At 66.8% G+C, this 694436-nt stretch carries 672 protein-coding genes, 3 tRNA genes, 2 rRNA genes, 19 pseudogenes and 2 riboswitches (2 of these 698 cut by a window edge); of the genes and pseudogenes, 329 read left to right on the plus strand and 367 right to left on the minus strand.

What is annotated here, in order from left to right; all coding sequences use genetic code 11:
• From F9288_RS00615 to F9288_RS00645, 7 genes and pseudogenes are all read right to left on the minus strand, one after another.
• Nucleotides 1-329: pseudogene (locus F9288_RS00615) on the minus strand (acetyl-CoA C-acyltransferase); it reaches 830 nt to the left of the window's first position.
• Between the two features lie 9 nt (nt 330-338).
• Nucleotides 339-848, minus strand: coding sequence for a flavin reductase family protein (locus tag F9288_RS00620; protein WP_254621009.1), 510 nt, complete (start codon nt 846-848; stop codon nt 339-341).
• Nucleotides 845-1615 carry an enoyl-CoA hydratase-related protein gene (locus F9288_RS00625; protein ID WP_174834844.1) on the minus strand — a complete coding sequence of 257 codons (771 nt, stop codon included), beginning with the start codon at nt 1613-1615 and terminating at the stop codon, nt 845-847. Before F9288_RS00625 ends, F9288_RS00620 begins: the two co-directional genes overlap by 4 nt.
• Before the next feature lie 2 nt (nt 1616-1617).
• Nucleotides 1618-2454 carry an enoyl-CoA hydratase/isomerase family protein gene (locus tag F9288_RS00630; RefSeq protein WP_174834845.1) on the minus strand — a complete coding sequence of 279 codons (837 nt, stop codon included), beginning with the start codon at nt 2452-2454 and terminating at the stop codon, nt 1618-1620.
• Between the two features lie 4 nt (nt 2455-2458).
• Nucleotides 2459-2917, minus strand: a complete 459-nt coding sequence (locus F9288_RS00635) for a nuclear transport factor 2 family protein (protein ID WP_174834846.1) — start codon at nt 2915-2917, stop codon at nt 2459-2461.
• A 47-nt stretch (nt 2918-2964) separates the two neighbouring features.
• A complete protein-coding gene (locus F9288_RS00640; RefSeq protein WP_174834847.1) occupies nt 2965-3711 on the minus strand; it encodes an SDR family NAD(P)-dependent oxidoreductase in 747 nt (248 codons plus the stop codon).
• Nucleotides 3712-3754: 43 nt separating this feature from the next.
• Complete coding sequence (locus F9288_RS00645) at nt 3755-6286, minus strand: TonB-dependent receptor (protein ID WP_254621010.1); 2532 nt, start codon at nt 6284-6286, stop codon at nt 3755-3757.
• Here F9288_RS00645 and F9288_RS00650 point away from each other — a divergent pair.
• Nucleotides 6273-7124 carry a carboxymuconolactone decarboxylase family protein gene (locus F9288_RS00650; RefSeq protein ID WP_254621011.1) on the plus strand — a complete coding sequence of 284 codons (852 nt, stop codon included), beginning with the start codon at nt 6273-6275 and terminating at the stop codon, nt 7122-7124. The two genes, F9288_RS00645 and F9288_RS00650, sit on opposite strands and share 14 nt — an antisense overlap.
• Here F9288_RS00650 and F9288_RS00655 read toward each other — a convergent pair.
• From F9288_RS00655 to F9288_RS00680, 6 genes are all read right to left on the minus strand, one after another.
• Entirely contained in the window at nt 7121-7417 is a 297-nt protein-coding gene (locus F9288_RS00655) for an SDR family oxidoreductase (protein WP_302675311.1), read from the minus strand. The genes F9288_RS00650 and F9288_RS00655 overlap by 4 nt on opposite strands.
• A gap of 27 nt (nt 7418-7444) precedes the next feature.
• Nucleotides 7445-8202 (minus strand): IS5 family transposase gene (locus F9288_RS00660; protein ID WP_174834848.1). Its coding sequence is split into 2 segments (ribosomal slippage): nt 7445-7869 and nt 7869-8202, totalling 759 coding nucleotides; the frame shifts between segments, so codons are not numbered across the junction.
• Nucleotides 8203-8246: 44 nt separating this feature from the next.
• Complete coding sequence (locus F9288_RS00665) at nt 8247-8759, minus strand: SDR family NAD(P)-dependent oxidoreductase (RefSeq protein ID WP_254621013.1); 513 nt, start codon at nt 8757-8759, stop codon at nt 8247-8249.
• A 39-nt stretch (nt 8760-8798) separates the two neighbouring features.
• Nucleotides 8799-9890: a zinc-binding dehydrogenase gene (locus F9288_RS00670; RefSeq protein WP_174834849.1), complete on the minus strand. Its 1092-nt coding sequence runs from the start codon at nt 9888-9890 to the stop codon at nt 8799-8801.
• 59 nt (nt 9891-9949) lie between these two features.
• Nucleotides 9950-11062 carry an LLM class flavin-dependent oxidoreductase gene (locus tag F9288_RS00675; protein WP_254621014.1) on the minus strand — a complete coding sequence of 371 codons (1113 nt, stop codon included), beginning with the start codon at nt 11060-11062 and terminating at the stop codon, nt 9950-9952.
• Between the two features lie 53 nt (nt 11063-11115).
• Complete coding sequence (locus F9288_RS00680) at nt 11116-12270, minus strand: LLM class flavin-dependent oxidoreductase (protein WP_174834850.1); 1155 nt, start codon at nt 12268-12270, stop codon at nt 11116-11118.
• 185 nt (nt 12271-12455) lie between these two features.
• Here F9288_RS00680 and F9288_RS00685 point away from each other — a divergent pair, with 185 nt between their 5' ends.
• Together F9288_RS00685 and F9288_RS00690 are read left to right on the plus strand one after the other, a co-directional pair.
• The gene (locus tag F9288_RS00685) at nt 12456-14060 is read left to right on the plus strand and encodes a class I adenylate-forming enzyme family protein (RefSeq protein ID WP_174834851.1); all 1605 of its coding nucleotides are present in this window, start codon (nt 12456-12458) and stop codon (nt 14058-14060) included.
• On the plus strand, nt 14057-14461 hold the full coding sequence (locus F9288_RS00690) for a nuclear transport factor 2 family protein (RefSeq protein WP_174834852.1): 405 nt from the start codon (nt 14057-14059) through the stop codon (nt 14459-14461). Before F9288_RS00685 ends, F9288_RS00690 begins: the two co-directional genes overlap by 4 nt.
• Here F9288_RS00690 and F9288_RS00695 read toward each other — a convergent pair.
• Nucleotides 14451-15095 carry a TetR/AcrR family transcriptional regulator gene (locus F9288_RS00695; protein WP_254621015.1) on the minus strand — a complete coding sequence of 215 codons (645 nt, stop codon included), beginning with the start codon at nt 15093-15095 and terminating at the stop codon, nt 14451-14453. The two genes, F9288_RS00690 and F9288_RS00695, sit on opposite strands and share 11 nt — an antisense overlap.
• 108 nt (nt 15096-15203) lie before the next feature.
• Here F9288_RS00695 and F9288_RS00700 point away from each other — a divergent pair, with 108 nt between their 5' ends.
• Nucleotides 15204-16355: an LLM class flavin-dependent oxidoreductase gene (locus F9288_RS00700; protein ID WP_174834854.1), complete on the plus strand. Its 1152-nt coding sequence runs from the start codon at nt 15204-15206 to the stop codon at nt 16353-16355.
• A 95-nt stretch (nt 16356-16450) separates the two neighbouring features.
• Here the strand turns inward: F9288_RS00700 and F9288_RS00705 are convergent, their stop codons facing one another.
• A complete protein-coding gene (locus F9288_RS00705; protein WP_174834855.1) occupies nt 16451-17158 on the minus strand; it encodes a TetR/AcrR family transcriptional regulator in 708 nt (235 codons plus the stop codon).
• A gap of 205 nt (nt 17159-17363) precedes the next feature.
• Here F9288_RS00705 and F9288_RS00710 point away from each other — a divergent pair, with 205 nt between their 5' ends.
• Together F9288_RS00710 and ribB are read left to right on the plus strand one after the other, a co-directional pair.
• Nucleotides 17364-18065, plus strand: a complete 702-nt coding sequence (locus F9288_RS00710; RefSeq protein WP_254621169.1) for a DUF2889 domain-containing protein — start codon at nt 17364-17366, stop codon at nt 18063-18065.
• Complete coding sequence (gene ribB, locus F9288_RS00715; protein ID WP_174834857.1) at nt 18062-19183, plus strand: 3,4-dihydroxy-2-butanone-4-phosphate synthase; 1122 nt, start codon at nt 18062-18064, stop codon at nt 19181-19183. The genes F9288_RS00710 and ribB overlap by 4 nt, the downstream gene beginning before the upstream one ends.
• 75 nt (nt 19184-19258) lie before the next feature.
• On the opposite strand, the gene F9288_RS00720 is transcribed toward ribB, so the two are convergent.
• Both F9288_RS00720 and F9288_RS00725 read right to left on the minus strand, forming a co-directional pair.
• Nucleotides 19259-19576 (minus strand): 2Fe-2S iron-sulfur cluster-binding protein, encoded by a 318-nt coding sequence (locus F9288_RS00720; protein WP_174834858.1) that lies wholly within the window; start codon nt 19574-19576, stop codon nt 19259-19261.
• A 9-nt stretch (nt 19577-19585) separates the two neighbouring features.
• On the minus strand, nt 19586-20851 hold the full coding sequence (locus F9288_RS00725; RefSeq protein ID WP_174834859.1) for a cytochrome P450: 1266 nt from the start codon (nt 20849-20851) through the stop codon (nt 19586-19588).
• A 139-nt stretch (nt 20852-20990) separates the two neighbouring features.
• On the opposite strand from F9288_RS00725, the gene F9288_RS00730 reads away from it, so the two are divergent.
• Entirely contained in the window at nt 20991-21680 is a 690-nt protein-coding gene (locus F9288_RS00730) for a MerR family transcriptional regulator (protein WP_174834860.1), read from the plus strand.
• A 157-nt stretch (nt 21681-21837) separates the two neighbouring features.
• A pseudogene (locus F9288_RS00735) lies at nt 21838-21963 on the plus strand (IS3 family transposase); the annotation flags it as partial.
• Nucleotides 21964-21983: 20 nt separating this feature from the next.
• On the opposite strand, the gene F9288_RS00740 reads toward F9288_RS00735, so the two are convergent.
• Entirely contained in the window at nt 21984-23204 is a 1221-nt protein-coding gene (locus F9288_RS00740) for an IS110 family transposase (protein WP_217482562.1), read from the minus strand.
• Between the two features lie 241 nt (nt 23205-23445).
• On the opposite strand from F9288_RS00740, the pseudogene F9288_RS21975 reads away from it, so the two are divergent.
• Nucleotides 23446-23559: pseudogene (locus F9288_RS21975) on the plus strand (integrase core domain-containing protein); the annotation flags it as partial.
• Between the two features lie 164 nt (nt 23560-23723).
• Here the strand turns inward: F9288_RS21975 and F9288_RS00750 are convergent.
• Complete coding sequence (locus F9288_RS00750) at nt 23724-23864, minus strand: ATP-binding protein (protein ID WP_302675327.1); 141 nt, start codon at nt 23862-23864, stop codon at nt 23724-23726.
• Between the two features lie 337 nt (nt 23865-24201).
• Nucleotides 24202-24708, minus strand: a pseudogene (locus tag F9288_RS00755) (IS21 family transposase); the annotation flags it as partial.
• Between the two features lie 198 nt (nt 24709-24906).
• On the opposite strand from F9288_RS00755, the gene F9288_RS00760 reads away from it, so the two are divergent.
• A complete protein-coding gene (locus tag F9288_RS00760) occupies nt 24907-25998 on the plus strand; it encodes a LacI family DNA-binding transcriptional regulator (protein ID WP_174834862.1) in 1092 nt (363 codons plus the stop codon).
• On the opposite strand, the gene F9288_RS00765 is transcribed toward F9288_RS00760, so the two are convergent.
• Complete coding sequence (locus F9288_RS00765; protein WP_254621016.1) at nt 25976-27409, minus strand: mannitol dehydrogenase family protein; 1434 nt, start codon at nt 27407-27409, stop codon at nt 25976-25978. The genes F9288_RS00760 and F9288_RS00765 overlap by 23 nt on opposite strands.
• Nucleotides 27406-28848: a glucuronate isomerase gene (uxaC, locus tag F9288_RS00770; RefSeq protein WP_174834863.1), complete on the minus strand. Its 1443-nt coding sequence runs from the start codon at nt 28846-28848 to the stop codon at nt 27406-27408. The genes F9288_RS00765 and uxaC overlap by 4 nt, the downstream gene beginning before the upstream one ends.
• 86 nt (nt 28849-28934) lie before the next feature.
• Here uxaC and F9288_RS00775 point away from each other — a divergent pair, with 86 nt between their 5' ends.
• The 10 genes and pseudogenes from F9288_RS00775 to F9288_RS00815 all read left to right on the plus strand — a co-directional run bounded on the left by F9288_RS00775 (nt 28935) and on the right by F9288_RS00815 (nt 43069).
• A complete protein-coding gene (locus F9288_RS00775; protein WP_174834864.1) occupies nt 28935-30449 on the plus strand; it encodes a UxaA family hydrolase in 1515 nt (504 codons plus the stop codon).
• Between the two features lie 60 nt (nt 30450-30509).
• On the plus strand, nt 30510-31772 hold the full coding sequence (locus F9288_RS00780; protein WP_254621017.1) for an MFS transporter: 1263 nt from the start codon (nt 30510-30512) through the stop codon (nt 31770-31772).
• Between the two features lie 91 nt (nt 31773-31863).
• Nucleotides 31864-33915 carry a S9 family peptidase gene (locus F9288_RS00785; protein WP_174834865.1) on the plus strand — a complete coding sequence of 684 codons (2052 nt, stop codon included), beginning with the start codon at nt 31864-31866 and terminating at the stop codon, nt 33913-33915.
• A 49-nt stretch (nt 33916-33964) separates the two neighbouring features.
• On the plus strand, nt 33965-35431 hold the full coding sequence (locus tag F9288_RS00790; RefSeq protein ID WP_174834866.1) for a Gfo/Idh/MocA family protein: 1467 nt from the start codon (nt 33965-33967) through the stop codon (nt 35429-35431).
• 171 nt (nt 35432-35602) lie between these two features.
• Nucleotides 35603-36046: pseudogene (locus tag F9288_RS21980) on the plus strand (TonB-dependent receptor plug domain-containing protein); the annotation flags it as partial.
• Nucleotides 36047-36080: 34 nt separating this feature from the next.
• Entirely contained in the window at nt 36081-38417 is a 2337-nt protein-coding gene (locus F9288_RS00795) for a TonB-dependent receptor (protein ID WP_254621018.1), read from the plus strand.
• A gap of 244 nt (nt 38418-38661) precedes the next feature.
• Complete coding sequence (locus F9288_RS00800; RefSeq protein ID WP_217482564.1) at nt 38662-40224, plus strand: glycoside hydrolase family 28 protein; 1563 nt, start codon at nt 38662-38664, stop codon at nt 40222-40224.
• Between the two features lie 194 nt (nt 40225-40418).
• Entirely contained in the window at nt 40419-41885 is a 1467-nt protein-coding gene (locus F9288_RS00805; protein WP_174834867.1) for a pectinesterase family protein, read from the plus strand.
• Complete coding sequence (locus F9288_RS00810) at nt 41882-42049, plus strand: hypothetical protein (RefSeq protein WP_174834868.1); 168 nt, start codon at nt 41882-41884, stop codon at nt 42047-42049. Before F9288_RS00805 ends, F9288_RS00810 begins: the two co-directional genes overlap by 4 nt.
• A 9-nt stretch (nt 42050-42058) precedes the next feature.
• A complete protein-coding gene (locus F9288_RS00815; RefSeq protein ID WP_174834869.1) occupies nt 42059-43069 on the plus strand; it encodes a sugar kinase in 1011 nt (336 codons plus the stop codon).
• 271 nt (nt 43070-43340) lie between these two features.
• Here the strand turns inward: F9288_RS00815 and F9288_RS00820 are convergent.
• Nucleotides 43341-43517 (minus strand): annotated as a pseudogene (locus F9288_RS00820) (IS3 family transposase); the annotation flags it as partial.
• 184 nt (nt 43518-43701) lie between these two features.
• Here F9288_RS00820 and F9288_RS00825 point away from each other — a divergent pair.
• Nucleotides 43702-44229: pseudogene (locus F9288_RS00825) on the plus strand (transposase); the annotation flags it as partial.
• On the opposite strand, the pseudogene istA reads toward F9288_RS00825, so the two are convergent.
• Nucleotides 44226-45658, minus strand: a pseudogene (gene istA / locus F9288_RS00830) (IS21 family transposase); the annotation flags it as partial. The pseudogenes F9288_RS00825 and istA overlap by 4 nt on opposite strands.
• Nucleotides 45659-45791: 133 nt before the next feature.
• Here istA and F9288_RS00835 point away from each other — a divergent pair.
• Entirely contained in the window at nt 45792-47348 is a 1557-nt protein-coding gene (locus F9288_RS00835) for an ISL3 family transposase (RefSeq protein WP_174834870.1), read from the plus strand.
• Between the two features lie 45 nt (nt 47349-47393).
• On the opposite strand, the pseudogene F9288_RS21885 reads toward F9288_RS00835, so the two are convergent.
• The 6 genes and pseudogenes from F9288_RS21885 to F9288_RS00860 form a co-directional block, all read right to left on the minus strand.
• Nucleotides 47394-47621, minus strand: a pseudogene (locus F9288_RS21885) (acetyl-CoA C-acyltransferase); the annotation flags it as partial.
• 12 nt (nt 47622-47633) lie between these two features.
• The gene (locus F9288_RS21890) at nt 47634-47858 is read right to left on the minus strand and encodes a hypothetical protein (RefSeq protein WP_217482566.1); all 225 of its coding nucleotides are present in this window, start codon (nt 47856-47858) and stop codon (nt 47634-47636) included.
• Nucleotides 47859-47944: 86 nt separating this feature from the next.
• Entirely contained in the window at nt 47945-48682 is a 738-nt protein-coding gene (locus tag F9288_RS00845) for an SDR family NAD(P)-dependent oxidoreductase (protein ID WP_174834871.1), read from the minus strand.
• A 49-nt stretch (nt 48683-48731) separates the two neighbouring features.
• On the minus strand, nt 48732-49928 hold the full coding sequence (locus F9288_RS00850; RefSeq protein WP_217482567.1) for a hypothetical protein: 1197 nt from the start codon (nt 49926-49928) through the stop codon (nt 48732-48734).
• Nucleotides 49868-51097 carry a cytochrome P450 gene (locus tag F9288_RS00855; protein WP_174834872.1) on the minus strand — a complete coding sequence of 410 codons (1230 nt, stop codon included), beginning with the start codon at nt 51095-51097 and terminating at the stop codon, nt 49868-49870. The genes F9288_RS00850 and F9288_RS00855 overlap by 61 nt, the downstream gene beginning before the upstream one ends.
• Nucleotides 51098-51107: 10 nt before the next feature.
• Nucleotides 51108-51755 (minus strand): TetR/AcrR family transcriptional regulator, encoded by a 648-nt coding sequence (locus F9288_RS00860; protein ID WP_217482568.1) that lies wholly within the window; start codon nt 51753-51755, stop codon nt 51108-51110.
• A 235-nt stretch (nt 51756-51990) separates the two neighbouring features.
• Here F9288_RS00860 and F9288_RS00865 point away from each other — a divergent pair, with 235 nt between their 5' ends.
• Nucleotides 51991-53583 carry a class I adenylate-forming enzyme family protein gene (locus F9288_RS00865; RefSeq protein ID WP_217482569.1) on the plus strand — a complete coding sequence of 531 codons (1593 nt, stop codon included), beginning with the start codon at nt 51991-51993 and terminating at the stop codon, nt 53581-53583.
• 160 nt (nt 53584-53743) lie between these two features.
• Here the strand turns inward: F9288_RS00865 and F9288_RS00870 are convergent.
• From F9288_RS00870 to F9288_RS00880, 3 genes are all read right to left on the minus strand, one after another.
• Nucleotides 53744-54915 (minus strand): IS3 family transposase gene (locus F9288_RS00870; protein ID WP_174834841.1). Its coding sequence is split into 2 segments (ribosomal slippage): nt 53744-54648 and nt 54648-54915, totalling 1173 coding nucleotides; the frame shifts between segments, so codons are not numbered across the junction.
• 430 nt (nt 54916-55345) lie between these two features.
• Nucleotides 55346-57832, minus strand: coding sequence for a TonB-dependent receptor (locus tag F9288_RS00875; protein WP_174834875.1), 2487 nt, complete (start codon nt 57830-57832; stop codon nt 55346-55348).
• 59 nt (nt 57833-57891) lie between these two features.
• Entirely contained in the window at nt 57892-59523 is a 1632-nt protein-coding gene (locus F9288_RS00880; RefSeq protein WP_174838754.1) for an NAD(P)/FAD-dependent oxidoreductase, read from the minus strand.
• 366 nt (nt 59524-59889) lie between these two features.
• Between F9288_RS00880 and F9288_RS00885 the strand changes: the two genes are divergently transcribed.
• From F9288_RS00885 to F9288_RS00915, 7 genes are all read left to right on the plus strand, one after another.
• Nucleotides 59890-60690, plus strand: a complete 801-nt coding sequence (locus tag F9288_RS00885) for an enoyl-CoA hydratase/isomerase family protein (protein ID WP_174834876.1) — start codon at nt 59890-59892, stop codon at nt 60688-60690.
• Nucleotides 60691-60698: 8 nt separating this feature from the next.
• Complete coding sequence (locus F9288_RS00890) at nt 60699-61463, plus strand: SDR family NAD(P)-dependent oxidoreductase (protein ID WP_217482571.1); 765 nt, start codon at nt 60699-60701, stop codon at nt 61461-61463.
• A complete protein-coding gene (locus tag F9288_RS00895; protein ID WP_174834878.1) occupies nt 61460-62467 on the plus strand; it encodes a phosphotransferase family protein in 1008 nt (335 codons plus the stop codon). Before F9288_RS00890 ends, F9288_RS00895 begins: the two co-directional genes overlap by 4 nt.
• Complete coding sequence (locus F9288_RS00900) at nt 62454-62894, plus strand: hypothetical protein (RefSeq protein ID WP_174834879.1); 441 nt, start codon at nt 62454-62456, stop codon at nt 62892-62894. Before F9288_RS00895 ends, F9288_RS00900 begins: the two co-directional genes overlap by 14 nt.
• Entirely contained in the window at nt 62891-63841 is a 951-nt protein-coding gene (locus F9288_RS00905; protein ID WP_174834880.1) for a PDR/VanB family oxidoreductase, read from the plus strand. The genes F9288_RS00900 and F9288_RS00905 overlap by 4 nt, the downstream gene beginning before the upstream one ends.
• A gap of 8 nt (nt 63842-63849) precedes the next feature.
• Entirely contained in the window at nt 63850-65463 is a 1614-nt protein-coding gene (locus F9288_RS00910; protein WP_174834881.1) for a gluconolaconase, read from the plus strand.
• 117 nt (nt 65464-65580) lie between these two features.
• Nucleotides 65581-66338, plus strand: a protein-coding gene (locus F9288_RS00915; protein WP_174834848.1) for an IS5 family transposase whose coding sequence is annotated in 2 segments (ribosomal slippage) — nt 65581-65914 and nt 65914-66338 — 759 coding nt in all. Because the reading frame shifts where the segments join, the coding sequence is not laid out codon by codon here.
• On the opposite strand, the gene F9288_RS00920 is transcribed toward F9288_RS00915, so the two are convergent.
• Nucleotides 66339-67451, minus strand: a complete 1113-nt coding sequence (locus tag F9288_RS00920) for an IS30 family transposase (protein ID WP_174834882.1) — start codon at nt 67449-67451, stop codon at nt 66339-66341. It abuts the gene before it with no gap.
• Between the two features lie 327 nt (nt 67452-67778).
• On the minus strand, nt 67779-69119 hold the full coding sequence (locus tag F9288_RS00925; protein ID WP_174834883.1) for a site-specific integrase: 1341 nt from the start codon (nt 69117-69119) through the stop codon (nt 67779-67781).
• A 490-nt stretch (nt 69120-69609) separates the two neighbouring features.
• Between F9288_RS00925 and F9288_RS00930 the strand changes: the two genes are divergently transcribed.
• A complete protein-coding gene (locus tag F9288_RS00930; RefSeq protein WP_174834884.1) occupies nt 69610-70041 on the plus strand; it encodes a hypothetical protein in 432 nt (143 codons plus the stop codon).
• A 16-nt stretch (nt 70042-70057) separates the two neighbouring features.
• On the opposite strand, the gene F9288_RS00935 is transcribed toward F9288_RS00930, so the two are convergent.
• Both F9288_RS00935 and F9288_RS21985 read right to left on the minus strand, forming a co-directional pair.
• Entirely contained in the window at nt 70058-70918 is an 861-nt protein-coding gene (locus F9288_RS00935; protein WP_254621019.1) for an NAD(P)/FAD-dependent oxidoreductase, read from the minus strand.
• On the minus strand, nt 70891-71301 hold the full coding sequence (locus tag F9288_RS21985; RefSeq protein ID WP_254621020.1) for an NAD(P)/FAD-dependent oxidoreductase: 411 nt from the start codon (nt 71299-71301) through the stop codon (nt 70891-70893). Before F9288_RS21985 ends, F9288_RS00935 begins: the two co-directional genes overlap by 28 nt.
• Before the next feature lie 379 nt (nt 71302-71680).
• Here F9288_RS21985 and F9288_RS00940 point away from each other — a divergent pair, with 379 nt between their 5' ends.
• The 4 genes from F9288_RS00940 to F9288_RS00955 all read left to right on the plus strand — a co-directional run bounded on the left by F9288_RS00940 (nt 71681) and on the right by F9288_RS00955 (nt 74998).
• Entirely contained in the window at nt 71681-72268 is a 588-nt protein-coding gene (locus tag F9288_RS00940; RefSeq protein WP_174834885.1) for a hypothetical protein, read from the plus strand.
• Nucleotides 72225-73451, plus strand: a complete 1227-nt coding sequence (locus F9288_RS00945; protein WP_174834886.1) for a hypothetical protein — start codon at nt 72225-72227, stop codon at nt 73449-73451. Before F9288_RS00940 ends, F9288_RS00945 begins: the two co-directional genes overlap by 44 nt.
• Nucleotides 73452-73491: 40 nt before the next feature.
• Nucleotides 73492-73845 carry a hypothetical protein gene (locus tag F9288_RS00950; RefSeq protein WP_174834887.1) on the plus strand — a complete coding sequence of 118 codons (354 nt, stop codon included), beginning with the start codon at nt 73492-73494 and terminating at the stop codon, nt 73843-73845.
• A gap of 589 nt (nt 73846-74434) precedes the next feature.
• Nucleotides 74435-74998: a DUF1993 family protein gene (locus F9288_RS00955; RefSeq protein WP_174834888.1), complete on the plus strand. Its 564-nt coding sequence runs from the start codon at nt 74435-74437 to the stop codon at nt 74996-74998.
• Between the two features lie 562 nt (nt 74999-75560).
• On the opposite strand, the gene ggt is transcribed toward F9288_RS00955, so the two are convergent.
• Complete coding sequence (gene ggt, locus F9288_RS00960; RefSeq protein WP_174834889.1) at nt 75561-77237, minus strand: gamma-glutamyltransferase; 1677 nt, start codon at nt 77235-77237, stop codon at nt 75561-75563.
• A 62-nt stretch (nt 77238-77299) separates the two neighbouring features.
• Nucleotides 77300-80416: a TonB-dependent receptor gene (locus F9288_RS00965; protein ID WP_174834890.1), complete on the minus strand. Its 3117-nt coding sequence runs from the start codon at nt 80414-80416 to the stop codon at nt 77300-77302.
• Nucleotides 80417-80643: 227 nt separating this feature from the next.
• Here F9288_RS00965 and F9288_RS00970 point away from each other — a divergent pair, with 227 nt between their 5' ends.
• The 5 genes and pseudogenes from F9288_RS00970 (at nt 80644) to F9288_RS00985 (ending at nt 85039) form a co-directional block, all read left to right on the plus strand.
• Nucleotides 80644-81189 (plus strand): RNA polymerase sigma factor, encoded by a 546-nt coding sequence (locus F9288_RS00970; protein WP_174834891.1) that lies wholly within the window; start codon nt 80644-80646, stop codon nt 81187-81189.
• Complete coding sequence (locus tag F9288_RS00975) at nt 81186-82121, plus strand: FecR family protein (RefSeq protein ID WP_174834892.1); 936 nt, start codon at nt 81186-81188, stop codon at nt 82119-82121. The genes F9288_RS00970 and F9288_RS00975 overlap by 4 nt, the downstream gene beginning before the upstream one ends.
• Nucleotides 82122-82385: 264 nt before the next feature.
• Nucleotides 82386-82556: pseudogene (locus F9288_RS21990) on the plus strand (IS5/IS1182 family transposase); the annotation flags it as partial.
• Nucleotides 82557-82579: 23 nt separating this feature from the next.
• Nucleotides 82580-82999: a CHRD domain-containing protein gene (locus F9288_RS00980; protein ID WP_174834893.1), complete on the plus strand. Its 420-nt coding sequence runs from the start codon at nt 82580-82582 to the stop codon at nt 82997-82999.
• Nucleotides 83000-83401: 402 nt separating this feature from the next.
• On the plus strand, nt 83402-85039 hold the full coding sequence (locus tag F9288_RS00985) for a Na/Pi cotransporter family protein (protein ID WP_302675328.1): 1638 nt from the start codon (nt 83402-83404) through the stop codon (nt 85037-85039).
• A 90-nt stretch (nt 85040-85129) separates the two neighbouring features.
• On the opposite strand, the gene F9288_RS00990 is transcribed toward F9288_RS00985, so the two are convergent.
• Nucleotides 85130-86104: a phosphatase PAP2 family protein gene (locus F9288_RS00990; RefSeq protein WP_174834894.1), complete on the minus strand. Its 975-nt coding sequence runs from the start codon at nt 86102-86104 to the stop codon at nt 85130-85132.
• 90 nt (nt 86105-86194) lie between these two features.
• Here F9288_RS00990 and F9288_RS00995 point away from each other — a divergent pair, with 90 nt between their 5' ends.
• Nucleotides 86195-86803, plus strand: a complete 609-nt coding sequence (locus F9288_RS00995) for a TetR family transcriptional regulator (protein ID WP_217482573.1) — start codon at nt 86195-86197, stop codon at nt 86801-86803.
• A gap of 68 nt (nt 86804-86871) precedes the next feature.
• Here the strand turns inward: F9288_RS00995 and F9288_RS01000 are convergent, their stop codons facing one another.
• The 8 genes from F9288_RS01000 to F9288_RS01035 all read right to left on the minus strand — a co-directional run bounded on the left by F9288_RS01000 (nt 86872) and on the right by F9288_RS01035 (nt 96369).
• The gene (locus F9288_RS01000) at nt 86872-87150 is read right to left on the minus strand and encodes a DUF3325 family protein (protein WP_174834896.1); all 279 of its coding nucleotides are present in this window, start codon (nt 87148-87150) and stop codon (nt 86872-86874) included.
• On the minus strand, nt 87147-88676 hold the full coding sequence (locus F9288_RS01005; RefSeq protein ID WP_174834897.1) for a PepSY domain-containing protein: 1530 nt from the start codon (nt 88674-88676) through the stop codon (nt 87147-87149). The genes F9288_RS01000 and F9288_RS01005 overlap by 4 nt, the downstream gene beginning before the upstream one ends.
• The gene (locus F9288_RS01010) at nt 88673-88945 is read right to left on the minus strand and encodes an iron transporter (protein ID WP_174834898.1); all 273 of its coding nucleotides are present in this window, start codon (nt 88943-88945) and stop codon (nt 88673-88675) included. Before F9288_RS01010 ends, F9288_RS01005 begins: the two co-directional genes overlap by 4 nt.
• 29 nt (nt 88946-88974) lie before the next feature.
• A complete protein-coding gene (locus tag F9288_RS01015) occupies nt 88975-91128 on the minus strand; it encodes a TonB-dependent siderophore receptor (RefSeq protein ID WP_174834899.1) in 2154 nt (717 codons plus the stop codon).
• 156 nt (nt 91129-91284) lie between these two features.
• Entirely contained in the window at nt 91285-92478 is a 1194-nt protein-coding gene (locus F9288_RS01020; protein WP_174834900.1) for a CaiB/BaiF CoA-transferase family protein, read from the minus strand.
• Between the two features lie 3 nt (nt 92479-92481).
• Entirely contained in the window at nt 92482-94635 is a 2154-nt protein-coding gene (locus F9288_RS01025) for a molybdopterin-dependent oxidoreductase (RefSeq protein ID WP_174834901.1), read from the minus strand.
• The gene (locus tag F9288_RS01030; protein WP_174834902.1) at nt 94632-95630 is read right to left on the minus strand and encodes an NADPH:quinone oxidoreductase family protein; all 999 of its coding nucleotides are present in this window, start codon (nt 95628-95630) and stop codon (nt 94632-94634) included. The genes F9288_RS01025 and F9288_RS01030 overlap by 4 nt, the downstream gene beginning before the upstream one ends.
• Before the next feature lie 127 nt (nt 95631-95757).
• Nucleotides 95758-96369 (minus strand): TetR/AcrR family transcriptional regulator, encoded by a 612-nt coding sequence (locus F9288_RS01035; RefSeq protein ID WP_174834903.1) that lies wholly within the window; start codon nt 96367-96369, stop codon nt 95758-95760.
• Nucleotides 96370-96535: 166 nt separating this feature from the next.
• Between F9288_RS01035 and F9288_RS01040 the strand changes: the two genes are divergently transcribed.
• The 5 genes from F9288_RS01040 (at nt 96536) to F9288_RS01060 (ending at nt 103327) form a co-directional block, all read left to right on the plus strand.
• Nucleotides 96536-98074 (plus strand): class I adenylate-forming enzyme family protein, encoded by a 1539-nt coding sequence (locus F9288_RS01040; RefSeq protein ID WP_174834904.1) that lies wholly within the window; start codon nt 96536-96538, stop codon nt 98072-98074.
• Between the two features lie 84 nt (nt 98075-98158).
• On the plus strand, nt 98159-100519 hold the full coding sequence (locus F9288_RS01045) for a TonB-dependent receptor (RefSeq protein ID WP_174834905.1): 2361 nt from the start codon (nt 98159-98161) through the stop codon (nt 100517-100519).
• Between the two features lie 113 nt (nt 100520-100632).
• Nucleotides 100633-101778 (plus strand): aromatic ring-hydroxylating dioxygenase subunit alpha, encoded by a 1146-nt coding sequence (locus F9288_RS01050; RefSeq protein WP_174834906.1) that lies wholly within the window; start codon nt 100633-100635, stop codon nt 101776-101778.
• Nucleotides 101779-101842: 64 nt separating this feature from the next.
• Nucleotides 101843-102457 carry a TetR/AcrR family transcriptional regulator gene (locus F9288_RS01055; RefSeq protein WP_174834907.1) on the plus strand — a complete coding sequence of 205 codons (615 nt, stop codon included), beginning with the start codon at nt 101843-101845 and terminating at the stop codon, nt 102455-102457.
• Between the two features lie 60 nt (nt 102458-102517).
• A complete protein-coding gene (locus F9288_RS01060) occupies nt 102518-103327 on the plus strand; it encodes a TauD/TfdA family dioxygenase (protein ID WP_174834908.1) in 810 nt (269 codons plus the stop codon).
• Between the two features lie 36 nt (nt 103328-103363).
• Here F9288_RS01060 and F9288_RS01065 read toward each other — a convergent pair whose 3' ends face one another.
• Nucleotides 103364-104905: a class I adenylate-forming enzyme family protein gene (locus tag F9288_RS01065; RefSeq protein WP_174834909.1), complete on the minus strand. Its 1542-nt coding sequence runs from the start codon at nt 104903-104905 to the stop codon at nt 103364-103366.
• 134 nt (nt 104906-105039) lie between these two features.
• Here F9288_RS01065 and F9288_RS01070 point away from each other — a divergent pair, with 134 nt between their 5' ends.
• From F9288_RS01070 to F9288_RS01100, 7 genes are all read left to right on the plus strand, one after another.
• On the plus strand, nt 105040-106266 hold the full coding sequence (locus F9288_RS01070) for an aromatic ring-hydroxylating dioxygenase subunit alpha (protein WP_174834910.1): 1227 nt from the start codon (nt 105040-105042) through the stop codon (nt 106264-106266).
• Nucleotides 106267-106295: 29 nt separating this feature from the next.
• Nucleotides 106296-106721: a GFA family protein gene (locus tag F9288_RS01075; protein ID WP_174834911.1), complete on the plus strand. Its 426-nt coding sequence runs from the start codon at nt 106296-106298 to the stop codon at nt 106719-106721.
• 47 nt (nt 106722-106768) lie between these two features.
• Nucleotides 106769-109018, plus strand: coding sequence for a CoA transferase (locus tag F9288_RS01080; protein WP_217482574.1), 2250 nt, complete (start codon nt 106769-106771; stop codon nt 109016-109018).
• 91 nt (nt 109019-109109) lie between these two features.
• Entirely contained in the window at nt 109110-110306 is a 1197-nt protein-coding gene (locus tag F9288_RS01085) for an acyl-CoA dehydrogenase family protein (RefSeq protein WP_174834913.1), read from the plus strand.
• A 1-nt stretch (nt 110307) separates the two neighbouring features.
• Nucleotides 110308-112488, plus strand: coding sequence for a molybdopterin-dependent oxidoreductase (locus F9288_RS01090; protein ID WP_174834914.1), 2181 nt, complete (start codon nt 110308-110310; stop codon nt 112486-112488).
• Nucleotides 112485-113240 carry an SDR family NAD(P)-dependent oxidoreductase gene (locus F9288_RS01095; RefSeq protein ID WP_174834915.1) on the plus strand — a complete coding sequence of 252 codons (756 nt, stop codon included), beginning with the start codon at nt 112485-112487 and terminating at the stop codon, nt 113238-113240. Before F9288_RS01090 ends, F9288_RS01095 begins: the two co-directional genes overlap by 4 nt.
• Before the next feature lie 25 nt (nt 113241-113265).
• Nucleotides 113266-113625, plus strand: a complete 360-nt coding sequence (locus F9288_RS01100; RefSeq protein WP_254621170.1) for an EthD domain-containing protein — start codon at nt 113266-113268, stop codon at nt 113623-113625.
• An 8-nt stretch (nt 113626-113633) separates the two neighbouring features.
• Here the strand turns inward: F9288_RS01100 and F9288_RS01105 are convergent, their stop codons facing one another.
• Nucleotides 113634-114491: an alpha/beta fold hydrolase gene (locus F9288_RS01105; protein ID WP_254621021.1), complete on the minus strand. Its 858-nt coding sequence runs from the start codon at nt 114489-114491 to the stop codon at nt 113634-113636.
• A 160-nt stretch (nt 114492-114651) separates the two neighbouring features.
• On the opposite strand from F9288_RS01105, the gene F9288_RS01110 reads away from it, so the two are divergent.
• Genes F9288_RS01110 through F9288_RS01120 form a run of 3 tightly spaced genes read left to right on the plus strand, consistent with a single transcriptional unit; the run spans nt 114652 to nt 117326 of the window.
• A complete protein-coding gene (locus tag F9288_RS01110) occupies nt 114652-115320 on the plus strand; it encodes a TetR family transcriptional regulator (RefSeq protein WP_174834917.1) in 669 nt (222 codons plus the stop codon).
• Nucleotides 115321-115335: 15 nt separating this feature from the next.
• On the plus strand, nt 115336-116769 hold the full coding sequence (locus tag F9288_RS01115) for an aldehyde dehydrogenase family protein (protein ID WP_174834918.1): 1434 nt from the start codon (nt 115336-115338) through the stop codon (nt 116767-116769).
• A 2-nt stretch (nt 116770-116771) separates the two neighbouring features.
• On the plus strand, nt 116772-117326 hold the full coding sequence (locus F9288_RS01120; RefSeq protein ID WP_174834919.1) for a carboxymuconolactone decarboxylase family protein: 555 nt from the start codon (nt 116772-116774) through the stop codon (nt 117324-117326).
• A gap of 6 nt (nt 117327-117332) precedes the next feature.
• Here the strand turns inward: F9288_RS01120 and F9288_RS01125 are convergent, their stop codons facing one another.
• Entirely contained in the window at nt 117333-118517 is a 1185-nt protein-coding gene (locus F9288_RS01125) for an aromatic ring-hydroxylating dioxygenase subunit alpha (protein ID WP_174834920.1), read from the minus strand.
• A gap of 204 nt (nt 118518-118721) precedes the next feature.
• On the opposite strand from F9288_RS01125, the gene F9288_RS01130 reads away from it, so the two are divergent.
• Genes F9288_RS01130 through F9288_RS01140 form a run of 3 tightly spaced genes read left to right on the plus strand, consistent with a single transcriptional unit; the run spans nt 118722 to nt 122744 of the window.
• Nucleotides 118722-119912 carry an aromatic ring-hydroxylating dioxygenase subunit alpha gene (locus F9288_RS01130; RefSeq protein ID WP_174834921.1) on the plus strand — a complete coding sequence of 397 codons (1191 nt, stop codon included), beginning with the start codon at nt 118722-118724 and terminating at the stop codon, nt 119910-119912.
• Nucleotides 119913-119928: 16 nt separating this feature from the next.
• Nucleotides 119929-121440 (plus strand): class I adenylate-forming enzyme family protein, encoded by a 1512-nt coding sequence (locus tag F9288_RS01135; RefSeq protein WP_174834922.1) that lies wholly within the window; start codon nt 119929-119931, stop codon nt 121438-121440.
• A 2-nt stretch (nt 121441-121442) separates the two neighbouring features.
• Complete coding sequence (locus tag F9288_RS01140) at nt 121443-122744, plus strand: MFS transporter (protein WP_174834923.1); 1302 nt, start codon at nt 121443-121445, stop codon at nt 122742-122744.
• Nucleotides 122745-122878: 134 nt separating this feature from the next.
• On the opposite strand, the gene F9288_RS01145 is transcribed toward F9288_RS01140, so the two are convergent.
• Nucleotides 122879-125326, minus strand: a complete 2448-nt coding sequence (locus F9288_RS01145) for a TonB-dependent receptor (RefSeq protein WP_174834924.1) — start codon at nt 125324-125326, stop codon at nt 122879-122881.
• Between the two features lie 77 nt (nt 125327-125403).
• Nucleotides 125404-127581, minus strand: coding sequence for a molybdopterin-dependent oxidoreductase (locus tag F9288_RS01150; RefSeq protein ID WP_174834925.1), 2178 nt, complete (start codon nt 127579-127581; stop codon nt 125404-125406).
• Nucleotides 127582-127694: 113 nt separating this feature from the next.
• On the opposite strand from F9288_RS01150, the gene F9288_RS01155 reads away from it, so the two are divergent.
• Both F9288_RS01155 and F9288_RS01160 read left to right on the plus strand, forming a co-directional pair.
• Nucleotides 127695-129227: a class I adenylate-forming enzyme family protein gene (locus F9288_RS01155; protein WP_174834926.1), complete on the plus strand. Its 1533-nt coding sequence runs from the start codon at nt 127695-127697 to the stop codon at nt 129225-129227.
• Nucleotides 129228-129241: 14 nt separating this feature from the next.
• Nucleotides 129242-130018: an SDR family NAD(P)-dependent oxidoreductase gene (locus tag F9288_RS01160; RefSeq protein WP_174834927.1), complete on the plus strand. Its 777-nt coding sequence runs from the start codon at nt 129242-129244 to the stop codon at nt 130016-130018.
• 24 nt (nt 130019-130042) lie between these two features.
• On the opposite strand, the gene F9288_RS01165 is transcribed toward F9288_RS01160, so the two are convergent.
• A complete protein-coding gene (locus tag F9288_RS01165; RefSeq protein ID WP_174834928.1) occupies nt 130043-131212 on the minus strand; it encodes a transporter in 1170 nt (389 codons plus the stop codon).
• 16 nt (nt 131213-131228) lie between these two features.
• Nucleotides 131229-131633: a Zn-ribbon domain-containing OB-fold protein gene (locus F9288_RS01170; protein WP_174834929.1), complete on the minus strand. Its 405-nt coding sequence runs from the start codon at nt 131631-131633 to the stop codon at nt 131229-131231.
• Nucleotides 131634-131764: 131 nt separating this feature from the next.
• Here F9288_RS01170 and F9288_RS01175 point away from each other — a divergent pair, with 131 nt between their 5' ends.
• Both F9288_RS01175 and F9288_RS01180 read left to right on the plus strand, forming a co-directional pair.
• Nucleotides 131765-133186 carry an aldehyde dehydrogenase family protein gene (locus F9288_RS01175; protein WP_174834930.1) on the plus strand — a complete coding sequence of 474 codons (1422 nt, stop codon included), beginning with the start codon at nt 131765-131767 and terminating at the stop codon, nt 133184-133186.
• Between the two features lie 9 nt (nt 133187-133195).
• Nucleotides 133196-134326, plus strand: a complete 1131-nt coding sequence (locus F9288_RS01180) for an acyl-CoA dehydrogenase family protein (protein WP_174834931.1) — start codon at nt 133196-133198, stop codon at nt 134324-134326.
• A gap of 113 nt (nt 134327-134439) precedes the next feature.
• Here the strand turns inward: F9288_RS01180 and F9288_RS01185 are convergent, their stop codons facing one another.
• The 5 genes from F9288_RS01185 to F9288_RS01205 all read right to left on the minus strand — a co-directional run bounded on the left by F9288_RS01185 (nt 134440) and on the right by F9288_RS01205 (nt 144536).
• Entirely contained in the window at nt 134440-135093 is a 654-nt protein-coding gene (locus tag F9288_RS01185; protein WP_174834932.1) for a hypothetical protein, read from the minus strand.
• 67 nt (nt 135094-135160) lie between these two features.
• Nucleotides 135161-136768: a cisplatin damage response ATP-dependent DNA ligase gene (locus tag F9288_RS01190; RefSeq protein WP_174834933.1), complete on the minus strand. Its 1608-nt coding sequence runs from the start codon at nt 136766-136768 to the stop codon at nt 135161-135163.
• 1 nt (nt 136769) lies between these two features.
• Nucleotides 136770-137771 carry a ligase-associated DNA damage response exonuclease gene (locus F9288_RS01195; protein WP_254621022.1) on the minus strand — a complete coding sequence of 334 codons (1002 nt, stop codon included), beginning with the start codon at nt 137769-137771 and terminating at the stop codon, nt 136770-136772.
• 1248 nt (nt 137772-139019) lie between these two features.
• Complete coding sequence (locus F9288_RS01200) at nt 139020-142100, minus strand: amidohydrolase family protein (RefSeq protein WP_174834935.1); 3081 nt, start codon at nt 142098-142100, stop codon at nt 139020-139022.
• A 66-nt stretch (nt 142101-142166) separates the two neighbouring features.
• The gene (locus F9288_RS01205; protein WP_174834936.1) at nt 142167-144536 is read right to left on the minus strand and encodes a TonB-dependent receptor; all 2370 of its coding nucleotides are present in this window, start codon (nt 144534-144536) and stop codon (nt 142167-142169) included.
• 327 nt (nt 144537-144863) lie between these two features.
• Between F9288_RS01205 and F9288_RS01210 the strand changes: the two genes are divergently transcribed.
• Entirely contained in the window at nt 144864-147854 is a 2991-nt protein-coding gene (locus F9288_RS01210; RefSeq protein WP_174834937.1) for an amidohydrolase family protein, read from the plus strand.
• Between the two features lie 21 nt (nt 147855-147875).
• Here F9288_RS01210 and F9288_RS01215 read toward each other — a convergent pair whose 3' ends face one another.
• Complete coding sequence (locus F9288_RS01215) at nt 147876-149858, minus strand: primary-amine oxidase (RefSeq protein WP_217482575.1); 1983 nt, start codon at nt 149856-149858, stop codon at nt 147876-147878.
• A 167-nt stretch (nt 149859-150025) separates the two neighbouring features.
• Here F9288_RS01215 and F9288_RS01220 point away from each other — a divergent pair, with 167 nt between their 5' ends.
• The 6 genes from F9288_RS01220 (at nt 150026) to F9288_RS01245 (ending at nt 157238) form a co-directional block, all read left to right on the plus strand.
• Nucleotides 150026-150607: a cupin domain-containing protein gene (locus F9288_RS01220; protein WP_174834938.1), complete on the plus strand. Its 582-nt coding sequence runs from the start codon at nt 150026-150028 to the stop codon at nt 150605-150607.
• Between the two features lie 7 nt (nt 150608-150614).
• Nucleotides 150615-151733, plus strand: a complete 1119-nt coding sequence (locus F9288_RS01225) for a class II histone deacetylase (RefSeq protein ID WP_174834939.1) — start codon at nt 150615-150617, stop codon at nt 151731-151733.
• 15 nt (nt 151734-151748) lie between these two features.
• A complete protein-coding gene (locus tag F9288_RS01230; protein ID WP_174834940.1) occupies nt 151749-152939 on the plus strand; it encodes an MFS transporter in 1191 nt (396 codons plus the stop codon).
• Nucleotides 152936-153298 carry a nuclear transport factor 2 family protein gene (locus tag F9288_RS01235; protein ID WP_174834941.1) on the plus strand — a complete coding sequence of 121 codons (363 nt, stop codon included), beginning with the start codon at nt 152936-152938 and terminating at the stop codon, nt 153296-153298. Before F9288_RS01230 ends, F9288_RS01235 begins: the two co-directional genes overlap by 4 nt.
• Before the next feature lie 86 nt (nt 153299-153384).
• Nucleotides 153385-156171 (plus strand): M14 metallopeptidase family protein, encoded by a 2787-nt coding sequence (locus F9288_RS01240; RefSeq protein WP_174834942.1) that lies wholly within the window; start codon nt 153385-153387, stop codon nt 156169-156171.
• A 71-nt stretch (nt 156172-156242) separates the two neighbouring features.
• Nucleotides 156243-157238 (plus strand): low specificity L-threonine aldolase, encoded by a 996-nt coding sequence (locus F9288_RS01245; protein WP_174834943.1) that lies wholly within the window; start codon nt 156243-156245, stop codon nt 157236-157238.
• Here the strand turns inward: F9288_RS01245 and F9288_RS01250 are convergent, their stop codons facing one another.
• Nucleotides 157239-157655 (minus strand): secondary thiamine-phosphate synthase enzyme YjbQ, encoded by a 417-nt coding sequence (locus F9288_RS01250; RefSeq protein WP_174834944.1) that lies wholly within the window; start codon nt 157653-157655, stop codon nt 157239-157241.
• A 46-nt stretch (nt 157656-157701) separates the two neighbouring features.
• On the opposite strand from F9288_RS01250, the gene F9288_RS01255 reads away from it, so the two are divergent.
• The 9 genes from F9288_RS01255 (at nt 157702) to F9288_RS01295 (ending at nt 165077) form a co-directional block, all read left to right on the plus strand.
• Entirely contained in the window at nt 157702-158730 is a 1029-nt protein-coding gene (locus tag F9288_RS01255) for a nitronate monooxygenase family protein (RefSeq protein ID WP_174834945.1), read from the plus strand.
• 90 nt (nt 158731-158820) lie between these two features.
• Complete coding sequence (locus F9288_RS01260) at nt 158821-159564, plus strand: hypothetical protein (RefSeq protein WP_174834946.1); 744 nt, start codon at nt 158821-158823, stop codon at nt 159562-159564.
• Between the two features lie 54 nt (nt 159565-159618).
• On the plus strand, nt 159619-160083 hold the full coding sequence (gene ybgC, locus F9288_RS01265; RefSeq protein WP_174834947.1) for a tol-pal system-associated acyl-CoA thioesterase: 465 nt from the start codon (nt 159619-159621) through the stop codon (nt 160081-160083).
• Nucleotides 160080-160772 carry a protein TolQ gene (gene tolQ, locus F9288_RS01270; protein WP_174834948.1) on the plus strand — a complete coding sequence of 231 codons (693 nt, stop codon included), beginning with the start codon at nt 160080-160082 and terminating at the stop codon, nt 160770-160772. Before ybgC ends, tolQ begins: the two co-directional genes overlap by 4 nt.
• A gap of 4 nt (nt 160773-160776) precedes the next feature.
• Nucleotides 160777-161211, plus strand: a complete 435-nt coding sequence (gene tolR / locus F9288_RS01275) for a protein TolR (protein ID WP_174834949.1) — start codon at nt 160777-160779, stop codon at nt 161209-161211.
• A gap of 4 nt (nt 161212-161215) precedes the next feature.
• Nucleotides 161216-162160, plus strand: coding sequence for a cell envelope integrity protein TolA (locus F9288_RS01280; RefSeq protein WP_174834950.1), 945 nt, complete (start codon nt 161216-161218; stop codon nt 162158-162160).
• Between the two features lie 72 nt (nt 162161-162232).
• On the plus strand, nt 162233-163621 hold the full coding sequence (gene tolB / locus F9288_RS01285) for a Tol-Pal system beta propeller repeat protein TolB (RefSeq protein WP_174834951.1): 1389 nt from the start codon (nt 162233-162235) through the stop codon (nt 163619-163621).
• A 46-nt stretch (nt 163622-163667) separates the two neighbouring features.
• Nucleotides 163668-164192: a peptidoglycan-associated lipoprotein Pal gene (gene pal / locus F9288_RS01290; RefSeq protein ID WP_174834952.1), complete on the plus strand. Its 525-nt coding sequence runs from the start codon at nt 163668-163670 to the stop codon at nt 164190-164192.
• 96 nt (nt 164193-164288) lie between these two features.
• Nucleotides 164289-165077: an SDR family oxidoreductase gene (locus tag F9288_RS01295; protein ID WP_174834953.1), complete on the plus strand. Its 789-nt coding sequence runs from the start codon at nt 164289-164291 to the stop codon at nt 165075-165077.
• A gap of 3 nt (nt 165078-165080) precedes the next feature.
• Here the strand turns inward: F9288_RS01295 and F9288_RS01300 are convergent, their stop codons facing one another.
• Nucleotides 165081-165377: a 4a-hydroxytetrahydrobiopterin dehydratase gene (locus F9288_RS01300; RefSeq protein ID WP_174834954.1), complete on the minus strand. Its 297-nt coding sequence runs from the start codon at nt 165375-165377 to the stop codon at nt 165081-165083.
• 32 nt (nt 165378-165409) lie between these two features.
• On the opposite strand from F9288_RS01300, the gene F9288_RS01305 reads away from it, so the two are divergent.
• The 8 genes from F9288_RS01305 to F9288_RS01340 all read left to right on the plus strand — a co-directional run bounded on the left by F9288_RS01305 (nt 165410) and on the right by F9288_RS01340 (nt 174652).
• A complete protein-coding gene (locus F9288_RS01305; protein ID WP_254621023.1) occupies nt 165410-165832 on the plus strand; it encodes a metallopeptidase family protein in 423 nt (140 codons plus the stop codon).
• On the plus strand, nt 165829-166407 hold the full coding sequence (gene ccmA / locus F9288_RS01310) for a heme ABC exporter ATP-binding protein CcmA (RefSeq protein ID WP_254621024.1): 579 nt from the start codon (nt 165829-165831) through the stop codon (nt 166405-166407). Before F9288_RS01305 ends, ccmA begins: the two co-directional genes overlap by 4 nt.
• Nucleotides 166404-167039 carry a heme exporter protein CcmB gene (locus tag F9288_RS01315; protein ID WP_174834956.1) on the plus strand — a complete coding sequence of 212 codons (636 nt, stop codon included), beginning with the start codon at nt 166404-166406 and terminating at the stop codon, nt 167037-167039. The genes ccmA and F9288_RS01315 overlap by 4 nt, the downstream gene beginning before the upstream one ends.
• A gap of 59 nt (nt 167040-167098) precedes the next feature.
• Complete coding sequence (locus tag F9288_RS01320; protein ID WP_174834957.1) at nt 167099-168340, plus strand: cyclopropane-fatty-acyl-phospholipid synthase family protein; 1242 nt, start codon at nt 167099-167101, stop codon at nt 168338-168340.
• Between the two features lie 9 nt (nt 168341-168349).
• Nucleotides 168350-169573, plus strand: coding sequence for an argininosuccinate synthase (locus F9288_RS01325; protein WP_174834958.1), 1224 nt, complete (start codon nt 168350-168352; stop codon nt 169571-169573).
• Nucleotides 169574-169655: 82 nt separating this feature from the next.
• Nucleotides 169656-171170: an NAD(P)/FAD-dependent oxidoreductase gene (locus F9288_RS01330; protein WP_174834959.1), complete on the plus strand. Its 1515-nt coding sequence runs from the start codon at nt 169656-169658 to the stop codon at nt 171168-171170.
• Nucleotides 171171-171175: 5 nt separating this feature from the next.
• Nucleotides 171176-172960: a hypothetical protein gene (locus F9288_RS01335; protein WP_174834960.1), complete on the plus strand. Its 1785-nt coding sequence runs from the start codon at nt 171176-171178 to the stop codon at nt 172958-172960.
• A gap of 9 nt (nt 172961-172969) precedes the next feature.
• Entirely contained in the window at nt 172970-174652 is a 1683-nt protein-coding gene (locus F9288_RS01340; protein ID WP_254621025.1) for a hypothetical protein, read from the plus strand.
• Here F9288_RS01340 and F9288_RS01345 read toward each other — a convergent pair.
• From F9288_RS01345 to F9288_RS01355, 3 genes and pseudogenes are all read right to left on the minus strand, one after another.
• A complete protein-coding gene (locus F9288_RS01345) occupies nt 174639-175748 on the minus strand; it encodes a GNAT family N-acetyltransferase (protein ID WP_174838759.1) in 1110 nt (369 codons plus the stop codon). The two genes, F9288_RS01340 and F9288_RS01345, sit on opposite strands and share 14 nt — an antisense overlap.
• Nucleotides 175749-175861: 113 nt before the next feature.
• Nucleotides 175862-176332, minus strand: a complete 471-nt coding sequence (locus F9288_RS01350) for a RidA family protein (protein WP_174834961.1) — start codon at nt 176330-176332, stop codon at nt 175862-175864.
• Nucleotides 176333-176365: 33 nt separating this feature from the next.
• A pseudogene (locus F9288_RS01355) lies at nt 176366-176545 on the minus strand (HAD family hydrolase); the annotation flags it as partial.
• Between the two features lie 345 nt (nt 176546-176890).
• Between F9288_RS01355 and F9288_RS01360 the strand changes: the two are divergent.
• Together F9288_RS01360 and F9288_RS01365 are read left to right on the plus strand one after the other, a co-directional pair.
• Nucleotides 176891-177094, plus strand: coding sequence for a MerR family transcriptional regulator (locus F9288_RS01360; protein ID WP_155178486.1), 204 nt, complete (start codon nt 176891-176893; stop codon nt 177092-177094).
• Nucleotides 177091-178326: a DNA cytosine methyltransferase gene (locus tag F9288_RS01365; RefSeq protein WP_155178483.1), complete on the plus strand. Its 1236-nt coding sequence runs from the start codon at nt 177091-177093 to the stop codon at nt 178324-178326. Before F9288_RS01360 ends, F9288_RS01365 begins: the two co-directional genes overlap by 4 nt.
• Here the strand turns inward: F9288_RS01365 and F9288_RS01370 are convergent.
• Nucleotides 178290-178751: a very short patch repair endonuclease gene (locus tag F9288_RS01370; protein WP_309243179.1), complete on the minus strand. Its 462-nt coding sequence runs from the start codon at nt 178749-178751 to the stop codon at nt 178290-178292. The genes F9288_RS01365 and F9288_RS01370 overlap by 37 nt on opposite strands.
• Here F9288_RS01370 and F9288_RS01375 point away from each other — a divergent pair.
• Both F9288_RS01375 and F9288_RS01380 read left to right on the plus strand, forming a co-directional pair.
• Nucleotides 178750-181704, plus strand: coding sequence for an ATP-binding protein (locus tag F9288_RS01375; protein ID WP_174834962.1), 2955 nt, complete (start codon nt 178750-178752; stop codon nt 181702-181704). The two genes, F9288_RS01370 and F9288_RS01375, sit on opposite strands and share 2 nt — an antisense overlap.
• The gene (locus tag F9288_RS01380; RefSeq protein WP_155178477.1) at nt 181694-183571 is read left to right on the plus strand and encodes a response regulator receiver domain; all 1878 of its coding nucleotides are present in this window, start codon (nt 181694-181696) and stop codon (nt 183569-183571) included. The genes F9288_RS01375 and F9288_RS01380 overlap by 11 nt, the downstream gene beginning before the upstream one ends.
• A gap of 423 nt (nt 183572-183994) precedes the next feature.
• Here F9288_RS01380 and F9288_RS01385 read toward each other — a convergent pair whose 3' ends face one another.
• Nucleotides 183995-186112 carry a malate synthase G gene (locus tag F9288_RS01385; protein ID WP_155184420.1) on the minus strand — a complete coding sequence of 706 codons (2118 nt, stop codon included), beginning with the start codon at nt 186110-186112 and terminating at the stop codon, nt 183995-183997.
• Nucleotides 186113-186453: 341 nt separating this feature from the next.
• Between F9288_RS01385 and F9288_RS01390 the strand changes: the two genes are divergently transcribed.
• A complete protein-coding gene (locus F9288_RS01390; RefSeq protein ID WP_217482576.1) occupies nt 186454-187152 on the plus strand; it encodes a haloacid dehalogenase type II in 699 nt (232 codons plus the stop codon).
• Between the two features lie 184 nt (nt 187153-187336).
• Here the strand turns inward: F9288_RS01390 and F9288_RS01395 are convergent, their stop codons facing one another.
• The 7 genes from F9288_RS01395 to F9288_RS01425 form a co-directional block, all read right to left on the minus strand.
• Nucleotides 187337-188506 (minus strand): MFS transporter, encoded by a 1170-nt coding sequence (locus F9288_RS01395; RefSeq protein ID WP_155178475.1) that lies wholly within the window; start codon nt 188504-188506, stop codon nt 187337-187339.
• A 126-nt stretch (nt 188507-188632) separates the two neighbouring features.
• Complete coding sequence (pcaD, locus tag F9288_RS01400; protein WP_155178473.1) at nt 188633-189805, minus strand: 3-oxoadipate enol-lactonase; 1173 nt, start codon at nt 189803-189805, stop codon at nt 188633-188635.
• Between the two features lie 12 nt (nt 189806-189817).
• Nucleotides 189818-190951 carry a lyase family protein gene (locus tag F9288_RS01405; protein WP_155178471.1) on the minus strand — a complete coding sequence of 378 codons (1134 nt, stop codon included), beginning with the start codon at nt 190949-190951 and terminating at the stop codon, nt 189818-189820.
• The gene (pcaG, locus tag F9288_RS01410) at nt 190948-191643 is read right to left on the minus strand and encodes a protocatechuate 3,4-dioxygenase subunit alpha (RefSeq protein ID WP_155178469.1); all 696 of its coding nucleotides are present in this window, start codon (nt 191641-191643) and stop codon (nt 190948-190950) included. The genes F9288_RS01405 and pcaG overlap by 4 nt, the downstream gene beginning before the upstream one ends.
• Nucleotides 191636-192349 (minus strand): protocatechuate 3,4-dioxygenase subunit beta, encoded by a 714-nt coding sequence (gene pcaH, locus F9288_RS01415; protein ID WP_155178467.1) that lies wholly within the window; start codon nt 192347-192349, stop codon nt 191636-191638. Before pcaH ends, pcaG begins: the two co-directional genes overlap by 8 nt.
• Complete coding sequence (locus F9288_RS01420) at nt 192346-193005, minus strand: 3-oxoacid CoA-transferase subunit B (RefSeq protein ID WP_155184414.1); 660 nt, start codon at nt 193003-193005, stop codon at nt 192346-192348. The genes pcaH and F9288_RS01420 overlap by 4 nt, the downstream gene beginning before the upstream one ends.
• A complete protein-coding gene (locus tag F9288_RS01425) occupies nt 193005-193715 on the minus strand; it encodes a CoA transferase subunit A (RefSeq protein ID WP_155178465.1) in 711 nt (236 codons plus the stop codon). Before F9288_RS01425 ends, F9288_RS01420 begins: the two co-directional genes overlap by 1 nt.
• Nucleotides 193716-193869: 154 nt before the next feature.
• Nucleotides 193870-193954, plus strand: a riboswitch (glycine riboswitch).
• A 107-nt stretch (nt 193955-194061) separates the two neighbouring features.
• Here F9288_RS01425 and F9288_RS01430 point away from each other — a divergent pair.
• The 8 genes from F9288_RS01430 to F9288_RS01465 all read left to right on the plus strand — a co-directional run bounded on the left by F9288_RS01430 (nt 194062) and on the right by F9288_RS01465 (nt 204664).
• Nucleotides 194062-195294, plus strand: coding sequence for a D-amino acid dehydrogenase (locus F9288_RS01430; protein WP_155178463.1), 1233 nt, complete (start codon nt 194062-194064; stop codon nt 195292-195294).
• A gap of 36 nt (nt 195295-195330) precedes the next feature.
• Nucleotides 195331-195756, plus strand: a complete 426-nt coding sequence (locus F9288_RS01435) for a heme-binding protein (protein WP_155178461.1) — start codon at nt 195331-195333, stop codon at nt 195754-195756.
• Between the two features lie 157 nt (nt 195757-195913).
• Nucleotides 195914-198103: a TonB-dependent receptor gene (locus F9288_RS01440; RefSeq protein ID WP_174834963.1), complete on the plus strand. Its 2190-nt coding sequence runs from the start codon at nt 195914-195916 to the stop codon at nt 198101-198103.
• Nucleotides 198104-198214: 111 nt separating this feature from the next.
• The gene (locus F9288_RS01445) at nt 198215-199681 is read left to right on the plus strand and encodes an aldehyde dehydrogenase (protein ID WP_174834964.1); all 1467 of its coding nucleotides are present in this window, start codon (nt 198215-198217) and stop codon (nt 199679-199681) included.
• 94 nt (nt 199682-199775) lie between these two features.
• Entirely contained in the window at nt 199776-201392 is a 1617-nt protein-coding gene (locus F9288_RS01450) for a GMC family oxidoreductase (RefSeq protein ID WP_174834965.1), read from the plus strand.
• A gap of 72 nt (nt 201393-201464) precedes the next feature.
• The gene (locus F9288_RS01455; RefSeq protein ID WP_155178453.1) at nt 201465-202511 is read left to right on the plus strand and encodes a low specificity L-threonine aldolase; all 1047 of its coding nucleotides are present in this window, start codon (nt 201465-201467) and stop codon (nt 202509-202511) included.
• A gap of 13 nt (nt 202512-202524) precedes the next feature.
• A complete protein-coding gene (locus F9288_RS01460; protein WP_155178451.1) occupies nt 202525-203535 on the plus strand; it encodes a DMT family transporter in 1011 nt (336 codons plus the stop codon).
• Nucleotides 203536-203557: 22 nt separating this feature from the next.
• Nucleotides 203558-204664 (plus strand): DUF2817 domain-containing protein, encoded by a 1107-nt coding sequence (locus tag F9288_RS01465; RefSeq protein WP_174834967.1) that lies wholly within the window; start codon nt 203558-203560, stop codon nt 204662-204664.
• A gap of 34 nt (nt 204665-204698) precedes the next feature.
• On the opposite strand, the gene F9288_RS01470 is transcribed toward F9288_RS01465, so the two are convergent.
• Together F9288_RS01470 and F9288_RS01475 are read right to left on the minus strand one after the other, a co-directional pair.
• A complete protein-coding gene (locus F9288_RS01470; protein WP_174834968.1) occupies nt 204699-205682 on the minus strand; it encodes a helix-turn-helix transcriptional regulator in 984 nt (327 codons plus the stop codon).
• Nucleotides 205683-206063: 381 nt separating this feature from the next.
• Nucleotides 206064-207419 (minus strand): aldehyde dehydrogenase family protein, encoded by a 1356-nt coding sequence (locus tag F9288_RS01475; RefSeq protein WP_233387976.1) that lies wholly within the window; start codon nt 207417-207419, stop codon nt 206064-206066.
• A 276-nt stretch (nt 207420-207695) separates the two neighbouring features.
• Here F9288_RS01475 and F9288_RS01480 point away from each other — a divergent pair, with 276 nt between their 5' ends.
• Complete coding sequence (locus F9288_RS01480; RefSeq protein ID WP_174834970.1) at nt 207696-208694, plus strand: LysR family transcriptional regulator; 999 nt, start codon at nt 207696-207698, stop codon at nt 208692-208694.
• On the opposite strand, the gene F9288_RS01485 is transcribed toward F9288_RS01480, so the two are convergent.
• Together F9288_RS01485 and F9288_RS01490 are read right to left on the minus strand one after the other, a co-directional pair.
• On the minus strand, nt 208670-209209 hold the full coding sequence (locus tag F9288_RS01485) for a DUF4863 family protein (protein ID WP_155178442.1): 540 nt from the start codon (nt 209207-209209) through the stop codon (nt 208670-208672). The genes F9288_RS01480 and F9288_RS01485 overlap by 25 nt on opposite strands.
• A 15-nt stretch (nt 209210-209224) precedes the next feature.
• Complete coding sequence (locus F9288_RS01490; protein WP_217482577.1) at nt 209225-209980, minus strand: nitroreductase; 756 nt, start codon at nt 209978-209980, stop codon at nt 209225-209227.
• Between the two features lie 238 nt (nt 209981-210218).
• Here F9288_RS01490 and F9288_RS01495 point away from each other — a divergent pair, with 238 nt between their 5' ends.
• From F9288_RS01495 to F9288_RS01510, 5 genes and pseudogenes are all read left to right on the plus strand, one after another.
• Entirely contained in the window at nt 210219-210794 is a 576-nt protein-coding gene (locus F9288_RS01495; RefSeq protein ID WP_230461330.1) for an NADPH-dependent FMN reductase, read from the plus strand.
• Nucleotides 210795-210840: 46 nt separating this feature from the next.
• Nucleotides 210841-212040, plus strand: a complete 1200-nt coding sequence (gene pcaF / locus F9288_RS01500; protein WP_155178438.1) for a 3-oxoadipyl-CoA thiolase — start codon at nt 210841-210843, stop codon at nt 212038-212040.
• A 219-nt stretch (nt 212041-212259) separates the two neighbouring features.
• Nucleotides 212260-212493: pseudogene (locus tag F9288_RS22000) on the plus strand (DUF2334 domain-containing protein); the annotation flags it as partial.
• A gap of 17 nt (nt 212494-212510) precedes the next feature.
• On the plus strand, nt 212511-213422 hold the full coding sequence (locus tag F9288_RS01505) for a LysR family transcriptional regulator (RefSeq protein WP_174834971.1): 912 nt from the start codon (nt 212511-212513) through the stop codon (nt 213420-213422).
• A gap of 86 nt (nt 213423-213508) precedes the next feature.
• On the plus strand, nt 213509-213814 hold the full coding sequence (locus F9288_RS01510; RefSeq protein ID WP_155178434.1) for a hypothetical protein: 306 nt from the start codon (nt 213509-213511) through the stop codon (nt 213812-213814).
• A gap of 19 nt (nt 213815-213833) precedes the next feature.
• On the opposite strand, the gene F9288_RS01515 is transcribed toward F9288_RS01510, so the two are convergent.
• The 31 genes from F9288_RS01515 to F9288_RS01660 all read right to left on the minus strand — a co-directional run bounded on the left by F9288_RS01515 (nt 213834) and on the right by F9288_RS01660 (nt 239864).
• Nucleotides 213834-214055 carry a DUF2274 domain-containing protein gene (locus F9288_RS01515; RefSeq protein ID WP_155178432.1) on the minus strand — a complete coding sequence of 74 codons (222 nt, stop codon included), beginning with the start codon at nt 214053-214055 and terminating at the stop codon, nt 213834-213836.
• Complete coding sequence (locus F9288_RS01520; RefSeq protein WP_155178430.1) at nt 214052-215314, minus strand: TrbI/VirB10 family protein; 1263 nt, start codon at nt 215312-215314, stop codon at nt 214052-214054. The genes F9288_RS01515 and F9288_RS01520 overlap by 4 nt, the downstream gene beginning before the upstream one ends.
• A complete protein-coding gene (gene trbG / locus F9288_RS01525; RefSeq protein WP_155178428.1) occupies nt 215314-216336 on the minus strand; it encodes a P-type conjugative transfer protein TrbG in 1023 nt (340 codons plus the stop codon). Before trbG (F9288_RS01525) ends, F9288_RS01520 begins: the two co-directional genes overlap by 1 nt.
• Complete coding sequence (gene trbF / locus F9288_RS01530; protein ID WP_155178426.1) at nt 216333-217016, minus strand: conjugal transfer protein TrbF; 684 nt, start codon at nt 217014-217016, stop codon at nt 216333-216335. Before trbF (F9288_RS01530) ends, trbG (F9288_RS01525) begins: the two co-directional genes overlap by 4 nt.
• 6 nt (nt 217017-217022) lie before the next feature.
• A complete protein-coding gene (gene trbL / locus F9288_RS01535) occupies nt 217023-218363 on the minus strand; it encodes a P-type conjugative transfer protein TrbL (RefSeq protein WP_155178424.1) in 1341 nt (446 codons plus the stop codon).
• The gene (gene trbK-alt / locus F9288_RS01540) at nt 218360-218749 is read right to left on the minus strand and encodes a putative entry exclusion protein TrbK-alt (RefSeq protein WP_155178422.1); all 390 of its coding nucleotides are present in this window, start codon (nt 218747-218749) and stop codon (nt 218360-218362) included. The genes trbL (F9288_RS01535) and trbK-alt (F9288_RS01540) overlap by 4 nt, the downstream gene beginning before the upstream one ends.
• Nucleotides 218750-218764: 15 nt before the next feature.
• Nucleotides 218765-219484, minus strand: a complete 720-nt coding sequence (gene trbJ / locus F9288_RS01545; protein WP_155178420.1) for a P-type conjugative transfer protein TrbJ — start codon at nt 219482-219484, stop codon at nt 218765-218767.
• Entirely contained in the window at nt 219481-221928 is a 2448-nt protein-coding gene (gene trbE / locus F9288_RS01550) for a conjugal transfer protein TrbE (RefSeq protein ID WP_155178418.1), read from the minus strand. Before trbE (F9288_RS01550) ends, trbJ (F9288_RS01545) begins: the two co-directional genes overlap by 4 nt.
• The gene (locus F9288_RS01555) at nt 221925-222206 is read right to left on the minus strand and encodes a VirB3 family type IV secretion system protein (RefSeq protein ID WP_155178416.1); all 282 of its coding nucleotides are present in this window, start codon (nt 222204-222206) and stop codon (nt 221925-221927) included. The genes trbE (F9288_RS01550) and F9288_RS01555 overlap by 4 nt, the downstream gene beginning before the upstream one ends.
• Complete coding sequence (locus F9288_RS01560) at nt 222203-222514, minus strand: TrbC/VirB2 family protein (RefSeq protein WP_031290822.1); 312 nt, start codon at nt 222512-222514, stop codon at nt 222203-222205. Before F9288_RS01560 ends, F9288_RS01555 begins: the two co-directional genes overlap by 4 nt.
• Before the next feature lie 53 nt (nt 222515-222567).
• Nucleotides 222568-223554, minus strand: coding sequence for a P-type conjugative transfer ATPase TrbB (gene trbB / locus F9288_RS01565; protein WP_155178412.1), 987 nt, complete (start codon nt 223552-223554; stop codon nt 222568-222570).
• 228 nt (nt 223555-223782) lie between these two features.
• Nucleotides 223783-224211 carry a CopG family transcriptional regulator gene (locus F9288_RS01570; RefSeq protein ID WP_155178410.1) on the minus strand — a complete coding sequence of 143 codons (429 nt, stop codon included), beginning with the start codon at nt 224209-224211 and terminating at the stop codon, nt 223783-223785.
• A 9-nt stretch (nt 224212-224220) separates the two neighbouring features.
• Nucleotides 224221-226203, minus strand: a complete 1983-nt coding sequence (locus F9288_RS01575) for a conjugal transfer protein TraG (RefSeq protein ID WP_155178407.1) — start codon at nt 226201-226203, stop codon at nt 224221-224223.
• Nucleotides 226204-226218: 15 nt separating this feature from the next.
• Nucleotides 226219-227985, minus strand: a complete 1767-nt coding sequence (locus F9288_RS01580) for a DUF3363 domain-containing protein (protein WP_155178405.1) — start codon at nt 227983-227985, stop codon at nt 226219-226221.
• Between the two features lie 238 nt (nt 227986-228223).
• Nucleotides 228224-228805, minus strand: a complete 582-nt coding sequence (locus F9288_RS01585) for a hypothetical protein (protein ID WP_155178403.1) — start codon at nt 228803-228805, stop codon at nt 228224-228226.
• A complete protein-coding gene (locus tag F9288_RS01590) occupies nt 228802-229665 on the minus strand; it encodes a lytic transglycosylase domain-containing protein (RefSeq protein ID WP_174834972.1) in 864 nt (287 codons plus the stop codon). Before F9288_RS01590 ends, F9288_RS01585 begins: the two co-directional genes overlap by 4 nt.
• A gap of 3 nt (nt 229666-229668) precedes the next feature.
• Entirely contained in the window at nt 229669-230001 is a 333-nt protein-coding gene (locus tag F9288_RS01595; protein WP_155178399.1) for a DUF736 domain-containing protein, read from the minus strand.
• Complete coding sequence (locus tag F9288_RS01600; RefSeq protein WP_155178397.1) at nt 229982-230560, minus strand: S26 family signal peptidase; 579 nt, start codon at nt 230558-230560, stop codon at nt 229982-229984. Before F9288_RS01600 ends, F9288_RS01595 begins: the two co-directional genes overlap by 20 nt.
• Entirely contained in the window at nt 230557-231144 is a 588-nt protein-coding gene (locus tag F9288_RS01605) for a DUF2840 domain-containing protein (protein ID WP_155178395.1), read from the minus strand. Before F9288_RS01605 ends, F9288_RS01600 begins: the two co-directional genes overlap by 4 nt.
• Nucleotides 231141-232487 (minus strand): DNA cytosine methyltransferase, encoded by a 1347-nt coding sequence (locus tag F9288_RS01610; protein ID WP_155178393.1) that lies wholly within the window; start codon nt 232485-232487, stop codon nt 231141-231143. The genes F9288_RS01605 and F9288_RS01610 overlap by 4 nt, the downstream gene beginning before the upstream one ends.
• Entirely contained in the window at nt 232484-233632 is a 1149-nt protein-coding gene (locus F9288_RS01615) for a phosphoadenosine phosphosulfate reductase family protein (RefSeq protein WP_155178390.1), read from the minus strand. Before F9288_RS01615 ends, F9288_RS01610 begins: the two co-directional genes overlap by 4 nt.
• Complete coding sequence (locus tag F9288_RS01620) at nt 233629-234270, minus strand: hypothetical protein (protein ID WP_155178388.1); 642 nt, start codon at nt 234268-234270, stop codon at nt 233629-233631. Before F9288_RS01620 ends, F9288_RS01615 begins: the two co-directional genes overlap by 4 nt.
• 325 nt (nt 234271-234595) lie before the next feature.
• Complete coding sequence (locus tag F9288_RS01625) at nt 234596-235477, minus strand: replication initiator protein A (protein ID WP_155178386.1); 882 nt, start codon at nt 235475-235477, stop codon at nt 234596-234598.
• Complete coding sequence (locus F9288_RS01630) at nt 235474-235740, minus strand: AlpA family transcriptional regulator (RefSeq protein WP_060977333.1); 267 nt, start codon at nt 235738-235740, stop codon at nt 235474-235476. The genes F9288_RS01625 and F9288_RS01630 overlap by 4 nt, the downstream gene beginning before the upstream one ends.
• Nucleotides 235741-235869: 129 nt before the next feature.
• Nucleotides 235870-236418 (minus strand): DUF2285 domain-containing protein, encoded by a 549-nt coding sequence (locus tag F9288_RS01635; RefSeq protein ID WP_230461243.1) that lies wholly within the window; start codon nt 236416-236418, stop codon nt 235870-235872.
• A 16-nt stretch (nt 236419-236434) separates the two neighbouring features.
• Nucleotides 236435-236770 carry a DUF6499 domain-containing protein gene (locus F9288_RS22340; protein WP_368076192.1) on the minus strand — a complete coding sequence of 112 codons (336 nt, stop codon included), beginning with the start codon at nt 236768-236770 and terminating at the stop codon, nt 236435-236437.
• A gap of 18 nt (nt 236771-236788) precedes the next feature.
• A complete protein-coding gene (locus F9288_RS01640; protein WP_155178384.1) occupies nt 236789-237055 on the minus strand; it encodes a DUF2285 domain-containing protein in 267 nt (88 codons plus the stop codon).
• 476 nt (nt 237056-237531) lie between these two features.
• A complete protein-coding gene (locus F9288_RS01645; protein WP_155178382.1) occupies nt 237532-237771 on the minus strand; it encodes a hypothetical protein in 240 nt (79 codons plus the stop codon).
• A 42-nt stretch (nt 237772-237813) separates the two neighbouring features.
• Nucleotides 237814-238482: a DNA methyltransferase gene (locus tag F9288_RS01650; protein ID WP_155178380.1), complete on the minus strand. Its 669-nt coding sequence runs from the start codon at nt 238480-238482 to the stop codon at nt 237814-237816.
• 481 nt (nt 238483-238963) lie between these two features.
• On the minus strand, nt 238964-239491 hold the full coding sequence (locus F9288_RS22005) for a DUF736 domain-containing protein (RefSeq protein WP_230461242.1): 528 nt from the start codon (nt 239489-239491) through the stop codon (nt 238964-238966).
• 133 nt (nt 239492-239624) lie between these two features.
• Nucleotides 239625-239864 (minus strand): DUF6429 family protein, encoded by a 240-nt coding sequence (locus F9288_RS01660; protein ID WP_155178378.1) that lies wholly within the window; start codon nt 239862-239864, stop codon nt 239625-239627.
• A 49-nt stretch (nt 239865-239913) separates the two neighbouring features.
• Between F9288_RS01660 and F9288_RS01665 the strand changes: the two genes are divergently transcribed.
• The 5 genes and pseudogenes from F9288_RS01665 to F9288_RS01685 all read left to right on the plus strand — a co-directional run.
• Nucleotides 239914-240306: a hypothetical protein gene (locus F9288_RS01665; protein ID WP_155178376.1), complete on the plus strand. Its 393-nt coding sequence runs from the start codon at nt 239914-239916 to the stop codon at nt 240304-240306.
• Nucleotides 240303-240713, plus strand: a complete 411-nt coding sequence (locus F9288_RS01670; protein WP_217482578.1) for a DUF1778 domain-containing protein — start codon at nt 240303-240305, stop codon at nt 240711-240713. Before F9288_RS01665 ends, F9288_RS01670 begins: the two co-directional genes overlap by 4 nt.
• 3 nt (nt 240714-240716) lie before the next feature.
• Nucleotides 240717-241226, plus strand: a complete 510-nt coding sequence (locus F9288_RS01675; protein ID WP_155178374.1) for an N-acetyltransferase — start codon at nt 240717-240719, stop codon at nt 241224-241226.
• A 45-nt stretch (nt 241227-241271) separates the two neighbouring features.
• Nucleotides 241272-242951 (plus strand): recombinase family protein, encoded by a 1680-nt coding sequence (locus F9288_RS01680; protein WP_174834973.1) that lies wholly within the window; start codon nt 241272-241274, stop codon nt 242949-242951.
• Nucleotides 242930-243121, plus strand: a pseudogene (locus tag F9288_RS01685) (two-component system response regulator); the annotation flags it as partial. The gene F9288_RS01680 and the pseudogene F9288_RS01685, both read left to right, overlap by 22 nt.
• Before the next feature lie 87 nt (nt 243122-243208).
• Here F9288_RS01685 and rpmG read toward each other — a convergent pair.
• Nucleotides 243209-243376: a 50S ribosomal protein L33 gene (gene rpmG / locus F9288_RS01690; RefSeq protein WP_007407030.1), complete on the minus strand. Its 168-nt coding sequence runs from the start codon at nt 243374-243376 to the stop codon at nt 243209-243211.
• A gap of 165 nt (nt 243377-243541) precedes the next feature.
• On the opposite strand from rpmG, the gene F9288_RS01695 reads away from it, so the two are divergent.
• The 3 genes from F9288_RS01695 (at nt 243542) to F9288_RS01705 (ending at nt 244985) form a co-directional block, all read left to right on the plus strand.
• A complete protein-coding gene (locus tag F9288_RS01695) occupies nt 243542-243847 on the plus strand; it encodes a hypothetical protein (RefSeq protein ID WP_174834975.1) in 306 nt (101 codons plus the stop codon).
• Between the two features lie 6 nt (nt 243848-243853).
• Nucleotides 243854-244420: a TMEM165/GDT1 family protein gene (locus F9288_RS01700; RefSeq protein WP_174834976.1), complete on the plus strand. Its 567-nt coding sequence runs from the start codon at nt 243854-243856 to the stop codon at nt 244418-244420.
• A gap of 67 nt (nt 244421-244487) precedes the next feature.
• On the plus strand, nt 244488-244985 hold the full coding sequence (locus tag F9288_RS01705; protein ID WP_254621026.1) for a Dps family protein: 498 nt from the start codon (nt 244488-244490) through the stop codon (nt 244983-244985).
• A 52-nt stretch (nt 244986-245037) separates the two neighbouring features.
• Here F9288_RS01705 and F9288_RS01710 read toward each other — a convergent pair whose 3' ends face one another.
• The 5 genes from F9288_RS01710 to F9288_RS01730 all read right to left on the minus strand — a co-directional run bounded on the left by F9288_RS01710 (nt 245038) and on the right by F9288_RS01730 (nt 254412).
• Nucleotides 245038-245550, minus strand: coding sequence for a YcnI family protein (locus F9288_RS01710; RefSeq protein WP_174834978.1), 513 nt, complete (start codon nt 245548-245550; stop codon nt 245038-245040).
• Nucleotides 245551-245567: 17 nt separating this feature from the next.
• On the minus strand, nt 245568-247598 hold the full coding sequence (locus tag F9288_RS01715) for a TonB-dependent receptor (protein WP_174834979.1): 2031 nt from the start codon (nt 247596-247598) through the stop codon (nt 245568-245570).
• Between the two features lie 78 nt (nt 247599-247676).
• The gene (locus F9288_RS01720; protein ID WP_254621027.1) at nt 247677-248075 is read right to left on the minus strand and encodes a hypothetical protein; all 399 of its coding nucleotides are present in this window, start codon (nt 248073-248075) and stop codon (nt 247677-247679) included.
• A 163-nt stretch (nt 248076-248238) separates the two neighbouring features.
• A complete protein-coding gene (locus tag F9288_RS01725; protein ID WP_174834980.1) occupies nt 248239-252864 on the minus strand; it encodes an NAD-glutamate dehydrogenase domain-containing protein in 4626 nt (1541 codons plus the stop codon).
• A 294-nt stretch (nt 252865-253158) separates the two neighbouring features.
• Nucleotides 253159-254412: a hypothetical protein gene (locus F9288_RS01730; RefSeq protein WP_174834981.1), complete on the minus strand. Its 1254-nt coding sequence runs from the start codon at nt 254410-254412 to the stop codon at nt 253159-253161.
• A gap of 141 nt (nt 254413-254553) precedes the next feature.
• Here F9288_RS01730 and F9288_RS01735 point away from each other — a divergent pair.
• Nucleotides 254554-254629 (plus strand) — tRNA-Thr (locus F9288_RS01735).
• Nucleotides 254630-254669: 40 nt separating this feature from the next.
• Here the strand turns inward: F9288_RS01735 and F9288_RS01740 are convergent.
• From F9288_RS01740 to F9288_RS01750, 3 genes are all read right to left on the minus strand, one after another.
• Nucleotides 254670-257705, minus strand: coding sequence for a TonB-dependent receptor (locus F9288_RS01740; RefSeq protein WP_254621028.1), 3036 nt, complete (start codon nt 257703-257705; stop codon nt 254670-254672).
• Nucleotides 257706-257905: 200 nt separating this feature from the next.
• Nucleotides 257906-259255: an amidohydrolase family protein gene (locus tag F9288_RS01745; protein ID WP_174834982.1), complete on the minus strand. Its 1350-nt coding sequence runs from the start codon at nt 259253-259255 to the stop codon at nt 257906-257908.
• 19 nt (nt 259256-259274) lie between these two features.
• The gene (locus F9288_RS01750) at nt 259275-262118 is read right to left on the minus strand and encodes a M14 family zinc carboxypeptidase (RefSeq protein ID WP_174834983.1); all 2844 of its coding nucleotides are present in this window, start codon (nt 262116-262118) and stop codon (nt 259275-259277) included.
• Between the two features lie 384 nt (nt 262119-262502).
• Between F9288_RS01750 and F9288_RS01755 the strand changes: the two genes are divergently transcribed.
• On the plus strand, nt 262503-264806 hold the full coding sequence (locus tag F9288_RS01755) for a TonB-dependent receptor (RefSeq protein WP_174834984.1): 2304 nt from the start codon (nt 262503-262505) through the stop codon (nt 264804-264806).
• Between the two features lie 60 nt (nt 264807-264866).
• Here the strand turns inward: F9288_RS01755 and F9288_RS01760 are convergent, their stop codons facing one another.
• Both F9288_RS01760 and F9288_RS01765 read right to left on the minus strand, forming a co-directional pair.
• Complete coding sequence (locus F9288_RS01760; RefSeq protein WP_254621029.1) at nt 264867-265478, minus strand: DUF1971 domain-containing protein; 612 nt, start codon at nt 265476-265478, stop codon at nt 264867-264869.
• Nucleotides 265479-265494: 16 nt separating this feature from the next.
• Nucleotides 265495-265899: a group III truncated hemoglobin gene (locus F9288_RS01765; protein WP_174834985.1), complete on the minus strand. Its 405-nt coding sequence runs from the start codon at nt 265897-265899 to the stop codon at nt 265495-265497.
• Nucleotides 265900-266002: 103 nt separating this feature from the next.
• Here F9288_RS01765 and F9288_RS01770 point away from each other — a divergent pair, with 103 nt between their 5' ends.
• Nucleotides 266003-266449: an Rrf2 family transcriptional regulator gene (locus tag F9288_RS01770; RefSeq protein ID WP_174834986.1), complete on the plus strand. Its 447-nt coding sequence runs from the start codon at nt 266003-266005 to the stop codon at nt 266447-266449.
• A gap of 8 nt (nt 266450-266457) precedes the next feature.
• Here F9288_RS01770 and F9288_RS01775 read toward each other — a convergent pair whose 3' ends face one another.
• The gene (locus F9288_RS01775; RefSeq protein ID WP_174834987.1) at nt 266458-267306 is read right to left on the minus strand and encodes a LysR family transcriptional regulator; all 849 of its coding nucleotides are present in this window, start codon (nt 267304-267306) and stop codon (nt 266458-266460) included.
• Between the two features lie 136 nt (nt 267307-267442).
• Here F9288_RS01775 and F9288_RS01780 point away from each other — a divergent pair, with 136 nt between their 5' ends.
• Nucleotides 267443-267985, plus strand: coding sequence for a hypothetical protein (locus F9288_RS01780; protein ID WP_174834988.1), 543 nt, complete (start codon nt 267443-267445; stop codon nt 267983-267985).
• 28 nt (nt 267986-268013) lie between these two features.
• Nucleotides 268014-268643 (plus strand): peroxiredoxin, encoded by a 630-nt coding sequence (locus F9288_RS01785; RefSeq protein WP_174834989.1) that lies wholly within the window; start codon nt 268014-268016, stop codon nt 268641-268643.
• Nucleotides 268644-268659: 16 nt separating this feature from the next.
• On the opposite strand, the gene F9288_RS01790 is transcribed toward F9288_RS01785, so the two are convergent.
• The 5 genes from F9288_RS01790 to F9288_RS01810 form a co-directional block, all read right to left on the minus strand.
• The gene (locus F9288_RS01790; protein WP_174834990.1) at nt 268660-270906 is read right to left on the minus strand and encodes a transferrin receptor-like dimerization domain-containing protein; all 2247 of its coding nucleotides are present in this window, start codon (nt 270904-270906) and stop codon (nt 268660-268662) included.
• A 70-nt stretch (nt 270907-270976) separates the two neighbouring features.
• Nucleotides 270977-271633 carry a 2-hydroxychromene-2-carboxylate isomerase gene (locus F9288_RS01795; protein WP_174834991.1) on the minus strand — a complete coding sequence of 219 codons (657 nt, stop codon included), beginning with the start codon at nt 271631-271633 and terminating at the stop codon, nt 270977-270979.
• Nucleotides 271630-272172, minus strand: coding sequence for a TetR/AcrR family transcriptional regulator (locus tag F9288_RS01800; protein ID WP_174834992.1), 543 nt, complete (start codon nt 272170-272172; stop codon nt 271630-271632). Before F9288_RS01800 ends, F9288_RS01795 begins: the two co-directional genes overlap by 4 nt.
• Nucleotides 272173-272207: 35 nt before the next feature.
• Nucleotides 272208-273857 (minus strand): sulfatase-like hydrolase/transferase, encoded by a 1650-nt coding sequence (locus F9288_RS01805; protein WP_174834993.1) that lies wholly within the window; start codon nt 273855-273857, stop codon nt 272208-272210.
• The gene (locus F9288_RS01810) at nt 273854-274237 is read right to left on the minus strand and encodes a hypothetical protein (protein WP_174834994.1); all 384 of its coding nucleotides are present in this window, start codon (nt 274235-274237) and stop codon (nt 273854-273856) included. The genes F9288_RS01805 and F9288_RS01810 overlap by 4 nt, the downstream gene beginning before the upstream one ends.
• Nucleotides 274238-274360: 123 nt before the next feature.
• Here F9288_RS01810 and F9288_RS01815 point away from each other — a divergent pair, with 123 nt between their 5' ends.
• The gene (locus F9288_RS01815; RefSeq protein WP_174834995.1) at nt 274361-275449 is read left to right on the plus strand and encodes an MBL fold metallo-hydrolase; all 1089 of its coding nucleotides are present in this window, start codon (nt 274361-274363) and stop codon (nt 275447-275449) included.
• Between the two features lie 19 nt (nt 275450-275468).
• Here the strand turns inward: F9288_RS01815 and F9288_RS01820 are convergent, their stop codons facing one another.
• The gene (locus F9288_RS01820; protein WP_174834996.1) at nt 275469-275879 is read right to left on the minus strand and encodes a MarR family winged helix-turn-helix transcriptional regulator; all 411 of its coding nucleotides are present in this window, start codon (nt 275877-275879) and stop codon (nt 275469-275471) included.
• Nucleotides 275880-275959: 80 nt separating this feature from the next.
• Here F9288_RS01820 and F9288_RS01825 point away from each other — a divergent pair, with 80 nt between their 5' ends.
• Entirely contained in the window at nt 275960-277738 is a 1779-nt protein-coding gene (locus F9288_RS01825; RefSeq protein WP_174834997.1) for a chloride channel protein, read from the plus strand.
• A complete protein-coding gene (locus F9288_RS01830) occupies nt 277735-278094 on the plus strand; it encodes a hypothetical protein (RefSeq protein ID WP_174834998.1) in 360 nt (119 codons plus the stop codon). Before F9288_RS01825 ends, F9288_RS01830 begins: the two co-directional genes overlap by 4 nt.
• A gap of 58 nt (nt 278095-278152) precedes the next feature.
• On the opposite strand, the gene F9288_RS01835 is transcribed toward F9288_RS01830, so the two are convergent.
• The 5 genes from F9288_RS01835 to F9288_RS01855 all read right to left on the minus strand — a co-directional run bounded on the left by F9288_RS01835 (nt 278153) and on the right by F9288_RS01855 (nt 288436).
• Nucleotides 278153-281083 carry a M14 family zinc carboxypeptidase gene (locus tag F9288_RS01835; protein WP_174834999.1) on the minus strand — a complete coding sequence of 977 codons (2931 nt, stop codon included), beginning with the start codon at nt 281081-281083 and terminating at the stop codon, nt 278153-278155.
• Nucleotides 281084-281484: 401 nt separating this feature from the next.
• Entirely contained in the window at nt 281485-283233 is a 1749-nt protein-coding gene (locus F9288_RS01840) for a GGDEF domain-containing protein (RefSeq protein ID WP_254621030.1), read from the minus strand.
• Nucleotides 283234-283422: 189 nt separating this feature from the next.
• Nucleotides 283423-285522: a prolyl oligopeptidase family serine peptidase gene (locus F9288_RS01845; protein ID WP_174835000.1), complete on the minus strand. Its 2100-nt coding sequence runs from the start codon at nt 285520-285522 to the stop codon at nt 283423-283425.
• A gap of 59 nt (nt 285523-285581) precedes the next feature.
• Nucleotides 285582-286970 carry an MFS transporter gene (locus F9288_RS01850; protein WP_174835001.1) on the minus strand — a complete coding sequence of 463 codons (1389 nt, stop codon included), beginning with the start codon at nt 286968-286970 and terminating at the stop codon, nt 285582-285584.
• Nucleotides 286971-287140: 170 nt separating this feature from the next.
• Entirely contained in the window at nt 287141-288436 is a 1296-nt protein-coding gene (locus tag F9288_RS01855; RefSeq protein WP_174835002.1) for a Rieske 2Fe-2S domain-containing protein, read from the minus strand.
• Nucleotides 288437-288540: 104 nt separating this feature from the next.
• Between F9288_RS01855 and F9288_RS01860 the strand changes: the two genes are divergently transcribed.
• The 4 genes from F9288_RS01860 (at nt 288541) to F9288_RS01875 (ending at nt 292414) form a co-directional block, all read left to right on the plus strand.
• Nucleotides 288541-289710 (plus strand): Gfo/Idh/MocA family protein, encoded by a 1170-nt coding sequence (locus tag F9288_RS01860; protein WP_174835003.1) that lies wholly within the window; start codon nt 288541-288543, stop codon nt 289708-289710.
• The gene (locus F9288_RS01865; RefSeq protein WP_174835004.1) at nt 289707-290699 is read left to right on the plus strand and encodes an ABC transporter substrate-binding protein; all 993 of its coding nucleotides are present in this window, start codon (nt 289707-289709) and stop codon (nt 290697-290699) included. The genes F9288_RS01860 and F9288_RS01865 overlap by 4 nt, the downstream gene beginning before the upstream one ends.
• Nucleotides 290700-290739: 40 nt before the next feature.
• The gene (locus F9288_RS01870) at nt 290740-291033 is read left to right on the plus strand and encodes a putative quinol monooxygenase (protein ID WP_174835005.1); all 294 of its coding nucleotides are present in this window, start codon (nt 290740-290742) and stop codon (nt 291031-291033) included.
• An 88-nt stretch (nt 291034-291121) separates the two neighbouring features.
• Nucleotides 291122-292414: a glycoside hydrolase family 1 protein gene (locus F9288_RS01875; protein WP_174835006.1), complete on the plus strand. Its 1293-nt coding sequence runs from the start codon at nt 291122-291124 to the stop codon at nt 292412-292414.
• 4 nt (nt 292415-292418) lie between these two features.
• Here F9288_RS01875 and F9288_RS01880 read toward each other — a convergent pair whose 3' ends face one another.
• From F9288_RS01880 to F9288_RS01895, 4 genes are read right to left on the minus strand one after another with little or no spacing between them, the layout of a single operon-like run.
• Nucleotides 292419-294545 carry a beta-N-acetylhexosaminidase gene (locus F9288_RS01880; RefSeq protein ID WP_174835007.1) on the minus strand — a complete coding sequence of 709 codons (2127 nt, stop codon included), beginning with the start codon at nt 294543-294545 and terminating at the stop codon, nt 292419-292421.
• The gene (locus F9288_RS01885; RefSeq protein WP_174835008.1) at nt 294542-296089 is read right to left on the minus strand and encodes a carboxylesterase/lipase family protein; all 1548 of its coding nucleotides are present in this window, start codon (nt 296087-296089) and stop codon (nt 294542-294544) included. Before F9288_RS01885 ends, F9288_RS01880 begins: the two co-directional genes overlap by 4 nt.
• Nucleotides 296086-298359 (minus strand): glycoside hydrolase family 3 protein, encoded by a 2274-nt coding sequence (locus F9288_RS01890; protein WP_174835009.1) that lies wholly within the window; start codon nt 298357-298359, stop codon nt 296086-296088. The genes F9288_RS01885 and F9288_RS01890 overlap by 4 nt, the downstream gene beginning before the upstream one ends.
• A complete protein-coding gene (locus F9288_RS01895) occupies nt 298356-299018 on the minus strand; it encodes a TetR/AcrR family transcriptional regulator (RefSeq protein ID WP_174835010.1) in 663 nt (220 codons plus the stop codon). The genes F9288_RS01890 and F9288_RS01895 overlap by 4 nt, the downstream gene beginning before the upstream one ends.
• A gap of 197 nt (nt 299019-299215) precedes the next feature.
• Between F9288_RS01895 and F9288_RS01900 the strand changes: the two genes are divergently transcribed.
• From F9288_RS01900 to F9288_RS01910, 3 genes are all read left to right on the plus strand, one after another.
• Nucleotides 299216-301507 carry a TonB-dependent receptor gene (locus F9288_RS01900; protein ID WP_174835011.1) on the plus strand — a complete coding sequence of 764 codons (2292 nt, stop codon included), beginning with the start codon at nt 299216-299218 and terminating at the stop codon, nt 301505-301507.
• 71 nt (nt 301508-301578) lie between these two features.
• The gene (locus F9288_RS01905) at nt 301579-302490 is read left to right on the plus strand and encodes a sugar phosphate isomerase/epimerase (RefSeq protein WP_174835012.1); all 912 of its coding nucleotides are present in this window, start codon (nt 301579-301581) and stop codon (nt 302488-302490) included.
• The gene (locus F9288_RS01910; protein ID WP_174835013.1) at nt 302487-303332 is read left to right on the plus strand and encodes an SGNH/GDSL hydrolase family protein; all 846 of its coding nucleotides are present in this window, start codon (nt 302487-302489) and stop codon (nt 303330-303332) included. Before F9288_RS01905 ends, F9288_RS01910 begins: the two co-directional genes overlap by 4 nt.
• A gap of 4 nt (nt 303333-303336) precedes the next feature.
• On the opposite strand, the gene F9288_RS01915 is transcribed toward F9288_RS01910, so the two are convergent.
• The 6 genes from F9288_RS01915 to thiS all read right to left on the minus strand — a co-directional run bounded on the left by F9288_RS01915 (nt 303337) and on the right by thiS (nt 307612).
• Nucleotides 303337-303762 (minus strand): PaaI family thioesterase, encoded by a 426-nt coding sequence (locus F9288_RS01915; RefSeq protein ID WP_174835014.1) that lies wholly within the window; start codon nt 303760-303762, stop codon nt 303337-303339.
• A complete protein-coding gene (locus tag F9288_RS01920; protein ID WP_174835015.1) occupies nt 303762-304742 on the minus strand; it encodes a phosphoribosylaminoimidazolesuccinocarboxamide synthase in 981 nt (326 codons plus the stop codon). The genes F9288_RS01915 and F9288_RS01920 overlap by 1 nt, the downstream gene beginning before the upstream one ends.
• A gap of 33 nt (nt 304743-304775) precedes the next feature.
• Complete coding sequence (locus F9288_RS01925; protein ID WP_174835016.1) at nt 304776-305339, minus strand: prolyl-tRNA synthetase associated domain-containing protein; 564 nt, start codon at nt 305337-305339, stop codon at nt 304776-304778.
• The gene (purU, locus tag F9288_RS01930; RefSeq protein WP_174835017.1) at nt 305336-306190 is read right to left on the minus strand and encodes a formyltetrahydrofolate deformylase; all 855 of its coding nucleotides are present in this window, start codon (nt 306188-306190) and stop codon (nt 305336-305338) included. Before purU ends, F9288_RS01925 begins: the two co-directional genes overlap by 4 nt.
• A gap of 179 nt (nt 306191-306369) precedes the next feature.
• Nucleotides 306370-306570 carry a CsbD family protein gene (locus tag F9288_RS01935; RefSeq protein WP_174835018.1) on the minus strand — a complete coding sequence of 67 codons (201 nt, stop codon included), beginning with the start codon at nt 306568-306570 and terminating at the stop codon, nt 306370-306372.
• Between the two features lie 49 nt (nt 306571-306619).
• A complete protein-coding gene (thiS, locus tag F9288_RS01940) occupies nt 306620-307612 on the minus strand; it encodes a sulfur carrier protein ThiS (protein WP_174835019.1) in 993 nt (330 codons plus the stop codon).
• Nucleotides 307613-307700: 88 nt separating this feature from the next.
• Here thiS and aroQ point away from each other — a divergent pair, with 88 nt between their 5' ends.
• The 9 genes from aroQ to F9288_RS01985 all read left to right on the plus strand — a co-directional run bounded on the left by aroQ (nt 307701) and on the right by F9288_RS01985 (nt 316124).
• Nucleotides 307701-308135: a type II 3-dehydroquinate dehydratase gene (gene aroQ, locus F9288_RS01945; RefSeq protein WP_174835020.1), complete on the plus strand. Its 435-nt coding sequence runs from the start codon at nt 307701-307703 to the stop codon at nt 308133-308135.
• A 42-nt stretch (nt 308136-308177) separates the two neighbouring features.
• Nucleotides 308178-308663 (plus strand): acetyl-CoA carboxylase biotin carboxyl carrier protein, encoded by a 486-nt coding sequence (accB, locus tag F9288_RS01950; RefSeq protein WP_174835021.1) that lies wholly within the window; start codon nt 308178-308180, stop codon nt 308661-308663.
• 7 nt (nt 308664-308670) lie between these two features.
• Nucleotides 308671-310023 carry an acetyl-CoA carboxylase biotin carboxylase subunit gene (gene accC / locus F9288_RS01955; protein WP_174835022.1) on the plus strand — a complete coding sequence of 451 codons (1353 nt, stop codon included), beginning with the start codon at nt 308671-308673 and terminating at the stop codon, nt 310021-310023.
• A 169-nt stretch (nt 310024-310192) separates the two neighbouring features.
• Entirely contained in the window at nt 310193-310816 is a 624-nt protein-coding gene (locus F9288_RS01960) for a PEPxxWA-CTERM sorting domain-containing protein (protein WP_174835023.1), read from the plus strand.
• A gap of 120 nt (nt 310817-310936) precedes the next feature.
• Nucleotides 310937-311626: a hypothetical protein gene (locus F9288_RS01965; RefSeq protein ID WP_174835024.1), complete on the plus strand. Its 690-nt coding sequence runs from the start codon at nt 310937-310939 to the stop codon at nt 311624-311626.
• A gap of 9 nt (nt 311627-311635) precedes the next feature.
• On the plus strand, nt 311636-311956 hold the full coding sequence (locus F9288_RS01970) for an arsenate reductase family protein (protein ID WP_174835025.1): 321 nt from the start codon (nt 311636-311638) through the stop codon (nt 311954-311956).
• Complete coding sequence (locus tag F9288_RS01975; protein ID WP_254621031.1) at nt 311953-313380, plus strand: phospholipase D-like domain-containing protein; 1428 nt, start codon at nt 311953-311955, stop codon at nt 313378-313380. Before F9288_RS01970 ends, F9288_RS01975 begins: the two co-directional genes overlap by 4 nt.
• A gap of 62 nt (nt 313381-313442) precedes the next feature.
• The gene (gene purL / locus F9288_RS01980; protein WP_174835026.1) at nt 313443-315647 is read left to right on the plus strand and encodes a phosphoribosylformylglycinamidine synthase subunit PurL; all 2205 of its coding nucleotides are present in this window, start codon (nt 313443-313445) and stop codon (nt 315645-315647) included.
• 180 nt (nt 315648-315827) lie between these two features.
• Nucleotides 315828-316124 (plus strand): hypothetical protein, encoded by a 297-nt coding sequence (locus F9288_RS01985; protein ID WP_174835027.1) that lies wholly within the window; start codon nt 315828-315830, stop codon nt 316122-316124.
• A 123-nt stretch (nt 316125-316247) separates the two neighbouring features.
• Here F9288_RS01985 and F9288_RS01990 read toward each other — a convergent pair whose 3' ends face one another.
• Both F9288_RS01990 and F9288_RS01995 read right to left on the minus strand, forming a co-directional pair.
• Nucleotides 316248-316814: a PEPxxWA-CTERM sorting domain-containing protein gene (locus F9288_RS01990; RefSeq protein WP_254621032.1), complete on the minus strand. Its 567-nt coding sequence runs from the start codon at nt 316812-316814 to the stop codon at nt 316248-316250.
• Between the two features lie 216 nt (nt 316815-317030).
• Nucleotides 317031-317855 (minus strand): class I mannose-6-phosphate isomerase, encoded by an 825-nt coding sequence (locus F9288_RS01995; RefSeq protein ID WP_174835029.1) that lies wholly within the window; start codon nt 317853-317855, stop codon nt 317031-317033.
• Nucleotides 317856-317956: 101 nt separating this feature from the next.
• Between F9288_RS01995 and F9288_RS02000 the strand changes: the two genes are divergently transcribed.
• From F9288_RS02000 to bfr, 7 genes are all read left to right on the plus strand, one after another.
• Complete coding sequence (locus F9288_RS02000; protein WP_174835030.1) at nt 317957-318886, plus strand: outer membrane protein assembly factor BamD; 930 nt, start codon at nt 317957-317959, stop codon at nt 318884-318886.
• 69 nt (nt 318887-318955) lie between these two features.
• Nucleotides 318956-320611, plus strand: a complete 1656-nt coding sequence (recN, locus tag F9288_RS02005; RefSeq protein WP_174835031.1) for a DNA repair protein RecN — start codon at nt 318956-318958, stop codon at nt 320609-320611.
• On the plus strand, nt 320611-321597 hold the full coding sequence (locus F9288_RS02010) for a cation diffusion facilitator family transporter (RefSeq protein WP_174835032.1): 987 nt from the start codon (nt 320611-320613) through the stop codon (nt 321595-321597). The genes recN and F9288_RS02010 overlap by 1 nt, the downstream gene beginning before the upstream one ends.
• A 58-nt stretch (nt 321598-321655) precedes the next feature.
• Nucleotides 321656-322111, plus strand: coding sequence for a hypothetical protein (locus F9288_RS02015; protein ID WP_174835033.1), 456 nt, complete (start codon nt 321656-321658; stop codon nt 322109-322111).
• A complete protein-coding gene (locus tag F9288_RS02020; RefSeq protein WP_174835034.1) occupies nt 322108-323409 on the plus strand; it encodes a DUF418 domain-containing protein in 1302 nt (433 codons plus the stop codon). Before F9288_RS02015 ends, F9288_RS02020 begins: the two co-directional genes overlap by 4 nt.
• Before the next feature lie 33 nt (nt 323410-323442).
• The gene (locus tag F9288_RS02025; protein WP_174838769.1) at nt 323443-323613 is read left to right on the plus strand and encodes a bacterioferritin-associated ferredoxin; all 171 of its coding nucleotides are present in this window, start codon (nt 323443-323445) and stop codon (nt 323611-323613) included.
• A 100-nt stretch (nt 323614-323713) separates the two neighbouring features.
• On the plus strand, nt 323714-324193 hold the full coding sequence (gene bfr / locus F9288_RS02030; protein ID WP_174835035.1) for a bacterioferritin: 480 nt from the start codon (nt 323714-323716) through the stop codon (nt 324191-324193).
• A gap of 40 nt (nt 324194-324233) precedes the next feature.
• Here bfr and F9288_RS02035 read toward each other — a convergent pair whose 3' ends face one another.
• From F9288_RS02035 to F9288_RS02090, 13 genes are all read right to left on the minus strand, one after another.
• The gene (locus F9288_RS02035) at nt 324234-324665 is read right to left on the minus strand and encodes an Hpt domain-containing protein (RefSeq protein WP_174835036.1); all 432 of its coding nucleotides are present in this window, start codon (nt 324663-324665) and stop codon (nt 324234-324236) included.
• Nucleotides 324666-324780: 115 nt separating this feature from the next.
• Nucleotides 324781-326151, minus strand: a complete 1371-nt coding sequence (gene der / locus F9288_RS02040; RefSeq protein WP_174835037.1) for a ribosome biogenesis GTPase Der — start codon at nt 326149-326151, stop codon at nt 324781-324783.
• Nucleotides 326152-326199: 48 nt separating this feature from the next.
• Nucleotides 326200-327525 (minus strand): PQQ-like beta-propeller repeat protein, encoded by a 1326-nt coding sequence (locus tag F9288_RS02045; RefSeq protein ID WP_174835038.1) that lies wholly within the window; start codon nt 327523-327525, stop codon nt 326200-326202.
• Complete coding sequence (locus F9288_RS02050; RefSeq protein WP_174835039.1) at nt 327525-328244, minus strand: tetratricopeptide repeat protein; 720 nt, start codon at nt 328242-328244, stop codon at nt 327525-327527. Before F9288_RS02050 ends, F9288_RS02045 begins: the two co-directional genes overlap by 1 nt.
• Nucleotides 328245-328311: 67 nt before the next feature.
• Nucleotides 328312-329169, minus strand: coding sequence for a 3-methyl-2-oxobutanoate hydroxymethyltransferase (panB, locus tag F9288_RS02055; protein ID WP_174835040.1), 858 nt, complete (start codon nt 329167-329169; stop codon nt 328312-328314).
• Between the two features lie 46 nt (nt 329170-329215).
• Nucleotides 329216-329668 (minus strand): hypothetical protein, encoded by a 453-nt coding sequence (locus tag F9288_RS02060; RefSeq protein WP_254621033.1) that lies wholly within the window; start codon nt 329666-329668, stop codon nt 329216-329218.
• A gap of 47 nt (nt 329669-329715) precedes the next feature.
• Nucleotides 329716-330057, minus strand: coding sequence for an ArsC family reductase (locus tag F9288_RS02065; protein WP_174835041.1), 342 nt, complete (start codon nt 330055-330057; stop codon nt 329716-329718).
• 6 nt (nt 330058-330063) lie between these two features.
• Nucleotides 330064-330471, minus strand: a complete 408-nt coding sequence (locus F9288_RS02070; RefSeq protein WP_174835042.1) for a GNAT family acetyltransferase — start codon at nt 330469-330471, stop codon at nt 330064-330066.
• 13 nt (nt 330472-330484) lie between these two features.
• Nucleotides 330485-331294 (minus strand): phosphatase PAP2 family protein, encoded by an 810-nt coding sequence (locus F9288_RS02075; RefSeq protein ID WP_174835043.1) that lies wholly within the window; start codon nt 331292-331294, stop codon nt 330485-330487.
• Nucleotides 331295-331503: 209 nt separating this feature from the next.
• Entirely contained in the window at nt 331504-331938 is a 435-nt protein-coding gene (locus tag F9288_RS22015; RefSeq protein WP_254621034.1) for a hypothetical protein, read from the minus strand.
• The gene (locus F9288_RS22020; protein WP_254621035.1) at nt 331935-332336 is read right to left on the minus strand and encodes an MBL fold metallo-hydrolase; all 402 of its coding nucleotides are present in this window, start codon (nt 332334-332336) and stop codon (nt 331935-331937) included. Before F9288_RS22020 ends, F9288_RS22015 begins: the two co-directional genes overlap by 4 nt.
• Before the next feature lie 271 nt (nt 332337-332607).
• Entirely contained in the window at nt 332608-333138 is a 531-nt protein-coding gene (locus tag F9288_RS02085) for a GNAT family N-acetyltransferase (protein ID WP_174835044.1), read from the minus strand.
• On the minus strand, nt 333126-333569 hold the full coding sequence (locus F9288_RS02090) for a DUF1778 domain-containing protein (RefSeq protein WP_254621036.1): 444 nt from the start codon (nt 333567-333569) through the stop codon (nt 333126-333128). Before F9288_RS02090 ends, F9288_RS02085 begins: the two co-directional genes overlap by 13 nt.
• A gap of 349 nt (nt 333570-333918) precedes the next feature.
• On the opposite strand from F9288_RS02090, the gene F9288_RS02095 reads away from it, so the two are divergent.
• Together F9288_RS02095 and F9288_RS02100 are read left to right on the plus strand one after the other, a co-directional pair.
• Nucleotides 333919-336213 (plus strand): AAA family ATPase, encoded by a 2295-nt coding sequence (locus tag F9288_RS02095; protein WP_174835045.1) that lies wholly within the window; start codon nt 333919-333921, stop codon nt 336211-336213.
• Nucleotides 336214-336331: 118 nt separating this feature from the next.
• Nucleotides 336332-337594, plus strand: a complete 1263-nt coding sequence (locus tag F9288_RS02100; protein ID WP_174835046.1) for a site-specific DNA-methyltransferase — start codon at nt 336332-336334, stop codon at nt 337592-337594.
• Here the strand turns inward: F9288_RS02100 and F9288_RS02105 are convergent.
• On the minus strand, nt 337539-338771 hold the full coding sequence (locus F9288_RS02105) for a hypothetical protein (protein WP_174835047.1): 1233 nt from the start codon (nt 338769-338771) through the stop codon (nt 337539-337541). The genes F9288_RS02100 and F9288_RS02105 overlap by 56 nt on opposite strands.
• Nucleotides 338771-340570 carry an AAA family ATPase gene (locus F9288_RS02110; protein WP_174835048.1) on the minus strand — a complete coding sequence of 600 codons (1800 nt, stop codon included), beginning with the start codon at nt 340568-340570 and terminating at the stop codon, nt 338771-338773. The genes F9288_RS02105 and F9288_RS02110 overlap by 1 nt, the downstream gene beginning before the upstream one ends.
• A 416-nt stretch (nt 340571-340986) precedes the next feature.
• Between F9288_RS02110 and F9288_RS02115 the strand changes: the two genes are divergently transcribed.
• The 4 genes from F9288_RS02115 (at nt 340987) to F9288_RS02125 (ending at nt 343302) form a co-directional block, all read left to right on the plus strand.
• Nucleotides 340987-341517 (plus strand): antirestriction protein ArdA, encoded by a 531-nt coding sequence (locus F9288_RS02115; RefSeq protein ID WP_174835049.1) that lies wholly within the window; start codon nt 340987-340989, stop codon nt 341515-341517.
• 200 nt (nt 341518-341717) lie between these two features.
• Nucleotides 341718-341933, plus strand: a complete 216-nt coding sequence (locus F9288_RS22345; RefSeq protein ID WP_368076196.1) for a DUF6499 domain-containing protein — start codon at nt 341718-341720, stop codon at nt 341931-341933.
• Nucleotides 341866-342501 (plus strand): DUF2285 domain-containing protein, encoded by a 636-nt coding sequence (locus F9288_RS02120; RefSeq protein ID WP_254621037.1) that lies wholly within the window; start codon nt 341866-341868, stop codon nt 342499-342501. Before F9288_RS22345 ends, F9288_RS02120 begins: the two co-directional genes overlap by 68 nt.
• A 267-nt stretch (nt 342502-342768) precedes the next feature.
• A complete protein-coding gene (locus F9288_RS02125) occupies nt 342769-343302 on the plus strand; it encodes a GNAT family N-acetyltransferase (protein ID WP_171379746.1) in 534 nt (177 codons plus the stop codon).
• A 127-nt stretch (nt 343303-343429) separates the two neighbouring features.
• Here the strand turns inward: F9288_RS02125 and F9288_RS02130 are convergent, their stop codons facing one another.
• Nucleotides 343430-343717, minus strand: a complete 288-nt coding sequence (locus tag F9288_RS02130) for a DUF2285 domain-containing protein (protein ID WP_100650301.1) — start codon at nt 343715-343717, stop codon at nt 343430-343432.
• A gap of 459 nt (nt 343718-344176) precedes the next feature.
• Between F9288_RS02130 and F9288_RS02135 the strand changes: the two genes are divergently transcribed.
• From F9288_RS02135 to F9288_RS21895, 8 genes are all read left to right on the plus strand, one after another.
• Nucleotides 344177-344446, plus strand: coding sequence for an AlpA family transcriptional regulator (locus F9288_RS02135; RefSeq protein WP_023516906.1), 270 nt, complete (start codon nt 344177-344179; stop codon nt 344444-344446).
• Nucleotides 344447-345523 (plus strand): replication initiator protein A, encoded by a 1077-nt coding sequence (locus F9288_RS02140; RefSeq protein WP_174835050.1) that lies wholly within the window; start codon nt 344447-344449, stop codon nt 345521-345523.
• Between the two features lie 61 nt (nt 345524-345584).
• The gene (locus F9288_RS02145; protein WP_174835051.1) at nt 345585-346103 is read left to right on the plus strand and encodes a DUF2840 domain-containing protein; all 519 of its coding nucleotides are present in this window, start codon (nt 345585-345587) and stop codon (nt 346101-346103) included.
• Entirely contained in the window at nt 346100-346645 is a 546-nt protein-coding gene (locus F9288_RS02150) for a S26 family signal peptidase (RefSeq protein ID WP_174835052.1), read from the plus strand. The genes F9288_RS02145 and F9288_RS02150 overlap by 4 nt, the downstream gene beginning before the upstream one ends.
• Before the next feature lie 35 nt (nt 346646-346680).
• A complete protein-coding gene (locus tag F9288_RS02155; RefSeq protein ID WP_174835053.1) occupies nt 346681-347016 on the plus strand; it encodes a DUF736 domain-containing protein in 336 nt (111 codons plus the stop codon).
• On the plus strand, nt 347013-347942 hold the full coding sequence (locus F9288_RS02160) for a lytic transglycosylase domain-containing protein (protein WP_174835054.1): 930 nt from the start codon (nt 347013-347015) through the stop codon (nt 347940-347942). Before F9288_RS02155 ends, F9288_RS02160 begins: the two co-directional genes overlap by 4 nt.
• Nucleotides 347939-348259 carry a hypothetical protein gene (locus tag F9288_RS02165; RefSeq protein ID WP_174835055.1) on the plus strand — a complete coding sequence of 107 codons (321 nt, stop codon included), beginning with the start codon at nt 347939-347941 and terminating at the stop codon, nt 348257-348259. Before F9288_RS02160 ends, F9288_RS02165 begins: the two co-directional genes overlap by 4 nt.
• Nucleotides 348260-349077: 818 nt before the next feature.
• Nucleotides 349078-350310, plus strand: coding sequence for a DUF3363 domain-containing protein (locus F9288_RS21895; RefSeq protein ID WP_217482625.1), 1233 nt, complete (start codon nt 349078-349080; stop codon nt 350308-350310).
• 16 nt (nt 350311-350326) lie between these two features.
• On the opposite strand, the gene F9288_RS02175 is transcribed toward F9288_RS21895, so the two are convergent.
• Nucleotides 350327-350899 (minus strand): GNAT family N-acetyltransferase, encoded by a 573-nt coding sequence (locus F9288_RS02175; protein WP_217482579.1) that lies wholly within the window; start codon nt 350897-350899, stop codon nt 350327-350329.
• A gap of 186 nt (nt 350900-351085) precedes the next feature.
• Here F9288_RS02175 and F9288_RS02180 point away from each other — a divergent pair, with 186 nt between their 5' ends.
• The 7 genes and pseudogenes from F9288_RS02180 to F9288_RS02205 form a co-directional block, all read left to right on the plus strand.
• Nucleotides 351086-351778, plus strand: coding sequence for a TetR/AcrR family transcriptional regulator (locus F9288_RS02180; protein ID WP_174835058.1), 693 nt, complete (start codon nt 351086-351088; stop codon nt 351776-351778).
• A 58-nt stretch (nt 351779-351836) separates the two neighbouring features.
• Nucleotides 351837-352481: pseudogene (locus F9288_RS02185) on the plus strand (LysR family transcriptional regulator); the annotation flags it as partial.
• Nucleotides 352482-352528: 47 nt separating this feature from the next.
• A complete protein-coding gene (locus tag F9288_RS22025) occupies nt 352529-352756 on the plus strand; it encodes a hypothetical protein (RefSeq protein ID WP_254621231.1) in 228 nt (75 codons plus the stop codon).
• Between the two features lie 10 nt (nt 352757-352766).
• A pseudogene (locus F9288_RS02190) lies at nt 352767-352871 on the plus strand (DUF3363 domain-containing protein); the annotation flags it as partial.
• 218 nt (nt 352872-353089) lie between these two features.
• Nucleotides 353090-354304: a chloramphenicol/florfenicol efflux MFS transporter FloR gene (gene floR / locus F9288_RS02195; protein WP_174835059.1), complete on the plus strand. Its 1215-nt coding sequence runs from the start codon at nt 353090-353092 to the stop codon at nt 354302-354304.
• Between the two features lie 28 nt (nt 354305-354332).
• Nucleotides 354333-354631, plus strand: a pseudogene (locus tag F9288_RS02200) (LysR family transcriptional regulator); the annotation flags it as partial.
• A 139-nt stretch (nt 354632-354770) separates the two neighbouring features.
• A pseudogene (locus F9288_RS02205) lies at nt 354771-354875 on the plus strand (DUF3363 domain-containing protein); the annotation flags it as partial.
• On the opposite strand, the gene tetR reads toward F9288_RS02205, so the two are convergent.
• Entirely contained in the window at nt 354872-355498 is a 627-nt protein-coding gene (tetR, locus tag F9288_RS02210) for a tetracycline resistance transcriptional repressor TetR (RefSeq protein WP_174835060.1), read from the minus strand. The pseudogene F9288_RS02205 and the gene tetR overlap by 4 nt on opposite strands.
• A 104-nt stretch (nt 355499-355602) precedes the next feature.
• On the opposite strand from tetR, the gene tet(G) reads away from it, so the two are divergent.
• From tet(G) to F9288_RS02225, 3 genes and pseudogenes are all read left to right on the plus strand, one after another.
• Nucleotides 355603-356778 (plus strand): tetracycline efflux MFS transporter Tet(G), encoded by a 1176-nt coding sequence (gene tet(G) / locus F9288_RS02215; RefSeq protein ID WP_174835061.1) that lies wholly within the window; start codon nt 355603-355605, stop codon nt 356776-356778.
• An 89-nt stretch (nt 356779-356867) separates the two neighbouring features.
• Nucleotides 356868-357785 (plus strand): LysR family transcriptional regulator, encoded by a 918-nt coding sequence (locus tag F9288_RS02220; protein WP_254621038.1) that lies wholly within the window; start codon nt 356868-356870, stop codon nt 357783-357785.
• A pseudogene (locus F9288_RS02225) lies at nt 357764-357971 on the plus strand (DUF3363 domain-containing protein); the annotation flags it as partial. The gene F9288_RS02220 and the pseudogene F9288_RS02225, both read left to right, overlap by 22 nt.
• Before the next feature lie 78 nt (nt 357972-358049).
• On the opposite strand, the gene fabF reads toward F9288_RS02225, so the two are convergent.
• Nucleotides 358050-359312, minus strand: a complete 1263-nt coding sequence (gene fabF, locus F9288_RS02230; protein ID WP_174835063.1) for a beta-ketoacyl-ACP synthase II — start codon at nt 359310-359312, stop codon at nt 358050-358052.
• A gap of 4 nt (nt 359313-359316) precedes the next feature.
• The gene (locus F9288_RS02235; protein ID WP_174835064.1) at nt 359317-359826 is read right to left on the minus strand and encodes a helix-turn-helix domain-containing protein; all 510 of its coding nucleotides are present in this window, start codon (nt 359824-359826) and stop codon (nt 359317-359319) included.
• 266 nt (nt 359827-360092) lie between these two features.
• Here F9288_RS02235 and F9288_RS02240 point away from each other — a divergent pair, with 266 nt between their 5' ends.
• The 10 genes from F9288_RS02240 (at nt 360093) to trbF (F9288_RS02285) (ending at nt 369935) form a co-directional block, all read left to right on the plus strand.
• Nucleotides 360093-362081 carry a conjugal transfer protein TraG gene (locus tag F9288_RS02240; RefSeq protein WP_174835065.1) on the plus strand — a complete coding sequence of 663 codons (1989 nt, stop codon included), beginning with the start codon at nt 360093-360095 and terminating at the stop codon, nt 362079-362081.
• 10 nt (nt 362082-362091) lie between these two features.
• Complete coding sequence (locus F9288_RS02245) at nt 362092-362571, plus strand: CopG family transcriptional regulator (protein ID WP_174835066.1); 480 nt, start codon at nt 362092-362094, stop codon at nt 362569-362571.
• Between the two features lie 145 nt (nt 362572-362716).
• Nucleotides 362717-363700 (plus strand): P-type conjugative transfer ATPase TrbB, encoded by a 984-nt coding sequence (gene trbB / locus F9288_RS02250; protein ID WP_174835067.1) that lies wholly within the window; start codon nt 362717-362719, stop codon nt 363698-363700.
• The gene (locus F9288_RS02255) at nt 363697-364029 is read left to right on the plus strand and encodes a TrbC/VirB2 family protein (protein ID WP_021696279.1); all 333 of its coding nucleotides are present in this window, start codon (nt 363697-363699) and stop codon (nt 364027-364029) included. Before trbB (F9288_RS02250) ends, F9288_RS02255 begins: the two co-directional genes overlap by 4 nt.
• Nucleotides 364029-364310 carry a VirB3 family type IV secretion system protein gene (locus F9288_RS02260; RefSeq protein WP_174835068.1) on the plus strand — a complete coding sequence of 94 codons (282 nt, stop codon included), beginning with the start codon at nt 364029-364031 and terminating at the stop codon, nt 364308-364310. The genes F9288_RS02255 and F9288_RS02260 overlap by 1 nt, the downstream gene beginning before the upstream one ends.
• A 10-nt stretch (nt 364311-364320) precedes the next feature.
• Nucleotides 364321-366813, plus strand: a complete 2493-nt coding sequence (trbE, locus tag F9288_RS02265) for a conjugal transfer protein TrbE (protein WP_174835069.1) — start codon at nt 364321-364323, stop codon at nt 366811-366813.
• A complete protein-coding gene (gene trbJ / locus F9288_RS02270) occupies nt 366810-367583 on the plus strand; it encodes a P-type conjugative transfer protein TrbJ (protein ID WP_174835070.1) in 774 nt (257 codons plus the stop codon). Before trbE (F9288_RS02265) ends, trbJ (F9288_RS02270) begins: the two co-directional genes overlap by 4 nt.
• Before the next feature lie 14 nt (nt 367584-367597).
• Nucleotides 367598-367885, plus strand: coding sequence for a putative entry exclusion protein TrbK-alt (gene trbK-alt / locus F9288_RS02275; protein WP_174835071.1), 288 nt, complete (start codon nt 367598-367600; stop codon nt 367883-367885).
• Between the two features lie 2 nt (nt 367886-367887).
• Complete coding sequence (trbL, locus tag F9288_RS02280; RefSeq protein WP_174835072.1) at nt 367888-369249, plus strand: P-type conjugative transfer protein TrbL; 1362 nt, start codon at nt 367888-367890, stop codon at nt 369247-369249.
• Nucleotides 369246-369935: a conjugal transfer protein TrbF gene (trbF, locus tag F9288_RS02285; RefSeq protein ID WP_174835073.1), complete on the plus strand. Its 690-nt coding sequence runs from the start codon at nt 369246-369248 to the stop codon at nt 369933-369935. The genes trbL (F9288_RS02280) and trbF (F9288_RS02285) overlap by 4 nt, the downstream gene beginning before the upstream one ends.
• Before the next feature lie 5 nt (nt 369936-369940).
• Here trbF (F9288_RS02285) and F9288_RS02290 read toward each other — a convergent pair whose 3' ends face one another.
• Nucleotides 369941-370318: a nuclear transport factor 2 family protein gene (locus tag F9288_RS02290; protein ID WP_174835074.1), complete on the minus strand. Its 378-nt coding sequence runs from the start codon at nt 370316-370318 to the stop codon at nt 369941-369943.
• Between the two features lie 72 nt (nt 370319-370390).
• Here F9288_RS02290 and trbG (F9288_RS02295) point away from each other — a divergent pair, with 72 nt between their 5' ends.
• From trbG (F9288_RS02295) to F9288_RS02310, 4 genes are all read left to right on the plus strand, one after another.
• Nucleotides 370391-371335, plus strand: coding sequence for a P-type conjugative transfer protein TrbG (gene trbG, locus F9288_RS02295; protein ID WP_254621039.1), 945 nt, complete (start codon nt 370391-370393; stop codon nt 371333-371335).
• Nucleotides 371332-372468, plus strand: coding sequence for a TrbI/VirB10 family protein (locus F9288_RS02300; RefSeq protein WP_174835075.1), 1137 nt, complete (start codon nt 371332-371334; stop codon nt 372466-372468). Before trbG (F9288_RS02295) ends, F9288_RS02300 begins: the two co-directional genes overlap by 4 nt.
• 2 nt (nt 372469-372470) lie before the next feature.
• Nucleotides 372471-372692: a DUF2274 domain-containing protein gene (locus F9288_RS02305; protein WP_174835076.1), complete on the plus strand. Its 222-nt coding sequence runs from the start codon at nt 372471-372473 to the stop codon at nt 372690-372692.
• Nucleotides 372693-372838: 146 nt separating this feature from the next.
• The gene (locus F9288_RS02310) at nt 372839-373111 is read left to right on the plus strand and encodes an AlpA family transcriptional regulator (RefSeq protein WP_174838777.1); all 273 of its coding nucleotides are present in this window, start codon (nt 372839-372841) and stop codon (nt 373109-373111) included.
• Here F9288_RS02310 and F9288_RS02315 read toward each other — a convergent pair.
• The 35 genes from F9288_RS02315 to F9288_RS02485 form a co-directional block, all read right to left on the minus strand.
• A complete protein-coding gene (locus tag F9288_RS02315) occupies nt 373101-374357 on the minus strand; it encodes a tyrosine-type recombinase/integrase (protein ID WP_174835077.1) in 1257 nt (418 codons plus the stop codon). The genes F9288_RS02310 and F9288_RS02315 overlap by 11 nt on opposite strands.
• Nucleotides 374358-374676: 319 nt before the next feature.
• Nucleotides 374677-376230: a glutamine-hydrolyzing GMP synthase gene (gene guaA, locus F9288_RS02320; protein WP_174835078.1), complete on the minus strand. Its 1554-nt coding sequence runs from the start codon at nt 376228-376230 to the stop codon at nt 374677-374679.
• A 162-nt stretch (nt 376231-376392) separates the two neighbouring features.
• On the minus strand, nt 376393-376815 hold the full coding sequence (gene rplQ, locus F9288_RS02325; RefSeq protein WP_174835079.1) for a 50S ribosomal protein L17: 423 nt from the start codon (nt 376813-376815) through the stop codon (nt 376393-376395).
• 224 nt (nt 376816-377039) lie between these two features.
• The gene (locus F9288_RS02330; RefSeq protein WP_174835080.1) at nt 377040-378101 is read right to left on the minus strand and encodes a DNA-directed RNA polymerase subunit alpha; all 1062 of its coding nucleotides are present in this window, start codon (nt 378099-378101) and stop codon (nt 377040-377042) included.
• Between the two features lie 91 nt (nt 378102-378192).
• The gene (gene rpsK, locus F9288_RS02335; protein WP_066486290.1) at nt 378193-378582 is read right to left on the minus strand and encodes a 30S ribosomal protein S11; all 390 of its coding nucleotides are present in this window, start codon (nt 378580-378582) and stop codon (nt 378193-378195) included.
• Nucleotides 378583-378687: 105 nt separating this feature from the next.
• Nucleotides 378688-379056 (minus strand): 30S ribosomal protein S13, encoded by a 369-nt coding sequence (gene rpsM, locus F9288_RS02340; RefSeq protein WP_174835081.1) that lies wholly within the window; start codon nt 379054-379056, stop codon nt 378688-378690.
• 677 nt (nt 379057-379733) lie between these two features.
• Nucleotides 379734-379874, minus strand: coding sequence for a hypothetical protein (locus F9288_RS02345; protein ID WP_174835082.1), 141 nt, complete (start codon nt 379872-379874; stop codon nt 379734-379736).
• Between the two features lie 115 nt (nt 379875-379989).
• Nucleotides 379990-380637, minus strand: coding sequence for an adenylate kinase (locus tag F9288_RS02350; protein WP_174835083.1), 648 nt, complete (start codon nt 380635-380637; stop codon nt 379990-379992).
• 31 nt (nt 380638-380668) lie between these two features.
• Nucleotides 380669-382033 carry a preprotein translocase subunit SecY gene (gene secY, locus F9288_RS02355; protein ID WP_174835084.1) on the minus strand — a complete coding sequence of 455 codons (1365 nt, stop codon included), beginning with the start codon at nt 382031-382033 and terminating at the stop codon, nt 380669-380671.
• A 144-nt stretch (nt 382034-382177) separates the two neighbouring features.
• Entirely contained in the window at nt 382178-382708 is a 531-nt protein-coding gene (gene rplO, locus F9288_RS02360) for a 50S ribosomal protein L15 (RefSeq protein ID WP_174835085.1), read from the minus strand.
• Nucleotides 382709-382806: 98 nt separating this feature from the next.
• Nucleotides 382807-382983, minus strand: a complete 177-nt coding sequence (rpmD, locus tag F9288_RS02365) for a 50S ribosomal protein L30 (RefSeq protein WP_174835086.1) — start codon at nt 382981-382983, stop codon at nt 382807-382809.
• 5 nt (nt 382984-382988) lie between these two features.
• Entirely contained in the window at nt 382989-383708 is a 720-nt protein-coding gene (gene rpsE, locus F9288_RS02370; protein ID WP_254621040.1) for a 30S ribosomal protein S5, read from the minus strand.
• 3 nt (nt 383709-383711) lie between these two features.
• Nucleotides 383712-384062: a 50S ribosomal protein L18 gene (rplR, locus tag F9288_RS02375; RefSeq protein WP_174835087.1), complete on the minus strand. Its 351-nt coding sequence runs from the start codon at nt 384060-384062 to the stop codon at nt 383712-383714.
• Complete coding sequence (rplF, locus tag F9288_RS02380) at nt 384059-384592, minus strand: 50S ribosomal protein L6 (RefSeq protein WP_174835088.1); 534 nt, start codon at nt 384590-384592, stop codon at nt 384059-384061. The genes rplR and rplF overlap by 4 nt, the downstream gene beginning before the upstream one ends.
• Complete coding sequence (gene rpsH / locus F9288_RS02385) at nt 384592-384987, minus strand: 30S ribosomal protein S8 (protein ID WP_174835089.1); 396 nt, start codon at nt 384985-384987, stop codon at nt 384592-384594. Before rpsH ends, rplF begins: the two co-directional genes overlap by 1 nt.
• A gap of 12 nt (nt 384988-384999) precedes the next feature.
• Entirely contained in the window at nt 385000-385305 is a 306-nt protein-coding gene (gene rpsN, locus F9288_RS02390; RefSeq protein ID WP_174835090.1) for a 30S ribosomal protein S14, read from the minus strand.
• A 40-nt stretch (nt 385306-385345) separates the two neighbouring features.
• Nucleotides 385346-385930 (minus strand): 50S ribosomal protein L5, encoded by a 585-nt coding sequence (gene rplE / locus F9288_RS02395; RefSeq protein WP_174835091.1) that lies wholly within the window; start codon nt 385928-385930, stop codon nt 385346-385348.
• Entirely contained in the window at nt 385923-386240 is a 318-nt protein-coding gene (gene rplX / locus F9288_RS02400) for a 50S ribosomal protein L24 (RefSeq protein WP_174835092.1), read from the minus strand. The genes rplE and rplX overlap by 8 nt, the downstream gene beginning before the upstream one ends.
• Nucleotides 386240-386608, minus strand: coding sequence for a 50S ribosomal protein L14 (gene rplN, locus F9288_RS02405; RefSeq protein ID WP_174835093.1), 369 nt, complete (start codon nt 386606-386608; stop codon nt 386240-386242). Before rplN ends, rplX begins: the two co-directional genes overlap by 1 nt.
• A gap of 86 nt (nt 386609-386694) precedes the next feature.
• Nucleotides 386695-386976 (minus strand): 30S ribosomal protein S17, encoded by a 282-nt coding sequence (gene rpsQ, locus F9288_RS02410; RefSeq protein ID WP_174835094.1) that lies wholly within the window; start codon nt 386974-386976, stop codon nt 386695-386697.
• Nucleotides 386977-386991: 15 nt separating this feature from the next.
• On the minus strand, nt 386992-387192 hold the full coding sequence (gene rpmC, locus F9288_RS02415; protein ID WP_174835095.1) for a 50S ribosomal protein L29: 201 nt from the start codon (nt 387190-387192) through the stop codon (nt 386992-386994).
• Nucleotide 387193: 1 nt separating this feature from the next.
• Nucleotides 387194-387628: a 50S ribosomal protein L16 gene (gene rplP, locus F9288_RS02420; protein WP_174835096.1), complete on the minus strand. Its 435-nt coding sequence runs from the start codon at nt 387626-387628 to the stop codon at nt 387194-387196.
• 12 nt (nt 387629-387640) lie between these two features.
• Complete coding sequence (rpsC, locus tag F9288_RS02425) at nt 387641-388348, minus strand: 30S ribosomal protein S3 (RefSeq protein ID WP_174835097.1); 708 nt, start codon at nt 388346-388348, stop codon at nt 387641-387643.
• Nucleotides 388348-388725, minus strand: a complete 378-nt coding sequence (rplV, locus tag F9288_RS02430) for a 50S ribosomal protein L22 (protein WP_174835098.1) — start codon at nt 388723-388725, stop codon at nt 388348-388350. Before rplV ends, rpsC begins: the two co-directional genes overlap by 1 nt.
• The gene (gene rpsS / locus F9288_RS02435; protein ID WP_174835099.1) at nt 388725-389003 is read right to left on the minus strand and encodes a 30S ribosomal protein S19; all 279 of its coding nucleotides are present in this window, start codon (nt 389001-389003) and stop codon (nt 388725-388727) included. The genes rplV and rpsS overlap by 1 nt, the downstream gene beginning before the upstream one ends.
• The gene (rplB, locus tag F9288_RS02440) at nt 389003-389836 is read right to left on the minus strand and encodes a 50S ribosomal protein L2 (RefSeq protein ID WP_174835100.1); all 834 of its coding nucleotides are present in this window, start codon (nt 389834-389836) and stop codon (nt 389003-389005) included. Before rplB ends, rpsS begins: the two co-directional genes overlap by 1 nt.
• Nucleotides 389836-390156 carry a 50S ribosomal protein L23 gene (locus F9288_RS02445; protein WP_174835101.1) on the minus strand — a complete coding sequence of 107 codons (321 nt, stop codon included), beginning with the start codon at nt 390154-390156 and terminating at the stop codon, nt 389836-389838. The genes rplB and F9288_RS02445 overlap by 1 nt, the downstream gene beginning before the upstream one ends.
• Nucleotides 390149-390766, minus strand: a complete 618-nt coding sequence (rplD, locus tag F9288_RS02450; protein WP_174835102.1) for a 50S ribosomal protein L4 — start codon at nt 390764-390766, stop codon at nt 390149-390151. The genes F9288_RS02445 and rplD overlap by 8 nt, the downstream gene beginning before the upstream one ends.
• Before the next feature lie 3 nt (nt 390767-390769).
• Nucleotides 390770-391519 (minus strand): 50S ribosomal protein L3, encoded by a 750-nt coding sequence (rplC, locus tag F9288_RS02455; RefSeq protein ID WP_174835103.1) that lies wholly within the window; start codon nt 391517-391519, stop codon nt 390770-390772.
• A gap of 291 nt (nt 391520-391810) precedes the next feature.
• The gene (rpsJ, locus tag F9288_RS02460; RefSeq protein ID WP_007406109.1) at nt 391811-392119 is read right to left on the minus strand and encodes a 30S ribosomal protein S10; all 309 of its coding nucleotides are present in this window, start codon (nt 392117-392119) and stop codon (nt 391811-391813) included.
• Nucleotides 392120-392309: 190 nt separating this feature from the next.
• Nucleotides 392310-393506 (minus strand): elongation factor Tu, encoded by a 1197-nt coding sequence (gene tuf, locus F9288_RS02465; RefSeq protein ID WP_174835104.1) that lies wholly within the window; start codon nt 393504-393506, stop codon nt 392310-392312.
• 145 nt (nt 393507-393651) lie between these two features.
• Entirely contained in the window at nt 393652-395745 is a 2094-nt protein-coding gene (fusA, locus tag F9288_RS02470) for an elongation factor G (protein ID WP_174835105.1), read from the minus strand.
• 66 nt (nt 395746-395811) lie between these two features.
• A complete protein-coding gene (rpsG, locus tag F9288_RS02475; RefSeq protein ID WP_174835106.1) occupies nt 395812-396282 on the minus strand; it encodes a 30S ribosomal protein S7 in 471 nt (156 codons plus the stop codon).
• A gap of 59 nt (nt 396283-396341) precedes the next feature.
• Entirely contained in the window at nt 396342-396713 is a 372-nt protein-coding gene (gene rpsL / locus F9288_RS02480; RefSeq protein WP_029936467.1) for a 30S ribosomal protein S12, read from the minus strand.
• A 225-nt stretch (nt 396714-396938) separates the two neighbouring features.
• Complete coding sequence (locus F9288_RS02485) at nt 396939-398228, minus strand: amidohydrolase family protein (RefSeq protein ID WP_174835107.1); 1290 nt, start codon at nt 398226-398228, stop codon at nt 396939-396941.
• Between the two features lie 57 nt (nt 398229-398285).
• Between F9288_RS02485 and F9288_RS02490 the strand changes: the two genes are divergently transcribed.
• Nucleotides 398286-398753, plus strand: coding sequence for a GFA family protein (locus F9288_RS02490; protein WP_174835108.1), 468 nt, complete (start codon nt 398286-398288; stop codon nt 398751-398753).
• Here F9288_RS02490 and F9288_RS02495 read toward each other — a convergent pair.
• From F9288_RS02495 to F9288_RS02510, 4 genes are read right to left on the minus strand one after another with little or no spacing between them, the layout of a single operon-like run.
• Nucleotides 398723-400129, minus strand: a complete 1407-nt coding sequence (locus tag F9288_RS02495; protein ID WP_174835109.1) for a hypothetical protein — start codon at nt 400127-400129, stop codon at nt 398723-398725. The genes F9288_RS02490 and F9288_RS02495 overlap by 31 nt on opposite strands.
• 7 nt (nt 400130-400136) lie before the next feature.
• Nucleotides 400137-401537 (minus strand): dihydrolipoyl dehydrogenase, encoded by a 1401-nt coding sequence (lpdA, locus tag F9288_RS02500; protein WP_174835110.1) that lies wholly within the window; start codon nt 401535-401537, stop codon nt 400137-400139.
• Nucleotides 401537-401746: a hypothetical protein gene (locus F9288_RS02505; protein WP_174835111.1), complete on the minus strand. Its 210-nt coding sequence runs from the start codon at nt 401744-401746 to the stop codon at nt 401537-401539. Before F9288_RS02505 ends, lpdA begins: the two co-directional genes overlap by 1 nt.
• A gap of 1 nt (nt 401747) precedes the next feature.
• Entirely contained in the window at nt 401748-403010 is a 1263-nt protein-coding gene (locus F9288_RS02510) for a pyruvate dehydrogenase complex dihydrolipoamide acetyltransferase (RefSeq protein ID WP_174835112.1), read from the minus strand.
• Between the two features lie 106 nt (nt 403011-403116).
• Here F9288_RS02510 and F9288_RS02515 point away from each other — a divergent pair, with 106 nt between their 5' ends.
• Nucleotides 403117-403569, plus strand: a complete 453-nt coding sequence (locus F9288_RS02515) for a universal stress protein (protein WP_174835113.1) — start codon at nt 403117-403119, stop codon at nt 403567-403569.
• A 32-nt stretch (nt 403570-403601) separates the two neighbouring features.
• On the plus strand, nt 403602-404900 hold the full coding sequence (locus F9288_RS02520) for a M20/M25/M40 family metallo-hydrolase (protein WP_174835114.1): 1299 nt from the start codon (nt 403602-403604) through the stop codon (nt 404898-404900).
• A 230-nt stretch (nt 404901-405130) separates the two neighbouring features.
• Here the strand turns inward: F9288_RS02520 and F9288_RS02525 are convergent, their stop codons facing one another.
• The 4 genes from F9288_RS02525 to F9288_RS02540 form a co-directional block, all read right to left on the minus strand.
• A complete protein-coding gene (locus tag F9288_RS02525; RefSeq protein ID WP_174835115.1) occupies nt 405131-405799 on the minus strand; it encodes an RcnB family protein in 669 nt (222 codons plus the stop codon).
• Nucleotides 405800-405880: 81 nt separating this feature from the next.
• Nucleotides 405881-406363, minus strand: coding sequence for a GAF domain-containing protein (locus F9288_RS02530; protein ID WP_174835116.1), 483 nt, complete (start codon nt 406361-406363; stop codon nt 405881-405883).
• A gap of 26 nt (nt 406364-406389) precedes the next feature.
• Entirely contained in the window at nt 406390-406788 is a 399-nt protein-coding gene (arfB, locus tag F9288_RS02535) for an alternative ribosome rescue aminoacyl-tRNA hydrolase ArfB (RefSeq protein ID WP_174835117.1), read from the minus strand.
• Nucleotides 406772-407431 (minus strand): RluA family pseudouridine synthase, encoded by a 660-nt coding sequence (locus F9288_RS02540; protein WP_174835118.1) that lies wholly within the window; start codon nt 407429-407431, stop codon nt 406772-406774. Before F9288_RS02540 ends, arfB begins: the two co-directional genes overlap by 17 nt.
• A 45-nt stretch (nt 407432-407476) precedes the next feature.
• Here F9288_RS02540 and F9288_RS02545 point away from each other — a divergent pair, with 45 nt between their 5' ends.
• Nucleotides 407477-408145, plus strand: coding sequence for a M15 family metallopeptidase (locus F9288_RS02545; protein WP_174835119.1), 669 nt, complete (start codon nt 407477-407479; stop codon nt 408143-408145).
• Nucleotides 408146-408178: 33 nt separating this feature from the next.
• Here the strand turns inward: F9288_RS02545 and wrbA are convergent, their stop codons facing one another.
• Nucleotides 408179-408781, minus strand: a complete 603-nt coding sequence (gene wrbA, locus F9288_RS02550) for an NAD(P)H:quinone oxidoreductase (protein ID WP_174835120.1) — start codon at nt 408779-408781, stop codon at nt 408179-408181.
• 64 nt (nt 408782-408845) lie between these two features.
• On the minus strand, nt 408846-409583 hold the full coding sequence (locus F9288_RS02555; RefSeq protein WP_174835121.1) for a pirin family protein: 738 nt from the start codon (nt 409581-409583) through the stop codon (nt 408846-408848).
• A gap of 96 nt (nt 409584-409679) precedes the next feature.
• Between F9288_RS02555 and F9288_RS02560 the strand changes: the two genes are divergently transcribed.
• Together F9288_RS02560 and F9288_RS02565 are read left to right on the plus strand one after the other, a co-directional pair.
• Entirely contained in the window at nt 409680-410567 is an 888-nt protein-coding gene (locus F9288_RS02560; RefSeq protein ID WP_174835122.1) for a LysR family transcriptional regulator, read from the plus strand.
• 8 nt (nt 410568-410575) lie between these two features.
• Entirely contained in the window at nt 410576-411268 is a 693-nt protein-coding gene (locus F9288_RS02565) for a phosphatase PAP2 family protein (RefSeq protein ID WP_254621041.1), read from the plus strand.
• On the opposite strand, the gene F9288_RS02570 is transcribed toward F9288_RS02565, so the two are convergent.
• A complete protein-coding gene (locus F9288_RS02570) occupies nt 411248-412075 on the minus strand; it encodes a CoA ester lyase (protein ID WP_174835123.1) in 828 nt (275 codons plus the stop codon). The two genes, F9288_RS02565 and F9288_RS02570, sit on opposite strands and share 21 nt — an antisense overlap.
• A complete protein-coding gene (gene galE / locus F9288_RS02575; protein WP_174835124.1) occupies nt 412072-413070 on the minus strand; it encodes a UDP-glucose 4-epimerase GalE in 999 nt (332 codons plus the stop codon). The genes F9288_RS02570 and galE overlap by 4 nt, the downstream gene beginning before the upstream one ends.
• Nucleotides 413071-413133: 63 nt before the next feature.
• Here galE and msrA point away from each other — a divergent pair, with 63 nt between their 5' ends.
• Nucleotides 413134-413670, plus strand: coding sequence for a peptide-methionine (S)-S-oxide reductase MsrA (msrA, locus tag F9288_RS02580; protein ID WP_174835125.1), 537 nt, complete (start codon nt 413134-413136; stop codon nt 413668-413670).
• Between the two features lie 22 nt (nt 413671-413692).
• On the opposite strand, the gene F9288_RS02585 is transcribed toward msrA, so the two are convergent.
• Together F9288_RS02585 and F9288_RS02590 are read right to left on the minus strand one after the other, a co-directional pair.
• On the minus strand, nt 413693-414232 hold the full coding sequence (locus F9288_RS02585; protein ID WP_174835126.1) for a GNAT family N-acetyltransferase: 540 nt from the start codon (nt 414230-414232) through the stop codon (nt 413693-413695).
• Between the two features lie 9 nt (nt 414233-414241).
• The gene (locus tag F9288_RS02590) at nt 414242-415159 is read right to left on the minus strand and encodes an L-threonylcarbamoyladenylate synthase (protein ID WP_174835127.1); all 918 of its coding nucleotides are present in this window, start codon (nt 415157-415159) and stop codon (nt 414242-414244) included.
• Nucleotides 415160-415196: 37 nt separating this feature from the next.
• Between F9288_RS02590 and F9288_RS02595 the strand changes: the two genes are divergently transcribed.
• On the plus strand, nt 415197-416891 hold the full coding sequence (locus F9288_RS02595) for an acyl-CoA dehydrogenase (protein WP_174835128.1): 1695 nt from the start codon (nt 415197-415199) through the stop codon (nt 416889-416891).
• A gap of 38 nt (nt 416892-416929) precedes the next feature.
• Complete coding sequence (locus F9288_RS02600; RefSeq protein WP_254621042.1) at nt 416930-417700, plus strand: energy transducer TonB; 771 nt, start codon at nt 416930-416932, stop codon at nt 417698-417700.
• Between the two features lie 311 nt (nt 417701-418011).
• On the opposite strand, the gene F9288_RS02605 is transcribed toward F9288_RS02600, so the two are convergent.
• Both F9288_RS02605 and F9288_RS02610 read right to left on the minus strand, forming a co-directional pair.
• On the minus strand, nt 418012-418368 hold the full coding sequence (locus F9288_RS02605; RefSeq protein WP_174835129.1) for a GntR family transcriptional regulator: 357 nt from the start codon (nt 418366-418368) through the stop codon (nt 418012-418014).
• Between the two features lie 198 nt (nt 418369-418566).
• On the minus strand, nt 418567-419145 hold the full coding sequence (locus F9288_RS02610; protein WP_174835130.1) for a nitroreductase: 579 nt from the start codon (nt 419143-419145) through the stop codon (nt 418567-418569).
• Nucleotides 419146-419238: 93 nt separating this feature from the next.
• Here F9288_RS02610 and F9288_RS02615 point away from each other — a divergent pair, with 93 nt between their 5' ends.
• The 4 genes from F9288_RS02615 to F9288_RS02630 all read left to right on the plus strand — a co-directional run bounded on the left by F9288_RS02615 (nt 419239) and on the right by F9288_RS02630 (nt 424720).
• Entirely contained in the window at nt 419239-421050 is a 1812-nt protein-coding gene (locus tag F9288_RS02615; protein WP_174835131.1) for a peptide MFS transporter, read from the plus strand.
• 24 nt (nt 421051-421074) lie between these two features.
• Nucleotides 421075-421755 (plus strand): NnrU family protein, encoded by a 681-nt coding sequence (locus tag F9288_RS02620; protein ID WP_174835132.1) that lies wholly within the window; start codon nt 421075-421077, stop codon nt 421753-421755.
• A gap of 79 nt (nt 421756-421834) precedes the next feature.
• Entirely contained in the window at nt 421835-423469 is a 1635-nt protein-coding gene (locus F9288_RS02625) for a long-chain-fatty-acid--CoA ligase (protein ID WP_174835133.1), read from the plus strand.
• A 15-nt stretch (nt 423470-423484) separates the two neighbouring features.
• Nucleotides 423485-424720 (plus strand): dipeptidase, encoded by a 1236-nt coding sequence (locus F9288_RS02630; protein WP_254621043.1) that lies wholly within the window; start codon nt 423485-423487, stop codon nt 424718-424720.
• 138 nt (nt 424721-424858) lie between these two features.
• On the opposite strand, the gene F9288_RS02635 is transcribed toward F9288_RS02630, so the two are convergent.
• Nucleotides 424859-425410: a DNA-3-methyladenine glycosylase I gene (locus tag F9288_RS02635; RefSeq protein ID WP_174835134.1), complete on the minus strand. Its 552-nt coding sequence runs from the start codon at nt 425408-425410 to the stop codon at nt 424859-424861.
• A 74-nt stretch (nt 425411-425484) separates the two neighbouring features.
• Here F9288_RS02635 and mutS point away from each other — a divergent pair, with 74 nt between their 5' ends.
• A complete protein-coding gene (gene mutS, locus F9288_RS02640) occupies nt 425485-428058 on the plus strand; it encodes a DNA mismatch repair protein MutS (RefSeq protein ID WP_174838786.1) in 2574 nt (857 codons plus the stop codon).
• A 15-nt stretch (nt 428059-428073) separates the two neighbouring features.
• On the opposite strand, the gene F9288_RS02645 is transcribed toward mutS, so the two are convergent.
• On the minus strand, nt 428074-428484 hold the full coding sequence (locus tag F9288_RS02645; protein WP_254621044.1) for a hypothetical protein: 411 nt from the start codon (nt 428482-428484) through the stop codon (nt 428074-428076).
• A 126-nt stretch (nt 428485-428610) separates the two neighbouring features.
• Complete coding sequence (locus tag F9288_RS02650; RefSeq protein ID WP_174835136.1) at nt 428611-429426, minus strand: LD-carboxypeptidase; 816 nt, start codon at nt 429424-429426, stop codon at nt 428611-428613.
• A gap of 56 nt (nt 429427-429482) precedes the next feature.
• On the opposite strand from F9288_RS02650, the gene F9288_RS02655 reads away from it, so the two are divergent.
• The 10 genes from F9288_RS02655 to F9288_RS02700 all read left to right on the plus strand — a co-directional run bounded on the left by F9288_RS02655 (nt 429483) and on the right by F9288_RS02700 (nt 438651).
• The gene (locus F9288_RS02655; protein WP_174835137.1) at nt 429483-430886 is read left to right on the plus strand and encodes a Mur ligase family protein; all 1404 of its coding nucleotides are present in this window, start codon (nt 429483-429485) and stop codon (nt 430884-430886) included.
• Nucleotides 430887-430938: 52 nt separating this feature from the next.
• Nucleotides 430939-432042, plus strand: coding sequence for a YjgN family protein (locus F9288_RS02660; RefSeq protein WP_174835138.1), 1104 nt, complete (start codon nt 430939-430941; stop codon nt 432040-432042).
• A 1-nt stretch (nt 432043) separates the two neighbouring features.
• Nucleotides 432044-433096, plus strand: a complete 1053-nt coding sequence (locus tag F9288_RS02665; protein ID WP_174835139.1) for a M48 family metallopeptidase — start codon at nt 432044-432046, stop codon at nt 433094-433096.
• A 24-nt stretch (nt 433097-433120) separates the two neighbouring features.
• Nucleotides 433121-433825, plus strand: coding sequence for an alpha/beta hydrolase (locus F9288_RS02670; protein ID WP_174835140.1), 705 nt, complete (start codon nt 433121-433123; stop codon nt 433823-433825).
• Nucleotides 433822-434553 carry a tetratricopeptide repeat protein gene (locus tag F9288_RS02675; RefSeq protein ID WP_174835141.1) on the plus strand — a complete coding sequence of 244 codons (732 nt, stop codon included), beginning with the start codon at nt 433822-433824 and terminating at the stop codon, nt 434551-434553. The genes F9288_RS02670 and F9288_RS02675 overlap by 4 nt, the downstream gene beginning before the upstream one ends.
• Nucleotides 434550-434999 carry a VOC family protein gene (locus F9288_RS02680; protein WP_174835142.1) on the plus strand — a complete coding sequence of 150 codons (450 nt, stop codon included), beginning with the start codon at nt 434550-434552 and terminating at the stop codon, nt 434997-434999. The genes F9288_RS02675 and F9288_RS02680 overlap by 4 nt, the downstream gene beginning before the upstream one ends.
• Nucleotides 434966-436066 (plus strand): nitronate monooxygenase family protein, encoded by a 1101-nt coding sequence (locus F9288_RS02685; protein WP_254621045.1) that lies wholly within the window; start codon nt 434966-434968, stop codon nt 436064-436066. The genes F9288_RS02680 and F9288_RS02685 overlap by 34 nt, the downstream gene beginning before the upstream one ends.
• Nucleotides 436063-436800 carry a hydroxyacylglutathione hydrolase gene (gene gloB, locus F9288_RS02690; RefSeq protein WP_174835143.1) on the plus strand — a complete coding sequence of 246 codons (738 nt, stop codon included), beginning with the start codon at nt 436063-436065 and terminating at the stop codon, nt 436798-436800. The genes F9288_RS02685 and gloB overlap by 4 nt, the downstream gene beginning before the upstream one ends.
• A 40-nt stretch (nt 436801-436840) precedes the next feature.
• Nucleotides 436841-437251, plus strand: coding sequence for a hypothetical protein (locus F9288_RS02695; protein ID WP_174835144.1), 411 nt, complete (start codon nt 436841-436843; stop codon nt 437249-437251).
• An 80-nt stretch (nt 437252-437331) separates the two neighbouring features.
• Complete coding sequence (locus tag F9288_RS02700; protein WP_174835145.1) at nt 437332-438651, plus strand: cystathionine gamma-synthase family protein; 1320 nt, start codon at nt 437332-437334, stop codon at nt 438649-438651.
• A 31-nt stretch (nt 438652-438682) separates the two neighbouring features.
• On the opposite strand, the gene F9288_RS02705 is transcribed toward F9288_RS02700, so the two are convergent.
• On the minus strand, nt 438683-439411 hold the full coding sequence (locus F9288_RS02705; protein WP_174835146.1) for a bifunctional 2-polyprenyl-6-hydroxyphenol methylase/3-demethylubiquinol 3-O-methyltransferase UbiG: 729 nt from the start codon (nt 439409-439411) through the stop codon (nt 438683-438685).
• A complete protein-coding gene (locus tag F9288_RS02710) occupies nt 439411-439824 on the minus strand; it encodes a GtrA family protein (RefSeq protein ID WP_174835147.1) in 414 nt (137 codons plus the stop codon). Before F9288_RS02710 ends, F9288_RS02705 begins: the two co-directional genes overlap by 1 nt.
• A 128-nt stretch (nt 439825-439952) precedes the next feature.
• On the opposite strand from F9288_RS02710, the gene F9288_RS02715 reads away from it, so the two are divergent.
• Nucleotides 439953-441737: an AcrB/AcrD/AcrF family protein gene (locus F9288_RS02715; RefSeq protein WP_254621046.1), complete on the plus strand. Its 1785-nt coding sequence runs from the start codon at nt 439953-439955 to the stop codon at nt 441735-441737.
• 5 nt (nt 441738-441742) lie between these two features.
• Here F9288_RS02715 and F9288_RS02720 read toward each other — a convergent pair whose 3' ends face one another.
• From F9288_RS02720 to F9288_RS02755, 8 genes are all read right to left on the minus strand, one after another.
• On the minus strand, nt 441743-442360 hold the full coding sequence (locus F9288_RS02720; protein WP_174835148.1) for a MarC family protein: 618 nt from the start codon (nt 442358-442360) through the stop codon (nt 441743-441745).
• Nucleotides 442357-442965 (minus strand): hypothetical protein, encoded by a 609-nt coding sequence (locus tag F9288_RS02725; protein WP_174835149.1) that lies wholly within the window; start codon nt 442963-442965, stop codon nt 442357-442359. The genes F9288_RS02720 and F9288_RS02725 overlap by 4 nt, the downstream gene beginning before the upstream one ends.
• Nucleotides 442965-443834, minus strand: coding sequence for a bifunctional methylenetetrahydrofolate dehydrogenase/methenyltetrahydrofolate cyclohydrolase FolD (gene folD, locus F9288_RS02730; RefSeq protein ID WP_174835150.1), 870 nt, complete (start codon nt 443832-443834; stop codon nt 442965-442967). The genes F9288_RS02725 and folD overlap by 1 nt, the downstream gene beginning before the upstream one ends.
• Nucleotides 443831-444133 (minus strand): DUF167 family protein, encoded by a 303-nt coding sequence (locus tag F9288_RS02735; protein WP_302675329.1) that lies wholly within the window; start codon nt 444131-444133, stop codon nt 443831-443833. The genes folD and F9288_RS02735 overlap by 4 nt, the downstream gene beginning before the upstream one ends.
• On the minus strand, nt 444130-444432 hold the full coding sequence (locus F9288_RS02740) for a YggT family protein (protein WP_174838791.1): 303 nt from the start codon (nt 444430-444432) through the stop codon (nt 444130-444132). The genes F9288_RS02735 and F9288_RS02740 overlap by 4 nt, the downstream gene beginning before the upstream one ends.
• A gap of 161 nt (nt 444433-444593) precedes the next feature.
• Nucleotides 444594-445112, minus strand: a complete 519-nt coding sequence (locus F9288_RS22030; protein WP_174835152.1) for a PEPxxWA-CTERM sorting domain-containing protein — start codon at nt 445110-445112, stop codon at nt 444594-444596.
• 259 nt (nt 445113-445371) lie between these two features.
• Nucleotides 445372-446271 carry an acetylglutamate kinase gene (gene argB / locus F9288_RS02750; protein WP_174835153.1) on the minus strand — a complete coding sequence of 300 codons (900 nt, stop codon included), beginning with the start codon at nt 446269-446271 and terminating at the stop codon, nt 445372-445374.
• A gap of 19 nt (nt 446272-446290) precedes the next feature.
• Nucleotides 446291-446929, minus strand: coding sequence for a queuosine precursor transporter (locus tag F9288_RS02755; RefSeq protein ID WP_174835154.1), 639 nt, complete (start codon nt 446927-446929; stop codon nt 446291-446293).
• A 127-nt stretch (nt 446930-447056) separates the two neighbouring features.
• On the opposite strand from F9288_RS02755, the gene F9288_RS22035 reads away from it, so the two are divergent.
• Both F9288_RS22035 and F9288_RS02765 read left to right on the plus strand, forming a co-directional pair.
• On the plus strand, nt 447057-447917 hold the full coding sequence (locus tag F9288_RS22035) for a DNA/RNA non-specific endonuclease (RefSeq protein ID WP_254621047.1): 861 nt from the start codon (nt 447057-447059) through the stop codon (nt 447915-447917).
• Nucleotides 447907-448335 (plus strand): hypothetical protein, encoded by a 429-nt coding sequence (locus F9288_RS02765; RefSeq protein WP_174835155.1) that lies wholly within the window; start codon nt 447907-447909, stop codon nt 448333-448335. Before F9288_RS22035 ends, F9288_RS02765 begins: the two co-directional genes overlap by 11 nt.
• Here the strand turns inward: F9288_RS02765 and F9288_RS02770 are convergent.
• The 3 genes from F9288_RS02770 to F9288_RS02780 are packed head-to-tail and all read right to left on the minus strand — an operon-like array spanning nt 448330 to nt 450516.
• The gene (locus tag F9288_RS02770; protein ID WP_174835156.1) at nt 448330-448785 is read right to left on the minus strand and encodes a GNAT family N-acetyltransferase; all 456 of its coding nucleotides are present in this window, start codon (nt 448783-448785) and stop codon (nt 448330-448332) included. The two genes, F9288_RS02765 and F9288_RS02770, sit on opposite strands and share 6 nt — an antisense overlap.
• Before the next feature lie 4 nt (nt 448786-448789).
• A complete protein-coding gene (locus tag F9288_RS02775; RefSeq protein WP_174835157.1) occupies nt 448790-449911 on the minus strand; it encodes a carboxypeptidase family protein in 1122 nt (373 codons plus the stop codon).
• Nucleotides 449908-450516 (minus strand): hypothetical protein, encoded by a 609-nt coding sequence (locus F9288_RS02780; RefSeq protein ID WP_174835158.1) that lies wholly within the window; start codon nt 450514-450516, stop codon nt 449908-449910. Before F9288_RS02780 ends, F9288_RS02775 begins: the two co-directional genes overlap by 4 nt.
• Nucleotides 450517-450647: 131 nt before the next feature.
• Here F9288_RS02780 and ykgO point away from each other — a divergent pair, with 131 nt between their 5' ends.
• The 3 genes from ykgO (at nt 450648) to F9288_RS02795 (ending at nt 453660) form a co-directional block, all read left to right on the plus strand.
• Nucleotides 450648-450773 (plus strand): type B 50S ribosomal protein L36, encoded by a 126-nt coding sequence (gene ykgO, locus F9288_RS02785; RefSeq protein WP_003046794.1) that lies wholly within the window; start codon nt 450648-450650, stop codon nt 450771-450773.
• Between the two features lie 25 nt (nt 450774-450798).
• Entirely contained in the window at nt 450799-451413 is a 615-nt protein-coding gene (locus tag F9288_RS02790) for an HAD family phosphatase (RefSeq protein WP_174835159.1), read from the plus strand.
• A 99-nt stretch (nt 451414-451512) separates the two neighbouring features.
• Nucleotides 451513-453660 carry a TonB-dependent receptor gene (locus F9288_RS02795; protein ID WP_174835160.1) on the plus strand — a complete coding sequence of 716 codons (2148 nt, stop codon included), beginning with the start codon at nt 451513-451515 and terminating at the stop codon, nt 453658-453660.
• Between the two features lie 9 nt (nt 453661-453669).
• On the opposite strand, the gene pyk is transcribed toward F9288_RS02795, so the two are convergent.
• Nucleotides 453670-455124 carry a pyruvate kinase gene (pyk, locus tag F9288_RS02800; RefSeq protein ID WP_174835161.1) on the minus strand — a complete coding sequence of 485 codons (1455 nt, stop codon included), beginning with the start codon at nt 455122-455124 and terminating at the stop codon, nt 453670-453672.
• A 70-nt stretch (nt 455125-455194) separates the two neighbouring features.
• Here pyk and F9288_RS02805 point away from each other — a divergent pair, with 70 nt between their 5' ends.
• The 3 genes from F9288_RS02805 (at nt 455195) to F9288_RS02815 (ending at nt 457264) form a co-directional block, all read left to right on the plus strand.
• Nucleotides 455195-455491, plus strand: a complete 297-nt coding sequence (locus F9288_RS02805) for a DUF1244 domain-containing protein (RefSeq protein WP_174835162.1) — start codon at nt 455195-455197, stop codon at nt 455489-455491.
• Nucleotides 455492-455617: 126 nt separating this feature from the next.
• Complete coding sequence (locus tag F9288_RS02810; protein WP_254621048.1) at nt 455618-456913, plus strand: amidohydrolase family protein; 1296 nt, start codon at nt 455618-455620, stop codon at nt 456911-456913.
• A gap of 111 nt (nt 456914-457024) precedes the next feature.
• Entirely contained in the window at nt 457025-457264 is a 240-nt protein-coding gene (locus tag F9288_RS02815) for a DUF2312 domain-containing protein (protein WP_174835164.1), read from the plus strand.
• 96 nt (nt 457265-457360) lie between these two features.
• On the opposite strand, the gene F9288_RS02820 is transcribed toward F9288_RS02815, so the two are convergent.
• The gene (locus F9288_RS02820; RefSeq protein ID WP_174835165.1) at nt 457361-457621 is read right to left on the minus strand and encodes a helix-turn-helix domain-containing protein; all 261 of its coding nucleotides are present in this window, start codon (nt 457619-457621) and stop codon (nt 457361-457363) included.
• Nucleotides 457622-457846: 225 nt separating this feature from the next.
• Here F9288_RS02820 and F9288_RS02825 point away from each other — a divergent pair, with 225 nt between their 5' ends.
• Entirely contained in the window at nt 457847-458662 is an 816-nt protein-coding gene (locus F9288_RS02825; RefSeq protein ID WP_174835166.1) for a GIY-YIG nuclease family protein, read from the plus strand.
• A 40-nt stretch (nt 458663-458702) separates the two neighbouring features.
• Here F9288_RS02825 and cas1 read toward each other — a convergent pair whose 3' ends face one another.
• Complete coding sequence (cas1, locus tag F9288_RS02830; RefSeq protein WP_174835167.1) at nt 458703-459809, minus strand: CRISPR-associated endonuclease Cas1; 1107 nt, start codon at nt 459807-459809, stop codon at nt 458703-458705.
• Between the two features lie 72 nt (nt 459810-459881).
• Nucleotides 459882-460841: a hypothetical protein gene (locus F9288_RS02835; RefSeq protein WP_174835168.1), complete on the minus strand. Its 960-nt coding sequence runs from the start codon at nt 460839-460841 to the stop codon at nt 459882-459884.
• A gap of 97 nt (nt 460842-460938) precedes the next feature.
• Between F9288_RS02835 and F9288_RS21905 the strand changes: the two genes are divergently transcribed.
• From F9288_RS21905 to F9288_RS02855, 4 genes are all read left to right on the plus strand, one after another.
• Nucleotides 460939-461508, plus strand: coding sequence for a hypothetical protein (locus F9288_RS21905; RefSeq protein ID WP_217482580.1), 570 nt, complete (start codon nt 460939-460941; stop codon nt 461506-461508).
• An 11-nt stretch (nt 461509-461519) separates the two neighbouring features.
• Nucleotides 461520-461882: a hypothetical protein gene (locus F9288_RS02845; protein ID WP_174835170.1), complete on the plus strand. Its 363-nt coding sequence runs from the start codon at nt 461520-461522 to the stop codon at nt 461880-461882.
• On the plus strand, nt 461879-464671 hold the full coding sequence (locus F9288_RS02850) for a hypothetical protein (protein WP_174835171.1): 2793 nt from the start codon (nt 461879-461881) through the stop codon (nt 464669-464671). The genes F9288_RS02845 and F9288_RS02850 overlap by 4 nt, the downstream gene beginning before the upstream one ends.
• 192 nt (nt 464672-464863) lie before the next feature.
• The gene (locus F9288_RS02855; protein WP_174835172.1) at nt 464864-465814 is read left to right on the plus strand and encodes a hypothetical protein; all 951 of its coding nucleotides are present in this window, start codon (nt 464864-464866) and stop codon (nt 465812-465814) included.
• 716 nt (nt 465815-466530) lie between these two features.
• On the opposite strand, the gene F9288_RS02860 is transcribed toward F9288_RS02855, so the two are convergent.
• The gene (locus F9288_RS02860) at nt 466531-467826 is read right to left on the minus strand and encodes a hemolysin family protein (RefSeq protein WP_174835173.1); all 1296 of its coding nucleotides are present in this window, start codon (nt 467824-467826) and stop codon (nt 466531-466533) included.
• A gap of 129 nt (nt 467827-467955) precedes the next feature.
• Here F9288_RS02860 and F9288_RS02865 point away from each other — a divergent pair, with 129 nt between their 5' ends.
• Nucleotides 467956-468642, plus strand: coding sequence for an OmpA family protein (locus F9288_RS02865; protein WP_174835174.1), 687 nt, complete (start codon nt 467956-467958; stop codon nt 468640-468642).
• Nucleotides 468643-468669: 27 nt separating this feature from the next.
• On the opposite strand, the gene F9288_RS02870 is transcribed toward F9288_RS02865, so the two are convergent.
• A complete protein-coding gene (locus tag F9288_RS02870) occupies nt 468670-469512 on the minus strand; it encodes a LysR family transcriptional regulator (protein WP_174835175.1) in 843 nt (280 codons plus the stop codon).
• Between the two features lie 131 nt (nt 469513-469643).
• Between F9288_RS02870 and F9288_RS02875 the strand changes: the two genes are divergently transcribed.
• From F9288_RS02875 to F9288_RS02900, 6 genes are read left to right on the plus strand one after another with little or no spacing between them, the layout of a single operon-like run.
• Nucleotides 469644-470759 carry an isovaleryl-CoA dehydrogenase gene (locus tag F9288_RS02875; RefSeq protein WP_254621174.1) on the plus strand — a complete coding sequence of 372 codons (1116 nt, stop codon included), beginning with the start codon at nt 469644-469646 and terminating at the stop codon, nt 470757-470759.
• Complete coding sequence (locus F9288_RS02880; RefSeq protein WP_174835177.1) at nt 470756-472357, plus strand: carboxyl transferase domain-containing protein; 1602 nt, start codon at nt 470756-470758, stop codon at nt 472355-472357. Before F9288_RS02875 ends, F9288_RS02880 begins: the two co-directional genes overlap by 4 nt.
• Before the next feature lie 11 nt (nt 472358-472368).
• Nucleotides 472369-472845, plus strand: coding sequence for a nuclear transport factor 2 family protein (locus tag F9288_RS02885; RefSeq protein WP_254621049.1), 477 nt, complete (start codon nt 472369-472371; stop codon nt 472843-472845).
• A complete protein-coding gene (locus F9288_RS02890; protein WP_174835179.1) occupies nt 472842-474773 on the plus strand; it encodes an acetyl/propionyl/methylcrotonyl-CoA carboxylase subunit alpha in 1932 nt (643 codons plus the stop codon). The genes F9288_RS02885 and F9288_RS02890 overlap by 4 nt, the downstream gene beginning before the upstream one ends.
• The gene (locus tag F9288_RS02895; RefSeq protein ID WP_254621050.1) at nt 474770-475240 is read left to right on the plus strand and encodes a GNAT family N-acetyltransferase; all 471 of its coding nucleotides are present in this window, start codon (nt 474770-474772) and stop codon (nt 475238-475240) included. Before F9288_RS02890 ends, F9288_RS02895 begins: the two co-directional genes overlap by 4 nt.
• Nucleotides 475240-475692, plus strand: a complete 453-nt coding sequence (locus F9288_RS02900) for a MaoC family dehydratase (protein WP_174838797.1) — start codon at nt 475240-475242, stop codon at nt 475690-475692. The genes F9288_RS02895 and F9288_RS02900 overlap by 1 nt, the downstream gene beginning before the upstream one ends.
• Here the strand turns inward: F9288_RS02900 and F9288_RS02905 are convergent.
• A complete protein-coding gene (locus tag F9288_RS02905; RefSeq protein ID WP_174838799.1) occupies nt 475689-476117 on the minus strand; it encodes a nucleoside deaminase in 429 nt (142 codons plus the stop codon). The genes F9288_RS02900 and F9288_RS02905 overlap by 4 nt on opposite strands.
• 59 nt (nt 476118-476176) lie before the next feature.
• The gene (locus tag F9288_RS02910; protein WP_174835180.1) at nt 476177-476416 is read right to left on the minus strand and encodes a hypothetical protein; all 240 of its coding nucleotides are present in this window, start codon (nt 476414-476416) and stop codon (nt 476177-476179) included.
• A gap of 139 nt (nt 476417-476555) precedes the next feature.
• Between F9288_RS02910 and rpmB the strand changes: the two genes are divergently transcribed.
• Nucleotides 476556-476849: a 50S ribosomal protein L28 gene (rpmB, locus tag F9288_RS02915; protein WP_174835181.1), complete on the plus strand. Its 294-nt coding sequence runs from the start codon at nt 476556-476558 to the stop codon at nt 476847-476849.
• Nucleotides 476850-476926: 77 nt separating this feature from the next.
• On the opposite strand, the gene F9288_RS02920 is transcribed toward rpmB, so the two are convergent.
• Entirely contained in the window at nt 476927-477892 is a 966-nt protein-coding gene (locus F9288_RS02920; RefSeq protein WP_174835182.1) for an esterase-like activity of phytase family protein, read from the minus strand.
• 134 nt (nt 477893-478026) lie between these two features.
• Between F9288_RS02920 and F9288_RS02925 the strand changes: the two genes are divergently transcribed.
• From F9288_RS02925 to infC, 3 genes are all read left to right on the plus strand, one after another.
• Nucleotides 478027-478407, plus strand: a complete 381-nt coding sequence (locus F9288_RS02925) for a glycine zipper 2TM domain-containing protein (RefSeq protein ID WP_174835183.1) — start codon at nt 478027-478029, stop codon at nt 478405-478407.
• Nucleotides 478408-478733: 326 nt separating this feature from the next.
• Nucleotides 478734-480728, plus strand: coding sequence for a threonine--tRNA ligase (gene thrS, locus F9288_RS02930; protein WP_174835184.1), 1995 nt, complete (start codon nt 478734-478736; stop codon nt 480726-480728).
• Between the two features lie 130 nt (nt 480729-480858).
• Entirely contained in the window at nt 480859-481392 is a 534-nt protein-coding gene (gene infC / locus F9288_RS02935) for a translation initiation factor IF-3 (protein WP_174835185.1), read from the plus strand.
• A gap of 36 nt (nt 481393-481428) precedes the next feature.
• On the opposite strand, the gene pgeF is transcribed toward infC, so the two are convergent.
• The 4 genes from pgeF to lgt all read right to left on the minus strand — a co-directional run bounded on the left by pgeF (nt 481429) and on the right by lgt (nt 484626).
• Nucleotides 481429-482193 carry a peptidoglycan editing factor PgeF gene (gene pgeF / locus F9288_RS02940; protein WP_174835186.1) on the minus strand — a complete coding sequence of 255 codons (765 nt, stop codon included), beginning with the start codon at nt 482191-482193 and terminating at the stop codon, nt 481429-481431.
• Nucleotides 482190-482705 (minus strand): GNAT family N-acetyltransferase, encoded by a 516-nt coding sequence (locus F9288_RS02945; protein WP_174835187.1) that lies wholly within the window; start codon nt 482703-482705, stop codon nt 482190-482192. The genes pgeF and F9288_RS02945 overlap by 4 nt, the downstream gene beginning before the upstream one ends.
• Nucleotides 482702-483655: a class I SAM-dependent methyltransferase gene (locus F9288_RS02950; protein WP_174838800.1), complete on the minus strand. Its 954-nt coding sequence runs from the start codon at nt 483653-483655 to the stop codon at nt 482702-482704. Before F9288_RS02950 ends, F9288_RS02945 begins: the two co-directional genes overlap by 4 nt.
• An 89-nt stretch (nt 483656-483744) precedes the next feature.
• Nucleotides 483745-484626, minus strand: coding sequence for a prolipoprotein diacylglyceryl transferase (lgt, locus tag F9288_RS02955; protein ID WP_174835188.1), 882 nt, complete (start codon nt 484624-484626; stop codon nt 483745-483747).
• Nucleotides 484627-484691: 65 nt separating this feature from the next.
• Between lgt and F9288_RS02960 the strand changes: the two genes are divergently transcribed.
• The 5 genes from F9288_RS02960 to F9288_RS02980 all read left to right on the plus strand — a co-directional run bounded on the left by F9288_RS02960 (nt 484692) and on the right by F9288_RS02980 (nt 493361).
• Nucleotides 484692-486395 carry a class I adenylate-forming enzyme family protein gene (locus F9288_RS02960; protein ID WP_174835189.1) on the plus strand — a complete coding sequence of 568 codons (1704 nt, stop codon included), beginning with the start codon at nt 484692-484694 and terminating at the stop codon, nt 486393-486395.
• A 55-nt stretch (nt 486396-486450) separates the two neighbouring features.
• Entirely contained in the window at nt 486451-488664 is a 2214-nt protein-coding gene (locus F9288_RS02965) for a xanthine dehydrogenase family protein molybdopterin-binding subunit (protein WP_174835190.1), read from the plus strand.
• Nucleotides 488661-489665 (plus strand): ferrochelatase, encoded by a 1005-nt coding sequence (gene hemH, locus F9288_RS02970; protein ID WP_174835191.1) that lies wholly within the window; start codon nt 488661-488663, stop codon nt 489663-489665. The genes F9288_RS02965 and hemH overlap by 4 nt, the downstream gene beginning before the upstream one ends.
• 34 nt (nt 489666-489699) lie before the next feature.
• The gene (gene phbB, locus F9288_RS02975) at nt 489700-490422 is read left to right on the plus strand and encodes an acetoacetyl-CoA reductase (protein WP_174835192.1); all 723 of its coding nucleotides are present in this window, start codon (nt 489700-489702) and stop codon (nt 490420-490422) included.
• 191 nt (nt 490423-490613) lie between these two features.
• Nucleotides 490614-493361 (plus strand): [protein-PII] uridylyltransferase, encoded by a 2748-nt coding sequence (locus tag F9288_RS02980; protein WP_174835193.1) that lies wholly within the window; start codon nt 490614-490616, stop codon nt 493359-493361.
• A gap of 6 nt (nt 493362-493367) precedes the next feature.
• Here F9288_RS02980 and hslU read toward each other — a convergent pair whose 3' ends face one another.
• Together hslU and hslV are read right to left on the minus strand one after the other, a co-directional pair.
• On the minus strand, nt 493368-494666 hold the full coding sequence (hslU, locus tag F9288_RS02985) for an ATP-dependent protease ATPase subunit HslU (RefSeq protein ID WP_174835194.1): 1299 nt from the start codon (nt 494664-494666) through the stop codon (nt 493368-493370).
• An 18-nt stretch (nt 494667-494684) separates the two neighbouring features.
• Nucleotides 494685-495248: an ATP-dependent protease subunit HslV gene (gene hslV, locus F9288_RS02990; RefSeq protein WP_302675313.1), complete on the minus strand. Its 564-nt coding sequence runs from the start codon at nt 495246-495248 to the stop codon at nt 494685-494687.
• Nucleotides 495249-495368: 120 nt separating this feature from the next.
• Between hslV and F9288_RS02995 the strand changes: the two genes are divergently transcribed.
• Nucleotides 495369-496559 carry a Yip1 family protein gene (locus F9288_RS02995; protein WP_174835195.1) on the plus strand — a complete coding sequence of 397 codons (1191 nt, stop codon included), beginning with the start codon at nt 495369-495371 and terminating at the stop codon, nt 496557-496559.
• Between the two features lie 20 nt (nt 496560-496579).
• Here the strand turns inward: F9288_RS02995 and F9288_RS03000 are convergent, their stop codons facing one another.
• The 3 genes from F9288_RS03000 to F9288_RS03010 form a co-directional block, all read right to left on the minus strand.
• The gene (locus F9288_RS03000) at nt 496580-496987 is read right to left on the minus strand and encodes a holin family protein (protein WP_174835196.1); all 408 of its coding nucleotides are present in this window, start codon (nt 496985-496987) and stop codon (nt 496580-496582) included.
• 17 nt (nt 496988-497004) lie between these two features.
• Nucleotides 497005-497544 carry a glycoside hydrolase family 108 protein gene (locus F9288_RS03005; protein ID WP_174835197.1) on the minus strand — a complete coding sequence of 180 codons (540 nt, stop codon included), beginning with the start codon at nt 497542-497544 and terminating at the stop codon, nt 497005-497007.
• 63 nt (nt 497545-497607) lie between these two features.
• Nucleotides 497608-498933 (minus strand): dihydroorotase, encoded by a 1326-nt coding sequence (locus tag F9288_RS03010; protein WP_174835198.1) that lies wholly within the window; start codon nt 498931-498933, stop codon nt 497608-497610.
• 46 nt (nt 498934-498979) lie between these two features.
• Here F9288_RS03010 and F9288_RS03015 point away from each other — a divergent pair, with 46 nt between their 5' ends.
• Nucleotides 498980-499693, plus strand: a complete 714-nt coding sequence (locus tag F9288_RS03015; protein ID WP_174835199.1) for a folate-binding protein YgfZ — start codon at nt 498980-498982, stop codon at nt 499691-499693.
• On the opposite strand, the gene F9288_RS03020 is transcribed toward F9288_RS03015, so the two are convergent.
• The 5 genes from F9288_RS03020 to F9288_RS03040 form a co-directional block, all read right to left on the minus strand.
• Complete coding sequence (locus tag F9288_RS03020) at nt 499676-500125, minus strand: VOC family protein (RefSeq protein WP_217482581.1); 450 nt, start codon at nt 500123-500125, stop codon at nt 499676-499678. The two genes, F9288_RS03015 and F9288_RS03020, sit on opposite strands and share 18 nt — an antisense overlap.
• The gene (locus tag F9288_RS03025; protein WP_174835200.1) at nt 500122-501423 is read right to left on the minus strand and encodes a UDP-glucose/GDP-mannose dehydrogenase family protein; all 1302 of its coding nucleotides are present in this window, start codon (nt 501421-501423) and stop codon (nt 500122-500124) included. Before F9288_RS03025 ends, F9288_RS03020 begins: the two co-directional genes overlap by 4 nt.
• Nucleotides 501424-501655: 232 nt before the next feature.
• A complete protein-coding gene (locus tag F9288_RS03030; protein WP_174838805.1) occupies nt 501656-502777 on the minus strand; it encodes an OmpA family protein in 1122 nt (373 codons plus the stop codon).
• Between the two features lie 112 nt (nt 502778-502889).
• Nucleotides 502890-503390 (minus strand): DUF2793 domain-containing protein, encoded by a 501-nt coding sequence (locus tag F9288_RS03035; RefSeq protein ID WP_174835201.1) that lies wholly within the window; start codon nt 503388-503390, stop codon nt 502890-502892.
• 32 nt (nt 503391-503422) lie between these two features.
• On the minus strand, nt 503423-505552 hold the full coding sequence (locus F9288_RS03040) for a phage tail protein (protein ID WP_254621051.1): 2130 nt from the start codon (nt 505550-505552) through the stop codon (nt 503423-503425).
• Here F9288_RS03040 and F9288_RS22350 point away from each other — a divergent pair.
• Entirely contained in the window at nt 505518-505955 is a 438-nt protein-coding gene (locus F9288_RS22350; protein WP_174835202.1) for a hypothetical protein, read from the plus strand. The two genes, F9288_RS03040 and F9288_RS22350, sit on opposite strands and share 35 nt — an antisense overlap.
• On the opposite strand, the gene F9288_RS03050 is transcribed toward F9288_RS22350, so the two are convergent.
• The 15 genes from F9288_RS03050 to F9288_RS03120 form a co-directional block, all read right to left on the minus strand.
• Nucleotides 505940-506737 carry a DUF2163 domain-containing protein gene (locus F9288_RS03050; RefSeq protein WP_174835203.1) on the minus strand — a complete coding sequence of 266 codons (798 nt, stop codon included), beginning with the start codon at nt 506735-506737 and terminating at the stop codon, nt 505940-505942. The genes F9288_RS22350 and F9288_RS03050 overlap by 16 nt on opposite strands.
• A 1-nt stretch (nt 506738) precedes the next feature.
• Nucleotides 506739-508994, minus strand: a complete 2256-nt coding sequence (locus F9288_RS03055; protein ID WP_174835204.1) for a DUF2460 domain-containing protein — start codon at nt 508992-508994, stop codon at nt 506739-506741.
• Nucleotides 508994-509548, minus strand: a complete 555-nt coding sequence (locus F9288_RS03060) for a tail tape measure protein (RefSeq protein WP_174835206.1) — start codon at nt 509546-509548, stop codon at nt 508994-508996. The genes F9288_RS03055 and F9288_RS03060 overlap by 1 nt, the downstream gene beginning before the upstream one ends.
• The gene (locus F9288_RS03065) at nt 509541-509738 is read right to left on the minus strand and encodes a phage tail assembly chaperone (protein ID WP_174835207.1); all 198 of its coding nucleotides are present in this window, start codon (nt 509736-509738) and stop codon (nt 509541-509543) included. The genes F9288_RS03060 and F9288_RS03065 overlap by 8 nt, the downstream gene beginning before the upstream one ends.
• Nucleotides 509735-510046: a gene transfer agent family protein gene (locus F9288_RS03070; RefSeq protein ID WP_174835208.1), complete on the minus strand. Its 312-nt coding sequence runs from the start codon at nt 510044-510046 to the stop codon at nt 509735-509737. The genes F9288_RS03065 and F9288_RS03070 overlap by 4 nt, the downstream gene beginning before the upstream one ends.
• Entirely contained in the window at nt 510043-510450 is a 408-nt protein-coding gene (locus F9288_RS03075; RefSeq protein WP_174835209.1) for a phage major tail protein, TP901-1 family, read from the minus strand. The genes F9288_RS03070 and F9288_RS03075 overlap by 4 nt, the downstream gene beginning before the upstream one ends.
• A gap of 2 nt (nt 510451-510452) precedes the next feature.
• A complete protein-coding gene (locus F9288_RS03080; protein ID WP_174835210.1) occupies nt 510453-510842 on the minus strand; it encodes a DUF3168 domain-containing protein in 390 nt (129 codons plus the stop codon).
• On the minus strand, nt 510839-511027 hold the full coding sequence (locus F9288_RS03085) for a hypothetical protein (protein WP_174835211.1): 189 nt from the start codon (nt 511025-511027) through the stop codon (nt 510839-510841). Before F9288_RS03085 ends, F9288_RS03080 begins: the two co-directional genes overlap by 4 nt.
• Nucleotides 511024-511575, minus strand: a complete 552-nt coding sequence (locus F9288_RS03090) for a hypothetical protein (RefSeq protein ID WP_174835212.1) — start codon at nt 511573-511575, stop codon at nt 511024-511026. The genes F9288_RS03085 and F9288_RS03090 overlap by 4 nt, the downstream gene beginning before the upstream one ends.
• A 188-nt stretch (nt 511576-511763) precedes the next feature.
• Nucleotides 511764-512756, minus strand: coding sequence for a phage major capsid protein (locus F9288_RS03095; protein WP_254621175.1), 993 nt, complete (start codon nt 512754-512756; stop codon nt 511764-511766).
• Nucleotides 512757-512835: 79 nt separating this feature from the next.
• Nucleotides 512836-513207 (minus strand): HK97 family phage prohead protease, encoded by a 372-nt coding sequence (locus F9288_RS03100; RefSeq protein ID WP_174835215.1) that lies wholly within the window; start codon nt 513205-513207, stop codon nt 512836-512838.
• The gene (locus F9288_RS03105) at nt 513204-513497 is read right to left on the minus strand and encodes a DUF6127 family protein (RefSeq protein WP_174835216.1); all 294 of its coding nucleotides are present in this window, start codon (nt 513495-513497) and stop codon (nt 513204-513206) included. Before F9288_RS03105 ends, F9288_RS03100 begins: the two co-directional genes overlap by 4 nt.
• Nucleotides 513494-514585 (minus strand): phage portal protein, encoded by a 1092-nt coding sequence (locus tag F9288_RS03110; RefSeq protein ID WP_174835217.1) that lies wholly within the window; start codon nt 514583-514585, stop codon nt 513494-513496. Before F9288_RS03110 ends, F9288_RS03105 begins: the two co-directional genes overlap by 4 nt.
• Nucleotides 514586-514707: 122 nt before the next feature.
• Complete coding sequence (locus F9288_RS03115; RefSeq protein WP_174838808.1) at nt 514708-515943, minus strand: DNA-packaging protein; 1236 nt, start codon at nt 515941-515943, stop codon at nt 514708-514710.
• Nucleotides 515944-516032: 89 nt separating this feature from the next.
• Entirely contained in the window at nt 516033-516524 is a 492-nt protein-coding gene (locus tag F9288_RS03120) for a hypothetical protein (protein WP_174835218.1), read from the minus strand.
• Nucleotides 516525-516814: 290 nt separating this feature from the next.
• Between F9288_RS03120 and F9288_RS03125 the strand changes: the two genes are divergently transcribed.
• Complete coding sequence (locus F9288_RS03125; RefSeq protein WP_174835219.1) at nt 516815-517099, plus strand: GIY-YIG nuclease family protein; 285 nt, start codon at nt 516815-516817, stop codon at nt 517097-517099.
• Between the two features lie 258 nt (nt 517100-517357).
• Here F9288_RS03125 and F9288_RS03130 read toward each other — a convergent pair whose 3' ends face one another.
• On the minus strand, nt 517358-517996 hold the full coding sequence (locus tag F9288_RS03130; RefSeq protein WP_174835220.1) for a hypothetical protein: 639 nt from the start codon (nt 517994-517996) through the stop codon (nt 517358-517360).
• Here F9288_RS03130 and F9288_RS03135 point away from each other — a divergent pair.
• On the plus strand, nt 517973-519757 hold the full coding sequence (locus F9288_RS03135; protein WP_174835221.1) for a chloride channel protein: 1785 nt from the start codon (nt 517973-517975) through the stop codon (nt 519755-519757). The genes F9288_RS03130 and F9288_RS03135 overlap by 24 nt on opposite strands.
• A 10-nt stretch (nt 519758-519767) precedes the next feature.
• On the opposite strand, the gene dapF is transcribed toward F9288_RS03135, so the two are convergent.
• Together dapF and F9288_RS03145 are read right to left on the minus strand one after the other, a co-directional pair.
• Nucleotides 519768-520712 (minus strand): diaminopimelate epimerase, encoded by a 945-nt coding sequence (gene dapF / locus F9288_RS03140; RefSeq protein WP_174835222.1) that lies wholly within the window; start codon nt 520710-520712, stop codon nt 519768-519770.
• Nucleotides 520713-520721: 9 nt separating this feature from the next.
• Nucleotides 520722-521189, minus strand: a complete 468-nt coding sequence (locus tag F9288_RS03145; protein WP_174835223.1) for a DUF6456 domain-containing protein — start codon at nt 521187-521189, stop codon at nt 520722-520724.
• A gap of 89 nt (nt 521190-521278) precedes the next feature.
• Between F9288_RS03145 and F9288_RS03150 the strand changes: the two genes are divergently transcribed.
• The gene (locus F9288_RS03150) at nt 521279-521842 is read left to right on the plus strand and encodes a helix-turn-helix domain-containing protein (protein WP_174835224.1); all 564 of its coding nucleotides are present in this window, start codon (nt 521279-521281) and stop codon (nt 521840-521842) included.
• Nucleotides 521843-521980: 138 nt separating this feature from the next.
• Here the strand turns inward: F9288_RS03150 and F9288_RS03155 are convergent, their stop codons facing one another.
• Nucleotides 521981-522679 (minus strand): UTRA domain-containing protein, encoded by a 699-nt coding sequence (locus tag F9288_RS03155; RefSeq protein ID WP_174835225.1) that lies wholly within the window; start codon nt 522677-522679, stop codon nt 521981-521983.
• Nucleotides 522676-524019, minus strand: a complete 1344-nt coding sequence (locus tag F9288_RS03160) for a formimidoylglutamate deiminase (protein WP_302675314.1) — start codon at nt 524017-524019, stop codon at nt 522676-522678. The genes F9288_RS03155 and F9288_RS03160 overlap by 4 nt, the downstream gene beginning before the upstream one ends.
• 66 nt (nt 524020-524085) lie before the next feature.
• Here F9288_RS03160 and hutI point away from each other — a divergent pair, with 66 nt between their 5' ends.
• From hutI to hutU, 4 genes are read left to right on the plus strand one after another with little or no spacing between them, the layout of a single operon-like run.
• On the plus strand, nt 524086-525276 hold the full coding sequence (gene hutI / locus F9288_RS03165) for an imidazolonepropionase (RefSeq protein ID WP_174835226.1): 1191 nt from the start codon (nt 524086-524088) through the stop codon (nt 525274-525276).
• Entirely contained in the window at nt 525273-526799 is a 1527-nt protein-coding gene (hutH, locus tag F9288_RS03170) for a histidine ammonia-lyase (RefSeq protein WP_217482582.1), read from the plus strand. The genes hutI and hutH overlap by 4 nt, the downstream gene beginning before the upstream one ends.
• Nucleotides 526796-527590 (plus strand): N-formylglutamate deformylase, encoded by a 795-nt coding sequence (hutG, locus tag F9288_RS03175; RefSeq protein WP_174835227.1) that lies wholly within the window; start codon nt 526796-526798, stop codon nt 527588-527590. The genes hutH and hutG overlap by 4 nt, the downstream gene beginning before the upstream one ends.
• A complete protein-coding gene (hutU, locus tag F9288_RS03180; protein ID WP_174835228.1) occupies nt 527587-529245 on the plus strand; it encodes a urocanate hydratase in 1659 nt (552 codons plus the stop codon). The genes hutG and hutU overlap by 4 nt, the downstream gene beginning before the upstream one ends.
• 25 nt (nt 529246-529270) lie before the next feature.
• On the opposite strand, the gene F9288_RS03185 is transcribed toward hutU, so the two are convergent.
• Nucleotides 529271-529624 carry a hypothetical protein gene (locus tag F9288_RS03185; protein WP_174835229.1) on the minus strand — a complete coding sequence of 118 codons (354 nt, stop codon included), beginning with the start codon at nt 529622-529624 and terminating at the stop codon, nt 529271-529273.
• A gap of 41 nt (nt 529625-529665) precedes the next feature.
• Between F9288_RS03185 and F9288_RS03190 the strand changes: the two genes are divergently transcribed.
• Entirely contained in the window at nt 529666-530169 is a 504-nt protein-coding gene (locus tag F9288_RS03190; RefSeq protein ID WP_174835230.1) for a MucR family transcriptional regulator, read from the plus strand.
• A 220-nt stretch (nt 530170-530389) separates the two neighbouring features.
• On the opposite strand, the gene F9288_RS03195 is transcribed toward F9288_RS03190, so the two are convergent.
• The 3 genes from F9288_RS03195 to coxB all read right to left on the minus strand — a co-directional run bounded on the left by F9288_RS03195 (nt 530390) and on the right by coxB (nt 534350).
• Nucleotides 530390-531388: an alpha/beta fold hydrolase gene (locus F9288_RS03195; protein ID WP_254621052.1), complete on the minus strand. Its 999-nt coding sequence runs from the start codon at nt 531386-531388 to the stop codon at nt 530390-530392.
• Between the two features lie 166 nt (nt 531389-531554).
• The gene (gene ctaD, locus F9288_RS03200; RefSeq protein WP_174835231.1) at nt 531555-533234 is read right to left on the minus strand and encodes a cytochrome c oxidase subunit I; all 1680 of its coding nucleotides are present in this window, start codon (nt 533232-533234) and stop codon (nt 531555-531557) included.
• A gap of 3 nt (nt 533235-533237) precedes the next feature.
• Entirely contained in the window at nt 533238-534350 is a 1113-nt protein-coding gene (gene coxB, locus F9288_RS03205; RefSeq protein WP_174835232.1) for a cytochrome c oxidase subunit II, read from the minus strand.
• A 188-nt stretch (nt 534351-534538) separates the two neighbouring features.
• Here coxB and pyrE point away from each other — a divergent pair, with 188 nt between their 5' ends.
• Genes pyrE through maiA form a run of 6 tightly spaced genes read left to right on the plus strand, consistent with a single transcriptional unit; the run spans nt 534539 to nt 538944 of the window.
• A complete protein-coding gene (gene pyrE / locus F9288_RS03210) occupies nt 534539-535123 on the plus strand; it encodes an orotate phosphoribosyltransferase (protein ID WP_174835233.1) in 585 nt (194 codons plus the stop codon).
• Complete coding sequence (locus F9288_RS03215; protein WP_174835234.1) at nt 535120-535848, plus strand: pyridoxine 5'-phosphate synthase; 729 nt, start codon at nt 535120-535122, stop codon at nt 535846-535848. The genes pyrE and F9288_RS03215 overlap by 4 nt, the downstream gene beginning before the upstream one ends.
• A 43-nt stretch (nt 535849-535891) precedes the next feature.
• Nucleotides 535892-536296 carry a holo-ACP synthase gene (gene acpS, locus F9288_RS03220; protein WP_174835235.1) on the plus strand — a complete coding sequence of 135 codons (405 nt, stop codon included), beginning with the start codon at nt 535892-535894 and terminating at the stop codon, nt 536294-536296.
• 4 nt (nt 536297-536300) lie between these two features.
• Nucleotides 536301-537245: a signal peptidase I gene (lepB, locus tag F9288_RS03225; RefSeq protein ID WP_174835236.1), complete on the plus strand. Its 945-nt coding sequence runs from the start codon at nt 536301-536303 to the stop codon at nt 537243-537245.
• A complete protein-coding gene (locus F9288_RS03230) occupies nt 537242-538318 on the plus strand; it encodes an AI-2E family transporter (protein WP_254621053.1) in 1077 nt (358 codons plus the stop codon). The genes lepB and F9288_RS03230 overlap by 4 nt, the downstream gene beginning before the upstream one ends.
• Nucleotides 538315-538944: a maleylacetoacetate isomerase gene (gene maiA, locus F9288_RS03235; RefSeq protein ID WP_174835237.1), complete on the plus strand. Its 630-nt coding sequence runs from the start codon at nt 538315-538317 to the stop codon at nt 538942-538944. Before F9288_RS03230 ends, maiA begins: the two co-directional genes overlap by 4 nt.
• Here maiA and F9288_RS03240 read toward each other — a convergent pair.
• Nucleotides 538838-539989: a glycosyltransferase gene (locus tag F9288_RS03240; protein WP_174835238.1), complete on the minus strand. Its 1152-nt coding sequence runs from the start codon at nt 539987-539989 to the stop codon at nt 538838-538840. The two genes, maiA and F9288_RS03240, sit on opposite strands and share 107 nt — an antisense overlap.
• A gap of 391 nt (nt 539990-540380) precedes the next feature.
• Here F9288_RS03240 and F9288_RS03245 point away from each other — a divergent pair, with 391 nt between their 5' ends.
• From F9288_RS03245 to F9288_RS03255, 3 genes are read left to right on the plus strand one after another with little or no spacing between them, the layout of a single operon-like run.
• Complete coding sequence (locus F9288_RS03245) at nt 540381-541319, plus strand: hypothetical protein (protein ID WP_174835239.1); 939 nt, start codon at nt 540381-540383, stop codon at nt 541317-541319.
• Nucleotides 541301-541822: a DUF2141 domain-containing protein gene (locus tag F9288_RS03250; protein WP_174835240.1), complete on the plus strand. Its 522-nt coding sequence runs from the start codon at nt 541301-541303 to the stop codon at nt 541820-541822. Before F9288_RS03245 ends, F9288_RS03250 begins: the two co-directional genes overlap by 19 nt.
• A 1-nt stretch (nt 541823) precedes the next feature.
• The gene (locus F9288_RS03255) at nt 541824-543011 is read left to right on the plus strand and encodes a glycosyltransferase (RefSeq protein WP_174835241.1); all 1188 of its coding nucleotides are present in this window, start codon (nt 541824-541826) and stop codon (nt 543009-543011) included.
• On the opposite strand, the gene F9288_RS03260 is transcribed toward F9288_RS03255, so the two are convergent.
• From F9288_RS03260 to crtY, 7 genes are all read right to left on the minus strand, one after another.
• Complete coding sequence (locus F9288_RS03260) at nt 542993-543727, minus strand: DUF2334 domain-containing protein (protein WP_174835242.1); 735 nt, start codon at nt 543725-543727, stop codon at nt 542993-542995. The genes F9288_RS03255 and F9288_RS03260 overlap by 19 nt on opposite strands.
• A complete protein-coding gene (locus F9288_RS03265; protein WP_174835243.1) occupies nt 543724-545148 on the minus strand; it encodes a glycosyltransferase family 39 protein in 1425 nt (474 codons plus the stop codon). The genes F9288_RS03260 and F9288_RS03265 overlap by 4 nt, the downstream gene beginning before the upstream one ends.
• A 338-nt stretch (nt 545149-545486) precedes the next feature.
• Nucleotides 545487-546500, minus strand: a complete 1014-nt coding sequence (locus tag F9288_RS03270; protein ID WP_174835244.1) for a hypothetical protein — start codon at nt 546498-546500, stop codon at nt 545487-545489.
• Nucleotides 546497-547891, minus strand: a complete 1395-nt coding sequence (locus tag F9288_RS03275; protein ID WP_254621054.1) for a hypothetical protein — start codon at nt 547889-547891, stop codon at nt 546497-546499. Before F9288_RS03275 ends, F9288_RS03270 begins: the two co-directional genes overlap by 4 nt.
• A gap of 8 nt (nt 547892-547899) precedes the next feature.
• Nucleotides 547900-548481, minus strand: coding sequence for a TIGR00730 family Rossman fold protein (locus F9288_RS03280; RefSeq protein WP_174835245.1), 582 nt, complete (start codon nt 548479-548481; stop codon nt 547900-547902).
• 62 nt (nt 548482-548543) lie between these two features.
• On the minus strand, nt 548544-549995 hold the full coding sequence (gene crtI, locus F9288_RS03285; protein ID WP_174835246.1) for a phytoene desaturase family protein: 1452 nt from the start codon (nt 549993-549995) through the stop codon (nt 548544-548546).
• A complete protein-coding gene (gene crtY / locus F9288_RS03290; RefSeq protein WP_254621055.1) occupies nt 549992-551179 on the minus strand; it encodes a lycopene beta-cyclase CrtY in 1188 nt (395 codons plus the stop codon). Before crtY ends, crtI begins: the two co-directional genes overlap by 4 nt.
• A 217-nt stretch (nt 551180-551396) precedes the next feature.
• On the opposite strand from crtY, the gene F9288_RS03295 reads away from it, so the two are divergent.
• The 4 genes from F9288_RS03295 to thiC all read left to right on the plus strand — a co-directional run bounded on the left by F9288_RS03295 (nt 551397) and on the right by thiC (nt 556435).
• Complete coding sequence (locus tag F9288_RS03295) at nt 551397-552245, plus strand: MipA/OmpV family protein (RefSeq protein WP_368076200.1); 849 nt, start codon at nt 551397-551399, stop codon at nt 552243-552245.
• A gap of 152 nt (nt 552246-552397) precedes the next feature.
• Nucleotides 552398-553363 carry a ferritin-like domain-containing protein gene (locus F9288_RS03300; RefSeq protein ID WP_174835247.1) on the plus strand — a complete coding sequence of 322 codons (966 nt, stop codon included), beginning with the start codon at nt 552398-552400 and terminating at the stop codon, nt 553361-553363.
• A 55-nt stretch (nt 553364-553418) separates the two neighbouring features.
• A complete protein-coding gene (locus F9288_RS03305; RefSeq protein WP_174835248.1) occupies nt 553419-554381 on the plus strand; it encodes a ferritin-like domain-containing protein in 963 nt (320 codons plus the stop codon).
• A 44-nt stretch (nt 554382-554425) separates the two neighbouring features.
• Nucleotides 554426-554536: riboswitch (TPP riboswitch) on the plus strand.
• Between the two features lie 42 nt (nt 554537-554578).
• Nucleotides 554579-556435, plus strand: coding sequence for a phosphomethylpyrimidine synthase ThiC (gene thiC, locus F9288_RS03310; protein WP_174835249.1), 1857 nt, complete (start codon nt 554579-554581; stop codon nt 556433-556435).
• A 50-nt stretch (nt 556436-556485) separates the two neighbouring features.
• On the opposite strand, the gene nth is transcribed toward thiC, so the two are convergent.
• The 5 genes from nth to F9288_RS03335 all read right to left on the minus strand — a co-directional run bounded on the left by nth (nt 556486) and on the right by F9288_RS03335 (nt 559981).
• Nucleotides 556486-557169: an endonuclease III gene (gene nth, locus F9288_RS03315; RefSeq protein WP_174835250.1), complete on the minus strand. Its 684-nt coding sequence runs from the start codon at nt 557167-557169 to the stop codon at nt 556486-556488.
• Between the two features lie 49 nt (nt 557170-557218).
• Complete coding sequence (gene ung / locus F9288_RS03320) at nt 557219-557917, minus strand: uracil-DNA glycosylase (protein WP_174835251.1); 699 nt, start codon at nt 557915-557917, stop codon at nt 557219-557221.
• A 12-nt stretch (nt 557918-557929) separates the two neighbouring features.
• Nucleotides 557930-558235 (minus strand): alkylphosphonate utilization protein, encoded by a 306-nt coding sequence (locus F9288_RS03325; protein WP_174835252.1) that lies wholly within the window; start codon nt 558233-558235, stop codon nt 557930-557932.
• A complete protein-coding gene (locus tag F9288_RS03330; protein ID WP_174835253.1) occupies nt 558228-559364 on the minus strand; it encodes an acyltransferase family protein in 1137 nt (378 codons plus the stop codon). Before F9288_RS03330 ends, F9288_RS03325 begins: the two co-directional genes overlap by 8 nt.
• Before the next feature lie 95 nt (nt 559365-559459).
• Nucleotides 559460-559981 (minus strand): DUF1993 family protein, encoded by a 522-nt coding sequence (locus tag F9288_RS03335; protein ID WP_174835254.1) that lies wholly within the window; start codon nt 559979-559981, stop codon nt 559460-559462.
• Nucleotides 559982-560066: 85 nt separating this feature from the next.
• Here F9288_RS03335 and ispG point away from each other — a divergent pair, with 85 nt between their 5' ends.
• The 5 genes from ispG to F9288_RS03360 are packed head-to-tail and all read left to right on the plus strand — an operon-like array spanning nt 560067 to nt 563366.
• Nucleotides 560067-561188 carry a flavodoxin-dependent (E)-4-hydroxy-3-methylbut-2-enyl-diphosphate synthase gene (gene ispG / locus F9288_RS03340; protein ID WP_174835255.1) on the plus strand — a complete coding sequence of 374 codons (1122 nt, stop codon included), beginning with the start codon at nt 560067-560069 and terminating at the stop codon, nt 561186-561188.
• 23 nt (nt 561189-561211) lie between these two features.
• Nucleotides 561212-562144, plus strand: coding sequence for a DMT family transporter (locus tag F9288_RS03345; protein WP_174835256.1), 933 nt, complete (start codon nt 561212-561214; stop codon nt 562142-562144).
• Between the two features lie 54 nt (nt 562145-562198).
• A complete protein-coding gene (locus tag F9288_RS03350) occupies nt 562199-562681 on the plus strand; it encodes a GNAT family N-acetyltransferase (protein WP_174835257.1) in 483 nt (160 codons plus the stop codon).
• The gene (locus F9288_RS03355; RefSeq protein WP_174835258.1) at nt 562681-562995 is read left to right on the plus strand and encodes a multidrug efflux SMR transporter; all 315 of its coding nucleotides are present in this window, start codon (nt 562681-562683) and stop codon (nt 562993-562995) included. The genes F9288_RS03350 and F9288_RS03355 overlap by 1 nt, the downstream gene beginning before the upstream one ends.
• Nucleotides 562992-563366: a TfoX/Sxy family protein gene (locus tag F9288_RS03360; RefSeq protein ID WP_174835259.1), complete on the plus strand. Its 375-nt coding sequence runs from the start codon at nt 562992-562994 to the stop codon at nt 563364-563366. Before F9288_RS03355 ends, F9288_RS03360 begins: the two co-directional genes overlap by 4 nt.
• A 23-nt stretch (nt 563367-563389) precedes the next feature.
• On the opposite strand, the gene ppa is transcribed toward F9288_RS03360, so the two are convergent.
• The 3 genes from ppa to F9288_RS03375 are packed head-to-tail and all read right to left on the minus strand — an operon-like array spanning nt 563390 to nt 566621.
• A complete protein-coding gene (gene ppa, locus F9288_RS03365) occupies nt 563390-563929 on the minus strand; it encodes an inorganic diphosphatase (RefSeq protein ID WP_174835260.1) in 540 nt (179 codons plus the stop codon).
• 44 nt (nt 563930-563973) lie between these two features.
• Nucleotides 563974-565902: a M61 family metallopeptidase gene (locus F9288_RS03370; protein WP_174835261.1), complete on the minus strand. Its 1929-nt coding sequence runs from the start codon at nt 565900-565902 to the stop codon at nt 563974-563976.
• Nucleotides 565903-565961: 59 nt separating this feature from the next.
• The gene (locus tag F9288_RS03375; protein ID WP_174835262.1) at nt 565962-566621 is read right to left on the minus strand and encodes a DUF1345 domain-containing protein; all 660 of its coding nucleotides are present in this window, start codon (nt 566619-566621) and stop codon (nt 565962-565964) included.
• Between the two features lie 52 nt (nt 566622-566673).
• On the opposite strand from F9288_RS03375, the gene hisS reads away from it, so the two are divergent.
• From hisS to F9288_RS03395, 4 genes are all read left to right on the plus strand, one after another.
• Nucleotides 566674-567975, plus strand: a complete 1302-nt coding sequence (hisS, locus tag F9288_RS03380) for a histidine--tRNA ligase (protein ID WP_174835263.1) — start codon at nt 566674-566676, stop codon at nt 567973-567975.
• Complete coding sequence (gene prfA / locus F9288_RS03385) at nt 567972-569048, plus strand: peptide chain release factor 1 (protein ID WP_174835264.1); 1077 nt, start codon at nt 567972-567974, stop codon at nt 569046-569048. Before hisS ends, prfA begins: the two co-directional genes overlap by 4 nt.
• A 4-nt stretch (nt 569049-569052) precedes the next feature.
• Nucleotides 569053-569883 (plus strand): peptide chain release factor N(5)-glutamine methyltransferase, encoded by an 831-nt coding sequence (gene prmC, locus F9288_RS03390; protein ID WP_254621056.1) that lies wholly within the window; start codon nt 569053-569055, stop codon nt 569881-569883.
• A gap of 265 nt (nt 569884-570148) precedes the next feature.
• Nucleotides 570149-570937, plus strand: coding sequence for a DUF4167 domain-containing protein (locus F9288_RS03395; RefSeq protein WP_174835266.1), 789 nt, complete (start codon nt 570149-570151; stop codon nt 570935-570937).
• Between the two features lie 76 nt (nt 570938-571013).
• On the opposite strand, the gene F9288_RS03400 is transcribed toward F9288_RS03395, so the two are convergent.
• A complete protein-coding gene (locus F9288_RS03400; protein WP_174835267.1) occupies nt 571014-571298 on the minus strand; it encodes a hypothetical protein in 285 nt (94 codons plus the stop codon).
• 60 nt (nt 571299-571358) lie between these two features.
• Between F9288_RS03400 and F9288_RS03405 the strand changes: the two genes are divergently transcribed.
• On the plus strand, nt 571359-571787 hold the full coding sequence (locus tag F9288_RS03405; protein WP_174835268.1) for a CBS domain-containing protein: 429 nt from the start codon (nt 571359-571361) through the stop codon (nt 571785-571787).
• Nucleotides 571788-571804: 17 nt separating this feature from the next.
• On the opposite strand, the gene F9288_RS03410 is transcribed toward F9288_RS03405, so the two are convergent.
• Genes F9288_RS03410 through F9288_RS03440 form a run of 7 tightly spaced genes read right to left on the minus strand, consistent with a single transcriptional unit; the run spans nt 571805 to nt 579571 of the window.
• Nucleotides 571805-572488 (minus strand): Fe2+-dependent dioxygenase, encoded by a 684-nt coding sequence (locus tag F9288_RS03410; protein WP_174835269.1) that lies wholly within the window; start codon nt 572486-572488, stop codon nt 571805-571807.
• On the minus strand, nt 572482-573216 hold the full coding sequence (locus F9288_RS03415) for a tetratricopeptide repeat protein (protein ID WP_174835270.1): 735 nt from the start codon (nt 573214-573216) through the stop codon (nt 572482-572484). The genes F9288_RS03410 and F9288_RS03415 overlap by 7 nt, the downstream gene beginning before the upstream one ends.
• Before the next feature lie 5 nt (nt 573217-573221).
• The gene (locus F9288_RS03420) at nt 573222-575687 is read right to left on the minus strand and encodes a TonB-dependent siderophore receptor (protein WP_174835271.1); all 2466 of its coding nucleotides are present in this window, start codon (nt 575685-575687) and stop codon (nt 573222-573224) included.
• Nucleotides 575688-575739: 52 nt separating this feature from the next.
• Entirely contained in the window at nt 575740-576006 is a 267-nt protein-coding gene (locus F9288_RS03425) for a ribbon-helix-helix domain-containing protein (RefSeq protein ID WP_174835272.1), read from the minus strand.
• Nucleotides 576003-577823, minus strand: coding sequence for a cobaltochelatase subunit CobT (gene cobT / locus F9288_RS03430; protein ID WP_174835273.1), 1821 nt, complete (start codon nt 577821-577823; stop codon nt 576003-576005). The genes F9288_RS03425 and cobT overlap by 4 nt, the downstream gene beginning before the upstream one ends.
• Nucleotides 577824-577835: 12 nt before the next feature.
• Nucleotides 577836-578840 (minus strand): cobaltochelatase subunit CobS, encoded by a 1005-nt coding sequence (gene cobS / locus F9288_RS03435; RefSeq protein WP_174835274.1) that lies wholly within the window; start codon nt 578838-578840, stop codon nt 577836-577838.
• Between the two features lie 47 nt (nt 578841-578887).
• On the minus strand, nt 578888-579571 hold the full coding sequence (locus tag F9288_RS03440) for a helix-turn-helix domain-containing protein (protein ID WP_254621057.1): 684 nt from the start codon (nt 579569-579571) through the stop codon (nt 578888-578890).
• A gap of 82 nt (nt 579572-579653) precedes the next feature.
• On the opposite strand from F9288_RS03440, the gene F9288_RS03445 reads away from it, so the two are divergent.
• The 8 genes and pseudogenes from F9288_RS03445 (at nt 579654) to F9288_RS03475 (ending at nt 583922) form a co-directional block, all read left to right on the plus strand.
• Complete coding sequence (locus tag F9288_RS03445) at nt 579654-580079, plus strand: VOC family protein (protein WP_174835276.1); 426 nt, start codon at nt 579654-579656, stop codon at nt 580077-580079.
• Between the two features lie 30 nt (nt 580080-580109).
• Nucleotides 580110-580763, plus strand: coding sequence for a glutathione S-transferase family protein (locus F9288_RS03450; protein ID WP_174835277.1), 654 nt, complete (start codon nt 580110-580112; stop codon nt 580761-580763).
• 11 nt (nt 580764-580774) lie between these two features.
• Nucleotides 580775-581104: pseudogene (locus F9288_RS22045) on the plus strand (DUF1428 domain-containing protein); the annotation flags it as partial.
• Nucleotides 581087-581494 (plus strand): DUF1428 domain-containing protein, encoded by a 408-nt coding sequence (locus tag F9288_RS22050; RefSeq protein ID WP_254621176.1) that lies wholly within the window; start codon nt 581087-581089, stop codon nt 581492-581494. The pseudogene F9288_RS22045 and the gene F9288_RS22050, both read left to right, overlap by 18 nt.
• Before the next feature lie 10 nt (nt 581495-581504).
• Complete coding sequence (locus F9288_RS03460; protein WP_174835279.1) at nt 581505-582284, plus strand: VOC family protein; 780 nt, start codon at nt 581505-581507, stop codon at nt 582282-582284.
• Nucleotides 582285-582296: 12 nt separating this feature from the next.
• Nucleotides 582297-582791 (plus strand): VOC family protein, encoded by a 495-nt coding sequence (locus F9288_RS03465; RefSeq protein ID WP_174835280.1) that lies wholly within the window; start codon nt 582297-582299, stop codon nt 582789-582791.
• The gene (locus F9288_RS03470) at nt 582788-583270 is read left to right on the plus strand and encodes an SRPBCC domain-containing protein (RefSeq protein WP_254621058.1); all 483 of its coding nucleotides are present in this window, start codon (nt 582788-582790) and stop codon (nt 583268-583270) included. Before F9288_RS03465 ends, F9288_RS03470 begins: the two co-directional genes overlap by 4 nt.
• Complete coding sequence (locus tag F9288_RS03475) at nt 583263-583922, plus strand: dihydrofolate reductase family protein (RefSeq protein WP_174835281.1); 660 nt, start codon at nt 583263-583265, stop codon at nt 583920-583922. The genes F9288_RS03470 and F9288_RS03475 overlap by 8 nt, the downstream gene beginning before the upstream one ends.
• 3 nt (nt 583923-583925) lie before the next feature.
• Here F9288_RS03475 and F9288_RS03480 read toward each other — a convergent pair whose 3' ends face one another.
• Nucleotides 583926-584522 (minus strand): J domain-containing protein, encoded by a 597-nt coding sequence (locus tag F9288_RS03480; protein WP_174835282.1) that lies wholly within the window; start codon nt 584520-584522, stop codon nt 583926-583928.
• A 42-nt stretch (nt 584523-584564) separates the two neighbouring features.
• Here F9288_RS03480 and F9288_RS03485 point away from each other — a divergent pair, with 42 nt between their 5' ends.
• The 3 genes from F9288_RS03485 to F9288_RS03495 are packed head-to-tail and all read left to right on the plus strand — an operon-like array spanning nt 584565 to nt 585735.
• The gene (locus tag F9288_RS03485; RefSeq protein WP_174835283.1) at nt 584565-584855 is read left to right on the plus strand and encodes a BolA family transcriptional regulator; all 291 of its coding nucleotides are present in this window, start codon (nt 584565-584567) and stop codon (nt 584853-584855) included.
• Nucleotides 584852-585298 (plus strand): NUDIX hydrolase, encoded by a 447-nt coding sequence (locus F9288_RS03490; protein ID WP_174835284.1) that lies wholly within the window; start codon nt 584852-584854, stop codon nt 585296-585298. Before F9288_RS03485 ends, F9288_RS03490 begins: the two co-directional genes overlap by 4 nt.
• Nucleotides 585295-585735 carry an ester cyclase gene (locus F9288_RS03495; protein ID WP_254621059.1) on the plus strand — a complete coding sequence of 147 codons (441 nt, stop codon included), beginning with the start codon at nt 585295-585297 and terminating at the stop codon, nt 585733-585735. Before F9288_RS03490 ends, F9288_RS03495 begins: the two co-directional genes overlap by 4 nt.
• Nucleotides 585736-585750: 15 nt before the next feature.
• Here F9288_RS03495 and F9288_RS03500 read toward each other — a convergent pair whose 3' ends face one another.
• Nucleotides 585751-586572 (minus strand): inositol monophosphatase family protein, encoded by an 822-nt coding sequence (locus F9288_RS03500; protein WP_174835286.1) that lies wholly within the window; start codon nt 586570-586572, stop codon nt 585751-585753.
• Between the two features lie 66 nt (nt 586573-586638).
• Here F9288_RS03500 and F9288_RS03505 point away from each other — a divergent pair, with 66 nt between their 5' ends.
• Nucleotides 586639-587178 carry a peroxiredoxin gene (locus F9288_RS03505; protein ID WP_174835287.1) on the plus strand — a complete coding sequence of 180 codons (540 nt, stop codon included), beginning with the start codon at nt 586639-586641 and terminating at the stop codon, nt 587176-587178.
• Nucleotides 587179-587281: 103 nt separating this feature from the next.
• Entirely contained in the window at nt 587282-588346 is a 1065-nt protein-coding gene (locus F9288_RS03510) for a GGDEF domain-containing protein (RefSeq protein ID WP_254621060.1), read from the plus strand.
• Nucleotides 588347-588747: 401 nt separating this feature from the next.
• On the opposite strand, the gene F9288_RS03515 is transcribed toward F9288_RS03510, so the two are convergent.
• Genes F9288_RS03515 through F9288_RS03525 form a run of 3 tightly spaced genes read right to left on the minus strand, consistent with a single transcriptional unit; the run spans nt 588748 to nt 591862 of the window.
• Nucleotides 588748-589953, minus strand: coding sequence for an acyl-CoA dehydrogenase family protein (locus F9288_RS03515; RefSeq protein ID WP_174835289.1), 1206 nt, complete (start codon nt 589951-589953; stop codon nt 588748-588750).
• Between the two features lie 15 nt (nt 589954-589968).
• On the minus strand, nt 589969-591066 hold the full coding sequence (locus F9288_RS03520; protein ID WP_174835290.1) for an acyl-CoA dehydrogenase family protein: 1098 nt from the start codon (nt 591064-591066) through the stop codon (nt 589969-589971).
• Nucleotides 591067-591076: 10 nt separating this feature from the next.
• Nucleotides 591077-591862, minus strand: coding sequence for an SDR family NAD(P)-dependent oxidoreductase (locus F9288_RS03525; RefSeq protein WP_174835291.1), 786 nt, complete (start codon nt 591860-591862; stop codon nt 591077-591079).
• 79 nt (nt 591863-591941) lie between these two features.
• Between F9288_RS03525 and F9288_RS03530 the strand changes: the two genes are divergently transcribed.
• Nucleotides 591942-592736, plus strand: coding sequence for an enoyl-CoA hydratase/isomerase family protein (locus F9288_RS03530; protein ID WP_254621061.1), 795 nt, complete (start codon nt 591942-591944; stop codon nt 592734-592736).
• A gap of 3 nt (nt 592737-592739) precedes the next feature.
• Here F9288_RS03530 and dnaN read toward each other — a convergent pair whose 3' ends face one another.
• Nucleotides 592740-593855 (minus strand): DNA polymerase III subunit beta, encoded by a 1116-nt coding sequence (gene dnaN / locus F9288_RS03535; RefSeq protein WP_174835293.1) that lies wholly within the window; start codon nt 593853-593855, stop codon nt 592740-592742.
• Between the two features lie 120 nt (nt 593856-593975).
• Nucleotides 593976-594596, minus strand: a complete 621-nt coding sequence (locus F9288_RS03540; protein ID WP_174835294.1) for an outer membrane protein — start codon at nt 594594-594596, stop codon at nt 593976-593978.
• Between the two features lie 225 nt (nt 594597-594821).
• Here F9288_RS03540 and F9288_RS03545 point away from each other — a divergent pair, with 225 nt between their 5' ends.
• From F9288_RS03545 to rlmN, 3 genes are all read left to right on the plus strand, one after another.
• Nucleotides 594822-595463 carry a histidine phosphatase family protein gene (locus F9288_RS03545; RefSeq protein WP_174835295.1) on the plus strand — a complete coding sequence of 214 codons (642 nt, stop codon included), beginning with the start codon at nt 594822-594824 and terminating at the stop codon, nt 595461-595463.
• Nucleotides 595460-595933, plus strand: coding sequence for a hypothetical protein (locus F9288_RS03550; RefSeq protein ID WP_174835296.1), 474 nt, complete (start codon nt 595460-595462; stop codon nt 595931-595933). The genes F9288_RS03545 and F9288_RS03550 overlap by 4 nt, the downstream gene beginning before the upstream one ends.
• Nucleotides 595934-596004: 71 nt before the next feature.
• On the plus strand, nt 596005-597189 hold the full coding sequence (gene rlmN, locus F9288_RS03555) for a 23S rRNA (adenine(2503)-C(2))-methyltransferase RlmN (protein WP_174838826.1): 1185 nt from the start codon (nt 596005-596007) through the stop codon (nt 597187-597189).
• A gap of 9 nt (nt 597190-597198) precedes the next feature.
• On the opposite strand, the gene F9288_RS03560 is transcribed toward rlmN, so the two are convergent.
• From F9288_RS03560 to F9288_RS03575, 4 genes are read right to left on the minus strand one after another with little or no spacing between them, the layout of a single operon-like run.
• Complete coding sequence (locus F9288_RS03560) at nt 597199-597954, minus strand: SDR family oxidoreductase (RefSeq protein ID WP_174835297.1); 756 nt, start codon at nt 597952-597954, stop codon at nt 597199-597201.
• Nucleotides 597951-598502, minus strand: a complete 552-nt coding sequence (locus tag F9288_RS03565) for a nuclear transport factor 2 family protein (RefSeq protein WP_174835298.1) — start codon at nt 598500-598502, stop codon at nt 597951-597953. Before F9288_RS03565 ends, F9288_RS03560 begins: the two co-directional genes overlap by 4 nt.
• A gap of 3 nt (nt 598503-598505) precedes the next feature.
• Nucleotides 598506-599699, minus strand: coding sequence for a hypothetical protein (locus F9288_RS03570; RefSeq protein WP_174835299.1), 1194 nt, complete (start codon nt 599697-599699; stop codon nt 598506-598508).
• Nucleotides 599699-600136 (minus strand): Zn-ribbon domain-containing OB-fold protein, encoded by a 438-nt coding sequence (locus F9288_RS03575; protein WP_217482583.1) that lies wholly within the window; start codon nt 600134-600136, stop codon nt 599699-599701. The genes F9288_RS03570 and F9288_RS03575 overlap by 1 nt, the downstream gene beginning before the upstream one ends.
• A 178-nt stretch (nt 600137-600314) precedes the next feature.
• On the opposite strand from F9288_RS03575, the gene F9288_RS03580 reads away from it, so the two are divergent.
• The gene (locus tag F9288_RS03580) at nt 600315-601538 is read left to right on the plus strand and encodes a cytochrome P450 (protein WP_174835300.1); all 1224 of its coding nucleotides are present in this window, start codon (nt 600315-600317) and stop codon (nt 601536-601538) included.
• 25 nt (nt 601539-601563) lie between these two features.
• On the plus strand, nt 601564-601761 hold the full coding sequence (locus F9288_RS03585; protein ID WP_174835301.1) for a ferredoxin: 198 nt from the start codon (nt 601564-601566) through the stop codon (nt 601759-601761).
• Nucleotides 601762-601925: 164 nt separating this feature from the next.
• On the opposite strand, the gene F9288_RS03590 is transcribed toward F9288_RS03585, so the two are convergent.
• The 4 genes from F9288_RS03590 to F9288_RS03605 all read right to left on the minus strand — a co-directional run bounded on the left by F9288_RS03590 (nt 601926) and on the right by F9288_RS03605 (nt 609927).
• Nucleotides 601926-604895, minus strand: coding sequence for a TonB-dependent receptor (locus F9288_RS03590; RefSeq protein ID WP_174835302.1), 2970 nt, complete (start codon nt 604893-604895; stop codon nt 601926-601928).
• A 106-nt stretch (nt 604896-605001) separates the two neighbouring features.
• Nucleotides 605002-606513 carry a carboxylesterase/lipase family protein gene (locus F9288_RS03595; protein WP_174835303.1) on the minus strand — a complete coding sequence of 504 codons (1512 nt, stop codon included), beginning with the start codon at nt 606511-606513 and terminating at the stop codon, nt 605002-605004.
• Complete coding sequence (locus F9288_RS03600) at nt 606510-607511, minus strand: LLM class flavin-dependent oxidoreductase (RefSeq protein WP_174835304.1); 1002 nt, start codon at nt 607509-607511, stop codon at nt 606510-606512. Before F9288_RS03600 ends, F9288_RS03595 begins: the two co-directional genes overlap by 4 nt.
• Before the next feature lie 37 nt (nt 607512-607548).
• A complete protein-coding gene (locus F9288_RS03605) occupies nt 607549-609927 on the minus strand; it encodes a CoA transferase (protein ID WP_174835305.1) in 2379 nt (792 codons plus the stop codon).
• 156 nt (nt 609928-610083) lie between these two features.
• On the opposite strand from F9288_RS03605, the gene F9288_RS03610 reads away from it, so the two are divergent.
• On the plus strand, nt 610084-610764 hold the full coding sequence (locus tag F9288_RS03610) for a TetR/AcrR family transcriptional regulator (RefSeq protein ID WP_174835306.1): 681 nt from the start codon (nt 610084-610086) through the stop codon (nt 610762-610764).
• Here the strand turns inward: F9288_RS03610 and F9288_RS03615 are convergent.
• Entirely contained in the window at nt 610746-612110 is a 1365-nt protein-coding gene (locus F9288_RS03615) for an MFS transporter (protein ID WP_254621062.1), read from the minus strand. The two genes, F9288_RS03610 and F9288_RS03615, sit on opposite strands and share 19 nt — an antisense overlap.
• Nucleotides 612111-612159: 49 nt before the next feature.
• On the opposite strand from F9288_RS03615, the gene F9288_RS03620 reads away from it, so the two are divergent.
• Entirely contained in the window at nt 612160-612819 is a 660-nt protein-coding gene (locus F9288_RS03620) for a TetR/AcrR family transcriptional regulator (RefSeq protein WP_174835307.1), read from the plus strand.
• A gap of 10 nt (nt 612820-612829) precedes the next feature.
• Here F9288_RS03620 and F9288_RS03625 read toward each other — a convergent pair whose 3' ends face one another.
• Nucleotides 612830-613720 carry an enoyl-CoA hydratase gene (locus F9288_RS03625; protein WP_254621063.1) on the minus strand — a complete coding sequence of 297 codons (891 nt, stop codon included), beginning with the start codon at nt 613718-613720 and terminating at the stop codon, nt 612830-612832.
• Nucleotides 613721-613907: 187 nt separating this feature from the next.
• Between F9288_RS03625 and F9288_RS03630 the strand changes: the two genes are divergently transcribed.
• The 3 genes from F9288_RS03630 to F9288_RS03640 are packed head-to-tail and all read left to right on the plus strand — an operon-like array spanning nt 613908 to nt 617063.
• Nucleotides 613908-615110: an acyl-CoA dehydrogenase family protein gene (locus tag F9288_RS03630; protein ID WP_254621064.1), complete on the plus strand. Its 1203-nt coding sequence runs from the start codon at nt 613908-613910 to the stop codon at nt 615108-615110.
• Nucleotides 615111-615122: 12 nt separating this feature from the next.
• Nucleotides 615123-616247, plus strand: coding sequence for an acyl-CoA dehydrogenase family protein (locus F9288_RS03635; RefSeq protein WP_174835310.1), 1125 nt, complete (start codon nt 615123-615125; stop codon nt 616245-616247).
• 60 nt (nt 616248-616307) lie between these two features.
• On the plus strand, nt 616308-617063 hold the full coding sequence (locus tag F9288_RS03640; RefSeq protein WP_174835311.1) for a TetR/AcrR family transcriptional regulator: 756 nt from the start codon (nt 616308-616310) through the stop codon (nt 617061-617063).
• A 15-nt stretch (nt 617064-617078) separates the two neighbouring features.
• On the opposite strand, the gene F9288_RS03645 is transcribed toward F9288_RS03640, so the two are convergent.
• Genes F9288_RS03645 through F9288_RS03665 form a run of 5 tightly spaced genes read right to left on the minus strand, consistent with a single transcriptional unit; the run spans nt 617079 to nt 623365 of the window.
• The gene (locus tag F9288_RS03645; RefSeq protein ID WP_174835312.1) at nt 617079-618566 is read right to left on the minus strand and encodes an aldehyde dehydrogenase; all 1488 of its coding nucleotides are present in this window, start codon (nt 618564-618566) and stop codon (nt 617079-617081) included.
• A gap of 4 nt (nt 618567-618570) precedes the next feature.
• Nucleotides 618571-619875: an MFS transporter gene (locus F9288_RS03650; RefSeq protein ID WP_254621065.1), complete on the minus strand. Its 1305-nt coding sequence runs from the start codon at nt 619873-619875 to the stop codon at nt 618571-618573.
• On the minus strand, nt 619872-620519 hold the full coding sequence (locus F9288_RS03655; RefSeq protein WP_174835313.1) for a flavin reductase family protein: 648 nt from the start codon (nt 620517-620519) through the stop codon (nt 619872-619874). Before F9288_RS03655 ends, F9288_RS03650 begins: the two co-directional genes overlap by 4 nt.
• A 4-nt stretch (nt 620520-620523) precedes the next feature.
• The gene (locus F9288_RS03660) at nt 620524-621315 is read right to left on the minus strand and encodes an enoyl-CoA hydratase/isomerase family protein (protein WP_174835314.1); all 792 of its coding nucleotides are present in this window, start codon (nt 621313-621315) and stop codon (nt 620524-620526) included.
• A gap of 1 nt (nt 621316) precedes the next feature.
• Nucleotides 621317-623365: a PQQ-dependent dehydrogenase, methanol/ethanol family gene (locus F9288_RS03665; RefSeq protein WP_174835315.1), complete on the minus strand. Its 2049-nt coding sequence runs from the start codon at nt 623363-623365 to the stop codon at nt 621317-621319.
• 162 nt (nt 623366-623527) lie between these two features.
• On the opposite strand from F9288_RS03665, the gene F9288_RS03670 reads away from it, so the two are divergent.
• The gene (locus F9288_RS03670; RefSeq protein WP_174835316.1) at nt 623528-624160 is read left to right on the plus strand and encodes a nuclear transport factor 2 family protein; all 633 of its coding nucleotides are present in this window, start codon (nt 623528-623530) and stop codon (nt 624158-624160) included.
• Nucleotides 624161-624172: 12 nt separating this feature from the next.
• On the opposite strand, the gene F9288_RS03675 is transcribed toward F9288_RS03670, so the two are convergent.
• From F9288_RS03675 to F9288_RS03695, 5 genes are read right to left on the minus strand one after another with little or no spacing between them, the layout of a single operon-like run.
• On the minus strand, nt 624173-626239 hold the full coding sequence (locus tag F9288_RS03675; protein WP_174835317.1) for a PQQ-dependent dehydrogenase, methanol/ethanol family: 2067 nt from the start codon (nt 626237-626239) through the stop codon (nt 624173-624175).
• Between the two features lie 11 nt (nt 626240-626250).
• Nucleotides 626251-627786 carry an AMP-binding protein gene (locus tag F9288_RS03680; protein WP_174835318.1) on the minus strand — a complete coding sequence of 512 codons (1536 nt, stop codon included), beginning with the start codon at nt 627784-627786 and terminating at the stop codon, nt 626251-626253.
• Nucleotides 627786-629009, minus strand: coding sequence for an acyl-CoA dehydrogenase family protein (locus F9288_RS03685; protein WP_174835319.1), 1224 nt, complete (start codon nt 629007-629009; stop codon nt 627786-627788). Before F9288_RS03685 ends, F9288_RS03680 begins: the two co-directional genes overlap by 1 nt.
• Before the next feature lie 19 nt (nt 629010-629028).
• Complete coding sequence (locus F9288_RS03690; RefSeq protein ID WP_174835320.1) at nt 629029-629769, minus strand: SDR family NAD(P)-dependent oxidoreductase; 741 nt, start codon at nt 629767-629769, stop codon at nt 629029-629031.
• A complete protein-coding gene (locus tag F9288_RS03695) occupies nt 629766-630833 on the minus strand; it encodes a phosphotransferase family protein (RefSeq protein ID WP_174835321.1) in 1068 nt (355 codons plus the stop codon). The genes F9288_RS03690 and F9288_RS03695 overlap by 4 nt, the downstream gene beginning before the upstream one ends.
• A 159-nt stretch (nt 630834-630992) precedes the next feature.
• Between F9288_RS03695 and cofH the strand changes: the two genes are divergently transcribed.
• The 5 genes from cofH to cofC are packed head-to-tail and all read left to right on the plus strand — an operon-like array spanning nt 630993 to nt 636315.
• Entirely contained in the window at nt 630993-633350 is a 2358-nt protein-coding gene (cofH, locus tag F9288_RS03700; protein WP_254621066.1) for a 5-amino-6-(D-ribitylamino)uracil--L-tyrosine 4-hydroxyphenyl transferase CofH, read from the plus strand.
• On the plus strand, nt 633343-634020 hold the full coding sequence (gene npdG / locus F9288_RS03705) for an NADPH-dependent F420 reductase (protein ID WP_174835323.1): 678 nt from the start codon (nt 633343-633345) through the stop codon (nt 634018-634020). The genes cofH and npdG overlap by 8 nt, the downstream gene beginning before the upstream one ends.
• A complete protein-coding gene (gene cofE, locus F9288_RS03710; RefSeq protein WP_174835324.1) occupies nt 634017-634784 on the plus strand; it encodes a coenzyme F420-0:L-glutamate ligase in 768 nt (255 codons plus the stop codon). Before npdG ends, cofE begins: the two co-directional genes overlap by 4 nt.
• Nucleotides 634781-635722: a 2-phospho-L-lactate transferase gene (gene cofD, locus F9288_RS03715; RefSeq protein WP_174835325.1), complete on the plus strand. Its 942-nt coding sequence runs from the start codon at nt 634781-634783 to the stop codon at nt 635720-635722. Before cofE ends, cofD begins: the two co-directional genes overlap by 4 nt.
• On the plus strand, nt 635719-636315 hold the full coding sequence (gene cofC / locus F9288_RS03720; protein WP_174835326.1) for a 2-phospho-L-lactate guanylyltransferase: 597 nt from the start codon (nt 635719-635721) through the stop codon (nt 636313-636315). Before cofD ends, cofC begins: the two co-directional genes overlap by 4 nt.
• On the opposite strand, the gene F9288_RS03725 is transcribed toward cofC, so the two are convergent.
• From F9288_RS03725 to F9288_RS03735, 3 genes are all read right to left on the minus strand, one after another.
• Nucleotides 636302-637540: a CaiB/BaiF CoA-transferase family protein gene (locus tag F9288_RS03725; protein WP_174835327.1), complete on the minus strand. Its 1239-nt coding sequence runs from the start codon at nt 637538-637540 to the stop codon at nt 636302-636304. The two genes, cofC and F9288_RS03725, sit on opposite strands and share 14 nt — an antisense overlap.
• An 89-nt stretch (nt 637541-637629) precedes the next feature.
• Nucleotides 637630-638007, minus strand: a complete 378-nt coding sequence (locus F9288_RS03730) for a cytochrome c family protein (RefSeq protein WP_174835328.1) — start codon at nt 638005-638007, stop codon at nt 637630-637632.
• 60 nt (nt 638008-638067) lie between these two features.
• Nucleotides 638068-639081: an NADP-dependent oxidoreductase gene (locus F9288_RS03735; RefSeq protein WP_174835329.1), complete on the minus strand. Its 1014-nt coding sequence runs from the start codon at nt 639079-639081 to the stop codon at nt 638068-638070.
• A 178-nt stretch (nt 639082-639259) separates the two neighbouring features.
• Here F9288_RS03735 and F9288_RS03740 point away from each other — a divergent pair, with 178 nt between their 5' ends.
• The gene (locus F9288_RS03740) at nt 639260-639607 is read left to right on the plus strand and encodes a hypothetical protein (RefSeq protein ID WP_174835330.1); all 348 of its coding nucleotides are present in this window, start codon (nt 639260-639262) and stop codon (nt 639605-639607) included.
• Here the strand turns inward: F9288_RS03740 and F9288_RS03745 are convergent.
• The 12 genes from F9288_RS03745 to gluQRS all read right to left on the minus strand — a co-directional run bounded on the left by F9288_RS03745 (nt 639601) and on the right by gluQRS (nt 647683).
• On the minus strand, nt 639601-640062 hold the full coding sequence (locus F9288_RS03745; protein ID WP_174835332.1) for an RES family NAD+ phosphorylase: 462 nt from the start codon (nt 640060-640062) through the stop codon (nt 639601-639603). The genes F9288_RS03740 and F9288_RS03745 overlap by 7 nt on opposite strands.
• Nucleotides 640062-640931 carry a class I SAM-dependent methyltransferase gene (locus F9288_RS03750; RefSeq protein ID WP_174835334.1) on the minus strand — a complete coding sequence of 290 codons (870 nt, stop codon included), beginning with the start codon at nt 640929-640931 and terminating at the stop codon, nt 640062-640064. Before F9288_RS03750 ends, F9288_RS03745 begins: the two co-directional genes overlap by 1 nt.
• Before the next feature lie 4 nt (nt 640932-640935).
• On the minus strand, nt 640936-642330 hold the full coding sequence (thrC, locus tag F9288_RS03755) for a threonine synthase (protein WP_174835335.1): 1395 nt from the start codon (nt 642328-642330) through the stop codon (nt 640936-640938).
• A gap of 11 nt (nt 642331-642341) precedes the next feature.
• Nucleotides 642342-642959, minus strand: coding sequence for an SURF1 family cytochrome oxidase biogenesis protein (locus F9288_RS03760; protein WP_174835337.1), 618 nt, complete (start codon nt 642957-642959; stop codon nt 642342-642344).
• Nucleotides 642956-643321: a DUF983 domain-containing protein gene (locus F9288_RS03765; RefSeq protein ID WP_174838834.1), complete on the minus strand. Its 366-nt coding sequence runs from the start codon at nt 643319-643321 to the stop codon at nt 642956-642958. Before F9288_RS03765 ends, F9288_RS03760 begins: the two co-directional genes overlap by 4 nt.
• Nucleotides 643322-643394: 73 nt before the next feature.
• Nucleotides 643395-644321 carry a cytochrome c oxidase subunit 3 gene (locus tag F9288_RS03770; protein WP_174835338.1) on the minus strand — a complete coding sequence of 309 codons (927 nt, stop codon included), beginning with the start codon at nt 644319-644321 and terminating at the stop codon, nt 643395-643397.
• Nucleotides 644322-644355: 34 nt separating this feature from the next.
• Entirely contained in the window at nt 644356-644895 is a 540-nt protein-coding gene (locus F9288_RS03775; RefSeq protein WP_174835340.1) for a cytochrome c oxidase assembly protein, read from the minus strand.
• Nucleotides 644892-645032, minus strand: coding sequence for a hypothetical protein (locus F9288_RS03780; protein ID WP_174835341.1), 141 nt, complete (start codon nt 645030-645032; stop codon nt 644892-644894). Before F9288_RS03780 ends, F9288_RS03775 begins: the two co-directional genes overlap by 4 nt.
• On the minus strand, nt 645029-645940 hold the full coding sequence (locus tag F9288_RS03785) for a heme o synthase (protein ID WP_174835343.1): 912 nt from the start codon (nt 645938-645940) through the stop codon (nt 645029-645031). The genes F9288_RS03780 and F9288_RS03785 overlap by 4 nt, the downstream gene beginning before the upstream one ends.
• 65 nt (nt 645941-646005) lie before the next feature.
• Entirely contained in the window at nt 646006-646563 is a 558-nt protein-coding gene (locus tag F9288_RS03790) for a cob(I)yrinic acid a,c-diamide adenosyltransferase (RefSeq protein WP_174835344.1), read from the minus strand.
• A 30-nt stretch (nt 646564-646593) separates the two neighbouring features.
• On the minus strand, nt 646594-646830 hold the full coding sequence (locus F9288_RS03795; RefSeq protein WP_174835358.1) for a twin transmembrane helix small protein: 237 nt from the start codon (nt 646828-646830) through the stop codon (nt 646594-646596).
• A gap of 10 nt (nt 646831-646840) precedes the next feature.
• Nucleotides 646841-647683: a tRNA glutamyl-Q(34) synthetase GluQRS gene (gene gluQRS / locus F9288_RS03800; RefSeq protein WP_174835360.1), complete on the minus strand. Its 843-nt coding sequence runs from the start codon at nt 647681-647683 to the stop codon at nt 646841-646843.
• Between the two features lie 115 nt (nt 647684-647798).
• Between gluQRS and F9288_RS03805 the strand changes: the two genes are divergently transcribed.
• From F9288_RS03805 to F9288_RS03825, 5 genes are all read left to right on the plus strand, one after another.
• A complete protein-coding gene (locus tag F9288_RS03805; RefSeq protein ID WP_174835362.1) occupies nt 647799-649166 on the plus strand; it encodes a glycosyl transferase family protein in 1368 nt (455 codons plus the stop codon).
• Nucleotides 649163-650170 (plus strand): hypothetical protein, encoded by a 1008-nt coding sequence (locus F9288_RS03810; RefSeq protein ID WP_254621067.1) that lies wholly within the window; start codon nt 649163-649165, stop codon nt 650168-650170. The genes F9288_RS03805 and F9288_RS03810 overlap by 4 nt, the downstream gene beginning before the upstream one ends.
• A 46-nt stretch (nt 650171-650216) precedes the next feature.
• A complete protein-coding gene (locus F9288_RS03815; protein WP_174835363.1) occupies nt 650217-651131 on the plus strand; it encodes a sulfite exporter TauE/SafE family protein in 915 nt (304 codons plus the stop codon).
• On the plus strand, nt 651128-651895 hold the full coding sequence (locus tag F9288_RS03820) for a TIGR02186 family protein (protein ID WP_174835365.1): 768 nt from the start codon (nt 651128-651130) through the stop codon (nt 651893-651895). The genes F9288_RS03815 and F9288_RS03820 overlap by 4 nt, the downstream gene beginning before the upstream one ends.
• An 80-nt stretch (nt 651896-651975) precedes the next feature.
• Nucleotides 651976-653640 carry an ATP-binding protein gene (locus F9288_RS03825; protein ID WP_174835372.1) on the plus strand — a complete coding sequence of 555 codons (1665 nt, stop codon included), beginning with the start codon at nt 651976-651978 and terminating at the stop codon, nt 653638-653640.
• Between the two features lie 42 nt (nt 653641-653682).
• Here the strand turns inward: F9288_RS03825 and F9288_RS03830 are convergent, their stop codons facing one another.
• Entirely contained in the window at nt 653683-655149 is a 1467-nt protein-coding gene (locus tag F9288_RS03830) for a M23 family metallopeptidase (protein WP_174835374.1), read from the minus strand.
• Nucleotides 655150-655344: 195 nt separating this feature from the next.
• Between F9288_RS03830 and F9288_RS03835 the strand changes: the two genes are divergently transcribed.
• From F9288_RS03835 to F9288_RS03865, 7 genes are all read left to right on the plus strand, one after another.
• A complete protein-coding gene (locus F9288_RS03835; protein ID WP_174835376.1) occupies nt 655345-657843 on the plus strand; it encodes a helicase-related protein in 2499 nt (832 codons plus the stop codon).
• On the plus strand, nt 657836-658138 hold the full coding sequence (locus F9288_RS03840) for an RNA-binding S4 domain-containing protein (protein ID WP_174835377.1): 303 nt from the start codon (nt 657836-657838) through the stop codon (nt 658136-658138). The genes F9288_RS03835 and F9288_RS03840 overlap by 8 nt, the downstream gene beginning before the upstream one ends.
• Before the next feature lie 58 nt (nt 658139-658196).
• Nucleotides 658197-658538, plus strand: a complete 342-nt coding sequence (gene fdxA, locus F9288_RS03845) for a ferredoxin FdxA (RefSeq protein WP_174835379.1) — start codon at nt 658197-658199, stop codon at nt 658536-658538.
• A gap of 232 nt (nt 658539-658770) precedes the next feature.
• Complete coding sequence (locus tag F9288_RS03850; protein ID WP_174835380.1) at nt 658771-659304, plus strand: CarD family transcriptional regulator; 534 nt, start codon at nt 658771-658773, stop codon at nt 659302-659304.
• A 150-nt stretch (nt 659305-659454) separates the two neighbouring features.
• Nucleotides 659455-660198 carry a DUF2807 domain-containing protein gene (locus F9288_RS03855; RefSeq protein WP_174835382.1) on the plus strand — a complete coding sequence of 248 codons (744 nt, stop codon included), beginning with the start codon at nt 659455-659457 and terminating at the stop codon, nt 660196-660198.
• A 63-nt stretch (nt 660199-660261) separates the two neighbouring features.
• Entirely contained in the window at nt 660262-660984 is a 723-nt protein-coding gene (locus tag F9288_RS03860; RefSeq protein WP_174835383.1) for a head GIN domain-containing protein, read from the plus strand.
• A 39-nt stretch (nt 660985-661023) separates the two neighbouring features.
• Nucleotides 661024-661734, plus strand: a complete 711-nt coding sequence (locus F9288_RS03865; protein WP_174835385.1) for a DUF2807 domain-containing protein — start codon at nt 661024-661026, stop codon at nt 661732-661734.
• Between the two features lie 15 nt (nt 661735-661749).
• Here F9288_RS03865 and F9288_RS03870 read toward each other — a convergent pair whose 3' ends face one another.
• A complete protein-coding gene (locus F9288_RS03870; protein WP_174835386.1) occupies nt 661750-663006 on the minus strand; it encodes an aspartate kinase in 1257 nt (418 codons plus the stop codon).
• A 59-nt stretch (nt 663007-663065) separates the two neighbouring features.
• Between F9288_RS03870 and ubiG the strand changes: the two genes are divergently transcribed.
• Both ubiG and F9288_RS03880 read left to right on the plus strand, forming a co-directional pair.
• Nucleotides 663066-663821, plus strand: coding sequence for a bifunctional 2-polyprenyl-6-hydroxyphenol methylase/3-demethylubiquinol 3-O-methyltransferase UbiG (ubiG, locus tag F9288_RS03875; protein ID WP_174835387.1), 756 nt, complete (start codon nt 663066-663068; stop codon nt 663819-663821).
• 112 nt (nt 663822-663933) lie between these two features.
• On the plus strand, nt 663934-665754 hold the full coding sequence (locus tag F9288_RS03880) for an ABC transporter ATP-binding protein/permease (RefSeq protein WP_174838838.1): 1821 nt from the start codon (nt 663934-663936) through the stop codon (nt 665752-665754).
• Nucleotides 665755-665761: 7 nt separating this feature from the next.
• Here F9288_RS03880 and F9288_RS03885 read toward each other — a convergent pair whose 3' ends face one another.
• Nucleotides 665762-666034: a GNAT family N-acetyltransferase gene (locus F9288_RS03885; protein WP_174835389.1), complete on the minus strand. Its 273-nt coding sequence runs from the start codon at nt 666032-666034 to the stop codon at nt 665762-665764.
• 136 nt (nt 666035-666170) lie between these two features.
• Here F9288_RS03885 and recQ point away from each other — a divergent pair, with 136 nt between their 5' ends.
• From recQ to F9288_RS03905, 4 genes are all read left to right on the plus strand, one after another.
• Entirely contained in the window at nt 666171-667931 is a 1761-nt protein-coding gene (gene recQ, locus F9288_RS03890) for a DNA helicase RecQ (protein WP_174835390.1), read from the plus strand.
• Nucleotides 667932-667980: 49 nt separating this feature from the next.
• Complete coding sequence (locus F9288_RS03895) at nt 667981-668415, plus strand: TIGR01244 family sulfur transferase (protein ID WP_174835392.1); 435 nt, start codon at nt 667981-667983, stop codon at nt 668413-668415.
• A gap of 14 nt (nt 668416-668429) precedes the next feature.
• The gene (locus tag F9288_RS03900) at nt 668430-668825 is read left to right on the plus strand and encodes a hypothetical protein (RefSeq protein WP_174835394.1); all 396 of its coding nucleotides are present in this window, start codon (nt 668430-668432) and stop codon (nt 668823-668825) included.
• A gap of 82 nt (nt 668826-668907) precedes the next feature.
• A complete protein-coding gene (locus tag F9288_RS03905; RefSeq protein WP_174838839.1) occupies nt 668908-669825 on the plus strand; it encodes a sterol desaturase family protein in 918 nt (305 codons plus the stop codon).
• Here the strand turns inward: F9288_RS03905 and F9288_RS03910 are convergent.
• Nucleotides 669717-670118, minus strand: coding sequence for a DUF1489 family protein (locus F9288_RS03910; protein WP_174835395.1), 402 nt, complete (start codon nt 670116-670118; stop codon nt 669717-669719). The two genes, F9288_RS03905 and F9288_RS03910, sit on opposite strands and share 109 nt — an antisense overlap.
• A gap of 14 nt (nt 670119-670132) precedes the next feature.
• A complete protein-coding gene (gene mgtE, locus F9288_RS03915; protein WP_174835397.1) occupies nt 670133-671530 on the minus strand; it encodes a magnesium transporter in 1398 nt (465 codons plus the stop codon).
• 135 nt (nt 671531-671665) lie between these two features.
• Between mgtE and F9288_RS03920 the strand changes: the two genes are divergently transcribed.
• Nucleotides 671666-672121, plus strand: a complete 456-nt coding sequence (locus F9288_RS03920; RefSeq protein WP_174835399.1) for a peptidylprolyl isomerase — start codon at nt 671666-671668, stop codon at nt 672119-672121.
• A gap of 48 nt (nt 672122-672169) precedes the next feature.
• Here the strand turns inward: F9288_RS03920 and F9288_RS03925 are convergent, their stop codons facing one another.
• Nucleotides 672170-673063: a LysR substrate-binding domain-containing protein gene (locus F9288_RS03925; RefSeq protein WP_174835401.1), complete on the minus strand. Its 894-nt coding sequence runs from the start codon at nt 673061-673063 to the stop codon at nt 672170-672172.
• Between the two features lie 293 nt (nt 673064-673356).
• Here F9288_RS03925 and F9288_RS03930 point away from each other — a divergent pair, with 293 nt between their 5' ends.
• Entirely contained in the window at nt 673357-675636 is a 2280-nt protein-coding gene (locus F9288_RS03930) for a CDC48 family AAA ATPase (RefSeq protein WP_254621068.1), read from the plus strand.
• Between the two features lie 7 nt (nt 675637-675643).
• Here the strand turns inward: F9288_RS03930 and F9288_RS03935 are convergent, their stop codons facing one another.
• Nucleotides 675644-676912 carry an MFS transporter gene (locus F9288_RS03935; protein ID WP_174838840.1) on the minus strand — a complete coding sequence of 423 codons (1269 nt, stop codon included), beginning with the start codon at nt 676910-676912 and terminating at the stop codon, nt 675644-675646.
• A gap of 41 nt (nt 676913-676953) precedes the next feature.
• Nucleotides 676954-677289 (minus strand): antibiotic biosynthesis monooxygenase, encoded by a 336-nt coding sequence (locus tag F9288_RS03940; protein WP_174835404.1) that lies wholly within the window; start codon nt 677287-677289, stop codon nt 676954-676956.
• A gap of 137 nt (nt 677290-677426) precedes the next feature.
• On the opposite strand from F9288_RS03940, the gene F9288_RS03945 reads away from it, so the two are divergent.
• Nucleotides 677427-678047, plus strand: a complete 621-nt coding sequence (locus F9288_RS03945; protein ID WP_174835406.1) for a class I SAM-dependent methyltransferase — start codon at nt 677427-677429, stop codon at nt 678045-678047.
• Between the two features lie 63 nt (nt 678048-678110).
• Here F9288_RS03945 and F9288_RS03950 read toward each other — a convergent pair whose 3' ends face one another.
• On the minus strand, nt 678111-679265 hold the full coding sequence (locus F9288_RS03950) for a phosphatidylserine/phosphatidylglycerophosphate/cardiolipin synthase family protein (protein ID WP_174838842.1): 1155 nt from the start codon (nt 679263-679265) through the stop codon (nt 678111-678113).
• A gap of 107 nt (nt 679266-679372) precedes the next feature.
• Between F9288_RS03950 and rpoZ the strand changes: the two genes are divergently transcribed.
• On the plus strand, nt 679373-679717 hold the full coding sequence (rpoZ, locus tag F9288_RS03955) for a DNA-directed RNA polymerase subunit omega (RefSeq protein ID WP_174835408.1): 345 nt from the start codon (nt 679373-679375) through the stop codon (nt 679715-679717).
• A gap of 69 nt (nt 679718-679786) precedes the next feature.
• Here the strand turns inward: rpoZ and F9288_RS03960 are convergent, their stop codons facing one another.
• Entirely contained in the window at nt 679787-680449 is a 663-nt protein-coding gene (locus tag F9288_RS03960) for an MBL fold metallo-hydrolase (protein ID WP_302675316.1), read from the minus strand.
• Between the two features lie 90 nt (nt 680450-680539).
• Between F9288_RS03960 and pabB the strand changes: the two genes are divergently transcribed.
• The 3 genes from pabB (at nt 680540) to F9288_RS03975 (ending at nt 683914) form a co-directional block, all read left to right on the plus strand.
• Nucleotides 680540-682309 (plus strand): aminodeoxychorismate synthase component I, encoded by a 1770-nt coding sequence (gene pabB, locus F9288_RS03965; RefSeq protein WP_254621069.1) that lies wholly within the window; start codon nt 680540-680542, stop codon nt 682307-682309.
• 61 nt (nt 682310-682370) lie between these two features.
• Nucleotides 682371-683570 carry a pyridoxal phosphate-dependent aminotransferase gene (locus tag F9288_RS03970; protein ID WP_174835411.1) on the plus strand — a complete coding sequence of 400 codons (1200 nt, stop codon included), beginning with the start codon at nt 682371-682373 and terminating at the stop codon, nt 683568-683570.
• A gap of 200 nt (nt 683571-683770) precedes the next feature.
• On the plus strand, nt 683771-683914 hold the full coding sequence (locus F9288_RS03975) for a hypothetical protein (protein ID WP_174835413.1): 144 nt from the start codon (nt 683771-683773) through the stop codon (nt 683912-683914).
• Here the strand turns inward: F9288_RS03975 and F9288_RS03980 are convergent.
• From F9288_RS03980 to F9288_RS04015, 8 genes are all read right to left on the minus strand, one after another.
• A complete protein-coding gene (locus tag F9288_RS03980; protein ID WP_174835415.1) occupies nt 683901-684074 on the minus strand; it encodes a Trm112 family protein in 174 nt (57 codons plus the stop codon). The genes F9288_RS03975 and F9288_RS03980 overlap by 14 nt on opposite strands.
• Nucleotides 684071-684676, minus strand: coding sequence for an LON peptidase substrate-binding domain-containing protein (locus F9288_RS03985; protein WP_174835416.1), 606 nt, complete (start codon nt 684674-684676; stop codon nt 684071-684073). The genes F9288_RS03980 and F9288_RS03985 overlap by 4 nt, the downstream gene beginning before the upstream one ends.
• A 1-nt stretch (nt 684677) precedes the next feature.
• Nucleotides 684678-685574, minus strand: coding sequence for a tetratricopeptide repeat protein (locus F9288_RS03990; protein WP_174838846.1), 897 nt, complete (start codon nt 685572-685574; stop codon nt 684678-684680).
• Nucleotides 685575-685678: 104 nt separating this feature from the next.
• On the minus strand, nt 685679-686527 hold the full coding sequence (locus tag F9288_RS03995) for a TorF family putative porin (protein ID WP_174835418.1): 849 nt from the start codon (nt 686525-686527) through the stop codon (nt 685679-685681).
• A 158-nt stretch (nt 686528-686685) separates the two neighbouring features.
• Nucleotides 686686-688185 (minus strand): SulP family inorganic anion transporter, encoded by a 1500-nt coding sequence (locus F9288_RS04000; RefSeq protein ID WP_174838848.1) that lies wholly within the window; start codon nt 688183-688185, stop codon nt 686686-686688.
• Between the two features lie 32 nt (nt 688186-688217).
• A complete protein-coding gene (locus F9288_RS04005) occupies nt 688218-688913 on the minus strand; it encodes a carbonic anhydrase (RefSeq protein WP_174835420.1) in 696 nt (231 codons plus the stop codon).
• Between the two features lie 69 nt (nt 688914-688982).
• Nucleotides 688983-690299: an ATP-binding protein gene (locus F9288_RS04010; RefSeq protein WP_254621070.1), complete on the minus strand. Its 1317-nt coding sequence runs from the start codon at nt 690297-690299 to the stop codon at nt 688983-688985.
• A complete protein-coding gene (locus F9288_RS04015) occupies nt 690296-691006 on the minus strand; it encodes a response regulator transcription factor (protein ID WP_174835421.1) in 711 nt (236 codons plus the stop codon). Before F9288_RS04015 ends, F9288_RS04010 begins: the two co-directional genes overlap by 4 nt.
• 123 nt (nt 691007-691129) lie before the next feature.
• Here F9288_RS04015 and F9288_RS04020 point away from each other — a divergent pair.
• A tRNA-Gly gene (locus F9288_RS04020) sits at nt 691130-691204 on the plus strand.
• A 442-nt stretch (nt 691205-691646) separates the two neighbouring features.
• Nucleotides 691647-692261: a septal ring lytic transglycosylase RlpA family protein gene (locus F9288_RS04025; RefSeq protein ID WP_174835423.1), complete on the plus strand. Its 615-nt coding sequence runs from the start codon at nt 691647-691649 to the stop codon at nt 692259-692261.
• A 114-nt stretch (nt 692262-692375) separates the two neighbouring features.
• Here the strand turns inward: F9288_RS04025 and F9288_RS04030 are convergent.
• The 3 genes from F9288_RS04030 to F9288_RS04040 all read right to left on the minus strand — a co-directional run.
• Nucleotides 692376-692452: transfer RNA gene (locus F9288_RS04030), tRNA-Met, on the minus strand.
• Nucleotides 692453-692591: 139 nt separating this feature from the next.
• Nucleotides 692592-692706: ribosomal RNA gene (gene rrf, locus F9288_RS04035) — 5S ribosomal RNA — on the minus strand.
• Nucleotides 692707-692822: 116 nt separating this feature from the next.
• Nucleotides 692823-694436 (minus strand): 23S ribosomal RNA (locus F9288_RS04040); it runs 1206 nt beyond the window's last position.

Genomic DNA, 694436 nt, shown 5'->3' on the forward strand with positions numbered 1-694436 from the left:
ACCATATCCTGCGTGCCGGACATGACTGCCTGCGCGGCGAAATGAAGCGCCTGTTGCGACGATCCGCACTGACGGTCGATCGTGACGGCGGGCACCGATTGCGGGAGCATGGAGGCAAGCACCACCGACCGCGCGACATGATTGGATTGTTCGCCGATTTGGCTCACACAGCCGAAGATCAGGTCATCCACTGCCGCCGGATCGATCCCGGTGCGACGCACCAGCGCGTCTACCGCGACAGCCCCGAGATCGGCTGGATGGATATCCGCCAGCCGCCCTTTGCGACGGCCGCCCGGTGTGCGCAGGACATCGACGATGAAGGCTTCCATCGCGCGCGCTCAGTTCGCGTCGAGCGGCATGAAATTGCCGTATTTGCCGCGAAAGAACAGCAGCGGCTGGTCCGCACGCTCGATGTCGAGTTCCCGGACGCGCCCGAGCACGATGAAATGATCGCCCGCGTGGTGAACCGCGTCGAGCGTGCAGTCGACCCACGCGACGACATCGTCGAGCACCGGCGAGCCGTTCCGCGAAACCCGGTGCGCCAGCCCGGCGAACTTGTCCTCGCTCTTCGATGCGAAGCGCCGGCAAAGCTCGCCCTGGTCGCTGGCGAGCACGTTGACGCAGAACTTGCCGGCGCGCTCGATGCGCGGCCAACTGGTCGAGGACTTGTCGGGGAAGAAGGCCACCAGCGGGGGATCGAGGCTCACCGAGGTGAACGACCCCACGACCATGCCCGTCGGCGCGCCACCCGGCTCAATCGCGGTGACGACGCAGACGCCGGTCGGATAATGACCGAGCACGCGCCGAAAGGTCGCGCCGTCAACGTCCGGAGCAAGCGTTGTCGTCACCGGCCGGTCCATACCGGCTTGCGCCGTGCCGCGCCCGCCGCCTCGCCTTCCTGCTTGTCCGCACTCTCGGCATATTGCTCGATCGGCTCGAAACGGGTCATCAAGGCTACCTCCAGCGGATGGCCGAGCCGGCCGAGCGCCGCCGCCTTGGCCGCCTGATTGGCAAGCGGCGATGCGGCGTTGATCTTGTCTGTCCATTTCTGCGTCGCCGCAGCCAGTTCGGCGAACGGCACCACCTCGTTGACGAGACCAAAACGCTCGGCGGCATCCGCCTTGATCCGCTCGCCGGTCAGGATCATCGCCATTGCGATGTGATAGGGCAATTGCCGCATCGCGCGATGAACCACACCGCATTCGCCGATAATGCCGACCTTGGTCTCGGGAAGGCCGAATTGCGCTGTATCCGCCGCGACGATGATGTCGGCGCACATCGCCAGCTCAAATCCGCCACCCACGCAGAAGCCCTGTACGGCTGCGATCAGCGGCTTCTTCAACGTGACGAGCGGTCCGCCAATGCCGGTCAGCCCGCCGCCCAGCGCCATGCGCGTCTTGCGCTCGGCCCCCCCCGACACATCCGCCCCGATGCAGAACCCCTTTTCACCCTCGGCCGACAGCACCGCGCACCAGATATCGGCATCGTCGTTGATCATCGTCCACGCCTCGAACAGCAGATCGTCCATCTCCTGCGTGATCGCGTTGAGGCCCTGCGGCCGGTTGAGTCGGATGTGCGCAACGTGGCCGTCACGCGTGAATTCAACATCTGCCATGGTTACTCCTTCGGCGCGACGAGCGGCGTCGTCGGCGGGACTTTGAATTCCTGGATCACGGCCTTGAGGCCCTTCTCCTTCATGCGCGCGCGCACTTCCAAGACCGCCGGCGCGAGATGGAGGAGCGCGTCGATCTCGGCGATCCCGGACAGCGCCTGGCGGAAGCCGCCGGCCTCCGCCGCGCGATTGATCGACAGCTTCTTCAGCCGCAGCACCGCCGACGGGGTCAACGCGATACGCACGGCCAACCCCCGGACGGCACCGATGAGATCGGCCGCCGGGACGCAATGGTTTGCCCAGCCCCATGTGACCGCCGTCGGGCCGTCGATCGAGTTGCCTGGCACGAACGCGAATTCCTTGGCGCGCTTGTGCCCAACGAGGCTCACCCAGGCCGGCGCGATGAACCCGCCACCGATCGGAATGGTCGGCTCGCCGATGCGGACATCGTCGGCAACAACCGTGATATCCGCAAAAACGCACATCTGCGCCGCCGCCGCCATGCAATAACCGTGTACGGCGGTGATGATCGGCTTGGGATGATCCCACATCTTCAGCCAGCGCTGAACATTGTCATGAAGGCGGTTCCGGTCCGCCATCGGGTCGGCCGGCCCGGTATCGCTCGCGCCATAGCTGCCCAGATCCATCCCCGAACAAAAACCGCGTCCCTCACCACGGATCGCGATCACCGGGCCGCCTTCAGATTGCAGACGATCTAGCGCGTCGCTGAACTCGTCGAGCAGTTGCGGCGAAAGCGCGTTCGCGGCTTCCGGCCGGTCGAGCACGATCCAGCTCAGCGCAGGCTCGTGGTCGACCCGGATCGTCTGATAGGGGCCTGCCACCCGATCAGTCCGCCCGACCGATCGCGTTGGCCGCCCGGACGTGGTAATCGGTGGTCATCGTCGTGCGCAGTTCGCGGCGCTTGAACTTCCAGGCGCCGTCGACCTTCACGACGGTGTCAAAATACTGGCCATAGAGAATGCCGTCGGGGCGTTCCTTGGTGTAGCGGTGAACGGCCAGCACGATCGAGCGCACGTTCGCCTCAGCGGCACTGACGAAGTCGACGCAGATGTTCGAATTATGGTGGCTGGTGCCGCGAAAGAACGTACCGATGCCCTCGAGCGTCTTCTTATAGGCCTCCATCCCGGTCGCGCCGAAATTGGGCGCATAGCTGACCTCGCAATCCTCGACGAACAACGCCGCGAGTGTATCCGGCTGGTTCATGTCGAGCGCATAGCTATAATCGAACATCATGCGTTCGATTGCCTGCTGCTCGACGAGTTTCTCTATTTCCGTCATGTTCATAATGATATTCTTCTCCGGGAAGTGGCGCGTTCACCGCGTCTGATATTTCACTGTGCAAGCATTCCGGCGTCGATGAGATGTTCCGCACCAGTGATGTACGAAGACTCGTCGGAGGCGAGGAACAGCACGAGTTGCGACACCTCGTCGGGATCGGCGATCCGCCCGAGCGGGATCAGCGCCAGCGCATCGCCCCCTTCCTCGTTGGTCGCCTCGACCATCATCGGCGTCTGGATGAAGCCCGGATGGACCGAGTTCACTCGGATGTTATGCCGGCCGTATTCGATCGCCGTCGCCTTGGTCATGCCACGGACGGCGAACTTGCTCGCGACATAGGCGAGGCTGGGAAAGCCGTAATTGGCGGCCATGCCGGCGATCGACGAGATGTTGACGATCGACCCACCCCCGGCACGAAGCATCGACGGCAACACCGCGCGCATGCCGAGAAAGACCGAATGCTGGTTGATCGCACAGACGCGAAGATAGTCCGCCTCGCTCAAGTCCTGCGTACGGGCGATCGGGCCGAGGATGCCGGCGTTGTTGATCAGAACGTTGATCGGCCCGAACACTTCCTCCGCCCGTTTGACCACCGCGTCCCATTGATCCGCGTCGGTCACGTCATGCGGCAGGAAGAGCACGTTCCCGCCCAATTCCTCCGCAAGCGCCTGCCCCTGCGCGACCGACCGGTCCGTCAGGATGACCCTGGCGCCCTCCCCGGCGAAGCGGCGGGCATGCGATTCACCCATGCCGCGCGCGGCGCCGGTGATCAGGGCGATCTTTCCCTCCAGCCGGCTCATTGTGCCGCCCCCTCGGGCGCGCGCGAGATCACGCCGGCCATGATCAAAACTTCACCGAGATTTCGGCCGCGACGGTGCGTGGCTCGCCCGGATAAGCGGTGTTGTAACCGCCCGCCGCACCCATGGCATAACCAGACACGTAATAGAGCTTGTTGAACACGTTCTTGACGTAGACGCCCGCCGAGAACTTGCTCTGCATAATCTCGTTCCAGCTCAGGCGCAGATTCGCCGTGGTATAGCCGTCGAGGCGCGTACCCGGCGTGACCGAACCTTCATTGCTCGAGAAGAAGGTGTGGGTCTGCGCGTAAACATCGCCGTGGAGGATGAACTTGCCCACGCTCTCGGGCGCCGGCAGCGTGATGTCCGCACCAATCGAGCCCGAGAATTTTGGCGTGTCGGGATAGGAGTCGAACAGGATGGTCGATCCCGGCGTGCCGGTGAGGTTCGACACATCGACCACGCCCTTGGTATATTTCGCGTCGGTATAGGCGCCGGTCGCGTTGATATTAAGCCATGGCGCGAGGCTGATCGAGGTATCCACCTCCACGCCTCTCGTCCTGGATTCTGGAACATTGAGCGTGAAGCCGGCGGGGTTGCCATCGACGACGGCATAGACCGCATGCTGGGCGTGTTTGACGGTTTCGTTATAGAGCGCGAGGTTGAACCGGAAGGGCACCGTCCCGACGCGTCCGTTATATTTGTACCCCAGCTCGAAATCATGCGCATATTCGCTGCCGAACGAATTGTCGTTGTTCAGCGGATTGACCGTTCCATTGAAATTGCCGGAGCGGAAGCTGCCGCGCTGCGAGAAATAGAACATATTGTCGGAATTGAGCTGATACTGAAGATTGAACGTCCAGGATGGCGCCGACAAATTCTTGTGCTGCGGCACGCCGACCGACGTAACGCCCGAGATCACGAAGATGCTGCCAGTCGCCTGAGACAGCGTGAGGCTCTCCCAGGTATAACGGCCACCAAACGTCGCAGTCAGCTTGTCGGTAAACTTGTAATCGACCTGGGCATAGATCGCCTTGGACGTATCCTTCGCATTATAGGTATAGTCGATATCGGCGGGAAGGCCGAACGCGGGGGCGGCGCCCGCGCTGCCGTCAATATCGGCGCCGACGTTGACCGGGATGATATCGAAATGCTTGAGCGACGAATAGAATGCGCCGACCGTATAGTTCAATTTGTCATCGAAAAGCTTGCCCTGCGCCTGCAGTTCTTCCGAGTATTGCGTCGCTTTGAATATCTGGCCGCCGGGACCGCCCTGTCCCGACAAGCCAGTCGCGTTGTTCGGATCGTTATATAGCCAAAGCCCCGCGAACGGCGCGCCGGCAAGATTGCCGCTCAGGCGCGTATAACTGTTCATATAGCTGAAGATATTCTTGATCCGGAGCGAATCCGACGCATCGACCTCGGTCGTGTTCGAGACGAAGGTGTTGTGCGCGCGGTGCGGAAGATCGAATTGCAGATAGATGTCATAGGGATTGGCGCGCGAGAAGGCGGCATATCCCGCAACACCGCCTGGGAAACGCCCCGGGGCGTAGGCAGGTCCGGGGGTCAGATTGCTGTCGCCGATATTGTTGCCGGCCTTGTTGAACAGCACCCCGGAATACACATTATATACCGTGTCGAGCGTCGACGTCAGCGGCGTGCCGTTGGTGTTTTTCACCGACGTAATACCGTTGTTAATGAATTGCTCGCCAGCCGCGTTCGGCGTCGTATAATAATTATAGAGATTACCCTGGCCTTCCGTACCACGGAAATTGCTATATTGGACCAAAGTCGTATTCTTGATATTGCTGGTTGGGGTAAATACGATCGTCGCACGACCGGATTTGCTATCCTTGTCGCCCAGCGTGTTGCCGGTATAAAGATTGCGGATATACCCGTCCGCCCGGGTGAAATCACCGGCAAGGCGGATCGCCAGCACGTCCTTGACGATCGGAAGGTCGATTGCCCCCTGAATCTGCACTGAGTTCCGCTCGCCGGCACGCACGATCAGGTTACCCCCGATCTCGTTGCCGGGCATGGGCGTGGTGTAAAGCACCGCGCCGCCCGTTGCGTTGCGGCCGAACAGCGTGCCCTGCGGCCCCTTCACGACCTGGATCGACCCGAGATCGAAGAAGCTGGTCGACGTATTATATGGCGTATAGGGAGCCTCATTCAGATAGGTCAGCACCGCCGGGCTCGTTCCGGAGAACGGATCGAGCGTCTGTCCACGCATGCTGAAGCTGAGCTGATTGGAGGTCTGCCCGTTCTTGACGATCAGACCGGGAACCAGCGTGCCGACGTCCTGCTCGCTGACGACCACCCTGTTCTGGAGCGTCTGAGCGGTGAATGCCACCACCGAGACGGGAACGCGGGAAAGCCTTTCCTCGCGCCGCTGCGCGGTCACCACGATATCGTCGGCAAGAGATACGGTGTCCGTGGCGCGCGTAACCGCTGCGTCCTGATCGGGAGCGGTTGGGCTGGTCTGGGCCAATGCCGGCGCGGCAAACATTGCGATCATCGCGGCACCCCCAAGGAGCGCACCCCTTTTCGAATCGATGTGAGTCTTGATCACGAGCATTCCTTTCCTGCAGCCCCGTTCGGGCCTGTTGCCCGGCCTTGTGGCGACCGGTTCAAAGGCGTCGCGTTCAGCACCGCGACGACCTATCAACACTGTAGTTGACGAACATTCGCGGTACGTCAACACTAAAGTTGATTTACGCAAATCGAGAATGGATAACGGCGTTCGCGGCGCCAGGGAGAAGGAAACAGGGATGGCTCACATCGAATTGGAAGAGCTGCACTCGCTGGCCGAACAGGCGCTCATCGGGGTTGATGCGGGGCCGTCGCTGGAGGTCCGCGATGCCGCGCTGATCTGGTTCGGGTTGACGAGCAGCGTGACCGCCCTTGCCCCGGACGCAATCGATGAAGCGCTCGCCGCCGCGCTACGCCACGGTGCGTCGCCCGCACAATTGCAGGAGGTAGTTTCGCTCGTCTCGGGCCTTGGCGTGCATTCGCTCATGACGACCGCCGTGCGGCTTGCGCGTGCGGCCGGGATCGCCACGCGCGCCTTGAGTCCGGAAGAACAGGCATTGTGGGATCGCCATGTCGGCGACGACCCGTTCTGGGCCGGGTTCGAGCGTGAACTGCCCGGCTTCCTCGGCGCGATGCTGCGGTTATCCTCCGACCAGTTCGTCGCCTTCTTCGATTATTGCGCGGTGCCGTGGAAGAGCGGCACGGTGCGCGGACGATTGAAGGAGTTGATCGCGATGGCATGCGATGCGACGCCGGGTCACCGCTTCCTGCCGGGGTTTCGGCTTCATCTCGCCAATGCCGTGGCGCTTGGTGTCGGCAGGACGCAGATCATGGAGACCATCGCCCTCGCCGCGCGCGTACCGTTGCACGAAGGGACGCGTTAAGCGTTGACACCGCGCCAGGCGAGCGTGCCGCCGTCGATGACATAGGCCGCGCCGGTAATGAAACTGGAATCGTCCGACGCGAGAAAGCAGGCGAGCTTGGCGATTTCCTCGGGCCGTCCAAGGCGCGGGATCAGGTGCGCGCCGGTGAGCACCGACATGATCTTTTCCTTGTCCGGCGCCGCCTCGTAATATTTCTGCATCATCGGTGTATCGATCGCGCCGGGGCAATAACAATTGCAGCGGATGCCATATTTGGCGAGATCGACGGCGGCCGCCTTGGTCAGCATCAGCACCCCACCCTTAGGGTCAGGACTCGTTGATCAGAGCCAGAAGATGACGGTGGCTGCGAGTGCGATGGCAGAGAAGAACACCCGCGGGCACCGGTCGTAGCGTGTGGCGACGCGCCGCCAGTCCTTGAGGCGGCCGAACATGATCTCGATGCGGTTACGGCGTCTGTACCGGCGCTTGTCGTATTTGACGGGCTGCAGCCGAGATTTGCGGCCCGGAATGCAGGGCTTGATGCCCTTCGCCTGCAAAGCCTCTCTGAACCAGTCGGCGTCATAGCCGCGGTCACCCAGCAGCCATTTCGCTTTGGGCAGGTCGTCCAACAGAGCCGTAGCTCCGGTGTAGTCGCTGATCTGCCCGGCGGTCATGAAGAAGCTGAGCGGGCGGCCGTTGGCGTCGGTGACGGCGTGAAGCTTGGTGTTCATGCCGCCCTTGGTGCGGCCGATCAGGCGCCCGAGATCCCCTTTTTAACCCGCAGGCTCGAAGCTGTGCGGTGCGCCTTCAAATAGGTCGCATCAATCATGATCGTCGCTGGTTCGGCGCCTTCAGCAGCCAGCCCTTCCATCATGCGAAGGAACACGCCCATATCGCCCCATCGCTTCCACCGGTTGTACAGCGTCTTGTGGGGGCCATACTCCTTGGGCGCATCGCGCCAGCGTAGCCCGTTGCGGTTCACGAATACGATGCCGCTCAACACCCGCCGATCGTCAACACGCGGCTTGCCGTGGCTCTTGGGAAAATAGGGGCGCAGACGATCCATCTGCTCGTCAGTCAGCCAGTACAAGTCGCTCATTCTCAGTCTCCTCACGGAGCCTGAATCAGATCGCGCTTCTCATATCAATGGGTCCTGACCCTAGTCGCGCAATAGGCGCCGGCCTGCGGGTAGGATACGAACGAGCCGGTCGATGCGACATTGACGATCGCGGGCCCGCGCTGCGACAGTTTGAGATGCGGGACAGCATATTTGATCGCCAGCCAGATCGCTTTCAGGTTGATCTCATAGACGATGTCCCAGATCTCGTCGGGCAGGTCCTCGATCGACGTCTGCGTGGTGAGATCGGTCTCGTGGATCGCGGCATTATTGTGCAGCACGTCGATGCCGCCGAACCGGTCGACGGCAAAGTCGATCAATCCTCTGATGTCGTCCGGGCGGCGCAGGTTGCAGACGAACGCGGCAGCCTCATGGCCTGCGTTCGTGATCGCGGCGAAAGTCTCTTGAACGGATGCGTCATTGACATCGGTGACGACCACGCGACCGCCCTGCGCGGCCATTTCGATCGCGCAGGCCCTGCCCATGCCGCTGCCCGCGCCGGTGACGATGCAGACCTTGCCGTCGAGTCTATTGCCCATCTCTCACCCCTTGGCGCGTTGCGCGAATCGCACGGAAAGTCAGATCGCGCGGGCGCATTCGGGGTCGATGACCGCCTTGATCACCTCCCCCCTGTGCACCGCATCGAGCGCCTGCTGGGCGTCTTCGATCGCGAAACGGTGCGTGACGAGGCTCGCGAGCGGCACCTTGTCCTGCAATCGCGCGGCCATATGCATCGCCTCATAATAATGCTTGGGCTTGGGGAAGCTCGCGCCCGCGACGGTGATGTTCTTCGTCGTCATGTCGCGCGGCGAGATCGGCTGGGTTCCGATCGCGCCCCACAGACCCAGGATCACATAGCGGCCGTGCGGCCCCGTCAGATCAACCCCCTCGGGGAACGCGGGCAGGACACCGGCCGCCTCGACCACCAGCGACGGTCCGCCGGCGCCGGTCAATTCGTACACTTTGCGCCGCCGCTCTTCGGGGGTGTCGCGCAGCGAGATGGTGGCGGTCGCGCCAAGCGATCGGGCGACTTCCAGCCGTTTGTCGACACCATCGATCACGATGACATCACGCGCGCCCGCTTGCGCGGCGACCATGACGGCGGATAGGCCGACCGGCCCCGCCCCCTGCACGACCACCGCTTCACCCACCCGCACGGGGCCGCAGCGATCGAATCCGCGCAATACCGTCGGCAGCGCGCAGCCCAACGCGGCAACCGCCAGCGGGTCGGCGTCGTCGGGCAGTTTGAAGAACGCCAACCCGTTCGGCAGCCACGCATAATCGGCGTAGCTGCCCCAGTTAGGCTTCTCGGCATGTTCGAAGAACCGCGAATTGTCGCACGGCGATTCAGCCACCACGTTGCACGAATAGCACCGATGGCATGCTGCGATCGGCGACCAATAGACCAGATCGCCCGGCTTGACCGGGACGCCGGCATAGTCCGTCTCGATGCCGCCCAGTTTCTCGACTCGACCGATGCCCTCATGGCCGAGAATGATCGGGAACGGCATGATCCCCGCCTCACCCGTGGTGATGTGCACGTCGCTGCCGCACACACCGCCGACAACGATCCTCACCAGTGCGCCGCCGGGTTCGGGATCGACGACCGGCACGTCCCACGTCTCAAGCTTGTTCGGTTCGACGAGCACCGTCGCACGGCCGATCGACATGTTTCACTCTCCCAGGATGCGCCACCAACTCATGGTCCGGCCTGACGCAATAGTTTGGTTCAGGCGGTTTCGAGATTGGGCATCCGCACCTTCGGGCAGACCTCGGTGGCGAAACGCCGCAACGATTCCTCCCACGGTTTCGGATCATCGAGGCTGTCGTGCTGGTTGGCGACGATCTGCCCCCAGCCGCCGACCTGATCGGCGAGCTTTTCGAGCTTTTCGATCACGGTCTCGGGCGATCCGCACAGCACGACATGCTCGGCCAGGAAATCCGCGTCGACCTGCGCCGGCGTGATGTCCATCCCGGAATCGTGGATGATGCCGTCGAACAGACCGAACTTGACGTAGATTTCCTTCAGATACTTGGCCCAGGTCTGCGCCATGCCGCTCTTGAGGAACAACCGCTTGGCCTCCGCGTCGGTATCCGCGATGAACACGTCGCGGCACACGCGGTAGCGGCTGCGCTCCGCGACCCGTCCCATCGACGCCATCGCATCGGCCCATGTATTCCAGTGCGCCTTCATCTGCGGCGTACCGCCGAAGAAGGAAATCGGGCTGTAGTCGCGCTCGCCGGCGAACTTCATCGACGACGAACTCATCGACAGACCGGTGACCGCGATTTCCAGCTTGTCGCGGCCGCCATATGGTCCATTATCGGCGACGATCACGTCATATTCCGGCATGGTGTCGGGGCCGGGGAAGCCCGCCTGGAAATATTTTCCCTTTTCGAGGAACGGCTTGCCCTCCCACACCCGCTCCATGAGGTGCAGCGCCTCAAGCTGGCGCGGCGGCAGTTCGAAGATATTGTCGAAGCCATGCAGGATGGCGTCGGTGTGGTGGCCGCCGGGCGCAACGCCGAGGAAATAGCGCCCCTCCATCACCTGGCTCAGCCAACCGATGCGGATCGCGAGCGTCGCCGGATCATGATAGGGCAGCAGATGCGCCATCGGCGCGAAACGGATCGACTTCGTAGTCTGCGCGCAGGCCGCGATGATCGCCTCGGGCATCGGGATATTTTCCCAGCCCAGCGTATAATGCTCGCCGATCATGAAATCGACATAGCCCGCCTCGTCACAGATCCGTGCGATGTCCAGCGCCCAGTCGAACACCTGCCGTGGCGTCCGGCTCGGGGGGTTGTAAGGGGTCATGAACACCCCGCACTGCATGGCCATTCCTACTCTCCTAAAAACCTGTTCGTTATGCCGCGTGATCGAGGCGCCCGGGGTCAGACGAACGTGCCGGCCGCATCCTTTGTGGAGAAGCGCGGCGCCACCTTGCTGATGAATGCCTCCAGCTCGGCCTGATTTTCCTCGGGCTCGAGATGGCCCTGGCCGAACATCAGGAACAATTCGTCGAAGCCCAGCCGGTCGTGCGCCCGCCCGATCTGGTCGGCGATCTCGTCGGCGGAGCCGATCAGCACATTTGGCGGGCGCTGGCCCATCGGGATGAACCATTCATCCCAGAACCACATATGCTCTTCCATCAGCTGCCGCGCCCGATCCTTGTCATCGGTGAGCATGAGGAAGCCACCCCAGGCGGAGGCCTGCGCGTTGGTGACCTGGCGATCGTTCTTCGCCGCCGTGGCGATGTAGCGCTCGTTGAGCTTTTCGCAGAAATCGAGATTGTCGGACAGGACGATCAGCTTGCCGCCCTCCTCCGCCCAGAAATCGATCGTCCGGCCCGACGCGGCGAACCCGCCATAGATCGGCGGATGCGGGCGCTGATAGGGCAGCGGCGCGATCCCGATCTGCCGGACCCGGCCGTTCTCGTCCTGACCCTTGCCGTATTTGGCATAGGCCGGATGACCGCCAGAACCGCCTTCCGGCGGGAATTGCCAGTTATTGCCCTTGTGGCTGAAGACGTCGTTGGTCCACGCCTTCTTGATGACGCGCACACCTTCCTCGAACAGCGAGCGGTTCTTCGCGTCCTGCTCGTCGCGCGCCTTCACATTGTCGGGCGTGGTCGCGCCGACGCCCTCCTTGATGCCATAAGCATCGACCCAACGCGCGTGATATCCGCGCGTAAAGCCGCAATAAAGCCGACCTTGCAGCATATGATCGAGCGTGGCGATCTCTTCCGCGACGCGCACCGGATTATGCGTGGTCATGGTGTAGCCCATGATGCCGGCATGCATCCGCTTGCAGTGCTGGCCGACGAACAGGCTGAACATGCCCGGATGGTTGTTCGCCTCAAAACCCTCGATCTGAAGGTGATGCTCAGGCTGGCAATAGCCGTAGAAACCGAGATCGTCGGCAAGCCGCACGTAATCGCGAACTTCCTCGAGAAAGCGCTGGTACAGCTCGGGACGCTGCCCCGCCATGCCTTGCTCGATCTCCTTGCGACGACCGACCACGCCGGTCTGCATCAGGTGAAATTTCATGCCCTCTCCGCTCATTTTTGGCTCGGCGGCCAGTGCCCTCAAACGGGCGCCGACTTGATCGACCCCTGTTAAACACTCGATTCGGACGCGGTTGTCAACTCATGCGTTGACTGGCTCGCGGTTATTTTCAACAATGCGCTAAAGACGAAGCGACGCCGATCACGGCGCGGTGACTGGAGAGTGGAATGACGGGTGTGGTGACGACCGAAGTATCAACCTTGGGGGATCTGCTGATAAGCTCAGCCGCTCGCCACCCCGATCGACCCGCCCTTGTTCTGCCCGGAAAGGAAAGCTCCTATCAGAGCCTGCGTGATGGGGCGTTGCGTGTCGCGCGGTCGCTTCACGCCAGCGGCGTGCGCCCCGGTGAACATGTCGGGATCCTCATTCCAAACTGTATCGAATATGCCGAATGCCTTTTCGGCATCGCCTTGCTGGGCTGCGTCGCGGTACCGCTCAACGCACGCCACAAGGCGAGCGAACTTGGCTATATCGTGCGCGACGCCGCGATCGTCGCGCTGCTCACCAGCAACCATCCCGATGACCCCGTGCGCTTTTCGGATATCGTCGCGGATATTCTCGTCGAAGGGCCGCAGCCAGCGCTGCGCTTCGTGGCGTTCGCGCGCGGTGAGGCGGTCGCGACAATTGTCGGCGCCGAAGAATTCGCGTCGTCTGCTGCCGCCGTTGCCGATTCGGCGATCGAAGCCATCCGACGCGGCGTGCGGGTGCGGGAACCGGCGCTGATCATCTATACCTCCGGCACGACCGCGAACCCGAAGGGATGCGTGCTCAGCCATGAGGCGGTGACGCGAGGCCCGGTCGAACGCGCCCGCTACCGCCTGAGCGCGGGTGAGCATGACGTTACATGGGCCGCCGGGCCGCTCTTTCATATCGGATCGCTTGCCCCCTTCGTCGGGTCGGTGGGTGTCGCGGGTACGTTCCTCAGCGACACCTATTTCGAGCCGGGCAGAGCGCTCGCGCTGATGTACCAATATGGCGTCACCCTGGCCTGGCCATGGTTTTCCGCGATCGCGCAAGGGCTGATCGGCCATCCAGATTTCGACGCGGCGCGCCTCGCGACGCTCAAATATCTGTTCATCATCGCACCACCGACGCTCGTCGCCGAGGTGCAGGATCTCCTTGCCCGTACCGAGATCATCCAGGCGTGCGGGATGACCGAGACCGCCGGCATTTTCGCATTGTGCGATGCGGACGAAACCGCGCTCAACCGGACACTCAAGCATGGGCGCCCCTCTCCCGGCGTGGCGGTGCGCATCGTCGATCCGGAGACCGAGGCCGATCTGCCCGACGGGACGATGGGGGAGATTTGGGTCCGCGGCTATAATGTCATGGAATGCTATTGGAACGCCCCGGCGAAAACGGCGGAGGCGCTGACGCCGGACGGCTGGCTCAAGACCGGCGATCTCTACACGCGGGATCCAGACGGCAATCTCATCTTCGGCGGCCGCTTCAAGGATATGCTCAAGGTCGGCGGCGAGAATGTCGCCGCCATCGAGGTCGAAGCATTCCTGTGTACCCATCCCGCGGTTAAAACCGCCGAAGTGGTCGGCCGGCCCGATGATCGCCTCGACGAGGTGCCCGTCGCCTTCATCGAACTGCACGATGGTCAATCCGCCAGCGCGGACGCGCTCATCGCCCACTGCAAGGGCCGGATCGCGAGCTACAAGGTGCCGCGCGCGATCCATTTCATGGCGGCGGCGGACTGGCCGATGTCGGCCACCAAGATCGACAAACGCGCGCTGCGCGACCGGCTGAAGGAGCTCTCGCTATGAACGACCGAATCGACCCGAAGGCCGTCGTCGCGGATTTTCTGGCCACCTTCTCGCGCGGCGATGTCGATGGCGTGCTCGCGACCATGGCCGATGGCGCGACCTGGTGGGTGTCAGGCGGACTCGATGGGATGGCCGGCACGTATGAAAAGGCGACCTTCGGCGATCTGCTGCGCGGTGCGACCGCGCTTTATCTCGAGGGAGCTTTGCGGATCACGCCGACGAGCATGATCGCGGAAGGAAACCGCGTCGCGGTCGAGGCCAAGGGGCTGGCGACGATGACGAACGGGCGGGTTTACGCGCCATCCTATCATTTCCTGTTCGAACTCGCCGGCGACAAGATACTTCGCGTTCGCGAATATATGGACACGATGCACGCCTGGGAGACGTTCTTCAAACCCTAGCCGAGCCAAGCGGCATACAGGTCGCCAGCACGATCTGGCCGAGTGTGTCGTCCACCGCGTCCTCGAAGCTCTCGTCGTCGGACGACCGGACACGGTCGTCGGCATAAGCGGTCAGCATGTTGAGGAACATGAAACAGGCCGTCACCAGCCGGCGCTGCGCAATGTGCTCGGGCAGGAAATCGAGCCGCTGCCGCAGTAACTGCAACGCGCGCGCGATGTTCGGTGGCAATTCCGCGCCGAAGTCGCCGAAGTCCCGTCCATCGTTGCGCAGCAGATAGAGCAGCAGGAAATAGGCATAACTGTGATTATCTCGCTGTCCGGGCAACTCGAGCTGCGGCAGGAAGATAATCTCGACGATCGCCCGCGCGTCGGAGAGCCTGCCGGCCGCTTCCGCCGCCGCCAGCATCTCGCCGCGCCGCGCCTCCATCTGCTGCATGCGATGGACGAAAATCGCATGGACCAGGCCCTCGCGCGAACCAAAATGATATTGAACCGCATGGTGATTACCCTGCCCGGCCGCGGCGGCAATCTCGCGTAGCGACACGCCGTCGATCCCGCCCTTCGCGAACAATTGCTCGGCAGCGAGGATCAGCCTGGTCTTGCCGTCCGACCTTGCCGCTCGCGCCGTCGCCACTCCTGCTCTCCCATTCATCCGCGCGATCCCGCTTGACCGCTCCGATCGCCCATGTCAATTAAGCCACATGGCGTAAATTAGATCACGAAAATCACGAGGAGAGATGAAATGGCGATGCAGACCGGATTGATCTTCCACCCGTACATGCGGCCTGACCGCACCGCGCGACAGACATTCGAATGGGGCGTGCAAAGCTCGATCGCGGGCGACAAGGCCGGGTTCGACTCGATGATGATCTCCGAACATGCCTCGCAGATCTGGGAAAATATCCCCGCCCCCGAACTGATCATCGCGGCCTCCGCACTGCATACCAAGACGATCAAGTTCGCGCCGATGGCGCACATCCTGCCGCACCATAACCCGACCAAGCTGGCGATGACGGTCGGCTGGCTCTCCCAGATTCTGGAAGGGCGATATTTCATGGGGATCGGCGCCGGTGCCTACCCGCTGGCGTCTTACATGCACGGCATCCGCGGCGACGACCAGAAGACCGAGCACCTGAACGAAATGGTGCGTGAATCGCTCGACATCATGGAGCGCATCTGGAAGCGCGAACCCTTCTTCTTCGAAGGCAAATATTGGGACGCGGGATTCCCCGAGGAAGAAATCGCCGTGACCGAGGAAGATGAGCAGCACAAGCTCGCCAATTATTCACCCTGGGGCGGATCCTTCCCCGAATTCGCGGTCACCGGATTCAGCGCCAATTCGCCGTCGATGAAGCTGGCGGGCGAGCGCAATTTCAAACCGGTCTCGATCTATTCGGGGCTGGACGCGCTGAAGCGCCATTGGGAAATCTACGCCGAAGCCAATATCAAGGCCGGCTTTACCCCCGATCGCCAGCGCCACGCGGTATCCCAGACGGTATTCGTCGGCGATACCGATGCTGCGGCGAAGAAGGAAGTGATGGAAGGCCCGATCGGCTATTGCTTCAACCGCTATCTGATCCCGATCTGGCGGCGCTTCGGCATGATGGATGGTTTCGCCAAGGATGCCGGCATCGATCCGCTCAAGGCCGACCTCGAATTCCTCGTCGACAAGGTCTTCGTGGTGGGATCGCCCGACACCGTCGTCGAGAAGATCAGCACGCTGTTCGAAAAGTGCGGCGGCTGGGGCACGCTCCAGATCGAGAGCCATGATTATTACGACGATCCGTCACCTTGGTTCCATTCACTCGAACTGGCGGCGAAGGAGGTCGCACCCCGGATCAAGCTCCCCGGCGCAGTTGAGCGCGCGTCAGGTACCGCGAAGGTCGCCGCCTGATAATAACTGAACTGAATGCCCCGGCGGATCGGCGTCGGGGCACCAGATCGAAATTGCCCGCCAAGCTTGCGCTTCCAGTCGTGCTCAAACGCGGTTCAGGTCGACGGCGCTTCCGCAATGCGCTCGCTGCCCGGCAGCGCCGACCCACTGGCGGCCTCCGGTTTCATGCCGCCGATGAAGATCGACCAGAAAGCTTCGGCTACCTGCTGGCCCGACATGCCGCCACCGGGGACGAACCAGCGATGGGTCCAGTTGAGCATCCCGAAAAGGGCGTTTTCAACGATGCGCACGGGTATGTCGCCGCGCAGATCCTGCTCTTCGATCGCGCCACGGATGAACCCAAGCAGCATCTGATCGAACTTCCGCGTCTTCGCGATCATCTCCTGCGCCCAGGCCGTCTCCTCGGCCCCGATCTGGTGCATCTGTTCCTGAATATACACGAAGGTCGCCGGATAATTCTCCTCGTAGCTCACCATGAGTTGCACGAAGATGGCGCGAAGCCGCTCCAGCGACGTCAGGCTGTGGTCGGCCGACAGGTCGCCAGCCATTTGCATGTTGGCATCGAAGGCGCCCTCGACGGTTTCGTGAAACAGTTCCTCCTTGCTGCCGACATAATAATAGACCGTTGCCCGGTCCAATCCCGCCTCACGGCCGATGTCGGCAAGCTTGGTCGACTGGAAACCCTGTTCCTTGAACAAGCGGGCCGCGATGCGCAGCAGTTCGGAACGTTTGGCGGCATAGTCGGCGCTCCCGTCGGCCTGAGCCGAACGCCGACGTTTCGATATGTTGCTCACCTTGGTCATGCGAGCGAGTTTGTGACCAAACCCATCGAGCCGCAACCCCAATTGCGTCAACAAAGATGTTGATAGTTTCCTCCGGGGCCATATGATGGCTCCAACGAGAGGATAAACATTGGCACTGCACCACCTGCAGCCCAACCCGGCATATGGTACCGGCCGATATCGGCGGCGGATCGAATTTGTCGCCAGGCCGTCGCGCGTGCTCGCGATGCTCGACGATACGCATCACGCGATGTGGCTGGTGCTCGAACATGACGGCCACATGGTTACCGGCGTGAGCGGCGCCTTCACACGTCAGCCGGCGACGCCATGCGGTGGCGCGGTCGACGGGCTCCGGGCGCTTGTCGGCATGCCACTTGATGCGGCTGTGAATGATCTGCGCCGGCATCTGCCGTTCGCCGAAAACTGTACCCATCTGGCCGACCTGTCGGTCTCGGCGATGCGCCCCGTGCATCGACGTACCGGATCGACGTGCTACGACATCGTCATACCGGACGCCGGTAATACCCCCAGATGGATCGAGATCGCCCGCAACGCGCGGCCAGTCCATCGCTGGGCTGTCAGCGGCACGACGATCGTCGCCCCCGAACCGCTCGCCGGACGACCGCTGCTGGGCAAATTCACGCGCTGGGCGCGGGAGACATTCTCCGGCGACGATCTCGACGCCGCGATGATGCTCCAGCGCGGTGTCTTCGTGGCCCGCGCGCTGCCTTATCATGTGGATCCCTCGCCGCCGATCCCGCTGCGGGACTATGGCGGGATCGAGGGCGCGTGCTTCAGCTATTCGGGGGCCAATTGGCGCACCGCGACCGGCGCGCAGGATTTCGTCCGCGATTTCACCAACGGTGTCACACCCCAAAAACTTCCCGCGCATGTCGCGGATGCCTTTGAACTGGAACCCAAGATATGACTGATCCGGACATCGCTTCGATCGAAACCATCATCGAGGATGCCCGCAACGGCCGCCCCTATATCCTGGTGGATGCGCCAGATCGCGAGAATGAAGGCGACGTGATCATTCCCGCGCAGTTTGCAACGCCCAGCGCGATCAATTTCATGGCGATGCACGCACGCGGCCTGATCTGTCTGGCACTGTCGTCCGAGCGCGCCCGGCAGCTTGATCTGGCGCCGATGGCACCGCGCAACGAAAGCGGACACGGCACCGCATTCACCGTGTCGATCGAGGCACGGCAAGGCGTCACAACGGGCATCTCCGCACACGATCGTGCGCACAGCGTCGCAGTGGCGATCGATCCGACGAAAGACCACCGCGATATCGTCTCGCCCGGCCACGTCTTCCCGCTCGTAGCGCGCGACGGCGGCGTCCTGGTCCGCGCCGGCCATACCGAGGCGTCGGTGGATATCTCGCGCCTCGCCGGCATGACGCCGGCCGGCGTCATCTGCGAGATCATGAATGACGACGGCACGATGAGCCGGCTGCCCGAACTGATCTCGTTCGCCCGCCGACACGGCCTCAACATCGGGACGATCGCCGATCTGATCGCGTATCGCCGCCGCACGGAATCGCTGGTCGAGCGCGTCGCGGAGGCACCGTTCGACAGCTGGCACGGCAATTTCCGGATCGTTGTCTATCGCAACCGGATCGATGGCGGCGAGCATGTCGCGCTGGTCCGTGGCACGCCCAAGAAAGACGCACCGACGCTTGTGCGCGTTCACCAACTCGATCTCACCGCCGATATTCTCGGCTGGCGCGCGGCGCATCGCGACTATGTGCCGGCCGCGCTCCGCGCCCTTGCCGCCCATGATGGCCCGGCGGTGGCCGTATTCGTGACTGATCCGAACCCGTCGTCGATTTCGGAACGGGTGAAGGGCAACCGCAAGGCGTATTCGGACACGCACGGGTATCGCGATTATGGCATCGGTGCGCAGATCCTGCGGGACCTCGGCGTTGGGGAGATGATCCTTCTGACCTCCAGCTCGCAGAAACTCGCCGCACTGCAAGGGTTCGGCCTCACCGTCGTCAATCGTCAAGCGCTGGTCGAACCCGGGATGAAACTCGTCGGTTAGAGAACCGGCAAACGCTCGGCCGGCCACGCCTTGAGTGACGTGGTCGACCGAGCGAGCCATTCTTCAACGCCGCGCTCAATCTTCGGGCGCGATCGTTACCTCTAGCCCGTCGAGCGCCTCGTCGATCATGATCTGACACGAGAGCCGCGACCGGGCCGTGCGGTGCGAGGATGCGTCCAGCAGATCGTCCTCGTCGGCGCTCATCACGGGAAGGCGGTCGACGAACTCCTGGGCGACATGGACATGGCAGGTCGCGCAGGAGATACAGCCGCCGCACAATGCGAGCAGTTCGTCCACGCCTGCGTCTCGAATGGCTTCCATGACGCTCAGACCGGCGTCGGGGCGAATGGTCAAGCGCGCGCCCTCGCGCGTCGTCACGATAATCTCTGGCATGCGTGGCGCTCAGTTCTTTGACGACCAGACGAGCGGGACGTCATCGACTGCCGCCACGATCCCCGAGTGGTAAACCGGCGTCGCACCGTCCGCGAGACGGAATTCGGGAATGCGCTTGAACCATTCCTCAAGCGTGACGATGACCTCCATCCGTGCCAGATGCATGCCGGCGCAGCGATGCGGCCCCCAACCGAAGGTAGTGTGAGAGATTCCGCGCCGCTCCAGATTCACCTGCCATGGATCGGGATTCTGCGTTTCGTCGAGGCCGTGAAGCACGGTCGGCAACAGGATCATATCGCCGCGCTTCAATTGCAGGCCGCGATATTCCTGATCCTTCGCCACCATCCGCGCTTCTGAGACGACCGGAAAACGCCGGAACATCTCTTCCGCGCTGCGCATCAGCTTGACATTATCCTCGCGCAGTTCGGCGACAAGCGCCGGATTGCGCGCAAGATAGATCATCATGAAGCTGAGGAAGTTCACCACCGTATCGAGCCCGGCGAGAAGCAGGAGCGCGATCAGACCGAGCGCCTTTTCATGCGTGATCTGCTCACCGTTGATCTCGGCGTTGATCATGACGCTGATAAGATCGTCGCCATCGCCGCCACGGCGTGCATGAATGATCGGATCGACATAGTCGAACAAACCGCGATTGCCCGCCTCGAGCATCGCCGCCATCTCCTCTGGCGTGTTGCCTTCGGGGCGCGTCATCATCTTGGCGAGGCGGCCGAGCATGGCGGCGTCTTCCATCGGCAGATCGGCCAGCGCCATGAACACGCGGACCGGGAAGACATTCGCATAATCGCTGGAGAAATCGCATCTCCCGGCGTCGGCGAACCCCTCGATCAGATCGATCGCGACCTCGCGCACCTTGGTCTCGACCGTGCGCATGCGCCCCAGATTGAGGCCCTTGTCGAGCGTCTTGCGATACGGCGTGTGCTCCGGTGGATCCATCCGGGTCGGCACCATGTCATATTTCTCGCCCGCCTCCTTGGGCAGGAAGATCACCTCGCTCGAAAAACGGCTCGGATCGCTGTAGATTTCGCGAACCGTGTCGCCGTTGGTCGCGATCCAGTGCCCGCCGGTGAAGGGCGTCCAAACAAGATCAGGAATGTCGTCTGTCTGAATACGCTTCCACGCCTCGTGATATCCCTCCTCGATCCCGTCGAGCGCATACATGTCGATTTCGCGGACGCGATCTTGCGGCACATGATCGGGACGCGGCGCGCGGCTGCGTTCGATGGGTGCTCGGACTTCCTCAGGCGTGGTCGCCATGACATCTCTCCTGCAAGCGCGGCCTCGTGTCCGCTCATTATGCGTGGACGCTACACGCACAAAATGGCGGCGGCAATCAAAATCAACACTTTCGTTGACGAAACGTTGCTCCCGGCGCCGGACAAGCTATGACGCTGTCATGAAGATGCGCGAACTCGAGCAACGCACCGGCGTGAACAGGGAGGTGATCCGGATCCTGTTCCGCAAGGGCCTGTTGCCCGATCCTTCCAGAAGCGCGCGCAACGCTTCCGATTATGACGAGAATCATGTCCGGGCCATCGCGGCGGTGCGCAGGCTGCAGCAACAAGACAGGCTCACGCTGGACGAAATCAAACAGGCGATGGCCGGCGAGCAACTGCACGGCCGAAACGAAGCCTCTGTCTATCACCGACTGGACGAACTCCTCGCGATACGGATGGGGATCGAACAGTCGCCGGTCGTTTCGCTTGCCAACCTGCAGAAGCACACGCCCGCGGCCGAGCGCGACGCCCGGGCCTTCGAGGCGATGGGGATGCTGGAAATCGTCGAGACCGCTGATGGGCCGTCGCTCAGCCTGGGCGATGCCCGCCTCGTGGAAATTTGGGGCCGAATTCGCGAAGCCGGATTTGTCGAGGAAACCGGCTTCCCACCGGAGAACATCGCTTTCTATCGCGAGGCAGCGGAACTCGTCGCCCGCCATGAGGCGTCAGTCTTTCTTTCCGGAAGCGCGGGTCAGATCAGCGATGAACAGGGCGCAGCGATGCTGCACGTCGCCCTGCCGTTGATGCTCGATTTCTTCGGCCTCCTTCGCATCAAGGCTTTCATGCGCAACATTCACGTTCAGGATTAGCCTCTCTGCGCTTGGTCGCCATTTTGGACTCTCGATCTCAATTGTAGGCCGCACCGACTTCTTTTTCTTGGCGGCGGCGTGTTGGCACGCGTCGATCATATCGCGACTTACACGCCGCATCTCCACACAGAGATCGCCCGCGCGCAGCAGGCGTGACGAGCGTCGGGCGCCGAAATACCTGTTTGCTGACAACGGCAGCGCATTTACCGGTCATCTGGTCGATCTGTGGGCCTATCACCATGGTGTCCGCATCGACTTCTCGCGACCGGGAAAGCCGACCGACACGGATGTTGTAGACAAGCCCTATGTTGGTTGGAGCGGAGCTTTTTTGGCTCGAGGCTTCGCTCTCCATCGTGATGCGAAGTAAGTATATTCCTGTTCGGCGGCCTCAACCCGACCTCGTTCTTCCGCTCGTTTCTCGGGTATGTTGTAGTCGTAGGCCGATCCGCGCTTGGTATGGCTGGTGGGTAGCCCTGCGCGCAGTTCAATGCTCCGGAATTTGCGCGCGAGGAGTGCTGGTCGCATCCAGATGTAGTCGGTGCCCTTGGTCAGCATGTGCCAGATTATCATTGCGAGCTTCCGGGCGGTTGCCACTGCCGCGATATGCTTACCGCGACGCGAAGCGATGCGCTGGAAGAATGCGCCCAGCGGCCCCGGTGAACGGGCAACCGCCCAGGCTGCTTCGACGAGCATCCCGCGGGCCTGACCGCGACCCTGCTTTGTGATCCTGCCGTGGTATGCTGGTCCTTCGCCGGATTGATGGACGCTCGGGTTGAGTCCGAGATAGCTCGCCAGCTTCGTCGGATCCGCGAACCGCCGGATGTCGCCAATGGCAGCTGCTACGCCGGAAGCCACGACCATATCCACGCCTGGCAATGTCATCAGGCGCCGGATGATTGGATCGGCCATGGCTTCGTGCGCGATCTCTCCCTCTATCACCTTGAGCGAGCTTTCGATCAAATCGATCTGCGCCAGGTGGCGTTCGATAGCAGCCCGTTCATCGGCCGGCACAATCTGGGCAGCGATCCATTTTCGCCCACTGATGCCGACCAGATTACCGTGCGGGCAAGGTGGAATGAGGTGGCTGTGAAGAATCGACTGGATCAGGTTCTTCAGCCGAACCCTTTGTCGCACGAGCTGCGTGCGACGCGCCACCTGTCGGCGCAAAGCAAGGGTGCGTTCGTCCGGCACCCAGACTTCCGGAAGAAATCCGGTGGAATAGAGCTTCGCCAATACGGCGGCATCGATCGCATCTGTCTTGATCTTGGCGTGGGCGATCATCCGTACCTGCTTGGGGTTGGCGATCACAACACGATCGACATGTGACGCCAGAACCTCAGCAACCGCCGCGGCGTTGCCCGTGGCCTCGACGATCACGTGGTCATCGTGCGTCAGTTCTTTCCGGGCAAATGCTTCCAGGCTGTCCCGGGCCATGGGGATGCGCCCCATGCGGTGGAGCTGCCCGTCCAGCAGCGATACGACTTCAGCAGCCACTCGGTGAATATCCATGCCAATGATGCGCATGTCTCCCTCCTTGGTCAGTGCGAAAGGGAGCGGCGGGCAACACGACAATTACGGATCCGCGCTCGCAGCGCATCCGGGCTAGTCGCAGGGGCGGCCAGATAACGACCTCGAACTCGCGGTTCATGTCAGTGCGACGGCCTGCCCGCACTTGCGTGCTCCGGTGCCCCGAGGCCCGGATCGCGTGAACCTACACGGTCCACTTGAGTCGGGGAACCGGGACACCGGCTACATCATGCCGGATAATGCCTATATCGAGACGTTTTACGGGTCGCTGCGCGACGAGTGTTTGAATGTGCATTGGTTCGAGACCATCGCCCAGGCCCGGCAGCTGATCGAGGCCTGGAGAGGCGAATATGTAAATAGGCGTCGAACCGGGACCCCCGATCTGCGTCCAAAAGGGCCCCCCTTATGGTGCTGGCGAACGATGATGCGGAGCGCACCGTTCGCGCTGCTTGCGGCGTAGGGAGGGCGTAGCCCGACCGGAGGCGCAAGCAGCGCGAACCGATCTTCACTCCGGCGTCAGCTGCGGTTCTTGAAGCGCCAGCTGTCGTTGCCGGTCTCGACGATGTCGCAGTGGTGGGTGATGCGATCGAGCAGTGCGGTCGTCATCTTGGGATCAGCGATGCGTCGCTGGTATCTGCTGTGCATCCGTGACGACACGCGCCGGCAGCTTGGACAGCGGGGCGCCGACAACCGCGATCGACAATTGATGACAATGCGCTCGGTCTCGAAAATGACCTCCTCGACGATCAGCTGGCGTGGAATGAGTGGCAGGATACGCTCGGCCAAGGTTCGACAGGCTCCTTCTACGGAGCTTTTATGAATCAACCAGATTCATGATTCGTTCCCGACGCTTGCACCGAAATTGCGGGAGAACCCATATTCGCGGAGAATTACTCGCCCGCTGACAGATAATGCCAGAGGTCGTAGATCGTCCGGTCGCGACCGAAGAACCGGGGGTGATCGGCGATCACTTCGTCGCCCATCCGCACGACTACGCCCGAACATAGACCGCCCGCGACGCACACAGCCGCACATGAGCGACCTTCACGCGCATCGGCTTGCCTGCGATCTCCACGTCTTCGTGGCTCCAGTCGAACTGGTACGCCTCGCCCTGCCTGAACAGCAGCGGGATGAACGCCGCCACGCCGTCGCCGGGGTCCTTGCGCCGCGCCTCGACCCACCGCGCGGCGTAGCGCCGGACCGCATCGTACGATCCCTCGAAGCCCTCGCGCAGCAGCAGATCATGGATACGCGTCATCCGCAGCCGATCGCGACGCGGGCGCGCCTCGTTCTCGGCCAGCAGCGTATCGAGCCGCTCCTGAAACGGCCCGATCCGCGGCAGCGGCTGCACCGAACGATGGTAATCGAACGCGCCTTCCGGCGACCGGATCGCCTTGCGGATCACCTTGCGCGACAACCGCAGGTCCCGCGCGATCTCCTTGATCGGCTTGCCACCGGCGTACTCACGCCGAATCCGTACCACCGTCTCCACCACCAACATCCCGATCTCGCCGCCTGAGAATACCCGGGCCGCCGTCTAAACCATCGAAATGAGGGGTCCCTTTTGGACGCCGATCACCCGGCCAAGGGGACCCTTTTTGCACGCCGATCCACACGCTGAAGATGGACTATCAAAGCCAAGCGCTTCAAGGCAACAATGCACTAACAATCAACACGGACCACTCAGTGGGAGCCGATCATGATCAAAGAGGAAGATAATAGCAGTCTCATACGCGACATTGGCAAAGGCGGCGTGACGATCAATGACGTGGCCGCTGCGGCGAACGTTTCGATCCGGACCGTCTCGCGGGTTCTCAATCGCTCACCGAAGGTCAATGCGGAAACAAGACGCCAAATCGAGGAGGTGATTGAACGGCTTGGTTTTAGCCCCAGCCAGCGTGCGCGGGCACTGGCTGTCGGCCGGTCATCGTTGATCGGTATGGTGCACGATGATCCCAATGCGCTGGTCCTGGATGCCGTCCAGCGCGGCGTGGTCGCCGAATGCGTTCGGCGTGGATACGAACTCGTGGTCCATCCTGCGGGCCTTGTCAGCGACGACGTCGTCGCCGACATCGTTACGTTCGTGAACCGCTCACGCGTCGATGGCCTGATAGTCCTGTCACCCGTTTCAGAACTGCCGGCGATCCCCAAAGCGCTGTCGACGATGAAGGTCCCGGTCGTCGGTCTCGCGTCGGTGCGCATCCCTTCCTATCCCGCCATGCTCGTGTCCGACGAGCGTCGAGGCGCGGAAGCCATCGGAAACCATCTGATAGAACTTGGGCACCGCCGGATAGCCATTATCACCGGACCGCGCACGTTTCATTCGGCCACCGAGCGCGAACAGGGTTTTCGCAGCGCGCTTCATACGGCAAGGATCAAGCTCGCGGCTGAACATGTCGTGGAGGGCGACTACGGCTTCGATTCCGGAACTAGCGCGGCCCATCACCTGCTGACGCACGACAATCGGCCCACGGCGATCTTCGCCAGTAACGATGTCATGGCAGCGGCCGTGCTCAAGGTGGCGACCCAACTCGGCCTGTCGGTGCCGCAGGATCTGTCGGTTGCAGGTTTTGACGGCAGCGTTATTGCCAAGATGGTTACGCCTGCCTTGACGACAGTTCATCGCCCTTTGCTGAACATGGCGAGCAATGCGACAGCCCTGCTGATTGACATGATCGAAGATCAATCCTTGGTCTGGACGACAGATATTTCTGTTGATCTGAAAATTGAAATTCGCGAGTCTACCGGCCCGGTTCCTTCCACCCCGCCTAGACCAGGGCGCGGGCGATAGCGCGCGGATCGGCCATCGCGGAATGGGCAGCGATGACTTCGCGACGGAACACGGCGTCTTGTGCGAGTGCGCCGAAAACATCGCGAAGGTCGAGCAAAGCCGCCGGGTCGTCGGCTCGCTCCAGCAAACGCGCGGCCAACGGATCGACGAGATCCTCGATATGCGTCCTCATGGAGGCGAGAAACCTGAACCAGGCGGCAATCGGCACGGCCAATCGATTGATCGGACGGCCTTCCTGTCGGGCGTCCCGGACGGTGTCGAGCAATCGATAGGGCAGCTTTTGCGATCCGTCCCAGGCGATCTGGGACAACTTATGTTCGATCGCGGAATTGGCAAACCGGGCGAGGATGGCATCGATATAGGCCGGCAGCGAAAGGCTCGAGGGGACGCGCAACGAAGGGGTTATGTCGCGACGCATCAATTCCTCGACAAATCGCGCGAGCTGCGGATCCGCCATGGCCTGCACCACAGTGGAATACCGCAGAAGCAGGCCGATATAGGCGAGAGTCGAGTGCGCGCCGTTCAGCAGCCTCAGCTTGGCCGTTTCGAATGCACGCACATCGCCGGCAAAGGTTGCGCCGGCGAGGTCGAGAGGCGGGCGGCCCGAGCCAAAGGAGTCCTCGATGACCCATTGCGAAAATCGTTCGCGCTGAATGGGCCAGGCGTCGGCAAGCCCCGTCGCCTCGACAACGCGTCTACGCAAAAGGTCATCGGTCGCGGGGGTGATCGAATCCACCATGGTCGAAGGAAATCGAACCTCGTCCTCGATCCACCGCGCAAGATCCGGGTCGGAGCGCTCCGCAAAACTTCGCACCGCGCCAGCAAGCTTGCGCCCATTTTCGGAAAGATTGTCACACGACATGATCGCTATGGGCCCGCTGCCCGCCGCGCGCCGCGCGGCCAAGCCGGTAACAATCCAGGCTATTACAGAACTCGGGGGACTATTGCTCGCCAAGTCGCGGCGGATCGCCGGATTGGTCCAGTCGAGTTGCCCGGTTTCGTCCAGGCAATAGCCTTTCTCGGTGACCGTGCAGGTTATGAGCCTTGTCTCGGGTGAGGCCATGTAGCCAACGATCGCCGCTTGGTCGTTCGTGGTAAGGATCTGCTTGATCGAACCGATCACGCGCACATCCGGCGTCTGATCGAGCTGCGTCAGAGTATAGAGGCCGTCTTGCGGCCGGAGGGCCTCGGCCACGCGCGCCGAATTGATGCCAACGGCCGCGATGCCCCAGGCCGGGTCATGATGCAGCACGGTATCGAACGCCGCCGCCTGATGGGCACGGTGGAACGCTCCCGGGCCGAAATGCAGCACTCCGGCCGTCACCTGGGCGCGGTCATAGCGTGGGCGGAATACGGCGCTGGGCAACAGCCTCATCGTCGTGTTCGATAGACGCGGATGTTCGGCCATCATGCCACCCCTAGGGCTGCGTATTCATCCGCATCGATCCGATAGGTGCGGCGTACCAGACGATAGGCAAGGTCGTGGGCGAGTTCGAGAGCGCAATCTTCGCCAAGACGATGTTCGGCGACGAGGTGGGCGAGGAAGCCGCAATCCACCCGCCGCGCGACATCGTGGCGTGCCGGGATCGAGAGGAATGCGCGCGTATCGTCATTGAAGCCGACGGTGTTATGGAAGCCCGCCGTTTCGGTCGTCATTTCGCGAAAACGGCGCATGCCTTCCGGGCTGTCGTGAAACCACCATGCCGGACCGAGCTTGAGACAGGGATAATGCCCCGCAAGGGGTGCCAACTCACGCGCATAGGTGGACTCATCCAAGGTAAAGAGAACGATCGTCAGGTCCCGCTCATTGCCGACCACGTCCAGCATCGGTTTCAACGCATGCACATAATCGGTGCGCGTCGGGATATCGGCACCCTTGTCTCGACCGTGGCTGGCAAACAGCGTCGCATTGTGGTTGCGGCGCGATCCGGGATGGATTTGCATAACCATCCCGTCCTCGATCGACATCTTGGCCATCTCGGTCAGCATCTGAGCACGGAACATTTCGGCGTCGGCCGAATCCCAGGTGCCCTGGACGATTCGACCGAAAAGCGCCTCGGATTCGCGAGAAGATAGGTTGGCAGTCTGCGCCGTGGCGAAGCCGTGATCGGTGGCAGTCGCACCCGCGGCGCGAAAATCGGCGCGGCGCTTGCGGTGCGCGGCAAGATAGCCAGCCCAGGAATAGATATCCTCGCCGGTCAGTTCGCCCAGTCGCTTAAGCGCTTCTTCGAAGGACTCATGCTCGGGATCGATCACTGAGTCGGGGCGGTATGTGGTGACCACGCGACCTTGCCAGCCCGATCGGCGGATGGCGGCATGATGGGCAAGGTCGTCGTCCGCACCTTCGGTCGTCGCCAGCAATTCTATACCGAACCGCTCGAACAATGCGCGAGGACGAAATGCCGGCGTCGCCAGCGCCTCGCCAATCGTGTCGTAATACCGGTCCGCGGTCGCCGCCTCGAGTGCGACATCCATGCCGAACACTTCGGAAAACACATGGTCGAGCCACAATCGCGAGGGTGTCCCATGAAATAGATGCTGATGCTGAGCGAAGATGCGCCAAGCGTCCCGAGGGTCGGTGGCGGGAACCCCGTCCCGTGTCGGAACGCAAAGCGAATCGAGGCGAATGCCATGACTGTAAAGCATGCGATAGAGATAATGATCTGGCGCCAGAAGCAGATCGGTCGCGTTATTCCATGCTTGGTCGCTGGCAAACCAGGCCGGATCGGTGTGGCCGTGGGGACTGATGATTGGCAAGCACCCGACCTCCGCATAAAGGCGCTTCGCGATTGATCGGGTGCTGTTGTCGGCGGGAAACAGTCGGTCGGGATGAACCATCAAAGATGCCATTTTTTCCTCTGTACTTGTTCCAGATTTCCCGGTCGTGCGGACTAAGCATATTGTGCCAGCGCTGGCAATCTGATATCCGAATCATCATGGGCGAGATCGAAACCGCTGAACATGAAATTCCTGCTTTCCTCCGTATTGCCGCGGAGGACGACGTCGCTGTCGCCCTGCGCGATCTGGAGCAGGGGTATGTGGTTAGGGTTGGAGACGGGGGAGTGACCCTGCGCCAGCCAATTCCTTCGGGTCACAAGTTTGCATTGAAAGCTATCGCGCCCGGGGACCGAGTGCATCGCTATCGGGAGTCGATCGGCCTTGCGACGCGTGCGATCGCGCCGGGCGAGCATGTCCATTCTCATAATCTGCGAACCGCGCTTTCGGGGGAGCTGGACTATGCCTATCGGCCGCGCACGCGCGCACCACAGACCGTCATTCATAATCGCCTGAATTTCATGGGTTTTAGACGGCGTGACGGAACGGTCGGTACGCGGAATGAAATCTGGATCATCCCGACGGTCGGTTGTGTCGGCCGCTTGGCCGAGCGGCTCGCCGCGGCGGCGTCGGCGACGGCAGCGGAGGGGACGGATGGCATATATGCGTTCAATCACCCCTATGGCTGTTCGCAGCTCGGGGCCGACCTCGAGGCAACGTCGGCATTGCTGGCGGCGCTCGCGCAGAACCCGAATGCGGCCGGCGTGCTGGTGATCGGACTGGGTTGCGAGTCCAACCGGCTCGATGCATTGCTGGCGCGAATTCCGCTCCCTCGACGCGATCGGGTAAGGGCGCTGCTTGCGCAGGATGCGGAAGATGAGTTCGCCGCCGGCATGGCTGAGCTCGGCAAATTGCTTGCGCTGGCAAAGAACGACAAGCGGGAAAAATTCCCTCTTTCGACGTTGCGCATCGGGGTGAAATGCGGCGGCTCGGACGGCATGAGCGGATTGACCGCCAACCCCGTGATCGGCCGTGTGGTCGATGCCGTTACGGCGGCGGGTGGGTCCGCCCTTCTCACCGAGATTCCGGAAACATTCGGGGCGGAGCAACTGTTGATGGCGCGGGCCGACGGCCGCGCGACCTTCGACCGGCTCGTTGAAGTGGTCAATCGGTTCAAGCGGTATTTCGTCGAGCATGGCGAGCCTGTCTCAGAGAACCCAAGTCCCGGCAATATCGCGGGCGGCATCACAACTCTTGAGGAAAAATCGCTCGGCGCGATACAAAAGGGCGGCGTCGCGACGTTGACGGACGTCATCGACTATGGCGGCCAGCTTCGGCGACCGGGCCTGACCCTGCTCGAGGCTCCGGGCAATGATGCGGTATCGACGACGGCGCTCGCAGCAGCGGGCGCGACGCTGATTCTTTTTTCGACGGGCCGCGGTACGCCGGCGGGCAGTCCAGTGCCGACGCTGAAGATCGCCTCGAACAACGCATTGGCGACCCGAAAGCCTGGGTGGATCGATTTCGATGCAAGTCAATCGTTCGAGATCGGCATTGCTGCTGCCGCCGAGAATTTGCTCGATCTCGTCCTGAGAACCGCGAGCGGCGAAGGCGCTCGGAATGAAGTCAATGAGGAAAGATCGATAGGCATCTGGAAAAGAGGCGTGACCCTATAGAAAACGTGTGTTGCCGGGCGGCGGAAAAATTCGCGCCTTTGCCAGGAGAGGAAACATGGTGTGGCAAATAATGTTCCAAAATTCGGCGAAATATACGGCAGAGGGAAATACCGTTGGGTGATTTGTTTGTTGCTGTTCCTCGCGACAGCTATCAATTATATTGATAGGCAAATGATCGGTATTCTAAAGCCGACATTGCAAACGGAATTATCCTGGAATGATAAAGATTTCGCGGGAATTATCTTCTGGTTCCAAGCGGCCTATACCGTGGGTTATATCGGCTTCGGAAGACTGGTGGATCGCATCGGCGCCAAGGTCGGGTACGCCGCCGCTTTCGTAATCTGGACGCTGGCGCACATCCTCCACGGCGCCGCGGGTTCGGTGGCCGGCTTCAGTGCTGCGCGCGTCTTGCTGGGGCTTGGAGAATCGGGCAATTTTCCAGCCGGCCTAAAGGCGATCGCAGATTGGTTTCCTCCGCGCGAGCGCGCCCTCGCGACTGGCATCTTCAATGCCGGCGCCAATGTAGGCGCTATCGTGACACCGTTTCTTGTGCCGATACTCGTCGTCACCTACGGCTGGAGGGCGGCATTCGTCATAACGGGAATTGCCAGCTTGGCCTGGCTCGTGGCGTGGTTCGTGATGTATCGGCTTCCACCCGATGCGGCCGCGCGCGCAGCAATCACCGCGCAACAGCCTTCGCCGCGCTATGCCACTTTACTGAGGCAGCGTGAGACCTGGGCCTTCGCTATCGCCAAGCTGCTGACCGACCCGATCTGGTGGCTTTTTCTGTTCTGGCTGCCGGATTTCCTGTCACGCCGTCACGGCCTGGACTTGCTGAGCTTCGGCCCTCCGCTGCTCGTTATTTACCTGATGTCGGACCTGGGCAGCGTCGCAGGCGGCTGGGTCTCGTCGACGCTCATGCGTAGAGGAGCACCGGTCAATCGTGCGCGCAAGATCGCAATGCTGATCTGCGCGCTCGCGATCACGCCGATCTTCTTCGCGCAATATATCGACAGTCTTTGGGGTGCCGTCGCCATCATCAGCGTCGCGGCCGCCGGCCACCAAGCCTGGTCGGCCAATCTGTTCACCCTGCCCTCGGACATGTTCCCGCGGGGCGCGATCGGCACGGTCATCGGTCTGGGCGGTGCCGCAGGCGGCATCGGCGGAATGATGATCGCAACCTATACGGGTTTCGTCCTGAGTACTTTCGGGAACTACGGACCGATCTTTGTCGTCGCCGGGAGCGTCTATCTCATCGCCCTGCTGATCATTCACCTGCTCGTGCCGACGATCAGCGCCAACAGGTCCCTGGCAGGTGAATAAGACGCCTCAAATTGCGCGGCCGGAGGCCCGCTGTCCGCGACGACGCCGCATGTGTCGTAGCGAGAACGCCCGTTCGCCAGGGAGGAAAGGGATGAATGGAAAATTCGGGCTCCTGGCGGCCGTTCTGCCTTTCCTGCTGGCCGTGCCGGCCGAAAGCACGACTGCGTCCGCTCCTTCGGAATCACAAGCGGACTACAAGGCGTTTATAACCGCACTGGACAGCATTGCTCGCCAATCGCTGAACGCGCGCGCCGAAACCGTAAAGGCGATCGACAGCGCCGAGAAGGCACGTGCCCGACAAGAAGCGGTCCGCATGCGGCTTCTGGCGCTGATGGGTGGGCTGCCGGACCGAAAGGCACCGCTCAATGCGATCGTGACCGGTCGCTTCGAGGGCCCGGGGCTTCGCGGCGAGAATATCGTCTTCGAAAGCCTGCCCGGACTGAAAGTTGCTGCCAATTTCTACCGGCCTGCCGACAATCGGAGGGTTCCGGTCGTCCTGGCTCTCCCCGGGCATAGCGAAAACGGGAAGGAATGGCTGGCGCCCTTCGCCGTCGAAATGGTCGGCCGTGGCTTTGCGGTTTTGGCGATCGACTTTGTCGGCGAAGGCGAGCGGCTGCAGTATCCCGATGGAAAAGGCGGGTCGGTCGTCGGCAAGCCCACGCTCGAACACAGCATGGACGCTTTTCCGGTCATGCTGCTCGGGGACAACCTAGCCCGCTATTTCATCAACGACGCGATGCGGGCTCTCGATTATCTGGGCACGCGCGACGACATCGATCCGGAACGGATGGCGACCTACGGATGCTCGGGCGGCGGAACGATCGCAGGCTATCTCGCCGCCCTCGACAGCCGGGTCAAGGCGGCCGCGGTGGCCTGCTGGGTAACCGACTACGAAAGTTCGATTCCGCTCATCGGACCCCAGGAAGCCGAGCAGAGCATCCAGCGCTTCGTCGTCGAAGGGTTCGATCTTCCCGACTGGGTGGAGCTCGCAGCGCCCAAGCCCTATGCGATCGTGTCCACAACGGAGGACTTCTTTCCGATCCAGGGAGCCGCCGCGGCCTATGTCGAGGCGCGGCAATTCTGGTCGCTGCTGGGCAAACCGGATTCCTTGCAATGGATCGTAGGGCCGGGACCCCATGGCAATGTGATCCCCTTGCATGACGAAATCGGGGAGTTCTTCGCCGGCGCTTTCAATGTGCCGCCAAAGGCGGGAGGCGCTTCCGCTGATCCCGTCGGCCCCGCCGCCCCTCGTCAGGTCACCCCGACCGGGCAAGTCACGGGAAAGATCGGCGACGTCACGATTCAGTCGATCAATCGCGAGAGGCTGCGCGCCGTCGGTTTCGATCCCCGGGTTTTCGACGACGGCAAGAACGTCGCCAGGCTCAGGGACCGGATCCGAAACTTGGCGGGAATCGAGGTTCGCGACCGGAGCGCGACCGTGCCCAAGGTCCAACTCGCGGATCCGTCGGCGAGCTACGGCGTGGAGCGCATCCGTTTCGCGTCGCGTCTCGGCGAATTTCCGGCCTTGAAGGCAGCACCGGCATCCGGACCGGGACCGGGATCGAGAGCGGTGATCCTCATCGGCGATGCAAAGGTCGAGGAACAGATGCCGCGGGTCAAGGAGCTGGCCCAGGCCGGCTGGACGGTTCTCGCGCTGCAGGCCCGCGGCGCCGACAATCCAGAGGCGAACAGATCCGGCCTGGCCGGCGGGAAGAACATACTCGCCTTGCGCGCAATCCTCGTCGGCAAGACGCTGCCCGGAATCACGGCGGAAGACATCCTGCAGACGGTCGATTGGCTGGCCAGCCAGGGTCACCGCGAAGTGCGGATCATGGCAAGCGGCGCCGCCACCGTCGCCGCTCTGCACGCCGCCGTTTTGGACGACCGAGTCAGCGCCTTATCTCTAGAAAACGGATTGGTTTCCTGGCGCGCCGCGGTGACTGCGCCAATCCAGAAGAACTTGGCAGAAGTGACCGTTCCCGGAGCGCTCCGCTTCTACGATATTCCTGTGTTGGTGAAGGCCGTTTTTCCAAGATCTGTAGAAATAAAAAATCCTACAGATGCCGGCGGAAATCCCATTTCTATCAATGAATTTCGGAAATTCGTGGGAAAGATTCCGAATAACATCAAGATAATGCCATGAATATGGATGGTGTTTTATAGAACAAGATGAATGTTGAAATATAAGTAAAATGGAGGGGGTTTTGGAAGATCGTCAACTGGAACTGAACCGCAGGGGCGCCCTGAAAGGCATTGCGGCGGGGACCGCGACCCTCGTGGCTCCGACGGCATATGCTCGGATAGCCAAACCGAAACGGTACGCGATCGTGGGTGCCGGTCACCGCTCCCGCATGTATCAGGATGCGATCTGGGGTGCGCACAAGGCGACCAGTCACTTGGTGGCCGTGTGCGACAAGAATCCGGGCCGCGCTGCATATGTCCAGCGTCGTGCCGCAGACGCCGGCGCCGCTCCTCCGCGCACATTCCTGCATACCGACTTCGACAAGATGCTGGCCGAAACCAGCCCCGATGTCGTGATCGTCACTACGCCCTGCGCGCATCATTCCGAATATATCGTGCGCGCGCTCGATGCGGGCCGTGACGTGGTCACCGAAAAGGCGATGACGACGACGGCCGAGGAAACCCAGCAGGTCCTCGACGCGGCAAGGCGCAACAACCGCCACGTCCGGGTTACCTTCAATTACCGTTATGGCCCCATACGCACCCAGATAAAGGAACTGCTGATGTCTGGGGCGATCGGCGACGTCCTGTCGGTCGATTTCCACTGGCTGCTCGATACCGTGCATGGCGCGGATTATTTCCGCCGCTGGCACAGTCGCAAGGAAATTTCGGGCGGCTTGATGGTGCATAAGGCGACGCATCACTTCGATTTGGTAAACTGGTGGCTTTCGGCGATGCCGGTGCGCGTCGACGCGACCGGAAAGCGCGAATTCTACACGCCAGGAATGGCCCGCAGGCTGGGCCTTTCGGGGTATCACGAACGCTGCCGCACATGCACCGAAAAGGCGGCGTGCAGTTTCTACCTCGATCTGGCGGCCAACCCGTCGCTCAAGGCGCTCTATCTTGAGAACGAGCATTATGACGGCTATTTTCGGGACCAGTGCGTCTGGCGGCCCGAAATCGACATCGAAGACACGATGAATGTGATCGTCGGGTATGACAGCGGCGCGACGCTGTCCTATTCGCTCAACGCCTGCAATGCCTGGGAAGGCTATAGCGTCGCCTTCAACGGCACCCGCGGCAGGCTGGAGCACAGCCTGATCGAGCGTAGTTTCGTGACCGGCACTGCGCCGCCGCCGGACGATGTCAAAAATGCCAGCATACGCCTATACTCGCTTCGCGAGGGCTCGCGCGAAATCGAGCCGCGCTTGGGCGACGGCAGCGGTCATGCCGGGGGAGATTCCGTCATGCTTGCCGATCTCTTCGGCGAGCATCAGCTCGATCCCACTTTGCGAGCGGCGGACGAGCGAGCCGGTGCGGCATCATGCCTGATCGGCATCGCCGCCAACCGCTGCTTCACAACCGGCAAGCCGGTCTTGATCGATGAGCTGGTCACTGGCCTCCGCCGGCCCGACCTGGCGCCGATGCCCACCCGCGCAGATCGCGTGCCGATGCCGCCGCGACCAACCGCAAGCTGAAGGAATTGCGGGACGATCACGCCGGCTTTGTCCGTTCCCGTTCCGCCTGACGACACATTCACAACAACAAATGCGCCGCGGGACGCCCGCCGCAAGGAGGAGGAAAAAATGATTAACTCAAAAGCAGCGAGAAACAGGAACAGGGGTGCAGGGGTCTCCTCACTGGCCTGCATGTTTGCACTGCTGTTCCCGGCAGGGGGCGCATATGCGCAAGACACTGCGTCCAGCGCGTCTAAAGAAGGCGTCGGTCAATCGGTGAATGACCAACCACAGAACGGTGACATCGTCGTTACGGGCTTTCGTAGCAGTATCACTGCCGCGCTTGACGAAAAGCGCGACGCCGCCGGCATAGTCGATGTCATCAAAGCTGAAGACATCGCCGATTTTCCCGACACCAACTTGGCGGAATCCATTCAGCGCATTCCCGGTGTTGCCATGTCGCGCGGCGACGGAGGCGAGGGGCGAAGTCTCACGGTACGTGGTCTAGGACCTGGTTTTACGCGCGTGCGCATCAACGGCATGGAAGCCATTGCGACCACGGGCGGGTCTGATTCCAGTGGTGGCGTCAATCGCAGCCGTGGCTTCGATTTCAATATGTTTGCCTCCGAACTTTTCAACTCCATCACGGTCCGCAAGACAATATCGGCCGATGTTGAAGAAGGTTCGTTGGGCGCGACGATCGACCTGCAGGACCGCCCGTCCTTTCGATTATTCGGATCACCTTGTATTGGCCGGTTCGGCCCAAGCCGGATACAACGATCTTGCCGAAAAAGTGGACCCGCGCCTGGCAGGTCTCGTGAGTTGGAAGAATGCCGACGAAACCTTTGGCGTTCTAGTGTCGGCAGCTTACTCGCAGCGTCGCGTGGTAGAACAAGGCCACGCTACCGTGGGGTGGGCCCCGACCGGTACGAGTGGCGGCTTCAATCCGGCATCCACGCTTCCCGGCTACACGATCGGCCAGATCAATCTTCTTCCGGTGAGCAATGGCAGCAATTGGGACAGCCTTATCTATCAGCCACGAATTCCCCGATTTACCAATTGGCAGTATGATATGAAGCGCCTCGGGCTTACTGGATCGGCTCAATGGCGCCCGAGCGACACGACGTTGCTCACCGTCGATGGGCTCTATTCGCAATCGAAGACACAGCGAAACGAAGATTACCTGGAAGCGGTGTTCATCCTTCCCACGGCAACCGGCAAGCCCGAAACCATCATCCGGGACGGCATGGTGAATGAAAAAAACAGCCTAGTATATGGCGTGTTCGACAACGTTGATCTGTTCGTAGAATCACGCCGCGATCGCTACCAGACCAAGTTCCAGCAGTACAATGCCACTCTCGAGCAGGAATTTTCTGACCGGTTTCACGCCACCCTCTTTGGTGGCTATGCGAAATCGGTGTTCGAGGTGCCGGTTCAGACAACGATTACACTCAATACCGACAACGTCGATGGATATTCCTGGGATTATCGCGATAACGACCGTAGCCCGGCCATCAACTTGGGCTTCGATCCTTCCAATCCGGCCAACTGGAAGGTCGTCAATGGTCAATCGGCCATCACCATAGCGCGGCAGGATGTCTCCAACAGCTATCGCACGCTAAAACTGAACGGCCAATGGGAAGTGGCCGATGGACTCAAGTTCAGTTTCGGAGGGGAATATCGTCGATTCAAATATAGCTCGCAGAGTTTCGGGCGTCGGGTATCTGATCAGCAATCGATAACACTTACGCCGGATCAGATTGCAGCGAACACGACGATCAGAAATGGACTGACTGGCGATCCAAAGTATGGTAGTTTCGTGATCCCCGATTTTGATAAATTTGCCGAGACGTTCAACATATATTGCAATTGTGTCCAGACGATAAATGGCCAGAACGTTGATCTTCGGATCGGGGGATTGGAGAATCCGAATACGCGTAGCGCTTGGGTGGACGTGACCGAGACCGAAAAGGCCGCCTTTTTCCAAGCGCAATTCAATGTGCCTTTGGGCGATATGACGCTTCGCGGCGACGCGGGCATCCGCTACGTCGCTACGAACCAGGTGACGGTCGGCTATACGGCGTCCAACGCTTCGATCGAGCGGCTCGTAGTTGATCGCGATTACGATCATTGGTTGCCGTCGCTCAATCTAGCGCTCGACGTCACTCCGAAGTTGATCTTCCGCTTCTCCACGGCCAAGGCGATCAGCAGGCCGGGCCTTGGCGCTCTGTCTCCAGGCGGCGCTTTCATGGCACGGGTGCAGGGCCGTAGTTTCTCGACCGGAAACCCTTTCCTCGATCCCACTGCGGCCACGAACATCGATCTGTCCGCTGAATTGTACTTCGCGCGCGGATCGTTGCTCTCGATAGGACTGTTTCAGAAGAAGATCAGCACGCTTTCCGGCACGGCGGTTACAGACGAGGTGCCGTTTACGGCATTGGGGCTGCCGCTCAGCTTGCTCGACGGCACCGGCGTGCTGCCGACCGATCTCTTTGTCTACAGCCGCACCGTGAACGGAGAGGGAGGTACGCTGAAGGGTCTGGAAATAAACTATCAACACCAGCTAAGATTTCTGCCCAGCTTCCTGAGCAATTTGGGCGTCCTGGCGAATTACACCTACGTCAAAGCCAATATCACCTATCCAGGCCCGGGTGGCAGTGCGCCGCTGGTGGGACCCCTCACGAACCTCTCGAAAGAATCTGCGAACGCTACGCTCTTTTATGAGGACAAAAGCCTCAGCATTCGTGGGTCGGTGGCATATCGGTCGGGTTACATTACGGCATTCGGCGGCGGTGTCAGCGACAGCGCCACCGAACGCGGCGTGAACTCCACGCTCAATTTCGATGCGTCGGCTTCTTACAAAATCACGGACAATATCACCCTGACGCTCGAAGCGCTCAACCTCACCAACGAACCGCAGGATCAGTATGTCGATGAGGATAACCGGGTTCTGACCCATCACCAAACTGGCCGTCAGGTCTATGCGGGAGTGAGAGTGCGGTTCTGATTGAAGACGAAGTTCGTCGCGGGTGAAACCAGGCGGAATAATTCCGCCTGGTGAGCCTCCACCGCCCTGGTCTGGCTGCGTGAGAAAGTCGAACCAGGGCGATGGGAGGGTCTCGGCCGTTGCGGTGGGCTCGAAGCACCTTAAACACTTCGCTGAAAGAAGAGAGAAAGATGACCCATAAAGCGCTCTACATTACGCGTTCCGACATTGTGGAGTGCGTGTTCCGCGAAAAGGAGCAGGCAGGTTGAGCCGCGGCATGTCCGGCGACCATCGTTCCGCACCGGGGGATGGTTTCTCCGCCACAAGGCGCGATCTTCTCCGCTTGGGAACCTTCGCTGCCGCCGCGGTGGCGGGTCGTCTGATATCTCCGGGACAGGCCGTTGCCGCGCGCCCGGTCCGAGGGCAAGGCGGCTTTGCGCCACCGCCGGGCGGCGGTGGCTTCTCCGCTCGCGGCTGGGAGGATTGCCCGTCGATCCTAGCCCGGATCCAGGTGCCGATCTTCCCGACGAGGGATTTTCCCATCACGCGCTTTGGCGCTCGCGGAAACGGCCGGAGCGATGCCACGTCTGCAATCGCCGCCGCGATCGATGCATGCAGCCACGCCGGCGGCGGACGCGTGGTGGTTCCCGCCGGCGACTTTCTCACTGCCGCGATCCATCTCAAGAGCAACGTCAATCTGCACCTCGCCGACGGCGCCACGTTGAAATTCGTCACCGATCCCGGCCGCTACCCGCTCGTCCTCACGCGCTGGGAGGGGGTGGAGTGCATGAACTATTCGCCGTTCATCTATGCTTTCGAGCAGCAGAATGTCGCCGTGACCGGCAGGGGCACGCTCGACGGGCAGGCGTCGCTTCAAAACTGGTGGGCCTGGAAGAGCGCTGCCGAGGCCGCGGCCGCCGACAACGGAAATCGGGCCGGTTCCCAGGGAGGTCGGCAAGGACCAGATCAGAAGGCGCTCGATGCGATGGGCGAAACGGGCGTGCCGGTCGAGCGCAGGGTGTTCGGCCCCGGCCACTTTCTCCGCCCTAACTTCATCCAGACCTACCGCTGCCGCAACGTCTTGATCGAAGGTGTGCGCATCATCAATTCCCCGATGTGGGAAATCCATCCCGTGCTCAGCACCAACGTCACCGTCCGCGGCGTCAGTATCGTCTCTCACGGGCCGAACAACGACGGTTGCGATCCGGAGAGCTGTTCCGACGTCCTGATCGAGGACTGTTCATTCGACACCGGCGACGACTGCATCGCAATCAAGTCGGGCAAGAACAACGACGGCCGTCGCGTAAACGTGCCTTGCGAGAACATAGTCGTGCGAAATTGCCGCATGAAGGACGGCCATGGCGGCGTGGTTCTCGGCAGTGAATGTTCGGGCGACATCCGCAACGTCTTCGTTGAAAATTGCGACATGGACAGCCCGAATCTCGAACGCATGCTGCGCTTCAAGAACAATGCGGTGCGAGGAGGAGTTCTCGAAAACGTCTTTGCTCGCAGCATCAAGGTCGGGCGTGTCGCCGAGGCGATATTGACGATCGATTTCCTTTACGACGAAGGGACGGCTGGTTCGCACACGCCCGTCGTTCGCAATGTACAGATGGACGGCATCACCAGCACGTCCAGTCCGCGCGTCATGTACGTCGTTTCTTTTCCCGGTGCGGTCATCGATGCAATTAGCTTTGCTAACTGTTTATTTTCAGGCGTGGATGCAACGGAAGTTCTGAACACGTCCGGCAGGGTATCCTTTCGAAACGTGAAGATAGAACCCAAAGAAAAGCCGTACAGTCTAAGTACACGGAAGAATCCATCCTAGACTTTATTTTTTCTAGACGTATTATACCTTTTAGAAAAATAGCTCTGCGCGATGTGGTTTTTCTCAAAAATCAAAGGCTCATTTCCGGTTATGATTGGGGAAACGAGAGCGCTGTGGATGTCCGGACAAACCAATACGCGATTGGAATGCGATCATTCGGATATGTTCCAGCTGATGTTCGACAGAGGATGCATGTGACGGGATTTACGATAGGAATTAGAAAATCGATTTGGTCACTTCTCCTGATTTTTGCGCTATCGAGTTTTGTGACTGCAAAGTCTCAAGCCACGGAGGTCAGCCTCTTTCCGGCGAACGGAGCAACCGGCGTAAATCCAGATACGCATCTTGTCTTGACCTTCTCCGTGCCGCCCACATTGGGAAAGTCCGGGCAGATCAGGATCTATGATGCCGCGGACAATCGGTTGGTGGACAGCCTGGACATCAGTATCCCAGCCGGTCTGGACGCTACCTGGCAAGGGCAGACTCGTCCCTCAGTTGCGCCGCAGGGGCCCTATCAGACGACCACGATCGGCGGAATGGCCGGCCTTCACTTCCATCCGGTGATTATTCATGGAAACATTGCCACGATCTATCCGCACAATAATCGGCTGCGGTATAATCGCACGTATATCGTTCAAATCGATCAGGGCGTGCTTGTCGCCGGAAACGCTCGGTTTGCCGGCATTCAAGGCAACAATAACTGGACCTTCAAAGTCAAGCAGGCACCGCCTTCCGACAATGCGACCCGGATCGTGGTGGCTGCCGACGGCTCCGGCGATTTCAATACAGTGCAAGGAGCCTTGGATTTTGTTCCCGACAATCCCCCGAGCCGTGTGACCATATTTATCAAGAATGGGGATTATGAGGAGATAGTGTACTTCCGCAACAAATCCAAACTCACCATCCGAGGTCAGGACCGGGAGAAGGTGCGGGTGGGGTATGGAAATAGCAGCCTGTTCAATCCGCCATCGAATCCGCCTGTGGCGCGGGATGCCTTCACCGTCGCCGCATCGACGGAGATACATCTAACCAATTTTACGATCAGTAACTATCTTAGCGGACAGGCCGGCGCATTGTACATCTCCGGCGATAAAAACATTCTTAGCCGCATGAACATAATTCGTTCCGGAGACACTCTGCAGGTGCAAGGGCGTCTCTATGTCGTGGATTCGAAGATTGTCGGGGAGGGGGATTCTATCATCGGAAAAGGGCCCTTATTTTGCAACAAATGTGAAATATCTTCCTGGGGTTCCTATGCTTGGCCTCGCAACCCTCAAGAAAATCATGGCTTCGTCTTCCTGGATTCCCTATTCGAAACTCCCGATGGTCCGAGCCCGCTTGGCCCCTTGGCTGGGCCGCCCCTGCTGGCGCGTTCCCCCAACAATCATGGTATCGATTATCTCTACGCCGAGATGGTGTTGATCAATTCCCGCCTCAAGGGAATACTCCCCGTGGGCTGGGGTGAGATGGCCAGCGACACGAAAAACGTGCACCTCTGGGAATACAATAGCAGGAGCCTTGTCGATGCTAAGCCCATCGACGGTAACATGCGACATCCCGCGTCGAAGCAGCTGACAATGGAACGGGACGCCTTGACCATCGCAAACTACAGCAACCCGACCTATGTGCTGGGCGGATGGACGCCAGAGTTGGATCAATGAACCTGATTTTGTCGATCTTGGAAACATATCGATTGCTTATGGCGGTAGCGCCCGGTCACTCCTTCAAATTGCCTGAGGATGCAGTCCTGTTCGCCGAAACCGGGCACGCCCCGCACGCCGCGCCCTCTATCCCCGCCGTCGACGGCGGCTGGCGCGCGCGCTAGGCTCCCACCATGTCCGGACGCCTCGTCTTTTTCGGCGAATTGCTCATCCGCCTGACCGCGCCGGGCAACGAACTGCTGATGCAGTCGCCGTCCTTCTCGCTGAACGTCGGCGGCGCCGAGGCCAATGTTGCGATCGGGCTCGCTCATCTCGGCCATGACTGCGCGATGGTCAGCAGGATTCCGCCCAATGCGCTCGGTCGCGGCGCGGTGGCGGCGGTGCGCGGCGCGGGCATCGATTGCGGCGCTGTCACGCCTTCTCCGGGCCGCATGGGTCTTTATTTCCTCAGTGTTGGGGCGGGGTTGCGGTCGTCCGAGATCGTCTATGACCGCGCCGGGTCGAGCTTCGCGGCAAGCGGCGCGGACGATTATGATTGGGATACCTTGCTCGGCAGCGCAGGCTTGCTCCACCTGTCGGGCATCACCCCCGCGCTGGGGCCCCGTTCGGCCGAGGCCGCGCTCGGTGCGGCCCGCGCGGCCAAGCGGCTCGGCGTGCCGATCAGCTTTGACGGAAATTACCGCGCGATGCTATGGGAGGCATGGGACAGCAATCCACGGGCGATCCTCTCCGAACTGATCGGTCTGGCCGACATCTTGTTCGGCAACCATCGCGACCTGTCGCTCGTGCTTCACCGCGATTTTTCGGGTGAGAGCGAGGACCGGCGGCGCGAAGCCGCGGATGCGGGCTTTTCTGTCTTCCCCAATCTCAAGCTGATTGCCTCGACGGCGCGGCATATCGTGTCCGCCGACCATCACCGCATCGCCGCGCGCGTCGATCTGCGTGCCAGCGCCTATCAGACGCCCGAGATCGACGTCACCGGGATCGTTGACCGCATCGGAGCGGGCGATGCCTTTGCCGCCGGCGTGCTTCACGCGCATCTCGCCGGCGGCAATGCGCAAGCGATGGCTGAAAGCGGTCTCGCGCTGACGTGCCTCAAGCATTCGCTGCCGGGCGACGCGAGCGGCTTCCGCCAGGTCGATATCGATGTCTTTCATGGCGGCGGGCTCGACGTCCGGCGCTGAAGGCCGGATCGCGCATCAAAGGCTCGGGAAGCGTCCAATGGGCCTCCTGCCGTCGCGAGTTGCATGGAACACGACGCGGATCGGAAACTACGGCTCATCCCCGTTCAGCGTAACCGAACGGGTGAGGCCGCCTGCCGTGCGGAGGGTTGAGCGGTTAAGAGACGTCCATAAGGACGTCGATATGGACGTCCTGAGCGAGAGCGAGGGACGGCGGTGGTGGACTTGTAACGGTTTTGTGCCGGTCACCTATCTCATGCTTCGAACGCGAGTCTCATGCTTCGAACGCGAGCGGGCTGATGCCGCCCAGATATGAATGTCGTCGGCGGGTGTTGTAGAACCCGTTGATGTACTGAAAGATGGCGGCTTCTGCCTGACGCCGTGTCGGCCAGCTCTGCCGCCAGATGAGTTCCGCCTTCAGAGATTTGAAAAACGTCTCGACGGAGGCATTGAGGCTCCTATTTTTGTCAAGCGGTGAGTGGTGCGTTTTGACGCTGGCAAAGGTGGGCGAAGATTTCACGCACGATGTAGGTAAGACCGTATGTCCGCTGAGCGACTGAGGGCAATCCTACGCTTACTCTGTGGTGGCGAGGGCGGCGCGAGTGCCGAGCCTTCGCTATCGCGGAGGGCATATTATGGCTGAGCTTGGAGAAGCGTTTGTCGGCATCGACGTGGCGAAATTGCGGAACGCGGTCGCGATCGCCGAAGATGGGCGCACCGGCGAGGTGAGGTATCTGGGCGAATTCGATGCTGACGAGGCGAGCATGCGCCGCCTGGTGAAGCGGCTCGCAACGAAGCACGGGAAAGTCACTTTTTGCTATGAAGCTGGACCGACGGGATATGGACTTCATCGCTTGATCCGGTCGATGGGGTTCGATTGCACCGTTGTCGCTCCCTCGCTCATCCCACGGCGGCCGGGTGATCAGGTGAAGACCAACCGTCGCGACGCGATCGGACTGGCCCGACTGCTGCGTGCAGACGAACTCACCGCGGTGTGGGTGCCTGACGAGGGCCACGAGGCAATGCGCGACCTGGTCCGCGCCCGCGGGTCCGCCGTAGAAACTCAGCGCGTCCATCGCCAGCACATCACATCGTTCATGCTCAAGCACGGTCGGATCTTCCCGCGGAAGCGAGCTTGGTCGATGCGCTACCTTCGGTGGTTGAGCAGAACGTCGCGGCTGACGGTGCCGCCGGCCAGCGCTTCGGCGCAGGCCGCTTCGACCGCATCCAGCCCATCGCTGGTGACCGTAGCCAGGATGCCGACCACCTGGCGATCACCGTCGACATAACCCCCAAGACGGCGACGCACCCGCTCGATCGCGGGCGGCAGTGGCCAGTCCTTGAACGGCGCGCCGTTGCGCAGCGCACCGGGCGGAGCAGCCCAAGGTTCCGGCGATGCGCAGCATCGTTGGAATGGCTGCGGAGGGTTCTTCGCCAGCACCGGCACGTAATGCCAGGGATCATAGATGATCTGCTCGCGACCGAACCGGCGGACATGCTCGCCAACGATCTCGCCGTCCTGGCGGATGACGATCCGGTCGGCATAGGCATGGATATCGACCGGCCGGCCGGCTGCCGCGGCATGGACCGAGTATTTGTTGTAATCGAACCGCACCAGCAGCGTCTTCGATACCGCCGCCGGCATTGCATGAAAGCCGTCGAACGGCCCGCGATAGGCGATCAGCGCCGGCCGATCGGCGGTCTCGAACACCTCCCAGACGGTGTGATCCTTGAGCTCAGGATGCGCCGCCTGCTTCGACCGCGCGACGCAACGATCCTCCAGCCACGCATTCATCTCGGCGTAGCTCTTGAACCGCAATCGCGGGGTAAAGAAGCGCTCGCGCACCAGGCCCGCCTGGTTCTCGACCTGCCCTTTCTCCCAACCGCTCGCCGGCGTGCACGCCACCGGCTCGACCAGATAATGCCCGCACATCTGCTGGAAGCGGCGGTTGTAGCGTCGTTCGCGGCCGACGAAGATCGCATCGACCGCGGTCTTCATGTTGTCGTAAATGCCGCGCTGGAGGCGCCGCCGAAGAACGCGAACGCCCGGTCATGCGCGTCGAATACCATCTCCTGGCTCTCGCGTGGATACGCCCGCACGTAGAACATGCGGCTGTGGCAAAGCCGCATATGCGCGACCTTCACCGTCGTCGTGACGCCCGCGATGACGACGACCTCATGGCTCCAGTCGAACTGGTACGCTTCGCCAGGGGCAAAGCTCAGCGGCACGTAAGCGGCCGCAGTCACCACAGATCGCTCACGGTGCCACGATGCCGCATATCGCCGCACCGCATCATAGCCGCCGCGATAACCGAGCCCTTGCAGTTCCTCGAAGAGGCGGATCAGCGTCAACCGCTCACGCCGCGCCTTGCGATCGTTCGTCTCCAGCAACCGAACCAGATCCGCCGCCCACGGCCCCAGCTTCGGCAGCGGTTGAACGCTGCGCTCGTAGGCGAACGCCGTCTCGCCCGAACGCAGCACCTTCCTGACCGTGTTCCGCGACACGCCCAGATCGCGCACGATCTCCTTGATCGATTTACCCCTGACGAAAAACTCGCGCCGGATCCGCGCTACCGTCTCCACGACCAGCATCTCCCAAGCGCCCCCGCCGCAAAGGACGAAAGCGTGAACCGCGCCTGTTCAGGGGGTCAATTTTGGGCTCTGACTCAATTTTGATGAAATTAGCGGGCTAAAATGGCGTGGTTTCCAATTTGGGAGCAACGCCATGCAGAAAGCACTTCGACCATCCTCGGTGATCCCGCCGGGCTTTACGATTGTGGCCTCGTCGGTGGCGGATGACAGTGCAACGATCCTGATCCGTAGTACGTCGCGGACGAGCCAATGCCCGAGGTGCGACAGCGTCAGTTGCCGCATTCACAGCCACTACCAGCGTCAGATCTTGGATCTGCCCCTGGCGGGCCGCCCTGTTAAACTGATCGCGGATGTCCGCCGCTTCCGCTGCGAAGCTGTACGATGCGGGCAAAGGATCTTCGCGGAACGCTTCGCCGATGGCGTCGTAGCGCCCTGGGCACGACGCACAGGCCGACTGGAAATGCTGGTTCATCACCTCGGTCTCGCCCTTGGCGGTCGGCCCGCAGCCAGCTTTGCGCGGCGGCTCATGTTGCCGGTCAGCAATGACACGCTGCTCCGCGTCGTGCGACGTCGGGGATATCCACCATCTCCGGCGCCGACGGTGATTGGTATCGATGACTGGGCATGGCGGCGCAATCAACGATATTGCACGATCATCTGCGACCTCGAGCGGCGCCGGCCGATACGTCTGCTGCCAGACCGGGAATCAGCGACTGCCCAAGCATGGCTCGCAGAGCAGCCGCAGGTAGCGATCATCGCTCGCGATCGCGGCGGCGCTTATGCTCGCGCGGCGGCCAGGGCCCTGCCGAATGCGGTGCAGGTCGCCGACCGCTGGCATCTCATGGAAAACGCCAGCCGTGCCTTCCTTGACGCGGTGCGCCGGTCGATGCGGAATATCCGATGCGCCATCGGTGCGATGACAATCAAGCCCGAGTTGCTCACGGCCGCCGAGCGGCTCCAATACGAAGGGTATCTTCATCGCGAGGATACCAATGCCGCGATCCTCGCGCTCTCCAAGGACGGCGTCGCGATCAAGGAGATCGTGCGCCGCACCGGCCACAGCCGGGGCACGGTGCGGCGGGTACTGCGCGGGGAACGCAGCGACGTGTTCAGAACGCGGGAGACATCCCTCGAGTCCTATCTGCCATGGCTGGATCTGCAGTGGGCGGCAGGTTGCCACAATGGCGCGGCACTGTGGCGTTCGTTGCAGACGCAGGGCTTTCGGGGGTCGCTGCGCGTCGTGACAGAGTGGGCAACACGCCGACGGCGCGCCGACAAGATCGATGCCGACACGCTTCACCGCGTACCGTCAGCCAGAACCATCGCACGGTTGATGACGATCGACCGCAATGATCTCTCCAAGGCGGAAACGCTCACCGTCGCGGCCGTTGAAGCCGGCGTGCCATCCCTGGTCGATGCGCGGCGCATCATCGAGGGCTTCCACGCCATGATCCGTCGTAAGGTCGGCGCCGATCTTGATCCGTGGATAGCTCGGGCGCACGGCAGTCTTGTCGCGTCATTCGCAAACGGCGTCGCCAAGGATATTGCCGCGGTTCGCGCCGCCATCGTCACCCAATGGTCCAACGGCCAGACCGAGGGGCAGATCACCAAGCTCAAGCTGGTCAAACGTCAGATGTATGGCCGTGGAAAACTCGACCTCCTCCAGGCGCGGCTGATCGGCGCGACATGACCATCGATCATCAAAAATGCGTCAGAGCCAATATTGCACGCCGATTCACACGGCGCCGATCCCCTGCGGCACGAACCCCGTCGCGCGCACGGTCGCCGGGTCCTCGGAGAACGGCCCGCCATCGGGGCCCATCGGCACGCGGCTAATGCTCTCGAACCCGCCGGCCGCGATCAGATCCTCCCAGCCCGACGCGATACGCGACGCCGCCTGGTTGAAGGCGTCGAGCCCTGACGCGCAGAAGCGGTTGAGATGAACGCCCGGCACCGTCTCGGCCCAGCCCGCCTTCTAGTGCGCGATCTTCGGGAGGACGGAGCCGTTCTCCCTCACGGGAGCGACGCAGCCCATCACGAGATCCTCGACCCTGGCGGTGTCGAGATCGGTGCGCCGCTGCATCTCGATTAGCAGGTTGGTGACGAGGTCGATCGGCTTGACCTCGTTCAATGCGCCATCCGACTTCCCTTTCGAGCGCGGGGTGCGAATGGCCTCGTAGACGTAAACCGGTTCGCTCATCGCCATCTCCCTGATCGGGTCTGGTCTGAACACTGCTGTTCAATTGGAGACAATGGCGTCAGGCTTGAGAGGCGCAGGGTCTTGGGTCAGAGCAGTGTGAACCCGCCGTCGATGTTGATCGTCATGCCGGTCAGGAAAGGCGATTCGTCGCTGGCAAGGAACACCGCCAGGTTCGCCACCTCCGCGGGATCGGCGATCCGGCCGACGGGTGTCGCGGCCTCCAGGCCGGCGATGAATTCCGGCGGCAGATCCGCGACCATCTGCGTACGGATCACGCCGGGCGCGATGCAGTTCACGCGGACGTTGGACCGTGCGTTCTCCACGGCGGCGACCTTGGTTAGCTGCATCACGCCCGCCTTTGAGGCGCAATAGGCCGCCATCTGCGGCATGACGACCGACCCGGCGATCGAGGCGACGTTGATGATCGCGCCGCCGCGTTCGGCTAAGTGCGGGGTCGCATACTTGATGCCGAGGAAGACACCGCGCAGGTTCACCGCGAGCACGCGGTCGAACTCGGCGGGATCGTAATCGACCAGCGGCTTCTGCGCCCCGTCGATCCCGGCGTTGTTGCACAGCACGTCGAGCCGGCCGAAACGCTCGATCGCGAACTCGATCATCGCCGCTGCCTGTCCCGGATCGCTGACATCGGTGCGGATGCCCGCAGCGGACGCGCCCAGCGTCCCGATGACCGCCTCCAGATCGCGGCTGAGGTCGGCGACGACGACCTTGGCACCTTGCGCGAGAAACGCCTGAACGGTTGCATGACCAATCCCCGATGCACCGCCCGTCACGATCGCCACCTTGTCGCGCAGCCGATCCGTCATGACACTCTCCTTGTCTACCGCCGCCGCTCGTCGGCAGTCGATTGGTTGCTCAGAGAAAGGCCCAGCCCTTCTCGTCCCGTTCGCACGCCAGGAAAGCGTCGGGCTCGAGGGGTTGCAGGAGGCCGGTGGACACCTCGCCATCGCAGGTGATGCGGCAATGGTGCTCGTCCAGTCCGCGCAGCGCGATCCGGATGTCCGGATCGGTAAGATCGTGACGATCGCCCTGCACCGTTCCGTCCGGCTGGGCATCGCCCTGCCAGATCGAGCGATCGGGCGAGCCACCATAGAGCCCGCAGGTCATGAATGCGGTCTGCTGACCGAGCTTCTCGAAATGGACGCGCTTCATGTCGCCGTTATCGAGAGTAAAGTCGATCACGGCCTCGGCGAAGACCTGCGTCACGGGCTCGAAGCGGAAGCGTCGGTCTACCTTACGCACCTTGCCGTAGCGCGCCCGCGAATCGCCGTAGCGATAGAGGACGATCGGTCCCCAGATGGCGAAGTCCCGAAAAGCGATCCAGACGCCGCCGATCCAGCCCGCCTTTGGCGGCTTGCCGTCCGACTGGAAGCGCGGCCCTCCGACACCCCGGCCGATGCCCCAGTGACGGTCGCGCGTGCCGCGTGCGGTTCCAGGATCGAGCGTGAACCGCTCCCCCTCGAATTCGACCCAGCCGCCCACCGTGCCGAAGCTTTCGAAGCCCGCGGTGACGTGGCGCTGCCCGCCCGGCGGATTGCCGTTCTCCAGCGAACCATAGGCTGCGCGATACATCTGACGGTGCGAGTCCCGCCACGTCAGATCGTAGGCGAGGCCATGCTCGCGGGCGTCGAGTTCATGCCGCCACTCGCGCATTCCCGCGACGATCGTCGGCCGGATCGGGCCGACATGGATGGAACCGCGATTGGCGCCGATTCGCCGGAACGCTCGGACCGACCGCTGCACGCCCCGACAAGTGACGATTGCATACGCTTCGGCGGTGTCGAGATTGGGATAGAAACTGCCGCCCGTCGCGATTAACAGCTCGCCCGCCTGGTCGTGGAAGATGTTCCAGTGCCGTTCGAAGAACCGCGGATCGGTCGTCGCCGCGACGCGGATCGGATCCGGGGTCTGGTGGATCAGGTGGTCGTCAAGCGGCGAAAGCGGATACTGCTCCTCGAAGTAGCCGTCCGCCTCATACGCCCAATCTCCGCTCACCGGGTGAGCTTGAGCGGCAGTCGGGTCGGCCCCCGCGTCACCATCGAGTTGATCCAAGTGACTTCCTCCAAAGGAGCCGCCAGGTCGATCGAGCGATATCGTTGCAGCATCTCCCGCAGGACGATCTGCCCTTCGATCCTGGCGAGCGGAGTGCCGAGGCAGAAATGGGGTCCTTTGCCGAACGCCATGTGCGGATTGGGATTGCGCGTCACATCCAGCGTGTCGGGATCGTCGAAGACCTCTTCGTCGCGGTTGGCCGACAGCAGCATGAAAAATGCTCGTTCACCCGCTGAAAGCTGCTTGCCTCCGAGCTCGGTCTCCTCCTTGACGACACGGCCGATCGACAGGATCGGGCTGTCGTAGCGCAGGAATTCCTCAACCGCGACGTCGATGCCGTCGGGGTTGGCGCGCAGCCATTCAAGCTGATCGGGATGCTGCACGAGCGCCATCAGCGAGTTGTTGATGAGGTTGGCCGTTGTCTCGTGACCTCCGTTCAGCACCATCATCAGGCAGCCGACCAGTTCGTCATCGTTCAACGCCTGACCGTCGATCTCGGAGGCCATCAGCTGTGACAGGATGTCGCTATGCGCCGTGTGGCGGCGCTCGGCGATCATCTCCTTGAAGAGCGCCGCCATCGCCGTCGCGCCGCGGCGCGCGCGCTCGTACTTGTCGGGAACGCCCCGCGCGCTCCCGATGAACAGCATCATGTCGTCGGACCAACTCTTGACCTCGAGCAGCCGGTCCCGCTCGACACCCATCAGCTCCATGACGACCATGCCCGGCAACAGGATCGAGAACGACGAGACCATGTCAAACGGTGCATCAACCGGCAACTCGTCGAGGAGCATGTTGGTCAGGTCGGACACCGTTCCCCTCAGCGCCTCGAACGTGGGAAGACTGAGCACCGCCGCCATGTGGCGCCGCAGGCGCGTATGGTCGGGCGGATCGCGGAACACCATCCAGCTGTTCAGATAGCGCAGGATGTCCTCGGCCGCCGACTGAGCGCCGCTGGGCAGGTGCTTTCGCACGTTCGTCAGCCGCTCGGCGGAAAAGGTGCTGCTGTTGGTCAGCCCGTCGAGGATGTCGTCGTAAGTCGTCACGATCCACCCGGACATCGCCTCGCTCCAGTGCACCGGATCCTCGCGACGCAGGGTTGCGAAGATCGGGTGCGGGTTACGCAAGGTCGCAGGATCGGACGGATCAAAGGACAGGTCGGTAACAGTCATGTGAATATCCTCAGGCGCGACCCCCACCAAGTCGGGAGAAGATCAGGTCGACCATCTCTTGCAAGCAGTGTTCCGGAGTCCTGCCCTTGAAGGCATAACCCTTGAGCGCCCTCATGTGGGACAGCATGATGATCTCGTGCGCGAGCAGCCGATCGTCCACCTCCCGAAACTCTTCGGTGAGGACGCCGGCGCGGATCAGATCGCTTAGATACTCGCTGATGGCCAGCTCGTCTGCCCGGTAACGGGCCTTGGCGTCGTCTGAGAACGACTGATACTCGCGATACGCAAGAAGGATCAGGGCGGCGTTGTTCCAGTGGCGCAGCCAGTAGGTTCGAATGGCGCCCTCGAGCTTGGCCCGCACGCCTCGCACGGAGGCCGCGGCGGCCTTCATGTCCCGGAGCAAATCGAGGTTGATCTCGTCGCAGACCATCTCGAGCAGGTCGTTCTTGGTGTCGATATGTCGATAAAGGCCACCCACGCTCAAGGAGGCACGTTCCGCCACCTCGTTCACCGAAATGGCGTGAAACCCGCGCTCCTTGACGAGTTGCATCACCACCTCCGCGAGCGCCTGGCGACGCTTACGGGCATTCTCCTTGCGGACGCCGCCCGGCTTGGCGGGAGCCTTGCCCCCCTGCACGACCTTAAGCTGAGATGTCATGACCTGCTTCATCGTTTCAGATGGGAGCGTTTGCTCGCATTTCTGAGGATGTCAAATCGTGGATGCCGCGTCAATGCCCGGAGCCAGGCGAGCCGAAAAGTCATTGGGAAGGAAGTGCCGAGTGCGGGGCGGCTTGCCCGAATTGACGAGTGCGGCCAATCTGCACTAATCGGCGAAATTGAGAGCGACCACTCGCATCCAGTCGCCTCGCGGAGCCAGGAGAGGAACTCGCGGCGTGCTGCCCCACTATCAGAATCATCATCTCTGTAACCATGCGATCTCGCACCACGCCATGATCCAGCCCAACCGTTGCGCGCTGGTCTGTGGCGAGGATCGGCTCTCCTGGGGCGAACTCGACTGTCGCGTGAACAGGCTCGCGAATGCGCTCATCGATCGCGGGTGTACCAAGGGCGACCGCATCTGCATGCTCCTTCCCAATGGCGTTCCTGCATTTATCCTGTTCTGGGCGGCGACCCGCGCCGGCGGCGTGATCGTGCCGCTCAACATGATGCTCGACGACGTCTCGCTCGCCCGGCTCGCCGCGGCCTCGAGCGGCAGGCTGATGTTCGCGGACGCGGCGTCCGCCGAGCAGATCGACCGCATCCGGACGAGGCTTCCCGATGTCGACGACGACGGCTTCTTCGTCTTCGGGGGCGACCGCCCGGGTTGGGCAAGCGCGGAAGCGCTCGCCGCTGCGGGCAGTTCCGCGCCGCCGGCCGTCCGGCTGGATCCGTCCGACGCCATGACCGTCTTCTACAGTTCGGGGACGACGGGAACGCCCAAGGGCATCGAGCACAGTCACTTCGGCCGGCTCAACTATTGCTACGGCTTCGGTGCCGGCCTTGGCATCGGCCGCTACACCGTCGCCGTCTGCACCACACCGCTCTATGCGTCGGGGACGATGATCACGATGCTGCCGACGCTGTACTTCGGCGGCACCATCGTGCTGGTGCCGAAATTTTCGCCGGAGGCGTTCAGGGCGGCAGTGCGACGTGAGGGCGGGACGCACAGCTTCATGGTCCCCGCGATGTACGTCGCCATCCTCCAGCAGGACGGGCCCGACGAGGATCTGGCGACGCTGGGCGTCCTGGTCAGCGCCGGGCAGACGATGCCGATGGCGGTGCGCGACCAGATCGCCGCCCGCGTGCCCTCCGCCGGGATCTACGAGGTGTACGGCGCCACCGAGGGATTCTTCACGCTCGCGGTTCCGGGCGATTTCGCGTCGGGCAAGCGCAACACCGTCGGCAAGCCGGGCTTCCTGGAGGACATCCGCATCCTCGACGAGGACTCGCGGGAACTGCCACGGGGACAGACCGGCGAGATCGTCGCCTATGGCGCGGGCATGATGCGGGGCTATGTCGACCGGCCGGACCTGACTGAAGAGGTCGTTTGGACGTCGCCCGAGGGGCGGACCTACCTTCGCAGCGGCGATCTCGGCCATCTGGACGAGGACGGCTTCCTGTACGTCTCGGGTCGCAAGAAGGACATGATCAAGTCCGGCGGCATCAACGTCTATGCGGCCGACTTGGAGGAGGTTCTCGCCTCGCACCCGCTGGTGGCCGAATGCGCCGTCGTGGGTGTCCCGCACCCGCGATGGATGGAGACGCCGATCGGTGTCGTCTCGCTCGTCCGCGACGCGCCGGCGGACGTGGCGGACGAGATCTGCGTGTGGGTCAACGCCCGGCTCGCCAAGTACCAGCGGCTCAACCGCGTCGTGGCACGCTCCGACTTCCCGCGCGCGACCTACGGAAAGATCCGCAAGGACGCACTTCGAGAGGAGTACCGGTCCTGCTGCGACGATGCCGATCTTGCGGCCTCGCCCCGCTGACGCACGCCCTTCGCACAACCCAACAGATCGACGAAGAGAATCGAAGTGGTCGCTGCCTCTGGCGCGCGCAGAGGTTCACCCTTCCGCTGCGCGATCGCGCTACCGACCGTCGATCGCGACAGCCTGTGGACTGCCCGCGATGACTGGTCCGGTTGCACAGTTAGTTGATGCGGACCTCCGATGCCAGCCTGGGCGGGGGGCGGAGCGCAGCGGAGCCGAGCGGCCAGGCTGGCATCTCGATCGTCTCCGGCGCCGGTGGTCGATAACCGAGGCTGCTGTGGGGCCTTGCCCGGTTGTAATGTGCACGCCACCAGCCAGTGACGATCCGTACCTCCTCGAGGCTGTAGAAGATCTCACCGTTGAGCAGCTCGTCGCGCAGGCGTGCGTTGAAGCTTTCGATATAGCCGTTCTCCCACGGGCTTCCCGGTTCGATATAAAGGGTGGTGACGCCGAGCCGGCCGAGCCATTCGCGTACCGCGTTGGCGACGAACTCGGGGCCGTTATCGGATCTGATATGCTCGGGCGGCCCATGCTCGATGAACAGGTCGGCCAGCACGTCGATCACGTCGTGCGAGCGGAACCGCCGTAGCGGAACCATCGCCAGGCACTCGCGACTGAACTCGTCGATGATGTTGAGCATCCGGTATTTGCGCCCGTTGTACGTCTGATCCTCAACGAAGTCGTAGGACCAGACATGCCCGCGATGCTGCGGGCGCAGCCGAATGCACGATCCGTCGCCCAGCCAGAGCCGACGCCGTTTCGGTTGCCGCTTCGGCACTTTGAGACCCTCCCGCCGCCAGATGCGCTCGACTACCGACAGACTGACCTGCCAGCCGGCATGGCCCAGCAAGGCATGGATGCGGCGATAGCCATATCGGCCATAGTCCCTGGCCAGCGCGACGATGTCGGCCGTCAGGCGCTGCTCGTCGGCATCGTCCTTCGGCGGGTGGCGCTGTGTCGAACGATGCTGGCCCAGAACACGGCAGGTCCGTCGCTCCGATACCGGCAACGCGCGACGGACCTGCTCGATCGCCTCACGGCGACGGGAGGGGCTCAAAAAGTCAGTTTCGATGCCTCTTGAAGGATCGCCTTGTCGAGCGCGAGGTCCGCCACCAGCTTCTTCAGTCGCGCGTTCTCGCGCTCAAGATCCTTCATCCGGCGCGCCTGATCAACCTTCAGCCCGCCATATTCCTTGCGCCATCGATACAGCGTCTGTTCCGCAATCCCGATCTGGCGGCAAGCTTCAACAGCAGTCCCGCCCCGCCCGACAATTACATCCACCTCACGCAGCTTCGCGATGATCTGTTCCGGCGTATATCGCTGACGTCCCATGCCTTTCTCCAATTCTCATGCTCAAACGGACTCTCTTCAGAATTGGACCAGTTTTTCCATGGCAGACCACCTGCACCTGGCGCGGCCATTACTGCGAGGCGCGGCCCCACCTGCCTGCCGCGGCTGCGTTCGCGTCGAGGTCCAGCACTTGTCGGGTCTGGATGGTTCGCCGGCTGCTTGAGGCCGGGCGCCGGCCAACATAATCGTCTCTTCCGGCGCATATCACCGCTTCGACCTTGCCGGGCTCCGCCCCCTCAACGATTTGCTGGAACGCGACCCGTTCGGGGTCATGTCCACGATCGGATCTCCAGCGGGGGCCTGCACCGCTCGTCACCGATCCGCGCCCGGCGCTGCCCGTCCGCTCCCTTCATCCGGAGCGATCGGCGGGGGGCTGACCTTCAACACGGACAGCCCCCACGCGCCGCGGCGCCTAGAACTTGACGTTCAGCTCGAAGCCGTAGGTTCGCGGCAAGCCTGGCACCCTGGCGTTCGTACCGGTGATTTGACCGATGGCGATGCCGCCGACGTAATATTTTTCCCCGGTGAGATTGCTGACGTAGGCCGCGGCCGATACCTGCGATCCAAAAATCTCGTTCCATTCGGCGCGCAGATTGATCAACTTATAGCCGTTGACTATGGTGTTCGGCAACACCGAGTCGTTCAGATTGCTATAATAGAACTTCGTCTGACCGTAGTATTCCCCGCGCAGCGCGACATTTCCCGCCTCGCCGATGTCAGAAGCAACACGCGCGTAGGCCGACCCTGAAAATTCAGGCGCGTCGGCATAAGGGCCAAAGACAAAGCTTCGGCCCGCGACGAACGCCCGACCGTCGGTGAACCGGGCATCGGTGTACGTGAAGGCGCCGCCGATGCTGAAGTTGCGGGAGATCGTGAGGTTACCGTCCGTCTCGACACCCGAAACACGCGCTCGGTTCACGTTGCCGGCCTCCGCCGAATTGTCGATGTAGACGGAGCGCTGCACGTTGTGGATGTACTGGTCGTAGACGGCGACATTCAGCTGACCGCGCATCGTGCCAATGTTCCCGGCGAATTTGGCTCCGAGTTCGAAGTCGTACGTCGTTTCCGGCCGGAACGCATCCGGGTTGGGGAAAGCCGCTCCGGATGTGCCGTTGAAGCCGCCCGTCCGCCAGCTTCCCCGATGGCTGAAATAGACCAGGAGAGAGTCGGTCAGCCGGTAGTCGAGGCTGACAAGCCAGCTGGGCTTCGAGTCCTTGATGCGTCCCTCGTTGAGTGCGCTCAACAGCTTGGGATCGCTTGCAGACCCTTGCCGAAAGTCGATTTTGACGTCTTCCCAGGTGTAGCGGAGGCCGCCGGTCGCGTTCAGCTTTGGCGTGATCGCGTAGCTCAGCTGCGCGTAAAGCGCCTTCGACTTGTCGTCAGTCAAGCTGTCGTACGAGCCGAGGTACGGTTGCCCGAGGTCCGGAAGGACAGTGAGAGGAATGTATGATCGCGTCTTCTCCTCGGAGATAAACGCGCCGACGATGTACTTCAGGTTCCCCGTCTTGCCGGAGGCCTGAACCTCATCGGAAAGCTGGCTCGTGCCGAAGATGTAACCATCACCGCTGTACGTCTTGCCAAACACCTTCTGCGGCGGGCCACCCTGCGCGCCGAAGAAGTCATAGGGGCTGCCGTCCACGTCGATGAAGTCGCTGGAGACGACCCGGTTGTACCCGAAGATGTTCTTGATCGTCAGATCCGTCCCGGCGTCGAACGTCGTCGTATTGGACAAGAAGGTCTGATCGGCGCGGTGCCGCTGGCTGCGGTTGATCGAAACGTCGTAGAAACCGCCGGCCTGCCCCGCTTGGCGCTTGGCGATATAGTCGGCGATGCCGTTGTACAGGGCGTTGACGCGCGGGTCGGTCGAACTGCCCAGGCCCGGCCCGAGCGCATCCGGGCCGTGCAAGTCCCGCATCGTCGTCACGAGCGGCTTGGTGACCCCGTCGCTCGGGTCCACGTAGGTGTCCGGCCCGTTGACGCCGTTGACCGTCTGCACGTCCAGCGAGACGTTGGTTCCTCCGAAGACGCCGTGCTGAAGGACCGTCAGGTTGCTGAACCGGCTATCCTCGGGCCGCAGGAGAAGGCTGCCGCGAACGACACGACTGTCGATGGCTCCGAGCTTCGATCCGTCGATCAGATTGGTTTGAAAGCCGTCACGTGCCTGATACCGACCCGACAGCCGCAGGTAGACGCCAGTGGTGATGGGCAGGTTGATCGCGCCTTCGGCTTCACGATCGTTGAAGTTGCCGTAGCCGACCTTGAGGTATCCGCCGAAGGTCTCCTCGGGCTGCGCCGTTTCGTACAGCACGGCGCCGCCGGTCGCATTGCGACCGAACAAGGTGCCCTGCGGCCCTTTGAGCACCTGAATGGACGATAAGTCGAACAACGCCGTGCCGGTGGTGCCACCGACCGGGACCACGTTGATGTACGTCGTCACTGCGGGAGACGAGAAAGAGAAGGCGTCGATCGATTGCCCGCGGATCGCGTAGTTGATCTGGTTCGACGTGAGCGCCGCACGGACCGTCAGCCCGGGAGTCGCGACCTGAAGATCCTGTTCCGTCAGGATGCGGCGTTCGGCAAGCGCTTCCGCACCGAACGCGGACACCGAGACCGGCACGTCCTGGAGCCGTTCGCTCGACCGACGCGCCGTGACGATGACGTCACCTCCCGCGGCGCCCGCGGCTGCGTCCGGAGTTGCGGCTCCAGTGCTTTGGGCATCTGCGCTTGCGGCCGGGGTGGCGGTGGTGGTGACCGCGGGTGGCAGATTCCCCTGCCCCTGCTGCTCGCCGCCCTGCGTCACTTGAGCCATTGCAGGGGCCGCCGTCGTCGCAAGCGCCACGAGGCTAACACTAACCAGCAAGGCGCTTCCGTGGCGTCGGTCGAGATGTGATACGATCATGTTATCCTCCCCATCTGCCCCCATTTGTTTTTGAGGGAGCTTGTCGCATTTTCCGCGCTTCAAGCCGGCTGCTTCACCTTCTCGAAGGTTAGATCCTGGGCAAAGCCGGTGTCGATGGACCTTTGAAGCTCGTCGAAATAGCCGGCGGCTCCGCCGAAATAGTGGAGCGGCGCATGGGCCTTGCCGGGGATGTTGGCGCCCATGAACCACGAGTTCAGTTCGGTCGCCTGGCCCAGGAGAGTCGCGTCGAGCAGCTCATACATCAGTCGGATCCAGCGCTCCACCGCCTCCGGCCGGCCCTCGATCACGTCGGCGCCACGCGCTTCGGCCGCCTGGATCGCCTTACCGATCCAGTCCACTGAGGCGTCGACGACCGGCGGAACGTTGGAAAATGGGGATTGGGGTCCGGTGATGATGAACATGTTCGGGAAGCCGTCCATCACGATGCCGAGATGCGTCCGCGGCCCGGCTTGCCACTTGTCGCGCACGAGTTCGCCGCCGCGCCCGCGCACTTCCATATGCGTCAGCGGCCCCGTGACGGCGTCGAACCCGATCGCGAAGATGATGATGTCGAGCTCGTACTCGCGCTCGCTCGTCGCCAGGCCGCGCTCGGTCGCCGCAACGATCGGCGCGCTCTTGACGTCGACGAGCGACACGTTGTCGCGGTTGAAGCTCTCGAAGTAGAAGTTGCCGAGCGGCGGGCGCTTCAGCGCGATCGGATAGGTCGGGCACAGGAGTTCGGCCGTCCTGGGATCCTTGACGATCGACCTGATCTTTCGCCGGACGAACTCGGCGGCGGCGCGATTGGTGCGCTCGTCGACGAGCATGTCGGCAAAGGTCTCGAACAGGAAACGGAAGCCGCCCTGCTCCCAGCCGTACTCGAAGATGCGTTCACGCTGCTCGTCGTCGACGTCGTCGTAGGTGAGTGCCGACGTTTCCATGGGAAAGGCGAAGACCTGACGTCTCACCTGCTCCCAGACCTGCTCATAGTTCTGCTTGATCGCACGGCGATCGTCATCGTCGAGCGGGTGGTTGCGCCCCGGCAGGACGTAATTGGGTGTCCGCTGGAACAGCGTGACGTGCGCCGCCTGCTTGGCGACGACCGGCATGATCTGCACCGCCGTCGAACCCGAGCCGACGATTCCGACTCTCTTCCCCGCAAAGTCGACCTTCTCCTTGGGCCACTGCGACGACATGTAGCATTCGCCCTTGAAGAGCGTCATATCGAACGGCGGCTGCACCGCCACGGCGAACCACCCGACCGCCGAGATGAAGTAGCGGCATCGCCACGAACGCCCGTCCGCCGCAGTGATCGTCCAGAGATTCTCGTCCTCGTCGTAGACCGCCGAGGTCACACGGGTGTTGAAGTCGATGTCCTTGCGCATGTCGAACCGGTCGGCGACGTGCGAGAGATAGGCTTGGACCTGGTCCCAGGTCGGCATCCGCTCGGGCCAGTTCCAGTCGTCCTGGAGTTCCTTGGAGAACGAATAGCAATAGGCCCACGCCTCGCTGTCAGTCCTCGCACCCGGATACCGGTTCCAGTACCACGTGCCGCCGACGTCGCTGCCCGCATCGAGCAGCCTGACTGTCTTGCCCAGCCGCCGCATCTCGTAGAGCGCACGCAGGCCGCCAAATCCGGCGCCGACGATCACTGCGTCGAAGTCCGGATCTGTCGAGTTCACGCTGTTCATGTCGCGCACGATCTCCTCCTCTCCTCACTCGCTCGGGTTCGTGGAGCGTTCTCCTTCGAGCCAAAGTGCGAGTACTGGCTCGCTTGTTATCGGGCGTGAAGAGCTGGGTCAATGCCGCGCTGGACGCAAAAATGAGCTCCGCTCCCGGCTGTTGGACCGCATCCGTCGCCGATCATACGCGTCATTTTGCCGGTTGCCGTGAGCGTAGCCGCATGGCTGAGCTGCTCATGGGCTTGACGCGTAGCCGGCCCGGACCTACGATTTTTGTGAGAGCGATGGCTCGCGTCGAGTGCTTCGCCAGATCGCTTTGTCGCGCGACGCGCATCGAGGAGGGGCCATGACTTGTCCACTTGAGGGGTTTGGCGCGTGAGCTACCCCGAGTACGAGAGCCTCAGGCTCGATTGGCCGTCCGAGCGGGTGCTGCGCATCACCCTGGAACGCGGCAAGATGAATGCGATGGACTTCCAGCTCCATCACGATCTCGCCCACATCTGGTCGCTGATCGACAAGGATCCCGCGGTGAACGCCGTAGTGGTCACGGGTGCTGGCCGCGCCTTCTCGGCGGGCGGCGACTTCGAAATGATCGAAGACATCATCGCCGACCACGATTTCCGCTGCAAGATGTGGAAGGACGCCCGTGTGATGGTCGATTCGATGCTGAACTGCAGCAAGCCGATCGTCTCCGCCATCAACGGCGCGGCGGCCGGGGGCGGTCTCGCGCTTGCGCTGCTCGCCGACATCAGCGTCGCCGCCGAGTCGGCAAAGCTCGTCGATGGCCACACGGTGCTCGGCGTGGCGGCGGACGACCATGGCGTCGCCGTCTGGCCGCTGCTCACGAGCCTGGCGAAGGCGAAATATTATCTGATGACCAGCGAGCCCATCGATGGCCGCGAGGCGGAGCGGATCGGGCTCGTCAGCTTCTGCACTCCCGACGACGAGTGCGTGACCCGGGCGCTCGCGATTGCCGACCGGCTGGCGAAGGGGCCGCCGGCGGCGGTGCGCTGGACCAAGCTGTCGCTCAACAACTGGATGAAGAACGCCTGGCCATCGTTCGAGGCGTCGTTGGCGTTCGGGATCCTCGGCTTCACCAGCCCCGAGGCGCGCGAGGGGCTCGACGCGCTGAAGGAACGCCGCACGCCCAGCTTCAATCCCCAATCGTACGTGTGAGGTCGCCAGTGGCAGAGGAGAGAACCTATATCGTGACGGGCGCGGCCGGCGGCATCGGCGGCGCGACCGCACGTCGGCTGCTGCGGACCGGCGCAAACGTGCTCGGCGTGGATATCAGCCAGCGGCGGCTCGACGCTTTCGTCGAAAGCTGCGCCGATCTGCCCGGCACGGTTGCGGTGCATCGCGCCGACCTGTCCAACGAGGAAGAGGTGAAGGGCGTCATCGCGGCCTGCCTGGACACCTTCGGCGACCTCACCGGCGTCGCGAACGTCGCCGGCGGCATGGTGGCGATCGAGGCGGACTCGATGGACCGGCCGCTCGCGCAGATCGGCCTCGACTATTTCCGGCGCACGTTCCAGGTCAACGTCGATAGCGCGTTCCTGATGTGCAAACACGCCGAGCCTCACTTCACGACGAAAGGCTATGGCAAGATCTGCAACGTCGCCTCGCTCGCGGCCTTCGCCAACCGCCCCGATCTGGGCGACGCCGCGTACAACTCGGCCAAGGCGGCCGTGGTCGCGCTAACCCAGACGCTCAGTATCCTGCTCGGCCGGCAAGGCATCCGCGTGAACGCGGTGGCGCCGGGACTGGTGTTCAGCCCGAAGGTCTCCGAGACGTTCGGCGGAGCCTATGTCGAGCGCCACCTGAGCTATACCGCGCTTGGCAAGTTCGCGACCGTCGAGGACGAGGCGGAGGGCATCGCCTTCTTCCTCGAGCCGCAGTCCGACGCGATCAGCGGCGAGGTGTTGCGCGTGTCGGCCGGCACCCGGTGAGCGAGGCGACGCCCCCGGCCGACGAGGCCATGCAGGCCGCGTTGGCGCCCCTGCTGGCGCCGCTAGGCGAAACACTGGTCCGCGCGAGTTGGAAGCGGCAGTTCGGCGGTAATGCCCGACAGGCCTTCCGCTTCGACACCACGACCGCCGCAGGCGTTGTGAAGCCGCGCATCCTGCTGAGCCAACTCGCCGCCAAGCACGTCGAGTCGGAGACGGCTCGGGAATATGCGGTCCTGCGCGCGCTGAACGGCTCCGGGGTGCGCGCACCCGCGGCGATCGCGCTCGACGCGCACGGCGCGATCACCGGCGGTCCCGGGCTCGTCATGGAGCGGCTCGATGGCGAGGCGAGCGCAGTCGACTTCCTCCGTCAGCCCGATCACGCGATCGGGCGCGCGCTGTGCGAGGATCTTGCCGCCGCGACCGCGGAGCTGCACCGGTTCGACTGGCGGGCGGCGGGACTGACGACCGGGCCGAACCCCCTCCTCGCGCAGATCGATCACTGGGAGGCATCTTACGTACGGCATCGGCTGGAGCCGCTGCCGGCACTCGCCTGGTTGTTCGGCTGGCTTCGAGCGCACGTTCCCGCGCCATCACGCTTATCGCTCGTCCATGGCGACCTTAGGCCCGGCAACTTCCTGTACTGCGACGGTCGGGTCACCGCACTGCTCGACTGGGAAATGGCTCATGTCGGCCATCCGGCAGAGGACATCGCCTGGATTTACCGCGCGCTCTGGAGCCCCGGACGCTTCCTGCCCGTCGAGGACTTCCTCGCCGCCTATGCCCGCCATGCCGAACCGCCGATGGCGCGCGACGTATTGTTCTATCGGGTCTTTGCCGAGGCGAAGTTCGCCGCCATCTCGGCGGCGGCGGCGCATGCCGTTTCGACGGGCGGCACGACCAACCTGCGTCATATCGACCGTGCCGCCAAGATTCCCGAATGTCTCCGGGTCGCGACGGGGTTCATCGATTTGACGGCATCGAGCGCGCGCGATGCTGCGGCCTAACGCCGGCGAACTGCTTGGGGGATTGAGGCGCAGCCTGGAGGAACAGGTCCTGCCGGCCCTGCCTCGCGGCGTGCCGCAGCAGCAACTGAAGGCGGCGCTCCATCTGATCCGACGGCTCCAGCGCAGCTGGGACCTGGCGCCGTCGCACCTCCGCGAGGACAATGCGGACATGACGGCAACGCTCGGCGCGCTGTTCGCCGCTCGTGGCGGCGCCGATGTCGAGGACAGGCTCGGTGCAGCGCCACGGCCCGCCGTCCCGGGCTTCAACGACCCCGCGCTCGCCGCCGCCGCGACCCGCAACCTGATGCTCCAGCAACTCGTCGCGGAGGAGCCGGACGGCGTCGAGATCCGCGCCCTGCACCGACGCATGACGGCCCGTGACGCTCGCTACGTCGGCGACGTCCCCGAACCCGAAAGCTCGACATGAACGGCCCCGGCAGCTTCACCGCCCGCATCCGCGAAATCCGTGATGAGGCGTCGGGCGTAAAGTCCTTCGCGCTCGAAGCGGTGGACGGCACGGCACTGCCGATCTGGTCGTCCGGAGCGCACATCGACCTCGCGTTGGCGCCGGGGCTCAATCGCCAATATTCGATCTGCGGCGACCCGTCCGACCCGACCTGCGTGCGCTTCGCGGTGCTGCGCGAGCCGGAGAGCCGCGGCGGCTCGAGGCATCTGCACGAGCAGCTCCGCGTCGGGGACGAAGTGCAGGTGCTTGCGATCCGAAACAACTTCGGACTCGTCGACGCGAGGTTGACCCTGCTGGTGGCTGGGGGGATCGGCGTGACGCCGCTTCTGGCGATGGCGCGCGAGATGGAGCGGACGGGGCGTGCCTGGCGGATGCTCTACGGCGGGCGGAGCCGCGCGAGCATGGCGTTCCTCCCGGAACTCGAAGGCTACGGCGACAAGGTGACGGTGCGGCCGCAGGACGAATTCGGGCTGCTCGATCTCGCCGGCTTCTTGGGATCGGCCGAACCCGGCAAGGTTGCGTATTGCTGCGGGCCGGAGCCGCTCATTGCCGCCGTCGAGGCGCATTGCGCGGGCTGGCCGGAGGACCAGCTTCAGATCGAACGCTTTCGACCCAAGGACGTCGAGCCGCATCAGGCGGATGCGGCTTTCGAAGTGGAACTGCGCAGGTCGGGCCTCACGCTGACGGTGCCGCCCGGACGCTCCATCGCCGACGTGCTGGAGGACGCGAACATCATCATCCCGCGCTCGTGCAACGAGGGGACCTGTGGCACCTGTCTGACGCGCGTGATCGAAGGCCTTCCCGATCACCGCGACTCGTTCCTGCGGCCCAAGCAGCGCGCGAAGAACAACGCGATCATGGTCTGCTGCTCGCGATCACTGACACCACGACTGGTGCTCGACGTTTGACGGAAGGGATGAAGCGGATGCAGCGTGATCGTCTCGGGCTCGTGCCCGTGCTCCCCTGCCCGGAATCGGGCTTCACCATCCGCACGCTCGTCTCCCCAACCGTGCTCGCGGGCGCCAACGGACTGCGATGGGGCGCCGATGGAGCGCTCTACGTCGCGCAGGCATTTGGGTCACAAGTCAGCGCCGTCGACGTCGCCGATGGCACCGCGCGGATCGTCTCGGCAGCGGACGGCCCGATCGTCGCCCCGGACGATCTCGCCTTTGATTCGCACGGCAACCTGTTCGTGACCGAGGTGATGGCGGCGCGGGTCAGCGCCATTCGTCCCGGCGGCACCGTCGACGTGATCGCCGCCGACGTGCCGGTCGCGAACGGCGTGACGGTGCATGGCGATCGTATCTTCATGAGCGAGTTCCGGCCCGGCGGCCGGATCCTGGAGTTGTTCGCGGACGGGTCTACGCCCCGCCTGGTGGCCGATGACCTGATGATGCCGAACGCATTGTGCCTCGGCCCCGACGGCTGGCTGTACTTCCCGCTCGTACCGTTGGGCGAGGTTTGGCGAGTGGGCACGGCGGGCGGGCCGGCCGAGCGCGTGGCGGGTGGGTTCGACGTGCCCACGGCGGTCAAGTTCAACGCCGCTGGACACCTCCACGTCAATGAATCGGGGAACGGCGCGGTCACCCGTGTCGATCTCTCGTCGGGCACACGGGAGACTGCGGCGCAGGTCGCCTTCGGAACCGACAATCTGGCCTTCGCGCCCGACGGACGAATGTTCGTCTCGCATTACACCAACGGCGAGGTAACCGAATTCTCGCGCGACGGCTCTTCTCGGATTGTAGCGAAGGGGGGCATGACCGGCCCGTTCGGGCTCTCCGCGGCACCCGGCGGCGGACTCGTCGCCGCCGACGGCATGAGCCTCGCCTGGATCGACGCGGGCGGTCGGATCGAACGTCCCGCGACGCTGCTACAGCACGGCTTTCCGGGCTATGTCCGCGGAGTGGCGACCGACGGCGCGGCCGCAATCGTCACGAATAGTGCCGGTCAATGCGCGCGCTACCTGCCTGGCGAGGAGGCGATGGTGCTGCTCGACGGGTTGGACGAGGCGATGGGGCTCGCACGCGAGGCTGACGGCGCGGTTCTGATCTGTGAGGCGGGCGCGGGCAAGATCGTGCGCATCGCCCCGGACGGTGCCGTCAGCATTGTTGTTTCGGGACTGGCCCGGCCGACGGGGATCGCGTGTGCGCCCGACGGCGGCTGCTTCGTGAGCGAAGCGGAGTCCGGGCGAGTGGTGCATGTACGAAACGGCGATGTGTCGGTCGTCATGTCCGGGCTCGTCGAGCCGCACGGCGTGGCGGTTCTCGACAGCCACGCGGTCGTGCTCGATCGTGGCACGGGCACGCTCTATCGTGACGGAGGGGGTCGCGATGGCTCGTCGCTCCGCGTCATCGCATCGGGACTGCCGAGCGGAACGGGTCGTGCCATGACGCCGAACACTCTTCCCGGCATCAAAGACCTGATGCCTGGTCCATTGCTGCCCTTCGCCGACATCGCCGCGCTGGGCGACGGTGCCATCGCGGTCAGTGGCGATCGCGCAGGATCAATCGTCGTGGTCGAACCCGGCTAGCCCCAGGACTCACAAACGGGGTAGCCGGAAATCGTCACTTTCCCGATACAGAACTAGGGTCAGGACCCATTGATATGAGAAGCGCGATCTGATTCAGGCTCCGTGAGGAGACTGAGAATGAGCGACTTGTACTGGCTGACTGACGAGCAGATGGATCGTCTGCGCCCCTATTTTCCCAAGAGCCACGGCAAGCCGCGTGTTGACGATCGGCGGGTGTTGAGCGGCATCGTATTCGTGAACCGCAACGGGCTACGCTGGCGCGATGCGCCCAAGGAGTATGGCCCCCACAAGACGCTGTACAACCGGTGGAAGCGATGGGGCGATATGGGCGTGTTCCTTCGCATGATGGAAGGGCTGGCTGCTGAAGGCGCCGAACCAGCGACGATCATGATTGATGCGACCTATTTGAAGGCGCACCGCACAGCTTCGAGCCTGCGGGTTAAAAAGGGGATCTCGGGCGCCTGATCGGCCGCACCAAGGGCGGCATGAACACCAAGCTTCACGCCGTCACCGACGCCAACGGCCGCCCGCTCAGCTTCTTCATGACCGCCGGGCAGATCAGCGACTACACCGGAGCTACGGCTCTGTTGGACGACCTGCCCAAAGCGAAATGGCTGCTGGGTGACCGCGGCTATGACGCCGACTGGTTCAGAGAGGCTTTGCAGGCGAAGGGCATCAAGCCCTGCATTCCGGGCCGCAAATCTCGGCTGCAGCCCGTCAAATACGACAAGCGCCGGTACAGACGCCGTAACCGCATCGAGATCATGTTCGGCCGCCTCAAGGACTGGCGGCGCGTCGCCACACGCTACGACCGGTGCCCGCGGGTGTTCTTCTCTGCCATCGCACTCGCAGCCACCGTCATCTTCTGGCTCTGATCAACGAGTCCTGACCCTAGGGCGTTTATTGAGGCGCAAAGCGATGGCATCCAGTTGTGCTTGTGACAGACGCGACAGATTGGTCGTCCGCGGCAAGTATTGCCTGAGGAGACCGTTCGTATTCTCGTTGCTGCCGCGCTGCCATGGACTGCGGGGATCGCAGAAGTAGACCTGGACATCGGTTGCGATGGTAAAGCTTCGATGGCGCGTCATTTCCTTGCCCTGGTCCCATGTCAGCGAACGCCCGAGTTCCTCGGGCAGTTTGCCGATCTTGCGAGCCAGCGCCGTCACGGCTGTCGTGGAGTCTCGCTTCGTCAGCTTCACCAGCATCGTGAACCGGCTATGCCGCTCGACGAGCGTCGCGATACGGGTATCGCCGGCACCGATGAGCAGATCACCCTCCCAGTGACCCGGGACGGCGCGGTCTTCGACTTCGGCGGGGCGCTCGCGGATCGAGACCATATCGAGGATCTGACCCTGTCCCGATCGGATTTGTGCGCCTTTGGTGTAACGCATTTGCCGCGTGGTGCGCAGATGCGACGTCAACTCCTTCTTGAGCACGCCGCGCGATTGGATGAACAGGCTGCGATAGATCGCCTCGTGAGAGATCTGCATGGCGGGGTCGTCCGCGTATTGCCGTCTTAACCACCCTGCTATCTGCTCCGGCGACCACTGCTGCGCCAGCTTTTGCGCGACCCGCCGTCGCAACCGTCCGTGGCACGCCAGGTGACAGCGCTTGGGGCGCAATGTTCGATCCCAGGCCCGCTGATCAGCTCGAGCCGCACGATAGCTTCGCGGACCACCGTTACGCGAGATCTCGCGGCAGATCGTCGAAGCGCTTCGTCCGAGGCTTCGCGCGATGCAGCGGATCGAGAGACCTGACGCGAGCCCGCGAGATATCTCCTCGCGCTCCTCCAGACCAAGCGCCACGGCCGCTCTGCGTCTCACCAGCGGAGCAATGCCGCCTCGAAGAGCGATGATCTGCTGAATCCCGCTATGACTTCTCCGATCTAGCGCCCTCGTGATCGACGATATGCTCTCGCCGCGCTTCCATCGCTCCCACAGCTCCGCCTTCTGCGCCGATGTGAAATGAATCCTCGATGTTGCCATCACACACCTCCTTATCCTTCCGGATTAAAAGGTGTTGCGGCGACCGGTTGAACCCACCCTGCTAAAGCGGCCATTCCGCTACCACCAATAACGCCAATCAGTGTTTGCTGAACGAGCGGCGGCTTTCAGGATCGGCGAGCGGCCAGCTCAACGACCGGGATTAGGGCGCATAGCCGTTGGTCGGCTTCCTGGCATGCGAACGACGGGTTCCGCCGGGAGCGGCCCTTCGCGTGTCGCCCGCTGAACGACGTAAGTTGGATCGAAGCGACTATTGCGACATTGCTGATGCGGCAGCGATCTGTAGCGACCACTCGTGTCGTTGTGGATTGTTCAGCCGGCCGAACTTCGAATGGTAACGGTGCCATTGCGGCCCACGATTCCGCCGACGAGCAGTGGCGAAGCGCCGATCGAGAATATATTATTATCGATCCGCTTCTCTGAACCACCTTGGAGTAGTGCCGAGATCGTGGCAGAAACGCGCTCGACAGCGGATTTAACGGCCTCGTCGATATGTACGTAGCGCCCCGTAACCGAACCCGCAGCATGACCTAGCATAGCTGCGATAGTGAGTTCCGAATAACCGAGTTCACCGGCAATGCTACCGAACGTGTGACGAAGCGTGTGGGCAGTCACGTCCTCAAAGCCAAGGCGCTTGCATATTCTGCCGAGAACGCCATCCGCAGCGATAAAATGCGACTGGCCGCCGTCTGACGGGAATATGTACGGGCTGCCTTCCAGCACGGGCTGTGCACGAATAATCTTTAGTGCCGGGCTCCCGATCACCCGAATCTGCGCGTCGGTCTTCGTGTCCGCAAAATTGATATAGCCTTCATCTGAAACCCACTTCCGCTGCAAACCCTGCGCTTCGTTTAGCCGCAATCCGGAAACTGCGAGAAGACGAACAATTGCCAGGCCGATCGGATGCTCAACAAGCTCCAGTTCCCGCAGCGCTTCCCCAAGGGCCGATATTTCGGCGCGGCTCAGTCGTCGGGTTCGCTTCTGGTCCGGAAACTTCCGCACGCCCGACGCCGGGTTGCTCTCGATCAGACCATGACGCTTTCCATGTGCGAATATGCTGTGGAGCGTCGTAACCGATCGCGCGGCAGCCCCTTTACCACCAACTGTCGCGCGCCCTCGACCATCGCCTCGTGGCTTCGCGGTTTTCCCCTCCGCAATATCAAGTTGCATCCGTTCGATATCAGGAAGCGTCAACGCAGCTACCATACGCCGGCCTAGCAGGGGACGAATATGGGTCTCGATCCGACTACGGTCCATGTAGAGGGTCGAAGCCTTGATCGGCCTGCCTTTGCGGCCAAGCAGGCGGCCAGCTTCGGCTTCCGTGAGGTACCAGTCGCACAAGGCTCCGACCGACAGGCCATTGCGCTGCGACCTTTTCTTATCGGCCGGGTCTTCGCCCTTCGCAATTTCACCAAGCATGATCCGGGCTTGGTCGCGCGCCTGTTCAAGCGTCATGACCCCATACCTGCCGAGCACCGTGCGGCGCTTCTGCCGTTCGGCATTTCTATACTGGAGCACGAACGATTTTGTGCCGGCCCCTTCGGCTTTCAGCCCGAAACCGCGCAACTCACCGTCCCATATGAACACGGCACGCCCTTTGATCGGCTTGAGCTCATCAAGCATGCGCCTGGTCAGCTTTTTGGGTTCCGCCATGTCCACCTCCTACGTTCACCGCGGATATCTGGTGCGCGAAGCGCTCGAATCCAGATCGTCGACACCAACTCCAATTCATATCCAAATTCGAGGATGTCAGCGGCTACAAGAGAATACAAAAAGGACGGATGACAGTCCACTAAATAGCTGTCATAACGTCGTTATTATCGATATTGGCGCATAGTATCGCAAGCACGGCAGGAGCACCTAGGTTTCTTGGTAAGGCTGAGGTCGTGAGTTCAATCCTCACCGGCAGCACCATTTTCTCCTTATAAATCAAGGAGATATCACAGAATCGACGACTTGCCGTCTGTTTAGTCGGGGTCCACCGAGATCAACTAAGCAATAACTAAGCCGCACGCTCATCGCCGACCGATCGCTGCCCATCCACCCCGTCAGACCCTGGAGCGGCCGCTGCAGGCACCATTGGCGCGAGGCTTGATAACAGGCCCCATCGGACCAGCCAGCTTTCGAGCCATAGTGTAATGGTTTGAAGCCCGAGTTCAGTGCCCGCGCGGAAGGTGACGGCCGGGCGACCGGGCAGTCTTTCCGGCAACAGCGCGTGGTCCGGCACATCGACGAGCGCGACCAGGCGATTCCCTATCGGTTGTTCTCGGGTGACGGCGAAATGCTCGCGGCGAAGTTCCTGCCAAGCCGGCAGCGATGGCGGTGCGATCGATCGCGATCGGTGTCAGGCGCGGCTGGTCAGCGCAAAAGGTCCTGGCCTTTGCGCAACAAGCGCATCATGCCCGGCCACGGCAAGCCTGCGGGCTATGCGACCGCCAAAGCCGCCATAGCCGCCGAGGACGAGGATGCGGCTCAAGGCAGGTGCAAAGCCTGTTCGTGGCTCGGCGGCCCGCAGGTCTCGTGCTCGCCGAACAGATGGTATCGATCCGGATTTCCGGCCGCGCGACCGGCCTAAGCGTGCGTCTCTCCGCTCACGCCGCATTCCATATCGGTTCATTCCCCGACGACGGGTCTGGCGCGTCGAGACCGAGCGGATGCAAGGGATTGCCGACCAGTCCGCTGACCATTGCCGCCTGTATCCAAGTCGCCGGCCATAGCTTTGACATCGGCCCCACCAGCCGGTCCCGGACAAAGGGCAACAGGCGGCTGTCGGACTGATAGACCGGTGTGAACAACGCGGTGAGCCGCTGATAGAGGTGAACGTGTCGCCGCCGTCGGGCAACCGCGCGTTCCAATCCCGCCCTGACGCTTGCGCCTTCGCGCAGCCCCTTAGCCAGCGCCCATGCGTCGAGCAGCGCCATATTGGCGCCCTGCCCCAATTGCGGGCTTGCCGAATGCCAGGCGTCGCCGATGTGGATAAGCGCTGGCTCGGCCGGATCGCGTAGCGTCCGATGAGCGTAATGGGCAAATGTGAGTTGATCGGGATCGACGATCTGGTCGAGCAACGGCGCGCACGCCGGCCAGAGCGCGAGAACCTCGGCTTTCCAGGCGTCGAGTCCGGCGGTGCGCCACGCGGTCAGACTATCGGCGCGCAGCGACCAGAAGAACGCGACCTGCGGGCGTCTTGCGTTCGAAGACGTGCCGATCGGAAGAACGCCGATCATCGTGCTCGCCCGTCGATAACGCTGCTCGAGCGCGGCGTTGTCGAAGCTCGCCCCATCGGGCCAGTCGAGGCTGGCCCATAATGCGCCATAGGCCAGCGACCGGCCGGTGGGTGGCGCGAGCGGCGTGCGCGTTCCCAGCGCGTCCACAATCAGATCGAAAGGCCCAGCAATGCCGCCATCGGCGAAGTGCAGGTGGCGCTTCAACCCGTCAGGAACGCTGCTCGCCACCGTCCGGCCGTCGCGATCGGCACGCCGGCCGCCATCACCGCGTCATGGAGCAGCGCGAACAGGCTCGCCCGATGGATGCCTATGCCGAAGGCAGTCGGGCGCCCCAGCGCGGCGTAGCGCACATCGAGGACGACCGGGCCGGCTATTCCGGCCTGACCGATCAGGCGATCGATCCGGGCGCCGCTCCGCAATGCGACGTCGGCCAACCTCAAGCGATCGAGCACGGCAAGGCCGGTCGGCTGAAGCATGAGGCCCGATCCGATCGGGCGCGGCGTCTCGAACCGTTCGAACACCGTCACGCGATGCCCGTCACGCTTCAATAGCAGAGCGGCGGCCAACCCTCCGGGTCCGCAACCGGCGATGGCGATGTCGAGTGGCCCCATATCCTGCTGCTAGCGCGAATATTCGCCCGGACAAATGCCAAACGTCGGCCTCGCTGTTGCTTGGGTGGTTAAGCATCGTTGCCGACCCAAGGAAAAGCGACCGATAGTTTATGGAATGCGTCACAAGATCGCCGGAACGACCTGAAGTGGGACTTTTCTGCCATTTCTCGACGACGGGTCGAACGGCAGATATTGCCAAGAACCGACATCCGTCGCCCGCCTGATACCGGCACGGCAGAACGACAAAGGTTGGACCGGTATACGCTAAGCTGGGCGAAGACCTCCTTGGATGGTGGATCAAACTAGGGATGGACTGGTCATTGCCACCCGAAATCACTTAGGGCAGTCGCTGCAAGCACCCTCCAGCAATTGAACGCTCATGCTGCCCACCTATCCAAAGCTTGTTCGCGATCGACAGAACCGCAACATGGAGACGGTTCACGCGCGTGTCCGTCAGCTCTCGCCAATGATCGGACTGATCAAGGGCCACCAGCTGTTCGAGGGCCGATCATCGGCGATCCAGCGTGAGGACGGGAAGCTCGACGAAACGCCGATTCACCGCGCGAGCGGGGAAGTCACGATCAAGCGGGAGATGCTGGTCGATTTCAACGAGGCGACGGTCGAGCGACATCTGGAGGAGATGGCAGAGCAACTCGCCAGGGGCATGAGCGAGCAGTTCCAGCAGCGTATGAACGAGGTGACGGCAGAAACCGGCAATGTTGTTGACGGCGGCGGCAAGCCATTTTCGGAAGACACCTTCCTCGACGGCATGGAGGTGATGGAGCATAATTTCGGCAAAGACGGGAGATGGAAGCCACCGACTATGATCGTTGGACCCGGCATGGCCGAGAAGGTCGCTGCGGCCGGCGAGATGTCGGCTGCAGGCAACAAGCGCCTCAAGGCGATCCTTGAAAGGAAGCGCGATGATCACCGTCGCCGAGAGGCTGCTCGAATCCTGGTTGGATAGCCAGACCGAGCGCTGCTACCAGCCCGCATTCATCCAGATGCTCGTCTCGGAGGGCTGGACCATCCTCCACAACACGCGTCATTCGCCGATCGAGCTCGGCAAGGATGTGATCGCACGCGATCCGCAAGGCGTGCTCCACTGCTTCCAGCTGAAGGGCAATCCCGGCTCGCGCGTCACCAAAAGTGAAGCGGCCAGCCTGCTCGAGCAGTTCCACGAGCTACTGCGGCTTCCACCCGGCCCCGAGTTTTTGCATGATCGCGACGAAAAGCACGTCGCGGTGTTCGTGACCAATGGCGAGATCGACGAGGAAGCACGCTTGCTCTTCGAGCGCGCCAGTACGGCTTGCGGCCAGCCGGGGGTGGCAGCGTCGCGCTACGAACTCTGGTCGCGTGGCAAGCTGCTGTCGATGGCGACTCCGGCAATGCGCATCTGGCCCGCCAGCATCGAGGCCACGCGTCTCATCCTAAACCTGCTTGCCGGCGACGGCTGCGAGCCGCCGGTGCCTGCCGATATCTCCACCATCATGGCTTCCCTTCTCCCACCCGATGGAGCTTCATCGCCGGCAAGGACTTCGGCGATGAGCGGGATGCTGGTGATCTCCGAGATCATCAAGCAACGCTGGTACGAAAAGGAAAACCATCAGGCGCTGCACGCGGTCACAGTGTTAGCCTGCATCGCCGCGCTGCCAATTGCCGATACACGCGAACGGCTCGAGATGATCGAAGGCTATGCGCCGCTCGCGCTCGAGCATTGCGCGGACCTTCTGAGAGAAGCGGAAGCAAAGAATTTCGAACCCGATCGCTCTTGGGCCGAACAGGACATGCTGGGCGAGATCGATGTCATGTGGGAACGTCGCCGCCTTGTCGCCGATTGTGCTGCAATCGTCATGCTCGGCAAACGCGATCTGTCAGTCGAGTTGCGCAGCTACGCCATCGATCTCATCACTAGCGTCACGCACCAGGTGATGCTGTGGAGGCAGGCGCAGATTCCGTCGCTGGTGGTCGCATTCTGGGCGCGATCGCTTGTCGATGCTGGGATCGGCAAGGAGTTCGACTTGGCCGCGACCCTGCGTGCGGTCGAGGACGCCAATGGCGGCGACGACGAGCGCACCATGCTTCCCGGCCCCTATTATCCGGGCCTGGCACCAGAACAAGCCGCACTTGACCGACAGCCCCATCTTTAACGACACGGCGCATGGGCACCTCCATTTCGGGCGTGCAATCATGGGCATGCTCGCCAAGCGCAATCTCAAGCGAACCTGTGGTCAGCTCTGGGCCGACCATACGCGCGTCATTCATGAGGAGCCGGATTTGTCCGATCAGGTGTTCTTTTCAGCAGTGCTCATCGACGAGGGATCGATGCGGGACATCCAACTGCGCACTGGTATCTGGGCCGAGGTTGTCATCGACGCGATCGACGGCGGGTCGGCGCCGTTTCTCGACCGATTCGCGCCGCTCGCCTGGCTAATCGCAGCTTACATATCGATTGTGCCATACCGAGCCTGGACCCGCGTCTTGCTCTGGCTCGATCGACAACTCGCCGAGACTTGGTACAATGAAGGATATAGGCCGCATTGAATCACCAAACTGCGGACCTCGCGACGGCGTCTACAAGCGACTTCGCGCTGGGCGAGCGGCAAGTTCTGGCAAAAACTGCCGTTCAAGGTCCGACCGCGAACGACGGATAGTTGGTCGGAACCTGTCAATCCAAGCAACGATGTCATCGCGGCGGTAATCCGCCCAATCCAAGTCAATTCGGGGCACCGGTATTGTGTTTAACGAAGGGCGGCTTTCGACGAACACATGCGGCCCCGGGACGACCGCTATGTTGGCGACTCCGGACGAGATGTACTGCGGTCCCTGAACCGACCGGTGTCGACCAGGTATCGCCGTTCCTCGGTTGTGGAGCGAACGTCCGGGTCTGACAGGAACTGCTGGTCGGTAACCGCCCCGATATTGCCATTCATCGATCACCACGGCTTCCCAAAACCGGCTGCCTGAGGAATGCGCAACCGTCCCGTTTCTCCACCTCCGGTGCGACATTTCGGATCGGGAACAGGTTTCGAGACAGCCAGCCTGCCATCCGCGCGCCGTCACCGGCCGTCGCGCGACACGTTCGTTTGCGGGAAGGATGGCGCGGGTCGTTGACGTCTGTATGAGAGTGACCATGAAACTGACCAGCCTCGTCGTCCCGACCTTCAAGCAGATGCTGAACACAATGTCCGGCTGGCTGGACAAAGCACAAGGGGCGTTAGGCGGGGAGGCGGAAAGGTTGCTGTCAGTTCGCCTCGCGCCCGACATGTTTCCACTGTCAACGCAGGTTCGTTTTGCCTGCGTGCAGGCGTGGGAAGCCGTGTGTCGATTGCAGGGCGAGGACTTTCCAGCCTCGATCAATACGCTCCTTGATGAAGGGCGGAACGCGGGCGAACATCCCGGCATCATTGCCGACGCGCAAGCTCGGATCAGCGAGACAGTCGCCATGCTCGATAGTCTGGCGCCTGATGCGCTCGATGGCGATCCTGAGCGACCGATCGCGCATGCGCTGCCAACAGGCATGATCTTCGATCTGACGGCGGAGCAATATGCCCGCGATTGGACACTTCCCCAGTTCTACTTTCATCTAATGACCGCCTACGCGATCCTTCGCAGCCAAGGCGTGGACCTGGGCAAGGCCGATTACGTGCCCCACATGTTCGCCTATCTTCGGCCCGGAACGTGGCCTACTACTTAGCAGTCACCTTTCCCGGAATCCGATCCTTTTCGGGACGCTCGCGAACGGCAACTCTCGTTTGAATCCGCCGTTCGACGAAGCCTTTGCAGATGGCGGGTTCCCACAACTCCGCATTCCGCTTCCGGCAGCGCGCGACCCAACCCGGCCATTCCTTGCTAGGAGAGCGAAATCGACCGAGAGCAGCACCCTCCGGCCTGACGGCACAGTTAGGTGCGGGGACCACGGCAGCCCGGCATGTCAGCACGCCATCGCAAACACGGGCAAATGACCGAGGCGCATCGCGGGAAGGTTGTCAAACACCGTCGGCAGTGTGCATGCCGAATCCAATACGCGTATGGCAAAGTGATCGGCACACCGCCGAGGGACGCGCCGCGCGATTGATCGGTAGTGCTTCATCTGGCGCGTTGATACGCGTCAGGGGCGTCCGCTCCAACGCAATCAAGGCGTGAGCAGGGGCCTCACGGTATTGCATCGCAGCGATTACTATTGCGCGGGGAAAGCCCCGTCTCGATCGCTGACATGCGGATCGGCGTCCGCATTGACAGAAGCCTCCAGACACAAATCAAGGCACGCTGCCGATCGCCGCGGCATCGGGCCGGCGCGTGTCGGCCGCGCCGGATAACAGGCCGTTCTCGATCATGATCGACTGGGTGCTCCCCATTGTCGCGCCCTGCGTCACCCGGTGGCCGCGCTTGCCGAGGAGTTCGAGCATATCCCTGGGGAATCCCGGCTCGAATTCGATTGGCTGCTCGACGGTGCCCTGAAAGATTCGTGGCCGTTCGCTCGCCTCGGCGATGTTGAGGTGGTGATCGATCACGTTGACCAGCAATTGCGCCATCGCGGAGAAGATCCGCGCGCCGCCGGGCGTCCCGGACACCAACCACGGCTTGTCGTCCCGGAAGACAATCACCGGCGATATCGTCGAAACAACCCGCTTGCGGGGCGCGGGAGCGTTAGGGGATGCGCCACTCCCCGTCCATGCGAAATTGGCGAGCGCGTCGTTGAGCAGAAAGCCTGTGCCGCACGCCATGACATGCGCACCGAAATCGGAGCCGAGCGTGAAGGTATTGCTGACCGCATTGCCCGCCGCATCGACCACCACGAAATGTGTCGTATCGGGGCTCTCGTAACCGAAGGGATTGCCCGCGCCGACATCGCCGGGTTGCAGGGTACGGTCGAGCGAAAGCCGCGCGGCGCGCGCCGATGCATAAGGCTTGGCGACCAGCCCCTCCGCCGGGGGCGCATATTGCGGATAGCCGCCCGCATACCGGGCGCGATCTGCAAAGACGAGTTTAGACGCCTCGGCGATCAGGTGCAGGCTGTCGGCGCTGTTCTGGCCGAGCCTGTCCATCGGGAAGCGTTCGAGCAGGTTCATCAACTCTGCGAGGAACATCCCTCCTGACGGCGGCGGCATATAGGCGATGCGCAACCCGCGATAGCTGCCCCACAACGGCGCTTCCTCGCGTATGCGGTAGCCGGCGAGGTCGTCCTTGGTGATGAGGCCCCCCGCCGCCCGCATCCCGCGCACGAGGCGATCGCCCACCGCGCCGCGATAGACGGCGTCGGCACCATGATCGCGCAACTGCCGCAACGTCCACGCCAGATCGGGCTGGCGCAGCACCGATCCCACGCGTGGGGGCTTTCCTCCGTCGCGATAGAAAGCAGCGGCGACCGCCGGGTCGCGGACCATCTGATCGTGCTGGCGGACGAGGATATCGGCGAAATCGTCGGTGACGACCATGCCTCGCTCGGCGAGTCGCAGCGCCGGGGCAACCAGAGTGCGCCACGGCAGATGCCCGTAACGGCGGTGCGCCTCGTACAGTCCCATCGGGGTGCCCGGCACGCCGACGCCGAGGAAGGAATAGCGCTTGCCGGGATCAACCTTGCCATCCTTCCCCAGCAATGTGTCACGACGCAGGGCAGCGGGCGCCTCGTCGTAATATTCGAGCGCGACCGTCTTCTTCTGTTGCGCCAGATAGACCAGCATGAATCCGCCGCCACCCAGATTGCCCGCACGCGGCAGCGTGACGGCGAGTGCAAGCCCGGTGGCGACCGCCGCGTCGACCGCGTTGCCGCCCCGACGCAGGATGTCGACTCCGATGGCGGAGGCGGCCGCATTCTGGCTAGACACCATCCCGCCCCGTGACAGAACGGGATGGTGAATGCTGTCGTATTCGACGATGTAATCGGGCGGAACCGTGGTGCTTTGCGCAACGGCGGGAATCGCCGCCTGCGCCACGGCCCCCGCCAGCAGAAGCCCCGCCGCGAGGCGGCGGCACCGTGAGACAAGGCTCCGCACGCTCACTTAAGCCGGAAGGTGAGCTGGCCGTAGATGAACCGCCCGCGATCGTTGGCGAGCGCGACGTTGTAGCCGAACGTCGCGTTGGTCAGCGGTGGATCGCGGTCCGCGATGTTGTTGATGCCGAACCGGACGCTGGTTCCGTTCAATGGCCCGTGATCGAACGCGTAGCTCACCGAACTGTTGAGCACGAACCAGCTCGACACCGGATAATATAGCGCGGTCGAGGCCTGGGTCGGCCCGACATAATAGCCGAACAGATTGGCGCCCCAGTTGCTCTTGCGCCACGCGATGCTGCCACTCGCGCGGAAGCGGGGATTGTCGTCCACCTCGATCAGCGAGCCGCCCGCCGATGCCGGCAGGCCGTTAGCCAGCAATGCCGCACTGTCGGTATCGGCATCCTGATAATAGCGGATCAGATAGGCGACGTCGCCGGTCAGCGAGAACGACCCGATCGAGGTTTCCGGCGTGCGATAGGTCACGTCCACATCGATGCCCGACACGGTGCGCTTGCCGAGATTGAGGAAGGTGTTCGCGACGCTGAGCGGCTGATCGGTGGTGGCGCTGCGCAGCAGCGCTGGATCGGTGCCACCGCCTCCAAGGCGGCGCACCGCATCGAGGTTGAGATGGTCCTGCGCCGAGAAGATGCCGATCAGGCTGTTCTGGACGATATGCCAGTAGTCAGCCGTGATGGTCAGCCGACGCAGCGGCGTTAGCACGATGCCGGCGCTTACGGATTCCACCGTCTCGGGCTTCAGGTCGCGGCTGCCGCTGCGGTTGTCGACCACGTCGAAGCGATAGGCGCTGCACGCGCTCTTGTTGAGCTGGGCGAGGCTGGTGACTCCCTGCCCCTTCGCGCAGAGATAATAATCGGTCAAATTCTGCTGCACGCGGCTGATGAGCGAGGAATTGACCACCTCGAGGTTGGGCGCGCGGAAGCCCTGCGAATAGGTGCCGCGCAGCTTGAGCCAGTCGGTCATCTGCCAGCCGACCGACACCTTGGGCTTCACCACGCCGTCATGGATGTCGTAGAAATGCTCGAACCGGCCTGCGACCTGAAGATCGAGGCTCTTGACCAGCGGAATGTTGTCTGCGCGAGATATCAGCGGCACTGCCAGCTCAGCATAGCCCGAGATCACGTTGCGCGTTCCCCGGGTGTCCAGCGTCGGGCTGGTGCCCAGCACATCGCTCGTCACCACGCCGTTCGGGCTGGTATAATTGATCGTGCCGTCGACGCGCGGATCGCGGTCGTCGAAATAGGTCTCGCGCCGGAATTCGCCGCCGATCGCGATGCCGACATCCTGCCCGCGCAGGGAGAGGAGGTGCGCGTTCGTGAGCTTGGCGTCAGCCAGATAGAGCTGCGTGCGGCTGATACGGTGCACGGTGATGCGCATCGGGTCGGTCACGCTGGCGGGGTTCAGCGTCGGATCGAGCAGCGACGGGCTGGTAAGGTTGCCACCGGTGAACGGATTGTACGCGGTTGCCGGGTTGGAGGACAGCAACGCGGCCTCCAGCGCGGTGTTGCTGACGCGGTTATGCTCCTCGTCGTCGGTCTTGGCCCAGGAATAAAGGCCGGCCGTTTCCCACTTCCAGTTGTCGCCGATCGTGCCGCGCAACCCGCCGAGGATGCGCCCGGTGTCGCTCTTCACGTCGATCCAGCGCGGCCCGACATCATCGACCCGCAGGCCGACCAGCGTGACCGCCTGCGCCGGGCCGGTATAGCCAGGCAGGCGGCCGGGACCGGAACCGAACGGGTTATACGGATTGTCCGCCCCGACGATCAGTGGCGCGGTGGTGAGATTGGTCGAGCCGCCGCGATTGGCGAGCGTCTCGCCATGATAATAGAGGAACTGGCCGAAGAATTCGACGTCGCCGAAATCGTGCGAGAAATCCGACAGCAGGGTATAGCGCGTGGTGCGCGGCGTGACCGAACGCTGCGGCGCCTCGTCATAACGCAGTGCCGAGGGCAAGGTGGTCGAGCCGCCGTTGACGCAAACGCCGGGGGAGCCAGTGACTGGCGCGCGCGAGTTGGCGAGGGAACACGGCTGGACGAAGAAGCTGGTGAAGCTGGTCCCCAGCCCAGTGATCGGCGTCTTGACCGTGCCGCTGGTCCACGGCGTCAGGGTCGATCGGTTGTCGAAATAGCTGGCGTAGGCCGGACCGACCAGAGCGCTCAGATTGTCGCTCGCCGAATAGCTGCGTTCCGAGGCGGGCATGGCGGTCAGGTGATAATAATCCGCCGCCAGCGTGAAACGGGTGCGCCCATCCTTCGAGGCGACGCCGTATTTCGCGGAAAGGTTGCTCTCCCGCAGGCTGGTGCCCTGCGACCCGCCGTAGCGGCCGCTCACCTCGAGTCCGGTGAATTTGGGATCAGTGATGAAGTTGATGACCCCGGCGGTCGCGTCGGAGCCGTAGATAGCGCCCGCGCCGTCGCGCAGCACTTCCACGCGGCCTACCGCATTGCCGGGAATCGTGTTGATGTTGACTGTCTGGACCGGCACCGATCCTTCCTGCTGGGTCCCCGGATTGGCGACCAGCCGCCGCCCGTCGAGCAGCGCCAGCGTGTTGCCCGCGCCCAGCCCGCGCAGGTTGGGCGATGCGACGTCGCCACGCGCGTTGTTGGGACCCTGGTTCGAGCTGTTGAATCCCTGACCCGCCATCTGCGGGATAGTGGAAGCCAGCTCCGAAGTGGTCACCAACCCGGTCGACTGGATACGATCGCGATCAAGCAGGGTCACCGGGAGCGATGTCGCGATATTCGCATTGCCCACGCGCGATCCGGTGACGACGATATCGGGCACCGGAACCTCCGGTGCCGGGGTGGTGGTTTCGGCCTGCCGCCCGGGCGCCGCCTGTATTGGCGTGGTGGTGGCGCGCACGGGAACCGCGTGCGCCACGGGCACTTCATAGACCCGGATGATCCGCCCCTGGCTCAGCTCATAGGTGTAGCCCGAATTGGCGAGAACTCGCTCAAGCATCGCCTGCGCCGTGAAGCGGCCGGACAGCGGCACGGCTTGGCGCTGCGCGATCCGGGGGTCGCTGAACACGACCTGCATCCCCGTGGTCCGCGCGATGGCGAAGAGCGATCGGTCCAGCGATTGCGCCGGGATGGAAACCATAAAAGATTCCGATTGCGCCAGCGCCGGACACGCCATCGCCACTGCTGCGCAGGCCCCGAGCAAATACACTCCTCGCATGAATTTCCCCTTCCGCTCGCCATTATTCGGCTGTTGCAAGGGGAGACGAATTTTTTCCGTCCCGGCGAACGTCCACGCAAAAATATTTTGACGGGGTTCGCTTCGGTGCATTTTTGGCGTCTTCCTGTAAGGAGGCAGCAGAGGTCTGGGTGAATACGGCGAAATCAGAGGAAGCCGATGGTTCGGGGCAGGAAGTCCTCGGTGCGGAGGCGCTAGCCACCTATCGTGGGGCGCTGACCGCCTTCCTCGCGCGACGCTTGCGCGATCGCGGCGAGGTCGAGGACGTCGTGCAGGAGGCGTTGACCAAACTGGTGCTGGCCACACGGGTGCGCGCGATCCGCGAACCGCAGGCCTATCTCTTCCAGATCGCCCGGAACCTCGTGGCGGACCATTTGCGCCGCCGCGCGCCCGACGGGCTGCTCGAGCCACTGGCGCTATGGGATGAGGTTCCAATCCAGCCCGAACAGGAGAATGATCGCCATCGAGCCGACCTTCAGCGCCTCTTCGAAGCCGCGCTCGACGAACTCCCGCCGCGCTGCCGCGAGGTGTTCGTGCTGAGTTGGTTCGACGAGCAGCATAGCTGGTCAATCGCCCTTCGATTGAAGATCACGCCGCGCATGGTCCAGAAGCATTTGGCGAAGGCATTGGCCCATCTCCACGCCCGGCTGGGAGATTATGTAGAGTATCGATCATGACGGGGAACGACGCGCGGAAGCACGAGTTGGGCGAACGGGCCGAGATGGTCTTTGCCCAGTATCTGACCGATCAGGGCAAATGGCTGCATTCCGCCGATCGCGCGGAGGCCGAGCGGTTCGTCGACTTCCTCCAGCAGTTCGACCGGCCCGAGGAGCGGGCGCCGCGCCGGGGCGGGAATCGGCGGATGATCGCCGCCGCCGCCGCGATACTGGCGGCGGTTGGCGGCATGACCGGCTGGATGCTCCGTCCTGCTGCGCCCGATGTCGCTTCCTATGCGACCGGCCATGCCGAGCGCCGCGCGATCCGGCTGGACGACGGGTCAATCATCGAGCTTGCCGCCGAAAGCAAGGTGGACGTCCGCTATTCCGCGCGGCAGCGAGAGGTATTTCTCCGCTCCGGCGAGGCCCTGTTCACCGTAACGCATAACGGCTCGCGCCCCTTCTCGGTTGCGGCGGCAGACGGCCGGATCGTCGATATCGGCACGAAGTTCGACGTCAGGGTCGGCAAGGACGAAGCGCAGGTCACCGTGGTCGAGGGGCAGGTGCGGGTTGGCGTATCACATCGCACACAGCCCGAGGGCGACGGCATCTTCCGCGATCTGGGGCGCGGCCAGCGCGTCAACTTCGGCGTCCGCCGCGACCGTGGCGTTGCTATTGCCTATATGGGCGAGACCCGACAGGTCGATGCCGACGATGCGCAAGCGTGGACGCGTGGCAAATTGTTCTTCGACGGCGAGCCGCTGGAGCGCGCGATCGCCATCGTCAACAGCTACGCCGCCGACCAGCTTGTCCTGAAGGAACCGAAGCTCAGGAATATGCCGGTATTCGGCATGCTCGATCAGAGCGACGTGCAGGGGCTGCTGAGCCTCGTCAATGATCCGCAAGCAATCGAGGTTCGTCGCCACCCCGGCAATTCGGCGACCCCTCGCTGAAGCCACCGGACCCAACTCAACTACGCTGGCCGATTGGCTATGAACTGTCGATTGGGAAAATGCACGGATATATCCTTGATATCAGTTGTCCACGCGATCCCGCATTCCAAACGTGAATGCACAGCAGCTTCCGGGATCGTCGGACAGAACGCTGAATGACGACTATCAGGTCCTGTTCCGTTGGGAAACTCGGTCTTGCGGCAGCGCATGCGTGCTGATTCACTTACTGCGAGGAAACGGAAACGGGCCGATGATGGGCGAGCGGTAGCGCGCTGCATCGCCGAGGGGCTGGTCGACGGTCATGACTTCGCGGTGGATGCCAGCCTGATCCGCGCCGATGTCCATCGCCAGCGGTCGGTGCCGGGCGAGCAAGGTCTGCCGCCTGAAGCGGTCGGTCGTGCTGGCGCCGAGTATCTCGAGATGCTAGACGATGCACGCGCTCGATCAGGAGAACGTCGATGAGGATGTCCCTTCCCGCCATTGCTTGCATGGCATTCCTCGGAGGTCCTGCACTTGCCGCCGGGCCAGTTACTTTCACGACGATGCTTTCCGGCCCCGCCGAGGTGCCACCTGCCCCGGCCGCCGGCCACGGTACGGCGAGCGTCACCATTGATACCGCCAAGGGTCAGCTCTGTTACGAATTGTCCGCCACCGGAACGGACACGCCGACCATGGCGCATGTCCACAAGGGTGCGGCCGGGGTGGCCGGCCCGGTGGTCGTCGCACTCAATCCGCCAGCCCAGGGCTCGTCCAAAGGCTGCGCCACCGCCCCTGCCGATACGCTGGCAGCGATCCTCGCAGAGCCATCCAGCTACTACGTGAACGTCCACACGGCGAAATATCCGAAAGGGGCGATGCGCGGGCAGCTCGGTAAATAGCCGCGAGGGGCGCACGACTCTAACCTTGAGCGCGGCGGCGCGCGTGGCAGACTGCTATGCGGAGCGCATTCGCGCAAATGCACTGGTCGACGCCTTTAGCGAGGGTGGCTTTCGCTTATGCCGCCATCCGGTCGATTTGGCTCGAGCCTGAACCCGGCGCAAATCCTCGTCCATATCGCGGATTACCGGCCTCCTATGGTTGCCAGCCGATGGCGGGCATCAACCCGACCCTCGACTATCAGTTCATCGTCAACCCCGGCCCCGCCAGCTGTCCACGGCGACTCCACCGCCGGTCGTGTTTCGTGTCTGGACATGCCCCGATAGCGGGACCATTTTCACAGCGTGCGCGGCTGATGCCGACGCATTCCTGACGAGGAACGGCCGACGAACATCACGCTCACCCTGCTCGACCTTGCCGGCACCGTCGCCCTGCTCCTGTGGGGGGTCCATATGGTGCAGACCGGCGTGCAGCGCGCCTTGGGCGCGCGGCTGCGTTCCTTCCTCGCGCATCGCCTGCACAATCGCCTGAGCGCTTTCGCCGCCGGCCTCGGCGTCACCGCGCTGCTCCAGAGCAGCACCGCGACCGGGCTTATGGTGACGGGGTTCGCCGCCGAGGGATTGGTGGCGCTTGCGCCCGGCCTCGCGGTGATGCTGGGCGCCAATGTCGGCACGACCTTGATCGTCCAGCTTCTCGCCTTCGACGTGTCGCTGGTCGCGCCGATCCTGGTGCTGGCGGGTTATCTCCTCCACCGCCGCGCGCGGGCGGGCACGCGCGACTTCGGGCGGGTGTTCATCGGCCTCGGCCTGATCCTGTTCGCGCTGCACCAGTTCCTGATCGTGCTCGATCCGCTGATGGCCAATCCGCTGACACGCGAGTTCCTCGCGGCGCTTTCCACCCATATCGTGTTCATCGTCCTGATCGGCATGATGCTCACCTGGGCGGCGCATTCCAGCGTGGCGATCGTGCTGCTCGCCATGTCGCTCGCCGCCAATGGCGCGCTGACCGTGCCGGCCGGCATCGCCCTCGCGCTCGGAGCCAATATCGGCACCGCGATCAACCCGGTGCTGGAAGGCGGCGCGCGCGATCCCGCCGCGCGCCGCCTGCCGGTGGGCAATCTGCTCAACCGGATCGCCGGCGTGCTGGCGGTGCTCGCGGTCTATCCGTGGGTGACGCCCTTCGTGACCGCCGTCGAGCGCATGCCGGCGCGCGCGATCGCCGACTTCCACACCGGCTTCAACCTCGTGCTGGCGGTGCTGTTGTTCCCGCTGCTCACACCCTATGCGCGCCTGCTGGAACGGCTGCTGCCCGCGCGGCCGGCGGAGAGCGCGCCGGATGCGCCGCGCTATCTCCAGCCGGTCGCGGCGGGAACCCCGGTCGCCGCCGCGCTGGGCGGGGCGACGCGCGAGGCGCTGCGTCTGTCCGACGTGCTGGAGCAGATGATCGGCGGCCTGCGCGACGCGCTCGCCAACCCCAGCCGCCGCCAGATCGAGGAGACCCGCACGCTCGACGACCGGCTCGATCGGCTCAACCGCTCGATCAAGGAAAACCTGCTGGCGATTGACACCAGCCGGCTGGACGAGCCGACCAACGAGAAGCTCGCCCGCATCCTCACCTTCTCAATCAACGTGGAGCAGGCCGGCGACCTGATCGATCGCGGCCTGCTCGGCGTCGCGAGCCGGCGGATGAAGCGCGGCGTCGCCTTTTCGAAGGAGGGGACGGCCGATCTGGTGGCGCAGGTCGATCGCTTACTGGCGACGTTGCGCGAATCCACCGCCGTGTTCCTGAGCGGCGACCTCGCGGCGGCGCGCGCGTTGGCGACGGAGAAGGAAGCCTTCCGCCAGTTGGAGGAGGAGGCGACCGCCGCGCATTTCGACCGCCTGCGCTCCGGCAATGTCGAGACGGTGGAGACGAGCGCGCTTCACCTCGACGCGCTGCGCGACCTCAAGCGCGTGAGCAGCCATTTGATCGAGGCGTCGGCCTATCCGATCCTCAAGAAGCGCGGCGATCTGCTGCCGACGCGGCTCAGAAAGGTCGAATGACGCGCGGGTCGATCACCTTCCGATCGCTCGCGCGGCTCCAGGTCTTATCGCCCGTCCCGACCCGGTTTCATCCTCTTTGCGACGTTCGATTCAGCCCAACGATGACCGCTCCAGGCGCCGCGCGAGATCAAAACGCGTAAAAATCCACGGCGCCATGAACAGACTCGCCAAAGCCACCAGAATATAGCGGAGATATTGCAGCAGGTATCCGATGATCGAATAGTCGGACGCTACCAAGCTGAAGCCGCGCTTAAATCCCTCGAGCGTCAAAAAGCTCAAACCAATAGAGAATGCCAGTCTCAGCGCCTTGAACAGCACCGACCCGCTGCGGGGATCGAAATTCACCAGTGACTGTTCCAGCGGCCACGCGATCACGATGCCGGTGACGGTTCCCGCATAGCCCAGAAAGGCTCGTGGCTGGCCGTCGATCATCCCGCCATTGACGATTATGGTCATGAGCCAGAACGCCAGGCTTGCCCCGACCGATATCGCTACCTGACCGGCGTAACCGAAGCGGCTCCATGCGGCCGCGATCCTTTCACCGTTCCGAAGGGCGATGAGTCCAAGACCGAGGCCGATGGTCCAGCCCAGCAGGATGTCCTCCACATAATGAACGCCGAGATAGGGGCGTGAAGCCCCCGTCAGCAGGATGGCGAAGACGGCCAGAATGCGGATGAGCCGGTTGCGCCAACATCCATAGAGGACCGTGTAAAACGAAGCGGCCGCCATCGCGTGGCCGGATGGGGTCGACCATTCGGTGGCGAGGTCGCGCGCATTGTCCAGCGGCACGGCCCATTTCCGAAGATAATCCCCCTCCCGAATGAAAGGCCGCGGGTTCTTGATGATGATCTTCAGGATGTGGTTGGCGCACATCGCGAGCGACACCATCAGCGACAGGCGCACCGCGAGGCGCTTGTCGTAGAGCACGTAAATGCAGGTGGTGATCAGGAGATAGCCCTGCACTTCCCCCATGTCGCTGAAGAACAGGAAGATGTCGGTCAGGGCGCGTGTCCGGTGGTCCGCCAGCCACTCCATGACAGGCATGTCGAAGACAGGGTGATGCATGATGGCCCAGCGCCCTTTGAGTGGTCAATGCAACTCGATACAATATCGTATCCAGTTGCATCTGTGCTATCCGGCTTCCCGATGTCAAGAGTGCGCACCCGTCCGACCCGTGGGGAGACCCGCCGTCAGCTCTTCCGGGCTGCCGCGAAGCTGTTCGAGGAAAGAGGGATCGGTGCGACGAGCATCGATGCGATCGTCGGCGAGGCGGGATTTACCCGCGGCGCCTTCTACTCGAACTTCGCCACCAAGGACGACCTGATCATCGGCATGCTCGAAGCGCATGCGGAACTGTCTCTGGCGCATTATCGCGACCTGCTGGCCGAACACCGCGAACCGCAGGACCTGCTTTCCGCCATGCGCACAGCGGAACGGGCCCATGACGATCCGCTGGGGCGAGCACCGCTCCTGCACCTCGAACTCATCCTGTTCATGGCCCGCCAGGGTACGAAAAGGACGGAACTTGCGCGGCGTCTTGCCGCGCGGCGCACCCTCATCTCCGAGATGATCGACGCGACCTACGGCTCGGAAAAGATCGATTCAGCCTGGGCCGGCGATCTGCTCGTGGCGTTGGAAGATGGTTTTCGGCTTCACCGGCTGATCGATAGGTCGACCACGCCAGCGGACAGTTTCGACCAATCCGTCGAAATACTGGACAGCCTCATTCGGCCAATCAGTCGCGGTCCCGCTACAACCTCATGATGCGACCGAAATGCTGGTGACGCGGAGACGGGTCGATGATGGGCAAACGGGCGGTTGCAGAAATGGAATCAATGAGATCGAAGGGCTCGCCCGACGGTGATGCAGAATACCGAAATCGCGGCGCCGATAGTCGACAGGCCGACAAAGATCACCAGGCCGGACGCGAGACTGGTGGAGAATCCGGCGAGCAACCACGATATGCCGATGAGAGAGGCGGCCAGACATTGCGACGTGCGCGGAAAGCGGAGGTTTCGTCCGCGCCCCAGCAAAGCGTCGCGATAGCGCGCGCTGGCCGCTGCCAGGCCGAGAAATCCCGACGCATTGATGATGAGCGCAAGAAAGATCATGACGACAGGCGGCGGACGTTCGCGCGAACGGTGCGCTTATGTCGTGCAACGAGCGCGGCAACCACCGCCGCCGCCGCCATCGCCCCATCGACCGCTGGATAGATCGGGCTACCGTAACGCGCAGCCAGCGACCAGCTCGGCCCCACGGTGAGCAGGCTCGCGAGAGGGACGGCGGCGAATGCGAGAGCGGCACCCGCTGCGAGTTCGCGCCAGCCGCGCTGCGGCGGGCGTATCAATGCCCAGAAAGCGGCGGCGCCCCAGCTGAGGAACAGCGCCGCGATCTCACGATCCGGCCGGTCGGCGAGCGCGACGGGCAACAAGCGGTTGGCGAGGAAATAGCCGGCGATGCCCAGTGGGAAGCCGGCGATCGTCCCGATGTTCAGGCGCTCGACGATGCGGAAACCGAGCGGCGGCCTGGCCGGATCGGACAACCGCATGCGGCGCTTGGCCGTCCACAGCACCAGCCCCGTCGCCACCATGACCGTGCCGAACACGCCCGAGATGAAATAGAGCCAGCGAAGCTCCAGCCCGGCATAGCGGCCGGCGTGAAGGCCGATCATGACGCTCTCCGTCACCTGCGCGGCGCCGCGTTGCGACAGGGGAGCGCGCTGTCGTCCCGTCGTGCCATCGAACACCAAGGTCTCGCCGCGCGTGTCGAAACCCGCGGCGGGAGAACTGGTGACCGCGACCCGTGCGTTGCGGTCGCCGGGTAGTTGGACGTACAAATAGCCGATCTCGCGCGCGCCGAACGTGCGCGCCGCGCGCGCGACGATGGCGTCGAGCGGCGCGAGCGGCATCCGCGCCTTGCTCGCTACCAGGTCACCGCCCTGGGGGAAGGCGGCGGCGTAATAGGCATCTTCATTGCCGAAGGCGGCGATCATCGGCGCCGGGGCGTAAAGCGATGCGAGACTGACCAGCCCGGTATAGGTGATCATCAGGTGGAACGGCAGCGCGAGAACCGCGCTGACGTTGTGCGCGTCGAGCCAGCTGCGCTGCCCCTTGCCGAACCGCAGCATGAAGAAGTCCGCGAAGATCTTCTTGTGGGTGATGATCCCCGAAATGATCGCGACGAGCATGAACATCGCCGCGATGCCGACAATGTACCGCGCCCATATTACCGGCAGATAATGGAGGTCGAAGTGCATGCGGTACAGGAAGAATCCCCCCGCCGTCGCCCTTGCGGCGACCTCCCGTCCGCGCCCGTCCAGCGTCGCGGAGGTGCGCTGGTCGCCGCCGGGCTTCGCGGGCACCCAATAGACCGAGGTAACCGCGCTGCGCCGGCCCGGTGGCGTGATGAACCAGCTTTGCGCGTCTCGAGCATTTTGCTCCAGCCATGCCTGCGCCCCCGCCACCGCTTCGGCCTGATCGCGGGCGGGCGCGACCTCGGGCTGCATCCAGCGGGTTATCTCGTCCTGGAAGTACGCGATCGTCCCGCACACGAACATCACGTAGAGCAGCCAGCCGAGCAGCAGCCCCGACCAGGTGTGCAGCGACGACATCGACTGGCGCAGATTTCCCGTCGTCATTGCACGGTGCCGGCAACCGGAAGGCGCAGGTAGCCCGCAAGCAGCGCGGCGGCGACACCCCAGATGATCCAGAGCCGTCCGATGCGCCGCGTTCCGAACGCCCAGACGATCATCGTCGCGTAGATGGCGAAGAACGACAGGAACGCGATCGACACCGCTTCCACCGCGCGCACCGGCATGACCCTTACGAGCACGGCCGTTATCAGCGAGGTGAGCGCGTAGCCCGCGGGAATCGCCGCGAGACGTCCTGTGCGTTCCAATCGCGTCATCTTGAGCGTCTCATCGCTGTCATTCCCCGTCAGAAGTCCCGCGACAAGGTCAGGCGAAAGTTTCGCGGGGTGCCCGGCGACACGCGGTCGATCCCGCCGGTATCCGGCCAGTAGCGTTCGTCGAACAGGTTCGCGACGGTGAGCCGCACGCCCCACCCGTCGCGCTGATACGACAGACCGGCATCGACCAGCGTATAGGCCGGCAACCAGAGCAGCACCGACCCGTCGGGCCGCGTCGAATAGACGTCGCCGTTGCGCTTGCTGTTATAGGTGAAGGCAAGCGTCGCGCCGAGCCCGGCCAGCGGCCCCTTCGGCACCTCATATTGCGCGAAAATGCCGACATTGTGCGCCGGAATGTTCGACAGCGGCGCGCCCACCGTGAAGAAATTGTCCTTCGTGATCTTGGCGTCGACATAGGTATAGGCCGCGTTCAGGCTGAAGCCGGCAACCGGCTGCCACCGCAACTCGGCCTCCACCCCGCGCGATTGCTGCTCGCCGGTGATGACCGAAAAGTCCGGATATATCGGATTGGCGGTCGCGACGTTCTGACGGGTAAGCTGGTAAACCGCGAGGCTCCCGCTCAATCGCGCGTCGGGGGCAAACTTGAGGCCGGCCTCGACATTCCTGCCGCGCTCCGGGGGAACGGGACCGCCGATCGGATTGCCGTTGCCGTCAAAGCCGATCACCCACAGCGTATTGAGCTGTGGCAGGAACGAACGCGACCAGCTGGCATAGGCGTTGACGCCCGGCACGAGCTTCACCGTTGCGCCGATCCGTGGGCTGAACGCCTTGTCCTTCTGGCCGGCGGCGTTCGCCCAGTCGTAGCGACCACCGAGCGTCAGGGTCGCGATATCGCCGAACTTCAGGTGGTCCTGGACATAGATTCCCGTCTGATGGGCCGTGCTGCTGCTGCCGGCGCCGGTCACGGCGCTGGTGTCCAGTATCGCGTGATAGTCGGGATTGGCGATGCGCAGCGGGAAATGCGTCGGATCGTAATCGCCCGCGCTGAAATAGCTTTCCGAATTGTGGCGATAGTCGATGCCGGCGATCCATTCGTTGGTGATGCCCCCAAGCGTGAAGCTGCCCTTCAACCGGCTGTCTACCGCGAAATCCTTGTCGATCGCGCGATAGGGGCCGTAGAAATAGCGGCCGATCGTATCCGTCGGCGCTTCGTTGCCGTCGGCGTCATGGGAAGGTTGCCCGTTCGCATCGAGGAAGCCCGCGGCGAACATCCAGCGGTTCCAATATTCCTTGCGATGGGTGTAGCGCAGCGTCTGCGAAAAGCTCAGCGCATCGCTGAACCTGTGATCGAAGATATATCCGACCTGCCAGCGATCGCGGTTGTTGATGACGCGCTGGTCACCGGCATTGTTGATCGCGAAATCCTCCGGGATCGCCACCGCGCCCGGCAGCACGGTGCCATAAGCGGGCACCGGGGAGAACGGGTTGTCGCGGTCGCGCTGATAACGGCCGAGCAGGGTGAGCGTGGTGTCGCGGCCCGGCTGCCATGTGATCGCGGGCGCCACGAAGATTCGGTTGATCCCGGCGTTGCGCACGAAGCTGTCGGCGTCGCGATAGGTGAGGTTGATCCGCGCGAGCAATGTCTTGCCCTGATTGAGCGGCGCGTTGGCGTCGACGGTGCCCTCGATCAGGTTCCACGATCCCGTCGAGGCCGTCAGGCGAAGAAACGCATCGGCCTGCGGACGCTTGCTGACGAGGTTGATGAGGCCGCCGAGCGGCGCCTGGCCGAACAGCATCGACGCGGGGCCTTTCAGCACCTCGATCTGCTCGATCGCCGACAGTTCCTGGTTCAGGCCGACACCGGCTTCGTTGACCAGCCCATCAAGATAGACGCTGCCATAGGCCGCGTCGAACCCGCGGATCGTATAGGCGTCGTAGAAGCCGTAGGTCGTGCTGCGCGACACGCCGGCGACGGTGCGCAGCGCCTCCGACAGGCGGGTGACGCCGCGCGCGTCGATATCCTTCCCTGACACCACGGAGATCGCCTGCGGGGTCTCGATCAGCGGAATGTCGGACTTCCCGGCCTGCACCGTGTCCTGAAGGCGTTCGCCGGTGACGACGATGTCATTGCGCGTGGAGTCCGCGCCCGTCGCCTGGGCCAATGCCTGTGGGATCGCCAACGCCATCGTGCTGATCGCGCCGAGCAAAAACACTACCTTCATCGCATCGCCCCCGAAGTTGAGGCCGGGCAACTAGCAATGATGCGATTGACTCGCAATAGCTTGAACGATCGGCGCCCGTTCGAGATGGGAGAGTCCGAGGTTCATGCCGCGCGGGAATCGGGCCGGCCTTCGCTCCGGTCAGCGTTATGTCGTGATCTACGTCGCCAACGCGCCCCCGACGGTCTCCAGCCCGAACTCCACCGCGAGCGACGCATTGTCCTCGCCGCATTCAGGCGCGAGGCGACTGTCAAATGCCTGCCCCTCGACGCGGATCGGGGAGGACAGCAGCTCCAGCTCCTGGCCGTCGGGCAAGACCGTCCGGTAGGTGTTGCCGCGCGCGCGGAAGTGCGGATCATCCAGCACCTCGGCCAGCTCGTTGACCGGCATCGCCGCCGCGTTGACCGCCGCGAACCGCTCCAGCCACTCGGCGCGGTCGCGCGTCGCGATCACCGCCGCGAGTTCGCGCGCGACTTCGGCATCCTCCATCCCGTCCCGCGGCTCGCGGTCATAGATCGCCTGGAGGTCGGGGCGCTCGATCGCCTGGAGCAGGGCGCGCCACGATTTGTCGGTCAGCGACTGGATGTAGATCAGCTTGCCGTCCCGCGCGCGGTAATTCTCCATCCGCGCCCAGAAGCGCATCCGGCCGAGCGCGTCGAGATAGCCGGGCCGGACATGCGTCCTGTCCCGGTTGAGCAGCGGCTCCAGCACATCGGGCAGCCAGTGCGCGGAGGATTCGGCGGCGGCGATCTCGATCAGCGCGCCCTCGCCGGTACGTTGCGCGCGGATCACCGCCGCGAGCACGCCCAGCGCGCCGTGCAGCCCCATCGCGTGCATCCCGATCGCGGCCGGCTGGCGCCCCTCGTACTTGCTGATGCTCTCACCGATCGGCGCGCCGATCCCCGCGAAGGCGTCGAACGAGGGGCCGTGCGAGGCCATCTTCATATAGGGGCCGGATCGACCCATGCCGGAGATGGAGCAGAACACCAGCTTCGGATTGTCGCGCCGCAGCCGCTCATATCCCGCGCCGAGTCGTTCCAAAACCCCGGCGCGCATCCCCTCGACCACCACGTCCGCGCGGGCGGCGATACGGCGGAAATCCTCTATCCCGGCCGGATCGCGCAGGTCGATCGCGACGCTCTCCTTCCCGCGGTTCCAGCGCAGGTGCATGTAGCTGAAGCCTTCGGCGCTCCCCGCGCCGAGCGGCCCGGAATAGCGCAGCGGATCGCCGCCCTCGGGCGGCTCCACCTTGATGACCCGCGCGCCGAGATCGGCGAGATAGCCGCCCAGCGAATCCGGCCCGAATTGCGCGACCTCGACGACCAGCAGGCCGGAAAGCAGGTCATAGCTCATATTTCATCCTCCACTGGTCCGGGGCGCGATCGCGATCGGGATCGCGGTCATGCGCGGCATGGCGTTGATCGTCTCGACCACGCGGTCGCGCGCGATGAGCCGCGCGGTCGACGCGCCGACCGCTTCATAGGGGGCAGCGTCGCCCGGCAATCGCCCGCGCGCGTGGTTCATCGAGGCGACGCCCGGACGCACCCCGGCGTCGGCGCGCGCGATGGCGGGGATCGAGCCCGCCTCGGCATGGACCGTCACCGCCGCGCCTTCCGCGAGGCCGAGCGCCGCGAGATCGTCGGGATGGAGCCATAACGGATTGTACGGCGTCCGGGCGCGGATCGCGCTCAGCTCGCGGCCGAAGCTGTTCATCGTCTCGCGCTCCCGCCGCGTCACCAGCAGGTGGGTCGCCGCGCGGCCTTCCGCCACCGTCACCGGCGCGGATCGCCGGCGCAGCACGTCGGCCAGCTCCGCCGCGACATCCGCCGGGAACAGATCGAACCGCCCTTCCGCCCCCTCGCGCGGGGGCTGCACCACCAGCGCCGGCACGTCGAACATCGCGCCCGCCGGATGCGCCTTCACCGCCGCCAGCGGCACGCTCCCGCGCGCGGCGAGCATTTCCAGCAATTCATCGGCGTCGGGCGTGCGCGTCATATCCAGATCGCGGCCGGCGAAGCGCATCCGCAGCCCCATCCGCTGGCCGAGCGCAAAATAGACCAGCCAGTCCTCCACCGTGTCCGATCCGGCGGGCGGCGCGACGATCGCGGGCGTATATTGCGCGAACGGCTTCTGCAGCCCCAACTCCTCCGCGAAATAGGTGCAGTCGGCGCGCTCGAACGGCTGGCGCGCGGCGAACACATAATCTGCCAGCCGCGCGGTTTCGGACCACACCGCGTCGCTGGTGACAAGCAGGTCGAGCGCCCGCAGCGCGCGCACCGCATGGCGCTGGTCCGGCAAGGCGTTCGCGGGGTTGCCGCCGATGCAGAACAGCGCGCGGATGCCGCCCTCGCCCTCGTGCAGAATCTCGTCGGCGAGGATCGCGCTCATCATCTCCTTGTTCATCGTGCCCAGCCCGCCGGTGCGGCTCTTGTGCCCGCGCTCCCAGCTGCGCTGCGGCGGCGTCACCTCGGCATGGACGGGGCGGCGCTGGTGCAGCACCCCCGGTTCGGGGATCGTCTCGCCCGCGCGGTTGAATCGGCCGCAGACGATGTTGAGGCACTCGATCAGATGCTCGGCGAGGTTGGAGTGCGGCGCCATGTTCGGCCCCGTGCCGCCGCCCGCGCACCCGCGCCGCGCATCATGCGCGAACATCCGCGCCGCGCGCGCGAGATCGCCGGCGGCAAGCCCCGCGCGCGCCGCGACATAATCCGGCGTGAACGGCGCGACCGCCTCGCGCAGCGCGTCCAGCCCCGCGACATAGCGCGCGCAGAATGCCGCGTCGTGCCAGCCCTCGCGCAATACGATATGCAGCAGGCCGGCGAAGATCGCCGGGTCCTCGCCGGGGACCGGCTGGAGGTGGAGGTCGGCATTGGCGGCGGTCTGGGTGCGCACCGGATCGATCACGATCAGCTTCATGCCGCGCGCCCGCGCGTCCTTGATGACCTTGACCGGATCGTAGGACGGCATCCCCACCGATTGCCCGGCGAGCGACACCATCGGATTCAGCCCCGCCATCAGCCACACATCGGCATCGTAGAAACCGTGCCGTCCCGCCTCGAAGGTGCCGAGCCGGCCCGACGCGACCCACTTCGCCGACTGGTCGATCGTCATCGTCCCGAAGCGCGAGGGCGAGCCGATCGCCTTCAGGAACTCCATCGCCATGTAGCGGTAGAGCAAGTTATAGGCCGATTGCGTGCCGGTGAAGATCGCGACCGCGTGCGGGCCGTGCCGGTCGATCACCGCGCGGGTGGCGGCGGCGACCTGATCGATCGCGGCGTCGAAGCCGATCGGACGGTGTGCGCCGTCCGCTTCCCGCCGGTGATGCGCCCGCAGCCGCGCCGGCCCGTTGTGCAGTTCGGGCGCCTGCAGACCCTTGATGCAGGCATAGCCGCGCGTGAGCACATGTTCCTTGTCGCCGCGCACCGCCGTCAGCACGCCAGCGTTGTCGATCGTCGCGATCATGCCGCACATGCCGTGGCACAGCCGGCAATAGGAGCGGACCTCCCTCACGTCCCGTCCATCACGATCGCGGCACGCCCGACATGGTCGCGATCCGCCGCCGCGCGCATCGCCTCGGCGAAGCGGTCGAGCGGGAAGAGGAGGTCGACGCGCGGCCGCAGCTTCCCGTCGCGCAGCGCGTCGCCGATCGCGGCGAGGTTGGCACGCGCCGCCTCCGACTCGCGCTGGCGGAACTGGCGCAGGTCCACCCCGACCAGCGCCGCGCCCTTGAGCAGCGGCAGATTGGTCGGCAGCCGCGCGATCCCGCCCCCGGCAAAACCAATCACCAGCATCCGCCCGTTCCACGCGATCGCGCGGAACGCGGCTTCGGTGGCGTCGCCGCCGACAGGATCGACGATCACGTCGGGGCCACGCCCCCCGGTGGCGGCCCTGACCGCCTCGCGCCAGCCTTCCGCCCCCGGTGCCGCGATCGCCGCATCCGCGCCGAGCGACACGGCATGGTCGCGCTTGGCGGCCGACGATCCCGTCGCCACGACCCGCGCGCCAAGCAGCTTCGCCACCTCGATGCACGCCGCCCCGACGCCGCCCGCGCCGCCCAGCACCAGCAATGTCTCACCCGTCCGCAACGCCGCGCGCTGCGTCAGCGCGTGCCATGCCGTCTGATAATTGACGAAGGCGGTCGCCGCCGCCGGGAAATCGAGCGTGTCCGACAGCGGGATGGCGCTGTCCGCCGGCACCACCGCTTCCTCGGCGAAGGCGCCGCCCATCCCCGCCGCCGCCGCGACGCGCTGGCCGATCCACGTCGGATCGATCCCCGGCCCGGTCTCGACGATCGTGCCGCTCAGTTCCAGTCCAGGCACATAGGGCGTCGGCGGCTTCACCTGATAACCGCCGCCCGCGATCAGCACATCGACGAACCCGACGCCCGCCGCCGCGACGCGGATCCTGACCTCCCCGGCGGCGAGCGGCGCCGGATCGCGCTCCACCAGCGCATAACCATCGGGAGGACCCAGCGATTCGCCGGACACCGCGCGATAGCTGGCCATTTCGTAGCGCTCCCCTAGTGCCGCATTCGTGGGCCTCGCCGTGCCTGCCGAAGCAAGCGGCTTGCGCGCTACAGATATCAGATTTTATAAAACGTCAATGTCGAGAACGGAATTGGGGAGCGGGATGTCATGCGCCATGGCCGGCGAGCAGCGGCTCGACGACGAAACGCCGCACGAAATGCCGCAGCCGGTCCTCGTCGCCCATCTGCTCGGCGGTAGCGAGCAGGATCACCTGGTTGAGCGAAAGCCACGCGACCACCTCGTTGAAATCGAGATCGGCGGCCAGTTCGCCCGAGGCGCGCGCGGCCTCCAGCATGTGACGCCAGCGCTCGCGCGCCACCGTCTGATACGGGCTGGTCTCGGCATAGCTGTGCGCGGTCGCTTCCATCGATTCGACGAAGCGGCGCACATAGAGGTTCTCACGCGCCACGCTCACCGACACCAGCACCACCTCCGTCACCATGTCGGCGAAGCCGGCGCGGCGGGTCAGCCGCTCGCGCAACGCCTGCTGGACCTTGTCCAGTTCCAGCATGCTGATGTGATCGACGATCTCCATCTTGCCGGGGAAATGCTTGTACACCGTCGGCCGCGAGACACCGGCCGCCTTGGCGATATCCTCGATCGTGGTCTTCTGGATGCCGTAGCGCTCGAAGCACGCACGCGCGCTTTCGACGATGCGCGCCGCGGTCTGGCTCAACGCGGGCGCGGCTGCTTCCTCTGCGGACGATGGGGGATTCAAGCCATGCGCTCCTGTGATTCGCCCGTATCGTCTCGCATGCGCAACGGGCAGGAATGCCTCGCGCATAACCTCACCACGCGGATATCGCCACCCATGACCGGCCCGGTCCATGATCGGCGGCGCGAGACCATCTTTTCTTTCCTCCACTCCGGACGGGAGCCTCCGCATGATCTGTCTGCCTGACCTGTTTCGCTACTGGGCGAATTTCCGTCCGGACGACGAGGCGGTCGTCTGCGAGGAGACGCGCTACACCTGGCGCGCGCTGATCGCGGCGGCCGAGGGCGTGGCGGCCGAGCTTCAGGAGCGCGGTGTCCAGCCCGGCGACCGGGTCGCGATCCTGCTGCCCAATTGCGCCGAATGGGCGGTGGCCTATGTCGGGCTGTCGCTGGCCGGCGCGGCGCTGGTGCCGCTCAATCCGCGCTTCGGCAGCTTCGAGCTGGAGGCGATCGCGGAGAACGCCGATTGCGCCGCGCTCGTCACCACGCCGGCCGCCGGCCGCAGCCTCGCCGCGCACTTCGCACTGGACGGCGCGGAGACGGAGGATACGTTGGTCATCGCCTCCCCGGCGGCGCGCGCGCTTCCTCCCACCCCGTTCGCCCGCGCGGCGGCGAGCGGCGCGCTGGCGCGGCAGGTGGCGACAAGCCCGGACCAACTCGCCGCGATCTTCTACACCTCGGGCAGCACCGGCCTGCCGAAAGGCACGATGCAGACGCATGCGACGGTCGCCGCCTTCCTGATGGGCTATATCCTGTCGCTCAAGTTCACCAGCGACGATCGCGCGCTGATCGTCGCCCCGCTCGCCTTCACCGGCGGCTGCCTCTCGCTGCTCGTGCCGATGCTCGCGATCGGGGCCTGCGCGATCATCGAGCCGGCGGTCGATCCCGAGCGCATCCTGCACCGGATCGAGAGCGAGCGCGCCACCTTCATGACGATGGTGCCGGCGATCTGGGAGCGCCTGCCGGAGGTTCCCGGCTGGGCCGATGCGGACCTTTCCTCGCTGCGTGTCGCGATGACCGGCGGCGCGCCGGTGTCGCGGGAATTGCTCGCCCGCTTCCGCGCCAAGGGCGTGCGCATCCGCCAAGTCTATGGCTGCACCGAGCTGGGCGCAATGGGCTGCACCCCGCCGGAGGACCTTGCCATGGCCCGCCCCGAGACGGTCGGCTTCCCGCAGGTCACGCTGGAGGCGCGCGTGGTGCATGACGGGCGCGACTGCGCCCCGGGCGAGACCGGCGAGATCTGGGTGCGCGGCCCGCAGGTGATGCGCGGCTATTGGCGCGACGAGGCGCAGACCGCCGCCGCCTTCGCGGACGGCTGGTTCAGGACCGGCGATCTCGTCACGCGCGACGAGGCCGGCGTCATCACGGTGGTCGACCGGCTCAAGAACATGGTCATCTCCGGCGGGGTCAACATCTATCCGGCGGAGATCGAGCGCGCGCTCGCCTCGCTGCCGATGATCGCCGAATGCGGCGTGTTCGGCGCGCCGGACCCGCGATGGGGCGAAAAGGTCGTGGCGCTGGTCCACGGCCCGGAAGCGATCGATCCCGACGCATTGCGCGCGACGTTGCGCGAACTGCTCGGTCCGCTGAAGACACCGCGCGAAATCGTCGTTTCCCCCGCTCCGCTGCCGAAAACCGTCACCAACAAGATCGCGCGCACCGAATTGCCCGCGCTCTACGCCACGCTCTCCATTCCGCCGGCGGATTAAGGCGCATCTTTACAGATTTCCGATTTCCGTTAATCGTACCTTGAAAATAACCGGCGAATCGGCCGTATCAAGGAGGGGACGACGATGAAGGATCGGAAGCGTAGCCACAGGTGCGCCCAGTTGATCGCGATGCTGGCATGTTCGGTTTCCACGCCGGTGCTGGCCCAGGAGACCCCGCCTCCCGCCGCCGCGAGCGAAGTAGCCGGGATCGACAGCGACATCGTCGTCACCGCGCGCCGCCGCGCGGAATCGCTCACCAGCGCGCCAGTGGCGGTGTCGGCGGTCGGATCGGCCGAACTGCAACGGCGCGCGATCGTCCGGCTCGACAATCTGGCGAGCGCCGTGCCCCAGCTCATCATCTCCGACGCGGGCGCCAGCACGCAGGGCGGCGTCGTCCTGATCCGCGGGATCGGCGTCGGCGAATCGAACCCGTTCGCGGACCAGGCGGTGTCGTTCAACGTCGATGGCGTGCAGGTCGGCCGCGCGGCCGTCCGCCGCATGTCCGAGGTCGACATGGCGCAGGTCGAGGTACTGAAAGGGCCGCAAGCGCTGTTCTTCGGCAAGAACAGCCCTGCCGGCATCATCGTGATCCGCACCGCGGATCCGGGGGCGACGTTCGAGGCCGGGGTCAACGCCAGCTACGAATTCCGCGCCGACGAATATCGCACGGACTTCTTCGTCTCCGGCCCGCTTGCCGATGGCCTTGGCGCGCGTCTCGCGGTCTATGGCTCAGACATGAAGGGCTATTTCGACAATGTCGCAACGCCCAGCGCGACGCTCGGCCCAAGCAACAAGCGGCTGCCGACCAGCACCGAATATGGCGGCCGGATCACGTTGAAATATGATGGCGGCGCCAATTTCGACGCGCGCCTCAAGCTGAATTACAGCCATCTCGACGCATCCGGCCCGGAATCTAATATCCAGACGGTGAACTGCCCGCTCGGCTACGACCAGCTCGCGCCGGTGCGCGGGGATTGCTCGGCCGACGATCGCATCATCATCCCCGATCTCGGCCCGCTGATCGGCAATTACGCATCCGAATTCCAGAGCGTGCCCTATACCCGGCAGGATCAGGTGCTGGCGGGGCTGGAGCTGAATCTCGCGCTTGGCGACCATCTGAAACTCACCAGCCTCACCGGCTATTACCTGTCGTACATGCGCTTCGTCACCAATGCGAGCGTCGCCGATTCGACCGTGCCCGCGTTCATCTTCGGCGGCAGCCAGCGGTTCCGCGACCGCGAGATTTCGCAGGAGCTGCGCCTCGCCAGTTCGTTCGACGAGCCGTTCAATTTCCTCCTCGGCGCTTATTACCAGGATGCCGATCTGCAATTCTCGAACTATGTGCTGCGCAACGCGCTGGCGCCGACGGTGATCGGCGTGAAGCAGCCGGTGTTCCAGGACGGTACGGCCTATTCCTTCTTCGCGCAGGCGATGATCAATATCACCCCCACGCTGGAGCTGTCGGGCGGCGGCCGCTATTCCCATGAAAAGAAAGGCTATCGCCTGTATGATGCGGCCGGGAATCGACGGGCCACCGCATCGAACGGCAAGAGCTGGGACAATTTCTCGCCCGAGGTGACGCTCACCTATCGGCCGTCACACGACCTCACCATCTATGGCGCGTACAAGACGGGGTTCCTGTCTGGGGGCTTCGCGGTTTCCTCGGGCGATCTCACGCTCGACCGGTCGTTCAATCAGCAGACCGTCCACGGCTTCGAGGGCGGAATCAAGGTCCGCTCGCCCGACGGGCGGCTGCGCGGCAGCCTGATCGGCTATCATTACACCCACCCCGGCCTGCAAGTGACCGCCAATATCATCGATCCGGTGCGCGGCGTCGACCAGCGCATCGTCAACGCGGGCAAGGCGACCAACAAGGGCTTTGAGCTGGAGGGCAGTTTCCAGGCCACCGAGCAACTCTCGCTGCATGCCGCTTTCGCCTACAATCATGGGCGGTACAATCGCCTCATCACGACCTGCTATTCGGGCCAGTCGATCGCGATGGGGTGCAATCTCAATCCCAATGCGGCCGGCGTCTTCACCGCGCAGGACCTGAGCGGGCAGCAGATGGTGCGCGCGCCCGACGTCGTCGCGCAGGGCGGCATCAGCTACACCGTCCCGCTCGGCAGCAACGGCGACACGCTCAATCTCTCGGCCGACGGGAATTATTCGAGCAGCTATTTCGCCGCCCCTTCGAACAAGCCCCAGAGCCGCCAGGGCGCCTATGCGACGCTCGACCTCGGCGCGATGTATACCAATGAGGGCAAGGGTTTCTCGATTGGCGTGCTTGGACGCAACCTGACGAACAAATATTATTTCTCGCGCGCGATCGATTCCACCTTCACCGGCAGCGGCACCGGCACGGCCACGGTGACGCCGTCCGACACAATCGCTTCGGTCAGCCGCGGACGGCAAGTGATGGTGCGCTTCTCGGCGAAGTTCCACTGACAGGCCCGGTGATGCCGGCGATCCCGGCACCCGTTGACTTTCGCGTTCTTTACGTATTACAAAATTTGTAAATACCGACGCGGATCGTCACGGCGTCGTCCCGGAGCACGCCCATGACCAATATCACCCAGGAAGTCTTCGACCGCATGGTCGCCCATATCGATCGCGGGACGACCGACATGGCCGAGACGGAGCTGCGCGTCCCCGCCTTCAATTTCTCCAGCGACGCGCATCTCGCCGACGAGCGCGCGGTGTTCCGCCGCCAGTTCCTCGTTGCCGCCACCGCTTCCGAACTGCCCGAGCCGGGCTCGTTCGTCACGCGCGACCTGCTCGGCACTGCCGTGCTCATCGTCCGCCAGAAGGACGGCGCGGTGCGCTGCTTCCGCAACATGTGCCGTCATCGCGGCGGCAAGGTGGAGATGGCGGAATCGGGACGCAAATCCGCGTTCGTCTGCGCCTATCACGGATGGTCCTACGACCGCTCCGGCGATCTGCGCGGCATTCCGTTCAAGGAGAGCTTCGATCCGATCGACCCGGCGTGCAACGGCCTGTTCCGCGTCCATTGCGAGGAGCGCCACGGCCTCGTCTGGGTCGACCTGTCGGACGATGCCGGGCGGGACGTGGCGACCTTCCTCGGCGCACAGGCCGACGAGCAGCTCGCCACCTTCGCGCTCGACCGGACGACCGTCTTCCTCGAACGCAAATACGATCTGGAGGTGAACTGGAAGCTGGTGATGGACGGCGCCTATGACGTGCTTCATCCGCAATTCCTCCACCCCAACGGCGTCGGCAAGCTCGTCCACACCAATGTCGGCATCTGGAAGGACTATGGTCTCCACGGCCAGATGTTCACCGCGCGCAAGCGGCTGGCGGATGCGGTCCGGAACGGCGCGACCCCGGAGGCGGCGTGGCGCTATTTCGCCACCGTCTTCGTGCTGTTCCCCAACACGCTCGTCATCGCGGCGCCCGACCATTACGAATTCTGGACGGTCTGGCCGGGCGAGACAGCGGGCAGATGCACGGTTCACATCCGCTTCCTGATCGATCCGGCGAAGCTGACCGGCGACATGCCCGATCGCCTGAACCGCAGCCTCGCCATCCTAGAGGATGCGGCGATGAACGAGGACTGGCCGATGGAGCAGACCATCCAGGCCAATGCGGCGTCCAGCCCCGATGCAACCTATCTCTACGGCCGCAGCGAAATCTCGTGCCAGCACCTCCACCTGCGTCTGGCGAGCGCGATCGCGGCGGCCGGCTAAGCTGGCGGGTTCGCGCACGGACATGTTAGGGCCGCGCCGCATTCGGCAGCAATACGGGGCAGCGATGGCACGGACCGACCGCCGCAAGGCACCTGCAAGGGACGCCTTGATCGAGGCAGCCGAACAGATCTTCAGCGAACAGGGGATCGAGGGGGCGTCGCTGCGGGCGATCGCGCTGGCGGCGGGATCGGCCAACAGCTTCGCGGTGCAATATCATTTCGGCGACCGCGAGGGGCTGATCCAGGCGATCTTCGACCGGCGGCTGGCGCAGGTCGAGGCGCGGCGACGCGAATTGCTCGACGGCGGCGAGCCATCCGCCGGCATTCGCGCCCAGCTCGATCTGATCTGCCGCCCGCTGATGGAGCAGCGCGCCGCGAGCGGGCGGCACAGCTATGCCGGCTTCCTCCTCGTCCTGCGCCGCTCCGCCGGCGGGTTCGCCCGCCGCCTCGCGGTCGGGCCAAAGGCGCCACTCGCCGCCGCCGCCGTGGCCAACGTCCGCGCTGCGCTTCCGCCGATCGACGATGCGACCTTCGAATTCCGCGTCGGCCAATTCTCCACCCTGATCCTCGACGCGCTCGATCGGCTCGACGCCGGCGACAGCCCGATCGCTGACCCGGAAGCGCTCCTCGCCGAGATCGTCGTTCTCGGCGAGGCGATCTTCTCGGCCCCGTCCATATAAGGCGATTGTCTTAAATTAATCGAGCGCTTATCCTGCGTCGACAATAGTTGGAGAGGATCGATGCAGGTCGAACGGATCACCCCGCATATCGGTGCGCGCATCAGCGGACGGAATCTGGCGGAGGTCACGCCCGCCGATCGCGAGGAGCTGCGCGCGCTGCTGGAGGAGCATCTTGTCCTGTTCTTCACCGGCCAGTCGCTGACCGCGCAGCAATTCCTCGCGTTCGGCGAGGCGATCGGGGAGCTGGAGATCACACCCCTCATCCCGAGCCTGGGCGGCGATCTGGCGCCGATCCATGTCCTCGAGGCGAGCCCGAAATACGGCAAGGGTGAGTTCGCCGACATGTGGCATACGGACGTGCCGTTCCGCGAACGGCCGCCCTATGCGACGATCCTGCGTCCGGAATATCTGCCGTCGCTCGGCGGGGATACGTTATGGGCGAGCATGTATGCGGCCTATGAAGGACTGTCGGATTCGCTCCGCCGCTTCGCCGACGGGCTGGAGGTGCTGCAGAGCGTGACGACCGCGGCGGGAACGCTGGAGCACGTCCATCCCGCCGTGCGGGTCAATCCGCGCACCGGCCGGCGCGGCCTCTATATCAACAGCCTGTTCTCGAAGCGCATCATCGGGATGAGCAAGCTGGAGAGCGACGACGTGATCCGCCTGTTCTCGACCAGCGCGACGATGCCCGACTATCAGGTCCGCCACCGCTGGAGCCCCGATGTGGTCGCGATGTGGGACAATAATTTCACGCAGCATTATGCGGTGGTCGACTATCGCGAGCCGCGCCGGATGCAGCGGATGACGGTCGTCGGCGAACCCGTCCTCGGCATCACAAGCGCCCCACCCGCGCTGACCCGCGCCGCCTGAAGCGCGGGGTCACGGTGAAGCGAACCCGCTCTCCGGTCATGCGACTATGCTGCTTTCCCCGGCCAGCCGCGCGAACAATTCCTGCAATCCGTGCCGCACCACTTTCGACGAAGCGGTGCGCGGCAGCGGCTCGCGGCTGACGATGATGCGTCGCGGCGTCTTGTACGGGCCGATCAGCTCGCGCAACCGCGGCACCAGCGCCGCGCCATCCGTCAGCGTCGGGCCGTGGACCAGCGCCACTACTTCATCGCCCCATGCAGGATGCGGCATGCCGAACACCACCACTTCCTCGACGCCATCGATCCGCGCCATCGCGCGCTCCACCTCGGCCGGATAGACGTTGACCCCGCCGGAGATCAGCATGTTCTTCTTCCGGTCGAGCACGAACAGCCCCAGCTCGGGATCGTACCGTCCCAGGTCGCCGGTGCGATACCATCCATCCGCGTCGAACGCCTCGGCATTGGCCTCCGGCTTGCGCCAATAGCCCTGCATCATCTGCGGCCCGCGTATCCATATCTCGCCCGGCGTATCGGGCGGCACCGCGCGCGCGCCCGCATCACGAATCTCGATATCGAAGGTGGGGAGCGGATGACCCGCCGATTCCGGACAGCGCAGCGCGAGCGCCAGTTCCGGATTGGTGATCGCGCCGGAGGATTCGCTCGTCCCGTATTGCTGGCGGATCGTCACGCCCTTGCGGTGGAACTTCTCCAGCAGCGAGCGCGGCACCGGCGCGCCGCCCGCGTTGCCGGTGCGGATCGAACTGATGTCCGCCTCCGCGAAGCCCGGCGCGGCCGCGATCCGCTCGAACAGGGCGGGCACGCCGGGGAAATAGGTGATCCGCTCGCGCACGATCAGCTCCAACGCCCGGCTGGCGTCCAGGGTCTTCTCGATGAAGCCGGTGCCGCCGGTCGCGAGCAGCGGGCACAGCACGCAGATCACCGTGCCCGTGAAGGCCAGCGGCGCCAGGATCACGAAGCGCTCGTTGCCGATCGACCATTGGAAGGTCATCGTCAGGCCCTGCACCATCGTATCGACCGAACGATGCGTCAGCAGGATGCCCTTGGGGATGCCGGTGGTGCCGGAGGTGTAGCAGATCGCGATCGGATCGTCGTCGCTGCGCCTGTGGTCGGCGAAGGCCCATTCCCGCGCCAGCACGTCGGCCAGCGGCACCGGAGGGGCATCGCGATCCCGCAGGTCGTAGAAGTGGATCGCGCGCGGATCGTCCGCATCATGCGTCACGTCCAGCTTGGCCACGTCCTCCGCGCAGGAGACGACGATCGCGCATTCCGCGTCGCGCGCGATCTGGTCCAGCTCGTAGCGGCCGAACAGGCGGTTGAACGGCACGAAGATCGCGCCCGCGCGGAACGCCCCGATGAAGGCGAGGCACCAGTCGATCGAATTCTCCAGCAGGCAGCCGACGCGATCGCCCGGCTCCACCCCGCGCGCGATCAGGAACGCGGCGATCCGCGCCGACCGCTCGTCGATCTCGCGCCAGGTGATTGGCCGGTCCTCGCAGACCAGCGCCACCTTGTCGGGATAGCGCGACGACCAATGCGCGATGTAGCGATTGAAGTGCATCCTGTTCCTCTCCTGCGCCTCGCGCCATCGCGATGTCCATGGCCCGCGATTGACTTCAATCCGTTATAGTTTACGTTTTTTGAAATATGTCAATCACTGCACCGCGAACGGCGCGTGAATCAGGAGAGCGAGACATGGCGACCGACGTTGCGCTGGATACCGAGGCGCTCGACCGGCTGGTCGATCTGATCCGCGTCGGCGGCACCGATCTGGCCGAGGCGACGCTCATCATCCCGACGGAGCATTTCACCTCGCCCGAGCGGCTGACGCGGGAGATCGCGCTGCTGCGCTCGCGCCCGCTGGTGGTCGGCCACCTGAGCGACGTGCCGGAGCCCAGCTCCTTCTTCACCCGCACCGTGCTCGGCATCCCGCTGCTGGTGGTGCGGCAGAAGGACGGCTCGGTCGCCGCCTTCCGCAACATGTGCCGCCATCGCGGCGGCCGGGTGGAGCAGGCGGAAAGCGGCCGCAAAGGGCTGTTCATGTGCCAATACCACGGCTGGTCCTATGCGGCGGAGGGCGGGGCGCTGAAGGCGGTGCCCTATGAGGAGACCGCCGGCGGCATCGACCGGGGCTGCAACGGCCTGATCCGCTTTCCCTGCGCGGTGCGCCACGGCCTCGTCTTCGTGACGCTGACGGAGGATGCGCCGATCGACCTGCCCGGCTTTATCGGCGCTGGCATCGACACGCAGATCGCACCGTGGAACCTCGACAGCGCGACCGTCCTCATGGAGCATTGGATTCCGCTGGAGGTGAACTGGAAGCTGGTGATGGACGGCTCGATCGACAGCCTCCACGCGCAATTCCTCCATCCCAAGCCCGGCGGGGTCGGCTCGCGCACCGTCAACCATTCGGCGGTGTTCAGGGAATTCGGCGCGCACGGGAAGATGTTCATGGCGCGCGCCAAGCTGAAGCGGATGCTCGACGCGGGCGAGGAGATCGACGCGACCTCCCGCTATGTCGGCACGGTGATGTCGCTCTATCCCAACAACGTGCTGGTCGAGGCGCCGGACCATATCGAATTGTGGAGCGTGTGGCCCGATATCGCCGATCCGGGGCGCTGCACCGTCCGCATCCGCTTCATGGTCCGCCCCGAGATCATGTCGCCGGAAATGGCGGAGCGCATCACGAAAAGCTGGGATATCCTGCGCCAGGCCGGAATGGAGGAGGATTTCCCGATGGAGGCGTGGATCCAGGAGAATGCCGCCGCCTGGCCCGGCGGCACCTTCCGCTACGGCTCCAACGAGAAATCCGCCCAGCATCTCCACCGCCAGTTGCACCGCGACATCGACGGCGGCATTGTGGGCGAAGGCACGATCAGCTTTGTCGCGCAAGACTTGCATCAATCGATTAAACAAGCATAGCTCGCGAGCGACCAGCGAGGAATGGAAACATGAGCGAAACCGATGACGCCGCAATCGAGGGCGGATGCAATTGCGGCGCGGTGCGTTACCGCATCGAGGGCGCGCCGCTCGCCGTCGCCGCTTGTCACTGCACGTCCTGCCGCCGCCAGTCCGGCGCGGCTTATTCGGTCAATATCGTCGCCAAGGCGCGCCATGTCGCGATCGAGGGGCCGCTCGGTGCCTATGAGGACAATGACACCGCCAGCGGAAAGCCGGTGATCCGGGAATTCTGCGCGCGCTGCGGCTCGCCGATCCGCTCGGTCATCACCGCCCAGCCGGCGATCGTCGCGATCAAGGCGGGCACCGCCGACAATGCGGGCGATTTCGCGCCCGGCCTGCATGTGTGGACCGCCTCCAAATTGCCATGGGTGGAAATTCCCGCCGGCCTGCCGTCCTTCCCGCGCGATCCGGCCTGAGCATGGCGGGAGCAGGTATCGATCGACCGCTCGCAGGCATCCGGGTAGTGGATGCCGTAACCGGGCCGCTTGCCCCGATCACCCGCTATCTCGCCGAATTGGGCGCGCGGGTCGACCGGGTTGCGTCCGGCGGCAGCGATCCGTTCGCGGATGCCGCCGCCAATGCCGGCAAGCAGGCCGCCGACCCGCGCGATCTCCCCGATCTCCTCACGCGGGCGCATGTCGTCGTCGCCGATTCCACGATCGATCTCAGCGAAGCCCGCCGGGCAAATCCGACGCTGGTGACGATGGCGGTGAGCGACTTCGGCACCGGCAACAGCTTCACCGGCTGGCAGGCGACCGATCCCGTCCTCCACGCGCTCTCCGGCGTGCTATGCCGCTCCGGCATTCGCGGCCGGGCGCCGCTGCTCCCACCGCACGGCATCGCCCAGCAATGCGCCGCCGCGCAGGCGGCCTATGCCGTCCTCGCCTCGCTCTATCACGCGCTGCGCACTGGTCGGGGCGATCATATCGACTTCTCCGCGCTCGAAGGCGTCGTGCAGGCGCTCGACCCCGGCTATGGCATCGGCGGCAGCGCCACGATGGGCAGGCCGGCGAAACTGCTGTCGCGCGACCGCCCGGCGCGCGGCTATCAATATCCCATCCTCCCATGTGCGGATGGCCATGTCCGCATCTGCCTGCTCTCCGCGCGGCAATGGCAGGGTATGTTCACCTGGATGGGTTCGCCGGCCGCCTTCGCCGATCCGTCGTTCGACCGCACGGGGGTGCGCTACAAATCGCCCGACCTGATCCCGGCGATCGCCGCCTTCTTCGCCAGCCGGAGCCGCGACGAGCTGGAACGCGACGGCCAGCGCCACGGCGTGCCGATTGCCGCGCTCGCCTCGTTGGGCGAAGCGCTCGACACCGATCATTTCCGCGCGCGTGGCACCTTCCGCGACGCGACCCTCGTGGATGGCACGCCGGTCAGACTGCCCAACGGCATGATCTCCATCGATGGCGCGCGCATGTCGCCGGCGGTCTGCGAGACGACGACCTCCCTTCCCACCCCTTCCTGTGCCAATCCCCCGACCCGCGCCTTCGACGGTCTGCGCGTGCTGGACCTTGGCGTGATCGTGGTGGGGGCGGAGACGAGCCGCCAGTTCGCCGACCAGGGCGCCGACGTGGTCAAGGTCGAGAGTCGCGCCTTCCCGGACGGCAACCGGCAATCCTATCTTCCCTACGACCTGTCGGTCAGCTTCGCGGCGGGGCATCGCAACAAGCGCAGCCTCGGCCTCGACCTGCGCGATCCGCGCGGCAAGGCGCTGTTCCTCGACATGGCGCGGTCGGCCGACGTGATCCTTTCGAACTTCAAGCCCGGCACGATGGCCTCGCTCGGGCTGGACCACGCGACGCTGAGCGCGGTCAACCCTGGGCTCGTCACGGTGGAGAGTTCCGCCTTCGGCGCGACCGGGCCGTGGAGCGCGCGCATGGGCTATGGCCCACTGGTGCGCGCCGCGACCGGGCTTACCGAGCGCTGGCGCTATCCCGACGACCCGGAGGGCTACAGCGATTCGATCACCATCTATCCCGATCACGTCGCCGCGCGGATCGGCGCGATGGCGGCGGTCGCCCTGCTCATCCGGCGCCTGCGCACCGGCACGGGCGGCCATGCCGAGATCGCGCAGGCGGAGGTGATGCTCGGCCATTTCGCCGCCGATGTGGCGCGGGCTTCGGCGAACGCCGCGAGCGACGGGCCGCCGGATCGGCCGTGGGGCGTCTATCCAGCCGCGGGCGACGATGCGTGGTGCGTCATCACCGTGCGCGACGATGCGGACTGGCGCGCGCTCGCGCCGTTCCTCGGGCTTGCCGACGACGCGACGCTTGCCACCCGTGAGGGACGCGCCGCGAACGCGGACCGGCTGGACGGGGCGCTCGGCGCGTGGCTGCATGATCGCGCACCGGAGGCCGCCGCGACAATATTCCAGGAGGCCGGCGTACCCGCCGCGCCGATGCGGCGGATCGCCGAACTGCCAACCTTTGCTTATTATCGCGAGCGCGACTTCTTCCGTTTCGAGACGCATCCCTTCCTCGACGAGGAAGTGGTGGCAGAGCATCGCCACGCGCGCTCCTCGATGCTCGCCGATGCCGATTCCCGTCCCGCTCCCCTCGCAGGGGAGAACACCGAGGAAGTGGTTGCCGATTGGCTGGACCTGTCGCCACGCGCGGCTGAAATGCTGGTCGAGGCCGGCGTGCTGCAACCCGTCGAACGATCAATCTATGCCCTGATCGACGAAACACGGGCGCGGGCAACCGGTTGATACGGCCAACGCGATATAATCAATCAATTAATGTTGCAGGTCTTCGTCGCCCGGACTAGCGTGGCGCGGATCAGGAGAGGAGCGCAGCCGAATGGACCTTAACTGGACGCCCGAGGATCTGGGTTTCCGCGACGAGGTCCGCGCGTTCCTCGCCGAGCATCTGACCGATGAGCTGCGCGACGCCGGCCGTTGGATGACCAGCGTCTATGGCGAACATCGCCGCTCGCTGGAATGGCAGCGCATCCTCCACCGCCGGGGCTGGGCCGCGCCGGCGTGGCCGAAGGAACATGGTGGCGCTGGCTGGAGCGTCACGCAACGCTACATCTTCGCCCGCGAGCGCGTCGCGGCCGGCGCGCCGCCGGTGTCGCCGATGGGCATCCAGATGTGCGGCCCCGCGATCATCGGCCACGGCAGCGAGGCGCAAAAAGCCTATTTCCTGCCGCGCATGCTCTCCGGCGAGCATTTCTGGTGCCAGGGATATTCGGAACCGGGCGCCGGGTCCGATCTCGCCGCGCTGCAGATGCGCGCCGATGCCGACGGCGACGACCTGATCGTCACCGGGCAGAAGATCTGGAACACGCATGCCGATGTCGCGAACTGGGGCTTCTTCCTCGTCCGCACCGCGCGGCTCGCCCGCCCGCAACAGGGCATCACCTTCCTGCTGATCGACATGGCGTCGCCCGGCGTCACCGTTCGCCCGATCGTGTCGCCGTCGGGCGAGCATATCCAGAACGAGATATTCCTCGATCAGGTGCGCGTGCCGAAGGCCAATGTCGTCGGCGCGATCGACCATGGCTGGACGGTGGCGAAATACCTGCTGGAGTTCGAGCGCGGCGGCACCGCTTATGCCCCGGAACTACAGGACAGGCTCGACCGGATCGCGGAGGCAGCGCGCGAGGCGGGCATGGCGAACGAGCCAGGGTTCGCGCGCCAGCTCGCCGATGCGCGCATCCGCGTCGCGGCGCTCGAAATCTACGAATTCCGCGCGATGAGCGCGGGCGGCGCGCCCGGCATGGCGGCGTCGGTGATGAAGATACTCGGCACCGAACTCCAGCAGCGCGCGACCGAGCTGGGCATGCTCGTCGCCGGCCGCTACGGCTTCGCCTATCAGCCGCAGGCCGGCTGCCCCGGCGGCAACGTCTCGCTGCCGCATGCCGACGGGGAGGCGCTTGGCCCGCGCTTCGCCGCGATCGCGCCGCTGCGCTACCTCAACGAGCGCGCGGGCTCGATCTACGCCGGATCGAACGAAATCCAGCGCAACATCCTCGCCAAGTCGCTCGGGCTGTAGCGTGGCGGCGGAGGCGATCGTCACCCGGCCGGGGGCGGACGGCCGCCACCCGACCTTCTGCCGCTTGTGCGAATCCTTCTGCGGGCTGGTCGCGACGGTGGAGGGCGGGCGCGTCACCGCCGTCGCCCCCGATCGGGACAATCCGCACTCGATCGGCCATGCCTGCGTCAAGGGCATCCGCATCGCCGACGTGACCAACGATCCCGATCGCGTGCTGCGCCCGCTCAAGCGCGTCGGCGGCCCCGGCGAGTTCGCGCCCGTTTCCTGGGCGGAGGCGCTGGACGACATCGCCGCCCGGCTGCGCGCGATCCGGGAGCGGCACGGCGGCGGGGCGCTCGCCGGCTATCTCGGCAATCCCACCGCTTTCTCGACCAATTCCTTCATGGGCTTCGGCGAGTTCGTCGCCGCGATCGGCGCGAAGAAGCTCTACGGCGCCGGATCGCAGGACAGCAACGCCCGGCTCACCGCCAATTACATGATCCATGGCGCGCCGGTGCCGCTGGCCTTCGCCGATCTGCCGCAATGCGATTTCCTGCTGATCCTCGGCGCGAATCCGATGGTCTCGAACGGCTGGATGATCTTCGATCCCCGCTGGCGCCACGATCTGGAGGCGATCGCCGCGCGCGGGCGGGTGGTGGTGGTCGATCCGCGCGCCACCGAGACGGCGCGGCGCGGTGAGCATGTCGCGATCAACCCCGACAGCGATGCATGGCTGCTCGCCGGCATGCTCCACGTGCTGTTCGCGGAGGATCGCATCGACCGCGCCGCCGTGGCCGCCGTCACCACCGGCCTTCCCGATCTCGAACAGGCGGTGCGCGCGGTGCCGCTCGCCGCCGTCGGCGCGGCCACCGGCATCCCGGTCGACACGATCGCCGCGCTCGCGCGCGATTTCGCGGGAGCGGAACGCGCGGCGGTCTATGGCGGGCTCGGCCTGTGCCGGGGACGGTTCGGCACCTTCGGCAGCTATCTCGCCAGCGTGCTCAACGCGGTGACCGGGCGCTATGGCGCGCCGGGCGGGGTGCGGTTCGGCCGGCAGCTCTTCGGCGGCGCGTTCGCGGCGATGGCCGGCGGCTATAGCGACAACGCCAACCGCGTCGGCGGCGTCCCGGCGATCGCCGGGAAGCTCGCCGCCGCCTTGCTGCCCGCCGATATCGAGGAGGAAGGCGATCGCATCCGCGCGCTGATCGTCTCCGCCGGCAACCCGGTGGTCAGCGCGCCCGGCGGCGCGCGGCTGGCGGCGGCGCTCGAGAAGCTGGAGCTGCACGTCAGCCTCGATTTCTACGTCAACGAAACCAACAAGCACGCGCATTACGTGCTGCCCACCCTCACCTTCCTGGAGCGTGCCGACTGGCCGCTGGTCGGGATGCACGCGCTGATGCGCCCCTTCCTGCAATATACCGAGGCGGTGGTGCCGCCGATGGGCGAGGCGCGCGACGATTATGCGATCTATGCCGGGATCGCGCGGCGCATGGGGCTGGACGCGCCCTCGCTGTCGCCACGCAAGCAGGCGCTGGGCAGGTTCGGGTTGCTCCCCGATCCGCTCGGGCAGGTCGACCGGATGCTGCGGCGCGGCCCGGTCGGCGACCATTTCGGAGAGCGCGACGGCTGGTCGCGCGCGCGGCTGCGCGACCGGCCGCACGGCGTGATGCTCGACGACATGCCCGAGGACCGGCACCGCTGGCGCGCGCGTGTCGCGCATCCCGGCGGCCGACTCGACCTGTGGCATCCGCTTGCCGCGCCGGAGCTGGCGCGGCTGCGCGCCGGCCTGTCGCGCCCGGCAGGCACGCTAGTCCTCATCGGGCGGCGCGACATACGGTCGATCAACTCGTGGATGCACAATTCGGACAAGCTCGTCCGCTCGCAGCATCCGACGCTGATGATCCATCCGGAGGACGCCGCCGCCCGCGACATCGCCGATGGCGACGAGGTGCGCGTGTCGAACGCCAATGGCGCGATCCGCGTCCCCGCCGAGATCACCGACGGGATCGCGCGCGGCACCGTTTCCTATCCACATGGCTGGGGCCATGCCGGCGGCTGGCAGCGCGCGAACGCGACGGAGGGCCGCAACGTCAACGTCCTGCTCGGGCTGGGCGTGGAATGGGTCGAATGGGTGTCGGGCATGACGCTGCTCGACTGCCTCGACGTCGAGGTCACCCGCGTGGCGACGAAGGAAGCGGCATGACCGCGCCCGGATCGAGCGACCGGCTGCGCGGCAAGACCGTGATCGTCACCGGCGGCACGCGCGGCATCGGCGAGGCGATCGCGCGCGGCATCGCGACTGCGGGCGGACAGGTCGCATTGTGCGGGCGCGACGCGAAGGCGGGCGAACGGATCGCGGAGGAGATCGGCGCGGCGAGCCGCTACCTGCCGCTCGATGTCGGCGCGGCGTCGGGCTGGGACGGCATCGTGCCGCTGGTGGAGCGGCAGCTCGGCCCCGTCACCGGCCTCGTCAACAACGCCGGGCTGGGGATCAGCGGCAACCTGTCACGCATGACCGACGACGATGTGATGCGCATGATCGCGGTCAACCAGCTCGGCGTGTGGCACGGGATGCGCGCGGCCGGCGCGGCGATGCGTGCCAACGGCGGCGGGTCGATCGTCAATATCGGCTCGGCCGCCGCGACCCGCGCGCATCCCGGCATCGTCGCCTATGCCGGGACGAAGGCGGCGGTGGTCGGCATGAGCCTCGCCGCCGCGGCGGAGCTTGCGCCGCACCGCATTCGCGTGAACGTCATCCACCCCGGCTATTTCGGCACTCGCCTGCTCGACGAATCCTCGCGCGGGCACGGGCGGACGATGGGCGCGACGGCGACCCCGCTGGGGCGCGTGGCGGAGCCGGAGGAGATCGTCGGCGCCGCTGTCTTCCTCCTGTCGGACGAAAGCGGCTTCGTGACCGGGACGCAGATCGCGGTCGATGGCGGGCTGACGATGTGAACAATCGGAGATTCGCGTGATAAAGATGATCTTCTGCCTGCGCCGCCGCGCCGACCTGACGCGGGCGGAATTCCAGACCTATTGGCGGGAGCGGCACGCGCCGCTGGTGCGGGAGGTCGCGCCGCTGCTGCGCATGCGCAGATATGTGCAGAGCCACAGTTTCGACGATCCCCGCATCGCCGGCCCGGTGGCGGCGCGCGACGCGATCGTGGAGCCTTATGACGGCGTCGCGGAACTCTATTGGGACAGTATCGAGGATATCCTGGCGGTCGGCGACAGCAAGGAAGCGCGCGACGCGGGCCGCCACCTCCTCGCCGACGAGCGCGCGTTCATCGATCTCGCCAACTCCCCGCTTTTCTGGGTGCGCGAGAATATCGTGATCTGAAAGCCCGCTCAGCGTGGCGGCATGACGCGGCCGAGGAAGCCGAGCACGCCTTCGTTGAAGACATCGTTGCGGTCGCCGGCCACCATATGGCCGGCACCGCGCACGTTGAATACCTCCAGGTCCGGCAAGGCGGCGCGGAACGCCTCCACCCCCGCCTCGTCGACGATGTCGCTCGCCATTCCCCGCACCAGCAGCGTCGGGAAGTCGATGCCGGCGGCATGGCGCGTCATCGTCTCGCCGCGCACGTCGATGTTGACCGAGTCGAGCATCCGGGGGTCCCAATGCCAGAACCATCGGTCGCCGCGCCGGCGCAGGTTGCGGGCGAGGCCCGACGGGTCCTTCGGGCGCGGGCGATGGTGGTTGTAGGCCGCCACCGCGTCCGCCGCCTCGTCGAGGCTGGCGAATCCCTCGGGATTGGCGGCCATGAACGCGCGAATACGATCGGTGCCGGCGATGTTGGGCCGCGGCACGATATCGACCATGACCAGCGCGGCCGGACGCGGCGCGCTCGCCTCGCCGATCGCGAACAGGCTGGTGGCGCCGCCCATCGACGCGCCGACCAGCGCGACCGGCCCGCCCACGCCCGCCAGCACGTCGCCCAGGTCGCGCGCGCGCAACGACATGGAATAATCGCCGTCGCGCGACCAGTCGCTCTCGCCGTGCCCGCGCGCATCATAATTGATGACGTGATAGCCGGCGTCGACCAGCGCCCGCAGCGCGCCCGACCAGCTATGCCGGGTCTGCCCGCCGCCGTGCATCAGCACCACGGTGGGCGCGCGGGGATCGCCGCCCACGTCGCCAACCAGTCTCACCCCGTCCCGCGCCTGGAAACGCCGCGTCTCGATCGGCATGGCGGTTACTTCCATCAGGCATTTCTCCGGTCCGCTGCTTCGATCACGCTACGCCACCAGGCCCAGCCTCGCAACATTGATCGATTAATTGAACTTCTTGCGCCTAACTGGCTTGCGCCGCGCCCTGCGAACGGTAAATCGTTTTGGACCGGTATCAAATCAGAAAGAACGCAGAATGGCGATGGTCGAGAGGCTGCCCGAAAAGCCGTTGCGCGCGGAGGAGCATTCACCATCCGCCACGGCGCTGCTCGACGCGGCGGCGGCAATCCTGTCGCGGCGCAACGTGATCGATATCTCGCTGAGCGACGTGGCGAAGGAATCCGGCCTCAATTCCGCGCTGGTCAAATATTATTTCGGCGGCAAGGAAGGGATGCTGCTCGCCCTGCACTCCCGCGACGCCTATCGCGCGGTGGAGCAGATGGAGCACCTGGTGCGGATGAACATCTCGCCGGTGGCGAAGATGCGCGTCCACATCAGCGGGATGATCAACACCTATTACCGCTCCCCCTATCTCAACCGGCTGATGCATTATCTGATCGGCGACGGAGAAACCGAAGCGGGCGGCAAGATCGCGCAATTCTTCGTCGAGCCGATCCTCAACGCGCAACGCGCGATCCTGGAGCAGGGCGTCGCCAGCGGCGATTTCCGTCCGATCGATCCGGAGCTGTTCTATTTCAGCCTCACCGGCGCGTGCGACCATATCTTCTACGCGCGCCACACATTGCTTCACCTGCGCGGCGAAGGGCATGTCACGGACGAGCTGCGCCAGCGCTACATCAAACATGTGACCGAAATCTACATGACCACCTTGCTGACACCGCCGCCGCCCGAAGCGTCGGCCTGAACGACAGGACAGCGGATGCGCGAATCCACCCAATTCTATATCGACGGCCGCTGGACGGCGCCGGCCGGTCACGAGACATTCACCGTCATCGACCCCGCGACCGAGCAGCCGGCGGGCAAGATCGTTCTCGGCAGCGCTGATGATGTCGACGCGGCGGTCGCGGCGGCGAAGCGCGCCTTCCCGGCCTTCTCACGTACCACGCCGGGCGAGCGCATCGAGCTGCTCGAGGCGATCATAGAGGAATATCGCAAGCGCCGCGCCGACCTTGCGCTGGCGATCACCGCCGAGATGGGCGCGCCGGCCTCGCTGGCGGAGCAGCTCCACGCCAAGATCGGCCACGTCCATCTGCGCACCGCGGTCAACGTATTGAAGGAAGGCTATCCGTTCGTCGAGCGGCGCGGCACGACCACGATCGTGCGCGAGCCGATCGGCGTGTGCGCGCTCATCACGCCATGGAACTGGCCGATCAACCAGATCGCGGCGAAGGTCGTGCCCGCCATCGCCTGCGGCTGCACGATGGTGCTCAAGCCATCGGAATTCTCACCCTTTTCCGCTACCATCTGGGCCGAGGTGCTGGACGCCGCCGGCGTCCCCGCCGGCGTGTTCAACATGATCCACGGCGACGGGCCGGTGGTCGGCGCGGCGCTCAGCACGCATCCCGATGTCGACATGGTCTCGTTCACCGGCTCAACCCGCGCGGGGGTGGAGGTCGCCCGTGCCGCGGCGCCGACGATCAAGCGCGTCCATCAGGAGCTTGGCGGGAAATCGGCCAACATCATCCTGCCCGATGCCGATCTCGAGCAGGCGGTGACGCACGGCGTCCACGCCATGGCGTCTAACTCCGGCCAGTCGTGCAACGCACCGACGCGGATGCTCGTCCCCGCCGACCGGATGAAGGAGGCGTGCGCGATCGCGGGCCGGGCCGCCGATGCGATCAATGTCGGCGCGCCGGCGGAAGCGGATGTCGGCCCGGTCGTCTCGCGCATCCAGTTCGACCGGATTCAGGCGCTGATCCAGAGCGGGATCAACGAAGGCGCGACGCTGGTGGCGGGCGGCACCGGACGCCCCGAGGGGCTGGACAAGGGCTTCTATGTCCGCCCCACCGTGTTCGGCAACGTCAGCAATGACATGCGCATCGCGCGCGAGGAGATATTCGGCCCCGTCGTCTCGATCATCCCCTACGGCACGATCGACGACGCGATCGAGATCGCCAACGATTCGCCCTACGGCCTCGCCGGCTATATCCAGGGCCGGGATAACGCGACGATCGAGGAGGTCGCCGCGCGGCTGCGGGTCGGCCAGGTCATCGTCAACCGCGCCACGCCCGATGCGATGGCGCCATTCGGCGGCTACAAGCAATCGGGCAACGGCCGCGAATGGGGCGATCATGCGTTCGAGGGCTTCCTCGAGGTGAAGGCGCTGCTCGGCATGCCGGCGAAGGCGGCCTGAGCATGGCGCGCATTCCCTTCCCCGATCCCGCGCGGCAGGACGCCGAGACGCTCGACCGGCTGACCCGTCTCGGCTCGCTCAACGTCACCCGGATGATGAGTCACTCGCCCCGGCTCATGAACGCCTATGCCAGGCTCGGCAGCCATCTGCTGCTGAAAGGCTCACTCGATCCGGTGCTGCGCGAGGCGGTGATCCTACGCGTCGGGCAATTGTGCGGCTCCGATTACGAGTGGCATCAGCATGTCAGCGTGGCGCGCGCGATCGGCATGCCGGAGGCGATGCTCGAGGCGATCGCGGCGCAACGCTTCGACATGCTCCCCTCGGAGATCGCCCTGGCGGTGCGTATCGCGGAGGAAATCCATCGCGACCATAACATATCGGAAGAAAGCTTCGCCGCCGCCCGCGCGCTGTTCAGCGACGAGCAGTTCGTCGAGCTGACGCTGTTGCCGGGCTTCTACATCATGACCGCCGGCTATCTCCGCGCGCTCGATATCGAGGTGGAGGAAACCGGCCCGCTCGGCGGCTCTTTCGTGCAAGGTCGCCGGGCGGACCGATAGGGCGCTTCAGGCTTCGAGGAAACGCTCCACCCCGCGATAGAAGCGCGGGATATTCTCCTCCAGCCCGCAATAGATCACATCGTCCATCGCACCACCGGAAAGCCCGGCCTGCGAAATCTCCGCAGCGCGGAAATCCTCGCCGCCGAACACGCCCAGCACCATGTCATAGGAGCGCTTGAACAGTTCCTCAGCCTTCGGGTTGTCGGGCGCCTCGCGGGTCAGCATCGTATAGTCCACCATCGTCCGGTCCGGCCCGCGCGGTGCGAGGATCATCACGCTGATGTAATAAGGGCTGGTGATGACCACGACATTGGGGAACATCTGATAGGCGAAGGTGACGATCTTGTGGATGTTGAGCTCCGGATCGTCGAGCGCCTCCACGGTGAAATTCGCCTTGCCGGAGGTCTGGCGCAGGCTGTCGCCGAACTGGTCGACCACCGTCGCCACGTCGGCGAACAGCGGCCCGACCGACTGGGCGTGCAGCCGCTGGACGTGATAGCCCTCAAGGAACGGTTCCAGCACCAGCTTCCAGTTGGCGTTGAGATCGAACTGGCGCCGGCCGTAGACATGCCCGCGCGGCAGGTTCAGCGCCTCCAGGTCCGCCGCCAGTTGCGGATTGATATGGTCGAAGGAATAGCTGCGCCGCGGATCGAGCCCGACCCAGACGATGCCGCCGATCTCCTTCGCCGCAAGCTGGCGCAACGGCCGGTCCGCCTTGTCGAAGCAGGCGATGGTCTCCGCGCGCGGCACCGCCAGCAGCTTGCCGTCCAGCCCGAACGTCCAGGCATGATAGGGGCAGGTCAGGCGCGCCGCCTTGCGCGGGTCGCAATCCTCGACCAGCTTCGATCCCTTGTGAGTGCAGGAATTGATGAAGGCGCGGATTTCGCCCTCGCGGGTACGCGTCACGACGACGGGCACGCCATAGCTTTCCACCGCCAGCACGCTGCCCGGCTCGGGGAGCAGCGCCGAAACGGTCATCGGAACGGGCACGGCGCGGAAAATCCTTTCCTGCTCCGCGTCGAAACGCTCCTGCGAGGTGAAGATCGACGTCGGCCGGCGCTCATGGAGCACGGGATCTTCCGCCTGATCGTGCGGCCTGATGCGACGGATCGCATCGATCTGGCTCGGCGACAGCGAGGCGAGCGTCGGGATGTTGCGCTCGGCGGGCGCGATGGCGGTTGCTGTGCTCATGATTTTCAAGCCATCCCTCTGGAAAGACGATTATGCGTCAGACCGGCATAGCGCGCAGCGACGCGAAATTCAATTGTCCAATTGAATTTTAATCATGTGATTAAATCTGCGTCACGCATCCTTGTCGCGCATCCGCCGCGCACGATCGGTTGACGCGCGCTGAAGTTGCGATAGGTAATCGACTAAACAAGAGCGAGAGAGGATATGGCGACGATCGCGAGCGAACCTGATACGGGACGGTTCATCCCCCTCGCCCGCCAGCTCACCGAGAGCCAGCTGGCGGATATCCACGCGCTCCCCGCCCACGCGGACGCTCCGGTGCCCACCACAGAGGCCCGGCGTCCGGCGCGCATCTATACCGATTCGCGCCGATTCGAAGCGGAGATGACGCATCTGTTCCATCGCGCGCCGGTGCCAGTCCTGCCGTCCGCCGCGCTGCCCGATCCGGGCACCTTCCTGCCGATCGACGGCTTCGGCGTGCCGCTGCTCCTCACCCGCGACCGCGACGGGCAGGCACGGGCGTTCTACAATATCTGCATCCACCGTGGATCGAAGCTGGTGCCGGGCTGCGAGGCGGTGAAGGCGGGCCGCGTCACCTGCCCGTACCATGCCTGGACCTATGGGCTGGACGGCAAGCTCATCGGCATCGCCCGGCCGGAGACATTCCCCACCGCCGACAAGTCCGCGCTCGGCCTCGCGCCGCTCCCCTGCCACGAGGCCGCCGGCTTCATCTGGACCGGGCTGGACAAGGCCGCGACCGCTGGCCCGCCCGCCGGCACCGACGCGCTCGCCGCCGATCTCGCGGCGCTCGGCCTGCCGGGCATGCATCTCTACAAGATGCGGCATTACGACCTGAAATCGAACTGGAAGCTGGTGGTCGAGCCGTTCCTGGAAGCCTATCACATCCAGCGGCTGCACGCGAAGACGGTCGCGTCGCTCAACGCCGACAACAATCCGATCATGCGTTGGCTGGGCGATCACCTCCGCCAGATCGCCGGCAGGGTCCATTTCGAGCCCGGCGGCACGGACCTGACGAGCGACGCGCTGCACCGGGACATCACCCATTCCTATCTCGTCTTCCCCAACACGATCATCGTCACCAGCCCCTATTTCATCAGCACGATGGTGCTGATGCCGCGCGCCGTGGACCGCACGATCGTGCAATATGCGATGCTGATGCCCCAGCCGCTGCAAGGCGCGAAGGCGGAGGACCTGTTCCGCCGTTCCTGGGATTTCCAGGATGAGATCTTCAGGGAGGATTTCAGCGCCGGCGTCCTCCAGCAGGAGGCGCTTGCCAGCGGTGGGCTGGAGACGGTTCTTTACGGGGGGATGGAGGCGCCGATCGGACCGTTCCATGAACGGGTCGAACGCCGCCTTCCGGCCGAGCTGCGCTGATCTATTGGAGCCATTGATGCCGACAAATATCGATCACGCCCTGCGCTGGTGGGCGCATGCTCATGGCGATCGCCCGATGATCGTCCAGTCGGGCGACGCGGTGAGCTACGCCGAGCTCGATCGCTGGGTCGGGCGCACCGCGCGGATGTTCACCGATCGCGGGCTGGTCGCGGGCGACCGGGTGGTCATCATCGCCGACAATTGCATGGCATGGTGCGTCGCGCTGCTGGCGGCGATGCGGAACGGCGCGATCGGCGCGGGGGTCAGCACCCGGCTGGTGCGGTCCGAGCTGGACTGGATCGTCGGCGACTATCGCCCCCGGCTGATCGTTCATGATGCCGCCGCCGCCGACCGCGCGACCGGGCAGCATGGCGCGGCCGCGATCGCGACGGCGGAGATCGACACGCTACGCTCCGACGGGAACGGGGGCGGGGACGGCGATGTCGCCGCGACGATCGACCAGGACGATGTCGCCGCGATCATCACCACCAGCGGCTCCACCGCGCGGCCGAAGGGGGTGATGTTCACCCACCGCGCGATCGTCGAGCACAATAGCTGGCAGGTGATCTACGATCCGCTGCACGCGCCGTATCGCCGGCTGGTCGTCGCGCCGATGAGCACGTCGGCGGGCACCTTCCCGTTCCTCCACACCCTGCTTGCCGGCGGCACGGCATATCTCGAATCGAGGTTCGACGCGGAGCAGGCGCTCGACCTGATCGTGCGGGAGAAGGTCAATTTCGTCACCGGCGCGCCGATCTTCTTCCAGCGGATGGCCGATCTGCCGGCGTTCGCCGCGGCCGACGTGGCGCATCTCGCGATCGCGCATACCGGCGGGGCGACGGTGGTGCGCCCGCTGCTGGAGGCATGGGCGGCGAAGGGCGTGATCCTGCGGCAGATGTACGGACAGACCGAATGCGGCGGCACCGGCATCGTCAATTCGCGCGAGCACGCCCTCCAATATCCCGATCGGTGCGGCGGCGGCATGATGTTCACCGACGTCGCGATCATCGACGCGGCGGGCAATTTCCTGCCGCCGGGCGAGCAGGGGGAGATCGTGCTGTGCGGCCCCGGCATGATGAAGGGCTATTGGGGCAATCCGGAAGCGACGGCCGCCGCGCTGGTGGACGGCTGGCTGCGGACCGGCGACATCGGCGAGCTGGACGAGCGCGGGCTGCTGCGCTTCATCGACCGGATGAAGGACATCATCATCTCCGGCGGCCTCAACATCTCCGCCGCCGAGGTGGAGCGCGTGATCCTCGAGCTGGACGGCGTCGAGGAGGTGGCGGTGATCGCCGCGAAAGACGATCGCTTCGCCGAGGTGGCGATGGCGATCGTCCACGGCCCCGCCATCCCGGAAACCGCCGCGATCATCGCGCATTGCGATCGCAACCTCTCCAATTTCAAGGTGCCGCGCTACCTGATCCGCTATGACGAGCCGCTGCCCCGCCTCGCCTCGGGCAAGATCGCCAAGCCCGCGTTGCGAGAGGCGCACGGCGGGGACAATCCGCTTCCGCCGCGGGTACGCTGAGGGTGGGAGCGCGGGCGGGGCGGTTCTATCCGCGCTATCTGGTCGGCGTCCTCGCGCTGATAAACGCGATCTCCTATCTCGATCGGCAGGTGATGAGCATCCTGCTCAGCCCGATCCAGGCCGATCGCGGATTCAGCGATACCGAGCTTGGCGTGCTGATCGGCCCGGCCTTCATGCTGCTGTTCGTGCTGGCCGGCATGCCGATGGGGCGGATCGCTGATCGTCATCATCGCGGGCTGCTGCTCGCGGCCGGCATCTTCATCTGGAGCGCCTGCACGCTCGCCACCGCCTTCGCGCCGACCTTCTGGACGATGGCGGCGGCGCGCGCGGGGGTTGGACTTGGCGAGGCGTGCGTGGTGCCGGCGGCCTATTCGCTGATCTCGGATTATTTCGCGCCCGATCGCCGCGCGCGCGCGATCGCCTGGGTGACGATCGGCATCCCGGTCGGCGCGGGGCTGGCGCTGTTCGGCGGTGGGCTGTTGCTCAAGGCGTTCGCGCCACTAGCCGGCCGACCATTCCTGGGCATTGGCCCAACCGAGCCGTGGGCGATGGTGCTGCTCGTCTTCGCGCTGGCGGGATTCGTCGTCGCGGCGCTCGCGCTGACCATCATCGACCCGCGCAAGGCGCCCTCCATCACCACAACGGCGCTCGATCCGGCGGGCAGCTTCCCCGCTTTCCTGCGCGCCCATCCGCTTGGGCTGATCCTCGTGCTGCTGCCCTATATCCTGCTCACCTTCGTGCAGGTGGCGATGATCGCCTGGGTGCCGACGCTGCTTACCCGTCGCCACGGCCTCAGCCCGGCGGACGCCGCGACGCTCTACGGCGCGCTTACCTTCGTCGTTCCCGTTGTCGCGACGCTGTGCGGCGGATGGATCGCGGATCGCCTGCTCAGGTTTTCGCCCGCCGGCCCGTTCCTGCTCGTCACCTGGCTCGCTCCGCTGTTCCTGCCCGGCGTGCTGCTGTTCGCATTGCCGCATTCGATCACCCTTGTCGTGACGGGGCTGTTCATCACGCTGGCGGTCGGCGGGGTATGTTCGACGACGGTTTACGCAGCGGTGCAGACGGTCGCGCCGGCCGGATTCCGGGGGCGGATTCTCGCCTTGTACGGCCTTCTCGCGCAACTCGCCGGGGTTGGCGCGGGGCCGCTGGTGGTGGCGCTGGTGACCGATCACGTCTTCCACGACCGCGCGATGCTTCACCTCGCGATCGTCGCGGTGGTCACGCCGGCGTGGTTGGTGACGGTGTGGTGCGGCTTCGCCGGGCGCCGCCATTATGCGGCGCTACGCGCCGCGGCGACGGAATGAGCCACTAAACGCGCCCGCCATTTTCTCGCCGACAGGCAAGCCAGGAAAATGGGCGTGGTGGCCCGCGCGGCCATCACGCCCATCATCGATCAAGGCAGTGGCGAGGCGGACACAGGCCCGCCCCGCCCACGAGATCAGAACTTGAACGACGTCTGGAGGAAGATCGAGCGCGGCCGATCGACCATGGCGTTCATGTCGGACCGCACGCCGCTGGTGGTGCCGGTGCCCGATGCGCCCTGTGCCGGCATGTCGTTGGCCGACGTCACGACGTACTTGTTGGTCAGGTTGCGCCCGATCAGCGCCACCTCCCAGCGATTGTCGTCGGTGAACACGCGGATGCCGGCGTCGATCCGCTGGAACGCCGACTGATAGCCGTCCGGCCGCAGCGTATCGGTGTAATTGTACCGCGACGAGAAGCTCACGTCGCCGTTCAGCCCCAGCCGCCAGCCACTCGCGATCGGCGCGTCATAGCTCGCGCCGATGCGTCCGGCCCATTTCGGCGCCTTGGGCGCGGTGCGACCGTCGTAGCTCTGATTGTTGAACGCCCCCGTCGGACCCGCCGTCAGGTTGCAGCCTTCCGCGATCGTCTGGCCAGTGTAGCACGAGCCGATATAATCGTGGAACTTCGCGTCGTTATAGGCGACCGAAGCGTGCAGCTCGAACGGCGAGCCGGTCGGGCGGAAGTTCAGCTCGGTCTCGACGCCCTTGGTGCGCAGCTCGCCCGCATTGGCGACGCGCGAGGCGATCGTCTGCGCGTCGAACACCTGGACCTGCAAACCGTAATAGCCATAGCTGTAGGCCGTCACGTTGAAGCGCAGCTGGCGGTCGAAGCTCTGGGTGCGCACGCCCGCCTCGAACCCGCGCGCCTTCTCGCTGCCGAACCGGCCGTCGCCGGCCTTCGACGAAGTCAGGATGGTCAGGCTGGTGTTGTAGCCGCCAGCCTTGAAGCCTTCCTTGTACGCGCCGTAGAGCATGAAATCGCTGGTCGGCGTCCAGGTCAGCGTCGCCTGCGGCGAGACGTTGTTCTCGCGATAGCGGTCGGTGAAGCCCGCGTTCGCCGGCATGGTCGGCACGTAAGGCGAGGCATAGGTGTTGCGGACGAAGCTGTCCTTCTCCTCGCGGCTGTAGCGCGCGCCCCCCGCCAGCTCGAGCGTGTCGACCAGCTTCCAGCGCAATTCGGCGAACGCGGAATAGGTTTTCCCGTTGATCCCGTTCTCACGGTAGAAGGAATCGTAGCGCCCGGTCACCGGATCGCGCGGGATGGTCGCGCCCACCATCGCCGCCGTGTTGAAGCGATAGCTCTGGTCGGCGTAATAGGCGCCGGCGGTGATGTTGAACGGGCCGTCGAAATTGGTCACCGCCCGGAATTCCTGGCTGAACTGGCGCTGCTTGTTGCGCTGCGTGAAATAGATGCCGGCGGTGGAGCCGGAAGCGCTCTGCAGATCCTCCTGGCGGAAGCCGTACTGGCCGGTGACCGAGGTCAGCGTGACCGGGCCGATATCCTTCTCCAGCGTCAGTACGACGGTATAGGCATCGTAATCGGTGTAGGGGCGACCGTCGCGCGCATAGGGGAAGACGTTGGCGATCTGCTGCGGCATCGCGGCGAAGCCATTGTGGCCGTCGATCACGCAATTGGTGTACGGCTCGGCGATCCCGTTGGTGGGGCGCGGTGTGGTGCCGCCAGCGGCGCACTTGCGCTCGTAGATCGCGCTGGCGCTGTCGTCGTCGACCTGCGTCAGCGACGCTTTCAGCGTGACGTTGACGAAATCGGGATCGTCATATTTCAGCGTCACGCGGCCCGCCTTGGTGGTGCTCGCGCCGCGACGGTCGGAAAAGACCGGGCGGAAGAACCCGCCGAGCGAATTGGACTGGGCGGTGTTGTAATAGGGGCCTTCCGACGTCGATCCACGGAACGCGAAACGTCCCTTGAGCTTGTCGGTGATCGGGCCGGAGATATAGGCCTCGCCGTACATCTCCCGCGCCTGGAACTCATATCCCATCTTGGCGCCCATCTCGAACACGTCGGTCGGGTCGGCGCTGGTCAGCGTGATGACGCCGCCGGTTGAGTTCTTGCCGAAGAACAAGGCTTGCGGCCCCTTCAGCACCTCGACGCGGGCCAGGTCGTACTGGCTGGTCAGCAATTCCTTGCCCCGGCTCATCGCCAGCCCGTCGAGGTTGAGCGACACCGACTGGTCGAAGCCGGAGCTGAGCGGGCTGGAGCCGACGCCGCGCAGGAAGATGCTCGCCGACGATCCCGATGCCTGCCGCCCGACCACCATCGACGGCACGAGCTGCGAGATCGAGGAAATGTCGTTGACCGCATATTTCGCCAATGTCGCGCCGCCGATCGCCTGCACCGCGACCGGAACGGTCTGCAACGATTCCACCTGGCGGCGGGCGGTGACGACGATGTCCGAATCCGGATCAAGCGCCGGTCCCGCGTTATGCTGCGGGGCTGGAGCGGCGGCGGCATCCTGCGCGCGCGCCTCGCTGGCGGTAAATGCCAGCCCCGCCGCCATGACCAGGGCGCTTGCGCCGGTCAGCAACGTCGCAGCCGGCGCACGAACGGTGAAAATCTTCATCAGGCCTCCCCTTGAGTCCACGGTCTGAATGCCGTGCAGGCCCGCACCGATGCCAGATTCATGCGCCCGTTGTAAACTTAATTAATCGAATGCTCAAAAATCTGCGAAGTCGTGTCTCCCGCGCAACGCCGCTCGATCCGCACGGGGATCGACGACAGGCGCGGCATCGCGTTGATCGCTTCCACGAAGCGGTCGGTCCGCACCAGCAGGTTGGTGGAGGCGCCCACCTGCTCATAGGGGAGTCGCTCGTCGGGCAACCCGCCCCAGCAATGGCTGATCGACAGCACGCCCGGCCGCACGGTCGCGTCCGCCTCGGCGATCGCCGGCATCCGCCCGACATCGGAGACGATGTCTATCTCCGCGCCGTCCGCCAGCCCCAGCGCGGCAAGGTCGTCGGGATGGAGATAGGCGGCGTTGTACGGGTGCCGCCGCCGGATTTCCGGCAGGTCGAGGCCGAGCGAGTTCATCATGCCGCGCAGCCGGCGAACGGTCAGCAGATGGGTGAAACCGCCGGATTCCTTCGTCCGCTCCGGCATTTCGGCGGCCACTTCGGCCAGTTCCGCGAAAACGTCGTCCGGCATCACGTCGAATCGCGCGACGCCTTTTCCGGGCTCGACCCATGCCGGCGGCACGTCGAAGATATGGCCGCCGGGATGCGTCCTGATCTCCTCGAATGGCACTTGCGAATGACGCAGCGTGATCGCGAGCAGGTCGTCCGTGCCGGGCACCGTCTCCATGTCGAGCGGCACCCCGCAATAGTCGATCGTCACGCCCAGCCGCCGCGCGATCGCCCAATAGGGATACCAGTCGTCGACAAGCTGCGATCCCGCCGGCGGCGGCACGACCGGCCCGGCATATTGCGCGAATGGCTCGTCGATCAGCGATTCGTAATGCGGGGTGATCGCGGTGTCCGCCCGCTCATACATCATGCGCGGCGGCAGGATATAGTCGGCCAGCCGCGCGGTGGCGGTCATGAACGGCTCGATCGCAACGAGCAGGTCGAGGTTGCGCAATCCCGCCACCGCCTTCTCCTGCTGCGGCAGCGCCACCGCCGGATTGCCCGCGTTGACGAACAGCGCGCGGATGCGTCCGCCGTCCTCGCGCAGCATCTCGTCCGCCAGCACCCCGCTCATCAGCTCGCCGAACAGCGCCCCGTGGCCGGTGCCGGTGCGGGCGCTCGTCTCCCACTCGCGGAACGGCGGCACCACCTCGGCGAGCCAGGCGCGGCGCGCGTTCTGCACGCCGGGATTGGGGATGCGATCGCCCGCGCGATAATAGCGCCCGCAGACGACGTTGAGGCACTCGATCATGTGATCGGCGAGGTTCGATCGCGGCGACATCGACGGGCCGGTGCCGGCGGCGGCGATCCCGCTGCGGCTGTCGCGCGCGAACAGCGCCGCCGCCGCCTCGAGCTGCGCCGCCGGCACGCCGGCCCGCCGCGCGACATAATCCGGGGTGAACGGCTCAGCCGCCGCGCGCAGCCGCTCGAAACCCTCGACATGGCGCTCGCAGAAGGCGGCGTCGTGCCAGCCGTTCCGCAGGATGACGCGGATCAGCCCGGCGGCGAGCGTCACGTCCTCGCCCGGCCGCGGTTGCAGGAAGATATGGGCGTGCTGCGCGGTCTCGGTCAGCCGGGGATCGGCGACGATCAGCTTCATGCCGCGCTTCAGCGCATCCTTCAGCCGCTTGACCGGATCATAGGTGAAATTGGCGACGGCCACCGAGACCAGCGGATTGCCGCCGAAGATCATCTGCACGTCGCTGTCGCCCAGCCGGTGCTTGCCGGCATTCCAATAGCCCATCCGCCGCATCGTCACCTGCTTGGCGGACTGGTCGATCGTGATCGTCGTGAACAGCCGGGTCGATCCGATCGCCGGCAGGAAGGCGTTGAGCATCAGATGCCCGGTCACGTTCTTCCACACCTGCGTGCCCTTGAACACCGCGATCGCCTCGCCGCCGCTCTCCGCGCGGATCGCGCCGACCTTGCCGGCTATCTCGTCCAGCGCGCGTTCGAGCTCGATCTCGCGGAAGCTGCCGTCGGGCTGCCGCTTCAGCGGGCGCAGGATGCGTTCGGGGCTGTACATCGCCTCGGGCGCCTGGAGCCCCCGGATGCATGCGAAGCCCTTGGTCAGCGGATGGTCGCGATCGCCGCGCACCGAAACCAGCCGGTCGGCCGCATCGATCCGCGCCACCATGCCGCAGGCGCCGCAACAATAGCGGCAGACGGTCCTCGTCTCGCGCCCGGCCTCTTCCATGACCGCAGGCTAGCGGGAGCGCGACCCGCCTTCAACCGCAATTAATCGATTGCTTATCGATTGACCTGCGCAATCGCCCCGTGGCAGCTAATCGAACGATTAGGAGAGCGTGGATGCCAGCAGGCCCGTTGATGTCGATCGATCGCGCATTGCGGTTCTGGGCGCGCGACCGGCCGAATCAGCGCGCGATCCAGGTATCCCGCGACGAGCTGGACTATGCCGCGCTCGATACATGGGTTGGCACCGTCGCCGCGTCGCTGGCCGGACGGGGCGTCGCGCCGCAGAGCCGTGTCGCTTTCTACGCCGATTCGTCGCTCGAATGGTGCGTGGCGGCGCTCGCGGCGATCCGCTGCGGCGCGATCGTCGCGCCGATCAACGCGAAGATGGTGGCGGAGGAGGTCGCCTATCTGCTCGGCCGCTACGAGCCGGTGGCGATCTTCGTCGATCCCGAGGGCGCCGCGCGGCTGGCCGCCGGCGGGCTGATCGGCGCGCCGGATTCGCCCCCGGCGATCACCCGCGCCGAGGTCGCCGCGCTGCGCGGCGCCCCGCCGCGCGATGTCGCGCCCGGAATCGATCCGGAGGCGCCGGCCGCGATCATCACCACCAGCGGCTCGACCGCGCGGCCGAAGGGCGTGGTCTATTCCTCGCGCGCGATGATCGAATATGCCTTCGAGGAGACGGTGCACAATGCGCCGGACCTGATGGGCGAGCCGCAGCGGCTGCTCACCACCGCGCCGCTCAGCACGGCGGGCGGCTTCAACCTGATGATCCATTGCGTGGTCACCGGTGCGAGCGTCCATTTGCCCGCGCAGTTCGATCCGCAGGAGGCGCTCGACACACTGATCAGGGAGCGGATCAACACCTTCCGCGCCTCGCCGATCTTCTTCCAGCGGATCGCCGCGCTGCCCGGCTTCGCCACCGCCGACCTCAGCCATGTCCGGGTCTGCACGATCGGCGGCGCGCCGCCCCCACCGGGGCTGCTGGAGGCGTGGTGGGCGCGCGGCGTCACGCTGCGCCAGCTCTACGGCCAGACGGAGGCGGGCGGCGGGATCACGATCAACCCGCGCCGTTACGCGCGCACCGACCCGGATCGCTGCGGCCACGGCGGACCGCTGACCGAAATCCGCATCGTCGACGAACACGGCCGCGACGTGCCGCCCGACACGCCCGGCCAGATCCTCGCGCGCAAGCCCGGCATGATGAGCGGCTATTGGCGCGATCCGGACGAGACGGCGAAGGCGATCATCGACGGCTGGCTGCACACCGGCGACATCGGCGAGGTCGATGCGCGCGGCCTGCTCCGGATGCGGGACCGGATGAAGGACATCATCAAGTCCGGCGGCCTCAACATCTCGTCGGCGGAGCTGGAACGCGTGATCCTGGAGGCGGAGGGCGTCGCCGAGGTGGCGATCATCGCCGTGCCCGACGATCGCTTCGGCGAAACGCCGTTCGCGATCGTGCACGGCCCGTCGTGCGAGCCGGCGGCGATTCTCGCGCACTGCCGCGCGCGCCTCTCCAGCTACAAGCTGCCGCGCTACATCCACGTCGCGCCCGCGCCGCTGCCCCGGCTGGCGATGGGCAAGATATCGAAACCCGCGCTGCGCCGCGAATGGGCGGATCGCCCGCTGCCCGCGCCGCTGCGATGAATGGAAGGAACAGCATGACAGTCGCTCCCGATCGCTCGACCCTGCTCGAAGGCTCCGTCGCCCTCGTCACCGGCGCGTCCTCCGGACTGGGCGCGCGCTTCGCCCGCACGCTGGCGGCGGCCGGCGCGAAGGTGGCGCTGGTCGCCCGCCGGGCCGACCGGCTGGCCGGGCTGGTCGAGGAGATCCGCGCGGCTGGCGGCACGGCGATGGCGCTCCCGCTCGACATCGCGGACGCCGCCGCCATCCCCGGCGCGGTCGCGGCGGCGGAGGCGGAACTGGGGCTGGTCGACATCCTCGTCAATAACGCCGGCATCGCCGACGTCAGGCCGCTGGTCGAGCAGGACCCGGCGGAGATCGAGCGGATGTACGCGGTCAACCTCCGCGCGCCGTTGCTATTCGCGCAAGCGGTCGGCGCGCGGCTGATCGCGGAAGGGAAGCCGGGGCGCGTCGTCAACATATCGTCGATGGCGGCCTATCATTACGACGGCCGCTCGCCGTGCGTGATGTATGCCGCGACCAAGGCGGCGGTGGCGCGGATGACCGAGACGCTCGCGGTGGAATGGGCGCGGCACCGCATCAACGTGAACGCGATCGCACCGGGCTTCTTCCGCTCCGAGATGAGCGCCGCCACGCTGGAAGGGCGCGAGGAGCGGATCGCCGGGAAGATGCCGCGCGGGCGGATCGGCGAGCCGCACCAGATGGATTCGACCCTGCTCTATCTGGTCTCGCCCCGGTCGGAGGTGGTGACCGGCACCTGCATCCGCGTCGAGGACGGCCAGATGCCGCGCTGACCGGCGCGGCATCTGGAACGGCGGCTACCCGAACGCCGCCGCGCTGCCGAAGATCGCCGAGCTGACGGTCGGCGATCCCGGCCCGCCGGCGAGCAGGCAGGTGCGCGCGCCCGGCACCGGGTTGGCGGATTCGCCGCGCAGCTGGCGCACGCTTTCCAGCGCGATGCCGATCCCGTGGATGAAGCCCTGCGCCGTATTGCCGCCCGCCGTGTTGATCGGCAGCTTGCCGCCGGGCGCGATCAGATTCTCCATCCGCACGAATTCCGCCGCATCCTCATAGCCGCAGAAGCCGTGATCGATCAGCGAGGCGACGCCCTGCGCCGAGAAATTCTCGTAGATCTGCGCGCAATCGATGTCGGCGGGGGTGAGGTCGGTCTGCCGCCACAGCCGCCGCACGACGGAGGCGAAGCCGGCGGAGGCATAGTCCACGTCATTCTCGGCCAGATCGCCCCAGCCCTTCTCCGTCCCCTGCGTCACGCCCAAGAGGTAGACGGGCGGCTTCCTGAGATCGCGCGCGCGCTCGGCGGACACCAGCAGCACCGCGCCCGCGCCGTCGTTTTCGCGGCTGCAATCGAACAGATGGAACGGCTCGGCGATCATGCGCGAGGCGGCATATTGCGCATGATCGAACGTCTGGCCGTAGGCGACCGCGTCGGGGTTGCGCGCGCCGTGATAATAACATGCCTTGACGAACTCCTCCGCCGTGGAGGTCGGCACGCCATGATGCTCGAACAGCCGCATCGCGCGCATCGCGCAGACCTGCGCCGGGGCCATGACGCCGGCCGCGATCATCATGTCGTTGAGGTGATGCGCCATCACCGCCGCCGACAGCCGCCCGCTATGCCCCTGCACCAGGGCGCGGAACACGATCACCGCGCTCGCCTGCCCGGTCAGTATCGCCGCCGCCGCCGAGCCGAACGCCGCCGCGATGCCGCCGCCGCCGCCGCCGAACACCGCCTGCGACCAGCATAATTCCTTCGTCCCCAGCTCCGGCATCAGCCGGACCGGCTCGTTCTTGTCGTCGCCATAGCTGACGAAGCCGTCGACATCGGCCGGGTCCAGCCCGGCCTCGGCGCAGGCGTCGACGATCGCATGGACCAGCGCGGTCCGCTCCGACATCGGCGACTGGCCGCGCTTGAACTGGCGGATGCCGATGCCGGCGACCGCGGTGGTGGCGAAAAGGGCCTTGTTCATGCGGTTCGCTCCCGGATCAGTTGGCGAGATGCCAGTGGAAGGACGGGACGGCGCGATCGCCGAACCGGGTCTGGCCGACGACGCCCTTCACCTTCGCGCCGATCGCGATCCCCGCGTCATCCCCGTCGAGCAGGCCCATCAGCCGCTTGCCGCCCGCGCCGTCGATGCTCACCACCAATGTCACGAACGGCGTGCCGATCCCCTCGGTCCCGCCGAACGGATGCCAGGTGCGGGTCCAAGTGAAGACAGTGCCTTCGGGCGCGACATCGTGCCATTCCACGCCCCAATTGCCGCATTCGCCGCACCGCGCGACCGCCGGCCAATGCCATGTGCCGCAATGCCCGCAGCGCGGCATGACGAGCCGCCCCTCGTCCAGCGCCGCCCAATAGGGCGCGTCGGCCTCGATCGACGAATGAGCCATGCGTTTCCTCTCCTGCCCGATAGCTTCGGCGGGGCACTTGTTCAGCCTCGATCCGATTTCGTCAATCAATTAAATAATAGATGACGCACTCCGCTCTTGTGGTTTACGGAACGGACAGGAGGAGGCCGACGATGGATTTCGACAGCGGATATGTGATGACGATCGACGGAGCGGACGCGCCCGGCGGCGGCACGGTGGAAGTCGTCAATCCGGCGACCGGCAAGTCATTCGCCAGCGCGCCCCGCGCATCGGCGGCCGAGCTCGATGCGGCGGTGGACGCCGCGACGCGCGCCTGGCCGGCATGGCGCGACACGCCGGTCGCGGAGCGGCGCAAGGCGCTGGTCGCGGCGGCCGACGCGATCGCCGCCAATGCGGAATCGCTCGCCCGCCTCTTCACCCGCGAACAGGGCCGACCCTTCCCGCTCGCGCTCAGCGAGATCAAGTCTGCGGCCTATTGGCTGAAGGCGACCGCGAAGCTCGACCTGCCCGTCGACGTGATCGAAGATACCGACACGCGCCGGATCGAGGTGCACCATGTTCCCCTCGGCGTGGTCTGCGCGATCGTGCCGTGGAACTTCCCCGTGCTGCTCGCGGTGTGGAAGATCGCGCCCGCGCTGCTCGCCGGCAACACGATGGTGCTGAAGCCCTCGCCCTTCACCCCGCTCACCTCGCTCAAGCTCGGCGAGCTGCTGCGCGGCGCCTTTCCGCGCGGCGTGCTCAACATCATCTCCGGCGGCGACGAGCTGGGGCCGATGATGACCGCGCATCCCGGTTTCGCCAAGATCAGCTTCACCGGCTCCACCGCGACCGGCAAGCGCGTGATGGAGGCCGCCTCGAAGGAGCTGAAGCGAATCACGCTGGAGCTTGGCGGGAACGACGCGGCGATCATCCTGCCGGATGTCGATATCGATCAGGTCGCGGAACAGATTTTCTTCGGCGCTTTCTACAATACCGCGCAGGTCTGCGTCGCGACCAAGCGGATGTATATCCACGCCGATATCTACGACCGGTTGCGCGACAAGCTGCACGAGATCGCGCAACGCGTCGTGGTCGGCGATGGCGCGCGGCAGGGCACCGATTACGGCCCGATCCAGAACGCCCCGCAATATGCGCGGGTGATGAACCTGCTGGACGACGCGCGCGCCAACGGTCTCGTGCTGCTCCAGGGGCGCGCCGTGCCGGAGGAAGGCTATTTCATCCCGCTCACCCTAGTCGACAATCCACCGGAGGATTCGCGCGTCGTGCAGGAGGAGGCGTTCGGGCCGATTCTGCCGCTACTGCGATTCGACGATCTGGACGAGGTGATCGCGCGCGCCAACGCCTCCGACTACGGGCTGGCCGGGGCGGTATGGTCGGGCGACGTCGACCGCGCGGTGGAGATCGCGCACCGGCTCGATACCGGCACGGTGTGGATCAACCAGAATCTCCAGAACACCCCCTTCACCCCCTTCGCCGGCGCGAAGCAATCGGGCTTCGGGGTGGAGAACGGGGTCGCCGGGCTGCTGGAATATACCCGCCCGAAGTCGCTTTTCATCCCCAAGCCGGCGGCATAGGGCGCGGCGATGGATTTCGCCTTCTCGCCCGAGCAGGAGCAGTTGCGCGACAGCGTCGCCGCCTATCTGCGCGATCGCTATCCGTTCGAGACGCGGCGGGCGATCGCGCTTTCCGATCGCGGCTGGAGCGAGCCGGTGTGGCGCGACTTCGCGGACCGGCTGGGGCTGCTGAGCCTCGCCGATCCGGATGCGCCGCCGCCGGACCCGGTGGACCTGATGGTGGTGGTCGAGCAGTTCGGCGCGGCGCTGGTGATCGAGCCGTTCCTTGAAACCGTCGTCACCGGCGCGAGCCTGCTTCGCGCTTCCGGCACCGACACCGCGCGCACGCTGCTGCGCGGGATCGCCGCCGGTGACGAGCGTCTCGCCCTCGCCTGGGGGGAGCCGGGCACGCGCCACGGCTGGGCCGCCGCGCGTACCGTCGCGACGCGCGACGGGGCGGGCTGGCGTCTCGACGGCGTCAAGTCCGTGGTCATCGGCGCGCCCTGGGCCACCACCCTGCTCGTCGCCGCGCGCGCGCCGGAAGGCGTTCTCGTGTTCGCGGTCGATCCCGCCGCGCCAGGGTTGACCGCTCATCCCTATCCGACGATCGACGGGCGGCGCGCGGCCGACCTGCGCTTCGACCATGTGCCGCTCGATCCCTCCGCGCTGCTGCTGGACGCGGACCGCGCGCTCCCGGCGCTGGAGGCGGTGGGCGATGCGTCGGTCGCCGCGCTGTGCGCCGAGGCGGTCGGCGTGACCGGGCGGATGCTCGACGACACGATCGCCTACACCCGCGAACGCCGCCAGTTCGGTCAGCCGATCTCGCAATTCCAGGCGCTCCAGCACCGCATGGTCGACATGTACATGAAGCGCGAGATGGCGGCGTCGGCGGTCTATCTCGCGACGCTCAGCCTCGGCGCGCCCGCCCGCGAACGCGCGCGCGCGGCCTCCGTCGCGAAAGTCACGGTGGGTGAGGCGTGCCGCTTCATCGGGCAACATGCGATACAGCTCCACGGCGGCATGGGCATGACCGACGCGCTGGCCGTCGGTCACTATTTCAAGCGCGCGACCGTGATCGAGGGCGAGTTCGGTAGCCCGGACGATCACCTCGCCCGCTTCGCCGCGCTGACGGAAACCTCGAGGAAAATGCCCGCTGCCTGAGGCGGACTGCCTGTTCGGCGGACCATGACGATCTTCTGGTTGCCGACGGAGTGCAATGGGTCAGCCAAGGCGTCGGGGAAAGGCGGGCCGGCAGCGCGCCGGCCCGAATCCATCTATTGCGGGGTGACGGTGGTGGTGGTCTTTTCGGTGACCGTCGCCGGATGCGTCGTGGCACGGCGGACGGTGCGGACGACGCGCTTCTTCCTGACCGGCGCTGACGCGGCGGCGGTGGTGTGCGTCGTCTCGGTCGTCACCGTGGTGGCCGCCGGCGGCGTGGTCGCCGCGGCACGCGCGGCCGCCGCATCGGCGGCGGCGGAGGCGGCCGCCTGTTCGGCATTCGTCGCGCGGGCGTTCGCCGCGTCGGCCTGCTGCTGCGCGGCAGCCGCCTGATCCCGCGCGGCCGAGACCTGCGCCTGCGCGGCTATCGCGGTGTCCGCCTGCTTCGCCGCGGCGGCCTCGCGGCGATCCCTTTCGGCCACGCCCACCGCCGTATCGGCGAGGTGCGACGCGCGATGCGCCGCCTCGATCGCCTCGTCCTTGTGGCCGGCGCGCAGCTGGTCCTGCGCGGACCGCAGCGCGGCCATCGCATCCGCCGTCATCCGCGGCACGTCGCCGCCGGCGCCCATCGCATTGAGCGCGTCGATCTTGCCCTGCGCCTCGGCGACCGCCATCTTCGCGCGATCGCCCTTGCTCTCGGCCGCGACCGGAACGGCCGCCATCAACGACAACGCCGTCAGCGCAGCGGCGTGGATCACAAACTTCCGCATGATCTACTCCTCCAACGCCCCCCCGCGCGGCGAGGCAACGAACGCCATGTCGGCTTGTTCCTGCGCCTCAGTCCCGTGTCCGCTCGTCCGGCGCGATCAGGCCGCGCAGCGTCTCGATCCGGTCGGCCTCGCGCGCTGGCTTGTCGGCGCGGATGCGGCTGATCCGGGGGAAGCGCATCGCGAGGCCGGACTTGTGCCGCCGGCTCTCGTGGATCGAATCGAACGCGATCTCCAGCACCAGCGCGCGATCGGTCTCGCGCACCGGGCCGAAGCGGTTGACGGTGTGCGTGCGGACATAATGGTCGAGCCATTTCAGCTCGGCATCGGTGAAGCCCGAATAGGATTTGCCGACCGGCAGCAACTCCGCCCCCGCGGCGGGATCGCCGTTCCAGCAGCCGAAGGTGTAGTCGGAATAATAGGACGATCGCCGCCCGTTGCCGCGCTGCGCGTACATCAGCACGCAATCGACCAGCAGGGGGTTGCGCTTCCATTTGTACCACAGCCCCATCGGCCGCCCGGCGACATAGGGGCTGTCGCGGCGCTTGAGCATCAGCCCCTCGATCGCCTGGTCGCGCGCGCCGTCGCGGATCGCCGCCAGCGCGTCGAGCGAGGTGGCGGGGACGATCGCGCTCAGATCGAACCGCGCCGGATCGAGGCCCGCCGCGAAGTCCTCCAGCCGCGCGCGCCGCGCGTCCCACGGCAGCGGGCGCAAATCCTCCTCGTCGATCAGCAGCAGGTCGAACAGGCGCACGAAGGCGGTATATTCATCGAGCATCCGGCGCGAGACGGCCTTGCGGTTGAGCCGCTGCTGCAGGGCGTTGAAGCTGGCCGCCCCGCCCTGCTCGCCGCCCTGATAGACGCCGCGCACCAGCAATTCGCCGTCGAGCACCACCGGCGCGCGCAGCACGTCGAGCAATTCCGGGAAGCTCCGCGAGATATCGTCGCCGGAGCGCGAATAGATGCGCGTCTCCTCGCCGTGGACGATCTGCACGCGGATGCCGTCCCATTTCCATTCGACCGCATAATGATCGAGGTCCGGGATCGTCTCGCCCAGCGGGTTGGCGAGCATGAACGGGCGGAACAACGGCGCGCCCGCGGCGACGGGCGGCGGGCCGCTGCCGGCCGCCCAGTCGAACAGCGCGGCATAGGGCGGGCTCTGGCCGTGCCAATATTCCTCGACATCGGCGACCGGCACGTCGAACGCCTGCGCGAAGGCGACCTTCGCCAGCCGCGCCGACACGCCGTTGCGCATCGCGCCGGTCGCCATCTTCAGCAGGGCATAGCGGCCGTTCGCGTCGAGCCGGTCGAGCAGCGCGGGCAGATCGCGCCGCACCGTGCCGCGCGTCATCGCGGAGAGCAGCTCCACCGCCTCGCTGACGGTCGGCGCCGGAGCGGACGCCTCCGGCTCCGGCCACAGCAGGCTCACGGTCTCGGCGGTGTCGCCGACATAATCGCGCGACAGGGTGAACAGCACCGGGTCCACCCGCTCCGCGATCAGTTGCCGGACGATCGCCGATTTGACCGCCGGGAAGTCGAGCGCGTTGGTCAGCGCCGCCAGCGCCCAGCCGCGATCGGGGTCGGGCGTATGGCGCAGGTAGGCGGCGATCAGCGCCAGCTTGCCGTTGCGCGAGCGGGTATAGGTAAGCGCGTCGAGCAGCGCGGCGAACGCCTCCACCTCAATCGTCCTCGTCGTAGAGACCGACCACCGCCAGCGCGCGCGCCGGGCGCTGGTGAAGCTCGCACCAGCGCAGCAGCCCATCCTCGCGGCCGTGCGTGATCCACGTCTCCGCCGGGTCCACCTCGGCGATCGTCCGCGTGAGCTCGTTCCAGTCGACGTGATCGGAGATCACGAGCGGCAGCTCGACGTTGCGCTGGCGCGCGCGCTGCCGCACCCGCATCCATCCCGACGCCATCGCCGTTACCGGATCGGGCAGCCGCCGCGCCCAGCGATCGTTGAGCGCGCCCGGCGGGCACAGCACGATGCTTCCCCTGAGCGCCTCCTTCATCGTCTCCATTACCAGCCCGAGTGGGCCGAGCGGCACGTCATGCTCCTCGTAGAGCCGGCACATCCGCTCCAGCGCGCCGTGGAGCCAGATCGTCTCGTCATGGCCGGCCCGCCGCAGCTCCGCGATGACGCGCTGCGCCTTGCCGAGCGCATAGGCGCCGACGAGGATGCAACGATCCGGGTGCAGCGCCCGCGCGTGGAGCAGCCGCGCGATCTCCTCCTCGATCGGCGGGTGGACGAACACCGGCAGCCCGAAGGTCGCCTCGGTGACGAGCACGTCGCACGCCACGGGCGCGAAGGGTGCGCAGGTCGGATCGGGGCGGCGCTTGTAATCGCCGGTGACGACGATGCGCTCCCCGGCATGTTGCAGCAATATCTGCGCCGATCCGAGCACATGGCCCGCCGGCGCGAAGGTCGCGGTGACACCGCCCGCGAGCTCCACCGTCGCGCCATAGCGGACCGGCACGGATTCGCCCGCCTCGCCGTAACGCAGCGCCATGATCGCCAGCGTCTCCGGCGTCGCGAAGACGCGGGCGTGCCCGCCGCGCGCGTGATCGCCGTGCCCGTGCGTGACGAGCGCGCGCTCCACCGGCGCGCCGGGATCGATCCAGCAATCGGCCGGTGCCACATACAGCCCCGCGTCGCCCGGCCGTACCCACGAGAAATCGCGCAAGCGCCTCTCCGTCCTCGCCCCCATGCGTAACCGACAGCGGCGGGCGCCGGTTCCGGCGAGATCATGTGACGAGCGGCTTCGCGTCACGACGGATCGCACAAAACTCGTCCACCGCGCGGAAGAGGTGGAAAGGCCGATACCGCTGCTGGTAAGGGCACCGCGAACGGAGGCTTCGCCGCCGCCGGTCAGGACCCGGACCTTCACGAACGACGAGGTGCCCAGCGAGACGTATCAGCCACTCGCCCTTTCTTTCCCGCGCCCTCCCCGTTCTCCCGTCGCCACCCTATCTATGCGGATGCCAGCCCGGCCGCCGCGCCAGCCCGATACGGATAAAGATGTGAATTCACGCCGCTTTCCCCTTCCGCGCTGGATCAAGGACGATGAGGCCCGGCGCCGGCTCGGCCGGTGGCTGATGGGGCTGCTGATGCTGGCGGTGGTGGCGCTGGCGGTGGGCGCGCTGCGCCACATCCTCAACGACACGAGCTGGGACGACATCCGCGCGGCGGTGCGGCGAATCGGGCCGGCGCGGCTGCTGCTGTCGCTGGGGATCACCGCGATCAGCTATTTCGTGCTGACGGGATATGACGTGATCGCGCAACGCATCATCGGGCGCCGGACGCGATATCCGGTCGCCGCGCTCGCCTCGTTCACCAGCTATATCTTCAGCCATAATTTCGGCTTCGCGGTGCTGACCGGCGGGACGGCGCGCTGGCGCGTCTATCGCCATGCCGGGCTGACGCTAGGCGAGGTGGCGCAGATCATGGTGCTGGCCGGCGTCACCTTCTGGTGCGGCGTGTTCCTGCTGCTCGGCATCGGGCTGGTGCTGCGTCCCGGCGCGCTGACGATCGGCACGCTGGAGATCAGCGCGGCGACCCGCGTGACGACCGGGCTGATGCTGCTCGGCGCCATCGCGGTGACGCTGTTCGCGCTCCACCGCGCCGCCGGCCGCTCGCTGAAGCTGTTCGGCTGGACCCTGGTGCTGCCGACCGTCTCGCTGGCGCTCGGCCAGCTCGCGCTGGCGGCGATCGACATCGCGCTCGCCACCGCCGCGCTGTTCGTACTGGTGCCGAACCTGTCGCTGGCCGCCTTCCCGGAGCTGATCCTGGGCTATGTGGTGGCGTTCGTGTCCGGGTTGCTCGCCCACGCGCCGGGCGGTGTCGGGGTGTTCGAGGCGGTGATGCTGGTCGCATTGCCGCGTATCGACCGGGCGACGCTGTTCGCCGCGCTGCTGGTCTATCGCTGCGTCTATTATCTCGTGCCGCTGGCGGTGGGGCTGGTACTGTTCGTGCTGCACGAAACCGGCTGGCTGCGGCCGCATACCGGGCCGCGCGAGGCGGAAGGGCTGCTGCCGGCGGCCCCGCCGGCGACCTGATGCCCGGCGAACGGCTTTAGCAGCTCCTCCACCGTGAAATAGCGCCCGGCCTTCATCACGCCGCGCACCTTCATCAGGTCGCGCACGTCGGCGTCGGGCCGCCCCTCGACCAGCACGAGGTCGGCGAGCTTGCCCGGCTCGATGCTGCCGAGATCGGCCTCCACCCCCTGCGCCCGCGCCGGCACGATCGTCGCCGCGCGCAACGCCTCGAAAGGGCCAAGGCCGAATTTCTGCAAGGTGTAGAGGTTCTGGAAGGTGCTGATCGTGAAGCTGTCGAGCGGCGCGTCGGAGCCGATCATCACCTTGCCCCCGCCCCGGATCACGCGGATCAGGTCCTGCGCGGTGAGGCGCGACTGCTCCTCGTTCGGGGTGAGGAAGAAATCGCACGGCCCGGTCTTCGCCGCGCAGCCCATGAACTCCTTGAGCGACGCCTGCTCCCATCCCGGATAGAGCGCCGCGATGCGCGGATCACCGGGCAGTCCGGGCAGCTCCAGCAGTTCCTGCCGCCCGGCGAAATTGGTCGTCGTAAGCTCGACCCCGGATTTCTCCAGCGCCTGGAACACGTCGTCATAGACATTGCCGCGGAACAGGTGCGGGAAGCCGTAGCTCCAGCGCGTTGGGCCGACGAAATGCTCCTCCCCGTCCACGCCGTGCGCGATGCCGGGATAGGCGAAATGCGAAGTGACCGAGACGCCCATCCGCCGATGCGCCTCGTCCGCCACTTCCGCCTGCCAGTCCGAGCGGAAGCGCATATAGGTCTTGATGACGTCATAGCCGAGCGCCGCCGCGCGCGACAATTCGAGCCGAAGCTGCGCCGCATCCTCGATCGGGCGCGAGAAGGACCATAACGGGCGCGAGCCTTCGAACATCTCGCCGGTCATGAAATGGCGCGGGCCGATCCGCGCCCCGGCGGCGAGCGATTCCTTGTCCTCCAGCGCGCGATAGGCCGGGTCGCCGGTCGAGCGCGTCGAGGTGATGCCATAGGCGAGCCACATCCGCCCCTGCCGGTCGCCGAGATATTTCGAGCGGAGCTGCTGGTGGTTGTGCATCTCGAACAGACCGGGCGTGACGGTGAGGTCCGATGCGTCGATCACCCGCGCCGCGCCGTCATGCGCGCCGTGCGGCACGATCCGCGCGATGCGGTTGCCGTCGATCAGGATATCGACGTTCCGCCGCACCTCGGGATGCACGCCGTCCCACAGCCGCCCGGCGTGGACCAGCACGCGCCCCGTCACGCGCGCCGGCCGCCAGTCGAGCCTGAGCGGCACCGAGCGGCCGCGCCCCGCCTCGCGATCGACCAGCTTCAGCGCGCCGTTGGCGAGATAGAGGATCGTGCGCGAATCCCCTGCCCAGCTCGGCGCGTCGCTCGCCTCGTCGGTCAGCGCCTTCGCCGCGCCGGTCGGCGTGCCGTCCGGCGCGACGGGCAGCGCCCAGATGCGGCTCATCATGCTGAAGGCGAGCCATTTGCCGTCCGGCGACCAGACCGGCCCGTCGTCGCCGCGCGTCGAGACGGAGCGGTCAGGCGCCGGGTCGATCCAGCGCTGCCTGCCGCTCGCGACGTCGACCAGCAGAATGCGGTTGCGGCTTTCATTGAGCGCGGTGAAGGCGATCGTGCGGCCGTCCGCCGACCATGTCGGCCGGCTCGGGAAATCGAGCGCGGGGACCAATGCGCGATCGCCGTCGCCCGAGACCTCGACGATGCGCGTCTCGCCCGTCTCGGTCTGATAGGCGAGCCGCCGCCCGTCTGGCGACCATGACGGCGCGACATTGGCGTGGGCGGACCGGCTCACCCGCCGCTTCGCCCCGCTCGCCACCTCCATCGTCCAGAGCTGCGCGATCCCCGAGGCGTCGGTGACATAGGCGATCGAGCGGCCGTCGGGCGACCAGACCGGATCGTTCTCGTAGCAGGCGTCGTCGGTCAGCCGCCGCGCCGTGCCGTCGAGATCGGCGAGCCACAGGTCGTTGAGCGCCTTGAACACGATATGCCGGCCGTCCGGCGACAGCGCGGGCGCGACGATGCCCTTCACCGGCCGCGCGACGGTATCGTCGAAATCGTAATGCTTGCGCCGATAGCCGGCGCGCTGGAGGCTGAACGCCGCGCGGAACGGCACGACCGCGTCCGCGCCGGTCGCGATGTCGAGCGCGTGGATCTTGCCGCTGCCGCTGTAGAGCAGGCGGTCGTCCGATCGCCACGCCGGCGCGACCGGGAAGACGTCGGTCGCCGCGCCGATCACCCGCGCCGCGCCGCCCTCCGTCAGCATCAGCCGGCCGTATTGCGCGCCCGCGCAGACATAGGCGAGGCGCTTGCCGGAGGGCGACAGCGCCGGGGCGGTCGCCGCGCCCTGCTCGCATGTCGCGTCGAGCGTCGTGACCTTGCCGTCGAGCGACACGCGTTTCAGCCGCCCCATGTCGGACAACAGCAGCGACGCCCCGTCCGCCGCCCAGTTCAGCGCCTGCGGCATGGCGAGGCCGCTCGCGGGGATCTCGTCCAGCGCGCCGCCGCGCGGATCGGCGAGCCATATCCCCGGCTTGCCGCCGCGCGCCGAGAGGAAGGCGATCCGCCCGCCGTCCGGCGACCAGCGCGGGAAGGTGTCGTCGAACGCGCCGGTGGTAAGCTGGCGGCGCTGTTTCCCGTCCGCCGAGACGATCCACACATGCCACATGCCGTCGGCATAGGATTGCACCGCGACCTGCCGCCCGTCCGGCGACCAGCTCGGATGCATCGCCTCGAACAGGTCGGGGGTCAGCCGCCGCGCGTCGCCGCCCTTGCCGGGGATGCTCCACAGGCTGCCCTGAAGGTCGATCAGCAGCGCGCCGTCGGCGGGCGACGGATTGACCGAGAAATCGGTCCCCTCGTCGGTGATGAACGAGACGGTGCGCGCTTCCCGCACCTGCGCGGGGGCCGCGAGACCGCCCGATCCGAGCAGCACCGCCGTCAGCAGCCACGCGCGCATCATTCCCCTCCACCGAAAGAAACCGGAGCCGCGCGGGCGGGCGCGGCCCCGTCATGGGTCACGCCGCGATCAGTAGCGATAGACGCCGGTGATGCCGAAGGTGACCGGCCGCACCGTGACCGCGCGGTAATTGTAGGTCGTCAGCGAATCCCGGTAGATGCCGTATTCCGGGTGCTGGTTCAGGATGTTCTGCCCGAAGATCGACAGGTCGAGCCGGTCGAACTTCATGCCGATGCGGAAATCGACATTGTTCGAGGCCGGCGCGCGCGGGATCGTCGGGTCCACGCTCGGTACGTTGGGCAACGGCGTATTGTTGTGTGACAGATATTGATAATCGGCATGGAGATAGGCGTCGCGACCGAATGCCTGGAAATCATACTGGCCGTTGAGCGACACCTGCCACGGCGCGATCGGCAGCGGCTCGCCCTTCGGACGGACCACGATGCCGCCCGCGCCGACCGTGCTGGTGGTGTAATGCGCGTCGGAATAACCGACCGACGCGCCCAGCGTGAAGCCGTCGCCGACCTTGGCGTTGATCTGGAGATCGAAGCCCTGACTGCGCGCGTTGCCGAAATTGGCGGCGAACGGCGTGTTGCAGTTCGGCAAGGTCACGCCCGACTGGATATCGGTCCAGTCGATGCGATAGACGCTGCCGTCCATCACCAGCCGGCCGCCGAACATCTTGGTCTTGGCGCCGGCCTCATAGCTCCATACCGAGTCCGGCTTGATCTGACGCGGCGCCGAGGTGAAGCCGAGCGCGGCGAGGTCGGCATCGCACTGGGCCGAAACCTGACTGGTCGAGGAGCCGGGGCGGAAGCCCTTGGAGGCGGAGGCGTAGATCAACGTGTCGGGTGTCGCCTGCCACGACACGCCGAACTTCGGCGTCACCGGCTTGGCCGAGGCGTGGGAAACATTGTAGGTGCCCGCGCCGCCCGCGACCGGGCCGGCGGAGAAGGTGTTGTTGTTATAGGTCAGCTTCGAGGCGCGCGCGCCGGCGGTCAGCGTCAGCGTGTCGGTCAGCTTGAAATTGACCTGACCGAACGCCGCCAGTTCCTCATCCACCAGCGAGCCCTGCGAATAGAGCAGATAGCGCCCGTTATAGAGGTTGGTGCCGAAAATCTGCCCGATCGTGAGCGGAGCGCCGGCCGCGAAGCTCAGGATCTGGTTGATGAACGTGCTCTGCACGTCATAGGAGCTCGTTTGCTTGGCATGCTGGTAATAGGCGCCGAGCACCCAGGTGATCCGCGCCGCGGGATTGTTGCTCTGCAATCGGAATTCCTGCGTGAAGGTGCGCTGCCCCGCCGTCAGATAGGCGGGGGAATAGACGTTGCGCAGCGCCTCGGGCGGCGGGATCGTGTCGACCGGATGGCCGAAGATCGACGTGAAGGACGAGATGTCCAGTGTGGTCGAATCGTAGATATTGTTGTTGTCGCGGTGCAGGAACGAGCTGTCCGACACGAACGTCACCGCGCCGACATCGACGTTCACCTTCAGCGACGGCAGCCAGAAGGTGTCGTCGTTGGGCGCGCGCACCTGATTGGCGGTGACGAACTGGTTCTGGCCGGGATTGGAATAGGCCTTCCAGAACACCGACGAATCGTTGGCGTGCGATTTCTGGTAGAAGATCGACGGCGTGATCGTGACGTTCGGGGCGGGCTGCCATTTCAGCGCGGCGCGCGCGACGAGCGCGTTGTTCCAGTCGACGTTCTTCGCCACGTCCTTGCGGTCGAACCAGTCGACCTTGTCGACATAGCCGCCGTCGTGCCGCGCCCAGACGCTGACGCGGAAGCCCAGCTTGTCCTCGATGATCGGCCCGCCGACCGCGACGCCCGCCTCGTAGCTGGGGTCGCCGCCCTTGGTCATCGCCATCTCGCTGCGGCCATAGACGCTATACTGGGTCAGGCTTGGCTCGGGCGTGATGAAGCGGATCGTGCCGCCCTCCGATCCCGCGCCGAACAGCGTGCCCTGCGGCCCGCGCAGGATCTCCACGCGGTCGAGGTCGAAGATGCGCGGATAGGGGTTGCTCGAATCGTAATTGCCGCTGGGGCGCACCTGCACCGGCGTCTCGTCGATATAGACGCCGACCGTCGCGGTGCCCGAGCCGGAGGAGATGCCGCGGATCGACACGTCGCTCGCCGCGCCGTTGCCGTGCGATCCCGGCGTGAAGGTGACGCCCGGCGTCAGCGTCGCGATGTCGCGGAAGGTGCGGACCGATTGCTGGTCGAGCTGCTCCTGCGACAGCGCCGAAATGCTGATCGGCACCTTGCTGAGCGCCTCCGCCTGCTTGGTGGCGGTGACGATGATGTCCGGGATGCCGCCGTTCTGCGCCGACGCGCCCTGTGGCTGGGCATCATTGCCCGATTGCGCGAAGGCCGGAACGGCCGACACGAGCGCCAGGGCCGATGCGGTGGCCCGGAGCGCGGAATGGATATGCCGCATAGTTTTTCCTCCCCATTCTGACGGCGCCCGATCGGGTCGCCGGCATCCTGTTCCCGCTCACGATGCTATGCGCGACGCAAATCACCGTCAATAAAAAATCGTTTGTTGACCAACTTGTTTTGCGCGAAATTTTGCCAGAGAAAATACTTCATGTGAATCAGCATGTTACCTTGAATTAACACAGACCTTTTATGCATCGTCATACGAAACGTAACGCACGGCCTTATCCAAGGTTATGATTTGACAGCAAACGATATCCATGCTGTCAAACACCCGAGTCCCCGGCGCGCCGGAGGGCGCAGGAAAGATGGCGAAGGGGCGGATTCGATGAAGCCACATGCGATGATCGGGGCGAGCCTGCTCGCGCTGGCGACGCTGACCACGGGCGGCCTCGCGCCGGCGGCGCAAGCGGCCGCGCCGATATCGATCACGGTTTCCGAGGGCACCCACCTCGCCTTCGCGCTGTCGCCGGACGGACGGCGCATCGTGTTCGATCTGCAGGGCGTGCTCTATGTCATGCCCGCGAGCGGCGGCGCGGCGACCGCGATCACCGACGCGCTCTATGACGGGCGCCAGCCGAGCTGGTCGCCGGACGGCAAATGGATCGCCTTCCAGTCGAACCGCGACGGCCATTACTGCATCTGGCTGATCGCGCCGGACGGCACGCAGGCGCACCCGGCCGCGAAAGAGCCTTATGAGGAGCGCGAGCCGGCATGGTCGCCGGACGGCAAATGGCTCGCCTTCACCTCCAGCCGCGACGGCAAGTTCGACATCTGGGCGCGCAACATCGTCGACGGCAAAGTCAGGAAGCTCAGCAACGGCCCCGGTGGTAACAGCCGCGCGAGCTGGTCGCCGGACGGCACGCGCATCGCCTATGTCTCGGACCGGATGGGCGCGACCGGCATCTATGTCGCGGACATGCAGGGGCATGAGACGCTCGCTGCGAAGGCGAACGTGATGGCGTTCGGCATGAACGTGCCGATGGGCACCCCGACGTGGACGACGGACGGCAGGCATGTGCTGTGGGCGCGCATCGCGGATGGCAAGGCGGTGCTGATGAAGGACGACCAGCCCTTCATCGAGGGGCAGGACATCCATCCGTTCCGCGCCGCGTGGCTGCCGGGCGGCGACCTGCTCTATGCCGCCAACGGCAAGCTCAACCGGCGCGGGGCGGACGGCGGCGAGACGGTCGTGCCCTTCGCCGCCGCGCTGAAGGTGCGCCGCCCCGACTATGCCAAGCGCCATGCCGTGCTCGATTCGCCCACCGCGCGCCCGGTGACCGGCGTGCAGCGCGCGGTGCTGTCGCCGGACGGCCGGCAGGTGGCGTTCACCGCGCTCGGCGACCTCTATGTCATGCCGATCGGCGGCAAGCCCCGCCGGCTGACCGACGGCGGCCCTTATGTGGTGGTCGACCCCGCCTGGTCCCCAAAGGGCGACAGGCTGGCTTATGCCAGCGACCGCGAAGGCTCGCTCGACCTGTGGACGGTCGATCTCGCCACCGGCAGGCACGAGCGGCTGACCGATGCGCCGGGCGCGGAGATGCGCCCGTCATGGTCGCCGGACGGCAAGAGCATCGTCTATGTCGACGCGACCGGCGCCTATACCGAGCTGGCCCATGTCCTCGATCTCGCGACGAAGCAGGATCGCCAGATCAAGGAGGCCGGCTCCAGCCCCGGCTATCCGGCCTTCACGCCGGACGGGAAGTCGCTGATCGTCTCGACGCTGCGCAACGCGTCGGATTCGCAATCCTATGTCGTCGGCGGCTATAACGAGCTGTCGATCGTCCCGGTGGACGGCGGCGGCAAGGCGCGCGCGGTGTCGCTGGTGCCGGGCCGCTCGGTCGGCAACCGCTCGGGCGACGGGCCGGTGCTGTCGCCGGACGGCAAGCTCTACGCCTATCAGATGGACAGCGCGCTCTATGTCCAGCCCGCCGCGCCCGACGGCGGCCCGGCGGGCGCGCCGCGCAAGCTTTCCGACACGATCCCGACCGGGCTGAGCTGGAGCGCAGATTCGCGGACGCTGCTGGTCGCCACCGGCGGCTATCTGCAACTGATCCCGGCGGCGGGCGGCGCGGCGCGCAAGGTGGCGCTGCCGCTGCAATGGACCGCCGCGCGCGGCGAGGGCGTGACGACGATCCGCGCCGGGATGCTGGTCGACGGCGTGACCGACAAGGCGCGCCGCGACATGGACATCGTGATCGACGGCAGCCGCATCCGCTCGATCGCGCCGCACGGCGAACGGCCGGTGCAGGGCCGCTTCGTCGACGCATCGAACCTGACGGTCATGCCCGGCCTGATGGACATGCACGTTCATCTCATCAAGGAATATGGATCGAGCTTCGGGCGGCTCTACCTTGCCTGGGGCATCACCACGGTCCGCAGCCCCGGCAACGTGCCCGGCGACGTCATCGAGGAAAAGGAGGCGATCGCCGCGGGCCGCAGGCCCGGCCCGAACATGTTCGTGACCGGCTATATCCTCGACGGCGAGCGCACCGTCTGGGAAATGGGCACGCCGGTCGCCAATCGCGCGGAGGTGGACCGGCAGATCGGGCTGGCGAAGCTGCTCGGCTACGACATGATAAAAAGCTACGTCCACACCGCCGAGCCGGTGCGGCAGGAGATCGTCGCCGCCGCGCATGCCGCCGGCCTCCCCGTCACCAGCCACGAAATCTATCCCGCCGCGCTGTTCGGCAGCGACAGCGTCGAGCATCTCGACGGCAACGGTGCCGGGCGCGGCTATTCGGCGAAGGCGAGCCAGCTCAACATCGCCTATCAGGATGCGGTCGATATCATCGCGAAATCCGGGATGACGGTGACGCCGACGATCTCGCTGTTCACGCCCACCGCCGAGCTGGTCGATCACGATCCGACGATCGCCAGGGCGCGCGAGGCGCTGCAACCCATATGGGTGCGTGAGGGGCCGATCATGAGCTTCGCCAATGGGCCGGGCGCGGAGGTGCTGGCGAACAACATCCGCCAGTCGATCGCCAGGATCTTCCACGCCGGCGGCAAGATCGTGGTGGGGACGGATTCGCCCTTCACCCCGATCGGCATCAACACCCACAACGAGCTGGTGCAGGAGGTGAAGGCCGGCCTCACGCCGTTCGAGGCGCTGCGCAGCGCGACCGCCGTGCCGGCCGAGCTGCTCGGCGAGGGTGCGGACCTCGGCACGGTCGAGCCGGGCAAGATCGCCGATCTCGTCTTCGTCGAGGGCAACCCGCTGGAGGACATCACCAACGCCAGCAAGGTCCGCAAGGTGATGAAGACCGGGAAGCTCTACACGATCGGACAGTTGCTGACGCGCGACGGGGCGAAATAACCGCCGCCGCGCGTCGCCGGGTCACTCGCCGCAGCAGCCCCCTTCCCGCCCGTGGCGGACGCTCGCCGCGTCGCGGTCGGAGGGGACGTCGATCCCCGCGTTCGCCGCGAAGAAGCCGTTCGGCTTGAGCATGAAGCCGGCATATTCGACCGGCATCACCGGAAAGTCCTCCGGCTTGCAGACGTGCGTGTGGCCGAAGCTGTGCCACAGCACGATATCGGTGTTGTCGATGCCGCGATTGGCCTCGACGTAGCGCGGCAGGCCGTCGCCGCCCTGGTGCTGGTTGGGATAGTCGCCGCTGGCATAGCGCTCCGCCGGATCATAGGGCGTGACCCAGATGTGCTTCGTCGCGAAGCCGCCGCGCGCGTGGACGTAGCTGCCCGGCTGCGCCAGCATCAGGGGCGTCGGCTGGACGACCACCTTATAGGCCGGCGCGCCGCCGACGGAATTGACGCGGTTGGGATTGGACACCTTCCAGTAGCGCCCCGCCCGCCCGTCCGCCTCGCGCGCCGCGTCGCGCTCGCGCAGCAACGGGCGGCTGACCAGATCGAAGACGTTGCCGTGCGGATTGTCCGTCCCCCACGGGCGCGGATGGAATTCATGCTCCGAGACGCTGTTGCCCTCGTCGCCGTCCACCATCATGTGCATCCGCACGTTGAAGAAATGCTGGTGCGTCGGCCCGCCCAGCCCCTCGTCGACCATCCCGCCCCACGGATAGGGCTTACCCGGCGCGACCGCCGCCGTCTGGATGATCCCGGTCAGCTTCGCCTCGAGCTGGATCGTGCCGTCCTGATAGAGATACCAGTAGAAGCCGTAATCGTAATTGCCGACCGTCGCGAAGAAGCTGATGACCAGCCGCCGCGAGCGCCGCGTCTCGTGCACGCCAGTGCGGAACTCGTTGTGCTTCCACAGGATGCCATAATCCTCCTCGTGCATGCAGATGGCGTTCCTCATCACCATCGGCCGCCCGAGATCGTCCACCGCCGGCACGTCGAAATAATGGATGTGGCCGAGGCAGTCGCAGCCCAGCTCCAGCGCGTTGGCCAGCCGCCCCAGCCCATATTCGCCGGCGTCGAACGCGCTTTTCCAATAATGGTTGGCGGTGGGATCGGCATAGGGCACGACCATCTCGGTGACGCTGGCGCGATAGATGATCGGCCGCACCCGCCCGCCATCCTCGTAACCGAGCTGATGCAGCACCAGCCCCTCGCGCGGCGTGAAGCCGACGCGGAACGACCATTTCTGCCATTCGACCTTCCATCCGTCGACGGTGAAGCTCGGCCCTTCCGGCTGGAGGATGTGCAGCGGCTTCAGCCCGGTGCGCGGCGGGGGCAGGTCCTTCGCCTCGTAATTGCGCTTCTTCCTCGGGATCGGCACGATCTCCGGCTCGTCGACCAGGGTGACGATCTCCTCGCGGTTGAGATCGACCACCGCGACCAGCCCCTCGATCGGATGGGCATAGCCGTTGTCGTTGGGCTGCTCGCGATAATAAGAGACCGCGCGGACGCAGCGCTTCCCCGCCTCCTCCGCATAGCCGAAATGGCCGGCGGAGAAGGGATCGACCTGCACCAGATCGATCTCCGCCTCGCTCAGCCCGCGCCGCGCGACCGCCGCGCGCCACGCAAGATCCTTCTTCACCGCGCGCTCGACGGCCTGGAACTCCTCCAGCATCACCGCCGGCTGGCCGAACGGCGCCGCGTCCTGCGCCAGCGCGCGCCATTCGGTGACCACCCCGCGCGCGAGATCGACCCGCGCCTCGAACGCCGCGCCGGTGTCGCGGCGCAGCACCACCGCGAAGGCGACGCGCGGGATCGGCTCGCCGACGCGCCACGCCATCACGCGATCCTTGTGCGGCTCGTCCAACTCGACGTTGACGAAGCGCAGGTGCAGGCCGGCATCGTCATGCGCGCGCACCGCCGCGCAGGCCGCCGCGATCTCGCGCGCGTCGAGCGGATCGAGCGGGTGGCGCACGCCGGACGGATTGAACGCGGATTCGGTCATCATTCTCTCCAGCCCCCGCGCTGAATCGCGATTGCGCGGCAATTTAGATTGATATAAAACTATTATCGCTTCGATGGAAGCGCAATACGCTCTATAATTCTTCATTGCCGCTTGCGCCTTATTAAATTTGTCGTCAAACTTTATCGCGATTCAAAAGGGGAGAGGGTGCGATGCCGCATGGCATGAAGAGCGGGCTGGCCGCCGCCGCGATCGTGGCGCTCGGCGCGGCGGGCCTCGCCGCCGGATACGGGTGGGCGCAGGACGAGCAGCCGCGCGCGACCGTCAACGCCGGCCGCCCGCACGGCTATTATTTCTCGCTCGATGGCAAGCGCCGCACCTTCCAGGAGGATGGGGTGGCGAACGTCGAGGTCGTCGTGCCCAACAATGTCAGCGAGGGGCGCTACAACGTCATCACCTCGGACTGGAACGCCGATTTCAAGGTGCCGCCGCATTTCCACCGGCACCATGCCGAAACCTTCTACGTGCTCGGCGGCGAGGTGGAATGGACGGTCGAGGGCGAGACGCATGTGCTGCATCGGGGCGAGGCGATCTTCATCCCGCCCAACACGGTGCACAGCGTCCGCGTCGTCGGCGGCAAGCCGATGAGGAACCTGCTGATCTACGAGCCGGGCGGCTACGAGGATCAGGTCGATTTCAAGATGAACTACAGCGCGGCGGAGCTGAAGGACCCCAGGATCGTCGCGCGCATCCGCGCCGCCGGCGACTTCAACCTCGCGACCGACGGGAAATAGCGGCGCGATGGCAACCGGCTTCTTCCACGACGAGCGCACCTTGTGGCATTTCGGCGCGATCCACACCGGGAACATCCCGGCGGGCGGCTGGGTGCAACCCTCCAACGGCAATTTCATGGCCGAGGCGCCCGATCCCAAGCGGCGCATCGTCTCGCTGCTCGAAGTGTCGGGGGTGATGGCGAAGCTCGACCGGCGCGGCGCCGAGCCCGCCGACGATGAGGCGCTGCGCCGCGTCCACCCGCGCGACTATCTCGATCGCTTCGCGGCGATGAGCGCGGGCGGCGGCGGCAGCGTCGGGCCGGACGGCAGCTTCGGCCCCGGCGGCTATGACATCGCCCGGCTATCCACCGGCCTCGCCGTCGCGGCGGTGGAGGCGGTGCTGACCGGCGCGCTCGACAATGCCTATGCGATGACGCGCCCGCCGGGGCATCATTGCCTGCCCGATCAGGGCTATGGCTTCTGCCTGCTCGCCAATGGCGCGATCGCGGTGGAGGCGGCGATCGCGCGCCACCAATTGTCGCGCGTCGCGATCCTCGACTGGGACGTGCATCACGGCAACGGCACGGAGGCGATCTTCCGCGACCGGCCGGACGTGCTGACGATCTCGCTCCATCAGGACAATTGCTATCCGATCAACTCCGGCGCGGCGTCGGAACGCGGCAGCGGGCGCGGCGAGGGCTATAATCTCAACGTGCCGCTGCTGCCCGGCGGCGGCGACCAGGCCTATCTCAACGCGCTCGACCTGATCGTCGCGCCGGCGCTGCGCCGCTACCGGCCCGAACTGATCGTGATCGCCAGCGGGGTGGACGCCAACGCGCTCGATCCGCTCGCCCGGATGCTGGCGCACAGCGAGACGTTCCGCGCGATGATGGCGCGGGCGAAGGCGCTGGCCGACGAATTGTGCGGCGGCCGGCTCGTCGCGATCCACGAGGGCGGCTATTCGGAGGTCTATGTCCCGTTCTGCGCCCATGCGCTGATCGAGGAACTGGCCGGCGTGCGTTCCGCCGTGGCCGATCCGGTGCTCGAGTTCGTCCGCGCGCAGCAGCCCGGCGACGCGATGCGCGCGCTCCAGCGCCGGCTGCTCGTCGAGCAGGCCGAGACGCTGGATTTCGCCGCGCGGGCCTGAAGGGAGGGAGCGTCCATGTCGACCGCGATCGATTCCTTGCTGCCGCCGCCCTCCGCCGATACCGGCCCGGCGCCGGAAAGCCGGGGCATGGTGGCGCGCATCGTGATCTTCAGCGCGATCGTGCCGCTGGCGCTGCTCGTCGCGCCGGTGCTGACGACGCAGCTCATCGCCGAGCGCGGACTGACGCCGGCCAATGTCGGCAACTACTTCCTGTTCGAGCTGGGGGGCATCAGCCTCGCCTCCCTGCCCGCCTTGTGGTGGATGCGCCGCTTCACGTCGCGCAAGATCGCGACCGTCGCGGCGGCGGTGTTCGTCGCGGGCAATCTGCTGTCGACCGTCGCGCCGGGCATCGCGCTCCTGTTCGCGACGCGGCTGGTGACGGCGATGGCGGGCGGCGCGCTGATGCTGCTGTGCCTCAATGCCGCCGGGGCGTCGGCCAATCGCGACCGGCTGTTCGGCTGGTGGATCGCGGGGCAATTGGTGCTCGGGGCGATCGGCCTGTCGCTGCTACCGCGCCTGTTCGCCGGTTTCGGGCTGAATGCCTTCTACCTGCTGATGGCGGCGATGATGGCCACCGCCTTTCCACTCGCCTTCCGCTTCGACGCGCCGACGATCGAGCCGACGCACGGCGATGGGCGCCGGGGCGGCCTGCTGCTCCCCGCCGTGGCGATGATCGCGGTGCTGGCTTTCTATATCGGGCTGGGCGGAAGCTGGGCGTTCATGTCGGTGATCGCCGCGCGCTCCGGGCTGAAGCCGCTGCCGGTGGCGGACACGATAGCGATCGCCTCGCTGCTCGGCATCGCGGGGGCGCTGCTGGCGACTTTCCTCGGCGGACGGGCGAAGCGGTGGATGGCGCTATCGGCCGGCTATGCCCTGCTGTTCGGCGCGGTGCTGATGCTGCTCGGGCGGCTCGACATGACCGCCTTCGCCGGCGCGGCCTATGCCTTCAAATTCTCCTGGACCTTCACCCTGCCCTTCATCCTCGCCGCGATCGCCGCCCGTGACACGAGCGGCGGGATCATGGCGTGGATCAACATGGTGATCGGCTTCGGCACCTCGATCGGGCCGGTCATCACCGGGCGGATATTGGGGAGCGCGGGCGCGGGGGTGATGCTCGCCTTCTGCGCGGCGATGATCGCGGCGAGCTTCGTCCTGCTGCTGCTGATCGAAAGCGGCGCGGTGACGCGTGGAAAGAACATGCGATGAGTTTCACCACGCCGCGCGATGTGCTTGATGCCTATGCCGAGGGTTGCAGGCGGCTCGACCGCGAGCTGCTCGCGCGCTGCTTCCACCCGCGCGCGGTGATGGCGGGCGACCTCGACGGCAAGTTGCTGGTCGGCGGGCCGGAGCCGTTTCTCGACGACGTGGCCGGGATCGCCGCCGCCGGGATCGACCATGCCGGCTTCGCCGCGCAGGTGATCGAGCTGACGGTCAACGGCCGCGTCGCCGCCGGGGCGGTGCATTCGACCGGGTTCGCTGGCCGCTTCGCCTTCCTCGATCGCTTCCATCTGATCGAGGACGAAAGCGGCTGGCTCATCACCAGCAAGAGCTTCACGACGCTGTAGTCCCCGACATTTTTCGCTCGCCGGGGTAGGGTTCCCCGCTACTTCTCCGTCTAGAAAGACGAACGAGAGCGAAAAAGGGGCTGGAGATGAAGACGAGCTATCTGATCGGCGCGGCGCTGATCGCGGTCGCGCCGCCGCAGGCGGGCGCGGCGCCGGCGGCGGCGATCACGGCAAAGGCGGGCGCGCTCCCCTCGCCGGCGGAAGCGTTCCCGACCGAGCCGGGCAGCGATTATTATCTCGCCAATTACGACGCCTATGAAAAATATCTGAAGACGCTCGCCGCGCAGTCCGACCGGATGAAGCTGATCGACATCGGCAAGTCCGCCGAGGGGCGCACGATGTGGGTGGCGATCGTCTCCTCCCCCGCCAACCTCGCGAAGCTCGACCATTATCGCGAGATCGCGCGCAAGCTCGCCAAGGCGGAAGGGGTGGACGAGGCGCAGGCGAAGGCGCTCGCCGCCGAGGGCCGCGCGGTGGTGTGGATCGACGCCGGCCTTCACGCCACCGAGACGGTGACGACGCAGAGCCAGATCCATGTGCTCTACCGGATGCTCACCGGGCAGGACGCCGAGACGAAGCGCCTGCTGGACGACACGATCATCCTGTTCGGCCACGACAATCCCGACGGGCTGCAACTCGTCGCCGACTGGTACATGCGCAACGCCGATCCGGCGAAGCGCGAGTTCAAATCGCTCCCGCGCCTCTACCAGAAGTATGTCGGCCACGATAACAACCGCGACAGCTTCATGGCGCAGATGCCGGAGACGGTGGCGGTCAACCGGATGCTGTTCCGGGAATGGTTCCCGCAGATCATCTTCAACCAGCACCAGACCGGGCCGGCCGGGATGGTGGTGTTCGTCCCGCCGTTCCGCGATCCGTTCAACTATAATTACTCCCCGATCATCATGACCGAGCTTCAGGAGCTTGGCGCGACGATGCACAGCCGGCTCGTCTCGGAGGAGAAGGCGGGATCGGGGATGCGCAGCGCCGCGCCTTATTCCACCTGGCATAACGGGATGGAGCGATCGGTCGCCTATTTCCACAATTCGATCGGCCTGTTGACCGAGATCATCGGCGGTCCGACGCCGGAGAAGATCCCGCTCGTCCCCGACACGCAGCTCGCGCGCAACGACGAGCCGATGCCGATCGGCCCGCGCGACTGGCATCTGAAAGACAGCCTCGAATACCAATGGTCGCTCGATCGCGCGGTGCTCGACTATGCCTCGCGCAACCGCGAGCGGCTGCTGATGAACTTCTGGCGCATGGGCCATCAGGCGATCGAGCGCGGCAAGCGCGATAGCTGGACGATCACGCCGAAGGACGTCGACGCGGTGAAGGCCGCCGCTGGAGACAAGTCGCAGGAAGCGGACGAATATGTGCGCGGCGCGAAGGCGGTCGATCCCCGCCTCTACAAGACGATCCTCAACGATCCGGCCAAGCGCGATCCGCGCGGCTATATCCTGCCGCCCGACCAGCAGCGCGACATGCCGACGACGATCGCCTTCCTCAACGCGCTGCTGAAGAACGGCGTCGATATCGAGCGCGCCACCGCGCCCTTCACCGCAGGGGGCAAAAGCTATCCGGCCGGCTCCTATGTGGTGAAGACGGCGCAGGCGTATCGCCCGCACGTGCTCGACATGTTCGAGCCGCAGGACCATCCGCACGATGCCGAATATCCCGGCGGCCCGCCCAAGGCGCCCTATGACATCACCGGCTATACGCTGGCGTGGCAGATGGGCGTGCAGTTCGATCGCGTGCTGGACGGCTTCGACGGGCCGTTCGAGCGCGTCACCGCCGACCTGCTGACCACGCCGCCGGGCAAGGTGATCGGTTCGGGCAATGCCGGCTGGATCGTCGGGCATGAGGCGAACAACAGCTTCATCCTCACCAACCGGCTGCTCAAGGCCGGCGTGAAGGTGCGATGGCTGACCGGCGCGACGAAGGTGGCGGGCAAGGCGCTCGCCCCCGGCGCGATCTGGATTCCCGCCTCGCCCGAGGCGGCGCGGATCGTCGCGGAATCGGCGCCGCTCGGCATCGACGCATACCGTATGGCCAAGGCCCCGGCCGGCGCGAATATCGCGCTCCGGCCGGTCCGCGTCGGACTGGTCGATCGCTATGGCGGGGTGATCCCGGCGGGCTGGACCCGCTGGCTGCTCGAACAGTACGAATTCCCCTTCACGGTCGTCTATCCGAAGGAACTGGACGCCGGGAACCTCAACGCGAAATATGACGTGCTGCTGTTCGCCGACGGCACCTTCACCGGCCCGCGCGGCGGCCCGTACAAGGCCGGCTACGCCAGCGCCCAGCCGAAGCCGGAGGATATCCCGGCCGAATATCGCGACTGGCTCGGCAATGCGACGGCGGACAAGACCGCGCCGCAGGTCGAGGCCTTTGCCAAGGCGGGCGGCACCGTCATCACCGTGGGCGGTGCCAACGCGCTCGCCACCTTGCTCGCGCCGACGATCCAGCCCGCGCTGGTGAAGAAGAAGGCGGACGGCTCGACCGGCGCGCTCGACAGCCGCGATTTCTACATTCCCGGCTCGCTCGTGCAGGCAAGCGTCGATCCGACCAAGCCGCTCGCCTTCGGCATGACGCCGAAGGTCGATATGTTCTTCGACAAGAACCAGCCCTTCACGCTCGGCGCGGGGGCGACCTCGATCGCATGGTTCGATTCGGCAACGCCGCTGCGCAGCGGCTGGGCGGTCGGGCAGGACAAGCTCAAGGGGACAGTCGCGATCGCCGACGCCGATCTCGGGCGCGGCAAGCTGTTCGCGATGGGCACGGAAGTGACGCAGCGCGCGCAGCCTTATGCAACGTTCAAGCTGCTGTTCAACGGCATCCTCTACGGCCCAGCGGTCGCGGCGGGACGCTAGAACAAGGCAAAGCCCTTCCCTATCAGGGGAGGGGCTTTTTACCCGTCGTGCTTCCCGCTACGACCCCGCCCATGCAATTCTTCTCCGACAATGTGGCGCCGGTGCATCCGGCGGTGTTCGCGGCGATGCAGGCCGCCGATGCGGTCGATTCCGGCTATGACGGGGACCGGCTGAGCAAGGCGCTCGACGCGCGTTTCTCCGCGTTGTTCGGGCGCGAGGCGGTGGCGCTGTGGCTGCCGACCGGCACCGTCGCCAATGCGATCGCGCTGGCGACGATCTGCCCGCCCTATGGCGGGGTGATCTGCCATCATGAGGCACATATCCAGAACGACGAATGCGGCGCGCCGGAATTCTATACCCATGGCGCGAAGCTGCTGCTCGCCGGCGGCGCGGATGCGAAGATGACGCCGGAGACGGCCGCGGTGGTCGCGGACGCGATTCCGAACGACGTCCACCGCGTGCAGCCGCGCGCGCTGTCGCTGACCAATGCGACCGAACTCGGCACGGTCTATACGCCCGCCGAGGTGCGGGCGCTGGCCACGCTGGCCGCAACGCGCGGCTGGCGCGTGCATATGGACGGCGCGCGGCTGGCCAACGCGGCGGTCCATCTCGGCTGCTCCCCGGCCGATCTGACGCGCGGCGTGGACGTGCTGAGCTTCGGCTTCGTCAAGAACGGCGGGCTGTCGGCGGAGGCGCTGGTGTTCTTCGACCCCGCGCTGGCCGACGACGCGCTGCGGCGGCGCAAGCGCGGTGGGCACCTGCTGTCGAAGGGCCGCTATCTCGCCGCGCAGATCCACGCGATGCTGGACGGCGACCTGTGGCTCGCCAACGCCCGCGCGGCCAATACGGCGGCGGCGCGGCTGGCGCGGGCGGCGAGCGGGCGGCTGGTCCATCCGGTCGAGGCGAACGAGCTGTTCCTGCGCATGACGCCCGACGAGGCGGCGGCACTACGCGCCAAGGGTTACGGCTTCTACGACTGGAGCGCGGGGGTGATCCGCCTAGTCACCCATTGGGCCAGCCGCCCGGACGAGGTGGACGCGCTGGCGACGGCGATCGCCGCGCTCTGATTATTCGCCGATCAGATGCGCCGCCACCCGCCGCTGGTGGGGCGCACGGCGATGCTCGAACAGATACACCCCCTGCCACGTCCCCAGGGCGGGCCGACCGCCGACCACCGGGATCGACAGGCTGGTCTGGGTGAGCGCGGCGCGGAGATGCGCGGGCATGTCGTCCGGCCCCTCGTCGTCATGTTCGTAATCGGCGCTCTCCGGCGCGATCCGCGCGAAATAGCGCTCCAGATCGCGCCGCGCGGCGGGGGCGGCGTTCTCCTGCACCAGCAGCGAAGCGGAGGTGTGCCGCACGAACAGGGTGAGCAGCCCGGTGGCGATCCCGCTCCCCGCCACCCAGCGGCAGAGCGCGTCGGTGAACGCGTGCAGCCCCTGCCCCGGCGTGTCGATCCGCAATTCGGTGCTGGCCTGACGCATGACCATGGCTTGCCCGAAACCCCGCCTCGACGCTAGGGCGGCGCGCATGACGACGAACTCCACCGGCGCCGGGCGCCTCGAACGGCGCATGGCGCGCGGCGCCGCTTTCCTCGGATCGGAAGTCGCGATCCTCGGCGGTGCGATGTCCTGGGTGTCGGAGCGGCATCTGGTCGCGGCGATCTCCAATGCCGGCGGCTTCGGCGTGATCGCCTGCGGCGCGATGACGCCCGAGCTGCTCGACGCGGAGATCGCGGGCACGAAGGGGCTGACCGGCAAGCCGTTTGGCGTGAACCTCATCACCATGCACCCGCAACTGACCGAACTGATCGAGGTCTGCGCGAAGCACAAGGTGAGCCATGTCGTCCTCGCCGGCGGCCTGCCGCCCAAGGGCAGCCTGGAGGCGATCAAGGCGTCCGGCGCGAAATGCATCTGCTTCGCTCCCACGCTGGCGCTGGCGAAGAAGCTGATCCGCTCCGGCGTCGACGCGCTGGTGATCGAGGGGATGGAGGCCGGCGGGCATATCGGCCCTGTCTCCACCAGCGTGCTGGCGCAGGAGATGCTGCCGGAGATCGCGAACGACGTGCCCGTGTTCGTCGCCGGCGGGATCGGGCGCGGGCAGGCGATCGCGGGCTATCTCGACATGGGCGCGGCGGGCGTGCAGCTCGGCACGCGCTTCGTCTGCGCGACCGAGAGCATCGCGCATCCCAACTTCAAGAAGGCGTTCATCCGCGCCAGCGCGCGCGACGCGGTCGCCTCGGTGCAGATCGACCCGCGCCTCCCCGTCATTCCGGTGCGCGCGCTGAAGAATGCCGGCGGCGAATTGTTCACCCAGAAGCAGCGCGAGGTGGCGCAGGCGCTGGACGAGGGCCGAGTGGCGATGGCCGAGGCGCAGCTTCAGATCGAGCATTACTGGGCCGGCGCGCTGCGCCGCGCGGTGATCGACGGCGATGTCGAGCATGGCAGCGTGATGGCCGGCCAGTCGGTCGGCATGGTGACGAAGGAGGAGCCGGTCGCCGACATCATCGCGACGCTGATGGCCGAGGCGGCGCAGGCGCTGGAGAAGAAGGCGGCCTGATTCCCGTTCATTTCCGATCGCTTCGCCGCGCCGGTAACCTTTTGTTAACCATTTGAGTGCCGAATCCCGCGCACAGAGGGAGAAAGCGCCATGAAAAGGGCCGCCATATCCGTTGCGACCGCCGCGCTGGCGGTGTCGCTCGCGGGATGCGCCTCGCATCCGAAATCGCAGGTGGCGGCCACCCCGCCGCCGCCGGCCAAGGCCATCCCGGCCGCACCGATGCCGGCGGGCGGACGGCCCGGCATGACCATCCCGACGCGGCTGTCGGACGGCAGCTACCTCACCCCCAACCGCAATCTCAGCGCGGCGGCGGCGATATGGCACCTGCGCGCCGCGCTGAACGTCGCCGCGCTCGCCTGTCGCGGCGCGGAACAGGCGGCGATCGTTCAGGGCTACAACAACCTGCTCACCCGGCAGAAGGCGGCGTTCGCGCAGGCGCAGGCGACGCTCGCGGCGGAATATCGCGCGACCGGCGGCGACTGGCAGGCGCGCGAGGACGACGCGATGACGCGGCTCTACAATTATTTCTCGCAGGATTTCGCACGCGACGCCTTCTGCGCCCGCGCCGCGCAGGTGCTGGGCCAGGCGGACGGCATCGCTCCGGCTACGTTCGAGACGTTCGCGGGTGAGCAACTGCCGGCGCTCGACCGGCCGTTCGTCGATTTTTTTCGCGCCTATGACGCATGGCGCACCGGAGAGGCGACGCGGCCGGTGATCGCCTATGCCGCCCCCGCCCCGGTGCCGGTCGCGGCGAGGCCGGCGAAGGTCGCCAAGCCGCCCCGCCTGCGCGTCGACATGAGCGCATTGCAGGATCAATCGCTCGCCGGCGGCTGATCCAGCCCGCGTGGGGGTTACACAAGCCGCGAGGTTCGGTTAACAGCCCAAGGCATGACGACCGGCCGGGACCAACCCGTCGAGGGGCGCTTCGACGGGTCGACACATCGCTTCCCCGTGCGGGTCTATTTCGAGGACACCGACCTGTCGGGCGTCGTCTATCACGCCAATTACCTGCGCTTCATGGAGCGCGCGCGATCGGACATGCTGCGGCTCGCCGGAGTCGACCAGCGCGCCGCGCACGAGGCGGGTGATGGCGCCTATGCCGTCGCCAGCCTCACGATCCGCTACGCCGCGCCCGCCCGGCTCGACGATGCGCTGATCGTGGAGACGGAAGTCACCGAAGTGCGCGCCGCATCGGTATCCATTCATCAGAGAGTCATGCGCGGCGATATCTTGCTGGCCGAGGCGGACGTCGTCGCGGCGCTGGTCGCTCCTTCCGGGCGGCCGCGGCGGCAGCCGGGTGCGTGGATCGATCGTTTCAACTCCTTACTGGCCAAGAAGGACCAGACGCCTTGAACCTGTTCTTCAATTCCGACGCCGCCACGCTTTCGCCGGTCGCGCTGTTCATCCAGGCGGATTGGGTGGTGAAGCTGGTGATGCTTGGGCTGCTCGCCGCGAGCATCTGGACCTGGGCGATCATCTTCATGTTCTGGCGTCGCATCGGCCGCACCCGGCGCGCGGCCGAGGCGTTCGAGCGCGATTTCTGGAAGGCGGACGATATCGACGCCTTCTACAAGGCGCATGTCGACGACGACCAGCCCGCCGCGAAGGTGTTCATCGCCGGGGTCGCCGAATGGCGACGATCGACGCAGGGCGCCGCGATCGACCGCGCCGGCACGCGCGAGCGGCTGGCGACGGCGATGGGCGCGGCGGTGGCAAACGAAATCGACCGCCTGTCGGATCGGCTCAACATCCTCGCGACGGTCGGCTCGGTCGCGCCGTTCGTCGGGCTGTTCGGCACGGTATGGGGCATCATGCGCAGCTTCACCTCGATCGCCAGCCAGCAGAACACCAGCCTCGCGGTGGTCGCGCCGGGCATCGCGGAGGCGCTGTTCGCCACCGCGATCGGCCTGTTCGCGGCGATCCCGGCGGTGATCGCGTACAATCGCTTCAGCCACGGCATCAACCGGATCGAGGCGCGGCTGAACCGCTTCGCCGACGGTTTCCACGCCACGCTGAGCCGCCAGCTCGATCGCGAGCGCTGAGCCGATGTCGATGCAACTCCCCTCGCAGCGAAGCGGCCGGCGGCGCGCGCCGATGGCGGACATCAACGTCACGCCACTGGTCGACGTGATGCTGGTGCTGCTCATCATCTTCATGGTGACGGCGCCGCTGCTGACGGCGGGCGTGCCGGTCAACCTGCCGGACAGCCGCGCCAAGCCGCTCGACCAGGAGCAGCAGCCGACCGAGATATCGATCGACACGATGGGCCGCATCTTCATCGCCAAGGAGGAGGTGAGCGAGCAGCAGCTTCCCCAGCGGCTGGAGGCGATCGCCGCGCACGCGCCGGCCGGCGGCCAGCCGCCGCAGGTGTTCCTGCGCGCGGACAAGGCACTGGACTATGGCCGGGTGATGCGCGTGATGGGCGAGCTGAACCGGGCGGGGCTGAACCGCGTTGCGCTGGTGACGGTCGGCGAGGATTGACCTGGTGGATCGGGCGGAGAAAATCGGGCTGGGGCTGGCCGTCGCCGGGCACATCGTGCTGTTCGGCCTGCTGTCGGTCGGCTTCCTCGCCACGCCCAACCCGCTCAAGCTGAAGCAGGAGCCGGTCGAGGTCAGTCTGGTCAAGGACGTCGGGCTGGAAGCCGCCGCGCCGCAGGCCAAGACCCCGCCGGCCCAGTCGGTCGCCCCCGATCAGGGCGAGCCGGAGGACGCCGCTCCCCCTGCCCCGGTCGAGGCCGCGCCCGAGCCGAAGCCGGAACCCAAGCCGCAGCCGGCGCCCAGGCCGGAGCCGAAACCCGCCCCGGTAAAACCCGCGCCGAAGCCGGCTCCCGCGCCCAAGCCGGAACCAAAGCCCCAGCCGAAGCCTAGGAAGGAGCCGCCGGCCGTCGAAAAGACCGCCGCGAAACCCGAGCCGAAGAAGCATGAGACGGCCGCGGCCGCCAGGCCGGAGAAGACCCCGCCCGCCAAGGCGCAGGGCACCGGCAAGACGGCCGAGTCCAAGGCGGCGCGCCCGCGCGGCAGCCGGCTCGGCCCCGACTTCCTCAAGGGGCTGACCAGCGACGCGACCAGATCGACCAGCCAGACGCCGCAGGCCGCGAAGATCGACTCCGCCGCGCTCGCCTCGATCGTTCAGGCGATCGCGCGACAGATCCAGCCGTGCGCCGACCGGCAGGTCGATCCCGGCCCCGGCGCGAACGAGATCGTCACCACGCTGAACCTCAGGCTCAACCCGGATGGCACGCTCGCCGCCACGCCCACCGTGGTGCGCCAGACGGGGATCAACGACGAGAACCGGCGCTACGCGCAGCGCGTCCACGATCTGGGCGTCGCCGCGTTCAAGGGCTGCTCGCCGCTGAAGCTGCCGCCGCAATTCTATTCCACGCCAAACGGGGGGTGGAACAACATCAATTATCAGTGGAAGCTCCGGTGATCGCGCCGAGCTTTCGCGAACCAGCCGCGCCGGGAGAAGCGGGGCATGAAATTGAAAGGAAAGGCCCTGTCCATGCGTAGCATCGCCCTTCTCTCCGTCATGTTGCTGGCCAGCGCAGCGCCAGCGCAGGATGTGCCGCCCACGCCGCTCAATCCGCCTGCGCAGCCGCCGGCGGCGCAGCAGCCGGGCGCCACGCCGCCGCCGCTCGAAGTATCGGTGACCGGGGGCATCTCCGCGCCGATGCCGATCGCCATCCCGGCGATGCCGACGACACAGGTGATGAACACCCCGGCCGGATCGACCGACGCGCTCGGCCGCCAGCTCGCCGACATCGTCACCAACGACCTCAAGAGTTCCGGCCTGTTCACCCCGCTGCCGCCCGCGCAGCTTCGCACCGTGATGTATCCCGAGGTGACGCAGCCCGCCTTCTCCTATTGGGGCGGGTCGGGCGCGCAGGCGCTGGTGCAGGGCTTCATTCGCGCCAACGGCGACGGCACGCTGACGGTCGGCTGTTATCTCTACGACGTGTCGGCGCAGACCGAGCTGATGCGACAGGGCTTCGTCGTGCCGCCGTCCGAATGGCGGCGCGCGGGGCACAAATGCGCCGACATGGTCTATACCCGGCTCACCGGCGAGGGGCCGTATTTCGACAGTCGCGTCGTCTATGTATCCGAAACCGGGCCGAAGGCGCACCGCACCAAGCGGCTCGCGATCATGGATCAGGACGGCGCCAACCACCGCTTCCTCACCAACGGCCAGTCGATCGTGCTGACGCCGCGCTTCGCGCCGAACCAGCAGTCGATCGTCTATATGAGCTTCATCAACGACAAGCCGGCGATCTACGTCTATAATATCGGCTCCGGCACGCAGCATCTGGTGACCAGCCCCGAGCGGCTGACGTTCGCGCCGCGTTTCTCGCCGGACGGGCGGTGGATCATCTTCTCGATGTCGACGGGCGCGAACACCAATATCTATCGCGTGCCGACGAGCGGCGGCACGCCGCAGCGGCTGACCAATTCGCCGGGCATCAGCACCGGCGGCAGCTATTCGCCCGACGGGTCGAAGATCGTGTTCGAGAGCGATCGTTCGGGCACGCAGCAGCTCTACGTGATGAACGCCGACGGATCGGACCAGCATCGCATCAGCTTCGGCGGCGGTCGCTATGCGACGCCGGTATGGAGTCCGCGCGGCGACCTCATCGCCTTCACCAGGATCGGCGGCGCTTTCCGCATCGGCATCATGAGCCCGAACGGATCGGGCGAGAAACTGCTGACCAATTCCTGGCAGGACGAAGGGCCGAGCTGGTCGCCCAACGGGCGCGTGCTGATGTTCTTCCGGCAAGGGCGCGGCAATGCCGGCAAGGCAGATTTGTGGTCGGTTGACCTGACGGGCGTGAACGAGCGGCGCATTCCGACCCCGCTCGACGGCTCCGATCCGGGCTGGGGTCCGCTTCGGCCTTGAACTTTGCGGGGGCGCGGGGAACAAGGGATTTTCAGGAGAAGAACTCATGGCAAGACTGACGACCACGCTGCTGATGGCGACCGCGCTGGTGGCGACCGCCGCCTGCTCGAAGAAGCACCCCGACGTGCTGCCCCCCGCCCCCGGCGCGGCGCCGGAGCAGACCCAGCCGACCGGCCCGCAAGGCCCGGTGGGCGACGCCGTGGTCCCCGGCTCGTCGGCCGATTTCAAGCGCTCGGTGACGAGTGACACGGTGCATTTCGGGCTCGACCAGTCCGACATCGACGACACCGCGCGCGGCATCCTCGATACGCAGGTGACGTGGCTCGCCCGCTATCCCAACGTGCGCATCACGATCGAGGGCCATTGCGACGAGCGCGGCACGCGCGAATACAACCTCGCGCTCGGCGACCGCCGCGCCAATGCGGCGAAGAACTATCTCGCCAGCCGCGGCGTGGACGCCTCGCGCATCACCACGATCAGCTACGGCAAGGAACGCCCGATCGCGCTCGGCTCGGACGAGGAAGCCTGGGCGCAGAACCGCCGCGCCGTGACGGTGGTGCTGAGCCAGTAACGCGTGATGCCGCTCCCTGTCATCCCGGCCGCACGCCGGGGTGACGGCGGCGAGAAGACCGCTTACTCTCCCCGGCCGGATCAGGGGGAGTGCGGCATGAAGGCGATTTTCATCACCGGCGGCGCATCGGGGATCGGGCGCGCGGTGGCGCTTCTGTTCTCCGCGCGCGGCTGGCGCGTCGGGCTGGCGGATATCGATGACGGGGGGCTGGCCGCCACCGCCGCGATGCTGCCGGCGGAGCGCACTTCCACCTATCATCTCGATGTGCGCGACATGGCCGGGTGGGAGGAGGCGCTCGCCGCGTTCACCACGACCAGCGGTGGGCGACTCGACGTGTTGTTCAACAACGCCGGCATCGGCCAGGGTGGCGCATTCGGCACGATCGACCGCGCCGCGCTGGATCGCGTGATCGACATCAATTTCCGCGGCGTCGCTTATGGCGCGCGCGTTGCTTATCCCTGGCTCAGGGCGACGCCGGGGTCATGCCTGCTCAACACCGCTTCGGCCTCCGCGATCTACGGCTCGGCGGGGCTGGCGCTTTATTCCGCCACCAAGTTCGCGGTGCGGGGGTTGACCGAGGCGCTGGACGGTGAATGGGCCGCCGACGGCATCAAGGTGCGCGACCTGCTGCCGGGCTTCATCGACACCGCTATCCTGAGCACGCCGATCCCCGACACGAACCGCACCGCGCGCGACGCGGTGGTCGATGCCGGGCTGGAGTTCACGCCGGTCGAGACGGTCGCGCAAGCCGCATGGGATGCGGTGCACGGCGACCGCGTTCATGCCGTGATCGGCAAGACCGCCCGCCGCCTCGCCTTCGCCGCGCGCTGGATGCCCGGCCGCCTGCGCAGGATGATGCGCTCAGGCGCGCTGGGACGGGAATAACTCCTATCCGTCCAAAATCGAATCGATCGCTTCCGCCAGTTCGACATCGCGTGAGGAAAGGCCGCCCGCGTCATGGGTGGTGAGCAATATCTCCACCCGGTTCCACACGTTGGTCCATTCGGGATGGTGGTCCATCTTCTCCGCGATCAGCGCGACCTGCGTCATGAAGCCGAACGCCTCGGCGAAATCGGTGAACACGATCGAGCGAGTGATCGCGTCGCGCCCCTCGTCATAATCCCAGTCCGGCAGGCCATCGAGCGCATCCGCCCGTTCCGCCTCGCTCAGCGCCTCGATCATCATGCTCTCCTTGCCGCCTTGGCCGCCTCACGGGTATGGCGATCGGCATGGACGGGCAAGAGGCTATGGGGGAGGCGCCCTCGGCGGACGCGATCGAGGCGCATGCGCGCAGCGTGATCGCGCGCCTGCCGGCCGCGTTCCGCGCGCATCTCGGCGATATCGTGCTCGCGGTCGAGGAATATGCCGACGACGAGACGCTCGCCGCGATGGGCATCGAGCATCCGCTCGACCTGACCGGCCTTTATCACGGCCGCCCGCTGGGGGAGAAATCCTCGCTCGATTCGGGGATACTGCCCGATCGCATCTTCCTCTATCGCCAGGCGATCCTGGCCGAATGGTGCGAGACGGGGGTACGGCTCGACGATCTCGTCACGCATGTCACGATCCACGAGATCGGGCACCATTTCGGCCTGTCCGACGACGACATGCACGCGCTGGAAGACGCGGTGGCGGATTGAGCGCGCGGCTGGCGTTCGATCGCGTGGCCTGCGCCCGGCGCGGGCGGACGCTGTTCGAGGAATTGTCCTTCGCGCTGGAAGCAGGCGAGGCGCTGGTCGTCACCGGCCCGAACGGCATCGGCAAGTCCAGCCTGATCCGCGTCGCCGCCGGCCTGCTCCCGCCCGCCGCCGGCGCGGTGACGCATGACGGGGCGCGCGCCTTGCTGGCCGAGGCCGCCGCGCTGGATGGGGAACGGAGCGTCGCCGCCGCGCTCGGCTTCTGGGCGGGGCTGGATGACCGGCCCGCGCCGGAGACGCGCGTCGCCGCCGCGCTGGAGGCGCTCGACCTCGCTCCGCTGGCCGACGTGCCGGTGCGCCTGCTCTCGACCGGCCAGCGCCGCCGCGTCGGCTTCGCGCGGGTGCTGGCGAGCGAGGCGGCGATCTGGCTGCTCGACGAGCCGGCCAACGGCCTCGATAGTGCCGCCGTCACGCGGCTGGAGGCGCTGGTCGCCGGCCATCGCGCGCGCGGCGGCATCGCGCTGGTCGCGACGCATCAGCCACTCGCGCTCGCCGACGCGCGGGAGATGCGGCTGTGATCGCGCTGGTCCTGCGCGACCTGCGCCGCGCCTATGCCTCGGGCGGGGCGACGCTGATCGTCGCCTTCTTCCTGCTCGTCGCGATCCTGTTCCCCTTCGCGGTGGGACCGGACCAGAAACTGCTCGCGCGGATCGGCGGCGGCGTGATCTGGGCGGCGGCGCTGCTCGCCGCGCTGCTGCCGGTCGAGCGGCTGGTCGCGCCGGACATGGATTCGGGCGCGCTCGACCAGCTCGCGCTGCGCGGCTTCTCCGCCACCACGGTCGCCGCCGCCAAGATCGCCGCGCACTGGCTCGCCTTCGCGCCGCCGCTGATGGCGGCGACGATCGCCGCCGCCGGCCTGCTCGACTTGCCGGGCGAGGCGCTGCTGACGGTCGAGATCGGGCTGGCGCTCGGTACGCCGGGCCTCGCCGCGCTGGCGGTCGCGACGGGCGCGCTGGTCGCGGGGCTGCGCGGCGCGGGCGCGATCGCCGGCCTCGTCATGCTGCCGCTCGCCATCCCGCTGCTGATCTTCGGCGCGGGCGCGATCGAGGGCGGCGCGGGCGGCCTCAAGCTGCTCGCGGCGACCAGCCTGCTGCTGGTGGCCGGCGCGCCGTTCGTCGCGGGCGTGGCGATCCGCGCGGGAACGGAATGATGCCGATTGCCGTTTGCAAGCCGCCTTGCCTGCCGCGGTTCGATCGTTAGTCTGGTCCCATGTCCCTGATCGATATGTTCCTTTCGCGCGCGGTGAAGCGCGGCCGCCTGACCCTCCTCCGCCCCGGCGCGCAGCCGGCCACGTTCGGCACGCCGGAGCCGGGTTTTCCCGAGGTGACGATCCGCTTCGCCGACAGGCGCGTCGCGATGGCGATCGCGCGCAACCCGGCGCTGGGCGCGGGCGAATGCTTCATGCACGGCCGGCTGATCGTCGAGCAGGGCGATATCCGCGACCTCGTCAACCTGCTGACCGCCAACGACAAGTGGGAATCCGGGCAGGACAATCTCGATCCGAGCTGGTTCGCGCGCGCCGCCGGGGCGGTGAAGCACCGCCTCGACCGCATCAACATGGAGCGCCGTTCGAAGAAGAACGTCGCGCATCATTACGATTTGTCGGGCCGGCTCTACGATCTGTTTCTCGACCGCGACAAGCAATATAGCTGCGCCTATTTCACCGATCCCGCGAACGGGCTGGAGCAGGCGCAGCTCGACAAGCTCGCGCATATCGCCGCCAAGCTGGCGCTGAAGCCGGGCATGCGCGTGCTCGACATCGGCTGCGGCTGGGGCGGGATGGCGCTCTATCTCAATCGCCATTTCGGGGTGGAGGCGCTGGGCGTCACCTTGTCCGAGGAGCAGCTCAAGGTCGCGCGCGGGCGGGCCAAGGCGGCGGGCGTCGCCGACAAGGTGCGCTTCGAGCTGATCGACTATCGCCGCGTGACGGGCAACTTCGACCGCATCGTCTCGGTCGGCATGTTCGAGCATGTCGGCCCGCCGCAATATCGCACCTTCTTCAAGAAATGCCGCGACCTGCTGGCCGACGACGGGGTGATGCTGCTCCATTCGATCGGCCGGATGGGCGAGCCGGGCGTCACCGACGACTGGACGACGAAGTACATCTTCCCCGGCGGCTACAATCCCGCGCTGTCGGAGATCGTGCGCGCTTATGAGGGGCTGCGGCTGTTTCCCACCGATGTGGAGGTGCTGCGGCTGCATTATTCGTGGACGCTCGATCACTGGTACGACCGCACCGTCGCCGTGAAGGACGAGATCGTCGCGCTGTACGACGAGAAATTCTATCGCATGTGGACCTTCTATCTCGCCGGCGCGGCGGCCGCGTTCCGTTATGGCGGGCTGTGCAACTATCAGGTGCAGCTCTGCAAGAGCCGCACCGCCGTGCCCGTGACGCGCGATTACATGTTCGAGGGCGAACGGGCCTTGCGCGAATCCGCTCCCCCCGCTTAGGGGCGGCGCATGAGCGAGAAGATCAACCGCGTCGTATTGGCCTACTCCGGCGGGCTGGACACCAGCGTCATCCTGAAATGGCTTCAGCAGACCTATGGCTGCGAGGTCGTCACCTTCACCGCCGATCTAGGCCAGGGCGAAGAGCTGGAGCCGGCGCGCCGAAAGGCGCTCGATGCCGGCGTGAAGCCCGAGCATATCTTCATCGACGACCTGCGCGAGGAATTCGTCAGGGATTACGTCTTCCCGATGATGCGCGCCAATGCGCTCTACGAGGGGCTGTACCTGCTCGGCACCTCGATCGCGCGGCCGCTGATCGCGAAGCGGCAGATCGAGATCGCCAAGGCGGTCGGCGCCGATGCCGTCAGCCACGGCGCGACCGGCAAGGGCAACGATCAGGTCCGCTTCGAGTTGGGCTATTACGCGCTCGCGCCCGACATCAAGGTGATCGCGCCGTGGCGCGAGTGGGACCTTACCAGCCGCACCAGGCTGATCGAGTTCGCCGAGGCGCACCAGATCCAGGTCGCCAAGGACAAGCGCGGCGAGGCCCCCTTCTCCACCGACGCCAATCTGCTGCACACCTCATCCGAGGGCAAGGTGCTGGAAGACCCGTGGCAGGAGGTGCCGGATTACGTCTATTCGCGCACCGTCAACCCGGAGGACGCGCCGGACCAGCCCGAATATATCACGATCGATTTCGAGCGCGGCGACGGCGTGGCGCTGAACGGCGAGGCGTGCTCGCCTGCCACCTTGCTCACAAAGCTTAACGAACTGGGCCGCAAGCACGGCATCGGCCGGCTCGATCTGGTCGAGAACCGCTTCGTGGGCATGAAGTCGCGCGGCATGTACGAGACGCCGGGCGGCACGATCTATCACCTCGCGCATCGCGGGATCGAGCAATTGACGCTCGATCGCGGCGCGGCGCACCTCAAGGACGAGCTGGCGGTCCGCTATGCCGAACTGATCTACAACGGCTTCTGGTTCGCGCCCGAGCGCGAGATGCTCCAGGCGGCGATCGATTTCAGCCAGGAGAAAGTCTCCGGCACCGTCCGGCTGAAGCTCTACAAGGGCAGCGTGATCGTGGTCGGCCGCAAATCGCCCAACTCGCTCTACAGCGAGAAGGTGGTGACGTTCGAGGACGATCAGGGCGCCTACGACCAGCGCGACGCGGCGGGCTTCATCAAGCTCAACGCGCTGCGCCTGCGGCTGCTTGGGCGACGCGACGGCGGGTTCTGACCAACCACTCGATACGCGGCATTAACCAGCCTTAAACCACGATCCGCCATGCCGTCCCGATCGAACGGGGGATGGCAGCGGGATGGACGACAGGATGGGCGCGGTGGACGTCGCCATCATCGGCGCGGGGCCGGCGGGGCTGACGGCCGCCTATCTGCTCGGCAAGGCGGGCTATTCGGTCGCCGTGATCGAGAAGGACCCGCGATATGTCGGCGGCATCAGCCGCACCGTGGAGCACGAGGGCTTCCGCTTCGACATCGGCGGGCACCGCTTCTTCTCGAAATCGCAGGACGTGGTGGACCTGTGGAACGAGATTCTGCCGGACGATTTCATCGAACGCCCGCGCATGAGCCGCATCTATTACGAGGGCAAGTTCTACAGCTATCCGCTGCGCGCGTTCGAGGCGCTGGGCAATCTCGGCCTGATCCGCTCGGCCCTGTGCATGGCGAGCTTCGCCAAGGCAAAACTCTTTCCGAACCGCGAGGTAAAAAGCTTCGAGGACTGGACGGTAAACGCCTTCGGGCGGAAGCTCTATTCGATCTTCTTCAAGACCTATACGGAGAAGGTGTGGGGGATGCCGTGCGACGAAATGTCGGCGGACTGGGCGGCGCAGCGCATCAAGGGGCTTTCGCTATGGGGCGCGGTGACGGACGGGCTGAAGCGTAGCCTGGGTCTCAACAGGCACCCCAATGACGGCATGGCGGTGAAGACCTTGCTGGAGAGCTTCCGCTATCCCCGCCTCGGCCCAGGCATGATGTGGGAGGCCGCGCGCGACAAAGTGCTTGGCCACGGCAACAGCGTGTTGATGGGCCATGCGCTCAAGCAATTGAGCTTCAACGACGCGACGCAGCGCTGGACGGTCGCCGCCACGGATCAGATGGGCGAGACGGCGACGATCAGCGCCGCGCATGTCATCTCCTCCGCGCCGATGCGCGAGCTGGCGACGCGGCTCCATCCGCTGCCCGCGACGCTGCCGGAAGCGGCAAACCTGAAATATCGTGACTTCCTCACCGTCGCGCTGATGATCCGCTCCGCAGACCTGTTCCCCGACAACTGGATCTACATCCACGATTCGAAGGTGAAGGTCGGTCGCGTACAGAATTTCCGCTCATGGTCGCCGGAGATGGTTCCCGATACGGACATCGCCTGCGTCGGCCTCGAATATTTCTGCTTCGAGGGCGACGGCCTGTGGTCGTCCAGCGACGCCGATCTGGTCGCGCTCGCGACGGCCGAGATGGCGCAGCTCGGCCTTTGCGGCGCAGATCAGGTGGTCGGCGGCACGGTAGTGCGGCAGGAGAAGGCCTATCCGGTCTATGACGAGGATTATGCCGCCAACGTCGACGCGCTGCGCCGCGAGATCGAGGCGCGCTATCCCACGCTCCATTGCGTCGGCCGCAACGGGATGCATCGCTACAACAATCAGGATCACGCGATGATGACGGCGATGCTCACCGTCCGCAACATCGAGACCGGCGCGCGCATCTACGATATCTGGGCGGTCAACGAGGACGCTGAATATCACGAGAGCGGCCACGAGGGCGAGCGGGCCGCGCTTGCCAGCGTGCGGCAGGTGCCCGAACGGCTCAAGGCGGCCTGACGCCGGTGGAGCAGGACGAACCGGCCGCGCGCGAAAGGCTCTGGCCGATACTGCTGACCTATTGGCTGATCGCATCGACCATCCTGATCCTCGTCTCCAAGACGACGATCCAGATGCTGGATTTCGGCGATCCGGACGATGCGATGCGCCTGCTGGAGGTGCACGACTGGCTGGCCGGACAAAGCTGGTGGGACGTATCGCAGCATCGCCTGTGGGGCGGGCATTTCGCGATGCACTGGTCGCGGCTGGTCGATCTGCCGCTGGCGGGCGGGATGGCGCTGCTCGATCCGCTTGTCGGCAAGGAATTGTCCAACCGGATCACCCTGACGGCGATACCGCTCCTTTCCCTGCTCGGCATCATGGCGCTGGTCGGCCTCATAACGCGACGGCTGGCAGGGACCGGCGTCGCGAGGCTCGCCATCCTCCTCTCCCCACTGACGATCCCGTTGATGGCGCAGATCCGCCCGACGCGGATCGATCATCACGCATGGCAAGTGATCCTCGCGCTGGCGGCGGTAGCGGCACTGCTCGCCCGGCCCACGGCGCGATCGGGCGCCATCGCAGGTGCGGCGCTCGCGGCGCTGCTGACCATCTCGCTGGAAGGGATGCCGATCACCGCCGCGATCCTTGGCACGGCCTCGCTGACGTGGGCGCTGATTCCAGCGCGCCGCGCGCAGCTTGTCGCGATGGCGGCGAGCTTGCCTGTCGTCTTGCTGTTGCTTCATGTCACGACACGCGGGCCCGGTGCGTTGCTCCCCGCCTGCGACGCGATCGCGCCCGCCTGGCTAGCCGCGATCGGCATCGGAGTCGGTGGCATCCTCCTCACCGCGGCAATCGCGCCGCGCTCCCTCATCGCGCGGCTGGCATTGCTCGGCGCGGCCGGACTGGCAGCGGCGGCAGCACTCCGCGGGCTTGCGCCGCTTTGCACGCGAGGCCCCTTCGCCACGCTCGACCCGCTGGTCTATCGCTATTGGTATCTCCGCGTCGAAGAGGGCCTGCCAATCTGGGACCAGAGCGTGTTGAAAGCGGTGGTGATGCTGGTCCTGCCCGTGATCGGGCTGGTCGGAAGCACGCTGGCATGGCGCGCCAGTCGGGGCGAGACACGAATTTGTTGGGCGATGCTGATCGGTCTTACGCTGTCCGCGCTTGCCTTGTGCCTCCTCGTGCTGCGTGCGGGCGTGACCGCAAATGCGCTGGCGTTGCCCGGCGCGGCGTGGCTGGTGGCGCAGTTGGTCGATCGCACACGCAACGGCTCCACGCCGGCCAGGCGCATTGCCGCCGGCGCCGGCGCGCTCGTCGCGCTGACGCCGGCATGGCTTGGCAGCACCCTGATCGGCTCGCTGACGCCGGCTGGACATGCCGTGGCGGTCACGCGGATGGAGCGTCCGACTTGCCTTTTCCTCGATGAAGTGCCGCATTTGACCCGCCTGCCCGCCGCCATCATGTTCACTCCGCTGGATCTCGCGCCAAGCCTGCTCGCCCATACGGCGCACAGCGCGATCGCGGCTGGCTATCATCGCAACGATCGCGCGATGCATGATGTGATCGCCGGGTTCATGGACCCGCCGGACGAGGCAAAGTCGATCATCCTCGCCTCGGACGCAAGCTATCTCGTCGCCTGTCCCGGTGCTGACGAAACGGAACGTTACAAGCGCGTCGCGCCAACCGGCCTGTGGGCGCGGCTGGAGCGCGGCGAACGCTTCGACTGGCTCCAGCCCGTGGACCTGCACGGCACGATACTGGTATGGCGTGTCCTTCGTCGCTTGCCTAGCGGGAGTCATGGCCGGTAAGGACATCGCATGGAAGGTCCGGGAGCCCCCCTGCGCTGGTGGCAGACACGCTGGTTCGTGGTGGTGGCGACCCTGGTCGCGCTCGTGCCGCTCCTCTGGCCGACGATTCCGCCGCTGGTCGACCTGCCCGGCCATATGGGGCGCTACCGCGTCCAGCTCTCGCTCGATTCCGCGCCGTGGCTGAGCCAATGGTATGATTTCCACTGGTCGCTGATCGGCAATCTCGGCATCGATCTGCTCATCATCCCCTTCGCCAAGGTCTTCGGGCTGGAGCTGGGGGTGAAGCTGATCGTGATGGCGATCCCCGCGCTCACCGTCGCGGGCCTGCTGTGGATCGCGCGCGAGGTGCACGGGCGCATCCCGCCGACCGCGCTGTTCGCGCTGCCGCTGGCCTATTGCTACCCCTTCCAGTTCGGCTTCGCGAACTTCGCGCTGTCGATGGCGCTGGCGCTCAACCTGTTCGCCTTGTGGCTGCGGCTGGGGCGGCAGCGCCGCTTCGGGCTGCGCGCCGCGCTGTTCGTGCCGCTCTCCTGCCTGCTGTGGCTATGCCATACCTTCGGCTGGGGCGTGCTGGGCGTGCTGGCTTTCTCCGCCGAGATGGTCCGCGAGCATGACCGGCGCAAGGACGCGGGCTCCGGCCATTGGGTGGCGAGCTGGTTCCGCGCCGGGCTGCACTGCGCGCCGCTGGCGCTGCCGATGCTGCTGATGGTGTTCTGGCGCACCGGCGATCATGTCACCGGGCAGACCACCGACTGGTTCAACTGGCGGCGCAAGGCGGCGTGGATGCTGATGGCGCTGCGCGACCGCTGGCTGGCGTGGGACGTCGCGGGCATCGCCGTACTCTATCTCATCATCCTCAAGGGGCTGCGCGATCCGGCGATTGAATATTCGCGCAACCTCGCGCTTTCCGCGCTGTTCCTCACCGCCGTCTATCTGCTGCTGCCGCGGATCGTGTTCGGCTCCGCCTATGCCGACATGCGGCTGGCGCCGTTCGTAATCGCGATCGCGGTGATCGCGATCCGTCCGCGCGCGCGGATGACGACGCGCCACGCCGGCACGCTCGCGGCGCTCGGGCTGGTCTTCTTCCTCGCGCGGATCGGGGGAACGACGATCAGCTACTGGATGTTCGCGCAGGATTATCGCACCGAACTGGCCGCGCTGAAGCATCTGCCGGTCGGCGCGAAGGTGGTGAGCTTCGTCGGCTACCGCTGCGACGATCCGTGGCGGATGTCGCGGCTGGAGCATCTGCCCGCGCTCGCGCTGGTGCGGCGGCTGGCCTATACCAACGATCAATGGTCGATGGCTGGCGCGCAGCTTCTCACCGCGCGCTATTTCGCCGCCGGCGGGTTCGCGCACGATTCGTCGCAGATCGTCACGGCGAAATGGTGTCCGCGCGAGTGGTGGCGGCCGGTCGGATTCGCGATCGCGCGCTTCCCGCGCGGCGCTTTCGATTACGTCTGGCAGATCCGCACGCCGCCCTATGACCCGCGCTACGCCAGCGATCTGGTGCCGATCTGGCGCTCGCCCGACGGGACCAGCACCCTGTTCAAGGTGGATCATACGCGGCCGGTGCCGCAGATTGAGGATTCGGAGCTGATCCCGCCGCTGTTGCTCGAACTGCGCGACCGCATCCGCCGCCGCCGCGCCGCCGAGGCGGAGGCGCGGGTGAAAGCGGAGGCTACCCCTTCCTGAACGGCGTAAGCTGTTCGAGGAAGGCCCGGTCCTCCTCGATCGCGGCACGCTCGCGCACGAGGAAATCGGCAACCGCGCGGCGGAAGCCCGCGTCCGGCAGGTAATGCGCGGAAAAGGTCGGCACCGGCACGTAGCCGCGCGCCAGCTTGTGCTCGCCCTGCGCCCCCGCCTCCACGGTGGCGAGGCCGCGGGCGATGGCGGCGTCGATGGCCTGATAATAGCACAACTCGAAATGGAGGAACGGCACCTCCTCCACGCAGCCCCAATAGCGGCCGTAGAGCGCGTCCGCGCCGATCAGGTTGAGCGCGCCGGCGATCGGCCGCCCGTCGCGCTCGGCGAGGATCAGCAGCACCTTATCCCCCATCCGCTCGCCGAGCAGCGGGAAGAAGCCGTGCGTGAGGTACGGGCGGCCCCATTTGCGGCTGCCGGTGTCCTGGTAAAAGGTCCAGAACGCCTCCCATTCGCGCGGGCCGATCTCCGCCCCGGTCAGGTGGCGGATCGTCAGCCCCGCCACCGCCGCCGCGCGCTCCTTGCGGATCACCTTGCGCTTGCGGCTGGAGAGGCGGGCGAGGAAATCGTCGAAGTCGCGATAACCCTCGTTGCGCCAGTGATATTGCGTGCCCTGCCGGATCAGCCAGCCGGCCGCATCGAACAGCGGCACCTGATCGGGGGCGATGAAGGTGGCATGCGCCGATGAAAGCTCGTGCCGGTCGGTCACCGTCTCCAGCGCGGCGATCAGCGCCGGGGCGACGGCGGCGTCGCGCAGCAGCAGGCGCGGCCCCGGCACCGGCGTGACCGGCACCGCGATCTGGAGCTTGGGATAATAAGCGCCGCCCGCCCGCTGCCACGCATCGGCCCAGGCGTGATCGAAGACATATTCGCCCTGGCTGTGGCTCTTTGCGTAGCTCGGCGCGATCCCGGCGGGGCGGCCGTCCGCGCCGTCCACCACCACCGGCAGTGGCTGCCACCCGCTCCGCCCGCCGACGCTGCCCGATTCCTCCAGCGCGGAGAGGAAGGCGTGGCTGACGAAGGGATTGGCGCTGCCGGCGCAAGCGTCCCAATCCTCGCGCGCGATCGCGGAGACGCCCTCCACCATGCGCGCCGTGACCGCCGTCACCGGCGTGACCCCGGACGGGCGATATCGGGAAACGTGGAGGGAAGCGCCATCAGCCCCAATCTAGGGTGCGCGGCGCTCCACTCAAGCGGCGATCAGAGCGGTTCGCCAACCTCGACGATCGCATCGACCTCCACCGCCGCGCCGAGCGGCAGCACCGGCACGCCGACCGCCGAGCGGGCATGCTTGCCGGCGTCGCCGAACAACGTGACCATCAGCTCGCTCGCGCCATTGGCGACCTTCGGCTGGTCGGTGAAATCGCCGTGCGAGTTGACGAACACGCCGAGCTTCACGATCCGCTTCACGCGCGCGAGATCGCCGAGCGCCGCCTTCACCTGCGCAATCAGCATCAGCGCGCAGCGCCGGGCGGCGTCCTGCCCCTCCTCGACGCTGACATTCTCGCCGAGCCGGCCGGTGACGAGCTTGCCGTCCCTGAACGGAAGCTGCCCGGAAACGTGGAGCAGGTTGCCGGCCAGCACCGTCGGCACATAAGCGGCGACGGGCGCGGCGGCTTCGGGAAGGGAAAGGCCAAGCTCGGCCAGCTTGCGATCAATCATCTCGGTCATGGCGGGAGCTTCAACACCCGCGCGCCGCTCCGGTCAATCCTCCGCGTGCCGGCCGGCGTCGAAACGCGCCGCTATCCACCTTTCCGCCTCGCGCCAGTCGTCGATCCGGGCATGGGCCTGCGCGGCGGCGGGGACGCCGGGGGCGAGCAGCGGCTCCGCCACCATGTGCAGCCGGTGGACGCGCGGGGCGTGTTCGGCGACCGAGGCGTGATGGTGCCCCAAGCAGGACGAAAGCGATGAGTATGAATCGCCGCTACTACTACGCTAGAACCGTCATAAGCCGCCAAACAGCGAAATAGGCCGCCGCTACATGCTGTTCGGCGCTACTTTCCGCATGAAAAGATGAACAAAAAGGACGAGAACCCGACAGATCGTTGCCCCCCGCAAGCCGAAATTCATCATTTTGGGCAGACCGTCGTGGCTAGGTTGATCGGCTCTCAAAGGACCGTCAAGGCCCGGAGCCCTACACTCGGCCACAACCTGACTCACAACCGGAACTTAACGTCGTGTTGACGTTGACCATGGTTGAGTATAGTTGAAGGCAGTCGGGAGGGCGGCATGAGCGAAACTGGCGATCTACACATTGCCGAGACGGCGGCGGCGGCCGGCATCTCGAAACCGACCCTTCTTCGGTGGATTAAAGACGGCAAAGTTAAGGATGCGCAGCGGCGCGACCGGAATGGTTGGCGGATATTCTCACCCGCCGAGGTAACCGCAATTCGGACACTTGCCGCGTCCACGAAGCCGACGAAAAACTCATGACCGCACCGTCCATGAGCGCCGCGCGTCGGCAGCGGCCCGCGTTCTTGGCGGTCGATTTTTTCTGCGGTGCGGGCGGGACCACGCGCGGTCTGATCGATGCTGGGGGCTACGTCATCGCCGGTGTCGATAAGGACAATCGCTGCCGGCAGACCTATGTCGAGAACAATCCCAATACGACCATTGATTTCTCGACCCCGCGGTTCATCAGGCGGGATATCTTCCCCGCAACCGATGCCTATCCGGATGGCGAGCAGGCAGAACTGTTCGACGATCTTGAGAAGCTGATCGAGAAATATAGGGCGGAAGCACCCGGTGCGCCTCTCATGTTCGCGATCTGCGCGCCATGCCAGCCCTTCACAAAGCTTTCCCGCAAGGAACTCAGCAACGCCCGGAAGGAAGGTCGCGAACGCGATAGCAATCTGCTGCGTGAAGCGGCAAAATTTGTTGCGCGGTTTCGCCCGGAGATGATCCTGTCGGAAAACGTCCAAGGCATCGGCGATCCGAAATATGGTGGCGTCTGGAACGATTTTCGTAGTCAGCTCAGGAAGCTTGGTTATGCGACCGGCTCGAATGTCGTCTGCACGTCCGATTTCGGCGTTCCGCAGTTTCGCCGTCGTTCGATCCTCATTGCTGCTCCACGGGAGCTGGCGCGGCCGGAGTTTCTGGAGCCGGGCCACGACGGTGATCTGGTGGTCCCTCTCGAGGACACGGCGGCTGCGGTCCGATCGGTCCGTTCGGCAATCGGTCATCTGCCGTCGCTTCCCGCCGGGGCGCAGCACGCAACAATCCCGAACCACAAGACCCGGACTCTGAGCGACCTCAACTTGAAGCGTCTGGCTTCGGCTAAACCCGGCGAGTCAAATGTCTATCTCGACAACACCCCTCACGGCGACCTCTCGCTGGCGTGCCACCGGAAGGTGAACGCGAAGCTCAAGGTGCGTTGCTTTACCGATGTCTATACGCGAATGGACCCGGATCGACCGTCTCCCACGATTACGACGAAATGCCATAGCATCTCGAATGGACGCTTCGGCCATTTTGACACGAGTCAGGTGCGCGGAATTTCGCTGAGGGAAGCCGCAATCCTCCAGTCTTTCCCGCAGGACTATGTCTTCTATCCAACCGACATGATCGAACCGGTCGCGCGCATGATCGGCAACGCAGTGCCGCCCAGGCTGGCCGAATATTTTTCGCGTTATCTCTCTGACGCCCTTGTGTCGGCCGATGGCTGAAGTCGGCGCACTATCCGCTCCACTCCAAGGTCGAGCGCACATTCCCATACTGTTTCGACGTGCCAACCGAGCGCTTCCAGGCGTATTCGCGTGCTGTGATCGCGGTCGATGTTGCGATCGAGCTTCGCCGCCCAAAACTCCTGGTTTGATTGAGGCCGAGCACCTCGCGGGCAGTCATGGCCATGCCAAAAGCATCCATGGACCAAGACGACGGTGCGATGCCGCGGGAGGACCATATCGGGCTTTCCGGGAAGGTCGCGACGATGAAGGCGAAAGCGGAGCCCGACGGCATGCAACGCGCGTCGAACATATAATTCGGGCGCCGTATCCTTGCCGCCGACGCGTGACATTGCGCGCGAACGCTGTTCCGGTGTCATATGGTCCGCCATGCTGCGGTTATAGCAACGGGTGGCCCCACAAACCATGACCGATACGGATCAAACCGGCCGGTCGCTGGAACGGGCTGCGGAGAACGTTTCCTTCCGAACGCGTGCGCGAACGATCGATCATCTCGGGCGCGGTCAGATCGCCGACGCTCCGACGGCGGTCAGCGAGCTTTGGAAGAATGCGTGGGATGCCTACGCGACACAGGTATCGCTCAATATCTTCGACGGTGACCCGGCCGTTGCCGCAGTCTTCGACGACGGTATCGGCATGTCGGCGCAGGATTTCGTCGAGAAGTGGCTCGTCATCGGTACCGAATCAAAGATTGATGGCCCACCGCCGGCGCCACCGGCCGATTTCACCGGCTCCGCACGCGAGCGGCAGGGCGAAAAAGGAATCGGACGTCTGTCGGCCGCTTTTCTCGCGCCGGCGACTCTTGTTTTGTCACAACAGGCAGATGGTCCGATTTCGGCGGTTCTGGTCGATTGGCGCCTTTTCGAAAACCCGTTCCTGTCACTTGATCAGATCACATTGCCTGTACGTACATTCGGCAAGCGCGGCGAAGTGGCCGTTGGGCTGCGGGCGATGGCAACGGCGATACTCGACAATCTCGGGGAGAGATCTGCCACAGGCGACTTGATCCTGTCACCCGATTGGCAGCGTTACACCGCCGCCGAACAGGCGGCGGGTGCACGATCGACCGCAGAGGCCATGATCGACTTCTGGTCGGAGATGCCGATTTCCGCCCGACACCTCGAAGAGTGGCCCGTCTTCGCGGATTTGGCCTCACATGGTACCGCACTGTATCTACTTGGTGCCCACCATGAACTGTCGGTCTGGCTTGGCTCCGCGCCGGACGACGATGAAGCGAAGGAGGTCAAGCAAAGGCTCAAGGATATTTTGACCGGCTTCACCGACACGCTGTCGGCTGCGCCGGTCGTGTTCGATTATGAGGTTCTCGCCTATCATGGAGATGTTCCGCGTCGTATCCTTGCTTCCTCGGATGTGTTCGATCTCTCCGATTTCCGAGAACTTGAACATAGCGTCGAGGGCGCCTTCGACGAGGCCGGAGTTTTCCGCGGCAAAATCCGGGCGTTCGGTGAGGATTTAGGCGAACGCATCATTCCGCCCCCGCGGTCGTTGCCCCCGGCAAGATCGGATCGGCCGGGTCCCTTTGCATTTGCGATCGGTACGTTCGAGCAGGTCGCGATGGCCTCAACGCACAATGCCAAGCGGCATCAGGATCTAATGGAACTCGTCGACCGGTACGGTGGGGTTCGGGTGTATCGCGACGGCTTGCGCGTGATGCCATACGGCTCAGCCGACGCCGACTTCTTTTCACTGGAAGAAACTCGCCAGAAGCACGCTGGACGCTACTTTTGGGCCCACCGACGGAGTTTCGGACGACTTGCCTTCACGCGCGCCGGAAATCCCGCGCTAAAGGACAAGGCTGGCCGCGAAGGCCTGGTCGAGAACCGAGCGAGCCGCGAGCTTCGTCTCCTCGTCCAGGCCCTGCTCATCAAACTGGCCAGAGATTATTTCGGAACAGACTCTCCGGAACGCGAAGAGCGCATCGCGGAGACCAAGAAGCGAAACATCAAGGGTCGCAAGGCGGCCGAGCAGGCGCGTAAACGTCGGCGGGGCGAATTCAGGACTTACCTCGCCGACGCGATCAAACGCATGCCGCAATTGGCTGAGCGAGCGAAGAGCATCTCTTCACGATTGGAAGATGTGAAACAGCCGGCTTCGAAGGACACGGTCGCGATGATGCGCGCCGAGGTCGAGTTGGCTCGCGCGGAATTAGCCGCGCTGACGCCTCTCGACGTCCCGAACACGTTGGGCGACGCTGAATCGCGCTACCGAACGTTCAGGGACGAACTGGATGAAGCCAGCGATCTTATCCTGCTGTCCGACCAAGCGCTCCGCGAGATGGAGGCCACGGTCGGTGCGTCTTCGCCTCGTGAGGTCGCTGCAGCCGCCAGGGATCGGCACGAGAAAGCACTGAACGAACTTCTCTCGGGGTTCCAAGGTGACATCCGTGAGGGTATCAAGGCGATCACATCCAATTGGACATCCAATCTTGAGGACGACCGGACGCGATACGAGCGAGCGACGACTCCCCTGTTGCGCAAGCTGTCGCAAGACACCGATCTGAACGATCTTCTCGGCCTGTTGGAAACGGTGCGGCGCGAGCTGGAAGACGAATTCAACGACCGGTACCGGCCGATTGTCCGTAATATCCGGACCATAATCGAAGGCGTGGACGCGGAGATGGCGCTCGCCACGATTGACGAGGATCGGGAAGAACTCGATCGCCGGGTTCGTGACCTGAACGCGGTCGCACAGCTCGGAATCACGGTCGAGATCATCGGACATGAGCTTGAAGCGCTCGACAGTGAGGTGAGCCGTAACTTGGAGAAGCTGCCGGACACGGCCAAGAAGACGCTGGCCTTCACCCGGGCGATGGACGCGCATCGGTCACTCACCGAAAAGCTACGCTTCCTCTCACCTCTCCAACTGGCCGGCGCCCGGTTGCGAGAGACGATCACCGGCAAGGCTATCGTTGATTATGTCCGCGATTTCTTCGGGCCGGTCTTCACGGACGGGGGCATCCGGCTTGAGAGTACGCCAGCTTTCGACTCGATCCGCTTCACCGAACTCAAATCACGCATCTACCCGGTGTTCATCAACCTCGTGAACAACGCCGTTTATTGGGTCGGACGGTCGGAAGAGCGAGTGATCCGCTTCGATTTTGTCGATGGCAAGATCGTTGTCGGTGACACCGGCCCCGGTATCGACCGGGATGACGTCTGGCGTCTTTTTCAGCTGTTCTACACGCGCCGCTCTTCCGGTCGCGGCGTCGGACTGTATCTGTCCCGGGTGAACCTTGAGGCTGGCCGCCATGCGATCCGTTACGCGACCGAGGAAGATCCGCACATTCTGCCCGGCGCAAACTTCATAATTGAGATGAGGGGGCTGGAAGGTGGAGCTTGAAGCGTTCGAGGCGCGCTTTGCCGATGCGGTCGAAAGGAGCTTTCGCGACGACGCAATCCGCACCGCCGTCCTGATCGATGATCAGTTTCCGGACTATCTCCGGATGAGCGATGCCACTGACGAAGAGTTCAGCGAGATCGCGCGCGCAAAGCACATATATGGCTTCATGCACGCCAAGGGTCTCATCTGCGATATCCAGAACTGGCGCGTCCCGGACGACATGGACGTGCATCTTCTCGATAAGGCGCGAAAGAGCGACCTAATTCTCCTTGATTACCAGCTCGGTGCAGCCGGATCGAAGACGGCGCTCAAGATTCTGCGCCATCTCGCGGTGTCGTCGCACTTCAATCTGGTGGTGCTGTATACCGCCGAGGCTAACGCCAACACGGCGCTGACTGTGGCGACCGCAATGCGCGGGCTTGCCCCGGTTCAGGACGACACGGCGCCGTCTCCGGAAATTCTCGAAGCGGCCGAGGATATCCTTGCAGAGGAGCGCTTTTATGAAATCGACGCACCGGGGCTGCGTGACTATTTGACCGACGGCAAGATCGGCTGGAACAACGACCTGCGCCAGTCCATGCAGACCGCCGGAATCCATCTCTCCAACCTCAAGAGTTTGGCTGATTATGTTGCCCGGCAATGGATCGCGACCCTCGTTGACGACTATGAGCCTGATGCAAGTGAGCTTCCTCTCGGTCTGAACATCGGGCCCGACCAGCCTATGTGGGTGCATTGCGGAAGCTGCTTCGTAGCGATCGTCCAGAAGCTGCCATCGAGTTCCGAGGAGGACGAGGGAGAATACGTTTGGGGGCGGCTGGGTTCGGCGCTGCGTGCGTGGAAGCCGAACATTTACCGCCTGATTCTGTCCGAAATCCAGAATGCGCTGGAGTTGGAGGCCGTCGCGCATCACGAGAACTGGCTGGACGATGACCTGTCACTCGGGCTCGGACTTTATCTCTTGGAGAGCGACGAGGCCGCAAGCGGAGTATTGTCGCCGTCGGATATCGAGGGCTCGGCACAAAGTCTGATCGACCGCTTCGTAGACATCATCAGGCGGCGGCTTGCGACCCACGACGGTATATCCAGGACCGCCAACGATCTTCTCAGCGCCCGGCTTTCCACGACGCTTGGCACGGCGCCGGCCGGCGAGAGCGCCCGACGTATCCGTGCCCGCGAGCTGGCACATATCGCGGCGGATCGAAGCATCGATTGGCAGCAGAAGGTCGTGCCGGCCGTAAATGCCTTCATGGTATCGGATGCCTTCAGGGGCGGTCACGTTACGACGGGAACCGTCCTGCGGGACGCGGATGACGCCTTTTGGCTGTGCGCGTCACCGGCATGTGACCTCGTCCCGCGCGAGGACGGGCCGATCGTCGTCCAGCTAATCAAGCTGGAGAAGACCGGGGCACCGCCCGAAAGGTTCACGCCTGGGGAATTTGTCGTGGTCGGAAGCACGCGTGAGATCACGATCTTGCGTGCGCTCGACAAGAAGGGACGGCAGCCGGCATTGACGATGCTCGTCCTTCCCGGCGGCACGAGGGTAAGCCGCGACGGCGGGCGTGCAACCACCAGCGGTTGGTTCGCTACTGAGGCTGGCCTTCGCGCTGCCTCCGCGGCGCAGGGATTCCCAGCCGCAGCCGCCCCCGAGGCTGCAGCACCAGCGCAGGAGATCCCCGCTCCGGTCGGGGAAAATGCAAATGCGTTGGACATCGAAGCTCTGCCCGAACTTCCGGGCGAGGCGGCGCAAGCAGACGCGCCTTTTGTCCTCGAAATTGTTGCACAGTTAAGGAGTGCGTTCGCGACACGCTTCCTGATGGCGGCGGGGCAGCATCAATCCCGCATCGGCGTCGACTACGTCGATCCCTGACGCTGGCGCGCGGCAGCTTTTTGGGGCCGAGGAGTCGCGCTCCAAACAACCAAGACGAGGCGCGATCCAGCCATCTCACGAAACGGACTCGAACTTCCTGCCGTCATACACTGCCGTGGCTACGCTATTGAGTACCGAGGGTAGCGCAAACGAGTCAGCGCACGACGTAGTGCGCGCCATGCGTCGATTGCCCTTAAGGGAGTGCAGATCCATTCAGACTTGGCATTTACTGACCCGGGCTGGAGGAATACACCGAAGCGCATGTCGGAAAGTCGGGCGCCTTCAGCAATCACCTCGAATTTGACGATGCTGTCATTGAGGAGCCGGTCACGTCATCGCGCAAATCGGCGAGGATACGGCGCGGTAGGTGCTGCGGAACGCAGGGATCGACGGCGGAAACACTGAGGGTGCCTGCGGCACGCATTATGCGGGGGAACCTCCCGCCTGCTGCTGCTTGTATCGAGCACGGTATGAATGAAGCAGTGGCTCGGTGTAGCCGTTGGGCTGCACCCGTCCCTCGAATATCAACGAACGCGCAGCTTCGAATGCCAAGCTTACTTTTTCACCGCTGATCAACGGCAGATATATCCGATCACCGGCATTCTGCCTGTCCACCTTTACGGCCATCCGGCGAAGCGAGTTTTCAACGTCGTCGGCGCTGACGACGCCGTGCAGCAGCCAGTTTGCGATATGCTGCGAGGATATCCGGAGCGTCGCCCTATCCTCCATCAGGCCAACGTCGTGAATATCAGGGACCTTCGAACAGCCAACACCTTGGTCAATCCATCGGACGACGTAACCGAGAATGCCTTGGGTATTGTTATCAAGCTCCTCTCGCAACTCGTCCTCTTGCCAGTTTCGCCCCCCCGCCAAGGGCAGGGCTAGCAACCGCTCTAGGGGCGCCACCGGTTCACCGCGTCGCTCCGCCTGGCGGACTGAGACATTGACTGCATGATAATGGGTGGCGTGCAGCGTTGCGGCGGTAGGCGACGGAACCCACGCCGTGCTGGCGCCGGCCTGGGGGTGCGCGATCTTCTGCGCAATCATATCCGCCATCATGTCAGGGGCGGCCCACATGCCCTTGCCGATCTGTGCTCGGCCCCCGAGCCCGCACGCTAGTCCGATCTGGACGTTGCGATCTTCATAAGCGCCGATCCAATCGGCCGCCTTCATCTCGCTTTTCCGAACCATCGGCCCAGCGAGCATCGAAGTATGAATCTCGTCGCCCGTACGATCGAGAAATCCCGTATTTATGAAAACGATCCGGTTCCTCACAGCGTAGATGCAGGCAGCAAGATTGGCGGACGTACGGCGCTCCTCGTCCATGATCCCGACTTTGATCGTATAGCGAGGGAGGCTGAGCATATCCTCTATCGCATCGAAGAGCCGATCGGTAAAAGCGGCCTCATCGGGTCCGTGCATTTTCGGCTTCACGATATAGAGCGAGCCTCGCCGGCTATTGCCCTTTCGACCCTTCAGATCATGCAGGGCGATGACCGCAGTCAGGACGCCGTCCAATATGCCCTCGGGAGCCTCCGAGCCATCGGGCAGGCGCACCGCTGGAGTTGTCATCAAGTGACCCACATTGCGGACAAGAAGAAGGCTGCGGCCGGAAAGAGCGAATGTGCTTCCATCTGACGCTGTATATGCGCGATCGGGATTCAGGCGGCGGGTGACCATTCGGCCATTCTTCTGAAAGCTGTCCTCGAGGGTGCCCTTCATCAGACCGAGCCAGTTGCGATAGGCCGCGATCTTGTCTGCCGCATCGATTGCGGCAACCGAATCCTCAAGATCGCATATGGTCGACACTGCAGATTCGAGAATAATGTCGGCGATGCCTGCCGGGTCATCCCGGCCGATGGGGTGATCGTGATCAATGACGACCTCGATATGGAGGCCATTATGCCGAAAGAGCAGATTGTCGCCATTTCGTCCCGCCAACAACGCCGGGTCGGACAACGACAATTCCCCGCCTTTCCAGCGCCGCCAACTCCCATTTGCAAGCGGTATCGCCCTGTCGAGGAAGCGCTTGGCCCAATCGACGACTTTTTCGCCGCGCTTGGCGTCATAACCGCCGGCCTCGACCTTCGTACCGACGACGTCGCTCCCGTAGAGTGCGTCGTACAAGCTGCCCCAGCGCGCGTTCGCAGCGTTGAGAAGAAAGCGCGCATTCAAGATCGGCACAACCAGCTGCGGACCCGATATCGCGGACAGTTCTTCGTCGACATTGTCAGCGCCAACAAGGAAAGGCGCCGGCTCGTCGACCAGGTATCCGATCGATCGAAGGAAGCTTAGATAGGCTTTCTGGTCTATAGGCTCGCTTGCACGAGCGTCGTACCAGCCATCGAGTTGCTCCTGGATACGGTCGCGCACTCGAAGCAACTGAGCGTTCTCTTGCGCAAAAGCGGAATAGATCGCTTCCAGTCCTCGCCAGAATACCGAAGCGCTGATGTCGGTGCCGGGAAGAACCTCTTGTTCGACGAAATCCACAAGCGCGCCGGAGACCGACAGCCTACCTATTTCAGTCATAGCCTTTGTCATCGATACCGTCTCCGCACTATTTCTCGGACAGGCGCACTCGGGAAAATGCAACGAAGCGGCCCGCGCACCGGCCTTCGCCATTGGCCCACATCTTCCAAGCCTGCGAATCTGTCGATTACCGAAAATTCGCGCTTTCTGATGTGAATATCATTCAATACGGAAATTGAGATGGATCATATTATGTGATCGAGCATTAGTTTTGACAAAATCGATCTTTGATTTGCACCTGTGCAATTCCCTGTCGATATCATACTATTACAGTTGCTACCCGATACGTCGCGGTGATAGGATGTTCGACAACGGCGCCTCGATACCACTTAGATGTTATTATCGAGTCATCCGTGAATTTCCACTTCAACATAGTCGAGATAGGGCGAGCGATCATGAAGCCGGCATATCTGTTCGATGCATATGGTACTGTCCTCGATGTCCATGCAGCCGTGCGTCGCCACTCCGAATCCATCGGCCCGGATTTCCAGGCCTTCTCAGATCTATGGCGCGCGAAGCAGCTGGAATATTCGTGGGTGCGTACCTTGATGGGCAACTACGAAAATTTCTGGCAGCTGACGCAGGATGCCTTGGACCATGTCCTGCGTTTATTCGGATCCGTCGATCCGGCAATTCGCAAGGAGCTTCTGGATGCATATCTGCGACTTGAACCCCACGACGGGGCGCTGGAGGCCCTGACAGACCTCAAAGCCAAGGGCGCTCGGCTGGCGTTTCTGTCAAATGGCACGTCGACAATGCTTCGGACGGCGACGGTGGCCGCCGGCCTTGACGAGATACTCGAGGCACCGTTCTCAATTGATGCGGTTGGAAATTTCAAGACGCATCCGCTGGCTTATTCCGTCTACTCGTCGCGGTGGGCACTGGATCGTGCGGAGATCGCCTTTGTTTCGTCGAACCGCTGGGATATCGCAGGAGCTACCAAGGCCGGATTTTACACAATTTGGGTTAACCGCAGCGGCATGCCAGACGAATATCTCGACGCGGCTCCCAAGCGCGTCATCGGCTCGCTTGTCGAGCTTCTAAGCGACTAAGTCGCGAGCGTTGACGAAATTATTGCCCTCTTGGCTATTTCGATGGGCCAGAACCCAGACCGCTCCGTTGCAGTGCAGTCTCGGCGCAGGTCCACCGGGCTCGCGATCCTGAAGCCCACCCCATCCGCAAGCGGGCCGATCCATAGGAGTTCGCGGGGCAGGCTCGTTTCCAATGTTCCTACCCTCACCGGTCTTGCGCATGGCGACGGTGAGATTGAAGCGCCGTGAGGCCGAGCAGCAACGACACTATCACGGCCGACGCACTCAGGATGCCAAGCGATTCAAATGATCCGCCGCCTACGATATTGCCGCCGACGGCAGGGCCGATTGCGGCGCCAAGAGACTGCACGGCGCCGGCGCCGGTAATCGCCCTTCCCGATCGATCGACCACGGCGATCAGGGACATCCCGATTACGACAGAAAATCCATAGAAGAACGACCACCCAAAGATCGCGATCGCGAAATATGGGAGGCCTGCGTGCCCATATGCCAGAAGCAAGCAAAAAGCGCTCAGGCAGAATTGAACGACGATCAGGAGCGGCCCTCGACCTAGACGGCGACTGATCCACGACGCCGCGATGCATCCAGCGGCGTTGGCAATGAGGGCAAAAGAAAGAACATACCCCGTCGCCGAAAGGGAGTTGCCGTGCGAAACTCCGATCTGCTGCGCAAAGATCCAGATGCTCGTTCCACCGCCGAACAGGAAGAGCATGGCAAGCAGGCTTAGAATACTGGCCAAGCTGCCGTCATGCCTGTGCGCGGCGGGTTCGTCGAAGGACTGCGTGATGCGGCCGGGCAGGAAAGGCACGCACGACAAGAAGAGAAGCATGGCGATCGCGGTCAGGAAAGTCAGGCCTGGCATGCCCGCCGAAGGAATGGCCCAAGCTGTCGCCGTGGCCATGACGATAGCCACCGTTGCGACCTGGCCTCCAGTCCCAAATCCGAAGTTTCGGTCCGGATCACCAGAGCTTCCGATTATGCGGCACGCGATAGCATAGATCACGCCGGAGCCGAGGCCGGCTGCAAAAAGCGAGGGGTAAAGAACGGCAACATCGGTGATAAGCCCGCTCGTGCCTATCAGGGCGAGCGATATCATACCGGCGATAGCGGACAGTTTGCGGATTCCGAACCGTGGAATCCACCAGACGGCTGAAGCGGTGCTCGCCACAAACCCACAGAGGTAAGCCGTCCCGATATATCCTGCCATATTGGGGGACAAGGCCAATCGTGGCGCCTGCGTGCCGATGTAGAGTGGCAGGATCCCATAAACCATTGTTCCAAACCAGAAGAGGATTACGCCAGCGGCCACCTCCCTTCCGGAGTTCAATGCGTCCTTCCGATCGTTTCTCTGCATGTTTCCCAGCGCGCTGATTTTTCCGAGCGGGTTAGCCCGTGGGCTTCGGTCAGTCCTCTTCCAAACGAGATAGATGTTATTCGATCGTCTTCGTTCATGAGAACAGATCGTTCTCGATACGTCTGGCTAAACGATCTCGGAAATGATCTTGGTAGCTTCACCAAATGCGGTATTGGCGACGGGGACCCCTGCGTAGATGGCGATTTGCATCAGCACTTCTTTGAGTTCGTCCTGCGTGAACCCTCCTTGAGCCAGCCCCGCGCGCACGTGAAGGGCATATTCTTCCCATCTTCCGAGACTCGCAGTTGTGGCTACAACGATCAATCGCCGCGTCCGCTCGTCAAGGCCGGGACGACTCCATATTTCGTTCCAAGCGATACGGGTGATCATAGCCTGAAAGTCTTCGTTGAAAGAAGTGCGTCCGGCGAGCGATCTGTCTACCCATTCGTCGCCAAGAATTGCGCGCCGTGTCACCAGACCGGCCTCGAAAAGGATGTCTCTGGCGGATGTCACAGTCGATTTGGTGCCGAAGAATCGAACGATTGCCGATGCCAATGCTGCTGGATCCTCGATAGCGGGAAGATGCCCGGTCTTGAGGCGCACCGCTTTTGCATCGGGAATGCTTGCTGCCAGGAATTCCCCATGTCCAAGAAACGGTGTGGAGATATCATCGTCTCCGGTGATGACGAGCGTTGGCACGGCGATGGCGCCGAGACGGTCCGCGATATCCATGTCGCGAATTGCTGCGGCACAGCCGGCATATCCGGTGTCGGAGCTGTTCACGAGCGCCCGCCACGCCGAGCTCACCTCTGCGGCACGGTTCTCGATGAACTTCGGCGAGAAGAAGCGATTTATCGCGGCATCTGCGATGGCTTCCGTGCCGTTGGACCGGACGGCTGCGACCCTGTCTGTCCAAATCGCCTTGTCCATCGTGGCGGAGGTACAGATCAATGCAAGGCCTGCCACTCTCCGAGGATGGTTGATCGCCATATCCATGGCGATCATCCCGCCGAGAGAAATCCCAGCAATGATCGCCTTTTCTACATTCGCTGCGTCCATCACCGCGACGGTGTCTGAACCGAGCACATCAAGGCTGTAGTCGCCCCCCGGCGCGTCCGAAGCGCCATGACCACGGTTGTCAAGGCGTATAAGCCGATAATGCGGCAGGAGATGAGGAAGCGCCTTGTCCCACAAGCTCATGTCGGTACCGATTGAGTTTATCAGGACGATGGCTGGCAACTCTGCGGAGCCTTGCTCCTTCCAGTATAACCGGACCCCGTTATGCTTTGTGAACGGCATCGATATCCCTCGTCAGAGGTTTAGAAGTTCGCGGACGATGCCTTCGCTTTCGCCTATGTCATTCCCCAAGGCGGAAGCCGCGAGATTGCAAGCTATGGCATCTCCATCGATTTGGAGGCCTTCGATCGTAACGACCATCGAGCCTATTGCTCCGGCGGCGATGGAAAAGAGATCCGCCAGAATTGAAGCCTCTGTCTGCCATCCACCGAGCCCCCGCTCCTGTTCCTGGGGAAGGCCCCCCAGCAATGTGGCAACCAGTCCGGGCGCGCGATGCGCAGCGGATAGAGCGACTTGGCAGCCTGTCGGGTTCCGTTTGTGCGGCATCGCAGAGGACCCGCCACGGCCCGGGACGACCGGCTCAAGAGCTTCCCGAATATGGTCCTGCGACAGCAAGGCGATATCCTTTGCCATTTTGCCAACGGTGCCAACCAGGATGCCGACGCTCGTGCCGATCGCGGCCACGGCGATTCTGCGGCTATGCCAAGGAGGCGCAGGTTTCAGCTGCAACGCGCTGGATAGCCGGCGCGCGACCGCAGAGCCTCTGCCCGACATGCCTGCCCGCGTCCCCGAGGCCCCGCCAAGCTGAACGCATATGTACGCGCCGGCGTCGGCTCGCATGCGCGCCGCTGCCTCGGCGATCCCCGCACGCCATTGGGCGATCCGCAGTCCAAAAGATATTGGCATCGCATTCTGCATCAACGTCCTGCCTACGGCAGGCACGCGGCGATAGTTTTCCGCCAAGGCTGTCAGGGCAAGGTCGAGACGATCGGCATCGTCGATCAGCAATGCGGAGGCTTCTCTCGCCTGCATCATCATCACCGTGTCAGCCAGGTCCTGACTGGTCGCGCCCTTGTGGACCGCCATCGCCGTCTCTGGCGCCATCGCCGAACGGATCCTGCCGATCAGCGGTATCGCGAGCGTACCTGCGAACGCAGCCTCGTCGGCGAGGATTTGAGGGTCGATGGCGAGCGACGCGCAGACGGCGCCGATCTCATCGGCGACGCGTTCCTCGATGATCGCTTCTGCGGCTTGAGCCTGCGCCAATGCAGCCTCAAATTCCAGGGCGTGTTTGACGGTCGAGCGGTCGTCATAGACCGCCAGCATCGCCGGCGTTGTCGCTGAACGATCGTGAAGGAGCCTGCTCACAGCGAAAAGAAGACCGTCTCTGCATCACCTTGGATGTGAATATCGAGCCACCAGACTCCATCATCGCGCTGGCGCGCAACAAGCGTCGATCGACGGTCCGATGGCACAAGGGAGAGGATGGCATCTGTGTCGTTGCCTTCTGCGCCGTCGAAATACAGGCGTGTGCAAAGTCTTCGCAGCACCCCTCTCGCGAAGATCGATAACGCGATGTGGGGAGCTTGGAGCGAATTGCCTGGTCCGGGCACGCGGCCCGGGAAAACAGTGCGGAAGCGATACACGCCGGATTCGTCGGTAGCGCATCGGCCGAACCCTATGAACTCCGGATCGAGTGGAATTTCGGCTCGCTTATCCGCCCCTCCGGAATATCTTCCCGACGCGTTGGCTTGCCAACTTTCTACCAATGCGTCTGAAATCGGGTCGCCATTTCCGTCGAGAATCTGGCCAGCAATGTCTATCACATCCCCTCTGGGAGCGCCCGTTCGCGTCGGGCGATTCAGAACATAGTGATCATCCGCGAAGAGCTCCGGTCGGGCTCCCAGATCTGACAGTCCCACCAAGTCAGCGCCGCCTTTCCAAGGCAGACCGTAGTGGAAGAAGGGGCCTACAGTCTGCCAAGGAGTTTGACCGAATAATCGAGGATCCTGGTTATCGAACCGCGCAGACGCTTTACGCTTTTCCAAGTCGTTATCCATTGGCAGTACCCTCGAAGGGCGTCTGCATTGCCCCCTTCAGCACGATGTCAAAACGGTATCCGAGCGCCCAGTTGGCGATGGTCGTGTCGATATCAAACCGGCAGATGAGGCGATTGCGATACGGCATCGGAACCGCATTCGCGATCGGATCGATCTCGATCAATGGATCGTCAGGAAAGTAGATTTGGGTGACGAGACGAGTGGCGAAGGCGGGGCCAAGCAACGACAGGTGAATATGAGCCGGGCGCCATGCATTGTGATGGTTACCCCAAGGGTAAGCTCCGGGCCGGATGGTCGTGAAGGAATACCAGCCCTGATCATCGGTAATCACCCGACCAGCTCCGGTGAAGTTCGGATCGAGCGGCGCGTCCCAATTATCGTTGCGATGGATATACCGCCCGGCCGCGTTCGCCTGCCAGATTTCGACGATGGTGTTTGGTACCGGACGACCACTGTCATCCAGCACCCTGCCAGAGATGCGGATGCGCTGGCCATGGGGAGCAGATCCATGTTGCGACGTTAGGTCTACCTCGGCTTGACCCATAAGAGCGCTCCAGCAACCGCTGGGGCCGCTCACCTCAGTCAAAGTCTGCGGAGCGTTGACCAAGGGGTGACGCGGACTACGCAATCCGGTCGAGCGATACTCTGGGTAGAGGAGTGGTGGCAAGCCCGCGTCGTCAGGCGCATATGCGATGTCCGTTGTCACAGGCAATTCTCCCGGAGCTTGCCCAGAAAGAGAGGGGCATTCGTCTTGGAAGCGATTTCCTCGACGCAGACGGATGGTGCCATGTCGAGCAGCGCAAGCACTCCGGCTTGCGGGTCTAACTCCATCACCCCGAGGTCCGTAATGATCAGATCAACCACCGACCTGCCGGTCAGGGGCAGAGTACATTTCTGGACGATCTTGGGCGCGCCATCCTTGGACGTATGATCCATGACGACCACCACCCGCTTGACGCCTGCAACCAGATCCATCGCTCCTCCGATCCCCTTCACCATCTTGCCCGGAATGGTCCAGTTGGCGAGGTCGCCATTCGACGCGACTTGCATGCCTCCCAGGATGGCCATGTCGATGTGCCCGCCCCTGATCATGGCGAAGCTGTCGGCAGACGAGAAAAAACTCGAAGTCGGCAGCGTGGTGACTGTCTCCTTGCCGGCATTGATCAAGTCTGCATCAGCTTCATCAGCGAACGGGTAAGGGCCCACTCCGAGCATGCCATTTTCGCTTTGCAGCGTGACGGTCACGTTTTCGGGGACATGGTTGGCAACCAGCGTAGGGATGCCGATTCCGAGATTTACGTAAAATCCGTCCTTGAGTTCTCGAGCAGCGCGCGCTGCCATCTGATCGCGCGACCAAGCCATCATGCAGGCTCCCGAGCGCGAATCGTCAGCTTTTCGATCTTCTTCTCGAGGCCCGTCGCTCGAACAATCCGATCGACGTAAATGCCGGGCGTATGCACTTCATCCGGGTCGATGGCGCCAGCTGGCACGATCTCCTCGACCTCGGCGACCGTCACCCGTCCGGCTGTCGCCATGATCGGGTTGAAATTCCGCGCTGTCTTTCGAAAAACCAGATTGCCTTCGGGATCAGACCGCCAAGCCTTGACTATCGAAAGATCAGCTTTCAGCCAGCGCTCTCGAATATATTCATCGCCGTCGAAAGTTTCGACAGGCTTGTCTTGCGCGACGACGGTTCCTACCCCGGTCCGGGTATAGAATGCCGCAATGCCGGCGCCGCCGGCGCGAATGCGCTCGGCTAACGTACCTTGCGGATTCAGCTCAAGTTCGATGTCACCATCCAGGAACTGCCGCTCAAAAAGACGATTGTCGCCAATATACGATGCGATCATGCGACTGATCTGCCTGCTTTGCAGCAGCTGCCACAGACCAAAGCCTTCTGCGCCCGCGTTGTTCGAAATCACTGTAAGCCCTCGGGTACCGCTTCGATAAAGCTCCGCGATAAGGTTCTCCGGGTTTCCGCAAAGGCCAAAGCCACCCGACATGATCGACATTCCGTCGAACAGCAAACCCTCAAGCGCTTCGGACGCGCTGCCTCGAATTTTTGAAAGCATTATAAGCCTCGGAACTGTTCGGAATTTTCCTTCGAACCTTATCCTTCGCATCGGCATGGAGCTGCTGCTTTTGACGATATGTGAAGGACGTTTGCGGTTTCGTCATTCTCGGTCGTCCGAATTGACTTGAGCGCACATTTCCAGGCAGGCCAGACTTGCCATTGCGGGAGAGACCGTTCGCCGGCGCCGAAGGAGCAACCGCCCCGGAAACTCTCAGGCAAAAGGACCGCAGGGCATCAAGATATCTGGAGAGTGGCGCCCGCCTGGGTGCCCGCCGACGGGATAGCGATCTCAGGCACAGCGGACAGATGGGGCGCATCCACCACCTTTTGGGGAGCGGCTCCCAGTGGCACGTATTAGCATCATCGGCGCCGGCATTACCGGCGTAACAACCGCCTACAGCTTGGCTGTCCGCGGTCATGAAGTCACCGTCTACGATCGTCGCCGCTATCCGGCGATGGTCACCTCATTTGCCAACGGTGGCCAGCTCTCCGCAAGCAATGCCGAAGTCTGGAACAGCTGGGCCACCATCGCAAAGGGTATGAGATGGCTCTTGAAAAATGACGCGCCGTTGTTGCTGAACCTCAAGCCCGGCCTTCACAAATACGGGTGGCTCGCCGAGTTTTGCGGCAATATCTTTCGGCACGAAAGAAACACGATCGCGACCGTTCGTCTCGCACTCGACGCGCGAAGGCATATGTTCACCATTGCGGAAGCAGAGGGCATCGATTTCGATCTGAAGCGATGCGGAATCCTTCATCTCTACCACAATGAACAGGAGTTTCGTGCTGCCGAAGTGGGCAACGCCCTCCTCCTCAAGGGCGGGCTCGAAAGGCACGCAGTGTCAGCTGGAGAAATGCGCGCGATCGAGCCGAGCCTGCAAGGCGCTCTTCACGCCGGATTCTTCACCCCGGGGGACGCCACGGGCGACATCCACAAGTTCACACGCGGGCTCGCAGATGCGTGTGCACGCCGAGGCGTGATTTTCAAGTTTGGAGCTGCTGTCCGGCGAGTGGAGATACAGAACCGGATTTGTACCATCAGCTTGACCGATGACGAGAGTGGTCGGCCGATCGCCTCTCAGACAGCTGATGCCATCGTTGTCTGCGCAGGGGTTGAAAGCCGAGAAATCGCCAGAAAGCTCGGCGAGAAAGTAAACATTTATCCGGTGAAGGGCTATTCCATCACTGTAAACTTGAGAGACGAGCAGAGCCGAACAGCTGCACCGAGTGTCAGCCTGCTCGACGACGCTGCGAAGATCGTCACAAGCCGCCTCGGTCCAGATCGATTCCGGGTGGCCGGCACCGCAGAGTTCAATGGGTTCAACCTAGATATTCGCGCTGACCGGATCCGCCCGTTGCTGCGCTGGTCGGAACGCCTGTTCCCCAAAATGGATACTGACAGCGTCACCCCATGGGCAGGCCTGCGCCCCATGACGCCCGATATGCTGCCTGTTGTCAGGCCGGGGAGAGTGCGTGGCGTCTACTACAACACCGGCCACGGCCATCTTGGCTGGACGCTTTCCGCTGCAACTGCCGAGATGATCGCCATGCGCCTGGACAGCGACTTCGCCGCGTAGCTTCGATCCACATTATTCATCAGAAGGATTTCGAGAATGATCCTAAGCTTGAAGCAAGCCCAGAATATTGCACTTCGCACTCTCAAGGCCGGTGCCGAAAAAGGACTGAAGCCGCTATGCGTAGCCGTGCTCGATCCGGGAGGTCATACAATAGTCCTGCACCGAGCGGACGGCGCGTCGCATCTTCGACCAGCAATTGCTATCGCGAAGGCGGCCGGCGCCTTGAATCTCGGCGTCTCTTCCCGCTCGATCGCGGCGATCGCGGCCGAACGACCGACATTTTTCAACTCGCTCGTAGGCATAGCGCCTCTCGGTATGGTGCCGGCCGCCGGAGGAGTGATCGTGGTTGACAGCGACGGCCAGACACTGGGTGCCGTCGGCGTTACCGGCGACACCTCGGACAATGACGAAGCTTGTGCACTTGCGGGCATCGAAGAGGCAAATCTGTTCGCGAAGGACTGATCATTGCCCGCGCAACGCGGCAAAGGTATTTCACATAAGTGCAATGATTGAAGAGAGATTGGCAAAAGCAGCGAGGAGGACGTTCGCCTTATGAAGTTGGACAGGCAGCTGGCGCGGCATGCGTACGGCTCCTTCCAGCAAATAATAAGGGGGGTTTATGTCTCGGTCGAATAGAACGAACGGGTCGGTAGCGGCCCTGCTTGCCGCTACTGTTCTGGCCGGATCGGCGACGCCAGCCTTCGGGCAGGCGACACCCGAGGCGCCTCAAGATTCTTCCGCGTCCTCATCGGGCGGATCGCTCGACATTGTCGTTACCGCCCGCAAGCGCGAAGAACGCCTCCAGGATATCCCGGTGGCGGTCTCGGCGATCGGCGGAGCTGCCCTCGAACAGAAGGGCATCGACAATGTGACAAACCTGATCGGGACGGTTCCGAGCCTCTTCACCAGCCAGAACCAGGCGTTCGGGCCGCTTCCCAACCAGACCTATCTCGTACTTCGCGGCGTCGGAGCGGCGGCATCCAACGATCCCGCTGTCGGAACCTTCGTCGATGGCGTCTATCAACCGAGCCTGGCATTCGACACTGGCTTCCTCGACTTGGAGCGCATCGAGGTTTTGCGTGGGCCGCAAGGTACCCTTTTTGGCAGAAACACCGAAGGCGGTGCACTGAACATTGTGACCGCGAAGCCCGACGGCACCTTTCGTGGGAAGCTGCGCGCAGAATATGCGGACTTCAATAGCGTTCGCCTCGGCGCGAGTTTCAGCGGCCCATTGGTGGAGGACAAGCTCTTCGCTAGCCTTTCTGGTCAATATTACAGCACCGATGGCTACATCCACAACCTGACCATCGACAAGGATCAGGATACGCTTCGCAGCCTGGCCGGGCGCTTCGTGCTTCGCGCATTGCCCACCGAAGACTTCGAGATCATTCTCCGACTGGATGGTTCTCGCAACAGAAACGGTTATCTCGGTTACGGCGTCGTGGACGACGGCGCGAAGCGTTATGCCACACTCGATGATCGCAAGGTTGTCTCGCCCGACACGAGCTTTGGCGGCTCTCTAACCATGTCGTACGATCTTCCGGCGTTTACGATCAAGTCGATCACCGGATATCAGCACGTAAAGACCGAATTCTGGTACGACTTTGATGGATATTCGGACCCCGACAACTTTCAGGACCAGCGCACGACCCAGTCAGCACTCTCCGAAGAACTTCGTTTCGAGTCGAGGAGCGGCGGGTCTTTCACATGGCTTGGCGGATTGTACGCCTTTCAGGATATCCACGAACAGAACCGCAATTTCGCCTTGTCTGGCTGTACGATCTGCGCCTTTCCGCCGATTTTCAATCCCGCCAACGACGTGCGGGAAGCGACGAGGTTGCGGCGTCGCGGCTGGGCCGCTTTCGGTCAAGTCGGCTACAAGTTCAACGATCGCTTCGAGCTGACTGTCGGCGGGCGATATGGCTGGGAGCGGACGCGGGCATTCCAGCAGGGCGTCGTGATCGTGCCGGCTGTGGGCGCGAACGACGCGTTCAGCGGAGTCACGTCAAAAAGCTTCAGCAATTTCTCGCCGTCCGCTTCATTCTCCGTTCACTGGACGCCTGATGTCATGACTTACGCGACTGTGTCGCGAGGTTATCGCTCAGGCGGCTTTGACAAATATCCGGGTAGCAGTGCAGCCGTTGGGATCGCTTTCGACAACGAAAAGTCGACCAATTATGAGGTGGGGCTGAAAGCGTCGCTCTTTGACCGACACCTGATCGCCAGCGTTGCTGGTTTCATCGTTCAGGTGGACGACATGCAGCTGGCTTCTGTTGCCATCAGCCCGGTCACCGGTCTCCCTGTCGGTGTCACTGCCAATGTCGGTGCCTCCCGTAACCGCGGGTTCGAGTTCGAAGCAACCGCCATGCCGTTCCGCGGATTCAAGATTCGCGGGAACGCTGCATATACCGACGCGCGCTTCACCTCTATTACGAGCCCGGTAGGATCCCATCTGACCGGCGATGCGTTGCCTTATGTCCCCAAGTGGACTGCTTCAGGCGGCGCAGATTACACTGTCTCGATCGGTGACACTGAACTCAATCTCGCAGCCGACTATCGTTATGTGGGGCCGTATTATTCCGGTAACGGGGCTCCTCCGTTTGATCCGATCCTGCAGGTTCAATCCTATGACCAGCTCGACCTCCGCGCCAGTCTGAAGAGAGACCGATGGGAGCTGACCGTTTACGTCGACAATGTGACGGACAACTTCAACATTACACGCCGGTTCGCACCGCCGTTCCAACCGTTCACCCGCGCCTCGGTGCTTCCACCTCGCAAGTTTGGCGTGAAGCTGAACTACAGCTGGTGAACATCCGCCGCCGGCCTCACTGGCCGGCGGCTTTGACCACTCAGGAATCGTGTCCTTGTTAAGGAGCGTCGGCCCGCAGCGAAACGCTGCTTCGCTGTCAAAGGATTTGCCGTGACCGAGATCGACATGACGAGCTTTGATGGAATTATCGGGAGCCTGACCCCGATGAGCGGCGAAGTCATCGACTGGACGAGCCCGACCGCTCCGGACAGAGCCCTTCAGTTTCGCGCCGGCGGACACGCTGATGTCGAGCGGGCCGTCGGTTCAGCGGGTCGAGCTGCTGGTTTGTGGCACCGGCTCGCGCCGAGTGAACGGCGAATGGCGATGCTGCGGTGGGGCGACGCAATAGAGGCCGCCGCCGAGCGCATCGGCATGCTCGACTGTGTCGACATGGGCAAACCGATAGCCGTTGCGACGATGGAAGCCTGCGTTGCCGCTCACATTGTGCGCTGGTACGCTCAGGCAATCGACAAGGCTTGCGGAGAAGTCATTGCGTCGTCGCGCGAGGCGATCTCTCTGTCGCTGAGAGTGCCCTACGGTGTCGTTGGCGCGATGGTCTCGTGGAATTACCCAAGTATAAACGCCGCCATGAAAGTTGGGCCAGCACTCGCGGCCGGCAATGGCATGGTGCTGAAACCGTCCGAGATTTCGCCCCGCTCCGCGATACTGATTGGCACCCTCGCCGAAGAGGCGGGCATCCCCGTCGGTCTGCTGTCTGTCCTCCCTGGCGGAGCGGCGACGGGCGCAGCGCTCTGCAGCCATCCCGGGGTTGCAATGCTTGCCTTCACGGGCTCGACCCAGACGGGCCGCTCTGTCGCCAAGCTCGCGGCCGAGCGGCTCGTGCCTGCTATCATCGAGGCCGGAGGAAAGAACGCGATCGTGGTTCTTGACGACATGACCGACTATCAGGGCATAGCCATCGACGCTGTAGCGGAAGCATATGCAAATAGCGGTCAGCTTTGCGTCGCCCGCTCAAAAATCCTCGTCCCAAGCGATCGTATTGACCAATTCTCGGACGCTCTCGTAGCCGCTGCAGCAGATTTCTTGCCGGGTGATCCTCTCGAGCCGAACACAAAATTCGGGCCCTTGGCGTCCAAGGCTCATTCGGACAGGATCCGATCGGCAGTCGACATGGCCCTCGGTCGCGGCGAACAAGTCATCCGCGATGGTCGTCCCGTGCAGCACGACATGCTGAATCATTCGCTGACAGTGGTCAGAGCGGATGACCCAACATCGCCGATATTGCGAGATGAATATTTCGGTCCGATCCTTGCAGTCGTTCCATATGATAGCATCTCCGATGCCGTGAGACTGGCCGGCCTCGGCGGCTACGGGTTGGCGATGACGCTCTGGACCGGCGAGTTGGCTCGAGCCAACATGTTACGGCAGGAACTCTGCGTCGGTCATTTGAAGATCAAGTCCGTCGCTGGTCAGGACTCGGCGACTGGTCTGGCGCTTCCACTGGAGCCTGCCGGTCAGTCCGGCTACGGAATCGAGTTCGGCGTTGACGCTCTCTCCAGCTACAGCCGTCGGATGGCCGTGGAGCAAATTGGCTGCCTCGCGCCGCTGGATCGCTAGCCACCGCCGACATCGCAGATCGGCCCAAGCGCCAAATCTGTTTGCGACTACCGCAAAAGTCCAACTTTCCGAGGTGCGCTAGAGCGGCCTTCACATGGAGGGCATTGTGCAAGATATTAGAACTACGGACTTTATCGTCGTTGGGGGCGGTTCGAGTGGCGCGGTGGTCGCATCTCGGCTAAGCGAAGAGAAGCGTTTTGAGGTCGCGTTGCTCGAAGCCGGCGGGTGGGACAGCTCGCCTTTCATTCGGATTCCGGCGGGCTCGATCAAAGCGATCATGAATCCTGAGTACAACTGGTTCTATCAAGCGGAACCGGATGCCTCACGAAACGATCGAGCAGACATGTGGCCGGCCGGCAAAGTCCTCGGCGGCGGCTCGTCGATCAACGGGATGATGTATGTTCGCGGCAATCGCGGCGATTATGATCAATGGGCTCAGCTCGGCTGCAAGGGCTGGTCCTATGACGACGTGCTTCCGTTCTTTAACAAGGCCGAGACGAACGAAAACGGCGGCTCGCGCTTTCGCGGCGACAAGGGCCCTCTGCGCGTATCGAATGCCCGCCTATCGACCACGTTGGCCGACGCATTCATCGCTTCTGGCGTACGTGCGGGGATTCCGCACAATCCGGATACCAACGGTGCCGAGCAAGAGGGTATCGGCCCCTGCCAAGCCACCCAGAACAAGGGTTGGCGACATTCAACGGCACGCGCCTATCTGGCCAAGGCGAAGCGCCGATCCAATCTGAAGGTCGAGACGCATTTCATGGTCAGTCGGGTACTGATCGAGAAAGGCCGCGCGATCGGCGTCGAAGGCGTTCAGAACGGGCGCACGGTTCGCTACTTGGCAAACAAGGAGGTCATTCTTTGCGGCGGCGCGTTGTCGTCGCCGAAAATATTGATGCTCTCGGGCATTGGCCCGGCAAAGCATCTTGGCGAGCATGGCATCCCTGTTGTCGTCGATTCCCCGGGAGTGGGGCAAAATCTGCAGGAACATCCCGGAGTGTTGATGTCGACCCATGTCGGCATCGATAGCCTCAATGTCGAAGTGCAAAGCGTCGCCAGGATAGTCAAGCATGGCTTGAACTTCGCTTTGTTTGGGCGAGGGCCAGCCACGGCATGCGTTGCCTCCGCTCTCGCGTTCATTCGCACGCGAGACCATCTCGAGTGGCCCAACATCCAACTGTCGTTCTCGCCGATCGCGTACGACTTCACGCCGGACGGCGTACACCTGTACAAGCGTGCGGCAATTGGCGTTGCCATCAACATCTGCCGGCCCGAGACGCGCGGTCAGTTGCTGCTCCGCTCCACCGATCCAAGTGAGCGGCCGATTATCCAACATGAGCTGCTCGGCGGAGATGATGAGATCAAGCAGCTCATCGAAGGATGCCGGATCGTGCGCAAGATTTTCCGTTCCAAGCCATTCAGTGAATATGACAAAGGTGAACGCTTACCCGGAAAGCAGGTCGAAACCGACGCTGATTGGATCGAGTATATCCGTCAGAGCGCCTTCCTGATGTACCACCCGACTGGCACTTGCGCGATGGGAATTGGGCCGACAGCGGTTCTCGATCCGGAGTTGCGCGTCAAGGGCGTCACCGGTCTTCGCGTTGCGGATGCCTCGATCATGCCGACGCTGGTTAGCGCGAATACAAATGCACCGTGCATCATGATTGGCGAACGGGCGGCCGATCTGATCCGAAGAAGCCACTGAGGAGATATCGTACCGCAGGAGCCGATGGCCCTCGTACGCACGATCGATCGCTTGGCCAGGGAGATATGACCGATGCATTTCGCTTCCGATAACTGGGGGGGCGCCCTTCCTGAAGTGGCTCAGGCTCTCGTCGACCATTGCGACGGCTTCGCCGCCGCATATGGCAATTCCGAACTCGATCGATCGCTCGTCCATCGCTTCCAGGAGATATTCGAGCACGATCTCGAGATGTTTCTCGTGGGAACCGGCACCGCTGCCAACAGTCTTGCGATGTCGGCAGCTGGTCGCCCCGGCGGCGTGGTGTTCAGCCATGCAAATGCGCATATGTTCGAAGAAGAATGTGGAGCCATCGAGAAGATCGGCGGAGGCCTGCGGATCACCCCTGTCGAAGGCGCGCTGGGCAAAATTGCCCCTGAGAAGTTTGCTGCTGCGCTCGGCCGACTGCCGGAGGGCTTTGTCCACGTCGGTCAGCCGTCAGCAGTTACGCTTACACAGGCGACCGAGTGGGGCACCCTCTATCAGCTCGATCAGATTGCTGAAATCGCGTCCATAGCCCGAAAGAGGAATATCGCGGTCCACATGGATGGGGCTCGGTTTGCAAACGCTCTCGTCGCTCTCGATGTCACACCCGCCGACATGACATGGAGGCAGGGCGTCGACATGCTCTCCTTCGGTGCGAGCAAGAATGGCTGCTGGTGCGCCGAAGCGCTCCTCGTATTCAATCCTCGGTATGCGGAACATATGATTTATGCACAAAAGCAGGCCGGGCATCTGTTCTCAAAGTCCCGCTTCATCTCTGCCCAGCTCGAAACCTATCTTTCAGAAGACAATTGGCGGAAGTGGGCGAGGCAGGCTAACAGGCTTGCGGCGGAACTAACTGCAATACTGATGCGATCTGGTGCAGCTCGGATCGCTTGGACGCCCGAAGCCAACATTGTCTTCGCGATCATGAAAATCAAAGAAGCCGAGAGACTTCAAGCGGCTGGAGCCTTCTTCTACAGGCGCGCATCTTTAGAGACCGAAATAGCCATCGCTGGAGACGAGGGCCTATATCGCTTTGTAACAAGTCCAATGAACGATGCGACCGATCTGCAGGACTTCGCGGAAATCCTGAGCTGACCGAAATTAGACCATGTCTCCTTTTTCGAGGTCGCCTTCGGGGCAAGGCGCCAGCTTTTTGGTTATAATCTTTTCATCGACCTTCCTAATGGGTTCAAGCTTTGTTGCGACACAGTTGCTCTTGAAGAGTGGCTTGCCTCCGCTGCTGCTATCGGGGTGCCGCTTTCTCGTTGCGACGCTCTCACTTCTCCCGTTTCTTCTGATGGAATCTCCACGCGATGGATTTCGCTGGCGTTCGCCCCGCCGGCGCGATGCAGTCCTGACGCTGCTGCTCGGTCTCCTTCAGATTGCGGCGGTCATGGCGTTGGTGTCTGCAGCTATGCGCTTCATCGATGCTGCGACCGTTGCGATCCTCCTCTTCACGAACCCGTTGATCGTGATGCTCGTCGCAGGAAGGGCGCTGGGTGAGCAGCTCAACCGGATAAATCGCCTTGGCATGGTCGTCGGATGCGCAGGTATCCCCGTCATCGTCGGGGGCAAGATCACGGTGTCCGCAAACGGCTTGATTGGCCACGGGCTGGCTATCGCGGCCGCCTTCTGTTGGGCGGGGGCAACAATTGCACATAGAAAGTTTCAGCCAAACCTGCGGCCTGCCACGCTCAACTTCTGGCAGATGCTCGTTGGTGCCCTAACTCTCATGTCGATCGCGCAGCTTAAGTGTGAGCGCTGGCCGACACATCTCGATTTTGCCCAGGTAATATGGTTTCTCTGGCTTTCCATACCTGCTTCGGCCGGGTCATTTGGGCTTTGGTTCGTCGCTCTGTCCAAGGGTGGGGCAACACGGGCAAGCAGCTTCCTCTTCCTTGCTCCCCTCTTCACATCCCTCCTCGCTGTGCCCTTTCTTGGTTCGGTGCTGGGGCTCCATCAGATTATCGGCGGAGCGCTCGTCGGTCTCGGACTTTATCTGGTCAACCATCGATCGGGCAGCCGAGCCGAAAACCCGAAGATCAACACGTGTCTGCTCGATGAGCGCTCAATCATTTTCGCCAAAGAGGCAAAAGCGTCCCAACCACACCTCCCCTAGATTTTCCTAAAGGAGATCGATGATGTCTAAAAACCTGCAGGTATTCAATCAAACGTACTTGGCAGCACGTGATAACTTTCTGCAGGCTACGACGGGCAAAGCTGCAAGGATCTATTCGATCGAACATCCACTAAGCGGACCATCCGGTGAGCCTCTACACGTGGATGTAGCTGTCTTCGGATCCCCACAAGCGGCCAACACCGTTTTCCTCACCTCCGGCGTTCATGGCCCTGAACTGATCGCAGGTTCCGCCTGTCAGATCGACCTGGTCAATGGCGGAAAGCTCGCTGCCTTGCCTGCGGACGTCAAGGTCGTGCTGATCCATGCTATCAACCCCTGGGGCTCGGCTCATGGCCGGCGCTATACGGAAGACAATGTAGACCTGTGCCGAAACTTCACCGTATTTCCGACGCAGACAGAGGTTTCGGAAAGGCTCATCGATCTTCAGGAGGCGATCGACTCTGCTTCTCTGGAACCTGCGGATGTCGCAGGTTCCGACGCAATCATTGAAAGGTTCATCGAGGAAAATGGCTTGGGAGCCTTCATCAACGTGGCCCTCTCCGGACAGTATCATTTCCCGAGCGGCATTGGCTTTGGGGGGAAGGAACCGGCCTGGTCCCGCAGCACGATCGAGCAAATCATCACTGAGGAAGGGAGATCAGCGCGGCACGTCTACATGGTAGATTATCACACCGGCTACGGGCCTTACGCTCATGGTTGCGTTGTCGCGATGCAGACGGGCTCGAAGCTCGAACGAGCTCACGAGGTATTCGGCGATTGGATTCTCGCTCCTCGGGCTCGCCCTACCGCCACCACGTATGAAACGACCGGTCACACGACTGATGGTTACGAAGCGATGCTTCCAGACGCGGAAGTAATCGCCGGCGTGCTCGAGATCGGCACGCTACCGCAGCCGCAGCTCGTCGCTGCAATGATCAACGAGCATCGCCATACCCGGCATCTCGCCAGCACGCCTGACGATCCGAGGCTCAAAGCGGCACGCGATGCTTTCAAAGCTTTCTTCGCGCCCGACGATCCGCACTGGCAGAACTATGTTCTGCATCGAGGCGAGCAGATTTTCGACCAGGTGCTCGCAGACATTTCTCGCCGCTTGCCAGACCGATGTTAAGCTCGGCAGGTGAAGCGTCCAGCCTCGCCTTGGGTCAGACTTGGGACAGTGCTTCACGAGGCGATGTGCCGAAAAACCGTCGGAAAGCCGTCGAAAAATTGGCCGGGTACTCGTATCCGACTTCGTAAGAAATCTGCGTTATCGACAGATCGCCCTCACGCATCAGGTCCAAAGCCCGCCGCATCCTTACCATGAGGAGATATTCCATCATCGTCTTACCCTCGACTGCCTTGAACAGCTTGCTAAGCTTCGACAAGCTCATGCCGGCTTGGCGAGCAATTTCGTTTGCAGGCGGCGGCTGTTGATACCTGTCCTCAAGGATTTTCATGACGCGAGCGACAGCGAGTCTGTCTCTTGACCGCGGCTGCGAACCGCGAGCATCTCGCCGAACAATCTGCTCGAAGAAGATGCGAATGATGTCATTGGCTCTGGATTGCAGAAGGAGACAGCGAGCGAACGGTGCACCAGCAGCCTCGAAGAAAGCGGCGGCCGCTTCTCGAAGCTCGAACGACAAATCGGTAGATATGATCCCGCATATCCCGTTCACGTCGTTCAGGTAGTCACTGAGCGCCCCGGAGTATAGGCTCGGGTCCAAGCCGAGATACTCTATCAAGTAGTTTTTGTCGCACGAAACCGTTACAGATCGCTCTTCGTCCCCCGAAAAAAAGCTTTGAGTACGCACCACTCCCGCAGGGCTGATTGGTACGGTGCAGCTTCTTGGTTCGATTTCGAATGATCGAGCTGATGCAGAAGTGATGATGGAACGCCCTGCCATGCGTATGTGGATCCGGAGGGCGCCATCGCTCTCCTCACTTTCTTGCACATCTCGGAGACGATGGAGCGAAGCCCAGCTTACCGTTACACCACCTGGGAATATCAGGACGTTCCGGAACCCCTCCGCGTCCATCCTTTGCGGCCGTGTCGCGATCAGAGCGGTCAAACCGACATCTTCGCGCTCGACGATCTCGTAGTCGCGTGGGACCAGATTCAGCATTCGTTCTGCGAGCATGGCTGTCATAGGGATTCCTCCCCGATGTGCCACGAACCGACGAACGACATGCGTCGAACATGAAGATATTGATCATATGAGCGCAGCAATGGCTCATACGCCGCATTTACTGCGTCAAATAGATAGGAAGACAGGTGACGGCGATAGCGCCGAGTCAACGCCAGCATGACAGAACTCCGCAGAAATATAGCGGCATCCTGCACGCAGCACGCTAGGCGTTGACTGCATCCAGCTCATCGCCGCAACAACGATATCGATCGTTATTGCGGCTCATTCATCTGAGTTGACGTCACTCACTTTGATTCACTCTTTCGATCAAACTGACACTATAGCCTTTTCGGCGCTATCGCACAACCGATTCGCCTCCGGCCATCAACCAAGAAGCCGACTCTACTGAGTGGCCATGTTAATGATCTTGGGCTGGCTGTATTCGGCCATGCCCTCGCGGCCGAGCTCTGCGCCGAGGCCCGACTGCTTTGCCCCCCTGAAAGGCACATCCGGCGGGAGGTCGAAATGCTTGTTTACCCAAACCGTTCCAGCATCGAGCTTTTGAGCGATGCCATAGGCGGCATCGAGATCCTTGCCCCAGACGCTAGCGGCCAATCCGAACGTACCAAAATTGGCGCGCGCAATGACATCGTCAAGGTCGACATACTTCAATATCGGAAGAATGGGAGCAAATTGCTCCTCGGTCACCAGCCGCGCGCTGTCGTCAATATCACGAACGATCGTCGGGGGAATGAAATAGCCCGGTCGGTCGATAGGATCGCCGCCGGCAATGATCGTGCCATCTCTCGCAGCCTCCCGGAGAAACTCTTTTGCGCGCGCAAATTGCGCTTCGTTCTGCAACGGCCCGAATTGCACACCTTGAGAAAAACCATCACCGACGACCGCAGCTTCAGCAAGGGCCGCTAGCCGCTCGCATACCGCATCGTACACATTCTCGTGAACATATACCCGCTTTATGGCGACACAGACTTGGCCCGAGTTCACCATTGCGCCAGCGAAAATGCGCTCGGCGACTTCCTCAGGATCGATATCGTTCATCACGATGGCAGCGTCATTGCCACCTAGTTCCAAGGTCAGGCGCTTGATCGTCGATGCGGCGCTCGCCATTACGTGGCGCCCCGTGCTCGTCGAACCTGTAAACGCGATCTTCGCGATGAGTGGGTGTTCCGTCAGCAGCGCTCCGATCTGGCTTGGTCCGTTGATGATGTTCACGACACCGGCAGGGAAAATGTCAGCGCAAAGCTCGCCCAGAAGCAGAGTTGTCAAGGGCGTCGACGGGGCTGGCTTGACAACGACACAATTGCCGGCAGTCAGACCCGGAGCCAATTTGGTGGCCAGCAGAAGCAATGGGAAGTTCCAGGGGGTAATCATGGCGACGACCCCGAGCGGCGTGCGATGTTCGACTATGCGTTCTCCCTCATTATCGCGAAGGACTTCCTCGGTCGTTTCCATGCTCGCAAACGCGCGCAAAATGTAAACCGTTTGCCCGACTTCCATTTCGGCAAGTCCGAGAGGCTTGCCCTGCTCCTCGACGAGGAGTCGAGCAAACTTTGCGCTTTGTGCTTCGATGCCACTCGCAAGTTGCGCGACAAGTTGGCCGCGCTCGGCCTGAGGCACGATGGACCAGCTCGCGAACGCTGCATGCGCTGCTGAGACGGCGGCTTCGACAATAGCAGCGTCTGCCACAGGCGCTTTCGCAACGACCGTTGCCGTTGCCGGATTGATGACATCGGCCATCTCGTCTCCGTCGATGAGGCTACCGCCTACCAACATCCTATAGTTTTCCATGCCGTTGCCTCCGAGCCTCGTCCGCCTCACGGACAATCGATGATCGGGAAGTTTATGCGGGGAACGGCTAGCTGCCACATTTGCCCGGCGGTCATTTGCTTATGCGGACTTGCACATTACGCATCCCTTCCGATGCGGCTCGTTTGTGCAGCCATATGGAAGCCTTCAAATGTCTGAGCGGCCAGAACAAAAGTGCTTGTCCGTCTTTTCCGGCAATATGGTTCAATGGCCCCATCGTTCAAACAGCTGGACCTCAACCTCCTTCGCGTTTTCGCGGCGGTCATGGAGGAGCGGAGCGCCCTCCGGGCCAGTCGCCTGCTGTGCACGAGCCAATCGGCGGTCAGCCACGCCCTCGCCCGCCTCCGCGACCAGCTCGGCGACGACCTATTTCTGAGAACACGCAGGGGTCTCAAGCCAACGGCACGCGCGCTGGAACTCGCTCCGGAGATCGTGGCGGCGCTGGCGATAGTTCGGACAGCTGTTGAACGGCAAGAATTTGATCCTGCCACATCGGATCGTACGTTTACGCTGGCCGCGAGCGACGCACTCTCGATACTCACGGTTCAAAACCTGCTGCGCGAGTTCGGGCGCAGCGCGCCCGGTGTATCTCTAGTCGTCAAACCGGGCACGCGCGTGGATCTGGGAGAGATGATTGATCTCGGTCGGATCGATGTGGCCTTGGGAAGCTTCTCAGAATGGCCCGAGCACATGCGGTTCGATCCGATGGCTGCCTATCGCGACGTGCTGATCTCTCCCATTGGCAGCACGCCTATCGAGAGATCCGACCAACTGCATAGCCGGCGACTGGCCGTGGTGTCCGTCGGCGGCGAAGAAGAGGGCGCAATCGGCGGCTTCATCTATGAAAGGGGATTGGGCCGAAGAACCGAGATGTACGACAAGGCAGCACTTGAGCGCGCATTTCGGAATTGCGGCTTGATACCCCGTCCATTGTTGGCCATCCCCCATGCGCTGCTATTGCCCGAGCTTGTCGTGGAGGCAAATCTCACCGCCATCATTCCACACCCGCTAGGCGCACATTTCTGCAGGACCCATCCAGTAAGGCTCGACAAACTTCCCTATCCCTGTGCCTCACAGCAGATCGGCATGATCTGGCACCAGCGATCCGACAAGGATGAAGGATTGATATGGTTCAGAAGCATTTTGCGGAGCTTGGTATCTCGTCTGGTTTCCGACGGCGATCAGTTAGGCGGAGCAAAGTCATAGCTGATGCGGCCTGCCGGAAGATAGAACAATGCAATCACCGCACCGCCACGCACCTCGGGATAGTGCCGACTTCCTGGGTCCGGAGCCGTCCAGCCCGGACCTTGCCAGCCGTGCAAGCCGCGGAGTTGGGCACCCTCGTCTATCGGAACCACCATGTTCAACTCACCGTAGGGATGACCATGGTAGTCGCCACGCAAGATGATCTCTCCGTCCGCGTCGCGAATGGCACGCGCATCGTTGCTGTCCATGAAGACGGCGGTAATGCTGAAATGAAAGGTTTCTGGCCCTGGCTCGATGATTCGGCTGCGACGATAGCTCTTGCCAGCGATCTCCTGGTTTGCCGCCCAACCTTCGTCGATGCCGTATCGAATGAGTGTAGCGAGTTCACGATATGTGTCGGTAGCGGGGCCGTACTTCTCGTTCAGCCAGACTTCCAAGTCGCGGCTTGCGGTCATGTCCTTCACTTCAGAGAGAAAGGAAATGCTGCGTTCGATCAGCTGATCGCGATGTCCCATGGATAAATCCAATCCTCAATTGAAGCCGAGAAAACATGCAAATTCATCGACTGGCGCTCTGGGCATCAAACGAGGTTCAATGGCGTTGCCGTCCTCCTCAAAGCCCATGGAAATTCCACAAACGACCATTTCCGCATCTGCAATGGGGAGAAGTGTCCGCAATAGCTTGTGGTACTTCGCGAACGTTTCCTGAGGGCAGCTGCTCAGGCCACGCCCTTTTGCACTCAGCATGATATTCTGCAGGAACATTCCCAGATCCAGCCAGCTGCCCTGTTCCAGACGTCGATCAATCGTCACGATGAGACCGACCGGAGCGCCGAAGAATCCATAGTTCTTGCCGGTCTGTCGTGCACGTCCCGTCATGTCGGCCTGCTCGATTCCCAGTGATCCGTAGAATATTCTGCCGAAGTCCTTCTTCCGGGAAAGATAGGGTTCCGGCAGCTCTTCCGCATAATAGGCATACTCGGAAGCGTAGCTGTCTTTCTCAGTTTCATGCGCCAGGAGGAGAGTCGAGCCGATCTTGTGCTGAATTTCGCCGGAAACCACATAAACCCGCCAAGGCTGGATGTTCGCTCCACTCGGCGCGTGCCGCGCGGCATCGAGGATTTCGCGTACCAGCTCCTCCCCAACCGGCTCGGTCCTGAATTTTCGCGTCGAGGTCCTCGACCGGATGACGTCGTCGATCGAAGCATGATCACGATCCCGAACCCGAAGGGTCGCTCGTTTTTCACTGAGAGGTCTCAACCTGTACGGCTCCAAAAATGCCTGCACTAACGGGGCAATGCTCCTTCGGATTTGCCACCCGGATCGATCACTCAGAAGTGAATAGTACGCATTACCCAAATGCGGCACTCTCATCACGAGCATGAAGCGACTACAACTTCCTGTTTATTAAAGATAAAATTCCAGGGAACGATCAAAGCCCCAAGTTTGACGCTAATCATCACAAGACGATAGGTCGCTGCAGATCTTTTCTGCATGGGGATACGGAATGTCGGTACGCGTACTTATGATCAGCGGGAGCCTCCGGGCAGGGTCTTACAACTCGGCACTCCTCCGCCTGCTCCCGTCGCTCGCACCTGCATCGTTTGCGATGGATACCGCGCCGTCCTTTGCTGAATTTCCATTCTATGACGCCGATGAACATCAGCGCGCCGGGACACCCGAAGCAGTCCTCGCGCTGGCGGAAGCCATTCGCCGCTCCGACGGAGTGGTAATTGTGAGTCCAGAATATAACTGGACCATCCCGGGAGCGCTGAAGAATGCTTTCGACTGGCTTTCGCGAGTCGAGAATCAGCCGCTGAAAGGAAAGGCTGTTGCTCTTCAGTCCGCGAGCGCCGGCCCGCTCGGTGGAGCGCGAATGCAATATCACATGCGGATGATGCTGACCTTTCTTGAGGCCAATCTGGTAGCGACGCCCGAGATTTTCGTGGGTCTGGCGCCAAGCAAGTTCAGCGAGGATCGTTCGCAGCTTCTCGATGGCACCTTGCGTACCATGATCGAAGCTCAGTTGCGAAAGCTGGAGGATGTCATCCGCATGACGAACTGGGCGAATGCGCCTGACAATCACGCGATATCCGGCTGACGAAATTGACCGGCCGCTCGGTCTGACGCGACAGAGGGAAACTGACTTGAGCGAAGCTTATATCTGCGGGGCCGTGCGCACCGCCATCGGACGCTATGGCGGAAGTCTGTCCAGTATTCGGATCGACGATCTCGCTGCGGTGCCGCTCTCCGCTCTCAAGTCCGAGTGGCCGCTTATCGATGGAAATGTCGATGAGGTAATTCTTGGCTGTGCCAATCAGGCAGGCGAGGACAACCGTAACATCGCACGTATGTCGGCTCTGCTTTCTGGTCTTGGCGAGCAATGCCCGGGTACGACGGTCAACCGGCTTTGCGGTTCGGGGATGGACGCTGTCATCCTTGCTGCTCGCGCGATCAAGACAGGAGAAGCAAATCTGATAGTGGCCGGCGGTGTGGAAGGCATGTCTAGGGCGCCATTCGTCTTGCCAAAAGCGGAAAGCGCGTTTTCGCGCGCCAACGTGATCCATGACACCACCATAGGCTGGAGGTTCGCAAATGCCCTGATGAAGGAGCGATACGGAACCGATTCCATGCCGGAGACCGCCGAAAACGTCGCGCACGAGTTCGGTATAAGCCGAGACGACCAAGACACCTTCGCCTTGGAAAGCCAGCGTCGTGCGGCTACCGCCCAAATAAGTGGGCGGCTTTCACTGGAAATCGTACCGGTGAGGGTCGCTGGGCCAAAGGGCACAGAACTAAAATTCGAGCATGATGAACATCTTCGTGCGACTACAATCGAGCGGCTAGCGGCATTGAAGCCCATCGCCGGTGATGGCGGGACAGTAACCGCCGGCAATTCGAGCGGCATCAACGACGGGGCTGCCGCAATCGTTGTGGCCAGCAAGGCAGCAGTTGACTCCTACGGGCTTGCGCCGCGGGCGAAAATCCTCGGGGCAGCTGTCGCGGGAGTGGCACCCCGCATCATGGGGATCGGGCCCGCGCCAGCGAGCCAGAAACTCCTTGAGCGGTTCGGCATCCCATTGAGCTCGATCGATGTGATCGAGCTCAATGAGGCATTCGCGAGCCAGAGTTTGGCGGTCCTGAGGCTACTCGGCCTTCCCGACTGTGCCGACCACGTCAATCCGAACGGTGGAGCAATCGCGCTGGGCCACCCCCTTGGGATGTCCGGCACGCGGCTCGTACTCACAGCGACTGAGGAACTCATTCGCAGCGGTGCACGCAAGGCTCTCTGCACAATGTGCGTCGGAGTCGGTCAAGGCGTCGCAATACTGCTCGAAAAAATCTGAGGCGGCCGGGCGTCGAAATTAGAAAGTAGGCATGATCGCGTGGCCTCGCTGTATCCGCACCTTAGTCGATCGACTTGTATGGCGTTCGCCGACTACCCCGTCACGGCTTCGAGTAGCCTACAGTCGAGAGGCGTCCTTGTCGCTTTGGTGCAGGCCGCCTCCTGCGGCATGAGCTTCGGTTCTCATTCCCTGAGACACCGTAGGGGGACTTCGACCGCACCAGTGATCACCTGGGCAAGCAGATCGACTGCAAGGACGGCGTCTTCTCTAGCCTCCGCAGCGCTTGCTCGCCAGGTGCTTCATCCGCTGTTGACGGTTCGGGTGGCCGTCCATCCTGGCGACGTAACTAAGGATTCGGTCCTCTCCAGTATTGAAACAACGCTGAGATGCTTTGCCAAAAGCCGCCAAGCCAGAAGTTATCAGTCACTTCTGACCGCGCCTCGCGTGGAATGAATGTCGAAGGAGTTCCGATGCCTTTCGACATTCGCCAACTCCGATTTGCCATTGCAGCAGCCGATCACGGCAGCTTATATCGCGCGTCGCGGGCGCTAGACGTCGAGCAATCCACCCTGAGCCGCGCCATCCTGAAGCTGGAGCGGGTGATCGGCGGCAGAATTTTCAATCGCTCGCAAGCGGGCGTCACCATGACCCTTGCCGGCGCGCAGTTCATCCGCGCGGCGCGACCGATGGTGGCGAACGCGGAAAAGATGGCGACAATGATGCGGGCGGCTGGTCAGGGCCGCGCCGGCGGGCTGATGATCGGGCACAACAGCGCGATTTCGGCCGGCCATCTGCGCGCGACGATACTGGGCTGGCGCGCGGCCCACCCCGACGTCGAGGTCGATGGCGTGGAGGCCGACCGGGGCGCATTGCTTGCCGGCCTCGATACGGGCGAGATCGACATCGCGATCCTGGTGGGCGAAGCGAACCACGCCGATTTCCGGCACGCGTCGTTCTGGAACGAGCGCGTGATGATCGCCCTGCCCGACAGTCATGTCCTGGCCGGGCGCGAGACCGTTCACTGGACCGATCTGCGTGGCGAGCGTTTCCTGCTGCCCGGCGCCGATCCCGGCCCGGAGATTCGCGACATACTGCTCGGCCGTCTGATGATGGCGGGCGAGCCTCCCGATATCAGGATGCACCAGGCGAGCCGGGAAGCGATACTGAGCGTGCTCGGCGGCGGGCTCGGTGTCTCGATCATCTGCGAGGGTGGGACCGGCGCGCGCTATCCCGACGTCGTCTATCGGCCCATCCTCGGCGAGCAGGGACCGGCGTTCGTCAGCTATTCCGGCTATTGGCGAGAGGACAACGGCAATCCCGCACTGCGGCGGTTCCTCGCCTTCGTGCGCGACCGCCATGCACTGTCGTTCGACATTCCGTGAACGCGCGAGACAGTGACATGCGACGTTAACAAGCCGGATCGCAACCAATGGCCGGCCTGATTTGCAACCGGAGAAAGGAGCGCGTCATGGCGCAAGGCAAGACACTCATCATCGTGCTGGTCACGCTGATCGTCGGGTTCGGAGCGGGTTTCGTGCTCCGGCCGGTAATCGCGCCGGTCGAGCAGGCGCAAGTCGTCGCGAGCCCGGCTCCCGCTGCTTCGCCGGCTGAGCCGCGCGGCAAGCAGTATTTTGCGGCGCATCTCGGCGAGGCCCGGCAGGTTCTGACGCAATGCGCGGAAGGCTCGGTGCGCGGCGACGAATGCTTCAATGCCGAGATGGCCGTCACGGAGGCGGACGGCAGGGCGCGGCACAAGCGGTTCTTCGGCAACTGAGGCGGGATTTACACCGCCTTCAACTCCCCTGCGCGCGATGCCGGCGAAAGGCGCGGTCGGTCGCCATGAACCGCTCCAGCATCGGCGCGACGAGTTTCTCCGGTGCGAACGGCTGTTGCCCGGTCTCCTTCGCGAGCGCGTCTGAATAGGCGACGAGATCGCGATGCACGGTGGCGGGCAACTCCACGGCGAGCTTGACGGGCTTGTCCTCCGGGATCGGCCCCAGCTTCAGTTTCGTCATCGTGTGCCTCCAACGGGCTCCAATACAAGGTCGCGGGTCAGGACGATCCTGAGCGGATGCCCCGGCCGGATGGTGAGTGTCGGTTGCACATTCAATTGCCGCCGCACGATCTGCTGGCCGGTCTGATTGATGGTGTCCTGCGAGCCGCGACGGAGCGCGCGAGTCAGGTCGTCCTCGCTGTCGGCCCCCAGCTCGGTCCCGACGCCGAGCAAGGTCGAGACCGCTGCGGCTTTCAGCAGATTGCCCCAATGCTGATTCACGCGGTCCTGCAAGCCGGCATAACCCGCCGCATCGGCGCCGGGCTGGCGCTCGAGAACGATAGAGTGGCCGTCCGGCATGATGAGCCGGTCCCAGGCGAGCAGCACGCGGGTCTGCCCCGCAGCAACCTCGCTGTCATATTCGCCGATCAGTCGCGCGCCCTGCGGAATGAGCAGGATGCGCCCTGTGGGGCTGTCATAGACGTTAGCCGTCACCTGGGCGGTGATCTGGCCGGGCAGGTCGGAGCGGATGCCGGTGATGAGTGCGGCGGGGATGATGCTGCCCGCCTGCACGATGTTGGGCGAAACCGGCGCGGTCAGCCGCTCGGCGCTGACTGTGCGCCGGTTGGCGGCCTGCGCCATGAACGCCCGCTTTCCGGCCTGATCGCCCTGCGCCGCTGAGCCGTCTTGCTGTTCCGGGAATTGCGGAGCGGAGGTGTCCGGCGCTGCTATCGCCAATCCGGGCAAGGATGGCATCGCGACGGCCCCGGCACCGCTTTGCCCAAGGAACACCGTGCTGGTGCGGGCGGCGTCGCGTTCCTGGGCGATGCGCTGGCGCGCAGCTTCGGCGGCCTGGGCGCGCGGATCGGGCTGCGCGCCGATCGGCGGCGCGGGCACGTCTTGCCCGCGCTGCTGCGCCGAGACGATCGGCCCGCCGAGATCGCCGGGGAGCGGCTTTCCGAGTTTCGGAACCTGGCCGTAATCCTTCGGCCCCGACGTGATGGTCTCCGCCGCGGCGCGGCTGTCGGTATTGTAGAGTTCCCTGGCCGCCTTCTCCCCTTTGGGCGCGAGCGCATAATAAAGCGAGCCGCCGATGCTCAAGCCGGCGACGACGCCGAGCGTGGCCAGCGCCTTCCTCGACAGGCGCATGACGCGCGGCGCCGGCCCGCGAAGCTGGAAGGCGGCGGGATTCGCGGATGCGGGTTGCGGGGATGCCTGCGGCGCGGCCGGCACAGATTGCTCACGTGCAGGCTGGACGGGCGTGGCGGCGGGATCGGCCATCACCGCCCCCTGCGGCGCGGTTCCGCGCCGTCGCGCACGATCCGCACGCGCCGCTCGCTGCGCCGGTCGCCCAGGCGCAGCTCGGCGGCGGTGAACAGCCGGTCCACCACCATGTAGCGGCCCTGCACGCGGTAATTGACCAGCTCGGCGTCGTCGGCCAGGCCGGTCACGAACAGCGGCGGCATCTCGCCCTGCGAGATCCCGGCCGGAAACTCGACGAACACCTGCCGGCCGTCGTCGAACGCACGGGCCGGACGCCAGGCCACGCGGTCGCCCTCGATCCGGTAGCGGAAATTGAGCGCGGCGAGGTCGAGTCCGCTCGCCACAGGGGCGGCGGATGCCGCGGCGGCGTTGGCCCCGCGCAAGGCGATCAGCGCGTCCTGCGGATAGGTCCACGATACCGACGCCATGTAGGTCGAAGCCGTCGCGCGCAGCTCCAGATGATAGGTGCGCCGGGAAGTGTTGATGATGAGGTTCGTGAAAAGGTCGGGCCGCGTCGGCTTCACGAGGATATGCACGCGCGCCGTCGCGCCGCTGCCGCTCACCGTGTCGCCGATGATCCACCTGACCGTATCGCCGGCCGCGACCGGCCCCGGCCCCACGAGCTGCTCGCCTTCCTGCAAGGCGATGTCCGTCACCTGTCCGGGCGCGGCATAGACCTGATAGAGCGCACCTTCGGTCCATGGATATTGCTGGATCGCGTTCACATAGCCGTCGCGGGTGGGCTGGATGCGCGCGGCGGCGTTGGCTGCCCCGACGCGGCGGCGCGGATCGGCGGGCTCGGAAGTCGCCGCTCCGGCCGCGACCGGCTTCAATTGGCCGGGGAGCGGCAGAGGTTCGGGGATCGTCACCACCTCGACGGGGCGCGGCGGTTCCGCGGCCGGCGTCGCCGCGATCTCGCGCGGCGGATCGTCGTAGGCTATGGAGGGCGGCTTCGCCGATGTGGTGGCGCAGCCGGCGAGCGCGGTGGCGGAGACAAGCAGGACCGCCGAGGCGGAACGGCGAAATGGCGTGTGCGTCATTGCGACAGCTCCCTTGACCAATTCAAAGCGTTGACGAAGACGCCGAGCGGGTTCTTGCGCAGGGCGTCGGGCGTGCGCGGCGGCTGCACGACGACGGTGAGGATCGCGGACCAGCGTTCGGTGGCGGCGAGGCTACCGTCCTGATAGCGCCGCTCGATCCAGGCCACGCGGAAGCTGTCGGGCGATGCCCGGATCACGCTCGACACGTCCACCGCGACCTGCACCCGGCCGACATTGGCGAAGGGGTCGTTGGCGCGGGCGTAGTCGTTGAGCGCCACCGCTCCCCGATCGGTCGTGAAGTCGTAGGCGCGCAGCCAGTTCTGGCGGACGATAACCGGATCGGCCGGGATCGCTCTGACCTGCTCGATGAAGCGGGCGAGATGGAACGCGATCTGCGGGTCGGTCGGGCGGTAGCCGGCTTCGGCCGGGGCGACCGCCTGCGCTTCACCCAGCCGATCGACCTCGACCACCCAGGGAACGATGTGGCCGCGGGCGGATTGCCAGACGAGGCCGGCGGTGAGCCCGCCCGACAAGGCAAGCGCGCCGAAGAAGGCGAGGCGCCAGTTCCTGGCCTGCACGCGGGCGGAGCCGATGCGGTCGTCCCAGACCTGCGCTGCGCGCTGATAGGGCGTGGCGGGCTCGGGGGTCTCGCCGTAGCGGATGGTGGGTCGTCGGAACATTTCGGATCATTCCCTTTCCTTGACGTCGGGACCGGCGCCGCCGCCGTGGCTGTCGCCGGCCTTCATCGTGTGGGCGAGCACGGTCGCGCCGTGACTGGCGGACTGGCGGTTCTTCATGGCCAAGGCCCATGCGGGCTGAGCGGAAGCCGGGGCTGCGGGCGCGGAGCTTCCCGATGCGGGCGCAGCACCGAGGCCGGCGCGGGCGCCCGTGCGGAAGTTATCCTTCATGGATGCGCCGGCTTTTCCGGCCATCCGGCGCAGCGGCGAGAACGCGGCACTGGCAGCGCCACTCGCCGCCTTCTGTCCGACAGCGGCCATGCCGCCCGCCACCGCGCCCGCGCCGCTCCTGCCGAACGAGCCGACGCTGTAAGCGCCCGCTGCGCCGCCAGCCATGCGCGCGCCGCCTCGTGCGGCGGCGCCGGTCATCCGGCCGGTCGCGCCTATGGTCGAGGCGGCAGCGCCCAGGCCCAGCTTCGCGGCGGCTGCGCCACCGACCAGCGCGCCGCCTGCCGCCAGCACGGTTCCGGCCGCTGCGCCCGCGCCGAGCTGCGGGCCGCCCGAGACGATGCCGTTGGCGATGCCGGGGCCGAAGATCGACAGGCCGAGCAGCGACAGCGCGCCGAGCGCGATTCCCAGAACCTGCCGCGCGTTGGGCTCGGGTCCGATCGTGACCGTGAACGTGCTGAACAAGGTCGTGCCGATCCCGATGATGACGGCGAGCACGAGCACCTTGATCCCGCTGGAGACGATATGCCCCAGCACCTTTTCGGCCATGAACGAGGTGCGGTTCCAGAAGGCGAACGGGAGCAGGACGAACCCGGCCAGCGTCACCAGCTTGAACTCGATCAGCGTCACGAAGACCTGCCCGGCCATGAAGAAGAAGGCGAGGATGACGATCAGGTAGGACAGCAGCAGCACGACGATGATCGCGAGATTCGCGAATACCGCCCACAGGCTGCTGAACGCCTCGGCCGCGTCGATCAGCGGCTGCGCCGCATCCAGCCCTTTGGCGGCAATGGTGCTCGGCTTCATGAACTCGCCGATTGTCAGCGTGCCGCCGCTCGCTTTGAGGCCCAGCCCGGCGAAGCTCTCGAACACGATCGTCGCAAGCGACTGGAAATTGCCGATGATGAAGGCGAAGGCGCCGATATAGAGGGTTTTCCTGACCAGCCGCTGGATCACGTCCTCGTCGGCGCCCCAGGCCCAGAATAGCCCGGCGATGGTCACGTCGATCGCGATCAGCGTCGACGATAGGAAGCCGACCTCGCCGCCAAGCAGGCCGAAGCCGGAATCGATGTAGGTGGAGAAGGTGTCGAGGAAGGTATCGACGATGCCGGTATCGCTCATGGCGCGGTGCTCCCGGCCTGATCGGCGACAAAGTTGCCGGGCAGCTCCGGCCGGATAGCCTCGTTCGCCCGGCTGCCATCGCTGCCCGCGCTATTGTAGGCGGCGGGGAGCGATGCATTCCCGGCCGTCGCGGGCGCGTCGCTATCCTTTCCGAAGAAGCGGCGGCGGTTCGCCGCCCATGCCTGCTCGCACCCGGAATCCGGCATGGTGAGCGAAGCGCAACGCTCCAGTTCGCGCGTCAGCCGCTTCTGTTGCTCTCCCTGCTCAATGGTAGGAAGGACCGCGCCGAGGGGCGGGTCGTTCGGTTCACGCAAGCCAGCAAGCGCGACGGCCAGCATGATGCCGCCGAGCGCTGCGACACCGGCGATCTTGGCGTTGCGGGACATTGGCAGGGCTCCCCGTCAGTTGCGGCCGAAGAAGCGGCGGAAGCGTTCGCGCCCTTCCGCCTCGATCGCGGCCTGTCGCGCGGCGTCGAGCGACTGCGCCCGGCCTTGCGCGGCGACGGCGGCGGTGAGGTCGGCGAGCTGCTGCGATTGCAGGGCGAGAAGCTGGTTGCCCGCCTGCGCCGCCTGGAGCGCGCCGGTCGCGGACTGGCTGGCCGTGACCAGGCTGTTCATCGTGGTGCGGGCGTCGTCGATATTGCCGACCACGCCCGCCTGCACCTGCAAGGCGTCCTGGAACGCGCCGACGCTGTCCTCCCAGCGCGCATTGGCGTTGGCGATCATCTGCGCGTTGGTGCCGGTGAGCGCGGTTCCCTTGTAGCGGCCCTCGAACGCCTGCTGGATGTTCCGAACATCGTAGGCGATGCGCTGGGCCTGTCCGAGCAGCTGCTGCGTCTGCCGGACCTGCTGCTGGAGCGTGTCGACCGTCGAGAGCGGCAGCGAAGCGAGATTGCGCGCCTCGTTGATGAGGCTGGTCGCCTGCTGCTGGATTTGCTGAATCTGGTTGTTGATCTGTTGCAGCGACCGGGCGGCGGTCAGCACGTTCTGCGCGTAGTTGGTGGGATCATAGACAATCCCGCCGAACTGCGCGTGCGCTGGTGCGGACGCGGTGATGCCGATGATGCTCGACGTGGCGAGAACGCCGGCCGTAAGGGCGCGGCGCAGGATGGTGGACTTCATAGGGGCAACTCCTGGTGGGGGTGGCGATGGGCTTCAGGAAGAAGCTCGACGGCCCAGGCGCAGCCGCGATGCCGCAGCCATTCGGCGGCAAAGGCGTCTACGCCGTGGGTTTCGATGATCCCGGCGATGGCGAGCTGGTCTGTCTTGGAGGAGGAGGCGGCGAAGGCCAGCGCGACCTCACCCAGCCCCAGCTCGAACAGGCGGTTGCCGCGCCGCGACTGGCAGTAATAATCGCGCTTGGGCGTCGCCCGGCTGAGGATTTCGATCTGCCGCGCGTTGAGCCCGAACCGCTCGTAGATCACCGCGATCTGCGGCTCGGCCGCGCGCTCGTTGGGCAGGAGGATGCGCGTCGGGCAGCTCTCGACGATGGCGGGCGCGATCGGGCTGCCCTCGATCTGGGCGAGCGACTGGGTGGCGAAGATGACGCTCGCATTCTTCTTGCGCAGCGTCACCAGCCATTCCGATAGCTGTTTGGCGAAGGCCGGCGATCCCAGCGCCAGCCAGCCTTCGTCGATGATGACGAGCGTGGGGCTGCCGTCGAGCCGGCCGGCGACGCGGTGGAACAGATAAGAGAGCACGGCCGGCGCCGCGCCGCTTTCCATCAATCCTTCGGTCTCGAACGCCTGGATCGCCGCGTCGCCGAGCCGTTCGCTCTCGGCGTCGAGCAGTCGGCCCCAGGCGCCACCCACGCACCACGGCGCCAATGCCTGCTTGAGCTGCTGGCTCTGGAGGAGAACGGCGAGCCCGGTCAGGGTGCGTTCCGCGACCGGCGCGGTGGCGAGCGAGGTCAGCGCCGACCAGAGATGGTCCTTCGCCTGCGGATCGACGGTGACGTTCTCGCTGGCGAGGATCGCGGCCAGCCATTCGGCGGCCCAGGCGCGCTCGGCCGGATCGTCGATCCGGGCGAGCGGCTGAAGCTGGACACCATCGCCGGCCTCGTCGGCGAGCATTCCGCCCAAATCCTGCCAGTCGCCGCCCATGCCGAGCGCGGCGGCGCGGATGCTGCCGCCAAAGTCGAACGCGAAGACCTGCGCCCCCGCATAGCGGCGGAACTGCATCGCCATCAGCGCGAGCAGCACCGACTTGCCCGAGCCGGTCGGCCCGACGATCAGGGTGTGGCCGACATCGCCGACGTGGAGGGAAAACCGGAACGGGGTCGAGCCTTCGGTCCTCGCGTAGAGCAAAGGGGGCTGTCCGAAATGCTCGTCCCGTTCCGGCCCCGCCCATACCGCTGACAGGGGGATCAGGTGGGCGAGATTGAGGGTGGAGACCGGGGGCTGGCGGACGTTGGCGTAGGTGTGGCCCGGAAGTGAGCCGAGCCACGCTTCTATGGCGTTCATCCCCTCGGGGATCACCGTGAAGTCGCGGCCCTGGATGATCTTCTCGGCCAGCCGCAGCTTCTCGGCGGCAATCGCGGGATCGCGATCCCACACCGTCACCGTGGCGGTGACATAGGCCATGCCGGCATAGTCGGCGCCCAGCTCCTGCAGGGCGGTGTCGGCGTCCAGGGCTTTGTTGGAGGCGTCGCTGTCGAGCAGCGTCGATGCCTCGTTGGTCATGACTTCCTTGAGGATCGCCGCGACGCTCTTGCGCTTGGCGAACCACTGGCGGCGGATGCGGGTCAGCAGCTTCGTCGCATCGGTCTTGTCCAGCATGATCGCCCGCGTCGACCAGCGATACTCGAAAGCGAGCCGGTTCAGCTCGTCGAGCAGGCCGGGAAAGGTGACGCTGGGGAATCCGGTGATGGTGAGCGTGCGGAGATGATGGTCGCCCAGACGGGGTTCGAGCCCGCCGGTCAGCGGCTCGTCGGCGAGCAGCGCATCGAGGTGCATCGGCGTCTCGGGCACGCGCACGCGCTGGCGACGGGTCGAGATCGTGCTGTGCAGCCAGGTCAGCGTCTCGGCGTCATCGAGCCAGCGGACCTCGGGCACGAAGCCCTCGACCAGATTGAGAACGCGATCGCCGCGGTCGGTGAAGCCCTTGAGCAACTCCCACGGATCGACGCCCGTGCCGGAACGGCCTTCATAGAGCCAGGTTTCGGCGCGGGCGGCGTCCTCGGCCGGGGGCATCCAGAGCAGCGTCAGATAATAGCCGCTCTCGAAATGCGCGCCTTCCTCGCGGAACTGCTCCCGGCGTTCCATGTCGACCAGCGCCGAGACGGGATCGGGGAAATCGGATTCCGGGTAGTCGAGCGCGGGCGTGCGCTGCGCCTCGACGAAGATCGCCCAGCCCGAGCCCAGCCGGCGCAGCGCATTGTTGAGCCGCGCGGTGGTGGCGACCAGCTCGGCCGGCGTCGCGCTGTCAAGATCGGGGCCGCGAAACTTCGCCGTCCTCTGGAAACTCCCGTCCTTATTCAGAACGACGCCCTCGCCGACCAACGCGGCCCAGGGCAGGAAGTCGGCCAGATGCGCGGCGTGGTTCCTGTATTCGCGCAGGCTCATCATGGCCGCATCCACGTCGGATAGCGGAGGTGGCGGCGGGCCACGTCCACGAATTGCGGGTCGCGCCGCGCCGCCCAGACCGAGAGCGCGTGACCGATGGCCCAGAGGGCGAGGCCCGCGATCCAGAGGCGCAGGCCCAGGCCGATCGCGCCCGCCAACGTCCCATTGACGATGGCGAGCGAACGCGGGGCGCCACCGAGCAATATCGGCTCGGTCAGCGCCCGATGGACCGGCGCGAAATAGCCCGCGATGGGCTCGCCGTGATCGGCCGCGCCCGTCATGCGATCAGCGCCCCGCCGCCGAACGAGAAGAAGCTCAAAAAGAAGGAGCTGGCCGCGAACGCGATACTGAGGCCGAACACGATCTGGATCATTCGCCGCGCCCCGCCCGACGTATCGCCGAAGGCCAGGGTCAGGCCGGTCACGATGATGATCATCACCGCGATGATCTTGGCAACCGGCCCCTCGATCGATTCGAGGATGCTTTGCAGCGGCGCTTCCCACGGCATCGACGATCCGCCCGCATGGGCGGGCATCGCGTAGAGCAGGCCAGCGGCGGTGATGCCGATATGGCCGAGGCGGTCGAGCATGGTGCCGCCGAGCAGGCGGCCCTTCATGGTCCTGATGGGCTTGGCGTCGTTGGTCATGGCAGGTCTCCGGTCTGGGGGGTGATGAGCGGCGTGAGGCGGTAGTCGCCGGTCGCGGCGTCGAGCCCTTCGACGCGGGCCAGTTCGGCGAGACGGCGGCCGTGCCCGTCGCGGACCAGCACGGCGATAAGGTCGATGGTCTCGGCCAGCAGCGCGCGGGGGACCGTGACGACGGCCTCCTGGATGAGTTGCTCCATGCGGCGCAGCGCGCCGATCGCGGTCCCGGCGTGGATGGTGCCGATGCCGCCGGGGTGCCCGGTGCCCCAGGCCTTGAGGAGGTCGAGGGCCTCCGCGCCGCGCACCTCGCCGATGGGGATACGGTCGGGACGCAGGCGCAGGCTGGACCGCACGAGATCGGACAGCGAGACGACGCCATCCTTGGTCCGCATGGCGACAAGGTTCGGCGCGGCGCACTGAAGCTCGCGCGTGTCCTCGATCAGGACGATGCGATCAGTCGTCTTTGCGACCTCGGCCAGGAGCGCGTTGACCAGCGTGGTCTTGCCGCTGCCGGTGCCGCCCGCCACGAGGATGTTGGCGCGGGCCGAAACAGCCTGCCGGAGCGTGTCCGCCTGGGCGGACGACATGATGCCGGCCGCGGCATAGTCGCCCAGCGTGAACACCGCGACGGCCGGCTTGCGGATCGCGAAGGCCGGGGCGGCGACGACAGGCGGCAGCAGCCCCTCGAACCGCTCCCCTCCTTCGGGTAGTTCGGCCGAGACGCGCGGGGACCGGGCATGGACCTCGACGCCGACATGGTGCGCGACCAGGCGCACGATGCGCTCGCCATCCGCCGCGCCGAGCATCATGCCGGTGTCGCCGATGCCTTCGCCCAGCCGGTCGACCCACAGCCGGCCGTCCGGGTTCAGCATCACCTCGATCACGGCGGCATCGTCGAGCCAGGCCGCGATCGACGGCCCCAGCGCCGTGCGCAGCATCCGCGCGCCGCGCATGTTCGCTTCGGATCGGATCGACTGGACGGACAAGGAACGGCCCCTGAATTGGGCCGGGCGAACCGCCGCCCGGCGTCAGGGGCACATCAAGAGAGACAGGAAATCGCGCGGGGCAACAACTATGTCAGGGCGTAGTAGTGACGGCGGTAGATAAGTGCGCGTTGCGGTCGGACACTTTCGGCGCCGCTCTCCGCCCGCGCTATTTTCGCGAACATAGCTGGCCGAGTCGCGCATGGCCGGCCCCGATTGGTTCGCACACTGTCATGTGTCGGCTGAGCCGCCGTCACGACCTGCAATATCCTCCGGTATCTCATCGAGCAGGCTCTTGCCGCTGGCGTAGCGCCGGCCGAGCGTCTCGACAAAACCCTCATAGCGCTTGCGCCCCTTGACCTGGGCCGCCGCCTGATCCTCGTCGGGCAGCGGTGGCGTGACCGCCAGCCAGAAACGCACGAACAGCGCCAGCGCCTCGGTGGTGAGGCCGGTGTTGCGTTCGAGCCGCTGAACCTGGCGCGAGAGACGGTCGAGCCGCCGCGCGAACGCGGCCTCCATCCGGTCGGCGCCGTCCGGCGACATCCAGGACGTAACGGCCGCTTCCACGATAGCCGAGCGCGAGATGCGGCGGCGGATCGCCAGCTCGCTCACCTGGCGGGCCAGTTCGGGCGGAAAATAGACGTTGAGACGGACGCGCATGGGAGCCTCCTACATTTCGATGCCGTCGTCGGGATCGAGCGACGCCTGCCGTGCGATGCCTTGCATCCGGCGCCGCGCCGCGGCCTGGCGCGCGGCGTCCTCGGGCTCGTCCTCGACGATGGAAAATTCCTGCGCGGGCGGTGCGGGCGCCGTCTCCTTCACGATGGCGACATGATCGGGAAGCTCGGGCTCGCGGCGCAGCCCGCTGTTGGCGGCATCCTCCTGGCGCCGGATGATCGCCGCGATCTCGGCGGGATCGGCCGTGGCGGCGAGCCCCGTCCAGTCGTGGGGACGGACCTCCCGCGGTGGCGATGCGGCCGGATCGGGCGGCGGCATGATCCGCGCGGCGAGACGGGGATCGGCATAATAGGCCGCCTTTTTCGCGCGGATCGGCTGGACGCCCGACACCATGACGATTTCCTCGTCGGGCGGCAGCTGCATGACTTCGCCCTGCGTCAGAAGCTGCCGGGCGGTTTCGGAGCGCGAGACCATCAGATGCCCGAGCCAGGGCGAGAGCCTGTGCCCGGCATAATTCTTCATCGCCCGCATCTCGGTCTTGGTGCCGAGCGCCTTCGACACGCGCTCCCCCGTTTTCTCGTTGTTGGTCGCGAAGCTCACCCGGACGTGGCAGTTGTCGAGAATCGCATTGTCCTGTCCGTAGGCTTTCTCGATCTGGTTGAGCGACTGCGCGATCAGAAAGGATTTCAGGCCATAGCCGGCCATGAACGCCAGCGCGCTCTCGAAAAAATCCAATCTCCCGAGTGCGGGAAACTCGTCGAGCATCAGCAGCAGGCGATGCCGGTTGCCCTGGTTCAGTTCCTCCGTCAGCCGCCGCCCGATCTGGTTGAGCATCAGGCGGATGAGCGGTTTGGTCCGCGAGATGTCGCTGGGCGGAATGACGAGGTAGAGCGTTGTTGGCAGTTCGCCCGCGACCAGATCCATGACGCGCCAGTGGCAGGCGCGCGTGACCTGGGCGACGACGGGATCGCGGTAAAGCCCTAGAAACGACATGGCGGTGCTGAGCACGCCCGAGCGTTCGTTGTCGCTCTTGTTGAGCAGCTCGCGCGCGGCCGAAGCAACCACCGGATGCACCCCGGCTTCGCCGAGATGCGGTGTCGCCATCATCGCGGCCAGCGTCTGTTCGATCGTGCGCGCCGGATCGGACAGGAAGGCCGCGACGCCGGCAAGCGTCTTGTCGGGCTCGGCGTAGAGCACATGCAGGATCGCGCCGACCAGCAGCGCATGGCTGGTCTTTTCCCAGTGGTTGCGTTTCTCCAACGAGCCTTCCGGGTCGACCAGCACATCGGCCACGTTCTGCACGTCGCGGACTTCCCACTGGCCGCGCCGCACCTCCAGCAGCGGGTTGTAGGCGTCCGACGCCGCGTTGGTCGGGTCGAACAGCAGGACGCGGCCATGCTGCGCGCGGAAGCCAGCGGTCAGCGTCCAGTTCTCGCCTTTGATGTCATGGACGATCGCCGACGCCGGCCAGGTCAGGAGCGAGGGCACCACCAGCCCCACGCCCTTGCCGCTGCGGGTCGGCGCGTAGCACAGCACATGCTCGGGACCGTCATGGCGCAGATAGGCGCGGCCCAGCTTGCCGATCACCACGCCGTCGTCGCCGAGCAGTCCGGCCGCGCGCACCTCGTCCTCGGTCGCCCAGCGCGCCGAGCCATAGGTTTCCGCGTTCTTCGCCTCGCGCGCACGCCACACCGACATGGCGATGGCGACCGCGACCGCCACGAACCCGCCCGACGCGGCGATATAGGCGCCGGTCTGGAAAATGCCGGGCGCATAGGCATCGAAGCTGAACCACCACCAGAAAAAGGCGTAAGGCGGATAGACCGGCCAGCCGAGCGCCATGAACCAGGGTTCGCCAAGCTCGGGCTGATATGCCAGCGCCGCCGCCGTCCATTGCGTGGCGCTCCAGATCGCGGCGAGCACGATCAGGAAGACGGCGATGATCTGGCCCCAGAGGATTTTGGTAGCGGGCATGGTTTATCTCCTTGTTCAGATGCCGAGGCCGCGCTTGCGGCCCAGCGACCAGCCGATGCCGCCGCCGTCGCGGGCGACGCCTGCGATCTGCCGGCCCAGCTGGCGTTCGAGGTCGTTCGACCAAGGCACGAGCCGGAAGCCCAACCCGTCGTCGATCATCGCGAAGCGGCCCGAGGCGAGCGCGAGGCGCTGGCGGCATGTCCCGGCGACCTTGTCGCCGGGACTGGTGGGGCGGTAGGCGAGTCCCGTCCGGCCCGCGATTTCGGCACCTGTCGCGTCCAGCTCGCGGCGGCGAAGCGTGTCGATCAGGTTGCCTTGCAGAACCACGCGGTTGCCGAAGCGGCGGGCCAGTCCTTCGCGCACGAGATGATCGGTGCGCTGGTCGAGCGCCTGCTGCACCTCCGATCCGAACCCGGCGGCCGTCACCGCACGGCGGCGCTCGATGAGACGATGATCAAGCCAGGTCGCGCCTGTCGCGTTCACCTGGGCGGCGAGGTCGAGATCGGATCGCGTCGCCAGGAACATCGTCGGCTTCGGATCGCCCGGCCGGCCGATAGCGCGCAGCTCGACGATGCCGCCGATATCCGGGCTGCGCTCCAGCGCCTCGATGCCCGGAAGCCGGACATGGTGGGTGCGCCCGTCGATGCCGTCGATCACGGCATAGGCCGAGCCATGCAGCTCGTCGTGCAGCCCCTTGTCGATCAACCGGCCGACGATGGGCTTTTGCGGCGCGGCGCTGACGATCTCGTAGCTGTCGAGCGGGCGCTGCAGGCCGCGATCGTTCAGCGCCTTGCCGATCGTGCGGATGATGTCGCCGCGCGTGCCCAGCTCGCGCAACCTGGCTTGCGCATCCGCCGCCAGTGCCCACTGACCGGGCGTGGCCTCGGCTGCGAGCCCCATCGTCTCCAGATGCTGCAAGCGGCCGATCATCAGGCGGCGGACCTGGGGATCGTCGGGTCCGGGCTGCTGGGGGCGCAAGTCGATGACGCCGAGTGCGTCCGCCGTGCGATCGATCTCAGCGTCGAGCCTGGTCCAGCGTTCGGCCGTCACCTCGCGTTCGAGCGCGCGCTGGATTTCATGCTCGGGCTTGGGGCCGAGTTCGGCATAGGCCAGTTCCTCGGCGCGCGAGCGCAGATTGTGGCTGATATACTCCCGGTTGATAACGAGGTCGGCCCCCTGGTCATCGACGCCGCGCACGAGCAGATGGACGTGGGGATTGTCGGTGTTCCAGTGATCGACCGCGATCCATTCGAGACGCGTCCCGAGATCGGCTTCCATCTGGCGAACGAGATCGCGGGTATATTCGCGCAGGTCGGTGAGGTCCGCCGCATCCTCGGGCGAGACGATGATCCTGAAATGATGCCGGTCGTCCTTGCAGCGATCGGCGAAGGCGCGGTCGTCGGCGCCGTCGCCATTGGCGTCGAACATCCGCGCGGGCGATCCGTCACGGGTGACGCCCTCGCGCTTGAGATAGGCGATGTGCGCGGAGAGCGGCGCCCTCGGCCGCCCGTTCCGGTGGAAGCGGGTGAGGGGCACGATCTTGACCAGCACGCGCCGGCCCGATCCGAACAGCCGGCTGCGCGCGAAGGACGTGCGGCCCCGGCCGAAGTTCGATTGCCCGACGCGCCGCGATCCGCCCCAGCCGCCCGTTCGCCGGCCTCCGCCGCTGCGCGCGGCGACGCGGAGCACCTGGACGACAAATCCTTGCGCCTTGCGGCCCTGGCCGGCTCCCCTGTTCCTGACCTTGCCCGGCCGGACGCGGAAATCCTCGTCCTCGCTCACGGCCGGGCTGCTTTCCGCCGAAAATGGCCTGTGGTGCCATTCGGCGCTTTGAAATGACTTGCTTTTTTCTTCCGAGCGGCACGCTCGCCGACCGACGCACCCGCGCCAAATCGTTGAAAGACAAAGGCTTTCAGCGAATTTGGGGTGCGCTTTCTATCTTGCCGTCCCTTCCTTCGGCTTTTTCCTGCCCTTCCAGGCACTTCCACCTTCCAACCGGGCAATCTGAAAACGGGGGCGGTCATGGTGCGCCGGCCTGCCGCCGGCTTGCGGACGGCGCGCTGCCGGGCCGCGGCGATGCTGCAACGGGATCGCCCGGCAGCGCGAACTTGAGGCGCCAGGTCCGCCAAGCTTCGGCGACGGCTCCGGTGCCGGGAAACAGGTCGTCGAGCGCATCTTCGGGACGCGCGGCGACCGTCTCGAACGCCCAATGACAGACCGCTTCGGGCTTCGCGCCGGTGAGGCCGCGGCGCAGCGTGATCGGGCATTCGATCCAGTCGCGCATGACCAGGCGCTTGCTGACCACGGGTTTGCGCGCGGGCTTCACGATGACGGGTTCCCACGCCCAGGCGACCGGCACGTTGCGCTTGAAGGCGGCAAAGCCCTTGACCCACGCCATCCACCGCGCGCCGGTTTCGCGGATCAGCGGCGCGAGAACGGCGACCGATTCCGGCGTCGCTGCGGCGTGCAATATCCAGCCGTCATAGTCGCGCTGGAGCCGCTCGATCAGCGCCGCATGATCGACCTCGCCCGCATAGTCGGGATGATTGCGATAGAGATGCGCGCAGCCGATATAAGGCGGATCGGCGTAGGCGATCTTCACGGCTGCCTCCGCCCTGACAGCGCGACGAACAGACTGTTCGCGGCCGGTTCTACCGCCGCGCGCATGTCGTCCGCGTGTTTTCCGGGTGACGTTTCCAGTGCGGCCGGATCGTCGTTCGGCCGCGCAGCGAACAATGCGGCCCGGCGCCAGGCGAAGCGATCGGACGGCGGCGCGGCGGCAAGCTGGCTGTCGCCCGCGCTGCCGGTGATGGCCGCCAGCTTTGCAAGATAGGCGCGTGTCTCGGCGGGCAGCGGGCGGCCGCGCGAGAGGTATTCGTCGTAGCGGCCCGGCCCGGCATTGTAGGCCGCCAGCATCGCCGTCGCGTTGCCGTAGCGGTCGTGCATCGCGCGCAGATAGGCCGCGCCCGCCATAATATTGTCGCGCACATTGTAGGGATCGCGCCCCAGCCCGTGACGAATGCGCAGGTTCGCCCATGTGCCGGGCATGATCTGCATCAGGCCCATCGCGCCAGCCGAGGATACCGCACGGGAATCGCCGTTGCTCTCGACGCGCATCACCGCCCAAATCCATGCCTCGGGGATGCCGAAGCGCCGCGCGGCGTCTGCGACTTGAACGGCCCAGGGATGGCTGGTTGCCGTGCGTTCGGCCGGCGCGTCCTGTGCCCGCGCCGCGTCCGGCCCGATACCGGACGACAGCAGCAGAACCGCGAGCAGGACGACCGATCCGCCCCCGCTCCGCCGCCAGCCTGCCAGCGTGCTCGCTCCGGTAAAGGGTGCGCGCGATGCGCCGGCCGGGGGCCGCCCTTGACCTTCGCTGCGCGCGCCGGCCGGCCTGCGACCGAGCGGGACGGAGGGATGATGCGATCTTTCCGCGAACAGAGGGATGACCGGGAAAGGCACGGATCAGTTCCGGTCGTCGCGAGGCCGGGGGCGCTTCCACGACAGCCGGAACGTCCGACCCTCGTCATCGGCGCGGAACAGCACCGGCCGGAACGGCGAGCCGAAAAGCGGGCTGTCGATCTCCAGCGCGATGTAATCGCCCGCGCGTTCACCGACCCGTTTCCACGCGCCGCCGACCTCGGGGCCGTCCTCGTCGTCGAGGTGGACACGGTAGTCGGGCGCGTTTTCGGCATCGCCCGGATCGATCGCGACCAGCACGATCTGCTCGTTGATGCCGAAATAACGGGCACGTCCAGCATAGCCGCTAGCGGTGGGTTCAAAGATATTCGTCGGCATGGCCGATCTCCTTTTCACTGGGGGTTGAAAGCGACGGGGACGGCGCGCGCAGATGCAGCGGCGTCGCGCGTCCGATGACGGTGGAAGCCGGAAGCGGGCCGAAATAGCGGCCGTCGAGACTGTCCGGGACGGATGGGTTGAGCAGGAATATCTCGCCGGGGCCGAGCGTCCGGCACCCCTGCCAGACCGGCAGCGGGCGGCCCCGACCGTCACGCGCGCGGGCCATAGCGACGCGCCGGCCATCGACGCGCACCACGGCGCCGATGCGGCACACGCGCTGCCCCGTTTTCGCCGAGACATGTTTCAGGAGCGGCACGCCCTCGGGCAGGTAACCTCGCGCCGAAAGCCAGCGGGAGAGCCGCTCTGGCGGCGTGATGGCGACCAGCGCCCCGGTGGGCGGATCGCGGTCGGGATGGACGCGGTAAAGGCCGATCGGCGCGCTGGCGCTGGCGTTCCAGATCACGCGCGGAAGCGGATCGACGGCTGCGGTGATGACGAACGCCGCGGCGAAGGCGAATGCGGCGATGGCCGTCGCCATGACATAACGGCGGCGCGTCATCCTTCGATCTCCCGGCGCTTGAGCCAGGCGCGATGGCGCTCCATCGTGTAGGGACGCGGCTCATGGCCCGCGGCGATGCGGTTGTGAACGTGGCGCCAGTGGTCGGACGCGGCATCGCAGGGATCGACACCCGCCGCTTCCACCGCGTCGATCGCGGCGAGCACCTGGCTCACCTTCGGCCAGCTCTCGATATGCAGGAGGATGTCGCCGCCCGGCCGCACGAAGGGCAGCGTGGTGTATGGTTCGCCGGCATCCACCGCCCGCAAGACGTCGATGCGCGAGGTGATCGTGCCATAGTCGTTGGCGGACCAGCGGACGAAGGTGAATATCGCGCCGGGCCGAAAGCTCACCACGCGCGTTCGGCGCGTGAGGATGCGGTCGTGGGCGATACGGCCGAAGCGTATCCAGTGCTCCAGCTTCTTCTCGATCCAGGTGAGTTCGACTTCGGTCAGCCGGGAGGCGGCTGCGATTGCGGACGGTATGGGCGGGCTGCGGTGAGGTGCTTCCCGTTCCGCCGCCTGCCGGCGCAGCGCGGCTTCAAACCCGCTGAAATCGATATGCTGTGGACGCGCGGGGTCGCTCATCGTTCGTCTCCGGCGCTGTCGAGGGATGCGCGGCCGAGCACGAGATCGAGCGCGGCTTCGGTGCGCAGGATCGCGCGGCCGATGGCTTCGGGGATTTGCGGGAGAACGGCGTCGCCGAACGCCTCGACGATCAGGCTGGCAGCAGCCGTCCCGCGTGGACCGCCGACCGCAACGCGCGTGCCAGCCACCCAGGCGGAAAGCCCATCATCCAGCCGTAAGTGACGGGCAAGGCCGCCGTTCCAGTCAGCCCACGGCTCCGCAGCATCGCCGCCAGCGCGCGAGCGCCCGCCCATTTGTCCGGCGCGCGATCGGTCATAGCCCCGTCCATCACCGCGTCCATCGTCGGGGATTTCCTGCGGTCGTAGGCCGGACTCCAGCTGTCCATCCGGCTGTCCCGCTTCGTGGGAGTCGGCAGGAGTTCCGCGGCATGGCGCAGCAGGTTCGGCGTGTCGATCTGCGCCTTCGCGCCATTCGCCCGGCGTCCCGTCTCGATCTCCTGCGCGCTCAATCTCCGGCCGCCGTTCGGTTTGACGGGCGTCGGCATCATGCCCGCATGGCGGCTGGCATGGCCCTGCAACTGGCTGAGCACATCCCCCCGGCCGCCGCGTTCCGCATCCGACTTGCGCGGCGTCGCCAGAATCATCCGCAGCGGATATGTTGATCCCGCTCCGCCGCCCGCGCCGTCCGTCATCCCGTCCGTCGCCAGCGGGGTCGGCAGCCTGTTCAATGCAGCGGGGTGCATCATCGTCGGCAGGTTCATGCCAGTCCGCTTCTCTCCGCGCACCTTGCACATCTCCGGGCCGTGTGCCGCGTCGCTGGTGCGCGGCGTCGGCAAGCTGGCCGGGGTCGTAGCCGATGAGCCATGATCGCTTGCGGACATGGTTGGCGCCGACATTTTCAGCAGCCACCACGCACGGTTCGCAGGCGTAGCCGAGCGTTTCCAGGAGAAGGAGCAGCCGGTCAGCGCCGCGAGTTCTGAGATTAGCGCTGTTCTCAAAAGCGAACCAGCGAGGCCGGCAATCTCCGACCAGGCGGACGGCTTCGAGGTAGAGGCCCGACCGTTCGCCTTCGATTCCCCTGCCTTTGGTGTTGGCGCTGGAGATGTCCTGGCACGGCGGCGATCCGACGATGATGTCGGGTAGGAATCCGAGGTCGGAAACAAGTCGAGCTGCCGTGAGGGCGCGCACGTCATCGTAGAGTCTGACATGGGGATTGTTCTCCGCGTAGAGGATGCGGCGCCACTCGACGATCTCGCAGGCGGCGACGGTAATGAAGCCGGCGCGATGCAGGCCAAGCGACCAGCCGCCCGCCGCTGCGCTGAACAGGTCGAGCGCGCGCATCATTCGCACAGCCCGTATTCGCTGTCGCAGCGCAGGCCGTGCTCATCGGCCTCGCGCTGCTCCTGGTCGATGAACAGGTCGTAGTTGCGCCCGCCCCGGCTTGTGCGCGACCACGCGATCGCCCTGTCGATGGTCGCCCGGCCATGATCGGCGGGATCGCCCGGGACGGTCGGCGCGGGCAGCAGCGATGCCGGCGTGCCGGCGACGGCGCTGCGGCGGGACACGAGGCTGACCAGCTGCTCCCACTCGCGCACGCGGTCTACCTCGGCCGGGAAGCGCATGGACCAGGCGCGCAATTCGCGCTTTTTGACCATGATGCAGGTCGAGCAGCCGACCCGGCTCATGCCCATCGTGTAAAGCGGGTTGTGGCGCAGGCCGTGGCGCTCGGAGATGGCGAAGGTGTCAGCGGCCGACCAGCGGAAGATGGGCCGGTAGAGCACTTGGCGCGCCCCGACCGGATACCGCTTCGACTGGATGGGCGGTTTCTTCGCCCGCGCCGGGCTCTCGTCGGCCCGTTCGCCGATCCAGTCGATCACCGGCACGCCCGCGTCGAGCAGCGGGCGCTTGCGGTGCATCATCGGGATCAGCTTGGTCTCGTCGGTGCAGAAGCGCGTCTTCGTGCCGGGAAACCGGCCGTGCAGCATCGCCATGTCGAGGAACGGGATGCCGGTGGGATGCAGCAGCCCGAGCGCCCGCTCGATCAGGTGATCGGGGACAGGTGGCGAGACCAGGACGGGACAATCGCACCCGGCCATCCACTCGGCCCTGGTGATCGTGCCTGCCTGCCATGCGTCCCGGCGCTGGTTGCACGCGCCTCTATGGCGCGTCCGCCGCTTTTCGTTCGACCATTCCTCACGAAGAATCCCGCGCTTACGGGCGAAGGCCGCCGCGTCGGTGAGGCCGGGCACATCGTTGGCCGACACGATCTCGATGTGCAGGCCGGTGCGCTGCCGCAGCCAGTCGTCGAGATAGGCGATATGATCGAGCGTGATCGGGTTCTCATGGCCGTTGTCGGCACAGAGGAAGCGCGGGGCGTTGTTGCCGAACGCGGCCAGCCCCTTGCGCTCGATCCGCTCGACCATCTTGCAGAGAACGGCTTGGCTGTCCTTGCCGCCCGAGATGCTGCCGAAGTGCTGGACGGCGATCATGGCCGCTGCCCCGCAAGCCAGGCTTCGATGTCCGGCTGCCGCCGGGCGAGATCGAGCGGCGGCAAAGCGGAGGCGAAGCGCGAGACGCCCGAGCCATCGAAGCTGTCGGCCCCTGCTGCCGCGCAAAGGCGGATGCGCCGCGCGGTGTTGACGCGGCCGACATGGCAGATGGCGCCACGCTCATGCGCGAGCCGCGCCCATGTCGCCATCGTCGCCAGTTTCCACGGCGTATCGCCGCCGACGAAGATACCGATCTCCGGGCCGACCACCGCCGCGACGTGCGGCGGCTCCATGCCGTTCTGGACGGCGAGCAGATATTGCGCGTCGCGCAGCTCGGGCCGGTTGCGCAGCGCGTCCAGCCAGTCGAGCGAGAAGCGCAGCGAAGCGAGGCCGCCCGCCACGATGTCGGGCAGCACGATCCAGTCGGCCCCCGACCCGAGCAGAGCAACCGCCTTCTCGAACGCGGGCACGTCGAACGGCTCGCCCCGCTGAAAAGCCGTCCATGCGCCATTGTCGAGCGCGTAGCGGAAGCGTTCCGGGCGCAACGGTCCCTTTGCGGAGACCATCAGCCGCCAGCCCGCGCGCCGCAGAGCATCGAGATTGCGGCGTGTGCCAGTGCGGGAAGCATAGCCGATCATCGGCCGCCTCCCGGCGCCATCACCGGATGGCGGATCGCTTTCGCATCACGCCCTCTGGACGATTGATCGCCTCGCGGAAAAGGCGTAGTAGTATAGCGTAGTGGAAACGGCGGATTTACTGCCTGATACTTCGCACCGTCTCGCGAATTATCCACAGCTCGAAATCGCGTTAGAAAGAATACGAAGTATTCTTTACTGTTAGCATAGTTAGAAGGGGGGCGATTACGCGAGCGATTCCAGAGGCTTGCGTGGGGGGCGGGTTTTTTATAGGCCGAGTCAGCGGTTTTTAATCGGCCGAGTCCGGCGGTTTTCAATAGGCCGAGTCTCATGGCCGGTTATCCACAGCCAGCCCCATGCGCCGCGCCGCCGTCTCGAACGGATCGGCAGGCACGGGCGCGAAGGTCAGCCGCTCACGGCCGAACGCGCGCTCGATCGCCAGCGCGTAACCCGGAAGGGACTGGCGGCGGACGATGCCGCGCAGCTCGAACGCGAATTGCTTCAAGGGCGAGAGCGCGCCGGATTTCAGGTGGAGGTGCGAAACGTCGAAGCTCCAGCCGCCTTCCTGCTGGCCGCCATGCTTGCGCACGATCCGGTAGAGCCAGCGTTCCAGCCCTCCGGTCAGGTCGAAATAGGCCCGGTCGATGGTGAGGACGAACGTGCGATCGACCACGCCGGCATAGAACCAGTCGGGCAGGATCAGTTCGATACCGAGCGGCCGCCCCTCGCCGTCGAGCCGCTCCTGCCACTCGTTGATCCACGAGAAGCGATGGCGGCGGCGCTGGTGCTGCTGGCGGATCGACGTGGCGACCGTAGTGGATTGCAGCCGGTCGAGCGCGGCCTTCAGCCGGTCATAATGATCCTTGCCGGTGCCGCGTCCGGTGAAGGTGAGGATTTCGTGCGGCGTCGTCGCCATCAGGCGCGAGGTCGGCAGCCCCGCGTCGCGTGCCGCGACGATCTGGCTCGCCGCCCATATCAGCACGTCGGCGTCCCATATGGTCGCCATGCCGTGCTCGGGCACCGCCTCGACCGATATCCAGGTCGCGCCCATGCGGAAGTCGATCGGCGTCACCCGCCTGCGCTTGGCGAGGCTGAAGAACGGCCAGGCCATGAGGTCCTGGGCGTCGCGCGGCGCGATGTCGTGCCCGAGCGACGGGAACAGCGCGAGTTGGGCGCGCTCGCCGGAACGGGAGGCGGCGCGCGGCTTCATCGGCGGCTCTGCGTGATCGCCGCATCCCGCTGCGGCATGAGATCGTTCTGGCCGGGGTCGGACGTGGAATATTTGGTGCCGAGGTCGGCCCAGGCGCGCAGGTCGTCGACCGAATAGACCACCCGTCCGCCGATCCGGCGATAGGCCGGGCCGCTCCCGAAATAGCGGTGCTTCTCAAGCGTGCGGCCGGAGAGACCGAGGAAGCGCGCCGCTTCGGGGGTCCGCAGGTAGCGGGGCGGAAGGGTGACGGGCGGCCTGGACAACGAGCGTCTCCTGCGAAGCGGGATGGCAGGAGGCGATCATGGCGAAGTGCTCACGGCAGGGTGGGGAACGAAGATTCGCAGCTGCGCCGATGTGACCACCCCCCGGCCGCGGTCACGCGGTGGGCGCTATCAGCGGAAGCGCAGCAGCTTGCGGTAGTCGCCCTTCATCATGGCGGTGGCGTCGCGCACCAGGCGATAGGCGAAGGACCGGGCGTCCGAGTTCTTGAAGTCGGACGCCGAGAGATGCCCGGCTTCGTCCTTGCCGAGCGCGATCGCGATTTCGCGATATGTCGCCCCGGCGAGGCGCAGATCGAGCGCGCGAAGCATCAACTCGAGCCGGGCCGTGCGAATTGCGGTGAGTGGCCATCCGCGCGGCAACGGGCCGGGTCGCTTGCCCGACATGAGCCGATGGAAACGCAGCAGGCTGAAGATGCGCTTGATGAAATCCTTGTCGAGCGGGACGATCGCGGCGAGCGGCTGGCCGGGCGTCGGATCGCGTAGCCACAGCCGATGCTCGCCGGCCGCGTCAGCGACGACGACATGACGGCCGTCGATCCCGGCCCGGTCGGCGAGCAGCGCGCCGAGCGCCAGCGGGTCGATTGCCGCTGCGCCGGCATATTCCTCCGGCGCGGCGTCGAGGATCACGGTGACGGCGGTGAGTTCCGGCCGCCAGATCACCGTGCCCGACAGCTCATCAGGCAGGTAGGCGAAAGGACAACCCCCAGCGGCGGGCGAGCGCTATTCGCTCGCTCGCCGGGGCGTTGCGCCTGAGACGCGCCCGTTCTGCGCGATACTGGCGGTTGCGTTGAAGGAACGCGGCGGCGAATTCGGCGCGGCCGGGCGTGGCCGGCGCATTGCCGGCACGTCGCGAGCGCCGTCGTGGCGGTGTCGGCATGAGCATCCTCCCCAGCCGCTCTTTGTGCGGAGTCTGGACCGCCGAGGATCGGGAGAAGCGCTGCATCCCGACAGCGCGAAGGCTGCGCGGTGCGATGCCGCCCGCGCATCGGAATCCGCGACCGGAAAAATCCATTCCGGTCTGAATGTTAACCTATTCCGTGGCGCGCGGGCCGAGGAGATATGCGTAGCCCACTTCGGTCATCCAGCGCGCGCGGGCGAGATGGCTTTCGTGCATCACGCGGGCGCGCTCGGGTTCGGCACGGGGATCGATCCCGAAGATATGCGCCGCCGCATCTCGCCAGTCGGCGCCCTCGTCGTCGGTATCGAGCAGGCGGATATAGTCGGCGAGGTGATCCTCGTCATAGGCGGTAAGCCGCGGCGCGTCGGGCGCGCGATCCTCGAAATGCTTGCCGGTCATAACGCCCCCGTTCCTCCAGTCCCCGTTAACCTTTTAGACCGAAACGGAGACAATTCCATGCGCGCGGCGGGCATGGCTTCGCGCGCGCTCCGCAACGGTCGATCCGGGCGAGAAGCGGTTTGTCTGCGGTGCGCCCCCGCAAACTTGCTCCTGACCCTGATCGGGGAGTGGTAAACCGCGTTCAATCGGCCCTGTGACCTTTAGCCCGGAAGCCTGTTGTATACGTCACAGGCTCCCCGACCATGTGGTCAAGGATGGCGGCGCCGTCACGGCCGGCGCCAAACCGTTGAACGTGGGGCTACCAACCCCAGGCCGCCGCGTAGCGGCCCACGTCCTTCTTAGGACGGGGATGCCGTTCTGGCTACTGTCTCTTGCGAGCCGGGCAGCGCCCGGCGAGCGCGCGCCATGACGGCCGCGCGGACCTTTGGGACGCGCGGCCGCCGCCGGCCTGGGTGGGTCGGCGGCGGCATGGGATGTCAGCGAAGGCTTGCAAAATGGGTCCAGCAGGCTTCGATCGCCTGTTCAAGCGTGGTGCAATCGCCGAGGTCGAGGAACGCGGCGCCGCGCGCGGTGATGATATGGGCTCGCGGTATCCAGACCGGGGCGGCTTCCTCGGGCGGCCAGTCGTGAAAACCATACGGATAGGCGGTGATGCCGTAGGGCGCCCAGAGCTTGGGGTGCAGCCGCGTGAAGCGGGCGACATAGGGAGCGGCCATGATCGTGCCTTTCAAAATGGGAGAGCCGGAAAGGGAGGCGGCCTAAGCCGCCACCCTCCGCGCCGGGCGTTCCAGCCGCTTGCTCGCGGTGTGGTAATGGCCGTTGTCGAGTTCGATGCCGGTCCAGTCGCGGCCGAGTTGCTGGGCTGCCGCCAGTGACGAACCGCTGCCGCTGAACGGGTCCAGCACAAGCTCGCCCGGCTGCGTGAAAGCCTCGATCAACGGAGTCAGCGCCTCAACCGGCTTTTGCGTGGGATGCAAACGGTTCCCGCTGTAAGGAAAATCGAGCACGTCGGCGATAGGACGCGCGGGCCGGGCCGGATTGCCCTTCGCCAGCAAATAAGCCTGTTCGTGCTCATAGCGGAGGAAGCGGGCCGATGACGCATAACGCTTGCGAAACACAAGATGGCCGACGACGCGGAAGCCCGCCGCCTTCCATGCGTCCATGAACAAATCCACCTTGTTCCAGCCATAGAAGGAAACCGCGAAACCGCCATCCTTCAGGACGCGGTGCATTTCCCGAAACGCCGGACGCAGCCACCGGCCGTTATCGTCATTGGCAACCTTGCGGCCCTGACGGTCCCGGTAGCGGGTCACATAGGGCGGATCGGTCAGGATGAAATCCACCGTGCCGCTATCGAAAGCCTGCATCACTTCAATGCAATCACCGTTGAAAATCACATTGCGGGGAGCCTGTGCCTTGCTGGTCATGTCTCAAATCCTTTGGGTCTGAAGTTCAGCGAAGCGGAATGCCGCGCCTGAACTTCTGCCCGGCGGCGAGCCAAGGGTAGCAACGGGGCAAGGGCGGCCGGGGCGGAGGGGAATCACCCGCCTGCACAAGGCGAAGCCGCGGAAGGTGGGGATACCGCCCCGGACGGTTCCACTTACCTTGACCGGCGCGAGGACAACGTCCTTAGCAACGATCGCGCCGCCCAGGCGGCGCGCACGGGAAGACCTGCCCGCGTGGGCGGGCTCGCTTTGCGGGCTTGTCCCGCCCTCTTTTCCACTCACGCAGAGGACAGCCGGGATACCGGCTCGGCCATAGGCCGATCCCTGCTCGGTCAGCCCCAGCCTGAGATTGCGATCATTGTGCGGCAGGTCGCCAGGGTGAGCGGCGCTGGCGGATACAGTGAAGATCCATCCGGGACCGGAAAGGGAGCGCCCCGCCATTGCTGGCGGGACGCTCTCGCGATCAGTCGACCTTCAGCTCGAACTTGCCGGTTGTCTCGGTCGAGACAAGCCGAAGATGAACGTCCGGCGCCAGGACCGGATTGAGCTTGAGTGAAGCGTAAGGCTTCTGGTCTTTGGTGGCCTTGAGCCAGCCAACGCCGAATTCGATGCGCTCGTCGTCGGCGGCAACGATGCGATAGTCGGGCGACTTGTCGCTTGCCTTGTCGTCGATCCGAAGGATTTCCACCTTTTCGCTGAGGCCGAAAAACCGGATTTCGCCGTGGAAGCCGCGATCGGTTGCCGTGAAGTTTCCGCAGATCATGTCGTCAGTCCTTTCTTGACTCGGGACCGCGCCCTTCGCGGCCTCGTGGCATGTCGAGGATCGGGGACAGTCGGCTGCGCACCGCTGCTCGGGGTTCCCGTCGCGCTTGCGCGGCGGGGTGGGCTTGCGGCCAAGAGACGGCCGAAGGGCGGCTTTTTTGCTTCGCGCTGCAAAGCCGAAGGCGGCGGAAAAAAGCTGCCCGGCGCCGTTGCGCCGCCAGGTGGACACGAACAGATCAAGCCACGAGGGAGGCCGCGAGGGTCGGTCAGGCAGGCAGGACGGGAGACACTGATGCACCCGGCATTTCAGCGGAGCCACCAGCGATGGCCGGGTTATGGCTTTCGCATCGGCGTGGCAGGATTCAGGGGCGAGCGAACAGCGCGTTGAACAGGCGCTCAGCCTCGGCCATGCCTTCGTCCGTCAGATGCACCGACTTCGCCTTGCGCGCCGGATCGGAAATCAGTCCGCGTTCGTGCAGTCGATCCATCGCGCTCCAGTCGAAGCCTTTCCAGGCCGTGCCGGTGGTGCTGCGGTTGAGCCACAGCAGGGCAAGCACCGCCTCGTCGATTCTGTCAGTGTCGATGTGCGTCCGCGAGTCCATGTGCGGAAGGATAGCAAACCGGGCTGCACACGGCATCCGCGATCCCGCCGTGAGCACGTATCTCTGCTACGCTACGCTTCGCTATTTCCGCCTTGCGCCGCCGTGCGCCGAATCCCGCCGCCGCCGCTACGGGACCGGCACGTATGCGGCCAAGGGCGATTTTGCTGGATTCCCGAGAGATGCGCGGCAGCTTGAGCATATGGCACTCTCTCGCAAACGTCGCCGCCGCGCACCCCGCGGCTGGTCGGAAGGGCTGGAAGACCTGCACGATTACATGCAGCCGCATCCGACGCGCGCATCGTCTCGCAGGAGCGCTACCAGCGCGCCGATAATCGTTACCGACGACTGGCCCGAGCAGGTTCCCATCGGCGATGCCGAGCTGCGCGTCATCGAAGGCGCTTTTCGTGAGGAACTGGACGCCCTGTTCGGGTCGCTGCCATGATGAAAATCGGCTCTGCTGTCCCGTGCTTCTACGATCGGATGATGCGGCCCACGCGCTTCGGCGAAGTTGACTGGCACGGTATTATGCCGTACATTAACGGTCAAAGGAGATCGGGCATGTCAGCCGTTCAGAAACGCCGGAAACCGGAGCGCGAGATCAAGCGCGAGCGGATCGAGCTGCGCGTGAGCGCGTCGGCCAAGGATTTGATTCAACAGGCGACGGCGGTCACTGGCCTGACGGCCGGTGATCTGGCCTATGAAGGCGCGCGGCGCGTGCTGGACGAGCATCAACGCCTGGTGCTGACCGGCGCAGATCGGGATGCCTTCTTCGAGGCGCTGATGAACCCGCCGGAGCCGTCCGAGCGGCTGATCGCGGCCATGCGCCGTCACCGCGATCTCGTGGGCTGACGATTGGCGATCGTCTTTGAAGCCCTCGGCAAGCATCACGATCGGTCGCGCTTCTCTTGCGGGCAGGCCGATCTGGATGGCTGGTTCCGGCGACGCGCCGGTCAGGATGACCGCCGCGATGTCGCGCGTGTCTTCGTCGCAGCGGATTCGGAGTTGGGCGTCGTCGGCTTTTACAGCCTGAGCGCCTTCAAGCTGGAGCTGGGCGAATTGCCGGAGGAAATCGCGCGCAAGCTGCCGCGCTACGAGAGCGGTTATCCAGCGGCGCTGATCGGACGCCTTGCACGGGACGTTCGGATGCGTGGCAAGGGCTTCGGTGAAGTGCTGGCGGTGGATGCGATACGCCGCATTCTCGGCGCCGCGGAAACGCTGGCGGTGCTGGCCATCATCGTCGACGCCAAGGATGAACGCGCGGCAGCTTTCTACGAAGGGCTTGGCTTTGCGCCCTTCCCGCGGCGGCCGAACCGGCTGTTCCTGCTGGCGTCCTCGGCGGGGCGGGGGCTGGAGAAAATGTAGTCGCGGTCGCCGCTGTGGGCCGCAGGTTGATGAAAGGATGTTGTCATGGCGACTGTCGCCCCCGCCAAACCCGAGACGCCGCCGGTCGTGGCGACGGCTCGCGCCGCGCTCTACCTGCGCGTTTCCACTCCGCGCCAGGCGGATCACGACTTGTCGATCCCCGATCAACGCCGCCAGCTTGAGGGTTACTGCCTCTCGAACGGCTGGGAGGTCGCGGCCGAGTTCGTCGAGCCGGGCGTCTCGGGCACCGACGATCGCCGTCCCGCCTTCCAGGATATGATCGATGCGGCGATGGAGAGGCCTCCCGCGTTCGACGTGGTGGTCGTGCATAGCTTCTCGCGCTTCTTCCGCGATCAGTTCCAGTTCGAGTTCTACGTCCGCAAGCTGGCGAAGAACGGCGTGCAGCTTGTCTCGATCACGCAGGTTCTCGGCGATGATCCCGCGGGCGAGATGATGCGCAGGATCATGACGCTGTTCGACGAATATCAGTCGAAAGAGACTGCCAAGCATACGCTACGCGCGATGAACGAGAACGCGCGGCAAGGCTTCTGGAACGGCGCCCGTCCGCCGATCGGCTACCGCGTGGTCGAGGCCGAGCAGCGGGGCACGAAGATCAAGAAGAAGCTGGAGATCGATCCGATCCATGCCGAGACGGTGCGCCGGATTTTCCGCCTGGCGCTGGAGGGCGCCGATGGACGCGGGCCGATCGGAGTCATGGCTATCGCGTGCTGGCTCAACGAGAACAATATCCGCACACGCTATGGTGGGCGCTGGGGCAAGGGCATGGTGCATCAGGTGCTGACGCGCACGACCTATATCGGCCAGCACCGTTTCAACACCTATGACGTCAAGAAGGGGCGTCGGAAGCCCGAGGCCGAGCACGCCATCATGGAAGTGCCGCCGATTGTCACGGTGGCCGAGTTCGAGGCCGTGCAGCGGTCATTGAAGGCGCGCAGCCCCAAGATGATGCCGCCGCGCGCGGTGGGCGGTTCGACGCTTCTGACGGGCATCTGCTTCTGCGCCTGCTGCGGTGCGGCGATGACGCTGCGCACGGGCACCAGCCGGAGCGGTCAGGAGTATCGCTACTACACCTGCGCGACCAAAGCCACGAAGGGGAAAACGGGTTGCCCCGGCGTCTCTCTGCCGATGGACCGGCTGAACGAGGCCGTGATCGAGCATCTGGAGAAGCGGCTGCTCGATCCCGCTCGGCTTGAAGTGCTGATGGACCAGCTTATCGCCCGGCGTGAGGAATGGGTGACGGAGCGCCGCCAGCACGTCGCCGAGATGGAGCGTCGGGCGACGGAGGCCGATACCAAGCTCTCCCGACTCTATGAGGCGATCGAGAATGGAGTGGTCGATATGGGCGATCCGTCGCTCAAGGCGCGCATCGCCGAGCTGACCACCCTCCGCGACCAGGCCCGAGGGGATGCCGAGCGGGCTGTCGCGCATATCGAGCGCATCAGCCCGGAGATCACCGTCGAGAGCCTTCATGCGTTCGCGCTGGCCGCGAAACATAAGCTGCGCCATGACGACGGCTCCTATGCGCGGAACCATGTGCGTGCCGTCGCTCAGCGGGTCGAGGTCCATAGCAAGACGGATGTGCGAATCTGCGGCACGCGCACCGAGTTGCTACGCACCCTCACCGCCGTCTCTGGCGTAGAGGCGGCGGTGCTAGGGACTCGCGGTTTTGGACCGAAATGGTGCACGTCACCGGGCACGAACTGATCCTCGAGCTGAAGGCCGACGAGGAATTGCGCGAGATTCCGGTGATGGCCGTCACCGCTTATGCCGGCCGCGACGACGAGGACCGCATCCGCGCGGCGGGCGCGGTGGCCTATGTCTCCAAGCCGATCAGCCTGGCGCGCTTCATGGACGCGGTGGGCGCGCTGGTGTGAAGACGCAACAAAAGAGCCGCCGGCATATCGCCTGCGGCTCCCGCTGCCACAAGGGACGCGGGCGGCGCGTTCACGCCGCCGGCGGCGTCACTTGATCTTGGCTTCCTTGAACTCGACGTGCTTGCGCACGACCGGGTCGTACTTGTTGAACGACAGCTTCTCGGTCTTGGTGCGCGGGTTCTTCTTGGTGACGTAGAAGAAGCCGGTGTCGGCCGAGCTGACGAGCTTGATCTTGACGGTGGTCGGCTTGGCCATGACCAATTCCTGTGCTTGCGAAACGAAAAAGAGCGGCGAGCAAGCGCGCGCCGCTGACAGGGGTGGGCGAATGGCGCAAGGCGCGCCGCATGTCAAGCGCCGGCGGCGGTTAACGCCGCCTTTACCGCTTGCGCGCATCCTCCTTCGCACTGGGGGAGCGATATCATGCAAGAGGATGATTTCTCGGAAATCCGCGCCGAACTGACACGGCGGATCGTCGCGATCGAATGGCGGCGCGGCACGGGCGGCATCGCGCGCGAGATCGATGCGATTCGCCGCATCGCGCACCGCAACGGCATGTTGCCGGCGGTGACGGTGGCACATCTGCTCGAATCGGCGCTGGCGCGCGGCGAGCATGGCGCGCTGGTGCAGGACTGGCTCGCGATGCTCGGCGAGGCGGTGCATAGCGAGCGGCAGGATGACGCCACCTCCGATGCCTTCGCCGCCGCCTGTCAGGTGCGATTCGCCTGAGTTCCCATGGACGCGCTGATGGCCGCGCTGGTGCTGGGCGCGCTGTGCCAGATCGGCGATCGCACCCCATGGCTCGCCGCGATCCTCGCCGATCGCTATCGCGCGCGCGGCGTGGTGATCGCGGCGGCGGCGCTGGCGCTGGCGGCGAATTACGCGCTGGGGGCGCTGGGCGGCATCCTGATCGGCCCGCTGCTCGCGCCGGAAGCACAGGGCCTGCTGCTCGGGCTGGCGCTGGTGCTTGCCGGGATCGGCACGTCGTGGCGCGACAAGGCGCCTGAGCGACTGGAAGGCTGGCGGCTGGGCGCGGCGGCGACGAGCTTCCTCGGCCTCGCGATCATGGTGCTCGGCGACCGGATGCAGTTCATCGCCGCCGGGCTCGCCATGCGATCGCCGCTGCCGTGGCTCGCGGCGGTGGGCGCGACGCTCGGCGCGCTGGCGGTGACGGTGCCCGCGATCGTGATCGGCGAGGCGCGCTGGATCGCGCTGCCGCGCCGCGCGACCGGCATCGCGATCGGCGCGGCGCTGGTCCTCGCCGGCGCTTTCCTGATGCTGCGGTCGATCGCTCTGATCTGATTTTCCAATGGAGCGATTCGGCGATTGGTCCGTTAACGCAACGAAACCGATCAACGGAGGACATGACGTGGCGAACACCAATCCCAACCTGAAGACGCCGAGCGATCTCGCCCGCAACGAAACCAAATCGGTGGCGGATGCGCTCAATTCGGCGCTGGCCGATTGCTTCGCGCTCTATCTCAAGACCAAGAATTTCCACTGGCACGTCTCCGGCCCGCATTTCCGCGACTATCACCTGCTGCTGGACGATCAGGCCGCGCAGATATTCGCCGTCACCGACGCGATCGCGGAGCGCGTGCGCAAGACCGGCAACACCACCCTGCGCTCGATCGGCGACGTCGCACGGCACCAGACGATCAAGGACAACGACCAGCCCTTCGTCGCGCCCGAGGCGATGCTGGCCGAGCTGCGCGACGACAACCTCAAGCTGGTCGAGAGCTTCCGCGCGGTGAAGGACGCCGCCGAGGAGGCGAAGGACAACGCCACCAGCGGCATCGTCGACGAATGGACCGACCAGGCCGAGACGCGCGCCTGGTTCCTGTTCGAGGCCAGCCGCAAGATCTGAAGGCGCTGGCGGCGGGCCGGGAGAGCGCCTTCGCTCCCGGCCCGCCGCGCGTTCAATGCGCCGTCGCGGCGCGCAGCAACAGCATCGGCGCGGGCATCGCCGTCATATGCCACGCGGCGGGCGACGCGGGGATGTTGACCCAGTCGTTGCTCCCCACGGCGCAGCGCTGCACCGTGCGGAAATAGAGCGGCCCCGCCGCCGCCGGCAACTTCATCATCACCCCGAACTGATCGAACTGGTCGGCCGCCAGGTCGCCCGTCCAGGTGATCGCGGAAACGCGCTCGGTGACGAGCGCGCCGCCCTCACCCTTCACCGCCGCCTTGAGCGGCTGATGCTCGATCGCGAGCGTCCAGCCCGCCTTGGGCTGCGGCCGCGCGGAGATCACGCCTTCCGGTATCTCCACCCGGATCGAACGCGTCGGCGAATCACCGCAGCCGTGGGTGACGCGCAGGAAGCCGGCATGATAGCCGCCCGCCGGCGCCTCCGGCTCGGCGAAGACGATATGGGCCTCGGCCGCCGCGCCGGTCAGCGCGGACACGGCGGCGAGCATCGCAACGATACGCATGGCTTTCCCTTTCCCGATCAGAAGGCGAAGCGGACGCCGCCGAACACCGAACGCCCCTCCCCCGGATAGAAGACGACGCGGTTGATGCCGGGCAGGCTCGCGTCGGTGATCGCGCCGAACTCGGCGGCATAATGTTTGTCGCCGAGGTTGCGGGCGTCGACGAAGATCGTCGCCGCGCCGATCGCGAAGCCGCCACTCAGGTTCAGCACCGCATAGCCGGGCGCCTTCATCGTATTGGCGTAATCGACCCACACCGATTTCATCCGCCAGTCGAGGAACGGCTCCAGATAGATGCCGTGCGCGCCGTCGTAGCGCAGCGCGACGCGATATTGATGCTCGGGCGCGACCGGCAGGTGGTTGTCGCGATAGAGCGGATCGCCGACGAAGCGGAAATCGGACCAGGCGTAGGTCTGCCGCAGCCGGAAGCGACGCGCGAACCGCCAGTCGAGGCTCGCCTCCACGCCCTGATGGCGCGTGCGGCCGGCGTTGAATACGCTCGCCGGCAGGTTGGCGGCGGGGAGGAAGCTCAGCAGCTCGCCGTCGATATCCGCGCGATAATAATCCACGTCCCAGGTGAAGGCCCCGGCCCGCCCGCGCGTGCCGATTTCCGCCGTCCACGCGCGTTGCGGGTCGAGCGGCACGAACACCGATCCGCTGGTGTTGGCCTGCGTCAGCGCGCCGAAATGCGGCGGCTCGACCGATCGCGTGTAGTTCGCATAGACCTGCGTCGCGCCACGCTCGAACAGCAGGCCGATGCGCGGGGCGAACCAGTCGTAATCCGCCGCGTCGCGCGCGTCGGCGAGCCGGTCGTGATAGTCGCGCGTCGCGTGGCCCCATGATCCGCCCGCAACCAGGGCCAGATCGGGCAGGACGAACAACCGTCCCTCCGCGAACACGTCCAGCCCGCTCGCGAGCTGCCGCGCGTCGCCGATGCGCGGCCCATCCTGGCCGGCGAAGTTGAGATACAGGTCCTGCTCCGTGCCCCCCGCCCGGTAATAGGCGCCGAAGAACAGGTCGGCCTTGTGTCCCGCTATCTCCCCGGTCACGTCGAAGCGGCCGAACAGCCCGTGCGTATCGGTGTCCTGATCGATCACGATCGAGATCGGATGGTGCAGGTCGGTCTGCGTCGCATAGGCGCCGCCTTCGAACACCACATTGTCGCTGAGCCGCAGCCGCGTCTGGAGCGTGACGCGCTCGACATTCTGGTCGCGCGCCTGCCGGCGCGCCACCACGCCGTCGCCGGCATAGCGCGGATTGTCGAGCGCGTCGGAGAGCGTCAGCGCGCCGGGCACGCCCTGCCGGATATCGGCGGCATAGCCGATCAGGCGGATTTCATTGTCGTCGCCGAAGCTGTAGCCGAAGTTGACCGTGCCGCGTGTCGTGTCGGACTTCTCCTGCTGGCGGTAGCCGCCGGAATGATAGCTGTCGACCGAGGCGTAATAATCGAACGCGCCGGCCCTGCCCGCGCCGGCGGCACGGGCGCGCCATGTTCGATAGGAGCCGCCCTCGACGCGGAAGTCGAGCGGCGTCTCGGCGGTCTTGCCGTTGGGGGTGATGAGGTTCACCGCGCCGCCAAGCTGCGCCCCGCCGAAGCGCAGCGCGTTGCCGCCCTTGTAGACCTCGATATAGCGCGCGCCGAGCGGGTCGATCTTCTGGAAGTCCGAGAAGCCGTCGGCATCCGCGAAGGGCACGCCGTCCTGCGCGAGCAGCACGCCGCGCTGGTGATAGCTCTGGTCCAGCCCCGAGCCGCGGATCGACAGCCGCGATTCGTCGCCGTAGCGCTTGTTGGCGAGCACGCCCGGCACGTCGCGCAGCAGATCGTAGAGGCCGGTGACGCTACGATCCTCATAGGTTTCGGCGGCGACCACCGCCACCGCGCCCGGCGTCCGCGCCAGCCGCTCGCGCGCGGCGGCGACGACGGCCGGATCGTCCCGCTGCGCCCCGGCGGTGACGATGACGTCGGGCTGGCGCCCGTCCGCATCGGCGGCGAGCGCGGGCGCGGCAACGAAGGTCGAGGCGAGCAATGCCGCCTGAATGGTCCTGAACATGGATAACCCCTTTGCGGCGCACGGACCCGCCGCGCGCCGGATATGTCGCTGATATCGGGCCGCGCGCGGCCCGCCGGATCAGGCGACGAGGGGTGGCCCGCGCAATGGCGGGCGAAGCCGGGCGGCGGCACGCGGCGGCAGCGCCTCGGCGAGCAGCAGCGCGAGGGCGAGGATGAACAGCAGCGCCCCGGCGAGCTGGACCGGGTCCGCCCCGCCGATCATCGGCAACGCGAGATCGGCGAAGGCGCACGGGCTGTGCGCGCGGTCGCCGTCCTCGCCGTCATGATGTTCGAGACCGGGGATGGCGATGGCCATCGTCGCCGGGCCGTAGCCGTTACAGATGCCGATCACGATGCGGCCGCCATCGAGCGTCGGCATGAAACCCGCCGGCACCAGCACGCGCACCGCCAGCGCCGCCGCGACGATCAGCGCGGCGAGCGCGGGGCAGGTACGCAGGAGGCGACGCAGCGCGGCCATGCGCGGGCGTTAGCGGCGCGGGGGAAGGTTGTCATGCGATTAGAACATCGCGCGTCAGATCGGGATCGCCTGTTTTCCACCCCGGCGCAGGCCGGGGTGGATCACATTTGACACGGGCGCTCCAGCCCCCTTCGGCGGAGGGCTGGAGTGGGAAGGGAGACTCCTAGCGCCCGAGCAATACTCGCGCCTGCCCGGCGATCTGCGCCAGCATCGCGGCGTTGGGCGCGGGCGCGTGACGCGCGCGATCGACCAAGGCCTTGAACTGCGTGACACGCGGGCGGTTGGCGTCCAGCCATTCGCCGACCAGCTTCGCGGGATCGCCCTTGCCGCCACGGGCGAGGAAATCGAGCCGCAATTGCTGGAAGTCGCGCGCGAGGCCGGCGATCAGCAACCGCTCCCACGGATCGCTGGAGGTGATGCGCGCCGCGCAGGTCTGCGCCCAGTCCAGGCCGAGCGCCTGCCCGAGCCGGGTGAACGCCTTCGTCACCTTCGTCTCGTCCAACCCGAGCCGCTCGCTGAGATCGGCGAGGCCGACCGCGCCATCCAGCTCGAACAGCCGCACGACCTTGGCGACCAGCCCGGCCGGCGCGCCCGCCGCCTCCAGCGCGGAAGCGATGCGGCCGCTTTGCGCACGCGCTTCCTCGAGCAGCAGCTCGCGGGTGTGCGCGTCGAGATTGGCGACGCCCTTGCCGATCCGCTTCAACACCGCCTCCGGCGCGGTGCCCGGCGCGGTGACGCGGAGCAGGTCGGCGATCTGCGAACGGGTCGCCGCCGCCACCTCATCGAACAGCGCGAGCCGGCCGGATTCCGGCATCGCCGTGGTCTCGATCTCCCGCCACAGCGCCGACAGGTCGAGCAGCCGCTCCGCCACGACGAACATCGCCGCGATGTCGGACAGCGCCGCGCCCTCCTCCTCGGCCAGCTCGAACGGATGGAGCACGCCGATGCGGTTGACGATGCGGTTGGCGAGCTTGGTCGCGACGATCTCGCCGCGCAGCCGGTGCTCGTCGATCGCCTCGCCGAACTTCTCCTGCATCGCCACCGGGAAGGCGGCCTGGAGATCGCCCTTCATCGCCGCGTCGGTGGCGAGCGTCGCACGCTCGATCGCGTCCTGCAACGACAGCTTGGCGGTGGCGAGCAGCACGGCCAGCTCCGGCCGGGTCAGCCCGCGCCCCTCGATGCCGCGCCGCAGCAGGTCATCGTTGCTCGCCAGCCCCTCCACCTTGCGGTCGAGCTTGCCGGCGTCCTCGAACATCTCGATCAGCCGGACGTAGCTCGGCAGGCCGCGCGCGCCGTCGCCCTCGGCGATCGACAGCGCCAGCGTCTGGAGGCGATTGTCCTCCAGCACGAGATGCGCGACATCATCGGTCATCGTGCCGAGCAGCGCGTTGCGATCCTCGAACGACAGGCGCTTCTCCATCATCTCGCGGTTGAGCGCGATCTTGATGTTCACCTCATTGTCCGAGCAATCGACGCCGGCCGAATTGTCGATGAAGTCGGTGTTGATGCGCCCGCCGCGCGAAGCGAAGGCGATGCGCGCGGCCTGAGTCACGCCGAGATTGGCGCCCTCGCCCACCGCGATCGCGCGCAGGTCCTCCGCATCGACGCGCAGCCGGTCGTTGGCGGGATCGCCGACATTGGCGTTATTCTCCGCCGCCGCCTTGATATAGGTGCCGATGCCGCCGAACCAGATCAGGTCCACCGGGCTTTTCAGGATCGCCGAGATCAGCGCCGCCGGCTCCAGCTCATCCGCCGCGATATCCAATGCGGCCTTCACCTCCGGGGTCAGGCGGATCGACTTGGCGCTGCGCGGGAAGACGCCGCCGCCGCTGGAGATCAGCGCCTTGTCATAATCGTCCCAGCTCGATCGCGGCAGCGCGAACAGCCGCGCGCGCTCGTCCCAGCTCTTCGCGGGGTCGGGATCGGGATCGAGGAAGATGTGGCGGTGGTCATAGGCCGCGACGATCTTCAGCGTCTTGCTGAGCAGCATCCCGTTGCCGAACACGTCGCCGGACATGTCGCCGCAACCGACGACGCGGATCGTGTCGGTCTGCACGTCCAACCCGCGCTCGGCGAAGTGGCGCTGGACCGAAATCCACGCGCCCTTGGCGGTGATGCCCATCGCCTTGTGGTCATAACCGTGCGAGCCACCCGACGCGAAGGCGTCGCCGAGCCAGAAGTTCCGTTCCAGCGCGATGGCGTTGGCGACGTCGCTGAACGTCGCGGTGCCCTTGTCGGCGGCGACGACGAAATAGGGATCGTCGCCGTCATGGATCGCCACACCCTTCGGATGCACCACCTTGCCGCCGACGATATTGTCGGTGATCGACAGGAGCGTGCGGATGAAGATGCGATAGCTCTCCGTGCCCTCCGCCAGCCAGGCGTCGCGATCGGCGGCCGGATTGGGGAGCTGCTTGGGATAGAAGCCGCCCTTCGCGCCGGTCGGCACGATCACCGCGTTCTTCACGCGCTGCGCCTTCATCAGCCCGAGGATCTCGGTGCGGAAGTCGTCGCGCCGGTCGGACCAGCGCAGGCCGCCGCGCGCCACCGGGCCGGCGCGCAGGTGGATGCCCTCGACGCGCGGGGAATAGACCCACACCTCGCGCCACGGCAGCGGCGCGGGCAGGCCGGGGATGCGCGCGCTGTCGAGCTTGAACGCCAGCGCCTCGCGCCCCGCGTCGGTGAAGGCGTTGGTGCGCAGCGTCGCGCCGATCACCGCGCGATAGGCGCGCAGGATGCGATCGTCGTCGATCGCGCTGACCGCTTCGAGGCCCGTCTCGATCGCCGCCTCGATCGCCGCCTCGTCGCCCTTCGCCCCCGGCTTGTGGCTGAAGGTGAAACGCTCGATCAGCGCGCGCGTCACCGCCGGGGCGCGCCCGAGCGCGTCGACGACGGTGGCGAGGCCGTAGCTCATTCCCGCCTGGCGCAGGTAGCGGAACCACGCGCGGAGCAGCACCACGGCATCGGGCGCGAGGCCGACGTCGAGGATCAGGCGGTTGAACTCGTCATTCTCCGCCTCGCCCTTCAGCACGGCGGCGACCGCGCCCTCCAGCACCTCCTTCGCCACGGCGCCGTCGGCGTCCTTCGCCTCCAGCGAGAAATCGTGGACGTAGCTGTCCGCCTCCTCGCGCATCTGCGTCGGCCATTCGCCGATCACGCGGAAACCGAAATTCTCCAGCACCGGCACCGCGTCCGACAGCGCGAGCGCGCCGTTGGTCTTGTAGATCTTGAGCCGCCGCTCGCCCGCGCGCGCGACGGGATCGAGCCGGACCTGGCGATCGCCGGGGCCGTCCAGCTCGGCAAGCCGCAGCACGTCCTCGGCCGCCTCCTCCGCGGTGCCGACGGTGCGGTAGCTCATCGGGAAGGCCGCCGCCCAGCGTAGCGACAGCCGCGCCGCGCGCTGCGCCGGCACGCGCTCCATCAGCGCCGCCTCGACATCGCGCACCCAGCCGCGCACCATCTTCTCGAGCTGCGCGTCGAGCGCCTGCTCGTCCGGCATCCCGCTCGCGGTGCGCAGATCGACGGTGTAGCGGATGAGGGCGGTGTTGCCGTCCTCCATCGCCACCGTCCAGTTGAGGATCGCGCCGCCGGCCGATTCCGCGATCATCTCGCCGATCGCGACGCGGCGCGCCGTGGTCAGCTCGTCGCGCGGCAGCCAGACGAAGCCGAACAGCTGCCGCCCGAGCGGCGAGCGCACCAGCACCAGCTTCGGGCGCGGGCGATCCGCGATGCTCATCGCGATCAGCGCCAGCCGCTCCAGCGATTCCGCGTCGAACGCGATCACCAGATCGTGCGGCAGCGCCCCCATCGCATGCGCCAGCGCCTTGCCGGTATGGCCGGCGGGGTCGAAGCCGAACTTCCCCTCAAGATCGGCGAGCCGCTGCCGCAGCACCGGCACCGCGCGCGGCGGCGCGGAGAGCGCGGCGCTGGTCCACAGCCCGGCGTGGATCGACAGGCCGATGTTCCGGCCGCCCTCGCGCAGCGGCACGATGATGAGGTCGATCGGCATCCGGCGATGCACCAGCGCGATCAGGCTGGATTTCAACATCAGCGGGGCCTCGCCGCCCTTGGCGAAATAGTCCATCGCCAGTTCGAGCGAGCGCGCGGCGAGCAGCGGCACCTTGTGCGCGTTGCGCGCGATGCCGAGCGCATCGCGCGCCGCACGCCCGTCGGCATACCAGCGCTCATGCCCGAGCAGCGTGAAGTGCCGGTCGAGGAACCAGCGCATCAGCGTGGCGCCCTCGCTCGATCCGCCGGTATCCTCGATCGCGCCGGCATCGGCGGCGAGCGTCGCCTGCATCGCGCGCCAGTCGGAAACCGCCGCGCGCACGTCCGCCAGCGCGGCCTCGATATCGGACACCAGATCGCGACGCTCGCGCGCGTCGGCGCGCTGCATCTCGATATAGATCATCGATTCGCGCGTGCCCTCATGATCGGACACGCCCTTGATGAGGCCCTCGGCATCGCGCGTGACGGCGATCACCGGGTGGATGATGCGATCGATCGCGATGTCATGCGCGGCGATCGCCGCCGCGATCGAATCGACCAGGAACGGCATGTCGTCGTTGACGATCGCCAGCCGCTGGCGCCGCGCGCCGGCGTCGCCGGGAAGCTGCTCCAGCGCGATCGCCACCGTGCCGGGGGGCCGCCGCTCGGCGGTCGCGGCAAGGAAGGCGGCGGCCTCCGTCTGCTCGGCCGGGCCGAAGCCCTGGAGCTCTCCCGGCAATGCGCGGTGGATGAGACGGGCGGCAAGCGCTTCGGAAAGCGCCTTGAGCGATGACCTTGACATGGGGCCAAGCTATGCGCCCACCCGCCGCGAGGCTCAAGACTTGTGGGAAATGCGGCAATTTGCGATGCTGCGGAGCCGCGTTGCGCGCTGTCGAAACGCGGCCGCGGGCGGTTTCTCGCCGCCGCGGCATGCCCGCAATTTTCGGGCGGAAACGCGGGCCGGACGGCAGCGATCGTGCGCGCGGACACGCGCCACGGCAACTCCGCGACTTCGTTGCGCACAGCGCATCGGCGGCGCCGTTCGCGCGGCGACCGCGCGACCTGTGACGTTATTGCATCGCTGCGCGGAAAACGCTCAGTCGAGCGCGGCCAGGGCGCGATTGGCGAGGCGGCTGTCGTTGGCGACGGCACCCAGAACGTCGAGCGCGCCTTCCCCGTTCGCCCGCGCGACGAGCACGACGATCTCGCCCGCCGCCGCGCCCGTGTCGATCGCGACATGCGCGATCGGCGCCCGCTCCCTCGCCACCGGGGCGACCGGTGCCTTCGCCGGACGGCGCAGCGCGCGCTCCGCCGCGACGATGCCCTTCACGCCGGACGGATATTCGTCGATGAACGCCACCAGCCCGCCCATCGGCACGCCCTCGCGCTGCGCGAAGCCCAGCACGGCGGCGAATTCGGTGATGCGCGTCTTGTCATAGTCGGCGCCGAAGACGAGCTTGACGATCGGCGTCATCGGCGCGCGCGCCTGCTGCGTCAGCCCGGCATCCTCAAGCAGCTCGGCCAGCCCTTCCGCATCGTCGCCGGCGGCGAGCGCGAAATCATGCGCCCGGCCGAGCGCGCGATACAGCGCCGCGCGGCTGCGCACGTCGGAGGCGCGCGCCGCCGCCGCGCTCTCCCGCGCCAGCGCCAGCCGGTCGCCGAGCGAATGCGCGGACGCCGCTTCCGCCGCCTCCGCGGCATCGGACAGCCGGCTCGGGCCATCCGCCCATACCGCCGGCGCATCGGCCGGCTCCTCGACCGCCGGCGCGGACGCCGCGCGCATCGACGCGGCAAGCTCCACGCCCAGCCGCGCCTGCTCCTCGCTGCCCAGCACTTCCTTCCAGTTGATGACGCCGTAGATGTAATCGATCCGGTCGTCGCTGGAGGAGAAGGGCATCAGGATGCCGCGATAGAGCGTCTGGTGGCCACGCGTGCCGACGAACTCAGCCTCGAACCCGATCGGCGCGCGATTGGCGATGATCTGGAGATAATGATCGGTCAGCCGCGAGAGGAGCGAGCGCGCCGGCACCTCGGCGATGCGGGTGATCGCGTGATCCAGCCCGCATTCCTCGCGCAGCGCGCGGCCGAGGAACTGGATCTCCGGGTCCTCGATCCCGCGCGTGAAATCGATCAGCACGCTATGCGCCCCGAAATCGGCGATGCCGGCGGGATCGAGATCCTCGATCGAGGGATAGGCGCGCCCCTTCAGCAGCGACACCCAGTGGTTATAGGCGCGCACATGCATCCGGCGCTCGTCGGTGCCGATGTCCAGGATCGCCTCGCCGACCCCGCCGTCAGCCGGATCGCTGTCATGCGGCCGGCCGTGATCAAAGCCGTGGGCGGTGTCCATAAAATCCCCTCGACGCACAAGTCGGTAACGCGGCGATTGTGCCCCCTTCATGGTAAAGGAGAGGTAAACGCCGCCGCGCTTGCCAGCGCCCCGCAGTCCTGCTAGGCGCGCCGCCTCGACACGCCATCGGGCGTGCCCAGGGCCGCTTTAGCTCAGCTGGTAGAGCATCGCATTCGTAATGCGGGGGTCACAGGTTCGAGTCCTGTAAGCGGCACCATTTCCGAAAAAGCGAAGCGCCGCTCCTCCCCCCGGCAGAATCAGAACCTCACCGTCGCGGCGGCGCGGAAATAGCGGCCCATGATCCCGGAGAAATAGGCGCGGGTGCTGCTGCCAAAAGTGCCCGTGCCGCTGTCGATCGGCGCCGGATAGGGCGGCGTCACGTCGAACAGATTGTCGACGATGAGCTTCAACCCGAACCGCTCGTTCACCTTCACGCCGACGGTGGCGTTGAACAGCCACCAGTCGCCGACGCCCGCGACATCGGTCGCGTCCGGCGCGGCATCCATGTCGAACCTGCCCTTGCCGACATATTGCGCCTGCACGAGCACATCGAGCGCCCTGCCCTCGTAGCTGAGGTTGGCGGTGCCGGAATGGCGGGGATAGCCGATCTCGCCCGCGATATGGTTGATGTCGTCGGTGCCGACGCGCGTCTCCAGCTTGTCGCGATAGAAATAATTCACCGCGAAACCGAGCGCGCCGCTATCCGCCACCCCGATCCGTTCCAGCGGCAGGCGATAGGAGAGCGTCGCCTGCAAGCCGGCCGACTTGTAGCTGGCGGCATTGTAATAGCCTTCGCGGATCGCCGTGATCTGGCCGGCGGCGTCGCGATCGAACAATTTGCAGAAGGCGTTGGGATAGCCCGGCGCGTCATAGCAGGCGTTGAGGATCGAGGCGCCGTCGAGCGTGACGATCGCATCCTTCAGGCTGATGCTCACCCAGTCGACCGCCAGCGCCAGGCCTGGCGCGAAGGACGGCTGGACGATCGCGCCGAGCGTCCAGCTATTCGCCTTCTCGTTGCGCAGATCGGGGTTGCCGGCCACGGTGACGGGCAGCTCGAAGCTGCTGAAGTTCGAGGAGAAGGTCGCCGTGTCGATGCCGGCCGCCGCGCAATTCGCCTTGCGCACCGCCGGATTCGGCCCGTTGCCGGCGAAGCGCGCGTCGCACGGGTCCGCCCCCGCGTCATAAGCGGTGGAGGACGGGTTGAACGCCTCGGTGATCGCGGGCGAGCGGATCGAGCGGGTGAAGTTGCCGCGGAACGTCACGTCCGGCACGAAGCCGACGCGGCCGCCCGCGCTCCAGGTGAGGTCGCCGCCCGACAGCGAGTTGCGGACGTAGCGCGCCGAGCCGTCGAACTCGAGCGTGTGCAGCCACCTGAGGCCGTTGCGCGCCGTCACGAACGGCGCCACGATCTCCCCGAACACCTCGTTGGTGTGAAACCGGCCGGCGACCGGATCGACCGGGATCGAGCGGCCATAAGGCGTCCGCGACCCATCCGGCTGCGGATCGCCGTAGAAATAGGCGCCGGGATCGAAGCGCGTGCGCTCCTCGCGATGCTCGTAGCCGACGACCATCTTCACGTCGTTGCCGAACAGCGTGAAGGCCGGACCCTTGATGTTGGCGTTGAACACGATCTGCTCGTTGACCGAGCGCGGCGTGGCGACCGCCATGACATAATCGCGCGCCGCCTTGCTCGCCTGCCCCGAACCGAGGATATTGAGCGGCGCGCAGGTCGAGCTGATCGTCTGGATCGGCGCGTTCACCGCGCCGGGGCGGCAGATGATGTTGCCGTTGCCGTCGTTCACCGCGTCGAGCGCGTTGAGGAAATTCTGCTCGACCAGCTTGTCGATGCGGCTGTCCGCCTGCGACCGGCCATAGACGGCGGAGGCTTCCCACTTGAAGTCGCGGCCGAGCAGGCCGACCGTCCCGTCGAACCCGCCGACCACGCGCCACGTCTCGACGGTGGTCTCGGCGCGGCCGGTGGTGAGATCGGAAAGCGCGCGGCCGAGATAGAATTCCTCCTGCCCGGCCGGCAGGTTCGCCGCGATGATCGCGCGGTCCGCGTCGGAGAGATAAGGGTTGTCCAGTCGGATCGCGATATTGCCGTTGGACGTGCCGGCGGGGCCGAACAAGGCGGTGTTGTAGTTCGGCTCGTCGATCAGGTTGGTCGCGCGGGAATGGCTATACCAGCCCTCGCCGAAGAAGCGGATATTGTCGGTGAGCTGATAGCTGGCGCGGACGGTGCCGATATAGCGTTCCGAATCGGTCAGCAGGTTGGCCTGCGCCGGCATGTCGAATCCGTTGCCGCCGCTGCTGATGAACCCCTGCCGCATGACGGTGCCGAGATCGAGCGGCACCAATGTACCGTTCGGCCCGAACTGGAGGAGCTGGCCGGCGGCATTGCGGATGCCGGAGCGCGCGGCGAGATAATCGTCCGCCGCGAACGGCACGCCGCCGGCGGTGAAGGCGGTGAAGCGCCGCGCGGGATAGACGACCTGACCATAAGGCGAATTGGCCGAGGCGGGCGGCGTCCCGAAGAAATAACCGCGCTCGGTCACGTCGCGGTCGCCGGCGGTGAGGCCGGTGGCGCGATCATATTCGCCGGAGACGGTGATGTTGCCGCGCCCGTCCGCGAAATTCCGGCCGGCGAGCAGCGCGGCCTGCGTATCGGGGGCGTCGCCGCGCTGCGAAACGCCGGACTGGAGCTTCAGCTCCAGCCCCTGATAGTCGTGCTTCAGGATGACGTTGACGGTGCCGGCGATCGCGTCCGAGCCGTAGATCGGCGCGCCCCCGACCGTGACCGTCTCGATCCGCTCGATCAGCGAGGTCGGGATGTTGTTGAGATCGACCTGCGTGCCGGGGCTGACCGGACCGAAGATCGTCGCGGTGTTCGACGAGACGAAGCGGCGGCCGTCGACCAGCACGAGCGTGCGCTGCGACCCGAGGCCGAAGAAATCGACGAAGGTCTGCCCCGCGCCGAACGGCGATTGCGTGCCGGCCGCGCTGCTGCCCGGCGGGCCGAAGGCGGGGATCTCGCCCAGCGCCTGCGCGACATTGGTATAGCCGCGATTGTCGATCTGAGCCGCGCCGACCACCTGCGTCGGCTGGACCGTCTCGAACGCCGGGCGCGCGATGCGCGAGCCGGTGACGACGACATCGGGGACGGAAGCGTCGTCCGCGCCCATCGCGGCGGCACCGGGCGCGTCCTGCTGCGCGAAAGCCGGGCCGGCGAGAGCGAGCAGCGCCAGCGCGCTTGCGCCACACGCGATACGGGAACGGACCAGAACCGTCTTCACGGATTACACCCCTGCGTTATCTACGTCGCGCATCGAACCGATGGCGGCGTCGATCCCGGTCGCAGGAACGGTGTCTTGATATTCGCGCGACGCGGGCCGAACCGTTGATTCGTGCCGTGCGGCGCCTTTTGCCCCGTCTCCCTCTACGAATGGTTACCGGAAGGTTCCGTCACCCCGATGCCGGGGTGACGGGCGCGCCCTCACGGAAGCTGGTAGCCGGGCGCCTTGAACTGGTGCCCCTGCGACATGACGTACACCACGCGGGTCGAAGCCTCGATCTCGTCGAGCGGGTTGCCGTCGAACGCCACCACGTCCGCCGACTTGCCGGGCGCGAGCGTCCCGACCTTGTCCGAGATGCCGAGCAGCTCGGCATTGGTGAGCGTCACCGCGCGCAGCGCCGCCGCCGGGGTCATTCCGCCGTTGCGCACCAGCAGCACCATCTCATCGCCCGGCGTGCCGCCGAAATCGGTGCCGACCGCGATCGTCACGCCGTTGCGCAGCGCGACCTTCACCTGCCGCCCGATCCCCTCCGGCTGCGCTTCCGGCATCCCGAGCACCTTGCGGCGCGTATTGTCGCTGATCGGCCGGTCGCCCGGCCTGGGGTTGCGCACGCGGCGCAGCACGTCGGTCGGTGCCTCCAGCGTCGGCACCAGATAGGTGCCGTGCGCCTTCATCAGCTTCGCGCCCTCGTCGTCGAGGTAATTGCCGTGCTCGATCGAATCGACCCCGGCGCGCACCGCCGCCTTCACGCCCTCCGCGCCGATCGCATGGGCCATCACCTTGCGCTTCATCAGATGCGCGGCGTCGACGATCGCGTGCAGCTCGGCATCGGTGAACTGCTGGTCCAGCCCGGTGTAGCTGTCGTCCACCACGCCGGCGGTGTCGATGATCTTGATCTGGTCCGCGCCGAGCTGGATCTGGCGGCGCGTCACCTTCTCGCACTCGCCCACGCCGTCGCACACGCCGCTGGAGAAGGCGGGCGGCGCGAGCGATGCCTGGAAATTGCCGTTGCGGAAATCGCCGTGCCCGCCGGTGGTGGTGAGCGGCGAGCCGGAGGCGAGGATGCGCGGCCCCACGACAAGGCCCCTGTTGATCGCATCGCGCAGCGGGAAGATCACTTCCGGCGTGCTGCCCGCGTCGCGCACGGTGGTCGCGCCCCCGAACACCTTCTCGCGCGCGTTCTGAAGCGCCGCGATCCAGCTTCCGAAGCCGACATGGACGTGCGCGTCGATCAGCCCGGCCATGACGAACTTGTCGCGCAGCTCGACCACCGCCACGCCGGCCGGCGCGACGCCGTTGCCGATCGCGTCAGGCCCGACGAAGCCGTCGCGCACCGCCTCCACCTTGTCATTCTTCACGATCACGCTGGCGTTGCGCATCACCGGCTTGCCCGCATCGGCCATCAGCGTGCCGGCGTGGATGATCGTCCAGCGGTCCGCCGGCTTCTCCGACTTTGGCGCCAGCACGCTGTCGGCCTGCGCCAGCGCCACGCCTGACGCCCCCAGCAGCGCGGCCGCCGCAACGGCCAGCGCGATCGTCTTGTGCTTCATCTTCGTTTCCCCTGTTCGATCAATTCGGCGTGCCGGTGTCTTCCGATCCGGTCAGCCCGGTCGGCTTCGATCCGTCATCGACACGCGGCGGCTTGTTCGCCGGCGCGCCCTCGTCGGGCTTCACGGGCGCGAGGTTGTTCGCCCCGCCCAGCGCCTTCCAGTTGAGCATCGCATTGTAGAGCATCCGGTATTCGCCGAGATTCTGCCAGCGCCAGATCGGGTTGGTGGCGAACATCACGACGCGCCCCGCGCCGACCGGCATGTCGATGATCGCCGGCCGGTCCTTCACCTCGTCGGCGCTCTTCATGAAGCCGCTCATCACCGATTTCTTCCCGCCGGGGAATTCCATCAGCACATATTGCTTCGCCGTCCTGGGCACGCCCAGCAGCACGTTGGTCGCCCAGCGCACCGGCATCGTCTTCTGCGTATAGCCGTAGAAGATCGGGCTGGCCGGCTGGAGCACGTTCGCCTTCACGATCGGGCCGGGGGCGTAGAAATCCTTGCTGACGCCGCCGACGGTCACGTCGTCCACCAGCCCGAAGCTGCCGGGCACGCCGCTCGCCTTGCCGGTGGTGATGAGCAGGCCGCCGGCCGCGACGAACTTGCGCAGCTCGTCCAGCCCTGGCAGCCCCATGCCGCCGCGGATGTCGTCCGACGAACCGTACATACCAAGCGTCGGCTGATCCTTGCTCTGCGTATAGGAGAGCGGCTTGCCCTTGACGGCCAGGTCGAACACCACGTCGCGCGGCGCGCGACCCTGATCGGGCAGGATGATGACGTCGTATTTCGACCGCAGATCGCCCGCGCGCACCTGCTCCTTGTAGATCAGGTCATAGGGCGTCTTGTACCGATCGAAGGCGTAGCGCACCCAGCCGACGTTCTGCGTCGAGCCCCAGGTGCTGAACAGCGCGACGCGCGGCACCGGCATGTCGTGCGTCGGCACGCCGGGATCGGCGGGCGCGGCGACGGCGGTGAGGCCGAGTTCCTCGACCAGCGGCCTGAGCTGTCCGCCCGCGCTCGCCGGGATCAGCAGCGATCCGGCCGGCACCTCGCGCCCGCCGGCCTTGAACGGCTTCTCCGCGACGCGCACCGCCACGTCCTTCAGCCGGAAGCGGAGCTGCGCGAGATTGACCGATCCGGTGTCGAGCACGGCATAGCCGCCCGCCCCCGCGCCGCCGATCGCGCCGTTGACGACGAAATGGTCGAGCGGCGTGGTCGCCACGTCGAGCACCGCCTTGTCCTCGATCTGGACGATGTTGGTGTGGGTCATCAGCCCCATCGTCCACGCCGCGTCGTCATAGGTGGTCATGTCGTCGTCGGGGTAATTGTCCTGCACCTTGAGCAGGGTCTTGGCGAGCCGGCCGTAGGGCTGGTTCAGCTTGATGACGAGCGAGCCGGCCGGCCAGCTCTTGTCGCCCAGCTTGATCGCGCCATTGGCCTTGCCGATCTCGATCCCCTGCATCTGGAGCACGTCCGTCACGAACTTGACGCGCGTCGGATCGGTCTGGCCCGCCGGGATGATATAGGCATAAGGCGCCTTTGCCGTGCCCGCCTCGATCCCGTTCGCGCTCTTCTTGTAGAAATTCTCGAGGATGATGTCAGGGAAGGTCGAGGCGAGCTGTAGCGCGGTCAGCACGCCCGTCTCCATGTAGTTGGTGTTGTTGCGCATCGACCATTCGACTTCCTTGTATGCCGGGGAAGGCCGATACCAGTCGCGCGCCGTCTGGTTGCCGCCGCGCACGCCGGGGCCGCCCTCGCCGGTGTCGACATGGCGCAGCATGGTCGTCGCGCCGCCGTTGCCGAACGTCTCGTACATGCGCAGCATGCCGTTGTGGTTCGACGACATGAAGCCGACATAGCCCGGCGACCACGCATCGACGAAGCCGTGCGTCCACACCCCCGGCATCCCGTATTTGGTGAGCTGCGACATCTCGAAGTTCGAGAAGAACGGCAGCTCGCCGTAGAGGATCGGGTCGAGGTCCGGGTTCTGCGGCGCCTGCCCGCTGTAGGTATAGAGGAACGGCACCGATTCATGCAGCTCGTGCATGATCGGCGGGTGCCATTCGAGGTAATATTTCATCATCTCCGCCGCGCTGGGATCGGAGAAATTGATGTCGCGATTGTTATCGTGATAGATGTACTTGCCCCAATAGGGCGGCCCGGCGGGCTTGTTGAGATCGTCCTTCTCGTCGATCAGGTGCCGGTAATACCAGTCGCGATAGCGGTCGCGACCGTCCGCCTCCAGCACCGGGCTGATCGCGACGACGAGGTTCTTGCGGATCTGCCGCACGAGCGGCGAATCCTCGGTGAGCAGGCGATAGGCCAGTTCCATCACCATCTCGGGCGGGCCGGTCTCGGCCGAATGCAGCCCGGCGGTGAGGTGGTAGATCGGCCTGGTCTCGCCGATGATCCGCTTCGCCTCGTCGGGGGAGATGTGGCGCGGATCGGCGAGCTTGGCGAGGTTGGCCTTATATTGGTCGAGCTTCGCGATATTCTCGGGATCGGAGAGCATCACGACGATATTCTCGCGGCCCTCGTTGGTCTTGCCGATGTCGATGATGCGCACGCGATCCGGCGCGGCGGCGGCGAGCTTGCGGAAATAGGCGTTTATCTCCGGCTGGCTGTGCAGCACGCCCGGCGCGCCGATATGGCTGCCGAACACCTGCTTCGGCGAGGGGATGGTGGAGGACAAGGGCAGGTGATCGACCAGCGGCGTCGAGAATTCCGGCCGCGTCGTCCATTCCTTCACCGACTTGGCGAAATCCGGGTCCATCCCCTGCTGCGCGCCCGCCGCGCCCGCCAGCAGCCCGGCCGCCATGCTGGCCGTGCCAAGGAGCGATGCCCCCTTCAGAATTCGCTTCATCAACGCCTCCCCTGAAAATTCCACGCGACAGACCCGGCCGGATCGCGGCATGTCGCCACCCCAAGCCGATGCTTCGCCTGCCTGAAAAAATCGGGCGATTGCCCACAGACCCCAAGCTCTCGTCGCGGAACCGGCCGCGCGCGAACGGCTGAAAAACGCCCTTACCCGCCCGATTCCACAACATTTATGGTGCGATATAGCCACACTATGCGCAAGCTCGGATCAAAAATTTGCTTAGTTAAGCATCGATCGGTTGACGCGCGTGGATATCCTGCCCAATCGCTTGACGCGGACGCGGCGATCATCGCCGGGCCACGGGGAAACGAAAGAAGCGGCGCGGTCGCAAAGGCCGGAACGGTCCGCGACGAGCGAGAGGGGGGTTCGATGATCGACACGATGAATCTGCGACGCATGGCGGGTCTGCTCGCCGCGACGGCATTGAGCGGCATCGCCGCGCCCGCGCTGGCCCAGAGCGGCAACACCGCGCCCGCCGCCGCACCCGCGCAGGGGAACGACGCCGACATCGTCGTCACCGCGCTGAAGCGTGACACCCGGCTTCAGGAAACCCCGATCGCGATCTCCGCCGTGTCGGCGCAGACGATCGCCAATGCGGGCGTGCAGAACATCGCCGACCTGCACAGCCAGGTGCCGGGCCTCAACTTCGTCGACGGCGGCCCGTCGAACCGCCGCGTCGTGATCCGCGGCATCCAGGCGACCGGCGAGCCAACCGTCGGCGTCTATTACGACGAGACGCCGGTGACCGGCACCGTCGGCGCGAGCAACGACGCGGGCGGCTCCACCCCGGAGCTGCGCCTGTTCGACGTCGATCGCGTCGAGGCGCTGCGCGGGCCGCAGGGCACGCTCTACGGCTCCGGCTCGATGGGCGGCACGCTGCGCATCATCTACAAGAAGCCGGAATACCGGCTGGCGGCGGACTTCGACGGCACGATGTCCGCCACCCAGCACGGCGCGCCCAATCAGGAGATGAACGGGATGATCAATCTCCCGATCGTCGACCAGAAGATCGCGCTGCGCGTCGTCGGCTTCTTCAAGCGCAACGGCGGCTATATCGACAACACCTGGCTCAACGTGAAGAACATCAACGCCGAGGAGAGCTACGGCGGGCGCGCGATCCTGCGCATCCAGCCGGTCGAGGCGTGGACGATCGACGCGGCGGTCTATTACAACAATTCCTCCACCGACACACCGAGCTGGCTGCTGGAGAAGGGCAGATACAACACTGACGCGCGCACCCGCCAGGTCGTGCGCGACGAGGTGAAGCTCTACAGCCTCACCAGCACCTATGACTTCGGCCCGGTCACCGCGACGGGCGTCGTCTCGTACATGGAGCGCAGCCTCGTCAGCCAGAGCGACACCTCGCGCTATATCCAGGGCACGAACAACCTCGCCACCTATAACCGGCTGTGCGCGACGAGCTGCTCCGACCAGTTCGGCGTGCCGATCACCTCGTTCGCGCAATATCAGGCGTTCGTCGCCGGCCAGTCGACCAGCTCGCTCTATCCGCAGCAGGACCTCGACGCGCTGACGGCCGAACTGCGGTTCAGCTCGTCCGGGCACGGGCCGCTCAACTGGACGGTCGGCGGCTTCTATTCGAAGCGCACCACCGACGTCGCCAATCCGCAGCTCAACGTCGATCCGGCCAGCGGCTATGTCATCCCGAACCAGATCGACACGATCCGCTTCATCCATGACGAGCTGAAGCAGGTCGCCGCGTTCGGCGAGCTTTCGCTGGACATCACCTCGCGGCTGAACGTCACCGGCGGCATCCGCTACTTCAAGTACGACAAGGACGTCGTCGGCCATACCGACGTGCCCTCGATCCTCGTCGGCGCGCGGATCACGCCGCCGACCGCGCTGTCCTCGTCGGAGGACGGGACGGTCGTCAAGGCGAACGTGTCGTACAAGATCACGCCGGACATCATGTTCTATGCCGAGGCGGCGCAGGGCTTCCGCCCCGGCGGCGTCAACCAGGTGCTCGGCCTCGACACGGCGCTGACGCCGTACCGGTCGGACTCGCTGTGGAACTATGAAGCGGGCTTCAAGACCGCGTGGCTGGGCCGCACGCTGATCCTCAACCTCGACGCCTTCCGCATCGACTGGTCGAACATACAGATCACGCAGCGTACGCCGAACGGGGCCTTCTCCTATATCGGCAACGCCTCGGCCGCGCGGGTGCAGGGCATCGAGTTCGAGGGGTCGCTCCAGCCGGTCCACGGCCTCAACATCAACGCCAACGCCACCTATATGACCGCCAAGCTGACCGAGGACGTGCTGCCGCCGAACCTTGCCACCACCAGCTCGGGGCTGAAGGGCAACCGCATCCCCTATGTGCCGAAGTTCACGATGGGCGGCAGCGCGCAATATACCTGGCCGCTGACCGACAGCTTCGACGGCGTGATCCGTGCCGACTACAGCCACTCCGGCGGCTATTATTCGGACTTCCGCCCGACCTACGTCTATACGCGCTACATCGACGGCTATGATCTGGTGAACGCGCGCGTCGGCATCGAGCGGTCGGGCGACTGGGGCGCCTATGTCTTCGTCACCAACCTGTTCGATTCGGTGGCGATCACCCGCGCCTCGTCGAGCGCGATCGGCGTCGGCCTGACGAGCGTCACCTCGGCGCAGCCGCGCACGATCGGCCTCAACCTGCGCAAGTCGTTCTGATGACAGGATGCCGTCGCCGCCCGATGCGGGCGGCGGCGGCATCCCCCCAGAGATCTTCGGCTAGCCTTCCCGCGCGCGCCAGAATTCGACGTGGAAGCGGGCGCCGGGGACCGGCTCGACATGATGGAGGATCGTCGGCTCGACGATGCCCGGCAGCGTGTCCGGGGTCAGGATCGTCTCGAGCGGCGCGCGGCGCGGATCGGTGACGCGATAGCGCAACATGCCGGCGGTGACGCGGATCAGCCCCCAGGTGCCGGCCTTGGTATTATGGTCGGCGAGCAACGCGGCGGGCACCGTCCGGTCGGTGAACTCGTCGGTGCTCTTGTATGATTCCAGCCCCTCAGGCAGCGCGGTCGGATTGGGCTGCGGCGCCTTGACGCGGGTCGCGTCGGAGACGTTCTGGTCGTAGCCGCTCTTGTCGCTGAAGAACGCCGCCGCGAACAGCCCGCAGCCGAGCACGACCGAGATCAGCACCCCCAAGGTCGTCGCGACGACCATCGTGACGGTGAGCGGCCCCGAGAGCGACAGATACCACAAGGCGCCCGCCGCCATCAGCACCGCCGCGAGGGCGATGATCTTCATCGCGCGGCGGAACTCCACCTGCGCCTGTTCCTGGGCCTGCGCCCGTGCGCGAGAGTCCGTGGGGGCGCTTGCCGATCCGGTCTGCATCATCTGCTCCTTTGCCCGGTCAGGCGGCCGCGCGGCCCGGCCGCGAGGACGGATCGAGGCGGAAGAACATCCCGAGCTGAAGGCTCTCGGAGATGCGCGCGGCCTTCGCCTGCAACGCGGCGGCTGCGGCGGGCGGCATCACCTCGTCGGTCGTCGCCTTCCACAGCGCGAGCCAGCGGTCGAACAATTCCGGCGTGATCCGCCTGATGTGCTTGATATGCGCCATCATCGGATTGCCCTTGTAGCGCCCGCTGGTCAGCATCACCGACGACCAGAAGGCGACCAGCTTGTCGAGATGCTCCGGCCAGTCGGCGATCGCGTCGTTGAACACCGGGCCAAGCTCGTCATCCTCGCGGACGCGCGCGTAGAACAGCGGGATCAGACGCTCCAGCGCGGCTTCCTCGATCTCGGCGGGATGCTCCACGACTCGCTCCAATCATGTATTTAACACGCATCTATTGCGGCGATCCGAAAAAAGATGCAATAGAAATATATGTTATCCGCGGCCAAGTGAGGCGGAGCCACCGATGCGCCTGACGCGCTATACCGATTATGCGATGCGCGTGCTGCTCTACCTCGGCGCGCGGCCGGATCGGCTGTGCTCGATCGCGGAGGTATCGCGCGCTTATGGCATCTCGCAGAACCATCTGATGAAGGTGGTGAACGATCTCGCCAATGCCGGCTATGTAGCCAGCGTGCGCGGCCGGGGCGGCGGCATCCGGCTGGGCCGCAAGCCGGAGGAGATCAACGTCGGCGCGCTCGTCCGCCATACCGAGGACGGGTTCGAACTGGTCGATTGCGGGGATTGTCTCATCTCCCCCGCGTGCGGGCTGACTGTCGCACTGGCCGGGGCGCTCGCCGCGTTCATGGCGGTGCTCGACGGCTATACGCTCCAGGACCTGCTCACCGTGCGCCCCGACATCGTGAAATTGTTCGCCGCGCGGGAGCGAGCGCTGGCGACCTGCCCCGGCTGAGCACGCGGCTATCCCGTCATCGCCGCCGCCGCGCGCAGGCCGGCGCGCACGCGATCCATCGCCCCCGGATCGGCTTTCGATGAATGGACGGCATAGGCGGAATAGGAGAATTCCGGGCTGTCCGGCACCAGCGCCAGCCGCCCCTCCTCCAGATAGGAGCGGATCGCCCCTTGCCGGAAATAACCGCTGCCGCCGGTCGCCAGCAGATAATCCAGCGCGAGCGGGCCGTAGCTGATCGACACCACCGCCTTGGGCCTGTCGGGGAAGGCGGCATGATAGCTGGCCGCGAAATCCTCGCCCCAGTCGATATCGACATGATCCTCCGCGCCGAGCGGCCGGGCGGCGGGCGTGGTGCGCACCAGCACCAGCTTCTCCTCGAACAGCAGCTCCGCGATCAGCCCCGGTCGGCGCGGCGCGGCATAGATCACCGCCATGTCGAGCGAGCCGTTCTGCACGCGCTCCAGCAGCCGCTCGGAGGTGTCGATCTGCGCGCTCACCGCGATCTCCGGGCATTCGCGCCGCATCCACAGCAGCCAGTGGCGCAGCAGCGGGCTCCACAGGCTCAGCTCCGCGCCGATCGTCACCACCGCCTCGCGCCCCGGCGGCAACGCGACGGCGCGGCGCGCGCCCTCCCACACCTGCACCAGGGTGGTCGCGAAGCGCAGGAAATGCTCGCCCGCCGGGGTCAGCCGCGCGCCCGCCTTGTTGCGGATGAACACCGGCCGGTCGAGCTGCTCCTCCAGCACGCGGATGCGCGCGCTCACCGCGGTCTGCGTCAGGTTGAGGTTGGCGGCGGCGCTGACGAAGCTGCCGGTCTTGACCACCTCCAGGAAGGTGCGCGCGATGCCGATATCCATGCGGCAATTTCCTTCCGCTTAAACCGCAATAATATTCGTTTGCTTGCTGGATGTTAAAGGACGGATGATAGGTGCGCAAGGAGGCCGCCATGGTCCGCCAGCATCGCAACCGCATACCGTCCCGCCGGCCCGCGCGATGAAGCCGCTCGAGCCGCCGCCCCGCGAATCCCCGCCACGGCACCGGCACGGCTGGCTGTTGTTCGGCATCCTCGCGGCGAACCTGTTCGGCGCGGCGTGGCTGATCGCCTGCCGCCTGTTCGAGTCGGGCGGTGCTGACGAGCGCGCCTTGCTGTTCGTCGGCGCGCTGGTCACGCCGCTGGCGACCTTCCTGCTGATCGGCAACGAGTGGATCGCGCTGCTCGCCGGGATGCGCGACGGGGAAACGCGCCGCGCCCCGGACGGCGACGATTTCGTGACGATCTGGCCGGGGGAAATGGTCCCCCGCCTGCGCCTGTCCCGCGACGGCCGGCTGCTGCCGGCGCGGGAGGAACGGCGGCGCGCCTTGCTGCGCGGAGCCGGCTTCTGGTTCGCCGCGCTCGCCGGCCTGCTGACGATCGAGCGATTGCTGGTCGACGCGGCCCTGCTGCCACCCGCGCGGAACGGCGCGTTCGCGCTCGCCGCCCTGCCCTTCGTCCTCGTCACCGTCGCCTGCACCCGCCGTGCGCGGCGCGGCGGATAAGCCCCTCACAATCGCAAAGGAACGCCCCATGACCATCCAGCTCGGCCAGATCGCGCCCGACTTCGAACAGGACAGCACGCACGGCCCGATCCGCTTCCACGAATGGCTTGGATCGGGCTGGGGCCTGTTCTTCAGCCATCCGAAGAATTTCACCCCGGTCTGCACCACCGAGCTGGGCGAGGTCGCGCGGCTGCGGCCGGAATGGGACAGGCGCGGGGTGAAGCCGATCGGCCTGTCGGTCGATCCGGTCGAGGCGCATCATCGCTGGGAGGCGGACATAGCGGAAACGCAATCGGCGACGCTCGATTTCCCGATGATCGCCGATCCCGACATGCGGGTCGCGACGCTCTATGGCATGATCCACCCGGAAAGCGACCCGACCGTCACCGTCCGCTCGGTCTTCGTCATCGATCCGGCGAAGAAGGTGCGGCTGATCCTCACCTACCCGTCCAGCACCGGGCGCAACTTCGCCGAGATCATCCGCGCGATCGACAGCCTGCAACTCACCGACGCACAGAGCATCGCGACCCCGGTGAACTGGGAGCCGGGCGACGCGGTGGTCATCTCGCCCAAGCTGTCGGACGAGGAGGCGCGGCGGAAATTCCCGCAAGGCTTCCGCACGCTGAAGCCCTATCTGCGGCTGGTGGACATGCAATAACCCGCGCGTCGGCGGGCTATTTCCCCTCCACCGTCGCGCGCGCCTGATCGAGCCGCGCGGCATAGTCGCGCAGCACCTTGGCGGTGCGGCCGACGAACTCGCGGGCGTCGTCGAAGCGGCGCTCCTCGATCGCCTCGCGCACGCCGGGCAGCGTCTTCGCACCATAGCCGGTGAAGCGGCCGGGGGCGTAGATCAGGTGCTTGTACCACGGCCGCTCCGGCAGGCCGCGATCGTCGAGCAGCAGCTGGTCGATGTCGCGAAGCTGCGCGGAGAGCCGGTCGCGTTGCGCCTGCGATAGCGCCGCGCCCCGCGCCGCCAGCGCGCCATCGAACGCGGCGGCCGATTGCCTGAGCGTCTTCACCGCACCGTCGAGCGCCGCGAAATCGAACTCGGGCGTCACCGCCTCCGGCGCCGGGGCGCCGACCGGCTTGAGCGGATCGCTGGCGAGGCGGAACGCGCCATCGGCGATCAGCCTGTCGCGCTTCGTATCCTCGGCGCGACGATCGGCGGCGAGCTTCTTCACCTCGCCAAGATAGATCCCGACCGTGTCGGCGAAATCGCCGTAGCGCTGCACCGGCAGGTCGGCGTCGGCGAGCCGCAGCACCAGCCGCCCGACCACCTTCGACAGCGCCGCGCCATATTTCAGGCCCGGATCGTCGAAGGTCGTTACATGGTGGAAGCTGTCGTAGATCGAATGATAGACGCCGTCGGACTCATCCTCGCCGCCGAAGCCGATGTTGATCGCGGGCAGGCCGAGATGCTGGATATAGGCGGAATAGTCCGACCCCGATCCCAGCGCGCCGAGCGGCAGGTCGCCGCCCTTCTCGGCCGCCGCCAGCGCGGTTGCGTTGACCTGCCCCGTATGATCGAACGCATCGGCGAGAACGCCCGCGCGGGCGCGCGCCGCGACGCTCGCGCCCGTCTCCGGATCGGTCACGTCGGCGGCAACGGCATTGACGAGATGCTGGAACGAATGGCTGCCCTGCGCATGGAGCATCCCGCGCCCGTTGCCGTCGGTGTTGATGTAGATCGCGCCCTTCTGCTTCAGCTCGTCGGCATGTTGCTCGGCCCATTCGGTCGAGCCGAGCAGCATCGGCTCCTCCGCGTCCCAGCTCGTATAGACGATCGTCCGCGCCGGCCGCCAGCCGGAGCGATACAATTCGCCGAGCGCCTTCGCCTCCGAAAGCATCGCGACATTGCCGGAAAGCGGATCGGCCGCGCCGAACACCCAGCCGTCATGATGATTGCCGCGGATCACCCATTGATCGGGATAGCGCGAGCCTTTCAGCATCGCGATCACGTCATAGGCCGGCGTCAGCTTCCAGTTGGACTTCACCGCGAGATGGACGGATACGCCGCCGTTGCCGCCCATATGATAGGTGACGGGCAGCGCGCCACGCCACGGCGCCGGCGCGACCGGGCCGCCGAGCCGCGCGAGCAGCTTGCCCGCATCGCCATAGGACATCGGCAGCACCGGAATCTTGAGGATCGTCGGCGCTTGCTCGCGGGTCAGCCTTTTGGCGTTGAGCGTCGCGCCGATGCCGGGGGTCAGCGGGTCGCCGGGATAGAGCGGCATGTCCGCGACCGAGCCGCGCTGCACGCTGCCCGCCGGGCGCGCCCCGCCGACCGGATAGGCGTCGCCTTGCGCATAGCCGTCATCGGCCGGATCGGAATAGATGATGCAGCCGATCGCGCCGTGATCCTGCGCCAGCTTGGGCTTCAGCCCGCGCCAGCCGGTGCCGTAGCGCGCGATGACGATCTTGCCCTTCACGTCGATGCCGCGCCGGGCGAGCGCCTTGTAATCCTCCGGCATCCCGTAATTGACGTAGACGAGATCGCCGGTGACGTCGCCGTCGCCCTGGAAGGCGACATAGGGCGGCAGCGCATCGGCCGTCTTCGACGACGTATCGTCGCCGGGGACCGGCGGCTCCTGTCCGCCCAGCACGATCTTCTCCGGCGCGACCATCTCCACGGTGGTGGAGATCGGCGTGGGATAGAGGACGTGGAACGTCTCGATATGCGCGTCCCAGCCCCATTGCTTGAACTTGGCGAGGATCGCCTCGGCGTTGGCCTTGTCGTGTGGCGAGCCGACATGGTTCGGCGCGGACGACATGTCCTTCAGCCACGCCAGCTGGTCGGCCGAGCTGATATGCTGGTCGAACTGCGCCTCGATCGCCTTGCGGTCGGTGGATGCGGTCTGCGCCACGCCGGCCGCCGCCATCGCCGCGAGCGCGGCCCCCGCCAGAATCTGTGCTGCGCGCATCCCGTCCCCCCGTTCTGATCGTTTCCGTTCCGCGCAACATGAAACGGTTGGCGGCATCAACGCAAGCGGCTCAATCGGCGCGTCGCGCCAGCCCCGCTTGCTCCATCCGCCAGACGAGCTGGTCGAAGCGATCCTGCCCGAAGAACGGCTCGCCGCCGAACGCCATCAGCGGCACGCCGTAATGGCCGGCGGCGCGCTGGTCCGCCTCATTGGCCTCGATCGCGGCGGCGAGTCGCTCCCCTTGCGCTTCCACCACGCGATCCATCTCGGCGAGGTCCAGCCCGGCGGCGGCCGCCGCATGGGCGAGGTGGTCGCCCTCGTGCCAGTTATCGGTCGCGCCGCTCCAGATCAGGCGGCTCACCGCGGCGATGAACGGCAGGCCGCGCCCGCGCTCGGCAGCAAGCTGGCCCAGGCGGCTGAGCCGGTGGATATAAGGCTGTTCCTTCGGATAGGTGCGCGTCGCGAAGTCCATCACCACCGGATCGGGACGCGGCCAGCGATAGGGCAAGCCGAGATATTCCGCCGTCCGCACCGTGTCGCGCATCAGATAGCTGACCCACAGCGGATCGCCGTTCGAGAAGAACTCCGGCTGCCGCACCGCGATCGGGCGGACGACGCGGACATTGCAGCGCACGTCGAAATCGCGCTCCAGCGCCACCAGCCGGGGTGTCACCAGATAGGAATAGGGCGAACGGAACGACCAGAAGCAATCGAACGCCAGCGTCATTTCACATCCTCCTGCGGCAACAGCCGCGCGATCGCCCCCGCCACCACCGCGCGGGCGTTTTCCGGCGACAGGTTCTGATCGAGCCGCAGCCGCTGCCACGTCTCGAAGCTGAGCAGCAGGTCGATCGCCTCCAGCAGCACGGCGTCCCCCGCGACCGCCGGCGGCAGCAGCCCGACCAGCCGCTCGCGCATCGTCGCCAGCACGCCGGCATGATGCCGCTGGATCGTCGCGGAGGCGTGACGATGCGCGTCGGCGGCGCGCTTGTACGGCATCAGCCGCTCATAGGTGTCGAGCCGGCGCGCCAGCATCTCGCCCAACTGCCCGCGCCAGTCCGCCGCCGTGAATGGATCGAGCCAGTCGTGATATTCGCGCGCGAGCCGCTCGGCCATGCCGGCGTAGATCGCCTCCATGTCGGCGAACTGGCGGAAGACGGTGCGCAGGCCCACCCCGGCACGCGCGGCGATCTGCTCGGCGGGGGGCGCGGGATCGCCCTCCCCGACCAGCGCAACCATCGCCTCGACGATCTTGCGCCGGCTCACCTCCGATCGCTTTCGCCTGCCGTCTTCCGCCGCCATCAGTTCGCCCAGTAGATATAGGTTTCGCCCGTGCGCGGCGTCGTACCCAGCGGGCGGTCGATGGCAATGGGCGAGCGGATCAGCGCCGGCCAGGAGGGCTTCACCTGCTCCGCGTCGTGGCGGCGGATCAGCGCGGTGAGCCGCTGCACCTCCGCCGGATTTGCGGCGGCGGCATCGCGCTGCTCGGTCGGGTCGCCCTTGAGATCGTAGAGCAAGGATTCACGCGGGATATCGAGGATCTGGAGCTTGGCGTCGCCGTCGCGCACCGCCTGATAGTCACCGCTCTTCCAGAACAGGGTGCGCTTCGGCATCGGCTCGTGCCGCGCATCGACATAGGGCGACAGGTCGATACCGTCGATCACCCGGTCGGCGGGCGGCTTCAATCCGGCGGCGGCGGCGGCGGTGGCGAAGAGGTCGAAATGGCTGACCGTGCCGTCCACCCGCGTCTCCGGCGCGATCCGCGCGGGCCAGCGCATGAACAGCGGCACCCTGATTCCGCCCTCGAAGAAGGTCGCCTTCCAGCCGCGATACGGGCGGTTGATGTCGGGCAGGCCGATATAATGCGCGCCGCCATTGTCGCTGGTGAAGATGACGAGCGTGTTCCTGTCCAGCCCGCGATCCTTCAGCGCCCGCATCACCTGCCCCACGCCGCGATCGAGCGCGCGGATCATCGCGGCATAGACGCGCGTGCGGCGATCGGGGATCGCGGCCAGCGCGTCATAATCGCTCTTCAGCGCCTGAAGCGGCGTGTGCGGGGCGTTATAGGCGAGGTAGAGGAAGAACGGCCGGTTGCGGTTGGCGTCGATCGCGCGGATCGCCTGATGCGTCAGGTAATCGGTCATGTAGCGATCGGGGTGGAACCGCTCGCCGCCGTTATATTGCACGCTGAACGGCAGGTTGGCCCAGATATATTTGTCGATCGGGTCGAAATCCTGCTTCGAGTTGACGACGTTCGGGTCGCCCTCGCGCGCGTACATCTGGCCGCCGATGATGAAGCCCAGGCTCTCGTCGAAGCCGCGCTGCTCGGGGCGCATCCCTGGCTCCCCGCCGAGATGCCATTTGCCGAGATGGATATTGTGATAGCCGCCGGTGCGCAGCAGGTCGGCGATCGTCCGCTCGCTGGTCGGGATGCCCTTGCTGTTCGCGGGGGGATCGTTGTCCACCGCCTGCTGGTCGAGGATCGTCTTGTATCGCCAGTTGCTCGGGAAGCCGGCGATCGTCTTGGCGAAGCGCGTGTCGGTCGGCGTGAACTCGAAGCCGAAGCGCGTCGGATAGCGCCCGGTGAGCAGCGCCGCGCGCGAGGGCGCGCAGGTGGCGTTGCCGGCATAGGCCTGCGCGAAGCTCGCGCCCTGATGCCCGATCGCGTCGATGTTCGGCGTCTTGAGCAGCCCATGCGCCACCCCGCCGCCGTTGAAGCTGATGTCGTTGAAGCCGAGATCGTCGGCGAGGATCAGCACGATATTGGGCGGGCGCTGCTCGGGCGGCAGCAGCGGTTTCGCCGGGCCGGGCTGCCAGGTGATCTCGCGGAACGGATGGACGCGCGGCGCGAGCCAGCCGGGCAGGTGGAGCAGCACATAATCCTTCGCCGCGAACCCCGCGACCGCCGCCACACCGACCGTGCCGAGCGCGATCTTCTTCCAGCGTTTCATGGCCGCGCCTCCGCGAAGGCGCGGCGGCCGAGCAGCAGGATCACAATCATCACCGCCTCCATCGCCATCGGCGGGAAGGCGCTGCCCGGCGCGCCGTCCGCGATCAGGCTGACCACGCGCCCAGTGATCGCGATCGAGAGCAGCGCGAGCGGCACGAGCAGCGGCGCGCCGTCACGCCGCCATGCGCCGATCAGCGCCGCCGCGCCGCCGACGACGAAAAAGGCGGTGAAGTCCGCCCGCAGCGTCGCCATCCCCTGCGTGCCGAGCGGCTCCAGCAGGAAGCGCTGCGCCGATCCCGCCGGATCGAGCAGGAAACCCAGCCCCAGCACGATGTTGAACAGCGCCACCAGCGCCACGAGCACGCGCGATATCTGCGTCACGGCCGCATCCTCTCCCCTGTTTTCTGGCGGCGATCCTATCACGCGCGGCGCGCCGCGCAAGTATCGGCATTGATAATGCCATAATATCGCTTATTCTCGCCGCAATAGATGGGGAGAGGATCGATGCGGCACGCGATATGGTGGGCGACGGGCGGCGCGGCGCTGACGGCGCTGCTCGCGGTGGCGGCGTTTCCGGGGGCGATCGGGCGCGAGGCGGCGCGGATCGCGATCGACGCGCGCGCGGGGGTGGACGTCACGCGCGAACTGCCGGACGGACTGCACGTCGCGCTGTGCGGCACCGGCTCGCCGATGCCCGATCCGACCCGCGCCGGGCCGTGCAGCGTGGTGATCGCGGGCCGGCATGTCTTCGTCGTCGACGCAGGCGAGGGCGGCGCGCGCAACATCATGCTGATGGGCATCCCCAATGGCCGCATCGAGCGCGTTTTCCTGACGCATCTCCATTCCGACCATATCGACGGGCTGGGGCCGATGCTGCTGTTCGCCTGGACCGGCGCGGGGCGGACGCGGCCGCTGCCCGTCCACGGCCCGGCGGGGACCGAGCGGGTCGTCGCCGGATTCGATCAGGCCTATGCGATCGACGCCGGCTTCCGCACCGCGCACCACGGCCCGATCGTCGCGCCGCCGTCCGGCGCCGGCGGGGCGGCGGTGCCCTTCGCGCTGCCGCCGAAAGGGGACTGGTCGCCGGTGCCGGTCTATGCCGGCGACGGCATCACCGTCACCGCCTTCCGCGTCGATCACGGCCCGGTCGAGCCGGCGGTCGGCTATCGCTTCACCTACAAGGGGCGGTCGCTCGTGTTCAGCGGCGACACCAGCCCGACGCCCTCGATCGTGCGCAACGCGCGCGGCGCGGATCTGCTGGTGCACGAAGGGCTGCAACCCCGGCTCGTCGGTCTGATGACCGAAGTGCTGGAACAGCGCGGGCAGACCGCACTCACCCAGATCACGCGCGACATCCTCAACTACCACACCTCGCCTGAGGACGCCGCCGCCGAGGCGCAGGCGGCCGGGGTGAAGCATCTCGTGTTCAGCCACAACATCCCGCAGATGCCCTCGCGGGTGATGTATCCCGCCTTCCTCGGCGATGCGCGGCAACGGTTCGACGGGACGATCACGGTGGGCGAGGACGGGATGGTGTTCAGCCTTCCCGCCGGCGGCACCGGGATGGAGCTGCGCCGCTGGTCCGTGCGATAGGACGGATCGGTCCTGGTCCCTAGCCGAGCTGGGCGAATATCTCCGCGAACAATGGCCTGAGCCGCCTGATCTCCTCGCGATGCACCGCCGAGAGTTCATCGAGGATACGATACGCCTTGGGCGTCAGGCGGAGCAGCGCGCGCCGGCGATCGGCGGTGGCGGCCTCGCGCGTCACCAGCCCCAGCACCTCCAGCCGGTTGACCAGGCCGGTCGCGCTGTGCGGCTTCATGATCAGCCGCTCGGCGACGCGGCCCACCGTTGCCTCGTCCAGCGTGCTGCCCCGGATCGCGAGCAACGCCTGATGCTGCCGCGGGGTTAGCCCGACCTCGCCCGCGCGCGCCTCGCTGAACGACTGGAAGCGGCGGATCGCATGGCGGAACTCGGCCAGCGCCGCATAATCCGCATCCCCGATCCCGTCCTCCGCCGCCATCCCGCTTCTTCCCCGATTGAAACATATCGTATTACGATATAAACGCGCGCCGCCATCGTCCGACAAGGCTCGCCTCTCTTATGTCGCTTACCCCGCCCCGCGTCACCGAAGGGCATCAGCTCGCCGATCATAGCGTCGATCGCCGCATGGTCATGCTCGCGATGATGGCGATCGTCGTCGGCAGCGGCGGCGCGTTCGGCGCGTGGGTGCTGGTCAAGCTGATCGCGATCGCCACCAACCTGTTCTGGTTCGGGCGGCTTTCCGCCGACAAGACCGTCATCACCGACGCGCATGTCGGCCTCATGGTGGTGGCGATCCCGGTGATCGGCAGCGTGATCGTCGGGCTGATGGCGCGCTTCGGATCGGACAAGATCCGCGGCCACGGCATCCCGGAGGCGATCGAAACGATCCTGTTCGGCGAGAGCCGGCTGTCGCTCAAGGTCGCTTTGCTCAAGCCCCTGTCCTCCGCGATCTCGATCGGCAGCGGCGGCCCGTTCGGCGCGGAGGGGCCGATCATCATGACCGGCGGCGCGATCGGATCGCTGTTCGCGCAATGCTTCCGGCTGAGCGCGGCGGAGCGCAAGACCCTGCTCGTCGCCGGCGCGGCGGCGGGCATGACCGCGATCTTCGGCACGCCGCTCGCCGCGATCCTGCTCGCGGTGGAGGTGCTGCTGTTCGAATGGAAGCCGCGCAGCTTCGTGCCGGTGGTGGTGGCCTCGCTCGTCTCCTTCGCGTGGCGGCCGCTGCTGATCGGCACGGGCGCGATGTTCCCGACCGGGGCGCACGCCCCCGGCGCGGCCTGGGCGCTCGCCGCCGCCGGCGGTACCGGGCTGATCGTCGGGCTGGAGGCGGCGCTGCTCTCGGTCACGCTCTATCGCGTCGAAGACATGTTCCACCGCCTGCCGGTGCACTGGATGTGGTGGCCGGCGATCGGCGCGGTCGTGGTCGGCTTCGGCGGCCTGATCGACGCGCATGTGCTGGGCGCGGGCTATGCCAGCATCGATTCGCTGCTCAACGGCGCGCTGCCGCTGCGCGTGGTCATCGCGCTGCTGGTGGTGAAGGCGATCGTGTGGCTGGTCGCGCTCGGATCGGGCACCTCGGGCGGCGTGCTGGCGCCGTTGCTGATCCTGGGCGGCGCGGCGGGCGTCCTGCTCGGGCAAGTGCTGCCGGGCGACGCTGGCTTCTGGGCGATGGTCGGCATGGCCGGGATCATGTCCGGCGCGATGCGCGCGCCGATGACCGGCGCGCTGTTCGCGGTCGAACTGACCGGGCATTTCGAAGCCGCGCCCTATACGATCGCGGCGGCGGGCGCGGCCTATGCCGTCAGCGTGCTGCTGATGCGCCGCTCGATCCTGACCGAGAAGATCGCGCGGCGCGGACGGCATATCCTCCAAGAATATACCGTCGATCCGCTCGACCTGCTGCAAGCCGCGCAGATCATGACGCGCGACCCGGACACGCTGCCCGGCACGATGACGGTGGGCGCGGCGATCGCCTTTTTCGCCAGCGAGGCGGCACACCGCAGCTATCCGGTGGTGGATGCGGAGGGGCGGCTGCTCGGCCTCGTCTCGCGCACCGACGCGCTGCGCTGGCAGGTCGATCGCGACGAAGACGGGACCCCGCTGGCGGACGCGATATCCGATGCCGCGCAGCCCGTCGCCTATCCCGACACGCCCAGCGGCGTGGTGGCGGACCTGATCGTCGATTCGGGGATCGGGCGCATCCCGATCGTCGACCCGGAAACGCGGCGTGTGCTCGGCCTGCTCTCGCGCCAGGATCTGCTCAAGACGCGGAGCGCGAGCCGGCGTGCGGAACTCGGCCGCGCGCGCTATGTGGGAACGAAGACAACCACCGCATGACCAGCCCTGCCACCGCCGCGCTCGCCGAAGCGATCCTGGCCTGCGAGCGAGCGGAGGAGCCGGGCCGCGCGCTCGACACGCTGATCGCGCTGGCGGTGTTCCCCGCCCTGGCGCGGCTTCCGGCAATCGAGGAAGGCATCTGGCGTGGCGAGGACGGCGCGCGCGTCCGCGCGCTCAACTATTCGCAATCGCGGACGGCGGCGAGCACGCTCGTCCCGCCCGGCCACTGGCTGGAGGAACATGACGGCGCCTTCATCGTGACCGGCGAGCGCCGCGAATGGCTCGCCGCCCATCCGATCGAGACGCTGGCGATCTGCCTCGCGGCGCTACGGGCGCGGGCGGCGCTCACGGAATAATCATCCCGACGATGCCCGGCGCGACGGCGTGATCCGCCGCGCCGGGCATCGCCTCGGATCAGTCGCCCTTCGCGCCGCTCTTCGCGCCGGCGTCGAGGTGATCCCAGTTGATGATCGCGTTGAAGCCGAGGAAATAGCTCCCCTGCGTCTGCCAGCGCCAGAACGGCCGCAGCGCATAGAGCACCATATGGCCCTGCCCCTTCGGCACGTCGACCAGCAGCGCATTGTTCTGCAACGCCTCGCCGCCGGAAAGCATCCCGCTCAGCAGGATATCGTCCGCCTTCGCCGGGAAGGCCATCACCACGCGGGGGAATTGCGTCGGCGCCGCGCCGCCCGTGCGCGAGGTGGGCAGCATCGAGCCGAACGGCGAGTTCGACACGTCCGTATTGGCCGGCGCGGCCTGCTGGCCCGAGCCTTGCCACGGCGAGATATGCGCGGGCTTGTCGTTCGGCGTGATGTTCTGCGCGATGTTGCTGCCGGGCGCATTGGGATCGAAATAGCCCATGCCCGGCCCGCTTCCGCCGACCTTCAGCACTGGCGCCTGCGAGAAATAGACCGGCATCTCGTTGCCGGCGTAGCCGTAGGTCAGCGGGCTGGTCTTGTCCTTGAACACGCCGCGCATGATCGCGCCCTTGGTGTAGAGCTTGGGCGTTTCCGCGACGCTCACGCCGGAGGCGACGCCATATTCGGCCAGCATCTCCACGGTCGATCCGTCGCCGATCAGCGTGCCGCCCTGCTCGACGAACTTCTTCAGCTCGGCGATGCCGTCCGCGCCGAGACCGCCACGGATGTCGTCGGCGGAATCGAGCGTGCCGAGGTTCGGGGTGAGCGCGGATTTCTTGTACGGGATCGGCTTGGTGCCGTTCATCGCGACGCCGGTCACCTGATCCTTCACGCTGGAGCCGACCGTCGGATAGATGATGACGTCATATTTGGCGCGCAACCCGCCCTGCCGCGCCTTGATGTCGGCGAAATAGGTATAGGGTACGCCATAACGGTCGAGCGCGGCACGCCACCAGCCCTCGTCCTGGGTGCGGAGCCAGGAGTGCAAATAGCCGATCCGCGGCACGCTGAGCGCGTGGTTCGCCACCGACGGCACCGCGCCGACCGCCTCCGCCGTCAGGCCGAGATCGGCGACGACCTTCTCCACCTCCGCGCGGTTGGCGGCGGGCAGGATGAAGGTGCCGGCCGCATATTGCCGCCCGCCCAGCTCGAACGGCGCCTCCGCCGCGAGCATCTTCGTCCTGGCGAGGCGGAAGCGGAACGACATCAGCTCGTTGTCGCCGCTGTGGTTGACGAGGATCACCGGGCCGGCGCCGGTGACGACGCCCTTCGGCCGCACGTCGTCCGCCAGCATCGTCATCGATTGCTGGAAGACGGACGGGTCCTTGATCGTCCTGACCGTGACGTTGCGCATATAGCCCATCGTCCAGCCGGTATCGTCATACGGGCGCGGGTTGGCGATCGGATAGTTCTGCACGCCGAGATACATGTCGACCAACGTGCGATACGGCTGGTCGGCGCGGATCACGTAATCGCCCGCCGCGACGTCCACCCCGCCCGCCTTGAACGGCGCATTGGCGACGCTGATCTCCGCGCCCTGCCGGCGCAGGCCGTTGACCATATCCACGACGTTGAGCCTCGCGGTCTGCGCGGCGGGGATCACCCAGGCGTTGATGTCGCCGGTGCGGCCCGTCTCGACCGAGCGCTTGTTCTTGATCCAGTAATTCTCGAGATAGATCTGGCGATCGGTCGCCACCTTGTTGAGCGCGATCAGCAGCGCCGATTCCTGGATGTTGGTGTTGTTGCGCGGCCCCCAGTCGATCGACGGCAGCGGCGGATTGGCGCGATACCATTCGCGGCTGGTGGCCGACGGCGGTAGCTTCAGCCCCTTCTGGATATCCGGGCCATAGCTCTGCACCTCGTAGAAGCGGCCGAAGCCGTTATGGGTCTGCGCGATCCAGAACAGATAGTTCGGCACCCAGCCGTCATAGAAGCCGTAGGTGAAGACGCCGGGAACGTTGCGCTTCGACATCTCCATCACCTCGGTCTGCGCCAGCAGCCACCATTCGTTGCTGGCGATCGGATCGAGCGAGGGATTGTACGGCCCCGTCCCGGTCGACACGTACAGATAGGATTGCGCCTCGTGCAGATCGTGCAGCACCGTGGGGTGCCAATCCAGCACACCGTTGGTCAGCGCCTTGGTGAGCTGGAGATACTGGCCCATGCCGTCGCGATTGTTGTCGTGCGCGACATATTTGCCCCAATACATCAGCGGCGGGCGCGGATTGCCGGTCTTCTTCCCGTAATAATAAGTGTCGACCATCTTGTCGCGGCCGTCCACCTCCAGCACCGGCGTGATGAAGGTGATCATGTTGTTGCGGATGTTCTGGATGAACGGCGTCTCCTCCACCGCGAGGCGATAGGCCAGCTCGATCAGCATCTCCGGCCCGCCCAGCTCCGGCGAGTGGATGCCGCTGGTGATCCAGTAGAGCGGCTTGGCGCTCTTGATGAGCTGCTTCGCCTGCGCCTCGCTGGTCTTGCGCGGATCGCCCAGCGCGGCGAGCGCCGCCTTGTTGGTGTCGAGGTTCTTGAGCGTCTCCTCGTCGGCGATCGCGATCACGACGATATCGCGCCCCTCCTCCGACTTGCCGACCGTCCAGAACTTCACGCGCGGCGAGGTGCGCGCCAGCTCCTTGTAATAACGCTCGATATCCTCCGCATAGGTGATCTCGCCCGGCTTGCCCGGAATGCGGCCGAAGAACTTGAGCGGCGAAGGCACCGTGGCCGACGCCGGCATGTGATCGACCAGCTCCGAGGTGAAGCGCTTGTCGACCAGATATTCGTTGATGAGCCGGCCGTATTCCTCGTCCTGCGGTTGGGCGGTGGTCGCGGCGGCGGGAGCGGTCTGCGCCCCGGCCATCAGCGGCGCCGTCGTGAGGACGGTTCCGGCGAGAAGTGCCAGCGTGGTGATCCTGGAATTGCGCATGTACCTGCCCCCTTGGCGATGATTCACGATGTTCCTGACGTACCCCGTCGAGCGCCGGCCGCCGCGCGCACGCGCGGCATCCGGCCCCCGTCATTCGATGCGATGATGTCGGCAAGGCGCCCGGCCGATCCGGCGGCGGCCGGCCGGCGCGGCAGGCGGGTAACCGGGGACAATCGGCGGTCGACGGGCAAGCGGCGTGCCGCGCCGCCGGTTCCGGACTGCCGGTATCCTCCCATCGATGTGCCCCGCCCGCGCTTTAGTAAGGTTGGTAACTACCTTAATCCGCGATCCATCGCTGTCAAATGGATCGGATGCACGAGAGAGAGATTTTCGCTGTTAAATCATATAATTCCAAGATCAATACGATCGGAATCATATAATTCCGAAACACACACCCAGGACTATTGATTGATGCGCGCCCGTTGCGGCGGATAGCTGCGATCCGTCGCCTCCGGCGCGATCCGGCGGATTCGATTCCGCCCGTCGCGCTTCGCCGCATAGAGCGCTTCGTCGGCGAGCTTGAACAACAGCCTGAACTCCGCCGCCGGGCGCGTTTCGGCGACGCCGATGCTGGCGGTGACGCTCCGGTCCCCGATCGTGTCGCGATGGTCGCACGCAGCGATCCCGGCGCGGACGCTTTCGGCGAAACGCTCGAGCACCACGCCCTCCAGCCCGATCGCGAGCAGCGCGAACTCCTCGCCGCCGATCCGGCCGGCCGTGCACATCGCGCCTTCCCAGGCGGCGATCCGCCGGCCCACCCGGCTGAGCACCACGTCCCCGGCGTCATGGCCATGCTCGTCGTTGATCGACTTGAAGCGATCGATGTCGATCAGCAGCAGCGCGGCCGGCAGGCCGTCGGCCCGCGCGCGATCGAGCAGCGGCGCGACGCTCTCGACGAAGCCGCGCCGGTTGCGCACCCCGGTCAGCGCGTCGCGCCGCGCCAGCTCGCGCGCCAGCACCTCGCCGGCGCGGGCGCGATCGCGCTCGATGCGCAGCCGCCCGAGCCGCCGCGTCGCGGCGATCGTCAGCCATAACGTCTGCCAGGTCGCGGCGAGCAGGATGACCAGCTTCGACCCGGCGCCCCAGAAACCGTCGTCCATGTCGATGAGCTGGATCGCGGCCAGCGTCACCATCGGGACGAACCACGCACCCGCGAAGTCCCGCGCCTCGGTCGCGCCGCGCCGCCATGCCAGCGCGAGGCAGATCGTCACCGCCAGCAGGTCGGCGAGGATCAGCCAGCCGAGCAGCGCGGCCAGTTCCATCAGGCCCGGCCCGCGCACGAAGGAAAGCGGAATGCCGAACAGCGTGACCACGACGCCGAGCGCGAGCGTGGCGGTCCTCAACCGGCGCGGCAGGATGCCGGGGGCGAAGGACGTCACCGCGCTCACCGTCGCCAGCGTGACGGCGAGGCAGGAGAGGAAGGTGCAGGTCTGCGCCGATACGGTCCCCGCCATGCCGGGGAAGATCAGCAGATCGAGCTGCGACCAGATGCCGCCCCACAGCAGCATGCACACCGCCCACGCGCCGTGCCAGGCGAGATAGGGGCGGTGGAGGGCGAAGGCGAGCGAGAGGGTGTAGAGGCCGCCGATCAGCAGCAGCGTCAGCGATGCGCCGACGACGAGCGCGAGCGCGGTCGTCTGCCGCGCGCCGTCCCCCTGCGGCATCAGCCGCGCGTGGACGAGGTCGTATTCCGCCAGCCGGTCGAAGCGCATCGTCACCGCGACCACCGGCGCATCGCGATCCGGCGCCTCGAACACTATCTGGCCGCCGGCGCGCCAGTGCGCCCCGAACCGGCCGCCGCTCACCTCCTGCCAGCGCACCGCGCCATCGGCATAGGAATAGGCCACCGCCAGCCGGTCGAAGCGCGACTGGTGGACCATCAGCGCGAGGTTGCGCGGCTCGATCGGCAGCCGATCGAGCCGCGCGTTGAGCCACAGGCTGCCGTGCTGATAGCCGCGTGGCGTGCCGGCGCAGGCGAAATGCAGCGACGGCAGCGTGTCGTCGGCCTGCCGCGAATCGGTCACGGCGTGGCACAGCATTGGCCTGAGGCCGATCACCTGCGCCCCGGCCGGCGCGCAACAGCATAGCGCGAGGAACGCCAGCGCCATGCGGCACAGCCCCCTTCGCCACCACTCCGCGACCGTCGTCATGGTTCCGCCTTGCCACGAAATGTATTGGCAAAGCTTTAGCGTAATGGGCCTTTTCGGGATTCCCGCGAGCGTGGCCGTCTACCGGAGGCGGGATCACGCGCGCCTGACGGTGCGCGGGCTGGCAGGGCCAATCCGGCGCGAAGCAACGCGACCGCCGGCGGGATTAAGTCGCGGCCGGCGGCTTCCGGCCTATTTGCCCTTCAGCTCCGCCTCGAAGAAGCGCACCGTCGCGACATCGGCCTTCAGCCAGTCGGCATAGCGCAGGAAGCCGTGGATCTCGTTGGGCAGGACCAGTTCCTCATAGCGCACGCCGGCATCGTCCAGCCGCCGCGCGAGATCGATGGTCTGGTTGAAGCGCACGTTGCGGTCGTCGTCGCCGTGGATCAGCAGCACGGGCGATTTCCAGCGCGCGACATCGGCGACCGGCGAGCTTTCGAAGGCGCTCTTGAGCGTCGCCTCCCAATCGCCCTTCTCATAGCGCACCGCCGGCTTGTCCTCCTCCGCGATCAGCCGCGACCAGTCGTGCACGCCATGCAGGTCGACGCCCGCCTTGAACGTCGCGCTGTCCCGCGCGAGCGCCAGCGCGGTCAGATAGCCGCCATAGGAGCCGCCCCAGATGCCGATCCGCGCCGGATCGACGCCGGCCAGCGATTGCAGATATTTCGCGCCCGCCTGCACGTCGCGATATTCGGACGCGCCCCGGAAGCTGCTCTTGTCGGGATGCTGGAACGCCCGGCCGTAACCGATGCCGAGCCGGTAGTTGACCGACAGCACGACGAAGCCGCGCGACGCGAGATACTGGTTCACCGCATAGCTGTGCGCGTAATAATCCATATAGGGGAAGCCGAGCAGCATCTGCCGCATCGGCCCGCCGTGGACGAAGACGATCGCGGGACGCTTCCCGCCGCCGCCCGCCGGCTCGAAGAGCTGGCCGTGGACGGTCAGCCCGTCAGACGCCTTGAAGACGACGCGCTTCGGCGCGACCATCGGCGGCGCATAGCCGGCCGAGGAATCGCCGACGAGCGTGTCGCGCCCGCCCGCCCCGGTCACGCGCACCTCGGCGGCGCGGGTCGGCCCGGCCGCGACGAAGGCGATGCGATCGCCGCCGGCCGTGACCGGCGTCCATTCCAGCCCCTCGCCGCGCGTCACCGCGACCGGCGCGGCGCGGTCGATCGGCACGCGGAACAGGTGGCGGCGGTCGTCGTCCTCCGCCGCCGCGCCGGTATTGGCGTCGTAGAGCAAGGTCGCACGGTCGCGCGACATGGTGGTGTGCTCGACCATGAAGTTTCCGGGCGTCAGCAGCAGCGGCTCGCCGCCCGCCGCCGGCAGCGAATAGAGATGCGGCCAGCCGTCCAGCTCGGCGCGGAACACGAGGCGATCGCGCGCGCCCCACATCAGCGCCGCGCCGTCCGAGATCTCGCCGGGATAGGAGCCGTTGGCGGTGCGCGGGCTTTGCCACACCGCCCGGCCCTCGCCGCTCGCCGCGTCGGCGACGACGATCGACCAGGGGCGCGGCGTTTCGGTCAGCATCGGCTCCGGCGCGCCGCCGGCACCGGGCCGCCGGGTGAACGCCACGCGGCGCCCGTCCGGCGACCAGACCGGCGCGCCGTCGAAGCCCATCCCCGGCGCGAGCCAGACGATCGGCCGGTCCGCGCCCGACCATATCCCGACGAAGCTGTGGTCGCCGCGCCGCGAGACGAACGCGAGCCGCGTCCCGTCCGGCGACCAGGCGAGCGCGGCGGCCTTGCCGTGATCGGCGATGAGCGGCGCGGGCTTCTCCTTCCCGGCGGCATCGACGCTCCACACCTTGTCGCCCTTGATATAGGCGACGCGGCCCGTCGCGGAGATCGCCGGGGCGTCACCCTCGGCGATCTTCACCGGCGCGCCGCCCGCGGTGGCGGCGGACCAGATCTCCAGCGTCACGAGTTGGGCGCTGTCGGCCGGATTCGGCTCCCACTCGATCGGCCAGTTGGCGTCATGATCGCCGCCGCGCACCCAGATCGCGCGGGTGCCGTCGGGCGAGAGCACCAGCCCGGTCAGCTCCTGCCCGTCGTCGGCGACCGCCCGCGTCAGCGGATGCGCGCGATAGTCGGGGGCGGCGGCGGTCCACACGTTGCGCACGCCCTTCACCACGGTGATCCAGGCGATGCGATCCGCCGCCTCCGCCGCGATCAGCGAGGTGGGGAAGGGATAAGCGAGCGCGGCCTCCAGCCCCGGCGGCGGCGCTTCCGCCGCTTGCGCCGTCACCGGCGCCGCGACCAGCAACATGCCCAGCGCGATCGACCTCATGTCCGCCCCCTTCTTTTCGTTTGCGGGCGTCAGATTAGCGGCCGATCGGCCGTTGGCAATCAGTCCGCGCGCTTCAGGTGCGCCAGCTCGCCCGGCAGGCTGCGGGCGACGCAGAGGAAGTTCAGCCCGCCGATCGAGAACAGCACGCACACCGTCACCAGCGCGGCGCGCAGCCCCTGCCCGGAGGCCTTCGCGCAGGATGCGATCTGCGCCCCCTGCGCGCAGACGGCGGCATAGTCGCCCGCGAACGCGCGCGCCGCGTAGAAATCGCTCAGCCAGCCCGTCACCACCGGGCCGACCGTCATGCCCACCATGCTCATGATGAGCGTCAGGATCGCGGTGGCGGAGGCGCGCATCCGTGGCTCCACCAGATTGTGCGTGATGGCGTAGGTCGGCCCGTAATAGACGCCGGCGAACAGCCCCGGCGGGATCAGCAGCACGATCGTCCAGAACCATGTCGATTGCGAGAAGCCGATGACATAGGTGATCGAGGTCAGCACCATGCAGATCGCCGGCATCCAGCCGTACCAGCGCACGTCGCGCCGCCCGAGCCGGTCGGTCAGCATCCCGCCGAGCAGATATCCGCCGGCCAGCGACACGCTGTTGATCAGCGCGAAGGCCATCGCCGCCTCGGTATAGCCGACCGGGAAATTGCGCACGAAGAAGGGGTGCGCGAAGGTCATGCCCGACGAGCCGACGAAGCTCACCACCGTGCCGGCCATCACCAGATGGCGGAACGCCCGGCTGCCGGCGAGCCGGCGCACCACCGCGCCGAGCGGCGGCGCCTCCGCCCCCGCCAGCCGCCCGTCGGCCAGCCCGCGCGCCGGCTCGCCGAGGCCGAACCAGACGATCAGCGACAGCACCAGCCCCGGCAGCCCGACCAGCAGGAAAGCGGCGCGCCAGCCGAAATGCTGCGCCACGACCGCGCCGCCGATCGCGCCGAAGATGATCCCGATCGGCGTCGCCAGCCCGAGGATGCCGAAGGCGAAGGCGCGGCGGTCCGGCGGGAAATAGTCCGCGATCAGCGATTGCGAGGGCGGCCCCGCTCCCGCCTCGCCGACGCCGACGCCGATCCGCGCCAGCAGCAGGGCGGGGAAACCGGCGGCGGCGGCGCACAGGGCGGTCATCGCCGACCATATCGTCATCGCGACGACGATGATGCGCACGCGGTTATAGCGTTCGGCGAGCCGCGCGACCGGAATGCCGAGCATCCCGTAGAGCAGCGCGAACGCCGCGCCGCCAAGCAGGCCGAGCTGCATATCGCTCAGCTTCAGATCGGCCTTGATCGCCTGCCCGGTGGTGTTGAGGATCGTGCGGTCGATGAACGCGATCGTCGATACGGCGAGCAGCAGCGCCAGCGCCCAGCGCCGTTCGCGCGCGGTGGGGGGGACGTGCAGGTCCGCCGCATCGGGCGCGGCATCGCGGATCGGCTCGACGCTGCCGTGCATCAGGAGCGACGCCCCGGAACGACGCCGCTATCGGCCCGCGCGCCGATCCTCCGGCCATGAATGCCCACGGTCATATCCTCCCGGCGATTCCTCCGGTCCTGCCGGGGCATCAATAATGCTAAGGATACGAACCAATTTGTCAAATGCCGATCGTGTCCGGCCGGGCGCCCTCACCCGCCGACGTCTTCGAGCGCCCGCTCCTCCGGCGAGACGTTGATGGTCCGCCAGTCGCGACCCTTGGCGACCATCCCCTCGAACGACATCAGCCCGGCGGCGGGGATGCGCGGCGCGGCGGTGCCGATCGCCGGCTCGCCGCGCGCCACCGCCTGTGCCGCGCGGTACATCTGCGTGCGGAAGGTGAAGATTGCCTTGTCGCTCGATCCCAGCCGGTCCTCGCTGCGGTCGGCGATCGGACCCATCGATTCCCACATCGCCATGTCCTGCGTCGGGATGCCGTAGATGCCGGTGAAGTCCCCCGCCTTCATCGCCGCGCGATCCTGCATGTAATTGTTTTCGGCGTTGCGGACCTTGCGGAACGTCACCGGCTCGACGTCCTTGCCCACCTCCGCGCCGCAGAAGCGCCGCCACGCATCCTGCGAGATGCCCTTCTCGGGATGCCAGGCGATCCAGTAGAACATCGTGTTCTCGTCATCGACCGGCACCAGCATCTGGCTCAAATGATATTGGTCGTTGGGCGGGATGTGGACGGTGAACGGCGCGACGAACAATGTCATGCGCACGTAATCCTGCCTGTCCGGGTCGACGATCGGCGTGCGGATCGCGACGTAGCGGAAGCCGAACGGCGTCTTCTGCACCTCGATGCGCGGCGCCTTGTCGGCGGAGGGGCGCAGCCACGCGGTGTCGGTGGCGGTCGATCCCTCCACCTCGCTCGCGGTCGGCATGTTGGTGGAATGCAGGCTGGAACTGTGCGCCGAATCGATCGAGCCTTCCAGCACCTGCGCCCAGTTGCAGGCACCGTGCATCTTGACGATGCTGATCTTCTGCGGCGGCACCATCGCCCAGTTGGGCGGATCGAACGGCGTGACCCGCGCCGGATCGCCCATCCACACCCAGACGAAGCCGCCCGCCTCATGCACCGGATAGGCCCGCGCCTTCATCGTCTTGCGCAGCGCGGCGTCCGCCGGCTCCGACGACATGTCGACGGCATTGCCCTCCACGTCGAACTTCCAGCCGTGATAGAGGCAGCGCAGCCCGCATTCCTCGTTGCGCCCGAAGGCGAGCGAGGCGCGGCGGTGCGGGCATTTTTCGTCCAGCGCGCCGACGCGGCCCTGCGTATCGCGGAACACCACCATGTCCTCGCCCAGCAGCCGCACCCTGAGCGGCGTGCAGTCCGGCTCCGCCACCTCCTCGATCATGCACGCCGGCAACCAGTGCTGGCGCATCAGCCGCCCCATCGGCGCATCGCCCGCGACGCGGCAAAGAAGGTCGTTCTGCTCGGGTGTCATCCACCTGTCCCCATCCTGATTGAAATACTTCTATATCGAAGTATTTTGACATTCAAGCCACGACCCGTCAAAACCATGCGCGGCCCAGGGGAACATGACGCGCGATGAGCAGGATTCGATTGGGAATCATCGGGTTGGGGCGCGGCTTCATGCTCACGCTGCCGGCGTTGACGGGCGATGCGCGCATCGCGCTCGCCGGCGCGGCCGATCCGCGCGCCGACGCCCGCGCGCAATTTTCGCGCGAGTTCGGCGGCCGCGCCTTCGCCTCGCCGGAGGAGATGCTCGCCGCGCCCGATATCGACGCGGTCTATATCGCCTCGCCGCACGAGCATCACGCCGCGCAGACGATCGCCGCGCTCGAGGCCGGCAAGCATGTGCTGGTCGAAAAGCCGATGGCCACCAACGTCATGGATTGCGCGGCGATGGCGGAGGCCGCGTGCCGCGCCGGCCGCGTGCTGCTGGTCGGGCCGAGCCACGGCTTCGATGCCCCGGTGCGGGCCGCCGCCGAACTGATCGCCTCGGGCGCCTATGGGCCGCTGCGCCAGTTGCTGACGTTCAACTACACCGACTTCATGTATCGCCCGCGCCGCCCGGAGGAGCTCGATCCGGCACGCGGCGGCGGGGCGGTGTTCAGCCAGGCGGCGCACCAGATCGACATGGTGCGGCGGCTCGCGGGGCGGAAGCTGCGCGCGGTCCGCGCCAGCGCCGGAAACTGGGATGCCGCCCGCCCGAGCGACGGGGCCTATGCCGCGCTGCTGTTCTTCGACGGGGGCGCCAAGGCCTCGCTGACCTATAGCGGTTATGCGCATTACGACAGCGACGAGTTGATGGGCTGGATCGGTGAGCTGGGCCACGTCAAGGACGCGGCGCAATATGGCGCGGCACGACGATCGCTGCCGCAACAGGACGAGAGCGACGCGAAGCTCGCGCGCACTTATGGCAAGGGCGCCCTTCCCGCGCCCGCGCCGCACCACGAGCATTTCGGCTTCGTGCTGGCGAGCTGCGAGCGCGCCGACATCCGGCTGACGCCGACCGGCCTCGCCATCTACGCCGACGCCACGCGCGAATGGCGGCCGCTCCCCCCGCCGGTCGTGCCGCGTCAGGCGGTGATCGACGAATTCGCCGCCGCGATCGACGGCACCCGCGCGCCGGTCCACGATGGCCGCTGGGGGCTGGAGACCGTCGCCGCCTGCGCCGCGCTGATCGAATCGAGCCGGCGCGGCGCCGACATCTCCCCCGACACGATCATCCGCGAAGCCACGGAGCAACCATGAGCCGCCTTCCCCTTTCCTTCGCCTGCTGGAATTACGACCGCACCGAGGCGTTGCAGACCGGCCGCGTCCAGCCCGACGGGATCGACCTCAATTTCCTGCCGCTCGATGTGGAGGAGACTTTCTTCCGCATGTTGCGCAACCGCGAGTTCGACGTCGCGGAGCTTTCCATGTCCTCCTATTGCGTCACGCTGGGGCGGGAAGACCCCGGCTTCATCGCGATCCCGGTGTTCCCGTCACGCTTCTTCCGCCATTCGTGCATCTTCGTCTCGAAGGCGAGCGGGATCGAGAAGCCCGCCGACCTGATCGGCAAGCGCATCGGCGTGCCGGAATATCAGATGACCGCGCCGGTCTGGATACGCGGCATCCTGCACGACGAATATGGCGTCGATCCCGCCTCGGTCACCTATTTAACCGGCGGGGAGGAGGAGCCGGGGCGCGAGGAGAAGCTGAAGCTGAACCTGCCGCCGCGATTCCGCGTCGAGGCGATCGGACCGGAGCAGACGCTGGCGCGGATGCTCGCGGACGGCGAGATCGACGCGCTCCACACCGCCCGCGCACCCTCCACCTTCTATTCGGAGCCGGACAGGGTGGGCCGGCTGTTCCCCGATTTCGTCGATGTCGAGAAAGCCTATTTCGGCAAGACCGGCATCTTCCCGATCATGCACGTCGTCGCGATCCGCCGCGACGTCTATGAGAAGAACCGCTGGATCGCGCAGGCGCTCTACAAGGCGTTCGTCGCGGCGCAGCGGCTGAGCTACGAGCAACTGCTCGTCTCGGCCTCGCTAAAGACGATGCTGCCGTGGCAGATCGCGGCGGTGGAGGACACGATCGCGACGATGGGCCGCGAATGGTGGCCCTATGGCATCGGGCGCAACCGCCATGTGATCGAGACCTTCACCCGCTACCACCACGAGCAGGGACTCTCGCCGCGCCGCCTGACGGCGGAGGAAATGTTCGCGCCGGAGACTTTCGCCGAGTTCAGGATTTAGGTTAGTGCTCTAACCTTATCTGGGACGGGAGAGAAAGATCATGCAGGTCGGCGTCATCGCCTCATTCACCGCTTTGCCCGGCAAAGGCCCCGCGCTGCTCCAGGCGCTGCGCGACAATGTCGCCTTCGTGCGCGAGCGCGAGCCGGGTTGCCTGCGCTGCGACATCCTCGTCGCGACCGACGACGCCGACAAGATATCGCTGGTCGAGATCTACGAATCGCGGGCGGCCTATGACCTTCATCGCGCCGCCCCCTATGGCGGCGAGCTGCTCGCCCACGTCCAGCCGCATATGGACGGCTGGCCGAGCGCCGGGCTCTTCAACGTCGACGGCTGACGGACGGCGCGGCGGCCGAAAACTTCTTTACAAGCAACTCTGACCGTATGTTATGCAGCTCCATTCCGAAAACGGGGTGGAGGATGCGATGCAACGACGTGAGTTCCTGTTATCGGCGGCGGCAAGCGGCGCATTGGCATCGGCGGCGCGGGCCGGCGCGGCGGCGGTGCCGGCGAAGCCCGGCTTCCTGTGGGGCACGGCGGGCGCCGCCTATCAGATCGAGGGCGGCAATTACGCCAGCGACCTGTGGGTGGTCGAGCACGTCAAGCCGACGATCTTCGCCGAGCCGTCGGGCGACGCCTGCGACGCCTATCATCACGTCATGGAGGATATCGCGCTGGTCGCATCGCTCGGCTTCAACGCGCATCGCTTCTCGATCGAATGGTCGCGGATCGAGCCGGAGCGCGGGCAGATATCGCGCGCCGGCCTGGCTTATTACCGCCGCGTGCTGGAGGCGTGCCGCGAGCATCGCCTCGCGCCCGCCGTCACCTTCAACCATTTCACCGTGCCGCGCTGGGTGGCGGCGTCGGGTGGCTATGCCGATCCGGCCAATGTCGCCGCCTTCGCCGCGCATTGCCGCCGCGTGACGGAGGAGATGGGCGACCTGATCCACCTCGCCGCGACATTCAACGAGCCGAACCTTTCCACTGTCGTCCGCTGGGGCGGAATGCTCGACAAGGCGCGCCCGATCATCGCCATGATGCAGCAGGCGGCCGGCGCGGCGACGGCGTCGCCGGGCTGGGCCAGCCCGATGCTGGCGGGGGAGGCGCAATATGACGGCGTGCTCGCCGCCCATGCCGCCGCGATCGACGCGATGCGCGCCGGCGGCGGCAAATTCCCGATCGGCCTGACGCTGGCGGTGACGGCCGACCACGCCGCCGGGGGTGACGACAGCGGGCTGAAGCGCAAGCAGGCCGAGATGCTCGACCGCTGGCTCGCCGCGCCGGGCGACTTCATCGGCGTGCAGACCTATACCGGCAGCGCGGTGGACGCGAACGCCGACGTCCCCCCGCCGCCGGGCACCGAGCTGACGCAGATGGGCTACGCTTTTACCCCGGACGCGATCGAAAAGTCCGTCCGGCTGGTCGCGGGACGGACGAAGAAGGCGATCTACGTCACCGAGAATGGCGTCGCGACCGAGGACGACACGCGGCGCATCGCCTATATCCAGGGCGCGGTCGCCGGGGTGCAGCGCTGCGTCGCCGACGGCATCGACCTGCGCGGCTATTTCCACTGGTCGCTGCTCGACAATTGGGAATGGATGGCGGGCTACAAGCCGAAATTCGGGCTGGTGTCGGTCGATCCCAGGACGTTCCGGCGCACGCCCAAGCCCTCCGCGCGCTTCCTCGGCGCGATCGCGCGGCGCGGCGGGCTGGGCTGAGCTGTCAGCGCGCGGCGGCCGCGTCGATCAGGGCGCGGACGCCGGGGCCGATCTTGACGATCAGGTCGGCCGGCGGCTGCGGCAGCAGGAAGGATTCGATCGGCCGCCACGACGCCTTCTCCTGCGCATCGAGCGTGTCGAGCGCGGCGCGCGCCTTTACCGCGAGGTCGCGGTCGAGCGGCCGGTGCGCCTCGATCGCGGCGATCGCCTCCAGCCCATAGCCCGCCAGCGCGGCGATCTGCGCCGAGGTCGGCCGCGCCTCCTCCAGCAGCGGGCGGCCCGCCGACGCCGCGACGAAGCGCGCGTCATTGTCGCGCCATCGCATCAGCTCGCCGGTCAGCGCCGCCGCCAGCGACCGATCACCCCCGGCATAACGCGCGGCGTCGGCGGCGAAGCGTCGCGCGACGAGCGAATCGACCGGCGCGACGTCGGCCGGCGCGTTGAGCGGCTGGATGATGCGCTTGCCGGCCAGCGCCGCCTTGATGCGGTGATCGTGCGCCATGTTGCGCACCGGCCCGGTGATCGAGAGCAGGGTCATCACCGGTTCGACCGCATCGGGCGCGAGCCGCAGCGCCATCCGCATCCGGTTCGCCTGATCGTCCAGCCCGTCGACCGTCAGCAGCGCGCCGACCGTGCCCAGCCGGCGATACATGTCGGCGGGATCGCGCACCGATTTCGCCGACCAGAAACGCTCCGCCAGCGCCGCCGCGCGCGGCCACAGCACATGATCCAGCATCTCGTCGGTGGTCGTCGGCGTCCACAGCGGCGCCTCGCCGCCCAGCACCAGCCGCTCCTGTTCCGCCGTCAGCGGCGGGCGGGGGAAGGCGACCAGCGCGTCGCCGACATAGCCGGCGAGGAACGGGCTGGCCTTGCGCAGCATGGCGGCGAACTCGGGGGTGAAGCCGGCCGACGCGGTATCGGTAGGATCGAAAGCGTAATGGAAATCCGCCGGCATCAGCAGGTCGAGATAATAGCCCGCCGACACCACCGTGCGATAGCCCTTGGCGGTGACGTCGGCGGTGACGTTCGAGGTCTGCCACGCCTGCACGATCGCGTCGGTGGCGAGGCCGGGGCGTTCGGCCACTTCCTCCCATCCCATCATCGTCTTGCCGTGGCGGCGCAGGATCTGCTGCGCGCGGCGGTGGAAGTAATTCTCCACCGCGCGGCTGTCCGCCAGCTTCTCGCGCGCCATCAACGCGCGAACGCCCGCGTCGCCGTCCCACACGCCCCTGGCCACCTCGTCGCCGCCGATGTGGAAGACGGGATCGGGGAACAGCGCCGCCATCTCGCTGACCAGGGCGTCGAGGAAGCGCCAGGTGGTGGGCGCGGCGGGATCGAGCGCCACGTCGGCCGTGCCGAGCGGCCCTTTCTTCCCCTCCACCCCCAGTTCGGGATAGGCCCGCACGATCGCGCGGCTGTGGCCCGGCACGTCGAATTCGGGGATGACGCGGATGCCGCGCTCCGCCGCATAAGCGACAAGCTCGCGGACCTGCGCCTGCGTGTAATATTCCCCGCCGGCGGTCAGCTTCGGATAGCGGCGGACCTCGACGCGGAAGCCCTCGTCGTCGCTGAGGTGCAGGTGGAGGACGTTGAGCTTCACCCGCTCCATCGCGTCGATCTGGCGCTTGACCGTCTCGACGGTGAGAAAATGGCGCGCGCTATCGAGCATCACGCCGCGCCACGCGAAACGCGGCGCGTCGTCGATCGTCACCGCCGCGAGCCGGATGCCCTGCGGCGACAGCCCGACGAGCTGGCGCAAGGTGGCGAAGGCCCGCAATATTCCGCTGCGCCCCTGCGCGTCGATATGGATGCCCTGCGCCGTCACCGTCAGACGGTAGCCCTCGCCCTTGTCGGCCGCGTCGTCGGCGCTGGCGCAGGTGACGGCGAGCGGCACCGCCGCGCCCGCATCGAACGCCAGCCCGGTCTGCCGGCCGATATCCGCCTGCAACCGCGCCGCCGCATCGTCGAGCCGCCGCGCATCGCCGCAGCCGGACCAGCGCGGCGCGAGCGGCCCGGCGATCGCCAGCGTCCCCTCGCCCGGCGCGACCGAGGTGGGGAGCGGCATCAGCGCGGGAGTCGCGCCGGCAACGCCGGAAACCAGCATCGCGCCGGCCAGCAGCAGCGCCTTCACTGCCGCGCCCCGGCGGTCAGGTCGAGCCGCGCCCGCCACGGATCGGGGCCGGCCACCGCCTTCGCATCGCGGGTGAAGTCCATCAGCGGTTCGCCGTCCTTGCCGACGCGCGGCCAGCCCGGCAGGCCCGTGCCATTGGGATCACCCGTCTTGATGAACTGCGCGAGATAGGAGTGGAACAGGCGCTGCGTTTCGATATCCTCAGGCGTCAGGCCGTTGGGATAAGCGACGCGGATCGTGCCGAAGGCATAAGCGACGTCGCTCGCGTGCTCCGCGCCGGGAACCGGCTTGCCCCGGATCGGGGTCGCGACATAGCCGAAGCGATAGCGCCACGCCGGCGCGTTCCGTTCCGCCGTGATCCGAGCGATGCGGCGCGCCGGCTCGGTCATGGAGCGATCCGCGCCGATCAGCGTGTTGATCGCGGGCAGCGCGCCCTGCCCGCCCGGATCATAGGCCGCGCGCGCGGCGGCGGGATCGGCGAAGGCGGCGAACGCCTCGTCCTTCGTCATCGCGCGGTTCAGCCCGAGATCGGCGTCGGTCGTGCCGATCAGCAACGGCAACGCGTCACGCCGGGCAGCGAGCGCGCGATCGGCGTCCGCCGTCACCACGCGCCCGTCCTCGATCGGCCCGGTGAAGCGCGCAAGGCCGTCGAACACCAGCGAGATCATGCTCAGCCCGTCGTTGATCCTCGATGCGGGCAGCGCGCGCAGCCGGGCGAGCGAAGCCGCATCGCCACCCTCGATCCCGGCGGAAGCGGCGAAGGCCAGTCCCGCCTTCTCCGCCGACACCCCGCCCGCCGCGTCCTCATGCAGCAATCGCCGGCCCAGCAACGGCGCTGCGCCGCCACCCGACTGGACGATCGCGCGCGCGAACAACCCGCGCGCCAGCGGCGATCCGGCGAGCAGCAGCACTGATTCGCCCCCGGCGGATTCACCCATCACCGTCACACGGCGCGGATCGCCACCGAAGGCGGCGATGTTGCGCTTCACCCATTGCAGCGCGGCGATCTGGTCGAGCAGGCCGTAATTGCCCTTCGCCTCCTCCGGATGCTCGGCCGACAGCGCGGGGAAGCCGAAGAAGCCCAGCCGCCCGAGCCGATAGTTGAAGGTGACGGCGACGATGCCGTCATGCGCGAACGCCTCCCCGCGCGTCTGCGGGTCCGAGCTGCCGCCGGCGACATAGGCCCCGCCGTGAATCCACACCACGACAGGCAGCGCGGCCCCGCGATGCCCGGCCGGCCGCCACACGTTCGCGGTGAGGCAATCCTCCGCTATCGGGCGCGGATCGCTCGCCTCGCGCGCCTGGATGCAATCCGGGCCGATCGCGCCCGCCTCGCGCACGCCGCTCCAGCGCGTGGCGGGCTGCGGCGGCCGCCAGCGCAGCGCGCCGACCGGCGGCGCGGCATAGGGAATGGCGAGGAATGCCTCCACCCCGTCCGACGCGGTGCCGCGCACCTGCCCCGCGTCGGTGACGACGACCGGCGCGGCATCGGGAGCGGCGGCGATGAGCAGCGACGCCGACGCGAGCAGCCACCACGGCCTCACCGGCGGCGGCTCTCGGTGGCGGCGTCGAGCCGCGCGGTGCCGCGCAATTCCGGCTCGCCGGCGGACTTGCCGACGAAGAAGCGATATTCGCCCGCCAGCCGCGCCCATTGCCCGGCCTTCTCGTCATAGGAGAGCAGCAGCCACGGATCGGCGGCGATCGTCACCTCGCGCGTCTCGCCCGGTTTCAGCGACACCCGCGCCCAGCCGGCCAGCCGATGCGTGCGGCCGGGCGGCGCGACATAGAGCTGCGCGACCTCCACGCCCTCGCGCCTGCCGGTGTTGGTGATCCGCGCGGTGACGGTCAGCCCCGCGCCGCCCGCCTGCTTCAGCCCGGCATAGGCGAAGCTGGTATAGGTCAGGCCGTAGCCGAACGGGAACAGCGGCTTCGCGTCGGTCTTCTCGAACCAGCGATAGCCGATGTCGCTGCCTTCCTTATAGTCGATCGTGAACGGATCGTATTTCACGCCGATGCCGAGCGGCCGCTGCTTCGCCGGGTCGTAGCCCACCTCTTGCGGGTGCGGGAGCTGGTCGGTCGCGGCGGGGAAGGTAAGCGGCAGCCGGCCCGACGGCGACGATGCGCCGGAAAGGATCGCGGCGATCGCCTCGCCGCCGCGCTGGCCGGGGAACCATGCCTCCAGCACCGCGCCGACCTTGTCGAGCCACGGCATCACGACCGGGTTGCCGGTCTCCAGCACCACGCCGGTGCACGGGTTGGCGGCGGCGACGGCGGCGATCATCGCATCCTGCCCGTAAGGCAGCGACAGGTCCGCGCTGTCGACCCCCTCCATCTCCGGCTTCACCGCGAAGACGAGGGCGATATCCGCCTCCTTCGCGACGGCGGCGGCGCGGGCCGCGTCCGATCCGTCGTCGAACACGATCCGCGCGCCCGGCAGCGCCGCCTGCAATGCCTTGAGCGGCGAGGACAGGTCATAGGACGGCGCCATCAGCGCAAGCAGCGGATGCGTCCCCTCCGGCACGTCGCGATAGACGCCGCCATAGGGGATCACCTGCGACGAGCCGCCGCCGGCCGGCACGCCCTTGTCGGCGTGGCGGCCGATCACCGCGATCGTCCTCGCGCCGGCGGCGAGCGGCAGCAGGCCGTCGTTCTTGAGCAGCACCATGCCGGCCTCGGCCATCGCCTGCGCGCGCGCGGCATGGGCGGCCTGATCGATCGCCCCGCCCGGCCTGGCGACATGATCGAGCGCGCCGACCGCGATCATCGAGCGCACGATGCGCAGCGCCATCTCGCGCACCTGCGCGCGGCTGATCTCGCCCTTGTCGATCGCCGCCGGGATGCCGGCGAAATAATCCTTGTCCTGCGGCGATTGCTGGTCCAGCCCCGCGTCGATCGACGGCTTCAGGCTCATCGTCGCGCCCCAGTCGGACATCACCCAGCCACGATAGCCCCAGTCGCCGCGCAGCACCTGCTTTAGAAGGTAATCGCTTTCGCAGGCATAGCTGCCGCGCACGCGGTTATAGGCGCACATCACCGACGCGGGCCTGCCGCGCCTGATGCCGATCTCGAACGCCAGCAGATCGGATTCGCGCAAGGCAGCGTCCGACGCCCGCACGTCATAGACGAAGCGGCCGCTCTCCTGGCTGTTGGCGGCGAAATGCTTGATCGTGGAGGCGACGTGATGCGCCTGGATGCCCGCGATCTGCTCGCCGACCAGCGTGCCCGCGAGCAGCGGGTCCTCACCGAGATATTCGAAGTTGCGCCCGTTGCGCGGCTCGCGCGCCAGGTTCACCCCGCCGGCGAGCTGGACGTTGATCCCCTTGGCGAACGCCTCCGCGCCGATGATGTCGCCGGCCGCATGGGCCATCGCCGGATCGAACGTCGCGGCGAGCGACAAGGTGGAGGGGAGCGCCGTCGCATGGTCGCCCGGCCGCAGATAGCCGATATCGGCGACGCCGAGGCTGGCGTCGGCCAGTTGCAGCGCGGGGAAGCCGAGCCGCTCGATCGCGGGCACGAAGCCGGCGGTGCCGATCGCGCCCTTCGGCTTTTCGGTTCGCATCGCCTCCGGGATGAACGGCGGCAGCGGCACGCCGAGATCAAGCAGGCTGGCGCCCGAACGCGATTTCAGCAGCGAGAGCTGCTCGTCGAGCGTCATCCTGTCTACGAGCGCGGCGGCGCGGGCGTCGATCGCGGCCTCGTTGCCGGCGCGGGTGTTGGTCGCGGTTATCGGCCTGTCCTTTGCTGCTGCGGGAAATGCCGCCGCCGCGACGATGATCGCCAGCGCGGTCATGGGAATGCGTCGGATGAGAGTCATTGCTTCGCCCTGGCTGTGTCGGTGGCGCCGGCCCCGGCGCGCGGGTGATCGAGCTGGAGCGCGCCATTCTCGAACCCGGCGTCGATCAGGCGGCTGAGCAAGCGGATCGAGGCGACGATCTCTTCCGGGCGCGGGGCCAGCACGCTCGCGATCGACAAGCCGCGCACCGCCCAGACGATCAGCCGCATCATCGCCATCGACGAATCCACCACCCCGATGGTTTCGCGGATACGCCGAAGCGCATCCTCCTCGATCCGGGCCTGCAACGGCGCCAGCTTCTCGGCGAGGACGTGATCGCTGCGCGAGCCTTGCAGGATCTCCAGCACCGCGACGCCCGATGGCCGGCTGAGCACCTTCCACCCCACCTCGGGATAGGCGCGGATGATCTCGCGCGGGTTGGTCATCCCGCGAAAATGCTCCGCGTAACGCGCCAGCTCTTCCTCATAGACCGCCTCGACCACGAAGGTCATCAGATCGGCCTTGGTGCGGAACTGATGGAGCATCGCGCCGCGGCTGACCCCGGCCTCCGCCGCGACCAGCAGGGTCGTCGTCGCGCCATAACCATGTTCCCGCAGCACGCGGATCGCCGCATCGAGCAGGACCGCGCGCGTTCCCGCGCTGCGCTCCGCTTGCGTCCGTCGGCGTCGAACTTCCGTCATTCCCCTCCTCCAGTCGGCGACGAATCCGCCGTCCATCGGCACGCATAGCGCGTCATTTCCATCCGGCTAGCGCGATTAGGCGGCCCTGGTCAACAAACAAACGGGCTTGACTGACTGTAAATTACAGCCATACCGGCCCCAAGCGATCGAGTGCCGGGCGGTCCGGCCGCGAATCGCCGGGGGAGGAGCAAGGGAAAATGGAAAAGCGGGCATTGAGGAGCGCGTTGCTTGGTTCGGCGACGGCGCTGATGACGATCGCGACGCCGGCATGGGCGGCCGAGCCGGCGCAGGCTGGCGCGACGGCGCAGAATCCCGACGACATCATCGTCACCGCGACACGCCGCGAGGAGCGGTTGCAGGACGTTCCCGTCGCGGTGAGCGCGGTTTCCGGGCAGGATCTGGCGAAGACCGGCTTCCGCGAGGCGACCGACATCCAGTATCTCGCGCCCAACATCACCTTCTCGGCGACCAACCCGGTATCGAACGGCGGCGGCTACCAGATACGCGGCATCGGCACGCAGACCTATGACAGCGGCGTCGAGCAGACCGTCGGCCTCGTCGTCGACGGCGTGGTGATCGGCCTGTCGCGCGACCCCGGCGCGACCGGCTTCGCCGATGTCGAGCGCGTCGAGGTGCTGCGCGGCCCGCAGGGCACGCTGTTCGGCAAGAACTCCTCCGCCGGCGTGATCCAGATCATCACGAAGAAGCCGCAGCTCGGCGTCAGCTCGCTCGACCTCGACCTTTCCTATGGCGAGCGCAACGACCAGCTCGAGCGCGCCACCGCCAACGTGCCGCTGGGAAGCAACGTCGCGCTGCGCGTCTCCGCGTTCCACAATGCGCAGGACGGCGCGATCCCCAATGTCGTCAACGGCACCCGCGTCGGCGACCGCGACAATTACGGCATTCGCGGCAAATTGCTGTGGGAGCCGACCGAGAACCTCTCGCTGCTGCTGACCGGCGAATATCAGACCGGTTTTGCGCGCGACGGCCAGCTCATCGAATCGCTCGGCACCAACCCGCTCTACAACCTCGCCTTCAACCGGTTCGCGGTGAAGCCGGGGCATAATGTCTATATCGCCTATAACGACGGCGACTGGACGGCAAACACGCGGCTGTGGGGCAGCTCGCTCCAGGCCGATTACCGGCTGGGCGATTTCACGCTGACCTCGATCACCGCCTATCGCTCGCTCAAGACCACCCAGCTCACCGATATCGACGGCTCGCCGGCCGATATCTTCAACCATAGCGACGGCGGGATCGACAGCAACCAGTTCACGCAGGAGCTGCGCCTCACCTCGCCCGCCGGCAAGCGGCTCGAATATACGCTCGGCCTCTATTATTATCACACCACCAACGGCGGCTGGACGGCGCAATACGGCGATTTCAACTTCGGGCCGCTGTTCCCCGGCTATGGCGTGCCGATTGTGCTCGGCGGCGGCAATCGCCTCAACACCAATTACGTGCGCAGCCTCGCGGCCTATGGGCAGGCGACGTACAAGGTGGTCGAGGGCGTCAAGCTGATCGGCGGGCTGCGCTATACCAACGATCGCAATCACGGCGAGCTGGTCGTGGAGAAGCTGCCCTTCCCGGCGATCGTCTCGGGCCAACTCCCCAATTATTCGGGGACGGTGCGGGCGGACAACGTGTCAGGCAAGGTCGGCCTGCAGATCGAGCCGACCCGCGACGTGATGTTCTACGCCACCTGGTCGACCGGCTACAAGGGCCCGGCGATCGACGGCACCACCGGCACGATCCACGAGGTGAAGCCGGAGACGGTCAAGAGCTACGAGATCGGCCTGAAATCTCAGCTGTTCAACGGCGCGCTGACCTTCAACACCGCGCTCTACTGGTCTGACTTCACCAATTTCCAGGCGCAGACGTTCGACACCAGCGTCACGCCGCCGGCCTTCTACCTTTCCAATGCCGGCGGGATGCGCGCGCGCGGCGTGGAGGTGGAGACCAGCCTGCACGTCTCGCCGCGCCTGCGCCTGTCGGCCAACGGCGCATACAGCGACGCGACGTTCCGCGAATATCTCGGCACCTGCTATCCGGGCCAGCCGATGTCGCCGACGGCGGGCGTCGGCTGCTACGTCGATCCGGCGACCAGTGCGAACGTCGCGAACTATGCTGGCTATCGCCTGCCCAACGCGCCCGAATGGTCCTATACGCTGCGCGGCGACTTCAACCAGCCGCTGGGCGACGACCTGACGCTCGACGCCAACGCCAATTGGGCGTGGCGCGACCGTACGCAGGCGGTGCTTGGCGATCCGAAGTCCGAAATCCGTGCCTATGGCCTGCTCAACGGCACGATCGGCATCGGCGCGAGCGACGGGGCGTGGCATGTCGGCATCTATGCGCGCAACCTGCTCAACACGCATTTCTACGCCGCTTACGCCGCCCCGGCCGCGATCAATCCGGGCGGTTATTCGAAGATCGTCAGCCCCGATGCGTTCCGCACCATCGGCGGCACGGTGAGCTTCCATTTCTGAGCCATCCCCTGCCGGGCCGGACGCAATGTCCGGCCCGGTCTTTTTCAGGGAATGAGAGTAGGGGAGGACGCATGAAGCTGAATCGTCGCCACCTTCTCCGCCTTACCGGAGCCACCGCCGTCGCGGCGGCGGCGGCCGGGCCGGGCAGCGCCGTCACCCCCGCGTTCGCGCCGGCGATCGGCGTGCAGCTCTATATGCTCCGCGACCTGCTCGCGAAGGACGTTGAGGGCACGCTGGCGGCGATCGCGCGGATCGGCATCCGGTTCGTCGAATTCGCCGGCTTTTATGACCGCACGCCAAGCCAGTGGCGCGCTTTGCTCAAGGTCAACAACCTGACCGCGATCGGCGCGCACGGCCTCTATCCCGACATGCGCGACGAGCAGGCCGCAGCCGCGATCGACGACGCCGCCGCGATCGGGCTGGAATGGGTGGTCGCCGCCGTGCCGCGCCTCCCCGGCCTGACGCTGCCGATCACCGAGGAGAAATTCCGCGCCGCCACGCAGCGCATCACCGCCGACGACATCAACGCGGCCTCCGCGCGCTTCAACCGCTTCGGCGAGATGGCGAAGGCGGCGGGAATGCGCTTCGCCTACCACAACCACGGCTTCGATTTCCGGCGCTACGACGGCCGCTACGGGCTGGACCTGATCCTCGCCGAGACCAATCCGGCGCTCGTCGCGCTGGAGCTGGATATCGGCAACACGATCGCCGCCGGCATCGATCCCCTGCCGTATCTCGCGCCGGGCGGGCGGGTTCGGCTGGCGCACGTCAAGGACTGGCGCGGGCCTTACACGCCCTCGCTCTACGACATACCGGCATCGGCGCCCGTCGGCGAGGGCACGATCGCATGGCCGCCGATCCTCGCCGCGCTGAAGCGCGCCCGCGTGCCGTATGTCTTCATCGAGCAGGAAAGCATCGAACCGGCCGCCGCGCTCGACCTGCTCGCGCGCAACTTTCGCCATCTGCAAGGGGAAGGGAAATGACTATCGCGCTGATCGCCGCGCTGGCGCTCGCCGGGCAGGCCGCGCCGGCTTCCCCGCCGCTCACCGTCGGCATCCTCGCCGATCCGTGCGCCGCGCTACCGGCGATGCCGGCCATCGTCGCCGATTATATGGCGCGCTATGCGACGGCGAAGGCGGCCGGCCAGCCCGCGCCGCCGGTCACCGCCGACGGCATGGCGATCTACCAGCGGTGGCAGGATGCGTTGCTCGTCAACGACTTCCCCGGCCTGTGCCGCTATCGCGCCGAGAATGCCGCGCTGCCGCCCGCCAGCGCCGACCGCATCGTCTTCTTCGGGGATTCAATCACCGAATTGTGGCGGCGCGAGGATCCAGGATTCTTCACCGCCGACCGCATCGATCGTGGCGTCAGCGGGCAGACGACGGCGCAGATGCTCGGCCGCTTCCGCGCCGACGTGATCGACCTGAAACCGCGCACCGTGCACATCATGGCCAGCACCAACGACATCGCCGGCAACACCGGGCCGACCACGCTGGCGGCGATCGAGGACAATATCCGCTCGATGGCCGAACTGGCGCGGGCGCATGGGATCAGGGTCGTGCTCGCTTCCGTGCCGCCCGCCGCGCGGTTCGGCTGGCGGCCCGGCATCGCGCCGGTGGAGAGCATCCGCGCGCTCAACGCGTGGCTCGCCGATTACGCGCGCCGCGAGAAGCTGACCTATATCGACTATTATTCCGCGCTGGAGGACAAGGACCACGCCTTTCGCGCCGAATGGTCGGGCGACGGCGTCCATCCCAATGCCGCCGGCTATGCCGTGATGCGCCGCGTCGCCGGGCGGGCGCTGGGGCTGGACGGCCGGCGATGAGCGATCAGGGCAGCGCGTAGCCAACCGTCGCCTGCGCGACCAGCCGGTCCTCCACGCCCTGCCAGATCCGCACGTCGACCGTCGCCAGCCGTCGGCCGAGCTTCATGAGGTGCGCGTCGGCGACGATCGGCTCGAACCGGCAGGCGCGCAGGAAGGAGATCGACAGCGCGTTGGTCACCGCCATCGCCTCCGGGCCGTGATGCGCGGCGATCACGCCGTAGGCGGCGACGTCCGCCAGCGTCATCAGCGTCGGGCCGGAGACGATGCCGCCCGGCCGCGCCATCGCCGGCAGCGGATCGAGCCGCATCCGCAGGCGGTTGAGCGCGAGGCTCTCCACCTCGCCCAGCGTCGCCCGCGCGGCGGTGGGGAAGGCCGCGTCGAGGAACGCCGACAGCTCCGCCACCGTCAGGCGCAACGCCGCTTCGCCCATCAGGCGGCGCCGAACAGCGACGCCAGCCGGTCGCGGATGCGTTCCAGCACCGTCGCGCCCGCGAGGTCCGGCTCGAACGCCTGCCCGGTGATCGTCTCGAACGCTTCGGCATAGGTGTTCGTCGTGCCGACGATCAGGTCCGCCGGGATTTCGGGGATCGCGTCCCTGTATGGATCGCAGCGCGCGGCCACCCATGAGCGGACGAAATCCTTGTCGAAGCTGTCCGGGCGCTCGCCCGCCTCGAAGCGCGCCTGATAGGTCGCCTTCTTCCAATAGCGGCTGCTGTCCGGCGTATGGATTTCGTCGGCGAGGATGATCCTGCCCTCGCTATCGACGCCGAACTCATATTTGGTGTCGGCCAGGATCAGCCCGCGTTCGTCGGCCAGCTTCTGCCCGCGCGCGAACAGCGCCAGCGCGGCGGCGCTCACCTCCTCCCATTGCTCGGGCGTGAGCAGCCCGCGCTCGAGGATCTCGGTCGGCGTGAGCGGCTCGTCATGGCCGCCGTCGAATTCCTTGCTGGTCGGGGTGATGACCGGCGCGGCCAGCCGCTCGTTGTCGCGCATCCCGTCCGGCAGCGTCATGCCGTACATCGCGCGCTGCCCGGCCTTGTAGCGCTTGAGGATCGAGGTGTCGGTCGTCCCGGCGAGATAGTCGCGCACGACGATCTCGACCGGCAGGATATCGAGCCGGCGGCAGATCAGGACATTGGGGTCCGGGTATTCGATCACATGATTGGCGCAGATGTCCGCGGTCTCCTCGAACCAGAAGCGCGCCGTCTGGGTGAGGATCTGGCCCTTGAAGGGGATCGTGCACAGGATGCGGTCGAACGCGCTCAGGCGATCGGTCGCGATGATGACGCGGCGGCCGTCGGCGAGGTCGTAATTGTCGCGCACCTTGCCGCGATAATGGCGCGGAAGCTCAGGGATCGTCGCGTCATCCAGCGTCCGCGAGACGAAGGCGGAATAATCGCGAACCGGCATGCGCACATCCTCGAAAGCGGGGAAAGGCGCGTCTTAGTCGGACTTACCGCCCGTGTCAGGGACGAATTTCGCGTCCTGCTCCGCGCCCGCGCCGGGCGGCGCGAAGGCCCGCTCCGGGATCGTGGCCACCAGTGGTTCATGTCCCCAATCCGCCAGCAGCCCGAGCAACGCGCGCCCCGGCAATCCCACGGTCGCGGTGTTGCGCAGCGGGTGGACGTTGACCCGCGCCGCCTCCGCGAGACCGGCGTCGAGCACCACGCGCACCCGCCCCTCGCGATCGTTGATCGCGGCGAGCGGGGTCACCGATCCAGGCGTGACGCCGAGCAGCCGCTCCATGTCCCCCGCCTTGCCGAAGCTCAGCTTCCTCGCGCCGATCGCGACGGCCAGCGCCTTGAGATCGACGCGCCTGGCGTGATCGACCGTCACCAGCCAGAACGCGCCGCCGGCATCCTTCAGGAACAGGTTCTTGGTATGCGCGCCGGGCAGCGCATCATGGATCGCGGCGCTTTCCTCGACGGTGAACACCGCCGGATGCTCCAGCACGTTCCATGCGAGGCCATGATCGGCGAACGCCGCGCGCAACGCCTCCTCGCTCACCTGAACACCACCGTCCGCTGGCCGTTGAGCATCACGCGATGCTCGCAATGCGCCTTCACCGCGCGGGTCAGCACGCGGCTTTCGGTCTCCTGCCCCTCGGCGATCAGGTCGTCGACCGTGTCGGCGTGATCGACCGTCGACACGTCCTGCGCGATGATCGGGCCTTCGTCGAGATCGGGCGTCACGTAATGCGCGGTCGCGCCGACCAGCTTCACGCCGCGCTCCCACGCGCGATGATAGGGCCGCGCGCCCTTGAAGGCAGGGAGCGAGCTGTGGTGGATATTGATGACACGCCCCTCCAGCGCGCGGCACGCGGCATCGGACAGCACCTGCATGTAGCGCGCGAGGATGATGAGATCGACACGCTGCTCGGCGATCAGCGCGAGCAATTTCTCCTCCTGCGCCGCCTTGTTCTCCGGCGTGACCGGCAGGCAGTGATAGGGAATGCCCTCATGCTCCACCCGCCGCCGCCAGACCTCATGGTTCGAGACGACCGACGTCACCTCCATCGGCAGATAGCCGGTGGCGGTGCGATAGAGCAGGTCGTTGAGGCAGTGCCCGCCGCGGCTGACCATCACCAGCGCGCGCTGCTTCACCGCCAGATCATGCACCTGCCATTCGAGTTCGAAGGCGGCGGCGACCGGCCCGAAGCCGCGCCCGAAGCTCTCCGTCGTCATCCCCGCCGGTCCGGCGAAAGTGACGCGCATGAAAAAGCGGCCGCTCTCCGCGTCGCCGAACTGCGCGCTCTCGACGATGTTGCAATCCTGCGATGCGATCGAACTGGCGACCGCCGCGACGATCCCCTTGCGATCGACGCACGACACCAGCAGCACGAAATCGGGCTTCGTCATCGACACTCCAACCTTCCCCGGACGCGCATCTAGGCAAAAGGGCGGGGGCGGGAAAGACGATTGCGTCTCACGAGGGAATCCGTGCCGGATATGGCGGGCGGCGGCTCCGCCATGCGGGCCATAAGCAAAAAGGCCGCCCCGGATGGAGCGGCCCTTTATTATCGGCAATGAGCGGCAGGTCAGATATCGTCGCCGAGCGCGCCCTTGACCTTGCCCTTGAACTGCTGCGCCTTGCCTTTCAACTCCTGCGCGGCGCCTTCCGCCTCCATCTTCGCATCCTTGTCGGTGCGGGTCGCGGGGTCCTTGTCGGCCATCGCCTGTTTGGCCTTGCCGACGGCTTCGTTCACATTGCCTTTGATCTTGTCGATCAGTTCGCCCATCTCCAGTCTCCTTCTACGGAAACCAACGGTTTCGGGCGGCGGCGGTTCCTCAGATCAGCCCGGCGAGCGGACTCGACGGATCGGCATAGCGGCGCTTGCCCATGCGACCGGCGCGATAGCTCAGCCGGCCCGCCTCGACCGCCGCCTTCATCGCCGCCGCCATCAGGATCGGGTCCTTCGCCTCGGCGATCGCGGTGTTCATCAGCACGCCGTCGCAGCCAAGCTCCATCGCCCGCGCCGCGTCCGACGCCTGCCCGACGCCGGCATCGACCAGCACCGGCACGCCCGCGCCCTCCACGATCAGCCGGATCGTCACCTCGTTCTGGATGCCGAGGCCGGAGCCGATCGGCGCGCCCAGCGGCATGATCGCCACCGCGCCGGCATCCTCCAGCCGCTTCGCCGCGATCGGATCGTCGACGCAATAGACCATCGGCAGGAAGCCTTCCTTCGCCAGCACCTCGGTCGCGCGCAGGGTCTCCACCATATCCGGGTAGAGCGTGCGCGCCTCGCCCAGCACCTCCAGCTTCACGAGGTCCCAGCCGCCAGCCTCGCGCGCCAGCCGGAGCGTGCGGATCGCGTCCTCGGCGGTGAAGCAGCCGGCGGTGTTGGGCAGGTACGTCACCTTCTTCGGATCGATGAAGTCGGTGAGCATCGGCGCATTGGGATCGCTGACGTTGACGCGGCGCACCGCGACGGTGACGATCTCCGCCCCCGACGCCTCCAGCGCGGCGGCGTTCTGCGCGAAATCCCTGTATTTCCCGGTGCCGACGATCAGCCGTGAGCGGAAGGTGCGCCCGGCCACCGACCAGGTGTCGTCATGGTCGCCGCCGCCGACAAAGTGGACGATCTCCAGCTCGTCGCCATCCTCCAGCGCCACCTCGCCCAGCGTCGAGCGCGGCACCACCACCATGTTGCGCTCCACCGCCACCTTCTCCGGCGCGAGGCCGAGTTCGTTCGCGAGGCCAGCGAGCGTGAGGCCGCCCGCGACGCGGCGATGCTCGCCGTTCACGGTGATCGAGATGGTGCCGTCGGTATGCGTCATGCGCCGCCATCTAGGGGGCGGAGGCGGCAGGGGCAATGCGGCGCGGGGAATGTTGCGCTCCATCGCGCGCAATGCGAGAAGGCGCGCAATGACCGGTCTCATCTATGTCCTCAACGGCCCGAACCTCAACCTGCTCGGCACGCGCGAGCCGGAAATCTACGGCCACGACACGCTCGACGACATCGCCGGGCGGCTGGAGGACCGCGCGCGCGCGCTGGGGCTGGAGATCGACATGCGCCAGTCGAACCACGAAGGCCACCTCATCGACTGGCTGCACGAGGCGCAGGCGCGCGACGCGCGGGCCGTGCTCCTCAACGCCGGGGCCTTCACCCACACGTCGATCGCGCTTTATGACGCGATCAAGGCGGTGCGGACACCGGTGATCGAGGTCCATCTGTCGAACCCCCACACGCGGGAGGAATTCCGCCATATCTCCTTTGTCGGGCGCGCGGCGAAGGGCACGATCGCGGGGTTCGGCGCAACATCCTATATGCTCGCGCTTGAAGCGGCGGCGCTGTTCTGACAGAGCGCGCGCCCTGAAATTTCCAGGGGGAAACTGGTCCACATGGCTGACAACGAAGACAACAAGGGCGCGATGAAGGTCGATGTGGGGCTGGTCCGCCAGCTCGCCGAGCTGCTCGACGCGACCAACCTCACCGAGATCGAGGTGGAGGAAGGCGAGCGCAAGATCCGCGTCGCGCGCAAGGTGCCGGCCGCCGCCCCGGCGGTGCATTATGCGCCCGCCCCGGTGACCGCGCCGGCGGCGCCGGTTGCCGCGCCGGCCGCCGCCGTCGAGGCGCCCGCCGCGCCGAGCCACGCCAATGCGGTGCGCTCGCCGATGGTCGGCACCGTCTATCTCGCCGCCGAGCCGGGGGCCGCGCATTTCGTTTCGGTCGGCAAGCAGGTGAAGGTGGGTGACACGCTCCTCATCGTCGAGGCGATGAAGGTGATGAACCCGATCACCGCCCCCGCCGGGGGCACGGTGAAGGCGGTGCTGGTGGAGAACGGCCAGCCGGTCGAGTTCGATCAGCCGCTCGTCGTCGTCGAATAAGCCGCCCATGCCCCAGATCAAGAAGCTGCTGATCGCCAATCGCGGCGAGATCGCGCTCCGCATCCATCGCGCGTGCCACGAGATGGGCATCAAGACGGTCGCGGTGCACTCCACCGCCGACGCCGACGCGATGCACGTCCGTCTGGCGGACGAGGCGATCTGCATCGGCCCGCCGTCGGCCGCGGAAAGCTATCTCAACATCCCGAACATCATCTCGGCGGCGGAAATCTCGGGGGCGGACGCGATCCACCCCGGCTACGGCTTCCTTTCCGAGAACGCCAAGTTCGCGGAGATCGTCGAGGCGCACGGCCTGATCTTCGTCGGCCCGAAGCCCGAGCATATCCGCATCATGGGCGACAAGGTGGAGGCGAAGCGCACCGCCGGCGCGCTCGGCCTGCCGCTCGTCCCCGGATCGGACGGCGCGATCACCGATGTCGCGGAGGCGAAGAAGCTCGCCGCCGAGATCGGCTATCCGGTGCTCATCAAGGCCGCGTCCGGCGGCGGCGGGCGCGGCATGAAGGTGGTGCCGGAGGAAAGCCAGCTCGAAACCTTGATGCAGCAGGCGGGGTCCGAGGCGAAGGCGGCGTTCGGCGACGCGACCGTCTATATGGAGAAATATCTCGGCAACCCGCGCCACATCGAATTCCAGGTGTTCGGCGACGGCGAGGGCAATGCCATCCACCTCGGCGAGCGCGACTGCTCGCTCCAGCGCCGCCACCAGAAGGTGCTGGAGGAAGCTCCCTCCCCCGTCATCACCGAGGCGGAACGCGAGCGGATGGGCGGGATCGTGGCGAAGGCGATGGCCGACATGGGCTATCGCGGCGCCGGCACGATCGAGTTCCTGTGGGAAGACGGCGACTTCTACTTCATCGAGATGAACACCCGGCTTCAGGTCGAGCATCCGGTGACGGAGATGGTGACGGGTCTCGATCTGGTGCGCGAGCAGATCCGCATCGCGGAGGGCCATCCGCTGACGCTCCGCCAGCAGGACGTGCACATTCGCGGCCACGCGATCGAATGCCGCATCAACGCCGAGGACCCGCGCACCTTCGCCCCCTCGCCGGGGCTGGTGAAGCAGTTCCACGCGCCGGGCGGGATGCACGTCCGCGTCGATTCGGGCCTCTACGCCGGCTACAAGGTGCCGCCTTATTACGACAGCATGATCGCCAAGCTGATCGTCTACGGCACCACGCGGCAGGGCGCGCTGCGCCGCCTGCGCCGCGCGCTGGAGGAATTCGTCATCGAGGGGATGAAGACCACCATCCCGCTGCACCAGGCGCTGCTCGACGATCCCGAATTCCAGCAAGGCCAATATACGATCAAGTGGCTGGAGGAATGGCTGGCGAAGCAAGGGGCCTGACCCGCTTCGCCACCGCCGGCAATGATTGCCCCGAAATGAAGCACTTGCGCGCGCGGAGGAGTCGCGCGGGCCGAATGGTTATGCTAGGTTTAACTTCGTGATCGAGCCTCGCCCATCGACGGACGAGGCTCGAACGGGATCAGGCGGCATTCGGCAAAAGGGGAAGTATATGCGCAAGGCGGTGGTTTTCTCAGCAATGGCCACGCTGACGTTCGCGGTCGCGTCAGCAGCGGCGAACGCCGCGAACGTGATCCCCACGGGCACGGCCAGCGCGCCCGCCGGCGACGGCATCCTGCGCGACGGCTCGGGCTGGGACTATAATTACACGCCCTCGAACATCGGCGCGATCACCAGCCCCACGCTCCAGCCGGACGGGCGGCAGTGGAACAACGGCTCGTTCTGGTGGGATTCGTCGCAGACCCCCTCGCCTTATTACATCACCGTCACCCTGCCGCAGAGCTACACTTTCGATCATCTCGTGCTGCAAGCCGACAATAACGACAGCTATCTGGTCGAATATTGGAACGGCACGGCATGGCAATCGGCGTTCACCGCCGGCGATGTCAACGGCTGGGGGCTGACGACGCGCGATAGCGGAACGCTGGCCAGCTTCACCACCGACCAGTTCCGCCTCTCCGCCGTCAGCGGTGACCAATATTATGCGATCTCCGGCTTCCAGGCGTTCACCACCGGGGTGCCCGAGCCGGCGACCTGGGCGCTGATGATCCTGGGCTTCGGCGCTGTCGGCGGCATGATGCGCCGTCGCGGCAAGGCCACCGTCCGCTTCGCCTGACCCCCGCTCGCCCGGCGACGCGGGGCGCGCCGGGCGGAAAGACAGCTCCCCTCGATCGCGGCCGCTTGCGTCGCACGGCGCGCCGGGCAAGGATTGCGCGGCACCGGAAGGGAGCAACGCATGTTCATCGGCCATTACGCCCCCGCCTTCGTCGCCGCGACCAGCCCCAGGGCGCAACGGCTGGGGCCATTGTTCGTCGCCGCGCAGCTCGTCGACATCGCCTTCTTCGCCTTCGTCCTGCTCGGCGTCGAGCATATGCGCGCCGTCCCCGGCTTCACCGCGATGAACGCGATGGACCTCTATGACATGCGCTTCACGCACAGCCTGATCGGCGCGCTCGGCTTCGCGGCGGCATGGGCGGTGGGCACGCGCCTGCTCGGCGGCGGCTGGCCGGCGGCGGCGATCGGCGCGGCGGTGGTCGTCTCGCACTGGCTGCTCGACCTGATCGTCCACGCCCCCGACCTCACCCTGTTGGGCAGCGGCGCGCGCTACGGCCTCGCCTTGTGGAACCATCCGGCGATCGAGATGCCGCTGGAGCTGGCGCTGACCGGCGGCGCCCTGCTGTTCTACGCCGGCCGCACCGAGGCGAAGGGTCGCGGCGGAGGTGTGTCTCTGACGGTGCTGGCGATCGCGCTGTTCGCGTTGCAGGTGATCAACTGGCTCCAGCCGCAGCCCGCGGTGATCGTCGACCCGGTGCCGGCGTCGCAACCTTTGCTCGCCTTGTTCGCTTACGCGCTGTTCTCGGCGCTCGCCTTCTGGGTCGCGCGCACGCGGACGGTGAAGGGTGGACCGCGCGTGCGGCTCGTCTAGAAAGAAGGCATGAAGGCAACCATCTGGCACAATCCGCGCTGCTCCAAGTCGCGCGAGACGCTTGCCCTGCTCGAAGAAGCCGGGGTCGACATCACCATCGTCGAATATCTCAAGGCGCCGCCGACGCGCGACGAGCTGGAGCGGGTCTATCGGCGCGGCGGCATCCACCCGCGCGACGCGATGCGCAAGGATGCGCCCAAGCTGGCCGACGATGGCGCCGCGCTCGACGCGATGGCCGCCGATTCGGCGCTGATCGAGCGGCCGGTGGTCGAAACCGCGAAGGGCGTGGTCATCGCCCGTCCGCCGGAACGCGTGCGCGACATCCTGTGACCTTGCCCGCCGCGACCCGCTGGCGCGTGGCGCGGGCGGACCGCGCCGCCGTGGTGATCGACGCGGCGGACTATTTCCGCGCGGCGTGGGAGGCGATGCAGCGGGCGCGGCGGCAGATCCTGCTGATCGGCTGGGATTTCGACGCGCGCATCACGCTGGTTTACGACGAGGCACGCGCCGGCGTCCCCGTCACGGTGGGCGACTTCATCACCTGGCTGGTCGATCGCACGCCGGGGCTGGAGGTCCACATCCTGCGCTGGGACAAGGGCGCGCTCAAGACGTTGTTCCGCGGCAAGACCCTTTGGACGCTCACCAAATGGCGCTTTGCCCACCGCCGCATCCACCTGAAGCTCGACAGCCATCACCCGGTCGCCGCCTCGCAGCACCAGAAGATCGTGGTGATCGACGATTCGATCGCCTTCTGCGGCGGCATCGACATGACCGACGCGCGATGGGACACGCGCGCGCACCGCGACGGCGATCCGCATCGCATCACGCCGAACGGCAAGTCGTACAAGCCGTGGCACGACGCCACCACCGCGCTGGAAGGGCCGGTGGCGGCGGCGCTGGGCGAATTGTGCCGCGAGCGCTGGCGGATCGCCGGCGGCAAGCCGATCGTCGCGCCGCAGCCGCACGGCGATTGCTGGCCCGAAAGCCTGACGCCGGATTTCATCGCCACCGATGTCGCCATCTCGCGCACCCAGCCCGAATGGGACGGGCAGCCCGAGGTGCTGGAGATCGAGAAGCTCTACCTCCATCTGATCGGCCGGGCGAAGCAGCGCATCTATGCCGAGAGCCAGTATTTCGCCTCGCGCCGCGTGGCCGAGGCGATCGCCGCGCGGCTGGCCGAGCCGGACGGGCCGGAGATCGTCGTCATCAATCCGACGGTGGCGCAGGGCTGGCTGGAGCCGCTCGCGATGGATACGGCGCGGGCGCGGCTGTTCCAGGCACTCAAGCGGCGCGATCCGCATGACCGGTTGCGCATGTACCATCCGATCGCGCCGTCCGGGCGGCCGATCTACGTCCACGCCAAGGTGCTGGTGATCGACGAGGCGGTGGTGCGTGTCGGCTCGTCGAACTTCAACAACCGCTCGCTCCGGCTCGACACCGAATGCGACGTGACGATCTACGACGACGGCCCGCGCATCGCGGCGATCCGCGACGGCTTGGTCGCCGAGCATCTCGGCCGCGAGCCGGCGAAGATCGCCGCCTCGATCGCCGAGCGCGGCCTGATCGCGACGATCGAGTCGCTACGCGGTGCTGATGGGCGAACGCTGGTCCCTTATGAAGTGCCGCACCTGGACACGGTGGAGACATGGCTGGCGGACAATGAGGTGCTCGACCCGGAAGGGCCGGCCGAGATGTTCGAGCCGCTGTCGAAGCGCGGGCTGCTGCGACGGTTGCGCTCACGCGGGAAAGGATGACGGCGGCCCAGGACACCATCCCGGTGTTGTTCCAATCCACCTTGCCCCCTAAAGGCGCTGCCATGACCCAGATCACGCCCGAGATCGTCGCCGAGCACGGCCTGTCGCCCGAGGAATATGACCGCCTCCTCCACGCGCTCGGCCGCGAGCCGAATCTGGTGGAGCTGGGCATTTTCTCGGTGATGTGGTCGGAACATTGCAGCTACAAATCGAGCCGCATCCACCTGAAGAAGCTGCCGACCGAAGCGCCGTGGGTGATCTGCGGCCCGGGCGAGAATGCCGGGGTGATCGATATCGGCGACGGTCAGGCCGCGATCTTCAAGATGGAGAGCCACAACCACCCGAGCTATATCGAGCCGTATCAGGGCGCGGCGACCGGCGTGGGCGGCATCCTGCGCGACGTGTTCACGATGGGTGCGCGGCCGGTGGCGAACATGAACGCATTGCGCTTCGGCCGTCCAGATCATCCGAAGATGCGCCACCTGATCTCCGGCGTGGTCCACGGCATCGGCGGCTACGGCAATTGCGTCGGCGTGCCGACCGTGGGCGGCGAGGTGAATTTCCACCCCGCCTATGACGGCAACATCCTCGTCAACGCGATGACGGTGGGCGTGGCCGATACCGACAAGATATTCTATTCGGCCGCCTCCGGCATTGGCAATCCGATCGTCTATGTTGGCTCCAAGACCGGGCGCGACGGCATTCACGGCGCGACGATGGCTTCGGCGGATTTCTCCGAGGATTCGGAGGAGAAGCGCCCCACCGTGCAGGTCGGCGATCCGTTCACCGAGAAGCTGCTGATCGAGGCCTGTCTCGAACTCATGGCATCCGACGCGATCGTCGCGATCCAGGACATGGGCGCGGCGGGCCTCACCTCGTCCAGCGTCGAGATGGCGTCGAAGGGCGGAGTCGGCATCGAACTGGTGATGGACGACGTGCCGCAGCGCGAAACCGGGATGACGCCCTATGAGATGATGCTCTCCGAATCGCAGGAGCGGATGCTGATGGTGCTGAAGCCCGGCCGCGAGGCCGAGGCGGAGGCTATTTTCCGCAAGTGGGAGCTGGATTTCGCGGTGATCGGCCATGTCACCGATACAGGCCGCATGGTGCTGAAGTGGAAGGGCGATGTGGTGTGCGACATCCCGCTCGGCCCGCTCGCCGACGAGGCGCCGCTCTACGATCGCCCGCACGTCCCCACCCCGCCGGCGAAGGCGCTGGTCGACGTGCCGCAGAGCACCGACATCGCCGCCGACCTGCTCACGCTGATCGGCTCCCCCGATATCGCCAGCCGCCGCTGGATCTGGGAGCAGTACGACCACATGGTCGGCGCGGACACCGCGCAGCGCCCCGGCGGCGACGCGGCGGTGGTGCGCGTCCACGGCACGCAAAAGGGCCTCGCCATCACCACCGACTGCACCCCGCGCTATTGCCTCGCGGACCCGGTGGAGGGCGGCAAGCAGGCGGTGGCCGAGGCGTGGCGCAACCTCACCGCCGTCGGCGCGACCCCGCTCGCCATCACCAACTGCCTGAACTTCGCCAACCCGCAGCGGCCGGAGATCATGGGGCAGATCATCGGCTGCCTGGAGGGCATGGGCGAGGCGTGCCGCGCGCTCGACTTCCCGATCGTGTCGGGCAACGTCAGCCTCTACAATGAAAGCAAGGCGACGGGCGGCGGCTCGGCGATCCTGCCGACGCCGGCGATCGGCGGCGTCGGGCTGCTCAAGGACTGGAGCAAGTCCGCCACCATCGCCTTCAAGGGATCGGGCGACGTGATCCTCGCGGTCGGCACGCGGCGCGGGCATCTCGGGCAGAGCCTGTGGCTGCGCGAGGTCCACAGCCGCGAGGAAGGCCCGCCGCCGCGCGTCGATCTGGCGGCGGAGAAAGCGGCCGGCGACCTGATCCGCGCCGGCATCCTCTCCGGCCAGCTCTCGGCGGTGCATGACGTGTCGGACGGCGGCATCGCGGTGACGCTGGCGGAGATGGCGCTGGCGAGCGGCATCGGCGCGATGATCGATCGCAAGCAGCCGTTCGGCTGCGCCGAATCCTTCTTCGCCGAGGAGCAGGGCGTGTATGTCGTGACGGTGCACGACCATGCGCTGGCCGATTTCCTCCACGCCGCGCTGGAAGCAGGGGTGGAAGCGGAACCGCTCGGGCGGACCGGCGGCAAGCGCCTGATCTTCGAGCGCCCGAATCGCGACGACGTGGTTACGCTCGACATGCTGCGCGAAGCGCATGAGGGGTTCTTCCCGAAGCTTATGGGGGCGTAAGCTCGCTCCGGCGGGCGGGCCTCTCTTTCCTCCGTTCGAGCTGAGCTTGTCGAAGCCCCGCCTTTTCTTCCGAGAAGAAGTGCAGCCGTTGGCCTCACCGGCCTTCGGCTCGACAAGCTCAGGGCGAACGGAGGAAAGCAGGTTCTTGATCGCCCCCGGCGATCCGGGCAATCCCACGCCATGCTACGCCGCCTGACCGCGCTCGCGCTGCTCGCCTTCACTCCGGCCGCCGCCGAGGAAACCGCCGCCGCGCCCGATTTCTTCGCCGCCGCGACCTGCCAGCCGCCCTACAGTGTCGGGAATGCACAGACGCTCCACGAAGCCGCGGAGAAGATCGCCAGGCCGGATCTGTCGCGGCTCGGCGGGGCGGTCTATCACCTCCCCGCGCCGATCTCGCGGGACGGCTTCACCACGCAGGACATATTGTTCGCCGGATCGGCCTTCGGCATGCTGATCGAGGGGGAACAGGGCAGATAATCCAGATACCGCTCCTGCCCGTGAAGGTGCCGCGCAGACACATCGGCCGACATCGCGCCGCATGAAAAAGGCGCCGATCGTTTCCCGACCGGCGCCTCGTTTTCAGCAGATGACCGCGATCGATCAGGCCGCGAAATTGACCGCCCGGCGACGGACGCGCATCGCGCCGCCAACCGCACCGAAGCCCATGATCATCAGCGCCCAGGTCGCCGGCTCCGGCACGCTGCCGCCGATTCCCGGAGGCTGCGTGGTGATACCGGTGATCGTGACGCGTTCCGGGTCACCCATCGTGTCGATGCAGCAGTTCGTGCCAGTGAAGAAATCATAGATGCCGTTCCCGAGCGGGATGGCGCTGGTGAACATCCAGTCGTTGTAGGTGCCGCTGCCGGCGTTTACCGAATCGGCCACGTAACCAGTGAGGCCGAGATCGCCCACGACGGTGTTGTTGATGACACCCGCCCACTGAACGGTGATCGTATTGCTGGTCGCGGTATCCGTGATGTGCAGGCCACCATTGTCCGAATAGGGAGCGCTCAGATCGCCGTGCCAATGTTCCGCGTACAGCACCGTGCCCGCGCTGGTTTCCTTCCAGCCGAAGGTGACCATATGAGCACTCGCGGCGGTGGAGAAAAGCGAAGCCACCGCCAACGCACCGATTGCCGGGGCGATCTTTCTCATCTTTCTCAGCATAATAATCTCCCTAAACATGCCTATAAGATGAAAAACGCCGCCTCCCTTCCCGCACAGAGAAGAGAGAACAGCGCTCTCAAGCGCCCCGACTCACTGTTAGTTAATGGATAATTAATGAAGAGAAGATGAGTGTCAAACGTCAGAACGTACAATCGACACTCAATGTGGCAACGTCCCAAAGTGGCACAATGCCTGGCGATAACCTCCCGTCCGCGTTCAAATCCGCCGCGTCCCCGGATAGGCGAACAGCAGGTCGCTCCCCGCCTCGGCGTGCAGTGCCTCCGTGCCCGACACCATCACGCATTCGCCCGCGCGCCACGCGACGCCGCCGACAACGCCGCTGCCGGCGATCGGCACGAGCCAGCCCCATGTCCCCGCCGGCAGCGCGATCTCGCGCGCGCCACCGTCCCAACGCTCCAGCACGAATTTCGGCCCCTCGACCAGGATCGTCCGCCCCGGTGAGACCTCCGCCGGCATCGGCGGCGGCGACCACGGATCGAGGTCCGCCACCGCCACGCCATCATCGAGGTGCAATTCGCGCGGTCGGCCGTAATCGTACAGGCGGTAGGTGACGTCGGCGTTCTGCTGCACCTCGATCACGGTCAGCCCGGCGCCGATCGCGTGGATCGTGCCCGCGCCGGAATAATAGAAATCGCCGGCCTTCACCTTCTTCCAGTCGAGCTTGTGCTCGATCGACCCGTCGAGCGCGCTGGCGCGCAATTCGTCGGCGGTGATCGGCGCTTTCGGCCCGATCGCGATGGTCGAATCCGGCTCGGCGGCGAGGACCACCCAGCATTCGTCCTTGCCGCGCGGCAGCCCGCGCGCCTTCGCCTCAGCGTCGGACGGGTGATCCTGCACCGACAGCTTCTCGCTGGTGAAGAGATATTTGACCAGCAACTCCGGCTCCTCCGGATGCGGCGACTGGAACCATATCTCGCCGATCGGCTCGCCGCCCGGCGCGGGATCGGGGAAACCGGGATAGAGGTGGTGCCTTCCCCACGGTTTCTCGACACGCTTGGTGGCCAGCAAGGTCGCAGTCATCTTCATCTCCGAAATAGCGGATCACCGGCATTCAACGCGCGCCGCGACGAATGCGTTTCCCCGTTGTTCGTGGCGGCGGGCATAGGCTAAAGGCGTTGCAGATGCGTATCCCTTTCTCCCGTCCGCTGGCACTCGCGCTGGTCGCCGTCGTTGCCCTTCCGATCGCCGGCTGCGCGCGCAACCGCGCCAAGGGCGACCTGCCCTATGTCGCGCGCGACGTCGGCACGCTGTACACCGCCGCGAAGCACCGGCTCGACGCGCACCGTTACAAGGAAGCGGCCGCGCTGTTCGACGAGGTGGAGCGGCAGCACCCCTATTCGGTATGGGCGCGCCGCGCGCAGCTGATGGGCGCGTTCAGCCACTATCTCGCGCGCAGCTACACCGACTCGATCCAGTCGGCGCAGCGCTTCATCTCGGTCCATCCGGGCAACAAGGATGCGGTGTACGCTTATTACCTGATCGCGCTATGCTATTACGAGCAGATCAGCGATGTGACGCGCGACCAGAAGATCACCTCGCAGGCGCAGGACGCGCTGGGCGAGCTGATCCGCCGCTATCCCAATTCGCGCTATGCCGCCGACGCGCGGCTGAAGGTCGACCTCGTCCGCGACCATCTCGCGGGCAAGGAGATGGAGATCGGCCGCTTCTACGAACGGCGCGGCCAGTGGCTCGCGGCGACCTTGCGCTTCCGCAAGGTGGTGGACGATTACCAGACGACGACCCACACGCCCGAGGCGCTGATGCGGCTCACCGAGACCTATCTGTCGCTCGGCGTGCGTGGCGAGGCGGAGAAGGCGGCGGCCGTGCTGGGCGCCAACTATCCGGGCACCGACTGGTATCAGCGGGCGTACAAGCTGGTGAAGGAATATCCGCCGACGAACATCCCGCCGCTCGCGCCGGGCCAGCTCGTCGTGCCGGTGGCGACCGCGCCGGCGGCGGCGCCGGGCACCGCCGCCCCGCCCGCGCCGACCCAGGCGGCGCCGGGTTCGCCGACTCCCGCCTCTCCGTCTTCCAATACGCCGGGGTTCTGACGCGATGATCCGGGCGCGGACCGCTGCCGCCCGGTTCATCGCGCGGCGGCGCGCAAGCGGGAACGCGCGATGCTGACCGCGCTGTCGATCCGTGACGTGGTGCTGATCGAGGCGCTGGACCTCGAGTTCGGCCCCGGCCTCGGCGTGCTGACCGGGGAGACCGGCGCAGGCAAGTCGATCCTGCTCGATTCGCTCGGGCTGGCGCTCGGCCAGCGAGCGGACAGCGGGCTGGTGCGCCACGGCGCGGCGCAGGCGTCGGTGACGGCCACCTTCGATCCTCCGGCGGAGGCGGCGCGGCTGCTGGAGGCCAACGGCTTCGAAGTCGAGCCGGGCGAGCCGCTGATCGTCCGCCGCATCGTCAAGGCCGACGGCGGCAGCCGCGCCTTCCTCAACGACCAGCCCGCCTCCGCCGGGCTGCTGCGCGAGATCGGCGCGCTGCTGGTGGAGATCCACGGCCAGCACGACGAGCGCGGGCTGCTAGCGCCGGCCGGGCACCGCGCATTGCTCGACGCCTTCGGCCGGATCGACACCGGGGCGACCGCGGCCGCCTGGGCGGCGCGGCGCGGCGCCGAGGAGGCGCTGGCCGCCGCCCGCGCCGAGATCGACACCGCCGCCCGCGACCGCGAATGGCTGGAACACGCCGTCGCCGAGCTGGACGCGCTCGCCCCCGAGCCGGGCGAGGAGCAGGCGCTGGCCGACAAGCGCCGCGCGATGCAGCGCGCCGCGCGGATCGCGGAGGAGCTGGGCGCGATCGCCGGGCATCTTGAAGGATCGGAGGGCGCGCTCGCCCATCTCAGGCAGGCGGCGCGCGTGCTGGAGCGGGTCGCGCCCGATCATCAGGCGCTGGCCGACGCGCTCGCCGCGATCGACCGCGCGCTCACCGAGGCGGGCACCGCGGAGGAGCGGCTCCACGACGCCCGCCTCGCGCTCGCTTATGATCCGCGCGCGCTGGAGGAGGATGAGGCGCGACTGTTCGAACTGCGCGGTCTCGCCCGCAAGCATCGCGTCCAGCCCGACGACCTCGCCGCGCTGGCCGAAGAATTGCGTGCCCGGCTCTCGCGGCTCAACGCGGGCGAGGAAGGGATCGCCGCGCTGGAGACGGCGGTCGCGAGGGCATCGCGCGCCTATGACGCCGCCGCCGCCGCGCTGGGCGAGGCGCGCGCCGCCGCCGCCGCGCGGCTCGACGCGGCGGTCGCGGCGGAGCTGGCGCCGCTCAAGCTCGACGCGGCGCGCTTCCGTACCGCGATCACCCCCGCCGGCCCGGATAGCTGGGGCGCGGCGGGCCAGGACCGCGTGGAGTTCGAGATCGCCACCAACCCCGGCGCGCCGTTCGCCCCGCTGATCCGCATCGCCAGCGGCGGCGAGCTGTCGCGCTTCATCCTCGCGCTCAAGGTGGCGCTCGCGGCGGAAGGCGGCGCGGAGACGATGGTGTTCGATGAGATCGACCGGGGCGTCGGCGGCGCGGTCGCCTCAGCGATCGGCGACCGGCTGGCGCGGCTGGCGGGCCGCGCGCAGCTATTGGTGGTGACGCACAGCCCGCAGGTGGCGGCGCGCGGCGCGGCGCATCTGCTGATCGCCAAGAGCCACGACGGCGTCGTCACCCGTACCGGCGTCACCGCGCTTGACGAGGCGGCGCGGCGCGAGGAGATCGCGCGGATGCTGTCCGGCGCGACCATCACCGACGAGGCCCGCGCGCAGGCCGAACGATTGCTGGAGGTCGCCTGATGGGGCTGCATCAACACGGACATGGCAACGGGCACGGCCACGCCGGTCACAGCCATGACCACGATCACGAGCATGACCATAATCACGGCCATGGCCATCACCACCACGCCCCGCCCGCGCAATGGGATCGCGCCTTCGCGATCGGCATCGGGCTGAACCTCGCCTATCTGATCGCGGAGGCAATCGCGGGGCTGCTGACCCATTCGGTCGCGCTGCTCGCCGATGCCGGGCACAATCTGTCCGACGTGCTCGGCCTCGCGGTGGCGTGGGGCGGCGCGGCGCTGGCGCGGACGCCGCCGTCGAAACGCTTCACCTACGGGTTGAAGGGGTCGACGATCCTCGCCGCGCTGGCCAACGCGCTGCTGCTGCTCGTCGCGCTCGGCGCGATCACGATGGAGGCGATCGAGCGCTTCGGCAATCCCGCGCCGGTCTCGGGGCTCACCGTCTCATGGGTCGCGGCGATCGGCATCGCAGTGAACGCCGGCACCGCGCTGCTGTTCGCCTCGGGCCGCAAGGGCGACGTGAACATCCGCGGCGCCTATCTCCACATGGCCGCCGACGCGGCGGTGTCGGCGGGGGTGGTCGTCGCCGGCATCGTGATCTGGCTAACCGGCGCGGCGTGGATCGACGCCCTGGTCAGCCTCGTGATCGTCGCGCTGATCTTCTGGCAGACGTGGGGGCTGCTGCGCGAAACCGTCGAGATGGCGCTCGCCGCCGTCCCGCGCGGGATCGACTATGACGGGGTCGCGGCCGCGCTCGCCGAGCTTCCCGGCGTCCACGAGGTGCACGATCTCCACATCTGGCCGATGTCGACCACCGAGCCGGGGCTGACGGCGCATCTGCTGATCCCCGCCGGCCACCCCGGCGACGCATTCCTTTACGAAGCGCAGACGATGCTCCATGTCCGCTTCGGGATCGGCCATGCGACGATCCAGATCGAGACGGGCGAGGCCGAATGCGGGCTGGCGAGCGCGGCGACGGTCTGAGTGGACGCGGCGCCCGTCTGAATTGGCTTTCGGAATCAGCCCGTTCTATATTCGCGCCATGCAGCAGACCTTCTCCGCGCCCTCCTCCGCCGGTAGCCGCATCGCGAAGGCGACGCTCGTCGCCGGGACGCTTGATATCCTCGCCGCGATCGGGCTGACGCTGTTCTACGGCAGGCGCACCATTTCGGAGATGCTGGCCTATGTCGCATCGGGGCCGTTTCCCGGCGTGCCGGTGCGCGGGCTGCCGGTCGCATTGCTCGGGCTGGCCGTCCATTATGCGCTGATGGCGGTGATGGCGGCGGCGTTCGTGCTGGCGGCTGACCGGATGGCATGGCTGCGGCGGCAACCCGCCCTGGCCGGCATCAGCTACGGCCTCGTCACCTTCGTCGCGATGAACCTGATCGTCGTGCCGCTGCGCTTCGGCGTGATGCCATCGACGGCGGGGGTCGTGACGCAATTGTTCTGCCACGTCGTGCTGGTCGGCCTGCCCATCGCCTTCATCGCGCGGCGGTGAGCGCCCTTCCCGGCGGAGCGCCGCCGCCCGCACGGATCGCGACGCTGGACGCGGTGCGCGGGGTCGCGGTGATGGGCATCCTGCTGCTCAACATCGTCTCGTTCGCGCTGCCCGCCTATGCCTATGTCGACCCTGATTTCGCCGGCGGCGCGAGCGGGGCGAACTGGTGGGCGTGGGCGATCGTCTATGTGCTCGCCGACGGGAAGATGCGCGGGCTGTTCACGATGTTGTTCGGCGCCTCCACCCTGCTTGTCGCGGAGCGCGCGCTGGCGGGCGGCGCCAGCCCGGCGCGGGTGCATCATGCGCGGATGGCGAGCCTGTTCGCGATCGGCCTCGTCCATGCCTACCTGATCTGGGCCGGCGACATCTTGACGCTCTACGCGGTGTGCGGCGCGCTGCTGTTCGCATTGTGGCGCTGGCCGGCGCGGCTGCTCGCCGGGGCGGCGGCGGGGCTGCTGATGTGGCAGCTCGCGGTCGGCGTGCTCGACTATATCGACACGCGGCGGTTCGAGGCGGTCGCCGCCGCGCCGAACGCGAGCGAGGCGGTGCGCGCGCAATGGGCGAGCTATCGCGCCGCGCTGGTGCCGCCGCATCCGCCCGCCGCGAGCGAGATCGCCACCTATCGCGGCGGCTGGCGCGAGATCGCCTCCGCCCGCGCGCGCGAGGCGACCTTTCTCGAGACGCAGGTGATGCCGGGGATGCTCCCCGAGACGCTTGGGCTGATGCTGCTCGGCATGACGCTGTTCCGCGCCGGCTTCTTCTCCGGCGCATGGCCGCGCCGCGCTTATTGGGGCGTGGCGATCGGCGGCTATGCGCTCACCATCCCGCCTTATGCCGTGCTGGCATTGTGGCTGACGCGGACGCGGTTCGATCCGATCGTGCTGATCCTCAGCGAGCCGCTGCATCTCGTGCTGCTGCGACCGTGGATGGCGCTGGCCCATGCCGCGCTCGTCATCCTGCTCGTCACCTCGGCGCGCGCGCGATGGCTGACCGCGCGGATCGCCGCCGCCGGGCGGATGGCGTTCAGCAACTATCTCGGCACCAGCATCGTCTGCACGTCGCTGTTCTACGGCTACGGGCTGGGCTGGTTCGGGCGGCTTGAACGGTGGCAGCTCTATCCGGTGGTGCTGGCGGTCTGGGCGCTGATGCTGCTGTGGTCGAAACCGTGGCTGGGCCGATTCGCTTATGGCCCGTGCGAATGGCTCTGGCGCAGCATCGCGCGCGGCAGATGGCAGCCGATGCGGCGGTCGCGTAATTGCGAACCATCCGCAAAAGCACTTGCGAGCGCATCGCAGTAACGATAGATGATCGGCAGAGCCAAGGAGAGCCGCATGGTCGTCTGCGTGTGCAATGCCATTCGTGAAGCCGAGGTGCGCGAGGCCGCGCGCGCCGGATCGAAGACGACCTGTCAGGCTTATCGCTCGCTCGGCCGTCAGCCGAAATGCGGCCAGTGCGTGACGTATGCGCGATCCATTATCGATCAGGAACGCGCTGCTGCGTAACAGTCGCAGCAAGGAAAACCGCAGAAATCCGCCATTTTTCCGGTTGCCGCAGCTATCCGCCGCGCGGTAGAATAGATGCTTCAACCGGAGACATGAAGAAATGAAGGGCGACCCGCGCGTCATCGAACTGCTCAACGAGACGCTGAAGAACGAGCTGACCGCTATCAATCAATATTGGTTGCACCACCGCCTGCTCGACCATTGGGGCGTGAAGAAGCTCGCCGCGTTCGAGCGCCACGAATCGATCGACGAGATGAAGCACGCCGACTGGCTGGCGGAGCGCATCCTGTTCCTGGACGGGCTGCCGAACTTCCAGCTTCTCGGCCGGCTGCGCATCGGCGAATCGGTGGAGGAAGTGCTGAAGGCCGATCTGGCGCTCGAGCTGGAGGCGGTGGCCCAGCTCAAGGGCGCGGTCGCGCATTGCGAGGAAGTGAAGGATTACGTCAGCCGCGACCTGTTCACCAAGATCCTCGAAAGCGAGGAGGAGCATGTCGATACGCTGGAGCGCCAGTTCGACATGATCGAACGGATGGGCTTGCAGAACTACATCCAGCTCAACGCCAAGAGCGAGGACGAGTAACGGGTTGCGTCGCGCCTTGGCCCTAGCGGGCGGCGCGGCGTCACGCCTGGCCGAAGCCTCCCGGAGCGGGGCGGCGGCCGAAGGCGACGGGGCGGCGCTCCGCCAGCGGGTTCGTTTCCCGCTCCAGCAGCGCCAGCGTCTGCTCGAACAGCGGGCGCAATTTGACGATATCCTCGATCAGTCCGGTCGGCGCGTCGCGCGTCTCGACGCAATAGCGCGCGGCCAGCTCGATCGATTCCGCCAGCGCGGCCAGCGGCTCCGCCCCGAACTGGAGGGATTCGCCCTTCAATGTATGGGCGGGGATCACCATCGCGGCGGCGTTCTGCGCCTGCGCCGCCTCCTCGATCGCCGCGAGCGACTTCACGCCGTCCTCGCGGAAATAGCCCAGGATGCGGATGAAGCCCGCGCCCAGCTCCGTGCGGGCACGCGCAAAAACATTCCAGTCGACCAGCGTGGAGCCTTCGAACGACACCCCCGTCTCCCTCCGTGCCCGCGTTGCGGCGTCCGATGCGATAGCTAACCGAAGATCGTAAACACCACGTAACCATGGGTTAGCCTCGGGAAACTTTCGTGCGGCGATGCCCGCTCTACCCCTTGCCCTGCGTGAACGGATTGCGCGGCGCGCGCAGCGTCAGGCGCACCGGCACCGCCCCGAAGCCAAGGTCGCGGCGCAGGCTGTTCATCAGATAGCGTTCGTAGCTGGCGGGAAGCTGATCGACGCGCGTGCCGAAGATGACGAAGCTCGGCGGGCGCGATTTCACCTGCGTCACATAGCGCATCTTGATGCGCTTGCCGCCGGGCGCGGGCGGCGGATTGGCCTCGATCGCGCGCTCGAACCAGCGGTTCAGCTCGCCGGTCGGCACGCGGCGCGACCATGCGGCGCGCGTCTCGAAGGCGGCGGCGAGAAGCTGGTCGATGCCTTTGCCCGTCACCGCCGAGACGGTGAGCAGCGGCACGCCCTTCACCTGGCTGAGGCCGTCCTCCAGCGCCTTGCGCACGCCGTTGAACAGCGACGAAGGGTCGGCCGCGACATCCCATTTGTTGAGCGCGATCAGCAGCGCGCGGCCTTCCGACAGCACCTTGTCGGCGATGCGCAGGTCCTGCGCCTCCAGCCCCAGCGTCGCGTCGAGCAGCAGCACCACCACCTCGGCGAAATCGACCGCGTGGAGCGCGTCGGCCACCGAGAGCTTCTCCAGCTTGTCCTGCACCTTGGCGCGCTTGCGCATCCCGGCGGTGTCGATCAGCCGCACCGCGCGCGGGCCGTCGGGGCCGTTCCACGTCCAGTCGATCGCGATCGAATCGCGCGTGATGCCGGCTTCCGGGCCGGTGATCATGCGATCCTCGCCGAGCATCCGGTTGACCAGCGTCGACTTGCCGGCATTGGGGCGGCCGACGATGGCGAGCTTCAGCGGCGCGTCGTCCGCTTCCTCATCCTCCTCCGCGTCCGTTTCCTCCTCCGCGCGCTCCAGATGCGGCAGCAGCGCCTCGAACAAGTCCGCGACGCCCTCGCCATGCTCGGCCGAAAGCTGCACCGGATCGCCGAAGCCGAGCGCGAGCGATTCGAGCACGCCCTGATCGCCCGAGCGCCCCTCCACCTTGTTCGCGACGAGGATGATCGGCGTGGTCGATCCGCGCAGCCAGCGGGCGATCTCCTCATCGAGCGGGACGATGCCGGCGCGCGCGTCGATCAGGAACAGCGCGACGTCGGCTGCCTTCACCGCCGCCTCGGTCTGGCGGCGCATCCGGCCGGGGAGCGTATTGGGGTCCTCGTCCTCATAGCCAGCCGTGTCCACGACGCGGAAATCGAGGCCGAGCAGATGCGCGTCCCCCTCGCGCCGGTCGCGCGTGACGCCGGGACGGTCGTCCACCAGCGCCAGCTTCTTGCCGACAAGGCGGTTGAACAGGGTCGATTTACCGACATTGGGTCGGCCGACGATCGCGACGATGGGAAGCGGCATCGCGGCGCAATAGCCGCAATGCGCGCGCCCGTCACCTATGGGCGGGCATCACCGATATGCGGTGATGTGCCCCTTCTGGTCGAGAACGTAGAGCGTCGAATTGGCCACTACCGGCGGCAGGCTCAATTCCGCGCCTTGCCGGATGGTGGTGACGACCTTGCCGTCGGTGGGCGAAATGCCGACGATCTCGCCGCGGGTGTTGGTCAGCCACAATTTGTCGCCCGCCAGCACCGGGCCGAACCACACATAGGCGCCGGACTTCTTCTTGACGTTCTTGTAGCCGCGAAGCTGCGAGATCCAGCGCACCTTGCCGTTGGCGCGCGACAGGCAGATCAGCCGCGCATCGTCGGTGATGACGAACAGCCACTCGCCTGCCAGCCACGGCGTGGAGGTGCCGGCGAGATTCTGCTCCCACAGGCGCTGGCCGGTGGAAATCTCCAGCGCGACCATGCGCCCGCCCTGCCCGACCGCATAAGCGCGGCCGTCGGCGATCACCGGATCGGCATCGATATCGGCAAGGCTGGAAACCGAGGTGGAGATTGAGGTGCGCGACAGCGCATCCTGCCACAAGGTGCGCCCGTTCTCGTAGCGATAGGCGCTAAGCTCGCCCGACGAGAAGCCGGCGACCACCGTGCCGGAGGCAACCGCCGGCGCCGCGACGCCGAACACGCCTTGCGATTCGAGGCTACCGGATTCCGCCCAGATGACCTTGCCGTCCGCTTCGCCCAGCGCGAAAAGCTGGTTGTCCTGGCTCAGCACATAGATCTGGCCGCCGGCGACGGTCGGCGCGCCGCGCAGCGGGCCGCCCGGCTTGGCGCGCCACACCACCGCGCCGTCCGCCGCGTTCAGCGCCACCACGTCGCCCAGCCCGTCGGTCGCGAAGACCTTGCCGTCGTCATAGGAGACGCCGCCGCCGAAGCGCGCCGCGCTGTTCTTCTTGCCGGTGGCGAGCGGCGCGGTCCACAGCACCGCGCCGGTGTCGGCGCGGAAGGCATGGACCACGGCATCGACATCGACCGCGAACAGCTTGCCCTCGGCCACCACCGGCGCCGCGCCTAGCCGCTGCCGGCTCGATCCACCGTCGATCCGCGCGCTCCATGCCCGCGTCGGCGAGGCGGCGAGCGCGAGGTTGCCCATGTTCTTCGCCGCATTGCCGCCCGGCTGCGCCCAGGCGTCATTCGCCGTGGCCGGCGGCAGCGTCACAGCCACGCCCGACATCGACGGATCGACCGCCGCGCCGTTTTCCGAAACGAGGATGGGGATGCGCTCGCCCAGCGTCGGCGTCTTCTTCGGGCCGTGGCCCTTGAATATGCCGCAGCCGCTCAAGCCAACGAGCGCGGCGATCACCAGCGGCGCAGCCAGAACCTTCTTCATTACTGCTTGGCCTTCTCGTTGCCGCCCGTCGCGCCGTTGTCCGTGCCGGTCTTGTCGGTGTTCAATACCCCGGCCATCTGAACCGCGCGTTGACGGATCGAGGGCGGCACCTGCTCCGATGCCGCGATCTGGCCGAAGAGCTGCCCCGCGAGATCGCGCCGCCCCTGCTTCAGATAGGCGATCGCAACCAGCTCGCCCGCGCTGCCGAAATAGGGATTGCCGGCGATCGCCAGCCCACGCAACCGGCTGACGACGACATCGGGCTTGAGCGTGTCGAACTCGGCATTGGTCTGGCGGATCAGCGCGAGATCGCGGAACGGCTTGGCCATCGACTGGTCGCCGGCGACCGCCGCGAATTGCTGCGCCGCGCCCTTCAGGTCGTTCTTGCGCAGCGCGATATCCGCCTGGGTGAAGCGCGCCACCGCGCGATAGCCATCGGACTTGGACTGCGCCAGTTCCGCCAGCGTCTTGGCGGAGGCATCGGGCTTGCCCGCGCCGAGATCGTCGAAGGCGGCCTGAAGCTGCTCACCCTGCCGCTCGGCCGCCTTGCCCTGCTGGTTCTGCCAGAACAGAAGTCCCGCGAACGCCCCCAGCGCAAGGATGATCGCCGCGATCAGCCACCGGCCGTACCGCCGCCAGAAATCGAGCGCCTGATCCCGGCGCAACTCGTCATCGACTTCACGCAGGAACGCTTCATTGCTTTGCGGCGTCAGGGCCAAGGCGAACTCCGGATACTGGAAAAGCGCGTCTGTTTAGCGATGCGCCGGGAGAAACGGAAGCGGCTTGCTATTTCGGCTGATAGGTCTGCGCCGGGCCGGGGAAAGCGCGCGAGCGGACCTCGTCCGCATAGGCCTCGGCGCAGCCCGAGACGAAGCTCGCCATGTCGCCGTACCGCTTCACGAAACGCGGCGTGCGCTCGAACAGGCCGAGCATGTCCTCGGCCACCAGTACCTGTCCGTCGCAATGCGCCGACGCGCCGATGCCGATCGTCACGCATTCCACCGTGCGGGTCAGCTCGATCGCGATCGGCTCGACCACGCCCTCCACCACCATCGCGAAGGCGCCGGCACGGTCGATCGCCTGGCCATCGTCGATGATCTTCGCCGCTTCCTCCTGCGTCCGCCCGCGCGCGCCATAGCCGCCGAGCATGTTCACCGCCTGCGGCGTCAGCCCGACATGGCCCATCACCGGAATGCCGCGATCGACGAGGAACTTGACGGTCGGCGCCATCGCCGCCCCGCCTTCCAGCTTCACCGCCGCCGCGCCGGTCTGCTTGAGCAGCCACGCGGCGCTCTCGAAAGCCTTTTCGGGCGACGCCTCATAGCTGCCGAACGGCATGTCGATCACCACCATCGCATGATAGCTGCCGCGCACCACCGCCGCGCCGTGCGCCGCCATCATCTCCAGCGTCACGGGGACAGTGGACGGCAAGCCGTAGATCACCTGTCCCAGGCTGTCACCGACCAGCAGCAGGTCGCAATGCGGATCGAACAATTGCGCGTTGCGCACCGTATAGGCGGTAAGCATCACCAGCGGCTCCGCCCCCTTGCGCTTGCGCACAGCGGGGACGGTGACGCGCTTCATCGGCGCCGAGACGGGTGTCGCCCGGCTGGTGGAGCTGTCGATCGTGAAGGTCGTGGACATGGGCGGCAGGCTTAGAGGTTCATCAGCCGCAATGCCAGCCCGCGCGCTACCGCACCCAGCGCCCGCGCCGCACCCAGCCCCTGCGGATCGCCACCCCGGCGAGCCACAGCTCGAACAACGCCACCGCGACGATGGCCAGCGGGAAATAGGCCACCCACAGGCCCTTGCTGGCGATGATGTCGGTGGTCGCGAACAGGTAGCCGAACTGGACGATCACCGCGACGAGCGACACGATGAACAGCGGCCGCGCCGCAGCCTTGCCGAGCAGCAGCGCCACCGCGCCCGCGAATCCGCTACCCACCGCCAGTGCATAGACCCAATTGTACCAGCCCGGCAGCGCGGCATAGAGCGCGCGATCATAAGCGGTGGCGTCGCCCATCGCATCGGCGCCGAGGCGGAATTGCTGGACGCAGGCGAAAACGCCCATCGCGCCCCACGCGACCAGCAGAAGGGCGGCAATACGGAACCACAAGGGCACGCGCGTCGCGAACTGGCTCATCCGTCTTCCCCCCACGTCCGGAGAAGAATGTGCGCCGTAACTATCCGTTACACAAGCGTTTCATATTGCGCGGCATCGAAGCCGACGAGCAACGCGTCGCCCTTCGTCACCACCGGGCGCTTGATTGCCGAAGGGTTGGCGAGCATCAGCCCGATCGCCTTTTCCGCGTCGAGACCGGCCTTCGCCTCGTCCGGCAGCTTGCGAAAGGTGGTGCCGGCGCGGTTGAGCAGTTTCTCCCATCCGACCCGCGCCACCCAGCCGCGCAACGCCGCCTCGTCCACACCGGCCTTCTTATAGTCGTGGAAGGCGTAAGCAACGCCACGCTGGTCGAGCCACGCGCGCGCCTTCTTCACCGTGTCGCAATTGGGGATGCCGTAGAGTGTTGTCATTCTCCCTCAATCGAGGAAACGGCCGAGCACCGCAACCGGTTGATCGACAAAGCCCAGCGCGCGATAGAAGGCCAGCACCTCTTCGTTGCCGGCACGCACCATCAGTTGCAGCTTCGGCGCGCCGCGCTCGCGCAGCCACGCCTCGGCGGCCTGCATCAGCGCGCGCCCCAGCCCAGTGCGGCGCGCATCCGGCGCGACGGCAAGGTAATAGACCCAGCCGCGATGCCCGTCATGCCCCACCATCACGCTTCCGGTGACCGCCCCCTCGCGACGCGCGACGAGGATGGTCGAGGCGGGGCCGCCAAGCGCCCGCGCGATATCGCGCGCCGGCGGATTCCACGGGCGGGTCAGCCCGCAGACTTCCCATAGAACGACCAATTCTGCCTCATCGGCAAGAGAAGCCTCCGCAATCATCCCATTCCCTCCGCTATCCGGACACTAAGGTCCGCGCGGACAGGAAGCGAGGCGCGGATAGCGCCGGGGGTCGCACGGCACGCCCCGCCTCGCCATGCAGCCGCAGCGACAGCGCCAGCATGATCGCGCCGATCAGGCCACCCGCGATCAGGTCGACCGCGTAATGTCCTCCGACCGTCAGGGCTGATACGAACATCAGGGCATTGAGCACCACCAGCGGTATCGCCCAGCGGCCGAGCCATCCGAACGCGCAGGCGAGGATGACCGCATCGGCCGCGTGCATGCTCGGGAACGTGACCATGCCGGTGACGACGGAAAAATCGAATGTCCGCACCGTGCCGTTACGCGCGCCGTTCAGGACATCCACGAACTCATAGGGGAATGGCGGATTCCCGTAAGCGGGCATGAGCGCGATGAAGGCGATGCATACGAAGGCCGTCGCGATAAGGGCGGTAAGAATCGCCCAGGCGCGCGCGCGTTCGCCGGAAAGCACCAATGCCGCCAGCAGAATAGCGGGCGTGAACTTCAAGCTGTTGTAGATCCACGCCCATATGAACTTGATCCTGCCCGACGCCATCAGCAGGTCTATCGCGCGCGCCCTGTCCAGCGCGAGAAATTCCCGATCCATTCGCGCCAGCATCCCGTCCGCGATCGGCGCGTTGAACGACGCGACAACAATCGAGTAAAAGGCGAAGACGACACCGGCAAGCGGCAGCAACGTCGATTGTTCGAGCAGATCCGCGATCTTCACGAAGCCGATCCACCTCACCGCATAGGCAAATGCGAGCCCCACACCGGCGGATTGCAGCACATCGGCCAGCATGGCGGGATCATAGTCGAACCGGCCGGTCGCCACGGCGCACGCGGCGATACCGGCGCCGAGCAAGCACAGTCCATAGACCGGAAGCGCATGGCGCTCGAACAGATTCCGCGACCTTGAAAAATGCGCGAGAGCGCGGCCTGCGCGCCGCAAGGTTGCCCGGTCCATTGCCGGCAGCATGGGCGAACCGCCTTAATTCGCGGTAAAGGACGTCAGTCCCGATGCCGGTTCTGTTGCCTTGCCAGATCGGCGTCGAACGCGGTTCGCGCATCCCGCACCATTTTTGGCAGTACCGTGGGATCGACCAGCGCCCGCCGCCTCGCACGGCCGAGTACGTCGACCGTCTCCGGGTGGAACGGCAACACCAAATCCGCCTTCTCGCGCGCGAGCCGGTCGAAGCTGCGGCGGAAATCGCCGACGATACCGGGATAGGCGCGGTTATCGACCAACCGGTTACCCGCCACCGTGATGCTGCACGCGAACAGCACCTCGCGCGGCACGCCGCCATCGGCAATGCGCATCTTCCAGCTCGTGCAGCCCGGCGTGTGGCCGGGCGTCGCCACCGCCGTCAGCGTCACGCCGCCGAGCGTCACCGTCTCGCCATCTCGGATGGCGCGATCGACATGCGCGGCCGGAAAGCGGATCACGCCGTAGCTCGTCTCGCCCGGCGGCGTGCCGGTCTCGACCGCGCGGGCGTCGCGCGCGCCGACCCGGTCGCGCGCTTGAGCGCGGCGAGGCCGCCGGCGTGATCGAAATGCGCATGGCTGAGCAGGATCAGCTTCACGTCGCGCAGCTTCCCCCGCGCGGCGATATTCCTTTCCAGCCGCGCGGCATTCTCCGCCATCGGCGCGTCGATCAGGATAGCGCCGGCGCTGGTGTGGATCAGATAGGCCGCCAGCCCTTCGGTGCCGACATAATCGATCGGGCCGATCAGGTGGAACGGCGCGATCGAGCGGGTCCATGCGGGCGGATTGGAAACGGCGGCAGCAGGCGCGGCGAGCGCGAGCAGCGCCGCAGCCAGCATCTTGCCGCGAGTCCGCGTCACTCCCACTCGATTATTTTGAGATAACCTACTGAGTTGAAAAATAATGCGAAAATATTTTTTCGCATGTCGAGATACCGTCAAGCCTACCGTCAGAAAAGTTCGATCTTGAAATTATTGAGCTTTTTGGGCTGGCGATGAAGTTCGACATTTCGTCATCTATCGCTGGAGACGGGAACTGCCAGCAGTTTGGCATCGACTCGGAGAATGTGCTCGATGAAACAGGATTATACCGTCACGGTGCTTCGTTAGCTATCCTCAAGAGCTGCCGCACCTAACCAAAACCCGCGACAACGGTTTCGATGGGCAGGAACAGCGTTCGGCTGTCCTCGGGATACTCTATGAACTCCGCACAGCGCAGATAGAAGCGTTTGGCCGCTTCATCCTTCGCTTGGACAAGCACGGCCCCTATGCCGATGCTTTGCGAGGCGACTGCAATCCGCCGCAGCGCGTCCGACAAAAGGTCCATACCGAGGCCCTTGCCCGCATGGTCGAGGCTAACGGCGAGCCGCCCGATAATCGAAACCGGAATCAGGTCGGGCGCGTTACGCCGCATCTTGCCGGGAGCCGCGCTGCGTTCAACCGATCCGGCCGAGATACAGAAGTAGCCGACGACCCGATTGCCTGCGCACACGACATAGGTGCGCGAGAACCGGCTTTCGTTCTTCAAGGCGCGATGGCGCAGCCAGTCGTTCAGGACAGGCTCGCCGCAGTCGAACGCCGAAAGATCATGCTCTGTCGTCAGAGGTATGGGGGCAGACAGTCGCAATTCAGGATGGTCCGGCGTGTCGTCTATTTCTGCCATGCCGGGGTCCGACGCAGCAACGCCTTGAGCTTCGGTCCCGGCGCAGGCGGGTTGTCGAGCGCCTGCATGAAGGCGTCGTAGCGTTCGGAGTCTAGCGTGAACAAACGCTGGTCGAGCAGCACATCCACCGCTTGCCGCCGTGCGCTTTCCACCATGAACTCGGTGCGCGTCTTGCCGAGGACTGCCGCAGCATCGTCAATGAGCTGGCGCGTGCCGGTTTCGATACGCAGATTGATGCTACCCTTGGTGTCGGTCGCAGAGGCGCGCACGGCGACGGCAGCGGTCGCAGAGCGGGAAGATTCGGAAGGGGCGAGACGTGTTTTTGCCATGATCGGAATATGGGAGGTTGTATCCACACTGTCAATACGAACGATTGTAAGAAAGGTGGGTTTTGTCCTTCGAGCGGGGCGCTCGGCTTCGCCCAGAACCACGCCTTTGGCGCGTTTCGCAGTTCGGCTTCAAACCCTAACGCATGGCTGTGGCTCTTTACAAAAGCTGTCCCGGCGCCAGAGCGCCGGGGCTTTGTCACTGGCGGCCCTGCGGCTCTCTACAGCGCAATGTGGTAGCGCGTTCGCCTCCGGCCGGCGCACCGGGCGAAGATAACAACTACGTCTACGCTATAGCCCTATAAAATCGAGCGGAAGTTCGATTGTGACTGGCTTAGTAATATCCATATAGAACATACTGAGAACATATGCTAGCTTAAATGAGAGCGGTCGAGTTTTCCATCCGATTAACGCTCACAAAACTGGCTGTAGGTCGGCGCGTTGGGGGGATGCCGTGACGGTTGAACGTTTTCAGTTGCTTCGCAATGTCGGCCAGTTTGATTCCGTCAACGCCGGCGCGCAAATTGCGCTGACGCCGTTGACACTGGTTTATGCCGAGAACGGGCGCGGCAAAACCACGCTTGCCGCCATCCTCCGGTCGCTCAGCATTGGCGACGCCGCGCTAATCGAGGACCGGCATAGGCTTGGTGCTGCCCATCCACCGCATGTCGTCCTTACCGTTGGCGGCAATCAGGTCATTTATCAGAATGGTGCATGGGTTGCGCCGTTGCCGCGTGTCGCGGTGTTCGATGACGCTTTTGTGTCCGCAAATGTCTGTTCCGGCATCGAGATCGAAAGCTCGCACCGCCAGAACCTACATGAGCTGATCCTTGGTGCGCGGGGCGTCGCACTCAACACGGAACTGCAACGTTATGTAGCCGCGATTGAGCAGCATAATCGCGATCTACGCGCACGCGAGGCGGCGATCCCCGCCGCCCAGCGCGCTGGCCTAACCGTGGACGCCTTTTGCGCCTTGCCAGCCGATGACGTCATCGACGCGCGGGTTCAGGACGCCGAGCGCAACCTTGCCGCTGCGCAGGCTGCCGACGCCATACGTCAACGTGATTCGTTCCTGCCGCTATCATTGCCGGGCTTCGATCTTACTGCCGTCGCGGAGGTGCTGGCGCACACGCTACCGGACGTGCAGGCTGAGACAGCCGCGCGGGTGCGGGTGCATTTGCAGAGGCTCGGACGCGGTGGCGAGGCATGGATCGGCGAAGGCATGTCGCGCATCTCGGGCGCAAGCGAAGGGCAGGATGGCGACGCCTGCCCATTCTGCGCACAAGACCTCGCGGGCTCGCCGCTTATTCGCCACTACGAGATATATTTCAGCGACGCCTACAACGGGCTGAAATCCGCCATTATCGACACAGGCAAGGGAATCGCCGACTCACACAGCGGCGAGATTCAGGCGGCGTTTGAGCGCGCGGTGCGCGTCGCGGTGCAGACCCGCGATTTCTGGCGCGGCTTCATGGACGTGCCTGACATCAACGTGGACACCGCCGCCATTCTGCGCAACTGGACGGCGGCGCGCGATGCAGTGTTGACGACACTGCGAGCCAAGGCGGCGGCACCCCTTGAAGCGATGACTCTGCCAGCCGAAGCTACCGCCGCAGTCGAGGCATTCGCACGCGACGCCGAGGCGATTGACGCCGTGTCCGCCACGCTGGCCGTCTGCAATGGCCAGATCGCTCTGGTCAAAGAACAGGCCGCCGTGGCCAATGCCGCCACGCTCACCGCCGACCTTGCCCGGTTGCAGGCGGTCAAGGCTCGCCATATGCCGCCGCTCAATGCCGCCTGCGATGCCTATGCTGCGGAGAAGGAGGCTAAGGCCGAATCCGAGCGTTTGCGTACTGCGGCAAGAGCTGCACTCGACCAGTATCGCACCACCATTTTCCCAGCTTACGAGCGGTCGATCAACGACTACCTTGGCCGCTTCAATGCCGGTTTCCGGCTGGGCGCGGTTGGCTCGATCAATACGCGAGCAGGATCATCTGCCAGCTATAGCGTCGTCATCAATAACGTCGCGGTCGGGCTGACCGCCAATGGCGGGCCATCCTTCCGCACAACCCTTAGCGCGGGCGACCGCAACACGCTGGCGCTGGCGTTCTTTTTTGCCTCGCTGGAGCAAGACTCCAATCTTGCCGACAAGATCGTGGTCATAGACGACCCGATGACCAGCCTTGATGAGCATCGCTCGCTTGCGACGATCCTCGAACTGCGTGCTCTGGTAGGCCGCGTGCGTCAGGTTATTGTCCTGTCGCACTCCAAACCGTTCCTGTGCCAAATGTGGGAAGGAGCGGACAGGCAAACGCGCTCTGCGTTGCGGATCAGTCGCGACGGCAACGGTTCCACACTGGCCGTGTGGGACGTGCATCAGGATTGCATCACCGAACACGACAAGCGGCACGCTTTGGTAAGCGCTTATATTCAGTCCGCCAATGCAGCGAACGAACGCGCCGTCGCCGAGGCTCTCCGGCCGATCCTCGAAGCCTATATGCGTATTGCCTATCCGGCACTGTTCCCACCGGGGAGCCTGCTTGGATCATTCATCAACGTATGCCGTCAACGATTTGGACAGGCCACGGAGGTTCTGAACGCGGCTGACATTGCTGAACTGGAGCGGCTTTTGAACTATGCCAACCGTTTCCACCACGACAGCAACCGGGCATGGCAAACGGCGGCGATCAACGATCAGGAGCTGCTCGACTATGCGCAGCGCACGCTCCGGTTCACGGCACGGCACTGAGCGACTAAGAACCTTGGTCGCAGGCGCTTTCCGTATTACAAAAAAGATCTCTTTGTTCTTGTGATACAAAAACCTCCGAGCTATCCTGTTCTCGTATCTGAGTCGAGAAGGGACAAGCATGGGGCGGCCAAAAGCAAATAATCCACGATCAGCCATTACGCCGGTCCGTCTTACCGAGGAGGAACGTGCCTCGTTCGAGGACATGGCCGAAGGCATGGGCTTCTCCAATGTCAGCGAATATGTTCGCTTCCTTCACAATCAGGTCCTTGCCGGCCAGCAGGCCGCTGGCCCCGATGCAGTAGAGAACTTCGGCACCCGCTTTCCCAAACGGCTGATCCGCTCGTTCCACAAGACCGTCTTCGGCGAAATGATATGGGGCGATTCGCGCGCCTATTTGTTCAATGGCACGAAGCCGGCAAGCGTGGACCTTATAATGACTAGCCCGCCCTTTGGGTTGGTTCGGAAAAAGAGCTATGGCAACGAGGACGCCGACGAGTATTGCAACTGGTTTCGTCCTTTTGCGGAAGGCTTCAAGCGTGTTCTGAAGGACGACGGCAGTCTTGTCATCGATATTGGTGGCGCATGGGTACCGGGCCAGCCCACACGTAGCCTCTACCACTTCAAGCTGCTGGTCATGTTGGTGGAAGAATACGGCTTCCACCTATGCCAAGAGCATTATTGGTGGAATCCGGCCAAGCTGCCCACTCCCGCTGAATGGGTGAACGTGCGGCGTGTTCGCGTGAAGGACGCGGTGAACACGGTGTGGTGGCTATCTAAGACGCCATTCCCAAAGGCCAACAACCGCCGCATCCTTGCGCCCTACAGCAAGTCAATGCAGGACCTGTTGCGCAACGGCTACGTTGCCAAGCTGCGCCCGTCAGGGCACGACATTTCCAGCAAGTTTCAGAAGGATAACGGCGGCTCCGTGCCGCCCAACCTGCTCGCAATTGCCAATACCGAATCGACCAGCCGGTATCAGGAACATTGCCGCGACAACAATATCCCGATCCATCCGGCCCGTTTCCCGCCGCAGTTACCTGAGTATTTCATCCGCTTTCTCACCAACAAGGGTGACACCGTGCTTGATCCCTTCGGAGGTTCCTGCGTCACCGGCGCGGTTGCTGAGGCGTTAGAGCGGAAATGGGTCTGTTGCGAAATGTCGGAGGAATACCTGAACGGCGCGCTAGCACGCTTCACGCCACGGCCTGCGCTGTTGCTGAAAGATCGCCCCGTCACCTATGAGATCGCGCCGCCATGCGCCGTACCAGTTGACGAGGACGAAGTGCCGCTGTTCGCCGATGGCGGAGCCAAGCGTCCTCCATCGGCTAAAGATGCAGCGTCACAGCCTCAGCCCAAGCGTCGAGCCCGTGCGGCTGCGTAATGGCCGCAAAATCCACGCAGAACGGTGCCGGTGCCGCGTGCCCCACGCGCACCGGTGCATTGCGTGATAGCGCCACCAGTGATCGTTCTAAGAGGGGGCCGGTAGCATCCGCTGACGCATAGCTCCGGCCATATCGAACAACTTGGTCAACGGCCTCGCGAAAGCGCACGGCTGCCGTATCCCCCGCGATGTATTTGACTTCGACCACCGCTGCAGCGGCACCCGCTTCGCGGTCCACCACGACCAAATCGGGGCGCTCCGTTCCGGTGGCAATCCCGTAATCTCGCAGCGCATCGCGCACCGCCGCTTCCGAAGACTCCAGCGGAGCGGGTACGTGGTACTTGGTGATTTGCTGCCAATAGACTGCAAAGCGCCCCGCCGTCACGATAGGGCCCGACGAGTCGGAACCGAGAAGGTGTAGGTGCAGCGTCCCGCCGCTGGCGCGCGCCAGCGCCTCGCCAATAGCCAGCCCAACCGCCAGCTCGAACCGACGCCAATCCTCCAGCGGCGCGATCAGCGCAGATCGCGCTACGCGATCCATTGCCTCTACGTCGCCGCGTTCCAACCCTTGCAGAAGACGGTAGGCTTCAACAGCCTTGCGGTAGAGCGGGCGGCGCGACCGCGCTGAATCCCGCACTGCGCCGGCGTTCGGACGCCGGCCGAGCGATACGGCCTTGAGCGGCTCGCGCAGCGCCTCGATCCTCTGGACGCGACGCATTTGCGTCTGCGCCGCCTCGATCATCGGCAGATACGGAGAATTGTCACCCTGCCACGATAGCAGCCGCGCCGTATAGGCCGCAGCTTCGCGCAATACCCACGCTAGCAGCATGTTCGGCCCTGTATTGAAGCTCCGCACCGGCTCATGTGTGACAAGAGCGGAGGGCAGGCCTGTCTGCTGGCGATAGAGCCACGTCTTACGCGCATCGATCCGTCCGCGCGCCACAGCATCATCCACCCGTTCCCGATAGGTCAGCAGCGCCTGCGCCTCGTGCGGGCGCGCGGCAAGATACCCCACCAACGCCCGGACCGGCGCGGACATCGCCCAATGGCCTTTGAGAATATCAACGTCGCGGCGCTGATCGAGGCGCGGAACCTCGCCATCAATCTGCGCGCCGCCCCTGAAATACCGCAGCAGCAGCCCCGCCGAATAATCGACTATGGCCGCATCTATGGTCATTAGATCGCCACCGCTTCTAGCCTGCTTTTGACCCGCGCCGCCTGATCGGCTGAAAGCGCGAACGCTGTAGCGGTCGCATCGGCGATATTGTGCGCGTCCTGAAGCACGATGCCATCCAGCATCGGCAGCAGTACCATATCAAGCGCGTCGAGCGCGGCGCTGCGCATCGCGTCACTGGCCGGGCCGAAAAAGGCTTCGTCCGGCACAAGCTGACGGATCGCGGCTATCGCGTCGATGATCGGAGCAGAACCAATCACGCGCGCCGAGTTGATCGCGGTCCAGACATCGGCAAGCGGGCAGGAGTCGCCCGCCGCCGGAACGGGCGCAGCAGGGTCTGTCTTCGCGATGAACGCGGCGATGAATCCCCGCAGATCGCCGGGCGCATCGACGTAGACCCAGCCGAAGCGGCGGCTGAGGGCATAGGACATCTGATAGAGCGATGCCTTGTCGATGGAATTGATCGTGGCAATCAATCGCCACGCCGCACCCGGCGAGAATTCATGATCTCCCGCCCCTCCAGGCTTCGCCTTCGGCAGGATCACATAGGGCTGGCTGTTCTTATCGGTAATGTCGGTTCGGTAGGGCAGCGTTGTCTGCTGGCCCGACAACACCGTGAACAGTGGCCCGATCACTTTGTCGATATCACAGCGGTTCAGTTCGTCGATAATGAACGGCCGGTCGAAATCCCGTAGCAATATACCCGGCACAAAATCCACATCACCATCGCCGACCGGCTGATAGCCGCCGATAATGTCCTGCGAACTCCAATCCGAAGAACCCGTCACCAGAGTCCATTCGCCGCCCGGCAGATTGTCGGCGATCCACCGCGCCAGTGTCGTCTTGCCAGTGCCGGGCGGACCATAGAGCATAATGTGCTGTTTGCCCGACCGCAGCAGAGCGTTGATTTGGCGGTACACGGACGGATCAACGCCAAGAAGGTCTGTGTTCTCCGGGATGTTCAATGTCGCGGGGTCGATCTCAAGGATTCCCTCATCCTCTTCTTCCGCCGAGTCCTGCTGGGCTACGCGCGCTACTTGAGGCGGCGGACCGGCGCCATCCCATGCAGCCGTCAATTCAGCCCTAAGCCTCGCCGCTTCATTATCATCGCTAAGATCGTAGACGGCGATTGGCCCTGCTGCCCCGCCCTGTGGATGGGCCGTAATCGCGGCTTGGAGCGCGTCCACCACTTCCCCATAGGTGATCGCCACCGGAGCGCCGCCGATCTCGACTTGCTTGGCCTCGTTCCTTGGAAGTAGTCCGATAAGCGCGGCGAAAATGTATGGAGAATCCACCCGGACGCGCTTGGTTTCGCCCGTCTCGGGGTCTTCTTCTTTGAAGACACGGAATAGCGATCCATTGGCGACGTTGAAATTGACTGGATCGGAGGACGATCCCGCCGGCTGCAACGGGCCGTGAAACACGAACAACCCCGCCACCTCAAACTCATCGGCGCGCTCAAATGCATCAGGACCGGTTTGGAGCAGCGGTAGGATTCGTACCGTCACAGCGGCAGACTGGCCCTGCGCCGTATTGACGCCGCCAATGCTGGCCTCTTCCGCCCCTTCGGGCAGCCGAGCCACAACCGGAACGGAGTTCAGATCAACTTGAAACAACCAGCGCGGCGGTTTGCCTTTGGAATAGCCGAGGTTGCCCCAATTGCCCGTCTGCGCGTCGATAGTGTGATTCCCAAGATTGCTTCCGCCCTTTGAGCCGGGTCTTTGGAATAGAAGATTCTGATCGCGTAGAAACGTGCTGAACCAACTGAAGACTTTCTGCCGGTTCTCTTGCCCCTTAGCCATTGTCACTCCGCGTCCTGTGGTTGCTGCCCAAATACGAGGCAGCAGCAAATGATCTCTTCCTGATTCCCCGCACTTTCTCCGACTCCTACCAAAAAGATTAGGTTTTGGGATTCTTAATCAACCGATGACCGAAGTTCTAACACAGCCTTGCCCGCCCGGACCCCGTCAACGCGGCTAGTGCTGTGTCTTTGCTGAACACGACGGAAGAGTCGCTAAGGGCGTTGCCCTCGCGCGGCGCAAGAAAACTCTCCGGCCTTTCGCGGCATAAACGGCCCGCTCCCCGTAAGCGGGTCCCCTCCATTTATTCCACGGTGCCAAAGACTTTTCCTGCGCCTTGCTACCCGTGGCTCGCCGCCGGGCAAGGGTTCAGGAGCGGCGCTTCGCTGCTCTGAACCCCAAACCCGAGGATCAGAGACATGACCAACCTTTCCGACAGCAATCCCCGCATCTATGTCGCCTGCCTTGCTGCCTACAATAACGGCTATCTGCATGGGGCTTGGATCGACGCGGATCAGGACGCGGACGAAATCAAGGACGAGATTGCCGCGATGCTTGCGCGCTCACCGATCAAGGGCGCGGAGGAATACGCCATTCGTGACTATGAGGGTTTCGAGGGCGTCAGCATCAAGGAATATGCCGGCATCGACACCGTGGCACGCATGGGCGCTTTCATCGCCGAGCATGGCGCGCTAGGCGCGGGCTTGCTGGAGCAGTTCGTCGGTGACATGGACGAAGCCGAAACCGCTTTGCGGGACTGCTATCATGGCAAGTTCGCCAGCCTTGCCGACTTCATGGAGGACTTGACCGCTGAAAGCGGCATCACGATCCCCGAGGCGCTGCGCTACTACATTGATTGGAAAGCAATGGCCCGTGACGCTGAAATGAACGGTGAGTTTTTCACAGTCGAAACCGCACATGACGAGGTGCATGTGTTTTCCAGCCAATAACCGCCGAAGCGCCTTGCCCGCACTTTTGCGGGCGGGCGTCTCGCGGAATCATCGAAATAGTGTTAAGCAGAAAACAACCAAGAATGATCGAGTTAGCCGCTCAACGTATCTGCTTTGAGCAGCTTCTATATTTCTAGCGATCTTTGAACCTCTAGGGGCTGGGCGCTGCCTTGCGCGCCCCGGCTTTGGGAGGTGACGCCATGCTACGCATCGACTGGCGTTCGCCGGTGGCATACAGGCACGCGAAGCACATTTCGGCCGCCGGTTTCGCTTGGGAATATCTGCGCCGGAATGACGATTATCGTCAGGAGTTCCAGACCATCGCACTAACCGGAGGACCGTCCGGCCGTGACCTTGAAGCGTTCGCGGATCGCTGGGGGTTGCGATTTCCCGTGCGATCCCGACGCGCCGCATGACTGGCCGACGCCAATCTGGAGTCCGAACCTTCAACCGCAAGCGGTGATGCTGTCGCCGGTCGAGCATAAGGACGGCGACACCGAACCGATATTGACGCTGGCTCATCTCGCCGGCCTTGATCTGCGCCGCGCTGCCGATGGCTGGCATGGTATCTGGCAGGTTGATGGCGTCACACATCAATTCTGGCTTCCCGAGGCGACTCCCGACGCCGCCGCCTTCTATGCCGTCACCCTGCCGATGGATTCCTTTCTGGAGCTTCGCGCTCACGCTGCCCGCCGTTTCTGGCGGTCCCTCAACGGCCGGGCACCCGGTCCCGATTTCCGCGCGGTCCCTGCCCAGCTCCGGCAATGGCATATCCTGTCGCTGCGCGCGCTCGACGCTCGGCTGCATGGCGAGAGCTATCGCACCATCGCCGAAGTCCTGCTCGGCTTTCGAGGCACTAAGGAGGATTTCGAGAACGATCCGCGCAAGAACAAAGCTCGCCGCTTGGTCGCGCACGGTATCAAGATGATGCGGGGCGGCTATCGCCTGCTGCTCCACTACCCTATCAAGCCCGGCAAGCGTTGATCGTTAGCGAGCACCGTCTTGTTGCAAGTCGCAAGCTTACTGCCCGTTGCAACAAAGAGGTGCGATACGAAAAGAACCGGAAAGCCAGCCCTCGGGGAAATGTTGCGGACTTTAGAATTCCTACGAGAACTTCAGCAGGAATGGAGTGGATCTAACAAACTGCTTCATGTGTCAAGAACGGCAAGGCGGCTTCTCAACTGAATAACTCGTTGCTTAATCCATGTTTTCTCACGACCATGCCTGAAATTTATTTTGAGGAAATTTTCCATGACCTTACTAAAGACGCTGCGTTTGATTCTCAGTCCTTGCACTCCGGTGGATCGTGTTAACTTCATCCAGCTAGAGCTTGACCCAGAAGTGATGCGGTTTCTTAACAATGGTGCGGTTGATCATGACAGGATCGATTCGACGACCGCGCCGTTTCTCATGCCACGAGGAACCGAGCCGAACGTCTGGACAGCGCGACGCAATGCGGATGACGAGTTTGTCGGCTGGTTCTGCTTGTTGCCGAAAGGGAGGGCGTTAGCTCAGATCGGATATCGACTGCGCCGGGAGGCTTGGGGTCAGGGGCTGGCAACTGAAGGAGCTTTGGCTCTTATCGGTTGGGGCTTCGAGGTCGCGGGATATGACAAGATTGTGGCCAATACAATGGCGGTCAACCAAGGGTCGCGCCGTGTAATGGAGAAGGTTGGTATGAAACACACGCGGACGGATTTCTTGGATTTTCCCGACCCCATACCCGGCACGGAGCACGGCGAGGTAACGTATGAGTTGACCTGTTCAGAATGGGCCAACAATTGAGAGGCATATCAACTTTTAGGACGTGACAAAGCCACTCGAAACGTCAGCGATGAGGTCGATTCCTGCCGGCCGGATATCGTGAAATTCCAAAGCTTCCGAGGTGAAGTAAACTGAAAACCGCCGATGCTCACGCCTTGTTAGCTGCCGCCTGTTCCAGAATCTTACGATAGCCCTCACGCGATAGCCATTGCGCGCGTTCGAGGTGGCTTTGCCAGCAACGATAGGTCCGAAGTTCCTCGGCTGCCGGATCGCGGTGCAGCACGATCCGCGCGACTTCCTTCCAGTCCGCGCCCTCGGCCTTCGCATCGAGAAGGCGCAGATAGGTAACGTAGTGGCGTTCGTCATAGGCGGTTATAGCGTCGCCGGCTGGCGCTTCGTCGTCCACATCGGGATCGAGTTCGACAGGCACTCGCATGTCCACTCCCCTTATCCGAGAGGGTTTGTCTGCGGTGCGCCTCCGCAAACGATGCTCTCTGACTCTTGGTGATCGGGGAGTTAGTAACCGTGTTGGACGGCCCCATGGCCTTTAGGCGAGAAGCCCTGAACATGCGCCAAGGGCTCCCCGACCATAGGGTCAAGGAGTGTGGTGCCGTCACGGCCGACACCAACCGCCAACAGGGGTTACTAAGCCCCAGAGCAGCGCGTCTGCTCCGCCTACATTCCTAACCGAGCCGCGCGCGAATGTCTTTGTCTTTTCGGCGCGACACGGCGACGGGCGACTGAAATTCCTCACCTATCGGCCGCGCAGCCCCGAAGGGGGGTGCCGCCAACGCATAGGCGCAAATGCGGCACGCTACGCGCCGCCGATCCCTCGCCATGGTTCGCCACAGTCCGCTGCCGCCCCCGGCAGCCGAATCCCGACTGGAGGTGATCCATGCCCAACCCGCTTGCGGGCCTGCCGCCGCGCCTGTTGCGCACCAAGGAAGCCGCGCGCTTCCTCGGCATATCCATCCGCACCCTTGAGAAACATCGCACCTACGGCACCGGCCCGACCTATCGCAAAGTCGGCGGTCGTGTCCTCTACACCGTCCGCGATCTGGAAGACTGGAGCGCGGTCGGCGAACGCAAATCCACCCGCGACAAGACTGCCGGCACGGTCTTTCCCGCGCGTCCGCTCACACCCGAAGAACGGGACGAGTGCTAAATGCTGCGCGAGGACGATCACGCCCCCGCGCAGTCGACCGAGGACAGCGAGCGCAGTCGCCTTGACCCCTTCGTGGTCGCAACGGGCGATGCGCCGCCGCGCGACCAGCGCGACTTGATGGAACGGCCGTTTTTCTCGCTGGCGAAGACCCCGCGCACCAAGCCGATTCTCTACAAGGCCGCCGACATAGAGGTGCAGGTGTTCGGGATGCCCGAACACGGCATGGCGACGATATGGGACGCCGATGTGCTGATATGGGCGGCGTCGCAGATCGTCGCGGCCGAGAATGACGGCCTCACGACTTCGCGCTTCTTCCGGTTCACGCCCTACCATCTCTTGCGGGCCATCGGACGCCCGACCGGCAATCACCAATACCGGCTTTTGAAAGCCGCGCTGGCGCGGCTGCAATCCACCGTCATCGCCACCACCATTCGCAACGGCCCGCATTGGCGTCGCCGGCAATTCTCTTGGATCAACGAATGGGAGGAAATGACGACGCGCGCCGGCCGCGTCGAGGGCATGGAGTTCGTCCTGCCCGAATGGTTCTACAACAGCGTCATCGACCGCTCGCTGGTCCTGACCATCGACCCGGCCTATTTCGGCCTGACTGGCGGCATCGAGCGATGGCTTTACCGCGTCGCCAGAAAGCACGCCGGGCACCAGCGCCATGGCTGGATTTTCGAGGTCGCGCACCTTCATCAGAAATCCGGCAGCCTCGCGCGGCCGTCCGACTTCGCGCTTGATCTGCGCCGGATCGCGGCCCGTCAGCAACTCCCCGGCTACCGCCTCCAGATCGAGCGGGAAGACGGCCGCGAGCTGCTGCGCATCCGCCCCGAAAACTTATCAACAGGCACTGTTGATAACCCTGTTAATGCCATCGGCACATCAGGCGCACGGGGTATCGGCACATCAGGCGCACGACTATCGGCACATCAGGCGCACGAACCGCAGCTAACGCTCTGGCCTGAAACGCGGAATCCGACCGCTAACTTATCTAACAGAGAATCTAACTCTTTTTCTTTGACGCGCGCGCAGGCGAAGCGTGGTGCCGGTTCTGCCGGGAACGGTGAGCCATGACGCCCGCCGTTGATGCCGCGCACGCGCGCAACCCCCACCAGCACATCGCCGGAGACACCCAATGACCCATCGCGCCCGCCACGGCGCGCATGGCCGTCCTTTGCCGGACGGACCAGCGCCATTCACTACTCTGGTAGAACTCACCTTCGAGAAGCGCCGCGTCGAGCACTGGATACGGTTCGGCCGCAAGAGCTACGAACAGATCATCGACCGCCGCCGCAGCGTCGTCGGCTTCGCGCCGGGCAGCGTCTTCGCCTTCGTGCGATGGGCGAGCGGCGAGCATGGCACCGTCGTTTCCCGCATGGACATTGTGCGCGCCATCGGCCGGGGCGAGCCGTTCCAGACATTGCCGTTCGTGCGCCCCGGTGGCGAAATCCTGTTGCGCCTCGATAGCTGGCCCAAGGTGCAGCGTGCGCTTGCAGCCATCGACGCCGTGGATGCGCTCGGCCTCCATCCGGCCGACGCCTCGCCGGAGCACTGGCGGCACGTCCACAACCGTTTGACCGCCAATCTGGAACCGCACGCCTACACGCCCGAGCGGCATGCCGCTTGGCTTCTCCGCCGAAGGATCGACCCATGACGCGCCGCCGCACCCTCACGGTGACGGCGCTCGCCGTCATCGGCATCGCCGCCGCAAGCGCGGTCGAGACGTCGACGAAACTCATATGGAACGCCACCGCAAGCGCGCCGGTCGGGTTCTACACCGTCGAGCCGGCCGACCGGATCGACGTGCCCGAGCTGGTCGCCATCATGCCGCCCGAACCGCTCGCCGGCTTCATGGTCGGACGCGGCTATGTCGGACGCGGCGTGCCGCTCTTGAAGCGCGTGCTCGGCCTGCCGGGGCAGCGGGTTTGCCGCGCCGGCCGCACGATCACGGTGAACGGGATCGAGATGGGCGAGGCGCTGGAGCGCGACAGCCTCGGCCGCGATCTGCCCGTCTGGCAGGGCTGCCGAGTGATCGGCCACGGCCAGCTTTTTCTCATGAATTGGGAAGTCCGGGACAGCCTCGACGGTCGCTATTTCGGACCCATCCCCGCAGCTTCCGTCATCGGTCGAGCGGTCCCGCTCTGGACCGATGAGGAAGGTGTTGGCCGCTACGAGTGGCGCGCACCGACGCACTGAAACCATCCCCGAAAGCCAATCACAGGAGATTTCCCATGGCAGAAATAGGCACCTTCACCCGCACCGAAACCGGCTATGCCGGGAAGCTACATTCGTTCGGCCTCCGCGATAAGCTGTTCATCGTTCCGGCCAAGCCGAGCGACGTGAAGAACGCGCCCGACTATCGCGTGCGCCTCGATAGCGAGGACGGCCCGGACACCGGCCCCGCATGGAAAGACTCCAGCGAAAACGCTGGCGAGTTTGTGTCGTTGCGGCTGGAGGGACCGATCTTCCCGTTCCCGATCCGCGCCAAGCTGTTCCAGTCCAACGACGATCCATCGGTCTGGACGCTGCGTTGGAAGCACCCCCGGAAAGTCGAGGACGAGGAATGACGGCCGCGCGCGTCCGGCCCGCCATCCGGTCCAAGATCGTCATCCCTTTGTTCGCGGAAAAGCCGTCTCATCCCTTCGTCCCGCTCGGCCACCGGACGGGCGCGCGCAGCGAAGGTCAGGGGCGGCCATCGGCCGGCGCTTGCGCCTTGCCCTTGACCGCAGCGAGCACGCTGGCAGGCTGGTGTCGAAGCGGAGACAGGACTGCATGGCATTATGCCGTCCTGATACTGGCCGGCGCGCTTTCCGTCTGCGCCGGATCGGGCGTCGCGGTCGCGCAATCCGCGCCCGTCGAGCGCCCGGCTGCCGCCCATCCCTGTGCAGCCCATATCGCCGAGGCGTCGCAGCGTTTCGGCATAGCAGAGCATTGGATCGTCGCGGTGCTACGCGCCGAGAGCGCGGGCGATGTGCGCGCGGTTTCGTCGGCCGGCGCGATGGGATTGATGCAGGTGATGCCCGACACATGGGCGGGCCTGCGCGTCCGCTACGGCCTCGGCCGCGATCCCTACGACCCGCGCGACAACATACTCGCAGGCACCGCCTACCTGCGCGAAATGTGGGATCGCTATGGCAATGTCGCGGCGATGCTGGCGGCCTACAATGCCGGTCCCGGCCGCTATGACGAACACCTTGCCACCGGCCGCACCCTGCCGGCCGAAACGCGGGCCTATGTCGCCGCGCTCGCGCCGATCCTCGGCGGCGCGACTGCAACCGAAGCGCCGTCATCGGCACCGCCACCGCCGCCGGATTGGCGCGAGGCACCGCTGTTCGTCATGCGTCCGGGCGACACGCGGGCTGTCGCCGCGCCGCCGTCCGACGCACGATCCGGCGACGGCCGCGCGACCGTTCCGGCGCGCGATCCCGTTGATGCGGAGTCACGGGGCGACAGCATTTTCGTCGCCGACGCGAGCGGTTCGGGAACGCCATGAGGGCGGCGTTCCCGCGCTCGGCGGCGCTCGTTCCGGTGTTCAGTCAGGCAGGTTTTTGCCCGGCTGAATTCCCGGCTGGAAGGGCACAGAAGGCAGAAAGGGCGGAGGGCAAGATTAAAGAAGACGGCACCATGTCGGGCCGCTTCTGGAAATTGTTGTTGTCTGCACACTGTTTAGGTGGCCGGTTCCGGCACCATGGTTTTGAGGGGCCGCGTGCCGCGATTTCGCGCAAAGCCTTGGCTTTGCAGGGTTTCGAGCGGCACCATAGGCCCATATCGGCCTGTTTTCGGCGGTTTTGGCTGGAGTCGCGCCCTTGAGCGCCGACGACGAAAACCGTTTCCGCCCGAAGCCCGGCCGCATCCGATCCGACACGCCGAAGGCCGGCAAGACCAAGAGCTTTTTCACGCAGGTCAAGAAGATCACCCGCCAACATCAGGCGGCAGCCTCCCGCGATCCTTCCATGCCGTCATCGGCCCGCCCCTCATCGACGGGGCGGTCCCGCGCCGTGGTCGCTAGTGGCAAGGGCGTGAAGCGCGGACGGGGCGCGAGCTTCGTGCGCGCCCGGAACATCTCCGGCCACTGGCATCATCGCCAGCCGGGCAGCCGCCGCGTGATCGTCAAGCAGCGCAGCATCCGGGCCGCATGGAAGGGCGGCCGCGCCCGCGCACATCTGCGCTATGTCCTGCGCGACGGCACGTCACGCGATGGCGAGCGCGGCAGGCTCTATTCGGCGACCGAGGACCGCGCCGATGGCGACGCCTTCCTTGATCGCGGCAAGGACGACCGCCACCAGTTCAGATTCATCGTCTCGCCCGAGGACGGCGCGGAGTTGTCGGACCTCACGGCCTACACCCGCGATTTCATGAAACAGGTGGAAGCCGACCTCGGCACGAAACTCGATTGGGTCGCCGTCAATCACTACAACACCGGCCATCCCCATGTGCATGTCATTGTCAACGGCCGCGACGATACGGGCGGGGATCTAGTCATCAATGGCGACTATCTGTCCGCTGGCCTGCGCGAACGCGCCAGCGAGCTTGCCAGTCTGGAACTCGGCCCCGTCACCGAGATCGAGCAGACCCGCAAGCTGTCCGCCGAAATCGACCAAGACCGTTTCACCCGCATCGACCGCGCCATGGTCGAGGAAGCCGATGCCCGTTTCCTCGACCTGCGCCATGAACCGGCGGAGCCGAAGCGGCAGTTCGAGCGGACGCTGCGTTTGCGCAGGCTCGGCAAGCTGGAGAAGATGGGGCTGGCGACCGAGCACGCGCCCGCCGTTTGGGAATTGAGCAAGGACATGGAGCCTGCCCTGCGCGAGCTAGGCGAGCGTGGCGACATTATCCGCACCATGCAAAAGGCGCTCGGCCCGCAGGGAGGCGAACGCGATCCCATGAGCTTCCAAATCCATGACGGAGCGCCCGAGACGCCTATCGTCGGTCGCGTCGTGGACAAGCACCTGTCCGACGAGCTGGGGGAGAACCTGACCGTTGTGGTGGACGGGATCGACGGCCGCACGCACCACATCGCCGGCATCGCGCCCGAGCGGCTGGAGGATGTCCGCATCGGCAGCGTCATTGAGGTCGGCCCGGCCGAGGCCACGGCCCGACCGTCCGACCGCTCCATCACGGCTATCGCCGAGGACGGCATCTATCGGCCGAGCCGCCATCTGGAGCAGGCGAAGTTTGAGGGCCGCGTTCCGAGCGGCGACTATGAGGGCTATGTCGATGCCCATGTCCGCCGACTGGAGGCGCTACGCCGGGCCGGGATCGTCGAACGCATCGACGCAGATCAATGGCGCATTCCCGATGATCTGGTCAGCCGCGCCGCCGTCCATGACGCCGGCCGCGACCGGCAGGCCAGCGTTCGCGTCCTGTCCCCGTTCGATCTAGGCAAGCAGGTCGGATCGGATGGCGCGACCTGGCTGGACCGGCGATTGGTCCATAGCGAAACGGACGATCTTGCGCCGGCCGGCTTCGGACAGCAAGTGCGTGAGGCGATGGACCAGCGCCGCGAGCATCACATCGAAGAGGGCGACGCTGCCCGAGCGCGGAACGGCCGCATCTTCTATCGGCGCAGCCTTCTCGCCACCTTGCGCGAGCGGGAGGTTGCTCGCGTCGGCGCGGAGATGGCCGAGAGCAAGGGGCTGTCGTTCCGCGCCGCCACGGACGGCGAAAACGTCAGCGGCAAGTTCACCGGCACCGTGCAGCTATCGAGCGGCAAGTTCGCGGTGGTCGAGCAATCCCACGAGTTTACGCTAGTCCCGTGGCGGCCGGTCATCGACCGCCAGCTCAGCCGCGAGGTCATGGGCGTCGTGCAGGGCGGATCGGTGTCGTGGCAGTTGGGGCGGCAAAGAGGGCTAAGCATTTAGGTGCCGCCCTTATGCCTCAAACCTCGACGAGATAGTTCACGCTCATTTCGGTCTTGCCGGAGGGAACAATCTCTGGCCGGGCTTCACCCACCTGTTCAAATCCCGCGTTGAGAAGAACCCGCTCCGATGCAGGGTTTTCTTGAACCGTTCGAGCGCGGAGCTTTCTCAGGCCCAACTTGCGGGCCATTTCCACGGCCAGCGCGAGCGCGCGACCCGATACCTTTCGGCCACGATGCTCCGGCGCGACCCAATAGCCAATCTCCGCGTCATCCGGTTTCACGTCAAAGATCACCAGACTTCCGAGAAACGAATCCGAGGGAGCATCCGAGATTGTCAGGACGGCCAAGGTTCCATCGCGCAATCCGTCTGCAATCGTACCCCGGATCATGTCACGAACGATCTGCGGCGTATATTCGTCCAACGGCAGGTGAGCGAAGTGCTTGACCGAAGCATCGTTCGTCCCGGCGGCATATGCTTCCGCATCTGCATCCGACATGGCTCTGATCGTTACCACGCCATCTGAGATCGGCAAGACGGCGAGGAAATTTCGATCTGCCAAGCCGCCATGGGTATCGTTTTGATTGCTCATTCTTGCTTCCGCTCTTGTCTCAATTGTTTCCATCTTCGGCGCAATGCAGCGCCCGCTATCCGTGCGCGGCGTTCCGATGGACTCGCCACACAGTGCGATAGATCGATGATCGTTGACTCGAACAATGTTCGATTGATAGAGTGATGCACTAGGACACGCTCGACTGTCAAGTTTGCGGGAGTAGGAATGACTAAGAACGGACCATCGCAGACGGAGCGCGGTTCCTCGACGATTTGGCTGAAACCAGCCAAGCGAGTGCGCGACGTTCCCGCGCTGACGCGGGACCGCATCGTCCAAGCCGCTGTCGAGATTCTAGACATGCGGGGCCAAGACGGCCTGACGATCCGCAAACTGGCGGAACATCTGAACGCCGGTGCCGCATCCCTCTACTGGCATGTCGAGACACGCGACGATGTGCTTGAACTGGCACTGGACAGCGTTCTCGGTGAAATCCCTCTGCCAACAGAACCGTTGAAATGGGACAAGGAGTTGATCCGCTTCCTAACAGAATGGCGGCAGACGCTTCTACGGCATCCTTGGTCAACCAGCCTGTTCGGCTTCCGGCCGCTGCTCGGTCCCAATGCCTTGGTCCGATCCGAACATCTTCGCGCAACCCTCGCAGGGGCGGGATTGCCGAAGGCCGACATTATCCATGCGGGATACACATTATCGAACTTCATGCTCGGATCGGTCGCGACGCAAGTAGCATGGCAAGCCGGCGACGAAGCTGCAACCCGTGCGCGCGTCGCCACTTTCCTTCGGGATCACGCGGCCGAATATCCAGCCCTTTCCTCGCAGATCGAGAGCGAACCCGATGATTGGGGCGAGAGCTTTTCGCGTGGGTTAGGCTGGATAATCCGTTCCTTCGCTACCTCATAGGGTGGCGAATATGCGACGGCGGAAACAGTCAACATCACTGACCGACCGCCAATGGGGGATGCCGACCGCGCTTGGATCGCGTATTCCCCTTGCCTCGCTCATCCAGACGATTGCCGTCGCCGAATATCTCAACTTTCGACACGCCGCCAATGCGCTCGGTGTGGCGCAATCCAGCGTCAGCGCCCGCGTGAAGGCGCTGGAGGACGATCTTGGCATCCTCGTGTTCGAGCGCCATGCGCGCGGCGTTCGCCTGCCAGAAGCCGGACGCCATTTTGTCGAGCGGATCGCGGCCGGCATCGACCAACTTGACCATGCCGTGAAGACCGCCGGCATGGCGGCAGCCGGCGAAAGCGGTCGGCTTCGCATCGGTATCCATGCCCTGATTCCACACAGCTTCCTCGCAAACTTGATCGACCAATACCGCGAAGACCACCCCGGCATCGAGGTCGAAATCGCCGAGGGCACGGCCCGCGATACCGTCATGCAGCTTCGCGCCCACATGCTCGACATAGTTTTTGTGGCCGGCACGCCCGAACTGCCCGACTGCAATTCCCGCCGCATCTGGACGGAACCGCTGGTCGCCGTTCTGTCGGAGCGGCACCGTCTCGCCGGGCAGGCAAGCGTCACATGGGCCGATCTGGTCGGCGAGACGTTCCTAGTCCGGCATGGCGGCACCGGCCCGCAAGCGCATGACCATATCGTTTTGCGCCTCGCCGGGCGCTGGCCGCGCCGTCGATTCTGCGTTTCGACGTGGGGCGCGGCACCCTGTTGTCCATGGTCGGACAGGGGTTCGGCATCACCATCGTCGGGGCAGCCACGGCGCTGCTGCCAACGTCCGGCGTCGTCTTCCTGCCGTTCGCCGACGAGCCGGAACCGATTACGTTCTCGGCCATCTGGTCGCCGTCCAACCGCAGCGCCACGCTGAAAAATCTGCTCTGCCTTGCCAGCCACATGGGGCAGATCGCCCGCACCGACTGAATCTAGCCGCTGGCGGCCGGTCATCGACCGCCAGTTCGGCCGCGAGGTCATGGGCGTCGTGCAGGGCGGATCGGTGTTGTGGCGGTTGGGGCGGCAAAGGGGGTTGGGACTTTAGAGCACCTGAAACGGCGTTGCGACACCGGCGCTATTCGGATAGGAGATAGATATTCGTATTGCCAAGTGTGGAGCTATCTGCATGGGAAACGCTAAGTCAGCAGACAAGTAAGCCGCAACAACAAGCACTGTTGTTGCGGCGTTCTGTAAGATCAATCCCAATCTGATTGTTGACGAGCAGGCGCCGCCCGGAATCCTTAATCGAGCGGTTGATTCGTCATGACTATCACACTCCCCGCGTGGGCCTATACGTTGCCGGCAGCCCTGCTGCTGATGGCTCCCTTCGACATCCTCGCGTCACTGGCGATGGATATTTATCTCCCCGTCGTCCCAGCGATGCCCGGCATCCTGAACACGACGCCATCCATGATCCAGCTCACGTTGAGCCTCTACATGGTTATGCTCGGCGTGGGGCAGGTGATCTTTGGCCCAATATCGGATCGCATCGGACGACGGCCGATCTTGCTTGCGGGCGGGGCGCTTTTCATCGTCGCTTCTCTCGGAGCGGCATGGTCGTCAACGGCTGCAGCCTTCGTCGCTTTTCGCCTGCTACAAGCGGTCGGCGCGTCGGCGGCGTTGGTGGCGACGTTCGCGACGGTTCGCGACGTTTATGCCAGCCGCCCCGAGGGTGTCGTCATCTACGGTCTTTTCAGTTCGATACTGGCCTTCGTGCCCGCCCTTGGCCCCATCGCCGGAGCACTGATCGGCGAGTTTTTCGGATGGCAGGCGATATTCGTCACGCTGGCTGCACTTGCGTTGCCTGCACTCTTGAACGCCGGTTTCAGATGGCACGAAACCCGCCTCTCGGATGAAGTAAACACACGCCGTTCTGTTTTGCCTATCTTCGTGAGTCCAACCTTTTGGGTTTACACGGTCGGCTTTAGCGCTGGCATGGGCACCTTCTTCGTCTTCTTCTCGACAGCCCCCCGAGTGCTCATAGGCCAAGCCGATTATTCCGAAATCGGGTTCAGTTTGGCTTTCGCCACTGTCGCACTGGTCATGATTGTGACAACCCGTTTCGCGAAGTCCTTTGTAGCCAGATGGGGCATTGCGGGATGCGCGGCGCGTGGGATGGCGTTGCTCGTTTGCGGGGCGATTCTGTTGGGAATCGGTGAACTTTTCGGCTCACCATCGTTCCTCAGCTTCATCCTGCCAATGTGGGTAATGGCAGTCGGTATTGTCTTCACGGTGTCCGTCACCGCCAATGGTGCTCTCGCACAGTTCGACGACATCGCAGGATCGGCAGTCGCCTTCTACTTCTGCGTCCAAAGCCTGATCGTCAGCATCGTCGGGACACTAGCGGTAACGCTGTTGAACGGAGATACGGCTTGGCCCGTGATCTGTTACGCCACGACGATGGCGATGCTAGTTTCGACGGGTCTTGCGCTACTTCGATTCCGTGAGGTTCACGCCGAGAGGTCGCCGGTCGTCTGACCGGCGACTGGCAGGACGGTCGGCACCCATGCGGCGCACCCGTCATCGCAGCTTCATGAATGGCGGTATCCTAACCGGCAGGATACCGCTCATTTCCCTTGTTCAGTTCATGGCCGTTGCCGAGCATCTGAATTTTCGGCACGCGGCCAACGCGCTCGGCGTCAGTCAGTCGAGCGTCAGCGCGCGCGTGAAGGCGCTGGAGAAAATTTTGGTGTCCTGCTGTTCGAGCGCCATGCGCGAGGCGTCCGGCTAACGGATGCAGGCAGACATTTCATGGAGCTGGTCGCGGTGGGCGTCGATCAGCTCGATCACGCCGTCAAGACCGCCGGCATGACAGCGCAAGGCGAATGCGGCCGGCTACGCATCGTTGTCTATGCCCTGATTCCGGGCAGCTTCCTTGCAGAACTGGTCGCCAGTATCGGAAGGACCATCCCAATCTCGACATCGAGATCACGGAGGGCACCGCTGGCGGCCGGTCATCGACCGCCAGCTCGGCCGCGAGGTCATGGGCGTCGTGCAGGGCGGATCGGAATCGTGGCAACTCGCGCGGCAGAGGGGGATAAGCCCCTAATCTGTTGTAGATGAACGTAGCCGCTCGAAACCGGTGATGAGGCTGTCAAGTCCGAAGTTGAACGCAGCATCTATGCCTTCTGTTTCCAACTCGTGAAACAGATCGTGCAGGAAGGACGATGCTGCCTGCCCGGACACATCTGATCTGTCCGACATTCTCTCATCGGCATCAGATGCCTGCTGTTCGAGAACGGAACCGACCACATAGTGACTGACCGCCCGGAGCGCCCAAACAGCGTGCTTCGGACCAAAGCCCGCCGCGCAGAGAAAGCGTATTTGTGTCTCGGCAGCGCCAAAATTCGGTTCTGTCGGTCGAGTGCCGGCATGGATGCGCGCCCCGTCGCGATAATAGAGCAACGCCGTTCTGAAACTCTGGGCGTTCTCTTTCAGGAATAGCCGCCAGTCTTCGTTCTCTTCGGGTAGCGAGCGGGTGTGGCGTTCCGTCAGCATTGCCTCGGCCAGTGCGTCAAGCAGCGCGCGCTTGTTCTGGAAATGCCAGTAAAGCGCAGGCTGCTGAACCTTGAGGCGTTCAGCGAGCTTTCGCGTCGTTAAGCTGTCCATGCCAACCTCGTTCAGCAGTTCCAGCGCCGCCGCGATCACGGTGCCTTTGTCCAGTTTGGTCATTCACGTTCCTCGGCCAGTGCTTGACAATTTATCACCGATAAGTTCTATGTCTATGCCCTTATCATTGATAAAGTCGCTCGCATTGAGCGGCGCTGGAGTTTCAGGTGCGCAGCTCTGCCATTATCGCCCTGCTGATCGTCAGTCTCGACGCCATGGGACTCGGCCTCATCATGCCGGTCCTTCCGACGCTTCTGCGCGAGCTTGTGCCGGCGGAGCAGGTCGCTGGTCACTATGGTGCCTTGCTGTCACTCTATGCGTTGATGCAGGTCGTCTTCGCGCCCGTGCTTGGAAAATTTTCAGATGCTTACGGCCGGCGTCCAGTGCTTCTGGCTTCTCTTGCGGGGGCCGCAGTCGATTACACGATTATGGCATCAGCGCCGGTCTTATGGGTTCTCTATATCGGCCGACTCGTTTCTGGCGTCACGGGAGCAACCGGGGCCGTAGCTGCCTCAACCATTGCCGATTCGACGGGGGAAGGTTCTCGCGCACGCTGGTTCGGCTACATGGGGGCCTGTTATGGAGCAGGCATGATTGCCGGGCCAGCACTTGGTGGCATGCTCGGTGGTATTTCTGCCCATGCTCCGTTTATCGCCGCTGCCCTTCTCAACGGCTTCGCGTTCCTGCTAGCCTGCATTTTCCTCAGGGAGACTCGTCGCGGCGATGGCGAGACCGGAAAGCCGGTTCGCATCAAACCATTCGTTCTGTTCCGGTTGGATGATGCATTGCGCGGGCTAGCGGCCCTTTTCGCAGTTTTCTTCATTATTCAACTGATCGGCCAGGTCCCTGCGGCCCTATGGGTCATATATGGCGAGGATCGTTTTCAGTGGAACACCACGACCGTTGGCTTGTCGCTCGCGGCGTTTGGAGCAACACACGCGATTTTTCAGGCGTTTGTTACCGGCCCTCTTTCAAGCCGGCTTGGAGAACGGCGCACGCTACTCTTTGGCATGGCTGCGGATGCGACTGGCTTCATTCTTCTGGCTTTTGCCACGCAGGGATGGATGGTGTTCCCGATTTTGTTGCTGCTTGCCGCCGGAGGTGTTGGCATGCCGGCCTTGCAGGCAATGCTTTCAAATAATGTCAGCAGTAACAAGCAAGGAGCTTTACAGGGAACGCTTACAAGCCTCACCAATCTAAGCTCTATCGCGGGACCGCTTGGCTTCACGGCACTCTATTCTGCCACCGTAGGAGCATGGAACGGTTGGGTTTGGATTGTCGGCGCGATCCTCTATCTAATATGTCTGCCAATACTACGCAGACCTTTCGCAACTTCATTGTGATTGAGTCATGGCGAATTGGTATGCGTAGACTTACGAGGAATGACGGATTAAATCCGTTGAGCCATCATCTCCTCTCGGGGCGAGTGCCGATGATGACCTTAGTTCACACTCTCGCCGTCGCCGAATATCTGAGCTTCCGCCACGCCGCCAATGCGCTCGGCGTGGCGCAATCCAGCGTCAGTGCGCGCGTGAAGGCACTGGAGGAAGACCTTGGCATCCTCCTGTTCGAGCGCCATGCACGAGGTGTCCGACTGACCGAGGCCGGCCGCCACTTCGTCGAGCGGATCGCGGCCGGTGTCGATCTATTGGACCATGCGATTAAGACCGCTGGCATGGCGGCAGCCGGAGAAAGCGGCCGGCTTCGCATCGGAATCCATGCCCTAATCCCCCGCAGCTTCCTAGCAAAGCTGATCGGCCGATACCGCAAGGATCACCCCGGCGTTGAAGTCGAAATCACCGAAGGCCCAGCCCGTGAAGCGGTGGTGCAGCTTCGCGCCGGCAGGTTGGACGTGGCGTTCGTCGCGGGCACGCCCCAACTACCCGACTGCCATTCCCGTCGCACATGGACCGAACCGCTCTTGGCGGTGCTACCGGAACGACATCCGCTCGCCAAGCGGTCAGCCGTCACATGGCCCGATCTGGCAGGCGAGACGTTTCTTGTCCGGCGTGGCGGCACTGGGCCGCAGGTTCATAGCCATATCGTGCTACGCCACGCCGAGCACTGGCCTGCGCCGTCGATCCTGCGCTTCGACGTGGGGCGTGGCACCCTTTTGTCCTTGGTCGGACAGGGCTTCGGCATCACCATCGTCAGTGCGGCCACGGCGCTGTTGCCGTCAACCGGCATTGTCTTCTTGCCCTTCGCCGACGAGCCGGAGCCGGTCGCCTTCTCGGCTGTCTGGTCGCCGTCCAACCGCAGCACGGCGCTTCGCAACCTGCTCAGCCTCGCCAACGACATGGGCCGGCAGGTCTGCACGAATTCGGTACTGCCACGGATAGCGAGGGCGTGAGCTGCAAGTCCATCGGCACCGTACAATTATCCAGCAGCAAGTTCGCTGTGGTTGAAAAGAGCCATGAATGCACCCTTGTCCCGTGGAGACAGGTCATCAACCGCCAGCTCGGCAGCGAGGTCATGCATTGTGCAGGGTGGATCGGTATCGTGGCAGTTGCGCGAGCAGATAGGACTGGCGGTATAGGATCAACGCTATATTCGGCTTCCTCTCAACATCATAGCGAACCGAAGTAGTCGCATAAGCCGCCACCGTCAGGAACTGTTACTGCCATCGCCGGAAAGCGACACTTGCATTAACGCCGCCAAAGCCGAATCCGTTGGAAATGGCATGTTCCATGACAATAGGACGTGAAGATTGATGAACGAGGTCGATACCTGCGACCGCAGGATCGGGGTTTGCTAAATTTCTCGTTGGGGGAGCGATTTGATCCCGTAGGGCGAGTATCGTGAAAATCGCCTCAATGCCGCCTGCGGCACCAAGTAAGTGTCCGGTCGCCGATTTCGTGGCGCTTACCGCCACGTCATGATTGCCAAAAACGGATTTTATCGCCGCTATTTCTCCACGATCCCCTACGGGGGTGGAGGTCGAATGAGCGTTCAAATGCTGAATATCGTCTGGCTTCAACCCGGCACTCTGGAGCGCGATTTTCATCGCACGGGCCGCACCTCGACCGTCCTCTGGACCGGCAGTCATATGGTGTGCATCAGCGGTAGTGCCGTATCCTACCAATTCGGCTATGGGCTTGGCACCCCGAGCGAGGGCATGTTCCAATTCCTCTATGACGATCAGACCCGCCCCTTCGGACATTACGAAACCATCGCGCCCGGCGTCGAACGGCCTCGACGCCAGTTCCGGGGTAGTATTGTAGCCGGTGGATAGTGCTCGCGCGGCAGCAAATGCCCCGAGACTAACCTTGTCAATGCATGCCTCTGCCCCGCCGCACAGAGCGATGTCGGCCTCGTTGGAGCGTATCAACCGCGCGGCGTCGCCGACGGCCTGAACGCTAGCGGCGCAGGCGGTTACAGGCGTGCCAATAGGACCTGTAAATCCATGCCTGATGGTAACCTGTCCTGCCGCGAGGTTGGCAAGAAACGATGGCACGGTAAACGGTGAGAGCCTCCGTGCTCCCCGTGTATCCGTTGTGCGAACTGCCGAAGCGATAGCAGGAAACCCGCCTATACCAGAGGCGATAACTGTCGCCGTGCGCTCACGTTCGTAGTCGCTGGTGGGATGCCATCCCGCCGTTTCAAGAGCCTCCTTCGCGGCCGCAAGTGCAAACAGAATGAAGCGATCCATTTTTCGTTGATCCTTTGTGTCAACGATCAAGTCGGGATCAAAACCGGCTTCGGAATCTTCAGTCAGGCTAGGAACGATTCCGCCGATTTTCACCGGTAGATCGTTGGAAATTTCATCGGGCAAACTCCTGATTCCCGATTTCCCGTCGAGAAGTCTTTTCCAGCTTGTTTCGATGCCAGAACCAAGAGGGCCAACTAAACCCATGCCGGTTACAACAATTCGGCGCATTGGATTATTCCGTTTCTTTTTCTGAGCTTATTTGCTTCACGCGATTTATGACGCGCATCGTTTCCTCTGTTGCGGCGGGGCCTGCCAGAAGAACGGTGTTTTCAGGAGTGATTGCTTCTCCTGTATTCGCGTCGATGATAACGGCGGTCCTCTCCCATCCGGTTTTCTTGTCTCCAAGGCGCATGGCTATTTCATTGGGCGCGAGGTTCCGGTTTCCCCATGCGAACAGGGCGATCGCTACCGGATAAAAATCTCGCCCCTTGTCGGTAAGGACGTATTCAAATCGAGGCGGATGATCATTGTATCGTCGCCTTTCAAACAGTCCTTCCGCCGTGAGATGCTTCAATCGCCTCGCCAAAATGTTCGCGGAAATTCCGAGGTTTTTCTCGAATTCATCGAATTTGCTCAACCCTTGGAAGGCGTCTCGCAGGATCAAGATGCTCCACCAGTCACCGACGCTTTCCAGCGCTCGGGCTGCGGGACATTCGGATGACAGAAAGCTTGTTCGTTGCATGGCACATCCATAATGATGTAACTTCTATTATGCAAGTTACATCTATGACAGCGGCGACATGACGCGAGGGCCATCCGATGCGTCCGTTGCGGCGATTCGCCCCGCCGGTTGCGCAGCGGCGATCACCCGGCCGGATGGCGGTGAAGGCAACCCGTCCTATTTGCCGCCGATAGTATCCGGCAGCCCTCCCGCAGCCCCTTTCCTGTTGCCTGTCCCGATTTTGCCTCTCTGATCGGCTCCGTCTCTTTTGCCGACTGGAGCCTGCATTGCGCGGAGGACGAATCCTTTGGGGTCAAATCGCTGTCGTCTTCACCATCGTTCTGGTGATGGTGTGGGCAGCGACGCAATGGACGGCGTTCCGCCTCGGCTTCCAGCCGCAGCTTGGAGCACCGTGGTTCGAGCTGGCGGGCTGGCCGGTCTATTATGCGCCGGCCTTCTTCTGGTGGTGGTTTTCGTTCGACGCCTATGCACCCGCGATCTTCGTCGAGGGCGGCATCATCGCGGTATCTGGCGGCTTCCTCGCCATCGCGGCCGCCATCTTCATGTCGATCATCCGGGGGCGGGAAGCGCGCAACGTCGCCACATATGGATCGGCGCGATGGGCCGAGGACAAGGAAATCCGCGCGGCGGGGTTGCTCGGCCCCGATGGCGTGGTCCTCGGCCGTCTTACCCAAGACTATCTGCGCCATGACGGTCCCGAGCATGTCCTATGCTTCGCCCCGACCCGGAGCGGCAAAGGCGTCGGATTGGTGGTGCCGACGCTGCTGACATGGCCCGCATCCGCCATCGTCCACGACATAAAAGGAGAAAACTGGACGCTGACAGCCGGCTTCCGGGCGAAGCACGGCCGCGTCCTGCTGTTCGATCCGACCAATGCCGGATCGTCCGCCTACAATCCGCTGCTGGAGGTCCGGCAAGGGGAATGGGAAGTCCGCGACGTTCAGAATATCGCGGATATTCTGGTCGATCCCGAAGGCAGCCTCGACAAGCGCAACCATTGGGAAAAGACTTCCCATTCGCTTCTGGTCGGCGCGATCCTGCATGTTCTCTATGCGGAGAAGGATAAGACCTTGGCGGGCGTCGCCAACTTCCTGTCCGATCCCCGCCGCCCGGTCGAGGCGACCTTGCGCGCCATGATGGACACGCCGCATCTCGGCGAGGCTGGCGTTCATCCCGTCATCGCGTCGTCGGCCCGCGAGCTGCTGAACAAGAGCGAGAACGAACGCAGCGGCGTCCTTTCCACAGCTATGTCCTTTCTCGGCCTCTACCGCGATCCCGTGGTGGCGCGGGTGACGGCGCGGTGCGACTGGCGCATTGCCGATCTGGTCGGCAGCCGCCAGCCGGTCACGCTTTATCTGGTCGTGCCGCCGTCCGACATAAACCGCACTAAGCCGCTCATCCGCCTGATCCTCAACCAGATCGGCAGGCGGTTGACCGAGGAATTGACCACCTCCGGCAAACGCCATCGCCTGCTGTTGATGCTGGACGAGTTTCCGGCGCTCGGCCGGCTCGACTTTTTTGAATCGGCGCTCGCCTTCATGGCGGGGTATGGAATCAAAGGCTTCCTGATCGCGCAGAGTCTCAACCAGATCGAGCGCGCCTATGGGCCGAACAATGCCATTCTCGACAACTGCCATGTGCGCGTCAGCTTCGCCACGAACGATGAAAGGACGGCCAAGCGCGTTTCAGACGCATTGGGCACCGCGACCGAGCTGCGCGACTCCACCAACTACGCAGGGCACCGCCTAGCCCCGTGGTTAGGTCACTTGATGGTGTCACGGCAGGAGACGGCCCGGCCGCTGCTCACGCCCGGCGAAATCATGCAACTTCCGCCCACCGACGAAATCGTGATGGTCGCTGGCACGCCGCCGATCCGCGCGACCAAGGCCCGCTATTTCGAGGATGCGCGGTTTCAGGAACGCATCCTGACCCCGCCCGATCTGGTCGCCGCTCCGCTGGCGCCCAGCCCATCCGCCGATGATTGGTCCGGCCGCGTGGTCGCGGCGGAAAGCCGTTCCGCTCCGGCTGCCGCAGACGGGAACGAGGGTGATCCAGCCAACGCCGGCATCCGCCGCGAGCCGGAATTGCCCGAGCATGAGGAAGTCGTCGCCCCGCCGCCGTCGCCCGAGCAGGAGTTCGAGTTTCTGGACGACGAGCCGGACGTTGACGCGGCCAAGGCCCGCGCCATGCGCCAGCGCATGAGGATGGTCGCGCGGCAGGTGGCGCTGAACCCCGATGATGGAATCGAGCTTTGAGGACACGCCCATGACCACACGCACCCGCCTGAATATCTATTTCGACCCCGCGCTCATTCCGCAGATCGAGGCGATGGCGCTGCGCCGCTCGGTGGCATTGCGCCGCAATGTCTCAAAATCCGCAATCGTGGAGGCGGCGGTCATGTCCTATCTGTCCGGCGATGCCGACGACCAGCTTGAAGCCGCCATGTCGCGCCGACTGGATAAGCTCGGCCGCCAGATCGACACGCTCGACCTAGATCTCGCCGTCCTCGGCGAGACGGTCGCGCAGTTCATCCATTTCTGGATGACCATCACGCCGCCGCTTACGGGAGCCGCGCAATCCGCAGCCCGTGCAAAGGGTGCGGAGCGGTTCGAGGGCTTCATGCAGAATCTCGGCCGACGTCTGGCGACCGGCGACAGGTTCCTCAAAGAGCTGTCGCGCGACCTCGACTCACTTCCCGACGATCCGTTGCCGGATAAATTCGAGAGCAACGGCGATCAAGAATAAGTATTCGGACCCGTCCTATTTACCGCCGATGACCGCCGATTGCCGCCGCCGCTTAGATACTTGTTGAACCAGCCAAATTCCGGGCTTTCTTAATCGACCCCGTCCGGGGACCGCCTGTTGCGCCCCGCCAGAAGCCGGGGCCGACATGACCACCAACCACCACAGACAGGAAGCGATCCAGCGCGGCGCGCGCATGTTGCGCACCGCGCTCGGCCCCGCCATTGCCCGGTTGCTCGAAGACCCGGCCGTAGTCGAGGTGATGTTGAACCCGGACGGTCGCCTTTGGGCGGATCGGCTGTCTGAAGGGCTTTCCGATACGGGTGAACGGCTGTCTGCCGCCGATGGCGAACGTATCGTGCGGCTGGTCGCGCATCATGTCGGCGCAGAGGTTCATGCCCGCAGCCCGCGCGTCTCGGCCGAGCTGCCCGAGAGCGGCGAGCGGTTCGAGGGCCTGCTGCCGCCGGTAGTCGCCGCGCCGGCCTTCGCCATCCGCAAACCCGCCGTCGCGGTGTTCACGCTCGACGACTATGTGGCGGCGGGCATCATGTCCGCCGAGCAGGCGGAAACGCTGCGCGAAGCCGTCGCAGCCCGCGCCAATATCTTGGTGGCAGGCGGCACCAGCACCGGCAAGACCACGCTGACCAACGCGCTGCTCGCCGAGGTGGCAAAGACGCAGGATCGCGTCGTCATCATCGAGGACACGCGCGAGCTGCAATGCGCCGCGCCGAACCTTGTCCCCATGCGGACGAAAGACGGCGTGGCGACGCTTTCCGATCTGGTCCGTTCCTCGCTGCGCCTGCGCCCCGACCGTATTCCCATTGGCGAGGTGCGCGGTGCCGAAGCCCTCGACCTTCTGAAAGCGTGGGGCACCGGCCATCCGGGCGGGATCGGCACCATCCATGCCGGCACCGGCATCGGCGCGCTCCGTCGCCTTGAACAGCTCATTCAAGAGGCTGTCGTCACCGTCCCGCGCGCTCTCATCGCCGAGACTATCGACCTTGTTGCCGTCCTTTCCGGGCGCGGTTCCGCGCGCCGGCTGGCCGAGCTTGCCCGCGTCGAGGGGCTGGGGCCGGACGGCGACTACCGCATCAACCCCGCAATCCAGACCAGCACAGGAGAATCTTCATGATCCGCACGCTCACGCGCGGCTATCGCTTCGCCGCGACCGCCGCATCCACCCTTGCCATCAGCCTCATGCTCGCCCCGGCCGCCCATGCGTCCGGTTCGTCGATGCCATGGGAACAGCCCTTGCAGCAAATCCTCCAGTCCATTGAGGGGCCGGTCGCCAAGATCATCGCCGTCATCATCATCATCGTGACGGGCCTGACCCTCGCGTTCGGCGATACCAGCGGCGGCTTCCGTCGCCTGATCCAGATCGTGTTCGGCCTGTCCATCGCGTTCGCCGCATCGAGCTTCTTCCTGTCTTTCTTCTCATTCGGCGGCGGGGCGCTCGTTTGATGGCGGGCGGCCTCGAACAGCTCGACGCGGTGCCGGGATTCTCGATCCCGGTCCACCGGGCGTTGACCGAGCATATTTTGCTCGGCGGCGCACCGCGCTCCATCGCCATCATGAACGGAACGCTCGCCGGGGCCGTGGGACTCGGCCTGCGCCTCTGGCTGGTCGGCATCGCCATATGGGCCATCGGCCATTTCGCAGCCGTGTGGGCGGCAAAGCGCGATCCCCAATTCGTCGAAGTCGGGCGGCGGCATCTGCGCATCCCCGGCCATTTGGCGGTGTGAGGGTCCGGCCATGATGAACCTTGCCGAATACCGCCGCACCGCCACCCGGCTCGCCGACTATCTGCCATGGGCCGCATTGCTCGGCTCGGGCGTCGTCTTGAACAAGGACGGTTCGTTCCAGCGCACCGCGAAGTTTCGCGGTCCCGATCTGGATTCCGCCGTCGCCGCCGAGCTGGTCGCCGTCACCGGCCGCATCAACAACGCCGTGCGCCGCCTCGGCTCCGGCTGGAGCATCTTTGTTGAGGCGCAGCGCAGCGAGGCCGCGACCTATCCCGACAGCACCTTTCCCGATCCCGCATCGGCGCTGGTCGATGCGGAGCGCAAAGCCGGGTTCGAGGAAGCAGGCACGCATTTCGTGTCGGGCTATTTCCTGACCTTCCTCTGGCTGCCCCCGGCCGAGGAAGCCGCCCGCGCCGAAACATGGCTCTACGAGGGCCGCGAGAAAACCGGCGTGGACCCGTGGGAGCTGCTGCGCGCCTTCATCGACCGCACCGACCGCGTGCTGGCTTTGCTCGACGGCTTCATGCCCGAGTGCCGTTGGATGGATGATGGCGCGACGCTGACCTACCTCCATTCCACCATCTCGACCAACCGGCATCGCGTGCGCGTGCCCGAGGTGCCCATGCACCTCGACGCGCTGCTCGCCGACCAGCCCTTGACCGGCGGGCTGGAGCCGCGCCTTGGCGACGCGCATCTGCGCGTCCTGACCATTGTGGGATTCCCGACCGCGACGACGCCGGGCCTGCTCGACGAAATGAACCGCCTGCCGTTCCCCTACAGGTGGAACACCCGCGCGATCCTGCTCGACAAGACGGACGCAACCCGACTGCTCACCAAGATCAGGCGGCAATGGTTCGCCAAGCGCAAGAGCATCGCGGCGATTCTCAAAGAGGTAATGACCAACGAGGCGTCCGCGCTTGTGGACACCGACGCGGCCAACAAGGCGCTCGACGCTGACATGGCGTTGCAGGAACTCGGCGCAGACGTGGCGGGCATGGCCTATGTCACGGCGACCGTCACCGTTTGGGATGCCGACCCGCGCATTGCCGACGAGAAGCTGCGCCTGGTCGAGAAGATCGTTCAGGGCCGCGACTTCACCGCCATGCCCGAGAGCGTCAACGCGGTTGACGCATGGCTCGGCAGTCTGCCCGGACACGCCTATGCCAATGTCCGGCAGCCGCCCATCAGCACTTTGAATCTCGCCCACATGATCCCGCTTTCGGCAGTGTGGGCGGGGCCGGAACGGGACGAGCATTTCGGCGACGCTCCATTGCTTTACGCTAGGACTGAAGGCTCCACCCCGTTCCGGCTAAGTCTCCATGTCGGCGATGTAGGTCATACCCTTGTCGTTGGCCCCACGGGGGCGGGCAAGAGCGTGTTGCTCGCCCTCATGGCTTTGCAGTTCCGGCGCTATGCAGGATCACAGGTGTTTGCCTTCGACTTCGGCGGCAGCATCCGTGCCGCGTCGCTCGCTATGGGCGGCGACTGGCACGACCTTGGCGGCGGGCTGACAGAAGGGGCCGAGGCGTCGGTTTCGCTCCAGCCGCTTGCCCGCATCCACGACACCTATGAACGCGCATGGGCGGCGGACTGGATCGCCGCCATCCTCATGCGCGAAGGCGTCGCCATCACGCCCGAGGTCAAGGAATATCTTTGGACGGCGCTAACTTCGCTCGCCTCGGCCCCGGTCGAGGAACGCACCATCACCGGCCTTGCGGTGCTGTTGCAATCCAATGATCTGAAACAGGCGCTCCGGCCGTTCTGCGTCGGCGGTGCCTATGGCCGGCTGCTCGACGCCGAAGCCGAACACCTCGGCTCGGCGGACGTGCAGGCGTTCGAGATCGAGGGACTTGTCGGGACCGGCGCGGCCCCGGCCGCGCTCGCCTATCTGTTCCATCGTATCGGCGACCGGCTCGACGGGCGACCAACGCTGCTCATCATAGATGAAGGCTGGCTTGCGCTCGACGATGAAGGTTTCGCCGGCCAGCTCCGCGAGTGGCTGAAAACGCTACGCAAGAAAAACGCCAGCGTCATCTTCGCCACGCAAAGCCTGTCCGACATTGACGGCAGCAACATCGCGCCCGCGATCATCGAGAGCTGCCCGACGCGGCTCTTGCTGCCGAACGAGCGGGCCATCGAACCGCAGATCACGGCCATTTATCGCCGCTTCGGCCTCAATGACCGCCAGATCGAAATCCTCGCAAGGGCCACGCCCAAACGGGATTACTATTGCCAAAGCCGCAGGGGCAATCGCCTGTTCGAGCTTGGCCTGTCCGAAGTCGGCCTCGCGCTCTGCGCCGCATCCGCCAAATCCGACCAGACGCTCATTGCGCAGGTCGTCGCCGAACACGGCCGCGACGGCTTCCTTGCTGCTTGGCTGCGCGAGCGCGGTGTCGATTGGGCGGCCGAGTTGATACCCAACCTCACCAATCTTGCCGACCGACCGGAATCCGCCGCGCCGGCTCGGCTCGATACCCACCCCACACAGGAGATTCTTCCATGACCTATCCCAAGATCGTCGGGGCGTCGGCCCTCGCGCTGGCGCTCGCCGTGCCCGTCGCGCTTTCGCCCATGCTGGCAAGTCCGGCCCATGCGCAATTCGGCTTCGGCCGCATCGTCTATGACCCGAGCAACTATGCGCAGAACGTGCTTACGGCAGCGCGCACGCTCGAACAGATCAATAACCAGATCACCAGCCTTCAGAACGAGGCGCAGATGCTCATCAATCAGGCCCGCAACCTTGCGAGCCTGCCGTATTCCTCGCTCCAGCAGCTCCAGCAGAACGTCCAGCGCACGCAGCAGCTTCTCGGCCAAGCGCAGAACATCGCTTTCGAGGTCGGCCAGATCGACCAAGCGTTCCAGCAGCAATATGGCAACGTCTCGCTTTCGACGACCGACGCCCAGCTTGTCGCCGATGCACGTAGCCGCTGGGAGAACACGGTCGGCGGCTTGCAGGACGCGATGCGCGTTCAGGCGGGCGCGGTCGGCAATATCGACGGCAACCGTGCCGAGATGGCCGCGCTGGTCGGCCAGAGTCAGGGCGCAACCGGCGCGCTGCAAGCCACGCAGGCCGGCAATCAGCTTCTCGCGCTCCAGTCGCAACAGCTTTCCGACCTGATCGCCGTCATCTCGGCGAATGGCCGCGCCGATGCGCTGACCGAGGCAGAGCGCGCGACTGCCGCCGAACAGGGCCGCATCCAGCGCGAGCGGTTCCTGACGCCCGGCACCGGCTACCAGCCGGGCAACGCGCAGATGTTCAACGGTAACAACTGACCGGGAGGCTCGCCATGGACGGCAAGATGCTGGCGCGGCTTGCAGCCGTTGTGTTCATCGCCATCGCCGTTACGGCGACCGCAATCGACATGGCGCGGAAGGACGAACCTCCCGCACCACGGCCCGCATCGGCCCTCCAGCCCCCGGCCGATCCGCTGCGCGAAAGCCTGCGCCGTTGCCAGCAGCTCGGCGAGGCGGCGGCAAGCGACGCCGACTGCCTCGCCGCATGGGCAGAATCCCGCGACCGCTTCCTCGGTCGCACGCCAGCGCCCGCCGCACCGCAATCCAGCGAAGGGCGCTGACCATGGGCAATACGGGCGTCATCGACTCGTTTCTAGGCGTATTCACCTCCTACATCGACAGCGGTTTCGGCCTGCTCGGCGGCGAGGTCGCCTTCATCGCCACCACCCTGATCGTGATCGACGTAACGCTCGCCGCGCTCTTTTGGGCATGGGGCGCGGATGACGACATCATCGCGCGCTTGGTGAAGAAGACGCTGTTCGTCGGCGTCTTCGCCTACATCATTTCCAACTGGAACAACCTCGCACGCATCGTCTTCGAGAGCTTCGCCGGCCTCGGCCTCATGGCGTCGGGCACCGGCTTTTCTGTCACCGATCTGATGCGGCCGGGCCGCGTCGCGCAGACCGGCCTCGACGCCGGCCGCCCTCTGCTTGACTCCATTTCCGACCTGATGGGCTGGATCGCCTTCTTTGAAAACTTCATCCAGATCGCGTGCCTGCTGTTCGCATGGGCGCTGGTCGTGCTGGCTTTCTTCATCCTCGCCATCCAGCTTTTCGTCACCCTGATCGAGTTCAAGCTGACCACGCTTGCCGGCTTCGTCCTCATCCCCTTCGGCCTGTTCGGCAAGACCGCGTTCATGGCCGAGAAGGTCTTGGGCAACGTGGTGTCGTCCGGCATCAAGGTCTTGGTCCTTGCCGTTATCATCGGCATCGGCAGCACCTTGTTTTCGCAATTCACGGCCGGTTTCGGCGGGGCGGCCCCGACCATCGACGACGCCATGGCGATTGTGCTGGCAGCCCTGTCGCTGCTTGGCCTCGGCATCTTCGGTCCCGGTATCGCCAACGGCATCGTCTCGGGCGGCCCGCAGCTTGGCGCGGGTGCTGCCGTGGGAACCGGGCTTGCGGTCGCAGGTGCAGCCGTCGCCGCTGGCGGCGGGGCCATGCTCGCCGCCAAGGGCGGGGCCGCTGCCCTGTCCGGCGGGGCCGCGGCCGTCCGCGGTGGTGCGGCCACCGCGGGCGCGGCGACCGCCGCCTATAGCGTCGGCTCGCTTGGCCAATCCGGTGCGGCCGGCGTCGCCTCCGGCCTCGGCGGTGTGGCGCGGGCCGCAGGGTCGGCGGCTATCTCGCCCCTCAAACGCGCCGCCGCGCGCGCCAGCGAATCCGTCAAATCCAGCTTCTCCGCTGGTGCGAAAGCCGGATTCGGCGCGTCGGGCGGCAGCTCGACCATGGGCACAGTCGGCGGCGCGAGCGTCGATCCCGCCGCAGCAGCATCCGGCCCGGCCGGCAGCCCGCCCGCATGGGCGCAGCAGATGCGCCGCTCGCAGGCAATGAACCACGGCACCACGATGGCCGCCCATGCGGTGCGGTCTGGCGACAGCCACGGCTCCGGTTCCTCCGTCAACCTTTCCGAAAGTGACCGCTCATGAGCATCTTCAAACGACCCGCAACCCATTACGGCAAGACGCCGGAACCCGAGACGCCCTATCAGCGCGCCGCGCAAGTCTGGGACGAGCGTATCGGCTCGGCCCGCGTGCAGGCGCGGAACTGGCGGCTCATGGCCTTCGGCTCGCTGATCCTGTCCGCTGGCTTCGCGTCCGCCCTTGTCTGGCAATCCGCACGCGGGACCGTAGTGCCGTGGGTTGTTCAGGTGGACAATCTCGGTCAGGCGCAGACCGTCGCGCCCGCCAACTCAGACTATCGCCCGACCGATCCGCAGATCGCTTTCCATCTCGGCCGCTTCATCGAGCAGGTCCGCGCGATCCCGGCCGACGCGATCATTGTCCGCCAGAACTGGCTTCGCGCCTATGAATGGACCACGGATCGCGGCGCGGCGGCATTGAACGACTACGCCCGCGCCAATGATCCCTTCACGCGCGTCGGTCGCCAGCAGGTCGCCGTCGAGGTGTCGAGCGTCATCCGGGCCTCGCCCAACAGCTTCCGCGTGGCGTGGACCGAACGCCATTTCGAGAACGGCCAGCTCTCCACCACGGAACGATGGACGGCCATCCTCACCATCGTCATCCAGCCGCCGCGCGACGCCGAGCGTCTGCGCGCCAATCCGCTCGGCATCTACGTCAATGCAATTTCATGGTCGCGGGAGATGAGCCAATGAAACGCTCAGCTTGCATCAATCACCTCGCTGATCTTTCCCTCGGAGATCATGAAGAACGAGGTGCCCGTCATCTTGACTTCCTGCCCGGCCTTCCAGCCATTGGGCAGGTCGGTTTTGACCTTGGCGCGATAGCCGATGCGCACGGCTGCACGGTCGTCTATCGCGATACAGTCGAGGATCGTCTGTTCTCTTTCAGCAAACAACTGGACGCCCTGTTCCGCCAGCGCGCGAAATGCCTCGATCCCGTGCGTTTCGTTCGTCGTCTCTCCGTTCGATCTGTTGATAAACCGAACGTCGCCCGACAGGCAGTCGAGCATCGCCTGAACATTCATCCTGTTGTAGGCGTCGATATACCGGGCAACAATCGTCGGCACAGAATCCATTCTGTTGGTTCCTCCTTACTGATCCTGAAGTCGCTAACCTATGCGATTTTTGCGACGGCGTTTGCAATTACTTTGGCAGGCTGCGCGACCAACCGGACACCGCAATTCAGCTACGACGCCAGCGTGCCGCCGCTGCCGACCGTGCAGGCGGCAGCAACCGACAACACGCCCCGGCCGCTGCATGTGCCCCCCGCATGGACCGTGGCGCGCGGCGGCACCGCCGCAGGCACGCCGACCGGCCGCGTCGAGAACGCCAACGCAGCCGCCCGCGTCGAGCCGCGCCGGGAAGGCTACTATAACGCCATCCAGATTTATCCGTGGTCGGAAGGCGCGCTCTATCAGGTCTATGCCGCAGTCGGGCAGATCACCACCATTGCGCTGGAGCCGGGCGAAAGCCTGACAGGCGCAGGGCCGATCGCGGCCGGCGACACCGCCCGCTGGATCATCGGCGACACCGAGAGCGGCAGCGGCGCAAACCGCCGTGTCCATATCCTCGTGAAGCCCACGCGGCCGGACATTTCCACCAACCTTGTCGTCACCACTGACCGGCGCACTTACATGCTCGAGCTGCGCGCGAGGGAGTCGCTCTATATGCCGGCCGTGGCATGGGCCTATCCGGCACCGCCTGCCGGCCAGCGCCAGACGGTCCCGGCCGCGCCGATCATTCCGGCCGAGGCAGCGCGGAACTATCGCTACGCCTTGCAGGTGCAGGGCGACAGCCCGCCATGGCGGCCGGTTTCCGTCTTCGACGATGGCAGGCGCGTCTATGTCGTTTTCCCGGCCGGGATCGTGCAGGGCGAAATGCCGCCGATCTTCGTGCTTGGCGCGAACGGCGAGCCGCAGATCGTCAATTCCCGCATCCACCAGAACGTCCTGATCGTGGACCGCCTGTTCGGCGCGGCCGAGCTGCGCCTTGGCAGCGGCAATCGCCAGCAGGTCGTCAGGATCGTTCGCACCAACCCGACGCAGGCCGCCGCCGCGCAGCCCGCCAGCGCGACCGGAGACACCCCGTCATGAGCGAGAACACCATCACCGACACCATCGCGCCCATGCGCCTGCGCGCCGAGCCGCCCCGTGTTACGCGCCTGTCCCGCAAGATGCTGGCAGGCGTTGGAGCGGTCGCGCTTCTCGGCATCGGCGGGGCGCTGATCTACGCGCTCCAAACCCGCGATGCAGGACCGGGAGGCGACGAACTCTATTCGACCGAGAACCGCCCCACGGCGGACGGCCTGTCCGGCCTGCCGCGCGACTATAGCGGGCCGGCGCTCGGCCCGGCGCTACCCGGCGACCTCGGCCGCCCGATCCTCGACGCGCAGACAAGGGGGCAGCCGGTCGCGCCGCCCGTCATGACGACGCCCGCCGTCGATCCCGAAGAAGAACGCCGCAGGGCCGAGGAAGAAGCCGCGCGCTTGAGCAACGTCTTTTTCCAGTCCGGCCCGCGCACGGGAGCGCCGGCAGCAACGACCATGCCCGGCCTCGCCGGGCTTGGCCTCGGCGGACAGCCCGCAACACAGGATCGCCACGCGGCATTTCTCAACGGACCCGTGGACCGGCAGACCGTCGCCCCGGATCGCGTCACGCCGCCGGCATCGCCCTACATCCTTCAGGCCGGGGCCGTAATCCCCGCCGCGTTGATAACCGGCATCCGTTCCGATCTGCCCGGCCAGATCACCGCGCAGGTGACGGAGAACGTCTATGACAGCCCGACCGGCTCGCTGCTCCTGATCCCGCAGGGCACCCGCATCATCGGCCAATACGACGATGGCGTGACGTTCGGCCAGCGCCGCGTGTTGCTGGTGTGGAATCGCCTGATCCTGCCGGGCGGCCGCTCCATCGTTCTGGAGCGCCTGCCGGGCGCGGACGCCAGCGGCTATGCCGGGCTGGAAGACGGGGTTGATTACCATTGGTGGGATCTGATGAAGGCCGCAGGGCTGTCCACGCTGCTTGCAGTCGGTTCCGAGCTGGCGACGAGCGACGAGGACCGGCTGATCCGCGCCATCCGCGACGGGGCGCAGGATACCGTCAATCAGGCCGGCCAGCAGATCGTCCAGCGCCAGTTGCAGGTTGCGCCGACGCTCACCATCCGGCCGGGCTTTCCCGTCAGGATCATCGTCACCCGCGATCTTGTGTTCGAGCCGGCAGGAGGTTGACCATGACCAAGCTGAAACTCGGCCCGCTGCCCGACGACAAGCCCGTGAAGGTCATGCTGGAGCTGCCCGCAACCCTCAACCGCGATCTGATCGCCTATGCCGAGGTCCTGGCCCGCGAGAGCGGCCAGCCCGTCGCCGATCCCGCCAAGCTCATCGTGCCGATGCTTCAACACTTCATCGCCACGGATCGCGGTTTTGCCAAGGCGCGGCGAGCCGTAAGCTAAGTCCCATTCCGGCAGGGGGTGCCGCCAGCGCATAGGCGCAAATGCGGCACGCTACACGCCGCTGACCTCGCTGCATGGTTCGCCTAGTTTCGGGAGCCTCCGGTTGCCCGGAATCCCGTTGAACATGGCTTAACGAGGTTATGAAGATGAGTGATCCAACATCTGCGCTGGGTAAAAGGACGATTCGCAGGCATCAGCTTCGAGAACTTGTTCCCCTTGCTGACACCACAATCTACGACATGGAGCAACGGGGTGAATTTCCCCAACGGTTCTATCTGACGGCCCGGTGCGTGGTTTGGGACTTGGCAGAGGTGGAGGCTTGGCTTGAAGAACGTCGCCAAGCCTCCAGAGAGAAAGCTATCAAACGTGCGCCGTCTCCTGATGTGAAGCTCAGGAAATTCCGGCCCGTCAAACGCTAGGTTCAGGCACCAAAAGGTCCATTGACGGCGGATACAGCGTTGGAGCGTATTTCTGGCCCGCTACCCAAGCGTCCACAAGGTTCGCCCATTCCTGCATCATATGGCGGCGCTGGTGCTCATATTCTGCCTTGTTGTAGATGCCACGGGACGACCGCCCGTCCTCATGCGCCAAGCACTTTTCGATCCAGTCGCTATTGAAGCCCAGCTCGTTCAGGAGCGTGGAGCCCGTCCGGCGCAGATCGTGGACCGTGAACGGTTCGAGCGGCAAGCCCTCTTTCTTCGCCCGCACCACGACAGCGGTGGTGATGCGATTGAAGGTCGCCCGCGACATGGGAGCATCCGCGTCGTAACGCGATGGCAGCAGATATTTGGAATTGCCGGCGCAGGTCTTGAGCGCAATGAGGATGTCGATGGCTTGCTCCGCGAGATAGACGTTGTGCGCCTTGGATCGCTTCATCCGCTCCTTGGGGATCGACCAGACCGCGTTCTCGAAATCGACCTCATCCCAAGTCGCATCCTGTAGCTCACTCTTTCGGACCATGGTGAGCAGGAACAGCTTCATGCCGAGCCGGATCGTCGGCAGCGTCGGCACATGCTCAAGCTGGCCGAGCATGATGCGGATTTCAGCAGGCGAGAGAGAGCGGTCTTTGGGAACAAAGGTCGCGATAGAGGCAGGCCCGACCTCATCGGCCGGGTTCGGCACCTTTTCCCCGTGCAGGATCGCAAAGGCATAAACGAGCTTCACGATGTCGCGGACGTGAACGGCCGTGGCCGGGGCTCCGCGTGCCTTCACCTTGGCGCAAATGGCGCGGAGATCATCGGGGCTGATTTCGGTCAGCAGCCGGTTCCGAAAAGTCGGAAGAATGTCCCGCTCATAGATCGAGCGCCGCATCGCGCGGGTGCTGTCGGCCATCTTCGCCTCCTGCAACCAGCGTTCGCCAAACTCGCCGAAGCTCTTTGCCTCTTTGATACGGCGCTTCTCGCGTTGCTTCTCTCGGGCGGGCGACCGCCCTTCAAGTATGGCGCGCTTGGCGTCGATTAGCTTCTCGCGCGCCCGCGCCAGAGACAGGTCGGACGCGCCGTAGCGGCCGAGCGTCAAAGTCTCCCGACGCCCGTTGAGGCGGTAGTCATATCGGAACACGACCGCTCCCGAGGGATTGACCACGACATACATACCGTCACGGTCAACGACCTTATACAATTTATCCTTTGGTTTCAGGGCTTTGATGCCCGCGTCAGTCAGCATTTTGACCCTCCGAGATCGTTCAAAAACGCCAGAGAGCCGCCCAATATACCGTCAGGCCAAAAATGGCCTCCCTGAACGGAAAATTTCCTATTATTCTCAAGGGAATAAGGTCGAAAAAAATACCGTCAGAAGCTCTCTTGCTCCTGACGGTATATTTGTTTTGGCAATGCGACAAGAGTCGCCATACCGTCAGCTATACCGTCTATCGCGAGGCTTGCCCCGCGATAGACGGCGATAGATGATGGCAGATTTATTTAATGATTTCAGTTAGTTATGTGCGGAGATCGGCGGTTATCGGCGGCGTTCGGATAGGTCCGAATTATTCCCACTCGATCGTGCCTGGCGGCTTCGAGGTATAGTCATAGGTGACGCGATTGATGCCCTTCACCTCGTTGATGATCCGCGTCGCCACCCGCGCGAGGAAGCCGCCGGGGAACTCGAACGCCTGCGCCGTCATGCCGTCGGTGGAGGTCACGGCGCGCAGCGCCAGCACGCTGTCATAGGTCCGCCCGTCACCCATCACGCCGACCGAGCGCACCGGCAACAGCACCGCGAACGCCTGCCAGATCGCATCGTAGAGGCCGGCGTTGCGGATTTCCTCGAGGTAGATGGCATCGGCCTTGCGCAGGATATCGCAGCGCTCCTTCGTCACCTCGCCGGGAATGCGGATGGCGAGGCCGGGGCCGGGGAACGGATGGCGGCCGACGAAGATGTCGGGCAAGCCAAGCTCGCGCCCCAGATCGCGCACCTCGTCCTTGAACAATTCGCGCAACGGCTCGACCAGCTTCATGTTCATCCGCTCGGGCAGGCCGCCGACATTGTGGTGGCTCTTGATCGTCACCGAAGGCCCGCCGGTGAAGCTAACGCTCTCGATCACGTCGGGATAGAGCGTGCCCTGCGCGAGGAACTCCGCGCCGCCGATCTTCTTCGCCTCGGCCTCGAACACCTCGATGAAGGTCTTGCCGATGAACTTGCGCTTCGCCTCCGGATCGGTGACGCCGGCGAGGCCGTTGAGGAACAACGTCTCCGCGTTCACGTGGACCAGTGGGATATTGTAATGGCCGCGGAACAGGCTGACGACCTGATCCGCCTCGCCCGCGCGCATCAGGCCGTGGTCGACGAACACGCAGGTAAGCTGGTCGCCGATCGCCTCGTGGATCAGCACCGCCGCCACCGCCGAATCGACGCCGCCGGAAAGCCCGCAGATCACGCGCCCCTTGCCGACAGCCTCGCGGATTTCGGCAATCTTGGTCTGGCGGAACTCGGCCATCGTCCAGTCGCCGGAAAGGCCGCAGACATGGCGCGCGAAATTGGCGATCAGCTTCGCGCCGTCCGGCGTGTGGACCACCTCCGGGTGGAATTGCATCGCATAGATGCGCCGCGCGTCGTCCGCGATCACCGCATAAGGCGCGCCGGGGCTGGCCGCGACCGGGCGGAAACCGGGGGCGAGCGCGGTCACCTTGTCGCCGTGGCTCATCCACACCTGATGCCGCTCGCCCTCGCGCCACACCGCGTCGAACAGGGCGCAGCGGTCGGCGATGTCGATGAACGCCTCGCCGAACTCGCCCGAATTGCCACGCTCCACCGCGCCGCCGAGCTGGTGCATCAGCGCCTGCTGGCCGTAGCAGATGCCGAAGATCGGCAGTCCCGAATCGAGGATCGGCCGGGGAATGCGCGGACTGCCCTCGTCCAGCACCGAGGCGGGGCCGCCCGACAGGATCACGCCGGCGGGCTTCATCCGCTCGAACGCGGCTTCGGCCGACTGGAACGGCGCGATCTCGCTATAGACGCCCGCCTCGCGCACGCGCCGCGCGATGAGTTGCGTCACCTGACTGCCGAAATCGACGATGAGAATGCTGTCGGGATGTTCCATGACGGGCCTGTAGCGATGTGTCGCCACGCGGGAAAGGGGGCGCTCGCCAAATGAAAAAAGGCCGCCTCCCCGGTCGGGAAGCAGCCCCTCTTTCATCAGACCGCCGCAGCAAGGCTGCGCCGTCGGACGCGGCCTGGAGCCTTGGCGTAGCTTCGCTACGCCTCAGGCGGCCGCGTCGAAATCCTCATCGGTCATCACCGGGCCGGAATCCTGGCCCTTGGCCGAAACGTCGCGGTCGACGAACTCGATCACCGCCATCGGCGAGGCGTCCGAGGCACGGATGCCGGCCTTGATGATGCGGGTATAGCCGCCATTGCGATTGGCGTAGCGCGCCGCCAGCACGTCGAACAGCTTCACGAGCTGCGCGTCGTCGAGCAGGCGGGCATGCGCCAGACGGCGATTCGACAGGCCACCCTTCTTGCCGAGCGTGACGAGCTTCTCGACATAGGGGCGAAGCTCCTTCGCCTTGGCCACCGTGGTGGTGATCTGCTCGTGCTTGATCAGCGCGGCCGACATGTTGCGGAACAGCGCGGCGCGATGGGCCGAGGTACGCTGGAGCTTACGGCCGCCAACCTTATGACGCATGGTATCTTCCTTCTCGTTCGTTCGGGGGCCGTTTTACGGAAACCCCAGACCTGGTGGAGGCGTGGTCCACCCTGATCACGCCACTTCGGTGCGACCGAAGCCCGATTTCCCTTCGCAGGCCCGACGCGGGAGTGAATCCCGCGTCGTCGGACGGGTTCGGCCTTGCCGACCCGCCGGCCGGGCTGGTCTGTCTCCGGCGCAAGCTTGCTTGCGCCGGTGCAGACTCAGCCCATGATCTCCTGCTCGAGCTTCTTGGCCATTTCCTCGATGTTCTCCGGCGGCCAGCCGGGGATTTCCATCCCGAGACGCAGGCCCATCGACGACAGCACTTCCTTGATCTCGTTCAGCGACTTGCGGCCGAAGTTCGGGGTGCGCAGCATCTCCGCCTCGGTCTTGCCGACGAGGTCGCCGATATAGATGATGTTGTCGTTCTTCAGGCAGTTCGCCGAACGCACCGACAGCTCCAGTTCGTCCACCTTCTTGAGCAGGTAGCGGTTGATCTGCTGGGTGTCGCCCTGCGGCTCCGCGCCGGCGGCCGGGGCCGCGACGCCGATCGGGGCCGAGCGCGCGATCGCCGAATCGTCGAAGTGGACGAACAGCGCGAGCTGGTCCTGCAGGATGCGCGCGGCATAAGCGAGCGCGTCCTCCGGCGTCACCGTGCCGTCGGTCTCGAGCGACAGCGTCAGCTTGTCATAGTCGAGGTCCTGACCGACGCGGGTCGGATCGACCTTGTAGCTGACCTGACGCACCGGCGAATAAAGCGCATCGACCGGGATCAGCCCGATCGGCGCGTCGGCCGGACGGTTGGCGACGGCCGGGACGTATCCCTTGCCGACGTCGGCGGTCAGCTCCATGTTGAGCGTCGCGCCCTCGTCGAGGTGGCAGATGACGAGATCGGGGTTCATCACCTCGATATCGCCGCTCACCGCGATGTCGCCCGCCGTCACGGCGGCCGGGCCGGTGGCGGAAAGCTGGAGCCGCTTCGGCCCCTCGCCCTGCATCTTGAGCGCGACCTGCTTCACGTTCAGCACGATGTCGGTGACATCCTCGCGCACGCCGGCGAGCGAGCTGAACTCATGCAGCACGTTCTCGATCTTGATCGAGGTGACGGCGGCGCCCTGAAGCGAGGACAGAAGGACGCGGCGCAGCGCGTTGCCGAGCGTCAGGCCGAAGCCACGCTCCAGCGGCTCGGCGACGAAGGTCGCCTTGCGCTTCCCGTCGCCGCCCTTCTTCTCGAGCGCGTTGGGCTTCTTCAGTTCCTGCCAGTTCTTTGCGTTGACGGACAAGGCTCACGTCCCCTGGGGTTGGGCCGGAACGGGGGCTCGCCCCGGCCGTGGTGCAAAAGAACCCCCGACTCGTCAGCCGGAGGCCACAAGATCAGACGCGGCGACGCTTGGACGGGCGCACGCCATTGTGCGGGATCGAGGTCACGTCGCGGATCGACGTGATCTGGAAACCGACCGCCTGCAACGCGCGCAGCGCGGATTCACGGCCAGAGCCCGGACCCTTCACCTCGACCTCGAGCGTGCGGACGCCGTGCTCGGCGGCCTTCTTGCCCGCGTCCTCCGCCGCGACCTGCGCGGCATAAGGAGTCGACTTGCGCGAGCCCTTGAAGCCCATCATGCCGGCCGAGGACCAGCTGATCGCATTGCCCTGCGCGTCGGTGATGGTGATCATCGTGTTGTTGAAGCTGGCGTTGACGTGGGCCACGCCGGCCGTGATGTTCTTGCGTTCGCGCCGACGAAGGCGCTGCGGTGCCTGTGCCATGTGGTATTCCTGACCTTATCTTTCAACTCGGCGGACGGGAGGCTGATCGCCTCGACCCTGCCGCCGGGGGAGAAAAAGCGAGAACCGTCCCTGCGGACGCCTCTCTTACTTCTTCTTGCCCGCGATCGGCTTCGCCTTGCCCTTGCGGGTGCGCGCATTGGTGTGCGTGCGCTGGCCGCGGACCGGCAGGCCCTTGCGGTGGCGCAGGCCGCGATAGCAGGCGAGGTCCATGAGCCGCTTGATGTTCATCGCGGTCTCGCGGCGCAGATCGCCTTCCACGGTATGATCGGCGTCGATCGTCTCGCGGATCTGCAGCACTTCCTGATCGGACAGGTCCTGCACGCGGCGTTCCGGCGCGATCTTCAGCTTCTCGGTGATTTCCTTGGCCTTGGCCGGGCCGATGCCGTGGATATAGGTCAGCGCGATCACCACGCGCTTGTTGGTCGGGATGTTGACACCCGCGATACGTGCCATGAAACTTGTTCTCCTGTGCTCCACAAGGCCCGGCATGGCTGCCACGGGCCCTATCTCGTCGCATTGACTTCCAAGACGCAGGAAAGCGGCGCACGCACGAATGCGCCGCCGGCAACCGTTGTGTTGGAAGCGATGGCCCTTACGAGCTGCCGGCCGCGCTGTCAAGCGAACGCCGGCATGCCGGAAACAGGGCCGCTAAAACGGAAAGCCGGCGGGAAGCGAGCTTCCCGCCGGCCTCGGTACCCCCGGGAGTTTCGGGTACCGATCTCGTAATAAGATGACATTGATCAAGCGAGCCGCGCGGGGGCGCACGGCTACAGGGCACGGGATAGCGCCACGCGCGCATCCCACGGGTGGCTCAGGCATGACAAATTGTTCATCTGCCGGAGGATTGCTCCGTCACCGCCCACCAGCGCGCGCGACCTGCAAGGCGCGAAACGAATCGACCGCCGGCGCCAGCATCGCTGCGTCACCGTGAGAATAGCCGCCGAAGGTATAATGAAGCGCCAGCTAGCCGTGCCCCGAATCGGCCGACGCGATGATGAAGGTCAGCATCCGCTCACCGCTTCGCGCCCCCCGCTCGCGAATCGCCGCATGTGCGCCGGGCAAACGAAGAATCGGACTGCTCTTTTCCCTTGGCGGGCAGCCATTCGCGGAAGCGGCCGCCAGACCTTGGATCAGGCGAGAAATGCCAGTCGCCCAACCAGCCATGTGCCAAATCCAACGCACCGCACCACCAGCACGCGCCATATCCGCGCGAGCGTCGCCGCGACATTGGTGACGGTGATCTCGAAGCCGTCACGTTCCGCGTGAAGCACTTCGGCGCGGGTGAGGTGGATGGCAGCACCGAGCGCAGCGCCGCCGTATTCAGGAAACGACGCGTCATCCCCTCCCGCGCCGCCATGACAAGCGGCGAGGAAGCGGGATAAAACGTCACCTGCCGTCGAGGATCGCCTCTATCGCGGCGGTCACCTCGCCGATGTCGGCCATGCCGTCGACACGGCGAACCAGCCCGCGCGCTTCGTAGATCGGGATGATCGGCGCGGTCTTGGCGCGATATTCCGCCATGCGCGTGCGCACCGTCTCCTCATTGTCGTCGGCACGGCGCTTGAATTCATGCCCGCCGCACACGTCGCAGGTGCCCGCGACCTTGGGCTGCTTGAACTTGTCGTGATAGCCCTCGCCACAGGTGGCGCAGGTGAAGCGGCCGACGATGCGCTCGACCAGCGCGTCTTCATCCACCGCCAGCTCGATCACATAGTCGAGCTTCGCGCCGCGCGCGGCCAGCAGCTCGTCGAGCGATTCGGCCTGCGCGGCGGTGCGCGGATAGCCGTCGAAGATCGCGCCGTTGCCGGTGCCCTGGTCGAGCCGCTCGCCGATCAGCGCCGAGACGATCTCGTCGGAAACCAGGCCGCCCGATTCCATCACCGCCCTGGCCTGCAGCCCGACCGGCGTGCCGGCCTTCACCGCCGCACGCAACATATCGCCGGTGGAAAGCTGCACCATGCCCCGATCGGCGACCAGCCGCGCCGCCTGCGTGCCCTTGCCCGCCCCCGGCGGCCCCAACAGGATGATGTTCACGCGAACCCTCTCCCCCAAATTCTTCGCGCGTTCAGCGCAGGCGGCCGCCCTTCAGCTTCGCCTTCTTGATCAGATCGCCATACTGGTGCGCCAGCAGGTGCGACTGGATTTGCGTTACCGTGTCCATCGTCACGTTGACCACGATCAAAAGGCTGGTGCCGCCAAGATAAAAGGGAATTGACAGCGCCGTGACGAGATATTCCGGCAAGAGGCAAATCAGCGTGAGATAGGCCGCGCCGATAACGGTGATGCGCGTCAGCACGTAATCCAGATATTGCTCGGTGTTCTTGCCCGGCCGGATGCCGGGGATGAACCCGCCATAGCGCTTCAGGTTCTCCGCCGTCTCCTCCGGGTTGAACTGCACCGCGGTGTAGAAGAAGGTGAAGAAGATGATGCCGGCGCCGTACAGGATCATGTAAACCGGCGAGCCGTGCTGGAGATACTGGTTGAGGCTGATGATCACGTCGCCCCACCAGCTTTCGCCCGACACGCGATTGCCCGCGAACTGGGTGATGGTGAGCGGCATCAGCAGCAGCGACGAGGCGAAGATCGGCGGGATCACGCCCGACGTGTTGAGCTTCAGCGGCAGATGGCTGCGCTCGGCCTGCATCCCGCGCTGCGTCTGCCGCTTGGGATATTGGATCAGGATGCGGCGCTGCGCCAGCTCCATGAAGCAGATGAACAGCACCAGCAGGACGACCGCGACGATGATGCCGATCAGCTTGACCGGATCGAGGCTGCCCGAACGGCCGCCCTCGAGCAGGTTGAACAGGCTGGTCGGCAGATGCGCGACGATGCCGGCCATGATGATCAGCGACACGCCGTTGCCGATGCCCCGGCTGGTGATCTGCTCGCCCAGCCACATCAGGAACATCGTGCCGCCGATCAGCGAGATCACCGCCGCGATGCGGAACATCATACCCGGCTGGATCACCGCCTGCACGCCCTGGTTGGCGCCCAGCGCCTCCAGCCCGACGGCGATGAAATAGCCTTGCACCGCCGTCAGCAGCACGGTGCCGTAGCGGGTATATTGATTGAGCTTCTTGCGCCCGCTCTCGCCTTCCTTCTTGATCGCGGCGAGCTGCGGCGACAGCGAGGTCGCGAGCTGCACCACGATCGAGGCGGTGATGTACGGCATCACGCCCAGCGCGATCAGCGACATGCGGGTGAGCGCGCCGCCGGAGAAGGTGTTGAAGAAATCGAGCACGCCGCCCTTGGTCTGCTGGCTCAGGAGGCCCAGCGCGGTCGGGTCGATGCCGGGAAGCGGCACGTAGCTCAGCATGCGGAAGACGATCAGCGCGCCGATCGTGAACCACAGCCGCTTCTTGAGGTCTGTCGCCTGCGAGAATTTCGCGAGGCTGATGCTTTGCGCCATCTGGTCGGCTGCGGATGCCATCGTGCGTCGGTGCCTTCGGAAACGAAAAACGGCGGAGAAGGCGCTGAACGCCCCGCCCCGCCGCTCATATAGTCATGCTCGAAGGCTTGTCTAACCCGCCGAGCAAATTCCGCCCCGGCCACGCCGGGCCGGAGCGGCGGAGACTTACTTCGCGGCCTTGGCGAGCTTCGCCGCGCGAGCGGTGCCCTTCTTGGCCTTCGCCTTATCGGCCGCCGGCACGATCTCCGGCACGGTGACGGAGCCGCCGGCCTTCTCGATCGCCTCGCGCGCCGAGGCGGAGACCCCGGCGACGGTGAAGTTCAGCTTCGCCTTCAGCTCGCCCTTGCCGAGCAGGCGCACGCCGTTCTTGCCGCCGCGCGCAAGGCCGGCCGCCTTCAGCGCGGCGTGATCGACGTCGCTGCCGGTCAGCTTGCCCGAATCGACCGCCTTCTGGATCGCGCCGAGGTTCACCTCGGCATAATCCTTGGCGAAGATGTTGTTGAAGCCGCGCTTCGGCAGGCGCATGTGGAGCGGCATCTGGCCGCCCTCAAAGCCGGCAATCGATACGCCCTCACGGCTCTTCTGGCCCTTCTGGCCACGGCCGCCGGTCTTGCCCTTGCCCGAGCCGATGCCGCGCCCGACGCGGATCTTGCGATGGCGGGCACCTTCGTTGTCGCGGAGTTCGTTCAGTTTCATCTTATGCACTCGCTTTCGCTTGTTACGCGCAATGGAAAAAGGAAGGGGGCGCGTTAGCCCCCTCCCCCGGATTTGTCACGCGGTGAAATGCCGGACAATCAATCCTGCACTTCAACCATATGCTGCACCTTACGGATCATGCCGCGAACCTCGGGGGTGTCCTCCAGCTCCGACACGCGGTGCATCTTGTTGAGGCCGAGGCCGATCAGCGTCGCGCGCTGGTCCTGGGTGCGGCGGATCGGCGAACCGGTCTGCTTGATCTTGATCTTCGCCATGAGCCTTACTCCGTGACGGCCGCCGCTTCGGCAGCGGCGGCCTGCGCCTCAGCGCCATGACCGCGGCCGAGCAGATCGGCGATCTTCTTGCCACGACGCTGCGCGACCGACTTCGGCGAAGTCTGGGTGCCCAGCGCCTCGAAAGTGGCGCGGATCATGTTGTAGGGGTTTGACGTGCCGACCGACTTGGTCACCACGTCATGCACGCCCAGGCTCTCGAACACGGCGCGCATCGGGCCGCCCGCGATGATCCCGGTGCCCTGCGGCGCCGAGCGCACGGTGACGCGACCAGCGCCGAAATGGCCGTTGCCGTCGTGATGCAGCGTGCGGCCTTCCTTCAGCGGCACGCGGACCATGTGCTTCTTGGCCGCGGCGGTCGCCTTCGAGATCGCCTCCGGCACCTCACGGGCCTTGCCGTGGCCGAAGCCGACGCGTCCCTTGCCGTCGCCCACGACGACCAGCGCCGCGAAGCCGAAGCGCTTGCCGCCCTTCACCGTCTTGGACACACGATTGATGTGGACGAGCTTCTCGATCAGCTCCTCGCCGCCGTCCTCGTTGTTGTTGCGACGGTCGTCGCGACGGCCACGACCGCCGTCACGCCCGCCACGACCGCGATCGCCGCCGCCACGGCCGCCACGCGCGCCCCGCCCGCGCGGCGCCTCGCCCGCACCGGTCTCGGGGGCTGGCGCGGTCGCCTGGACCTCGGTGTTGTTCTCGTCAGCCATGTCTTAGAACTCCAGTCCGGCTTCGCGCGCGGCTTCCGCCAGCGCCTTCACCCGGCCGTGAAACAGGAAGCCGCCACGGTCGAACACGACCTGCGTGACGCCAGCGGCCTTCGCCGCCTCGGCGACGCGCTTGCCGACCTCGGTGGCCGCCGCGACGGTCGCGGTCTTGCCCTCGTGGCCCGCCAGCGTCGAGGCCGCCGCGATCGTGCGACCCGCCTCGTCGTCGATCACCTGGGCATAGATATGCTTGCCCGAGCGATGCACCGACAGGCGCGGACGAGTGCCAGCGCGCGCGCGCAGCGCCGTGCGATTGCGGCGACGCCGCTTCTCGAAAAGCGAAAGGCCCTTGGTCACTTCTTCTTCCCTTCCTTACGGAAGATATATTCGCCGTCGTACTTGATGCCCTTGCCCTTGTACGGCTCGGGCTTACGCCAGCGGCGGATCTCGGCGGCGAGCTGACCGACCTTCTGCTTGTCGGCGCCCGAAATCTCCACCGTCGTGTTGTCCGGGGTCTTGACCTCAAGGCCCTCCGGCACGTCGATGTCGACGTCGTGGCTGTAACCAAGCTGGAGCTTCAGCTTCCGGCCCTGCGCCGCGGCGCGATAGCCGACGCCGTTGATCAGCAGCTTCTTGGTGAAGCCTTCGGTCACGCCGGTGACGAGGTTCTGCACCAGGGTGCGCTGCATGCCCCAGAAGGCGCGGGCGCGCTTGGTCTCGTTGGCCGGCTGCACCGAGATGCCGTCCGCCTGGACGTCATAGGTGACGTCGTCAGCGAGCTTGAGCGACAGCGTGCCCTTGGGGCCCTTCACGCTCAGGTTGCCGTCCGCGATATTCGCGGTCACGCCCGAAGGGATCGCGACCGGCTTCTTGCCGATGCGGCTCATCAGAACACCTCCGCCAGCACTTCGCCGCCGACATTCTGCTCGCGCGCTTCCGCGTCGGACAGAACGCCCTTCGGCGTCGAGACGATCGTGATGCCTAGGCCGTTCATCACGCGCGGCAGGTCGTTCGACCCGCTGTAGATGCGGCGGCCGGGCTTCGAGACGCGCGCGACGTGCTTGATCGCCGGCTGGCCCTCGAAATACTTCAGCTCGATGCGCACGCCCTTGGCCGGGCCAAGGTCTTCCTCGCTATAGCCACGGATGTAGCCTTCGCGCTGAAGCACGTCGAGCACGCGGGTCCGCAGCTTCGACGCCGGCGACACGACGCTGTCCTTGCGCGCGCGCTGGCCGTTGCGGATGCGGGTGAGCAGATCACCCAGGGGATCGGTCACTGCCATTGTTCGTGATCCTTACCAGCTCGACTTCGTGACGCCCGGAATCAGGCCCTTGTTGGCCAATTCGCGGAGCTGCACGCGGCAGAGACGGAACTTGCGGTAATAAGCGCGCGGACGACCCGTCACCTCGCAACGGTTGCGCACCCGCGTGGGGTTCGCGTTGCGCGGCAGCTCGGCCATCTTCAGGCGCGCGATGAGACGCTCGGTTTCGTCGAGCGACTTGTCGTTCGCCTTCGCCTTCAGCGCTGCAAACTTGCCGGCATATTGCTTGACCAGCTTCTTGCGGCGCTCGTTCTTGTTAACGGAACTCAGTTTCGCCATTGGACTTAAGCTCTCTCGTTCAAATCAGCGGAAAGGACGCTCACGCGGCCTTCTTTTCCTCAACCTGGGCATCCTGCGGGAACGGGAAGCCGAACAGGCGAAGCAACTCGCGCGCTTCCTCGTCGGTCTTCGCGGTCGTCGCCACGATGATGTCCATGCCGCGCACCTTGTCGATGCGATCGTAGTTGATTTCCGGGAACACGATCTGCTCCTTCAGGCCACAGGCGTAATTGCCACGGCCGTCGAAGCTCTTGGGGTTCAGCCCGCGGAAGTCGCGGACGCGCGGCAGCGCGATCGTGATGAAGCGGTCGAGGAACTCGTACATGCGCTCGCGACGCAGCGTGACCTTCACGCCGATCGGCATGCCCTCGCGCAGCTTGAACTGCGCGATCGACTTCTTCGCCTTGGTGATCACCGGCTTCTGGCCCGCGATCAACTCCATCTCGGAAGCGGCCTGCTCGACGCGCTTCTTGTCCTGGGTCGCCTCGCCGACGCCCATGTTGATGACGATCTTGTCGATCCGGGGAATCTCGAGCGTGTTCTTGTAGCCGAACTTCTCGATCATCGCCTTGGCGATCGTGTCGTCATACAGCTTGCGCAGACGCGGGGTGTAAGCGTCAGCCATCGATCTTCTCCCCGGACTTGACGGCCACGCGGACCTTCTTGCCGTCCTTCACCTCGAAACGGACGCGCGTCGGCTTGCCGTCAGCGGTGACATGCGCCACCTTCGAGATGTGCAGCGGCGCTTCCGTGCGCTCCAGCCCGCCCTGCGGGTTGGCCTGGCTCGGCTTGCGGTGACGGGTGGCGACGTTGACGCCCTCCACGACGACCTTGCCGTCCTTCGGCATGGCCAGCGTGACGGTGCCGGTCTTGCCCTTGTCCTTGCCGGACAGGACGATCACGCGATCGCCCTTCTTGATCCTGGCGGCGGCCATTACAACACCTCCGGCGCGAGGCTGATGATCTTCATGTGCTTCTTGGCGCGCAGCTCGCGAACGACCGGGCCGAAGATACGGGTGCCGATCGGCTCCTCGTTCTTGTTGACCAGCACCGCCGCGTTCGAATCGAAGCGGATGACCGAGCCATCGGCGCGGCGAATGTCCTTCGCGGTGCGCACGATGACGGCGCGATGCACGTCGCCCTTCTTCACGCGGCCACGCGGCTGCGCTTCCTTGATCGACACCACGATGATGTCGCCGACGCTGGCCGTGCGGCGCTTCGAGCCGCCCAGCACCTTGATGCACTGCACCCGCTTCGCGCCGCTGTTGTCAGCGACGTCGAGATTGGATTGCATCTGGATCATTGATCCGCTTCCTTCTCGTCTATGGCGCTGGATACCGACCCAGCGCCGCCTTCAAACTTTCCCCCGCCCGGAAGGCGGGCGAACGATCACGCCGCCGGTTCGTCGATCACGACCTCGGCCGGCGTCGCGCGGGCGTTCACCCGATCGATCACCTTCCAGGTCTTCAGCTTGGAGAGCGGCTTGGTCTCCTCGATCCGCACCGTCTCACCGGCCTTGAACTCGTTCGCCTCGTCATGGGCGTGATACTTCTTCGAGCGGCGGATGATCTTGCCGTAGAGCGGGTGCCTGACCTTGCGCTCCACGTTCACGATCACCGTCTTGTCGCCCTTGTCCGAGACGATCACCCCGGTCAGCACGCGCTTCGGCATGTCTTCTCGTCCTTCTTACTTGGCCACTGCGGCGCGCTGCGCCTGCAGGGTCTTGATCCGGGCGATGTCCTTGCGGACCTCGCGGACGCGGCTCGGCTTCTCGAGCTGGTTGGTCGCCGCCTGGAAGCGCAGGTTGAACTGCTCGCGCTTCAGGTTGCCCAGCGCCTCGGAGAGCTGATCGTCGCTCTGCCCGGTGAAATCGCTATTCTTCGCCATCTTACTCGCCTCCGAGGTGCGACGTGTCGCCGAGGCGCGCCACGACCTTGGTCTTGATCGGGAGCTTCATCGCCGCGCGCTCGAACGCTTCGGCGGCGAGCGGACCCGGAACACCGTCCAGCTCGAACAGGATGCGACCCGGCTTGACCCGCGCCGCCCAGAATTCGGGCGAGCCCTTGCCCGAGCCCATGCGGACTTCGGCGGGCTTCGACGAAACCGGCACGTCCGGGAACACGCGAATCCACAAACGCCCCTGGCGCTTGATGTGGCGCGTGATCGCGCGGCGGGCCGCCTCGATCTGGCGCGCAGTGATCCGGTCCGGCTCCATCGCCTTGAGGCCATAGGCCCCGAAGTTGAGCGCGGTGCCGCCCTTGGCGTCGCCGTGGATGCGGCCCTTGAACGCCTTGCGGAACTTGGTGCGCTTCGGTTGCAGCACGTTCTCTACTCCTTAACGGCGGTCTTCGCGCGCCGGGCGCACGCCGGAGGTCTGGGCCTCCATCATCAGCCGATCGGTGGCCATCGGATCGTGGCCGAGAATCTCACCCTTGAAGATCCAGACCTTGACGCCGCACACGCCGTAAGCGGTGTGCGCCTCGGCCTCGGCATAATCCATGTTCGCGCGGAGCGTGTGCAGCGGCACGCGGCCCTCGCGATAGCTCTCGGTGCGCGCGATCTCGGCGCCGCCGAGACGACCGCCGCACTGCACGCGGATGCCGTCGGCGCCCAGCCGCATCGCCGACTGCACCGCGCGCTTCATCGCGCGGCGGAAGGCGATACGACGCTCGAGCTGGTCGGCGATGCCCTGCGCGACGAGCTTGGCGTCGACTTCCGGCTTGCGGATCTCGACGATGTTCAGCGACACGTCCGAGCTGGTCATCGCGCCGAGCGTGCGGCGCAGCTTCTCGATGTCCGAGCCCTTCTTGCCGATGATCACGCCGGGGCGCGCGGCATAGATGGAGATGCGGCACAGCTTGGCCGGACGCTCGATCACCACCTTCGAGATCGCCGCCTGCGGCAGCGCCTTGAGGATGTATTTGCGAATCTTCAGGTCCTCCAGCAGGAGGCGCCCGTAATCCGCGCCGTCGGCATACCAGCGGCTGTCCCAGGTGCGGTTGATCTGCAGGCGCAGACCGATCGGGTTGCTCTTGTGACCCATTAGGCTTCTTCCTGCTCGCGCACGACGATCCGCAGCCGCGAGAACGGCTTCAGGATGCGGGTGGACTTGCCGCGGCCGCGCGTGGCGAACCGCTTCATGGTGATCGACTTGCCGACCGACGCCTCGGCGACGACGAGCGCGTCGACATCGAGGTTGTGGTTGTTCTCGGCGTTGGCGATCGCGGAGGCGAGCACCTTGCGCGCGTCGACCGCCATCGCCTTCTTGGAGAAGGCGAGGATGTTCATCGCGTCGCCGACCTTGCGGCCACGGATCAGGCCCGCGACCAGGTTCAGCTTCTGCGCCGAGCCACGGATCTGCGTGCCGACCGAGAGCGCTTCCTTCTCGCCGACCTTGCGGGGGGATGCAGGCTTGCTCATCAGCGCTTGCCCTTCTTGTCAGCCGCGTGGCCCGGGAAATACCGGGTCGGCGCGAACTCGCCGAGCTTCATGCCGACCATGTCCTCGTTGACCGAGACGGGTACGAACTTGCGGCCGTTATAGACGTTGAACGTCAGCCCAACGAACGTCGGCAGGATCGTCGAACGACGCGACCAGGTCTTGATCGGGCCGCCGCGGGTGCCGGCGTCCTGCGCGGCTTCTGCCTTCTTGAGCAGGTGCAGGTCCACGAACGGACCCTTCCAGACGGAGCGCGCCATTACTTCTTCCTCGCGTGACGGCTGCGGATGATCATCTTGTCGGTCGCCTTGTTATGGCGCGTGCGCGCGCCCTTGGTCGGCTTGCCCCACGGGGTGACCGGGTGACGGCCGCCCGAAGTACGGCCCTCGCCACCGCCGTGCGGGTGGTCGACCGGGTTCTTCGCGACGCCGCGGGTCAGCGGACGCTTGCCCATCCAGCGGCTGCGGCCGGCCTTGGCGAAATTCTGGTTCGCGTTGTCGGGGTTCGACACCGCGCCCACCGTCGCCATGCAGTCCGAGCGGATATAGCGCTGCTCGCCCGAGTTCAGGCGAACGATCACCATGCCCTTGTCGCGACCCACGACCTGCACATAGGTGCCGGCGGAACGCGCGATCTGGCCGCCCTTGCCCGGCTTCATCTCCACATTGTGGACGATGGTGCCGACCGGCATCTGGCCCAGCTCCATGGAATTGCCCGGCTTCACGTCCGTCTTGCGGCCGGCGACCACCTTGTCGCCGACGCCGAGGCGCTGTGGCGCGATGATATAGGCGAGTTCGCCGTCCGCATATTTCACCAGCGCGATGAAGGCGGTGCGGTTCGGGTCATATTCAAGACGCTCGACAACGCCTTCGACGTCCCACTTGCGGCGCTTGAAATCGATGAAACGATAGCGCTGCTTGTGGCCGCCGGCGATGCCGCGCGACGTGACATGGCCCTTGTTGTTGCGGCCGCCCGTCTTGGTCTTGCCCTCGGTGAGGGCCTTGACCGGACGCCCCTTGTAGAGCGCCGAACGGTCGACCAGGATCAGGCCGCGACGGGCCGGGCTGGTCGGGTTGTAATGCTTGAGTGCCATTACGCCTTGGCCCCCTCGGTCACGTCGATCGACTGCCCGTCCTTGAGCGTGACGATCGCCTTCTTCATGTCGGACCGCTGGTAGGGAGCACCCTTCCAGCGCTTGGTCTTGCCCTTCTGGACGATCGTGTTCACGCCCACGACGTTGACGTCGAAGATCGCTTCCACGGCCGCCTTGATCTCCGGCTTGGAGGCGTCGCGCGCCACCTTGAACACCACGGCGTTCTGCTCGGAGAGAAGGGTGGCCTTCTCGGTGATGTGCGGCGCGACGATCACGTCATAATGACGATTGTCGATCGCCTTGGTCGGCTTCTTAGCCATTGAAGCGCGCCTCCAGCTTCTCGACCGCAGCGCGGGTAAGCACCAGCGTGTCGGCCTTGATGATGTCATAGACGTTGGCGCCCACGGCCGGCAGCAGGTCGACGCCGGGCAGGTTGCGCCCCGAGCGGAAGCTCTCGCCCGCCTCAATGTCGATAACCAGCGTGCGCTTGCCGACGCCCAGCGTCTCGAAATGACCCTTCAGCTCCTTGGTCTTGTCGACCTGGAAACCGTCGAGGACGATCAGCGAGCCCGCCTTGGCGTGGCTCGACAGCGCCATCTTGAGGCCCAGCGCGCGGATTTTCTTGTTCAGCGACGGATTGAAGTCGCGAACGCGGGCGCCGTGCGCCTTGCCGCCGCCGATGAACACCGGGGCACGGCGATCGCCGTGACGGGCGACGCCGCCGCCCTTCTGGCGACCGAGCTTCTTGCCCGAACGGGCGACATCCGAACGCTCACGGGTGCCGCGCGCGGTGGCGCGGCGCTTCTCAAGCTGCCAGGTGACGACGCGGTGCAGGATGTCGGCGCGCGGATCGAGGCCGAACACCTCGTCCGAAAGCTCGACCTCCGCGGCCTTCGCCTTGGCGTCGAAGGAGGAAACCTTGACCTTCACTTATCAGCCCTCCTGGCCTTCGGTCGCCTCGGGGGCGGCCGAAGTCTCGGCCGGCGTGTCCGCGGCGGTGTTGCTGTTGGCAGCCTTCAGGCCGGCGGGCAGCGGCGCGTCGGCATGGCGCGTTTCCTTCACCGCATCCTTGACGAACAGCCAGCCGCCCTTCGAGCCGGGCACCGAGCCCTTGACGAAGATCAGGCCGCGCTCGGCGTCGGTGCCGACGATCTCGAGGTTCTGCTGCGTGCGGTTCTTGTCGCCCATGTGGCCGGCCATCTTCTTGTTCTTGAAGACGCGGCCCGGATCCTGGCGGTTACCCGTCGAACCGTGTGAACGGTGCGACACGGACACGCCGTGCGTGGCGCGCAGACCGCCGAAGCCCCAGCGCTTCATCGCGCCAGCGAAGCCCTTGCCCTGCGTGCGGCCCTGGATGTCGACATATTGCCCGGCGACGAAGTGATCGGCCGACAGCTCCGCGCCGACGTCGAGGAGATTGTCCTCGCTCACGCGGAATTCGTGGACGATCGCCTTCGGCTCCACCTCGGCCTTGCCGAAGTGGCCGCGCTGCGGCTTGGCGACATTCTTGGCCTTGGCGCTGCCTGCGCCAAGCTGGACGGCGGTATAGCCATCCCGATCTTTCTCGCGGCGGGCGACGACCTGAAGCGCCTCGATCTGCAGGACGGTGACCGGCACGTGGCGGCCGTCGTCCTGGAACAGGCGGGTCATCCCCATCTTCTTCGCGATCACGCCAGTACGCATGACCTGCAAGCTCCTTACAGAGGCACTCCGAGGCCCATCCCCGAAGTGCTTGTGACCGCCCCTCAAAGGAACGATCGGTCCAGCCCGGAAAATGCGAAGCGTGCCCCCGTCCCGGGCTGGCGCTTCCGCGAGGGAAGCATGACGGGAGACGCTGTCCCGACGGGGCGAACCCGCCGGCGGTATCTCTTGTCTGTCAGTCGCCCCGCGTCGGCGGGGTTTCCAAACCCGTCCCCGCACCACCGGGAACGACAAACCCGCGGGACTCGGAGTCGACCGCGGGGATGCGGGCCATTACGCCAGCTTGATCTCTACGTCAACGCCCGCGGCGAGATCGAGCTTCATCAGCGCGTCGACCGTCTGCGGCGTGGGCTGCACGATGTCGAGCATGCGCTTGTAGGTGCGCACCTCGAACTGCTCGCGGCTCTTCTTGTCGATGTGGGGGCCACGGTTGACCGTGAACTTCTCGATTCGCGTCGGGAGCGGGATCGGACCGCGGATGAGCGCGCCCGTACGTCGGGCGGTGTCGGCGATGTCGCCGGTCGCCTGATCGAGCACACGATGGTCGAACGCCTTCAGGCGGATGCGGATGTTGCTGTCCATTTTCCCTACCGATGCGAAAGAGCGGGGCAACTCAACCGCGCCCCCATCCACGACGGATGGCGAATCGGCGGCCGCCTCTTGCTGTTTTCAAACCCGAACCGAAGGCGCGGCGATTAGCCATGCCCTCATAAAAAGGCAACCGCCCGACGCACCTTTCGGTGAGCCGGGCGGCTGTTTTGCGATAAGACGCTTACTTGTCGATCACGCTGACGACGCCGGCGCCGACGGTGCGGCCACCTTCGCGGATCGTGAAGCGCTGCCCGACGTCCATGGCGATCGGCGCGATGAGCTTGATGCCCAGCGCGACATTGTCGCCCGGCATGACCATCTCGGTGCCCTCGGGCAGCTCGACGGTGCCGGTCACATCCGTGGTGCGGAAGTAGAACTGCGGACGATAGTTCGCGAAGAACGGCGTGTGACGGCCGCCTTCGTCCTTCGACAGGACGTACACTTCCGACTTGAAATCGGTGTGCGGCTTGATCGAGCCCGGCTTGCAGAGCACCTGGCCACGCTCGACCTCGTCGCGCGCGACGCCACGGATCAGCGCGCCGACGTTGTCGCCGGCCTGACCCTGGTCGAGCAGCTTGCGGAACATCTCGACGCCGGTAACGGTGGTCTTGCGGACCTCCGGATGGATGCCGACGATCTCGACTTCCTCGCCGACCTTGACGATTCCGGTCTCGACGCGGCCGGTGACGACCGTGCCGCGACCCGAGATCGAGAACACGTCCTCGATCGGCATCATGAACGGCTTGTCGAGCGGACGCTCAGGCTGCGGAATATATTCGTCGACGGCATTCATCAGCTCGAGCACGGCATCCTTGCCGAGCTTGTCGTTCGAGCCGCTGAGCGCGCAGGTCGCGGAACCCTTGATGATCGGAATATCGTCACCCGGGAACTCATAGGACGAGAGAAGCTCGCGGACTTCCAGCTCGACCAGCTCGAGGATCTCGGGGTCGTCGACCAGATCGACCTTGTTCATGAACACGACCATCGCCGGCACGCCGACCTGACGAGCGAGCAGGATGTGCTCGCGGGTCTGCGGCATCGGGCCGTCGGTGGCGGACACGACGAGGATCGCGCCGTCCATCTGCGCCGCGCCGGTGATCATGTTCTTCACATAATCGGCGTGGCCGGGGCAGTCGACGTGCGCATAGTGACGCTTCTCGGTCTCGTACTCGACGTGCGCGGTCGAGATGGTGATGCCGCGCTCGCGCTCTTCCGGTGCCTTGTCGATGTTGGCGAAGTCGACCGCCGCGTTACCCGCGACATTGTCAGCAAGCACCTTGGTGATCGCCGCGGTCAGCGAGGTCTTGCCATGGTCGACGTGACCGATGGTGCCGATATTCAGGTGCGGCTTGGTCCGCTCAAACTTAGCCTTGGCCATTGATTCCCTACCTTCTGGATTTCCACTTGAGCCGCACGAGGACTCGCCGTGAAGGCGGCCCCATAGCGACTGTTTTCACCCATTGCCAGCCCTTCCCCACCCGGCCGTCATGGACAACGGCCGGAAGATGGGGATCGGGCGGGCTTTACGCCAGCTTCGCCTTCACTTCGTCGGCGACGTTCTGCGGCACCTCGTCGTAATGCGAGAACTGCATCGAATAGCTCGCGCGGCCCTGGGTGAAGGAACGCAGCTGATTCACGTAACCGAACATGTTCGCCAGCGGCACCATCGCGGTTACCGCCTGCGCGTTGCCGCGCGTGTCGGTGCCCTGGATCTGGCCGCGCCGCGAATTCATGTCGCCGATCACGTCGCCCAGATAATCCTCCGGCGTCACGACCTCGACCTTCATGATCGGCTCGAGCAGCTTGATGCCGGCCTTCTGCGCCGCCTCGCGCATCGCGCCGCGCGCGGTGATCTCGAATGCCAGCGCCGACGAGTCGACGTCGTGGTACGCGCCGTCCGTCAGGTGCACCTCGAAGTCGATGATCGGGAAGCCGATCAGCGACCCGGTTTCGGCCGTCTCGCGGAAGCCCTTCTCCACCGACGGGATATATTCGCGCGGGATGTTGCCGCCCTTGATTTCGTCGAAGAACTGGAAGCCCGAACCGCGCTCGCCCGGAACGACGGTGACCTTGACGCGGCCGAACTGGCCGGAGCCGCCCGACTGCTTCTTGTGGGTGTAGTCGATGTCGACCTTCTTCGCGAGATATTCGCGATACGCCACCTGCGGCGCGCCGACGTTCGCCTCGACCTTGAACTCGCGCTTCATGCGATCGACGAGGATCTCGAGGTGGAGCTCGCCCATCCCCTTGATGATCGTCTGGCCCGATTCGTGATCGGTCGAGACGCGGAACGAGGGGTCCTCGGCGGCGAGGCGATTGAGCGCGATGCCCATCTTCTCCTGGTCGGCCTTGGTCTTCGGCTCCACCGACAGCTCGATCACCGGCTCGGGGAATTCCATCCGCTCCAGGATGATCGGGTTCGACGCGTCGCAGAGCGTGTCGCCGGTCGTGGTCTCCTTGAGGCCCGCGATCGCGACGATGTCGCCGGCGCGCGCTTCCTCGATGTCCTCACGCGAGTTCGCGTGCATCAGGAGCATGCGGCCGATCTTTTCCTTCTTGTCCTTCACCGAGTTCAGGACCTGGCCCTTGGCCAGCGTGCCCGAATAGATGCGCGCGAAGGTCAGCGAACCGACGAACGGGTCGTTCATGATCTTGAACGCCAGCGCCGAGAAGGGCGCGTTGTCGTCGGCCGGACGCGAATCCTTGGTCTCGCCGTCGAGCTTCACGCCCTCGACGTCCGGGATGTCGAGCGGGCTGGGCAGATAGTCGACGATCGCGTCGAGCAGGCACTGCACGCCCTTGTTCTTGAACGACGAGCCGCACAGCACCGGCACGAACGAGAAGTTCAGCGTGCCCTTGCGGATCAGCCGCTTCAGCTCGACCGGGGTCGGCTCGGTGCCCTCGAAGAAGGCTTCCATCGCCGCGTCGTCCTGCTCCACCGCGGCCTCGATCAGCGCGGCGCGGGCGGCGGCGGCCTCGTCCTTCATGTCGTCCGGGACCGGCGCATAGTCGAACTTCGCGCCGAGCGAATCGTCCTGCCAGATGATCGCACGGTCATTGACCAGATCGACCAGCCCCTTGAAGCCGCCCTCGATGCCGATCGGCAGGAACAGCACGAGCGGACGCGCGCCGAGGCGGTCCTGGATCATCTCGACGCAGCGCAGGAAGTTCGCGCCGGTGCGATCGAGCTTGTTGACGTAGCACATGCGCGGCACGCCATATTTCTCGGCCTGGCGCCACACCGTCTCGGACTGCGGCTCCACGCCGGCCACGCCGTCAAACGCGGCGACCGCGCCGTCGAGCACGCGCAGCGAACGCTCCACCTCGATGGTGAAGTCGACGTGACCCGGCGTGTCGATGATGTTGATGCGGTGTTCTTCGCCCTTGCCCTCGTCCGCGCGCCAGAAGCACGTGGTCGCGGCGGAGGTGATCGTGATCCCGCGCTCCTGCTCCTGCTCCATCCAATCCATCGTCGCGGTGCCTTCGTGCACCTCGCCGATCTTATAGGACTTGCCGGTGTAATAGAGGATGCGCTCGGTCGTCGTCGTCTTGCCGGCGTCGATGTGCGCCATGATGCCGATATTGCGATAACGGTCGAGCGGATGGCTGCGGGCCATGAGCGTGGTTTCCTTGGCAATGTGGGGAGCCGGACGGTCCGGCTCCCCGCAATATAGGTGGCTGTGTTACCAGCGGTAGTGGCTGAAGGCGCGGTTCGCCTCGGCCATGCGGTGCGTGTCCTCGCGCTTCTTCACCGCGTTGCCGCGATTGTTCGAGGCGTCGAGCAGCTCGCCCGACAGGCGCGCCGCCATGGTGTTCTCGCTGCGGCCGCGCGCCGCCGAGATCAGCCAGCGGATCGCCAGCGCCTGCGCGCGCTCCGGACGGACCTCGACCGGCACCTGATAGGTGGCGCCGCCGACGCGGCGGCTGCGGACCTCGATGCCCGGCTTGATGTTGTTGAGCGCATCATGGAACACGCCCAGCGGGTCCTTCTTCGCGCGCGTCTCGACGGTTTCGAGCGCACCATAGACGATGCCTTCGGCGACGGACTTCTTGCCGTCCAGCATCACCGAATTCATGAACTTCGACAGCACCACATCCCCGAACTTGGGATCGGGCAGGATTTCCCGCTTCTCGGGACGACGACGACGAGCCATTTCCTAATTCCTTCGTTCTTCAGCTTGTCCGGAACCCGTCCGGGGCTTACTCTGGCTGATTACTTGGGACGCTTCGCGCCGTACTTCGAACGGCTCTGCCTGCGGTCCTTGACGCCCTGCGTGTCGAGCACGCCGCGCAGCACATGATAGCGCACGCCCGGAAGGTCGCGCACACGGCCGCCACGGATCAGCACCACCGAGTGCTCCTGGAGGTTGTGGCCCTCGCCCGGGATGTAGCTGATGACTTCGCGCTGGTTGGTCAGGCGGACCTTGGCCACCTTGCGCAGCGCCGAGTTCGGCTTCTTCGGGGTCGTCGTATAGACGCGGGTGCAGACGCCGCGCTTCTGCGGGTTCTGCTCCATCGCAGGGACCTTGCTCTTGGCCTTCTGCGGTTCGCGGCCCTTGCGGACCAGCTGGTTGATCGTCGGCATTGAAGCCTTCACCTTTTTCTGGAGGTTACTTTGCTGGAGCCATCACAAGCTTACGGAATACGAAAAGGACCATTGGGCGACCGCGCGCGATCTCCCGGCCCTTCATGCACCCAGCAATGTTCAAGCATGTCCGAGAGACGCAAGGCCCCACGAACGGGCGCGCCTATACGCGCGGACGGCGGCGCGGTCAATGGCGCGAGGGTTCGACGGCCCGCGTCGCGGGAATCAATTCATCGCCACCGGCACGCCGCCCTTCAGCACCGCGACCGGATGCTCCAGCGTCCGAACGTCGGCGAGCGGATCGCCCTTCACCGCGACGATATCTCCGTAATGGCCGACCGCCAGCGATCCCACGTCGTCGCTCCGCCCCAGCGCCTGCGCCGCGCTGGTGGTGGCGGCGCGGATCGCCTGGATCGGGGTCATGCCCCATTCGACCATCTTGGCGAACTGCCGCGCATTGTCGCCGTGCGGATAGACGCCCGCGTCGGTGCCGAACAGCATCTGCACGCCCGCCCGCACCGCGCGCTGGAAGGTCTGGCGTTGCTTCAGGCCGATCATCCGCTCCTTGTCGAGGCTTTCCTGCTCGGTGCCGTTCCTGGTGCCGGTTGCGAGGATATAATCGTCGTTGTAGATATCCATGTCGAACCAGGTCTTGTGCTGGATCGCCAGCTTGATCGCCTCGTCCGAGGCGAGGCTGCAATGCTCGATCGTATCGATCCCGGCGAGGATCGCGGCCTTGATGCCCTCGTCGCCATGCGCATGGGCGGCAACGCGCATGTGGAGCATGTGCGCCTCGTCGGCGATCGCCTTCATCTCCTCGTAGCTGAGCTGCTGCCCGCCGACCGAATCGCCCAGCGAGAAGACGCCGCCGGTCGCGCAGATCTTGATCACCTCCGCGCCATATTTATGCAGCCAGCGCACCTTGGCGCGCGCCTCCTCCGGCGAGTTGACGACCGAAGGCTCCTGCTTGTCGTAGGAGGGCGGCAGCGCATTGTTATCGCAATGCCCGCCGGTCGCGCCGATCGCATAGCCCGCCGGGGTGATGCGCGGCCCCGGCACCCAGCCGCCGTCGATCGCCTCCTTGAGGCCGATATCCTGGAAATCGCTCGCCCCGACGTTGCGGACCGAGGTGAAGCCCGCGCGCAGCGTCCTGAGCGCATTGGCGACGCCGATCGCTCCCCAGAAGCTGTCGGTATATTTGAGCACCTGGTAGCCGCCGACCTCCGCGAGGCTGGTGAGATGGACGTGCATGTCTATCAGGCCCGGCACCAGCGTCACGTCGCCGAGATCGACCTTCTTCGCGTCGGCCGGCACGGCGGACGGGGTGCCGCCGCGAGTCGTGATCGCGGCGATGCGGCCATCGGTGACGACGATGGTCGGCCGCTCGACGATCGCACCCTTCTCGACGTCGAGCATCCGCGCGGCGGTGACGATTGTGGTCTCCGCACCGGCTGGCGCTGCGGCGATCAGCCCGATCGCCACCAACGTCGATTGAAGGATTGTGGATAGCGCCATGATGTCCCCCCGTTCGTTACCGGCTATCATGGCGCGGCCGACACATGGAGGAAAGCCATGAAAATGCCAGCCTTGCCGATCGAGGGGGGATGCCGTTGCGGCCGGGTGCGCTTCCGCATCTCCGCGCCGCCCCTGCTGGCGATGGCGTGCCATTGCATCGGTTGCCAGAAGATGAGCGGCAGCGCCTTCTCCACCTCCCTCGCCGTGCCGGAAGCGGGCTTCGCGGTAATCGCCGGCACGCCGGTGATCGGCGGGATGCACGATTATCCCCATCACCAGCATTGCGACTGGTGCAAGAGCTGGGTGTTCACCCGCCTCAAGCCCGAAATGGGCTTCGTCAATGTGCGCGCGACGATGCTGGACGACGCACGCTGGTTCGCGCCGCTGATCGAAAGCTATGCCAGCGAGGCGCTGCCCTGGGCCGGAACCGGCGCGAAATACAGTTTCGCGCAATTTCCGGGGCCAGATGAATATCCCGGATTGATCGCCGAATATCAGTCAGCCCAATCGAGCATCCCGGCATAGGTCTGCGGCGGAAGCGGCAACGCGATCCGCGCGACGATCGCGGGGATGCAGGCGAAGGCCACCAGCGCCAGCCCGATACACAGCCGGCGGCGGTCGAACGCGGGCCAGCCGACCGCCAGCCCGATCGCCGCCGCGATCATCATCCACAGGTGATAGCGCAGGTCGGAAGCGATGCTCACCGCCGCGAAGCTCGCTTCCCCGGCGAGGGCGGAGACGAACAGCGCGCGGGCCAGCACCGCCTCGCCATCCAGCGCGACCAGCCCCGCCAGCGCCAGCCCGATCCAGACGAACGGCCAGCCGATCGGCGTTTCCACGACATAGCCGCCGAAGCGCTGCAACGCCCGCGCGATCGCCCCCGGCGAGCGGAGGGCGAGATCGTTGCGCTCGCTCCTGATCGTCGGCGCGGCGCCCGGCCAACGCCAGGGCACCAGCCAGCGATCGGTGGAGTTGAGATGCGCCAGCCGATGCGCCGCATAGGCCAGCGGATGCGCCGCGATCGCTTGCACCCAGAGCAGGTCCAGCCGCGCCATCGGCATATGCGCGAGCGGCGCGACGTCGTCGCCGCACGGGCCGGAGTCGCTCAGCGGGTCCCAGAAATATGGCTTCACACAGCCGCGCGCGCGGATATGCGCCACGACCGGGGGCGGCAGCCCGGTCGCCGCGCCCGGCGCGCGTACCGCGATGGCGGCGAGGTCGTAGATCGGCTGGGTCCGCGTCACCCCGCTATCGCTCGCGCCGAGCAGGCGGTGATTGACGAGCGGCGACAGCGCGATCGTCGCGGCGATCCCGCCGAGCGCGAGCGCCGTCCGCCAGCGCCACCCGAGCGGCAGCAGCATCGCGACGAGCGGCGCGACCGCGAACACCGCGTTGGCGCGCACCAGCACCGCATAGAGCAGCAGCGCCGCCGCCCCCAGCCATTCCGCGCCTCCGGGCCGCCGCCCCGCCAGCCCCGCCCCGCCGATCAGCCCGACGGCGGCGAGCAGCGCGGCGGTCATCTGCGCGTCCTTGAGCACCACCACCTGCCAGCCGAGGAACGGCGGCAGGATCGCGATCACCCCCAGCGCCAGCGCCGCCCGCACCCTGCCCGCGCGCGCCAGCGGGAGCGCGAGCAACGCGAAGCCGAGCCAGTAGAGCGTGACCTGCGCCACGAACAGCGGCGCCTGCCCGCCGCCGAACGGCGCGAGCGCCTGCCACAGCCGCGCCATCGCCGGCGGATGCCAGTCGTCGAACCGCCCCGACAGCACCTGCCGATATTGCATCAGCGTGTCGTACATCGCGAAGCCGGGACGATAGACCGCCAGCGTCAGCGCCCAGCCGGCCAGCATTCCCCCGCCGACCGCGCTTGCGGCACGGTCGCGGAGGAAGCGCCGGATCATCGCGGGATCAGATGTGCAGCGCCCGGCCGTAGGCAGCCAGCACGCTCTCGTGCATCATCTCGGACAGGGTGGGATGCGGGAAGACCGTCTCGATCAGTTCCGCCTCGGTCGTCTCCAGCGTCTTGCCGATCGTATAGCCCTGGATCAGCTCGGTCACCTCCGCGCCGATCATGTGCGCGCCGAGCAGTTCGCCGGTCCTGGCGTCGAACACCGTCTTGATGAAGCCTTCCGGCTCGCCCAGCGCGATCGCCTTGCCGTTGCCGATGAACGGGAAGTTGCCGACCTTCACCTCGTAACCCGCCTCCTTCGCCTTCGCCTCGGTCAGGCCGACGCTGGCGATCTGCGGGTGGCAATAGGTGCAGGCGGGGATGTTCCTCGGGTCCATCGCGTGTGGATGCTTGCCCGCGATCGCCTCCGCCGCGATCACGCCCTCGTGGCTCGCCTTGTGCGCCAGCCACGGCGGCGCGGTGATGTCGCCGATCGCCCACAGGCCATCGACATTGGTGCGGCACATCGCATCGGTCTTGAGGAAGCCGCGCTCGTCCACCGCGACGCCCAGCTCCTTCAGCCCGATATCCTCGGTGTTCGGCACGATGCCGACCGCGACGATGACATGGCTGAACTCGGCCACGCTTTCCTTGCCGGCCTTGTCCTTCAGCGTCGCCTTGACGCCGTTCGCGCCCGCGTCGAGCTTCGCGATGCCCGCGCCGGTCATGATCTTCATGCCCTGCTTCGCCAGCGCCTTCTCCAAGAAGGCCGACACGTCCGCATCCTCGACCGGCACGATGCGGTCGAGCATCTCGACCACCGTCACCTCGGCGCCGAGATCGTTGTAGAAGCTGGCGAACTCGATCCCGATCGCGCCGGAGCCGATCACCAGCAGCTTGGTCGGCATCTCGGCGGGCGTCATCGCGTGGCGATAGGTCCAGATGCGCTTGCCGTCCGCCTTGGCGAAGGGCAGGTCGCGCGCCCGCGCGCCGGTGGCAAGGATGATGTGCTTCGCGGCCAGCTCGGCCTTCTTGCCGTCCGCCCCGGTGACGGTGAGCTTGCCCTTGCCCGTCAGCCGGCCTTCGCCCATGTGGACGGCGATCCTGTTCTTCTTCATCAGGTGCGTCACGCCCTGATTGAGCTGCTTCGCCACCCCGCGCGAGCGCTTCACCACCGCGTCGAGATCGGCGGAGATTTTCTCCGCGACCAGCCCGTAATCCTTCGCGTGCTTCATCTGGTGGAACACCTCGGCCGAGCGCAGCAGCGCCTTGGTCGGGATGCAGCCCCAGTTGAGGCAGATGCCGCCGAGATTCTCGCGCTCGACGATCGCGGTCTTCAGGCCGAGCTGCGCGGCGCGGATCGCCGCGACATAGCCGCCCGGCCCGGAACCGAGCACGATGAGGTCGTAGGTGTCAGCCATCAATAATCTCGCATCTCGCGCCGGCGCGTCCACACGCGGCGAATGTCGTAAAAGCTCATCGCCAGCACCGCGACCATCGTCGCCCAGCCGATCGGCCAGATCGTCCGCGCTCCTTGCGGATAGGACCATGCGCCCGCCCAGAAGATCAGCGCGGTGATCGTCAGCGCGGCGGCCAGCCACAGCAGTTCGAAGACGACCGCGCGGTTCATCTCAGGCGAGCATCCCCAGCGGGTTTTCGAGCAGCGCCTTGAACGCCTCCATCAGCGCCGCGCCGTCCGCGCCGTCGATCGCGCGGTGATCGAAGCTGCCGGTCGCGGTCATCACCGTGGCGATGCCGAGCGCGTCGTCGATCACATAGGGCCGCTTCTCGCCCGCGCCGACCGCCATGATCATGCCCTGCGGCGGGTTGATGACCGCCTCGAACTGCTTGATCCCGTACATGCCCATGTTGCTGAGCGACGCGGTACCGCCGGAGAATTCCTCCGGCTTCAGCTTCCTGTCGCGCGCGCGGGCGGCAAGGTCCTTCATCCGCGTCGAGATCGACGACAGCGACGCCGTGTCCGCCTCGGTGACGACGGGGGTGATGAGGCCCTCGGGCGTCGAGACCGCGACCGAGATGTCCGCGCGCTGGAAGCTGACGAGCTGGTCCGGCGTGAACATCACGTTGCATTTGGGCACCTGCATCAGCGCCACCGCCAGCGCCTTGATCATCAGGTCGTTGACCGACAGCTTGACGCCGCGCGGCTCGAGGCTGGCGTTCAGCTCCCCGCGCAGCCCGAGCAATTTGTCGAGCCGCACGTCGACCGTCAGATAGATGTGCGGCACCTGCTGCTTCGATTCGGTCAGGCGGCGCGCGATCGTCTTGCGCATATTGCTGAGCTTGGTCGCCTCGTGCGGGATATCCGGCACCTGCGCGGGCGCGGCGGGCGCAACCGCGGCAGATGCGAGAGCGGCGGCGACGGGCGCCGCGCCCGGCTTCGCGCCCTCGACATCCGCCTTCACGATCCGCCCGTTCGGGCCGGAGCCGGCGACCCCGGCGAGATCGACGCCCTTCGCCGCCGCGATCCGCCGCGCCAGCGGGCTGGCCTTCACGCGATCGCCGTCCACCTGCGGCGCGGGCGCCGGCGCGGCCTCGGGAGCGTCCGCCTTGGCCGGAGCGGGCGCGGCGGCGGCCCCTCCCGCCTTCTTCGGCTCGGCGGGAGGGGCCGCCTTCTTCGGCGCGGCGACCTCGCCCTCGCCCGAGAGCAGCATGATGACCTCGCCGACCTTCACGCCATCGGTCCCTTCGACGACGACGATCTTCTCGACGATGCCTTCGTCCACCGCCTCGAACTCCATCGTCGCCTTGTCGGTCTCGATCTCGGCCATCAGGTCGCCGGCCTTCACGGTGTCGCCCTCTTTCACCAGCCATTTGGCGAGCGTGCCCTCCTCCATCGTCGGCGACAGCGCGGGCATCTTGATCTCGATCGACATTCAATTCCCCGAAGGAGCGTTGGGCTTTCCCGTACGTCTCTCGCGCCGCACCCTTGCGCGGTCAAGCCCGCAGGCAGATAACCGACCCGATTGGGGGGCATTGGCGATGCGCATCTACCTGACCGTGATCGACGATACGCCGGAGGCCGAGATCGCGCTGCGCTTCGCCGCGCGGCGCGCGGTGAAGACCGGCGGCGGGGTGGAGATTCTCGCGCTGGTGCCGAAGCAGGAGTTCATCGCCTTCGCCGGCGTGCAGGCGACGATTGAGGAGGAGGCCCGGCTCCATGCCGAGGGGCTGGTGGCGCGCGCCGCCGGCACGCTGATCGAGGAAGCGGGCCTGCGCCCCTCGCTCACCGTGCGGCAGGGCGACGGGCCGAAGATCATCCGCGAGATGATCGCCGCCAATCCGGACATCTCGGCGCTGGTGCTCGGCGCGGCGACCAGCGGCGCGCCCGGCCCGCTGGTGGCGCATTTCGCCAGCGACCTCAGCGCGCTGTCGGTGCCGCTGATGATCGTCCCCGGCAACCTCGATCAGGAAGCGATCGACCGGCTGAGTTGACGCGGGGCGCCCGTCCGCGCCACGGTCGGCGGATGCGCATCATCCCGCCCCTTTCCGCCGCCCTGCTGATCGCCACCCCCGCCGTCGCGCGCGAGGCGCCCTCGCCTCGGCATCTGCGCGACACGGTGGAGAAGCTCGTCTCGTTCGGGACGCGACATTCGCTTTCCTCCGCGACCGATCCAAGGCGCGGGATCGGCGCGGCGCGGAGCTGGGTCGCGAGCGAGTTCGCCGCGCTCTCGAAGCAATGCGGCGGCTGCATCACGGTCGAGCGGCTGTCGCGCCGCTTCACCGGCACGCGCGCGCCGGACGGCGTGGTGATCGAGGACGTGCTCGGCATTCAGAAGGGCAGCGACCCCAACCGCTTCGTCATCGTCGGCGGCCATATCGACAGCCGCGTCACCGACGTGATGAACACCACCGCCGACGCGCCGGGCGCGAACGACGACGGCTCCGGCGTCGCGCTGGTGATGGAGGCGGCGCGCATCCTCTCGAAGGAGAAGTTCGCCGCCAATATCGTCTATGTCGCCTTCTCCGGCGAGGAGCAGGGGCTGTGGGGCGCGACGCTGCTGGCGCAGACCGCGAAGGCGCGCGGCTGGCAGGTCGACGCGATGCTCAACAACGATATCGTCGGCAATTCGATCGGGCAGGGCGGCGTCAAGGCGGCCGACCACGTCCGCGTCTTTTCAGAAGGCATCCGGTCGAGCGAGAACCTTGCCGAGCAGATCGAGCGCCGCGCGATCGGCGGCGAGGACGACGGCCCGAGCCGCGCGCTGGCCAAGGCGGTCCATAGCATCGCCGACGGCCTGCCCGGCGGCTTCGCGGCGGCGATCGAGCGCCGCCCCGACCGCTTCGGGCGCAGTGGCGACCACGAACCCTTCCTGCGCGAGGGCTATCCCGCCGTGCGCTTCACCGTCGCGGCGGAGAACTGGGACCGGCAGCATCAGGATCTGCGCACCGAGAACGGCCGCGTCTATGGCGACACGATCGAGGGGATGGATTTCGACTATCTCGCCAAGGTCACCGCGATCAACGTCGCCACGCTTGCGCGGTTGGCGACAGCCCCCGCCGCGCCGGCGAGCGCGACCATCGCCGGCGCGCTGGGGCGGGACACGACCGTCACCTGGCCGGCGGTGCCCGGCGCGCGGGGCTATCGCGTCCACTGGCGCGCCGCCGACCGGCCGGACTGGACCGACACGCGCGACGTGGCCGGCGCGACCTCGACCGTGCTGAAGGACGTGCCGGTCGACGACCATTTCGTCGGCGTCTCCGCGATCGGCGCGGACGGGGCGGAGAGCCTCGTCACCTTCGCCGGCCGCGCGACGGCAAGGTAGCGCGCCCGGAGGCTAAGGTTGCCCACGAAGGGGGAGAGCGGAATAGCCGGGACGAATCGACATTCAGGTCCGCAGGGTTGTTTGCCCGTGCCACTTTCCCGTCATGCCGGGCTTGACCCGGCATCCAGGGTAACAGGCGATGACGTTTGCGGCGCTGGATGCCGGGTCAAACCCAGCATGACGACGGAAAAACGCGGGGAAGCCTGCCGGGAAACCTCCGTACCGATGCCCTAACGCCGCGTCCGGCGCTTGCGCTTGTGCCGGACGACCGGCGCGGGCCGGGTGGTATAGGTGACGGCATCGCCATATCCGCCCCCGGCGCGAGCGACACGCGGCGCGCTCTGGATCGAGATCGTCGTCACGGTCGGGCCGGGATAATAATAGCCGCCGGCATAATAGCCCGGCGTCCCGCCCGAGGTGCTGGTCGTCACCACCGTCACGCCGTCCGGACGATGCACCACCGTGGGCGGCGGCAGAGGCATGCCCTGATCCGGCCCGTCCCAATGCACCCCGCGCATCGCGTCATAGACCCGTCCGCGCCGGTCGAGCAGCACCGCGTCGTCATAATAGCGCGACCAGCTATAGCCATAAGGCGGCGCCGGCAGGCCGTAATCCGCCCAGTCGGCGACATACCATTGCGGCGAGACCCAATAGGACGGCAGCCGCCGCCCGCGCTCCGGCCGGCGATAGGCGCTCCAGCCGCCGGGCGCGCCGCCGCCGCCCCACCAGCGGCCGTCGGGGCCGGCGCCCCAGCGCGACTCGCGGGCTGGCGGAACCAGCGGCGGCGCGGGCGCCGCCTGAGCGCCGCCCGGCCCGGCGACCTCCACCCGCTGCGCGAAAGCGGCATCCGCCCCGCCGATCAGGGCCAGCGCGGCGACGGACAGGATCAGCCTGCGCATGTCGTTCCTCCCGAAATCCTTTACCGGCAGGTTACCATCGCGCCTGGGCAGGCTCCAGCGGAAGGACGGTCCCGAATCGGGTCAGGCGAGACGGTCGGCGAGCAACGCGGCCAGCGCCTCGCATCCGGCCGCATCCTCGCCGTCAAACCGCCCGGCATGCGGGCTGTCGAGATCGAGCACCCCGATCAGCCGCTCCCCGGTGACGATCGGCACCACCAGTTCGGATGCGCTCGCCGCGTCGCAGGCGATATGGCCGGCGAAGGCGTTGACGTCCGCCACGAGCTGCGTCCGCCGCGTCTCCGCCGCCGTGCCGCATACTCCCGTTCCGAGCGGGATGCGGATGCACGCCGGCTTTCCCTGGAACGGCCCCAGCACCAGCTCGTCCCCGGCCATGCGATAGAAGCCGGCCCAGTTGAGATCGGGCAGATATTGCCACAGCAGCGCCGCCGCATTGGCCATGTTGGCGATCGCATCCGGCTCACCGGCGGTCAGCGCATCGAGCGCGGCGGCAAGCTCGCGATACAATTCGGCCTTGGAGCCGGCGGCGATGTCGAAATGATACATGCCGCCGATCTAGGACGGCGCGGCGATTAGTCCAGCCGCACCTTGCCGCGCCCGGCCTTGACGGCGCTGCGCCCCTTCTTCTCGTCGACGCGGCGGGCCTTGGCGGCGCGGCTCGGCCTGGTCTTGACCCGCCGCGCCTCGCGCTCCTCCGCCCGCGCGAGCAGCTCGGCGAGCCGCTCGCGCGCATCGGCGCGGTTCGCCTCCTGCGTGCGATAGCGGCGCGCGGTGAGCACCAGCACGCCGCCGCTCGTCAGCCGCGATCCGGCCAGCACCCTGAGCCGCCGATAGGTCTCCGGATGCAGCCCGAGCGCATAGACGTTGACGCGAAGCTGGCAGGCGGTGGCGACCTTGTTGACGTTCTGCCCGCCCGGCCCGGTCGCGGCGAGGAAGCGTTCCTCGATCGCCTCCTCAGGCACCGGGATCATCGAACCCCGTCCTGGCGAAGCGTTCCGGCCACGGCGCGGTCGCGGCGATATCCTCCTTGCCGGCGCGCGGCACGACCAGTCCGGCGGCGTGGAGCATCATCCCCGCCGGATGCGCCGCGCCATAGGTCGGGTCGCCGGTGACGGCATGGCCCAGCCCCTCCAGCGCATGGACGCGGATCTGGTGGGTGCGGCCGGTCGCCGGGCGGAACTCGACCAGCGCGCGTCCGTCACGCGTATCGAGCAGCCGCCACGCGGTGCGCGCCGCCTTGCCTTTCGGATCGCCCGTCATCCACCAGCCGCGCTCGCGCGTGGAGACCTTGGCGAGCGGCAGGTCGATCTCGCCCGCCTCGCCCGCCGGCACGCCGTCCAGCACCGCGAGATAGCGCTTCGCCACCGCCCCGGCCTCGAACGCCTGCTGGAAGCGCGCATGCGCCTTGGGGTTGCGCGACAGCAGCAGGCAGCCGCTGGTGTCGCGATCGAGCCGGTGCACCGGCTGCGGCCAGCGGCGGAAGCCGAAGGTCAGCGCGGCGAGGTGATTCTCCAGGCTGATCGCGCCGTCGCGCGGCCGATCGACCGGCAGGCCCGCGGGCTTGTCGATCACCAACGCCTCGCCGTCGAGGAAGAGCACCCGGTCGCCCAGCATGAGCGGCCCCTTGCCACCAAGCGGTCGCGGAGGCCAGAGGGGGGCATGACATGGCGCGGCTTTCTCCTCCTTTTCCTCCTCGTCGCGTCGCCGGTGGAGGCGCAGGTGTGCGGCGGCGCCAGCGCGATCGTGATGAGCGACGGCCGCGCGCTGGGGCATCTTCCTTATGGCGATGTCGCGAGCCGCGATCTGGTCGCCGCGCCGCCGGGGGTGGCGATCCTCGGCACCTGCCGGCTGCGGCCGGAGGCGATGGCCGCGCTCCAGCGGCTGCTCGCGGCGGCGGCGGGCGATCCGAAGGTGGAAGGGCGGCTCTACGCGCTATCCTGCCATCGCTCGATCGAATCGCAGGAGGCGACCTTCTGCAAGCCGCGCGCCGAGGCGAGCGACGGCGCCCGCTCGATCTCGGTCGCGCCGCCGGGGCATAGCGAGCATGGCACCGGCTATGCGCTGGACTTCACGGTGCGCCCGGCGGACGGCTGCCGCGACGCGGAGGCGTGCATGGCGGCCAGGCCCGCCTTCCGCTGGCTGCGCGAGAACGCGCCGCACTTCGGCTTCGAGCTGTCCTTCCCGCCCGGCAACGTGCAGCATGTGAAGTGGGAGCCGTGGCACTGGCGCTGGGTCGGCGCCAGCGCGAACGAGCCGGGCGCGGCCCGCGCGCGCTTCATCTTCGCGCGGGCGCGCCGCGAGTTCCCGGCCGATCCGGCGATCAGATAGGCCCCTCCCCGACGGGAAAGGGCCTTGTCCGGCTCACCCCTTCAGCTTCGCCGCCGTCTCGGCGATGCGGCGGCCCAGATAGCGCGCGCCGGCAAGCTCCTCCTCGCCCGGCTGGCGGCTGCCGTCGCCGCCCGCGATCGTCGTCGCGCCATAAGGCGCGCCGCCGACCACCTTGTCGATAGCCATCTGCTCCTTGAAGCCGTAATCGAGGCCGACGATCGTCATGCCGTGATGCAACAGGTTGGTGATGATCGAGAAAAGCGTCGTCTCCTGGCCGCCGTGCTGGCTGCCGGTGGACGTGAACGCGCCGCCGACCTTGCCGATCAGCCCGCCGCGCGCCCACAGGCCGCCTGCCGTGTCCCAGAAGGCCGCCATCTGGCTCGGCATCCGGCCGAAGCGGGTCGGCGCGCCGACGATCACCGCGTCATATTCGGCCATCGCGTCCGGCCCCTCGATCATCGGATGCGCGGTGTCGGTCTTGAAATGCGCGGCCTTCACCACTTCGGCCGGGGCGGTTTCGGGAACGCGGCGGATGTCCACCTCGGCGCCGGCCGAACGCGCGCCTTCCGCCATCGCGTCGGCCATCTGCTCGATATGGCCGTAGGACGAATAATAAAGCACCAGAACCTTGGTCATCGCATTTGCTCCATGCTGGAAAGGGGGTGCCGCCCGGCGGGGAAGCCGGGCGGCGGGGGAGAGGTTATTCCGAATCGACCAGCACGATTTCCGCGTCATCCTGCGCGACGATCGTGAAAGAACGGCCACCGGAGAGCGCCGCGCCGTCGCGCGCGGCGAACGACTCGCCGTCGATCGTGATCCGCCCGGTGGCGGGGACGAGATAGGCATGCCGCCCCTCGCCCAGATCATAGGTGAGCGATTCGCCCGCCTTCAGCGTCGCGCCCAGCACGCGGGCGTCGGCGCGGATCGGCAGCGCGTCCGCATCCTCCGCGAAGCCGCTCGCCAGCGTGACGAAGCGGCCGGAACGGTCGCCCTTGGGAAAGGGCTTGGCGCCCCAGCTCGGGCTGCCGCCGGTCGCGCGAGGCATGATCCAGATCTGGAACAGCGTCGCCGCCTCGTCCTCCAGGTTATATTCGGCGTGGCGCACGCCGGAGCCGGCGCTCATCACCTGCACGTCGCCCGCCGCCGTGCGGCCGCGATTGCCCATCGAATCCTGATGGGTGATCGCCCCGCTGCGGACATAGGTGATGATCTCCATGTCGCGGTGCGGATGCGGCGGGAAGCCGGTCTGCGGCGCGATCCGGTCGTCGTTCCACACGCGGATCGCCCCCCAGCCCATGCGGCCCGGATCGTGATAGTCGGCGAAGGAGAAATGATGACGCGCGTCGAGCCAGCCGTGATCGGCGTGGCCGAGCGTGTCGAACGCGCGGCGCTCGATACCGCCGGATTTGATGCCGGAATTGATGATAGTGTCGGTCATGGCAACCTCCATTTGCTTGACCGGAAGATAGGTCGGCACGATGGTCGCGAAAATGGAAACGATTGAAACGGATCGTTTCCGAATATGGAGCATGGAATGCGGCTACCCGACCTCGAAGCATGGGCGACCTTCGCCACCGTGGCGGATCACAGCTCGTTCAGCGCCGCCGCCGCCGCGATGGGCGTGTCAAAGGCGACGGTGTCCAAGACGGTCGCGCGGCTGGAGGCATCGCTCGGCCAGTCGCTGTTCCACCGCACCTCGCGCCGGCTGACGCTGACCGAGGCGGGCAAGCCGCTCGCCGAGCGCGCGCGGCGGATGCTGGCGGAGGCGGTGGCGGCGGAGGAAGCCGCGCACGACGCCGCCTCCGCGCCCGCCGGGCGGGTGCGGCTCGCCGCGCCGATGACCTTCGGCGTCACCAATGTCGCGCCGCTGATCGCCGAGTTCCTCGGCGAGTATCCGGGGATCGAGATCGAGCTGGCGCTGTCCGACGCGCGGGTCGACATCGTCGCGGAGGGGTTCGATGTGGCACTGCGCATCGCCGACCTGCCGGACAGCTCGCTGCGCGCGCGGCGGCTGTGCAGCATCGCCAGCCATATCGCCGCCGCGCCGGCCTATCTGGAGCGATACGGCACGCCGCGCCATCCGGGGGAATTGGGCGCGCACCGGCTGCTCGGCTATACCAACATCACCGGTCCATGGCGCTTTCGCGGGCCGGGCGGCGCGGAGGTGGCGGTGCGCGCGGAGGGGCCGCTCGCGGCCAACAGCGGCGACGCGCTGATGCCCGCGCTGATCGCCGGGATCGGCATCGCGCGGCTGCCCGACTTCATCCTCGGCGACGCGCTGGCAGGCGGGCAGGTGGTGGAGATATTGCCCGAATGGCGGCCCGCGCCGGTCGGCCTGCACCTGCTCACCCCGCCCAGCCCGTTGCGTCCGGCGCGGGTGGAGGCGCTGATCGCCTTCCTCGCCGAACGGCTGCGCGATTGAGCGCGGCGATGGAGCCGCCGCTGCTCGACCATGAGGAAGCCGTCCCGACCGGCGGCGCGCGACCGACGCATCTGATGTGGGGCGCGGGGCTGATCGCGCTGGCAATCGCGGTCGCACTGGTGGCGGGGGTGATCCTCGCGCGTTATCCCTTCGGCTTCGACCGGGCGATCGTGCTGGCGCTGCACGAGGTGGGGCCGGAATGGCTGCGCCATGCGGTGATCGACGTGACGGCGCTGGGCGGCGGGACGGTGCTGACCCTCGCCGTCGTCGCCACCGCCGGACTGCTGCTGGTGCGCCGATTGTGGCTGACGGCGGCGCTGGTGGTGACGGCGACGACGCTCGGCTCGATCGCGGTGGCGGCGATCAAGGCGGTCTTCGGCCGCCCGCGCCCCGATATCGTCGATCACGTCGTCGCGGCGAGCGGCTACAGCTTCCCGAGCGGTCACGCCGCCAACAGCGCGATCGTGTGGCTGACGATCGCCGCATTGGTGTCGCAGGTGACGCGGGGGCGTGCGACGCGCCGCTACATCGCCGCCGTCGCCGCGCTGCTGGTCGCGGCGATCGGGGCCAGCCGGGTGTATCTCGGCGTCCACTGGCCGTCCGACGTGCTCGCGGGGTGGAGCTTCGGGACGTTGTGGGCACTCGGCTGGTGGTCGATCGGCGCGAAGGCGCGGGAAGCGTTACTCGGCCAGCGCCAATAGCCGCCGCGCCGCCTTGAGGTGCGGCGCGTCGATCATCTTGCCGTCGAGCTGAAGCACGCCCGCGCCCGGATTGGCGGCGAACGCCCCCACCACCGCGCGGGCGTGGGCGACCTCCTCCGCGCTCGGCGTGAAGGCGGTGTTGATCACCGCCACCTGCGAGGGGTGGATCGCCATCATCCCGGTGAACCCGTCGCGCCGCCCGCGCGCGGCATAGGCGGCGAGGCCGTCGAGATCGCGGAAATCGGGATAGACCGTCTCGATCGCCGGCACGCCCGCCGCATGGGCACCGAACAGGGTAAGCGCGCGGACAACCTTATAGGGATCGGTATAGCTGCCGTCCGCCTCGCGGCTTCCCGTCGCGCCGACCGATGCGGGCAGGTCCTCCGCGCCCCAGGTGAGGCCGGCGAGGCGATCGCCCTTGTAGCTGCCGAGCGTGAACACCGCGCGCGGCGTCTCGCTGGCGATCGGCAGCACCACGTAATCGCCCGGCAGCCGCGCGATCAGATCGTCAACCGACGCCTGCCCTTCAGCCTTGGGCAAGGTGATGCCGTCGACCGGCAGGCCGGCCAGCGCGGCAAGGTCGTCCGCCACCAGCGCCGAATCGAGCGGATTGACACGCACGAACAGCGCCGGCTCACCCGGCCGCCGCCCGACGAACGCGCGCACCGCCTCGCGCGCCGCGCCCTTGTTGGCGAGCGACACCGAATCCTCCAGATCGAGGATCAGCGCGTCCGCGCCCAGCCCGAGCGCCTTCTCCATCCGCTCCGGCCGGTCGCCCGGCACGAACAGCAGCGACCGCAGCCTCATTTGCCCATCTCCGCCAGCTTCCGCTCCCACGCCAGCGCGTCGCGCACGATGCCGTCGAGATCGGCGCGCTTCGGCCGCCACGGCAGCGCCGCGAGGATCGCGCGATTGTCCGCCACCAGTTCGGCCGGGTCCCCGGCGCGGCGGCCCTCGAAGCGGCGCTCGATCGTCATGTTGGTCACGCGGTCCACCGCATCGAGCACCTCCAGCACCGAGAAACCGCGACCATAGCCGCAATTGAGCGTATGGCTTTCCCCCGGCCGGGTGACCAGCAGCCCCAGCGCCGCGACATGCGCGTCGGCGAGATCGGAGACGTGGATATAGTCGCGCACCCCCGTCCCGTCGCGGGTCGGGAAATCGGTGCCGAACACGCCGACATGGCCGCGCCTGCCGGTCGCCGCCTCCACCGCGATCTTGATGAGATGGGTCGCGCCGATTGTCGACTGGCCGCTGCGCCCCTGCGGGTCGGCACCGGCGACGTTGAAGTAACGCAGCGCGCAATAATTGATCGGATGTGCCGCCGCCACGTCGCGCAGCATCGCCTCGGTCATCAGCTTCGACATGCCATAGGGGTTGATCGGCACGGTCGGGTCGCCTTCCGCCACCGGCACCTTGTCCGGCGTGCCATAGGTCGCGGCGGTCGAGGAGAAGATGAAGTGCGGCACCCCTTCCAGCACCGCGCTCTCGATCAGGCTGCGCGAGGCGGCGGTGTTGTTGCGATAATATTTGAGCGGATCGGTCACCGATTCGGGCACCACCACCGATCCGGCGAAGTGCATGATCGCGCGGACGCGATGCTCGCGGATCACCTCGCGGACGCGCGGGGCCTCCACCGCCATCTCGACCAGGATGGCGCGCGGATCGACCGCCCAGGCGAATCCGGTGACGAGATTGTCCACCACCACCACCTCATGCCCCGCGTCGAGCAGCGCCAGCACCGCATGGCTGCCGATATAGCCCGCGCCGCCCGTCACCATCACCTTGCCGTCGAACGTCATCCGCCCACTCCTTTGCGCGGGCGTTAGCGGCTTCCTACATTGGCCGCAAAGGAGACATCAGCGATGACCGAATATGCGACCCTGGCCGGCGGCTGCTTCTGGTGCACGGAGGCGGTGTTCAACGACGTGATCGGGGTGGAATCGGTCGAGAGCGGCTATATCGGCGGCACCGCGCCTAACCCCACCTACAAACAGGTATGCGGCGGCGGCACGGGACATGCCGAGGCGATCCGCATCGGCTTCGATCCCGCGCGGGTGAGCTACGCCGACCTGCTCGACATCTTCTTCGCGACGCACGATCCGACGCAGCTCAACCGGCAGGGCAACGACATCGGCACGCAATATCGCTCCGCCATCTTCCCGATGAGCAACATGCAGGAGGAGCAGGCCAACGCGGCGATCGCGCGGGCGCAGGCCAATCACGACAAGCCGATCGTCACCACGATCGAATATGCCGACCAATGGTGGCCGGCGGAGGATTACCACCAGAACTATTGGGAGGGCGAAGGCCAGCGCAACCCCTATTGCATCGCCTCGATCCCGCCGAAATTGCAGAAGCTGCGCAAGAGCTTCGCGGCGCGGGCGAAGGCGATGGCTTGACGCAAACGGGCCGGTCAGCGCGTCACGGCCGGCCCAGTTCCTTGCGCATCCGCACCAGCGGCACCGGCGCGCCGCCACGATCGTCGGTAATCGCCTCGACCGGGCGATAGCCGCAGGCGGCATAGAGCGGTTGCCCGCTCATCGTCCCCATCAGCTCCACCGCCGAGAAGCCTTCCGCCGCCGCCGCGCGCTCGCATTCGTCGAGGATCATCCGCCCCACGCCGCGCCGCGCGAAATCCGGGTGCGTATACATCGCCCGCACCCGCGCCGCCTCATGCGCCGGATCAAGCAGGCGCGGCTCGCGCAGCCCCGCGCTGTGATCGCCGCCATACAGAGTCGCGCGCCGGCTCCATCCGCCGCTCCCCGCGAGCGCGCCGCCCTCCTCCACCACGAAATAGGTGCGATCGGCGACGAGCTGCGTGTCCAGCCCCATCACCGCGCGGCTGGCGACGATCTGCTCGGGCGACAGGAAGCCACGCTGCAAGGTGTCGATCGCCAGCGCCATCAGCTCGCGCAGGGCGGGCAGATCGTCCTCGACGGCGAGGCGCAGGGTGAAGGTCATGTCGTTCCTCTAGCGATGCGCCGCGCGGCGCAGGCGGTCGTTGATGGCGGCGCCGATCCCCGCTTCCGGCACGGGGGCGACGGCGATGGCGGCGGGGTCGCTGGCATCGGCGCGGTGGAGCGCGTCGAACAGCCGCGCGGCCGCCTCGACCGGATCGCCGCTCGCCGAAAGCGTGTCGTCCCCCACCACCGCGCCGAAGCCGATCAGCCACTCCCCCGGCGCGCCGGATACGGCGTTCAATCGCAGCGGCTTGGACGGCGCGTAATGGGTCGCGAGTTGGCCCGGCGCGCTCACCTTCCCCTCGCTCGCAGCGAGCGGCAGCCCGAGTTGCTCCGCCGTGATCGGACCGGGGCGCAGGATACGGCCCGCCATCACGATGGTCGATTCCACCCCCGCCGCGCAGGCCCCGTCGTCGACGATCAGCGGCACCCGCTCCCCGAGGCTCGCCGCGACATGCTCCGCCCGCGTCGGGCTGATCCCGTTGCTGGCATTGGCGGAAGGGGCCGCGAGCGGCTTGCCGCATGCCTCCAGCAGCGCGCGCATCGCGCGGTGCGCCGGCACCCTGAGCGCGATCGTGTCCAGCCCCGCCGTCACCAGCGCGGCGATCCCCGCATCGCGCCGCAACGGCAACACGAGCGTCAGCGGCCCCGGCCACCAGCGCGCCGCCAGCGCCCGCGCCTCCGCATCGAACACCGCGATCCGCTCCGCCGCCGCGAGATCGGGGACATGGACGATCAGCGGATTGAACCCCGGCCGTCCTTTCGCCGCATAGATGCGCGCCACCGCCGCCGCGTCGGTGGCATCGGCGGCGAGTCCATAGACCGTCTCGGTCGGCACCGCGACGATTCCGCCGCGCGCGATCTCCCGCGCCACCTCGGCGATCGCGGCCGTGCCGTAGCGTCTGATGGCGGGGTGTTGAGCAATCATCGCGGGGGGCTATAGCGGGCGACGCAAGGAGAGATAAATGCCCTTCACCGCGCCCACCGCCGAACAGCGTTTCGCCCTCGATCATGTCGTCCATCTGAGCGAGCTTGCCGCGACCGACAAATTCGCCGCCGCCTCCGACGACGTGATCGATGCAGTGCTGGAGGGGATCGGCCAGTTCGCCGCCGGCGAATGGGCGCCGCTCGCCCGCGAAGGCGATACGGTGGGCGCGAAATGGACGCCGGAGGGCGTGGTGATGCCGGAAGGCTATCCTGAAGCCTATCGCGCCTTCGTCGAGGGCGGCTGGGGCACGATCGGCGCGCCGGAGGCATTCGGCGGGCAGGGCCTGCCCTTCGCGATCCAGACGGCCGTGCTGGAGACGCTCGGCACCGCCAACATGGGCTTCGCGCTCTGCCCGATCCTGACGGTCGGCGCGATCGAGGCGCTGGCGCATCATGGCACGCCGGAGCAGCAGGCGGCCTATCTCCCGCGCCTCACCAGCGGCGAGTGGACCGGCACGATGAACCTCACCGAGCCGCAGGCGGGCAGCGACGTCGGCGCGCTCAAGACGATGGCGACCCCGCGCGGCGATGGAAGCTGGTCGATCAGGGGCACGAAGATATTCATCTCGTTCGGCGATCACGACATGGCGGACAATATCGTCCACCTCGTCCTCGCGCGCACCCCCGGCGCGCCGGCGGGGACGCGCGGCATCTCGCTGTTCCTCGTGCCCAAGTACCGGCTAGATGCGGACGGCAATCCGGGCGACTTCAACGACGTGCGCGTCGTCTCGATCGAGCACAAGATGGGGCTGCACGCCTCGCCCACCTGCGTCCTCTCCTTCGGCGACCATGACGATTGCATCGGTCATCTGATCGGGCCGGAGCATGGCGGGATGCGCGCGATGTTCACGATGATGAACAACGCCCGCCTCAACGTCGGCCTGCAAGGCGTGCAGGTGGCGGAGGGCGCGACGCAGAAGGCGGCCGACTATGCCCGCGAGCGCACCCAGGGCGCGCGCGACGGCCAGCCGGCCGCGATCATCGAATATCCCGACGTGCGCCGGATGCTGATGCGGATGAAGGCGCAGACGCTCGCGGCGCGCGCGCTCGTCTATTACGCCGCCGGGCAGGTCGATCGCGCCGGGCTGGGCGACGCGGCGGCGAAGGACCGGCTGGAGCTGGTGACGCCGCTCGCCAAGGCGCACGCCACCGACATCGGCAACGAGGTGGCGAGCCTCGGCGTGCAGATCCACGGCGGCATGGGCTTCATCGAGGAAACCGGCGCGGCGCAATATTTCCGCGAGGCGCGCATCACCCCGATCTACGAGGGCACCAACGGCATTCAGGCGGCCGATCTCGTCGGGCGCAAATTGTCGCTCTCGAACGGCGCGGCCTTCGCCAGCCTGATCGCCGATATCCGCGCCGAGGCGAAGGATGCGGGGCTGATCGCGCTGGTCGACGCCTGCGAGCGCGTCGGGCGGCGGCTCCAGACCGCCGATGCCGACGACCGGCTGGCGGCGAGCTATCCCTTCCTCAACATGCTGTCGGTGGCGACCGCCGGGTGGCTGGTCGAGCGGCTGGCGCGCGAGAGCGCCGACGACGCGCCGGGCCGGGTGCGCCGCGCGGTGGCGGATTTCTATCTCGCGCAGGTGCTGCCCGAGGCGATGGGCCAGATCGCCGCCGCCGAGGCGCGGGCGGGCGCGCTCTATCAGCTCGACGCGGCGGCGTTCTAACGACTCGCGGCGCCACTAACGCCACGTTCAGCCCGCCCGTGCGTTATGGCGCGGTGAGCTGGACGATCGCCGCGCCGGAAAACCGCCCCCGCATCGCCGCCGCGCTGGCGGCGGCGGCGGTGCAGGTGCTGCTCGTCTGGGTGCTGGTGACCGGCCTCACCGTGCATATCCCGCATGTGATCGAGCGCAGCATGGCGGTGTTCGGCGTCCTCCCCGAGCCGCCGCCCCCGCCGCCCGAGCGCGTGCCCCCGCCCTCACGCCATAGCAGCGCCGCGAAGGGCAGCCCGGCGCCGCCCAACCTGCGCTCGCGCGCCACCCCGGTCGCCGCGCCGCCGCCGATCATCCCGGTCCCCGCCCCGCCGGTGATGGTCACCGCGCCCAAGCCCTATGTCGGCGCGGAGGCGACCACCGGCGCGAGCGACATCGCCGGCACCGGCACCGGCGCGGGCGGGCAGGGCAACGGCTATGGCGGCGGCGGGGAAGGCGACGGCGGCACCGGCCCGCGCTGGCGCAGTGGCCGGCTCAAGGATTCGGATTATCCCGCGACCGCCGGACAGGCAGGCGTGGGCGGCACGGTGGCGGTGCGCTATCTGGTCGACACCGACGGGCGCGTGAAGGAATGCGACGTCACGCGCTCCAGCGGCAGCCCCGCGCTGGACGACACCACCTGCCGCCTGATCGAGAAACGCTTCCGCTTCTCCCCCGCCCGCGACGAACGCGGCCGCCCGGTGCCGGCGTGGATCGTGGAGAACCATAGCTGGGTGATCGAGCACGACCCGACGCCGCCGGATGAGGATGACCGGGGGTAGTGATGGCTGGATTTGGTGGTTAGCGGTCGAATAATCGGCGTACCGCGAGGCAGGTAAATACAATGGCTGCGTAGACAGCGCCCAACAAGAACGTCGCCAAGAACGGAGACAACCCCACCCTTACGGGAACGAAAGAGATATCATATAAAAGGTTGCGAACCGGTGTTATTATCGCGCCGACTACAGCCAGTGCGAGCCAAGTTCTGATTGGTGCCCATTGCACTCGCAATTCGGCATTCGTTGGGGGAATCTTTTTCATAGCCCGATTTCGGTGCCCACAGGGAATGACTTCAAGTGGGGCGAAACCCGCCCTACGCCCCCGCACCCTCCATCAGGTCGGCGAGGTCCAGCCCGAGCAGGTCGATATGTTCCCTGATGCGCGGCCACTGATTGCGGACGAAGGCGTCGCGTTCGGCGAGGCGGAGGCGCTCGCCCGCGCCGGAGAGGACGAACATTCCAACCCCGCGCCGCACCTCGACATAGCCGTCGTCCTGGAAGCTCTGGTAGGCCTTGGCGACCGTCAGCGGGTTGGCGCCATGCTCGGCGGCCAGCGCGCGGACCGAGGGAAGCTGGTCGCCCGCGCGGAAGTCCCCACGCAGGATGCCGGCGGCGATCGTCGCGCGCAGGCGGATATAGACCGGACTGTCCTCGTTGCTCAGAGCTGTCATGCTGCCTTAATACAGCAAATGAGGCGGAAAGCGAGTCTTATGAACGTGACGGCACCGGCCCGCTCTCCCACCCCGCCTCCCATCGGCATCATGACTGGGAGGCGGGGTGGGGGAGCGGGCGAAGCCTTCCAAGGATCCGGCGATCCGAAGGATCGTTGGAATGATGGCGGAGGGCGGTGCCGCCACAAACAACAATCCCTATCCGCCCCAGCGGCCGATCACCGCCGCCGGATCGGGGCGCGGCCGTTCATCCAGCGGCCTGCCCGGCGTGCCGATGAAGACGAAGCCCGCGATCCGCTCCGGCGCCGCGCCGAAGGCGTCGCGCACGGCATCGGAATAGGCTGCCCAGCCCGTCAGCCAGCCGCCGGCAAAGCCCATCGCATGCGCCGCGTGGAGCAGGTTCATGCACGCCGCACCGGCCGACAATTCCTGCTCCCAAAGGGGAATCTTGCTGTCGGCGCGCGGCGAGGACAGCACGACGACCAGCGCCGGCGCCTGATGCGCGAACTGCTCCAGCGCCTCGATCTCGATCCTTTTCGCCTCGGACCGCTCGGCGCGATAGGCGTCGGTGATGACCCGCGCGAGCCGCGCGCGCTGCTCCGGCGCGACGATCACGAACCGCCACGGCGCGAGCTTGCCGTGATCGGGCGTGCGCGCGGCGATGGCGCACATCTCCTCCAGCCCGGCCATGTCCGGGCCGGGCGCGGCGAGATCGCGCGGCTTGCCAGAGCGGCGGGTGGCGAGCAGCGAGAGCGGGGTGGAGCGATCGTTGAACATCGCGTTCCCCTAGCGGGCGGGCGGAGATATTTACAGCGCCCGCTTTGCCGCTAGTTTCCGGCGCAACGAAATTTCCAGGGAAGTGCATATCAGATGGTCGACACCCCGACCGCGGATATTCCGCAGGAGCCGGATATCTCCCACGTCAATCCGGCCGCCGGGGGAACGTGGTTCGGCCATCCCAAGCCACTCTTCTGGCTGTTCGGCACGGAGATGTGGGAGCGGTTCGGCTATTACGGGATGCGGGCGCTGCTCACGCTCTATCTCACCAAGCATTTCGTCCTCGGCGACCGCGCCTCGACCGGCCTGTACGGCGGCTATACCGCGCTGGTCTATCTGACGCCGCTGGTCGGCGGCCTGCTGGCGGATCAATATCTGGGGTCGAAACGGGCGGTGCGCTTCGGCGCGCTGATGATGGCGATCGGCTATTTCACCCTCGCCTTCGGCGGCGCGCCGGCCAGGCCCTATCAGGTGATCGACGGCCAGCGATATGAGGTGGCGGTCGAGAATTTCCGCGACGCGCCGACCAGCGACCCGCACGAGGCGCGCTACCTGATCTACGCCGGCCAGAAGTTGACGATGCGCGGCAATGACGACGGCAGCCTGTCGCTCGACGCCGCCGACGGGCGCGAGGTGCGCCGCGTCGCCGCCGGCCATTTCAGCGAGCAGGCCGACCGCAGCGCGCTGATGACGATGGTCCTGCTGCTCGCGCTGTCGCTCGTCTCGGTCGGCAACGGCTTCTTCAAGCCCAACATCTCGACGATGGTGGGCGAGCTTTACCAGCCCGGCGATCGCCGCCGCGACGCCGGCTTCACGATCTTCTACATGGGGATCAACACCGGCTCGATCCTCGGCCAGTTCCTGTGCGCGATCTTCGCGGACACGATCGGCTGGCCGGCGGGGCTGGGCCTCGCGGGCGTCGCGATGGTGATATCCTTCCTGATGATCAGCTTCCACGGCGGCCGGCTCGACGCCTACGGCAATCCGCCGAAGCGCGACGGGCCGGATCGCGCGCTCCTCATCTACGGCCTCGCGATCCTTGCCGTGCCGCTGTTCTATTTCCTGTTCCAGAACCTGATGGTCACCGAGAAGGCGGCGCCCGGATCGGGCTTCATCGGCTATCTCGCGTCGCTCCCGCTGATGGGCAAATTGCTGTTCGGCACGTTCCTCGTCTCGGTCCCCGCGATCCTGATCTGGTCGTTCGTCAGGGGCAGCCGCAAGGAAGGCGAGATGATGCTCGCGGCGATGGTGCTGATCGTGTTCAACGTCGTGTTCTGGACGCTATTCGAGCAGGCCGGGTCGAGCCTCACGCTGTTCGCGGACCGCAACACCGACCGCAGCGTGTTCGGCCTGTTCACGCTCTCCGCGCCGCAAACGCAGAATTTCAACCCGCTGGCGATCGTGCTGCTCGCGCCGGCGATGAGCGCGCTGTGGGGCTGGCTCTCGCGGCGCGGACTGGAGCCGTCGATCCCGATCAAGTTCGCGATCGCGCTGATGGGCGTCGGCGGCGGCTTCCTGTTCCTCGTCTGGGGCTCGCTCTTCGCCGGGCCGGACTTCAAGGTCGGGCTGTGGTGGCTCGCCGGTCTCTACGTGATCCACTCGATCGCGGAACTGTGCATCTCGCCGGTGGGCCTGAGCATGATCACCAAGCTCTCGATCGCGCGCGTCGTCGGGCTGATGATGGGCGTGTGGTTCCTGTCGATCTCCGTCGCGCAATATGTCGCCGGCGTGGTGGCGCAATTCGCCAGCGTCGAGACGATCGGCGGGCAGGTGACCAACCTCAAGGTGAGCCTCGACACCTACACCCACACCTTCACGGTGATCGCGCTGGTCGCGATCGGGCTGGGGATCGTGCTATTCCTGCTGTCGTGGCCACTCAAGAAATGGATGCATGGCGTGCAATAGGGCGCGGTCTTCGGGAGAGATGCGATGGGCAATGTGATAGCGGCGGCGATCGCCTTCGTAGGGACGCACTTCCTCCTCTCCCACCCGCTGCGCGCGCCGATCGTCGGGCGGATCGGCGAACGTGGCTTCCTCGGCCTCTACAGCCTCGTCGCCTTCGCCACGCTGATCTGGCTGGCGCTCGCCTATCGCGCCGCCCCGCCCGCGCCGCTGCTATGGCCGGTCGGCGACGCTTCATGGGCGGTGGCGAGCGCGGTGATGCTGGTCGCGAGCGTGCTGCTGATGGGGTCGCTGATCCGCAACCCCGCGCTTCCCGAAGCGAAGACCGACACCGTGCCGGAGGCGCGCGGCGTGTTCGCGATCACGCGCCATCCGATGATGTGGGCCTTCGCCCTGTGGGGCGCGGCGCATATCCTGATCTATCCCGATCCGTCGAACATCGTCGTCGCGCTCGCCATCATCCTGCTCGCGCTGGCCGGCGCGGCGTTGCAGGACCGCAAGAAGGAGGCGCTCCAGCCGGACTTCTGGCGCGGCTGGGAGGCGCGGACGAGCTACTGGCCGTTCGCCGCCATCGCCGCCGGGCGCGCGCGGCTCGGCGGGTTCGGGATGCACGCGCTGGCCGGCGGGCTGGTGGTCTGGCTGATCGCGACCTGGGCGCATATACCGCTATCGGGCTGGCGCGCCGGAATATGGTATTGGCTGGGCTGACGCGGGCGCGCCAACTGACTTCCATAGGAAACTAAGTTTTTATATGGAGGTCGGGAAGAAGATTGGGAGAGGTTGAAAGATGCAAGGTCTGATGCAGCACGGCGCGCTTACGGTCGACAAGTTCCTCGATCACGCCGCCGCATGGCATGGAGCGCGTGAGGTCATCTCGCGCGATGCCGCCGGCATCGTCACCCGCAGCAACTATGGCGAGATCCACACGCTGGCGAAGCGCGTGTCGAACGGCCTGGCCCGCGCCGGCATCCGCCCCGGCGATCGCGTCGCGACGATGGGGTGGAACTCGGCGCGTCACCTCGCCGTCTGGTATGGCGCGACGGGGATGGGGGCGGTGCTCCACACGCTGAACCCGCGCCTGTTCCTCGAGCAGATCGCCTATATCGCCAATCACGCCGGCGACCGCATCCTGTTCGCCGATCCGGCCTGCGCCGAGCTGATCGGCGAGCTGCTGCCGCAGGTGCCGACGATCGAGCGGGTGATCTTCCTGTGCGACGCCGCCACGCTGCCCAGGACCGACTACGCCGCCACCGCCTTCGACGACTGGGCGGCGGGCGAGCCGGCGGAATATGCTTGGGGCGGGTTCGACGAGAATACCGCCTGCGGCCTGTGCTACACCTCCGGCACCACCGGCAACCCCAAGGGCGTGCTCTATGGGCATCGCTCGAATTACATCCACGCGCTGATGACGTTGCAGGCCGATGCGCTGGCGCTCTCAGGGCGGGATTCGGTGCTGATGGTGGTGCCGATGTACCATGCCAACGCCTGGGGCATGGTCTATTCCGCCCCCGCCGTCGGCGCCAAGCTGGTGCTGCCGGGGCAGAAGATGGACGGCGAATCGCTGGTCGACCTGATCGAGCAGGAGGGTATCACCTTCTCCTCCGCGGTGCCGACCATCTGGCAGGGCGTGCTGCAATATCTCCGGGAAAGCGGGCGCGGGCTGGGCGCGCTGAAGCGCGTAGTGATCGGCGGCTCCGCCGTGCCGGAGGCGCTGGTGCGCACCTTCCGCGACGATTACGGCGTGGACGTGATCCAGGGCTGGGGCATGACCGAGACCTCCCCGCTCGCCACCATCTCCACCCCCTCCGCGGAGGTGGCGGCGCTGCCCGCCGACGAGCAGATCCAATATGCGATCAAGCAGGGCCGCCTCCTCGCCGGGCTGGAGCTGAAGCTCACCGACGACGAGGGCAATCGCCTGCCGCACGACGGCAGGACGCCCGGCCGGCTCAAGATCAAGGGGCCGACGATCGTCTCGGGCTATTTCGGCGGCGATGGCGGCAACGTGCTCGACGAGGAGGGCTTCTTCGACACCGGCGACGTCTCCACGATCGACGACAAGGGCTATATGCAGATAACCGACCGCGCCAAGGACGTGGTGAAATCCGGCGGCGAGTGGATCAGCTCGATCGAGATCGAGAATATCGCCACCGGTCATCCGGCAGTGGCGCTGGCGGCGGTGATCGGCGTCGCGCACCCGAAATGGGACGAGCGGCCGATCCTGCTGTGCCAGCTCAAGCCGGGCGCGAGCGCGTGCCGCGACGACCTCACGTCTTTCCTCGACGGCAAGATCGCGCGCTGGTGGATGCCGGACGACGTGCTGTTCGTCCCCGAAATCCCGCTCGGCGCGACCGGCAAGATCGACAAGAAGCTGATCCGCCAGCGGATGGAAGGCTACAAGCTGCCGTTCGAGGTGACGCGCTGAACAGGGGGAAGCATAATGAGGGGAATGATCGCGCGCGCGGCGCTGGCGGCATTATTGTGCCTGTCGGCCTCCCCTTCATGGGCGCAGGATTATGCCGCGCGCGTCGCCCGCGTGCTGCGCGCCACCCCGCTGATCGACGGGCATAACGACTGGCCCGAGGCGCTGGCCGAGCGCGAGGGCGACAAACGCTGGACGATGGACCTGCGCGACCTTTCGCACGTCACCGGCGAACCTTACGACACCGATATCACCCGGCTGCGCAAGGGGATGCTCGGCGGCCAGTTCTGGTCGGTCTATGTCTCCGCCGACCTGCCCGGCAAGGTGCAGGTGGAGCGGACGCTGGAGCAGATCGACCTCGTGAAGTCGATCGTCGCGCGCTATCCGGAGACGTTCGCGCTCGCCCGCACCGCAGCCGATGTGCGCCGTGCCCATGCCGCCGGGAAGATCGCCTCGATGATCGGCGTGGAGGGCGGCGGACAGATCGACGACAATCTTTCCGTGCTGCGCAGCTATGCCGCGCTCGGGGCCGGCTATCTCACGCTCACCCACGCGCGCACGATCGACTGGGCGGATTCGGCCACCGACGATCCGAAGCACGATGGCCTCACCGATTTCGGGCGTCAGGTGGTGCACGAGTTGAACCGGCTCGGGATGCTGGTCGATCTCTCGCACGTCAGCGAGGGGACGATGCGCGACGCGCTCGCCGTGTCGAAGGCGCCGGTGATCTTCTCCCATTCCGGCGCGCGGGCTATCAACGATCATCCGCGCAACGTGTCCGACGATGTGCTGCGACTGGTGGCGGCCAACGGCGGGGTGGTGATGGTCGATTTCGCGCCCGGCTATGTCTCGGACGAGAACCGGCGCTGGGCGGCCGACGCGGCGGCGGAAAAGACCCGACTCAATTCGCCGCCCTATCGTGGCCTCTACATCGGCCAGCCCGACAAGGCCGCCGCCGCTTATGCCGCATGGCTGAAGGAGCATCCCGAGCCGCGCGTCACGCTGGGCGAGGTCGCCGACCATATCGAGCATGTCGCGAAGGTCGCGGGCAAGGATCATGTCGGCATCGGATCGGACTTCGACGGGGTCGGCCATCCGCTGCCGGTGGGGCTGGAAGACGTCTCGACCTATCCCGCGCTGCTCGCCGAGATGATGCGGCGCGGCTGGTCCGACGCCGAGGTCGCGGGGCTGGCGGGCGGCAACGTGCTGCGTGTGATGGAACGCGCCGAGCAGGTCGCGAAGGCGATGAACTAGGACGGATCGCCATTCAGGAGATGGCGCGGCGAAAATGGTGGTTTGCGTGACCGGCGCGCAGCATACTTCCAGTACGTGAGCACCGGAAGCGCGCAAAAGCGCCATTTGCAGCCCGCCAGAGCTGAGTGTCGATCCGTCCTAGGCCATCGCCTCCCGCCGGAAGCAATCGCGCGCATGGTCGTTGACGATACCGACCGCCTGCATCCACGCATAGACGATCGTCGGCCCGACGAACTTGAAGCCCAGCGCCTTCATCTCCTTCGATATCCGCGCCGACAGCGGCGTGCTGGCCGGCACGCTCGCGCGGTCGCCCGCGATCGGCTTCCCGCCGGTGAAACCCCAGCAGAAATCGCGGAAGGCGTTCGCCCCCAGCTCCTGATAGACGCGCGCGCCGTGGATCGTCGCCTCGATCTTCGCGCGGGCGCGGACGATGCCGGGATCGGCCATCAGCCGCGCCACGTCATCCTCGCCGAACGCCGCGACCGCCGCCGGATCGAACCCGGCGAAGGCGGCGCGGAACCCCTCGCGCTTGTTGAGGATCGTCTGCCACGACAGCCCCGCCTGGAAGCCCTCCAGCATCAGCATCTCCCACAACATGCGCGGATCGTGATGCGGCACGCCCCATTCCTCGTCGTGATAGGCGCGCATCAGCGCATTGCCCTCCGCCCAGCGGCAGCGTCGATGCTCCATCGCCTTCAACTCCCCTGTTCCCCATCGCCGCGCGGGCAGGTATCGCCACGCGGATGACCGCCGCCCCCACGCCGATGATGACACAATATCTCGCGCTCAAGGAAGAGGCGGGCGATTGCCTGCTGTTCTACCGCATGGGCGATTTCTTCGAACTGTTTTTCGAGGATGCGAAAGTGGCCAGCGGCGTGCTGGACATCGCGCTCACCGCGCGCGGCGAGCATGGCGGGCAGCCGATCCCGATGTGCGGCGTGCCGGTCCACGCCGCGACGGCCTATCTCCAGCGGCTCATCAAGGCCGGGCATCGCGTCGCCATCGCCGAGCAGACCGAATCGCCCGAGGCGGCGCGAAAGGCGCGCGGATCGAAGGCGCTCGTCAACCGCGCGATCATCCGCGTCGTCACCGCCGGCACGCTGACCGAGGAAGCCCTGCTCGATTCGCGCACCGCCAACTGGTGCGTCGCGGTCGGCGAGGCGGCAGGCGAGATCGCGCTCGCGGCGGCGGACATCTCGACCGGCCGGTTCGAGGTGATCGCCTGCACCGCGCAGGGGCTGGGCGCGGAGCTGGCGCGGCTCGCGGCGGCGGAGGTTGTCGCGGCGGAGGGCAGCGACGCGCCCGCGACAGTGTGGCGTCCGCGCGCCGATTTCGACAGCGGCGACGGGGAGGCGCGGCTCAGGCGGCTCCACGGCGTGGCGACGCTCGACGGCTTCGGCCAGTTCAGCCGCGCGATGCTGGCGGCGGCCGGCGGGCTGGTCGCCTATATCGACCATACCGCCAAGGGCGCGCTGCCGTTCCTGCGCCCGCCGCGCGTCTCCAGCGCCGCCGCCGCGATGGCGATCGACGCGGCGACGCGCGAGAGCCTCGAGCTGACCCAGACGAGCGGCGGCGCGCGCAAGGGCAGCCTGCTCGACGCGGTGGACCGCACCGTCACCGGCGCGGGCGCACGGCTGCTCGCGGCGGACATCGGCGCGCCGCTGATGGACCGGGCGGCGATCGACGCGCGGCTCGATCTCGTGCAGCTGTTCCACGACAATGGGACGTTGCGCGATCGCCTGCGCGCCGCGCTGCGCGCACTGCCGGACGTGGGCCGCGCGCTGGGGCGGCTCGCGGCGGGACGCGGCTCCCCGCGCGATCTGGGGCAGCTCCGCGACGGGTTGGACGCCGCGTGGCTGTTGGGGGAGATGCTCGGCAAGGTCGATGCGCCGCCGCCCCTGCTCTCCGAACTCGCCCCGCAACTGCGCGGCCACGGCGCGCTGATCGACCTGCTCAAGCGTGCGCTCGTCCCTACCCCGCCGATCGACGCCTCCGACGGGGGCTATATCGCCGCCGGCTATGACGCCGCGCTCGACGACCTGCGCGACGCGGGCGCGGGCGGCCGCCGCGCGATCGCCGCGCTGGAGGCGAAATACCGCGCCGAAACCGGCACGCCGACACTCAAGATCCGTCACAACGGCGTGCTCGGCTATCATATCGAAGTGCCCGCCAGGGCGGCCGACGCGCTGATGAAGCCGGACTCGGGCTTCACCCATCGCCAGACGCTGGCAGGCGTCGTCCGCTTCAACGCGCCGGAGCTGCACGAGGTCGCCGCCCGCGTCACGCAGGCCGGCGCGCACGCGCTCGCCGCCGAAGCCGCGCATCTCGAAGACCTCACCGCGCAGGCGCTCGCCCGCCGCGAGGAGATCGCCGCCACCGCCGACGCGCTCGCCCGGCTCGACGTCGCCGCCGCCAACGCCGAGCGCGCGGCGGAAGGCGGATGGGCGCGCCCGCATCTGGTCGACCACCCCTGTTTCGAGGTGTCCGGCGGACGCCACCCGGTGGTCGAGGCGGCGGTGGCGAAGGCGGGCGAACGCTTCGTCGCCAACGATTGCACGCTCTCCGAGACCTCGCGGCTGTGGCTCGTCACCGGGCCGAACATGGGCGGCAAGTCCACCTTCCTGCGCCAGAACGCGCTGATCGCGGTGCTGGCGCAGGCGGGATGCTACGTGCCCGCGAGCAAGGCGACGCTCGGGCTGGTCGATCGCCTGTTCAGTCGTGTCGGCGCGTCGGACAATCTCGCGCGTGGGCGTTCCACCTTCATGGTCGAGATGGTGGAGACGGCCGCGATCCTCGCGCAGGCCACCCCGCGCAGCTTCGTGATCCTCGATGAGGTGGGGCGTGGCACCTCCACCTATGACGGCCTCGCCATCGCCTGGGCGGTGGTGGAGGCGATCCACGAGGACAATCGCTGCCGCTGCCTGTTCGCGACGCATTACCACGAACTGACGCGGCTGGCCGAACGCTGCGACGCGCTTACCCTCCACAACGTCCGCGCGCGCGAGTGGAAGGGCGAGCTGGTGCTGCTGCACGAGGTGGCCGAAGGCCCCGCCGACCGCAGCTACGGCCTCGCGGTGGCGCGGCTCGCGGGGATGCCTCCCGCGACGGTCGCGCGCGCCAAGGCGGTGCTGGCGAAGCTGGAGGCTGGACGCGCGAAGACTGGCGGGCTGGCGGCCGGGCTGGACGACCTGCCCCTGTTCGCCGCGGCCATGCCAGTCGAACAGGACGAGGGAGACGCGATCCGCCGCGAAGTGGAGGGCCTCGACGTGGACGCGCTCACCCCGCGCGAGGCGCTGGAGACGCTCTACCGGCTGAAGGCGCTGGCGCGGGAGGGGTGAGCGGGAACTATCGGCTCATCGACGCCCATCCGGTTGCTTGAAGCCTGCTGCCGCAATTGCCCAAAACAGAAAACCAGCAGTCCAGCCAACCAATGCTATCTGAGCGATGAAATATGTGCTCTCCAGCCAGCCGTAAGCGGCATAATGTCCGTCTATGATGGTAGCCTGCCCACCGATGCTGGCCGACGAAGCGCCTGAAGTCACAAGAACCAGAAATAACCACGGCAAGGCCGCCACAACGGCCCCGGCGACGGCGCAAATTAAGGGTCGGGCCGAAAAGTGTCGACGAAGAATGAAATAGGTGGGCAAACCAACTACGATCGCGGTCGGATAGGCCCCCAAACTCGCATCGAGCTTTGCTGTGGCCGTCAGTCGTTCGATTGCCGTAGGCAAGCCCTCATATGCGGGCGCGACAAACGCCATCATGATCGCCGCCGCGGCTGGCATTAGCAGGAAAGCGAGGCAGACTCGCCATACGGGCGGATAGATTCGCGCGCGCCGTGATTCATACATTGCTGCACAATAACATGCCTTCGTGAACTTTACCGCCGCTCACCCCATCCCGAACGGCACCACGCAATTCGCCTGCGTATGCCCGATCTCCGCGCGGCCGAGGAACGGCACGCCCATGTCGCGGCACCAGCGGCGGATCATCGTGTCGAGCGGCTCGTTCCACGGCGGGTCGTTCTCCTGCACATCCGTCACCGCGCCGATCCGCACGCCGGCGATGCCGCGTAGCTGCGTCGCGTTCGCCATGGTGAACAGCATCCGGTCGATATTGTAGAGCGGCTCGGAGACTTCCTCGATCAGCAGCACATGGTCCGCCAGATCGGGGAGCCACGGCGTGCCGATCAGGCTGTTGAGGATCGCGAGGTTGAACGCCACCGAGGGCCTGCCGCCCAACCCCGGCTCCAGCCCCTGCCGGTCCCCCGTCAGCCAGCCGAGCGTGCGGGCGATCGTGCGGTCGCCGCCGTCGCGCATCACGTCGATCGGCATCGGCCCGTGCGCCGGCCGCCCGATCCGCCGCGCGTAGAGGGCGGCGAGCAGGAAGCCCATGTCGGAATAGCCGATATATGCCTTGGCCTTCGCGGCGGCCGATAGCCGCGGCATCGCCTGCGCCAGGATGCGGTTCGAGCCATAGCCGCCGCGCCCGAACCAGATCGCGTCGAACGCCGCGTCGTTGGCGAACTCCAGGAACGCCGCCGCGCGCCGCTCGTCCGGGCCGGCGAAATGCCCGCCGTCGCTCTCGAAACATTGCGGGTGGAAGATCAGGTCCACCGCCGGATAGGCGATCGCCGCGAAGGCCGCCGTGCGCTCGGCGGCGAGCGGATCGAGCGTTTTGGCCGGCGAGACGATCCCGATGCGCACGCTTGTTTCCCCCGCCCCCGGTTGAGCCATTTCCCAAACCGCGATAGCGCCGCACGATGCACGACGGCAACCTTGCAGGGCAACGCTACTTCCTCGTCGGGATCGGCGGATCGGGGATGATGCCGCTGGCGATGATCCTCGCCGGGCGCGGCGCGATCGTCGCCGGCTCGGACCGTTCGCTCGATCAGGGCCGCGTGCCCGCCAAGTTCGACGCGCTGCGGGCGATGGGGATCGCGCTGCATCCGCAGGACGGCTCGGGCATCGCCTCGCCAGAGCAGATCGTCGTCGCCTCGGCGGCGGTGGAGGCAACCGTCGCCGATATCATCGCGGCGGAGCGGCTCGGCTGCCCGCGCCTCACCCGCGCGGCGCTGAACGCGCGGCTGTTCAACGCCAGCCGGCTGCCGATCGGCGTCGCCGGCACCTCGGGCAAGTCGACCGTCACCGGCATGATCGCCACGATCCTCCACACCGCCGGCCACGATCCGACGGTGATGAACGGCGCGGTGATGAAGGACTTCGCCTCGCCCGACCGTCCCTTCGCCAGCGCGCTGGTCGGCGCGGGCGACGCTTATGTGAGCGAGGTCGATGAAAGCGACGGCTCGATCGCGCTCTACGCCCCGCGCATCGCCGTGCTCAACAACGTCAGCCTCGACCACAAGTCGCTGGAGGAATTGAACCGGCTGTTCGGCGAGTTCATCGGCAAGGCCGCGCAGGCGATCGTCAACGTCGACAATGCCGACGCCGCGACGCTGGCGCTTGCCCTGCCGCGCGACCGCGTGACCAGCGTCGCGATCGACCGCGACGCCGACCTGCGCGCCGGGGATATCGCGGAGGAGCCGTTCGCTGCCGCCTTCACGCTGCGTGGCCAGCGCGTGCGGCTGTCGGTACCGGGGCGGCACAATGTCGCCAACGCGCTCGCCGCGATCGGCGCGACGCTGGCGGTGGGGCTGTCGCTGGAACAGGCGATCGCCGGCGTCGAGCGTTTCACCGGCCTCAGGCGCCGCTTCGATCTGGTCGGCGAGGCGGCGGGCGTCGCGGTGATCGACGATTTCGGCCACAACCCGGACAAGATCGCCGCCACGCTCGATACGCTCCACGCCTTTCCGGGGCGGCTGCTCGTGCTGTTCCAGCCGCACGGCTACGGCCCGCTCAAGGTGATGCGGCGCGAGCTGGTGGCGATGTTCGCGGACCGGCTCGCGCCCGGCGACCAGCTCGTCCTGCCCGATCCGGTCTATCAGGGCGGCACCGTCAGCCGCGAGGTGACGAGCGCCGATATCGTCCGCGATATCGCGCAGGCGGGCGCCGACGCGCGGCACATCCCCGATCGCGAGGCGGCGGCGGCGCACCTCGTCGCGGCGGCGCGCGCTGGCGACCGGATCGTGGTGATGGGCGCGCGCGACGACACGCTTCCCCTGCTCGCGGCTAAGATGGTGGAGATGCTGGCCGCGAATCCCCGTTGACGCGCGCCTCGCGCTTCGCTCCACTGATACGGGGCAACCGGGGGGCAAGCGCATGACCGACGATCAGGCGGAGGGCGACAGCGCGTTCGTCTTCACCGGCGACTGGCGCGCATTCGCGCCGATCGCCTTCACCAACCTGCTGCTGACCGTCGTCACGCTCGGCATCTATCATTTCTGGGGCAAGGCGCGCGTCAGGCGTTATCTGTGGAGCAACACGCGCTTCATCGACAACCGGCTGGAATGGACCGGCACCGGGCTGGAGCTGTTCATCGGCTACCTCATCGCGATCGCACTGTTCTTCGTGCCGTTCGGGGCGATCAACCTGATCGTGCAGGGGGTGCTGCTGCGCGGCCATGCCGGGATGGCGGGGCTGATCGTGTTCTTCCTCTACATCGCCTTGCTCTATCTGTTCGGCGTCGCGATCTTCCGCGCGCTGCGCTATCGCCTCAGCCGCACCCTGTGGCACGGCATCCGGGGCGGATCGAACGATCAGGGCTTCGCCTATGGCCTGGATTATTTCTGGCGGTCGATCGTCGGCACGCTGGCGCTGGGGCTGATGATCCCCTGGTCGATGACGACCCTGTGGAACCACCGCTGGAACGCGATGAGCTTCGGCCCGATGCAGTTCCGCGCGGAGGCGAACTGGGGGCCGATCTTCCCACGCTTCATGCTGTTCTACATCACCCCGATCATCATCCTCGTGCTGGTCGGCGTCATCGCCGGCGCGGCGGTGGGCACCGGCGCGCTCGCCGGCATCAACCCCAACACCCCGCCATCACCGGGCATCATCATCACCTTCGCGCTGCTCGCCATCGCCTTCTACCTCGTCTTCTTCGGCGTGCTCGGGATCATCGCGATGGTCTATTACTCGGCCTATTTCCGCGAGGCGGTCGGCTCGATGCGGCTGGGCGGCCTGTGGTTCGGGTTCAACGCGCGGACGATCGACTGGGTGAAGCTCTACCTCGGCAATTTCGCGCTGGTGGTGGTGACGATCGGGATCGGCTCGATCTTCCTTCCCTATCGCAACTGGGCCTTCTTCGTCCGTCACATGGAGGCGCACGGCAGCGTCCACCTCGACGACATGACGCGCTCGACGACGCGCACGCCGGGTCAGGGCGAGGGGCTGCTCGACGCGCTGGACGTCGGCGCCTTCTGACATGGCCGACGCGTGGCTCTACGACGGCGAGACGGCGCTGCGCCACGCGGTATCGGTCGGGCTTGAAGACGATGCGTTGCGCATCGCGCGCGCCGACGGCGGGGCGACATCGGTGCCGCTCGCCACGCTGACGCGGCGCGAGGACGTCGCCGGCGACGCGATCCTCGCGCGGCGCGATCTGCCCGGCTGGCGCCTGATCCTGCCCGGCGGCGTGCCGGCGGACCTCGCCGCCGCGCTGCCCGCCGCGCGGCGCTATGGCGGCGTCATCGACCGCATCGGGTTGTGGCCGGCGACGGCTGTCTTCGCGGTGCTGGCGGGGATCGCGCTCACCCTGTTCCTCAACAGCCCGCCGCTGGTCGCGCGCGCCGTCCCGCGCGCGGTGGAGCAGCGGCTGGGCGAGCTGATGGTCGGCGATTTCGGCAGGCGCGGCTGCGCCACCCCCGCGGGCGACGCGGCGCTCGCCACGCTGGTGCAGCGGATCGACCCCGACGATCCGACGATCGAGGTGAGCGTGGTGCGCATGCCGATCGTCAACGCCGTCACGCTGCCCGGCGGGCGAATCGTGCTGTTCGACGGGCTGGTACAGGCGGCGCGCTCGCCGGACGAGGTGGCCGGCGTGATCGGGCATGAGATCGGCCATGTCCGCCACCGCGACGTGATGGAATCGCTCGTCCGCCAGCTCGGCCTCTCGGTGCTGCTCGGCGGGATGGAGGGCAATGTCGGCGGCTATACCAACACGCTGCTCGCCTCCGCCTATTCGCGCAAGGCGGAGGCGCGGGCCGACGATCAGGCGATCGGGCTGCTCCGCGACGCACGGATCTCGCCCGCCCCCACCGCCGCCTTCTTCACCCGGCTCGGCGGCAAGGACGCGAAGGCGGAGCGGATGTTGGCCTATCTCGCCAGCCATCCGGTGTCTGCGGATCGCGCGCAACGCTTCACCCGCTCGCTCGACCCGAAGGCGACCTACCGCCCCGCGCTCGACGCCGCGCAATGGCGGGCGCTGCGCGGCATGTGCGCCGCCAGCCCGAAGGAGGAGAGCGGCTGGCGCTTCTGAACCCCGGCGGGTAGATACGCCGCCATGCGTCCCCGTCTTGCTTTCCGCCACACGCCGGGCACCGGCCCGACCATTGTGTTCCTCCCCGGCTACGCCTCCGACATGGAGGGCACCAAGGCGATCGCGCTGGAGCAATGGGCCAAGGCACAGGGCCGCGCCTATCTCCGCTTCGACTATGGCGGCTGCGGCGTGAGCGAGGGAAAGTTCGAGGAGCAATCCTTCGCCGACTGGCGCGACGACGCGCTGGCGATGACCGACGAGGTGGCCGGGGGGCCGGTGGTGCTGGTCGGCTCGTCGATGGGCGGGTGGATCATGCTCTCCGCCGCGAAGCTGCGCCCCGAGCGCGTCGTCGGCTGCGTCGGCATCGCCCCGGCGCCGGACTTCACCGACTGGGGCTTTTCCACCGACGAGAAGATGCGGCTGTTACAGGAAGGGCGGATCGAGCGCGCCAATCCCTATGGCCCGGCGCCAACCGTCTATACCAGCCGCTTCTGGCAATCGGGTGAGGCCAACCGGCTGATGTTCGGCGAGATTCCGGTCGATTGCCCGGTGCGTCTGGTGCAGGGCCAGCGCGATCCCGACGTGCCGTGGCATCGCGCGGGGCGGCTCGCCGAGTTGCTCCGTTCAGCCGATGTGCAGACCTGGCTGGTCAAGGATGGCGACCACCGCCTGTCGCGCGATGCCGATATCGCGCTGATCGTCCGCGCGGTGGAGGACGTATTGCGATGATACCGCTACTCGCGCTGCTGCTCGCCGCCGACGATCCGGCGGCGCGCTGCGTGTCGCTTGCCCGCGCCGATCCGGCGGAGGCGGAGCGGATGGCCGAACGCTGGTCGCTGACGGGCGGCGCGAAGGCGAAGCAATGTCTCGGCCTCGCTCTCACCGAACAGTCGCGTTACGGCGAGGCGGCGGCGGCGTTCGAGGACGCCGCCCGCGCCGCCGAGGTTGCGAAAGACGCAATGGCCGCGACCTATTGGGCGGAGGCCGGCAACGCCCGGCTCGCCGCCAACGAGCCGGCCAAGGCGCGCGCCGCGCTTGATGCGGCGTTGGCGGCGGGCACACTTCAGGGAATGGAGCGCGGCGAGGCGCATCTCGACCGCGCCCGCGCGCTGGTCGCGACCGGCGACACCAAGGGCGCGCGCGACGATCTCGACGCGGCGACGCGCGATGCGGCGGCCGATCCGCTGGCGTGGCTGCTTTCCGCGACGCTCGCGCGGCGGATGAACGATCTGCCGCGCGCGCGGGCCGATATCGCCGAGGCGCTGAAACGCTCCGCCGACGACGCGCAGGTGCAGCTCGAGGCGGGCAATATCGCCGCGCTCTCCGGCGACGAGACCGGCGCCAGAAAAGCGTGGAGCGCCGCCCAGCGCATCGCCCCCACCGCGCCGGCAGGGGTTGCGGCGGCGCAGGCGCTGGCCCAATTCAACGGCGACCATTCGAACGAGAAGAAGCCATGAAATATCTCCACACGATGATCCGCGTCACCGATCCGGACAAGACGATCGCCTTCTTCGAGCTGCTCGGGCTGAAGGAAGTGCGGCGGATGGAGAATGAGGCGGGCCGCTTCACGCTGATCTTCCTCGCCGCGCCGGAGGACATGAACGCCCCCGGCGAGCGCGCCGAGGCGGAGGTGGAACTAACCTATAACTGGCCCATCGAGGGCAAGGAGCCGGAGGCCTATGCCGGCGGCCGCAACTTCGGCCACCTCGCCTATCGCGTCGAGGATATCTACGAGACGTGCCAGCGGCTGAAGGACGGCGGGCATATCATCCACCGCCCGCCGCGCGACGGCCATATGGCGTTCGTCAAGACGCCGGACGGCATCTCGATCGAGCTGTTGCAGAACGGCGTGCTGCCGCCGCGGGAGCCATGGGCGTCGATGCCCAACACCGGAAGCTGGTGACGATGGCGCGGCCGGCGGCGGCTGACTTCTTCACGTCGCTCGGCGCGCGCTGGCCGGTGATCCAGGCGCCGATGGCCGGGTTCGGCGATTCGGCGCTCGCCATCGCGGCGATCCGGGGCGGCGGGGTCGGCTCGCTGGCTGGCGCGATGTTCACCCCCGATCGACTGCTCGTGGAGGCCGCCACCGTCCGCGCCGCCGCTTCGGGGCCGCTCAACCTCAATTTCTTCTGCCACACGCCGCCCGACGACCCGGACGACACCGCCTGGCGCGCCGCGCTCGCGCCTTTCTACGCGGCGGAGGGCATCGCGTCGGACGGCCCCGCTCCCCCCGCCCGTCGCCCGTTCGATGCGGAGACCGCGCGGGTGGTCGAGGAGGTGCGGCCGGAGATCGTCAGCTTCCACTTCGGCCTCCCCGCGCCCGACCTGCTCGCCCGCGTCCGCGCGACCGGGGCACGGGTGATCGGCAATGCGACGACCGTCGCGGAGGCGCGCTGGCTCGCCGACGCCGGCTGCGACGCGATCATCGCGCAGGGGTATGAGGCGGGTGGCCATGCCGGCTATTTCCTTGGCGATCATCGCCCGGTCGGTACCTTCGCCCTGGTGCCGCAGGTGGCGGACGCGGTGGACGTGCCGGTGATCGCGGCCGGCGGCATCGCCGATGCGCGCGGCGCGGCGGCGGCGATCGCCCTCGGCGCGACGGGCGTGCAGGCCGGCACCGCTTTCCTGATGACTGGCGACAGCAATGCCAGCGCGGTGCATCGCGCGGCGCTGGCGACGGCGCAGAGCCACGACAGCGTCTTCACCAATGTCTTCTCCGGCCGCTTCGCGCGCGGCCTGCGCAACCGGCTGGTCGAGGCGCTCGGTCCGGCCAGTTCCGCCGCCGCGCCCTTTCCGTTCGCCGCCGCCGCCATCGCCCCGCTGCGCGCCAGGGCGGAGGCGGAGGGTCGCGGTGACTATTCCTCGCTCTGGGCCGGGCAGGGCGCGCCACTCGCCCGGGTCCGCCATGCCGCCGACCTCACCGAAATGCTGGGCGCCGCCGCGCTCGCCGCCCGAAGGAGCCTCGCATGACCAGCCCGCTCGACGTGATCCGCGTACCCGTGCTGAGCGACAATTACAGCTGGCTCGTCCATGATGCGGACAGCGGCGAGACGATGGTGATCGATCCCGGCGAGGCGCAGCCGGTGCTCGACGCCGCCGCCGCGCGCGGCTGGACGATCACGCAGGTGTGGAACACGCACTGGCACCCCGATCATGTCGGCGGCAACGGCGCGATCGTCGCCGCGACCGGCGCGCGCGTGACCGGCCCGGAGGCGGAGCGCGCGAAGATCGGCCACCTCGATCACGGCGTCGGCGAAGGCGATACGGTGGCGCTCGGCGCGCATCGCGCGACAGTGCTCGCGGTGCCGGGGCATACCGCCGGGCATATCGCCTTCCACTTCGCCGATGACGATGCGGTGTTCACCGGCGACACATTGTTCGCGATGGGCTGCGGCCGGCTGTTCGAGGGCGATGCGGCACAGATGCTCGCCAACATGCGCCGCTTCGCCGCCATGTCGCCGGAGACGCTGGTCTATTGCGGGCATGAATATACCCAGGCGAACGGCCGTTTCGCGCTGGTCGCGGAGCCGGGCAACGACGCGATCCGCGCACGGATGGCGGATGTGGATGCGGCGCGCGCGGCAGGCGAGGCGACCGTCCCGACGACGATCGCGCTGGAACGCGCCACCAATCCCTTCCTGCGCGCGCCCGACGCCGGAACGCTGGCGGCGCGACGCCGGGCGAAGGATGAATTCCGCGGCTGATATCCCTATATCGGCGCGCGGGGAAAAAGGAGTTGTTGTCATGCGTATGATCCTTGTTCCGCTGGCCGCCGCCGCGCTGGGCGCTGGCGCAGTCGCCATCGCCTCGTCGCCAGCGCAGTCCGATCGCGCCGCCGCCGATCAGGCCGCGTTCGAGAAAACGGTTGAGGGCCTCACGCCCGGCAAGCCGGTCGACTGCATCGACACGCGCTTCAACCAGGCCTCGCTCAAGGCGGTCGGGCCTCGCCTGATCTATCGCGTCAGCCCGAAGCTGGTCTATGTCAACGAGACGGCCGGCGGCTGCGAGGGCGTGGCGCGCGGCGATGCGCTGGTGACGAAGCAATATTCCACGCAATTGTGTCGTGGCGATATCGCGCGGACGGTCGACATGACGGCGCGCATCGACACCGGAAGCTGCTCATTGGGTCATTTCGTCCCCTATCAGGCGCGCTGATTTTCCGGCACGATATCCGGCATTGAAGGCCGCGCCCGCCGTCCCGTCGGACAGGCGCGGCCGATCGTTCGGAGATCACGATGACCAAGGATACCAAAGCCGGCCCCGAAACGGTCGGGCAGCGTCGCTCGCCCCGGCCGGAGATCGAGCGGATCGGCGGGCGCAAGCTCAGCCCCGCCACGCTGATGATGGGCCACGGCTACGACCCGGCGCTGTCGGAAGGCTCGCTGAAGCCGCCGATCTTCCTTACCTCCACCTTCGTCTTTCCCAGCGCGGCGGCGGGCAAGCGCCATTTCGAGGGGGTCACCGGCAAGCGTCCCGGCGGCGCGGAAGGTCTGGTCTATTCGCGCTTCAACGGCCCCAACCAGGAGATACTCGAGGACCGACTCGCCATCTGGGAGGAAGCGGAGGATGCGCTCGCCTTCTCCTCCGGCATGTCGGCGATCGCGACCTTGTTCCTGTCGATGGTCGAGCCGGGAGACACGATCGTCCATTCCGGCCCGCTCTATGCCGCGACCGAGACGCTGATCGCGCGCATCCTCGGCCGGTTCGGGGTGAAGTGGCTCGATTTCCCGGCCGGCGCGACGCGCGAGGAGATCGACGCGGTGCTGGCCGAAGCGGCGAAGGGCAAGGTCGCGCTGATCTACCTCGAAAGCCCCGCCAACCCGACCAACGCCCTGGTCGACGTGGAGGCGGTGGCGGCAAGCCGCGACGCGATCTTCACCGATTCCGCTACGCGCCCGCCGATCGCGATCGACAACACCTTCCTCGGTCCGCTCTGGCACAAGCCGCTGCGCCACGGCGCGGACATCGTGGTCTATTCGCTCACCAAATATGCCGGCGGGCACAGCGATCTCGTCGCCGGCGGGGTGCTCGGATCGAAGGCGCACATCAACACGATCCGGCTGATGCGCAACACGATCGGTACGATCTGCGACCCTAATACGGCATGGATGCTGCTCCGCTCGCTGGAGACGCTGGAACTGCGGATGAGTCGCGCGGGGGAGAATGCGGCGAAGGTCTGCGCCTTCCTCGCGGGGCATCCCAAGGTGCAGCGCGTCGGCTATCTCGGCTTCCTCGAAGGCGGCAAGGATGCGCGGCAGGCGGATATCTTTCGCCGGCATTGCACCGGCGCCGGCTCCACCTTCTCGCTCTACCTGAAGGGCGGCGAGGCGGAATCGTTCCGCTTCCTCGACGCGCTGAGGATCGCCAAGCTCGCGGTGAGCCTCGGCGGCACCGAGACGCTGGCGAGCCATCCGGCGGCGATGACGCACCTCTCCGTTCCCGATGCACGCAAGCAGGCGCTTGGGATCACCGACAATCTCGTGCGTATCTCGATCGGGGTGGAGGACGCCGACGACCTGATCGCCGATTTCGCGCAAGCGCTCGACGCGATCTGACGAGTCCGGCCCCTCTCTTCCGGGAGAGGGGCTACGCCGGCTCCGCGAAGGTCACGATCGAGACGCCCGGCGGCATCGGCACACGGCCGACGAGGTGGCGTTCGAGCCGGAAGATACCCTCGAACAGCCGATTGAGCGGCGCTGACGGCGGCGTGTCATCGCTGTCGTCGCGCCCGGTGAGCCGCCCCGCGACACGCGCACCGGCGGCCAAGGGAAAGAGCAGGGAATTGAAATAGCCCAATTTGCGTGGGCGCAGGCCGGCGGCGGTGATCGCCTTCACCAGGGTCGCCCTGGAATAGCGGCGGTGGTGGTGGTTCACCACGTCATGCGCGCTCCACATCCATTGATGCGCCGGCACGGTGATGAGGATGCGCCCGCCCGGCGCGAGCCGCTCGCGCATCGCGGCGAGCGCGGCCACGTCGTCCTCGATATGCTCGACCACATCGAGCACCGCGATCAGGTCGTAATGCTCCTTCGGCACCCCGGCCAGCGTGGGCAACGGCGCGGCCCCGACGTCCTTGCCGAGCCGCCGGCTGGCGATGGCGCGCGCGGCCGGATCGATCTCGATCGCGTCGACCTCGCCGAACCGCGCGAGCATCGGCAGGTTATGCCCGGTGCCGCAGCCGATCTCCAGAATCCGCGCATCCATCGGCAGCCGCCCCTCGCGCGCGATGAAATCGGCGAGGATGTCGCGGCGCGCGCGATACCACCAATGCGTGCTGTCATGCTCGGCCATCCGGTCATAGACGCGGCGGTCCATCAGGCGAACACCCACAGACGGTTGAGGCCGAAGGTGATCAACGGCGTGAAGAACACGATCGGCACCAGCGGCCACCATGTCGGCCCATGCATCGGCCCGGTCAGCAGCCACACGAAGAAGGTGTTCATGCCGAGGCTGACCAGCGAGACGAGGAAGAACCGCCCCCCCGTGCGCGCCAGATTGTCGCGCCGCCCGTGGCCGCGGAAGCTCCATTTGCTGTGCATGACATAGCCGGACAGCATCGCCGCCAGATAACCGAGCAGGTTCGCCGCCACCGGCCAGGTCGCGCTGTTGGCGAGCGGCCACGTCTTCTGCGCATAGGTGGCGATTGGCCAATAGACGATCGCATAGAGCAACGTCGCCAGCCCCCCGGTGATGCCGAAGCGCACCAGTTGCCAGAAAACCTCACGCATATGCGGGGACCGTATGTGCTTGCGAACCGCTTCCACGCCTTGCCCTTTGCACCGGCCGCGATACAGCGAGGAACCGGCAGTTACCGGACCCGGCGTCTAGAGGCCCCGGCGGTTTGAGGAAAGTCCCCTTGATAAAGCGCGACGGCGCATCGCTCCTGCAACTCCTCGATCGTCACTGGCTGCAGCTCACCCTGGCCGCGTGGGTGGTGATCGCCGTGTGGTACGTCGCGCAACGCTGGGCGGCGATCCACTGGCTGTCGCTGGGCGATACCGACGACAATATGCGGCTGATGCAGGTCCGCGCCCTGCTCGGCGGGCAGGGCTGGTATGACCTGCGCAACTATCGGCTCAACCCGCCGACCGGCTTCAACATCCATTGGACGCGCCTCGTCGATCTTCCGATCGCGGCGCTGATCCTGCTGTTCCGTCCCTTCCTCGGCACCGGCGAGGCGGAACGGCTGGCATGCGGGATCGCGCCGCTGCTGCCGCTGTCGCTGGCGCTGGTCGGGCTGGCGGCGACGGTGCGGCGGCTGATCGCACCGCTCGCCTGGCCGCTCGCGATCGTGTTCATGCTCTGCTCGACCGTCGCGCTGTTGATGTTCATGCCCGACCGCATCGATCATCACGGCTGGCAGCTCGCGATGCTGAGCCTGACGGTCGCCGGCCTGTGCGATCCGAAGGGCGCGCGCGGCGGCGCGATCGTCGGCATCGCCAGCGCGGTGTCGCTGACGATCGGGCTGGAGATGCTGCCCTATTCGGTGATGGCCGGCGCGATCATCGCGCTGCGCTGGGTGTGGCAGGTCGAATCGCGCGACCGGCTCGCGGCCTATGCGCTGACGCTCGCCGGCGGATCGGCGGCGGGCTACGCCGCCTTCGCCTCTTACGACAACCGCGTGGCGCGCTGCGACGCGCTGACGCCGGTATGGCTGTCGGTGATGGTGCTGGCCGGCGCGTTCCTGCTGGTGCTGGCGATGATCTCGCCGCGGCGGCGCTGGTTGCGGCTGACGCTGGCGATGGCGGCGGGCGCGGTGATCGCGGGCGCCTTCGCCTTGGTCTTCCCGCAATGCCTCGGCCGGCCGGAACAGGTTTCGGACGAGCTTTACCGCAACTGGCTCGGCAACATCCGCGAGGCCAAGCCGATCTTCAAGCATCCGTTCCGCGTCGCCTTCCCGGTCGCCGCGCTGCCGGTGATGGGCCTGATCGGCGCGGCGGTCGCCACCTGGCGCGCGCGCCGCGCGCCCGAGGCGCTGATCGGCTGGGCAAGCGTGGCGCTGTTCATGACCTTCGCCGCCGCGATGCTGCTGTGGCAGATCCGCGCCGGGCCGGCGGCACAGCTTCTCGCGGTGCCGGGCGTCGCCGCGCTCGCCTGGATCATGGCGCCGGTGCTGCTCGGGCACCGATCGATGTTCGTAAGGGTGTTCGGCACCACGGCGGCGTTCCTGATCATCTCCGGCGCGTTCGCGGGATTGATCATCAAATGGACGCCGGTCGACAAGCCCACTCCCTATGTGAAGCTGGTGAACCGTGCCTCCGGACGCTGCGTGACCCTGCCGGCGTTGCAGCCGCTCGACCGCTTTCCGGCGCAAACCGTCTTCACCTTCGTCGATCTCGGCCCGCGGCTGATCACGCTCACCCATCATTCGGCGGTCGCCGGGCCGTATCACCGCAACGGCGACGCGATCCTGGACGTGCAGCACGCCTTCACCGGCTCGCCGGAGAACGCGCGCGCGATCATGAAACGGCACCGCGCGACCTTGCTGCTGGTGTGCCCGAACATGGCGGAATCGACGGTCTATCGCGCGCGATCGCCGCACGGCTTCTATGCGCAACTCGCGATGGGGAAGAAGTTCCCGTGGCTGGTGCAGGTGCCGCTACCGGCCGGATCGCCGCTGCGGGCGTTCCGTATCGAGTAACGGCGTCAGCGGAACTGCGACTGCAACCCGTCGAGCACGAACTGCACCGCGAGCGCGGCGAGCAGCACGCCGAGCAGCCGGGTGATCACCGCCTCCAGCTTCGGCCCGAGCACCCGCATCAGCCCGCCCGCCGCGAGCAGTGCCGCCAGCGTGAGCAGCAGGTTCAGCCCCATCGCGCCCAGCACGATCAAGCTGCGCTCCAGCCCGTCGTTGCGCGCCATCAGCAGCATCACCGACGCGATCGAGCCGGGGCCGGCGATCATCGGCATCGCCATCGGAAAGACCGAGACGTCCTCGGCTTCCTCCGGCGTCACCTTCGCGGCGCGATCCTCGCGCCGCTGGGTGCGCTTCTCGAACACCATCTCCAGCGCGATCAGGAACAGCATCACCCCGCCGGCGATGCGGAAGCTCGCCAGCTCGATGCCGAGGCCGTGAAGCAGCTTCTCGCCGAACAGCGCGAACACCGTCAGGATTACCGTCGCGACACCGACCGCGCGCAACGCCATCGCGCGGCGGTGCGCCGGGGTCGCGCCGGCGGTCAGCCCGGCGAAGATCGGCGCGCAGCCCGGCGGGTCGATCACCACGAAGAAGGTGACGAAGGCGGAGGCGAACAGCTCGATCATCGCGTCGGCGCCGCGATGCGATCGTCGATCACGGCATCATAGGCGCGGCCGTTCCACAGCCGCACCGCGAAGGCGCGCGCGCCATCCCGCGCGACCTCATACCACCAGACCAATGTCTTGTCGGGCGATGCGCCAGCGCCGACCTTGCGCTCGACGCCCAGCGGCGGCTCCGGCGGATTGCGCGGACGGCCGCACGCCGCCTTGCGGATCTTCGCCTCGACGACTTCGGCGCGCGGCGCGGGAAGCGAATCCCCGCCGTCGACGATCCATTTCCATCCGCCGTCCGGCTGGCGGCGCCAGATCGTCGAGAAATAGCCGTGACCGCCGCTCGCGCCGCGCCACGGGCCGGTGTTCGCGGCCGTCGTGCCGTCACACGAGATATAGCTGAGCGAGGGCGACCAGCTCAACGATCGCGGCGGATCGGCGAGCGGCTTGAGGAAGGCCTGCGCATTGACCGGTTGCGGCGCGAACATCGTCGCCTCGTCGGCGGCGAAGGCGCGAAACGCGGTCCATTGCCCTCGTGCCTGCGCCATCGCGGCGAAGGCGCGCTCCGCCTCGACCGCCGATTGCGGCGCGGCGGCCGCAAGCAGCAGCGCCGCGAGCATCACAATGCCCGGTCGTAAGCGACGCCCAGACGGCGGCATGCCGAAACCAGCGTGTTGCGCAGCAGGCAGGCGATCGTCATCGGGCCGACGCCCCCCGGCACCGGCGTCATCGCCCCGGCGACCGACGCGCAGGCCGGGTCGATATCGCCGACCAACCCCGCCTTGGTGCGGTTGATGCCGACGTCGATCAGCGTCGCGCCCGGCTTGATCCAGTCCGGTTGCACCATCTTCGCGCGGCCGACCGCCGCGACGACGATATCCGCGCGGCGCACTACGCCGGGCAGGTCATGGGTGCGCGAATGCGCGACCGTCACGGTGCAGCTCTCGCGGATCAGCAATTGCGCCATCGGCTTGCCGACGATGTTCGACCGGCCGATCACCACCGCGTCCTTGCCGGAAAGATCGCCCAGCACGTCCCTGAGCAGCATCAGGCACCCGAGCGGTGTGCAGGGCACGAATCCCTCCAGCCCGGTCGCGAGCCGCCCGGCGTTGACCGGATGGAAGCCGTCGACGTCCTTGTCCGGGTCGATACGGGTAATCACCGCGCGCTCGTCGATATGCGACGGCAGCGGGAGCTGGACGAGGATGCCGTCCACCGCCGGATCCGCGTTGAGGCGATCGACCAGCGCGACCAGCTCCGCCCCGGACGTGGTTTCGGGCAGGCGATGCTCGAAGCTCTCCATGCCGGCCGCGACGGTCGCCTTGCCCTTCGATCGGACATAGACGGAGGAGGCGGGATCGTCGCCCACCAGTACCACGGCCAGCCCGGGCTTGCGCCCGCCTTCGGCCAACACCTTCGCCGCGCCTTCCGCCACGCGGGCGCGCAGCCCGGCGGCAAAGGCCTTTCCGTCGATCGTTGTTGCAGTCATGGGGCGTCGCCATAGAGCGCGCGGGCGCGTTCCGCCAGCGCCTCGGCATCACCGGCGATCGCCAACCGTTTCAGCCGCGCGCTTTCGCCGCCGACGATCGTCACGTCGCGCTTCGCCACGCCGAATGCCTTGGCGACCAGCGCGACCAGCGCTGCATTGGCCGCGCCATCGACGGGAGGCGCCGCGATGCGCGCGGCGAGATGCTCCGCCGTTCCCGCCGTCAGCGCGTCCCGACCGCCGCGCGGTGTGACACGCACCGCGACGATGATGCCGTCGGCGGCCTGTTTCCAGGCGGTCAGGCGCCGCCCGCCAGCGCGCTGAGCGCGATGTTGCTCAGGACGATGCGGATGATCGCGATCGCGATCAATGCCACCGCCGGCGCGAGATCGAGGCCGCCAAGCTGCGGCAGGATGCGCCGGATCGGGCGGTAGAGCGGTTCGGTCAGCCGATCGAAGCCATAGGCCATGCTGCGCACGAAGTTCGACTGCATGTTGACCACGTTGAACGCGATCAGCAGCGACAGCACGAACTGGATGACGATGACCCACCATGCGACATTCAGCAGCACCTGAAGGATCTGGATGATGGTGAGCGTCAGCACATGGCCCTCTTGTCGAATTGCGGTCGATCAATGGCCTAGCGCAATCGACCGCCCGGCGACAATGGCCATCGCCCACCGCAGCGATCGCGAGGACGATACAACGAAAAAGCCGCCGGCATGAAGCCGACGGCTTTTCGGGCCGGAACTGCCTTAGAGCGTCAGGCGGCGCTGTAAGAAACCGCCGTGCGACGGCGGCGCATCATGCCGCCGACCACGCCGAAGCCCAGGATCATCAGCGCCCAGGTTGCCGGTTCCGGCACCGCACGGGCGAGATTGTCGAACTCCATCGAATTCGCCGACGAGGAGAAGGTCGCCCCGACGATCAGCGGTCCGCCATTGGCATTGTATGAAACGACGCCATTGGTTTGCGGGATGCTCTGGTTGCCGCTGTCGAACAATCCGGGATAGCCGACGATCTCGCCGCCGTTATAGGTGACGTCCGGCGCGCCCTGCAGATGCAGAACCAGCGTATTATACGTGTCGAGCGAGCCGAGCACGAACGAGAAGACCGAGGTCGCCCCGAAATTCACCGTATAGCTGCCGCCACCCAGCACCGAAGCGTAATTGCCGGAGCTGCCGAAAGCGGGGGCCGCGCCGTTCCCGCTATTCGAATTCAGTGCGTAGGTATTGGCCCCGATCAACGCACCAGCGGCGTAGCTGTCGAAAGTCTGAAACACCGTAGTGCCCGCCGCGGTCGTGCCCGACCCGCCGGCGAACGTGATTGACGGCGCTGCTGCGGCCGCAGTGGAAACGGCCGCCAACGCGGCAGCTCCTAAAATCGCCAACTTCTTCATATACCTGCTCCCATCACCAAAAGGAACGAGCGCCGGACCCTCGATTTCTTATGCGACTCGGCTGCCTTTTCGAATACGACAAATTCTCGATTCTAAATAGTACGTTAACGACATCGGATGCCCAAAATGGGACAGGTATGGTTCAGCGCCGGATCAGCGTTCCCGCGCCGCGCCGAGTGAATATCTCCAGCAGCATGCCGTGCGGCACCCGGCCGTCGAGCACGACCGCGGCGTCAACCCCCGCCTCGACCGCCGTGACGCAGGTCTCCAGCTTGGGGATCATCCCGCCCGAGACCGTGCCGTCGGCCCGCAGTCGCGCGATGTCTGCGGGTGTCAGGTCGGTCATCAATTCGCCCTGCTTGTCGAGCACCCCGGCCACGTCGGTCAGCAGGAAGAAGCGCGACGCCCCCAGCGCGGCGGCGATCGCGCCCGCCATCGTATCAGCGTTGATGTTGTAGGTATGGCCATCCGCCCCGGCGGCGATCGGCGCGATCACCGGGATGATGCCGTCGCGCACCAGCGAATCGATCAGCCGCCGGTCCACCTCCACCGGCTCGCCGACGAAGCCCAGGTCCACCTTGCGCTCGATGCCCTGCAACGGATCGGGCTGGTTGCGCCCGACCTTCTCGGCGCGCACCAGCCCGGCGTCCTTGCCGGAAATGCCGACCGCGCGGCCCCCGGCGCGCGCGATCCAGCCGACGATCTCCTTGTTGATCGATCCGGCCAGCACCATTTCCGCGACCTGCGCGGTCTCCGCGTCGGTAACGCGCAGCCCGTCGACGAAGCGCGATTCGACCCCCAGCCGCTTGAGCATCGAGCCGATTTGCGGTCCGCCGCCATGGACGACGACCGGATTGACCCCCACCGCCTTGAGCAGCACCACGTCCTCGGCGAAGTCGCGCTGCGCCTCGGGATCGCCCATCGCGTGGCCGCCGTATTTCACCACGAAGGTCTTGCCGGCATAGCGCTGGAGATAGGGCAGCGCCTCGACCAGCGTTTCGGCCTTGGCGAGCAGGTCGGGCGTGGGGCTGTGATCGGTCATGCGCGCGCGCTTAGGGGCCTCATGACGCGCTGTCGAGCCGCTTGCCCAGCGCCACGAACAGATAGATCAGCGGCGGCACGAGGATCACCGACAGCGTGACCTTCGCCAGCATCTGCCCGACGAGCAGCGCGCCGATCGGGAACACACCCCAGAAGGCGATGGTGACGAACAGCAGGGTATCGACGATCTGGCTCAGCACGCTGGCGATGGCGGCGCGCAGCCACAGCAAGCGGCTGTCCTCCCGCCCCTTCAGCCAGGCGAAGATCGTGACGTTCAGCGTCTGCGACGTGCCATAGGCGACGATCCCGCCGAGCCAGATGCGCGGCGTGCCCGTCATCATCATCTCGAAGGCGGAGAGCCGCGCCGGGTCCATCGCCGGGGAAGCCGGCACCGCCAGCACGACGAGCGTGAGCAGCAGCGAGACGATCAGCGGCACGAAGCCGATCCGCACCAGCCGGTTGGCGACCGCCCGCCCATGCAGCTCCGCCACCGCGCTGGAGGTGACGACCAGCAGCAGAAACGCGAATATCCCCGCCTCCACCGCGAGCGGCCCCAGCGCGACCTGCTTGTTGCCCAGCACGCCCGCGATGCAGACCATGCCGCCGTAAAAGATCGAGAAGGCGAAAAGCGAAGGCGCGATGCCGCGGGAGCTGCTCATCGCGCATTGCTAGCGACGGAATGGCGCGGGCGGAAGGAGGCGTGAAGCAAAAGGTGACGCTCATTGCAGATTGACTTGTTGGAAAATGTTGCTCAAATGTTCTCGCCGCGCAGAACAGCGGGGCAACATGATCGACATTTCGGAAGCAGAGCGACGGCACGCATTTTCGATGTGGCTGCGGACCGGGCGTTGGCCGGTCGCGCGAGACAGTGACGGCACGGAACTGAAATTCAATCCGTGGCACGATCCCAGAGACGGCCGTTTCACCTTCGCCAATTCGGGTAACTATCACGGGAGTGGCTGGGGAGACGGCGGCTTCACCGGCGGCGGAGGCGGCAGTTTCGGCGGGGGCGGCGCGAGCGGCTCGTGGGGAGTGCCGGCAAAGCCGAAACCGAAGGTGCGCGTCAACGGCGCGCGGACGGGGCAGACAGGTCGTGCGCCAACAGCGCAAACTCATCTTCCGGCCAAGCCGGCAGAGCGCACCGTGGCTACGTCGAAAGTTGCCGCCCGGAAGGAGTCGGCCGCCCCGCACCACAAGGAAACCACCGCCGAGCCGGTGCGCCATGTGACACGAAACGGATATGACTACGAGATCGACGCGGGCGGACGGACACGAAAGGTTTCGGGCGACCTCGATACTACACAAACCCCACTCCGCTCCCGCACAGCGCAGGTACAGGCCGGCGGAAGCGATCGGCGGTCGAGCGATGACGGCGGTCATTATATCGCGGCTCGTTTCAACGGACCGACCGACGCGTTCAACCATTTCGCACAGGATGCGAACTTCAATCGCGGTCGCTATCGCGCGCTGGAGGATGAATGGGCGCGAGACAAAAAAACGGGGAATAGCGTTTTCGTCAAAATTATGCCGGTCTATAAGGGAACTTCACAACGCCCCTCATCTCTCAACATCTGGTTCACCGTCAACGGTCATCTTAAAAGCGCCAAATTGCCCAACGAGAGTGGGAAGATCCAGCATGAAAAATAACGAAACTGAACATCTGCTAGTCAAGATCGGCCACATCCTTGCAGTGGATACCGAATACCCGCCTGATGGCACGCTCCTTTATGCGAGGCTGGATCACGCCTACGTATCACCCGCCATCTTCAAACATCTCGGCAATCAAATTCTATATCGCTGGCCTGACCTCGATGCTCTTGGCGACGCGCTGCTCGAATTGTGGGAGGCGCAGGACTCCGAACCACGTTGGGCGGAAATCGAATATCTCGTCGAGAACGGCCGTTTTACCGCCACCTACATCTATCCCGACGAGATCGATCCCGAGGACGACGATACATTCAACCGCCGTGATCGAATCGTGCGGAAATATTTCGGGGACAAGCCGATCGTCTATCCGCCCTTCCCGCCCGATGATAACGATGGCGCGCCGACCTACGAGCTATAGCGCCAGCGTCATGAAGCGGTTGTGCGGGCTGGCCGGGTAGCCGCCGTAGGCCGGGCAGTCGGCGAATCCGGCCGCCTCATACATCCGGTTCGCCGCGTCGAACATCGGCGCGGTGCCGGTTTCGAGGCTCACCCGCGCGAAGCCATGCGCCCGCGCCTGCGCGATAAGCTGCGTGAGGATCGCTCGCGCCACGCCGCGCCGCAGGTGGGTGGGAGCGGTGCGCATCGACTTGATCTCGGCATGGTCCGCATCGAGCCAGCGCAGCGCGCCGATGCCGAGCAGTTCCTCGCCCTCCCACATCGCCCAGAAATCGATGTCCGGGCGGTCGAGCGCCGCCGCGTCCAGCGCATGGGCATTGTCCGCCGGGGTGGAGCCGCGCGCGTCCGCAAGGTGATGCGCGATCAGCGCGCGGACGCGCGGATCATCCAGCCCGCCCGCGCGCAACTCCATCGCGTCAAATCTCGTCGATCATGCCCGCCAGCGTCTCCAGGCACGAGACGGCGAGGCGGCGCGATCGTTCGGGGCTCCAGCCGAATTCGGCATCCGGGTTGGGCGCGTGATCCTTGAACGGCATCTCAAGCGTCACCGACACCGCGCCGAACCGCTCGGCGAGCTGGTTGGTCGACATGGAGAGATTGGCCTTGCCCGGCGCCGATTTCTCATAACCCTTCTCGGTCTGGAAATCGGGCGTCGCGGCGGCGAGCCGGCGGCCGAAGTCCTCGAACTTCGCGCCCTGCGCGTCGGTCCTCGAGGGGATGCCCTCGAACCCGGCGATGAAATTGGCGGCGATCGCCTCGTCGCCGTGCACGTCCATCGCGAAAGCGACCCCGGTCGCGTCCATCGCCTTCAGCACGCACAGCACCTCGGGGCTGCGCTCGGGGGTCGGCGCGTGCCATTCGCGGTTGAGGTTCACCCCGGCCGCGTTGGTGCGCAGATGGCCGCGCCGCGTGCCGTCCGGGTTCATGTTCGGCACGCCATGGACGGTCGCCTTCGCCAGCAGGTCGCGCGCGGCGTCCCCGATCAGCCAGTCGAGCGCGCCGTCCATCCACCATTCGGCCATCGATTCGCCGGGATGCTGGCGGGCGTAGAGCCACACCTGCTTCGCGCCATTGCCCAGCGTGAAGCAGTCGATCGGCTGCCCATCGAGGCTGAGGCCAAGCTCGCGATGCACCACGCCCGGCTTCGCCGCGATGCGCGCGATCAGATCGGCGTGCATCTCCATCGTATAGGGCGCGAAATAGGCGAACCACGCGACCTGCCCGCCCTCCCCGACATCGCCCGTCCAGTCGAATTCCAGCACACCCTTGCCGTAGCGCGTCGGGATCAGCCGCCACGCTCGCCGGTCGGTCGAGACGCGCGCCTGATAACCCGGCCAGCCGAGCGGATAGGCCGAATCGCCGGCGTTGAGGATGCGGAACGTCACCCGCTTTCCCGCCAGCCCCGCTGCGCGGAAATAGAACCATTGGTAGAAGTCGGACCGGTGATCGCGGACGATCTCCAGATCGACCCGATTCCCGTGGATGGCGACCAGACGGATATTGCCGCCATCGAAGGCGGAGTTGATGGTGAGGGTCATTTCACCTCGATAGTCCGCCCGCTCTCGCCGGGGAACCCCGTGAACAACGCATGGGCGAGCCGCTCGGCGATCGCCTGCGTATCGACATTCGGCACGCTGGTGTCGGTCAGCGACTGCGCCTGCCCCTCCCACACCGCGTCCGCGCCGTGGCGGATGCGCACCGACAGCTCGGTGACGATGCCGACGCGGTCGCGCTGGCCGCCGACCGGGAAGCTGACGCCTCCGCCCAGCCCCACGCCGCCGCCGCGCCCGCCGCTGAACGAGCCGCCGCCGATGCCGATCGTGAAGGGCGAGCGCTTCGGCGGCAGCGCCCGCTCGGCACGGCTGAAGGAGACGGTGGCGAGATATTCGCCAGGCTGCCCCGGCGGCGGGCTGGTGTAGCCGGCGCGCAGCAGCTCCGCCTCCACGGCGGCGGCATAGGTCTTATATTCGATGCTGGCGACCGATCCGCCGGGCAGCGGTTCCACCGTAATCGTGCCGCGCGACGCCATCGCGTCATAATGGAAGCGCGAAACCTGCACGGGAAAGGATGTGGGCGCGGTCGCACATCCGGCCAGCCCCGTCGCCGCCAGCCCGATCGTCGCCGCCACCATCTTCCTGCGCATGCCTCGAATCCTCTGTATCTGCGATACCTTAACGCACGGGCTTCGTCGCGCGCTCCGGCTTGACTTGCAAGGCCCCTCGCACTAGGCGGCCACCCTTTCACAAGAACCCGTTTTCAAGAAGCGAATCCACCATGAAGATCCGCAATAGCCTCAAGTCGCTCAAGGACCGGCATCGCGACAACCGCGTGATCCGCCGTCGCGGCCGTACCTACGTCATCAACAAGACGAATCGCCGTTTCAAGGCCCGCCAGGGCTGATCCGTCACGGGGCGGACGGCGAATCATGCCCGGCCCCGCCAGCGTCGTCTTCGACGTTGGGCACGTCCTGTACGATTGGGACCCGCGCGTCCTTTATCAGCGCCTCATCCCCGATGATGAGGCGCTTGACGTGTTCCTCGGCGAGATCTGCACGCGGGAATGGCATTTCCAGCACGATCGCGGCCGCGATTTCGCGGAGACCTCGGCGGAGCTGATCGCGCGCCATCCCGATCATGCCGATCTGATCGCCGCCTGGGGGCCGCGCTTCGCCGAGCAGATACCAGGGCCGATGCCGGGGATGCCCGCGCTGGTCGCCGATCTCGATTCGGCGGGTGTGCCGCTCTATGCGATCACCAATTTCAGCCACGAATTCTTCCCGCCGTTCCGCGTTCGGGAAGCCGCGCTGTTCGATCGCTTCCGCGATATCGTCGTGTCGGGCGAGGAAAAGCTGATGAAGCCGGATGCGGCGATCTACCGCCTCGCGCTCGATCGATTCGGGATCGCGGCGGCGGACGCGGTGTTCGTCGACGACCGGCAGGCCAATGTCGACGGCGCCGCGGCGGTGGGGATGCACGCGCTGCTGTTCACCGACGCGGACCGGCTGCGCGGCGACCTGCGCACGCTCGGCTTCGCGATTTAACGGGTCACCGCCCGGCGCATGTTTGTGCTTGCGCTCGCGCCAAAGACAGCCTAGCGCGGCTTCACCGGGAGTTATGTTATCCTATCACATGGAGTTGTGATGCGGGCCTCATTGCTTTCCGGTATCGCTTTTCTCGCCCTGGCCGTTCCTTCGATCGCTCACGCGGAGGACAGTCCGCCGACCGATAGCGGCGCAAGCGCGACACCCAAGGACATCGTCGTCACCGCGCAGAAGCTGGATGAGGCGCGCGCGCATATCCAGCCGAGCCTCGGCGCGACCAGCTACGGCGTCACCAGCGCGGCGATCAAGGACCTGCCGGGCGGCGACAACCAGCAGTTCAACCAGATCCTGCTGCAACTGCCCGGCGTGGTGCAGGACGGCTTCGGCCAGTTCCACGTCCGCGACGACCACAACGGCCTGCAATATCGCATCAACGGCACCGTGCTGCCGGAGGGGCTGGCGGTGTTCGGGCAGACGCTCTCCCCGCGCCTCGTCAACAAGGTAGACCTGCTGACCGGCGCGCTGCCTGCGCAATACGGGCTGCGCAGCGCCGGCATCATCGACATCACCACCAAGAGCGGGATGTTCAACAACGGCGGCACGGTCTCGATCTACGGCGGCAGCCACGACACGATCGAGCCGAGCTTCACCTATGGCGGATCGAGCGGCCAGACGAATTATTTCGTCTCGGGCGACTATCGCCACGACGCGCTGGGGATCGAGAGCGTCGACGGACGCTCCAACCCGATCCACGACGACACCGATCAATATCAGGCGTTCGCCTATGTCGACCACATCATCGGCGAGCATGATCGGGTGTCGTTCGTCGGCGGCTATTCGAACCAGTGGTTCCAGATTCCCAATCCCGGCGGGTTGCAGCCGGACGGGACGTGGACGATCGGCGGCCAGTCCACCTATCCCAGCGAGAAATTGAACGAGCGCCAGCTCGAGCGCACCGGCTTCGGCCAGTTGAGCTGGCTGCATGACGACGAGCCGCTGACCGTTCAGGCATCGGTCTTCGCGCGTTATTCCTCGCTTGCCTACCGCCCCGACGTGACGGGCGAATTGCTCTATAACGGGCAGGCGCAGGCGGCGTTCAAGCAGGACCTCGCGCTAGGCGGGCAGGTCGACGGGGTGTATCATCTCGGCAGCGCGCATACGCTGCGTGGTGGCCTGCTGCTGATCCACGACCACAGCACCAGCGACACCACCACCCATGTCTTCCCGGTCGACGACGGTGCGCAGACCGGCGAGCCGTTCGCGATCATCGACAAGAGCGGCGCCAATGCGACGACCGTCAGCGCGTATCTTCAGGACGAATGGAAGCTCACGCCGACGCTGACGCTCAATTATGGCGCGCGCTACGACCGGTTCGCCGGCTATCGCACCGAAGACCAGATCAGCCCGCGCGCCAATCTGGTGTGGCAACCCGATTCATCGCTGACCGTCCACGCCGGCTATGCGCGCTATTTCGTCCCGCCGCCGTTCGAACTGGTCGGCTCCGCCAGCATAGACGAGCTGACGGGCACCAGCGCGGAGCCGGCGATCACGCAGAACTCCACCCCTTATGCCGAGCGGCAGCATTATTTCGACGTGGGTTTCCAGGCGAAGCCGTCCAGCTCCTTCACTTATGGCGTGGATGCCTATTACCGCATCTCGGAGAACCTGATCGACGAGGGGCAGTTCGGCGCGCCGATCATCCTGACGCCGTTCAACTATGCGCGCGGCCGGATCGGCGGAGTCGAGGCGAACATGGCCTATTCGCACGGCGGCTGGAACGCTTATGCCAATTTCGCGGCGGCCAAGGCGAAGGGGCGCGGCATCGTCTCCAGCCAGTTCAGCTTCGATCCCGACGAGCTGGCCTATATCGCCAATCACTACATCTATCTCGACCATGACCAGACCTACACCGGCTCGGCCGGCGTGACCTATACGTGGAAGCACGGCGCGCTGGCGCAGACGTCACTGGGCGGATCGATGATGTACGGATCGGGCCTGCGCACCGGGCTGGAGCTGCCCGACGGCAGCCAAGTGCCGAACGGCGCACATCTCGACGGCTATGCCCAGTTCAACCTGTCCGCGAGCCACCATTTCGCCGGGCCGAACCTCGACGTGCGGTTCGATGTCATCAACGTGCTCGATCACGTCTATGAGATCCGCGACGGCGGCGGCGTGGGGGTCGGCGCGCCGCAATATGGCCCGCGCCGGGGATTCTTCGTGGGGGTGACCAAGACGTTCGGGGCGTAGGCGCGTCCCTCAGCCGTATCCCTTCAACTCGTCGCCGACCAGCCGCACCACGTGCAGCACGTTGGTCGAGCCGGGGGTACGGAAGGGGACGCCCGCCATCACCACCACGCTGTCGCCGGCCGCCGCGATGCGGTGGCGCAGCGCCATGCGCTTCGACTTGGCGACCATCTCCTCGAATGATTCGACGTCGCGGGTGTGCGCGGCATGGACGCCCCACAGGATGCCCAGCCGCCGCGCCGTCTCCAGCTTCGGGGTCAGCACCAGCAGCGGCACCGAGGGCCGCTCGCGCGCGACGCGCCGCGCGGTGGAGCCGGAGGTAGTGAAGCAGATGATCGCCTTGGCCGAAACGGTGCGGGCGATGTTCTTCGCCGCCTCCGCCAACGCGTCGGCGGTGGTGGGATCGGGCCGCATCTCGGTGAAGTGGACGCGATCGCCGTGCATCGGGTCGCGCTCCACCGCCTCGCCGATCGCGTTCATCATCGCGACCGATTCGATCGGCCAGTCGCCCGCCGCGCTCTCCGCCGACAGCATGATCGCATCCGCCCCGTCATAGATCGCGGTGGCGACGTCGGACACCTCGGCGCGAGTCGGCGTCGGGGACTTTATCATCGATTCGAGCATCTGCGTCGCCACCACCACCGGGCGGCCCATGCGGCGCGACACCTCGACGATGCGCTTCTGGAGCGGCGGCACCGATTGCGGCGGCAGCTCGACGCCGAGATCGCCGCGCGCGACCATCACGCCGTCGCACATCTCGACGATCTCCTCCAGCCGCTCGATCGCCGCCGGCTTCTCGATCTTGGCGAGCAGCGCTGCCTTGCCGCCGATCAGCCGCCGCGCATCGGCCAGATCCTCCGGCCGCTGGACGAAGCTGAGCGCGATCCAGTCCACCCCCTGCTCGCAGGCGAAGGCGAGGTCGCTGCGGTCCTTCGCGGTCAGCGCCGCCATCGGCACCACCACGTCGGGCACGTTCAGTCCCTTGCTGTCGCTGAGCGGCCCGCCGACCTCGACGACGGTGACGATCCGGTCCGGGTCATGCTCCACCACGCGCAGCACCAGCTTGCCGTCGTCCAGCAGCAGTCGCGCGCCCGGCGCGATCGCGGCGAAAATCTCGCGATGCGGGAGCTGGACGCGCGTCGCGTCGCCCGGCGCCGCATCGCGATCGAGCACGAAGGTCGCGCCATGCTCCAGCACCACCCGCCCGCCGGCGAAGCGCCCGACGCGCAGCTTCGGCCCCTGCAGGTCGGCGAGGATCGTCGTCGGACGGCCGAACTTCTTCTCCAGCGCGCGGATCGCGGCGATCATCGGGATCTTCGATTCCTGGTCGCCGTGGCTCATGTTGATGCGAAAGGCGTCCGCCCCCGCCTCGAACAGCGCGGCGATCATTTCGGGCGTGTTGCTCGCCGGCCCGAGCGTGGCCAGCACGCGGACCTTCCGGCTGCGGGGGCTGATCGCTCTGGTCATCCTGGTCCTCGTCCTGACTGGCCCGTTGGCTTAGAGGCTTTCGATGACCGATCAACCCAGGAGCACGACAATGGACCCGATCGACGCGATCGACGACGCCACCGCCGCCGCCGCCTTCCGCCGGCTGGTGCGCCACCTGCGCCACCGCGACGATGCGCAGAACATCGACCTGATGGGGCTGGCCGGCTTCTGCCGCAACTGCCTGTCCGACTGGATCGGCGAGGCCGGCGGCCTCGAGCGCGAGGCGGCGCGCGCCGCGATCTACGGCATGCCCTATGCCGAATGGAAAACGCGCCACCAGCAGGAAGCAACGCCGGAGCAATTGCGCCGGATGGAGGAGAGCGTGGCGAGGAACGCCGCGATCTGATCGCCGCGCCCACGGGGCGGCTTGTCGAACCGGCCGGCTTTCCTCTAGCCTCTTCCTTCGGGAACGAAGGGATGCGGCGACGCATCCCGCCCGACCGGGAGAATGAGAGGAATGTTGAGGAAGTTGATGATCGCGCTCGCGGTCACCGTCGCCGTGCCTGCTATCGCGCAGACCGCCGCGCCGACGAAAGTCACTTATATCCACGCCGGCGCGCTGCTCGACCAGCCGGGGCAGGCGCCGCGCGGCAACAGCACGATCATCGTGCGCGACGGCAAGGTGGCGGAGGTCCGCGATGGCTTCCTCGTGCCGCCGGCCACCGCCGAGCTGGTCGAACTGAAGGACAAGTTCGTACTGCCGGGGCTGGTGGACATGCACGTCCACCTGTGGGGCATCGGCGGCGATCCGGTGCGCTCGCGCCTGATGGCGATGACGATGGACGACGGCGACAACATGATCCAGGCGCAGCTCAACGCGCGCAAGACGCTGGACGCCGGCTTCACCACCGTGCGCGATCTCGGGGGCGACCCGCGCGGAATCCGCGCGCTGCGCGACGCGATCGAGCGCGGCGACGTCGAGGGGCCGTCGATCATCAACGCCGGGCAGATGATCTCGATCACCGGCGGCCACGGCGACGGCACCAACGGGCTGGCGGAGGAATGGGCTGACGCGGTCCACCAGCATCAGATCAACACCTGCGACGGGCCGGACGACTGCCGCCGCGCGGTGCGCGCGCAGGTCGGCCTCGGCGCGCAAGTCATCAAGTTCGCCGCGACCGGCGGCGTGCTCTCCAATGTCGCGGGCGGCCTGGGTCGCGCGATGACGCCGGAGGAGATGCGCGCGCTGATCGACACCGCGCACAGCTTCGGCCGCAAGGTCGCCGCGCACAGCCACGCCGCCGAGGGGACGAAGGCGGCGCTGGAGGCCGGCGTCGACACGATCGACCATGGCACCTTCCTCGACGACGAGGCGATCCGGCTGTTCAAGGCGAAGGGCGCCTATCTCGTGCCGACGATGATCGCGCCGATCACCGCGCTGGCGCAGGCGCGCGCCGGGGCGCTGCCTGCCAACACGATCCCGAAGGCGGAGGCCGCCGCCGCGGCCGCGATGGCCAGCCACGGCAAGGCGATCGCCGCCGGCGTGAAGATCGCCTTCGGCACCGACACCGGCGTCTCCAGGCATGGCGACAATGCGCAGGAGTTCGCGCTGATGGTGAAGGCGGGCATGACGCCGGCCGCCGCGATCCGCGCCGCCACCGTCTCCGCCGCCGACGCGCTCGGCCGCGACGACATCGGCGCGATCACGCCGGGCAAGCGCGCCGATATCATCGCCGTCAGCGGCTCCCCGCTGGAGGACGTGACGCGGCTGGAGCATGTCGCGTTCGTCATGCACCACGGCGTCGTCGCCCGCACCGCGCGGGAATGAGCGCCGTAAAGTCTTTCCCGTGCGCGGGAGGGAAGGAGGTGGAGCGGTCAGGGGCGTTGTCCTCGGCCGCTTTGCCCCCTATCGCGGGCGCCAATCCCAACGGAGTGATTCATGACCGACAATGTTTCCGCCGAGCAACTGCGCCTGTTCATCGAGCGCATCGAGCGGCTGGAGGAGGAGAAGAAGGCGTTCGCCGACGATATCCGCGACGTGTATAGCGAGGCCAAGTCGACCGGCTTCGACACCAAGACGATCCGCGCGATCATCCGGCTGCGCAAGATGGAGAAGCACGCCCGCGACGAGGCCGACGCGCTGCTCGAAACCTATCGCAACGCGCTGGGGATGATCTGAGCGGATCGGTTCCGAACCGATCGACCGGAAGCCTCTCCCCGCAACGGGAGGGGGTATAGTGATAGTGGGCGGAAAATAAATCTGACCACGGGTAGGTCAGATTTCGACCTGTTCTGGCACTGCCGCGACGACATGTTTCAGCAGATTAATGGCGCTGATATCGAGCGCCTGAGCAACCGCGATGAATTCTAGGATATCGAGTCGTCGCTCGAATTGCTCCGTTTTGTTGACGAATGAAGGATGCTTGCCAAGCCTGCGCGCAAGCTCGCGCTGCGAGATACCCTTACCCTCGCGAACCGCTTTGATCGCTGCAATCGCTGATCGGTAGTCGGACGAGACCACCCATCCCCGTTGCATATTAGCCGCCCGATTTGAATCCAAGCGCATCAATAATTCGGAAACCTATCGTCCCCATGATGGGGACAGTCGGGGCAAATTTCGGATGAATTGCAATGCGGATTAACTTCGGAGCGTTGGTCAATTTAGAGGTCGCGCTCGCGGTTGGCGGCGTGTCACCGAACATCACTCGCTATCTTGCTGACGTTCGTTGTGGCTTCCTATCTAACTGCGGGATGTAAGGGGGTGTCGTTCCTTGCTGTGAACAACTTGGCTGGGCCGGAAAGTGATATAGCAACGCTTAAGCCTATGATGCCAATCAACGGTCAGGATGTGCTATATGTCCTTCAGAACGAGCATGGTTCCTATAAGGTAGGAAGAACTTGGAGCGTAAAGAGAAGGATATACGAGATTCAGCGCTCAGATGTTTGTAAAATATTTCCCATATTTTCGCTGAACGAATGCGGCCCGTGGGAAGTATATATACATAACAAGATAAGAAAACATGTTCTGCTAAACGAATGGTTTAAGGGCAACGATGAATCTAGAATGGATTTACAAAATCTCCTAGAAACAAATTTAATATGGAGAACGATTTATAATCAAAAAGATGAAAATAAATGGTTGAAAGATTTAGAATTATCAAAAATGAGAAGATACACCGTAAAATTGCTCCAATACGAAATACGTTATTTAAATGACACGGAAAGAAATAAGTTAAGAGATTACTCAATTATAGATTTCGTTTCAAAAATAATTAGCAACGACGTGTATGATAGAGTTTTGGGGACCGGTATTGCTCAGATATTCCGAGAAGAGGAACGAAAAAGGTCGTATAGCGGTAAATATCTTATACCAGATTTTACCATCGATGTTGATTCGGCCCTTCTACTCTGGCCAAATGACATAAGACCCGATTATTGGCACGGGTCGGCAATAGAAACTAGCGCGGCGCTGCTTCGATATCTTCGGTGTAAAGTCGCAAATCCGCACTGGGATGTTCGATCCTGCCTTAAGCACATGCCTATTGGCTGCTACAAGCCCGAGAGGGGATTGGGCTAGTCTTTAGTGATTAATTCCTAAATCGCCGAAAATTGTAGCTTCAGCGGCAAGAGGCTTGAGCCGTGGACCTAAATGACTCGACTAACCCGCTTAATGCTCTGGCAAGCTGCGGCGACAATCGGCAAACGCCATCCTTTCGGATGACGAAATCGGCGGGAGCGAATGACTGATCCCGCATAAATTGCAGGATGACCGCATCGACGGCCGCCCGCTCCAACTCGATCATGTCGAGAACCCAAGCCGGGCTGCCCTTGTTGCTATTGTGCATGATGCCAAGCGTCGGATCATAGCCATCGGCAATGGCGGCAATCTGCAACTGCGCCAGCTTTACGGTATAGGCATAGTTCAGCATGGCGTTGACCGGGTGGGAGGCGTTGCGGTTCTTGGCCTTCACGCCGGTCGCCCGTGAACTGCGCCGGTTATAGGCGCGCCACTCCTGCGGAACGGGGTGGCGGTCGATGCCCTTCCACCGCACGGGCAATCCCTGCCACGATTGAAAATAGGCTGCGGCGCATTCGCCCTCGATGGCGAAAATTGCGCCGATATCGGTGAATGCTTCCCGGCTCAGGCGGGCTATTCCCGTATCAGCCTTTTCCAACGCCATCTCGCGGGCCTTGGAGGGCGGGATATGAACCTCCAGTGTCGGGATGGTGGAGACGATCTTCCGGCGGATCAGGTCGGCGGCGAACGCCAGTCGCTTCGTTTCGTCTGTACGGGTGGCTTGCTGCCACTCGACCTTCTCGCGATCAGCGGCATAGCCGGTGCCGCTTGCCACCGTTGCAATCTCGCCATTCGCCTTGATGCGGGCGAGCGCAACGCCCTGTTCCGCCAGCCATGACAGCACATCGAACGACAGGGTGCCGCTGCCGTCGAGCAACAGGATGCGTGTCGGAATATCGAGGCTGCCGGGAAAGAAGCGATATCTCGCCTGCTCCTGCGGGTAATGCGTGAAGCCGTCGCGGATCACCAACGCGCCATTCTCGATCCGGAGCGACACGCCGTGGCCGTTCAAGATCAGCGGCGCGGGATTGCGCTGGCGCAGCTTGCGTCTCGGTGCGGATTTTGTGGCTCTCGAAAGCCAAAATTCCGAGCGGACCGCCCAATCGTCGGCGATATCGGACGGATCGATTTCAGGTTTCCAACGCATGATCGATAATAGCACGGATTTACGTGAAGTCGTGCATTTTGAATGTTAATTGGCACGATCTCGAAAAATCAATTAGCTGTTCTGACTGATATTCGCTACCGCGCCATGCAGATTTTCAATCTCGTCCGGTAACAATAACCTTGCACTGGTTCGCCGCATTTCAATCCAGAAGATCAACATCGCTGCTTGCAAGGAAATTGAAGGATTCGCAGCAATGCGGCTCATCGTGCCCAATCCAAACGCGCCCCGTCCAAATCGTTCAATGCCAAACCGATATAGCAGGGTAGCCGTTTCGACCGCATGGACAAATTCCCGGCGTATTTCAATTGATGGATCGAGCGGCGTGGTATTTGGCTCTATATTGCGCAACACTCCTGAAAGATCACGCAAAATCCCTTCTATCGTACCCTTGAAGTCGATCGCGTGACCCGCAATGCTATGCCGTTCCGATGCTCTCGCGCCGAAGATGTCGAGTACCGCCTGTAATTCGCTCTGATTGGGCTTCGCATCACTCTCGTGACTAAAGCCGATAAATTCACTTTGTACTACATCGACACCGAACCCGATCAAGGTTTCGAGAATTTCTCGATCTAACTTGGCCAGCGGCGCATAAAGCGGCGTGCCTCGCGTCATCGCTAGAACCACTTCCCGCAATTGAATGAGATCGGGACCATCCTCTTTATTGGCGTGCTCTAGTGCTGCGTTTCGAACTTCAAACAGCATCGTCCGCGCTGCACTCAGCGCCGGCCGCCAATAACGATCATCAACGGGAAAACCCCGCAACCATAGCTGCCAACCAACCCAATCACGCTTTTCGCGAATTTTGAACAGGCGCACTATTTCGATTGCCTGAGCGGCGCTTTGCGGCGGCACAACAACCGTGCTGCCACGTCCGCGCCCTTTCCCACGCTGCTTGGGGCGCGGCAATAATCCCCATCGGCGCCATCGCTCAATTTTTGCGTCCGATATTTCAGCGCCGACCATCACAAACTCTGCGCGCATTTGGTCGGCGGTTATCCAGTTATCTGTCACGGGCACGCTGCTTTTTTCTTTAGAGACCCGCGCAGAATAGCCATTCGGGTGAATCCACCCCCTTATTTGGTTGCCGTCAGCGATTCGGAGACGGCACTTGGCTCGCAAACGAGATCATCGGCAAGAGTATCAGCGTCGTTTGGCGAGGGGCGCCGCACGCGGTTTGACCCGTTCGCAGGCTCGCGGCCACGCGAAGGCGGGGGAATCATCTGTCAAGTCCGCCGCCAAGATCGGCGGCGAGAGGTTCGAGGCCGCGCTCAAACTGTATCGCGAAACCGGCAATCAGGCCGCCGCCGCGAAGGCATATAATATAGCGCCGGAACGCTTCCGCCGCTTTCTGCGCGAGACCGTCGAAATCCACGGTCGCGGCAAATCGCTGCGGATCACCGACAATCGTCTCCGGATCATGGCCGTCATTTCCGATGGCGATGTTCACGAACGAACGCTGCTCGATTTCGATCAGGCGTCGCTGAACGGCCGTCATCTCAACGCTGTGAAGGCATTTGTCGGCAGTAACGTCATCGATCTGCTCGCGCCCTTCGTCGGCAAATCCGTGATCGATGTGAAGGGCAAAGCCCATCCGCTCGAAACCGATCCCAACAAGCTGCACCGCCTCGCGAATGCCGGGAGCGAGGTGTTCCATGACGTTTACCGGCTTATCATTTGAAAGGAAATAAAATGACGGATGTTGATTTGAAGCGTGAACTTCGCAAGCAACGAGCGCTCGAAAGACTTGCTACGAACACGCCTTATTGCGGAATGTGCGGCGAACCGGACTGGCGGTGCATGGAACTGCACCACGTCGCCGGTCAGAAGCGTGACGACACCACCGTCATCCTGTGCCGGAACTGCCATCGCAAGGTGAGCGACGATCAGAAGGACCATCCCGTATCTGATCTCAACGCCGATGCCGTGCTTGAAGCGATCGGCCGTTTCCTGCTTGGTCTAGCCGACCTGCTGCGGCGGATCATCGACACGCTGACCGTGTTCGGGACGACGCTGATCGAGCGCAGCGTGCAGGACGGGGAGGCGGTGCGATGAGCAAGGCCGTTCCTCCCGTCACCGATCGGCTGTCGATCGCGCTCCGCGCCTATGCGGTGCCGAAGATACAGGCGTTGCCCGATCCCCATGCATCGAAGGCCAAGCGCCCGATCGCACCGGCATCGGACTGGACACTGATCTTCGACACCGAAACCACCGTCGATGCGGCGCAATCGCTGCGGTTCGGATCATATCAGTTCCACAACGGCGATACGCTCGATGAGGCGGGCCTGATCTATGATCCAGAAGGCGTGACGCCCGACGAACTGGCGACGTTGCGCTCTTATGCCGATCGCGAGGGATTATGCCTGCGGACCCGCGACGAGTTCGTGGACGAGGTGTTTTTCAAGCGTGCCTGGCAATTGCGTGCCGCGATCGTGGGGTTCAACCTGCCGTTCGATATCTCGCGCATTGCGATCAAACATGGTTCCGCCCGCACGCCGATCGATGCGGATAACGGTGGGATGCGTGACGGGTTCACGTTCAAACTGTCGCATCAGAAATTCTGGCCGAACGTCCGGGTCAAACATATGTCGGCGCGGGCAGCATGGATTTCCTTTGCCAAGCCTATGAAGCAGCCCGACAGTCGGGGGCAGCGCAAGCGAGGTATGAAAACTTCCGATCGGCGCGGTCACTTCATCGACGTGAAAACCGTCGCTGGTGCGCTGTTCGCCCGTGGCTTTAACCTCGCCGGGCTATCCCGGTTTCTGAAGGTCGATCATCCCAAGCAGGACTTCGATGCTTTCGACGGTCCAGTTACCGATGAAATGGCGCGCTATGCGATGGGCGACGTGCAGGCGACGTGGGAATGTTATCGCGCCTTGCGCGGCCGGTTCGACCAGCTCGGCCTTGTCGGTACGCCGGTCGAGAAGGTCTATAGCGAGGCGAGTATCGGCAAGGGCTATCTGCGCGAAATGGGGGTCACCCCGTGGCGCAGGAACCAGCCCGATTTTCCGCCACAGATGATCGCCAATATCCTCAGCGCCTATTTCGGTGGCCGATCGGAGGTGCGCGAGCGGCGGGAAGTGCGACAGGTGATGCTATGCGATTTCCTGTCGATGTATCCGACCGTCTGCACGCTGATGGGGCTTTGGCGGTTCGTCATCGCGGATGGCATGACATGGCACGACACCACGCGGGAAACCCGCGCCTTTCTCGATGCGATCGATCTGACCGCGCTGCAATCGCAGGGAGCATGGCGCAATCTGGCGACGCTGGTTCGGATAGCGCCGGACAGCGACATTTTCCCGATCCGGGCGGCCTTTGAAGGCGAGGCGCAAACCACGATCGGCCTCAACTTCCTCAGCGCGGATCAGCCTCTATGGTTCACGCTGGCCGATTGTATCGCATCGAAGCTGCTCACCGGGAAAGCGCCGACAATCCTCGAAGCGATGACTTTCGCGCCGGGTCCGGTGCAATCCGACCTGCGCCCGATCAGCATTGGCGGGAACCCGGATTATAGGGTCGATCCGGTGGCAGATGATTTCTTCAAACGAGTCATCGAATTGCGGCAGTCGATCAAGGCCCGGATGAGAACTGTGACCGGCACTGAACGCGAGGCGTTCGATATCGAACAGAACGCCCTCAAGATCGCGGCCAACGCCACCAGCTACGGCATCTATGTCGAAACGAACGTCGAGCGGCGCGCCGCCAAGCGGCCAACCGTCGTTCTCAACTCGACCGGCGACCCGTTCACCTTTCCGACCGATCTGGCGGAGATGCCGGGGACATATTTCCACCCGTTGCTTGCCACGCTGATTACCGGCGCGGCGCGACTGATGCTCGCCATCTGCGAACGGCTGATCGGCGACAACGGACTGGAATGGGCGCTTTGCGATACAGACAGCATGGCGGTCGCCAAGCCGGAGGCGATGCCGAGCGATGAGTTCGTGCGGCACGTGCACCGAATCGTGGAATGGTTCACCCCGCTCAATCCCTATGCCTTTGGCGGGCCGATCCTGAAGATCGAGGATGAGAATCACGCCCTCGAAGATGACGCGCTGGAGCCGCTCTATTGCTGGGCGGTATCATCGAAACGTTATGCCCTGTTCAATCTCGATCCCGATGGCGAGCCGATCATGCGCAAGGTGTCGGTGCACGGCTTGGGGCATTTACGACCGCCTTATGGCAACGAGGATGCGCCTGCCGAAATCCCCGCGCCGCACGATGATGTTTTGCGGCATGGTGTGGAACGATGGCACAGCGATTTGTGGTGGTGCATCGTCAAAGCCGCGCTGGCCGGACAGCCCGATTGCGTGCCGCTGGATTATCATCCCTCATTGAGCGGACCCGCCATTAGTCGATATGCCGCGACGACGCCTGATCTGCTGCGCTGGTTCAAGGGTTACAACACAGACCGAAAGCCCCGCGATCAGGTCAAGCCATTCGGGTTCCTGCTCGCCATGCAGGCGCGGTTCGATTTTGGCGGGGAACGCATCGTCACGAAACGGCCGCGTGGCCGACCGTGCAAGGTGCGCAAACCCAAGCCGATCGCGCCATTCGATCGCGATCACGCCAAGGCGGCGGCCAATGCGTTCGATCGGGAAACCGGCAAAGCCGTCCTGCCCTCATCGCTCCGTTCTTATGCCGAGGCGTTGGCGCAATATCACCTCCATCCGGAATCCAAGTTTCTGAACGGGGATTATTTCGACCGGGGCACGACGCAGCGGCGACATATCGATGCTACCGGCATCCGGCATATCGGGAAGGAATCGAATGATTGGGAACGGCAGGCTGTGCTGGGAATTACCCGAGATAGCCAAATCATCTATAGCGGAATATCGCTATAACGTGCGTTGCGCACCGCATCCGATACCGGAGCGCTTGGTTCACTCTTCAGCGCGTAGGCAAGTCGTCAGAGGCCATCGCATTCAGTATATGCGTGAAACGAGCGTTCAGAGTATCGATCCTGCGGTATGATTGGTATGGACTCGCTGGTAATGTCGGAGACAAGTTCAGTCGTCGCAAATTTCGGATAGGATATGACAGGAAATAATCCACACGAACGCTATTTTTCGGCGGGTTTTTGCGTTCTCGTTATTTTAGCGACATTTGTACTAATCTATGTCGTCGGCGACCTGAACGGCCGTCAATCTGAACGGCGTCAACAAGAATCCTCCATTCATATCGAAACAGCAAAAGAGCAAGCGCGGCGAACTTGCGTCGGGATGAATCTTATTACTACGATAAAATGTGTTTCTGAAATCGTACAAGCGAGTGAAGATCACAAGTTAGATGAGCAAGATTTGGTCGCGCAGCAGCGTGCTGCATGGGGTACAATGCTTGGTAGTGGTGTGGCATTTCTTGCGTTACTGGCGACCATTATCGGACTTTACTATGTACGCGAGACATTGCGCGCAACCTTGCGAGCGGTGGAAGATACGAGTGAAGCAACCAAGGCGATGCATGCCGCAAATGAAATTGCGAAGGAAGCCAGCCGACCTTGGTTGAAAATGTTTACTCCTCAAGACGTTAGTTTATTATCGGTCACAGTCGAGACCATAGGAAAGCGTTGGGGCGGCGTCCATTTTAAGGTAGAAATAAAGAACTTCGGAAATGGACCAGCAATTGGCCCCCACCTTGACGCCGTTTTTTTTGACAAAAGAAATGGTTTTAACAGGATTGAAGTCCAAAAAAGGCTTCGTCACTTCGTCGAAACGACGGGCTTCGGCGCCGCTCCAGTATATCCCGGTGATACCGCGTTGTTGGGTGAGAATACAATTTTTATTAGAAATATTCAAGAAAATCCCATCCTTGAAATAAATGACATGGGATTGATGATCGGCGTGTGGTATGGTGAAGTTGGTAGCGAACGGTGGTTCCACATAACATCGGTTTATTTTTTAAAAATAGATGAAAATAGAAATATTTCTGACTCTCATCGCATTCCAATTACAGTAGAAAATGTTCAATATATGACTGAAGCCACTTAGTATCATGGGAGTACTGCAATTCAGTGAGAATTTTGCAATTCAAATACACGAAGATGAAAAATCTCTTTTATAACTAAGGAAGACACTATCCTCTTTGCCAAAGCGCCTTTTAAGAACTATCGGGGATAGATAGCCCGCTGCGGCTGAATAGGTATTTATAGGTGGCTATCACTATACCCCCCCCCCCCCCCGCAACGGGAGGGGTTTTTCGTTGGGGTCGCGCCGGCTGCAAGCCGGAGCCTGAGGCCGGTTACGCTCCCTTTATCATCATATCCGACTTTATCATCATATCCGAGCACCTTGCACTCGTCGGATAGAAGCCGCGCCATTCCGGTGATAACCTGTATGACATGAACCCATTTCGAGAACTCAGTCGATCTCTTTGGGCGGTCCAGCCCTGCTGGGTAAAGGTGCTGAGCATCATCGTTACCATCCCTGCATGGTTGGTAGTAGGCTACAACATCTTGTCTGATAATCCTGACGATCGTGTGGTTCGCATAGCGGGTGCCATTTTCATGGCCGCCTGCCTTCTCCAACTCACTTTCGTGGCGAAAGCTTACTGGCGGCATGACATCTGACGCACTTGAACGTCGGTTCTAGACTTGTCCGGCCTGAAAGCTGTCCGAGCGCTTTCCACCAATAACAACCGTTCCGCCCCGGCAGGACCTCCGATCCGCCAGCCATTCACTCGTGTGAACTTCGTGAATTTTGCGGGATCACGCCCGGCTCACCAGCAATTTATCGATCCGCCGCCCGTCGAGATCGACCACCTCGAACCGCCAGCCCTGCTCGACGAAGCTCTCGCCTTCCGCCGGCAGCCGGCGCAGCACGGCGAGCGCGAGGCCGGCGGCGGTGGCGTAGTCGCGGTCCTCCGGCAGGTCGATGCCGAGCCGCTCGGCCAGCAGGTCCGCCGCCATCGTACCCGCCACCAGCAGCGAACCATCGTCCCGCTCGACGATCGAGGGGCCATCGTCCTCGTCCGCATCCGATGCGAATTCGCCCGCGATCGCCGCGAGCAGGTTGGCGGGCGTCACGATCCCTTCGAAATGGCCGTATTCGTCGTGAATCAGCGCCATCGGCACCTCGGCGCGGCGCAGCGCGTCAAGCGCGTCCATCGCATCGATCTGGTCCACCACCACCGGCGCCTTGCGCGCCAGCTTGGCGAGATCGAGCGCCTCGCCCCGGAACAGCGCGGCGGCGATGTCGCGCGCCTGCACCACGCCGATCACCGCGTCGATCGAGCCTTCCGCCACCGGCAACCGGCTGTGCGAGGTTTCGAGCAGCGCGGCCCGGATCGCGGCATCGTCCAGCCCGACGTCGAGCCAGTCGACATCGGTGCGCGGCGTCATCACCTCGCGCACCGGGCGATCGGCCAGCCGCACCACGCCGGATATGATCGAGCGCTCATGCTCCTCGATCACGCCGGACTTGGAGGCTTCGGCGACGATCAGGTGCAGTTCCTCCGCCGTCACCTGGTCCTCGCTCTCGCGGTCGAGGCCGAGCAGGCGGAAGGCGAGCGCGCTGGTCGAATCGAGGAACCAGACGATCGGCTTGGTCGCCGTCGCCAGCCACGTCATCGGGACGGCCACCATCGCCGCGATCGGTTCCGGCGAGCGCAGCGCGATCTGTTTCGGCACCAGCTCACCGACGATCAGCGAGGCGAAGGTGGTGAGGCCGATCACCAAAGCGAAGCCGGCGCTCTCCGCCGCATTGTGGCCCAGCCCCCACGCCTCCAGCCGCGCGGCGGTGGGGTGGCCGAGGCTGGCGCCCGAATAGGCACCGGCGAGCACGCCGATCAGCGTGATGCCGATCTGAACGGTGGAAAGGAACTTGCCCGGATCCGCGGCGAGCACGATGGCCGCGCGCGCGCCGCGCTTGCCCGTGCGCGCCATCGCCTCCAGCCGCGCCTTGCGCGCGGAGACGATCGCCAGCTCGCTCATCGCGAAAACGCCATTGAGCGCCACCAGCGCGAGGATGATAAGGACGTCGAACCAGGGGAACGGCGGTAGCATGATCGCTTCATCTCTTGGCGGCAAAAGGCGCCGACGACAACCGCTCTCGTCATCGCCGGTTCATCACGAAGGCGGAACAAGTGGCCGCATGTGGGGGTTCTCCCGCCGGTCTGACCCAAGGGGAGCATAATGGATTTCCGTTCCAAGATCGCCGTCGGCACCGCGCTGGCGGCCCTGCTCGCGACGACCGCCGCCTGCACCACCGATCCCGAGACCGGGCAGCAGCGCATTTCCAGGACGGCGATCGGCGGCATTGGCGGTGCGCTGGGCGGCTATCTGCTCGGCGATCTGGTCGGCGGGCGGCACGACCGGACCGAGAAGATCGTCGGCGCCGGGTTGGGCGGAGTCGCCGGGGCGGCGATCGGCGCCTATATGGACAAGCAGGAGCGCGAGCTGCGCCAGCGCACCGCCGGCACCGACGTGCAGGTTGTGCGGCAGGGCGACGACCTGCTGCTCAACATCCCCTCGGGCGTGAACTTCGCCTATAACAGCGCGACGGTGGAGCCGCGCTTCCAGCAGACGCTGGACAACGTGGCCGGTGTGCTTTCCGATCCGCAGAACAACCGCACCTATATCGACGTGTACGGCCACACCGATTCGATCGGCAGCGACGCCTATAACCAGAACCTGTCGGAGCGGCGCGCGGCGGCGGTGGCGCTCTATCTCGAATCGCGCGGGGTGCTGGCGGCGCGGGTGGCGACGCGCGGCTTCGGCAAGACCCAGCCGATCGCCTCGAACGAAACCGAGGAAGGCCGCGCGCAGAACCGCCGGGTGGAGATCAAGATCGTGCCGATCGCGCAGAGCGATATCGGTTGATCCCAGCGTCCGCCGGAATGGCGGTTATCAGCCGACGTTATCCGCCAGCCGCTCGACCAGCGGATGCGCCAGCAGCGTGGCGTCCGCCGCGATCACACCAACTTCGCGCACGTGATCGAACTCGGCGAGCGGGCGCATCGCCACCCCCTCGCCGCCGAACGATTCCGGCGCGACCGTCACGCCCAGCCCCGCCGCGATCAGCGCGCGGGCGTGGTCGTCGCTGGTGGTGCGCGCGGGGAAGAACGGCCGCACGCCGCGCGCGGTGAAATGGCGGCTCGTCTCGCCGAGCAATTCGCAATGGCGTCGCACGATCATCGGCTCATCTACCAGTTCCTCCGCCAGCACCTCGCGCGCCGCGAGCGGATGCGCCGCCGGCAGCGCAAGCAGATATGGTTCGCTGAGGATCGGCCGCGCGGCGAAACGCGGGTTGCCGCGCAGGATCGTCAGCGCAGCGTCGATCCGCCCGCGCGCGAGCCGGTCGACCAGCTCGCGCTCGCGGCCCTCGACCAGCTCCACCTCGTCGGAATCGCGCGGCAAGGCGGCGACGAAATCCGCGATCCAGCGCGTCGGCATGCTGGTCAGCACCCCGAGCCGCAGCCGCCCCGCGATCCGCGCCGCGCTCGCCTCGCGCTCGGCCTGCGCGAACTCCGCCTCGATCCGCCGGGCGCGCGCGACGAGCCGCGCGCCGGCCTCGGTCAGCGCGACACGGCGGTTGGTGCGGGTGAACAGCGGCCGCCCGAGCGACGCCTCCAGCTTGGCGATCCCGGCGGAGAGCGTCGGCTGCGAGACGTTGCACGCGGCGGCGGCGCGCGAGAAATTGCCCTGATCTATCACCGCGAGGAAATAGCGCAGCAGATAGCGATCGATCATAGACGCCATCTATAATATGCCGCCGCGCCTTTCAATTTTCCTCGCGCGCCCGCGCCCGCTAAACAAGGGGCGGGTTCCAGCGGAGAGGAATGAGGGTGGACGACCTGCACGCACTCGGCGAGACCGCCGATATGATCCGCGAGACGACGCGGCGCTTCGCCAGCGACCGGATCGCCCCGATCGCCGCCGGGATCGACCGCGACGATTCCTTCCCGCGCCACCTGTGGCCGGAAATGGGCGCGCTCGGGCTGCACGGCATCACGGTGGAGGAGGAGTTCGGCGGGCTCGGCCTCGGCTATCTCGAGCATGTCGTCGCCTGCGAGGAGGTGAGCCGCGCCTCGGCCTCGATCGGCCTCAGCTATGGCGCGCACTCCAACCTGTGCGTCAACCAGATCCGCCGCTGGGGCAATCCGGAGCAGAAGGCGAAATACCTGCCGAAGCTCGTCTCCGGCGAGCATGTCGGCAGCCTCGCCATGTCGGAGGCGTCGGCGGGTTCGGACGTGGTGTCGATGAAGCTGCGCGCAGACAGGGTGGACGGCGGCTGGCGGCTCAACGGCACGAAATTCTGGATCACCAACGCCACCTATGCCGACACATTGGTCGTCTATGCCAAATCGACGCCAGACGCAGGATCGCGCGGCATCACCGCCTTCCTGATCGAGAAGGACTTCCCCGGTTTCTCGATCGGCCAGAAGATCGACAAGATGGGGATGCGCGGTTCGCCCACGGCGGAACTGGTGTTCGACGATTGCTTCGTGCCGGACGAAAACGTCATGGGGCCGGAGAATGGCGGCGTCGGCGTGCTGATGTCCGGCCTCGATTACGAGCGCGTCGTGCTCTCCGGCATCCAGCTCGGCATCATGCAGGCGTGCCTCGACGTGGTGTTGCCCTATGTCCGCGAGAGGAAGCAGTTCGGCAAGCCCATTGGCGCGTTCCAGCTCATGCAGGGCAAGGTGGCGGACATTTATGTCGCGCTCAATTCGGCACGTTCCTATGTCTATGCCGTGGCCAAGGCGTGCGACGCCGGGCGCACCACGCGCTTCGACGCGGCGGGCGCGATCCTGCTCGCCTCGGAAAGCGCGGTGAAGGTGGCGGGCGAGGCGATCCAGGCGCTCGGCGGCGCGGGCTATACGAAGGACTGGCCGGTCGAACGCTATTGGCGCGACGCCAAGCTGCTCGACATCGGCGCGGGGACCAACGAGATCCGCCGGATGCTGGTCGGCCGCGAACTGGTGGGCGCGGCGTGAGCGCGCCGGTCCTCGACACCAGGCTGTCGGCGGAGAGCGCCGATTTCCGCGCCAATGCCGAGCACAACCGCGCGCTCGCCGAGGCGTTGCGCGCCGATGTGGCGAAGGCGGCGCTAGGCGGCAACGAGAAGAGCCGCGAGCGCCACACATCGCGCGGCAAGCTCCTGCCGCGCGATCGCGTCGAGCGGCTGCTCGATCCCGGCTCGCCATTCCTTGAGATCGGCCAGCTCGCCGCCTTCGACCTCTACGAAGGCGAGGTGCCGGGCGCGGGGATGATCGCCGGGATCGGCCGCGTCTCCGGCCGCCAGTGCATGATCGTATGCAACGACGCGACGGTGAAGGGCGGCACCTATTACCCGCTAACCGTCAAGAAGCACCTGCGCGCGCAGGAGATCGCCGAGCAGAACCGGCTGCCTTGCATCTACCTTGTCGATTCCGGCGGCGCGAACCTGCCGCATCAGGCCGAGGTGTTCCCCGATCGCGAGCATTTCGGCCGCATCTTCTTCAATCAGGCGAACATGTCCGCCAGGGGCATTCCGCAGATCGCCTGCGTGATGGGAAGCTGCACGGCGGGCGGTGCCTACGTCCCCGCCATGTCGGACGAGACGGTGATCGTGCGCAACCAGGGCACGATCTTCCTCGCCGGGCCGCCTTTGGTGAAGGCGGCGACGGGCGAGGAAATCTCCGCCGAGGAGCTTGGCGGCGCGGAAACGCACGGCCGCAAGTCCGGCGTGGTCGATCATGTCGCGGAGAATGACGAGCATGCACTGACGATCGTGCGCGATATCGTCTCCACCCTCCAGCCGGAGACGCCCGCCGCGATCAACCTGCGCGACCCGCGCCCGCCGAAATTCGCCGCCGACGATCTCTACGGCATCGTGCCCCAGGACGTGCGCGCGCCCTATGACGTGCATGAGGTGATCGCGCGGCTGGTCGACGGCAGCGAATTCCACGAGTTCAAATCGCTCTACGGCACCAGCCTCGTCTGCGGCTTCGCGCATATCTGGGGGATGCCGGTCGCGATCCTCGCCAACAACGGCGTGCTGTTCAGCGAGAGCGCGGTGAAGGGCGCGCATTTCATCGAGCTGGCGTGCCAGCGGCGCATCCCCTTGCTCTTCCTCCAGAACATCTCCGGTTTCATGGTCGGCGGGAAATATGAGGCAGAGGGGATCGCCAAGCATGGCGCGAAGCTCGTCACCGCCGTCGCCACCGCGACCGTGCCGAAGATCACCGTGCTGATCGGCGGCAGCTTCGGCGCGGGCAATTACGGCATGTGCGGGCGCGCCTATTCCCCGCGCTTCCTGTTCACCTGGCCCAACAGCCGGATCAGCGTGATGGGCGGCGAGCAGGCCGCGAGCGTGCTCGCCACCGTCCACCGCGACGCCGCGAAATGGACGCCGGAGGAAGCGGAAGCGTTCAAGCAGCCGATCCGCGACGATTACGAAGCGCAGGGCAATCCGTGGCACGCCACCGCGCGATTGTGGGACGACGGGATCATCGACCCCGCGCAGACCCGCGACGTGCTGGGCCTCGCCTTCGCCGCGACGCTCAACGCCCCGATCCCCGAAACCCCGCGCTTCGGCGTGTTCCGCATGTGATGGGAGAGGCCATGATTGCCCCGCTGCTCGCCCTGCTGCTGCAAGTCACCCCCGTCGCCCCGATCGTGAAGGGCACCGCGCTGCCCCCGCCGGGCGAGGAACGGGGCGTGCTGGCCGTCGCCAACAGCCTGTTCGACGCGCTCACCGCGCGCGACAAGGCGAAGGCGCTCGCCCTCTTCCGCCCGGACGGAGCGGCGCAGGCGGTGGTGGAGAAGGCCGACGGCTCGCGCGTCTATCGCCACATGACATGGCCCGAGTTCGTCGGCGGCATACCGGACAGCGGCCCGCGCTTCGTCGAGCGGCTGACCAACCCGGCGGTCGAGATCGACGGCGATATCGCGATGATCTGGAGCGATTACGTCGCCACGATCGACGGGAAGGTCGCTCATTGCGGCGTCAACCATTTCGATCTCGTGCGCGAGGGCGGGCAATGGAAGATCCTCAACATCACATGGACCCAGCGCACCACGGGATGCCCCGCCGCATGATCCGCTCCCTTCTGATCGCCAATCGCGGCGAGATCGCCTGCCGCATCATTCGCACCGCGCGCGCGATGGGCTTGCGCACGGTGGCGGTCTATTCCGACGCCGACGCGAACGCGCTGCATGTGCGGCAGGCGGACGAGGCGGTGCATATCGGCCCCTCGCCCGCGCGCGAAAGCTATCTGGTCGGCGAGCGGATCATCGCGGCGGCGAAGGCCAGCGGGGCGGAGGCGATCCACCCCGGCTACGGCTTCCTCTCGGAAAACGCCGATTTCGCCCAGAGCGTGATCGACGCCGGGCTGGTGTGGGTCGGCCCCAAGCCCGCCAGCATCCGCGCGATGGGCCTGAAGGACGCCGCCAAGAAGCTGATGCAGGAAGCGGGCGTCCCCACCACGCCCGGCTATCTCGGCGAGGACCAGTCGCCCGAGCGGCTCAGGCGCGAGGCGGACGCGATCGGCTATCCCGTGCTCATCAAGGCGGTCGCGGGCGGCGGCGGCAAGGGGATGCGCCGTGTCGATGCGGCGGAGGATTTCGCCGACGCGCTCCTCTCCTGCCAGCGCGAGGCGGCATCCTCGTTCGGCGACGATCGCGTGCTGCTGGAGAAATACATCCTCTCGCCGCGCCATATCGAGGTGCAGGTGTTCGGCGACGCGCATGGCAACGTCGTCCACCTGTTCGAGCGCGATTGCTCGCTCCAGCGCCGCCACCAGAAGGTGATCGAGGAGGCCCCCGCCCCCGGCATGGACGAAGCCACCCGCGCGGCGATCTGCGCCGCCGCGGTGAAGGCGGCGCGCGCGGTGGATTATGTCGGCGCGGGCACGATCGAGTTCATCGCCGACGCGAGCGCGGGTCTCAACGCCGACCGCATCTGGTTCATGGAGATGAACACCCGCCTCCAGGTCGAGCATCCGGTGACGGAGGAGATCACCGGCGTCGATCTGGTCGAATGGCAGCTCCGCGTCGCCAGCGGCGAGCCGCTGCCGAAACGGCAGGAGGAGCTTTCGATCAACGGCTGGGCGATCGAGGCGCGGCTCTATGCGGAGGACCCGGCGAAGGGGTTTTTGCCCTCCACCGGGCGGCTGGAGATTTTCCGCGAACATGCAGATGTTCGACTGGAAACCGGCGTATATGAGGGCGCGGAAATCACTGGATTCTACGATCCGATGATCGCCAAGCTCATCACGCATCAGGCGACGCGAATTGAAGCATGCGAGTCGCTTGCACAGGCCTGCGCAGCAACCGACATCTTCCCGGTAAAAACCAACGCACCCTTCCTGTGGCGTGCATTGGACGATGAAGATTTCCGCGCCGGCCGAATCGACACCGGGTTCATCGCAGCCAAGGGCGATTCCTTGCTCCCTCCGGCGGACCCCACTGACGACATGTTAAAGCAGGCCGCGGCCGCATTGCTTGTGCAGGAATATTACGGCGAGCCGACCACCCTATCGTTCTGGGACCATGATCTGCTGGCCGCGCCACAACCCGATCCGTGGCGCGCGGAGATCGGATTCCGCATGAACGCCGCGCCAAGCCTGCACACGGCAGTAAACGTCGATGGCCGGACCCATTTGGTGCAATTGCCGATCGATTGGCGGCGGGCACCCGTGGTGGCGGAACCTGTCGGGGACGGTATCGCAGTCAATGATGATGGCCTCTCATTCCTTGCCGCTCCGCCACGCACATCCGGTGCGGCATCCGGCGCAACAGCCGACGGCGCGATCCTCTCCCCCATGCCGGGGCGCGTGATCGCGGTGGAGGTCGCGGCGGGCGACAGCGTTTCCAAGGGCCAGAAACTGCTCACGCTCGAAGCGATGAAGATGGAGCATTCGCTCGTCGCCCCCTTCGACGGCATCGTGGCGGAACTGAATGCCGCCACGGGCGGTCAGGTGAGCGAGGGCGCGCTGCTCGCGCGGATCGAGCGGGCGGAGGGGTGAGCGGCCTCGTCTTCCGCGCCGCCGCCGCAGCGGACCTGCCCGCGATCATCGCGATGCTGGCGGACGACGTGAACGGCGCGCGGCGCGAGGATGCCTCGCTGCCGCTCGATCCCGGCTATCTCGCGGCGTTCGAGGCGATCGCGCGCGACCCGAATCAGGAGCTGATCGTCGCCGATCTCGATGGGAAGGTCGTCGGCACGCTCCAGCTCAGCTACCTCCCCGGCCTGTCGTTCAGGGGCGCGTGGCGCGGGCAGATCGAGGCGGTGCGCATCGCCAGCGACCTGCGCGGGCAGGGCCTCGGCGCGCGGCTGGTCGACTGGGCGGTCGAGCGCTGCCGGGCGCGCGGATGCCGCATGGTGCAGCTCACCTCGAAGCTCACCCGCATCGATGCGCATCGCTTCTACGAACGGCTCGGCTGGGAGAAGTCGCACGCCGGGTTCAAGCTGCATTTCGACGGAGGACGATGATGGCCGGGCGCTGGTTCGACGAATGGCAGATTGGCGACCGGATCGAACATGAGATCCGCCGCACCGTGACCGAGACGGACAACCTCCTGTTCTCCACCATGACGCACAATCCACAGCCCTTGCACCTCGATCTGGAGGCGGCGAAGGCGAGCGAGTTCGGGCAGATCCTCGTCAACGGCACCTTCACCTTCGCGCTGATGGTGGGGCTGTCGGTCGGCGACACGACGCTGGGGACGCTGGTGGCGAACCTCGGCTACGACAAGCTCGTCATGCCGAAGCCCGTGTTCATCGGCGACACGACGCGCGCGACCAGCGAGGTGACCGGTTTGCGCGAGAGCAGGTCGCGGCCCGACGCGGGGATCGTCACCTTCACCCACCAGCTCATCAACCAGCGCGGCGAGGTGGTGTGCCAGTGCGAGCGGTCGGCGCTGCTGAAGCGGCGGGCGGCCTAACGCCGCGCCGCGAAGAAATCCCTCAGTAACTCCCCCGCTTCCCCCTCGCCGATGCCGGAGAACACCTCCGGCCGATGGTGGCAGGTCGGCTGGGTGAAGAAGCGCGGACCATGCTCCACGGCGCCCCCCTTCGGGTCCGGGGCGCCGTAATAGAGCCGCGCGATGCGGGCGTGGGCGATCGCGCCGGCGCACATCGCGCACGGCTCCAGCGTCACCCACAGGTCGCAATCCTCCAGCCGATCGCGGCCCAGCGCCTCGGCCGCCGCGCGAATCGCCAGCATCTCGGCGTGGGCGGTCGGGTCACGGAGCCGGCGCGGCGCGTTGGCGGCCGTCGCGATCATCTCACCGTCGCGAATCACCACCGCGCCCACCGGCACCTCGCCGTCGCGCGCGGCGGCGGCGGCGGCGTCGAGCGCGGCGCGCATCGGACCTGGGAGCGGAAACATCCCCGCCCGCCTACAGCCCGGCGCGAAGCGAGGCCAGCCTATTGCGGGGCGGCGGAATTATCCGCGGGCTTCTGCACCGTCACATGAGGCACGTCGATCGTCTTCTTCTCCGTACCGACATCGATTCGGCCCACATCCGCACGGAATTTCGGCGCCTGCCCGCCTTCCAGATGCGGAAGCTGCGCGGTGCGCGTCTGGTCGATGTTGATGAAACCGGTCATGATCCCCGCCAGCGCGACCAGCGCGGCAATGCCAAGCAGCACGAGGATGACGCGCATGGACTTGCTCTCCCGTATCGATTCGCCGATGGAACAACGCAAGGGCGGGGTGGGAAGTTTCACACCATCGGGTTGACGAAATCCCGCCTTCGGGCTAGGGGCGCGCTCTTTCCGGGCAACCGAAATTCAGGATTAGATCATGTCGCGCATCTGCGAGCTGACCGGCAAGGGCCGGCAGGTGGGGAACAACGTTTCCCACGCCAACAACAAGACCAAGCGCACGTTCCTGCCGAACCTGCAGAACGTCACGCTGATCTCAGACTCGCTGGAGAAGAGCGTGCGCCTGCGCGTCTCGACCCACGGGCTGCGTTCGGTCGAGCATAACGGCGGCCTCGACAACTGGCTGGTCAAGACTAGCGACGAGAAGCTGTCGCTGCGCGCCCGCCGCCTGAAGCGCGAGATCGTCAAGAAGCGCGCCGCCGTCGCGGCGTAACGCTTTCCGGCGAATCGGTGCCGAATCGAGCGGCCCGCTCTCCCGATGGAGGGCGGGCCGCTCGACGTTTGCCGCGCTCAGCGCAGCCAGAATTTCATGAGATAGCTGCGCCGCAGCAGCATCTGGTCGTTGTCGGTGGTCAGCCACAGCATCGTCGCGCCATTCTCGTGCGTGACGGCCAGCCCCTCGCAATTCTCGCTGACGAGCGGCGGCCCGAGCGTCGCGATCTCCCGCCCCGCCACCGTCGCGCCGGCGCGAATCGCCGCGCGGGGCACCACCACCAGCTTGGCGGAGAAGCGCAGCCAGCCGAGATGCCGGCGGTTGAGCACGATCAGGTCGCCCGAGGGCAGCGCCGCCGCGTCGCTGGGATCGTAACCGGCGGGCGGGCGATAGGCAAAGCGGACGACGCGCGTCGCCGCCTCCGCCGGATCGCCGGAGAACAGCAGCGCCGGGCGCAGCGGCCCGGCCTTGCGCCCGCGCTCGGCTATCACCACGAAACGTCCGTCGGGCAGGCGCGCGAGCGATTCGGGGCCGCTGTTGCCCCACCAGTCCGCCATCTCGCCCGGCGCGCGCTGCGCCTCGCCGCGCCGCAGCGATGGGTCGTAGCGCCAGATCGCATTGGCGCGCTCGAAACCGACCCACGCCCGCCCGCTCGCCGGATCGATCGCAAGCGATTCGCTGTCGCGATCCTCCTTGGTCCAGCCCCGCCCCGGCCCGGCGCCGAGCGCGCCCGTCTCGCTCGACACGACGCGCCCGCCGGCGATGCGCAGCCGCAGCCAGTTGCCCGCGTCGCTCAGCAGCGTGGCGCGCCCGTCCGTCAGCGCCAGCGCGGAAAAGCCGCCGAAGCCCGGCGCGGCGCTGTCGATCGTCACCACCGCGACCGGTTCCAGCCGCCCGATCCGCGCCGGCCAGCCGCCGTCGGGAACATAGCGATCGAGACGCACCACCGCGCCCGGCGCCAGCCGCACCAGCGGATCGATCCCGGCGAACCCGGGAACCAGCAACAGCGCGGCGGCGACGGAGAGCAATAGCGGATGGCGCATTCCTCCCGATAGCCGCGCGAACCCTGAACGGTCGATAACGGGCGCATTCAGGATCGGTTCGCGACGAATCGGGCAAACCGTCTCTCGTCGGAAGTGGAACCCCGCCTTCGACCGGAATTCGACGGGAGACGAAGATGTTCAAGAACCTTTCCCTGGCCGCCGTTGCCTTGTCCATCGGCGCGGCCGCGGTCGCCCCCACCGCCGCCGAGGCCCAGCGCTATTACGGCAACGGCTACAACAATGGCGGTTATTACGATCGCGGCTATTACGATCGCGGTTCCAACTATGATCGCGGTTACAACGCGCGCCGCTACGACAACCGCTATTATTACCGTGACCGGCGTTGCTCGAACGGCGGCACCGGCACGGTGATCGGCGCGATTGCCGGCGGGCTGCTCGGCCGCACGGTGGACACGCGCGGCGATCGGCTGGGCGGCACGCTGATCGGCGGCGTCGCCGGCGCGCTGGCGGGCCGGGCGATCGATAAGTCGGGCAACCCCGGTTACTGCCGCTGAGCGGCCACGGCTTTCCTCCTGTAGCGTAGCGAGGCTTCCCTCCGGTAGCGTAGCGAGGGCGCGGGCCCGTCTCCCCCCGGAGGCGGGCCCGTTGTCGTTTCCGGCGCGGCGCGTTATATCCCGCCGCATGAGCCGTGCGCCGCGATCTTCGCAGACTAGCACCACCCCCGGATTTCCGGGGGGCCTGTCGCGCGTCGGCTGACCCGCGATCAGGCGCCTTCCCGGAAACGGGGAGGACAAGCCGCCCGGCCTCCCCGTTTCCCGCCGCTTTCCCACGGGCGCCCCGATGTGCATAAGCGCGCCGGAACGACAGGACACGCCTTTACATGAACGACATGATCTCGATCTCGCTGCCCGACGGCTCGGTGCGCGCGATGCCGCTCGGCACCACGCCGGCGGACGTCGCCGCCGCGATCGGGCCGGGGCTGGCGAAGGCGGCGCTCGCCGCGCGGGTCGACGGCGAGCTGCGCGACCTCAACCGCCCGATCGAGCATGACGCCCGCCTCGCGCTCGTCACCGCGCGCGACGAGGCGGATGCGCTGGAGCTGGCGCGCCACGATTACGCGCATGTGCTGGCCGAGGCGGTGCAGGAACTGTTCCCCGGCACGCAGATCACCTTCGGCCCGGCGACGGACGACGGCTTCTATTACGACTTCGCGCCCAGGGACCGCCCCTTCACCGAGGAGGACCTGCCCGCGATCGAGGAGCGGATGCGCGCGATCATCCGCGCCGACAAGCCGCTGCGCCGCGAGGCATGGACGCGCGAGCAGCTCATCAGCCGCTGGAAGCAGCAGGGGGAGACGTTCAAGGCGGAATGGGCCGCCGAGCTGCCCGGCGACGAGGAGCTGACGGTCTATTGGTCCGGTGACGACTGGCTGGACATGTGCCGTGGGCCGCATCTGCCCTCGACGGGCAAGCTCGACCCGCAGGCGTTCAAGCTGACGCGGGTGTCGGGCGCCTACTGGCGCGGCGACCAGAACAACGCGATGCTCAGCCGCATCTACGGCACCGGCTGGCTCAACAAGAAGCAGCTCGACCGGCATCTGTTCCGGCTGGAGGAGGCCGCGAAGCGCGATCACCGCAAGCTCGGGCAGGAGATGGACCTGTTCCACCTCCAGGCCGAGGCGCACGGCAGCGTCTTCTGGCACCCCAAGGGCTATATCATCTGGCGTGAGCTGGAGGCGTACATGCGCCGGGCGATCGACGGCGCGGGCTATCGCGAGGTGAAGACGCCGCAGGTGATGGACGCGCGCCAGTGGGAGGCGTCCGGCCATTGGGGCAAATATCGCGAGAACATGTTCGTCATCCCCGACGAAGTGCCGAACACCGAGGACGAAGGCCCGATCGTCTCGGACAAGGCCGAATGGATGGCGCTCAAGCCGATGAACTGCCCGGCGCACGTCCTGATCTTCCGCCAGGGGATCAAATCGTACCGCGACCTGCCCCTGCGCCTCTACGAGAACGGCTGCTGCCACCGCAACGAGCCGCACGGCGCGCTACACGGGCTGATGCGCGTGCGCCAGTTCACGCAGGACGACGCGCACATCTTCTGCCGCGAGGATCAGATCGTCGACGAGGTGCAGGCGTTCTGCAACCTCGCCGACCGCATCTACAAGGATTTCGGCTTCCCCTATTCGATCAAGCTCGCGTTGCGCCCGGAGAAGCGCTTCGGCAGCGACGAGATGTGGGACATGGCGGAGAACGAGCTACGCGACGCGGTCGCCGCCGCCGGGCTCAACACGCCCGAATATGGCTGGGAGGAAATGCCCGGCGAGGGCGCCTTCTACGCGCCGAAGCTCGAATGGCATCTGACCGACGCGATCGGGCGGACGTGGCAGGTCGGCACGATCCAGTCGGACCGCGTGCTGCCCGAGCGGCTCGACGCGAGCTACATCGCCGAGGACGGCCAGCGCCACCGCCCGGTGATGCTGCATCGCGCGATCTTCGGTTCCTATGAACGCTTCATCGGCATCCTCGTCGAGCATTTCGCCGGCAAGCTGCCGCTGTGGCTCGCGCCGGTGCAGGCGGTGGTGGCGACGATCGTCTCCGACGCCGATGATTATGCCGTGCAGGTCGCCGCCGAGCTGCGCAAGGCCGGGCTGCGCGTCGAGACCGATCTGCGCAACGAGAAGATCAACTACAAGGTGCGCGAGCACAGCCTGGCGAAAGTGCCCAACCTGCTGGTGGTCGGCAAGCGCGAGGCGGATGAGGGCACCGTCGCGCTGCGTCCGCTGGGCGAGGGCGCGAAGCAGGAGGTGCTGACGCTCGCGGCGGCGATCGAGCGGCTGCAACGCGAGGCGACCGCGCCCGATCTCGCCTGACATTTCGTGTCCGTCGTGACACAGCCGCCGCTCGTCTTGGGCGGCGGCAGTTTCACATCTTCCGGTTTGCGCCGGGAAGCCCTATATCGCGCGCGATGAATCAGCAGGAGAAGCACCTATCCGTCCGCCCATGATGCGCCGTCCGATGCAGGCGCCGCCGATGAATGGCCCCCGTTTCAACGAGTGGATTCAAAGCCCCAAGGTCCGCGTGATCGACCATGAGGGCGAGAATCTCGGCGTGATGTACACGCGCGAGGCGATGGAACAGGCTCGTGAGGTAGGCCTCGACCTGGTCGAGGTGTCGCCCAACGCCGATCCGCCCGTGGCCAAGTTCCTCGATGTCGGCAAGTACAAGTACGAGGCGCAGAAGAAGGCCAACGCCGCCCGCAAGTCGCAGAAGACGCAGGAGATCAAGGAGATCAAGATGCGTCCGAACATCGACGACCATGATTACGACACCAAGATGAAGAAGGTGGTCGAATTCATCGGCGAAGGCGACAAGGTGAAGGTGACCATGCGCTTCCGCGGTCGCGAGCTTTCGCATGGCCAGCTCGGCATGGCGGTGCTCCAGCGCGTCGCCGAGCAGGTGGCGGAAGTCGCGAAGGTCGAGGCCTATCCGCGCATGGAAGGCCGCCAGATGCTGATGGTGCTCGCCCCCAAGTGAGCGACGAACGCCCCTTCCCGATGCGGGGAGGGGGCGTCAATCCAGCCCGATGATCGCGATCTGCCGTCCATAATCCGGCTCGCCGCGATGCGTGGCGCGGCGATAGCTGAAGAAGCGGTCGGCGTCGGCATAGGTGTCGAGGCCGAGCGTCTCGATCCGCGTCACGCCCGCCGCCGCGAGGCGATGCGCGACATAAGCCTCCAGATCGAATTGCGCATGGCCCTCGCGCGCGTCGGCGAAGAAGCGCTCGTTCTCCGCATCGGCCTCCTCGAAGCGGCGGCGGAAGGCGAGATCGACCTCGTAGCTCGCCCGCGCGATGCACGGGCCGACCGCCGCCGCGATCCTCTCGCGCCGTGCGCCCAGGGCCTCCATCGCGAGGATCGTCGTATCGGTCACGCCCGCCAGCGCACCCTTCCATCCGGCGTGCGCCGCGCCGACCACGCCCGCTTCCCTGTCCGCGAGCAGCACCGGCGCGCAATCCGCCGTCAGCACGCCGAGCGCGAGGCCGGGCCGATCGGTCACCAGCGCGTCGGCATGGGGGCGCAGCGCATGGTCGAACGGCGCGCGCGCCGTCACGCATTCGGCCGAATGGACCTGATAGGCCGTCACGAGCTCTCCGCCCGGTAGCACCGCCTCGGTCGCACGGCGGCGGTTCTCCGCGATCGCCGCCGCATCGTCCGCGGAGCCGGTGCCGACGTTGAGGCCGCCATGCAGCCCGCCCGACACTCCCCCGCGCCGCCCGAGGAAACCGTGCGATACGCCGGCCAGTGCGGCGGCGCGGTTGACCTCCACCGCGTTCACAGCGCCAGCCGCATGATGAGGTCGCGGTCGACCTGGTCTCCGACCGGGAAGTCGTAGTCGCCGATATGGACGAAGCCGCGCTTCTCATAGAAGCGGATCGCGCGCGGATTCGCCTCGTAGACGGTGAGCAGCAGCGCCGCCGCCCCCTGCATCCGCGCGGCATCGGTAGCCCAGTCCATCAGCACATGCGCGATGCCCGCGCCGTGATGCGAGCCGGCGACATAGAGCTGGCTGAGCTGGACCGCCCCCGCCGTCATCGCCGGATCGGGCAGGAACGGCGGGACGAGCTTGGCATAGCCGACGATCTCCGCGCCATCGCAGGCGATGCGCCACATCACGTCGGGATTGGCGAGGTCGCGGATCAGCTTGCCGTCCGGGCCATAGGCCTCGGCGAAATAGGCCGCGATATTCTCCGGCGAGGTGAACGGCTCGAACGTCTCGAGCCAGATCTTCCGCGCCATGGCGTCGAGCGCCGGGCCGTCCTCCGGAGTGGGCGAGCGATAATCGATCATGCGAATCCTGCGGGTTCGGGCCAGTCCGCCTGGCGGAGGGCAAGCACCTTGAACAGATCGCCCATCGCATCGACCAGCCGGTCGCGATCGGCAAGCACCTCCGGCATGTTGCGGGCAAGCGCGGCGGCGCGCGCGTCGATGCCGAGCGCGCGAAGGAAGGCCCCCTGCCCCACCGGCCCGCTGACGATCGCGCCGCTGGCGTGGCCGACCATCCCCAGCGTCGCGAAATCGACATGCGCGGTGAGGTCGCGCTCGCCCGGTTCCTCGAACGGATTGGCATAGGCGTGGCCGCGCACCGCCTGAAGCGTGTCGCCCACCGCCGGCCCTTCATAGCCGTAATCGACCGCCAGCATCGCCCCGCCCTGCGCGACGATCCGCGCCGCCAGCACGCGCATGACGCCGACCGAGGCGGGCGAGGTCTCGATGATCGCGCCGGCCGGGGCGTCGCGCAGGTGCGCGGGGATCACCTCGTCCGGCACCTGCTTGCCGGGGATCGGCAGGAACAATGTGTCCTGACAGGCGACCAGCCGCTCGTGCCACGCCGCGCCCCGGCGGACGAGCTGGCGGATCGGCAGCGCGTCGAAGAACTCGTTGGCGACGATCAGCAGCGGCCGGTCGGTCGGCAGTTCCTCCACATCGTCGTGCCATGTCGCATCGGGCACGCGCTTCGCCTGCTCGGCGCGCAGCACGGGGCTGGTCTCGACAAAGTGGACTGGAGGGGAAAAGCCCGCCTTCGCCATCGCGCGCAAGGCGTCGGCGGCGAGCGTGCCGCGCCCCGGACCCAGCTCCACCCATGCCGCGTCGGGCCGCCCGGCGCGGTCCCACAGGTCGGCGCACCACAGGCCGATCAACTCGCCGAACATCTGGCTGATCTCGGGCGCGGTGGTGAAATCGCCGCCCGCGCCGAGCGGATCGCGCGTCGCATAATAATGCGCGTTGGCGGCGGCCATGAACTGGCTGACCGGGATCGGCCCGCCCAGGGTGATCGCGCGGGCGAGGCGCTCGGGCAACAGCGGCTCGCCCGGTTCGGGCTGCTCCGTCACGCGACGCTGTCATCCCCGGCGATCGGCTCGACCCGCTCGCGCCGGCCGCGCGCGGTGGCGATCAGCCAGATGCCGCCCGCGATCATCGGCAGGCACAGCACCTGCCCCATGTGGATCGTCGTCGCGAAGAAGGTGCCGGCGAATTGCGAATCCGGCTCGCGGAAGAATTCCACGAAGAAGCGGCACAGGCCGTAGCCGAGCACGAAGATGCCGACCAGCTTGCCCGGCTCGTAGCGCGCCTTCGTCCGCCAGAAGAAGAACCACAGCACGAGGAACAGCAGCACGCCCTCCAGCCCCGCTTCGTAGAGCTGGCTCGGGTGGCGCGCCGGCTCGATCATCCCGGCGGGAACGGTGTGCGGAAAGACGATCGCCCAGGGCGCGTCGCTCGGCTTGCCCCACAATTCGCCGTTCACGAAATTGGCGAGCCGGCCGAAGAACAGCCCGAACGGCGCGGCGCAGGCGACGTAATCATGGATGCGCAGCCAGTTGAGGCCGTTCTTGCGCGCGAACAGGATGATGCCGATCGTCGTGCCGAGCACCCCGCCGTGGAAGCTCATGCCGCCGTCCCACAGCCTGAGGATGCGGATCGGGTGGAGCAGCATGTCGGGGGCGTAGAACAGGACATAGCCGATCCGCCCGCCGAGGATGATCCCCAGCGTCGCGTAGAACACCAGATCGTCGGCGTGGCGCCGCGCCATCGGCGCGCCGGGCTGGGCGAGCAGCTTGAGCAGATACCACCAGCCGATGACGATGCCGGCGATATAGGCGAGGCTGTACCAGCGCAGCGTGAACGGGCCGATCGAGAAGACATCCGGATGGAGGCCAAGGTCGGTGAAATGGATATGGCCGGCGGAAGCGGCTAACAAAGGCAGGATCAAGGCTTTTCCCTCGTGCTTCGCCCCTGCATAGTGAGGTGAAGTGGCAAGACCAAGCGGAGAGGCGCATGAAGACCGAACTCGACCTCAAGATGGATGCGGTGATGGCCGCGATGACGGCGGAGGGCGGTCAGCTCGCGCTCGGCGAGGTGGAGCGATTCGGCCGCAAGCTGCCGATGATCGCGGCCGCGCCACCGACGCTCACCGCCTATATCGCCTATTTTTCCGCCCAGCATGCCGATGCCGAATTCCTCGTCGCGGGGGACGAGCGGCTGACCTTCGCCCAGGTCCATGCGACCGCCGGGAAGGTCGCCGCCGCGCTGGCCGGCGGCTATGGGGTGAAGAAGGGCGATCGCGTCGGGATCGCGGCGCGCAACTCGCCGGCATGGATCGCGCTCTACATGGGCATCCTGATGGCCGGCGGCGTCGCCACCCTGCTCAACGGCTGGTGGCAGACCGACGAGCTGCGCCACGGGATCGAGGATGTCGCCTGCGGCCTCGTCTTCGCCGACGCACCGCGCAGCGCGCGGCTCACCGCGATCGACGGGCTGGCGGCGAAGGTCGTCACCTTCGACGACACGCGGCGGCTGGACGAGGCGCTCGCCGAGGTGATCGCGCAGGAGGCCGGCGCGCTGCCCGAGCTGGGGCCGGACGATCACGCGACGATCCTGTTCACCTCCGGCTCCACCGGCAAGTCCAAGGGCGCGCTGTCGACGCATCGCCAGGTGGTGCAGGGCGTGTTCAACTATCTCGCCTCCGCGCTGATGATGCTCGCCATCACCGCGCAGGACGGAGAGGCGATGGGCGCGCTCCAGCCGTCCACCCTGCTCAACGTGCCGCTGTTCCACGTCACCGCCGAGGTGCCGGTGATGCTCCAGTCGCTGGCGATCGGGCGCAAGCTGGTGCTGATGCCCAAATGGGACGCCGAGGAGGCGATGCGGCTGATCGAGAAGGAGAAGATCACCTATTTCGTCGGCGTGCCGCTGATGAGCTTCGAGATGCTGACGCATCCGAATCGCGCGAAATACGATCTCTCGACGCTCACCGACATCGCCGCCGGCGGCGCGCCGCGCCCGGTGGAGCACGTCCGCCGCATCCATGACGAGATGCAGGGCGCGCCGCTGATCGGTTACGGCCTTACCGAGACCAACGGCGTCGGCACCGGCAACTGGCGCGGCAATTATCTCGCCAAGCCCAATTCCGCCGGCCGCGCCTCCCCGCCGCTGGTCGATCTCGCGATCCTCGACGATGCCGGCACGCCGGTGGCACAGGGGCAGCGCGGGGAAGTGTGCATCCGCTCGGTCGCCAATTTCGTGGGCTATTGGGGCAACCCGCAGGCGACCGCCGAGGCTTTCACCAGCGACGGCTATTTCCGCACCGGCGACATCGGCTATCTCGACGAGGACGGCTATCTGTTCATCGTCGACCGCAAGAAGGACATCATCATCCGCGGCGGCGAGAATATCAGCGGACAGGAGGTGGAGGCGGCGCTCTACGAGCACCCGCAGGTCGCGGAAGCATCGGTGTTCGGCCTGCCGGACGAGAAGTTCGGCGAGGTGCCCGGCGCGGTGGTGCTGCCGACCGAGGGCGCGACGCTGACGGCGGCGGAGCTTGCCGCCTTCCTCCTCCAGCATATCGCAGCGTTCAAGGTGCCGGCGCGGATCTGGGTGGTGTCCGAGCCTTTGCCCCGGCTCGGCACCGAGAAGATCGACAAGGTGACGCTGCGCGCCAAATATCGCGCGCTGGTCGCGGCGGAGACGAAGGCGGCGTGACCGCCCGCACGAGGCCGGGTGACGCGCGCGGCCGCCTGCCCTAGTGGCGGGCGGGATGGTCACACGACGCAATCTGCTCGTCGCCGGCGGGGCGGGACTGGGGCTGGTCGTCGCCTGGGCGGCGTGGCCCCGGAGCTATCGCCCCAACCTCGCCGCCGCGCCGGGCGAGACGGTCTATGGCGCATGGCTGAAGATCGGCGCGGACGGGCAGGTGACGGTCGCGGTGCCGCAGGCCGAGCACGGACAGGGCGTATGGACCGCGCTGCCGCAGATCGTCGCCGACGAACTGGGAGCGGACTGGCGCACCGTCGGCGTCGAGGCGGCGCCGATCAACCCGCTCTACGCCAACCCGCTCGCGGCCGACACGCTGTTCGCCGGGGCGTTCAATCGCATCCCCGCCGCGCTGCGCCGCGAACATGCTGTGCGCGGCGCGCTGATGCTTACCGGCGGCTCCACCTCGATCCGCATGTTCGAGCCGGCGCTGCGCGAGGCCGGCGCGGCGGCGCGGGTGCTGTTGTGCAAGGCGGCGGCGAAGCGCTGGGGCGTGGACTGGACGGCATGCGAGACGGACAGCGGCTTCGTCGTCGCGGGCAAGCAGCGGCTGCGCTTCGCCGAGCTGGCCGCCGAGGCGGTGGGCTTCGACCTCCCCGCCGAGCTGCCGCTGCGCGTCGATGACGACGGGCGGCTGACGGGGCAGAACCTGCCGCGCCTCGACGTGCCGGCGAAGGTGGACGGATCGGCCAATTTCGCCGCCGACGTGCGGCTGCCGGAAATGGTGTTCGCCAGTATCATGCAAGGCCCGATCGGCGATTCGCGGCTGGTCCATATCGACAAGGCGGCGGCGGAACGTGTGCGCGGCGCGGTCGCGGTGGTGGAGAACGAGCGCTGGGTGGCGGCGCTGGCGACCGACTGGTGGGCGGCCGACCGCGCGCTGGCCGCGCTCAGGCCGCGCTTCGCGACGCATGGCGCGGTGGTGGATGACGTCAGCATCACCCGCGCGCTCGACGAGGCGCTGAAGGCGCCCGGCCATCGTTTCGCAAGGACGGGCGATATCGCACCGGTGATGGGCGGGCCGGGGCTGATCGTCGCGGATTATCTCGCCGCGCCCGCCCTTCACGCCGCGATCGAGCCACCCTGCGCCACCGCCTGGTATCACGGCGACCGGCTGGAGCTGTGGGTCGGCACGCAGGCGCCCGGCCTCGCGCGGGCGGCGGCGGCGCGAGCGATCGGCATCTCGCCCGAGGCGGTGCTCCTCCATCCCACGCTGATCGGCGGCTCGTTCGGCGCGGCGCTGGAATGCGACGCGGCGGCGCAGGCGGCGATCCTGACGGTGAAGGCGAAGCGGCCGGTGCAGCTCGTCTGGTCGCGGCGCGAGGCGCTGGCGCGCGATCGCGTCCGCGCCCCGGCCAAGGCGCGGTTGACCGCCCGGCTCGCCGCGAACGGCGCGATCCTCGGCTGGCGCGCGCAGATCGCCGCGCCCTCCACAGGACAGGAACTCGCCGCGCGGCTGATGCCGGATGACTGGCTGGTCGGGGCGGCGCTCGCCCTGCCCCGGTCGGCGGACGGCTATGCGGTCGCAGGCGCGGTGCCGCCCTATCGCCTGCCCGGCTGCATCGTCGAGCATCATCCCGCCGGAATCGGCCTGCCGACCGGGCATCTGCGCGGCGGCGCGCACGGCTACACCTGTTTCTTCACCGAATGCTTCCTCGACGAACTGGCACATCGGGCGGGGATGGAGCCGGTGTCGTGGCGAATCGGCATGTTGGGCGGCGACGCGCGGCTGGCGCGGTGTCTCTCGACAGCGGCGGCGCTCGGCGGGTGGGACGGCGGCGCGAGCGGCAGTGGGCAGGGCATCGCCTGTCATGCGATGGCGGGGAGCTGCATCGCCGTGCTGGCGGAAGCATCGGTCGGCGACGACGGCCGCCCGCATGTCGACCGGCTGGTCGCGGCGGTCGATTGCGGGCGACAGATCAATCCCGATCTCGTCCGCCAGCAGATCGAGGGTGGATTGTTCTTCGGCGTCGCGGCGGCCACCTCTCCAGCCGTGCAGATCGACCGCAACCTCGTCACCGCGCGCCGCCTCGGCGAACTCGGCCTGCCGCGCCTCGCGAATGCGCCGGACATCACCGTCGAACTGATCGCCAGCAACGCGGAAGCCGGCGGCGTCGGCGATCTCGGCATGGTCGCGGTCGCGCCGGCCATCGCCAACGCGCTCGCATCCGCGACCGGCAAGCGGCTGCGCGCGCTGCCGCTCGGGCGCGCCGCATGACGCCGGCCGACCATCCTTCGATCGCGCGGCCGCGCATCGGCGTGCTGCTCGTCAACCTCGGCACGCCGGATGCGCCCGATGCGCGATCGGTGCGGCGCTATCTCGCGGAATTCCTTTCCGATCCGCGCGTGGTGGAGCTGCCGAAACTGCTATGGCAGCCGATCCTGCGCGGCCCGATCCTGATGACGCGGCCGAAGAAATCCGCCCATGCCTATGCACAGGTGTGGCGGCCCGACGGCTCCCCGCTCGCCGCGATCACGCGCGCGCAGGCCGAGCGGCTGCGCGATGCGTTCGGGCCGGAGGTGATGGTGGACTGGGCGATGCGTTACGGCACGCCGGCGATCCCCGAACGACTCGCCGCGCTGAAGGCCGCCGGGTGCGAGCGCATCCTGCTCGCGCCGCTCTATCCGCAATATTGCGCGGCGACCACCGCCACCGCCAACGACCGCGCCTTCGCCGCGCTGGCCGCGATGCGCTGGCAGCCGGCGATCCGCACCCTGCCACCCTATTACGACGATCCGGCCTATATCGAGGCGCTGCGGCGATCGGTGGAGGAGGAGCTGGCCGCGCTCGACTTCGCGCCCGAGGCGCTGATCGTCAGCTTCCACGGCATGCCGTCGCGGACGCGGGCGCTGGGCGACCCCTATCATTGTCATTGCCTCAAGACCGCGCGGTTGCTCGGCGAGGCGCTGGGGCGTGAGGTGACGGTGACGTTCCAGTCGCGCTTCGGCCGCGCGAAATGGCTGGAGCCGGCGACCGACGCAATGCTCGCCGGATTGCCCGCGAAAGGCATCGACCGGGTGGCGATCGTCGCGCCTGGCTTCGCCGCCGATTGCATCGAGACGCTGGAGGAGCTGGCGATCCGCGGCCGCGAGACCTTCCTGCGCGCGGGGGGGCGCGACTTCGCCTATCTCCCCTGCCTCAACGATAGCGCGGCCTGCCTCGAAATGCTGCGGACGATCCTGCGAACAGAGCTTGAAGGATGGATAACGCGCTCCTAGCCTCGGATTCCCTGCTGGGAGAGGAGACAAGCGAATGGCACGTGTTGCGGTCGTCACGGGCGGAACCCGGGGCATCGGCGAGGCGATCAGCGTCGCGCTGCGCGACAAGGGCGTCACCGTCGCGGCGAACTACGCCGGCAATGACGAGCGCGCGCGGGAGTTCACCGAGCGAACCGGGATCAAGGCGTATAAATGGGACGTCGCCGATTACGACGCCTGCCAGGAGGGCTGCGCGCGGGTCGCCGCGGAGCTGGGACCGGTCGACATCGTCGTCAACAATGCCGGCATCACCCGCGACGGCACGATCCTGAAGATGACCTACGAGATGTGGAAGGAGGTCATGGACACCAATCTCGGTGGGTGCTTCAACATGGCCAAGGCGACCTTTCCTGGCATGCGCGAGCGCAAATGGGGGCGGATCGTCAACATCGGCTCGATCAATGGGCAGGCGGGGCAATATGGCCAGGTCAATTACGCCGCCGCCAAATCGGGCATCCACGGCTTCACCAAGGCGCTGGCGCAGGAAGGCGCGAGGGCCGGCGTGACGGTGAACGCGATCGCGCCGGGCTATATCGACACCGACATGGTGGCGGCGGTGCCGGCCGACGTGCTGGAGAAGATCGTCGCCAAGATCCCGGTCGGGCGCCTGGGTCAGGCGCAGGAGATCGCGCGCGGCGTGGCTTTCCTGTGCTCCGACGACGCCGGCTTCGTCACCGGATCGACGCTGAGCATCAACGGCGGACAGCATATGTATTGACGGGCTGAGGCGCGTCGGCGCAGCGACGGCACCGCTGCGCCATCGGCGCACGGCCCGGCACGGCCGGCGGGTCGCACAGCGGACCCGTCCGACGACGCGGGATTAACTCCCGCGTCGCCGCGCCGCCCCACATTATCTTCGCCCGCCACCGCATCGACCGCCCGCCCGCTTTCCTGTAACCCCGGCGCGATATGCCGAGCCGTTTCGACAACCTTCCCCACCGCCGCGCGATCGTCGACCGGCGAGCGCTTTCGGATCGCATCGCCGAACTCGATATCGCGGACCCGGCGAAACTGCGGCGCGCGGTGACGGCGGAGCTGAAGCTCGCGCTCGACAGCGGCCGGGCGGAGATCGCGCGTCGGCTGACCGAGCATCCCTCGCGCGGGCTGGAGGCGGCGAACGGGCAGGCGTTCCTGATCGACCAGTTGCTGCGCGTGCTGTTCGACCTCGTCACCCAGCGGCTCTATCCGCTCAGCAATCCGACGGCGGCGGAGCGGCTCGCGCTGCTCGCGGTCGGCGGCTACGGGCGCGGCGAGATGGCGCCCTTCTCGGACGTCGACATCGCCTTCCTCACGCCCTGGAAACAGACGCCGTGGGCGGAGCAGGTGATCGAATCCATGCTCTACGTGCTGTGGGATCTCGGGCTGAAGCTCGGCCATTCCAGCCGCTCGCTCGACGAGATGGTGCGGCAGGCGAAGGGCGACGTGACGATCCGCACCGCGCTTCTGGAGGCGCGCTACGTCTGGGGCGACGAGGCGCTGGCGGACGAGTCGGCGCGGCGCTTCAAGGCGGAGGTGCAGCGCGATACCGAGCGGCAGTTCATCGCCGACAAGCTCGCCGAGCGCGACCAGCGCCACCAGAAGATGGGCGACAGCCGCTATGTCGTCGAGCCCAACGTGAAGGAGGGCAAGGGCGGGCTGCGCGATCTCCACGCGCTCTTCTGGATCGGCAAATACGTCTATGACGTCGATCGCGCCGCCGATCTGGTCGAGAAAGGGCTGTTCACCCCGGCGGAATATCGCCTGTTCCACCGCGCCGACAATTTCCTGTGGGCGGTGCGCTGCCACCTTCACCTCGTCACCGGCCGCGCGGAGGATCGCCTGACCTTCGACGTGCAGCGCGAAATCGCGGAGCGGATGCGCTTCTCCGACCGGCTCGGCAAGCCGGGCGTGGAGCGCTTCATGCAATATTACTTCCTCCAGGCGAAGGCGGTCGGATCGCTGACCGGGGTGTTCCTCGCGCATCTCGACGAGCAGTTCGCGGGCCGCGGGCGGCGCTTCGGCCTGCCGACGATCCGGCGACGGCCGCGCAAGCTGGGCGGCTTCGTGCTCGATCGCGGGCGGCTGGCGTTGCCGCGCGACGATTTCTTCGCCGAGGACCCGGTGCGGCTGATCGAGATATTCCAGCTCGCCGATCTGCACCGGCTGGAAATCCACCCGATGGCGATGCGCGCCGCCGCGCGCGACGCCAAGCTGGCGGACGATATCCGCGACGATCCGCGCGCCAATGCGCTGTTCGTGGATGTGCTCGCCAGCCCGCGCGACCCGGAGTTGGTGTTGCGCTGGATGAACGAGGCGGGGGTGTTCGGCCGTTTCGTGCCCGATTTCGGCCGCGTCGTGGCGCAGATGCAGTTCGACATGTACCACCATTACACCGTCGACGAGCATACCATCCGCGCGATCGGCCTGCTGAGCCGGATCGAGCGCGGCGAGTTCGCCGGCGAGCATCCGATCTCGACCGCGATCTTCAGGCAGATCGTCTCGCGGCGCGCGCTCTATGTCGCGGTGCTGCTGCACGATATCGCCAAGGGGCGCGGCGGCGATCATTCGGTGCTGGGGGCGCAGGTGGCGGAACGGCTCTGCCCGCGATTCGGGCTGACCCCGGCGGAGACCGAGAATGTCGCGTGGCTGGTGCGCAACCACCTCTTGATGTCGGCCACGGCGTTCAAGCGCGACCTCGCCGATTTCAAGACGATCCTCGACTTCGCCGCGCTCGTCCAGTCGCCCGAGCGGCTGCGGATGCTGCTGGCGCTTACCGTGGTCGATATCCGCGCGGTGGGTCCGGGCACATGGAACGGATGGAAGCGCCAGCTTCTCACCGATCTGTTCGAGGCGGCGGAGGAGGTGCTGCGGCTCGGGCACAAGCAGCGCGGGCGCGCCGAGCGGATCGCAGAGAAGCAGGCCAATCTGGCGCAGGCGCTCGGATGGGACGCGGCGACGCTGGCGCGCTTCGTCCGCCAGATGCCGGAGCCTTACTGGATCGCCGAGCCGGAGGACGTGCTGGCACACAACGCGCGCTTCGTGCTGGCGGCCGGGGAGGCGCAGCTCGCCATCGACGCGCAGGTCTATCCCGATCGCGGAGCGACGCTGGTGACGGTCTATGCCGCCGACCATCCGGGCATCTTCTATCGCATCGCGGGCGCGATCCATCTGGCGGGCGGCAACATCATCGACGCGCGCATCCACACCACGCGCGACGGCATGGCGCTCGACAATTTCCTCGTGCAGGATCCGCTGGGCCGCCCGTTCGACGAGGCCGGGCAGCTCAATCGGCTGCGCACCGCGATCGAGGATGCGCTGGCCAATCGCGGCAAGCTGGTCGACCGGCTGAAGGCCAAGCAGCCGCCGCGCGTCCGCGCCGACGCTTTCCCGATCGAGCCGAACGTGCTGGTCGACAACCACGCCTCCAACCGCTTCACCGTGGTGGAGGTGAACGCGCGCGATCGCCCGGCGCTGCTCAGTCAGCTCGCCTATGCGCTGTTCCAGTCGAAGGTGACGATCCATTCGGCCCACGTCGCCACTTATGGCGAGCGCGCGGTGGACACTTTCTACCTGACCGACCTGACCGGCGACAAGATCAACGCCGGCGCGCGTGTGAAGGCGCTGGAGAAACGGCTGCTCGACGCCGCCGCCGGCGTGCCGGCGGCGCTGGCGGCGTAACGGGCGTTACAGCACGAACCGGCTGAGATCGGTGTTCCGCGCGACGCTGGCGAGCTGCTTGTCGACATAGGCGGCGTCGATCGTCAGCGTGCCGCCGCTGCGATCCTCCGCGTCGAAGCTCACTTCCTCCAGCAGCTTCTCCATCACCGTCTGGAGCCGGCGCGCGCCGATATTCTCGATCTCGCCATTCACTTCGGCGGCGATCCTGGCCACCGCGCGCACGCCGTCCTCGGTGAAGTCGATCGTCACGCCTTCCGTGGCGAGTAGCGCCTTGTATTGCGCGGGCAGCGACGCCTTGGTGTCGGACAGGATCGCGACGAAATCCTCCTCGGTCAGCGCCTTCAGCTCGACGCGAATCGGCAGGCGGCCCTGAAGCTCGGGCAGCAGGTCGCTGGGTTTGGCGACGTGGAACGCGCCGGAGGCGATGAACAGGATGTGGTCGGTTTTCATCGGCCCGTATTTGGTCGAGACAGTGGTGCCCTCGATCAGCGGCAGCAGGTCGCGCTGCACGCCCTCGCGGCTGACGCTGCCGCCGCGCACGTCGCTCACCGCAATCTTGTCGATCTCGTCGAGGAAGACGATGCCGTTCGCCTCGGCATCGGCCAGCGCGATGCGGCTCACTTCGTCCTGGTCGAGCCGTTTGTCGGCCTCCTCCTCGACCAGCTTCTCCCATGCGGCGGGGACGGTCAGCTTGCGGCGCTTGGTCTGTCCGCCGCCGAACGCCTTGCCCATCATCTCGGAGAGATTAATCATCCCGACCGAGCCGCCGCCAGGCAGCTCGAACGGCATCTGCGGCGCCTGTTGCAGCTCCAGCTCGATCTCGGTGTTTTCCAGATGGCCATCGCGAAAGCGCTGGCGGAAGCTCTCGCGCGTCGCCTGGCTGGCGTCCTTGCCGACGAGGGCGTCGAGCAGGCGCGCCATCGCCGCCTCCTCGGCCTTGTCCTTCACCGCGTTGCGGCGACGCTCCCTCTCCAGCCGCACCGCTTCCTCGACCAGATCGCGGGCAATCTGCTCCACGTCGCGGCCGACATAGCCGACCTCGGTGAACTTGGTCGCCTCCACCTTCACGAAAGGGGCGTCGGCCAGCTTGGCGAGGCGGCGGCTGATCTCGGTCTTGCCGCAGCCGGTCGGGCCGATCATCAGGATGTTCTTGGGCGTCACCTCGTCGCGCAGGTCGGGGCTGAGCTTCTGCCGGCGCCAGCGGTTGCGCAGCGCGACGGCGACGGCGCGCTTGGCGTCGCGCTGCCCGATGATATGCGCGTCGAGCGCGGCGACGATCGCCTTGGGCGTGAGATTGTCGTTCATGGAAGTCTTTCGTGTGGGTCAGGCGGCGCTGTCGAGCGTCTCGACGACCAGCCGGTCGTTGGTGAAGACGCACAGATCGGCGGCGATCTTCATCGCCTTGCGCGCGGCGGTCTCGGCATCCGGCTCGTAATCGACCAGCGCCCGCGCGGCGGCGAGCGCGTAATTGCCGCCCGATCCGATCGCCGTGATGCCCTCCTCCGGTTCCAGCACGTCGCCATTGCCGGTCAGGATCAGCGTCACGTCCCGGTCGGCGACGATCATCATCGCCTCCAGATTGCGGAGATATTTGTCGGTGCGCCAGTCCTTCGCCAGTTCGACGGCGGCGCGCATCAGATGGCCCTGATGCCGCTCCAGCTTCGCCTCCAGCCGCTCGAACAGGGTGAAGGCATCGGCGGTGGCGCCGGCGAAACCGCCGATCACCTTGCCGTCGGCGCCGAGGGTGCGGACCTTGCGGGCGTTGGGCTTCATCACCGTATTGCCCATCGAGACCTGGCCGTCGCCGGCCACCACCACCTTGCCCCCGCGGCGAATCGACAGGATCGTCGTGCCATGCCACACTGGCATGCTGCTTTCGTTGCTCATGGCGCCGCATATGGTGCGGCAGCCCGGACGCCGCAATCTCCGTCCGGCGCTGTCGCATCGATCCTATCCGCAAACGCCGGGGCGGCGCAGGATCAGCGCATTGGAAAGAGGGGAAAACCGATGGCAAGCCAGTTCCCGCAGGAAAACGCCGCTTCGCTGATCGAGCGCGCGCGGCGCCTGATCCTCCAGCCGAAGGACGAATGGCCGCGCATCGACGCGGAGCCGATGACGGTGAAGGGCATCATGACCGGCTGGGCCGCGCCGCTCGCCGCGATCGGGCCGATCGCCGGGCTGATCGGCAGCCTCGTTTTCGGCTATCATCTCTTCGGCATAACCTATCGCCCGTCGATCGGGGCCGCGGTGACGACGGCGGTGGTTTCCTATGTGCTCGCGTTGGTCGGGGTGTGGGTCATCGCGCAGATCATCGACGCGCTCGCGCCCACCTTCGGCGGCGCCAAGGATCCGGTCGCGGCGACCAAGGTGGCGGCCTATTCGATGACCGCTGGATGGATCGCCGGCATCTTCCAGATCATCCCGATGCTGTCGTTCCTCGGACTGCTCGGCCTCTACAGCCTCTATCTGCTGTATCTCGGCCTGCCGCGATTGATGAAGGCGCCGCAGGACAAGGCCGCCGGCTATACCGTCGCGACGATCGTCGCCGCGATCGTGGTGATGGCAGTGATCGGCTTCGCCACCTCGGCGCTGACCTCGCGGCTGGTGCGGCCGGCGTTCGACGCGGGGGCGGTGAGCGGCACGATGTCGGTGCCGGGGGTCGGCTCGGTCGATCTCGGCAAGCTCGACGCGGCGACCAAGCAGATGCAGGCGGCGGCGGAAAAGGCGGAAGCCGGCGCGAAGTCCGGCGCGCCGGTATCGCTCACCCCGCCCGCGACGCTGCAAGCCTTCCTCCCCGAATCGGTCGGCGGCTGGAAGCGCGGCGACGTGGAAACCGCGAGCGGCGGCGCCGGCGGCATCGGTGGGTCGAAGGCGGAGGCGCGCTACACCTCCGGCAGCGACACGATCACGCTGTCGGTCGCCGACGTCGGCGCGATGGGCGCGCTCGCCGGGCTGGGATCGGCGCTCAACGTCCAGTCGAACCGCGAGACCAGGGACGGCTATGAGCGCACCAACACCGTCGACGGCCGCATGGTTACGGAGAAATGGAGCAACGCCTCGCGCAACGGCGAATATAACGTGATCGTCGGCAACCGCTTCGCCGTTTCCGCCGAGGGCAGCGCGCCCGACGCGTCGGCGTTCAAGTCGCTGGTCTCGGCGGTCGATCTTAGCAAGCTGGATTCGCTAGCGAAGAATTGACCGGGCAGGTCGAAGGGGCCTCAGCGCCCCTTCGCCTTCCCCCATTCGCGCGCCACCGTGTAACCAAGATAGCCGGTGCCGAACAAAGCATAGAGCGGCTCGGGAATGCCGTTGAGATAGGCGTTCATCCCCTGCCCGATCGCCACCGCCCATGTCGGCCGGATCGCCGCGATCAGCCCCATCGGGATCGACCAGAGCAGCAGCACATACATCACGTAGAGGAAGCTCGGCCGCGCGCGGCTGGTCCACGGATCGGCGGAATTAGCCTCGGCCAGCACCGCCGTCATCTGCGTCTTGATCCTGTCCAGCTCCTGCGTCCCGTCGAGCCGCAGCAATTCCAGCTTCGCCGCCTCGCGCGCCTTGGGATCGGGGATCAGCCGATCGAGCAGCCCCGCCACCGGCGCGATGATTCCGTCAAGCAATGCCATCTCGTCTCTCCTGCGGATCAGCCGAGCCGGTTGGCGAGCCAGCCATACAGGAATGCCTCATTGGCCGGGCGGCTCTCGGCCAGCGCCATGTAGCGCGCGCCCTGCAGCGCCTCGAGCGCCTTGACCAGCACGCGCTCGCCAGCCGCGCCGCGCTTCGCCATGAAGCCGTCGAGCGCTGACAAGGTGCGCGGGCCGATCAGTCCGTCCGCCGCGATATCGGGATAGTCGCTCGCGCCGCGATTGAGCGCGTTGAGCGCGCGTTGCAGGAAGCCGGTCGCCACCTTCGGCCCCATGTTCACGCCGGTATCGAACAATTCCGCCGCGACCAGCGGCATGCGCGCCGCCACGCGATCATAACCCGGCCTCTGCCAGTAGAGCCGGCGGTAGATCGCCGCCGCCGTCTCGCGCGGCAATGCGCGCATGTCGCCGGCATAGCCGTTGGCGCGCGCCACTTTCTCGGTGACGCCCCAGCGCGTCGCGCCGCCGCGATCCGCCTTGTTGTTGCTGTAGCCGCCCTCGCGGCCGATCACCTCGTCAATCAGGTCGTCGATATCCATGTGCCGCCTCCACCTTGGGAAAGGCCGCATCATTTAACCCAATTGGTTCGTGTAGGACAGTATTTATCCGAAATCGACCGATTCAAAACGGATCGGCGCGCCCTGCGGCGCATCGCCCAGCATATCCTCCCACATCGCGACCGTACCGCGGATGATCGTGCCGATCGCCTTGCCGGTCAGCTCCATGCCGGTGAACGGCGACCAGTTGCTGCGCGAGGCGAGCCATTGCTCGTCCACCGTCCAGCGTTTCTGGAGGTCGACGATCGTGAAATCCGCGTCATAGCCCGCCGCGATCCGCCCCTTGCCGGCGATGCCGAAGATGCGCTGCGCTCCCGCGCTGGTGAGGTCGATCACGCGCTGGAGCGTCAGCCGCTTCTTCGACGCGTGATCGAGCAGCAGCGGCAGCAGGGTCTGCACGCCCGGCATCCCACTCGGCGAGGCGGGATAAGGCCTGGACTTTTCCTCCAGCGTATGCGGCGCGTGATCGGAGCCGATCACGTCGGGCACGCCCTGATTGAGCCAATGCCACAGCCCGTCGCGGTGCGCGGCCGATCGGATCGGCGGGTTCATTTGCGCCAGCGTGCCGAGCCGCGGATAGGCATCTTCGCCCGCCAGCGTCAGATGCTGCGGCGTCACCTCGCACGAGGCGATATCCTTGTGCCGCGACAGCAGTTCCAACTCGGCGGGCGTCGTGACGTGGAGCACATGAATACGCCGCCGCGCCGCGCGTGCCAGCGCCAGGATGCGCCGCGTCGCGAGGATCGCGCTCTCGTCATCGCGCCACACCGGGTGGCTGGAGGGATCGCCCGCGACACGCTCGTCGGCGCGGGCGTTCATGCGATCCTCGTCCTCGGCATGGATCGCGACGCGGCGATGGCCCGATGCCAGCACCTCCGCCAGCCGCGCATCCTCGCTGACCAGCAGGTCGCCGGTCGACGCGCCCATGAAGATTTTCACGCCGGCGGTGCCCGGCAACCGCTCCAACTCGGCCAGATCGCGCGCATTGTGGTTCGTCGCGCCGACATAGAAAGCGTGGTCGCACCACATCCGCCCCTTGGCGCGGGCGAGCTTGTCGGCGATGGCATCGGCGCTGTCGGTATTGGGCTTGGTGTTGGGCATCTCGAACACGCCGGTCACGCCGCCCATCACCGCCGCGACGCTGCCCGTGGCGAGGTCCTCCTTATGCTCCAGCCCAGGCTCGCGGAAATGGACCTGCGTGTCGATCACGCCCGGCAGGATGTCGAGGCCGGTGCAGTCGATCGTCCGCCCGGCATCGCCGCTCGCGCCGATCGCGACGATCCTGCCGCCGCGCACGCCGATATCGGCGGCGACCGGCCCGCCCGGCGTATGCACCGTGCCGCCAGTCAGCTTGAGATCATAGGTCGCCATCGCGTCAGCCCTTCCGTCGCCTGTCAGGCATCCCTAACTGGAGGCCATGAGCGATACCACCCCGACGATGCTGGCCGACCGCGCGATCATCCGCGTTTCCGGCGACGATGTGCGCGGCTTCCTGCAAGGGCTGGTGACGAACGACACCGCCGGTCCGCTGCCGGTCTGGGCGGGGCTGCTGACACCGCAGGGCAAGGCGCTGTTCAATTTCCTGCTGTGGGAGGACGGCGCGGACGTGCTGGTCGATTGCGAGGCGGTGCAGGCCGATGCGCTGATCCGGCGCCTGTCGATCTATCGCCTGCGCCGCCCGATCGCCATCGCGCGCGACGAATCGCTCGCGGTGCACTGGAGCGCGTCCGGCGAGCGCGGCGTGCCCGATCCGCGCCTTGCCGCGCTCGGGCGGCGCTGGCTCGCCGCGCCGGGCGCCGCCACCGACGGCTGGCTGGCGCACCGTCTCTCGCTCGGCGTTACCGAAGGCGTGGCCGAGCTTGGTGACGGCACGACGCTCTGGCTGGAATGCAACGCGCGCGAGCTCAACGGCGTCAGCTTCGCCAAGGGCTGCTACGTCGGCCAGGAGAATACCGCGCGGATGCACCACCGCGCCAAGGTCAACCGTCGCCTCATCGTCGCGCCGCTGGGGAAACCGGGCGAACGCACCCGCGCCAGCTATCCCGCGCTGGGCCTGATGGTCGAGCTGCGCCGCGTCGAGTCGCTCGGCGACGCGATCGTACCTGGCTGGCTGTCAGCCGCGCTGGACTGACGGGCGATCCGCATCGTTCGGCCACAGACCCGGCGTGGCCAGCTCCAGCACATGACCGTCCGGGTCCTCGAAATAGAGGCTGGTCCCGCCGCCCGGCCAGCGCATCTCGCCCCGCAGCGGAACGCCCGACGCGGCGAGATGCGCGCGCCACCCGTCCAGCGCGTCGGCGGCGATCGCAAACGCCATGTGCAGCGGCCCGTGCCCGTCATGCCCCGGGATCACGCCGCGCTCGCTCGTCACGTCATGGGTCGCGCCGCCTTGCGGGAACAGCAGCAGCACGCCGCCGCTCCCTGCGTCGAAGGCGGTGAGACGCGCGCTCTCGACCATCACCGGCAGGCCAAGTGTATCGCGGAAAAACGCCGCCGAGCGCGCCATGTCGGAGACGTACAGCGCCGTCTCCAGCAATCCCGCGATCGGCGGCGGGCCTTTCACCGCCCCACCGCCGTATAGGCGAAGCCGGCCCGCTCGGCCTCCTCGCGATCGTAGATATTGCGCAGGTCGACCAGCACCGGCGCGGCCATCACGCCCGCGAGTCTATTCAGGTCGAGCGCGCGGAACACGTCCCATTCGGTGACGATCGCCACCACGTCGGCCCCCTGCGCCGCGCCATAGGCGTCGCGGCAATAGGTGATATCCGGCATCACCGCCTTCGCCGTCTCCGCGCCCTCCGGATCATAGGCGCGAACGTTCACGCCCGCGTCGGTCAGGCTCCGCACGATCGCGATCGAGGGCGCGTCGCGCATATCGTCGGTGTTGGGCTTGAAGGTCAGGCCGAGCACCGCGACCGTCTTGCCGCGCGGCTCGCCGCCCAGCGCGGTCAGCACCTTGCGGCCCATCGCCCGCTTGCGCGCGTCGTTCACCTGTACGACCGCCTCGACGATACGGACGGGGCTTTCGAAATCCTCCGCCGTCTTGAGCAGCGCCAGCGTATCCTTCGGAAAGCAAGAGCCGCCATAGCCAGGGCCGGCATGGAGGAACTTGCGCCCGATGCGATTGTCCAGCCCGATCCCGCGCGCGACGTCCTGCACATTGGCGCCGACCGCCTCACACAGATCAGCCATCTCGTTAATGAAGGTGATCTTCGTCGCGAGGAAGGCGTTGGCGGCGTATTTGGTCAATTCGGCGGTGCGCCGGCCGGTGAATAGGATCGGACTTTCCCCAAGGAAAAGCGGGCGATAGACCTCGCGCATCGCCGCCTTGGCGCGCTCGTCCTCGGTGCCGATCACGATGCGATCGGGGCGCTTGAAGTCGCCTATCGCGGCACCTTCGCGCAGGAATTCAGGATTGGAGACCACCGCGAAATCGCCGTCGGGGCGCGCATCGCGCAGTATCTGCTCGACGCGGTCGCCGGTACCGACCGGGACGGTTGACTTGTTGACCACCACCAGCGGCCCGGTCGCCGCGCGCGCGATTTCCTCGGCGGCGGCATAGACATAGCTGAGGTCGGCATGGCCGTCGCCGCGCCGCGAGGGCGTGCCCACCGCAATGAACACCGCATCCGCACCCGCCACACCAGCCGCCAGATCGGTGGTGAAGGTCAGCCGCCCGGCGGCCACGTTGCCGGCGACGAGTTGCTCGAGACCTGGCTCGTAGATCGGCATCCGCCCGTCGAGCAGCGATTCGATCTTGTCAGCCGCCTTGTCGACGCAGGTCACGCTATGACCGAAATCGGCGAAGCAAGCGCCGGACACCAATCCGACATAGCCCGAGCCGATCATCGTGATACGCATCTGAACTCCCTTCGGTGAGACTGGCTGCCGTGTGCGGCTCTAAAGTCTCCCCCGTCAAACGCCACAATTAACCGCGCGACCGATCGCAAGTCGTCTCGGAAGGTCCGGGAGCCGCACGATTGCGGTCGGGCAGTCCGATCGTCCTCGAAAAGCGAAGCACGCATTTCTCAACGCACAAAAAAGGGAGGCCGGCTAAGCCGACCTCCCGATCTTTGTTGTCTTGTGAAAGAACTTACTGGCCGGAACCCGGACCGTAAGTGATCTCCACGCGACGGTTCTGCACTTCGCGGACGCCATCGGCGGTCTGCACGCGGAGGTGCGTCTTGCCGAATGCCTGGGTCGAGATGACCCCGTCCGGGATCGACTTCGACGTCAGATACGCCTTCACCGAGTCCGCGCGACGCTGCGACAGGCCCATGTTGTACTTCGCCGAACCCGAGGTGTCGGTGAAGCCCGCGACCATCACCTGCGCATTGCCGCAGCTCTGGTACTGGGTGACGGCGTTGTCGAGGATCGACGCGGCCTCCGGGGTGATGTCCGACTTGTCCCACTCGAAGAAGACAATGAACGGACCCGGCGAGCACACCACTTCCGGCGGCGGCGGCGGCGGAGGCGGGGGGGGCGGCGGGGGAGGCGGCGGCGGCGGGGGAGGCGGCGGCGGAGCAGCCGGCTCACCGAAGTTGTAGGTCAGGCCGCCCAGGATGCTGTGCGACCGGAACCGACCGTCATACGCCGAACCCGCGATGTCCGTCAGCTTGACCTTGTCCGCGTTGAAGAAGCGATACTTCAGCGAGACGTCGACATGGTCGGTCAGCGGCGCGCGGATACCCGCGATCGCCTGCCACGCGAAGACCGTGTCGGAATCGTCGAGCGTCGAGCCACCGCTGTTCAGGTCGATCCGGTTCTTGACGCGCGCCACACCGGCACCGCCACCGAGGAAGCCCTGAAGGCCATCGTCCGGACCGAAGTCCAGCAAGCCGTTGAGCATGAAGCTCAGCGCCGACGAACGGCCGCCCGCGTAACCGTAGGTGCCAGCCGGCACATAACCGCCGTTGACCGGCGTCAGCGCGGAATTCTGGTAGCTGTCGACCGTCGCGGTGCGATAACCGACTTCGGCTTCGAGGCGGAAGCCACCGAAGTCGTAACCGATCACACCGTCCGAATCCCAGCCATAGTCATGGTTGACGGTCGAGGTGCCCGACAAGCCAGAAGTGGCGCTGGCGATGTTGAAATTGATGTCCTCGACAATCATTGCGCCGAAATCGGCGCCCACATACCACGCCTTGTCACGCGCAAGCGCCGGCGAGGCAAGTGCGGTGGAGGCAAGTGCCACTACAACGGCAAGCTTCCGCATCATAATCCCCTTTCCATGGTGTCACTACGGACAACGCAAACTCACTATCGAAAGGAAGGTTTCCGCGCAAGCGCGCAAAAACAATGAATTGTTGCATAAAGGCAACAACTCTTCATGCAATTAATCCGTGATTGCGCAACGCGCCCAGTATCGTGCTGATCGCACCTCGCGCCTCGGCGTCCACGCTGGCGCCACCTGACGGATCGGGGATGGCGCTTCCCCGCGACCCAAGCACCTGCACGCCGCCGATCAGCACCCGCTCCGCACGGATTTCGCCGAGCCGCCACGCGCCGGCCTCGTAGTGCGCGGGCATGCCGCCCGCGATGCTCCATGCGGTCATCCCCGGCGTGGGCGAGACGAAACGCCAGCCGCCCGGCGTCCAACCGGCCAGCGCGCCGGCGTGACCAGCCCACGCACCCTCGGGCGCGGCGCCGACGATCCAGCATTCGCCGGGAGAGGGATCGGATGGCGGGACATCCCGTCCCGTCTCCAGCACCGCCGCCTGCGTCGCGATATCGAGCAGCGCCAGCGCTTCGTTGTGATCGGTTTCCTTCTGCGCCTGCCCCGGCTGCAACAGCGGCAGCGCAAGGCGCGGCGATCGTTCGTCGCTCATTTTACGTCCTCCATGTCAGTACGTCCTCCATGTCAGAAAGTGATCGCGGCGGTTGGCGAGGCCCCGTTGGTGCCGATCTGCGCCACCTCCACCGTCACAGGGCCGGCGGCCCGCTCGGTCGCCGAGATGGAAAGCATGGCAGTGTCGACGATCGCGACTCTTGCCGGCAGCGCCGCAGGCGTCACCGTCACACGATATTGCTCGCGCTCCTCGCCCAGCGGCGTGTCGGCGCCGTCGCGCCAACGCCAGTCACCGCGACCGCGCCGCCGCCATCGTACCAGCGCGCTGCCGTCGCCCTGCACCGCCACCTCCAGTCGAACCGGCGCGGGCGGCAGGATCGACGCCCCTGTCAGCATCGCCACGACCTCCGCCGTATCGCCTACCGCATCCGCCGCGACTTGCACCGCCTGCCCCGGCGACGCGCCGAGCGACACCGCCGTCACCGTCTCCGGCTCGATCAGCACGAAGCGCGCGCCGGCCTCATGCGCCACAGCGACCGTCCCGCGCCGGCCACGCGACAGGTCGCGCAACCGCCACCGACATGGAGCGAGCTGCTCCGCCGCCGCGAATTGCACCAGTTCGTCGCCGACCAGCGCCAGGTTCGCCCCGCGATCGACCGCCCCTGCATCGGCACCGGACAGCACCATCCCGTCATGCGCCAGATCGACGAGGATCTCGCCGCGCCGATCGAGCAGCGTCACCGGCCCCGCCGGCAAGGCATCGGCCAGCGCCCCGAGCGTCGCCGGCAACGCCGTCCCGCCGATCGCCGTCCAGCTCGCCCCGTCGTCGAGGCTGTAGCGCAGCGCGGCGCGCCGCCATCCCGCGCCCGTTCCCGCCGCCGCGACCAGCAGGCGCGGCTCGCCGAGCAGCGCCTCGTCGAGCGCCGGCAGCTCGAAGGCATGGAGGATCGTCGTCCCCGCCACCGCGTCGGGCGCGCCGAGCGAGCGCCCCGGCGAGGCGGAAGCGGGCAGGGTCGCGGCGCGCTCCGCCACCAGTTCCAGCGTCGTCGCCATCCCTTCCAGCGTCGCGGTGGCGACCCGCCACCGGCCCGTCTCTCCCGCGATCGCCACCCGGTCGCCCGGCCCGATCGCCAGCGCGGTCACGTCACCCTTCACCCTCCGGCCGACCCGCTCCGTCTCGGCGCGGGCGAGCATCGCGGTGGCGACCGCCTTGGCCGCGCCCGCGCCCAGCGCGGCGGGGGCATCGACCGTCTCCCGCCGCTCCCCCGCGCCGGGCCGCGCCGCGCGCTGCACGCCGGTCTGATAGTCGCGCGCCGGATCGTAATACGCGACCGAGATCGCCTGCGGCACCGTCTCGATCGGGCGGATCGAGCGGTCGCGCTTCACGCCGTCATCCTCGATCGTCAGCAGCGGCCCCATCCCCGCGCCGCGCATCTCGATCGCGTCGCCGACCGGCGCGAAGCGGCAGCCGCCGATCCGCCCCAGCGCATCGATCACCGCCCGCGTCGTGTCGCCATAGGCCGAGAAGCCATCGAGCGCCGTCGCCGCGCCCGCATCGCGCACGATGCCGCCGCTGGCCGCTTGCGCCACCGCGCCGATCGCGACCGGCCCGGCATCGGCGGTCACCTCGAAGGTGAGCGAGGGGATACGGTTGCCGAAATCCTCCAGCGCCAGATCCTCGAACACCGCATAAGCGATGCCACGATGCGCCGGGGTCGCGGCGCTGCCCTCGGCGCTGGCGATCAGCGGATCGGGCGGCTGGTCCTCGCCGCCCAGGTGCAGACGGAAGGTCGTCGCGCTCTTCCAGTCGCCCGCCGCGCCGCGCAGGAGCTTGCCGTCCGCCCAGATGCGCCCGACGCCGAGGATCGGCCGCGCCGACAGCGCCACCGCGAACGAGGCGGTATAGCTATAGGTGGTGACGCTCGGCCGCCCCTTGCCCCCGCCGCTACGCGCGCGATGCTCGATCAGGTCGGTCGCCCAGATCACCGATCCCGCAACGCGCATCGTGCCGAACAATTTCGGAATCTGCGTGCCGTAGCTCGATGTCTGCACCGAAAGCTCGGTGAGGCGCGGGCCTTCGCGCCCCTTCGGCTTGAACAATATGTTCTGGTCGACCGTCTGCCCGATCATCGCCCCGATCGCCCCACCGATCGGGCCGCCGATCGCCGTGCCCACCGCCGTCAGCACCAAAGTCGCCATCATCTTCTCCCTGAATCCGCCACGCCGCGATCACCGGCCACGGCGGCGCGCCCGGCCGCTCGACCACGCGGCGCAATCCCGCATCGGCATGGACGAAGCCGTCATCGGTCACGATCGCGAGGTGCAGCCCGCCGGCCGCCCGGCACAGCAGCAGGTCGCCCGGCGCGTCGCCCGCGCAAGCGACGAGGCCGCGCAGCATCGCCGGCGCGATCGCCGCCTCGCCCGCCGCCAGCGCGTAGCCCGCCGGGACCTGCCCGCGATAACCGCCCGCCTTCAGCGCGAAGGCCGCGACGCCGACGCAATCCATGCCCAGCGCCGGATCGCGCCCATGCGAGCGGAAGCGCGCCCCGATGGTCGCCCGCGCCGCCGCGACGACACGCTCCGCGCGCGTCATCCGCCGGGATAGCGCGTCAGCAGGTCGATCCCCGGCAGATACGGCTCGCCGCGGAAGTTCGCCGCATTGCCGAACCGCCCCGCACAGGTGGCGATCGTCTTGTCGCACCCCTCGATCACCTCGACCAGCGCGCCCGGCTCGACCGCGAACGGCGGCAGGCTGCGCAACGTCACCGTCATGCCCGACGAGACGGTCACCGCGCTCTCGAACCCGCCGTTCGCACCGCCGAACCAGCGGAGCAGCCCGCCGCCCCAGGCATCGGGCGAAGGCTCCGCGCGATCGAGCGTCAGCATTTCCTCATCCGCCGCGACGACGCGCGCGAAGCGCCGCCGCCCCGCCATCGCCGCGCGGCAGCGCCGGTCGCCCAGCTCCGCGCGGCAATCGGGCGAGGTCGCCTCGGTCGCCGGCCGGTCGAGCGCCGCCGCCGCGCCGCGCAGCTCGGCGGTGAAGCCGTGGTCGGCGAGGTCCACCGCGCCGATCGTCCCCTCGCCCAGCGCCACCGACGCGCCGCCATCGGCCCAGTCGGTCGCGAAGATCGCCACGCGCGCGCCGTCCCACCGCCCCGCGATCAGGTCGCGCCCAGTGATCGCCGTGCTGGACAGCGCGCCCTTCGCATCCATTGTCGAGGGGTCCAGCCCGTCGCCGCGCACGATCGCCGAGGGCGTCATCCCCGGCGCGGCGCGATAGACCATGCCGTCGATCTCCAGGTCACGGTCATGATCGGTCAGCCCGATCGCCACGCCGTCGCGCCGCTCGACGCGCCAGCAGAGCGCGAGATGCGTCACCCGATCCATCTCACGCCTCCCTGATCTCGACCAGCGGAACGGACGGCGCCGCCCCGGCAAGGAAGGTCGCGCGGGTCACGGTCAGCCGGTCCTCGCCGAAGCGCACCGGTACGTCGAACGCGAACGACGCGGTGACGGCCGCCCCCGCTTCCGGCGCAGCGTCCAGCACCACCATTCCACCTTCTTCCAGCGAGAAAGCGGCGGTCGCCACGCCGTCCACCTTCACCGATACGCTCCCCGCCACCGGCCGCGTGATCCGCCGCGTCGCCGCGCCATAATGCTTCATCAGCGCGAAGCGGCGGGCGATGCCGTCGCCCGTCCCGATCGCCTCGTCCGCCGCCGCCGCATCGAACGGATCGCGCAGGCGGAAGCCGCGTGCCGGCCCGCTCCGCGCGCGGAAGAAATCGAGCAAGGCGCGGATATCCGCCTCGCTCCTCACCCCCGGCCCGACATCATAGCGGGTGCGCGCTTCCTCCCACGCGACGTTGCGCGTCTCGCGACCGCCCGCGCTGGTGACGATCGTGGTGGAGAATTCCGGCGCCACCTCCGCCTCGCGGCCCAGCGCGAGCGGGAACAGCACGTCATCGAACGCGGTCACATCCTCCTCCTCATCCCAATGCACCAGCCCGTCGCGCATCACCTGCGGCAAGGCCCAGAAGTAAGCGCGGCGCACCCCCCGCCGCCGTGCGGTCTCCGCCGCCGCGTCGATCAGCCGCCATTGCGCGGCATCCTCCGCATCCAGCACGAAGCCGGCGAGATATTCCTGCCGCTCCGCCGGATAGCCGAGCCGCTCCCCCGCCGCCCGCGCGCCATCACGCGACGAAGCGGTGTCGCCTGCCGTCACCCAGTCGTAATCCTCGAGCTGGAGCACATCGAACGCCGGGGAAGCCCAGCCGAGCGGCAGGTTCGCCCGCTTCGCCTCCGGCGCGCCCGCATCGAGCACCGTCGGCAGATAGGCGAGCAGATACGTCTCGCACCCCGCCGCCACCTCGCGCACCGCCGCCACTAGCGCCGCCGTCGACGCCGCCAGCGCCGCCCCCGCCGCATCGAGCGTCGTGATCTCCGGCGCGCTCCTGCCGCCCCGGATCGAGGCGATCGGCGCCGGCGCGAAGGCCGCGACGGCGCTCGCGTCATAGAGGCACGGCCGCCCGTCCGGCATGATCCACCACCACGGCTCGCCGACCTGGAACTTCGCCTCCAGCCCCGCCGCGACGCCGATCGCCACGAACGCCTTCGCCACCGCCCGGAGATACGCCATCGCCCCTTCATGCGTCGGCGACAGCAAGGTGGAGGGCGGCGACCAGCCGGCCAGCGCGGGGGCGCCGTCCGCCGCGCGCTGCTTCCATTCCTCCGGGCAATGCGCGTCGAGCAGCTCATAGCTCAGCGACCAGACGATCTCATAGCCAAGCTCCCGCGCCCGCGCCGCGAAATCGCGATGCCACGCCGCGCAGGGGGCATTGAGCACCCCGCCGCCGAGGCTCACCTTCCCGGCATCGAGCCGGAAATAATGGCTCATCCCGACATAATGGACGATCCGCCCGCGATAGCCGAGATGCAGCGCATTCCGCAGCAGCCGCGCCGGCGTCAGGTTATAGCTGTCGTCATAGCCGCCCGCGACGCCGACGCCGTGTTCCGGCACGATAACCTCGCCGATCGCGATCACCGCGCCCGGCCCGTCGCAGCGGATCGCGCTCATCTCCGCCCAGCCCTCGCCCGGCGCGGCGAGCGGCGCGTCGGTCGCGCTGTAATCCGGCGGCACCAGCGAGACGAACATCCGGTCGATGTCCCCCGCCCACACCGGGTCCGCCTCCTCCGGCAGCGACCAGCCGCCGGTCACGCTCGCGAAATCGATCGAGACCAGCGCATCCTCCGGCGAGCCGGTCGCGTAATTCCACAGCCTGACGTACCACGACCGCGCCGCGCCCGAAGCGTCGCGCCCCTCGATCGTCAGCACCGGGCCGTTGATCGCGTCCAGCGCCCGCACCCGGCCGGAGTGCCAGCGGAACGACAGCCGGCAGTCGCGGAAATCGCGCGCCGTCTCATATTTCAGCAGCGGGTGGTCATGGCGATCCTCCGCCTCCCAGATCAGCCCGGCGAGATCGTCCTGGCGATAGAAAGCGCAATCCACCCGCAGCGCGTCCGGTGCGGTGGTCGTCACCGCCGCCATCATCGGGCGTGGGAAGTTCACCGTCCAGAAACGCGGGTCGAAGCGCGAGATCGTCCCCGCCGCCTGATGCCGCCGCGCGGCGCACAGCCAATGCCCCATCAGTCGCTCGCCCCCTCAAGCGCGGCGCGCACCGCGCGCGCCACCTGCCGGCTCGATTTCGCGAGCGCGCCCGGCGCGGCGTCGGCGGCGGCGTTGATCGTGATCGCCACCCGCACGTCGCGCCCGCCGCCCGCCGCCACCGGCGCGATCGAGCCGCTCGCGGTCGGCACGAACAGTTCCGGCCCGCGCTCGCCGACCCAATAGGGCCGCGAAGGCGACACCGGCCCGCCGGTCGCCCGCCCCGGCAGGCCGAGGACGCCCGCGATCCCGCCCGCGAGATCCAGCCCGCCGCCGGTGATCCGCTCGATCCCCGCCCGCAGCGCCGAGGCCGCGATCTCCGCCATCACCGAGAGCGCGACCTTCTTCAGATCCTCGAAGCCGAGCTTGCCGTTGCGCACCGCGCGCAGCAAAGTGTTCTCGATCGCCCGCCCCGCGCGGTCCGCGCCGTTCGCCAGCGGGCCTTCCAGCTCGCCGCGCATCGCGCCCACGTCGCGCGCGAAACCGGCGGTGTCGGCGCGGACGCTCACCACCAGCCGTTCGATTTCCTCATCCATCGGGAAACATCTCCCTCAATCGCGCGATCGCCGCCGCGTCGGGCGGCGCGCCATCCGCGCTGTCACCCGCCGCCGCGCGCACCAGTGCGCCAAGCTCCGCCGGGGTCGCGCGCCAGAAGACGTCCGGCGACCAGCCGAACGCCACCCCCGCCAGCCCGGCGAGCCGGGCGGCGCTCTCAGCGAAATTCACCGTCCGCCGAGAATCTGCCCGAGCAGCGCCTTGAGCGCGGGCGTCGTCGCCGCCAGCCCGCCGGCCGCGACCCCCTCGCCCAGCGCGTCGCGGGTCAGCCCCTCGGGCCGCTCGCGCAGGCAGTGCCAGAACAGCGCCACCATCTCGCCCAGCGCCAGCCCGCCCGACGCCGCCCGCTCGACCAGCGCGAACAGCGGCCCCAGTTCCTGCTCCGCCGCCACCAGCGCCGCGAACGTCGGCCGCAGCACGAGCATCTCGCCCGCGACGCGGATCGCCGCCTCGCCGCGCGCCGGATTCGCCGCGCTCATGCCGCCACCACCGCGCCGGAGCTTTCCAGCGCCAGCGTGTACGAACGCTCGCCGTTGAAATCCCCGGCATATTCCAGCTTGGTGACGAGGAACCGCCCGGTCATCGTCTCCCCGCCCTCGAAGGTCAGGCGGTAATCGTCGATCACCCCGGCAAGCGCATTGGCCTTCACCCGCGCCTCCGCCGCCGATCCGGTGAACACCCCCGCCGCCGAGACGCTGACGCTGCGCACCCCCGCGCCGGACAGCAATTCGCGCCACCCGCCCGAATCCTTGCTGGTGATCGCCACCGCCTCGCCGCTGACGCTCATCTGCGTCGTGCGCATCCCCGCCACCGTCTGCCACGCGACCGGGCTGCCCCCGTCGCCCACCTTGAGCAGGAACGCGCTCCCTTTCTCCACCGCCATCGTCAATTCTCCCGATAGATCCGCGCGACGAACTCGCTCGTCGCCACCCAGCGCTCGCCCGAGGCGCGCGCGATGCGGCTGCGCGCCAGCCGCGCCGAGACGAGCCGCCAGCCCGCGCCGAGATCGGCCGGCATCGCCTCCACCGCATCCTCGATCGCGCCGGCCAGCGCGCGCAGCCGCGCCGGCCGCTCCCCGCCGTCGTAGGCGGAGACGGTGATGCGCCCCTCGCGCCCGCGCCAGTCCTTCGCGCTCCAGTCGACCAGCAGCACCGGCTCGACCACGACATGCGGCAGCGCCGAGCGGACCGGCGGCGCATCGAACACCGCCACCTCGCCCAGCGCCGCGCGCAACGCGGCGATCGCCGCCGCCTGCGTCACCTCCTGCGCGCTCATCGCACCAGCCCTCCCGGCCAGCGCAGCCGCGAGAGCGCGCCGCGCGCGACGATCATCACCGCGTTGCCGTCGCGCGACACCCGCGCATCGGGAAGCGCCTCGCGCACCGCCGCCGCCAGCCGCCCCGCGACCTGCGAGGCGCGCGCCGCCCCGATCCGCGCCGCGATTGCCTCGCCGCGCGTCATGCCCGCCGCTCCGCCGACAGCCGCAGCCGGCGATACGGCCGCCACAGCGCCGCCACCGCCGCCGGCGGCTGGCCCGCCCGCCCGCGATCCTCGAACAGATGCGCGACCAGCGCGACCACGCCCTGCGCCAATGGCGCGGGCAGGCTCGCCCAGTCGCCGGCCAGCCCGGCGGTGTAGCTCACCGCCACGCGCCCGGCGCTGCCCGGCTGCATCACGCGCACCCAGCCGCGCCCGCCGCCGTCGATATCGATCGCATAGCCCTCGGCCGGCAGCACGAAGGGCGCGCCCTCCGCCGGCAGGCCGGTGATCCCGGCGATCGCGCTCACCGGCGCTTCCGCCAGCATCCGCCATTCGGCCGACGCCGGCAGCACATCCTCCACCGTGCGGCGGATCAGCAAGGTGCCGGTGAACGCCTCGCCGAGCAGCAGCGCGCTCGCCGCGAGCCGCTCCAGCAGCGCCTGTTCCCCCCCGCCCGGATCGCGCAGGAAATCCCGCGCCTCCGCCACCGCCGCATCGATCGCGGCGGCGGGGATCGGGGCGGCGCTCATCGGCCGCCCCGGCGCGCGGCGCCGGTCGTCATTGTCGTCATATCTTTTCTCCGTCGCCGGCAGGTTATGGCCCGGCCGTCGGACGGAGGCGCGTTGCGCCCCCGCCACTGCGGCCCCATCGAAATATTACTTCGATGGGAAGCCGCCCGGCCGCGCCGCGTCCTCGATCTGCTTGCGCGAATCGAGGCTCAGCTCGCCGCGAACTTCATCAGCTTGATCGCCTCGCTGTTCGAGACGCACCCGCCGATCCGCTTCGTCGCATAGAAGCCGACGAACGGCTTGTTGCTGTACGGATCGCGCAGGATCGCCGTCTCGCTGCGCTCCGCGATCAGATAGCCGGCGCGGAAATTGCCGAAGGCGATCGACAGCGAGTTGGCGGCGATATCCGGCATGTCCTCCGCCTCGATCACCGGGTAACCGAGCAAGGTCGCCGGCTGGCCCTCCGCCAGCCCCGGCTGCCAGATGAACGCGCCGTCGCTGGTCTTGAACTTGCGGATGCGCGCCAGCGTGGCGGCGTTCATCACGAAGGCCGCGCCTTGACGGTACGGGGCGCGCAGGCTCTGCACCAGGTCGATCAGCCGCTCCTGCGGGTTGGCCGAGAAATCGCCCGCCGCGCCGGCCGGCACATATTGCAGCGTGCCGAACGCGCGTGCCGCATCCGTCGTGGCGGCGGTCGGCGACTGCAGGAAGCCCTTGGGCCGGTTGGTCCCGTTGCCGTTGACGAAGGCCGCGCCTTCCGCCTTGGCGAACTCCGCCGCAATTTCCCCGGCGAGCCATTCCTCGACATCGAAATGCGCGTCGTCCAGCATCGCCTGCGTCGCGCTGGGATTGGCGTAGAGCTCGCCCATCGCCGGCGCGATCTCCACGAAGGTCGGCGTCGCCGTCTCGGCCCGCGCGCCATTCTCCGCCGACCAGCCCGAGGGCGTGCCGCCGGTCGTGACCAGCTTGCGATAGCCCGCCGACCCCACCTTCACCACATTGGCGATCGCGCGGATCGGCGAGGCCGCCTTCAGCGTCGCGTCGATCACCGCATCGATCTCCCGCGGCACGGCATAGCCGCCGCTGTCGCCGGAGACGCCGCTGAACGCCTTCATCTCCAGCGTCGCGCCGCTGCGGACATAGCCGGCGAACGCGCGGCTCCCCACCTTCGCCGCCGCGCCTTCGAGCACCGGACGCGCCATCACCATCTCACCCATGCACACCTCCACGTTCCGGCCGCGCGAACGCGCCCGGTGAAAGGATCGGGGACCGTCCCCGATCTCAATTGTCCGAAATCGTCTCCACCCGCGCGAGCGCCTGCGCCGGCTGCGCGACGAGGCTCACCTCGACCAGCTCGGCCGCGAGGATCTCGCGCCACGCGCCCTGCCGCGTCCTGACCGGGCGGTATCCCACCGACAGGCCGGGGAGCGCCCCGCCGCGCACCAGCCGCGCCGCCGCCGCATCGTCCACCGTCGCCGCGATCCACAGCCCGCGCGCATCCTCGCCGATCGCCTCGATCGTGCCGACCGGCGCCCCGCGATGCTGCATCAGCAGCGGCACCGCGACGGGCGCGCCGAAAGCGCCGCGCCGGATCACGTCGCCCGCGCGGTCCACCCGGTCATAGACGGCGGCATGGCCCCGGATGCGCGTCACCGCACCCACTGGCCGAACCCCAGTTTCACCGCGAGCGCCGCCAGCAGCGCCGCCGCGATCCACCCCGCCAGCGCCTTCCACGCGCTGCGCTTCGCATCGCGCCACGCCGTCAGCAGCGCGCGCAGCTCCGCCACGTCGCGCACCGCCTCGTCGTCCGCGAGACCGAGCCGGGTCAGCGCCCGCGTCGCGGCCAGCTCGCCCGCTTCTTCCGCGATCGCGCGCAGCGTCGCGAGGTCCGCGCCGCCCGCCGACCCTTGCGCGATCAGTTGCGCCAGGATGCCCGCGCTCATTGCGACCACCCGACCATCTGGCGCTTCTCCTCGTCGGTGATGAAGTCCGCCGCCGAGACCATCCGCCACAGCCGCTCGCGATCCTCGACCAGCGCCGGCACGCGATCGAGGTCGATCTCCACCCGCCCGTCCGGGAACCACCGCGCCAGCCCGGCGACCAATGCGCCGAGCACCGCGTCCGCCATCGGCAGCACGGAGAGCCGCCAGAGCGCGCGATTGGCCTCCTTGTAATTGGCATAGGTCGCATCGCCCGGCAGCCCGAGCAGCATCGGCGGCACACCGAACGCCATCGCGATCTCGCGCGCCGCCGCCGCCTTCAACCCGACGAAATCCATGTCGGCGGGCGAGAGGCTCAGCGCCTGCCACTTCAGCCCGCCCTCCAGCAGCATCGGCCGCCCGGCGTTGCCCGCGCCGGCGAAGCCCGCCTCCATCTCCTCCTTCAGCCGGCGGAACTGCTCCGCCGACATCGCCGAGCCGTCGCCGGGATCATAGACCAGCGCGCCGGACGGCCGCGCCGCATTGTCGAGCAGCGCCTTGTTCCACGCCGTCGCCGCATTGTGGATCGCGATCGCCCCGGAAGCCGCGCCGAGGCAGCCCAGCCCGTAATGATCGTCCACCGGATTGAAGCCACGGATATGGATCACCTCCTCGTCGGTCAGCCGCGTTGCCCGCCCGCCGACGCGATAGGCATAGCCCGCCGGCCACCCGCCCGCGTCCAGCTCGACGGAAACCCGCTCCGGCCGCAGCGGATAAAGCTCCGCCACCCCGCCGTCCGCGTCGCGCAGCACCTGCACGAAGGCATTGCCGTGGAGCAGCAGTTGCGCCGCGACCACCCCGGCCAGCCGCTCCCCCGCGACCCGCGCGGTGACGAGCGCCACCAGTTCCGGCGAACCGTCGAGCGGCGCCCCGCCGACGCTCTCCGCCACCAGCTTCACCGCGCGCTGGGCAATCGCATTGCCGCAATAGCCGGCGCGCACCTGCGCCTCGTAACCCTGCGGCCAGCGCCCCGCCTCGTTGAAATACGCGCCCGCGCGCGACAGGGCCGGACGCGACCCCTCGCGCCCGGCCTTCCAGCCGAACAATTTCATGTCAGTCTCCTATGGGAGAGAAATTCCAGTCTCGCCGATCGGGCGTTACAATGGACAGAGCTTCGTCATGCCGGACCTGATCCGGCATGACGACAAACAGGCGGCGCCGGCCACGCGAGGCATCACAACCCCCGCACCCCCGCCACGTCGCGCCGCCCGAGCATCAGCTCGGTCAGCGCCCACACCAGGGCGTCCGCGCGATCCGGCGAGCGCCCCGGCCCCTCATAGCCACCGCCCGCCGACAGCCCGCACAACTCGTCCTCCAGCGCCGGAAACGCGCCGACGTGCCACGCCTTCCCCGCCTCGTAGAGCGCGGCGACCGGCTCCGCCCGCGCCGCCTTGCCCCGGCTGGCGTGGACCAGCTTCACCGGCAGCACCGCATCGGCGGCGAGCAGGGTCGAGCGCACCATCTCCCCGCCCTGGTTCTTCTCCGCCACCACGCGGTCCGCCCCGCGCCGCCCGGCGCAGGCCGCCACCGCGCGCGCCCAGCCTTCCGGCGTCGCGCCCGAGACGCTGGCGTCCTCCAGCACATAGCCGCGCCCGTCCGCGCCCAGCGCCACCGCGACGATGCCGCAGGCGTCGCCGCCCACGCCCGCTGGCGGATCGACGCCCACCACCACGCGCACCGCATCGGGCACCAGCGCCACGCGCCGCGCCTCGATCAGCCCGCGCGTCCACAGCGCGCCGGCCACCTCGTCGATCAGCTCGCCCTCCAGCTCCTGCCGCCCGAGCATCGTCCCGCCATAGCTCTCCGCCATCGCCGCGACGAAGCTCTCCGGCAGGTGCGGATTGTCCGCCGTCGCCCCGCGCGTCTCGACCACGCCGGGCAGCGCCATCACGCGCCGCATCAGCCGCGTCGGGCGCGGCGTGGTCGTCACCAGCACGCGCGGCCGCTTGCCCAGCCGCATCGTCAGCATGAGGTTGTCCCACGCCGCCTCGCCGCCGCGCGCCCATTTGCCCAGCTCGTCGCACCACGCGGCATGATGCTCCGGCCCGCGCAGTTTCTCCGGCACGGTCGCGGCATAGACCGTCGCGCTCGCCCCGTTCGGCCAGCGCAGCACGCCCGCCGTCACCTGCCATTCCAGCGGCTCGCCCTCATGCGCCAGCGCGATGAGGCCGCTCGGCCCCTCGACCATCACCTGCCGCACGTCGTCCACCGTCGCGCCGACCAACGCGATCCGCGCCTCCGGCGTCGAGCGCGCCAGCGCGCCGACCCATTCCGCCCCGGCGCGCGTCTTGCCGAAGCCGCGCCCGGCGCGGATCAGCCACACCCGCCAGTCGCCCGGCGGCGCATATTGCCCGTCATGCGCCCACGCCGCCCAGCGATCGCGGAACTCGCGCCGCTGCGCGGGCGTCATCGCGCGGATCGCGGCGAGACGCGCGCGTTCCGGCAGCGCGATCAGGCGGTCGACGATCTCGGCGGTGGGGTCGACATATCCCCGCCGCGTCACTTGCCCGCGCCCGGCGCGGCGGCGCGTTTCGCGCGCGCCTTCTCGATCTGCGCCAGCTTGGCGAGGATCGCGCGGTCGCTGTCGTCCTTCTCGGCATAGGCGCGTTTCGGGCCGGTGCGCCGATGCGGCTTGCCGGGCGCGTTGCGATGATAGGTCAGCAGCTTGAGCGCCAGCTCGACCGCGACCGGCGGGAGCGCGCCGTCATCGTCGCCCGCCAGCGTCCCGCCCCGCTCCCCGGCGAGCGCATGGCCGACCAGCCGCGTCTCCAGCATCTCATAGCCGAGCGCCAGCGCCTCACTCCACGCCTGCGCGAAGTCCGGGTCGTGGCGGCGCCATCTGAGCGCGGTCTGCCCCGTCACGCCGCCCGCCGCCGCCGCCGTCTTCACATTGCAGGTCGCCGCGAGATGATCGAGGAACGCCTCGCGATCCGCCGCCGGCCAGCGCCGTGGATCGCCCCCGGCTTCCTTCCGCGCCGCTTTCATGTCCATGTCCGCTTCTCCCGCCCGAACCCCGAAACGGAGACGGGCCGGGCGCAGCGTGACTCCCCGTCCGCGCGCACCGGCCCGTCCCCCGCCGACACGCGCCACCGGAAGCCGCCCGCCGGCCCCGAGTCGCAATTCGTCAGCGTTCCCGTTATGTACCCAAACAGCGTCGCGCTGTCAAGCGTTTTGTGCCTATTTGGTTTGCGTGGGTAAACGCCTTCCCAATCCCGCCATGCCAGTATCCCGTCATGCCAGCGAAAGCTGGCATCGCCCTCGATACGCGATACGATCACCGCATGAGCGGCTGGACGTACATCATGACCAACCGGCCGGGCGGCGTCCTGTATATCGGCGTCATGACACGGCTCGCGGAGCGTATCGACCAGCATCGCCGAGGGAGCGGCCCGTCATTCTGTCGCCGCTATGGCCTCACCCGTCTCGTCCTTGCCGAGCCGCACGATACGATCGAAGGCGCGATCGCGCGGGAAAAGGCACTCAAGGCATGGAAACGGGCGTGGAAAGTGGAGTTGATCGAGGCGACGAATCCTCAATGGAATGACCTGTTCGATCACATCGCCTGAGGCACGCGACCCCAGCTTCCGCTGGGGTGACGGAAAGGGAGCGACGTCGGCTAACGCCCCCAATTTCTGCCATTCAATCGCTCTCGACAAGTTCCGATAGCGGACGCGTCAGCAATCCTACGGGCAATCACCCCATGTGGGCACTCCGGGTCGCGCCACTGCTTTCTGAGCCGCCTTCTCAATCGTGGCCGACCCTTCGGCGTGCAGATGTTCGTATAGCTGAGTCTTGTCAGCGGTGCAGAGTTCTGTGGTGGTTTGTCATTCGGCCCCATGGTGATGAGGCAGAAAGCCGCGACGCTGCAAAAACGCCACGCCTTCGATCAAAACCCATAATGGGATCAGATATAGAGGCAGAAAAATGAGCAAGAGCAATGCGCCCCAAAAGGCAGCGATCCAATTGCCACCTGCCAGATTGTAATAAAACCGCCAGAGATTGCCGAACAGTTCGCCACCCATGCCCCAAGGGATATAGGCAAATGGACCGATGAAGATCATGGGAATAGCGTAAATCAGATAGAAGAAGCGCGAGCGGAAGGCTGCCAACGTCCAATCGTAGTTTCGCATTGTCCTTCTGTGCGCCATCTCAGGCCGCCCCGCAAGCGGTACGGCCATAAGCAGCATCGCGCTTTCAAGCGATTTGCCTCTATTTGGTTCACGCCCCAGTGCGCCCAATCTGTCATGCCAGCGAAAGCTGGCATCGCCATCGAGGTGCGATTGCCCGCCGCATCGCCTGCGGCTTGAGATCCCAGCTTTCGCTGGGGTGACGGAACGGGGTGGACCGCCCGCTTTCCGCCATTCCGTCACCGCCGCGATCATCGCCCCTCCCACATCGCGCGTGACATCTTCACCCACCCGCGCCATGCCATTCGGCCGATGCGTCCCGTCCCGCACCTTCATCTGCCCCATCCCAATCCGCGCCTGCTGCGCCGCGTGCCGGCGTGGCTGCGCTGGCTTCGGCAGAAGGTGCGCGGCAGCGAATTCTCGTTCATCGCGCTCGCCATCGTCGCCGGCATGGCGGCGGGGCTGGCGACAGTGCTGATCGGCGGGATCGCGCGCGGGATCCAGCATATCCTCTACGGCCTGCCCGCCGATGTCCGGTTGAGCGGGGCGGAGTGGCTCGATCCGTGGCGGCTGCTCGTGCTGCCGGCGGGCGGCGCGGCGCTGGCGCTGTTCACCTGGGCGGTGCGCGCGCGCAAGCGGCCGCTGGTCGACGCGGTGGAGGCGAACGCGCTCCACGGCGGCCGCATGTCCAAGGCGGACAGCGGGGTGATCGCCGGGCAGACGATGCTGTCGAACGGGGTGGGCGCGTCGGTTGGGCTGGAGGCGGCCTATGCGCAGGTCGGCGGGCTGTTCGGCTCGCTCGCCGGGCGCTGGCTCAGCCTCAGGCGGGCGGACATGCGCGTGCTGGTCGGCGCGGGATCGGGGGCGGCGATCGCGGCGGCGTTCGGCGCGCCGATCGCCGGGGCCTTCTACGCGTTCGAGATCGTCATCGGCGCCTATACCCCCGCCGCGATCGCCCCGGTCGCCGCCGCCGCGCTGGCCGGGGCGCAGGTGTCGCAGCGGCTCGGCGAGGTGCCCTATATCGTCCATGTCCAGCCGGGGCCGGCGATCCACACCTTCGGCTATCTGGTGTACGCGGGGCTCGCCGCGATCTGCGCGCTCTACGGCATCCTCATCATGCGCGCGGTGACGCTGGTGGAGGTGCGCGCGCGGGCGTCGCTGCCGGGCTGGGCGCGGCCGGCGATCGGCGGGCTGCTGCTGGTGCCGATCGCCGCCTGGTCGCCGCAGGCGCTGTCGGCCGGGCACAGCGCGCTGCATATCGACATGATGTCGGCGCTGCCCGTCGCGTTCATCGCCGGGGTGCTGCTGGCCAAGAGCTGCGCCTCGATCGTGTCGCTGGGCTTCGGCTTCCGCGGCGGTTTGTTCTTCGCCTCGCTGTTCCTCGGCACGCTGATCGGCCATCTGTACGCGGATTTCCTCGCGCTGCTGGTCGGCTTCCCGATCCTCGATCCGGCCAATGCCGCGCTGGTCGGGATGGCGGCGCTGGCGGTGGCGGTGGTGGGCGGCCCCTTCACGATGGCCATGCTGGTGCTGGAGGCGACCGGCAACTTCAGCCTCACCGGCGCGGTCCTCGCCGCCTCGCTCGTCTCCTCGACGATCGTGCGCGAACTGTTCGGATATTCATTCTCAACCTGGCGCTTCCACCTTCGCGGCGAGACGATCAAGAGCGCGCGCGACGTGGGGTGGATGAAGGCGCTCACCGCCGGGCGGATGATGCGGCGCGGCGCGGCGACCGCCCCCGCCGCGATCACCATCGCGGAGCTTCGCCGCCGCTTCCCGCTCGGAGCGACCAGCCGCGTCGTGCTGGTCGGCGAGGACGAGCGCTATGCCGGCGTCGTCACCATCGCCGCCGCCTTCGCCGAGGGGGTCGACCGCGAGGCCCCGGCCGCGACGCTCGCGCACGCCACCGACGCGGCGCTGTCGCCCGACATGGATCTCGGCGTGGTGATGAAGGCGTTCGACACCGCCGCCACCGACGAATTGGCGGTGCTCGACGCGGACGGCCATGTGCTCGGCATCGTCACCGAAACCTATGTCCGCCGTCGTTACGCGGAGGAACTGGACAAGGCGCAACGCGCGCTGTTCGGCGAGGAATGAGCGTATCGGCTCACGCCGCCGCGCTCGCCTCCGCCACCGCCGCCCAGGCCGCGATCTCAGTGTTGAAATGGCGCGCGACGATCAGGTCGCCGGCGATGCCGGTCGCGGGATCGACGCTCACCGCGCCCTCCCATTCCCATGTCGCATTGCCGCGCAGCGCCACCATGCCGTCACCCTCGGCGCGCGCCATGACCAGACCGCCCTTGTTGCGCACCATCACCTCGCGCGCGAACTCGGTGCGGCCGGTCAGCGCGGCGGCGAAGGCGGAGGCCGCCATCGCGCTGCCGCAACTGTCGGTCAGCCCGACGCCGCGCTCGAAGGTGCGCACGAAGATCGCTTCCGGCCCGAGCACCCGCACGAACGACACGTTGGCGCGGTTCGGCAGCCAGTCCGGCGCGGCTTCGCAGATCGTGCCGATGCGGACCAGCGCCGCCTCGTCGATCGCATCGACGAACGCCACGAGATGCGGGTTGGGCATGGCGACGGCGGTGAAGGCCAGCACCGGATCGAGCCGCGCGATCGGGCGCGCGACGATCTCATGCCCCTCGCCGTGGAGCGGCCATTCGTTGACGTCCAGCCCCGCCGGCCCGGCGACCTCGCCCACGGTATAGACGCCGGGCGCAAGGTCCGGCTCGCGCGCCACCTCGACGGTGGAACGCATCAGGTGCAGCGTCGCGCGGTCGATCCCCAGCCGCTCGAACGCCATCCGCGCGACACAGCGCACCCCGTTGAGGCACGTCTCCGCCTCCGAGCCATCGCTGTTCCACATGCGGAATCGGAGGAGGCCGTGATTCTCCTGCAAAACCAGCAGCCCGTCGCCGCCCACCGCGCCGCGCCGGTCGGCCAGCGCGCGCGCGACCACCGGCCATTGCGCGTCGTCCAGCGCGATCCCCCGCGCGTCGATCAGCGGGAAATCGTTTCCCGACCCATGGCATTTGACGATCTCGAACCGCATCGCGCCGCTCTAGCGCAATCGATAGTGATCCGCGAGCCGATCCAGCGCCAGCGTCAGCACCAGCCGGCCCGAGCGGCTCGGCCAGCCGAGCGCGCGCTCCGCTTCCGGCAGGCGCTCGCCGGCGCAGACGATGCGCCACAAAATGTCGGATAGCCCGCGCCCCACGCCGGCCATCGCCGCGTCGAAGCGCCGCTTGGCCGCGATCCCCGCCGTCGCCGGGTCCAGGCCGTCACCGCCGCCGCCGTCGACCCGCTGCACGCCCCAGCGCATCGTCGTCGCGGGGGCGATCGCCGCGCGTTCGTAATCGCCGCGCAGCCGCTCCCCCGCCTCGCATTGCCGCGCATCGACCAGCCCGCGCGCGGCGAGCCACGACAGCGGCGATTCGGCGAGGTTCACCGTCACGCTGCGCCCGCCGCGCCGCGCCGGCCCGCGCGCAATCCCCTGCGCGTCGATCGCCCGTTCCACCAGTTCGCGCATCCGGTTCCTCCATTTCTCGCGAATCGGCGCTTGCCATATCCGCGTTATCGTAGGACAGAGGTAAAACCGATTTGGTTAGGAACATTGCCATGATCACCGCCATTCGCGAAGTGCGCCGCACCAGGGGGCTGACGCTGGAGGATGTCGCGCGCCGCTGCTCGCCGCCGACCACCGCGCAGACGATCGGCCGGCTGGAGATGGGCACGCGCACCGTGTCGGTCGCGTGGCTCAACCGCATCGCCGCCGCGCTGGAGGTGGAGGCGAGCGACCTCGTCTCGCTGCCCGGGCGTGGCGATCTCGCGGTGGCGGCGACGCTCGGCCCCGATGGCGCGCATGCTCCGCGCAAGCCGGCGCGCATCGTCCCGCCGCAGCCCTCAGCGGGCGCGGTGGCCGTCACGGTCACGGCGGGAACCGGCGACTATCGCGCGGGCGACGAGATCTGGTGCGACATGCTGGCGCCCGATGGCTATGCCGGCGCGCTCAACCGCGACGTGCTGGCGCCGATGGCCGCCGGGCGCTTCGTATTCGGCCGCCTGATCGCGGCGGAGAAGGGCGACGTCACGATCCTGCCGCTCGCCACGGGCGCGGGAACGCAGGCGATCGAGGCCGCGCCGTGGCTCGCCGTCGCCGCGCGGCTGGTGCGGGGGCTTTAGGGCCGATCGCCATTCAGGAGATGACGCGGCGAAATGGTGGTTTTCCGTGATCCGGAGCGCAGCGAACTGAAGGTTCGTGAGCATCGGAAGCGCGGAAAGCGATCATTTGCAGCCCGTCAGAACTGAATGGCGATCGCCCTAGCGCGCGCCCGGCCCGAAGCGCGCGACCAGATCATAGTGCGCGCCCAGGAAATGTTGCCGGACGAAGGTGACGCCGGCATCGCCACGCCATGTCGTGCGCTCGATCACGAGGCACGGCGTGCCGGCCGCGACGCCCAGCCGCTCCGCGATCACCCCGGACGCGCCGTCGGCGGCGATGCGCGTCTCCGCCTCGGTCCACGGCACATGATGCAGCAGCCAGCCGCCCGGCGATACGTCCTCGAACAATGCGTCCGCCGCCTCCGGCACGCTGGCGAGGCTCACCAGCCGCTCCTCCACCGCCAGCGGCAGGCCGTCGGCGAGATGCACGCCGTCGAGCTGCAACACTTTCCCCGCCCCGGCCAGCGCGCGCTCGGCATCGCTGGCCGCGCGGATGCGGCGCTCGGCGAGGCAATAGGCATAGGCCTGCCCCCGCGCCGCCACTTCCTGCGCCAGATCGGGGATGTCGAGCACCACCGAATGGACGCGCGGCCGCCCGACGAAGGTGCCCGCGCGCTTGCGGCGATCGATCAGCCCGCGCCGCGTCAGCTCGCCGAGCGCCTTGCTCACCGTCATCCGCGAGCAATCGTAGCGCCGCATCAATTCCTGCTCGACCGGCAATCGCGCGCCCGCCGCCAGCGCGCCCGAGAGGATATCGGCCTCGATCTCGCCGACGATCCGGGCGTGGAGCGAGGTCACGCCAGCAACCGCCGCAACGTGGCGGCATAGCGCCGCGCGATCGCGTCGCGCGCGACGTGCCGCCCGCCGCTCACCACCTTCGCGCCGCGCCGCCACACGCAATCCACCGCGCCGCGCGCGAACACGAAGGCGTCGGCCAGCGCCGCGCCCTCGCGCGCGACGAATGCGGGATGGTCGCGGTCGAGCGAGACGATATCCGCCGCATTGCCCGCCGCGATCCCGCTCGCCGCGCCCAGCGCCCGCGCCCCGCCCGCGACCGCTCCGCGCCACAGCGCATCGCCGGTCGATCCGCCCCGCCCGAGCAGGTTGCGCCCGCGCCGTTCCAGCCGCTGGCCATATTCGAGCAGCCGCAATTCCTCCGCCGCGTCGATCAGCACGTTGGAATCCGATCCCACGCCATATCGCCCCCCGGCCGCGAGAAAATCGACCGCCGGGAAGATGCCGTCGCCCAGATTCGCCTCGGTGATCGGGCATAGCCCGGCGACCGCGCCGGATCGCGCCAGCCGCTCCGTCTCGTCCGCCGTCATGTGCGTCGCATGGACGAGGCACCAGCGCGCGTCCACCGCCGCATGATCGAGCAGCCACTCCATCGGCCGCGCGCCGCTCCACGCGCGGCAATCCTCCACCTCGCGCACCTGCTCGGCGATATGGATATGGATCGGCGCGCCGGGCGCCATCAGCTCCAGCGCCGCCAGTTCCTCCGGCGTCACCGCGCGCAGCGAATGCGGCGCGACGCCGACCACCGCGTCGGGCAGCGTCGCGCAGGCCGCGCGCGCGCCCTCCAGCAGGCGCGCGAAGCCGTCGAGATCGTGCCGGAACCGCGCCTGCCGCTCGCCCAGCGGCGCCCCGCCGAACCCGCCATGCGCGTAGAATACCGGCAGATGGGTGAGCGCGATCCCCGTCTCCTCCGCCGCCGCGACGATCGCCGCGCTCATCGCCGCGCGGTCCGCATAGGGGGCGCCGTCCGGGGCATGGTGGAGATAATGGAACTCGCCGACGCGGGTGAACCCCGTTTCCAGCATCCCGGCATAGGCCATCGCCGCGATCGCCGCGAGATCGTCTGGCGAGACGCGCGCGGCGAACAGGTACATCACCTCGCGCCACGTCCAGAAACTGTCGTCGCCCGGCCCGGCGACCTCCGCCAGCCCCGCCATGCCGCGCTGGAAGGCGTGGCTGTGCAGGTTGGGCATCCCCGGCAGCGCGACGGCGTGGCGCTCGTCGCCGCCGTGGGCCGCCGCGCCGATCTCGACCGAGGCGATCACGCCGTCCGCCACGGTCACGCGCACGTCGCGCGCCCAGCCTTCGGGCAGCATGGCTTCGGCAAAATGCAGCACCGTCACGTCGATCTCCCGCTAGCGGTGCGATAATGTCTATACATTATTGGCGAAGGCTGCAATGATGCGCTTATGGCTGACCGTCTGTGGACCAATGCCCGACTCGCGACGATGGCCGGCGCCGGCCTCGGCGTCGTGGAGGATGGCGCGATCGCCTGCGCCGGGGGCGTCATCACCTATGCCGGCCCCGCCGCCGGCGCTCCGGCCGCGCGCGAGACGATCGATTGCGCCGGCCGGTGGATCACGCCGGGGCTGATCGATTGCCACACCCACCTGATCCACGCCGGCGACCGCGCGCATGAGTTCGAGTTGCGGCTGGCCGGCGCTTCCTACGAGGAGATCGCCCGCGCCGGCGGCGGGATCGTCTCGACGATGCGCGCCACCCGCGCCGCGAGCGAGGAGGAACTGGTCGCCGCCGCCCTCCCCCGGCTCGACGCGCTGCTCGCGGAGGGCGTGACGACGATCGAGATCAAATCGGGTTACGGGCTGGAGCCGGAGAGCGAGGCGCGGATGCTGCGCGCCGCGCGCCGGCTGGGCGAGACGCGCGACGTGGCCGTCGCCACCACCTTCCTCGGCGCGCATGCGCTGCCGCCGGAATATGCCGGCGACCCGGACGGCTATATCGCCGAGGTGTGCGACGAGATGCTCCCCGCCATCGCGCGCGAGGGGCTCGCCGATGCGGTCGACGCCTTCTGCGAGGGCATCGGTTTCACCCCCGCGCAAACCGAACGCGTCTTCGCCGCCGCCGCGCGCTTCGCCTTGCCGGTGAAGCTCCACGCCGAGCAGCTTTCCAACCTCCACGGCGCGGCGCTCGCCGCCCGCCACGGCGCGCTGTCCGCCGATCATCTCGAACATCTCGACGCGGCGGGCGTCGCCGCGATGGCCGCCACCGGCACGGTCGCCACCCTGCTCCCCGGCGCCTATTACTTCACGCGCGAGACGAAGCTCCCCCCGATCGCCGCGTTGCGCGCGGCCGGCGTGCCGATCGCGCTCGCGACGGACAGCAACCCCGGCACCTCGCCGCTCACCTCGATCCTGCTGGTGCTCAACATGGCCGCGACCTTGTTCCGCCTGACGGTGGACGAGGCGCTGCGCGGCGTGACCGTCAACGCCGCCCGCGCGTTGGGACGCGCCGGCACGATCGGCACGCTCGAGCCCGGCAAGCATTGCGACCTCGCGATCTGGGACATCCGGCGCCCGGCCGAGCTTGTCTATCGCATCGGCTTCAACCCGCTTCACACCCGCATCCGGAGAGGCAAGTGATCGTTCTTCTACCCGGCCATGTGCCGCTGGCCGACTGGCGCGCCATCTATCGCGGCGCGCCCGCGAAGCTCGACGACAGCGCCGCCCCGCGCATCGCCGAAAGCGCCGCCGCCGTCGCGCGGATCATCGCGCGGCACCAGCCGGTCTATGGCATCAACACCGGCTTCGGGAAGCTCGCCAGCGTCAAGATCGGCGACGCGGACCTCGCGACGCTCCAGCGCAATATCGTGCTGAGCCACGCCGCCGGCGTCGGCGCGCCCTCGCCCGCCGGCGTGGTGCGGCTGATGCTGGCGCTGAAGCTCGCCAGCCTCGGCGTCGGCGCGTCCGGCGTGCGGCCGGAGACGGTGGCGCTGCTCGAGGCGATGCTGGCGCGCGATCTGCTGCCGGTGATCCCGTGCCAGGGGTCGGTCGGCGCATCGGGCGACCTCGCCCCGCTCGCGCACATGGCCGCCGCGATGATCGGCGCGGGCGAGATCGTCGCGGGCGGCGAGCGTCTCCCCGCCGCCGGGGCGCTCGCCGCCGCCGGCCTCGCCCCGCTGGAGCTTGGCCCGAAGGAGGGCCTGGCGCTCCTCAATGGCACGCAATTCTCCACCGCGAACGCGCTCGCCGGGCTGTTCGAGGCGGAGCGCGTGTTCCAGGCCGCGCTCGTCACCGGCGCGCTGTCGACCGAGGCGGCGAAAGGCTCCGACGCGCCGTTCGACGCGCGCATCCACGCGCTGCGCGGCCATGCGGGCCAGATCGCGGTCGGCGACGCGTTGCGCAAGCTGATGGCCGGCAGCGCGATCCGCGCCAGCCACCGCGAGGGCGACCCGCGCGTGCAGGACCCTTATTGTCTGCGCTGCCAGCCACAGGTGATGGGCGCCGCGCTCGACGTGCTGCGGCAGGCGGCCGCCACGCTCGCCACCGAGGCCAATGGCGTGAGCGACAACCCACTGATCTTCGCCGACACCGACGAGGCGCTCTCCGGCGGCAATTTCCATGCCGAGCCGGTCGCCTTCGCCGCCGACATGATCGCGCTCGCGATCTGCGAGATCGGCAGCATCGCCGAACGCCGCATCGCGATGCTGGTCGATCCGGCGCTGTCCGGCCTGCCGGCGTTCCTCACCCCGCGCCCCGGCCTCAACTCGGGCTTCATGATCCCGCAGGTGACGGCGGCGGCGCTGGTCAGCGAGAACAAGCAGCGCGCCTATCCCGCCTCGGTCGATTCGATCCCCACCTCCGCCAATCAGGAGGATCACGTCTCGATGGCGGCACACGGCGCGCGCCGCCTGCTGGCGATGGCCGCCAATGCCGCCAACGTGATTGGCATCGAGGCGCTGGCCGCCGCGCAAGGCTGCGACTTCCACGCCCCGCTCGTCTCGTCCGCCACGCTGGAGGCAGCGCGCGCCGCGATCCGCGCCGAGGTGCCGACGCTCGACGACGACCGCCATTTCGCGCCGGACATGGAAAGGGCCACCGCGCTGGTAACGTCAGGCGCACTGGTCGCGGCGAGCGGCGCGACATTGCCGGAAGTGACGGCATGACCGCGTTCGTCCATCTCCATCGCGGCGACGCCCCGCTGATCGTCGCCATGCCGCACACCGGCACCGACCTCGCCGGGCTGGACGCGCGGTTCGTCTCCCCGTGGCGCGCCCGCCGCGACGCCGACTGGCATATCGACCGGCTCTACGCCTTCGCCGCCGATCTCGGCGCGACGATCGTCCGCACGACCGTCTCGCGCAGCGTGATCGACGCCAATCGCGATCCCTCCGGCGCGTCGCTCTATCCGGGGCAGGCGACGACCGAACTCTGCCCCACCACCACCTTCGACGGCGAGCCGCTCTATGCCGGCCCGGCGCGCGACGAGGCCGAGATTGCCCGCCGCCGCGCCGCCTTCTTCGATCCCTATCACGCCGCCATCGCCGCCGAGATCGCGCGCCTCCGCGCCGCGCATCCGCGCATCGTCCTCTACGACGCGCATTCGATCCGCAGCCGCATCCCGCGCCTGTTCGATGGCGAGCTGCCGCAATTCAACATCGGCACCAATGGCGACGCCACCTGCGATCCGGCGCTGACCGCCGCCGTCTCCACCGCCTGCACCGCCGACCAGATCGTCAACGGCCGCTTCAGGGGCGGCTGGACCACCCGGCATTACGGCCGGCCGGCGAGCGGCATCCACGCGATCCAGATGGAGCTGGCGATCCGCGGCTACGCTCCCGAGCCGGCCGCGCCGGACGAGACCAACTGGCCCCCCGCCTTCGACCCCGCTTTCGCCGCGCCGCTCACCGCGACGCTGCGCAACGTCCTCAACGCCTGCCTGGATTTCGCGAAATGACCCGATTCGATCCCTCCCGCGTCATCAAGCCCGCCACCGGCACGACGCTCTCGGCCAGAAGCTGGCTCACCGAAGCGCCGCTGCGCATGCTGATGAACAACCTTCACCCCGATGTCGCCGAGCGACCGGAGGAGCTGGTCGTCTATGGCGGCATCGGTCGCGCCGCGCGCGACTGGGAGAGCTACGACAGGATCGTCGAGACGCTGCGCCGGCTGGAGGACGACCAGACCTTGCTGATCCAGTCCGGCAAGCCGGTCGGCGTGTTCCGCACCCATGCGGACGCGCCGCGCGTGCTGATCGCCAACAGCAACCTGGTCCCCAAATGGGCGAACTGGGAGCATTTCGACGAGCTCGATCGCAAGGGCCTCGCGATGTATGGCCAGATGACGGCCGGCTCGTGGATCTACATCGGCACGCAGGGCATCGTGCAGGGCACCTACGAGACGTTCGTCGAGATGGGCCGCCAGCATTACGACGGCGACCTTTCCGGCAAATGGCTGCTCACCGCCGGCCTCGGCGGGATGGGCGGCGCGCAGCCGCTCGCGGCGGTGATGGCTGGCGCCTCGTGCCTCGCGATCGAATGCCAGCAGAGCCGCATCGATATGCGCCTGCGCACCGGCTATCTCGACCGCGCCACCGCCAGCCTCGACGAGGCGCTGGAGATCGTGACGAGCGCGAAGGAGCCGGTGTCGGTCGGCCTGCTCGGCAATGCGGCGGAACTGTTGCCGGAGATTTACGCGCGCGGCGTGCGCCCCGACCTGCTCACCGACCAGACCAGCGCGCACGATCCGGTCAACGGCTATCTCCCCGCCGGCTGGACGGTGGAGCGCTGGCTCGCGGTGCGCGAGCAGGACCCGGCGACCGTCGCGGCGGCGGCGCGCGCCTCGATGGCGAAGCATGTCGAGGCGATGCTCGCCTTCCAGCGCGACGGCGTGCCGACGGTCGATTACGGCAACAACATCCGCCAGGTGGCGAAGGACGAGGGCGTGGCCGACGCCTTCGCCTTCCCCGGCTTCGTCCCCGCCTATATCCGCCCGTTGTTCTGTCGCGGCATCGGCCCTTTCCGCTGGGTCGCGCTGTCCGGCGACCCGGAGGATATCTACCGGACCGACGCCAAGGTGAAGGAACTGCTGCCGGACAACAGGCACCTCCACCGCTGGCTCGACATGGCGCGCGAGCGCATCCACTTCCAGGGCCTGCCGGCGCGCATCTGCTGGGTCGGGCTTGGTGATCGCCACCGGCTCGGCCTCGCCTTCAACGAGATGGTGGCGAAGGGCGAGTTGAAGGCGCCGGTGGTGATCGGCCGCGACCATCTCGATTCCGGCTCGGTCGCCTCGCCCAACCGCGAGACGGAGGCGATGCGCGACGGCTCGGACGCGGTGTCCGACTGGCCGTTGCTCAACGCGCTGCTCAACACCGCTTCCGGCGCGACATGGGTGTCGCTGCATCACGGCGGCGGCGTCGGCATGGGCTATTCGCAGCATAGCGGCATGGTGATCGTCGCGGACGGCACCGAGGCGGCGGCGAAGCGGCTGGAGCGCGTGTTGTGGAACGATCCCGCGACCGGCGTGATGCGTCATGCCGACGCCGGCTATGAGATCGCGATCGATTGCGCGAGAGAAAAGGGCCTCGATCTGCCGGCCATCCCCGGCTGAACCCTCGATATCCCGGCGATTTTATTCAGGCCGCCGCGAGCAGTTCGCGGCGGCCTTTTTGTCGGAAGGAGCCGCGACACGGCTCGATACTTTGCGAAAACTTCGCAATATTACCACTTCGTAACATTCGCGGCGCGACATCTCGCCATCCGATCAGGCGTCCAAGCCGCATCGCAACAAAGCTGTCAACGGTGACAGCTTCGTCATTTCGCAGCTGCATCATCGCATGCTCAAGCACAGCTACAACTGCCTTGGTCATCGTACCGGGATACCGGCCGAACGGCCGGGCCCGGTGAATTATCTGCGCGGCGAGAGTTTTTCCTGATTTCGGACAGTAATGCTTTCCGTCGATTTCTGCCGGGATGTTGACGGGCGTCATTTCGCTGTTATTGACATGCCAACTGCTAAAAGGAATGGCGCATGCCCGAAGAATCCATCGACACCAACGCGGTTGAGCTTGCCACCGAATTGACGATCGCGTGGCTTTCCAACCCGAACACACGGGCATCGAGCGAAGATGTGCCGGCATTTCTCCAGAAGATGCACGAAGCTGTTTCGGGGCTTTCGTCGGAAGTGGAAGCCGCCAGCGCGCCGGAAGTCACCGCCGAACATGTCCCCGCGGTTTCGGTGCGTAAATCACTTGCGTCGAAGGATTTCATCATCTCGATGATCGACGGCAAGCCTTACAAGACGCTGCGCCGTCACCTCGCGGGTCAGGGCCTGACGCCGGCCGAATATCGCCAGCGTTATGGCCTGAAGCCGGATTATCCGATGGTCGCCGAAAGCTATTCGGAAGCGCGCCGCGCGATGGCCAAGAAGATCGGTCTCGGCCGCAAGCCCGGCATGAAGCGCAAGGCGGAGAGCGAGGCCGCCCCCCAGCCGACGCGTGGGCGCCGCAAGGCCGCCGCGCAGTCCGAAGGCTGAGCCTCGCTCGCCCGTTTCCCCGCGTCGTCGGGGAAACGGGCGACGCCATCGGTGGTCGGCGGGCGATTACACCGCATGGCGTGAAAACGCCCGCAGGCAATTGCCTCGACCGGCCATTCACCCGATCGCATCGACGCGAAGGGATCGCGCGCCGATCAGGGGCCGTGCACGCATGAAGCGCTGAAGCGCCGCCAGGTCTCGCTCCGCCTCGCCGCGCCAGTTACAGCCGCGCCAGCCAGTCGAGCAGCAGGCGATTGACCTCCGCCGGCCGCTCCTGCTGCGTCCAGTGCCCGCATCCTTCCAGCACATGCCCCTCGACGCGGGGCACCAGCGGCTTCATCAACGCCACCGGATCGCTCACCGCGCCGAACAGAGTAGTGGCCGGGTCCTTGCCGCCACCGATGAACAGCGCGGGCTGCTCGATACGCCGCTCGCGATAGGGTTGCAGCCACGCGAAATCGCGCTCGTGATTGCGGTAGCGGTTGATCGGGCCACGGAAACCCGAAGCCTCGAACTCCCCGACATAATATTCGAGGTCCGCCGGCGTCAGCCACGCGGGGAAGGTGCCGGGATCGATCATCCCGTCGAGCAGCGTCGCCCCCGCCGGCTTCTCCGGCCACGTGCCGGGCGGCGCGTCTCCTGAAATGGCGTAATAGAATTTGCGCAGGAAATCGCGCACGTCGCGCTCGGCTTCCGCCTCCGGCGGCCCCTCCATCTGGAACCATTCCTGATAGAAGAAGCGCCCCTTCGCGGTGAAGGCGGCGCGGAAGGTCTCCGTGAAGGGGCGTGACGGCACCCCGGCATAGGGCACCGACAGCGCCGCCACGGCGCGGAATTGCTCGGGATGGACGAGCGCGCTGTTCCACACCATCGGCGCGCCCCAGTCATGCCCGACGAGGATCGCCGGCCGCTCCGGCTGGAGCACGGCGGCGACAGCGGCGATATCCGCCACCAGATGCTCCATCGCATAGGCCGCGACCGGCCGCGGCTTGTCCGACCCGCCATAGCCGCGCACGTCGATCGCCGCCGCCGTGAAGCCGGCGCGCCCCACCGGCCCGAGCTGGTGCCGCCACGAATACCAGCTCTCGGGAAAGCCGTGCACCATCAGCACCAGCGGCCCCGCCCCCTCTACCGCCACGCGCAGGCGGACATCGCCGATGTCGATCATGCGGAAATCGGGCATCGCGCGCTCCTGCCAGCGGGGTGACGGGGCGATCATGCCAGAAAGCCCGCCGCCGCCAAGCACGGAATGTCGCGCCAGCGGCGCCGCGAGGGACGATGCCTGACGGGAAAGGCCGCGCAGGAGGAACTGCCGCGCGCAGCCCTGCAAAGCAAAACGCCCCGCGGTTTCCCGCGAGGCGTCTCGTTTGCCCCTGCTGCGGCGATCAGTGGTGCTGATCGTCGTCGATTACCGGCAGCGTCTCGAACTGGTGGTACGGCGGCGGCGAGGACAGCGTCCACTCCAGCGTCGTCGCGCCTTCGCCCCACGGATTGTCGCCAGCCTTCTTGCCCGCGATCAGCGAGATGATCAGGTTGACGAAGAAGATGGCCATGCCGGCGGCCATGATCATGTAGCCGATCGTCGCCACCTCGTTCCAGTGCGCGAAGCCGTCCGGATAATCCGGATAGCGGCGCGGCATGCCCTGAAGCCCGAGGAAGTGCATCGGGAAGAACATGACGTTCACGCCGATGAAGAACACCCAGAAATGCAGATGGCCGAGGAACTCGTTCATCATCTTCCCGGACATCTTCGGGAACCAGTAATAGAAGCCGGCGAACAGCGAGAACACCGCGCCCAGCGACAGCACGTAGTGGAAGTGCGCCACCACGTAATAGGTGTCCTGCATGTAATCGTCGACGCCGCCGTTGGCGAGCACCACGCCGGTCACGCCGCCGACGGTGAACATGAAGATGAAGCCGATCGCCCACACCATCGGCACGCGGAAGGTGAGGCTGCCGCCCCACATCGTCGCGATCCACGAGAAGATCTTGATGCCGGTCGGCACCGCGATCACCATCGTGGCGGCGGTGAAATACATCTTGGTGTTCACCGAAAGGCCGGTGGTGAACATGTGGTGCGCCCACACGACGAAGCCGACCACGCCGATCGCGACCATGGCATAGGCCATGCCGAGATAGCCGAACACCGGCTTGCGGCTGAAGGTGGAGATGATCTGGCTGACCATGCCGAAGCCCGGCAGGATCATGATGTAGACTTCGGGGTGGCCGAAGAACCAGAACAGATGCTGGTACAGGATCGGATCGCCGCCGCCCGCCGGATCGTAGAAGGTGGTGCCGAAGTTGCGGTCGGTCAGCAGCATGGTGATCGCCGCCGCCAGCACCGGCAGCGCGAGCAGCAGCAGGAACGCCGTGACCAGCACCGACCAGACGAACAGCGGCATCTTGTGCAGCGTCATGCCCGGCGCGCGCATGTTGAAGATCGTGGTGATGAAGTTGATCGCGCCGAGGATCGACGATGCGCCCGCGAGGTGGAGCGAGAGGATCGCCATGTCGGTCGATGGCCCCGGCTCGCCATAGGTGGAGAGCGGCGCGTACAGCGTCCAGCCGTTGCCGGCGCCGCCGAAGAAGGGCGAGGCGAGCAGCAGCGAGAAGGCCGGGATCAGCAGCCAGAAGCTGATGTTGTTCATGCGCGGGAAGGCCATGTCCGGCGCGCCGATCATCAGCGGCACGAACCAGTTGCCGAACCCGCCGATCATCGCCGGCATGACCATGAAGAACACCATGATCAGCCCGTGCGCCGTCACCAGCACGTTCCACAGGTGCAGCGATTCGTCGAGGCTGGCCTCGCCGCCGTGCAGATGCGCCGCCCAGCCCTGGAGGTACTGGATGCCCGGATGCATCAGCTCCGCGCGCATCAGGCCGGAGATCCCGCCGCCGATGATGCCGGCGGTGATCGCGAAGATCAGATAGAGCGTGCCGATGTCCTTGTGGTTCGTCGACATGAACCAGCGGGCGAAGAAGCCCGGCTTGTGATCGGCATCATGATGGTGGTCGTGCGCGTGATGCGCCTCGAACGCCGAAGGTTGGATCGCGGTATCGGTCATGGCTCAGCGTCCGGTCGGGCCGGCCGGGCCCGCATTCGCGGTCGCGGCCTGATTGGTGGTGGGAGCGGCGGCGTTCGCGGCCGGCGCGGCGGCATTGGCGGCGGCATCGGCCGGCGCGGCGGCGGCGGGAGCCGCGGCGGCGTCGGCCGGCTTGACCGCGCCCGGCATGGTGCCGCCCTTGGCCTTGATCCATGCGGCGAACTCGGCCGGCGGCACCGCCTCCACCGCGATCGGCATGAAGGCGTGGCGCGCGCCGCACAGCTCGGAGCACTGGCCGAAATAGAGGCCCGGCTTGTCGATCGTGAAGCTCGTCTCGTTGAGGCGCCCCGGCACCGCGTCGAGCTTGATCCAGAACGCCGGGACCGCCCAGCTATGGATCACGTCGTTGGCGGTGGTGATGAGGCGGATCGGCACGCCGACCGGCAGCACGACGCGATTGTCGGCGGCGAGCAGGCGCGGGCCGTCCGCATCGGTGCGGTAACGCTCGCCGGCGGCGACCTGGTCCTTTTCCTTCAGCATGTTGGCGGTGATCTCGATCCCGCCGTTGTCCGGATACTGGTAGCTCCAATACCATTGGTTGCCGATCGCCTTGAGCGTGACGGCGTTGGCCGGCGCCGGCTTGTATTGCGCGGAGAGCAGGCCGATCGACGGCACCGCGACCGCGACGAGGATCAGCACCGGCAGCAGCGTCCACACCACCTCGATCACGGTGTTGTGGCTGGTCTTGGACGGCACCGGGTTCGCCGCGCGGCGATAGCGGATGACCACCCACACCAGCAGCGCGAGCACGAGGAGCGAGATCGCGGTGATGAGCGGCAGCAGGATGTGATTGTGGAAATCGTGCGCGCGCTGCCCGACCTTCGTCACCTGCGGCTGGAGGTGCATCAGACCGTCGGTCGGCTGGCCGATCATCGGCTTGACCGTCATCGCCGGCGCGCCGTCCATCGCCAGTTCGGGCGAAGCGGGCGTCGCGGCGGCGGCCGGAGCCGCGGCGGCTGGCGTCGCGGCGGCGGCCACGGGCGCTTCCTGTTTCGCGGGCGCCTGCGCCGAGGCGGGCGCCAGCCCGGCCAGCGCGAGGCCGGCCGCGAGAGCCAATCCTTTGAACGCGATCTTCATCGTCTTGTTGTCACCCCTGCCTGTCCCGGCCCCAAAGCCGCTCGTGCGGCGCAGATTCCGTCCATTCGGCCTGCGCTATACGCAGCAGGTCCCGTCGCCTCAAGCGCTAAGAGTCCGAGTCATCGCCCGTTGCGCGGGCGTCCGCCGGCCCGTATCTGCACGGGCGGGGCCGAAGCGAAGGGATATCCATGAACGACGACGAGGTGCTGGCCGAGTTCCGCGCGGCGGACGCGCTGCTCGAAGGGCATTTCATCCTCTCCTCCGGGCTGCGCAGCCCGCGCTACCTGCAATGCGCGCGCGTGCTGATGGACCCGCGACGCGGCGCGCGGCTGGCGGAGGCGCTCGCCGCGCGCATCCCGGCGGCGCTGCGCGCGCGGATCGGCGCGGTCGTCTCGCCGGCGATGGGCGGGGTGATCGCCGGGCATGAGATGGCGCGCGCGCTGGGCGTCGAGGCGATGTTCGTCGAGCGGCCGGCCGGCACGTTCGAGCTGCGGCGCGGCTTCCGCCTCGCGCCGGGACAGGAGGTGCTGATGATGGAGGACGTCGTCACCACCGGCCTGTCCAGCCGCGAGGCGATCAAGGCGATCGAGGCGGCGGGCGGCAAGGTGATCGCGGGCGCGGCGCTGGTCGATCGCTCGAACGGGACGGCGGACCTCGGCGTGCCGTTCTTCCCGCTGATCCGGCTCGACGTGCCGACCTATGCGGCTGACGCGCTGCCGCCGGCGCTGGCCGCGATCCCCGCGATCAAGCCGGGCAGCAGGGCGGCGGCGTGAGCGCCCGCCTGCGCCTCGGCGTCAACATCGATCACGTCGCGACCGTGCGCAACGCGCGCGGCGGCGCGGCGCCCGATCCGGTGCGCGCGGCGCTGCTCGCGGCGCGGGCGGGGGCGGACGGCATCACCGCGCACCTGCGCGAGGATCGCCGCCACATCACCGACGACGATATCGCGCGGCTCTCCGCCGACCTCTCGATCCCGCTCAATCTGGAGATGGCGGCGACCGGCGAGATGCTGGCAATCGCGCTGCGCCACCGCCCGCACGCCGCCTGCATCGTGCCGGAGAAGCGCGCCGAGCGGACGACCGAGGGCGGGCTGGACGCCGCCGGGCAATTCGATCACCTCGCGCCGATGGTGCGCGAGCTGGGCGCGGCGGGGGTGCGCGTCTCGCTGTTCATCGAGCCGGACGCGCGGCAAATCGAGGCGGCGGTGCGGCTCGCCGCGCCGGTGGTGGAGCTGCACACCGGCCGCTACGCCGAGCTGGCCGGCGAGGCGCGCACGGCGGAGCTGCGCCGGCTGACCGACGCGGCGGCGCTGGCGGCGAAGAACGGCATCGAGGTCCATGCCGGCCACGGCCTCACCTATGACAATGTCATCCCGGTCGCCGCGATCCCGCAGGTCCGCGAGCTGAACATCGGCCATTTCCTGATCGGCGAGGCGATCTTCGTCGGGCTGGCGGAGAGCGTCCGGCGGATGCGCGAGCTGATGGACGCGGCGCGGTGACGTTTTCCTTGATCGGCCGCACCACGTCAGCGGACCGACCGGCATGATCGTCGGCCTCGGCTCGGACCTGTGCAATATCGAGCGCATCCAGTCCTCGCTCGAACGGTTCGGCGAGCGGTTCGAGCAACGCGTGTTCACCGATATCGAGCGCGCCAAGGCGGCGAAGCGCCCCTTCACCCGCGCCGGCACCTATGCCAAGCGGTTCGCCGCCAAGGAGGCTTTCTCCAAGGCGGTCGGAACCGGATTCAAGCGCGGCGTGTTCATGCGCGACATCGGGGTGGTCAACGCAGCCTCGGGCGCACCGACGCTGGCCCTCGAAGGCGGCGCGAAAGCGAGGCTTGACGCGATGATCCCGGAGGGCCACGTCGCCCGCATCCACCTGACCCTCACCGACGATCACCCCTGGGCACAGGCGTTCGTGATCATCGAGGCGGTCCCAGCAGAGTGATTTCATGGCCGAGGAGCTGGCATTGACGAGCGAACCGCCGGCCGCGGAGGAGGCCGCCCCCCGTCGCGGAGTCGACTGGCGCGGCGAGCTGCGCGGCATGTTCTGGCTGATCCTCGCGGTGCTGGGCTTCCACAGCTTCATCGCCAAGCCCTTCTACATCCCCAGCGAATCGATGCTGCCGGGGCTGGAGGTGGGCGACCGGCTGGTCGTCTCCAAATATGCCTATGGCTGGTCGTTCGTGTCGCCGACCATCCCCGATCCGGTGGCGATCTTCGACAGCCTCGTGCTGCACAAGCCGGAGGATAGCTGGTCGGTGCAGCTTCCCTTCATCAAGGGCCGGCTGTGGGGCAAGATGCCGGAGCGCGGCGACGTGGTGATCGTCACCCCGCCGGGCCAGTCGAGCGATTACATCAAGCGCGTCATCGGCCTGCCCGGCGACACGCTGGAGGTGCGCGGCGGCGTGGTGATCCTGAACGGCAAGCCGGTCGCGCGCAGCGCCATCCACTATCGCGACCTGCCGGTGGACGCCAACGCCACCTGCGACCCGACGCAATATCCCGGCGCGCGCGTCACGCTGCCGAACGGCACCACCGTCTGCCGGCTGCCGATCGTCACGGAGACGCTGCCCAACGGCCGCCGCTACGACACGGTCGATCTGGAGCCGGACAGCCCCGGCGATTATTACCACGCCGGCAGCCCGATCACGATCCCCGCCGGCCATGTCTTCCTGATGGGCGACAACCGCGACCGTTCCGCCGACAGCCGCTTCGCGCTCGGCGGGTTCGAGCGCGGGCTGGGCGGGCCGGTGCCGTGGGAGAATCTGGGCGGGCGCGCGGAGTTCATCACCTTCTCGGTCGACGGCAACGCCACGCTCAATCCGCTGACCTGGTGGCATGCGCTGCGCCCCGGCCGCGCCGGCACCTCGCTCCATCCGGAGCAGGTGCGGTGAGCGCGTCGCGGGTGGAGGTCGTCGCCGGCGCCAGCCCGCACGAGGTCCGCAACCCCGAGACGCGCCGCGAGATCCGCCGCGCCGCCGTGTGGCTCGGCATGGCCTCGGCGATCGCGCTGGTCGTGCTGCTGATCCAGCCGCTGCTCATCATCTTCGCCGGGCTGGTGTTCGCCGCGCTGCTCGATGGCGGCGTCCGGCTGCTGGGCCGCGTGCTGCCGATCGCGCGCGGCTTGCGGCTGCTGATCGTCTGCCTGCTGACGATCGCCTTCCTCGTCGCGACCTTCTACATCGCCGGGGTCCAGATCGCCGATCAGGTGACGCAGCTCCGCTCCACCGTGGAGGTGCAGGGGATGCGCTTCGCGAGCTGGCTCTCCGCGCAGGGGCTGGTGCCCGGCGCGAACGACGTCTCCAGCATGGCGCGCGAGGCGCTGTCGTCGGTCGGGCGGCTCACCTCATGGGTCGGCACCGCGTTCGGCGCGCTGACCACGATGTTCATGATCATGGTGATCGGCCTGTTCGTGGCGATGGACCCCAAGGTCTATGATCGCGGGCTGCAATGGATGGTGCCGGAGGACAATCGCCGCGAATTCGCCATCACCGTGCAGGAGATGGGCAAGACGATGCGCCGGCTGCTCGCCGGGCGGCTGGTCGGCATGGCGGCGGAGGGCGTGTTCGTCGGCGTCGCGCTGGCGATCGCCGGGGTGCCGATGGCGCTGATCCTCGGCATCCTGACCGGGATGCTCGCCTTCATCCCCAATATCGGCGCGTTCATCTCCGGCGCGCTGACCATCGCGGTGGGCTTTTCGGCCGGGCTGCACACCGGCTTCGCGGCGATCGGCATCTATGTCGCGGTGCAATTGTTCGACGGCTACGTCATCATCCCGATGGTCGCCAAGCGCGCGGTGGACCTGCCGCCGGCGCTGACGCTCAGCGCGCAGATCCTCGCCAGCGCGCTGTTCGGCATCCTCGGCCTCGCGCTCGCCGATCCGATGACCGTGCTCATCAAGACCGCGATGGAGCGCCGCTCCGAGCACGTCGAGGACGAGGACGCCGCCGCGATGGACACGCCATGAAGATCACGCTGCATGACTATTGGCGCTCGTCGGCCGCCTATCGCGTCCGCATCTGCCTCAATCTCAAGCAGGTCCCGCACGACACCGTGGCGGTCAACCTGCTGGAGGGCGCGCAATCCGCCGCCGCGAACCGCGCGATCAACCCGCAGGGCCTCGTGCCGACCCTGGTGGTGGACGGCCGCGCCTTCACGCAGAGCCTCGCGATCATCGACTGGCTCGACGCGCGCTTCCCCGAACCGCCGCTGCTGTCGGGCGATCCCTTCGTCCGCGCCGACCAGCTCGCCCGCGCGCTGGTGATCGCCGCCGACATCCACCCGATCGACAACCTGCGCGTGCTCAAGCGGCTCGAATCGCAATTCGGCGCGGATCAGGCGGCCACGGCCGCCTGGTATGCGCACTGGATCGTCGAGGGGCTGGACGCGCTGGAGCGGATGGCGGGGGAAGGCCCGTTCCTGGGCGGCGATGCTCCCGATATCTCCGACGTGTGCCTTGTCCCGCAGCTCGCCAACGCGCGGCGCTTCAAGGTGCCGCTCGACCCGTGGCCGCGCCTTCGGGCGGCGGAAGCGGCGTGTCAGGCGCTGCCGGCGTTCCAGGCCGCCGCGCCGGAACAGGTGCGCCCGGCATGAGCGAATCGAACAGCGCCAGATAGCGCGGCACCGAATCCACGCCCGGCGGCGGCACCGGCACCGGGCGTGCGGCGGCCGGACCGAGCCATGCGTCGAGCGCCGCGACCAGCGCATCCCCGTCATGCGTCGGCACGATCGTGCCGAGCGCCGGCGCGGAGACGATCTCCGCCACCGCCGGCGATGAATCGGTGGTGACGACGGGCGTCCCGACCGACAGCGCCTCGCGCAAGACGCCCGGCACGCCTTCGTAATCGGAGGTCAGCGCCAGCACCGCGGCGGCGCGCATCGCCAGCAGCGGATCGGCGGCATGGCCGGGTAGGCGCAGGTCCACGCCGAGCGAGGCGGCGCGCGCCGCGATCGCCTCGCGCTCCTCGCCCTCGCCGAGGATGACGAGCGGCAGGCGCTCCGCGAGGCGCGGCATCGCGTCGAGCAGCCGGTCCCAGCGTTTCTGCCGCACCAGCCGGCCGACGCCGAGGATGTAGCGCGGCGGCAGGCTGGGCGGCGCTGACCCCGGCAGCGGCAGCGCGGGCGGATTGGGGATGACCGGCACGCGCCCGGCGTCGATTCGCGTCGTCTCGATCACGTCGCGCGCGCTCGCCTCGCTCATCGCGACGATGCGGTCGAGGAACCACGGATGGGCGCGCAGCCATGCCGCATGGCCCCGCGCGACCAGCGGCGGATAGTCCCCGCGCCGCATCGCGTTCGATACCTTGCCGACGATCGGCGGGCACGCGCGGCCGAGCCGCAGCCGCGTCCACAAGGCGATGCCGGTGTAATAGGAACCGGCGCAGAAGATCACGTCCGGCCGCGTTTCCCGCACGATACGCGGCACCGCGAACAGCGCGCGATACGTCCTCCCGCCCAGCGGCACCACCTCCAGCCCCGGCGGAATCTCGGCGGCGAGCGGCCCGTCGGCATCGCCGATCGCCAGCGTGACGCGCCGCCCCGCCTCGATCCACCCGCGCGCGAGCCGGAGCTGGGCACGCTCCACCCCGCCGCCTTCCAGCGTTTCGGCATAGGTAAAAATGTGTTTCGCGCGGTCCATCTTGCACCCTGCCATGCAACAGCCCAGATTCGCCCACAAGATTCCACAATCAGCCGCGAATGGGCCTACGGACCAAACTCACTCAGGACAACGCCGTGACGGAGCGGATTTTGGCGTCAGGCAAGGAGCAAGGAGGGAGCGATGCTCGAGCATCGTGATCGACGCGCGACGCCGCATGACGCCAAAAGCCGCCCGCCGCGAAGCGGTCGCCCGGAGAAGCCGGCTGGACGGCATCGCTTGCTTGCGCGTAGCCACCGCTACGCGGCTGCGCTACGCTTCTTGCCAGCCGGCTTCTCCGGGCGATCACGACGTTGTCCTGAGTGAGTTTGGTCCCTGTGCCCTGAATCGGGCGAACCGAAAGACAGCCTTGCCCGCCGGAGCCCCGCCCGAGATGCCCGCTACCGCCCTTGCGCCCGATCCGATCGTCGAACTCGCCGGGCTGGAGCCGGTGGAGACGATCAGGCGGCGCTGGCCGATGATCCTCGGCGGGCTGGTGACGCTGGCGATGATCGTCAGCCTCGGTTACGAGCTGCTCGGCTCCGGGCTGGCCGGGCTGCATCGCACCGTGCCGGCAAGCCCGTGGTTCTACCTTTGCTTCGCGGCGCTCTATTTCACCTTCCCGGTCGGCGACGTGCTGATCTTCCGCTATCTGTGGCGGATTCCGTGGCTCGGCGGGTTCATCGCGCTCAACAAGAAGCGGATCGCCAACGACGTGGTGCTGGGCTATTCGGGCGAAGCCTATTTCTACGCCTGGGCGCGCGCCAGGTCGCACATGATCGCCGCCCCGTTCGGCGCGGTGAAGGACGTGGGCATCCTTTCCGGTATCGCCGGCAATTGCGCGACGATCCTGCTCTGCGCCATCGCGCTGCCGCTCGGCTACCAGCTCATCCCGCCGCATATCCTGAAGGCGGTGGCGTGGTCCGGCGGCGTCACATTGTTCATCTCGGTGGCGATCGTCGCCTTCTCCAAGCGGGTCTTCTCGCTGCCGCGCCGGCAATTGTGGGCGATCTTCGCCATCCACGTCACGCGCATCGCGATCGGCTCGGTGCTGCTGGCCCTGTGCTGGCATTTCGCCATGCCGGACGTTTCGGTGGGCATGTGGCTGTTCCTTTCCGCCGGCCGGCTGCTCGTCTCGCGCCTGCCGTTCCTGCCGAACAAGGACCTGCTGTTCGCCAATTTCGCGATCATCATCATCGGGCAGGACCAGGCCCTGTCCGAGATGATCGCCTTCACCGCCGCATTCACCCTTCTCGTCCACGTCGTCGTCATCGCGGTGATCGGCGCCGGGACCGCACTCGCAAAGGCCCGCGAATGGTACGCTGCCGCCTGATCCCGTTCGTCGCGGCGCTCCTCCCGTTGCTCGCGCCGCTGGCCGCCGCCGCGCAGCCGGTCGGCGAGACCGACGCCTGCGTCAACGGCCCCGGCATCCGCGCCGAGATCGTCGGCATGAAGGACCGCCAGGGTTCGCTGAAGCTGGAGCTTTTCCCGGCGACGGAGCAGGATTTCCTCCGCGACGACCATGACTTGCTGGCCGAAGGCAAGGTGTTCCGCCGCGTCTGGGTCGCCACGCCGCACACCGGCCCGGTGGTGATGTGCATCCGCGTGCCGCATCCCGGCAGCTATGCGATCCTGTTCACCCACGACCGCGACGGGAAGAACAAGTTCAACTTCTGGACCGACGGCGCCGGCGTGCCGGGCAACCAGAAGCTCGGCCGGTCGCGCCCGAAGCTCGCCAACGCGCTGGTCAACGTCGGCAACGGCGTGACGACGGTGGTGATCCGCGCGCAATATCTCCACGGCTTCCCGCCCGCTTTCGGCCCGGTGGGCGAATAGGATGCGCATCGTCGACGTGAACGAGATCTACTCGCCCACCGGCGGGGGCGTGCGCACCTATATCGACCGCAAGATCGGCATCATGGCCGATCTGGGGCATGAGCTGATCGTGCTCGCCTGCGGCAAGGAGGAGCGGATCGAGGATCGCCCCGGCGGCGGCCGCATCCATTACGTGAAGTCGCCGCCGATCCCGTTCGACAAGAATTACGGCCTGTTCTGGGACCGCGACGCGATCACGCGCCTGCTCGACCATTACGACCCGGACGTGGTGGAGAATTGTAGCCCGTGGAAGCCGGCGTGGTTCGTCGGCGACTGGCAGGGCCGCGCGCTCAAATCCTATTTCATGCACAACGACAACATGGCCGCCTATGCCCAGCGCTGGTTCGAGGGCGTGGCGAGCGCGGAGCGGGTGGAGCGCGCCTTCGCCTGGTACACGCGCTACATGGCGCGCTTCCTCGACAAATACGATTGCGTCGTCACCAACGGGCCGGCGTTGCAGAAGCGGCTGACGGCGCGCGGCCTCAGGATCGACGCGGCCTTCCCGCTGGGGATCGAGCGGCAGCATTTCTCGCCGCGCTTCCGCGACGAGCGGCTGCGCCGCGCGCTGCTCGCGCAATGCGGGCTGCCGGAGGACGGGCTGCTGCTGTTCGGCGTCGGCCGCCATCATCGCGAGAAGCGCTGGGACATGGTCATCGACGCGGTGGAGCGCGCGGGCGCGCACCTGCCGGTCGGGCTGATCCTGATCGGCCACGGCAGCCAGACCCCGGCGCTGGAGCGGCGCGCGGCGGGCAGCCCGCACATCCGCCTGTTCAAGCCGGTCTATGACCGCGAGCGGCTCGCCAGCATCATGGCCAGCGCCGACGCCTGCATCCACGGCTGCGAGATAGAGACGTTCGGGCTGGTCGTGTCGGAGGCGCTGGCCTCGGGCGCGCCGCTGATCGTGCCGGACGAGGGCGGCGCGGCGGAAGTCGCCCGGCCCGCTTTCGCCGAAACCTATGCGGCGGGGGATGCCAAGGCCTGCGCCGCGGCGATCCGCCGCCTCGCCGGGCGCGACCAGCGCATCCTGCGCCGCGCCGCGACGGTCGCCGCCGGGCAGGTGGTCGACGACCGTCAGCACGCGCAGGCGCTGGTCGATTATTATGCGGCGCGGATCGCGCGCCGCGACGGCGCTCAGCGCAAGTCGGCGTAGCGCGACGGCACGCGCCCGCCGCGCGCGAAGGCGCGGAAGGTGCGGTCGATGCTCTCCAGCAGCCGGGGGACATGCGCGTCGCCGGGATGGACCGCGACGCGCACCACCTTCGCCGGCTGGAGCAGGCGGCGCAGCACGGCGGCGGCGGCGAGCGAGCTCAGCTGCCGCCCGTTGCTGCGGCTCGCCCAGGTGATGACCGGGCCGCGCGTCAGCACCCGGCCGCGCTCGACCGGGGACCAGACGCGGCCGTGGTTCTCCGCCAGCGCGAAGCCCGCCTCGCCCAGCGCCGCGAGCGCGCCGTCCGAATAGAGCCATGCCGGCGCGATGAATCCCGCCGCCGGTCGGCCGATGATATCCTCCACCAGCGCCTTGCCGCGCGTCATCCGGTCGAGCGCGGTCGCGTGGTCGAGGCCGAGGAACTCGCCCTCGCTCGCCGTCATGTGCCTGGCCTTGAGCGCGGCGATGCCGTGATGCTCGCTGGTGTCGCGGTGGAACCAGCCGTGGACGAACATCTCGACGCCCGTCTCGGCCCAGCCGCGCAGCCGCGTCGCGAACGGCGTTCCCTGCACCAGCGGCGCCTCGCCCCAGTGATCGGGCACCACCAGCATCGCGAGGCGCGGCCCGCCGAGATGGCCCGACAGCCGCTCCAGCAGCGCGTCCACCTCGCGCTCGGAACGCGGGCCGACATCGTGGATCGAGGCGAGCAGGCGCTTCATCGCCGCGCCATCCGGCCGGGCGGGTTCGGCACGTAAATCCCCATGTCCCCGCGCTCGTAAAGCAGGTGATAATGTCCTGCGATCAGAATCCTGACCGAATTCTCGTCGGTTCCCGGCGCCATGTTCCTCATTTCGATCGCGCTGTAATCGTGATTCACGATCGCGTCGCGGAAACGCTTCCTGAACTCACCCTGCGTCAGTTTCTGCCGGGTCGAGAAAAAATCCACCTCGAAATCCTTCCCCGCCCAATAGCATAAGGCGAGATCTTCGCAGGCGACCGGCCCAGGAATCGTCCTGATCCGGGAAACCATCGCGTCGACGGCCGCGACACCCGCCGCCTTGCCCCTGATCTCGCTGGCGCTCGCCACGGCGCCATAGGGAATCATGATCGCCGGCGGAAGCGCCAGCAGGAACCGGAAACGCCTTCCCCAGGCCGGCGGCGATCGCAGCGCGAGCGCGACCGGGCACGCGATCGACAGGAAGATCAGCATCTCGAAATAGGCATTGATATCGACGCCGCTGCCGCTGCCCTGGAGCACCCCCAGCAGCAGCGACACCCAGATTCCGATCACCAGCAGGCCGGCGCGGCGATCCCGTCGCCGCTCGCGCCACAACCGGCCCGAGCACATGATCATCGGAACGAAGAGAATGACCAACAGGGAATGGTGCAGCATCCTGCCGAGCGAATATGATCTTTTGAACTCGATCACCGATGCGATCATGTTTCCGTCGAACAGCAAGCCGTCCAGCGCGGCGATTGCGACGGCGGACAGCACCGCCAGCGCCAGACAGATGAGGAAGCCGCGGCGATCGAAAGAAAAAAGCCATATCGCGACCGACACGGGGATCGCAATTATATTGTGCTTCACCAGCACGCCGAGAAACATCATGAGGCAGAACAGCGCGATGGAAAGCAACGGCACCCGGTCGCCCGGCTTCTTCCACAGCAGCGCGAGCAGCCCGGCGGTCATGAACGCATGTCCCATCCATTGCGGATCGTCCATGGCGACATAAGAGCGAAAAACGGTGACGTTGCACAAAAGGAATATCAGGCACGCCAGCCAGCCGGCGGATTTCTCCTCCGGCACGATCCTCCTTGTCGCTGCAAGGACGGCCATGGCGACGGCGATCATCGAGACCAGCGACGCGATCCGCCCGGAAACGATGAGATCGCCGGATAATCCCGAGAAAAAGCTGACGACGTAAAAGGACAGGGGCGGGTAATTATTCGCCGTGAATCCGCTCGCGGGCGGATACAGCGCCCCTTTCCCCATCGCGGCGGCGGCCTGGAAGGCGTTCCACCCTTCATTGTAATCAAGCAGGACGGACGAAAATACGGTCCCCAGCCTGCCGAACGCCAGCAGCGCGACGACGAACCACGAGAGCAATACCAACCGCGTCGAAAATCCGCGATATATCATTGATACACTCTCTTTATTGTATCCGCAGAAGAAAGATGATGAACAACTGCGAGGATACGAGAATCAGGGATATCTTCGGGATTACTCCATTCTTGTTCACGATTGATAATATGCCGAATATTATTGATATAGACGTCAATATATCTATCGTATAATATTTGAATATTATGCTGCAAATTATATTTGCTATTGTCGATAATATCGACAGGATCCCAAGTATGTCATTGGGGTCTATTCTTTTCAATTCGTCCTTAATGTCGTCGTCTTCGCGATCCATGACGCAACCCCTCGATCATCACATCAACCAGCACGGCAACATCAATTCCGTCGAAGCCGCCTTATAATGCCTCCAGTATCGCATGCCAGCGCGCGGCGACCGCGTCCGCGCCATAGGCCGCCGCGAGATGCTCCCGGCCCGCCGCCAGCGCCGCCGCCGTCCCGTCCGACCATTGCCGGTATCGCTCCAGCCCGCCCTGCCAGTCGTCGAGCGCGATGAACGGCCGCAGCTCCTCATAGGAAGGGATCGCGTCCGCCACGACGCCCAGCCCCGCCAGCAACGCGGTCGCCGGGCGGTTGATCGTCTTGCCGGCGGTATAATCGTTCCGCTCCAGCGGGATCACCGCCACGCGGTGCCGCGCCAGCGCGATCGGCGCGCTCGCCAGCGTCCAGGGGACATAGGTGACCGGCACCGGCCAGCGGCGCCGCGCGGCGCGGTAGCCCAGCCAGTCGTTGCTGATGATGGTGAGCGTCGCCGGATGGGCGAAGCGCCCCAGCTCGCGCGCCGCCGCGCCGATATGGGCGTAGCCGGAAGCCTGCCCGAGGCTCTTGCCGAACCATACGCAATGCAGCGCGCCGGCGTGCCGGGCGTGGAACCGCCGCAGGCTGGCGAGCGCCGCGCGCTCGGCGAGCGACAGCGGCAGCGCGGGCGGCGGGTCGATATCCAGCACGTCGGGGATCACCGTCACCGGCGCCGTCAGGCCGGGCACCTCCTCCGCGATCTGCCCGGCCAGCGTCGCGGTGGAGAAGGTGAGGCGGGTCGCGAGTCCGAGCATCTCGCGCAGGCGGGCGACCCGCGCGCCGCTGGCATGGCCGGCGCGCTGCGCGGCGAACAGATTGTCGCAAAGATCGACTATCACCTCTCGCCCCCCACCCCGCGCGCCCCGCGCCGCGGCCACCGCCGCGGGCGAATGCGATTTGGAGAAGATGATCGCGGCATAGTCGCGCCCCGCCTGATATTGCTCGATCGCCACGCCCCGCCGGCGCAGCGCGTCGAGCGGCGCGAACAATCGATAACGGATCGACGCCAGCCGCCTGTCGTAACTGTCGGCATGCCAGGCGAAACGGGCGGTCATCCTTTCCTCCGGCGATAGACCGAAATGATCTCGTCCCCCATCGGCAGCCGGGCGACCAGCCAGTAATGCCCGCCGATCACCGCCATGACGCGGCGGCGCGCTTCCGCTCGCTCCCCCGACGCCGGCGGGCGCATCGTGATGACGTCCGGCCCCCGCGCGAGGATGCGATCGATCTCGGCAAGCTGATCGACGCCGACCGCCCCCGCCTCGTGCGCGAGATAGAGGTGCCCCGGAAACATCCAGCGCGAACAGGCGGGCCGCCCGGTCGACGCGTACAGCATCGGCGTGCCCGAATAGACGTACAGGCATCCGCGTCCATGTCCGATGGCGTCGGTCGATGCCGCGAACTGCGCGGTCGTGCCGCGTCCGGCGATATTGCCGATCACCACGCCCTCGCCCGCCACCGCGACCAGCAGCAGGATCGCCGCGCTCCAGCGCTTGCGCACCCGCCCGAGGAACGGCGCCGCCGCCACCGTGCCGGGCAGAAACGCGGGCAGCGCATAATGCAGGTACCAGTCGCCGAACACGATGATCGCGCCGAGCGATACCGCGAACCACGCGAGCACGAAGCGGCGAGCCGGCGCCGCGCCGCGCCCCGCCACCGCCATCCCGATCAGCGGGGCAAGCAACAGCGAGATATGCAGGAGATTGCCCGCCCGCACCGTCCACGGATCGGCCTTTCGCGCCGCGATCGAGAAGAAATTGGCGTAGCCGAAGGCAGCGCCCTGCCCGATCGCGGCATAATAGCCGGCCGCGGCGGCGGTTGGCAGCAGCGCGATCGACGCCAGGACCGCGCCTTGCGCCGCGACCCGCGCCGCCGCCACGCCGCGCGCGTGCAGCCGCCACATGATCCACAGGCCGAAGAACATGCCTTCGAACACGACGCTGTATTTGATCTGAAGCGCGATGCCGACGAGCAGCATCGCCATCGCGTCCGGCGCGAACCGGCGCCGTTCGTTGGCGAGGATCAGCGCGGCGGCGCCCGCCATCGGCAGGTTATGGAGAACCCCCGCCTGCCCGCCCTGCCCGCCCGCCAGGTTCAGCCACAGGATATAGGCGATGCCGGCGAGCAGCGCGCCCCGGTCCGGCGCGATGCGGCGCGCCATATGGACGACGAGGAACGCCGTCGCCACCACCGCCGCCAGCGCCATCGCCTGATAGGCCCAGACGCCCCAGCGGAAGGGGAGCGCCGCCGGCGGCATATAGAGCAGGAACAGGCCCACCGGCTTCCTGTCCCATATGTCGAGATAGGGGATCGCCCCGCCCCACATCGCCCGCGCGACGGTGAAATAGAAATCCTCGTCGACATGGACGTTCGGATTGCCGAAGGTCGCCGCCCGCGCCACGATCGCGACGGCGAGCAGCAGGATCAGGCAACGGCCGGCGGGCAACGCGCGTTTCAGAGGTCCTCCGCCTTCATCCGCACGATCGGCTGGGTCGGCACATGCGCGGCCATGCGGGAGAGCAGCTCGTCCAGCGTCTCGGACACGATCAGCAGGTCACGATGCTGCGGCCGCAGGAAGCCGACCGTCGCCATCTTCGCCCAGAAGGCGACGAGATCGTCGTAATAGCCCATCGTGTTGAGCAGCCCGACCGGATCGCTGTGATAGCCGAGCTGCGCCCACGACAGCGCCTCCCACAATTCGTCCATCGTGCCGGTGCCGCCGGGGATGGTGACGAAGCCGTCGGCGATGTCGGTGAACGCCTTCTTGCGCTCGTGCATGCCGGGCACGACGTGCAGCTCGGTCAGTCCGCGATGCGCCACCTCGGCATCGACCAGCGCCTGCGGGATCACCCCGATCACCTCGCCGCCCGCCGCCAGCGCCGCATCGGCGACCGCGCCCATCAGCCCGAGCCGGCCGCCGCCATAGACGAGGCCGATGCCCCGCTCGGCCAGCCCGCGCCCCACCGCGCGGGCGGTCTCGAGATAGACAGGATCGGCCGGGGTGGCCGAGCCGCAATAGACCGCGAGACGCTTCATGGGATCAACCTGCTGGGACGAACCGCGCTAGCGAAAGAGCGCCGGCACCTCAAGTTCCTCGATCAGCCGCGCCCCAGCATCAGGTCCGCCGTCGCCCTGGCGCTGCTCATCACGCCCGGCAATCCCGCGCCCGGATGCGTCGCGGCGCCGACGAAATAGAGGTTGGCGATGGCGTCGTCGCGATTGTGGACGCGGAACCAGCCGCTCTGCATGGGCAATGGCTCCGGGCCGAAGACGCTGCCGAGATGCGCGTGGAGATCATGCGCGAAATCGGCCGGGGCGAGGCTGAACCGCGTCTCGATCCGCCCGTGCACGTCGGGGATCAGCCGCCGCCCGATCTCATCGAGCACGCGCCGCTCCATGATCGGGGCGATGCGGCCCCAGTCCTCGGGGAACCGGCCGAGGTGCGGCACCGGGACGAGCGCCTGGAACGTCGAGCATCCCTCCGGCGCGAGCGACGGATCGGTGATGCTCGGATGCGCGAGCGCGATCGGGAAATCGGGCGAGAGGATGCCGTGGTCGTAGATGTCGGCGAGCTGCTCGCGATAGCGCGGGCCGAACAGCACCATATGGTGCGGGATGCCCGGCCACGTCCCCCTGATCCCGAAATGCAGGACGAACAGCGAGGGCGAGTAGCGCCTGCGCGCCAGCCGCTCCGCCCCGCGCCGCGCCGCCGCCGATCCGGTCAGCAGGTCGCGATAGCTATGGACCGCGTCGCTGTTCGCCGCGAGCATCGCGCAATCGGCGCGCCAGCCGCTCGCCGTCTCCACCGCCGTCACGCGGTCGCCGAGCGTCTCGATCCGCACGGCCGCGTCGCCCAGCCGGATCGTCCCGCCCAGCCGCCCGAACAGCGCCGCCATCGCCGCGACCAGCCGATTGGTGCCGCCGCGCACGCTCCACAAGGCGCCCGGCGGGAGCCACGGGGCATGGATCGCGCTCGCCGTCATCGGATTGCCGCCGGCGAGCAAGGCGTGGAACGACAGCGCCTGCCGCAGCTTCTCGTTGCGCACGAAGCGCGACACGATGGAATAGACCGGGCGCCACGCCTGATATTTCGTCAGCAGCGGCGCCGCCCGCGCCATCGCGCCGAGATCGGCGAAGGCATTGTCGCCGAACTCGCGCCGCGCGCGCGCCGCATGATCGAGCAGGCGCGTGTAGCCCGCGATATCCGCCCGATCGAGCTTGCCGATCTCGGCGCGCACGCTCGCATCGTCGCCGCCGAGATCGATATTCGTCCCATCGGGCCAGTTGAAGCGGCAGGGGGAGACCGGATCGAGCGTCACATCGGCGGCCATCTCCTGCCCGCTCAGCGCCCATAACGCCGCGAAGGCATCCGGGTCGGTGATCGCGGTGGGGCCGGTATCGAACGTATAGCCGTCGCGCCGCCGGAACCCGGCGCAGCCGCCGGGCTGGTCGCGCGCCTCGACGATCGTCGTCGCCACCCCCGCCGATTGCAGCCGGATGGCGAGCGCCAGCCCGCCCAATCCGGCCCCGATCACCACCGCCGTCGTCACGCCATCCGTCTCGCCACCCCTACCGCGCGCCAGAAGGGCACGGGCGGCCTGCCCCTAAGCGCCCGCGTCTTGTCCGAAAAGGTGGAACGTGCGGCATGGAAGCGCGAGATCACCCCCGGCGACAGGCGATGGAGATGCTCGAACACGCGATAGCGCGCGTCCGGGTCGGCGGCGCGGAACAGCATCGCGGAGACCAGCCGGTAGAAGCGCCGCTCGTCCCACATCGTCCGCGCATGGTCGTGGGTCAGCGCGTGGAGCGCCTCGCCCGACAGGTCGTCCGCCGCCGCGATCCGCACCGCGAGACGCACCGCGTCAGGCAGCGAATCGCCGGTGGTCGGGTGGAACAGCCCGGCGCGCGTCCCCGCCTTGGCGACGCGCGCGCCACCCGCGCGCCAGTAGGTCTCGAAATCGCCGCCGATCGCCACCGGCAGCGCGCCGCGCTCCTCGCGCACCGTATCGCCGACGCGCCAGCCGCGATTCCCGGCATAGCCCTCGATCCGCCGCCCGAGCGCGCCGGCGTTCACATTGGCGGTGTCGCTGTAATAGCCGTCCTCGACGAACAGCCGCGTCGGCGACAGCGGCAGGCAGGAGACGAAGCGGAAGCCGTCATGCTGCGTCACGGTCGCGTCCATCAGCATCGGGCGTTCGAGGCCATGCCCGTCCGGCACCTCCAGCTCGCGCCCGACGAACTTGCGCCAGCCGAGATCGAGCGCGGAGGGATCGCCGACGCCGCGCGCGTCGATCACCCCCTTCGCCTCGATCCGCTCGCCGCCGACGAACGAGACGCTGGTCGCGGTGACGCTCTGCGCCTTGCGCCCGGTCATCACCGCCGATTCGGGCAGCCGCGCGCGCGCCACCAGGTCGAGCCGCGCGGCCTCGATCGCATAGCAGGGCTGGCGGAGCGTCCGCGCGCGCACGGGGAAGGCGACCTCATATTCGGGCCATGCGTGGCGGACGAGCGGGGTGAGCAGCCAGCGATCCTCCCGCGCCACATCGGCGTCGAGGAACGACCGGAGCCGGTTGCCGCCGATCGTCTCGCCCGCCTCGATCAGCAGCAGCGACAGATCGGGGCGTTTTTCCGCGAGCGCCAGCGCGATCAGCGATCCGGCCAAGCCGCCGCCGACGATCGCCACGTCGCAACCGTGGATTTCCGCCATTCCGGCGGCGTAGCGAATCGCGCGCACGGGCGAAAGAGCGGGAAAATCGCGCGCGGCCCGGATCGGGACGGTCGTTCCCGCGAAAGCGGCGATGCGATTCCGGCTCGAACGATCCGGGCGAGCCGGTTATGCGGGCGGGCTGATCCTTGGCGGCAATGGGCGGGCGTGGCGCCGTCCCGTCGCCGCGACGGACCCGAATGCAGGCTCATCGGTTGAAGCCGTGGAAACGAGAGGGGAATTTCATTTGCGCGCCTTCCATCCGATCATTCTCGCCGGCATGTTCGCCGCGACGCCCGCGCTGGCGCAGCAGGCCGCCGGCCCGTCCGACGAGGATCTCGCGCGCGACAGCGTGACGGTGGGCATCGCCGCCAGCTACATGACCGATTACGAGGGCGCCGACCATTATTCCTTCTTCCCGCTGCCCGGCGCGATCGGCTCGGTCGGCGGGCACAGCTTCACGGTGATCGGCAACCGCGCCAGCCTCGATCTCATCCGCAACGAGCCGGGGCCGCGCTGGGACGTACAGCTCGGCCCGATCGCGGTGGTCAACTTCAACCGCAACAGCCGCGGCGCGATCAACGATCCGCAGGTGCGCGCGCTGCCCAAACGCGGGCTGGCGGTGGAACTGGGCGGCTATGTCGGGATCGGCAAGACCGGCGTCGTCACCAGCCCCTATGACAAATTGTCGGTCTCGGTCAGTTATCGCCATGACGTTACCGGCGTGCACGACAGCGCGATCGTCGCGCCGACCGTCAACTACATGACCCCGCTGAGCCGCAAGACGGCAGTCGCGCTGTTCGTGTCGGCCGAGCATGTCGGGCGGGGCTACATGCGGACCTATTTCGACGTCACGCCGGCGGACAGCCTGGCGAGCGGCCTGCCGGTGTACAGCGGGCGCGGCGGGTGGAAGAGCTGGACGGCGGGGGCGGTCGGCACCGTCTCGATCTCGGGCGATCTGCTGCGCGGCTGGAAGCTGGTCGGCGGCGTCACCTATCGCCGGATGCTCGGCGACGCGGCACAAAGCCCGCTGGTCAGCGATGTCGGCTCGCCGAATCAGTGGCTTGGCGCGCTCGGCGTCGCCTATACTTTCTGATCGGCCGCAATCGGGAAGCGACAGGCGGGCGATCAGCGCTTATGGCCACGCGGTCGCGATTCTGTCGATTCGTTCAGCTTGGCGACAGCGAAACACTTTAGGTCGCGATTTTGCCCGACGGAGACCGGGCGGGTTCAGGAAGGAAGGCAGCGATGACGCAGGACGAGCGACTTGTCGGGACGCCCGGAACGCCCCCCGAAACGGCCGAAGCGCGCAGCGATGACCGTCGCGCCTTCTTCGCCGCCGCGATCGGCGCGGCCGCGATCGGCGCGGGCGCGTTCCTCTTCGCCGATCCGCTTTCGGCGCAGACCCTCACCGACGCGGACGTGCTGAACTTCGCGCTGAACCTCGAATATCTCCAGGCGAATTATTACGGCTATGCCTCGGGCGGCGCGGGCCTCGCCACCGCCGACACGCAGAGCGGCGCCGCCACGCCGACGCCGGGCGGCTCGGTCACGCCGGGGCGGCAGGCGAGCTTCTCCGATGCGATCGTCGGGGCCTACGCCAAGGAAATGGCCGCCGACCAGCTCGCGCAGGTCCGCTTCCTGCGCACCCAGCTCGGCACCTCGGCGGTGGCGCAGCCGGCGATCGATCTCGGCTATTCCTCCACCAGCGCGTTCAGCCTAATGGCACAGAATGCCGGGCTGGTCGGCTCGGGAGTCGCGTTCGATCCCTATGCCTCCGGTGCCAATTTCCTGCTCGGCGCGTTCTTCCTGCAGGATATCGCGGTCAGCGCCTATCAGGGGATGGTCTCGCTCCTGACGAGCCAGAGCTATCGCGAGGCGGTCGGGGGGCTGATGGCGACCGAGGCCTATCACGCCGCGCTGGTGCGCACGACGCTGTACCAGAAGAGCGTCGCGACCCCCGCGCTGCTCGATCAGGTCAACACGATCTCCAATTACCGCGACAGCCTCGACGGCGGCAGCGACGACGATCAGGGCATCAGCCCGGTCGGCTCGGTGGCGAACATCGCGCCGGTGGACAGCAACGGCAACACCTTCCCGCGGGCGAGCGGCGCGGTGCTCAACCTCCTGTTCCTCACCCGCGTCTCCACCAACAAGGGCGGCTTCTTCCCCGGTGGCGTGAACGGCAACATCACGACGAGCGCCGCGAGCTGACGGACGCGCCCCGGCGCCTCCGCCCCCGCTCTTCAGGATTCACAGGAATATCGTCATGATCGACCAGGAAAAGATCGCCACCGTCCTCGACGCCGCCGCGCTGCGCAGCGCGGAGCGCCGCCGTTTCCTCAGCCTCGTCGGGCGCGGCGGCGCCGCTGCCGGGGGCCTCGCGCTGCTTTCGGCGTGCGGCGGCAGCAGTTCGGGATCGGCCACGCCGACGCCCACGCCGACCGCGACCTCCACCAGCAGCACCGAGGCGGCGGACATCTCGATCCTCAATTATGCGCTGAACCTCGAATATCTTTCGGCGCAATATTTCTCCTGGGCCGCGCAGGGCAGCGGGCTGCCGGCAAGCGACACCAGCGGCACCGGCACGGCGGGCAGCGTCACCGGCGGGACGCAGGTGACCTTCGCCGACCCGATCGTCGCCGCCTGCGCGCGCGAGATCGCGCGCGACGAGCGGGCACATGTCGAATATCTCCGCGCGCAGCTCGGCTCCTCGGCGGTGGCGATGCCGGCGATCGACATCTCGAACGCCTTCGCCGCGCTCGGGCAGCTTGCCGGCGTGGCGAGCTTCAACCCTTATGCCTCCGACGAGAATTTCCTCTACGGCGCCTTCATCCTGAAGGACGTGATCGTCACCGCATACAAGGGGCTGGCTCCACTGGTCGGCACCCCGGCGTGGATCGCGGGCGTCGCGGGCATCCTGGGCGCCGAATCCTATCACGCCGGCCTGATCCGCACCCTGCTCTACCAAAAGGGTTTCACCGTCACGCCGACCAAGTTCAGCGATGCGCGCGACGGGCTGGACGGCTCGACCGACCTCGACCAGGGCATCGCGGGGGCGGACACCTCGATCTCGAACGTGGCGCCGGTGGACGGCAACGGCATCGTTTACAGCCGCTCGACCGGGCAGGCGCTCAACATCTTCTTCCTCAACAAGGCGGCGGCGACCTCCGGCGGGTTCTTCCCGTCGGGCGTGAACGGCACGGTCAACGCCAGCGCCGCCAGCGGCTGATCCGGCGGCGGCGCTGGACGCCGCCGTCACAACGCTCTATCCATCATCCATCCCCGGGGGACCGCTGGTGCAGCGGTTGAGAGGAGGGCCGCAGCCCTCGACCCGCCGAACCTGATCCGGCTGACACCGGCGTAGGGAGGGAGCGGCGCAGACCTCGCCCCGTGTCCTTCCCCGCGACAATGCGAGGAACGAAAGACATGGCCGACATCCCTGCCCGCACCGAGATCGGCGTCACCACCGGCCCGATTCGCGGTTCCCGCAAGATCCATGTCGGCCCGCTCGGGGTCGCGATGCGCGCGATCGATCTGGAGCCGTCGTCGGGCGAGCCGCCGCTCAACGTCTATGACACGTCCGGGCCTTATACCGATCCCGAGGCGCGGATCGACATCATGGCGGGCCTACCCGCGCTGCGCCGCGAGTGGATCATCGGGCGCGGCGACGTCGAAAGCTATGACGCGCGCTCGGTGAAGCCGGAGGACAACGGCCTCAAGGGCCCGGACCGTTCGGCCGGCGTCGCCCAATTCCCCAATGTCGTGAAGCGTCCGCTGCGCGCCAAGCCGGGCGCGAACGTCAGCCAGATGCACTATGCCCGGCGCGGCATCATCACGCCGGAGATGGAATATGTCGCGACCCGCGAGAATCTTGGGCGCGAGATGCTCAAGGAATATGCCCGCGATGGCCAGAGCTGGGGCGCGGCGATACCCGATTACGTGACGCCGGAGTTCGTCCGCGACGAGGTGGCGCGCGGGCGGGCGATCATCCCCAACAACATCAACCACCCGGAAAGCGAGCCGATGGCGATCGGCCGCAACTTCCTCGTCAAGATCAACGCCAATATCGGCAATTCGGCGGTCGCCAGCGACGTGGCAAGCGAGGTCGACAAGATGGTCTGGTCGATCCGCTGGGGCGCGGACACGGTGATGGACCTCTCCACCGGCCGCAACATCCACGACACGCGCGAATGGATCATCCGCAACTCGCCCGTGCCGATCGGCACCGTGCCGATCTATCAGGCGCTGGAGAAGGTCGGCGGCATCGCCGAGGACCTGACGTGGGAAATCTTCCGCGACACGCTGATCGAGCAGGCCGAGCAGGGCGTCGATTATTTCACGATCCACGCCGGCGTGCGCCTGCCCTATGTGCCGCTCACCGCCAAGCGCGTCACCGGAATCGTCTCGCGCGGCGGCTCGATCATGGCGAAATGGTGCCTCGCGCATCACCGCGAATCCTTCCTCTACGAGCGGTTCGACGAGATCACCGAGATCATGAAGGCCTATGACATCGCCTATTCGCTGGGCGACGGCCTGCGCCCCGGCTCGATCGCCGACGCCAACGACGAGGCGCAGTTCGCCGAGCTCTACACTTTGGGCGAGCTGACGAAGCGCGCCTGGGCGCAGGACGTGCAGGTGATGATCGAAGGCCCCGGCCATGTGCCGATGCACAAGATCAAGGAGAATATGGACAAGCAGCTCGAGGCGTGCGGCGAGGCCCCCTTCTACACGCTCGGGCCGCTGACCACCGACATCGCGCCTGGCTATGATCACATCACCAGCGGCATCGGCGCGGCGATGATCGGCTGGTACGGCACGGCGATGCTCTGCTACGTCACGCCGAAGGAGCATCTCGGCCTGCCCGACCGCGACGACGTGAAGGTGGGCGTCGTCACCTACAAGCTCGCCGCCCATGCCGCCGATCTGGCGAAGGGGCACCCGGCGGCCAAGCTGCGCGACGACGCGCTGAGCCGCGCCCGCTTCGAATTCCGCTGGCGCGACCAGTTCAACCTCAGCCTCGATCCCGACACGGCGGAGGAATATCACGACCAGACGCTGCCGGCGGAAGGCGCGAAGAGTGCGCATTTCTGCTCGATGTGCGGGCCGAAATTCTGCTCGATGAAGATCACGCAGGAAGTACGCGATTTCGCCCGGTTGCAGAATCAGTCGGCGGACGCCTTCGTCGCGGCCGACGCCGAAGCCGGCATGAAGCAGATGAGCGAGGTCTATAACGAAACCGGCCGCGAGCTCTACATGGGCGCGGGCGACCGGGAGCATGATTGAGGGGATGGGGCGATGCCATGGTCGCCCCGTTTCTTCACGACATCATACCATCAGTGCCAACTCGCGCCGGACGGGCAATCCGCGCGCAGCGGGCACGCGAGGCAGCACGGCGCCTCATGACGGCAATAGAGCTGCCCCAGCCGCTTCATCACGATATGCAGGTCGAGAAAGTCCGGCCCGCTCCATGCCGGCAGCGCGGCCGTCACCGCCTCGCTCGCCGCGCGATAATCGGCGTGGTCGGGCACTGCGCCGAGCCGGCGCAGTACGCGCAGGACATGCGTGTCGACGATCATCACCGGCAGCGCGAGGGTGCTCGCGTTCAGCGTCGAGGCGGACACCTTGCGGCCCACGCCGTCCAGCCGCTCCAGCCACGCCAGCGCGTCATCCAGCGGACGATCGGCGAGCGAATCGAGCCGGAAGCCCATGGGTTCGCGACGCAGCCGGCTTAGCGCGGAGACGACATAGCGCGCCTTGTCCTCGGCGAAAGTGACATCCTCGATGACCTGCGCGACCGCGGCCGGCTGAGCCTCCGCCAGCCGCGCTACGCTGCCGAACTTCGCGCTCAAACGCTCGAATGCCGCCTGCGACACCGCGTCGCGCGTCCGACCGCTGATCATCGACTTGATGAGCTGCGCCACCGGCCTGCGCGCGGGCCAAGGCGCGATTCCCGCGCGCAAGCCCGCGAGCCGCGCGCGCCACCGTGCGATATCCGCGCCCAGAAAGCCGAACGCCATTTGCATGACGCTCTATTAGAACAAAAGAAGAACAAATACCAGCGGTCTCTTAGACCTTCTCCGGCAGCGCCCAGTCGATCCGTCCCCGCCCATTCCGTTCCAGAAACGCATTCGCCTGCGAGAAATGCCGGCAGCCGAACCAGCCGCTATGCGCCGACAGCGGCGATGGGTGCGCAGCCTTCAGCACCAGATGGTGCCCGCCCTGCTCCACGCTGCGCACGAACGCGGCCTTCTTCTGCGCATAGCTGCCCCACAGCATGAAGACGATCGGCTCCGGCCGCGCGGCGATCAGGCGGATGATCGCGTCGGTGAACTTCTCCCACCCCCGGTCGCGGTGCGCGGCGGCCTGCCCGCTCACCACGGTCAGCACGCTGTTGAGCAGCAGCACGCCCTGCTCCGCCCAGCTTTCGAGGAAGCCGTGCGCCGGCGGCCGGATGCCGCAATCGCTCTCCAGCTCCTTGTAGATGTTGACGAGGCTCGGCGGCGGGCGGACACCGGGGCGGACGGAGAAGCACAGGCCATGCGCCTGCCCCGGACCGTGATATGGGTCCTGCCCGAGGATCACGACACGCACGTCCGGCAGCGGCGTCAGCTCCAGTGCGCGGAACCAGTTGCTGGAATGCGGGAAAATCTGCTTCCCGGCCGCTTTCTCCGCCAGCAGGAACTGGCGGAGCGCGCCCATATAGTCGCTGGAGAACTCGGCGCGCAGCGGCTCCAGCCAGCTCGGGTCCATCTTCGGATCGGCCATCCGTCGCCTCCTTCAGCGCTTGCGGACGAACTCGGCGCGCAGGACGAGGCCCTTGATGCCGTCGAACCTGCAGTCGATCTCCTGCGGGTCGCCGGTCAGGCGGATCGCCCTGATGAGCGTGCCGCGCTTCAGCGTCTGCCCCGCGCCCTTCACGTCGAGGTCCTTGATGAGCGTCACCTGATCGCCGTCCGCGAGCAGGTTGCCGACCGAATCGCGCACCTCGATCCGGTCCGCTGCCGCGCGCTTCGTGGCCAGTTCGGACGCGGGAAGCCATTCGCCGCTTTCCTCATCGAACACATAATCTTCATCGTCAGCCATGTGTGGCCCCCTTTGGTCGCAATCCGATCAGCGGGCGAATCAGCGGAATCGCGCGTCCGCCGAGATAGAAAGCCCAGCACCCCGCCACCGTCGCGGCGACGAGGATCGCGAATTCCGCCGGCCCCGAAAGATGCAGCGGCAGCAGCCAGAACATCACCACCACGATGATCGTCTGGTGGATGATATAGAAGGGGAACACCGCCTCCGTCAGCATCCGTCGCGCGGGCGTGTCACGGTTCCACCAGCGGTCCGCCACACCGAGCAGCGCGACGATCGATCCCCATTGCTGCAAGGCATGCGCCGCGCCGTAAGGGCGAAGCACCCAGCGCGGCGTCGGCACCGAAGGCGGCCAGGTGAATTCGATCGCCAGCACGCAGCCGAACGCGGCCAGCGCGATCACCGCCGCGACCGGCCACAACCGGGCGATCGCCGCCATCGCCGGCGCGGAGCGCGCCAGCCCGAAGCCGAACAGGAAATAGGGGACGTACATGGAATGCGCCATCGTATCGTCGAACAGCGCATGGGTTTCGCCGACCATCGGAAACCACCAGACATGGACGGCGAGCGCCCATGCCATCGGGACGAGGATCACGCCCCAGCCGCCGAACAGCCGGTCGAACCAGCGCTGCAACAGCTCCGTCCGCACCAGCATGACGAGCAGGGTCAGGCCGAGCGTATAGACCCAGAGATAGCCGACGAACCACAGATGGTTCCATGTCGGCAGCACGATCCCGTCCAGCGGGCCGAAACGGAAATAATCGTGCAGCCAGAAATAAGGGAAGCCGTGGCCGTAGCCGTATTTGGTGGTCAGCTCGACCCACGGCTGCGGCGGCACGATCACCATCACGCCGAAAGCGAGCGGCACCAGCAGCCGCCAGCTCCGGTTGGCGAGAAACGCCCCCGGCCCCGCCGACCGCCGGATCAGCGCGCGGCTGGCGTAGCCCGAGACGACGAACAGCAGCGGCAGCCGCCACGCATTCGTCGCCATCATCGGCAGGGTGGTCCAATCCTCGCCGTTGGTCGACTTCACATGGAAGTTCCACGGCACGAACACCATGCCGATATGATAGAGGATGAGCAGGCCGAATGCCCCGATACGCAGCCAGTCCATCCCGTAATGTCGTGCCATCCGGGCGGCTGTAGGGTCCAAAGCGTGGAAGGACAATCACATGGGGCTTTCGATGAAGCGGGCGGGGCACCGCTTCACCGTGCCCGGAAGATGATTCAGCGCTTGACGCGCGGCATCCCCATGAAGTCGCGCTTGCCGATCTCGACGCCCTTCATGCGCAGGATCGCGTAAGCGATCGAGGCGTGGAAATAGAAATTCGGCTGCGAGAAGCTGAGCAGGAAATTGGCGCCACCGAAGGGCAGCGCGGTTTCGCCGAAGCGGAACTCGGTATCGCGATCGGCCAGCGCGTTCACCTCCGCCGGATCGAGCGCCTTGAGCGCCGCGATCCCATCCCGCACCTTGGCGCGCAGCCCGGCGAAGTCGGTCGGCCACGGATCGAGATTGGGCGAATAGCTGCCCGCCTGCACGCCCGCGATCGCGCCCACGGCATGTTCGACCGACGCCTTCACCTGATAGCCGAACGGCAGCATGTCCGGCGCGAGCCGCGCGTCGATCAGCTCGGCCGGCGCGATGCCCCGCTCGGCGGCGAACGCTTCCGCCTTGTCGACCAGCCCAGCGACCGCGCCGAGGATCTGGATGTTCGAGGGGATCGTCGCGTCGTAGAGGGAAAGCGTCATCGAACCTGCTCCTTTTCGGCACGCGGCGTTCCGTTCCGCGTTGCAACCCGCTATATCGCCTCCGATCCCGATAGGAAGCGTATCCATGTCCGTCCGTCCCTGGCGCGATATCCAGCGCCGCAAGAGCCGCCAGATCATGGTGGGCAGCGTCCCCGTCGGCGGCGACGCGCCCGTCACCGTGCAGACCATGACCAACACCCCGACCAGCGACGCTAAGGCGACGATCGACCAGATCCGCCGTTGCGAGGAGGCGGGCGTCGACATCATCCGCGTGAGCTGCCCGGACGTGGAGAGCACCGCCGCGTTCAAGCAGATCGCCCGCGTCGCGCGCGTGCCGATCGTCGCGGACATCCATTTCCACTACAAGCGCGCGCTGGAGGCGGCGGACGCGGGGGCGGCGTGCCTGCGCATCAACCCTGGCAACATCGGCTCGGCGGAGCGCGTCAACGAAGTGGTCAACGCCGCCAAGGCCAACGGCTGCGCGATCCGCATCGGCGTGAACGCCGGCAGCCTCGAGAAGGATCTGCTCGAAAAATATGGCGAGCCGTGCCCGGAGGCTTTGGTCGAGAGCGCGCTCGATCACATCAAGTTGCTTCAGGACCGCGATTTCCACGAGTTCAAGGTGGCGGTGAAGGCGTCCGACGTGTTCCTCGCCGTCGCCGCCTATCAGCAGCTTGCCGAGGCGGTGGACTGCCCGCTGCATCTCGGCATCACCGAGGCCGGCGGATTCGTCGGCGGCACGGTGAAGTCCGCCATCGGGATCGGTTCGCTCTTGTGGTACGGGATCGGCGACACGATCCGCGTCTCGCTCTCCGCCGAGCCGGAGGACGAGGTGCGCGTCGGCTTCGAGATCCTCAAGGCGCTGGGCATCCGCAACCGCGGCGTGCGCGTGGTGAGCTGCCCGAGCTGCGCGCGGCAGGGCTTCGACGTGATCCGCACCGTGCAGGCGCTGGAGGAGCGGCTCCAGCATATCCGCACGCCGATGTCGCTTTCGGTGCTGGGCTGCGTCGTCAACGGCCCCGGCGAGGCGCGCGAGACCGATATCGGCATCACCGGCGGCGGCAACGGCAAGCACATGGTCTATCTGTCGGGCGTCACCGACCATCATGTGCAGGACGCCGACATGATCGAGCATATCGTCAAGCTGGTCGAGGCCAAGGCGGCGGAGATCGAGGCCGCGTCCGACGCGGCGATCGCGGCCGAATAGCCGCCTCTCGCCCACCCGATCCGTTGAACCGCCCGCTCTCCCCGGCGCTGGCCTTCGCTGTCGCGGCGGCGGGGATCGGGCTGTTCGCGATCATGGACGCGTTCATGAAGTCGCTGACGCTCGCGCTGGGCGTCTATAACGCATTGATCTGGCGGACCGGGATGTCGGCGCTGTTCGGCTTCGGCGCATGGGCGGCGAGCGGTGCGCGGCGTCCGACGCGGCGCGGGATGCGGCTGCACCTGATCCGGGGAGCGCTGACGGCGGCGATGGCGCTGCTGTTCTTCTGGGGCCTCGCGCACGTACCGATGGCGCAGGCGATCACGCTGTCGTACATCGCGCCGCTACTCGCGCTGCTGATGGGCGCGTTGTTCCTGCACGAGCGGGTCGGGCGGCGCGTGGCGGGTGCGTCGCTCGCCGCTTTCGCCGGGGTGCTGGTGGTGCTGGCGGGCCAGTCGCAGGCGGCGCTCGGTCCGGCGGCGCTGAAGGGCGCGCTGGCGGTGCTCGGCTCGGCCCTGCTCTATGCCGTCAACCTCGTCGTCGCGCGGATACAGAGCCAGGCCGCCGATCCCGGCGGGATCGCCTTCTTCCAGTCGGCGATCGTCACCGCCGTCCTCGCGCTCGGCGCGCCGTGGCTGCTCGCGGTGCCGGAGGCGGCGCAATGGTGGAAGATCGTCGTCGGCGGCCTTCTCGCCACCGTCTCGCTGTTCCTGCTCGGCTGGGCCTATGCGCATGGCGAGGCGGGCTATCTGGCGACGACCGAATATACGTCGTTCGTCTATGCCGCGACGCTCGGCTATGCGGTGTTCGGCGAGCGGCTGTCGCCATATACGCTGGCGGGCGCGGCGATCATCATCGCGGCGTGCCTCTATGCCGCAAGGCGGCGCAATACCGCGCCGGCCGATCCGATGACGGAGGGCACCGGCTCCCAACCGGCCTCTCATTCAGCTTATCCTTGACAGGAGGGCTGGCGCGGCTTCCGCGTGAGCGGATCAAACGGTAGAGCGCGCGGCATGACCGTTTCGATCCGTCCCGCCGCGCCGCACGATTGCGGCACGATCCTGCGCTTCGTGCGCGAACTGGCCGAATATGAGCGCGAACCGGACGCCGTGGAGGCTACCGAGGAGATGCTCGCCGCCGCGCTATTCGCGACGCCCCCCGCCGCCGAGGCGCTGATCGCCGAACACGACGGCGCGGCGATCGGCTTCGCCCTGTTCTTCCACAATTTCTCGACCTGGGCGGGCAAGCGCGGCATCTATCTTGAGGACCTGTACGTCACGCCGGCCGCGCGCGGTTCGGGGGCGGGCAAGGCGCTGCTCGCGCATCTCGCGGGGCTGGCGCTCGATCGCGGCTGCGCGCGGTTCGAATGGGCGGTGCTCGACTGGAACACCCCGGCGATCGACTTCTATCGCGCGATGGGCGCGGTCGGCATGGACGAATGGACCGTGCAGCGCGTCAGCGGCGACGCGCTCGTCCGCCTCGCGGGGCGCGGCTGATGGCGTGGTTGTGGCTGATCGTCGGCGGCTGTTTCGAGGTGGGGTTCACCACCTGCCTGCGCTACGTCGACGGCTTCCGCAACGTGCCGTGGACGCTGGGCTTCCTCGCCTCGGTCACATTGTCGATGGGGCTGCTGGAGGTCGCCTCGCGCTCGATCCCGATGGGGACGGCCTATGCGGTCTGGGGCGGGATCGGCGCACTCGGCACGGTGCTGGTCGGCATCGCCTTCTTCGGCGAGCCGCTGAGCGTGGTGCGCGGCCTGCTGATCCTCGGCGTGGTCGCGTGCATCGCCGGCCTCAAGATGACGGCATGAGCATCGATGCCGGCCTTGCCGATTGGGTGGCGGAGGCGATGGCGCCGGTCGGCACGGTCACGCGCAAGCGGCTGTTCGGCGGAGCAGCGCTCTATTGCGACGGGCTGACCTTCGCGATCATCGCGTTCGACGCCCTGTGGTTCAAGGCGGATGCGCAGAGCGCCGCCGCGTGGGACGCGATCGACGCGCCGCTTTTCACCGTGACGCGCGACAACGGCCGGGTGCAATCCCTGCCCTATCGCCGCGCGCCGGACGATGTGTACGACGATCCCGAGGCGCTGCGCGACTGGGCCATGCTCGCGCTGGAAGCGGCGCGGCGCGCACCACCACGGCTGGCACGGCGGCGCAGCAAGCGCGCGGCGCGCGGGTAAGCCCCGCACCGCCCGCTATCGCCTCAGGCGGCCTTGCTCTTCTTCGCGCGGTCGATCGACTCGATCACGATCTGCCGCGCCTCCTCGGCGTCGCCCCAATTGCCGATCCGCACCCACTTTTCGGATTCGAGATCCTTATAGTGGGTGAAGAAATGCTCGATCTGCTGGAGTACGATCGAGGGCAGGTCCTGCCGCTCGCCGACGTCCGAATAATAAGGGAAGGTCGTGTCGACCGGCACGCAGATCAGCTTCTCGTCGCCGCCATGCTCGTCCTCGAGGTTGAGCACGCCGATCGGCCGCGCGCGGACGACGCAGCCGGGAATGAACGGCGAGCGCGAGATCACCAGCGCGTCCAGCGGATCGCCGTCCGGCGACAGGGTATGCGGCACGAAGCCGTAGTTCGCCGGATAGCGCATCGGCGTATGCAGGATGCGATCGACGAACAGCGCGCCGGATTCCTTGTCGAACTCGTACTTCACCGGCTCGCCGCCGAGCGGCACCTCGATGATGACGTTGAGGTCCTCGGGCGGGTTCTTGCCCACGGGGATGAGGTCGATGCGCATCTTGTCCTTCACTTCGCTCGAACGACATGGCACCGGCCCGCGCGTCAGCGCGGCGCCAGCAGCCTGTCCAGGCCACCCTCTCCGGTCCCGATCTTTTCGAGGCGCGGGTAGCGCAGGCCGTCGTGCCAGTCGAGCGTTACCGTGCGATAATCCTCGCCGTTCCTGACGAGCAGCGTCACCGGCGCCCTCGTGTCCTTCGCGGCGGCGATCGCGGCCTTCAACCCCTCGGGCGAATAGCTCTCGCCGTTCACCGCCGCGATCACCGTGCCCACGGTCAGCCCCGCCTTGAACGCGGCGCTATCCCACGTCACCCCGCTCAACGCCCCGCCCTCGCCGACGATGAAGCCGCCGGACCAGGTGAGATCGGTGACCTTGCGCACCTTCTCCCCGTCGCGGAACGCCGGCGTCGCCTGATCGGTATAGACGAGGCGATAGCCGTTGCGCGCGAAGCCCTCGATCGGCGCGCCCTCGGCATGCTCGGTCAGCCGCTTCACCAGATAGGCCTTCCAGTCCCACGGCTGGATCGCGTTCAGCGTCTGCGCGACATCGTCGATCGTATAGGTCAGCTCGCCCCAATCGCCGTCGCGCATCCCGAAGAAGGCGCGGGCGAAATCGTCAATCGACTTCCGGCCGCCCGATTTCTCGCGCAGCAGCGAATCGACATCCATCCAGACGAGCAGGCCCTCGTTGTAATAATCCTCGCTGCGCTGCCAGCTCACCCAGCCCTTCGGCTTGCGCTGGGCGATCACCGGATCGTTGGTGGTGTCGAGCAGGTCGCGCCAGTGCCGCGCGGGCTGCGAATCGTAATTCGCCATGATCGTCGCATATTGATCGAGCGTGTCCTGCTTGGAGACCAGCCCCGAACGGGCCTGAAGCACATAGCCCCAGAATTGCGTCTGCCCCTCATAAACCCACAGCAGCGAGCCGCGCATCGGCGTACGGAAATCCGGCGTCCACAGGTCCGCGCCGCGCCGGAACTTGCCGTTCCAGCTATGGGTGAATTCGTGCGGCAGCAGGTTGCGGCGCCCCGGCCCGTCGGCCCATTTCGCGAAATAGCCGGGTGTCACGCCGTCCTCGGAACTGCGGTGATGCTCCAGCCCGATCCCGCCGAGCCGGTCGGTGATCGAGAGCAGAAAATCATAATGGTCGTAATGCTGCGATCCGAAGGTCTTGACCGCCTGATCGACCAATTTCCTGTGCGCGTCGATCTGCGCCGGCGTCGCCACCAGCTCGGCCGGATTGTCGGCGAAGACGTTGAGCGTCACCTTGTCGCTCAGCGGGATCACCCGGCCGTAGCGACCGGCGAGCATCGGCGAATCGACCAGCACCTCGTAATTGGTCTGCTCATAAGCCCAGGTGTTGCCCCCGGTGCCGACCGGCTTGCCGCGCAGCGCGCCCGCCGCCGTCCAGCCCGCCGGCCACGTCACGTTCATCCGCACCGGGATGCGGCGCGTGAACCAGCCCGCCGGATAGAGGCTGACCGAATTGGGCTGGAGGCTGATCATCGTCGGGGTGACGGCGATGCGGCCCTGATCCTTCTTGGTCGCGGAAAGGAACTGGAATTCCACGTCGAGCTGCGCCGCGCCCGCCGGCACGTCGATATGGAAGGCGAAGACATCGACCGGGTCGCGCGTCCACGGCACCGGCTTGCCGCCCGCGCGGATCACCAGTCCGGCGACCTTCTCGATCTCCGCGCGCGGCGAATGCGCGCCGGGGAGCCATTTCGGGAAAAGCAGGGTGAGGGCGCCGGCCTTGGCGACGGGAATGGTCTGCTTCACGCGCAGGATGCCGCGCACCGTGTCGGTGGCGTCGACGTTCACCACCATCGGCCCGGCGGGATAAGCCTCGTCGCGCGGCTGCGGAATGGTGTCGACGAAGGGGACGGGCTGCGGCGCGGAATTGCCGGCGGGGACCTGGGCGAAGGCGGCGGAAGATACGGAAACCAGAAAAGCGGCGAAGGCGCTACGGATCATCAATCAGGCTTTCGGAAGAATGACATATGCCGCGACGCTAGCCGCCACCGCTCGCCGGCTCAATGCCCGCCGCTGCTGCCCAACACGTTGATGGTGAAGGCGAGCACGCCGATGTTGAACACGAAGGCCGCGAGGCACTGCCCGATCGACACCCGCCGCATCCGCCGCGCGGTCATGTTCACGTCCGACGTCTGGAAGGTCATGCCCAGCGTGAAGCTGAAATAGATGAAATCCCAATAGTTCGGCTCGTCGCAGTTCGGGAAGTCCAGTCCGCCGGTGTCCTGCCCCGATTTCTCGCTGTAATAGATGTGCGCATAGTGCAGCGCATAGACGATGTTCGAGAACAGCCACGCCAGCACCAATGTCGCGACGACCAGCGCGATGATCCACGCCGATGGCTGCGTCCCCAGTTCGGTCAGCACCACCACCAGGATGACGGTGGTCACCAGCCCGGTGATCGCCAGCAGCCCGGCGCGGTTGGCGTCATTGTCCTTGGCATGGGCGCGCATGTCGCGGCTGTCGTCATTGAGCAGCGGCCAGAGCGAGGCGAGGAACACTATCGCGCCCGCGTCGAAGCCGATCATCAGCGCGCGGCCCCATTCGAACCTCCCCGCGATCCCGGCGGCGATGCCGGCCGCCGCCATGATCGCCATCGAGACGAGGAAACGCACTGGCGCGAGGCGCCGTCCGATGTGCCATCCGTGATCGCTCCGGGTCATATCCTCCACCTAGCGCCGCGCGCGTTCCTCGCATAGATAGCCGCCCTTCATCATGGCCCGTATCCAGACCCCCAATCGCGTCCGCGGCACGCAGGACATCTTCGGCGCGGAACAGCGCCGCTTCGCCACCGTGCTCGACACGTTCGATCGCGTGCGCCGGCTCTATTGCTTCGGCCGCGTCGACGTGCCCGTGTTCGAGGCGACCGAGGTGTTCGCCCGCTCGATCGGCGAGACCACCGATGTCGTCTCCAAGGAGATGTACACCTTCCCCGACAAGGGCGGGGATTCGCTGACGCTGCGGCCGGAGTTCACCGCCGGCATCGCGCGCGCCTATATCACCGAGGGGTGGCAGCAGTTCGCGCCGCTCAAGCTCGCCACCTCCGGCGCGGTGTTTCGCTACGAGCGGCCGCAGAAGGGGCGCTATCGCCAGTTCCACCAGATCGACGCGGAGATACTCGGCGCGCCGGAGCCTTCCGCCGACGTGGAATTGCTGTGCCTCGCCGACCAGTTGCTCCACGAGCTTGGCATTGCCGACGACGTGACGTTGCAGCTCAACACGCTCGGCGACGCGGCGACACGCGACGCATGGCGCGATGCCTTGGTCGCGCATTTCGAGCGGCATCGCGGCGATCTGTCCGAGGATAGCGTGGCGCGGCTCGACAAGAATCCGCTGCGCATCCTCGATTCGAAGGACCCGCGCGACCGCCCGATCGCCGACGCCGCCCCCGGCATCGACGATTTCATGACCACCGAGGCCGGCGCCTTCTTCGAGAGCGTGACGCGCGGGCTGGATGCGGCGGGCGTGGCGTGGACGCGCAACGCGCGGCTGGTGCGCGGGCTGGACTATTATCGCCACACCGCGTTCGAATTCGTCACCGACCGGCTCGGCGCGCAGGGCACGGTGCTCGGCGGCGGGCGCTATGACGGGCTGGTCGAGAATCTCGGCGGCCCGGCGACGGCGGGCGTCGGCTGGGCGGCGGGGGTCGAGCGGCTGGCGATGCTGCTGGCGGAGCCGGCGGCAGAAACCGCCGAATTGACCGTGCTCCCAGATGGGGCGGGATTCGACGCTCTGGCGACTGAATTGCTAACACTCCTTCGAGCCGAAGGTATTCGGTCGCAGGCTTCGTTCGAGGGCAAGTACAACAAACGATATGAGCGCGCGAAGCGGTCAGGATCAATCCGGGCGTTGAACGTGGAGCGCGCCGCAGATGCTTCGACAATCGCGAATGTGCGCATTCGCGACTTGAATCCCGGCGAACCAGTTAGAGACCGTGTTGAGCGAGCGCTGAACGTTCGGTTCGAGGTCGAACAGATCGCCGGCACGGGCAACTTCGTTCTGCTGCGACGGAAATGACCGCCATCTCGCTCGACCGCATCCGGCAGATCGAGGCGCGGCGCGACGAACTCGCTGCGCTGATGGCGACCGGCGACCTGTCGGGCGACCGTTTCGTGCAGGTGTCGAAGGAATATGCCGAGCTTGAGCCGGTCGCCGCCGCCGCCGCGGAGGTTCGCCGGCTGCGGCAGGAAGCGGAGAGCCTCGCGCATATGACCGGCGACGCCGATGCCGAATTGCGCGCGATGGCCGAGGAGGAATTGCGCGAGAACAAGACCGCGCTGGAAACGGCCGACCGCAGGCTCGCGCTCGCCCTGCTGCCGCGCGACGCCGCCGACCAGCGGTCCGCGATGCTGGAGGTGCGCGCCGGCACCGGCGGCGACGAGGCGGCGCTGTTCGCCGGCGACCTGTTCCGCATGTACCAACGCTACGCCGAGACACAGGGCTGGCGGGTCGAGCTGATCTCGGCCTCCGAAAGCGAGGTCGGCGGATTCAAGGAGGTGGTAGCCTCCGTCACCGGGCAGGGCGTGTTCGCCAAGCTCAAGTTCGAGAGCGGCGTCCACCGCGTCCAGCGTGTCCCGGTCACCGAGAGCGGCGGGCGCATCCACACCTCCGCCGCCACCGTCGCGGTGCTGCCGGAGGCGGAGGAGGTGGACGTGCAGATCGACGACAAGGATTTGCGCATCGACATCTATCGCTCGTCCGGGCCGGGCGGCCAGTCGGTCAACACCACCGATTCGGCGGTGCGCATCGTCCATATTCCGACCGGCCTCACCGTGATCCAGCAGGACGAGAAATCGCAGCACAAGAACAAGGCCAAGGCGATGAAGGTGCTGCGCACCCGCCTCTACGAGATGGAGCGCGAGCGACTCCATGCCGAGCGGGCCGGCGCGCGCAAGTCGATGGTCGGAACGGGCGACCGTTCGGAGCGCATCCGCACCTATAATTTCCCGCAGGGCCGCGTGACCGACCACCGCATCAACCTGACGCTGCATCGCCTGCCGGAAATACTGGCGGGCGACATGGGCGAGCTGATCGGCGCGCTGATCGCGGAGGATGAGGCGGAACGGCTTGCTTCCCTCGACGCGGCGTAGGCCGGTGGGATCGCCGCCCCGGTCCGACGCCCGCGACGCACTGGCCGATGCCGCCGCGCGCTTCACCTTCTCCGCCACCCCGCGGCTCGATGCGGAGCTGCTGCTCGCTCACGCGCTCGGCATCACGCGCGAGCGGCTGCTGCTGACGCTGGCCGACCACACCGCCCCGCCCGCCTTCGCCGCGCTGGTGGAGCGCCGGGCGGCGCATGAGCCAATCGCCTATATCACCGGCACGCGCGCCTTCTGGACGATCGACCTCCGCGTCGCGCCCGGCGCGTTGATCCCGCGCGCCGACAGCGAGACGTTGATCGAGGCGGCGGTCGCGCATTTCGCGGGCACGGCCGGGCCGAGGCGCGTGCTCGATCTCGGCACCGGCTCGGGCGCGCTGCTGCTCGCCGCGCTCGATCAATGGCCCGGTGCGAGCGGCGTGGGGCTGGATGCCTCTCCGGCCGCGCTGACAATCGCGCGCGACAATGCCGTGCGCATCGCTCCCGGCCGCGCGACGATCGCGGCGGGCGGCTGGGAAGGCACCGGGGAGGCGTTCGACCTGATCCTGTGCAATCCGCCCTATATCGCCACCGGCGCCGCGCTGCCGCCCGAGGTGGTGGAATATGAGCCAGCCTCCGCGCTGTTCGCCGGGCCGGACGGGCTGGACGACTATCGGATAATCGCCGCTTTGCTCGGACGGCAGATCGCCCCCGACGGCGTGGCGTGCATCGAGATCGGGCACGACCAGCAAGAGAGCGCCGCCGCGCTGTTCCGCGCCGCCGGCCTGGCCGTCGCATTGCGCCGCGATCTTGCCGGTCGCGACCGTTGCCTCGTCGTCACGTCTTGAAACTGACAGTTGAAATTCGCACATTTCGCTTTGAGAAACCCCGCACAACCGCTAAGAGGCCGGCAGGGGCACGCCATATCAACTCCAAGTAGTTGAAAAAGGGCAGGTTGCCCGCTCTTCGTCATAAGCCGCTGTAGTCCGGCGGCCTTGGCAGGTCCGGTTCGCGCGACGATTCGCGTCATACCGGGCCGGGAATGTCGCACCGGGAAGTCCGGCGCCGGTTTCGGGATTGGGGCCATTTGGGTTCGAGGACGAGGACAGTAATTTGATCAACAATCGTCAGAACGGCCGCCGTCGCGGTCGCGGTGGTGGGCAGCGTTCGCCCGGTGGTGGGCAGGGGCAGCGCGACAGCGGCAATCGGATCGACAGCCGCGCGCGCGGCAATGCGGCCCAGCTTCTTGAGAAATACAAGAACATGGCGCGCGACGCCCAGCTTTCCGGCGACCGCGTCAACACCGAATATTATCTCCAGTTCGCCGATCATTATTTCCGGGTCCTCGCGGACCAGCGCGGTCGTTTCGAGGAGCAGAGCCGCGATCGCCGCCCGCGCGACGATTTCGACGATGGCGACGATTTCGGCGATTTCAACGATCCCATCCGCGCCGACGAGCAGCCGTCGCGCGGCGACGAGGGCCGCCGCGAGGAACGCGCCTGGCGCGAGGAGCGCAACGGGCGCGAGGAACGTGCCGGTCGCGAGGAACGCGCAGGTCGCGAGGAGCGCAATGGACGCGAGCGCCGCTATGATCGCCGCGACGAGGCGCCAGCCCCTATAGCCGCCGAGCCGGCGCGTGAGGAAGCGCCCGCCCCGGCCGTGGCGGAGGAAAGCGCCGACAGCGCCCCGGTCGAGGCGCCACGCCCGCGTCGTGGCCGTCCGCGCCGCAATCCGCTGCCGGAGACCGAGCAGGTCGAAGCGCTCGGCGCCGATCGCCTGCCGCCGTCGCTCGGCGCGGTGCCGCCAGAGGGTGTGGTCGCCAGCGAGGGCGAGCCGGTCGAGGCACCAAAGCCGCGCACCCGCCGCCGCCGCACGGTCGGCGCGGAAGCCGGCGCGAACTGATCCATTGCGGGATCGACGAAAAGGGCCGGTTCCTCGCAGATGGAACCGGCCCTTTTGCTTATCCAGTCCACGCCGGTCAGCGCCGGTCGCGATCGTCCACCGCCTCGTCATGCCCGGTGCCGGAGCTGAGGAAAGCGAGGCCCATCAGCGCGCCGGCCATCAGCACGGTGCCTACGACGCCGCCGATCGTCGCCAGCGTCGCGACCCAGCCGAGCGTGCCGTAGATCCGCCCGAGCGCCCAGACCGAGACGATCGCCGCGATCACGCCCGCCAGCCCCATCCACATCAGGATGCGGCGGAAGCGCGCCCAGGCGAAGCGTGCGGATTCGGGGTCGTCCAGCCCGGATTTATGCTCGTTCATCCTTTGCCATTAGCCCGGAAAAGTGAGACGCTGCCAGCCCGACATGGCAGGAGACGGACGATGACGATCGCGGCGATCCTCGGCAACAAGGGGCGGGACGTGATCTACGTCAGCCCGACGCAGACGGTGGCGGAGGCGATCGCGCTGCTCGCGAAGCACCGGATCGGCGCCGTCCCGGTGATCGACGGTGGCGCGGTGGTCGGCGTCTTTTCCGAGCGCGACGTGATCCACGGGCTGCGCGACGGCGACACCGCGACGCTGCAACGCCCGGTATCCGAGACGATGACCGCGCCGGCACATACCGTCGCCCTCGCCGAGCCGGTGCTCGCCGCGCTCTCGCTGATGACGCGGCGGCGGATACGCCACCTGCCGGTGGTGGAGGACGGGCGCGTCATCGGCATCGTCTCGATCGGCGATCTGGTGAAATACCGCATCGAGAAGATCGAGGCCGACGCGGCGGCGATGCGGGAATATATCCAGCAGGCCTAGGATTTGGCCGTTGCCGCTCAGACGTCCGCCCAGCGGCGCAGCAGGTTGTGATAGACGCCGGTCAGCCGGATCACCTCGGCATCGTCCTGTCCGCGATCCTGCCCGATCGACTGCACCGACTGATCCAGCTCGAACAGGATGCGGCGCGCGCCCTCGTCGCGCACCATCGACTGGATCCAGAAGAATGACGCGATCCGCGCGCCGCGCGTCACCGGCGACACACGATGCAGGCTGGAGGCGGGATAGAGCACCATATGCCCGGCGGGCAGCTTGACGCTCTGCTCGCCGAACTGCCCCTCGATCACCAGTTCGCCGCCGTCGTAGCTGTCGGGGTCGGCGAGGAACAGGGTGGCCGAAAGATCGCTGCGGATGCGGAAATCGCTGCCGCGCCGGATGCGCACGGCATTGTCGACATGCTGGCCGAACGTCTCCCCGCCCTCATAGCGATTGAACAGCGGCGGATAGACCTTGAGCGGCAGCGCGGCGGCAACGAACAGCGGGGAGCGGGCCAGCGCGTCGAGCACGATGTTCCCCGCCTCGCGCGCGGCGGCGCTTTCCTCCGCGAGCTGCTGGTTGCGCTTGGCGAGCGCGGATTGCGGGCCGGAGGTCGCGTTGCCGTCGATCCATTCGGCGGCATCGATCAGCGCGCGCAACCGCGCCACGCCGCCCGCGTCGAGCACATCGGAGATCGCGATCAGCATCCTGCACCTTCCTTCAGCGCGGCCACGCCGCGAGTCGCGAAGCCGGGGACGTCGCTCGCCGCCAGCCACGCCAGCGCCTTGGCGACGAACCGTTCGTTGCCAAGCTCGCCCGCGCGGCGCAGCCACGCCAGTGCCTCCTCCAGATCGCCCGCTTCCGCCAGCATCCGCGCGTGATTGAAGCAGCCGCGAAAATCGCCGCCCCCGGCCGCGCGGGCATAGCAATCGGCCGCCTTGGCCATGTCGCGCGGGGCCACCCAACCGTCTTCGGCGAAACTGCCGACATGGTTGATCGCCTTGGCATAGCCGGCCGCCGCCGCCTGCTCGAACAACGCGAGCGCGGCGGGCTTGTCCTCCGCCACGCCGACACCGAGCGCCAGCGCCGTGGCGTAATTATATTGCGCCTCAGGCAGCCCGCGCGCCGCCGCGACGCGGAAGCATTCCGCCGCGCGCGCCTTGTCCACCGCGACGCCCCAACCGAGATCGTAGCAGCGCCCGACCATGTTGAGCGCCATCGCATGATGCTGCCGAGCGGCACGCTCGAACCAGTGGAACGCGGCGCGCTCGTCACGCGCCACGCCGTTGCCGTCGAGCAGGAGCTGGCCGAACAATGCCTGCGCATCCGCCACGCCTTCCTCGGCGAGCCGAAGCAGGAACGCCGCGCGCTCCTCCGGCGGACCGGAGAGGCGCGCGGCGATTTCCTCGCGCGTCAGGGACGCGGTCTCGCCCACCCGCGTCAGTAACGCACCGACAGCGTGGCGAACGCCGACCGGCCCGGCGCGATCGTCGCATAATGCGATGCATAGGCCTGGGAGAAATAGGTCTTGTCGGTCAGATTCTGGACGTTGACGCTGAGGTTCACCCGCTCGGTGATATCATAGCCGAGCCGCGCATCGAACCGCGTATAGCCCGGCACCGAGCGCGCCAGCACCGTCGTCGCGGGCTTCACGGTGATGTTGCCGCTGGTGTCCTGCGAGGCGCTGCGGTTGTCGGCGTAGCCACCGAAAACGCGGCTGAAATAGAAGACGCCGCCGCCGATCTGGAGCCGACTGAACAGAGTGACGTTGGTCCACAGCGAGACGCTGTCCTTCGCCGTCTGCGGCGCCTGCTTGCCATTGTTGACCGATGGGACCAGCACTGTCGTCGCCTTCGCCGGGCCGTTCGCGGCCACGCTGAGCGAGCTGAAGCCGCCATCGACGATTTTCGGATCGAGGTGCGTATAGCCACCGAAGATCGTCCAGCCCGGCAGGATCGTGCCGTTGACGCTCAGCTCGACGCCGCGGATGCGGCGCTTGCCGATGAACTGGACGGTATTGTCGTCGCCGGTGACGCGGGCATTGTCCGTGTCGGTCTGGAACGCCGCGGCGGAGAGGCTCAGCCGGCCGCCGAGCAGGTCCGCCTTGGCCCCGACCTCATAGGATTTGGTCTTTTCCGGCTTCAGCGCGTCGAGCACGCTGGCGGCCGCAGTGGTGGTCGGCAGCGCGTTGCCTTCCGACCCCTCGCCGAGCAGGCTGTTCGGCGGCGTCGCGGCGGTGGCGTAGCTGGCATACAGGCTCGTGTTGTGCGTCGGCTTGAAAACCAGGCCTGCCTGCCAGTTGAACAATTCGTCGGTGCGTTCGAACTGGATCGCCTGCGTCGCGGTGAGCGGCTGGCCAGGCCGGACGCGCGAATGGAAGCGGTCATAGCGCAGGCCGAGGTTCAGGATCAGCGGCTCGGCGAGCGTGATCGAGTCGAAGCCGTAGATACCGATCGTATTGGCATCGTTCTGCGTCTCGGCGATCGGCTGGGTACGCGAGATCGGCGCCGGCGTGGTGGATGTATCGCTCGCATAATTCACCCACGGATCGTTTGGATTCGGGTTGAAGATGCTCGTGCAATAATAGCGCGACACGGTCGTCGGGTTGCAACGCGGGGAAATCGTGCCACCAGTCGAAAGCAGTTCGCTGCCCGAGGAGTTGACGAAGCCGCGCGTCACGAACGCGCCGCGCCGCGCCTTCTCCCACGCCAGCTCGGCGCCGATCGCGAAGCTGTGCTTGATCGCGCCGGTGTCGAACTTGCCGAACAAGTCGGTCTGATTGACGATCGAATCCGCATAACCATAACGCGTGTTGGCCCGCCGCCACACCTGCCCGGTGTTATAGACGTTGCCCTGCGAATCGTCCGGCAGCAGGAAGATGTACGCCTGCCAATTGTGGGTGAAACGCGAGGTGTTGCGCAACGTGATGCCGCCGAAGTCATGCTCCGCGCGGATCGTCGCCTGATCGATGTCGGTATCGCGGAAATCGCGATCCTTGAGCCCGTAGAAGGTCGAGCGATCGACATAGCCCGACTGGCCGTTGGCGGTGGTGACATGGCCAATTGCCGGCTCCGACAGGACATAGCCCGTCCTGGGGACATTGCCGATCGTGTAGAGATACGGGATGCCGGAATCCGGCAACTCGTTACTGTGCATATGATAATAGCCGATCGTCAGCCGGGTCGGCGAATCCACGCCGATCGTGATCGACGGCGCGACGCCCCAGCGGCGCTGCCAGATCGCGTCGCGGCCGGCGACGTCCTGATCGTGGAACATGCCCTCGACGCGCACCGCGATCATGTCGGAGACGCGCTGGTTCACATCCGCCGTGAAGCGCTTGTAGTCGGCCGTGCCGTAGCTCGCGGTGGCGCGGGCGAAGCTCTCCTTCTGCGGCGTCTTGGAGATGATGTTGATCGTGCCGCCGGCATTGCCGCGCCCGCCGAGCGTGGTGTCCGAGCCACGGATGATCTGGATCGAATCCACCGCGAACACCTCGCGGCTCTGCGACGCGAAATCGCGCACGCCGTCGACATAGGTCGAGCCCTGGCTGTCGAAGCCGCGGATGAAAGGGCGGTCGCCGATCGGGTTGCCGCCCTCGGCCGCGCCGAAGGTGATGCCGGGGACGGTGCGCAGCGCATCGGCGAGCGTCGCGGAACCGGTCTGCTCGATCGTCTCCGCCGGCAGCACCACGATCGAGCGCGGCGTATCGACCGGCGGGGCGATGAATTTCGGATTGGCGTCGCGGCGCTCGCGCTCGCCGGTCACGACCACGTCGGAATGCCGGACGGCATCGCCATCGGCTTCCGGCGCATCGGCGCCGCCGGCCGGCGCGGCCACGGCCACGGGGGCGCTGGCGATGAACCCGACGCACGACAGCGCCAGAAATGACTTGGACTTGTTCGACACGAAAATCCCCTTTCGGGCATCCCGCTATTGAGAGTGGTTCGCATAGTCAACGCTATTGCGAAATATTCTCATCATCGTCGCAAAATGTATCGAACAGCCAGCAGCGCAATGCGCTGGCAAGATTGGGCGGATCGGGCTGGACGATGCGCAGCGCATCGATCTCCGCCACCAATGCGCTGAGCGGCAGCGCGCGCGTCGCCGCGGCCTTCTCCAGCGCGTGCCAGAAGATAGGCTCCAGGCTCACCGAGGTCTGGTGCCCGGCGATGGTGATCGATCGCTTGACCGGGCCGACGAAGCCCCCGGCGGGCGCGTCGATCACGGCGTGTCGAACAGCGCGGCGAGTTGCTCGATGATCGTGCCGCCAAGCTGGTCGACATCCATGATCGTCACCGCGCGGCTGTAATAGCGCGTCACGTCATGGCCGATGCCGATCGCCACCAGCTCGACCGGCGAGCGCTTCTCGATCCAGTCGATCACCTGCCGCAGGTGCCGTTCGAGATAGGAGCCGGAATTGACGCTGAGCGTCGAATCGTCGACCGGCGCGCCATCCGATATCACCATCAAGATGCGCCGCTCCTCGGGCCGCGCGACCAGCCGCGCGTGCGCCCACATCAGCGCCTCGCCGTCGATATTCTCCTTGAGCAGCCCCTCGCGCATCATCAGCCCGAGCGAGGTGCGCGCGCGGCGCCACGGCTCGTCGGCCTTTTTATAGACGATGTGGCGGATATCGTTGAGCCGCCCCGGCTGCGGCGGACGGCCGGCGGCGAGCCACGCCTCACGGCTCTGCCCGCCCTTCCACGCCCGCGTCGTGAAGCCGAGAATCTCGGTCTTGACCCCGCAGCGCTCCAGCGTGCGCGCGAGGATGTCGGCGGAGATCGCCGCGATCGAGATCGGCCGCCCGCGCATCGAGCCGGAATTGTCGATCAGCAGCGTCACCACCGTGTCACGGAACTCGGTGTCGCGCTCGATCTTGTACGACAGCGACATGTCCGGGCTGACCACCACGCGCGCCAGTCGCGCCGCGTCGAGCAGCCCTTCCTCCTGATCGAAGTCCCACGAGCGGCTCTGCTGCGCCATCAGCCGGCGCTGGAGCCGGTTGGCGAGCTTCGACACGACCGATTGCAGGTGGACGAGCTGCTGGTCGAGATAGGCGCGCAGCCGCACCAGCTCGTCCGCGTCGCACAGGTCGGTCGCGGCGATCACCTCGTCGAAATCGGTGGTCCAGACGCGATAGTCGAATTGCGGGGAGAGATCGGCGAAGGGACGGTTGGGGCGCACCGGCTGCATCCCCTCCTCGCCTTCGTCGCCCGGCTCGCCGTCCATGTCCTGGACGTCGTCGCCCATTTCCTGGCCTTCGCCGTCCTCGCTCTCGGCGTCGCTTTGCTCGCCGCGCGCCTCCGCCTGCGCCTCGCCCTGCCCCTCGCCGTCCTCGTCCTGATCGCCCTTCTCGTCATTCTCCTGATCGTCGGCGCCCTCGTCGTCGCTCTCGCTGTCCTCGGGCAGTTCGTCGCCCTGCGTCAGGTCGAGGTCTTCGAGCAGCTTGCGCGCGAGGCCCTGGAAGGCGCGCTGGTCGTCGAGCGCCAGCGCGAGCGAATCGAGGTCCGCCCCCGCCTTCTCGTCGATCCACTCGCGCACCAGGGCGAGGCCCGGCGCGGCGATCGCCGGCGATTCGCGCCCGGTCAGCCGCTCGCGCACGAGCAGGCCGAGCGCGGTGGACAGCGGCACCTCCTCGCGCGTGCGGGCGCGGGTGATCGGGTCGGACCGGAGCTTCACGTCGAGCGCGGTCGCTAGATTGTCGGCGATGCCGGCATAGCCCCGGCTGCCGAGCGCCTCGACGCGGGCATTCTCCACCGCGTCGAACACCGCGCGCGCCACCGCCTCGTGCGGCGCGGCGCGCAGATGCATCGCCGGATCGTGGTGCCTGAGGCGCAGCGCGAAGCTGTCCGCGAAGCCGCGCGCCTCCGCCACCTGCTCCGCCGGCAGCGCGCGCGCGGGCATCGGCACCTTGAGATGCTTGCCCGACTGCGCCGGCGCGTCGGCGGTGAAGGCAAGCTCCACCTCCGGCTCGTCGGCCAGCGCGCGCGCCGTGCCGCCGAGCACCTCCTTGAACAGGTCGAGCGGGGTGCGTTCAGCCATCGCCCGCGCCGGTCAGGCTTTCCCCACCACGCTTTCGGGCAGGTCCTTGCCGAACACGCGCTGGTAATATTCCGCCACCAGCGGCCGTTCCGCCTCGTCGCACTTGTTGAGGAAGGAGAGGCGGAAGGCGAAGCCGACGTCCTTGAAGATCAAGGCGTTCTGCGCCCAGGTGATGACGGTGCGCGGCGACATCACGGTGGAGATATCGCCGTTGATGAAGCCCTTGCGGGTCAGGTCGGCGACGCGGACCATGTCCTCGACCACCTTCTTGCCCTCCGGCTTGTCGTATTCGCCGGACTTGGCGAGCACGATCTGCGCCTCGGTCGCCGCCGGCAGGTAGTTCAAGGTGACGACGATGTTCCAGCGGTCCATCTGGCCCTGGTTGATCTGCTGCGTGCCGTGATAGAGGCCGCTCGTGTCGCCGAGGCCGACCGTGTTGGCGGTGGCGAACAACCGGAAATACGGGTTCGGGCGGATCACGCGATTCTGGTCGAGCAGGGTGAGCTTGCCCTCCGTCTCCAGTACGCGCTGGATCACGAACATCACGTCGGGGCGGCCGGCGTCATATTCGTCGAACACCAGCGCGGTCGGCGTCTGGAGCGCCCAGGGCAGCAGGCCCTCGCGGAATTCCGTCACCTGCTGGCCGTCGCGCAGCACGATCGCGTCGCGGCCGACGAGGTCGATGCGGCTGATATGCGCGTCGAGATTGATGCGGATGCACGGCCATTTGAGGCGCGCCGCCACCTGCTCGATATGCGTCGACTTGCCGGTGCCGTGATAGCCCTGCACCATCACGCGGCGGTTGTGCGCGAAGCCCGCGAGCACCGCCAGCGTGGTATCGGGATCGAACACATAGGCGGGGTCGAGATCGGGCACGCGCTCGTCCGCCTCGCTGAACGCGGGGCATTGCATGTCGCTGTCGATGCCGAACATCTCGCGGACGCTGACGACCTTGTCTGGCGCGTCGAGGATCGTCGTCTCGCGGCTGTCGGGCTGGGTGTTCGGAATATCGGTCATGCGCGCCTCGCGGAATCTCGCACACGCCTTAGGCGCGGCGGCCCCCGTTATTCAACCTCTGCCTTGGGCGGAAGCGCGAACAGGTCGATGAAGGCGCGCGCCTTGTCGCGGTCGCCGATGAACACCAAAGCGCCCTCCGCCTCGGCCGCCTCGATCGGCCATTTGCCATAGACGATATTGGCCATGAATCGCGCGGTGGTGGCGAAATGCGCGTCGGTTTCGCCCTCCCCGCGCACGATCGGCAGCGCGCCGTCCGCCAGCCGCGCGACGAACGATTCGGGGCCGAAGGCGAAGCCGACCGTCATCGGCGGCAGCGCGCGCGCCTTCTCCGCGTCGATCATCGTGCGCAGCGACAGCATCATCGAGGCGGCGGACAGCGGCAACGTCCGGTCATGCTCCGGCGAGCGCGCCGCCCATGCGCCAAGCACCTTGATCGCGTCCTCCGCCTGATAGCCCCAACTGGTCAGCTCATAGACCTGCACGTTGGCGGGCGGCGGCAGCTTGCGGCGCTTCAGGATATGCGCCTTCTCAAGCCCCTCCAGCCGCTGCGTCAATACATTCGCGCTGATCCCGGTGAGCGACGCCTTCAGTTCCCCGAAGCGACGCGCGCCGAACATCAGCTCGCGCACGATCAGCAGCGCCCAGCGCTCGCCGACCAGCTCCATCGCCAACGCCGTGCCGCAGGCGTCGTCATACCAACGCTTCGTCGTCGTCCCGCTTCGTTTAGTCACTTTTTCTAACTTCATGGTTGCTTTTTATAACTTTAAAGCGCACCCATCGCAAGCACCCGATTCGAAAATGGAGAGGTTTCCAATGGCAAAAATGATCTTCGTGAACCTGCCGGTGGCCGATGTCGCGAAATCGACCGCGTTCTACGAGGCGATCGGGATGACGAAGAATCCGATGTTCTCGAACGAGCGGGCGTCGGCGATGGAATGGTCGGACACGATCGCGTTCATGCTGCTCGACCATTCCTTCTATTCCACCTTCACCGACAAGAAGATCATCGACGCGAAGACGAGCAGCGGCGCGCTGATCGCATTGTCGTTCGACAGCCGCGACGCGGTCGACGCGATCACCGAAGCGGCGCTCGCCGCCGGCGGGCGCGAGCTGCACGATCCGGAGAACGAGGATTATATGTACAGCCGCGCGTTCGAGGATCTCGACGGCCACGGCTTCGGCCCGTTCTGGATGAACATGGCGGCGGCCGAACAGGCGCTCGCGCCGGCCCACGGCTGACACGTCATACGAATAACGAGGACGAGAGAGATGCCGGACAAACCCCAGATCATCACCTTCGGCTGGGTGCCGGAGTTCGCGCGCGGTTTCGTCCGCGATATCCGCCCGCGCTGGGCCTGCGAGGAGGTCGGCCAGCCCTATGAGACGGTGCTAATCGCCGACGCCAAGGGGCCGGAGCATCGCCGGCTCCAGCCGTTCGGGCAGGTGCCGGCGTATCGCGACGGCGCGCTGGAGATGTTCGAATCCGGCGCGATCGTGCTGCATATCTGCGAGAAGGCGGGGAAGCTGATCCCCGCCGATCCGGTCGCGCGGGCGCGGGCGATCCAGTGGCTGGTCGCCGCGCTCAACTCGGTCGAGCCGTGGGTGGCGGCGCTGGCGGTCAACGACCTGTTCGAGGCCGACCAGCCGTGGTCCGCGACGCGGCACGACAAGGTGGTGGCGGACCTCGACGGCCGGCTCGCCGATCTCGAGACCGCGCTCGGCGACAGGCAGTGGCTCGAGGGCGACGAGTTCACCATCGGCGACCTGATGATGGTGTCGGTGCTCGGGCAATTGCGCGGGACAGGCGTGCTCGATCGCTTCCCGCGCCTCGCCGCCTATGTCGCGCGCGGCGAGGCGCGGCCGGCGCACCGCAAGGCGATGGCCGACCATCTCGCCACCTTCGATCGGCCCGCAGCCGCCTGAGGAGCAGAATCATGCGTTACTTCCAGGGATTCGTCGTGCCGGTGAAACACGCCGACCGCGACGCCTATATCGCCGCCGCCGCCAAGGCCGCGCCGGCATTCGCCGAATATGGCGCGATCCGCCATGTGGAATGCTGGGGCGACGACGTGATGAACGGCACGCGCACCGATTTCCGCAAGGCGGTGAACGCCGCGGATGACGAGAATGTCGTCTTCTCATGGATCGAATGGCCCGACCGCGCGACCTGCGACAAGGCGACCGAAAGCATCATGAACGACAAGAGGATGGAGCCGGACGGCCCGATTCCGTTCGACATGCAGCGGATGATCTACGCCGGCTATGACGTGGATTACGATAGCGGCGGCGAGCGGCCGTTCGGCTATGTCGACGGCATCGTCGCCTCCGTGCCGGACGGCGAGCGCGGCGCCTTCATCGACAGCGCGCGAGCGATCGGCGCGATCTTCCAGGAACATGGCGCGACGCGCGCGGTGGACGGCTGGGGGGCGGACGTGCCGGACGGCAAGGTCACCGATTTCCGCCGCGCGGTGCAGGCCCCGGCGGGCGAGACGGTGGTGTTCGGCTGGATCGAATGGCCCGACAAGGCGACGCGCGACGCCGGCATGGCCGCGCTGATGCAGGACGGCCGGATGCGCGACAATCCGCCGCCGTGGAACGGCCAGCTCGCGATCTTCGGCGGCTTCGCGCCGATCTTCGACACCCGCCGAGCCTAGGAGAGCGACGATGGGCAACATGGAAGGCACGCCGGTCTGGTTCGAGCTGACGACACCCGACCCGGACGGATCGCTGGATTTCTACAGACATGTCGCCGGCTGGGCGATCGCGCTATCCGCGATGGCGGAGCATGGCGGCTATCGCATCGCCACCGCCCCGGACGGCGAGCGGATCGCCGGGCTGATGGCGCCGCCGCCGGGCGCGTCTGCGTCCGTCGGCTGGGGGGTCTATTTCGGCGTGGCGGACGTCGACGCGGCCGCCGCGCGGGTGAAGGAACTGGGCGGCGCGGTCCATTTCGGGCCGATGGACATCCCGCACGTCGGCCGATTCGCCGCCGTGGCCGATCCCCAGGGCATCGGCTTCAACCTGCTGACCGGCGCCGACCCCGAAGGCTCGCGCGCGTTCGCCGCCGCGCCGGGAGCGTTCGGGCATGGCGTGTGGGTCGAGCTGGCGACGCCGGACCCGGACGGCGCCTTCGCCTTCTATGGCGCGATGTTCGGCTGGGAGAAGGCCGGCGCGATGCCGATGGGCGAGATGGGCGACTATGCCTTCATCGGCAAAGGCGCGGATTTCCGCCCCGGCGCGGTGATGTCGAGCAGCCTGAGCGGCGCGCCCGCGCGGTGGAACTGGTACGTCAACGTCCCCGACATCGACGCCGCGATCGAAGCGGCCAGGGCGCATCAGGGCGCGTTGATGCAAGGCCCCGATCCGATTCCCGGCGGCGACTATTCCGCCAACATATCCGACGCGCACGGCTTCCGGATCGGCCTCGTCGGCCCGCGCAAGTAACGGAGAGGAACCATGATCAAGATGCGCACCTGCCTGTGGTTCGACCACGGCGAAGCCCGCAAGGCGGCGGAATTCTATGCCCGCACCTTCCCCGACAGCCATGTCGAGCAGGCAAGCAACGCGCCGTCCGATTTCCCCGGCGGGACGAAGGGCAGCGAGTTGACCGTGCTGTTCACGGTGCTCGGCCAGCCGTTCATGGGGCTGAACGGCGGGCCGAACTTCAAGCCGAACGAGGCGGTCAGCTTCCTGGTCTATACCGAGACGCAGGAGGAGACCGACCGCTACTGGAACGCGATCGTCGGCGAGGGCGGCGCGGAAAGCGCGTGCGGCTGGTGTAAGGACCGCTGGGGCTATTCGTGGCAGATCACGCCGCGCGTGCTGATGGACGCGATGAGCGATCCCGATCCGGCAGTGTCGAAGCGCGTGTTCGAGGCGATGATGACGATGCGCAAGATCGACATCGCCGCGATCGAGCGCGCGCGGCGCGGCGAGGAGCTTCCGGCGTGAGCGGCGATGCTTGCGAACTGGCGATCGAGCGCGTCATCGATGCGCCGCGCGCTGCCGTGTGGCGGGCGATGACCGATCATCTCGCCGAATGGTGGTGCCCGCGCCCGTGGGCGACGGAGATCGTCGCGCTCGAATGGCGCTCGGGCGGGCGCTTCCATCTCGCGATGCACGGGCCGGAGGGCGAGGTGCACGGCGGCGACGGCATGTTGCTGGAAGTGGTGCCGGGCGAGCGGATCGTCTTCACCAACGCGCTCGGCGAAGGCTGGGCGCCGCAGGCGGCCCGGCCGGTGGCGATCGTCGGCATGTTCACGCTCGCCGACGCGCCCGATGGCCGCACCGCCTATCGCGCCAGCGCGCGCCACTGGAACGCCGCCGACACGAAAGCGCATGACGAGATGGGCTTCGCCGAGGGCTGGGGCATCTGCGCCGACCAGCTTGCGGAGGTGGCGCGCCGCCTGACCGAGGCGGCCGATGCGTAAGCTCGTCGGCGGCGTGTTCCAGTCGCTCGACGGCGTGATGCAGGCGCCGGGCGGACCGGGCGAGGACTGGACCGGCGGCTTCACGCTCGGCGGCTGGTCGGCGTGCCTGTGGGACGAGATGATGGGGCAGGCGATGGGCGGCGTGTTCGACGGCCCGTTCGACCTGCTGCTCGGGCGCAAGACATGGGAGATATTCGCCGCGCACTGGCCCTATGTCGGGTCGGGCGATCCGATGGGGGCGCTGTTCGACGGCGTGACCAAGTTCGTCGCGACGCGCGGCGACGAACCGCTGGAATGGCGGAACAGCCGCCGCGTCGGCAGCATAGATGAGATCGCGGCGGTCAAGGCGTCCGACGGGCCGGACCTGCTGATCCAGGGCAGCAGCACCCTGTATCCCGCGCTGTTCGCGGCGGGGCTGGTCGACCGGCTGTTCCTGATGACCTTCCCTGTGGTGCTCGGCGCGGGCAAGCGGCTGTTCGGCCCCGGCACCCCGCCTTTCGCGCTTAGGCTCGTCGAGCATCGGGTGTCGACGACCGGCGTGACGATCGCGACCTATGAACCGGCCGGCGCGGTGCCGATCGGCGACTTCCAGCTCAGCGAGCCGAGCGGAGGCGAGAAGGCGCGGCGGGAACGGATGAAGCGCGAGGGATGATCTTCAGGCGAAGGCCGGCGCCTGCCGCAATTGCTGATAGGCCGCGATCACCTTCGCCAGCGTGTTCTCATGGCTGCGGTCGCCGCCGTTGCGATCGGGATGGTAGCGGCGGACCAGCTCCGAATAGCGGCGGCGCAGCGCGGTGCGATCGGCATCCGGCTCCAGCCCCAGCACCTTCAGGCTGGCGCGGTCCTGCCCGGACAGCGGCTTGCCGTCCTTGCGCTCGGGCGCGCTCTCGCGGCGGAAGCGCGCGCTGATCGCGTCGAGCGGATCGACGAAATCCGCCCAGCGCGGGCCGGCATCGGTGCCGGCGCGCGCGAAGGCCCGCGCCTCGCGCTCCCATCCGGCGATCGGGCGCTGCGCGGCGTGGATCTCCTCGGCGCTCATGCCCTCGAAATAATTATAGCCCGCGTTGAAGGCGCGGACATGATCGAGGCAGAACCAGCGGAAGGCGGGTGGTCCATCATAGCCGCCCGCCGCGCCGTCGAGCGGCGGCGCGCGGAACTCGCCCGCCTCGGCGCAGCCCGGCGCGGCGCAGGGGCGATCGCCCGCGACCCGCCCGTGAAAGCGCGTGTTCGGTCGTTCCTTCCTTTCGCGCACCTGTCCCGAGCCTTTCACGGAAAAGCCCGCTATATAGGGACGATGACCGACATCGCCACCGGCCCGATCGCCCGGGAAATCGCCGCCCGGCTCACCGCCGCGCTCGCCCCCACGCGCCTCGACGTGATCAACGAAAGCGCGCAGCATCGCGGCCATATGGGCGACGACGGATCGGGCGAGAGCCATTTCCGCGTCGTCGTGGAGAGCGCCGCCTTCGCCGGCCGGTCGCGCGTCCAGCGACAGCGGCTGGTCAACCAGGCGCTGGCCGAGCTGCTGCGCGATCACGTCCACGCGCTCGCCATCCGCGCCGTCGCGCCGGGGGAAGCGGCGTGAGGGCCGAGCGCCCCGCCGCGCGCATCCTGCTGGTCGACGCGGCGGGCCGCGTGCTGCTGTTCCGCTTCGATACCGCTGACGAGCGGCCGCCCTTCTGGTGCACGCCGGGCGGCGCGGTCGATCCGGGCGAGAGCCACGCCGCAGCCGCGCGCCGCGAATTGCTGGAGGAAACCGGCATCCACGCCGATCCCGGCCCGGAAGTGGCGCAGCGCACCGTCGAGTTCCTCACCATCGAGCGGGTCGAGGTGGTCGCCGACGAACGCTGGTTCCGCGTCGATATCGACGGGGCGGCGGTGGATTCGTCGCGCCACACCGCGCTGGAGCGGCGGGTGATGACGCAATGGCGCTGGTTCGCGCGCGAGGAGATCGCGGGCTGGCCGGAAACGATCTATCCGGCGGATATCGTCGCGATGCTGGAGGCGACGGATCGGGTTTGTTCGTGAACGCCCTTTCGCGCAAGACGCGCCTGAAGCGCTTCATCGAACTCGTCTGGAACGAGGGGAAACTGGATGCGGCGGACGGATATCTTGCGGGCGCCTATACCGTCGTCCACGATCCGGGCGACCCGTGGGAAGGCATGACGCTCGATCCGGCGGGCTTCAAGGATCGCGTCAGGCTATCGCGCGCGGCATTCCCGGATCAGCAATTCGATGTCCAGGAGATGTTGGCCGATGGCGGCGGCGTCGCAATGACCTGGCTATGGGCCGGAACCCATGTGGGCGATCTCCCCGGCTTTCCGGCCACCGGCAAGCCGATCCACATGTCCGGCGCGACGATCTACTTTTTCGACGATGCGGATCGGTTGACCGGCCACTGGCAGATCACCGATCGGCTCGGCGTCTATCAGCAACTTCAGCGGAACCTCACAGCCAGCCGGTAAGCCGCATTATGCCGCTCAATGGTGATCGTGGCCGTCCCCATGCGCGTGGCCGTGCAGCGCCTCCAGCACCTCGTCGGTCCGCGCCGGATCGCCGATCGCCAGCACCTGCCCGCCGCTCGCCGAGGTCAGCGGGTCGCCGTTCCAGTCGCACATCCGCCCGCCCGCGCCCTCCACCACCGGCACCAGCGCGGCGAAGTCGTAGAGCGCCAGCCCCGCCTCGCACACCAGATCGAGCTGTCCCGCCGCGAGCAGCCCGTAATTGTAGCAGTCGCCGCCATAGATCGGCCCCTGCCGCGCATGGCCGCCCGACACCGCCGCGACCAGCGCGAGGAAGCCGTCCGCTTCCTCTCCGGTGAAGGCGTGCGGGCTGGTCGTGGCGAGCAGCGCCCCCTCCAGCGTCGCGCAGGGCCGCGTGCGGATCTCGCGCGCGTTGAGCGTCGTCGGCCGCCCCGCCGCGCCGAGCCAGCGCTCGCGCTGCACCGGCTGGTCGATGATGCCGAGCATCGGCCAGCCCTCCTCGACCAGCGCGATCAGCGTGCCGAAGATCGCGCGGCCGGCGGTGAAGCTGCGCGTGCCGTCGATCGGATCGAGCACCCATTGGCGGCCGCTGACGCCCTCCTTGACGCCATATTCCTCGCCGACGATCCCGTCGCCCGAACGCTCGGCATCGAGGATGCGGCGCATCGCCGCCTCGGCCGCGCGATCGGCGAGGGTGACGGGGGAATGGTCCGCCTTGATCTCCACGCCATGTTCGGCGCGGAAATAGGGACGGATCGCCTCCCCCGCCGCATCGGCGAGACGGAGCGCAAGGTCGATATCTGCTTGGCGGATCGGCATGGCCACGCGCCTATCGCACCCGGCGCGATCGCGCTAGGATCGGCGCATACGCAAGGAGACCTCGTCATGCGCCTGCTCCCGCTGTTCGCCGCCACCGCCGCCGTGGCGCTCGCCGCTCCCGCCGCCGCCACGCTCGCGCCGGGCGCCAAGGCACCCGATTTCACCACGCGCGGCGCGATCGCCGGCAAGGTGGTGCGCATCAGCCTCGCGGAGAAGCTGCGCCATGGGCCGGTCGTGCTCTATTTCTTCCCGGCCGCCTTCACGCCTGGCTGCAACGCCGAGGCGCGCGCCTTCGCCGAGAAGGTCGACGAATTCCGCGCGGCGGGGGCGACGGTGATCGGCATGTCCGCCGATACCGTCGAGGACCTGCAGAAATTTTCCTCCGCCGAATGCGCCGGCAAGTTCGCGGTGGCCAGCGCCGGGCCGAACATCGTGCAAGGCTATGACGTATCGCTGCCGCGCGCGATCAATGGCCGGCAAGTTACCAACCGCACCAGTTACGTCATCGATCGCAGCGGCAAAATCGTCTTCGTCCACAGTGACATGAGCCCTGCGGAACATATTACATCAACACTGGAAGCGGTGCGAAAGCTTAAGACACGCTAACATCTGGTCACAAGTTCTTAGTCCTTTGCCGATACCAGCCTTTTGAACAACGCACGCAGCGGCCGGCAAATCGCGGCCGCCGCACGCCAGAGGGATGGTGACGGTGGAGTTCATTGCTGCGCGGCAGGTACAGGATGGCAGCGCGCCGCCAGGGCTGTTCGAACGGATCGGGATATTCCTCGCCGAGCATCGACTCAGCCCCGAGCCGGCGCATTATTCCTTTTCCTATCACGTTCTTAGCGATCCAGAGGGAGAGCTGGCGCGCGCGGTCGCGGCGATTACCGACGGCGGCGTGCGGCTGTCACGCGACGATATCGTGTCGCTGGGCGGCGAGGCGGTGACCGGGCCGGCGGTGGAATATTCGGGCGAGTCGCCGCGAGTCGCACCCTCGCTCCCCACGCCTGAGGAGCAGGCCGACGCCGCCGCGCTGATCGCCAAGACGCAGGCGCAGGTCGACGGGTTCGCCGATACGGTTCGCGCCATCCATGTCGAGGCGAAGGGCTTCGGCCGCGACATAGCCGCCAGCGCGGCGGCGATGCGCAAGGACACGCTGGGCGAGGGGATCGACGAAATCGCGCGGCTGACCGGCGCGATGCTGGAGCGCGTCCGGCAGGTCGAGGCGCGGCTGGAAGTGGCGACCCGCGAGACCGAGGAGTTGCGCTCCGCGCTCGCCATCGCGCGCGGGAATGCGCGGCTCGATCCGCTGACCGAACTGGCCAACCGTCGCGCGTTCGACGAAGCCTATGCCGCGCTCATGCCGGGCACCTCAGCGGTGGTCGCGGTGTGCGACGTCGATCACTTCAAGCGGGTCAACGACGATTTCGGCCATGCCGTCGGCGATCGCGTGCTCAAGACGATCGGCCATACGCTCGCCACCGAATGCGAAGGCCACCTCGTCGCGCGGCTGGGCGGGGAGGAATTCGGCATATTGTTCGTCGGCGTCGAGCTGGACGAGGCCCGCGTGCTGGTCGAGCGCGCGCGCGCCGCGGTGGCGAGCCGGCGGCTGCGGTTGCGCTCCACCGATGCGTTCATCGGCACGATCACCATCTCCGCCGGGATCGCGCGCATCTTCGCGGCCGAACGGCAGGAGGCCGGCATGGCCCGCGCGGACGCCGCCCTGTATGCCGCCAAGCGCGCCGGCCGGGATCGAGTGGAAATCGCGCCTTAAGTTGGCGTTCAGCGCCGATTAAGCGTGGCGCATCTCACCATCTATCGCGGAGTGATTTCCACAACGAATTGATTTTAGACAATTTATAAAACTGGCACGGCTCCTGCAATCCTGTTGGCATCGACCGTCGAATTCCTCGGCGGCAAGCAGGAAAGCAAAAGCCATGACCGACCGTTTCACCACCGCCCGCCACTATGCCCTGAGCCTCGTCGGCGCGCTGTTCGTCGCCGCGCTGATGGTCAGCGCCGCCGTTCCCGTCGTGCCGATCGCCTGATCGGCACGCCCCGCCTCATCGGAGAGACAGAAAGATGTACCGTCCCCTCGCCCTCGGCTTCGCCTCCTTCGCCACCGCCGCGCTGCTGATCTACGTCAACGCCGTCAGCGTGATCGCCTGATCTTCCTCAACGCCCCACCGGCAGGTCCCTGAACGCGGCGTCCTTGTCGACGCGGATCTCGCCGGGCAAACCGAGCACGCGCTCGGCGATGATGTTCTTCAGTATCTCGTCGGTCCCGCCCGCGATGCGCAGGCCGGGCGCGTTCATCACCGCCGTCTGGAACAGGCCCTTGAGCGGCAGCAGCGCGGGATCGGCGATGATCCCGTACTGGCCCTCCGCCTCCACCGCCGCATTGCCGAGGTCCTGTAGCTGGTTGGCGGCGATGATCTTGCCGATCGAACTTTCCGGCCCAGGCGTCTGCCCCCGGCTGAGCGCGGTGATCGTGCGCATCCGCGTATTGCGCAGCCCCTCGGCCTGCACATACCAGTCGGCGAGACGCTGCCGGAAGGCGGGGTCCGCGATCAGCGGCCCGTCCGCCGCATCGAGACCCTTCGCCAGCGCGAGGATCTCCTTCGGCGACGCGCCCGTGCCGCCGCCCACCGCCAACCGCTCGTTCATCAGCGTGACTAGCGCGACCTTCCACCCGTCGTCCACCGCGCCGAGCCGCTGGGAATCCGGGATGCGCACGTCGGTGAAATAGATTTCGTTGAAGTTCGATCCGCCGGACATCTGGTGGATCGGCCTGATCTCGATCCCCGGCGAGCGCAGGTCGAGCCAGAACATCGTCAGCCCCTTGTGCTTGGGCACGTCGACATTGGTGCGGACCAGCACGATGCCGTAATCCGAATAATGCGCGCCGGAGGTCCACACCTTCTGGCCGTTGACCACCCAGTCATCGCCGTCACGCACCGCGCGGGTGCGGATCGCCGCCACGTCCGATCCGCCGGCCGGCTCGGAGAAGAGCTGCGACCAGATTTCCTCGCCGCGCAGCGCCGGGCCGACGAAGCGCCGCTTGGTGGCGTCGTCGGCGAAGGCCATCACGGTCGGTACGCACATGCCGAGGCCGATGGTGAAATAGCCGTACTGGACGGGGAATTTCGCTTCCTCCTGCCCGAAGATCACGCTCTGGATCGGCGTGCCGCCACCACCGCCCCATTCCTTCGGCCAGGTGATCTGCGCATAGCCGGCCGCCGCCTTGCGCGCCTGCCAGCTTCGCGCGGCGGCCATGTCGTCGGCGTGGGGGAGCGCCTTGTGCCCGGCGACGTTCTTTTCCAGCCACGCGCGGGCGGCGGCGCGATATCCGGCTTCTTCGGGGGTGTCATTGAAATCCATCTTTCCTCTCCCCGATCAGGCCGCGTTGCGCATTTCGAGCTGGCTCACCAGCCGCTCGCGCCATGTCGCGGGCGCGCCGGCGACGAGGCTCAACTGCCGCGAGCGCCGGTAATAAAGCTGCGGATCGGCCTCCCAGGTGAAGCCGATGCCGCCGTGCGTCTGGATATTCTCCTTCGACGCGAACCAGAATGCCTCGCTCGCCGCGACGCGCGCGGTGGCGGCGGCCAGCGGCAGCTCGGGCGCGGCGCTGTTGAGCGCCCAGGCGCCGTAATAGGCATTGGAGCGCGCGATCTCGTTCTTCACATAGATATCGGCGAGCTTGTGCTTGATCGCCTGATAGCCGGCGATCGCGCGCCCGAAGGCGAAACGCTCCAGCGCATAATCCTTCGCCATCTCGAGGCACCGGTCCGCCCCGCCGAGCTGCTCGAAGGCGAGCAGCACCGCCGCGCGATCGAACACCGCCTGCATCGCGACGATGCCGTCGTCCCCGCCCAGCCGCTCCACCGGAGCGCGATCGAAGACGAGCTTCGCCGCCGAGCGCGTCGGATCGAGCGTCCTGAGCACCTCCGCCGAGACGCCCGCGCCCTTTTCCACCAGATACATCCCGTCCTTCGCCAGCACGACGATCAGGTCCGCCACGTCGCCGTCCGTCACCGGGATCTTCTCGCCGGACAGCGTGCCGCCGGTCGCGACCGTGTGGAGTGAGGCCTGCGTCACCGGCCCGGCGCGCTCGCTGGTGGCGAAGGCGCCGATCGCCTCGCCGGCGGCGATCCGGGGCAGCCATTTCGCCTTCTGTGCCTCGCTACCGAACAGCATCAGCGCCTCGGCGACGAAATAGACCGTCGAGGCGAACGGGATCGGCGCGCAGGCGCGGCCGAGTTCCTCGGCCAGCGCGCATAACTCGACATGGCCGAGGCCAAGCCCGCCGTAATTCTCCGGGATCGCGGTGCCGAGCCAGCCCTGCGCCGCAACCGCCCTCCACAACGCCGCGTCGTAGGCACAGTCGTCTTGATCGAGCACGCCGCGCACCACCTTTGCGTCGCATTTCGCGGCGAGGAAGCGGCGCGCTTCGTCCTTCAGCATCTTCTGGTCGTCGGAATAGTCGAAGTTCATCGCCCGCCTCCTATCGCGGCTGCATCCGGATCGCGCCGTCGAGGCGCACGTCCTCGCCGTTGAAATAGCCGTTGCGGATCATCTCCAGCGCCAGCGCGGCATATTCCTCCGCCGCGCCGAGCCGCTTCGGGAAGGGCACCATCGCCGCCAGCGCCGCCTTCACCTGCGGCTTGGCGCGCGCGAGCAGCGGCGTGTCGAAGATGCCGGGCAGGATCGTGTTGACGCGGATTCCCTCGCCCATCAGGTCGCGCGCGATCGGCAGCGTCATGCCGATCACCCCGGCCTTGGCGGAGGCGTAGGCGACCTGCCCCATCTGCCCCTCCTCGCCCGCGACGCTGGCGGTGTTGACGATCGCCCCGCGATCACCGTCCGGCAGCGGATCGAGCGTCATCATCCCCGCCGCCGCGCCGACGATGCAGCGGAAGCTGCCGATCAGGTTCAGCTCGATCGTCTTCACATATTTGTCGAGCGGATATGGCTCGATCTCGCCCGTCTCCTTCGAGCGCGCGACCGTCTTGTGCGCGCCGAAGCCGCCGCCGGCGCAGTTGACCAGGATGCGCTCCTGCCCGTTCGCCGCGCGCGCCTGCGCGAAGCCGGCGTCGACCGACGCCTGGTCCATCACGTCGACCGCGCAGAAGGTCGCGCCGATCCTCGCCGCCGCCTCTGGCCCGATCTCCTCGTTCTTGTCGAACAGCGCGACCTTTACCCCCGCCGCGCGCAGCGCGCTCGCCGTCGCATGGCCGAGGCCGGAAGCCCCGCCGGTGACGATCGCCGCGATATCCGGTCCCAGCTTCACGCATCGCCCTCCTGTATCCTGTTGCGGGATAACATCAGTTATGTTGAGGTGCGCGTCAACAGATCGTGGGAGAAGGCGCGTGGGCTATGAAACGCTGATCGTCGAGCGGCAGGGCGAGGTCGATCGGGTGACGCTGAACCGGCCGGACCGGCTCAACACGCTGGACGACACGATGATCGCGGAGCTTTCCGGCTATTTCGGCGGCCTCGCCACCGATCGCGATTGCCGCGTGGTGGTGCTGAAGGGCGCCGGGCGCGGCTATTGCGCGGGGCTGGACCTGACGGCGGCGGGCGGCAGGCGGCGCGACACGATCGACCGGCTCGCCCACCAGCGCAGCATCGCGGAGATCGTGATGAAGATGCGCTATTGCCCGCAACCGATCGTCAGCCTCGTCCACGGCCCGGCGTGCGGCGGCGGCTTCGCGATGGCGCTGGCGAGCGACATCCGCATCGCCGGCGAATCGGCGCGGATGAACGCCGCCTTCATCCGCATCGGCCTGTCCGCGTGCGATATCGGGGTGAGCTATTTCCTCCCCCGGCTGGTCGGGGCGAGCGTCGCGGCGGAGTTCATGCTGACCGGCGATTTCATCACCGCCGATCGCGCGCTGGCGACCGGCCTCGTCAGCCGCGTGGCGCCCGACGACCGGATGGAGGAGGCCGCCGCGCCGCTGATCGAATCGATGCTGACCACCGCGCCGCTGGGCCTCAGGCTCACCAAGGAATGCCTGCGCATGGCGATCGACGCGCCGAGCCTGGAGGCGGCGGTGGCGATGGAGGACCGCAACCAGATGCTCTGCGCCTCCGGCCCCGATTTCGAGGAAGCGATCGCCGCCTTCTTCGAGAAACGCCGGCCGGAATACGGCCGGAAGGGATAGACCTCAGACCCGCATCGGCATCAGCACGTAGAGCGCGGGCGCCTTGTCATTCTCGCGGATCAGCGTCGGCGCGGCGGCGTCGGCGAGGTGGACCTCCACCATGTCGCCGTCGATCTGACCGAGGATGTCGAGCAGATAGCGGCTGTTGAAGCCGATCTCGAACGGGGCCGAGACATATTCGCCCGGCACTTCCTCCGCCGCCGTGCCGTTCTCCGGGCTGGTGACGGAGAGCGTCACCTTGTCGCGATCCAGCCCGACCTTCACCGCGCGGGTCTTTTCCGTCGCGATGGTCGAGACGCGATCGACACCCTCCATGAAGCTCTTGGGGTCGATCTTGAGGATCTTGTCGTTGCCGGTCGGGATGACGCGCGAATAATCCGGGAAGGTGCCGTCGATCAGCTTGGAGGTGAGGATCGCCTGCCCGAGATCGAAGCGGATCTTGGTCGCGGAGAGCGACACGCCAACCGAGCCGTCCACCTCGTCGAGCAGCTTGCGCAGCTCCGCCACGCATTTGCGCGGCACGATCACGTCCGGCATCCCCTCCGCGCCATCGGGACGCGGCATCGTCACGCGGGCGAGGCGGTGGCCGTCAGTCGCCGCCGCCTTCAGCACCGGCTGCGCGCCCTCGTCGGCGACGTGCAGGAAGATGCCGTTGAGATAATAGCGCGTCTCCTCGGTGGAGATGGCGAATCGCGTCTTGTCGATGATCTGCTTGAGCGCCTCGGCCGGCATCTCGAACTGCGTCGGCAGCTCGCCTTCCGCGATCACCGGGAAATCGTCGCGCGGCAGCGTGCCGAGCGAGAAGCGCGCGCGGCCCGCCACGATCGTCATCCGCCCCTCGGCGGCGGAGAGCGAGACCTGCGCGCCCTCCGGCAGCTTGCGCGCGATGTCGAACAATGTGTGCGCGGAAACGGTGGTCGCGCCGGGCTGGTCAACCGCCGCCGGCACGCTCTCGTTGATCTGGAGGTCGAGGTCGGTGGCCATCAGCTTGAGCGCGCCTTCCGCCGTCGCCTCGATCAGGACGTTGGACAGGATCGGGATGGTGTTCCTGCGCTCCACCACGGATTGCACATGGCTAAGCCCCTTGAGGAGCGTCGCGCGTTCGATCGTCGCCTTCATTCTATCATCCCCCAGCCCGCCGGCAGAGGCCGGGGGACAGTTCAATCCACCCTAGCCAATGAAAAAGGGCCGGAGCAAGCGCCCCGGCCCTTCTTTTCGGTGGATAGGCTCCGCCAGCGATCAGAAGCGCATGCCCACGCCAGCCATGATCTGATGGCGATCGACGTTCGGATCGTAATTGTCGATGCCGTTCATGTGGCCATAGTGCGAGTAGCGATACTCGCCCTTGATATAGGCGGTCGGCGTCAGGTTGTATTCCACGCCCGCGCCCAGACGATAGCCGTCGAGGTTGCGGCCGTCCTCATAGACGGTCGAGGTGCCGTCGAAGTAACGCGCGTTGAAACGGGCGTTGGTGTAGCCGGCCTTGGCGTAGATCATCGCCTGCGGCGACACGACATAGCCGAGACGGCCGCCGACATAGATGTCGCGGCCCGCCTTCAGGCGGAAGCTGTCGTTGGCGTTGACGACGTCATAGGCGCGCGCCTTGGTGGTCGCGCCGTCGATCTCGCCCTCGACGCCGAGCACGGCGTTGCCGCCGATGCGCGCGTCATAGCCGACCGCGCCGCCATAGGTGAAACCGTCGCGGCCATCGCTGTCGCCGTCATGGGAATTCAGGTGATCCCAGCCGGCGAGGACCTCGACACGCGGGCCCGAGAACGGGGCCTGGCTCTGCGCCAGCGCGGGAGTGGCGAGGGCGGCGCCCATCGCAGCGGCCGCGGTGGCGATAACGAGCTTACGCATAAACAAACTCCATTCACTAAACCGTCCCCGGAAAACTGGGGGCGCGGCGGCTATTTGGGCCTTCTCCGCGCGCTTTGCATGAACCTCAGATAAACGCGGAAATCCGTTGTTTTTGGGACACAGGGGGTTGAAATCACCCCGGTCTGTTCCAATCGCGCGCGGCTCTCGCGGGGGGCGGAGAAAGACGTTGCGCCGTGCCCCTCGGGCGGTCCAGAGAGCACGCTCATGGACGCACCCCCGATCCGCCGCCTCGGCCGCGATTTCATCGCCCGCCACGGCGAAACCGTGTTCAACGCCGCCCGCCGCCTGCAGGGGGACGCGCCGCATACGCCGCTCACCCGCGCCGGATTCGCGCAGGCGGAGGAGATGGGCCGCGCGCTGCGCGACCTGCTCGGCGCGAAACCCGCGCTGACGCTCTGGGCGTCGAGCACCGGCCGCGCGCTCCAGACGCTGGCGATCGTCGCCGAGCATCTCGATCTCGACTGGCACGACGCGCGGATCGACCCGCGCCTCACCGAGATCGGCATGGGAAGCTGGGGCGGGCGCTATTACGCCGACGTGATCGGCGAGGTCGGGCCGGTGATCGACGCGGAGGGGCTGCTGCGCCCCGCGCCGGACGGGGAGGATTATCCCGCGATCGCGCGCCGCGTCTCGGGCTGGCTCGCCGACACCGCCGGAGATGCCGGCGACCGGCTGGTCATCATGCACGGCATCTCCAGCCGGGTGATGCGCGGGGTGATGACCGGCGCGCCGGACGGCCGCTATGGCGCGCCGGTGCTGCCCGGCCATCCGCAGGGCACCGTCACGCTGATCGAGGGCGGGCGCGAATCGGTCGTCCATCTCGGCGCGGGCTACGCCCCGGCGTGATCGCCGCCGCGCTCCTGCTGCTCGCCACCGCCGCCGACGGGCGCGCGACGCTCGGCGTGTGGCAGAGCTGGGGCGCGTTCCGCGATGCCGCGCCGGCGCGCTGCTTCGCGATGGCGGCGCCGGTGCGCGCGGGCGCCGCCGCGCGCTGGCGGCCGTTCGCCAGCGTCATCGGCCGTTTCGGCAGGGACCGGCGCGGCGCGCTGTTCGTCCGTCTCAGCGCCGCCGTCCGCCCCGGCGCGCCGGTGACGCTGGCGATCGGCGACCGCCGCTTCACCCTCTCTGCCCGCGATTCCGCCGCCTGGTCGCCCGACGCCGCGACCGACCATGCCGTGATCGCGGCGATGCGCGGCGCGCGCAGCATGAGCATCTCCACCGTCGCGTCGGGCGGGCGCCCCTTCGCGGACACCTATGCGCTGTCCGGCGCGGCGACCGCGATCGACGCCGCCGCCCTGGGCTGCGCCGGCCGCTGATTCGCGACGGCTGGAAAAATCGCGCGGTTTCGCTTATGTGCGCGTCCATGCAGACAGCTTCGGCCGCCCCCATGCCCATTCCGGGGCACATCGACCCTGTGCCCGTGGAGCGCACCCTCGCGCCGCGCAGCGACGGGCGAATCGACCTGCTCGGTCTGACGAAGCATGACCTGCGCATGGCGCTGGAGACGTCGCAGCTCGAGCCGAAGCAGGCGAAGCTGCGCGCCAAGCAGCTCTGGCACTGGATTTACAATCGCGGCGTCACCGATTTCGAGCTGATGACCGACATCTCGAAAACGCTGCGCCCGTGGCTGGCGCAGCGCTTCGTCATCAGCCGGCCGGAGGTGGTGACCGCGCAGGTCTCGACCGACGGGACGCGCAAGTGGCTGCTCCGCTCGGACGACGGGCAGGATTACGAGATGGTGTTCATCCCCGACGCCGATCGGGGCACTCTGTGCGTCTCCAGCCAGGTCGGCTGCACGCTCAACTGCCGCTTCTGCCACACCGGCACGATGCGCCTCGTCCGCAACCTCACCGCCGGGGAGATCGTCGGGCAGGTGATGCTGGCGCGCGACGCGCTCGGCGAATGGCCGAGCCAGCCCGAGGGACGGATGCTCACCAACATCGTGATGATGGGGATGGGCGAGCCGCTGTATAATTTCGAGAACGTCCGCGACGCGCTCAGGCTCGTGATGGATGGCGACGGCCTTGCGCTGTCGAAGCGGCGGATCACGCTCTCCACCTCGGGCGTCGTGCCGATGATGGCGCGCGCGGGCGAGGAGATCGGGGTGAACCTCGCCGTCTCGCTCCATGCCGTGACGAAGGAGGTGCGCGACGAGATCGTGCCGCTCAACCGCAAATACGGCATCGAGGAGCTGCTTCAGGCGTGCGCCGATTATCCCGGCGCGAACAACGCGCGGCGCATCACGTTCGAATATGTGATGCTGAAGGACAAGAACGATTCGGACGCGGACGCGCGCGAGCTGGTGCGGCTGATCCGGCAATATCGCCTGCCGGCCAAGGTGAACCTGATCCCGTTCAACCCATGGCCCGGCGCGCCCTATGAATGCTCCGCGCCCGAACGGATCAAGGCGTTCTCGAACATCATCTTCGAGGGCGGCATCTCCGCTCCGACGCGCACCCCGCGCGGGCGCGACATCGACGCCGCCTGCGGCCAGCTCAAGACGGCGGCGGAGAGGAAAAGCCGCGCGGAACTCGACCGGCTGGCGGAGGAGAAGCTCGCCGCGCTGGGGTGAGGCTTCCGCTCAGCTCGCGCGCGGCGCGGGCGGCGTGACGGTGCGCGCCGAATCGACCAGCAGTTCGGCGCCGTTCACCAGCAAGGCCTCGTCCGACGCGAGATAGAGCGCGGCATAAGCGAACTGCCGGGGATCGCCCGCGACCGGGCTTTCGGGCGGCAGGCCCAGCCCTTCGCGCAGGTTGCGCACCATCGGCGTGTCGATCGTCCCCGGATGGATCGAGTTGCACCGGATACCATAGCCCTGGTTCTGGCAGTGGACGGCGACCGACTTGGTCAGCGAGCGCACCGCGCCCTTCGACGCGCAATAAGCGGCGGCATAGGCCTCGCCGCTATGCGAGCCGACCGATGCGATGTTGACGATCGACCCGCCACCACTCCGCTTCATCGCCCGCACCGCCATCCGGCAACCGAGGAAAACGCCATCCGCGTTCACCGCCTGAACGCGCCGCCAGTCGGCGACATCGGCATCCTCGATCGAGCCGGGGATCAGGATCGCGGCGTTGTTCATCACTATGTCGATCCGCCCGAATTGCTCGACCGCCGCGCGGCCGACCATATCCCAATCCTCCGGGGAAGATACGTCGTGGCGCAGGAACAGGCCGGGCCGGGCGAGTCGCGCCGCCGTTGCCCGCCCCGCTTCCTCCGCGACGTCGGTGAGCAGCACGGTCGCCCCCTCCTCCGCGAACAAGGTGGCGATCGCCGCGCCAAGCCCCATCGCCGCGCCGGTGACGATCGCGACCTTGCCCTCCAGCCGGCCGGTCATTCATCCGCTCCGGCGAGCGCGTCGCGGAACTCGCCGACCAGACGATAATAATCGTCGTCCGGCCAGCGCAGGCTATGGGCGCCTGCCGGCCAGTCGGCATAGGCTCCGGTCGCCGGAACCACGGTCGAGAAATCGGAAAGGCCCCGGCGGCGCAGTATCTTCCACACCCCGTCGCGACATTCGCACAGGTCGATGTAGCGGCCCTCGAAGAAAGCATCCTCCTCGCCCCGCCCGTCCGCCGCGTTTCGCCGGTGATGCGCGAGATAATAGCTTTCGGCGAGCGCCCGCTCCTCCCGCACCTCGACCGAGACGTTCGAGACATGATGCGCCGCGTGGAGGCAGCGCTCGATGATCGGCAGCGCATAGTCGATGAAGCCGTCGGCCGGCCCGCGATAGCCGCCGTGCGCGATCGTCGCCTCCGGCCAATAGCATTGCCGCATCCCTGCTATGTCCTTGCGGTCGTTGGCGCGCGCGCCGGCATGGATCAGCGCGGTCACCGCGAGCGTCGCCTCGATCCGGCGCAGCCGCTCGCCGAGGTCCGCGTCCATCGCCTATTGCCCCTCGTCGCGGCTGATCGCGAAGGCGGTGGCCTTGGTCAGCCCGTTCGAGATCGTCGCGATCGCGCGCCGCGCGCCCGGCACCTGCCGCTCGCCGCCGCGATCGGTGACCTGGATCACCGCCTCGGCAAGCTGCGTCATGCCATGCAGCCGCCCCTCGCCCAGCGCGCCGCCGCCGGTGTTGACCGGCAGCTTGCCGCCGAGGCTACCATGCCCGTCGCGCAGGAAGGCCAGCCCCTCGCCGCGCGGCACGATCCCCAGCCCCTCCAGCCACAGATATACGAACGGAGCGAAGCCGTCGTAGAGCTGGGCGGTGTCGAAATCGCTCGGGCCGAGGCCGGTCGCCTCCCATAGCCGCGCCGCGACCTGCTCGCACCCGATCCAGATATCGTCGAGCGTCATCGGCACGCCGGTCGGCGGCGAATGGGTGCCGGCGGAGAAGCCGGTCAGCAGCGCCGGCTTCCGCTTCAGGTCGCGCGCCCGCTCGGTCGAGGTGAGCAGCAGCGCCGCGCAGCCGTCGACCGGAATGTCGCAATCGAGGATCGACATCGGATCGGCGATCATCCGCGCGTTGAGGTAATCGTCCGCCGCCAGCGGCTTGCCGCGCCAGAAGCCGTTGGGATTGCGGCAGGTATTGGCGCGGTTGTCGACTATGTAGCGGGCGAGGTCGGCGCGCGAATAGCCGAACATCTCGAAATAGCGCTTGACCACGCTCGCCGCCCAGGACGGCGGACCACTGAAGCCGAACGGCGCCAGCCATTGCTCCGGCCCGACCGAATATCTGTTCTCATAGTTGATGTAGCTGCCCGGCGGCACGTGCAGCGCGCGATAGACGACCACATGGCTGCACACCCCGCTGGCGATCGCCATCGCCGCTTCCATGAAGGCCTGCGTCACCATGCCGTTGGTCGAGCCGGTCCAGCGCGTGTGGGTGTGGATGCCGAGCCGCTCGCCCAGCGCCCAAGGGGTGACGACGTCGATCCCCTCCACCGTGCCCTTCGCCCCGCCGTAGCGCGGCATCGAGGGCGAGGTGGCGAGGCCGTCAAGCGCGCGGCGATCCAGCCCCGCGTCGGCCAGCGCCGCGTCCACCGCCTCCGCTGCGAGGCTGGCGAGCGAGCGCTCCGGCCGGCGCGTCAGCGGGCTGTAGCCGATGCCCGCGACCGCGATCCTGTCCCTGAACGCCCGCATCACGCCGCCTCCCGCGCCGGGCGGAATTGCGGCAGCGCGCAATCCTCCGTCACCCGCTCGAACGTCACTTCCAGCGGCATGCCAAGCCGCAACTCCTCCTCGCGCGCGCCGACGATATTGGTGGAGAGCAGCAGATGCGGCTGTTCCGCCAGCTCGACGATCGCCACGATCAGCGGCAGCATGTCGCGGAAGCCGGGGGCCGGCGCTTCCTTGAGCACGCACCAGGTGAACAGGCTGCCCTTGCCCGAGACCGTCTCATAGCCCAGGTCCTCGCTGCCGCAGGTCGGGCAGGCGAGGCTCGGCGCGTGGTTCCAGCGGCGGCAGGCGCGGCAGCGCTGGATATCGAGTCGCCCGGCCTTCGCCGCGTCCCAGAATGCCTCGCTCACCTCGTCGCCAAGCGGCAACGGCCGCAGGACGGCTTCGCTCTCCACGGTCACCGCTGATCCTTCCTTCCTCGCCGGATATAGCACCATAGTGCAATTTTCACGCATTTGTGTGCCTCTATTCGCCGCTGGTTGCAAGCGCCGCGCCGAAATTTGACGAACGCCGTTGACGGGTCCAGCACTAGCCCGTATTTTTCACTCAAATGCAAAATTGACAGGATGAGGCCAATCCATGCAAGCGACCGCCGCCGTTCGTCCAAGCCATGTGCCGCCCGAGCTGGTCGGCGGCTTCAACCTGATGGACGACCCCTCGATGCTGCCGCAGCCGCTCGGCGATCCGCACACCGCGATCGCTCGGCTGCTCGACGGGCCGCCGGTCTTCTACTCGCTCAACATGACCCGCAACGGCGAGGGCGCGTGGATCGTGGTGCGCGCCGAGGACCAGCGCCGCGTGCTGCAGGACGGCGCGACCTTCTCCAGCAATCGCAACATCTTCTCGTCCGCGCTGGGCGAGAACTGGCCGCTGATCCCGCTGGAGATCGATCCGCCGGAGCACGGCAAATGGCGCTCGCTGCTCAACCCCCTGCTCTCCCCGCGCCGCGTGGTGAACCTCGAGCCGATCGTCCGCCAGCGCGCGATCGACCTGATCGAGGGGATCAAGGCGAAGGGCACGAGCTGCGAGGCGATGAGCGAGTTCGCCTTCCCCTTCGCGGTCAGCATCTTCCTCCAGTTCCTCGGCATCGGCCATGAGCGGCTGCACGAGTTCGTCGGCTGGGCCAACGACCTGCTGCACGGCACACCGGCACAACGGACCGAGGCGGCGAAGATCGTCGTCGCCTATCTCGACGACCTGCAGGCGCTGCGCCGCCGCGAGCCGGCCGACGACTTCATGACCTTCGTCACGCAAGCCGAGATCGACGGCCGCCGGATGACCGAGCATGAAGTGAAGTCGATGAGCGTGCTGCTGTTCATCGCCGGGCTGGACACGGTGGCGGCGGCGATCGGCTTCGACCTGCTCTATCTCGCGCGGCATCAGGCCGAGCAGGAACTGCTGCGCGCCGAGCCGAACCGCATCCTGCTCGCCGCCGAGGAGATGCTGCGCGCCTTCCCGACCGTCACGCCGATCCGCCGCGCGACGCGCGACGTGGAGGTGGCGGGCGTACTCATCAAGGCGGGCGACCTCATCGCCTGCCCGTCGATGACCGCGAACCGCGATCCGGCGGAATTCACCAACCCGGAGAAGATCGACTTCGCGCGCGAGGACAATCGCCACGTCGCCTTCGCCTATGGCCCGCACCGCTGCCTCGGCTCGCACCTCGCGCGGCGCGAGGTGGTGATCGGGCTGGAGGAATGGCTGGGGCGGATTCCCACCTTCCGCTTCAAGGAGGGGCATCTGCCGACCGTGTACGGCGGCTTCGTGTTCGGGGTCGAGGATCTGGTGCTGGCGTGGGACTGACGCGGCAAAGCGAGAGGAAAAGACGATGCGCGTGATCGTGGATGGCGCCAAATGCCAGGGCAACGCCCGCTGCTGGGCGCAGGACCCCGAGATGTTCGACCTCAACGACGAAGGCTATCTCCCGACGCAGGTGATCGACGTGCCGGACGATCCCGACAAGCAGCTCAAGGCGCGGCGCGGCGTGCGCGCCTGCCCGGAACGCGCGCTGACGCTCGAGGAATAGGCCGGGACGGAAATCCCCACCTGGGCCGGCGGGAGCGCGCTTCCGCCGGCTTTTTCGTGCGTGTGGCCGGCGGAATCCCGTTCGCCCTTCCGCCACGACGACGGAAGGGCGGAGCCACCGTGGCGGCTCCGCCCTCCCTTTTCGCCCCCTCGGGGAAAGCGGCGTCAGAACTTGAAGCGCACGCCCGCCGTGAAGGCGCGGCCGACGAAATCGTACACCGCGATATTGGTCGGCAGGTTGACGCCCGGCACGGTGCCGGGGATCAGCGGCGGGTCCTTGTCGAACAGGTTGTTGATCGTCAGGAACGGCTCGAAGTGCTTGCCCTCCCCGATATCGACCTTCGCGCGCAGCGTGAGGTCGGTGTAGAATACCGCGCCGACATGATCGTCGACGAAGCTGACGCGGGCGCCGTTCGGCAGCGCGCCCGGAATGTCGAGCCGCATCGAGCCGACCATCTGCTCCGATATCGTCAGGCCGAAACGGTCGGTGCTGTAATCGGCGGTCAGCGAGCCGCGCCAGCGCGGATAGCCCGCCGGGTTGGAGCCGACCACGTTGACGCCCGCGTAATGCAGCGTCGGCGCGCCGGCATATTGCTGGGTATCGAACTTGTCGAGGTAGTTGGCGTAGAGCCGCAACGCGAGCCCGCCATTGCCCAGACTGGTGCGATAGGTGGCGTCGAAGTCGATGCCGGCGGTCTTCAGGAAGGCGATGTTCGCCGGCGCGATACGGATCAACGTCGGGAAGGCAGTAGGCGAACTGCGCGTAATGAGCGCGCACTCCGGACCGGTGCCGCCGCTGTTGGTGCAATTGTCGACGATCTGCTGCGCCGAAAGCTGATCGATCAGCGAGTCGACCTTGATCGAATAATAGTCGACCGACATGCTGAAGCCCGGCAGGAAGCGCGGCGTCAGCACGGCGCCGATCGTCAGCGTCTTGGCCTTCTCCGGCTTCAGGCCCAGATTGCCGGACGTGACCGACGAGACGTTCTGGTTGATACCGGAGCCGATCGTGCCGGCGGCGTTCTGCTTGTCGTTGATGATGCCGATCGCCGATTGTGCGCCGCTGTACAGCTCGAACAAATTGGGCGCTCGGATGTCACGCGAATAGGTAGCGCGCAGCAGGAAATCCTGCACCAGCTTCCATGTGCCGCCAGCCTTCCAGGTGGTGACCGTGCCCGAAGTCGAATAATCGGTCACACGGACCGCGCCGTTGAGGCTCAGCTCCTGGAACAGCGGCGCATCCTTGAGGATCGGCACCGCCAGCTCGGCGAAGCCCTCCTTCACGTTATAGCTGCCGTGGCCCTGGCCGACGTTGGTCAGCCAGTAGAACAATGCGCCGGCCGGCACGCCGCGCAGCCCCGCGAAATAGGCGCTGCGCTTGGCCGCGGTGTCCAGATCGGCCGGATCGGCGTTGCTGGTGAGATCGAGCGACTGGTTGCGCCATTCGACGCCGGCGGCGAGGTCGACCGGCCCGGCCGGCAGGTTGAACAGGCTGCCGGAGATGCTGGCGGTGACCGAATCCTGCTTGATCGTCGCGTCGTAGCGCGAGGTGCCGGTGGCATAGGCATAGCCCGCCGGGGTCGCCGCCGCCGGATTGCCGGCGAGCAGGTTGAGCGGCTGGCAGCCGGCATATTGCGCCGCCACCGTCGGATCGGTCAGCACGCGGCAGGTCGGCACGCCGTTCGCCATCACCACGTCGGTCGCGGCGAAGAGCTTCTTGTTATCGTACAGTCCGGAGGTGGCCATATGGTGCACCGACTGGCCGTGGGTGTAGTTCAGCGACCATTTGAAATCGCCGAAATGGCCGTCGAGCCCGGCGGTCGCCATCCAATAGTCGGTGCGCTCCCGCGCCAGCGGCTGCGGCTGGCCGGCGTCATAGGAGCCGACGGTGAGATAATCGTTCGGCCCCGCCAACGTGGCCTGCATCGCGGGCGAGAGATACGGGTTGCCACTGTAGAGATTGACCGCCTCGCTGGGCGGCACGAGCGCGTTGGTCTGTGTCGGATAGACATAGTCGCTACGGCTGAACAGGCCCTGGACATAGGCGTTGATGCCATCGGACACGTCATAGGACAGGCGGCCGAACGTGTTGTAGGTCTTGCCGGGGATGATCGCGGCATTCTGCTGCGTGATGCCATAGCCGTCGCCGCCAGACTGGAAACCGGTGGTGCCGACCGCCGTGCCGGTGTTGAACGGCCGGGTGGTGCCGTCCGGGTTGACCACCTGCCCGATCAACGGATTGGTGAGGGAGCTGGCGCTCGTGATCCGCGCGTTGCTGGTCAGCGCGGAGATGCGCACGTCGGTGCCGATCGTATAGGGATTGGTCGCCGTGCCCGGCGTGCCGCCGCCGACGACCGAGCCGACATAGTTATAACCCTTGTTCGAGAAATCGCGATCGGCGCGCTTCATCCCGTCGTTGTTGTTGTATTCGGCGCTGAACTCGATATGGCCGCGACCGCCCGCGAAGCCGGTGCCTCCGGCAATGCCGATGCGCTGGCTGGCGGCATAGCCGCGCTGCGCCACGCCGGCCTGCGCCACGCCGCTCAACCCGTTGAAATTCTTGTCGAGCACGAAGTTGACGACGCCCGCCACCGCGTCCGATCCCCAGGCCGCCGACGCGCCGCCGGTGACGACGTCGACGCGCTGCATCAGCAGTTCCGGCAGCACGTTGGTGTCGATCGTGCCGACATATTCGGTCGGCGAGACGCGCAGGCCGTCGAACAGGATCAGCGTGCGCAGCGGCCCCTTCGGATTGGCGCCGGTGGTGCCGAGGCCGCGCAGGTTGAGGATGTTGCCGTGGATCGGCAGGTTCGAGAAGTTCGACGCGGCCTTGCTCGGGCTGAGCGAGTTGGCGAATTGCGGCAGCTTGTTGAGCGCGTCCGGTACGCCCGACGGCGTCGACTTGAGCAGGTCGTCGGTGGTCGCCACGGTGACCGGCGTCGGCGCGGTATAGCCATCGCGCACGATGCGCGTGCCGGTGACGACGACGTCGGGCGTGGTCTGCGCCGGAGCGGACTGGTCCTGAGCCGCCTGGCCCTGCGCGGCGGCCGGAGCGGGCGCCGTCTCGGCGACGGCGGGCACGGCGAACGTCAGCGCGCTGGTCGCCATGAGCGCGGCAATGGCACGAACTCTCATATCCTACCTCCCCAAAGCAGCGCCGGCGGTTGATTTTTAACCGGCGTCAAAAGTGGACTTGAATGCAAAATTGGTACGGCGATGAATCTTGCGTGTCAATGCAAAATTAAGGCTGGACCGCCAGCCCCGTCTCGCGCCGCCAGCGATCGTACCATGCCGCCATCGCCGCCGGCCTGATGCCCTGCGTCACGCTCATCCGGTCGCGCACCAGCAATGTCTCGTGCGAGCCGGGCGCGGTGCGCGGCCAGATCACCGGCCCCGCGCCGTTCGGATCGCCGGAACGCAGGAAATTCAGCCACATGCCGCGCCATTCCCGCGCCATCGCGGCGGTGCGCGGATCGTCCTCCGGCGCGACGCCGAACAGATAGGGCATGTCGGCGCAATGCGGCGCGCCGGGCACGCTCGCTCGCTCGGCCGGCGGCACGAAATCGAAATGATAGCTCCAAGCCGGCGCGCGGCGCGCCGCCAGCCCCGCCATGCCGAGCGCGGCGGAGGTGAAGATGAAATCAGTCTGCACGCGGCGGATCAGTTCCGCCTCGCTCAACGGGCCATCGGCTTCGTAGATCGGACGCCACGAGTCGAGGTCGATCCCGAACAGCCGCTTGAGCGTCGGCGCGTCGAAGCCCATCAGCCCGAACACGCTCGCCTCGTTGCTGGTCGATCCGGCGATGAACGGCACCGGCGCCTGCTCGCCGCGCGCGAAGATCGCCGAGATCGCGTCGGGAACCAATCGCCCGTCGACGATCGCGCCGAACGCCGGCGGCCCCGGATCGGCGGCGAGCACCTGCGCGATGCTCAGCCGGCGCAGCGCTGCCAGCCCGGCCGCGCCCGTGTCGGTGACGCCCGCGCGCGCCGCGAAGGCCACGCCCTCCGCCTCGGCGCGGTCGAGCGGGCGGGTGGCGTTGAAGAAGCCGCCGCCGGAATGCGCGCTCGCCCGCGCGAACAGCCCGCGCGCCGCTGGCGATGCCAACAACGCGTTGACGCTCGATCCGCCGGCGGAGCAGCCGAGGATGGTGATATTGTCGGGATCGCCGCCGAACCGCGCGATGTTGCGCCGCGTCCATTCCAGCGCGCGGAGCTGGTCGGAGAGCCAGAAATTGCCGGTCCCGCGCCCCGCCTCCGCGACGAGCGCGGGATGCGCGAAGAAGCCGAAGCGGCCGACGCGATAATTGGGCGAGACGAGGATCACCCCGCCGCGCACCAGCGGCGACAGCCCGGCTTCCACCATGTAGCGCCCCGAGCCGAAGGCATAGGCCCCGCCGTGGATCGAGAACAGCACCGGCAGCCGCTTCGCCGCGCGATCCGGCGTTATGATGCTGAGCGTCAGGCAATCCTCGCTCTGCGCATGGGCCGGCCGGTTGCCCTCCGGCTTCTGCGGGCAATCGAAGCCGAAGCGCGTCGCGTCGCGGATGCCCTTCCACGGACGAACGGGCAGCGCCTCGCGCCAGCGCAGCGCGCCCACCGGCGGCAGCGCATAAGGGATGCCGCGCCACGCCGCGCCTTGCTCCAGCGCCACGCCGCGCACCCGCCCGGTGTCGGTGGTGACGACCGGGCCGGCGTTCGCGGCGAGCAGCACCGCCGCGGCGAGCAGCCCGATCGCCCGCCGCGCCCGCCTCATTGGTTGAGGTCCACCATCTTCGCGTCGATCAGGCGCGGCAGCACCTCCTTCTCGAACAGGCGCAGGCTGGCCCAGGACAGATCGGGGTCCAGCCCGCCGAGCAAGGCGTGGAAGTTGATCCCGGCATTGGCCGGCTGGGTCTTGAGCCAGTCGAAGCACTGGTCCGGCGTCAGCACCTTGATGTTGGGCATCGCCTTCAACGCCTCGACCGTCTCGGCCGCCTTGTAGAGCGTGTCGCCGGTGCCGCGCTCGGTCGCCCATTGCGCATAGGTGTTGGTGGCATAAGCGACGTGCGGCGCGATGCGCGGCCAGTCGCGATCGGGATCGTCGGTGATGTAGAGGAAGCTGGCGATCGACTTGACCAGCGGCTCGGGCGGCGGAAAGCCCAGCTTCGCGCGCTCCTCGGCATAGATGTCCCACAGGCCGGGATGGCCGGGGAAATATTGATAGCCGCCCTTGGCCGCGCGCAGCGCCGATTTCTCGGTCGATCCGCCCATGTAGATCTTCGGCCCGCCCGGCTGCACCCCCGGCGGGGTAACGCGGACGGTGCGCCCGTCATAGTCGAACGGCTCGCCGCCCCACGCCTTCTTCAGCGTGTCGAGCGCCTTGTTCATCAGCCCGAGCCGCTTGGTGATGTCCTTGCCGAACATCTCGAACTCGTGCGGGCGATAGCCCATGCCGGCGGTGAGCCAGATGCGCCCGTTCGAGATATTGTCGAGCACCGCGAGGTCCTCGGCCAGCCGCAGCGGATCGTGCATCGTGACGACCAGCGCGGAAAGGTGGACGTTGATCTTCTCCGTCACCGCGAAGATCGACGCGGCCTGCACCATCGAGGACGGGCAATAGCCGTCCTCCGCGCCGTGATGCTCGGCGAGGAAGACCTGCGTGAAGCCGAGCTTGTCGGCCCATGCCGCCTGCTCGATCGCGGTGCGGTAAAGCGCGGGATGCGGCGTCCCGAACCTGGGGCTGTTCATGTCGTAGCGCAGATTGAGCTGCATGGCGGTGGCTTTCGCTATGGCCCTGGGCGCGAACGCCTCAGGCGTTGACCTTGGAGGCGATGCGGCCGGTGACGTCGGCGGGCTGGATCGCGATGCGGCGGGCGAGCAGGTCGTCGATCTCGGCATCGCCGTAACCGACCTCGGCGAGCAGCGCGCGGGTATGCTCGCCAAGGCGCGGCGCGGGGCCGGCGGCGCGGCCGGGCGTCCTGGAGAGCTGGTTGAACAGCCCGTATTCGCGGACATGGCCGTACATCGACTGGAAATTCTCGATCACCCGGTTGCTGTCGAGCAGCCAGTCGAACCACAAGGCGTCGTCGATCCACAGCGTCTCGCAGACGATCTCGGCCGGGGCGCCGGCCGCGTCGAGCGTCGCGAACGCCTCCTCCTTGCCGCGCGCGGCGAACCAGCCGTCGAGCAGCGCCCTCAGCTCGGCATCGGCACCGTCGCGGTCGCGCACCGTCGGATAGCGCTCGACGAGATCGGGCCGGCCGATCGCGCGGGCCAGCGCGGCGAAGCGATCGTCGGCGCGGCACGAGACGCAGACCCAGCCGTCCTTGGTGCGATAGATGCGGTCGAGCGCGTTGAACCCCTGCTGCTCGGCATCGGCACGCAGGCCATAGACCGGCTTCATGTCGGCATCGAGGAAATGCTCGGAGGTGGTCCACAGGCTCGAATGGAGCTGCGGGCATTCGACATATTCCGCCGCGCCGCCCTTCTGGTCGCGGTTCTCCAGCGCCATCATCACCGCAACGGCGGCGAGGAAGCCGTTGTTGTAATCCTCGTTGCCGAACGCCGAGCGGTTGGGCGTGTTGCCCTTCCCGCCCGTCTCGTAGAGCAGGCCGACCCAGCCGCTGACCAGCGGCGCGAAGCTCTTGAGCAGCGACTTCGGCCCCCTCGATCCATAGCCGGGCAGGTAGAGGTAGATCAGCTTCGGGTTGATCGCCTTCAGCGCCTCGAAGCCGATGCCGAGCTTGTCGGCCTTGCCGGGGCGCAGGTTGTGGGTGACGACATCGGCGGTGGCGACCAGCCGGCGCGCGGCCTCCAGCCCTTCGGGCGTCTTGAGATCGAGCACCACGTCGCGCTTGCCGCGATTGGCCGCGTCGAACACGTCGGGCAGCGGGCGCATCTGGTCGCCGCCCGGCGTCTCGACCTTGATGACGTCCGCGCCGAGATCGTTGAGCAGGCGGCCGCCGAAGCCGACCGCGAAGAAGGAGGAGAAATCCACCACGCGCACCCCCTCCAGCGGGCGGTCGATGTCGCGCACCTTCGGGAACGTGGGCGCCGTGCGCCGCGACAGGTCCGCCAGCGCGTCATTGTCCGCCCCGATCTCCGGCGCGGGCTTCGGCGTGGCACAGGGCGTGTCGGCGAAGCGGATCGCCGGGGCGGCCTGGTGGATCGTGCCGAAATCCTTGTCCGGCAGCGCGATGCGCATCTTCGCGAACTCGACCTGCTCGTCGAGCAGGATCTCGCCCGGCTCCAGCACCGGCAGCGCGGCGACGTCGGCCGCCTGGAACAATTCGATCCACTCGGCGCGCGATTTCTTCCTGAACGCGTCGAATATCTCGACGCGCGCGATCTGATATTCGTCCTCCGTCAGCGGCACCGCCATCTCCGGCCCCTTCACCGCCTGGATGCGATCGCCGAAGCCGAGGATGTCAAACGCCGGCTTGAAGCCGCCCGAGCCGGTGTGGACCTGAAGGAACTTGCCGTCACCGCACTCGAACATGCCGGTGACGAGGCGGACGTTGCCGAAGCGGTCGAGCGCGCCCGAATCGCCCTTCTTGATGTAAGAGATGCCGTCTTCCTGCCACCAGTGGTTCATCGGGCTTTGCGCGAGGAAGGCGTCGAGCAACGAGGCCTCCACCTCCTGCCCCGTGCCGATCGAGCGGCGCGCGCGCACGGCGGCGAGCGCCGAGATCGTCGCGAGGAACGCCTGCCCGTAATGCAGCGCGGGGTGGCCGAGATACATCGGCCCCGGCCGGTGCGAGCTGCCCTTGTCGACCATCGTGCCGAGCCGCGCGGCGGCGAGCGATTCGCCATAGGGCCGGCCCGCCAGCGGCGTGTTCCGGCTGTAGGCGGTGAGCGCGCACGACACGAGCGAGGGGAAATCGCGCTCGAGGCTGGCCGCGTCGAGGCCGAGCGCGCCGGCCTCCGCGTCGGACAGCGAATGGATGATGATATCGGCGCCCTTCAGCAGGCCGCGCAGCTTCTCCGGCTCGGCCGCGATATCGAACTCGACGCTGCGCTTGCCGCGATCCCACCCCTTGCGCGTCAGGTCATGGGCGAAGAAGGTGCCGCCGAGCGGCTCGACCTTCACCACGTCCGCGCCGTGATCGGCCAGCAGCATGGCGGCCATCGCGCCGGGCATGACGGTGGAGGCTTCGACGACGCGCAGGTGCGCGAGCGGTCCGGACATAATTCTCTCCCAAGCGCGTGCCGCAGTCGATCGGCCCGTCGAATCGAAATCTGCACTGATGTGAAAAAAGATTCAACTAATTTTAGACAGCGGTAAAAAATTTTGCATCCGCGAAAACCTGGTGCATGATCGGCGACAAGGGGAGGGAGACGCGCCGTGAGCAAGCCGCAGGAACCGGAAGGCTATGCCAGCCCCGCGATGCTGGAGCGCCGCAAGCGCATCCTCGCACAGGCGCGGGCACTGGTTTCCGAGAAGGGCATCGAGGGGTGGAGCCTCGCCGAGCTGGCCGCGCGCGCCGACGTCTCGCGGCAGACCTTCTATTACGCCTTCGGCGGCAAGGAGGATGTCATCGCCGCCGCGATCCTCGATTATTTCGAGGAATATGAGCGCGTCATCCCGTATCGCGCCGCGCCCGGCAGCATCGACCGGCTGATCGAGCGCATCGTCGCGATCGGCCACCGCAACCTGACGATCCGCAATTACGTCGCGGCGCTCATCACCATCTATTACGGGCGCTCGCCGGAACTGTGGCGGACGATGCACGACGTCTCCTCCCGCCCGCATCAGGCGACGATCGACGCGCTGGCGGCGGCGGGCCAGTTGCAGCCGTGGGTCGATCCGGCCGCGCTCGCCGAGATGATGGTGGGGCAGACGATCCTGATCGCCAACGCCTGGCTGCAGGGGCGCATCGCGGACGACGCGATGATCGACCGCATGGCGCTGGCGGTGCTCACCGAGCTTGCCGGCTCCGCCCGCGAGGAGACACGCGCGCGGACCGAGACGACGATCCGCCGGATCACCGCCGGGGGTGCGGAGGCCTATATCGCGTCGATCTGATCCCGCGCGGCGATCGCGGCGTCGAGGTGCGGCAGCACCGCGCGCATCGCGACCAGCGCCAGCGACGCGCCGCCGATCACCACGATCGCCAGCGACTGCCCGACCATCGCCTCGTTATGGAAGACGTAGGTGGTGATCGCCCCGACGATCGCCGGCCCGGCGCCGAAGCCGACGATGTTGAACACGAACATCAACATGCCGAGCAACTGCCCGCGCAGTCCAGCGGGGGCGAGCAGCGCGATGATCGCCGAGCCATAGACAATGAACGGAACGGTGATGAGCTGGATCAGCGCGTAGCAGGCGAGGAACACGTAAGGATTGGTCGCGAGGAAGGCGTAGATGATCGCGGGCGACAGCGCGACGATCGTCCAGGTGTAGAAACGCAGATGCGCGTCGCGCATCCCGCGCGCGAAAAGCCGGTCGACCACCCGCCCGCACACCACCAGCGCCAGCGCGCCGAAGATGTTCATCGCCGACAGCGCCACGCCGTAGCGCGCCGGCTCCCAGCCGAAATGCCGGTCCATATAGGCGGGCACCCAAGAGGTCAGCGAATAGCCGACCACCGCGAGGCAGGAGAAAGCGAAGGTCGCCGCACCGAGCAGCACGGCATGTTGCTTCAGGAAGGCGCGGAGCGTGCCGGCGGCGACCGTTTCCCGCTTGCCCGCGTCACGGCGCGGCGGCTCGGGAAAGCTGAGCGCGAGGAACATCAGCAGGAAGCCGGGGATGCCGATCAGCGCGAAGGTGATCTGCCAGTAATGCGCCGGGCCGTGGAACGGCCAGTCGATATGGTCGAGCGATTTCGCGAAGGCGATCGCGAACCCGCCGAGGCCGAAGGCGGCGGCCGAGCCGGTCTTGCCCGCCGCCTGGAATACCGAGGTGGCGACCGTCACCTTGTCGCGCGGGAAGGCGTCGCCGATCATCGAATAGGCCGCCGGCAGCAGCGCCGCCTCGCCGATCCCGACGACCACCCGCGCCGCCAGCAGCTCGCCGAAGGTCGCGGCGAACCCGCACGCCAGCGTCGCCAGCGCCCAGATGCCGACGCCGCAGAAGATCACGATGCGCCGCGGGAAGCGATCGGCCGCCCAGCCGAGCGGGATGGCGAACAGCGCATAGGAAAGCGCGAAGGCCGGCCCGAGGATCAGGCTCATCTGGAAATCGGTCAGCGCCATCTGCTGCTTGATCGGCGGCACCAGCATCGACACGGTGAGCCGGTCGAGCCACGCGAAGACGTAGATCAGGAACAGCGCGCCCACCATCCACCACGCCGTCGCCAGCGAGGGGCGCTGCGTCGCTTCGCCCGGCGCGTCTTCCAGCATTCCGGTCGCGACTTCGGTTGCGGTCGTCATCCTCATCCTTCGTGACTTTTCGTTAAATCGATCGGATAAATCCGGGGCGATGCAGCAGTCCCCGATCGAATCGTCCGCCACCGCCGCGCTGAAGCACGCCGCGATGCGGCTGTTCGCCGAGCGCGGGACCGACGGGGTGACGGTGCGCGAAATCGCGCGCGCGGCGGGGCAGCTCAACCACGGCGCGGTCAGCTATCATTTCGGCGGCAAGGACGCGCTGATCCGGGCGATCGTCGCCGACGGCGCGCGGATCATCGACCAGCGCCGCAACGCGCGGCTCGACCTGATCGAGGCGGCCGGCGGGCCGTTCACCATCAGCGAGGTGATCGACACGATCATCTATCCCTCGCTGGCGGTGTTCGGGCCGGACGAGGAGGAATGCTACCTGCGTTTCATCGCGGTGCTCGGCATGACGCGCCGGACATTGTTCGACGAGGCGGTCGGCGAGCGGTGGAACGGCGGCTATCAGCGCTGCCTCGCCCATCTGCGCCGGCTGATGCCGCCGATGCCGGCCGCGCAGGCCAATCAGCGGCTGGTGTTCGTCGGCGCCTATATCGCGCAGATCCTCGCGTTGCGGCAGACCCGCCTGTCCGACACCAGCCGCGCGCACGCGACCTGGCCGAGCGAGAGCACGCTGCGCCACCTCACCCACACCGCCGCCGCCATGCTCGAAGCGCCGGGCTTCGCGGCGACCGGGGCGGGCGAGTAGCGCCACCGGATCAGGCCTTGCCGGCCTGCTGCTTGTTGGCGCTGGCCATGCTCTTGCCGTCGAACCCGCCGGCGAGCGAGCCGGTGACGATCTGGTTATGCGCATGGGCCAGATGGTGCATGTGGAACACCGCGTCCATCGTCGTGCGCTTGCCGCGCGCCTCCTCGACATGGTTGATTGCCTGCTTGCACAGCGCGAGGCCGAAGCGCGGGCGCTGCGCGATCTCCAGCGCGATCTTCTCCACCTCCGCCGCCAGCTCGGCGCGCGGGAAGATGCGGTTGACCATGCCGAACTGATGCGCGCGCGACGCCGGCATCCGTTCGCCCAGCATCAGCAGCTCGCGGGCGATACGCGGCGGCAGCTCGAAGGCGTGAGCGAAATATTCGACGCCGGGGAAGCCCATCCGCACCACCGGGTCCTGGAAGAAGGCGTCGTCGGAGGCGACGATCATGTCGCACACCCAGGCCAGCATCAGCCCGCCGGCGACGCAGGCGCCCTGCACCATCGCGATCATCGGCTTGGGGATTTCCTGCCAGCGGCGGCAGAAGCCGAGATAGACGTCCTGCTCCAGCGCATATTGCGCCTCCGCGCCCTCCAGCCCGAGGTGATCGTACCACAAGAGCTTGCGCTCGCGCGGCATCAGCCGGTCGTATTCCGGGGTGCCGAGATCGTGCCCGGCGGAGAAATGCTTGCCGTTGCCGCCCAGCACGATGACCTTGACCGCATCGTCCTCCACCGCGCGACGGAACGCCTCGTCAAGCTGGCCGAGCAGGCGGTAGTTCTGGCTGTTGGCGTAATCCGGCCGGTTGAGCATGATCCACGCCACGCCCTCGCGCCGCTCATAGGTGATATAGGTCGGGACGTCGCCCGCCTCGCCGGCCGCGAGGGCCGCATTCGCCACGCTGTTTTCCATGAAAATCGCTCTCAACCTGTTTCGCCCTGTGCGCGGGGCAGCCTCATCGTTACACAAAGATGCAAAATTCCACAAGCCGCCGGACACGTCAATTCTATCCTTGCGTGCAGAATTAAGATTGACTTGGCGGAACGCCCCGTGCATCATCGCCGGCCAGGATCAATCGGGAGAATCCGTGAGCACCTCCGCCGCCCCTGATGCCGAAGCCGTCGACGATTTCCGCCGTGAGGTGCGCGCGTGGCTGGGCGCCAATTTCCCGCCAAGCCTGAAGGGCCACCCCGCGCTGCTCAGCGGACATGACGAATTGCACGGCCCGCCGGAGGACCACGCCCGATGGAAGGCCGCCATCGCCGGCAAGGGCTGGGGCGTGCCGACCTGGCCGGTCGAATATGGCGGCGCCGGGCTGAGCGATGAGCAGGCCGACGTCATCGCCGGGGAGATGGAGCGGATCGGCGCGTTCCAGCCGATCATGAGCATGGGGCTGATGATGCTCGGCCCCACCCTGCTCGAATTCGGCAACAAGGAGCAGAAGCGCCGCCACCTGCCGCCGATCGCGCGCAGCGAGATGCAATGGTGCCAGGGCTTCTCGGAACCGGGCGCCGGCTCCGACCTCGCCTCGCTGCGGCTGCGCTGCGAGGATCGCGGCGATCACTGGCTGCTCAACGGGCAGAAGATCTGGACCTCCTATGCCCATCATTCGGACTGGTGCTTCCTGCTCGCCCGCACCGACACCTCGGTCAAGCATCGCGGGATCAGCTTCCTGCTGGTCGACATGGAGACGCCGGGGATCGACGTGCGCCCGATCGAGTTGATCAACGGCATCTCGCATTTTTGCGAGGTGTTCTTCTCCGACGTGCGCGTGCCGAAGGAGAATCTGGTCGGGGAGGTCAACGGCGGCTGGACGATCGGCAAGCGCCTGCTCCAGCACGAGCGCACCGGCCTGTCGCGGCTGCGCGGGGCAAAGGCGCATGTGCTCGATCTCGTCCCGATCGCGCGCCGCTATCAGGAGACGGACGCCGACGGGCGGCTCGCCGACGGCGACCTGCGCGGGCGGCTGGCCGAGCATCTGATGACCGATCACGCCTATCGCCTGACGCTGGAGCGGCGGCGCGACGAGGGTGAGGCGGGGACGAAGCCGACCACGCCGGTCTCCACGCTCAAGAATATCGGCGCGGCGATGGGCCAGCAGCGCGGCGAGCTGGCGGTCGAGCTGGTCGGCCTGAACAGCCTGGGCTGGGCGGGCGACGGCTACAGCGCCGAGGAGCTGGAGCTGACGAGCCAGTGGCTCCATTCCAAATGCTATTCGATCTACGGCGGCAGCCACGAGATCCAGAACAACATCACGGCCCGGCACGAGCTTGGCCTGCCTTCGGACTGAGCGGATATCCCCATGACCCTGGCCCTCACCGAAGAGCAGACGATGATCCGCGACGCCGCCGCCGGCTGGGCGGCGGAGCGCGCGCCGACCACGGCGCTGCGCGCGCTGCGCAAGGAAGCGCTCGCCGCGACTGGCCATGATCCGGCGCTCTATGCCGAGATGGCGGAGATGGGCTGGACCGGCGTTACGATCCCGGAGGCGGAGGGCGGCTTCGGCATGGGCTTCGCCGCCGCCGGCCTGATCGCGGAGCAGCTCGGCCGGACGTTGGTCGCCTCGCCGCTGATCGGCTCCGCCGTGGTCGCGGGCGCTATCCTCGTCATGGCCGGCAGCGCGGAGCAGAAGGCGGCGTGGCTGCCGCGCATCATCGCCGGCGATGCGGTGGTCGCGCTCGCGCTGGATGAGGGGCCGCGCCACGACCCCACCCGCCTCGCGTTCGACGCGCGATGCGAGGGCGCGGATTGGGTGCTCGACGGCGTCAAGCGCCCGGTGTTCGACGGGACGGCCGCCGACGCCTTTATCGTCGCCACGCGCACGCCGGGCGGCCTGTCGCTGTTCCTCTGCCCGGCCGACGGGCCGGGGGTGAGCCGCGCCGCACTGCGCCAGATCGACAGCCGTGGTGCGGCGCTAGTCACCTTCGCCGGCTGCCGGCTCGGTGCCGAGGCGCTGATCGGGGCGGAGGGCAAGGCGGCCGCCGTGCTCGACCGCGCGCTCGACCGGGGCCGCGCGGTGCTCGCCGCCGAGATGCTCGGCAGCGCGCAGGCCGCGTTCGACGCGACGATCGACTATCTGCGCACCCGCGTGCAGTTCGACAAGCCGATCGGCGCGTTCCAGGCGCTCCAGCACCGCGCCGCCGAGCTGCTCGCCGAGCTGGAGCTGACCCGCTCGGCGGTGCGCGCCGCGCTCGCCGCGATCGATGCGGGCGACGCCGACGAGGCGCGCCTCGCCTCGCTCGCCAAGGCGCTGGCCGGCCGGACGCTGCGCAAGGTCGCGCAGGAGATGGTCCAGATGCACGGCGGCATCGGCATGACCGACGAGCATGACGCCGGCCTCTACCTCAAGCGCGCGCAGGCGGCGGACATGACATGGGGCAACGCCGCCTTCCATCGCGACCGCTATGCGCGGCTATCCGGATTCTGATCTATCACGATGGTGCAGATTCCGGTTGGCCTTGTCCCTGAACCATGACACTTAAGGCCGATGCTGGATCAGGACGACATCGCGGGAACCGGACAGGAAGCCGCCGCGGCCAGCGCGGGCAATGCGCGATCCGCCGGCTATTCCAGCCCCTCGATCGTCGCCCGCCGCCACCGCATCCTCGACGAGACGCGCCGGATGATCGGCGAGGTCGGGCTGACCAATCTCAGCATGGACGACGTGGCGAAGCGCGCGAACGTCGCCAAGCGCACGCTCTACAACGCGTTCCAGAGCAAGGAGCATCTCGTCGCCTCCGCGATCAGCAAATATATGGAGGCTTACGAGCGCAAGATCCATTATTCCAAAGAGGACGCCACGCTCGACTGGATGCTCGAGCGCCTCGTCATCGTCGCGCGCCGCAACCTGGAAATCCGCAACTACACCCGCGCGCTGATGAACATCTATCATCTCGCCGAGGTGGACCCGGAGATCCGCCAGGCGATCCACGACATCGCCGCCCATTCGCACGAGCCGTGGATACGCCGGCTGGCGGCGAAGCGGCAGCTCCAGCCATGGGTCGATCCCGACGATCTCACCTCGATGCTGGTGCGCTATCGCTACGCCACCGCCCACGCCTGGACGGAGGGCGAGATTCCCGACGAGAACATGGTGGTGGAGGTGGTGCGCGGCTTCCTGACGGTGATGGCGGGCGCGACGCGCGGGGCGGCGCGCAAGGAGATCGTCGACGCGCTGAACACGCTCGACCAGCATCCGTTGATGAAGGAGCATTTCGCCGGGATGAGGAAGAAGAAGGGCTGAAGGGGCGCGCTCCGATCAGGCGTCGGTCCTGACCCACACCCCCTTGGTCTCGAGATAGCTTTCGACATGGTCGAAGCCGCCCTCGCGACCGCTGCCGCTCATCTTGTAGCCGCCGAACGGCACGCCGGGGTCCATCGTGTGATAATGGTTGATCCAGATCGTGCCCGCGCGCACCCGCCGCGCCACCGTCATCGCGCGCGAGATGTCGCGGGTCCACACCGCGCCGGCCAACCCGAACTGCGTGGCGTTGGCGCGGGCGATGACCTCCTCCATCGTATCGAACGGCATGACGCAGCCGACCGGCCCGAAAATCTCCTCGCGCGCGACGCGCATGTCATCGTGGACGTTGCCCAGCACGGTCGGCGCGACATAGAAGCCGCGGGCGAGATCGCCCTCGTCCAGCGCCGATCCGCCGAGCAGGATGCTCGCCCCCTCGCGCGGCGCGAGATCGAGATAGCCGCACACCCGCTCGAACTGCACGTCCGACACGATCGGGCCGACCTGCGTCGCCGGATCGAGCGAATGGCCGATGACATAGTGCCGCCCGACCTCGGCAAGCCGCGCGACGAATTCGTCGTGGATCGCGCGCTCGACGAAGATGCGCGATCCGGCGCTGCACACCTGCCCGCTGTTGTTGAAGATCGCGCTAGCCGCCATCGGCACGGCGAGATCGAGATTGGCGTCGGCGAAGATGATGTTGGGCGATTTGCCGCCCAGCTCCATCGTCACCTTCTTCACCGTGGCGGCGCTGGCGGCGATGATCTTCTGCCCCGTGCCGCACGAGCCGGTGAAGCTGATCTTGTCGACGTCGGGATGCGCGGAGAGCGCCGCGCCCGCGCCGCCGTGGCCAGTCATGACATTGACCACGCCCGGCGGAATCCCCGCCTCCAGGCACAGTTCGGCGAAGCGCAACGGGGTCAGCGAGCCGCGTTCCGAGGGCTTGAGCACGATCGTGCAGCCCGCCGCCAGCGCCGGCGCGCATTTCCACACCGCGGAGAAGATCGGCCCGTTCCACGGGATGATGACGCCGACCACCCCGACCGGCTCCTTGAGCGTCATGCTCATCAGCTCGACCGGTGCGGAATTCTCCAGCGTATAGCCGTGGATCGCCGTGGCGAGGCCGGCGAAGTGGCGCAGCGCGCGGACGATGATCGAGCGGATCGCCTTCGACGGGGTGATCGGCCGCCCCATCTCCAGCGTGTCGGCCAGCGCGAGATCGTCGAACTCGCGCTCGATCAGGTCGGCGAGCCTGAGCAGGACAAGCTGGCGGTCGGCGGCCTTGAACCTGCTCCACGGCCCCTCGAATGCGGCGCGCGCGCTGGCGACGGCGCGGTCGATATCCCGCGCGTCGCCCTCCGCGATCTGTGCGATCGCCTTGCCGGTGCACGGATCGATCGCGTCGAACCACTGGCCGCCCGACGGCTCGACCTTCTTGCCGTCGATCAGCAGCAGGTTGCGGCCGGCATCGAATTGCGGGGGTAGTGCGGCGGAAAAGTCATTCATCGGATCAGTCCCTGACGGCGGCGAGGCGGCGCAGTTGCGCGCGGCCCTGCGCGAAGAGAATGGCGGAGATGGAAAGCACGATCGCTACCAGCAGGATCAGCGAGGTGCCGATCTTCAGCGGATCGCCCAGCACCTTGTCGGTGAAGAAGCCGACGAGAAACGTGCCCAGCGCCATGCCGATCAGCCCCGTGACCAGCACGAAGATGGCGGAGACGCGACCGCGCAGCTCGGGGGGCGTCACCACCTGCGTCGCGGCGGGGCCCATGGAGGCGGTGGAGAGGATGAATAGCATATATCCGCCGAACAGCGCGACGGTCAGCACCGGATTGCCGACGAGGAAGGCGCAGATCGCCAGCGGCGCCGCGACCAGCAGGGTCATCAGGCACCACAGGATATGCGCGTCGCGCCGGCCGCGCGAGAACATGCGGTCCACCGCCCAGCCGTGCAGCGGCAGGCTCGCCGCCGGGACGATCTGCGCGATGCCCATCGTCAGGCCGATCTGCGTCGGCGTCCAGCCGTGGACGCGGATGAGATAGGTCGGCGTCCACAATTGCAGCGCGATCGTCACCGTATAGACGAGGCCGATCCCCAGGATGATCGCGGCGAAGGCGCGGCGGTTGGCGAGGATGAAGCGCAGCGCCTCGCCATAGCCGCCGCCCGCCGGCACGCCGGCCGCGCGCTGGCGCGGCGGTTCCGGGAACAGCAGGATCAGCAGCGCGGTGGCGACGCCGGGGATGCCGGTGATCAGGAACGCCTGCTGCCACGGGGCGAAATGGCCGATCAGCGGCCAGCCGGCGGTCGCACCCTTCAGCACCGCGCCGACCAGCGGGCCGCCGAGCAGGAAGACGATGCCCGCGCCCATCACCCCGCCCATCACGAAGATCGACATGGCGAGCGACAGCCGCTCCGGCGGGAAGCTGTCGCCGATGATCGAATAGGCGCCGGTGGTGTAGCCCGCCTCGCCCGCGCCGACCAGCGAGCGGCCCAGCGCCAGCGCGGCGAACGTGCCGGCCAGCCCGCAAAAGGCCGCGCCCGAGCTCCACAGCACGACGCAGCCGAACAGCACCCAGCGCCGGCTGGAGCGATCGAGCAGCAGCCCGACGGGGATCGCGCAGATGCTGTAGAGCACGGCGAAGGCCGGCCCCTGCAACAGGCTGACCTGAAGGTCCGACAGGCCGAGGTCCGCCTTGATCGGCTCGACCATCAGCGCCATCAGATAGCGATCCGCCAGCGAGCGGATATAGAGGACGAACAGGATCGCCACGGTCAGCCACGCGATCCGCGCGGGGGGATAGCGCAGGCCGGTCATGCCTCGTCGTCCTTCTTCACGCGGGCCGGGTCGAACACCGGCCGGTCGAGCTTGAACTGGTCGGTGGTGCGGACATACCAGCCCGCGCCGTGGGTCCGCCCGATCAGCCCCATCGCGGGGGTGTCGAGATAGAGCTTCCCGGGATCGCTGATGAACGCATCGGCGATATGCGCGACGAGGATCTCGCCGATCATCACTGTCTGGTGTGTGCCGATGTCCAGCGCGGCGACCTTGCGGCATTCGAAGCTGACCGGGCTGGTCGCGACGCGCGGCGGCCGCACCGCCTCCGACGGCATTGTCTCGATCCCGGCATAGTCGATCTCGCTCACCTCGCGCGGAGCGTCGACGCTGGAGAGGTTCATCTTTTCCGCATCGCCCTCGCAGACGAGGTTCACGACGAACTCCCCCGTATCGATGATGTTGGTCGCGGTGTCCTTGAGCTGGCGGGTGCGCAGGTCCTTGAGCAGGCCGAGCACGACCAGCGGCGGCTCCACCCCGCAGACGTTGAAGAAGCTGTACGGCGCGGCATTGACCACGCCGCCCTTCGACATGGTCGTCACCCAGGCGATCGGCCGCGGCGTGACGGTGGAGTTGAGTATCTTGTAGCGCGCCGCCAGCGGCAGCTCGCGCAGGTCGTAGCGCATGGGGTCAGCCCTTCCTCGCGGCCGATCGAGCGGCAAAGCCCTCGCGGGCGCGGATCGCCTCCTCGCCGGACTGGAGCTGGTGGCAATAGGCCAGCTCCAGCGCGTGCGCATTCTCCAGGCTGGCGGTTTCGGAGGCGTGGATCAGCCGCTTGCTCAGCTCGGTCGCATGGCGGTTGCCGTCGCCGACGCCGCGCGCGAAGGCCAGCGCCTCCGCCACCACCGCACCGTCCGGCACGATGCGGCTGACGAGGCCGAGCCGCGTGGCTTCCTCGACCGGCACGGCCCGTCCCGAATAGACGATCTCGGACGCGATCCGCCGTCCCGCCGCGCGCGTCAGATACCAGGAGACGCCGCCGTCCGGCACCAGCCCGTAGCGCACGAACGGCGCGCCGAACGAGGCCGAGGCCCCGGCGATCAGCACGTCGCAGGCGAGCGCGATGCCCCAGGCGACGCCCCATGCGCCGCCCTCCACCGCCGCGATCGTCGGCACCGGCAGCGCGGAGAGCCGGCGGATCGCCCGCTGGCCAAGCTCCAGCCGGGCAGCGAGGTTCATCGCCCCCTCGCCGCGCGCCGGCGGGTTCTTCATGTCGCCGCCGTTGCTGAACCAGCCTTCCGCGCCGCAGATCACCAGCGCGCGCGGCGGCGTGCCCGCCTCGATCTCCGTCAACAGGCCGGCGAAGGCCTCCCACATCGCGAACGAGACGGTGTTCTTCGCGCGCGGCCGATTGAGCGTGACGAGGATCACCCCGTCATCGCCACGCTCGACCAGCAGGTCGTCGGTCCGTTCCTCCGCCATGTTATTTCTTCGGCGCGGTTTCGCGCGCGCGCTGGCGGATATAGTGGCGCAATCCCTCCAGCTCCTCGTCGCTCAGGTTGGCGAAGCGGCCCATCCCGCGATCCATCAGTGCGCCCTCATGGACGATGCTGTAGAAGGCGTCCTTGTCGAGCGGCACCGCCGACTTGCGCAGGTCCGGCGCGGCGCCGCCGGCGATCATCCCGCCGCCGTGGCAGATCACGCAGCTCGTGTTGTAGATCGCCGCGCCGATCGCCGCCTTCTTCGGATCGACCACGAAGGCGGGATCGTCGGCGATCTCCTCCGTCACCGGCTCGAACTTCGGCAGGCTGGCGGTGCCACCGATGCGGAAGGTCAGCACGCGGCGATGCTGCTGGCGGTAATCCCAGTTGGGCTTGTTGGCGAAGCTGGAGCGGAAGCTGGCGAGCACGGTGACATATTGCACGCCGTCCACCAGATAGCTGATCGGCGCGGAAAGGATGCCGTTCTGCGCGAAGAAGCTCCACAGCTTCGTCCCGTCGCTGGCGCGATAGGCGATGAGGTCGCCGGTGTTGACGCCCTGGAAGATCACATTGCCGCCGGTCGCCAGCACCCCGCCGTTGAACGTGCCCGGCTGCGGGATCGACCATGCCTTGCGCTGCTTCGCCGCGTCCCACGCAACGAGGAAGCTCCTGGACGGCGGCACCGTAATGTCCGGCGGTGGCGCGCCCAGCCCGGTGTTGACGAACATCCCGTTGTGGACCTTCCACGTCTTGAGATCGGGATCGATATGGACGCGCCCGCCCTCCATCACCGGGATATAGGTGAGGCCGGTTTTCGGATCGTGCGCCATCGCCTGCACGCCATGCGCGCCGTTCGGGAAGGGATAGAGGACGAACGGCTTGCCGTTCGGATAGCGCGCCTCGGGATTCTCGACCGGGCGGCCGGTCGCCATGTCGATCCTGTCGGCCCAGTTGACATGCGCGAACTTCTCGGCGGAGAGCAGCTTCCCGGTCTCGCGATCGATCACATAATAGAAGCCGTTCTTCGGCGCGTGGAGGATCACCGGGCGCTTGCGGCCATCGACGACCAGATCGGTCAGCTCGATGTCCATCGCGTTGTTGAAGTCCCACGTGTCGCCGGGGTTGGTCTGGTAATGCCAGGCGTGCTTCCCGGTCTTCGCATCGAGCGCGACGACCGAGGCGAGATAGAGATTGTCGCCGCCGCCGGGCGAGCGGATCTTCTCGTTCCACGGGAAGCCGTTGCCGGTGCCGATATAGATGCGGTCGTATTTCGCGTCATAGGCCATCGCCTGATAGACCGCGCCGCCGCCGCCGAACTTCCACCATTCGCCGGTCCAGGTGGAGGCCGCCTTCTGCGTCGTCTCGTCATGATCGACCGCCGGGTTGCCGGGGACGACATACCAGCGCCACGCCTTCTTGCCGGTATTGAGATCGTAGGCGGTGACATAGCCGCGCACCGGCGAGTAATCCGCGCCGCCGAAGCCGATCACCACCTTGTCGCCGGCGACGAAGGGCGGGCCGGTGATATAGCCGCCGGGCGCCTCGTCGAGCGTCTCGACGCTCCACAGCAGCTTGCCGTCCCTCGCATCGACCGCGATCAAACGGCCGTCGCGCGTCCCGGTGAACACCTTGCCATCACGATAGGCGATGCCGCGAATGCCCCAGCCGGCGCGCATCCGGGTCTGCGCGCCCGGCGATTCCGCCACCTTCGGATCATATTGCCATAGCAGCTTGCCGGTCTTCGCGTCGAGCGCATGGATCACGCTGTTGCCGGCGGCGAAATAGAGCACGCCGTTCACCGCCAGCGGCGCGGTATAGGCGTCGAACGTGTCGATGTCGTAATACCAGGCGAGGCCGAGCCGGCCGACGTTGGCATCGGTGATCTGGGTCAATGGGCTGTAATGCTGCTCGCTGTCGTCGCCGCCGAAGCTGAACCAGTCGCGCCCCTCGACCGGGCCGCCGCCAGGGGCCGCCCCGCTCTGTGCCGCCACGGCCGCCAGCAACGCGGCGGCGCCCGCCAGAAGCGTGGCGCGCCCAAGAAAACTGCCCATCTGCACCTTCCCGAACTATGATTGCCGGGCGCGTGTTCGCGCTCCGCATAAATGCACGATGGTGCAATTTTCGCGTGAAGTCAACACGGCCCCATGCTATGCGGACGCGCGGTTTCGGGGCGGGTCGGACACAACCGCCGCCGTGCGGAAAGGACATAGGGGATGAGCCGAATCGATCGCAGGACGGCGCTGGCCGGCACCATGGCGGCGGGGGGTTTCGCGGCGGCAAGCGGCGCCGCGCGCGCCGCGCCGGGGAAGGCGGCCCCCAGCTCCGCCGCGCAGCTCGACATGCTGCTGTCGCGGGCGCAGATCGAGGAGGTGCTGATGCAATATGCGCGCGGCAACGATCATGCCGACGAAGCGATGATCCGCGACTGCTTCTGGCCGGAATCCACCCACAAGCACGGCGGCTTCGACGGGCGTTCGCAGGATTTCGTCGGCTTCGCGATGAAGATCCTGACGAAGCTCAAATATTGCGCGCACCACATCTCGAACGTCTCGATCCAGGTGAAGGGCGACCGCGCGTTCAGCGAATGCTATTATTTCGCGCACCACCGCCGCGAGACCAAGGACGGGACGGGCGAGGAGGACGCCTTCTTCGAGGGGCGCTACCTCGATTTCCTCGAACGGCGCGGCGGCGTGTGGAAGATCATCCGCCGGCGCGGCCTGTCCGACTATACCGCCGATCCGATCCCCGCGAACACGCCGTTCGCCGCGTGGCCGGCGGGCACGCATACCGAGCGCAACCATGACGACGAATGGTATCGGATGCTCACGCAGTTCGATGCGTCGTAGCGACGTCGCCGCTCACTGCCCCCGGTCGTCGGCCGGGGGCTTGTGCACCGGCGCGGCCTGCGTCTCCCGCGCGCGCTGGCGGAGATAGTTCATGATCGCGCGCAACTCGCGGTCGGAAAGCTCGCCGAACTTCGGCATCCCGCGCGACACCAGGATTCCGCCGCGCACCACCTGCTCGAAGCCCGCGAAGTCGAGCGGCACCGGCGAGCGGCGCAGGTCCGGTGCCGCGCCGCCGGACAGCGCATTCGCGCCATGGCAGGTCGCGCAACGCTCGGCATAAGGCTCCGCCCCCTCCTTCGCCAGCGCGGCGTCAAACGGGAAGGCGTGGTCGTCGGGGAAGGAACGGTCCACCGGCGGCGGCGCGGGCAATCTGTCCTTGCCGTCCAGCGCGAAGGCGAGCACGCGCCAGCCACGCTCGCGATAGTCCCATTCCGGGCCGTAGCCCTGCGCGGTGGGGAAGCGCGATCCGGCGATGACGGCGATATATTGCTTGCCGCGCGCGCGATAGGTGATCGGCTGCGCCATCACCGCGGTCTGCGCGTCGAACGACCAGAGCTGCCGCCCGGTGTCGGCCGCGAGGATGGTGAACTGCCCGCTGCCGCGCCCCTCGATCAGCAGGTTGCCGGCGGTGGTCGCGGTGCCGCCGCCGCCGCGCACGCCCTGCAACGGGATGCGCCACGCCTCGCGCTGCTTAACCGGGTCCCACGCGAGCAGGAACGAGGTCGGCGTGCGCGGCTTGAGATCGGGCGGGGCCACGCCAATGCCGTTGCTGATCCGCTGGCCGGAAAGGAACTTCCAGTCGGCGAGCCTGCCCGGCGGATCGACATAGACCCGCCCCTGATCCATCGCCGGGATATAGGCGAGCCCGGTCGCCGGGTTGAAGCTCATCGCCTCGATATTGTGCGCCCCGAACGGCGAGGGATAGACGATCGCCGCCTTTCCGCCGGGGAAGCGCGCGGCGGGATTCTCGATCGGGCGGCCGGTCTTGGGATCGATGCCCTTCGCCCAGTTCACCGGCACGTAGTTCTTCGCCGAGATCAGCTTCCCGTCGCGCCGGTCGATCACGTAGAAGAAGCCGTTCTTCGGCGCGTGGAGGATCACCGGACGCGTCTCGCCGCCGATCTTCAGGTCGGCCAGCTCGATATCCATGTCGGAATTGAAGTCCCAGGTCTCGCCGGGATTGGTCTGGTAGTGCCAGATATAGTCGCCGGTGTCGGCGTCCAGCGCGACGATCGAGCAGACGAACAGATTGTCGCCGCCGCCCGGCGAGCGGATCTTCCGGTTCCACGGCGTGCCGTTGCCGGTGCCGATATAGAGCCGGTTCAATTCGGGGTCATAGGCCATGGCGTTCCACACCGTGGCCCCGCCGCCATATTTCCACCATTCGCCGGTCCAGGTCTTCGCGGCCATCGCCATGGCCTTGTTCTCGAAGTCCTGCTTCGGGTCGCCCGGCACGGTGTAGAAGCGCCACGCCTGCTTGCCGCTCGCCTGTTCGTAGGCGGTGACATAGCCGCGCACCGGCGCGTAATCCGCGCCGCCGTGGCCGACGACCACCTTGTCCTTGTAGACCCACGGCGCGCCGGAGATGTAGCGCCCGTCGTTCGGCCCCTCGGTGGTCTGCACCTCCCAGTCGAGCTTGCCGGTCTTTGCGTCGAGCGCGATCAGCCGGCCGTCCATCGTGCCGGTGAAGATGCGGCCATTGGCGTAAGCGATGCCCCGGCTGCCCCATGCGCCGCGCAACTTGTCCCCCGCCTGCTCGCGGGCGTGGGAATCATAGGTCCACAGAAGCTTGCCCGTCGCCGCGTCAAGCGCGTGGACGAAGCTCGCCCCGGCGGCGAAATACAGCACGCCATCGACCGCGACCGGCGCGGTGAGGCTCGATCCGCCAATGTCGATATCATAATGCCACGCGAGGCCGAGCCGCCCGACATTGCCGGCGTTGATCTCGTCGAGCGGGCTGTAATGCGTCGTGCCCGGCCCGTCGTAATCCGGCCAGTCGTCGCCATTCGGCCCCTTCGGGCCGTGGCCGCATCCGGCCAGCGCGAGCGCGAGGGCCGAAGCCAGTGCAAGACGCCGCATCACCCGCCTCCTCAGCCGCCGATCGTCCGGTCGCCCGGCCAGTAGCGCTGGCGGAGCTGCTTCTTGTTGATCTTGCCCATCGCGTTGCGGCCGATGTCGTCGACGAAATCGTAGCTGCGCGGGCATTTGAACCCGGCGAGCGCCTCGCGGCAGAAACGGTCCAGCTCCGCCGCGTCCGGCGGGCTGGCCGGATCGCGCGCGATGACCAGCGCCTTCACCTCTTCGCCCATCTCGCTGTTCGGCGCGGCGAGCACGGCGACGTCCGCCACCTCCGGGTGACGGATCAGCACCTGTTCCGCCTCGGCCGGATAGATGTTCACCCCGCCCGAGACGATCATGTCGGAGACGCGATCGGTGATGAAGAGATAGCCCGCCTCATCGACATAGCCGACCTCGCCCAGGGTGAAGACGCCCGGCGCGATATGTGCGGCGGCGGTCTTTTCCGGATCGCCCTCATAGACGATCCCCCGCCCGGTGCTGTCGCGGAAATAGACCTGCCCCTCCTGATTGGGGCCAAGTTCCTTCCCGTCCTCGCCGAGGATGACGGTGGCATAGGGCGGCAGCGCCCTGCCGACCGAGCCGGGCCGCTCCAGCCATTCGGGCGAGGTGATGAAGGTGGTCGATCCGGCCTCGGTGCCGCCATAGGCCTCGACCAGCACCGGCCCGAACCAGTCGATCATCGCCTTCTTCACGTCGCGCGGGCAGGCCGCGCCGGTATGCGCGAGCCGCTGCATCGAGGAGACATCGTACTTCGCCTTCACCGCGTCGGGCAGCGCGAGCAGGCGCTGGAAATGCGTCGGCACCATCACCGATCCGGCGACCTTGTGCCGCTCGATCAGCGCCAGCGCCCGTTCCGCGTCGAAATGGCCCATCACCACCAGCGCCGATCCGGCGAAGACGTTGCGCGCCATGCCGAGCGGCCCGGTGTGGTAGAGCGGCCCCACCGCGATCCCCGGCGAGGGCGTGCGGCGCGGGCGGACGATCGCGGCGAACCCGGCCACCGTCGCCGCCTCGGGGAAATATTGCGGCGGCGTCTGCGTCGCCTTGGGCGTGCCGGTGGTGCCGGAGGTGTAATGGAGGTGCGGCAGCGGCTTCACCGACGCATCCGGCTCCGCATCGGAAGCGGCGGCGAGCCAGTCCTCCCATGCGGTCAGCCCGTCGCGTGGTTCGCAACGCCAGCCGATCACCGTGTCGAGGCCCACCGCGCGGGCCGCCTCGAGGCCGGTCGCCGCCGTCTCCGGCCCGACGAACAGCACCGAGGCGCCCGAATCGCGCAGGATATATTCAAGCTCGCCGGCGGTGAGGTGATAGCTCACCGGCACGGTCGAGACGCCCGCCTCCAGCCCCGCGACATAGGCGATCACCGTCTCCGCGCTGTTGGGCGCGAACACCGCCGCGCGGCGCGTGGCGTCGACCGCGCGCGACAGCGCGTTGGCGGCGCGGTTGAGGATCGGGTCGAGCCGGTGCCAGCTATATTCCACCCGCTCGTCGACCAGCGCGAGCGCGTCGCGCTGATCCGGGGCGACGGAGAGCAACGTCTGCGACATCAGCGCGCTCCTGCATATTCGGCGACCTTGAGCTTGCCGAGCTGCGACATGTGCACCTCGTCCGGCCCGTCGGCCATGCGCAGGTAGCGCGCGGTGCCGAAGATCGTGGCGAGCGGGTAATCGCGGCTGAAGCCGATCGCGCCGTGGACCTGCATCGCCCGGTCGGCGACCGTCTGCGCCATGCGCGGGGCGACAATCTTGATCGCGGCGATCAGATCCTTCGCCGCCTTGTTGCCGACCCGGTCCATCGCATCGGCCGCCTTCAGCGTCAGCAGCCGCGCCTGCTCGATCTCGCAGAACGACAGCGCGATATCCTGCCGCACGGAGGACTGGTCGGCGAGCTTGCGCCCGAACGCGACGCGCTCGTCGGCGCGCCTGCACATCAGCTCCAGCGCGCGCTGCGCCATGCCGATCAGGCGCATGCAATGGTGGATGCGCCCCGGCCCGAGCCGGCCCTGCGCGATCTCGAACCCGCGCCCCTCGCCGAGCAGCAGGTTCTCCTTCGGCACGCGGACGTTCGTGAACTGGATCTCGCAATGGCCGCCCGGCGAATGCAGCGCTTCCAGCACGTGCAGCGGGCGGATCACCTCGATGCCGGGCGTGTCGGCCGGGATGATGATCTGCGAATGCTGCTGGTGGCGCGGCTTGTCGGCATTGGGCGTCTTGCCGAGCAGGATATAGACCTTGCAGCGTGGGTCCATCGCGCTGGAAATCCACCATTTGCGGCCGTTGACGACGTAATCGTCGCCGTCGGGAACGATCGTCGCCTCGATATTGGTCGCGTCGGACGAGGCGACGTCCGGCTCGGTCATCACATAAGCGGAGCGGATCTCGCCGGCGAGCAGCGGCTTGAGCCATTTCTCCCGCTGCTCGGGCGTGCCGTATTTGGCGAGTATCTCCATGTTGCCGGTGTCGGGCGCGGCGCAGTTGAAATATTCCGACGCGCCCAGCACGCGCCCCATCAGCTCGGCCAGCGGGGCGTATTCGAGGTTGGTGAGGCCGGGCGAGAACTCGCCATATTCGTGCGGCAGGAACAGGTTCCACAGCCCTTCCGCCTTCGCCTTCGCCTTCAGCGCCTCCGTTCCCGGCCACGGCTGCCACAGGGTCGCGGGATCGTGGAGGAAATGGTCGCGCTCCGCCTCGATCGGATAGACGTTGTCCCGCATGAAGGCATCGACCCGCTCGCGCAGGGCCTGCACCTTGGGGCTATATTGGAAGTCCATCGCCTGTCCTCTCGCAATCCTAAAGCGTGACGCCGCCATCGACGACGAGCGTCTGGCCGCACATGAAGCCGGCCAGCGGCGAGGCGAGGAACAGCGCGACATTGGCCATGTCCTCCACCGTGCCGAAACGGCCGAGCGGGATGCGGGAGAGCGCGCCGGCGCGGCGCTCCGCATTGTCCATCGTCACCTTGGTCATCTTGGTATCGACCAGGCTAGGCGCGATGCCGTTGACCCGGATGCCGGCCCCCGCCCAGGCCAACGCCAGCGTGCGGACGAGCTGCACCGCGGCCGCCTTGGACGCGGCATAAGCGGGGTTGCCGAACGTCGCCTTGAACGCGCCGATCGAGCTGATGACGATCACGCTGCCCTTCGCCTCGGCCAGCGCGTCGTGGAAACGCTGCGAAATCTGCATCACGCTGGCGACGTTCACCGCCATCACCTTGTCGAAGCCGGCGCGCTCGAACTCCTGCCTCTTGTAGAGCACCATGCCCTGCGAATGGACCAGCACGTCCAGCCCGTCCGGGAAGGGATCGGGCGCGGCGGCGATCGCGGCGGGGTCGGCAACGTCGACCTGCGTATAGCCGAGGCCAGCGAGGTCCGATCCTTCGGCCGCGTCATAATCGTCCGGGCCGGCGCGCGTACCCCAGACATGGACCCGCGCGCCCTTCGCGCGGAACGCCTGCGCGATGCCGTTGCCGATCCCGCTCGATCCGCCGACCACCAGCACGCGCTTGCCGCTGAAATCGAGTTCGCCCGTCATGCCTGCTCCCTTTCGACGCGGAAAGCGCCCTCGTTTATCCAGCGCCCGGCGCGCGCCAGCAGCCAGCGGCTGCGCGCATGGAGCCGATCGCCCACGTCGCGCGCCGCCTTGCCGGCGCAGGCGCGCGCATAGGTCCCTTCCAGCAGGATCGCGAACTTGTAGCAGGCGAACACGGCGTACCAGTCCATCCGCGCCAGCGAGCGGCGCGAGCGCGCGGCATAATGCGCGACCAGCTCCGCGCCGGTCGGGAAGCCGTTCCACGGCGCGATGTCGAGCATCCCGCCGTCCGCTTCCTCCGGCCAGGTCGACAGCATCCAGCCGAGATCGATCAGCGGGTCGCCGATCGTCGCCAGCTCCCAGTCGATGATCGCGGCAAGCTCCGGCGCGTCATGGCGGTACATGACGTTGGCGAGATGATAGTCGCCGTGGAGGATGCCGGCGGTGAAGCTGGCGGGGCGGTTGGCCTCCAGCCAGCGGGCGACGCCGGCGACGTCGCCCAGCTCGTCGCGCCCCGGCCAGCCGGCCAGTTCGCCATAGCTGTCGAGCTGCGCCTGCCAGCGCGCGACCTGCCGCTCGAGGAAGCCCTCCACCTTGCCGAAATCGCCAAGCCCGGCAGCGACATGATCGACCGCGTGGAGCGCCGCCAGCCCCTCGACCAACGCGAAGCCCATGCGGCGCTGGGCCGCCGCGCCGTGGTGGCTTTCGGGCAGGCCGTTGACCGGATTGAACCCGTCGACCGGCTCCATGAGATAGAAAGCCGCGCCCAGCACATGTTCGTCGCCGCAGGCGGCGATCAGCGCGGGATGCGGCACGTCGCTGCCGGCCAGCGCGCCCAGCACGCGCGCCTCGCGCCGCATCGTCTCGTTGCTGTTGGCGCGCAGGTGGAGCGGCGGGCGGCGCAGCACGAAGGCGCGGCCGCCGCGCTCGAATCGCGCCAGCACGTTCTGGCTGCCGCCGGAGAGAAGCTCCAGCCGCTCGATCGGGCCGGCCGAAAGCCCCTCTCCATCCATCCATGCCGTCAGCGCGGCCTTGTCGACCCCGGCGGCTTCGCGTTCCTCGCCCATGTCACACCTGATTAAATCGCTTGGATAATGCCCTTGACGTTTCTGCATTGCAATGCAATTTTTAGCCCGCCACGCAATGTCGGAAAATGTGGCGGACAAGGGCATGGCGGGGCACTAGAAACCCCGTTCGGCAATCTGATGGGAGCGGCTTTTCCGGTGATGACGGCAGACGAAGCGCACGCCCTTTCGACGCTGCCGGCCGAGGCGCTGCTGGCGCGCGCCGCCGCGATTCGCGACGAGGCGTTCGGCATCGTGCAGAGCTGGTCGCCCAAGGTGTTCATCCCGCTCACCCAGCTTTGCCGCGACCTTTGCCATTATTGCACCTTCTCGCGCCCCCGTGCCGGTCAGCGCGCCTATATGACGCCGGAGGAGGTGCTGGCGGTGGCGCGCGAGGGCGCGGCGGCGGGCTGCACCGAGGCGCTGTTCACGCTCGGCGACAAGCCGGAGCTGCGCTTCGCCGCCGCGCGGCGCGAGCTGGCGGCAATGGGCCATGCCACCACGATCGACTATCTGGAGGCGATGTGCCGCCTCGTCCTCACCGAGACCGGCCTCATCCCGCACGTCAACGCTGGGGTGATGACGCGCGGAGAGATGGCGCGGCTCAAGACGGTGTCCGGCTCGCAGGGGCTGATGCTCGAAACGATCGCCGACCGGCTCGGCGCGAAGGGCGGCCCGCATTACCGCTCGCCCGACAAGGTGCCCGCCGCACGGCTCACGGCGACGGCGCTGGCCGGCGAGCTGGACATTCCCTTCACCAGCGGCATCCTGATCGGCATCGGCGAAACGCGCGCCGAGCGGATCGAGGCCTTGCTCGCGATCCGCGATCTCCACGCGCGCCACGGGCATATCCAGGAAGTGATCGTCCAGAACTTCCGCGCCAAGCCGCGCACGCCGATGGCCGACGCCGACGAGCCGACGCTCGACGAATTATTGTGGTCGATCGCCGCCGCGCGGCTGATCCTGCCGCGCGGCATCTCGCTCCAGGCACCGCCGAACCTTGCCGACGCCGCCTTCCCGCGCCTCATGGAAGCGGGGATCAACGACTGGGGCGGCATCTCCCCGGTGACGCCCGACCACGTCAATCCCGAGCGGCCGTGGCCGGCGGTGGACAAGTTGCGCGCCGCGACCGAGGCCGCCGGCCGCCGGCTGGTCGCGCGCCTGCCCGCCTATCCCGCCTTCCTCGCCGCGCCGTGGCAGGAGGATGGTCCACGCCGCGCATTGCTCGCGCAAGCCGATGCGCACGGGATGGCGCGCGCCGATCGCTGGTCGCCGGGCCAGCCGCTCCCGCCGCAGCCCGCGCCCGCCAAGGGCAATGTCTCGCCGCGCATCGAACGGATCGTCGCCCGCGCAACCGCCGGGCAGGAGATCGCGGGCGAAGAGATCGAGGCGCTGTTCGCGGCGCGCGGCGCGGACGTGGAGCACATCTGCCGCAGCGCCGACGCGCTGCGCCGCGCGGTCAACGGCGACGAGGTGACGTTCGTCGTCAACCGCAACATCAACTATACCAACATCTGCGCCTATAAATGCAGCTTCTGCGCCTTCTCCAAGGGGCGCGGGGCGGAGAGCCTGCGCGGCGCGCCCTATGACCTTGACCTCGCCGAAGTCGCCCGCCGCGCCGACGAGGCGGTGGCGCGCGGCGGCACCGAGGTGTGCATGCAGGGCGGCATCCATCCCTCCTATACCGGCGAGACGTATCTCGGGCTGCTCGGCGCGGTGAAGGCGGCGCAGCCCGATCTCCACATCCACGCCTTCTCCCCGCTGGAGGTGCGGCACGGCGCGGAGTCGCTGGGCCTGCCGCTCGACGCTTATCTCGCGCGGCTGAAGGCGGCGGGCCTCGGCTCGCTGCCCGGCACCGCCGCCGAGATTCTCGACGACGAGGTGCGCACGGTGATCTGCCCCGACAAGCTCGACACCGCGCAATGGCTGGAGACGATCGAGGCGGCGCACCGCGTCGGGCTGCGCACCACCGCCACGATCATGTTCGGCCATGTCGATGGCCCGCAGCATTGGGCGCGCCACCTGATCGCGACCCGCGATCTGCAACGGCGCACCGGCGGATTCACCGAGTTCGTGCCGCTGCCGTTCGTGCCGATGGAGGCGCCGATGGGCCTCAAGGGCGAAAGCCGGCGCGGCCCGACCTTCCGCGAGGTGCGGCTGATGCACGCGGTGGCGCGGCTGGCGCTGCACCCGCATCTCACCTCGATCCAGGTGAGTTGGGTCAAGCTAGGCGCCGCAGGGGTGAAGGCGTGCCTGAACGGCGGCGCCAACGATCTCGGCGGCACGCTGATGGACGAGAGTATCTCCCGCGCGGCCGGCGCGGCGCACGGGCAGGAGCTGCCGCCGCAGGAGATGGAGGCGCTGATCCGCTCGATCGGCCGCACGCCGCGCCAGCGCACCACGCTTTACGGGAAAGTCGCGCCGGCGATCCGGGCAATGGGGCGCGCCGCCGCGCCGCTCACGCCGGTCGTGCTCACCCCACCCAGGAAACGCAAGGAGAGGGCGGCCGAAGATGCCTGACGTGAAGAAGACCATCGCCGTGCTCGGCGGCACCGGCAAGGAAGGCGGCGGGCTGGCGCTGCGCTGGGCGCATCTCGGCCATCCGGTGATCGTCGGCAGTCGCACCGCCGAGCGTGCGGAGGAAGCCGCCGCCGGGATGCGCGAGACGCTGGGCGGCGGCGCGGACGTGCGCGGCATGGCCAACCCCGACGCCGCGCGCGCCGCCGATATCGTCGTACTCGCGGTGCCGTTCGCGGCGCAGCGATCGACCGTCGTGGAAGTCGCCGACGCGCTTCGGGGCAAGATCCTGATCGACGTCACCGTCCCGCTCGTCCCGCCGAAGGTGAGCCGCGTACAGCTCCCCGACGGCGGCAGCGCGGTGGAGGCGGTGCAGAAGCTGCTCGGCGAGGGCGTGCGTGTCGTCTCCGCCTTCCAGAACATCTCCGCGCACCATCTGACGAAGCTGGACGAGGACGTGGAGTGCGACGTGCTGGTCTGCGCCGACGATCCCGAGGCGGCAGAGGAAGTGGTCGCGCTGGCGCGGGAGATCCGCCTCACCGCGTGGAACGCCGGCCCCTTGTGCAACTCGGTGGTGGCGGAGGCGCTGACCAGCGTGCTGATCGCGCTCAACCGCCGCTACAAGGTGCCCGGCTCGGGCATCCGCATCACCGGCGTGCCGCGGGCGGCGTGAGCGGGCGCGGCTATTCGGTGACGGCGCTGGCCGGCGTGCCCGTGGTGCGGCCGGGTGACGATCTGTGCCGGGTGGTCATGCAGGCCACGCAGGCGAGCGGCATGGCGCTGGAGGACAGCGACGTCGTGGTCCTCGCGCAGAAGATCGTCTCCAAGGCGGAAGGGCGACAGGTCGCGCTCGACAGCGTCGCCCCCTCGCCCGCCGCGCTCGAAATGGCGGCGCGCACCGGCAAGGACGCGCGGCTGGTGGAACTGATCCTCTCCGAGAGCGACGAGGTGGTGCGCGAGCGTCCCAATTTGCTGATCGTGCGCCACCGGCTCGGGCTGGTGCTCGCCAATGCCGGGATCGACCAGTCGAACGTGCTGCCCGGCGAAGGACCGCAGGCGCTGCTGCTGCCGATCGACCCGGACGCCAGCGCCGCGCGGCTGCGTGACGCGCTACGTGAGGCGACCGGCCGCACCGTCGCGGTGCTGGTGATCGACAGTCTCGGCCGCGCATGGCGGATGGGCACGACCGGCACCGCGATCGGCGTCGCCGGGCTGCCGGCGGTGCTCGACCTGCGCGGGCGGCCCGACCTCACCGGGCGCAAGCTCGAATCGAGCGAGCTGGGCCTCGCCGACGAGATCGCCGCCGCCGCCTCGCTGGCGATGGGGCAGGCCGACGAGGGCACGCCGATCGTGATCCTGCGCGGCCTTTCCTATGCGGCGGACGGCAGCAGCGCGCGCGCGATCGTCCGTCCGCGCGGGATGGACCTGTTCCCATGATCGTCGCGCTGGCCGGCGGGGTCGGCGGGGCGCGGCTCGCCAACGGCCTCGCGGGCGTGCTCCAGCCGGGCGAGTTGCTGGTCGCGGTCAATGTCGGCGACGATTTCGAGCATCTCGGCCTCACCATCTGCCCCGATATCGACACGGTGACCTATACGCTCGCCGGCCTCAACGATCGCGAGCGCGGCTGGGGGGTGAAGGACGAGAGCTGGGCGTTCATGGATACGCTGCGCAAGCTCGGCGGGCCGGACTGGTTCGCGCTTGGCGACCGCGATCTCGCCAAGCATGTGCTGCGCACCGACCGGCTGCGCCGGGGCGACACGCTCACCGCGATCACGCAGGACATCGCCCGCGCCTGCGGCATCGTCCAGACGATCGTGCCGGTGAGCGACGATCCGGTGCGCTCGATCGTCGAGACGGACGAGGGCGCGCTGCCGTTCCAGGACTATTTCGTCCGCCGCCGCTGCGAGCCGGTGTTCCGCGCCATCCGCTATGAGGGAGCGGAGGCCGCGCGGCCCGCGCCGGCGCTGCTCGCGGCGCTGGAAGACCCGGCGCTGGAAGCGATCGTGATCTGCCCGTCCAATCCGGTGCTGAGCATCGGCCCGCTGCTCGCGGTGCCCGGCGTCGCGGAGGCGCTGCGGCGACGGCGCGCGCCGTGCGTCGCCGTCTCCCCGTTCATCGGCGGCGAGGCGGTGAAGGGGCCGGCCGCGAAGATCATGCGCGAACTGGGGATCGTGCCGGGCGCGGCGGCGCTGGCAAAGCCTTATGCCGGCATCGTCGATGCGATATTGTGCGACTATGACGATCCCGGCGCGGGAACCATGATCGACGGCATCCGGCTGATCGCGGCCGACACGCTGATGCGCGACGACATCGGCCAGCGGCGGCTGGCGCGCGTCGCGCTCGCGCTGGCAGCGACATTGCGAAAGCCGGCATGAGCTTCTCGATCGTCATCCCCGTCCGGCCCCCGGGCGAAGGCAAGAGCCGCCTCGCCCCGGCGCTGGACGAAAGAGCGCGCGCGGCGCTGATCGAGCGGATGTTCCGCCATGTCCTGCGCGTCGCGACGCAGGCCGTGCTTCCCGCGCAATGCCATGTCGTCAGCCGCAGCCCGCTGCTGCTCGATCTCGCGACCGCCGGCGGGGTGCAGGCGATCCGCGAGGCCGGCAGCGGGCTGAACGCCGCGCTGCGGCAGGCGAGCGCGCTGGTCGATCCCGCGCTGCCGCTGCTCGCGCTCAGCGCCGACCTTCCCTTGCTCGCGCCGCCCGACCTCGCGGCGATGGCGGAGACGCTCGATACGGCCGACGTCGTCGCCGCGACCGATCGCGCAGGGATCGGGACCAACGCGCTGCTGCTGCGGCGGCCAGCCCTGATCGATTATGCTTTCGGAGCGGACAGCCTCGCGCTGCATCACGCGCGGGCGACGGCGAATGGCCTGCGCTTCGCGGTGGTGCGTCGCGAAGGGCTGTCGGCCGATCTCGACGAGCCGCATGACCTCGCATTGCTCGGCCGGCCGTCGCTCAACGCTGCCTGACGGCGCCCTTTTCCTCCAGCCCGGCGAACTCGGCGTCCGACATGCCCAACCAGTCGCCCAGCAGTTCGCGGCTATGCTCGCCGACTCGCGGCGGGCGATGGCGATAGTCGGCCGGCGTGGCGGAAAATTTGCCGGGGAAGGCGACGGTCGGAATCTCCACCCCGTCCTCGCGGGCGAAGCGATGCACCACGCCGCGCGCCTCGATGAAGGGATCGGCGTAGATATCCTTGATCGTATTGACCGGCCCGGCCGGCACATTGGCCGCGACCAATCGCTCGATCAGCGGCCCGCCCGGCAGGTCGCGGACGATGTCCTGCACGATCGCCTCGATCTCCTCGCGGTTTATCAGCCGCTGACGGCCGGTGACGAATCGCGGGTCCGCGGCCAGTTCCGGCCGGCCCATCTCGTGACAGAAGGCACGGAACTGCCCGTCATTGCCGATCGCGATGATGATCGTGCCATCCGCCACCTCGAAGGTCTTGTACGGCACGACGGTCGGGTGGCGGTTGCCGAGCCGGCCGGGATTGACCCCGCCGACCAGCCAGTTCGACCCCTGGTTGGCGAGCATCGCGATCTGCGTGTCGAGCAGCGACACGTCGATCTGCTGCCCCTCCCCGGTGCGCTCGGCATGGCGCAGCGCGGCCAGGATCGAGACGGTCGCATACATGCCGGTGGAAAGATCGGCCATCGCGACACCCGCGCGCAGCGGCCCGCCATGCTCCTCGCCGGTGATCGACATGAACGCGCCCATCCCCTGCGCGACGAAGTCATAGCCCGGCCGGTCGGCATAAGGGCCGTTCTGGCCGAAGCCGGTGATGGAGCAATAAACGATCCGCGGGTTGATCGCGCTGATGCCGGCATAGTCCAGCCCGTATTTGACGAGGCCGCCGACCTTGAAATTCTCGACCAGGATATCGGCCTCGGCGGCGAGCCGGCGGATCAGCGCGGCGCCCTCCGGGTTGGCGAGGTCGATCGCGGCCGAGCGCTTGTTGCGGTTGCAGCACAGGTAATAGGCGCTTTCCTGCGGATCGTCGCCGCCGTCCGGCAGCGTCAGGAACGGCGGCCCCCAGCCGCGTGTGTCGTCGCCCTTGCCGGGCAGCTCGACCTTGAGCACGTCGGCGCCGAGATCGGCGAGGATCTGCGTCGACCACGGCCCGGCGAGCACGCGCGACAGATCGAGGACCTTGATCCCCTCAAGCGCCCGTCCGGGCCGTCCGTCCGTCACGCCGCTTCCACCCCCTGCTAATCGCTCGCGCGGTTGCTAAAAGACAATGGCACCCGGCTCAAGCCAATTATTGCACTATAGCGCAATTTTCACCGCAACGTCGTGAGATAGGCGATCAGGTCGGCGCGGTCTTTCGGGTCGGCGACGGCGATCGCCATGCGCGTCCCTGGCGCATAGCGCGTCGGCGAGCTGATGAAGGCGTCCAGCGCCGCCGGCGTCCACGTCACGTTCTTCCCCTTGAGCGCGGCGGAATAGGCGAAGCCGGGCACGCTGGCGGCGCGGCGGCCGACCACGCCCTTCAGCGACGGGCCGACGCGATTGGCGCCGGTCGTCGCGTCATGGCAAGCGGCGCAGCGCGCGAACACCGCGCGGCCGTGCGCCGCGTCCCCGGCGGGCGGCCCGGCGCTCGCCACGCCGGCAAGGGCCAGCAGGCCAAGGGTTCCCAGCGAAGCAACGACGATCCTCATCCCATCCTCCTGACGCTTTTCGCGCCTCTGGCGCACAATCGCTGGACACGCAATGAACGGCTATCCGAGCCTGACCAGGGTGCGCCCCATGCTGCTGCCGTCGAACAGCGCGTTGAAGGCATCGAGCGCCCGGTCGATCCCGTCGAACACCGTCTCCACCGGATCGAGCAGCCCGGCGCGATGCCATGCCGAAACGTCGGCGAGGAAATGCTGCTCGATATCGAAATGGTCGAGCGCGATGAACCCTTCGAGGCGCAGCCGCTTGCCCATGATGAGCGTCAGGTTGCGCGGCGGCGTCACCTGTCCGGCGGCGTTATATTGCGAGATCATGCCGCAGATCGCCATCCGCGCGAACGGCTTCGCCACCGCGATCGCGGCATGGAGATGATCGCCGCCGACATTGTCGAAATAGAGGTCGATCCCCTCCGCGCCGATCGCCTTCGCCTCACGCGCCAGCGCCTTGGTGAGGTTCGGCTCGGCCTTATAGTCGATCACGCCGTCGAGCTTGAGCCGGTCGCGCAGGAACGCCGCCTTGGCCGCGCCGCCGGCCGAGCCGATCACCTTATGCCCCTTGAGCTTCGCCATCTGGCAGACCAGCGACCCCACGCCGCCCGACGCGGCGGAGACGAACACCACGTCGCCCGGCTTGAGCTGCCCGACACGGAACAGGCCGGCATAGGCGGTGAGGCCGGTCATCCCGGCGAAGCCGAGATAGGCCTGCGGCGGCAGCACCGCGCAATCGCGCTTCTGCAACGCCTCGCCCGGCGCGACGAACGCCTCGCGCCAGCCGAGGCGGGAAAAGACTATATCCCCCGGCGCGAAGCCTGGGTCGTTCGAGGCGACCACCTCGCCGATCGCCGGCCCCTCCATCGGCGCGTCGAGCGCGAAGGGCGGGACATAGCTCCTGGCGTCGTCCATCCGCCCGCGCATCGCCGGATCGACCGCCATCCAGCGGTTGCGGACCAGCACCTCGCCCGCGCCCGGCGCCGCGACCTCGCGCTCCACCGTGGCGAAATCCCCGGCGACCGGAGTGCCGGCGGGCCGACGGACAAGATGGATTTCGCGCGATCTCATGAGGAGCCTCTCCGGAATTGCCGTTGATCCCGGTTATCCCGATCGCACCGTCTCCGCCAGATTATTTCTGCACATCAACGCAATTTTGAGCCTGACGGCCGCGCTTCGTCGCAATCGGTTTGCGGAACCCGCCCGCGCACTGGTACGCAGCGTCCGCGCCTTGGAGGGAAAGCCGCATATGGGGACCGGATCGTTCGTCGGCATCGCGATCGTCGCGACGATGCTGCCCGCCATCGCCCATGCCGACGATCCGCGCGACGCGGCGATGCGCGATGCCGCCGCGCGGGCGCACGATAGCGAGATGACCCGCCAGCTCAACCTCAAGGCCGGCGTCGCCGCGCGCGCGACCGGGCAACGCCGCACGGTGCTGGCGGGTGGCGGCGATTATGCGGCGGCCATGCGCGCGCACGACGACGAGATGGCGCGCTACGCCCGCAACCGCGCGCGATACGAGCACGACATGGCGGAGTGGCGCCGCGCCGTCGCCGCGTGCCGCACGGGCGACTATTCCGCCTGCGATTATTGAGCGCGCACGGTCGGCGCGCCGGGGATATTCCAGCGGAACAGCACGAGATGCCACAGGCCGGGCGCCTTGCGCGACGGGTCGATCAGCCCGTCCGCGCCCCGCGCCTCGATCCAGTCGCGCACGCGCCATGAGGGCGGCGCGGCGATTCCCCGCCAGTCGGCGAAGGGATCGCCCGCTTCCTCGCGGACCCGCGCGAGCGTATCGGCGTCGCGCAAGTCGGCGATGCGATCCGCCGCGACCGCGAATTGCAGGACGATCCGCTCTTGCTCGTCCGCCGCACGATGGGCGATCAGCGCGGCCTCCACGCCCGCGCGCGAGGCGCTGAGATAGAGCGTCGGCTGACCGCGCCGCGAATAACGGCCGTCGCCGCGCGAGCCGGACAGCGCACCGGCCGCATGAAGCGGGTCCACCGCGCGAAAGAAGATGCCGCTCACCGGACGGAGCGGCAGCGCCATCACCGCGACCAGCGCGCCCAGATCGCGGTGGGCAGCGCCAGCCCGCGCGCTTCCTCGCGCACGCCAAGCTCGCCCGCCTCGACCGTTCCCGGCAGGTCCGCGAATGCCTGCCGCAGCATCTCGCCGATCGCCAGCGCGGACATGCGCACGGCATAGACCGTCAGGAACAGATAGCGCGATTCGGCGTCGAGCAGCCGCCGGCAATCGGCGATCAGGCCGGGCAGGTCCTCCTCCAGCCGCCACACCTCGCCGGTCGGGCCGCGCCCGTATTTCGGCGGATCGAGCAATATGCCGTCATAGCGCCGCCCGCGCCGCACCTCGCGGCTCACGAACTTCGCCGCGTCATCGACAATCCAGCGCACCGGCGCGTCGGCGAGGCCGGATAAGGCGGCATTGCCGCGCGCCGCCTCGACCGATTTCTTCGAGGCGTCGACATGCACCATCCGCGCGCCGATCGCGGAAAGCGCCAGCGTGCCGACACCGGTATAGCCGAACAGGTTGAGGCATTCGGGATCGTCGCGCCCCGCCAGCCGCTCGCGCATCCACGACCATACCGGGGCCATGTCGGGGAAGAAGCCGAGGTGCCGGAACGGCGTGGTCTGCGCGGTGAAGCGCACCTCGCGCCACGCCAGCGGCCAGCCCTCGCGCGGCACCGGCTCGGCGAAATGCCATTGCCCGCCGCCGTCCTCGTCGCTGCCGGGGACGAACTCGCCGTGCGCGCGCCAGTCCGCCTGCGCGGGCGCCCACAGCGCCTGCGGCTCCGGGCGGATGAAGCGGAAGCGGCCGTAGCGTTCCAGCTTCCGCCCGTTCCCCGAATCGATCAGGCCGTAATCGGCCCACGGCTCGCCGACGAGGGTGTCGAGTTTCACGCCCTCACCCGCGCGGGATCGCCCGCCCGGCGATATAGCCGCTCACCGCGTCGAAGGTCGCGTCGAGCGTGACGTACCGCTCCTCGCGCTCGAACAGGTCGCCGACGCGCGCCGGGAGCGACGGGCGGATGCCGGTCGCGCGCTCCACCGCGTCGCGGAACTTGGCCGGATGGGCGGTCGCCAGCGTGACCATCGGCACGTCGCCGGCCTGTCGCCGCGCCGCCGCGAAGCCGATCGCGCTGTGCGGGTCGATCACCTGCCCGGCATGCTCGCTCACCCAGCGCATCGCCAACGCCATGTCGTCCACATCGACGCGCTCGCTGGCGAACAGCGCCGCCGCGCCCTCGCGCTGCGCATTGGTGAGCCGCATCGCGCGCGTCGCCTCGAAGCCGCGCATCTGCTCGGCCAGCGCGCCGCCGTCCCGCCCGCCGAGATCGAACAGCAGCCGCTCGAAATTGGACGAGACCTGGATATCCATCGACGGCGTCGGCGTCGGCACCACCTCGCGGCACGAATAATCGCCGCTCGCCAGCGCGCGCGCGAGGATATCGTTGACGTTGGTCGCGACCACCAGCCTCGCCACCGGCAGCCCCATCCGCGCCGCGACATAGCCGGCGAAGACGTCGCCGAAATTGCCGGTCGGCACGCTGAACGCCACCGCGCGCTGCGGCGCGCCGAGCCGGACGGCGGCGTGGAAATAATAGACCACCTGCGCCATCAGCCGCGCCCAGTTGATCGAATTGACAGCCGACAGGTCGAACCGCCCGGAGAAGGCGGGATCGTTGAACATCGCCTTCACCAGCGCCTGCGCCTGGTCGAAGTCGCCGCGGATCGCGATATTGTGGACGTTGGGCGCGCCGACCGTGGTCATCTGGCGGCGCTGCACGTCGCTGACCCGCCCTTCGGGGTGGAGCATGAAGATATCGACGCCCGCGCGCCCCGCCACCGCGTCGATCGCCGCCGAGCCGGTGTCGCCCGAAGTCGCGCCGACGATCGTCAGGTGCCGGTCCGAGCCGGACAGGAACTTCTCGAACAGCAGGCCGAGCAGTTGCAACGCCACGTCCTTGAACGCCAGCGTCGGGCCGTGGAACAGTTCGAGCAGCCATTGGTCATGATCGAGCTGGACGAGCGGGGTGACGGCGGCATGGTCGAACCGGCCATAAGCGGCGGCGCACAGCGCCTTCAGCTCCTCGCGCGTCAGGCTGTCGCCGACGAACGGCGCCATCACCGCCACCGCCGTATCGACATAGCTGAGGCCGGCGAGCGCGGCGATCTCGTCCCGCGTCAGCGCCGGCCAGCGCTCGGGGATATAGAGGCCGCCGTCCGAGGCCAGCCCGGCGAGCGTGACGTCGCGAAAATCGAGCGCGGGCGCGGCGCCGCGAGTGGAGATGTAGCGCATGGATGGCGCGCCTAACGCCCGTCGCCGTCGCGGGCAATCCTCCGCCGCACCGCGAGGACGTAGATCACGCTCGCGACGGCGGCGAAGAAGAACCATTGCATCGCATAAGCGAAGTGGTTGTTCCGCACGATCGAGATGTCGGGCCGCGTGTTCGCGGCAAGGCCGGGCGCGGGCGTGTCCGCCACCAGCAGCAGCTCGCGCGGCACATGGTTGAACAGCCCGGCGATCAGCGGCCGCGCATCCGGCGCGTGGCTGATCCAGCCGGACACCTTGCCGCCGCTCCACCGCACCTGCGCATCGGGATCGCGCGTGGTGCCGAGCTGCACCTTCATGCCCGGCCCCTCCGCCCCGGTGCGGCAATTGGCGATCAGGCGATAGCCGGCATTGCCCGCCCCGGCGCGATCGATCGAGGCGACCGACAGGCAGAAGCCGCTCGCCCGGCGGAACAGCAGCGCATCGTCGGGGAAGCGCGGGAAGGCGATCGCGGGCCGGGCCGGGTTGGCGGCGAGCTGGGCAAGCTGCGCCTCCTTCTCCGGCAGGCGGATCAGGAGCTGCCACAGGCCGAGAGCGATCATCGCCGCCACCGCCAGCGCGACGAGGATCGTCGGGACGAGCGGCCAGCGCCTCATTGCTTCAGCCGCCCCTCACGCGCGGCGTTGCGATATTCCAGCGCGATCAGCCAACCCTTCGCCACCCTGAGGCTGAGCACGACGCCGGCCAGCGTCACCGGCGGCCAGATCAGCAGATGCACCCAGAAGGGCGGGCTGGCCGACAGCTCCAGCGCCACCGCGCCGACCACGACGATCGTGCCGAGGATCAGGGTGAGGAATGCCGCCGGCCCGTCGCCGACGTTGAACGCGGCGTAATCGAGGCCGCACAGGCGGCAGCGGTCGGCGAACTTGATCCAGCCGACGAACAGGGTCTTCGCGCCGCAGCGCGGGCACAAGCCCTTGAGGCCACAATCGAGCGGGCGCGGCGAGCCGTCGCCCACCGCGCCCGTTTCCTTGCCGACCGGGATTTCGGGGCCAGCGGGAGCTTCCCCCCGGTCCGAAATTCCTTCGGGATCAGCCACCGTGGACCGGCGCGCCCCAGCCGCCCCAGACGTAGATGGCGACGAACAGGAACAGCCACACCACGTCGACGAAATGCCAGTACCACGCCGCCGCCTCGAAGCCGAAATGCTGGCGCGGCGTGAAGTCGCCGCGATAGGCGCGGATCAGGCAGACGGTCAGGAAGATCGTGCCGATGATGACGTGGAAGCCGTGGAAGCCCGTCGCCATGAAGAAGGCCGCGCCATAGTTCAGCCCTTTGAACGGGAACGGCGCGTGGATATACTCATAGGCCTGGATCGAGGTGAAGATCAGGCCGAGCACGATCGTCAGCCACAGGCCCTTCAGCACGCTGTCGCGATTGCCGACGCCGAGCAGGCCCCACAGCCCGACCTTCTCGCCGCCGCGCTGGTTGTGGATCAGCGCATGGTGCGCCCAGGTGACGGTGGTGCCGCTGGTCAGCAGGATCAGCGTGTTGAGCAGCGGGAATTCGAAGGCGTCGATTACCTCGAGGCCCTTGGGCGGCCATTGCGCGGCGATCGCCGTGGCGCCCTCCGCCGCATGCTCGACCTGCCCGTTGACGAAGCTGATCGCCGCCGGGAACAGCGCGAAATCGAAATAGGCCCAGAACCAGCCGACGAAGAACATCACCTCGGAGGCGATGAACAGGATCATGCCGTAGCGGAAATGAAGCTGAACCACCGGCGTGTGATCGCCGTGATGCGCTTCCTTGATGACGTTGCGCCACCAGCAGAACATGGTGAACAGCACCGCCAGCAGGCCGGCGAAGAACAGGAAGCCGCCACCATTGGGCTTGCCGACATGGCCACCGTGCATCCACATGATGCCGCCGGCCGCCATCGCGAGCGCGGAGAACGATCCGATCAGCGGCCACGGATCGGGTGGCAGGATATGGTAATCGTGGTTCTTGGCGCCGGCCATTCGTTGCGTTCCCTGTTCCTAAGTCGCTGGTTCTCTAGCTCGCGGGCTTGCCGGAATCCACCGGGTAAAATGTGTAGCTCAGCGTGATCGTCTCGACATCCTTCGTATCGGGATCGTCGAGGATCTTCGGATCGACGAAGAAGATCACCGGCATCCGCGCCGTCTCGCCCGGCTTCAGCGTCTGCTGGGTGAAGCAGAAGCACTGGATCTTGGTGAAATATTTGCCGGCCTGATAAGGGGTTACGTTATAGGTCGCGGTGCCGGTGACCGGCACGGCGGCGCGATTGGTGGCGGTGAAGAAGGCCATGTCGCGCGCGCCCACCTCCACCGTCTCGCTGCCCTGCTCGGGCACGAAGCGCCACGGCATGCGCGGGCTGGTGTTGGCGTCGAAATCGATGCGGATCCTGTGATTCACGCTGCCCGGCGCGACCAGCCCGCGCTGGGTGGTGCCGTTCAGGCCGGTCGCCGCGCAGAACAGGCGGTAGAGCGGCACGCTGGCGAAGGCGAGGCCGGTCATGAAGCAGATGCCGAGCACCGCGAACAGGGCGGTCCGGGTGGTGCGCGCGATCCTCATCTCGCCACGATCCCCGCCTTGATCTTGACGATGGTGATGGCGAACACCAGCACCACGAACGCCCCCAGCAGCAGCGCCATCACGATCGCGCGGCCCTTCTGCCGCGCGCGGATCAGGTCTTCCTCGTCGTGCTTCATGCCACCCACCGGTCGATCACCAGCGCGCCGAACACGACGAACAGGTAGAGGATCGAGAATTTGAACAGCGCCTTCTCGGGCTTCATCGCGTCGTCGGTCCGCGTCGTGCGGCGCGCGACGCGGAAGGCAAGCCAGCCGAACCACGCCGTCATCACCACCGAAACCACGCCATAGACCGGCCCGGACAGCCCCAGCGGCCACGGCAGCACCGCCGCGATCGCCATCGGGATCGTGTACAGCCCGATCTGGCGCCGCGTCGCGCGCTCGCCCGCCACCACCGGCAGCATCGGGATGCCGGCATTGGCGTAATCGGTCTTCACGAACAGCGCGAGCGCCCAGAAATGCGGCGGCGTCCACAGGAAGACGAGCGTGAACAGCAGCACCGGCAGCAACGTCACCTGCCCGGTCGCGGCGGCCCAGCCGATCAGCGGCGGGAAGGCGCCGGCCGCGCCGCCGATCACGATGTTCTGCGGCGTGCGTGGCTTCAGCCACACCGTATAGACCAGCACGTAGAACAGGATCGAGACGGCGAGGATCGCCGCCGCCAGCACATTGAGCGCCAGCCCCATCAGGATCACCGAGAAGGCGCCCAGCCCGACGCCGAAATGCAGCGCCGCCTGCCGCTCCATCCGCCCGGCGGGCAGGGGCCGCGCGGCGGTGCGGCGCATCACCGCGTCGATATCCGCCTCATACCATTGGTTGAGCGCCCCCGCCGCCCCCGCGCCGAGCGCGATGCACAGGATCGCGGTGAAGCCGAGCACCGGATCGATGCGGTGCCCGTCGACCGGCGGCGCGGCGAGCAGCCCGCACAGCCCGGTATAGACGACGAGCGTCATCACCCGCGGCTTGGTCAGCGCCAGGAAATCCCGCCAGTGTGCCGGCGGCAGAAGGGGTGAGGTGGTGCTCATGGCAGGTCCGCGACGCGCCATAGCCCGTCGCGCGGCGCGGGGGAAGGGTCGCGTGAACGAGTCGGCTATCGCGCCCCGCCGGGCACCCAGAGCACGTCGCCGCCCGCGTCCAGGTTCACCTTGCGGCAGGCGACGAACAGGAAGTCCGACAGGCGGTTGAGGTAGATCAGCGCCTGCGGGTTGACCCCGCCGCCGATCGCCACCGCCGACCGCTCCGCGCGACGCGACACCGCGCGCGCGAGGTGCAGCGCCGCCGCCGCGCCACCCGGCAGGATGAAGCTGCGCAGCGGCGGCACGCCCGCGTTCATCGCGTCGATCTCCGCCTCCAGCCGCGCGACCTGCGCCGGGACGATGCGCAGCGTCATCTCGGTCGGCGTGAAGTCCTCGCCCGGCGTCGCGAGGTCCGCGCCGAGATCGAACAGGTCGTTCTGGATACGGGACAACGCCGCGCGGAAATCGGCGTCGTCCAGCCCGGCGATCGCGAGGCCGATCGCCGAATTGGCCTCGTCCACGTCGCCGATCGCCTGCATCCGCGCGTCGGCCTTGGACACGCGGCTGCCGTCGACCAGCCCGGTCGTCCCCGCGTCGCCGGTGCGGGTGTAGATCCTGTTGAGCTTCACCATCGGTTGATTCTCGCGGCGCCGGGTTTCAGATCACGTCCGCCCCATCGCGAACAGCAGCACGACGCAGATCAGGATCGCCAGCGCCTGATAGAGGATGCGCTGCTGCATCATGCGGTTCGACTTGAGTTGGCTCTCGGTCGGGCCGCTGGTGCGCTCGCCGCGCACCTCGGCGCTCGCGCCCTGGAGGAAGGTGACGATGCCGCGCACCAGCGCGACCACCGTGGCGATCATCGCTGCCACCAGCAGGATGACGAGGAAGATCTTCATGGCGCCTCCCCTACCCCCTGGCGCCGGCAATGGGAAGCCGGCCGGCGCGCAGCATGTCCGCGAGCGCAGGCCCGTCCTCGCCGGCCTCGCGTAGCGCCGCGAGCGTCGGGCTGCCGTGGCGCTTGGCGAGCCGCTCGCCGTCCGGCCCGAGCAGCAGGTCGTGGTGATGATAATCCGGCACCGGCAGCCCGAGCAGCGCCTGCAACAGCCGGTGGATATGCGTCGCCGCGAACAGGTCGCGCCCGCGCACCACGTCGGTGACGCCTTGCGCGGCATCGTCCACCGTCACCGCGAGGTGATAGCTGGCCGGCGCGTCCTTGCGCGCCAGCACCACATCGCCCGCCGCAAGCGGATCGGCGGCGATCGCTCCGCCGTGATCGCGCCATGCGAGCGGCCCGGCGAGCGCCGCCGCCTTCGCCATGTCGATCCGCCAGCAATGCAGCTCGTCCATCCGCGCGGCGGCGTCCACGCCGCGGCAGGTGCCGGGATAGACCGGCTCCGGCCCGTGCGGCGCGGAGAGGCTGGCGGCGGCGATCTCGGCGCGGGTGCAGAAACAGGGGTAGAGCAGGCCCATCGCGCGCAGCCGCTCCAGCGCCCCGGCATAAAGATGCAGGCGCCGCGATTGGAAGACGATCTCCCCATCCCATTCCAGCCCGAGCCAGCGCAGGTCCTCGACAAGCGTCGCGACATGCTCCGGGCGGCTGCGCGTGCCGTCGATGTCCTCGATGCGCAGCAGGAAGCGGCCGCCCCGCGCCCGCGCGAAATCATGGGCGAGGATCGCGGACCAGGCATGGCCGGGATGCAGCCGCCCGGTCGGCGAGGGAGCGAAGCGCGTGACGGTCACCGCCGCCATGTGGCGTGCGCGCTGCGCGGCGGCAATGGCCCATTCGGGGACCGTAACGCACAGTTAACAATTGTTTAACTCTCGCGGCGTGCCAGAATGCGCGCGCCGAATCGGGGGAGCGGCATTGGGGTCAACGACAATATTGCTCGAATGGATCGACGCGGCGACGCGCGAGATGACGCTGTTCGCGGCGGCGGGATTCCTGATCGGCGGGATCGACGACCTGCTGGTCGACGTGGTGTGGCTCGCGCAGCGCGCGTGGCGTCGCGGCGCGGGCACCGCGACGCTGGACGCGCTGCCCGCGCCCGCCACGCCGCGCCGCTTCGCGATCTTCGTGCCGGCGTGGGATGAGAGCGCGGTGATCGGCGCGATGCTGCGCACCACGCTGGCGCGGCTCGATCATCCCGCGTTCCGCCTTTTCGTCGGCTGCTATCCCAACGATCGCGCGACTATCGACGCGGTGGCCGATGTCGCCGCCGGGGACGCGCGGGTGGTGCTGGTGATCGGCGCGCGCGCCGGCCCGACGACCAAGGCCGATTGCCTCAACAACCTGTGGAACGCGCTCGCCCGCGCCGGCGAGCCGGCCGACGCGATCGTGCTGCATGACGCGGAGGACGTGGTGCATCCGGCCGAGCTGCGGCTGTTCGAAGCGCTGCTCGATGCCCATGCGGCGGTGCAGATCCCGGTGCTGCCGCTGCCGCGCCGCGAATCGCCGCTGGTCGCCGGCCATTACAGCGGCGAGTTCGCGGAAGCACATGGGAAAGAGCTGGTGGTGCGCACCGCGCTGAAGGCGGGGCTGCCGTTCGCCGGGGTCGGCTGCGCGATCCGCGTCGAGGCGCTCGCCGCGATCGAGGCCGGGCACGGCGCGCCGTTCGACGCGCAGAGCGTCACCGAGGATTACGAGCTGGGCCTGCGCCTCGCCGCCGCCGGCCACGCCGCGCATTTCGCGCGGATGCGGGAGCGGCCGGGCGGCGAGGTGATCGCCGTGCGCGAATATTTCCCCGCGACGATCAACGCGGCGGTGCGCCAGAAGGCGCGCTGGATGACCGGCATCGCGCTCGCCGGCTGGGACCGGCTCGGCTGGGGCCGCGCGCTCGACCTCGGCGATCATTGGATGCGGCTGCGCGACCGGCGCGCGACGCTGGCGGTGATCGTGCTCGCCGCCGGCTATGCCGCGCTGGTCGGCTGGGGGCTTTCGGTGGCGGGCCATGCGCTGTTCGGCGGGACGACGCCGGGGCCGGTGGCGCTGTTGCAGGCGATCCTCGCCGCCAACCTCGCGCTGCTGCTGTGGCGGGCGCTGTGGCGGACCGCCTTCACCGCGCGCAGCTATGGCTGGCGCGAGGCATGCTGGGCGCCGCCGCGCATGGTGGTGGGCAATTTCATCGCCCTGCTGGCGGCGCGGCGCGCGGCGGTGCGCTACATGGGGCTGCTCGCCGGGCGCGCGCCGCAATGGGACAAGACCGCCCACGCCTTTCCCGAGGTCATGCCTTGATCGGCCAGAGCCGTCCGCTGCGCTTCGTGATGGTGATCGTCGGCGGATGGATCGGCGCGCGGATCGCGATCCTGTGGCCGGCGCACGGACCGGAAGCGGCGGTGATGGCGATCGCGCCGCGCGCGTTCGCCGCTGTTCCGGTCCAGCCGGCGCCCACGGGCAGGGCGGCGCCGACGATCTTCCGCGCCACCTTCCGGCATCCCGCGCCAATCGCCTCCGGGCCGTCCCCGGTTCCGGACGCGGAGATCGAACCGGCGGTCGCGCTCGCCGCGCCGGCGCGAATCGCGGCGGCCGCTGAGCCGGTCACATGGCCGGGCGCCATCACGCCCGGCGAGATGATCGGCGCGCCATTGCCGCCATCGAGCCGGCCCGCGAGTGCCCGCCCCCGGCTGGCCGGCAGCGGCTGGCTGATCGCGCGCGGGACCGGGCCGGCAACGCCTTTCTCGCCGCAGCTCGGCGGCAGCCAGGCCGGCGCGCGGCTGACCTATGCGCTGGGCGATTCGCGGCGCATCGCGATCGCCGCGCGCTTCTCCAGCGCGCTCGCGACGCGGCAGCGCGAGGCCGCGCTCGGCGTCGACTGGCAGCCGACCGCGCTGCCGGTCCACCTCTTCGCGGAGCAGCGCGTCGCCATCGCGGGCACGCGCGGCGGGCCGAGCGCGGGGGTGATCGCCGGCCTGCCGCCGACGCCGGTGGCGGCGGGCTTCTCGCTCGACGCCTATGGGCAGGCCGGCGCGATCGCGCGGGGCGGCGGCGAGGGCTTCGTCGATGGCGCGGCGCGGGTGACGCGCCCGGTCGCGGCGATCGGCGCGACGCGGGTCGAGCTCGGCCTCGGCGCATGGGGCGGGGCGCAGCGCGGGGCGGCGCGGCTCGACATCGGCCCGGCGGCGAGCGTCGCGGTGCCGGCGGCGATGCCGCTGCGCATCTCACTGGAATGGCGGCAGCGCGTCGCGGGGGACGCCCGGCCGGGATCGGGGCCGGCGCTGTCGATCGGCGCGGATTTCTAGCGCCCCGCATCTTCCGCCCGCCAAGCGAAACGCTTACCGCTGGCGCATGGACCTTTACCTGCCGATCGCCAACCTGTCGGTGAACGCGCTCGTCATCATCGCGCTCGGCGCGGGGGTGGGGCTGCTCTCCGGCATGTTCGGGGTCGGCGGCGGGTTCCTCACCACGCCGCTGCTGATCGTCTATGGCATCCCGCCCACCGTCGCCGCCGCCAGCGCCGCCAGCCAGGTGACCGGGGCGAGCGTTTCCGGCGTGTTCGCCTATTTCCGCCGCGACGGGGTGGACGTGAAGATGGGCGGCGTGCTGGTCGCGGGCGGGATCATCGGCTCGCTGCTCGGCGCGTGGCTGTTCCGGCTGCTGCAATCGGTGGGCCAGATCGATACGACGATCGCGATCACCTATGTCGTGCTGCTCGGCGCGATCGGCGGGCTGATGCTGAAGGAATCGATCGAGGCGATCCTCGTCGTCCACGGCCGGGCGGTCGCGCGGCCGAAGCGGCGGCGGCATCATCCGCTCGTCGCCAGCCTGCCGTTCCGCATGCGCTTCTATCGCTCCGGCCTCTATATCTCGCCGCTCGCCCCGCTGCTGCTGGGCGTGGCGACGGGGATATTGACGATCCTGCTCGGCATCGGCGGCGGCTTCGTGCTGGTGCCGGCGATGATCTACCTGCTCGGCATGGCGACGCAGGTGGTGGTCGGCACCTCGCTGTTCCAGATCCTGTTCGTGACCGCCGTCGCCACCATGGTCCACGCCACCACCACCAAGGCGGTGGACATCGTGCTCGCCGGGTTGCTGCTGCTCGGCTCGGTCGCCGGGGCGCAGATCGGCGCGCGCTTCGCGGAGCGGGCCAAGCCCGAATATCTCCGCTTCGCGCTGGCGATCATGGTGCTGCTGGTGGCGATCCGCATCGGCGTGGGGCTGGGCTGGCAGCCGGACGAGATCTACACCGTGGAATTGTCGTGAGGCGCCGGGCCGCCGCCCTCGCGCTCGCCGCGCCACTGCTGCTGGCGGAGGCGAAGCCGGTGCTGGTGCCAGACGTGTCGCAGCGCGAGATCGAGATCGCGTACAGCTTCACGGGCGCCGAACTCCTCCTGTTCGGCGCGATCCTGCTCCCGCCCGGCGAGCCGCGCGCCGACGCGCGCCACCCGATCGACGTGGTGGTGGTGGTGAAGGGGCCGGCGCAGTCGATCACGATCCGCGAGAAGGAGAAGGTCGCCGGCATCTGGGTGAACGCCGACCGGCTGCGCTACAGCTCCGCGCCGAGCTTCTACGCCATCGCCTCGTCGCGGCCGATCCGCGACCTGGTCGACGACCGGACGCGCGCGATCTACGAGCTGGGGCTGGATAGCTTGCAGCTCTCGCCCACCTCCTCCGCCCCGTCCGACGTGCAGGACCGCTTCACGCGCGGGCTGGTCGACCTGCGGGCGCGCGGCGGCCTTTATTATGAAGCGCCGCGCGCCGTGGAGATCACCGACGGCGTGCTCTATCGCGCGCGGGTCAACATCCCGGCGCGCGTGCCGGTCGGGCGCTTCACAGCGGAGACCTTCCTGATCCGCGACGGCAAGGTGCTCGGCGCGGCGGTGCGCGACATCGACGTGCGCAAATCGGGCTTCGAACGCTTCGTCGCGCGCGCCGCCGAGCGTTCGTCCTTCCTCTACGGGCTGACGGCGGTGGCGCTGTCGGTGCTGCTCGGCTGGGGCGCCGGCGCGATCGCGCGGAAGGTGTAGGCACCCTTCCCCGCCTCACCCTTAATTTACCAAATCCGGCGATAACGCCCCGGTTCTGTCGATACCGTGGGACTTGACGCATGACCGAGATGCCGGCGCCGGGCGCCTTTCTGCACACCAGCCCCGAAGCGGCGCGCGACGCCTCCGGCCTGCCCGATCCGATCGGCGTGGTGCTGGAGATCGGCGGCTCCTCCGGCAAGGTGATGTTCGAGATGGCGGCGCTGGCGGCGCTGACCGACCATCCCGATCCGCTGGTGGCCGTCGCCGGGCAGGTCGGCAGCCAGATCAAGGTGCCGGTCGGCTCCAACTGGCTGATCGCCAACGTGCGCTCGCTCAAGCTGGAGAAGCTCGACGCCGGCCGCATCATCGCGGAGATCGATTTCCTCGGCGAAGGCGGCGAGGAGAAGCTGACCCGCAAGCTCTATCATTTCCGGCGCGGCGTGACGCGCTATCCGTCGCCGGGCGCGGAGGTGTTCCCGGTCACGCGGATCGACCTGCGCCAGGTCTATGCCGCCGACGATCGCGCGCATATCGAGGTGGGCGCGGTCTATCCCACGCGCGACATCCGGGGGGCGCTGTTCGTCGATGCGATGCTGGGCAAGCATTTCGCGCTGCTCGGCTCCACCGGCACCGGCAAATCGACCTCCGCCGCGCTGATCCTGCACCGCATCTGCGAGCGCGCGCCGCAGGGCCATATCGTGATGATCGACCCGCACGGCGAATATTCCGCCGCCTTCCGCGGCAACGGCGCGCTCTACGACGTGTCGAACCTCCAGATGCCGTACTGGCTGATGAACTTCGAGGAGCATTGCGAGGTGTTCCTCACCTCCGAGGGCGCCGAGCGGCAGGTGGATGCGGACATCCTCGCGAAATGCCTGCTCGCCGCGCGCGCCAAGAGCCGCGTCGGCCAGGGCATCCCCAAGCTCACCGTCGACGCGCCGGTGCCGTATCTGCTGAGCGACCTCAGCGCGCAGCTCCAAGCCGAGATGGGCAAGATGGACAAGGCGTCCAGCACCGCGCCCTATCTGCGCATCAAGTCCAAGATCGAGGAGATCAAGGCCGATCCGCGCTACGGCTTCATGTTCTCGGGGATGCTGGTGAGCGACACGATGGCGAGCTTCATCGCCCGCGTGTTCCGCCTGCCGGGGGACGGCAAGCCGATCTCGATCATCGACGTGTCCGGCGTGCCGAGCGAGATCACCTCGGTGGTGGTGGCGATGCTGAGCCGCATGGTGTTCGATTTCGCGATCTGGTCGCGCAACGAGCCGCAGCGCCCGATCCTGCTCGTCTGCGAGGAGGCGCACCGCTACATCCCGTCGGATCAGGATGCGCCGAGCGCCGTTTCGCGCATCCTCGGCCGCATCGCCAAGGAAGGCCGCAAATACGGCGTCGCGCTGGGCCTCATCACGCAGCGGCCGTCCGATCTGGCGGAGGGCGTGCTCTCGCAATGCGGAACGATCATCGCGATGCGCCTCAACAACGATCGCGACCAGGCGTTCGTCCGCGCCGCGATGCCGGAGGGTGCGCGCGGCTTCCTCGATTCGATCCCGGCGCTGCGCAACCGCGAGTGCGTGATCTGCGGCGAGGGCGTGGCGATCCCGATCCGCGTCGCCTTCGACACGCTGGAGGAGGAGCGCCGCCCGGCCTCCGCCGACCCGCTGTTCTCCGAGCTGTGGACCGAGGTGGGCCACGAGGAGGAGATCATCGAGCGCACCATCCAGAAGTGGCGCGTGCAGGGAAAGTGAGCTTCCGCCGGCCCCTTCCTTCCGGGAAGGGGCCTGGCGATCTCAGCGCGCGGGCGCGGTCGCCAGCAGGTTCGCCACCTTGGCCTTGAACTCGCGCAGCGCCTTGCCCGAGAGCACCGCGACGCTGGACAGCGAGATGCTGCGCGGATTGACCGACACGCCGTTCTTCCACACCTCCCAATGCAGGTGCGGGCCGGTCGACAGGCCGGTCGAGCCGACATAGCCGATCACCTGCCCGCGCGAGACGTGCTGGCCGGCGCGCACCGCGATACGGCTCATATGGCCATAGCCGGTGGCGACGCCGCCGGGATGCGCGAGCTTGACGAAATTGCCGTAGCCCCCGGCGCGTCCGGCCTGCGCGACGACACCGTCGCTCGCGGCGTGGATCGGCGAGCCATAGGGGGCGCCGATGTCCATTCCCCGGTGCATCCGCATGAAGCCGAGCAGCGGGTGCATCCGGTTGCCATAGGTGGAGGTGACGTGCCCGGCGACCGGCATGCCCATCGCGCCGCGCCGCTCGCTCTGCCCCCTGGCATCCCACCATTGCGCATTGTCGCCCCAGCGGACGAGCTGGATCTTGCGATGACCTTGATCCAGCCCGGCGAACTGGAGCTGGCCGACCTGCACCTCGCCGGTGGCGGCGCGCTGCTGCTCGGCGATGATGTCGAAACGGTCGTCGGCGCGCACGTCGCGCCCGATCGACACGCGCGAGGCGAGCGCCTTGATATAGGCCTCCACCAGCCGCGCCGGCACGCCGGCCGCGCGCGCCGAGCGATAGAGGCTGGAGCCGACGCGCCCGGTGACGCGCAGCGGCGTGTGGTCGATCGCGATCGGGTGGCGTTCGAGCGTCAGCCCGTCGCCGGCGCGGTTGATCGCGAGGTTGAGATCGAATTTCGCGCGGAACGCCAGCCGCTCCAGCGGCCGCGCCACACGCTTGTCGGCGCGGCGGCCGAGCGTGAGGTCGAGCATCGTGCCGGAGGGGATGTCGTCCAGCGCCACCGCCCGCGCGACCAGCGAGGCCGCCTCCGTCGCGTCTGGGCGGCCGACCCCGGCGCGTTGCAGCGCGGAAACCAGCCGGTCGCCATCGCCCAACGTCGCGGTCAGCTCGATGATCGGGCGCTCCGGCGTCTCGGCGAGCGGGCGCACGAGGTCGGTCGCCGCCATCCGCCGCCCGGTGCCGCCGCCCAGCGCGAGCGGCGCGATCGCCAGCGGCCGCGCCTCCTCCCAAGCCGCGCCGGTGAGCGGGGCGGCGACGAAGCCGGGCACCGGGCGCACGCCGGGCGCGGTGAGGATCGCGGCGCCGCACAGCAGGGCGCAGGTGGCGAGCCCGCGCCACCAGGTCAGCGAGCCGATCTCGGCGCCGAGATCGGGCACCCAGTCGATCCGCGCCGCCGCGATGCGCAGCTGCTCGTAGCGCGAAAGCGATCTTACCGGGACGAGCGCGCGCCCGAACGAGCCGGCACCGGCGCCGCCGGCAAGCTCCAGTCCAGGCTGTTCGCGCAAAAACATGCGAGGAGGCGTCCCCCGAAATCCACTCGTCGCCGACCCCCCGGCGCGTCCAGTCGCCGGGATGTAAGCCCAATGTTCTAAAGTCAAATTAACCGGCGGAACCCGTGGCTTCCCATGCGGCGGGGCGTTCGCGCCCTGCGGCGAAGCGGCCGAAAGGTTGCATCCTCGCGCGGCGCCGCCGATGTAACGTCCGTCATGCGCGTTCCAGACAATGCCCGCGTCACCGCGGTGCTCGGCCCCACCAATACCGGCAAGACCCATCTCGCCGTCGAGCGGATGGCGGCGCATTCCAGCGGCATGATCGGCTTCCCGCTGCGGCTGCTGGCGCGCGAGGTCTATGACCGGGTGGTGGCGATGAAGGGGCCGGAGCGCGTCGCGCTGATCACCGGCGAGGAACGCATCGTGCCGAAGGATGCACGCTGGTTCCTCTGCACCGCCGAGAGCATGCCGCTGCGCGAAAGCCGGCAGGCCGGGAGCGCCAACGAAATCCTTCGCGACGTGGCGTTCGTCGCGCTCGACGAGGCGCAGCTCGGCGCGGACCCGGAGCGCGGGCATGTCTTCACCGACCGGCTGCTCCATGCGCGCGGGCGCGAGGAGACGATGATCCTCGGCGCCGACACGCTGCGCCCGGTGCTGCGCCACCTCGTCCCCGGCGCGGAGATCGTCGCGCGACCGCGCTTCTCGACGCTGAGCTACGCGGGCGCGAGGAAGATCAGCCGCCTGCCGCGCCGCTCCGCGATCGTCGCCTTCTCCGCCGAGGAGGTCTATGCCGTGGCGGAGATGCTGCGCCGGCTGCGCGGCGGGGCGGCGGTGGTGATGGGTTCGCTCTCCCCGCGCACCCGCAACGCGCAGGTGGCGATGTTCCAGGCGGGCGAGGTCGATTATCTCGTCGCGACCGACGCGATCGGCATGGGCCTCAACATGGACGTGGCGCATGTCGCCTTCGCCGGCCTCCACAAGTTCGATGGCCGCCGGCGCCGGCGGCTGACGATCGCGGAGATGGCGCAGATCGCCGGCCGCGCCGGGCGGCATCAGCGCGACGGCACGTTCGGCGCGCTGGTCGAGGAAGGACCGGAGGCGTTCCTGCCCGAGGAGGTGCTGGCGATCGAGGAGCATCGCTTCCCGCCGCTCGACTGGCTCTACTGGCGCGAGGGGCGGCCGGACCTGTCGGGCCTCGACGCGCTGATCGCGTCGCTCTCCGCACCGCCCGACGATCCGATGTTGCGCGCCGCACCGGAGGCGATCGACCTCGCGGTGCTGCGCCGCCTCGCCGACGATCCCGCGATCGCCGCGCGCGCGACGGGGCAGGTCGCGCGGCTGTGGGCGGCCTGCGGCATCCCCGATTTCCAGAAGCTTGGGCCAGACGTCCACGCGCGCTTCGTCGCGCGCATCTTCGGCTATCTTGCGGAGGGCTATATCCCCCACCAATGGTTCGCCGACGAGGTGGCGCGGCTCGACCGGCCCGACGGCGATGTCGAGACGCTGGCCGGGCGGCTCGCGGCGATCCGCACCTGGGCCTATATCGCGCAACGCGGCGACTGGCTCGCCGATCCCGCGCATTGGGCGGCGCGCGCGCAGGCGGTGGAGGAACGGCTTTCCGACGCGCTCCACACCGGGCTGACGCAGCGGTTCGTCGACAAGCGCACCAGCGCGCTGGTCCGCCAGATCGGCGGCGGCGCGGCGGCGCTGCCGGTGACGATCGGTGAGGATGGCGAGGTGACGATCGACGCCCATCCGATCGGCCGGCTGGAAGGCTTCCGCTTCCTCGTCGCGGCGGACGCGCGCGCGGCGGACAAGCGGCTGCTGCTCGCCACCGCCGAGAAACGGCTGGCGGCCGAACGCGCGCGCCGCGCCCGCGCGCTGATCGACGCGCCGGACGACGATTTGTCGATGCGCGAGGGCGCGATCCGCTGGCAGGGGCATGTCGTCGCGCTGCTGGCGGCGGGGCGGTCGCTCGCGCGGCCCGAGACGGCGCTCGATCCCGCGCTCGATTGCCTCGACCTCACGCTGCGCCGCGAGGTGCTGGTGCGGGTGCGGCGCTGGACCGGCGACGCGCTGGCGCGGGCGGTGCCGACGCTCGCCCGGCTCGCGGAGCTGGCGCGCGACGAGCAGGCGACGGCCGCGCTGCGCAGCATCGCCGGGGCGCTCGAGGTCGGCGGCGGCTTCACCGAACGGCTGCCGCTGCGCGCCGCGATCGACGCGCTCACTCCCGCCGACCGCCAGCGGCTGCGCAAGGCGGGCGTGACGATCGGCGCGCTCGACCTGTTCGATCCGCGCCTGCTCAAGCCGCGCGCGCAACCGTGGCGGATCGCCTTGCTCGCGGCGCGCGGCGAGGCGGTGCCGCCACCCCCCGCTGGCGCGACCGCCGTCCCGCGCGGCACGCCGGGCGCGATTCCCGCGATGGGCTTCCGCGCGCTGGCGACGCAGGCGGTGCGCGTCGATCTGGTCGAGCGGATCGCGCGCGCGGCGCATGAGGCGCGCGACGGCCGCAAGCCCTTCGCCCCCGATCCCGCGCTCGCCACGTCGATCGGGTTGCAGCCGACGACGATCGCCCGACTGATGGCGGAGCTCGGCTTCCGCCCCGCGCAGGATGCGGAGGGCGCGGCGGGCTGGCGCTGGCACGGCCGCCCGCAACCGCGCCGCGCCGCGCCGGGCAACGCCTTCGCCGCGCTGGCGACATTGCGCCATGGCTGACGCGCTCGGGGCGATGCGGCTGGACCGCTTCCTGTGGCTCGCGCGCATCGTCAGGACGCGCGGCGCGGCGCAGGCGCTGGCGAGCGACGGGCACCTGCGCATCGACGGCCGCGCGGTGGAGCGCGCCGCCGCGCCGGTCCGCGTCGGCAACGTGCTGACCTTCGCGCAGGGCGGGCGCGTCCGCGCGCTCAGGATCGAGGCGCTGCCGGCGCGGCGCGGGCCGCCGGCGGAGGGGCGCGCCTGCTATCTCGACCTCATCACTGATAACCACTCGCAGCAAGCCGGGAACGATTGACGATGCCGGTCGCGCGGCATAGCAGCGGATTTGTCCGTCCGAGGGGAGTAAACCGGCAATGACCTACGTCGTCACCGACGCCTGCATCCGCTGCAAGTATATGGATTGCGTCGAGGTGTGCCCGGTCGACTGTTTCTATGAGGGCGAGAACATGCTCGTCATCAACCCCAGCGAGTGCATCGACTGCGGCGTGTGCGAGCCGGAATGCCCGGCCGAGGCGATCCTGCCCGATACCGAGAGCGGGCTGGAGAAGTGGCTGGAGCTGAACAACACCTTCTCCGCGCAATGGCCCAACGTCACCCGCAAGGGCGACCAGACGCCGGCCGACGCCGACGAGCACAAGGGCGAGACCGGCAAGTACGACAAATATTTCTCCGCCGAGCCGGGCACGGGCGACTGATCCCGCCGCCCCGCCGGGGGCCTTCCGCGACATCGCCGAATCGAACAGGCCAGCATCACTGCCATTGTGATGCTGGCAATTTTATTACAGGCGTGCTATATACGTCCGTGACGGCCGGATTCGAACCGCATGGCCGCCGGAGATGTCCAACCCTTATCCTCCCCCTGTTCCTCGACGTGGCTTTCACCGCGGCGCGGGCGGGCGGGATCATATCCTGACGAAAGGCCCCTAAATGGCTGCCAAGGCTCTGCATTTCGATGTCGGTGATTATGTCGTGTATCCCAAGCACGGGGTCGGCAGGGTCATCGAACTGCAGAAACAGGAAATCGCCGGCATGCAGCTCGAGCTTTACGTGCTGCGCTTCGAGAAGGAGAAGATGACGCTCCGCGTGCCGACCAACAAGGCGGAATCGGTCGGGATGCGCAAGCTCTCGTCCGACAAGACGATGCGCGAGGCGATGGAGACGCTGAAGGGCAAGCCCAAGATCAAGCGCACCATGTGGTCGCGCCGCGCGCAGGAATATGAGGCGAAGATCAACTCGGGCGACCTCGTGTCGATCGCCGAGGTGGTCCGCGACCTGTTCCGCGCCGACGACCAGCCCGAGCAGAGCTATTCCGAGCGCCAGATCTTCGAGGGCGCGACGAGCCGCCTCGCGCGCGAACTGGCCGCGATGGAGCAGATCGACGAGGGCGCCGCGCAGGAGAAGATCCTCGATATCCTGCGCAAGGCCGCCGCGATCTACAACAAGGACAAGGCGCCGGCCTGACCGGCCCGCCGCCGCGACCGGACGAGGGCGGTCCCTGACGGGGCCGCCCTTTTTCCTTGCCCGTCACCCCGCCGCCGCGTCGCCATTTTCCCGTTTACAGGCGTAATCATCTCGGTGTATTGTCATCCCAACACACCAAGGAGAGTATCGATGCGCCCTGTGCTTCTCGCCCTGCCCCTCGCGGCGATCGCCGCCACCGCAGGGGCCGCCTCGTGGGACAGCGATCGCGGGCCGGGCATCGCGCCGCGCCGCGACGGGGGCGCCCTGGTCTATCCGGTCGACGGATTCAGCTCGATCGGGCTGGCGCTACCGGCACGGGTCGATGTGCGTGTCGGCCCGGCCTTCTCGGTGCGCGCGACCGGCCCGGCGCAGGCGTTCGCCGACGTGCGCGTCACCCGCAAAGGCGATTCGCTCCAGATCGAGCAGCGCTACCCCGGCCATGCGCGCGACGAACGCGCGTTGCGCGCGGTGCGCTTCGTGGTGACGATGCCGCGCATCCGCAGCGCGAGCATCGCCAGCAGCGGCGGGATCGATGTCGATCGCGTTGCCGGCGACCGGTTCGACGGCGCGATCGGCGGGTCCGGCTCGCTCACGCTGGGCAATGTCGCGGTCGAGCGGTTGAGCGGATCGATCGGCGGAAGCGGATCGATCATCGCATCGGGCGACGCCCGCCAGTTGACGGTCAACCTGGGCGGCTCCGGCCGGTTCTCCGGCGAGCGGCTGCATGCCCGCGCGGCCGATATCTCGATCGCCGGATCGGGCGGCGTCCGCGCGCGGGTCGATGGCGACGCGCGCGTCTCGATCGCCGGCAGCGGCGATGCCGATCTGGGGCCGCGCGCGCGCTGCGCGGTGAGCCGCGTCGGCAGCGGCAAGGCATTGTGCGGCGGACATTAGGCTTGGCTTGCAATAGCTTCGATTGTGTATTATTGAGATAATACACATCGGAGGAATCCCGAGATGCGCATCCTGATCCTTGGCCTGCTCCTGCCACTCGCCGCATGCGGCGGCCTGGGCGACGACGATGCGCGCAACGCCATCCCGCCCAGCGGAACCGGCCCGGCGCGCAGTTATGCCGCGAGCGGCTTCACCGCCATCGACCTGCGCGGCGCGGATGACGTGGACGTGCGCGTCGGATCGGCCTTCTCGGTCCGCGCCGAGGGCGATTCCGCCGTGCTCGACCGGCTGGTGATCGCGCGCCACGGCGACGCGCTGCGCATCGGCCGGAAATCCGGCTTCAACTGGGGATCGGGCAAGGCGAAGGTCTATGTGACGATGCCGCGCATCACCGCCGGCTCGCTCGCCGGATCGGGCGACATGGCGATCGATCGCATCGACGGCGCCGATTTCGAAGGCTCGCTGGCCGGCTCCGGCGACATGACGATCGGCTCGCTCGCGGCCGGCGACGTCGAATTTTCGATCGCCGGGGCGGGCAAAATCGTCGCGCGCGGCGGCAGGACGCGGAAGTTCGACGTGTCGATCGCCGGATCGGGCGACGTCGATGCGCGACAGGTCACCGCCAGCTCGGCGAAGATCGACATCGCCGGATCGGGCAGCGTTCGCGCGCTGGTGGACGGGCCGGCGAAGATATCGATCATGGGGTCGGGCGACGTCGATCTCGGCCCGAAGGCGAAGTGCGAGACGAGCAAGGCCGGCTCCGGCACGGTGCGCTGCGGCGGCTGACGGCTTGCGCCCGCGCGCGCTTCGCGCGACGCTTGCGCCATGAGATTCTCGCTTCCACTCGCCGTGATGGCGTGCATCGCCGCCCTACCGGCCCAGGCCGCCGAGCGCAGCTACAGCGTCGGCAGCTACGAGCGGCTCCGCGTCGACGGGCCGTTCGAGGTGCATGTCGTCGCGGGCGGCTCGCCGCGCGCAAGCGCCAGCGGCAGCGAGGAGATGCTGGCGCGGCTCGATCTCAGGGTGGAGGGCACGACGCTCGCCGTCCGCCTCGGCCCCGGCGGCTGGGGCGAGACGCCCAGGGCGGCGGCGAGCGGCAAGCCGGTGATCGTCACGCTTTCCACCCCGCGGCTCACCACGATCCTGCTCAGCGCCGGGGCCGAGGTGACGGCGAGCAAGGTCGCCGCGCAGCGGCTGGACCTTGGCGTCAACGGCGCCGGCACCCTGGCGGTCGACGGGATTCAGGCGGACCAGCTTGAAGCGTCACTGATCGGCACCGGCACGATGCGGCTCGCCGGCCGCGTCAACCGCGCGCGGCTGGCGAGCAACGGCGCCGGCACGATCGACGCCGCCGCGCTCTCCACCGGCGACCTCGTGGTGCGCGTCGACGGCACCGGCGAGACGCGCGCCACCGCGCGCTACACCGCGCAGGTGACGACGACCGGGCTGGGCAAGGTGACGGTGCTGGGGACCGCCAAATGCACGGTGAAGGCCGTCGCGGACGGCCCGGTAACGTGCGGGACGGGCGCCAGATAGCGCCGCCCGCGATCGTCAGGCCGCCTCGTCCGCGTCCAGCCCGTAGGCGGTGTGGAGGACGCGCACCGCCAGTTCCGTCTCGTCCTCATGGATCAGCACCGAGACTTTGATCTCGCTGGTGGTGATCGCCATGATGTTGATCCCGCGCGCGCCGAGCGTGGTGAACATCGTCGAGGCGACGCCGGCATGGCTGCGCATCCCCACGCCGACCACCGAGATCTTCGCGACGCGCGTGTCGTGCACCAGATCCGCGAAGCCGATCTTCTCGCGCCCCTGGTTGAGCGTCTCGATCGAGCGCGCCAGATCGGCGGCCGGCACGGTGAAGGTGACGTCGGTCGATCCGGAACCATGCGCGATGTTCTGGATGATCATGTCGACGTTGATATTGGCCTCGGCCAGCGGCTCGAAGATGCTCGCCACCGCGCCGGGCTTGTCCGGCACGCTGGTCAGCGTGATCTTCGCCTCGTTCTTGTCGTGCGCGATGCCGGTGATGAGCTGGCGTTCCACGTCGTCGATCTCCTCCTCGCCCACGATCATCGTTCCGGGCAGTTCGTCCGCCATCGGCGCGTCCTCGCCGGTGAACGACGAGAGCACCTGCACACGGACCTTTTCCTTCATCGCCAGCCCCACCGAGCGCGTCTGGAGCACCTTGGCCCCGACGCTGGCGAGCTCCAGCATCTCCTCATAGGTCACCTTCGCGAGCTTGCGCGCGCGCGGGACGATGCGCGGATCGGTGGTATAGACGCCGTCCACGTCGGTATAGATGTCGCAGCGGTCGGCCTTCATCGCCGCCGCCACCGCCACCGCCGACGTGTCAGACCCGCCACGGCCGAGCGTCGTCACGCGGCCCTCATGCACGCCCTGGAAGCCGGGGATCACCGCCACCTCGCCCGCCGCGAGACTCTCGTCGAGCGCCTCGGTGTCGATCGTGCCGATCCGCGCCTTGGCGAAGGCGTCGGAGGTATTGATCGGCAATTGCCAGCCGAGCCACGAGCGCGCCTTCACGCCCAGCGCCTGAAGCGCGATGGCGAGCAGCCCGCTCGTCACCTGCTCGCCGGCGGAGACGACCACGTCATATTCGCGCGGATCGTAAAGCGGCGATGCCTCGCGGCAGAAGCCGACCAGCCGGTCCGTCTCGCCCGCCATCGCGGAGACGACCACGGCGACCTGATTGCCGGCATCGACCTCGCGTTTGACGCGCGCGGCGACGCTCCTGATGCGCTCGATCCCGGCCATCGAGGTGCCGCCGAACTTCATCACGATGCGCGCCATTGTCGCTGCCGTCCAACCTTCCGCTTGGGGGGAAACGGCGGCCCTGATAGGTAGAGCTTATGCCCGACGCAACCGTAACAAAAGCGACAGACGCCGAAAGCGCGCCTTCATCGATCGATCCGCGCGAGGCGGCGCATTTCGGCGCGATGGCCGGTGACTGGTGGAATCCGAACGGCTCCTCGGCGATGCTGCACCGGCTCAACCCGCCCCGGCTCGCCTATATCCGCGAACGGATCGACGCGCATTGGAACGGCGACGGCGCGGGCTTCACCCCGCTTGCCGGCAAGCGCGCGCTGGACGTGGGCTGCGGCGCGGGGCTGCTGGCGGAGCCGCTCGCGCGGCTCGGCGCGAGCGTCACCGCCATCGACGCCGCGCCGGAGAATATCGCCGCCGCGCGCGATCATGCCGGCGCGCTGGCGATCGACTATCGCGTCGGCGGGGTGGAGACGGTGGCCGGCGAGACGTTCGATCTCGTCACCTCGATGGAGGTGATCGAGCATGTCACCGATCCCGGATCGTTCGTCGCCGGACTGGCGCGGGCGGTGGCGCCGGGCGGGCTGCTCGTCATGTCCACGCCGAATCGCACGCCGCTGTCGCGACTCGCGCTCATCACGCTGGCGGAGGGCACCGGCCACATCCCGCGCGGCACGCACGACTGGAACCGCTTCCTGACGCCCGACGAACTCGGCGACTTGCTCGCGCGCGCCGGGATGCGCGTGATCGATGTGCGAGGGCTGAGCTTCTCCCCGACGCGCGGCTTCGCGTTGAGCGATTCGACCGTGCTGGATTATTTCGTGACGGCGGTCGGGGCCTGACATTCCATCCGTCACCCGGCCTGGTGCCGGGGTGACGAGCAAGGAGCGGTCAGCGCCCTTTATCGACCAGGGCATTGACGCCGGCCCCTCGGGTTCTGACATGACGGGGCAGATGCCCCCGATCGACCCCACCGCCGCGAAGACCGCCGACCGCCCGATGTGGCCGACGCTGCGGCGCTTCCTCCCCTATCTGTGGCCGTCGGATTCGCCGGGGATGCGCGCGCGCGTCGCCGCCGCGCTGGTGCTGGTCGTGCTGTCGAAGCTGGTGCAGGTCTATGGCGCGCCTTTCGCGTTGCAGGGCGTGGTGGACGGCATGGCCCCCGGCGCGCGCTCGCCGGTCACGCTGATCGTGCTGCTGGCGATCGGCTATGCCGCCGCGCGCTTCGGCACCACGCTGTTCGACAATCTGCGCAACGCGGTGTTCGAAAGCGTCGGGCAGGAGGCGACGCGGCGGCTGGCGGTGCGGGTGTTCCGGCATCTCCACCAGCTCTCGCTGCGCTTCCACCTCGAGCGGCGCACCGGGGCGGTCACCAAGGTCGTCGAGCGCGGCACCAAGAGCATCGACACGATGCTCTATTTCATGCTGTTCAACATCGCGCCGACGGTGCTGGAGCTGAGCCTTGTCATCGGCATCTTCTGGACGAAGTTCGGCTGGCCGCTGGTGGCCGCGACGCTGGCGATGGTGGTCGTCTATATCTGGTTCACGCGTTGGGTGACCGACTGGCGCGCCGCCTTGCGCGCGCGGATGAACGATCTCGATACCGGCGCGGTCGCCCATGCGGTCGATTCGCTGCTCAATTTCGAGACGGTGAAATATTTCAACGCCGAGGCGCGCGAGGGCCGCCGCTACGAGGCGGCGATGACCGCTTATGCCGGCGCGGCGGTGAAATCGGAGAACAGCCTCGCCTGGCTCAACATCGGGCAGGCGCTGATCACCAACCTGATGCTCGCCGCCGGCATGGCGTGGGTGGTGGTCGGCTGGGGACAGGGCAAGTTCACGGCGGGCAATGTCGTGCTCGTCTCCACCCTGCTGTCGCAGCTTTTCCGGCCGCTCGACCTGCTCGGCATGGTCTATCGCACGATCCGGCAGGGCGTGATCGACATGGGCGCGATGTTCGATCTGGTCGATACGCCCGCCGAGGTGACCGACGCGCCGGGCGCGCCGCCGCTGGTGGTGACGCGCGGCCATCTGCGCTTCGAGGACGTGCGCTTCGGCTATGATCCGGGGCGCGACATCCTGAAGGGCATCGACCTCGACGTGCCGGCCGGCGCGACGGTGGCGGTGGTCGGCCCGTCCGGCGCGGGCAAATCGACGCTCGCGCGGCTGCTCTACCGTTTCTACGACCTCACCGGCGGGCGCCTGACGATCGACGGGCAGGACATCGCCGGGGTGACGCAGGCGTCCCTGCGCGCCGCGATCGGCATCGTCCCGCAGGATACGGTGCTGTTCAACGACACCATCGGCTACAACATCGCCTATGGCCGCGAGAACGCGAGCCGGGAGGAGATCGAGGCGGCGGCGCGCGGCGCGGCGATCGCGGATTTCATCGAGCGCCAGCCCGAAGGCTATGGCACGCGCGTCGGCGAGCGCGGGCTGAAGCTCTCCGGCGGCGAGAAGCAGCGCGTCGCGATCGCGCGGACCCTGCTGAAGGACCCGCCGATCCTGATCCTCGACGAGGCGACCAGCGCGCTCGACAGCCGCACCGAGGCGGAGATCATGGCGACGCTGGAGGCGATCGAGCGCGGCCGCACCACGATCATGATCGCGCACCGCCTCTCCACCGTGGTCCATGCCGACAAGATCGTCGTGCTGGAGGCCGGGCGGATCGTGGAACAGGGCAGCCACGCGCAGCTATTGGCCCGCGGCGGCCTCTACGCGGAGATGTGGGCGCGACAGGCCAGGGAGCGCGAGGAGGCGCTGGCGGCGGAGTGATCCCGCGTCACCCGAGCAGATCCCGATATTCGTCGTGCCGCTCGATATAGGCGCGCACGAACGAGCATTGCGGCACCACCTTCAGCCCCTGATCTCGCGCGCTGTCGAGCGCGGCGCGGATCAGCCTCGATCCGATCCCCCGCCCCTCCAGCGCCTTGGGCACCAGCGTGTGCGTGAACACGATCCAGTCGCCCTCGATCTGATAGGCGGCGAGGGCGCGGTGGCCGTCCACGTCCAGCTCGAACTCCTGCTCGGCCCTGTTGTCGCGCACGATTTCCATCGAAAATCCTTTCATGTCCGCCAGGCGGCGCCAGCCCGCTCCCCCGTCCCGCCCCCCAACAGCAGTATCTTGTGGGAGGCGGGGCGGGGGAGCGGGCTGGCGCCGCGACCTTTTCCATCGCTATAGCGCACCGATCATGCTTGCCGACCCGGTTTCCACCCTCCAGCGCATCTTCGGCTTCCCCGACTTTCGCGGCGTCCAGCGCGACGTGGTGGGCCGCGTGCTGGCGGGCGAGAACACGCTGGCGGTGATGCCGACCGGCGCGGGCAAGTCGCTGTGCTACCAGCTTCCGGCGGTGATGCTGGAGGGGACATGCGTCGTCGTCTCCCCGCTGATCGCGCTGATGCACGACCAGCTTCGCGCGGCCGAGGCGGTGGGCATCCGCGCCGCGACGCTGACCAGCGTGGACGAGAATCGCGCCGAGACGCGCGGGCGCTTCCTCGATGGCGGGCTGGACCTGCTCTATGTCGCGCCGGAACGCGCCTCGACCGCCGATTTCCGCGATCTGCTCCAGCGCGGGCGCATCGCGTTGTTCGCTATCGACGAGGCGCATTGCGTCAGCGAATGGGGCCATGACTTCCGCCCCGACTATCGTCTGCTGCGCCCGCTGCTCGACAGCTTCCCGGACGTCCCCCGCCTCGCGCTCACCGCCACCGCCGATGCGCATACCCGCGCCGACATCCTCGACCAGCTCGGCATTCCGCACGACGGGATGATCGTCGCCGGCTTCGACCGGCCGAACATCCGCTACTCCATCACCCCGCGCGACAATAGCACGCGGCAGATCCTCGACCTGATCCGCGCCACCCCCGGCCCCGGCATCGTCTATGCCCAGACGCGCGCCGGCACCGAGCGGCTGGCCGAGGCGCTGGCCGTCACCGGCCGCCCGGTGCGCGCCTATCACGCCGGGCTGGAGCCGGCGGTGCGCGCCGCCAACCAGGCCGCCTTCGTCGCGTCCGAGGACATGGTGATCTGCGCCACGGTCGCCTTCGGCATGGGGATCGACAAGCCCGACGTGCGCTTCGTCGCCCATGCCGGCCTGCCCAAGTCGATCGAAGCTTATTATCAGGAGACCGGCCGCGCCGGGCGCGACGGCGATCCGGCGGTGGCGCATCTGTTCTGGGGCGCCGACGATTTCGCCCGCGCCCGCCAGCGCATCGCCGAGGTGGAGGAGCGCCGCCAGCCCGGCGAGCGCGCACGGCTCAACGCGCTCGGCGCGCTGGTCGAGACGGCCGGTTGCCGCCGCCGCATCCTGCTCAGGCATTTCGGCGAGGAGCCACCCGAAAGCTGCGGCAATTGCGACAATTGCCTGTCGCCGCCCAGCGCGATCGACGCGAGCACGGTGGCGCAGAAATATCTCTCCGCCGTGTTCCGCACCGGGCAGATGTTCGGATCGACCTATGTCGAGCAGGTGCTCACCGGCAAATCGACCGAGCGCAGCCTGATGAACGGCCATGAATCGCTCTCCGTCTGGGGGATCGTCGACGGCGAGGAGACGGCGCTGCTCAAGCCGGTCGGCCGCGCGCTCCAGCTCCGCGACGCGCTGCGCGCCAATCCGCACGGCGGGCTTGAGTTCGGCCCCGCCGCCCGCGCGATCCTGAAGGGCGAGGAGCAGGTCGCATTGGTCCTGCCGCCCAGGCGCGAGCGCCGCCGGAAGGGCGAGGCCGCCGCCAACCCGGTCGGCGATCCGCTGTTCGAGGCGCTGCGCGAGAAGCGCCGCGATCTCGCGAAGGAGGCGCAGGTGCCGCCTTATGTCATCTTCCACGATTCGGTGCTGCGCGAGATGGCGGCGTCCCGACCGGCCTCGCTGACGCAAATGGCGCGGATCGCCGGCATCGGGCAGCGCAAGCTCGACGCCTATGGCGAGGCGTTCCTCCGGGTTATCCACGAAAACTGATCGCCGACCCGGTTCAATCCCGCGACAAGCTGCGTTAGGGGAACCGACCATGCTCGACATCCGCCCCATCGACGCCACCATCGCCGTCGCGCCGCAGATCGCGCCGGAGGATATCACCGCGATCAAGACCGCCGGCTTCGTCGCGATCGTCAACAACCGCCCGGACGGCGAGGAAGCCGGCCAGCCGGACGGCGACGCGATCCGCACGGCGGCGGAGGACGCCGGCCTCGCCTATACCGCGATCCCGATCACCCATGCCGGCTTCTCCCAGCCGCAGGTGACGGCGATGATCGAGGCGCTGGAACGGGCGGGCGGCCCGGTGCTGGCGTTCTGCCGCTCCGGCACGCGCTCGTGCAACCTGTGGGCGCTGGCGCAGGCGAGGCTCGGCGTGGACGCCGATGAGGTGACCGCGAAGGGCGAGGGCGCGGGCTATGGCCTCGCCAGCCTGCGCCCGCTGATGGACGCGGTGGCGCGGCAGGGCTGACGCACTTGGCGGGGATGAACTGGATTGCCCTGGGCGGCTCGCTCGGCGCCGTGCTGGCGCTCGGCGGCGTCGCGGCGGGGCTGAAGCTCGGCCGGGCGGAGCGCATCCTGGTCGAAGAGGGCGACGCGCTGCGCGCCGCCGACGAGGCGGTCGCGGGCTTCGTCGCCGTCTCCGCCGTGATCGGATCGGACGGGCGCGGCGCGCTGGTGTTCGGGGAGGACCGCCGCATCGTGGCGCTCAAGGCGCATGGCGCGCGCATCGCCGCCCGCGTGATCGAATGGGAAGCCGTGCGCGCCACTCCCGGCGGGATGCTGGTCGAGACCGGCGAGCGGCGCTTCGGCGCGGTGGCGCTGCCGGGCGTCGACGCGCTCGATGTGCGCAGGCTGGCGCCGCAACTGACACGAGTGTAAGCTCGCGGGCGTGACCCCGCCCGCGCTGCCCGATCCGGTCAACATCGCCGTCCCCGGCTTCGTCCTGCTCGTGCTGGCGGAGATGGTGGTGGCGCGCTTCCGCGACCGCGGCCGCTACGAGCCGCGCGACACGCTGACCAGCCTGATGCTCGGCTTCGGCAGCACGATCGCGGGGGTGCTGTCGGCGGGCGCGGTCTATGCGCTGGCGATGTGGGTGTGGCGCTTCCGCCTGTTCGACATTGGCTGGCACTGGTATTGGTTCGCCGTCGCCTTCGTGCTGGACGATCTGGCTTATTACGTCTTCCACCGCTCGGCCCATCGCGTGCGCTGGTTCTGGGCGAGCCATGTGATCCACCACAGCTCGCAGCATTACAACCTCTCCACCGCGCTGCGGCAGACATGGACCGGCTTCTTCAGCCTCGCCTTCCTGTTCCGCCTGCCGCTGTTCCTGATCGGCTTCCCGCCGGCGATGGTGTTCTTCGTCGCGGGGGTGAACCTCGTCTATCAATTCTGGATACACACGGAAGTGATCGGGCGGATGCCGCGCTGGTTCGAGGCGGTGATGAACACGCCGTCGCACCACCGCGTCCACCACGCGACCAACCCGCGCTATCTCGACCGCAATTATGCCGGCGTGTTCATCGTCTGGGACCGGATGTTCGGCACGTTCGAGCCGGAGCTGGACGAGGAGCGCCCGCGCTACGGCATCGTCCACCAGCTCGGCTCGTTCAACCTGATCTGGGCGGCGTTCCACGAATGGATCGGCATCGCGCGCGACGTGTGGGCCGCGCCGTGGCGCGCCAAGCCCGGCTATATCTGGCGTCCGCCCGGCTGGAGCCACGACAACAGCCGCGACACCAGCGAGAGCTTGAAAGCCGCCTGGGCGGCGCGTCAGATGAGGCCGAGTTCGCCGAGCTTCCCGGCCAGCGCGGCGGGCAGCACCTCGCCGCCGCCCTCGCCGTCGGAAAGATCGAGCGGCGCGTCCGCCGCCTCCAGATAGCGCCAGCCCTGATGCGCGCGCTTCGGCCGGGGATGAACGAGGCGCAGCGCCGGATCGATATGGATCGCGACGCGCCCGCCCTCCGCCTCGCCGAACGACAGGATCGGCGAGCGCGCGACCAGCGCATGCTTGATGATCCAGAACAGCGAGCCGCGCCCTGCGATCTCCTCATGCCGCTTCGGCAGATAGCGCGTGGTGAGGAACACCGGCCCCAGCTCGCCCCGCGCGCGCAGCCGCTCGGCGAGATCATCGACCCCGCTTGCCCCGAACGCGACCTTGGTGAGATGCAGCATAAGGAGGATGTGGGTCAGCCGCCCAGCCCCCACAAGGCGGCGAGACCGAGGAAGGAGAAGAAACCCATCACATCGGTCATCGTCGTGACGAACACGGCGGAGGATACCGCCGGATCGACATTGGCCTTGTCCAGCGCCACCGGCACCATCACGCCGACCAGACCCGCAACGATGCTGTTGATGACCATCGCCACCGCGAACACCAGCGACAGGCCGGCGTTGCCGAGGATGACATAGCTGCCCAGCGCCCCGATCGTCCCCAGCGCGATGCCGTTGAAGATCGCCACGCGGAACTCGCGCAACAACATGCGCAAGGTGTTCGAGCTGGTGAGCTGGTTGGTGGCGAGCGCGCGCACCACCACCGCCAGCGTCTGCGTGCCGGCATTGCCGCCCAACGCCGAGACGATCGGCATCAGCGCGGCGAGCAGCGCGAAGCGCGCGATCTCGCCCTGGAACAGCCCGACCACCGAGGCGGACAGCATCGTCGCGCCGAGATTGACCACCAGCCACGCGACGCGCGTGCGCACGGTGACGGCGAGCGGCTCGTTGATGTCGCCGTCGCCCGCGCCGGCGAGCTTCAGCGTGTCCTCGCCCGCTTCCTCCTGGATGATGTGGACCACATCGTCGACGGTGATCATGCCGACCAGCCGCCCGCTGGCATCCACCACCGCCGCCGAGATCAGCGCATATTTCTGGAAGCGCAGCGCCACTTCCTCCTGATCCATGTCGACCGGGATCAGCGTCTGCTCGCGCTGCATCACGTCGGCGATCGGGATCGCGCGCGGCGTGCGCAATATCCACGACAGCGCGACGGTGCCGACCGGGCGATGCGAGGGGTCGACCACGAACACTTCCCAGAAGTCGGTGGTCAGTTCCTCATGCCCGCGCAGGAAATCGATCGTGTCGCCGACCGTCCAATGTTCCGGCACCGCGATCAGCTCGCGCTGCATCAGGCGGCCGGCGGATTCCTCCGGGTAGCTCAGCGCCTCCTCGATCGCGGCGCGATCGTCCGGCTCCATCGCGCGGAGCACCTCGCGCTGATCCTCGACGTCGAGGTCCTCGATGATCGCGACTGCGTCGTCGGTGTCGAGTTCGGAGGCGATGTCCGCCACCTGCCGCGCGTCGAGCGTGTCGATCACGTCCTCACGGACGTAATCGTTCATCTCCGCGAAGACATCGGCGTCGAGCAGGTCGGCGAGCGCCTTCGCCAGCGCGGCGCGGCGATCCTCCGCCACCAGCTCGAACAAATCGGCGACATCGGCGGCATGGAGCGGCTCGACCAGCGCGCGCGCCGCCTCGTCGTCGCCGGCCTCGACGGCGGCGAGCACCGCATCGACGAACTCCGGCTTCAGCCGATCGTCCGCGTCGAGCTGGCTTTCATCGTCCGCGACCTGAAGTTCGGTGTCGCTCATCGCTTCGCCCCCTTCCAGTATCGCGCGTGCCTGCCAGTGTCTGATATGGGTACGGCGGTGGATCGACAAGCCGCGATTTGCCATGCGGGCGCGCCGGCGGTAGGGCGCCGGCTTCCCCGGAATCAGGAGCCGACGATGGCCGATACCTTCCAGACGCTGACCATGACGCTCGCCGACGGCGACGTGACGATCAAGCTGCGCCCCGATCTCGCGCCGAATCACGTCGAGCGCATCGCGACGCTGGCGAATCAGGGCTTCTACGACGGCGTGGTGTTCCACCGCGTCATCCCCGGCTTCATGGCGCAGGGCGGCGACCCGACCGGCACCGGGATGCACGGTTCGGACCTGCCGGACCTGAAGCAGGAGTTCAGCCGCGAGCCGCATGTGCGCGGGGTCTGCTCGATGGCGCGGACCAACAATCCGGACAGCGCCAACTCGCAGTTCTTCATCTGCTTCGACGACGCCCGCTTCCTCGACGGCCAATATACCGTCTGGGGCGAGGTGACCGCCGGCATGGAGCATATCGACGCGCTCCCCAAGGGCGAGCCGCCGCGCGAGCCGGGCAAGATCGAGAAGATGCGCGCGGAGTAAGATCCGTCCCGACGGCCTCTCCCCTGCCGGGGAGGGGCCGACCGCGGCCTACACCCCTTCCTGCCGGAGATTGGCGAGCAGCCAGTCGCGGAAGATCTTCACCGGCTTCTGCTGCAACGCGCGCGGGCGGCAGACGAACCAGTAGCTGTAGGGGCTTTCCACCTCGATATCGCCGAACATGCGGACGAGGCGCGGATCGTTGGCGTCCTCGAAATGGCTTTCGAGCATGAAGGCGACGCCCAGCCCCTGCGCCGCCGCTTCCAGCATCAGCGCGCCCGAATCGAAATGGTCGATCGCCACCGGCTCGATCTCCGGCAGCCCGGCGGCGTAGCGCCAGGTGGAATAGGTGTCGGGCATGTCGCGATGGATCAGCACCGAAAGGTCGGCGAGCTGCTCGGGCCGGGTGATCGGATTCGGCCCCTCGACCAGCGCCCGCGCGCCGATCGCATAGACCATGTTGCGATCGAGCCGGCGGGCATAGAGCGTCGGGTCGACCTCCCGCGCCAGCGCGATCACCGCGTCCAGCCCCTCGCCCAGCCGGGTCATCGCATGGCCGGCGGTGTCGATGTCGAGATGCAGCTCCGGATGGGCGGCGCGCAGCCCACCGAGCCGCGGGAACAGCCGCTGCGACGCAAACAGCGGCATCACGCCGAGCCGCAGCCGCACCACCTCCGCCGCGCTGGTCAGCCCGGCGAGCGCATCGGACAATTGATCGAGCACCGGTGCGATCTGCGCCAGCAGCCGCTCGCCGTCCGCATTGGGCACCATCGCCTGATGGCGGCGGTCGAACAGCGGCCTGCCGATGAAGCGTTCGAGCGTTTGCACGCGCCGGCTCAGCGCGGGCGGCGACAGCGCCAGTTCCTGCGCGCCCGCCTTCACCGAGCCGAGCCGGGCGACGGCGACGAACGCCTCGATCGCGGTCAAGGGTGGCAGCCGACGCATGGAATCCCGCTCTTTTCTTGTGCACCGCATCATGCACTTGCGGCGCGACGCAACGCAAGCACCGTAACTTAACGATTGCAAGAAATGCAAGCGAACTGGCTTTCTTCGCACTTGCACAATAACCTGCCGCGACGCACATAGGACGGGCCTTTCAGGCATCCTCTCCTATAAACTTTCATGGGCCGGTCCTCGCGATCGGCCCTTTTTTTATGCCTGCGCCGATGCGCGCGGCATCTCGCAACCGGCGCCGATCGTTTCTATCTTTCATAGCGAGGCTGTTTGGAGATCGGATAGTGGCGGACGGTGGCGAGGCGACACGCAAGTTGCAGGTGGCGAATGCGCGGCCGGAAGATTCGGGCCGCGGCATCGCTCATCTTCCGCGCGCCTTCATGACGGCGGCGGGCATCGCCGAGGGCGACGTCGTCGAGATCGCCGGCAAGAAATCCACCCCCGCCCGCGCGGTCGGCCCCTATGCCGACGACGAGGGGCTGGAGATCATCCGCATCGACGGCCTGCAACGCGCCAACGCCGGCGTCGGCGCCGGCGACTATGTCGAGGTGCATCGCGCCGAATCGAAGCCCGCGACCCGCGTCGTCTTCGCGCCGGCGCAGCAGAACCTGCGCCTGCAAGGCTCGACCCATGCGCTCAAGCGCACCTTCTTCAACCGACCGCTGTGCCAGGGCGATATCGTCGCGACCGCCGGGCATCAGCGCGTGCAGAACATGCCGCCGAACATGGCGCAGTTCGTCAATGCCCCGGCCTATGCGCTCCAGGAGATCCGCCTCGTCGTGGTGTCCGCCGCGCCCAAGGGCATCGTCCATATCGACGAGAATACCGAGGTGGAGCTGCGCCCCGAATATCAGGAGCCGGGCGACGCGCGGCGCGCCGACGTCACCTATGACGACATCGGCGGCATGGCCGCGACGATCGACCAGCTCCGCGAGATGGTCGAACTCCCGCTGCGCTATCCCGAATTGTTCGAGCGGCTGGGTGTCGAGCCGCCCAAGGGCGTGCTGCTCCACGGCCCGCCCGGCACCGGCAAGACGCGGCTCGCCCGCGCCGTGGCGAACGAGAGCGACGCGCAATTCTTCCTCATCAATGGCCCCGAGATCATGGGCTCCGCCTATGGCGAAAGCGAGCAGCGGCTGCGCAGCGTGTTCGAGGAGGCGGCGAAGAACGCTCCCTCGATCGTGTTCATCGACGAGATCGATTCGATCGCACCGAAGCGCGGGCAGGTCACCGGCGAGGCGGAGAAGCGCGTCGTCGCCCAGCTCCTGACGCTGATGGACGGGCTGGAGGCGCGCGCCAACCTCGTCGTGATCGCCGCCACCAACCGGCCAGAGGCGATCGACGAGGCGCTGCGCCGCCCCGGCCGCTTCGACCGCGAGATCGTCGTCGGCGTGCCGGACGAGCGGGGGCGGCGCGAGATCCTCGGCATCCACACGCGCGGCATGCCGCTGGAGCATAACGTCAGCCTCGACGAGCTGGCGCGCTCCACCTTCGGCTTCGTCGGGGCGGATATCGCCGCGCTCACCCGCGAGGCGGCGATCGAGGCGGTGCGCCGCATCATGCCGAAGCTCAACCTGGAGGAGCGCACCATCCCCGCCGAAGTGCTCGACACGCTGGCGGTGACCCGGAATGACTTCATGGAGGCGCTCAAGCGCGTCCAGCCGTCCGCGATGCGCGAGGTGATGGTGCAGGCGCCGACCGTGCGCTGGGCCGATATCGGAGGGCTGGACGACGCCCAGATGCGGCTCAAGGAAGGGGTGGAGCTGCCGCTCAAGGACCCGAACGCCTTCCGCCGGCTCGGCATCCGCCCGGCCAAGGGCTTCCTGCTCTATGGCCCGCCCGGCACCGGCAAGACGCTGCTCGCCAAGGCGGTGGCGCGCGAGGCGGAGGCGAATTTCATCGCCACCAAGTCGTCCGACCTGCTGAGCAAATGGTATGGCGAGAGCGAGCAGCAGATCGCCCGCCTGTTCCAGCGCGCGCGCCAGGTGGCGCCGACGGTGATCTTCATCGACGAGCTGGACAGCCTCGTCCCCGCCCGCGGCGGCGGGCTGGGCGAGCCACAGGTGACCGAGCGCGTGGTCAACACCATCCTCGCCGAGATGGACGGGCTGGAGGAATTGCAGTCCGTGGTGGTGATCGGTGCGACCAACCGGCCGAACCTGATCGATCCGGCGCTGCTGCGGCCGGGGCGGTTCGACGAGCTGATCTATGTCGGCGTGCCGGATCAGGCGGGGCGGCGGCGCATCCTCGCGATCCAGACACAGAAGATGCCGCTGGCGCCCGATGTCGATCTCGACGCGATCGCGGCGGACACGGATCGCTTCACTGGCGCCGATCTGGAGGACGTGGTGCGCCGCGCGGGCCTGGTCGCGCTGCGCGAATCGCTGGAGACGAAGCAGGTGACGATGGCGCATTTCCGCGCCGCGCTGAAGGAATCGCGTGCCAGCGTGACACCGGAGCTGGAGCAGGAATATGCCCAGATCGCCGCGAAGCTGAAGCAGGAGGCGAACGCTCCGCAATCGATCGGCTTCGCCATGCCGGGTCAGCCGGCCCCGCGCCGGTGACCGCCGCTCAGTCGGCCAGCGCGTCGCACGGCGCGTCGGCCGGCTGGTCGCGCAGCTGCTTCCAGCAATAGGCGAACAGCAGCAGGCAGGCGAGGCCGGCGGCGAGATAGGGCAGCGGGTGACGCAGTTCGTACAGCCCGACGCCGATCGACGGACCGAGGATGAAGCTCGCGCCGTTGATGCTCGTCACCTTGCCCGCGACCGATCCCTGTGATTCGTATCCGACCGCGAGGCTGGACCCCGCCGTATAGCCCGGCCGGATGAAACCGAAGCCGAGGCTCGCCAGCGCATAGGCGGTGGCGATGCCGTACAGCGAGGTCGCCAGGCCAGTCAGCGCGGCCCCCGCCGCCGCCAGCAGCAGCCCCCACAGCACCAGCGCGCGCGGGGCGAGGTTGAGCAGCGGGATCAGTCCCCATTGCGCGAGCAGCGAAGCCCCCGCCCCCATCATCAGCACGATGCCGGTCGGCTCCAGCGCGGCGGCGGGGGCAAGGTGCATCCGGTCGATGACGAGGAAGCCGACCACCTGGCTGGTCATCGCCTGCGCATGGCCGGCGACCAGGCCGACGATCATCCAGCCGCGGATGCGCCGGTCGGTGAACTTCACCTCCGCCCCGTGCGGCTCGGTCGCGGCGCGCACGCTGGCGCCGGTCGGTTGGCCGCCGATCGAGGGATAGGCGCTCATCGCGCCGTAGACTTCGCCCTCGACATCGCGATCGTCCGCCAGCATCCGCCTGACGGTCAGGAACATCGCCAGCCCGAACGCCGCGAAGATGAACGCGGGGCCGGCCAGCCCGATCTCGAACGACCCGAACGTGCCAAGGATCAGATAGGGCGCGATCGCCGGGCCGAGGATCGTCCCGAGGCCGAAAGCGGAGGCGAGGAGGGTCAGCGCGCGGGTGCGCTCCTCCCGCGTGGTGTTGCCGGCGACCATCGCCTGCACCGCCGGCGGCGCGGCCGAGCCGAAGGTGCCGTAGATCAGCCGCCCCAGGATGAACAGGCCGAAGGCGGCGGTGCCGCTGATCCAGCCGTTGATGCCCGCCGCGAGGAACAGGCCGCAAAGGCCGAGGCTGACGGTGAAGCCGCCGACGCCCAGCAGCACCATCGCGCGCCGTCCCTGCCGGTCCGAGCGATTGGCCCAGAAGGGCGCGGCGATCACCCACAATAGCGCCGAGACCGAGAAGGCCGCCGCCACCGCGCTGTCCATCACCCCCAGCGAGCGGCCGAGCGCGGGCAGCACCGATTGCAGCGCGGTGTTCCCCGCCGCGATCGTCAGCATGACGAGGAACAGCAGCGTGAAGCGCCGGTCGAATCCGCGCGTCACGGCCGCGTCCAGGCATAGCCGCGCTCGACGCGCGTCACGATCACCTGATAGCGCTCATACCATTCCGCCCGGCCGCGCGCGCGGATCGCGGCATGTTCGGGATGGTCGCGCCATGCCAGCGCCTCCGCCTCGCTGCCCCAATAGGAGACGGTGATGCCGAATCCGTCCGCGTCGCGGGTGCTGTCCACCCCGCGATAGCCGGGCTGGCGGGCGGCGAGCGCGTCCATCGCGGCGGCCGCCGCCGCATATCCCGCCCCATCGGCGGCGGTGCGCTGCGAGACGAAGATCACCGCCACCTGCCCCGCCCGGTCCACGCTCGTTCCGTCGTGCATGACGCCCGCTTAGGCGCTTGCCGCGCGGACGCAACCCCGGCCGTGCAACTGTTAGCGCTTGCCCAGCGTTCGAAAGATGTGCGACGGGGCAAAATCCTATCTTGCCCATTTCCACGTCCGGGAGTGACATAGCCTCGATGCCCAGTTCGACCAGTGCCGTCCGCCGCGCGCGGTCCCGCCCCGCCGGCATTCCGGGTCCGTGGCAGATGTTTTTCCAGGGCTTCCTCAAGCATCCGGTGATGGTGGGATCGATCATCCCCTCGTCGGAGAAGCTGATCGAGAAGATGCTCGGCCCCGTCGACTGGCAGCGGTGCAAGCTGTTCGTCGAATACGGCCCCGGCGTCGGCACCTTCTGCCGCCCGATCCTGAGCAAGATGGCGCCGGACGCGACCCTGATCGCGATCGACACCAACCCGGACTTCATCAATTACCTGCGCCACACGATCGTCGATTCGCGCTTCGTGCCGGTGCTCGGCTCCGCCGCCGACGTGGAGAAGATCGTCGCCGATCACGGACATGAGAAGGCCGATTACGTGCTTTCCGGCCTGCCCTTCTCCACCTTGCCCACCGGCGTCGGCCCGGCGATCGCGGCGGCGACGCAGCGCGTGATCCGCACCGGCGGGGCGTTCCTCGTCTATCAGTTCAGCCCCAAGGTGCATGATTTCATCGCGCCGCACTTCCCGCGCATCGATCACGGGATGGAATGGTGGAACGTCCCGCCGGCCCAGCTTTACTGGGCATGGAAGGACGCGGAGTAAGGCCGGGCGCGGGCGGGTCGGCATGGCCGAACCCGTCCGGCGACGGTCCGCTGTCGTCATCCCTCAATCGTCGATGCCGAAATTCAGCCCGCGCGACAGCGTCGGGTCCGCCACGCCGACGATCAGATAGGCGAAGAACTGCTTCACCCGCTGCCACCAGCCGGTCGCGGCGCGATAGGCTTCGGGCGTGATCTCGATCGAGCGCGCCACCTCTCCGTCGATATAACGGCGGACATAGGCGGCGAAGGCGGCATCATCGATCCGCAGCATCAGTTCCAGGTTGATGAACAGGCTGCGCATGTCGAAATTGGCGCTGCCGATATGCACCGCATCGTCGATCGCATAGAGCTTGGTGTGCAGCTTCGACGGCTGATATTCGAAGATGCGCACCCCCTGTTTCAACAGCCCGCGATAGCTGAAGCGCGCGGCGGCGACCGTGGCGTTGTTGTCCGATCGCGCGGCGGTGACGATCCGCACCGAGTCGCCGCGCCGCGCCGCGCGGTCCATCCGCCGCAGCATCGTCGGGCTGGGCGTGAAATAGCCCGCGATGATGTCGATCCGCGCGGCCAGCCGCATGTCGTGCCGCACCGCGCGCGCCCAGGGAGACAGCCGCCGCGTCGGGCCGCCGATCAGCCAGCGCACCCGCCCCGCCGGCTCGCTCCACCGCGCCAGCACCCGGCCGAGATGGCGCGTCCGCCCCGCCGGAAGCAGCACCCATTCGCGCAGTGCATCGAAATAGCGCGCGATCCGCCGCGCCGCCGGTCCCTCGACCAGCAGGCCGAGATCGCGCCACGCATCCGCTTCGTCGGCGGCGAAATAGTCATTGGCGATGTTGAACCCGCCGATCATGATCCGCGCCTCGTCGGCCAGCGCGAGCTTCTGGTGGTTGCGCAGCAGGTAGCGGCGGCCGAAGCGCGGCGCGAACCAGCATACCGGGATGCCGGCGGCCTCCAGCGGGTCGAAGAAATGCTTGCGGCTGGCCGCGTCGCTGCCGAAACCGTCGACGATCAGCGCCACCCGCACCCCGCGCGCGGCGGCGGCGAGCAAAGCCTCATTGACGCGCCGGCCCGATTCGTCGTCGGCATAGATGTAATAGAGGATGCGCAGGCTTCTGCGCGCGCCGTCGATCAGCGCCACCAGCGCGTCGAGCCGCGCCGGCCCCTCGGTGAGCAGGGTCAGGCGATTGCCCTCGACGGTGAACGTCTCCATCGCGCCCATGTTGGCGGGGCGGCGGCCCGGCGACAAGCGCGCTTTTCTTGACTTTGCGCGCCCGCGCACCTAGATCGCGCGCCTTCACCCAGCGGAAACAACGAAGGAAAGCGTCCATGGCGCGCGTGACGGTCGAGGATTGCGTCGACAAGATCCCCAACCGCTTCGATCTGGTCCTGCTCGCGGCACAGCGCGCGCGGCAGGTATCGGGCGGCGCGGAACTGACGATTGATCGCGACCGCGACAAAAACCCGGTGGTCGCGCTGCGCGAGATCGCCGAGCAGACGGTCCTGCCCGACAACCTCGAGGAATCGCTCGTCGCCAGCCTGCAACGCGTGCAGATCGACGATGATGACGAGGCGGATGCGGTCGGCAGCCTCGCCGCGTCGGCGGAGGCGCTGCGCCTCACCGCCGCCGCCCCGCCGCGCAACCAGAACCTCGGCGCCGATTACGAGGGCTGAGCCCTTCGGCACCCGACAGAAAAAGGCCGCGACCGTTTCGATACGGTCGCGGCCTTTTTCGTTTGGACCTCAGGCCGCCGACAGCGCCCCGTCGCTGACGAACATGTTCCATTGCCGCTCATGGCCGAAGGTGCTGGCCTTGCCATGCCCCGGAATGAAGGTCACGTCGTCGCCCAGCGGCCACAGCTTCGTGACGATCGACTCGACAAGCTGCTGGTGATTGCCCTGCGGCAGGTCTGTGCGCCCGACCGAGCCCTGGAACAGCACGTCGCCAACCTGCGCGAATCGCGACGGCGCGTGATGGTAGATCACATGACCCGCCGTGTGGCCGGGCGTGTGATAGACGTCGAGCGTCAGCTCGCCGACCGTCACCGTGTCGCCGTCCTCCAGCCAGCGGTCCGGCTCGAACGGCACACCGCGAATCCCCCAGTTGCGGCCGTCGTCGGCCAGCCGGGCGAGCCAGAAGCGGTCGTCCTCGTGCGGCCCCTCGATCGGCACGCCCAGCTCGTCGGCCAGCGGCTTCGCCTCGCCGGCGTGGTCGATATGGCCGTGGGTGAGCAGCACCTTCTCCACCGTCACCCCGGCCTGCGCGATCGCCGCCTTGATGCGCGGGATGTCGCCGCCGGGATCGATCACCGCCGCTTTCTTCGTCGCGGTGCACCAGACGATCGTGCAATTCTGCTCGATCGCCGTGACCGGCACGATCATCGCGCGCAACGCGGGTTCGGTCATCGAAACGATCCTTCAGCAAAAACCATGTTTGAGTCCTAACCGCGTCCCCGCCCTTGCCGCAAGGCGATGCGGCGGGCATCACCGCGCGCGATGCTGCCACCCGCCCCCTTCGTGCTGCTTGACGACGCCCGCGCCGACGGCGCGCCCGCCCGGCTCTACAGCGCGCCAGCGGCGGTGATCGAGACGCATTCGCCCGGCGAGGTGACGGCGGCGCTCGCCGAACTGCGCGCGGCCGTGGCGGCGGGGCGGCAGGCGGCGGGGTTCCTCTCCTATGAGGCGGGGCATGTGCTGGAGCCGGGCGCGGGGCCAGCGCCGCGATCGCCGACGCCTCTCCTGTGGTTCGGCCTGTTCGATGGTTTCGCGAAGATCGCCGATCCGGCCACCTTGCTCCCCGATCCCGCCGGCGCATGGGTCGGCGCGCCCGAGCCGGAGGTGTCGCGCGCCGAATATGACGCGATGATCGAGCGGGTGCGGGCGCTGATCGCGGCGGGCGACATCTATCAGGCCAACCTCACCTTTCGCGCGTCGGTGCCGTTCGCCGGCGATCCGCTCGCGCTCTACGCGGCGGTGCGCGCGCGGGCGAAAGCTGGCTGGGGCGCATTGGTGGCGACAGGGCGCGAAACGCTGCTCTCCTTCTCGCCCGAATTGTTCTTCGATCTCGCGGATGGGCGCATCACCTGCCGCCCGATGAAGGGCACCGCGCGGCGCGGCGCCGATCCGGCGCTCGATGCGGCGGCGGCCGCCGCGCTGGCGGCGGACGGGAAGCAGCGCGCCGAGAATCTGATGATCGTCGACCTGATGCGCAACGATCTGTCGCGCGTCGCCGTGCCGGGTAGCGTCGCGGTGCCGGAACTGTTCGCGGTGGAGCATTATCCGACGGTCCATCAGATGACCTCCACCGTCACCGCCATGCTCGATCCCGCGCATGACGCGATCGACGTGCTGGCGGCGCTGTTCCCGTGCGGCTCGATCACCGGCGCGCCGAAGGTGCGCGCGATGCAGGTGATCGGCGCGGTGGAGCGAGCCCCGCGCGGCCCCTATACCGGCGCGATCGGCCTCATCGACGCGCCGGGAGCGGCGCAGTTCAACGTCGCGATCCGCACGTTGCTGGTGGACGGCGCGGGCCGCGCGACGATCGGGCTGGGCGGCGGCATCGTCGCCGAATCCGCCGCCGCCGCGGAATGGGACGAGGCGCTGGCCAAGGGCGCCTTCCTCACCCACGACGCGCCGCGCTTCGACCTGATCGAGACGATGGCGTTCGACCCGGAGGAGGGCGTGCTGCGGGTGGAGGCGCATCTCGCAAGGATGAAGGCCAGCGCCGAGGCGCTCGGTTTCGCCTTCGACCGCCACGACACGCGCAACGAATTGCAGGCGGCGACCTTCCGCCTGCGCCGTCCGGCGAGGATCAGGCTGCTTGCCGCGCGCAGCGGCCGGATCGCGATCGAGATCGGCCCTGCTCCCCCGCCGCGCGCCGCGCCGCTGGAAGTCGCGCTGGTGCCGCTGCCGGCCGCGCCCACCGATTTTCGGCTACACCACAAGACCAGCGCCCGCGCCTTCCTCGATCGCGCGCGCATGGCGGCGGGCAGCGACGAGGTGGCGTTCGTCAGCCCGGATGGCTTCCTCACCGAAGGCAGCTTCACCACCATCTTCGTCGAGCGTGGCGGCACGCTCGTCACGCCGCCGCTGATGCGCGGTCTGTTGCCCGGCATATTGCGCGCCGAACTGCTCGCCGCGGGCCGCGCGGTGGAGGGCGATCTCGCTCCCGCCGATCTCTCGGACGGCTTTTTCGTCGGAAATGCACTGCGCGGGTTGATGCCGGCCGTTGTTGCGGTTGCGAAATCGGAACTGCCCCCGCTATAGGCGCCGCGACATAAGCGGATTGCGCAACCGCGCTTTCGCGAAACATCAAGAGGCCTGCCCCATGAAGCCCTCCGCCGCGCTCGACCGCATCAGCCCCTCTCCGACGCTCGCCATCACCACCAAGGTGCTGGAACTGAAGCGCACCGGCGTGGACGTGATCGGCCTCGGCGCGGGCGAGCCGGATTTCGACACGCCCGATTTCGTCAAGGAAGCTGCGGTCCGGGCGATTCGCGACGGCAAGACGAAATATACGAACGTCGACGGCACGCAGGAGCTGAAGGAGGCGATCGTCGCCAAGTTCAGGCGCGACAACAACCTCGATTACACGACGCAGCAGATCAGCGTGAACGTCGGCGGCAAGCACACCCTGTTCAACGCGCTGCTCGCCACGCTCAACCCCGGCGACGAAGTGATCGTCCCCGCGCCTTACTGGGTGAGCTATCCCGACATCGTCCAGTTCGCGGGCGCGACGCCGGTGATCGTCGCGGCCGGCGCGGCGCTGGGCTACAAGCTGACCCCGGCGATGCTGGAGGCCGCGATCACGCCCAGGACGAAGTGGCTGATCCTCAACTCGCCCTCCAACCCCACCGGCGCGGCCTATACGGAAGCCGAGCTGAAGGCGCTGGGCGAGGTGCTGGAACGCTATCCACAAGTCTGGATCATGGCGGACGATATGTACGAGCATATCGTCTACGACGATTTCCGCTTCACCACGATCGCCGAGGTCTGCCCGTCCCTCTATGAGCGCACCCTGACGGTCAACGGCTGTTCCAAGGCCTATGCGATGACCGGCTGGCGGATCGGCTTCGCGGCCGGCGCGCCGTGGCTCATCAAGGCGATGGCCAAGCTCCAGTCGCAGTCCACGTCCAACCCCTGCTCGATCGCGCAGGCGGCGGCGACGGCGGCACTGAACGGCGACCAGTCATTCCTCGCCGAGCGCAACGCGGCGTTCCAGAAGCGCCGCGACCTGGTGGTGTCGATGCTCAACCAGGCGGACGGCATCAGCTGTCCGCGCCCGGAAGGCGCCTTCTACGTCTATCCCGAGGTGGCCGGCGTGATCGGCAAGACCACCCCGGCGGGCAAGCAGATCGAGAACGACAGCGATTTCGTCACCTACCTGCTGGAGGACGCACGGGTCGCGGCGGTGCAGGGCGTGGCGTTCGGCCTCTCGCCGGCGATGCGCATCAGCTATGCGACGAGCGAGGAGATGCTGCGCACGGCGTGCGAGCGCATCCAGACCGCCTGCGGAGCGCTCCGCTGAGCGACAATGGTTTCAGCGACGAAACATAAAGTTTCGATCGCTGAAATAGCGCGGCAAAGCGCGGACACCTATATCGCACCTGCGAGATGAACGGCGGCGCCAGCCGGGGTTCAGCAAGCCCGACTATAATTTCCCCTGCCGCCGGCCGGACACGTTCCGCCCGCCGACCCGTCCAAGTATCGATGAAGAGACCCGAGCGTATGACCCGTTTCCTCAAATCCACCTTATTGTGGCAGTTCACGGGCGGGTTCGTGATCGGTGCGGTCGGGCTGTTCGCGCTGCACCCGGCGCTCGCCGACACGCCCGCGCCGGACGCGCCGACGCACGTCGTCAGCGCGAAGTAAGCGGGCGCGCTTCCTCCACCAGCAACACCGGCACGCCGTCGCGGATCGGATAGGCGAGGCCGGCGGCGTCGGAAACCAGCTCCCCCGCCGCCTCGTCGTAAAGCAGCGGCTGGCGCGTGACGGGGCAGGCCAGCCGCTCCAGCAGCCACGGATCGATCATTGCAGCGTCACGCGGTCTTCGCCGTCGTGGCGGCCGAAGAATTGCAGGAGCTGGACGATCAGCTCGGCGCGCTCGGCGATCGTCGGGGTTTCGAGCAGCGCCTGCTTCGCCGCCGCATCGAACGGCGCGATCTGCGCGATGCCGTTGACGAGGCTGGCATCGTCGAGCCGCCCCACCGCGTTCCAGTCCACCGCATAGCCCTGCGCCTCGGCGAAGCGTTTCGATTCCATCTCCAGCCCGGCACGTGCGGCGAGCGAGAGCGTGTCGTCGGCCGGGGTTGCGATCAGCTCCGCCTCGACCTGACGGAACTTCGTCGTCACCTCCAGCTCGCGCGCGACGCGGAACAGCGACATCCCTTCGAGCACGATGTTCGAGCGCCCGTCGTCAAGCATCTCGACCTCAACGATCCGACCGACGCAGCCGATGTCGTAGAGTGGCGGCGGCTCGCCCTCGCCGCGCGGCTGGATCATCCCGATCCGCCGATCACGCGCCATCGCGTCGGAGACCAGCGCGCGATAACGCGGCTCGAAGATGTGCAGCGGCAGGTGCATCCCCGGAAAGAGGATCGCGCCGGCAAGGGGAAAGATCGACAGCCGCGTCATGTCACCCGAACAGGATCGCCGAGAGCTTGCGGCGCTGCTGCGACACCCACGGGTCCTCCAGCCCGACCACCTCGAACAGCTTGAGGAGCTGCTGGCGCGCGGCGCCCTCGTTCCACTCGCGGTCGGCGGCGGTGATCGCGAGAAAGCCCTCCGCCGCCGCATCGCGATTCCCCGCCGCCATCTGCGCGTTGGCGAGGTCGTAGCGCGCCTGAAGGTTCGCCGGATCGGCCGCCACCGCCGCCTCCAGCGGGGCAAGATCGGACACTTCGGGCGCGGATTTAGCCAGCTCCACCGCGGACCGGGCACGCTCGATATCGGGCAGCTTCGCGACATCCTCCGGCAGCGCGGCGATCGCGGCCTCGGCGGCCGCAAGGTCGCCCGCCGCCACCAGCGCGCGGATGCGGCCGGAGAGGACGGCGTGGTGATCCGGCGCCATCTCGACGAGCTGGTCGAAGATCGACAGCGCACGCTGCGCGTCGCCCGAAGCCAGCACCTCCTCGCCCATCGCGATCAGCGGCTCCAGCTCCGCTTCCTGCGATTGCGCCTCGCCCTGGATCGGGAGCTGGCGCAGGAGCTGGTCGAGCGTCGTGCGGAGCTGCGATTCGGTGCGTGCATTGGTCAGGTCCGCGACGAGCTGGCCCTGGAACATCGCATAGACGGTGGGGATCGAGCGCACCTGGAATTGCGCGGCGATGAACTGGTTCTTGTCGGTATCGACCTTCGCCAGCACCACACCCTTGTCGGCATAGGCCGCCGCGACCTTTTCGAGCACCGGCGCCAGCGCCTTGCACGGCCCGCACCATTCGGCCCAGAAATCGACGATGACGAGCTTCGTCATCGACGGCTCGACCACGTCGCGGCGGAATTCCTGCACCGCCGCCTTTTCCGCTTCACTCATGCCCAGGGTTGCCAAGGGTCGCTCCAGCTTGATTGGTGCGCCCTTATGTGGGGACGGGCCGGGGGAAGCAAACCCCCCGGCCCGCCCGAAGCATCAAATGACGGTCAGAACGCGGCGGTCACCGAAAACAGCGCGGTCGAGCCGGCGATCGAGCTGCCATCCTTGGTGGAGGCGAAGTTCGGCCAGAGATAGGCCGATTTGCTCCGGCTGATATCGGTGTCGATCCACGACGCGCTCAGCGTCAGCGGCGTGCCCTTCACGACAAAATCGGCACCGATCATCCAGTCCCAGTAATGGCCGGTCGGCGCGGCGCTGGTGCCGTTGGGGCCAAGGCCGCTGTTGCCGTCCGAGTGGCCGAGGTGGGCCTTGGCGGTCAGCGGGGTGGTGGGAATGGCGGCCGACAGGTCGGTCCAGATATAGAGGTTGTCGTTCTTCGCGCCGGGATGGGTCGGCGTGCCGAGCGCATAATCCGTCGCGCCGTCATACCATTTGCCCAGCGCCTGCTGCTTGGGCGCGTAGGCGACGCCGACCAGCACCGAGGCCGGGCCGGCGGTGCCGGAGAGCTTCACGAACGGCTCGGCGAAGTCGCTTTTGTTCGCCCCGCCCGGATACATGTACCAGGTGAGGCCCGCGTCGACCGAGATGCCGCCGCCCAGCGATCTCTTGTAACCGCCGATCAGGTCCAGCTCCATGTTGGCGCCGCCGAACGTGCCCCAGCCGGCGAGGCTCGACCCCCACGTGCCGACATAGAAGCCGCTTTCGTGCGCGACGGTGAAGCCACCCTGCACCGCAGCATGCTTGTCGGACTGTGACACGCCCCGCAGGCGATAGTCGCTGACCACGGCGACGCTGCCGGTGACGGTGATGGCCTTGGGGGGGGCGGTTTCCTGCGCGGCGGCGGGGAGCGCCGCGAAACCGAGCGCGAGAGCGGGAATGAGGTAGAACGTCTTCATGTGGAACCTCCTGTTGGTCAGAGGCTCCTCCTGCTTCTCCGTCCGCCGATGCTCTCACCCGCGAAGGGCGGGCATCGGCTGGCCGGAGGTCATTACGCTAGTGCAGCATTTTATCGCTCTTGTTGCTGGATCGTGTCGAAATGTTGCTGGATACGCGCTCAGCCGGCGAGTGTGGCGATTCGGCCACGCGTCGCGCCCAGCATCTCCACCGGCGCCCCGCTGGCGCGGCGGCGCTGGAACCAGTCGCGCAGCATCTCGGCGCTGGTGTGGTCGACCGCCGCGAGCCGCGAGACGTCCAGCCGCACCGGCCTGCCCGCCGGCACGCGATCGAGCGTGTCGGACAGTTTCGGCAGGCTGACGAAGGTCGCCGCCCCGTCGAGCGCGATATGGTGCGCCTCATCCTCCGTCCGTTCCTCCACCCTGAGGCGCAGGCGACGGAAGTGCGGCAGCAGTTCCAGCAGCGACAGGCCGATGCCGACCAGCACGCCGGTCAAGAGGTCGGTCGCCACCACCATGATCAGCGTCGCCGCCCAGATCACCACCGGCAGCACGCCATGGTCGCGCAACAGATGCTTCGCGTGGGTCAGGCTCACCAGCCGCCAGCCGGTGACGACGAGGATCGCGCCGAGCGCCGCCATCGGAATCTCGCGCAACAGCCACGGCAGCAGCGCGACGAAACCGAGGATCCACGCGCCGTGCAGGATCGCCGAGGCGCGCGTCACCGCCCCGGCCTGCACATTGGCGGAGGAGCGGACGATCACGCCGGTCATCGGCAGCGCGCCCGCCGCACCGCACAGCAGGTTGCCGACGCCCTGCGCGCGCAGCTCCTTGTTGTAGTCGGTGCGCACCCCGTCGTGCATCTTGTCGACCGCCGCCGCCGACAGCAACGTCTCGGCCGAAGCGATGAAGGCGATCGCGAGCGCGCTGGCGAGCACCGAGGGATCGAGCCACTTCGCCCAGAAGCCGCTTTCCGGCGGCGCGATCGCGGCGATGATCGATTCGGGCACCGCGACCTTCGCCACGTCCAGCCCCAGCGCGACCGTCAGCAACGTCCCCGCCAGCACGCCGACCAAGGCGCCGGGCGCGAGCTTCAGCGAGGCGGGGCGCCACTTCTCCCACGCCAGCATCGCACCGATCGTCACCAGCGCGACGATGAAGGCGAGCTCCGCCGCCGCCATGTTGCTGGCGGAGAGACCGAGCAGCCGGCCGGGCATCGCGGCGAGATTGGCCGGACCGCTCGACAGCGGCTTGGCGTCGAACAGCACATGGAACTGGCCGACGACGATCAGCACGCCGATGCCCGCGAGCATCCCGTGGACCACCGCCGGGCTGATCGCGCGGAACCAGCCGCCGAGCTTGAAGATGCCCGCCGCGACCTGGATCGCGCCGGCAAGGATCAGGATCGGGCCGAGCGCGGAAAGGCCCTTGTCGCGCACCAGCTCGAACACGATCACCGCGAGGCCGGCGGCGGGGCCGCTGACCTGCAACGGCGATCCCGCCAGCGCGCCGACGACGATGCCGCCGATGATGCCGGTGATGAGTCCCTTCTCCGCCGGCACGCCGGAGGCGACCGCGATGCCCATGCACAGCGGCATCGCGACGAGGAACACGACGATCGACGCGGTGAGATCGCGCCCGAGGAACTTCAGCCGCGGCATCGAGACGCCGGGCCGGGGGATGGCCGCCTCCGTCACTCCGCCGCCTCCGCCCACGAGAAATCGGCCGCGATGCGCGGGGTGGCGCGTACGGCGACGGGCAGCGGCGCATCCTCGCGCACCGCGGCGAAGCGGCCGGTATCGCCATTCAGCGCCAGCATCTGCCCGGCGTGGATGTCGACGAACCAGCCGTGCAGCGCGATCTCGCCGCGCGCGATGCCGGCCGCGACCGAGGGATGAGTGCGCAGATGCGCGATCTGCACCACCACGTTCTCCAGGCTCGCCGCGCGCACCGCCGCCCCGTTCTCCAGCGTGGGATAGGAAGCGTCGAGCACGCATTTCGCGGCATGGCTGTGGCGCAACCACGCCGCGACATTGGGCATCCCCTCCATCAGCTCGGGGCTCACCAGCGCCTTCATCGCGCCGCAGTCCGAATGGCCGCACACGATGATGTCGCGCACCTTGAGCGCCGCGACGGCATATTCCACCGTCGAGGAGACGCCGCCGTTCATCGTCGCGAAGGGCGGCACGATGTTGCCCGCGTTGCGGCATACGAATAGGTCACCGGGCTGCGCCTGCATGATATGCTCGGGCACCACGCGCGAATCCGCGCAGGATATCATCAGCGCCTTGGGACTCTGCCCATGGGTCGCCAGTTGCGAATAAAGCGCCTGCTGGTTCGGGAATACCTGCTTCTCGAAGCTGAAGACGCGGCCGATCAGTTCATTCACGGAAGCTGCTCCTGTTGTCATGGAGCAGGGTAACTAGGCGAGCAATTTTGCTGCGACGCCGCGCGTTTGTTAAATTTTATGTCCCGGCAGGCGGATCGCCGCCTCCAGCCCGCCCGGCGCGCGATTGGCGAGCGTCAGCGTGCCGCCTTCCGCCAGCACCGCCTGCGTCGCGATCGCCAGCCCCAGCCCGAAGCCGACGGTGTCGCGCCGCCGCGCCGGATCGAGCCGCACGAAGGGTTGCAGCACCTCGCCGAGCTTGTCCTCCGGGATGCCCGGTCCGTCGTCGATCACCCGCACCGTCACGCCGCCCGCGTCGGCCTCCAGCGCGATCGTCAGCCGGTCGCCGTAATGGAGCGCGTTGTCGACCAGATTGGTCAGCGCGCGCTTGAAGCCGGAACGCCGCAGCCGCAGTTCCAGATGATCCGGCCCGACATATTCGGCCGCCCGCCCGGCATCGCTGGCATCGTCCACCAGCGTCGCGCACATCACCGCGAGATCGACCGGCACCGGCATTTCGGGATCGCTCTCCCCGCCGAGGAAGGCGAGCAGCGAGGTGACCATCGCCTCCATCTCGGCGAGGTCGTGCTCGATCGCGCCGCGCGTGTCGGCATCCCCGACCGATTCGGTGCGTAGCCGGAGCCGCGCCAGCGGCGTGCGCAGATCGTGCCCAACCGCCGCCAGCGCCTGCGTGCGCGTGTCGATCAGCGCGCGGATGCGGGCCTGCATCCGGTTGAACGCCGCCACCACGCGGCGCACGTCGCCCGGCCCATGCTCCGGCACCGGCGCGACCTCGTCATGCCCGACGCGATCCGCCGCGACCGCCAGCCGCCGCAACGGCAGCAGCGCGCGGCGCAGCATCAGCCCGCCGATCACCATCAGCGCGATCGCGGGCACCAGCGCCAGCGCGATCCGCTCCAGCCCGAAATTGAGCCGCGCGACCGGCGCCAGCGTGCGGAAATGCAGCCAGCTCGCGTCATCCAGCCGCAATCCGCCGGTCACCGCCGAGCTGGCTCCCGGCGAGGCGAGCCGGATGCGCAGATCGCGCGCGCCGAGCGACGGCTCCCATTCGACGATCTGCCGCCGCATCTGGTCCAGCGTCGGCGCGACCGGCGGGACGTGCGGCGGCTCGCGGTCCCAATGGATCTCGTAGCGATCGGTGGTGAGGTCGTCGGCCATCGCCGTGCGCTCCGCCGGCGCGCGCTCCTCGACCAGCCGCCGGCTGATGACGAGATGCTCGGCCAGCCGCCGCGCCTCGTCGTCACGCACGGAGAACTGGCTGGCGCGCTCGTAGAGCACGGTCGAGACGCCGAACTCGATCAGCATCGTCAGCAGCAGGATCGCGACGACCTGCCCGAGCAGGCCCACCGAGGGGACGAGCCGCCTCAACTGCGCTCCACCGGCACGTTGAGCATATAGCCCACGCCGCGCACCGTGACGATCGGCGCGGCGTGGCCCGCGCCCGAAAGCTTGCGCCGGAGCCGGCTGACCAGCACGTCGATCGAGCGATCCGAGCTGTCCCCCAGCCGCGTGCGCGACAGCTCGATCAGCCGCTCGCGCGCGATGACGCGCTGGGCGTGGTCGGCGAGCACGACGAGCAGGTCGAACTCCGCGCCCGTCAGGTCCACCACCGCGCCGGTCGGCGAGATCAGCTCGCGGCGCGGCAGGTTGACCCTCCAGCCCTCGAACCTCAACAGCCCCGAATCGCCCTCGCCCGAACGGCGATCGAGCGGCGGGCGGCGCAGCACCGCGCGTACCCGCGCGACCAGCTCGCGCACGCCGAACGGCTTGGCGATATAATCGTCCGCGCCCAGCTCCAGCCCGACGACGCGATCGGTCTCGCTGGAGCGCGCCGACATGAAGATGATCGGCACGTCGCTCTTCTGGCGCAGCGCGCGGCACAGGTCGATGCCGCTAGTGCCGGGCAGCATGATGTCGAGCAGCACGAGGTCCACCGGACCCGAATCGAGCGCCAGCCACATCTCCGGCGCGGCGGAAGCGGGACGCACGACGAAGCCGTTCTCCTGCAACGCGCGCGCCGTCAGCATGCGCAGCGCGGGATCGTCCTCGACTAGCAGGATCACGGGGGCGGTCATCGCGTGCTGGCCTAATCGCGAAGCGGTTATGCGGTCAACGTGACGAAGGGGGTTGGCAAGGTCTGAATCGGCTGCTAGTGGCCGCGCCTCACCCGCCCGGAACCTTCCGGGCCAGGCGCCAGAGCGGGCGTAGCTCAGGGGTAGAGCACAACCTTGCCAAGGTTGGGGTCGAGGGTTCGAATCCCTTCGCCCGCTCCAGTTTCTTATATGTACCGGTATGTCGATTGCCTTCGGGCGAGCGGGGGCTTGCTCCGTCGTCCTGCATCACTACCCCGTCCGTCCGGGTGGGATTTCGTCCAGGGGACCACGGCGCTCGTCGTTCCCTATCGTACGGCGGCGCACCGCCGTTTGCGGCGGTGAGACCCTACTTTCTGCGATGTTTCATTGATACGGCCCAATCAGACTGAAACAGGGGGAAGCTGTTGAACTCGATTTCGCACTTCGGCTCCGCGACATAGCACTTGCCGTGCGGCGAATCGGCCTCGATAGGTAGCCGTCCCGGCGTTTCTCTCCATGAGACACGCACGACATAGACACTCGCGAATGCCAGATCAGCCGGCCGCCCCAGACGCCCTACGGCCCTGTCCGCATGTTGCTTGAACGACTTCATCCGGGCGCGCCAGGCAGCTAGGATCGCGTCATGCCAGCACATTCCAATCTCCGCGCCATGAGCACCGTTGTCTTGCTCATGATCGTCTCGGGCTGCGCGGGGGGTAACTACCGTCCGGTGAGCGATACGCCGGTCAGGATCGGCCATCCTTATGTTGTCCGCGGCACCACCTACGTGCCCGCTGCGGCCCCGGCGTATGATGCGCTCGGATATGCGAGTTGGTACGGTACCGAATCCGGCAACCGCACCGCCAACGGCGAGCGCTTCCGTTCCGGTTGGATCACCGCCGCCCACACCACGCTCCCCCTGCCGACCTATGTCGAGGTGACCGCGCTCGATAGCGGACGCCGGATCATCGTACGGATTAACGATCGCGGACCTTTCGCGGCAGGGCAGCGCATTATCGATCTGTCGCGCGGGGCGGCCGAACAACTCGGTATCAAGGGACAGGGCCACGCTCCGGTGCGTGTGCGCCGTATCGACCCGTCCGAGAAGGACCGCGCGCGACTCCGCGCCGGAAAGCCCGCTGGTCCGCTCGAGCCGTTGCGTCCGTCCGAGTTGGAAGAATTGCGCGCGCAACTCGCTGGCGTGATGAGCCGGACGGGTAGTAGCCAGTATAAGGGGATGGCAATCGTCAGGCAGTGATGTCGGCCGTCAGAACAACCGAGATCGCCAGGCGGTCGCCCTGGGTGGGCGAAATTTGACGAAGCAGCGTTTTGCGCTGAGCGCGATCCGGGGAGGTTTGATTTTTCACATTGGTGGTTGCGGGGACAGGATTTGAACCTGTGACCTTCAGGTTATGAGCCTGACGAGCTACCGGGCTGCTCCACCCCGCGTCACCATGTGTGCGGCGTATATGGCCGCGTGTTCCCGCAAAAGCAAACGCCTCCGTGCGAGCGGAGGCGTCGTAGCGCCCTTGCGGGGCTTTGATTGTGAATGGGTTCTGTGGGTTTTCCCATGCTCACCGGCTGCAATGCCTGGCGACGACCTACTCTTCCATCGCTTAGGCGATAGTACCATCGGCGCTGTCGGGTTTCACGTCCGAGTTCGGGATGGGATCGGGTGGGACACCGACGCTATGGCCACCAGGCAATGAAGCAGGTGAGCGTTGGGAAAGGGTATAAAATCGATGCGCGCACTTTTCTGGCTTCGACTGGATCATCCACGTCATCATTTCAGCCCAGGGCTGTCATTGATGGCGGGACTCTCAAGCGCGAATAGGACAATTAGTATCGGTTAGCTCCACGCGTTACCGCGCTTCCACATCCGATCTATCAAGGTGGTGGTCTACCACCGTCCTGAGAAATCTTATCTCGAGGGAGGCTTCCCGCTTAGATGCTTTCAGCGGTTATCCCGTCCGTACATAGCTACCCTGCTGCGCCGTTGGCACGACGACAGGTACACCAGAGGTACGTTCAACCCGGTCCTCTCGTACTAGGGTCAACTCCTCTCAAATTTCGACGCCCACGGCAGATAGGGACCAAACTGTCTCGCGACGTTCTGAACCCAGCTCACGTACCACTTTAATTGGCGAACAGCCAAACCCTTGGGACCTGCTCCAGCCCCAGGATGTGATGAGCCGACATCGAGGTGCCAAACAACCCCGTCGATATGAGCTCTTGGGGGTTATCAGCCTGTTATCCCCGGCGTACCTTTTATCCGTTGAGCGATGGCCCTTCCACGAGGGACCACCGGATCACTATGACCGACTTTCGTCTCTGCTCGACTTGTCAGTCTCGCAGTCAGGCTGGCTTATGCCATTGCACTCTAACAGACGGTTTCCAACCGTCCTGAGCCAACCTTCGCGCGCCTCCGTTACTCTTTAGGAGGCGACCGCCCCAGTCAAACTACCCGCCACAGAGGGTCCCTGATCGGGCTTCACCGATCGAGGTTAGACATCAGAAAACAACAGGGTGGTATTTCACCTATGGCTCCACACCGGCTGGCGCCAATGCTTCAAAGCCTCCCACCTATGCTACACAGTTCCTTCCTAATGCCACTCTGAAGCTGCAGTAAAGGTGCACGGGGTCTTTCCGTCTAACCGCGGGTACTCCGCATCTTCACGGAGAATTCAATTTCGCTGAGCATGTCCTGGAGACAGTGGGGAAGTCGTTACGCCATTCGTGCAGGTCGGAACTTACCCGACAAGGAATTTCGCTACCTTAGGACCGTTATAGTTACGGCCGCCGTTTACCTGGGCTTCATTTCAGAGCTTGCACCCCTCCACTTAACCTTCAGGCACCGGGCAGGCGTCAGACCCTATACGTCGTCTTGAAGCCGACTTAGCAGAGCCCTGTGTTTTTGCTAAACAGTCGCTACCCCCTGGCCTGTGCCCCCTCGATCTGCTTGCGCAAAACGAGGGCCTCCTTCTTCCGAAGGTACGGAGGCAATTTGCCGAGTTCCTTCAGGACACTTCTCTCAAGCGCCTTGGTATACTCTACCTGACCACCTGTGTCGGTTTCGGGTACGGTCTATACGGTGGGGCTATTTCCCGGGACAGCTTCGAGGCACGATCAATCCGATAAGATCGTACAACACACACCATCCGTCACACACCACCAGGCTGCGGAATATTAACCGCATTCCCATCGACTACCCCCTTCGGGCTCGTCTTAGGGGCCGGCTCACCCTGCGCGGATTAGCCTTGCGCAGGAACCCTTGGTCTTTCGGCGAGAGGGCATCTCACCCTCTTTATCGCTACTCATGTCTGCATTCGCACTTCCGATACCTCCACGACCCATTACCAGATCGCTTCGCAGGCTTACGGAACGCTCCGCTACCGCGTGTCTTGCGACACACCCTAAGCTTCGGTGCACGTCT

Source organism: Sphingomonas sp. CL5.1 (assembly GCF_013344685.1).
Taxonomy (GTDB): Bacteria; Pseudomonadota; Alphaproteobacteria; order Sphingomonadales; family Sphingomonadaceae; genus Sphingomonas.

Excerpts from the sequence above, each read along its gene's own strand:
- F9288_RS00625 (WP_174834844.1), bottom strand. The coding sequence starts at position 1,615 with ATGGCAGATGTTGAATTCACGCGTGACGGCCACGTTGCGCACATCCGA.
- F9288_RS00635 (WP_174834846.1), bottom strand. The coding sequence starts at position 2,917 with ATGAACATGACGGAAATAGAGAAACTCGTCGAGCAGCAGGCAATCGAA.
- F9288_RS00640 (WP_174834847.1), bottom strand. The coding sequence starts at position 3,711 with ATGAGCCGGCTGGAGGGAAAGATCGCCCTGATCACCGGCGCCGCGCGC.
- F9288_RS00645 (WP_254621010.1), bottom strand. The coding sequence starts at position 6,286 with ATGCTCGTGATCAAGACTCACATCGATTCGAAAAGGGGTGCGCTCCTT.
- F9288_RS00665 (WP_254621013.1), bottom strand. The coding sequence starts at position 8,759 with ATGGGCAATAGACTCGACGGCAAGGTCTGCATCGTCACCGGCGCGGGC.
- F9288_RS00670 (WP_174834849.1), bottom strand. The coding sequence starts at position 9,890 with ATGTCGATCGGCCGTGCGACGGTGCTCGTCGAACCGAACAAGCTTGAG.
- F9288_RS00675 (WP_254621014.1), bottom strand. The coding sequence starts at position 11,062 with ATGGCCATGCAGTGCGGGGTGTTCATGACCCCTTACAACCCCCCGAGC.
- F9288_RS00680 (WP_174834850.1), bottom strand. The coding sequence starts at position 12,270 with ATGAAATTTCACCTGATGCAGACCGGCGTGGTCGGTCGTCGCAAGGAG.
- F9288_RS00685 (WP_174834851.1), top strand. The coding sequence starts at position 12,456 with ATGACGGGTGTGGTGACGACCGAAGTATCAACCTTGGGGGATCTGCTG.
- F9288_RS00690 (WP_174834852.1), top strand. The coding sequence starts at position 14,057 with ATGAACGACCGAATCGACCCGAAGGCCGTCGTCGCGGATTTTCTGGCC.
- F9288_RS00700 (WP_174834854.1), top strand. The coding sequence starts at position 15,204 with ATGGCGATGCAGACCGGATTGATCTTCCACCCGTACATGCGGCCTGAC.
- F9288_RS00705 (WP_174834855.1), bottom strand. The coding sequence starts at position 17,158 with ATGACCAAGGTGAGCAACATATCGAAACGTCGGCGTTCGGCTCAGGCC.
- F9288_RS00710 (WP_254621169.1), top strand. The coding sequence starts at position 17,364 with ATGCTCGACGATACGCATCACGCGATGTGGCTGGTGCTCGAACATGAC.
- ribB (WP_174834857.1), top strand. The coding sequence starts at position 18,062 with ATGACTGATCCGGACATCGCTTCGATCGAAACCATCATCGAGGATGCC.
- F9288_RS00720 (WP_174834858.1), bottom strand. The coding sequence starts at position 19,576 with ATGCCAGAGATTATCGTGACGACGCGCGAGGGCGCGCGCTTGACCATT.
- F9288_RS00725 (WP_174834859.1), bottom strand. The coding sequence starts at position 20,851 with ATGGCGACCACGCCTGAGGAAGTCCGAGCACCCATCGAACGCAGCCGC.
- F9288_RS00730 (WP_174834860.1), top strand. The coding sequence starts at position 20,991 with ATGAAGATGCGCGAACTCGAGCAACGCACCGGCGTGAACAGGGAGGTG.
- F9288_RS00740 (WP_217482562.1), bottom strand. The coding sequence starts at position 23,204 with ATGCGCATCATTGGCATGGATATTCACCGAGTGGCTGCTGAAGTCGTA.
- F9288_RS00760 (WP_174834862.1), top strand. The coding sequence starts at position 24,907 with ATGATCAAAGAGGAAGATAATAGCAGTCTCATACGCGACATTGGCAAA.
- F9288_RS00765 (WP_254621016.1), bottom strand. The coding sequence starts at position 27,409 with ATGATGGCCGAACATCCGCGTCTATCGAACACGACGATGAGGCTGTTG.
- uxaC (WP_174834863.1), bottom strand. The coding sequence starts at position 28,848 with ATGGCATCTTTGATGGTTCATCCCGACCGACTGTTTCCCGCCGACAAC.
- F9288_RS00775 (WP_174834864.1), top strand. The coding sequence starts at position 28,935 with ATGGGCGAGATCGAAACCGCTGAACATGAAATTCCTGCTTTCCTCCGT.
- F9288_RS00785 (WP_174834865.1), top strand. The coding sequence starts at position 31,864 with ATGAATGGAAAATTCGGGCTCCTGGCGGCCGTTCTGCCTTTCCTGCTG.
- F9288_RS00790 (WP_174834866.1), top strand. The coding sequence starts at position 33,965 with ATGGAGGGGGTTTTGGAAGATCGTCAACTGGAACTGAACCGCAGGGGC.
- F9288_RS00795 (WP_254621018.1), top strand. The coding sequence starts at position 36,081 with ATGTTGAAGAAGGTTCGTTGGGCGCGACGATCGACCTGCAGGACCGCC.
- F9288_RS00810 (WP_174834868.1), top strand. The coding sequence starts at position 41,882 with ATGAACCTGATTTTGTCGATCTTGGAAACATATCGATTGCTTATGGCG.
- F9288_RS00815 (WP_174834869.1), top strand. The coding sequence starts at position 42,059 with ATGTCCGGACGCCTCGTCTTTTTCGGCGAATTGCTCATCCGCCTGACC.
- F9288_RS00835 (WP_174834870.1), top strand. The coding sequence starts at position 45,792 with ATGCAGAAAGCACTTCGACCATCCTCGGTGATCCCGCCGGGCTTTACG.
- F9288_RS21890 (WP_217482566.1), bottom strand. The coding sequence starts at position 47,858 with ATGAGCGAACCGGTTTACGTCTACGAGGCCATTCGCACCCCGCGCTCG.
- F9288_RS00845 (WP_174834871.1), bottom strand. The coding sequence starts at position 48,682 with ATGACGGATCGGCTGCGCGACAAGGTGGCGATCGTGACGGGCGGTGCA.
- F9288_RS00855 (WP_174834872.1), bottom strand. The coding sequence starts at position 51,097 with ATGACTGTTACCGACCTGTCCTTTGATCCGTCCGATCCTGCGACCTTG.
- F9288_RS00860 (WP_217482568.1), bottom strand. The coding sequence starts at position 51,755 with ATGACATCTCAGCTTAAGGTCGTGCAGGGGGGCAAGGCTCCCGCCAAG.
- F9288_RS00875 (WP_174834875.1), bottom strand. The coding sequence starts at position 57,832 with ATGATCGTATCACATCTCGACCGACGCCACGGAAGCGCCTTGCTGGTT.
- F9288_RS00880 (WP_174838754.1), bottom strand. The coding sequence starts at position 59,523 with ATGAACAGCGTGAACTCGACAGATCCGGACTTCGACGCAGTGATCGTC.
- F9288_RS00900 (WP_174834879.1), top strand. The coding sequence starts at position 62,454 with ATGCTGCGGCCTAACGCCGGCGAACTGCTTGGGGGATTGAGGCGCAGC.
- F9288_RS00905 (WP_174834880.1), top strand. The coding sequence starts at position 62,891 with ATGAACGGCCCCGGCAGCTTCACCGCCCGCATCCGCGAAATCCGTGAT.
- F9288_RS00910 (WP_174834881.1), top strand. The coding sequence starts at position 63,850 with ATGAAGCGGATGCAGCGTGATCGTCTCGGGCTCGTGCCCGTGCTCCCC.
- F9288_RS00925 (WP_174834883.1), bottom strand. The coding sequence starts at position 69,119 with ATGGCGGAACCCAAAAAGCTGACCAGGCGCATGCTTGATGAGCTCAAG.
- F9288_RS21985 (WP_254621020.1), bottom strand. The coding sequence starts at position 71,301 with ATGGGGCCACTCGACATCGCCATCGCCGGTTGCGGACCCGGAGGGTTG.
- F9288_RS00940 (WP_174834885.1), top strand. The coding sequence starts at position 71,681 with ATGCTGCCCACCTATCCAAAGCTTGTTCGCGATCGACAGAACCGCAAC.
- F9288_RS00945 (WP_174834886.1), top strand. The coding sequence starts at position 72,225 with ATGATCACCGTCGCCGAGAGGCTGCTCGAATCCTGGTTGGATAGCCAG.
- F9288_RS00950 (WP_174834887.1), top strand. The coding sequence starts at position 73,492 with ATGGGCATGCTCGCCAAGCGCAATCTCAAGCGAACCTGTGGTCAGCTC.
- F9288_RS00955 (WP_174834888.1), top strand. The coding sequence starts at position 74,435 with ATGAAACTGACCAGCCTCGTCGTCCCGACCTTCAAGCAGATGCTGAAC.
- F9288_RS00965 (WP_174834890.1), bottom strand. The coding sequence starts at position 80,416 with ATGGTTTCCATCCCGGCGCAATCGCTGGACCGATCGCTCTTCGCCATC.
- F9288_RS00975 (WP_174834892.1), top strand. The coding sequence starts at position 81,186 with ATGACGGGGAACGACGCGCGGAAGCACGAGTTGGGCGAACGGGCCGAG.
- F9288_RS00980 (WP_174834893.1), top strand. The coding sequence starts at position 82,580 with ATGAGGATGTCCCTTCCCGCCATTGCTTGCATGGCATTCCTCGGAGGT.
- F9288_RS00990 (WP_174834894.1), bottom strand. The coding sequence starts at position 86,104 with ATGCATCACCCTGTCTTCGACATGCCTGTCATGGAGTGGCTGGCGGAC.
- F9288_RS01000 (WP_174834896.1), bottom strand. The coding sequence starts at position 87,150 with ATGATCTTTCTTGCGCTCATCATCAATGCGTCGGGATTTCTCGGCCTG.
- F9288_RS01005 (WP_174834897.1), bottom strand. The coding sequence starts at position 88,676 with ATGACGACGGGAAATCTGCGCCAGTCGATGTCGTCGCTGCACACCTGG.
- F9288_RS01010 (WP_174834898.1), bottom strand. The coding sequence starts at position 88,945 with ATGACGCGATTGGAACGCACAGGACGTCTCGCGGCGATTCCCGCGGGC.
- F9288_RS01015 (WP_174834899.1), bottom strand. The coding sequence starts at position 91,128 with ATGAAGGTAGTGTTTTTGCTCGGCGCGATCAGCACGATGGCGTTGGCG.
- F9288_RS01020 (WP_174834900.1), bottom strand. The coding sequence starts at position 92,478 with ATGAGCTATGACCTGCTTTCCGGCCTGCTGGTCGTCGAGGTCGCGCAA.
- F9288_RS01030 (WP_174834902.1), bottom strand. The coding sequence starts at position 95,630 with ATGGCCAGCTATCGCGCGGTGTCCGGCGAATCGCTGGGTCCTCCCGAT.
- F9288_RS01040 (WP_174834904.1), top strand. The coding sequence starts at position 96,536 with ATGATCTGTCTGCCTGACCTGTTTCGCTACTGGGCGAATTTCCGTCCG.
- F9288_RS01045 (WP_174834905.1), top strand. The coding sequence starts at position 98,159 with ATGAAGGATCGGAAGCGTAGCCACAGGTGCGCCCAGTTGATCGCGATG.
- F9288_RS01050 (WP_174834906.1), top strand. The coding sequence starts at position 100,633 with ATGACCAATATCACCCAGGAAGTCTTCGACCGCATGGTCGCCCATATC.
- F9288_RS01055 (WP_174834907.1), top strand. The coding sequence starts at position 101,843 with ATGGCACGGACCGACCGCCGCAAGGCACCTGCAAGGGACGCCTTGATC.
- F9288_RS01060 (WP_174834908.1), top strand. The coding sequence starts at position 102,518 with ATGCAGGTCGAACGGATCACCCCGCATATCGGTGCGCGCATCAGCGGA.
- F9288_RS01065 (WP_174834909.1), bottom strand. The coding sequence starts at position 104,905 with ATGCACTTCAATCGCTACATCGCGCATTGGTCGTCGCGCTATCCCGAC.
- F9288_RS01070 (WP_174834910.1), top strand. The coding sequence starts at position 105,040 with ATGGCGACCGACGTTGCGCTGGATACCGAGGCGCTCGACCGGCTGGTC.
- F9288_RS01075 (WP_174834911.1), top strand. The coding sequence starts at position 106,296 with ATGAGCGAAACCGATGACGCCGCAATCGAGGGCGGATGCAATTGCGGC.
- F9288_RS01085 (WP_174834913.1), top strand. The coding sequence starts at position 109,110 with ATGGACCTTAACTGGACGCCCGAGGATCTGGGTTTCCGCGACGAGGTC.
- F9288_RS01095 (WP_174834915.1), top strand. The coding sequence starts at position 112,485 with ATGACCGCGCCCGGATCGAGCGACCGGCTGCGCGGCAAGACCGTGATC.
- F9288_RS01100 (WP_254621170.1), top strand. The coding sequence starts at position 113,266 with ATGATCTTCTGCCTGCGCCGCCGCGCCGACCTGACGCGGGCGGAATTC.
- F9288_RS01105 (WP_254621021.1), bottom strand. The coding sequence starts at position 114,491 with ATGGAAGTAACCGCCATGCCGATCGAGACGCGGCGTTTCCAGGCGCGG.
- F9288_RS01110 (WP_174834917.1), top strand. The coding sequence starts at position 114,652 with ATGGCGATGGTCGAGAGGCTGCCCGAAAAGCCGTTGCGCGCGGAGGAG.
- F9288_RS01115 (WP_174834918.1), top strand. The coding sequence starts at position 115,336 with ATGCGCGAATCCACCCAATTCTATATCGACGGCCGCTGGACGGCGCCG.
- F9288_RS01120 (WP_174834919.1), top strand. The coding sequence starts at position 116,772 with ATGGCGCGCATTCCCTTCCCCGATCCCGCGCGGCAGGACGCCGAGACG.
- F9288_RS01125 (WP_174834920.1), bottom strand. The coding sequence starts at position 118,517 with ATGAGCACAGCAACCGCCATCGCGCCCGCCGAGCGCAACATCCCGACG.
- F9288_RS01130 (WP_174834921.1), top strand. The coding sequence starts at position 118,722 with ATGGCGACGATCGCGAGCGAACCTGATACGGGACGGTTCATCCCCCTC.
- F9288_RS01135 (WP_174834922.1), top strand. The coding sequence starts at position 119,929 with ATGCCGACAAATATCGATCACGCCCTGCGCTGGTGGGCGCATGCTCAT.
- F9288_RS01145 (WP_174834924.1), bottom strand. The coding sequence starts at position 125,326 with ATGAAGATTTTCACCGTTCGTGCGCCGGCTGCGACGTTGCTGACCGGC.
- F9288_RS01150 (WP_174834925.1), bottom strand. The coding sequence starts at position 127,581 with ATGGAAGAGGCCGGGCGCGAGACGAGGACCGTCTGCCGCTATTGTTGC.
- F9288_RS01155 (WP_174834926.1), top strand. The coding sequence starts at position 127,695 with ATGCCAGCAGGCCCGTTGATGTCGATCGATCGCGCATTGCGGTTCTGG.
- F9288_RS01160 (WP_174834927.1), top strand. The coding sequence starts at position 129,242 with ATGACAGTCGCTCCCGATCGCTCGACCCTGCTCGAAGGCTCCGTCGCC.
- F9288_RS01165 (WP_174834928.1), bottom strand. The coding sequence starts at position 131,212 with ATGAACAAGGCCCTTTTCGCCACCACCGCGGTCGCCGGCATCGGCATC.
- F9288_RS01170 (WP_174834929.1), bottom strand. The coding sequence starts at position 131,633 with ATGGCTCATTCGTCGATCGAGGCCGACGCGCCCTATTGGGCGGCGCTG.
- F9288_RS01175 (WP_174834930.1), top strand. The coding sequence starts at position 131,765 with ATGGATTTCGACAGCGGATATGTGATGACGATCGACGGAGCGGACGCG.
- F9288_RS01180 (WP_174834931.1), top strand. The coding sequence starts at position 133,196 with ATGGATTTCGCCTTCTCGCCCGAGCAGGAGCAGTTGCGCGACAGCGTC.
- F9288_RS01185 (WP_174834932.1), bottom strand. The coding sequence starts at position 135,093 with ATGCGGAAGTTTGTGATCCACGCCGCTGCGCTGACGGCGTTGTCGTTG.
- F9288_RS01200 (WP_174834935.1), bottom strand. The coding sequence starts at position 142,100 with ATGATGCGCGCGTGGCTGCTGACGGCGGTGCTGCTCGGATCGGGCGGT.
- F9288_RS01205 (WP_174834936.1), bottom strand. The coding sequence starts at position 144,536 with ATGCGGCATATCCATTCCGCGCTCCGGGCCACCGCATCGGCCCTGGCG.
- F9288_RS01210 (WP_174834937.1), top strand. The coding sequence starts at position 144,864 with ATGAAGCCACATGCGATGATCGGGGCGAGCCTGCTCGCGCTGGCGACG.
- F9288_RS01215 (WP_217482575.1), bottom strand. The coding sequence starts at position 149,858 with ATGATGACCGAATCCGCGTTCAATCCGTCCGGCGTGCGCCACCCGCTC.
- F9288_RS01220 (WP_174834938.1), top strand. The coding sequence starts at position 150,026 with ATGCCGCATGGCATGAAGAGCGGGCTGGCCGCCGCCGCGATCGTGGCG.
- F9288_RS01225 (WP_174834939.1), top strand. The coding sequence starts at position 150,615 with ATGGCAACCGGCTTCTTCCACGACGAGCGCACCTTGTGGCATTTCGGC.
- F9288_RS01230 (WP_174834940.1), top strand. The coding sequence starts at position 151,749 with ATGTCGACCGCGATCGATTCCTTGCTGCCGCCGCCCTCCGCCGATACC.
- F9288_RS01235 (WP_174834941.1), top strand. The coding sequence starts at position 152,936 with ATGAGTTTCACCACGCCGCGCGATGTGCTTGATGCCTATGCCGAGGGT.
- F9288_RS01240 (WP_174834942.1), top strand. The coding sequence starts at position 153,385 with ATGAAGACGAGCTATCTGATCGGCGCGGCGCTGATCGCGGTCGCGCCG.
- F9288_RS01245 (WP_174834943.1), top strand. The coding sequence starts at position 156,243 with ATGCAATTCTTCTCCGACAATGTGGCGCCGGTGCATCCGGCGGTGTTC.
- F9288_RS01250 (WP_174834944.1), bottom strand. The coding sequence starts at position 157,655 with ATGCGTCAGGCCAGCACCGAATTGCGGATCGACACGCCGGGGCAGGGG.
- F9288_RS01255 (WP_174834945.1), top strand. The coding sequence starts at position 157,702 with ATGACGACGAACTCCACCGGCGCCGGGCGCCTCGAACGGCGCATGGCG.
- F9288_RS01260 (WP_174834946.1), top strand. The coding sequence starts at position 158,821 with ATGAAAAGGGCCGCCATATCCGTTGCGACCGCCGCGCTGGCGGTGTCG.
- ybgC (WP_174834947.1), top strand. The coding sequence starts at position 159,619 with ATGACGACCGGCCGGGACCAACCCGTCGAGGGGCGCTTCGACGGGTCG.
- tolR (WP_174834949.1), top strand. The coding sequence starts at position 160,777 with ATGTCGATGCAACTCCCCTCGCAGCGAAGCGGCCGGCGGCGCGCGCCG.
- tolB (WP_174834951.1), top strand. The coding sequence starts at position 162,233 with ATGCGTAGCATCGCCCTTCTCTCCGTCATGTTGCTGGCCAGCGCAGCG.
- pal (WP_174834952.1), top strand. The coding sequence starts at position 163,668 with ATGGCAAGACTGACGACCACGCTGCTGATGGCGACCGCGCTGGTGGCG.
- F9288_RS01295 (WP_174834953.1), top strand. The coding sequence starts at position 164,289 with ATGAAGGCGATTTTCATCACCGGCGGCGCATCGGGGATCGGGCGCGCG.
- F9288_RS01300 (WP_174834954.1), bottom strand. The coding sequence starts at position 165,377 with ATGATGATCGAGGCGCTGAGCGAGGCGGAACGGGCGGATGCGCTCGAT.
- F9288_RS01305 (WP_254621023.1), top strand. The coding sequence starts at position 165,410 with ATGGCGATCGGCATGGACGGGCAAGAGGCTATGGGGGAGGCGCCCTCG.
- F9288_RS01320 (WP_174834957.1), top strand. The coding sequence starts at position 167,099 with ATGTCCCTGATCGATATGTTCCTTTCGCGCGCGGTGAAGCGCGGCCGC.
- F9288_RS01325 (WP_174834958.1), top strand. The coding sequence starts at position 168,350 with ATGAGCGAGAAGATCAACCGCGTCGTATTGGCCTACTCCGGCGGGCTG.
- F9288_RS01330 (WP_174834959.1), top strand. The coding sequence starts at position 169,656 with ATGGACGACAGGATGGGCGCGGTGGACGTCGCCATCATCGGCGCGGGG.
- F9288_RS01340 (WP_254621025.1), top strand. The coding sequence starts at position 172,970 with ATGGAAGGTCCGGGAGCCCCCCTGCGCTGGTGGCAGACACGCTGGTTC.
- F9288_RS01345 (WP_174838759.1), bottom strand. The coding sequence starts at position 175,748 with ATGGTGGAGGGCGTCTCCGCGATCGCGCGCGAGGATTGGGACGCTTGC.
- F9288_RS01350 (WP_174834961.1), bottom strand. The coding sequence starts at position 176,332 with ATGACCGAGATGATTGATCGCAAGCTGGCCGAGCTTGGCCTTTCCCTT.
- F9288_RS01360 (WP_155178486.1), top strand. The coding sequence starts at position 176,891 with ATGAGCGAAACTGGCGATCTACACATTGCCGAGACGGCGGCGGCGGCC.
- F9288_RS01365 (WP_155178483.1), top strand. The coding sequence starts at position 177,091 with ATGACCGCACCGTCCATGAGCGCCGCGCGTCGGCAGCGGCCCGCGTTC.
- F9288_RS01375 (WP_174834962.1), top strand. The coding sequence starts at position 178,750 with ATGACCGATACGGATCAAACCGGCCGGTCGCTGGAACGGGCTGCGGAG.
- F9288_RS01370 (WP_309243179.1), bottom strand. The coding sequence starts at position 178,751 with ATGGTTTGTGGGGCCACCCGTTGCTATAACCGCAGCATGGCGGACCAT.
- F9288_RS01385 (WP_155184420.1), bottom strand. The coding sequence starts at position 186,112 with ATGACAAAGGCTATGACTGAAATAGGTAGGCTGTCGGTCTCCGGCGCG.
- F9288_RS01395 (WP_155178475.1), bottom strand. The coding sequence starts at position 188,506 with ATGCAGAGAAACGATCGGAAGGACGCATTGAACTCCGGAAGGGAGGTG.
- pcaD (WP_155178473.1), bottom strand. The coding sequence starts at position 189,805 with ATGCCGTTCACAAAGCATAACGGGGTCCGGTTATACTGGAAGGAGCAA.
- pcaG (WP_155178469.1), bottom strand. The coding sequence starts at position 191,643 with ATGGATAACGACTTGGAAAAGCGTAAAGCGTCTGCGCGGTTCGATAAC.
- F9288_RS01420 (WP_155184414.1), bottom strand. The coding sequence starts at position 193,005 with ATGGCTTGGTCGCGCGATCAGATGGCAGCGCGCGCTGCTCGAGAACTC.
- F9288_RS01425 (WP_155178465.1), bottom strand. The coding sequence starts at position 193,715 with ATGCTTTCAAAAATTCGAGGCAGCGCGTCCGAAGCGCTTGAGGGTTTG.
- F9288_RS01435 (WP_155178461.1), top strand. The coding sequence starts at position 195,331 with ATGATCCTAAGCTTGAAGCAAGCCCAGAATATTGCACTTCGCACTCTC.
- F9288_RS01440 (WP_174834963.1), top strand. The coding sequence starts at position 195,914 with ATGTCTCGGTCGAATAGAACGAACGGGTCGGTAGCGGCCCTGCTTGCC.
- F9288_RS01450 (WP_174834965.1), top strand. The coding sequence starts at position 199,776 with ATGGAGGGCATTGTGCAAGATATTAGAACTACGGACTTTATCGTCGTT.
- F9288_RS01455 (WP_155178453.1), top strand. The coding sequence starts at position 201,465 with ATGCATTTCGCTTCCGATAACTGGGGGGGCGCCCTTCCTGAAGTGGCT.
- F9288_RS01460 (WP_155178451.1), top strand. The coding sequence starts at position 202,525 with ATGTCTCCTTTTTCGAGGTCGCCTTCGGGGCAAGGCGCCAGCTTTTTG.
- F9288_RS01465 (WP_174834967.1), top strand. The coding sequence starts at position 203,558 with ATGTCTAAAAACCTGCAGGTATTCAATCAAACGTACTTGGCAGCACGT.
- F9288_RS01470 (WP_174834968.1), bottom strand. The coding sequence starts at position 205,682 with ATGACAGCCATGCTCGCAGAACGAATGCTGAATCTGGTCCCACGCGAC.
- F9288_RS01475 (WP_233387976.1), bottom strand. The coding sequence starts at position 207,419 with ATGGCCGATGTCATCAATCCGGCAACGGCAACGGTCGTTGCGAAAGCG.
- F9288_RS01480 (WP_174834970.1), top strand. The coding sequence starts at position 207,696 with ATGGCCCCATCGTTCAAACAGCTGGACCTCAACCTCCTTCGCGTTTTC.
- F9288_RS01485 (WP_155178442.1), bottom strand. The coding sequence starts at position 209,209 with ATGGGACATCGCGATCAGCTGATCGAACGCAGCATTTCCTTTCTCTCT.
- F9288_RS01495 (WP_230461330.1), top strand. The coding sequence starts at position 210,219 with ATGATCAGCGGGAGCCTCCGGGCAGGGTCTTACAACTCGGCACTCCTC.
- F9288_RS01505 (WP_174834971.1), top strand. The coding sequence starts at position 212,511 with ATGCCTTTCGACATTCGCCAACTCCGATTTGCCATTGCAGCAGCCGAT.
- F9288_RS01510 (WP_155178434.1), top strand. The coding sequence starts at position 213,509 with ATGGCGCAAGGCAAGACACTCATCATCGTGCTGGTCACGCTGATCGTC.
- F9288_RS01515 (WP_155178432.1), bottom strand. The coding sequence starts at position 214,055 with ATGACGAAACTGAAGCTGGGGCCGATCCCGGAGGACAAGCCCGTCAAG.
- F9288_RS01520 (WP_155178430.1), bottom strand. The coding sequence starts at position 215,314 with ATGGCCGATCCCGCCGCCACGCCCGTCCAGCCTGCACGTGAGCAATCT.
- trbG (WP_155178428.1), bottom strand. The coding sequence starts at position 216,336 with ATGACGCACACGCCATTTCGCCGTTCCGCCTCGGCGGTCCTGCTTGTC.
- trbF (WP_155178426.1), bottom strand. The coding sequence starts at position 217,016 with ATGTTCCGACGACCCACCATCCGCTACGGCGAGACCCCCGAGCCCGCC.
- trbL (WP_155178424.1), bottom strand. The coding sequence starts at position 218,363 with ATGAGCGATACCGGCATCGTCGATACCTTCCTCGACACCTTCTCCACC.
- trbK-alt (WP_155178422.1), bottom strand. The coding sequence starts at position 218,749 with ATGTCCCGCAACGCCAAGATCGCCGGTGTCGCAGCGCTCGGCGGCATC.
- trbJ (WP_155178420.1), bottom strand. The coding sequence starts at position 219,484 with ATGAAGTCCACCATCCTGCGCCGCGCCCTTACGGCCGGCGTTCTCGCC.
- trbE (WP_155178418.1), bottom strand. The coding sequence starts at position 221,928 with ATGATGAGCCTGCGCGAATACAGGAACCACGCCGCGCATCTGGCCGAC.
- F9288_RS01555 (WP_155178416.1), bottom strand. The coding sequence starts at position 222,206 with ATGACGGGCGCGGCCGATCACGGCGAGCCCATCGCGGGCTATTTCGCG.
- F9288_RS01560 (WP_031290822.1), bottom strand. The coding sequence starts at position 222,514 with ATGCTCGACCGCCTCGGCCATATCGGCATCACCGCCGCTGGCCTGCTC.
- F9288_RS01570 (WP_155178410.1), bottom strand. The coding sequence starts at position 224,211 with ATGCGCGTCCGTCTCAACGTCTATTTTCCGCCCGAACTGGCCCGCCAG.
- F9288_RS01575 (WP_155178407.1), bottom strand. The coding sequence starts at position 226,203 with ATGCCCGCTACCAAAATCCTCTGGGGCCAGATCATCGCCGTCTTCCTG.
- F9288_RS01595 (WP_155178399.1), bottom strand. The coding sequence starts at position 230,001 with ATGCCGACGAATATCTTTGAACCCACCGCTAGCGGCTATGCTGGACGT.
- F9288_RS01600 (WP_155178397.1), bottom strand. The coding sequence starts at position 230,560 with ATGACGCGCCGCCGTTATGTCATGGCGACGGCCATCGCCGCATTCGCC.
- F9288_RS01605 (WP_155178395.1), bottom strand. The coding sequence starts at position 231,144 with ATGAGCGACCCCGCGCGTCCACAGCATATCGATTTCAGCGGGTTTGAA.
- F9288_RS01610 (WP_155178393.1), bottom strand. The coding sequence starts at position 232,487 with ATGATGCGCGCGCTCGACCTGTTCAGCGCAGCGGCGGGCGGCTGGTCG.
- F9288_RS01615 (WP_155178390.1), bottom strand. The coding sequence starts at position 233,632 with ATGATCGCCGTCCAGCACTTCGGCAGCATCTCGGGCGGCAAGGACAGC.
- F9288_RS01620 (WP_155178388.1), bottom strand. The coding sequence starts at position 234,270 with ATGATCGGCTATGCTTCCCGCACTGGCACACGCCGCAATCTCGATGCT.
- F9288_RS01625 (WP_155178386.1), bottom strand. The coding sequence starts at position 235,477 with ATGAAGCCGCGCGCCGCCTCCCGTTCCGGCGAGCGCGCCCAACTCGCG.
- F9288_RS22340 (WP_368076192.1), bottom strand. The coding sequence starts at position 236,770 with ATGGATTTTTCCGGTCGCGGATTCCGATGCGCGGGCGGCATCGCACCG.
- F9288_RS01640 (WP_155178384.1), bottom strand. The coding sequence starts at position 237,055 with ATGACCGGCAAGCATTTCGAGGATCGCGCGCCCGACGCGCCGCGGCTT.
- F9288_RS01645 (WP_155178382.1), bottom strand. The coding sequence starts at position 237,771 with ATGGCCGCTCCCTATGTCGCCCGCTTCACGCGGCTGCACCCCAAGCTC.
- F9288_RS01650 (WP_155178380.1), bottom strand. The coding sequence starts at position 238,482 with ATGACCAGCAAGGCACAGGCTCCCCGCAATGTGATTTTCAACGGTGAT.
- F9288_RS01660 (WP_155178378.1), bottom strand. The coding sequence starts at position 239,864 with ATGGACTCGCGGACGCACATCGACACTGACAGAATCGACGAGGCGGTG.
- F9288_RS01670 (WP_217482578.1), top strand. The coding sequence starts at position 240,303 with ATGATGAAAATCGGCTCTGCTGTCCCGTGCTTCTACGATCGGATGATG.
- F9288_RS01680 (WP_174834973.1), top strand. The coding sequence starts at position 241,272 with ATGGCGACTGTCGCCCCCGCCAAACCCGAGACGCCGCCGGTCGTGGCG.
- rpmG (WP_007407030.1), bottom strand. The coding sequence starts at position 243,376 with ATGGCCAAGCCGACCACCGTCAAGATCAAGCTCGTCAGCTCGGCCGAC.
- F9288_RS01695 (WP_174834975.1), top strand. The coding sequence starts at position 243,542 with ATGCAAGAGGATGATTTCTCGGAAATCCGCGCCGAACTGACACGGCGG.
- F9288_RS01700 (WP_174834976.1), top strand. The coding sequence starts at position 243,854 with ATGGACGCGCTGATGGCCGCGCTGGTGCTGGGCGCGCTGTGCCAGATC.
- F9288_RS01710 (WP_174834978.1), bottom strand. The coding sequence starts at position 245,550 with ATGCGTATCGTTGCGATGCTCGCCGCCGTGTCCGCGCTGACCGGCGCG.
- F9288_RS01715 (WP_174834979.1), bottom strand. The coding sequence starts at position 247,598 with ATGTTCAGGACCATTCAGGCGGCATTGCTCGCCTCGACCTTCGTTGCC.
- F9288_RS01720 (WP_254621027.1), bottom strand. The coding sequence starts at position 248,075 with ATGGCCGCGCTGCGTCGCCTCCTGCGTACCTGCCCCGCGCTCGCCGCG.
- F9288_RS01725 (WP_174834980.1), bottom strand. The coding sequence starts at position 252,864 with ATGTCAAGGTCATCGCTCAAGGCGCTTTCCGAAGCGCTTGCCGCCCGT.
- F9288_RS01730 (WP_174834981.1), bottom strand. The coding sequence starts at position 254,412 with ATGGACACCGCCCACGGCTTTGATCACGGCCGGCCGCATGACAGCGAT.
- F9288_RS01745 (WP_174834982.1), bottom strand. The coding sequence starts at position 259,255 with ATGAAGCACAAGACGATCGCGCTGGCCGTTGCGGCGGCCGCGCTGCTG.
- F9288_RS01750 (WP_174834983.1), bottom strand. The coding sequence starts at position 262,118 with ATGAAGCGAATTCTGAAGGGGGCATCGCTCCTTGGCACGGCCAGCATG.
- F9288_RS01755 (WP_174834984.1), top strand. The coding sequence starts at position 262,503 with ATGATCGACACGATGAATCTGCGACGCATGGCGGGTCTGCTCGCCGCG.
- F9288_RS01760 (WP_254621029.1), bottom strand. The coding sequence starts at position 265,478 with ATGATGCAGACCGGATCGGCAAGCGCCCCCACGGACTCTCGCGCACGG.
- F9288_RS01770 (WP_174834986.1), top strand. The coding sequence starts at position 266,003 with ATGCGCCTGACGCGCTATACCGATTATGCGATGCGCGTGCTGCTCTAC.
- F9288_RS01775 (WP_174834987.1), bottom strand. The coding sequence starts at position 267,306 with ATGGATATCGGCATCGCGCGCACCTTCCTGGAGGTGGTCAAGACCGGC.
- F9288_RS01780 (WP_174834988.1), top strand. The coding sequence starts at position 267,443 with ATGAAGCCGCTCGAGCCGCCGCCCCGCGAATCCCCGCCACGGCACCGG.
- F9288_RS01785 (WP_174834989.1), top strand. The coding sequence starts at position 268,014 with ATGACCATCCAGCTCGGCCAGATCGCGCCCGACTTCGAACAGGACAGC.
- F9288_RS01790 (WP_174834990.1), bottom strand. The coding sequence starts at position 270,906 with ATGCGCGCAGCACAGATTCTGGCGGGGGCCGCGCTCGCGGCGATGGCG.
- F9288_RS01795 (WP_174834991.1), bottom strand. The coding sequence starts at position 271,633 with ATGACGCTGGCGTTCGATTGCTTCTGGTCGTTCCGTTCGCCCTATTCC.
- F9288_RS01805 (WP_174834993.1), bottom strand. The coding sequence starts at position 273,857 with ATGAAACGCTGGAAGAAGATCGCGCTCGGCACGGTCGGTGTGGCGGCG.
- F9288_RS01815 (WP_174834995.1), top strand. The coding sequence starts at position 274,361 with ATGCGGCACGCGATATGGTGGGCGACGGGCGGCGCGGCGCTGACGGCG.
- F9288_RS01820 (WP_174834996.1), bottom strand. The coding sequence starts at position 275,879 with ATGGCGGCGGAGGACGGGATCGGGGATGCGGATTATGCGGCGCTGGCC.
- F9288_RS01825 (WP_174834997.1), top strand. The coding sequence starts at position 275,960 with ATGTCGCTTACCCCGCCCCGCGTCACCGAAGGGCATCAGCTCGCCGAT.
- F9288_RS01830 (WP_174834998.1), top strand. The coding sequence starts at position 277,735 with ATGACCAGCCCTGCCACCGCCGCGCTCGCCGAAGCGATCCTGGCCTGC.
- F9288_RS01835 (WP_174834999.1), bottom strand. The coding sequence starts at position 281,083 with ATGCGCAATTCCAGGATCACCACGCTGGCACTTCTCGCCGGAACCGTC.
- F9288_RS01840 (WP_254621030.1), bottom strand. The coding sequence starts at position 283,233 with ATGACGACGGTCGCGGAGTGGTGGCGAAGGGGGCTGTGCCGCATGGCG.
- F9288_RS01845 (WP_174835000.1), bottom strand. The coding sequence starts at position 285,522 with ATGAGGTCGATCGCGCTGGGCATGTTGCTGGTCGCGGCGCCGGTGACG.
- F9288_RS01850 (WP_174835001.1), bottom strand. The coding sequence starts at position 286,970 with ATGCACGGCAGCGTCGAGCCGATCCGCGATGCCGCGCCCGATGCGGCG.
- F9288_RS01855 (WP_174835002.1), bottom strand. The coding sequence starts at position 288,436 with ATGACACCCGAGCAGAACGACCTTCTTTGCCGCGTCGCGGGCGATGCG.
- F9288_RS01860 (WP_174835003.1), top strand. The coding sequence starts at position 288,541 with ATGAGCAGGATTCGATTGGGAATCATCGGGTTGGGGCGCGGCTTCATG.
- F9288_RS01865 (WP_174835004.1), top strand. The coding sequence starts at position 289,707 with ATGAGCCGCCTTCCCCTTTCCTTCGCCTGCTGGAATTACGACCGCACC.
- F9288_RS01870 (WP_174835005.1), top strand. The coding sequence starts at position 290,740 with ATGCAGGTCGGCGTCATCGCCTCATTCACCGCTTTGCCCGGCAAAGGC.
- F9288_RS01875 (WP_174835006.1), top strand. The coding sequence starts at position 291,122 with ATGCAACGACGTGAGTTCCTGTTATCGGCGGCGGCAAGCGGCGCATTG.
- F9288_RS01890 (WP_174835009.1), bottom strand. The coding sequence starts at position 298,359 with ATGACTCTCATCCGACGCATTCCCATGACCGCGCTGGCGATCATCGTC.
- F9288_RS01895 (WP_174835010.1), bottom strand. The coding sequence starts at position 299,018 with ATGACGGAAGTTCGACGCCGACGGACGCAAGCGGAGCGCAGCGCGGGA.
- F9288_RS01900 (WP_174835011.1), top strand. The coding sequence starts at position 299,216 with ATGGAAAAGCGGGCATTGAGGAGCGCGTTGCTTGGTTCGGCGACGGCG.
- F9288_RS01905 (WP_174835012.1), top strand. The coding sequence starts at position 301,579 with ATGAAGCTGAATCGTCGCCACCTTCTCCGCCTTACCGGAGCCACCGCC.
- F9288_RS01910 (WP_174835013.1), top strand. The coding sequence starts at position 302,487 with ATGACTATCGCGCTGATCGCCGCGCTGGCGCTCGCCGGGCAGGCCGCG.
- F9288_RS01915 (WP_174835014.1), bottom strand. The coding sequence starts at position 303,762 with ATGGGCGAAGCGGCGTTGCGCCTGACGGTGGCGGAGCTGTCGGCGTTC.
- F9288_RS01920 (WP_174835015.1), bottom strand. The coding sequence starts at position 304,742 with ATGCCGGTTCGCGATTATTCCGCCTTCGTCTCGCGGACGCTGGATGAC.
- purU (WP_174835017.1), bottom strand. The coding sequence starts at position 306,190 with ATGACGAAGCCCGATTTCGTGCTGCTGGTGTCGTGCGTCGATCGCAAG.
- F9288_RS01935 (WP_174835018.1), bottom strand. The coding sequence starts at position 306,570 with ATGGGCGAACTGATCGACAAGATCAAAGGCAATGTGAACGAAGCCGTC.
- thiS (WP_174835019.1), bottom strand. The coding sequence starts at position 307,612 with ATGACGCATACCGACGGCACCATCTCGATCACCGTGAACGGCGAGCAT.
- aroQ (WP_174835020.1), top strand. The coding sequence starts at position 307,701 with ATGACCGGTCTCATCTATGTCCTCAACGGCCCGAACCTCAACCTGCTC.
- accB (WP_174835021.1), top strand. The coding sequence starts at position 308,178 with ATGGCTGACAACGAAGACAACAAGGGCGCGATGAAGGTCGATGTGGGG.
- accC (WP_174835022.1), top strand. The coding sequence starts at position 308,671 with ATGCCCCAGATCAAGAAGCTGCTGATCGCCAATCGCGGCGAGATCGCG.
- F9288_RS01960 (WP_174835023.1), top strand. The coding sequence starts at position 310,193 with ATGCGCAAGGCGGTGGTTTTCTCAGCAATGGCCACGCTGACGTTCGCG.
- F9288_RS01965 (WP_174835024.1), top strand. The coding sequence starts at position 310,937 with ATGTTCATCGGCCATTACGCCCCCGCCTTCGTCGCCGCGACCAGCCCC.
- F9288_RS01970 (WP_174835025.1), top strand. The coding sequence starts at position 311,636 with ATGAAGGCAACCATCTGGCACAATCCGCGCTGCTCCAAGTCGCGCGAG.
- purL (WP_174835026.1), top strand. The coding sequence starts at position 313,443 with ATGACCCAGATCACGCCCGAGATCGTCGCCGAGCACGGCCTGTCGCCC.
- F9288_RS01985 (WP_174835027.1), top strand. The coding sequence starts at position 315,828 with ATGCTACGCCGCCTGACCGCGCTCGCGCTGCTCGCCTTCACTCCGGCC.
- F9288_RS01990 (WP_254621032.1), bottom strand. The coding sequence starts at position 316,814 with ATGCTGAGAAAGATGAGAAAGATCGCCCCGGCAATCGGTGCGTTGGCG.
- F9288_RS01995 (WP_174835029.1), bottom strand. The coding sequence starts at position 317,855 with ATGACTGCGACCTTGCTGGCCACCAAGCGTGTCGAGAAACCGTGGGGA.
- F9288_RS02000 (WP_174835030.1), top strand. The coding sequence starts at position 317,957 with ATGCGTATCCCTTTCTCCCGTCCGCTGGCACTCGCGCTGGTCGCCGTC.
- recN (WP_174835031.1), top strand. The coding sequence starts at position 318,956 with ATGCTGACCGCGCTGTCGATCCGTGACGTGGTGCTGATCGAGGCGCTG.
- F9288_RS02010 (WP_174835032.1), top strand. The coding sequence starts at position 320,611 with ATGGGGCTGCATCAACACGGACATGGCAACGGGCACGGCCACGCCGGT.
- F9288_RS02015 (WP_174835033.1), top strand. The coding sequence starts at position 321,656 with ATGCAGCAGACCTTCTCCGCGCCCTCCTCCGCCGGTAGCCGCATCGCG.
- F9288_RS02025 (WP_174838769.1), top strand. The coding sequence starts at position 323,443 with ATGGTCGTCTGCGTGTGCAATGCCATTCGTGAAGCCGAGGTGCGCGAG.
- bfr (WP_174835035.1), top strand. The coding sequence starts at position 323,714 with ATGAAGGGCGACCCGCGCGTCATCGAACTGCTCAACGAGACGCTGAAG.
- der (WP_174835037.1), bottom strand. The coding sequence starts at position 326,151 with ATGCCGCTTCCCATCGTCGCGATCGTCGGCCGACCCAATGTCGGTAAA.
- F9288_RS02045 (WP_174835038.1), bottom strand. The coding sequence starts at position 327,525 with ATGAAGAAGGTTCTGGCTGCGCCGCTGGTGATCGCCGCGCTCGTTGGC.
- panB (WP_174835040.1), bottom strand. The coding sequence starts at position 329,169 with ATGTCCACGACCTTCACGATCGACAGCTCCACCAGCCGGGCGACACCC.
- F9288_RS02060 (WP_254621033.1), bottom strand. The coding sequence starts at position 329,668 with ATGAGCCAGTTCGCGACGCGCGTGCCCTTGTGGTTCCGTATTGCCGCC.
- F9288_RS02065 (WP_174835041.1), bottom strand. The coding sequence starts at position 330,057 with ATGACAACACTCTACGGCATCCCCAATTGCGACACGGTGAAGAAGGCG.
- F9288_RS02070 (WP_174835042.1), bottom strand. The coding sequence starts at position 330,471 with ATGATTGCGGAGGCTTCTCTTGCCGATGAGGCAGAATTGGTCGTTCTA.
- F9288_RS02075 (WP_174835043.1), bottom strand. The coding sequence starts at position 331,294 with ATGCTGGCCGATGTGCTGCAATCCGCCGGTGTGGGGCTCGCATTTGCC.
- F9288_RS02085 (WP_174835044.1), bottom strand. The coding sequence starts at position 333,138 with ATGGCAGAAATAGACGACACGCCGGACCATCCTGAATTGCGACTGTCT.
- F9288_RS02100 (WP_174835046.1), top strand. The coding sequence starts at position 336,332 with ATGGGGCGGCCAAAAGCAAATAATCCACGATCAGCCATTACGCCGGTC.
- F9288_RS02105 (WP_174835047.1), bottom strand. The coding sequence starts at position 338,771 with ATGACCATAGATGCGGCCATAGTCGATTATTCGGCGGGGCTGCTGCTG.
- F9288_RS02110 (WP_174835048.1), bottom strand. The coding sequence starts at position 340,570 with ATGGCTAAGGGGCAAGAGAACCGGCAGAAAGTCTTCAGTTGGTTCAGC.
- F9288_RS02115 (WP_174835049.1), top strand. The coding sequence starts at position 340,987 with ATGACCAACCTTTCCGACAGCAATCCCCGCATCTATGTCGCCTGCCTT.
- F9288_RS22345 (WP_368076196.1), top strand. The coding sequence starts at position 341,718 with ATGCTACGCATCGACTGGCGTTCGCCGGTGGCATACAGGCACGCGAAG.
- F9288_RS02125 (WP_171379746.1), top strand. The coding sequence starts at position 342,769 with ATGACCTTACTAAAGACGCTGCGTTTGATTCTCAGTCCTTGCACTCCG.
- F9288_RS02130 (WP_100650301.1), bottom strand. The coding sequence starts at position 343,717 with ATGCGAGTGCCTGTCGAACTCGATCCCGATGTGGACGACGAAGCGCCA.
- F9288_RS02135 (WP_023516906.1), top strand. The coding sequence starts at position 344,177 with ATGCCCAACCCGCTTGCGGGCCTGCCGCCGCGCCTGTTGCGCACCAAG.
- F9288_RS02140 (WP_174835050.1), top strand. The coding sequence starts at position 344,447 with ATGCTGCGCGAGGACGATCACGCCCCCGCGCAGTCGACCGAGGACAGC.
- F9288_RS02145 (WP_174835051.1), top strand. The coding sequence starts at position 345,585 with ATGACCCATCGCGCCCGCCACGGCGCGCATGGCCGTCCTTTGCCGGAC.
- F9288_RS02150 (WP_174835052.1), top strand. The coding sequence starts at position 346,100 with ATGACGCGCCGCCGCACCCTCACGGTGACGGCGCTCGCCGTCATCGGC.
- F9288_RS02155 (WP_174835053.1), top strand. The coding sequence starts at position 346,681 with ATGGCAGAAATAGGCACCTTCACCCGCACCGAAACCGGCTATGCCGGG.
- F9288_RS02160 (WP_174835054.1), top strand. The coding sequence starts at position 347,013 with ATGACGGCCGCGCGCGTCCGGCCCGCCATCCGGTCCAAGATCGTCATC.
- F9288_RS02165 (WP_174835055.1), top strand. The coding sequence starts at position 347,939 with ATGAGGGCGGCGTTCCCGCGCTCGGCGGCGCTCGTTCCGGTGTTCAGT.
- F9288_RS21895 (WP_217482625.1), top strand. The coding sequence starts at position 349,078 with ATGGTCGAGGAAGCCGATGCCCGTTTCCTCGACCTGCGCCATGAACCG.
- F9288_RS02175 (WP_217482579.1), bottom strand. The coding sequence starts at position 350,899 with ATGAGCAATCAAAACGATACCCATGGCGGCTTGGCAGATCGAAATTTC.
- F9288_RS02180 (WP_174835058.1), top strand. The coding sequence starts at position 351,086 with ATGACTAAGAACGGACCATCGCAGACGGAGCGCGGTTCCTCGACGATT.
- floR (WP_174835059.1), top strand. The coding sequence starts at position 353,090 with ATGACTATCACACTCCCCGCGTGGGCCTATACGTTGCCGGCAGCCCTG.
- tetR (WP_174835060.1), bottom strand. The coding sequence starts at position 355,498 with ATGACCAAACTGGACAAAGGCACCGTGATCGCGGCGGCGCTGGAACTG.
- F9288_RS02220 (WP_254621038.1), top strand. The coding sequence starts at position 356,868 with ATGATGACCTTAGTTCACACTCTCGCCGTCGCCGAATATCTGAGCTTC.
- fabF (WP_174835063.1), bottom strand. The coding sequence starts at position 359,312 with ATGCGCCGAATTGTTGTAACCGGCATGGGTTTAGTTGGCCCTCTTGGT.
- F9288_RS02235 (WP_174835064.1), bottom strand. The coding sequence starts at position 359,826 with ATGCAACGAACAAGCTTTCTGTCATCCGAATGTCCCGCAGCCCGAGCG.
- F9288_RS02245 (WP_174835066.1), top strand. The coding sequence starts at position 362,092 with ATGACCACACGCACCCGCCTGAATATCTATTTCGACCCCGCGCTCATT.
- trbB (WP_174835067.1), top strand. The coding sequence starts at position 362,717 with ATGACCACCAACCACCACAGACAGGAAGCGATCCAGCGCGGCGCGCGC.
- F9288_RS02255 (WP_021696279.1), top strand. The coding sequence starts at position 363,697 with ATGATCCGCACGCTCACGCGCGGCTATCGCTTCGCCGCGACCGCCGCA.
- F9288_RS02260 (WP_174835068.1), top strand. The coding sequence starts at position 364,029 with ATGGCGGGCGGCCTCGAACAGCTCGACGCGGTGCCGGGATTCTCGATC.
- trbE (WP_174835069.1), top strand. The coding sequence starts at position 364,321 with ATGATGAACCTTGCCGAATACCGCCGCACCGCCACCCGGCTCGCCGAC.
- trbJ (WP_174835070.1), top strand. The coding sequence starts at position 366,810 with ATGACCTATCCCAAGATCGTCGGGGCGTCGGCCCTCGCGCTGGCGCTC.
- trbK-alt (WP_174835071.1), top strand. The coding sequence starts at position 367,598 with ATGGACGGCAAGATGCTGGCGCGGCTTGCAGCCGTTGTGTTCATCGCC.
- trbL (WP_174835072.1), top strand. The coding sequence starts at position 367,888 with ATGGGCAATACGGGCGTCATCGACTCGTTTCTAGGCGTATTCACCTCC.
- trbF (WP_174835073.1), top strand. The coding sequence starts at position 369,246 with ATGAGCATCTTCAAACGACCCGCAACCCATTACGGCAAGACGCCGGAA.
- F9288_RS02290 (WP_174835074.1), bottom strand. The coding sequence starts at position 370,318 with ATGGATTCTGTGCCGACGATTGTTGCCCGGTATATCGACGCCTACAAC.
- F9288_RS02300 (WP_174835075.1), top strand. The coding sequence starts at position 371,332 with ATGAGCGAGAACACCATCACCGACACCATCGCGCCCATGCGCCTGCGC.
- F9288_RS02305 (WP_174835076.1), top strand. The coding sequence starts at position 372,471 with ATGACCAAGCTGAAACTCGGCCCGCTGCCCGACGACAAGCCCGTGAAG.
- F9288_RS02310 (WP_174838777.1), top strand. The coding sequence starts at position 372,839 with ATGAGTGATCCAACATCTGCGCTGGGTAAAAGGACGATTCGCAGGCAT.
- F9288_RS02315 (WP_174835077.1), bottom strand. The coding sequence starts at position 374,357 with ATGCTGACTGACGCGGGCATCAAAGCCCTGAAACCAAAGGATAAATTG.
- guaA (WP_174835078.1), bottom strand. The coding sequence starts at position 376,230 with ATGGAACATCCCGACAGCATTCTCATCGTCGATTTCGGCAGTCAGGTG.
- rplQ (WP_174835079.1), bottom strand. The coding sequence starts at position 376,815 with ATGCGTCATAAGGTTGGCGGCCGTAAGCTCCAGCGTACCTCGGCCCAT.
- rpsK (WP_066486290.1), bottom strand. The coding sequence starts at position 378,582 with ATGGCACAGGCACCGCAGCGCCTTCGTCGGCGCGAACGCAAGAACATC.
- rpsM (WP_174835081.1), bottom strand. The coding sequence starts at position 379,056 with ATGGCACGTATCGCGGGTGTCAACATCCCGACCAACAAGCGCGTGGTG.
- secY (WP_174835084.1), bottom strand. The coding sequence starts at position 382,033 with ATGGCATCCGCAGCCGACCAGATGGCGCAAAGCATCAGCCTCGCGAAA.
- rplO (WP_174835085.1), bottom strand. The coding sequence starts at position 382,708 with ATGAAACTGAACGAACTCCGCGACAACGAAGGTGCCCGCCATCGCAAG.
- rpmD (WP_174835086.1), bottom strand. The coding sequence starts at position 382,983 with ATGGCGAAGATCAAGATCAAGCAGACCGGTTCGCCGATCCGCCGCACC.
- rpsE (WP_254621040.1), bottom strand. The coding sequence starts at position 383,708 with ATGGCTGACGAGAACAACACCGAGGTCCAGGCGACCGCGCCAGCCCCC.
- rplF (WP_174835088.1), bottom strand. The coding sequence starts at position 384,592 with ATGAGCCGCATCGGCAAGAAGCCGGTCGCGATCCCTTCGGGCGTGACC.
- rpsH (WP_174835089.1), bottom strand. The coding sequence starts at position 384,987 with ATGGCAGTGACCGATCCCCTGGGTGATCTGCTCACCCGCATCCGCAAC.
- rpsN (WP_174835090.1), bottom strand. The coding sequence starts at position 385,305 with ATGGCGAAACTGAGTTCCGTTAACAAGAACGAGCGCCGCAAGAAGCTG.
- rplE (WP_174835091.1), bottom strand. The coding sequence starts at position 385,930 with ATGGCTGACGCTTACACCCCGCGTCTGCGCAAGCTGTATGACGACACG.
- rplX (WP_174835092.1), bottom strand. The coding sequence starts at position 386,240 with ATGGCCGCCGCCAGGATCAAGAAGGGCGATCGCGTGATCGTCCTGTCC.
- rplN (WP_174835093.1), bottom strand. The coding sequence starts at position 386,608 with ATGATCCAGATGCAATCCAATCTCGACGTCGCTGACAACAGCGGCGCG.
- rpsQ (WP_174835094.1), bottom strand. The coding sequence starts at position 386,976 with ATGCCGAAGCGCGTGCTGACCGGGGTGATCGTCTCGGACAAGGGCGAC.
- rpmC (WP_174835095.1), bottom strand. The coding sequence starts at position 387,192 with ATGGCGAAGAATAGCGATTTCACCGGGCAGAGCGACGATCAGCTCTCC.
- rpsC (WP_174835097.1), bottom strand. The coding sequence starts at position 388,348 with ATGGGTCACAAGAGCAACCCGATCGGTCTGCGCCTGCAGATCAACCGC.
- rplV (WP_174835098.1), bottom strand. The coding sequence starts at position 388,725 with ATGAGCAAGCCTGCATCCCCCCGCAAGGTCGGCGAGAAGGAAGCGCTC.
- rpsS (WP_174835099.1), bottom strand. The coding sequence starts at position 389,003 with ATGGCGCGCTCCGTCTGGAAGGGTCCGTTCGTGGACCTGCACCTGCTC.
- rplB (WP_174835100.1), bottom strand. The coding sequence starts at position 389,836 with ATGGCACTCAAGCATTACAACCCGACCAGCCCGGCCCGTCGCGGCCTG.
- F9288_RS02445 (WP_174835101.1), bottom strand. The coding sequence starts at position 390,156 with ATGGCTAAGAAGCCGACCAAGGCGATCGACAATCGTCATTATGACGTG.
- rplC (WP_174835103.1), bottom strand. The coding sequence starts at position 391,519 with ATGCGTACTGGCGTGATCGCGAAGAAGATGGGGATGACCCGCCTGTTC.
- rpsJ (WP_007406109.1), bottom strand. The coding sequence starts at position 392,119 with ATGGACAGCAACATCCGCATCCGCCTGAAGGCGTTCGACCATCGTGTG.
- tuf (WP_174835104.1), bottom strand. The coding sequence starts at position 393,506 with ATGGCCAAGGCTAAGTTTGAGCGGACCAAGCCGCACCTGAATATCGGC.
- fusA (WP_174835105.1), bottom strand. The coding sequence starts at position 395,745 with ATGGCCCGCAGCCATCCGCTCGACCGTTATCGCAATATCGGCATCATG.
- rpsG (WP_174835106.1), bottom strand. The coding sequence starts at position 396,282 with ATGGCTCGTCGTCGTCGTCCCGAGAAGCGGGAAATCCTGCCCGATCCC.
- rpsL (WP_029936467.1), bottom strand. The coding sequence starts at position 396,713 with ATGCCGACGATCAACCAGCTGGTCCGCAAGGGCCGCGAACCGCAGAAG.
- F9288_RS02485 (WP_174835107.1), bottom strand. The coding sequence starts at position 398,228 with ATGGCGCTATCCACAATCCTTCAATCGACGTTGGTGGCGATCGGGCTG.
- F9288_RS02490 (WP_174835108.1), top strand. The coding sequence starts at position 398,286 with ATGAAAATGCCAGCCTTGCCGATCGAGGGGGGATGCCGTTGCGGCCGG.
- F9288_RS02495 (WP_174835109.1), bottom strand. The coding sequence starts at position 400,129 with ATGATCCGGCGCTTCCTCCGCGACCGTGCCGCAAGCGCGGTCGGCGGG.
- lpdA (WP_174835110.1), bottom strand. The coding sequence starts at position 401,537 with ATGGCTGACACCTACGACCTCATCGTGCTCGGTTCCGGGCCGGGCGGC.
- F9288_RS02505 (WP_174835111.1), bottom strand. The coding sequence starts at position 401,746 with ATGAACCGCGCGGTCGTCTTCGAACTGCTGTGGCTGGCCGCCGCGCTG.
- F9288_RS02510 (WP_174835112.1), bottom strand. The coding sequence starts at position 403,010 with ATGTCGATCGAGATCAAGATGCCCGCGCTGTCGCCGACGATGGAGGAG.
- F9288_RS02515 (WP_174835113.1), top strand. The coding sequence starts at position 403,117 with ATGCGCATCTACCTGACCGTGATCGACGATACGCCGGAGGCCGAGATC.
- F9288_RS02520 (WP_174835114.1), top strand. The coding sequence starts at position 403,602 with ATGCGCATCATCCCGCCCCTTTCCGCCGCCCTGCTGATCGCCACCCCC.
- F9288_RS02525 (WP_174835115.1), bottom strand. The coding sequence starts at position 405,799 with ATGCGCAGGCTGATCCTGTCCGTCGCCGCGCTGGCCCTGATCGGCGGG.
- F9288_RS02530 (WP_174835116.1), bottom strand. The coding sequence starts at position 406,363 with ATGTATCATTTCGACATCGCCGCCGGCTCCAAGGCCGAATTGTATCGC.
- arfB (WP_174835117.1), bottom strand. The coding sequence starts at position 406,788 with ATGATCCCGGTGCCTGAGGAGGCGATCGAGGAACGCTTCCTCGCCGCG.
- F9288_RS02540 (WP_174835118.1), bottom strand. The coding sequence starts at position 407,431 with ATGCTGGGCGACCGGGTGCTCTTCCTCGACGGCGAGGCGTTGGTGATC.
- F9288_RS02545 (WP_174835119.1), top strand. The coding sequence starts at position 407,477 with ATGACATGGCGCGGCTTTCTCCTCCTTTTCCTCCTCGTCGCGTCGCCG.
- wrbA (WP_174835120.1), bottom strand. The coding sequence starts at position 408,781 with ATGACCAAGGTTCTGGTGCTTTATTATTCGTCCTACGGCCATATCGAG.
- F9288_RS02555 (WP_174835121.1), bottom strand. The coding sequence starts at position 409,583 with ATGACCGACACTATCATCAATTCCGGCATCAAATCCGGCGGTATCGAG.
- F9288_RS02560 (WP_174835122.1), top strand. The coding sequence starts at position 409,680 with ATGCGGCTACCCGACCTCGAAGCATGGGCGACCTTCGCCACCGTGGCG.
- F9288_RS02565 (WP_254621041.1), top strand. The coding sequence starts at position 410,576 with ATGGAGCCGCCGCTGCTCGACCATGAGGAAGCCGTCCCGACCGGCGGC.
- F9288_RS02570 (WP_174835123.1), bottom strand. The coding sequence starts at position 412,075 with ATGAGGCTGCGGTCGCTGCTGTTCGTGCCGGGCGACCGGCCGGAGCGG.
- galE (WP_174835124.1), bottom strand. The coding sequence starts at position 413,070 with ATGACGTTCGACGGCAAGGTGATGGTGACGGGCGGCGCGGGCTATATC.
- msrA (WP_174835125.1), top strand. The coding sequence starts at position 413,134 with ATGACCGAATATGCGACCCTGGCCGGCGGCTGCTTCTGGTGCACGGAG.
- F9288_RS02585 (WP_174835126.1), bottom strand. The coding sequence starts at position 414,232 with ATGACCTTCACCCTGCGCCTCGCCGTCGAGGACGATCTGCCCGCCCTG.
- F9288_RS02590 (WP_174835127.1), bottom strand. The coding sequence starts at position 415,159 with ATGATTGCTCAACACCCCGCCATCAGACGCTACGGCACGGCCGCGATC.
- F9288_RS02595 (WP_174835128.1), top strand. The coding sequence starts at position 415,197 with ATGCCCTTCACCGCGCCCACCGCCGAACAGCGTTTCGCCCTCGATCAT.
- F9288_RS02605 (WP_174835129.1), bottom strand. The coding sequence starts at position 418,368 with ATGACAGCTCTGAGCAACGAGGACAGTCCGGTCTATATCCGCCTGCGC.
- F9288_RS02610 (WP_174835130.1), bottom strand. The coding sequence starts at position 419,145 with ATGTTCAACGATCGCTCCACCCCGCTCTCGCTGCTCGCCACCCGCCGC.
- F9288_RS02615 (WP_174835131.1), top strand. The coding sequence starts at position 419,239 with ATGGTCGACACCCCGACCGCGGATATTCCGCAGGAGCCGGATATCTCC.
- F9288_RS02620 (WP_174835132.1), top strand. The coding sequence starts at position 421,075 with ATGGGCAATGTGATAGCGGCGGCGATCGCCTTCGTAGGGACGCACTTC.
- F9288_RS02625 (WP_174835133.1), top strand. The coding sequence starts at position 421,835 with ATGCAAGGTCTGATGCAGCACGGCGCGCTTACGGTCGACAAGTTCCTC.
- F9288_RS02630 (WP_254621043.1), top strand. The coding sequence starts at position 423,485 with ATGAGGGGAATGATCGCGCGCGCGGCGCTGGCGGCATTATTGTGCCTG.
- F9288_RS02635 (WP_174835134.1), bottom strand. The coding sequence starts at position 425,410 with ATGGAGCATCGACGCTGCCGCTGGGCGGAGGGCAATGCGCTGATGCGC.
- mutS (WP_174838786.1), top strand. The coding sequence starts at position 425,485 with ATGATGACACAATATCTCGCGCTCAAGGAAGAGGCGGGCGATTGCCTG.
- F9288_RS02645 (WP_254621044.1), bottom strand. The coding sequence starts at position 428,484 with ATGATGGCGTTTGTCGCGCCCGCATATGAGGGCTTGCCTACGGCAATC.
- F9288_RS02655 (WP_174835137.1), top strand. The coding sequence starts at position 429,483 with ATGCACGACGGCAACCTTGCAGGGCAACGCTACTTCCTCGTCGGGATC.
- F9288_RS02660 (WP_174835138.1), top strand. The coding sequence starts at position 430,939 with ATGACCGACGATCAGGCGGAGGGCGACAGCGCGTTCGTCTTCACCGGC.
- F9288_RS02665 (WP_174835139.1), top strand. The coding sequence starts at position 432,044 with ATGGCCGACGCGTGGCTCTACGACGGCGAGACGGCGCTGCGCCACGCG.
- F9288_RS02670 (WP_174835140.1), top strand. The coding sequence starts at position 433,121 with ATGCGTCCCCGTCTTGCTTTCCGCCACACGCCGGGCACCGGCCCGACC.
- F9288_RS02675 (WP_174835141.1), top strand. The coding sequence starts at position 433,822 with ATGATACCGCTACTCGCGCTGCTGCTCGCCGCCGACGATCCGGCGGCG.
- F9288_RS02680 (WP_174835142.1), top strand. The coding sequence starts at position 434,550 with ATGAAATATCTCCACACGATGATCCGCGTCACCGATCCGGACAAGACG.
- F9288_RS02685 (WP_254621045.1), top strand. The coding sequence starts at position 434,966 with ATGGGCGTCGATGCCCAACACCGGAAGCTGGTGACGATGGCGCGGCCG.
- gloB (WP_174835143.1), top strand. The coding sequence starts at position 436,063 with ATGACCAGCCCGCTCGACGTGATCCGCGTACCCGTGCTGAGCGACAAT.
- F9288_RS02695 (WP_174835144.1), top strand. The coding sequence starts at position 436,841 with ATGCGTATGATCCTTGTTCCGCTGGCCGCCGCCGCGCTGGGCGCTGGC.
- F9288_RS02700 (WP_174835145.1), top strand. The coding sequence starts at position 437,332 with ATGACCAAGGATACCAAAGCCGGCCCCGAAACGGTCGGGCAGCGTCGC.
- F9288_RS02705 (WP_174835146.1), bottom strand. The coding sequence starts at position 439,411 with ATGGACCGCCGCGTCTATGACCGGATGGCCGAGCATGACAGCACGCAT.
- F9288_RS02710 (WP_174835147.1), bottom strand. The coding sequence starts at position 439,824 with ATGCGTGAGGTTTTCTGGCAACTGGTGCGCTTCGGCATCACCGGGGGG.
- F9288_RS02720 (WP_174835148.1), bottom strand. The coding sequence starts at position 442,360 with ATGATCGAGCTGTTCGCCTCCGCCTTCGTCACCTTCTTCGTGGTGATC.
- F9288_RS02725 (WP_174835149.1), bottom strand. The coding sequence starts at position 442,965 with ATGCTCGCGGCGCTGCTGCTTGCGGCCGCCGCGCCGCAATCGGCGGTC.
- folD (WP_174835150.1), bottom strand. The coding sequence starts at position 443,834 with ATGACTGCAACAACGATCGACGGAAAGGCCTTTGCCGCCGGGCTGCGC.
- argB (WP_174835153.1), bottom strand. The coding sequence starts at position 446,271 with ATGACCGATCACAGCCCCACGCCCGACCTGCTCGCCAAGGCCGAAACG.
- F9288_RS02755 (WP_174835154.1), bottom strand. The coding sequence starts at position 446,929 with ATGAGCAGCTCCCGCGGCATCGCGCCTTCGCTTTTCGCCTTCTCGATC.
- F9288_RS22035 (WP_254621047.1), top strand. The coding sequence starts at position 447,057 with ATGATCGACATTTCGGAAGCAGAGCGACGGCACGCATTTTCGATGTGG.
- F9288_RS02765 (WP_174835155.1), top strand. The coding sequence starts at position 447,907 with ATGAAAAATAACGAAACTGAACATCTGCTAGTCAAGATCGGCCACATC.
- F9288_RS02770 (WP_174835156.1), bottom strand. The coding sequence starts at position 448,785 with ATGGAGTTGCGCGCGGGCGGGCTGGATGATCCGCGCGTCCGCGCGCTG.
- F9288_RS02775 (WP_174835157.1), bottom strand. The coding sequence starts at position 449,911 with ATGACCCTCACCATCAACTCCGCCTTCGATGGCGGCAATATCCGTCTG.
- F9288_RS02780 (WP_174835158.1), bottom strand. The coding sequence starts at position 450,516 with ATGCGCAGGAAGATGGTGGCGGCGACGATCGGGCTGGCGGCGACGGGG.
- ykgO (WP_003046794.1), top strand. The coding sequence starts at position 450,648 with ATGAAGATCCGCAATAGCCTCAAGTCGCTCAAGGACCGGCATCGCGAC.
- F9288_RS02790 (WP_174835159.1), top strand. The coding sequence starts at position 450,799 with ATGCCCGGCCCCGCCAGCGTCGTCTTCGACGTTGGGCACGTCCTGTAC.
- F9288_RS02795 (WP_174835160.1), top strand. The coding sequence starts at position 451,513 with ATGCGGGCCTCATTGCTTTCCGGTATCGCTTTTCTCGCCCTGGCCGTT.
- pyk (WP_174835161.1), bottom strand. The coding sequence starts at position 455,124 with ATGACCAGAGCGATCAGCCCCCGCAGCCGGAAGGTCCGCGTGCTGGCC.
- F9288_RS02805 (WP_174835162.1), top strand. The coding sequence starts at position 455,195 with ATGGACCCGATCGACGCGATCGACGACGCCACCGCCGCCGCCGCCTTC.
- F9288_RS02810 (WP_254621048.1), top strand. The coding sequence starts at position 455,618 with ATGATCGCGCTCGCGGTCACCGTCGCCGTGCCTGCTATCGCGCAGACC.
- F9288_RS02815 (WP_174835164.1), top strand. The coding sequence starts at position 457,025 with ATGACCGACAATGTTTCCGCCGAGCAACTGCGCCTGTTCATCGAGCGC.
- F9288_RS02820 (WP_174835165.1), bottom strand. The coding sequence starts at position 457,621 with ATGCAACGGGGATGGGTGGTCTCGTCCGACTACCGATCAGCGATTGCA.
- cas1 (WP_174835167.1), bottom strand. The coding sequence starts at position 459,809 with ATGCGTTGGAAACCTGAAATCGATCCGTCCGATATCGCCGACGATTGG.
- F9288_RS02845 (WP_174835170.1), top strand. The coding sequence starts at position 461,520 with ATGACGGATGTTGATTTGAAGCGTGAACTTCGCAAGCAACGAGCGCTC.
- F9288_RS02850 (WP_174835171.1), top strand. The coding sequence starts at position 461,879 with ATGAGCAAGGCCGTTCCTCCCGTCACCGATCGGCTGTCGATCGCGCTC.
- F9288_RS02855 (WP_174835172.1), top strand. The coding sequence starts at position 464,864 with ATGACAGGAAATAATCCACACGAACGCTATTTTTCGGCGGGTTTTTGC.
- F9288_RS02860 (WP_174835173.1), bottom strand. The coding sequence starts at position 467,826 with ATGCTACCGCCGTTCCCCTGGTTCGACGTCCTTATCATCCTCGCGCTG.
- F9288_RS02865 (WP_174835174.1), top strand. The coding sequence starts at position 467,956 with ATGGATTTCCGTTCCAAGATCGCCGTCGGCACCGCGCTGGCGGCCCTG.
- F9288_RS02870 (WP_174835175.1), bottom strand. The coding sequence starts at position 469,512 with ATGATCGATCGCTATCTGCTGCGCTATTTCCTCGCGGTGATAGATCAG.
- F9288_RS02875 (WP_254621174.1), top strand. The coding sequence starts at position 469,644 with ATGATCCGCGAGACGACGCGGCGCTTCGCCAGCGACCGGATCGCCCCG.
- F9288_RS02885 (WP_254621049.1), top strand. The coding sequence starts at position 472,369 with ATGATTGCCCCGCTGCTCGCCCTGCTGCTGCAAGTCACCCCCGTCGCC.
- F9288_RS02890 (WP_174835179.1), top strand. The coding sequence starts at position 472,842 with ATGATCCGCTCCCTTCTGATCGCCAATCGCGGCGAGATCGCCTGCCGC.
- F9288_RS02900 (WP_174838797.1), top strand. The coding sequence starts at position 475,240 with ATGGCCGGGCGCTGGTTCGACGAATGGCAGATTGGCGACCGGATCGAA.
- F9288_RS02905 (WP_174838799.1), bottom strand. The coding sequence starts at position 476,117 with ATGCGCGCCGCGCTCGACGCCGCCGCCGCCGCCGCGCGCGACGGCGAG.
- F9288_RS02910 (WP_174835180.1), bottom strand. The coding sequence starts at position 476,416 with ATGCGCGTCATCCTCGTGCTGCTTGGCATTGCCGCGCTGGTCGCGCTG.
- rpmB (WP_174835181.1), top strand. The coding sequence starts at position 476,556 with ATGTCGCGCATCTGCGAGCTGACCGGCAAGGGCCGGCAGGTGGGGAAC.
- F9288_RS02920 (WP_174835182.1), bottom strand. The coding sequence starts at position 477,892 with ATGCGCCATCCGCTATTGCTCTCCGTCGCCGCCGCGCTGTTGCTGGTT.
- F9288_RS02925 (WP_174835183.1), top strand. The coding sequence starts at position 478,027 with ATGTTCAAGAACCTTTCCCTGGCCGCCGTTGCCTTGTCCATCGGCGCG.
- thrS (WP_174835184.1), top strand. The coding sequence starts at position 478,734 with ATGAACGACATGATCTCGATCTCGCTGCCCGACGGCTCGGTGCGCGCG.
- infC (WP_174835185.1), top strand. The coding sequence starts at position 480,859 with ATGATGCGCCGTCCGATGCAGGCGCCGCCGATGAATGGCCCCCGTTTC.
- F9288_RS02945 (WP_174835187.1), bottom strand. The coding sequence starts at position 482,705 with ATGATCGATTATCGCTCGCCCACTCCGGAGGACGGCCCGGCGCTCGAC.
- F9288_RS02950 (WP_174838800.1), bottom strand. The coding sequence starts at position 483,655 with ATGGCCGCCGCCAACGCGCATTATTATGCGACGCGCGATCCGCTCGGC.
- F9288_RS02960 (WP_174835189.1), top strand. The coding sequence starts at position 484,692 with ATGAAGACCGAACTCGACCTCAAGATGGATGCGGTGATGGCCGCGATG.
- F9288_RS02965 (WP_174835190.1), top strand. The coding sequence starts at position 486,451 with ATGGTCACACGACGCAATCTGCTCGTCGCCGGCGGGGCGGGACTGGGG.
- hemH (WP_174835191.1), top strand. The coding sequence starts at position 488,661 with ATGACGCCGGCCGACCATCCTTCGATCGCGCGGCCGCGCATCGGCGTG.
- phbB (WP_174835192.1), top strand. The coding sequence starts at position 489,700 with ATGGCACGTGTTGCGGTCGTCACGGGCGGAACCCGGGGCATCGGCGAG.
- F9288_RS02980 (WP_174835193.1), top strand. The coding sequence starts at position 490,614 with ATGCCGAGCCGTTTCGACAACCTTCCCCACCGCCGCGCGATCGTCGAC.
- hslU (WP_174835194.1), bottom strand. The coding sequence starts at position 494,666 with ATGAACGACAATCTCACGCCCAAGGCGATCGTCGCCGCGCTCGACGCG.
- hslV (WP_302675313.1), bottom strand. The coding sequence starts at position 495,248 with ATGAGCAACGAAAGCAGCATGCCAGTGTGGCATGGCACGACGATCCTG.
- F9288_RS02995 (WP_174835195.1), top strand. The coding sequence starts at position 495,369 with ATGGCAAGCCAGTTCCCGCAGGAAAACGCCGCTTCGCTGATCGAGCGC.
- F9288_RS03000 (WP_174835196.1), bottom strand. The coding sequence starts at position 496,987 with ATGGCATTGCTTGACGGAATCATCGCGCCGGTGGCGGGGCTGCTCGAT.
- F9288_RS03005 (WP_174835197.1), bottom strand. The coding sequence starts at position 497,544 with ATGGATATCGACGACCTGATTGACGAGGTGATCGGCCGCGAGGGCGGC.
- F9288_RS03010 (WP_174835198.1), bottom strand. The coding sequence starts at position 498,933 with ATGGCGACCTATGATCTCAAGCTGACTGGCGGCACGGTGCATACGCCG.
- F9288_RS03015 (WP_174835199.1), top strand. The coding sequence starts at position 498,980 with ATGAGCGATACCACCCCGACGATGCTGGCCGACCGCGCGATCATCCGC.
- F9288_RS03025 (WP_174835200.1), bottom strand. The coding sequence starts at position 501,423 with ATGCGTATCACGATGATCGGCTCGGGCTATGTCGGATTGGTGTCCGGC.
- F9288_RS03030 (WP_174838805.1), bottom strand. The coding sequence starts at position 502,777 with ATGCGGAAGCTTGCCGTTGTAGTGGCACTTGCCTCCACCGCACTTGCC.
- F9288_RS03035 (WP_174835201.1), bottom strand. The coding sequence starts at position 503,390 with ATGAGCGACGAACGATCGCCGCGCCTTGCGCTGCCGCTGTTGCAGCCG.
- F9288_RS03040 (WP_254621051.1), bottom strand. The coding sequence starts at position 505,552 with ATGATGGCGACTTTGGTGCTGACGGCGGTGGGCACGGCGATCGGCGGC.
- F9288_RS03050 (WP_174835203.1), bottom strand. The coding sequence starts at position 506,737 with ATGGATCGGGTGACGCATCTCGCGCTCTGCTGGCGCGTCGAGCGGCGC.
- F9288_RS03055 (WP_174835204.1), bottom strand. The coding sequence starts at position 508,994 with ATGGGGCATTGGCTGTGCGCCGCGCGGCGGCATCAGGCGGCGGGGACG.
- F9288_RS03060 (WP_174835206.1), bottom strand. The coding sequence starts at position 509,548 with ATGGATGAGGAAATCGAACGGCTGGTGGTGAGCGTCCGCGCCGACACC.
- F9288_RS03070 (WP_174835208.1), bottom strand. The coding sequence starts at position 510,046 with ATGAGCGCGGCGAATCCGGCGCGCGGCGAGGCGGCGATCCGCGTCGCG.
- F9288_RS03075 (WP_174835209.1), bottom strand. The coding sequence starts at position 510,450 with ATGGCGGTGGAGAAAGGGAGCGCGTTCCTGCTCAAGGTGGGCGACGGG.
- F9288_RS03080 (WP_174835210.1), bottom strand. The coding sequence starts at position 510,842 with ATGAGCGCGCAGGAGGTGACGCAGGCGGCGGCGATCGCCGCGTTGCGC.
- F9288_RS03085 (WP_174835211.1), bottom strand. The coding sequence starts at position 511,027 with ATGACGCGCGGCGAGGCAATCGCGGCGCGGATCGGGGCGGCGCGCGCC.
- F9288_RS03090 (WP_174835212.1), bottom strand. The coding sequence starts at position 511,575 with ATGAGCGCCGCCCCGATCCCCGCCGCCGCGATCGATGCGGCGGTGGCG.
- F9288_RS03095 (WP_254621175.1), bottom strand. The coding sequence starts at position 512,756 with ATGGCGCGTCCGGTGCTCGAAGGCGCGGCGGCGAAGGTGGGGAGCCGC.
- F9288_RS03105 (WP_174835216.1), bottom strand. The coding sequence starts at position 513,497 with ATGAGCGCGGGCATCCTGGCGCAACTGATCGCGCAAGGGTCGGCGGGC.
- F9288_RS03110 (WP_174835217.1), bottom strand. The coding sequence starts at position 514,585 with ATGAAATTGTTCGGCTGGAAGGCCGGGCGCGAGGGGTCGCGTCCGGCC.
- F9288_RS03115 (WP_174838808.1), bottom strand. The coding sequence starts at position 515,943 with ATGACGCCCGCGCAGCGGCGCGAGTTCCGCGATCGCTGGGCGGCGTGG.
- F9288_RS03120 (WP_174835218.1), bottom strand. The coding sequence starts at position 516,524 with ATGGACATGAAAGCGGCGCGGAAGGAAGCCGGGGGCGATCCACGGCGC.
- F9288_RS03125 (WP_174835219.1), top strand. The coding sequence starts at position 516,815 with ATGAGCGGCTGGACGTACATCATGACCAACCGGCCGGGCGGCGTCCTG.
- F9288_RS03135 (WP_174835221.1), top strand. The coding sequence starts at position 517,973 with ATGCGTCCCGTCCCGCACCTTCATCTGCCCCATCCCAATCCGCGCCTG.
- F9288_RS03130 (WP_174835220.1), bottom strand. The coding sequence starts at position 517,996 with ATGAAGGTGCGGGACGGGACGCATCGGCCGAATGGCATGGCGCGGGTG.
- dapF (WP_174835222.1), bottom strand. The coding sequence starts at position 520,712 with ATGCGGTTCGAGATCGTCAAATGCCATGGGTCGGGAAACGATTTCCCG.
- F9288_RS03145 (WP_174835223.1), bottom strand. The coding sequence starts at position 521,189 with ATGCGCGAACTGGTGGAACGGGCGATCGACGCGCAGGGGATTGCGCGC.
- F9288_RS03150 (WP_174835224.1), top strand. The coding sequence starts at position 521,279 with ATGATCACCGCCATTCGCGAAGTGCGCCGCACCAGGGGGCTGACGCTG.
- hutI (WP_174835226.1), top strand. The coding sequence starts at position 524,086 with ATGGCTGACCGTCTGTGGACCAATGCCCGACTCGCGACGATGGCCGGC.
- hutG (WP_174835227.1), top strand. The coding sequence starts at position 526,796 with ATGACCGCGTTCGTCCATCTCCATCGCGGCGACGCCCCGCTGATCGTC.
- hutU (WP_174835228.1), top strand. The coding sequence starts at position 527,587 with ATGACCCGATTCGATCCCTCCCGCGTCATCAAGCCCGCCACCGGCACG.
- F9288_RS03185 (WP_174835229.1), bottom strand. The coding sequence starts at position 529,624 with ATGACGCCCGTCAACATCCCGGCAGAAATCGACGGAAAGCATTACTGT.
- F9288_RS03190 (WP_174835230.1), top strand. The coding sequence starts at position 529,666 with ATGCCCGAAGAATCCATCGACACCAACGCGGTTGAGCTTGCCACCGAA.
- F9288_RS03195 (WP_254621052.1), bottom strand. The coding sequence starts at position 531,388 with ATGATCGCCCCGTCACCCCGCTGGCAGGAGCGCGCGATGCCCGATTTC.
- ctaD (WP_174835231.1), bottom strand. The coding sequence starts at position 533,234 with ATGACCGATACCGCGATCCAACCTTCGGCGTTCGAGGCGCATCACGCG.
- coxB (WP_174835232.1), bottom strand. The coding sequence starts at position 534,350 with ATGAAGATCGCGTTCAAAGGATTGGCTCTCGCGGCCGGCCTCGCGCTG.
- pyrE (WP_174835233.1), top strand. The coding sequence starts at position 534,539 with ATGAACGACGACGAGGTGCTGGCCGAGTTCCGCGCGGCGGACGCGCTG.
- acpS (WP_174835235.1), top strand. The coding sequence starts at position 535,892 with ATGATCGTCGGCCTCGGCTCGGACCTGTGCAATATCGAGCGCATCCAG.
- lepB (WP_174835236.1), top strand. The coding sequence starts at position 536,301 with ATGGCCGAGGAGCTGGCATTGACGAGCGAACCGCCGGCCGCGGAGGAG.
- maiA (WP_174835237.1), top strand. The coding sequence starts at position 538,315 with ATGAAGATCACGCTGCATGACTATTGGCGCTCGTCGGCCGCCTATCGC.
- F9288_RS03240 (WP_174835238.1), bottom strand. The coding sequence starts at position 539,989 with ATGGACCGCGCGAAACACATTTTTACCTATGCCGAAACGCTGGAAGGC.
- F9288_RS03245 (WP_174835239.1), top strand. The coding sequence starts at position 540,381 with ATGCCCGCTACCGCCCTTGCGCCCGATCCGATCGTCGAACTCGCCGGG.
- F9288_RS03250 (WP_174835240.1), top strand. The coding sequence starts at position 541,301 with ATGGTACGCTGCCGCCTGATCCCGTTCGTCGCGGCGCTCCTCCCGTTG.
- F9288_RS03255 (WP_174835241.1), top strand. The coding sequence starts at position 541,824 with ATGCGCATCGTCGACGTGAACGAGATCTACTCGCCCACCGGCGGGGGC.
- F9288_RS03260 (WP_174835242.1), bottom strand. The coding sequence starts at position 543,727 with ATGAAGCGCCTGCTCGCCTCGATCCACGATGTCGGCCCGCGTTCCGAG.
- F9288_RS03265 (WP_174835243.1), bottom strand. The coding sequence starts at position 545,148 with ATGATATATCGCGGATTTTCGACGCGGTTGGTATTGCTCTCGTGGTTC.
- F9288_RS03270 (WP_174835244.1), bottom strand. The coding sequence starts at position 546,500 with ATGACCGCCCGTTTCGCCTGGCATGCCGACAGTTACGACAGGCGGCTG.
- F9288_RS03280 (WP_174835245.1), bottom strand. The coding sequence starts at position 548,481 with ATGAAGCGTCTCGCGGTCTATTGCGGCTCGGCCACCCCGGCCGATCCT.
- F9288_RS03300 (WP_174835247.1), top strand. The coding sequence starts at position 552,398 with ATGACGCAGGACGAGCGACTTGTCGGGACGCCCGGAACGCCCCCCGAA.
- F9288_RS03305 (WP_174835248.1), top strand. The coding sequence starts at position 553,419 with ATGATCGACCAGGAAAAGATCGCCACCGTCCTCGACGCCGCCGCGCTG.
- thiC (WP_174835249.1), top strand. The coding sequence starts at position 554,579 with ATGGCCGACATCCCTGCCCGCACCGAGATCGGCGTCACCACCGGCCCG.
- nth (WP_174835250.1), bottom strand. The coding sequence starts at position 557,169 with ATGGCGTTCGGCTTTCTGGGCGCGGATATCGCACGGTGGCGCGCGCGG.
- ung (WP_174835251.1), bottom strand. The coding sequence starts at position 557,917 with ATGGCCGATCCGAAGATGGACCCGAGCTGGCTGGAGCCGCTGCGCGCC.
- F9288_RS03325 (WP_174835252.1), bottom strand. The coding sequence starts at position 558,235 with ATGGCTGACGATGAAGATTATGTGTTCGATGAGGAAAGCGGCGAATGG.
- F9288_RS03330 (WP_174835253.1), bottom strand. The coding sequence starts at position 559,364 with ATGGCACGACATTACGGGATGGACTGGCTGCGTATCGGGGCATTCGGC.
- F9288_RS03335 (WP_174835254.1), bottom strand. The coding sequence starts at position 559,981 with ATGACGCTTTCCCTCTACGACGCGACGATCCCCTCGAACATCCAGATC.
- ispG (WP_174835255.1), top strand. The coding sequence starts at position 560,067 with ATGTCCGTCCGTCCCTGGCGCGATATCCAGCGCCGCAAGAGCCGCCAG.
- F9288_RS03350 (WP_174835257.1), top strand. The coding sequence starts at position 562,199 with ATGACCGTTTCGATCCGTCCCGCCGCGCCGCACGATTGCGGCACGATC.
- F9288_RS03355 (WP_174835258.1), top strand. The coding sequence starts at position 562,681 with ATGGCGTGGTTGTGGCTGATCGTCGGCGGCTGTTTCGAGGTGGGGTTC.
- F9288_RS03360 (WP_174835259.1), top strand. The coding sequence starts at position 562,992 with ATGAGCATCGATGCCGGCCTTGCCGATTGGGTGGCGGAGGCGATGGCG.
- ppa (WP_174835260.1), bottom strand. The coding sequence starts at position 563,929 with ATGCGCATCGACCTCATCCCCGTGGGCAAGAACCCGCCCGAGGACCTC.
- F9288_RS03370 (WP_174835261.1), bottom strand. The coding sequence starts at position 565,902 with ATGATCCGTAGCGCCTTCGCCGCTTTTCTGGTTTCCGTATCTTCCGCC.
- F9288_RS03375 (WP_174835262.1), bottom strand. The coding sequence starts at position 566,621 with ATGACCCGGAGCGATCACGGATGGCACATCGGACGGCGCCTCGCGCCA.
- hisS (WP_174835263.1), top strand. The coding sequence starts at position 566,674 with ATGGCCCGTATCCAGACCCCCAATCGCGTCCGCGGCACGCAGGACATC.
- prfA (WP_174835264.1), top strand. The coding sequence starts at position 567,972 with ATGACCGCCATCTCGCTCGACCGCATCCGGCAGATCGAGGCGCGGCGC.
- F9288_RS03400 (WP_174835267.1), bottom strand. The coding sequence starts at position 571,298 with ATGAACGAGCATAAATCCGGGCTGGACGACCCCGAATCCGCACGCTTC.
- F9288_RS03405 (WP_174835268.1), top strand. The coding sequence starts at position 571,359 with ATGACGATCGCGGCGATCCTCGGCAACAAGGGGCGGGACGTGATCTAC.
- F9288_RS03410 (WP_174835269.1), bottom strand. The coding sequence starts at position 572,488 with ATGCTGATCGCGATCTCCGATGTGCTCGACGCGGGCGGCGTGGCGCGG.
- cobT (WP_174835273.1), bottom strand. The coding sequence starts at position 577,823 with ATGGCTGAACGCACCCCGCTCGACCTGTTCAAGGAGGTGCTCGGCGGC.
- cobS (WP_174835274.1), bottom strand. The coding sequence starts at position 578,840 with ATGACCGATATTCCGAACACCCAGCCCGACAGCCGCGAGACGACGATC.
- F9288_RS03445 (WP_174835276.1), top strand. The coding sequence starts at position 579,654 with ATGGCAAAAATGATCTTCGTGAACCTGCCGGTGGCCGATGTCGCGAAA.
- F9288_RS03450 (WP_174835277.1), top strand. The coding sequence starts at position 580,110 with ATGCCGGACAAACCCCAGATCATCACCTTCGGCTGGGTGCCGGAGTTC.
- F9288_RS22050 (WP_254621176.1), top strand. The coding sequence starts at position 581,087 with ATGATCTACGCCGGCTATGACGTGGATTACGATAGCGGCGGCGAGCGG.
- F9288_RS03460 (WP_174835279.1), top strand. The coding sequence starts at position 581,505 with ATGGGCAACATGGAAGGCACGCCGGTCTGGTTCGAGCTGACGACACCC.
- F9288_RS03465 (WP_174835280.1), top strand. The coding sequence starts at position 582,297 with ATGATCAAGATGCGCACCTGCCTGTGGTTCGACCACGGCGAAGCCCGC.
- F9288_RS03475 (WP_174835281.1), top strand. The coding sequence starts at position 583,263 with ATGCGTAAGCTCGTCGGCGGCGTGTTCCAGTCGCTCGACGGCGTGATG.
- F9288_RS03485 (WP_174835283.1), top strand. The coding sequence starts at position 584,565 with ATGACCGACATCGCCACCGGCCCGATCGCCCGGGAAATCGCCGCCCGG.
- F9288_RS03500 (WP_174835286.1), bottom strand. The coding sequence starts at position 586,572 with ATGCCGATCCGCCAAGCAGATATCGACCTTGCGCTCCGTCTCGCCGAT.
- F9288_RS03505 (WP_174835287.1), top strand. The coding sequence starts at position 586,639 with ATGCGCCTGCTCCCGCTGTTCGCCGCCACCGCCGCCGTGGCGCTCGCC.
- F9288_RS03515 (WP_174835289.1), bottom strand. The coding sequence starts at position 589,953 with ATGGATTTCAATGACACCCCCGAAGAAGCCGGATATCGCGCCGCCGCC.
- F9288_RS03520 (WP_174835290.1), bottom strand. The coding sequence starts at position 591,066 with ATGAACTTCGACTATTCCGACGACCAGAAGATGCTGAAGGACGAAGCG.
- dnaN (WP_174835293.1), bottom strand. The coding sequence starts at position 593,855 with ATGAAGGCGACGATCGAACGCGCGACGCTCCTCAAGGGGCTTAGCCAT.
- F9288_RS03540 (WP_174835294.1), bottom strand. The coding sequence starts at position 594,596 with ATGCGTAAGCTCGTTATCGCCACCGCGGCCGCTGCGATGGGCGCCGCC.
- F9288_RS03545 (WP_174835295.1), top strand. The coding sequence starts at position 594,822 with ATGGACGCACCCCCGATCCGCCGCCTCGGCCGCGATTTCATCGCCCGC.
- rlmN (WP_174838826.1), top strand. The coding sequence starts at position 596,005 with ATGCCCATTCCGGGGCACATCGACCCTGTGCCCGTGGAGCGCACCCTC.
- F9288_RS03560 (WP_174835297.1), bottom strand. The coding sequence starts at position 597,954 with ATGACCGGCCGGCTGGAGGGCAAGGTCGCGATCGTCACCGGCGCGGCG.
- F9288_RS03565 (WP_174835298.1), bottom strand. The coding sequence starts at position 598,502 with ATGGACGCGGACCTCGGCGAGCGGCTGCGCCGGATCGAGGCGACGCTC.
- F9288_RS03570 (WP_174835299.1), bottom strand. The coding sequence starts at position 599,699 with ATGCGGGCGTTCAGGGACAGGATCGCGGTCGCGGGCATCGGCTACAGC.
- F9288_RS03580 (WP_174835300.1), top strand. The coding sequence starts at position 600,315 with ATGCAAGCGACCGCCGCCGTTCGTCCAAGCCATGTGCCGCCCGAGCTG.
- F9288_RS03585 (WP_174835301.1), top strand. The coding sequence starts at position 601,564 with ATGCGCGTGATCGTGGATGGCGCCAAATGCCAGGGCAACGCCCGCTGC.
- F9288_RS03590 (WP_174835302.1), bottom strand. The coding sequence starts at position 604,895 with ATGAGAGTTCGTGCCATTGCCGCGCTCATGGCGACCAGCGCGCTGACG.
- F9288_RS03595 (WP_174835303.1), bottom strand. The coding sequence starts at position 606,513 with ATGAGGCGGGCGCGGCGGGCGATCGGGCTGCTCGCCGCGGCGGTGCTG.
- F9288_RS03600 (WP_174835304.1), bottom strand. The coding sequence starts at position 607,511 with ATGCAGCTCAATCTGCGCTACGACATGAACAGCCCCAGGTTCGGGACG.
- F9288_RS03605 (WP_174835305.1), bottom strand. The coding sequence starts at position 609,927 with ATGTCCGGACCGCTCGCGCACCTGCGCGTCGTCGAAGCCTCCACCGTC.
- F9288_RS03615 (WP_254621062.1), bottom strand. The coding sequence starts at position 612,110 with ATGACGACCGCAACCGAAGTCGCGACCGGAATGCTGGAAGACGCGCCG.
- F9288_RS03620 (WP_174835307.1), top strand. The coding sequence starts at position 612,160 with ATGCAGCAGTCCCCGATCGAATCGTCCGCCACCGCCGCGCTGAAGCAC.
- F9288_RS03635 (WP_174835310.1), top strand. The coding sequence starts at position 615,123 with ATGACCCTGGCCCTCACCGAAGAGCAGACGATGATCCGCGACGCCGCC.
- F9288_RS03640 (WP_174835311.1), top strand. The coding sequence starts at position 616,308 with ATGCTGGATCAGGACGACATCGCGGGAACCGGACAGGAAGCCGCCGCG.
- F9288_RS03645 (WP_174835312.1), bottom strand. The coding sequence starts at position 618,566 with ATGAATGACTTTTCCGCCGCACTACCCCCGCAATTCGATGCCGGCCGC.
- F9288_RS03650 (WP_254621065.1), bottom strand. The coding sequence starts at position 619,875 with ATGACCGGCCTGCGCTATCCCCCCGCGCGGATCGCGTGGCTGACCGTG.
- F9288_RS03655 (WP_174835313.1), bottom strand. The coding sequence starts at position 620,519 with ATGCGCTACGACCTGCGCGAGCTGCCGCTGGCGGCGCGCTACAAGATA.
- F9288_RS03660 (WP_174835314.1), bottom strand. The coding sequence starts at position 621,315 with ATGGCGGAGGAACGGACCGACGACCTGCTGGTCGAGCGTGGCGATGAC.
- F9288_RS03665 (WP_174835315.1), bottom strand. The coding sequence starts at position 623,365 with ATGGGCAGTTTTCTTGGGCGCGCCACGCTTCTGGCGGGCGCCGCCGCG.
- F9288_RS03670 (WP_174835316.1), top strand. The coding sequence starts at position 623,528 with ATGAGCCGAATCGATCGCAGGACGGCGCTGGCCGGCACCATGGCGGCG.
- F9288_RS03675 (WP_174835317.1), bottom strand. The coding sequence starts at position 626,239 with ATGCGGCGTCTTGCACTGGCTTCGGCCCTCGCGCTCGCGCTGGCCGGA.
- F9288_RS03680 (WP_174835318.1), bottom strand. The coding sequence starts at position 627,786 with ATGTCGCAGACGTTGCTCTCCGTCGCCCCGGATCAGCGCGACGCGCTC.
- F9288_RS03685 (WP_174835319.1), bottom strand. The coding sequence starts at position 629,009 with ATGGACTTCCAATATAGCCCCAAGGTGCAGGCCCTGCGCGAGCGGGTC.
- F9288_RS03690 (WP_174835320.1), bottom strand. The coding sequence starts at position 629,769 with ATGACGGGCGAACTCGATTTCAGCGGCAAGCGCGTGCTGGTGGTCGGC.
- F9288_RS03695 (WP_174835321.1), bottom strand. The coding sequence starts at position 630,833 with ATGGGCGAGGAACGCGAAGCCGCCGGGGTCGACAAGGCCGCGCTGACG.
- cofH (WP_254621066.1), top strand. The coding sequence starts at position 630,993 with ATGACGGCAGACGAAGCGCACGCCCTTTCGACGCTGCCGGCCGAGGCG.
- npdG (WP_174835323.1), top strand. The coding sequence starts at position 633,343 with ATGCCTGACGTGAAGAAGACCATCGCCGTGCTCGGCGGCACCGGCAAG.
- cofD (WP_174835325.1), top strand. The coding sequence starts at position 634,781 with ATGATCGTCGCGCTGGCCGGCGGGGTCGGCGGGGCGCGGCTCGCCAAC.
- cofC (WP_174835326.1), top strand. The coding sequence starts at position 635,719 with ATGAGCTTCTCGATCGTCATCCCCGTCCGGCCCCCGGGCGAAGGCAAG.
- F9288_RS03730 (WP_174835328.1), bottom strand. The coding sequence starts at position 638,007 with ATGAGGATCGTCGTTGCTTCGCTGGGAACCCTTGGCCTGCTGGCCCTT.
- F9288_RS03735 (WP_174835329.1), bottom strand. The coding sequence starts at position 639,081 with ATGAGATCGCGCGAAATCCATCTTGTCCGTCGGCCCGCCGGCACTCCG.
- F9288_RS03740 (WP_174835330.1), top strand. The coding sequence starts at position 639,260 with ATGGGGACCGGATCGTTCGTCGGCATCGCGATCGTCGCGACGATGCTG.
- F9288_RS03745 (WP_174835332.1), bottom strand. The coding sequence starts at position 640,062 with ATGGCGCTGCCGCTCCGTCCGGTGAGCGGCATCTTCTTTCGCGCGGTG.
- thrC (WP_174835335.1), bottom strand. The coding sequence starts at position 642,330 with ATGCGCTACATCTCCACTCGCGGCGCCGCGCCCGCGCTCGATTTTCGC.
- F9288_RS03760 (WP_174835337.1), bottom strand. The coding sequence starts at position 642,959 with ATGAGGCGCTGGCCGCTCGTCCCGACGATCCTCGTCGCGCTGGCGGTG.
- F9288_RS03770 (WP_174835338.1), bottom strand. The coding sequence starts at position 644,321 with ATGGCCGGCGCCAAGAACCACGATTACCATATCCTGCCACCCGATCCG.
- F9288_RS03775 (WP_174835340.1), bottom strand. The coding sequence starts at position 644,895 with ATGAGGATCGCGCGCACCACCCGGACCGCCCTGTTCGCGGTGCTCGGC.
- F9288_RS03780 (WP_174835341.1), bottom strand. The coding sequence starts at position 645,032 with ATGAAGCACGACGAGGAAGACCTGATCCGCGCGCGGCAGAAGGGCCGC.
- F9288_RS03785 (WP_174835343.1), bottom strand. The coding sequence starts at position 645,940 with ATGAGCACCACCTCACCCCTTCTGCCGCCGGCACACTGGCGGGATTTC.
- F9288_RS03790 (WP_174835344.1), bottom strand. The coding sequence starts at position 646,563 with ATGGTGAAGCTCAACAGGATCTACACCCGCACCGGCGACGCGGGGACG.
- F9288_RS03795 (WP_174835358.1), bottom strand. The coding sequence starts at position 646,830 with ATGAAGATCTTCCTCGTCATCCTGCTGGTGGCAGCGATGATCGCCACG.
- gluQRS (WP_174835360.1), bottom strand. The coding sequence starts at position 647,683 with ATGGCGGCGGTGACCGTCACGCGCTTCGCTCCCTCGCCGACCGGGCGG.
- F9288_RS03815 (WP_174835363.1), top strand. The coding sequence starts at position 650,217 with ATGGACCTTTACCTGCCGATCGCCAACCTGTCGGTGAACGCGCTCGTC.
- F9288_RS03825 (WP_174835372.1), top strand. The coding sequence starts at position 651,976 with ATGACCGAGATGCCGGCGCCGGGCGCCTTTCTGCACACCAGCCCCGAA.
- F9288_RS03830 (WP_174835374.1), bottom strand. The coding sequence starts at position 655,149 with ATGTTTTTGCGCGAACAGCCTGGACTGGAGCTTGCCGGCGGCGCCGGT.
- F9288_RS03835 (WP_174835376.1), top strand. The coding sequence starts at position 655,345 with ATGCGCGTTCCAGACAATGCCCGCGTCACCGCGGTGCTCGGCCCCACC.
- F9288_RS03840 (WP_174835377.1), top strand. The coding sequence starts at position 657,836 with ATGGCTGACGCGCTCGGGGCGATGCGGCTGGACCGCTTCCTGTGGCTC.
- fdxA (WP_174835379.1), top strand. The coding sequence starts at position 658,197 with ATGACCTACGTCGTCACCGACGCCTGCATCCGCTGCAAGTATATGGAT.
- F9288_RS03850 (WP_174835380.1), top strand. The coding sequence starts at position 658,771 with ATGGCTGCCAAGGCTCTGCATTTCGATGTCGGTGATTATGTCGTGTAT.
- F9288_RS03855 (WP_174835382.1), top strand. The coding sequence starts at position 659,455 with ATGCGCCCTGTGCTTCTCGCCCTGCCCCTCGCGGCGATCGCCGCCACC.
- F9288_RS03860 (WP_174835383.1), top strand. The coding sequence starts at position 660,262 with ATGCGCATCCTGATCCTTGGCCTGCTCCTGCCACTCGCCGCATGCGGC.
- F9288_RS03865 (WP_174835385.1), top strand. The coding sequence starts at position 661,024 with ATGAGATTCTCGCTTCCACTCGCCGTGATGGCGTGCATCGCCGCCCTA.
- F9288_RS03870 (WP_174835386.1), bottom strand. The coding sequence starts at position 663,006 with ATGGCGCGCATCGTGATGAAGTTCGGCGGCACCTCGATGGCCGGGATC.
- ubiG (WP_174835387.1), top strand. The coding sequence starts at position 663,066 with ATGCCCGACGCAACCGTAACAAAAGCGACAGACGCCGAAAGCGCGCCT.
- F9288_RS03880 (WP_174838838.1), top strand. The coding sequence starts at position 663,934 with ATGCCCCCGATCGACCCCACCGCCGCGAAGACCGCCGACCGCCCGATG.
- F9288_RS03885 (WP_174835389.1), bottom strand. The coding sequence starts at position 666,034 with ATGGAAATCGTGCGCGACAACAGGGCCGAGCAGGAGTTCGAGCTGGAC.
- recQ (WP_174835390.1), top strand. The coding sequence starts at position 666,171 with ATGCTTGCCGACCCGGTTTCCACCCTCCAGCGCATCTTCGGCTTCCCC.
- F9288_RS03895 (WP_174835392.1), top strand. The coding sequence starts at position 667,981 with ATGCTCGACATCCGCCCCATCGACGCCACCATCGCCGTCGCGCCGCAG.
- F9288_RS03900 (WP_174835394.1), top strand. The coding sequence starts at position 668,430 with ATGAACTGGATTGCCCTGGGCGGCTCGCTCGGCGCCGTGCTGGCGCTC.
- F9288_RS03905 (WP_174838839.1), top strand. The coding sequence starts at position 668,908 with ATGGTGGTGGCGCGCTTCCGCGACCGCGGCCGCTACGAGCCGCGCGAC.
- F9288_RS03910 (WP_174835395.1), bottom strand. The coding sequence starts at position 670,118 with ATGCTGCATCTCACCAAGGTCGCGTTCGGGGCAAGCGGGGTCGATGAT.
- mgtE (WP_174835397.1), bottom strand. The coding sequence starts at position 671,530 with ATGAGCGACACCGAACTTCAGGTCGCGGACGATGAAAGCCAGCTCGAC.
- F9288_RS03920 (WP_174835399.1), top strand. The coding sequence starts at position 671,666 with ATGGCCGATACCTTCCAGACGCTGACCATGACGCTCGCCGACGGCGAC.
- F9288_RS03925 (WP_174835401.1), bottom strand. The coding sequence starts at position 673,063 with ATGCGTCGGCTGCCACCCTTGACCGCGATCGAGGCGTTCGTCGCCGTC.
- F9288_RS03935 (WP_174838840.1), bottom strand. The coding sequence starts at position 676,912 with ATGCTGACGATCGCGGCGGGGAACACCGCGCTGCAATCGGTGCTGCCC.
- F9288_RS03940 (WP_174835404.1), bottom strand. The coding sequence starts at position 677,289 with ATGCACGACGGAACGAGCGTGGACCGGGCGGGGCAGGTGGCGGTGATC.
- F9288_RS03945 (WP_174835406.1), top strand. The coding sequence starts at position 677,427 with ATGCCCAGTTCGACCAGTGCCGTCCGCCGCGCGCGGTCCCGCCCCGCC.
- F9288_RS03950 (WP_174838842.1), bottom strand. The coding sequence starts at position 679,265 with ATGGGCGCGATGGAGACGTTCACCGTCGAGGGCAATCGCCTGACCCTG.
- rpoZ (WP_174835408.1), top strand. The coding sequence starts at position 679,373 with ATGGCGCGCGTGACGGTCGAGGATTGCGTCGACAAGATCCCCAACCGC.
- F9288_RS03960 (WP_302675316.1), bottom strand. The coding sequence starts at position 680,449 with ATGACCGAACCCGCGTTGCGCGCGATGATCGTGCCGGTCACGGCGATC.
- pabB (WP_254621069.1), top strand. The coding sequence starts at position 680,540 with ATGCTGCCACCCGCCCCCTTCGTGCTGCTTGACGACGCCCGCGCCGAC.
- F9288_RS03970 (WP_174835411.1), top strand. The coding sequence starts at position 682,371 with ATGAAGCCCTCCGCCGCGCTCGACCGCATCAGCCCCTCTCCGACGCTC.
- F9288_RS03975 (WP_174835413.1), top strand. The coding sequence starts at position 683,771 with ATGACCCGTTTCCTCAAATCCACCTTATTGTGGCAGTTCACGGGCGGG.
- F9288_RS03980 (WP_174835415.1), bottom strand. The coding sequence starts at position 684,074 with ATGATCGATCCGTGGCTGCTGGAGCGGCTGGCCTGCCCCGTCACGCGC.
- F9288_RS03985 (WP_174835416.1), bottom strand. The coding sequence starts at position 684,676 with ATGACGCGGCTGTCGATCTTTCCCCTTGCCGGCGCGATCCTCTTTCCG.
- F9288_RS03990 (WP_174838846.1), bottom strand. The coding sequence starts at position 685,574 with ATGAGTGAAGCGGAAAAGGCGGCGGTGCAGGAATTCCGCCGCGACGTG.
- F9288_RS03995 (WP_174835418.1), bottom strand. The coding sequence starts at position 686,527 with ATGAAGACGTTCTACCTCATTCCCGCTCTCGCGCTCGGTTTCGCGGCG.
- F9288_RS04000 (WP_174838848.1), bottom strand. The coding sequence starts at position 688,185 with ATGCCGCGGCTGAAGTTCCTCGGGCGCGATCTCACCGCGTCGATCGTC.
- F9288_RS04015 (WP_174835421.1), bottom strand. The coding sequence starts at position 691,006 with ATGACCGCCCCCGTGATCCTGCTAGTCGAGGACGATCCCGCGCTGCGC.
- F9288_RS04025 (WP_174835423.1), top strand. The coding sequence starts at position 691,647 with ATGCCAGCACATTCCAATCTCCGCGCCATGAGCACCGTTGTCTTGCTC.